This is a genomic window from Bradyrhizobium sp. 170 (genome assembly GCF_023101085.1).
In the GTDB taxonomy this organism is placed as follows: Bacteria; Pseudomonadota; Alphaproteobacteria; order Rhizobiales; family Xanthobacteraceae; genus Bradyrhizobium.
The window spans coordinates 3711133-4623054 of the sequence record NZ_CP064703.1 but is presented as its reverse complement, the minus strand read 5'-3'; the positions used below and the strand labels follow the sequence as shown (position 1 = coordinate 4623054).

The following is a 911922-nucleotide window of genomic DNA, read 5'->3' as shown; positions in this document are numbered from 1 at the left end:
CAAGCCGGTCGTGGTCGTCAAGTCAGGCCGAATGGCGCAAGGCGCGCGGGCGGCTGCAACCCATACCGGCGCGCTGGCCGGGGCTGACGCCGTCTACGACGCCGCGTTTCAGCGCGCCGGCATCCTGCGCGTATCTGATCTTCGAGAACTGTTCGACTGTGCCGAAACGCTCGGACGGCTCAAATCGCCGCCCGGAAAGCGGCTTGCGATCCTGACCAATGGCGGCGGCATCGGCGTGCTGGCGGTTGACCGGCTGGTCGACCTTGGCGGCATTCCCGCGGCCCTTTCGCCGGCAATCCGCGAGAAGCTGGAAGCTGCGTTGCCGCCGACATGGTCGAAATCGAATCCGGTCGATATCGTTGGCGATGCCGATCCCGCGCGCTATGCCGCAGCGCTTGAAGCGCTGCTGGCCGACCCCGAAAACGACGCCGTACTTGTCATGAACGTGCAGACGGCGATCGCGCGCGCCGACGAGATCGCCGCTGCTGTGACCGGGGTGGTGCAAGAATATCGCGCCGGGCATCGCGGGTCACCGAAGCCCGTTCTCGCGGTCTGGGTCGGCGCAGAGCCGTCGATCGGCAATCTGCTGAGCGGGGCCGGTATTCCGAATTATCCGACCGAAGACGACGCGGTGCGCGGCTTCATGCATCTGGTTCGCCATCGCGAGTTGGTGGAGGCGCTGGCGCAGGTCCCGCCCGCCATGCCGAGCGAGTTCGCGCCCGATGCCCACACAGCGCGGCAGATCGTTGCCGCGGCGCTCGCCGACGGCCGCTCCTGGCTCGATCCGATCGAGGTCAAGCGGCTGTTCGATGCCTATGACATCGCGGTCGTGCCGACCTTCGCCGCCGCCGATGCCGAAGAGGCGGTCGCTCATGCGAACGCGCTGTTCGCGCAGGGCTCGACCGTCGTGCTCAAGATCATGTCGCGCGACATCGTGCACAAATCCGATGTCGGTGGCGTCGTGCTCAACCTCACCAGCGCGGACGCGGTGCGCAAGGCAACCGCCGAGATTCTCGCGCGCGCAAGATCACTGCGGCCGGAGGCGCGGATTTCCGGCGTGATGGTGCAGGCGATGGTGGTGCGGGCGAAGGCGCGCGAACTCATTCTCGGCCTCGCCAACGATCCGACCTTCGGCACCGTCGTCGTGTTCGGCCGCGGCGGCACGGCGGTCGAGATCATCAACGACAAGGCGCTCGCGCTTCCGCCGCTCGATTTGCAGTTGGCGCACAGCCTGATCGAGCGCACCCGCGTCTCGCGGCTGTTCCACGCCTATCGCGACGTGCCGGCGGTGAAGCCGGACGCCGTCGCGATGGTTCTGGTCAAGCTGGCGCAGATGGCCGCCGACATCCCCGAAATCCGCGGGCTCGATATCAATCCGCTGCTGGCCGATGAAGCCGGCGTGCTCGCCGTCGACGCACGCGTCGTGATCGGGCGCGTGGAGCGGAAGTTTCGCGGTTCGGGCCCGGCGAATTTCGCCGTGCGGCCCTACCCCTCGCAATGGCAGCGTCACATCGAGGTCAAGGACGGCTGGCGCGTATTCGTCCGTCCGATCCGGCCCGAGGACGAGCCGCTGATCCACGAGATGTTGAAACACATCACGATGCATGATCTGCGGCTGCGGTTCTTCGCCCCGATGAAGGAATTTTCCCATGAATTCATCGCCCGCCTGACCCAGCTTGATTATTCCCGGGCGATGGCCTTCGTCGCGTTCGACGAGGCGACCAACGAATTGGTCGGCGTGGTCCGGATCCATTCGGACTCGATCTATGAGAGCGGCGAATATGCAATCCTGTTGAGGTCGGACCTCAAGGGCAGGGGACTCGGCTGGACCCTGATGCAGATGATCATCGAGTACGCAAAATCCGAAGGATTGAAAGCCATCTCCGGCGACGTCCTGGCCGAGAACACCGTGATGCTGGCGATGTGCCGGAGCCTCGGATTCGAGGTGAAGTCAGACCCGGTCGAGCATGACATCTGCAACGTCAGGCTGACGCTCTAGTTGTCCTTGAGCACACGGCTTGCGCAGCCCGCGTGCGATCGGCGACAGCGGCCCAAGCGAGCCAAGTGTGCTCTGGCGTAACCAAATGCGACAAGTCGGAGGTAGCTGGATGACTTTGCGGAGCGAACGTGGGTGCGATGCACAAACTGTTTTGCTTTTAACAAGCGCGAATCTGAGCAGAGCTTGGCAAGCGACATGTCATCGGGGATGAGCGTGGACGTTGTGGAGCTCGTAATTTACGGGGTGCTGGCTTTGTGGGGGCCGCCTTTGCTGTTCGCGGGCTACTTGTTGCGACCCATCAGATCAGCAGCATCACGATCCAGACAATGAAGTAGCACCAGCCGACCGTCGCAAAACCGACGGCGATCAATTAGTTCGCGATCTTTCATCTGCTTCGCACCGGCGGTTTTTAAGACAACGCCTTTCTTGCCGAGACAATCAAATTTGCCGATCGTGCTGTCTTGGGTCGAGTGGGCACACCTATAGCCGCCGCAATAGACCATGAGCCGGGTAGGGCTACCCGATGATCGGATTTCCCGAGAGCGATTTTGCGTTAGCGGTGCATGGCGCCAAATTCCGCCAAGAATCAAACCCAGCGTGAACAGGCCATTCCGGGGGGTGAAACCCGTGGTGGTTATGGCCCGGCGCATGTCGTCCGAAACCCGTCGTGCGCCGGGCCAACGAGCGCGCGGGGCTCACGATTGAACAACTTCGTTGGATCGGAGTTGCCAAGGATGCCCCGGCGAAGGACATCAGTAACCGCGCCCATGACGGTGCAGCCCGCCAGCCACCCTTCGATCGCCGCCACCCAGTCGCCTCCGGCGGCGCCGGTCGAAAGCATTCAAACGACAGGACCAAAGGAAGCGACCAGGGCAAACGCCGTGCACGCCGCCAAGGCGAAAATTGCAAGACGGAATTCTCTGCGGATGCAGCGTCTGCTTCAGAAGCAGTCTCGCTTGTGAGAAGCCCACCGCGTGGGGAGATATGTGTCCGAACGCCGATAGCCGCGAACAACCCCGCGGATTTCGCTTTTTGGCGGAAGGGGTGGGATTCGAACCCACGGTACCCTTGCAGGCACGCCGGTTTTCAAGACCGGTGCCTTAAACCACTCGGCCACCCTTCCAGCTCAAGAATTTCAGTCGCTTAGCGTAGGGCTGGCTCGAACGCAATGCGAACGTGGCCCCGATGTGTGCCCATCCCGCCATTTTGGAAGAAACCCAGCGACGAGGACGCCAAAGCACTACGTACCTGGTGGGGCTAATGAAGGCGACCGCTCGTCGGTGCACCCGAACAATTGCGCTGCCTTTGATATCGCAATTTCAGATTTGGCCGGGCGCGCGCATGTTATCGCAAGCTTGGACGATTGGCCCGACTGGGATAGCGGCATCGGGCGAGCACGGCGACGGCGAGAATCGAGTCCTCGTTGTGCTGTTGCCATCACAGGGAGAAACAACGTGGCTCACGTGCACGTTGTATGGAGTACTTCACACGCGCCAGGAAAATCATGGTGGCGGCATCAGCCGCGATACGTTCGCCGGCGGTCCGTCGGGCGGGATGCTAATTCTGGCCGGGATCGCATCGTCCCGGCACCCGTTGCCGCAACTGAAGCGGGCGCTTGTTTAGCCGAACACAACTGCCAGCAGGCTCGAGCACAGGAGCACGAAACTGGCCGTGGTCAGGGCAAGAAATCCGTTGGAGACAATGTCGTGGTTGCGCATGATACACCTACCACTCAGATGCTCGTCCGAATTTATTAAAGCTTTCTGAATCTCTACCGAGCCATCTGTCCGAAGCCGCGCGGTCCCCCCCGAACCGCCAAGCCGTTCAAATCTCAAGCTCTGGAACGATAGCCTTCAAATGCGTGTGCAAGGAAAATGCCCGCGCTCACCAAACCCATCACCGCTGTAACCGTCTCGATCATCGCACAAATCCTTCGCGCCCCTGCAATCCACAGAACGACTCCACCGTTGCACAGTCAAAAAGATTCACAGGCTGGAATCGCAGATCGGTCGTGAGTGATGATTTACTGCAACAGATTGTCTGAATGGGGCACAGGACGGATGCGACGAAGGACGCATACACGGTGAATCGAGGCGCTATGCCCGTAGATCAACGGATACGCAAAGCAACCATTCATTCACCACGCGGGAGCAGACCCCATTTCCGCCGTGTTCCGGTTGCGATATCTTCACAACGTGATGCGGAGGTGGGACGCATCGTGGGGTTAAGGCCGCAACGCTTCAACGTAGGCAGTCGGCCGCTGAAAATGGTAATTGGGGCGATGGGGATTCGACGGCCAAAAACGATCGTCCTGGCGGCGCGTGGTACTGTTGCCGTGGCAACGTGCCTTCTCCTTGCCAACTGCGCCTCATCAGGCAAATTCGCCAGCCGCGTCGATCCCAAATATGGCGTCTCCTCGAGTCCTCGCGTGGTGGCGTTCGGGGAGGCCGTGCCGAAGGGCGGGGGAACCTACCGCGTCGGCAAGCCCTACACCGTCGCAGGCCGGGTCTATGTGCCGGAAGAGGATCCGAACTATCGCGCCGAGGGAATGGCTTCCTGGTATGGCGATGACTTCCACGGCCGGCTGACCGCCAATGGCGAGGTTTTTGACATGACCTCGCTGACCGCCGCCCATCCGACGCTGCCGATCCCGAGCTACGCCCGCGTCACCAACGTCCGGAACGGCAAGTCGCTCATCGTGCGGGTCAACGACCGCGGCCCCTACCACGGCAACCGCCTCATCGACGTCTCGAACAAGGCCGCGGAACTGCTTGAATTCAAAGCAAATGGCGTCGCCAAGGTCCGCGTTGAATATGTCGGCCGGGCACCGCTGGAGGGTTCCGACGACCGCCAGCTCCTGGCAACGCTCCGGACCGGCGAGCCCGCGCCGTCCCCGTCCACGGTCCGGGTCGCTTCGGCCCGTCCGTTTGTGCCCGAGATATCATCGTCGGCAGGCCGAATCCGGGGCGAAGTTCCGATGCCGGAGGGGCGGCCCTATAGCCTCGGCAATAGCTCGGCCGACTACGCCTCGATCAACGCCACGTCGGAAATGTCGGCCTCCAGCCGCTCGCGTGGCCGTGCCGCGGAAAACCCGCGCGCCGTGTCCTATGAGAACGACGCCAGCTATGCGGGTCCGAGGCAGGCTTACCTGCCGGTCGATCCGCGGGGGCCGAGCGAAGTCCTCAGCGGCCGCGGGCTGTACTAGCCCTTCAGGAAATCGATCAGGGCGGCGTTGACCTCGTCGGGCCGCTCCTGCTGAATCCAGTGACCCGCGCCGTCGAGAATGAGCTTTTGCCGCAAATTCGGTAGCACGCGCTCCATCTCGTTGACCAGCTTGGCGCCGATCAACCCGGTAATGACGCCATCCTTCGATCCCGCGATGAACAGCGACGGCTGGTTGATTTGCGCGCCCTGCCACGGCGCGGTCAGTTCCCAATTGCGGTCGATGTTACGATACCAGTTCAGCCCGCCGCGGAAGCCGGAGTCCTGGTAGATGGCCGCGAAATAGGCGATGTCAGCTTCCGTCAGCCAATTCGGTAAAGGCCGATTCGGATCGGCGCCGGCCAGGAATCCCTTGCCCTCCTGAACATATTGATGGGCCGCCGGATCAGAGAACCCGCGTCCGCCCAGAACGATTCGCATCGTCGCGGCGACGTCGCGCTCGAATTCGGCCTCTGCCACTCCCGGCGCCTGAAAATACTGCCAGTAGAAATTGGTAATGCCGTTGTTCCGCAGGGTTTCGAGCGGCAGGCCGCGTCCGCGGGAGGGGGGTGGAACGCTGAGGCCCGCGACCTTGGTGAAGACATCAGGACGGAACATCGCCGCGTGCCAGGCGACCGGCGCACCCCAGTCATGGCCGACAATGACGGCCTGCTTTTCGCCAAGCGCCGCCACCAGCGCGACCATGTCGCCGACATTGTGGAAGAGGGTGTAGGCGCCGATGTCCTCTGGCGCGCTTGTCCGGCCGAACCCACGCATATCGGGAGCGACGACATGGATACCGGCTTCCGCGATGGCTCCGATCTGGTGCCGCCAGGAATAGGATAATTCGGGCCAGCCATGGCAGAGCAGCACCAGCGGACCCTGGCCCTGCTCGACAACAAAGAAGTCCAACCCGTTGGCGGAAATAGTGCGTGAGGATGGCATCGCGTTTCCGCCCTGTTTTTCGTATCCTGTCGGGAAATTGCAGCATCGCCACGATACGTTCCTTCGTCCGGTGCCGCAATCCGATCAACACGGCGGCAAGTCCAAACCCTGTGTTGTTTGCGATACTTCCAGCTGTTAGAACGCAGGGATTCAGGACATCGCCGATGGCAGCAGAGTCTTCCGTTTCCCGCAACTCCGACGCCGCGGCCATCATCCCGTGGCGCGGCCTGATGGCCGCCGTCCTCGCGCTCGCGGTCGGTTGGGGCGGGATCGTGTACGCCGCCAACAACAGTGTGCAGGGTGCGCCGAAGAAGGAGGAGGGCGGCTTTGACGGCGACGCGCCGACCGCGATCCTGGTCGAGGCTTCCAGCGGCAGCGTGCTGTTCGAGAAGAACGCCGACGAATTACGGGCGCCGTCCAGCATGATGAAGCTGATGACGGTCGAGGTCGTCTTCAACGCCATCAAGGAAGGCAAGATAAAGCCGACAGACGAATACCGGATCAGCGAGAACGCCTGGCGCAAGGGCGGCGCGCCGGCCGGCGGCTCGACCATGTTTGCCATTCTCAACAGCAAGGTGTCGGTGGACGATCTGTTGAAGGGCGCGATCATCCAGAGCGGCAATGATTCCTGCATTGCGCTCGCCGAAGGCATGGCCGGCAACGAGCGGATCTTTGCCGCCGACTTCTTGACCAAACGCGCCCGTGAGCTCGGCATGACGAAGTCGACGTTCGGCAATTCCAGCGGCTTACCCGATCCCGCCAACAGGATGACGGTGCGGGAGCTGTCCAAACTCGCTCGCCACCTGATTCTGACCTATCCCGACATGTACAAATTGTTCGGTGAGAAGGAATTCACCTGGAACAAGATCCGGCAGCAGAACCGCAATCCGCTTCTGAACACGCTCAATGGGGCTGACGGGCTGAAGACCGGCTTCACCAAAGAGGGCGGCTACGGCATGGTCGGCTCCGCCGTGCAGAACGACACGCGGCTGATCGTCGTGATCAACGGGCTCGAGGATCCCGACGATCGCGCCTCCGAGGCCAAGAAGATGCTGGAATGGGGCTTTCGCAATTTCGAGACGCGCACGCTGTTCGCGGCCAACCAGCAGGTCGGCTATGCCAAGGTGTTTGGCGGCGAAAGCCGCTCGGTGAAGCTTGCAAGCCCCCAACCGATCAAGGTGATGGTGCCGAAGAACGGCAGCGAGAAGCTGATCGCGCGCATCGTCTACAATGGCCCTGTGCGGGCGCCGGTGCAGGCCGGTCATCCGGTCGGTGTCGTCAAGGTGTGGCGCGGCGCCAATATCGCCGTGGAGGCGCCGGTCTATGCCGCTGAAGCGGTCGGCACCGGCTCGACCATGCGTCGCGCGATCGACGGAGCCAGCGAACTCGTCATCGGCATGTTCCGCGCGAGCGCAGAGAAGCTCTGAGCATGAACCAGGCAACGCTGCAGCGGCCCTCCGGACGCGGGAAGTTCATCACGTTTGAAGGCGGCGAGGGCTCCGGAAAGTCCACGCAGATCAAGAAGCTCGCCGAGCGTCTTGCGGCAGCAAAGCTGCGCGCCATCGTTACCCGCGAGCCAGGTGGCTCGCCGGGTGCGGAAATCATGCGGCATCTCGTGCTGTCGGGCATGGGCAAGCTGCTTGGGCCCGACGCGGAGACGTTATTGTTCGCTGCCGCCCGCGACGATCACGTTCGCACCGTCATCCAGCCCGCGCTCGGCCAGGGAACATGGGTGCTGTGCGACCGCTTCTCGGATTCGACCCGCGCCTACCAGGGCAGTCTGGGGCAGGTCTCGCCCATCGTGCTCAACGCCATGCAGCGCGTCACCATCGGCGATCTCAAGCCGGACCTGACCATCATTCTGGATATTCCTGTGGAAGTAGGCCTGAAGCGGGCCGCGGCGCGCCGCGGTAGCGGCATGCCGGATCGTTTCGAGGCGGAAGATCTGCAATTTCATCAGGATCTGCGCGACGCCTACCGGCAGATCGCCGCCGAAGACCCGCAGCGCTGCGTTCTGATCGACGCCGATGCCGATGCCGACACGGTCGCTGCCCGCGTCTGGACGGCGCTGCGCGAGCATGTGTTCGCGGCCCCGAGTGCGGCGGGCACCGCATGAGCGCACGCAAGACCGAGCAGGAGGTGGCGGTCAGGCATCCCCGCGCAACGGCCGATCTGTTCGGCCACCGCGAGGCAGAGATAGCGTTGCTCAATGCCTATCGCAGCGGGCGCATTCCGCATGCCTGGCTGATCGGCGGTCCGCAGGGCATCGGAAAGGCAACGCTGGCCTATCGCATGGCCCGCTTCGTACTCGCGAATTCCAAGCCCATGTCGCCGTCCGTGCAGCGCGCCGAGACGCTTGCGCTCGATCCGGATGATCCCGTCGCGCGCCAGATCACGGCCGGCGCGCATGGCGGGCTGCTGGTGCTGGAACGCGGCCTCAACGATCGCGGCGTGTTGCGGACCGTGATTACCGTCGACGAAACGCGGGAGACGATTTCGTTCTTCGGCTCGACCGCGGCGGTGGACGGCTGGCGGGTCTGCATCGTCGACACCGTCGACGAGCTCAATCCGAACGCCGCCAACGCGCTGCTCAAGATCCTCGAAGGGCCGCCGCAACGATCGCTGTTCCTGCTTGTCAGCCATTCGCCGGCGCGGGCCTTGCCGACGATCCTGTCCCGTTGCCGCAAGCTGCCGCTGCGGCCGCTCGCGACCGACGACGTCATTCGCGCGGCGTCGCGGGCCACTGACATGGCGCCCGATGATCCGGCGCTGTCGGAAGCGGCCGATGCCGCGGAGGGGAGCGTGTCCCGCGCGCTGACGCTGCTCGGCGGCGATGCGCTGAAGCTGCAGCAGCGGACCGCGGCGCTGCTGGCGACGCTGCCGCAGGTCGACCCGCGCGAGCTGCATGCGCTCGGAGAAGCGCTGGGCACCAGCGACCGGGTGGCGCTGGCGGCTTTCATCGACGGCATCGATCGCTGGATCGGCGAAAAGCTGCGCACTGACGATGCCAACGCGAATCTGCCCCGCCTTGCACGGCTGGCTGAGGTATGGGAAAAGATCATCCGCGCCGCGCGCGACACCGAATCCTACAATTTGGAACGAAAACCGCTGGTTTTCTCGGTGTTTGGGATGCTCGCGGAAGCGACGCGGTAATAATCCGCATGACAGTAATCTCGACAATCGTTGTGTTGAACTAAAGGAATTCGTGGTGGCGAAGGCTGGAAAGAAAGCTTCGAAAAAGAAGGCGAAGAAGACTCGTAAAGCGCTGCCCGCCCGCGCCGGCAAGAAGGCCGCGGCAAAAAAGCGTGCCGCCAAGAAAGGTGCGACCAAGACAAAGCGCGCAGTGAAGAAGGTCGGCAAGACTTCGAAGAAGGCTGCAAAGAAAGTCGCGCCGAAGTCACCCAAGAAGGCTGCGAAGAAAGCAGTCGTGAAATCTGCCAAGAAGCCTGCCAAGAAATCGGCAAAGAAGTCCGCGAACAAAACGACGAAGACGCGCGCGGTAACGTCGCAAGAAACAACCCCCGTCGTACAGGCAGCCCCCGTAGCCAAACGTGCAAAGCCAGTCACGCCGCGCGCGAAGCCGGCTGCCGCCGCCCAGCCGGCGGTGGCTGCCGAGCGCAACACCTATTTCATCACCACCGCGATCAACTATCCGAACGGCATTCCGCACATCGGCCATGCCTACGAGGCGATCGCGACCGACGCGCTGGCGCGCTTTCAGCGGCTGAACGGCAAGGACGTGTTCTTCCTGACCGGTACCGACGAGCACGGCTTGAAGATGGTGCAGACCGCCGAGAGCGAGGGGCTCAGCGTCGCCGAGCTCGCCGCGCGCAACGCCGGCCGGTTCAGGGAGATGGACGAGCGCCTGAACGTGTCGTTCGACCGTTTCATCCGCACCACGGAACCTGAGCATCATCGCTCGGTCCAGGTGGTCTGGGACCGGATGCAGCAGAACGGCGACATCTATATCGATACCTATGCCGGCTGGTACTCGGTGCGCGACGAGGCCTATTACGGCGAGGAAGAGACCGTCGTCGGCGAGGATAATGTGCGCCGCGGCCCGCAGGGTTCCCCGGTCGAGTGGGTTGAGGAGAAAAGCTACTTCTTCAAGCTGTCGGCCTATCAGGACCGGCTGCTGGCGCTTTACGAGAACCAGCCCGACTTCATCGGACCGGATTCGCGCCGCAACGAAGTCGTCAGTTTTGTGAAGGGGGGCCTGAAGGATCTGTCGATCTCGCGCACGACGTTCGACTGGGGCGTCAAGGTGCCCAACGACCCCGAGCACGTGATGTATGTCTGGGTCGATGCGCTGACCAACTACATTACCGGCGTCGGCTTTCCCGATGAAAGCGATGCCAACTGGCGCTACTGGCCGGCGGACGTGCACATCATCGGCAAGGACATCATCCGCTTCCACGCGGTGTACTGGCCGGCATTTTTGATGTCGGCGGGCATCCCCGTGCAGAAGCGGGTCTTTGCGCATGGCTTCCTGTTCAGCAGGGGCGAGAAGATGTCGAAGTCGGTCGGCAATGTCGTCGATCCCTTCAACCTGGCCGACCAGTATGGTGTCGACCAGATGCGTTATTTCTTCCTGCGCGAGGTGCCGTTCGGGCAGGACGGCAACTACAACCATGAAGCCATGGTCGCGCGCATCAATGCCGATCTCGCCAACGATCTCGGTAATCTGGCGCAGCGCTCGCTGTCGATGATCGCAAAACAGCTCGGCGGCGTGCTGCCCGAGCCCGGCGAGTTCACCGACAATGACAAGGAGATACTGGCGGAGGCAGATGCCATGCTGGCGGCGTCACGGAACGCGATGGCGACGCAACAGATCCATCAATGGCTGAATACGGTGTGGTCTGTGGTCGCGGAAGCCAACCGCTATTTCGCGGGCGAGGCGCCGTGGGCGCTGGCCAAGACCGATCCTGACAGGCAGAAAACCGTCTTGTACGTGACGGCGGAAGTCGTGCGGCAGGTCGCCATCCTGACCCAACCGGTGATGCCGGATGCCTCAAGCAAGCTGCTCGACAGCCTCGGCGTTCCCCAGGGCGCCCGGGACTTCGCAGCGCTCGGCACGCGGATCAAGGCCGGCGCAACGCTGCCGCCGCCGGTTGGCGTGTTTCCGCGCTACGTCGAACCAAAGGCGGATTAAGCCGTTTGCAAGCCATGCTCGTCGACAGCCACTGCCATCTCGACTTTCCGGACTTTGCCGAGGATCTCGACGCTATTGTCGCGCGCGCCGAGACCGCCGGGATTGGTCGTATCGTCACCATCTCCACCCGGGTCAAGCGGCTTGGCGGACTGCTGGCCATCGCCGAGCGGTTTCCCAACGTCTATTGCTCGGTCGGCACCCACCCGCATCAGGCCGATGAGGAAGACGGCATTCCCGCCAGCGAACTGATCGAGCTGACGAAGCATCCGAAGGTCGTGGCGCTGGGCGAGGCGGGGCTCGATTATTTCTATGAGCACGGCTCCCGCGAAGCGCAGGAGCGCGGCTTTCGCGCACATATCGCAGCCGCCCGCGCCACCGGCCTGCCGTTGGTGATCCACACTCGCGAGGCGGACGAGGACTGCGGCCGCATTCTCGAAGACGAGGTGGCAAAAGGACCGTTCCGCGCGGTGCTGCATTGCTATACCGGCGGACGCGAACTGGCGATGAAGGCGATCAGTCTCGGCCTGTCGATCTCGTTCACAGGCATTTTGACGTTCAAGAAGTCGGAAGCCTTGCGCGAACTCGCCGCTGAGCTCTCGGCCGATCGCATCATGGTCGAAACCGACTCGCCCTATCTGGCGCCTGGCAAGTTTCGCGGCAAGCGCAACGAGCCGTCCTACGTGGTCGAAGTCGCAAAGGTGCTGGCGGAAACCCGCGGTGTCTCGCTGGAGGAGATATCGCGGCAGACCACTGAAAACTTCTTTCGCCTGTTCTCCAAGGTGCCGGCACCGAAGGCGGCCGCATGACGGTGACGCTGACAATCCTCGGCTGCGGCTCTTCGGCCGGCGTACCGCGCCCGGCGCTCGGCTGGGGTGCCTGCGATCCCAACAATCCAAAGAACCGCCGCCGACGCTGCTCGCTGCTGGTCGAACGCACGGGCGCGCACGGCACCACGCGGATCGTGATCGACACTTCGCCCGACCTGCGCGAGCAGTTGATCGACGCCAATGTCGATCACATCGACGCGGTGTACCTGACCCATGAACATGCCGACCAGACCCACGGCATCGACGATCTGCGTTCGGTCGTGCTGCACCAGCGCCGCCGCATTCCGGTCTATTTCAACCAATCGACCGCCAAAGACATGATGGCGCGGTTCTCCTATTGCTTCATCGCGCCCGAGGGCAGCGACTATCCGCCGATCCTGACGCGCCATTCGATCGAAGCGGGCGAGAGTCATGAGACTGAAGGGAAGGGCGGCCCGATGAAACTTTCCGCCTTCCTGGTTCACCACGGCAGGATTCCCGCACTGGGCTTCCGCGTCGGGGCGGCCGCCTACACACCCGACCTCCACGACATTCCCGAGGAGAGCTGGCCGGCGCTGGAGAACCTCGACCTCTGGATCGTGGACGGGCTGCGCTACGCCGGCCACCCCAGCCACTTCAGCGTCAGTGACGCGCTTTCGTGGATCGAGCGCTTCAAGCCCAAGCGCGCCGTCATCACCAACATGCATTCCGATCTCGATTACGAGGTGCTGCGCCAGAGCCTGCCGGCCGGCGTGATCCCGGCCTATGACGGGATGCGGCTGGAGCTCGGTTAGGGCCCGCAGCGCGGGATATCAGCGACTACGGCGACGTTCGGTACGATCGAGCGCAGATCGACGTCACGGGCAAGCGCCACATAATCTTTCGTTTCCGCTGTCCTCAGATAGGAGGCGAAGTGGATCGGACCGTCCGGCAACTCGCCGGCCTTGCATGCTTGCGGTCGTACCGAAATCGAGATCGAACCTTTTTGGCCTGAGCTTTTCTTGGCAATCAGCTCAGCGCGAAAAGCCGCCAGGCGCGCGAGGTCAGCATCGTCAATGCGATAGGCAAAGATGTGGCTGTCGGCGCCGGCTTCACGCGTCAGCTCGGCAGGTTCGGGTAATTCGCGCAGCATGAAGTCGTGCGCTTCCTCCGGCGCGCGTCCGACCTGCACCGCAATCCGCAACACGACGCCATTTCGCTGGGGCCGCAAGGTGCGCGGCAGTTTGATCGCGGCGCGCAATTGCGCAGGGTCCGAGGTCTCGAAGTCGACGCGCGCGAGCTTGACCATCGAGGTCACCGGCATATGGCTGCAGCCAGACATTGCCAATATCGCGAGGACACGCAGGAGACAGTGCAGGGGGAATCGGGGGTTCATAGGAATCAACCATATTGACGATGATAATTTATCGTAATACGATAATTATATCGTGCGTCAACAGGATTAGCCAATGACTCCATTCGACCATTCGGATCGTCTCCGACGCCTCTCCAAGACAATGGCGATGCTGACCACGCTTGGCATGTTGCTGATCGCCGCCGCCATGATCCTGGTATTTCTCATCCCCGACTGGACGCGAAATCTCCTGCTGGCGCGACTGGGCCAGGCGGGACACGATCTGTCATTGTCTCCGGGGCACCTGATCGCCGCTGCCGCCATCACCGCCGTTCCGGTCGGCGTCTTGCTGTTCGGGCTTTGGCAGGTCCGCGCCTTGTTCCTCAATTTCGCCAACGGTCACGTGTTCACGCTGACGAGCGCCCGCCTATTGCGCGATTTTGCCGGGTCCGTACTGGCGCAGGCCATCCTCGGGCCGATCTCGTCGACGGCGTTGATGCTCGCCCTCACGCTGAACAATCCGTCGGGCGGCCGCCAGCTTGTCATCACCCTGTCGGTGCACGACTATCTGGCGCTGATTGTCGGCGGCGTGCTGCTGGCGGTGGCCTGGATCATGGTGGAAGCCACCCGCATCGCTGATGAAAATGCGTCCTTCGTCTGAGGTGCGATAGCGATGCCGATCATCGTCAATCTCGACGTCATGCTGGCGCGGAGGAAGATGCGCTCAAAGGAACTCGCCGAGCGCATTGGAATCACCGAACAGAACGTCTCGCTGCTGAAGTCGGGCAAGGTCAAGGGCGTGCGCTTCGATACGCTCGCGCTGATTTGCGAAGCGCTGGACTGCCAGCCCGGCGACATCCTGGAATATCGGGATGATGCCGCCAGCACCGAGCCCGCCCGTCGCGCACGCGGCTAGACTAATGACTTCGACTAAGAGGTGACACGGCAGGGCCTTCCACGGGACATCATGCTGGCCTATGACGGAATTAGGCTGGTGGTGGAGAACCCGGCAGGTCGGCCGCGCATCGCAAAATTCGATCGCAGGCCGCGGAGGAATTTCGATGATTGGCCTGTTCTTTGAAGTCCAGACAAGGCCCGGGCACCGCGATCAATATCTCGATCTTGCGGCCTCGCTGAAGCCAGATCTCGAGGCGATGGGCGGCTGCCTGTTCATCGATCGCTTCAGGAGTTTGACGCGGGAGGACATGCTGCTGTCCTATCAGATATGGCAGGACGAGGGGGCCCTGACGGCGTGGCGGGCCCATGCCTACCATCATGACGTCCAGACCATCGGCCGTGAGAGGGTCTTTTCCGATTATCGCATCCGCGTCGCCCAGGTCATTCACGAAGAACGGCCCGGGCAACCGGTCTGGCGGCCCGAGCGGCGCACGCCCTACAACGATCCCGGAAGGCGCAAGCCGACCTATATCCTCGCCGCGGAATCGAAGCGTGCCACGCTAGCGGCGGAGACCGAATGGCGCCGTGACGCTTTCGCGAGCGTCTATCGTGAGGAGCATTTTGCGCACCTGGTCGATTTGCCGGACGATCGAGCCGGCATCGAATTCGGCTCGCGCATGTTTGCCGATCCGACAACGCAGTATTTCCGCATCTTCGAGGTCATGCGCGACTACGGAATGTACGAGCGCACCGAGGCGCCGCAGTATTATCCGCCGGTGGGGAGAGGGCAGGCGTAGCAATTGTGAGGCCGTAGGGTGGGCAAAGGCGCGCAAGCGCCGTGCCCACCATCGTTCGTCGAACCCCCGAGCGTGGTGGGCACGCTTGGCTTTGCCCACCCTACAAATCTCGCAAGGGCGGCAACTACGCCGAAATCGCTTTCGCCGAGTCCACCTGGCTGCGCAGCAGGAACTTCTGGATCTTTCCGGTGGATGTCTTCGGGATGGTGCCGAACACGACCGCTTTCGGCGTTTTGAATCCCGACATGTGGCTACGGCAGAAGGCGATGATGTCGGCTTCCGTCGCCTTGGCGCCTTCCTTCAACTCGACGAAGGCGCAGGGCACTTCGCCCCATTTGGAATCGGGCTTGGCGACGACGGCTGCAAACAGCACCGCGGGGTGCTTGTAGAGGACGTCCTCGACTTCGACGGAGGAGATGTTCTCGCCGCCCGATATGATGATGTCCTTGGAGCGGTCCTTGATGATGACATAGCCGTGCTCGTCGAGCACACCGAGGTCGCCGGTGTGAAACCAGCCGCCGGCGAAGGCTTCCTGGGTGGCCTTCTCGTTCTTCAGATAGCCCTTCATCACGATATTGCCGCGGAACATCACCTCGCCGATGGTTTCGCCATCGCGCGGCACCTCCTGCATCGTCACAGGATCGAGCACGGTGACGGCTTCTTCCAGCGGGTAGGGCACGCCCTGCCGCCGCTTCATCTGGGCGCGCTGGTCGGCCGGCAGTTCGTCCCAGCCCGGCTGCTCGGCGCAGACGGAGGCGGGGCCATAAACCTCGGTCAGGCCGTAGACATGGGTGAGCTTGATGCCGATGCTTTCGGCGCCTTCAAGCACGGCGACCGGCGGCGCGGCGCCTGCGATCAATCCGACCACGGGACGCGCAGCCTTGCCCTTGGGGGCGCCGGGCGCGTTGATCAGCGTGTTGTAGACGATCGGCGCGCCGCACATGTGGGTGACGCCGTGTTTCGGGATCAGCTCAAAGATTTTTGCCGGATCGACCTTGCGCAGGCAGACATTGATGCCGGCCGAGGCTGCGACCGTCCACGGAAAGCACCAGCCGTTGCAGTGGAACATCGGCAGGGTCCACAGATACACGGGATGCTGGCCGAGATTGCCGGCCAGGATATTGCTGACCGCATTGAGATAGGCACCGCGGTGATGGGTCACGACTCCCTTCGGGTTGCCCGTGGTACCCGAGGTATAGCTCAGCGCAATCGCGTCCCATTCATCGCCGGGAAGTCTTGCGACGAAAACCGGATCGCCCGCCGCGACCGCTGCCTCGTATTCGAGTTCACCGATCCGCTTGCCGCCCGCAAACGTTGCGTCGTCGACATCGACGACGAAGGGCTTTGGGCCTTTCATCAGCGTCAGTGCTTCCGCGATCACGCCGGAGAATTCGGGATCGACCAGGATAATCTTCGCGCCGCCATGGTCGAACTGGAAGGCAATCGAGGGCGCATCGAGACGGATGTTCAGCGCGTTCAGGACCGCGCCTGCCATCGGCACGGCGAAATGCACTTCATTCATGGCCGGGATATTCGGCAGCATCGCCGCGACCGTATCGCCGTGACCAATACCGCGGCTGGCAAGCCAGGACGCAAAGCGTCGGCAGCGCTCGTAGGTCTCGGCCCAGGTAAAGCGGCGGCCTTCATAGACCGTGCTGATGTGATCGGGGTAGACGGCGGCGCTGCGCGCGAGGAAGCTGAGCGGCGTCAGCGGCACGTAATTCGCCGGGGTCTTTTCCAATCCGATGGAGTACTGGTTCTGGGCTGCGCTCATCGGCTGTGTCCCATCTGAAAAGTTACACTTACAAGAACCCGATGGAAATCCACGGGAAGATCGCCACGATAATCAGGCCGACCAACAGCGCAAGCAGGTAACCCCAGATCGGCCGGATACCCTCGGCCGGGTCGACGCGACCGATGGCGCAAGCCGCATAATAGCCTACTCCAAAGGGCGGCGCGAATAGCCCGATACCCATCGCGAGAATAACGATCATCGCGTAGTGGACCTCGTGGACGCCCACGGCGCGGGCGATCGGAAACAAGAGCGGCCCGAACAGCACGATCGCCGGAATGCCCTCGAGCACGCTGCCCAGGATCACGAAGGCCACGATCGACACCGCGATGAAGGTCGCCGAGCCCCCCGGCAGGCCGGTCATGGCGGCGGCCAGCGTCCGCGAAAAGCCTGATTGCGTGAGACCCCAGGCCATGCCGGTGGCGCAGCCGATGATCAGCAGGATCGCACCCGACAGGCACGCGGTCTCGACCAACATTGGCATGATCCGCCGCCAGTCGAAATTGCGGTAGATCAAGAGGCCGTAAATCAGATAGCCGACGATGAAGGCATAAACGATGCCGATGGTGGAAACCTCGGTCGCGGTCGCAATGCCTTCCACCACCGCGTAGCGGATCACGAATGGCAGCGCGATGGCGGGCAGGGCGATGGCAAACGCGCGGGCGATCTCGCTGCTGCGCGCCCGCGTGACATGCCGCAGGTCCTCGCCACGGTAACGCCACCACACCAGCGCCGACAGCGTGATTGCCAGCACCAGGCCCGGCAACAGGCCGCCGGTGAACAGCGCCGCGATCGAGACGCCGGTCACCGAGCCGATGGTGATGAGGACGAGGCTCGGCGGAATGGTTTCGGTCTGTGCGCCGGTGGCGGAGAGCAGGGCGACCAGATCGCCCGGCTTGGCGCCGCGCGCCTTCATCTCGGGAAACAGCACCGGCGCCACGGCGGCCATATCGGCGGCCTTCGAGCCCGAGATGCCCGACACCAGATACATCGCCCCGACCAGCACGTAATGCAGCCCGCCGCGGACATGGCCGAGCAGGCTCGCCAGGAACGCCACCATGGCCCGCGCCATGCCGGTCATTTCGATCAGGAGGCCCAGGAAGACGAACAACGGCACCGACAGCAGGATGAGGTGGCTCATGCCCTCGTCCATGCGGCCGACCAGCACCATCAGCGGCGTACCCGTGGTCAGCGCCAGATAGCCGTAGGTTGCAAGCCCGAACCCGAACGCAATTGGTACGCCTGCAAACACGCAGAAGCCGGCGACGCCGACAAAGAAGATGATCAGATTGAGATTGCCGAGCGGCTTCAGCGAGCCCCTGAGCAGCCAGAAGATCGCGATGACGAGCGCGACTGACAGGATCGCAGCCACCATGGTCCGACCATTGCCCGATCGCGCCAGCCGCAGGAAGGCAAACAGCGCCATCAGCGCAATGCCGACCGGCAGCGCCGCGGCACGCCAGATATTGCTGATCTGCAGCGCCGGCGTGGTGATGTAGCTTTCCTCGTAGGCGTATTCGTAAGCCGGCCAGGCAATCAGGATGAGAAACGCCAGCGCAGCTACGGTCGCCACCAGATCGAGATAGGCGCGCATGGCGGGCTTCGCGTTGGCGACCACCGCCGTCATCCGCATGTGCTCGGCGCGGCGGAATGCGACCGCGGCCCCCAGCATGGCGAGCCACAGGAACAGGATCGACGCCAGCTCGTCCGACCAGATCAGCGGCCGGTGTAGCGCATAACGCGCCACCACGCCGGCAAACAGGATCACGATCTCGGCGACGACAAGGAGCGCGGCCGGGATTTCGACCAGCATTCCCAGGGTGTGTTCGATCGACGCCAGTAGCTGATGGCGGCGAGGGGGCTGACCCACCTCACCGCCAACAGCTTCGGTCATTCCGGCATGAGCCATGACGGCCCCAAGGCTCTCGTTTTGACGCGTTTTCTTCACGCGAACCGGTATCCACTTCGCTCGAAAACGCTATGCATTAGGACAGCTTGCCCACGGACTTTTCGAGCAGCTCCCAGGCCTGGTCGCCGTATTTACCTTTCCATTCCGCGTAGAAGCCGGCTGAGCGCAGCTTGTCGCGGAACGGCGTCACGTTGGGCTGGTTGAAGGTCAGGCCCTTGCCGGCCAGTTCCTGCTGCAGCCCGGCATTCAGCTTGGCGACGTCCTCGCGCTCCTTGATGGCCGCCGCGTTGATGTTCCTGGCGACGATGGTCCAGACATCCTCAGGCAGCTTTTCCCAGGCGCGGCGGTTCGCCAGGAACCAGAAGCCGTCCCACATATGGTTAGTCAGCGAACAGAACTTCTGGACTTCATACAGCTTCGCCGTCGAGATGATCGCCAGCGGATTTTCCTGGCCCTCGACGATCCTGGTCTGCAGCGCGGAGTAAACTTCGCTGAAATTGATCGAGGCGGGCGCTGCATCGAACGCCTTGAACATCGAGGTCCAGAGCGGCGACACCGGCACGCGGATCTTGAAACCCTTGAGGTCTTCCGGGCCGTTGATCGGCCTGGTCGACGACGTGGTCTGGCGGAAGCCGTTGTCCCAGATCTTGTCCATCACCACGAGGTTGGCCTTGGTGATCTGGCCACGGATATGGGCGCCCAGGCCGCCGTCCATGGCCTTCCAGACCGTGTCGTAATCCGGGAACGCAAAGCCGATGCCGCTGATGGACGCCGCCGGCACCAGCGTTGCCAAAATCAGCCCCGACAGCGTGAAGAATTCGACGCCGCCCGAACGAATCTGGCTCAGCATGTCGGTATCGGAACCAAGCTGGTTGTTCGGGAATATCTGCAGGTCGAACCGGCCATTGGTCTCGGCCTTGATCGCCGCCGCCATCTCCTGGGCGCGGGCGTTCAAGGGATGGCCGTCAGGAAGATTGTTGGCGTACTTGTAGGTAAATTCGGCAGTCTGGGCCCGCGCCACCAGCGGCGCGCCGATGCCGCCCAAAACCGCTGACGCAGCGGATGCCTTGAGAAGCGTGCGTCGTGAAAAACTCATTGGGTTCTCCCTTGAGGGTTGTTGTTCTTGCGATGACCGATGTCGCGAGTCATGTACTCGCGCGCTTATTGCAGCGTCCGCAGGCGGCGGCAACACAGGCTTTGGCGGATCAGGATTGCTTGAGCCAGACCAACACCCGTACAGCCGCTGGGCTGGCTTGGTTTGCTAGGATATCCGGCTAAATATCTGATCTAATTGTAGATATAGATATTCCATAATATACCTTATGCGAATTCCAGATATGTGGGTCAACAGCCCAGCATTCGTTAATCTGCATTGGAGCTCGTTGATTTCGTCGCTGGTAGAAACCCACTTCCCGCCCACAATACAGATGTCCAAGCGGCGCCAGGAGATTGATTGGTTCAAGCCGCGGCATCGGGAGGTTCATCATGCAAGAACACATTACCGAATCGCGCGGCATTCCGTTTAACACGGCCAAGCTCGACTTGCTGATGGAAGCGGCCGGGCTCGACATCCTGGTCGCGACCTCCAAACACAATGTCCAATATCTGCTCGGCGCCGAGCGCGCGATCTTCTTCGATTACATGGATGCGCTCGGGATTAGCCGCTACCTGCCAGTCGTGATTTATCCGAAAGGCGCTCCAGATAAGGCGGTCTATGTCGGGCATCGGCTGGAGACCCATCAGCGGGCCGTCGCGCCGCTGTGGGTTCCGCAGGTCCGTACCGAAGGAAACGGATCGGTGGACGCCATTTCACAGGCGGTCGGCCTGATCAAGGGCGCGGGCGTGCCGATGAAGCGGGTCGGCGTCGAGATGCCATTCCTGCCGATGGACGCCGGCAGGGCCCTTTCGGATGCCCTGCCCGGTAGCGAGATCAAGGATGTGCTGCTGGTGCTCGAACGCTTGCGCGCCGTGAAATCTCCGGCCGAATTGGCCAGGCTGAAGAAGGCGTCGGAATTGGTGATCGACTCCATGATCGAGGTCATCGCGAACCACGGCCCAGGCACCACCAAGCAGCAGCTTTCCGATGCGCTGAAGATCGCGGAGGTGAACCGCGGATTGATGTTCGAGTATTGCCTGCTGGCTTGCGGCTCCAGCCACAACCGGGCGCCTTCGGCACAGCGCTGGGAGAACGGCGACGTGCTGTCGCTGGATTCCGGCGGTAACTATCACGGCTATATCGGCGATCTCGCGCGGATGGCGGTGCTGGGCGAACCGGACAGCGAGCTCATGGACCTGCTGGCCGAAATCGAAACCATCCAGCGGGCGGCGTTCGCCGCCGTTCGGCCGGGTGCCATGGGCGGTGAAATTTATGTCGCGGCTGAGAGGGAGCTCGCGCGGTCCAGCCAGCGCGACTGTACCGACTTTCTCGCGCACGGCATGGGGCTGGTCAGCCATGAGGCCCCTCGCCTGACGGCCACAGGTCCCATTCCCTACGACGATCCGGACGCGCGCCGGCCATTGGAGCCCGGCATGGTGGTGTCGATCGAAACAACGATGAAGCATCCACGCCGCGGCTTCATCAAGCTGGAGGACACGGTTGCGGTGACGGCAACAGGCCACGAGATCTTTGGCGAAGGCGGCCGCGGCTGGAACATCGGCGGCAGCGCACAGTCCGCCATTTTGTCGTGACACCGCTCGCGGGAGCGAACGCGCGTGCTCGTTGCGATGGCGAAATTAGCCGTCCGTCCCCGTCAGCCCCAATTGCATCTCGGCTGGCGTCGGCGCCGGGAGGATGGCGCGGCGGTCGGACAGGACGACGCGGTTACGTCCCTGCCCCTTGGCCTGATAAAGGGCTGTGTCGGCGGCGGCAACCAGCGCATCGCCTCTCGCGACATGGAGCGGCATGGCCGCAACGCCGATCGACGCGGTGATTTGGTTCAGCGGCGGGCCATTGGGGATTGCGACTTCCATGGCACGTACCGCTTCCAGAACCGCAAGCGCACGCGCCTGCGCCACGTCCACGCTGGCGCCCGGCAGCAGCATCAGAAATTCCTCGCCGCCGAAACGGCCGACGATGTCGGTCTTGCGGATGGTTTTCAGCAGCACCTGGCCAAGTTCACGCAAGACGGCGTCACCCGCCTCGTGGCCATAGGTGTCGTTGATCCGCTTGAAGTGATCGACGTCGAGAATGGCCACCGCCACCGGCTCACCGCTGCGGGCAGCACGGCCGGTCTCGCGTGTCAGCGCGTCCTCGAGGAAGCGTCGGTTGTAAAGCCCCGTAAGCTGATCGCGGATCGCCTGGCTGCGCAATTGCTCGCGCAGGTCCAGATTGGCGAGCGCAAGCGACACCTGCTCGGCCAGCATGGTGGCGAGTTGATCGGGGCCCTCGGCAAAAGCCGGTCCGTAGGCTTCGCGATAGAGCAATCCCATGAGATGGTTTTGCGCAACCAGCGGCTGACAGACATACAAGCTGCCGAATCCGCTGTCATGGGTCTCCCGGCAAGCGGCGTGACCGCACACGAGGCCCTGGCTGGCGGGCGAAATCGGGAACGTGGTCCCCCGTCGCAATGCCCAGCAATCTTCCAGCGGGAACGACGTCACAGCCGATGTCAGTTCGCCCCAATGCGGGCCGCGCGTCACGGCGTCGCGCGTTTCGTTCATCAGATAGAGCGCCCCCGCCTCCTCCGGGAACAGAAAACCGGCGTAGGTCTGGACCGCTGCGAAGATTTCATTCGGCGCCTGACATGATTGCAGGACGCCACTCAGTTCGGTCAACAATACGATCTCCTTGCCGCGGATTTCCGCAGCCTGGAGCGACGAGGTCAGCTTGGCATTCGACTCCTGCAGCTCACGTGCATGCTCGCGGCGCTCGGCGTCCATCAGCATCGCGTCGGTCTTGTCCCGGACCACCCAGAGGATCTCGCCGGCGCCGTTGCGGCTGCCGGCCGCCAATGGCTTGCCATAGACGTCGATCAGGAGGGGCGATCCGTCCTTTCGGCGCAAGTGCAATTCGGCCTCGGTCGCCATGGCGCTGTCGCGGATCGTCGTCAGCGCTGCACCGAACGCTGCGCTGTCGGCTTCCGTCGCCAGCAAGGAGTCGACCGTACTGCCGGCCAATTCGTCCGATGAAGCGCCACAGAGTTCAGCCATCCGCCGGTTGCCGCGAAGGATGCGGCGTCCTTCGGTGAACAGGATTCCGGCGAGCGGATTGTCGACCAGCGCGCGCTGCTCGGCGTCGAGCGCGTTGAGATTGCCCGACAACTGGCGTGAACGGAGGCCAATGACGGCGAGCAGTGTGATCAGCAGGCTGATAATGACGCCGCTCGCCAGCATCAGATTGGGCACCAGACGATCGACTTCATAGATCGAACCCGGACGCGCGCTGAACACCACGCGCCAGACCCGCTCGCCCACGACGAGCGACCGGTCGGCGGCAATGCCGGCGGATTCGGCGACCTGCGAGACGAGGTTCAGATTGGGTTCAAGGCTGTTGTACATCAGCGTTGCGGCGCCTGACGGATCTTCCGGCTCGCCGCTCAACGTGCCTTCGGTCTGCTTGGCGTAGCCGCGATCGACGATCTGCACCTGCATTTGCTGCAGCGTGCGCGGATCGAGAACCCCGCGCATCAGATCGTTCATGCGGTAGACCGAGGCCACAAAGCCGCGCAACGCGGCGATGCGCTGCGAGGTGGTTTGAGCCGGCTCACCAATCCGGTAGATCGGGGCGCGAAGGATGAAGCCAAGGCCGCCTGACGTATCCTGCACCAGCTTGACCGGCGGGGTCGCGACGATCCGGCCGGTTTCGGCCGCGCGACGCAACGAATCGAGTTGGGCTGGATTGGCGCCCGCATCGAAACCGAGCGCATCCTCGTTGCCTCGCATCGGTTCGACAAATTCGACCAAATTGTAGGAGGCACGCTTGCCGGGCGGGCGCACCGTGAACTCGGGTTGTGCGCTAGCATCGGCGCTGTTGTCGGCGCGCATTTCGGCGACGAAGGCATCGAGCCCTTCAGGCTCGACCTTGCGCAGCGATTGCAGCGCCTGGAAGCCAGGGTAGCGTCGCGCTAGATCGAGCACGTCGATATAGCGGCGGAACTGGGCGCGATCGACCCGGCCGATCGAAGCGTGCAGCCCCTGCATGCTGACCAGCACTTCGGCATGGGTGCGCAGGCGATCGCCGACGGCGGTGGCTATGTCGGCGGCATCGGCGCTGAAGCGACGTTGCATGTCGGCTGCGATCATCCGCTCCGACAGCAGGCGCGCCGCAAATGTCACTGCCAGACCGGAAATCAGGATCACGCTTGCGGCGACAATCGTCCGCCCTTTTGCTGACGCCAGCACTCCGCGCAATACCGTCATTTCGCAAAATCCTTAACCATGCAGCGCCATGCCGGGCGCGAAAATTAGCCTCCAAATATCCGATGAGAATTGAGATTCAGTTGCAGCAACTTGGTTAGCTTTGCGTTGGCGCAGTTCAAACTATTCGCACTATCGCCCCCTGAACCGCGGCTTGCGGCGCTCCAGAAACGCCGCGACGCCTTCCTTGTGGTCCTCGCTCATGCTTGCCAGCGCGAACTGGTCGACGTCCATATGGCCAGCGAGATCGTCGAGCGCATGCGCCAGGCGATTAACCGTCAGCTTGGTCATGGCGACCGACAGCGGCGGCTGGGCGGCGACCTTGGCGGCAAGCGCCATCGCGGCGTCGAACGCCTTGCCGGGTTCAGCCACCTCCTCCACCAGCCGCCATTCGTAAGCTTCAGTGGCCGAGATGCGCTGGTCGGCCAGGATCACGGCCTGCTTGGTGCGGGCCGGTCCCATCAGGTGCAGCATCCGCGGCACGCTCTGCCAGCTCATGTTCATGCCAAGGCCGATCTCGGGCACGCGCATATGGGCGTCTTTCGCCATCACGCGGAAATCCAGCGCGACCGCCAAGGCCACGCCGCCGCCGACGCAAAAGCCTTCGATCGCGCCGATCGTGATCTGCTCCATCTCCTGCCAGGCCCGCGTCAGCCGCGGTCCGAGTTTCAGGTGCCGGCGCAGCGCACCGAGATCCATGGACTTGCGGGACCGGCCTTCCGGATCCTTCAGGTCGAAACCCGCGGTGAACGATTTGGCGCCGCCGGTCAGCACCACGACCGAGGTTTCGCCGTCATCCTCAAAACTGCGAGCGGCGTCCGTGAGCTGGCGCAGCGCCTCCGGCGACATCGCGTTGATGCCGTCGCCGCGGTCGAAACGCACGACCGCGATGCGGCCATCCGGTCCCAGACCTTTTTCGATCTTCACAAATTCGGCCACTGCGTCGCCTCCCTATTCGTCATTTTCCTGCACTCTAGCTCAGAAATAAATTTGGCGGACCAGTATCCTTCGCCGGTTCCCATTCGTCCTGTTCGAGAAAACCGCCTCCGCATTTGCGTGGAGCGGATCGAACATGGAGCATTTTACGCATGGGACCGTCATATCGCTGGGTGATCGTCGGCGCGGGCGCGCTGATGACGTGCGTCGGCATCGGCGCAATGTTCTCGCTCGCCGTGTATCTGGAGCCGATGTCCGCGGAAACGGGCTGGTCACGCGCCGGAATCTCGGGCGCGATGACCATCGACTTTCTTACGATGGGAATAGCCGGCTTCGCGTGGGGAGCTGTCAACGACCGGTTTGGTACGCGTCCCGTCGTCTTGAGCGGCGCCCTGCTCCTCGGCCTGGGCCTGTTTCTCGCCAGCCGCGCGACCTCACTGATCGAATTCCAGCTCACCTATGGCATTCTGGTCGGCCTTGCCGCGGGCGCCTTCTTCGCGCCGATGATCGCCGCCGCGACGCTGTGGTTCGATAACAACCGCAGCCTTGCCGTGTCGCTGGTTTCCGCAGGGATGGGCGTCGCGCCAATGACCATCTCGCCATTCGCGCGTTGGCTGATCTCGACCTACGATTGGCGCACCGCGATGATGACGGTAGGCCTGATGGCGTGGGCGTTGCTGATACCGGCGGCGCTGTTGGTGCGACGGGCTCCCGAACCGGCTCCATCGGGTTCGCCGGCGATGAACGTGCCGGGTGAATCGGGAGCCGGATGGTCCGTCGGCGGCGCACTGCGCTCGCCGCAGTTCCTGGTGCTGGCGCTGACATTCTTCGCCTGCTGCGCCGCGCATTCAGGACCGATCTTCCACATGGTCAGCTACGCGATGCTCTGCGGCATCCCGGCGATGACCGCGGTCAGCATTTATAGCGTCGAAGGCCTGTCCGGGCTGGGAGGCCGCCTCCTCCTCGGCATCCTCGCCGATCGGCTCGGCGCAAAGCGGGTTCTGATCGGTGGGCTGCTGGTGCAGGCCTTGGCGATCGGGACCTATCTCTACGTGAGCAAACTGGGCGAGTTCTATGCACTCGCGATCGTCTTCGGAACGGCCTATGGCGGCGTGATGCCACTCTACGCCGTGCTCGCGCGCGAGTATTTCGGTCCACGGATCATGGGGACGGTGTTCGGAGCCGCGACCATGGTGTCGAGCCTCGGCATGGCGCTAGGTCCCTGGGCCGGCGGCATGATCTTCGATACCTTCCACGACTATCGCTGGCTCTACATCGGCGCGCTCAGCGTTGGCCTCGGCGCGATGGCGATTGCGCTCGCCTTCCCGCCGCTGCCGTCGCGATCGCGCGAGCGTCTGCAACCCGCTTGAAGGTCGGCTCACAAATGGCCGGTCCGCTCGCGGGCCGGCTTGCCGTCCGGCACGGGAAAACGGATCGTGGTGCCGAGCGTGATCCAGTTGGCGCTCTCGCCCGAGATGTTGCGGCCATAGATCAGGTCGACCGAGAAAATCTCGTTCGGCCGGTAACGCACACCGGTCTGAAACCGCGGCTGGATCACGCTTGGCGTGTCCGATTGACCCGCCTGCCCAAAGGCTTCGATGGTCCACTGCAAGGTTTCCGTGAACTTCCAGTCGAACCCGATGCCATACGCCAGATAATGGCGATCGACGCTGCGGTCCCACAGCCAGCCGCCGTTGACGTTGATGCGCATAGTCTCGTTCAGCCGGAAGGTTGCCGGAACGACGGCAAACGCCGTGAGGTTCTCTCCCGTCAGCGCATCGAATGAGCCGCCGGCATAGATCGAGAAGCCGAGTTTTCCGACGCCGGTCGGCATGATGTTCGTCTTGGCCTTGGGTTGGATCGTCGTGCCCCATTCGCCATCGCTGCGCGCGCGGCTGGTGAACATGCTCAACTCAACGGGCTGGAACGGATTGACCACGCAGGATGGATTGGCGACCGCCGCAAAATCGGTGTTGGAGGCCGACGACAGCCAGCTCTCGACCTTGCATGAGCCGGCCTCGCCAATGTCGGCGGCATCGACCGCATAGGCGCCGTTGGCCGCCCGCGCCTCTCCGGCCGGAAGCCCGCCTAAAATGGCCGCCGTGACCGCCATTGCCGTGCGCCCTGCCCTGATCCCCATCGGCAAATGCTAGCAGAGTCTCTGCCTCGACATAGCCCGGATTTTGCGCCTATCCTGACGCCATGAGCGACCATGATCACGATCACCACCACCACCACCACGACCATTCCGAGTTGTCGGAGACCGAACTGCGCGTGCGCGCGCTGGAATCGATCCTGACCGAGAAAGGCTATGTCGATCCAGCGTCCCTCGATCTCCTGATCGATCTCTATGAGAAGAAAATCGGACCGCGCAACGGCATTCGCGTCGTCGCGAAGGCCTGGAGCGATCCGGACTATCACGCCCGGCTGATCAAGGACGCGACGTCAGCGATTGCCGAACTCGACTATTCCGGCCGCCAGGGCGAGCACATGGTCGTGGTCGAGAACACGCCCGAGCAGCACAACATGGTCGTATGCACGCTGTGCTCCTGCTATCCGCACCCGGTGCTGGGGCTGCCCCCGGTCTGGTACAAATCCGCGCCCTATCGCTCGCGCGCCGTCTCCGATCCGCGCGGCGTGCTGAAGGACTTCGGCGTGACGCTGCCGGACACCACCAAAATCCGGGTCTGGGATTCCACGGCCGAAATCCGCTACCTCGTGCTGCCGATGCGCCCTGAGGGCACCGAGGGCTGGAGCGCCGAGCAGCTCGCCGAACTTGTCACCCGCGACAGCATGATCGGCACGGGCCTGCCCAAACAGCCGGGCGAGACCGCCTGATGGACGGCGCGCATGACATGGGCGGCGCCAAGGGCTTTGGCCCTGTTGTGCCCGAGCCGAACGAGCCGGTGTTTCACGGTGACTGGGAGCGCCGCGCCTTTGCGCTGACGGTCGCCATGGCGCGTCCGGGCGGCTGGAACATCGACATGTCGCGGTTTGCGCGCGAGAACCGACCGCCCGAGGATTATCTCAGCAAGAGTTATTTCCAGATCTGGCTGGCCGGGCTGGAAACCCTGATGATCGAGCGCGGGCTGGTGACGCGCGAGGAGATCCAAGCCGGCAAGGTGCTGTCGCCGCCAAAGCCCGGCGTCACGCCGATCGCTCCAACTGAGGTCACGCCGGCGATCCGGCGCGGCGGCCCGACCGAACGCGAGGCGAAGGCCCTCGCGATGTTTGCGGTCGGCGAGACTGTGCGGATGAAGGACATTCACCCGGCGACGCATACGCGGCTGCCGCAATATGTCCGCGGCCATCTTGGCACCATCGAGCTCAATCACGGCTGTCACGTCTTCCCCGACACCAACTCGCTCGGCAAGGGCGAGGATCCGCAATGGCTCTACACCGTGCGTTTCGACGGGCCGGAATTGTGGGGCAAGGATGCCGACCCCACGCTCAGCGTCTCCGTCGACGCCTGGGAATCCTATCTGGAGCGCGTGTGATGAATCTGACCCCGCAACAGGCAATGCGGGCGGCCGTCGCCGTCCCCGGCGTGCCCCGTGACGAGGACGGCCCGGTATTTCGCGAGCCATGGGAGGCGCGCGCCTTCGCCATGGCGCTGGCGCTGCACGAGGCCGGCGTCTTCACCTGGAAGGAATGGGCGGAGACGCTGGGTGCGCAAATCAAGCGCGCACAGGCCGAAGGCGATCCCGACACCGGCGAGACCTATTACCGGCACTGGCTCGCCACGCTGGAAACCCTCGTCGCCGCCAAGGGCGTCACGACATCGGATGCCCTGCATCGCTACCGCGACGCCTGGGACCACGCCGCCGACCGCACGCCGCACGGTGCGCCGATCGATCTGACGCCTGGGGATTTCGGCTAGGCTCCCACCGTCATTGCCTGGTCGCTACGCTCCCTAGCGCAAACGCTTCGCGTTTGTCGCAGGCAATGACGGAGTGCCCGCATATTCCCGCCAGCCCTTCGCGCGCAATGCGCAGGCCGGGCACTCCCCGCAGCCATAGCCCCAATCGTGCTGCGCGCCGCGCTCGCCGAGGTAACAGGTATGGGAGTGCTCACGGATCAGGTCGACCAGCCCTGCCCCGCCGAGCTCATGCGCAAGCTTCCAGGTCGAGGCCTTGTCGAGCCACATCAGCGGCGTATGCAGCTCAAAGTTCTTGGCCATGCCGAGATTGAGCGCGGACTGCAGCGCCTTGATGGTCTCGTCGCGGCAATCGGGATAGCCGGAATAGTCGGTCTCGCACATGCCGCCGATGATGTGGCGAATGCCACGCCGGTACGCCAGCGCCGCGGCGAAGGTGAGAAACACCAGGTTTCGGCCGGGCACGAAGGTGTTGGGCAGGCCATCCTCGCCGATGGCAATGGCGACATCGCGCGTCAGCGCGGTGTCGGAAATTTCGGCCAGCGTCGGAATTTCCAGCGTATGGCTTTCGCCGAGCTTTGCCGCCCAATCGGGCCGCAGCGATTTGATGCCCGACAGCAGCCGGTCGCGGCATTCAAGCTCGATCGCGTGGCGCTGGCCGTAGCTGAAGCCGAGCATTTCGACGCGGGCAAAGCGCCGCAAGGCCCAAGCCAGGCAGGTGGTGGAATCCTGCCCGCCGGAAAACAGCACCAGCGCGGTTTCTGACGATGATTGGTTGGTCATGCCACCCCCTTAGCACCCATCGATATCCGGGCCAATCGGGAGCAAAGCGATGCAATTCCGGCGCCGGTCCGCCGGTGCGACAAGGCCCGGAGGCGATGATGAATCGGATCCCTTTGAGTTTCCGAGCGGCGGACTTCCTTCAGCAGTTCGTGACCGGCGGCCGGTTCCACACTCCAGTCCGCAATACACTTTGTTAACCATGACGCAGTCTAATACCGCCCAAGGTAGGCTTTGCGGAGCGGCAGGCAACTCGGAATTGCGCGTCTTGAAGTCGTGAACGGCTGCCGCACCGGGTCATTGCCGGCCGGGCCGCCGACGGATCACCTTAAAACACGGGAAGCGCCATTTCCTGATGAGCGGACGTATTATGAGCGGACGTATTAGAACGCGACTGCTCGTTCTCGTCACGGCAGCCGCGCTGCCGCTGCTTATCCTTGCGGCGATTTTTCTCTGGGACCGGTTCAACGAGGATTACGTCAACAACCGGACGGCGGCCATTCGGGCAGCGAGCACGGCGGCGGCGCGCGTCGATGATCACATCAACGACGTGAATACCTTGTTGCTCGTTATCGGCAAAATGATTTCCACCAATCCGGCGGATGCCGAAAAGAACGACGTGGTCCTTTCCAAGGTAAAAGCCGACCTGCCGTCCTACCTGAACAACATTCTGCTGTTCGACCTGGCGGGCAACAACATCGGAACGTCGCAGTGGCCTGTGGAGGATCGAAGCAAGCTCTCCGGAAGCGGGCGAAGCTACTTCAAACCGGCGCGCGAAGGAAAGCTCACGATAAGCGAGCCTCTCGTAAGCCGGTTGAACTCCGAGTGGGTTTCCGTTGTGGCGCGTCCGGTTCTTGACGACGCCGGCGCGATACGTGCCGTCATCGTCACGGGCATGAGACTGGGGCGCATCGCCGAAATCGTGGATGCGACAAGGTTGCCGAGCGGAAGCGTCGTCAGAATTCTAAACGAGAACGGCATCGTTATTGGAAGCACCGATCGTCCTGAATCGATCGGAGCTAACCTGAGTAACGATGCGACCGTGCGCGATCACCTCGGCCGTGGGCAGGCGGGCGACGAGGCGATTTGGTACGATGGCAAGTCGCGCGCCACGGCAACCGTCACGGCACGAATCGTTCCCTGGGTTGTGACGGTCGGCCTGCCCGGCGTGCAGCAGTCCGTCGCCTTCCAACACACGCAGTGGGCATTTATCCTGACCTTGCTGGCGGTCATGTCGGTATATCTGCTGGCCTGGCTTCTTTCATCGGGAATCGTCCGCCCGATACGGCAACTGCAGCACGACGCCGCGACCTTCGGTTCCGGAAAGACCGAGCACCGTTCGGCTGTCAAGGCCAGGGGCGAATTGGGCGATCTGGTGAATAGCTTCAACAGCATGGCGGCTTCGCTGCAGCAGCAATCGGTTGACCTGAAGCGGGCAAACACGCGTCTCGACGCTGCCATGGCCAATATGTCGCAAGGCCTCTGCATGTTCGATGCGGACAAAAGGCTGGTGATCTCAAACGATCGCTTCCGGCAAATGTACAATTTGACGAAGAAGCAGGTCGAGCCCGGCACGCCGCTGGCCCAACTTCTGCAAGCTCACGTCAAGAACGGTGAGAAGAGCGAACTGTCGGTCGAAGAGCATACCCAGAGAATGCCGACGTTGCCGACCGAGACGTTTACGCTGGCCGACGGTCGCGTGATTTTCATCCGGCGGACGATAACGCCGACTGGCGGCTGGGTTGCGACGCATGAAGACATCACCGAGCAAAAGCGCGTTGAGGCGATGTTGGTCGAAAAGGCCCGCGAAGCGGAGCAGGCAACGCTCGCCAAATCTGAATTTCTGAGCGCCATGAGTCATGAGATCCGAACGCCGCTCAACGGCGTGATCGGCATGACGGGGCTGCTGCTGGATACCAACCTCGATTCGCGGCAGCGCAGCTACGCGGAGATGGTAAGGCAATCGGGAGAAGCCCTGCTCGGCGTGATCAACGACGTTCTGGATTTTTCCAAGATTGAGGCCGGCAAGGTAGAGCTCGAAATCATCGACTTCGATCTGTACGACGTTGTCGAAGGCGTCACCGGGGTGGTGGCCGTAGCTGCCGCCGCCAAGGGGTTGGAACTGGCGAGCCTGATCGATCACGATCTTCCGGGGGCATTTCGCGGCGATCCATTCCGTTTGCGCCAGGTTCTCACAAACCTCGCTGCCAATGCGGTCAAGTTCACGGAGCACGGCGAGGTGGTGCTGCGCGCGCGGCTGCAGACGAAGAGTGACGATGGCGCAACCATCCGCTTTGAGGTCCGCGACACGGGAATCGGCGTCTCGCCGGAACAGCAATCTCACCTCTTCGACGCATTTACTCAGGCCGACCTTTCGACAACGCGCAAATACGGAGGGACCGGACTCGGCCTGGCCATCTGCACGCGGCTTGTGCAATTGATGGGCGGGGAGATCGGCGTGGAAAGCGAGCTTGGAAAAGGCAGCACTTTCTGGTTTGCCGTGCCGCTCGCCAGCGCATCTCTGCCAACCGAGCGGCAGCACGTTGACCTTCGCGGCTTGCGCGTGCTTGCCGTCGATGACAACGCGGTCAACCGAGCGATCCTGCATGAGCATATTGTCGGCTGGCATATGCGCAACGGCAGCGCGGAATCCGGCGCCCGCGCCCTGGAAATGTTACGCGCCGCCAGCGCCCGCGGCGAGCCGTACGATGTAGCGATCGTCGATATGCAGATGCCGGGCATGGATGGATCGGCACTTTCGCGGGCCATCAAGGCCGATCCGGCCATCGCCGGCACCCGGCTGGTCCTCCTGACATCGATCAGCCAGGACGACTCCGCGTCGAACCATGGGGGACTGTTCGATGCATGTCTCACCAAGCCGGCGCGGCAATCCGCCCTGTATAATTCCCTGTTAGAGGTCATGGCGGGGCCGCTTCTTGCCGGCAAGGAACTTTTGCAGGTCGAAATCCCGGACGTCACCTCCGAACACGGGCCTGAAGCGCGACGAGACGCACGTATCCTGGTCGTGGAAGACAGTATCGTGAACCAGCAAGTAGCGATCGGCATGCTCGCGGCGCTCGGCTATCGTGCCGATGTCGTGGCGAACGGCCTCGAAGCTATTGAAGCTGTCGGCCGGATTCCCTACGCGGCGATCCTGATGGATTGCCAGATGCCGGAGATGGATGGCTACGAGGCGACCCGGGCGATACGGCTGCGCGAAGGATCCGGTCGGCATACGCCGATCATCGCGTTGACAGCCGACGTCATGAAGGACGCGCGCGCCAAGAGCCTGTCCGCGGGGATGGACGACTACATCACCAAGCCGCTGAAACGTGCCGAACTCGCCGCCGCGCTCGAGCGATCGCTGCCAAGACTTGTCATGGTCGAATCACCGTCTCTCGCGGCGCAGCTGCAATCCGATGACGTGGTCGATCGCACCGCGCTGGACGGACTGCGCGCGCTGCAGAGCGCCGGGGCGCCCGGTCTGCTCGAAAAGCTGCTGGACAGTTTCCTTGAGGACACCCCGCATCAATTGGCTGATCTGCGGCACGCAGCACAGGTAGGCGATGCGGTGCGTCTGACCAGGCTGGCCCACAAGCTGAAGGGAAGCGTTTCCAATTTCGGCGCCAGCCGCATGGTCCGGGTCTGCACCGAACTGGAAACGCTCGGAAAAAATGGCGATGTGGGTATCGCACCGCAACTGCTCGCCGATCTCGATCGACAATTCGATCTGGCCCGCACTGTGCTGCGGTCTGAAATTGCGAAGGTATGAGTTATGCGCATTCTCGTTGCTGAAGATGACAAGACGTCACGGCTGATCATCGAGGCTGCCGTAACCTCGCTGGGCCATGAATGCATCGTGGCGACGAGCGGCGAGGAAGCATGGCGTCTGTTTGAGACGATCGATGTGGAGGTCATCATCAGCGACCGGATGATGCCGGGAATGGACGGTCTCGAACTGTGTCGCCGGGTCCGGGCGAGTAACAAGGACACCTACACCTATTTCATCTTTCTGACGATCCTCGACGAAAGGCCGGACGTCGTCAGCGGCATGGAAGCCGGTGCGGACGATTACCTCGTCAAACCCCTCGATGCCGTGGAGCTGAAGCTGCGCATGCTTGTCGCCTCGCGGGTGACCGCTCTCCACCGGCGACTATTCCGCCAGTCCGAAGAACTCGCGCAGCTCAATCGCCAGCTTTTCGACCAGTCGCGGACGGATTCGCTGACCAGGCTGGGCAACCGCCTCAAGCTGAGCGAGGATCTCGACACGATTGGCGCGCAGGCAGACCGTTATGACCGCAGCTACTGCGCCATCATGTGCGACGTCGACTACTTCAAGGCTTACAACGATGACGAGGGCCATCCTGCCGGCGACAAGGTGCTCCAGCTCGTGGCGCGCGCATTGGTGAGCGCGAGCCGGGTCGGCGACCAGATCTATCGCTACGGTGGCGAGGAATTCCTGATTCTGCTGCCCGAACAGGATCTCACGGCAGGAGTTGCCGCGGCCGACCGCTTTCGTCAGGCGGTCGAAGTAATGGCGATCCCGCACGATGGAAATCCCAGAAACGGGGTCGTGACCATCAGCGCCGGCGTGGCGCCTTTCCAGGGGGCCGAACCGAAGTCGATCCAGGCCTGGCTGAATGAGGCCGACGCCGCGCTTTATCGCGCTAAACAAAAAGGGCGCAACTGCGTGGCGCACGAGCCGCAATCTCCGCTTCCGGGGCCGTCGCTGGTGCCATCCCTCGAAAAAGTCGAAAGCGGGTCTGACTAGTTCGACACTGTTCGGTTGGGGCTACCTGAGCCGTTCCGGAATTTTCCCATCGTTACCGCGCTAAATCGCATGGAACCCATGCAGCGGCGGATCCGGTCGGCTGCTGTCCCGTCGGTGGAAATAGCTGATCGTGCCATTCCTTTCACTGGGATCAGCCCGCCGCTTGCGGCATAAAGCTCTCGTCCTCCCCGGTAACGGAATTCCCATGACCCCTTCCCGCGATATTTCACGGCTGCTCGAAATCATGGCGGCGCTGCGCACGCCTGTCACCGGTTGCCCGTGGGACCTCGAACAGAACTTTGCGACGATTGCGCCCTACACCATCGAGGAGGCCTATGAGGTAGCCGACGCAATTACACGCGGCGATTTCGATGACCTCCGCGAGGAACTGGGCGATCTCCTGTTGCAGGTCGTCTATCACGCACGCATGGCGGAAGAGCAAAACGCCTTTGCTTTCGGCGACGTGGTCGAAGCGATCACAAGGAAGATGATACGCCGTCATCCGCATGTGTTCGTCGACAAGGACGGCAATATCGCCCCCGCCGGCGTCAAGAGCGCCTGGGAACGCATCAAGGCCGAAGAAAAGGCCGAGCGTGCGGCGCGGCGAGCGCCGGAAGAGACGACGCACAAATCCCTGCTCGCAACCGTCAAGGCCGGCCAGCCCGCCTTGACGCGCGCGATGGAATTACAGCGCAAGGCCTCCACCGTCGGCTTCGACTGGAACGATCCCCGCGCGGTGCTGCACAAGATCCGTGAGGAGGCCGACGAGATCGAAGCTGCGCTCGACGACGGCAAACCTGAAGAGCTCGCGGCCGAAACCGGCGATCTCCTGTTCGCGCTGGTCAACCTGGCCCGCCACGTCGGCGCTGATCCCGAAACCGCGCTGCGTAGCACCAACGCCAAGTTCGAGCGCCGCTTCGCCTATATCGAGCAGGCGCTCGCGGCAAAGGGCCATTCGCTCGAGGGCGCGTCGCTCGAAGAGATGGACGCCCTGTGGGACGAGGCCAAGGGCGCGGAGCAGCCGACCGCGCCGGCCACCGCGAAAGCCAACGGCCACCGGTGATCGGCCGATGCGGCACAATTCCGAGCCGCGGACGGCTACAGCCGCATGTGCTCTTCAATGCGCGCCGCAGACCCGGCATCGATCGCGCCGGCATCGACGACTTCGCCTCGCTTGAACACCGCGAAACGATCCGCGAGATCGAGCACGAACGGGATATGCTGTTCCACCACGAGCATAGCGGTCCCCTGCTCGCGCCGCGTCAGGTCCAGCACCTCGGCAACCCGGTCAACGATGGTTGGCTGCAAGCCCTCGGTCACTTCGTCGAGCAGGAAAATGCGGGGTTGGGCGATCAAACCTCGTGCGACGACGAGCATCTTCTGCTCACCTCCGGAAAGCGTTCCGGCGCGCTGACGAAGTCTTGAAGTCAGAATGGGAAACCAGGTGGCGACTTTCGCAAGACACTGATCGAAACCGGCATCGCTCATGAGCCCGAGCCGGAGGTTCTCGCGAACCGTAAGATCCTGGAACAGGGATTGTTCCTGGGGCGCGTAAGCGAGCGCCAGCCTGCGCTTCAGATGCGAAGACAATCGCGTGACATCCCTGCCGTCGAGCATCACCGCGCCGCTCCTCGCCGGGAGAAATCCCAAAATGGTCTTGAGCAGCGAGGTCTTGCCCATGCCGTTCTTGCCAACGACGGCAACGATCTCTCCCGGCGCGACCTGAAGAGACGCACCGCGTACGACCATCGAGCTACCGTAGCCGCTCGACACATTTGCAACCTCCAAAATGGCGTTCAACGGTTGACCTCCCCAGCCGCTTTGGAACGATGCCCGCTGTAGATTTCCTGCACCAGCGGGGAATCGACGACTTCCTCGACCGTACCATCCAGCGCGATCCGGCCTTGATGGAGGACGATGATGCGCGACGAAATCTCGCGCACGAAATCGAGGTCGTGTTCAACGATCAGAACGCACAACCGGTCGACGCTTGCGAGGGCGGTCAGGAGTTCTGCAAACCGGTGGCGCTCGGCGCGCGTGAGTCCGGCCGTGGGCTCGTCGAGCAGCACGACCTCCGGTTCGAGCGCCAGCACCATCGCCAGCTCCAGCGCCTGCTTCAATCCGTGGCTCAGGAAGCGGGCCTCCTCATGCAGCCGCTCGGCAAGACCGGAGGTTTCCAGCACGGCACGTGCAGCGGTCGGCAGCGCCAGCGTATTCGACGCGAAGAGAAAGGAAGGACGCTCGTGCCTTGTGCGCGCGACCCGGAGGCAATCCGCCACGCTCAAGGTCTCGAACACCGAAGCTGCCTGGAATTTGCGGCCAAGTCCGAGGGCGACGATGCGATGCGGGGGCAGACGGTTGATCGACCGCCCCATGATCTTGACCGATCCGTCCGAGCGCTCGCCGCCGTCGGCAAGACACCGGATCAACGTCGTCTTGCCCGCTCCGTTGGGACCAACGAGGCTGACTAGTTCACCCCGACGCGCGGAGAACGACACATCGGAAAGAACCGACAGACTACCGAAGCTCCTGGACAGCCCGGCGACTTCAACGACCACGTCCTCCGCCGAAGAGATCGGAGTCGTTCGACCCGCCGTTTCAAGCCTGATTGCAGAAGGTTCCGACAATTTCGCCCGAGCGGTGGAGCCCAGCACGTCACGCAAACCGCCGAAGAGACCCCGCGGCAGTACAACGATAACGACGATGAACGAAACCCCGATAATGAGCTCCCAGACAAACGGCAGGCTGCCGGAGAGATAAGCGCTCGCGGTTTCGATAAGGAGCGCCCCTGCTATGGCGCCAACCAGCGTCCCTCGTCCGCCGAGAGCGACCATGATGACGAGCTGCGTTCCAAACGTGAAGCTCGCATTTTCCGGCGCGGCAATGCCTCCGAAGCCGGCATAGCCTGATCCCGCCAGCGCGGCGACAATGGCGCACAGAACGAGAAGCGCGATCCGAATACGCGCCGTGTCCAGACCGAGATATGCGCAACGCATCTCGTTGTCCCTGATAGCGCCCAGCAGACGGCCGGCGTCGCTGGAAATTCCGATCTTCGCTATCAACGTCGCCGTCAGCGCGAACAGCCCGGCAATTCGAAACCAGGCCTCGGTGGACAGCTCGAAGCTCTCGAAGCCGACCAGTCCGCTGGAGGACCCGGTAAACTCGCCTCCGGAGTACAGGAGCTGCACCATGACGATCGGCAGCACGAGGGAGATCACCGATGCGTAGAGCGGTGTGGACCCGGAATAGAAAGATAACCAGCCGACAAAGGCGGCAAGTGCCGCAGCACCGCCAATGGTGATCGCAACAGCCGTCAATACCTGCGCCGGTCCGAAGCCAAGGCGCATGAAGACGATCGCCAGAACATAGGCGCCGAGCCCGAAGAAGGCGGATTGGCCAAATGTGAGATAGCCGCTATGCCCCCAGAGAGCATCGACCGTCAGGGCCACCGTCGCGACGAAGAACGCACGGATCAGAATATTGACGGTGTAGGCGTCGAGGATCCAGGGGCCTGCAACGACCAGCGCGATGGCAAAGAGCCACGGCAACGCAAGCAACCCTGCGGCCTGTGACGCACTTCTTCGTTGGCTGGCGCCGGCCGGCAAGGTGGAAGTCAGATCAGGCACCGGCGAATCCTTCCGGCCGGAGCCGTAACGCCACCGCGGCGAGCACCGCAATGGTCAAGCCTCCGAGGATCGGGCTGACGAAGGTGCTCACCAGCACCTGCAGCCCGCCGAGCGCGAAACACGCGAGCGCCAGCGTCAACATCGAACCGCCGGAAACCATGACCAGCATGAATGCGCCGATCAGCCATGGCAGCCCCATGTTGGGATCGACGCTGGTGAGCGGAGTGACCGCGGCCCCCGCGACGGCCGCCAACCCGCTGCCGATTCCGAAGGTCAAAAGGCGCACCCGGCCGCTGTCGATGCCGAGCCCCTGTGCCAGCGTTTCGTTCATGATGACGGCGCGCGTGTTGAGACCGAGCCTGGTGCCGGTAAGAAGCGCAGTAAACAGAGCGCCGATCAGGATGGCGACCGGGATGAGAAGGAGGCGATACCCGGAATAATTTTCACCGAACACGGCCGTCGTGCCGGAGATAGGCGCCGGGACGAATTGCACCCCTCGCCCGAAAATGAGCGTTACGACCTGCCCTACGACAATGGCCAGCCCCCAGGTCGCAAGGATCGCATCGAGGGGGCGATGATATAGCCGCCTCACGATCACGTATTCCGCGGCGGCGCCAAGAACCCCACCGAGAACGAAGGCAAGAAACGGAGCCATGATTGCTGGTAACGCAAGATTGGACGTGATCAGCGCGGCATAGGCGCCGACGGTCATGAACGCTCCATGGGCAAAATTGATGATCTTCATCACGCCGAACACGATCAACAGACCGCTGGCGACGATAAACAGGATCGCTGCGGTGGTGAGGATATCCAGCGTCAGTGCGATCATGAAGTTCCGCTCCGGAGATTATGCCGCCTGCGGCAGCGACGTGGCCGCAGGCGGCTCTAACAAGAACTCAGGATTTCAGGTTCGGGCATTGATCGCCGGGATCAACGCTCGGAAAACTCTTGATGACCTTTACCCTGCCATCACCCTGGACCTGCCCCAGATACATGTTCAGGGGTGCGTGATGCTGCTTGGACATGACGATCGTTCCGCGCGGCCCGGTGACGCTGACCTCGGCGAGCGCCTTCAGCACGGCCGCGCTTTCTGTGCCGCCGGCATTTTCGACCGCCGCCTTGTACGCATAGACCGCTTCATACTGCGGAACCGAAAGATCATTCGGCGTTTTCGCGTCCTTGCCGAACTTCCTGGCTATGTCAGCCAGAAAGGTCTTGTTCGCAGCGGTTTCAATTCCCGTGATATAGGAGGCCGACAGGAAGATGCCCTCCGCATCCGTTCCCATTGCCTTCGCCGTTCCTTCGTCGACCGCGAGATTTCCATACGGCAGTTTGACGCCCGCGGCGCGAAGCTGCTTGGTCAACGTCACGTTTGGCGCGCCGCCTGCCGTTGAGGTGATAAGCGCATCCGGCGCGGCGCTTTTCAACTTGGATATGATCGAAGTCCAGTCGCTGCCGTCCATTGGCAGATACTCCTCGCCTACCACCTTGCCGCCGATCTTTTCGATGTACTTTCTGGTGAACGCGAGCATTCCGCGGCCAAAAGCATAGTCGGAGCCGATCAGGAAGTATGCCTTCGCGCCGCTCTCCTTGCTGAAATAATCCACGATCGGCGGCACCTGCTGTTCGGGGACCCAGGCGTTGACGAACATGAATGGACTGCAGGACTTGCCCTCGTAGAACGAGGTGTAGATGTAGGGCGTCTTGCTTCTTGCGACGATCGGCAAAGCGGCGTTGCGGGCAGCGCTTGTCTCCATGGAGATCAGTACGTCGACCTTTTTCTGCGAGATCAAGGCGTCGAAGGCCTTCTGCGCGCCGGCGGCGCCGGATGCATCGTCGGCGACTTCAAGCACGAGTTGCCGGCCGAGCACGCCGCCTTTGGCGTTGATCTCGTCGACGGCAAGCTGAGCGGATTGCACGACAGACGGCGCAACGACGCTGTTGGCGCCGGACAGGCCCACGGGAACGCCGATCTTGATGGGATCGGCGGCGAACGCGAAGCTCGGCAGTGCTGCCGTAGACACGGTCAAGAGCAGTGCTGCAGAAAGCGAGCGAATTGGATTCATGACTTCTCTTCTCCTGTTGGTGACAATTTCGGTGGATGGAGGGATCATCGATCAGTACCAACCAGACTTTGCGCTGCTTCCGAGCATCTCGTCGTAGACGTCGGTTCGACGGTCCCGCAGCACCTGGTTGAAGGCATTCCAGTTTCGCTTGCGCCGGGCCTCACTGAGATTGACCTCGGCAAGAACGATCTCTTCAGAGTCCCGGCTGGCGGGCCCGGCAACAGGCCACCCGGTGTAGCTGACGATGAGGCTCTGTCCCTCAAAGGCTTGGCCTCGCTCGATCCCGACGCGATCGGCGCAGGCGATGAACATCGAGTTGCTATGCGCCGCCCCCATCGCGAGGATGTTGGCCATGGCCTGGCGACCTTCCGCCTGTCCCGGAATCGGTACCCAATTGGTGGGCACGCAGACGATGTCGGCGCCCTGCAATGCGCAAAGCCTGAACGTCTCGGGAAACCAGCCGTCGTAGCAAATCGCTACGCCGATGCGGCCGATCGGCGTTTGGAACACGGGGAATCCGAGATCGCCGGGTTCGAAGTAGAGCGCCTCCTCGTTCCACAAATGCATCTTGCGAAACGTACCAACAAAGCCGTCCGGGCCGATCACGACCGCGCTGTTATAGAGGCTGGCCCCTGCCCGCTCGCAAATGCCGGCAACGAGATGGAGCCGATGGCGCGCCGCACGCGCGATCCATGCCGCGACCGTCGGCCCCGCGGGGATCTCTTCCGCAATCGCAAATGCTTCCTCTCGGCAAGCAAACATGTAGCCCGTATTGCAGAGCTCCGGGAGGACAACGAGATTTGCGCCCTTCTCGACGGCCTTGTCGATCAAGTGCAGGCTACGCTCCACGTTCAGGGTCACGTTGCCGAAGCTTGGCTGCATCTGAATACAAGCAACTGTAAACAGCCCGCCTTTGGCATCCATGAAAACGTCCGACGTCATCGATCGAGGCTCCTTCGAGCGCGCAAAACAAAAAACCCCCGATGGTGCCAGACAGGCTCCAATCGAGGGCTACATAGCCGATTATGAAAGCAGCCTACCGGCCGCTGCGATGTTCTCGAAGATCAAACTTCAAGACATCTGCCGAGATGATTGCCTACCTTCGACGGAGAGTCAATGTTTCCGGACGGCGAAATAATCGGCACGATTGGTCATGCAACGCGCAGTCGGGTCAGTCGCTGCCATCCATCAGACCGAGGCCGCCAAGAACTTCCTGCGCGCCGATGATCGTCGCTGCGACCTGGGCCATCGACAGCCGCTTCTGCGTCGCCTGCTGGCGGATGAGCTCATAGGCCTCCGTCTCGCCAATCTTCTTGAGGCTGACAAGAATCTTGACGGCCTTATCGACGTCGCGGCGCGCCTTCAGCGTTTCCTCGAGTTTCTGGACTTTCCCTTGGAGACGCCGCGCATAACCGTGGGCCGAGCGGGCAAGTACGAGAGATGAAAGGATACCGAACGACCGGATCGGCTTGTTCACAACGCCATGCGCGTTGCTATCGAGCAGCCGCTTCAGCACAGTTGGGTTTTCATAGTCGATGATCGCCACAAAAGTCGGGCCGTCGTCTGTTGCCGATGCCGTGAAGTCTGGTGTCTCGGCGGCTTCGACAAGATGGAAGACGGTGTCGACGTCGCGGGGAATTTCTGCCGGCGGCGGCCAGAGGCCACGGACGTTGCACCCTATCCGCTTCAACTGATCGATCAATGCATCTCCCTCGGCGTCGCGCGGATGCACCACCAGGACTCGGGCGCCCCGCAAATCCTCCATCAGGCGGCGGATACCGGGCTTCATGATGCGAGCGTCCCGTCGCTGATCCAGCGGCTGCCGAGTGGCGTGACCGCAAGGTAGGGATCCGGCTTCACCGCTGACTTCGCTTCCCACACGATGTCGAAACCACCGTCACGGCGAACCTTGCCGATCCGTGGCGTCAGCCAGGTATGATTGTTTTCGGGATCGATCCGGATCGAACCTTCCGGGGCTTCAAATGAAAGACCGAGCGCCGCGTCGACGAGACGTTGCGTATCCAGCGTCCCGGCGATTTCCAGTGCGAGGGCGAAAAGGCGAACCTGCGCATAGGCGCCGGCGCTCCACATGCTGATCGGCTTCGCTGCGCCGAAAAGGCGATGAAAATTGGCGACAAACGTTCTGTTGCTGTCGCTATCGAGCGATCCGAAATAGGTGGCGGCGGTGATGTGGCCCGTACAAAACTCGGCGCCGATTTCCCGTATCTCTCCCTCCGCAATCGTCAAGCTCGCAATCGGCATTTGCGCCGCGTCGAACCCGGCATCGTGATAGAGCCGATAGAAGTCCCGTGCCGGTCGTCCGACGACCGTCGAGAATAATACGTCCGGCTGCTGCTCCCTCACTTCATTCAAGACGGCTTGCAACTGTGACGGCGACGCCTCCATCGGCACGTAGAGTTCGCCGGCGATTTCGCCGCCATGGGCGACGATGAGATCGCGCATGATCCGATTGGATTCGCGCGGATAGACGTAGTCCGAACCGACGAGAAACACCCGCCTGCCGTAGTTCCGGACCAGATACTCCGCAAGCGGAAAACTGTTCTGGTTGGGAGAAGCGCCGGTATAGATCACGTTGGGCGAGTATTCGAATCCCTCGTAGAGCGATGGATACCAGAGCAGGCCGTTACGACGCTCGATGGCCGGCAGGATGGCCTTGCGCGCAGCCGAAGTGCTGCAGCCGAAAATGACCGAGATTCCATCCTCGGTGAGCAGCCTGTCCGCGAGCTTTCGGTAGGTTTCGGGATTCGATCCCGGATCGTAAGCGACCACTTCGATCTCACGGCCGCGGATACCGCCACTCTGGTTGATTTCCTGGATTGCCAGGGCGGTGCCAAAGAAGTGCTCGGTCTCGGTAACCTCCATCACCCCCGACCGGGAAAACAGAACCCCAACCCGCCAAGTCTCGGCGCCGGACCCGGCCCGGTTGATCATCGCAGCACCTCTCTCATTTGCGGCTCAAGCCGGACGTCACCCCCGGCTGCAAACCATTAGGCGCTGGAATGGCGTCCTGACAAGGGATCGTATCCCCGTCACGCCACGTGCGGCACCGCATCGAAGCGCGATACCACGATGTCGCGCTTGGTCTCGTCGACGCGCACGGTCATGTCGAAGCGTCCGTCGTGGAGTTCCTTGTTGAGCACTTCGGCATTGCGATGCAGCCAGCTGATGCCGGCGCCGTCGGAAGCATCGATCGACAGAACGAGTGTCGTGCGTGTTGCCGCCAGCCGATCCTCGATCGCGGTCAACAGCTCATTCACGCCCTCGCCTGATACGGCGGACACCAGGAAACACGGCCGCTCCGGCGGACGGCGCGCGGCGATGTTGCGCAAATTTTCGCGTTCGTCGGGATCGAAGCGATCGATCTTGTTCCAGACTTCGAGGATGCGTGCGCCAGAGTCGGGATCGATGCCGAGCTGACGCAGCACGGTGTCGACGTCGCGCTCCTGCGCCTCCGCGTCTTCATGCGAGATGTCGCGAACATGGAGAATGATATCGGCCTCAAGCACCTCTTCCAGCGTGGCGCGAAACGCGGCGACGAGCTGGGTCGGCAGGTTGGAAATGAATCCGACGGTATCGGACAACATCGCCTTGCCGCCATGCGGCAGGCTCAGCGCGCGCAGGGTCGGGTCGAGCGTCGCAAACAGCATGTCGGCCGCCTGCACATCGGCGCGCGTGAGCCGGTTGAACAGCGTCGACTTGCCGGCGTTGGTGTAGCCGACCAGCGCTACCACGCGATACGGCACACGCTGCCGGCCGGCGCGATGCAGCCGCCGCGTCGCCTGCACCTTCTTCAGTTCGTTCTCCAGCCGCGTGATGCGATCGCCGATCAGGCGGCGGTCGGCCTCGATCTGGGTCTCGCCGGGGCCGCCCATGAATCCGAATCCGCCGCGCTGGCGCTCCAGATGGGTCCAGGAGCGCACCAGCCGGCTTCGCTGATAATTGAGATGCGCCAGTTCGACCTGCAGCGAACCTTCCTTGGTCTTGGCGCGGCGGCCGAAGATTTCCAGGATCAGTCCGGTGCGGTCGAGAACCTTGGTGTTCCAGGCCTTCTCGAGATTGCGCTGCTGGATCGGCGACAGCGCGCAATCCAACACCACAAGTTCGATGTCGTGGCCCGCGATCAGGCCGGTGATCTCCTCGACCTTGCCCTTGCCGAGATAGGTCGCAGGCCTGATCTGGCTGACCGGCGCAATCAGCGCGTCTGCGATCGTGAGGTCGATGGCGCGCGCCAGACCCGTCGCTTCCTCGAGCCGGGCCTCGGAATCGCGCACGACGTCGTTCGCCTGCGCATCGGCATCGCCGCGGCGCATTCGCAAATAAGGGCCGATGACGATCACCCGCCCGCTTTGCTTACCCTCCGCCGACCGCGGACGATCGGCGTTCCCTTCACGGTTGAGGGGTTCCAATCAGTTCACTCTCAAGCCGGAGCATCCTCGCCGCCTTCGAACAACTGAATCGGGGCCCCCGGCATGATGGTCGAGATCGCATGCTTGTAGACAAGCTGCGAATGACCGTCGCGCCGAAGCAGCAAGCAGAAGTTGTCAAACCAGGTAACAATCCCCTGCAGCTTCACTCCATTGACCAGAAAGATCGTTAGTGGCGTTTTTGTCTTACGAACGTGATTCAGGAAGGTGTCTTGTAGATTTTGTGCGCGGTCTGCCGCCATTGTTTTTGTCCCGCAGTGTGTTTCTTTTTATTAAGCCGGCTGTTGCTCTCTCATGGAGCCTGCCCCCGACTTGCCGGCGTCCCCTGAGATCCCCCTCCGGTCGGCTCGGCAATACGATTAGAGGGTACGCGCGCTTTTAAGGCAAGCCGGTTCGGACCCTGCCTAGCCGGAACCCAGTGGCCATTCTCCATAAAAGCGCGGAAAGAGATAAATATTCCAAAGCAAGTGCATGGATCGGCTCAAAGCGAGCGAGATGAGCCGCAGATTCCGGCAGGCAGCGAACGCGCGATTCACTCAAGTCTCAGCCAACCCCAAGCGCCTTGAGCTTGCGGTGTAGCGCCGAACGCTCCATGCCGACGAATTCGGCGGTGCGCGAAATGTTGCCCGAGAACCGGCTGATCTGCGCGATCAGGTAGTCACGCTCGAACACCTCCCGCGCCTCACGTAGCGGCAGCCCCATGATGTGCTCGCCATTGTTGCTGGTCGGCATCGCCGGCACCATCGAACCCACATCCTGAGGCAGCATGTCGGCGGTGATGATCACTTCAGGGCCGCCGCCGGCCAGAATCATGACGCGCTCGACATTATTGCGGAGCTGGCGGACGTTGCCGGGCCAGACATGCGACTGCAACACCGCCATGGCGTCCTGGCCGATCTGCCGCTTCGGCAAGCCCGTCGCCGCCGATATCTGGTCCATGAAATAGTCGATCAGTTCGGGGATGTCCTCGCGGCGTTCCGACAGCGGGGGGACGCGGATCGGCACCACCGACAGCCGATGGTAGAGATCCTCGCGGAAGCGCCCTTCTGCGATCTCTTCCTCCAGGTTGCGCGCCGTCGAGGAGATGATGCGAACATCGACATGAATCTTGGCGGTGCCGCCCGAGCGCTGAAAGGTCTGATCGACCAGCACGCGCAGGATCTTGTTCTGGGTCTCGCGCGGCATGTCGGCGATTTCGTCGATGAACAGCGTACCGCCGTGGGCCTCTTCCAGCGCGCCCGGCTTGCGCGCCTGCTCGCCGTTCGACTGCTCGATACCGAACAACTCGACTTCCATCCGCTCCGGCGTGATCGCCGCGGCGTTGATCACCGCGAACGGTCCTTCAGAGCGGCTCGATGCATTGTGCAGCGTGCGCGCGGCCAGTTCCTTGCCCGAACCGGAGGGGCCGACGATCAGGATGCGGCTGTTGGCCTTGGCCGCCCGATCGATGGTTTGGCGCAACTGGTTCATGCAGGCGGAGCGGCCGGTGAGAACGCTCGCGGTGGGAGCCAGTTGCTTGAGTTCCTTCACCTCGCGCTTGAGCCGCGAGGTTTCCAGCGCCCGTGTCGCCACCAGGATCAACCGGTCCGACTTGAACGGCTTTTCGATGAAGTCATAGGCGCCGCGCTTGATCGCAGCCACCGCGGTCTCGATGTTGCCGTGGCCGGAGATCATCACCACAGGAACGTCGGCGTGATCCTTCTTGATCTGCTCGAGCAGTTGCAGGCCGTCGAGCTTGGAGCCCTGCAGCCAGATGTCGAGAAACACCAGATGCGGACGGCGGTTGGCAATCTCGCCAAGGGCGGAATCGCTGTCGCGCGCGGTCCGGGTACTGAAACCTTCGTCGTCCAGGATGCCCGCAACGAGGTCACGAATATCGGCTTCGTCATCGACAATCAGAATGTCACTGGCCATGGGTTACACCTGTCTTGTCAGTTGCCTGTCGCGGCTTCGGTTTTTGCTTCATCATTGGTCGCGGATGCCGCCTCATTGGTTTCGCCTGACGGCGCTTTTGTTTGGTCAACCTGCGGTTTCGTGCCCGAATCCGGCTGCTTTGCTTCCGCCTTCGGCGCATGACCGGACACGGCGAACCGCAGCCGCATCCAGGCGCCGCGCTGCCCTGCCCTGAAATCGGAGGCATCCTTGAGTTCGATGCGGCCGCCATGGTCTTCCAGCACGCGGCCGACGATGGCGAGCCCGAGCCCGGTGCCCTTCTGGCGCGTCGTCACATAGGGCTCCAGCAGCCGCGCACGGCTCACCTTCGGCAGGCCTATACCATTGTCGATCACGTCGATCACGATGTCGTCGTTTTCGCGCGCGGCAATGACGTCGATGCGTCCCTTGCCGAGTTCTTCCGGCGGCACCTGCTCGATCGCCTCCGTCGCGTTCTTGATGATGTTGGTCAGCGCCTGCGAAATCAGCCGGCGGTCGAACTGCGCGCGCATCGGATCCTGCTTGATATCGGCCTCGATATCGAGATCGGGATGCCCAACCTTCATCAGGAATACCGCCTGCCGCACGGTGTCGGCGACGTCCTCGCCCTCCATGACCGGCTTTGGCATCCGCGCGAAGCGAGAGAATTCATCAACCATCCGCCTGATGTCGTCGACCTGCCGCACGATGGTGTCGGTACACTGCTCGAAGATGCCCTTGTCTTCGGTGATGACCTTGCCGAATTTACGGCGAATGCGTTCGGCCGAAAGCTGGATCGGCGTCAGCGGGTTCTTGATTTCGTGGGCGATGCGGCGCGCAACGTCGCCCCATGCCGATGTCCGCTGCGCGGAGACGAGCTCCGTGATGTCGTCGAGCGTGATGATGTAGCTGTCGCGCGACTGGCTGGTTTGCTCGGCGCTGACGCGGACCGACAAATTGCGCTCATGGCCGTCGCGCGTAATCGTGATCTGGCCCTGCACCAAGCGCTGCGTGCCCTCGCGCGCGGTCTTCATCATGTCGTCGAGCTCGGGCAACACATCCGAAAGCGGATGATCCAGCGTCTCGGATTCGGCATGGCCGATCAGTTTCTCGGCCGAGCGGTTCAGGATGCCGACGCTGCCCGAGGCGTCGACGCCGATGATGCCGGCGCTGGCCGAGGACAATACCGCCTCGATGAAGCGGCGGCGGCTGTCGATCAGGTCCGAAGCGCTGACCAGCTCGTCGCGCTGGGTGCGCAGTTCGGCCGTCATCTTGTTGAAGGTCTCGCCGAGTTGCGCGAGGTCGCCTTCGGATTTGTGGACCGGCACCTGGACATGCAGATCGCCGGTCGAAACGATATTGGCGGCGCTCATCAAATTTCGGATCGGCGCCACCAGCCAGTTGGCAAAATTCAACCCGATCAGCACCGACGCCATCAGAATGGTCAGCGCGATCACCGCAAACATCAGCGCGAAGGCGACCTGAATGCCGAGCCGGCGGGATTCGATCTGGGCGTATTCGGCGACGCTGGCCTCGGTCTGCTTGAGCTGCGCGACCACGCGGGGATCGAGCAGCCGGGCTACGTACAGGAAGGTATCGTCGAAGGCGCGCAACCGGATCACCGCCGCCACGTAGTTCGCGTCGGGGAAGACCGCGATCTGCGGCTCTTCTTCATTGACGTTGCTGAGAAAGTCCTGTGGCGGCGTCGTGAATTCCTGCTTGATGCCGGTTTGCGCCGTCTCCAGGACGGTGCGATCCTTGTCGATCAGCATGGCTCCCGGCAAATTCCGGGAGGTGGCGCTCATCGTCAGCAATTCGCGAAACGACCGGCGGTCCTGGTCGAACAGAGGCCTTGCACGGGCAATGTCGTTGGCCATCCCCAGGATGTCGCCGCGGATCAGCTGCGCATGTTCGTAGGTGTAGGCCCGGGCGACGATCAGCGAGTTCTGCATCACCTCGCGTGTCGGGCCGGAGAACAGCCGGTCCAGGCCGCGGTCGATAGTCACGTTGGCGACGACGGCGACCAGCACCGCCGGCAGCACGGCAATGATCGAGAACAGGCTGACGATCTGGACGTGCAGCCGCGCCGCCGCCCGTCCACGCCGCCGGGCCTGAATCACCAGCCAGACTTCGCGGACGATGATGCCGACCAGCAGCAGGATGGTCGCCGCATTGATCAGCAGGAACGAATAGACGACGTGGCGGGTCGGCTCGATCGGTGTCAGGCCGCTCAGGACCATGAAGGTCAGAAATGCCGACAGCAGCGCGATCGCGACCGCAAACGGCGCCACCCACTTCCGCAGGATCCCTCCTCCGGATTCGGCTAGCGACGGGTCGAGTGGTTGTGCCGAGGTCGTCTCTGCGGTGGTCATTCCGGCAATCGGTGATTTGAAAGGGCTTGGGCCCGCCTGTCGCGGACTGATGCATTCATATCACAATGTTGCCGAAATGCGGCATCAGTAAGATGATCGTATTATCAAGCGTTTACAGGCATTCTTTTCATGCAAGTGATAAAATTACCAAAACGCCGAATCACGAATGCAGGCCTCACCGACCATTAGCCGCAACGTAACGGCAACCCAATGGGCAAGCTGTCATCGGCAAGCTTTGTCGCATAATCGGACAAGGCATGGGGGGTTCAGGAAAGACGCTCAAGCTGTCCTGCGCCAGAAACGTGCAGCAACGTTTCGAACCCGAGGTCCCATCCTGCCCAAGTTCCCGCGCGGCCCTGCCAGTTCCACATCCATCGTCGCCGCTATGAAGGGGGTAGCCGGCCTTCCGGCGGCACGTGCCAGCTTTGCCAGGGGGCGATGCGTTCGCGGCACCTATGCCCCATCCGATCAGGCCAAGGAGATCACCAAATCCTGTAGCTTCACCAAACCATCGCGCGTGCTGGCGCGTTTCTCGGTGGAAGGAGGCCTCGACACCAACGACACGTTGCTGCGCGGCTTCAGCTTCCGGCTTGGCAGCGATGGCCAGCGCTCGGAAATTTTCACACAGAGCGCCCCGGTTCATCTCGCGAGAACGCGTGACCAGATGTTGGCTTTCCTCCGAGCGCGCATTCCAGGACCCGACGGCAGGCCGGATGTGGAAAAGGTCGAAGCATTCTCAGCCGCCAATCCCGAGACGCTGCATCAGGCGAGCTACATCGCCGCGCATCCGCCGCCCGCAAGCTTTGCCTCCACAACCTATTGGGGCGTGCATGCGTTTCCCGCGACGAATTCAAAAGGCGAGACACGGTTCATCAAGTTCAAGGTCTCGCCAGTCGGCGAACGGGCGACGCAGCCCGGGGCCGCGGCCAGGGCAAAAGCCACCGACTTGCTGCACGACCTCGAATCCCGGATCGCGGCTCGCGATATGAGGTTCAGCGTGATGGCGCTGCTGGACCGTGCCGGCGACCCCGTCACGGACGTGACCATCCGATGGCCCGATGAGGACGGACGCGAAGCGGTTCGGCTGGGAACGATCGTGATCACCGGCATTGAAGCAAACGATGCGTGCGACGAGCCCGTCTTCAATCCGGCAACTCTGGCCGAAGGCATCGGTCATCCGCCGGACGAGATGTTTGCGGCCCGCCGCGTCGCCTACCCTATCTCGCATCAGACAAGGCGTCGCTGAGCGGACGAAACTTCAGCCGCGGCTCCGATCACGTTTCGCTTTCCGGCCCGCCCTGCATTTCGCGACGCCACACTCCGGGGCTGACGCCGACCACGGAAGTAAACACCCGCGTGAAGTGGCTTTGATTAGCGAACCCGGCCGATATTGCAATTTCTGAAAGCGAAAGGTCGCGAATCGTCATCAATTGCTTGGCTGTATTCACGCGCTGACGAAGCAGCCATTGGTGCGGCGGCTGGCCGGTGGAGATGCGAAATGCGCGCGAAAAATGGCTGACCGAGAGATCAAACTCTGCCGCGATTTGGTGCAATGAAAGCTTTCCGCCGAGGTCGGACTCGAGCCTTTCGCAGGCGCGCTTTGCCTGCCACGGCGCAAGTCCGCCGCGCGCCAGTTCGGCGCTGTGTCGCAGTCCGCCATAGGTCTGGGCGACGTGCGCGGTGAGCGCGAGCATCATGTGATCGATGAAAAGCTGGTTGGTCTCGTCCGGCCGACGCAGCCCTTGCTGCAGTGACGCGCCGATATGACGGACGATCGCGTCGTCATGGCCGACGCCGAGTTCACAGGCGAGCTGACCGACGCGCGACGTGCGGGACTGCTCAGTGAGGCCGTCGAGCGCCGAGCGCGGCAAATAGAAAAACAGGGAGTGGAACGGCTTGTCGATCACATAGCGCGGATCGTGCTTGAGATCGTACAGATATGTTGCGCCCGCCGGGACATCCGCCTTCATCATGCACTTGCCGTTCTCCCAGAGTTCGCAGTCCGGGAAATTGTGAAGTTTCAGGCTGACGACAAAGGCATCCTCAAGGGTGAACGAGCCGGAAAGACCCGGCACCGGGTTGTCATCCCGGGTTTCGGTGACCGCGAGCTCCATGCCGCGCAGCGAACGCGTGATCAGCGACGGTGGCGCATCCTTCAGGTGCAAGAACTGCCCGAGCCTCCGGCCGAAGGTGCTCGCTTGTGTCATATGCGTCAGTCTCATAAGTGGAGTTCGACCGGAGCCGGTCATCGTCGCTTCGCGCGCCACTATTATCGGGGATCAGCAAGAGACCGTCTAGATTCCCCGCGGAACAAGTTTTCGAGACTTGCGGCGAGGTCCCATTGCCCGTTTCACCGAGGCTGCACCGTGTCAGTTTCGTGACACAAAGCTTGATAGCTTCGTCCGCGCCGTCAGCGCTGTTGACCATTTGCAACAGCGCTCAAGATGAGAGCGTTTTCGGTCGACTGCCCAGTTCGACAGCAGCAAGCGACGCGGTTCGCCGCGCCTGATTTTCGACTTTGGTTGCATGCGAGGCGCCTGAAGGCGGCTTGGAGCAGAATCGGGCAAAGCATGGTGGCTTTGGGAAAGACCCCGTAGTTCTACGCGCCTAGAACGCGCACCGAACGCTCAACGATGCTTCTCAACGGCGAGGAAAGGTTCATGAGCAGCCAGTCAATCCCGCGCAATCTTTCGCACCAAAATCAGCCAGACACTTCCGAGGCGCACCAGCGCGATTTGCTGAACGCCCAGCGCCGTTCTGCCGATGCGGAGATGGCACGCGTGCTTCACACCCAACCGCTCCGCATGGCTTCAGACCCATCCAGCGGCACGATCGCCCACTGGAAACATGAACCATTGCACGACGTCGTCGAGCCCATGACCGATCACGTCATCATGGCTTACAACGGCTCGATGCAGCGCGTGGAGCGGCGGTCAGGAAGATCGGTTGCGATTGGAACGTTTCGTCCCGGGGTTGTGATCATCATTCCGGAAGGATCAAGCTCCCGATGGGATATTCCGAAACCCGTTGATGTCGTTCAGCTCTATCTTCCTCACACCACGCTCAAGCGCGTTGCCGACGAAGCCGACACCGCTACACCGATCAATCTCCTGGAACGAACGGGGCATCCTGACCCCATCACATCCCGATTGCTGTTGAGCGCGGCCGATTCCCTGGAGGGCAATGGGGCCCTGGATACGCTGTTTAGGCATCAGCTGACAGACCTCCTGGCCACGCGCGTGCTGGTTGCGCATACCGGCTCGCCAACCACGATCCAGCCGACCATGGGTGGGCTGTCGCCGAAGGTCCTGCTCCGTGCCACCCAACGCTTGCGCTCGGACAGCGATGCGGACGTCTCTCTCGCGGCGCTGGCTTCGGATGCCGGCCTGTCGCGCTTCCACTTCTGCCGCGCCTTCAAGGAGAGCACCGGCCTTTCGCCGCATGCCTGGCTGCGTCAGTACCGGCTCGAGCAAGCCATGAACATGCTGCGCGACACCGACGCCTCGGTCGTCTCGGTCGCAGAGGAGCTCGGCTATGCCTCGCAAACCGCCTTTGCCGCGGCGTTCCGGAAGCTGACCGGAGAAACCCCGAGCGATTGGCGGAGGCGCAGGCGTTAACAGCAATCTCTCGACAGGTCCGGCAATCGCTCTGGGGCAGTCACAGGTTTGGTCCGCTAGATAAGGACCATCGCGGTGCTCACGCCTACAGGAGACAAGCAATGGCCTGGAAGAATTTGATCGGCCCATATGCCGTCACATCACGACGGAGGGTCGTCGCAAGCGCCCTCATGTACGGGCTTTCATTGACGGTTCGCTTCACATCGCCGACTGGCGAAGAGACGGAAAATCCGGCGCAAGCCGCTCGAACCACCAGTCCGATGCTTTCCATCATGATCAAGGACGGCGTCCCGATCCCTGGGGATTGGCGTCCGAGGCCCGCTCATTCGGTCGTCTTTCAACGCGGCTTGCCACTCAGTTCCAGAAGCTGCCGCACGGCATGTGAACGTCCCATGCCGATGCCGCTCATGCTGGATTGCGCGCCTCCATAACAGCCTGGCGCCTTCGTTTCACGTCTTCGCGTCGTCGTCGATCGCTGCCTCCATGAGGAGCAGCGGCCGGTAGCGCGCGGATCTTCGAGAGAATCAAACCACATACGAAGTGCTTTCCTGAAAGGAACGACCCATGACCACCGTTACGACTAAAGATGGCGTCCAAATCTTCTACAAGGATTGGGGCCCGAAGACCGCTCAGCCGATCGTCTTTCATCACGGCTGGCCACTTAGTTCCGACGACTGGGATGCGCAGATGCTCTTCTTCGTTGGCAAGGGTTATCGCGTCATCGCGCATGATCGCCGCGGTCATGGTCGTTCGAGCCAGGTGAGCGACGGGCACGACATGGATCACTACGCATCCGATGTCGCGGCTGTCGTTGAACATCTCGATCTTCGCAATGCCGTTCACGTCGGCCATTCCACCGGCGGCGGCGAGGCCACGCGCTACGTCGCGCGTTACGGCAAGGATCGCGTGGCCAAGCTGGTACTGATTGCTGCCGTGCCGCCGCTAATGCTGAAGGTAGATACCAATCCCGGCGGCTTGCCTATTGAAGTGTTCGACGGTTTGCGCAGCCAGCTTGCCGCCAACAGGTCACAGTTCTATCTCGATTTCGCAAGCGGTCCATTCTACGGATACAATCGCCCGGGCAGCAAGGTATCGCAGGCGGTTGTCTGGAACTGGTGGCGCCAAGCCATGATGGGCAGCGCCAAGGCGCACCACGAGGGCATAAAAGCATTTTCGGAGACCGACTTCAGCGAAGACCTGAAGAGCATCACGGTGCCGACGTTCGTCCTGCACGGTGATGACGATCAGATCGTGCCTGTCGCCGACTCTGCCCCCCTTTCAGCGAAATTGCTGAAGAACGGCAAACTCAAAATCCACGAGAAGCTGCCGCACGGCATGTGCACGACCCATGCCGACCTCGTCAACGCTGAACTGCTCGCGTTCATGGCGACCTAGTTCTCCTTCACGTCTTTGAATCGAAACCCAACCACAGGAGTAAATCACATGCGACTTATCATCATTGGCGCCGGCTTCGCCGGCATGTACGCCGCACTTTCTGCCGCCCGCCTGCGCGACATCCAGGGCGTCTCGCCCGAACAGCTCGAGATCGCGCTGGTAGCTCCCGAGCCGACGCTGGTGGTCCGTCCGCGGCTCTATGAACAGAAGCCCGAGACCCTGTCGGCACCGCTGCTGGATGTCCTCAAGGCCATCGATGTCGACTATGTGCAAGGCAGCGCCGAGACGATCGACGCCAAGGCCCGCGTGGTGCAGATCGCGACCGCCAAGGGCACGCGGAAGACGCTGTCCTACGACCGGCTGGTCGTCGCCACCGGCAGCCGGCTGTTCCGCCCCAACATTCCCGGCCTTGCCGAGCACGGCTTCAGCGTCGATCAGCTCGAGGACGCGGTCGCCCTCGACAAGCATCTGCATCGCCTTGCCGATCGGCCGGCAATGAACGGGCGCGACACCATCGTCGTTGCTGGTGGCGGGTTCACCGGCATCGAAGCGGCCACGGAGATGCCGGCGCGGCTTCGCAAAATCCTCGGCAAGGACGCCAAGCCGCGCGTCATCATCGTCGACCGCAACAGTGCGATCGCTCCCGATATGGGCGAAGGCCCCCGTCCCGTCATCGAGGACGCCCTGAGCAAGCTCGGTGTGGAGACCCGGCTCGGCGCCGGCGTCGCCTCGCTGGACGAATCCGGCGTCACGCTTTCCAACGGCGAACGCATCGAAACCGAGACGGTGATCTGGGCGGCCGGCATTCGCGCCGCGCCGTTGACGCAGCAGATCCCCGCCGAGCGCGACAATTTCGGCCGCCTGCTCGTCGACCGCGAGCTGCGCGTGCCGGGGGTCGCCGGCGTGTTCGCCACCGGCGATGCCGCGCGCGCCGCCTGCGACGATGTCGGCAACTACGCGCTGATGTCGTGCCAGCACGCCACGCGGATGGGCGCCTTTGCCGGCAACAATGCCGCGGCCGAACTGCTGGGCGTGCTGACCAAGCCGTATCACCAGAAGGCCTACGTCACTTGTCTCGATCTCGGCGAAGCCGGCGCGCTGTTCACGCGCGGCTGGGAGCGCAAGGTCGAGATGGTCGGCGATGTCGCCAAGAAGACCAAGCAGGAGATCAACACGGTCTGGATCTATCCGCCAAAGGCCGAGCGCGCCGCTGCGCTCGCCTCGGCCGATCCGGAACGCGTGACTGACCTCTAGACGCCCAAGCGATGACGGCCGCGCTTCCCGCTGGCTGCGCGGCCTGCTCAACCGAGACCAGCCAGCAGCCTTTACCATGAAACAGGAGACAAACATGAGCCTAACAGACATGAGCCTCAACAACACCTCACGCCCCGGCAGACGGGAGCCTGAAGAGTTGGTCCCGTCGCGCTACGCGCTGCGCATCGGCGACATTGACGTGCTGGTGGTCAGCGACGGCGTGCTACCGCTCCCAACCGCAATGTTGGGACACAACGCCGCTCCGGCCGTCCGGGCAGCTTGGCTGAACGACATGTTCCTGCCGCCGGACGCTTTCGACTGGGCGTTGAACGTGGTCGTGGTGCGTAGCGGCGGCCGGACCATCCTAATCGACGCTGGGCTAGGGTTGGACCCGGACTTGCATTTGCCGCGGGCCGGGCAGTTGATCAAGCGACTGGAGGCCGCCGGCATCGATCTCGCGTCCGTGACCGACGTGGTGCTTACCCACATGCACATGGACCACGTTGGCGGGCTGCTCGTCGACGGGGTGAAGGAGCGGCTGCGTCCGGACCTGCGGATCCACGTGGCGGCCGCTGAGGTCAAGTTCTGGGAGGCGCCCGATTTCTCCCGCGTCTCCATGCCGCCGGGTTTCCCGGACGCGCTTCGGTCGACCGCCAAGCGGTTCATGAAAGAGTACCGCAGCCATCTGCGGCCGTTCGAGGAGGAGTACGAGGTGGCGCCGGGGGTGATCGTCCATCGCACCGGCGGCCACACCCCCGGGCACAGCGTGGTCCGCCTAGCGTCCGGCGGCGACCGGCTGACGTTCGCCGGCGACGCCGTGTTCGCGGTCGGGTTCGAACACCCCGAGTGGTTCAACGGCTTCGAACACGACCCCGAGGAGGCGGCCCGCGTCCGGGTCCGTCTTTTGCGGGAACTGGCTGAGACCGGCGGGCTGCTGGTGGCCACTCACCTGCCGTTCCCATCCGTCGGCCATGTGGCGGTCGACGGCGACGCCTTTCGTTGGGTACCGGTCTTCTGGGACTACTGACCGCTTGTTGATCAGGGCCGAACAGGGCGCGCTACTCATATCGTAATGAGTGCGCGCCCTTCCGGCTGGGTGCGGATGCCGCTGGTCGAAAAACAGATCAGCGACGTCTCCGCAGAGACACGTCAGCCAGAAGGAAGCGACGAACGCTATTGACGGAAAAGCAGCCATCGCTGGATTTCGTCTCGCCGGCGCAGCTCGGTGGCACCTGTGCTCGGCTGCCGCAGATCAAATCACGGGCACCGCCATTGCCATCGATGGTGGCTGGACCGCGCAATGATCAACCGAAGGACGGCGGATGCAATCGCTAGCCGCCGCTCCGGTAGACCTGAATGTCGAGGTCCCTGATCTTCTTCCGCAGCGTGTTGCGGTTGAGGCCGAGCAGGTCGGCCGCGCGGATCTGGTTGCCGCGCGTGGCCGCCAGCGCCGCGGTGAGCAGCGGCACCTCAATCTCCTTGAGGATGCGGTGGTAGAGGCCCGGCGGCGGCACGCCGTTCGGGAAGCCGGAGAAGTGCGAGGACAGGTAGGCCTCGACCGCGCCACCGAGGTTCTCCACGCCCATCGGGGCGTTGCCGCCCGAGGTGACCGCCGGCGGCGCCAGCTCGCCATCGATCACCGAGGCCGTAATGACGTCCTGCGGGTAAAGCGCCGCCAGCCGGCGTGCGAGATTCTCGAGTTCGCGCACGTTGCCGGGCCAGCGGTGCTGCTTGAGCCGCTCCAGCGCCAGCGTGTCGAGTTTTTTGGGCGGCAAGCCGTCCTTTTCGGCGAGCGAGAAGAAATGCCGGATCAGATCAGGCAGATCCTCGATCCGCTCCCGCAACGGAGGCAGGCGCAGCGGCACGACGTTGAGTCGGAAGAACAAATCTTCCCGGAACAGCCCCTGCTGGATCAGGATGCGCAAATCCTTGTTGCTCGCCGCCACGATCCGAACGTCGGTCTTGATCGGGGTGCGGCCGCCGACGGTGGTGTATTCGCCCTGTTGCAGCACGCGCAGCAACCGCGTCTGCGCTTCCATCGGCATGTCGCCAATTTCGTCGAGAAACAGCGTGCCTCCTTCGGCCTGCTCAAACCGGCCCGACGCGCGGGTGTTGGCGCCGGTGAACGCGCCGCGCTCATGGCCGAACAATTCGGATTCGATCAGGTCGCGCGGGATCGCCGCCATGTTGACGGCGACGAACGGGCCATTGCGGCGCTTGCCGTAGTCATGCAGTGCGCGGGCGACCAGTTCCTTGCCGGTGCCGGACTCGCCGGAGATCATCACCGTGAGGTCGGTCTGCATCAGCCGCGCCAGCACCCGGTAGATTTCCTGCATCGCCGGCGAGCGGCCGACCAGGGGGATCGAATCGAATTCGCCCTCGTCGGCCGAACTTGCCACCCGCTCCTTCGGTTCGGCCAGTGCGCGGCCGACGATGGTGATGAGCTCCTTCAGGTCGAATGGTTTCGGCAGATATTCATAGGCGCCGCGTTCCGAGGCCCGGATCGCCGTCATGAAGGTGTTTTGCGCGCTCATGACGATGACGGGCAGGCTCGGCCGCATCTTCTTGATCCGCGGCAAGAGGTCGAACGCATTCTCGTCGGGCATCACCACGTCGGTGATGACGAGATCGCCCTCGCCCTGGCTTACCCAGCGCCACAGCGTCGCGGCGTTGCCGGTCAGACGAACTTCATATCCGGCGCGCGAAAGCGCCTGGTTCAGAACCGTGCGGATGGCGGTATCGTCATCGGCAACGAGTATGCTACCTGCGGGCATTGGTACTCCTCATCTTGCGTCCTGTGAGGCAGGCGGCAGCGTACCCGGAACGCCGTCGCGGTTGCTTTGGTCGAACTGTTTGGTGGGATTGAACATCGGCATCAGCACGCGGAACGTGGTCTTCCGCGGCTGGGATTCGCATTCGATGATGCCGCCGTGATCGCCGACGATCTTGGCAACCAGCGCCAGGCCGAGCCCGCTGCCGGTTTGTTTCGTCGTCACGAAGGGATCGAACAGGTTCGGCAGCAGGTCTTCCGGCACGCCGGAGCCGTTGTCCTTGACGCAGAATTCGAGCGGCAGCGACACCCGCGATTTCTTGCCGGGCACCGACAGGCGAACGCCGGGACGGAAGGCGGTGGTGAGTTGAATCTCAGCATCGCTGCCCAGATCGGCGACGGCCTCCGCGGCATTCTTCACTAGATTGAGGAACACCTGAATGAGCTGATCCTGATTGGCCAGCACCGGCGGCAATGACGGATCGTATTCCTCGACGAAGCGGATGTTGCGGGCGAAGCCGGACTGCGCCAGCCGTTTGACGTGGTCGAGCACGGAGTGGATGTTGACCGGTCCGCGCGCCACCGGACGGTCGTCGCCGAATACTTCCATGCGGTCGACCAGCGTGACGATGCGGTCCGCCTCGTCGCAGATCAGCCGTGTCAGCATCCGGTCTTCGGATGAGGCCGCCTGCTCCAGCAATTGCGCCGCGCCGCGGATGCCAGACAGCGGATTCTTGATTTCATGCGCCAGCATCGCCGCCAGCGCGATCACCGAGCGCGCCGCGCTTCGATGTGTCAGTTGCCGGTCCATCTTGTCGGCGATGGTGCGCTCCTGCAGCATCACGACGATATGGCCGGGCCGTTCGGTGAGCGGGGCGACGTGAAGATCGACCTGGCGATCGCCGCCGATGCGGGGCGTACCGAGATCGACCTTGTATTCGTTGACCGGCGAGGCGCTCGCGCGCACCTGGTCGATCAACGCCAGCAGCGGACTGCCGAACGGCACCAGTTCCTTCAGCGACTGCCGCCGCAAAAATTGCGTCGAGATCTCGAAGAAGGATTCGGCGGCGATATTGGCGTCGACGATGCGGCCATCGGGCGCCACCAGCAGCACCGGATTGGGCAGCGCGTTGAGGATGGCCTCGCTGTCGGCGGGCACGGGGCGGCGATGTTCTGCGGCTGAACTCATGCAGCAGCCCTCCATGCAAAATCGTCGAACGCGTCCTGCAGCGAGCGATGCACGCGATGCGGATCCTCCGCCGTCAGAATCCTTTGGCGCCAGCCCTTCAGCGTCTCGGCCGGCGCGCGGCTGCACTGAGCTGCGATCTCCAGGGCCCAGCCGAGATGCTTGCGCGCGTGCTTGAGCCCGATGCGCAGCCCATAGTGGCTGCAAACTTCGTCGTAGAGCGCTCGAATGTGGATGAGCTGCTCGGAAAGCGCCGGCGTTACCTCGGCCTTCCCGGTTTCGAGCCGGCGGCCGATCTGCCCCGGCAACCAGGGCTGGCCCTGCGCACCGCGCCCGATCATCACGGCGTCCGCGCCCGACACTTCCAGCGCCTGGACCGCCTTCTCGAATGAAGTGATGTCGCCGTTGACGACGAGAGGCACGGAGACCGCGTCCCTGACCGCGCGCACGGCAGCCCAATCGGCCGCGCCCTTGTAGAACTGGCAACGCGTGCGCCCGTGCACGGTAATCATCTGCACGCCAGCCTGCTCTGCGCGGCGCGCCAGTTCGGGCGCGTTGAGCGAGCGATCGTCCCAGCCAAGCCGCATCTTCAGCGTCACCGGCACTTTCACCGCTGCGATCGTCGCCTCGATCAGCTTGAGCGCATGATCGAGATCGCGCATCAGCGCCGAGCCGGACTGGCCGCCGGTGACATGACGTGCCGGACAACCCATGTTGATATCGATGATGTCGGCGCCGGCCGCTTCCGCAACCCGTGCGCCCTCCGCCATCCAATGCGCCTCGCAACCCGCGAGCTGAACGACGTGCGGTCCGACACCGGCTGTCTCGCAGCGCAGAAGCGACATCGGCCTGCCGTGCACGAGTTCGTCGCTGGCGGTCATCTCTGAGACGACCAGTCCGGCGCCGAGGGTGGCGGCAAGACGTCGAAAGGGGGCATCGGTGACGCCGGACATCGGCGCCAGGAGAACCCGGTTGGCGGCAGCAATCTCGCCTATTTTCAACGGCTTAGAGCGTGAACTTTCCGGGCCGGTCACGTCGATCTCATGGTTATGGCGGCGGCTTCATTGCAACCGTCGAGGCATATTGTGAGCACAAATCTTGGGCAGTCAAGCTTCTTGCCTACACTTTAGACAGATCTATCATTTGTGCAAGTGCACTGCAACAAAAACCGCTTTTCCCACAGGTGATGGGAATCACTCTGTTTTCCGTATTCGGCATGGTAAGGGCTGTGCGCCAGCGCGGCCTGAACGCCCTCCCCAACCCTGATTCGTTCGTATTTGAGTCCAGATGCCCAGACCTGAGCGTACCGCAGCCATCCTCGTCGCAGCCGGACGCGGGCTTCGCGCCGGCAGCGGCGGACCCAAGCAATATCGCGAGATCGGCGGACAGACGGTAATTTTCCGCGCCATGGAGGCGTTCTGCCGGCATCCGGACGTGTTTGCCGTGCAGCCGGTGGTGAATCCCGATGATGCCGCCATCTTCAATGCGGCCGTCGCTGGACTACGCCACCAGCCGCCCACCAATGGCGGCGCGACACGTCAGGCATCCGTGCATGCCGGGCTCGAGGCGCTGGCGGCGGAGAAGCCCGACATCGTTCTGATCCACGACGCCGCGCGCCCCTTCGTGACCCCTGCGGTGATTTCTCGAGCAATCGATGCCGCCGGCCGCACCGGCGCGGCGGTCCCTGCGATCCCGGTCACAGACACGATCAAGCAAATCAGCGATACCGGCGATGTCGAGGCCACGCCCGAACGCGCACGGCTGCGAATCGCACAGACACCACAGGCGTTTCGCTTCGATGTGATTCTCGATGCCCATCGCCGCGCCGCGCGCGACGGCCGCGGCGATTTCACCGACGACGCGGCGCTCGCGGAATGGGCGGGATTGACGGTAGCGACCTTTGAAGGCGATCCTGCAAACATGAAACTGACAACGCCTGAAGATTTCATCCGCGAGGAAGCCCGCCTCGCCGCCCAGCTCGGCGACATCAGGACCGGCACCGGTTACGACGTGCACGCTTTCGGCGACGGCGATCATCTGATGCTCTGCGGCGTACGGGTGCCGCATACACGCGGCTTTCTTGCCCATTCCGATGGCGACGTCGGCCTGCATGCCCTGGTCGACGCCATTCTTGGCGCGCTGGCGGACGGCGATATCGGTTCGCACTTTCCGCCGAGCGATCCGCAGTGGAAGGGCGCCGCGTCCGACAAGTTCCTCAAATATGCCGTCGACCGCGTCACCGCGCGCGGCGGCAGGATCGCCAATCTCGAAGTCACGATGATCTGCGAGCGCCCGAAAATCGGCCCGCTGCGCGATACCATGCGCGCCCGCATTGCCGAGATTACCGGGCTGAACATCTCGCGCGTCGCCGTCAAGGCAACGACCAGCGAACGGCTCGGCTTTACCGGCCGCGAGGAAGGCATCGCGGCGACCGCGAGCGCCACCATCCGTCTGCCCTGGAGCGAGTAACATGAGCGGCAGCGACGCGCGCGCCCTGTCCCGCTCGCTGCTCGATTTGTGCCGGATGCGCAAGCTGACGATCGCCACCGCAGAGTCCTGCACGGGCGGCCTGGTCGCCGGCGCGCTCACCGACATTCCCGGCTCGTCAGACGTGATCGACCGCGGTTTCGTCACCTATTCCAACGATGCCAAGCGCGCGATGCTCGGCGTCAAGGCGACGACGCTTGCGACCTTCGGCGCGGTCAGCAAGGAAACCGCGACCGCGATGGCAATCGGCGCCCTGGAAAAAGCCGGCGTCGATCTCGCGGTATCCATTACCGGCATTGCCGGTCCCGGCGGCGCCACGCCGGGCAAGCCGGTCGGCCTGGTCCATTTCGCGGTCGCCTCACGCGACGGAAAAATACTCCACCGCGAATTCCGTTTCGGCGCGATCGGCCGCACCACCGTGCGCCAGCGCTCCGTGGTGGAAGCGCTGCGCATGCTGATGGAGCTGGCGCGCGGACCGCAGCCGCCCGTCAAGCCGCGACGCGAAACGATGAGCCGCCTGCGCCCACGGGTGGCGCGAACGCCACGGCGCAGCGCCGTCAAGCGACGCCGGCCGACGCGGACGTAAAGCCGGTATCAACCCTGCGCAGCCAGCGCCTTGGCGCGCGTTTCGCTCAGCGAGCTCACCGGCGTCAATGCTTCCGGGCTGATCGAAAGCTCGATGATGGCCGGAAGTCCGCTTGCCACGGCTTCGTCGAACGCGCGCGCGAAGTCTTCGGTTCGCTCGACATGGGCGCCAAAGCCGCCGCAGGCGCGCGCCAGCGCCGCGAAGTCGGGGTTGGCGAGATCGGTGCCGGAAACACGGCCAGGATAGGTCCGCTCCTGATGCATCCGGATGGTGCCGTACATGCCGTTGTTGCAGACGATCACAATCAGCGGCAGCCGGTTCTCCACCGCCGTCATGAACTCCATCCCGGTCATCTGGAAGCAGCCGTCGCCGGCAAATGCGATCACCATGCGTTCCGGATGCAACTGCTTGGCAGCGACCGCCGCGGGCAAGCCATAACCCATCGAACCCGACGTCGGCGCGAGTTCAGTGCGATATTGCCGATAGCGCCAGAACCGATGCACCCAGACCGCATAATTGCCGGCGCCGTTGCAGATGATGGTGTCATGGGGCAAGCGATCGCTCAAACCGCGCACGATCTGCGAGAGCTGGACGTCGCCGGGCGAGCGCGTCGGCTCGGCAAAGGCGAGATAGTCGGCATGCGCCGCCTTGACATAGTCGGCGCGCGATCGATGCTTCGGCTCCAGCCGCTTGATCGCCGCCGCAAAGGCCGCGCTGCTCGCGACAACGCCGAGCGTCGGCGAATAGACGCGGCCGATCTCTTCGGGGTCGGGATAGACGTGTACCAGCGGCTGTCTCGGTTTTGGAATATCGAACATCGTGTAGCCGGATGTGGTGGCCTCCCCCAGCCTCGCGCCAAGCGCGATCACTAGGTCGCTGTTGCGGATCCGGTCGGCGATTTTTGCGTCGAGGCCGATGCCGACATGGCCGCCATAGCAGGGATGCAGATTATCGAAATAGTCCTGGCAGCGGAACGAAACGCCGACGGGCACTTCATGCGCCGATGCAAACGCCTCGAGATCGCGGCGTGCCTGATCGTTCCATCCGCCGCCGCCGACAATCAGGAACGGCTTCTTCGCTTCCGAAAGCAGCGTATGGAACTGCCGCAGGGCGCCGTCATCAGGCGCGATGGGAAGCGGAGTGTAGGGCGGCGCATCCGGCACCTCGGCTGTGTCGGTCAGCATATCCTCGGGCAGCGCCAGCACGACTGGGCCGGGGCGGCCCGAGGTCGCGGTGTAGAAGGCGCGCGAGATGAACTCTGGAATCCGCCGCGCATCGTCGATCTGGGCGACCCATTTCGCCATCGGCCCGAACATCAGCCGATAGTCGATTTCCTGGAACGCCTCGCGCTCCATCATGTCGCGCCCGACCTGGCCCAGCAAAAGGATCATGGGCGTCGAATCCTGAAATGCGACATGGACGCCGGCGGACGCATTGGTGGCGCCGGGTCCGCGCGTGGCAAACGCGATGCCCGGGCGGCCCGTCAGCTTGCCATAGGCGTCCGCCATCATGGCGGCTCCGCCCTCATGCCGGGCGTTGATGAACCGCACGCGCTGGCTCTGGTACATGCCGTCGAGCGCGGCCAGGAAGCTCTCGCCGGGCACCCCGAACACGGTGTCGGCGCCGTGCAGGGCCAGTTGCTCGATCAGAATATGGCCACCGGTTCGAAGATTCACGTCCATCGCCTCATCCTTCGGTTACGGGATTACGGATTTGGGACCGGCTTAAAGACTGGCGTCGGCGCCAGCAACCGGTTTTCCTGCAAGGTCAGATATGCCGCCGGTCATTTTCCTTGTTCTTGTTGTTGGTCTTTCGGTGCGATCCGCGCATCTACCCCGGTCACGGCCTCATAGGCCTTGATGACGGCGGTGCAGGACTCGCCGTCGTGCCCCAGCAGCGCCGCCTGCCGGTAGGTCTGGTGCACCGCCTCCGCCATAAAGCCCGGCAGGCCCGCTTCCTCCAGCCAGCGTGCGTAATAGCGAACGTCCTTGCGGGCGTTCGCCAGCGACATCAGCGGCGTGAAGTCGCCATCGAGCGTGGCCTGGCCATAGAGATCGAGCATGCCGCTCTTGGCGCCGGCGGCCGAGATGATGCCGATCACCTGCGAGAGATCGAGCCCGTCCTTTGCGGCGAGCGCAAACCCCTCGCACCATGCCGCCACATTGGCGAAGGCGATGTAGTTGTGAATGAGTTTGAGGCGGATGGCGTGTCCCAGCGGGCCGATGTGGAAAATGTTTTCGGCATAGAGCTCGAAATAGGGCCTGAGGTCGTCGAGCAGGTCGCGTTCGCCGCCGAACAGGACGTTGACTTTGCCGATATCGGCATGTTTCGGGGTCCGCGTCATCGGTGCCTCGGCGTAGCGCCCGCCGGCCGCACGCACCATGCGGTCGAGCTTCGCGACCATCTGCGGGCTGCCAGTGGTGTGATCCACGATGATGAACCCTGATGCCGGGCCGGCGAGCAGCCCGTCGCCGCAAATCATCAACGCCTCGACATCCTCGGCTTCATTGACGCAAATCATGATGATGCGGCAATTGTCGCGGATCTCCTGGACGCTCTTGGCAACGGTCGCGTCAAACGATTTGGCGACCGCCACGGCGGCCGGGTTGAGATCATAGGCGGTGACCTCCACGCCCTTGGCGACGAGATTCTTCACCAACCCTCGTCCCATTCCGCCGAGGCCGATAAAGCCAACGCGTTCGAATGTCGTCATCTCAAGCCTTCCGTTATGGTTTGATGGTGTCTTGGGTTTCCGGCATTCGCTTGTCGCAGCTTCGCTGCATCGCCAGCCATTTTTGCTCGGCTACCATGCTCGCAGGCTGTCTGACAACCGGATTAATCCATTGCGCCGCCAGCCTTATTTCGATATGCCTCCCTGCTGACTGGCGTGGATTGCAACGACGGGCCAGACGACGACGCCATCTGGACAGGACATCTGGTGAAATTCAAATCCGTCGAGCGCAGCCCTTCATTGCCAGAGGAAATTGTCGCCAGCCTGACCAGCGCCCTGCTCGCGGGCGAGCTTCGGCCTGGTGATCGCCTGCCGTCCGAACAGGCGCTGGCGACAGAATTCGGTGTTGCGCGAACCGTCGTGCGCGAAGCGATCTCGCAACTCAAGTATGACGGCATCGTTCAAAGCCGCGTCGGCGTTGGCGCCTTCATCGCCCAGCCGCAGGAGCGTACGGCTTTTCGGATCAGCCCGGAATGCTTCAAGAAGCGCAAGGAGCTGTTGAAGCTCTTGCGTTTGCGGAACGGCGTCGTCATCGAGGTCGCGGCGGATGCGGCGCAGGCGCGATCCAACCGCGACATCGCCCGTATGGAAGCCATTCTCAAGGAGATGCGGGACGCGATCGGCGACAGCGATCACGGCGCCGAGCGTCATTTCGAGGCCGAGCGTCAGCTCATCCACGCCATCGCCAAGGTGGCTGACAACGAACACGCGCTCAATTTCATCGTGATGATCGACAGCCAGATCGCCGAAAAACTTCGATCGGTCGCTGTCAAGAATACCAAGGCAACGGAACTCGCCGCGGTCGCCATCGAGGAGCAGGCGCGGCTGGTCGAAGCCATCAAGCGCGGCGACTCCGTCGCGGCGCGGGAAAAAGCGCGCAAGCACTATGACGCCGCCGCGCAGCGCCTGGCCGATCGCGCTGACTTCGCTGATGTCTAGCCAGTCTTGCCTGATAGCGCCCCACCCTTCCCGTAAACCGCATCCGCCCGCTTTTCGAACGCGGCGGCGAAGCGCTGGAACGCGGCGTCGAACATCGTTCCCATCAGCATCGCCAGCATCCGGCTTCTGAACTCGTAGGACAGGAAGAACCCGACATCGCAGTCGGTTTCGGACTTCGACTCGAACGTCCAGCGGTTTTCGAGGTTGCTGAACGGGCCCTTCAGATATTCGACCATGATCTTCAGGTTCGGCCGATCCAGCGTCACCCGGCTGGTGAAGGATTCCCGCACCAGCTTGAACGACACGGTCATGTCGGCAACGATGATTTCAGTGCCGTCTCCCCTCGACGTGCGCTGACGTATTTTCAGCGACTGGCACAGCGGCACGAATTCCGGGTAACGCTCGACATCGGCGACCAGATCGAACATCTGCTGCGCGGTGTGATGAACCCGGCGCTTGCTGGAAAAGCGCGGCATCAGTGGACACTCTCCCGGTTCTGCTTGAGCGCGATTTCCTTCAGATAGTCGCTCGCCTGCGCCCGGTCGGTGAAGCAGACCAGCGATTGATCGGCCCGCAGCCCCCCAAAATAGTCCAGGAGTTTCGGCCGCTGTTGCCGGCGATAGGTCCAGACATAGCGAAAGAACTCGAAGTCGATTCTCTCCGGACAACCCTCAGCCATTTCCGGGCGAACGCTGCCATAGCTGCCGGCGATCCGCTTCATGATGCCGAGCATGCAGCTCCAGCGCGGCAGATCGAACCAGATCACGGTGTCGCAGGCGTCGCGGCGCAGTTCGACAAGATGCGAGGGGAAATTCCCGTCCATGATCCAGTGCGGCTGGAGCGCCACCTCGGTCAACCGCCCGCGAAACTCGGCCGTGTCGGATTTGACCCAGCCGGGTTTCCAGTATAGCGCGTCCAGCGAAACGAAGGGAACGCCCGTCATCTCCGATAGCCGTCGAGCAAATGTCGACTTGCCGGACCCCGATGATCCCATGACAAGAACGCGTTGCATTGGTTCAATCCGGGGCTAGCGGGTCCGCGCGAGGCGCGCCGCCTGCAGCTTGGCGAAATCTTCGCCCGCATGGTGCGACGAGCGGGTCAAGGGGCTCGCCGACACCATCAGAAAACCCTTGGTGTAGGCGACCTTCTCATACCCTCCGAATTCATCCGGGGTCACGTAGCGCATGACGGCGTGATGCTTGCGGGTCGGCTGCAGATATTGCCCGATGGTCAGGAAATCGACCTCGGCCGAGCGCAGATCGTCCATCACCTGCAGCACCTCGTGCCGCTCCTCGCCGAGGCCGACCATGATGCCTGACTTGGTGAAGATCGTCGGATCGATCTCCTTGACCCGCTGCAGCAGCCGGATCGAATGGAAATAGCGCGCGCCCGGCCGCACCGTCAGATAACGCGACGGCACGGTTTCAAGATTGTGGTTGAACACGTCGGGCCTGGCCGCCGCGACCACTTCGAGCGCGCCTTCCTTGCGCAGGAAGTCCGGGGTGAGAATTTCGATGGTCGTGGTCGGGCAGCGCGAGCGGATGGCGCGGATGGTCTGCGCGAAATGCTCGGCGCCGCCGTCGGCCAGATCGTCGCGATCGACCGAGGTGATGACGATATGTGCGAGCCCGAGCTTGTAGGTCGCCTCCGCCACATGTTCCGGTTCGGCGGCGTCGAGCGCGCCGGGCATGCCGGTCTTGACGTTGCAGAACGCGCAGGCCCGCGTGCAGGTGTCCCCCATGATCATGAAGGTGGCGTGCTTCTTGTCCCAGCACTCGCCGATGTTCGGGCAGCCGGCCTCCTCGCACACCGTGACGAGGCCGTTCTCTTTGACGATCTTGCGGGTGTCGGCGTAGCCGCGGGTATTCGGCGCGCGCACCCTGATCCAGTCAGGTTTGGGCGGCGACAGCGCATCCGGCCGGTTCACCTTTTCGGGGTGACGCGGGCGCACCTGGGTAGCGGAGACGGTATCGACGAGAACGACCATGTTAAGTCCGGAAATGGCGAGAATACCTAGCTAATCCGTGTTGCTCGCGCCTGCAACCCGACTCGCAAGGCCCGCTGGCCCGGCTCGCGAAACCTAGCAGAACGTGCAAGATAATGACTAATTTCACCTGTTCCGCGAACGATTCTCACTTGAAAATGCCTCAAAATCCGAAGCCGGCCGATGCCGCCGCCCCCCGCCTCGGCAAGCCGCTGAAACGCTCGTTCTTTGGCCGCAGCGTTCACGAGGTCGCGCCCGACCTGATCGGGGCGACGCTCTTGGTCGACGGCGTCGGCGGCATCATCACCGAGGTCGAGGCCTATCATCACACCGATCCGGCCGCGCATTCCTTCAATGGGCCGACGCCGCGTAACCGGGTGATGTTCGGCCCGCCGGGTTTTGCCTATGTCTACCGCTCCTACGGCATCCACTGGTGCGCCAATTTCGTCTGCGAGGCGGAAGGCTCGGCCAGCGCCGTGCTGATCCGCGCGCTGCAGCCGACCCATGGCATATCGGCTATGCGCCGACGCCGGGGCCTGCAGGAGGAGCGCGCGCTGTGTTCCGGGCCCGGCAAGCTCTGCGAGGCGCTCGGCATCTCGGTCAAACATAACGAATTGCCGCTCGATCACCCGCCGTTCGCGCTGCATGCGAGGCTCGGCAAACCCGACATCGCCGCGGGCGTGCGGATCGGAATTACAAAAGCGGTCGATCTGCCGTGGCGCTACGGATTGAAGGGATCGAGGTTTCTGAGCAAGCCGTTTTGAGGGCTGAGCTGTGTCAACATCAATAACTGTCATCACCCGCGAAGGCGGGTGATCCAGTACGCCGTGGCTTATCGATTCAATCATTGACTTCTCTGGAATACTGGATCGTCCGCCCCAGTGCGCAATTGCGCACAAGGCGGACGATGACAACTGAATGTGACGCAACGATCTCGCGGCGCAGTGCGCCCGAGGTTTGCATGAACCTTGTCCCTCCAGAAATCAGAGGGCGCAGGGAATGCCGGATGCTTGCTGCACCCGCGATCTCGTGTGCAAGATGCACTCAAGAATGCGCACACGAGCATACAGGTACAGCCGGAGCATCCCGGCATTCCCTGCGCAATGGTCTTACGGCTTATGCCGAGCTCTCCCCGGAGACGAATTCGTCTTGCCTCCGTCGCCAGCGAATTAGCGGCTTGCATTGCCCGGTTGAGCTTTGCAATCCTCCGCCGGCTTGACACCAGCAACGGGTGCCGGGACCACACGGTTTTGCCGTACGCAGCTTCCTCCGCCAAACCATTCAGCCAGCCAGTGCCGCCGGCCAAACGTCTGGCGAAAGCGTTTAAGCGCCGTTCGTCTGCGCGTCGTGCTCGCTCACGGAGGACCGCCCTGCAAACACCGTTCGCGCCTGACGCTGCCGCGTCCACCGCAACCCGTCCCAACGTTCGTGACGATGGCCAACGCCCCTCTTCTCGGGACGGGATGGCGGGAGTTGTAGGAGTGATTTGGGTTAGCCGAGAAGCGGAATATTTTTGGGGGCGAGGCTGGACCGGGCAAATCAGCTTGAAGTTGTTGGAGAAAATCGCGCTTTGGCGCAGCGACACGGGACCTATGATTTCGACCGCCTTTAGCGAGTGAGTCGCCCGCATGAGCATAGCGACATCGAGCGCAAGACGCAGCGCGTTCTCAAGCCTGCCAAGCGCGGCCCCGAACAAAGGGGCCCAAAATTAAGTACAGCACTGTCGTAATTCTGATGCCTAACCACATTCATCTCGTCCTTGTGCCGTCCGATGCCGACGGGTTGCGCCGCGCGCTGGCGCCGGCACACCGCCGCTATGCCGGCATCATCCACGCACGCCGCTAAGCGCCCTAAAGTCACGCGTCCAAAAGTTAAGTGCATGGTCACCGCAAAGGCTGCTTACCGCGGCCTAGTCGACCAGTCAGCTGCCCGAATCGGAATGCCGAGACCGCGGTCGGGCGGGTTTTGTTTCGGCCACTTGCCCTCGCCTTGTGGTTGCGGTTGGATTGGCTTTTTCGGAGGGGGATCAAATGTCAAACCTGAAGCCATTCATCCTAAAGTCACTCCGCGAGATGCGTGAAGAACTCGTTGGAATGAATAAGAGCGATCTAACGTTCAAAAAACTCAATGACCTCTTGCCTAAATACCGGAGCGGACTTGCGGGCTCAGGCGTTTACAATCGTGTCTCCAATATGATGTCAGCGCATCAGTACGCCGAAGACATCGACCTTCTGAACGCAGTGCGCTTCGATACCGTTGGGATGGTCGACGAAGCGATCGTCGCCGTAGACGGTGAGCAGGCAGTCCAACCTATCCTTGAACAGTATATTCCAAGAGTCACAGACACTAAGGTCGCAACTCTACTCTCAGAATTTAACGCGATAAAAGATCGTGCACCCAATCTAGCGGCCATCGGATTTCGAACAATTCTTTCTCATCTGGTTCAAGAACAGGCTAAGGTAGCCAACCCGGGTCACAAATTTTCGAAACAGGAAGACCTCGCTCCGAAGGAAGCAATAGACTATGCGGTAAAGGAAGACTGGTATCCTGAGGCTGAAAGAAAACTGATCAGGAATTTTCAGCAGAACGGACAAAAGGACATCTTCGACAATATCACTCACAAGCCCGGGGCAAAGACGCTTATCAGCAAAGACGATTTGAGTGCGGCCGTCGACACGCTGCTCAATCGATTGCTACCCGTCACTTATCCGAAAGGCGACACTTAACTTGCCCCATTGACTCAACCGTCGCGGGAAGGTGGAATGGAGCTTTGCTGGGGAGTTGAGTTATGCGTATTAATAACATCATTGCGTTTGCCGCCTTTCTATTGTTCGTCAGCTCGAATGCATGCGTGGCGGCTATTATCAATATCAATTACGCCGGCACCTACACCGCGAGCTGGAGCGGAAACTATGATCCATTTACCGGCATTTTGGGGCCGCCGTACTCGGGACAATTCGGCAGCGGGTCATTCAACCTGCAGTTCGTCTTCGACACCTCCCTCGCTTTGCCGGGCAACTTAAGCTCAACCCAAGTATCATCGTTTGAACCTTTTCAGGGCGTAGACCTTTTTCCCAGTGTTGGACACGGCAATTTTTCAGCTGGCGGATTCGTTAGCGGCGACTACTTCGCATCGCACACCGCTGGCACTGGATCTACCACCCAATCGGTAGGAGATTTGGCGCTTGGCAAGGGCGGCTATTACGTTTCGCCAAGTCTATATATGACAGCCTTTTCCCCCAATATGCCCAATTCGATCTACACTTCCTTCGAAGTCATAGATGGTCTCACTGGATACGGCTCTTTCTCCTATGCGTACGGCAATACATTTCTAGGCGGCGGCCAAGTCATCTACGACTTAACTCCTCTCACCTTGCAGGTGCAGGTTTCCGGCGTGCCTGAAGCTTCAACTTGGGCGATGCTGCTGATCGGGTTCGCGGGACTGGCTTTCGCGAGCTATCGTCGACCACCGAGTAGGCCGCATGAGCGCAGCGATATGCGGGACAAACCACCCGGGATTTCGCCTCGCGCATCCATGCTAAGCCAGCAAATAGCCCGCATCAGCACAACGACATGCGCGGGATAGACCAACCCCGGATGTCGCTTCGCTCATCCGGGCTACGCGCGCTGGCCGAAAAGTCACCTTGGCCTTGGCTCCCTCGCGTGGTCGGTGTGCTCACCGGCATTTACGTGATGATCCGCGGTTTGGATAACGTTGAGAACGACCTAACCGCGCAATCAAAAGCGAAATGGGAGTTCTCGAATGCCGCTCAAGATGAATAACCTGCTCATGCCGGACAGCTTCCCTGCAGATCAGTTCGATCGAATTTATCAAGCGGTTGCGAACCGATATCGGCAGCATCCAAATTATTCCCAGTATCAAGGAGCTTGGAATGGTGTCGCGTATTGTTACAAGGCAATGGTGGAATATGACGAACGGTTCACAGCTTCGATTGTAAAGGATGGGCCTGCTCCGGGCGAACCAACTCGCTTCGATCAGGAGCGCAACCTTTTCGGATTTGCGAGCAGCGCTTATTCGATGTTTGATGCACTTCACTATGGAATATTTGCCATTGGGTCATTTATCGATGCCAATAATTTTCCGCTTTCTAGTGCACAGGATGAGCGGAGAGTTAGCTTTAGGAGCACTCAAACGGCCTACAGCAACGCATTCGGCGGAGATTCGATTGTCGGGTATTTTTCAACGTTTTCCGCGGACGCCGAACGCGTGGACCTCGATGCACTTCGTAACATGTTGACTCACCGCGCAAGTCCGCCCCGCGCCTTCCGATTGGGCGGAGGTGGACCGCCTGCGGCCATGACACGACTAGACATCCCGATCGACAAGAACACGACGGCGTTGCGCGCGAAGTCTGCTGCCAGACTGCTTTCCAATGGATTGACTGCGATGGAGGAATTTATCCAGCGCCACTAAGCCAGTAATTACGGTGACAGCACTCAATTGATTTCCTCGACACCATCGCCACTCGGCAAGCTGAGAAATGGATTGCTTCGCTCCGCTCGCAATGACGGAGCTGGGCGACTACGACGCCATCTTCAGCAAGCAGCTCGCATAGGCACAGCGATATGCGGAGCTAACCAGACCCGGATGCCGCTTCGCTCATCCGAGCTGCGCTTGCTACGCTCGAAGTTCCCTTGCAAGCCTTTTCGGTTTGAGCAGAACCAGTAACGATGCGGTAACGACGAGCATCGCTTTTTCTACAATCGCAACATCGACTCAATCCCGTCACGACACGCCCACGTTGAACACGTAAGTGTGGTCTGCTGTTTCGCTTTGCGAAAAGTGAAGTGCTCATAAATTGTACTGCGTCGAACACGTGGAACACGCAGCGTGATGAGCTTGCGCAAACCACGGAGCCACCAAACAGCAACAGAAACTTCAAAAGAAAAGGAGCTGTACGATGGCTGGTGTATTTCCTGTTCAGGGATTTGGGTTCCTCTCCAACTACAATGGTGCATTCGTCACCAGTTCCGCGTACGCCGCCATGCAGGCGATCGCGAGCACCAATGCAAACTCGATCGAGCTCGCTCCGCGGCTGTTTATGCAGACCAGGACGTCGAATGATGTCTTCGCCGATCCCGGCAAGACCGAGAGCGACGCCAATATTCTTCAGGCTGCGGCAAATGCGGAGGCGCTCGGGCTCTCGGTTACGTTGAAGCCCATGGTCTCAGCCCTCGATGGGACGCTCGCATACGCTCTCATTCCGAGCGATCCCGCCGCCTTCTTTGCTTCCTACAAGAACGAAATGGTCCACATGGCTGAAATCGCCGAGCAGGCCGGCGTGACCATGCTCTCGATCGGCAACGAACTCGGCAAGCTCTCCGGACCCCAATATCGAAGCTACTGGGTTGACCTCATCGATTCCATACGCGCCGTGTTCCACGGCGAGATCACCTATGCAGCCGCAACCGACGAAGCCATCAATGTCAGCTTTTGGGACAAGGTTGATGTCATCGGAATCAATGCGTATCCGCCGCTAACGACGACAACCGAGCCGACCGTCGAGGAGATGGTCAATGCGTGGAAAAACATGTCCACGGACGACTACTGGGCGAAGGTGATGAATCACATGTCGCCGGTCGATTTCTTCCATTCCCTTGCCTTGCAGTACGACAAGCAGGTGTTCTTCACTGAAACCGGCTATCGCAGCGTCGACGGAACCAATATCAGGCCGGGCGGCTGGGCCGAAGGCACGACGCAGGACGTCCAGGAGCAATATGACGCCTTCAACGCCTTCTTTCAGGTGTGGGGATCGGAAGGCGGAAGCTGGTTCAGGGGCGCGTCGATCTGGAACTGGGATACGAACAACAAATACTCACCTATCGGCTACTCGCCCCAGGGCAAGCCTGCGCAGGAGTTGATTACCGAATGGTACGGAGGTCAGCACCAGCCGCCCGGCCAGACGCTGACGGGTTCTCCGTCTGCCGATCTGATGGATGTCGGCGGCGGCAATGATATTCTGTCAGGCGGGGTCGGCAACGACACGATCAAGTCAGATGGGGGCGACGACACCATTACTGGCGGGCCCGATACAATTCCGAAGCTCACGGAGACGTCAGTCACGGTGACGGGTTACAGCTCCGTCGTCGACGGCGTCGGTGCCAAAATGCAGCTCCTGATTAACGGGCAGCAGGTCGGCAACACCGTCGAATTCCACGGCGCGACCGACGCCTCGGGGTTCCAGACCTTCACCTTCACATTCGCCAACCCGACCACGGTCTCCAGCCTCGATCTCGCTTTCATCAACGATGTCGCCAACGCCAATGGCGACCGCAACCTCTACATCAAGGACATCACCGTCAACGGCGAGCATCTTGCCGTCTCCGACGGGGTCAATCCAAGTTCGCCGGGAACGTGGAATCTCTATCAAAACCGGTCCATCCACTATGACATGACCGGTCGCCAGGACCTGTTCTTCGGTTCGTCGACCGATGACGACAGCCTTGAAGGAGGTACAGGCAAAGATGTGATAAGCGGCGGCGCCGGGGCGGACGTGATCCAGGGCGGCGCGGGCAACGACACCATCAACGGCGGCCCCGGCGCGGATGCGATCCGCGGCGGAGCGGACGACGATACGATCAACAGCGGCGCCGGCATCGCTACCGCGACGGATCAACTCTATGGCGATGACGGCAACGACATCATCAAGGCCAGCACCGGCGACACCGGTGCCCTGCTCGACGGCGGCGCCGGCAAGGACCAGCTCTACGGCAGCGGAGCGGCGAACGTCATGAGTGGCGGTGACGGCAACGATTATCTCTCCGGCGGCGGCGGACTGGATACCATGCACGGTGGCGCCGGCGACGACCAGCTGAAAGGTGGCACGGCTGCAACGCAAATGTTCGGAGACGATGGCAACGACAGCTTGCAGGGCGGTACCGGCAACGAATTCCTGTATGGAGGCAGCGGCAACGACCGGCTGATCGGTAGCGGTGGAAACGATTATCTGGCCGGCGGGGCCGGCAATGATACATTCGTTTTCGCTGCCGGCTTCGGCAAGGACACGGTTGCCGACTTCCAGAACACCGATGGTGTGCAGGACATCATTCAGTTCGACAAGACGGTGTTTGCCGACTTCAGCGCCCTTCAATCGCACATGGCCGAGGTTGGCACGAGCGTCGTGATTACGGTCGACGCCAACAACACGATCGAGATTCGGAACACGACATTGAGCCAGCTTCACGCCAGCGATTTTCTGTTCGTCTGAGCCAGCCGAGGGTCGCAGGAGCGCCTTCCCGTCCTGAAGAATTCACGATGCCAGCGCGGTCCGGATCATCCGCGCGAGATCGGAGCTGAGGTAAGGCTTCGGCAGGAGCAGCACGCCGGCGTCGAGGCGGCCATGATGTACAATGGCGTTCTCGGTATAACCAGACGTATAAAGCACCTTGAGTTCCGGGCGCCGTTTCAGCGCCTCGGTCGCGAGCTGACGGCCGTTTAGTCCGCCGGGGATGATCACGTCAGTGAACAGCAGATCGAAGCGTTCGGGACCATCAATGATTGCAAGCGCCTCGGCGGCATTGCCGGCGGCCATCGTGTGGTACCCAAAACGGCTGATCTGCGTCACGACGTATTCGCGGACCAGCGGGTCGTCCTCGACAATCAGGATGGATTCGTCGCCGTGTTCGCCCCCCGAGATGCCAGCTTCGGCGGCCAGCGCGTCCGGGACACCCGCCGCCGCCGGCAGGTAAAGCTTCACGGTGGTGCCGTGGCCCTCTTCACTGTAGATCTTGATATGTCCGTTCGACTGTTTGACGAAGCCGTAGACCATGCTGAGACCCAGCCCCGATCCCTTTCCGACCTCCTTGGTGGTGAAGAACGGTTCAAACACCTTGTCGAGCAGGCCGCCGGGGATTCCCTCCCCTGTGTCGCTCACCGCGATCATGACGTAGTTGCCCGGCTTGAGCTCGCTGGTCATGCCGGGGTAGTTCTCGTCGAGCACGACATTCCTGGTTTCGAGCGTCAGCTTGCCGCCGTTCGGCATGGCGTCACGCGCATTCAGTGCGAGGTTGAGGATCGCCGTCGAGAGCTGACTGGGATCGATCAGGGCCGGCGCGGAATCGTGTGCCAGCATCGATTCGATTTCGATCTGTTCGCCGAGGGTCGGTCGCAGCAACCGCGCGGCATCGACGACCAGGGCGTTGACGTCAGTGTTGCGCGGCTGCAGCGGCTGTCGACGGGCGAAGGCCAGCAGATGCCGTGTCAGGTCGGCCCCCCTCGCCGCGGCGGAGCTGATCATATCGGTGATCTGGACGAGATGCGGACGATCCTTGACCGCCTCGCCGAGGATTTCGATGGTTCCGGTGATCACCGTCAGAATGTTGTTGAAGTCGTGCGCCACACCGCCGGTGAGTTGGCCGACGGCTTCCATCTTCTGCGCCTGCCGGACCTGGGCCTCGTTGGCCTCTATCTCCTGAAAACGTTTAACCATGGCCTCGGCCTTGCGCCGGTGCCGGATTTCCTCCTCAAGCGCCGCATTGGCTTGCGCAAGTTGCGTGCGCGACGGCTGCACCAGGATCCGCGGCAGCGACAGCAGCAGTGCCGCCGTGATCCCGACCGATATCAGCGCCAGGAAGCCTTTGGTGAGGCCTTCGATGTCGTAGGCCGGCACCCACAAAGTGAGGATCGCCAGCAGGCGGGTCATCCCGCAGACCGTGACGAAGATAGCGAATATCCCGAACACGCCGCGGTACATGAGATCGCGGCGCCGCCACACGAAGAGCCCGACGACGAACGCGGTAGCAAAGAAGGCGCCGGCGAGCATGGCGTCGGAAACCGCATTCAGCCAGATCAATTCCGGCTTCCACATCAAGCACGCGCCATGCGGGGTGAGCGTCGACATGTTCAGAATATCCTATTTGAGTTGAGACCGAGTCAGAAAGCCCACGCGATTGACCTTTCTCCATCCTGCCCACTCGCCGCAGGGAAGGCGAGCGACCACGCGATGGAGGCGCCCCCGAGAACGTCGATGAATTCGCGCCGACTCATGGCAAATCCGTCCCGGGCTGAGGTCCAATATTTTCGATACTTGGAAAGATAGCACGCGAGGTTCCGCGGCGTGGGAGATAATCCGGGGGGCGCCCGCCGCCGCGGTCCCACCTGTCCTGACCCGCGGGCGATGTCCGACTTGCGTCCGGGATGCGCACCAAAGCGGACGTCCGCCGACCGCTCCGAATTTATGAATTCGCGCCCCACCACACCCCCGGATGTCGCTGCGCTCATCCAGGGCTATGATTGCTTTGCGCTTGCTACTGCCCCCGGTGGCAAACCGCCTCGACCTTGTTGCCGTCGGGATCGCGCAGGAACGCGCCGTAGTATGCGGCGCGGTAGTGGCGCAGGCCGGGTGGTCCGTCATTGGTGCCGCCGGCGGCTATGCCGGCGTGCCAGAACGCTCGAACGTTTGAAGCAGGCGCCAGCTTCCGGTTACTATCAACAGGGTCCGGCGCAGTCTCAATTTCCGTTCGAGCCCCATCAATCATCAGGCCGTCATTTGAAAGGACCACCATGTCGCGTCCCGCCCGATTTGCTCTGCATTTCCCGCTGGCTTGCATCGCCGCTTGCGCGCTGGCTCTGTCGGCCGTGCCCGCGCGGGCTGAGCCGGTGGGTCGCATCCACGAGCTGGCGCAGCAGGAAAAAGCCCCGCTGCTCGACACGCTGCGTGACCTCGTGAACATCGAGTCCGGCAGCAAGGATGCCGAGGGCCTGGCCCGGCTGGCGGCGTTGATCGGCGAACGCCTGACCCGGCTGGGCGGCAAGGTCGAGATCGTTGAGCCGACCGACATCTACCGGATGGACGACACGCCGCCCAAGCCGGGCGCGATGGTGCACGCCGAATTCAAGGGGACTGGAGCCAGGAAGATCATGCTGATCGCCCACATGGACACGGTCTACCTGCCCGGCATGCTGAAGGACCAACCCTTCCGCATCGACGGCGAGCGCGCCTATGGGCTCGCCATCCTCGACGACAAGCAGGGAATCGCCCTCATCCTGCACACCGTGGCGATGCTGCAAACATTGAAATTCCATGATTACGGCACGCTGACCGTACTGATCAACGGCGACGAGGAGATCAGCTCGCCGGGCTCGCGCAGCACGATTACTCGCATGGCGGGCGAACAGGACGCCGTGTTCTCTTACGAAGGCGGCGGAGAGGACGGCCGCCTGCGCCTGGCCACCAGCGGCATCGGCGCGGCGTACCTGACGGTGGACGGCAAGGCCTCGCACGCCGGCTCGGCGCCGGACAAGGGCGTGAACGCGCTGGTCGAGCTGTCCCACCAGTTGCTGCAATTGAGCGACCTGTCGCGGCGCGACCAGGGCCTGAGCCTGAACTGGACGGTCGCGCAGGCCGGTACCAATCGCAACGTGATCCCGGCACAGGCTACCGCGCAAGGCGACGCAAGGGCGCTGAAGGTGTCTGATTTTACCGAGCTGGAGGCCACGCTGCAGCAACGCGTGAAGACGCAACGGATTCCCGACGCCAAGGTGCAGCTCCGGTTCGAGATGCGCCGCCCGCCGCTGGAAGCCTCGCCGGCCTCGCGCCGCCTGGCCGCCCATGGCACCGCTATCTACGGGGAATTGGGGTTGCCATTGAAGGTGTTCGACGTGGCCAGCGGCGGCGGCACCGACGCCGCGTTCGCCGCCCTCAAGACCACGGCTGCCGTGATCGAGGGTTTCGGCCTGAGCGGCTACGGCGCCCACTCGAACGACGCGGAGTACGTGAAGCTGGAGACGATCGTGCCGCGCCTTTATTTGTCCACGCGCATGATCATGGATGTGTCGCAGGACAAGGTGAAATGAGGCCGGTGTACGGTCAAGACCGAGCCTTTGCCGCGTTCGCTTGCCTCCGTCGCGTACGCTCGGGCTTGCGCGAGAGGGCCAGCCCGAGCCGGTGATGCCGTAGTGCCGCGGTCAGGTGCCGCGACGCCGCCGTCACTCGATTCAGCGATGCGAGCGTGCCGCGTTCGACGATCAGTCGAGCGTGATCGCAACTGCGACACCGAACGTGTCTAGGTCCTGACTGTGAATTGTGCGCAACCAACACTCGATTCGACGACCGGTGCGCACCACCGCGCCCTCAAAGACATTATTACCTGAGCCGGGAGAGCCCCAGTGTTCGCCGCCGGACACCTGGGAGGACGTTAGCGCTCCGCTGTCCGATCCACCCTCATTCTTCAGGGCGAACAAGTGGGCACGTTGAGCTGGCATGATTGCTACTCCTTGCTGCGGGTCAGCTTTTCGAATTTCTGCGTCAGGTTGTCACGAACCAATGGGGTCGAGACTACCTTGCCGGTCTTCAGATCGACCGCGCGCGTCAACAGCCGGCTTGATGCGCGTGGCACGTCGGTCCGCGTGAGATCGATCTTGCCTGGATCGGGGAAGCGTTGGAGCACAGCGCGGATGTCGTCCTCGGTGGGCTCCTGCGGCTCGTCGCTACCGAGGTTGTAAACTCGAAGGGTGTGCGGCCGCTCTCCTTGTCATAGAATACGTAACGCATATCCATCACCATCGCCGGTCAGGTCACCGACGCCTCTTTGCTAAGCCCCCTAACTTCAACATTGCACATCTCTAAAGATTCAACTGTAAGCTGATTCACACCAGGACAAATCAATCCGATCGAGGACACCCTTTCGACGTTGCCGACGCGCTCGTCGCCAAGCGTAGCGCGCTGGTCATAACCGGCGGATTCTCGGGCGGTCAGTTCGCCATGCAAACTCCACAGCTAATCTAAACCGGATGTCGTTTCGCTCATCCGGCTACGATTTCTTTGCGCCTGCTACACCGCGCGGTGACACACCGCCTCGACCTTGTTGCCGTCGGGATCGCGCAGGAATGCGCCGTAGTAGGCGGCATGATAGTGGCGCAGGCCGGGTGGCCCGTCGTCGGTGCCGCCGGCGGCGATGCCGGCGTGCCAGAACGCGTCCACTTCGCTTCGCGATTTTGCCTTGAAGCACCAATGCCGGCTGGTGGCCTCGTCCGGCCTCGCGCCCTTGTAGATGGCGATGTAGACGCGATCCGGATGCTGCGCGTCAGCGCGTTCGCCGTAGCCGAGCCAGCGGTCACTGCGGCCGACCTTGACGATTTCGAGCGCCTTCATGATCGCGTCGTAGAACCGCTCGGCCGCGGCAAAGTCTGAAACCGTGATGGAGACGTGGTCCAGCATCGATCAGGCCCTCGATGGTGACTGACGCTACCTCAGCCGTCATTGCCTGCGACAAACGCGAAGCGTTTGCGCAAGGGAGCGAAGCGACGAAGCAATCCATACCTCCGCCGCGGGACAATGGATTGCTTCGCTGCGCTCGCAATGATGAGGCCTGGCTACGACGCCTTCTTCAAACGCTCCAGCGCTTCCTGCAGCTTCGCCTTTCGCGCAACCGCCGCCTCCCGCTTTTCCTTTTCCTCTTCGACGATCTCTTCGGGCGCGTTGGCCACGAATTTCTCGTTGCCGAGCTTGGCGTCGACCCGCTTGATGTCGGCGTCGGCCTTGACGATTTCCTTGTCGAGCCGGGCCTTTTCGACCGAGAGGTCGATCACGCCCTTGAGCGGCAGCGCCACGGCTTCGCCGCGCACCAGGAGTTGCACCGCGCCTTCCGGTGGGCGATCGGCAAAGGAAATATCCGCCAAACGCGCCAGACGTTTCACGGTGTCGTTCCAACGCTGGGCGCGCTCCTTGGTCTCCGTTGACGCTCCCGACAGCACCAGCGGTATCAACGTTGCCGGCGGGATGTTCATTTCCGAGCGCAAAGAGCGGATCGGGGTGACGAGATCGACCACCCAGCCGATTTCGGCTTCGGCAGCGGGATCGCTGAAATCGCCGGCGTCGAGCGCGGCCATGACCGGCGCGATCAGCGGATCGCCCGGCCCTGCCAGCGCCATCGCAGCGATCTGCTCGGCGGTCACCGAACTCGCCTTGCGCGGCCATTCGGCCAGCACCAGCAGGCCGTCGCGCTTGGCCGTCACCGCCCAGAGCTCTTCGGTGATGAACGGCATGAACGGATGCAGCAGTTTCAGGATCTCGTCCCGCGCCCAGGCGGTCATGGCGCGGGTCTCGGCCTTGGCCGCGCCCTCCTCGCCCATCAGCACGGGCTTTGCGAGTTCGACATACCAGTCGCAATAGACGTTCCAGACGAAGCGGTAGATCGCATTGGCCGCATCGTTGAAGCGATAGCCCTCGATCGCCTCGGTCACCTCGCGCGTGGCGCGCGAGGTCTCATGCGCGATCCAGCGGTTCAGGGTCTCCGTTGCCGCCGTCGGATCGAAGCCTGCGGGTTGCTCACAGCCGTTCATCTCGGCAAAGCGGCAGGCGTTCCACAGCTTGGTCGCAAAATTGCGGTTGGTTTCGACAAGTTGCGGCGAGAGCTTGATGTCGTGGTTGTGGGCCGCGCCGCGCGCCAGCGCGAAGCGCAGCGCGTCCGCGCCAAAGTCGTCGATGACACCCAAGGGATCGATGACGTTGCCTTTCGACTTCGACATCTTCGCGCCCTTCTCGTCGCGAACCAGGCGGTGGATGTAGACGGTCGAGAACGGCGCGTCCTTCATGAAATGAAGGCCCATCATCATCATCCGGGCGACCCAGAAGAAGATGATGTCCCAGCCCGTGACGAGCACGTTGGTCGGGTAATAGCGCTTCACTTCGCTCGTTTCGTCCGGCCAGCCAAGCGTCGAGAACGGCCACAGCCCGGAAGAGAACCAGGTGTCGAGCACGTCCTCATCTCTGACGATGAAGCCCTCGCGCTTGGCAGGGTCCAGCGCCATCTCGCGCCCCTGCTCTTCCGTGATGACTTCCTGCTCGACGTAGTAACCGAGCGCGTTGCCGACGGCTTCCTCTTCGGTCTCGGCGACGAACACCTTGCCGTCAGGCCCGTACCACGCGGGAATCTGATGGCCCCACCAGAGCTGGCGCGAGATGCACCAGGGCTGGATGTTCTCCATCCATTCGAAATAGGTCTTTTCCCAGTTCTTCGGCACGAAAGTGGTCGCGCCCGAACGCACGGCCGCGATCGCCGGCTGCGCCATGGTCTTGGCGTCGACATACCACTGGTCAGTCAGATAGGGCTCGATGACCACGTTGGAGCGGTCGCCATGCGGCACCGTGTGCGTGTACGGCTCGACCTTTTCCAGGAAACCGAAATCCTCCAGCCGGGCCACGATCTTCTTGCGCGCGGCGAAGCGGTCGACATTGTGCAACTCTTCGGCAAGCTGGCTCGCGCCTTCCGGCAAGCCGCGCAGATAATCCTCGTTGTCGACGAGAGCGAGACAGCCCTCCCGATCGAACACGTTGATCTGCGGCAGGCCGTGACGCTTGCCAATTTCGAAGTCGTTGAAATCGTGCGCCGGCGTGATCTTGACCGCGCCCGATCCCTTTTCGGGATCGGCGTAGTCGTCGCCGATGATCGGGATGCGGCGGCCAACCAGCGGCAGGATGACGTGCTGGCCGATCAGGTGCCCGAGACGCTCGTTCTGCGGATGCACCGCGACGGCGGTATCGCCGAGCATCGTCTCGGGCCGCACCGTCGCCACCGCAATGAAGGTCGCGGGATCGTCGGGATTGAAAGTCTTGCCCTCGATCGGATAGCGAAGATACCAGAGATTGCCCTTGACCTCGACCTGCTGCACTTCGAGATCGGAAATTGCCGTGAGCAGTTTCGGGTCCCAGTTCACCAGACGCTTGTCTTTGTAGATCAAGCCTTCGCGGTGCAGTTCGACGAACACCTTCACGACCGCGCGCGATAGCCCCTCGTCCATCGTGAAGCGTTCGCGCGACCAGTCGCAGGAAGCGCCGAGGCGCTTCAACTGATTGACGATGACGCCGCCGCTCTCCGCCTTCCACTGCCAGACGCGTTCGAGGAATTTGGCGCGGCCCATGTCGCGCCGGCCCGGCTCCTGCCGTTCCATCAATTGCCGCTCGACCACCATCTGGGTCGCGATACCGGCATGATCGGTGCCGGGTTGCCACAGCACGTCGCGGCCGCGCATCCGCTCGAAGCGGCAGAGAATGTCCTGCAGCGTGTTGTTGAGCGCGTGGCCCATATGCAGCGAGCCCGTCACGTTCGGCGGCGGGATCACGATGGTGAAAGGTGCTGCGTCTTTTCGTTCCGGGCGGCCGGCCTTGAACGCGCCGCTCTCCTCCCAGATCCGGGACATGCGGCTCTCGATATCGGCGGGCTGGTAGTTTTTCTCGATCATGGCACTGCAATTGGAGATGGTGGGGGCGCCCTTGAGCAAAACCGTCGCCGGTTCGCTCAAAGAATGTAAATCAAATCAACGCGGTAGCGCCCGGTTTGGATGTGATCGGCGCCGGGCCGCCCCTAGAAAGCCGCCACGGCGCCTCAAGTCAACCTGACAACTCCGGTTCAGGGCAGCGGGGAGCCGCGGGTAACGCCGGTTTGAAGGATGGGGTTCGCGATCGACGCCCGCCGAGGCAGCCTTGATGCAGCCTCGACCCAGCCTCAACGTGGCCCTTGGGACTAGCGCCCGCCGCGCGAAACCCGCTCGATTTCGGCCTTGACGATCCGCTCGACCAATCCCGGCAAATTGTCGTCGAGCCAGGATTTCAGCATCGGCCGCAGCATCTCCTTGACCAGATCCTCCAGCGTCCGCGCGTTGTTGCTCAGCACGGTATTGGCCAGCGAGTTGAAAGCAGATTCCACGGCGGAGACGGTCGAATGCGATAAAATCGGTCGCGCTGGTGGGCTTTCCATCGGTGGCTCATAGGCCGGCTGGCGACGTGACGCCTTGGCTTCGGTGAATTCGATATCGTCCTGCGGTTCAACCTTGCTGAATGTTGCCGCGGCGGGGGCTGGTGCCGGCTCCGGCAATGCCATCTCGTCGGTGAGTTCGAACACGTCGGCTTCGGGCTCGGGCTGCGCCGGCCTTATGTCGGCCTCGGGCGTCGCCGCATCGAGGCTCGCCAGCATCGCATCGATGTCATCCTGGTTGTTGCTGGCAACCGGTTCGGGCGCAGGCGGCGGTGGTGGCGGGGCCGGCTTCGGTGCGGCAGCCGGCTTTGGCGCCGGAGCAATCGCCGACGGCGGGATATCCTTCATCATGGCCGGCTTCGCGGCGGCCGGCGGGCTCGCAGGCTTTTCGGCAGCTGCAGGCTTTGCCTCGTCGTCGGCTATGATGCGACGGATCGACGCCAGAATCTCCTCCATCGAGGGCTCTTGGACCTTTGCAGGTTGCGTCATCTCCGACTCCACATCGAAACCATTTTACATCAAAGCCACGAAGGAATTGCCGGTTCCGGATATCGAGGCCGGGATTTTCATCGCACAAGCCCGACTTGTCCCCAGATCAAGCCCGCCCGCTGCATCGCGCGCAGGTCCTGCTCCCCTCAAAACGACCCCGACACGCGTCCGTGAGATGCAAAGACGCGGGCCACGAATCGCTCAGCTCGCCCCGGAAACGGTACGTCATGGCCACAATTGATTGCAAGCAAAGCGCCCGGCGCTTCAGGCGCCGGGCGACGATTTCATCCCGCCTGTGCGGAAATCGACTCGGAAATCAGCGGCCGTCGGGTGTGCGAACGCCGACCCAGCTATCGCGCACCTGGTGATAGTGCACGCTCGGATCGTAGACCGTGGTCGACAGGTTGAGCACCTGCGGCGTCAGACGTCCGATCGTGTTCAGCACGGAGTACGATGCAACCACGCGGTCATGCTGCGCGGTGACGAGCGCCACGCGCGCATTCACCAGCGCCTGCTGCGCGTTCAGCACGTCGAGCGTGGTGCGCTGTCCGGCCTTGGCTTCCTCGCGCACGCCGTTCAACGCGATTTCGGACGCCGCCACCTGCGACTGGGCGGACTGCACCTGCGCCTTGCCGGCAACGAGCTGGCCCCATGCCGTGACCACGTTGGCACGGGTCTGGTCGCGGGTCTGGTCGAGAACGAGGCGCTGCTGCGCCACCGTTTCCTTGGACTGCCGGATCAGCGAATATTCGCTGCCGCCCTGATAGATCGGCACCGAAAGCTGCGTGATCGCAGACGCGCCGAACGACCTGTATTGGATCAGGCTCTGCTCATAGGACTGCTGCACAGAGGCCTGCAACGTGACCGTCGGCAACAGCGCGCCTTCGGCCACCTTGACCTGAAGGTAGCTGACGTCGATGCCGAACATCGCCGCGGTGACGTTCGGGTTTTGCGTCAGGCCGAGCTCGACGGCGGCCGGCAGCGTCGATGGCAGGAAGCGATCGACCGGCGAGCCCGGCGCAAGCGCTTGCGGCTCATTGCCGATGATGCGGCGGAAGTTCGAACGCGTCGTCGTCAGATTGGCTTCCGCGGTCAGGAGCTGCGTCTTGCCGGCGGCCAGTTGCGCCTCCGACTGCGCGACGTCGGTGCGCGTGACTTCGCCGACATTGAAGCGATCGCGTGTCTGTTTCAGCGTCTGCTCAAGCACGCGAACGTTGCTCTTCTGCACTTCGACGATCGCGGAGTTTTGCAGATAGTCCATGTAGATCGTGGCGGCGCTGAGCAACACCGTCGACTCGAGTGCCCGCAGGGCTTCGCGCGCGCCGGAAACCTGGCTTTCCGCCCTTCTGGTGTTGTTCGCGGTCTGCTGGCCGTTGAAGAGCGTCTGCGTAATGGTCGCGCCGACGCTGCGCGGCGGATTGGCGCCGTGAATATTGGTGCGAACGAGCGTGTTTGCGTCGCCGCCCTGCGTGCTCAGCGTATCCGTATATTGGTAGCCCGCACTCGCCGTGACCGAGACCCTCGGGCGGTAGCCCGACAGCGCCTGCGGTACGTTCTCATCGGTGACGCGCACCTGCGCGCGCTGCGCATTGAGCTGCGGATTATTCTGATAGGCGCGCACCAAGGCCGCCTCAATGGTGTCGGCCAAGACGGGCGTCGAGCCCAAGCATACTAATAGAAGGACCGAAGCCGCAGCTCCGGCAAATTCCTTCACCCCACGCATCCCAAGCAATCCGATCTTTTTGGTCGCCCGGCCATTGATCATGATCGCACATGATCATTAACCGAACGTCGCTTCACTCGAAGTGAGTCCCGGCTCACCTTATTCCGCACGTAGCCTAGACGGAACACCCCCGCAAGCAAACGCCGTCGAAACTCTTCACGTGGGGCAATCGGGCCACACTTCTGATTTCGAACAGGATTTAGCTGGTGACGAAGGGCGAATATTGGGCGTTGAAGCGGCTGAAACGCTAGAAAACGAAGGCCGGAACAAGTTCCATGCCGGGCAGCACCGGGGCGGCGGCATCGAACAGCGTCCGGTGACCGAAATCGCCATGCGAAGCAGTCACGATGGTAGCCCGTGCCGGCCGTGACGTCGCAAAAACGCCCACCAACCGGCCGCCGCTGCGCAATTGCGCGTAGAGCTGTTCCGGCACGACCTCGGTCGCGCCGTTCAGCACGATGACATCGTAGGGCGCGCTTGCCGGGTCTCCATCGGCCGGCGCCGCGGGGCGGACGGTTACGTTTCCACAGCCATTGCTGGCCAGAATCGCCTGCGCCTTCGCCGCCAGCGCCGAATCGCTCTCCGTCGCAGTCACCTGGGAAGCGAATCGGGCGATTACGGCGGCGGCGTATCCGGTGGCGCAGCCGACCACCAGGACGCGGTCGGCTTCCTTGATCTCAGCCGCCTGCAGCATCTTCGCCAGCACCACCGGCTTGATCAGGAACCGCTTGGCCGCGCCGCCTTCGCTCACATCGAGATCGAGGTCCAGATAGGCCAGAGCCCGCTTGTTTTCGGGAACGAAGGCCTCGCGCGGCACCGCCAGCATGGCATCGAGGATTCGGATATCGGTGACGTCGCTCGGACGCACCTGACCATCGACCATTTTCTGGCGCGCGGTCGCAAAACCGGACATAGGCTAAGACCCTGAGAGCATGCGGCGTGGCCGCAAGAGAACTGGAACCGAGAGCTGAAAACCGCGTCATCTTTGGTACAAGCTTCGGCAAAACGCAACATGCGCGCGCCCGTTGCCGCGCTGCCCGGAGGGCGCGGGCAAGCCGCCTAAAAGCCGCCTATTCGATCGCCACGGCGAGCCGGGCGATCAGCCGCGCGACTTCATCCAGGTGCTCGGTATCATGCGCTTCAATGGCTTGCGCGAGCCGCAGCAGGCATTCGTCGTCACTCATGGCGGGAATGTCGCTTGGGACGATCGAAGGTACCGCGCGGATCAGGTCGGTCGCAATGGCTGGCATCGAATCAGCTCCCGTGAAATCCGGCACGACCGAGCCTTTTGGGCGATTGAGTCGAATTGGCGGCCCGGTCGATCGCACCTGTGTATGACGCAATTGCGCCTGCCCGGTTCCAGCCGCCGCCTGTCCGGGGGCCGAAAACGACGACAAATGGTTGTAGCGCAGGGGCTTTCCGGCCCCGCTTCACCCGAGCACACAACCGGTGATTTGGTCCTTTGCAAGCCCGAAAGGCTTTGTTATACGCTGCCCGCTCGCGAACCTTTGTTTCGCCTGTTCCTCGGTAGCTCAGCGGTAGAGCATTCGACTGTTAATCGAATGGTCGCTGGTTCGAATCCAGCCCGGGGAGCCAATCAAATCAAGCACTTCCCCCATTTTCGCCCCACGCCGCGCAAGCCTCGTGTCTGCAAACCAGCTGCGCAGCGACTACCATTGGATGGTCGGATTATCGGTGTGGCGATCGTTGTCGCCCTCTGCGTCGCGGTGCGGCTGGCATTGCGGCACTACTTCCCGCCTGAGACATGAGCTTGCGAGGCCCGGCGGATTGCGCAAGATGGCCGTAGCCACTTCTGGCAGGAGCCTTAAGGCGACACAAACCAGAAGCACGGATTCGACTCTCGCAAGCCAACTTCGTTCCTAATAGCGGCCCGGCCCCACAGGTGCAGCGCTAGTAATCCTCGCCCGTTAAGCGCATGATGCGGCATGAAGGAATCGCATCAACGATCCTGCAAGTGCGGCGCGGTTTATAGCCGTACCGAATCCATGGCACGCAGTAGACAAATAAGCAGTTTCGAGTGCTCGGTTTGTGACGCGACGCTTGAGACATGGAATACTGCTTGGGTCCCCACATTTCGCCTGATCGCTGGCCCGGTGCGCGACAGCGGATGCCTGGTTTCAGGAGAACGACCCGGAAGGCGTTGCATTCCGATATGAAGTTCTAGAGTGACTAGAACACGCGCAAAGAAGCTCAAGAGTGACTGAGCCGGCGTTTCTTCGATTAATTGCCCCCAAAGTTGAACTTCTCCACTATAATCATTTATAATCATTTGGCCGTCGCGAGGCCAAGCAGTTTAATATTGATTGGAGGTTGAATATGTACCGTTCCTTTATTGGTATTGCCGGTGTTCTTGTCTCAGCCCTTACTTTGTCGAGCGCCAGCGCCCGCGCTGATATTTTTCTCCACGCCAACCTGACTAATTCGGCTGAAAACCCAGCGGCCGTGCCGACAACAGCCATCGGGGCGCCGCGCCCTGCTTCGTTCGGAACGGTGGACTTCATTCTAAACACGGCCCAGACGGCACTCAGCTTCACGGCGACAATCTTCAATATTGACTTCACCGGCTCGCAAACCGCGGACATTAACGACAACCTTATCGCGGCGCACATTCACGCCGGTCCATTGGTAACACCGGCGACTAACGGACCCGTCGTGTGGGGATTCTTCGGAGCGCCTTTCAACGACAACAATCCGAACGATTTGGTATTTACGCCATTCGCAACCGGCGTCGGCGGCTCAATCAGCGGAAAATGGGATGCGCCGGAAGGCAACGGAACGACGCTTGTTGCGCAATTGGCCAACATCCTCGGTGGCCAATCGTATATCAATTTTCACACGATGCAGTTCCCAGGTGGCGAGCTTCGCGGCAACATCGGCGCAGTGCCGGAACCGTCCACCTGCGCGATGCTGATCATGGGCTTCGCTGGCGTCAGCTTCATGGCTTACCGCCGTCGTAACCAGAGTGCGCTTCAAGTAGCGTAATCTTCAATCGCCGATCAGAATCTGCAGCGAGACCGCCTTCGGGCGGTCTTTTCGGTGGCGGCTCCAGGGATTGACTCAACCGGCGCAGCCCGCAGACCCGCATCGATCGCCTCCTTGCAGCCGCCGGGTGGGTCAGCAATTCGGGAGCTGTCGCGCCTGCGCGCACGAAACGGCTGCGCCGGCCGGCCCTCCGGCCCGAGGCAATCGTCGGCCCTGAAAGCCGCCCGTTCAGCCGACCAGAACTTCCCTGCAGGCGAACATCATTCACCATGCAACCGGGGGATTGATATTTAATTCTGGAAATTTAAATATGTCGCCTTGACTAGTTATATAATACCTGAAAGGGTTCAATTATAATAAATCGTTAAAAAGCTGGGGGTGTCCCGCCATGGGCAAAATATTTAAAATTCTAACCGCAGGTTTACTCGCCGCTGCAGTGCATTCACCGGCCAGTGCAGCGCTCGTGAGCTTCACCGGCGACGGCAATTTTTCCAACGTCACGAATTGCAACGGCGGCAGCCCCGGTTGTTCCATTACGAACAACGGCAACGTGCTCAAAATGTCGGGAGCGACGTGGCCGGGAAATCAGTCGAGCACGCTGACCATCACCGACATCGTCGGCACCAACGTTCCGACCAATAAGAACGATTACGTCATCGGCAAGATCACTTGGGTGAACCAGGCCACCTACCACACCGACCAGAACTTCAACGTCAACTACACCTTTTCGCTGAACTTCACCTCGCCGGGCAGTTCGTCCGATTCTCAGGTGTTCAACCTCAACATCCGGCAGACGACCAACCCGTCGCCGGACAACGTGTTCAACATCAGCCAGGTAACGCTCAACAACCTGGGTCCATTCACTCTCAACGGCGTGACGGTTTCCGACATTCATTTCGTTGAATATGGCGATGGATGGTACGATGGAAGCAAATGGACGAACCCGGAGTGCGGGACGTCGACTCTCAAGATAGTGGCAGATTTCACCGCCGATATTCATGCTCCGCCTGTACCGGAACCTTCAACCTGGGCGATGATGATCCTCGGCTTCGGCGGCGTCGGCTTCATGGCCTATCGCCGCAAGCGTGGTGGAAACGCTCTCGCGGCCGCCTGATCACAAGCGACTAAAGCAATTCGAAAGCCGCCCTGGATCCGGGCGGCTTTTTTGTCGGCATCCGTGGCACCCTACCTCGCCGCAATCGCCGCGATAAACAGCGCGCAAGCCGCCGTGGACGAGGCCGTCCGCACGTGGTTCCACAGCGTCCAGTCCGTCAGATAGCGCGCCCACAGCGACGTGGCCTCGTGGCTTGCGGGATCGGCCGCGGCAAGCGCATTGTTCAGGGGCACGTTGAAGATCATCGTGACGACGAACATGCCGAGCACATAGAGCACACCGCCAGCCATCATGGCCATCGCGCCGGGCTCGCCCCAGCGCAACAGCGCAGTCACCGCAAGTGCTGTGCTCGCAGCCGTCGTTGCCAGGAAGATCGGCAGGAACAGCGATTGGACGATCGCGATGTTGATCGCATTCATCGCCGCGATGCCTGCCGCCTGCCCGATGCGGCCCAGCGCCGTCATGATGAAGGCCGAAAACGCAAAATAGAGACCGGCGAGCAAGCCGCAGCCAATCGCGGAAAACCACAGCAGGCCAGTTACCAACGTCTGCATGATCATGCCTCCAGACACCGGTCGCAGCGGTTCGGCGGGCGTAGTCGGCAAAGTCCCGCGCGGGACGGCCGAGCGCCTGTTCGACGCCGTGCGCGACATCGGAATTGCGCCCGTCGAGCACGACGGTGAACAACTCTAGCAGAAGCGCGATGTGTTCCCCGGGCACATGGGGCCGCATGCCGTCGGCAAATTCTTCCGAACCGATCTGCCGGTACTCGACCGGCCGCCCCGCGGCACGGGCGATCTCGGCGACCGCTTGCGCAAACGTCAGCGCGCGCGGCCCCGTCACCTCATAGACCTTGCCGGCATGACGCCGATCCGTCAGCGCGGCGACGACGACCTCGGCGATGTCATCGACGTCGATGAACGGTTCGGGCACGGCGCCGGCCGGCAAGGCGATCTCACCGGCCAGCACGCCGTCGAGCAGATAGCCTTCGGAAAAATTCTGGTCGAACCAGCTTGCGCGCACGATGGTCCAGGGAACGCCGGAATGCTGCAACGCCGCCTCCGCCCGTTGCGCCCCCGGCTCGCCGCGGCCCGACAGCAATACGACGCGCTCCAGCCCGTTCTCGCGCGCCAACCGGCTCACCTCGGCGATCGCATCACTGGCGCCTTCGACCGCAAGATCCGGCTGGTAGGTGACGTAGGCCATCGAGACGCCGGCAAGCGCGGCCGGCCAGGTCTCGGGCCGGGTCCAGTCGAACGGCGTCGGCGTCGAACGCGACACCGGCCGCGTCGGGACGCCGCTCGCCCCTAGCAGCGCGTTGACGCGCGCACCGGTCTTGCCCGCGCCGCCGATAATCAGGATCGGGAGTTCTGACATGGATCATCCTTTCCAGGTGCAATACGAGAATTTCTCGTATTTGCTAAACCCGATAAACTCTCGTATTAGTAACGTCAAGTCGCTTTTATGTGAGAGGACCGATGCCGCGGGGAAAAGCCGGACAGAAGACAGCCGAAGCAGCCGCGTCGGGACTGGCGCGCCTCGTCCCGACCCAGCAGCGCAGCCGCGAGCGGTTCGAGAAAATTCTCAGCACCGCGGCCGAGCTGATGGCTGAAAAAGGCAGCGAAGCCTTCCGCATGAGCGACGTCGTCGAGCGCAGCGGCGTGCCGTTCGGCTCGCTCTATCAATACTTTCCGGACAAGACCGCGATCATCGGCACGCTGGCGGAACGCTACAACGCGATCGGGCGCGACTGCGTCCGGCGCGACCTCGCCGTGGTCAAGACGGCTCGGGATCTTCATCCGGCCCTGTGTCGCATTACCGACAGCTATTATCAGATGTTCATCGACGTGCCGGTCATGCGCGACATCTGGCAGGCGACGCAGGCCGACCGTTCCTTACAAAAACTCGACGAGGAGGACGGTATCTATCTCGCCGGGCTGCTCGGCGACGCGCTGCGGCGCATCGCACCCGACGCGCCCGCAACCGCCCTCGCCTCGTTTTCCCAACTGATCATGACGCTGATCGCCGCGACAGTCCGCCACGCGATCACGCAGGACGCGAAGGAAGCTGCCCGCATTCTCACTTTGTTCAAGCGCATGCTGCCGAAGAATCTAGCCGCGCTGGAGATGTAAGGAAGCGGCCGAGACTTACTGCCCGAACACCGCAGCACAGGCCGAGCTCAGGCTCGCCTTCTGCCGGCGCAGGCATGTGGTAATCGCCCGGGCGTTCGGAATCTCGCCGGCGCAGAGGCGGTAGACGTCGGGCGTGCAGGCCCGGCGCTGTTCAGGGGTGCCTTGCTGGGCGCCGGCCGTGCCACTCGCCATCAGTGTGAGCAGAAAGCCGAGCGTCGAAGCCCGGCGGGAACGACGGAGAAGTGCCGCACTTCGCGCAAACCTTGCCTTCATGACCGCGTCTCCCTGGATCGTGCCCGCCTTGAAAAGGCAGGCGTCATCCAGGCCGAATACGCGAACTAAATTTTGCAAAAAGTGATTTTTCTCACACTTCGCCCCGCCTGCGCGGGGTTACTAATCGCGCGGGGAACTCAACACTTCAGTAACCAGCTTTGCCGCGGTCGCCGAATCGTTAAAATTCGAGCGATCCGCTCAATCTGGAAACAAAATAGTTTTGCGACCATCGCCTCTGGAACCCGGAGAGCGCGATGAGCGAAGTTGAATACAATTTGCTGCTGGAAGCCGTGCAGACGGCGATTGCGCCAGCCCCGGAGGATGATTTCGTGGTCCAGACCCAGCGCTCTTATCCGTCGCCGCGTGCCGCCAACGACAACCGGGGCCCTTGGCCGCTGGTTCCGTTTCCTGAGGGCTGGTACGCCGCCTGCTGACCGCGGCCGGCTTGCTGCGGCCTCTCATATAACCGGCCTGAACCATTGATTATATGGATGGAGGCCACGACCAGAATTGAACTGGTGTACACGGTTTTGCAGTTCTAGCGCCATCAACCCATTACGTGACACTAGGGCCGAAAGGCCCCTTTTTCATTGTCTATTTCCGCGGCCGAGTCACGCTTGGTGCCTTTCCGTCCCCACTCAATAATGAGTTGGGTAGCAAATACGGTGGCAAGCTCCGGTCTGCATCGCCCTGTACTTCGCAATCCTATCGACGCGAGGTGTTGCTTTCCGGATAGTTCGGTACTCCCGCGAATGTCGAGGATGACTCACCCAAATGGGTGAGGTCAAACAGACACTGGAATCTTGTCTCTGAGCGGCGACCTATTTGCTCCTTTGACATCACTTAAGCTCCGAGGGCATGGTTCAATTGTATTGATTCCATTATTTTAGCTGATTATTCGCTGGGGGACGTCTTGAAAAAATTCAGCCTGCTAGTTGGCCTCGTTACCGCCTGCTTAGTTTCCGCTGCACAAGCTTCGCCGCTCGATAGCGGGACCTGGTATCAGATTGCTCGCATGGCCAACGGCGACTCTGGTGTGTTTGACGGCAACGGCGAACTGAAATCAGATTATAGTTTCGGTTCCTATTCGTCTCTTTTGCAGGCGAATGATTTCGCGCGCCCTTTCGACACGTATACCGGAATGCAAATTCTTTTCATTACAGGCGACGGGGCGACATGGGGTTCAACGTCCTACTCGACACTTCGCTCGTTGATTGATGCACGGGCTGGGGACTTCGCTCCAAACATCACCTTTACAGCAAGTATCAATGGCGGTGCTGAAACCACCACAATTGGAAACGTCCTTTCCAGAAATGGGCTTGCGGAAGATCCTTGGATTAGTTTGCAAGGAGATCACGGGGCCGGGATCTTCAACCATCTGATCATCTGGGGAGAGGCAGATTACGCCGGTCCTCACACCGAGTTGCTGCAAGCTCACAATGGAATAAACGTGTTTGTTAGTGTTGCTCCCGTTCCCGAGCCCTCCACTTGGGCAATGATGATCATCGGCTTTGCCGGTGTTGGCTACATGACGTATCGCCGTCGCAAGTTCGCAGCCCTCGCTGCCTGATCAGATTCTAGTTTGAGAATACAGAGACCGCCTTCGGGCGGTCTTTTTGTTTCGGCTTGCCTTGCCCTCCACCCGCTGGTTGCGCCTGGCATTCGGCAAATCGGGGCTCAACTGTGATGGCGACCGAAAGGTCTTGATCACGAAGACGACATGCAGGAGGACGCTGTGGCGACGGTGGATGCGGCCCTAAAAACGGCTCTCCGGAACCGGTCCGAAACGAATGGTAGCAATCCGGTAGCAGGCAGGATCGGCGGAACAAAGGCCGAATAAAAATACTTTGTTATTTCAAAGTGATAGAGTGGAGGCCACGACCAGAATTGAACTGGTGTACACGGTTTTGCAGACCGTTGCGTAACCACTCCGCCACGTGGCCCCATCGGCGAACTCATATACGCCCTGCCCCGGATAGGCAACCAAGCAGCGCTGGTCCTGTCACGCGCTGGTTAGCAAACTGGAACAGTCCGGATCGTGCCGCCCGGCCCGGCGCTTCAGTTGACGGACGTATCGCCGAGACGGTTGTTCCGAAGGCCGAGCTTGGCCGTCCTTGCGCGGATGCCGCCGACCGTCCGCTTCATTTCCAGCGCGATGGCTCTCGGCGGCTTGCCGCTGCCAATCAACGATCGCAGCAGGGCATCGTCTTCCGCCGTCCATTCAGCGCCGTTCAGTTGAAAGCGGTCTTCGCGGCTCGCTTCCCTGGTTGGCGGAGCAAACCTCATCCAGCCCAGCGTCTCATGGAAAATGACAACGAAGGCGATCCAGAGAACGATGGCGCGCCCCTCGGACAAGGCGGCGGATTTGATATGTCCCGCGCTGAAACTAGCCGGCACCAAGGTGCCCAGGGCAGGCCAGGTGTCTCCTGCGATCGAATTGACGGCATATACGTACAGCGACACGAACGGGCCGGAGGCGATGGCACCGATGGCCGCAATCAGCCAAAGCGGCAGTTTGCCCCGGACTCTCTGGCTCACCAATTGGGTGACGAGGCCGGTCAGCCACCAGGGCACAATGGCGAGCGAGAGGACGTAGACGGTCGCGCCGGCGGCGCCCATGATGGCCGTATACGGCCCGAGAATGGCCGAAAGCACCGCCAGCACGATCGGAACGCCGCAGAAGAAAACCAGATCGATCAAAGCCTGTTTCGACAGGCGCAAATGCGCAACCAATTCCATCCCGTTGCTCCGCTTGCATCCGACGCATCAGTGATAGTGCGGGAGACGGAACGGAGCAACGTGTGGGCGCAACATCCAACCTGCCATCTGGCGCGTGCCGTCATCAACATCTCGGTGACAGCCTTGCCGCCTGGAGCCTTTTCCGTTCCGATGGAATCGGAACGGGGCTCTAGATTTTTGATTTGACGCGTTTTCTTGACGCGAACCGGTCGCCACTTCGCTGGAAAATGCTCTGGAATACCCAGCTAATTTTCGCCACGATGAACGGCGCGGCCGTTAGCCTGCAACTGAAGAAAGACGCCGGAAATCCGGCCAGGCCCGCTTCAACAAATAGACGGTGCGGACGCGGACGGCGCACCACCCTCGCCGCGCCGTTCGGACATCGTGCACCGCTCAGACCCCCTCCATTGCCTGAAGCCGCGGCCGTCCAACGGCGGGGTCCAGCGAGCGCCGCAATTGCTCCTCCAGTTCATCGAGCAGGAAGAAGCTGACGTCGTCGACGGAGCCGTGTCCTTTGGCGAACGGTTGTTCAAGCAGCCGGATCAGATACAGGACATAGACGAACATGTAGGTGATGAATCCAAACAACAGGGCCGCGGCCGGATCACCCTCGGTCTTCAGGAGGAGCAGCAGGACGATGATCGAAAGTACCAGCGTTTGCACGAGCACATGCACCGATGGGACGAATTCGACGCGCTGGATGGTGTAGATGCGAAGCAGCCCCCTGCGGATCGCATCCTGACTGGTGCGCAGACGTACGACGAAATTCGCAGCCATGCCCATGCTCTCCAGTCGACCAAGGATAGGCGTCAGCTTGCCGAGTTCGTCGAGCACGGGGGAAATATTCTTGTGGTGGTAGGCACGGCCCAGACCTTCGCGCAGCTTTGCGATGACCTCGATCAGGATCAGCCGCGCTTCCCTGAGATTGAAGCGCTCGTTGGTCCGCGCGAAGCATTCCAGATCGCCGTCGATTGCTTCGATCGCGGTGCGCAGCACCGTAGGAATTTGTTCGGCTTCCTTGTAGTCCTTGAGAATGCTCGACAGCAGGAAGCCGATGATGAAGATGGCGCCACCAATCCCGCTTGTCACCAGCCCGTTGAGATCGAGGAACTCGAATTCGAAATAGTGAACGATTGCCTTGGCGCCGCCGAGTAACAGGACGATGATGCCAACCGTGAAGAACAAGCGGAATTTCTTCCGGAGGCTGAGTTCGGCGCCACCGAAAGGAAGATGCGAGGTGATAGAAGACGACAAACCGCCAATATCCTTTCCGAGGGAGCGCAGAGGTATGAAGTGTTGAAGACGAGCCGCGCCCGGCCGCTCGACGCCAGATGCACTGGCGCAGATAATCATTGAGCCTGCAAATGGCTCCCCGTTTCGCGGGGCGGCGTTGGCGACATATCGCCACAATGGCATAGGTGTGGCACGGCGGCTGCCGTGGCCAGCCAATTTTGACCGCGCTGCTGCTCTCTGGACCGCGGCCCATTGCGGCCGCTCACGCGTATTAGGGCAGCGAAAGCGCTCATCAGCTAAGCAAGCAACGCCGCCAAAGATGAACTGCGCTTCGCCTAAATGCCCGGTGCGCCATTAGAACACCCAGCTGATGGCCGCGGTGATGAACGGCGCGGCCATCAGCAGGACCGGCCACAGCCGGAACATCAGGCGGCGAGACTACTACCTGCGGCAATTTTCTTTTTGAGCATCTCGCAGACGCTGCGGACTTCGGATGTCATCAGGGAACAATCCTCGATCTGCAGGAAGTAGCGTTTGCCTTCCTCGCGATAGTTCGCCGCCAACTCCTTGATCTCGCTCACCGTGGCGTGAACGCCCGCAACCATCGCCTCACATTTCTTGGCGGCCTCGGTCAGTTCGGCACCGAGCGCTTCAATCTCTTTCACTGCCGCGTCGTATTCGCGGACCACGGCTTCGGCCGAGAGCTTGCCGACCTGATTGACCCCTTCCTTGTGCTCGACGTAGTCGGGCATCGGGCCTTTCGGTAACGGATGATCGTGGTTCTCGGACACGCCCCGGACGACGGGCACTCGCCGAGTTCTGCTGATTATGTTGCCGATTTCCCCTTCGAGTTCATCAGCGCTGAGTAATGGAGCGCGCGTGAGAATTTCTGTGCTTAAAGTCATCGACTAAGCTCCAAATTGTTACGCGGAGGGTAAGGAATTTATCACCGTCAAGAGCGCTGTCACCATTGTCCACAGCCGTTTCCGGGCAAACTAGGATTACCTATGTCTTGATCCAGACATTGGAACCAGGCGGGTAACGGTGCAACACTGCACACCCAGCGAGACACACGCACCGCGTCGGCAGCCCTCTGGTTGAACGGTCGGAAGTCAGCCCCGCTTGCGCCGCCGATAGTCCTTCTTCTTCGGCTTCGGCGCGAGCGCCGGCATTTCGGCCTGCACTTCCCGATACCGCGCCAGCATTCGATCGAAGCTGGCGTTGAGTGTCTCGGCGATATCCGGCCGCTTTTCGAGCCCCGCCAGCAGCAGGCCGGCGGCCTCGAGGGTGGAAAGACCGTCGCCGCGCGGCTCCTTGCGGAGCTTGCCGTAACGCGACGGTCGCTTGGGACCGAGGATCACCCGCTGGCACTTCAGCATCCACGCGTTGCGCCACCACAGCGCCTTGGCCTGGCTCCAGGTTCCGTCGAGCAGCACGATGCCTTCGATGTCGGAGAGGATCGCGCGCTGGTGCGGCTCGACCTCGCCCTTGCGGTTGATCGCGACGATCTCGGCATCGGTATCGAGATCGGCGACCTTGGCCGAACCGAGATAAAGCACCGCCCAGCACGAGGGATCGTGGACCTTCCGTCCCAGCGCCTTGGAGAGGCTTGGCCAGGACAGGCCGATTTTGACGACCGCATCCTTGAAATGCATCGCCGTCAGCCGCGCGGTGCCGAGCGCCCTGTCCTGCTCCTGCGGGTGCTGCAGGATCAGCAGCGAGGTCCTGCTTTCGATCGGCGTGACGCTGTCGCAGATGCAGAGCGGCAGCGGCTTGCCGCAATGCGGGCAGTCCGGCACCACCTCCACGGCGGCTCCGGACTTGGGGACGCCGGACTTGGGGACGCCGGACTTGGGCACACCGGACTTGGGCACACCGGACTTGGGCACACCGGACTTGGGATTGGCTTGTTCTGACATCCGCCCGCTATACGCTTCGTGGCCATTAATTCAACTATTCGGCGGGCGCGGCGACCGCGGCCGGCCGGGATCGCTGCCGCAGCCGGTCGATCAGGAGGTAGATCACCGGCGTCGTGTACAGCGTCAGGATCTGCGAAACGAACAATCCGCCGATGATGGTGATGCCGAGCGGCCGGCGCAGCTCGGTGCCGGGGCCGGTGGCAATGACCAGGGGAATGCCGGCAAACAAGGCGGCCAGCGTCGTCATCAGGATCGGCCGGAAGCGGGCGCGGCACGCCTCGAAGATCGCGTCCGCCGACGACAGGCCGCGGTTGCGTTCGGCATCGAGCGCGAAATCGACCATCATGATGCCGTTCTTCTTGACGATGCCGATCAACAGGATGATGCCGACGAAGGCGATCACCGTCAGCGGCGTATTCGTCACCTGCAGCGCCAGCAGCGCGCCGAGCCCTGCGGACGGCAATGTCGAGATGATCGTGATCGGATGCGCCAGGCTCTCATAGAGCACGCCGAGCACGATATACATCGCCACCAATGCGCCGAGGATCAGAAGCGGCTGCCGCCCGCTGGTCTTGTTGAAATCACCGGCATTGCCGTCAAAACTGCCGCGGATGCCTTCCGGCATGTGCAGTTCCTCGACGGCGCGCTGGATGTTCGTGGTCGCGACCTCCAGCGGCACGTCGGGCAGCAGATTGAACGAGACCGTCGTCGAGGGGAACGATTGCGAGTGATACACCGCGAGCGGCGACAGGCCGCGCTGGTAGCGCACCACGGCCGAAAGCGGTACCTGGGCGTCGTTGGCGCCGGCTACGAAGATGCGCTCCAGATTTGAGGGATCGCTCTGGAATTTCGGGTCGATTTCCAGCACCACCATGTACTGGTTGCGCTGGGTATAGATGATCGAGATCTGCCGCTGCGCGAACGCGTTGTTCAGGGCATTGTCGATGTCCTGGACGCGAACGCCGAGGCTTGACGCGGTCTTGCGATCGATCACCAGCGACAATTGCAGCCCGCCGGGATCGCGGTCGCTGGAAATGTCGGTGATGCCCTCCACCGTCTCCATACGCTTGGCGACCAGCGGCGCCCATTTCTGCAGCAGGTCGAGGTTGGTGCTCGACAGCGTATATTGATAGTCGGAATCGCTTTGCCGTCCGCCGGTACGGATGTCCTGTGCCGCGAACATGAACAGGCGGATGCCGGCCACCCGGTAGAGATTCCTCCGCAGGCGATCGATCACCTGCGCGGTCGACAGGCCCGCCCGCTCCTCGGGCGGCTTCAGGCTGATGAACATGGTGCCGCGGTTGGAGCCGCCACCGCCCGGACCGGCGGTGCCGCCGAGCGAAGAGCCGACGCCGGCGACCGCCGGATCGGCCATCACGATGTCGGCCAGTTGCTGCTGCAGCCCGAGCATCGCCTGGAACGAGGTGTCGGGGGATGCGCGTGTCGCGCCGATCACGAACCCGCTGTCGTCGGTTGGGAAATAGCCCTTCGGCGTCTTGATATAGAGCACGACCGTCAGCGCGATGGTGGCAAAGAACACGAGCAGGGTCAGGAACGGGAACCCCAGCACCGCCCGCAGCGTCCAGGTGTAGAAAGAAATGATGCGCGACAGCGTGCCCTCGACCAGGCGGTCGAACCAGGTCGCATGGTCCGACGTCGCCTCCTTGATGTAGTGCGCACAGATCATCGGCGTGACCGTGAGCGAGACCACGGTCGACACCACGATGGCAAAGGTCAGCGTCAGCGAGAATTCGCGCAACAGCCGGCCGACGATCCCGTCCATGAAGATCAGCGGCGTAAAGGCTGCAATCAAGGATAGGCTGATCGAGAGCACCGTAAAGCCGATCTGTTTGGCGCCCTCCAGCGCCGCCGGGTACGGCGCCATGCCCTGTTCGAGGTTGCGGTACATGTTCTCGATCATGACGATGGCGTCGTCGACGACGAAGCCGACCGAGATCGCCAGCGCCATCAGCGAGAGATTGTCGATCGAGAACCCGGCAAGCCACATCCCGGCGCAGGTGCCGGCCAGCGCCAGCGGCACCGAGACGCCGGCCGCGATCGTCGGCGTCAGCCGCCGCAGGAAGACGAACACCACCACCATCACCAGGAAGGCGGTCGCCAGCAGCGTGTACTGCATGTCGAGCACGCTGGCGCGGATGGTGCCGGTGCGGTCGACCAGCGTTGAAATCTCCACCCCGCCCGGAAGCCACTGCTTCAGTTCCGGGAGCAGTGCCCTCACCCGGTTGACGGTGTCGATCACGTTGGCGTCGCCCTGCTTGGTGATCTGGATCAGGACCGCGGGTTGCTTGTTGAACCAGGCAATCGAGCGGCTGTTGCGGACGGAATCTTCGACGTCGGCGACATCGGCCAGGCGGACGAAATTGCTCCCCGAGCTCTTGATGATGATGTCGCGGAATTCGGCCGCGGTGCGCATCTGCTTGTTGGTCGAAATCGTCTCGCTCTGGCGGCCGCCGTTGAAGATGCCGACCGGCCCCAGCGGATTGGCGTTGATAATGGCCAGCCGCACGTCGTCGGTCGCGATACCTGCATTCGACAGCGCCACCGGGTTGAGCGCGATCCGCACCGCCGGCTGGTCGGCGCCGGTGACGTTGACCTCGCCGACGCCCGGCACCTGCGAGATGCGCTGCGCGATCACGGTATCGGCGACATCATACATCGCGCTGGTCGTCAGGGTCTTCGACGTCAGCGCCAGCACGAACACCGGGGCAGCCGCCGGATTGGCTTTACGGAATCGCGGCAGCGACGGCAGGTCGCTCGGCAAGTCCGCCAGCGACGCATTGATCGCCGCCTGGACGTCGCGCGCGGCGCGGTCGATGTCGCGGCCGATCGCAAACTGCAGCTGGATGCTGGTGGTACCGAGCGAACTGGTCGAGGTGATCTGCTCAATGCCGGCAATCTGGCCGAGCCGGCGCTCCAAGGGTGCTGCCACGGTGGCCGCCATCACGGAAGGGTCCGCGCCCGGACGCGTCGCCGAGACCCGGATCATCGGAAATTCGACGTTGGGCACCGACGAGACCGGCAGGAAGACATAGGCGACGATGCCGACCAGAAAGAGCCCGATCGCCAGCAGCGTGGTGCCCACCGGCCGGCGAATGAAGGGCTCCGAGATCGATGCCATCTATTGCATCCCCTCGGTCGCGCCGGCAACCGTCGGCCCGGGTGGCCCTGGGTCCGGCACCGCCTTCTCGATTTTGCGATTGAGCCGGTCGAGCGCCAGATAGATCACCGGCGTCGTGTAGAGCGTCAGCACCTGGCTCAGCAGCAGGCCGCCGATGATGGAAATGCCGAGCGGAAACCGTAGCTCGGCGCCGGTGCCGCTTTCGATCGCCAGCGGCAGCGCGCCGAACAACGCCGCCAGCGTCGTCATCATGATCGGGCGGAACCGCAACAGGCAGGCTTGCACGATGGCTTCATTAGGCGACATGCCCTGATGCCGCTCCGCCTCCAGCGCGAAATCGATCATCATGATCGCGTTCTTCTTGACGATGCCCATCAATAGAATGATGCCGATCAGGCCGATCACCGACAGGTCCTGCCCGAACAGCATCAGCGCCAGAATGGCGCCGACGCCTGCGGACGGCAGCGTCGAGAGAATGGTGATCGGGTGGATGTAGCTCTCGTAGAGCACGCCCAGCACGATGTAGATGGTGACGATCGCCGCCAGAATGAGCCAAGGCTGGCCGGCCAGCGATTTGGAGAACTCGGCCGCATCGCCTGCGTAGACGCCGACGATACTGCCGGGCATGCCGATACTGGTCTCAATTTTCTTGACCGCCTCGACGGCGTCGCCGAGCGCCTCGCCGGGCGCGAGGTTGAAGCTGAGCGAGACGGCCGGAAACTGCGCGAGATGCGAAATCGCCAGCGGCGCGGTGGTGCGGGTCAGCGTCGCTACCGCCGACAGCGGCACTTGGGCGCCGGGCGCGCCTGCGGTCGTACTCGCGGCCCCCGGGAGATAGAGCTTCGACAGGATCGACGGATCGCGCTGGTACATCGGCATCGCCTCCAGCACCACGCGATACTGGTTGGCCTGGCCGTAGATGGTCGAAATCTGCCGCTGCGCGAAGGCGTCGTTGAGGGTGTCGTTGACCGCCTGGATGCTGACGCCGAGCTGGCCGGCACGCTGCCGATTGATATCGAGCGCGGCGCGCAGACCGCCTTCCTGCGCTTCCGAGGAGACGTCGCGGAACAGCGGGTCGCGGCGCATTTCGGCGATCAGCTTCTGCGACCACAGCGAGACCTGCGCCGCGTCGGTGCCGGTCAGCGTGTACTGGTACTGCGAGCGGCTCGACTGGGTCGAGATCTGCACGTCCTGCACCGGCTGGAAATAGATGGTCATGCCGGGGATCGACGCGGTGCGTTGCTTGAGCCGGTTGACCACGACGGAAACGTCATCGTGCCGTTCGCCGCGCGGCCGCAGCGTCATCACCAGGCGCCCGACATTGGTAGTCGGGTTGACCGAGCCTGCGCCAATCACGGAGACCACGCCGACCACATCCGGATCGGCCTGGATCGCGGCCGCCGCCGTCATCTGCCGGCTTTGCATCTCCGCAAAGGAAACGTCGGGACCGGCCTCGGTCACCGCCGTGATCGACGCGGTGTCCTGCAGCGGCAAAAAGCCCTTTGGCGCGATCACATACATCACGAGGGTCGCGGCGATGGTGGCGAACGTCACGACAAGGGTCGCGCGCTGGCGCTGCAGCACCCACAGCAGCGTCCGATGGTAGAACGCGACCATGCGGTCGATGAAGCGGCTGACGGCGGCAAGCCCCGGGACCGTCATCTCCTCCCCGACATGCTTCAACAGCCGCGAACACATCATCGGCGTCAGCGTCAGCGATACGATCGCCGAGGTCACGACCGCGATCGTCAGCGTGAGCGCAAATTCGCGGAACATGCGTCCGACCAGTCCGGACATGAACAGAAGCGGGATGAAAACCGCGATCAGCGACACCGTCAGCGAGATCACGGTGAAGCCGATTTCGCTGGCGCCCTTCAACGACGCCTCCATCACGGACTCGCCGTTTTCCATGTGGCGGACGATGTTCTCGATCATCACGATGGCGTCGTCGACCACGAAGCCGGTGCCGATCGTCAGCGCCATCAGCGACAGATTGTCGAGGCTGAAGCCCGAAAAATACATGATGCCGAAGCTCGTGATCAGCGACAGCGGCAACGCCACACCCGCAATCAGCGTCGCGCGCAGCGACCGCAGGAACAGCAGCACCACCAGCGTCACCAGCACCACGGAAAGGATCAGCGTGAACTGGACGTCGCGCACCGAGGCACGAATGGTGACGGTGCGGTCGGAGACGATGGTCAGGTTGACGCCGGCCGGGATCGCGCGCTGCACCTTGGGAATTTCCGCGCGGATCTGCCGGACAACCTCGATCACGTTGGCGCCGGGTTGCCGCTGGATGTCGATGATCACGGCCGGCGTGCCCTGATACCAGCCGCCGGTGCGATCGTTCTCCAGTCCATCGATGATGATGGCGACGTCGCCGATCGTGACCGGCGAACCGTTACGATAGGCGATGATGATCGGCTTGTAGGCTTCCGCCGCCGCGATCTGGTCGTTGGCGGCGATGGTGTAGGCCTGCTGCGCGCCGTCGAGCGATCCCTTCGGCCCCGACACGTTGGCGCCCGCGATGGCGTTGCGCAAATCCTCCATCGAGATGCCGTAGGCGGCGAGCCGCGCCAGATCGGCCTGCACCCGCACCGCGGGCTTGAGCCCGCCGAGGATTGCAACGCGCCCGACGCCGGAAATCTGGCTGAGCCGCTGGCCCAAAATCGTATCGGCGATATCGCTCATCGCGCGCAGCGAAATCGTGTCCGACGTCAGCGCCAGCGTCAGGACCGGGGCATCGGCCGGGTTCACCTTGGCATAGGTCGGCGGATAAGGCAGGTTTCTTGGCAGGATCCCGGCGGCAGCGTTGATCGCGGCCTGCACGTCCTGGGTGGCGCCATCGATGTCGCGGTTGAGGTCGAACTGCAGCGAGATCTGGCTGACGCCGAACGAGGAGGTCGACTGCATCGACGACAGCGACGGAATCTGTCCGAGCTGGCGCTCCAGCGGCGCCGTGATCAGGGATGCGATCACGTCAGGGCTCGCGCCCGGCAGTTGCGTCGTCACCTGCACGGTCGGAAAATCGACCTGCGGCAGCGCCGATACCGGCAGCGCCCAATAGCCGAGCGCACCGCCGATCATCAGCGCGATCCCCAACAACGAGGTCGCGATCGGCCGGCGGATGAACGGTTCGGAGACGCTCATGGTTGCGTCCTCACTTGCGAATTCATTTCAGGCGTGCGGCGTGTCGATCATGGCCGCGACTTCGCAGCGCCGCCCGATGGCTCGGCTGGTGCCGGGCCGGTTTGTCCCTTCTGATCGCCCTCGCCGCGCTCGCGCTTGCCGCGGTGTTCGCCATCCTTGCCCTGACCGCCCTTGGCATCTACCTTGCCATCTCCCTTGCCATCTCCCTTGGCATCAGGGCTGCGGCTGCGCTTGCGCGGCGCGAGGTCGGCGGTCGGCGCCCGATCGTCGGTGCCGATCAGGACCCTGGCGCCGTCGGATAGATTGGCAAAGCCTGTCGTCACGACGCGGTCGGAGGTGGAAAGGCCGCTGGCGATGACGGCGTCGTTTTCGTTCTGCTGCGTCACCACGACCGGCTTGGCGGTCGCGACATTGTCGGGGCCGATCACATAGCTGAACGTCCCGACGGGGCCGCGCTGCACCGCCGACGCCGGCACCACGATCGCCTTCTCCAGCGTTTCGACCTTCAACCGCACATTGACGAACTGTCCGGGCCAGAGCTGGAACTTGGCGTTCGGAAATTCGGCCTTCAGCTTCAGCGTGCCCGTGGTCGGATCGACCTGGTTGTCGATGCCCTTGAGCGTACCCGTATCGACGACGGTGACGCCGTCATTGCCGAACACGTCCACCGCCAGCACGCCCTTGCCGGCGGCGGCGTTGACCCGCACGATCTGCTGCTGAGGCAGGCTGAACTGCACCGCGATCGGCTGCAACTGGGTGATGATGACGAGGCCGGTTACATCAGCCGCACGGATGATGTTGCCCTGGTCGACCTGGCGCAGGCCGACGCGCCCTGTCAGCGGCGCGATGACCTTCGTGTAGCCGAGCATCGCGCGCGCATTGTCGATCGCGGCCTGGTCGGCCTGCACCAGCGCTTCCTGCTGGGCGACCACGGCGCGCTGCGTATCGGCCTGCTGCTTGGAGCCGGCATTCGACGCGGCGAGTTGCTGATAGCGCGCCAGATCGAGCTTCTGGTTGGCGAGCAGCGCCTCATCCTGCGCCTTCTTCGCCACCGCCTGATCGTACTGCGCCTGGTAGATCACGGGGTCGATCTCGGCCAGCACGTCACCCTGCTTGACGTCCTGGCCCTCGACAAAATTCACCTTGATCAGCTTGCCGTCGACCTGAGCGCGCACGATAACGTTGTTCAACGCGCGAACCGAGCCCACGGCATCGAGGTACACAGGCACATCCTGCGTGCGCGGTGTCGCCGCCAGCACCGGCACCGGGAGGTCGGGGCGCGCGCCGGGGCCGCCACGGCCGGCCGGCTTCTGCTGAAAGGCGTACCAGCCGAGATAGCCGAGCCCGCCGAGGATCAATAGCGTAATCGTCAGCGACACCATCCGCCGGCCAATGCCGCGCGCGACGCGCTTGCCCGCCGTCCTCGGTTTGTCATCTTCCGGCTTAAAGAGCATCGACCGGCCTTTCCATCCTGGGCTCCCAGCCGCCCCCCAGCGCCTGATAGAGGCTGACGACCGCGAGCAGCCGGGCCAGTTGGGCCTGCCACAGCAAATCTTCAGCCTGGAATAACGTCTGCTGTGTATTTAGCACAGTTACGATATCGGCGGTTCCGGCCCGCAACTGCTGTTCGGACAATTCGAAGGCCCGCCGCGATGCCGCCACCACCTCGCGCTGCAGCCGCAGCCGCTCGGTGGTCTGGCGGATCGACATCAACGCATTGTCGACATCGGCAAACGCCTGCACCACGGTTTTGCGGTAGGTCTGCAGCAGTTCGTCCTGCCGCGCCTTGGTGAACTCGAAATTGCCGAGGATCCGGCCGCCGTCGAAGATCGGCTGGGTCAGGCTGCCGACCATGCTGAAGAACGCGGCGTGCGGCTGAAACAGCGACGTCAGCGCCGAGCTCTGATAGCCGCCCTGCCCGGTCAGTTGAATGCTCGGGAAAAACTGCGCGCGGGCGTTGCCGACATTGGCGGTCGCGGAGGCAAGCTGGGCTTCCTGGCGGCGGATATCGGGACGCTGCGTCAGCAGTTCCGATGGCAGGCCGGGTGTGACGCGCGGCGAAGCGATCTGGTTGAGCGAACCGCCGGTCACGCGCACGGCTTCCGGCGGCCGTGACACCAGGGTCGCCAGCGCATTGATGTTCTGGTCGAGCGTTTGCCGCAGCGGCGGCACCAGCGCGCGCTGGTTGGCGACCACGCTCTCCTGTTGCGCGACGTCGAGGTCGGTGCCGGTGCCGGCTTTGAAGCGCTCCTTGATGGCGTTGAGGATGCGCTCGGCGCTGGCGATGTTTCGCTGCGCGGTCCTGATCCGGCCCTGCGCCGTCAGCACCTGGAAATAGGCGTTCGCGACCGTCGTCAGCGTTGTCAGCGCGACGACGTCGCGATCGAAGCGGTTGGCGACCGCGGTCTCTTCCGCGGCCTGCGCGGCGTCGCGGTTCTTGCCCCAGAAGTCCAGCTCGTAACTGGCGCTCAGCGAGGCCGAATAGTTGACCACCTCACGGCCGCCAATGCTCAGGCCGCTGGCGCTCGATCCGGAGGTCCGGGAATAGCTCTCCGAGCCGCTGCCGCTGAGAGTAGGCAGCAGCGCCGCGCCGGCGATCCGCGCCTGTGCATCGGCCTGCCTGAACCGCGCGGTGGCCGCCGCAATGTCCAGATTGACGGTCTGTGCTTCCTCCATCAGCCCCGTCAGCTCGCGCGAACGAAAACCGCGCCACCAGTCGAGCGTCGGCGGCGCATCCGCAGCCTTCGAAGGCCGCGCCGCCTTGTAGCCTTCGGGTATGTCGAGCGCGGGGTCTGGAAGATCCTTGGTCAGGATGCAGCCCGCCGAGCTGGCGACGAGGCCAAGCACCGCAAGCGATCGCGCCAGCCGCTTGCCGCCCGGAATGAGCGCAGGCCAACCTTCGATCGCAGCAGCTGCAATTCGCTGGGTCACACCCGTTCTCCACCGGGCAAATCCCGACCCGGCGCACGACGAGCGCTTCTCCTGATGGCGTGCGATACGTTCACGGGGTGATGCTTCCGTTGGATCCGAAGCACCATACTACCCTTGCGGCTGGGGCGCGGACAGCCCCGCGCGGCCCTTCACCGATCGTTGGTTTGGACACGTAAAACAGCCGCCAATGAGCTCACTTACCGTTATTTTATAGGGTCTGGAGCGATCTCGGGACGCGGCAGGACGGCCGAAATCTTACGAAGATTTCATGCGGTTTTCTTGGGGTTTTTCCCCTGTTCTGACGTCCCGCATCGCCTGTCCTACAGCGAATCCGCGCCTGTGGCCGATTTGAAACTCCGGGAACAGCCCCCCGTATCTCGCAGCGTGCAGCGGAGGGCCAAAAATGCGGGTCGCGGTGGTCGGGACGGGAATCAGCGGCAATGCCGCGGCCTGGACCTTGTCGAATCATTATCCGGTCACCGTCTACGACCGCGAACTCAGGCCCGGCGGCCACAGCCATACCGTCAGCATCGACTATGACGGCACGCGGCTTGCGGTCGACATCGGCTTCATCGTCTACAACGAACTGAACTATCCGGACCTGACGGCGCTGTTCGCCCATCTCGGTGTCGAGACCGTCGAAAGCTGCATGAGTTTTGCGGTGACGGCGGATACGGGCAGCTTCGAGTGGAAGGGCGGCGGCAACAATTGGTTCGAAACGGCATGCGGATTGTTCGCGCAAGCCAGCAACCTGTTGTCGCCCTCCTATCTCTGGATGCTGCGCGACATCATTACCTTCAACCAGCAGAGCGTCGAGGATTACGCGGCCGGAAAACTGGCCGGGCTGACGCTTCGAGAATATTTCCGCACGCGTCATTTCGCGCCACGGCTGTTGACCGATTATCTGGCGCCGATGGGCGCTGCGATCTGGTCGGCGCCATCGAGCGAGATGCTGGATTTTCCGGCCGAAAATTTCGTCGCCTTCTTCGCCAATCATCGCCTGCTGCAATATGACCGCCCGGTCTGGCGCACCGTGAAGGGCGGCAGCCGGTATTATGTCGAAAAACTCACCGCTTCATTCCGCGACCGGATCAGGCTTGGCTGCGCCGTCACCGCAATCGAGCGCACGTCGCATGGCGTCGTCGTCCACGACAGCCACGGCAAGACCAGCACCTACGATCACGTCGTGATTGCCTCCCACAGCGATCAGGCGCTGGCGATGCTGTCGGATGCCGACGACCGCGAGCGCGCCATCCTGGGCGCGATCGGCTATTCCCCCAACACGATCTATCTGCACCGCGATCCCGCGCTGATGCCGAAGCGCCGGCGTGCCTGGGCCTCGTGGAATTTCCTGCGCTGGCCGCGCCAAGGAGGCCTCGATCACAGCGTCGATAACGACGTCTCCGTGACCTACTGGATGAACGAGCTGCAGGGCATCGATCACGACAAGCCGTTGTTCGTCAGCCTCAACCCGCCGGTCGCGCCCGATCCCGCGCTGACCTTCGGCAAGTACCTGTGCGAGCATCCGCAATATAACGCCACAGCCTTTGCCGCCCAGAAGCGCCTGCCCGAGATTCAGGGCCAGCGGCATACCTGGTTCTGCGGCGCATGGACCGGATACGGATTCCACGAGGACGGATTGCGATCAGGCCTTGCGGTCGCCGAAGCGCTCGGCGCGGTCGCGCCATGGCGCCAAGCGCCGCCCGAACTGGCGGAAGCCGCGGAGTAGTTATGCGCGCAACACCGGCAGGATCCGAACGACCTTCCAACGCCGCGGCGCTTTACGTCGGCTGCGTCATGCATGCGCGGCTGAAGCCGATGAGCCATCGCTTCAGCTATCGCGTGATGAGCCTCTTGATCGATCTCGATCGACTGGCGGACGCGGACCGGCAATCGCCGCTGTTCGGCGTCAACCGCGCGGCGCTTTACAGTTTCCACGAGGCCGACCATGGCAAGCGGGACGGATCATCTCTGCGCGCCTACGCGCAACGTTGCGCGGCCGAGCGCGGCATCGACCTCACGGGCGGACGGGTGCTGCTGCTGTCTTACCCCCGCCTGCTCGGCTACACCTTCAATCCGCTTTCGGTCTATTTCTGCTATGGCGCTGATGGTGAGCTGGCACTGCTGATTTATGAAGTTCGCAACACCTTTGGCGACATCCATCCTTACGTCCTGCCGGTGCTATCCGGCGAAATCAGCGACGCCGGCGTGCGGCAGCGGCAGGACAAGCTGTTCTACGTCTCGCCCTTCATCGGGACGGCGATGCGCTACCATTTTCGCGTGCTGCCGCCGGGCGACCGCGTCCAGTTGCGAATTCTGGAAACCGACCGCGAAGGCCCCCTGCTCGCTGCAACTTTCAATGGCAGCCGTCGCGTGATCAACACCAGGGAGTTGCTGCGCGCGTTTTTCGCCCTCCCGCTGGTCACAATCAAGATCATGGCGGCGATCCACTGGGAGGCGCTGCGGCTCTGGCTGAAGGGCGCGCGGCTGGTGCCGCGGAAGGACGCAGCCCTCAATACCGGCTTGGCGACCGGGAAAAGCAACGATTATACTTCGCCGGCGTTGTCCACCCGTGCCAAGGATTGAAGCAGGGTCGATTGACCATGCGAGGCCGGGTAAACCGCCATTCGATGGATCGCCCATGTCCGAGTTGATTTCGGTCACATTGGAAACTGTAGACGCGACGTTTCCGGAATTGCCCCGCCTGGTCCGGCTGGCGCTGGGCTTTGGTTCAAAACTCAAGCACGGCACGCTCGACGTGACCCTGGCCGACGGCCGCACGGTCCGTTTGGGCGGCAACGGCCCCGGCCCCGCCGCCGCGATGAAGATTTACGATTACGGCTTCGCCTCACGGCTGCTTCGCGGCGGCGACATCGGTATCGCAGAAGCCTATCTGCGCGGTGAATGGGACACGCCCGACCTCACGCAATTCCTCTATCTGTTCTGCGTCAACCAGGACTGGATGCAGACCATGCTGGTCGCCAACCCGCTGACACGCACCTTTCAGGCCGTCAGACACTGGCTCAACCGCAATACGAAGCGGCAGGCCCGCCGCAATATCTATGCGCATTACGACATCGGCAACGCGTTCTATTCGGCCTGGCTCGATCCAAGCATGACCTATTCATCGGCCCTGTTCGAGGACGACACGCCGGACCTGACAGCGGCCCAGCACAACAAATACCGACGGTTGGCCGAGGCCATCGATCTGCGGCCGGGCCAGAAGCTTTTGGAGATCGGCTGCGGATGGGGCGGCTTTGCCGAATACGTCGCCAAGACGTTCGGCGTCAAAGTTGTCGGGCTCACCATCAGCAAGGAGCAGCGCGATTTTGCCCAGGCGCGCATTCACAATGCCGGTCTCGGCGACAAGGTCGAGATCAGGCTGCAGGACTATCGCGACGAGCGCGACCGCTATGACCGGATCGCCTCGATCGAGATGATCGAGGCGGTCGGCGAGCAATTCTGGCCGAAATACTTTTCACAGTTGCGCGACCGCCTGCTGCCCGGCGGGCTCGCCGGCATCCAGGCCATCACCATCCAGGACAGCCTGTTCCAGACCTATCGCCGCGAAGTCGATTTCATCCAGCGCTACGTCTTTCCGGGCGGCATGCTGCCCTCGCCGCAGATCCTGAAAACGCTCGGCGAGCGCTTCGGCGTTCCCGTCATCCGCGAACGCATTTTCGGGCAAGATTATGCCAGGACGCTTGCGATCTGGCGAAGCAATTTCCGCGCAGCCTGGCCCAACCTGACGCCGTCAGGCTTCGACGACCGCTTCCGGCGGCTATGGGAGTATTACCTGGCCTATTGCGAGGCGGGGTTCCTGTCCGGAAATATCGACGTGCGTCAGGTGGTGTTTGCGAAATCGGGCTGACAGCCCTGTTTCAGCGCTGGCTTGTATGCCCTGCGGCGGTCCTTTAGGGTCGCCCAACGATTAGGCAAACAAACCGGCAATTTCAAAACATGGCCTTCAACAAAGACGTCATCGAAGCGATCGGCAACACGCCGCTCATCAAACTCAAGCGCGCTTCCGAGCTGACCGGCTGCACCATTCTCGGCAAGGCCGAATTCATGAACCCCGGTCAGTCGGTGAAGGATCGCGCGGGCAAGTGGATGATACTGGAGGCCGAGAAGCGCGGCGACCTCAAGCCGGGTGGGCTGGTGGTGGAATCGACCGCGGGCAATACCGGCATCGGGCTTGCGGTGGTTGCGAGCGCACGCGGCTATCGCACGCTGATCCTCATTCCGAACACCCAGAGCCAGGAAAAAAAGGATATGCTGCGGCTGTGTGGCGCCGAGCTGATCGAGGTGCCGCAGCTGCCCTTTTCCAATCCGAACAACTATCAGCATGTCGGGCGGCGGCTGGCCGCCCAGCTTCGCAAGACCGAGCCGAACGGCGTGTTGTTTGCCGATCAGTGGAACAACCTCGACAATGCCAAGGCGCATTACGAATCCACCGGCCCGGAGATCTGGGAACAGACCGGCGGCAAGATCGACGGGTTTATCTGCTCGGTCGGCACCGGCGGCACGCTGGCCGGCGCCAGCCGCTATCTGAAGGAAAAGCACCCGGGCATCGTCAACGCCTGCGCCGATCCGCACGGCTTTGCGATGTACGAGCTGTTCAAGCACGGCACCGCCAAATCGACCCCGGGCGACTCGATCACCGAGGGCATCGGACTAGGCCGCGTCACGCCCGTGATCGAGACGGCCAAGGTCGACGATGCCTTCCTGATTTCGGACGAGGAAGCAGTGACCATAATCTACGAATTGCTCGAGCATGAGGGCCTCTGCCTCGGCGGCTCCACCGGCATCAACATCGCCGGCGCAATCCGGCTCGCCAAGCAGCTCGGTCCCGGCAAGACCATCGTCACCATCCTCGCCGATTCCGGCAACCGCTATCAGTCAAAGCTGTTCAATCCGGAGTTCATGCGCTCGAAGAACCTGCCGGTGCCGGCATGGCTGGAAAAGCGCACTGAGATCGACGTGCCGTTCGAGAAGGTGTGAGCGGAGATGTCGTAGGGTGGGCAAAGGCGCTCTTGCGCCGTGCCCACCATCTATCGAACCGCACCACTGTTGGTGGGCACGCTGCGCTTTGCCCACCCTACGCGACTAATCAATGCCGCAAGATCTGGCTCAGGAACAACTTCGTCCGGGCGTGCTGCGGATTGGCGAAGAATTCGTGCGGCGTGTTTGACTCGATCACCTGGCCGGCGTCCATGAAGACGACGCGGTTGGCGACTTCGCGGGCAAATCCCATTTCGTGGGTGACCACCAGCATGGTCATGCCTTCCCTGGCGAGATCGACCATGGTGTCGAGCACTTCCTTGACCATTTCGGGATCGAGCGCCGAGGTCGGCTCGTCGAACAGCATCACCTTGGGATTCATGGTCAGCGCGCGGGCGATCGCGACGCGCTGCTGCTGACCGCCTGACATCTGGCCGGGATATTTGTTGGCCTGGTGCGGGATCTTGACCCGCTCCAGATATTTCATCGCGGCGGCCTCGGCGTCCTTTTTGGGGATATTGCGCACCCAGATCGGGGCCAGCGTGCAGTTCTCCAGCACGGTCAGGTGCGGAAACAGGTTGAAACTCTGGAACACCATGCCGACTTCGCGCCGGACCTCGTCCACCTTCCGCAGGTTCGGTCCCAGTTCGATGCCGTCGACGACGATGTTGCCTTCCTGGAATTCCTCCAGCGCGTTGATGCAGCGGATCAGCGTCGACTTGCCCGAGCCTGACGGGCCGCAGATCACGATGCGCTCGCCCTTGGCGACATCGAGGTTGATGTCGCGCAGCACGTGAAAATCGCCGTACCACTTGTTGAGGGTGTTAATTCCGACAATCGGGTTTGCGGTCATGGTCATATACTCAGTTGCGCCGATGTGCGTTCAGCCGGTTCTCGACGAACAGCGAGTAACGCGACATCCCAAAGCAGAAGACGAAATAAATGATCCCGGTAAAGGCAAAGCCGGTGAACAGCGTCGACGGCGTCGACCAGACCGGATCGGAGAACGAAGCCCTGAGCTGCCCGAGCAGGTCGAACAGCGCGACGATCGAGACCAGCGAGGTGTCCTTGAACAGCGCGATGAAGCTGTTGACGAGGCCGGGGATGACATGGCGCAGCGCCTGCGGCATCACGATCAGCGCCGTGGTCTTGCCCCAGGAAAGGCCGAGCGCGCTCGCCGCCTCGCCCTGCCCGCGCGGGATCGCCTGCAGGCCGCCGCGGATCACTTCGGCCTGGTAGGCCCCCGCGAACAGCGCGATGCCGATCAAGGCGCGCATCAGTCCGTCGATGGTGAAGCCGGTCGGAACGAACAGCGGCAGCATGTAGGTTGCGAAGAACAGCACGGTGATCAGCGGAACCCCGCGCCAGAACTCGATGAAGGCGATCGAGAAAATCCGGATCAGCGGAATGGTCGAGCGACGGCCTAGCGCCAGCGCGATGCCCACCGGCATCGAGGCGACGATGCCGGTGACGGACACGACCAGCGTCACCAGAAGGCCGCCCCATAGCCTTGTATCCACGACAGGGAATCCGCCGCGGTCGAGCCCCATCACCGCGATCACGACGCCAATGCCGGCAAAGATCGCGAGACTGGTGACGAGTGGTCGCCAGCCGGACCGCACACCGCCGCCCAGCCAGAACAGTAAAGCCGACACGATCACGGCGGTTGCCACGAGGTCGGCCCAGACCGGGCTGCGGAAGGCCTGGATCTGATCGCGCAGCCAGGTCAGCGGCAACAGTACCCAGCCAATCACCGTGCTGACGGCCACGATCAGCTTGCCGAGCAGCCACAGCAACGGCCCGATGACGGCCGTGGTCTCGCCCGCCGCCACGAGCTTTCTTCCGCCGTCGCCGATGCTGTCGTTGAACCCTGACAGAAGCCCGGCCGTCCAGCTGACGCCGAAGCCGCCCAGCCCGCCGCCGAGCAGCAGGAAGAAGCCGACAACGGGGAATGCCAGGAAGAACAGGATGGCGTTGGGGCCCTTGCCCGGCAGCCGCGGAATCAGCAGCGGTATCAGCAGGATCGCGGCAAGAATGAAGACGAGGTTGACCCGCCAGCGTTCCGGCTCCGGATAGAATCCGTAGATGAACTGCGAAAACTTCGCCTGGATGAAAGGCCAGCAGGCGCCGACCACGTCGCCGGGATTTTTGGGCAAGCACGCGGTCCGGTCCTTGCCGATCCAGACAGCATCGAACAGGACAAATTTCAGCGCCGGCACTACGGTGAACCACAGCAGCAGCACGCTGACGATCGTGATCAGGATATTGGTCGGCGAATTGAACAGGCGCGTGCGCAGGAAGCCTATGAAGCCGGTGGTCTTCACCGGCGCCGGCCGCTCCGGCACGAGGTCCTGACGAACGAAAATGGATAAAGGGGTGTCGCTCATCCCATGCTCCGCCCGATCCGCCATCCATAGAAGCTCATGACCGCGCTCGTGACCAGCGAGATCAGGAGATAGACGCCCATGGTGATGCCGATGATTTCAATCGCCTGCCCGGTCTGGCTCAGCGTCGTTCCCGCGAACACCGAAACCAGGTCGGGATAGCCGATCGCCACCGCCAACGAGGAGTTCTTGGTCAGGTTGAGATACTGGTTGGTGAGCGGCGGCAGGATCACACGCATTGCTTGCGGGATCACGATCAGCCGCAGCACCGAACCGCGCTGCAGCCCGAGCGAGGAGCCGGCCTCCATCTGCCCCTTGTGAACGGAGAGAATACCGGCACGCACGATCTCGGCGATGAAGGCGGCGGTGTAGGTCGACAGCGCCAGCGTCAGCGCGACGAATTCCGGGATGACGCGCGAGCCGCCGGCGAAGTTGAAGCCCTTCAGCGCGGGAATTTCAAACGTGACCGGTGCGCCGAAGATCAGTGCGCTGACCAACGGCAGGCCGATTACCAGGCCCAGCGCATAGGGCCAGACCTTGATCACCTTGCCGCTCTCGAAGAGCTGCCGGCGCGAGTATCGCCATAACGCAATCGCAGCCACGATCGCCACCAGCAGCGCAACGACGAACGGCTCAAAACCGGAAGTACCGATCGGCTTTGGAATCACCAGGCCGCGGTTGCTGAGAAAGAAACTGTCGAAAACGGAGATGCTCTGCCGCGGATTGGGCAATGCCGCGAGCACCGCGAGATACCAGAACAGGATCTGGAACAGCAGCGGCAGGTTGCGGATCAGTTCGACATAGCCGCCTGATATCCGCGCCAGCAGCCAGTTCGGTGACAGGCGGCCGAGGGCTACGAGGAATCCGATCAGGGTGGCGAAGAAGATGCCGATCACCGAGACCAAGAGCGTGTTGAGCAGGCCTACCAGAAACACGCGGGTGTAGGTATCGGACCCCGAATACGGGATCAGGTTCTGGCTGACATCAAAGCCCGCGGTATTCGCCAGGAATCCAAAGCCCGCGGTGATCCGCTGCGCCTGCAGATTGGCGCGAGCATTGGCGACGATCTCGTAGCAAACCCAGGCAAGCGCGGCGACAAACAGGAGCTGGAGCACGAAGCCGCTCCAGCCCGCCCGGCCGCCGAGCGTTCGCTGCAGCTTGGGAAGCAGCTGCGACGGTGGTTTTCGGGATTCGATGGTCATCGCCGCAGCCCTGCCTGCGATCAGCGGATCGGCGGCGCGTACTGGATACCGCCCTTGCTCCAGAGATTGTTGAGGCCGCGGGCAATGCCGAGCTTGGAGCCGGAGCCGACGTTGCGCTCGAAGGACTCGCCGTAATTGCCGGTCGCCTTCACGATCCGAATGATCCAGTCCTTGGTCAGGCCGAGCTGTTCGCCAAGGTTACCGTCGGTACCCATGGCGCGCTTGAGCTCGGGCTTGTCGGATTTCGCCATCTCATCGACGTTCTTCTGGGTCACGCCGAGTTCTTCGGCGCCGACCATCGCAAACAGCGTCCATTTCACGATGTCGAACCATTGATCGTCGCCATGGCGGACCATCGGCCCGAGCGGTTCCTTCGAAATCACCTCGGGCAGCACGACATGGTCGGCGGGATTGGCGACCTTCAGGCGCTCGGCGTAGAGCTGGGAGACGTCTGAAGTGAAGACGTCGCAGCGGCCGGATTCATAGGCCTTGACGGTTTCGTCAGCGGTGGCGAACGCGATCACCTCGTACTTCATGTTGTTGCCCTTGAAGTAGTCGGCGAGGTTCTGCTCGGTCGTGGTGCCGGTCTGCACGCAGACCGACGCGCTGTTCAATTCCAGCGACGAATTCACCTTCAGCGACTTCTTCACCAGGAAGCCCTGGCCGTCGTAATAGGTCACGCCGGTGAAGTTGGCGCCGAGCGAGGTATCGCGCGACAGCGTCCAGGTGGTGTTGCGGGACAGCACGTCGATCTCGCCCGACTGCAGCGCGGTGAAGCGGTCCTTGGCCGACAGCGGCACGAACTTGATCTTGCTCGCGTCGTTGAATATGGCCGCCGCGATCGCCCGGCAGATGTCGACGTCGAGCCCGGTCCAGTTACCCTTGTCGTCCGGGGTCGAGAAGCCCGGCAGGCCCTGGCTCACGCCGCAGGACAGCATGCCGCGGTCCTTGACCGTCTTGAGGGTTTGCGCCGAGGCGGCCTGGGCCGAGAGACCGGCGGCAAGGGCGAGGGTAACAACCAGAGATACGCGTTTCATGGGCTTGGCCTTTCAAGGGGTCGTCCGGAGATCGTTTTTTAGGCAACGCCTGACGTTATGGGGCCAACCCGCTGATCCCTCGCTGAAAAGCGTCATCCCGACCGTGCAGTTTGACGTGCAGTCCGGTCTGGCAATGGATCTGATATCGCGGCAGGCCCCTCAACTTGCAGCGACTGTTAGTTGGCATGCATCTCAGAACGACTGGCGTGCCGGGTCAAGGGGTTGACTGCCGTCTTCTGTATCTTGTTATTAACTGACCCGGCCCCGACCCGCCGCCCGGCGGGTGTTTTCGCGATCTAGTTGCGGCTGCGGCATAACGTCTTACGGCAAATGCATGAGCTCTTCGAACGACGGATCGTCCAACCCGCAAAAGCCCGAAACCAGACTGGTCACGGCGGGCCGCGACACGCAGGGCCAGAGGGGGTTCGTCAATCCAGCCGTATTCCACGGTTCGACCGTGCTCTATCCGACCGCCGAGGACCTGCACGCCCACCGCGCCGAATTCTCCTACGGCCGTCACGGCTCTCCGACCACGCGGGCGCTGCAGGACGTGCTGATGTCGCTGGAAGGCCCACAATGCGCCGGCGTTGGGCTCGCACCGTCGGGGCTGGCCGCGATCACCACCACCCTGCTTTCGGTGTTGAGCGCCGGCGATCATGTGCTGGTGACCGACAACGTCTATCGGCCGACGCGCAATTTCTGCAACGGCATGCTGGCCCGCTACGGCGTCGAGGTCAGCTATTTCGATCCGCTGCTCGGCGCCAGGATCGAAAGCCTGTTCAAGCCCAACACCAAAGCGGTGCTGGTCGAGGCGCCCGGCTCGCAGTCGTTTGAAATGAGCGACATCCCCGCCATCGCCGAGGTCGCGCATGCGAGGGGCGCGCTCGTCATCGACGACAACACTTGGGCGACGCCGCTATTTCATCGTTCGCTCGACCAGGGCGTCGACATCAGCATGCAGGCCGCCACCAAATATATCGGCGGCCATTCCGACATCATGTTCGGCACGATTTCGGCAAACGCAAAGGCCTGGCCGCTGCTCGCCGAGGGCATCCGCCTGCTTGGCGTCTGCGCCGGTCCCGACGACGTCTTCCTGGCGCTGCGCGGCACCCGCACGCTTTCGGTGCGGCTCACGCAGCATTATCGCTCCGGCCTCGAAATGGCGCGCTGGCTTGCCACCCGCCCCGAAGTCTTGTCGGTCCTGCATCCGGCGCTCGAAAGCCATCCCGGCCACGCGATCTGGAAGCGCGACTTCACCGGCGCCTCCGGCCTGTTCAGCATTGTGTTGAAGCCGGTGCCGCAGAAGGCGGTCGACGCCCTGCTCGACACCGTCAAGCTGTTCGGCATGGGCTTTTCGTGGGGCGGCTTCGAAAGCCTCATCATCCCGTTCGACTGCGATCCCTACCGCACCGCGACCAAATGGTCCCCCGGCGGGCCGACGCTGCGACTCCACATCGGCCTGGAGAATGTCGACGACCTCAAGGCCGATCTCGAGCGCGGCTTTGCGGCGTTGAAGGCCGCCGTCTAGGGCGGCTATCCCCTGTCGATTTTCGAGCCGTCTCCGCTGTTACCGACGCAGCGGAACGCCTTCGCTTGCATCCTGCCGGGCCAGATCAACCGCGCGTTGCGGTCACCGGCCGCACCTCCGGATTTTTGCGGACGATTTTCTTCAAACGATAACCGCTCGTTCACCATGACGGCGGATCTCGCCGTTCGATCCATCAAATAATTCACGCCTCAAGTTCCCTTATACCTTTGATGCCTAGTCATACCTCCGGGATGGCTGTCGTTGCGGTGTAGTTGGGGCGTCCCTGCGTAAGAGTAAGTAAAGCGTATGAATATCGCACGTGTCGTCGTTCTGATCATCGCCTTGGCTGCCGGCGGGGTCGCCGCCTATCTCGCCCGTGGCACGGAAGAAAATTCGCGCCCGGCGGCCGAACCGGTCGCGCAGTTGCCGACGGTGGAAATTCTGGTCGCGAAGTCCGACATCGGGCTCGGCCAGGCGGTCAAGCCCGAAGACCTGCAATGGCAAACCTGGCCGGCTTCCGCCGGCAACAATCTGGTCAACCGCGCCAGCAGGGCCGAGGCCATCAAGGAAATCGCCGGTTCGATCGCACGCGCGCCCTTCATCGCGGGCGAGCCGATCCGTGAGCAGAAGCTGGTCAGGGCCAACGGCTCCGGCTTCATGGCAGCCATCCTGCCGACCGGCATGCGGGCAATCTCGACCGAGATCTCGCCGGAAACCGGCGCCGGCGGCTTCATCCTGCCCAATGATCGCGTCGACGTCATCCTCTCCAAGCGCGAGAAGAATCCGGACAGCAAGGGACCCGACGTAGCCCAGTCTGAAATCATTCTCTCCAATATCCGTGTGCTGGCGATCGATCAGGCGCCGAAGGAAAAAGAGGGCGTCAACACCCTTGTCGGCCGCACCGTCACACTCGAACTGAAGCCCGAGCAGGCCGAGACGCTCGCGCGCTCGCGCCAGAGCGGCACGCTGTCGCTTGCGCTGCGCAGCATCACCGATGTCAACGCGACGGCTGAAGGCCCGTCCGAGGATCAGGTTCAAAAACGAGGTCAGAGCGTCAACGTGGTTCGCTACGGGGTCGCCAATCAAACGACGGCACAGAAGTGACCGAAAGGAAGTCCCCTATGAAGTTTTGGGAATATCAGTCAGCGATGCGGACCGTAGCGGCGCGCACCCTGTTATTGTCGGCCGTCGCCGCGCTGACGCTTGGTCCGCTGCTGCCGGTTTTCGCAGCCGAGTCCGACAAGGATCCCGTGACGACCTCCGCCATCGGCCCGGTCAAGATGCGCTTCCTGTCGCTCGGCATCGGCAAGTCCGTGGTCGTCGACCTGCCACGCGACGTGAAGGATGTGCTGGTCGCCGATCCGAAGATCGCCAATGCCGTCGTTCGTTCCTCGCAACGCGCCTATATCATCGGCGGCGCAGTCGGCCAGACCAACGTCGTGTTCTTCGACGCCGACGGCCAGCAGGTTGCTTCCTACGACATCGCGGTCAAGCGTGACCTCAACGGCGTACGCGCCGCGCTGCGGCAGTCGATGCCGGGCATCCAGATCGATGGCGTCGGCGACAGCGTGATGCTGACCGGCTCGGTGTCGAGCCCGGTCGAAGCCCAGCAGGCCGGCGAGATCGCCGCGCGGCTGGTCGGCGGGGCCGAGAAGGTCGTCAATTCGATCGTGGTTCGCGGCCGCGACCAGGTGATGCTGAAGGTCAATGTCTCGGAAGTGCGACGCGACATCGTCAAGCAGATGGGCGTCGATCTCTCAGCCAGCATGAATTACGGCACGGCGGTCGTGAACTTCAACAACAACAACCCGTTCACGGCCTTCGGTCGCTCGCTGGTGTCCAGCAACGGCCTGGCTGCCTCGAGCGTCCTCAAGGGGCTGCCGACAGTCACCGCGACGATGCGGGCGATGGAGAGCGCCGGCGTGGTGAAGACGCTGGCCGAGCCGAACCTGACGGCAATCTCCGGCGAGTCCGCGACCTTCATCGCCGGCGGCGAATTTCCCGTCCCCGCTGGCTATTCCTGCGATCCGACGACGCATGTCTGTACGACCTCGATCCAGTACAAGAAGTTCGGCATCTCGCTCAACTTCACGCCGGTGGTTCTGACCGAAGGCCGCATCAGCCTGCGGGTGATGACCGAAGTTTCCGAACTTTCCAACGACAATGCCATCACGCTGAACCAGGCCGGCAATTCGCTCACTGTTCCGTCGATCAAGACCCGCCGCGCCGAAACGACGCTGGAAATACCCTCCGGCGGCTCGATGGCGATGGCCGGCCTGATCCAGGAGCAGACCAAGCAGGCCATCAACGGCTTGCCGGGGCTCGATCAATTGCCGGTGCTGGGCGCGCTGTTCCGCAGCCAGGACTTCGTCAACAACCAGACCGAACTGATGGTTCTTGTGACGCCCTATGTCGTCCGCGCGGTCGCGCAGAAAGAACTGTCGCGGCCCGACGACGGCTTCGCGCCGGCATCCGATTCCCAGTCCACGCTGCTCGGGCGCATCAACCGGATCTACGGGCTCGCCGCCCGCGTCGATCCCGTCGGCGGAATCCAGAGCAATTTCGGCTTCATCATTGATTGAGATGCAGAGCTGTTCACCGAGTGGGGACGAGGACAGAACGATGACAACGAGAATTCCGCTCCATCGCGGCAAGACCTTGCACATGCTTGGCGCCCTGCTCGGCCTTTCGGCCGCGCTCGGTGCCTGCACGCCGCAGACCACGGAAATCGTGACCGCCAGTGTGTCCGATGATTACCGCCACCGTCATCCGATCGCGGTGACCGAAGCCAACCGCTCGATCGTGGTGTTCGTCGGTCATGCCCGCGGCGGCCTCTCCGGGTCGCAACGCACCGACGTCATGGGCCTGGCGCAGACCTGGGTGCGTGAAGGCACCGGCGCTGTTATCGCCGATGTCCCGATCGACACGCCGAATGCGCGCGCGGCCGCGGCATCGTTCCGGGAAATCCAGTCGGTGCTGATGGCGGGCGGCGTGCCCTCGCGCGCCATCACGATGCGTCACTACCGGCCCGACGATCCCCGTACGCTGCCGACGATCCGGCTCAGCTATCCGAAGATTACGGCCGTGGCGGGACCTTGCGGCCTGTGGCCGCAAGACCTCGGGCCGAATATCGACAACGTCGCCTACAACGAAAATCGCTCCTATCACAATTTCGGCTGCGCTACCCAGCGCAACCTTGCCGCGATGATCGACAATCCGGCCGATCTCGAACAGCCGCGTCCGGAGAGCCCCGCCTATACGTCGCGGCGCAATATCGCCTTTGACAAGTACCGCAAGGGCCTTCCGACAACGACCACCTATCCCGAAGCCGAAAAGGCCAAACTCAGCGATACAGGCAAATGATCAGCCGCGTCTTTCAAAACTCAGACGACCAACTGGACGACACGCCGGCGCAGCCCGAGGAATACATCTCGCCGGCGCCACGCGTATCGGTACAGGCCTTTTGCGCCAGCGTCGCTGTCGCCACTGCGGTGCGCGCGGCGAGCGAAGACCGCCGTCTCGGAAAGGCCCACCTTACGGTTCACATGGGCGGCATTGCCGCCGCCATCGAGACCTACCACACGGCGCCGACGCCGAACGTCATTTTGCTGGAGACCGAACCTGGCTCCGACATTCTCGAAGCCCTCGATGAACTCGCGACCGTCTGCGACGCCGGTACCCGCGTCGTCGTGATTGGCAGCGCCAACGACGTCACGCCCTATCGTGAACTGGTGCGGCGCGGCATCAGCGACTACGTGACCGGACCGGTCGAACCGATCGACGTCGTGCGCGCAATATGCGGTCTCTACGCGGCCTCCGAGGCCGTGGCCGTCGGCCGCATCATCGCCGTGGTCGGCGCCAAGGGCGGCGTCGGTGCCTCCACCGTCGCGCACAACGTGGCCTGGGCGATCGCGCGCGATCTCGCGCTCGATTCCGTCGTGATCGATCTCGACCTTGCCTTCGGCACCGCCAGCCTCGATTACAACCAGGATCCGGTTCAAGGCATTGCCAATGCGGTCTTCCAGCCGGAACGGCCGGACTCCGCCTTCATGGAGCGCTTGCTGTCGAAATGCACCGACCGCCTCGACCTGCTCGCAGCGCCGGCATCATTGGACCAGGTCTATGATTTCGGCGCCGATGCGTTCGATGCGATCTTCGACACGATGCGCATGACGACCCCCTGCATCGTGCTCGACGTCCCCCATCAATGGTCGGCGTGGACCAAGCGCACGCTGGTCGGCGCAGATGACATTCTGATCGTCGCCGAGCCCGACCTCGCCAACATGCGCAACGCCAAGAACATGCTGAACGTGCTGAAGACGGCGCGGCCCAACGACCGCCCGCCGCTCTATTGCCTCAACCAGGTCGGCATGCACAAGCGTCCGGAGATCTCCACGCGCGAATTCGCCAAGGCGATCGAGAGCCAGCCGATCGCGGCCATTCCGTTCGATTCAAGGATGTTCGGTACCGCCGCCAATAACGGCCAGATGATCGCGCAGATCGCCGCCAAGCATCGCACCACCATGATGTTCCTGCAGATGGCGCAGCGCCTGACCGGCCATGCCGTGACCAAGCGGTCCCGGACTTCGTTCCTGGCGCCGATCATCAAGAAGTTGCAAGGGGCAAAGGCCCGCAGGGCCTGAGCAAACAACGACGGCGGCAGCGCCTTGAGCGCTGACGCCTAGTCGGCGCGTCGGGCGGCCGCGATCGGCATCTTCCCGGCCTCGGCGCGCGCGTTCTCCTTGTCTTTCCGCGACAGCACCTGCCTCAACAGCGCGACGTTGGCTGCCGCCTCGGCGGGCGGCAGGTCGGCCTTCACGATCTTTTCGGCATCGGCGACACGGCCTTGCAGGCCAACCGCCAGCGCCAGATTGGCGCGCACGCGCGGATCGGTCCCCGCCATGCCGTGGGCGCGCCGCAGCGTCTCCTCGGCCTTGGGCAGATCCTTCGAAAGCACGTAGGACAGTCCGAGATTGGACAGCACCAACGGCTGGTCGGGCACGATTTTCAGCGCGCTCGCATAATATTGCCGCGCTTCCTCGTATCGGCCGAGTTGGTCCAGTGTCGCTCCCTGCGCCGAGAGCAGCCGCCAATCGGGATCGTCGGGGCTGTGGGCGCGGCCGAGCACGTCGAAGGCCTGCTGGAAATTGCCGTTGTCCGCCAGCGCACGGCCGTAAGCGGCGAGCAGCAGCTTGTTGCTGGAATGCGCGATGGTGGCCTGTTCGAGCACCGCAACCGCTTGCGACCGCTGTCCCGTCGCGCGCAGCGCCTTGCCGTATTTCAGCGCCGCGTCGGCATCCTTCGGATTGGCGCGATAGCGTTCCTGGTAGAGTTCGACGTCGCGGCGCGGATCGCTGGTGCGGCCGGCGTCGGCCTTCTCGTCGATCGAACCGGTAATATCAGATAGTCCCGAGGTCTGGCAGCCGCCAAGCCCCAACGCCAGGATCAGGATGGAGGTGCACGCAAGAAGCCGCGCGGCGCGGGACGGATGGGGCGACTTCTGGGACATCTAGCTCGACTCACGGCGGGAACTGTCCAGAAGTGTTCACAGCTTAACCCTAAGTTCAGGTTAAGCCGCCCCACTTTCGCGGTAATTGGTGACCGCCGCGGGGCTCCCGCCCGCCGTACGTGCGCGCGCCGCCCGTACCGGCGGCGCTGCCGAGCGGCCTAGTCGACGAATTGCGCGCCGAGTTCGCAGCCGATCCGCCAGGCCAGCCGGCACTGACGCGGCCTGCCCTCCGAGAAAATCACCGTAAATTCGGATGGAATTTCGGGATATTCGGCGATGATCTTCACACCGCCATCCGACACGTCGGAAATCATGCAATCGCGCGGCAGTCCTCCGGTCGCGAACTGTATTTTTGCAAAGCTTCTGCACGCCCGACGTTCGCTGCTGCGACGATTCGCATACATCTCGATCCCTGACCCTACTCGATGTGATTCACCCGATGGTGCACCACCTTTACCGATGAATTGTTGGAATTGGCCTATCGCAACGGCTCGCAATGTAACTGATACGTTCGAACTCCGTTTACCGAACCTACCCCTCCGGCTGATGGCCGAGCTTCTCAAACGCGCCTGCGGCGGCGCCTCGCAGCGCAATTTTCGGCAAATTAAAGGGTTGATCCCCCCTCGTTAGGCGATAGCCTGACCCCTCGACTCGATTTGGCGGAAACGAAAAGCGCATGGGAAGTCTGGTTCTTCTCGACCTGATGGGCGGCGTCGCGCTGCTGCTGTGGGGCCTGCATATGGTCCACAGCGGGATCCTGCGCGCGTTCGGGCCGAACCTGCGCCTGTTGCTGGCAAAGGCCCTGAGCAACCGCTTCACCGCCTTTGGCGCCGGCCTCGGCCTGACCGCCCTGCTCCAGAGCAGCACCGCGACCGCGCTGATCACGAGTTCGTTTACGTCGGAGGGGCTGGTCAGCCTCGTTCCCGCGCTCGCCATCATGCTCGGCGCCAATGTCGGCACCACGCTGATCGTGCAGATCCTGTCGTTCAACATCGCCGCCGTGGCGCCCGTGCTGTTCATCATCGGCCTGGTCGCCTTCCGCAGCGGGCCGCGATCGCGCGTCAAGGATATCGGCCGCGTCTTTATCGGGCTCGGCCTGATGCTGCTGGCGCTGCATATCCTGCTCAATACGCTGGCGCCGGCGGAGAATGCTCCGGGGGTGCGCGTGTTCATGAACGCCATCACCGGCGATCCCGTGCTCTGCATCCTGTTCGCCGCGATCGTGACCTGGCTGGTGCACTCCAGCGTCGCCAGCGTGCTGCTGATAATGTCGCTGGCCTATGCGCATTTCGTCACGCCTTACGCGGCGCTGGCGCTCGTACTCGGCGCCAATCTCGGCAGCGCCATCAATCCGATCGTCGAGGGCGCACGCCGCGACAATCCCGCGAGCTACCGCCTGCCGCTGGGCAACCTCATCAACCGGCTTGCCGGCATCCTGCTGGTGGCACCGTTCCTGCAGCCGATCGCGGACCTTCTGATTTCGTGGCAACCGGACGCAGCCAAGGCAACCGCGCTGTTCCACATCGCCTTCAACGTTGTGACCGCAGCTCTCTTCATCGGCCTGCTCGACGGCATGGCGCGGCTGTTGAAGGCGTTGCTGCCCGAGCGCGTCAAGGAGGCCGACGCGTCAGGCCCGCGTTATCTCGACGAGAGCGCGCTGGAGACGCCCTCGCTCGCGCTGGCCGATGCCGCCCGCGAGACCCTGCATATGGGCGATCATGTCGAGATCATGCTGCGCAAGGTGATGGCGGCGATGATGACCAACGACCGGGCGCTGGTCGACCAGGTCTCGCAGATGGACAACAGCGTCGACAGCCTCGACGAGGCGATCAAGCTCTACGTCACAAAACTCACCCGTGGCAGCCTCGACGAGCGCGAGGGACAGCGGGCGATGGAGATCGTCTCCTTCGCCATCAACCTCGAGCATATCGGCGACATCATCGACAAGAACCTGAGCGAGCTCGCAACCAAGAAGATCAAGCGCCGGTTCCAGTTCTCGGCCGAGGGCGCCGAAGAGCTGTCCGCCTTCCACAAGCGCACGATGGATTCGCTTCGGATCGCGTTCGGCGTCTTCATGTCCGGAGACGTCAACGAGGCGCGAAAGCTTCTGGCCGAGAAGGCCGCGCTGCGCAATGCCGAACTGGCCGCGACCGAACGGCATCTCGACCGCTTGCGCGAAGGCCGGCCCGAAACCATCGAGACCACCTCGCTGCATCTCGACGTGCTGCGCGACCTCAGGCGCATCCACTCGCACATCTGTTCGGTCGCCTACCCCGTGCTGGACGCCGCGGGCGAATTGGCCGCCTATCGCAATACTGAAAGCGATTTGCCCGCGCTGCCGGCGCCGGTTCCCGGTCGCTCGTAGTCAGCGGTCCAGTGTCTTCGACGCCTTGCCGCGGTGCCTGACGATCAGCATGATGTTTCTGATATAGATGATGGTGGCCAGCGACTGGCCGATGATGATCACGGGCTCACGCTTGGCGACGCCATAGACCAGCGTCATCAGCCCCCCTCCCATCGAGAAGAACCAGAACGCAATCGGTATCACGCTTCGTCCGGCGCGCTCGCTCGATATCCACTGCACCAGGAAGCGTGCGGTGAACAGCAATTGCGCGCACAGCCCGAAGGCCAGCCAGAAATCGAACTTGGCGACGAAGACATCGTAGAGATAGTCGCCGAGCGCCTGGCCGTACTGAATCAGCATCAGAGAACCTCGGTCACAGCGGGCGTCGGCTTCTTGCGGCGGATCAGCCACCACACGCCAGCAAGATCCATGATCCCGATCCATAGCCGGTCAAAGAAGCCATAATTGGACACGCCGGAACGGCGCGGACGATCGACAACGTCGACATAGGCGATGCCGAGGCCTTCGCGGCGCACCAGCGCCGGCAGGAACCGATGCAGACCATCGAAATAGGGCATCGAGAGGAACACCTCGCGCGGGAACGCCTTCAGCCCGCAGCCGGTGTCGCGGGTGCCGTCGCGCAGGATCGCATTGCGCACGCCATTGGCGATCCTCGACTGCAATTTCTTGAAACCGGTGTCCTTGCGCCCGACCCGCTGGCCGGCCGCAAGGCCGACGCGTCCACCGCCGTTTTCGACCGCCGCGATCAGGTCCGGCAGGAACACCGGATTGTTCTGGCCGTCGCCGTCCAGCGTCGCCACGATGGCGCCGCGCGCGGCCCGCACCCCGCTGCGCACCGCCGCCGACTGCCCGGAAGAATTGGCGTGTTTGAGTTGCCGGAGCTGACGGTGCTGCTTCATCAGATCAGCCAGCCGTCCGGCGGTCGCATCCGTCGAGCCATCGTTGACATAGATGATTTCGTAGACCCATCGGCCGTCGAGCGCGCCGACGATTTCCGCAACCAGCGGCGCGACGTTCTCCGCTTCGTTGCGCACCGGCACAACGATGGAAACGGCGACCGCATCTGTGTCGGAAGGTGTCAAATCGGCACTCGTCTGGTTGGTTTGGGAGAACCCGGAACCGGGCGTATTGGGCCGTCAGGCGGCGTCCGCTTTTATGGGGCGAAAGCGCCGCGGGCAACCCTTTTGAGGCGCCCGGACGAGGGCCCGACAAGGGACACGATGCTACCGTCGCGCTGGATCGCAAATCCGAGCCGCCGGGCCGCAAACCAGTATCGCACGAACATCGCACCGATGATGCCGACCATCGCGCCGGCCACGACGTCGCTCGGATGATGGGCCAGCAATACCAGACGGGTCGCCGCAATGATCAGGGCATAGACGGCCATCGCATGGCGCGCCTGGGGCCAGACGACCGACACGGCGAAGGCGAGCGCAAACGCGGTCGTGGCGTGGCCGGAAGGAAAACTGTAATAGGCCGGGTTGCCCGCGAAGTGCGAGAAGTGAAAGGCATTGGCCTCGCCGCCGACAAACGGCCGGCCGCGGCCGATGCTGTATTTCAGCACTTCGGTGACCAGACTGGACGCGGCGACCGCGCAGAAAATGAACTGCAGCCGCGTTCCCAGGCCGAGCAGCAGCGAGCGCTGGATGCCGCGCAAGGCCGGTGCAGCGATCGCGACCGCAATCAGCAATATAACCAGCACCGCCAGCACATATTCGTCCTTGCCGAAATCGGTGAGAATGCGGACCCACCACAGCGACGGTGTGCCGCGTTTCGGCATCTGGGCGATTTCCCACGCGTCGATCGCGTACATCAGCACGATGATTGCAGCGCCAAGACCGGCCGACAGCCACAACATGTGTCGCGCCGCCCGCCGTGCAGCCTCGGCGCGCCGCGAATGCGACGGCGAGCGCACGAGTTGCGCCAGCGACAACCACGCCAGCTTCACGAAGCGCGAAGCATAATTCTGGGATTCGCCAACCACGGAGTTTGCGCCCATCTTACTCCGTGCCTTCCGAGCGGAAGATGGCGATCGAGACCGCCTTTCCCTGCGAGATATTATAGCCCTCGATCCGCTTCGCCACGTTGTAGCGCAGCCCGATGGCTTCGGCGCGCTGAACGAAGGCGCGTTCGGTGCGTGATTCCACCAGCGCGAAGCGGCAACTGCCCTGCCCCAGGAAATCGGCGGCGCCCGATCCGTCGGTGAGCAGCGTGCCGGTGCCGGTCATGAAGACCAGGCTCGGCTCGTGAAAGCCCGACGCGGCGGCTTTCGGCCCGACGCAGACCACGTTGCGAAGGGCGCGCGCGATCTCGGCGCTTGGAAACAATGTCGTCAGCGACGGCATGACGATGCCGTAGATTCCGATCGCCAGAAACATCGCCGCGACCACCGCGTTCAACAGCGAGCGCTCGGCGCGGCTGTCCTCGAACATCCACCACGCGATCAGTCCGGAGATCATCGCCGCCGCGAGGAAGGGCCAGGCCGGAAATGCGGGGTAATGCGTCAGCTTGATGGCGCCGATGACGGCGATCACGGATGCCCCCGCCGGAACGACAAACCACCAGGCCGCGCCGCGCCGCAACCATGATCGCGACAGCACGCGGCGCTCCAGCGCGCCGGCGGTCAGAATCGCAATCGCCGGATAGAGCGGCAGCACGTAATGCGGCAGCTTGGTCAGCACCAGTTCGAACACGATCCAGGATGGGACCAGCCACGCCAGCAGATATTGCGCGCCGGGCTCCCGCCGCGCGCGCCATACCGCCGGCGCCGCCATCCCCGCCAGCGCCGCGCCCGGCCAGAACGTGACCCAGAACAGCAGCAGATAGAGGCCGGGCGGCGCGCCATGGGATTCCTGCGCGCCGAGCTTGCTCAGCATGTCGCCGCCGAGCGAATTGGAAAAGAACGCTTCGCCCGCGCGCCAGAAGATCGCGACGAACCATGGCAGCACCAGCACCGGCGTCCACATCAGCCCCCAGACCGGGCGCAGCCGCCACAGCCATGCCGCCGAGCGGTCGAGGATCGCGAGCGCCAGGATGGTGAGGCCAACGAACATCAGGATCAGCGGCCCCTTGAGCAGGATTCCGCCGGCCAGCGCGGTCCAGAAGATCGCGGGCGCGGCCCAGGGCGGACGCACCGGGTCCTCGCCGCGTTGCCAGGACAGATAGACCCGCGCCATCGCCCCCATCGCTGCGACAACGGTCAACAGCAGCATCGCGTCCGTTTTGGCGAGCCGGGCTTCGGCGCCGAGCAGGACGGAACTGCACATCATCAGCGCCGCAAGTGCTGCCCCGCGCCGCGTAACGAAGGCGAGTGCCGCCCAGTAGGTCAGCAGAACCGCGCCGATCGCGCCGATCAGGGAGGGAATCCGATAGAGCCAGATGCGCAACTGCGCCCGCGGCAAGCCGAGCGACGAGGCGGTTTCCACCACGGCGGCCTGTAGCCAATAGATGCCGACCGGCTTCTTGTAGCGGACGTCGTCCTGGAAGCGGATGTCGACGAAGTCGCCGCTCTCGACCATCTGCTTGGTCGCCTGCGCGAACCGCGCCTCGTCCCGGTCGATCGCCGGAATATTGAAGAAGCCGGGCAGGAAAAGCACGATGCCGCAGAGCACCAGGAACACGATGGCGCGAAAATGGCTCGCTGTCGCAAAGTCGAACGCCGCGGCCAGCCTGCGGCTGGAATGCGCTGGTTTTACAGGCTGTTGGCCCGCTCCGAAGCGCGGGCGTTGGAAGGTTTCCACCATCTTGTTCGCATACGATGAAACCGCACTGCAAACAACACCACAGATTCCCCTAACCTGTGGTCGCTGGGCGCTTTTTCGTCACTGTATCCGGATCACGACGGTATCGGCCGCCCCCATCGCATCGATCACCGTCAGGCGGGCAAAACCGGGCCCGGGCGGATCGACCAGCCGCTGGCGGCGGCTGTCGATCTCGCCGACCGAGGCGCCGTTCAGCATGACGGTCAGCGGCAGCACGCCGCCCGCCACCTTGACCGGCATCGGCGCGGCCTGCCCGCCGTCCGAACGGTCGACGTCGATCCGCGAGCCGTTCAGCGGAAACTGGATGCGCGGCATCTGATCGTTTCCGGTGCGGATCAGTTCGCCGACGGGACGGAAGCGCCGTAGCGGCAACGGCAGCTTGGCATTGCCAGCGATCAGCGCGCCCTTCGGCGCCTTCGGCAGCGCTGCCGCGATCTTTCCGGTGCGCGCAAAGGCGTCGAACAGGATTGGCGCTGCGGCAGTGCGGCCGACCAGGCCCGGCACCGGCGCGCCGTCGGGACGTCCGACCCACACGCCGATCGTGATGCGGCCATCGAAACCCACCGACCACGCATCGCGATAGCCGTAGCTGGTGCCGGTCTTGAACGCGATCCTGTTGTGCACGCCGTTTTCCGGCGGCGGCGTTCCGAGCAGCACGTTGCCGACCTGCCAGGCTGCGGCCTGGTCCATCAGCCGCAGCGGCTCGCGATCGTCTTTATCTTTTTCTTGCGCCAGCATGATCTCGCGCAACGGACGCGCCGCGCCAAGCCGCGCCAACGCCGTGTAGAGCTGCGCCAGATCCTGCAAGGTGACGCCGACGCCGCCAAGGCCCATCGCAAGGCCCGGCGCCTCGTCCTTCGGCAGCACCAGATTGCCGCCGGCCTGCTTCAACCGCGACGACAGCCGGCTCGAGCCGACACGATCGAGCAGCGCAATCGCCGGCACGTTCAGCGAGAGCTGCAGCGCCTTGCGCACCGGCACCGTGCCCTGGAACGTCATGTCGAAATTTTCCGGCGCATAGGAGCCGAAGCGAATGGGACGGTCGTCGATCAGGCTTTCCGGATGAACAAAGCCGTCCTCGAAGGCGAGGCCGTAGATGAACGGTTTCAGCGTCGAGCCCGGCGAGCGCACCGCGCGCGTCATGTCGACCTGCCCGGCGCGGCGCTCGTCGAAATAATCCGATGAGCCGACGCGGGCCAGCACGTCGCCGCTTTCATTGTCGACGGCGATGATGGCGACCGAGATGTTCGGCCCCTGCGCCACCGCACGGTCGCGCGCCAGCGCCTCCAGCGTTTTCTGCAAGGCCGAATCCAGCGTGAGCTTGATCAGCGGCGTATCCTTCACCGTCGCCATCGCGGCATCGGAGGAATGCGGCGCGAGGATCGGCATCGGCTTGCGCAGCCGCGGCACCGCCACCGCCCTCGCCTGCGCCGCATCGTCTTTCGACACGACGCCATCCTCGACCATCCGCGCCAGCACGCGGTCGCGCGCGGCATGGGCGGCTTCCGGATAGCGGTCGAGCCGGCGGCGTTCCGGCGATTGCGGCAGCGCGACCAGCAATGCTGCTTCCGCCAGCGAAAGCCGCTTCGGCTCCTTGCCGAAATAGCCGATGGACGCAGCGCGGATGCCTTCGAGGTTGCCGCCGAACGGCGCCAGCGCCAGATAGAGATCGAGGATTTCGTCCTTGCTCAGTTGCCGTTCGAGCTGGACCGCGCGCACCATCTGGCGCAGCTTCGCATACACCGAACGCTCGCGCCGCGGCTCCATCAGCCGGGCCAGTTGCATCGTGATGGTCGAGCCGCCGGAAACGATGCGGCCGCTGCTACCGAACTGAAGCGCCGCGCGCCCGAGCGCCAGCGGATCGACGCCGCCATGCGACCAGAACCTGCGGTCTTCATACGCCAGCAGCAATTTCAGATAGCCGGGGTCGACTGCGATCTTCGCATCGACCGGCAGCCGCCAGCGGCTGTCCGCCATCGCATAGGCGCGCAGCAGCTTGCCGTTGCGATCGACGATGGTGGTTGAGACTTTTCGCGCCTCTTCCAGCGGCAACGGCCCGAGCGATACGACCCAGGCTGAGAAGGCGGTGGCCGCGATCAAGAAGGCTGCGGCCGAAATCGCCACCGCCTTTCTGATCGTCCGCCAGCGCCCTCCGTGAGGCGCAGGCGGCGCTATGGGTGCCGTCTCACTCATTTCGCAGGACGCACCTCGACCGTACCCGTGCCGGTCCGGCCGTAGCGCGAGGGGTTGTACATGTCCTCGACATAGGCCTGCGGCAGCACGTATTTGCCCGGCGACACCGCGCGCACGATGTAGGCGACCGTGAACACCGACTTGTCGTCGCTGGCGCGGTCGATCGCCGCCGTGAAGCGGTCATCGCGGAACTCGGTATGTTCCGGCTCCTCGCCGTCCTCGATCCAGTCCAGCGTGCCGGAGCCGCCCGACGACACCAGCCGCGGGTTGTCGATCTCAAGCCCCGCCGGCAGATAATCGGCCACCATGACGTGCCCGTACTCCGGCTTGGCTTCGGTGATCTTCAGCACCACGGCGAAGCGGTCGTTCTGCTTGGCCTTGGCGACGTCGGCCGGCTTGCCGTCGAGCGTGAAGTAATTGCGCTCGATCTTGAAGCCGTTGGAGGCAGCGGGCTCGGGGGTAACCGGCGAACCCGAGACCGAGACCACCGCCTGCACCGGCGCATCGCCGGTATTGGTGATCTTGACCGGCTTGCCAGTCACCGCCTCGGCCTTGTAGCTGCGATAGACCGCGGCTTTCAGCGACGATCCATCGATATCCAGCGCCAGCGTCTCCTTCGACAGGGCCCGTGCAGCCAGCACCAGCCAGGCGTTCTCCTGCGTCGAAGTGTAGGGCGTCAGGCCGCGCGCGACCTCGACCCGCTGCACAGCCTGCGTCAGCGTTGCCCGCGGCGCGTTGCCTTCGCTGGCGAGCGAGACGAGCGCCGCAGCGTCGCGCAGCGCCGAGCCGTAATCGACCCGACCGAACTCGAGCACGGGCTTTGGCGCCAGCGCATCCAGCGCCGCGCCATAGACCCGCTCCGCCCGCGTCCTGTCGCCGACCAAGGCCAGCGCCGCTGCGAGCTGTGATTTCGCGATTGGCGTGGCGAGATTGGCGAGCTTGGTGTCGGCGAGATAGCGTAAGTCGCCGATCGGCGCTGCGCCATTGCGGGCGAGCACGTAGAGGCCATAGGCCAGATCGCGGCCGCCGTCCTTTTCCGGCTCGTTGGCGTTGACCACCGAGTTACGGATACGGTCGAGCGCGTTCTTGAACAGCACGTCCGGCACCGCAAAGCCCTTTTCGCGGGCGCGGGTCAGGAAGTCGGTCACGTAGGCATCGAGCCAGGAATCGTCGCCGCCGGCCGACCACAGGCCGAACGAGCCGTTCGAGCCTTGGCGGGCCAGCAGCCGTTCGATGGCATCCTTGATGCGCTGGTCGACCGCGGTATCCATCGCCAGATGCGCGCCCGCTGCCAGGTCGTTGACATAGAGCAGCGGCATCGCGCGGCTGGTGATCTGCTCGGAACAGCCATGCGGATAACGATCCAGCGCCTTCAGAATAGTCGCCGCATCGAGTGCGGTGGAGAGGCCGACCGACAGCGACACGCTGCCGGTGCCTGACACCAGGTCGGAGAACATGTCCGACGTCAGCGTCAGGCTCTCGCCTTTTGCCAATGTCCGGATCGAGCGCCGCGCCAGCACCTGCGTCGCCGCCTTGACGTCGAGCGCATAGTGCCGCGCCAGCGTCAGCCCGTTCGGGCCCTTGATGTCGACGTCGAGATTGGCGGTGCCGGCGCCGGCGGCATCGATCGCCAGCGACATCGAGGTCCGCTGCTTGGCCGCGAGTTTGACTGTCGTCGTGGGATTACCCGTCACCTTCACCGGACCCGACGTCCTGACACCGATGCTGTAATCGCCGGGCGCGCCCTCGACATTGTCGAGATCGAAACTCATCGTGCCCTTGTCGCCATTGAGCAGGAAGCGCGGCAGCGTCGCCGTCAGCACCACCGGATCGCGCACCGTGACGTCGATGGTGGCGCGGCCGAGCTTGGTCGAATTCCACGCCACCGCCATCACCCGCGCGGTGCCGGCGAATTCCGGAATGTCGAAACTGATTTCGGCAGTGCCGTCGGTGCCGACCGTGACAATACCGGAATAGAGCGCCAGCGGCTTTTGCGTGGGCGGTGAGCCCTTCAGTTCGGCGCCGGCGCCATCGCCGCCGGTCCGGATCTGGCCGCGGGTACCCTGCATGCCGTCGATCAATTGCCCATAGAGGTCGCGGATTTCGGACGTCAGGCGGCGCTGGCCGAGATAGTAGTCATCCGGCGCCGGCGGCTTGTAGTTGGTCAGATTGAGAATGCCGACATCGACTGCGGCAACGACGATCTTGGCGTCCTCGCCGGGATTGAGCCCGCCGAGTTTAACCGGGATCTTGAGCGCCGTGCCGGGCCGAACCAGCGGCGGCGGCGACAGCGCGACCTGCAGCGTGCGCGTCTTCTTGTCGATGCCGAACCATTTTAGCCCGATCGCCCGTCCGGGCATCCGCAGCGCCGCCGCGTCCAGCGGACGGCGCAGCGTCGCCAGCACATAGGCACCCGTGCCCCAGTCCCTGCCGACGGTAAGCCTAACCTGCTGGGTGCCTTCCTTGACGTCGACGGTCTGCGTCGTCAGCAGGCGGTCGCCAAGCACGTTGATGGTGAGCTTGCCGGCGGTGCGGGCATTGACCGACACGACCATAGTGTCGCCTGAAGCGTATTCCGGCTTGTCGACCGAGGTTTCCAGGAGATCCGGCGTATCAGCGCTGCCGTCGGAATACCAGCCGACGTCGAACTGCACCGACGTGACCGGACCGTCCGCTTCCGTCGATTTGACGTCGAGGCGATAGCGGCCCGGCTGCGGCGCGAGCGACACCCGCGCCGCCTTGTCTGATGTCAGCGTCAGGTCACCGTCGGCGACGCGCTTGGTCGACTTGACCGGCTCATATTCCCAGGACGAATTCTGGCGATACCACTGGTACCGGGATTCCATTTTCAGCAATTCGTAGCGCAGGCCGTCGCGCGGCAGTTGCTTGCCGTCGGGACCGACGAATACGACGTCGAACTCGGCCTTGTCGCCCTCGGCGACGCTCTTCTCGCCGAACAGCGGCTTGATGCCGATCAGCGCCGCCTGCGGCGCCACTGGCAGCACCAGCTTGCGCTCGACCGCGCGGCCGCCGGTCTCCACCATGCGGATGAAGATCTGTGCTTCCTGCGGACGAGTCGAGGTCGGCGCCTTGGCCAGCGACACCGGGAAGGTCGCAATGCCGTTGGCGTCGGCCTCCGGCAGGTTCTCGATCGGGGTACGCTCGTTGCTGGCGGTCTCGTCGTCCCCCACGCCGAACTGGTAGCCGGGATAGCCCGGCCGCCCGGAGGCAGCCGGCGCGACCAGCATGTCGCCTTCGAGCTGCAGGCCCGAGGCCGGGGCGCCGTAGAGGAACTTGCCGGCGACCTTCAGTTCAACCGCGGTCTCAGCCTTGATCATCTTCTCTTTGGCCGAGACATCGAATTCGATCCGTTCGGGGATGTAGTCCTCGACCATGAAGGTGGTTTCGCCAACGGACGAGCCCTTGGGGTCGGTAAACGCGCGCACCCGCCAGGTCCCGGTCGGGACCGCCGAATTGAGCGGCACAGCCATCGAGCGGCCGCCCGCGCCCTGATCCGGCAGCACGGCGCGGCGGAATTCGACGCCATCCGGCCGCTCGATCAACAGCGTCAGCGGCCCGCCCGCCATCGCGTTGCCCTGCCCGTCGCGCAGCAGCGCGGTCAGGTAGACGGTTTCGTTCGACCGGTAGACCCCGCGCTCGGCATAGACGAAGGCGTCGGCGCCGGCCGGCACCACCCGGCCCGACACGCCGCGGTCGGTGAGGTCGAAGGCATTGGTCTTCAGGCTGAGGAAGGCATAGTCCGCCTTGTCGCTCATGACCGTCAGCAAAGCCGGCGACAGCCCGCCCTCGCCGCGCGCCAGCCCGGCCTCGAACAGCACATGCCCGGCATCGTCGGTCTTGCGGGTGGCGAGTATCTCGTTGTTGCGCGCAACCAGCCGCACTTCGGCCTTTGCGACGGCCTCCGTCGAAGCCAGCGAATTCACAAAGACATGGATGCCGTCATTGCCGGAAAACGCCGTCAGGCCCATGTCGGAGACGATGAACCATTGCGTCGCCAGCGAGCCGTCATCGTCGCCGCTGCCGGGGCCCTTGGCGGACGCCGTCATCACATAGACGCCGGGCTGGAGATCGCCGAGCGCCTGGTCAACCGGGAACGCTGTCACGACGTCCTGGTTCAGCGTGCTGGCGGTGGCGAGTTCGCCGGACCACACTTTGACGCCGCGCTCGTTACCTAAGTCCGAGAGCTGGTATCTGGAGAGCGTCTTCTGGAAGTCGCTGTCCACCACCGTGTTGATCAGGTTGCGGTCGCCGATCCGGAATACGTTGACGTTCACCGACGGCGTATTGACGCTGACCAGCGGAATGCCGCGCTGGCCGGTACGCGGCAGCACATAGGCACGCCCTGTGAAGCGCACGAACGGCTTGCGGTCGCGGACATAAATGTTGAATTCGGCCGACTTCGGTAAGGATTCCTTAACCGTGGACGGCAGGCCGGCCCGCAGGTTGATGTTGTAGCGCTCGCCATGCTTCAGCCCGTCGACGCAGAGCTGCTTGCCCTCGCTCGTCAGCGCCGGCTTGTCGGTGCCAGCCAGCGCCACGAACGGCGCGAAATCGACCCGCTTGGCGAGGTCTTCGGAGAACTGGAAGCAGGCCCGCGGCGAGGCCCCATCGGAATCGACGGTGTAGTCCAAAAGCCGGAACCCATGCTGGTCGCGCATCTTCTCATACTGGCCGCGGACCTCGGCGACCTCGCGCATGTCGAGCGACAGCCGCAACGCATCCAGCGCCGGACGCCACAGCTTGCGCTCGGACATCGCCCGGCCCAGCACGGCCAGTGCATCGGCCTCCTCGGCCTGGTTGCCGGCGCGCTGATAGGCGATGTAGGCCGCGGTCGAGGCGCGCTCGTACAGGAAGGTCTGTTCGCTGGAACTGGCGGAACGGATCTGGAAGATGGTTTTGGCGAGTTTCAGCCAGTTGGCGCTGTCTTCAGGCGTAGTGGCTGCAATCTGCCCGAGGATCTGCAAACCCACCCGGAAGTCGGCGCGCTTGAAAGCGGCGTCGGCGTCGCTGCGCAGGGTCGCGGAGGATTTGGCAACCGGCCCCGCCTCGCTCTTGATCTGGGCCTCCAGCTTGACGGCCGAATCGGCCAGTTCGTCGCGCTTGAACGCCTTGTCCGCGGCGCCAGCCGCCGTCAGGCCAAGCGCCAGCGTGGCGCAAATCACTGTGGCGCGAACCAAACCGATCATGATGGGCTCCTTGCCGCGGACATCAGCCGCGTAACGTCAAAAAGGGCGCGAAAAGGTGACGGACTGATGGCAGTGGATTCGGCTTGCGAAAAGGTCGCATGCATGGCGCTGGCAGTCCAAACGGTCCCGGCCGCACCGCCCGGCGGGGGTGCCGGCGGCTGGCTTTATATCAGGGGCGGACCACTGGCTTTAGCCCGCCGTCTGCCTTAGTCGCGAACCCAAAGAAATCGGTTCGACCGTCTTGGCGGGAAAGCGGATTTTTCATATTGGCAGTGCTAGATAAGGAAAGCCTATAAGGCGGATGCCTAGAGCGGCCACCGCCCCGACGGTCCCATAGCTCAACTGGATAGAGTAACGGATTTCTACTCCGTGGGTTGCAGGTTCGAATCCTGCTGGGATCGCCACCCCCTCTCCCGGCAGCCGCACGTCGACGGCATTTGCCGGGCTGACGCAAACCCAGGATCTGTCCAGCAAGGTCGACTGGCTCTCGCTCAACAGCGTGCGCGTCGGCTTCGTCGCCGCTGATCGCTTGCTGGTCTACGGCAAGGGTGGCGTCGCGCTCGCGCGCGAAAGTCATCACTTCGGTTTTGAGCAGGCTCTTGGCGTCGGCAGCGTGGCGTTCGACTTCAAAGGACGTGCGCTTCACACCGGCCTCCTGGCAGGCGTCGGCGCCGAGTACGCCTTCCTCGGAAACTGGTCCGCCAAGCTTGAGTACAATTATCTCAATTTCGGTCCGCAGGACGTGATGACCACGGGTGTGCAGACGCTTAACATCCCCCCGGCGACGATCGGCAGCAAACCTGCAGCGGGTCAGCAATATTCGCGAGGAAATGCACCTGGTGAAGTTCGGCACCAACTATCACTTCAACGCAATTCCTGCCGCGATCAGCGCCCGGTTCTGACGCTCGCGTCTGGAACGAAAGCTCAAGCTCGTACGCTTCAGCTTGGGCAAGGCAAAACGTGGCAGCAAGTGTAGCCCGGATAAGCCGAGCGACATCCGGGATTTCCATTCCCGCATCTCGCTGCACTCATGCCGGCTACTCGCTGAACCCTCATGTCGAGCGGGTATTCAATCCTGAGCGCAAGGATACCCATTTGGGGAATACGCAAGTTCAAGCGAGACCAATGACGGTTTGCGGCTCAGCAACGATTGACAGCATATTAATTAACCGTAACACTGCCGCCCGTGGTATTTAATTTGTGGGTGGATTAAAATATGAAATTTAAATATTCGTTGGCTTCATTTATTTCATCGAGTGCCCTATTGGCCGTTATCGCCTTGGCGGGCGTTCGAACTGCCGATGCTGCTGTGGTATTCACCTCGCAAGCAGCATTCAATGCTGCGACGACAGCCCCCGGCGTCGATACCTTTACGGGTTTCTATCTCAATGGCTCTACGCCATCACCCATTGCCCGGTCTGCGGGGGCGTACAGCTATTCTGCTGCGGCGGAAACCTCTGACTTTTTCGGTGCAGGCACGTCCGCCAATCCTTGGCTGTCTACGAACACGGCAGCGGACTCAATAACCTTTTACAACTTCGCAACCGCGATCAGCGCGATCGGCGCGAATTTCTTTGGCAGTAACTTGGGGGGATTCTTCCAATCTGGCGACATCGCCCTAAGCCTGACTGATAGTTACGGCGTGACTTCCTACACGATCTTTGGTGCCACGACGTCAAGCTTTGTCGGCTTCGTCTCCGATGGTACTATTACATCGCTGACCGTCTCAGCCGTACAACCCGCTGGAGGTCCTCTGTGGCCAACGGTCGATAACTTAACGCTTGCGCAGGGTCTGACGTCGGCCGTGCCCGAGCCTTCCACCTGGGCCATGATGATCCTTGGCTTTGCAGGCGTCGGCTACATGACCTATCGCCGCCGCAAGCAGGCTGCGCCTACCGTGGCCTGATCGTTTACCCCAGCAGCTACCGAGAGACCGCCTTCGGGCGGTCTTTTTGTTTGCGTCCCCACCTGTTCACTTCGGAAAGGACTTTCCCGTTTTCAGAAAGGACCTTCCCTTCCCGGAATGCTCCTCCCACTCCGACTGGATTTCTACTATCGAGTGGCCGGATTTGCGGAACGTTTGGCGGTCGCTGGCATTCGTGTTGTACGTGCTGGCCCCGCAATGCCCTAACGCAACGAGAGAACCGACTGGTCAGCGCGAAGCGCCCGCTACACGCGCCCACAGGAGGAACGGCTCATGCGATTGATCACATCGATAGCAATACTCGCCGCATCGGCCTTGCCTGCGCTCGCCGATCGCCAGGTTACGGAGGACGAACGCGCGAAACTCACCTCGGCAGTTCAGGCTGAGGGGTGCTCTGGCGGCAAGTTCGAGATGGACGAAGACGATCAGCAGTTTGAGGTTGACGATGCCGTATGTGCGGACGGAAAGAAATATGACCTCAAGTTTGATATGCAAATGCGGTTGAAGCGCAAAAATCTGGATTAACTAGGATTAAAAGGTCATGCGGCCAACGGGCCGCCGATATCCGGCCGCCGTTCGAGCCAGCATAGCCTTGACGGGCAAAGCTACATCCGCGGTTTCCCGCATCTCGCCCCGCTCATGCGAGCTGAGGTTTGCAGTTCTTGCTTGGCACAGTCATCCCGAGAGGCGGATGCACGATCCCATTCTTATGTTGCGCGGATAGCACTGCACGTCCGAAAAGTGGAACCAAGATCGATCTTCGCGCGCGCTGTGTCGCACCGACACTAGCCGACGACCCGACGAGAGCGCACCTAGAACGTGGGGAGACTTCAGGAAGGGGCAACCACGATGGCGGCGAGAGCAGCGCACAGCAGGACCAAACGACATCCGTCAGCCTCAAGGAGGCCAATCCATGGAGGGGCCGCAAAGCTCGCTAGACGGCTGGCCGAGGTGCAGGCACTGCGTAAGCTGGTTCAGAAAGCCGAAGCTGGTCGACGCTACTGATCGCCTATGCTGCGTGCCTGATCCGAAAATCGTCGATCCGCCTGCCGGATTTTAGTTGTGCGGCCAGCCAGCGAGGCGTCTTGCCGCGTCCCGCCCAGGTCTCCGACGGCCGCTCCGGATTCCGATATTTCGGAACGACCGCGGGATAGGGGCGGCGCTCCGTCGACGATTTGGCATCCGAAGATTTGGCATTGGCATCGCGAGTTGCGTGTTGAGTTTCAATTCCGCGCTGGAGTCGCCTCAAGCGGTTTTCAAGCACGCTCTTTTCCGCCGTCAGTGCCGCAGCAAGCCTGGTGGCAATTTCCTCGTGGAGCGCCCACAATTCGTCGGTCGACATCGACTTGAAGTCATTTCGGTTCATGACGGTCCCCAATCATGATTCGACGTTTGAGCCCTCATCGTTGGCCAATAATTTGAGCATAACAAGGCCAATTCAAAGCGCTCTGTATCAGGTTAGATGGAGTCGCGGCTCGACGGAAGACCTATGCGTTGTGCAACGCAAGCTTGACCCGAAGAAACTTTCCCAACTCCGATAGCGCAACCATAGATTGATTTTCTCGTCCGGCCGCAGCGGAGGAACCGGTGGTGCGGGACTTCGCCCCGCGCATCGCTCCGCTCAGGAACTACTTGTGCATCATCGGCCAAAGAAAACTGAAGCGGCACGGGTGACGATTTGCGGTTTGGGCTTATAATGCCGGCCGGAAATTGCTCCGGCGCCCTGACAAAGGATGCGGATCGTCATGCCAAAAAAGGGAATCACCGGCCACGACGAATGGGTCGTGACGGAAGCTCTGGCGACGGCACTGGTCGCGCTTGAGCAACTCGAACCGACCCAGCAATCACGCCAGCAGATGGACGACATCAAGAAGTTGTTGGCAGCCAATTGTCAGCCCGGGACCCTCAACCTGCATCTCGCCCAGGCGAAGTGCCGGCTAAACCCCCACGCCGACCGCGCCGCCGTCTATCGAGAGTATGGATTTGAGGATCGGGAAGTCTGAAGTGCGGGCTCCTGCTAAGCGTAGCCCGGATGAGCCAACGGGTCGCTCGAAATGCGCGCCCAGTAACGAGCGCAATTGCGCTCGCACAGTGATGACAGGCTGAGCGACATCCGGGGCTGTCGTTTGTTGCACCCGCTTGTTGCGGAGCCTGTCATCGGGCGCGCATTCGCGCGACCCGATGGCTCATGTTGGCTACTTCCTCATCCAGGACTATTTGGTGGAACAAGCTGCGAGCGCTGGTATTCTCTCGTCGGGAGAGGACCGCGATAGAAGTTGAGAAGCGGAAGTCTGGGAGGACTTCAGGATGAAGCTGCCACACGCATCTGCCACAGCACTATCTCTGACAATTTTGGCCGCGGCGATCGCCCTGCCCGCCCGCGCCCAGACCTACGATCCGGCCTATCCCGTTTGCCTGCAAGTCTACCAAGGCGGCATCGCGGACTTCTATTTCGAGTGCCACTATCGAACGATGGCGCAGTGTCAGGCGTCGGCTTCGGGCCGCTCCGCGCAATGCGTGGTCAATCCATATTACGGCGGGCCGAAGGGTGGGCGCAGCAAGCGGCAGCAGTATTGAAAATCAGCTCGCTTCGACGACTTGCCGATCCGCCTGAAGGCGCAGCCCGGATGCGCTGCTTGTCCGCCGTGGCTCAAGGAGCGCAGGCGGAAGCGATATCCGGGGTTTTCATTTCCTGCCCCGCATACCGCTCCGCTCATGCGGGCTGCCCGCCCGCCTCATGGCTTAGCCATTCACCAGCCGTAAGTGCCGAGCGCGAGCGGCCTCTGTGGGACTTTGGCCGTTCGCGTCGTGTCAGGCCTCAGGCAGCGCCGGGCGGCTTCGATCTCAGCATCGCTCGCGCCCTTGCTGCGGGCCCACTGCTCGGCGGCGGACGCACTGTATTGCGCCACGTAATAGCGCACGACCGGACACGAAATTCGACGCAGGACACCCGACTGTTCACCCGCAAAGCCGGCGCTTGATGTTCCCAGACACAGCGCCAGCACGCACATCCAACGTAAGTACATATGATTCCCTCTGCGCATTAAGAGAGGCTGGCTTTCACTGGCGCATCAAGCCCCATTTGGAGTTCCGCACGCGGAACAGGCGGAGCTGTGCCTAAGCCGCCACTCCACCGCCCTGACGACGGCGGCTCTCCCTCGTGGAACGCGACTTTCCGCGATGATTAAAATTGATTGTTTACGAAGAAGGCCGAACCTGATTGCCGCCTGCGCACAATTCGCTAGCCTCTGCTTGTTGGGGCCTGGCGTGAACTATTGGTAGCTCCGAATGGAATTAGAACGCCGATCTGTGACGAGGACGACGATCTCGAAAGACGCGCTGCTGTTCTTTGACGCGCAGCGCGGTGTCTTGACCTGCCGCGTTCAGGACGTCACGAATTCCGGGGCCGGAATCGAACTCCACACCCTCAATTTGCTGCCGCTGGATTTCGAGTTGAGCTTCGACAATTTTCACAACGTTCGCGAATGCCGCGTGATCTGGCGGCAAGGCGATTTCGTCGGCGTTGCGTTTCAAAACTGATCGCGCGGAACTCGGGGAATTGGGCTCACGGTGAACAAACAGCCCGGGGGCAATGGAACTAACATCAAAACTCCGCGTCGAATCCCCGTGCTTCCGGTTCCTCCGGAACACGACCCAAGCGGGGTTGACCGTTCGGGCGCGTCTCTCCCGCCCTGGGGCGGTTCGGTGTCTATGACTGGAGTTCAGTATGTCCTGGGATCGTCCGTTCGCTCAGCCTGTCCCTCTCCCGGAGGGACCGCCTGCGCAAACCCTGCGAGACGCCGCCGACTACATCAGGAAGCTTCCTCAGCCCGAACGTGATTGTCAGGAATGGCGGCTTGCCGTCCAGATGCTCATCGATGCCGCCGAAGATCGCGGACCCATGCTGTTTGCGCGCATGGGAATTGTCAGAGCCCTGGAAGCGTATGCCGAAAAGACACTCAATCCCGAGCGCCAAGGTCCAGACCAAGGTCCAAGCCAAGGTGATCTGAAGTGCGAGCGGGACGCCAGTATCTGAATCCAGAGCGATATCACCAGAGATGTTGGCGAAACGCCTGAAGGCCTTGCAAGCCGAGCAGCCAGCAACGCGCGCGCATTCAAGAGCTCGCGCGCATTAGCGACCCGCAGCAGGTCGGCACGGCATCCGCAGGCTCCACGTCGCCAATTCCTGGATTGGCCAAAGTGCAAGCACGCCGCAACCGACCCGGCTGCAAATCTTCCTATGCTACCTGCCTGATACGGAAGTCGTCGATCCGCTTGCCGGATTTCAACTTTGCAGCAAGCCAACGCGGCGTCTTTCCTCGTCCCGCCCAAGTCTCGGACGGCCGGTCTGGATTCCGAAACTTCGGAACGACGGTTGGATATGGGCGCTTCCCTGTCGACGAACTCTCGCGCTCAGTTTCGACGCCACCCTTAAGTTGCTTCAGGCGATTTTCGAGTACGCGCTTCTCCGCGAGCAGCGAGGCTGCAAGCCTGGAAGCGATTTCCTCGTGCAGTGCCCACAACTCATCCGTGGACATCGATTTGAAGTTATTCCGGTTCACGACCGTCCCCAATCATGATTCGATGCAGCTCTCATCGTTGGCAGAAAACATGAGCACAATAAGGCCGATTCAGAACGTCTTTCGGGCCGAAAAGTTCCAGACGGTTGGCTTCGTCTCACAACACAACCATAACGAATTTTCTTGATGGCGCACCTCAATTTCCTCTTACAACTGGTGATAGATTGGCCGCGCTACGTGCGAGGCATCCTGAAGACCAGAAGTTAAGCGCCTCTTGTTGACGGTTCCCTAACCGCAACCGCATTTCGATCCGCTGTTCGCGCATCATCCCGTGTATGCGAGCTCGCTGCGCGGGCGGGCGGCGGCGGCGAAGCACATATTATTCTCGCTATTTTCGCCGTGCGAGATCATCCGGGTTACCCAATTCGGCGCAATGCCGCCCTGCCCCCGCCACGCCAGCGCCAAAGTCGAACAGGAACGTGCGCATGGAACCTCCGGCGGGCCTAAGCCCGCCCGCAACAGAATGTTGTCGTCATGGCAGGGTGTCGCCACCGCGAAGGCCGCGGTGCTTCCAGGCTGCGGCTTGCGGCGCTTGCTCTGGCGCTGACCTCGTCACACGCATGCGCCGACACCTTTCAGGAAAAGTGGATGGGGCGGATCGCCCGGCCGCCGGCTGACGATCAGGAAGCCTCCGTCTACTGGGAGGACAAGTGGGACGCGCGCGGCAAGCGCTTCAAGGCCAACGAGGTCTCCTGCGCGCATCGCACCGAAGCGTTCGGCACCATCTTCGTCGTCACCAATCTCGAGAACGGCAAGAAGATCCGCTGCCCGGTGCAGGACCGCGGCCCCTACGCCCGCGGTCGGGTTCTCGACTTCTCGCTCGGCGCCGCGCGCCAGATCGGCTGCGATGGCTTGTGCCGCGTCACCGTGCGTCGCGCCGGCTACGAGTAGCAAGCGAAGCCTGACTCGCCTTCAGGCTGTTGGCTAAACTGCGCGGCTGTTGCTGCCAGGTGACATCGTTCGCGCATGAATCCGATAGTCTGGACCGGTTTCGCGCAATCCTATTTTTTTGGTGGCTTTTCCATGAAGAAGCTAGCAGTCGCGATTTCCGCTCTCGCCGTCAGCGCAACCGGCGCCCTCGCCAATCCCATCTATAACTGGACCGGGTTCTACCTCGGCGGCAATGTCGGCTACAGCTGGGGCCGCTCTGCCAGCACGCTCTGGTTCACCGATGCGGGGACAACGGTCAGCTCGGCGGACACGCGAAACGACATGAACGGCGTGATCGGCGGCGGTCAGCTCGGTTACAACTGGCAATTCGACAACAAGTGGGTGTTCGGCCTCGAGGCCGATTTCCAGGGTTCGGACCAGAAGGGCCGCGGGGCCGCCGCTTGCGCAGGCGGCGCGCTGACATCGGTGGCGACGCTGAACAGCGCCTGCTCCACCGGGCACATCGGCGACACCACGCCGTTCAACGTCGCGGCTTTCCCGGTTACAAGCGACATCAGCCAGAAGCTGAACTGGTTCGGCACCGTCCGCGGGCGCATCGGCTCCACGGTGACCCCGACGGTGCTGGCGTATGTCACCGGCGGTCTGGCGTATGGCGAGATCACGACGACCAACACGGTCGCCGGCACAAACATCACGGGAACGCAGGGTACCAACGTGTTTACGCTGACGCCTGTCGCGGGATCGGCGAGCAGCACCACCACGCGCGTCGGATGGACGATCGGAGCCGGCATCGAGGGCGTCGTCAGCGGAAACTGGACCGCCAGGCTCGAATATCTCTATGTCGATCTCGGGGACGTAACCGGTGCATTCGTCACGCCGGTCACCGGTCTCAGCGGCGGCTTGCTGACCAGCAGATACAGTTCGCACATTACCGACAACATTCTGCGCGTCGGCCTGAACTACCGCTGGGGGGCCCGGTAGTCCGAAACACCGGGCGGGATCGGCAAGCGGCCGGCGGTTAGCCCGGGGAAGCGCGGCCGCGTTTGCCCGCCGCAATCCTGGGTGCGCTGGCGGAAAGCGGCCAAGCTGGTGAGGTGCCCACAATAGCCGAGCGCTCGTCTCCCTGGGGTAGGTGTAGGGGCGGCGCCCGGCTATTCGGGCCGCGCGGCGGTGCGGCTTGATAAGGAACTCATTTCTAACTTAAAGAGAATTTAAAAAGCCGTTGAAACATAACGATTTTTATGATCGCGGTCATGTTTGGCGCTGGCATCCGGGCTTCAAGGGAACCGAAACGGCGCAAAAACTGGGCTGGAATCCCCGAGTTGGGAACCGAGCGCCTTCGACACGTTTCCCTGTCTCATGGCTGTTGGTCAGGGCGAGCCGTCCGGACGGCTAATTCCTCGGAGGCTGCGAAGAACGGCAAATCCACGTCCATGACAAGGCCCAGGAATACGGCAACGCCGCCGATGACCGCCATCAACTCCAGGAGTACGAAGGCGAGCAGCGCGCTCAATCCGATGGCCGCTTTTTTCCAACCGTTCCACATGGGGCTAACCCTTAGCATCGAAATCCGGCCGTCGGAGCAAAACGGCAACTTAAGGTGAATTTGGAACTCCGACCCCGGCGCCCCGGCCTGACCGACGGGCCCGTCACTGGCGTTGAAACCCGGGCGACCGAATGCCGACATCGCTTTCAGCGCGCGAAGACGAAAGGAAGTGCGATGAGCGGGACCGTCCGCAAGATCATCTATGTCGTGCTGGTGATCGTGGTGCTGCTGATCATCTGGCAATTCCTCGGATCGCTTTGATCGTCGGCCCGATGACCGCGTGCTGCGTTTGCGCTTTTCCGATGTGATTGTGCCGATGAAGCGGTTCGAGCGGCGGAAGCGGCTCGGCCGCTGCGATGAGGAGTAGACGAGGCCCGGAGTGCCTAGGAGTCCGGGCCTCGTGGCCTCCAGTGGTAGCGTTCGTCGTGATGAACGAACGCCCGCCCCCCGCTGCAAGCGACGTCGTTATAGATGCGCCGTGCGCGCGCAGCCAATCCGTATGAGTACGGTGGGATGCACGTGTGCATATTCCTTGCGTGTATCCCGCGCGCAAGACCGCAAAACTCTGCCCGGCCATCGTTGCTAGCGCAACGAGCCAATCCGGATCGCTGCGTTCTACCGCTTATCGAACGGAATATACTGGTGATACTCTTTCGGCACCGAGTTCCGGTAACGTGCGGGCACCGTGCCACGGTCGACCGAACGGTCGATCTCCTGCTGCCGGGTCATCTTGGCCGGCTTCTTTTTCTTCGGCGCCGCCTTCTCCTTTTCAGGAGCCGTGGTTTCCGGCGCGGCAGTGGACGTTGCCGCAGGCGCGGTCCCGCCGCTCGGAGCGCCCTGCGACAGCGCGGCGCCGGCCGGCAGGAACACGAGAGCTGCCGCCGACACGGCCACCACAAGACGAGACAGTTTTTGCGTGGAAAACTCCAGTTCTGCCCAACCCGTTTCCGGCCAGATCCTATTACGTCCGCAGACGTCCGCACACCGCGCTTCTGGCGACGCGGACGGACGCGGACTGGCTGTGCTTGGCCCGGCTGCAGGTCGTGAAGACGAAGGCCAGCCGGCTGCACTGCCAGTCCGGACCGAGAGCGGCGCTGGCGGCTGGCTCGGGATAGGACACGCCGATCACGATGAAGCCTAAGAAGGCCAGCGCGACGGCGGCGGCGAGAACGAGGTATTTGCGGGTCCACCAATTGTGGGGCATGGCGGTCGCTCCTGTTTGAGAAGCCCGGAAGATAGGAACGACCCGCCACGGCCCCTGTGAACAGGTTCACACTACACGGGTTTGTGCGCGAGCCCGACGGATGCGGAAATGGGTATAACTCGCGTAAATCCGTTGCGGAATCACAACCCTTGATCGACACTGCGCGTTCGGGGTGAGCGCGTGTGCGGGGCGTGCGATGGACAAGCAGGAAGCGATCTACGACTACATCAGGTACAAGCAATTGCTGTCAGAAGCGGTCGACGAGACCAAGCGGCTCGAACTGATCGAGACCATGATCAGGGAAAATGCCCGCGACAGGCTGGAGGCGCAGCGGACCGCGGACCGGATTGCGATGACGGCGATGACGGTGGCACGCGTGCTCGGACCCGGTGGGCGTCGCGATAACGTCTAGGACAGTGCGGTCACTTTTCCGAAGCGAGCATCGCCAGCGAGCCGACCAGGCCAATCAGCGCGCAGGCGAGCAGCCCATATTGCAGGATCGCCAGCGCCCGGCTCAGGGCTTCGGTCGCCGTTGCCATCCCGTAGAGCAGCCAGGCTGACGTAATCCCGCTCATCAGCATCAGTTTGAGCCATTTGCTGTTCACGCAAGCCTCCCCTGCTCTACCGGCCCCATTCGACGCTGGCATTTTGCCTCGGGTTCACTTACCTAGGCCCCATTCCGCGCGTTTGGCGCGTCCAACCCCGAAAGTGAAAGCGACAAGGCCTCTTTTATGAGTGGATTCAAGGAACCGAACTTCGCGGACCGCCAGAAGGCCGCGATGCAGGCGCGGCAGAACATTCTGAACAAGTTTCGCGCCCAGCCGGGGCCCGATGATCCCGAGGTGAAGCGCCGCCAGGCCGAGCGCGAAGCCCAGGCCGCCGCGCGCGCCAAGGCAAGAGAAGCCAAGGAAGCCGAAAGGGCCGAGCAGAAACGTCGCGAGGCCGAGGCCGCCGCGGTGGAAGCCGCCAGGATCGCGCGCGAAAAGGAAGAAGAGGCCGCCAGACAGGAGGCGCTGGAGGCCGAGCAGAAGGCCAAGCGCGACGCCCGTTACGCCGCCCGCAAAGGCAAGGGCAAGAAGAAGTAGGCAAGAAGAAATTAGGCAAGAGGAGCGGTCAAAACGTGTACCGCCGTCTCTTGCCGGTGACACAGATTCGGCCCTCCCCGTCATTTCGGCTGGTGCGTGAGCGCCGGACCCCAAGATGCGCAATAGCGCATCGGGGATGCACAATGGCGCATCGGGGAAATCTCGAACCTCCGGGGCCGATGCTTGAGCATCGCTCCCTTGCACAAACGCTTTGCGCTTGTCGCAGGGAATGACGGCGCGGCTTTAGTTCTTTTTCATGCCGTCGTCTTTTTTCATGCCGTCTTTCATCATGCCATCGTGCTTCATGCCGTCCTTTTTCATCATGCCGTCGTCTTTCTTCATCGCGTCCTTGGACATCGATTCCTTCTTCATGCCGTCGTCCTTGCCCATCTTGTCCTGAGCGAAGACGGCCGGCGCGAACGCAAGGCCGAGCGAAACGAGCGCGGCAGACAGGCCGAGGCCGATACGGGTCGTGGTGGTCATGGGGTGGTCGTCCTTTGGGTTCAAGTTGGTTTCTCGAAAGCGACGTCTGCCGCTTCCCCCAACGACGATGCCGCGGCCGGGTTTGTTACCGGCCACATCCCAAAGTTCTCGCGTTGTCACGGATAGTTGAAGCAGGCAAACGACGGCGGCTAACGCTCCGCGAGTGCCCCGCGTTGGACGTATTGTCGACTGACTCTTTTGCGAACGGCTTTTCCCGGGCGTGCGCCGCAGCGGTATCAGGCTTTGGTCTGAGGGCTGGAATCCGGGCTTGCCGTCGCGTGCCGCCTCGACCTATCACACCGCCTCGAACTATCAGACCAGAGCACTTCGGATGAAGGCCGACGAACTGGGCTGAAGCCGGTCCGGATCGCCGACCCAACAATTATTTGCAGGGATTAAACCATGCTCACACGCCGCCATGTCATCGCATCCGCACTTGCCGCGCCCGCCGTCCTTCGTTTCGGCACCGGTACCGCCCATGCCGCCACGACACTGAAGATCTCGCACCAGTTCCCGGGTGGCACCATCAACAAGGGCGACTTCCGCGACCGGCTGTGCCGCACGTTCGCCGCCGAAATCGCCAAGCGCTCTGGCGGCGAGATCGCAGCCGAGATCTATCCGAACTCCTCGCTGATCAAGACCAACGCGCAGTTCTCGGCGATGCGCAAAGGCGCGCTCGATATCAGTCTCTACCCGATGCCGTATGCCGGCAGTGAATTGCCGGAGACCAATATCGGCCTGATGCCGGGCCTGGTCGCGACCTACGACCAGGGCCTGCGCTGGAAGAAGGAGCCGGTCGGCAAGGCGCTGACCGACTTCCTCGCCGACAAGGGCATCATCCTTTTGACCTGGGTCTGGCAGGCCGGCGGCGTCGCCAGCCGCTCCAGGCCGATCGTCGCTCCTGAAGACGCCAAGGGGCTGAAGGTGCGCGGCGGCTCGCGCGAGATGGACATGGTGCTGCAGACCGCGGGAGCAGCCGTGCTGTCGGTCCCGTCGAACGAAATCTACGCCGCGATGCAGACCGGCGCCTGTGACGCCGGCATCACCTCCTCCACCAGCCTGATCTCGTTCCGCCTCGAAGAGGTCGCGAAGTCGCTGACCTCGGGCGCCGGCGCCTCCTACTGGTTCATGCTGGAGCCGCTGATGATGTCGAAGGCGATCTTCGACAAGCTGCCAAAAAACCAGCAGGACATCCTGCTTTCGGTGGGCAGCGAACTGGAAGCGTTCGGCCGCAAGGGTGCGCAGGACGACGATATCGAGGTCGCGAAGGTCTATGAGAAGGCCGGCGCCAATGTCAGCAAGCTCGACGTGGCGACCGTCAGCAAGTGGCGGGATATTGCGCGCGATACCGCCTGGAAGGACTACAGCGCCAAGACGGCGACATCAGCCAATCTGCTGAAGCTCGCAAGCGACGTCGCCCCATGATGCATGGTCCGCTTCCGGATCAACAAGACCATTCCGAGGCCGCCACGGGCAAACCGCTCGTTGCGGCGCTCGGCCAGGCGCTGGCGCTCTGCAATCGCGTCATCGAGGTGATCTGGGGCACGCTGGCCTTCGTGCTCCTGATGATGCTGGCGGTGCTGCTGCTGTGCTTCTTCCCGGGGATTTCGACCTGGCTGCCGGATCTGGTGATGGGCTCGGACGGGCGGTAGATGAATTAGCCCACCGCTTTCAACCACCGTCATTGCCTGCGACAAACGCGAAGCGTTTGCGCAAGGGAGCGAAAGCGACGAAGCAATCCATCTATTCCCGTGCGGAGAGGTGGATTGCTTCGCTTCGCTCGCAATGACGCTGCTTAAGCCGTTGCACCCGACCTCGTCTTTACCGCCCCGCACGCGCCGCGATCGACCCGCCGCCAACCACCTGCAACAGGTCCGTCCGCACCGCCTCGATATGGTGCTCCAGAAACCGGCAGGCTTCGTCGATCCGCTGCGCCCGGCATAGCGCGATCAGATGGGCGTGTTCCTTTTCGGCTGTCCCCATCGCCTTGGTATTGGAGAGTTGCAGGCGCGTGTAGCGGTCGCTGGTCTGCAGCAGCGCCACGACGATCACCTTGGTGCGGGGCTGGCGCGCGTGAACGTACAGCGCCATGTGAAAGTCGGCGTTGAGCTGGCCCCACTCGCTGACATTGCCCGCCTTGATCGCCTTCTCGAAGCGCTTCTGGATGTCATCCAGCCCGGCAAAGTCTTGTTCCGCAAAGTGCGGCGCCGACTGCGCCAAAAGCCGCGGCTCCATGATCCCGCGGAGATCGAACACGTCGTTGATTTCGTCCAGCGACAGTTCCGAGACGATCGCGCCTTTTTGCGGGACGATCCTCACCAGCCCCTCGGCCTCGAGCTGAAACAGCGCCTCGCGCACGGGAATGCGGCTCACGCCGTAGGCATCGCCCAGCGCGTCCTGCCGAAGCTGCGAGCCGGCTGGATAGGTCCCGTCGAGAATCGACTGCCGGAGCTGGTCGACGATCGCAGCCGACAGCGTGCGGTGCTTCAGGGGGACTTTCATTTGATCTTCCGTCGTCATTGCCGGCCTTTCCAATCGAGGTGGCACCAATTTCGCATGTTGCCGTGGTCCCGACCCAGCAAAAGCTGTCAGAGCCCCACAATCTCCATTTGACAAGATTGTATAAATTATACATTTTTGAAGTGCACGATAAATCTCAGGGGTAGCGGGGCTCTTTATGGTCGAGCAGACGATTGCGGATGCGCCGGGATTCAGCGCCCGGCGGATCGTTGTCAGGGCTTCGAGCCTCCTGCTCGCTTTCGAGCGCATCGCCTTGATGGGCCTGATGTATCTGCTGACGGCCTTGATCCTGGTGAACGTCGTCACCCGCTATTCGCACTTCCCGATCTACTGGATCGATGAATCGGCGGTCTATTGCGTGGTCTGGCTGACCTTCGTCGGCGCCTCCGCGATGACGCGGCTGCGGCTCGATTTCGCCGTCACCATGATGACCGAGCGCCTCTCGGCGCGGAATCAGAAGATCGCGAAGGTCATCGCAACAGGCATGGTCGTCACGTTCGGCGTGGCCCTGATCGCTACCTGCTTTCTCTGGATGGATCCGATCGGTCTCGCCCGCGCCGGCTTCGACGCACGCAAGCTCGCCGCCGAGACCTTCAACTTCCTCTACACCGAGCGCACGCAGACGCTGAACTGGCCGACCTGGGTCGTCTACCTGACGCTGCCGATCTTCGCGGTGTCGATGACCGTGCATGGCCTCGCAAACCTGCTGGAGGATCTCGAACTGGTCCCACGGACTCCGCCAAAAGGTTTTCAGCTCTCCGAACTCGACGGCGTCAACTGATGATCACCTCGGCCGCGTTCATCGCGATCATGCTGGTCGGGGTACCGATCGGGCTTTGTCTTTGCCTCGCCGGCTTCGTCTACATCATCGCATCGGGAAATCCGGTGCTGTTTCAGTCTTACCCGCTGCAGCTCTTCGGCGGTGTCGACAGCTATGGCCTGATCGCCATTCCGCTCTTCATCCTGATCGGCGAGATCATGAACGGCGGCGGCATTACGCGGCGCATCGTCGACATGGCGATGGCCTTTGTCGGCTCGCTGAAGGGCGGGCTGGCCTACGTCAATATCCTCGCCAACATGTTCATCTCCTCCATCCTCGGCTCGGCGACCGCGCAGGTCGCGATCATGGCGCAGATCATGGTGCCGGAAATGGAAAAGAAGGGCTACGACAAGACCTTTGCGGCGGGACTGACCGCCTATGGCGGCATGCTCGGACCGATCATTCCGCCGTCGGTGATGTTCGTCGTCTACAGCGTGCTGGCGCAGGTCTCCGTCAGCGACATGCTGATTGCCGGCATCGTGCCGGGCGTGATCCTGACGGCGATGTTCTGCGTGGTCATCGCGCTGATGGGATACGTCTACAATTATCCCAAGGCCGATTATCAGACGCCACGGCAGCGGGTGGCGACGATCCTGCGGACGTCGCCGACGTTACTGATCCCCATCGTGATCGTCGGCAGCATCCTCGGCGGGCTCGCCAACGCGACGGAGTCCGCGGCCGTCGGCGCGGTGGCGGCGGCACTCATTGGAAAATACTGGACCAAGGAGTTCGAGTTTTCGCAGTTGCCGCAGATGATGCTGCGCGCCGGCATCTACTCGGCCATCGTGTTGTTCCTGGTAGCCGCGGCGGCCGTGTTCTCCTGGGTGCTGATCTTCGGCAAGGTGCCGCAGGAGACCGCCGGCTGGATCCAGTCGGTCGCCAAGGATCCGGTCAGCTTCATGCTGATCTGCAACGTGATCCTGCTGGTGATCGGCACGGTCATCGACGGCATTCCCGGCCTGATCATGACGGTGCCGATCCTGCTGCCGGTAGCCACCGACATCTATCACATCGATCCGCGTCACTTCGGCGTGGTGGTGGTGATCAATCTGGTCCTCGGATTGCTGTCACCCCCGGTCGGTCTTTGCTTCTTCGTTGCGGCTGCCGTCACCGGGGCCAAGCCCGGAAAGATGTTCATGGTGACGCTGCCGTTCTTCGTCATCAGCTGCGTCCTGCTGGTGCTGCTCTCGCTCTACCCGTCCCTCTCCCTCGTCCTCATCAAGTAGACCCGCCAACTCTTCAGGAGCCTTGCCATGTCCCTTTCGCGTCGCCATTTCCTTGCCGCCAGCGCGGCCGTGCCGCTGTTCGCGCCGTCGCTGGCACTCGCCCAGGCCAAGGAATTCCGCCTCGGCCTCATCACGCCCAATGGCCATTCCTGGAACAAGGCGGCGCTCAAGCTCGGCGACGATCTCAAGGCGGCTACCAACGGACGCCTGACCATGACGGTGTTTCACTCCGGCCAGCTCGGCAACGAGCCGGCGATGATGCAGCAATTGCAGTCCGGCGCGCTCGACATGGGCTTTATCCAGGCCGCTGAACTCGGCTCGCGCGTGCCGCATATCGCGGCGATCAACGCGCCCTACATCGTGCGCTCGACGCCGTCGGTCGCGAAATTCGTCCGCCATCCGGCGGCGATCAAGCTGTTCGAGGTGCTGCCGCAGGAAACCGGAACCATCGGCCTCGGCTGGGGCATCACCGGCATGCGCGCGGTTTTCTCGTCGAAAGACCTGACGAGCCTTGCCGACATCAAGGGCATGAAGCTGCGCATCAACCCGACACCGGTCTATCGCGATTTCTATTCGTCGCTCGGCGCCGCACCGACGCCGATCCCGACACCCCAGGTGTTCGACGCCATGGCGAACGGCCAGGTCGACGGCCTCGAGGCGGATCTGGAATTCTCCTGGAACCAGCGCTTCGACAAGGTCTCAAAAGTCATCCTGCAGATGAACGCCGTCTTCATGCCGATGGCAGCCGTCGTCTCCGGCCGCGTCTGGCAGTCGTTGCCGGCGGCCGACCGCGAACTGATCACCAAGACCGTCAAATCGACGCTCGACGCGCAGATCGACGAACTGGCCGGCAATGAGCCCAAGCTGGTCGAGAACTTCAAGAATGCACCGATACCGATCCGCCAGGTTGACGCCAAAGATACCGAGGCCGTCATCGCCGAATTCGACAAGATCTGGCTGCCCAAGGCGCCCGTTCTTGCCGAGCTGCGAAAGATCGGCGCGACGCTCTGATCCCATCCGCCATTCTCAAGCCAAAGCCCGGCGGATGTGACAATCCGCCGGAAATTCCAATCGGAGCCAAACAATGAGCCCACGCATTTCCTGGGAAGGCGTCTTCCCGGCCGTCACCACCCAATTCAATGACGATCTGTCGCTCAATATCGATGCAACGGCCAAGGTCATGGACGGCCTGATCCGCGACGGCGTTTCCGGACTGATCGTCTGCGGCTCTGTCGGCGAGAACACCTCGCTGGAGCGCAAGGAGAAGATCGCCATCATGGAGACGGCCAAGTCGGTCGCGGCCGGCCGCGTCCCCGTGCTGTGCGGCATCGCCGAGTTCACGACCGCCTTCGCCGTCGAAACCGCCAAGGAGGCCGCGCGAGTCGGCATCGACGGTGTGATGGTGATGCCGGCGCTGGTCTATTCGTCCAAGCCGCATGAAACCGCCGCGCACTTCCGCTCGGTCGCCACGGCGACCGATCTGCCTGTCATGCTCTACAACAATCCGCCAATCTACAAGAACGACGTCACGCCGGACATTCTCGTCACCCTCGCCGATGTCGAAACCGTCGTCTGCTTCAAGGATTCCTCCGGCGACACGCGGCGCTTCATCGACACCCGCAACATGGTCGGCGATCGCTTCGTGCTGTTCGCCGGCCTCGACGACGTCATCGTCGAAAGCGTGGCGATGGGTGCGGTGGGCTGGGTATCCGGCATGTCGAACGCCTTCCCGCGCGAGGGTGAAACCCTGTTCCGCCTCGCCAAGGCCGGACGCTATGCCGAGGCCATGCCGCTGTACGAATGGTTCATGCCGCTATTGCACCTCGATGCCCGGCCAGACCTCGTCCAGTGCATCAAGCTTTGCGAGCACATCATGGGCCGCGGCACCGCGCTGACTCGCCCGCCGCGGCTCGCTCTGCTGCCGCACGAGAAGGCAGAGGTCGAGGCCATGATGGCCAAAGCGCTGAAGAACCGACCGCTGCTGCCGAATGTCGGACTGAAGGCTGCATAAGCGGCCTACTTCGCGGCCCGCGCCTTCGCGTTCAACGCTACCGCCACGCGGCTGACCGGGGGCCGGCCGATCAGCCCGCTAACCACGTTGGTGGCCGCGACCAGCTTTGTCATGTCGATGCCGGTCGCAATGCCCATGCCCTCGAGCATGTAGACCACGTCCTCGGTGGCGACGTTCCCCGTCGCGCCGGGGGCGTAGGGGCAGCCACCGAGACCGCCGGCGGCGGAATCGATCACGCGGCAGCCCTCCTCCATCCCGGCATAGAGGTTGGCGAGGGCCTGACCGTAAGTATCGTGGAAATGCATGGCGAGATTGGCCATTGGCACGTGGCCGGCCACCGCACGGAGGAGCTGCCGCGCCTTCAGGGGCGTGCCGACGCCGATGGTGTCGCCGAGCGAAATTTCGTAACAGCCGAGATCCCACAGCACCTTTGCGACATCGACCACAGCCTTCGGCTTGATCTCGCCCTCATACGGGCAGCCGAGCACGGTGGAAATATAGCCGCGCACACGAACGCCATCAGCTCTGGCGCGGTCCAGCACCGGCTTGAACCGGTCGATCGATTCCGAAATCGAGCAATTGATATTGGCCCGCGAAAAACTTTCTGACGCCGCGGCAAACACCGCGATCAGCTTGGCGCCGGCGGCCTGCGAAGCCTCGTATCCCTTCTCGTTCGGCACCAGCACCGGCAGTTCACAATCCACGTGATGGCTGACGCCGCGCAACACCTCGGCCGATCCCACCATCTGCGGGATCGCCTTGGGCGACACGAACGCGCCGACCTCTACGGTGTGGAGGCCCGCAGCGATCAACGCCTCGATGAAGGCGATCCGGTCGGCGACGCCGATCGGGGTCTTCTCGTTCTGCAGCCCGTCGCGCGGGCCGACTTCGACGATGTGGACGCGATCGCTCATGACGCCGCCGGTTCGATTTCGGCAAGTTCGACGCCTTCGCCGACGATATCGCCGACCTTGCACTTGACCTTCTTCAGCACGCCCGCAAAGGGCGCGCGCAGGGTCTGCTCCATCTTCATCACTTCGAGGGTGAGGATCGCAGCGCCCTTCTCCAAAGTCGCGCCCTCCTCGGCCAGGAGCGCGACGACCGTGCCCGGCAGCGGCGCCACGATCTTGTCTTCGCCCACCTGTTCCTCAGTCTCGCCGCCGAACGGATCGACCCAATGCAGGTCAAAGCGGCCACTGCGGGTGCGCAGGTAAAGCTCATGGCCCTCGATCACGGCGACGACGCGCGATTTCATGCCGTCGATCGTCAGATCGAAGCTGTCGTCATCCGACGGCGAGGTCGCGAAAACAAATTCGTGTTTGCCGATCGAGAGTGTCATCGGCCCGGAGCCATAGTGCAGCGTCACCTTATGCTCGGCACCCTGCCCCTGACGGAACGAGAACACCCGTTGCCGCCTTCCGACCGGCATCCAGCCAAAAGTCTGCCATGGCGAATCCTTGTGCGCGGACTTCTGCTCCTCGTTGACGATGGCGGCGACCGCGGCGCAAAGCTCGAGATCGCCAGCCGCGCCCGACGCTTCCGTCAGCTTCTTCAACTCACGCTCGATGAAGCCGGTGTCGATGGTATTGGCGCGCACGTTCGGGTGCGTGATGAGCGCCGACAGGAACGGAATGTTGGTGACGATACCGCGGACGTCGGTCTCTTCCAGCCCGCGGTTGAGCCGCTCGATCGCGGCCTGGCGCGTCGGCGCCCAGGCGATCACTTTTGCCAGCATGGCGTCATAGTATGGCGACACCGCATCGCCGTCGCGATAACCGGCGTCGATCCGCAGGCCATCGACGGCATCAGGCGTGCGCCAGGTCTTGATCCGGCCGACCGAGGGCATAAAATTCTTCTGCGGATTTTCGGCATAGACCCGCGCCTCGATGGCGTGGCCGTTCAGCCTGATCTCGTCCTGCTTGAGCGGCAGTTTTTCGCCGAACGCCACCCGCAATTGCCATTCCACCAGATCCACGCCGGTAATCAGCTCGGTCACGGGATGCTCGACCTGCAGGCGCGTATTCATCTCGATGAAGAACACCTCCTTGCCGTCGGAGACGAACTCGATGGTGCCGGCGCCGACATAGTTCACGGCGGCGGCCGCTTTGCGCGCGGCAGCGCAGACCGCTTCGCGCTGCTTGGCGTCAAGCGTCGGCGACGGCGCCTCCTCGGTCACCTTCTGGTGCCGCCGCTGCAACGTGCATTCGCGCTCCCAGAGCGAGAGCAGATTGCCGTGGCTGTCGCCGATGATCTGCACCTCGATGTGGCGCGGGTTCTGCACGAATTTCTCGATCAGCATGCGGTCGTCGCCGAACGCAGCCTTGGCCTCGCGCTTTGCGCTGACGATCGCCGCTGAAAGCTCACCGGCCGCATTCACCACGCGCATGCCGCGCCCGCCGCCGCCGGCGGACGCCTTCACCAGTACCGGGAAACCGATCTTGTCGGCGGCCTTTGTCAGCGTCACCTCATCCTGGGCCTCGCCGTGATAGCCGGGCACCAGCGGCACACCGGCCTTTTCCATCAGCTCCTTCGAGCCGGATTTCGATCCCATCGCGGTCATCATCGCGGCCGTCGGGCCGACGAACACCAGCCCGGCGTCGAGACAGGCCTGTGCGAACTCGGCATTTTCCGACAGGAAGCCATAGCCGGGATGGATGGCCTCGGCGCCGGTCTGGCGCGCGGCTGCGATCACGCGTTCGATGTTGAGATAGCTGTCGCGTGCCCGCGCGGGTCCCAGCAGCACGGCCTCATCCGCCATCGCGACATGCATGGCGTCGCGGTCGGCATCGGAATAGACGGCGACGGTGCGCAGGCCCATGGCGCGGGCGGAGCGGATGACGCGGCAGGCGATCTCGCCCCGGTTGGCGATCAGAAGCGTGCGAAAACGCCGGTAGAGTTTTGCGCGGTCCATCATCACATCCTGAACAAGCCGAATTTGGTGGGTTCGATCGGCGCGTTGGCAGCCGCTGATAATCCAAGGCCAAGCACCAGCCTTGTGTCGGCGGGATCAATCACCCCGTCGTCCCACAGCCGCGCGGTGGCGTAATAGGGATTGCCCTGGTGTTCGTATTGCGCGCGGATGGGGGCGCGGAATTTCTCTTCGTCTTCCGCCGACCAGGTCTCGCCCTTGGCCTCGATATTGTCGCGGCGGACCTGGCTTAGCACCATCGAAGCCTGCTCGCCTCCCATCACCGAGATGCGGGCATTTGGCCACAGCCAGAGAAAGCGCGGACTATAGGAGCGCCCGCACATGCCGTAATTGCCGGCGCCATAGGAGCCGCCGATCACGACGGTGAACTTTGGCACGCCCGCTGTCGCCACCGCCGTCACCAGCTTGGCGCCGTCGCGCGCGATGCCGCCGGCTTCGTATTTCTTTCCGACCATGAAGCCGGTGATGTTCTGCAGGAACACCAGCGGGATATTGCGCTGGCAGCACAGTTCGATGAAATGCGCGCCCTTCAGCGAGCTCTCACTGAACAGGATGCCGTTGTTGGCGATGATGCCGACCGGATAGCCCCAAATGTGGGCGAAGCCGCAGATCAGCGTCGTGCCGTAGAGCTTCTTGAACTCGTCGAATTCGGAGCCGTCGACGACCCGCGCGATGATGTCGTGCACGTCGAACGGTTTTCTGCCGTCGGCAGAGACCACGCCGTAGATCTCCTCCGCCGGAAACAGCGGCTCGCGCGGTTCGCGCATGTTCAGGTTCGCGCGCGTCGGCTGTTTCAGGGTGGCGACAATGCGCCGGGCAATTCCGATCGCGTGGGCATCATTCTGCGCATAGTGATCGGTCACGCCGGATTGCCGCGAATGCACGTCGGCGCCGCCGAGTTCTTCCGCCGTCACCACCTCGCCGGTCGCGGCCTTCACCAGCGGCGGCCCGCCGAGGAAAATCGTGCCCTGATTGCGCACAATGATGCTCTCGTCCGACATGGCCGGCACATAGGCGCCACCGGCGGTGCAGGAGCCCATGACGATCGCAATCTGAGGAATGCCCTGCGAGGACATCTGTGCCTGGTTGTAGAAGATGCGGCCGAAATGCCGCTCGTCGGGAAAGATCTCTTCCTGCATCGGCAGGAAGGCGCCGCCGGAATCGACCATGTAGACGCAGGGCAGATTGTTCTGCCGCGCGATGTCCTGCGCCCGCAGATGCTTCTTCACGGTCATCGGATAATACGTGCCGCCCTTGATGGTGGCGTCATTGGCGACGATGACGCATTCGCGGCCCGAAATGCGCCCCACCCCGGTAATGACGCTGGCGGAATGGACGTCGCCGCCATAAAGGCCGTTGGCCGCGAGCGGTGACAATTCGAGAAATGCGGTGCCGGGATCGACCAGCAGGTCGACGCGCTCGCGCGCCAGCATCTTGCCGCGCGAGGTATGCCGCTTGCGCGACGTCTCGCCGCCACCGCCGGACACGACCTTGAGCTTCTCGCGAAGCTCCGCCACCAGGCCGCGCATCACGTCGGCGTTACGGGCAAACTCGGAGGATGTGGGATCGATGGTGGAATGAAGCGGCATGATCGGCGTTTTCTTTGGATGCTGGAGGGCCGTTGGGATGGCTTCAGAAAGGTCGGGACAGCCCATTCGAAGAGAATGCGGCAGCCTGTATCATCTTCGGCTCAATGGGAAGCTCAAGCGGTCTTTTCAAACAGTTCCCGTCCGATCAGCATGCGGCGGATTTCGCTGGTGCCGGCGCCGATCTCGTAGAGTTTGGCGTCGCGCAACAGACGCCCGGTCGGATAGTCGTTGATGTAGCCGTTGCCGCCGAGCAGCTGAATGGCGTCGAGCGCGCATTGGGTGGCTTTTTCCGCCGCGTAGAGAATAGCGCCTGCCGCATCCTCGCGCGTGGTTTCGCCGCGGTCGCAGGCCTTTGCCACCGCATACACATAGGCGCGCGAGGCGTTCATGGTGGTGTACATGTCGGCGATCTTGCCCTGCACCAGTTGGAAGCTTCCGATCGGCTCGCCGAACTGCTTGCGCTCGTGCACGTAAGGCAGCACCACGTCCATGCAGGCCTGCATGATGCCGATCGGTCCCGCCGCCAGCACCGCGCGCTCATAGTCGAGGCCCGACATCAACACGTTGACGCCGCGGCCGACTTCACTGAGCACGTTCTCCTCCGGGACCTCGCAATCCTCGAATACCAGTTCGCAGGTGTCGGAGCCGCGCATGCCGAGCTTGTCGAGCTTCTGCGCGGTGGAAAATCCCTTCGTGCCCTTTTCGATGATGAAGGCGGTCATGCCGCGCGGGCCGGCCTCGGGATTGGTCTTGGCGTAGACCACCAGCGTATCGGCCTCGGGGCCGTTGGTGATCCACATCTTGTTGCCGTTGAGCACAAAGCGATCGCCCTTCTTGTCGGCGCGGGTCTTCATCGAGACCACGTCAGAGCCGGCGCCGGGCTCCGACATCGCCAGCGAACCGACATGCTCGCCCGAGATCAGCTTCGGCAGGTATTTCCGCTTCTGTGTTTCATTGCCGTTGCGGCGGATCTGGTTGACGCAGAGGTTGGAATGCGCGCCGTAGGACAGGCCGACCGAGGCGGAAGCCCGTGACATCTCCTCGAGTGCGATGCAGTGCTCGAGATAGCCGAGGCCGCTGCCGCCATACTCTTCCTCAACGGTGATGCCGTGCAGGCCGAGCGCGCCGATCTTGGGCCAGAGATCCCTGGGGAATTGATTGCTGCGGTCGATTTCGGCGGCGCGCGGCGCGATTTCGTTCTGAGAAAACGCATGCACCGTCTCGCGGATCGCATCCGCGGTCTCGCCGAGATCGAAGTTGAGAAGCAGCCTGTTTGAGGCCATCATTTCCCCCGGGGTGTATTTCCTTGGAATTAAACGATCATACGTTTTTTTAACTTAGCTGCAAGCAGAACCTGTCGGGGCTCAAATGATGGTTATAGACGATTGAAATTACTGTATTTTCGTGACATAATTATACGATCGACCGCTCGTTTCCACGGCGGCAAATGCCCAGAGGCTCCATGGCGCGGACGATCGGTTCTCACGGCCCCAAGACAATGGAGGCGATCCGCAAGGCCGGGCTGCGCCTGATCTTCGAGCACGGCTACGCGGCCATGAGCCTGCGTCAGCTTGCGGCCGAGGTCGGGATCCAGTCGGGATCGCTCTACAACCACATCTCGACCAAGCAGGAATTGCTGTTCGAGCTGGTGCGGGACCACATCAACGAATTGCTTCGCCAGCTCGATCGCGCGCTGCAGGGCAAGCAGCGGCCGGTCGACAAGCTCCGCGCCTTCACAGCCTTCCATGTCACCTATCACATGACCAGGAAGCGCGAGGTCTTCATCGCCAATTCCGAATTGCGAAGTCTTGAGCCGAAGAATTACGAAGAGATCGTGGCGCTGCGCGGCGCCTATGAACGGCGGCTGGCCGAAATCCTCAGCGAAGGCGTCGCCGAAGGCGAATTCGAAGTCGTGGACATCCAGGTGGCGACATTTGCGATCCTGGCCCTGTTGACCGGCCTCACCACCTGGTACCGGCCCGGTGGGCGGCTCACCAAGGAGGCCATCGTCGCCGCCCACGAAAAGCTGGTGCTATCGAGCGTCGCCCCCGGTGCGACACCTGACCCGGCCCGAACCAAACGCGCGCCCTCCCCTGACGTCACCACGCCCGGCAGGCTGGAGCGCCGATGATGCCTATGACGGAACGCCAACCCCTCGACGACATCGACCTGAAGATATTGTCCGAGCTGCAGAGAGATGGACGTATCCGCAACAACGAGCTGGCTGAGCGGGTCGGTCTTTCGGAACCGCCATGTCGGCGGCGGGTTCGCGCGCTGCGCGAGCGCGGCTATGTCAGCGCCGTCAGAGCCACGCTCGACGAAACGCTGCTTGGCTACGAAGTCATTTCCTTTGTCCTGATCCAGTTGCAGAGCCAGGCCCAGGCCCCGCTGCAGGCGTTCGAAAAATCGATCGCGGCGGTGCCGCTGGTCCTGCAGAGCTGGCGGATTTCGGGCGACGCCGATTATCTGCTCAAATGCGTGGCGCGAAACGTCGAGGGCATGCACCAGCAGCTTCTGCAGTTTTCCGCGATGGCTGAAGTACGCAACATCAGAACCTTCCCGGTGCTTGGCGTCGCAAAGGATGCGCCGCTGCCGATCCCCAACACTCCGGCGGCCTCCGGCCCGGCGCAGTAGCCCTCGCCCGCAACTCCCCGCGTCGAGCGACCGGGAAGCACCGCCCAAGCCTCTAGTGCGTCCAAGCCTCTAGTGCGTCCAAGCCTAGTGCGTCCAGGGCTCGACGCGCTTGAAGGCGAAATTGTCGGCGTAGGCGGCCGGCCGGCGTACCGAATCCTTGGGCTCGATCACCTGGTAGGCAATGCCCTTGCGCTCGCAATAGGCGATCGCGTCTTCCTTGGTGTCGAACTGCAGAGTGAGCTGCTGCTTCATGTCGCTCGACGAGGTCCAGCCCATCAGGGGCTCGACCGCCCGGGGCTGCTCGGGCTCGTAGTCGAGCTGCCATTCCCGGGCCGTGGCCCTGCCCGATTGCATCGCGTTTTTGGCGGGCTTAAAAATGCGTGCGGTCATGGATGGTCGGGTCCTTAAGCGTATGCGACATGGTAGCGGTTGGTGGAAACGGCCGGGATAGTATAGAGACACCTTTCAGGAAATTTGATCGGTGATTCCGTAAAACCCGGATGTACCATTTCCGTACCGGTATAGTCATTATGCCGTACTGTGACAATCTAGGGCCATCCGGCGCCCGGGACCCGATTCTGCGGCGCCATCCTCCCGAAAGCATCACTGCGAAACGGCAGCCATGAAAATCAACGCCACCCTGCCAGAAAAAGGACGCGACCTCCGGCTCGACCTGTTTCGCGGGGTTGCGAACTGGGCGATCTACCTGGACCACATTCCAGACAACGTCGTGAACTGGATCACCACCCGCAATTACGGGTTTAGCGACGCCGCCGACCTGTTCGTTTTCATTTCCGGCTATACCGCCTCTTTCGTCTACGCCCGGATGATGCTGGAACGCGGCTTCATTGTCGGCGCCACGCGGCTGACCAAGCGCGTCTGGCAGCTCTATGTCGCCCATATCATCCTGTTCGTGATCTATATCGCCTCGATCAGCTATCTCGCATTGCGTTTCGGCGATTCCCAACTGGTCAACGACTTCAACGTGGCCGGCCTTATCGACAACGCGACCGAAACGCTGCGGCAAGGCCTGTTCCTGAAGTTCAAGCCGGTCAATCTCGACGTGCTGCCGCTCTACATCGTGCTGATGGGACTGTTTCCGCCGGTGTTGTGGATCATGCTGCGCCAGCCCAACTGGACCATGCTGGCCGCGATCGCGCTGTGGCTGGTGTCGCGGCAGACCGGTTGGAACCTGCCGGCCTACCCGGCCGGCACCTGGTACTTCAATCCGTTCGCGTGGCAGGTGCTGTTCATCTTCGGCGCATGGTGCGCGCTCGGAGGCGCACGGCAGTCGGCGTCAGTGATCATGCACCCGGCCACGCTCTGGTTCTGCATCGCCTACATGATCCTGGGGCTTGTCATGACCATGGCCGGCAGGTTTTCGGCGTTCGGCGAGATGTTCCCGCAGTGGCTGTATTCGATGTTCAACCCGAACGACAAGACCAACCTTGCGCCCTATCGCTTCCTGCACTTCGTGGTGATCGTGATCCTGGTCATCCGTTTCGTGCCGAAGGAATGGCCGGGCCTGGAGTGGAAGATTTTCGATCCGCTGGTCGTTTGCGGCCAGCAATCATTGGCCGTGTTCTGCGTCGGCGTGTTCCTGTCGTTCATCGGGCATTTCGAACTGTCGCTGAGCTCAGGCTCGCTGTTCGCGCAGATCTTCGTCAGCGTGACCGGCATCGCGATCATGACCATCGTCGCCTATTACATTTCCTGGTCGAAGCGGCAGGACAAGCCGCTCAAGCCGGCGGCGCCGAAAGCCGCCTGAGCGGCTCCTGGCGGGATGCGACAGCCGGGTTTAGGCCGGCTGCGCGGTCGATGCCACCAGCATCCGCACGTCGGTGTAGATATTGACCAGCGGCGCGACGACCTTGTGCATGGCGGCCTTCGAGACGATCGTATCGTGGATGATCAGATGATCGACGCCCGTGGTCAGAAAGCAGTTCACGGCATCCTGCGGCGTTTCCACGATCGGCTCGCCCTTGATGTTGAATGAGGTGTTGATCAGCACGGGAACACCGGTCAGCGCCTCGAATTCCTTCAGCAGACGATAAAGCATCGGATTGGTTTCTTCGCGCACGGTCTGCACCCGCGCGGTGCCATCGACATGCACGATCGCTGGAATCCTGTCCCGCCACTCGGGACGAACCGGCTTGGCGATCAGCATGAAGGGCGAGTCCTCCTCGCCTTCGAAGATTTCCTTCATGCGCTCGGCCAGCACGATCGGCGCGAAGGGGCGGAACGCCTGCCGGTGCTTGACGCGGCTGTTGAGGATGTCCTTCATCTCGGGTTTGCGTGGATCGGCGATCAGGCTGCGATTGCCGAGCGCGCGCGGTCCGAATTCCGACCGGTCCTGAAACCAACCGATCACCTTCTGGTCGGCGAGCAGCTTTGCCGTGTCGCGGCAGACATTGTCGCTTCTGACGGCATCGACCTGGATCCGCACCAGAAATTTCTGCAGCTCCTTCGCTGCCTCCTGATCGCTGTAGCGCCTGCCGACATAGGAATGATCCATCACGAAGTCGCGGCGCTGCTTCAGGATCTCGAGCCAGCCGTAATAGGCGCAGCCGATCGCGATGCCGTCATCGCCCGCCGCGGGCTGGATCCAGACATTCTCAAAACCCGCTTCGCGGGCGACCCGCCCGTTCGCCACGCAGTTCAGCGCGACGCCGCCGGCCATGCAGAGGTTCTTCGCGCCGGTGGTTTCGCGCAGCCAGCGGGCGCGCGCGAGCAGCACGTTTTCGGTGTCGTCCTGCGTCCGCCAGGCCAGATCTTCCCAGTGCCGCATCGCAGGGCTCTTTTCCCAATTGCTGCCATCGAACACAAAAGGCTGCTTGAAGTCGGCGGTCCAGTGCGGCACGTCCAGCTTGCCGTCGTTCAGTTCGAGCAAATGCTTGACCTGGTCGCGGCGGCCATAGGGCGCGAGCCCCATCAGCTCGCCGCATTTGTTCCAGTCGCCGAAAATGTAGGTGGAGGCGCGGCTGTAGAGCGCGCCGAGACCGGGCATGGTGTAGAACTCGTCGCTGAGGAAGCCGCGGTCCGGCTCCATCCAGACCTTCTTCAGGCATTCCAGCGTCGTGCCGCTGAACTTGTAATAGCTCTCCGACTCACGCGCGAGCGGCGTCGCCGTGTCGCTGGCGGGAAAGGCTTCCATGACGTCGGAGCGGTAACTGCCGACGCCATCGACGATCATCACGACGCCATCCTCGAACGGCGACACCGCGAACGCGCTGTAGGCGTGCGCGAGGTGGTGGGAGATCGTGACCACCTTGTCCTGACGCGACAGATACAGCGGGTGCTTGGCCGCGTCGCCTCGCTCGAACTCCGGAAGAAAGCCCGGCGCGTCGAAATAGACCAGCCGCTCCTCCATTTCCTGGACCGGCAGGATGTAACAGTTGCGCACCACCAGATCGACGTCGTCGAGTGTGATGCCCTCGGCCTCGAGGCAATAATCGATCACTTCCTTGTAGAAGCCCGATGCGTGCTTGGCCCGCGTGATCCGCTCCTTTGCGATCGCAACGGCGATGGCGCCGTCGCGCAACAGGCAGGCGCTCACATCATGGTCATAGGTGTTCAAGCCGAGGACATAAGTGTGTTTTTTGGACATGGGTACTCGTTAAGGCGAGGTGGTCTTATGCTGAAAAAATGGAAATCGTGTCGAGATCAAGTTGCCGGCGTGGCCTTGCCGTAGCTTCTCTCGGAATTCTGCAGCGCACAATCATCGGCGTTCAGGATGCATTCAGGAAGATGAACGGCACAATGCAAAAACCCTCGACAGACCGGCTGTAACTTGACCTTACCTGCCCTTCTTAATAAAGTCCCAAGAGCCCGAAAGAACCTTAGTAAAAATATAATCTTAGCGCATCTGAACCGAAAGCCTTCTCACGCGTCTAAGTGAGATAGCGCCGAAGTCCAGATGTTTGGAAGTGACCCGGAGATTCTCGAATGGCTAAACGCTACAATATCCTGACCCGCTGCCTCGCAGCGTTAGCTTTGTTGTTCGTCTACGTGGCCAGCACTTCTGCCATTCTGGTCGGCGGAACGACCACGTCGGCGCAGGCGTACCGAGGCGGCAGAGGAGGCTATCGCGGCGGTGGCCGTGGCTTCTATCGCGGAGGCGGCCGTGGCTTCTATGGCGGCCGAGGTTACGGCCGAGGCCGAGGCTTCTATGGCGGGCCGGTTTATGTACGCCCTGGACCGCGTTGCTGGTGGAACCCCTACGGCGTCCGCGTCTGCAGGTGGTGATATAGCCACGATCGCCGTCGCCTAAGGCGGGGATCGGAGACAAGATCAAAGGCGTGCCGGACAATCCGGCGCGCCTTTTCTTTTTTTGATGGATCGCTTCGCGACGCGACGAGACGTTCGGTTTACTCCCAAACTAGCTTGCGAGTCGCGGTAACAGCTTGAGCGCATTCCCCCGCTCGATCGCCGTGATCTGATCGTCTGTGAACACGCCCGCCTCCCGCAAACCCTTCACATGATCGCTGCCGGTCCGGTACGGGAAATCCGTTCCGAACACGATTTGCGACGGCGGGATGATCGCCGCCAGCGCCGACATCGCGCCGCGGTTAGAGGTTTGCGCGGTGTCGTAGAAGAAACGCTTCAGCTCGGTGAGTGTGCCCTCGGGCACCGTCTCCTTGGCCTTCGGCACCAGCAGCGGATGGCGGACGAAACGCTCGATCAGGAACGGCATCGTCCCGCCCGCATGCGAGAATATCCAGTCTATATCGGGAAACCGCCGCGCATTGCCGGAGAAGATGATGTCGGCGATGGTGCGCGTCGTATCGGTGCCGAACTCGATCATGACGGGCGGCTGCGTCGGCACGAGATTCACACAGCAATTGGCCGCGGTCGGATGGGTGTAGACCAGCGCCTTGCGCCGATTGAGTTCTTCCATCACGGGCAGGAACGATGGATCGCCAAGCCACTTGTCGCCATAGCTCGTCATCAAGGCGACGCCGTCGGCCTTGAGCGTGTCGAGCGCATACGTCAGTTCGCGCAGGCTGCCTTCGGCGTCGGTGAGCGGCAGCATCGCGAAATTGCCGAACCGCCCGGGATAATCCGCGACCAGTTTTGCGGCATACTCGTTCGACTCCCGACAGAGTTTTCGCGCGGCATCGCCCCTGGTGAAATTGACGGCGGGCGTGGTGACGGACAGCATCGCGGTGGCGATGCCGGCCTTGTCCATGTCAGCCAGCGATTTCTCGATGCTCCAGTTCTTCATCAGGGGATCGCCGAAGCCGCTATCGTTCGATGCGGTCACATAGGCCGGCGGCGAGAGATGATGATGGACATCAATCCGGAACGGTTTTGTGTCGGCGGGTTGCGCCCCTGCCCCGTCGCGCCCCATGGCCGCTGATATCGCCAGCGCGCCGGCACCGAGCATGAAGCCGCGCCGGCTTGGGTTGGAGAGTGACGAGCTTGTTAGACCACAGCAGAAGCACCCCCGCAGCGAGGGCGTACGCAAATCCGTCATTCGTTCTCTCCCCGATCTTGTTTATTGTTGCGTGCAGCTTCAGCCGTCGAGAATGGCGACCGCCCGGGTCCAGCCGGCCGAGGCGCGCTCGATCTTCACCGGGAAGCACGACACCATGAAGCCGGTCGACGGCAGCTGTTCGAGATTGTGCAGCTTCTCGATGTGGCAATAGCCGATGTGGCGGCCGGCCTTGTGGCCTTCCCAGATCAGGCTGGCGTCCTTCGTCTCGGCATATTTCTTCGCGGTGTAGACGAACGGCGCGTCCCAGCTCCAGCCGTCGATCCCGGTTAGCCGCACGCCGCGCTCCAACAGATACATCGTCGCCTCGTACCCCATGCCGCAGCCGGAGGTGACGTAATCCTGCCGGCCGTATTTGACGCCGGCGCTGGTGTTGACCACGACGATCTCCAGCGGCGACAGCGTATGGCCGATGCGCTTCAGTTCAGCTTCGACATCCTTGGCGGTGGCGACATAGCCGTCCGGGAAATGCCGGAAGTCGAGTTTCACGCCCGGCTGAAAACACCATTCCAGCGGCACCTCGTCGATGGTCCATGCGCGTTCGCCGCGATTCATGGTGGGATGGAAGTGCCAGGGCGCATCCAGATGCGTGCCGTTATGAGTGGAGAGCGATACCTGCTCCACTGCCCAGCCCTGGCCATCAGGCAGATCTTCCGCCTTCAGCCCGTCGAAGAACTGCAGCATCCGCGGCAGGCCCTGCTGGTGATCGATGTACTGGATGGTCGGGTGGTTGCCGGGCGGATCGGCCGGCACGTCGTTTTGCAGGGGAACAGAAATATCGATCAACTTGCGCGCCATGGCGTTTCCTCGCTGGATGTTCTTATTGGTGACGTCGCCGGAGGCAGACTATTGCCGCTCGACCCGGTTCTTCAACGTGCCGATCTTTTCGACTTCGAGTTCGATGCTGTCGCCGTGCTCGAGATACCAGCCGAGCTCGAGGCCGCAGCCATTGCCGACGGTACCGGATCCGATGAATTCGCCGGGCATCAGGGTTTCGTCCTTGCTGACATGAGCGATGATCTCCTCGAACGAGAATAGCATGCCCTCGCTTACCCCTTGCGAGCGCCTCTCGCCGTTGACGCGCGCTTCCATCTTCAATTTGTAGGGATCGCCGATCTCGTCCGGGGTGACGATCCACGGCCCCATCACGTTGCCGCCGTCAAAACTCTTGCCTTTCGCCGGCCCCAGCCGCCCTTCCATTTCAATGCGCTGGGCATCGCGCGCGGAAAAATCGTTGAAGATCGTATAGCCGAAGATGTGATCCCGGGCCTTGGCGGCGGAGATGTTGGCGCCCTTGCTTTTGGTGATGATGCCGAATTCCAGTTCGTAATCCATCACCTGGCTGTAGCGCGGCCACTTCACCGTCGTGTTGGTGCCGCGCACGCTGAAGCGGTTGGTGATGTAGTAGATCGGTTGCTTGCGGTAGACCTCCGGCAATTCGCCGAGCGGTTCGCCCTCGATCCGCGCCAGCTCCGCCATGTCGCCCTTGGCGCGCGCGGCAAGCTTGAGCTGCCCGCGCGGGGCCTGCAGGATGTGCAGCGGGAACGACATGCCGTCCCGCATCTGCCGCGGCTCCGGGACCGGCGCGAGAATTTCGGCCGTCTCGGTCTTTATGGACAAGCTCTCGTCCTTGCCGTGCTTGTCGAACACCTTTGAAGCCTGCTCGAGTGCGGCGCCTCCGGCATCGATCAATGCCAGCATCGATGCGAAGGCGGGACTGGCGCTTCCGCTTCGGTTGGCGGCGGCTGCGAGATCGAACAGAAGCGTATCGCCCGTATGCACGATTCCGATCTTTTCCTGTCCGCCGGATTTGAATGTCGCGAGTTTCACTGGATGACCCCTTGTTTTCCGATGAAATATATGATCAAAAAAAATATCGATAAACAAGACAGAAAAATGTGAGTGGGGAAAACACCGTGAAAAAGGCTCTTGCCGCCCTTGCGGTCAGCGTGGCGCTGACCGGCACCGCCTTTGCCCAGGCCAAGATCCAGGTTGGCTGCACCGCGACCTCGGACTGCGCCTCGGCGATGGTGGCGATCGACGAAGGCATTTTCAAAAAGCACGGGCTCGAGGTCGAGATGACGCCGATCGGCATCAATTCGAATATCCCGGCCGCGATCCTGTCGAACTCGATCCAGATCGGCGGACCGACCTCGACCGTGTTCCTGCAGGCGGCCGACGGCGGCCTCGATCTCGTCGCCATTGCCGGGGCGACCGTCATGAGCCCGGTGTCGAACGGCAACATCACCGCCTTTGTCCGCAACGGCATCACCATCAAGGAGCCGAAGGACTTTGTCGGCAAGAAAGTCGGCGCGCCCGGCCTGAACGCCTTCCTGCACGTGCTGTTCGTGAAATGGCTGGTGGAGAAAGGCGTCGATCCCAAGAGCGTCAATTTCGTCGAGGTCACCTTCCCGACCATGGCCGACATCATCAAGTCGGGCGGCGTCGATGCCGTACTGACAGCTGAGCCGTTCGTGACCCGCATGACCGATGCCGGACTGGGCTCGGTCGGCGCGCGCTATGCGGTCGAACTGGCGCGTACCGACCCCATCATCTTCTACGCGGCGTCGCGCGAATGGGCGGAAAAGAACGCCGCGGCGATCAAGAAATTCCGCGATGCGCTCGCCGAATCCGCAGAGATCGTCAACAACGACCGCGAAAAGGCCTCGAACTCGATTGCCAAGTTCACCAAGCAGCCGATCGAGCTGGTCAAGGCGACGCCGCCGAACCGCTCCGAACCGGCGCTGAAGCCCGAACAACTCGCCTGGTGGATCGAGGTAATGTCGACGCAGAAGATGCTGCAATCCAAGCTCGACACGTCGAAGCTGGTCCTGAAGTAGAGGATTTCACGATGCCGGCCTCCGAGCGCCAACCGAACCGACCGGTGACCGAGGCCGCCACGCTGACCGAGCGCGCGGCCATGCTGGTCGAGCAGGACATCCTGGCCGGTCATCTGGCGCCGGGATCACGGCTCGGCATTGTCGACCTCGTGCAGCGCTACGAGATCGGCGCCACGCCGCTGCGCGAGGGCCTGTCAAGGCTGATGTCGCGCGGGCTGATCGTCGGCACCGGGCAGCGCGGCTTTCGCGTCGCCGATATCAGCCGCGAGGATTTGCTCGACATCACCTGCATGCGCACGGCGATCGAGGTCGAGGCCATCAGGCTTGCCATCGTCAATGGCGACGACGCCTGGGAAGCCGGCATCGTCAGCGCGCTGCACCAGATGCGCCGCCATATCGAGCGCACCGGTGATGAATTCCGTGAGGGTGCGGAGGATTTCGACCGGCTGCATAAGGGCTTTCATACCGCGTTGTTGGCCGCCTGCGGCTCAAGACGCCTGCTTGCGGCCCATTCCGATCTCTACGACCAGGCCTACCGCTATCGCCGCGTGATGATGCGCTCCGTCGACAGCGGCAAGAAATTCGTGCGCGCGCATCAATTACTGGCCGATCGGATCATCGGACGCGACGTTCAGGGGTCGCAGGCGATGCTATCGGCGCACCTGCGCTCGACCATGGACTTCGTCTATCCCTCAGGCAGCGAGAGCTGACATCATGGCAAGCGCCGCAAAACGCCTCGAAGCCGTATCCGGCGCTGTTGCGCCACAGATTGCATTTGACGGGGTCACGCTCGTACTCGGCGGCAAGACCATCATCGAAAATCTGAGCCTTGGCGTGCGGCCCGGCGAATTCCTCTGCATCGTCGGCGCCTCCGGCTGCGGCAAGACCACGGCGCTGCGTCTGGCGGCAGGGCTCTACCAGCCGACCAGCGGAAGAGTGAATTTCGACGGCCAGCCGATGCGCGAGCCGCGCCGCGAGATCGCGATCGTGTTCCAGGACTATGGCAAGGCGCTGCTGCCGTGGCGCACCGCGGCCGGCAACGTCTCTCTGGCGCTGGAAGCGGGCGGCATGCCGTCGGCCAAGCGCCCTGCCCGCATCGAGGAATTGCTGCGCACCGTCGGCCTGCCCGGCCACGCCGGCAAGTATCCGTCCGAAATGTCCGGCGGCATGCAGCAACGCCTGCAGATCGCCCGCTGCCTGGCGCAGGACCCGAAAGCGCTGCTGATGGACGAGCCGTTCGGCGCGCTGGATGCGATGACGCGGCAGGGCTTGCAGGACGAGGTGCTGTCGCTGGTAGCGGCAAGCGGCGCTACCGTGATCTTCGTGACCCACGACCTCGATGAAGCCATCTATCTCGGCGACCGCGTCATCGGCCTGTTGCCGCATCCGGGCCGGATCGGCATCGAACTTTCGGTCAACCTGCCGCGGCCGCGCGATCAATTGTCGACCCGCGAGCATCCGGAATTCCTGCGGCTGCGGCGGCAATTGTTCGACTTCATCAAGGCGACCGAACAGTGACGGGCAATTCCGCCAAGGCGCTGGCGCTGCCGCTCGCGGTGCTGGTGACGTTCGAGGTCTGGGCGCGCGCCACCCATCTGCAAAGCGATAGCCTGGCGCCGCCGAGCGATATCGTCATGGCGCTCTTTGGCGCCTTCGCCGATCTCTCGATCCTGACGGCAACCCGCGACACGCTGTTCTCGGCCTTCACAGGCCTCGCCATCGGCACCCTCATTGGCCTGGCGTTCGGCATAGCCTTTGGAATTTCGGACACCCTCAACCGCCTGATGGAAGTAACCGTCGAGGCCATCCGTCCGATCCCCTCGATTGCGCTGTTGCCGATCGCGCTGATCGCGCTCGGCTTCGGCTACCGCATGGAAATCGTGATCGTGGCGTTCGGCTGCGTTTGGCCGATTCTGATCCTCTCGCGCGCCGCCGTGCGCAGCATCGAACCGCGGTTGATGGAAGTGGCGCGGGCGCTGCGGCTGCCGCCAGCGCAGCGGGTCTGGAAGATCATCATCCCGGCCGCGCTGCCGCGGATCTTCGTCGCCTTTCGGCTGTCGGCCGGTATTGCCCTGATCGTCGCCGTGACGGTCGAAATCGCGATCAATCCGCTCGGCCTCGGCGCCGGCATCATGCTGGCGCAGCAGGCGCTGCGCCCCGATCTGATGCTGGCCTATCTGGTCTGGATCGGCATCATCGGCTACGCGCTGAACATCCTTCTGACCGTGGCCCAACAGCGCCTGTTCGGCCGCGCCGCGTTGAGCGGAGACAGCCCATGAACCGCGCAGCCCTTCTTTGGCGATTGGCGAGCTTTGCGGTTGCCGCCAGCTTCATCGCGCTCTGGCAACTGATCGCCAATCTTAAGCTGGTCTCGCCGGTGTTCCTGCCGGGGCCGGACCGCGCCTGGGCTGCGCTGGTGCGCGGATTTTCCGCAGGTGACCTCTGGAGCAAGCTCGCCGGCACGCTCGAACACATGGCCTATGGCTGGCTCGCCGCCTCCATTGCCGGCATTGCGATCGGTGCGATCATCGGATCGTCGCGCACAATGCGTACCTATGTCGCGCCCTCGCTGGAGTTTTTACGGCCGCTGCCGGTCTCTGCGATCATTCCGGTTGCGATCGCCATGCTCGGATTGACGCAGGCGATGGCGCTGTTCGTGATCGCCTTCGGCGCGATCTGGCCGATCATGCTGGCGACCATCCATGGTTTTGCGGCGGTCGAGCCCCGGCTCTACGAGGTGGCGCGGTCGTTGCAGATGTCGCGGCTCGCCGTGATCTCAAAGATCGCGCTGCCCTCCGCCAGCCCCGACATTCTCGCCGGCATGCGGCTGAGCCTGACAGTGGCGCTGATTCTCTCGGTGGTCTGCGAAATCCTGGCCGGCCTCGACGGGCTCGGCCACTGGGTACTGCTGTCGGCCCGCGCGTTCCGCTCGGCCGACCTGTTCGCCGGCGTTATCCTGCTCGGCGTTACCGGCTATGTGACGTCGGTGGCGATGTCGCTGGCCGAGAACAGGCTATTGGCGTGGCAAGCTTCGCAGCGGTGAGGTAGCCGCCTACGGCTGCGAAGCATTCTCCGACATGCGTTCCGGCATCCGTTCAAGCCAGGCAGAACTCTTCTTTGTCCTGACCGCGTCCCTGCGAAGGTGCCCCATCCACCGCAAGGCGGCCCTGAGGCTGAAGGTGACGAGCACCTCGTGGTGCCGCATCCCCTTGCCGCCCTTGACCAGCCCGAGATCGCGGATGACGCAGTACGTCCCGCTGCTCATGCGGGCGAACTTCGCACCTTGAAAATGATTGCGCACACGCGACAACATGCGTGCAGCATGCACCGCACATCGATTCCGTCAACCTTGACGGCCACCGAATCAACCTCGCAGGCGTACAAAGCCGTCAAAGCGTTGCGTTGTTGCCGCGTTGGCCGATGCGATGCACCTGCCCCGCCGGAACCCGCACGCGGCTCAACACCTCCCGACGATCGCTCATCCGCGCACTCGACGGCTCGCGCTGCGCAAAGCATTCAAGAATCTGGATACGGATTTCCTCCGCGACCGGACCTTCGACCTGGCGCATCCGATTCCAGAGGCGGATTATTTCCCGTTGCTTCTCGACATCCATTTGGTCACCTCCGAGGGAACGACCAAAGAGAACATAACGAGAACAATATTGCAAGCTACAATGTTGCGACTTCTCTAGAAGCAGATGCTCAGAATCTTCACTCGGCAGGCCTCGGCCGCGCGCGGTTTGGGCTTCGCAGCGTTTGCCTGCTTTGAATCCTTCGGCGAACTCTTTGGCGAACTCTTCGGCATCTTGGGACGCTCATAGTCGCCTGCGATCACCATGGCCCAATACATACGACCGGTCTTCGCGCTTTTCACGCTGGCAACACCCACGCGCGTGGCGCCGGGCAGCAGGAGGTTTTTTCGGTGACCTGACGAATTGATCCACTGGTCGAGGGTTTTGGGAAAACCGTCATAGCCATAAGCAATGTTCTCTGCAGCTCGGCCGGCGCCGGCCGGGCCGACTCGCGAATTGAATCTGCCGAGGACATCGTGATCCAGTTGGTCCTTTGCGGCCATCGCCTGGGCTTGATCGTGTGCAATCCGCGTGAGCGTCGCATCCAGGGTGACGCGCTTCTCCCCGTGCTTCAGCCGAAAGTCAGAAATCATCTGCGCCGGATTGGCCGCGGCCGTCTGGCTCAGGACTGTGGTGGCAAAACAAAGCGCCAGCCCCAGCAGCAGGGCCTGCCGCGCCAGAATGACTATCTTGGTACCAGTCACCAGTTTTCCCCTGCCCCTTCCCAATTGGGACCGCTGGGTAGATTCAATCCGAAAAAGCCGCGGCAAGTCATTGATTTTATTGGTCGGGGCAGCTGGATTCGAACCAACGACCTGCAGTACCCAAAACTGCCGCGCTACCAGGCTGCGCTATACCCCGATCTGTGCTTGGGAAATGCGTCGATACACGCTTAAACCCCGGCCATCAAGGCGCACGGGAAGGGCTTAGCGCTTGTTGAAGAGCGGGTGCGCCACCCGGTCGCCCGGCTGAATTCCATACTTTTGCGCCGTGCCCGCGATCACTTCCAGCACGCCCTTGGCTAATCCCCCCGAGGAGATGATCCTGGTCGAGAGCGGCTCGGTATTTTCGGCGATGCGCAGGATGCGGCCGTCGGCGCGGATGAAGATCATGTCGAGCGAGATGTAGGTGTTCTTCATCCACATCGAGATCTGCTGCTCCGGCGAGAAGTCGAACAGCATGCCTTTACCGTCCGGCAACTCCTTCCGGTACATCAGTCCGGTCTGCTTTTCCTCTTCGGTCGTCGCCATCTCGACCGAGAACACTTGCACGCCTGATTTGGTGGCGATCTCGAGCGGCTGAACGCTCGCAGCCCGCGCGGCGGGAGTGGCGTAGAGGGTGACGACCACGGCGGATGCCGCCACGAACGACATCATCAGGCGGCCGGAGATGCGAAGCCGCGCAACCATCAAAGCGAAATTCATCAATGCACTCATGCCGGATATCTGGGAATTGCCGGGGAACCCTAACCCGACGATTGCGGCAAATGCCAGAGGCCGCCGCGCGGGTGCGCGGCGTCCGGCTCAATTTTCCGTCAGCGTCTGGCGAGATTAGTGCGAGGACAGCGCCGACGGGCCGGTCTCGGGATGAATCTCGGCCGCCATCATGCCCTTGGACCCGGGCCCGAAGCGCACCAGCACATACTGGCCCGGACGCAGCTCCGTCATGCCGAAGCGGCGCAGCGTTTCCATATGGACGAAGATGTCCGGCGTGCCCTCGCCACAGGTCAGGAAGCCGAAACCGCGTAGCCGGTTGAACCATTTGACCTGGGCCCGCTCCAGACCGCTGGTCGGCGTAACGCTGACATGGGTCCGCGGCGGAAGCATTTGCGCCGGATGGATCGCGGTGGACTCGTCCATCGAGACGATCCGGAACGCCTGATAGCCTTTTGCGCGCTGCACGCATTCGACCACCAGCCGCGCGCCTTCATAGGCGGTCTGGTAGCCGTCGCGCCTAAGCACGGTGACGTGCAGCAGCACGTCGGGCCAGCCATTGTCGGGAATGATGAAACCATACCCCTTTGAGGCGTCGAACCATTTGATGACGCCGGATATTTCGACAAGGTTGGCTGCGGCATCGCCGAGCCCCGAAAACGCATCCACCGCCGGATCGCGTTGCGCGCCGGCTGCGTATTCACTCGGTCCAAGTCTGTTTTGCTCTGTCCCGCCTGACGGCGGCCCCCCGAGCTTCTTGGACCCAAATTCGTCCGACCCCATGACCCCGGACCTCACACATTCAAATGCGGTCCACTGTCGCCGCAGCGGACCGGAACACGCGCCCTACCATGACCATCATGATAACGCAGCGCGAATCTCTCGAATCAAAAGATAACACTCCGGACTGCGGCGCATAGCTAAAAAAAACAAAATTGCGGGGGCTATGAACAGGCTTGCACAACCGCGAATCAATTGGCGATCAATTGCCTACAAACGGTCCGAGCGTTTCCCCGATGTCGAAACGGATCACCAGATCGGCGACATCGTCCTGTTCCGTCGGCTCATTGTTGATGATGACGAGCTTGGCGCCACAATTCCTGGCCATCTGCGGAAAACCTGCGGCAGGCCAAACGACTAGCGACGATCCGATCGCCAGAAACAGGTCGCATTGCTGGGCCAGTTCGGTGGCGCGGCGCATCGCGTCTTCCGGCATCGCCTGTCCGAACGAGATCGTCGCGGTCTTCACCGGCTCCTCGCAGATGGTGCAGTCAGGCGCGCTGCCGGTTTCTTCGAAACGCGCCTTTACCCAAGGAAGATCATAGGCATGTCCGCAGCCGATGCAGCGGGCATAGGTGGTGTTGCCATGCAGTTCGACGACGTCGTCGGCCTTGAAGCCGGATGCCTGGTGCAGATTGTCGATATTCTGGGTGATGATCGCAGGCGTCTTGCCGGCCTTGTAGAGCGAGGCCAGCGCGCGGTGCCCGCGGCCGGGTTTCGCCGCCGCAAAGGTCTCCTCCATCGCAAAGCGCCGCCGCCAGGCCTCGGCCCGCGCATCCGCGCTGGAAACGAATTCGTCGAACGCGATCGGGCGGTTACGGGTCCACAGGCCGCCGGGCGAGCGGAAATCCGGTATGCCGCATTCGGTTGAAATGCCGGCGCCGGTAAAGGGAACGATACACGAAGCTTCGGCGATCATGTTGCCGAGCTGCTCGACGCCGCTGCGCAAATCCTTGGCGATCACCGCTGATATTTCCGAAACTGTTGGGCCGCGCCAACTATAGCACGGCCGTTCGGATTGCCAGATCGATGCGCCCTGCCCCCGCGGGGCAGCATGCGCATCGTCAGGACGGCCTTATCAAGCCGCCTTATAGCCACGCCGCCTCATCACGCTTGTCGTGACACGGGTGCCTTGATCACGCTGCCTTTGATTTACGCTGCCTTGGCGACCTGTTCCTTCGGCTCTTTGGCTTCGTCGGTCTTCTTCGCCTTCGGCGCGGGTGCGCTTTCCGCCTTCTTCACCGGCTTGCCGTACTGGGCCAGCTTTTCCAATTCGGCTTCGAGCTCGGCGCGGCGCGCGGCGACTTTCTCGAACAGCTTGTCGGTCGCGTTCTCGCGCAGACTAGCGAGTTCTTCGATACCAAATGAATCCAAATCGATCTTTGCCAATGGAACCTCCCGTTTCATCTTTCGCTAACGGGAACTCGCGTGAGCGACAAGAATGCGCCACACCTTATCCACCGCCTTCGCTTCACAACGGCAGGCAATCACAATGCTGCAACCTCGCTTCCGCATTCACGCCCCATTCGCGCGCGCCAATGATGGCGGGGCGCGAATCAAAGCAAGACACGGATGGGCGATGACGGAGAAGGAAGAAAGACTCGCGCGCGACCGGGCCGAAATCGCAGCCCGCGTTGCAAGCTTCAGGGAAACCCAGCAGAAGTTCGAACGCGAGCGCGAGGAGTATTACGAGACGACCCTGGCCAACGCGCTGAACGGATCCGGCCGGCACTCGTTCTGGCGTTGAGGCGGCAGAAGCTTGCCCGGCCTCCGCGTTACCACCAACGGAATATGGCGCGTGGAACGGCAAGCGAATTCCGCCAAGAACATTCCGCGAAGAAAATTCCGCCAGGAAAATTCCGCCAGGAAAATTCGCAATGGCTGGAACGAAGCCGACGCCTCGACGTTTCCTTTCAAGTGCAGCAACCTTGCGAGAGGTGAAAGCACGAAAGACCCCGTCTGCATCTTCGAATGTAGGCGGGGTTTTTCATGATGGAGCAGACGGCTGGCGGCGGCACGCGATCGCGAGCCATGCGATCGGGCAGGTCTGATCATCGGATTACGCAGGAACTAACACAGCCCTTGTGGAGTTTATTCGAGGGAAAGGTGTGTCGTGTCATGCCCGCGTGGATGGAAATTCTGATCAACGTGATCGGTTATGCCGGCTTCATCGCCATCGCGACCTATCACAAATCGCCCGGCGAAAAATTTCCGGACCGTTGAGCGCTGGAGTTCCGCGCGCTAATTCGCCTTGTGCGGTTCACCCGCAGTGCGAACGAGCCTGTCGGCCTTGATCAGTGCGTGGCCGCTGTCGGGTTGCGGCCGCAACGAAAAGCTGATGACGACGAAGGCAAGGCAAAGCAGCAGGCCGACCACCATGACGCGCCGGTGCGTCGGTTTGTCCGCGTTGTGAAACGAAGGGACCATGGCCTGTTTTCCTTTGGGCCATCCCTATCGCAACCTCGAATGCGCACAACGCGATTTGGGTTTTAACCTAACCGGGTAGGGTTATCTGCGTTTCCGAGAAGGAACCGGTCCGGCATCGATCGCGGGATTGAGCACGGTTGAGAGCAAGACTCCTTTTGTTCTACTGGAACGAACAGGGGGCGCGTTTTCCGGCACCGTTGCCTTGTTAAGATACCGTTACCTCGCCGTTTCGTCCTCTCACCCATTCCAATCGATCCCGCGCGGATTTTCCTGTCCCTCCTCCCGCCATGTCCGGTCGCGTGCCGGACGTCGAACCTTTTTGGCGCAGCCCGTACCTATCTAAAAAGGTGCTGCGATGACCCAAGCCGACCACTATCGAGACCAGTCCAACAGAGCCCGGCAGCTCGCCGAAGCCGTCAAGGATCCGGAAGCCTCGAAGAAGCTGATCGAGATGGCCGAGGAATTCCGCCTCTATGCCGAGCGGCTGGAACAGATGCATTAGGTCGTTTCGGTTCCGATTGAAGCAGCGCCGCGAACCGGTGCCCCTCGATCAAGTCCGCGGCACGCTTTCGCTCGAAAGCACTATAAATTTTTTCGACGCCGGTCATGGAAACTTAAGCCTCCATTTACCGAGCCTCCCTGAAATGCTGCGCCGTTAACCCAACCTCTTTACAAAGCGTAAATAGGCACCTGACAGGGTTTGGCCCAGGAGGGTCATCCCATGGTCATTTATCCCATACCGGTTGAAGTGACGCAGGCCAGAATACAACTCGTCGTCGATCAGAACGCCAAAGCGCCGCCGAATACGATCAACCAGGATCTTCAGGCCGTCTATCACGCCAAGGCAGCCGCCGTGGAAGCGGCCCTTGCGGATGTGCCGCCCGACGAACCGCCCCTGCTGGACGTCAAGGTCTGACCTGACGGGGAATACCAAGCTTGCGCGGAGGGCCAGACGGCGTCCGGCCCTTCTCGCTCACGATCGCCATGCAAGCTGTTGTGCGTGCACGACGCCGAGCGTCAGCAGGCCGCCGATGCCGGCGAGCACCGCCAACCCCGCGAACCAGATCCATTGCGGCCTTTCCTTGTAAGCGAGAAAGGCGGAGCAAATCGTACACACGATCGTCGGCATATTCGCGACCAATAAAACCCACGCCAGCATTTCAACCTCCCGAAGTGAAGCGGATGCGCAAAGGCTAGCGTGCCGTCGGAACAACACTGTGCGTCCGGTCACATCCGACGGGCCTTCACCGGCGCTATCGTCAAGGCATGATGGCGCTTCGGGAAATCATGATCTGGATCATTCAAGCCGTGCTGTTCGGCATCGGGATCGGCATTGCCATGCTGACGGCGCATCTGGCCGGCCCGCTCCTGGCCAAAGCCTTCGCGATCGACGAACTGATCCCGACCGCGATCGCCTTTTTTGCCGTGGCGGCAGGCCTCGGCTGGATCGGAAACAGGATCTGGCCTGAAGACTGGATGTACAATCCCCTGCTCCAGCTAGCCGCGCTTTCCTATCGCGGTATCGCTTCCGCCCGATAGATCTGTGTCCCCGTCGTCTCGACGATGCGGCCCTTGAGCGATCTTACAAACGCCGTTGAACCTTCGACGGCGAAATGCGTGCGCAACGCCGCCTCGTCAGCCCATTGCTCGAAAAAGAACAGCCGCATCGGGTTCTGGCAGTCGACATGCACGTCATGGGAGATGCAGCCCGGCTCCTTGCGGGAGCGCTCGACATGCTCCAGGCAGGAGCGGAGCACGTCGTCAAAAGTGTCCTCGCGCGCGATAATGCTGCCCGTTACCAGAATCATGCGTTCCCCCGTTGCGCCCCCGGGGCCCGCATCCCGCGAGCACCGGCCGGCGTCGGGGCGGGCTAGATCGTCAGTGTATCAGGCGCGGCACCACAGCGCATACCGCCAATAGCACGCCGAGGCTGCTCACCACGGACAATTTCATCCGAGCCGTCCTGGCGTCGGTAATCGGAAGTACCAAAAAGAAAATCATCGCGAGAATGAGCACGCCGTAAATCAGGTACATGGTCGATCCCTCCGTTGGCGCGATGATGGACGGAGGAGCCAATCGCGTATGTGTGGGGGATCACGCCGCTGCCGCGGCGCTCGGGCTCGCCAAAAGATATCCGTCGGAAAACAAGGCCGCGACCAAACGCGAATGGATCACGCCGTCCTCCCGCGGGCCGCAGCATCAATAATTATCGCAATTTTACGCTTTTGGTTGTCTTGCCGGCAATCTGGACGTGCCACAACATTTCCGTCAGAATTCGAGAGAAAATGAATGCTTGGGAAATTTCTGCGCGATGAGTCCGGCGCCACCGCCATCGAATACAGCCTCATCGCCGGGTTTATCGCCCTGGCCATTATCGCCGCTGTCGGAATGACCGGCCAAAGGCTCGTCGAACTGTTCGAGAGTCTCATTCCCGCGTTGACGCGATAGGTGACAATTAAAGCCCTGCAAGGATGAGGATTGCGAGGCCGGCCAACATCCAAAGCGCAGCCCACGCGGCGTCAGATTTATCTTCTTTCAGATCGACAGCCTACCTCGCCTCCTCGGCAGCCTGCATCTCTGGCTTCCTGGCGTTGTCCTTGCCGGTGGCGTGTAGCTTCAGTCTTGAGAGATCGATCGCCGACCGTGGCAGCCCCGCCAGCTCGCAGGCGAGAACGGCAGCTCCGAGGATTGGGAAGAGAGCTTTGACGCTTGAGAACTGCCCGGAGAACGGCCCTTCGATGCAACCGCCGATGCACTCAGGCCTGGCGTAGCGGTTGATGATGGCATTGCCGCCGACCGTGCGGCTGCCGATGTTGCCTTCAAGCCGAATTGTCTGGGCATCCAAACCTCCATCAATGAACACCCTGCTGACGCCGGGTGTCGTCCCCAAATCCAAGCCTAAGACAAATCTACGACTCAATCATTGAACTTCGTTTGGTTTACCCACAAGGAACAACGGCAGCGTGCGCTTTGCTTTGCGGATGAGGGCCTCAACCCCCGCGAGTTTGCTGGCAGGCGGAGAGGAACGGTTGGCTCTCCGTATTTGTATGTGCCGTTCGGCCGACCGGCGATAATATGAGGACAAGCCCCTAACGACAGGCCGTAGCAGGTAGTGGCGGATCACAGCGTAAGCGCGGACCTTGTATTGCGATGAAGCAGTAAAGATTAAGGCCTCGGGCGGCCGGATCCTTTTCTTCTGATCGTTCCCTCAGCCGATCCTCTGTGGCGGCTTCGCGTATTGGCGATTGCAGCGATAACCGCCTGGACGGGCTGGCAGCACCACCCTTCCCGCGCCGCTAACTGACGGACATCAGCCAGCGTTTTGATGAATGGAGGTGGGTCCGGGTCGTCACGGAACTTCCTATTCCGCCGCGACGAAGAGTGGCGGCCAGTTGAAGGGGGGTGCCCGTTGGCGCGGGTATCCCGGCCGAGAGGTCCAGAGTTTACGCGATTACGGCAACGCCATCGTCCCGCAACACCCTGCCCCCTGGCGCATTTTGCTGCTATTCATCGCTCACCCGCCCAACCATAACTAAATCTCCAAACGTTCTCAGGAGGACAACAAACATGCGCTATCTCCACACCATGCTGCGCGTTCGCAATCTCGATACGGCGATGAAGTTTTACCAGGACGCGCTGGGGCTGAAGGAAGTACGCCGGATCGACAACGACAAGGGCCGGTTCACGCTGGTGTTCCTGTGCGCGCCCGAGGACGAAGGCCTGTTCAAGGCGGCCCCGCAGAACCGCGGCGCGCCGCTGGTCGAGCTCACCTACAATTGGGACGAGGAGAAATACGGCGAGGACCGCCATTTCGGCCACCTCGCCTACGAGGTCGACGACATCTACGCGACCTGCGACCGCCTGATGAAGGCCGGCATCACCATCAACCGGCCGCCGCGCGACGGCAACATGGCATTCGTACGCTCGCCGGATCTGCATTCGATCGAGCTGTTGCAGAAGGGCGAACCGAAGCCGCCGGCGGAGCCGTGGACCTCGATGCCGAACACCGGCCACTGGTAGGCCTGGTACAATTTCTTCGTGCACGTCCGCCATCCGGGCTTCCTGACGGCACGAGTGAAAGCGAATGGCGGCTGACGCGCGGCCGCCATTCTGACGACGTCAACGCCGAGGTGCGCGAGGCGGTCGACCGCGACGGCTACTCGCTGTTTCGGATCGGATTGTCGCTCTCGGAAATTCCGAAATCATAAAACGTTCCTTCGCTCGCATTCTTTCTGCACAGGAACTGGCCGCAACACCGCGCGTTTTCTCCTCGATGTATTTTGAGGAGGAAATGATGGGACGAGGCATTCTGCTTTGGTTGCTTGGCGTACCTATTCCGGTGATCATTCTGCTGTGGCTGTTCTTCGGCAACTGACCGGCCGACGCCAGCCTGCGCGTTACGCGGGAATCGGGGCTCTGTCGCACTGCGGCGGAGCCTGATTGTTTGTAAGCCTGATTTTGCAACCGTGTCCTGCCGCAAGCCGCGCGCTTTTTCGCTGATCTTCGGCTATGAACGCATCAACGAGAGCAACGGGAGCGAAACGCGTGGCTGACAGCAACAAACAACAACTCACCATCTGGGGCCGGGCCAATTCGGTCAACGTGCAAAAAGTGCTGTGGTGCCTCGCCGAGCTCGATCTCGCCTATGAACGCATCGACGCGGGCATGCAGTTCGGCCAGAACAACGAGGCGCCCTATCTGGCGATGAATCCGAATGGCCGCGTCCCCACGCTGGTCGACGGCGACTACGTGCTGTGGGAATCCAATTCGGTGATGCGCTATCTCTGCATGGCCTATGGCGGGAATTCGCCGATCTACCCCTCGCAGCCGAAGGCGCGCGCAAGCGTCGACCGCTGGCTCGACTGGACGCTCTCGACGCTGCAGCCGGTCGACCGCCCGGTGTTCTGGGCGCTGGTGCGCACGCCGGTCGAAAAGCGCGACATGGTGGCGATCCAGAAGGACGTCGACGCCGAGGCCGTGGTGTGGCGGATCGTCGAGGCGCAACTGGCGAGCCGGCGCTTCATCGAGGGCGATCAGTTCACGATCGCCGATATCGCGCTCGGCGCCTATGCGCGGCGCTGGCTGGGGGTCGAAGGCGTCACCAAGCCGAAACTGCCGAACCTCGATCGCTGGTTTGCGCAATTCGCGGCCCGCCCCGGCTTCACGCAGTTCATCGCACCGCCGATGACGTGAGTTAGCGCGATCCGCCGGAGACACCGGCGCCGACGCTGACCGCACCGCCGATTTTCATGCAGGTATTGGTGCCTTCGATCCTGACGAAGCCCGCGCCGTACTCCGCGCAGGCGTTGGCCGAATTTGAGCGCTTCAGCGGAAGCAGCTTGCCAGACGTTGCAGCCTTGTCGGGCTTCTGCGGACGGGGCTGCTCGGCAGCCGCGGCAACCGAAGGCAGCACCACAGCCATCATGATCAGGAGGGACTTTCGCATCCCGCCTTTTATCGCCGCTCGCCGGTCAGCGCCAGATTGGAGCCTTTTCCGTTCCGATGGAATCGGAACGGAGCTCTAGATTTTTTGATTTGACGCGTTTTCTTGACGCGAACCGGTCTCCACTTCGCTGGAAAACGCTTTAGCGGACGAACTTGACGCCGACCGATTTGCCACGGCGCCAGACCACCTCGCAGCGGCGTCCGGTCCTGGCGTCGCGCGAAAACGCCAGCCGCAATTTCGCCGGCAGCGTGTTGGGATCGTCGATCGTGACCTTGGCCCCCGTCGTGGACAGATCCCGCACCACGCATTGCCGCGCGGCAAAACCACCCTCGAGCGTGATCCACCCGGGCTGGCTCAATGATTTGCGCGACTCGCGCTTTTTGCTCGATAGCAAGGCCATGTCGGAAGTTCCCCCGTCACAGCCCTACGCCATGCGGCTTTAAAATCCGTTGCACGGCCTGGCCTATCCGGTAATCCCCGGGCTTCGCTGGAGGTGCAAAAACGTCCGCAAAACGCCTTTTCGAGCGGCTTGCCCACCCGGCCAAACGCCACTATACGTTCGCCCGTCGCCGCCTCCATGGAACATGGACGGCAGGCGGCCAACTCGGTCTATCAAGCGCATAACGCATTGATTTTCCGGTTGTTTTGCTCCCTTCGTCTATCGGTTAGGACGCCACCCTTTCACGGTGGAGAGAGCGGTTCGATTCCGCTAGGGAGCGCCAACCACTTCAATGGCTACCCCTGCCGGCTGCGCTGTCCAACAAATGGACCATAAATGCGTGCGCACAGGGGGCAACACGCGGGACACAGCTTGCATTGCGGTCGCGATCTGCGTCGCGTTGTACTTCGCAGTCCGACCACGCTGCGATACTATTTTCCGCCGGATACCTGATCCGCCTGGAGCAAGCGAAAATAACGCGCCGGCAAAATTGTCCTTTCTCAGGCGATCCCTGACGTTTTGCAAGCTCAAGCATGCCGTGTGAATGGAGATGAACCGGATTGGCCGTACGACCGCTCACGCCATGCGTGGGATCTGGATCGAAACGGAAGTCAAAGGTTGAGCCAAAACGGCAGCCCCCAATGACGCTGACCCTGATCCCGGAGGGGATCATGCGGAAAGTGCCAATCCACTGGGAAATTGTGTTCTGACTTCCATGCGGAGCCGGCCTGGTGGTGGCTTTTTGGCATTACGGCACCATGGTCAGGGGCTACACAGATTGCGGCGAGCCATGCGCGATCTGATCGCGTCCCCCGCGCGTCAATGGGTTAATGGGAACGCCTACGATCAATCGCCGTTAAAGTCGCAAATAAATAAGAGACAAGCGAGGCTGCGATGACAAGACCAACGATCTTGCTTGGCGCTGTTGCCTTATTATTCCTGTCCGCACTTGCCAGTCCGGCGTCGGCGCAACACGTAATTACTAATCCGGGCAAGTGCGCCCAGTTCTATCCGAACGCAAATTGCCAGAACTACGGACGCGGAAACCCCTACACGAGCTATGGTTGGCAGCGAGCGGGACATCGTCACTACTGGGGCCATCGTCATTACCGCCGCCATTGGCACTGACGCCAGCCGGCGGGACGAGCCTGTCCCGACTCTCCGTTGGCGCGATCTTGAGCTGAGCGACGTGAGTGTCAGCGGTTCTTGGCAACGCCGGCGGGTGGCCCTTGCGACTAGCGGTTCAATTACGCGATTGGGCTATGCTTCCGTCGCTCTCGCGCGCGTTGTATGCGACTTGTGGCAAGGCAAGGGTGAAAGCATCGACCAGCCGACGTCGCCAGGGTTGCGTTAGCATCGACAGCTTCCCTTCGAGCAGCGCCGCCCTTTCCCGGGCGCCCATGCCTTCTGAGGTGGCCTTGAGCAATTCGGCCAAGAGCTTGTTCGTACGTTCGCATTCTCTCTCAAAGTCGCCCCGATGGCCGTTGGCAATAGCCTTCATCTCGATCAGTTCGGCCTGCAAGGTCTCAATTTTCTGCTTTAGCGCGGTGACCACCTGGTGACCGGCCGGTGTTTGCGGCTGACGGGAGATTGGGGAATGGCTGATTTCGGCAAGGTCGACCTGCACAAGCGTCTTGCCATCGTTGGCGCGGGAACGCGGCCATCGATGTCGTTTTACCAGAGCCCGGGCAGCCTCCGGCGAAATTTTGAGCCTTTCGCCCAGGTCGGCATACGTCAGCATCTCGACGGGCATGGTATTCGCTCCCGCTTAGCCGGATGGTCACCACCCGGACGCAGCAGATGGTACCGATTTATAGTTAAGTGTTGGTTTACTGTGAGTGGGCGATCTGACGCGAGCGGAGCACCGGCGATAACGATGTGCGTCATCGCCTCTCACGAAGGGCCTCAGGGCCGGGGCAAGTACTGAGGCGTCACGACGGCTTCCATATGTCGCCCGCGGCCGGCGACGCCGAGCAAGTGACCGTGAAACGTTCCTGGCGAATTGCCGATTTCCCGATGTGTCGCCGCGACTCCACGCGGCGCCACCTAATAAAAAAGCCCCGGCGAACCGGGGCTTTTTGTGTCGTGGAGCTGTCGCTCAGAAGCGATAGTTCACACCGATGCGGCTGATCCAGGCCTCATTCTGGGACTCCAGCCGGTAAGCTGCACCAGCGATGCCGGCGCCGGGGGCGCCAAGGCCGATCGCGGTGGCGGTGTCCTTCTCAAAGCGCATGTACAGCACTTCGCTCTTCAGGCTCCAGTTTGGCGCGAACGCCCATTCGGTACCCACACCGGCGGTCCACCCCCACCGGGTGTTGTTCCAGGAAAAGGTTGAGGTCGTCGCCGGAGCGTCCTCGAAGATCGTGTACGAACGAGCGAAATTGGCGTAGGCAAAGCCGCCCGTGGCGTAGATCAGGACGTTGTCGACGATCACGCCGGACCGGGCGCGCACCGTGCCGAACCAGCGCATGCGGCTGGAGACCGACGATGTATCGACGCCAACAGCGCCAATAGGCCCATCGCCGTCCCCGTTGAAGGACGAAGCGTTGGTGTCGGACCAGCTCCAGTCGGCTTCAACACCAAACAGGGTGCAGCCGGTCTGGTAGTTATAGCCGGCCTGAACGCCGCCGTTCACGCCACTGTTCGAATCCTGCGTGCTTCTGGGAAGTCCGGTATCGACGCTCCCGGCCAAAAAGTCGCGGTCATGGAAATTATGTTGAAGATAGCCGTAGCCCACATTGGCGCCGACATACCAGCCGCCGAACTGGGCGCAGGCCGGCCGGGCGATGGGAGGAGCCTTCACGGCCGGGCGCAAATCGGCCGCGACGGCGGAGCCGAAAAAACCCACGGCGCAGACGGAAGCTAGAACAATCTTTTTCATGGCATCGCCCCTTTGCAAATAAGAAAAAAACGAACCGATGCGCCCGGTTTAGAAGAAAAGGGGAAAGTTGGCTGTAGCCGCGCTGCGACAGATGGGGGTATTCGAACAACCCATCGCGCAGAACGTGCAATTGCCCGGCAACTTGTGGCATTTTCGCCACGGATTTTCAGGGACATCCAGGAAGTGCCGAGCGAATGGCCCACATCCCGAGCGGAAAATATCCAGGCACCAACGCTGATGGCATCGTGAAAGTACCGCGAGCGAAATCAGACCCGAAGCCGGCAACGTGGATTTTCATCAGCACAGCAGGCCGTCGCTTGTTAGCGCGGGCTCCGCAAGCACCCGTCGCGCCGCCGGGAATGCGGGCGCTTGCAGCTCGCTCCCACGTCCTGTGAGCGATTGATGATCGTTTCGAGAATGTGATCCTTGATCGTGATTTGCCGTGCGAAGAAGTGCCCAGCCCGGAGACATAGGCAACGGGTTGTACCTCAGGCGCGCATGACAACCTCGCCTCGGTGCCTTTCACGGCAACGATCCGCATTGAACCGAACCACCCTACCCTCTGCGACGGCGCATCCCGCGCAGGTCGAGGCCCCAGAAGGCAATGAGGATCAGGGCGCACGTGCTCACGCCCAGCAACAATACGATTGCTTCCAGCATGATCGAATCACTCCGCTGGTGTCACAAAAAGCATGCACGCCGGCCGCGAAATTGTCATCATTCAGTTGCCGCCAACGTCCGGACGAAACCATTTTCCGGGGCCGACGAAAACATCCTGAAACAAAGGGCTGCGTACCTGGTTGATAACAAAACAGGGACGCCGACATGCAATTCTTCTTCGATCTCATTTGGAACCAGTCACGCAGCAAATTCCTCGCCACAATCCATGAGCGGGAGGCCAGCCAATGATTGAGCTTTCAGCAGCTATCCTCGCCCTGGTCAGCGTGGGCATCTTCGCCGCCCATGCGCTGGATGCCTACCGCGCCGGTTAGGCTCGCAGCGGAGACCGCATCAGAACCAAACCTTTGCCTCGAGGGCCGCAGGCGCTGCTCAGCGGCATTTGTCAGACGCGGGCGGCCTGCTGTCGGTCCCTGTCCAATTGAAATCCGTGGACTCCGGATCGGTGGCCCGCGAGCGCGCTTTTGGCGGTAGTCCTAGTTGGTGAGCCTTGAAGGCCACCCCACCCACGGTTCGATCCATCTTTTCGGCAATCGCTTGAACTGAATACTCTTGAGCGAGAGTCTTGAGGTCCCTGATATCCTCGGCACTCCAGCGCCTGGCCATGTTTATCGCTCTCCCTGCTCCCGGGGCCTAAATCGGGAAAAGCGGAAAGTTCCCTTCCAGCGCCCCGCCCGAACAATTTAACCGTAATTATGCCGATTGACCCCGGTTCTCTTGCCTGAAACTATGGGGCGGATTAAATGGCTCTATTAGCTTAATTAAACGCCGGGACGTTTGCGGGTAAGAAAATAATCCGCCAGACACGATCGTCGTAAGCCCCGATCAGGAGACCATCGCCGTTCCGGTGGGTCGTCTCGGCGGTGGCTTCAAATCTTGGAGCGATGCCTCTCATGCATACGCGATCCAAAAGGTATCTCCGACGTCACCGCGCCCGGTTGAGGGCGCAACGTCGCGCGTCATTGAAGCCATTCCAGTGTGAAGACCGCCTGGCCCAACAGATTGCCGTCGGCATGAAAAAACGGTGGCCCGAGATCACCGGCTATTCGCGCGCTCACGACCCGGGCTCGAGCCGCACCCTGCCATGACGCGGTCGCCTGCCATCGGGCCGCAGCACGCCCGTCGTTGGGGGCGGCCAGATCGAGCCGTTGACGCATTATTAATTAAATGCAATGAATGCAACCGGCCTCGCCCGATTCCGTCCACGAGGTCACGATTTAAATAATTAAATTAGGTGGTGGCATGATTATTCTCAAATTCAAGCGAGCTTTGTTTGCGTGCGCTATCGTTGCGGGGCTTGCCGGCGTTTCCGCCACCTCCGCCCAAGCCGTCGTCGTCAATGCATTTACGAACAGCAGTTCGGGCGGCATCGGCGGCTCAACCGGCGTCTTTTTGAACGCGGGCCAGAATTTTACAGTTACGGTCGACCCTAACGATCTTTGGAACGCTGGCGCCTTGCCGCGATGGTCGAACGCGGACGGGCTGACGGGGCCGCGATTTGCAGTGCTCGGCGACGACAGTGGCCAAGCTCCCGGCACTCTCATTGGTATAGATTTCGGACTACATAATCAGGCTGGCCTCAGCCTCCCCTTTGGCACGTTGGTCGGCAAAATTGGCGCTGGCGTCTTCTTTGAAATCGGCACTTCGTTCTCAGGCCCGGCGAATGCGACTGGCGAGCTCAAGCTGTACTATTGGGATTCCAATTTCAGCGACAACACGCAGTTCGTGACGGCCAATATCTCTGCCGTTCCTGAGCCCTCCACCTGGGCCATGATGATCCTGGGGTTCGCCGGCGTCGGCTTTCTGGCCTATCGCCGCCGCAACCAGGCGGCCGCGCTTCGCCAAGCCTGATCTTCGACGGGCTGATCCTCAACAAGCCTGATCCTCAACAGGCATTACAATGACAGGCCGCCTCCGGGCGGCCTTTTGTTTTCACGCCCGGTGAACGGCAGACCTCAGCTACGCTGAATGGGCGGTGAATTGCCCGTTCAGCCACCATTGCGCGATGGTCTATGACCGTGTGGGCATGCCGGCTGCCGCAAGAATGCGCGCTTGAAGGACGTCCTGATTTCGCAAGCCGGCCTTCCCGACGGCGCACACAGCATCGATATGGAAGCGTACAATCCGCCGTAGCCATTTCCGAAGCGAAGATCGGCCGCAGTGGAGATTCAGTGTTCACCGGAGGACCCAAAGATGTTTGCCAGCATTGCCGGCGTAGCCCTCGCGCTACAATTGGGAGTACCTGCCCACGCGCTGAACGAAAGCATCCCCCTGGGCCAGGAAATTTTAGCGCAGGAAATCCGGTATCGCCGTCACGGCCATCCGCCGCCGTGCGGCCACGGCTACGATCTCGATGAGCGGGACGGCAAGTGCTACCCGAACGGGATGGTGCCGCCGCGGTTTCAATCGGGCCGGTATTATCCGCTGGAATACGGCGGCGGCCGGCGGCCGGTACCATGCGGTCATGGCGCCGACCGCGATATTCGCGATGGGCTCTGCTACCCGACGGGCACGGTGCCACGGCAGTATCAGGAAGGCCGCCCGGGCTATCACTATCGACGAAACGGCTACTATGAAATGCGATAGCGCGGCGACGCTGAACTTCTGTTCGTCCGCGCCGCTGATATCCCGTGGCGGCCGTTGCAGGGATTTGACTTCCGATATCTGAAATGCGTTCATCGGATATTCAGGGCGTGTTTTTATATTTGTATGGACGCAGCAGCAGCCCTCGACCGTGATCGGGCGACCGGTCAGCGCGTCGTGGAAACGCCGGCAGCTTCTGGTTTGATCGGAGAAGGACCATGATCGTCAGCATTGCCGCCGCAGCACTGGCCGTTCAGTTGAGCATGACGCCTGACAACGCTGTTGCACCCGTCTTGCCTCAAGCCGTGCAATACCGTGTACCCGCCTATCCGCCGCCATGCGACCATGGCTGGGATATGAGCGCGCGGGATGGCCTGTGCTATCCGACCGGCTATCTGCCGCCGCGGGAGCAGGCCGCACGGCAATATCCGCGTTACTATCGCGGCGGCCGCTACCCCGTGCAGTGTGGGCATGGAACGGACGTCGATAGCCGGGACGGTCAATGCTACCCAACCGGAACGGTCCCGCCGCAGTATCAGCAGGGGCGTCAGCAGTATTACGGCGACCGGTACTACCGGCGCCCGCCGCAGGGCCGGTACTACTATCAGGACTGAGCCTTCCGGTCGCCTGAAGCGGATCGAGAACAGGTAGCGGAAGCACCTGCAACGGGATGTCCGAACCTTGCGTCCGAATCTTGGGTAGCACGGACCCAATGTGCGCGTGCCGGGGGCCGCTACGGCCGGCGTAGCTCCGCGGCAGCTTCGGCAACCACCGCGACGAGCGAAGCCATACTGTACGGCTTCGGCAGCCATCCGAGCGGGGCATAGGGCTCGGCGCGCCCGCGCGTGTGCGCATCGTCATGCGCGGTCGCAAAGATGCAGCGAATGGCGAAGTCCTGATACAATTGCCGTGCGGCATCGATGCCGTCGCGGGTGCTGGCGAGACGAATGTCCATCACGGCGAGCGCCGGCTGCGCCTCGCCGGCCAGCGCGACGGCCTCCTCCGCGGTGGTGGCCGGGCCGACAACCTCAAAACCGGCTGTCGTCAGCGCAACCTCGGTTTGCATGGCGATCAGAAAATCATCCTCGACGACGAGAACGCGCGGCGGGCCCTGCTTGTCTTTCATCCGTCGGGCCTCTTCAGCAGGCAGCCGCGGGTTCCGGTCCGGCTCGGACGGCGACGCAAGATGCCGTGCGCTGTGCTGAGGCGTCATCGATCGCCGATCTAGATTTTCGCGGCCGGGAAATCGAGGCACGCCCGCGAGGGATTTTTCGTGACGCAAAGCGTTCCGTGCAGCTGGCGCGCGAGGCCGAGTACGAGTTGGAGTCCCGACGAGGTCTTGCGTACCTCTTCCAGGTCGAACCCCTTCCCGTCATCCTCGACGCAGAGCGCCAACCGTCCCTCGTGATCGGTCAAGCTGACCCGAACGCCTTGCCTCGCATGATCCTTGATGCCGTGCTTCACGGCGTTTGTCAGAAGCTCGTTCAATATCAGCGCGAGCGGCAGCGCCACGTCGTTGGAAAGCACGCCGTGCGCAGCGCCACATTCAATTCGCGCATCCGGCGGCAGCAATTGCCGGATGGTTTCGCAGACCGCCGGCAGGAATTCTTCCGCCGCGAACCGGCTGGCGTCGCTGCGGCCGTACAGCACGCCCTGCGCCGCCGCCATCGCCGCGATCCGCGCGCTGGCCTCGTTCAGGACCTTCCGCGCCTCATCGCTGTGCGCGGTTCTTGCCGCGGAGAACAGCAGCGACTGCAGCATCTGCATGTTGTTCTTGGTGCGATGATTGAGTTCATCGAGCAGCAGCCGCTGCTGGGTTTCCGCCTGCCGCCGCTCGCTGATATCCACCAGCATGTTGATGGCGCCGTTGATCCTGCCGGAAGAGTCCCGCAGCGGCGTCGGGAACGGAATGAAGGGAACCCGCGTCCCGTCCGGCCGCTCCGCGACCGCTTCGGCGCCGCGCACGGCGCGTCCTTCCTTGAGCGCCACCGCCATCGGGCACTGGTCGTGCGGAAGCGGCGTGCCGTCCGGCAGGAACAGCTTCCACGTTACACACCATTCGTCGCTGCCGAGCGTTGGCGTCCGGCCGGAGAATTCGACGGCCGCCTCGTTGAAGTAGGTAATTTTCCCCTCCGCGTCGGTCGTGTAAATCGCCGCCGGAATCGCTGCGAGCAATTCGGTGAGACGCTGCTCGCTCTCCCGGAGCTTGCGTTCGACTTCCTTTCGATCGGTGATGTCGCGAGCGATCTTTGACGCGCCGACGACGCGTCCTGTGCCGTCGCGCATCGGCGAGACGGTCAGCGAAATGTCCAAAAGGCTGCCGCCCTTCCGCCGGCGAACGGTTTCATAATGGTGGATGCGCTCGCCAGACCTTATGCGCGCGAGGATTCCAGGTTCCTCGTCTTCGCGTCCTGGCGGAAAAAGAATGGTCACGTGCTTGCCGATGGCCTCACCGGCGCTATAGCCGAACAGCCGCTCGGCACCTGAATTCCAGGTCTGGATGATCCCGTCCAGATCCTTGCTGATAATCGCGTCATCGGAGGATTCCACGATGGACACGAGCTGCTGCGCACGCTCTTCGGCGGCACTCCGCGCCTGTTCCGCCCTCAGCCTCGCAATGCCGAAGCCGAGTTGCCGCGCGAGCGTCAGCGCGACGTCGATCTCCGGTTCGGTGAAGTGATGCGGCCTGTCGTAATAGGCCATGAATTTTCCGGCGAGCCGGCCGCCGATCAGGATCGGAATGAAAGCGACCGCTGCGATATGTTCTCGCGCAATCGTTTCCTTGAGCGCAACCGAAAGAGCTGAAACGCCGATATCCTCGAAGGTGACCGGACGCGGATTTCGTTCGTCCCTGTCCCATGGCGAATGGCCTTCGACGGCCTTTCGGTACCCGTCCGACAGGCCCCGCCATCCGACGAAACGCATCACGTCGCTATCATCAAACAGCAGAATGGAGGCGGACTTGCAGGCGAGTGCGGCGGTGATGGCGTCCAGGCCGGCGTCGTAAACGTCTGGAAGTGACGTGGCGTATTGGAGCCTTTCGGAGAACCGGAATAGTGCCGCCTGCTCTTCGCTGCGGCGTGCCAGCGCCTGTTCGGCCTCCTTGCGGGCGCTGATGTCATGCTGAACGCGCACCGCGTAAAGGAAATTTCCCGACGCATCGCGAACGCTCGAGGACGTCACCTCCGCCCAGAAGTATGAGCCGTCCTTCCGCGCGAGACGCTTTTCAATGGTGTAGCGATCGATTTCGCCGGCGACCTGTCGCCTGAACTGCGCAAGATCCTGCGCGACGTCCTGTGGCGCGGTCTCGTCAAAGATGGAGCGGCCGAGCAAGTCGGCCGCTTCGTGTCCCGTCAGCTCGCAGACCTTCTGGTTGACGCGCAGCATGCGTCCGGCCTGATCGATCTCGGCGATGCCCACGCCGACATGGTCGTAGGTGACAGCCAGCATGTCTTCGTGCGCAGGCAACCGTTCTACGCGAGGCGCTCGGGCGATATCTGGGGTGGCGGACCGGCCTGGTGGGGAGAGAGTTTTGGCCGTCTGTCGCTGGATGTTCATTCCGGCCATCCCGCCCCAAGGGCAAGTTTTGCGTCACACGATACTCGGCGTCAGCACATGCAGGATCAGCACGCATGACAGCTCAGCTCATAAGTCCGGCAAGAGAAAATTGTTCCTCGCGATGGCTGGAGCTCGAAATGTCCGTTTCTTGCGCCCGCAGGATGAAGCGCAGGTTGATCGCTAACACCCCCGGCAGATCCCCGTGAACGAACTCACCTCCGGTCGCGCCCGCCGCCGAACCGGCGGTTTGCGCGGGTGAGATTGGCGCGCGCTGATGATCCGCTGCGAGGCGCCGGGCGGCGTCACAAGCCGTGCGCGCGGCGCCGGCGTATCGACCGTTCCATAGGAGACGACCGGCGGTGGAGGGTTGGGCCTGAGCGGCGGAACCCGCGAGGCGTTGCCGATGCCGCTGGGATCGGAGAGCGCGCTGGGATTGGCCGGGCCGAACGGCACGCCTGATATCGCCGAATTGCCGGCGCCGGCCGAGCCGGCTGGCGGCGTCAATTGCGCGAATGCCGTGGCGGGGACGATAAGGGCGAGCGCCGTGAAGAGAACAAGCGCCGGATTGCGGGACATCGAGGTCTCTCCAGAACGCACTCATGCAACGATCATGTGGCGCGCGCGTTCCCTCGGCTCCGAGCCGTCTGCTTCCAGGTCGTCTGCTTCCAGGTCGTCTGCTCTCAAGTCGTCGGTTTTTCCTGCCGTCCGTCTTGCTCTGGAGTAGGCGTCGGCGGGAGAATCAGGCCTAATCATGGCGCGATCACGTTTTGAGATTCCGGCGGAATGAACCAGCCTGAGATCCTCGATTCCGATATCCGCGCCCTGCAGCAGTGGCTGCGCGCTGCCTGGCTGCAGCTCGGCGATCCCTCCCTCACCACCTTCAGCCGGCGCGAGTTGCGCAACCAGATGAAGCAATGCAGCGCCGACCTGCGGGCGCGACTGCAGATGGTGGCCGAGCAGCAGTCCGAGCCAGTCCAGCAACCGATCCCGGCCTACTCCCGGCCAGAGCTGCGCATCCTGTCATGGTGACGGAACGAGGTCAGGCGCCTGCCGCTCCGCCGCCAGCCACGAACACACCGCTGACGGCACCGCGCCGATCAGGCCAAACAGCAGGACATCCGGCCGATGGGCGAAGCCGATCCAGAACGCTGCTGCCAGCGGCAGGTAGCAGATCGCGTAGCCGAACAGCGCCGTGAGCGCGATGCGGTACGAGACATTGCGCTTTGCCAGCGCATGGTCGAACCACGCGGCCAATAGCGCGGGGATCAACCCGACCAGATATATCGTCGGCAGCATCATGATTTGCGCGACATCGAACGTGTTCGGGCTGCCCGCAAGCCAATTGGCAATTTGCAGCATCACCCAGAACGCGACGACGAAGCCGAGTGGCGGCGCTATGGCGGCAAAGATGAGAAGGCGTTTCATGCTGGCAGTCCGTAGTTGCCAATCCTGGCCCCAACGGTAGCGCCGCGTCGTTCGTTGCCGATGTGACGCCACTCACGCTGGCAGGCGCCACCGCTTCTGCCCATGGTCGGGCGTGCATTGGGGGAAGTCGGCGATGACGAGAACCGGCCTATGCGTGGCGGCGCTGGGCGCGTTGATCGCTTCGGCCGCGTCCGCGCAAGCCCCCGCCCCCACCGCGTTCAGGGTCATCTCGCCGATCTTCGGCCAGCTCGTCACGTTCTCGATGCCGGCAAATTTCGTCGTCGTTTCCGAGAACAGCACCGGGCCGAACTACATTCGCGAGGCCGTGCTGAAACTCATCCTTTAGTTCGTCCGACGCTTCGGTCTCGCGCAGCCGATCGTTGAAACCGTGGCGCAGCGAATACAGAGTGTGACGCTCGCTCTCGCGCAAGCCATGATCTTCAACGAACTTGTTGAGCGCAGCGGAGAACGCATCGCCATCGTCGCGGTCGCAATTTTGGTCTGGGTTGTTGACAATATATCGTGGAACAACCTTTGGTACATAAAACTTGAAGTGCGAACTTGAAATAATTGCTCTAAAAGTTGTGTTCCCAGCGGCTGCTTTATTCACTCATAACGCCTTCGCAGCGAACGAGATCCAACCGCGACGGCCTCCCTTCGCTTAGGCCGTGCATGTCCCAAAGCGCCGGTGATCCCCCGTTCCGGGAAAAAAAGCGGAGCAAGAACATGGCGAAGAACATTGTGATATTTTCCGACGGAACTGGCCAAGGTGCTAGCATGCCGAAGACGGAGCGCACCAACGTCTGGAAGCTATGGGACGCAACGAAAAAGGCTGCCGCCGCTCGACAGGTAACCTTCTATGATGAAGGGCTGGGTGTGGAGCACAAGCGTGAGTGGTGGCGTTGGGCGTACGATCTCGCCAGCCGGGCGACGGGCCTCGGAATCTCACAAAATATCAAGGACTGCTATACAGCGCTCATCGAATACTATGAACCGGGTGACCGGGTTTTTCTTTTCGGATTCAGTCGCGGTGCGTTTACTGTACGCAGTCTCGGCGGCGTGCTGTCGCTGTGTGGTATTCCGCAACGCGACGCCGCGGGAAACAGTCCTCGCGACCGTCAGAATAAGAAGGGTCGATTGGCGCTTGTCGAGGAGGCGGTTGAGACGGTCTACAAGCACTACGGAGGCAATGAGAAGCAAGAAGAGCGCATTGCCCTTGGCCTGCAATATCGCAATCGCTACCAGAGCCTTTCCATCGATTCCAGCAACCCTCCCTTTCCCTATTTTATTGGAGTCTGGGACACCGTGCGCGCGCTCGGCATTCCGGGCTCAAGCGGATTGGTCTTGTGGCGTCACGCCTTCCACAATGCCTCGCTGATTCCCAGCATCCCCTACGGACGCCAAGCGCTCTCGATCGACGAAAACCGCGAAATCTTCGCGCCGGAGATTTGGGACGAGTCGGAAGAATCGCCGGAAGCCAAAGCGCGTGATCGTATCAAGCAAGTTTGGTTTCCCGGCGTGCATTCCGACGTGGGCGGTGGCTATCGCGAGACGGGCCTATCCGATTTGGCGCTGGAGTGGATGATCAATGAGGCAATGGCAGTCGAGCATCCGCTCATCGTGGATATGACCAAGCTGACGCCTTCATACGAAGGCATCCAGCACGACGAGCGGACCGGATGGGGTCGCGCCTGGACCGAGGGCACCAGGGAAGGCGTACGAGACGGCAATGGGCCGGACATCCTACATGAAGACTTTGTTCGCAACCGCTTTGGCTTAGCCAAGGCACGTTGCGTGACCGGCGACCGACCCTATCGTCCAAAGGCGCTGGCGAAGCACCGAGAGTATTTGAGCTTCTATGGAAGTCCAAATGGCGCGCAATGAACGCCTAATTCACCTGCACAAACAAGTACGCAAAGGATGCGCTACGACTGATGGCGGAGCTCAATCAATCGGGGATACTGCTCATCGTTTGATGAAAGAAGGAGCTCAGATCAATGGGCGATCCCTTATCCGTTCCGATTGGATCGGAACTGGGCTCTAGATTCTTGATTTGACGCGTTTTCTTGATGCGAACCGGCCTCCACTTCGCTGGAAAACGCTCTGCCTGCGCTGGCCGGCCCCCTGTTGATAACCCACGCGCCCCCGGGGCCAGCGTCGAAACAGGCCGCCATGGTGTGCTATCGGCATACCGGCCTGATTAACGACGGAAAGAACATATGCGGATCACCCTGGTCGGTTCCCGCCATTTCGGCGTAACGACATTCAACACGCTGCGCCAACACGGGGTCGATATCGTCCGCGTTGTCGTCCACGATGGCGAGGACCGGCTTGCTGCCGCCGCGCGGGCCACCGGGATCGAGGTCGTCGTGCAGGCCGATCCGAAACGCGTGGCCGCACCGGAAGTCGCGCCCAATACCGACCTGATCGTGACCGCCCACAGCCATGCCCGCGTGACCCGCGAGGCACTGGCTACCGCCAAACTCGGCGGCATCGGCTATCACCCCTCGCTCCTGCCCCGGCATCGCGGCCTCGCCGCGGTGGAGTGGACCATCAAGGAGGGCGATCCGATCGCTGGCGGCACCGTCTATCACCTCGCCGACCGGATGGATGCCGGCGCCATCGCCGTCCAGGAGTGGGTATTCGTCAGGAAGGGAGAGACCGCGCGTGAGCTCTGGGAACGCGCGCTGGCACCGCTCGGCCAGAAACTGCTCGCTGACGTCATCTTTCACGCCAAGACCCACAACAACCTCCCTGCCACCCCGCAGGAAGAGGAGTTCGCCACCCAAGCGCCAAGCCTGCCCGACGCTAAACACTGAACCCTACCAAAATACCTTTAGTGCGGCTGCTTGGACAGAATCGGCGGTGAAATCGCAACTTTTCTCGTTCGCCGCCCGGAACCGGATTCACCTTGATGTGTTTGAAATCCCGGGAACTTTCCACAGTGTTGCGTCGCACCCAAGTTTGGACACATTGTGACCAGATAAGGCCTGTCATCACACACATCTCAAGGATTTTGATCCATGCGCGCCAATCGCATCAGCGACATTTTGTTTGCCTCGTTTCTTGCCTCCGCCGCGACCTTGGCCGCAGCCCCCACCTCCGCCCAGTCGCCCTATGACGGCCTTTGGCAAGTTACCGTTGTCACAAAAACGGGCAGTTGCGATGCGCAGACTACCTCGACCGTGAATGTCGCCGACGGCAAGATTTCGGGCGGTCCGGTTTCCGGCAGTGTCGGCAGCGGGGGACTTGTGCGAGTCTCGATCAATGGTGCATATGCGAACGGTCAACTCAGTGGCAACTCCGGATCGGGGAAATGGAATGGGGCTTCAGCTGGTGTCGCGTGCAGCGGTCGATGGGAAGCGTCCCGTCAGTAAGGCAAGCCAGACTTCAGAATTTTTCGCCAAAGCGCGGCGGCTGACATTCGCAGCCGTCGCGTTTTTTTTGACGGCTTTCGCGGCCTCCACCAGCCACGCCCAGTCCAGCACGTTCGCCGGCATGGCCGGCACCTGGTCCGGCCCCGGCACCGTGACGCTGGATGACGGTTCGAGCGAGCGGATCCGCTGCCGCGCGACCTACAAGGTGAACGGCCCCACCATGGAAATGGTCCTCACCTGCGCCAGCGACGCCTACAGGTTCAACCTGCAAGCGGCGGTGGTCGCGGTGGGCGGCGAAGTCAGCGGCACCTGGAGCGAGTCCAGCCGCAATGTCGGCGGCAGCATCCAGGGCCGCGGCGCCGGCGGCAGTTTCCAGGTGATCGCCCAGGCGGCAGGATTCGGCGCCAGCATCGCGCTGAAGACCACCGGCAACAAGCAGCAGATCGCCATGAAGGCCGACAGCCAGTTCCGCGCCGCCAATATTACGCTGTCGAAGTAGGCCGGCTGTCGTACCCCGCGAAAGCGGGGTACCCGGTACGCCGCGCCCTGTCGTTTCAAGCCGTGACATCTCTGGAATACTGGATCGCCCGCTCCAGTGCGCAATTGCGCACAAGGCGGGCGATGACAGTTGTGCCGTAGCACTAACTCGTCTTGGTCTTGGGCTTCTCGAGCTTCGCCGCGGTCTCCTTGATCGTCTTGGCGATCAACAAAGCCTGCTCCTTGTTGAACGCAAAATCCTGCACGCCCCGTTGCGTGGTCAGCGACAGCACCATGATGTCGGGCTGGTGCTCGGGCCAGCCGGTTGCAAAGGCGGTCACGAAGTCGGCAGAGGTCGATCGACTGGTCATTGGCTCACGATATCCTTTTGTCTTTTCCGGCGCGCCTGACGTGGAAAGCGCCCGGTCCTTGTGATGGTCCTGGTGATGTCTGGTTACGCCTTGCTAGCTTTTGGGCACGAAGGCAGTAACTTCGATTTCGACCTTGGCCCTGACGTCGACCAGCCCGTCGATGTAGAGCAATGTCGATGGCGGGAAATTGCGCCCGAGCGTTTCCTTCCAGGCTGCACCGATGCCCGCTCCTGCGGCTTCGTATTCGCTGCGGCTGGTCAGGTACCAGGTCAGGCGGACGATGTGTTCCGGTCCCGCGCCGGCTTCTCCAAGCAGCTTGACGATGCGCTTCAGCGCCGTGCCGACCTGGGCGGCCATGTCAGGGGCATAATCGCCCTTCTCGTCGCCGCCGGTCTGGCCGGCCAGCACGACCCATTTGCCTGAAGCGTCGACCTCGACACCGTGCGAGAAACCGCGGGGTTTCGACCATTCGGCCGGTTGCAAGATACGCATGCGTAAGTCCTCCTTGAGACCGGCGCTTTATAGCGTTTTCAAGCGAAGTGGGTACCGGTTCGCATAGCAATCAAGTTTACGCAGATTGCGTAGACTTATCTGCGGTAGAAAACGCGTCAAAACAAGAATCTAGAGCTCCGGTTCCGATTTCAATCAGAACCGGAGCTCTAGCACTGAACCGGCCGCCGCTCCCACAGCGAAATTGCGACGCCGCGCATCGCTGCCCCGCCGCATATGCGCATTGCAAATTGTGGCGCGCTCGCCGATACCGGCCTGCCTCCGACCCCGCAAGCTTTCCGAATGGACCGCACACAATCCAAAACCCTGGCTGCACTGTGGATGGGCGGCTGGCTCAGCCTGATGCTGATCATAACGATCGCCGGACGCGAGGCGGCGCGCGAGATCAACGTGTTCCAGCTCATGGAGATGCGCTCGGTCCTCGGCTTCCTGATGCTGTACCCGCTGATCCGCGCCAACGGCGGATTTGGCATGATGAAGACGACGCGGCTGCCGCAGCACGTGGCGCGCAACCTCATCCACTACGGCGCGCAGCTCGGCTGGTTCTTTGCCCTGACGCTGATCCCGATCGGCCAGGTGGTGGCCATCGAATTCACGATGCCGATCTGGACCGCGATCCTGGCCGCGACGTTTCTCGGCGAGCGCATGACGATCTGGAAGATCGCGGCGATCGCGCTCGGGATCGTCGGCGTCGTCGTGATCGTTCGCCCCGCCACCAGCGAGGTCAATCCGGGCCAGTTGATCGCGCTGGCGGCCGCCGTCGGGTTCGGCGTATCGGTCGCGATGGTCAAATCGCTCACCCGGACCGAGCAGACGCTCTCGATCATGTTCTGGATGCTGGTGGTGCAATCGGTGGCTGGTTTGTTTCCCGCGCTCTACGTCTGGACGTGGCCGCCAACCTATCTCTGGGGCTGGGTCGTGGTGATCGCGTTTTGCGGCACATTCTCCCACTACTGCATGGCGCGCGCGCTGCTGCATGCGGATGCCACCGTGGTGATCCCGATGGATTTTCTGCGGGTTCCACTGAGCGCCGCCGCCGGCTGGCTGATCTATTCGGAACGGCTGGATCTGCTCACCGTGCTCGGCGCCGCACTGATCCTCACCGGCAATCTGTTGAACCTGAAACCGAATTCTTCGACTAAGGCGTCCGCCCCAAGCTGAAATTTATTTGCCGGGCTGTGATCTAGATCACGCGACAGAGCGTGGCGCAACGGTAACGGATGGCCCCGGATTTGGTTATTCGCCCGCTTTTTTGTGGCGCGAAGCGGGTGATTTTCTGTAATCTCCGTCCAGAGTTAGAACCAAAGCCTTTATCGATTCTGCAGGGGGATTTCCTATGCGCTACCCAACCCTCATTTTGTCCGCCATCTGCATGCTCTTTACGGCGGGTGCCGCCAGCGCCGAGAAGCGTGTTGCGTTCGTCGTCGGTAACGGCGCCTACAAGAACGTAGCCCCGCTGCCGAACCCGTCGGTGGATGCGAAGGCGATCGCCGCGACGCTTCGCAATGTCGGATTCGAAGTGGTCGAGGGCTCCAATCTCACGCGCGACAAGATGACCGAGCGGCTGCTCGACTTCGGCAAGAAGGCGCAAGGCGCCGACGTCGCGCTGTTCTTCTACGCCGGTCACGGCATCGCCATCTCGGGCACCAACTATCTGTTGCCGATAGACGCCGACATCAAATCCGAAATGGACGTCAAGCTGGGCGCCGCGATCAATATCGACCTCACGCTCGAGCAGACCATGGGCGACGCCAAGGTCAAGCTGGTGTTCCTCGATGCCTGCCGCGACAACCCGTTTGCGGCCAAGATCAAGTCGAACGCCGCGACCCGCAGCGTCAACGTGCAGACCGGTCTCGCCGAAATGAAATCCGGCGAAGGCACGCTGATCGCGTTCGCGACCGGCCCGGGCCAGACCGCGCTCGATGGCCAGGAAGGCAACAACAGCCCGTTCACCCGCGCCCTTCTCGCCAACCTCACCCAGCCCGGCGTCGAGATCCAGCAGGCGATGACCAAGGTCCGCGCCCAGGTCAATGAGGAGACCAACAAGGGACAACTGCCCTGGGGTCACACCAATCTGATCGGTACGGTCTATCTGAACGGCGCGCCCGCGCCCGGAGCGGTGGCCGCTGCAACGCCGGCGGCGGGCGCTTCAAAGGCGTCGGACGTCGAACTGGAGTTCTGGCGCTCGATCAAGGATTCCAACAAGCCGGAAGAACTCAATGCCTATCTGAGCAACTACCCGAACGGTCAGTTCCGCTCGCTGGCGTTGTCGCGCATTGCCTCGCTTGAGAGCGGTGCAAAGGATGCAACCGCAACCCGCAACCTGAGCACGGGCATCGATCCCGCGACCTTCAAGGATGAAGCCAACCAGACCACCGAGGACCAGATCGGCCTCGACAAGGGCCAGCGCCGCGACGTGCAGCGCCGCCTGACCGGGCTCGGCTTCGACACCAAGGTCAGCGGTCAGTTCGATCAGGCAACCCGCGGCGTGATCACGCGCTGGCAGGCCGCCCGCGGCTATCCCAAGAGCGGCTACCTCAACAAGCTGCAGCACAAGGCGCTGTTGACCGAGATCGTGGCGACCGCGCCGACGGCGAGTTCCAGTGACGAGGAGCGTCCTGCCAAGCGCCGTGCCAGCAGCCAACCGCAAGCTCAACCGCAAGCGCAAGCTCAGCCGCAACCGCGCCAGCACAGTGCGCCCGGTCCTGACCCCGCCGGCGCCGGGCGCTTCATCGGCGGCGTCGTGGGCGGCATGCTGCGCTGACCCGCAAGCGACCCCATCTACAAAAAGGCCCGGGTTCATCCCGGGCCTTTTTCGTTCTGCGCTTCGCAAAATCAAAATACGTGCTCGCGGTGATCTATTTGCCCGCGGCCTTTCGCAATGCCTCGTTCATGCGGTCCTGCCAGCCGGGGCCGCCTTCCTGGAAATATTCCAGCACATCCTGATCGATGCGCAGCGAGATCAATTCCCTCACGCCGGGAAGCCGGGGCGTCTTCGGCGGCGCTTCCGCCACCTTGGTGGTGGTGCGCTTGAACGCGGCCTCGGCTTCGGTGCGCGCGTCGTTCAGGGTTCTCGGCCGCCGCGGCTGGTCCGCCATCGCTAGATTCCTTCAAACAGTGCGGTTGACAAATAGCGCTCGGAGAATGACGGCACGATCGCGAGGATGGTCTTGCCGGCGCTCTCGGGACGCTTGCCGATCGCAAGCGCCGCCGCAATCGCGGCGCCCGAGGAAATACCGCCGGGGATGCCTTCCATGCGCGCCAGTGCGCGCGACATTTCGATCGCGGTCGGGCCGTTGACCTTGACGATCTCGTCGATGACCGAACGGTCCAGGATGTCCGGGATGAAGCCGGCGCCAATGCCCTGAATCTTGTGCGGCGTATGCTGCCCGCCCGACAGCACCGGGCTTTCCTCCGGCTCGACGGCGACCACCCGCAATGACGGCTTGCGTGGCTTCAGCACCTGTCCGACGCCGGTAATCGTGCCGCCGGTGCCGACGCCAGCTACGAAGAAATCGATGTTGCCGCCGGTGTCATTCCAGACTTCTTCCGCCGTGGTGCGGCGGTGAATTTCGGGATTGGCGAGGTTCTTGAACTGTTGCGGCATCACGGCGTTGGGCGTGGTTCGCACCAGTTCCTCCGCGGTCGCGATCGAGCCCTTCATGCCCTGGGCTGCCGGCGTCAGGATGATCTCGGCGCCGAGGAAGGCCAGCATCTTGCGCCGCTCGATCGACATCGATTCCGGCATCACCAGTTTCAGCCGGTAGCCGCGCGAGGCCGCGACAAAGGCCAGCGCGATGCCGGTATTGCCGGAGGTCGGCTCGATCAGCACGGTGTCGGCGTTGATCACGCCGGCCTTCTCCATCGCGATCACCATCGCCGCGCCAATGCGGTCTTTGACGCTCGCGGCTGGATTGAAGTATTCGAGCTTGGCCAGGATGGTTGCGCTAACACCATGCGCCTCCGGCAATTTGCGCAAGCGGACGATCGGGGTGTCGCCGATCGCATCGACGATGGAGTCGAAAACCCGGCCCCGCCCCGGACGTTGCACTGCACTTGTGGCTGACGACGCATCCATCTCGACACTCCTGTAGCGATCATCTGCAGGGAATTGGCGGCTCTCCCTACTTAGGAGGCAGCCAGCGCGATGCGCAAGCCGGAATCGCCGGAGCAACGAGTTCGCTGCATTGCAAAACAAGAACGTCGCTAAATAACGCGAAATGAACGCATTTGTGTTGCGACATCGTCAAAGATTTCTGATTATACTTTGGTCGTGAGCTGAGCCTGAGGTTCAGATCGCAAGGAGGGTCACGATGCCAGCTATCGCTGAAATCCGGTCGACCGTACCGCTTGGGCCAGATCCGCGTGGATGTGATTTACCGACGTGCCCAGTGTGTGCCGACACAATGGTGGCTGCGGAAGCTTCCGCCTACCTCAACGACAACGTGATCAGCTATCTCTGGACCTGCGACACCTGCGGTTACGGCTTCGTGACCAAACATTCGGTCAAGAGGTTCGCCTGTAATTGATTCAAACTATCGTGGAACAATGTCACCGCGCGCCCATCCGGCGCGCGTTTTCATTCGGAACGTCTCGAACGTACCGCCAGCGATCGCCTCGCGCATGCCCCGCATCAGGTGCTGATAATACGCGACGTTGATTTCCGACAGCAGCATCGCCCCCAGCGTCTCCCCCGAGCGAACCAGGTGATGCAGATAGGCGCGCGAAATGTTGCGTGTCGAGGGCCATTCGCTTTCCTCATCCAGCGGCCGCGGATCGTCGGCATGGCGGGCGTTGCGTAGGTTGATCTGGCCGAAGCGGGTGAACGCCATGCCGTGACGGCCGTTCCGGGTCGGCATCACGCAATCGAACATGTCGATGCCGCGCGCCACGCTTTCCAGCAGATCCTCGGGCGTGCCGACGCCCATCAGATAGCGTGGGCGATCAGCAGGAAGAGCCGGCGCGGTTTCCTCGACCATCGCAAGCATCACCGCTTGCGGCTCGCCGACCGCAAGTCCGCCGATCGCGTAGCCGTGGAAGCCGATCTCGACCAGCCCGCGCGCATTGGTATGGCGCATCTCGGGAATGTCGCCACCCTGCACGATACCGAACAGCATGTATCCATCAGGCGCGGTCTCGAACGCCCGCTTGCTGCGCTCGGCCCAGCGCAGCGACAGCCGCATCGCGCGCTCGATGTCGTCGCGCCCGGCCGGCAGCCGCACGCACTCGTCCATCTGCATGGCGATGTCGGCGCCGAGCAGCCGCTGCACCTCGATCGACCGCTCCGGCGACAGCTCAACCTTGGCGCCATCGATGTGCGAGCGGAAGGTCACGGCCTTCTCGCTCACCTTGCGCAGGTCCGACAGCGACATCACCTGGAAGCCACCGGAGTCCGTCAGCATCGGCCCGTTCCACCCGGTGAAGGTCTGCAGGCCCCCCAGCGCGGCGATCCGCTCGGCGCCCGGCCGCAGCATCAGATGATAGGTGTTGCCGAGCACGATGTCGGCGCCGGCATCGCGCACCTCGCGCCAGTGCATGCCCTTCATCGCCCCAGCGGTGCCGACCGGCATGAAGGCCGGCGTCTGCACCACGCCATGCGGCGTGGTCAGGCGGCCGGTGCGGGCGGCACCATTGGTGGCGAGCAATTCGAAATGATTGGGAAGACTCATGGCGCTGCTTATTGCGTGCCGAGAACGGCCGATCAACCGCCCAGTGCGCGCTCCGGGCAGCCCGCGCCCCACGCCGGACACATTTGAGCCGCCCGAGCCGCTCGGCTTTTCGCTTGTTAAATAGAACGATACCGTATAGTTTTATTTACGTGCGTGTACGGTGACTGACGGCGAATGCCCTCCCTCTCTTTCCTGACTGGATCAATCCTCTCCGACCGCCGGATCAGGAGGACAGGCTCACGCCTGATCAGGTCAACCGTCTTGCTGTGCAGCCTCGCGCTGGCCGCCTGCACGTCGCTGCCGCGGACGCCCTACAGCGCTGCGGATGCCGCTGGCTCCCGCGTGCTCGATATCGACGGCCTGCGGCGCTACACCGACGAACCCGTCACGAAATTCCGTTTCGAGAAAGACGACCGCTCCTCAGCCAGGACCTATCTCGCGCTCTCCGGCGGCGGCGCCGATGGCGCCTATGGCGTGGGCGTGTTGAACGGCTGGACCGCGGCCGGCACCCGCCCGGCCTTCTCGGTCGTCTCTGGCGTCAGCACCGGCGGCCTGATTGCGCCTTTTGCGTTTCTCGGCTCCCAATACGACGACACGCTGAGGGACGTCTACACCAGCGGCATAGCTTCGAGCCTGCTCGATGATCCCAGCATCATCCGCGTGCTGTTCGGATCCGGCCTGTTCGGCAATAAGCGACTGCGCGAGCTGGTGGCTCGCTATGTCGGGCCGGAGATCCTGGCCGCCGTTGCACGCGAAAATGCCAGGGGCCGAAAACTGCTCGTGGTGACGACCGATCTCGACACCCAGCGCACGGTCGTTTGGGACATGGGGAAGATCGCCGCGGTCGGTTCGCCCGAGGCGCTGCGCCTGTTTCGCGACGTGATGGCAGCCTCCGCCAGCATTCCGCTGGTCTTCCCGCCCATCCTGATCGAAGCCGAGGGCCAGGGCCGGCGCTTTGAGGAGATGCATGTCGACGGCGGCGTAACCGCTCCGGTCCTGACGCTGCCGGATGCCCTGCTCTTCCACGGCCGCCTGCCAGCAAACAGCCGGATGAACATCTACATCCTCGTCAACAAGAAGCTCGAACGAACTTTTGAGCTCGTATCCAACAGCACGCTCGATGTCGCTTCACGCAGCCTGTCGTCGATCACCCAGTCCCAGACGCGCTCGGTCATCTTCTCGACCTACGATTTCGCCAAGCGCAATCGGTGGGGCTTCCATCTGTCCTATATCGAGCGCGACTATCCCGCGGCACGCTCAGAGGGCTTCGATACTGCCTATATGCGCGCCCTTTATCAGTACGGCTATGAAAAGGCTGCATCGGGCAGCGCCTGGACCTCGGAGCTTCCGTAAGCCACGCAGGAGCGGAACGACGGCCTGCCTGGACCGTTGACGAAATGAAGTTGCCGACCTTAAGGGAAGCCCAGAAGGCTACACGTGGCACCATCACCAAGACGGCACGACAATGCAGTTGGTGCCACGCGATATTCATGCTCAAACCGAGCATACGGGCGGCTTTCAACTGAGGCCTTGATAGATGATGATTGAAAACGAGGGGCCAAAGATCGGGTCTAACGACATAGCGGCCATAGAATCTGAGCTAGATGCGGAGTTATCATCCGAATATCGCGATTTTCTCTTGCGATACAACGGTGGTGCTCCAACGCCAGACGCTGTGGACCTACCTGATGCGCCGTTAACGCCGACGGATATACAGGTGTTCTTTGGTATTCGCAGATTAACAGAAACCAGCAATCTGTCGTGGAATCTCTCTCTGATTTCGGAGCGCTGTCCAGATCGTCACGTTCTGCCAATTGCATGTGACTCGGGCGGGAATCTCTTTTGCCTGAAAGTCGAGCGCCGCGTTGCTGCGGAAGTTATCTACTGCGACCTAGACTCCTCCGAATGCACGTTCTATCCGGTGGCGCCAACCTTCGGAAAATTCCTGAGTAGCCTTAGACCGTATGGGCAATAGTTTCGTTTGAGCCATTGCGGAAGGGCGAAGCTGGCAAGTTCGCTGATCTCACAGCCAAAGGACATCATAATTTCTACTGGCCCTGCCAGTGGCTGCGCGAAACGGGGCCCCTATCGTGCGTACCCACTCTTTGAGCGCACGCGTTTTCACAAGGCATTCAGGGCGGCTTTGAAAGAAGGTTTGGCGTGGTTTGCTGAAATCCTTGCCAAAAGGGCATTAATTCGGCCAGATTCGCCATGACGCCCCTCCTGCTGCGCGTTATAGAGCAATGACTGATATCACGACCGCGCAGGAATCAATGGGCATGGGATTGACTGCGACTAAGGCCAGACCGGCGAAACGAGACGTCCCGAAGTCGCGCGGCGGCCGGCCGACGAAAAGCGCCGCCATCGAGCGCGATCAGCGGCTGATCGAAGTTGCCACCCGTCTTTTTCTGGACCGGGGCTACGATGCGACTTCGCTTGATGCGGTTGCGGAAGCAGCCCGGGTCAGCAAGCCCACCGTCTATTCGCGCTACGGCGACAAGCGCGGGCTATTTGCGGAGGTGCTGAGGCGCGAGATTGCGCGCTGGCTTGCGCCGCTTGCTGAAGCGGCGGAGGTGCAGCTCACGCGTTCCTCGGACATTTCGGTCGAGCAGCGCCTGATAGAGGTCGGGCGCGAGATGCTGATGTTCACCTGCGGACCCGATGCCGTCGCGTTCAGCCGCATGATGACGTCACAGGCCATCAACTTTCCCGACATTGCCAAACTTGGCAGGGAAGAAGGCTGGTTGAAGGCCGTTTCCACCACCGCGCGCTTCTTTGATCGTTTGGTCGCACAGGGCGCTATGGACGTCGAGGATACCGGCATCGCGGCTGAGGTCTTTCTCGACGTGGTCGTCGGTCACACGCACCGCATGGCGACGTTCGGAACGCCGCTGGAGATGAAGTCCGCCGAAAAACGCATGCGCTCGGCGATCAGGCTGTTCCTGGCCGGTGCGCTTGGGCCATCAAGCCGCGTTCAGTCCACGCCTAAAGGAACCATTCGGCGGCGCCCTTCCCGCTGACAATTCCGTGAGAACGGAATTTCACGCGCGTTATCGCAGGGCGGCATCGTTGACATAACAAAACGATACGGTATGGTTTTGTTATAAGCGAAGTGCGGGCTCCCGCTTTCAGTGGTCCCGGCAGGGCTCACGTCGCTTCGATCGCCGCAAACGGCGGTACAGCCCGTTTGCGACGTTCCGCGGCCGACCCGTCTGCCTCCAAGGGGTCGGCCGCACTTTCTTTCGAGACGATCCGGCCCGTCCGCCGGCAGAGACAGGCTCAAGGATGGAGACTGCAATCATGCGTGCCCCGAGATGTTGGAGACAGTTGCTTGCAGCCGCCCTGGTGGCGGTCATCCTCCCTGCCCCGGTCTATGCTGTCGCGTCGTCGCCCGGCGAGCCAGCCTCGCTCCGCAATGAGGCCGAGGAGAGTGCTGCGTCCGACCAGCAGGCGGTCAACCGCGAGCTCGCGCTTTTCCGCGGGTCGGCTGTCTCGATGAGCCAAGCGATGGCCATCGCCGAAGCCCTGCATGCCGGCGCGACGACCGCCGATGTCAGCTTCGACGGTGCGTCGGATTCACCGGTCTACCGCGTAAAGACCCTTCACAACGACCGCATCTGGCAACATGCCATCGACGCCACGACTGGCAAGCTCGTCGGCGGCGAAGCCGCCCTGCCGCTGAAGGAGTTCGATGCCGAGGAGCGCAGCAACCTCGTTGCACTCAAGACGATCCGACACCGCCTGGCAGATGCCGTTCGCGTGGCCGAGCAAGCGGCGTCGGGCAAGGCCATCAGCGGCGGCCTGGTCCGCGAACGCGGCCGGCTGAATTTCGCAATCGTCGTCATGAGTGGCAGCGACCTGAAGGAGGTCATCCTCGAGCCTCCTGGCGCCACAGGTCGGCGATGACGGGCTACTCTGCCCCGTTTAAGCCCGGATGAGGCTAAAAGCCGTTGACGGCGGCGGCAAGCTGCCGCATAAGTCCGCGCCATGACGACTTCGACCAAAGCGACCGCGAAAACCAAAGCACCCTCCGGGGGCTCGGGAGCCGTGCGCGCGTAGCCGAACGATCGCATTATCTGAACCGAAGCCCCGCCTGAAAAGGACCGGGGCTTTTTTATTGCCCGCAGCATTGATGCTCAACCAAAGAGGATAGACCCGTGAGCCACGAACCCGTTGTTGCCATTGCCGGCGTAACCGGCGCTGTCGGCGCCGAATTCATCGCCACCATGGACAGGCGCACCTTTCCCGTCGGCAAGCTCAAGGCGCTGGCCAGCGCCCGCTCGGCCGGCAAGACCATCGACTTCCGCGGCCAAAAGGTCGTCATCGAAGAGCTCACCGAGAAGTCCTTTGAGGGCGTCGACATCGCGTTGTTCTCGGCGGGCGCCGGCATCTCGCGCAAGTTCTCCCCGGCAGCCGTGAAGGCCGGCGCGGTCGTAATCGACAATTCCTCCGCGTTCCGGATGGATCCGAACGTGCCGCTGGTGATCCCCGAGATCAACGCGGGCCGCATCCGCGAGCACAGGGGCATCATCGCCGTTCCGAATTGTTCGGCGATCACCGCGCTGGTGCCGCTGTGGCCGATCCATCGGCAGAACCGCATCAAGCGCGTGATCCTGTCGACCTATCAGGCGGCGAGCGGCGCAGGCGCAGCGGCGATGGAGGAGCTGGTGGAATCGACCCGCGCTCATCTCGAGGGCCGGCCGTTCACGCCAAAGGTCATACCGCTTCCCTACGCGTTCAACGTCTTCAGCCACAACACGGAAATCGATCCCGAGACCGGCTACAACGGCGAAGAAACCAAGGTGATCAAGGAGACCCGCAAGATCTTCGAGGACGTGCAGATCGCCATCGGCGTCACCTGCGTCCGCGTGCCGGTGCTGCGCGCCCATTGCGAAGCCATCACCTTCGAGTGTGAAAGGCCGATCACCGAGCACGAGGTCCGCGCGATCCTGTCGAAGGCGCCGGGCGTCAAGATCGTCGACGACCGGGCGAAGAACTACTTCCCGATGCCGATCGATGCGTCGGGCCAGGATGACGTCCTGGTCGGCCGCATCCGCCGGGATCTCAGCGATGCCTCAGGTCACTCGATCTCGATGTTCGTGTCGGCCGACCAGCTCCTGAAGGGCGCGGCGCTCAACGCGATCCAGATCGCGGAATTGCTGCCGGAGCGCGCGATGGCGTGATGCGGCTGTAGGGTGGGCAAAGCGAAGCGTGCCCACCATCAAGCACTCCGCTCGTGGTGGTGGGCACGCTTCGCTTTGCCCACCCTACGGCAGCTACGCACCCGTCACGCGCCAGATTACGTTGCCGACATCGTCGGCCACCAGCAGTGAGCCGTCGGGGCCGAGCGTGACGCCGACCGGCCGGCCATAGGAGACCTTCTCGTCGGGTGCGAGAAACCCCGTCAGAATATCCCGCGGCGGGCCCGACGGGCGCCCGTTCTCGAACGGCACGAACACGACGGCGTAGCCGCTCAGCGTGCTGCGATTCCAGGAGCCGTGCTGACCGATCACCATGCCGTCCGGAAAGCCCGGCAGCGTGCCTGATGGCATCCAGCACAGGCCCAGCGACGCGGTATGCCCGCCGAGTGCATAGTCCGGTTGTATAGCCTTCGCGACCATGGCCGGATCCTGCGGCACGCGGTCGTCCACCGTCTGGCCCCAGTAGCAATAGGGCCAGCCGTAGAAGCCGCCGTCGCGCACTGAAGTCAGGTAGTCCGGCGGCGTCTCGTCGCCGAGGCCATCGCGCTCGTTGACGACGGTCCAGAGCACGCTTGTGTTGGGCTCCCATGCCAGGCCCACGGCATTACGCAGCCCGCTGGCGAAGATGCGGCTCGTGCCCCCGGCCAGATCGAGCTCATAGATCGCGGCGCGGCCTTCCTCGACCTCCATGCCGCCCTCGGCGATGTTGCTGAGCGAGCCGACGCCGGCATAGAGTTTTTTGCCGTCCGCGCTCGGCAGCAGGCTCCGCGTCCAGTGCCCGCCGGGCTTGAATGCGACGAGTTTGCGCCCCTCGGCGATGATGCGGTCCGCGCCCGCGGCATATGGAAAGGCGACGACGCCGTCGGTGTTTCCGACATAGAAGGTGTCGCCGACCAGCGCCATGCCGAACGGCTGGCTCAAACCTTCCATGAAAACCCCGCGTCCTTCGGCAACGCCGTCACCGTCGCGATCCCGCAGCAACGTGATGCGGTCGGCGCTGACGCCGAGCGCCGCGGCACGCCGCATCGTCGCCTGCATCGCATAATGAAACACGTTCCTGGGCGGTCCGGCGATCTGGTTCGACTCGGCAATGAGGACGTCGCCATTGGGCAGCACGTTGATCCAGCGCGGATGGTCGAGGCCGGTCGCAAACGCGTTGACCTTGAGCCCGGGTGCAGCGGTCGGCTTTTGCCCGTCGCCCCAGCCCTGGGCCGTCGGCATCTTGAGCGTCGGAATGGCGCCTTGCGGCTTTGCCTCCGGAATCGCCGGCGCGTTGCCCCATGCCGGTGCAGGCGCAGATCCCTGCGAACGGCGCCATAGGAGCGCGACGGCACCGATCAGCGCGACGATGCGCGCAAAAATACCCGACATGTTCATGAAGTTCTCCAGATGATTGCGCGCACCCCTATCCGACGGCAGGAACCGTTGGAACCTCGCCGTCGAGGCACGAAAGCGCTGGCGCACGCCGCGCACCCGCATGGTGGCAACAGTGCAACAGCACACGCGGGATGTTTGGAAGCCGGTAGTTATACGATCTTGGCGGTAACAGCCGAATCGAAGAGACAGATAGTGGCGCTTTATTGTCAGAGCGCTTCCTCCCTGAACCTTTGCCCGCCGCACTGGCGGGCCTTTTTTTCAAGATCAAGAGGCGCGGCTTTTGCCTCAATCCCGCGCGCGAAACAGCAGGCAGGCATCCCCGTAGGAATAGAACCGGTACCCCGCCGCAATCGCATGCGCATAGGCATGCTTCATCGCGTCGAGCCCTGAGAAGGCCGACACCAGCATGAACAGCGTCGAGCGCGGCAGGTGGAAATTGGTCATGAGAATATCGACCGCGCGAAAGCGATAGCCCGGCGTGATGAAGATCGAGGTCTCGCTGTCGAACGGCTGAATGGTGCCGTCTTCGGTCGTGGCGCTCTCCAATAGCCGCAGCGATGTGGTGCCGACAGCTACGATGCGTCCGCCTTTGGCGCGCGCGGCGTTCAGGGCGCTGGCGGTATCGGCCGATATCGAACCCCACTCGGCGTGCATCCTGTGCTCAGAGGTTTCCTCCACCTTGACCGGCAGGAAGGTCCCTGCCCCGACATGCAAGGTCAGCCGGTGCAGTTCGACGCCGCGGCCGCGCAGCGCCGCTTCCAGCTCAGGCGTGAAATGCAGTCCCGCGGTCGGCGCCGCAACGGCGCCTTCGTTCGCCGCGAACATGGTCTGGTAGTCGGCCGCATCGCGGTCGTCGGGCGTGCGCTTGGAAGCGATGTAGGGCGGCAGCGGCGGCGTGCCGAGATCGGCGATGGCCTGATCCAGCGCCGGCCCATGAAACGAGAACGACAACGTAATCTCGCCCTCCTCGCCCTTGGCCTCGACCTCGGCGTCGAGATGGCCGAGCAGGCAGACCTTGCCTTCATTGCCGAAGCGAACCACGTCGCCGGGCGCGAGCTTCTTCGCAGGCTTGACCAGCGCCTGCCAGCGCGAGCCATCAAGGCGCTTGATCAGCGTCGCCTCGATCTTTGGCTCGGTCTCGCGGCCGATGCGTCGGCCTTTGAGCTGGGCGGAAATTACCTTGGTATCGTTGACGACGAGCTGGTCGCCGGGCTGCAGCCAATGCGGCAGCTCGGCGACGGTGCGGTCATGCAGCACGCCGTCGGGTTGCATCACGAGCATGCGCGCAGAATCGCGCGGGCTTGCAGGCCGCAGCGCGATGCTCGTGGCAGGGAGTTCGAAGTCGAAGAGATCGGTGCGCATCGGCCCAGGCCGTCATCGCCCGCCTTGTGCGCAATTGCGCACTGGGGCGGCGATCCAGTGCTCACGGACCTCTCTTATAGCGAAAGCTGGCGAGTACTGGATGCCCCGCCTTCGCAGGGCATGACATTGGAGTTCGTTACGGCTTAAGCCGCGTCCTGCGCCATCCGCGCCTTGACGATCTTGTCCGGGTTCTGTACCGGCTCGCCGCGCTTGATCTTGTCGACGTTCTCCATGCCCGAGGTGACCTTGCCCCAGACTGTGTACTGGCCGTTGAGGAAGGAAGCGTCGTCGAAGCAGATGAAGAACTGGCTGTCGCCGGAATCCGGGCTCGCGGCGCGGGCCATCGAGGTGGTGCCGCGGACATGCGGTTCCTTGTTGAATTCGGCCTTCAGCTTCTTGCCGGAACCGCCGGTGCCGGTGCCGTGCGGGCATCCGGTCTGTGCCATGAAGCCTTCGATCACCCGATGGAACACGATACCGTCGTAAAATCCCTCGCGCACCAGTTCCTTGATCCGGGCGACATGGCCCGGCGCCAGATCGGGGCGCATTTCGATGGTGACGGGGCCCTGGGTGGTTTCAAGAATCAAAGTATTTTCGGTATCAGCCATGCTCTTTTCTCTTCAGGTTTGGGTGGACGTTTGCGGGATCTGAAAGTGACAGCCAAAGGCCGGCCGGCAATCGCACCGCCCAGTCCCTCGGTAAATGGCAACGGCGCACAGCGTTGCAATGTTTCCATGACGGCAATTCGGTACGCAATCCGGTCGTTATCGCCAGCGTTTGCGGATTCATAGGTAATCCTTGGTTGACCAAGAATGGCGCCCTCGCGGTTGAAACTGACAATAACCGTGATGTCCATCGGGTTGGCGCGCGAAGCGGGCGGCGGCTGCCAGCACGAATACAGTTTGGCAAAGACGTCCTTGATGGTGTCGAGTTGCTCCGGCTGGGCCGACACGTGCGCCGCCGGCACAAGCCACAACAGAACGGCGGCAAACCAGACGGATGGCTTGCGGCGCGCCGAAATCATGGCCTCACTTGACGTCGGATGCGACCTGCACCTTCACCATCTTGTCGGGATCGACGACGGGTTCGCCGCGCTTGATCTTGTCGACCACATCCATGCCCGACACCACTTCGCCCATCACGGTGTACTTGCCGTTCAGTGCCGCGCCTTCGGCGAACATGATGAAGAACTGCGAATTGGCCGAGTTGGGATCGCTCGTTCGGGCCATCCCGACGATGCCGCGCTTGAACGGCACGTTGGAGAATTCGGCCGGCAGGTTCGGATGTTTCGAACCACCGGTGCCGTTGAAATTCTTGCCGTCGCCGGTCTGCGCCATGAATCCCTCGATCACGCGATGGAACGGCACGTTGTTGTAGTAGCCCTCGCGCGCCAGGAGCTTGATGCGCTCGGCATGTTGGGGCGCGAGGTCGCTCCGCAGCTTGATCACGATGCGGCCCTTGGTGGTGTCGATCACGATCGCATTCGCCTTGTCGAGATTGGCCGGCAGCGGCTGGGCGATGGCGGGGACCGCGCAGACGAGCGCGGCGACGAGTGCGAGAATGCGGATCATGAAAACTCCGGATCAAGAGGTCGGGTAGAAAGCGCCGACGGGGGCGGCTAGCTGGCGAATTTGGCCTTGAGCTGGGCTGCGACCGATGACGGCACGAAAGCTGAGAAATCCCCACCCATCTGAGCGATTTGGCGCACCAGTGTGGCGGTGATCGGGCGGACCGCCGGCGAGGCCGGAACGAATACGGTATGCACGTCGGGCGCCATGGCCTCGTTCATGCCGGCGAGCTGCATCTCGTAGTCGAGATCGGTGCCGTCACGCAGGCCGCGAATCATGATGGTCGCGCCCGCCTTCCGGGCCGCCGTGACAGTAAGGTTGTCATAGGTCGCACACTCAAAGGCGCAGCCAGCCTTCTGGGCGATGGGGCCACATACTTCCTGAAGCATGGCCAGGCGTTCTTCGATCGAAAACAACGGCTTTTTACTGGAATGAAGCGCCACTGCGACGATCAGGCGGTCGCAAAGGGTGACGGCGTGCCTCACCACGTCCAGATGGCCGTTGGTGACGGGATCGAATGAGCCGGGATAGAGCGCGATACGGGGCATAACCCCCTCTACCCCGCCCCGGGCGGCCCGGCAAGCCGGGCCCGGTTCCCTGCCGAGGCGGCTTTTTATTTCGGATCGGCCAATGAACCAGTCCGGGGCCCCAAGCGTCTCCCTGGGCGAGCCGGCAAATGTTTCGTCCGCCACTGGCCGACGAAACAAAACTCGGCCCGGATGAAACCATTTTCGGAGTTGGCGAAGACGGCCGGAAACTTGCGCTGGCTACAACTCCATCCAACGAAACGACGGGGCCGCCAAGGCCCATGACAGGGGACCGTCATGATCAAGGCTTTTTCCGCAATTGCTGCTGCTGCGTTCATTGCCGCCGCGCTGACCGTATTGCCCGGCTTTGCCCCCCAGGTCGAAGCCAGTGTTCCGCAGGCGCTTGCCAAGGGTGACCGCCTCGATATCCGCACCGTTGGCAAGGACTGCTCGCAGCAGGCCTGGCCGAATTTCGAAGCTTCCTGCCTCCGTTCGGCCGGCTCCAAGTCGATGGTGAAGGAAGCCCGCCTGGTGACCGCTGACCGCACCCCGTAACGGCAAAAGTTTTCGTTCCGACCAACCTCCAAGAGACCGCAGTATTGGCGAGCAGGGATGCCCCCCTGCTCGCCGTTTGCGTCTTCCGCCCGCCTCAGGAACGCGATCTCGTCTTGCCGGAAGATCGCGGCGCACGGCTGTCTGCCGGCCCCGGCTTGGCGACGCGCTTGAGCACCGACGTCACGACGTATCGGCCGGCGGGATGGATGCTTTCCGAGATTTCGAACAGGCGGCCGTGCGCGTCCAGATATCGGCGGATGACTTCGAGCGCGGGCGACCCCGCCTCTGCCCCCAGCGCCTTGGCAAACTCGTTCGGAATCACGCTCGCCGCGACGGTTTGGTGCACTTCGGAGGCGATCACGCCGTAACTGTCCGCAATCATGTCGCAGACCAGGCGGCGGTCTTTCCTGATGTCGCTCACCGCATCTGCATAGCTTTCTTCGACATAGCAATCGACCCAGGCCAATGGCGGGCTCTTGGGCTTGGTCGATGCTCGAACATAGGCGATCCGCAGCCAGCGCGACCCCGGCTGACAGCCGAAGCGCCGCGCCGCCTTGCGATCCATCACGACGGTGTCGATGCTTCTGATGTCGCGATCCGTCGCCGCAGCCAGAGCCACGAGATCGCTCAATGAGCCGAGCGTCTGCTGAAAACTCTCTTGCGGACGTTCGCGCGTCTCAACCCGCGTCCCGGACCCCTTCCGGCGCGAAACCGCCCCAAGCTCCGTGAGCCGACGCATCGCGGCCCGCACGGTCTGCCGGCTCACATCGTAGCGCGCGGCAAGCTCCAGTTCGGTCGGTATCAGCCCGCCGACGGGGTACTGGCCCCGGTGGATCGCCTCCAGCAAATCGCGGGCGATATCCTCGTAAATTGGCATGTCGAACGGTTCTCGGCGTGGGGCGCTCCCATAGCACGGCTTCGACGGACCCGCACCCTGCGCTTGACAAATTTGTACGTATCAATCATATGGCCGTACATATTAACAGGGAGGAAATGACCGCGGTGGCCAGCACGATCTTCGACAGCATCCTCTATCGCGACGTGTTCTCGACGCCGGCCATGCGCGCGGTGTTTTCCGACGAAGCCCAGCTCAGGGCCTATGTGCAGGCCGAAGTGGCGCTTGCGGTGGCCCAGGGCGAAGCCGGCGTGATCCCGCAAGAGGCGGCACAGGCGATCGCGCAAAAGGCCCCGGCGATCGCGCTCGACAGCGAGCAGTTGAAACGCGACACCGAGAACGTCGGCTATCCCATCGTCGGCCTGGTGCGCCAGCTCTCGGAGCAACTGGGGGAAGCCGGCCGCTACGTGCATTGGGGAGCGACCACCCAGGACATCATGGACACGGCGACGGTGCTGCAACTGCGCGAAGCGGTGGCGCTGATCGAAGCCCAGCTCGTCGAGGTCATGGCCACGCTTGCCGATCTCGCCCGCCTTCATCGCGATACGCCGATGGCAGGGCGAACCCACCTTCAACAGGCCCTGCCGATCACCTTCGGGCACAAGGCTGCGATCTGGCTCTCGGCGCTGCAGCGCTCGGCCGACCGGCTAGAACAGGCCAAGCCTCGCGCCCTTCAGGCGCAGCTCGGTGGCGCTGCGGGAACGCTGGCTTCACTGGGCACGCATGGACTGGATGTGCGTGCCGCCTATGCGCGCGTCCTCGGTCTTGCCGAGCCTGACATCACCTGGCACGTCGCCCGCGATGGACTGGTCGAGGTCGTCCAGACGCTTGCGGTGATCTGCGGCGCGCTCGGCAAGATCGGCTATGACGTCATGATCCTGATGGCAACCGAGATCGGCGAGGTGTTCGAACCCTTCGCCTCGCATCGCGGCGCATCCTCGACCATGCCGCAGAAGCGCAATCCGATCTCGTCGGAAATTCTGCTGGCGAACGCAAAGATGTCCCGCGACGCCGCGTCGCTGATGCTCGACAGCATCGTGCAGGATCTCGAGCGCGCCACCGGGCCCTGGCATTGCGAATGGCACGCATTGCCCCAGGTCTGTCTTCTCACGGCCGGCTCGCTGGCACAGGCGCAATTCATGCTTTCCGGCCTGATCGTCGATCAGGCCGCGATGAAGCGAAACCTCGATTCCACGCGCGGGCTGATCGTGGCCGAAGCCGTCATGATGGGGCTCGCGCCCGCGCTTGGCCGCCAGCTTGCGCATGACGAGGTCTATGCCGCGTGCCGCGATGCGTTCACCCGTGGCGAGCCGCTCCTCGATGCGTTGCTGCGGCGACCGGCGATCGCATCCGCCCTGCCCCGCGATCGGCTCGCCGCCTTGTGCGAACCATCGAACTATCTCGGAACGGCCGGGGCGATGGTGGACCGCGTGCTCGCCCGTCAAATCAAACGATAAGCGAAAAACGATAAACACTTGGGAGGATCGATTCATGGCGTCTCGAATTCTTGACCGCCGCGCAGTCACGTTCGGCCTGGCAGGCGCACTTTGCATGCTGCCGTCCATTCTTCGCGCTCAAACGAACTATCCGGATAAACCGATCACCGTCATCGTACCCTTCGCCGCCGGCGGGCCAACCGATGCGATCGCGCGCATCTATGCCGAATTCCTTTCGCGTTATCTCGGGCAAACGCTGGTGATCGAAAACGTCGCCGGAGCCGGCGGAACGATCGGCTCAACCAGGGCCGCGCGCGCGACACCTGACGGCTATACGATCCAGATCGGCCAGGCCGGCACGCATGTGTCGAGTGTCGGGCTCTACAAGAACCTGCGCTACAACCCGATCACGGATTACGAACATCTCGGACTGCTTGGCGACCTTCCGCAGCTGCTGATCGTCAAGCGCGATCTTCCGCCTGATAACTTCAAGGCATTCGTGGAGTATGTCCGCGCCAACGAAGCCAAGCTCAACGCCGGCACCGCCGGACCCGGCTCGTCGGCGCATATGGGCGCCGCCATGCTGAACGTACGGCTCGGCACCAAGATCAATCTGGTCTCCTATCGGGGAACGGGTCCTGCGATGAACGATCTCATCGCTGGCCAGATCGACTACATGGTCGAAGTGTCGCTCACGGCGCTGGCCCAGATTCAGGCGAAAACCGTGCGGCCGCTGGCGGTGTTTCGGTCGGCGCGGATTTCCACCCTGCCCGAGGTGCCCTCCACCAACGAGTTCGGCGTCGATGGCCTCGACTTCCCGGTCTGGCTCGGATTCCTGGCGCCGAAGGGAACGCCGCAACCAATCGTGCAGCGGTTGAACGCCTCGATCCGCAAGGCAACCCAGGACGCAACCTTGCGCGCCCGCCTCGCCCCGCTCGGCCTGGAAATGCCGCAGGACGCGGCCAATACCCCAACCGGCTTCCGCAACTACGTCCAGTCGGAAATCGATCGCTGGGTGCCGCTGATCCAGAAGGCCGGTTTGACCATCGAGTGATGCCCGATCGTAGCCCGGATGAAGCGAAGCGCAATCCGGGACGGTCTCGCCAGCGGATAGGCCTATCCCCGGGTTGCGCTGCGCTCCACCCGGGCTACGGTCACTATTGTTGCGGGGCCGACAACCGGCGGATCACCCAACTATTGCCGAAACGCGCGAGCATCGCGTCGCAATTGTTGTCTGGGCACCTTCGATCGGCGTCGGCGGGATACACGCGCAGAGCGATATGGTCATTATCGATCCAGCGCTCGAGGCGCCATTCGCGAAGCTCGCCAGCCTCGCTGAGATGCTCCCACTCCAGCGAAAGCGAACTGTTTGCAGTGGACCCGACGGAAAGATCGTGAGGACCGCCATGGCCGTAATCATTATCTATGACAACAAACCTTGATCCATCCGGCGAAAAATATGGCGTGCCTGATACAAGCAGAACCTTTCCTGTGCGAGCGCTGAGAAGTTCGACGCTGCTTCCTTCGTAGTATTGAATCACGATCGAATAGACGCGCGCCTCAGCATGATACGCGGCAAGCCGATGGCTGATGCAATTTTTCGCGTCGTCGGTCTCGCAGGCTTTGGGATCATCCCGGTACACCTTTGACGCGCCGCTTTCGAGCCGCAGCGTTAGCAGATCTCCCTTACGGCTCGCCAGTCTTCCGAACTCACGCAAGCAAGCAGCCTCCAGGGCATTCGCTTTCTCGCCGTCGATATCGACGCCGCAGGTCGCGGCGGCCGTTTTCGTATCATCCTGGGCTGCGGCGTATCCGGGTAACAGGAGCGCCAGACATCCTGCGACCAACATGTAAACCATACGAATGCGCATAAGGTCAGCCGATATCCTGAGCCCACAACGGCGTGCCTGCTCCGCACGGATTTCTATCTTCAGTTGATCGTCAGAACAAGCGCGTAGCCCGGATGAAGCGAAGCGCAATCCGGGGAACGTCTCGCTAGCGGATGAGCTAATCCCGGGTTGCGCTTCGCTTCAGCGGGCTACGGCTGACTAATGCTTCCCACCGGGGACAAGTTGCCGCGACATGGAAAGAATTGCGTTTGCCGTCTCTGCTGGATGAAGCGTCGGATGCAAATGTGTGCCTTGCAGGCCAGCCACGTCGTTGCGCCTCGATGGCTGCGTGATCATAGATCGCCGAAGTCTGGATGAAACCGGCAGGGATATGGTCCCAATTGGCGAGTTCGATCGCGTCGTCGAACCAGCCGATGTGCATGCGTGGGAGTCCACTCTCGAACCGTGCGAATGCCACCGCGTCGCGCGCCAGAACATCCAGACCGACAAGAGACATACGCCGCATATCGCGCGCGAACCATCTCGACCAGATCGGAAGCATGCCGGCGGGTTCGACGAGGCCCTTGATGAAGTCGTGAAGGGCGGGCCTGACCGGGAAGGCTGCGCCTTGCGATGGAGGCACCTCCCCATCCACAATGATTATTCCGCGCGCGGGCAGCCTGGTCGCAAGATCGGCAACCAGCGCACTCGCCGAGCTATGACCCACCACAATCGGTTCATGGCCGCGGGTCATGTTCTCCAGAAGTTGAGAGGTCCATGCGCTCCAGGAAGGCGGCGAACGGTGATGGGCCAGTACGTCAGGCACATGGACATGACATCCCGCCGCCCGCAGGCATTCGGCCGTTAGCTCCCAGCTTGACGCTCGGACCAGAGGTCCCGCCACAAGAGTGAATCGTAAGGACATTGTTTCCCAAAAATCCGGCGACCAGCGAATTGCCTCGAGGGGCGCGCGACCGGGCGCTCCTCCCGATGACGGCAGCGCTAGCCGCCGTTCCCGTTCTCGCCGTTCTCCCCGTCGTCACCGATATGCTCGACCGACACCACGTGCTCGTCCTCGGCGGTATCGAACACGATGACGCCCTGGGTCGAACTGCGGATGCCTAGTATCGTCGCTGTTCCTTCGCTCGAAGCCCAAACATAGCACAATTCCGGCGGTGCACCGCCGACGTCTCCGGCTTCATCGCGCGCTGACGCCAGAAGCCATGGGCCTGTGGGCGATTCTACGGGCCACCTCAATTCAAGTACTACAAAATCCGCCGGTTGACGCCGACGCACGTTACTTCGGCGGGTGCAAATCGCCTTGAAGCCAGCGTCCAAGGGACTTGGACTTCATGGGGTCTTCATACGCGGCAAGGGTCGTATGTGCGTGGTTGCAGATGGCGCATTCAAAGCTATGCAAGTCGACGCCCGGGCGTGCCAGCTCGATACTGACGAGCATCATCGGGGCCTTGCACTTCGGACAAGCGGGGCGCTCAATTGCAACGAATGGAATGACGGACGACAGGCGTTGAGACTGGGGCATGATGCTTCCCTCGAATAGGCGGGAGCGCAACACTCTCTGTCACCGGTAATGCCCAGGAGGCGGAGCGGTGATTGTCCGAGTATGCGCCTCCAGGGAACTCAAAAGCGAGTTAATTCGCGGATATTTGGAAGGAAGGCAGGCACCAGCCCATAGTCCGGGCCCCGCCGCTCACCCCCGGCGGGTTTTGCTTGCCTTCTAGATCGGCACGAGGTTGTCTCTAGGTCCTATCGGATATGGGAGACGACCAAGGTGGCAACCGGAACGGTGAAGTGGTTCAACGCGACAAAGGGCTATGGATTCATTCAGCCCGATAACGGCAGCAAGGATGTGTTCGTGCACATCTCCGCGGTCGAGAAAGCTGGGCTCAGCACACTCAATGAGGGTGCAAAGGTCAGCTATGAGGAAGTGCCCAACAAGGGGAAGACGTCGGCGGAGAATTTGAGGGTCGGGTGACTTCGGAAGGGCATTGCGAAGCCCGCCGGCTCACGCCGGGGGGTTTCGCTGCCGCTTGTTTGCAAGTGGCCTGTCACATTTGAATTGAACGGCTTTCTTTTTGATTTGCCGGAACGAGCTATCGTATGCCCGGTTGTTGCATGTTCCCGACCATTAGGGAGACGTGATGACAAACAGAATAATCCCCACAGGTATGGTCAGCAGAATCGACAGGGCGATTAGTACGCCAAGTCCGGCCAGAACCCGAATCAGACGCTTGGCCAACAGACGCAAAATTCAAACCAGGGCGGGCAGCAGAGCGGCGGTCAACAAAGAGATCCGCAACGCTAATGGAAACGAACTGTTCGCTTCGTCTGGCGAATGGTGAGCAAGTCAAGCATCTTTGTCTTTAAAACGTGGCAAGTCAGTTGATTTTGGTGGTTGTTGGCAGCGGCACTCGAAAGATGTTTATGCCTGAGCAAAAGCTTCACAGCCACGAAGAAGTGTTTAAAGATCATGTCACCGGTCAGTATGATGAAACCATATTTCGTTTCAGAGTGCCGGGCGGGTGGATTTATACGCACACTGTTATCCGGTTTGGTTCGGTCGATAAAAACTTCGTAGCAGATACTTTCGTTCCTGACCCTAAGGATTGGTCTGGTGACGGAGCAGTCATCCGAAATACGTGAACCGAATCACGCCAGCCTCGATGCAAAGCGCGATCGTTATTGAGCGCTCAGACGGCATTCCGGCTTGTGCCCGTTTTAATGACTGCTTGCCGCTCGGCTAACCGCTTGAGCGATATCAGTGCCATGTTGGTGACGGCTTGCCCAAACTTGTTGTCGTCTTCCTCGATCGTTCTGGCAGATAATACGTCCTCGACCTTCCCTCTCTTGGGCGCAATGTGCGATCCAATCCATGCCCTCAAGGAGGTAGCTATGGAACATCAATTTTTCATTCGCCAGCAAAACCTTAAGCTCTATCGCAGTCTCGTGGCTGCATCGGAAGCGGCGGCAGCAAAAGCTGACGCGCGGCAGCAGAAACATTTAAAGCTACTGGCAAAGGAAGTAGCGAACGAACCGCCGCCCAGAAAGAACTAATGCGTTTGCTGTCGGCATAAGCGGCTCAAGAGGCGCTTGCGCCGTCTCGAAGGATAAGGCCCCCGGTGCCATGGTTCGAGACGCGCGCCGAGGCGCGCTCCTCACCATGAGGGCGGCGCTAGCCGCCGTTCCCGTTCTCGCCGTTCTCCCCGTCGTCGCCGATATGCTCGACCGACACCACGTGTTCGTCTTCAGCGGTATCGAACACGATGACGCCCTGCGTCGAGCGGCCGGCGATGCGGATGTCCTCTACCGGGCAGCGGATCAGCTGGCCCTTGTCGGTAACCAGCATGATCTGATCGCTGTGCTCCACGGGGAATGACGCCACCAGCTTGCCGTTACGGTTGTTGACGGACATCGCGACGATGCCTTTGCCGCCGCGGCCGGTGGTGCGGTATTCGTAGGACGAGGTGCGCTTGCCATAGCCGTTGACGGAGACCGTCAGCACGACCTGCTCCTGCGCCGACATGTCTGCGTAGCGCTCCTGCGAGAGCTGGAGCGAACCCGAAGTCTCCTCACCCTCGGCATCCGCAGGCTCCTCAACCGAGGTTTCGCCGGCCACCGCGCGGCGCATCTTCAGGTAGGCCAACCGTTCGTCCGACGTGGTCTCGACATGGCGCAGGATCGCCAGCGAGATCAGCGTGTCGTTCTGGGCCAAGGCGATACCGCGCACGCCCATCGAGGTGCGGCCGGTGAAGACGCGGACATCGGTGACGGGGAAGCGGATACACTGGCCGCCGGCCGCGGTCAGCAGCACGTCGTCGTGCTCGGTGCAGATCTGCACGTCGACGATCGCCTCGCCCTCCCCGAGCTTCATGGCGATGATGCCGGAGCGGCGGACATCGACGAAGTCGGACAGCTTGTTGCGGCGGACGGTGCCGCCCGTCGTGGCGAACATCACGTCGAGATTGGCCCAGGAGGATTCATCCTCCGGCAGCGGCATGATGGTGGTGATGCGCTCGCCCTGCTCCAGCGGCAGGATGTTGATCAGCGCCTTGCCGCGCGCGTTGGGCGCCGCCACCGGCAGCCGCCAGACCTTCTCCTTGTAGACCTGGCCCTTCGAGGAGAAGAACAGCACCGGCGTATGGGTCGAGGCCACGAACAGCCTGGAGACAAAGTCCTCGTCGCGGGTCTGCATGCCCGCGCGGCCCTTGCCGCCGCGGCGCTGCGCCCGATAGGTCGAGAGCGGCACGCGCTTGACGTAACCGGCGTGCGAGACCGTGACCACCATGTCCTCGCGCTGGATCAGGTCCTCGTCCTCGACCTCGCCTTCCTGCTCCATAATGACGGTTTTGCGCGGGGTGGCGAACTCGGACCGGACCGCCGCAAGTTCTTCCTTGATGATGGCCTGCACGCGCGCACGCGAGCGCAGGATGTCGAGATAGTCGGCGATTTCCACCGCGAGCTTGTCGAGATCTTCGGAAATCTCGTCGCGGCCGAGCGCCGTCAGCCGCTGCAGGCGCAGCTCGAGAATGGCCTTGGCCTGCTCCAGCGACAGCCGCGCCGTGCCGTCGGGCGCCATCCGGTGCCGGGGATCGTCGATCAGCGTGATCATCGCTTCGACGTCCCTGGCCGGCCAGTCGCGCGACATCAGCGTGTCGCGCGCGGTGGTCGGATCGGGCGAGGTTCTGATCACACGAATGATCTCGTCGATATTGGCGACCGCGATGGCGAGACCGACCAGGATATGGGCACGGTCGCGGGCCCTGTTAAGCAGGAATTTCGTGCGCCGGGTCACCACCTGTTCGCGGAAGGCGATGAACAGCGTCAGGAAGTCCTTCAGGTTCATCGTCTGCGGCCGGCCGGCGTCGAGCGCCACCATGTTGGCCGGAAAATTCGTCTGCAGCGGCGTGAAACGATAGAGCTGATTCAACACCACGTCGGGCACGGCGTCGCGCTTCAGTTCGACGACGACGCGGAAACCGTCACGGTCGGATTCGTCGCGCAGGTCGGAAATGCCCTCGATCTTCTTCTCGCGCACCAGTTCGGCGATGCGCTCCACCATGGTGGCCTTGTTCACCTGGAACGGAATTTCGGTGACGATGATCGCTTCGCGGTCCTTGCGGATGGTGTCGATGGCGACCTTGCCGCGCATCACGATCGAGCCGCGGCCGAGATGATAGGCCGAGCGGATGCCCTGACGTCCAAGGATGATGCCGCCGGTCGGGAAATCAGGCCCGGGCACGATGTTGATGAGATCGTCGATTGTCAGCGCGGGATTGTCGATCAGCGCCACGCAGGCGTCGATGACTTCGCCGAGATTGTGCGGCGGGATGTTGGTCGCCATGCCGACGGCGATGCCGCCGGCGCCGTTGACCAGAAGGTTGGGGAATTTGGCCGGCAGCACCGTCGGTTCACGGTCGCGGCTGTCGTAGTTGGCCTGGAAATCGACGGTGTCCTTGTCGATGTCGTCGAGCAGCGTCTGTGCGATCTTGGTCAGGCGGGATTCGGTGTACCGCATGGCGGCCGCCGTATCGCCGTCCACCGAGCCGAAATTGCCCTGGCCGTCGATCAGCGGCACGCGCATGGAGAAATCCTGCGCCAGACGCACCAGCGCATCATAGACCGACTGATCGCCGTGGGGATGGTATTTACCGATGACGTCGCCGACCGTGCGCGCCGACTTGTTGTACGACTTGTTCCACTCGAAGCCGTTCTCGTGCATCGCGTAGAGAATGCGGCGGTGCACGGGCTTGAGCCCGTCGCGGGCGTCCGGCAGCGCCCGCGCCACGATCACGCTCATGGCGTAATCGAGGTAGGAGCGTTTCATCTCGTCGAGGATGGAAACGGGACGGATATCGGAGGGCTCCGGCGGCTCGCCGGGCGTGTTATTTTCAGGGTCAGACAAAGGGAAATCCGGTCAGTTCTCAGCTGAGAATCATATAGCGCATCGGGGGTGCGATAACCACCCCGAAGCGCGCTGGAGAGGTTGTTTTTCCGCTCGTTTTTTCATGGACTTACGGGGATCACGAGGGCGTTCCGGCGGGTTCGCTTGAGGCGGCATTTTCAGGCCCTGCAAACCGATGCTGGAACAGCGTTTTTCCGGAACGGTCTAATGGCCTAAAACCACCGCATGCATGATCCGTCCCGGCACGAAGGTGAACAGGCCGGCGACGACGAGCGCTCCAAAGAAGATCGACATCATCGCTTTGCGGTGACCGCTGACATTGTGCCGGCGGGCATGCAGGACCGCGAGCACCAGCATGATCGGCGTGAAGATCGAGAGCAGATGGATCGGGCTGAACGGCCCGACCAGGCGGATCTCATGGATCCAAAACGAGCTGATCGCGACCGCAAACATCAGCAGCACCCAGATCCAGCCGATGGTCCGGTGCGGCAACGTTCCCTTCGGTGCTGCGAACTGCACGATGCCGAGCGCAAACGCCGCCATGGCCGCGAAGGCGTGCAGTGGGATCGTCCCGGGGGCCTCCAGCAGCGGTGCGAGGCTCATGGTGGGCGCTCCAGATCCGTTGGCGTTCGATTGAATACCGTGGAGGGCGTTAGACCGAGTTCCTAATGTAAATATCATTAACATCCAGCGAAGTCAAAACGTAGAACGGCATCCAAATTTGACTTAGAATCAACTCGCTGGACCGCATTCCAGTGAATGGAGTCGAGCCGAGGCTTGCCCGGGTGCTGCCCCAAGTTTGAATTTGTGGGCGTTCGGCCATGCGACACGAATTCGAGAACATGACCAACGTCCTATTCGTCTGCAGTGCCAATCGTCTGCGCAGCCCCACCGCCGAACAGGTCTTTTCAAATTGGCCGGGGATCGAGACCGACTCGGCCGGCATCTCGAACGGCGCGAGCGTGCCGTTGTCGTCCGAACAGGTCGAGTGGGCCGACATCATCTTCGTCATGGAGAAGACCCACCGCACCAAGCTGAACCGGAAATTCCGGGCTCGTTTGAGGGATAAGCGCGTAGTCTGCCTCGACATTCCCGACGACTACGAATTCATGGATCCCGTCTTGGTCCGGGTCCTCGAAAAGCGGGTCAGCCGTTTCCTGCCTCAACCGGGACCGTCAATGCGATAGAGAACGCCCATCGCTCCAGACAACTTGAACCGTCAGAGTTGTCTCTTTGGTCAACCCAAAGCTGCGATTTTGTTGCGCGCCGCTGCCGACGGCCACGGCGCGGCACACCGCTACGATCCCCGGGGGAACGACAAGACCCAAAGCAGAACTGCCGTCGCAGCGGCGGTCCAACGGCGGGTGTGATCGGGGCTGCTGGTCAGGCAGCAGGACGCCCAAACGGTAGATAATCGCGGCCGAGTTGTCTGTGGAGCTGCAGCCAGATTGGAAGCTGTCGCGCCATCCGTCGATCGCCCTCGATCGACAATGCTTTTCCCTCGACCTCCTGCCAACTCACCTGCCCGAGGTAAAGCCTGACAAGGATAGCAACATCACCGCGAACGGTCAGATCGACGGTATATCCCGGATCCTTGAAGCATATGTCGACGCCTGTCCGTTCGAGGATCAGCCACATGATGCGTAACGTCGTTCGGCTTCTGGGAACACCGGAGAATTCGAAGCGGATGACCACGCGGCGCTCCGGCAACGCACCGATGTCGACGCGCTTGCGCATTCGCCACATCAACAGGCCGGGATTCAAATCGTCGGCGGTGAGCCGATCGCGGGCGTGCGCCAAACCCCAGCGCGAGAGGTCACGCAAGACATCGTGAAACGCTTCGCCCGACGGTGTCAGCCAATGTTCGCAGCCAGAACCGTCAGGGTGAGTTCTTACGACAATTCCGTTTTCTTCCAATTGCCGCAGGCGCTCGGCCAGGAGAGTCCGCGACATCAGCGGCACCCCGCGATGAATGTCATTGAAGCTATGTGCGCCCAACATCAACTCGCGCAGCACGAGCGGCGTCCAACGTGTGGCGAAGACCTCGGACGCCTTTGCGATCGGGCAGAACTCGCCGTAACCGCCTTTCATGGCGGCAATTCAAACATCTTTGGTTCGCAGGAACCAGTCCAGATTTTGGACTTGTCGCCATCCGTCGTTCGGCAAACGATGCGGTCATTTCGGGCGGAACCCCAGGGTGATCAGCTTGTGGAGGGATCCATGTGGCAGCGTAGCCATGGCCTTGCAGGTCTTTCACGCCGGCAGGCGTTAACAGCGTTCGGCGGGGCGGCAATGTTAGCCGCAGCAATCCCGGATGCCTCGAATGCGCGGTCACGAGAGGGCAACAAGATGACCTATGTACTGATCCACCCGGCCTGGTTCGGCGGCTGGTGCTGGAAAAAGCTGACGCCGCTGCTGCGTGCGCAGGGGCACGAGGTGTTCACTCCGACGCTGACCGGGCTCGGCGAGCGCGCGCATTTGGCAAGGCCGGAAATCGGACTTGAAACGCACGTCCGCGACATCATCAACGTCATCGAATACGAGGACCTGCGCAACGTCATCCTTGTCGGCAACAGCTCGGGCGGGATGGTGATTACTGGCGTCGCCGATCACATGCCCGAACGGATCGCGCATATGGTCTTTCTCGACGCCTTCGTGCCGATGGATGGCCAGAGCATGCTGGACGTGATCCCGCCCGATCGTCGGCCCGCCCTGGAGGCCTTCGTGCAGAAAGAAGGTAACGGCTGGCTCCTGCCGCGTTTCGCGCCGCCGCCATGGGAAAAACTTGTCACCGAAACCTGGCAAGTGACCGAAAAGGCGGATCTCGACTGGATACTGCCCCGGCTGTGCCCGACACCGTTCGGCCATTTCAAGGAGCCGGTGAAGCGCAAGAATCCCACCGCCGAGAAGTTGCCACGCACCTACATCCGCACCCAGTGGCCGCATCCGGGCTTCGATCGTTATGCGGGGGGTGCGAGCGCGGCGGCGGGGTGGCAATCACGCAAAATCGCGAGCTCACACCTGCCCTACATTACGCATCCAACCGAGCTGGCGGCGCTGCTGCTGGAAGTCGCGGGCTGACGGCGTTGCGCGCAACCGCGCCAACGCGTTTGAGCGGCGCGGGGCAATGGTGTGGCTAAATGGTGGATAGGATGGGAACGACAAACTGAAACAGGCGAACCCTTACAACCCTCTGGGGGTCGAAGGATTCGCCTGCCGTCGTTACAAAAAGGATCTACCTGCGTTCTAGAACGGAATGTCGTCGTCCATGTCGCTGTTGCGACCGCCGCCGGCTGCCACGGCCCGCCGCGGTGCGGAGCTGGCCGGACTGCTGGAGCCGAAATCGCCGGAATCATCGGAGCCGAAACTGCCGCCACCGCCGCCGCTGCGGCCTTCGAGCATGGTCAGGGTCGAGTTGAAGCCCTGCAGCACGACTTCGGTCGAGTACTTCTCGACGCCGCTCTGGTCGGTCCATTTGCGGGTCTGCAGCGCGCCCTCGATGTAAACCTTGGCACCCTTCTTCAGGTACTGCTCGACAATCTTGCAAAGCGGTTCGGAGAAGATCACGACGCGATGCCACTCGGTCTTTTCCTTGCGCTCGCCAGTGCTCTTGTCGCGCCAGGTCTCCGACGTCGCGATGCTCAGATTGGCAATCGGCCGCCCGTCCTGTGTCCGCCGGATTTCAGGATCCTTGCCGAGGTTGCCGACCAGAATCACCTTGTTCACGCTTCCCGCCATCGCCGCTCTCCACTCGATATCGCCGGCAAAAATCACTGATCCGGCCGTTATTTGCCGGCCGCCTTCAATTCTTGACCTGTCGCTTTGTCTGCTCTCTGCGCCCGTTTCCGGACATCTGAACGACCCTATACACTCGCAGGCTCGGCCGACTTAGCGATCCCTCGGCAAGCCGGCGGTTATCCACATATAGCATTGCTCCGGCAAATGTTCCAGCTTTGTTCCCACCACCACCTGATATCCGGCCTGGTTCTCACGGTGCAACCCAAGCGCGATTACCGGGAACCCACGGGAACCCGAAATCATTGAAATGGAACCTGAAAGTTCCGCACGGTATCGTGAATATGATAATCAAATCATTGGCTTGGATAATTAAACTTCGCCTGCGCGTGTTGCGTTTCGGCGACACCATTTTCGCGCGAGTCGCGATATAGAATGGTCTACGGCGCGGGAGCTCGCGTCATCACGGGAACGCTTCGGGACCAACGGGAAGCGGCCAAGAGCTGGAGATGAGGATGAAAAAGTTTCTGTTAGGTACAGTTGCTCTCATCGCGTTCGCCGCACCTGCGGCGGCCGCCGACCTCGCTGCGCGACCTTACGTCAAGGCCCCGCCGGCGCCGATCGCAGTCGTGTACGACTGGAGCGGCTTCTACATCGGCGCCAACGGTGGCTGGGGTTCGAGCCACAAGTGCTGGGATTCGGTGGCGCCTGCTCTCTTGATCGGTGCTGAGGGTTGCCATGACGCGACCGGCGGCACCGCCGGTGGTCAGCTCGGTTATCGCTGGCAGGCCGCCAGCTGGGTGTTCGGCCTCGAAGCCCAGGGCAACTGGGCCGACTTCAGGGGCAGCAACGCAAGCACGCTCTTCATCGGCGCCAGGAACGACTCGCGGATCGACGCCTTCGGCCTGTTCACGGGCCAGGTCGGCTACGCCGCCAACAATGTTCTGTTCTACGTCAAGGGCGGCGCGGCCGTCACCGCGGATCGTTTCCGCATCTTTGATATTCCCACGGGCCTCGTCGTTGGCACCACCGGTGATGACACCCGCTGGGGGGCCAGCGTCGGCGCGGGCATCGAATTCGGCTTCGCTCCGAACTGGTCGGCCGGTATCGAATACAACCACCTGTTCATGCAGGACCGCACCCACACCTTCGTCGACGGGGCTGGCGCCTTCTTCGCCGCCGATCGCATCCAACAGGACGTCGATCTCGTCACCGTCCGCGTCAACTACCGCTGGGGCGGCCCGGTCATCGCGAAGTACTGATAGCTGCGACAGCAAGCAGAATACGGAAAAGGCCGGCCTCGCGCCGGCCTTTTTGTTTGGTTGCCCCAGGTTCGTGTGCCGCCGCAGAGGGCGTCGATTATGTGTACGGCTTCATGGCCGCGCGCGACTGCAGCTTCACATTCAACGCCGGCGGATTCTCGCGCACCGATCGATTCGTCAGGACGCCGACATCGTCACCGCCCTTGTCAGCTACAGATTCGGTGGCCCCGTCATCGCGAAATACTGACAGCGCACCGCGTGCATTGAACACGAAAAGGCTGGGCCTGGCGCCGGCCCTTTACGTTTGGTTGTACCGCGGGATAGTGCGTACCCGCTGCGGTTGCATATTACCTACTTTTGCCGCCGATGTGGTTTTTCGGCGACAGCATTCTGCGATGACTTCGCGCTATATGGAACCGCAACCTCAAATTGACGGCTGAGGAAGTTGAGTTAGAGAGCCGCGAAAGGGAAAAAGAAGTGAAGAAAATTCTGCTGACCACCACTGGCTTGATCGCGCTTGGGATGGCGCCCGCGATCGCCGCCGATCTTCCTGCACGGGCCTACACCAAGGCGCCCGCCGCAGCGATTGCGATCAACAACTGGACCGGCTTCTACGCCGGTGCGATGGGCGGCTACGCCCAGGAAAACACCTCAGACGCGTTGGGCGAGATCAGCGGCGGCTTCGCCGGCGGCACGCTCGGCTACAACTGGCAGACCGGCAACTTCGTGCTCGGCGTTGAGGCCGATGCCGCCTGGGCAGATGTCGGCGTAAGGGTGGGCAACCCGGCGATCGCCGCGGTAGAGACCCGGATTCGCGACATGGGTACCGTTCGTGGCCGCGTCGGCTACGCCTTCGACCAGGTTCTCGTCTACGGTACCGCCGGCTATGCGTGGGCCGACAACCGTATCACGCTGTCGGCGCTCGGCGTCAGCGTGTCGGATAGCCAGATCCACTCGGGCTGGACTGCCGGTGCTGGTGTCGAGGTGATGTTCGCACCGAAATGGTCGGTCAAGGCCGAGTACCTCTATCGCAGCTTCCAGGGCGAGACCTACTTCGCGGGTATTGCTCCTCCCGGCATCGCGTCGGGAACGCTCAACCTGAACAGCGTTCAGGTCGGCGTGAACTATCACTTCTAAGACTTCCTGCTGAAACTGCCTGCGCCTCCGTTCCGATAATTCGGAACGGAGGCGTTTGTATTTGTATTTGAGGAGTTCCGAATCCCGAGCTGCTGACTGCTGCTGCCAAAAGAAGGACTGCGCAAACAATCCGTTGATGATTCGCACGCGGCACTGGAAATCGTTTCCCGTTCTTCCTATGTTCCGACTTTCAATCATCGGCGCCTGATCCCGGTCCCTCTCCGGCAATGCGCGCCCAACGTGGCGCGTCTCCGCGTGCCTGGAAATGCCGATATGGATGAAGTGCTCAGGGCGAAGCGCCAACCACCCGCCGGCTCCGCATCGCGCGCGATAACCATCCGCGGCGCGCGCGAGCACAATCTCAAGAACATCGATGTCGAGATACCGCGCGACAAGCTCGCCGTGTTCACCGGCCTCTCCGGCTCCGGTAAATCCTCGCTCGCGTTCGATACCATCTATGCCGAGGGACAGCGCCGCTACGTCGAATCGCTCTCGGCCTATGCGCGCCAGTTCCTGGAGATGATGCAGAAGCCTGATGTCGACCAGATCGACGGCCTGTCGCCCGCGATCTCGATCGAGCAGAAGACAACCTCGAAAAACCCGCGCTCCACCGTCGGCACCGTCACCGAGATCTACGACTACATGCGCCTGCTGTGGGCGCGCGTCGGCGTGCCCTATTCGCCCGCGACCGGTCTGCCGATCGAAAGCCAGATCGTCTCGCAGATGGTCGACCGCGTGCTGGCGCTACCTGAAGGCACCCGCCTTTATCTGCTGGCGCCGGTCGTGCGCGGCCGCAAGGGCGAATACAAGAAAGAGCTCGCCGAATGGCTCAAGAAGGGTTTTCAGCGCGTCAAGGTTGACGGCACCTTCTATGAGCTGTCGGAGGCGCCCACCCTCGACAAGAAATTCCCGCACGATATCGACGTCGTGGTCGACCGCATCGTGGTTCGCCCCGACATCGGCCAGCGCCTCGCCGAAAGCTTTGAGACCGCGCTGAAGCTCGCCGAGGGCTTGGCTGTGATCGAATACGCCGACGCGCCTGCGGGTGCGGCGGAAGAAAAAAAGTCCGACAAGAAAACCGCGAAGATTCACGACAAGAGCGGGCCCGAGCGCATTCTGTTTTCGGAAAAATTCGCCTGCCCGGTTTCCGGCTTCACGATCCCCGAAATCGAGCCGCGGCTGTTCTCGTTCAATAACCCCTATGGCGCGTGTCCTGCCTGCGGCGGCCTCGGCGTCGAGCAGCATATCGACGAGGACCTCGTCATTCCCGACAAGGAGCTGACGCTTCGCAAGGGCGCGATTGCGCCGTGGGCAAAATCGTCCTCGCCCTATTACATCCAGACGCTGACCGCGCTCGGCAAGTTCTACAAGTTCACGCTCGACACCAAGTGGAAGGACCTGCCGAAGAAGACGCAAGGTGCATTGCTGCACGGCTCCGGCGACGACGAGATCAAATTCTCCTACGAGGACGGGGTCCGCTCCTACGACACCAAGAAACCGTTCGAAGGCGTCATCACCAACCTCGAGCGCCGTTTTCGCGAGACCGAGAGCGAATGGGCGCGCGAGGAGCTGGCAAAGTATTTCTCCGACATTCCCTGCGCGGGCTGCAACGGCCATCGCCTCAAGCCCGAGGCCATGTGCGTCAAGATCGGCGGCAAGCACATCGGCGAAATCTCTGAAATGTCGGTGCTCCGGGCCGGCGAATGGTTTGAGACCGTGCCGAAAGCGCTGAACGCGCAGCAGAACGAGATCGCCGCGCGCGTGCTGAAGGAGATCCGCGAGCGGCTGTCGTTCCTGCTCGACGTCGGCCTGAACTATCTCACGCTCGCCCGCGCCTCCGGCACGCTATCCGGCGGCGAAAGCCAGCGCATCCGCCTCGCCTCGCAGATCGGCTCGGGTCTCACAGGCGTGCTCTACGTGCTGGACGAACCCTCGATCGGCCTGCACCAGCGCGACAACGCGCGGCTATTGGAGACGCTGAAGCGGCTGCGCGACCTCGGCAATACCGTGATCGTGGTCGAGCATGACGAGGATGCGATACGTCTGGCCGATTACGTGCTCGACATCGGCCCCGGCGCCGGCATGCATGGCGGCCACATCGTGGCGCAGGGCACGCCCGCCGAGATCATGAAGAACCCGAATTCGCTCACGGGCAAATACCTCACCGGCGAGATGTCGGTGGCGATCCCCGAACGCAAGCCACCGAACCACAGGCGAACCATCAAGGTCGTCAACGCCCGCGGCAACAATCTGAAGAACGTCTCGGCGGAAATTCCGCTCGGGCTGTTCACCTGCGTCACCGGCGTCTCCGGCGGCGGCAAGTCGACGCTCCTGATCGACACGCTCTACAAGGCGATCGCCCGCAAGCTGAACAACGCCAGCGAAGGCGCCGCCCCCCACGACCGCATCGAGGGGCTGGAGCATATCGACAAGATCATCGACATCGACCAGTCGCCGATCGGCCGCACGCCGCGCTCAAACCCCGCGACCTATACCGGCGCCTTCACGCCGATCCGCGAATGGTTCGCCGGCCTGCCCGAAGCCAAGGCGCGCGGCTACGAGCCGGGACGGTTTTCCTTCAACGTCAAGGGCGGCCGCTGCGAGGCCTGCCAGGGCGACGGCGTCATCAAGATCGAGATGCACTTTTTGCCCGACGTCTACGTCACCTGCGACACCTGCAAGGGCAAGCGCTACAACCGCGAGACGCTGGAAGTCCTGTTCAAGGGCAAGTCCATCGCCGACGTGCTCGACATGACGGTGGAAGAAGCCGCCGAGTTCTTCAAGGCGGTGCCCCGCGTCCGCGAGACGTTTAAAACGCTGCACCGCGTCGGCCTCGACTACATCCATGTCGGCCAGCAGGCCACCACCCTCTCCGGCGGCGAAGCCCAGCGCGTCAAGCTGGCGAAGGAGCTGTCAAAGCGCGCGACGGGACGCACGCTCTACATCCTGGACGAACCCACCACGGGACTTCACTTTCACGACGTCGCAAAACTTCTGGAAGTGCTGCACGAGCTGGTCTCGCAGGGCAACACGGTGGTCGTGATCGAGCACAACCTCGAAGTCATCAAGACCGCCGACTGGGTCATCGACCTCGGCCCCGAAGGCGGAGACGGCGGCGGCGAAATCGTCGCCTGGGGTCCGCCGGAAGACATCGTGAAGGCGCCGCGGAGCTATACGGGGAAGTTTTTGGCGCCCGTGCTGAAGAAGGCGGATGGCAAGCCGCGGAAGAGCAGCAGCGCGAGCGAGGCGGCGGAGTAGATTTCATTTCGATGCGCTTCGTTACCCAGTCAGAATCTGAACCATTCTTTCTGAAGCTTGGTATAAGCCGAAGCGGACTTGTGCCTGGAAGTCATAGCGCCATCCGCCTCAAGACATTCGATGCGTACTATCAGAGCAGGCTTTCGGTCGCAGCCCAAGTTGCGGATGCGCTCGCAACCCATCAGGGCAATTTTACTGCCTGCTTGTTATGGGCGCATGATCTCGTTTGGGGCGACCGAAGCCTGGAGGAGCGCCCACCGTCCGATTGGGCCGAGTATCGACGATGGCGACAGACGCGAGGCGAGAAGCGATCCTTGCGCGACGCTCCAGGCCATTTTTTTGACAACGGAGAGCGCGACACGCTGGCCAGCGTTATCGAGTGGGCTATCCACATGGGATGGGACACCCTGATCGCCGCGAAACCCAATAAGGCTGCAATCCATCTTTCCCACGATGATCGTATTACGATCTATGCGAGGAGCCGGCCGAGCGAGCTTATTGCGCGTCTCACGGCACTTGGCCTGAAGCCGACGCAACGCAGCCTTTAGCAAGCGATCCGCCGCTTCTCTCTACCCGCGAGCGGTGGGTTACGCCTTCGGCTAATCCTGCCGACGCCCTACACCGTCCAATAGTGCGGATGCGGGTAGGATCGCGAGCGGTCGCCCCAGTCGAAATCGTCTTCGTCGAACTCGGACGGGCCGGCGCGCAGATCCTCTAGCGTCAGCTCGACCACGAAGGCCTGACGCTCGGGATCAAACCTGAGTGCGTCCCACCGCACAGGATAATGGTGGTGGCTGGCGAGTATCCCGCCGGTTTTTATCACGGCATACGCGACGGTGCCGGTCACCTTTTCCAGCATCAGTCGTTCGATCGTACCGAGTTTTTCGCCGTCTTGCCCGTAGACGTTCGCGTGCTCCACGCGATCACTGGGCACCAGGGTACGAGGCATGGCGTCCTCCCTGTTTTCTCGTTCTCCCGGCATTATAGCACCAACGCACCCGGCATGTGCGCGCGTCCGGTTGCCGCGGTGCACCGACGCTGGGTTGGCGTTCCCGTCGCGGGTTTGATCCAGCGTATAGGATGGGTAGAGCGCAGCGAAACCCATCACGTTCGCAAACGATGGGTTTCGCTTCGCTCCACCCATCCTACGCACCTACGCGCCCCTCGCCGACTACCGCCGTAGAAACGCCCCGAACGCCCGCGGCCCGTCGCCGACCTTGATCTCGCCGGTCACCTTCAGCTCGGCCGCATCGATCACGCTGATCGAGTTGCTCTCCCAGTTCGCCACGATGATGCGTCGGCCGTCCGCCGTCGCGGCGATCCCTTCCGGGTAATCGCCCACAGTGATGCGCTTGACCGGCGCCAGCGTTGAGAGATCGAACACGCTGACGGTGCCGTCATACTGGTCGGTGACGAAGCCGCGCCCTTGCGCGAGTGCGACCGCATAGGGGCGCAAGCCCGTCTTCACGCGCCCGATCTCGCGGGCCTCCACGATATCGATCACCGAGACATCGTTCGATCCGACATTGGCGGTGTAGGCACGCCGGCCCTCCGCATCGATGGTGATGCCAAACGGGCGTTCCCCGACCTTGATCACAGCCCGCCGCTGGCGCGTCGCGGTATCGATGACGGACACGCTGTCGGCGTCGCGGTCCGCCGAGAGCAGGAGCCGTCCGTCCGGCGTCACCGCGAGTCCCGACGGCGAGGCGCCGACCGCGATATCAGCGATCACGCGCTGCGCGACCGGATCGATCACCCGCACCGCAGCGGCGTACCAGTCGGCCACATAGACGGTGGCGCCATCCGGCGCCACGGCGACGCCGAGCGGACCACCGCCGGTGTTGATCTTCCCGATGATCCGGCGTGCGGCGGCATCGACCACCGTCAGCGCCTTGGCGTCGGGGCTCGTCACATAGGCGAAGCGTCCATCCGGCGTAATGGCTATGCCCGCAGGCTTGCCGCCGATCGCGATGGTCGCGACCGGCTGCAAGGACGTGAGATCCACGACCGTCAGGTTTTCGCTGAGCTGATTGGTGACGAACGCTTCCTCGGCCCGCGCCTGCTCGGCCCACGCCGCGCCGATGCCGGCGACGAGCGCCGCCAGAGCGATCGCCCGCACGATCAGCTTCCGCTTTCGACCTTCTTCTTCAGCGCCTCGAGGCCCACTCTATAGAGCCCGCTCACCGCCTTCACGGCAGCCTCGTCGCTCAGCTCCGGCGGCGGGTCGTTGTTGGGAAAGCCGCGATAGAACGCGCCGGCCCACTCCAGGCTGCTGCCCTTGCCGTCGGCGCTGGGCGTCACCGTCAGGGTGGACGAATAGTTGGTGACCGGTAGCACCTTCACATCCACGGCGGTGATCCGGTACGAATAGGTCATCGTCTCGGCGTCGTATTTGTAGAGCTCCTCATCGACGGTCGCACCGGTCGCCAGCGTCAATCGCCGCGTGGCCTCGATAGCGTTGCCTTTGGTGCCCTCGGTCTTGCTGACCGGCGGCAGCCAGCTCATGTCCTGGAAATTGCCGATCGCGGCCCACACCTTGGCCGGCGGCGCGTTGATCTCGATCGATTCCCGCACCTTCTGGCGGGTTGGCCCGTGCGCCCAGGCGATCCCCATCACTGCCAGCGCCGCCACCACGGCCCCCACCCTCGCGAGCGTCGTCCTCATGTCGCTTCCTCACTGTCTCTTGTTGGCCCGCGCTAGCCGCGCAGCGGCGTTATCGTAACGCATTTTCAGACTAAAGGAGGCTGGTTTGTGGCGCCGGCGCGACGCGCGGCGTTGCGTCGGACGGTACCGTAGGATGGGTAGAGCGCAGCGAAACCCATCACCTTCGCAAGCGGTGGGTTTCGCTTCGCTCTACCCACCCTACAAATGCTTCAATCCACGATCGCCGCGTCGACAAATCCCTTCGGGTCCTCGCAAAACTCCCGCATGACCTTGTAGTGGTCGGTGTCCTTTACCGTCACCGGCTCCAGCCCGTATTTCGTCAGCCGCAGCAGTGTCGCGTTTGGGTATGCCATCAGCATCGGCGAATGCGTGGCCATGATGATCTGGCAATGGCCGATGTCCTCCATCCGCCGCATCAGCTTCAGGAACGCGATCTGGCGCGAGGGCGACAGCGCGGATTCCGGTTCGTCGAAGATGAAGATGCCCTGCCGCTGGCAGCGCTCCTCGAAGAAGCGCAGGAAGCCCTCGCCGTGGGAATGGGAAAGGAAGTCGGCATAGGGGCTGCCGGCGGCGTCCAGATATCGTGCGACCGAAAAGAAGCTCTCGGCGCGGAAGAACCAACCGCCGCCGGTGATCTTGGGCAGCCAGCTTGCGCGAAGCGCCGTCGAAAGTTGTCCGCCCATTTTTTCGCGCGCGTCCGAATGGTCGACCGTCATGTAACCCTTGGCGCCGCCGGCTTCGTTGAATCCGGCCAGCACGGCGATCCCTTCGAGCAGCGTCGACTTGCCGGTGCCGTTCTCGCCGACGATGATGGTAATCGCCCTGTCGAAACCGATTTCAAAATCGTCGCGCAGCAGCGGCAGGCAGAACGGATAGGCCTCGCGGTTGGTGATCCGCGATGGCTCGAGCCAGATGCGCTTGAGATATGGCGCCGGCAGATTGATCGGGCGATTGCGTCTGGAAGCCATCGGCTCGGATCCCTAGGGAAACAAAGTCGTTCGCTACGGTTATACAGGGAATGCCGTACAATCCTAGATGGCACACCCGCGATGCCAAGCGCCACCTACACCCTCTTCCGCAACGCCATTCTCGGCGAGCAGCAAATCGTCTGCCGCTATGACGGACGCGTCCGCGAACTATGCCCGCACATCATCGGCACCAACAGACGCGGCGAAGAGGTCGTGCTGGCCTGGCAGTTCGGCGGCGAGAGCTCAGGCCCGCTGCCGCAATGGCGCTGCCTGAAGCTGGCTGGTGTCAAAAACGCCCACGCGCACGAGGGCCGCTGGCACGAGGGCGGCTCGCACCGCACGACGCAGACCTGCGTCAGCGAGATCGATCTCGACATCAATGTTCACGTGCGAAAGCTGCGGTGACCGGTCCACCTGGAGTTTGTCACCTGGCGTTCGGCAGGCTGACATCAGGGCCGACCGAGGCCTCTTCGACGCTCGGCCATGCACGGACGATTTCGACAAAATCCTGCGGCGACACGCCCGGCGGCAGGATCACCTGCATGTAGCGCCGCAATTCCCTCTCGGGCTTGGAAAGCCCTGACTCGTCGGCGTCGGCCAAGGCCGGCACCTTGTAGACGATACGGGTGTCTTTCGGCAGGTCGCGATGGGGATCGAAGCTCGTGCCGGAGCCTGACTCGAACATACGCTTGTGCGAGTCATATTTGTAATTGCGCTTAAGTTTCAGTTCGACCGGAACGCGGATCGCTGCGCTCTTCGGCGCCGGCACGGCTGGCATCATCCCTTAAGTTTATTACACCTTCTTCATCGCATCAACCAGGTTGGGCAGCGGTCCGATATGCTGCGTCAAGGGAACGCCGGGTCCCGCCTGCTGCGGTGTTCCCGTCGCCACCAATATGTCCCTCACCTTCTTGGGTGTCATGGGCGCGCCGTTTTTTGCCCTGGCCCGCCCCTGCAGGCACGCCACCGCGCCGGTAACGATCGGCGAAGCGCTCGATGTGCCGGAGAAGCGCAGCGTGTACCAGGTATTTTCCGACGCGCCGCCCCGCGCATCGCCATAGCCCAGCGTGGTCACATGCCAGCCCCAGCCCTGCACGTTGACGATCTTGCCGTAGTTGGAAAAGAAGATGCGCGACCTGGGAACGCCGAGCGAAGCGTAGGACGGCAGCCCCGCGCCAAAACCGTCGAAGTCGACATGATTGGTCGGCGGCACGCCGGCGCCGACCACGATGGCGCCGCTGTCCTTCTGCAGGCCGGTGTTGTTGAACACAGCCAGGTCGAAATTCTCATTGCCGTTGCCGGCGGCCTCGACGACCGTGATGCCCTTGTCGACCGCCGCCTTGATCGCGGTGAATATGTCGGACCAGTACTGCATGGCGACGTAGTTTCCGTTCGGGCCGGTCGCCTGCAGTTCGATCAGTATCACGTCGCCCTTCTTGAGCTGCGCCGCCGCATTGCTGATGGCGCCAGCCGTGTTGAACACACCATTGATGACCGCGGAATGGACCGCGCCCTTGGCCTGATGGCTGATGCCGACGCAGCCCCTTGCATCGGGATCGAAATCATTTCGCCGAGCACGGCCGTACCGTGGTTTCTCCATCCGAGATCGTTGATGACGGTGCCGCCGAGCAACGGGATGCCGCTCGGCAGATCCTCATGTTGCCGGTTCCAATTGCCCTCGATGTCACAGATGGTGATGCCGCTGCCCTTGGCGCCTGCGAGGCCCCACACCGCAGCGGCGCCGATTCCGTTCGGCGCGTCGTAGAGATAGCCTTGCGAAGGTTCGAAGTTACGGCTTCCGGCAGCCGATCCGGCTGGCATGGCCGGCACGGGACGCGGCGCCACATAGGCGTCCCACACCGCTTTCTGCCGTTTCAGCGCCGTGACAATCTTCTTGGCGTCCGCGCCCGACTTCGGCACCACCTGCACAAAGCCGCTCTGGATAAAATCGGCATCCATTCCCCGCTTCGCAAACCGCGCCGGCTGCGGCTCGGACGGCAGTGTTGCGGCCACCTCGACACGGGACCTGATCGTGTCCGCGGGCAGGTGAAACTGCGAGCGCATGGCCGCGATGTCGAATTTCGAAAGAACCTCGTTGAGGGAATCCGCCTGCGGTTCGGCCGCGGCCGGCGCGGCAAATCGCCTGGCGCTGAACGCAACCGGCGCTTCATAGCGAAGTTCGACCACGACATAATCGGGAATATCCGCATCCGTCGTTGTGGTCGATACGAAGCCGGCTCTGGTTTTGGTCGCGCTGGTCGATTTGGTTGATCTGGATTTCCTTGCTTTCTTTGCTGCCATCGGAATTCTCCATCAAAGTGAATGTTTGAAATCGAAAGTCCTGTCGGTGCTGCGACAGGCAGGCAAAAATGACTACACGCAAGAGAAGCGATTCTAGTTGCGTTCTAGGAGTTCAACAACCGGTAATTTAGTCGCACCAAACGCCGGGCGATATTGCGTCCGAACATTATTCCTGCGTGTGGCGCGCTTCACAAAACGCGATCGGACTTGTCCGACAGGCAAGCTCCCGGAGCCGTGCAGCGCGGCGAAGCAACACCGGGCGCACATCACGGCTCGAGCGACCAAATCAGCGTTGCGCGTAAATTCCAATTTGCTGAATGGATTCAAGCTGATTTGGGTCGTCCAGACCCAGGCGAAAAAACAAATTGCTTCTCCGCCAACCCAAATCAGCGGCATAACTCCGCGCGTCTCACCCAATTGAGGGGCGCTCGCGATCGTCACGAACGTGCGGTGAGATGCGATGGACGCGGAAGCCATGACTGACGAGGCGGGCTAAAGCGTACGGCGAAGTCGTGTGGTCCTGACGCCGCGGTGCTGGCGTCAAGTTCTCGAGAAGCAAGCTTCTTGGGGGCGACGGTGGCAAAAGAGCCGTTCACCGGGGAGAGCTCGCTATAAGCCGTAAAGCCATTGCGCAGGGAAGGCCGGAGTGTTTCCGCTGAACCTGTATGCTCGTGTGCGTCTTCTTACGCGCAAATTGCACACGAGACCGCGGGTGCAGCGAGCATCCGGTCTTCCCTGCGCCCTCTGAATCTCAAGAGGGACAAACGAAATTGCACACCTCGGACGCAACGCGCCGCGAGATCGCGACACTGCATCCACCGTCATTGCGAGCCAACGGGTCGCGCGAATGCGCGCCCGATGACAGGCTCCGCGAAGCAATCCATGTACCGGCACAAGGAAAGAGTGGATTGCTTTGCTTCGCTCGCAATGACGTGGAGAGGCCGCAACACACCGAACACTCGCACACGCGGAGATAACGATCGTGATGACACGAATGCCGCCTCCTCTTTCTTCGCAAGTCGAACAATTCCGCGCCACACGTCGCCGCACTGCTGTCGAAATAGCAACCTGCCCGCGCCAATGCGCGGTCGCGCTTCGGTCCAATTTTTGCCGGCATATGCATCGCATAGTTAATACGCAAGCGAACGTTCTCACATCCGCTAAACGTCGCTTGCAGACGGCTCTTTGGGGGCGCATTCGCGCCCGCTTCCACAACGATGCGTCACCATGCCGGTGCGATCGGTTCGCTATCGAGCCCGCAGGCGGTTATACGAATGTTCAACTTTAGGGGACAAAACATGAAACGACTACTTCTAGCTGGTGTGGCCCTCTCGGTCGCGACCGCGGCCTCGGCCGCAGATATGCGCGCGCGGCCCTACACCAAGGCTCCTCCGGCGGTGGTGTCTCCGGCGTATAACTGGTCCGGCTTCTATGTTGGCGCGATGGGCGGCTATGGCTGGGGAAGCGGCGATAGCGATGCCAGCGGCGGTTTTGGTGGCGGCACGGTTGGCTACAACTGGCAGCTCCCCGGCAGCCAGTTCGTATTCGGCGTCGAAGTCGACGCCGCCGGCGCCAGCATCAAGGACAGCTTCACCGAAGACTTCGGTGGCATCCTGGTCACGACGGATTCCAAGATCAATTCATTCGGAAGCGTGACCGGCCGTGCCGGCTTCGCGATGGATGCGGCGCTTATCTACGCCAAGGGCGGTTATGCGTGGGCCAACAACAAGGCCACCATTTCAGCGCCAGCGATAGGCCTAACGTCTTCGGATAGCCAGACTCATTCCGGCTTTACGATCGGCGGCGGCCTCGAATACATGTTCGCGCCGAACTGGTCGGCCAAGGGCGAATACATGTACACCAGCCTCGGCAGCGAGAACTATAATCTGTTAGGCGACCAGCTGGCTTCCGGCAACCTCGACTTCCACACCATCAAGGTCGGGGTGAACTATCACTTCAGGTAAAGCCGTGAACTGTAGGGTGGGCAAAGCGTAGCGTGCCCACCATTCGTCCGCAAAGAAGGTGGTGGGCACGGCGCAAACGCGCCTTTGCCCACCCTACGGACCACGGAAGTACTCAGATCACCTCGAGCACCAGCTCCATCGTCATCAGCACCGGATTGTCGCCGCGCATCAGCCGGCCCTCGGCGATGCCGCCGAGATAATCGACCAGCGCGACGTCGAGCTCCGCCTGCAGCGTGCTATCGGCGCCGGGCGCGACGGTGCCGGCCTTGATCGCAAGCTCGGTCGCAAACGGCACGACGGTCCGGCCGTCGGTGAAATGCGCGCCAATGGTAGAGCCGACGCCGCCATGAATCCGCGCGCGCAGGATTCCGTGCTGCCGGCAGAAGGTCTCCAGCGCCGCGGCAAAATCCTGATTCGGCCGCAGCCGCAGCGCGAAGGCGCGGCGCTCGGCCTTCACATCGGTGCCGGCGCGCGCCACCGGTCCGAACAATTTGAAATTGGTCTCGGGATCGGGCTCCGCCGTGAAGATCGCGCCGTCGATGCCGAACGCTTCCACTGCAAACGATTCGGCGACGATGCTCTCCTCGGGGAGAATGTGGCCACCGTGCAGAGAGCCGTCGGACTCGGTCCACAGCCCGTGGCAATGGAAGAACGGCGCGCGATCGCGCTCGCCGAGCGTCATCGCGCCAAGCTTCAGCCGCGTAATGCCGGAGGGGCGAAAAATGTCGCTGTAGAACGCCGCATTGGCGCCGGTCTTCGACAGCGCCGGCATCACATAGGCAAAGGGCCCGAGCGCCCCTCCCCGCATGCTCAGCACGCCGCCGGAAAAGCCGGCTTCGGCAAAGCCGCCGCGCGCGGCCTCCAGCAGCGGCAGGCCGGCGGCAAGCGTGAATGAAAATGCCCGCCCCCGCGCCTCGACCCATTGGATGCGTTCGGGCGCGGGTGGCCCTGGCTGCGCAATGCTGCGCAACGCCTCAGCTATCCGTCTTGGAGACAAGTTCAAGCAACCCTCGCGCCTCGAGTTCATCGCGGACCAACCGCTTCGGAATCTTGCCGTAGCCGGACTTCGGCAACGCCTCCCAGAAGAAGAAGCGCTTCGGCATCTTGTAACGCGGCACCTTCGGCGCCAGGAATGCGGCGAGTTCCGCTTCGCTCACGGCGGCCGCGCCCTCGCGCGCGACGCAGACGGCGACGCCCACCTCGCCCCAGAACGGGTCGGGCACGCCGAGGACGGCGACCTCGCCGATCGCCGGGTGCGTGAGAATCTTCTCCTCGACCTCGCGCGGATAGATGTTGGAGCCGCCGGAGATATACATGTCCGAGGCGCGGCCGGTGATATAGACGAACCCTTCCTCGTCCATGTGGCCGAGATCGCCGGTACGAAACCAGCCGTCGCGAAACGCCTTCGCGTTGGCCTCGGGGTTGTCGTAATAGCCGGCGAACACGGCGGGACCGATCACGCAGATCTCGCCGGTCTCGAAGGCTTTAAGCTCCCGCCCGTCGTCGCCCTGGATCGAGACCTGCATGCCAGTGCGCTCGAAACCGCAGGTGCCGATGCGGGCCTGCGGGCCGTCCTCGGGATCGTGCAGACTGGCCGGCATCACCGTGATGTTGCCGGTGACCTCGCCGAGTCCGAAATACTGCACCAGCACCGGGCCGAGCTTGTTCAGCGCCGCCTTCTGGTCCTCGCGATACATCGGCGCACCGGCATAGATCACGAAGCGCAGCGAGGAATGATCGAATCTATCAACCGCGGGATGCTCGACCATCATCTTCAAAATGGTCGGCACGGTAAAAATGTTGCTGACGCGGTGCGCCTCGATCAGCCGGAACGCTTCGGCGATATCGAATTTCTCCGACGGCAGCAGGATGGTCGGCACACCGCGCGCCGCCTGCACGAGTTGGTGCACACCGGCGCCATGCGACAGCGGCGCGACCACCAGCGAGGCATCGGTCTCCGTCGTGCCCGGCATCAAGTCGGCGAGATGATTTGTCACCACAAAGGCCATCTGGCCGTGGGTGAGCACCGCCGCCTTGGAGCGGCCGGTGGTGCCCGAGGTGAAGAAGAACCAGCAAGGATCGTCATAGTCGACCGCGGCGTTATCGACCTTGGCGCCCGCATGTTCGGCGATCACCTCGCCCACGGATTTTTCGCCAAACCCGCCGTCGCCGATCCGCCAGATGAATTCCAGCCCCGGATTGGCGGCCGCCTTGGCGTGTTCGGGGAAATCGCCATGGCACAAAAACGCCTTCGCGCCGGAGGCGGTGGCGAGATAGGCGACCTCGTCGGGCATCAGGCGGAAATTGGTCGGCACCCAGACCGCGCCGAGCCGAAACGCCGCGAACATCGACCAGAACATCTCGTCGCAATTTTTGGAATGGACCAGGACGCGGTCGCCCTTGACGATTCCGCGCTCGGCGAGGCCCGCCGCCAGCGCGGAGACGTGGCCGTCGATCTCGCGCCAGGTCCAGGATTTGTCGCCCCAGAGGAAACCCGTACGGCCGCCGTGGCGGCGGGCATTCTGGGTCAGCATATGCGCCAGATTCATCACCCGGCGCGACATCCGCGCCAGGCCTCCGCGCGGGGTGGGAATAGTCACGGTTTCAGCCACAGGGAATCAACCATCACGCTTCGAAAAACAGACATGGAACACCTCGTCGCAACGATAGCAGAAAGCTTCGTAGCAGAAAGCCTTGCGTCTGCCAGCGCGCGACGGGTCATCCACAGCGACCGCGGGCCACGCGTCGCGGCGGCTGGGCGGCATTCACCGCACGCCGGTCCCCTTGCAGCGCTGGCATTTTACGACCTTGTCGCCCTTCTTCAGCAGGCCCTTGCCCTCGCAATTCTTGCATTTCTGCTTCTTCTTGATGTTGGGGCCCTTTTCATTGGCCATGCTAATCTCCCGGCAAGCGTTGCGGGCATCACCATAGCCAACCCCGCCTTCCCGTCCATAAGCACGCTCAAACGATTTAGGGGTCACCATGGTTACCCGTCGAAAGCTGATATTATCAGGCGCAGCCGCCCTGCTGGCCACGATCCTGCCGCGCCATGCGGGCGCGGCCGACGACCCCGCCGGCATCCTGACCGCCATCTACACCCGCGCAGCCAAGGGCAAGGGCGATGGCGGCGGCACGTTTGTGATCCAGACCAAGGCTAGCAGAACAAAATACCTGTCGAATTCGTTGGTCGCGCTCTGGGCCAAGGTGGACGCCCGCACGCGCAAGGGCGACGGCGGGCCGGTGGGTTTCGATCCCGTCACCAACTCGCAGGATCCCGACGTGAAGTCGTTCAAGGTGGCTGCCGAGAAGCAGGAATCCGACAAGGCGACCATCGCGGTCACCATCGAAAATCACCAAGGGGATTCGCGCGCCAACGCAGCGGACAAGACCATCCGCTACGATTTCGTCCGCGAGGCCGGCCAATGGAAGATCGACGACATCAAGGGAGCCGTCGACGGCAGTCCGTGGTCGGTCCGCGCCCTGCTCATCGATTCATTCAAGTACTAGTCCAGGGAAAGGGTCGAGGGCCCGCCGGTCACGTGCCGGCGGGCCCTCCCGGATTTACTGCGGATGGTTGGCCAGTTCCTGGTCGCTCAACCGCCAGTCCTGCCAGAGCTGAAGCGCGCCGAGCAGGACGACGATCGCACCGAGAGCAACATGCCAGGCCCTAAGCACGTCATCGCCGGCATAGCCGAGGACGAACGGCGAGGCCATCAGCCAGAGGCCGAGCGCGATCTCGCCCGCCTCCTCCCAGCGCTGCAGTGCGACATATTCGAGCTGCGCCAGGCCGAAGACCAGCATGCCGATCACGAACGTGTTGAGGATCATGGTGCTGCGTTCGGAGTCCATCACGTCATGGCTTGAGAAAGGAAACCACGGCGATACCACGATCAGCACGCCAAGCAGCATGCCGAACCAGTCTTCCCACGTGCGATGTTTGCTGAAGAAACCAAAGCCCGACATTGTCACCTCCCCTTGAAAAGAGGCATACGTCGGCGGCCGCGATCACAGCATTTGTCGATATCGAACCCAGACCCGGCCGCTTCGGCGGCGTATGTCATCCGAAAGACGTAGGAACCTCACAACCCGTTGCAAGACCCCGGCTACGGAAATCGTCTGCGGCCTATTGCGCCGCACCGAGCCGCTTCAGGCTCTCGCTCGCGGTGCGCAAGCCAGGACTGATCTCCAGCGCCTTGCGGAAATCGGCAATCGCGCCCGCTCTGTCGCCGAACCGCATCTTGACCTGGCCACGGTTGTTCCAGGAATAGGCGTCGGCCGGATCGTATTGCAGCGCCTTGTCGTAATCGGCCAGGCCGCCTCTGGTGTCGCCCTGGAACAGTTTGATCATCCCGCGATTGCGCCAGCCGCGCGCGTCCGTCGGCGCCAGCTTGATCACCTCGCCATAGTCGGCTGCGGCACGGTCGAGTTGCTCGCTGTCGCGATAGGCGTTGCCGCGGTTGATGTAGGCCAGCACGTCGGGCCTGAGCTTGATCTCCACGGTATAATCCGCCACCGCACGGGCCATGTCACGCTTGCGGTAATAAGCGTAGCCACGATTGCCATAGGCTATCGCAAGCGATGGATTGTGCTCGATGGCGGTGCTGAAATCGGCAATCGCGCGGTCGAGGTCGCCCTTGTTGACCCAGGCGTCGCCGCGATTGTTGCAGGCCAGCGCGAACGCCGGGTTAATGCTGATGGCTTCGTTGTAATCGGCCATCGCGCGATCGAGATCGCGCTTGAAGGCGTAGACGCGACCGCGGTTGGTCAGCGCGCAGGCCGAGGTGGAATCGAGCCGGATCGACTCGCTTAGGTCGGCAAGCGCGGCGTCGAGTTGGCGCTTCTCGGTCAGGCCGTGGCCGCGGAAACAATAGGCGGCGGCGAGCCTGCTGCCGGTCTCGTGCTTGCCCTCGATGACAGCGCCACAAGCGGCCACCTTCACGTCCGGTGGCGTGGTCACGGCGATGCAGGTTTGCCAGTTCGGGTCGCCTTCGGCGGACGCTGCGGGCGGTTGCGCTGATATCGCCGCGGCACCCAGCAATGCAGCGGTGAGGCAGGTCAAAACACGCATATCGGCCAATCCCCCGGCGAGCCAGTTCCCCCTTCGTCGGCGGTTTGCATCGTCGGGTTCATGTCCCTAAATGAAAGGGTGAATCATCCGGGAATCGCTGCATGGCCGCCGTCCGCGACAACAAGACTCAAAACCGATTCGAACTCGACGTCGACGGCGCTGTGGCGTTTGCCAACTATCGCATCACGCCCGCGGCGGTCATCATCACCCATACCGAAACGCCCCGCGCGCTGCGTGGCCGCGGCATCGCTTCCGAACTGGTCAGGGGCGCGCTCGACCTGATCCGCGCCGACGGCCGCAAGGTCATCGCCGGCTGCGGCTTCGTCGTGGATTATCTGCGCAGAAATCCGGAATTTGCCGACCTGATGGGGTGAGCTAGGGTACTCGCAAATCGCTGTCGTCCCTGCGAACGCAGGGACCCATACTCCGTGTGGTCAATTGTTGTGCTCGATCGAAGACAAGATGGGCGATACTCTTGCCTATCATTGCCTTCCGTGGCTATGGGCCCCTGCTTTCGCGGGGGCGACGGCGGTGGGTGTGGTACACTCAAACGATCCGTATCGACATATCCGGCAAGCCTTCGAGCTTGCACAGCAGCACGTCGCCCTTCACGACCGGGCCGACATTTTCCGGCGTGCCCGAATAGATGATGTCGCCGGCCTTTAGTTCGAACGCTTCCGAAAGCTTGGCGATCTGCTCCGCCACGTTCCAGATCATGTTTCGCAGATCGGAGTTCTGCTTGACCGTGCCATTCACCGCCAGCGAGATCGCGCCCTTGGTGAAATGTCCGATCTTGGTTGCGGGATGAATCGGCCCGAGTACGGCCGAGCGATCAAAGCTCTTGCCGATTTCCCATGGCTTCTTCTCGTCGCCCATAGCGCGCTGCAGATCGCGCCGGGTCATGTCGAGGCCGAGCGCATAGCCGTAAACGTGGTCGAGCGCCTTCTCCGCCGGAATATTGGTGCCGCCCGATTTCAGCGCCGCCACCAGTTCGACCTCGTAATGATAGTTCTTGGTAAGCGAGGGATAGGGATGATCGCCGACACTCCCGATCGCGATATTCTGGATCGCGTCGGTCGGCTTCTGGAAAAAGAACGGCGGCTCGCGATTGGGGTCCGAACCCATTTCGCGCGCATGCGCGGCATAGTTTCGCCCGATGCAATAGATCCGCCGCACCGGAAACACATCGGTCTCACCCACGATCGGGATGGTCGTCGTGCCAACCGGAAAAATCGATTTCGGGCCGGCCTGCGCTGCGGCCGTGCTGTCTTGCACGGCCGTACCGGCCAGCGCAAGCGCGCCCGTTGCCAGGATGGTCCTGCGATCGACATTGCTCATTGGCGTCCTCCTTGTTCTGCGAGCCTTCTTGTCCCGCCAGCATCTACAGCGTTTTCTCCACGAAGTGGATACCGTTTGTGCGTTGTTGCATTGCAATCGCACCAAAAAAAGAAGGCCCGCGTCGCCGCGGGCCTTCGTATGTGTGAACCGGGCGAAGCGTCAGTGCTTGATATCAGGCGGCAGCTTGCCGCCATTGGCGGCCAGCTTCGTCATGACCTGCTTGTGCAGCCAGATGTTCATGCTGGCGGAATCGTTGCTGTCGCCGGTGTAGCCGAGTTCCTTCGCGAGCTCCTTGCGTGCGGCGAAGCTGGAATCGATGTCGAGCGCCTTCATCAAGTCGACGATCGAGGTGCGCCACGCCAGCTTCTCACCCTTGGCGGCGACTGCCTTGTCCAGGATCGGCGCGACGTCGACAGTCGCGGCCGCCGGTGCCGCCGATCCGCCGGACGTCCCCGCGGCCGCTCCACCGCCCGCAGCCGCTCCGCCGCCGGCCTGCGCGGCGTCCGCCTTGGTGCCGAAGATTGCGCCCATGATTTTTCCGAAAATGCTCATCGTTCGCTCCCAATAACTTGTAGCTGGGTGACTTGAAGATGGTGAGTCTTGAGCGGCACTGTTTGACCGGCAGCGCCACGCCGGGATCATTCATGAGTTTAACCACCCCGACGTGACTTGCCAATGTAACATTCACCTAAGCGTGAGTGCGTTTGTCACTGTTTGGGACTACGCTGTTGGCTCAGTTCGCGACATGGCCAGTTTCGCGTCTGGCCTGATCGTGATCATTTTATGAAACGGCGCGTTTGCGTCTTTCGGTTGGCGCACAATGCGACCGCGAGGGAGACAGCGACCATGGCGACATCTCACGGCAATGTCACATCGATCGCGCAGAGCGGACCAGAGACCGCCGCCGCGCCGGTTATCCGAACCATAGGCCTATCGGAACTCCATCGGGCCTTGCAGCGCGGCTGGGAAGACTTCAAAGCCGTGCCAAGCCACGCCATCATCCTGTGCATCATCTATCCCGTACTCGGATTGATGCTGGCGCGCGCCGTGCACGGCTATTCGGTGCTGCCGCTGCTGTTTCCGCTCGCCGCCGGCTTTGCCCTGCTCGGCCCGTTTGCTGCGCTCGGCCTCTACGAAATGAGCCGCCGTCGCGAACACGGCGAACCGGCAACCGCCTGGGACGCGATCGAGGTCGTGCGCTCGCCATCGTTCGGCGCGATGCTCGGGCTCGGCGTGCTGTTGCTCGCGCTGTTCGTGACGTGGGTGGCTACCGCGCAGGCGATCTACATCGCCGCGTTCGGCTATGCAGGCGTGACCGGCGTTTCCGATTTCGCCGAACGCGTGCTGACGACGCCGCAAGGTTGGTGGCTGATCGTGGTCGGCTGCGGTGTCGGCTTCCTGTTTGCCCTCGTCGCGCTATGCATCAGCGTGGTGTCGTTCCCGCTGATGCTCGACCGTCATGCCGGCGCCGGCGATGCGATGGTGACCTCGCTGCGCGCGGTTGCACGAAATCCCGCGCCGATGGCGGCCTGGGGATTGATCGTCGCGATGCTCCTGGTGGCGGGATCGTTGCCGGCCTTCCTCGGCCTCGCCGTCGTCATTCCCCTGCTTGGGCACGCCACCTGGCATCTCTATCGGGAGACGATCGAGCCGGAACTCAACCCGCAGCCGCTTCCGCCTCGGCCGCCGCGCGAGCGTAGGCCTGCGGCCGATTTCCCGGCCAACCTGTTCCCCTGGCGGCGCAAGGATAACGCGTAAGGTGCAGGGAACTCGATTCGATAAGACCGTCGGTCGATACCTGACCGGCGGTTCGCCATTCGCAACGCGCGGCAATGCCTGGATGGCAGGTTAACGATGAATTGACCGTCCGGACAGCAATGCATTCGAAGCCTTGATGAGAAGCCTTGTTTTGGCCGCTCTTGCTTCGAACATTCGGTGTGGTTTCGACACTAACGTCGATGGCGAATCGACCTTGGAGCGAACGACACGATGACCTCTCGCTTTTCCATCCGCGCGTTGACCCTTGGCGCACTGCTGCTGACAGTCGCAGCGCCCTCGTTCGCGGCTCCCTGCGGTTCCGGCTCGTTCGAAGCCTGGCTAGAGGACTTCAAGAAGGAAGCCGCCGCCAAAGGGATTTCGGCGTCCGCCATTCAGACCGGCCTGACCGGTGTCGTCATGGACAAGAGCGTGCTGGCCCGCGACCAGTCGCAAAAGGTCTTCACGCAAAGTTTCGAGGAGTTTTCCGGCCGCATGGTGCCGCCGCGGCTTGCACGCGGCGCCAACATGCTCAAGCAATACGGCTCGGTGCTCGGGCGCATCGAACAGACCTATGGCGTACCGGGCGAGGTGCTGGTGGCGATCTGGGGCCTGGAAACCGATTACGGCGTCAACATCGGAAAATTCCCGACTATCCGCGCGCTGGCTACACTCGCCTATGATTGCCGCCGCACCGACATGTTCAAGGCCGAACTGATGGACGCGCTTCGCATCGTCGAGCGCGGCGATGTAGCCCCTCAGGAACTGCGCGGCGCATGGGCCGGTGAAATCGGCCAGACCCAGTTCATGCCGTCGTCCTACATCAAGTTCGCAGTCGATTTCGACGGTAATGGACGCCGCGATCTCCTGCGCAGCCCGCCGGACGTGCTGGCCTCGACTGCGAACTTCCTCGCCGGCCATGGTTGGCAAAAGGGCAAGGATTGGGAGCCCGGCAGCGCCAATTTCGCTGTGATCAAGGAGTGGAACAAGAGCGAAGTTTACGCGAAGACCATAGGCCACTTCGCCACGCAGCTTTCGCGCGCGCCTTGAACGGAAAAATTCAAAGGGTCGATCTCAAGTCGACTGGCCCTTTGCCATCCGCTCTACTTCGCCGCACTCGCTTGCATCGCCTTGCTTAGATGCGCCGCGCAGGCACCCGCCTTGCCGCCCAGCAGCGCATCCTGCGCAGCCGCGATTTCCTTCTGCGCGACGATCTTCCCTTCGCCGTCCGCCATGTTCTCGATCATCGTTTCAGTCTCGCTCAGGTTGTCGCCGCTGCAGGCCGCTTTGACTCGCGCGGCGTCGGCGGGAGACACGGCATATGCCAGGGCTGCTATCGCAGGTGGCTGCGATAATTTGTTGAGCATGGTACGCAGACGACGGGCGATAGGCCGAATGAGTCGGGGCTACCTTGCGCGTGACAGGCGGCCAAGGCACCGGCGCATAGGGTCCGTTTCGCGTGGGCCGTGCCGACATATTAGCCCGTCACACACATTAGTCGTCGCTCCCGGCCATGAACTCAGTAATAGTTCGCGGTCCGTGATAGTGAATATATATTCATTTATTAATGATAGATTGCATGCGATTTGCGCATAAGAAAGTTTCAAAAAGCCTGCCCTTTGAAGCACATTTTGTCGGCACCGGGCGCTCGGGAGCTTCTATACAGCTTTCCTGATCGCCACTTGGCAAACGGCAAGAGTTAATCTGGAAATTACAAAAACCTCCAAATTCACGGCATTACTTGCATGAATGAAGCACGCTGGCGAGGACGGGGGCCGGCTGATCCGACAGCCATGCGCAAAGGTTAAGCGGACCCTACCGTAGTCATGCGTTTTGGGATTAGCTGCATCGCAACATAGGAACTTCTGCACTGCGGAATCTAAGCTATATTCATTTCAACGATGAGGCCGTCCCCCAAGGGCTGAATCGCAACTGCAAGGAGACTACGATGCTACTCTCGCTCATCCGCATGATCCAGGCGTTCCGGGATTATCAGCGCAATGTCAGCGAACTGTCCCAGCTTAGCGATCGCGAACTGGCCGATATCGGCCTCGATCGTTCGGACATTCCGCGCGTTGCAGCCGGAACCTACGCCGGCTGATCTCTGTTCGGCCGCCTGACGAACGGATAACGCCCGCCCCCGCTGCGGGCGTTGTCGTTTTCAGTCTTTGGTTTGACGGGTTTTCTTCACGCGAACCGGCATCCCACTTCGCTCGAAAACGCTATGGTAGGTGCACTAGATCTGAAAACGCGCTAACCCTGCGCGCATGATTTCCTCAACTCCCCAAACTGACACCGTCCATGTGATTGGCGGCGGTCTTGCCGGTTCGGAAGCCGCCTGGCAGGTCGCCAATGCGGGCGTTCGCGTCGTCCTGCACGAGATGCGCCCGTTGCGGATGACCGAGGCGCACCGCACCGAGGGCCTGGCCGAGCTCGTCTGCTCCAACTCGTTCCGCTCGGACGACGCCGCCAACAACGCCGTCGGCCTGCTGCATGCCGAAATGCGCCGGCTGGGCTCGCTGATCATGCGCTGCGCCGATGCCAACCAGGTGCCCGCTGGCGGGGCGCTGGCGGTCGATCGTGACGGGTTTTCCGCAGCCGTCACCAAGGCGCTGCACGACCATCCCCTGATCGAGATCGACCGCGCCGAAATCGCCGGTCTGCCGCCTGCCGAATGGGGCAACGTGATCGTCGCGACCGGCCCCCTCACCTCGGCGCCGCTAGCGGACGCCATCCGCGAACTCACCGACGAGAACGCGCTGGCGTTCTTTGATGCGATCGCGCCGATCGTGCACAAGGATTCCATCGACATGTCGGTGGCGTGGTTTCAGTCGCGCTACGACAAGGTCGGGCCGGGCGGCACCGGCGCCGACTACATCAACTGCCCGATGACGAAAGAGCAGTATGACGCTTTCGTCGCGGCGCTGCTGGCCGGCGAGAAGGTGGATTTCAAGGATTGGGAGACCAACACGCCCTATTTCGACGGCTGCCTGCCGGTCGAGGTGATGGCCGAGCGCGGCCACGAGACGTTGCGGCACGGGCCGATGAAGCCGGTCGGGTTGACCAATCCGCACAACCCGACGGTCAAGGCCTACGCGATCGTGCAACTGCGCCAGGACAACAAGCTCGGCACGCTCTACAACATGGTCGGCTTCCAGACCAAGCTGAACTACGGCGCGCAGCAGCGCGTATTCCGCACCATTCCAGGCCTCGAGAACGCCGAATTCGCCCGGCTCGGCGGCCTGCACCGCAATACCTTCCTGAACTCGCCAAAACTCCTCGATGGGCAGTTGCGCTTGCGCGCGCAGCCAAGGCTGCGCTTCGCCGGCCAGATGACCGGCTGCGAGGGCTATGTGGAATCCGCCAGCATCGGCCTGATCGCAGGCCTCTACGCCGCGGCGAACGCCCGGGCGCAGACGCTCGAACCGCCGCCGGTGACCACAGCGCTGGGCTCGCTGCTTGGCCACATCACCGGGGGCCACATCGAGACCATCGAAGCTGGAACGCGCTCATTCCAGCCGATGAACATCAATTTCGGGCTGTTCCCGCCGCTTGCGAGCTTGCCGACCAAGAAAGCGGATGGCACGCGGCTGCGCGGCAACGAGAAGACGGTTGCCAAGAAGCAGGCGCTCAGCGCTCGCGCCCTTGCCGATCTCGATCGCTGGATCGCCGATCATCTTCGTGTAGCGGCGGCGGCGTAACACCATGAGCTTGCCGAAAGATGACGCCGCCATTCTGTCGGCGCGATGGACCGAAGGCGTGCTGCTGAAGCGCGACGTGTTCTCGACCGTCGAGCGCGGCCGCTTTCGCGATGATGCCGGCGAGGTCGACGCCGTGCTGCGCCGGCTCGACCAGGTGCCGCTATGGTCCTATCCGCTCGCCCGCCATCTGTTCGCCCGCGAGCGCCGCGCGCTGGCGCTGGCGCGCGATCTCGACGTCGGCCCGAAGCTGCTCTGGGCCGGCCGAAGCGCGCTGGTGCGCGGCTTCATCGACGGCGTCGCGCTGCATCTGGCCAAGCCCCATGGCGACCTCGCCTATTTCCGATCCGCCAAACTCGCGCTTCGCAAGCTGCACCGTGCCGGCATCTGCCACAATGATCTCGCGAAGGAGCAGAACTGGCTGCGCGGAAGCAACGGCCGCGCCTATGTGACCGATTTTCAGCTGGCCGCCTGCTTCAAGACAAGAAGCCGCCTGTTCCGGATCGCGGCCTACGAGGATCTGCGGCATCTTCTGAAGCACAAGCGCAGCTATGCGCCACAGGCGTTGACGCCGATGGAGCGCAAGATTCTCGCACGCAAATCCTTTGTCGCCAGCATTTGGCTCAAGACCGGCAAGAAGGTCTACCAGGCCATCACCCGCGGCCTGTTCAACTTCACCGATCGCGAGGGCGGCGGCCGCCGGCTGGTCAATGACGCACCTGTGCTGATCGAACTGATCAGGAAGAACCCCGACGTGCGCGACACCGCCATCGTCGCATTCGCCGACCGCCGCACCGGTGTGGGACTGTACGCCTTCGTCGAGGCCGACAAGGTCGCGCTGGAAAAGCAGCTGCGCAGCGAACTCGCCGCAGCCAAGGGCGTCAAGCCGCCGGAGCATATCCAGGTGGTGCATGCGCTGCCGCGCGATGCCGCCGGCAAGCCGCGCACGGAAATATTGCAGCTCGTCGCCATGAACCAGCTCGACCTGATCGAGCCGCTGATCACGAGCGACGTCGACCGCGCGTTCCTGAAGGACATTCTGGAGTCGCGGAAGAATCTGCGGGACCGGTTCAATTTCGAGAGCGCGGACATGGATCGTCCGTCAACTTGACGTTTGCTGTCGTCACCCGCGAAGGCGGGTGACCCAGTATTCCAGAGACGTAAGTGATTGAACCGATAGGCCGCGGCGTACTGGATACCCCGCTTTCGCGGGGTATGACGGCCTCATGCGCAGCAAGCTTCCTACCCGCCAAACTCGCGTGTCCGCGAGGCGCGCCACAACGTCCACAAGGTCCGCAACCGCGACGTCGCCTGTGGTACGAAGGGATCGAAGTCAGCACGTGACATGCGCTTCAGATCGCGGCGGACCAGCGCCAGCGGAAGGAACACCGGCCGCGCCTGTGGCGGCATATGTATGAGCAGCTCGAAGGCCGTACGGAGGTTCTTTCGGGCGTCTCCCACCAACTGGTCGATCGCGGCACGCGCCCGCGGCGTCTGCTTGCCCGAAAAAACTTCCTCCATCCCGCTGCCGTGTTGCTGCAGCAATTGCAGCGGCAGGAATAGCTGTCGCCGCGCGGCATCGAGCGGCAGCGCCGCTATCACATGCGCCATGCCCTGGGCCAGCCCGGCATGGCGCGCGAGATGGTCGATCAAGGCCGACGGCTGTGCCGCGATCCGCGCGCCGAGCGAGAACAGCGCCGCGGAGGTGTCGGTGACATACCCTTCCAGCGCCGCCATCGACGGCATCGGATCGTTGTAGAGGTCGAACTGATGCTCCTCGATCAGCCGCGACAGCGGCTCGACCGGCAGGCGGAATTCGCCGATCGTCTGCAAGAGCTCGGCTGCGACCGGATTGCCCTCGACGCCGCCATGGCCGGCGCCTTCCAGCATGTCGGTCCACCATTGCAGCCGTATTTCGCCCGGCAGTGGCTGGCTGACCTGCTCGCGCACGCGCGATATCTCGACATTGAAGGCGTAGACCGACAGCAGCGCGCGACGCTGCATCGCCGGCACGAACAGCGTCGACGCATAACGGGCAAAGTCGTGCGTGCGCACCAGATCGGCGCAGAACGCGGCGGAATCCTTCGACGTCGCCGCCCCGCTCATGGCACCGCGATCAGCGCCGCCGCAACGCGCCGGCGTTCGCCCAGCATGATGTTGTAGGTGCGGATCGCGGGCCCCGTCTGCATCGCATCGAGCACCACGCGCACGGCGCGCAACGCCTCGCGAAGGCCGCGCGGCGGTACCCAGACTTCAGTGCCGGTGCCGACGATCAGCGTGTCGATCGAGTTGGCGGCCTTGAATACGCGCGCCAGCGAATATTCGTCGATCTCGGCAGGCTTCGTGACCTGCCAGGCCCAGATCGCATCCGGCAGGCACAGCAGCGAGCCGCGATGCGACATGTCGGCGAAGGCGAAGCCGCCCTTGCCGTAGGCTTCGATCGGCGCTGACCTCGGAAGATGCGGGGCGTCCGGGGAACCCGGTGTTTGACTGGACATGATCGCTTCCGAAAACCGGTTTCCACCCTCGGGTCAAACCCGAGGGCATGCCTTTCGGATCAGGCCTTCTTCTTCGACGGCGTATCCGGTGCGTCGCGGTGCTCACCGACGCCGAGATAGATCAGGATCGGCGCGGCGATGAAGATCGAGGTGTAGGTGCCGACCAGCACCACGCCGAATATCATGACCGCGGTGAAGCTGTGGATCGCGTGGCCGCCGAATACCAGCAGCGCCAGCAATGCCAGCGTCACCGTGACGTGGGTGATGATCGAGCGCGACAGCGTCGAATTGATTGATTCGTTCAGCAGCTGCGGCATCGGCATTTTCTTGTACCGCCGCAGCATTTCCCGGATGCGGTCGTAGATGACAACCGTATCGTTCAGGGAGTAGCCGAGAATCGTCAATAGCGCCGCGATACTGGTGAGGTCGAAGTCGACCTGCGAAATCGACATGAAGCCGATCGTCAGCACGATGTCGTGGACGTTGGCGATCATGGCGCCCAGCGCGAACTGCCATTCGAACCGGAACCAGAGATAGATCAGGATCGCGAAGATCGCGAGCATCAGGCCGAGCATGCCGAACGCCAGCAACTCGCCTGATACGCGCGGGCCTACCACTTCGACCTTGCGGTATTCGACACTGTCCCCAAGAGCGCCGCGGATTTTCGTCACCACCACCTGCTGCGCCGCGTCGCCTCCGGGCTGCTCCGCGACGCGGATCTGGACGTTGGTCGGATCACCAATCTGCTGAAGCTGAACCTCTCCGAGGCCTAAATTGCCCAAGGTCGCCCGCATCGCGCCGATGTCGGCCGGACCTGACTTGGATTGAACTTCCAGGAGCGTGCCGCCCTTGAAGTCGATGCCGAAATTCAGCCCATGGGTGAAGAACAGCACGATCGCGACGATTGAAAGCGCCGCCGAGATCGGGAAGCTGATGCGGCGAAAACGCGTGAAATCGAAATGCGTATCGTCGGGAACGATGCGCAGCGGCGGCAACAGATCGAGCACCGCGACCACTGTCAGCACGACGATCAGGATGCCCAGACCGATGAGAACGTAGTTAGTCACAGCTATTCCTTAAATCGGCACGGTCTTCGGCCGTTTCCATCGCACCCAGCCGGCGACGATCAGGCTGGTGAGGGTAAAGGCGGTGAAGACGGTAGTGATGATGCCAATGCCGAGCGTGACGGCGAAGCCGCGGACGGGCCCGGTGCCGATATAAAACAGCACCGCTGCGGCGATGAAGGTGGTGATATTGGAGTCCAGGATGGTCGACAGCGCCCGCCTGAAGCCGGCGTCGATCGCCGAAATCGCATTGCGTCCACCGCGCAATTCTTCGCGGATACGCTCATAGATCAGCACGTTGGAATCGACCGCGATGCCGACCGTCAGCACGACGCCGGCGATGCCGGGCAGCGTCAGCGTGGCGTTGAGCAGCGACAGGATGCCGAAGATCATCGCGACGTTGATGGCCACCGCGATGTTGGCGAACACGCCGAACAGGCGGTAGGTCAGCAGCATGAACACGATGACCATGATCGAGCCGATGTAGGCGGCAAGCTTGCCTTTCTCGATCGAGTCCTGGCCGAGGCCCGGACCGACGGTACGCTGCTCGATCACGGTCAGCGGCGCCGGCAGCGCGCCGGCCCGCATCAGCAGCGCCAGTTCGTTGGCCCCCTGCACGGTGAAACTGCCGGAGATCTGACCCTGGCCGCCGGTGATCGGCTCCCGGATCACGGGTGCGGAAATCACCTTGCCGTCGAGGATGATCGCGAACGGCACACCGACATTCTCCGACGTGGCCTGTGCGAATTTTCGCGAGCCCGAGCTGTTGAACTTGAAGTTGACGATCGGCTCATTGGTACGCTGGTCGAAACCCGGCTGCGCATCGGTGAGGTCGCCGCCGGAAACCAGAACCTGCGTCTTGACGACGTAAGGCACCTTCGGCGACGCCTCGCTCATCAGGACTTCCGAGCCGGCGGGCACACGCCCCTGCTGGGCCTGATCCGGCGAGATCGACGGATCCACCATGCGGAATTCCATCTTGGCGGTCGTGCCAAGAATGCGAATCAGCTCGGTCGGATCCTGCAGGCCCGGCACCTGAACCAGGATGCGGTCGACGCCCTGCCGCTGGATCAGGGGCTCGACCGTGCCGAGCTGGTTGATGCGGCGTTCGACGATCTGGATTGATTGTTCGTTGGTCTGTCGGATGCGCTCGGTAATGGCGGCCTGCGGCACCGTGAGACGGATCAGCCCGCCGCCGACATCCGAGACTTCAAGGCTGCGCTGCCCGGAGGAACCAAGCAGGCCGCCGAGCGGCTGCGACAGTTCACGCAGCTTGGGAAGGGCCACCTGCAGGTCGGTGTCCTTGACGCGGACTTCGACCGCGTCGTTACGGATCGCAAGCCCGGTGAAGCCTACCTTGGCGTCGGCCCGCAGCACGCGCCGCACCTCGCCGACGACCTGTTCGAGCCTATCCTTCTTCACGGAATTGGAATCGATTTGGAGCAGCAGGTACGAGCCGCCCTGCAAATCGAGGCCGAGCACGATGTGCCGCTGCGCCCAGAGCGGCCAGGTCTTTACCTTCTCTTGCGGAAAGAAGTTCGGAACCGCGAACAGGCAGACCACAAGCGCGGTCAGAATGATCGCCAGCGCCTTCCACCGCGTGAAATACAACATCGAGTAGACCCGTCAGATCCAGGAAAATGCGCCGCGGGAAGCGGCGCGGAAAACTCAGCTCGCGGACGTCTCGTCCTTGGCCTCACTCTTTTCCTTGGCCGGTTCGCCCTTGGCGCGGACGCCTGAAATCATCTGCCGCATCTGCCGCACGCGGACGCCGTCCGAAATCTCGAACTCGATCTGGTCGTCGTCGACCACCTTGGTCACCTTGCCGACCAAGCCGCCCGAGGTGACGACCGTGTCGCCGCGCCGGATGTTTTTGACCAGCTCCTGGTGATCCTTCACCTTCTTCTGCTGCGGACGCAGAATCAGGAAATACATGATCACGAAGATCAGCGCGAACGGCAGCAGCGACATCAACATGCTGTTGGCATCGCCACCGGCCGCAGCCTGGGCGTACGCAGGGGTTATCAGCATTCGAACAATCCTCGTAAGACGGAAAAGAACCGGCCATGCCTGGGCTTAGCGCCTTGGGCAAATCGCCGGTCCCGGGCAAATTCGCGCGGACTATAGCGGCGGCGGGCCCAATTGCAACGTGGCCGACCCTCTCATTTAGGCCGCTTGCGGGACCTTCCAAGGCCCGTTAAGGCTGCGCGGTCAGGAACTCCGGAAATGTCAAAAAAACCCAAGAAAACAGCGGCTCGCGCCGCCCCCAAGGCGGCCTCGCGAGCCATTGCAAGAACCGCGACAAAACGTCCGGCAAACAACCTCAACGGTGCCACGGCCGAGCGGATCGCAACGGCGCTGGAAGCCATCGCCGGCCACCTTTCCGCGGCCTCGACGGCGGGTGGGACCGTTGAGTCGTTCGGCTCCGCCGACGCCTTTGTCTGGCATCCGGACGGACGCCTTTCGCCCGTGCCGCGCGTCAGCCGCGTCGACCTCGGCCTGCTCAAAGGCATCGACCAGGTGCGCGACATCCTGATCGAAAACACCGAACGCTTTGCCGACGGGCTGCCCGCGAACAACGCGCTGCTGTGGGGCGCGCGCGGCATGGGCAAGTCGTCGCTGGTGAAGGCCACTCACGCCAACATCAATATCGACCGCAAGCCGGCCGACCGGCTGAAGCTGATCGAGATCCACCGCGAGGACATCGAGAGCCTGCCCGGCCTGATGGACCTGCTGCGCAGCTCCGATTTCCGCTTCATCGTGTTCTGCGACGACCTCTCCTTCGACGGCAACGACGCCTCCTACAAATCGCTGAAGGCGGTGCTGGAAGGCGGTATCGAGGGACGTCCCGACAACGTCATCCTCTACGCCACCTCGAACCGGCGGCACCTTTTGGCGCGCGAGATGATCGAGAACGAACGCTCGACCGCGATCAACCCGGGCGAAGCGGTCGAGGAGAAGGTGTCGCTGTCAGACCGTTTTGGGCTCTGGCTCGGCTTCCATCGCTGCAGCCAGGACGAATATCTGGCGATGGTGCGGGGCTATTGCGGCCATTTCGGCATCGCGATGGCCGATGAAGAGCTGGAGCGCGAGGCTCTGGAATGGTCGACCACGCGCGGCTCCCGCTCGGGCCGCGTGGCCTGGCAGTTCACGCAGGAACTGGCGGGACGGCTGGGCGTGAGGCTTTCGGGGAAGTGACGCGGTCGCGCCTTTGACTCTGACCGTCATCCCCGCGAAGGCGGGGATCCAGTATGCCGCGGCTTCTCGGCTCAATCGCAACTGCTCTGGAATACTGGATCGCCCGGTCCCAGTGCGCAATTGCGCACAAGGCCGGGCGACGACAGTTGTGGGGTGTGGCGACGCCGCTGCGTAGCTAGCCGATCACGCCCCGTTCAGGAATTGAAGCGGGTCAACCGGTGAAGATCCCTTGCGGATCTCGAAGTGGAGCTGCGGCGACCCCACCTCGCCCGATTGACCCGATTTGGCAATGATCTGGCCGCGCTTGATCGTATCGCCGCGCTTTACCAGCAGTTCACTCGCATGGGCATATGCGGTGACGTAGCCGTTGGAGTGCCGTACCAGAACCAGATTTCCGTAACCCTTGAGCTCGTTGCCGGAATAGGCGACCACACCATCTTCCGCCGCCTTCACCGGCGTGCCTTCGGGCACCGCCAGGTTGATGCCGTCATTCGACTTGCCGTTGGTCTTGGCGCCGTAGCTCGTGATCACCTTGCCGCGCACCGGCCAGCGGAACGTCGGCAGCGCGCCGGTGGCTTCGCTCGGCTTGATCGAGGCTTGCTCGACGACGGGCTTTTCTTCCACGACATTGGTGGTGGCAGACGCCAGCCGCGCGCTCTGCGGCGGACCGCCGGCGGACGCCATCTTGGTGGCCGGCGCTGCAACCTGGGCAACCGGCTGGGCGGGTGCGGCGGCGACGGGCTGCGCGACCGGAGCAACGGCTGCCGCGGACTTCGAACCGGGCACGGTGAGCTTCATGCCGAGGCTGAGCTTGGCGGACTGATCGAGATTGTTGGCCTTGGCGAGTTCGGTAACCGGCACATTGTTCCGGCGCGCGATGCTCATCAGCGTATCGCCGCGATTGACGATATGGACGCTCGAGGGTGCGGCCGCAGCGGCAACCGGCTTGCTGGCCGGCGGCGCGAGCGCCGGGGCGGCCGCAGCCACCGCGGTCTGCCGCGGAATGATCAGTTGCTGGCCGGGCGACAGCACGCGCGGGCCCTTGTAGCCATTGGCCTGCAGGATCGCGGCAGATGAAACGTTGTAGCGTTTCGCCAGAATGTCGAGCGTGTCGCTGGTGCCAACGATGATCGCGGTGCCGTTCGGCGCAGCCGGGCGCACGGCCGCGACCGAGCGCGGCGGTACCGTGGAGGTGGTCTCGATGGGGGAATGGGACGGCGGTGCATAGGACGAAACCCCGCGCCCTCCTCCCGACACCCCGCCCGAACTGGCCGGATAAGCAGACGGCGCAACGACGGCGGGCGGCGGCAGAGCCTGGGATTGGAATTGCGGCGCGGACGCCTGCGGCCGGGCGTATTGCGGCGGCTCGCGGCGCTCGGCGGCGGGCGGGCGCACCGAACCGGTGGCTTCGGGCTGCGAGGCGAAGGGATTGGAGAACGAGCTATCGGAAAAGCGCGTCTGCATATCGGCGCTGCAGCCGGCAAAGCCGACCGACATCAGCGTCAGCACCGCGACCTGCGGCACCCGACGCGAGCGAAGCAACTCGGCGACACGGGACATGGTTACTCACTCGTACGCAACAAAATACTGTTTTGAGTAAACACTGACCGAGTAAATAACCGCTTAACCCTTGGAATAAGATGTTGGCGGGAACCGCCAATCCGGGATTCTACAGTTCGCGCGCAATTCCCGGCAGGGCCGGGACGAAGCGGACATCGACCAATTCCTTGCGCTCGAACCCGCTGTCCGTCCTGGTCATCCTGACCAGCGTCTGGGTGCCGTGATGGGGGCCGACCGGTGCGATCAGAATGCCGCGCAGCACCAGCCGCTCCAGCAGCTTTTCCGGAATTTGCTCCATCGCAGCCGTCACGATGATGCGGTCGAAATCGCCCGCGCCCGCCGGTATGTCAAAGCCGTCGCCGTTCATCACCTCGATATTGTAGTAGCCGAGCGCTTCGAGCCGGTCGCGGGCCGTGTCCGCCAGCGTCCGGTAGCGCTCAATGGTGAGGACGTGCGCGCATAACCGCGACAGCACCGCGGCCTGATAGCCCGAGCCGGTACCGATCTCGAGCACCTTGTGGCCCTTCTGCAGTTGCAGCTGCTCGGTCATGTAGGCCACGACGAAGGGCTGGCTGATGGTCTGCCCGCAGGCGATACCGAGCGCGCTGTCGCGGTAGGCATGACCGCGGTCGCCAGCCGCCACGAAAACCTCCCGCGGCACCGCTTCCATGGCGCGCAGCACCGCCTGGTCGCTGATCCCCCGCCGCCGCAGGGTGAGCTGAAACATCATCTTCTCGGGCGGTTCTTGCGACATTGCGGTCTCGCGGCGGGCTCTGGCCTCGCCGAGATGTAATAGCGTGCGCGCACTTAAGGAAGAATTTCCTCAAGATTTTGGTTCCGGCTTCGGGAACTGCTAACCTACCCCCGGCGTTAGGGCACGGCTAATCCCGTCGCCGGAGTCTTTGCTTCAAAGCGTGCCGGTTCATGTCGACGTTGCGCCCAGGGGTGTTTTTTGCGAACCTCAAAGCCTTAGAAGGGCAAGGATTCCCCTCATGATAGCGACACGGCCGGCGGGCTGTTCTGTTTTCCTCGTTGAAGACGAGGTTATGATCCGGATGATGGTCGCTGACATGCTGGAAGAGCTGGGCCACAGCGTAGCTGCCGAGGCCGGCGAAATCGGCGAAGCGGTCAAGCTGGTGCAATCGACCGAATTCGATCTCGCCATTCTCGACGTCAACGTCAACGGCAAGGTAATCACGCCGGTCGCCGAGCTGATCACGGCGCGCAAGCGCCCGTTCATCTTTGCGACCGGCTACGGCTCCTCCGGCCTGCCCCAGGAATATCGCGACCGCCCCGCGCTGCAGAAGCCGTTCCAACTGGAAACGCTGGCCCAGGTCATCGCCGCGACGATGAAGAGCGCCCCGGTTTAGCTCGTCAATCCGTACACCCAGCCGTCATCATCCGCGAAGGCGGATGATCCAGTATCCCAGAGACCTGTGATTGAACTGAGATGCCGCGGCGTACTGGATACCCGCCTTCGCGGGTATGACGAGTTCGACCGGGGCTTATTTCAGCGTCGTCGTCAGCTCTTCCGAGAACGCTTCATCGGTGCGATCGAGTCGCAGCGGGGTGACCGATACGTAGCGTGCCGCAAGTGCAGCAAGATCGGTGCCTTCGGCCGGCGTATCCATCATCGCGGCGCGCTCAAAGCCGATCCAGAAATAGGGATTGCCGCGGCCGTCGTGGCGCTTGTCGACCTTGAGGAAGCCGAGATTGCGCTTGCCCTGACGCGTCACGCGCACGCCCTTGACCCGGTCGGGCGTGCAGGCGGGGAAATTGACGTTGATTACCGTGTTCTTCGGCACCCCGGCATCGATCACCTTGCGCAGGATATCCGGACCGAATTTCAGCGCGGTGTCCCACAGCGGCGCGTGACGGGTCTCGATGGAAAATTCCTGGCTAAGTGCAAACGACGGTATTCCCAGGATCGTGCCCTCAAGGGCGCCGGCGATGGTGCCGGAATAGACGACGTCCTCGGCGACGTTGCGGCCCTTGTTGACGCCGGACAGCACCAGATCGGGCATCTTCTCGCCGAGGATGTGGCGCGAACCCATGATCACGCAATCGGTCGGCGTGCCCCGCACCGCGAAATGGCGCGGACCGACTTCGCGCAGCCGCAAGGGATCGTTCAGCGACAACGAATGCGAGACGCCGGACTGATCGAGCTCCGGCGCCACGATCCAGACGTCGTCAGACAGCGCGCGGGCGATCTCCTCGACGATCTTCAAGCCCGGCGCATGAATGCCGTCGTCGTTGGTGCAGAGAACTCGCATCCGTCAAAATGCCTTCTGGTTCAGGTCGAGGCAGGCTCTTGCCTTTGGGCGTCGTCTTATCCGGCTATCGCGGCTGAGGCAAACCGGCCCATTTACTCATGTTTTCTTCACCCAGACGCGCCAGGGACGCGCGAATCTGGCGCCGCCGTCGATTTTCATCTGCAGGTCTGGCGATTCCTGCTTAGGCGGCTCGATGGGTAGAGGCTGTGGGCTCACGGCCTCCGGCGGTGCCGGAGGCGGCTGCGGCGGCTCAACGGTAGCGGGCCGCTCCGGCTTCGGCGGCGGAGGCGGCGCGACCGGCTCGATCGCTGGAGCCGGCGGCGCGACCACTGAAGTCGATCCCGCCTGCGGCTGCGAATGTCGCGTTCGCGCAACCGCCAGCCCCTTTTCGAAATCCCCGGCGTTGAGCCACTCCTTGGCATGCATGCGCGCGATCAGATCGTCGTCCCACAGCCGTGCCACTTCGATATCGAACGCGCCCGTCAGTCGCTGGTCGATCAATTGCATCCCGTGGCCGGTAACAGCCCATTGCCTCCCGATCCAAAAGATGTCGCGATGCAATGCCATTTTGCTTTGCGCTATTTGTCCCGCTCGATTGTCTTGAGCCCGCCCATATAGGGCTGCAGCACGTCGGGCACCGCGATCGCGCCGTCTTCCTGCTGGTAGGTTTCCATGACCGCAATCAGCGCGCGGCCGACCGCCGTGCCGGAGCCGTTCAGCGTATGAACGAAACGCGGCTTGCCGTCGGGCCCACGCGAGCGCGCGTCCATCCGCCGTGCCTGAAAGTCGCCGCACACCGAGCAGCTCGAGATTTCGCGGTAAGCGCCACCCTCGCCCTGCCCCGGCATCCAAACCTCGATGTCGTAGGTTTTTTGTGCGGAAAATCCCATGTCGCCGGAGCACAGCGTCATTACGCGGTAATGCAGATCGAGCCGCCGCAGCACTTCCTCGGCGCAGGACAGCATGCGCTCGTGCTCATCGCGGCTGGTCTCGGGGGTTGCGATCGAGACCAACTCGACTTTTGTAAATTGATGCTGCCGGATCATGCCGCGGGTATCGCGGCCCGCCGCACCCGCTTCAGCGCGGAAGCACGGCGTCAGCGCAGTCAGCCGCATCGGCAGTTCTTTTTCGTCGACGATGGATTCGCGGACGAGGTTGGTCAGCGCGACTTCGGCGGTGGGGATGAGACCGAGACGCTCGGTCTTCAATCGTTCGTCGGGCGCCACAAGCAGTTCGCCCTTGATAGCCCAGAACTGGTCGTCCTCGAATTTCGGCAATTGGCCCGTGCCGAACATGACGTCATTGCGCACCAATAGTGGCGTATTGACCTCAGTGTAACCGTGCTCGTTGGTATGAAGGTCGAGCATGAACTGTCCGATCGCACGCTCCAGTCGTGCCAACCCCTTCTTCAACACGACAAAGCGCGCGCCACTCAATTTCGCGGCGGCTTCGAAATCCATGTAGCCGAGCGCGCCGCCGAGATCATCATGCGGCTTCGGCATGAAGGCATAGTTGCGGATCTTGCCGTAGACGTGGCGCTGCACATTGCCGTGCTCATCTGCGCCTTCGGGCACGTCGTCGAGCGGCAGGTTCGGAATCGCGGCGAGCTCTTTCGCCAGCTCCTCGTCGGCCGTCTTGGCCGCCAGCTCGAGCTCCGGCATCGTAGTCTTGAGCTCGGCTACTTCGGCCATCAGTTTGTTGGCGCGCGCGTCGTCCTTGGCCTTCTTGGCCTCGCCGATTTCCTTCGACGCCGCATTGCGCCGCGCCTGCGCCTGCTCGGACGCCAGGATCGCCGCGCGACGCTTTTCATCGATCGCCAGCAGCGCAGCCGACAACGTCGACAGTCCACGGCGCTTCAGTCCGGCGTCGAAGGCCTGGGGGTTGTCGCGGATTGATTTGATGTCGTGCATGGGCGGTCAGTCCTGGGCGCTTGCGTCGAATGTCACGTGTTATGTTGACAATTAACATTCGTGTTGGCGCATCCCGTACCACATCCGTCATCGCCCGCGAAAGCGGGCGATCCAGTATTCCAGAGACGTCAGTGCTGAATCGGAAGGCCTCGGCGTACTGGATTCCCCGCTTTCGCGGGTAATGACAGCCGATAAGGGGGTAGAACGCCGCCCTATTCCGCCGGGTTGGCTTCCGGGGGCGGGCTGGCGGGCGGAGGCGTGGTCGAGGCCTGCGCGGCCGCGGCCTTCTTTTCCACCATGCGGACCGCAACGATCGCGCCCTCGTAGAGCAGCAGCAGCGGTATCGCGAGCGAGGCCTGGCTGATCACATCGGGCGGCGTCAGAACGGCGGCAATCACGAAGGCGATGACGATGAAATAGCGTCGCTTCTCGCGCAGCATCTGCGAGGTGACGATGCCGATCCGCCCGAGCAGCGTCAGGATAACCGGAAGCTGGAACGCGATGCCGAAAGCGAAGATCAGCGACATCATCAGCGACAGATATTCGCCGACCTTCGGCAACAACTGGATCTTCGCACTCTCATCGCCGCCCATCTGCTGCATGCCGAGCGAGAACCGCACCAGCATCGGCAGCACGATGAAGTAAACCAGCAGCGAGCCGAGTATGAAGAAGAACGGCGTGGCGACCAGGTAAGGCAGGAACGCACCGCGCTCGTGCTTGTAGAGGCCGGGCGCCACGAACATGTAGATCTGCCCGGCAACGATCGGGAACGAGATGAAGGCAGCGCCGAACATCGCCAGCTTCAATTGCGTGAGGAAATATTCCAACAGCGCGGTGTAAATGAATGTCGAGTTCTCGGCGCCCGCCACCCAGACGAACGGCCAGACCAGCACGTTGTAGATCTGCTTGGCGAAGAAGAAGCAGAAGATGAACGCAATACCGAAGGCCAACAGCGCCTTGATCAGCCGCGAGCGCAGCTCGATCAAATGATCCATCAATGGCGCCTTGCTAGCCTCGATATCCTCGATGGTCATGACGCTTTGGCGTCCTTGAGAACGTCAGGCGCCGCGGGCGCGATATCCTGCGCCGCCGCCTGAACTTCACGCGTGATCACAAGCGGCTCGGACGCCGCATGCGCCTCGGCTTCGACGAAGGTCTCCGGCGTCGGCGCGGCGGGCGTCGTCGGGGTGACGGGTTCGCCGATTGCGGCGGCCACCTGCGCATCGTTGGGTGGGGTGGCAGGCTTGTCGATGTCGCCGATCTGCAGGGCGTCGCTGACGTCCTTCTGCAGCGAGGTCATGACGTTGCCCGGGGAGAGGCCTGTCGCCACGTCCTTGACCTCGTCAAAGCTCTTCTTGAGGTCGGCCATTTCGGCCTCGCGCATGGCCTCCTGGAACTGGCCCTGGAATTCGGACGCCATCTTGCGCGCCTTGCCCATCCATTGCCCGACCATGCGCAGGACGCCCGGCAGCTCTTTCGGGCCGATGGCAATCAGCGCGACAACCGCGATGACGACCAGTTCACTCCACCCGATGTCGAACATGAATTCTTCCGCTCGCGCGAGATGTCCGCGCCCAAACCCTATTTAGCAAGATTTGGGGACGCCCGCGCCTTTTCTCAAACCGGCTTTCAACCGACGCCTGGCTCAAGATGCCTGGTTCAGACAGCCTTGCTGCCGACATCCGTCCGGGCCGCCGTGGGCGCCGGCGTCGCATTGTGATCAATGGTCTTCACCGGTTCGGCGGGCTTTTCTGCAGGCTTGTCATCGTCCTGCATGCCCTTCTTGAAGGCCTTGATGCCATTCGCGACATCGCCCATCAGGTCCGAAATCTTGCCGCGGCCGAACAGCAGCAGGACCACTGCGATCACGACGATCCAGTGCCAAATGCTAAGCGAACCCATCCTGCAACCCTCCAAAAGAGACGGCCGGATACCGGCCAAGCTTTGGCGGAAGGTAGGCCCGGCGGGTGTCAAAAACAAGGACCCACGCCGCGGCAAATCGCTGTCGCGGCTACGTATTATGGCTATCATTAACCCCGCTTGCGGGGCTAGCCGGCTGAGCCTTCAGAACCAGCTCCACCGCCCTCTTCAGGCTCGGCGGCCGGCGCCAGCAGAAGTTCCAGACTATCGCCCGCATCCAGCGGATCCTCGTCCTCTCGCAGCGCCACATCGTCGGACGGCGTCGGAACGCTGAAGCCGGAAGGCAGCCGCGAATCCAGTAGCCCCGTCCCCTTCAGCTCTTCCAGGCCCGGCAGGTCGCCGAGCGCTTCCAGGCTGAACTGCGACAGGAACGCCTCGGTCGTGCCGAAGGTGAGCGGCCGGCCCGGCGTCTTGCGGCGGCCGCGGGGACGGATCCATCCGGTTTCCAGCAGCACATCCAGCGTTCCCTTGGACGTGATCACGCCGCGGATCTCCTCGATCTCGGCGCGCGTCACCGGCTGGTGATAGGCGATGATCGCGAGCACCTCGATGGCCGCCCGCGACAGCCGCCGCGTCTCGGTGCTTTCGCGCGTCATCAGCCACGACAGATCGCCGGCGGTGCGAAAGGTCCATTTGTTGGCGACGCGTACCAGATTGACGCCGCGCGGGGCGTATTCCGCCTGCAGTTGCGCCAGCGCCGCCTTGACGTCGACGCCATCGGGCATGCGCTTGGCGAGCGTCGCCTGATCGATCGGCTCGGCAGAGGCAAACAGCAGCGCTTCGAGAAGCCGCAATTCCTCTGGCCGCGCCTCAACTTCGATATTCTGGTCGATGGGATGATCCTCGGCATCTTCCATGCGTTTTTCCGCCAGGCTTGCCATGGCTAGGTCTCCTTCCACTACTCGACCGTCATATCCGGCGCGGGCATCGCTGCCTGCGGCGGACGCTTACGAAAATACAGCGGCGCGAACGCCTCTTTCTGGTTCAATTCCATCTCGCCTTCGCGCACCAGTTCGAGCGCTGCGGCGAAGCTCGACGCAAACACCGTCGCCCGCTGCGAGGGATCGACCACGTAGCTGAGCAGGAAATCGTCGAGGCAGCTCCAGTCCTCGGCCTCGGTCATGCCGACCAGCCGCTCCAGCGAGGCGCGCGCTTCGGCCAGCGACCACACCGTGCGCTTGGCCAGATGCACCGTCGCCAGCACGCGCTGCTGGCGCTGCACGGCATAGGCGGTGAGCAGGTCGAACAGGGTTGCGGTGAATTTGGGGTGACGGATTTCAGCGATCGATTCCGGATTGCCGCGCGGGAAAATATCGCGCTGGAACTGCGGACGGTTCATCAGCCGGTTGGCCGCTTCGCGAATGGCCTCGAGCCGGCGCAGCCGGTTGGCGAGTGCGGTCGCCATTTCTTCCGCACTCGGTCCGTCCGGCGTGGGCGGCTCAGGCAGCAGCAGGCGTGATTTCAGGTAGGCGAGCCAGGCAGCCATCACGAGGTAATCGGCCGCGAGTTCGAGGCGGATCTTTCGCGCGGCCTCGATGAACGTCAGATACTGATCGGCCAGCGCCAAGATCGATATCTTGGCGAGATCGACTTTCTGTTGGCGCGCGAGCGTGAGCAGCAGGTCGAGCGGGCCCTCATAGCCTTCGACGTCGACGACGAGCGCCGCCTCGCTGTCAGCGATCTCGGCGGGCCGTCCGGTTTCAAACGATAGAATCTCAGCCGTCATGCCGTTCCTACCCGATCCATCAACGCTTCAAGTTCAGCCCGCGCCGCCTGCCGGTCGAAGGGCTCGGGACGCTTTCGCGAGGCCAGCGCCCGCCTGGCGCGATCCAGGGCCTCGCCCGCCAGTTCCGGCGTCTCGCGCGCCACGTCGCGCATCTCGTCGAGCTTGCCGTTGCAATGCAGGACCATGTCGCAGCCGGCGTTGACAATGGCGCGGGTCCGTTCGGCGATTGATCCCGCCAGGGCATTCATGGACACGTCATCACTCATCAACAAGCCTTGGAACCCAATTACGCCGCGAATCACCTGCCGGATGATTGTCGCAGAAGTCGTCGCCGGTTGGGCGGGGTCTAGCGCGCTAAACACAACATGTGCGGTCATCGCCATCGGCAGGTCCGCCAGCGGTTGAAAGGCGGCGAAATCGGTCCGTTCCAGCTCATTCCGCGGGGTATCGACCGTCGGAAGCTGATGATGGCTATCAGCGGTGGCCCGCCCGTGGCCGGGAATATGTTTGAGAACCGGCAGCACGCCACCCTGTTCCAGTCCCTCGGTGACGGCGCGGGCGATCGCCGCGACCTTGGCCGGCTCGGTTCCATAGGCCCGGTCGCCGATCACGGCGTCGGCGCCGGCCACCGGCACGTCCGCCAGCGGCAGGCAATCGACGGTAATACCGAGGTCGATCAGGTCGGCCGCGATCAGGCGCGAGCTGAGCCGCGCAGCCTTTAGCCCCAGCTCCTTGTCGAGGTCGTAGAGCGCGCCGAATACGGCGCCAGGCGGATAGGCCGGCCAATGCGGCGGCCCCAGCCGGGCGACCCGCCCGCCTTCCTGGTCGATCAGCACCGGCGCATCCGCCTTGCCCAGACAATCCCGCAATTCACCAACAAGGTCAGATACTTGACCTGGCGACTCGATATTGCGTTTGAACAGGATGAAGCCCCACGGCCGCATCCCACGGATGAACTCGCGCTCCGTGGCGCTCAGTTCCAGTCCCGATACGCCCGTGATGAATGCGCGGCTGCTCATGGGGGCCGATTAGGCCCCTCAGAGCACCTGGGTCAAGGAAACCGCCGTTAATTCCTTTGGACGAAGCACTGTCCGCCGGCAGATTTCAGGCTGCTGCAGACCTGCGCCGCCTCCTCGGACGAGCCGAACGGGCCGGCGAAGGCGCGGTAATAGACGCCTTTTTCGCCGAGATCGACCCGCTTCACCAGCGACGAGTGCGGCCCGAGCACGTTCGGGAACTTGCCCTGCAGCGCGCGATAGGAAGCCTGCGCGTCCGCCTCGTTCTTCTGTGAGGAGACCTGCACCAGATAGCCGCCGCTGGTCGGGGCGGCCGTCTGGGTCGGATTGGTCGCCGCCATCCGGGCCGGCGGCGCGGAATCGGGCGCTTGTCCGGGAGCGAGCGACATTGGCGTATTGGCGCTGGCATTGGCGGATGCCGGGTTACGCGCCGGCGGTACAGTGGGACCGGGACCAGGAGCCACGGCCTGGGCAGCGACGGAACGCGTCGGCGGCGCCGGCCTCTGCGGCGCGTTGGCGCCTGCCGGGATGCCGCCGTTATCAGCGGCGTCGCCCTTGACCGCGAGCGTCCTGATCCTGCGCGGTTCGTTGTTCGGCATCGTGCCGTTGGCGGCCGTAGCCATCGGCGCCGACGGCGATACACTCGAGGCCGGCGGCGGGTTGGCGTTCTGGTTCAGCGGCGGAAACACCACGCGCGGCCCGCCGGACCTCGAATTGACGTCGACCGGCGTTTCTTCGCGCGACACCAGCTTCTCGCCGCCATCGCCCGACAGCATGCGGTCGGGGGTCTTGCCAGCGCCGGCGTCTGATGGCGCCGGCACCACCTTGGTCGGGCTGTTGTCGGCCCTGATGATCGGCGGCTCGCCACTGCGGGGCGAACCGACAAAGGTGCGATAGGCAAAGGCAGCCCCCGTCCCCACCACGGCCAGCGCCAGAACCGCAACGACCGTCATCAGGCCGCTCGAACGCTTCTTCGGCGCGGGCTCTTCCTCATATTCGCCCTGGTAGGCGTAGGGATCGTCCGGATAGGCCGGATCGCGCTGATAGTCGTGCTCGCCGGTCTCTAATCGCCCATACAGCGCGTCGTCATAGCGCGACGGGTCCTGCAGCGGCTCGTCGGCGTATTGGTGCTGAGGCTGCTCGTCATAGTCCTGCGCGGGCGGCGCTTGATGCGCGGGCACCTGCGGCGGCTGGGCTGCGTAGCGATGCAAAGGATGGACCGGCGCCGGCTGGTACTCCGGCTCGTCATCGTATTCCTGCGGCAGCGGCGGCGGAGGCAGCGGAGTTTCGTGGCGCGCGCGCTGCATCCATGCCGGCGGGCTCGGAGGAGCATCGGGCAGCTCTTCCGGCGGATCATATTGCTGCTGATCATACTGCTGTGGACGCACGTTGGCCCGCGACTGCAGCGGACGCGCCGCGGGTTTGGCCGCGGCCCCCAACGGATCGTTCTGCCCGATCAGCCTTGCGAGTTCGGCAAGCGGATCACTCTCGCCGCGAGCCTGGTCGGCGGAGGGAAAAGGTCGGTCCTGATATCGATCTGCCATCGTGATGATGCATCCCCTACGGGAAAGCGCCAACCCGCCATGTCAAACAAACCATGACGAGTGTGGCCCCTGCCAGATACCCCCACGAACCCCCATTCGTGAAGGCCTTCGCCCCTGCCTACCGCATCTCGGTCGGAGCGTGGACGCCGAGAACGGCTAAGCCCGATGCCAGAACCGAGACGACGCCCTGGACCATAGCCAGTCGCGCCCTCGTGATCTGTGCATCATTAGTTATAATGAAGCGTAAATAGGGCAAATCCCGCCCTTTCGTCCATAACGCATGAAATTCACTGGCCAAATCATATAGATAAAAGGCGATTCGGTGGGGCTCATGTGCCACCGCCGCCGACTCGATCATTCTGGGGTAGAGCGCCAGCCGTTTCAAGAGGCCGAGTTCCGCCGCGTCGGTCAGCCGCTCCACCGGGGCCGAACCCAGCCAGGCCGACCTGATGGCATCGTCCTCGGGGAGATCCGGAACCACCTCACGGGCATTCTTGAAAATCGAATGGCCGCGGGCATGCCCATACTGGACATAAAACACCGCGTTGTCCTTGGACTGCTCGATCACCTTGGCTAGGTCGAAATCGAGCACGGCGTCATTCTTCCGGAACAGCATCATGAACCGCACGGCGTCCGAGCCGACCTCGTCCACCACCTCGCGCAGCGTGACGAAATCGCCGGAGCGTTTCGACATCTTGACGGGCTCGCCGGCACGCAGCAGCCGGACGAGCTGCACAAGCTTGATGTCGAGCGCGGCCTTGCCGTCGCTGATGGCCTTCACCGCCGCCTGCATACGCTTGACGTAGCCGCCATGATCGGCGCCGAACACGTTGATCATGTCGAGGAAGCCGCGATCGACCTTGTTCTTGTGATAGGCGATGTCGGAGGCGAAATAGGTGTAGGAGCCGTCCGACTTGATCAGCGGTCGGTCGACGTCATCGCCATAGGCGGTGGCGCGGAACAGGGTCTGGATGCGGTCCTCGTAATCCTCGACCGGCTTGCCCTTCGGCGGCGGCAGGCGACCTTCGTAGATATCGCCCTTGGCGCGCAGGAAATCGATGGTCTGGGTGACCTTGTTGTTGCCGGTCTCGACCAGCGAGCGCTCCGAGAAGAACACCTCGTGCATGATGTTGAGCGCCGCGAGATCGCCCCTGATCATGTCCATCATCATGGCGATCGCCTTGGGGCGCACGATCGGCAGCCAGGCGGTCTCCGGCATCGCCTTGAGCTTGTCGCCATGCTCGGCCGCGAGCGCCTGCCCGACCGGCACGAGATAGTCCCCCGGATACAGCCCTTCCGGGATCTCGCCGATGTTCTCGCCTGTTGCTTCGAGGTAGCGCAGATAGGCCGAGCGCGCGAGCACATCGACCTGCGCGCCGGCGTCGTTGATGTAGTATTCGCGCGTGACGTCGTAGCCAGCAAAATCAAGCAGACCGCACAGCGCGTCGCCGAACACCGCGCCGCGGCAATGGCCGACATGCATCGGTCCGGTCGGGTTGGCCGAGACGTATTCGACATTGACCTTGGCGCCGTGGCCGATCGCGCTTTTGCCGTAAGCTGCGCCCTCGCGCAGCATCGTGAGCAGTTCGCCCGCCCAGACCTCGGGCTTCAAGGTGAGATTGATGAAGCCCGGCCCGGCGACCTCGACTGAAGCTACCAGATCGTCGGCGCGCAATTTTTCCGCGATTTTATCGGCGAGCTCGCGCGGTTTTGCCTTGGCGTCCTTGGCGAGCACCATCGCGGCATTCGTCGCCATGTCGCCATGGCTGGCATCGCGCGGCGGCTCGACCACGACGCGGGAGAAATCGATGCCGGCGGGCCATCGGCCCTCGGCCGCGAGCGCGGCGCAGATCGCCTGCACGCGCGCCAGCGCGTCGGCAAACAGATGTTGTGTAACTGGCTTGTCGGACATGGCCGCCGCCTAACGCAAATCCGGGGTCGAGTCAAAAAGCCTTTGGTGCTCGATTAAGGCAAAACGGTCGGTCATTCCGGCGATGAAATTGCCGATCCGGCGCGCCCGCTCCCCCTCGCTCTCGCGCTCTGAGCCCTCGACCCATTCGGGTGGCAGGTCGCCCGGGGAGGTCTGGTAGCGCGCGAACAGGTCGAACAGGATCCCTTCCGCCTCGCCCATCACCCGCATGACGCGGGGGTGGCGATACATATGCAGTTTCAGGAACGCCTTGATCGCGGCCTCCTCCTCCGCGACCTCGGGCGGAAAGGCGACCAGCGGCTGATGGTGGTGGCGGACGTCATGCGCCGATTGCGGCTTCGCCGCGGCCAGCCGCCTGCCCGCCTCCGACATGACCGCCCCGATCATGTAGGAAATCAGCTCGCGCACCAGTTCCGCGCCGCGCCTGGCATCGTCGAGATTGGGATAATGCCGGTCAATCTCGGCGATGATCGCTTGGGTGAGCGGCATCACCTTGAGGTCATCGACGCTGAACAGGCCTGCGCGCAGGCCGTCGTCGATGTCGTGGGCGTCATAGGCAATATCGTCGGCGAAGGCCGCGGCCTGCGCTTCCAGCGAGGCATAGCTCCACAGCTCCAGATCGAATTTTTGATTGAAGTCGGCGATGCCGACCGGAAGCCCATTTTCGCGGTACGGCCCGGCCGGGGGCCCGCCCCGCTCGGTCAGCGGACCGTTGTGCTTGACGATGCCCTCGAGCGCTTCCCAGGTCAGGTTCAGCCCGTCGAACTCGGGATAACGATGCTCCAGCGAGGTCACCACCCGCAGCGCCTGCGCGTTGTGGTCGAAGCCGCCATGGGCGGCGAGGCATTTGTCGAGCGCCCGCTCGCCAGCATGGCCGAACGGCGGATGGCCAAGATCGTGCGCCAGCGCCAGCGTTTCGGTCAGGTCCTCGTCGAGGCCGAGCTGGCGGGCCAGCGCGCGGGCGATTTGCGCCACTTCCAGCGAATGGGTCAGCCGCGTGCGGTAATGGTCGCCCTCGTGGAACACGAACACCTGCGTCTTGTGCTTGAGGCGGCGGAACGCGGTGGAATGGATCACCCGGTCGCAATCGCGCCGGAACGGGCTGCGGGTCTTGCTCGGCGGCTCCGAAAACAGCCGGCCGCGGCTGGAATCGGGGTCGCAGCCATAGGGCGCGCGGGGGGCAGCCATTCCGACCGACACGATTTTTTAGTCCTTATCCATTTGATTCCGCGAGATTACGCACTTAACTATGTCTGACGCCCCATACCAAATGAATTGGGTATGACGGGCCGGAGAGCATGCCATGACCACTGCCATCACCGTCAGCGAGCGGGCCGCCCGCCGCATCGGCGAAATCCTTAAAGTCGAAGGCGACGGCGCCATGCTGCGCATCTCCGTCGAGGGCGGCGGCTGCTCCGGCTTCCAGTACAAATTCGACGTCGACCATGCCAGGGCCGAGGACGACCTTGTGATCGCGCGCGAGGGCGCGGTGGTGCTGGTCGATCCGGCCTCGGTGCCGTTCCTCGCCGGCTCCGAAGTCGATTTCGTCGACGATTTGATCGGCGCGTCGTTCCGCGTGGTCAACCCGAATGCCACCGCGTCGTGCGGCTGCGGGACGAGTTTTTCGGTCTAAGAAGGCGACGCGGCTTTCTGCGGCCTCGTGGTTCGATCGGCGATGCAAGTATCGTCCTAGGACGCATGGCATTGCCGCGCTCCTCACCATGAGGGTCTGAGACCTCATCCTGAGGAGGCGCGCAAGCGCCGTCTCGAAGGATGCAGGCCCCGCTCTCTCCACGTCATTGCGAGCGCAGCGAAGCAATCCACGCCTCAGCACGGGGATAGATGGATTGCTTCGCTGCGCTCGCAATGACGGCTGTGGCTGCGGGTGGGATTTGGCAGTTGAGGCGTCTACGCCTCCCGCGCGTAGCGCGGCAAATCGGCTTTCAGCATCGCCAGCACGTCATCGCGCACGGGATCGCGGGTGCCGCGGGTGAAGGCGGCGGCCAGCGGCAGCTTGTTCATGTCGGAGGCTGCGAGGCGGATGAAGCGGACGCCGCGCGTTGCCATGCGCGAGGTCCAGCGCGGGACGATGGCGACGCCCAATCCTGTAGAGACCAGATTGACGATGGTCTGCTTCTCGTCGGCGATTTGCGCCACCCGTGCTTCACAGCCGGCTTCCGCGAACAGTTTCATGGTGAGGTCGTGGCTGTGCGGACGCGAGCGGCGCTCGGGCACGATCAACGGCTCGTTTTCGAGATCGGCGATGGTCACGCGCTTTCGCGATGCCAACGGATGACGGTCGGCCACCGCGACGACGGCGGTCTCGTGCAGCAGCAACAGAAACTCCAGCCGCTTGTCGGGCCGTTCCGGCGGACGCACGAAGGCGAGATCGAGCCGGCCGGACAACAGACGCGGCAGCAGGCGCACGGTCTTTTCCTCGACCAGTTGCACGGTGACGTCGGGTTGGCGCTTGCGGAAATCATGGAGCAGCCGCGGCAGCAGTCCTGCGGCGGCGCTATCGATGGCGCCGACGCGAATGACCGCGGCCCGCTTGCGGCCGCGCGTACGAAACCGGCCGGCCAGCGCATCGGCCTGCGCCAATAGCGTCCGCGCTTCCTTCAGCAGCACGGCGCCATCGTCCGTCAGCGCGACGCTGCGCGTCGTGCGCGTCATCAGCCGCGTGCCGAGATCGTCTTCGAGCAGCCGGATGAAGCGGCCAAGCGCCGACGGCAGCATGTCGAGCCGCTGCGCCGCCCTGCCAAAATGCAATTCTTCGGCCGCCGCCACGAAGCAGCGCAGTTGATGAAGATCCATCGGTCCTCCCGCGGCGATTATATCAATTTTTTGTATAAATGCGAGCCGATTGCCTCGCCGCGGCAGCCGCCGCAGGATGCTCCGAAAGCAAGGCTGGACCTGTCGTCATTGCCTGCGACAAACGCGTAGCGCTTGCGCAAGGGAGCGAAGCGACGAAGCAATCCATTTCGCCGCAAGCGGAGACGTGGATTGCTTCGCTGCGCTCGCAATGACGGGGCGTCCGCGGCCTTGCCCGTTCCCAAGGAGATTTCGATGCGTGAATATTCAATCGCGGCAATTCCCGCCGACGGGATCGGTCCCGAGGTCATTGCCGCCGGCGTTCAGGCGCTCGAAAGCCTGCAGAAGCGCCTGGGCGATGTGAAATTCAATGTCGAAACCTTCGATTGGGGTTCCGCCTATTACCGCAAGCACGGCGTGATGATGCCGGCTGACGGCCTCGCCACGCTGAAGAAATTCGACGCGATCTACTTCGGCGCGGTCGGCGCTCCCGATGTTCCCGATCACATCACGCTGTGGGGCCTGCGCCTGCCGATCTGCCAGGGCTTTGACCAGTACGCCAATGTCCGGCCGACCAGGATCCTGCCGGGCATCACTTCGCCGTTGCGCCATGCCGGCCCTGGCGACCTCGATTGGGTGATCGTCCGTGAAAACTCCGAAGGCGAATATGCCGGCTGCGGCGGGCGGGTGCATCGCGGCCTGCCGGAAGAAGTCGGCACGGAAGTCGCCGTCTTCACCCGCGTCGGCGTCCAGCGCATCATGCGCTATGCGTTCCGCCTGGCGCAGTCGCGACCGCGAAAATTCCTGACCGTCGTTACAAAATCGAACGCGCAGCGGCATGGCATGGTGATGTGGGACGAGATCGCCGACGAGGTCTCAAAAGAATTCCCTGATGTCACCTGGGACAAGATGCTGGTCGACGCGATGACGGTGCGGATGACGCTGAAGCCGCAGAGCCTCGATACCATCGTGGCGACCAACCTCCATGCCGATATCCTGTCCGACCTCGCCGGCGCGCTGGCCGGCAGTCTCGGCGTGGCCCCGACCGCGAACATCGATCCCGAGCGGCGCTTCCCGTCCATGTTCGAGCCGATCCATGGCTCGGCGTTCGACATCACCGGCAAGGGCATCGCCAACCCGGTCGCCAGCTTCTGGACGGCGTCGCAAATGCTCGATCATCTCGGCGAGGCGGAAGCCTCAGTGCGGCTGATGCGCGCCGTGGAGCAGGTCACAGGCGCCGGCATCACGACACCCGATGTCGGCGGCACCGCGACGACGAAGGATGTCACCGCGGCCGTCGTGGAGGCGATCCATAGCTCCAACGTGTGACGAGCCGTCACCGTCGACACAAAACGTGGCGATCGAGATCAGAAAAACAATTCAGGGAAACGCCCATGCAGATGAAGAAGACAGCCACCATTGCGCTTGCGTTCGCCTTGATCAGCTCCGCGAGCCTGGCGCAGAATTATCCGAACCGGCCTATCACGCTGCTGGTCCCGTTCGCCGCCGGCGGCGCGACTGACACGGTGGCGCGGGTGACCGCGCAGTCGATGTCGAAACTACTGGGCCAGACCATCGTGATCGAAAACGCAACGGGCGCCGGCGGCACGATCGCGGCCACGCGGGCCTCGCGCGCGGAGCCCGACGGCTACACGCTATTGATCCACCATATCGGCATCTCCACGGCGGCCACGCTTTATCGCAAGCTACCCTATGACACAAAGACGGCGTTCGCGCCGATCGGTCTCGTCACCAATGCGCCGATGACCATCATCGGCCGTCCCGATTTGCCGCCGAACACGCTTTCCGAGCTTGTCACCTACATCAAGGCCAACGGCGACAAGATGACCTTTGGCAATGCGGGTCTTGGCGCCGCATCGCATCTCTGCGGCATGCTGTTCATGACCGCAGTCGGCAAGGAAATCCTCACCGTGCCCTACAAGGGCAATGCGCCCATCATGAACGATCTGATCGGCAAGCAGATCGACCTCTCCTGCGACCAGACCACCAACACCACGGCGCCGATCGCCTCCAAGCTGATCAAGAGCTACGCCATCACGACGAAGAGCCGCCTCGGATCGATGCCCGACCTTCCAACGGCTGATGAGGCCGGGCTGAAGGGTTTTGAGGTCGGCGCCTGGCACGGCATCTACGCGCCGAAGGGCACGCCCGACGAGATCGTCCAGAAGCTGTCCAGGACGTTGCAGGAGGCGTTGCGCGACCCGGACTTGGTGAAGCGGTTCAACGAAATCAATACCGAGCCTGTCCCGCAGGACCAGGCCACGCCCGCAGCGCTGAAGGCACAATTGATCAGCGAGGTTGACCGCTGGGCACCGATCATCAAGGCGGCCGGCCAATTCGCGGATTGATTATTACGGATGCTGTACTTTACATAACCAGTTGGTACGCTGAAGGAGTGCGTCAAACGAACACGCTCCTGAAACACAAATGGGGATAGCACGCCCCTGCTGACTGCGTTTTGGTCTCAAGTTACCGGGACGAGGCCAGCAGAGGCCGTACTGAATCCGTTCATGGCATTTCAAGCCTTTGTTGATGAATCCGAGTCCGGAGGAGTCTTCGTCCTCGGAGGTGTGGTGGCTTCCGTAGAGCAATGGGTGAAGTTTGCCCCCGAATGGGAACAGCTATTGCCGCTCGCTCCACTCGGGCCTGATCTCGCCAGAAATTTTAAGTTCAGTGAGATGATAAATGCCGGTCAGTTTCGAATGGATAGCATCCCAGCTTTCGGGAAACTGATCGAAGATCACATCCCCTTGACGCTATCTCTGGATCTCTTTCAGAAGGACATTGACCAAGCAAAAACGCGGGTAAAGACGCCAAATGGCATTATCGACTGGGGAAACGTAGCTACTCCATATATGCTTGGCGTAACGCATGTTGTGATGTGGTTTAGGGACAATACGCAGGACGTCAAAGAGGTTTTGGGGACCGATCAGCCGATCGATTTTATCTTCGATAATCGTTCAGAGAGAGTGTTTGTACAAGATGCATGGAAATCGAGCGTAGAAACGCTTCCACCGGAACAGCGGGCGAGATTTGGTGAAGAGCTTCGATTTGGCGATGACAAGAAATTCTTAGCCTTGCAAGCCGCCGATTATATTGCCGGTTGGACCAGATACTGGATTGAACGAAACGAAGTTCCGGAGATTGGTGCGGTCTATTTAGGAGGCCATCTAGTGCGGGGAAATCTTGTGCCGCATGTTGAAATGCACCTCACCGAAGACGTCATAGTGAATTATTTGGTCCAAGTTGCTAGCAGCAATGGCGTCCCAAGTGTTTATGACAGCGCGGAAGCGCCTTCGGATTGATCGGCCCCTCAAACGTCTTACCGCTCTCGTCAACGCCAAGCGCACGAGCCGTTTCGATAAAATGCTCGAACTGCTTTCATCCTTCTTCGGCTGGGGCCTAGCATTCTAGCGCCGTCAAATGGGACGGCAGCCGGGGCGAAGCAACAGACGTCTATCTCGACGACCATAGCTATAGGTAAGGTGAGCGATGCTGACCACAAAACGCAAACCGGCAAGCGTCGGCGAAATCCTGATTCAGGAGTTCATGGAGCCGATGGGATTGACCCAGAGCGCATTGGCAAAGGCCATGGGCGTTCAGCGCAAGCATGTCAACGAATTATGCAACAACCGCCGGGCCGTGACCGCGCCGACGGCTCTCATCCTTGCCCGCGTGTTTGGTAACAGCGCCGACTTCTGGCTGAATGTGCAGCGCCGCAGCGACTTGTGGGAAGCAATGAATTCGCCGCGTGAGCGCGAACGGCAAGCGCGCACGCCGGCTCGTGGCGGCCGCGTAGCCCTCTCAGCGTTCACCTCCGAACAGCGCCTTCGCATTGCCGTTGGCAATCTGCGCCGCGATCTTTGGCGGCAACTGCGCGAGCCAGGCGCGGTAGCCGGCCATGATGTCGCCATAGCTCGCCCAGCGTTCGCTGATCCAGGTGTCGGAACCGAGCAGGAAGCGGTCGGGGTAGCGTTCGAACAATGCGCGCCATTCCGCCGTCAGCTTGCCGCTGCCATCGACGATGCCGCCGCGGTAGGACAATTCGCCCCACAGCTTCGGGTATTTTGACAGCATCTCCGTCACGCGATCGGTCGAAAGGCCGAAGCCGGTATGGGCCCAGATGATGCGGGCGCGCGGGTTGTGGCGCATCAGGATTTCGACGGCGGTGTCGTCGGCATGGGCGTGCAGATAAAGATCGTGCTCAACCGCGAAATCGACGGTCTTCTTCACCCACTCGCCTTCCGCCGCCTTCCCCGAGATGTGGAATTCGCCGATGCCGCGGTAATAGCCGCGTTTGAATTCGTCCTGCACGAGGTCGAAGATGAAGGGATCGCCGAACCAGGTCTGGATGTCGGCGCGCACGCGATACGGCCGGATGAAGGGGACGACCTGCAGGCCCGGTGGCTTCGCATCCATCAGCGCATGCGTGCCGGTGTTCGGGCGGCTGGTGGCGAGGATGCCGGTGACGCGGTGTTTTTTGAACAGCGCCAGCACTTCGTCGACGCTGTAAAAAGGTTTTGGTTCCCAATTGTAGTGCATATGGGCGTCGAAGATTTCGATCGGCTCGTCAGCGCGGGCCGGGCCGGCGACGAACGCCAGTGCGATTAGCACCGCGACGCCCCGCACAGCCGACCGCATCATGCGCCCGAAGGTCGTCATTCGGCGGCGACCACGTGCGGCCGCTCGTCGCCCGCTTCTTCCAGTTGCGGTTCGAGCTTGCGCCGCAGGCGGCGGTCGATGCGGTCGAGATAGATGTAGACGACCGGCGTGATGTAGAGCGTCAGCAGTTGCGACAGGCACAGGCCGCCGACCACGGCGATGCCGAGCGGCTGGCGCAGTTCGGCGCCGGCACCCGCGCCGAGCGCGATCGGCAGCGTGCCGAAGATCGCGGCAAACGTCGTCATCATGATGGGGCGGAAACGCAGCAGCGCAGCTTCGCGGATGGCGTGCTCGGCGCTGAGGCCAACGCGGCGGCGCTCCAGCGCAAAATCCACCATCATGATGGCGTTCTTCTTGACGATGCCGACCAGCATCACGATGCCGATCATCGCGATGACCGACATTTCCATTCCGAACAGCATCAAAGTGAGGATCGCGCCGATGCCGGCCGACGGCAGGCCCGAGATGATGGTGATCGGGTGGATGAAGCTCTCGTAGAGAATGCCGAGAATGACGAAGGCGGCGAATACAGCGGCGAGGATCAGGACACCCTGCCCGCGCAGCGAATCCTGGAACACCTGCGCGGTGCCGGAGAAGCCGGTGGCAATCGTTGCCGGCAGGTTCGAGGTCTGCTCGAGTTCGGTGATCTTGTCGACTGCGTAGCCCAGCGAATTGCCGGGCGCGAGGTTGAAGGAGATCGTCACCGCCGGCTGCTGGGCCTGGTGGTTGATCTGCAGCGGACCGACCGTCGGAACCAGTTTTGCCACCGCCGACAGCGGAATGGTCTGGTTGTTCTGGGTCTTCATGTAGAGCTTGGAGAGGTCAGACGGATCGACCCGGAACTGCGGCTGCACTTCCAGGATGATCTGGTAGTCATTCGACGGCATGTAGATGGTGCCGACCTGGCGCGAACCATAGGCGTTGTAGAGCTGGTTGCGGACCTGATCGACGGTGATGCCGTAGACCGCGGCCTTTTCGCGGTCGATGTCGACCGTCATCTGCGGATTCTTGATGTAGAGGTCGGTGGTGACGTCGAGCAGACCGGGCAGCTTCTCGATCTTTTCGCGCATCTCGGGCGCCAAACGATAGAGCGACTCGGTGTCGCCGCTCTGCATCACGTATTGATACTGGCTCTTGGAAATCCGGCCGCCGATATTGAGGTTCTGGATCGGCTGGAAGAACGCCTGCACGCCCGGGATATCGCGGGCCTTGAGTCGCAGCCGGCCGATGATCGTGTTGAGGTTGTCGCGCTCCTTCTTCGGCTTCAGCGCGATGAACAGGCGTCCGTAATTCGCCGTCGCGTTGGGGCCGCCGGCACCGACGGTGGAGTTGATGTACTCGATCGCGGGATCGGATCTCAGCACGGCGACCAGCGCCTGCTGCCGCTCCTTCATCGCCTCGAAGGAAGTATCGGTGGCGGCTTCGGTCACACCGATCAGGAAGCCGGTGTCCTCCTGCGGGAAGAAGCCCTTCGGCACGATCATGTAGAGATAGACGGTGCCGCCCAGGGTGGCCAGCGTCACCATCAGCATCAGGAATTTCCGGGCCAGCACCCAGTCGAGCGTCCACTCATAGGCGCGCAGCCAGGAATCGAACATCGCCTCGAAGACGCGAAGCACGACATTCGGCCGCTTGGTCGCGTCGTGCGCCCGCAGCACGCGCGCGCACAGCATCGGCGTCAGGGTCAGCGATACGAAGCCGGACACGATGATCGCAACCGATACGGTGACGGCGAATTCGCGGAACACGCGGCCGACGATGCCGCCCATCAACAGCACCGGAATGAACACGGCGATCAGCGAGAAGGTGATCGAAATGATCGTAAAGCCGATCTCGCGGGCGCCCTTTAGCGCGGCCTCGAACGGCCGCATGCCATGCTCGATGTGACGGACGATGTTCTCCAGCATGACGATGGCATCGTCGACCACGAAGCCGACCGAAAGCGTCAGCGCCAGCAGCGTCATGTTGTTGATGGAATAGTCGAGCGCGTACATCACCGCGCAGGTGCCGAACAGCGAAATCGGAACCGCCAGCGCCGGAATGAAGGTCGCGGACGCCGAACGCAGGAACAGGAAGATCACCAGGATGACCAGCCCGATCGCGATCAGCAGCGTCTCCTCGACGTCGGCTACGGCCTGGCGGATGGAAATGGAGCGGTCCATCAGCACGTTGATCGACACCGATGGCGGGATCTGCGCCCGAAGCACCGGGAACTTGGCCAGAATGGAATCGACCACCGCCACGGTGTTGGCGTCCGGCTGCTTCTGAATACCCAGCACGATGGCGCGCTCGTCATTCAGCCAACTCGCAATCCGCTCGTTCTCGACGCTATCGTAGATCCGCGCGACCTCATCGAGCTTGACCGGGGAACCGTTGCGCCAGGCCACCACGATCTGGCGATAGTCGATCGCCTTGTCCATCTGGCCCGAGGCCTGCAGCGCCACGTCCTGCTTCGGTCCGTTCAGCGTGCCGACGGGGGTCGAGGAATTGGCGCGGGACACCGCCGTCCTGATGTCCTCGAGCGACAGCCCGCGGGCCGCAGCGGCCTCAGGGTCCGCCTGGACGCGAATGGCGAACTTCTGCGCGCCGTAGACACTGACCTGGGCGACACCCGGAATCTGCGAGAGCGTCTGGCCGATGGTGATGTCGCCATATTCGTGGACCGCCGACAGCGGCAGCGTCGACGAGTTGAGCACGACGAACAGAACAGGGAAATCGGCCGGGTTCACTTTGCGGAAGCTCGGCGGGATGATCATCTCGACCGGCAACCGGCGCTGCGCGATCGTCAGCGCGGTCTGCACGTCGAGCGCCGCGGCGTCGATGTTGCGGTTGAGATCGAACTGGATGGTGATGGTGCTGATGCCCTGCGACGAGTTCGACGACATCGAGGAGATGCCGGCAACCGTCGAGAGCTGGCGCTCGATGACGCCGGCGACCGAGGCCGCCATGGTGTCTGCGCTCGCGCCAGGCAGGGTCGCGGTGACGGCAATGGTCGGGAAATCGACCCGCGGCAGCGCCGATACCGGCAGCAGGCGGAAGCCGAAAATACCGAACGCGATGATCGACGCCGTGATCAGCGTCGTCATGACCGGCCGGCGAATGCAAAGTTCGGAGAGCGTCATCGGCTATGCCCCGGCCTTCTTCGCCCGCGGCTCGACCAGCGATCCGTCCGACAGCAACAACTGCCCGTCGACGACGACGCTTTCGTCGCCGGCGAGCCCTTCCAGGATCACCGACATGCCCTGCGCGGTGCGGTCGACCTTGACCGGCTGGACCTTGGCTTTGCCGTCCTTGACCACGAAGACGAAATTGCCGCTCTGGCTGCGCTGCACGGCGACCGTCGGCACCACGATCGAATCCTCGGCTCGGATGATGAGCTTGGCCGCGACCAGCGTCCCCGGCCACAAACTCTCGTTCTCATTGTTCATGATGCCGCGCACGGTGACCATGCCGGTGGCCATATCCACGGTGTTTTCAACCATCGCGACCTTGCCGCTCTCGGAGCGCTGATGGCCCGGGATGGTGGCGGTGACGCCGGAGACGCCCTTGGCCATGGACTCGCGCAGATCCACCAGCACGCGCTGCGGAACCGCGAAGGTCACGTAAACCGGCGCCATCTGGTTGATGACCGCAAGCGGGGTGGTATCGGCCGGGCGCACGAAATTGCCGACCTTCACATTGGCCACGCTGATCCGGCCCGAAAACGGCGCACGGATCGTGGTGTAGCTTTTCTGGACCTTCAGATTGTCGAGCGCCGCCTGATTGGCCTTGATGGAGCCGGCCAGGATGTCGGACTGCGTTTTGGCGTTGTCGACATTGACCTGCGTAGTCGCGCCCTTGCCGACGAGATCGATGAAGCGGCGGAGGTCGCGCTGGGCGCCCTCAAGCTGCGCATGGTCCCGGGCCAGCACCCCCTCGGCCTGTTCGATCTGGGCGTCGATCTGGCGGCTGTCGAGGGTGAACAGCAGATCGCCTTCGCTGACCTTGGCGCCGTCCTCGAAATGCACCGCGACGATGGTGGTCTCCAGCCGAGACTTCAGCGCCACGCTGGAGATCGGCGTCACCATTCCGATCGCGTCGACGTCGACGGGCATGGATTTGCGCTCCGCCTTTGCCAGTTCGACGGAAACCATCCGCGGCCGCTGCGGGCCCTGGGCGTTGCTGCTGCCGCCCATCCACGAGGAGCGGGTAACGAAACCGGCCGCGGCAAGGATGCCGACGGCACCAACAAAAAGGATCAGGCTACGCTTTTTCATATTTTTTCACGCCCGCCAGTCCTAAAGGACGGGACGGTCTTCTCCAGCCCCTTGACGGCGATGTTTGCGCCTTATTTCTAAACGGTTATCACAGCCTTCCTGCACATGGTATGCCAACGCCGGAAAATGTGTAGTTACTAGTTCCTGTTCGAGCACGAAAACCGGGATTTCCCGGATATGCTCCAGCCCCGGGTCCCCTTTGATGCGTATTGCCACGTGGAACGTCAATTCGATCCGGCAGCGGGTCGACCATCTCCTGACCTGGCTCAAGGAGACCTCGCCGGACATCGTTTGCCTGCAGGAAATCAAATGCGTCGACGAGGCGTTCCCCCGGCTGGAAATCGAGGCGCTCGGCTATAACGTCGTCACCCACGGCCAGAAGACCTTCAATGGTGTCGCGCTCTTGTCGAAACTGCCGTTCGACGAGACCAAATCGGGCCTGGCCGGCGACGATGAGGACGCCCACGCCCGGTTCCTCGAAGGCGTGGTAACGCTGAAGACCGGCGTGATGCGGATCGCCTGCCTCTATCTGCCCAACGGCAACCCGCCGGACACCGATAAATACCCCTATAAACTCAAATGGATGTCGCGGCTTCTTGAGTACTCGAAGGAGCGACTTAAGGCAGAAGAACCGCTGGTGCTCGCAGGCGACTTCAACGTCATTCCGGCAGCCGCCGACGTCTATAACCCCGCCGCCTGGGCCAACGACGCGCTGTTCCGCCCCCAGACGCGCGAGGCCTTCCAGTCGCTGCTCGGCCTCGGGCTGACGGATGCGCTGCGCGCGGTGACCGACGAGCCGAACCTCTACACCTTCTGGGACTACCAGGCGGGCGCCTGGCAGAAGAACTGGGGCCTTCGAATCGATCACCTCCTGCTGTCACCGCAGGCCAGCGACCGGCTGACCAATGTCGGCGTCGACAGCTATGTGCGCGCCTGGGAGAAGCCGTCCGACCACGTGCCGGTGTGGGCGGATTTCGACCTGGAGACGGCTTGAGCGCTAACGGCGCGGCAACGGTGGTGATTCGGGATGCTGCGCCCGACGATGCCGTCGCGGCGTGCCGTGTCCTGAGGGAATCGATCTCCCGCTTATGCGTTGCCGATCACGGCAACGATCCGGCGATCCTGAATGCCTGGCTGGCCAACAAGACGCCGGAAACGGTGGCCGCGTGGGCTGCGCAGAACGGAAGCTCGCTCCTGCTCGCCGTCGAAGGCGATGCCGTCCTCGGGGTGGGATCGGTGACGGACGCAGGCGAGATCGCGCTGAACTATGTGGCGCCCGATGCACGATTTCGCGGCGTCAGCCGTGCCTTGCTCAGCGCGCTCGAAGCCAGAGCGGTGGAGCGAGGCAACAGGCGTTGCACGCTGACGAGCACCGAGACGGCGCATCGCTTCTATCAGTCGGCTGGTTATCTCGACGACGACGCGCCGACAGGCAAGTTCGGCACGAGCTCTGATTATCCGATGTCAAAGCAGATTGTCGCTTCGCGGTAGCCCGTAGAGGGTGGGCAAAGCGCGGCGTGCCCACCATTGACGCCAACGAATTCAGAGAGATGGTGGGCACGCTGCGCTTTGCCCACCCTACGGCAGCCTTACAGACCGGCTATCGCCGTCAGTCCTTCTTGCCCTGCACCCAGTGCTCGAGCATCTGCAATGCCACGGCGCGGTCCTCGTCGGAGGCCTTGGTGAACGCGCGGTTATAGCTTTCCCGGATCCAGCTCTCGTCGGGGGCCGCATTGTCGCGCGCCAGAGTCAGCCACATCAGGCCGCGCGCGGCCTGCCGCGGCAGCCGGTCGCCGTTGAACAGCATCTGGCCGAGCATGGCCTGTGCCTGATGCTGGCCCTTCTGGGCGGCCAGACCAAGCCAGCGCGCGCCGTAGCGGAAATCGTCCCGCGAGGCGTCCGGCGTCTTCAGGTAAAGCCGCGCCAGATCGTACTGTGCGTCGGCGTTGCCGAAATAGGACGCGGCATAGGAGAACATCTCCCGCGCCCGGTCGGCGTCGGCCTTGACCTTGGAATTCGGGATGCCGTTGAGGTAGTAGCGTCCCAGCGCCACGAAGGCATTGGCGACGATCGTCGCCTGCGGCGCCGACGGGCTGTCCTCGGCATGCGCGTTGGCGATGCGGCTGAAATATTCGAAGGCGCGCAGATCATCCCGGATGACGCCATCGCCATCGGCATACATCCGGCCGAGCTTCCACTGCGCGACGGGATGGCCGCCCTCGGCGGCGTATTGCAGCGAGTTCAGGGAGGGCGCGGCAACCGCAGTCGCCGTCGGCGCTGCAGGCGGGACCTTCTTCAGGGCCTGGGCCGTGACGGCTTGCGCGGCGGCGGGCTGGCCTCCCATGGGCAGCGCGGCGTCCGGCTTCACCGGCGCGCCATCAAATGCGAATCCGGGAGCCGCCACCGGCGTGGCCCCTAGCATCAACGCAAGAATGATACGCCTAGATGTCCGCATAACACTGTTTCTCGTGCGCACCGCCAGGATGGGTCACAGCCCCGTCCACCGCCGGCCCAACCTGTTGGGCATATTTCCACAGCGCACCCGACGTATGGTTAGTCTGTCGAGGTGCCCATTTGGTTTTACGATCAGCGAGTTCGGCGTCGGTCAATTTTACGTTAAGAATTCCGGCCTCGGCGTCGATCTCGATAATGTCACCATTCTGCAACAGGGCGATCGGACCGCCCACGGCCGCCTCCGGTCCGACATGGCCGATGCAGAACCCGCGGGTGGCGCCGGAGAAGCGGCCGTCGGTGATCAGGGCGACCTTGCCGCCCATCCCCTGCCCGGTCAGCGCCGCCGTGGTCGAGAGCATCTCCCGCATGCCAGGACCGCCACGCGGCCCCTCGTAGCGGATCACGATGACCTCGCCCTCTTTGTAGGTCTTCTTCTGGACCGACTCGAAAGCGTCCTCTTCGCGATCGAAGCAACGCGCCGGACCGGTAAATTTCAGCTTCGACATGCCCGCGACCTTCACGATCGCACCCTCCGGCGCGAGATTACCCTTCAATCCGACAACGCCTCCCGTGACGGTGATCGGGTTGTCGGCGGACCGCACCACATCCTGGTGCGGATTCCATTTCACGCTCTTGAGGTTTTCGGCGATCGTACGGCCCGTGACGGTGATGCAATCTCCGTGGAGGTGGCCATTGTCGAGCAGCGTCTTCATCAGAAGCGGTATGCCGCCAACTTCAAACATGTCTTTGGCGACATAACGGCCCCCCGGCTTCAAATCAGCGACATACGGTGTCTTTTTGAAGATTTCAGCGACGTCGAATAAGTCAAACTTAATGCCGCACTCATGCGCGATGGCCGGCAGGTGCAACGCAGCATTGGTCGACCCGCCGGAGGCGGCGACCACGGCGGCGGCGTTTTCCAGCGCGCGGCGGGTGACGATGTCGCGCGGCCGGATATTGGCTGCGATCAGCTCCAGAACCTTCTCGCCGGCGGCGGAGCAGAACGCGTCGCGAATTTCGTAAGGCGCTGGCGCCCCGGCGGAATACGGCAGCGCCAGCCCGATCGCCTCGGACACCGTCGCCATGGTGTTGGCGGTGAATTGTGCACCGCACGCCCCTGCCGAGGGACAGGCCACCCGCTCGATTTCATCGAGGTCCTCGTCCGACATTTCGCCGACCGAATGCTTGCCGACGGCCTCGAACATGTCCTGCACAGTGACCTGCTGGCCACGGAAATTGCCCGGCAGAATCGAACCGCCATAAATGAAGATCGAAGGCACGTTGAGTCGGACCATCGCCATCATCATGCCCGGCAGCGACTTGTCGCAGCCGGCAAGCCCGACCAAGGCGTCGTAGGCATGGCCGCGGACGGTCAGCTCGACCGAGTCGGCGATGCACTCGCGGGACGGCAGCGACGAGCGCATGCCGTCATGGCCCATGGCGATGCCGTCAGTGACGGTGATGGTGCAGAATTCGCGCGGGGTGCCACCGGCAGCGGCGACGCCCTTCTTGACCGCCTGCGCCTGGCGCATCAGCGAGATATTGCAGGGCGCGGCCTCATTCCAGCAGGACGCGACCCCGACGAAAGGCTGGTGGATCTGCTGGGTGGTCAGCCCCATCGCGTAGAGATAGGACCGATGGGGCGCGCGCTCCGGCCCCTCCGTCACGTGACGGCTCGGCAACCTCTTCTTGATGTCGGTCTTGGCGTCCATCCGCGGAACCTGTTTCCTCAGCCATGTCCCTGTGGGTCTCGGGAGCAATTTCCCGTCGCCTTCACCGGCGCTGAGGCCAATCAGCTATGAAAGAAATGGTTTCATTGAGGGGTGTGGCTAAAAAGCGGCGCAAGCAAGAGGCAGCGGGGCGGTTAACCAAATGTTCGCCTACTGTTGCGGCCACGCAACAATCGTGGCCCGGGGGCAACCCTTCTTGGGCTGATCGGATCTTGCTTTGGGCAGATCCGCCGCGATGCCGCCTCGCCGGCCTCGATTTCGAGAGCCCGACCCTGCCCGTCACAACCTGAGCGCGACCGAGGGAGAATTTTCTCTGCGGTTTCACCCCGCATCATCGCGCGACAAACTGATTGCCTGCACGCGCGTCGCAGAGAATCGCAAAACGCGATTCGGAATCGCAGAACGCGATTCGGAATCGCAAAGCACAATTCGAACGACATCCCCACAGGAGCTGATCGTTCAATCGCCCTGCGTGCGATGCGCACGCCAAAAGCTACAACGCGTCATTTTTGTGCGGCCGGCACTTTTTGCGCGCGTTTTCGTCACGCGATGATGCAGCCCGCGACACGCGCGCCGACAGCGGACTTATCTTTCATACGCAAGACAGAACAACGTCGTGCGCAGTTTGTCGCAGACGTTTTTGATCGCCGTCGGAATTGAGGCACGCGCCAAAGGATCGACCGCACGAATGCCTTTCGCGTCACCATATTGCCCCTAGCCTGCGCAAATCCGCCGCGTGCACGTCCAGTCACGGACCCGTTTTGCTGTTCTTCCTTCGATGCGGGTGAGGAGTCACGCCTCACGTCTTGCCCGCGCGCATCACTTCACGATTCCCAAAATCCGTGGTGGTCGTTTGTAGTTCGTGAGGCCTCTGAGTAAGAGGTTTGAATAATGGCACGCTTCAATCTGAACGGCTTCCTCGACAATAGCCGCTTCGAGGATTTCTTCGCGAAGTTCGGCGGCGGCAGCTCCGACCATGATCATCTGAACGGGACAACCGGCAGCAACACCTTGTTCGGGGGTGCCAAGGAAGACACGCTCGCCGGCATGGCCGGCAACGACACGCTCAACGGCGGCTCCGGTGCTGACAAGGTGTGGGGCGGCTCGGGCAATGACAACCTCTCGGGCGGCTCCGGCGCCGATCTTCTCGTCGGCGGCTTCGGCGCCGACCGGATGGATGGCGGCACCGGCAACGACGTGTTGCTCAGCCGATCGGATGCCGGCGAGATGGTCGCGGCCCAGGACGGCACGACGCAGATCTTTGCGACTGAAACCGCTGCATTCAAGGCCGTCAACGATACGCTGACCGGCGGCGCCGGCGGCGACACCTTCCGCTTCGAAGGCATGGTGAACGCCAAGGACGAGATCGTCGCAAAGCACGTCAATGCCGACGGCACCATCGACTGGGTCGGCGTGACCGGCGAGAACAACGCCACTCACGACCACTGGGTCGACGGCTTCGGCAACGACGTGATCCGCGACTTCAATCGCGCCCAGGGCGACAAGATCGAAATCTCGGCGCATACCGCCGAGGTGCAGTCAATCCAGCACAAGGACAGCAACGGCGACGGCAAGAATGACTACAGCGTGATCACCGTCATCAGCCAGCAAGGCAATGCCGGCGCGCATGACGAGGATCTGCTCGGCACCATCACCGTCTACGGCAATTTGGTGAAGGCAAGCGACATCACCACGACTCAAACCGTGTATGGCGCCTACGAGAAGGTCGGCGAACTCGGCGGCGCGCACTTCGATCTGGAGGACGACGGCGTGCTGGCCGGTGGCGGCACCGACGGCGGCCACCACAACGAAGCAACGGCGATGGCCAACATGGCCATGTACGGTTAAGCCGAAAACAACAGGACACGATCACGGACAAGGGCCGCCTCCCGGCCCTTGTCCTCCAGCGTCCGGTGTCGATTCAATCGTCACCGGGCGCTGGACTGCGTGGATGGGTCCCACTGCTCACGCGCCGCTGTGTATCGATCACGTCGCCCGTGAGCCAACGGGCCGCGCGAATGCGCGCCCGATGACAGGCTCCGCGATATGCAGGAAATTTCGAAAATCCCGGATGTCGCGGAGCCTGTCATCACTGTGCGAGCGCAGTTGCGCTCGTCGCTGGGCGCGCATTCGCGCGAGCCGTTGGCTTCGTCCGGCGCACGATAGCGACATTAGCTTCTCCACGTGCGCGTAGCGGCTGATCCGCCGCTTCGTCCGCGGTCGAAGGCGGTGCCACGCGCCGCTATCGACGCCGTAAGCCTTAAAATTCCTTATTCGCACGACTGCGCGGCGCTACGCCGGGAACTATTGGGTTCCATTCGCCTCATTTTGCGCGCGTTTGTTGCCCAGAAGTGACAATAGCGCCTCGGGCGTTGTGGCACCTTTCGAACAGGTCAGGGCCACGCGCATCGTGCGATCTCTTGATGCGATCTCTTGGCTTTGACGGCGTTTGTGACGTGGGTTTCGCAGGGGACCATGGAATGAACCGGTGCTTACACTCGCTGTCCTGTTTTTTCACGGTAGCTGGGCTCGCCCTCTTCTCGACGGATGCGACCGCGCGGACCAGCCATAAGCCACACACCCAGAAGGCGCACGAATCGACCAGGAAGTCGCACGTGAAGGAGGCTCGTCCTCATCGAAGCGCTGCGTCCGGGAAACGTCGGCACGCCAAACACGCTTCAGCACAGCGCAAGCCGAAGCCGTCGGAGGCTTCGCCTGCTCCCCGGGAGGCCGTCGCTCCGCTGACGGGCGATCTTGCGCTGGTGAAGGAAGCCATCGATCTCGCGCGCAAGGCAAAGACCGAAGAGGCGACGGCCATAAGAAACAGGATCGCGGATCCGGCGGCGCAGAAGCTCGTCGAGTGGTTCATCCTGCGCCGCCCGGAGACGACAGCGACTTTCGGCCGCTACGCGGCGTTCATCGCCGCTAATCCGGAATGGCCGAGCACCGCGTTGCTGCGTCGACGCGCGGAGGCGCGGCTGTGGGAGCAGCGCGGCGATGCGGCGACGGTTCGCGGCTTCATTGGCGATCGGCCCACAAGTGCCAAGGGCAAGTTGGCGCTGGCGCGCGTGCTGCTCGCGGAGGGTGATCGGGACGGCGCGGCTCGGCTGGCGCGCGACGCATGGCGGTCGGACGAATTGTCGGAGCCTCTGGAGGCCGCGGTGTTCGAGACGTTCCGCGATTTTCTCAACCGCGATGACCACCGTGCACGCATGGACAGGCGCATCGGCGCCAAGGACCTCGCCGGCGCGAAGCGCGCCGCGAAGCGCCTCGGCGACGATGAGCTTGCGATCGTGAAGGCCTGTGCCGCCGTCAGGGGAAAAGCGGACAAGGCGCTGGATGCGCTCGACGATGTCGCAGCCGAGGCACGGCAGGATCTCGGCTACACCCTTTGCCGCATCCAGTGGATGCTCGCCAAAGACCGAATCGATGACGCCGCCCGCCTGATGGTGGCGGCGTCACCGGAGACGATGGCGCTGCAGGACACCGATCAATGGTGGCGCGAGCGGCGCATGCTCGCCCGCAAGCTGCTTGATCAGGGCAAGTTCCAGACCGCCTACGATGTGGTCCGCCCCGCCGCAGCGCCGGCCAATGAATATTACCGGGCCGACGTCCACTTCATGTGCGGCTGGATCGCCTTGCGCTATCTCGACGATCCCGCCACCGCCGCCCGGCATTTCGCCCACATCGATGAGGGACAGGCCAATCCGATCGTGCTGGCACGGGCGAACTATTGGCGCGGGCGCGCGGCCGAAGCCCTGGGCCAGACGGATGCGATGCGTGCGAGCTATGAAGCGGCCGCCCGCTACCCGACCGCCTATTACGGCCAGCTGGCGCGCGCCAGGCTTGGCCGAGACCAGATCGAACTGCGCGCGCCCTCGCCCGCTCTCGCGTCCGCCGATGCTTCGGCCACGGACGAACGCGTGCGCGCCGCCGATATGCTGTACGAGATCGGCGAACGCGATGTCGTGCTCTATTTTGCCGCCGATCTCGGCGAACAAAGCTCTGATATTGCCCTGCTCGAAGCGCTCGGCGAGCTCACCGGCCGCCGCAACGACGCCCGCGCGATGCTGCAGGTCGGAAAGCCCTCGCTCGGCCGCGGACTGCCGCTCGACCATTACGCCTTTCCCACCATCGGGATTCCGCCGCATCGCCAGCTCGCCCCCGAGATCGAGCACAGCATGATTTATTCGGTGGCGCGCACGGAGAGCGCGTTCGACCAGCGCGACAAGTCTGCGGCGAATGCGGTCGGCCTGATGCAGGTGACGCCGGAAGCGGGACGCGATACCGCCAAGCGCTTTGGCATCAGCTATGACTGGGACCGCATGGTTTCCGACCCGGTCTACAACACGCAAATGGGCGCCGGCGAACTGAGCGCGCTGCTGCGCGAATACAAGGGCAACCACATCATGACCTTTGCCGGCTACAATGCCGGCCGGGGCCGGGTGCGGGACTGGGTCAAGGCCCATGGCGATCCGCGTGATCCCCAGGTCGATGCGGTCGACTGGGTCGAGCGGATTCCGTTTTCCGAAACGCGGAACTATGTCCAGCGGGTGATGGAGAATTTGGCGGTCTATCGCGTGCGGTTTGACAACGACACCGCGGTGGCATCGAAGACCGACCAGCGCGTCGTGACGCAGGAGGTGAATGCGGCGCCGCTGCCGACCGCCGAGGCGGCCGCCGGCCGGTGAAGTTGTGACGGGCAGCTTGGGCCGGCCTTTGCGCCGCAGCTCCCGGCCGCTGTTCTTGAAGTCACCGACCAGCTCCTTTTTTTGGTGTCGACAGAGATCGCCGGTTGGCCGCCCCGTCGAAAGCGTTCGATCGCATCAAACTGGCCTGGCCGTCTGCATCATCCATTACCCGCCCGGTACCAGCAAGTGGAACCGCATCGAGCATCGCATGTTCGCCTTCATCAGCCAGAACTGGCGCGGCAAGCCCTTAGTTGAATCTTGTCGGAAGAGGATAGCGAGATGACTGAACGAATTTCGTTAGAGGGGAAGGTCGCGGTTGTGACTGGGGCAGGCCGCGGGCTGGGGCGGGCATATATCGAACTTCTCGCCGAACGCGGTGCCCGGGTCGTGGTGAACGACCTGGGCACCGACGTATCGGGATCCGGGAAGGACTCCAAGATAGCGGAACAGGTGGCCGACCTCATTCGGTCACGTGGAGGCGAGGCAATCGCGAATGACAGCGACGTTTCCACCCCTGAAGGTGGCAGTGACCTGATCGCGACGACCATCGAGCATTTCGGGAGAATAGACCTTCTCGTGAACAACGCTGGTATCTGCGGAAGCCAGCTATTCAAGGACGCCACCCTTGATGATTTCGATCACTATTGGCGCGTGCACCTCGGCGGGCCGGTTAACACGGTGAAGGCTGCCTGGCCCTATATGGTCGCACAGCGCTATGGGAAGATCATCCTCACGACGTCAGTCAGCGGCCTGTTCGGATTACGTGGCCAAGCCACCTATGCGGCGGCCAAGTGCGCAGTAGTCGGATTGATGCGCATTCTTGCAATTGAAGGTGCTGAGCATGGGATTCTCGTGAACACCATTTCGCCAGTCGGGTACACGAGGATGCACCCGGCCGCGGGATCCCGCTTGGCTGAAGCAGATGGAAGGCGCACCATGCCGGTTGGGGCTATTGCGCCAGCGATCGTTTGGCTGGCAAGCGATAGTTGTTCGGAGACGAACCGCATCTACAACGTGGGAGCCGGAGCAATCCAACGTATCGCTATCGTCATGGGACTTGGCTTCTACGACGCACATCTGACACCCGAGAGCATCGCCGAGAACTACGCGAAGGTCGAATCGATCGAGGGCTTCTCCGAACCTGGTCCGTTCGAGCCCAGTATTGGCGATGCGTAGATACAAGATTACCTGCAACGGCGAAGTCTTGAGGAACGACGTTACGTCATGGAGATGATGTCGCTCCCATCAGCTCAAACTGGGAGGTTCCAGTGGGACCCAGTCGCACATGACGAACTGGTGATCCACGCTATTTCTTTCCGGGCGCGACCGGCGCAAGGTCAGCATCGTTGGTCACTTCTTTAACCCCGCCCAATTGCCCGCCGGTGAGAATGAATGCCGCGGCAGCCACAGCGATGATTCCGCCGAGAATGAGCCCGATTGTGCCCTTCCGTCGATTGTCATTGTCAGCCATTGTGCGCTCCGTATACGTAAGAGCGCTAACGTCCGCGCTACCGGTAGGTTCCCCGCCCCCGGTCTTGCACATTCGTCCGCGTGCGCATCCGGAGCTAGTCCACCCTAACGTTGGCGGCCTTGATCATCGGCCACCATTTTGTAATTTCGGCCTTCTGCCAGGCGCCGAGCGCTTCGGGTGCGAGCTTGTCCTTCGGCGGCATCTGCAGACCGAGGTTTTCGAGCTGCTTGCGCACAGCCGGATCGTTCAGGGCGTCAACCGCCGCGGCATTCAGCTTTGCGACGACGTCCTTTGGCGTGCCCTTGGGCACCCAAAGGCCGGACCACAGCGTCATGTGGAATCCGGGCAGTCCAGCTTCATCGACAGTCGGAATATCGGAGGCAGACTCAACGCGCTTGCTATCGGTGATGGCATAGGCGCGGATGTTGCCGGCGCGCACCTGCCCGATCGAGTTCGAAGTCTGGTCGACGATCAGGTCGATCTGGCCGGCGACGAGATCGTTCATCGCGGGTCCCGTGCCGCGATACGGCACGTATTGCAGCTTGACGCCGGCGACGCTCTCGAAATAGAGCCCGGCGATGTGGCTTCCGGAGCCCGCGCCCGCGGTGCCGGCCGTCGGCGGCGACGGCTGCGCCTTCAGCCACGCCAGGAATTCCTTCAGCGACGTTGCCGGGACCTCTTTCTTGCTGACGATGATCATCGGGTTGCTCGGCAGCAAGGCAACCGGTTCGAGATCGGTGACGAGATCGTAGCCGAGCTTGTAGATCGCGCCGTTGGCAACGTGGGTGCCAAGATGGCCGAAACTGATCGTGTAGCCGTCAGGCGGCGAGCGCACCGCGCGGCCGACCCCGACCGATCCGCCCGCCCCTGTCACGTTCTCGACCAGGAGCTGCTCGCCGAGCGAGACCTTCATGCGCTCGGCGAGAATCCGCGCCATCGCATCCGACGGGCCGCCGGCGGAGAACGGCACAATGATGGTGATGGGACGCGATGGAAAGTTTTGCGCGGCCGCTGCACTGCTCAACGCCAACATCGCAAACACGGCCAGAAGGATCTTTCGCATCTCGTGCTCCCATCGCATTCCGCCGCGCGACAGTCAGAGCTTTGCGTAGTCGATCGGCTGGTGTCGATCGAGCGTGCGCGTGACCGGCGGCAGCGGATATTTAAGCCCTGTCGCGCAATTGAACAGCATGACACGATCGTTTTTCGTCACGCGGCCGTCGGCAAGGCTTTGCTGGTAAGCAGCATACGTTGCCGCCCCTTCCGGACACAACAGCAAGCCCTCCTCGCGCGCCACTTCGTTGAGCGCAGCAGAAATCTTCTCATCCGGCACCGCGATCGCAAATCCCTTGCTCTCGCGGACCGCGCGAAGGATCAAAAAATCTCCGACCGCCTGCGGCACGCGGATGCCGGACGCGATGGTGTGGGCATCTTCCCAGCGCGGCGCGTGCTCGGTGCCGTTCTCGAAGGCCCGCACCATCGGCGCGCAGCCCGACGCCTGCACCGCGACCATCCGCGGCCGCTTCGCGCCGATGAAGCCGATCGCTTCCAGTTCGGCAAAAGCCTTCCACATGCCGATCAGGCCCGTGCCGCCGCCGGTCGGATAGAAGATCACGTCGGGCATTTCCCAGCCGAGCTGCTCGGCGAGCTCCAGCCCCATCGTCTTCTTGCCTTCGATCCGGTACGGCTCCTTCAGCGTCGAGGTGTCGAACCAGCCCGCTTTTGCTTTCCCCTCGCCGACGATCTTGCCGCAATCGTCGATCAGGCCGTTGACGCGATAGACGGTGGCGCCCTGCAGTTCGATCTCGCTGACATTCACTTCCGGCGTATCGGCCGGACAGAAGATCGTGGTCCTGATGCCGCAGGAGGTGGCGTAGGCCGCCAGCGCCGCGCCGGCATTGCCGTTGGTCGGCATCGCCATGTGCGTGATACCGAGCGCCTTGCCCATCGACACCGCCATCACCAGGCCACGGGCCTTGAACGAGCCGGTCGGAAGGCGTCCCTCGTCCTTCACAATGATCTCAGCCCCGCCGAGCTTCTTGCCAAGCTTCGGCAGGCGAATGAGCGGCGTCATGACTTCGCCGAGGCTGACGATATCGGAGACTTTTCGGACCGGCAGCAGCTCGCGGTAGCGCCACATATCGGCGGGACGCTCGCTGAGCGCCTCCTTGGTCAGCGCCTTCTTCACGCCCGCCAGGTCGTAACGCACCAGCAGCGGCTTGCCTGCTTTCGAGAGGTTATGGATCTGATCGGCGGGATAGTGATCGCCCTCCATCGCGCATTCGAGATGGGTCACGAACGTCGGACGTTCGATGCGAAGATTGTCGTTGTCTTTCACGGATTGATCTTTCGTTTCTCGTTGGGCGCGACCGGAGCGATCACACCTTACATATTCAGCACGCGCCCATAGGCATCCAGCACGGCTTCCTTCATCATCTCCGACAGGGTCGGATGCGGGAATATCGTGTGCATCAGTTCCTCTTCCGTGGTCTCCAGGTTCATGGCGACGACATAGCCCTGGATCAGTTCGGTCACCTCGGCGCCGATCATGTGCGCGCCGAGCAGTTGCCCGGTCTTCTTGTCGAAGATCACCTTGATCAGGCCCTGATCCTCGCCGAGTGCAATCGCCTTGCCGTTGCCGACGAACGGGAAACGGCCGACGCGAATCTCGCGTCCGCCCTCTTTCGCCCTCGCCTCGGTCAGACCGACGGAAGCGACCTGCGGATGGCAATAGGTGCAACCCGGAATGAGGTTCTTGTCCATGGCATGCGGATGCAGGCCCTTGATCGCCTCGACGCAGACCACGCCTTCATGCTCGGCCTTGTGGGCCAGCATCGGCGGCCCCGCGACGTCGCCGATGGCGTAGATGCCGGGCACGTTGGTCTTGCCGTAGCCGTCGATCACGACGACGCCGCGGTCGGTCTTGACGCCGACCTTCTCCAACCCGAGACCTTCGATATTGCCGACCACGCCGACGGCGGAGATCACCCGCTCGAACTCGACCGTCTGCGGCTTCTTGCCGTCGTCGATGGTGGCGACGACACTGTCGGCCTTCTTCTCGAGTTTTGTGACTTTGGTGTTGCTGAGGATCTTGATGCCCTGCTTCTCAAACTGCTTGCGCGCAAGGCCCGCGATCTCGGCGTCCTCGACAGGGAGGATCTGCGGCAGCACCTCGACCACCGTGACATCGGCGCCCATGGTGTGGAAGAACGAGGCGAACTCGATGCCGATCGCGCCGGAACCTACCACCAGCAACGATTTCGGCATCCGCTCCGGCACCATCGCCTCGAAATAGGTCCAGACCAGTTTCTTGTCGGGCTCGAGCCCCGGCAGCACGCGCGGCCGCGCGCCGGTAGCGACGATGATGTGTTTTGCTTGATATGCCCCCTCGCCCAGCGCGCCCTTTGGTGCTTCGACCTGGGACTTCTTCACTGTGACTTTGCCGGGCGCGTCGATCGAGGCGTCGCCCCAGATCACCGTCACCTTGTTTTTCTTCATCAGGAAGCCGACGCCGTCATTGAGGCGCTTCGAGACGCCGCGTGAGCGCGCCACGACGGCCTTCGGATCGAACGAGACTTTTTCGGCGGAAAGCCCGTAATCCTTGGCGTGCTGCATGTAGTGGTAGATCTCGGCGGATCGTAACAGCGCCTTGGTCGGGATGCAGCCCCAGTTCAGGCAGATGCCGCCGAGATAGGATTTCTCGACGATCGCCGTCTTGAAGCCGAGCTGGGCGGCGCGGATCGCGGTGACGTAGCCGCCGGGGCCGGAGCCGATGATGATGACGTCAAAGGATGTGTCGGCCATTGGCTACTCGCTCGTTTTCATCGTGCGACCATCACGTTTCTCCGGTCATTGCGAGGAGCTCGCGACAAAATTGCAAGAGCAATTTTGCGCTGATGCGACGAAGCAATCCACATTGTCGCGAGTAAGATGGATTGCTTCGCTGCGCTCGCAATGACGGCTATCACACCATCATCATCACGGGGTTTTCGATTAGCTGCTTGAAGGCGCCGATCAGCTCGGCGCCGAGCGCGCCGTCGATAGCGCGGTGATCGCAGGACAGCGTCACGCTCATCATCTGCGCGATCTCGATCTTGCCGCTGCGGACGACCGGGCGCTCCTCGCTGGTGCCGACGGCCAGGATCGTCGCCTGCGGCGGATTGATCACGGCGGTGAAGTGGTTGATGCCGTACATGCCCAGATTCGACACCGCCGTGGTGCCGCCCTGATATTCTTCCGGCTTCAGTTTTCGCGCCCGCGCGCGCGCCGCATAGTCCTTCATCTCGGCTGAGATAGTGGACAGCGTCTTGGTCTCCGCCTTGCGGATGATCGGCGTAATCAGGCCGCCTGGCATCGCGACGGCCACGCCGATGTCGGAATGCTTGTGCTTGAGCATGCCGCCTTCGGTCCAGCTCACGTTGCAATTCGGAATTTTTTGCAGCGCGACCGCCATCGCCTTGATGACGAAATCGTTGACCGAGAGCTTGTAGAGCGGCTTCTTTTCCTTGTCCTTCGGTGCGGCGGCATTGATCTCCTCGCGGGCGACCAGCAGCTTGCCGATGTCGCAGTCCATCGTCAGGTAGAAAACCGGCACGGTCTGTACCGAGGCGGTAAGGCGCTGCGCAATCGTGCGGCGCATGCCGTCATGCGGCACGACCTCGTAGGAGCCCTCCTCGAACAACGCGAGGATCTGCTTGTCCGACATCGACGGTGCGATGCTGGGGCCACCTGCGGGCGCGGCGGCGGGCGCTTTAAGGCCCTTGCCGGATTTCGCGCCCTCGACATCACGGGCGACGATGCGGCCGTGCGGGCCGGAGCCGTTGATGCGCGCCAGATCGATGCCCGCGTCCTTGGCGAGACGTCTGGCCAGTGGCGACGAGAATACACGGCCGTGGCCGTTGGCCTGCGAAGCGGAAGCCGCCGCCTGCGGCGCAGCAGCCTGCGTCGGCCCAGTTGCTGCGGGTTTTGGCGCGGCGGCAGGCGCCGGTGCCGGTTTTGCGGCGGGCGCTTCGGCGGCCTTTGGTGCCGGCGCGACCCCTGCTCCGGCCCCTGCCGCCTTCACGTCCTCGCCGTCGCCAGCCAAAACCGCGATGATATCGTTGACCGGCACATCCTGCGTACCTTCAGGCACCAGGATTTTTGCGATCGTGCCCTCGTCGACCGCCTCGACTTCCATCGTCGCCTTGTCGGTCTCGATCTCCGCGATCACGTCGCCGGACTTGACCTTGTCGCCCTCTTTCTTGAGCCATTTGGCAAGGTTGCCCTTTTCCATCGTGGGCGACAGCGCGGGCATCAAAATGTTGATCGGCATTGTCAGTGACCCTGTTGCGACCGGGACGTGGTGGAGCCCACATCGGTCGGCCGATTGATCTCGGCTTCGAACATGTCGACGATACGCGTCAGCGCTTCGTCTTCGGTGTAGCCGCTCTCGCGGGCATAGGCGCGGGCAGCGTGGCGCGCGATATCGACCAGAAGCAGGCCCCACATGTCGGGCTCCTCGAACGCGCGCTGGAACGCGATCGAGAGCCCGCCATCGACGACGAACGCGCGCAGCACTTCGACGGCGTCCTCGCGGCCGATGACGTCGGGCGGCAACGGCTGTTCGTTGGGACCGGCCATATCGACCTACCGATAGGCGACGGCTTTGGCGGCCGCGACCACCTCGGCCACGTTGGGCAATGCGAGCTTTTCGAGGTTTGCCGCATAAGGCATCGGCACGTCCTTGCCGGACACCCGCGCCACCGGCGCGTCAAGATAATCGAAGGCGTGCTCCATGATGCGAGCGGCGATCTCGGCGCCGACGCCAGACTGCTGCCAGCCCTCTTCCACCGTCACCGCGCGGCCGGTCTTCTTCACGGAGGCAACGATGGTCTCGGTATCCATCGGGCGCAGCGTGCGCAGATCAATCACCTCGGCCTCGATGCCTTCCTTGGCGAGTTCGTCGGCGGCCTTCAGCGCGTAGGTCATGCCGTTCGACCACGAGATCAGCGTCACGTCCTTGCCCGACCGCACGATCCGCGCCTTGCCGATCGGGATCACGTAGTCGTCGAGTTTTGGTACCTCGCCGGTGTGGCCATACAACACTTCGTTTTCGAGGAAGATGACCGGGTTGGGATCGCGGATCGCGGCCTTCAACAGCCCCTTGTAATCGGCGGCCGAGAACGGCGCGATCACCTTCAACCCCGGAATCTGCGAGTACCAGGCCGAGTAATCCTGGCTGTGCTGGGCGGCGACGCGAGCGGCGGCGCCGTTCGGGCCGCGGAACACGATCGAGCAGCCCATCTGGCCGCCCGACATGTACAGCGTCTTGGCCGCGGAGTTGATGATCTGGTCGATCGCCTGCATGGCGAAGTTGAACGTCATGAATTCGACGATCGGCTTCAGCCCCGACATCGCAGCACCTACGCCGACACCGGCAAAGCCGTGCTCGGTGATCGGGGTATCGATCACGCGCCGTGCGCCAAACTCCTGCAACAGGCCCTGGGTGACCTTGTAGGCGCCCTGATATTCGGCGACCTCTTCGCCCATCACGAACACGTCGCCGTCGCGCCGCATCTCCTCGGCCATCGCATCGCGCAAGGCTTCACGGATGGTCTGGGTGATCATCTCGGTGCCTTCCGGGATTTCCGGATCGGGCTCGGCGACCGCGGCCGGCGGCGCCTTTGCCTCGGCCTTCGGCTGGGGCGCCTCCGCCTTGGCTTCGGCTGATGGTGCTGATTCCGGGGCCTTCGCCGCTTGCGCGGGTGCGGGTGCCTTGCCGAGATCGGCAGCACTCTCGCCGTCGGACAAAATGGTCGCGATCGGCGTATTGACCGCGACGTCGGCGGTGCCTTCGGGGATCAATATCCTGCCGAGCGTGCCCTCATCGGTCGCCTCGACTTCCATCGTCGCCTTGTCGGTCTCGATCTCGGCGATGACATCGCCCGACTTGATGGTCTCGCCTTCCTTCTTCAGCCACTTGGCAAGGTTGCCCTTCTCCATCGTGGGCGAAAGCGCAGGCATCAGCACTTGAATGGGCATATCGGCTCCCGGAATCACTCTTTAGATCGTTTGAGCATGATCTTTTCGGAAAACCGGTTTCCACTCCAGATCATGCTCTGGTTTGTTCTGCGCGTGTCTTGAAATTTAGCGGTAGATGTCGGTCCAAAGCTCCGACGGATCGGGCTCGGGATCGCGCTGGGCGAAATCCGCCGACGCATTGACGATCTCGCGCACCTCGGCGTCGATGGCCTTCAATTCCTGCTCGGTGACCTTGGCGGCCAAGAGGCGGTTGCGAACCTGCTCGATCGGATCCTGATCGGTGCGGATCTTCTCGACCTCTTCGCGGGTCCGGTACTTCGCCGGGTCCGACATCGAGTGGCCGCGGTAGCGATAGGTCTGCATTTCCAGGATGAAGGGGCCCTTGCCCGCGCGGCACCAGGCGACCGCCTCGTCGCCCGCCGCCTTGACGGCGCGGACGTCCATGCCGTCGATCTGCTGGCCCGGAATGTTGAAGGAGGCGCCGCGCTTGGAAAAATCGGTCAGGGCCGAGGAGCGCGTCACCGACGTGCCCATGGCGTAGCGGTTGTTCTCGATCACGTAGATCACGGGGAGCTTCCACAGCTCCGCCATGTTGAAGCTCTCGTAGACCTGGCCCTGGTTGGAAGCGCCGTCGCCGAAATAGGCGACGCTGACGAAATCATTGCCGCGGTAGCGGTTGGCGAAGGCCAGACCCGTTCCGAGCGAGACCTGGGCGCCGACGATGCCGTGGCCGCCGTAGAAATTCTTTTCCATGCTGAACATATGCATGGAGCCGCCCTTGCCCTTGGAATAGCCGCCGCGACGACCGGTGAGCTCGGCCATGACGCCGTTGGCTTCCATCCCGCATGCCAGCATGTGGCCGTGGTCGCGGTATCCCGTTATGACCTGATCGCCCTGCTTCAGGGCCATCTGCATTCCGACCACCACGGCCTCCTGGCCGATATAGAGATGGCAGAAACCGCCGATCGCACCCATGCCGTAGAGCTGGCCGGCCTTTTCCTCAAAGCGCCGGATCAGCAACATGTCCCGCAGCGCCGCCAGTTCCTGCGCCTTGGTGAATTCCGGTGGGGACCCGCTTGCCTTCTCCTGCTCTGTTTCCTTCGCGACGACGCTTTTCTTGGGTGCAGCCATGGCAATTCCGGGTGAGAGAGAGAGACGGATCAGCCCTCTCTAACCCAACTCAAACCGGCGTGAAAGGATTGCGTGCACTGGAGAAAATATTGCTATGCCGCACTGCAGCGCGGCGAGACATTTTCGAAATCGATTTTGTAGTTTTTTGAAATTTGCGGACTGACATGCGGACATCAAGCCAACGACGGCGGTGTCCGTGACATCGGTTTGAAAATCAGTTCGGCTTGATGGTCCGGACCAAATCGCGCGGATTGGCGTAGTCGAGCTGGAAGCGCGCGCGCTCGTCCAGCATGTCAGGATCGACCCGGTTGGACCGCAACAGCGAAACCCGCTGCTCGCCCTGCGCCCGCTCCCGCTTCAGCCGCGCCAGTTCCGAGGTGAGCGCGATGATCTCCTGATCCAGTTCCTGGCGCGCGTTCAACCCGTATTTGCCGGTATACGCGTTGACCCCGAAATAGCCGACCATCAGCGCCGCCACCGTATAGAGGGCGAGGCCGGTCAGGATGGATTTCAGGCGGGTGCGGGAGACCATGCCCCGCAAGATGCGACGGTCAGGTTAATGGAATCCTAAGACGGCGGGTGTGGGCGATGATGGCGCCGCCGTCATTGCGAGCGAAGCGAAGCAATCCATGCCGCGGCATAATGGATGGATTGCTTCGTCGCTACGCTCCCTTGTGCAAACGCTTCGCGTTTGTCACAGGCAATGACGGGGCTGGCGCCGTTTACTTGTTCTGCTTCTCGATGAACGCCGCAAACGCTTCGAGATATTGCTGCAGCACCTTTTGCACCGATTCCTTGACGAGCTGGCCTTTGTCGTCAAAGGCGTCGCCGACACCGTTCAGGTAGATCTCGGGTTGGCCAAGGATCGGACCAGTAATGCCGGGCAAGATGTTCTGCAAATGCTTGGCCGCGTTGACGCCGCCGAGCGCGCCGGGGGAATTGCTGATGATGCCGACGGGCTTGCCGAGGAACGAGCTCTTCCCGTAGGGGCGCGAGCCGACGTCGATCGCGTTCTTCAGGACGCCGGGGATCGAGCGGTTATATTCGGGCGTCACGAACAGCACGCCGTTCGACTGCTGCAGCTTTTCGCGGAACGCCAGCCAGTCGGCCGGCGGTGCCGCTTCCAGATCCTGGTTGAAGAAGGAAAGGCCGCCTAGCGTGGTGACGTCGAGCTTCAGCGAAGCCGGCGCCAGCTTTGCGAGCGCATTGGCGATCTTGATCGAAAAACCCTCCTTGCGAAGCGAGCCGACGATCGTGACGATGGTATGGGTGGCCATTGGGTGTCCCTTGTGAAGCAAAAGCGCCGGCCGCACTTAAGCCAGATCGAGGGAAAAGATGCAAGTGCATCAACTTATCTTTATGACCGGCTCGGGAGAACTCCGTGCACCCCATGCAAGAAAACAGGCCGCCTGAAGGGCGGCCTGTTCGTGCAGATAAACACGGGCACGTCAGCCCTTGTTCGGGTTGATCAGGAATTTCTCGCCGGTGGAGCGCTTGTTGTAGATCGCGATGTTGGAGAGCTGCAGCGTCTCCTGCAGCGACACAACTTGCGTGTAATGGCTGGCAAAGGTGGTCTTGAGTTCGGAAGCGACGCGCTGGCGTAAGCGGCCGATTTCGGCGGGGCCGATCTTCTGCAGGAACGGCGTCAGCAGCCAGCCGCCGACGCCCCAGGTCAAGCCGAACGCCCGGCTCAATTCGGTCGGACGGTTGTCGAGGCTGCCGTAGATATAGACCTGCTTGTACACGTTCGAGCCGTAACGGCTGTATTCCTTGGCGGTCTTGTTGGCCGCGGTCTCCATGCAGGTGAGGATTTGTCCCGCGAGCCTGCCGCCGCCGATGGCGTCGAACGCGATCGTTGCGCCGGTTTCCACCAGCGCGTTGGTCAGATCGTCCATGAAGCTATCTGCAGTGGAATCGACGACATATTTGGCGCCGATCTTGTGCAGGATATCCGCCTGCTCCTTGCTGCGCACGATGTTGACGAGACCGATGCCGTCCTTGATGCAGATCTTGTTGAGCATCTGCCCGAGGTTCGACGCGGCTGCGGTGTGCACCAGAGCCTTGTGATTTTCGCGCCGCATGGTCTCGGTCATGCCGAGCGCGGTCAGCGGATTGACGAACCATGACGCGCCGTCGGCAGGCGTGGTGCCTGCGGGAAGCTCCATCACGTCCCGCACCTTCATGGTGCGGTACTGCGTGTACATCGCGCCGCCGATCATCGAGACATTCTTGCCCATCAGCGCCTTGGCGGCATCCGACGATCCGGTCCTGATCACCACGCCGGCGCCTTCATTGCCCACCGGGAGCGATTGATCGAGCCGCGCCGCCATCATCCGCAGGGCGGCTTCCGGCATTTTTGCGGTGACCACGGGCGTGTCCTCGCTGCCTGAAACCTTGGCGGTCGACATGTCGGCCGGGCCGATCAGGAGCCCGAGATCGGACGGGTTGATCGGCGTGGCCTCGACCCGGACCACGACTTCGTCGTCGGCCGGCTCAGGCGTCGGGACGTCCACCAGCGACAGTTCGAGTTCGCCGCTCTTCTTGAGCAGCGAGCGCAGTTGCAGCCCGCTTTTGCCGTCACTCATCGTAAATCTCCCATCTTCGGTTCAACCGAATTCGGCCGGAGTGTTCTCACGTTGGCCTGGAAACGCAAGGTCGCTTCGGTCACAATATTCCGATAACATTTGTCTGATCCCGCTACTTGATCCCTTGGACCGAGCAATGCAAGTCGTCGCGGCAATTGCTATCAGTCTTGCCAGCTTGATATTTGCGACCTGGGGCGCCTTGGCGGGGCAAGCGTTCAGACTAGAAGTGTTATATTCCTCGCCAATTGTGGTTGATCCGTCACGCCCGCCAGGCGGACCAACGACCGCCGGCCTGATCTTGAACGCACAGGGCGCATTTCCCGATGGTCGCTTCGCGTTTCTCGCAAGCCGCATCGCGTCCGGGGTACGCTCCCAGGTGCTGATCACTGATATCGATCAGACCCGTCCTGGCAATGCAGTCCCCCTGAATCTGAAGGGGGCGCAACCGGCTGGCGGCGGAGGTCTTGTTTCCCGAATCTTCAGTGGACCCACTCAAACGCCCTACGTATCCGCGCTGGCGGCTGGAATGTCGGGCGAGATATGGCTGGGCGGCTACAGCAATGCATTCCGTGACATCGCTTCAGCCCCCCACAGCGATGCGTATCTTGCGAAGGTCGATGCCTCCGGCAAGCCGGTTTGGGAAATGGCTTATGGCAACGGTGGCCAAAGGGCGATCTGGAGCATTGGTTCGTTGGCAACGGGCGATGTGGCCGTGTTCGGTAGCGACCGATCGGGTGGACGAGTAGCGCGGATTGGCCCCGACGGGGCTCAATTGTGGGCACGCCCGTTAGGCAATGACCTCGGCGGGATGATCGCGTCGCTCCCCGAAGACAGGCTCGCGGTGGTCGGGTTCGAGGCAACTGGATCGGGTCAACACGTCACAACCTGGATCCTTGATGGAACAGGAAAGCAGCTTGCTCATATCCGCATCCGAGACTCTATCAACAAATCGCAACATAGCTATTTTGGGAAAGTCTTTGTGGTCACAACAGATGACGCGATTTATGTGGCCTCGAACTGGACCGGATTATTTGATGCTCAGCCCGTCGCGATTGCGAAGATCAGCACAGAGGGACAGCTTCTTTGGAGCACGTTACTGCCTGATACAATTATTGCAGTTGAAACGTCGGCGCGCAGTTGGAAAGGGTGCTCACCGGCGGTTGGGGTCACTCCGCAGGGCCGCGTCCTTGTCGCGTGCGCGCTCAATGACAAAATTCAGCTTTACCAACTTGACCAATCGTCCGGCGCATACCAGGAAAGCTCCCTTCCCTTGCCGGATTGCCAGATCGGCCACCCCGCCAGCTTATTCATGGCGATCCAGAGAGATGGGACGACGACATTGAGCGGATCTCGGCCCGGCTCCAACGTGGCGGCGAACTGTACCTGGATTGGTCGCTTGACCGCGGTTCAGTAACGGGGCGCGCACCTCTTACGCCAGTGCCTTGAACACCGCTTTGCCGGCATATTTCGCCTGCTCGCCGAGTTGCTGTTCGATACGCAGGAGCTGGTTGTACTTGGCGGTGCGGTCGGAGCGCGCCAATGATCCGGTTTTGATCTGGCCGCAATTGGTGGCGACCGCGAGATCGGCGATGGTGGAGTCCTCGGTCTCGCCGGAACGGTGCGACATCACGGAGGTGTAGCCGGCCTTGTGAGCCATCTCCACGGAGGCGAGCGTCTCCGTCAGCGTGCCGATCTGGTTGACCTTGATCAGGATCGAATTAGCGCGGCCATTCTTGATGCCATCGGCAAGGCGGGTGACGTTGGTGACGAACAAATCGTCGCCGACCAGCTGGCACTTGTTGCCGATCAGGTCGGTCAATTCCTTCCAGCCGTCCATGTCGTCCTCGGACATGCCGTCCTCGATCGAGACGATCGGATAACGGGAGACGAGATCGGCGAGATACTTCGCCTGCTCGGAGCGCGAGCGGGTCTTGTTCTCGCCGCCATAGACGTAAGCGCCGTCCTTGAAGAACTCGGTCGCCGCGCAATCCAGCCCGAGCATCACGTCGCTGCCCGCCTTGTACCCGGCCTTGCCGATCGCGCTCACCACGAACTCGAGCGCGGCGTCCGCCGACGGGATATTCGGCGCAAAGCCGCCCTCGTCGCCGACATTTGTGTTGTGGCCGGCCTTTTTCAGTTCGCCCCGCAGCGTGTGGAAGATTTCCGACCCGCAGCGCAGCGCCTCGGCGAAGCTCGCGGCGCCGACCGGCAGGATCATGAATTCCTGGAAATCGATCGGGTTGTCGGCATGCGCGCCGCCATTGATGATGTTCATCATCGGCACCGGCAGGGTGCGCGCCGAGGTGCCGCCGACATAGCGATAGAGCGGCATGTCGAAGGATTCGGCCGCCGCCTTGGCGCAGGCCAGCGAGACGCCGAGGATGGCGTTGGCGCCCAGCCGGCTCTTGTTCGGGGTGCCGTCGAGATCGATCATGATCTGGTCGATCTGCACTTGCTCCTCGACGGCCTGATCGCTCAGCGCCTCGAAGATTTCGCCGTTGACGGCCTCGACCGCCTTCTGCACGCCCTTGCCGAGATAGCGCTTCTTGTCGCCGTCCCGCAGTTCGACCGCCTCATGCGCGCCGGTGGAAGCGCCCGACGGCACCGCCGCGCGGCCGATCGAGCCGTCTTCCAGCACCACATCGACTTCAACGGTGGGATTGCCCCGGCTATCGAGAATTTCGCGGCCAATGATGTCGACGATGGCGGTCATGTCTGCTCTTTCCTGGGAGTGGTGGGTCAGGTTCGGGGGCGTCTTACACGGCAAGCAAGCAAATGTGAACGCTTCACGGGCCGCCTTTTCCGGACGGTAGGATTGGGTCAGGATAGACTGCTCCAAGGTTGATCTCAGCGTCCAAACCTTCACGTTCATAAGTCGGGGTAACGCAATGAATCGCCGCCAGTTTCTTGGAACCGCCGCCGGTGGAATCCTCGCTGCGCCCGCCTTCCTGCGCCACGCCGACGCCCAGGAAGGCCCGTTCCGCGTCAAATATTATCCAGTCAAATCAGGCATGGGCTCCCGCGACACCACCCCTGCCCCCGACGGCACGATCTGGTTCTGCGGCCAGCGCAACGGCACGTTGGGACGTCTCGACCCGCGCGACGGCTCCTACAAACTGGTCGACCTCGGCAAAGGGGCAGCTCCCCATGGCGTCATCATCGGCCCTGATGGAGCTCCCTGGGTGACCGAGGGCGGCCAGAACGCGATTGCGCGCGTCGACCCCGGCGACCACAAGGTGACCCTGTTCCGCCTGCCCGAAAAGGAAACCTACGCCAACCTCAACACCGCCGTGTTCGACAAGAACGGCATCTACTGGTTCACCGGCCAATCCGGCATCTATGGCCGGCTCGACCCGAAATCGGGCGACATGACCGTGTTCAAGTCGCCGCGCGGGCGCGGCACCTACGGCATGACGGTTACGCCGAAGGGCGACATCTGGTACGCCTCGCTCGCCGGCAACCACATTGCCAAAATCGATCTGGCGACCGGCAACGCGACCGTGGTCGAGCCGCCGACGCCCAATCAAGGCGCACGCCGGGTGTGGTCGGACTCCAAGGGCCGGATCTGGGTCAGCGAATGGAACAGCGGCAATGTGTCGGTGCACGATCCCGCCGACGGCTCCTGGAAAGCCTGGAAGCTGCCCGGCAGCAATCCGCGCACCTACGCTGTTTACGTCGACGACAAGGACAAGGTCTGGGTCACCGATTTCGGCGCCAATGCGATCGTGCGCTTCGATCCCGTGACGGAAAAGTTCAATGCGTTCCCGAGCGACAAATCGGGCGCGAATGTGCGCCAGCTCGACGGCCGGCCCGGCGAAACCTGGGGCGGCGAATCCGGCAACGATCGCCTCGTCATGATCCAGACGGTCGCGCCTGCGTGAGATTGTTTGCAATCCTGCTGCTGTTGCCGCTTCTCCTGCCGGCTCCCGCTATCGCGGAGGAAAACGGCATGCGGGCGTTCGCGCCCTGCCGCGCCTGCCACAGCCTCGATCCGGCTGAGCGCAACCTGCCCGGCCCCAATCTCTCAGGCGTGATCGGCCGCGCCATCGGCGGAGCCGCGGAATTCGACTATTCGCCGGTACTGCGCAAGGCGCGCGACGAGGGCTTGCGCTGGGACGCAAAACGCCTCGAAGCCTTCCTCACCGATCCCGCCGCGATGTTTCCGGGATTGTGGATGTCGATGCGCGGGATCGAGGACGTGGCCGAGCGACAGGCGCTGGTGCGGTTTCTCGAAGATCCTGCATCGCGCTAGCGGTTGACGGCCACGCTGGTTGCGTCCATGCCATCCGTCGCAAAGGACGATCATGATGGCCAAGAAATCATTGCAGAAATCATTGCAGCTCGGCCGCGCCGTGGAATGGCCGGACAGCCCGGAAAAGGCGCAGCTCGATCGCGTGCCCAATCCGCAGGCGGATACCAATTATCTGGTTCGTTTCACCGCGCCGGAATTCACCTCGATCTGCCCGGTGACGGGCCAGCCTGATTTCGCGCATCTTGTGATCGACTATGTGCCGGGCCAGTGGCTGCTGGAATCCAAATCGCTGAAGCTCTATGTCGCCAGCTTCCGCAACCACGGCGCGTTCCACGAGGATTGCACGGTCATGATCGGCAAGCGGATTGCAACCGAGATCAAGCCGAAATGGCTTCGCATCGGCGGCTACTGGTATCCGCGCGGCGGCATCCCGATCGACGTGTTCTGGCAGGCCGGCAAATTGCCCAAGGACATGTGGGTGCCCGACCAAGGCGTTGCGCCCTATCGCGGGCGGGGTTAGGCGCGCCAAGCGTTCGGGCATGGCTTGAACGCCTTCTGCTGCGCGCGCGGAATTTTCAGAAGACGCCTCCAGTGAGGCTCAATGGAGAAATAAACGGCCGCGACAACGATGATTGCATACATCGCAGGCGCAGAAAATGCACGGTTGAGAAAAAGCACTCTCGAACGATTGACGCCACAGATTGGTCCAACTGTCGGGCACAGATTGTCCGCATGTTCACAACATCAAGTTCGTGAGCCCGCCATGATTGCTCGGAAGACCGCCCGCTTCCTCCTGAAATATGCATCGAGCGATCCGCTCGGGCTTGCCGATATCGTACACCGCCGCGCGATCGAGCAGTTCAGAACGCCGCCGACGGGCCTCGCGACCGCGCGCTTCAACGGCGTGCATCACGAGATCGACATGTCATTGCATCGGCTGATGAAGAAGTACTTTTTCCATACCCACGAAATGTTTCTCGAACGCATCTTCAAGCGCTGCCTGGCTCCTCGCAATATCTTCGTCGATATCGGCGCCAATTGCGGCTACTGGTCGGCCTATAGCTTGTCGCTCGTGGGCCAGAGCGGCGAGGTGCACGCCTTCGAGCCGGTGCCGCAATATTTCACCTTTGTCCGACGGCTCGCCGAGCTCAATCCCGATTATCGGGTCATCGCCAATCAGGTTGCCTGCGGCGCGCGGCCTGGCGCCTTCACGATGGCCGTCGTCGCGCCACGCGCGGAGAATTTCGACAATTACGATATCAATATCGGGTCGAGTTCACTTGCTACCGGCTTCCTCGACCACGCCAGCGAGCTCACGGAAAATATCACCGTTGAGGTTATCGCCTTCGATAGTTATGTACGCGAGCGGAAAATCGATCTCGATCGCGTCGGCCTTATCAAGATCGATGTCGAAGGTTTCGAGGCTGAGGTCTTCGACGGCATGCAAGGCGTGCTGGCAAAGAGCGGTCGCAAAGTGCCGATCCTGTGCGAGATCCTCACCGATCTGAATCGCCCCAAGCCGCTGGACGGCAGACGGATCATTGAACGCCTTGAGGATTGTGGTTACCGCTGCCTCGATGCCACGCATTTGCGACCGATCGATCGTGATGCGCTTGGTTTTGAGGAGAACATTCTCTGCCTCTGACACTCAACTATCTTTCATCAAACCTGCATCAACTTCGGAGCTTCGCGGGCTCAATGCCCGCTCAGCACCAGCGTCTTGACCGGCAACAGCAAGGCCTGAATGCGCAGCAGCATCGCGTGCACCAGTCCGGTGGCATCGACGACGTGCAACGCAAAGCTCTTGAATGAACCGACTTTACCTGACGAGATCAGTTCGTGATTGCTGGTATAGGCGTTGGCTATACAACTGCTGCCCGGCGTCACGCCCTCCAGCCCGCCCTTGTAGATCGGTTCCATGAAAACGAGAATGGTACCTGGACGCACGACCTGCTGCGCCTCAACCAGTTGTTCGCCGCCCCTGAACTGGCCCGCCGCGATGTAGTCCTGCACGCCGGTAACCACCATGGGAATGACCGTCCACGGCTTGGAAATGCAGGTGGCCTCGGCCACCATTCCGACCTTCATGACCTGAGCCTCGATCTGCCCAAACCCTGCCGACAGAGCACGCCGTCCGGCACCCTCGGGAATCAGAACGCCGGCCGACCGTATCATTGGATTGACGATATCACCCCGCCTCAGACCGAACTGCTCGACCCGTCCGTTGACACCGGCGCGAATAAACGTCTTGTCCAGATCGACCTGCGCTTCGGCCAACGCCGCCTCTGCGCTCGCCTTCTCCGCCGGTAGCAGAGCGGTCAGTCGCGTCATCGCGGACTGTTTGGAAGCGGACGCGGCGTCGAGGCTGCCCTGGCGACCCGCAACGGCCACCGTGAGCTTTTCGATGTCGCGTTGCGGCACGATTCCGGGGTTGCGCTTCTGCAGTTCGCTTTTGGTGTCGAGTTCGTCCTGCGCCTGCTGCAGCGCGCCTTTTGCCTCCTGAAGCTGGCCTTCCGCCTTGAGGATGTCAGCTTGCGCTGCCAGCATGGCGGCATCGACTTCGGCGATCTTGCGCCTGGCTGTCAGTAGCGACGCTTCCTGCTTGGCGCTATCAAGCCTGAAAATCACGTCACCTTGCTTGACGGGCGCGCTGAGTTCGACGTTAACCTCCGCGACTCGGCCGGCTACTTCGGGCACAATCGGAATGGTCCGATAGAACAACGTCGCCGACGTGGTCGACGGGTGGTAATAGAAGATCATCGTGATCAGCGAGACCGTGAGCATCAGGCAGGCGATGATGCCAAAGCGCAGTTCGAACCAGACCGAATAGAGCGTGATCTCGTGGCCGATGCGCTTGCCCTGCCGGTAGCGGCGATAGAGATAGTCCGGAAATATTGTCAAAAGGGAGCAGAGAAGCAGCTCAAGCATGGCTGTGCACCTCGCTCTTGGCGCCACCGGCCTTCTCGATGCGGGCCTTGGCCTCGCCCGTTGCGACAGCGTGCGCCGTGTCCCCAACTGGCGCCTCGGTTGGGTCCGGTTCAGGCGGAACGCCAGCCATCTTCTCGACCGATCCTGCAATTCTGCGCAGCGGCGTGCTGAAGTCCGGCAGGTCGATCATGGCGAGGAACAGGCCCATCACCCAGAACAAGTGGTTGTGCGTGAACAGCGACAGCAGGCCCAGCACGGCCACGATTTCAAACTGGAATTTCTGCGACTTGTGGGCTATCCGCTCCGGCAACGAGTGCAGGTGCAAATAGAAATTACCGACCGCGAGAACGGCGACGATCAGAAAAATGCCGACGGCGACCATCAGAACGTCGGTGTCACCCGGTGCGGTGATGAAAGACGGCAGGTGATGGGGCGCGCTGGGGTGAATCGACTCGCTCATGGCAATCCTCCGTTCACAACGGGACTAACGCACTGGGGTCGATCAGCTCGGTTCAATCTTTACACAATGTGAAAACTTGGCAAGCGATAAGGCGCGGCCTGCGCGCGCGAGGCCGATCAGGCCCATTTTCGTGAACCGGATGGCCTCTGCGACCGACCACCGCACATGCACAATGCCTCCCCTGTCATTCTCAGGCTGATTGCCCCGCTCTGTCTCGCCGCCACAATCTCGAACGCTGTGGCCGCACCGCCAGCAAAAGCGACTGAGGAGCGCTACATCGTCGCGCGAGACGCGGCTATCGAGAAAATCTCGGCCATCTAGATGCCGGTAATTCAGATGACGCAGCGCGAAAAGCGGAGGAAGCCGCGACTGCTGACCTCGGGGCGCAGATGCGCGCTATTCTCAATGAGGCCGCACGCGAGGGCTTTGGCCCGGCGAAGCTGAGCATCGACACCTTCTCCAAGGGCGACGAAGGTTTCGGTCTGCTCGACGGACTGCGCTTCGATGCCCTGCCCGGGAAGCAGAAGGCCGGCCAGGACGGCGCCGACGGGAAGTCTGTCGCGCCGAAGGCGCACATCATCGTCACGACGCAGAGGCTGTTCGAACGATGGCTGCGCGCCCACAAGGACTGGTGGGGCAAGGACATCAAGAACGTGCCACAGCAGATCGGCGCCGCGCTAAAGGACGAGAGTTTTTATACCCAGGCGGTATCGAGCGGCTCCGCGGTGGTGAACTTCAATTCCCTGCCGATCGCAAGGCCTGATGGCGCGACCTTCGTGCATGGGATGCTGGCGGGCCGAACCCAGTCGGACATTCCCAACGCAGCCGACACCGTGTTCGTCTCTGCGATCGCCAATGGCAAGGTGTACGTCGCCTACGGGTCGATCGATCCCAAGGTGCAAATTCCGGCCTGCACCGCCATCCGGACCAGCTACAACAAAAAGGCCGAACAGGCCGAAGAAGACCTCCGGCTCGAGAAGGTCGACAGGAAGGCTTTCGACAAACTGGGAAATCTGCGCCAGAAGGGCGAGGACGACTACAAGCGCTGCTTCACGCAGAATGCGCCGAAACAGGCCGCCTTTGCGGAAGCAACCCGGCAGGCGCAACAGCTGTTGTCGACAACTCTCAATACGCGCTGAGCCCATTCGTGATCTGCGCAGCGGATTGCCGTGTGCGGCAGACCAGCTACGCCGCCGCAGCGTCCGCCGGCCGCGTCTGGCGCAGCAGTTTTGCGCAGACAAAGCCGAGCGCGATCATGACGGCCGCTGCGGTCAGCAGGGTCGGGACCTTGCCGGCATGCTGGATGCCGAAACCATAGGCGATCGGGCCGATGGTCTGGCCCATGAAGAAAAAGAACGCGTGCAGCGACAGCGCGGTCGCGCGCGCTTCCGCCGACAATTCGCTGGCGAACACCTGCAGGCTGCCGTGGATCATGTAGAAGCCCCAACCCATGAAAATCAGGCTGAGCGTTTGCAGCTTCCATTCCGGCCCCATCGCCACCGCGATGAGCTGCACACCGACCAACGCTGCGCCGCCGATCATCATCCCATTGACGCCGATCCACGGCAGAAAACGCGACACCGTCAGGGTGTAGAACAGCCCGCCGACGGCGAAGCCCGCGATGACGATGCCGGCGATCGACAACGAGGTTTCGCCGAGTTCGAACAGGAAGGCGGCTATGAAGGGAAACAGTCCGAGCACGCAGCAGCCTTCGATGAACACCGCCCCGTAGCAAATGCGTGCGTTCGGGTTGGTGAAAATCGTGCGATAGCCTTGCTTGAGGGCCGACAGGCTGGTTCGCGGTGGACGCGTCAACGCGGCGCCGCGAAATCCAACGGCCACCACAATCGAGGCCACCATGACAATCAGACCCAGCACGGCGAGCACGCCGCGCCAGCCGAGGAAGTCTCCGATCAGGCCGGACACCGAGGCACCCAGCAGATTACCGGTCATAGCGCCGGCCAGCGTGCGCCCGATCGCGATCTGCCGCTTCTCAGGCCCGACGAGATCGCTGGTCAGCCCCAGCGCGATCGGAAACACGCCGCCCGAGCCGATACCGGCTAGAATGCGGGACGCAAACAACAGCGGGAACGACGTCGCCACCGCACCGAGAATGTTGGCGAGGCCAAGCAGCGCCAGGCAGACGACCATCAGGCGGGCTTTGCCGAACATGTCGGCGACGGCGCCAAGCACGGGCTGGATGATGGCAAAGGTGAAGGCGAACGCGGCAGCAAAACTGGCGGCGGTCGCGATGCTGACCGAAAAATCCTCGGCCACGTGCGGTAGCACCGGATCCAGCGCGCGGGCGGACAGGGCTGCCGAAAAGGTCGCGAGTGCAATGATATTGAGCGCCGGCGGCGTGCCGCTGGTGGCGGTCACGGCGAAGCGTTCTTGGCCAGCGCGTCGAACGCCATCAGCCGCTTCAGCAACGCTTCGAACTCGCGCAGCGGCACCATGTTGGGCCCGTCCGACGGCGCGCGATCAGGATCGGGATGGGTCTCGATGAACACGCCGGCGACGCCGACGGCGACGGCCGCGCGCGCCAGCACGGGGACGAATTCGCGCTCGCCGCCCGACGACGTCCCCTTCCCACCCGGCTGCTGCACCGAATGGGTGGCGTCGAAAATGACGGGCGCGCCGGTGCGTGCCATGATCGGCAGCGCGCGCATGTCCGAGACCAGCGTGTTGTAGCCGAACGACGCCCCGCGCTCGGTGACCAGTACATTCGGATTGCCGCCACCGGTGATTTTGGCGACGACATTGGCCATGTCCCACGGCGCGAGGAACTGGCCCTTCTTGACGTTGACGGCCTTGCCGGTCGCGGCGGCCGCCAGCAGGAGATCGGTTTGCCGGCACAGATATGCTGGGATCTGCAGCACGTCGACCGCTTGCGCAACTTCGGCGCATTGCGGAGGTTCATGCACGTCGGTGAGGACAGATAATCCCAGCGACGAGCGAATCTCTGCAAAAATCGGTAGCGCCTGCGCCAGGCCCATGCCGCGCGGAGTCGATCCGCTGCTGCGGTTAGCCTTGTCGAACGAGGTCTTGTAGACGAGGCCGATCTTGAGCCGACCGGCGATCTCCTTCAGCGCGCTCGCCACTTCGAGCGCGTGCGCGCGGCTCTCGAGCTGACATGGTCCGGCAATAATCGAAATCGGCAGGTCGTTGCCGAATTTGACCGATCCAACGGTGACAACCGGAGCGGCATCGAGTTTCGCGTTCAAGGGATTTTCCTTCGTATTGAGCGCGGACCATGCCGGTCCGCGCTTTCAGGATCAACCCCGTTTAACCCCCGAATATCAGGGTTGCGCCGGCGGCTATTTCACCGCGGAGAACGCCGTCGGCACCAGCAACTGGCTGACGATGTTGTCGATGATCTGGCCGTCCTCCTCGCTTCTAGCGCGGCCGGCGATCCAGTCGGGATCGGACTGGAATGCGGTCCATTTCTTTTCGCGGTCGGCGAGCGAGTCCCACGCGACGAAATAGGTCAGCTCCTGATTGGAGGTGCCGATCAGCGTGGTGTAGAAGCCGGCCTGCTTGATGCCGTGCTTGTCCCACAATTTCAGCGTCAGCGTATCGAACCGCTTCATCAACGCCGGCAAACGCCCCGGCAGACAGCGATAGACGCGCATTTCCATGATCATCGGCAACTCCCCTGATTATTGTTCTTGAGACGACAGAGCGAACTCTTTTGACAACAAATCATGGGCAACGTCAAAGCTGGAGAGCGGATTGGGTAACGTCGACCCGCAGCACGCTCCGCCCGGCAAGGCAACGAGGGAATAAATCTCGATCCGCTATTTCCGTTGCGTTGCGCCACGATTCTCCATGATTTATACAACCTTTGAGTGGCAGGGGTGAATCATGTATCTTGGGAAGCTGGCCCGTGCGGGCCTTATGCTCACGGGCCTTGCGCTCGCGGGCGTTCTGGGTATCAGCGGAACCTCCGCCCAACAGAATGCCGACAATCAACTAAGAGAAGTTCAACTCGGCACCAATGCATTCACGTTGTCCGAGCCGGTTCCGTCATGGGTGGACCCGACACCGCTTCCGGACGCCACCAAACCTGAACCCGTCGTGGTGCGACTGGCGGACACCCAGTATCTCGTAAACGAAACTCCGGTCGTCTACATCCGCCGGGCGACGCTCATCAACGACGCTGCGTCGCTTACGGCAGCAGGCCGCATTTCGATTTCGTTTGCTCCGGAATATGAACGCGTTCAGTTGCACGCCATCTACGTTCATCGCGGACAGGACCGGCTGGACCGAACCAGAACGTCGACGATTCGATTTCTGCAGCGCGAGCAAGGCCTCGAACAGGGGCTTTATAGCGGCCGTGTGACAGCCTCGGTTCTGATCGACGATCTTCGGACCGGCGATACCCTGGACGTTTCCTATTCGACCTATGGCCAGAACCCGGTGTTCGGCGGGAAATTCACAGGGACTACCGGCTGGGACCAGCCCTATCCCACGTTGCTGCGGCGGGTCGTCCTCAACCATCCGGTTGGACGGCAGGTCGCCTGGCGCATGATCGGTGACCGGCCGGCCCAACCAGTCGTTCCAAGTGACACCGTTCGCGACGGGATGCGTCGAATTGAATTTGAGCAACGTTCTTTGCCGGAGACAGTCAGCGAGCCGCAGACGCTCCCCGACTTCTTTGCCTTTCGTTTTCTTCAGTTTTCGGAATTCGCGAGCTGGGCCGACGTCGCCAACTGGGCGAGCACGCTATTCCCCGCCATTTCGGTCGGCAGCGATCTTCAAGAGGTGGCGCGAGAGATCCGCAAGATCGATTCCGACCAAGCGCGTGTGAGCGCCACGCTCGAGTTCGTGCAGACCAAGATCCGCTACTTTTCCGTTTCCATGGGCGAAAGCTCGCACCGGCCGGCTTCGCCCGATGAGGTCCAGCGGCGCCGGTACGGCGACTGCAAGGACAAATCGTACCTGCTGATTGCCCTTCTGCACGAGCTTGGAATTCAAAGTAGACCCGTCTTGCTGCAGCAAGGACGCAGAACCGGGCTTGAGAAGACCCTGCCCAGCGCCCAGTTCTTCGATCATGCCATTGTGCAGGTTACGGTCGAGGGCAAGAGCTTTTATCTCGATCCGACACGGCTCGGACAACACGGACGCCTTGATCGCATGGGCCAGGTGCACGAAGGAGGGCAAGTGCTGGTCGTAGCGCCGGAGACAAGCGCGCTCTCGACGATTTCCAGCAGCAACATCGCGCAGCTTGTGCATCAGGAAACGGCAGAACGCGCGACACTCTCGAACTTCAGCGAGGCAGGCCAACTGCAAAGCAAAATCGTCTGGAACGGAGTCAAGGCCGAACAGGTCCGGCTTTCGCTCGAGCGCGTCTCCCACGATCAGTTCTTGCGATGGATCGGCAGCACGCTGGAACGCCGGTATCCCGGTGCAACGCTGGCGGGTGAACCAACCGTGTCCGACGACAGGGTCAACAACGTCCTTTCAATAACGGCAACCTACAAGATACCGCAGCTTGCCGTCGATCGAAGCGGCAACTGGGTTGTCTATTTCAGCCCCGATAATTTGAGGGATGTCGTTCTTCCACCGCCGACAGCCACCCGAACGACGCCGCTGCGGATTCCCGGATATCCGTTCGAAGGTACCTACATTTTCGAGATGACGTTCCCCGACGCAGTCAGCATGATCACCGACCCGCACGCGGAAACCATCAAGAACGAATATTTTACAAGCACTGTTTCATCCTACTTCCGCGGAAATAGTGCCAAGGTCTCCATCGATCTTGCGGCATTGAAAACACACGTCGATGCCGCGGACACCGGGAAATACGCGGAAGATCTGCGGGCAACCAACAAGGCGATCGGCGGCTTTTTCGCAGTCGGCAAGTCATCGATCAAGTCGGCGGAAGAAGCCGGCAGCGCCGCGCTCCCGCAACGGCTCCGCAAGCTCCGGCAGGAGTTTATCGACAAGACGACGGAGACGATCAAGGGCGGCAAACTTGCGCAATCCGACATGGCGGAGGCCTATTGCATTCGCAGCAACGCCCTGAGCGACCTGCAGCGTTTCGATGAAGCCCTGCAAGATGCCAATGAAGCAACGCGCCTTGCGCCAAACTCGACAAGCGCCCTTGGATGCCGCGCGTTTAATCATTTCAATGCTGGCCAGTTCGACAAGAGCATTGCCGACTACTCGAAGGCCGTATCGCTTGGCGCTCAGGAGGGCGAGATATTTCGCATGCGGGGTCTAGCCAGGATTTATGCCGGCCGGCTGGAAGACGCCAGATCGGACCTTGCGAGAGCAAGCGAGCTGGCTGACAAGGAGTCGAAGACCTATTTCGACCTTTGGCTGGTATCGATCAACGGCCGCCTCGGCGCGAAGATTCCGGATTCCATCATCAAGCGCGCAGCATCCGAAGCTCACGGCGAATGGCCCCGCCCTGCCCTGGCGATGCTCACAGGATCGATGTCCCCCGAAGACCTGCTGAAGCGGATGGATGAGAAAAAAGGCGACGACCGTCAGATGGCGTTGGCAGAAGGGTATTTTTACCTCGGGCAACACTACTTTGTCGCCGGTGACAAGAAGACCGCCGCGAACTATTTCCAGAAAGTGCGTGATCTCGACATTTTTCTCTACATCGAACATGTCGCCGCGGGATTTGAGCTACAGCGCCTGAAGAATGACGACACGGCGGCGTCCGCACCGCCCGCTTCAAGCCGGACAGTGGCGCAGTAAGGATTCCGCCCAATCGCAAGCCGATGGCGCGGCGTGTTGGTCAAGCTCAGGAAAACCGCTGCCACGCCGCCTGACGGGAGACGCCGAGCGCCTTGCCGATCGCCTCCCACGTCACACCGCGCTTGCGCAGGGCGTCGACGTGACTGTTGAGCATCTCGCCGGCGCTATCGGCGATCGCCGCCGTTCGCCCGAGGAGACCGATCAGGTCCTCGTCGGGATATTGATCCCAATTGGTGCTCTGCACCGGTACCGGTCCGCCGCCCAGACACTGGTTGCAGATCGCGACACATTCGTCGCAAATGAAGACGGTGGGCCCCGCGATCAGGGCTTTCACGCTCGCGGAATCCTTACCGCAGAACGAGCAGTACAAGGACTGCTGCGACGCTTTTTCAGCCCGCTTCACCGCCATGGCGCTAGCCCCCTGTCAAGGAAGGCTTGACAATACTCGGGCGGGAACCCTTGTCAAGGAACCCTTGACAACTACACCAACCGGCTCTGCACCACCGCCGCCTGAATGAACGACGCAAACAGCGGATGCGGTTCGAACGGCCGCGACTTCAGCTCGGGATGGAATTGCACGCCGATGAACCAGGGATGGTCCTCGTATTCGACGATCTCCGGCAAGACGCCGTCGGGCGACAGGCCGGAGAAGCGCAGGCCGTGCTGCTCGAGGCGATCCTTGTAGGCGGTGTTGACCTCATAGCGATGGCGATGGCGCTCCGAAATCTCGGTCGCGCCGCCATAGACTTGCGACACGCGGCTGCCGCGCTTGAGCGCCGCAGGATACGCGCCAAGCCGCATGGTGCCGCCGAGGTCGCCGGATTTCGAGCGTTTCTCCAGTTCGTTGCCGCGCAGCCATTCCGTCATCAGGCCCACGAGCGGCTCCTTGGTCGGGCCGAACTCGGTCGAATTCGCCTCCTCGATGCCGACGAGATTGCGGGCGGCTTCGATCACCGCCATCTGCATGCCAAAGCAGATGCCGAAATACGGCACGTCGCGGACGCGGGCGAACTGCGCCGCGCGGATCTTGCCCTCGGCGCCGCGCTGGCCGAAGCCGCCGGGCACCAGGATGCCGTTGACGTGTTCGAGGAACGGCGCCGGGTCCTCGTTCTCGAACACTTCGCTCTCGATCCAGTCGAGATTGACCTTCACCTTGTTGGCGATGCCGCCATGCGACAGCGCCTCGATCAGCGATTTATAGGCGTCCTTCATGCCGGTGTATTTGCCGACGATGGCAATGGTCACCGCGCCTTCCGGGTTGCGCACGCGCTCATTGATCACGTTCCAGCTCTGCAGCGCCGGCGGAATTTTTGGCGCGATGCCGAACGCGGCCAAGACCTCGTCGTCGAGGCCAGCGGCATGATAGGCCTCCGGCACGGCGTAGATGTTGTCGACGTCCCTCGCCTCGATCACGGCGCTTTCGCGCACGTTGCAGAACAGGCCGAGCTTGCGCCGCTCTTCCTTGGGGATTTCACGGTCGGTGCGGCACAAAAGGATATCCGGCTGGATGCCGATCGAGCGCAGTTCCTTCACCGAGTGCTGGGTCGGCTTGGTCTTGAGCTCGCCGGCGCTCGGGATGAACGGCAGCAGCGTCAAATGAATATAGACGGCGTGATCCCGCGGCAGTTCGTTCTTGAGCTGACGAATCGCTTCGAAGAACGGCAGGCCTTCGATGTCGCCGACGGTGCCGCCGATTTCCACCAGCACGAAATCATATTCGTCATTGCCCGAGAGCACGAATTCCTTGATCGCGTTGGTGACGTGCGGGACGACCTGGATGGTCGCGCCGAGATAATCGCCGCGGCGTTCCTTGGTAATGATGTCCTGATAGATGCGCCCGGTGGTGATGTTGTCGGCCTTGGTGGCCGGACGCCCGGTGAAGCGCTCGTAATGGCCGAGATCGAGATCGGTCTCGGCGCCGTCGTCGGTCACGAACACTTCGCCGTGCTGATACGGCGACATCGTTCCGGGATCGAGGTTGAGATAGGGGTCGAGTTTGCGGAGACGGACCTTGTACCCGCGAGCCTGCAGCAGGGCACCGAGTGCCGCCGAAGCCAGACCCTTTCCGAGCGAAGAAACCACGCCGCCGGTGATGAAAATGTACCGCGCCATGGGACTCAACCTTTAAGGCCACTGGCCCGATTCGCCAAAACGAATCGCATGCACGGGCGAACATTCTGCCGGGCTGTGGGTGACGTGAATTTTAAAGCGATATCAGAGCATTGATGGGAAATTCTGATACAGGACGGTAGAGGCCGTCCTGCATAGCCACCCTGCTTTATTGCGAACGCGGGGCCTGCGGGCCCGGGGGCGCCTGCTGTTCATCCACCTTCTTGAGGGTATCGAGCACGCCGCCGGAGGTCGGCGGGGCGACCGGCGTCGCGCCACCCGGCTGGGACTGCGTCGTCGGCGTGGTGCCGAGGATCGAGGCCGGCTTGCGGTCGACACCGGCGAGCCAGGCCAGCGCCATGCTGGTCAAGAAGAAAATTCCCGCCAGGATCGCCGTCGTCCGCGTCAAGAGATTGGCGGTGCCGCGGCTCGACATGAAGCCGGCGCCGCCACCCATGCCGAGGCCGCCGCCTTCGGATTTCTGCAGCAGCACGGCGCCGATCAGCACCGAAACGATCATGAGGTGAACAACGATAATGACGGTCTGCATCTTAAAAACCTTCCGTCACAAGCTGACAGCGCCGGGCTTCGGCTGCACCAAGAGCTTGCGGGTTTTCCTGAAGTTGCGCGGTGTTACACGATCAGACGGGGCATTGTCACCCCCAACCGCAGCCCCGGAGATAATTGCCGCAGGCGGCACGGCAAGGCTGTCCCCAGCTTTCGCCGACGTTCAAATTCGGACTTGAGGTCGCGTCAATTTCTCTTATAGTAGACAAATGGATACTATAGTAGACGATCTCAGCGCCCGGCTCGCCCACCGCTTGCGGCTCGAGCGCGACAGCCGAGGCTGGTCTCTGGCTGACCTCGCCGAGCGCTCCGGGGTCTCCAAGGCCACCATCAGCAAGATCGAGCGCGCCGAGGTCAGCCCGACCGCGGTGGTGCTGGTTCGGCTTGCCAGCGCCTTCGATCTCACCCTCGCCGGCCTGATGCTGCGGGCCGAAGGCCAGGGCGAACGTCTTTCACGTGCCGCCGACCAGCCGGTGTGGCGCGATCCCGAAACCGGCTATCTGCGCACGCAGGTGTTCAACCGGCCCGACCATCCCATCGAGATCATCAAGGTCGAGATGCCGGCGAAGCAGCGCGTGACGCTGCCCGCCTCATCCTACGCACACATCCGCCAGGTCCTCTGGGTGTTGTCGGGCGCGCTCGTCCTGATCGATGGCGGCGAACGCCACGAACTGCGTGCCGGCGACTGCCTCGGATTCGGTCCGCCGGCGGAAGTGACGTTTGCCAATGAGAGCGCCGCAGCCTGCACCTATGTCGTCGCCCTTGCCCGGAGCTAACTCGCAATGTCGGAGATCGACATCAGGCGTTCTCCGACCGGGCCGGCGGGTCAGGCAAACCCCGCGCCCGCCGGCCACAATGGCGGTCCGCCGCTCGACAAAGAGCACACGACGGAATGGGGCAACGACGGAATTGGAAATTACTTTTACTGGAAGGCGGCGCATCGCGCGGCCTGGAAAAACCCCTCGCCCGGCATCGTCGCGTTCCGCATCCGGAAAGCCGAACGATTGGGCCTCACCTACGAAGAATACACGTTGGAAATTCTCGAACGCGGTCGTCACCTGCAGATCGAGGATGTCGAACGGGTTGCAGAGATCAAGCAGCGGCGCGCCGCCCGCGCAGCCATGAATCGAAGCTAAACCCGCGGAAACGCATTTCATTCGCCCGGAGCCGATAATTGATGCCTGACATCCAAATCAAAACACTGAAATCCTCGCCCGATACCTGTGCGACGCTCAGTGAAATGTTGGTCGAAACCGTTGCGAATGGCGGTTCGGTCAGCTTCATGCACCCTCTCCCGTTCGGAGCGGCCAACGAATTCTGGCGCAACTCGCTTGCTTCGGCCGACCGGGGCGAACGGATCGTTCTCGGCGCCTTTGACGGCGAAGACCTGATCGGCACGGTGTCGCTCGTGCTCAACCTCGCGCAGAACCAACCGCATCGCGCCGAGATCGTGAAGATGATGACGCGCGTCAGTCACCGCCATCGCGGCATTGCCACGCTGTTGCTGCGCGAGGCCGAGCGCATCGCGATCGCGCGCGGGCGCTGGCTATTGGTGCTCGATACCGCCGAGGACGAGGGCGCGGCAGGTTTGTACGAACGGATGGGATTCAAGCTGACCGGCCTCATTCCGGACTACGCGCTCAAGCCCCATGGCGGCCTCACGGGCACGCTGATCTACTGGAAGCGATTGCAGGACGCAGTGCCGGCCTGAGCTAACAAGCCTCCGCAATCGCCAGAAAATCCGTCGCCTTCAGGCTGGCGCCACCGACCAGCGCGCCGTTGACATCGGCGACCGCCATCAGTTCCACCGCGTTGGAGGGTTTTACCGATCCGCCGTAGAGAATCCGGACCCTGCTACCTTCCGCCTTAAATCGGCCGGTGAGAACACCGCGGATAAAGCGATGAACTTGCTCGACATCTCCAGGCGTCGGCGTCAGCCCGGTACCGATCGCCCAGACCGGCTCATAGGCCACCACCAGATTGGCCGCCGTCGCACCATCCGGCAACGAACCCGCGAGCTGCCCGCCGCAGACATCCAGCGTCTGGCCGGCATCGCGCTGCTTCTGAGTCTCGCCGATGCAGACAATTGCCACGAGCCCCGCCCGCCAGGCCGCCTCTGCCTTCTGGCGGACCAGCGCGTCGGTCTCGCCATGGTCGGCACGCCGCTCCGAATGCCCGACGATGATGGCACTGGCGCCGGCATCCGCCAGCATTTCCGCCGAGAGATCGCCGGTATGGGCACCCGAAGCCTTCGCGTGGCAATCTTGGGCCCCGACGGCGAGTTTTGAACCGAGCGCCGTGTCGGCGAAACCGGCGATCAGGGTTGCCGGAGGGCAAACCAGCAGGTCGGCCTTGCCGGCCAGTGCGCCTGCGCCTGCAATCATTGCTTCGAATTCACCCAGGGCGGATTTCAGGCCGTTCATTTTCCAGTTGCCCGCGATCAGGGGCCGGATGGCGTCGGTCATGTCAGTTTTCCCGCAAATGTCAGCGTTGCAGATGCGCTAGCAGAGGCACGCCGCCAGTTCCAGATACCGGTTGGGCGGTCCCCAGGCCGTTAACCGCTTCAAATGGCCCGCCGCAGCGAGGTTGCGAGGGGGGCGCTGCCACTTTATGATGCGTTTTCAACTCGGTGACGCCCTGTTGCGGAAGTCGATCCTGAACGGAATCGAATTTTCGCCGGGCACGACCCGGTTCCCCTCTCCTGCAAAAACAAGTTGGACCCATGCTTCGAGGAATTCGGAAAGCCTCATCAAACTGGCTCGGCAAGATTGTCATGGCCACCGTGATGGGCGTTTTGATTGTCAGTTTCGCAGTTTGGGGCATCGCCGACATCTTCAAGGGCTTCGGCCAGTCGTCGCTCGCCAAGGTCGGCAAGACCGAGATTTCGACCGAGCAATTCCGCCAGATCTATACCGAAAAGCTGCAGCAGCTCGGCCGCAGTTTCGGCCGTCCGCTGACCTCAGAGCAGGCCCGCGCCTTCGGGCTCGACCGGCAGGTGCTGCAACAGACCATCGCCGAAGCCGCGCTGGATGAGGAAGCCCGGCGCATCGGGCTCGCCCAGTCCCAGGAAGAGACCATGCGGCTGATCTACAACGACCCCAATTTCAAGGGATTGGGCGGCAAGTTCGATCCCGCCCGCTTCCAAGCCACGATCCGGCAGTTCGGCTACACCGAGCAACGCTATCTCGCCGAACAGCGGCGCCTCGGGCTGCGGCGTCAGATCGCCAGCACCGTCTCAGCAGGGATCGAGCCGCCGAAGGTCCTGATCGACGCCATGACCCGATTCCAGAACGAGCAGCGCTCGATGGAATACGTCAAGCTCGACGCCGCGCAGGCCGGCACCATCGACCCGCCCTCGCCCGAGGCGCTGGCCGCCTATTTCGAGGATCGCAAGACCCAGTTCCGCGCACCCGAATATCGCAAACTGTCCTTTGTCGTGATCAGCCCCGAAGAGATCGGCAAATGGGCCGAGGTCACCGACGAGGATGCAAAGAAGGTCTTCGAACAAAATCGCGACCGGCTCGGCACGCCGGAGAAGCGCGAAGTGTCGCAGATGTTTTTTCCCAATGAAGGCGAGGCGCTGGCCGCGCGCAGCCGCATCACGTCGGGAACGTCTTTCGACGACCTCGCCAAGGAGCGCAATCTCAACCTGGCCGACGTCGATCTCGGCCTGATCGCAAAGAGCGCGATCATCGATCCGGCGATCGCGGATGCGGCGTTCTCGCTGCCATCGGGCGAAGTCAGCCAGCCCGTGCAAGGGCGGTTCGGCGTGGCGCTGGTCAAGACCGGCAAGATCGAGCCGGGCACGACGCCGACCTTTGAAAGCGTCGCAGCCCAGATAAAGAAGGAACTCGCGACCGAACGCGCGCGCGCCAAGGTCAGCGAAATCCAGAACAAGATGGAAGACGAGCGCTCTGGCGGCGCCAATGTGGTGGAGGCTTCGCAGAAACTCGGCCTGACCGCGATCACGATCGACGCCGTCGATCGTTCCGGCCGCACGCCCGACGGCCAGCCGGTGGCCAACATTCCGCGCGGCCTCGACGTGGTCTCGCAGGCGTTCAACAGCGACGTCGGCGTCGATAACGAACCGATCCAGTTTGCCGGCGGCTATGTCTGGTACGACGTGCTCGGCATCACGCCCTCGCGCGAGCGCCCGCTCGACGAGGTTCGCAGCCAGGTCGAGGCGAAGTGGCGCGAAGACCAGATTTCGAACAAGCTGCGGGCGAAAGCCACCGAGATGGTGCAGAAGGTCGAGCAAGGCAGCACGCTCGCAGCCGAAGCGGCGGCGGCCGGATCGAAGGTCGAGACCGCGACGGGCTTCCGCCGCGACGCCTCGCTTTCAGGCGTCCCCTCGGCCGCCGTCACGGCCGCATTCCGGACGGCCAAGGACGGCGTCGGGCAGACGCCGGGCGCCGGCGGCAGCGAGTGGGTCGTGTACCGCGTCACCGACGTGACCGTGCCGTCGGTCGACGCCGCCTCCGATGAGCTGAAGAAACTGAAGGACATGTTGCAGCGTGGACTGACCGACGAACAGGTTGCGCAATACGTGACGAAGATCGAATCCGAGATCGGGACCTCCATCAACCAGGCCGCCTTCGCGCAGGTGACGGGCGCTAACAACTGAGCATGATCGGCCGGGACTGCCCGGTCATGCTTCAAGACGACACCCAATCCTGAAAGCCCAAGCGATGGACGACCTCAAATCTATCATCGGAAAAGTCGCCACCGGCGCGACGCTGTCGCGTGAAGAGGCGGCCTCCGCCTTCGACAGCATGATGTCCGGCGAGGCCACGCCCTCGCAGATGGGCGGGCTGTTGATGGCGCTGCGGGTCCGTGGCGAAACCGTCGACGAGATCACCGGCGCGGTGTCGGCGATGCGCGGCAAGATGCTGCGGGTCCAGGCGCCCGCGGACGCCGTCGACGTGGTCGGCACCGGCGGTGACGGCTCCGGTTCGGTCAACGTCTCGACCTGCGCTTCCTTCATCGTCGCGGGCGCCGGCGTGCCTGTCGCCAAGCATGGCAACCGCGCGCTGTCGTCACGCTCGGGCGCGGCCGACGTGCTGGCCTCCCTCGGCGTCAAGATCGACCTCACGCCCGACCAGGTCGGCCGCTGCGTGGCCGAGGCCGGCATCGGCTTCATGTTCGCGCCTGCGCATCATCCGGCCATGAAGAACGTCGGCCCGACCCGGGTCGAGCTCGCCACCCGCACGATCTTCAACCTGCTCGGACCGCTCTCCAATCCGGCCGGCGTGAAGCGGCAGATGGTCGGCGTGTTCTCCAGGCACTGGGTGCAGCCCTTGGCGCAGGTGCTGAAAAATCTCGGCTCCGAATCCGTCTGGGTGGTGCACGGCTCCGACGGACTCGATGAAATCACCCTCACCGGGCCAAGTTTCGTCGCCAGCCTCGACAACGGCAAGATTACCACCTTCGAGGTGACGCCGGAGGACGCGGGCCTCACCTGTTGCAATGTCGACGCGCTTAGGGGCGGCGACGCGGATGCCAATGCGGTGGCGCTCTCGGGCGTGCTCAACGGCAAGCCCAGCGCCTATCGCGACGTCGCGCTGTTGAACGCCGCGGCGGCGCTGATCGTGGCCGGCCGCGCCAAGGACTTGAAAGAAGGCGTCGCGCTCGGCGCCAAATCGCTCGACAGCGGCGCGGCGGCCGCCCGGCTGAAACACCTGATCGCGGTCTCGCGCGGCTGATCCGAGGGGCGCCACAGATGTCCGATATCCTGACCAAGATCGAAGCCTACAAGCGCGAGGAAATCGCCGCGGCCAAGCGGGCGCATCCGCTGTCCGAGGTCGAAGCCCGCGCCAAGGCGGCATCGCCGCCGCGCGGTTTTCTGCACGCGATCCGCGACAAGCTGGCGCGCGGCGACTATGCGCTGATCGCGGAAGTGAAGAAGGCATCGCCCTCGAAGGGACTGATCCGCGCCGATTTCGATCCTCCGGCGCTTGCCAAGGCCTATGAGGCCGGCGGCGCGGCCTGTCTGTCGATCCTGACCGACGCGCCCTCGTTCAAGGGCCATCTCGACTTCATGGTGGCGGCGCGCGCGGCAACCGATTTGCCGGTGCTGCGCAAGGATTTTCTGTTCGACACCTATCAGGTGGTGGAAGCCCGCGCCCATAACGCGGACTGCATCCTGATCATCATGGCCGCGCTCGACGACGCCGTCGCGAAGGACCTCGAGGACACGGCCATCGCGTTCGGCATGGACGTGCTGATCGAAATCCACGACTCCGCCGAGCTCGACCGCGCGCTAAAACTTCGTTCGCCGATGATCGGCGTCAACAATCGCAACTTGAGGACCTTCGAGACCACGCTGGCGACGAGCGAGGCGCTGGCGCCGCTGATCCCGCTCGAGCGCCTGATGGTCGGCGAAAGCGGCATCTTTGCGCCTGAGGATCTCGCGCGGCTCGAGCGCGTCGGCATGTCGACCTTCCTGGTCGGCGAAAGCCTGATGCGGCAGGCCGACGTCACCGCGGCCACGCGCGCGCTGCTGGCGCGCGCCGACAGCCCGCGCGCCACCGGGACCGGCTAGCAGATGGCCGGCAAGGCTTCCAAGGACAAGGCTTCCAAAGGCGGCTCCGCCCTCACCCATATCGATGCGTCGGGCGAAGCGCGGATGGTCGACGTCTCGGCCAAGGCAGCGACCGAGCGCACGGCCGTGGCCGAGGGACGCGTGGTCATGGGCAAGGCGACGCTTGACTTGATTATCTCCGGCAATGCCAAGAAGGGCGACGTGCTGGGCGCCGCCCGCATCGCCGGCATCATGGCGGCCAAGCGCACATCGGAGCTGATCCCGCTGTGCCACCCGCTGGCGCTGTCGAAGGTTACCCTCGACGTTACCCCTGACAAGAAACTGCCCGGCTGCATCGTCCGCGCTACCGTCAAGGTCACCGGCCCGACGGGCGTCGAGATGGAAGCGCTGACGGCGGTGTCGGTCGCGTGTCTTACGATCTACGACATGATCAAGGCGGTCGAACGCGGCGTTCGCATCGAAGGCATCCATCTCGTCGAGAAGATCGGCGGCAAGTCCGGTCATTATCGCGCGGAGCCTTGAGCCCGACGGCGTCGCCGTTGTCACGCGTGTGTGACCGGCGTTGCGAGGAATGCGCGCCCTGCTGGCGGGGTTGTTTGCTTCGGGACCTTCACAAGGAGGAATCCGATGTCGAGGTACAGGCTTGTGGGCGCGGCGGCTGCGTTGGCCGTGATGACGGCACCCGCCATGGCACAGCAAGTCATGTCCGAACCCGGCTATTGCGCGTTCTACTATCCGAACGCCAATTGCCAGAACAAGGGCCCGGGCAATCCCTATACCGACCCGCGGCGGTTCAACCAAGGTTACTCCCAAGACTACTCCCTGCCGGACAGCGGCCAGACGGTCGGGATCGCGAGGAAACGCGCGCACAGATCCACAACACGCATGCAGTGACGGCTCCCGATTTAACAAGCCCGGCACGCCCGCATACTTCCGATCGCAGACCGCGAGTATCCGGTGCGCCGATTTTTTTCGCCGTCGCACCTTGCCGGTTCCATGCCCCCTGTGGTTGCCGACGGAACCCGCCGCCACCGGCTAACGCTTCATTAACCAGACTTCCTAACGTCAATTCCATTTCGGCGCAGTATCGAAGTCATGGGCCGGGGGTGGGAGAACTCCGCTTCCGGAAGTTCATTTCTCGGCAGCGATTGCGTTCAATGGCTTCAACCGGCACCAGCGTCTTCAGGACTGCGTCCGTGTTCCGCGGCGGCCCGATCCTCTGGTTGATCCTGGGCGGCACGCTCCTGATCGCCACCATCGCCATCGGCGCGACCGTCATGGCCGGCAATTTCCGCGAGCGCGCGCTGCGCAACAGCGAACGCGAGCTGGAAAACACCGTGCTGCTGCTCGCCCGCCATTTCGACCAGCAGCTCGAAGACTTCCAGGTCGTGCAGAAGGACCTGATCGCGTTCATGCGTTCTGGCGGCATCGCGACGCCCGAGAACTACAAGCGCCGGATGTCCGGCCATGACATCCATCTGATGCTGAAATCCAAGATCGACGCGTTGTCCTATGTCGGCGGCATCAACGTCTTCGACGCCGAGGGCAACCTGATCAATGCATCGGTCGCCTGGCCGGCGCCGCCGGTCAACTCGGCGGACCGCGCTTTCTTCAGGACCTTCAAGTCCAGCCCGCAATCGCCGGAGATGCTGGTCGAGCCGGTCTACAGCCGCGTCACCGGCGCCTGGACCACGGTGATCGCACGCAAGATCACCGGGCCGAAGGGCGAATTCCTCGGCGTCATCGGCCGCGGCATCGAACCCGTCAACTTCGAAAAATTCTTCGCGACCGTCGCGCTCGGACCCGGCGCTTCGATCGCCATGCACCACAGCGACGGCACCCTGCTCGCCCGTTACCCGCATGTGGCGGAGCTGATCGGCAAGAACTTCAAGACCGGTCCGGCCGCCCAGCGGCAGATATTCGAGCGGCAGACCAGCACGTCGCGCCTCACCAGCCCGATCGACGGCGAGGACCGGCTGATCTCGTCGCGCGCGCTGACAAACTTTCCGATTGTGATCATCGCTTCGACGACGACATCGGCCGCACTGGCCGACTGGCGTGAGCAGATCGGAATCCTGATCGCGATCACCGGACTTTCCGTACTGGCGATTGCCGCCCTGCTGTTTCTTGTCGTCCGCAAGCTTTCGCATCAGCACCGCGCGTCCAAGCAGCGGCTGTCGCTGGAGAAGCAGCGTCTCGACACCGCCGTCAACAACATGACGCAGGGCTTGCTGCTGTTCGATTCGAAGCAGCATCTCATCATCTGCAACAAGCGATATCTCGAGATGTACGGCCTCTCGGCCGACGTCGTGAAGCCAGGTTCCAGCTTCCGCGAGGTGATCGCCCACCGCAAGGATACCGGCTCGTTCGTCGGCGACATCGACCATTACGTCGAGGTGGTGATGCGCGACATCGCACAGCGGAACGTCATGGTGATATCGACGCCCGACGGGCGCTCGATCCAGATCGTCAACGAGCCGGTGCCGGACGGCGGATGGCTGGCGACCCATGAAGACATCACCGAGCGCCGCCGCGCCGAGGAGCGCATCACCCACCTCGCCCATTACGATGCGCTGACTGAGCTGCCGAACCGCACGCTGTTCCACGAACGGCTCAAGCGCGAACTGTCCCACGTCGCGCCGGACCGGCCACTGGCGGTGCTCTATATCGACATCGACGAATTCAAGAGCGTCAACGATTCGCTCGGCCACATGATCGGCGACGAGCTTTTGAAGTCGGTCGCGGCGAGCCTCGCTGCTTGCGCGCGCAAGACCGACTTCGTGGCCCGGCTCGGCGGCGACGAGTTCGCCATCGTTCAGACCGGGATCGATGACACCGACGACGTGATGATGCTCGTCAGCCGCATCTTCGACGCGATCCGCATCCCCTATCAATGCCTCGGCCATCAGGTCACCACCGACGCCAGTATCGGCATCGCGCTGGCGCCGCGCGACGGTTCCGATATCGACCAGATCCTGAAGAACGCGGATCTGGCGATGTACGCCGCCAAGGCTGCCGGCCGCCGCACTTATCGCTTCTTTGAAACCGACATGGAAGCCGAGGTTCGCGCCCGCCGCAGCCTGGAAATGGACCTGCGCCGGGCGCTCGTCGACGGCGGCTTCGAGGTCTACTATCAACCCTGCCTCGACCTGCAGACCAACGCGATCACCGGCTGCGAGGCGCTGGTGCGCTGGCGCCATCCGCAGCGCGGCATGATTTCGCCCGCCGAGTTCATCCCGCTTGCCGAGGATACCGGCCTGATCAACCAGCTCGGCGAGTGGGTGCTGACCACTGCCTGCAGGGAAGCAGTGAGCTGGCCCGGCAATGTCAGGCTCGCGGTCAACGTCTCGCCGGTCCAGTTCAGGAGCGGCATGCTGGCGCTGAAGGTGATGGCGGCGCTGGCCGCATCCGGCCTCGCCGCGAGCCGGCTGGAGCTCGAGATCACCGAAGCCGTCCTTATCAGAGACGACGAGGCGGCGCTCGCCGTTCTGCACGACCTTCGCGCCATCGGCGTCCGCATCGCGCTCGACGATTTCGGCACCGGCTATTCCTCGCTGAGCTATCTGCAGCGTTTTCCGTTCGACAAGATCAAGATCGACCGCTGCTTCATCACCGACATCGCCGAGCCGGAAGGCTCGTCCAGCATCGTGCAGGCCGTGGTGACCATCGCCGCCGATCGCCACATGACGACGACCGCCGAAGGCGTCGAGACCGAGGCGCAACGCGAACTGCTGCGCGAACTCGGCTGTTCGGAAATGCAGGGCTACCTGTTCAGCCCGCCGAAGCCGGCGGCGGAGATCAGGCCGCTGCTGTTTGCGGATCGGCAAGGACCAGACGCGCTGCAGCCGAGCCGGGCGCGCACGCGCAAGCCGGTTGTGCGGACGGCGTAAGCGATCGCTGCGTTTTCGCGTGACGCTTCCTGCAACTGTCATTGCGAGAGAAGCGCCCTCCTCCTCGTCGTCCCTGCGAACGCAGGGACCCATAACCACCGACGCCAGTTGTTGAAAGAAAGCCGCCAACCATCGCGGCAAGATAACATCCGCCGCGGCGTATGGGTCCCGGATCGCGCTGCGCTTGTCCGGGACGACGGAATGGAAGTAGTCGCGATGCAAATATAACTCCGCGATCTCGCGACGCATTGCGTCCGAGGCTTTGCATAAATCTTGTCCCTCCAAAGAACAGAGGGCGCAGGGAATGCCGGGTGCTTGCTGCACCCGCGGTCCCGTGTGCAAAATGCACGTAGCAAAGCGCACACGAGCATACAGGTACAGCCGGAGCAGCCCGGCACTCCCTGCGCAATGGCTTTACGGCTTATGCCGAGCTCTCCCCGGAGACGAATTCATCTTGCCTCCGTCGCTGCCGGCTTGACGGCTGATCGTCCGGTTGGACCGATTTCGCCACCGACAGCTTGACACCAGCCACGGGCGCCAGGACCACACGGTTTTGCCGTACGCGGCTTCCCTCTCCAAAATCCTCCACCAGCCACGTGCTGCCGGCCAAAGATTCCAGCGAAGGCGTTTAAGCGTCGTTCGTCTGCGCGCCATGTTCACTCACGGAAAACCGCCCTGCGAACATCCCTCGCGCCTGACGCTGCCGCGTCCACCGCAACCCGCCCCAACGTTCGTGACGATGGCCAACGCCCCTCTTCTCGGGACGGGATGGCGGGAGTCTTACGGGTGATTTGGGTCTGTCACGAAGCGGAATATTTTTGCGGCCGAGACTGGACAGGGCAAATCAGCTTGAAGTTGCTGTAGAAAATCGCACAATCGCGCACGACAAATAGCCTCTGACCGCCCACCAGTCGGGGCCCATCCGCGCTTCAACGACGCTGTTGCCCACTTCGAACCGATAATTGAGTGCACTGCCACCGTAATTCGAGGCTATTAAATAGGGCGAGCGCGCCCGACCCCCAATAGATGGCGAGGACCCAGATCGCATCAATTGCCCGGCTAGATTCGGTCGCGCAGACCTTTAACGCCTTCGCCTTGGGCGCAATGCTCGCAACAATAAAATGTGCCCCCCTTCTCCAGGCCGTGTCCGACGATGCGGATTCCGCAATGATCGCAGGTTGGTGCGAGCGCATGAATGGCGCATTCGAAGCTATCAAAGGTATGCGCCTTTCCGCTCATCGTGACCTGAAACGTCTTGTCGTAGTCATTGCCGCAGGTTTCACATGTAGCCATGATGTCAACCTCCGCCGATATGTCGCCGATATATATTGAAGTCTGCAAATGGCGTCCGGTTCCAACAGCAGGTGCTGTTAGACATCGATCATCCATTAAAGGCACGGCAGCGAGACCATAGCCCTGGAAGCCGCTAAGGGGATGGAGGCCTGTTTTCAAAAGACGGAGCGTCAAGCCCAAAATGATTGAATACCAGCCAATATCGAGCGCAGCAGATCTTATACGCGTGCCGCCCATTTCAGTGTGTCAAATGATGATGTCTTGGGCCGCGATTCCATTCCTGATATCCATTTGGTCGATATGAGCCAATCACCGGAAAAACGATCGGATCACGAGAAACTTGTGAAGGTGGCTGACACAGCAATAAGCCAGCAACGGCCGCCGTGATTGAAGCCAAGAACTGAATATCCGGCCGTTGTGCAGGATTGCGCGCAATCGCTGCTGCTTCATATTGCAGTCTTGCATTGCAAGCGCAGCTCGGGAGGGCATTGAAACGCCCGCAGGCATCGTGACGCATACAGGCAGCATCTAAAGCATCAACAGGCCGAGCTCCTGGCCGGCTACCCGGGCCACAGTAATTCCCATGAAATAACAACCCGTCGTGATCGATGTGATGGCCGTCGCCAGCAATCGACTGGTTGGCATGAAATTCCCCAGATCGAGCTTCCGTCATTGCGGTTAGGACAACACAGGCGCAAAGGACGAAATACATGGCATAAGGCTTTATCATGCTTGAGCCATTCAAAATTGTGACCGGCTGAAAAATCGATTGAAAGCATAACGTCCAGGGCGCGCCCAAGTTCCAGATGGAGGCTGCGCTGGCTTCCGGCGCGCTGGCGAGCGGCAAGGCCGCCTGAGGTCTTTCCGGCAGGTCGAGCCGCGGTGACTTTGGGCTATTCACATCCAGGTGCCAGAGCGCTGCTTTATCGCTCGATCGTGCCTATACGGCGAATCTTCTTCTGCAGGAGCATGACTCCGTAGAGCAGCGCCTCGGCGGTGGGTGGACAGCCCGGCACATAGATATCGACCGGAATGATCCGATCGCAACCGCGCACCACCGAATACGAGTAATGATAGTAGCCGCCGCCGTTGGCGCACGAGCCCATCGAGATCACGTAGCGCGGCTCCGGCATCTGGTCGTACACCTTGCGTAAGGCCGGCGCCATTTTGTTGCACAATGTGCCGGCGACAATCATCACATCGGACTGGCGCGGCGAGGCACGCGGTGCAAAGCCGAAGCGTTCGGCGTCGTAGCGCGGCATGGCCATCTGCATCATTTCGATCGCGCAGCAAGCGAGACCGAATGTCATCCACATCAGCGAGCCGCTGCGCGCCCAGGTAATCAGGTTCTCCGCGCTCGTGACCAGAAAGCCCCTGTCTGACAGCTCGTGGTCCAGCTCGCGAAAGAAGCGGCGGTCCACACCGGCTTGCGGGTCGGCATAGGGATGGATGGTCCCGACTGGCGCGGTCATCGTCACGGCTGGATGTCCGCCTTGCTCTGTGAGTTGACGATTGCCATGCAGACCTCCTGCTGGCCCGGCGCTGCCGATGCACGGCCCAATTCAATGGGCAAATCGCGCAAAGGCGAGAAGCAGCGCCAACACCACGGCTCCGACCAACCCTGCGATAAAGATGGCGCGGCGCAGCGGAGTGCGGAGAATGATCTCGCCGCCTCTGGCCTTCTCGGCCGGATAAGGCGCTGTCGGCTGCTGCTCGTTCCTGTCGGTCATCGCTGGATCGGCCCGCTTTCCATGCATCTGGTTGTCTCTCGACAAATGCACGCCTCTCTCGCGCTCTCTGGGCCAAACCAAAGCAGGACGAAAGGTTCCTGGCCACCCGGCTCAAAATGTCGCCGGCCGGCGCGCCTGCGGAACCGGCGATGGTACCGGGCGTTTCTCCGACGGCTCCAGCAATGAGACGAGGCGCGCATGGCCGACGCTGCGCTCCGCAATTTCACGATCAATTTTGGACCGCAGCATCCGGCAGCGCACGGGGTGCTGCGCCTCGTGCTGGAACTCGACGGTGAGGTGGTTGAGCGTGTCGACCCCCATATCGGCCTGCTCCATCGCGGCACCGAAAAGTTGATCGAGCACAAGACCTATCTGCAAGCGTTGCCCTACTTCGACCGGCTCGATTATGTCGCGCCGATGAATCAGGAGCATGCGTTCTGTCTGGCGACCGAAAAGCTGCTTGGCATCGCCGTTCCCAGACGCGGCCAACTCATCCGCGTGCTCTATTGCGAAATCGGCAGGCTGCTCTCGCACCTGCTCAACATCACCACACAGGCAATGGACGTCGGCGCACTGACGCCGCCGCTATGGGGTTTCGAAGAGCGCGAAAAACTCATGGTGTTCTATGAGCGCGCTTCCGGTGCACGCATGCACGCCAACTATTTTCGTGTCGGCGGCGTGCATCAGGATTTGCCGCCCGGCCTGGTCGACGACATCTGGGCATTCTGCGATCCGTTCTTGAAGGTGTGCGACGATCTCGAGGGGTTGCTGACCAACAATCGCATTTTCAAACAGCGCAATGTCGGGATCGGCGAGGTAAAGCTCGCCGATGCATGGGCCTGGGGATTTTCCGGCGTGATGGTGCGCGGCTCCGGGGCGGCATGGGACCTGCGCAAGGCGCAGCCCTATGAATGCTACCCCGAGTTTGATTTCGACATCCCGATCGGCAAGCACGGCGACTGCTATGATCGCTACCTCGTGCGCATGGAGGAGATGCGTCAGTCGGTGCGCATCATGAAACAATGCATCGAAAAGCTTCGCGAGCCCGGCGGACAGGGGCTCGTTGCCGCCAGCGACAACAAGATCGTTCCGCCGCGACGGGCCGAAATGAAACGTTCGATGGAGGCGATCATCGAACACTTCAAGCTCTATACCGAAGGGCACCGCGTCCCGGCCGGCGAAGTCTATGCCGCCGTCGAAGCGCCCAAAGGCGAATTCGGCGTCTACCTCGTCTCCGACGGCACCAACCAGCCCTACAAATGCAAGATCCGCGCGCCCTCCTTCGCGCATCTTTCGGCGATGGACTTTCTGACGCGCGGCCACATGCTGGCCGACGTTTCCGCCATCATCGGATCGCTCGATATCGTGTTCGGAGAGATCGACCGATGAGCGCTTGAGCTGAGATACAGAAGCGCCGCGAAGCCTTTCGCGACGCCACGTTGCAGCACCGAATTTGAGGAAGGAGGGACGCCATGCCCCACATTCAGACAGGCAATCAGATGGTTACGCAGATCACCGTCATTGAGGCGGAGCCGGAAAAGCAGAATGAGGCGCTGTCACTGATGGCAGAGCGAGCACGTTTCATGGCGCGCCAGCCGGGCTTTGTCTCAATCAGCCTGCACCGAAGCCTCGACGGTCGGCGCATCGTCAACTACATCCAATGGCAAAACCGCGAACTCCTGCAGTCCGCCCACCAATCGCCGGACTTTCGCAAGGCCTGGGGCAAGTTCGACGACTTGACCGATCAGATCGATCCCCATCTCTACGAAGTTGCAGAGGTTCTGGACGCTCGCTGAGCATGGTACAATTCACGCTTCCCAAGAGCTCGAAGATCACCACAGGCAAGATGTGGGGTCGGCCGGCTGGCGCGCGGAACCCACGCGAGTACCGCGTCTATCGCTGGAATCCCGACGACGGGAAGAACCCGCGCATGGACACCTACTTCGTCGATCTCGACGATTGCGGGCCGATGGTGCTCGACGCGCTGATCTGGATCAAGAACGTCATCGATCCGACCCTCACCTTCCGTCGCTCATGCGGTGAGGGCATCTGCGGCTCGTGCTCGATGAACATCGACGGCACCAACACTCTCGCCTGCACCATGGCGACGGACGAGATCAAGGGCGTGGTCCAGATCTATCCGCTGCCGCATCTGCCGGTAATCAAGGATCTCGTTCCCGATCTCAGCAACTTCTACGCCCAGTACGCTTCGATCGAGCCGTGGCTCAAGACCGTCACACCGATGCCGGAAAAGGAATGGAAGCAATCGCCCAACGACCGCGCCAAGCTCGACGGCCTCTACGAATGCATTCTCTGCGCTTGCTGCAGTACCGGGTGTCCCAGCTATTGGTGGACCAGCGAGCGCTTCCTCGGGCCGGCCACCCTGCTGCAAGCGCACCGCTGGATCATGGACAGCCGCGACGAGGCGAGCGGCGAGCGGCTCGATAATCTTGAGGACCCGTTCCGGCTCTACCGCTGCCACACCATCATGAATTGCGCCAAGGTCTGCCCGAAAGACCTCAACCCCGCCAAGGCCATCGCGGAGATCAAAAAGATGCTCGTCGAGCGACAAATGTGACCGCACTGCGTGTCCTTGGTCTAGATTTCGAGGTCGGCGGTCGTAGATGCGGCGATCGACATTTCGAGATCGAATTGCGATGACAGTGCATTTTAGCTAATGCGTCGCGCCTTGGTACGCATCAAGCAAGTAGCGGGGATAAACCGGATGTCGCTTCCGACTACGCTCCTTGAGCTACGGCGGACAAGTCGCTCATCCGTGCTCCGCTCGCTAGAGTCGCGCCTTCTCTGCGAGCGGAATCCGAAAAGTCCTGAAGCCCGCGATATCGGGAAACCACTCTGCTGCTTCGCGCGATGCCAGCGTCAGAATCGCGGCCGGGACTTCGCCGCTGATCAGGCGGTCTATCGCGCCGGCCTGTCCTTCGCTGAACTGGACTTCGGCTGCTCCTGCCGCCATGAACGCGGCGCTGACACGTCCGCTCGATGCGGATTGCTTCGCCTCGATCGCAATGTTCTTGTTGTTCAGGTCGGATAATGAATTGATCTCCGGACGCGCCAGGACAAGCGCCACCAGATTGTCTGACTTGCCTGTCGATCCGGATGCCGTCTTGCCGGCATCGTTGGCGTCAATGGGTTCTATCTCGGGATTATCAGATATGCCGGCCGGCTCCCGCTGCACCGTGATCGCCGTGACGCGATCGGCCATTCCGGTGGCTTCCACGACCTGCTGCTGAATTGTGCGGGGCGCCAAAGCGGGAGCAGCGGCAGCCGCGGCAGGTATCGCTGCGATCTCAAGCGTGGCAGGTGGCACGGTAATCTCCGATTTGGCCGGCGGCGGTGCGGCGGCCTCGGACTTGACCTCGGACTTGGGGGCCTCTGTGGGCTGCGGCGCGGCGATGGAGGCTGCTTGCGCCGGTTCCGGCCTGTCGGAGCTTTGCAATTTACGCTCCGGCTCCTGAGTTCCTGCGACGGGCTTTTCTACGGCCTTTTCTTGAGTCGCTGTCGCCGCCGCTGCCGGAACTTCCTTCCGGATTGCTGGATATGCGGGATTGGGAGCCGCGGCCTTCCTGGTGTTCGGCGCCTTGATGTTCTTGGCGTTCGACGTCTTGGCGTTCGACGCCGCGATGCCGGCGCGCGGTGCCGGGCGGGGAACCGGTGCGGGCTGCCTTGCCACGCGTGGGCGGGCCGCGTGTTCAACTCTTTCGATTTCGGCCTCGGCGGGGACCACGACGCTGGTCTCGCGTTCCTCGCGGTGTCGCGCAGACAATGCCTGATCGGACCAGGCCATATAGGACTGGCACGCCCTGTTGCACGGCAGCCCATCGATATAAACGACGCCAGGTGAATCGAGCGGATTTGCTTGCAGGGTTCCACTCGAACAGAGGAACAAGATCAGGATCAGCAACGGCCATTTTCTCGACATAGCTACTCCGTTCGAACGCGCATGGAGTGGGAACCGGACGCGTGAAAGATCACGCCGGAGCTACGATTGGATGGGGATGAGGTTTCAAAAAAGGTGGTCTTGATCCGGATCGCTGCAGGCGCCTTGACGACGCCGTTTCGCTGCCGAGCCAGAGATTGTCGGACCGCATGAGCGCAGCGATGCGGGGATAGACCATCGCGCCTCACGCACCATCGTCATCATCCGCGAAAGCGGATGATCCAGTATTCCAGAGACGGTAGCGATTGACCGAGAGGCCGCGGCGTACTGGATACCCGCCTTCGCGGGTATGATGAGGGTACGTGCAGCGATAGGGCTGCATCGTCATTGCGGGCGAAGCGAAGCAATCCATACTTCAATACGGGGATAGATGGATTGCTTCGTCGCTTCGCTCCTCGCAATGACGTGGCGGGCATCTAGCCCAAATTTCACCGGCTCAATCCACTCGGCGTAACGTTCTCAGTTCGGCACCGCCCGCTTCGCCGCCGCCGGCGCGTTCGCGTTCACCGTCACGCCGCGCAGCAGGTTGAACGCCGCGTTCAGCGCCTTGTCGTCCTTCTCGTTCGGCGGGACCCAGGCTTGCGAGCCGGTCTGCTCGGCGCCGTCGGCGGCGAGGTGGCCGCGCATCGAGGCTTCGCCCTTCAGCTCAGAACGGGTCTTGAGTTCATCCGGCACGTCCTGCAGCACCTCGATGTCGGGGGCGATGCCCTGGGCCTGGATCGAGCGGCCCGACGGGGTGAAGTAGCGCGCGGTGGTCAGCGCCAGCGCGCCATTGCCTGATCCGAGCGGGATGATGGTCTGCACCGAGCCCTTGCCGAAGGTACGCGTCCCGATCAGGGTGGCGCGCTTGTGGTCGCGCAGTGCGCCGGCCACGATCTCGGAGGCGGAAGCCGAGCCGCCGTTGATCAGCACGACCAGCGGCTTGCCCTTGGTGATGTCGCCGCCGCGCGCGGTGAAGCGCTGGGTTTCCTCCGAGGTTCTGCCGCGCGTCGAAACCACCTCGCCCCTTGTCATGAAGGCGCTCGACACGGAAACGGCCTGGTCGAGCAACCCGCCGGGATTGTTGCGGAGATCGACGACATAGCCCGCGAGCTTGTCGGCCGGGATTTCCTTGGCGATGCTGGCAATGGCCTTTTTCAGGCCATCGGTGGTCTGCTCGTTAAAGCGGGTGATCCTGATGTAGCCGATGTCGCCGCTGTCGGTCTTGTGGCGGACCGGCCGCACCCGGATGATCTCGCGCACGATGGCAACATCGATCGGCGCGGCGGAACCCTTGCGCGCGACCTTGAGCCGGATCTTGCTGTTGGCGGGGCCCTTCATCCGGCTCACCGCCTGTTCCAGCGTCATGCCCTGGATCGCCTCGTCGTCGATCTGGGTGATCACGTCGCCCGACAGCATACCGGCCTTGGCCGCGGGCGTATCGTCGATCGGCGTGACCACCTTGACGAGGCCGTCTTCCATCGTGACCTCGATGCCGAGCCCGCCGAACTCGCCATGGGTGGTCTCCTGCATGTCGCTCCAGCCCTTCTCATTCATGTAGCGCGAATGAGGATCGAGCGCAGAGATCATGCCGTTGATGGCGCCTTCCATCAGCTTGGAATCGTCGGGCTTCTCGACGTAGCTGGTCTTGATCCGCTCGAACACGTTGCCGAACAAATTGAGCTGGGTGTAAGCGTCGGAACGCGCCGCGGCCTTTGCCGCCGCCACCAGACTAGCCCCCTGCGGTCCCACCACGAGAACGGTCAGACACGCACCCGTAACCGTGCCGAGAAGAAAGGCAAAATTCCTGCGCATTATGGGGCGTCCCTCTTGGCTAACGGACGCCCGCGATTTCAGTGAATCGGCGCCCCTGTCCCGGCGCAACCAACTCACAATGGCTTTTTGGTCGGATCAAGGCACGCCGGCCCGGACCACTACGGCCTTATCAAGAGGCAGCAAAGCCGAGGCTCTGGACTCTTGTTTTGACGCGTTTTCTTGACGCGAACCGGTGTCCACTTCGCTCGAAAACGCTCTAATCGGCTTCCTGCAGCCCGTTTTGCCAGGTGGAGGGCCGGGTTCCAAAACCGCGCTTGGCGCGGGTGCCCAGCCAGTAGCCGAATTGCGGCGGAACGTTGCGGAACGGGCCCTCCACGCCGAGCTTGAGCGCGGCGTCCATCGGCCAATTGGGATTGTTGAGGATTTCGCGGCCCACCGCGATCAAATCGGCCTGGCGCTCGCGCAGGATCTGCTCGGCCTGGTCGCCATGGATGATGAGACCGACCGCCATCGTCATGATGTCGGCATGGCGCTTGACGTATTCCGACAGCGGCACCTGGTAGCCAAATTTGATTTCCTTGCCCAGGATCGGCGCCATCTCGGTGATGCCGCCGGAGGAACAGTCGATGACGTCGACGCCCCTGGCTTTGAGGATCCTTGCCAGCCGCACGCTCTGCTCCGGCCCCCATCCGGCATTGTCCTCGACCGAGAGGCGGACGAACAGCGGCTTGTGGTCGGGCCAGTACGTGCGCACGGCTTCCGCGATTTCCGTGATGAAACGCATGCGGTTGGCTTCGGAGCCGCCATATTCGTCGCTGCGCTGGTTGGAGCGTTCGGAAAGGAACTCGTGCACGAGATAGCCGTGCGCGCCGTGCAGCTCCAGCACCTCGAAACCCGCTTCATGGGCGCGCCGCGCGGCCTGCCCCCAGGCCTCGATCAGATCCTTCACCTCGCGCGTTTCCAGCGCCCTCGGCACCGGCCATTTCTCGCTATGGGCAATCGCGCTCGGCGCCACCGGCTGCCATGCCTCCCAATCTTCGATGTCAGGCGTCCGCTCAAGCGGACGGTCGCCCTCCCACGGCCTTGTCGCGCGCGCCTTGCGGCCGGAATGGCCGAGCTGAATGCCGGCGACTGAATTCTGCTGCCTGATGAATTTGACGAGGCGGCCCAGCGGCTCGACGAACTTGTCGTCCCAGATGCCGAGATCGCCGACCGTGCCGCAGCCGCGCCGCTCGACCTTGGTCGATTCCACCACGACGAGGCCCGCGCCCCCGGCGGCGAACTTGCCGGCATTCATCAGGTGCCAGTCGGTCGGAAAACCTTTCTGTGCCGAATATTGATGCATCGGCGGCACCACGATGCGGTTCTTCAGCGTAACGCCGCGGATCGTCATCGGGGAAAACAGCAGCGTTTCCGTCATCTGTGGTTTCCTCGCCTGCGGACATCATTGTCCCGGCATCACGCCGGGAAGTGTCTTCTTACTTTGCGGCGCCCTCGGCGGATTTGGCCTTCGGCTTGGCCGGCGGCGCCTTGGCCGCCGCTTTCGGCGGCGCACTGTCGCTGCGCACGGTGCCCCAGGGGTCCGTCTTCTGTTGTTCCGGTATGTTGCCGAGCGACCTCCGATAGGCCCGCTCGGCGTCCTTCTCGGCCGCGATTTCCGCAGGCGTCTTGGGCTTGTCCTCCTCGCCATATCTGGCAGGACCTTTTTGGGCCGCAGCGGGTCCAGCGAATAACGCGATTACGGCGACGGCGCCCAGAATTCTCCCAACGGCTTGCATTCGACTACTCCCTGAAATAGGCCCCAAGCCTTAGCATAGCTCGTGCACCGGCTTAAGCGCCGGATCGGGCCGAAATCAGTCCAGCCCGTTGCCCATGCCTGACCAGTTTTGTAAACGATTGCCATGAATTTGCCGCCAGCGCCCTCCTCCGTCGACGTGTTGTTGTTCGACCTCGGCCGTGTCGTGCTCGACATCAGTTTCGACCAGGTGATGGCGAACTGGGCAGGGCACGCCGGCTGCGAGCCCGCCGACCTCGCCAGGCGTTTTGTCGTCAACGACAATTTCAAGCATCACGAGATCGGCCGGATCGACGACGCGGCGTTCTTTGCGAGCCTGCGCCAGTCGCTCGGCATCGGCCTCACCGACGCGCAGTTCCTGGAAGGCTGGAACGCGATCTTCACCGGCGAGATGCCGGGAATTGCGCCGCTGCTGGCCGGCGCAGCACAACGCCTGCCGCTTTATGCTTTTTCCAACACCAATCCGGCCCATGTCGCGCATTTCTCTCAGGCCTATGCCGACGTGCTCAGCCATTTCCGGCAGATTTTCCTGTCCTCGAGCATCGGTTTGCGCAAACCCGACGCCGAAGCCTATGATCATGTGGTAAAAGCCATCGGCGTGCCGGCGTCGCGGATCCTGTTCTTCGACGACTCGGCCGCCAATATCGAAGGTGCGCGGGCGCGCGGCCTTTGTACCATCCACGTGACATCGACGGATGACGTGGCAAGGACGCTTGCTGCGCTCAGGATCTAGCGGCCGTCTACCACCGGCCCTGAAGACGCAAGCTCTCGGCGAGGTCGCCACGAAAATGGTGCTGCCCGAGGTGCATCAGCTTGCATTGCAGATCGACCCAGATCTTGCCGCCGATATCGCGCCAGCGGCGGCAGAACGCGTAATCCTCCGACAAATAGCGACCTGAATCCGGATCGACCATGCAGTCGAAGAACAGCCAGTGCAGATGCGCCTGCGGATTCGGCGGGCCGTCCGGAACGTAATTCAGACCGGGGTATTTCTCCATCATCTGCAAGAATACATCCCGCTTGATGCACATGAAGCCGGTCGGCGCCTCCGCGACCTCGACGAAGCCGTCGGCGTCGGCATAGCTACTGACCCGCTCGGCGCCATGGCCGATCGGGTTGAAGGGGTATTCGGTATAGCGGTCCTCGAATTGCTGCCGCGTCGTGCCTGCCGGGAGGCCCTGTTCAGGCCAGTTGAAGTTCTTCATCGGATAGACACCGGCGGTGACGTCGCGGTCGATCAGCAAGAGGCGGCACACCGATTGCGGCGTGAAGGTGATGTCGGAATCGATCCAGAACAGGTGCGTCAGCGTTTCGTCGGACAGGAACTTGAGCAGCATCTTGTTGCGCGAACGGGTGATCAGGCTCTCCGAATGCATGTGCAGGATGCATTGCAGCCCGAACCGGTTGCAGTGATGGGTGAGCTCGAAGATGCTGGTGACGTAGTGCATGCTGACCGCCGAGATGTAGCACGGCGTCGCGAACATCACCTTCATCGATTTCAAGGCTTCGTCGGGTAACATTTTCCGTCGCTTGTTGGCTTGCGGGTCGGTCTATTTCGGCTGCTGGGTGTCGGCCGGCCTCTCCGTCGGCGTGGGCTTGATCGCGGGCGCGGACTTTGCAGCTGCTGGCTTGGTTCCGTTTGCAGGCGGCTGTTTTTGCGCAACCGGCGACCCGGGCGGTTCGGGTGCGGCAGGCCCGCTCGGTCCGATCGACACCGAGATGCCGAACAGTCGCCATTGCCCGTGCACCGGCGCGAACGCCAGTTCGAAATTGACCTGGGTCGGCACCGAGGGAAAGAAGCCCGCCATACGCATCAACCCGTTGGCCTCGATCTGCGGCAGCAAATTGAGCTGCGGATCGATCACCGCGACACCCGACAGATCGAGATTGTCGTTGCGCTGCTTGGCGAATATTTCGGCCAGCCGCGCCGCCGTATTGGTCTGGAAGCCGGGCGCGCCGAGGTCGCGCAGGACGGTGTAATTGCCGGTTTTGTTGGCCTGATCGAGCGCCAGCAGCGTCGAGCGGATCAGGATCATCACGCCGTTGCGATCGATCTGCGCGGGCTTCGGCGCTTGCTCGGGCGCCTGCTGCGCATGACCGCCGGACGTGCTTGCCGCCATCACAGCCGCAAGCATCAGAACCCGCCAGCGAACTACCACTGGAGTCCGATCGCGCTGCGCACGCCGACCACATTTCGCTCCATGCCAATGCCCGCACCGGCGTTGATGACAACCGCATAGTTCTTGTTGTCATACAGCAGCGCCGTCGCTCCCACGCCGAAGGCGTTGCTGCCCTGGAAGTTGCCGTAGCTTGCCGAAATGCCAAACCGGCGCCCCGCCTGCAGGGCCGGCGACGCACCGACGGCGAGCGCCAGCGCGGTGCCGGTACGCGCCTCGAGCCGGTTGTCGGTGACCTGAGATTGCAGCGAGGTTACCTGCGACTGCAGCGAGGTGAGGCTTTGAGGGTTGAAGGTGGTGGTCGCCAGATTGCCGTTGGCGTCGCTGGTGACGAACGAGGTCGGACCGGATTGTGCGGCAAGGCTCGTCGCCGAGGCGATGCCGGACATTTTATAGGTGCTCGTCGCCGTGCCAATTGCGACCTGGTTCGCCGCTGTTGTGGTCGCGCCGCTGCCGATCGCGGTCGAATTGGCGAATGTCGCCGTGGCGCCGGTGCCAAGGGCGGCCGAATTCGTTCCGGTCGCCACCGTGCCGTCGCCGAACGCGGCGCCACCATTGGAAGCCAACGCCCCGGCGCCGACAGCGATCGAACCGGTGGCGGTCGCGCCGTTGCCTATCGCAATCGAATTAACGCCGGTGGCGGCGGCCGTGTTGCCGACGGCGACCGCGCCGGTCGCGGTTGCCCGCGCACTGGCGCCCACCGCCGTGGCACCGGTGGCGCTGGCGACGCTGGCCTGGCCGATCGCGGTGGTGGCCGCGCCGGTGGCGTTGCTGCCTTCGCCGAAGGCGCTGGCGGTGGCACCGTTGGCGATGCTGCCCCGGCCGGTCGCGGTCGCGCTGACGCCATTCGCTTTGCTGAGTTGGCCGATCGCCGTCGCGTTGGTGCCGTTGGCGAAGGCACTCGTACCGGTCGCCGTCGCGTTCGCGCCAATTGCCGAACTAAAGGCCCCCGTCGTGGTGGCGAAGGCCCCGGTCGCGGTGCTGGAGCCGCCGGTCGCGGTGGCGAAATCGCCGGTCGCGGTAGTGCCCGCGCCCGTTGCCGTCGCGAAGTTACCGCCGGCGGTGCTGAACACCCCCGTCGCGGTGGCTTGAGCGCCGTTGGCGGTGCTGGCGTAGCCGGTCGCGGTCGTTTGAGAGCCGTTGGCATAGCTGCTCACGCCGGTCGCGGAAGCTTGATCGCCGTTGGCAAAGCTGCCCATGCCGGTCGCGGTCGCGGTGACACCGTTCGCAACACTGCCAGTGCCGGTCGCGGTGGCCAGGGCGCCGTTGGCCAGACTGGCCATGCCCGTTGCCGTGGCAGAAGCTCCGTTCGCCTGGCTGAAGTAACCGGTCGCCGTGGCGCTGCTCCCGTTCGCGTTGCTATTTGTGCCTGTCGCGGTCGCATCGACGCCGTTCGCGATGCTGAGCGTGCCCGTCGCGGTCGCCTGCGCACCGTTCGCGAAGCTGACCGCGCCCGTCGCGGTCGCATCGGCGCCGTTCGCGATGCTGAGCGCGCCCGTCGCGGTCGCGTTGCTGCCGTTCGCTGTGGCCACAGAGCCATACGCCGTTGCGAAGAAGCCCGTCGCATTCGCTCCCGACCCCACTGCGGTGGAGAAGGCACCTGTCGCCGCGGTGACGGTACAGCCCGCGCCGGTAATGTTGCCGCCGGTACCGGAAAAGCATTGAGCGAAGGCCGGCGAGACGCCGACCGCCGTCATCATCCCGGCCGCCGCCGCGAGGCTGCGCAAGGTCCCGCCGCAGAGCATGCTGCTCGCCAGCAGGCTCGCCCGGCGATCGGATGGAAGAATTACACCGGAAGCGCGCGGGGACGCAGAACCCGTTGCCGTAGCTATCGCCCCCGTCATCGTCCGCTCCGGCTTCGCGCGAAACCAGCTCGGGTGAGCCAGCCTGTGGCTGGCCAAAACTTTGGGCGCCCACACCTCAATCTCAGGGAACCCTACCCCAATCACAGATGCGAACAAATCGCTGACGCGGATTGAGACGATTCCCGCCTGACCTCGGGTGAGATTGCAGAATAATGTTGCTGTTCAGCAACATATCCCGGTGAGTTCAGGATAAAATTCAGACAGCGGATGAATTCCGAAACTGCGGTATCGGGCGCAAGCCTTCCGCGCCGCATTTTTGCCTCCGCTCGCGCTCTCCGATATGAAGGCGCGCGCGATCTCGTCGCCGGGCCGAACAGCTGAACAGACGCGCTTGCACCCGAGGAGAAGTGCCCGTGGCCTTGATGCCTGTCGCCGATGCACTTGCTGCGATCCTCAGCCGCGCCGAACCGTTGCCCGAGGAAATGATCGCGCTCGATGATGCCTTTCATCGTGTGCTGGCGCGCGACGTCGCGGCACGGCGGACGCAACCGCCGCAGGCGATGTCGGCGATGGACGGCTATGCGGTGCGCGCGGCGGATGCCGCCGATATCTCGGCACGGCTGAAGGTGATCGGCGAGGTCGCGGCCGGCCGCCCGTTCGAGCGCAAGGTAGGCCGAGGCGAAGCGGTGCGGATCTTCACCGGCGGCGTGATCCCTGATGGCGCCGACGCCGTCATCATCCAGGAAGACACCGGCGTCGACGGTGACCATATCAACATCACGGAAGCCGCCGTTTCCGGCCGACATATCCGGCCTGCCGGCGTCGATTTCCGCGAGGGTGACGTGCTGCTCACGCGCGGACGCCACCTCACCGACCGCGACCTGTCGCTCGCCGCCGGCATGAACTATCCGGAGCTTGCGGTGCACCGCCGCCCGAAGGTCGCGGTGCTTGCGACCGGTGACGAGCTGGTGATGCCGGGGTCGACCCCGGGCCCGGGCCAGATCGTCTACTCCAACGGCTACGGAATCCGTGCGCTGGCGCGCGCCGAGGACGCCGAGGTCGTCGATCTCGGAATCGCCGCCGACACGGTCGCCGCCACCGCGCAAGGCATCCGCCGTGCGCGCGAGCTTGAAGCAGATATCCTGATCACCATGGGCGGCGCCTCGGTCGGCGACCATGACCTCGTCAAGCGGTCGCTGGAGGCCGAGGGGACGACCATGGCGTTCTGGCGGATCGCGATGCGGCCGGGCAAGCCGATGATGCATGGCAGGCTGGGTGCGATGCGGGTGATCGGCCTGCCCGGCAATCCCGTCTCCTCCTATGTCTGCGGCTTCCTGTTTCTGGTGCCGTTGATTCGTGCATTATCGGGCCGCGACACCGTCCATCATCGGCGCGAAAGCGCCCTGCTGGGCCGCGATCTCGCTGCCAACGACCAGCGCGAAGACTATCTTCGGGCACGCCTCGAAGAGCGCGAAGACGGCACGCTGATCGCGGTGCCGGTGAACCACCAGGACTCATCGCTATTAGGGAATCTCGCTGCGGCACGGGCACTTGTGATACGTCCGCCGTTCGCGCCGGCTGCCGCGAAGGGTTCGCGGTGCGAGCTGCTCCGGCTGCCGGAATGACGCCTGAACTGCGCCTTTGAGGGTGTCTTCAGCCGAAGCCGCAATGCGTTCACCTGAAATTAAGTGGTTGCGGAACACATATCGAACATATAGTGTCCGTTCATGATTTGTTTCGACTGCTAGTGTCTATGGTTGGGAGTTTTGGGGACTCCCGCAATGGACCCTGGAGATTCGGGACCGAAAGACTGTACCAACCGGGGGAATGCTCGCGATGCTTACGCGCAAACAGTATGAACTTCTGCGTTTCATCAATGAACGGCTGAAGGAAGCCGGCGTACCGCCCTCCTTCGACGAGATGAAGGATGCGCTCGACCTGCGCTCGAAATCCGGAATTCACCGCCTCATTACGGCGCTGGAGGAGCGCGGCTTCATCCGCCGCCTGCCCAACCGCGCCCGCGCCATCGAAGTCATCAAGCTGCCGGAGCTGGCTGCCGCCGCTAACGGCCGCCGCGGCTTCACGCCGAGCGTCATCGAAGGCACGCTCGGCAAACGCTCCGTAAGCGCGCCGGCCAGCGAGGACGACGGCAATCGCCCGGTTGCCGTGCCCGTGATGGGCCGGATCGCCGCCGGTACGCCGATCGAGGCGCTGCAGACCCGCAGCCACACCATCAGCGTGCCGCCTGACATGCTCGGCTCCGGCGAGCATTACGCGCTCGAAGTGCGCGGCGATTCCATGGTGGACGCCGGCATTCTCGACGGCGACATGGCGCTGATCCAGCGCAACGAGACCGCCGACACCGGCGACATCGTGGTGGCGCTGATCGACGAGGAGGAAGCCACGCTAAAACGCTTCCGCCGCCGCGGCGCCTCGATCGCGCTGGAGCCCGCCAATGCCGCCTACGAAGTCCGCATCCTGCCGCCGAACCGGGTCCGGATTCAGGGCAAGCTGATCGGGCTGTACCGCAAATATTGACCTGCTGGATGCGGACGTGACTGCGACGGCAATCCCGCCCCGGCCTTTCGGCCGGGGTTTTTTGCTGCATGCCTGGAACAAAACTGCGTTAGCGCGTTTGTGATTTTGACGCAGTGCGCTAGCCGCAGAATTGCCCAGAAACAAGAAAAGGCTCTGCGCCAAGTCCGCTCTGAATATGTCCACTCTGATAGAGGCCTGTGCCTCCTTCTTGCAGACACGGGTCAGCTATCTCAAACGAGGGAGCCATCCGATGTGTGACTATAGCCTGCACGCTGTGGCGACGCGGCCTGCCAAGGTCGGCGAGACGCTGATCACCACGACATTCCGCGGTACATCGACCCGCGGCTTTGCGTCGGAACGCGAGCCTTCAGTGGCGGTCTGCATGCTTCCCGGCACCGAACTGGCGTTCGCCGAGGACGTCAAATACGACAACCGGTGGATCTGGACGCGAACCACCGACTGGCGGGTCGGCAAGTTCAACCAGATCGAACCCGAAGTGACCGATCGCCACCATGACGCGATCGAATTTCCGGACGGAAGCCATGTGCTGGTGACGCAGCTTTGCGAAGGCCAGCGCGCGACCGTACTGCAATTGCCGGTGACCGAGGGCGAACGTGCGGCAAAGGTGACGGAAGCGCCACCGGCCGAATCCATCGTGACCGGATAAACGACGCGCATGTGATCCGCCGGTTCAGGCCGGCGGATCATGGTGATATGGTTTTTTGAGAAACTAGGCGCCGAGGGGCAGTCGGTGGTCAACAAAGTCACATGGCAAAGAGCCGGACGCGTCACGGAGCCCGGACGGTACATGTTCCGGTACGGCTGGCTCACCATCACGGCCGAAGATCTCGCGATCTGGCGGCAATTCCCCGAGGCGTCGTTCACGCTGGTCAACCTGCCGTCGACCCCCGACGCGCCGGAGGAATTCCACCTCGGCGCATTCGAAATACCGGCCAGTCCCTCAAGCCCCCCGCTCGACGAGCACTGAAGTTCGTCTGGAGCCCTGGGGCTCCAGATTTTTGATTCGACGCGTTTTCTTGACGCGAACCGGTCTCCACCCCGGATCAAGTCCGGGGCAGGCTTTCGCTGGAAAACGCTCTATTCCTCCGCCTGAAGATCGGCCTCGGCCGGCGTGGCGTCGACCGCGCGCGGCGGCACGACGCGCGGCGCCAGAACGGCTGCGTCTGCTTCGCTCTCGTCCGCGATGGCCGGCGACCACGGGCGGTCGATCCCTCTGGGTTTGGCCGCCTCGACGACAAATCCGTCACGGCCTCGCCGCAGCGCCATCGCGCCCTGCCGCCGCAGCCGGTCGGCATCGATGACGGAAGCCGCGCAGGAAGCGGGCGCCTGCCGCAGCGTCACAATCAGCGCGGCGCGCTCGCAATCGTCCGAGAGTGCCTCGGGCCTGAGCGCCTGCGCGATCAGGGTGCCGCCGGCGGATTGCATCACGCAGCCAAAATCGTCGCATGAGACGCCTGATGTGAGCGACGCGTCAGCCGCCGTTCGGGCGTCCGCATCCGCCGCCAGCCACTCCTTCAGCAGGAAAGAATCCCGGGAGCCCTTTGCCGCATGCATCAGATGCAGCCGGCCGTCCTGCCCACGGACGCCGACATTGCGGCCATCGGCGGAAATCAGGATATCTGGCTGCGGCACCCTCGCCGCCCAGAGCGCCGCAACCACGACCAGTACGGCGCCCGACCAGCGCAGCGGCGTGCGCAACAGGCCGAGCAGGATGATGCCGAGGCTGGCCGCAATCAGCGGGCCGATGCCGAACGCCGGCACGCGGCCGACCGCGCCGGGCAAAGCCGCGACCCATTGCGTCACCGCGATCATCCAGTCGATGCCGACACCCATGATCGCCCAGAACAGGCGATCGAACCCGAACGGCATCGCGACGAGTCCGAGCAGGCCCGCCGGCATCACCAGCGCTGACACCACCGGCATCGCCGCGAGATTGGCGAGCACGCCGTAAGGCGTCACCCGGTGGAAGTGAAAGGCCGCGTACGGCATGGTCGCGAGCCCCGCCACCAATGAGGCCAGCAACAGCATCGTGATCTCGCGGCCACCCCACAGCGCCACGCGGGCGGTCGCGGTATGGTCCGGCGTCGCGAACAAACGCGGCATGCCGATCTGCACCAGGGCAACGAGGCCAAGCGTCGCCGCAAACGACATCTGAAAACTCGGATGCACCAGCGCCTCCGGCGCGACTGTCAGCACGATCAGGGCCGCGACCGCGAGCGTGCGAAACGTAATCGCCCGGCGATCGACCATGACCGCGATCAGCACCACGGCCGTCATGAAGAACGAGCGCTGCGTCGCGACCTCGGCGCCCGACAGCAACAGATAGAACGCGGCGGCGACCAGGGCTGCCGCAGCCGCCCATTTCTTGATGGCGTAGCCAACCGTGAGAACCGGAAACAGCGCCAGCAGCGCCCGCACCGCAAAGAACACGACGCCCGCGACGACGGCCATGTGATAGCCCGAGATTGAAAGGACATGGCCGAGACCGGAGATGAACATCGCGTCGTTCACCGGCGGCGAGATCGCGTCGCGCCGCCCGGTCAACAGCGCGGTTGCAATCGCGCGCTTGTCACCCTCCAGCGTGGTCCTGATCCGCGCGTCGATCGTATCGCGCAGGCCCTGCATGAACGCCGAATAGCGCAGGCGCAGCCCGCCGCCGGTAGCGGGCGGCTCCGCGGTCTTGATCGCGCCCATCACGAAGCCGGAGGCGCCGATGCCGGCAAAGAACATGTCGCGGCTGAAATCGTAGCTGCCCGGCCGCACCGGCGTGAGCGGCGGCAACAGCCGCGCCTTGAGCTCGACGAAGCTGCCGACCGCGGGCGCCGTGCCCTTCTTCACCGATAGCCGCACGCGCTCGAGCCTGGTCGTTCCGCGCGCGCTTTCCATGGTGACGACGCGCAGGACAAAGCGGTCGGTGCGCTCGCGGATGTCACGCGTTTCGACAAAGCCCGTCAACGATACCGAAAACATCGGCCGCGCCAGCACGCCATGCGCGACCCGCGCCGTCTTCCAGGTCGCGATCGCAAAGCCCGCGGCGACGGCGGCGATCATGACGGCGACAGGAAAGAATTTTTGCCGCCGCAACAGGACCGCGACCGCGCATAGCGCGATGCCCACGACGGCGGCCACCGACAGCACCGGCTCGTGATCGGCGGCGAAATAAAAGGCGATGCCGGTGCCGAATGCCACGGGCACCCAGGGCAGCAACCGCCCGGCGCCGGCTTCGGCACGCGCCCAAGCGCGCAGGGTTTCGATCAGCGGCGGCCAGAAAGCGGGACGCGACGGCGCAAAGCCGCCAATAGGCGCCACAGCGCGTGGCGGCCAGGTCCCGGCATAGCCCCGCTTCCGGCCCGAAATGTCGCCCTGCTCCGCCACCCCGGTCTACACCTTACGATCCCGTGGAGAGCACAAGACTACCGGACGGTGTATTGCGGCCGCTAGCGGAACGGATGCAGAAACCGGAAGAAATGCACATCGACCGGCGCTACACTGGGACATCCCAGGAATCGGACGAAGGTCGGACATCCCATGAAGCTTGCGGCCTGCATTTCGATTGCACTGGCGATAACGGGTCTGCCGTCCGCACTGGCAGCGGCCGAACAATGCCGCTTCATCGAGGCGAGGCTAGAGCGCGAGGCGTGCTACCAGCGCCAGGAAACGGCGCGCGCCGCGCGGCAGAAAGCCAGCGAGGCCCGGGAGGCGGAGCAGCAAAAGCCTTACGAGCCCATGACGCAGGAAGACGCCCAACTCGCAAAATCGCTGCGCAGCATTTGCCGGGGCTGCTAGCGGGTTCGTCGACGCCGCGACCTACTGCGCGATCAGTTCAAGACAACGCCCGTCGCGGCCGACCGCTATGCGATAGCGGTCAAGCCGACAGGGCGATCAACTTCCTCGTCCTCAGCCGGCGCCGTGATGCCAGCGATCGTGCCACCAAGTGCTGAAATCACGATCCGTCATCAGCTCCCAGACAGCAAACAGGATCACCAGTAGGCCCGACAACAAGCTGCTCACCGTCGCTGCGCCCGGCTCGTAGCCGACCGTCCACGGTGCGACCACCAGTGCCAGACCCAGAAGCATCTCTCCCCATTCCTCCAGGTAGGAAGGAATGACAAATGCCTCGACGGCAAACAGGATGACGCCCAACCCGAGTGCGATGGTTAGCCAGACCGCTGCCCCGGCCATGCCCAGGACAAACGGCGACGCGACCAGCCACGCACCCACTACCAGGCTGGCAACGTCCTGCCAGTGTTGAATGCGCATAATGCTCACCTCCCTTCCCCCATGGATATGGTGGTGCGGCACTGAAAGCGTATCCGTCCGGCCTGCGATGTGTTGCCGCTGCTCTTGCCCCCCGAGCCACCATCCAGTCCCGGCAGCCCGCCCGGAAAGCGCTCTTGAAAGCGCTCTTGCAAGTGCGCCGCAGCAGGATGCACACTGTGGGCGCTTGACGAGGTGTCAACGTCTACGGCTCTCGGCCCGACTGGAATTCACAGTTGCGCTCAGAACGAGAGGAGCATGACGCCATGCGAGAAATCGAAATCCACGACTATGCGCGGCAGTTGCTGGAAGCACATGGCGCCAAGGCCATTGCAGAAGCTGCCCAGAACGCCATCGAACTCGAGGCAAAAGGCGAGGTCGAACTGGCCAGAACCTGGCGGCATATCGAAGACGCCATGAAGCTCATGCGCGGGCCGCACCAAAGCTGAAGCTGCCGGCGCGGCCAGGCAGGACGTGGAGCAGGTTCCATCGCAATCCGCCTGGTCGCGGCTGAAGGGCAACCTGACCTCCAAGATGCGGCTCTCCATGACAGGAGTGAAGCCATGTTTCCGAACTGTGCGACAGCCGAAGATCTCGTGCAGGCGATCAAGGACGAGAAGGTGCAGATGATCGACCTGCGCTTCACCGATTTGCCGGGGGTGTGGCAACATTTTTCCGTGCCGCCGAGTGCAGCGAATGCCGATGCTCTCAGCGAAGGCATTGGATTCGACGGCTCATCGATCCGCGGCTTCCAGGAGATCCAGGAAAGCGACATGCTGGTCGTCCCCGACCCGACCACGGCCTTCCTCGACCCGTATTCTCCTGCATCGACCCTGGTCCTGACCTGCAACATCCGCGACCCGGTGACCGGTCAATCCTATAGCCGAGACCCTCGCTACATCGCCCAGAAGGCTGAAACCTACCTGAAGGGCACCGGCCGCGCCGATACCAGCTATTTCGGTCCTGAGGCGGAATTCTTCGTGTTCGACGAGGTGCGCTACGGACAGGGCATCAACCACGCCTTCCACGAAATCGATTCCAGCGAAGGCAGCTGGAACACCGGCAAGGAGGAAGCGCCTAATCTGGGCCACAAGCCGCGCCCAAAGGAGGGATATTTTCCCGTTCCCCCGACCGACAGCATGCAGGCGCTCCGCACCGAGATGGTGCTGACGATGGAACAGCTGGGCATCCAGATCGAAGCCCATCACCATGAAGTCGCGACCGGCGGCCAGAACGAGATCGACATGCGCTTCACTACGCTCACCCGCATGGCGGACAATCTGATGATCTACAAATACGTGGTCAAGAACACCGCCCGCGAGCACGGCATGACCGCAACGTTCATGCCGAAGCCGCTGTTCGAGGACAACGCCTCGGGCATGCACGTCCATCAGTCCCTATGGAAGGGCGAGACAAACCTGTTCTACGACAAGGCTGATTACGCCGAGCTGAGCGAGATGGGCCGTTACTACATCGGCGGGCTCCTGACCCACGCCTGGGCGCTGTGCGGGCTTTGCGCCCCCACCACCAACTCCTACCGGCGCCTGGTGCCGGGCTATGAGGCTCCGATCAACCTGGTCTATTCCCAGCGCAATCGCTCAGCCTGCTGCCGGATTCCGATGTATTCGCCGAACCCGCGGGCCAAGCGCGTCGAGTTTCGCTCGCCGGATCCCTCCTGCAATCCCTATCTCGCGTTCGCCGCGATGCTGATGGCCGGCCTTGACGGCATCAACAACAAGATCGACCCGGGCCGGCCGATCGACAAGAACCTTTATGACCTGCCGCCCGCCGAGGCAAAGGACGTGAAGTCGACGCCCGGGTCGCTGGATCAGGCGCTTGACGCGCTTGAGCGCGATCACGCGTTCCTGCTGCGCGGCGATGTATTCACCGGCGACGTGATCGAGACCTGGCTCGACTACAAGCGGAAGAAGGAAGTCGATGCCATCCGGCTGCGCCCTCATCCCTACGAATTTCACTTGTATTACGATATCTAGCCGCGTGGACTCATTAGCGTGTAGCCAAATTCGTATTGATGCGAGTTTGATGATGCGGCGCGCGGCCGTGTCCTGCGATTGCACACGGATCTGAAGATAGCTCTCCCGGGTCTCGAGGAGGACCAACGTCGTGAAGCGGGACTTCGACCTCATCGTCTATGGCGCAACGGGTTACACCGGCCGTCTCATCGCCGAATATCTGGCGACGTCCTATCGCGGCGACGATGCTCCATCCTGGGCGATCGCGGGACGCTCGACCGACAAGCTCAAGAAGGTGCGTGCCGACATCGGCGCACCCGACGATTTGCCTTTGGTCAAGGCGGATGCCGCCGAGCCGGCCAGCCTGCGTTCGATGTGCGAGCGTGCGGCCGTGATCATCACGGCGGTCGGGCCTTATCAGCTCCGCGGTCCCGAGCTTGTGGCGGCCTGCGCGGCCACGGGCACGGCCTATGTTGATCTGTGCGGCGAACCGGCCTGGATGCGGCGCATGATCGACGCCCATCACGAAGAGGCGAAACGGACCGGCGCGCGCATCGTCTTCTCGTGCGGCTTCGATTCCATCCCGTTCGATCTCGGCGTGCTCACGTTGCAGGAGAAGGCGCGCGAGAAATTCGAACGCCCGGCGCGGCGGGTCAAGGCTCGCCTGCGCAAGGTGAAAGGCGGCATGTCTGGCGGCACCGCGGCGAGCGCCGGGGCGACATTCGCCGCCGCCGTGCGCGACCCGGCCCTGATGCGGCTGCTGACCGATCCCTTCGCGTTGACGCCGGGGTTCACCGGGCCGTCTCAGCCGTCGGGCCTTGTTCCTGAATACGACCCGAGCCTGAACGCGTGGCTCGTCCCGTTCCCAATGGCGCCGATCAACACCAAGAACGTGCACCGCACGAATTTCCTGTTGGGTCATCCCTACGGCACGGACTTCGTTTACGACGAGATGATGGTCGCGCCGGGATTTGGGGAAATCGCTGGTGTGGCGACGCAGACGTTCGCCACGATGGTTTCCCTGGTCGCGACCGGCGCTCTCAAACCCGGCGCAGGCCCGACTAGGGAAGAGCGCGAGAAGGGCTTCTACGACATCCTCTTCATGGGCGAGTTGCCGGATGGCGGACGGGTCGAGGCGGTAGTCACGGGCGACCGCGATCCTGGCTACGGCTCGACCAGCAAGATGATCGCCGAGAGCGCTCTCTGCCTTGTGCGCGACGTGCAGGGAGAAGGCGGCACCTGGACGCCGGGCGCGCTGATGGGTCCGGCACTGCGCAAGCGTCTGAAGGAGCGCGCCGGCCTCACCTTCAGCGCGCGTTGAGGTAATGCTCAGAACTCCAAAGCGGACGTTCGCCAACGCCTCTGATTCTATGGGTTCACGCCCTAGCAGCGACCGCGTCAGCTGACGCACAACCGGCCTACGGCTCAATCAACGGGGTCTTGGACGAGACGTGATGGCTGACGATCTTCCATTCGCCGCCTTCGCGAATGATCACCCAGGTGATTTTGACTTGCAACGGCTCGGCATTCGCATCGACGACAAAGGTCGCGGTGCCGGCGACGTTGATCACGTCGGGCGCGGCATGCGCAGTCCTGACATCGGTGAATTGAACGGATGGTGAAGACCAGCGCGGCAGCGCCTCGAAATAAGCCTGCACACCATCATTGCCACGGTAGAAGGTCGGGTTCGAACCGAAAAAGAACGCGTTCCGCGAGTAAAGTGATGCGAGTGCGCTGGCATCCAGTTTGCTGAACGCCGTCGCCCATCTGCCCATGATGCCGGAGACGATGTCGTCGATCGCGCTGCGCTCAGATGATCCCATCGATACGGCCTCTCGGTCGACGCCTTGTGGAGAAATCGGGTGGGCAAAGCGACTTGTCCGCCGTAGCTCGAAGAGCGAAGGCGGAAGCGTGCCTGCCATCACGAGCACGGCGCGGAATGGTGGGCACGGCGCAAACGCGCCTTTGCCCACCCTACACGCCGTTGTTCAACCTTTCCCGCCGACTTCCTTTGCAAAGGTGTCGCGCAGGCCGATGGTGCGGTTGAACACCGGCTTGCCAGGCATCGAATCCTTGTCGCGCACGAAATAGCCCTGCCGTTCGAACTGCATCACCTCGCCCGAATTGTCCGCGGCCACCGAAGGTTCGATGCGCGCGTCAGGCAACACTTCCAGCGACTCCGGATTGAGGTCGGTAGCGAAATTCGCAGCGTTCGGGCTGGGGTTCGCGAAGAGCTGATTGTAGACGCGGATTTCCGCCGGCACCGACTGCGCGGCCGACAGCCAATGCATGGTGGCCTTGACCTTGCGGCCGTCGGGCGCGTTGCCGCCCTTGGTCGCGGGGTCGTAGGTGCAGCGGAGTTCGACGACTTCGCCCGCGTCGTTCTTGATCACGCCCGTGCATTTGACGAAATAGGCGTAGCGCAGCCGCACCTCGTTGCCCGGCGACAGGCGGAAGAATTTCTTCGGCGGGTTCTCCATGAAATCGTCGCGCTCGATAAAGAGCTCCCGGCCGAACGAAATTTTTCGCGTGCCCGCCTCCGGAGCGTCCGGATGATTGATGGCCTCGAGCTCCTCGACCTGGCCTTCCGGATAATTCTCGATCACGACCTTCAGCGGCCGCAACACCGCCATGCGCCGCTGCGCTGATTTGTTGAGGTGCTCGCGAATGCAAAACTCAAGCATGCCGACATCAACGACGCTGTTGGCTTTCGCGACCCCGATGCGCTTGACGAATTCGCGCACCGCTGCCGGCGGCACGCCGCGCCGCTTCAAGCCGGCAATGGTCGGCATGCGCGGGTCATCCCAGCCCGAGACGTGGCCGTCGCGGACGAGCTGCGTCAGCACGCGCTTCGACAGCAGCGTGTAGGTCAGGTTCAGCCGGGCGAATTCGTACTGGCGTGGTTTTGAGGGCACCGGCAGCTTGTCGAGCAGCCATTCATAGAGCGGCCGGTGGTCCTCGAATTCCAGCGTGCAGATCGAATGCGTGATGCCTTCGATGGCGTCCGACTGGCCATGAGCGTAGTCGTAGCTCGGATAGATCGACCATTTGGTGCCGGTGCGCGGGTGCTCGGCATGCAGGATGCGATAGAGCACGGGGTCGCGCAGGTTGATGTTGCCGGCGGCCATGTCGATCTTCGCTCGCAGCACGCGCGTGCCGTTCGGGAATTCACCCGCTTTCATGCGCCGGAAGAGGTCGAGGTTTTCCTCGACCGTGCGGTCGCGGAACGGCGAGTTCTTGCCGGGTTCCGTCAGCGTGCCGCGGTTGACGCGGATTTCCTCCTGCGACTGGTCGTCGACATAGGCCTGGCCGGCCTTGATCAGGCCTTCCGCCCAGTCATACAGGCGCTCGAAATAGTCGGAGGCGAAATAGAGATCGGTTCCCCAGTCATAGCCGAGCCAGTGCACGTCAGCCTGGATGGAATCGATATATTCCTGCTCTTCCTTGGTCGGGTTGGTGTCGTCGAAGCGCAGATGGCACTTTCCGGCAAATTCCTGCGCGATGCCGAAATTAAGGGCAATCGACTTGGCGTGGCCGATGTGCAGGTAGCCGTTCGGCTCCGGCGGGAATCGGGTCACGATCCGGCTGTGCTTTTTGGAGGAGAGATCGGCCTGGACGATGTCGCGGATGAAATCGCGCCCTGCTTCTGCCGTTACCGGTTCTGTGGTCATTCCGAGTTCCTGTTAGGGATTGGCGAACCTTCTGCCAAATTCGCCCTTGTGAGCCAAGCTTACTTTGCCAATGGCCAGGCTTTAGTTATGCAATGTTCCTGCTATACACCACCGCCAATTCACCCCTCAGCCCGCCCGGTAAATGACTGATCCCGTCGTCACACGCTTCGCCCCCTCGCCCACCGGCTTCCTCCACATCGGGGGCGCCCGCACCGCGCTGTTCAACTGGCTCTACGCCAGGAAAACCGGCGGCAAGATGCTGCTGCGGATCGAGGATACCGACCGCGAGCGCTCGACCGAGCCGGCCATTGCGGCCATCCTCGACGGGCTGAAATGGCTCGGGCTCGATTGGGACGGCGATGTCATCTACCAGTTCAGCCGCGCCGTCCGCCATCGCGAAGTGGCCGAGCAATTGCTCGCCAGCGGCAAGGCTTACCGCTGCTACGCCACCGCGGAGGAGCTGACCGCGATGCGCGAGAAAGCGCGCGCCGAGGGCCGCACCCGTCTCTATGACGGGCTGTGGCGGGACCGCGATCCGGCCCAGGCGCCTGAAGGCATGAAGCCGACCATCCGCCTGAAAGCGCCCCAGACCGGCGAGACCGTGATCGAGGACCAGGTTCAGGGCCGCGTGGTCTGGCAGAACGAGAACCTCGACGACCTCGTGCTGCTGCGTGGCGACGGCAACCCGACCTACATGCTGGCGGTGGTGGTCGACGACCACGACATGGGCGTCACCCACGTCATCCGCGGCGACGACCATCTGATCAACGCCGCGCGCCAGAAGCAGATCTACGACGCGCTCGGCTGGGACATCCCCAACATGTCCCACATCCCGCTGATCCACGGGCCCGACGGCTCGAAGCTTTCAAAACGCCACGGCGCGCTCGGCGTCGATGCCTACCGCGCGATGGGATACCTGCCGGCGGCGCTGCGCAATTACCTGGTCCGGCTCGGCTGGAGCCATGGCGACCAGGAAATCTTCTCGACGCAGGAAATGATCGACGCCTTCGATCTGCCCGCGATCGGGCGCTCCGCGGCGCGGTTCGATTTCGCGAAGCTGGAGAACCTCAACGGGCACTACATTCGCCAGGCTGATGACCGCGAGTTGGTGTCCCAGTTCGAGAGCGTGCTGGATTACGTCCCCGAAGGCGCCGAGCTGAAGGCAAAACTCAACGACGCCACCCGCGCGCAATTGCTGCGGGCGATGCCGAGCCTGAAGGAGCGCGCCAAGACCCTGATCGAGCTGATATCGGGCGCCTACTTCATCTTCGCCGACCGCCCGCTGGCGATCGAGCCAAAGGCAGCCGCGCTGCTGACGCCGGAGACCCGCATCCTGATCGGAAAACTCCTGATAGCGCTCGAGACCGTCACCGACTGGCGCGCCGAGACCACGGAAGCCGCCATGCGGAATTTCGCAGAGCAGAACAACCTCAAGCTCGGCGCCGTCGCCCAGCCACTCCGGGTGGCGCTGACCGGACGCACGACTTCGCCGGGTATTTTCGACGTTTTGGCGGTACTGGGGCGCGAGGAATGCCTGGCCCGTCTGGGCGATCAGGCGGCCAGCTAAGCCCCTACCATATGGGGGCCTGCGGCCATCTTGCAGTGCACAGGGCAATAAGCTACGCCTTTGGCGCCGCTTCTAGACAAGCCGGCTTCCCTTGCTGCCGTCGCGAAATGGCACCAGGGTCGGCGCGGTTTTTCGTAACGATTTCATCGGGGACTCGCGATGGACGCAAAATCCAGCAACAAGACTGCAACGCTCACGGTAGGTAACAAGACCTACGATTTCCCGATCCTCAGCGGCACGGTGGGGCCGGATGTCATCGACATCGCCAAGCTCTACGCCCAGGCCGGGATGTTCACCTACGACCCCGGTTTCACCTCCACCGGCAGCTGCCAGTCGAAGATCACCTATATCGACGGCGACGCAGGCATTCTCGAATACCGCGGCTACCCGATCGAGCAGCTCGCCGAAAAGGGCGACTTCCTCGAGACCTGCTACCTCCTGCTCTACGGGGAGCTTCCGACGCCTGCCCAGAAGCAGGATTTCGACAGCCGCGTGATCCATCACACCATGGTTCACGAACAGATGGCCCGCTTCTTCCAGGGTTTTCGCCGCGACGCCCATCCGATGGCGATCATGGTCGCCGCCGTCGGCGCGCTGGCCGCATTCTATCACGATAGCACCGACATCAACGATCCGAAGCAGCGCATGATCGCTTCCATGCGCATGATCGCGAAGGTGCCGACGCTGGCCGCGATGGCCTTCAAATACACCATCGGCCAGCCCTTCATGTATCCGAAGAACTCGCTCTCCTTTGCCGAGAACTTCCTGCACATGTGCTTCGCGGTGCCGTGCGAGGATTACAAGATCAATCCGGTGCTGGCTGACGCGCTCGACAAGATCTTCATCCTGCATGCCGACCACGAGCAGAATGCCTCGACCTCGACGGTGCGCATCGCCGGCTCTTCCGGCGCCAACCCGTTCGCCTGCATCGCCGCCGGCATCGCCTGCCTGTGGGGCCCGGCCCATGGCGGCGCCAACGAAGCCGCGCTTGCGATGCTCGCCGACATCGGTTCGGTCGACAAGATTCCGGAATTCATCGCCAAGGTGAAGGACAAGAACAGCGAAGTCCGCCTGATGGGCTTTGGCCACCGCGTCTACAAGAACTACGACCCCCGCGCCAAGATCATGCAGAAGATGTGTCACGCCGTGCTGGCCGAGACCGGCCATGGCGAGGACCCGATGCTGAAGGTGGCACTTGAGCTGGAAAAGATCGCGCTCTCCGACCAGTACTTCATCGACCGCAAGCTCTATCCGAACGTCGATTTCTATTCTGGCATCACGCTGAAGGCGATGGGCTTCCCGACCTCGATGTTCACCGTGCTGTTCGCGGTCGCCCGCACCGTCGGCTGGATCAGCCAGTGGAGCGAGATGATCGAGGACCCGCAGCAGAAGATCGGCCGTCCGCGCCAGCTCTACACCGGCGTCGCCCGCCGCGATTATGTCGCGATGGACAAGCGGAAGTAAGCGACGTCGCTGACAGGAAACTCGGAAAGCCGGATGCGATCATCGCGTCCGGCTTTTTGTTTTGTAGGGTGGGCAAAGCGCAGCGTGCCCACCAATTTCTCGCAATGACGACGTTAGATGGTGGGCACGCTGCGCTTTGCCCACCCTACGAAGTCCGCCGCGCCTGCCACATCGTCGCCAGCACGATATCGGCGGCACGGGCACTCGGCGGCTGGTTGCCGGTCGACATGATCCCGTCGATTTTGCCGAAGGCCTCGAGCTGCGTCCTCCGAAGCTCAGTGTCGCCGAGCACATCGCGCAATGCGGCGGCGAGCTTTTCCGGGGTGCAATCCTCCTGCAGGAATTCGGGGACGACGTTCTCGCCGATCACGAGATTGGCCAATATCACCGAGTTCACCTTGATGGCCCGGCGCAATATCCACGCCTCCACCGAGCCGGTCCGGTAGGCCGTCACCATCGGCACCCCGGCCAAGGCCAGTTCGAGCGTCACAGTGCCGGATTTGGCCAGCGCCGCATGCGCGATTCGGAACTTGGCCCGCTTCTCCTGCTCGCCGATCACGACCTGGGGCTGCACCGGCCAGGTCTTCACCGCGTCCACGACCGCTTCCTGCAGATGCGGCATCGTCGGCAGCACCAGTTCGAACGCCACGCCCTGCTGCTGCAGCCGCGCCACCGCCTGGCCGAACACTGCCATGTGGTGGCGGATTTCGCTGCGGCGGCTTCCCGGCAGCACCAGGAGCACCGGCGGCGATTCCGCCCGCCGCGCGGCGTCATCGGCGTTCGGGCGCAACGAGGCCAGTTGCTCGGTCAGGGGATGGCCGACATAGGTGCAGGGCGGCCCGTGCAGCCGGCGATAGGATTCGGGCTCGAACGGCAGCAGCGCCAGCACGTGATCGACATATTTCAGCATCGCGCGCGCCCGGCCGGGCCGCCACGCCCAGACCGAGGGCGATACATAGTTGACGATCGGAATCCCGGGATCCTTGGCGCGAACGCGCTTCGCCACGCGGTGGGTGAAGTCCGGGCTGTCGATGATGATGAGAATATCCGGCGCCGCTTCCGTTACCGCAATGGCCGTTTCCTTGATCAGCCCGAGGATCTTCGGCAGTTCCTTGACGACGGCGGCGAGCCCGATGATCGAGAGCTCTTCGATCGGAAACAGCGACTCCAGGCCTTCGCGCGCCATCGCACGGCCGCCGATGCCTTCGAACCGCACCCCGTCGCCAAGGCGCTGGCGCAGCACCTTCATCAAGTTGGCGCCGAGGCGATCGCCGGACTCTTCCGTCGCGATCAGAAATATCCTCCGCTCCATCCCGGCGGTGGCGCGAGACGGCGTCACGCTGATAAGCCCTGGATGAACAGGCCGGCGCGATCAGCGGCCTCGATCATGGCCTGCGAGTCCGCGGCAATCGTATGGCCGGCAATCACGGCGATGCCGGCGAGCCCGGCCCGCGCTGCGCCCTCGATGGTTTTGGCGCCCACGGCCGGCAGGTCGAAGCGTAAATCCTGGCTACTCTTGGGCGCCTTCACCAGCACGCCGCGGCCGGATTTGGCGCGAATGCGCCCGGCCTCGCGCAGCCGCGCCACGCGCACCAGGAGCCCGTCAGTGCCCTCGATATCCTCGACCGCCACCACATGCCCGTCGATCACAACCACCGCCTGGCCAATGTCGAACGGGCCGAGCGCGCCGAGCACCTCCCGCCCTCTGGCGATATCTGCCGCAGAGGCGGGATCGGGCGTGGCGCGAGCGATGTTTCCCTCCGGCATCAGAATGTCGGGGGCGACATCCCGGATGCCGACCATCCGAAAGCCGTCCTGTTCGAGGATGCGGCCGATGCCTGACAGCAGATGATCGTCACCGCCGCGAAACGCGGCCCAGACGCGGCCGAGGACGCGGATCGTTCCCCAGTCGAGCCGGATTTCCGACAGCGCCGGGCGTAGCAGCGTGCCGATGAAGATCAGGTCGCGGCAGCCCTCGCTGCGGAACAGTTTGGTGGCGCGGCCGAGTTGCCCGACCGAGATCCAGTGATGGCGGAAGCGCTCGACGCGCGCCGGATCACAGGCGCCGCGCAGCGCGAACAGCACCGGCGCGATCCCGCGCTGGCTCAGCGACTCCGCCACCGCGAACGGCATGGCGCCACCGCCTGCGATGACGCCAACCGGCGATGAAATGTCAGAAGCCGCTGAAATCATGTGCGGCGATCCCGTCATCAATGCTTGTTGCCGTTATCGGCGGGAAGACAGAGCGCGCGATGCTTGCCTTGCGCGATGAAGGCGAGGATTTCGGCGATCGCCGGATCCTCCGCAGCGGACGGCTGCACTGAATTCAGCCGTTCGGCAAAGATGCCGGGGCCGTGAAACAGGCTTTGATAGAACGCGCGCACTTTCGCCAGCCGCTCCTTGGTGAACTTGCGGCGCTTCATGCCGATGATGTTCAGCCCTTCGAGAGCAGCATACTGGCCGTTGGCGAGGCCGAATGGAATGATGTCGCCGCGCACGCCGCACACGCCGCCGACCATCACCTGCGGTCCGATCCTCGTGAACTGGTGCACGGCCGACAGCCCCCCGATGAAAACGAAATCGCCGATCTCGCAGTGACCGCCGAGCGTAGCGGAAGTTGCAAAAATCACGTCATTGCCGACCTGGCAATCGTGCCCGACATGGCTGCAATTCATGAAGTAGCCGCGCTCGCCGACCCGCGTCACGCCGCCACCGGCAACCGTGCCGGCGTTCATGGTGACGGATTCGCGGATGGTGCAGCCCGCACCGATCTCCAGCCGGGTCAGTTCGCCCTTGTAGCTCAGCGATTGCGGCGGGGTGCCGAGCGAGACGAACGGATAGATCGTGCAGCCGGACCCGATCGTGGTCTGCGCGGTGACGTGAACATGCGCGATCAGATTGCAGTTGGCGCCGATAACGACGTTGCGGCCGATAATGCAGTAGGGACCGATCGTGGTCCCCTCGCCGATCACAGCGCCATCCTCAACCCGCGCGGTTGGATCGATCGTACCCATCAAGCAGCCCAGCCCATCGATTGGACGCGAATATCTCGCGTTTTCGGGTGGTTAGCGCGACGTACCAACGCTGTCCAGTGACGTATGGTTACGCCGTGTGTCGGCGCGTCCGCTACAAATCCTCCTGCCGGCGGCCTGATTCCCCGAGATAAACGGCCGCTAGATCATAGTGCCGGGCAGGAAGCAGCGGATCGAAATCCCGGATGCCCCTTTTACAGGCCAGACCATGGTCCGGCCGAAGCGATTTGGCACGGTAATGACAGCATCGTCGGGCACGTCGATCCATTGGCCCTCAAGCCGGACGCGATAATGACCGTCCTTCGATTCCCAATCGACGTCGGAAACGACGGAGCCATCGGCGTCCGAACAGCAGGGCCCCTTCCCGCTTCTGAGGCTGTCGAACCAGGGCTTGAGCGGGGAGTTGGCGTAGCGGCCATCGTCACGGGCCGTCGCGCTTCCAGCGAAAACAGCGGCTGAGGCGATCAGCACAACGGCAGTTCTCAGGCGTTTCATGCGGCAATCTCAACAGTGACCTGCCACGGGAAACTACAAGTCAGTTGACGGACCGAAGTTCCAATGCACCATTCACACTGACGGCTTGGCCGCACGGAGTGACGGAGCACATGCTCTGTCAAGGATCCGACATTGTCGAGTATACCAGCGTATAGTCACGCCTGACCGTTGCCGATAGTGCGCGGTGACAGCTCACACAAACAGCGCCCTGCGCGCAGGCAACTGCCCGATCCCGCAAGATCGCTCTAGCTGCCGGCCAGCGCGATCCATTCGCCGGGCTGCACGCGTGCGATCAGGACGGCGGGACCTGAGGCGCTGGTCTTGTAGACGAGCGCTTCGCCTTCGCGGATATCGGCAAATTCCTTTCCGAAGGCGTCGGCGACGTTGGTCTTATGCGTCACCGCCAGATTATTGACGCCGGCTTTCGGAGGCGCATTGACGAGATCGCGCACGGCGCGTCCGGCCTTGGCGTTCTTGCCGTCGGGATTGGCCATTCCAGACGCGCTGCCGGCACTGCTGTCGGTCAATGCGTCCACCGGAGAGACGTCCTTGCCGCCGAACAGCTTGCCGGTCTCAACGGCTCGATTGAGCTGGCTCGTATAGACTTCGCCGATCGGCACACCGAGCTTCTTCAGCGCAGCCCCAAGCTCGCGCGCCATACCGCGGCCCTTCTCACTCAGTTGCCGCTGCGCGGTCATGTCGTCGAACTTGAAGGGGTAGACGTCCTTTTGGCTGTCATCGGTGGCGCCGTGTCGAAACACGAGGACGTAGCCACCGTCCTTGAGAGACGATACGAGCCCTTCCAGATCAGCCGCGTAACTTTGCGGCGACATCAGCAGAAAAATGACCAAACACGAAATGATGGACGCAAGCTTGTTCACGGACGCCTCCGTTAAAAAAAGGCGTGGACCCGAACCGGATTTAATCTGCAAATTTCTTCAATCGACCTCGGCGTGGTTCCACTACCAACGATTGAATAAGGATATCAGGAAGACGTCGGTTGTGTGACGGTTAAATTCAATCCAATTCAATCCGTCAGCATCGCGCCGACGTCGGCCTCAGCGACCACGCTGCCATTCACCCTGGCGTCACCGTGAAACCACCACATCGCCTTGCGGCGGCCGATCGAGCGCATGTGGTACTCGATGGTGTCGCCGGGCATCACCGGCTTGCGGAATTTGCACTTGTCGATGGTGAGGAAATAAACCGCGCGCGGTTTCTCGGTGCCCTCGACCGACTTGATGCCGATGACGCCGGCGGTCTGCGCCATGGCCTCTATCATCATCACGCCGGGATAGACCGGACGATCGGGAAAATGGCCGAGAAACGGCGGCTCGTTGAAGGTGACGTTCTTGATACCGATGCCGCTGTAATCGGTCCGGATCTTGATCACCCGGTCGATCAGCAGCATCGGATAACGGTGCGGGAGCGTCTTGAGGATCTCGTTGATATCCACGAGCTCGAATCTGACCGCAGCCTCCTCCATCACTCCCGCCCCTCGCCTTTCGAACCAGCCGTGCCGCCCTGCACCAGTCGCTCCACTGCAACAATCTCCTTGAACCACTGCTTGGTCGGCTTTGCAAAGAAACCGCCCCAGCGGCCGTTGGGCGGGATGTCGTCCTTTACCCCGCTCATCGCCGTTACCTGGGCGCCGTCGCCGATCTTGAGGTGGTTGTTGATGCCCACCTTCGCCCCCAGCGCGACGTTGTCACCGATCGTCAGGCTGCCCGCGAGCCCGATCTGGGCCGCGAGCAGGCAGTGCCTGCCGATGGTTACATTGTGGCCGATCTGGACCTGATTGTCGATTTTGGTGCCCTCGCCGATCACCGTATCCCGCAGGCTGCCGCGATCGATGGTGGTGCCGGCGCCGACCTCGACATTGTTCTGGATCAGGACCCGGCCGGTCTGCGGCACCTTGATGTGGCCCTCGGGGCCGAAGAAAATGAAGCCATAGCCATCCTGGCCGATGCTGCAGGCGGGATGGATCAGGACGTTGTTGCCGATCAGGGCGAACTGGATCGCCGTGCGGGCGCCCACATTGCAGTCCCGGCCGATCTTGACGTCGGCGCCGATCACCGCTCCCGCGCCGATCACCGTGCCGGCGCCGATCTCGACCCTGGGCCCGATCACCGCCAGCGGATCGACGATGACGCCATCCTCCAGGTGGGCAGACGGATCGATAATGGCCGATGGCGCGATGCCGTCATTGTCGAACCAGGATTGCGGGCGAAGCGCATCGGCGTGCCATTCGCGCGCCAGCTTCACGAAGGCGCGGAACGGCTGGGTAGCCCGCAGCACCGCCACATGGGCGGGCACCTGGGGCTCGAAACGCGGGCTGACCAGGCAGGCGCCGGCCTTGGTCGCCTTGAGCTGGTCGGCGTATCTGAGGTTGTCGAAAAACGCCAGATGCATGGGACCGGCTTCGTCGAGCGAAGCAAGGCCCCTGATCACCTGGCCACCCCGTGCGGGATCGACCAATACCGCCCCCGTCAACGCGGCCAGTTCGGCCAGCGTCGAGGAAGGGGGTTGCTTGAAGAATATCGGCTGCGCCATTCCACCCGTCGCAGTCCGGCCGACCTTCACACCAGAGTGCCGGCTCCGAAGAAACGGAGCCGGACCCTTTTCTTGTTCCGAGGCGTTCTCGTCACGCGGACCTTACGTCCGTTCGCTTCAAGCCACCTTAGAACGATGTGCCGCCGCCAAACTTGAATTGCTGCACGCGGTCAAACTGACCCTTCGTAAGCGGAACCGCATAGTCGAAGCGCAGCGGACCGAACGGCGAAGCCCAGATGATGCCGACACCCACCGAGGTGCGTACCACGTTGCCGTCGTCATACTGCAATCCCAAACAGGTTCCGGGAGAGGCCCCAGTCGTCGCCGTCGCCTGCGTCGGCGGGACGCAGCCAGGCACATTGACCTCGCCCGTTGCCGCCCACGATGTCGGGCCCTTGTAGTCGAACAGTCCGCCGGCGTCGGCATAGACCGAACCCTTGAGCCCGACTTCCTTCGGCAGGAACCAGAACGGCATCTGCAGTTCGAACGAAGCGCCCCAATATTTGGTGCCGCCCAGTGCGTCACGCGTGCCAAACGGGTTCATATCGCGCGGACCGATGCCGTTCGGGGCAAAACCGCGAACCAGGTTCGGACCCATCTGGAAGTGATCGAGCATGCGCAGCTCGCTGCCGCCGAACTGGTTCAACATGCCGCCCTGGAGGTGGATCAGGCCGACGATATCGGCGACCAGCGGGGTGTAGTACTTCGCATCGATCGCGGACTTGATGTACTTCACGTCGCCGCCGACACCGGCGAAGTCCTGCTTCCAGTCGATCAGCAAGCCGTCGGTCGGGTTCTTGTTGTTGTCCAGCGTGTTGTAGTTCAGCGAATAGCCGACCGACGAGGTCAACGCCTTGCCGCTCTGCAGTTCCCTGCGGACCGGCAGCGAGGCTTCGCCGTCGCTGTAGCACCACAGGCCGACGCCGGAGGTGTCGGTGGCGGTCTGGCCTCCCGACGTTATCGATCCGCCCGCGGGAGCGCCGACCAGATTCGCAAATGCCGGGCTCGGATTGAACGCGAGCAGCGAGTTCGAGGAGTTGTTGTTACAATTCGCCAGCGTGTTCGGCAGCTGGATTTCCTGCTGATAGATCGAGTAGCGCAACTGAAGCGCGAGATCTTCCCGCAGGGTGAAGCCGAGCCGCGGGCTGAAGCCCAGCGTCTTGGTGCCGTAGGCGATGTAGCTGTTGGCGAGCTGTTCGCGATAGAACAAGTCGAGGCCGAGCGCGACGCGGTAGTCGAACAAATACGGGTCGACGAACGACAGCGAACCGCCGCGCGCGTACTGACCGTAGGTCACGGCCGCCTTCGCATACAGGCCGCGGCCGAGGAAGTTGCGCTCGGAGATGCTGACTTCGGCCAGCGCACCGTCGGTGGTCGAATAGCCGCCCGACACCGAGAAGTCGCCAGTCGACTTCTCTTCGAGATCGACGACCAGGATCACGCGATCGGTCGACGAGCCGGGCTCGGTCAGGATCTTCACGCTCTTGAAGAAGTCGAGGTTCTTCAGCCGGCGCTCGGCGCGATCGACCAGCGCACGGTTGTAGGCGTCGCCTTCGGACAGGTCGAACTCGCGGCGAATCACGTAGTCGCGGGTGCGGGTATTGCCGCGGACGTTGATGCGCTCGATATAGGTTCGCGGGCCCTCATCGACGGCGAACACGATCGAAACGGTGTGCGCTTCGAAATTGCGGTCGCCGCGCGGGCGCACCACGGCGAAGGCGTAGCCGCGCCGCGAGGCCTCGATCTGCATTTCCTCGACGGATTTCTCAAGCGCCTCGGCATTGTAGACCGAGCCGACGGTGACGCGCGAGAAGCTGCGCATCGAGGCGGCATCGAGGGTTGCGATGGAGGTCTGGAAGTCGACGGAGGCCACGCGATATTGCTGCCCCTCGTCGATCTTGAAGGTGACGAGGAAGCCCTTCTTGTCGGGGTCATACTCGGTCAGCGCGGCGATCACCTGCACGTCGGCGTAACCGTTCTTGAGATAGAAGCGGCGAATCAGGTCGCGGTCGGCCTCGACCCGGTCGGGATCGTAGACGTCGGCGCCACCGAGGAAGCTCAAGAGGTTGGATTCGCGCGTCTTGATGACGTCCTTCAGGCGATAGGACGAATAGGCGACGTTGCCGACGAACTCGATCGACCTGACGCCGGTCTTGCTGCCTTCGGTGACCGTGAAGATCAGGTCGACGCGGTTGTTCGGCTGCTCGATGATTTCAGGGGTCACACGCACGTCGTAGCGGCCGGAGCGGCGGTAGATTTCGGCGATGCGCTGGGCGTCCGACTGAACCATCGGGCGCGAGAATGTGCCGCGCGGCTTGGACTGGATTTCAGCCGAAAGCTGCTCGTCCTTGACCTTCTTGTTGCCTTCGAAGGCGATGCGCCCGATCACGGCGTTTTCGACCACGGTCACGACCAGCCGGCCGCCCACCTGGTTGATTCGCACGTCCTGGAACAGGCCGGTTTCAATCAACGCCTTCAGGCCGTCGTCGATCTGGGCCTGCCCGAGCCGGCCGCCGGGGCCTGGCTTGAAATAGGAACGGATGGTCTCGACCTCGACACGCCGGTTCCCCTCGACGGAGATCGACGCCACCGTCTGCGCCGCAGCCGGCACAGACATCAGCGCGCCCCCCATCGGCGCGGCAACCATGATCAGAGCGCCCAGCAGAGCCCCCCGCACTCGCATTCCAAACATCATGCGCAACGCGCCCTCGTCATTGCAGTGCCGGCCCGTACAACCCCTACGAACCGGCAGATTCCCAAAGTTGCACTGCTTGTAGCCAATTTCGAGAGGGCGGCAAACCAGACATCGCGGTGCGATTCCATTTTCATTCCAAGACGTTGCCAATGGGCAACGTCACAAAAAAGCCGCTTCTACGATCTCCCGAACAGCCCCTTCAGCCACGGCACCTGCTGGAAGTCGTTATAGAAGGCGAACACCATCAGCATCAGCACCAGCACCAGCCCTACGCGGAACCCGTATTCCTGGGATTTTTCCGACAAAGGCCGCCCCCGCAGCACCTCGGCCGCGTAGAACATAAGGTGACCGCCATCGAGCAGCGGTACCGGGAACAGGTTCAGCAGTCCGATCGAAATGGACAGCACCGCCGCCAGATGAAGCAGCGGAACAAGCCCCAGCGTGGCGACCTGTCCCGAAATCTGCGCGATCCGAATCGGTCCGCCAATCTGGTCCGCGCTTGCCCGGCCGGTGAAGATATTGCCGATATAGGCCAGCGTCTGCTCGATGACGAACCAGGTTTCCTTGATTCCCAGCCAAAGCGCGCTCGCGGGATCGACCTTCTCTGTCGTCACTTCGCCCGGCGAGGTTGCGCGGGTGATGCCGAGAATCCCGAGCCGCTGCGTGTTTCCGAACGGATCCTTCACTTCGCGCAGTTCCGGCGTGCCCTTCAATTGCAGCGTCGAATCACCGCGCTTGACGGTGAAGGTCAGGGTGTCGCCGGCACGAACGCTGACGAAGCGCTGCATGTCGGCGAAGCTGCCGATCTTCTTGCCGTCGACGGCGGTGACGATGTCGCCGACCTGAAAGCCCGCCCGCTCGGCGGCGCTGCTGGCTTCGATCTTGTCGACCCGCGCCGTCGTGCTCGGCTTGCCGAAGAAGGTGAAGAGACAGGTGAAGATGACGATCGCCAGAATGAAATTCGCGATCGGACCGGCGGCAACGATGGCCGCCCGCGCGCCGACTTTCTTGTGATGGAAGCTGCCCGCCCGCTCCTCCTCGGTCATGCCGGCGAGCGTTTGGGTCGAGGCAGGCGTCGAGGCTTCCGATTCGTCGCCGAAGAACTTCACATAGCCGCCGAGCGGGATGGCGGAGATCTTCCAGCGGGTTCCGTAGCGGTCGTTGAAGCCAGCGAGCTCCGGCCCGAAACCGAGCGAGAACGTCAGCACTTTCACGCCTGCCCACCGGGCGACCAGGAAGTGGCCGAGTTCATGGAAGAACACGACGATGGTCAGGACGAACAAGAAGGGAATGATGTAGCCGATGAGCCCATGGCCCAACGTATTGAAACTGCTTAGAAAAAACTCTGACATCAGGTTCCCCTCGACAAGAGCCAAAGGCTCCGTCCACAACCCTCTAGGATGCCTTTAAGGCAATTTGAGGCAATAGGGCGGCGGCTCTATTTCGCGCGTTATGGTCAACCGAAATCGCGTCGTCGGCCGAGCTCAAAGGCGCAAGGTTCCCGGCGCGAATCCAGTCGTTGATGGTGGCTTCGACGAGGCGCGCGATCGACCCGAACTTGATCTGTCCGGCAATGAACGCCGCCACCGCCACCTCATTGGCAGCGTTGAATACCGTGGTCGCACCACGGCCGGTACGTAAGGCCTCGTAGGCCAGCCGCAAGCCCGGGAAGCGCTCGAAATCGGGCGCCTCGAAGGTGAGCTGTCCGATTTTTGCGAGATCGAGCCTCGCCGACGGGCCAACGATTCGGTCGGGCCATCCGAGGCAGTGCGCGATCGGAATGCGCATGTCGGGCGCGCCGAGCTGCGCAACCACGGAGCGATCGGAGAATTCGACCATGCCGTGGATGATCGACTGCGGATGCACGAGAACGTCGATTTCATCGGCGGTCAGCGCGAAGAGATAAGAGGCCTCGATGACTTCGAGGCCCTTGTTCATCATCGAGGCCGAATCGATGGTGATCTTCTGGCCCATGCTCCAGTTCGGATGCTTCAGCGCCTGCGCCAGCGTCGCCTGTTCGATGTCGGTGGCGGCCCAGGTGCGGAACGGACCGCCGGATGCGGTGATGATCACGCGCACCAGTTCCTCGCGGTTGCCTGAGGAAAGCGCCTGAAACAACGCGTTGTGTTCGGAATCGGCCGGCAGGATGCAAGCCCCTGCTTTCGCCGCGCGCTGCATGAAGAAATCGCCGGCGCAGACCAAACATTCCTTGTTGGCGAGCGCAACCGTCGCGCCGCGGTCGACCGCGGCCAACGCGGGCTTCAGCCCGGCAGCACCGCTCACCGCCGCCATCACCCAGTCGGCGGGACGCGCCGCAGCCTCGATGATGGCGCTTTCGCCGGCGCCACACTCGGTACCCGTGCCGGCCAGCGCGTCCTTCAGTTCGCCAAGCCGCGCCGGGTCGGCAATTGCTGCGAATCGCGCGCCGAATTCCTTGGCGAGCTTGGCCAGCGCGTCGACATTGGAATTCGCGGTCAGCGCCTCGACGGAATAGCGGTCGCGCGCACCGCGCAGCAGATCCATGGTGCTGTCGCCGATGGAACCGGTGGCGCCCAGCACCGTTACGGTGCGCGCGTCCGCTACCGCGGCCTTGTTGTTACGCAATGGAACTGCGCTCATAATTTCACCAAACCATAAGACCGCGGCCGACGCCATCGGCGCCACCCCGCAGAAGGCCGAAAAGAGCCGCCACGACGACGGCTGCGACAAATCCATCCAGGCGATCCATTAGCCCGCCGTGGCCAGGAACAATGTGACCTGAGTCCTTTACGCCAAAACGCCGCTTCACGGCGGATTCGAAGAGGTCGCCGAGCTGTGAGACGACCGAAAGAGCCCCGGAAAGCATCAATAACGGCCCTACCCTGCCCAGGTCGAACGCGGCAAAGCCTGCCGCCACAGCCAGGCTGGCGGCAAACCCGCCGGCGGCGCCCGCCCAGGTCTTTTTCGGGCTGACGCGCGGCCACAGTTTCGGCCCGCCAATACCGCGACCCGCGAAATAGCCGCCGCTATCGGTCACCCATACGATCAGCAGCACGAACATCAGCGCAGCGAATCCCTTTACGGGATCCAGACGCACCAGGACCGAGGCGATCTCGGCCGCCGCCGCGTACAAGAATCCCGCCGCGGCCCAGCCTCGCCGCTCCGGCGCGATCGATACGACGGCAACGAAACCGAGTGAAAGCACGATCAGCGCGGCGTCGAGCCGGCCAATCGCAAAACAAAGCCCGGCGACCGCAAGCGCGGCCACGCCCGGCACCGTCACGCGGGTAGCGCCGGCGAGACCCACGATCGTGAGCCATTCCACGAACAGGCCGATGGCGGCCAGCGTCACCAGCGCGGTCCAGAGCCAGCCGCCCGCATAGGCGATGGCGACCGCGAGCGGAATCAGCACGGCGGCTGCGGCGATGCGCATCACGAGATTGCGCGAATCGGGCGCGCTCGCCGCCGCCGGCGCGGCCTCGCGTTCGGTCACGATCCGGTTTTCGCGGCCAGACCGCCGAAACGGCGTTCCCGTCTGGCATATTCGGCAATGGCGCTTTCGAGCGCGGCCTTGTCGAAATCCGGCCAGTGGATCGGCACGAACACGAGTTCGCTATAGGCCGCCTGCCACATCAGGAAGTTCGACAGCCGCTGCTCGCCGCTGGTGCGGATGATCAGGTCGGGATCGGGAATGTCAGGCGCATCGAGATAGCGGCCGAGCGCATCGGCGTCGATCGAGGCCGGATCGCGCTTGCCCTCCGCCACTTCGCGCGCCAGCCGTTGAGCGGCGCCAGCGATTTCCTGGCGCGATCCGTAGTTGAACGCGACCACGAGATTGAGCTTGCTGTTGGCCCGGGTCAGTTCCTCGGCCTCGTTGAGCAGCGTGCAGATATCGGGCTCCAGCCCTTCCCGTTCGCCGATCACGCGCACGCGCACGCCGTCGCTATGGAGCGTGGCGAGATCGTTGCGGATGAAGCGGCGGAGCAGTCCGAACAGATCGCCGATTTCGGTCGCCGGCCGCGACCAGTTCTCCGAGCTGAACGAAAAGATCGTCAGATAGAGCACGCCGAGTTCATGGGCGGCGCGAACGACGCGACGCAGCGCCTCGACGCCGCGGCGGTGGCCTTCGGCGCGCGGCAAGCCGCGCGCTGCCGCCCAGCGTCCGTTTCCGTCCATGATGATCGCCACATGCAACGGGACGGATCTATCCGGTCCTTCCGTGGCGGGGGCGGCGGCGTTCGGCATTATCATCTCGATTCTTGAACGTTGCCGTCAAACGGTGAGGATTTCCTTTTCCTTCGCCGCAAGCAACTGATCGATTTCCGCGATCATTCCGTCGGTCGCCTTCTGCACCTCGTTGGCGAGCCGTTCCTGATCGTCTTCGGAAATCTCGTGATTCTTCTCGAGCTTCTTGACGATATCCAGTCCGTCGCGACGGACATGGCGGACCGCCACCTTGGCGGCTTCGGCGTATTTATGCGCGACTTTCACCAGTTCCTTGCGCCGCTCCTCGTTGAGCTCGGGAATCCGCAAGCGCAGCACCTGCCCTTCGGTCGCGGGCGAGAGGCCGAGGTTCGAATCGACGATCGCCTTTTCGACGGCCTTCACCATGGATTTATCCCACACCTGCACGGAGAGCAGGCGCGGCTCGGGCACGCTGACGGTCGCGACCTGGTTGAGGGGCATGTGCGAGCCGTAAGCCTCGACCTGCACCGGCTCCAGCATGGACGCCGCCGCGCGGCCAGTCCGCAAGCCGCCCAGCTCGTGCTTGAGCGACTGGGTGGCGCCTTGCATGCGGCGCTTCAATTCGTTGATGTCAAAACCGGGCGTGGGCATAACACTCTCCCCTCCTTAGAAACCAGCCGCCGGGCATCTCAAAAGCCCGCGGTTCGAAGCAGCACTGGCCATTTCAGCCGGCAACCACCGTGCCGTGGCCGGTCCCGCGCAGGATCGCGCCGATCGAACCCGGCTCGGCGATCGAGAATACGATGATAGGCAGTGACGTCTCGCGGGCAAGCGCGAATGCAGTCGCATCCATCACCTTGTAGTCGCCGGCAATCGCCTGCGAATGCGTCAGGCGATCGAAACGCTTGGCCGACGGGTCCTTTTTCGGGTCGGCGCTGTAAACGCCGTCGACATTGGTGGCCTTGAGCACGGCCTGGGCCCCGATCTCGGCCGCCCGCAACACCGCTGTCGTGTCGGTGGTGAAGAACGGATTGCCGGTTCCACCGCCAAGCAGGACGATTCGTCCCTCGGAAAGGTATTTGTGCGCTGCACTACGGGTGAACAGCTCGGAAATCTCGGGCATCACGAACGCCGACAGGGTCCGCGCCGGCGTTCCCTTGCGCTCAATGGCCGCCTCGAGCGCCAGGCAGTTCATCATGGTGGCGAGCATGCCCATGGTGTCGCCGGTCGGGCGCGACACGCCGCGCGAGGAGACTTCGACGCCGCGAACGATGTTGCCGCCGCCGATCACGACGGCCACCTCGATACCGAGCTTCTTGGCCGCGATCAGGTCGTCGGCGATGCGGTCAACGGTGGGCTGGTCGATGCCGAAGGAGTGGCTGCCGGCGAGATACTCGCCCGAGAGCTTGATCACGACGCGACGATAGACCGGCTCAGCCATTGCTTATCGCTTCCTTGTCCCGCGCAGGTGACTTCCGGCGCAACTGCGCCGAAAGATTTTGACCGCAGCGGTTACTTCTTGCCGCTGGCCGCCGCGACTTCGGCTGCGAAATCGGATTCCTGCTTTTCGATTCCCTCGCCGAGAGCATAGCGCACAAATCCGGCAATCTTCACAGGCGCACCAATTTTGCCTTCGGCTTCCTTCACCGCCTGGGCAACCGACTTGCCCTTTTCGTCATGGATGAACGCCTGCTCCAGCAGGCAGACTTCCTTGTAATAGGTCTTCAGGCCGGACTCGACGATCTTCTCGATCACGTTCTCCGGCTTGCCCTGCTGGCGATACTTGTCGGCCAGCACGTCCTTTTCGCGCGTCACGATCGCCGGATCGAGGCCGGACGGATCCAGCGCCTGCGGATTGGTCGCCGCCACATGCATCGCCAACTGACGGCCGAGCTGCGCGAGCTCATCGGTCTTGCCGGTCGATTCGAGCGCGACCAGCACGCCCATCTTGCCGGCGCCGTCGATGACGGCGCCATGAACGTAGCTCGACACCACGCCCTTGCCGACTTCAAGCGAAGTCGCACGGCGCAGCGACATGTTCTCGCCGATGGTGGCGATCGCGTCCGAAACCGCGGTCTCGACCGTGACGTCGCCAACCTTGGCCGCCTTGATCTTCTCGACGTCCGCGCCGTTATGCAGCGCGACCTGCGCGATCATCTTGACGAGGCCCTGAAACTGCTCGTTGCGCGCAACGAAATCGGTCTCGGAGTTGACCTCAACCACGACGCCCTTGGTGCCCGAGGTCAGCGCGCCGATCAGGCCTTCCGCCGCGACGCGGCCGGCCTTCTTGGCGGCCTTCGACAAGCCCTTCTTGCGCAGCCAGTCCTGCGCGGCCGTCATGTCGCCATTGGTTTCGGTCAGCGCTGCCTTGCAGTCCATCATGCCTGCGCCGGTCGACTCGCGCAGTTCCTTGACCATCGCCGCAGTGATCGTTGCCATCGTCGAATATCCTTCTTGCCTGTTGGCCGCGGGCGCAGCGCACGCTTTGCGCCGTGCCGCCGTCAGCTACAGGGAATGCCGTAATCTGGGGAGCAGAACCGGTGGCCGGAAGACCCGGCCACGCGGCGTACCGATTATTCCGCTTCCGCGGTCAGCGTCTTGGCCTGGGCAACCCAGGCATCGGCGCGGCTCGGAAGACCAACCTCTTCACCGATCTTGTGCGCGGTATCGTGGTCGAGCTCGGCGAGCTGCCAGTAGTGGAAGATGCCGAGGTCGTTGAGCTTTTTCTCGATCGCACCCGACACGCCGGTGAGCTTCTTGAGGTTGTCGGCGGTGCCGCGTGGACCGGCCAGACCCTGGAAGCCGGTCGGCTGGGGTGCTGCCGGAATTTCCTCGCGGGCCGGCTGGGCGGAGGCGCCGATGTCGATGCCGTGGTCGCCCTGGGCGCGCGAGATGCCGTCGATGGCGGCGCGGGCAATCAGGTCGCAATACAGCGAAATGGCGCGGCCGGCGTCGTCATTGCCCGGCACCACAAAGGTGATGCCCTTGGGGTCCGAATTGGTGTCGACGATCGCGGCAACGGGGATGTTGAGCCGCTGCGCTTCCTGGATCGCGATGTCTTCCTTGTTGGTGTCGATCACGAAGATCATGTCGGGAAGACCGCCCATGTCCTTGATGCCGCCGAGCGAGCGGTCGAGCTTGTCGCGCTCGCGCTGCAGCGTCAGCCGCTCCTTCTTGGTGTAGGAGGAGGCCTCGCCGGACGACAGCACCTCATCGAGGTGACGCAGGCGCTTGATCGAGCCTGAGATCGTCTTCCAGTTGGTCAGCGTGCCGCCGAGCCAGCGCGAATTGACGAAATACTGCGCCGAGCGCTTGGCCGCTTCGGCGACGCCGTCCTGCGCCTGGCGCTTGGTGCCGACGAACAGGATGCGGCCGCCCTTGGCGACGGTGTCACTGACCGCCTTCAGCGCGGTGTGCAGCAACGGCACGGTCTGGGCGAGATCGATGATGTGGATGTTGTTGCGGGCACCGAAAATGAACTCCGCCATTTTCGGATTCCAGCGGTGCGATTGGTGGCCAAAGTGCACGCCGGCTTCAAGCAGCTGACGCATAGAAAAATCGGGTAGCGACATAGTGATGATTCTCCGGTTGGTTCCTCCGGAAACGTGTGAGCAAACGAGCCTTATGGCCCGGCTGCCACCGGACGGCCTTTTGAGCCATGTTTCCGTGTGAGATGGCGCGGTGTATAGCCGGATTCCAGCCGGAAGCAAGGAAATAAGGCCGAATTTTCGGCCTTCCAGCCCCACGATTTAGGGCGCCTTCGGGCCAGATCCGAGGATCTGGCCCGTTAACAATCAGCATCGGGCACCCGGCGGGCACCCTCGGGCCGCTGCCGCCGGAGGCGCCGCACGCGCCGGTGGGGGTGGAGCAGCCATTCGGGGCGGCGGCGCTGGCGCGGCCATCCTTGGTGGTGGCGGCGGCGGCGCGGCCATGCGCGGAGGTGGCGGGGGTGGCGCGGCCATCCTTGGCGGAGGCGGCGCGGCCATACGTGCAGGCGGCGGTGGCGGTGCGGCCATCCTCGGTGCAGGCGGCGGCGCGGCCATCCGCGGCGGCGGAGGGGCCGGAGCGACGCGGGCTGCCGGCGGTGGCGGCGGCCTTGCCGCCTGTACAGCCGACGGCGGCGGGCCTCGCCGCAATTCCGGCTGCAGTTGAGGTCTCGGAGCGACGGTAGCGCTCGGCTTCGGCGGCGCCGCGGCGCTGGGTGGCGGCGCGGCCACCCTTGGCTGCTGGCCAGTCTGAGCCGTCGGAGCAGTCGCCCCGATGGCGGGCCTGGAGCCGGTAGCTGCGCTGGGTGCAGCCGGTGCGGCCGATCCCGGACGGGGCGCGCCCGGCGCAAGCCGTGCGTTCGGATTCACGGCCCCCGGTGATACCGCAGCACTTGGAGGCGCGGGCGGCGCGCCCTTGGTGCCTGGAACCGGCAGGGCGTTGATCCTCGGCGAGGGCTGTGTCGAAGGCGGCGTGCCTGGCGGCGCGTTCACCGGCTGCGTCGCGTTCGGCCTCCCGGTCGGTCCCGCAGGAGTGCCGGGCAAACCAGTTCTCACGGCAGGATTGATCGTAGCGCTCGGCGGTACCGGCGCTCTGCCCTGCTGAATCAGCGTGGCCCTCTGCGCGACTGCAGGCGGCAATGTCGGCGTGGCGCCACCACGCTGCGCCGGCGCAACTGTCGCCTCCGGGGCGCCGGGGCGTCCAATAGGTCTGGCGCCAGGCCCGACCGCCGGCAAAGGCGTTTGCGGCCTGTTGATCACGTTGTTGATGACGGCCCTGTTGTGGATGTTCGCAAAGATGATGTTGTTCGGCGGCGGCGCCACATAGCGCGGCGGCCTGACATAGACCGGTATCGGCACAAAGATCGGCTGCGGCAGGATGAACAGCCCGATCGGTGGCGGCGGCGGCTCCAGAATCACGAAATCATCCGGCGGCGGCGGCAGGTAGTACACCGGCGCCGGCGGCGGCGGGACAAAATCGAACTCGGGATCGCCGAAGGCCAGCACCGGCCGATCGATATAGATGAACTCTTCCGGCGGCGGCGGCGGCACGTCGTAGTCGATGACATCAAATGTCGGCGGCGGCTCGATCGGCGCGGTGAGAATGGCAAGGCGGCGGCGCGCGTCGGCGGCGTGAGGCCCGCGTGGATAGCGTTGCAGATACGACCAATAGGCGTTCGGCGTGTCGGCGCGGTAGGTGCGGCGCCAGGTGATCGCTTCGCGCCGCGCCGCCGCGATCGCCCTCACCCGCTTCGCCATCGGATCGTCGGGATAGGCGGCGAGAAAATCCTCGTAGGCCGGCAGCGTGTCGCGCTCCAGCACCGCGGCGTAGGCGTCCTGTACGCCGAGATCGCGGATCGGCTTGCTGCGGACGGCCGCGACCTGATCCGGCGGCGGCGCGGCCGGCGCATCCGGGGCGCGCTCGAAGAACGTGAAGGCCGCGTCGACCTTCTGGCTGTCCCAGGGCACCTGCGCGCCTTTGCTCGCTTCATTGACGCGAAGCCGCACGCGATTAAAGACCTCCGGCAGCGGCAATCCGCCGCTCCGGATCATCTCGGCCAGCGACTGGGCGTAGATCCCGTACGGTCCCTGCTCGGCCGGCGCCACGGTTCCGGGCGCAGCGTTGAACGCAATCAGCATGTGCGGGTCCGCCTCGACCAGAGCGAGGCCGCTTGCGATCTGCCCGTTGACGAAAGGCTGCTGCCGCGCCGCATCCAGCACGACGATGCCGGCCTTCAGCGGCAGCGAGGCGAGTTGGCGGATGTAATCGCCGGTCCGCAGCGCCTCGATCGGAACATCGGTATCGCGGTTGATCGCGGAATCGACCGGCACGAAATAATTCTCGCCCGCCAGTTGCAGCCCGTAACCGGCCAGATACACCATCGCGACCGTGTCCGGCCCCGAGGCCTCGGCCTTGTTGATGAAGTCGCGGAAACTCTTGCGCAGCGTGTCGCCATCGAGATCGCGGGCGCCGATCACGTCGAAGCCGGCCGCCTGCAAGGTCTGCGCGATCAGGCCGGCATCGTTGGCCGCGGTTGCCAGCGGCGATTTCGCATAGGCGGCGTTGCCGACCACCAGCGCAATGCGCTTTTCGGGCTGCTGCGCGGCGGCAGTGTTCAAATGCCCAGCCAGTCCGGACATCGCGACGAGACACACCGAGAGGATCGACAAACTTCTTGCTAATCGCATGGCTTCCACCCTGTCGCCGCCCAAGCGCCGCATGGAACGCGCGTTAAGCTGAACATCTCTTGAACAATTGCGCTCTCAGCAAGGCATGGCGCGGTCAAATCGCGCCTTGTGCCTCCGCTCCGCCCGGTTCCGGTACCTAAATTCGCATTGTCGCGGCCGCCTGGCGGGCGTATCCTTTTGCCTTAATCGTGTTCGCCCGCATCGTGAGGCGGCTGCGCGAGTTCCTCCCGGTGTGCGGTTTGCCCATGCAATGGAGGAACTGCCATGACCGTTTCCCCGACCCTACAGAAGTACCTGGATCAGAGCGTCACCTACGACCTGATCCCCCACGCCCCTACCATGTCATCGACGCGCACAGCCGAGGCTTGCCATGTGCCGGGCGAGGCGCTGGCCAAGGCCGTCGTGCTGCGCCGTGACGGCGGCTACATGATGGCCGTCCTTCCGGCCTCCCATCACCTGCATCTGTCGGCGCTGAAAAGTCAGCTCGGCCACAAGGTCGACCTGGCGAGCGAAGACGAAATCGAGCGACTGTTCGAGGACTGCGACCGCGGGGCCATACCGCCGCTCGGCGAGTGCTACGGGCTGGATGTCATCATCGACGACAGCATCGATGCGCGACGGCATATCTACATGGAAAGCGGCGATCACGCCACGCTGATCCGCATGGAGGGCGAGCAATTCGCGCGGCTGACGGCGAAGGCCTGGCGCGGCCACTTCAGCACGCACGATTGAGGCCACTCGTTCCGCCGGCTGCACCGCCGCGGTCACGCGACTTCAAGCAGGACGCCCCGCACCCGTTCGCAGTCGAACGGGCGCGAGCCGTTCAAGACGCTTCGATCGCCAGAAGCCGCCGCTTCAGTGATGGGCCGCAACGCTCTTCACGTACCCGGACATCAAATCACTAGGCGCGAACTGGCTGATGTCGCCCAGGCTGATCATGCCGACCATCCGCTTGCTCTTGTTGATCACGGGCAGCCTGCGGACTTTCAGCGTCTCCATGTGATGCACCGCTTTCGCAAGATCATCGTCCTCCCGGCAGCAATGAATGCCTTCGGTCATCACGTCACGCGCCTTCGCGCGGCTGGCATCGAAACCGTTGCCAGCAAGTCCTTTGCAGACAATGTCCCGATCGGTCACCATCCCGATCAGTTGATCGTCTTCGCCGATCGGAATGCAGCCGATATCATGCGCACGCATCAGCTTGGCGATTTCGGTGACTGGCGTGTCTGGACTGACCCAGTCGACGCCCTTGTGCATCGCGTCTTTGACTTTCATGGCGGATCTCCGTTACTGCAATTTCAGGTGGTATTCACGTGATGCAGAACAGTTCCCCCTAACTTCGAGTATACGACGGATCGGGCAGGACGGCATCGCAAAAAAGCAATGACAAGTTCTTGAATTTGCGAAGCACGTCGTTGCGCGGAAGCGGAGCACCTGCGCAACGACGCGGCTCAAGCGGCAAGCCCTGCTTGCGGACGCCATGTCGATGATGCTGACACGTTTTGGTATTGTCTCAGTTTGAAAACTCTGCTCGTCCTGAACTTGTCGAAGGGCGCGATAGCCCCGCTCAGCGCGCGCCCATCGACAAGTTCAGGACGAGCGGCACCCGTTTCCATTCAAACTGAGATGTACTACCCTTGATCTCGTGCCGTTTTTACTAGGGCATGAATGGAGGTCGGGTGATGGCGAAGCGGGGAAAGTGTCTTTGCGGTGCCGTGTCTTTCGAATTCTCCGGGGCGGAGAACTGGCGCGCGCATTGCCACTGCGAAAGTTGCCGCCGCAACACCTCGTCCCCGTTTACTACTTGGTTCGCTGTTCCCAACGAGGCCTTTTCCTTTACCGGAAAGATGCCGAAAGTCTATGGTTCGTCTCCCGGTGCGCGCCGCATGTTTTGCGGCGATTGCGGAACCCCGATCGCCTTCGAGCATGACAAGTTTCCTCATGAGATTCATCTGTATGCGGCGAGCCTGGAAACTCCCGAGGATTTTCAGCCGGATTTTCATGTTTATTGGAACGAGCGGCTGCCTTGGCTGCACTGGAGCGATGGTCTGCCCAAATACGCGACCACACTGGTTGGAGCACAGCCGTTGATGGAGCCCTGAACGCTGCTCTGTCGGCCGAAAATTCAAACTGAGACACTACCCACGTTTTGACAGCATGCCCTGATAGGCTTTAGTCGGCTTGGTAACGGGGGCGGATTAATGTCGCGCGCGCAGCGACTACTCGATCTCATTCAGCTCTTGCGTGGCTATCGGCGTCCGGTCAGCGGCGCAGTGCTGGCCGAGGCGCTCGGGATTTCGCTGCGCACGCTCTACCGCGACATCGAAACGCTCAACGCCCAGGGCGCGCAGATCGATGGCGAGCCGGGCGTCGGCTACGCCGCACGCAGCGCATTGGCCAAGATATCAGCCGTGCTTCCGCCGGACCTGAAAGACGGTCTCGATACGTCGGGCCTTCTGATCGGGCCGGGTCAAGCGATCGCCACCTGTGATGCCGAACTGCCGCTCATCTCCACGCTTGCGCCGGCGCGCTATTGGGCCAGCTTAAGCTCCGCAATGGTTGTTCTCGCGGCCGCGTCGTCCAGCGGAAAAAAGTCGATCGGCCCGGGATTGTCGTAGCCCGAGGTAAATGCGGTGCCGAGCGCCAGCCCCAATAATCCGCCTCCGGTAGCGCCCGCGGCGGCAATCATGGCGTTTTTTCTCTTACTGGTCCGCGCCACGAAGAAATGAGTCTGGCCAGACTGGGCCGTGATTTCGTGCCGTGTCACGCCCGGGAACGCGGCCTCCGTAGCCCCCAATTCATGCTTGCCGTTTGGACGATCGACGAAGGCGAACGTGCCGGTCTTGAGGCCGGGTATCGGCATTCCATCGAGCTGAACGTCCCACGCCCCATCAACGATGCCGCCAAAGCCTTTTTCGCGCAGCACGACGATACGTGCATGCCCTGCTTTCGGCGGGCCCACCTTCCGCGCTATCGCCGAGTAATCCAGCCCGTCTCTTTGAGTCTCACAGCCGCCCAGCAGCACGACCGAAATCAGTAACGCCAACCCACGCCAAAACACCTTGCGCCCCCAAATTCATTCCCCAGCCATTTTTTAGCCAAAGCTCGAAATGGTTGCAACTGCGCTGGCGTTTCCGCGCCTACAAAATCTCAGGTTGTCATCAAAATGCAACGAGCGCGTTGCACGTTGGGGCTGCAAAATCCGGCGCCACTACAGCGTCTGCACGTCCACCACGCCCGCCACCGCCTTGATCGCGCCTGCGATTTGCGGCGAGACCTTGAAGCGGCCCGGCAGCTTCACCTCCACCTCGGTCTGCAGATCGAGCATGATGACGAGCGAGACGTCGCCATCGGCGCCGCCCGATGGCGCGGGCGCAGGCTTGGCCGGCAGGCCCTTTGCCGGACCGCCTGGCGTGGCGGCCTCCGGCATGTTGAGCCGTCGCGCGATGGAATCCAGCGGCTTGGGGTCGCGAACGAAAATCCGCAGGCCTTTTTGGGTTTTGGCCGCGGCGTCATCCAGCGGTTCGGCATGCAGCACCCGGGCGCGCACGTCCTCGCCCTGCAGTTCGGCGCCGAGTTGCAGCAACACCGCAGCCCCCGGCTCCAATACGTCGCGGTATTGTGCAAGACCTTCCGAAAACAGCACCGCCTCGAAATGTCCGGTGGGGTCTGACAGCCCCATGATGCCCATCTTGTTGCCGGTCTTGGTGCGCCGTTCCATGCGCGACACAACCGTGGCCGCGACCTTGCCCGCGGTCGCGCCGGTTTTGACGGCGCGCGAGAATTCCGCCCAGGTCTGCACCCGCAGCCGCTTCAACACGGTGGCGTAATCGTCGAGCGGGTGGCCGGACAGGAAGAAGCCGACGGCGTCGTATTCACGGCGGAGTTTCTCGGCCGGCAGCCAGGGCTCGATCTGCGGCAGCATGATGGTCGGCGCGTCGGCGGCGTTGCCGAACATGTCGTTCTGACCGATCGTTGCGGCTTCGTGGCTGCGCTGGCAGGCGGCGAGAATGGCATCGGCGCCGGCAAAGACCCGGGCGCGGTTGGTTTCGAGCGCGTCGAATGCGCCGGCGGCAGCCAGGCTTTCGATCACGCGCTTGTTGATGGCCCGCGGATTGACCCGCGCGGCGAAGTCCGCGAGCGAGGTGAAGGTGCCCTTCTTCCGCTCTTCCACGATCAACTCCACCGCCTGCGGGCCGACGCCCTTGAGCGCGGCGAGCGCGTAATAGATCGTGTTCTCGCCGACCTCGAAGGTGGCGCCGGAGCGGTTGATGTTCGGCGCCTCGACCTTGATGCCGAGCCGCAGCGCCTCGGCGCGAAATTCCGAGAGCTTGTCGGTGTTGTTGAGTTCGAGCGTCATCGACGCCGCCAGGAACTCCACCGGGTAATGCGCCTTCATATAGGCGGTGTGGTAGGACACCAGCGCATAGGCGGCCGCGTGGCTCTTGTTGAAGCCGTAGTCGGCGAATTTTGCGAGCAGTTCGAAGATAGTATCGGCCTGCCCCTTCGGCACGCCGGTCTTGACCGCGCCGGCGACGAAGATCGCGCGCTGCTTTTCCATCTCGGCGCGGATCTTCTTGCCCATCGCGCGGCGCAGCAGGTCGGCGTCGCCGAGCGAATAGCCGGCCATCACCTGCGCGATCTGCATCACCTGTTCCTGATAGATGATGACGCCGAACGTCTCCTTCAGGATCGGCTCCAGGATCGGATGCAGATATTCCGGCTCCTCGTCGCCGTGCTTGCGCGCGCAATAGGTCGGGATGTTGGCCATCGGGCCCGGGCGATACAGCGCCACCAGCGCGATGATGTCCTCGAAGCGGTCGGGGCGCATGTCGATCAGCGCGCGCCGCATGCCCTGGCTTTCCACCTGGAACACGCCGACCACATCGCCGCGCGCCAGCATCTGGTAACTCGGCGCATCGTCGATCGGCAGCGTCGGCAGATCGACCTGGATGTCGCGCTGCCTGAGCAGCTTTACCGCGACGTCGAGCACGGTCAGCGTCTTCAGGCCGAGGAAGTCGAACTTCACCAGCCCCGCCGGCTCGACCCATTTCATGTTGAACTGGGTCACCGGCATGTCGGATTTGGGATCGCGGTAGAGCGGCACCAGTTCGCTCAAGGGCCGGTCGCCGATCACGATGCCGGCGGCGTGGGTCGATGCGTGGCGCGTCAGCCCTTCGAGGCGCTGGGCGATGTCGAAGGCGCGCGCGACCACCGGGTCCTCGTCGCGGAACGCCTGCAGCTTCGGTTCGCCCTCGATCGCCTGCGCCAGCGTCACCGGCGCGGCCGGATTCTGCGGCACCAGTTTTGTGAGCTTGTCGACCTGCCCATAGGGCATCTGCAGCACGCGGCCGACGTCGCGCAGAACGCCGCGCGCCTGAAGGGTGCCGAAGGTGATGATCTGCGCCACCTGGTCACGGCCGTAGCGCTGCTGCACGTAGTCGATCACCTCGCCGCGGCGGTCCTGGCAGAAGTCGATGTCGAAGTCCGGCATCGACACGCGTTCAGGATTGAGGAAGCGCTCGAACAGCAGGCCAAAGCGGATCGGATCGAGATCGGTGATGGTCAGCGAATAGGCGACCAGCGAACCGGCGCCGGAGCCGCGCCCCGGACCGACCGGAATGTCGTGGGCCTTGGCCCATTTGATGAAGTCCGACACGATCAGGAAGTAGCCCGCATAGTTCATGCGGTTGATCACGTCGATCTCGAAGGCGAGACGCTTTTGGTACTCCTCTTCCGTGGTGCCGGGCGACAGGCCGTGAACCTGCAGGCGCCTTGCGAGCCCCTCCTCGGCCTGGCGCTTCAGCTCCGCGGCCTCCTCGGTCACCGCATCGGAGCCCGAGCCGGCGCCGACCGTGAAGCGCGGCAGGATCGGCTTTCGCGTCTTCGGGCGAAACGAACAGCGCTCCGCGATCTCGACCGTGGAGGCCAGCGCTTCCGGAATGTCGGCGAACAGCACCGCCATCTCGGCGCGGGTCTTGAAGCGGTGATCGGGCGTGAGCTGCTCGCGATCGGTCTCGGCGATCAGCTTGCCGCCGGCGATGCACAGCAGCGCGTCGTGGGCTTCGTAATCGTCATTCGATGCGAAATATGGCTCGTTGGTCGCGACCAGCGGCAATCCCTTGGCATAGGCAAGGTCGATCAGGCCGGTTTCGGCGCGGCGCTCCTTGTCGATGCCGTGGCGCTGCAATTCGACATAGAGGCGATCTCCGAACAGGCTCGCCAGCCGGTCGCAGCGAGCTGCCGCGAGGGCTGCGTGATCGGCATGCAGCGCCAGCGAGATCGGGCCGTCGGGGCCGCCGGTCAGCGCGATCAAATCCTCGGCATCGTCTTCCAGCCATTCGAGCTTGATATGCGGGGATTGATGCACCGGCGTTTCCAGGAACGCCCGCGAGTTCAACCGCATCAGGCTGCGGTAACCGCGCTCCCGCGCTGCCAGCAATACGATTCGCGACGGCGCTGAGGCCAGCGCATTGCGCGCGTTCGGATCCTGATCGCCGAAATCGACGGCGAGCTCGCAGCCGACGATCGGCTGGATGCCGTAGCCCGCCATCTTGTCGGAGAATTCCAGCGCCCCGAACATGTTGTCGGTGTCGGTCAGCGCCAGGGCCGGCTGGCGGTCGGCCTTCGCCAGTTCGCCGAGCTTGGCGATCTTGATCGAGCCCTTCAGCAGCGAATACGCCGAATGAACGTGGAGATGAACGAATCCGGCACTGGACATGGTCGCTTAACGGGCTCTTGCATCATGGTGGGGAGCGATCATCGGCCGTGCATGCGCGCCGACTCGCCGCCGCAATGGTGATGCCTTGGCCTTGCCGAGTCCACGCGGAACGCAGCTTCCGCGCCCGCCATCCGGCTTTTCCCCAGCCCGTCCGCAAGCCGGCCTGGATCAGGTTTCCGCGCCGCATCAAAGCTGCGGAATCACCTGCGCCCAGACCGCGATCATCGCGACAAACAGTGTAATCGACGCCAGCGCCGCCGCTTCTTCCACGAACATCCGCAACATCGTCCGACTCCCTACGATATGAGAACATATGAGGAACATTGTTCCTTTTTTGTTCTTAGAGTCAAGGGCCGGCAGTGGGTCAGTTTGGAGAATAACCCCTGTGGTTAATTCTCAACTTGTCATTCGGCCTAGCGACGGACTCACGGGCGACGATGACGAGTTGGTAGGGTCGCTAAGGCGTTTCGGGTGGCTTGTCATGCCCACTTTCTGTCTGTGGACGTTCAATAAGTTCGTAGGAGGGAACGTGGGTGGATTCCAGCCACGATTCCAGCGCAGCGCCGCAGACTGCGCAGACCGCGTCACCCGTTTGCGGTACCAAGAACTTCTCTTCAGTGCGTCTGTACTCGGCGCCGCAAATGCACTGAACAATTGTCGCCATTCCCGAAATATGCGCCCGGAACCGCCCGTTTTCCAGCCCCGGAACTGCGCTATAATCAAACTGCGCAGGACAGCCGGACAATTCGCGAAGGCTAACCGGTCCCTCGCCCCAACAAAAAGCCCCGGGACAATGCCCGGGGCTTCGTTGTTGGTCGCAGGTCGCGCGCGATCAGTACCTCGTAACCGCCGGGCCGCCGAACTTGTAGTTCAGGCGGGCGGTGACCAGATCCACGTCCTGACGGATGCGGTCGGTACCGAAGGCGAGGCCGCCCGGCGTGGTGAAGTTGTAGGTACGGTCCTGCATGAACAGGTGATTGTACTCGACGCCAACCGACCAGTTCGGGGCGAAGGCGTATTCGAGGCCGGCGCCGATCGTGCCGCCCCAACGGGTGTCGTCGCCGGTGACGCCAGCGAGCGCGCCGCCGACAACATTGGTGACGCGGTAGGTGTTCGCGGTCACGGCAGCACCGCCCTTGACGTAGAGCAGGACGTTGTTGACGGCATAACCGACCTGACCGGTGAACAGGCCGAACGCATCGACGTTCGTGTGGTTGCGGAAGGCGGGGAACTGCAGGCTCACATTGTTGCCCGAGAAGTCGGCCCAGTTGCCCTGGGCTTCAAGGCCGAACACCCAGGTGCCAGCCTGCCAGCGGTAGCCGACCTGGCCACCAACGGTTCCGCCGGTCGCGTCATGCGAACCCTCGGGGCCAAAGCCAACCAGATCCCATGAGTTGCGGCTCGAACCCCAGCCGCCGTTCGCACCGATGTAGAAACCGGTCCAGTCATACACAGCAGCGACCATCGGGGGCGCCTTGGTGTAAGGACGCGCAGCGAGATCCGCAGCAACAGCCGGTGCAGCCGCGCCAAGCGCGATCAGACTGGCAGTAACAAGCAAAACCTTCTTCATTCTTTTTATTCCCGTTCCGTTTTTGACAGCCCCCAAGGCCGTGGCATGCTCATAGCATCGTTCGTTCGAATTACTGTAACCTCACTGCAACAGCGCACATCAAACGGCCGCAGTGTGAACGCAAGTTAATGTTGTGCTGCAGGCGTTTTTCGAAACTTTGCGCCGGAACCCGCCGCAAAAAATTCACATTCAGCCTTGTGACGGTATTGCAAGGTGGAATGGCTTGACGGAACTGCGCGGGTGCGGCTTGTGTCGATGAAAGTGGAACCGGCAAAGCGCGGAAATGCAATGAGGAGATTCGAAATGCGTAAAGCGATTCTAGCCGTGCTGGCCGCGAGCGGATTGGCCGCACTCGGCGCCGCGCCTGCCGAAGCGGTCGGCACCCGATATCCGTTCTGCCTTCAGGGCAACGAGCATCCGGGACTGAGCTACTGCACTTTCACGAGCTACGAGCAGTGCCAGGCGACCGCTTCGGGACGGTTACTCTCCTGCATCGCCAATCCCTATTATATCGGCGAGAGCGAACCGCCGCCCGAAGCGTATCGCCCGCTGCCCGGCCGCGCGCTGCCGCCCGCCCCCCGCTACGGCAGATACTGAGCGCCCGCCGAGGGCTCATCGCGCGGCGCATGCGCACGCGGAGGAACATCCAACGCGTGAACGTGATTTGACGCGGGCGTGGGTGGATCGTCTGGTTGGCCGCTGAAGGTTCCAGTGAAGATCCCTGGGGGCCGCCGCGGAGGATGCATGCAAAGGGCATGGCTGGCGCTCATGGTGGCCGGAGCAGTGTCGGCAGCAGTTGCGATGCCGGCGGCGGCGCGCGAGTTTCCCTACTGCATCAAGGGCTGCGATTTCGGCGCCGGCGCCGGCGATTGCAGTTTTTCGTCGCTGGCGCAGTGTCAGGCGACCGCCTCCGGGCGAGATGCGAGTTGCGCTGCGAATCCCTATTTCAACGTCAAGGCGGAGATGCAGACCGATCGCAGCCGCCAATCCCGAAGGAGATTCTGATGCGCATTCTGGCTTTGGCAATTCTGGCAATCGGAGCGGCCTCGGCCGCAGCACCGGCGCAGGCACAGACTTACGATCCCAACTATCCGGTTTGCCTGCATGTTTATGGCAGGATCAGCTATTACGACTGTACCTATCACACCCTGCCTCAATGCAACGCGTCGGCCTCGGGCCGCTCGGCGCAATGCGTGATCAATCCGTATTTCGCACATGCATCTCAATATCCCTCGGCACGCCGCTACAAGCGGCACTACAACGGCTACTGAGCGTTTTCTGTTTGATTTGAGCACAAGGGCTGCGATTTCGGCGCCGGTGCCGGCGATTGCAGTTTTTCGTCGCTAACGCAGTGTCAGGCAACCGCCTCCGGGCGAGATGCGTATTGCGCTGCGAATCCCTGTTTCAGCGCCAGGCGGAAATGCAGACCGATCGCAGCCGCCAATTCCGTAGGAGATTCTGATGCGCATTCTGGCTTTGGCAATTCTCGTAATCGGGACGATTTCGGCCGCAGCGCCGGCGCGCGCCCAGACCTACGGAGGAGGATATCCGGTCTGCCTGCATGTCTACGGCCCGGTCACCTATTATGAGTGCAGCTATACGTCGATTCCTCAATGCAACGCGTCGGCCTCGGGCCGCTCGGCGCAATGCGTCGTCAATCCATATTTTGCAAATGCGTATCAGGATCGGCCGGTGCGCAGGCACGGCGCTTACTGAACGACGTCCCTAATTGCGCATGATCTCTTCGGAAAACCGGATCCACTTTTCCGGATCATGCGCTACTCCAGTTCGACGACCTGGCCGTCGACCAGCGACACCCGCCGGTCCATTCGGCCGGCCAGTTCCATATTGTGGGTGGCGATCAGCATCGCAACCTGCGTCGCCTTCACGAGCTGCATCAGCGCCTTGAAGACGTGATCGGCGGTATGCGGATCGAGATTTCCGGTCGGCTCGTCGGCCAGCAGCGCCCGCGGCGCATTGGCGACCGCGCGCGCGATGGCGACACGCTGCTGTTCGCCGCCGGAGAGTTCCGCCGGCCGATGCGTGATGCGGTCGCCGAGGCCGAGATAGGCCAGGATTTCCTCGGAGCGCTTGATCGTCTCGGAACGTTTGAGCCCGCGAATCATCTGCGGCAGCATCACGTTTTCAAGCGCGGTGAATTCCGGCAGCAGCCGGTGCTGCTGATAGACGAAGCCTATGTCGGAGCGCCGGATCTGGGTGCGGTCGATGTCTGATAATTGCGAGGTCGGCGTGCCCGCCACGTAGACCTCGCCGTCATCGGGGCTTTCGAGCAGGCCTGCGATGTGCAGGAGCGTCGATTTGCCCGAGCCCGACGGCGCGACCAGCGCCACCGACTGCCCCGCCCACAGCGCCAGCTTGGCGCCGTTGAGAATGGTCAACGTCGCCTCGCCCTGCCTGTACTCGCGTTTTATCTCGTGGAGATAGATAACCGGTACGTCTTCCGCCTCCTCGGCCATCTCGTCCTCACTCGTACCGGAGCGCGTCGACGGGATCGAGGCGCGCGGCGCGCCAGGACGGATAGAGCGTCGCCAGGAACGACAGCGTCAGCGCCATGATCACGACCGCGGTGGTCTCGCCGAAGTCGACCTCGGCCGGCAGCCGGGAGAGAAAATAGAGTTCCGGCGAGAACAATTCGGTGTTGGTCATCCAGGACAGGAACTGCCGGATCGATTCGATGTTCAGGCAAATCAGCATGCCGACGAAGAATCCGGTCAGCGTGCCGACCACGCCGATCGCCGCCCCCGTGATCAGGAATATCCGCATGATCGAGCCCTGCGAGGCGCCCATGGTGCGCAGGATGGCGATGTCCTGCCCCTTGTCCTTGACCAGCATGATCAGGCCGGAAACGATGTTGAGCGCGGCAACCAGCACGATCATGGTCAGGATCAAAAACATCACATTGCGCTCGACCTGAAGCGCGTTGAAGAAGGTCGAGTTGCGTTGCCGCCAGTCGACCAGGAACACCGGCCGCCCGGCCGCTTCGGTGACGGCCTTGCGGAACGCGTCTATACGATCGGGATTGGTGGTGAATACCTCGATCGCGGTTACGTCGTCCTTGCGGTTGAAATAGGCCTGCGACTCCGGCAGCGGCATGAACACGAAGCTGGCGTCATATTCCGACATGCCGATCTCGAACACCGCCGCCACCTTGTAGGGTTTGATGCGCGGCGTGGTTCCCATCGGGGTCACCGCGCCCTTGGGCGCAACCAGCGTGATGGTGTCGCCGGCATGCAGCGACAATTGATCGGCGAGCCGGCGTCCGATGGTGACGCCCTGCCCCTCGTCAAAGCCGTCCAAGGTGCCCTGTTTGATGTTCTTGGCGATCGAGGTGAGGTTGTTCAGGTCCGCAGACCGCATGCCGCGCACCAGCACGCCGGCGGCGTTGAAGGCCGAGGACGCCAGCGCCTGACCGTCCACGACCGGCGCGGCAAGGCGGATGCCGTCGACCTGGCTGATGCGCTCGGCGACGTCCTTCCAGTCGGTCAGCGGCGATTCCAGCGGCTGCACCAGCAAATGACCGTTCAGCCCGAGGATCTTGTCCAGGAGTTCCTTGCGAAAACCGTTCATCACAGCCATCACGATGATCAGCGTGGCGACGCCAAGCATGATGCCGAGGAACGAAAAGCCGGCAATGACCGAAATGAACCCTTCCCTGCGACGCGCACGCAGGTAACGCCCGGACAACAACCATTCGAAGGGCGCAAAAGGCGGGGTGCGGGCTGTCTCGTTCATGGTCTCATCCATACTCGATAATCCCATGATTCGGGCCAAATATAGCCTTATTGGCCAACATTACCGCCACAGTGGATATCTTATCCCGCTATCCTCGCCACCACTTCCGCCGGGCTGAGATTCTCGCGCGAACCGTCACTGCGCCGCTTGATCTCGAGCTTGCCCTCGGCAAGGCCCTTCGGTCCGACCAGAATCTGCCAGGGGATACCGATCAGGTCGGCGGCCGCGAATTTTGCGCCCGCGCGCTGGTCGGTATCGTCATAGAGCACGTCAACGCCCTTGGCCTGAAGCTCGCGATAAAGCTTCTCGCACGCGCCATCGACGGCCGCATCCCCCTGCTTCAGGTTCAAAATCACGGCCGTGAAAGGCGCGACCGCCTCCGGCCATTTGATGCCGGCGTCGTCATGGCAAGCCTCGATGATTGCGCCGACCAGGCGCGAGACGCCAACGCCATAGGAGCCACCATGGATCGGCACGTCGACGCCATCGGCGCCGGCGACCAGCGCCTTCATCGCATCGGAATATTTGGTGCCGAAATAGAATATCTGGCCGACCTCGATGCCGCGCGTATTGACGCGCTTGTCGGCAGGCACTTCGCGTTCGTAGCGTTCGGCATCGTGGACGTCCTCAGTCGCGGCATAGACCGACGTCCATTGCTTGATGATGCCAGTGAGATCGCTGTCATAATCGACATCGTCGGACGGGATCGGCAGATTGAGCACGTCGCTGTTGCAGAACACGCCGGACTCGCCGGTTTCCGCAAGCACGATGAATTCGTGGCTGAGATCGCCGCCGATCGGGCCGGTCTCGGCGCGCATCGGGATCGCCTTCAATCCCATCCGCGCAAACGTGCGCAGGTAAGCCACGAACATCCGGTTATAGGAACGGCGCGCGGCCGCCTCATCGATGTCGAAGGAGTAAGCGTCCTTCATCAGGAATTCGCGGCCGCGCATCACGCCGAAACGCGGGCGCTGCTCGTCGCGGAACTTCCACTGGATGTGATAGAGATTGAGCGGCAGGCTCCTGTAGGACTTGACGTAAGCGCGAAAGATCTCGGTGATCATTTCCTCATTCGTCGGCCCGTACAGCAATTCGCGCTTGTGGCGGTCTGCGATGCGCAGCATCTCCGGACCATAGGCATCGTAGCGGCCGCTCTCGCGCCAGAGGTCGGCGAGCTGCAGCGTCGGCATCAAGAGTTCCAGCGCACCGGCGCGGTCCTGTTCCTCACGAACGATCTGCTCGATCTTCTTCAAGACCCGAAAGCCCAGCGGCAGCCAGGCGTAGATGCCGGCCGCTTCCTGCCGCATCATGCCCGCACGCAGCATCAGCCGATGCGAGACAATCTCCGCCTCTTTCGGATTCTCTTTCAGGATGGGTAGAAAAAACCGCGACAACCGCATGGGACAACTCAAGGAATCAGTGGGATACCGGAAGAGGTGCAGTGAAACCGGATCGGGTGCGAAAAGACAAGGCCGGGGCCGGTGAAAAGCGGCCGAAAAGGCGGATTTCCGGGCCGTTTTTGGGCCTCGTTGTCCTCATGTCTTCACAACGGCGTCATACCCCGCAAAGGCGGGTTAGCCAGTAGTTCAACGCACCTGCAACTCATCTTGCAGCGAGACCTTCTGGAAGTCGGTAACCAGCGCATCGATCTGCATCCGCCAGCGGCCGGGCAGCGGCAGCGCCACGCCGCGCACATGCCAGTAGCCGTCCGGCCCGAGCGTGGCGCGACGCTCCATCGGCTCGATGCCGCGCTCCGGCAAGCTCAGGATCAGCACAGCCTCCTTGGCCGGCAGCAGGGCGGCGTCTCCCGTCATCAGCTGCAGCACAAAATCGTTGGAGCCGACCTTGCCCGGCGAAACCAGCACCTGGAACATCGCTGCATCCGTGTGGATATGGACCGAGAGCGGCGCGGCAACGGGAGCAACGGACGCGCGCGGCGGCGGCGTGAAGCGCCAGCCGGCGACGACGGCAAGGATGCCAACGACGAGAACGCATTCCAGCAGGATCGACCCCAGCAGCGGCCGGGTGTTCTGATGATCCGCAACGACCGCGGGTGTGCAGACAATCCGGTTCAGCGCCGCAAGGCCGAGCAGCAGGATCACCAGTGCCAGCTTGATCGAGAGAAGGATGCCGTATGGGGTCTCGACCAGCGCACGCAGGCTTCCAAGCTGGATGATCGAAAGCACCAGTCCGCTCAACACCAGCAGCCCGACCAGCAGCATCGCGATAGCCGAAAACTGCTTGAGCACGCGCGGCAAGCTGTCATTGCGCCGACGCGCCATGGCCGCCAGCGGCGCCAACGCGCCGATCCAGTAGGCCGCAGCGACGCCGTGCAGGAACAGCGACGGCCGGGTCAGCCATTGCGGCTGGGCGGTCGCGGCATGTCCGCTCGTCGCCAGCGACAGCCCGACGCCCACCATGGTCAGCGAGGTCAACACCCAGGCGATCAGGATGCTCGGGCTCTTCCACGCGTACCAGGCGATGGCCATCACCACGATCGCAATCAACAGCGACGGCCCGAGGGAGGTAGCGAGCGCGTTCGTCCACGGCGCCGATGTCACGATGCCGCCAAGGGGAAGGTTGAGGAGATCGAGGCCCTGCAGGCCGAGCGAAGCCACCGCACTGACAAGACCGATAGAAAGCGCACCGCGGCTGACCGTCGATCCGTTCGGGCCCTGTCCGATCCAGGCCGCGAAAAACGCGCCACCGACGCCCACGAACAGCCCGAGATAGACCCCGATCCGCGCCAGCCAGATCAGCACCGCCAGCGGGCCTGTCTTCGCTGGCGGTGCGGCCCCGGTCACGGCGCCGATTGAAAACACCATCGATCCCGCCACGGGATGACCGTCCTGCGAGACCACGCGGTAGCTGACGATTTGCGTGCCCTGCGGCAGGTCGTCGGGCAGCACCATCAGCACGGACTGACCGACGGCACGGGTTGCGACTTCGCGCGCCTTGCCTCCGGCATCGATCAGGCCGATCACGGCCGGCGTCACGCTTTCGTTGAAGTGCAATTGCACCATCTTCGGCGGCAGCGTGAGCACGCTGCCATCGGCCGGCTCCGAAGAAACAAGCGTCGCATGGGCCCACGCGGCGCTCGCGATGCATAGAGCCGACAGCAGCGCGGCAAGGCTAACGAGCACGCGCGCCATCGGGATTGCTTTACGGTTTTGCGATCAGCTTGAGACCCGGCGCCGGCGTCTTGCTGTCATGGCCATGGCCACTGTGGCCTCCCGAGGGAATATCGATCCAGCGGCTGACCCCCTGCTCGCATTCCTGCACCACGGGAAAATACAGCGAGGTGTCCGGCTTCAGGCCCGCCGTGAGATAGCTGGAGAAGACGAATTCATCATAGTTGTCGTCGACGACCTTGCCGCCGCTCCACACCACTTCCTTGACGCCTTCAGAAACCTTGCTGCCGTGATGCTCATACTCGGTGGCGTATTTGCCCTTGACCGTCTCGACGGTCCACCCGGGCTTGGGCATCGGCTTGATGCTGATCACGCCTTCCGGAATCTGCACCCGCAGCTTGACCGTCGGCGATCCCGCGCAGCCGTGCGGCACGGCAAACACCGCCTTGTAGTACGAGCCCACCGGCGCCTGCCGCTTCTCGAGAGTGACGTGGGCGCTCGCCGGAGAGACAGCGAGCGCAGCAAGGATGATGACGACAGGAGCAATTTTCGACACAGGCTGTTCCTACTTCTTCATACCGGAATGATCATGCCCCGACGGCGCTCCGCCCGCGGGCGCCTGCGCGCCAACGCCCTGCACGTCGAGCGACAATGTGACCTTCCCGGCTTTCTCGAACTCCAGCGTCAGCGGCACCTTTTCTCCCTGCTTGAGCGGGTTCTTCAGATCCATCAGCATTAAGTGATAACCGCCCGGCGCGAGCTTGACGATCTTGCCCGGCTCGATCGGCAACCCCTTGTCGAGCGCCCGCATCGTCATGACGCCGTTGTTCATTGCCATCTCGTGAATTTCGACCTTGCCGGCGAAATCGCCGGAGCCGCTGATCAGGCGATCTGGCGCAGAGCCCTTGTTCTCGATCGTAAGATAGCCGCCGGCAATCTTGGCGCCTCCGGGCGTGGCGCGGCTCCAGGCCTGTGTGATGACTAGATCGCCGGCCTTGACCTCTTGGGCGTGCGCGGGTGCGCCCAGGAGCGCAAACAGGGCGGCGCAGGCGAAGAATTGCAGAACGGGTTTCATCGTATGCCTTTCGATTTATGAAGTATGGCCGGCGCACCGGACGACCGGGCCCGCAGTTGCCTTAACTTGAGAACGCAACGTTAATATTCACAATACCGGGAGTGTCTTTATTTGCTCGCGACTTTTTGCTGATCCAGCCATTTTTCGAGGTCCGGTATTTCTGCGGAACCCTCGATCGTGGTGACCGTTCCGTCCCGCGCGATCAGGAGCGTGCGCGGGATCTCACCCTGCCAGGTCGGATCGATCTCGAACCGGAGGCGTTCGACAAAACCGTCGTTGAAAATCCAGTTCTCCGCCGGCCCCAGCCCGGCCTTCTCCAGCATCGTGCGCGCCGCACCCGGCAGATTCGGAACGAGATCGGCGCTGATCATCACGACGTCGATCTCGGAATGGTCCTTCATGAACTGTCCGAGCAGTGGCAGTTCGACCTTGCACGGGCCGCAGGTAACGCCCCAGAAATGCACCAGCGTCGGACGCCCGGCGTGCGAACGCAGCACGTCCTGCCAGCTTCCACGCACGAACGGTTTGAGTTCAGAGGATGTCTCGGCTGCCGGCGCGGCGGCCAGAGAGGCAAACAGGAATATTGCAGCCAGCAGGCGCCGTTTCATGATCCGTCTCCGATCGGCAGAAGGCGATATCCGTCGGCCTTGGTCATCCAGGAAAGGAAGGTCGTCTGCCCGTCGCTCACGAGCAGCGGGTGGTCGGATGTATCAGTCGTCGTGGAGATCGCGACAGGCTTTGACCAGCTCTTGCCCTCATCATGCGAGGTCATCGCGTTGACCGAGGTCTTCTCGCCGTCGAACTCCTTCCAGACCATGGTGGCGCCGCGCGGGCCCGTCAGCACGTACGGCCGCGTAGGATTGCGATCGGCGCGGCCGAGCGGCAGCGGATCGGAAAACGTCCGGCCTTCGTCCTCCGAGCGGGCATAGAACAAGCCCTTCCGCACCTTGCCGTTGGTGTACCAGCTCACGTGGTAGGTGCCCGCGGGCGAGATCGAGAGACTTGGCCCATGATGCGGGCAAGCGGAAATCTGCCAATCGTCGTTGCTGACGCGGCGAACCGCGCCCGGCGTCGCCGGATCGGCGAACGTCATGACCGCGTGATCCCGCACGCCGCCTTCGAAGATGTTCCTGAACACGACAACGGGACGGCCGGGACCAGCGAACGCCAGACCGAGCCGGCAGCACTCGCAGGTGTTGTCGCTTGCCAGCCGCGCCTCGGAATAAACAGCGCCGCCGTCCTTCGACGACGCGAAGAACAGTCCCGCCCCTTCGTATTTCTTGCCCTCCTGCTGCGCGGGCACCCGGTTGCGCTTGTCGATACAGGCTGCAAACGCAGAACCGTCCGCATCGAGGCCGAGCGCCGCAAAGCGCTGGCTCTCGTTACTCGCTGTGATCGGCCGCAACTCGGCGAAGCTTTGGCCGCCATCGGCCGACCGGGTGGTGAGCACCTGGCCGTTGAACGCCTTGTCCCTGAAGATCGAAAACGCCAGCGCGATGCCGCCGCTTTTCTCGACGACGATCTGGGGACGCGCGTCCGGGCCCCAATCGAGCTTGAGCTTTTCCCTGGTTACCTGAACCGGCGTCGAGAAGCTGCGCCCCTCATCCTTCGAGCTTGCCACCGATATCTGGCCCCCCGCCATCCAGGCGAGCCACAGCGTGCCATCTGACGTGAAGGCTGGCGTCACCTTCGACGCGCAACGCAAGTCGACCTCCTCACACGCCGCTTCCGAGGCATGCTGATGATGGCTCATTTGCGCTTGCGCTGCGGTTTGGCAAAGCGAGAAGGCGAGCGTCGCGAGCAGGCTCATTCGCAGCATGGCTTTACTCCTCCAGTGTTGTCGGGTCATTTGAACGCCAGCTTCATTCCGGCGATGAATGCGCGCGGCGAGCCGGCGTAGATCGAACCGGTGTTGCTGAGACCTTGAACGCCCGCGCTGACCGAATTGCCGATGTTGTTGGCGGACGCAATGTAGGTCCGGTCGAACACGTTCCTGACTTCGACATACATGCTCAACGACTTGAAGTAGTCGGATTGCAGGTCCGTCTTGTAGTGGACGTTGAGATTGACCAGTTCGTAGCCGGGCGCCTTCTGCAAATTGGCGTTGTCCATGTAGAACGAATCCTTCCACTGAACCTCGACAAACGCCCAGAGGCCGGCAAGCGGCCCCCACATCTGTTCATAGCCAAGACGCGCCGTCAGTTCGTGCGGCGAGATGCCGGGAATCTTGTTGCCCGCGCGGTTGAAGCTGAAGATGGTCCCTGCACCTTGGCTCCTGATGTCTTCGGTATATTCGGTGTAGAATTGATCGAGATAGGTATAAGCCGCGGTGAAGCGCCAGCCCGGATAGAACTTCCAGTCAGCGGCGAGTTCCACCCCGCGGTGCTCGGACCGTGGCGCGTTGAACATGTAACTGACGCCGGCCGTGCGTGTCGCCTGGCTCACCAGTTCGTTGCGGAAGAACTCGTAGAAGCCGGTCGCGCTGAACTTGAGCGCGCTGTTTGGCGTCCAGTCGAAGCCGAGATCGTAACCGAGATTCTGTTGCGTCTGCAGTTGCGTGTTATTGCCGGACGTACCGTCCGAAAGGATGAAGAGGTTTCCGATCTGCGGGGTGCCGTATCCGGTGGCGACACGCGCACGGAACAGCCACTCGGGATTCAGCTTGTAGAGCAGCGCCAGTTCGGGTGCGGTGTTTTGAAATTGCCGGTCGGCGGTCGTCGGGGTGATCGTCGGCGGCGACGTTCCATAATTGTAGGCGGAATTGATTCCCTTCAGATGCGTGGTTTCCCACCCAATCCCGGCAATCGCCGTCAGTTGCGGCGTCAGCTTCAATTCCTCGCGCGCGCGAACACCGTAATTGGTGGTGTCGCTCCAGGTATTGCTGGACAGTCTGCCGAGCGTCGCGTTGCCGCCCGGCATGACGAATCTAGAGTCGCTCGACGCGGTGAGCGTATTGTAGAAGGCGCCGAAATAGGTGGTGGATTCCAAGCCGAGAATTTCACCGCGCTTGGTGACGTCGCTCATGTAGTTGTACGACGGAAAATCGCCGATCGCGCTGGTGCCTCCAGTCGGCTGGCTGATGTTCCGGTCGTCGAACACGAATTGATTTCGCCACGTCGTCGTGTTGTCGAAATCGTGCTCCCATCGCCCGCCGACGATCGTTCGCCTGTCGTCGCGGCCAAGGCCCGCCTGAGTAGCGGTGTGGAGTGTCGTTAAGCCATTAAAGCCATTGTTGAACAATGGCACCACCGGGCATCCGAGCGCGGCGTTCGTGCCCGTCGTGCAGCCCTGCTGGAACGGATTTTGATAATACTGGCCGAGCGTCTGGCGGAGCGGCAGCCTTGTATCGAGATTATTGTTGATGAACTTGACCGTAAACCGGTCGTCGGGCGTCACCTGCAAGGTGCCTAAAAAATTCACGGTCTGGGTGTTGAACCAGCTATTGCCGATAAAACCATCGCCGCGCGCGTCACTGGCAAACAACGAGTACTCGAAATTGCCGACCTTCTTGCCCGCGGCGAGATAGTTGTTGAGATAGCCGAAGCTGCCGCCTTCGACGCCGTATTCAACCCCGTCGATGGTCCGGCCCGGGCGGGTGCGGAAATTGAGCGCGCCGCCGGTCGCGTAGTTGCCATAGAGCGCCGACGACGGCCCCCGGATGACATCGATTGCGCCATAGGCCTTGGGGTCGATCAGGTCGCTGCGGGAAAGCCCGTCCGGTTGCGTGACCGGAAAACCGTCGTCGAAGATCACGAGGTTGCGGATACCAAAACCGTTGCGGGCGTTGGAGCCGCGGATCGAGATGCCGATATCGCGCGGTCCGTTGCCCTGCTTCACCGATATGCCGGGGCTCTCGCGCAGCACGTCGGCCACGGAGAACGACGGCCGGTTGTCGAACTGGCTGCGATCGATGGTCGTCTCGGTCTGGCCGTTTGGCGCCTGGTAAAGGAGCGCCCGCGCCACGCTCGGGGTAATGCCCGCGGTTAGCGACGCGGCAGGCGCGGGGTTGGCCGAAGGCGGCCTCGCCTGCGTCCGGGCGGACGAGCGAACGGCCGGCCTTCGGGCCGCGGGCCTGGCGGCTGTTGCGCGCGGCGCCTCGACGGTCACCGCCGGCAACGCCGTCTGGGCCTCTGCGGTCGACGGCGCAAGGGAGAGCGCGCTGCCGAGCACAGCTAAGCTCGCGCCACCCAAGGCATGATAACGATACATAAGATATTCCTGACGCCAGCTCTCTGGCCGGCTCGAATGACTGCACCAACCGGCACGGCAGTCGCCGCACCGATCATTGGGTGTTCCAGGTCGTCAGGAAATGGAGGGTGGCGCGCGCGCCTGCGCGTGGCTGCCGGCGCGAGCGTTCGTCAGCCGGAAGGCAAAATCGAACCAGGCCACCTGCTCGGCAACCCGCTCGACGGCGATCGCCGCAGTCTGCGGTACATCGACCGGCACGCCGGTGTCCAGCACGCTGCAAACCGAGCAGCACCCGTCATGGGCGCGGTGGCCGGCCTGATCGGCCTGCCCTGCACCGGGTGCACCATTGCCGTGGCAGATGACGGCGCCGGCCAGCGGATCGGAGGCCGCGATGCTCGCCGCCCAGCATGCGCCGATGGGTGCAAAAATCTGCACCACCAGGGCAATCAGAACAATTGGCAGAAAATTCTTCAGCCGCCGGCGCATCGCAAATCCATCCGCTTCAGACCTTAATCACCATGAGAGTCCGAAGTCGAGATCAGGTTCCCGGAACTATGTTGCCGCTTTAGGGAGTAAAGCTGGCGAAAAACGACGCGTTTTGCAGCTTTTAAAGGGCGCCCTACCCCGATACCAAGCCTCGGGCGAATTGCAGCTAAATCCACAACCATCAGTAGCAACTTCCCAATCATTTCGCAGAGTGCTGGAAATTTGAACAAACGTTGCCGAAAATGGTGACAAGACGAAAAAGATGGTCTACCAATTCAACCTCAGGCTGGCCGAGAGGCTTAAGCTTGGTGGTCCAAGTCTCGGGAGGAGCCCTGACGCGCACAAGCAGCGTCGCCTCGACAATCAAGAGCAAATCTAAATTTTCGGGGAAATTAAGGGTCGACACAATTTTTGAGCAGGGCTTGGCGCCCTGCTCTTTTTTTTTCGAGATGTTTCTTTTTTCAAGACGTCTTTTTTCGAGACGTCTTTTTTGCGACGATCGCAAGCGGCAATGATGGCATCGTCAAATCCGATCGAGCGAAGTTTTGAACTGGCCGCCGAGCGTTGCGAGGATCTGACGCCGCTGGTTTATCGCCGCCTGTTCGACGCGCATCCCGAAGCGCGGACGATGTTCCGCACCGAAGGCAGCGAACTCGTCAAGGGTTCGATGCTGGCTTTGACGATCGACGCGATTCTGGACTTTGCCGGAGACCGCACCGGCCATTTCCGCCTGATCATGTCAGAGGTTTCCTCGCACGACGCCTACGGCACGCCGCGCGAATTGTTCGTCGCGTTCTTCGGCATCATCGCGCAGGCGCTGCGAGAGGTCATCGGAGCGGACTGGTCGAACGAGATCGACGCGGCATGGCGTAAATTGCTCGGTGACATCGAAAGTCTCGTTGCAGCGCAGTGAAACGACAAGCGTCAAAATTTCCCGGAGCTCATTGATACTGGCGATCAAGTCGGCCGGTGGCGCAAATGCGCCGAGTGTGAAAGACTGCTTCGATCCGCGGTGCGTGCAATCGACGCCGTCGGTAAAAAAACAACGACAACGAGGGAGCGAGCGATGTCAGGGACTGAGAAAACCTCAACGACAAGGCGTAATCTTCTTCAAGCGGCGGCGACCGGCGGCGCGGCAACTGCCCTGCTCGGCGGGTTGGGCATCAACCCGGCGCTGGCGGCAGCCGCACGTTCGGAGAAGCCGCTGAAGGCGGCATTCTCCAATGCAGGCCTGCAGGCCACCTGGTGTGCCCAGGGCAAACAGGCGGCCGAATGGTGGGGCAAGCTGTTCAACGTCGAGGTTACCTGGTTCGACGGCCAGCTCGACGCGGTCAAGCAGCGCGCCGCGATCGACAACATGGCCTCGCAGAAATGGGATTTCGTCGCCATCCAGGCGTTCGGCATCGGCACCCTGACCCAGCCCGTGCAGAAGATGATCGATGCCGGCACGCCCGTGATCGACATGGACACGCTGATCGCTCCGCTCGACCAGATCAAGGTTCATTCGTTCCTCGCGCCCGACAATGAATTCATGGGTGCGTCGGTGACGCAGGCGCTTTGCAACGCCATGGGCGGCAAGGGCAAGATCATCATGACCCAGGGCGCGCTCGGCCATACCGGCGCCCAGGGCCGCGCCAAGGGTTTCGACACGGTCGTGAAGCAATTCCCCAATATCGAGGTGCTCGACACCCAGCCCGCGGACTGGGACGTCTCGAAGACAGCGCGGCTATGGGAGACCTATCTGACGAAGCACCCGCAAATCGATGCGGCCTTCTTCCACAATGACGACATGGCGCTGGCCGCCTACAACATCATGAAGGCGCGCAACCGCACCAACATCCTGATCGGCGGCGTCGACGCCATGCCAGCGGCGATCCAGGCGGTCAGCGAAGGGCGCATGTTCGCGACCGTCCGCAACCCCTCCTGCCGCATCCATGGCGGCGCCATCGTCGCCGGCGTCGCCGCGGTGACCGGGGGCGAGAAGAGCGGACAGGGTATCCCGAAGCATGTGATCACGGATGGCCCGGTGGTGACGAAAGCCAACGCGGCCGGCATGCAATGGATGGAGGATCACTTCCTGATCTGAGCCAGCATGTCCAGGGGACAGCAGCCCATCCTCGAACTGCACGACATCACGAAGGCCTTTGGCGGCGTCGAGGCGCTTCGTGGTGTCGACTTCGCGCTGACCGCCGGCGAGATCCATGGTCTCGTCGGCGAGAACGGCGCGGGCAAAAGCACGCTGATGAAGATCATCGCCGGCGTGCATGCGGATTTTTCCGGCCGGTTCGTGCTGGACGGAAGGGAGACCCGCTTTCGATCGGTGCGCGACGCGCACGCGGCCGGAATCGCGATGGTCCATCAGGAACTCAGCGTGGCGCCTGATCTAACGGTGGCCGAGAACGTGTTTCTCGGCAGCCAGCCGACCAACCGCCTCGGCTTCGTGCAATGGCGGCGCATGGCGCGGGAGGCCGGCGAGCAGCTCAAGCGGTTCGGTATCGATGTCGATCCGATGTCGCGGCTCGGCGACCTGCCGATCGGGCTGCAGCAACTGATCGAGATCGCCCGCGTGCTGTCCTCGGGCGCCCGCATCATCATCCTCGATGAGCCGACCTCGGCGCTGTCGCCGCCCGAAGTGGAGCGCCTGTTCGCGACGCTGAAAAGGCTGCGGGACGAAGGCACCAGCATCGTCTTCATTTCGCATTTCATCGAGGACATCCTGCGCGTCTCCGACACCGTGACGGTGTTCCGCAACGGCAGGAAGGTCGCGGAGACCGCCGCGTCGGAGACGAGCAAGCCGGCCATGATCGAGGCGATGATCGGCAAGGGCCGCGAGGCGCTGGAAGAGACCTATATCCACGACATCATGCTGCCGCCGCCGACGGATCAACCAGTGGTGCTGAACGCAAGCGGGCTGACGCTGGCCGGCCGCCTGCGCGAGGTTTCGTTCGAGGCCCGCGCCGGCGAGGTGCTCGGCATCTACGGTTTTATGGGATGCGGGCAGCTCGAGCTGGCGCGGATCCTGTTCGGCAAGCTCAGGCCTGACCAGGGCTCGCTGGCGATCGCCGGAGAACAAAAAGCCTTCCGCAGCACGGCCGGCGCCCGACGCGCCGGGATCGCCTTCGTGCCCGAGAGCCGGCGCGACATGCTGTTCCTGCAGGAACCGGTCTACAAGAACGTCTCGATCAGCATCCTCGATCGCATCTCATCATTGCTGCTCAAGCCGTCTCGCGAACGAGCGATCGCCAATCGGCAGGTCGAGCAGCTGCGGATCCGCCCGGCGGCCGTGGATCTCGACCTCGGCATGCTGTCGGGCGGCAACCAGCAGAAGGTGGCGCTGGCGAAGTGGCTGAGCTATCCGCCGCGGCTATTGGTGCTGTGCGAGCCGACCCGCGGCATGGATGTCGGCGCCAAGAACGACGTCATCCACATCGTCAGGGATTTGCGCGCAAAAGGACTCGCCATCATCGTTCTCTCCACCGAACCCGAGACGGTGCTGTCGCTTGCCGACCGCGTCATTGTGCTCAAGCGCGGTGCTGTCGTGCGGGAGTTTGCCAACGAACAGATCAGCAAGGACCGCCTCCTGGAAGCGGCGTGAGGAGACCGACATGACTTCAAGTGAAAGCGTGACAGTCGCCGCGGATCGGAAACGGCCTCGCGGGATCGCCGCGATGCTGCGCTCCCAGATGCGCAACATCGCGCCGTTCCTGACGCTGATCTGCCTGTTCAGCTTCTTCGCGGCAGCAAGCCCCTCCTTTGCGACGCTGGACAATTTCGGCAACATCCTGACCCAGATTTCGGTCACCGGCATCATCGCCGTCGGCCTCACCTTCGTGATCCTGTGCGCCGAAATCGATCTTTCGATCGCCGCCATCGCCAACGTTACCGGCATTGCGGTCGCCTATTTCACGCTGCAGGAATCCTACGTCAACATCGCCAACGTCCCGATGCCCGGATGGGCCGCGATCCTGCTGGCGCTGGCGCTGTGCGCCCTGCTCGGCCTCGTCAACGCGTTCGGGCTGACGGTGATCGGCATCCCCTCCTTCATCATGACGCTGGCGATGATGCAGATCGCCGCCGGCATATCCGCGCTGTTGGTGCGCGGGCAGATCGCCTACAAGGTGCCGCCGCTGGTGACGACCTTGGGGTCGACATCGATCGGCGGCATTCCCTGGATCGTGATCGTGGCAGCCCTGATGCTGCTCGGCGGCCATCTGGTGCTGACCTATAGCCGCTTCGGCCGCTACGTCTACATGGTCGGCGGAAACCGCGAGGCGGCGGAATATTCCGGCCTCAACGTCAAGCTCATCCTCGGCAGCGTCATGGTGATCTCGGCGGTGTGCGCCGGCATCGGCGGCATGCTCGGGGTAGCGCATTTCGGCAGCGCGCAGCAAAACGAGTTCGACAGTTATCTTTTGGATTCGATCGCCGCCGTCGTGGTCGGCGGCACCAGCCTCTTTGGCGGCCGCGGCGGCATCGGCAACACCATCGTCGGCCTGTTCGTGCTCGGCGTCCTCAACAACGGCCTCGATCACGTCAACATCGACAGTTTTTTGAAGATCCTGATCCGTGGCCTGATCCTGCTGGCGGCGCTGATCATCAACGTCTATGCGCAGAGATTGCGGGAGCGGGCTGTGGAGTAGCACTGGCCACGGCCAGAACCGGACGGGTCCATTTCTGGAACGGCCCTAAAATTGCTCGGGCCTTGCATGCTTCACCGCTAGGCCCCCGGCGCGCTGATGAGTACTCAACCGGAACCGTTGGATCACCGGCATTAGTATCTTGCAATGCATCTCTTCGGCTTGTAACAGCCGCCGGGTCAACAACGGCAAAACGCAAAAAGAATGAAAGTAAAAGCCCTGTTAATTGCACTGTCGAGCGCAGTTGCTAGCGTCGCATCGGCCGGACCGTTTGACCGTGCGCCGGATGATTTTAGCTCGATGTTGAACGAGACGTATCGGGAATTGGGATTTGCCCAACGCGCTCTGGAAATGAACTGCAAGACAACCAAACTCTATCGAGGTTGCGAATTCGAACTTGATGGCGTGCTGGTTTCGATTAACGGTCCGATGGGTCAAGGCCCGGGAACATCACATATACTTCTCGTTGGCGAGAAGAGCCGTCCAACTGATCCGAAGTTCGCGAATATCGCAACCAGCGTCATGGCGACGTATGCCCCGAGGTACAGGAGCAACGCGACAGGCGCCTTCAAGCAACTCGTCGCAAGCCTCCAAGAAGACGGACACAAGGGCGTGCTGACTGCGGACGGTGCCTATTTTTCCTTGATGCAGGTTGGCGCCAATGTGCATTTTCATGCCATGCCGGACTGACGCGCCCTACCCGGAAAAATCCGGCTGCCACTCCCGAACGTCCCGCGCCGCTTTCGTCACGGCGCCGATCGTGCGAAACGCGCCTGGGTCCACCATCATCGCCCGCGCCAGCCGCAAACTCCGCGCCTCGCAGACCGCCCGTCGCTTCGGGTCCTCGATCAATTCGAAATCGATGTTGTGCGCCAGCCCCAGAATGCGGCGGATGATTTTTGCGGCCGAGAACCCGATCGTGTCCTGGAACAGCCGTTCCATGTAGGCGTGCCGCTCAGCCTCCAGCCGCGCCGCGCCCGCCTCGCTTTCAAATAGCGTTTTTGGATAGGCGTCGCCGTGCGCTTCCGTGCGCCAGAGCTCGAGGAACTCGTGGGCGAACTCCGTCCAGACGTTTTCGATCGTTTCCAGCACCCAGACCTCGAACAGCCGCCGTTCGCCCGGCGAATGCTCATGACCGGCGGAGGCCAGATAGCTCATCAGGAGATTGCCGATGACCGCGCCGAGATCGAACCCCATCGGGCCGTAGAACGCGAACTCGGGATCGATCACGACAGTCGAGCCTTCCGTCACCATGATCGAGCCGGTGTGGAGGTCGCCGTGGATCAGCGCTTCCGGTGCGTTCAGGAATTTCAGTTTCAGCCGCGAGATCGCAACATGAAGGTCGAGGTCTTCGCGGAAGGCGGCCGCTGTCGCATCGAGCCAGGGCTGTGTCCAGCGGTTTTGTTCGGTCACGCGGTAGGGATCGGTGAAGATCAAGTCTTCGGTGATCTTGCAGAGCGCGTGGTTACCGGCGAACGCCGCAATCCCCTCCTTCTTCCGGGCAGCAGGAATCGCGAGGTCGGAAGAGAAAAACAGCGTGCGCGACAGAAAGGTCGCGATGTCCCCGACAAAGCCTGGATAGAGCGTGCCGGCAATCAGCCCCTTGCGCATGATGATATGAGGCTCGATCAACTCCATGACGACGAGCGCGAGCGCCTCGTTGTGGTGCAGCACCGCCGGCACCAGACCGGGCGCCAGCCGCGCCTGATGCGTCAGCGCCAGATATTCGTAATGCGAGCGCGACAGCGGCAGCGGCCAGCTTTCGCCGACGAGGCGCACGTAGGGCAGCGCCTGCTTGACGGCGATGCCGCCCGCGTCCCCCTTGACGATGAACACGAGGTTGAGGTTGCCGTCGCCGACCTCGCTGATCGTCCAGGACGCGGGTGCGCCGCCAAGCCGGGCGGCGACCGCGGAAAGCCCTGCGAGGTAATCCCGCAAATCAGCTTCATGAAGAATTCGGTATTCGTCCGGCCGGGGACCAGCCGACGATCGATGCTGTGAACTCATTGCTGTCGCCCCCCGTACCGGTGCGGGAGGCGCGGCTCACTCCCGTTCCAGGAAATTCGATCCGATATCGGCCTTTTTCTTGACCGGATCATAGTCGCAAAACGCTGTCAGCGACCAGCGTTCACCGTCCGCATTTGCCCCACCGTCTCAAATGAGCTGCGCGAGCCAGATAGTATGGCCGCCACAGTCGGGGTCCTCGACGACATGCCACACCACGCGAAACCCGTTCCGATCGAGCAATGAACGGTATTCGGCCGGGTCGAGGCTCGCATGATACAGCGGCTCGCCTTCGAAACTCCCAATCGCCTCCCCATGCGCAGGGCCGCTTGTGAACATCAGCACCGCGTTCGGCGCCGCGTGCTCGCGAAACACCGGAAACATCTGGCGTTGGTCGTCGTGGCAGAGGTGAAAGAAACTGTCCCAGGCAAGGATGCCGGAAAACTTCCGCTGCAAGGCAAGCTTGCGCATATCGGCGACGATCCATTCCTGCTTGGGAAAATGCCCTCGGCAGACCTCGATCATGGCCGGGGATGAGTCCACCCCAACGACGGGATGACCAAGCCCGATCAGATACGCGGCCATTGGCTCGGCGGATCCGCAGCCGAGATCGAGGATGGGGCCGGAAGGCGGCAGCGGCGCCCGGAAACGGTCGAGCCAGGGTTTTTCAAACAGGCCGGTACGCGCGCGACTCTCGATCCAGTCCCGCGCCTTGCGCTGGTACAGGCCGATGATCGCTGCGGCTTCTTCCGACGGCATCTACGAACTCACGTGCACCTACATCCGGGACAGTTCCTCGGCCAGGATACTCTGCATCAGCCGGATGCGGGGGCTGGATTGCAGGTCCCGGTGGGTGACCAGCCAGATCGGGACCGGGATCGGTGCCATGTCCGGCACCAACCTTCTCACTCCCGGTGTCCGGTCAGCCACCCTCGCGCAGCATGGCGGCGACACCCAGGCCGCGATTGACCATCTCCCAGACCGTGACCCCGGAATCCGACATCAGCCGGAAGTCGGCGGCGTCCATCGGAATGCCGATCCCACCAAGATAGCCCGAAAAGCGCACGGCATCGTCAAAACCGATCATATCTGCCCTCGCCATCGGCCGGTTCCGCAGGCATGCCATGGCGGGCGATCCAGTCCTCCGACGCATAGAATCCCGCCTCGGTATCGCGGATATGCTGACCGATCAGCCCAGGCCGATCGGGACGCACATGGCGAATGGCTATGTCCGCCTCTCGGCGGTGCAGATCGCTGAGTTCGTTGGAGGCCACGATCATGATCGTGATCTGCGGGGCGGTCGATCTGATGCGCGCGATGATCTCGGGCAGGACATAGGCAGAAAAAGTGTCGGTGGCCGAGATGCTGACACGCCCGCCGATCTCCTGCACCCGGCCGCTGGCAGCCAGGTTTCCCTGTCTGACGCATATAGTAAGCTCGCGGAAAAGGTGGACGGCACATGAGCATCACAAGCGACGCCCGTTTCTGGGACAGGTCTTCCCGCGGATACGCCAGATCCCGCATCGCGGATCCGAACGGATACGAGCGCACGCTCGAACGCGCGCGCGCCCATCTGCAGCCTGGAGACAGTGTGCTGGAACTGGGCTGCGGCACGGGAACGACGGCGCTGCGACTTGCGGATGGCGTGCGGAGCTATCTCGCGACGGACATTTCCGGCGGAATGATCGCCATCGCCGAAGAGAAGCTCGCGGTCGAGTCGATCCCGGCGCTTTCCTTTCGCACCGCGACCGCCGAAGAACTGGTCCACGAAGAAGGCCGGTTCGATGCCGTTCTGGGCTTCAACTATCTGCACTTGGTGCGCAACGTGCCGGGCACGCTGCGCAGCATCCATGTCCTGCTGAAGCCTGGGGGCCTGTTCATCTCGAAAACGCCTTGCCTGGGAGACATGAACCCGCTGATCCGGCTGCTCGCGCTACCCGCGATGCGAGCCATCGGAAAGGCGCCGCATGTCAGCTCCCTCGGCGCGTCCGCGCTGGAGCGGCTGATCATTGACGCGGGTTTCGACGTCCTTGTCAGGGAAAGCCACGCCAGCAAGGGCAAGGACCAACGCCCCTACATTGTGGCCCGCAAGCGATGATCTAAACGCCCGGACTCAGGTCTCGCCAGAGCTTTCGTCAGTGGCGCGGCGCTGACCCTAGAATGTTTCCCGTTCCAGGAAGTTCGATCCGATGTCGGCTTTCTTCTTGATCGGATCATAGTCACAAAAGACGCTGTCGGCGACCAGCGTGTAGCTTGGGATGATCGTGTCTTTGTTGAGCTTGACCGAACTCACGCCAATGACGGCGGTCTGCTTGCCGCCGGTCCATTTGAACGGGGTCGTGCTCTGCGCCCGCTCGCAGGCCGCCACCGCGTCGGCGAAGACCGAGCTCTCGACGAAGGCCTTCACCGTCCGAAGCTGCCCCAGCGTCTTCCAGTTCATATAGAACGATCCGGCAAGGCCGGCGGCGAGCAGCACCACGAGCGCCAGCAAAATTCTTTGAATAGTCATTCCAGTCCCCCCGGCAAGCTAACGCTTGCCCTCGTTTGAACGAGACAGTGTTCCTTCATAAGTCGTTGAGAGCCCGGTTGTCCGGCGAAGACCGGGGACCGGAGACGCCTTGATTTCCCGGTGTGCGGCAACGGAACGGTTCGTCCTGAACGGCGCCTGTCCGGCTCCGCAATTTTCCTGATTGGCGTCGCAGGCCATCAGACAATTGGTTTCCTCCATGGCGGATTGATCCATCGCGACAGCCTGGCCGCCGACCGATACAAGCAGCAAAATCATTGGAATTGCGCTGCGCAGCATTGTGCTCGATCCTAGAACGGCAGCCCCATCAGCTTCGACAGCCGCTCGATGTTCAGATAGCCTTGGTGATACGCCCACATCCCGATGCCGAAAACCACAGCCGAGATCAGCGTGGTCCAGAGCAGCTTGTAGCCCATCCGCGCCATGACCGGCGCACCGGGATCGGTGCCGGGAGCCCCCTCGCCGTCCTCATGCTGGCTGCGGACGCCGAACGGCAGCGTCACGAACAGCACGACCCACCAGAGCACGAAGTAGATCGCAAGCGCGGTGGAGATGCTGTAGGCCATCGGGGTTCAAGCCTGTTCGATTTCGACGAGCGCGCCGGAAAAATCCTTCGGGTGGAAAAACAGCACCGGCTTGCCATGCGCGCCGATCTTCGGCACGCCGTCGCCGAGCACGCGCGCGCCCTGCGCGATCAGGGTATCGCGCGCGGCGATGATGTCGGGCACGTCGTAGCAGATGTGATGGATGCCGCCGTCGGCGTTGCGCTCGACGAACTTGGCGATCGGCGAGGCCTCGCCGAGCGGCTGGATGAACTCGATCTTGGTGTTGGGCAGCGTCACGAACACGGTGATGACGCCATGCTCCGGCAGCGGCACCGCGCCGGAGATTTCGGCGCCGAACGCGCCGCCATAGATTTTTGCAGCCTTTTCCGCATCCTTGACCGCGATCGCGACATGATTGAGCCGGCCCAGCATGACTACTCCACTCCCTGCTTCCTGCGTCTTCCCGACGAGAGCCCGCCAGCTCGCCTGACGACGCCCTTTTTACCTCAAACCGTCAGCACATGAACGAGGCAAATCGGCTTCTTGCCCCACTGCTCGTTGATGACGGCCCGCACCGCGCGGCGCACCGATTCCGCAGTCGCGTCCGCATCGCGCCGCCGCGCCCGCGGCAGGTTTTCCACCGTCGAAACCACCGTATCGAACACGATTTCGTCGATCACCTCGCCGGCCGCATTCTTCTCGGGAATGCCGACGAGATCAACCTCGGGATCGTCAGCCAGTTCGCCCTTGTCGGTCATGGCGATCGCCACGAAGGCGCAGCCGGCAAATCCCATCCGGCGCCGCTCGACCACGGCGCGGGATTTGGAATCCTCCAGGATATTGCCGTCCTTGTAGAGCCGCCCCGACGGCAATTCGTCGATGATGGCGGGATCGCCCGGTCCGAGCTTGACCAGATCGCCGTTGCGGCAGGTCAGCACCTTCGGCACGCCGGCGGTGCGCGCCAGCTTGGCGTGCTCGGCCAGATGCAGCGCCTCGCCATGGACAGGGATCAGGATCTGGGGACGTACCCATGAGATCATGTCGCGCAGCTCGTCGCGGCGCGGATGGCCGGAAACGTGGACGAGATCGTTGCGGTCGGTGATGACCTCGATACCCTGGACTATCAGCCCGTTGATGATGCCGCCGACCGCCTTCTCGTTGCCGGGGATGGTACGCGAGGAAAAGATAACGGTATCGCCCTTGTTCAGCGTCACCTGCGGATGGTCGTTATTGGAGATGCGGGCGAGCGCGGCGCGCGGCTCGCCCTGGCTGCCGGTGCACAGCGCCAGCACCTTGTCCGGCGGGAAATGCCCATAATAATCGGCGCCGCGGAAATTCTGCACGCCGTCGAGATAGCCGGTCTCGCGGGCGACCTGCACCACGCGCTCCATGGCGCGGCCGACCACCACCACCTCGCGATCGGCGGCTTTGGCGGCATCCGCCACCGCTTTCACGCGCGCAACGTTGGAGGCAAAGGTGGTGACGGCGACCCGGCCCTTGGCGCCCTTCACCAGCTTGGCGATGGTGGCGGCAACCTCGGTTTCCGAGGGCGAGCGCCCTTCCCGCACCGCGTTGGTGGAATCCCCGACCAGCGCCAGCACGCCGGCATCGCCGAGTTCGCGCAGGCGCCGCTCGTCCGTGGGAAGACCGATGATCGGCGTCGGGTCGATCTTCCAGTCGCCGGTGTGGAGCACGGTGCCGGCCGAGGTGTGGATCGCCAGCGCATGCGATTCCGGAATTGAGTGCGCGACCGGGATGAATTCGACGGTGAACGGCCCGAGATTGACCCGGCCGCCCGACGGCACCACGGTCACGGGTATCTTCGGCGGATTGCGCTCGGCGGCGCATTTGGCTTCGAACAAAGCGGCGCTGAACTTGGTGGCATAGATCGGGCATTGCAGCTTCGGCCAGAGGTCCATAATCGCGCCGAAATGATCCTCATGGGCATGCGTCAGCACCAGGCCCATCAGGTTCTTGCGCTCTTTCTCCAGGAAGCGGATGTCGGGCATGATCAGGTCGATGCCCGGCAGATGCTCCTCGTCGCCGAAGGAAACGCCGAGATCGACCGCGAGCCATGACCGCTGGTTGCGGTTGCCGAGCCCGTAGATCGACAGGTTCATGCCGATCTCGCCGACGCCGCCGAGCGGCGCAAAGGTCAGTTCATCCGGCCGCGCCATCAGGCCGCTCCCACTGACGCCGCGGCGCCGAAATAGACCTCGCCCGCGGCGATCGGAATACGCTTGCCTTCGGCCGTGCGGACGATCAGGCAGCCGGTTTCATCGATGGTATCGAACGCGCCTTCGACGGTCGCTGTTCCGGTCTGGATTGCAACCCGCTCGCCAAGACCAAAGGCACGCTCCAGCCATAGCCTTCGAATCTCGGCAAAGCCACGGCCATTGTCCCAGATGCCGCGGAATTCAACCCAGGCCTCCGACAGCGCCGTAAACACTTCCTCTGCGCCGACGTTGACGCCGAGCGCGGCCAGCGAGGTCGCCGGCGTCGGCGTGCCCTCAGGCGCGGCAATGACGTTGGTGCCGATGCCGACTATCACGGCCAGGCGATTGCCCGCCACGGCCTCGGCCTCCAGCAGGATGCCGGCGAGCTTCTGCCCGTCCGCCATGACGTCGTTGGGCCATTTCAGGCCGTATCTCAGAGGCTCCGCGCCGGCCCGCCGCAAATTGGCTTCGATGCTGAGCCTTTGCAACGCGCTTTCAAGCGACAGCCCTGCGGCAAAACCCAGCGTAGCCGCGACGCCGGGAGCGACGTCCGTGACTTCGAGAATGCTGCTGGCGAGGTTGCCGCGCGGCGCGATCCAGGCGCGCTGCCGGCGGCCTCGGCCCGCTGTCTGCTCCGTTGTCACGAACCACATCGGACCGCGCTCGCCATCGCGGGCACGAGACATGGCTTCGGCGTTGGTCGAACCGATCTGGTCGAAGGCGGCGAGGCCGTAGCCCGCCGATCTGGCTTTGGGACCGAGCGTAAAGGTCATCCTGGGAACAGCGACTTCGCCGCTGCCGTGGCGACGCTGACCAGCGGCCCCGGGTAGACGAAGAAGAAAATGTTGAAGATACCCGCGACCGCCAGCACCGTGCGCAGTTCGATCCGCATCGGTTCGATCTCGCCGGCCGGCTCGTCGAAATACATCACCTTGATGATGGTCAGATAATAGAACGCGCCCACGACGCTCGTGAGCACGCCGATGACGGCCAACGTGAACAGACCGGCCTTGATCGCGGCCACGAACACGTACCATTTGGCGAAGAAGCCCGCGAGCGGCGGAATGCCGGCCAGCGAGAACAGCAGCATGGCGAAGAAGAAGGCCAGCAGCGGATTGGTGCGCGACAGGCCTGCAAAATCGCTGATCTGCTCCATCGGCTGGCCGGCGCGCTTCATGGACAGGATCACGGCGAAGGTGCCGAGCGTCATCGCGACATAGATCGCGATATAGACCAGCACGCCCTGCGCGCCCTCCACCGTGCCGGAGGCAAGCCCGACCAGCGCGAATCCCATATGGCCGATCGAGGAATAGGCCATCAGGCGCTTGATGTTCTTCTGTCCGATGGCGGCGAACGAACCCAGCGCCATCGACGCGATCGCGACGAACACGAGAATTTGCTGCCATTGCGGGACGATCCCGGGGAAAGCCGTCAGCGTCACGCGGGTGAACACCGCAAGTGCTGCAACCTTCGGCGCGGAGGCGAAGAACGCCGTGACCGGCGTCGGCGCGCCCTCATAGACGTCGGGCGTCCACATATGGAACGGCACGGCGGACACCTTGAAGCAGAGCCCGGCCAGCAGGAATACCAGGCCGAACACGATGCCGACGCTGCCGGTTTTCACCGCCGCCGCGATACCCGCAAAATCGACCGTGCCGGTGAAACCGTAGATCAGCGAGGCGCCGTACAGCAGCATCCCCGAGGACAGCGCGCCGAGCACAAAGTACTTCAGGCCGGCTTCGGTGGACTTGGCGTTGTCGCGGTTAGAAGCAGCGACCACGTAGAGCGCGAGCGACATCAGCTCGAGCCCGAGATAGAGCATGATCAAGTCGGCGGCCGAGATCAGCACCATCATGCCGAGCGTGGAAAGCAGCACCAGGATCGAATATTCGAAAATGCGCCGCGACGGATCGGACAAAAACTCCGTCGACAGGATCAGCGTCACCGCCGAACCGATGATCGCAAGGATCTTCAGGAAGCGGGCGAAGTCATCGACGATGAAGCTGCCGCCGAAAGTCGTGAGCTTGCCGGCCGGCAGCATCAGCTCCAGCGCGCCGGTGACGACCAGCAGCACCACCGCAAGGGTGGTGACGAGCCTGGTCGTCGCCTTGCCGCCACGGTAGGCGCCGAGCATCAGCAGCGCCATGGCGCCGACGGCGAGCACCAGCTCCGGCAGCACCGGCAGCAACTGATAACCTGCACTCGAGAAGCTCATGGGCGGACTATCCTTGACGCGTTTTCTTCATGCGAACCGGTTTCCACTTCGCTTGAAAACGCTACGTTATTGGACGACCAGCGCGGCTGCCTTCACGGCAGTCACGGCGGCATTGTAATTGTTGACGAGCTGCTGAACCGAGGCCGCCGACATGTCGAGCACGGGCTTCGGGTAGACGCCGAACAGAATGGTGAGGAACACCAGCGGGAACAGCGTCAGGCTCTCGCGGAACGTCAGGTCCTTGATGCTGGCCAGCGACGGCTTTGTCAGCGCGCCGAACACCACCTTGCGATAGAGCCACAGCGCATAGCCGGCCGACAGGATCACGCCAAGCGTGGCAAAGGTCGCGGTCGGGATCGAAACCTTGAAGGTGCCGAGCAGCGTCATGAATTCGCCGACGAAGCCGCTAGTGCCGGGCAGTCCGACATTGGCCATGGTGAAGACCATGAACACCAGCGCGTAGAGCGGCATCCGGTTCACCAGGCCGCCATAGGCGGCGATCTCGCGGGTATGCATGCGGTCGTAGACGATGCCGACGCAGAGGAACAGCGCGCCGGAGACGATGCCGTGCGACACCATCTGGAACACGCCGCCGGCCACGCCCTGCGTGGTGCCGGCGAAGATGCCCATGGTGACGAAGCCCATGTGCGCCACCGACGAATAGGCGATCAGCTTCTTGATGTCTTCCTGCATCAAGGCCACCAGCGAGGTGTAGACGATGGCGATCACCGACAGCGTGAAGATGATCCAGGCGAAATCATGCGACGCCAGCGGGAACATCGGCAGCGAGAAGCGCAGGAAGCCGTAACCGCCCATCTTCAACAGGATCGCGGCCAGGATCACCGAGCCCGCGGTCGGCGCCTCGACGTGGGCGTCGGGAAGCCAAGTGTGTACCGGCCACATCGGCATCTTCACGGCAAAGGAGGCAAAGAACGCCAGCCACGCCCAAGTCTGCAACGAGCGCGGCACCGCGGTGTGCATCAAGGTCGGGATGTCGGTCGTGCCGGCATTCCAGTACAGCGCCATGATCGCGAGCAGCATCAAGACCGAGCCGAGCAGCGTGTAGAGGAAGAACTTGAACGATGCATAGACCCGGCGCGGGCCGCCCCAGACGCCGATGATCAGGAACATCGGGATCAGGCCGCCCTCGAAGAACAGGTAGAACAGCACGAGGTCGAGCGCGGAAAAGGTGCCGACCATCAGCGTTTCCAAAAGCAGGAACGCCATCATGTATTCGCGCACCCGCATCGTGATCGATTTCCAGCTCGCGATGATGCAGAACGGCATCAAGGCGGTGGTCAGGATCACGAACGGCAGCGAAATGCCGTCGACACCCATGTGATAGGTGATGCCGCTGGCGAGCCAGTTCGCCTTTTCGATGAACTGGAAATCCGGATTGGCGGCATCGAAGCGCCAGACCAGGATCAGCGACACCGCGAAGGTGACCAGCGTGGTCCACAGCGCGATCCAGCGCGCATTGCGCCGCGCGGCCTCGTCGTCGCCGCGGGTGAGATAGATCGCCAGCGCGCCGATGACCGGCAGGAACGTGACGACCGAAAGGATGGGCCAGGTTGTCATTACTGGCCTCCCAAGCCGAACATGAACCAGGTGATCAGCCCTGCGACCCCGATCAGCATCGCAAAGGCATAGTGATAGAGGTAGCCGGTCTGGATCTTCACTACATTGCGGGTGACATCGAGCACGCGCGCCGAAACGCCATCCGGGCCGAAGCCGTCGATGACCATGCCGTCGCCCTTTTTCCAGAGCTGGTAGCCGAGCCACTTCGCCGGGCGGACGAAGATGAACTCATAGAGCTCGTCGAAATACCATTTGTTGAGCAGGAACTGGTAGAGCATCTGGTGCTGGTTGGCGAGTTCGACCGGCAGATACGGCCGGCGGATGTAGAACAGCCACGACACCAGGAAGCCCAGCACCATCATCACCGTCGGCAGGAACGCGATCGCCTGCGGAATGTGGTGCATCTCGTCGATGATGTGCGGGTGCATCTTCAGCGACTCGCCGAAGAACTCTTGCACGCCATGGCCCGCGAATACTTCCTTGAACGGGAAGCCGGCCAGGATGGAGCCTGCGGCCAGGATGCCGATCGGGACCAGCATCCACATTGGCGCTTCATGCGCCGCCTCGTAATGATGCTGGTCGTGCGGCTCGCCGTGGAACGTCTTGAAGATCAGGCGCCACGAATAGAAAGAGGTCAGGCCCGCCGCAATCACTGTCATCGCGAAGCCGTAATACGCGAATGGATTGTGCGCGACATAGGCGGACTCGATGATCGCGTCCTTGGAGAAATAGCCGGCCGTAAGCGGGAAGCCGGTCAGCGCCAGGGTGCCGATTACCATCACACTATACGTGTAGGGGATCTTGTCCTTCAGACCACCCATGTTGCGGATGTCCTGCTCGTGGTGCATCGCGTAGATCACCGAGCCTGAGCCCAAAAACAGCAGCGCCTTGAAGAAGGCGTGCGTGAACAGATGGAACATGCCGACCGAATAGGCCCCTGCCCCCATCGCCACGAACATGTAGCCGAGCTGCGAACAGGTCGAGTAGGCGACGATGCGCTTGATGTCGTTCTGCACGAGGCCGACGGTCGCCGCAAAGAACGCGGTGGTGGCGCCGAAGAACATGACGACGGCCTGCGCGTTGGGCGCGAGCTCGAACAGCGGCGACAGCCGCGCCACCATGAACACGCCGGCGGTGACCATGGTCGCGGCGTGGATCAGCGCCGAGACCGGTGTCGGACCTTCCATCGCGTCCGGCAACCAGGTGTGCAGCAGGAACTGGGCCGATTTGCCCATCGCGCCCATGAACAGCAACAGGCAGACCAGCGTCAGCGCATCGGCATGCCAGCCGAAGAAATCGATGGTCTTGCCCGAAAGCCCGGGCGCGCCCGCAAAAATCGTCTCGAAGTCGGTCGATTTCAGCAGCATGAAGATGGCGAAGATGCCGAGCGCGAAGCCGAAATCGCCGACGCGGTTGACCACGAAAGCCTTGATCGCCGCCGCATTCGCCGACGGCTTCTGGTACCAGAAGCCGATCAGTAGGTAGCTCATGAGACCGACGCCCTCCCAGCCGAAGAACAGCTGGACCAGATTGTCAGCGGTCACCAGCATCAGCATCGCGAAGGTGAACAGCGACAGATAGGCAAAGAACCGCGGCCGATACGGATCCTCGTCCATGTAGCCGATGGAATAGAGGTGCACGAGAGAAGAGATGGTGTTGACCACCACCAGCATCACCGCGGTCAGCGTATCGACGCGCAGCACCCACGACACCTGCAGGTCGCCGGAATTGATCCAAGGGAACAGCGCAATCCGGGCGTCATGGTGCATGAAGCCGACATCGACCAACGTTATCCAAGACAGCGCGGCCGATACGAATAGAAGCCCCGTCGTAATCAGCTCGGCCGCGCGCGACCCCTGCGCCGCCGGCTCCGAGACGTGGTGATCGTCATGGCCGTGATCATCAAGGGCATGCTCGTCATGGGCATCGGCGGCATGCGCGTGAGCGCCATGCCCATGGTCGTGATGTTTGACCTCATCGCCGCTCGGATTGCGCGCATGCGCGCCGTAGATCGCGATCAGGCCGGCCAGAATGGCGCCCAGCAGCGGCAGAAAGACGATTGCCTGAACCATAGCTGCTTTAGCCCTTCATCAAATTAACGTCTTCAACCGCGATCGAACCGCGGTTGCGGAAATAGACCACGAGTACAGCCAGACCGATCGCAGCTTCAGCCGCCGCGACCGTCAGCACCAGCAGTGCGAACACCTGCCCGACGATGTCGCCGAGGAAGGTCGAGAACGCCACCAGGTTGACGTTGACGGCGAGCAGGATCAGCTCGATCGACATCAGGATGACGATGATGTTCTTGCGGTTCAGGAAGATGCCGAGAATGCCAAGCGTAAACAGGATGGCGCCGACCGCGAGATAGTGCCCCAGACCGATCGTCATTTCACCCACTCCGCCGCGTCCGCATCCTGCAGCCCCTGCCCGGACGCCACCTGGCGCACGGCCATCGCAAGCTCCGGCGTCCGCGCGTTCTGCACGTTGATGTCCTGCCGCTTGACCTTCGCCTTGTGGCGCAGCGTCAGCACGATGGCGCCGATCATCGCCACCAGAAGCACCATGCCGGCGATCTGGAAGTAGTGGATGTACTTCGTATAGAGCACCAGCCCGAGCGCCTCGGTGTTGCTAACATTGGTCGGGATCGCCGCCGTGATCTGCTTGACGGTGCCGGGATTGATGACCCAGCCGCCCGCGACCAGCAGCAGTTCGACGAGGAATATCCCGCCGATCACGAGGCCAATCGGCAAATACTCCAGGAAGCCCTCGCGCAACTCGACGAAATCGACGTCGAGCATCATGATCACGAACAGGAACAGCACCGCGACCGCGCCGACATAGACGACCACCAGGATCATCGCCAGGAATTCGGCGCCCATCAGGATGAACAGGCCGGAAGCGTTGACGAACGCCAGGATCAGGAACAGCACGGAGTGCACAGGATTGCGCGACACAATCACCATGACCGCCGACGCCACGCAGACGCCGGCAAAGAGATAGAAGAACAACGCGGTTAGGATCATGCCCTCACCTCACCGGTACGGCGCGTCGAGTTCGATTGCTTTCGCAATCTCGCGCTCCCAGCGGTCGCCATTGGCGAGCAGTTTCGCCTTGTCATAGTAGAGTTCCTCGCGGGTCTCGGTCGCGAATTCGAAATTCGGTCCCTCGACGATGGCATCGACCGGGCAGGCTTCCTGGCACAGGCCGCAATAGATGCATTTCACCATGTCGATGTCGTAGCGCACCGTGCGGCGGGTGCCGTCGTTGCGGCGCGGGCCGGCCTCGATCGTGATCGCCTGCGCCGGGCAGATCGCCTCGCACAGCTTGCAGGCGATGCAGCGCTCCTCGCCGTTCGGATAGCGGCGCAGCGCATGCTCGCCGCGGAATCGCGGCGAGATCGGCCCCTTCTCGAAGGGATAGTTCAGCGTCGGCTTCGCCTTGAAGAAATAGCGCATGGCGAGAAAGAACGCCGATACGAATTCGCTCAAGAGAAGCGCGCGGGCCGTTGCGTTGATGTTGACACTCATAGCAACCTCACTTCGGCGCGATGCCGGCGAATTGCAGCACGCCGGCCACAATCACCACCATCGCCAGCGACAGCGGCAAAAACACCTTCCAGCCGAGCCGCATCAGTTGATCGTAGCGGTAGCGCGGCACGATCGCCTTCGCCATCGCGAACATGAAGAACATGAAGAACACCTTCAGCGCGAACCAGATCACGCCGGGGATCCAGTTGAACGGCGGCAGGTCCACCGGCGGCAACCAGCCGCCGAGGAACATGATCGTCGCCAGCGCGCACATCGTGGTGATCGCGACATATTCGCCGAGCATGAACAGCAGATACGGCGTCGAGCCGTATTCGGTCATGAAGCCCGCGACCAGCTCGGATTCGGCTTCCACCAGGTCGAACGGCGGCCGGTTGGTCTCGGCCAGCGCCGAGACATAGAAGATCACGAACATCGGGAACAGCGGCCACACATACCAGTTCAGGATGGTGAGTTGCGGCAGGCCGATCAGGCTGGCGAACCCGCGGGTATTCTGCGCTTCCACCACGGCCGAGAGATTGAGCGATCCGGCGCACAGCAAGACGGTGATGATGACGAAGCCGATCGAGACTTCGTAGGACACCATCTGCGCGGCGGAGCGAAGCGCGGCCAGGAACGGATATTTCGAGTTCGACGACCAGCCGGCCATGATGACGCCGTAGATCGACAGCGACGAGATCGCGAAGATGTAGAGCACGCCGACATTGATGTCGGAGATGACCCAGCCGAGATCCATCGGGATCACGGCCCAGGCCGCCAGCGCCAGCACACACGAGACCAGCGGCGCCAGCAGGAACACGCCCTTGTTGGAGCCGGAGGGAATGACCGGTTCCTTCAGCACGAATTTGAGCAGATCCGCGAAGGATTGCAGCAGGCCCCAGGGGCCGACCACGTTGGGGCCGCGGCGAATCTGCACCGCCGCCCAGATCTTGCGGTCGGCGAGCAGGATGTAGGCGATCGCGATCAGGAGCACGACGAGCAGCAGGACGCTCTGCGCGACCATGACGATCAGCGGCCAGAGAAAGCCGGTCCAGAACGAGCTTGCGAAGAAATCAGCCATCAGGTCACGCTCACTCCGCTGCCGTCAGCATTTTCCCGGACGCCAGCCGGGAACATTCCGCCATCACCGCCGAGGCCCGCGCGATCGGGTTGGTCAGATAGAAATCCTCGACCGAACTCTTGAACGGGGTCTTGTCGACCTTGCCGCCCTTCTTGCCCGCCAGCGCCTTGACGTCGCTGGCCTTGCCGGGCTCGATCTGGTCGATCCGCATCAGATGCGGGACGGCCTTGAACAGCGCCTGGCGCAACGCCGCGAGGGAATCATAGGGCAGCTTCTTGCCGAGCACATCCGACAGCGCGCGGACGATCGCCCAGTCCTCGCGCGCCTCGCCGGGCGGAAACGCCGCGCGGCTGGCGATCTGCACCCGGCCCTCGGTGTTGACGTAGATGCCGGATTTTTCGGTATAGGCCGCACCCGGCAGGATCACGTCGGCGCGATGCGCGCCGCGGTCGCCATGGGTGCCAATATAGACCACGAACGTGCCATCGGGCACTTTCACTTCATCCGCGCCGAGCAGGAACAGCACGTCGAGCGTGCCGAAGGTCGTCATCTGCGCGAGGTTGAGGCCGCCTGCGCCGGCCGCAAAGCCGATATCGAGCGCACCCGCACGCGAGGCGGTATCCTGCAGCACGGCAAAGCCGTTCCAGCCGTCCTTGAGCGCGCCGACACCTGACGCGAGCTTGGCCGAAAGCGCCAGCACCGCCGCACCATCATGCCGCGCCAGCGCACCGGCGCCGACCAGCACGATCGGATGCTTGGCGGCCTTCAGCACCTCGGCAAAGGAATGCTTGCCGGTGGCGAGGTCGCTGAGCGAATCCGTGCCCGCGCCGAGATAGTCGTAGTCATAGGTCAAATCGGCCTTGGCGCCGATCACGCCGACCTTGAGCTGGCCGGTCCGCCAGCGCTTGCGGATCCGCGCGTTGAGGACGGCGGCTTCCTTGCGCGGGTTGGCGCCGATGATCAAGAGCGCATCGGCCTGCTCGATCCCGGCAATGGTCGGATTGAAGATCCAGGTCGCTCGTCCCGCCTTGACGTCAAAGGCGTCGCCGCCCTGCACCGCCAGATTGCTGGAACCGTATTGGCCGAGCAGATCCTTGAACGCGAACATTTCCTCGACCGCGGCGAGATCGCCCGCGATGGCCCCGATCCGCTTGCCGTCGCTCATTTTGACCTTGGCCGAGATCGCCGCGAAAACTTCCTGCCACGACGCCGGGCGAAGCTTGCCGTTGTCGCGGATATAGGGCCGGTCGAGCCGCTGCGTGCGCAGGCCGTCGACGACGTGGCGGGTCTTGTCGGAAATCCATTCCTCGTTCACGGCCTCGTTGATGCGCGGCAGGATCCGCATCACCTCACGGCCGCGGGTATCGACGCGGATCGCGGAGCCGACACCGTCCATGACGTCCACGGACTGCGTCTTGCCGAGCTCCCACGGACGCGCGGCGAACGCGTAAGGTTTTGAGGTCAGCGCGCCCACGGGGCAGATATCGACGAGATTGCCCTGCAGCTCCGAGGTCAGCGCCTGCTCCAGATAGGTCGTGATCTCCATGTCCTCGCCGCGACCGGTCGCGCCCATCTCGGGTGCGCCGGCGACTTCGGCGGAGAAGCGGACGCAGCGCGTGCACTGGATGCAGCGGTTCATCGAGGTCTTGACCAGCGCGCCCAGGTACTTGTCCTCGACCGCGCGCTTGTTCTCGGCAAAGCGCGAGGTGTCGACGCCGTAGCCCATCGCCTGATCCTGCAGATCGCACTCGCCGCCCTGATCGCAGATCGGGCAATCCAGCGGGTGGTTGATCAGCAGAAATTCCATCACGCCTTCGCGCGCCTTCTTCACCATCGGCGAACGCGTGGAAATTTCCGGCGGCTCGCCCTTCGGGCCCGGCCGGCAGTCGCGCACGCCCCAGGCGCAGCTTGCGACCGGCTTCGGGCCGCCCTTCACCTCGACGAGGCACATCCGGCAATTGCCGGCGATCGACAGCCGCTCGTGGTAGCAGAAGCGCGGAATTTCGGCGCCCGCGGCCTCGCAGGCCTGCAGCAGCGTGAACTCCGCAGGCACATCGATCTCTTTACCGTCGATGATGAGTTTGGTCATTGCTGTCTCAAGTCTTTCCCAGCTTGCAGTCTGGCGGTGTAACGCTGGCGGTCTTCAGCGACGCCTTCACCCATTGCTGGGTTTCGATGCCGTAGGTGGCGAGGTAGGCCGGCTGCGCTGCGTTCTTCTCGCACAGGAACGGCAGATGCGGCTTCAGGTCGTAGTCGCAGGACGCCTGCCATTCGCGCTTGTCGGCGAAGGCCGCGATGGTCTCCTCACAGGCGTAGAGGAAATACGAGACGAAGCTCTCATACTGCACCCGCTCCTCGCGGCTGCCGGCCTTGATCGCGCCGTAGTCGGGCTGCGAGAATTTCGGATTCTGGAACGCCAGTTCCGTATAGCCGAGAAACGCCTGCCGTGCGCTGGAGCCGCGGTTGTTGGTGCGGATCTCGTTGATCTGGAAGAGGATCGCAACAAAGCCGAGCAGCGCCACGGCCGCCTGCGCCATCTGCGCCAGCGTCCCGTATCTCTGCCACCAAAAAACGCTCGGTTGCGACATCGCGTTTACTCCGCCGCGACCATGTTCACGGGATCGCGCACGCCGATATCGTCGATATCGGCCTTGTGCGAATACTGGTCGATGCGCGCCTCGATCTCGTGACGGAAATGCGCGATCAGGCCCTGGATCGGCCAGGCGGCGGCGTCGCCGAGCGCGCAGATGGTGTGGCCCTCGACCTGCTTCGTCACTTCCAGCAGCATGTCGATTTCGCGCTTGTGGGCGCGGCCGTCGGCCATGCGGGTCAGCACCCGCCACATCCACCCCGTGCCTTCGCGGCATGGCGTGCACTGGCCGCAGCTCTCATGCTTGTAGAAATAGGAGATGCGCGCGATCGCCCGGATCAGGTCGGTGGACTTGTCCATCACGATCACGGCGGCGGTGCCGAGGCCGGAGCGCAGCTTGCCGAGGCTGTCGAAATCCATCGGCGTGTCGATGATCTGCTCGGCCGGCACCATCCGCACCGACGAACCGCCGGGGATCACGGCCTTCAGATTGTCCCAGCCGCCGCGAATGCCGCCGCAATGGCGCTCGATCAGTTCGCGGAACGGAATCCCCATCGCCTCTTCGACGTTGCAGGGCCGCTCGACATGGCCGGAAATGCAAAACAGTTTTGTGCCGACATTGTTGGGGCGGCCGATCGCGGCAAACCACGCCGCGCCGCGCCGCAGAATGTCCGGCGCGACCGCGATGGATTCGACGTTATTGACGGTGGTCGGGCAGCCATAGAGGCCGACATTGGCCGGGAATGGCGGCTTCAGCCGGGGCTGCCCCTTCTTGCCTTCGAGGCTCTCCAGCAGCGCGGTCTCTTCGCCGCAGATATAGGCGCCGGCGCCGTGCGCGACATAGATGTCGAACGGCCAGCCATTGAGATTGTCCTTGCCGACCAGTTTTGCGTCATAGGCCTGATCGATCGCGGCCTGCAGATGCTCGCGCTCGCGGATGAACTCGCCGCGCACATAGATGTAGCAGGCATGCGCGTTCATCGCGAAGCTGGCGAGCAGGCAGCCCTCGACCAGCAGATGCGGATCATGCCGCATGATCTCGCGGTCCTTGCAGGTGCCGGGCTCGGACTCGTCGGCGTTGACCACGAGATAGCTCGGCCGGCCGTCGGTCGACTCCTTCGGCATGAACGACCATTTCAGGCCGGTCGGAAAACCCGCCCCGCCACGCCCGCGCAGGCCGGAGGCCTTCATCTCGTTGATGATCCAGTCGCGGCCCTTGTCGATGATCGCCTTGGTGCCGTCCCACGCGCCACGGCGGCGCGCGCCCTCAAGCCCCCAATCGTGGAGGCCGTAGAGGTTCTTGAAGATGCGATCCTTGTCGTCGAGCATGACTTGAAGCTTCCTAGCGGATCAACGATTGGACTGCGCGTAAGCGAGACCCGCGGCGCATCCGCCGAAGGTCAGCGCCCACAACAGGCTGGATTCGAGCGTCGCACTCAGCGCGTACCGCTGCAGCAGAAAAATGAACACGGCCGCCGCGATGGCGTGCATGCCGATATAGCGCCAGTTCTTCATCGCGCTGACCCTTCCCTGCCCGATCACGGGCGATGTGCCGTCACGCTTCATGTGGTTTCCTTCAGCGTCGTCGGCCCGCCCACCGGCGCCGAGAACTGACGGTCGATCTGCGGTCCCGGCTTCGGCGGATTGCCTGACGCGAAACCGTCGAGCACCTTGCCAAAGGTTTCCTTGGTCAGGTCCTCGTAGGTGTCCTTCCAGATCAGCACCATCGGCGCGTTCACGCAGGCGCCCAGGCACTCGACCTCTTCCCAGCTGAAATTGCCGTCCTTCGACAGATGGAAGGGATCGTGATGGATGCGGCTCTGGCACACCTTGATGATGTCCTCGGCACCGCGCAGGCGGCACGGCGTCGTGCCGCAGACCTGCACATGCGCCTTCTTGCCGACCGGCTGAAGCTGAAACATCGTGTAGAAGGTCGCCACTTCCAGCACGCGGATGTAGGGCATTTCCAGGAGGTCGGCGACCGCGCGAATCGCGGCTTCCGACACCCATCCCTCATGCTGCTCCTGCACGCGCCACAGGATCGCGATCACGGCGGACGCCTGGCGACCCGGCGGATACTTCTCGATCTGCGCCTTCGCCCAGGCGAGGTTCTCTTCCGAGAACGTAAAGCTCGCGGGCTGCAATTCCTTCGGTGCGAGGCGGCGGACGGACATCGTTCAGTCTCTCATTGCACGCGGCGCCCGGCTTTCGCATTGAGCGCATCGATCCGGGCGAGCCAGAATGCGCTTGCGGTGCCGAACACGTTGTAGCCGACATGGGTTGAAACCTTGATCCGGTCCAGAATCGAAAGGTCGGTCACGGTTTCAAGGCGATTGCTGCGCGGGTCATAGACGATCAGCTTCAGCGGAGTCTGTTCGAGGATATAGCGCGACACGGTATGTTGGGGATCGTTGCCGTGTTCCTCACAGAGCAGCACGCTGTCACCCTGCATCAACCGCGCGCCGCCCTTCATGGCCTCGATCTCGACGCCCTCGACGTCGAGCTTGATCAGATATTTGCCGCCGGGGGCGACCTTGCCGTCGTCCAGCAGGTTATCCAGCGCGATGACGGGCACCTCCTCGCCACCAGACTGGTCGCCAGCGATGCTGAACGCCTCATGCTTGGTGCCGGACAGCCGCGCGGTGCCGCGTGTCGCGCCGATCGCGCATTTCATGGCTTCGAAGCGATTGCCGTTGATTTTGGCGTTGTTGGCGAGCTTCGGAAAATTCTGTCCCGACGGCTCGATCGCGATCGCCTTGTGCGAACCGAACGGCTTGCTCGATACCAAGACTGACCAGTAGCCGTAATTGGCGCCGCAATCGAGCAGCGTGTAGTCGACGTCGGCGGAATCGCGGAACAACAACTCCAGTTCGTCTTCATAGCTGTAGCTTCGATTGAGCAGCTTGCTCCAGTAGCCGTCGCCATAGGGAAACTCGAAGGTGGCGTCGGGATTGAGTTTGATCTGGATGCCGCGCTCGGGCAGCGTCGTGCGCAACAGGTTGGCGCATATGTTGTAGCCGCGGTGCGAAAAATTCGACGCCACCTTCGACCCCAGCACCAGCGCAACCGCGGCCAAACGCTCCCACGCGTTCGCGCCTACGAGCGCGCCTGAAGCCCGGTCAAACTGGATGGGCGCCTGCGCCATCACCGATCGACCTCTCCGAACACGATGTCGAGCGAGCCGAGAATGGCCGAGACGTCAGCGAGCAGATGGCCTTTGCAGATGAAATCCATCGCCTGCAGATGGGCAAAGCCCGGCGCGCGGATCTTGCACTTGTAGGGCTTGTTGGAGCCGTCGGAGACCAGATAGACGCCGAACTCGCCCTTGGGCGCCTCGACCGCGGCGTAGACTTCGCCGGCCGGCACATGCACGCCCTCGGTGTAGAGCTTGAAGTGATGGATCAACGCTTCCATCGAGCGCTTCATCTCGCTGCGCCGCGGCGGCGCGATCTTGTTGTCCTCGACGACGACCGGGCCCTGCCCATCCGGCGCGCGCAGTTTTGCGATGCACTGCTTCATGATGCGCACGGACTGGCGCATCTCTTCCATGCGGATGCAGTAGCGGTCGTAACAGTCGCCGTTCTTGCCGATCGGAATGTCGAAGTCCATTTCGGCGTAGCACTCATAGGGCTGCGCCTTGCGCAGGTCCCAGGCCGCGCCCGAGCCGCGCACCATCACGCCGGAGAAGCCCCATTCCCAAGCCTGCTGCAGCGTCACCACGCCGATATCGACGTTGCGCTGCTTGAAGATGCGGTTGCCGGTCAGCAGCGTTTCGAGGTCGGCGACGACCTGCAGGAACGGATCGCACCAGGTCTCGATGTCGTCGATCAGTTTTGGCGGCAGGTCCTGGTGCACGCCGCCGACGCGGAAATAGGCCGCATGCATGCGCGAGCCGGAGGCGCGCTCATAAAACACCATCAGCTTTTCGCGCTCTTCAAAACCCCACAGCGGCGGGGTCAAGGCGCCGACGTCCATCGCCTGCGTGGTGACGTTGAGCAGATGCGACAGGATGCGGCCGATCTCGCAATAGAGCACGCGGATCAACTGGCCGCGGCGCGGCACCGTGATGCCGAGCAGCTTTTCCGCCGCCAGACAAAACGCATGCTCCTGATTCATCGGCGCGACGTAATCGAGCCGGTCGAAATACGGGATCGCCTGCAGATAGGTCTTCTGCTCGATCAGCTTTTCGGTGCCGCGATGCAAGAGGCCGATATGCGGATCAACGCGCTCGACGACTTCGCCGTCGAGCTCGAGCACGAGACGCAGCACGCCGTGCGCGGCCGGATGCTGCGGTCCAAAGTTGATCGTAAAATTGCGAAGATTCTGTTCGTTCATGGTCAGGCCTTCGGCTCCGCCTTCTCATCGCCCGGCAGCGGGTAGTCCGCGCCTTCCCAGGGCGAGAGGAAATCGAATTTGCGGAATTCCTGGTTGAGGCGGACCGGCTCGTAGAGCACCCGCTTCTCCTGGTCGTCGTAGCGGACCTCGACAAAACCGGTGAGCGGAAAGTCCTTGCGCAGCGGATGGCCGTCGAAGCCGTAATCGGTCAAGAGCCGCCGCATGTCGGGGTGGCCGGTGAAGATCACGCCGTAGAGGTCGTAGGTCTCGCGCTCGAACCAGTCGGCGCCGGGAAACACGTCGATGATCGACGGCACCTGCGTGGTCTCGTCGGCTTCCGCGCGGATTCGGATGCGTTCGTTCAGCGTCGGCGACAGCAGATGATAGACTACGTCGAAACGCTTCTCGCGGCCGGGATAGTCCACCGCCGTGACGTCGGTGAAGTTGACGAAACGCAGTGAAGGATCGTCGCGCAGGTACTTCATGACATCGACGATCTTGCCGGCATCGACCGTGACGGTGAGCTGGTTGAACGCGACCGCATGGGCGCTGGCCGCGCCGCCAAGCGCGCTAACAATCGTCTGCCCAAGAGCGTCGAGCTTACCGTCGTCCATTGCCTAAAACCTTAGCGTTCGATGGTCCCGATGCGCCGGATCTTCTTCTGCAGCAGCAGTATGCCGTAGAGCAGCGCCTCCGCCGTCGGCGGGCATCCGGGCACGTAGATGTCGACGGGCACGATGCGATCGCAGCCGCGCACGACCGAGTAGGAATAGTGATAGTAGCCGCCGCCATTGGCGCACGACCCCATCGAGATCACGTAGCGCGGCTCGGGCATCTGGTCGTAGACCTTGCGCAGCGCCGGCGCCATCTTGTTGGTCAGCGTGCCCGCCACGATCATGACGTCGGACTGCCGCGGCGAAGCGCGCGGGGCGAAGCCGAAGCGCTCGACGTCGTAGCGCGGCATCGACACCTGCATCATCTCGACCGCGCAGCAGGCGAGACCGAACGTCATCCACATCAGGGAGCCCGTGCGCGCCCAGGTGATCAGGTCGTCGGCGGCGGCAACGAAGAAGCCCTTGTCGGACAGCTCGTGATTGACCTCGAGGAAGAACGGATCATTGGCGCCGACCGGTCTGCCGGTAGCGGGATCGAGAATGCCCTTCGGCGCCTGCGCTATCGCCGGCGAAGAGCCTGTTGCTGTCGGGCTCAATCCCATTCCAGCGCGCCTTTCTTCCACTCATAAGCGAAGCCGACCGTGAGGACGGCGAGGAACACCATCATGGACCAGAAGCCGGTGGCGCCGAGCTTGCCGAAGGCGACCGCCCACGGGAACAGGAACGCCACTTCGAGGTCGAAGATGATGAAGAGGATCGCGACCAGATAGAAGCGGACGTCGAACTTCATACGGGCGTCGTCGAATGCGTTGAATCCGCATTCATAGGCGGAGAGCTTCTCCGGATCCGGCTGCTGGAACGCGACCAGGAACGGAGCGATCAGGAGCGCCAGGCCGATCAGGCTCGCCACCCCGATAAACACGACAAGTGGAAGGTAATTCTGCAGGATGCCGGTCATCGGCGGTGCCTTTTCCTGCGGATTTGGCCGCAGATTCGTTAATTGGAATTATTCTTGGCTTAGCGCAGCGCAACAGAGGGCGCAAGACAAGCCGGCTTGAGGGTAATGCCTGCGTTTGACGCATCCGCAGAACCCGAAAAAGTGTTGCGTTCCGGCCTCGCCCGACCAACGCGCGCCGGGCCGCAAGGTGCCGAATTTCAGTTCAAATCCTTCTCGTCCGCGAGCATCCGGGCAGCCGTGTCGGTCAGGCGCTCGGTCAGGTCGAGCAGCAGCTTGAACTCGTCCTTGCTGAGCTGTTCCAGGAGCCGCCGGTTGCGCTCCTGTGCGCCTGCCACAATGGTGTCATGCGCCGCCAGCCCCGCTTTGGTCAGGCAAACCAGGGTCTCCCGATTGTCCCGCGGATTGACCTCCTTGGCGACCAGCTTGCGCGAAACCAGTTCCGCCAGCGCCCGGCTGATCTGCCCCTTGTCCATGCCGACCGCTTCCGCGAGCCTGATAACGCTCATCGGCGGCCGCCGCCCCAGCGAGGCCACCAGGCCGAACTCCACCGAGGAGAGCCCCGCCAGCCGCTTGTAGCGCAGGATCGCGCCGCGCTTGAGCAGATTGGCCAGCACCATCAGCCGCGACGACATCATCGCAGTGATCGGCGCCAATGCCGCGTCGTTCCCCACAGCGGGCGCAGGCGCGGTCTGCTTTCCGGGCTTCTGGCTCATCCCCAACCTCTGCCAACAAAGCGGGCCGATGCCAAGGTCAGTGGTGAAGCGCGATCGAACAAATCAATCAAGCGATGCGAAATGCCGATCGTTGACACTGTCATCGATTCGTATTTCACTTCCCTCAGCACGTCAAACGACCGCGGCGCCCAAAAGCCGTGGCGGGAGGAAGCGGCATGAACATTACGCAGCGGGATCGCGATCTCGGGACTGGCTATGCCATGAAGCCGTCCACCACCCGGACCGAACTGACCTCGGTCGGCCGCGGCACGCCAATGGGCGAACTGCTGCGGCGCTACTGGCATCCGGTAGGGCTCGTCGCCGACGCCACCGATATCCCCAGGAAAGTGCGCGTGCTCGGCGAGGATCTGGTGCTGTTTCGCGACAGGCACGGTCGCGCCGGCCTGCTGCACGCTCGCTGCTGCCATCGCGGCACCACGCTCTACTACGGCAAGGTCGAGGAAGACGGCATCCGCTGCTGCTATCACGGCTGGAAGTTCGACACCGAGGGCCATTGCCTCGAACAGCCCTGCGAGCCCGAGGGCGGCCTGTTCAAGGACAAAATTCGCCAGCCCTGGTATCCCCTGCAGGAACGCTACGGCCTGATCTTCGCCTATCTCGGGCCGGCCGAGAAGAAGCCGGTGCTGCCGCGCTACGAATGCCTGGAAAACATGGACGACGGCGAGTTCGTCGAGGCCGACGATTCCTCCATCGGCGGCGGCGGCCCGGCGGTCATTCCCTGCAACTGGCTGCAGCATTTCGAAAACGTCGTCGACCCCTACCACGTCCCGGTGCTGCACGGATCGTTCTCGGGGCCGCAATTCACCAACATGATGGCCTCGATGCCGGAGGTGAAATTCGAGACCTCGCCGCGCGGCATCATGGTGCGCTCGATCCGGCATCAGGACGACGGCAAGGTGTTTTACCGGGTGACGGAAGCCGCCCTCCCCACGCTGCGCGTGGTGCCCAATCCGCGCGTCGCGCAGTTCGCCCGCGTCGAATCGATCGGCTGGACCTTGCCGATCGACGACACGTCCTTCCGCATCTATGTCGCGGGCCGGGTGAAGAATTCAGGCGACATCGGGCGGATGCGCTCCAAATTCAACGGCAAGTTCTGGTGGGACATGACCGAACAGGAGCACCAGCAATTCCCCGGCGATTACGAGGCGCAGGTCGGCCAGGGCCCGGTGACGCTGCATTCGGAAGAGCACTTTGGCCAGAGCGACCGCGGCATCCTGATGATCCGGCGGATGCTGGGCGATCAGCTCGAAGCGATGGCCTCGGGCCGCGACCCGGTCGGCATCTCGTTCGAGGAAAACGCGCCGCCGGTTGAATTCGAGGCGGGGAATTTCATTCGCGAGGCGTGAGGCGACAAGTTTAACGAAAAAAATATCGAGGGGGGAAACCATGGTCGATCTCGCGCCACAGGCAGCCTTGCAAACCGACGCCGCCGCAAAGCCCTCGGTCCGGCGATATTACGCGCTGGCGCTGTTGACCGTCATCTACGCCCTGAACTTCCTCGACCGCACCATCTTCAACGTCCTGATCGAGCCGATCAAAAAGGAGTTTGCGCTCAGCGACACCACGATGGGCCTGCTGGCAGGCTTCGGCTTCGTGCTGTTCTATTCGCTGCTCGGCATCCCCATCGCGCGCTTCGCCGACCGTTTCAACCGCCGCAACATCGTAGCCGTTGCGCTGGCGTTCTGGAGCGCGATGACGGTGTTCTGCGGCATGGCTCAGAGCGTCGCAACGCTGGCGCTGGCGCGCATCGGCGTCGGCATCGGCGAATCCGGCGGCACGCCCGCCTCGCAGTCGATCATTGCCGATCTCTTCAGCAAGAACGAACGCCCGCGCGCGCTCGGGATCTACGCCATCGGCACCTATCTCGGCGTATTCCTCGGCTATTTCATCGGCGGCTATATCAACCAGTACTACGGCTGGCGGATGGCGTTCTATGTCGCCGGCCTGCCCGGCATCGCGCTCGCCGCGGTGTTGTGGCTGACGATATCAGAGCCGAAGCGCGGCGCGATGGCGGAGACGTTTACGCCGGAGCCAATCGGGCCGACGCTCGGCTTCCTCGCCTCGCAACGGACGTTACCTGCTCGCAGGCTTTTGCCTGACGACCTATACTAACTACGCGACCTCGGCCTGGATTCCGCCGTTCCTGGCGCGGGTGCACCATCTCTCCAGCGCCGAAATCGGCACCTATGCCGGCACCTTCAAGGGACTGTGCGGCATCGCCGGCACGCTGCTCGGCGGATTCATGGTGGCCCAGATCAGCCGCCGCGACGATCGCTGGAAACTGTGGGCACCCGCGGTCACCTCAAGCCTCGCGGGACCGGTGTTTGCGCTTTGCATGCTGACATCAGACTTCACCACGATGGTGGCGACACTGGCCGCCACCTCGTTCCTGGTCGGCTTTCATCTCGGCCCGATCTTTGCGATCGCGCAAACCGTTGCAAAGCCGAGCATGCGGGCGCTGGCATCCGCCATCATGCTGCTGACGGCGGCCGGATTCGGCCAGGGCATCGGCCCGCTGGCGGTCGGCATGCTCAACGACGCGCTGAAGAACGATTATGGCGCCCAGGCCGTGCGCTATTCGCTGCTGTCGGCTGCGGTCACAACCACGCTCGGGGCGCTGTTGTTCATCTGGGCGGCGCGGTCGATACGCGCCGATATTCAGCGGGCGAGTTGATCCGGTCGGCTCGAAGCCGGGCCCTTCGCTTTGTTTTCATTATTGTTTTGATCCCGGCCGGCGTCCGCATGCCCCGCGTCGCTGTCGCTCGGGCGATCTGTATGTGATCTACATCACGGATATTCGGCGGAAAACAGGCCAAAAACCGGCCGAATGAAACCATTTTGCCGAAACCGCGAAACCATACTGAAACACACGTGGCGTAAATTCCCTAGCCAACACAGGACGTCAAAGGCGTCCGGGAGGCACCATATGAACCACTCAATTCATTCAGCGGATCGCAGTACCCATTTGAAGATCGTGGTCGTCGCACTGGTGGCTGGCATCGCGGTGGCGGCGTTCGGCATTTCCGCCCGGACCGGTGCGGATTACAGCCAGACGGCGCAGGTCGTGAAGGCCGGCAAGGCAGTGGTCGTCACCAGCTCGAACACCTCGACGGTGCGCTGAACGAGCTCGATTTTATTGGAATAAAAAGGGCCGCCCTCGGGCGGCCTTTTTGTTTGCGGCTGGTTCGTGACGAGATCGGATCAAGCCATTGATAAATGGCGCGAGAGACGGGACTCGAACCCGCGGCCTCCGCCGTGACAGGGCGGCGCTCTAACCAACTGAGCTACTCCCGCGGATGCCGTAATCATGTTCTGATCCGCGCAGAACCGAGGGCATAAAGGGCCGCCCCCGCTTAGTCAAGGACGTTGCGAATCCCAGCGCCAGACGGGCGTTTCTGCGATTGTGATGCAAATAATGGCCTGTTTTCAGGCAAAATGGCGTAGGCAGCGATTACCCGAATCGTTTAAGGCCTGATACGTCTGGGTTTCTTGAAACCCTCCCCCGCTCTGGTTGCACCGGACCCTTAGGGTTTCAAGTCACCACGCAAGGCATTTTCCGGCGCGAACCGGTTTCACAAACGCGCTCAAAGCCATTCAACCAACGAGGAGGGCCAGATATGGCGAAGAAAGCAGCGACTCCAGCCACCATCACACTCAAGCATCTGGCCGCAGCGCTGGCCGAGGAACATGACCTGTCGAAGAAGGCCGCCGAGGCCATCCTGACCGACATGGTCGGGAAGATCGCAAAACACCTGAAGAAGGGCGAGCGGATCCGTATCGTCGGGCTCGGCATCCTCCAGGTCCGCAAGCGCGCCGCCCGCACCGGCCGCAACCCCGCCACCGGCGAACCGATCCAGATCAAGGCCAGCAAGAAGGTCGCCTTCCGCGCCGCCAAGGAACTCAAGGAAGCCGTCTGACCGACGATTCCCTCGATTGCAGCAAAAGCGTCATTCCGGCGGGGACCCGGAGTGGCGCTTTTCTGTTATAGAGCGCTTCCCTCGCCCAGCTTTTCGGATCGTCATGCCGGCCTCGCCCATCACCTTCACCCACGATGTCACCGAGCGCTTCCTGCGCTACGTCATGATCGACACCCAGTCCGATCCGGCGTCACCGACCTGCCCTTCCACCGAGAAGCAGAAGAATCTGGGTCGCCTGCTGGCTTCGGAGTTGCAGGCGATGGGGCTCGCAGACGCCCATCTCGACGAGCACGGCTATGTCTATGCGACGATCCCGGCCAATACCGACAAGACGGTGCCAGTGATATGCTTCTGCTCGCACATGGACACGTCTCCGGACTGCACCGGCGCCAACGTCAAGCCGCAGATCGCCAGGAATTACCAGGGCGGCGATATCGTGCTGCCGGCCGATCCCACCCAGGTGATCCGCTCAGCCGACCATCCCGCACTCATTGAGCAGATCGGCCACGACATTATCACGACCGACGGCACCACGCTTCTCGGCGCCGACAACAAGGCCGGCCTTGCCGAGATCATGGACGCAGCGCGGTTCCTGATTCAAAATCCTGATATCAGGCACGGCACCATCAAGATCCTGTTCACGCCCGACGAAGAAATCGGCCGCGGCGTCGACAAGGTCGACCTGAAAAAACTCGGCGCCGACTTCGCCTATACGATGGACGGCGAATCCGCCGGGAATATCGAGGACGAAACCTTTTCAGCCGATGGCGCCACCATCACCATCGAGGGCGTCTCGACCCACCCCGGTTTCGCCAAGGGCAAGATGGAGCACGCGATCAAGATCGCGGCCGCAATCATCGACCGCCTGCCCAGGGACACCTGCTCGCCGGAGACCACCGAGGGCAAGGAAGGCTTTTTGCATCCGATCGGCATTGCGGGCGCGCTGGAGAAAGCCACCATAGGCTTCATCGTGCGCGATTTCACCGACGAGGGGCTGCAGCAAAAGGAAGCCCTGCTGGAAGGCATCGTCAAAGAGGTGATGAAGGATTATCCGCGCTCGACGTACCGGATGGACGTCAAGGCGCAATACCGCAACATGAAGCAGGTCATCGACCGCCACCCCGAGACCGTCGACTACGCCATCGAGGCGATCCGTCGCGCGGGGCTAAATCCGGTGCGCAGTTCGATCCGGGGCGGCACCGACGGCTCGCGCCTGTCGTTCATGGGCCTGCCCTGCCCCAACATCTTCGCCGGCGAACACGCGTTTCATTCGCGGCTCGAATGGGTCAGCCGCCAGGACATGGAAAAGGCGGCGGAGACGATTGTGCATCTGGCCATGATCTGGGAAGAACGGGCGTAGACTTCGGCGAAGCTCCATCCCCGTCATTGCCTGTGACAAACGCGAAGCGTTTGCGCAAGGCAGTGATAGCGACGCGGCTGTAAGCTGGGTACGCCGCGTTTTTGAAAACGAGGAAGCCTATTATGCGGTTGTCCAAGGTCGCCGCTTTAGCGCTTATCGTTGGAGCTACAAGCTCAATGTCCGCGTCTCCGGCGCTGGCCGCTTCTGACTGTCCAAAATTAGTAGAACTGGCGGACTGGGGCGAGAACTCGACCGGCGACATCAGCGTCGCATCCGGGCAAAGTTGCCTCTTTCCGATCACGATGCGCGGCACGGTGACCAGCTCGGAGATTTTGCAAAAGCCGGCCCGCGGCAAGTTGAAAAAGCTCAACGCAACTACTTACGAATACAAGGCGAAGGCCAGATACAAGGGAAGCGATACTTTCGCCATCAAAGCAACGGGGCAGGGGCCAACGACATCTGGCACGTCGGTAATTACCGTAAACGCGACAATCAAATAGCCTTCCTCGCGCCCGTTGCAGGGTGGACGCGCGTTGCCGTCCAACAAATTATCTTATGGCAGCGATCCTCTCAGGCCTCTGACACCAGTATCCGGGGTGACTCGGCCACCGTTCTCAGGCGTGGAGGGCGTGCGGACATCACTTTGTTCGGACCCAGTGATGACTCGAACGATGATCGCGCCGAGCAGAAGCACCGTGAGCAAAATCAGACCGGTCCGGGCCGGAGTTAGATGCAGATCGGACAAGCGCATCATTGCTGTACCCACGCGCATCGCTACCAGCCCGGTGTAACAAGCGTCGTTGAGTCGTCAGGCGATTTGGTGGCGTGCCGATGGCCATCCGGCGTTCAATTGGAATGGGTCGCCAGAATGTGGAAAGGGCCGCCGAGCCATCGCGCATCCCGCCACGATCTGGGTAGGCAAGTCAGCGAAGCTCTCACCCCGTCATTGCCTGCGACAAACGCAAAGCGTTTGCGCAAGGGAGCGACAGCGATGAAGCAATCCATGCCTCAGCGCCCGTCGATGGATGGATTGCTTCGCTTCGCTCGCAATGACGAAGGCGAACTACGACGCCCTTGCCGTGACGATCCAGACCGACGCCGGCAGCAACACCGAATCGCCCTTGGCGAACGGAGTCAGTGCTTCGCGGATCGAATGGGCGGCGGCCTTACGGAGTTCTTCCGGCTGGCCCTCCAGCGCGCGGCTCACCGGGCCGATCTCCAGTGCGCCCTGCACCGCGCCGTCGAGGCCGCGGCCGATCGCGGAATCCAGCAGCAGTGGACACGCTTCCATCTCGACGCCCTTAAAGCCCGCCGCGTCGAGGATCCGGCGCACGCGCGCCTCGGAGGCGAACGCAAACGGCCCGGGATCTTCCGGCCCCTGCTGCGGCAGCTTTGGCACGTGCTTGTAGGCGGCCTGCAGTGGTGCCATGAAGAACGGGTTTTCGCGCGGCTCGCGCCAGCAGGCGAATGCCAGCCGGCCCGAGGGCTTCAGCGCCTTGCGCATGTTGGCAAACGACAGCGCGGGATCGGCAAAGAACATCACGCCGAACCGCGAGGCCAGCACATCGAAACCGGCGGGCTCAAACGGATAGACGGTGGCGTCGGCCAGCGCGAATTCGACCGGCAAATCCTTCGGCGCGCTCTGCCGCGCCCGCTCCAGCATCGGGCCGGATATGTCGACGCCGAGCACATGGCCCGACGGCGCGACCTCGCGCGCGAACGCAATCGCCGTGGCGCCGCTGCCGCAGCCGATATCGATGACGCGCTCACCCGGCTTCAGTTTCGCCCGATCGATCACAAGGTCGGCGACCGGCTTGAGCACGACGTCCTGCTCCGCCTGGCGCGCGGCCCAGCGCTGGCCGGCGGGTCCGTTCCAGTAGGCGACCTGGTCGGCGTTTTGATCGTGAGTTTGAGGGGTGTCCATGTACGCAACTCTCTCATTTGATCGGAGATATCTGGGAAACGGTGGTTTACCGGCGACCTTGCACGAAAGGGGGTCGCAGGGTTAAACAGAGGCATAAGGGCGGCTAGCTCAGCTGGTTAGAGCATCTCGTTTACACCGAGAGGGTCGGGAGTTCGAATCTCTCGCCGCCTACCAATCCTCGATCCCCTAGTCGCCCGGCCGTCCCGGCAAATCCCTGATATCGTTGATCCAGGGCGCGGCCGAGCGGCGCCAGATTTGCCGCACCGGCTTGAGCTGATCGCGCTGGCGGATGCTGCCCCAGCGGATGCCCCAGTCGTCCGGCCCGCCCTCGCCGCTGGTGAACAGCGGGGAACCACAACCCTCGCAAAAATGCTGGAAGCGCGTGCGGCCGTTGTCGCCGGTCTTCGCGTAAATCTTCGCCGGCGCGCCTGTCATGCGGACCTGCTCGGCCGAACAGATCACCGTGACGCGGTACGGCGAGCCCGTCAGGTTCTGGCAATCGGTGCAGTGACAGATCGATACTTTCGCAGGGTCGACGTCGGCCCGATAGGTCACCCGCCCGCAATGGCATTGCCCGTCGATTTCCATCCCCTTCAACTCCGCCTGTCCAATGGTGGTCCGGTCCGCACCAACAAAAACGGCGCCCGAAGGCGCCGTTTTATCATTTCACAATCGATCGGTTTAGTGGGCCGTGAGGCCACCGGACGCCTCGTCGGCGCCGTCAGGCTTTACCGGCACCTTGGTGTCCTCTTCCCAGACGATCGGCACCGGTGCGCGGACCAGCGCCTTGGCGGTGACGTCGTCGAGCCGGGCCACCGGGATGATCTCCATCCCGCCCTTGATCGCATCGGAAATCTCCGTGAGATCCTTGGCGTTGTCCTCGGGGATCAGCACCGTCTTGATGCCGCCGCGAGCGGCCGCCAGCAGCTTCTCCTTCAGACCGCCGATCGGCAGCACTCTGCCGCGCAGCGTGATCTCGCCGGTCATCGCGACATCGTGGCGAACCGGGATGCCGGTCATGACCGAGATGATCGCGGTCGCCATCGCCACACCCGCCGACGGTCCGTCCTTCGGGGTTGCCCCCTCCGGCACGTGGACGTGGATGTCGCGCTTGTCGAACAGCGGCGGCTCGATGCCGTAGTTGATCGCCCGCGAGCGGACGTAGGACGCCGCCGCCGAGATCGACTCCTTCATCACGTCGCGCAGATTGCCCGTGACCGTCATCTTGCCCTTGCCGGGCATCATGACGCCTTCGATGGTCAGCAACTCGCCGCCGACATCGGTCCAGGCCAGGCCCGTGACGATACCGACCTGCGGCTCGCTTTCGATCTCGCCGTAGCGGTACTTCGGCACGCCGAGGAACTCTTCGAGAGTCTTCTCGGTGACCTTGACCGACTTCTTCTTGGAGATCATCAGCTCCTTCACCGCCTTGCGGGCGAGTGTGGAGAGCTCACGCTCCAGGTTACGCACGCCCGCTTCGCGGGTGTAGCGGCGGATCATCAGCAGCAGGGCGTCATCGTCGATCGACCATTCCTTGGAATCGAGACCATGCTTGGCGATGGCGTTCGGGATCAGATGCTTGCGCGCGATCTCGACCTTCTCGTTCTCGGTGTAGCCGGCGATCCGGATGATCTCCATGCGGTCCATCAGGGGGCCGGGAATATTCAACGTATTCGCGGTCGTGATGAACATGACGTTCGACAGATCGTAGTCGACCTCCAGATAGTGGTCGTTGAAGGTCGAGTTCTGCTCGGGGTCCAGAACCTCGAGCAGCGCCGACGACGGATCGCCGCGGAAATCGGCGCCCATCTTGTCGATCTCGTCCAGCAGGAACAACGGATTCGAGCTCTTCGCCTTGCGCATCGACTGGATGATCTTGCCGGGCATCGAGCCGATATAGGTGCGGCGATGACCGCGGATCTCAGCTTCATCGCGCACGCCGCCGAGCGACACGCGCACGAATTCGCGTCCCGTCGCCTTCGCGATCGACTTGCCGAGCGAGGTCTTGCCGACGCCGGGAGGTCCGACCAGGCACAGGATCGGTCCGGTCAGCTTGTTGGCGCGCGACTGCACCGCGAGATACTCGACGATGCGGTCCTTGACCTTCTCGAGCCCGTAGTGGTCGTTGTCCAGCACGGCCTGCGCCGCCTCGAGGTCCTTCTTGACCTTGGACTTCTTGTTCCACGGGATCGACAGCAGCCAGTCGAGATAGTTGCGCACGACGGTTGCTTCCGCGGACATCGGCGACATCTGGCGCAGCTTCTTCAACTCGTGCTGCGCCTTCTCCCGCGCTTCCTTGGAAAGCTTGGTCTTGGCAATCTTCTCCTCCAGATCGGCCAGCTCGTCACGACCTTCGTCGTCGCCGAGCTCCTTCTGGATCGCCTTCATCTGCTCGTTCAGGTAATACTCGCGCTGGGTCTTCTCCATCTGGCGCTTGACGCGCGAGCGGATGCGCTTCTCGACCTGCAGCACCGAGATCTCACTCTCCATCAGGCCCAGCACCTTCTCCAGGCGCTGCGTGACGGACAACGTCTCCAGGATACCCTGGCGATCGGCGATCTTGACGGCGAGATGCTGGGCGACCTGATCGCTCAGCTTGGCGAAATCAGTGATCGCCTGAACCACGCCGACGACTTCGGCGGAGATCTTCTTGTTCAGCTTCACATAGCTTTCGAAGTCGGACACGACCGAACGCGCCAGGGCTTCGGCTTCAACCGAGCTGGCGTCGGTGTCGGCAAGCGCGATCGCGGTCGCCTCGTAATATTCGCTGCGGTCGGAATATTTCTGCACGCGCGCGCGCTCGAGCCCTTCGACCAGCACCTTCACGGTGCCGTCGGGAAGCTTCAGGAGCTGCAGCACGCTGGCGAGCGTACCGACCTCATAGATCGAATCCGGGCTTGGATCATCGTCGGACGCGTTCTTCTGCGTCGCGAGCAGGATCAGCGCGTCGTTCTTCATCACCTCTTCGAGGGCGCGGATCGATTTCTCGCGGCCGACGAACAGCGGCACGATCATGTGCGGAAAAACGACGATGTCGCGGAGCGGCAGCACCGGATACGAGTGGCTTTCGCCGAGAACGATGGTTGGCCGGGTTTTTGGGGTCGTCATGGCCTATTCCTTTTGTTTTGCCCCCTTGCACGCAGTCCGCATCGCTTGCGCAACCGCCGCAAGGTGCCGGGAGTTCCGGGTCACTCGGCCGCCTTCGCTGCCGCCTCTCACCGGATGATTTTGCGACGAATCTCGAACGTGATTTCCGCCACCATTGGCATTAGGTGGCTATCGGGTATGGGGGTGTCAAGTCACGGAAAAATGCCCACAAATTGGGGCCAAACGCGTATAAAACGCTGACGCAACAACGGCCGCCGCAACGTGCGGCAGCCGTCCTTATCGGGGTAGTCCAAGCGAGTTATGTCGAGCGCGATCAGGCGCTGGCGCTGCTCTCGACGGCCCGGTCCGAACGGTCCGCGTAGATGTAGAGCGGACGAGCGGTTCCCTCGACCACTTCGCGCGAGATCACAACCTCTTCGACGCCTTCCAGACCCGGCAGATCGAACATGGTCTCGAGCAGAATGCTTTCGAGGATCGAACGCAGTCCGCGCGCACCGGTCTTGCGCTCGATCGCCTTGCGGGCGACCGCGCCAAGCGCCTCGTCGGCGAAGGTAAGTTCGATGTTCTCCATTTCGAACAGCCGCTGGTATTGTTTCACCAGCGCGTTCTTCGGGTCGGTCAGGATCTTCTTCAGTGAAGCCTCGTCGAGATCTTCCAGCGTCGCGACCACAGGCAGACGGCCGACGAATTCCGGGATCAGGCCGTACTTCAGCAGGTCTTCCGGCTCGACATGGCGGAAGATCTCGCCGGTGCGGCGATCTTCGGGCGCCAGAACCTGGGCGGCGAAACCGATCGAGGTCGAACGTCCACGCGCGGAGATGATCTTCTCAAGGCCTGAGAAGGCACCGCCGCAGATGAACAGGATGTTGGTGGTGTCGACCTGCAGGAATTCCTGCTGCGGATGCTTGCGGCCGCCCTGCGGAGGCACGGAGGCAACCGTGCCTTCCATGATCTTCAGCAGCGCCTGCTGCACGCCCTCGCCCGACACGTCGCGGGTGATCGACGGATTGTCGGACTTGCGGCTGATCTTGTCGATTTCGTCGATATAGACGATGCCGCGCTGCGCGCGTTCGACATTGTAGTCGGCCGACTGCAGCAGCTTCAGGATGATGTTCTCGACGTCCTCGCCGACGTAGCCGGCCTCGGTCAGCGTGGTCGCATCCGCCATCGTGAACGGCACGTCGAGAATGCGCGCCAGCGTCTGCGCCAGCAGCGTCTTGCCCGAGCCGGTCGGACCGATCAGCAGGATGTTCGACTTCGCGAGTTCGACGTCGTTGTGCTTGGTCTGGTGATTGAGCCGCTTGTAGTGATTGTGGACGGCGACCGAGAGCACCTTCTTGGCATGGCTCTGGCCGATCACGTAATCGTCCAGCACCTTGCAGATTTCCTTCGGCGTCGGGATGCCGTCGCGCGACTTCACGAGCGAGGACTTGTTCTCCTCGCGGATGATGTCCATGCAAAGTTCGACGCACTCATCGCAGATGAATACAGTCGGACCCGCGATGAGTTTGCGGACTTCGTGCTGGCTCTTTCCACAGAACGAGCAATACAGCGTGTTCTTGGAGTCGCTCGTGCCAACCTTACTCATTCTTGTCTCCGTCCGCCGTTCGATCCGTTACCCGATCGACCCATTCCGGCACTCACACCGGACCTCAAGGTAGATAGAGCAAATTCCGTACCAGAAAAGACCCTTAACTCAATTACGTAATTACGCACCGTGCGAATCGCGGTTTCTCGAATCCCCGCGATCCTAACCCATCCCACACAGCCAACCATGCTGACATCCGACTATCAAGAATTCGCTAATCGGGGCCGGAATGGCTACCCGTGACAATACCGTGATTTGTGGCATTCGCACGGGGAGAAGTTCACGAAATCGACCGAGCGTTGCGCAACTGCCACGCAGCAAAACCGGCACGAAAGCGGAACTTTCGGCCCATGCAGGGCATAGGCACGCGGCTTTCGGCCATATTTGCCGGTTCAACCAACCGTTAAGGTCAACGCGGGGTGTCGCTATCCGTTACCTTACGGGGTTTTCACCTTACGCGATTTTCGTCGGCATCGCCTCTTCGGGACGCTTGTCGATAACCTTGTCGACGATGCCGAAGTCGCGGGCCATATCGGCGGTCAGGAATTTGTCGCGCTCGAGCGCGTCCTCGATCGCCTTGTAGGTCTGGCCGGTGTGCTTCACGTAGATTTCGTTGAGGCGCTTCTTGAGATTCAGGATCTCCTGCGCATGCAGCATGATGTCGGTGGCCTGGCCCTGGAAGCCGCCCGAAGGCTGATGCACCATGATGCGCGAATTCGGCAGCGAGAAGCGCATGTCCTTTGCGCCGGCAGCGAGCAACAGCGAGCCCATCGAAGCCGCCTGCCCGGTGCACAGCGTCGACACCGGCGGACGGATGAATTGCATTGTGTCGTAGATCGCAAGCCCCGATGTCACCACGCCGCCCGGCGAGTTGATGTACATCGAGATTTCCTTCTTGGGATTTTCCGCCTCGAGGAACAGGAGCTGCGCGACGGTGAGCGTCGACATGCCGTCTTCGACCGGACCGGTCACGAAGATGATGCGCTCTTTCAGGAGCCGCGAGAAAATGTCGTAGGCGCGTTCGCCGCGGTTGGTCTGCTCGACCACCATGGGCACGAGGTTCATGTAGGTTTCAACGGGATCGCGCATTAGTCACCCCAAGGGTTAGTAGAGGGTTAGGTAGAAAACAGCGGGGGGCGAACATCCATCGGCAAGGCAGGCCAATCGCCAGGATTGCCGCGCGCGGACGAACGTCCCGTGATGCAGGACTTCAACTCAGGACTCGCATGGGCGAGCCGCTCACACATATGAGCCAATTTCCCGGCGACAAGACCGGGGCATTGCGAGCCGAACTCGACGAGTTCAAACTGATTCGCAGGCGATCTCATAGCGACGGATGCCGTCGCCACGCCGCTTTTGCCGTTCATCATTAACGCTGGCCTGACCAAATCGGTCAGGCTGCGCTCTTTTCGTCGTCGTCCTTGAACAGGTCCTCGCGCGAGACCTTCTTTTCGGTCACGTTGGCGAGTTCGAGGATGAAATCGACTACCTTGTCTTCATAAATCGGCGCACGAAGCTGGGCCAGCGCATTGGCATTGTTGCGATAGTAGTCCCAGACTTCCTTCTCGCGGCCGGGCATCGAACGCGCCCGCTCGATCACCGCGCGGCTGACTTCGTCGTCGGTCACGGTGATCTTGTTCTTCTCGCCGATATCCGACAGCACGAGGCCGAGCCGGACGCGGCGGTCGGCGATCTTCTTGTACTCTTCCTGGGCCGCCTCTTCGGTGGTGTCCTCGTCGGCAAAGGTTTTCCCGGAGGATTCCATCTCGGCCTTGATCGAGTTCCACATCAGGTTGAACTCTTCCGCGATCAGCGACGGCGGCGCCTCGAATTTGTGGCTGTCGTCGAGACGGTCGAGCAGCGCGCGCTTGACGCGCTGGCGTGTCGCGCCGGCGAACTCGGCGACCAGCCGCTCGCGTGCGGCTTCCTTCAGCTTGTCGAGCGATTCCAGGCCGAGCGTCTTTGCAAACTCGTCGTCGATCTTGGTCTCACCCGGGGCTTCGATCAGGGTCGCGGTGGTCTCGAACTCGGCCGGCTGGCCAGCGAGCTTCTCGCTGGCGTAGTTCTTCGGGAATGACACTTTCAGCGTACGGGTTTCGCCGGTCCCGATACCGACGAGCTGTTCCTCAAAACCCGGAATGAATTGTCCGGCGCCGATCACGACCGGGATGCCCTCGCCGGTGCCGCCGTCGAACAGTTCGCCGTTGATGCTGCCCTTGAAGCTGATGGTGACGCGATCGCCGGTTTCGGCCTTGGCGCCTTCGGCCTTCGCAGCAAAGGGACGATTCTGGTCGGCGATGCGCTTGATCGCTTCATCGACCTCGGCATCGGTGACTTCGACCACCGGCTTCTCTACCGAGAAGGTCTTGAAATCGGCGAGCTGGATGGTCGGCACCACCTCGATCGCAACCGTGTAGGTCAGGTCGGTCTTGCCGGCGAGCAGCTCCTCGACCTCTTTGGTCTCGGTCGGCATGGTGATCTTCGGCTCGGTCGCGAGGCGGAAACCGCGGTCGGTGAAGATCTGCGTGTTGGTGTCGCGGATGGTCTGGTCGATGGTCTCGGCCATGACAGAGCGGCCATACACCTTCTTCAGATGGCTCACCGGCACCTTGCCGGGGCGGAAGCCGTTGAGCTTCACCTTGTCCTTGAGGTCGACCAGCTTGGCGTCCGCCTTGGCATCGAGATCCGATGCGGGAACGCTGACCTTGAACTCGTGCTTCAATCCCTCGGCGAGGGTTTCGGTGACCTGCATGGTGTCAATCTTCTTCCGCTTGCGCCGGGCCAGACGGGCCCGGCAGTGTCAAATGTTCGAGGCGTAGCCTTGCAGCCTGCGCCGGTGGTTCGGCTGACCTTGGCTCCCCGACCGGGAAGCAGGCCCTCCAGTATTCGTCATGCAAACGCCTGGATAGAGCGCTTGGTGCGGGCGGAGGGACTCGAACCCCCACAACTTTCGTCACTGGAACCTAAATCCAGCGCGTCTACCAGTTCCGCCACGCCCGCGTGAAAAGCATCCATACCCGGCCGCGATGCCGCGGGCGGCGGGCTTATAACATGAGCCTACACCTCCGCAGCAAAAAAATGGCCCTTTTTGACAGCGCCGAGGCAAGGCGTCACAGCTAGGACAGGTACCTCAGAAAATGGTCCGCATTGGTCCAATGGCAAGGCTTTCCGCGACGGTCAATCGACGCACCCTCCTGGCCGGTCTGGGCGCTGCTGCCCTTGGCCCCGCGTTGTCAGCCACCGGAGCTTTCGGATGGCAAACTCGCCTGCTCCCCGCAGAGCCTACGACCCTTACCTTGCCCCCGAACGGGCCCGAGGCACGGATTTGGTCCATTGGCGGTCCTCCGCTGAGTTTCACGCAGCGGGACACAGCGCAGGTCGAATTCCGGAGCAACCTTCCGAAGGCGGCTGTCCTTAGCTGGCGCGGAATCGACGGTGCCCCCACGATCGAGCCTCTGCTGGCACGACGGCCTTTGGCAGGAGGCGGCGCGGACAACTTCGAACTGCCGCTGCGGCATGCCGGCACCTTCTTCTGTGATCTTGCTTTGCTGGGCGACGGCCACGCGAAGCCGTCACGCGGGCTTCCACTGATCGTGCAGGAAAGCAAACCGGTGAGCGTTGACCGCGAAGAGCTTCTCCTGATCGAGAACTGGCGGGTCAGGCCAGATGGAACCGCGATGGCACCGGGGACCGATCCCGGGGACACCGTGCCAGTCCATACGATTAACGGCCAGACTTCGCTCGATTTCTCAGCGAGAACCAATGAACGGGTCAGGCTCCGGATCATCAATGGCTGCCAACGCTCTGTTATTGCGATCAAATTGGAAGGACTTGATGTTCGGGTTATGGCCATCGACGGCCAGCCATCCGAGCCGTTCCAGGCCCGCAACGGCGCCTTGGTGTTGGCGTCGGGCGGCCGAGTCGATGCCTTTATCGATGTAACGAACCCAGCGGGTAGCGTGTCCCCGATCCTCCTGCATGACGGCAGGGAAGCCCGTCCGATCGGCAAATTCGTCGTCTCCAGCGAACCGCCGATCCGCGCGGCTCCGCTGCCCCCGGCCCCGCCGCTGCCCTCCAATGGCCTCCCCGAACGGCTCGACCTGAAGAACGCCGTCCGGGTCGATCTGCCGCTCGGCGGACCGCCGGCCGACTGGGTAACGCCCGCCAAGTTCATCGCCACCACCCCACCCGCCTTCCGCGCCAAGGCCGGTCGCGTGGTCGTTCTGGCGCTCACCAACCGCGCCGCCATCGCCACCGTCTTCCACCTCCACGGACATCACTTCCGGCTGCTGGACCGGCTCGACGACGGCTGGAAGCCATTCTGGCTGGATACGCTGGCGATCGAACCCGGCCAAACCCAGCGCATAGCCTTTTTGGCCGAGCATGCCGGGCGCTACCTGATCGAATCCGTCGCGACCGATTGGGCGGCGCCGCGGCTGGTGCGGTGGTACGCCGTCGAGTGAGGAGCACACCATGAGCAAACCGGTCCCCGCCATCCGCAGCGTCAAGGCGCGCGGCATCGTCGTGCCGCTCGCGCGCCCCCTGAAGAACGCCTTCGGCGTGTTCGATGTGGCCCCGCTGGTCCTGATCGATGTCGAAACCGATCAGGGCATTACCGGCCATTCCTATATCTTCGCCTACGCCCGGATGACGGTGAAGCCGCTGGTCCACCTGGTCGAGGAGATCGGGCGCGAACTCACCGGCCGGCTGCTCGCGCCCTACGACCTGATGGCGGCGATGGACGCCAAATTCCGCCTGCTCGGCTGGCAAGGCCTCGTCGGCATGGCGGTATCCGGCCTCGACATGGCCTATTGGGACGCGCTCGGCCAGATCGCGGGCCGGCCAGTGGCCGAGCTGCTCGGCGGCTCAGCGCGCCCGATCAGGGCCTACGACAGCTACGGCGTGGTTGATCCGGTCGCCGACGAGCGCGCGTTGCGCCGCTCGCTCGAACAGGGTTTTCGCGGCATCAAGATCAAGGTCGGCGACGGCGATGCCGCCAACGACGAACGGATGGTCAAGGGCGTGCGCGCCCTCATCGGCCCCGATGTCGCGCTGATGATCGACTTCAACCAGTCGCTCGATCCCGCCGAAGCGTCGCGCCGTATCGCGCGCCTCGAACCCTATGATCTGCACTGGATCGAGGAGCCCGTGCCGCAGGAAAATCTGTCAGGACACGCAAAAGTGCGCGAGACCTCGCCGACGCCGATTCAGGCCGGCGAAAACTGGTGGTTCCCGCGCGGCTTTGCGGAAGCGATCGAAGCCGGCGCCAGCGACTTCATCATGCCCGATCTGATGAAGTGCGGCGGCGTCACCGGCTGGCTGCAGGTCGCAGCGCAAGCCGAAGCCGCGAATATTCCGATGTCGAGCCATCTGTTCGCCGAAGCCAGTGCCCACATGCTGGCGGTGACGCCAACCGCGCACTGGCTCGAATTTTTGGACTTTGCCAGCGTCATCCTCGCCCACCCTGCCGAGATCGTGGATGGAACGGTGACAGCGCGAGGGCCTGGGCTCGGGCTGGAATGGAACGAGACGGCGGTGGCGAAATACCTGGTTGGATAGCGCCTCGCCTTACGGGCGCGTCCAGAGATAGCGCGCATCCGGCTCCTTCTCTTCATTGCCGGCACCGTCGGTTTCCTCGACAAGCGCAAAGCCCCGCGCTTCGTAGAAGCGGCGCGCCCTCGCATTGCGCTGAAAGGTCCAGAGTTGCAGGCGCTCGGAAGCGCCTTTCGCGACATCGAGCAATTCGGTGCCAACGCCCTGCCCATGCGCCTCCGGCAGTACGTATAGTTGCTCGATCCAATCGTCACGGAAGGCGATCATGCCCGTTATGACATCGCGATCGAAAGCGCCCCAAAGCGTACAAGTCTTGAACATGCGCTCGCGATAAAACCACCGGTCTTCGTCAGGCGTATGCAGTCCGGTGAGCCAAGGCAATGCATGGTCGAACGCCGCGCGATGAACGCCCGCTGCCGCGTCCATGTCGGCGAGTTCGAGTTGCCTAATACTCAATCCCGAACTCGTCATAGAGCCGGCGGAACACCGCGGGCAGCACTTCCGGCAAATCCTCCGCAATCAGCCCCGGCCCCGCCTCGCGCGCGGCTTCGCCGTGCATCCAGACGCCGATGCAGGCAGCCTCGAACGCCGGGACGCCTTGCGCCAGCATCCCTGCGATCATCCCCGCCAGCACGTCGCCGGCGCCTGCGGTAGCCAGCCAGGGCGGCGCGTTGGACGCGATGCTGGCGCGTCCGTCCGGGGATGCCACCACCGTATCCGGTCCCTTCAGCAGCACCACCGCGCCGCAGCGTTCGGCGGCGTCGCGCACCCGCTCCAGTTTGGAGCGGCCGGGATGCTTGTTGCTGATATCGCTGAACAGGCGCGGAAATTCGCCCTCATGCGGGGTCAGGACGACGTGGGCGTCCTCGGCAGCCTTGATCTGTTCAAACAACCGCTCCGGCGCTTCGGCAAAACTCGTCAGCGCGTCGGCGTCGAGCACGAGGCCGCGTTTCGCCGACAGTGCCGTGTGGACGAAATCGCGCGTTCGGGCGCTGACGCCGGCGCCCGGCCCGATCACGATCGAATTGAGCCGCCTGTCGTCGAGCAGTTCGGCGAACTGGATGGCATTATCGATCGCGCGCACCATCACCGCCGTCAGCGCTGCGGCGTTGACCGCGAGCGCGTCGCGCGGCGAGGCCACGGTCACCAGCCCGGCGCCCGCCCGCAGCGCCCCCCGCGCCGCGAGCCGCGCCGCCCCGGTCGACGCCAGTTCGCCCGACAGCACGATTGCGTGGCCGCGGGCATATTTGTGGCCGTCGATGTCAGGCACGGGGAAGGATTTCTGCCAGCTCTGCGGAACGGTCTCTGATGTCTGCGGCCGGATCTCCTCGAGCACGCCCGGATCGATGCCGATATCGGCGACGCGGACATGGCCGCAGTGCTTGCGCCCCGGCATCAACAGATGCGCCGGCTTGCGGCGGAAGAACGTCACGGTCTCCACGGCGTTGATCGCAGCCCCCATCATGGCGCCGGTCGTACCGTTGATCCCGCTCGGCAGGTCGACGGCGAGCACCGGCGCGCCGTTGGCGTTGACCGCCTCGATCATCTCGAGCGGATCGCCCTTGACGGGACGATTGAGCCCGGCGCCGAACAGCGCATCGATGATCAAGGCCGGCTTGCCGATCGCCTGCGGGTTGAACGGCAGCACCGGGTACTTCCAGCCGCGTGCAGCGAGCGCAGCATCACCCTGCAGGCTGTCGCGCTCGCACAAGAGGATAACCGAGACGTCACGGCCGCGCGCCGCCAGTTCAGCCGCCGCCACAAAACCGTCGCCGCCATTGTTGCCGCGGCCGGCGACCACCACGATCGGCCCCTCCTCGACGAGATCCATCGCGGCCTCGGCCACGGCCTGCCCAGCGCTCATCATCAGCGCGAAGCCGGGGGTGCCCGCGGTGATCGTCAACCGGTCGGCACGCTCCATCTCAGTCGTAGTCAAAACTTCCATGCCGAATCCTCGATCCGTCAGCCTTTTCTGCAGGCATATCGCCGTCATATCCCGCGGCCCGCGTCGCCCGAACTGCACACGAATTGATCGATTTGCCTATTTTGCAGGCTTCGCTATCATGCAAGCCGCTGCTCAACCTCTTTCACTTGCCTGTTAAAAGTCTGATAACGTTCCGAAATCAGCCACGTTAACAACTTGGCATAGACCCTGCTTTTGAGGAAGCCGGTTGGAAAACCGAGCTCACGATCGTCGCACTTAGCGGCAATATTGAGCAACCCGGCTTTGCCGGATGCAAGGATCAAACCAGACGGCGCCTCGCGCGACATCGAACCATCTGCACTCTGAATTTGGAAATGCCCGGGAGGCGCTCAGTGAAGAAGATTGAAGCCATCATCAAGCCATTCAAGCTCGACGAGGTGAAAGAGGCGCTTCAGGAAGTCGGACTGCAGGGCATCACGGTCACCGAAGCCAAGGGTTTCGGCCGGCAGAAGGGACACGCCGAACTCTACCGCGGTGCGGAATACATCGTCGACTTCCTGCCCAAGGTGAAAATCGAGATCGTGATTGGCGACGACCTGGTCGAGAAGGCGATCGATGCGATCAGGCGCGCCGCCCAGACCGGGCGCATCGGCGACGGCAAAATCTTCGTCTCCAACATCGAGGAAGCGATCCGGATCAGAACCGGAGAATCCGGGCTGGACGCTATCTGAGCCGGGTGCTATCCGAATTTTGCGACTGAAAAACAAGAAAAGGGCTGCTTCGGCGGCCTGATTTCGTTCGCGATATCTCCACAGATCGTTTGCGAAGTCTCGTTGTCGCTAGATTCCTGGAAACCGTCCCGCAGCCAAAAGGGGTATTCATGAAGACCGCCAAAGACGTCCTGAAATCGATCAAGGACAACGACGTAAAATACGTCGACCTGCGCTTCACCGATCCGCGCGGCAAGTGGCAGCACGTGACCTTCGACGTCAGCATGATCGAAGAGGACACCTTTGCCGAAGGCCAGATGTTCGACGGCTCCTCGATCGCCGGCTGGAAGGCGATCAATGAATCCGACATGTGCCTGATGCCCGACCCGGTGACCGCGACGATCGACCCGTTCTTCGCCGAGACCACCATGGTCATCGTCTGCGACGTGCTCGAGCCGACCACCGGCGAGCCCTACAACCGCGACCCCCGTGGCATCGCCAAGAAGGCCGAGGCGATGGTGAAATCGTCGGGTGTCGGCGACACCATATTCTTCGGCCCCGAGGCCGAGTTCTTCGTGTTCGACGACGTGCGCTACCAGACCACCCCCTACAACACCGGCTTCAAGCTCGACTCCTCGGAACTGCCGATCAATTCGGACACCGAGTATGAGGGCGGCAACCTCGGTCACCGCATCCGCACCAAGGCCGGCTACTTCCCCGTGCCGCCGCAGGACTCGGTGCAGGACATGCGCTCGGAAATGCTCGGCGCCATGGCCAAGATGGGCGTCAAGGTCGAGAAGCATCATCACGAAGTCGCTTCCGCCCAGCACGAGCTCGGCATGAAGTTCGACACCATGACGCTGATGGCCGACCAGATGCAGATCTACAAATACTGCATCCACCAGGTCGCGCACATCTACGGCAAGACCGCCACCTTCATGCCGAAGCCGGTCTACGGCGACAACGGTTCGGGCATGCACTGCCACCAGTCGATCTGGAAGGACGGCAAGCCGGTGTTCGCCGGCAACAAATATGCCGACCTCTCGGAGACCTGCCTCCACTACATCGGCGGCATCATCAAGCACGCGAAAGCGATCAACGCCTTCACCAACCCGTCGACCAATTCCTACAAGCGCCTGGTCCCGGGCTATGAAGCCCCCGTGCTGCTCGCCTACTCCGCACGCAACCGCTCGGCCTCCTGCCGCATTCCCTACACGGCGAACCCGAAGGCCAAGCGCGTCGAAGTCCGCTTCCCCGACCCGATGGCCAATCCCTATCTCGGCTTCGCCGCGATGCTGATGGCCGGCCTCGACGGCGTCAAGAACAAGATCGATCCGGGTCCGGCGATGGACAAGGACCTCTACGACCTGCCGAAGGAAGAGCTGAAGCAGATCCCGACCGTGTGCGGCAGCTTGCGCGAGGCGCTGGAAAACCTCGACAAGGACCGCGCCTTCCTCAAGGCCGGCGGCGTGTTCGACGACGACTTCATCGACAGCTTCATCGAGCTGAAAATGACCGAAGTCGAGCGCTTCGAGATGACCCCGCACCCGGTCGAGTTCGACATGTACTATTCGCAGTGATCTCGCGCGGCGTTCGCGCCGTCGGTGTCACCGCCCATCAATGCGAAAGGCGCTCCTTGCGGGGCGCCTTTTGTTTTTGTGTAGGCAAGTCAGGCGTTTCGGCCGCGTGGTTCGTGTACTCATACGGCCGAATGCCGCCGCGAATTCCGCTCATATGGCCGCAAGCGATCGATGGCCCATGTTTCCACTGCCCGCCTGCCGACCCGCCTGCACGGCCGTTATAGCTCGGAGCGGGAACATCGCAATGTCGCTGCGCGTTGAGGGGGTCCATCAGAATGCGTCGACGGAGGGACGCCCATGACCAAAGCAACGCTGAATAGAAAAACGTTGAATAGTCTCGCAACCACATGCGCCGCCCTGGCGCTCGCCCTCGCCATGGCTCCGGCCATGGCCCAGGACACCGGGCGGACAAGGGTCGGCACGCTCACCTGCAACATATCGCCCGGTGTAGGCCTCGTTGTCGGGGGGCAGCGGCAACTGAGCTGCATCTATGCGTCGGCGAAAGGCAGGGCACGCGAGACTTATGAGGGCACCGTCAGCACGCTTGGCCTCGACATCGGAGCCACGTCCGGCGGCCAGCTGGCCTGGGCGGTTTTTGCGCCGACCACGCTGCCCCGGGCGGCATTGGCGGGAACCTATACGGGTGCGACCGCCGGCGGCACGGTCGGCGCCGGAGCGAGTGCCAACGTCCTGGTTGGAGGCCCGGACCGCAGGGTCATCATGCAGCCGGCGTCCGTGCAGGCGCAGACGGGCGTGAATATTGCGGCAGGCGTATCCACATTGGAACTGCGGCCGGCCACTGCGCCCGCACGTCGTACGGCCCAGTGACGACATCATCGCTGGTGAACCAGTGGAAAATCTCGACAACGACCGCGCCTTCCTCAAGAACGGCGCCGTGTTCGACGACGACTTCATCGACAGCTTCATCGAGCTGAAGATGACCGAAGTCGAGCGCTTCGAGATGACCCCGCACCCGGTCGAGTTCGACATGTACTATTCGCAGTGATCGTTGGCGGATTTTCCGCCGGCACACTGGCCGTGAAATGCGAAAGGCGCTCCTTGCGGGGCGCCTTTTGTTTTGCACCTTCCTCAAGCCACGAGAAGCGTACACCGCGCGGCATTCGGTGTCTTCCCCTCGAACGCTTGCCTCCGGGCGAAGATCAGTATTTGGCGAGGACCGGGCCGCCCCAGCGATAGTTCAGGCGAACCAGGCCGATATCGACGTCCTGACCAATGCGGCCGGTTCCTGCAAAAGCGCCCGGCGCAAGACCAAAAACTCCGGTTCCGTAGAAGTTCACATCACGATGGCCCATGAAAAGGTGGTCGTATTCAATCCCGACCGACCAGTTCGGCGCGAAGCCAAATTCGAGGCCGGCCCCCACCGCACCGCCCCAGCGGGTTTCGCTCGCGGTGTTGAAAATCTGCCCGGGCAAAACATCGATCAAGACGCTGTATTTGTCGTTGACGACCGCGGCACCGCCTTTCACGTAGAGCAGCACGTTATTCCAAGCATAGCCGACCTGGCCCGTGAACAGGCCGAACGCATCAATCCTGGTTTGATTCGTGACGCCCGCGGCGAAGAGGCTGGCGTTGGACCCCTTGAAATCAGCCCAGTTGCCCTGCGCCTCCACGCCGAACACCCAGTTCGCGCTCTGCCAGCGATAACCGATCTGACCGCCGATCGTGCCTCCGGTCGCATTGTGGCAACCCACGGGAATGGGCGGAGCGACCACGACGCCTCCGATATTGACCAAATCCCAGCACTTATGGGCGGAGCCTCCGCCGCCATTGATGCCGATGTAGAAGCCGCTCCAGTCGTAGATCGGAGCGACGATCGGAGGCGCGGCCTTGGTATAGGGTCGCGCCGCCAGATCAGCGGCTGAGGCAGGAGCGGCGAGCGCGATGAGCGCAACCGCGCAAAGCAGGATTTTCTTCATGTTCTGACCCCGAGTTCCGAATCATGCTGAGCGCCCCGGCGTGCAACCTAACATTGTCCGTTCAAATTTCTGTCGCCCGGGCGCCACACCCAAGGAGAAACTATGGTATTCCACAACCAGGCGTTGGTTCCGCCGGCAAGACGCCGCTTCCTCGGCTCTTCGTCCATCACCTTGCGTGCGGCGCTGGAAGACCACGACAAGGACCCGCCCCAAGAAATGCGAAAGGCGCTTCCGATGGAAGCGCCTTTCGTTTTTGTGGCAGCCGTTACCGCTCGTGCTCAAAACAATTCGGGCTTCCGCGCGATCTCGCGGTTCCCGAATCCCAATGAAGTCAAAACTTCTCCAAAATCGTGGCGGTGATTGTCGCTTTTAGACCTCGCTGGCCGGGTACTGGTGCACGAGAGCAATAAGAGGGCGACATCACCCAAATGGCGAACAAAGACGGTTTCCCACTGGACGATCGTTATCCTGTCTTTCTCTCCGAGCAAGCCGAAGAAACCGGGCAGCCGGATATCGGGAAGGTTTTGGGCAGAGCGGCTATCTCGTCACGAATCCTCAAGGCAAGTATTTTGGTTGCAACGGCGACAGCGATCGGTATCGCGATCCTATCAGTGGGAGATCCAGTCGCGCTGGTTGCGGACATCACGGCTTCGTGGGTCGACAAACCGGCGCTTCAGCCTGACACGGATCCGTCGACGCCGGCAATTCAATCGATCGCCAGCACTCAGGATTTGCCGACGACGACAAGCGACGCGCCGGCGCGCGACGAAATTGCTGCAGCTGTTGAACCTGCCGATCAGGCTCAAACCGAGATCGGTCAGCCACCAACTGAAGCCTTGTTTAAGCAATTCCAGGCTTGGGCGGCCGAGGAAGAAACACGGGCACAGGTCGTGCCCATACAGCCCGTGCAAAATGCCCGGGCACAGGCTGTGCAAGATGCACCAGCACAGGTCCGGCCCGTGAAAAAGCACCGGCGGGTCCGGTCCGTCCAAAATGCGCGGGCAGAGATCCGGCACCAGCGAAATCCCCGAGCAAAGCTCCGGGAAGAGCAAAATGCACGGGAGCAGGCCCCGCCCGTACCAGACGCCCGGGCGCAGGAACAGCCCGTGCAAAATGGCCAGTTCCCGTCGCTCCTGCAAAGCTTCGGATTACGGTGACAGCAAGAGTAGCCCGGATGAGCGAAAGCGACCTCCGGGATTTTTGCTGGCCACCCGCATATCGCTGAGCTCATGCGGGCTACTTGCTGCATTGTCGTCGGGCGCGCATTCGCGCGGCCCGTTGGCTCGCAATGACGGCGAGGGCCGCAAGATTGAACTGACGTTACATCGCCCACGGTCGAAATCGCCTAGCCCGGCTTCGGCGGATTTTCCCTCAGAAAACGCTCAAGATCCTCCTGCACCGAATACGGCAGCGGGATTGGGTCGCCCATGTGGTCGATCGCGCGGTCGAGGCAGAGGCGCACCATGCGCGCGAGTTCGGCCTTGCGGTATGGCTTGGCGAGCAGCAGCACGCCCTGGCCGAGACGCCCGCTTGAATCGAAGGCGCCGAACGTGTGGCCCGAGGTGTAGAGCACCCGGAGCGGCCGGCGCAGTTCGGCGACCTTTTGCGCGAGCTGCCGGCCGTTCATGGCGCCGGGCATCACGATGTCGGTGAACAGAAGATCGAACGCTGCGCCGGAATTCACCAGTTCGAGCGCCTGCGCCGCGTTGGAAGCGGTGACGACCTTGTAGCCGAGACTTTCGAGACGGCCGGTGACGTGCGCCCGCACAACATCGTCATCCTCGACACACAGGATGGTTTCCGATCCGCCGCGCAGTTCGTCGTCTTCGGGCGGCGGAGCTTCGCTTGCCGGAAGCGCGTCCGAAGGCTCGACGTCGGCCTTCGGCAGATAGATGCGGAAACAGGCGCCCTTGCCCTCCTCGCCGTCGACCACGACGCCGCCGCCGGATTGCTTGGCAAATCCGAACACCATGCTGAGGCCAAGCCCGGTGCCGGTGCCGAACTGCTTGGTCGAAAAGAACGGCTCGAAAATCCTGTCGCGCATGGCCGGTGGAATGCCGGCGCCGCTATCGATGACCTCAATGGCGACGTAGTCGCCCGCGCCGAGATCGTCTACCTCCACGTCGCCTGCATGGCGCGTGAAATTCCCCGTCCTGAACAGCAGCCTCCCGCCATCAGGCATGGCGTCGCGGGCGTTGATGGCGAGATTGACCAGCGCCGAAGTGAGCTGGCTGCGATCGACCAGCGCCGGCCAGGCCTGGTCGCTCAACGCCGTCTCGATCTCGATCTGCCTTCCGAGCGTCGGCGCCAGCAGCTTGACCACCTCGTCGATCAGGGCATTGACGTCGGTCTCGAGCGGCCGCAACGGCTGCTTTCTGGCAAAGGCCAGCAGGTTCGCCGTCAGCTGCGACGCCCGGTCGGCGGCGTCATTGATCATCTTGGCGATCGACGTCAGCGCCGGATCATGCTTGACGCCATCGGCCAGGATTTCGATCGTGCCCGTGATCACGGTGAGCATGTTGTTGAAGTCATGGGCGATGCCGCCGGTCAATTGCACGACCGATTCCATCTTCTGCGCCTGGAACAACTGCTCTTCCGCGGCGCGTTTCGCGGTGATGTCCCTGACGAAGGCGTTGACGATGTAATCGTCACCGCGGCGCAGCGCCGTCAGCGACACCTCGGCGAAGAATTCGCGCCCGTCCTTGTGCAGAAGCGGCGTTTCGTATCGCCCTCCCGCGGCGTCGCCCGATGCCTCGCTCAGGAAGCGATCGACCCATTGCCGGTGCACGGGGCGCTGCGCTTCCGGAAAGACGAGTTCTTCCACGCTCCTGACGACCGCCTCCGCACGCGTCCATCCCATCAAGGCCTCGGCGTACGGGCTCCAGTTGAGGATGACACAGCGTTCATCGGTCTGGACGAAGGCATCGAGCGCGCTTTCGATAATGGCCTGCGCCATCTCGCCGTCGATCGGCGTCCGGTGAGCGAGCCCCTGCTCCCGTCCGCCGTGAACATCCGCAGCGCCAGTGACGCCGGGCAGCGCGCTCCGCCAAAATCGCGCAAGCCCGGCGACGACGGCCACCGCGACCACGCTGCCCAGAAGCGCCGCGGTGACAATCGTCGCCAGGGGCCCGCCCGGCGCGGCTTGCGTCGCAAAATAATAGGTCACTGCGCTCACGACGCAGGACGTCACGACGACCAGCAACGCCATCGCCAGCGCGAGCCGTCTTGGTTGCGTCATGGCCTCACCAGTCCGGAGATGGTGGATGACTTAGCCGACTTCCCGGACCCGATCCCATCTTTTCCGCCCCCGTAGAAGTACGGAGGACGCTTGATGCAGGCCGCCTTTATGATTCGTCCCGAAAGTCGGCCGGTTGCAAACTTATACAATGATTCCTTTCGGTTGCAAACGCTTCCGGCTTCTTTCCAGTCGTGGAGGATGCCGGCATCACACTCCGAAGATCTTGGCGTAGCGCGCCTTGATCTCCTCGCTTTGCGCCTGCACCTGCGCCGGATCGGCCTTGAGCAGTTTCAAGCTGGAAAGCGGGACGTGCCCGCCCTTCTCCTTGACCTCGCCGTGAAAGGAACGATGCGCAAAGACGTCGACCAGCATTTGCTGGGCTTCCGCGCTGAAGAAGAAATTCTGGAACAGCCTTGCCGCGTTCGGATTCGGCGCGCTGCGGAAAATGCCTGATGGAACGATGATCAGCGGCGATCCTTCGGCGGGATAGACCACTTCCACCGGCTTGCCCTGGTCCTTCAGCAGCACGAGATTATAATCATTGCCGTCGGCCATCACCGCACGCTCGCCGAGCAGGATCTTCTTCGGCGGATCGGCGGCCGATTGCACCTGCATGATCTTCTGCTGGGCGAGCTTTTCCAGATACGGCCAGCCGAGATCGCGCGCCAGCAGGAATGTCGTGGTCAGGATCGCGCCGCTGTAGCCGGGATGGGCCTTGACTATCTTGCCCGTCCATTTCGGATCGAGCAGGTCGGCATAGCTTTTCGGCGCTTCCTCGCGCTTGACGAGGTTGGTATTGTAGCCGATCGCCTCCGTCCAGGCGCAGGACGTCGCGTACATGCCGTCGGCATCGATCTGATCGGCCGGAAAATTTCTGGCGACGTCGGCGGGAAGGTGCGGCGCCAGCCAGTCGTTTTTCTTCCATTCGAGAAAATGCGCGGCATCAGTCGAATTGGCGACGTCGACAGCCTTGATGCCGCTGCCCTGCTCCTGCGCGATGCGCTGGAAAATCCGCTCCGCGCCGGAACGCTCGACGCGCACGGTGATCCCAGGATATTTCGCCTCAAAAGTCCGTGCCAGGCGCTCGGCGGTGTTGAGTTCAAGCGCCGAATAGAACGAAAGCTTGCCCTCCTTCTTCGCGGCCTCGATCAAGGCCGGCGTCACGTCCTCCGCCGGAGGGGCCGCGGCCTTCAGGGGCTCGGCAAACAAGAGGCTTGCAGCCGAAGCTGTCGATGCCTTCAGCAGTTCGCGCCTCGACCATTTGCGGTCCCGCATTGCATCCTCCCGGTATTTGAGGCCGTTGACCGGCCATGCTGTTGCGCAAGACGATAGCAGAAAGGATGGGGCTCGTTCCAGCCATCCCGCGAATGGCAGGAACGGCACTGTCAGTTGAATTCGTAGCCCGGCTGTAACCACCGTCATTGCGAGCGCAGCGAAGCAATCCATCTATCCCCGCATTTGCGGCATGGATTGCTTCGCTTCGCTCGCAATGAGAATTCAATCCGGCCGCGCCCTACGCCGCCCGCTTGTGCGTCTTCAGTGCCTCGCCGAACGCTTCGAACAGTTTTCGGTTGATCGGGTTGCGTTGCGGGTCGTACTCGGCGTGCCACTGGACACCGAGTGCGAAGCTCGCGGCGTCCGCGATCCGGATCGCCTCGATGGTGCCGTCTTCGGCAATGCCTTCGATGACGACGCGCTCGCCGGGTTCAAGGATGCCCTGCCCGTGCAGCGAGTTCACCCGGATGGTTTCGCAGCCGAGCAGGCTGGCAAACGTGCCGCCCGGCGTGAGGTGAACGTCGTGCCGGTCGGCAAACACGACCGTCGGGTCAGGATGGATTTCGCCGTTCTCCAGCCGCGGCATCCGGTGGTTCATGCGGCCCGGGATCTCGCGGATTTCCGGATGCAGCGAGCCGCCGAAGGCAACGTTCATCTCCTGCAGGCCGCGGCAGATGCCGAAGATCGGCACGCCGCGGGCGACGCAGGCCTCCGCCAGCGCCAGGGCTACGTCGTCGCGATGGATGTCGTAGGGCTCGTGCCTCTCATGCGGTTCGGTCTTGAAGCGGGTCGGATGGACGTTGGCGCGGGCGCCGGTGAGGATCACGCCGTCGACGACGTCGAGCAGCGCGCCGATATCGGTAATTTCGGGAGAGCCTGCAAACATCAGCGGCAGCGCCCCCGCCACATCGGTGACCGCGCGCAAATTGCGCTCTCCGACCATCTGGGTCTGGAAACGATTTTCAACGCGATAGGCGTTCCCGATCACTCCGACCACGGGCCGCGTCATCGCAAAAATTCCGTTGTCATCGTCCTGTGCGAGGATCTTCTGGGTTGGGCCATGATTGTAGAAGATAATGCCTGCGAGATCGTGCCGGATCAATATCCCGCTACTCTGCGCGGGGCTGCCCTGCTACTTACGCGTGAAAGCCTCCCCGGCGTCGATCGCCTCGACCCCGGGCAAGCCGGCCGCCCGGAGCGCCGTGGTCGCCGAATCGCCGGCACCACTCAGCCACGGCAATTTCGCCTGGATTCCGCGCGTCACCGGCTCGCCCAGCGCGCCGCCGAAATCGAGCGGCCAGAATCCGTTCGGCACCACTTCGGCGGCGAGCCCCTGCAACCGATAGCCCTTGCCGAGCACCGCTTCGGCATCGCCGGGCGGCACCACCTTCACGCTGCCGGGCGCGGCCGGATCGGCAAAAGTTACGAGCACCGGGACCAGTTCGCCCTTCACCGGCACGACGCCGGTCATCCGGCTCATCTCGCTGAACGGCACGCGCTGGCCGGCGGCAGCGTTATAGGCGCGCAAGGCGACGTAGTTTACGTCATCCAGCACGAGCTTCCCGTCGACATGCGCCAGCAGCGCAACGAGGTTCTTGCCCTGTCCGAGATCGACGAAGATCGCGTCGCCGAGGGTGCGGGTCTGGCCGCGGCGGGTGTAGCTGCGATCGGGATGCACGGCCATCACGCCGGAGGCCGATTTGCGCCCCTGCGGCGTCTCGACCTCGAGCGTCAGGCGATATTTATGGGCAGGCCGGTTGATTCTGATCTGGTCGCCGATCACCAGCGCCGCCAGCAGCGCAATCGGGCCGAACCATTTGAAGTTCATCTCATCCTCACCGGCCCGCCATATCAGATTCATGCACCGCTTGGCATACCGGAGCGGGCAGCGTCAAACCGGCGCGTGCGCTCCCGCTTGATCCCGGCCCGGTTTTGGCGAATGACTGGCGACGCAATATGTCTCACGAGAAGGAATCAACGTGACAGGTCCCGCTGACAATCGCCTTCAGGCCCGCAACGATCTGGCGTGGGCGATATCGGTCGGCGGCATCGGCGCGGTGCTGTTCGCCGCCCTGCTGGCGTTCACCTGGCACTTTGCCGCGACGCTGTTTCTGATATTTTCCGGCATCCTGCTCGGCGTCGCCCTCAACGCCATGAGTAACCTGCTCGGGCGCGTCGTGCGGCTGCCCCATGCGCTGCGGCTCACGGTGGTCTGCCTGGTGGTCGCCGGCATGCTGTCGGGCATCGTCTTTCTCGGCGGCACCACGATCGCCCAGCAGACGACGGCGTTGAGCAACACGCTCAAATCGCAACTCGTCAACGTCAAAGGTTTTCTGGAACGGAACGGCATCGACACCAGCTTCTTCGATTTCGGCACCGTTTCGTCGCCGTCGGATGATGCCGCGCCTGCAGCCGCGACGCCCGCACCTCACTCGCTTCCCAGCGCCGGCACGATTGCGGCCAGCGGCGGCGCCATCTTCAGCCAGAGCCTGAAACTGATCCTGGGCACCGCGAGCGCGGTCGGAAACTTCTTCATCGTGCTGTTTCTGGGAATAGCCTTTGCGACCCAGCCCGGCGTCTACCGCGACGGATTGCTGTTCATGGCGCCGGTCAGACACCGCGCGCGGACGGTCGCGATCGTCGACCGGATCGGCGAGACGCTGGAGCGCTGGCTGATCGCGCAGATCATCACCATGGTCGCGGTGTTTCTGGTGACCTGGATCGGGCTTTCGATCATCGGCATCCAGAGCTCGTTCATCCTGGGCATCCAGGCAGGCCTGCTCGCCTTCATCCCGACGGTCGGCGCGATCCTCGGCGGGCTGATCGTGGTGCTGGCCAGCGTCGCCTCGGGATGGGTCGCTGCCCTCTCCGCCTTCATCCTGTTCCTCGGCGTGCACGCACTGGAAAGCTACGTGCTGACGCCGATCATCCAGCGCCAGGCGCTGGATATTCCGCCGGCCACGCTGTTTGCGTTCCAGATACTGCTCGGCGTCGTCTTCGGCATCTGGGGGCTGGCGCTGGCGCTGCCCTTGATGGCGATCGCCAAGGTGATGATCGACCATTTCAAGGCGGAAGATCCGGTGGCCGCCATCACGACGGCCTGAACGGTGTCAGTCCGCCGTCGTCAGCACCGTCTCGGTGTGTTCGACCTCAGGCGGCGCAGCAAAATACTGGCCGACCAAAGCGCGCCAGGCGGTGAAATCTTCCGAACCACGGAAATCAACGGTGTGATTCTCGAGCGTTTCCCACTGCGCCATCAACCGGTAACGCTGCGGCTTCTCGATCGATTTGTGCAGCTCAAAGCCCTTGCCGCCCTTGGCGCGCAGAAACAGCGGACGCGCCTTGGCAACGGCCGCCTCAAAATCCTTCTCGGTGCCGGGCTTGACGTCGATTTGTGCGATTTCGGTGATCATCCGGGATGTGCCTTCTCATGGGAATTGGCGTGTCTAACCCAGACGCAGAAAAAGCAAAAGGCAGCGCCAATACGTTGCTGCGACGCACGCTTGCCGTTTGGGTGCACCGAGCATGACGAAATCGCGCGGGCGACATGCTCTCGCCTCAACCCTGGTTTGGTGTAGGCTTGCGCCAAACGAGAGCGGCAAGCTCACGGTCACGGGGAGAGATACGATGACTCTCGGTCGGATCCTGTTCTCTTTCACCTTGGCTGCGACAGAGGGCGTACTCGGCTTGACTGTCGCGTCGGCGCGTGCGCAGCAGGCAACGACAGTCGCAATCGACAATGACGATATCGGCGGCGTGGTAGCCGGACCCAACGGGCCGGAAGCCGGCGTCTGGGTCATCGCGAAAACGAATGAGCTGCCGACGAAATTCGCCAAGATCGTCGTCACCGACGATCAGGGCCGTTACGTGATCCCGGATCTGCCGCCGAACGTGAACTATTCCATCTGGGTGCGCGGCTACGGGCTGGTGGATTCGCCCAGGCTGCGCGCCAAGCCCGGCCAGCAGGTCAATCTCACGGCGGTACCGGCCCCGAACGACGCGGCGGCGGCTCATTATTATTCGGCGATCTACTGGTACACGCTGATGAAGATCCCGCCGGCGAAAGATTTCGGCGGCACCACCGATATTCCGAAGGAGATCACGCAGGATATCTGGCGCCAGCGGATGAACAATGTCGACTGCATCGGCTGCCATCAGCTTGGCCAGGAATCCACGCGCACGATCCCGGGCGCGTTCGGCGAATTCAAATCGGGCGAGGAAGCCTGGATACGCCGCGTCTCCTCAGGCCAGACCGGGGAATGGATGGTGAACCGGCTTGCGGGCCAGCTCGGCGGCGTGCCGTTCAAATATTTCGGCGACTGGACCGATCGGGTCGCCAGGGGCGAACTGCCGAAGTCCAAACCGCCGCGGCCGACCGGCATCGAGCGCAATGTCGTAATCACGTCGTGGGAATGGGCGACGGAGAAACATTTCGTCCACGATCTGATTTCCTCCGACCGGCGCTATCCGACGGTCAACGCCTACGGCCCGCTGTACGGCGCGAACGAATACTCGTCCGACGACATGCCGATCCTCGATCCGAAGACGCACAAGGTGACGTTCTCAAAAATGCCGGTCGCCGATCCCAATGCGCCGGAGTCGTTCGGCCCTCCGCTCCATGGCACGGCCGTCCTCAATCCGGTCAGCCCCTCGGCCTATTGGGGTGACGAGAAGATCTGGAGCCAGCGAACCAACAATCACAACAGCATGTTCGACAAGAAGGGACGCGTTTGGTTGGCGGCGGCGGTGCGCGGCATCGAAAATCCGGCTTACTGCCGGAAAGGGTCAGATCATCCGTCGGCCAAGGCCTTTCCGCTTGAACGTTCGGGGCGGCAAGTGACGGTGTTCGATCCCAAGACCCAGAAATACAACTTCATCGATACCTGCTTCGGCACTCATCACCCGCAGTTCGGCTACGATGCCGACGATACGCTCTGGGTCTCGGGAACCGGCCCGGTCGCCGGCTGGGTCAACACCAGGCTATGGGACGAGACCGGCGATGTCGTCAAAGCGCAGGGCTGGGCGCCGTTCGTGCTCGACACCAACGGCAATGGCAAGGTCGACGAATACACCGAGCCGGGTAAGCCGGCAGAGGCCGCCAAGGACATGCGGGTCGCGGGCTCAGGCCCTTACGCCGTGATGCCGCATCCGACCGACGGCTCGGTCTGGTACACCGTCAACGTGTTCGTCGGCCAGCCCGGCTTCATGCGCTTCGATCCCAAGACCAAACTGTCGGAGTTTTACGCCATCCCGAAGGAAGGCATCGGCGTCCGCGGCGGAGACATCGACAAGAACGGCGTGCTCTGGGGCTCGGGCTCGAACGGCAGCCTGATCCGCTTCGATCGCAGCAAATGCAAGAACCCGCTGAACGGGCCGAACGCGACCGGCAACCATTGCCCGGAGGGCTTCTCCTACTTCAAATATCCAGGCCCCGGCTTCGAAGGGTTCGAGAGCTCGAGCGCCGAGGCGAGCTATTACACCTGGGTTGATCACCACAACACGGTCGGCCTCGGCGAGAACATTCCGATCTCCACCGCCAACCTCAACGACGGTTTCGTGGCTCTCAAGGATGGGCAGATGGTGATGCTGCGCATCCCCTATCCGCTCGGCTTTTTCGCCAAGGGCCTCGACGGGCGCATTGACGATCCGGCCGCGGGCTGGAAAGGCCGAGGGCTGTGGAGCTCGAGCGGCGACCGCACACCCTGGTTGATGGAAGGCGGCAAGGGCTCAAAGCCGCGGGCGGTGCATATTCAGGTACGCCCCGATCCGTTGGCGAAGTAAAGGGTCAGCGGCTAGCCTAACAGCAGCACCGTGCCGGCGACCATCAGCGCACAGCCGACGAATAGGATGGCAGGCCAGCGCATTCTGCGCTGATCATAACGCCCCTGCGCACGACGCTCCGTGATGAGCGCCATCTCGAATTCTTCCGAGGTCGAGAACATGCAGCCAAAACCGCCTCGGGCCGAGGCTGCTGCCGCTTCGAGCGACACCAGGGCGGCCTGGGAATTTCGTCTGCGAGGTGAATCCATGGCGCAGATGATATGGACGGAATGGTAAACGGGAGGTTACCGCGCGATCTTCCCCCGGAGATCAGTTCAAAAGTATTGAATTAATCTCCGGAGCTATCGTCCTGTTTGCACGCGATGTTCCCGAAAGCCGGCGGTTTTCCTTATCCGCCCGTCCGGAGCATCTCTAGTCCATCTTGATGTTGGCGGCTTCGATGACCTTCTTCCACCGCGCCGTCTCCGATGCGATGTAGGCAGCAAATGCTGCGGGCTCCAGCGCTACGGCAACGGCACCGAGTTCGGCCATCTTCTGCACCGTCTCCGGCTGCTGCATGAAGGCCCGGATCTCCGTCGACAGCTTTTCGACGATCGGCTTCGGCGTCGCGGCCGGCACGAAGAAGCCGTGCCAGGCGACCGCCTCGAAGCCGGGCAGATGCTCGGCGACGGCGGGAAGATCCGGATCAAACGACGCGCGCTTGGGCGTTGCTGTCGCAATCAGCGCAAGCTTGCCGGTCCTCGCGTGCGGCAGAAGCAGCGGCACGTTGTCGAAGGCGAGATCGATCTGGCCGCTGAGGAGATCCGTCAGCATCGGGCTCGAGCCCTTGTAGGGCACATGCACCATCTTGGTGCCGGTCATCTGCTGGAACAATTCGGCCGCCAGATGCTGCGAGGTGCCGACGCCGGCCGAACCGAACGAGACCTTGTCCGGATTGGCCTTCAGGTAGGCGATCAGGTCCGGCATGGTCCGCGCCGCAATCTTGTCGGGGTTGACGACCAGAACGTTGGGCACGACGCTGATCTGGGCGATCGGCTGTAGATCCTTGTCGGGCTGATAGCTGAGCTTCGGACCATAGAGCGACGGGTTGATCGCAAGCGCGGATGTGCTGGCGAGGCCGAGGGTTAGTCCGTCCGGCGCCGCCCGCGCCAGCCGCGTCACGCCGACGATGCTGCCGGCGCCGCTGACATTCTCGACCACGAACGGCTTGCCCAGTTTCGCCTGAAGATGATTGGCGACCATGCGTGCGAAGATATCCGCGGTGCCGCCGGCGGAGAAGGGAACGATCACCGTCACCTGCCTGGAAGGATACGCATCCTCCGTTTTCACGGGGGACGCCGCCAGCAGCATCGCCGACGCAAGAATAAGCCTTATGAATCTCATCGAAGTTTCCTCTGCTTCTGCTTGTTATTGGTTTGCAACCGCCCCACTCTTGGGCGGCCGGCTAGAACGCCGTCTCGTACATCTTCAAAATTTCGTCACGGCTCAAATCGCGCGGGTTGTTGTCGAGCAGGCGACGAATGGCGTGGGCCTCGTCCGCCATGACGTCGAGATCGTCCCTGGGAACGCCGAGCGCAGACAATCGCATCTCGATGCCGAGATCGGCGCAGAAGCGATAGGTGGCATCGAACGCAGCCGCCGGAACGTTGCGCTCCGGCAGGCCGAGCGCATGCAGCACTGCGATGGTCTTCGTCGAGGTCGCCGGCATGTTGAACGCCAGCGTATGCGGGAAGATCACTGCGCAAGCGAGGCCATGCGCCACATGGTGCCGCGTGCCAAGCGGATAAGCCACGGCATGGCCGGCCGTCGTATTCACCGGGCCGAGGCAATAGCCGCCGTAGAGTGACGCTAGCGAAAGGCCCGCACGGGCTTCGCGATCACCGCCGTCGGTCACCGCGCGCCGCAGATAGCGTCCGACCAGCCGCGCGCCTTCGATCGCGTAAAGGTCGATCGCAGGATGCGCCTTGCGGCTGGTGTAGGCCTCGACGCAATGCGCCAGCGCGTCGACACCGGTGGCCGCGGTCACATCCTGCGGCACGGTCATCGTGAGGTCGGGATCGACGACGGCGATATCGGCCAGCATGAAGCGGCTCTGCACCGCAAGCTTGTTGCGGCTGGCCGGATCGGTCACGAGCGCACGGGTTCCGGCTTCGCTGCCGGTCCCCGAAGTGGTCGGAATTTGCATCAGCGCGACGCTGCGGCCCGCAACCTTCTCGGCGCCCACGATGTCGGCAAAGGCCGCTTCACCGGTGCAGAGGACGGCCACCAGCTTGGCGAGATCCATCGCGCTGCCGCCGCCGAAACCGACGATGAGGTCGGGCGCAATATCGCGCGCCATCGCCACCGCCTTTTCGAGGTTGGGCAGATCCGGTTCGGGCTTCACGTCGCCGAATACCTTGACAGCCCGGGGCAGTGCCAACTGATCGACGCGGCGCGCGTTGAAGGGATCCGAAATCACCAGCGGCCGCTGCGCACCGATCCGCTCCGCGAAGCGAGCCGCGGCAGCAACGTTCCACACCCGAACTCGACGACGGTGGGACGGAGGATCTCGATCGGCGTGAAGGAATTGGTCATTGCGCGTCCGGTCTCATTGCTTTGGAGCTTGCGGAGATGCCGCCGGCCAGGCGCTCGGCGTAATCGATGGCCTCGATCAGGCTGTGCTCGTTGGCAATGCCCTTGCCTGCGATGTCGAAGGCCGTGCCGTGATCGACGGAGGTGCGGATGATCGGAAGCCCGAGCGTGATGTTGACGCCCGAAAGCTCCTGCCAGCGGCCGGTCGCGGGATCGACCTGGAAGCCGAGCAGTTTTACCGGAATGTGCCCCTGGTCGTGATACATCGCGACAACAGCATCGAACTGGCCGGCGCGCAGCTTGACGAAGATGGTGTCGCCCGGCACCGGCCCGACGACATCGAGGCCATCTGCGACCGCCTTGGCGATGGTCGGCGCCGAAACGTCGATATCCTGCCGCCCGAACAACCCGCCCTCGCCCGCGTGCGGATTGAGCGCGGCAACGGCGATCTTGGGGCGCGCGATGCCGAGCCGGCGCAGCGCGTCGTCGGTGAGATCGATCACCTGACGGAGCCGCTCCGGGGTCAACCGCTTCGGTACATCCTCCAGCGCCACATGGGTCGAGACATGGCTGACGCGCATGTTGCCATGGGCCAGCAGCATCACCGAGCCGCGCACGCCGGTGAGATGCGCCAGCATCTCGGTATGCCCGGGATAATGGTAACCTGCCTTGTTGAGCGCCTCCTTGTTCAGCGGCGCCGTGACGATGGCCGCGGTCCGGCCGGCCTGCGTCAGCCGCACGCCCTGCTCGATCGCCTTGAACGCAAACCGTCCACCATCGGCACTCAGGACGCCCGGACGGATCGGCGCGCCTTCGGCGTCGGCCTGCAGAAAACAGAGATTGGGCCAATCGCTGTCTTCGGCGTTCACCTGCGGTATAGCGAGGCTGGCGCCGAGCGCAGCCTTTGCCTCGGTCAACGCGGCGCCGCTGCCGATGATCAGCAGGCGCAGATCGCCCTTTGCGATCCTGTCCTGCAATCCGATGCAGGCCTTGACGATGATCTCGGGTCCGATCCCGGCCGGATCGCCCATGGTAATTGCGAGATGGCGAGAGGTCATGTCGGGTTCCCTGTGTTGAGCAATTGATTGTCCTGGAGCAGGTCGCGCCACAGCTCCCTTGTACCAAATGCTCCGGATTTTGAGATCACGTCGACACCGGCCCACCGGCCGCCCTGCAAAATCGAGCGCGGCAACCCCGGCACGAGACGCCCGGCGACCTGCAACGCGTGCGCACCGAGCGCGACGCAGACGGCCTTCAGGGTCTCGCCGCCGGCGACGATCAGCGTACCGGGAGGATCAATCGCTCCGATCAGCGTGGTCATTTCATGCGCGATCCGATGTGCCGCCTCTGCGCGCGACAATCTCCCGGACAGCGAAAATTTCACCAGTGCGACACCGTCATCGGCGAGCTTGCGGTGCACCCGCGCCGCACCTCCGGCGTCGCGTTCGGCAAGCGCGATAGTGGCCTCGCCGCACGCCTCAAGCTGGGACGCGGTGACGATCTGATCGGATCCGAACAATCCCAGCACCGGCTTCTTCAGATGGCGCGGTACATCGGCGCGGCTGCCGCGCGCCAGTGCACCGGCCAGTCCGCCGCTCCCGCACCACAGGACGGGCGCGGCCAGGCGCCGTCCCATCTCGACTACGCGATCGAGATCCCGGTCGCTTTCGGCATCGAAGACCTGCACGCCACCATGAGACAGCGTATCGGGCCCGCCTTGCCGGGCGTCGATATTCACCGCTTTCAATTGCGCCAGCAGATTCTCGCCGACCGGATACCAATCGCCATCCGGCGTTCGCGCGAATTGCTGACCGTCGCGGGTGCGGCGCCCCTGATAGTCGAAGGCCGGCGCGACGACGCAGGAGGCCCAGCGGCCGCTGCGCAGGCAGGCGCCAAGTTCCGCCGCCCACGCACCGCGCAGCAGGCTGTCGACTTTCTTGTAGGCGATCGTGCCCTCGCCCTCGCGCAGCAGCGGCGCGAGATGTCCGACGATCTCGGCGCTCTCAGCCCTTGCGAGCTCGCGTGTGCCGCTGTCGATCGCAAGGCTCGGCGCGCTGTTCGCCGAGAGCGCCTCGCGCCAGGTCACGTCGAACGGTCCGCACAGCCCGACGAACTCGGCCGCGGTGTCGAGCGCACCGGTCAGGTCGTCGGCAAGAAGGCGGATGCTCGTCATCGTGATGCCTCTCCTGCAGCGGCGGTCACGCGACGCTCGGTCGCGAAGATCTTGTCCGGATTCATCAGGCCGTTCGGGTCGAGCAGTTGCTTGATGCCGCGCATCAGGTCGATATCGAGTGGATCGGCCACGCGCGCGAGCCGGCCGCGATTGGTGATGCCGATGCCGTGCTCGGCGCTGATCGCGCCGCCCTGCGCCGCGGTCTCGTCGTCGACAATCTCGTTGATCCGCGCCACCAGCGCGGCGGTCGTGGCTGGGTCATGGCAGCGATCGCGGTCGATCAGGGCGACCACGTGAATATTGCCGTCGCCGATATGGCCATGCATCACCACGCGCGCATGGGGAACGGCCGCCCTGATCCTGGTCTCGACATTGGTAGCGAACGCGGCCTGGTTTTCCAGCGGAACCACGCTGTCGTGCGACACCACGTAACCGCTGCGCTTGTTGCCTTCGGACACGCTGTGCCGCACCGCCCAGATCGCCTTGGCCTGGGCGAGGCTCGATGCTAGCACGGCATCCTCGGCCAGGCCTGCATCCATCGCCTCCGAAAGCACGGCGGCGAGCGGCTCGTCGAGGTCGATCCCGGCCAGCGTGTCGGTCAGTTCGACGATCAGGTACCACGGCGTGGTGAGCTCGAAGGGAATGGCGACATGCGGCACGGTCGCAGCGATCGCCTCGATCTGGCTGCGTGACATGATTTCGAGGCTGCCGAGCCGGTCGCCAACGGCACCGCGCAGGCGCTGCATGATCTGCAGGGCCTGCTCGACATCATGCAATTTGAGCAGCGCCAGAGCCGAGCTGCGCGGCGGCGCAAACAGCTTCAGCACCGCCGCGGTGACGATGCCAAGCGTTCCCTCCGCGCCGATGAAGAGCTGCTTGAGCGCGTAGCCGGTGTTGTCCTTGCGCAGCGCGCGCAGGCCGTTGAAGATGCGTCCGTCCGGCAGCACCACTTCCAGCCCGAGCACCAGATCCCGCATCGGTCCGTAGCGCAGCACCGCCGTGCCACCGGCATTGGTCGAGATGTTGCCGCCGATCTGGCAGGAGCCCTCGGCCCCGAGGCTCAACGGAAAATAGCGGTCCGCCGCCGTGGCCGCGGCCTGCACCTCGGCGAGGATGCAGCCGGACTCCACCGTGATGGTATTGGCGAGCGGGCTCACGTCGCGCACGCGCCGCATGCGGTCAAGCCGGATCACGACATTGAACGCGCCGTCATCCGGCGTGGCGGCGCCGCACATGCCGGTGTTGCCGCCCTGCGGGACGATCGCCAGCCGCTTGTCGGTACAATAGCGGACAACCGCCGCAACCTCGGCGGTCGAGCCGGGCTTCACGACCGCAACGGCGCGACCGCGATAGCGTCCGCGCCAATCCACTACATAGGGCTCCTGATCGGAGCCGGAATCGATGACGTGATTGTCGCCGACCAGCGCCGCCATTCCGGCAAGGACATCCTGGATGGACTCGGACATCAGATCGCCCCGTGTTCACGCCGCTAGGCGTTGACGGCAGCAGACGCGCCAGCGTCCGCAAGCAGCTCTTTCAGATGCGCAGCCGGCAGAGACTCCAGCGGCGGCCGGAGGCGTTGCCATCCGGCATGGCCAGTACGCTCAGCGACCAGCGCCTTAAGCGATGCCATCTGCGGGAAACGTGAGACGAGCTCTCGCGCCTTCACGATGCGCGCCTGCGCGGCAGCAAGAGCGGCGTCATCGTCACGGTCGCGGAAGTGCCGGTAGACGTAGGCGAGATCGCGCGCCACGAGATTGGAGGTCGCGGTGATGCACCCCGCGCCGCCCTTGCGCAGCAGCGGCAAGAGCAACGGATCCGCGCCGGCCAGCACCGCAAAGCCCGGAAAGCGCTCGACCATCGCGGTCATGTTGGCGAAGTCGCCCGAAGAATCCTTGATTCCGATAAAGGTCGTCGGATAGGCCGCGCGCAGCCGCTCGATCAATGCATGCGAGATCGGCTGCGCCGACATCTGCGGAATATGGTAGAGCACGATCCGCAGCCGGGCATCGCCAAGCCGCTGCACGACTTCGCTGTAGGACGCATAGACGCCGTCGTCGGTGACGCCCTTGTAGTAGAATGGCGGCAGCATCACCACGGTATCGACGCCGACGGAGAGCGCGTGGCGTGTCAGCGCCACCGTTTCGCTGAGCGCCGCGACGCCGGTCCCGGGCAGCAGCCGGCTCGGCGCGATGCCATCCCGCACGACCGCCTCGAGCAGCGCGGTGCGTTCTGCAGCCGAGAAGGAGTTAGCCTCGCCGGTGGTGCCGAGCAGCGCGATGCCATCGCAGCCCTCACTCAGGAGGTAGCGGCAATGCGCGACGAAACGCGCGTGATCGGGGGCGAGCTCGGCGTCGAGCGGCGTCAGCGCCGCACTGAACACGCCATGAGGATGCAGGGACGATGTTGACAAACTTCCTCCGATCGCCGAAAAAGCATTGTTCGGAATGCGAACATTTGTTGTATTTTATGCACCTTCGTAAGACCGGGCCTGCGCCGCGTCAAGGGCCACCGACCGTCGTTATTGCAAAGCAGGTATTGAGATGGCCAAGGCACGCAAAGCACCCGCCAAGCGCGCGCCCCCCACACCGCCGAAGAATCCCAAGAACTACGTTGCCTCCGTCGGCAAGGCCTTCGCGGTGCTGCGGAGCTTTTCCAGCGAGGCCTATGAATTGACGCTCAGCGAGATTGCCGCGCGCGCCAATCTCGATCGCGGAACGGCGTTCCGCCTGATCCAGACCCTGACTGAACTCGGCTATCTCCAGAGCATTCCGCAGAGCCGCCGGTTCCGGCTCGGCGTCGCCTGTCTCGATCTCGGCTACACGGTGCTATCGGGCGGAACGCTGCGCGCTTTGGCCGAGCCGTTGCTGCGCGACCTCGTGCCGTCAGTGAGCGACGCGGCGTCACTCGGCGCACTCGATGGAGGCGACGTGATCTATCTCGCTCGCCTCGGCACTGGCCTCGACCGCCACAAGATGGACCGCCGGCCCGGCACGCGAATTCCGGCTTACAGTGCAGCCCTCGGCCATATCATGCTGGCGCACCTGCCGCGCGACGAGCAAATTCGCCGTTTGGAATTGCGGCCGCGCATCAAATTGTCGGAGCGAACGCTGACCGACCTCGATGCCCTGCTCGACCGGCTCGACCTGGTCAGGCAGCAGGGCTACGCGGTTTCCGACGGCGAAAATGCCTATGGTCTGCGCACGCTGGCCGCGCCGATCTTCAGCGCGCAAGGTTCGGTAACTGCCGGTTTGAGCGTGACGGTCGATGCGACACGCATGGATATGGCCGCCTTCCGCGACCAGGCCCTGCCCCAACTGATGCGTGTCGCGGCCGTCGTGCAGGAGCTCGCGATCAAGGCCGGCCTGTCGCACCAGGGTGCGTACTCATAAATCGAGATTGATTGGTGCGGGCTTGACCAATATCCGCTATGCCCCGAAAGTCGCCACGACGCGCCTTCCGGGTTCAAATTGGTCGAGCGCTCGGTCTTACTTGTGTAATGGCGACGCCGGAGATCGCGAGCAGCCCACCGACAATCAACTTTGGGGTCATGCGGTCGCCAAGGAACAACACGCTCGAAATCAAGGCGAACACCGGAAGCAGCAGACCGAAGGGTGCGACGCGGCCCATGGAGCATCGGGCAATCAGCCAGAACCAAAGTCCGAACCCAACAATTCCTCCGATGAAAATTGTGTAGGCGAGTGCCAGCCAGCCACGTTCATCCGCCGTGACAAGGCTTGCCAGTTGTCCATGTTCAATGAGTAACGACATCAACATGACCTGAGGCACCGTGAGCAGCGACGACCACCCCATCAACATCAGGGGATCAAAAGGGCCGTAGCGTTTCGTCAAGATGTTGGACACCGCGAATGCGAAGGCTGCCCCGACCACAAGCAGCAGCGGAAGCGCGTGTGCCGACAGGCCAGGCTCCGCTGCCAACACGACCACGCCGACGAATGCCGTCACCACTCCGGCGGACGTGGTGAGAGACGGCCTCTCCGCGAGCAGCGGCCACGCCAGCAGGACGGTGAAGGGCGTGGCGAGTTGATATGCGACGGCCGACATGCTTCCTGAGCCGAGCCCAAGGCCAACATAGAAGAGCCCGAAGTTCAGTCCACCAAGGAAAATCGAAATAGCTGCGATAGGGCCGAACTGTTGACGCGAAGGCCTTTTTACGAACGGAACAAGCAGAAGCGCGATGGCCAGGAAGCGCAGTGCGAGGAAGAAGAGAGGCGGAAACTCCGCAACGCCCACTTTGATCTCCACGAACTGGTAACCCCAGAGCAAGGGAACGGCCACCGCGCAGACGATCTGGATGGCAGACATGGCATCTTTCCTTTCAAGACCGATCAGTCTATATATCGGCGCGCGCCAATAGCGGAGGCGTCCATGGGTTGTTTACCTAATGAAGCGGTCGAGAAGAGCGTCAGCGGTGGCTTGCGATGTGATCCGTGTCGGCGCCGTTTTGCCGACCACTCGCAGCCCCTCAACGAAACAGACGAGAATTCGGGCGGCACTTGAAGGCTCAACGCCATCGGCCAACTTGCCCGCCGTCTTCGCACGGGAAAGTGTATGGGCCACCTTGGCCTCCATGGCTTTGAAAAAGCTGGCGATGCGACGGCCAACTTCAGCATCCTGGCCGGCCAGTTCCATGGCTGTGGCCACCAGCAGGCATCCGCGCCGACCACTGGCACCGGTCGTGCGGTCAACGTAGCCGGCAAGGTAGGCCCGCAGGCCGTCGACCGGCTCTCTGCGGGGGTCAAGTTCGATATCCATCCGTGTCAGGGCATCGGCAATGTAGCGATCAAGCGCACGCAAGAAGAGCGAGTGCTTGTCACCGAAAGCGGCGTAAAGGCTGCCACGCGAGAGCTTTGTCGCGCGAAGAAGGTCCGGGAGCGCCGTGGCGTGATAGCCGCGCGACCAGAACACACCCATCGCGCGTTCGACAGCGGCTTCCACGTCAAAACTTCGGGGGCGGCCACGGGGCAACTGCACTGGTGTTTGGTGGCTCATTGCTAACATATAGACCAATTGGTCTTTAAATCGCAAGTGACCGCTTCGGGTCAAAGGACCAAACTCCGCATCGGCAGCGAAATGAATCGATGTGCAGGCGACATACCGCCTCTTCCTATGGCCCGCTTGCCCAGGATCCTGCGTCCGCGGGCGCTGCGCCAACGCCGGCTGGCTAGGGATCCACCGATCGGCGTGCGCCTGAGGCACGTTTACAAGGCTTCGGCCATATTGGCGCCCGGCCGGGCCCTCGCCTGCAGGCGGGACACCGCCTCGGCCAGCGGAACGTCGGCCTGTGAGCCGTCGCGCGCGCGCAGACTCACCCGGCCGTCCCTCATCTCGCGCCCGCCGACGATAGCCATCACCGGCACCGCCATTTCATGCGCCGCCACGATGCGCCGCGAAAGGGTATCGGCGCCGTCATAGGCAACGGCGCGGATCCCGGCATCCCAAAACGCCGTCAGCACGTCCGCGCCGTATCCGGCCTGGTCTTTCGAGATCGGCGCAACCGCCACCTGGTCCGGCGACAGCCAGAACGGAAGCACGCCGCCATGGTGCTCGAGCAGGATCGCGATCATGCGACTGAGCGATCCGAAGATGGCGTGGTGGATCATCAGGGGCCTCGCACGGCTGCCGTCGGGGGCGACGTAGGACGCCTCGAGCCGCTGCGGCAGCACGCCGTCGAGTTGCACTGGCCGCACTGCCAGGATCGTCCCAGCCGGTCGCGCAGCGCAAATTCCAGCTTCGGTCCGTAGAACGCGCCTTCGCCGGGGTTGATCTGAGGCGCGAGGCCGCATTGCCGCGCGGCATCGCCGAGCTTCGCCTCCGACCAGTCCCACGTCGCGTCGTCGCCGGCGCGCACCGCTGGCCGCGTCGCCAGCGCCACCTCGTAGTCGGGAAAGCCGAGGTCGCGATAGACCTCGTCCAGCAGGGCGATAAAGCACGCGACTTCGCCCTCGACGTCCTGCTCGCGGCAAAACACATGCGCGTCGTCCTGCTCGAAGGCGCGCGTCCGCATGATGCCGTGCAGCGAACCGGACGGCTCATTGCGGTGGCAGGCGCCGAACTCGGCATAGCGGATCGGAAGCTCCCGCCACGAGCGCAGGCCCTTGTTGAAGATCTGCACGTGGCACGGGCACGACATCGGTTTCAGCGCCATCGCGTGCTCGCCGTCGTCGACCCGGAACATGTGCTCGCCGAACTTGTCCCAGTGGCCGCTGCGGCCCCAAAACTCCTTTGGCAGCAGCTGCGGCGTCCGGACCTCGGCATAGCCGGCTTGGCGCATCTTGCGCCGGAGATAGTCCTCCAGCACCCGATAGACCGCGTAGCCGCGCGGATGCCAGAACACCATGCCCGGCGCATCTTCCTGAAGGTGCCAGAGCTTGAGCTGCACACCGAGATTTCTGTGGTCGAGATCGTCCATAGCTGTAATCCTTGCGAGGGGAAAAAGCGCGGACGGGGGACCATCAAAAACAGAAAAGGCCCCGTCCGTCACCGGCGGGGCCTTTTCTGGCTGAAGTACGCTTGTCTCTAGCGCGCACGACCAGAAGGCGATCCGCCGTAAGCGGTCGCGGTGGTGGTCAATGCGGCTGAGAGAAGCTTATTCATGCTTTGTATATGGCGGCAAAACGCTCAGGCGTCAACGCCACCCGCTTCGTCAAGTCGCCGCCGGCACCTGGCGTTGCGAAGCTGCGCGGCCGGCGGTCTTGCGCCGCCAGTTCTCCAGCGACAGCGGCAGCTCTTCCGCGGCCTCGACCCGGTTACGGCCGCTGCGCTTGGCCTGATAGAGCGCGGTGTCGGCCGCCGCCAGCAGCACGTCGAGCTCCGTGCCCGCCGGTCCGCCGGCGACGCCGATGCTGACCGTGGTATCGACCGGGCCTTCCTCGCAGGCGATGTTGGACGCCTCGAACGCCTCGCGCACGCGCTCGGCCACGATCACGCCCTCTTCCAGCGGACACGCCAGCAACGCCGCGAACTCCTCGCCGCCGATCCGCCCCGACAGGTCGCTGATGCGCAAATTGCTGACCACGACGGTAGAGAACAATTTGAGGATCTCGTCGCCGGCGGGATGGCCAAAGCGGTCGTTGATGCTCTTGAAATGGTCGATATCGAAAATCATCACCGACACCGGTCGCCCCGCGGCGGCCTCGCGTTCGATCACCCGGTTGCAGGCTTCCGAAAAACCACGGCGGTTCAGCATTCCGCTCAAGGGATCGACCGAAGCCGCGGTCTTGTGCACCGTCACGGCGCGGTCCGACACTAGCATGAAGATGACGAACACCGTGCCGATCGCATACAGCACCAGTTCGATCGAGAACGCCGTCACCCAGATGCTACTGGTGAAGGTTTCGTCATGCGGGCGCAGCAGACTGCCGAGCAGGATCGGCAGCGCCAGCACGCAACCATGCATCACGGGTACGACAATCGTCGGCCAGCGCTTGTGCATCGTCCGCCGCCGCTCGCTCCACAATTCGGAAGCCGTCAGCCCCGCATAGATCGCAACAATCGCCGCACCGACGATCAGCCGCATCGCGGGATTCAATGATGGCAAAGCCAGCACCGTGCCGACCCAGACGACCGCGCCAAACAACAGCCCCGGCAGATTGGGCTTGCGGCCGTGGAATACGCGCGAGGCGTTCCAGACCATGCCGCAGGCCACGAAACCAAGCGCATGCAGCGCCAGCAACAGCGGCTCGCCGAGTTTGGCGCCGCCGATGGTCCAGATCGCCACCGACGATGCGCCAAGCAGATAGGCCGTCCCCCACCACTTCAAGGCTGGAATGTTTTCCTGCTTGCCGAACAGCAGCAGCATGGCCCCGAGCATGCCTGCAACCATCGTGGCAAACAGATATAGCGTGGACGTATCGAACGACATGGGCTCACCCGAACGCGTGTGATGCAACTTGTTCGGCGCATACTGAAATGCAATTTCGCGCCATCGCATTGGGGACACTAGGAGCGCCGTGTTCCAATTTCGTTTGTGCGGGTAAGCAAGTTTTCACGAAAATCCGTGGTAACCCATCACTAAATAGTAAGCAAAAAGGGCGCCCGATTGGGCGCCCTTTTCGTCTCGCGAATGCAGCAAGCGCTGCAAATTTTAGCGAAGCAATTAGCGCTTCGAGAACTGGAACGACTTGCGCGCTTTCGCCCGGCCGTACTTCTTGCGCTCCACGGTGCGGGAGTCGCGGGTCAGGAAGCCGCCCTTCTTGAGGACGCCGCGCAGATCCGGCTCGAAGTTCGTCAGCGCCTTGGAGATGCCATGACGCACGGCACCCGCCTGGCCTGACAGACCGCCGCCGGCGACCGTGCAGATGACGTCGTACTGGCCGGCGCGTGCGGCTGCGACCAGCGGCTGCTGGATCAGCATGCGCAGCACCGGGCGGGCGAAATAGACTTCGACTTCGCGGGTGTTGACCACGATCTTGCCGGCGCCCGGCTTGATCCAGACGCGGGCGACCGCGTCCTTGCGCTTGCCGGTGGCATAGGCGCGGCCGTATTTGTCGATCTTCTTGACGTATTTCGGCGCTTCCGGCGACGCCGTCTTCAGCGACGCCAACTGGTCGAGCGACTGCATGGTATCCGACATCTTATGCGGCCCTCATGTTCTTGCGGTTCATCGAAGCGATATCAACCTTCTCGGGCTGCTGGGCTTCATGCGGATGTTCGGCGCCGGGATAAACGCGCAGATTGCCCATCTGCACACGGCCGAGCGGGCCGCGCGGGATCATGCGCTCGATGGCCTTCTCGACCACGCGCTCGGGGAAACGACCCTCGAGGATCGACTTCGCGGTGCGTTCCTTGATACCGCCAATGAAGCCGGTGTGCTTGTAGTAGACCTTGTTGTCGCGCTTGCGACCGGTCAGCACGACATGCGCCGCGTTGATGATGACGACGTTGTCGCCGCAATCGACGTGGGGCGTGTAGGTCGGGAGGTGTTTGCCGCGCAGGCGCATCGCGACCAGGGTGGCGAGCCGGCCGACCACCAAACCCTTGGCGTCGATCAGCACCCACTTCTTCGTCACCTCGGCGGGCTTTGCCGAAAACGTTTTCATGTGAGGAAATCCGTGAAAATGGAAATCGGCGCCAGATGCGCCGAACTGCGCGGTTTCTAGAGAACCGGGCGCGGCGCGTCAATGCCATTTCGTGTTAAATAAACTAGCATTCACAATGACTTAAAAATATGGTGCAATAATACCGCGCGAAAGCCTATGTGTTTGGAATGGAATAGGTCGCTGTCACATGGGCGATCGGATCGGGCGATGACCCCGACAACAGGTTGACTTCGCCGACCGCAAGCCGCTTGCCGAGTTTCAAGAGCTTCGCCGCCGCCAGCACATCCTGGCCGGGCTGGCCCTTGCGCAGGAAATTGATGTTGAGGTTGGTGGTCACTGCGAGGCCAACCGGGCCGATCGCCGAGAGCAGCACCACATACATCGCGAAATCGGCCATCGCCATCAGCGTCGGCCCCGACACCGTGCCGCCCGGGCGCAGCATGCGGTCGTCGAAGCGCCGGCGCAGCAGGCAGGTCTCGCCATCGGCGCTTTCGATGGTGACATCGCCATCGCTGAAGGCCTGCGGAAATTCCTCGCGGAGGAACTTCTCCAGCTCAGCCACGCTCATTTTCGCTGCCGCCATGCCACCCCTGCCCTCGATTAAGGGTGCCTGTTACATTAGGTTGTCATCAAAGCCCAAACAAAATTCTCGGAGTGGAAACCTCAGAAATGCCCGCCCAGACTGCTCGCGCGCCTACGTCACAACCTCCGATCCTGCTGCAGGAAAACGTCGGCAGCATCCGCCTGCTCACCCTCAACCGGCCGGCGGCGCGCAACAGCCTGTCGGAGGGCCTGATCGCCGAGCTGCACGGCGCGCTCAAGCAAATCCACGACGACAACAGCGTGCGCGCGGTCGTCATCGCGGCCAATGGTCCGGCCTTCTCCGCGGGCCACGACATGAAGGAACTGACCGCGCGCCGCAGCGATGCCGATCGCGGCCGCGCCTATTTCGGGCAGATCATGAACGCCTGCAGCGCGATGATGCAGGCAGTCGTGCATCTGCCGAAGCCCGTCGTCGCCGCCGTGCAGGGTATCGCGACGGCCGCCGGATGCCAGCTCGTGGCGAGCTGCGATCTCGCCGTCGCCTCCGAGGCCGCAGGCTTCGCCACGCCCGGCGTCGATATCGGCCTGTTCTGTTCGACGCCCATGGTGGCGCTGTCGCGCAATATCCCGCGCAAGCAGGCGATGGAGATGCTGCTCACGGGCGAGCCGATCTCGGCGGCGACGGCAAAGAATATCGGCCTCGTCAACCGCGTCGTCGCCGCCGGCACCGAACGCGATGCGGCGATCGCGCTGGCGCAGAAGGTCGCGCTCAAATCCGCCTACACGATCAAGCTCGGCAAGGAAGCGTTCTATCGCCAGGCCGAAATGAGCCTCGCCGACGCCTATCGCTATACGGCCGAGGTAATGACCGAGAACATGATGGCGCGCGACGCCGAGGAAGGCATCGGCGCCTTCATCGAGAAGCGCGAACCGAAATGGCAGGATAAGTGATTATCCGTCATTGCGAGCGCAGCGAAGCAATCCATAGCGCGGCATAACGGAAAGATGGATTGCTTCGCGGAGCCTGTCATCGGGCGGGCATTCGCCCGACCCGGTGGCTCGCAATGACGCAAGTGGATACAAAATGAACCACGATAACTACGACGATAACTACATCCGCAGCATCCTCAACGGCGTGAAGTCGATCGCGATGGTCGGCGCCTCGCCGGTCAATGTGCGGCCGAGCTACTTCGCCTTCAAATACCTGGCGCAGCGCGGTTACGACATGATCCCGGTCAATCCGGGTCACGTCGGCAAGAGCCTGCTCGGAAAACCGTTCGTCGCCTCACTGTCGGATATCGGCCATCCCGTCGACATGATCGACATCTTCCGCAACTCCAGCCATATCATGCCTGTTGTCGACGAGGCCCTGACATTGTCGTCGCCGCCGAAAGTGATCTGGATGCAGCTCGGCGCGCGCGACGACGCGGCTGCCGAGAAAGCCGAAGCCGCCGGCCTCAAGGTGGTGATGAACCGCTGCCCCAAGATCGAGTATGGACGGCTGTCGTCGGAAATATCATGGATGGGAGTCAATTCGCGCACGCTGAGCTCGAAGCGAGCGCCGATCCCGACGCAGGGCATGCGGCTGTCGCTGAACCGGACCAGCGTCAGCGGCGGCCCGACGGCGGCATCGGATCGTGCCGCAAAGAACAAAAGCGAGCCGACGTGAAGCAATGAGAAACGATTATTTCGAAGACGCGGCCTGACGAAGCAGGCCGTTTTCAATTCCCCAGATGTGAACGCCTCGCCTTGACGGCGGACACGCCTGCCATCAGCATCTTCAACGCATTTCGAGCAAGCCAAAGAACAGGACGTAAAGAATGACTGACCGTCTCCCGGGATTTTCGACCCTTGCCGTGCATGCCGGTGCGCAGCCCGATCCCACCACGGGCGCGCGGGTGACGCCGATCTATCAAACCACGTCCTTTGTGTTCAACGATGCCGACCATGCCGCCTCGCTGTTCGGGCTGCAGGCCTTCGGCAACATCTATACCCGCATCGGCAACCCGACCACCGCCGTGCTGGAAGAGCGCATTGCGGCGCTGGAAGGCGGCACCGCGGCGCTCGCGGTTGCCTCGGGACACGCGGCGCAGGTGGTGGTGCTGCAACAACTGCTGATGCCCGGCGACGAGTTCATCGCCGCGCGAAAACTCTATGGCGGCTCGATCAACCAGTTCACGCATGCGTTCAAGAGCTTCGGCTGGAACGTGGTGTGGGCCGACCCCGACGATATCGGCAGTTTCGAGCGCGCGGTGACGCCGCGCACCAAGGCGATCTTCATCGAATCGATTGCCAACCCCGCGGGCAGCATCACCGATATCGAGGGAATCGCGGAAGTGGCCCGCAAGGCCGGCGTGCCGCTGATCGTCGACAACACGCTGGCGACGCCGTATTTGATCCGCCCGATCGACCATGGCGCCGACATCGTCGTGCACTCGCTGACCAAATTTCTCGGCGGCCACGGCAATTCGCTCGGTGGCATCATCGTCGATGGCGGCACCTTCGACTGGTCAAAGGACAACAAATATCCGATGCTCAACGAGCCGCGGCCGGAATATCACGGCATCAGGATCCAGGAGACGTTTGGCAATTTCGCCTTCGCGATTGCCTGCCGCGTGCTTGGATTGCGCGACCTCGGCCCGGCGATCTCGCCGTTCAACGCCTTCATGATTCTGACCGGCATCGAGACGCTGCCGCTGCGCATGCAGAAGCATTGCGAGAATGCCAAGGCGATCGCGGAATTTCTTGCCGGCCATTCCGCGGTGGCGTCGGTGAACTATGCCGGCCTCGCCAGTGACAAGTACAACAAGCTCGCGCGCAAATACGCGCCGAAGGGCGCCGGTGCGGTGTTCACCTTCAGCCTGCGGGGCGGCTACGACGCCGGCGTCAACCTGGTGTCGAACCTGAAACTGTTCTCGCATCTGGCCAATGTCGGCGACACTCGTTCGCTGGTGATCCACCCGGCATCGACCACCCACAGCCAGCTCGACGACGCCGCCAAGGTGAAGTCCGGCGCGGCGCCCGATGTCGTGCGCCTCTCGATCGGCATCGAGGACAAGGAAGATCTGATCGCGGACCTGGAGCAGGCGTTGAGCGCGTGAGGGACGTTCGACGCTTAGCGTGAAGCACACACTGTGCAGCCCCACAAAAAGTTGTCATACCCGCGAAGGCGGGTATCCAGTACGCTGCGGCCTCTCGGACCAAGCCGTCTTCTCTGGAATACTGGATCGCCCGCCCCAGTGCGCAATTGCGCACAAGGCGGGCGATGACGACCGGGGGATGTCTCGGCCTAGCCGCCCGTCAGCCCCTACGTTACAAGCCTCTCGTTAACGCTCATTCCGGCATAAAGTGGCGCTGAGCCGCCCTCGATGATTCGGAGCCAACGATGCTGCGCTGGATGACGCCATTCCTGGTCGCGATTTTCGCGATCGGAACCGCCGCCGCCGACGAAACCCCCGCTCCCAAGAGCGCGGACAGCCCCGCCACCAGGAGCGCCGAGGGCACTCCCGCCCCCAAGCGCGCCGCCCCCAAAAACGCCGCGGTTCGCGCTGCCAGCAATTTGCCGCCCGGCCTGCCCCGCGCCCATTACAACTACCGGACCACGGTTGCGCCTGCCGCAGCGCCGCTCTATGTGCGCCGTGGCCGTACGCTGGTGGTCGAGGAAGAGGATCCCGACGTGCTGTTCACGCCGGTGGGTGTGGTGCCCTATGCGCCGCGCGTCTACGGCACGCCGCTGCTGCCGGGCTCTTCCACGCTGCCCGGCTATTACGGAACCAACCATTCCTACAGCTATGACGGCCCCTATTACGGCGGCCCCTCCTACGGTCCCTATTGGAACCGCCTGCCGTATGCTTGCGGCGTGTACGGATATTGCTAAACGCGCATTGGCCAAACAACGGAGACGGACGACCGACGTGGCAGGGGTACCGCGGAAAGCCAGCAAAACGGGCGCTGCCAATGCGACCACGGCGGATCTCGTCGCCGTCCTCGTCGCCGTGACCGACGGTGAGCCCAAGATCATGACCATCGCCAACGCCGGCGCGCTGCCGAGCGGCCCGTTCGAATTTGCGCACCGTTCGCTGCAGACCGGATTGCGGGCGTGGGTCGAGGCGCAGACCGGCCACCCGCTCGGCTATGTCGAGCAGCTCTACACTTTCGCCGATCGCGGGCGGGCCGGAGATGCCAAGTCGCCGCATTCGATCTCGATCAGCTATCTGGGCCTGACCCGCGAAGACAAGGTCGGCGCGGGCTTTGAGGCGCATTGGTCCGGCTGGTACGAATATTTCCCCTGGGAGGATCAACGGTCCGGTCTTCCCGCTACGCTGGCGAAGACATTGGCATCCCGGCTTCGGGCGTGGTCGAAAACTGCAGCTACTGCTGGCCTGCAGCGCGAACGCTGGCAGCGCGCCGCCATCACGTTTGGGCTCGACGAGCGCGAATGGAACGAGGAACTGGTCCTGCAGCGTTATGAACTGCTCTACGAGGCCGGCTTGATACCGGAAGCGGTGCGTGACGGGGCAGATGCCACTGCCGTCATTCCTGGCAGGCAAATGACCGGAGATCATCGCCGCATTCTCGCGACCGGGATCGCGCGGCTGCGTGCCAAGATCAAATACCGTCCCGTGGTGTTCGAACTGATGCCGGCGGAATTCACCCTGCTGCAACTGCAACGCAGTGTTGAGGCGCTTGCAGGCCGGCTGGTGCACAAGCAGAATTTTCGCCGCCTGATCGAGCAGCAGCAACTCGTTGAGGAAACTGGCGCAATCGCCGCCGATACCGTCGGCCGCCCCGCCAAATTGTTCCGGTTCCGTCACGGCGTGCTGGCGGAACGGGCCATCGCCGGAACCAAGCTCCCGCTATCGCGCACTTGACATCGGTTATGCTCAGGATAAGTATAAGCCAAGATATGCTCACGGAGAGTATAAATGGCCAGCCTCAGCTCTACCGCGCTCGCTCGTTCCGCAGCGCTTTACGATCGGGTCAAACGGGTCATTCCGCCGCCTGAATGGGCCACCTTCGCGGAGGACGTCGACGCGATCCTCGAACTCAAGCGAAGCCGCAACGCCGTCGTCCTCGCGCATAACTACCAGACGCCTGAAATCTTCCACGGCGTCGCCGACATCGTCGGCGACAGCCTTTTGCTGGCACGCGAAGCCACCAAGGTCGATGCCGACATCATCGTCTTGGCCGGCGTGCACTTCATGGCCGAGACGGCCAAGCTGTTGAATCCGGAAAAGACCGTGCTGATCCCGGATCTCGCGGCGGGCTGTTCGCTGGCGGACTCCATCACCGCGCAGGACGTGCGGCTGATGCGGCAGCGCTATCCCGGCGTCCCCGTCGTCACCTATGTCAACACCTCGTCGGCGGTGAAGGCGGAATCCGACATCTGCTGCACCTCCGGCAACGCGCTCAAGGTCGTGGAGTCGCTCGGCGCCGAGCGCGTGATCATGCTGCCGGATGAATATCTCGCGCAGAACATCGCCGCGCAGACGAACGTCAAGATCATCGCATGGAAGGGCCATTGCGAGGTGCATGAGTTGTTTACGGCGTCCGACGTCCGGCAATTGCGCGAAAATCACCCTGACGTGACCATCCTGGCGCATCCGGAGTGCCCGCCCGAAGTGGTCGCGGAAGCCGATTTCTCCGGCTCCACGGCGGCGATGTCGGACTTCGTCGGCCAAAAACGCCCGCCGCGGGTCGTTCTGCTGACGGAATGCTCGATGAGCGACAACGTTTCCGTGCTCCACCCCGACGTGGAGTTCATCCGGCCCTGCAATCTGTGCCCACACATGAAGCGGATTACGCTGAAGAACATCCGCCATGCGCTGGAGACCGGCCGGCACGAGGTGACGATCGATCCCGCCATCGCGGTATCAGCCCGGCGTGCCGTCGAAAGGATGCTGGCGATATGAGCATGGAAATTTCAGCGCTCAGCAACCGTCCCGTCATTATCGGCGGCGGCGCCGCCGGATTGATGACGGCGCTGCAGATGGCGCCGGAGCCGGTGTTGCTGCTGTCGAAGGCGCCGCTCGGCGCAGAAGCGTCAAGCCTGTGGGCGCAGGGCGGGCTTGCCGCAGCGATGGGCGGGGACGATGACCCTGCCCTGCATTTGGCCGATACGCTCGCCGCAGGCGCAGGCCTGTGCGATGAAGCCGTCGCAAGTCGCATCGTTCATGCGGCACCGGCGGCCGTCGAGCATCTCGCCAGACTTGGCGTCGCCTTCGACCGGCGGGCGGACGGCGGCTGGCGGCTCGGCCTGGAAGCCGCGCACGGCCGCAACCGGATCGTGCACGCCACGGGCGACGGCACCGGGCGCGAGATCATGCGTGCGCTGATCGCAGCGGTCCGCCGCTGCCCGTCGATTACTCTGCTGGAAGGCGTCGAGGCGCGCAGCCTGATCGTCGAAGACAATGCCATCAAGGGCGTACTCGCGGTGAACGCGCACGGTCCGCTGGTGATCGACACCGGTCGCGTCGTGATTGCGACGGGTGGAATCGGCGGCCTGTTTCTGGACAGCACCAACCCCGCCGGTTGCTTCGGTCAGGGCCTCGCGCTGGCGGCACGCGCCGGCGCGCTCCTGTCCGATCTCGAATTCATCCAGTTTCATCCGACCGCCTTCGACGGTCCGTCGCGTCCGATGCCGTTGGTCACCGAGGCTGTACGCGGTGACGGCGCGATCCTGATCGACGACACCGGTCAACGCTTCATGGCCGACCAGCCCGGCGCCGAACTCGCCGCCCGCGACATCGTCGCCCGCGCGGTGTGGCGCCGCCGCGCCGAAGTACATCGCGTCTTCCTCGACGCGCGGAAACATCCGGGAGCGGAATTCGCAAAACGCTATCCCGTCATTTCGGCCTTCTGCAAAATGGCCGGGATCGATCCCGCGACCGATCCGATTCCGGTCCGGCCGGCGGTGCACTACCACATGGGCGGGATATCGGTGGATATCGAAGGCCGTAGCACCGTCAACGGCCTGTGGGCCTGCGGCGAAGTCAGCCGCACCGGGCTGCATGGCGCCAACCGGCTCGCCAGCAATTCGCTGATGGAAGCGATCGTCTGCGCGCAATGGGTCGCCGAGAGCGTCCAGAGCGCGGGCCGCGGTCCGCTGACAGCGCGTGCGGCCAACACGCCTCCGTCCGCATCCGATCCTTCGGCCGTGCGGCCGATCCTGTCGCAAGGCCTCGGCGTGCTCCGCGATCGGCACGGTATTGAACGCGCGATCCGCGGCCTCTATCCGATCGCCAGCGGCAGCAGTGCGGCTTCCGATCCCGCGCTGGTTGGATTGATGATCGCGGTCGCCGCCTGGCGGCGCGAGGAAAGCCGCGGCGGGCATTATCGCAGCGACTTCCCCGACACCCTGCCCTCGGCCATGCCGTCTTCCATCTCGCTTGCGGACGTGCTCGACGGCGCCCGCGACATCGTTGAAACCGGATCTCTGTCTGTTGGGAGCGCCCAGCCGTGACACTAACGCCACTTCTGCCCATCATGTACGAACTGCTGGTTCGAACCGCCCTGCTCGAAGACTTAGGCCGCGCCGGCGACATCACCGCGGATGCAATCGTCCCGGCCGACAGGCAGGCATCTCTGGTGCTGCGCGCGCGCCAGCCCGGCGTCGTCGCCGGGCTCGACATCGCGCGCTGTGCGTTTCAGCTCGTGAATCCTGCCATCCGGCTCACCGCGGAGCGGCCTGACGGCAGCGTGGTGGCGCCAGGAGATACGATCGCCGCCATCGAGGGGCCGGCGCGCGGGCTATTGACCGGTGAACGGACGGCGCTGAACTTCCTCTGCCATCTCAGCGGCGTCGCCACCGCAACGGCCTCGCTGGTATCAGCCGCGCAAGGCACCAAGGCACGCATCGTCTGCACCCGCAAGACCACGCCTGGATTGCGCGCGCTGGAAAAATACGCGGTCCGCGCCGGCGGCGGCAGCAATCACCGCTTTGGCCTCGACGACGCCATCCTGATCAAGGACAACCACATCGCGCTGGCCGGCGATGTCAGAACCTCGATCGAGCGCGCGAAAGCGCATGCCGGCCACCTCGTCAAGATCGAGGTGGAGGTCGACACGCTGGCCCAGCTTGAACAGGTTCTCGCGATCGGCGTGGATGCCGTCCTGCTCGACAACATGACGCTCGAGCAACTGCGGCAGGCGGTGGCGATGACGGGCGGCCGGGCGATCACGGAAGCTTCCGGCCGCATCACCGCCGAGACCGCCAAAGCGATCGCCGCGACCGGCGTCGACCTGATTTCCGCCGGCTGGCTGACCCACAGCTCCGCCGCGCTCGATATCGGGCTCGACTATCTCGGACTCAACCGGCAGGCAGCGTAGCGCGGCGAACTACTCGGCCGCGCGCATTGCCTTGTCCTCGCGCATCAGGCGGTTGTTGCGCTGGACCACCGAATAGGTCGCCAGCGCAAACAGGATCACCAGGCCCTGGATCGACAGCGCTTCAAGCGTTGGATTCAAGCCAATCGCGGTCAGGAACGCCGAGCCCTTGACCTCGGTGACCGTGATGATCGCCTGTTCCTGGAACTCCTGCACGGCCTCGCCGATGAACTTGATCGCCATCGCGAACAGGAACGCCGAGGTGATGATGAAAAGCGGCCGCAGCGGCAGCTTCCGCGCAATCAGGTTGATGAAATAGAACAGCACGGCCAACGCGGCCGCTGCCGCAACCAAGCCGGCGAACAGGCCCGCGCTCCAGCCGCCCTCAGTCTTGGCGAGCGCGTTGATGAACAGTACGGTCTCCGCGCCCTCGCGAAACACCGCAAAGAACGCCAGCGCGCCGACCGCCCACACCGTATCCTGCGACAGCGCCTGATCGGCCTTGTGCGCGAGATACTCCTGCCATCCACGGGGATCCTGCTTCACCATCAACCAGCCGCTGACGTAGAGCATCAGGGCAGCGGCAAGCAAAATAATGATGCCTTCCAGGACGTCGCTGTGATCGCCCGAATTCAGCACCGCAAACAACCAGGCCGCAACGAAGCTGGCGCCGACGGCTGCGAGCGCGCCGGCATAAAGCGCCTGAATGCGATGACCGGCGCCGGCCTTGGTCAGATAGCCCGCCAGCGCTGCGATCACGAGCATGGCTTCGAGCCCCTCACGGAGCAGGATGACGGCGGCCTGAATGAATGCTGACGACATGGAACGAGACCTGTTTTTGTTTCGTTTTATCGCCCAAACCATCCAAGTAAAGCGGTCGCACGCCCCACAAACGCGTCAAGGGCGTCGTGCAACAAGAAACCCCTGTAAATCGGGCACTTCCCGGAATGCCGGCAGATTAGAATTGCTCAATTTCAACCGGGCTGTCCGAGCGGCAGAACCAGTTGCCGATCGTGCTCGACGCGGCGTGCAACCAGGCGCTCAGTCTGCAAGACTACAAGCGTCAGCACAACGATCGCGACCGCCTGATGCGCCAGCGCCAGATCGATCGGCACCTGATGCAGCAGCGTTAGGATGCCGAGCGCAGCCTGCAGCGTGATCGCTGCCACCAGCGACCACGCGCCGCCGATAACGGCAACGCCGGCCCGCGACCGCATGGCGTCGATGGCGTGAAGCACCGCCAGTATCAGTAGCGCATAGGCGGTCATACGGTGCTCGAACTGCACCGTGAGCGTGTTGTCGAACAAATTGCGCCACCATGGTTCCTCGAACCACAGCCGCGCCGCCGACGGAATGAAGGCGCCGTCGATCTCGGGCCAGGTGTTGTACACCCTGCCCGCCCGCAGCCCCGCGACCAGCGCACCGAAATAAAGCTGAACGAAAGTCAGGCCGAGCAAAGCCACCCCGGAGACCTTCAGCCGCACCGGGACAACGGGATGCGGACGCGCCGTCATCCGCCGCAGCGTCCAGACGATCGAGGCAAAAATGATCAAGGCCAGCACCAGATGCGTCGCCAGCCGATACTGGGAGACCTCGGTCCGCTGCGTGAGGCCCGACGCGACCATCCACCAGCCGACCCCACCCTGCAGCGCGCCGAGGGCAAAGATCACCCACAGCCGCCGTTTCAGCTCAGCGCCCAGCGCGCCACGCCACAGGAAGTACAGGAATGGCAGCAGATAGACCGCGCCGATCACGCGCCCGAGCAGGCGGTGGCTCCATTCCCACCAGAAGATGGTCTTGAACTCCGCAAGGCTCATGCCGGCGTTGAGTTCGCGGTATTGCGGGATCGCCTTGTAGCCCTCGAACGCCTGTGTCCATTGCGCCTCGTTGAGCGGCGGCAGCGTGCCGGTCACCGGCTTCCACTCGACAATCGACAATCCGGATTCCGTCAGCCGCGTGGCGCCACCGACCAGCACCATGACCGCGATCAGCGCGGCGACCACGATCAGCCACCATCTGACGGCGCCTGGATGCGGAGCCTGCTGTGCGGAACTACCGGTCATAAAACCCGTCTTGAAATCAGTCTTGGCCCGCCTTAAAGGCGCGCTTGATTGAAGTGGCGCGCCCCTTATAGTCCGCCCCTTCCCGCGCGCAACCCGCCACGAGCCTGACATATCCGCCATGACCATACGCACCCGCAAATTCTTCGGAACCATCGCACTTCTGGTGCTGGTCGTGGTGTGGTCGCTATTGGGAATGACCATCGCCCAGACGCCATGGCTGGCCAGTTCGGGTCTGCTGCAGGCGATCTTCTATGTCGTGGCGGGGCTCGGATGGGTGCTGCCGGCAATGCCGATCATCAGCTGGATGTCGCGGCCGGACCGCGCCGCCTAGATTAGGGCATGTACTCATAGAACGAGAGATGTCCGCTTTTGAAGTCTAAAGCAGACATGCGCTTGTCACTCGGGAATTTCGCCTCATGTGACCCGAAGCGGACCCGTCTATGAAGCGCGCTGCAGCTTTCTGAACCCCAGTCGCCGAAGGAGACGAGCCGTCGGTCCGCGCTTGATCACATCGCGGAAACGCTCCCCATGAGCGCAGCGCCACCCCAGCAGCCAGCCCTCAAAGAATCCAACGGTGGACACGGTTAGCATTGTGACGAAGGCGAGCAGCATTATCCCAGAGATTGTGGCGATCACCAGTCCGTTAGTCGTGACGTGTGTGACCGTGGATGCGGGGTCCAGAATGCCTGACAGCCATGCTACGCCGACAACCATTGCTGCTATCAAAGGTGCAGCGGCAGCTTGGAAAAGGAAAACAGACGGAAAAGTCGCCGCCATTGCTAGAGCAAGCGCCAATCCTTTGCGGCGGGTACCTCGATTGAGCGCCATCACTCCGGCCAAGACCCAAACCAGACACGCAAGGGGTATCCAGACCAACAAGGCTACAAAATATATGAACGTCGGAGGCAAGGTCCCAACTCCTAGAGGCTTTTTCCAAAGCGAGCATACATTACTCCCAACACGCGAAGCACCAAATGCGCGGATGTCTGCTTCTGTGGCACAAAGGAGACGTGCTGAAGGCAATCCGGGATGGCCGCTTCCGAGGGTAATTCGGACATCGCCAAGCCCATAGGCACCTAAACCCAATTATCCCGGGTCGGCCTGACCGGCGGAAACATGATTCCGGACAGCATCACCCGCATCATGCGCAGCGAACGCTGCCGTCCGTCCCAGGCGATCCGCGGCAGGGCATGCAGATTGGTATATCCCTTGGCTTCGACGACCCCCGGGATCGTCGATACCGCGCTGGCGAAACCTGCCTCCTGCCCCATGACGACGTGCTCGCGGCGCCAGGATTGCCGATCGCCGAACGGATAGGCGAAATGCCTGACGGCGCGGCGCAAGGCGGCCTCGGCGACCGCCTTGCCCATGGTCATTTCGCGTTGCGCGTCGGCCTCTTTCAGGTTGGACAGCGCGGGATAGTTCACCGTTGCGCTGCCGATCGTCACCAGCGGATCAGCGGCGAGCTTCGCCAGATCCTCCCAATCCATCGACGCAGCGCGCGACAGCGTCGCGAGATCGACGGAGTAGCGCGTGCAGAGGTCGTGGATCGCGAACGAAAGATCCGGCGGCGGCAGCGTCCGCATCCAGCTCGTCAGAAATTCGAAAGTGTAATATTTCTCCGGCATGCTGCCCGTTGCGAAACGCCGCTCCTTGCGGTCGATCATCAGGCTGATGCGTTCCTCGCGCGCGATCATGTCTTCCAGCGCGAGCCACCAGGCTTCGCCGAGCCCGTCCGGAAGCGCGGTCGGCAGGTAGATGGTGAAGGGCACGCCGTGCTTCGACAGCACCGGATAGGCCTGCGTGATGACATCCTTGCAGCCGCCGTCGAAGGTCAGGCAGGCAAATCGATTGGCCTTTGGCAGCGTGACCGCCCGCCGGCACACTTCGTCCATCGTGATCAGATCGAAGTTCCAGCGCTTCAGCGCACGGATCGTCCGGTCGAGAAATTGCGGCGTGATTTCACGCCACCGGTTAGGCTGAAACGGGCGGGAATCGCGCGGACGCACGCGCTCGAACCGCAAAATGACGCCGGCGCCGCCGGTCTCCCGCTGCTTCAGTCTGAAATAGCCGCTGAAATAAGCGAGCTCCATCCGGGCCCGCCGCAAAATTCCGATATCCAACGCCAACGTCCCGTCCCTAACCTACCGTCGCGCTGCCCCGCCGCGTCCGGATTGTATTACCCTTTGTTGACATTTCCCTGCGAAGGTCGGCCAAAGCCGAAAATTGTAAACAATTTCATATAGCACGGGCTCTGTGATGACCATGGCTGCCGCGATTGAAGACCGGACGGCGGATGCAGAAACGTGGTCGAAGGCGAGCCGCATCGCCGGCATCGACATCGTTCACGACCTCGCCGCCGCGGAAGGCATCTGGCGCAACCTGGAAGGCGCGCAAGTCTCTTTCACGCCGTATCAGCGGTTCGACTTCCTCAGTCCCTGGCAACGGCACGTCGGCGAGCGCGAAGGCCTCGCTCCGTTCATCGTGATCGCCTACGACGCGGAACGCCGTCCATTGGCTCTGCTCCCGCTCGCGCTCAGACACGCTTACGGCGCGCGTTGCGCCAGTTTCATGGGCGGCAAGCATTCCACCTTCAACATGGCGCTGTTCGACCGCGATTTCGCCGCAAGCGCAACGCCGGCCGATCTCGAAGGCCTGATATCGGCGATATCGCAGCGATCCGAAGCCGACGTCCTCGCGCTGCATCAGCAACCGGCTCGCTGGCGCGATCAGCCCAATCCGCTCGCCTTGCTGCCGCATCAGCCGTCCGCCAATGATTGCCCGCTACTGGCGATGGAGCCCGGCGCCGCGCCCGCGGCGCTGGTCAGCAACTCGTTCCGCCGCCGCCTCAAGGGCAAGGAACGCAAGCTGCAGTCCCTGCCCGGCTATCGCAGTCACGTGGCGTCGTCACAGGCGGACATCACGCGACTGCTCGACTGGTTCTTCCGCGTCAAGCCGCTGCGGATGGCCGAACAGAAGCTGCCGAATGTCTTCTCCGATCCCGGCATCGAGGATTTTGTCCGCGGCTCCTGCACCGCGCCGCTCGCCGGCGGCAAGCACGCCATCGATATCCACGCGCTGGAATGCGACGAGGAAGTGATCGCAATCTTCGCCGGCGTCGCCGACGGCCATCGGTTCTCGATGATGTTCAATACCTACACGATGTCGGCGAATTCGAAATACAGCCCCGGCCTGATTTTGATGCGCGACATCATCGATCATTACGCCGCGCAGGGTTATCGCGCCCTCGACCTCGGGATCGGATCGGACGATTACAAGCGGCTGTTCTGCAAGAGCGACGAGCCGATCTTCGACAGCTTCATCCCGCTCAGCCAGCGCGGCAAGCTTGCCGCCGGCGTCATGTCGGGCCTCAACCGCACCAAGCGGCTGGTGAAGCACAATCCAGCGCTGTTCGAAATGGCGCAAAAGCTGCGCAACGCGTTCAGCTGAAAGCCGTCACGCAGCCCCCCGGTGCGTCATAGCCCGCGCATGCGGGGGATCGAGTACGCCGCGACTTCTCAATCTCATCACCGACATCTCTGGAATACTGGATCGCCCGCAAGCGCGGGTGAGGACGGCTGTATGCAAGGCGCGCTCCATGCATCAGATACGAGTACGCATCCCCGCGCCGCATTGTGCTGATGTGGCGATGACGAAAACAGGAATATTTTCGTCTGGGACGACCGGACAACGCAATCGTTGACGACGCGCACTGATTTGCCCGACGAGGCTGGCTGTCACTGTCGGAGCGCCATCGACACCAGCAGATAACCCGATAAACGGCGGTGTACGGTATGGGGGAAATCCACTACGATCCTGTTTTTACCCTGCGTTGTTGCGCGGGGGCAATTTTTAAATCCTGGGGGAGAAGGACATGAGAATTTTCCTGCTCGTGCTTGCCGTCGCCACGCTTCCCTTGACGCCAGTCGCGGCCGATCCGTTGCGGGACTGCGACAATCCGAACCCGGAAATCAGCCTTAAGGGTTGCGCCTCGCTCATCAAGAGCGGCCGTTTCAGGGGCGCTCAGCTTGCCGCCGTCTACAATAATCTGGGCGTCGCTTACGCCAACGGCGGCGATCGGGAAAAGGCCATCGCCCAATTCAGCGAGGCGATCCGAATTAACCCCAAATATGCGCTCGCCTATCAGAACCGGGCGCGCAACAACGCCGAAATCGGCCAGTACGACGATGCGATCAAGGATGCCGGTACGGTTATCAATCTCAATCCAAAACCGCCTGAAGCCTACGCCGTCCGTGCAGAGATCTACGAACGATCCGGCGCGTCCGAAACCGCGCTCGAAGACTATGGCGAAGCGATCAAACGCAGCAGCACGCCCGTCGCGAAGTACTTCTATTCACGGGGCAGCATCCTGTCAGACTTGTCTCGCCATGAAGAGGCGCTAAACGACCTGTCGCGAGCGATTCAGCTGAACGCGCGCAATCCGAACTACTACTTTACTCGCGGCCTCAGCTGGGCCAACGCCGGAAAATGCGACCAGGCCATATCGGATTACTCCGAAGCCATTAAGCTCAGCGCGCGCTACACCAATGCGTACAACAATCGAGGTGTGTGCCTGAGCCGGCTTGGAAAGCGGGACGAAGCCGTCGCGGACTATGAGGCTACCCTACGGATCGATCCGGGCCACGAGAAGGCCAAGAAAAACCTCGAAAGCCTGAGGGCCAGACCCGTCGCGATCACACCCTTGCCCAAGGTCGTACTGCCTGATTTGCCGAGCATCAAGACCATTCTCGATACGCCTGAAGGCTCGTCCCCGACCGCAGTTGATCTTCCGCCGGTGGTCGATCTCGTCGTCGAGCCGAGCACGGAGAGCCGGAAACGGTAAGAACTCGTCATCTCCGTCACACTGAGGAGGCCTCGAAGCGCCGGTCTCGAAGGCCGACGGCCACGGCCTGGGCCGTTCATGTTTCGAGACGCGCTACGCGCTCTTCAGCATGGCGGGTTCGAATATGGCCTTCACGCCGCTACCACGCGCGGGCCGGGTTCGACTGCATCCGAAGGCTCGCATGGCTTGCTCAGCATCGTCACCTCGGCGAAGCCGACCGCCTTGAGCTGGTCGCACATCAGCGCGCGCGCGTCCTGCGCCATCGACGCTTCGGGCACCACGACTGCCTGCGCCTGTGACGTCAGCAATTCGGCCGGCAGATCGGAGGCCGTTCCGGCATCCAGCAGCACATGATCGTAGACCCGCAGCAGTGCGTCGATCGCGAGCGCCAACCGCGGCGACTGGAGCTGCGCGCGGTCGAAGCCGGGGCGTCCGGCGCTGACGAGATGAACGCGCGACAGCCGGTCTTTGGTGATGATTTGCGCGAACGACGCCTCGCCCTGCATCAGTTCGGCAAGCCCGGGCGCAACCGGATCAGCCGACGCCGCCGTCATCATCGGCGATGATGCCACGAGATCGACGACCACGACTTTCGCCTGCTGCGCCATCAGCCGCGCCAGCGTCAGTGCGGTCAGCGTGATGCTCTCGCTCGATGCCGTGCCGAGCACGGTGACCTTGCGTGCCGCGGAGCCTGCGCCGACCAGGACATCCGCCATTTGCTCGATTTCACCGATTTCCGCCGCGGTGTCCATGCGAGGGCTGTCCACGCGCGGTTCATTCAACACCGGTTCGGAGGCGTGATCCGTGTCAACGAGGTCCGCGATGGGAAGCTCGGGCGCGATCGCCGGCGCACGCACCGGTTCCGGCGGAGCAGCCATGATGATTTCGGGCGCAATTTCGCGCGCAACTTCGGGCGAAGCCGCACCGGTTGCCCGCGGCGCGGTCATGCGCAACAGCTCGCCGGTCACAATCGCACCCGAGGTGAGCAACAAGGTCGCCAGCGTCGCGATCAGCACGATCGGCAGCTTCTTCGGATAGGCCGGCGTGTTGGAGACGGTGGCGCGCGAAATGATGCGGCCATCGGTCGGCGTCGCCTCGATGTTTTCGCGCGCGGTCGCGTCGCGATATTTGGCGAGAAAGGATTCCAGCTGATCGCGCTGCGCCTTGGCGTCGCGCTCGAGCGCGCGGAGCTGGACGTCCTGGCCGTTGTTCGAAGCCGCCTGCTTCTTCAACTGGTCGAGGCTGTTCGTCAGGCCATCGACCCGGCCGCTGGCGAGGCGTGCGTCATTCTCGAGCGAGCGCGAGATCTTGCTCGCCTCCTCGCGCAGTTGGCGATCGAGATCGGCGAGCTGCGCCTTCAGTTCCTTGATGCGGGGATGGCCGTCGAGCAGCGTCGAAGATTGCTCGGCGAGCTGCGCGCGCAACGTCACCCGCTGCTCGGACATGCGTCGGATCGTTTCGGAATTGAGCACCTCGGAAGCTTCGATCGGCTTGCCGCTCTGAAGCATTTCCTTGATCAACCGCGCCTTGGATTCAGCATCCGACTTCAGCGCGCGGGCGTTGTTCAACTGCGTGTTGAGCTCGCCCATCTGCTGGTTGGAGAGCGTGGTGTTGTTGGTGCCGACGAACAGGCTCGACTTCGAGCGGAAATCCTCGACCTGCGATTCCGCCTTGGCGACCTTTTTGCGCAGATCCTCGATTTCACCCGACAGCCACTGGCTGGCCGATTTTGCCTGCTGTTGCCGCGCGTCCTGCTGCAGCACCAGATAGCCCTCGGCAATCGAGTTGGCCACGCGCACCGCCAGTTCGGGATCGCGGGACTGGAAATCGACGACGATGACGCGGGACTTGTCGACGGCGTAGGCCGTGAAGCGATCGTAATAGGCTTCCAGGACACGCTCTTCCGGCGTCAGCGAGAACGGGTCGCGGCCGATGCCGATCAGGGCCAGCAATGACTTCAGCGGCGAAAATCCCTGCAGCACCGGATCGAATTCGGGGCGCTCGGCAAGCTTGTTCTTCTTGATGATCTCGCGGGCCAGATCGCGCGATTGCACCAGTTGCACCTGGCTGGTGACGGCTTCGGCGTCGAGCGGATTGCGCTCATCGTTGCGCTCGCCGCTCGGCCGCAGGAAAACGTTCTCACGCCCATCGATCAGGATGCGCGCTTCCGACTTGAACCGGGGGGTGATCATGTTGACCGCGGCGAGCGATGCCACCAGCACCAGCACCGTCGGGACGATGATCAGGCTTCGCTTGCGCATCAGCGCCCCGCCGAGCGCATGCAGATCGAGATCGCCGGATTCGGATGCTGCGACGGGCTTCGGGGCCGAAGGCGCAGGCCTTGCCACCGGCCGCTGCACCACCGGCTTGTCCCTGCCTGCACGCCAGAACGCCAAACGCATCGCACACTCCCGCGGACGCAACTGCTGGTCCACTCGAACCCGGCCAAGTACACTCCATTATGGTTGCCGCTGGGTTAATTTGCCCGGCTTGCGCCCCGAGACGGCGCCCCGCATGCGCCTGGTCATTTTTTGTTAACCATGAACACCCTTAATCGCGGGATACTTTTGCAGGATTCCCGTAATGCGCGGCGCTCTCGCCCCAATTCCATGTTTGGTTGCCGCCCTCGCACTCGCGGGCTGCATGGGCCGAACCGCGCCGGTCGCGATCGCCTATGCCGAACCGGCGCCGGTCCCTCACGACGCGGCCTATCATCTCGATGCCGGCGACCGGCTGCGCGTCGTGGTCTACGGCCAGGAAGGCCTCACCAATACCTATGCGATCGACGCCGGCGGCGCGATCACGCTGCCGCTGATCGGCGCGGTTCCGGCGCGCGGCCGCACCACGGCGGGGCTTGCGGCCGAAATATCGGCCAGGCTGCGCCGCGGCTTCATCCGCGAACCCTCCGTGGCCGTGGAAATCGAATCCTACCGGCCGTTCTTCATCCTCGGCGAAGTAGCGGCGCCGGGCCAATACCCCTATGTACCCAACATAACCGTTGAAAGTGCCGTAGCCATTGCAGGCGGCTTCTCGCCACGCGCGCGGCGCGACCGCGTCACGCTGACCCACACCGATGCATCGGGACCGGCGCGTTTCGTCGTGCCGCCAGGCACCCCCCTCAGCCCCGGCGACACCGTGCTCGTCGGCGAGCGCTGGTTCTGATCATGCCTGTCGTTGACGGTCAGCCGCTTCGTATCCTGCACGCCACGCGCGCGCCTGTCGGCGGCATTTTCCGCCATATCCTCGATCTCGCCAACGGCCAGGCCGATCGCGGCCATCACGTCGGCATCATCGCCGACAGCCTCACCGGCGGCGAACGCGCCGAACAGGCGCTGGCGGAAATCGCTCCCAAGCTCAAGCTCGGCGTTCACCGCACGGCCATTCGCCGTGAGCCGCTGCCGAGTGATCTTTTGGTGTGGGCCCGATTCCAGCGCATGATCCGCCAACTGAAGCCGGACGTGCTGCACGGTCACGGCGCCAAGGCCGGCGCCTTCATGCGTTTGCGGACTGCTTCCCGCGACAGGATCCGGGTCTACACCCCGCATGGCGGCTCGCTCCACTATCCGCTGGCGACGCTGAAGGGCAGCATCTACGCCCGTGTCGAACGCGCGCTGATGAACGATACCGACCTGTTCCTGTTCGAAAGCGCGTTTGCGCGCGACACCTATCAGCGCACCATCGGCGCGCCGAAGGGACTTGTGCGATGCGTGTTCAACGGCGTTACTGCCACTGAATTCGATCCGGTCGTGAAGGCCGAAGACGCCACCGACCTGATCTATGTCGGCGAGTTCCGCCACATCAAGGGCGCCGACCTCCTGATCGACGCGGTGGTACGGCTGCGCGCCGGCGGTCGTCCGGTGACGCTCACGCTCGCCGGCGACGGCGAGGAAAGCGCAAGCCTCAAGGCCCAGGTGGAACAGCTCGGCCTCGGCGAGGCTGTGCGGTTCATCGGCCACGTCAAGGCGCGCTACGGCTTCTCCAAGGGCTCGCTGCTGGTGGTTCCCTCCCGCGGGGATTCCATGCCCTATGTCGTGATCGAGGCGGCGGCCGCAGGCATTCCGATGGTCGCCGCCAATATCGGCGGCATCCCCGAGATTTTCGGCCCGCATGGCGATGCCTTGTTCGCCCCCAGCAACGCCGCCGCCATGGCCGACGCGATCGAAACCGCGCTGAAGGATCCGGCCGCGGCGAAGGAGCGGGCCAAATCGCTGCGCGAACGAATCTTCCAGCATTTTTCGCAGAGGGCGATGGTCGAGGGCGTCTTTGCCGGCTACCGCGACGCATTTGCCAATCGTTAACCGTTCTTTACCAACGTAACCGTTTCTTCCGATTTGTCCCGTAAGCCGTGGGTGTGGGGAATTCCGCACCGACAGGCACGTTCTTATGTGCATGCTCCAGAACGGACGTGGACCAGTGGAACCGATTAACGCACGCTCGATGTTCGACTCCGCGGCGACGGCCGCGATGACCGCCACCGCCGATCAACAGCCGGTCGAACGGCGCCGCAGACTTACCCCGGCCGCCCTTGCCATCAGCAACCAGAAAGTCGGCCGTGCCTATTCGCCGATCGTGATCGCAGGCGTGGTCCGCGTCATCGACTTCGCGATGCTGGGCGCGATCGGCATCGCGCTCTATTTCGGATATGTCGTCCCCCTCAGGGGCTTCTCCTGGGAGTTTCTCGCGGCGATCTTCGGCGTGGCCGCAACGGCCGTGATATGTTTCCAGGCCGCCGATATCTACCAGGTGCAGCTATTCCGCGGCCACCTTCGTCAGATGACCCGGATGGCTTCATCCTGGGCGTTCGTGTTCCTGCTGTTCATCGGCGCATCCTTCATCGTCAAGCTCGGCAGCGAAATTTCACGGCTCTGGCTCACGGCGTTTTTCTTCTCTGGCCTCGCGGCGCTGGTGACCGGGCGCGTGATCCTGCGCTCGCTGGTGCGCGGCTGGGCCCGTCAGGGCCGGCTCGATCGCCGCACCATCATCGTGGGCGCCGACCAGAACGGCGAGCAACTCGTCCAGGCGCTCAAGACCCAGGATGATTCCGACATCAAGGTGCTCGGTGTATTCGACGACCGCAACGACGACCGCGCGATGGATACCTGCGCCGGCAGCCCCAAGCTCGGCAAGGTCGACGACATCGTCGAACTGGCGCGCCGCACCCGTATCGACCTCGTGCTGTTCGCGCTGCCGATCTCGGCCGAGACGCGCATTCTGGAGATGCTGAAGAAGCTGTGGGTACTGCCGGTCGATATCCGGCTTTCGGCCCATACCAACAAGCTGCGCTTCCGTCCCCGCTCCTATTCCTATCTCGGCGAGGTGCCCACCCTCGACGTGTTCGAGGCGCCGATCACCGACTGGGACCTGGTGATGAAGTGGCTGTTCGACCACGTCGTCGGCTTCGTGATCCTGGTGCTGGCGCTGCCGGTGATGGGTCTGGTCGCGCTTGCTGTCAGGCTCGACAGCCCCGGGCCGGTGCTGTTCCGCCAGAAAAGATTCGGCTTCAACAATGAGCGCATCGACGTCTTCAAGTTTCGCTCGATGTACCACCATCAGGCCGACCCGACCGCCTCCAGGGTCGTGACCAGGAATGATCCGCGCGTCACCCGCGTCGGGCGCTTCATCCGCAAGACCAGCCTCGACGAACTGCCGCAGCTCTTCAACGTCGTGTTCAAGAGCAACCTCTCGCTGGTCGGCCCCCGTCCCCACGCCGTGCAAGGCAAATTGCAGAGCCGGCTGTTCGACGAGGCCGTCGACGGCTATTTCGCGCGCCACCGCGTCAAGCCGGGGATTACCGGCTGGGCGCAGATCAACGGCTGGCGCGGCGAAGTCGATACCGACGAGAAGATCCAGAAGCGCGTCGAGTTCGATCTCTATTACATCGAGAACTGGTCGGTGCTGTTCGACCTCTACATTCTGCTCAAGACGCCGCTGGCGCTGATGACCAAAAGCGAGAACGCGTATTGAGTTGAGGAGACCTCGCCGTCATTGCGAGCGCAGCGACTTGTCCGCCGTAGCTCAAAGAGCGAAGGCGGAAGCAATCCATAGCGTCACGCTGGGAAAGATGGATTGCTTCGCTTCGCTCGCAATGACGCGGATAGTGGTGTCGTAGTTTTGTTGCGTTGCGTGAGTGTGTGATGGCGTATGCGGCGACAGCCGGGGGCTCCCTCCCATCGATGACGGCCGCGCCCGGCGTGCTTGCCTTGCAGCGCGCGATGGTGTGGCTGGTCGGCGCATGCGGCGCCATCGTCTTTATCGAACCCTCGCCCTATGAGCTGGCGACGCTGGCCGCCTCGCTGATCTTCTTCGCAACGGGATTGCGGATGCGGCTGGTGTTCATGCCGCTGCTGTTGCTCCTGTTCCTGATCAATATCGGCTACAGCATCAGCGCGGTCGCCGTGATGGACCGGCCCAATGTGCCGAACTGGATCGCGACCTCCTGGTACATGGCGGTCACGGTCATCTTCTTCGCGATGGTCATCTCCGAGGACACCGCGGCGCGGCTCGACATGCTCCGGCGCGGCCTCGTTGTCGGTGCCGTGATTGCGTCGCTCGCCGGTATCGCCGGCTATTTCAATCTGGTCCCCGGCGGGCGCGACCTGCTGACGCTGTATGACCGCGCCCGCGGCACCTTCAAGGATCCGAACGTATACGGCGCGTTCCTGATCCTGCCGGCGCTGCTCGCGCTGCAAAGCGTCGTTTCGGACAAGTTCGGCAAATCGCTCCGCAACGCGATCGCGTTCGGCATCATGTCGCTGGCGATCCTGCTGGCGTTCTCACGCGCGGCGTGGGGCATGCTCGTCATCACCTCCGCCGTCATGCTGGCGCTGATGGTGCTGACCAGCCGCTCGCAGTCGCAGCGCTCGCGCATCATCGTCATGGCGCTGGTCGTGGTGGTGCTGGCGGCCGCGCTGGTCGCGGTACTGCTGTCGTTCGATTCGATCTCGCAGCTGTTCAAGCAGCGCGCCAGTTTCGATCAGAGCTATGATGAAGGCCGTTTCGGCCGCTTCGGCCGGCATATCCTCGGTGCGGAGATGGCGCTCGGGCTGCCGTTCGGCATCGGGCCGCTGCAGTTCAACCGCTTCTTTCCCGAAGACACCCACAATTCCTATCTGAACGCGTTCATGTCGGGTGGCTGGCTCTCCGGCGTCTGCTATCCGGCGCTGGTCTTCGTCACCGTGCTGACGGGGTTCCGCTATGTCTTTGTCCGCGTGCCCTGGCAACCGATCTACCTGGCCATCTTTGCAGCTTTCCTCGGCACTGTCGGCGAGAGCTTCATCATCGATACCGACCATTGGCGGCACTTCTGGATGATGCTGGGCACAATGTGGGGCATGTTCGTCGCCGCCGAGCGCTGGAAGGCTGGCGCCAATCCCGCGCTCATGGTGCCCGCGAAGGCTTCCTAGGTCCGCTTGCCCTTCTTGGCGGGCTTTTGCTCTGACTTTCTCGTTTGCGTTTTCTTGGGCGCTTCGACCATCGATTTGAGTTCCTCGGTCGCCGCCAGCAACGTCTCGTAGCCCTTCGTCGCAAATCCCACCAGCAGCCGCAGTTCGGCGTCCGTATAGGTCTCCCAGAGTTTGACCATGCCCCGCTGCATGTTTTCGTAGAAGCGCCCGACCCTGACGACGTTCTCCGGGACGGTCGCGATAAACACCTTGCGGCGATCGTCGGGATCGCGCTCGCGGCGGACCAGGCCCGCTTTCTCCAATCGATCGACGACGCCGGTGATGGCGCCCGTGGTCAGCCCCGTGACCTCTGCCAGCCGTCCCGCGGTAACCCGGCCTTCCAGATTGAGAAAGTCGAGACATTCGAGGTCGGAGCCCGAAATCCCGACGGTATTGGCCACCGTTTGACCAAAGATCGTCCCCTGCGCGGACCCGCGCCGCAGCGCGTTCTCAAGTTCCTGCATCAGCGCAGCCCGCGCCTTCGCTCTTGACAAGCCAATCTCCATATCTTAGTCGATGTACATCTTAGTTACTAAGATAATTAGCAACTATACGTTCCTACCACCCCCAGGATGTATGGAGCAAGGCATGAGCAGACGACCCAGAGCCTTGGTCATCGGCGGCGGCATCGCCGGTCCCGTGACGGCGATCTTCCTGAAGAAGGCCGGGATCGATGCCGAACTGTTCGAGGCCTGGCCCTACTCGACCGGAATCGGCGGCGGCCTGCAGATCGCACCTAACGGCATGCACGTGCTCGCCGAGCTCGGCTTGGCCGACGAGATGATCCGGCGCGGATCGGTCGCGGAATCCTTCGATTTCCATTCACGATCCGGGGCGCACCTCGGCTCGCTGAACCAAAACATGCGGCAGCGTTTCGGCCAGCCCGCGGTGAATATGTGCCGCGCGACCCTGACCGAGGCGCTTATCGACAGGGCCTGGTGCGAGAGCGTCGAGCTGCGGTTCGAGAAGCGGCTAGTCGCCATCGAGGACCGCGCCGACAAGCCTGTCGTCGCGCATTTCGCCGACGGCTCCTTTGCCGAGGGCGATTTCGTAATCGGCGCCGATGGCGTGCATTCCGCGGTGCGCGCGCACGTGATTCCGGATGGCCCAAAGCCGTTCGACACCGGCCTGATCGGCTTTGGCGGTTTCGTCTCGCGATCGGTGATCGCGGATGCGCCGATCGGCCAGCGCGTGGCGACGACCTTTGGGCAGAGCGGCTTCTTCGGTTACGGCGTCTGCAGCTCTGATGAAAACGGCGGCGTGATGTGGTGGAGCACGCAGCCTTCGCACGGCGTCGACGCGGCGGCCTTTCGCGCCATGAGCCAGGACGCGATCAGGCGACATTTGCTCGATTTCCATACCGGCTGGCACGATCCGATCCCGCGAATTCTGGAAGCGGCCGAGAACATCGTGGTTACGGCGACGCTCGATGTCGCGACCCTGCCGACCTGGTCGCGCCAGCGCACGCTGTTGATCGGCGATGCCGCGCACGCCACCAGTCCGCATGCCGGCCAGGGCGCTTCGCTCGCGCTCGAAGACGCCATGCGGCTCGGCCGGCTGATGCAGAACCGGCAGGGGCTTGGCGTAACCTTCCAGAACTTCGAGGCCGAACGCCGTCCCCGCGCCGAGAAGATCGTCGCGCTGGCCCGTCGCAACGGCAACAGCAAGCGCGAATTCAGCGCTACGGGAGCCTGGATCCGCGACCGCATGCTGAAACTGCTGCTTCCGGTCACGGCCAAGGGAATGGACTGGATGTACGCGTATGATCCCCGCGCGGCGGAGCCGTCGCGCCGGGCGGCGGCGTAAAGCTTCGTAGGGTGGGCAAAGGCGCGCGAGCGCCGTGCCCACCATCTATCCCCGACCGCACTCGCAAAATGGTGGGCACGCTTCGCTTTGCCCACCCTACGATTCTGCGTCTACTTCTCCACCGTGAACGTCAATCCGGCATGATCAACAAGCCGCTTGATCAGCTTGTGCTGCATCGCCGCGCCCGGCGTCCAGATTCCCGCCGGCACGTCAGGCGTATCGCGCAACAGGCAGATCGCGCATTCCGAAATCATCTTTGACGTCGAGCCATAGCCGGGATCGCGGTCACCCTTCACGGATGCGCGGACCTGGCGGCCGTCGGGCGCGATGGCGACATAGAGCAGATCATAGAGGCCGTTCTCTCGCTCCTCCTTCGACGGCCCTTCGCCCGGCTTGGGCGCACCGGGTCCGGTCTTTTCGGTGTTTGCGGCCATCACCAGCTTGGCGTTGGCTTCGCCCCTCTCGCCATCCCCCGTCAGCACCATTTCGTCGTAGACGAACTCCTTTCCGTATGGAAAGTCCATCAGCATGTTCGAGCGATGGATGTTACGGGTGTTGATGAGCGCCATCATGAACGGCGCTGCCCAGGACTGCAGGTCTTCCTCATAGGCCGGCTTGCTGCCCGGCGGCTGTTTTGGTCCCTTGGACCCGGGCGTCAGCGCGAACGGATCCTTGAGGATCGCAACGAGGCTGAGATCCTTGGCGACCGCGTCGAAGGTCGCCTTGGCGCTCGCGGCAGTGCCGCCGGACAGGGTACCGCGCATGTCGCGCACGCGACCCTTGACGCGCAAAGCCGGCGTGCCGAACACCCGCTTGGCTTCCTCCTGCACAAAGAAGGCGCCGAGTTCGAACGGCACCGAGTCGAACCCGCATGAAAACACGATGCGCGCGCCGCTCGCTTTCGCCGCTGCTTCATGCTTGTCGATCATCTCCCGCATCCACAGCGGCTCGCCGCAGAGGTCGAAATAATCGGTACCCGACGCCACGCAGGCCGCAAGCAGCTCGTTGCCATAAAACTGATACGGGCCAACCGTGCTGATCACGGACTTCGTCTGATCCACCATCGCTTTCAGCGAGGCGGGATCGCTGGCATCGGCCACGATCAGCGGCGTATCTGATGGCGCGCCGATGGCGTCGCGAACGGAGGCGAGCTTGTCGTTGCTGCGTCCTGCCATCGCCCATTTCAGATTGGCGTCGCCCTTATAATTCGCGGCGAGATATTCGGCGACGAGCTGGCCGGTGAAGCCGCTGGCGCCATAGACGATGATGTCGAATTTCGACGAAGACATATTCGATTCCTTTTTCTCGTCATTGCCTGCGACAAACGCGAAGCGTTTGTGCAAGAGAGCGCGACGAAGCAATCCATTCTATCCCGACGCGGAGGCATGGATTGCTTCGCTGCGCTCGCAATGACGGCTTCGGCTGCATTTCGCAAGCCTATTTCTTCGCGTAGGAAACGCCCATGCCGGCGCGCACGTCGGCCTGGATACCATAGGGCGCGATCGGATAGCGCAGGCCATTCTTCGCCAGTTGCTTCATGCCGACAATGGCCTTGGCAAGATGCTCAGGCTTGAGCGCCATCAGCATTTCTTCGTCGGGCACACCGCCGTAGCGCCGCTCGGCAAAGCATGGCAGCGAGAGCGACGGCTCGCCGGTCTTGAGCGCCCTGCCCCAGGAATCCGCGCACGCGGTCTCGCCGACAACGCCCCATTCGAATTTCTTGTAGCCGGTATATTGCAGGCCGTTGATGAGAATAATCATCTGTCCGGGCGTGGCGTAGACCAGACAAATATCCGGCGGATTGAGCCGGCCGCTGGTGAGCGGGCTCACCGCCATCGCCTGAAACTGACCATGAGGCACGACGTCGAGTGCCTCCTGGCGCTTGCGCGCGTCCTCGGCCGTGCCGTGCCAGACGCCGACATAGTTTTCGCCGGCGAGAAACCTTTCGTCCTGCGGCGCCAGCCCGATCACGGCCCGGCACTGCGCGCCGACGAGGTCGTCACCGGTGATACCGACGGTCCAGCCGAGCCGCGAGGCCATGCTGACGATCTGGTCGGTGGTATGCACCGCCGAGGGACGGCGGATTTTCGGGATCGCGGTCATCTCCTCGACGTTGGCAAACATCTTGATGCCGATCACGGTCGTCTTCAGGCGAAGCAGACTGTTCAGATCGGCTACCATGCCGGCCAAATCGAACGCTTCCGGCGTCTGCTGTTGCATGGCGTCAACTCCCAATCGGCGCGCTGAACAGCGCCTTGCCTGATTGTAGCCCGGCTGGATGGGGGTTGCGACCTCTTACTTCGGCGCCGGGCCCGGCACCAACTCGTCGATCTTGCCGGTGAGCCGATATGCGATGAGGCCCATCCATTCGCGCACCGCAAGGTCGGTCCGTCCAAGCCCTTCGACGGCCACGTTTGAAAGCGCCATCAAGTCATCACGTCCGCCGACCCGCCAATCGACGGGATAGGGCTCCACCGCAAATCCCGCTTTTCGGAACAAGCCGACCGATCGCGGCATATGAAAGGCCGAGGTCACCAGCACCCATCGTTCACCCTCTTTCGGCTTGGCCAGCGCCTTGGAGAATTCGGCGTTCTCCTGGGTGTTGCGCGATGCCCGTTCCATGATCAGCCGTGATTTGTCGACGCCGAGGCTTTCGAAGATAGCGCCCGCGAAATCGGCTTCCCTGGCATCGTTCGAGACGAGGTTCGCGCTACCGCCGGAAAAAACCACGCGCGCGTTGGGATATCGCCTCGCCAGCGCGGCGGCAGCAATGATCCGGTCCGGCGCGCCTCGAACCACCGGCGTTCCATGCGCCACGGAGAGATCGGCTTCGATCGATGCCCCCAGCACGATGATGCCATCAGGCGCGCCGCGCGCGGCATCCCATGACGGAAAGCGCTGCTCCAGGGGATAGAGCAAAGCTTTTCCGAGTGGCGACAGCCCGCAGATCACAAGAAGCAGCACGGCCGCTATCACGAGCTTGCGGCCGAGCGATGCAAAGCGCGTCACCATCAGAGCGGCGCCGACGAAGCCGACAGCGATCAGGAAATTCGTCGGCAACAGCAAATAGCCCAGCGTTTTGGACAGGACAAAAAACAAGGGAAGCCTCTGACAATGTCTGGTACAGCGTCATACGACGCCATTGCAGCAACCAAAAGCCCTCCTCATGCCCCATCATCACCTGCATTCCAGCCCCGAAACCTGCCACTGGGGCTTCTTCGAAGCGAAATTGAAGCCCGTCCTGACCATCGCCAGCGGCGATGAGGTCACCATCGACACCGTGAGCGGTGGCCCGGATGTGGTGCCTGACCCAAGCAGGTTTCACGTCCCTCCCGAACTTGCCAACATTCACGCGCGGAGCGAGCGCATGGTGCCGGGCCATATTCTCACCGGCCCGGTTGCGGTGGCCGGCGCTGAACCCGGCGACGTGCTGGAGGTCGATATTCTCGACGTCCAGCTGCGGCAGGACTGGGGCTACAATCTGATCAAGCCGCTATCGGGCACCCTGCCCGACGATTTTCACGAGACGCGGATCCTGACCATTCCGCTCGATCGCGAACGCATGGTGGGCCGGATGCCATGGGGCCTCGATCTGCCGCTCAAGCCATTCTTCGGCGTGATGGGCGTGGCGCCACCGCCCGCTTGGGGCCGCATCACCTCGCTGATCCCCCGCGCGATGGGCGGCAACCTCGACAACAAGGAACTGGGCGCCGGCGCCAAACTATATCTGCCGGTATTCGTGCCGGGCGCGCTGTTCTCCTGCGGCGACGGCCACGGCGTGCAGGGCGACGGCGAGGTCTGCGTCACCGCAATCGAGACCGCGCTGCAGGGGCGCTTCCGCCTGACCTTGCGCAAGGATCTGCAGCTTGATTATCCCCGTGCGGAAACCCCTGATCATTACATGACGATGGCGATGGACCCCGATCTCGACCAATGCGTGGTGCGCGCGTTGCGCGACATGATCGTGCTGCTGGGCGAAAAGCGCAATTTGTCGCGTGAGGACGCTTACACACTCTGCAGCCTCGCCGCCGATCTGCGCGTGACGCAAACCGTCAACGGCTCCAAGGGCATTCACTGCATGATCGCGAAGGCGGTCGTGCACGGCTGACGCCGTCTTCAAAACTCCGAACGCAGCTGCAGCCTGGCGTGAAAGACCACGCTGGTCTTTCCGACCAGTGCTGTTCCATTCACTTCCGCCGCGTCGGTGGAATAGGCGCCGGTAAAGCCGCAGGTGACTTCGCGCCCGCCGAACAGCGGCCGGCTACCGACTGACTTGGTGTGCTCGTTGGTGATCAATTCGCCGCGCCATTTGCCGCGATCGCCGCGATAGGAGCCCGTGTAATAGAAATATGAGTCACCGCCGGCGATCTTGCCATCGTGCAGCACGATCACGCCGTTGGCGCGGCCATGCCCGCCGTCCTTCATCTCGATCTGGATGGTGTAGAGACCGTTCGTTACCGTCATTGCCCTTGCCGCCGTCCCCGGGACATCATCGGCATTCCCTGTAGCGCGAGGCAATCAAGAAATTGACGCACGGCTGGATCGTTTCGCCGCGCCCGCGAGCGCTGCCGAGCCCCGGCGGGAGCTCCGTTCAACCGGCGCGCAGCCAGTCCACAGACCCGACCCCGGATTTTTAACCGCTTTTTCAAGCGGATAGGAAGCTATCCACAAGTCGTTTGACTCATGTGTGCAAAACTAAATAGAGTCGAAATAGTAACTTTTCAGTACATCGTTTAAAAGTTAGCGTTCCCCATGGCTACAGAAAAAGCCGAAACCGACCGCGTTCCCGTTACGTTGGCGCTCTCGACCATCAACTATCTCGAAAGACTGGTGAGACAGGGCACCCACGGCACCAGCGTTCCCGGCGTCGCAAGGACTTTGATCGAGGAAGGCATTCGGCTCGCCATCAAGGACGGGCTGCTTGCGATCCGCGACAACGGAAAGGCGTCCTGACGGGAATTTTCGGAACGCGGCGGTTCACACAGAATGTGGAACCGAGAAACATGCTTACGCATCTACCGACCTGGACCACCGACCGCGTCGAATTGCTGAAGAGTCATTTTGAAGCCGGCCTCACCTGCCGCGAGATCGCAGCCAGCATCGGCGTCAGCCGCAACGCCGTCATCGGCAAGCTCGCTCGCCTGGAATTGACGCGCGGACCCGCAAGGGCCAAACCGCGCCCGGAAAAGACCGCCAGGGAGCGCTCCAGGAAATCCATCCCCAGACTGCAGTATCAGATCCTGCAGGCCGTCTACGAAAACGCGCAGCCGCTCCAGGAGGAGCCGATCGCAAGCGCGCACCGCTGCTCGCTGTTCGAACTCAGCGACCAACGGTGCCGCTGGCCGATCAGCACGCCCGGCGCCGAGGATTTCTGCTTTTGCGGCAATACGCCGGTGGAAGGCATGCCCTATTGCTCGGGCCACCACCGCCTTGCCTATCGTCCGGGCTCGCGCCAGCGCGTCGTGAGGGGATCAGGCAATCGGTTCGCGTGAAGAAAACGCGCCAACACAAGGAGAAGCTGTCGGTTCTGGTTCCATCAGAACCGACAGGCCCTAGCCAAGCCGCCAGCCGACCTCTTCCGTAAAGCTCTTGTAGAACTCCGGCGTGTAGGCCTTTTCCGGGGCCTGCCGCACCCGCTCGTCGAGCTTGTGGGCGTCGTCGCCGACGAGAATGCGCCAGCGCTCGGCCTTGACGCCGTCGAGGATGATTTTGGCCGCGGCCGCCGCCGTGGTCGGCGCCTCCTCGCGGAAAGTGCGCGCGCGGTCGAGCGCGATCTTCTGGATGTCGTCGTCCGACATTGGCGCGGTATCGATGCCCATGCCCTTCAGGCGCTGCCGCGTCGCCAGGATTTCATTCGGGTTCAGTTCTTCGGATTCTGATCCGCTCTGGATCTTGCGCGAGTTGGAAACGATCGAGGTGCCGATATGCCCGGGCATCACGACAGAGCATTTGATGTGCGGCGCGTTGAGCCGCAGGTCCGTCATCAACGCTTCGGTAAACCCTTTCACCGCGAACTTGGCGGCGCTGTAGGCGGTGTGCGAGGCGCCCATGCCGACCGACGCCCAGAAGCCGTTGACGCTCGATGTGTTGACGATGTGGGCCTCGTCCGCCTTCATCATCAGCGGCAGGAAGGTGCGGACGCCGAGATAGACGCCGCCCCAGCAGATGTTGAAGGTGCGCTCCCACTGCTCGCGCGTGTTGGTGAACAGGCTGCCGCCGCCGCCAATGCCGGCGTTGTTGAACAAGAGATGGATCTTGTCGGTTGCCTGCTGCTCGATCAGCTCGTCGCGAAAACGCTGGAGATGAGCCTCGATCGAAACGTCGGCGACATGCGTGGTGACGCGAAGGCCCTGCGGCAGCTTTTCCGCCTCGCACAGCCGCTTGGTCTCGGCCATCGCCTCCAGGGAAACGTCGCACATCGCGACATTGCAGCCTTCAGCCACGAGCTGACGCGCGAGTTCGCGGCCCATGCCCGTGCCGCCCCCGGTGATCACGGCAAACTTTCCGGCAAAGTCCTTCATTGAGATCGCTACCTCGGTTTTCAGTTTTTGAGTTGGGGCTCTCATGGCAATGGAGCCCGTGCGAACAGGACAGTAACAGCTCGCGACCGCCGGTAAAGCCGCCCGTGAGACGGGTGGTTCGATTGTCTCGCTGACGTTTTCGTGCGGCGGAATTACTCCGCCGCTTCACGAGAGCCGCCCAGCGCAGCCAATCCCTCCAGTGCCTTCCTGATGGCGGCCTGTTGCGCGGGCGATGCTTCCGGCATCGGCGCGCGTGAGAAGGTTGGCGGCAATCCCTGCAGCGACTGCGCGTAGCGCGTGCACGCCGGCAGATTGTCCGAGACGATCGCGTTCCACAGCGTCAGCAGCTTCTTGTGCAGCTCCAGCGCGCGAACGTGATTGCCCGCCTTGACCACGTTCCAGAGTTCGACGGAAGCGTGTGGCGCGGCGCTCAGGATCGCCGCGATCGATCCGTGCGCGCCGAGCACGTAGGACGGATACATCAGCGCGTCGACGGCGCTGTAGATCAGTTTGTCCGGCGCCATCATCATGAGATCGGCAAACAGTTTCAAATCGCCCGCACTCTGCTTGACGCCGATGACCAGCGGCACCTCGTTCATGATCCGCGTCAGCAGCGCCGGCGAGAGATAAGACCACGGCACCACGTTGTAGATGATGATGGGCATGGCGGTTTCATCGGCCATGCGGCGGAAGTGATCGACCATCGCCTGCTCGTCCGGCTTGAACAGATAATGCACCGGCGTCACCTGAAGTGCGGCGACATTCATGTCGCGCACGAGCTTGCCGCGCCGGATCGCATCGCGGGTGGAATCGACGATGATGCCGGCAATCACGGGCGCGCGCCCTTTCGCCGCTTCCACTGTCGCCGCCACCAGGTCACGATACTCCTCATGGTCGAGCGTATGCCCCTCGCCGGTCGAACCGCCGGCCGCCATGCCATGGCTGCCGGCGCCGATCAGCCAGTCGACCTGGGGAGCAAGCTGTTTGAAATCGATCTCGCCGTCTTTCCGGAACGGCGTGGTCATCGGCGGTATCACGCCGGTGGGACGTGCTTGCATGGGCATTCCCTCGCGTTTCCATCAGTTGTGTGCGGGTTGCACCTGCTTTCCCGGCAGCTTTTCGACCGGTTGGAGGCGAGCCTATTGAAGGGCGGCGCTGTTATCCAGCTTGTGCGGGCAACCGCGCTGCAGGGGAGTATTGCGCCTTCCGCACATGCTGAACCTTCGGCCTCCGCCAGCGACCTACTGACTGGAGGCAGTATCAACGGGAGAGGAGACCGCCGTGACCCATTGGCACGATACCATGGTCGATCGACCGGAATCGGATGGTGCGGCTTATGTCACGGGCTGGACCGTCAGCGGAGTAGTTGTGCTCGGCGCCATTGTTGCCGTCTGGCTTCTCGGCATCTAGGGCGGGGTAAGGAACTGGCCAGCTGCCGCCTCAAATGAGGCCGTTCGCGCGCCTTGCGCCGGACGCTGATCGCGGCTAATGGAACGGCATCGGAGCGTGGCGCAGCCCGGTTAGCGCACTAGTCTGGGAGACTAGGGGTCGGAGGTTCAAATCCTCTCGCTCCGACCAATTTTACAGCCCCACCCGCTCAACCGTCCTTCAGCGCATTGTCCAGCAATTGGCGGCAGGCGACCAGATCCTGCAGCACCCGCTCGAGGCGCTCGCGGTCTGCGTCCGAGGGGCCAGGCTTGGCCTTGGCGAACGGCAGCAAGATGCCGTCGTCGTCGGTATCGGCAAAGCGGTAGTCGATTTCTTTCTCTTCGGTCTCGTAATCCTCGTCGTCGGCATCGACGGTCGGCGTCTCGCCCTCCTCAGGCTCCTGCAGGCTGAGACCGATCGCCTCCTCGACCGCGCCGAAGGTGACGGCGGAAGTCTGGTCGGCAAGGCCTTGCACGGATTTGATGCCGTGCTCTTTGAGGATCCGCTGCACGCCGCGGATGGTGTAGCCCTCGCCATACAACAGCCGGCGAATACCCTTGAGCAGGTCGACGTCGTCGGGGCGGTAGTAACGCCGCCCACCGCTTCGCTTCATCGGCTTGATCTGGGCGAATCGCGTCTCCCAGAACCGCAGCACGTGCTGGGGAATATCGAGTTCTTCAGCGACTTCGCTGATGGTGCGGAACGCATCCGGCGCTTTGTCCAAATGCCAGCTCCTCTCAACTCATCTCGTTGGTGAAGACGCAGTACTCGCCTTGCTACGCGGCCGTGTTACTCGGTCTCGTTAATCCGTCTTGCCTTCGCCGTTGCCGACCGCGTGGCCGTTGATCCGCTGCTTCAGAATAGCCGACGGCTTGAACACCATCACGCGACGCGGCGAGATCGGCACTTCGGTACCTGTCTTCGGGTTACGTCCGATCCGCTGACCCTTCTTGCGCACCATGAAGGAGCCGAACGACGACAGCTTCACCGTCTCGCCCTTTTCCAGGCAGTCGGTAATCTCTTTCAAAACGAGCTCGACAAACGCAGAGGATTCCGTTCGCGACAAGCCCACCTTCTGGTAGACCGCCTCGCACAAATCGACGCGTGTGACTGTTTTTCCGTTCCCGGTCATCGCCTTGCCCCGCACTCTCGGCGAACAATTTATTCTCTGAAATTAGGAGGTTAGCTCGCAATGGTCAACAGTGAGCATCATGCAGAAGCATGGAACAAGGCCATAATTTAATCGATTGTTCGGCGCCGCGCCTACCAGCGCACGAGCGCGGACCCCCAGGTGAAGCCGCCGCCCATGGCCTCGAACAGCACCAGATCGCCTTTCTTCACGCGCCCGTCCTTGACGGCCACCGCGAGCGCCAGCGGGATCGACGCCGCCGACGTGTTGCCGTGCTGATCGACGGTCAGCACCACTTTCTGCGGTGCAATATGAAGCTTGTGCGCTGAAGCATCGATGATTCGCTTATTGGCCTGATGCGGGATGAACCAGTCGATAGTCTCAGCCGTCGCCCCGGTCGCATTGAACGCATCGACGATCACGTCGGTGATCATGCCGACCGCGTGCTTGAACACTTCACGGCCTTCCATCCGGAGATGGCCGACGGTCTGGGTCGTGGACGGGCCACCGTCGACGTAGAGTTTCGCCTTGTGCCGGCCGTCCGAGCGCAGATGCGTCGTCAGCACGCCGCGATCGGTTGGTTTGCCCGGCTGATCCTGCGCCTCGAGCACGATCGCGCCGGCGCCGTCGCCGAACAGCACGCAGGTGCCGCGGTCGTTCCAGTCGAGAATGCGCGAGAACGTCTCGGCGCCGATTACCAGCGCGCGCTTGTAGGCGCCGGAGCGCAGGAAATTGTCGGCGGTAGCGAGCGCAAACACGAAGCCGGAGCACACCGCCTGCAAATCGAAGGCGGCGCCGTGATGGATGCCGAGTTCGTTCTGCACGGCGACCGCGGTGGCCGGAAAGGTATGGTCCGGTGTCGAGGTCGCCAGCACGATCAGATCAATCGCCTGGGCATCGATGCCGGCGTGTTCCAGCGCCGCGCGCGCCGCGTTGATCGCCAGATGTGAAGTGAACTCGCCTTCGGCCGCGATATGGCGCTGCCGGATGCCGGTGCGCTGCACGATCCACTCGTCCGAAGTATCGATACGGGCGGCGAGTTCCGCATTGGTCAGCACCTTCTGCGGCAGATAGGAGCCGCAGCCCAGCACGACCGAACGTTTCGCAGTCACGAGATAACCTCCTGCGCGATCTGCGCCTGTACCAGCGCACTGATCTTGGTGAGGAGATCGCAGCGGACCATCTCATAGCCAACATCAACTGCGTAGGCAAAGCCTTCGGCGTTGATTCCGCCGTGGCTTTTAACAACCAAACCTTTCAATCCAAGCAGCATACCACCATTGGATTTATTCGGGTCGAGCTTTTCTCGCAGCGCCTTGAAGGCGCTGCGGGCGAACAAATAGCCGATCTTGGATTGCCAGCTGCTCGCCATCGCATTGCGCAGAAAATCCGCCATCTGGCGTGCGGTGCCTTCCGCGGACTTCAATGCGATGTTGCCGCTGAAACCTTCCGACACGATCACGTCAGCCGCGCCCGCACCGATCCCGTCGCCCTCGACGAAGCCGATATAGTCGAGTTCGGGCAGGTTCATCGCACGGAGCTGTTCCGAGGCTTTACGAATCTCCTCGCCGCCCTTGACCTCCTCGACCCCGATATTGAGCAGGCCGACGGTCGGACGCTTCAAGCCGAACAGCACGCTCGCCATCGCGCTGCCCATGACCGCGAGCGACACCAGATGATGCGCATCGCCGCCGATACTGGCGCCGAGATCGAGTACGACGGAATCGCCGCGCGCCGTCGGCCATACACCGGCAATGGCCGGCCGGTCGATGCCGGGCATGGTGTGCAGATGGAAGCGCGCCATCGCCATCAGCGCGCCGGTATTGCCGGCGGAAACCGCCACATCGGCCTCGCCCTTTTTCACCGCGTCGATTGCAAGCCACATCGACGAGTTCTTGCGGCCGCGGCGCAGGGCCTGGCTCGGCTTGTCGTGCATGCTGACGGTGACGTCGGTGTGCACGACGCGGGAGGCCTTTTTCAGCGCCGGATATTTGGCAAGTTGCTCGTCGATCTGCTTGCTGTCGCCAGAGAGCAGAAATTCGCAGTCGGGATGCCGTTTCAAAGAGATGGCGGCGCCGGGAATGACGACCGATGCGCCGACATCGCCACCCATGGCGTCAAGCGCGATTCGAACCTTTTGCGGCATGAACGTCCCGGAAACCTGATCTCTTGCGGCCCTCGGAGAGCGCGGCCGCGTACTGGAAAGGCACCGCCAAAGCGATGCTCGGCAAAGCGCAATACCACGCCCCCGCCGGGCCGCGACAATAGCGTGTCCCTGTCCCGACACAACCTCTTGACCACGCTCTTTTGGCGAAAGGCAAGCGCTGTGGCCCGAAATCCAGAATACAAAATATCCCGATATAATTCAATATCTTATGGGACACTCTTGGCGGGATATCACAACCACCTCTAACCGATGGCAGCTTCGCCCGCCACTTTAACTGCCGGCTACTTGGCTTTGGGCTTCCTGGTGCCGGACGTTTTCGGTTCCGCCTTCAACGCCTTGAGCGCCGCGAACGGGTGATCCTCGGGATCGACGGCTTCAACCACCGGCTCAAATACGGCGCCGGGTTTGCGCGGATATGGATCGACCGCGAGATATAATGCGTCCGTGGCGACCCGGCCGAGATCGATCGTGCCATTCTCGATCGGTTCGGGCGGATCGGGTGTCTCCTCGTCGCTTTCCCCGGCCTCATCGACCAGCGCGGCCATCTGCGGGATCTGCTCGGGCGGCGCGAAGGTCAGATCGATCGGCTCGTCGATATCGGTCTCGATCTCCTCCAGCGTCACTACACAGGTCTGTCCGACCCGCGCTCGCACGTGGCCGGCCACGTGGAAGCGGCCGCCGCTCTTTGGCGTGACGTCGAACGAGGCCTGCACCGAAAGCACCGCGCGCAAGCCTCCGACATCGGCCACCGCGCTGCGGATGGCCTGATCGGCCTCGATGTCTCGGTGCAGGCCCGTCTCCGGTATCTGCGCCACCGTGACGGGGACGCGCCACGGGTCGGGCTTCTCTGTCGTGCCAGTCTTGGTCGTATCAGTCTTGCTCATTGCTGCGCGCCATTCTCCGGCAGGGGAAATCTGGCTAAACCGCTCACCAGCGTTGCCTCGTCCTGGCTGTCGAGAGCGGCCATCGCCGCCTCGGCATAGGCTGCAAGCAGGCGGGCCTTCTCGATGTTCTCGCCATTGAGGATATTCTTGCACATCGCCAGCGCCAGTGCCTCGCGGCCCTCCGTCAGCGCAAAATCATAGGCCGCCGTCCGGCCATAGAAGGCCTCGCCGAAGGCCTGCATGCGCTTCGGCACCTTGAGGTCACTAACCGCCATCTCGCGCAGATTATCGTCCATATCGTTGCAAAAATGGTCGAACAGCCCCTGTGACAGGGCTGTGCCGCCCTCCACCGATTTCAGGCGTCGCAGGACCAGCCACAAATGCAGCAGAAGCAGGTCAAAACGGCCGTTAACCGTGTCCGGAACCCCAAAGTCCCGATAAAACAACGGTTCTCGCGCCTGCGTCACGATCATGCCATAGATGGCCTCGATGGTGCCGCGCAACGGCGTCCGGGGTTTCCTGAAGTGATTGAACGGCCAAAGCATTGTGGGTTCCGCAAGCGAGCCCTCCCGGGCCGCGCATGTTGCATTCAAGCGTGCTGCCCGGTACGTCAACGCACCGCGCGATGCAAGAGGACGGGCTAATTCCTGAGATGACCGAGATGAGCCACCTGAGCACCTGCGTGCCCTTGCCGCGCCGCCTGACCATGCGCCGGCGCGGTTTTCGCGCGGCCGCAGCCGTGGCACTGATTTGCGCAGCGCTCGTCGGGTGCACCGGCGAGCAGTTCCAGAAGGGCTATATCCTGCCGCCCAACGCGCTGGAGCAGATCCCGATCGGCGCCAGCCAGGATCAGGTGCTGATCGTGATGGGAACGCCGTCCACGGTCGCGACCCTGAACGGCGAGGTGTTCTATTACATCTCGCAGCGCTCCGAGCGCAAAGTCGCGTTCATGAATCAGCAGGTCGTCGACCAGCGCGTGATCGCGATCTATTTCGACAAGAACCGCCAGGTGCAGCGGCTCGCCAATTACGGATTGCAGGACGGCAAGATCTTCGACTTCATCAGCCGCACCACGCCGACGTCCGGCCAGGAACTCAGCTACCTGACGCCGCTGTTCAAGCTGCTCAGCTTTAACTAGAGCGCGTTCCGCGACGCGGAAATCCTGCGCCAAGAAAACCTGCGCCAAGTCGCCCGCTTGCTCTCTGCGCGCGCGCTGCCTACGCTTCCCGCAAATAATGATTCAGCAGGGAGTGAACTTGTGACGATTAAAGCTATTTCTCGACGCCGCGTTTTGACCGGAGCTGCGGCCGTTTCGGCGGCGGCAATCTTGCCGCGCGCGAGCTACGGCTCCGACTGGCGCCCGACCGAGACCGTCCGTCTCATCGTGCCGGCGGCACCAGGCGGCACCACCGACGTGATGGGGAGGTTGCTGGCCGCACATCTGCAGAAGGCGTGGGGCCAATCCGCGGTCGTGGAGAACCGTTCCGGCGGCGGCGGCACCATCGGCACTGCCGAAGCCGTGCGCAGCAAGGGGGACGGACACACCATCCTCGTTGGTAATCCCGGCCCCAACGCGATCGCCTACAGCATTTTCCGCAACATGCCCTACAAGGCGGATCAGCTGCAGCCGGTTTCCAACTTGATCCGGATCCCAAATATCGTGTCGGCCCATCCGTCGACCGGCATCAAGTCGATCGGAGAACTGATCGCCTATATCAAGGCCAATCCGGACAAGCTCACCTATGCCTCGTCCGGCGTCGGACAGAGCCCGCACCTCACCGGCGCCTGGTTCCTGCAATTGACCGGCCTGAAGATGGTCCATGTGCCGTTCCGCGGCGCCGGCCCGGCGCTGCAGGCGGCGCTTGCCGGCGATATCCAGATCCTGTTCGATAATCTCTATCCGACGCTGCCGCAGGTTCTGGACGGCAAGCTCAATGCCCTGGCGGTGACCACGCCGGAGCGTGCCGCGCTGGCGCCAAACGTTCCGACCATGCGCGAGAGCGCGCCGGAACTTGCGAAGTTCGATGTGTCGTCCTGGTTCGGCATTTTCCTGCCGAAGAGTGCGCCCGCTCCCGTGGTCGATGCGCTCAACAAGGAAATCAAGGTTTTCCTGGAGCGCGATGACATCAAGGAAAGCATGGCCAAGATCGGCGCGCGCACCGATTACGGCTCGCCGCAGCAGTATTCCGACTTCCTCCAGGCGGAGACGACGAAGTTCGGCGAGATCATCAAGCGCGAAGGCTTGCAGATGGACGTGAACTGATCGCGTAACTCGCGTAGCCCGGATGAGCGAAAGCGATATCCGGGACATAACGCGAGAGACCCCGGATTTCGCTTCGCTCATCCGGGCTACGAAGTTCCAACAAAATCCCGCGGCTCGCACCGCGGGATTTTCGTTTCGATGCGACCAAGCTAGCCCTCGCGTCACCAGGGCGGCGATAGAAGGACGGCGATGGATCGCTTCGTTTCCCCCCACGCCGGCGGATGGCAGTGAATTCTGCGCTAGCTAGTTAGCTAGGATGACTTGTTGATCTTCTTGACCTTGGCGTCGGTAGCTTCAATCGACAAAGCCAGTTCCAGGATGGCCTTGGACAGCAATTCGATGGCCTCCTTCTGGTCCCGCGACTTGGAGGCGCGGAGTGCATAATTCCGGGCGGATGAGAGCGACATCAATTGATCTCCGTGTTGTCCGTGTCTGGTTGGCGGATATCGTTGGCGGATGCGATCAATTCGGCAAGCGCGCCAGCGGAGCGCAGCGAATGAGGTTCATGCCAAACGGGATAGGGGGAGCCTCGCGGCTCCTCCCCTCCCACACCACCGTACGTACGGGTCCGTATACGGCGGTTCGCTGGATTGAGCGGCAAGAGTTGTTCTGTTGCCACCGTAGTTTGGATGTCAGCAATCGTCGCGCCAGCTTCGACTCCTCTGATCAGCGTCAGTCAGGGTTTCACCCCTTCCCGCCGTTCCGAGGCCGGTTGCCCGGAATTCAGTCGCATGGCCGATGCGATATCGCTGCATCTACTCGTCACTTCCAGCGTTCAGGCCTTCAGCGGAACTCGTTCCGCCTACTATGCCCTCTGCTGACCTCTGCACTGCGGTCAGATCGCCTTACGACGACCTCAGTCTCGTTACCGAGACGCAGCGCAGATCTCCCGAGGTAGGATCGACCGCCTTCACCGCACGCCCGCCGAATTTACCACCCCGGTCGTTGATGACTGTGGACTTTGCGATCAGTTGCTCGCTCGTCCGGCCGGGTAGGCCTCGTTATCCGGTGTTTGTCCATCGGGTCGCGGCTTTGCTCCACGCTTCCTTCAGACCCCACCTCGCGGTGACGCCCTTGCGCTTCGCTAATCCTTCGCCGCCATCAGGCTGGATAGAAGACTTTCACCTCCAAGCTGTCGATCATGCTCGGCACACAGCAAAAACCCCGCGGCTCGCACCGCGGGGTTTTCTTTTGATCAGCTAATCGCCGCTCAGTGCGCCAGGACCGCCAGCAGCAAGAGCGCCACGATGTTCGTGATCTTGATCATCGGGTTGACGGCGGGACCCGCCGTATCCTTGTAGGGATCGCCGACGGTGTCGCCGGTCACGGCAGCCTTGTGGGCGTCGGAGCCCTTGCCGCCGAAATGGCCATCCTCGATGTACTTCTTGGCGTTGTCCCAGGCGCCGCCGCCCGAGGTCATCGAGATCGCAACGAACAGACCGGTCACGATCACGCCGAGCAGCATGGCGCCGACGGCGGAGAACGCCGCCGACTTGCCGGCCGCGCCGCCGCCCGCAATCGCGTAGATCACGAAGTAGACGAAGATCGGCGACAGCACCGGCAACAGCGACGGAATGATCATTTCCTTGATCGCCGCCTTGGTCAGCAGGTCGACGGCCTTGCCGTAGTCGGGCTTGTCCGTGCCCTGCATGATGCCGGGCTTCTCGCGGAACTGGCGCCGCACTTCCTCGACGATCGCGCCGGCCGCGCGGCCGACCGCCGTCATGCCCATCGCGCCGAACAGATACGGCAGCAGGCCGCCGAACAGCAGGCCGACCACGACGTAGGGGTTGTTGAGCGAGAAGTCGGGCAGCACGCCCTGGAAGTACGGATGCTTGGCAGAGTTGGCGATGAAGAATTTGAGGTCTTCATTGTAGGCGGCGAACAGCACCAGCGCGCCAAGGCCGGCGGAGCCGATCGCGTAGCCCTTGGTGACCGCCTTGGTGGTGTTGCCGACAGCGTCGAGCGCGTCGGTGGCCTTGCGGACTTCCTTCGGCAGGCCGGCCATTTCGGCAATGCCGCCGGCGTTGTCGGTGACCGGACCGAAGGCGTCGAGGGCTACGATCATGCCGGCCAGCGCCAGCATCGTCGTGGTCGCAATCGCGATGCCGAACAGGCCGGCAAGGCTGTAGGTGACGAGGATTCCCGCAATGATCACGATCGCCGGACCGGCGGTCGATTCCATCGAGATCGCCAGACCCTGGATCACGTTGGTGCCATGGCCGGTGACCGAGGACGCCGCAATCGACTTAACCGGGCGGTATTCAGTACCGGTGTAGTATTCGGTGATCCAGATGATCAGGCCGGTGACGACGAGGCCGACGACGCCGCACTCGAACAGCGCCAGGCCGGTGTACTTCACGCCCGCCAGCGGGCCGAAGCCGATCAGCCAATTGATTACGCCGGCAACGCCGAGCAGCGACAGCACGCCCGTCGCAATCAGGCCCTTGTACAGCGCGCCCATGATGGACTGGCTGGCACCGAGCTTGACGAAGAAGGTGCCGATGATCGAGGTGATGATGCAGACGCCGCCGATAGCGAGCGGCAGGGTCATCATCGGCACCAGCAGCGGCGAGGTCGCGAAGAAGATCGCGGCGAGCACCATGGTGGCGACCGCGGTCACCGCATAGGTCTCGAACAGGTCGGCCGCCATGCCAGCGCAGTCACCGACGTTGTCGCCGACGTTGTCGGCGATGGTCGCCGGGTTGCGCGGATCGTCCTCGGGAATGCCGGCTTCGACCTTGCCGACGAGGTCGCCGCCGACGTCAGCACCCTTGGTGAAGATGCCGCCGCCGAGACGAGCGAAGATCGAGATCAGCGAGGCGCCGAAGCCGAGCGCCACCAGCGCATCGACGACGACGCGGTCGTTGGCCTTCAGCCCCAAGCCGTGGGTGAGATAGGCGAAATAGATGGTGACGCCGAGCAGCGCGAGACCCGCGACCAGCATGCCGGTGATCGCACCCGCCTTGAAGGCAAGCTCGAGGCCGCCGGCCAGCGAGGTGGTCGCGGCCTGCGCGGTGCGCACGTTGGCGCGAACCGAGACGTTCATGCCGATGAAGCCCGCGGCACCCGACAGCACCGCACCGATCAGGAAGCCGATCGCAACCAGCATGCCGAGGAAGTAGGCCAGAAGGGCGAAAATTACGACGCCGACCATGCCGATCGTCATGTACTGGCGGCGCAGATAAGCCTGCGCGCCCTCAGCCACCGCGGCCGCGATTTCCTGCATGCGCGCGTTGCCGGCATCCGCTTTCAGAACGGACGACGTCGCCCAGATGGCGTAAACGATCGAAAGCGCTCCGCAGAGCACGATCACCCATAATGCTGTCATAGAAGTTGCCTCAGATGCTGGTTTTCCGCCCCACGCCATCCCGCGAGCGCGGCCGGCGCTTATTATGGAGGCCTTCCCTGCCCAAAAGGGTGACCTCAAATCGGCGGGACCATGCCAAAATCGTCTCCCCGGCGCAACGCCGCGGAGGCCAGAATCCATCGATTTTTGAAAGGATTCACCGCTAACCGGGCCAGCAACCAACTTGCCGCCCGTGCGGTGGCGGGCGCTGGCCCTGAGGTTGGGGCCGGGCCCAAAATACAAGAGCCCGCCCAATCCCATCAGGATCGAGCGGGCTCACTAGCCATTCCAGTACATCCGTGAAACGACCGTTTCGAAGCCTTAGACGAGCGACAGGTTTTCCGCGCTCACCTTGCCCCGCATCTTGTCGGTCTTGAGTTCGAACTGAACCTTCTGACCTTCGGCCAGTCCGCCGAGGCCGGCGCGCTCGACGGCCGAGATGTGCACGAACACATCCTTGCTGCCATCGCTCGGCTCAATGAAACCGAAACCCTTTTGACCGTTGAACCACTTCACTGTTCCCGTAGCCATTTTCTCTTCTCCAAAGCACCTAGGCTTTCATTCCGCACGGCGATCGCACGGATTCAAATCCAATATCGACGATGTCTCTGGAAGAAGCCCCTAAGGGCGCGTTCGAAAAGGCACGACGGTAATCGAATGGCAGTACACCTATAGGTTTTTCGACGAAATAGCAATGGCTGGTGGGGTAATAAAGGCCGACGCGTTAACGACCCCACCTTCAAAAATGGCTGTAAGAGCGACGTTCCAGCGCGATTTCCGTGCCCTGCCCGTCGATGAACTTCGGAACCGCGCTTCCCGCGACTATCGTTCCGATGGAACTCACGACGACGCCGACACGCTTTGCGGCTTGCGCGAACACCTTCACGCGATCCTCTGGCAGCGTGCACAGGATCTCGTAATCATCGCCACCGGCGATCAGTGTTTCCAGTCCGACAACGCCGCGCGACACCAGATCCTGCGCCGCACCGGACAGCGGAATCGACACCAGATCGATCACCGCGGATACGCCGGACACGCCACAGAGCTTGGTGAGATCGCCGGCAAGGCCATCCGACACATCCATCGCCGCGCTGGCATGGCCGCGAACGATCTCAGCCATGGCCACGCGCGGCTGCGGAACGCGATAGCGCCCGATCAGCGCCTCGCGCGCGGCCTTGTCGGATGCGGCGGCGTGCACCTTACCGCCCTTGAGAACGGCAAGCCCCAGCGCGGCGTCGCCGATCGTGCCCGTCACCATCACGCGCTCGCCGGGTTTGGCCCCGCTGCGATGAATCATCTTGCCCGGCGGCACCCGGCCGAACGCGGTAACCGAGACCATCAGCGGGCCCGGCGTCGACACGGTATCGCCGCCCAGCAGCGGACAGGCGAACTGCGCGGCGTCCTCGCCAAGCGCCGCCGCGAACGGTTTCAGCCAGGCCTCGTCGGCGCTGCGTAGTGCAAGCGTCAGCACGAAGCCGGCCGGCGTTGCCCCTTTCGCCGCGAGATCACTGAGGTTCACCCGCAGCGCCTTGCGCGCGACGGTGTCGGGGGAATCGTCGGGCAGGAAGTGAACGCCCTCGACGATGGCGTCCGTCGTCACCACGATGTCGGAACCGTCAGGCTGCAACGCCGCGGCGTCGTCGTCGAGACGAAAGGCGCCCGGGTCAGTTGCAAGCGGCCGGAAATAGCGCGCGATCAGCGAGTCTTCGCCGGACCCGGGCGGGCCGCTAGCCACGCGCGAACTCTTCGGCGCGGAACTGGCGCGCGATCTGGTCGAGCACGGCGTTCACCATGCCGGTCTCTTCCTTTTCAACGAACGCATGCGCGACGTCGACATATTCGGACACCACCACACGGCCCGGCACGTCCTTGCGATGTTCCAGCTCGTAGGAGCCTGCCCGCAGCACCGCGCGCAAAATCGCGTCGATCCGCTTCAGCGGCCAGCCCTTCTGGAGCGCATCGTCGATCAAGGGATCGAGCCTGGCCTGATCGCGCACTACGCCGGCCACCACATCCTTGAAGAACGCAGCCTCCGCCGGCAGATATTTATCGCCTTCAACCTCGTTGCCGAGCCAGTGGCTTTCGAACTCGGCGAAGATGTCGTTGATCCCGGCGCCGGCGATGTCCATCTGGTAGAGCGCCTGCACGGCGGCGAGCCGCGCCGCGCCACGTCGGTTGGCTTTCTTGTCGGGACTTTTCGCTGGCTTCTTCTGATCTGCCATCGTCAGGCCTTTGTCAGCCGGCGCTTGATCCGCAGCATCGCGAGTGCCGCGCGCGCGGCGTCGCCGCCCTTGTTCAACTCGCTGGCGCGTGCCCTCGCCCAGGCCTGCGCGTCGGTATTGACCGTTATGATGCCGTTACCGAGCGGGAAACCTCTGGCGACCGCGAGGTCCATCAGCGCGCGCGAGGATTCGATCGAGACAATCTCGAAATGGATGGTGTCGCCGCGCACCACGCAGCCGAGCGCGATTGCCGCATCATAAGGCTTGCCGTTCTTTTCGGCAGCATCGAGCGCGATCGCGATCGCGGCCGGTATTTCCAGCGCGCCGGGAACCGTGATGACGTCATGCGTCACGCCGGCGGCCTTTAGTTCGGCGACCGCACCTTCCATCAACGCATCCTGGATGTCGTCATAGAACCGCGCCTCGACGATCAGCGCGCGCGCGCCTGAAATGTCGGTCTGGTCTTTTAGAGGGGCGCGCCGCGCGTCTGCCATCAACTACCTTCCGTGTTGCTCGCTGGCCGGCGTTTTAAGCGCCGTATGTCTGCCTGTCACTTCATTTCCGACAGCCGCGCCGCATAGCGGGCCATCAGATCGACCTCGATATTGACCTCGCTGCCTGCGCGCCAGCCGCCGAGCGTGGTGACGCTGAGCGTATGGGGAATGATCAGCACCGAAAACGTGACATCCTCGACCGTATTCACGGTCAGCGACACGCCATCCAGCGTCACCGAGCCCTTGGTGGCGATGAACCGCGCCAGCTCCCGCACGGTGCGCAATTCAAACCGCGCCATGTCAGGCAGATCGTCACGCTTGACGATGGTCGCAATGCCGTCAGCATGCCCCGCGACAATATGGCCGCCGAGTTCGTCGCCGATCTTCAGCGCGCGCTCGAGGTTGAGTTTGGTGCCTTTGACCCAATGCTTGGCGGTCGTCATGCCGAGTGTTTCGGCGGCGGCGTCGACGTCGAACCAAGTCTTACCGCCTTCGACGCCGGAAGCGACCACCGTCAGGCAGACGCCATTGCAGGCGATCGATGCGCCATCGGCGATGGTGGTCTGGTCGTAACGGCAGGAAATGCGCATGCGGTGCAACTGGCCCTGCGCCGTTGGCGTCAAGGCTGCGATCTCGCCGATGTCGGTGACAATTCCGGTAAACATCTAAAGCTCTGCTCTATCTCACCACCGTCATGGCCGGGCTTGTCCCGGCCACGTCTTCCTTTTTCATCCGCCGCCAAGACGTGGATGCCCGGGACAAGCCCGGGCATGACGAGCTTAGACAGCGCGCTCGTAAATCGTAAGAGTGTCCTTATCCAAGCTTTCGCTAGCACGTGTCTTGAAGGCAGGCGACCCGGTGAGAGCCGACAGCGGCAATGCGTCCAGCGCGGGAATGCCGCCCGTCCCAATCTTATCAGGCCCACGCAGCAGCCAGATTTCATCCACCAGGTCCGCGGCGACAAACGACGCGGCGACCCGCGAGCCGCCTTCCACCATCAGCCTCGTGATGCCCTTGTCGGACAGCGCGCGCAGCGCCGCCGGCAGATCGAGCCCGGGCGGCTGCGCGGTCGCCGCAACGCGCATCACTTGCGCGCCGGCCGCGCCAAGCTTCATGGCCGCGGGGGCTTCGGCGAAGTCCGACGTCATGACCCAGAGCGGCGTCTGGCGCGCGGACTGGACCAGTCTGCTGGTCCCGGGCAGCCGCAGCGCGCGATCCAGCACCACCCGCACCGGCGACCGCGCTTCCATCCCCGGCAGGCGGCAGGTCAGAACCGGATCATCCGCCAGCGCGGTGCCGATGCCGACCAGGATGGCGTCGCATTGCGCGCGCAACAGGTGCACCCGCGTCTTCGCCGCCTCGCCCGTGATCGCAACCGGCTTGTGGCCGGCGGCGCCGATCTTGTCGTCGGCGGAGACGGCGAGCTTGAGTATGACATGCGGGCGCTTGTCGCGGATGCGGCGGAAATGCCCGGCGTGATCGCGCGCGGCTTCCGCAGCGCCGAGGCCGACATCAACCGTGACGCCGGCTGCGCGAAGTTTGGCATTCCCCCGCCCGGCCACTTCGGGATTGGGGTCTTCGATCGCCGACACGACGCGCACGATGCCCGATGCGATCACCGCATCGACGCAAGGCGGCGATTTGCCGAAATGCGAACAGGGCTCCAGCGTCACGTAGAGCGTGGCGCCCCGCGCGGCCTCGCCGGCACGTCTCAGCGCCTCGGGCTCGGCATGGGGACGGCCGCCAGGTTGCGTCCAGCCGCGGCCAACGATTACGCCATCCTTGACGACGACCGCACCGACAGCCGGGTTCGGCCAGGTTTGCCCCAGCCCGCGCCGGCCGAGCGCGAGCGCAAGCTGCATGAAGCGCTGGTCCGCCGCTTTGGCCTCTTTGGATTTCTGCGCGTACTGGTCTTCCAGAATGCGGAAGATCATTTGCGTAACGTCGCGACCCGTGCGTCGTCTTCCGCGGAGAGTTCGCCGAGCACGGCCTCAAAATCCTTGGCTTCGCGGAAATTGCGGTACACCGACGCAAAGCGCACATAGGCGACGTCGTCGAGCTGGCGCAGATGCTCCATCACGATCTCGCCGATCGCCTCCGAGGATACTTCCGCCTCGCCGCCGCTTTCGAGCTCGCGCACGATCGCGGAAACCATCTTCTCGACCCTTTCAGGATCGACCGGCCGCTTGCGCAAACTGATCTGCAGCGAGCGGACCAGCTTGTCGCGGTCGAACGGCACCCGGCGGCCGTTGCGCTTGATCACGGTCAGTTCGCGCAACTGCACCCGCTCGAAGGTCGTGAAGCGGAAGTTGCAGGCGATGCACACCCGCCGCCGCCGGATCACGGCCGAATCCTCGGTCGGACGCGAGTCCTTCACCTGCGTATCGAGACTGTTGCAGCTGGGACAGCGCATCCAATGAGGCCTTTACTGATAAATCGGGAAGCGGTCGGTGAGTGCCTTGACGCGTTCCTTGATCGCGGCTTCCACCAGCGGCGCCTTGCCGTCGTCCGACTGCGCCAGCGCGTTGAGCACTTCGGCGATCATGCCGCCGACCTGCTTGAATTCGGCAACGCCGAAGCCGCGCGTGGTGGCTGCCGGCGTACCGAGACGTAGGCCGGAGGTGACGAACGGCTTTTCGGGATCGAAGGGAATACCGTTCTTGTTGCAGGTGATCGCGGCGCGCACCAGCGCCTTCTCCGACACGTTGCCCTTCAGGCCTTTCGGCCGCAGGTCGACCAGCATCAGATGGTTGTCGGTGCCGCCGGAGACGATGTCGAAACCGTGACCGCGCAGCGTTTCCGCCAGCGCCTTGGCATTCTCGACCACGTTCTTCGCATAAACCTTGAAGTCCGGGCGCAGCGCCTCGGCGAAGGCAACAGCCTTGGCGGCGATCACATGCATCAGCGGACCGCCCTGCAGGCCCGGGAAGATCGCCGAATTCAGCTTCTTGGCGATCGCCTCGTCGTTGCACAGGATCAGGCCGCCGCGCGGGCCGCGCAGCGATTTGTGCGTGGTGGTGGTGGTAACGTGCGCATGCGGCACCGGCGAGGCATGGACGCCGCCCGCAACGAGGCCGGCGAAATGCGCCATGTCGACCAAAAGATACGCGCCGACAGAATCGGCGATTTCGCGGAAGCGCTTGAAATCCCAGGCACGCGAATAAGCCGATCCACCGGCGATGATAAGCTTCGGCTTCACCTGCTCGGCCTGCTTTGCCACCTCATCCATGTCGATGATCTGGTCCTCGCGCCGTACCGTGTAGTGCGCGGCCTTGAACCACTTGCCGGACATGTTGACGGGCGAACCGTGGGTGAGATGGCCGCCGGCGGCGAGGTCGAGGCCCATGAAAGTGTCGCCGGGCTGCAGCAGCGCCAGAAACGTCGCCTGGTTCATCTGGCTGCCGGAGTTCGGCTGCACGTTGGCAAACTGCGCGCCGAACAGTTTCTTGGCGCGCTCGATCGCCAGCGTCTCGGCGACGTCGACCCATTCACAGCCGCCGTAGTAACGCGCGCCCGGATATCCTTCCGCGTACTTGTTCGTCATCACCGAACCCTGCGCTTCCAGCACGGCCCGGCTGACAATGTTTTCCGACGCAATCAGCTCGATCTCATGCCGCTGGCGGCCGAGTTCGCCCTTGATCGCGGCAGCGATTTCCGGGTCGGCCTCGGCGAGCGTGGCCGTGAAGAACGAGTCGGGCGCGGAGGCGGACTTGGAGCTCGAGGACGAGGAGGTCATTGGGCGAAATATCTCCACCGCCGCAGGCCCTTAGGGGCGAAACGGGCGGGTCTGGTGTGGCGGTCGAAAGAAGTGCCTGCGAGATACCACATCGGCCGGATTTGGCCAAGCACTTGCGGTACAGGGCTGATATTTATGCCAGATATGGTGGGAATGAAGGGGGGCTGGCCCCCCGCCCCCTCGCCGTCGCCCCGGCCTTGAGCCGGGGCCCATAACCACGAAAGCCCGTTGGGAAACGAAGGCGTGCGCTAAGTTGCCCTTTCCGACGGCCGCGGCGTATGGGTTCCGGCTCGCGCTTCGCTTGGCCGGAACGACGGAGCGCTCACGCAAACCGGTACGGTCCACCCTTTTCGATGCTCCGCTGGAACGCCGGGCGGGCGTGCATCCGTCCCAGCCAGGCCGCGAGGTTCGGGTATGCATCCAGCTTCCCGAACACTTTTGCCATCTCGCCGACAAAGCTCATCTGGATGTCGGCGCCGGTCAGCGACGCCCCGACAAAGAACTCCCGCCCCTTCAGCGCGCCGTCGACATAGCCGAGATGGTTGGCAAGCTCGCTGTCGATGCGCGGATGCAGCGGCGCGCCCGCCTCTTTCAGCCGGCCGACATAGAGGTTCAGCATCAGCGGCAGCATCGCCGAGCCTTCGGAATAATGCAGCCACTCGCTGTAGGCCTCATAGTCCGCGCTTCCCGGCGCCGGCATCATCGCGGGTTTATCTTTTCCTTGGCCATAGCGGCGGATGATGTAATCGACGATGGCGCCGGACTCCGCGATCGTCGTATCGCCGTCGGTGATGACGGGCGACTTGCCGAGCGGATGAACCTTTTTCAACTCCGGCGGCGCGAGCCGGGTCTCGGCGTTGCGCTGGTAGCGCTTCATCTCATAGGGCGTGCCCAGTTCCTCCAGCAGCCACAGAATTCGCTGCGAGCGGGAGTCGTTGAGGTGATGAAGCGTGAGCATGGGGTTTCCTCTGGTTGTTGTTTGGGGGGGCGCGATTTGGTTGAGACTGTCATTGCTGCCGTAGCGAAGCAATCCGTCTGTAGGATGGGTGGAGCGAAGCGATACCCATCAATGCCGCGAGCGCTGTGCGTGCGGTGATGGGTTTCGCTTCGCTCTACCCATCCTACGATGCGTCATTGCGAGCGAAGCGAAGCAATCCATAGCGCGGCAAGCGGAGAGATGGATTGCTTCGCTGCGCTCGCAATGACGGCTGAACGAGCTTTCGCCTTCTCGCGACACAATGCGCCCGAGGTTTGCATCTTCGTTTGCCCTCCTGAACTTAGAGGGCGCAGGGAAGACCGGGTGCTTGCTGCACCCGCGGTCTCGCGTGCGATTTGCGCAAACAAAAATGCACACGAGCATACAGGGCAGCGGGAGCATTCCGGCCTTCCCTGCGCAATGGCTTTACGGCTTATAGCGAGCTCTCCCCGGTGAACGGCTCTTTTGCCACCGTCGCCCCCAAGAAGCTTGCTTCTCGAGAACTTGACGCCAGCACCGCGGCGTCAGGACCACACGACTTCGCCGTACGCTTCACGCACGCTCGCCTGCGCGCGCTTCGCGTCCATCGCATCTCACCGCGCGTTCGTGACGATCGCGAGCGCCCCTCAATCGGGTGAGACGCGCGGAGTCATGCCGCTGATTTGCCCGACATGTTAAGCGGAATATTTTTGCGGGAGCTGCTGGACACAACATCTAGCTGATTTGCCTGTCGGCCAACGCATTCGATATCTCTTGCCGACCCATCAGCTTTTTTTCAGTCCCGAGACGCGCGGCTCCCGGTGTGTCCTGCTTGCCGTATAGTGTGGCACGCTTACCCGCATCAAGCGCGCTAGCTCGTATTGGTGGCCCGCAATTTCCGGCACCTACCCTGCCCTTCATTTAATTGGTCTGACGTTGAACCACGCCGCTGTTTCCCTGACGTACAGTCGTGGGCTGGGGAAACGGAGGTTTCCCATGACGAAGCACCGAACGATCACCGGTTTCGTAGCCGTCGCGCTGGTTTGCGGTCGCCGCAACAGCCGCCACCCTGCGACCGCTGCCATCCAAGAACCATCCAAACGCATCCGTCGGCATCATGTCGTTCAGCGAACTGAAGGCCGACGTGAACAAGCTTGCGACTGACGAATACGACGACCAATCGTTTGTTTATTCGGCGAAGCGCCATTAGCCGCCTGCCCCGCAGCCTCCGCCGGCTGCTGGCACGGCATCATTGAAATACGCCCTACGTGATCCAGTTCACAGCACCATGCTTCGGCTGGGTCCATAAACGACTGGGGCTGACAGATGGATTTCGCAAATGTCTGAATCACGCTCACATAGCGAACACAAGGCTAAATCGAGACGCTGGCTGAGAACGGCCTTCCTGATCTACGGGATGATGGTCGTCGGCCTGCTCGGATTCTTTATCGTCTTTCCAGATACGAAGACCCATGGGACGCAAGGCGAAGGCACGCCCATCCAAACTGCAGCGAAGGCGGTCAGATATGAGGCCGTGATCGCCAACTGGAACCGGTATCGCAACAAAGACGCGAGGGCGGACGCGCGGTAACTCGCGTCGGGTTCAATCGAGAAGCAGGCGGCCGACAGGTTCGGCGCGACCGCTTCCGCTTTTGACGACGACGATCTCGCCGCTGGCCGGCGAGACGCCTGTCAGCGCCTGAATATTCGCGCCGTGCGTCACGACGAGAAGGTTTCCGTGCGCCGTCCATTTGGCGATGAGCGCACGAGCGCCCGCGGCAAGAGTCTCTCTTTGATCGTGCAGCACCACGACATTGCCGAATGTCGCCTCGGTGTCGACCGTCCCCAGCTTCAGCAGCTTGGCGGTGTCGATGCATCGGCACCACGGCGAACTCAGGATTTTTTCGAACGCAATCCCTTCCCGCTTGAGCTGCGCGCCGATTTTTTCCGCATCCGCCCGTCCCTTTTCGCTGAGGTTGCGCTGCGTGGCGCAATCATCGATGCGGAATCCCGGCGGATCGCCGAAGCCGCCCGGCGCATCGGCATGGCGCATCAGGGCGACGTGACCGCCTGCCCGCAATGCCTTCCAGGCATCGGCCGCGTCGTCGGCGCCGGCGACCTCCACCGTGCTGCAGAAGCCGAGAAGGACGGTGAAGATGACGAAGCGCATGCGGCGCATGGCGGCCTCCATCAGAAATACGCGATCAGGCGGCCGGCGCAGATCGCGCCGAGCCACAGCACAAGCGAGATCAACGCGGTGGCTTTGGCTGCGCCGGGCACTTCGCCATGCCAGCTCTTGACATGACGCCATGGGCCTGAATGCGCGATCACGACATTGACCAGCGCCGCCGCAATCAGCAGCAGCTTGGCCTGGAACGCCGGATTTTTCACGACATGTGACGCATCGGCGGAGAACAGCAAAAATCCCATGCTGATCGCGAGCAGAAAGCCTGCGCGCGACAACGGCAACAATAGTTGCGCCATCGGCGGAATCGCAATCGCGCGCCCAAGCCCCAGCATCCTCAAATCGAGCGCCAGGATCGACCCCACCAGCACGACGAAGCCGATGATGTGCAAGATCTCGACCGCGGGATAAAGCGAAGGTGAAGAGCGCATCACATGGCCCAGCGCGCTTTCCTGCAAGGTCAGGAATATCGATGGGGCCGCCTGGTGCTCCACGCTGACCTACCGCAATTCGATGCGCTTGCCGTCGAGCACGATGTATTCAATCCGCGCCTCATCCGGCTTGCTGGTATGGGGATAGCCGAACACCGTGCAGGTCTTGCCGGGCGCGATCAAGTCGGCGGTAGCGCCTCGCGCCTGCATGCGCGACGGCGGCGCAAGAATGAAGTGCCAGTGCTTGCCGTCGACCTCCATCTCGATCTCGCAGTGCGGGTTCTCGAAGGTCGATTTCAGGATCTTGCCGGTGACGGTGAACGACTTCGACGTATCGTATCCGCCCCAGCCGTGATGGGCGATGGCCGAGGCCGGCGCAAGGGCAGCCGCAAGCGACAGGAACACACGACGGGAAACTGATGTCATGGCTAGCCTCCATCGATTATGAAGGGACACATCGATCCGCGCCGGACTCATAACACGGATCTCTACTCGACGTTTTAGTGAGCCTCTCGTTCCTGGTTCCAAAATCGGTCGTTCGGCATAGTCCCGGCTGGATCAGAGGACAATTCGGGTTTGACGCGATTAAGGAAGTACATATTCACCAGACCTTTGTGCTTCACCTCCACGGCGCCGCGGGGCTCCGTTTCAAATCGTCCCTTGATGTGCTGCCAGGTCGCTTCGGAAATAGTGATGCGGCCCGGAACGCCGGCGGCTTCGACACGCTCCGCAACGTTCACCGTGTTACCCCAGATATCGTAGGTAAATTTGTGTTTGCCGACGACACCGGCAATAACTGGTCCGGTATTGATTCCGATCCTCGCCAGCCAGGCCGGCAGGTGCAGCTTCTCCCGTTGCCGGTTCAGCTTGGTCAGGTGATCGAGTATCTGCAGCGCGCATAACGCGGCGTCGATCGGATGCGAGCGATTGTGCTCCGGCACGCCGCCCACGGCGAGATAAGCATCGCCGATCGTCTTGAGCTTTTCCAGGCGATGCTTTGCCATGATATCGTCGAACCGGGTGAAGTGCTGGTCAAGCTGATCGATGACGCTCGCCGGCTCCATTGTTTCTACGATGCGGGTGAACCCGCTGAAATCGATAAAGATCACGCTCGCAGAGTCGAAGAAGCGCGGCTGAACGCGCTGGCTCGCCTTGAGCTCGGCTGCGATGGATGGCGGCAGAATGTTCAGGAGCAGTCGCTCCGATTCACCTTTCTCGGCTACTGCTCGATCGCGCGCCAGCTCCAACTGGCGCAGCATCTCGTTGCGCTCGATCAACTGCCGACGCAGTTCCAAGTGCACCATAGTTTGCCGTGATAGTCGCCGTAAGGCTTCCCGCTGCTCGAAACTGAGTTCGCGCGACTTGAAGTCAACCACGCACAACGTGCCCAAGGCATAGCCATCTTGGGTAATGAGCGGGACACCACAATAAAAACGCAGCTTCAAACCGCCCGTCACAAGTGGGCTGGTATTAAATCGTTCATCGTTCAGGAGGTCGGGAACGTAGAGGATGTCGTTGTTGCAGATTGTGACCTTGCAAACCGAAATTTCCCGGGGACATTCGGAAAGCTCTGCCGGAAGTCCGTATTTTGCTTTGATCCATTGGCGCGATGGGTCGATGAAGCTGACCAGAGCGGCCGGGCAGTCACAGATTTGCGCTGCAAGTTCGGTGATTTCGTCGAATCCAATTTCAGGAAGCGTGTCGAGGATGGCATAGCTTGTCAGCGCTTCAAACCGTTCAGGCTCATTGGCTGGGATCGCTACGTCCATGACAAGCCCTCGCGCCACATCAGATCCAGAAATCTAGGGCGGAGCGGCGATGGCAGGCAAGGCCCCTCCGGGAGGGCCCTGCTCCAGCATGTTCTGGCGCCGGTCAGGCCGCACAGGAAGATGGGCGCCGGCTCCTTACAGCCCCGTATATCCCGCCTTCACCGGATCGTTGCTGCCATCGAGCTGGCGCAAATAGGTCAGCCCGCACACCGTCAGCCGGTGCGGATCCTTCTCGCCTGCCTCGACCAGCGTCGTGAGATATTCCGTCACCTTGGCGCGCGCCTCGTCATTGGCCGCGGCAGTGCGGTTCACAAGCAGGTCATAGGTCTGCATGATGCGGTCGATCGCGGCTTCCATGGACTTCTCCTGAGTTGCGTGATGCGGGTGATGCGGTCAGGCCAGTGTGCGCGCTTCGAATTCGGCAATCGCCTTGTTGGCGAGCCGGAGCCTGTTGAATTCGCCGTGCTGGAACATCTTCACGATGATTTCGAGCAGCCGCTCGTCGGTGACCAGGCTGTCGGCAATGGCGCCGGTCTTGCGGAGGTAATTCGCAGCGATGGCATAGGCATCGCCCACCACTTCGAAGTTCATGACCTGAATTCCGCGCTCGACCTGCATGCCTCACCTGTTCCGTGACAGGCCCGATAATGCGCTGGAGCCGGGATGGTTCCATCTCTTTTGGAACCCCCGGGCATCTGGCAGCAAAAACAGGGCGTTTGGGCCCGATTTAGCTCGAAATCGGCAGCTCGGTCTCGGGATCGAAGAAATGCAGACGGCCGGCCAGCGCCGAAAGGCGGACTTGATCGCCGCGCGCGATGGCGGTTTCCGCAGGCACGCGGGCGGCGGTGACGCTGGCGCCGCCTACCCTCGTCTCCAGCAAGATCTCGGAGCCGAGCTGTTCGACGACCTCGACGCGGGCGTCGAAACCAAGGCCCGGGGCGCCATTGCCGAGCACGAGGTGCTCCGGCCGCATGCCCAGGATCACGCGGCGACCGCTGTGGGCTACGAGCGCCGACGCGTCCGCAGGCCCGACCGTGAGCCGCAGGCCTTCTGCCTCGACTGACGTCACACCCGCTGCACTGCGCACGCTGACGTCGATAAAATTCATCGCAGGCGCGCCGATGAAACCCGCGACAAACTTGTTGGCCGGCTTGCCGTAGACCTGCAGCGGCGTGCCGATCTGCTGAACCCTCCCGTCGCGCATGATCACGACACGGTCGCCGAGGGTCATGGCCTCGACCTGGTCGTGGGTTACGAACACCGACGTGGTCGGAATCGCCGCATGCAGACGCTTGATCTCGATGCGCATCTGCGCGCGCAGCTTGGCATCCAGGTTAGACAGCGGCTCATCGAACAAGAACACCTGCGGGTTGCGCACGATGCAGCGGCCGAGCGCGACGCGCTGCTGCTGGCCGCCGGACAATTGTTTCGGCTTGCGCTGCAACAATTCGTGCAGCCCGAGCATGCCGGCGGCCCGGTCGATCGCCGCCTTGATCTCGGCCTCCGCCGTTTTCTTGTTGCGCAGGCCGAAAGCCAGATTGTCGTAGACGCTCATATGCTGGTAGAGCGCGTAGTTCTGGAACACCATCGCGATGTCGCGGTCGCGCGGCGGCAGATTGTTCACCAGCCGGTCGCCGATGCGGATGTCGCCGCTGGTGATGTCCTCCAGCCCCGCAATCATGCGCAGCGTCGTGGACTTGCCGCAGCCGGATGGGCCAACCAGCGCCACGAACTCCTTGTCGGCAATCTCGAGATCGACGTCCTTTACGGCGTGGAACAGCGAGCCATAATGCTTGTTGAGCTTGCTGAGTGTGATCGCTGCCATTTACCCGCCGCACCTGAACTTGAAGTTGACCCAAAACAATCCCGCCGCGACGTGCCGCGGCGGGATGTTTGCTCATCGACTACTGCGCGGCCTTGCTGACCAGCGGCGCACCCTCGGCCAGCACCTTCGCGATATCCTCGCGCTTGCCGGTGACGGCTTTGGTGACGGTGTCGTTGAACGCCTTGTGCACGGCGGGCCATTGCGGGAAGTAATAGGCGCCGCGGACCTTGTCCGGCGAATCCAGCACCGATTCCTTCAACAGCTTCATGAACGAATCTTCCGCCGCGATTTCCGCCCAGAACTCGGTGTTGGGCGGCGGCGCGCCGGTCGCCTTGAACAGCTTCTTCTGGCCTTCCTTGTCGAGCATCATGGCTTCCAGCATCTCTTTGGCGAGCTTCTTGCGCTCCGGCGCGATCGATTTCGGGATCGCCCAGCCCCAGATATCGTCCCAGGCGAACGGCCTGGCCCGGTTGGGACCGAGCGGGAAGCGCGTGGCGGCCACCTTGCCGGCGATTTTCGACTTGGCCGGATCGTTGAACGTGCCCCACCACAGCGAGTCCGCGACGGTGAATGCCGCGTCGCCCGACATGAATACGGCGTTGGCTTCGTTGCGGTCGTAAGCCGGCATGCCGCGCGGCACGATCTTGTGGGTGTTGATCGCATCCCACCAATATTCGACGGTCTGCTGCATGCACGGCTCGGTCATGCTGGATTTCCAGCCGGCCGCGGCGAGCTTCGCATTCTCGCGCTCATAGGGCGGCAGCAGCACGTCGCAATTGTTGCCCCACATCGACCAGAACCAGCTGAACCAGCTGTTGTTCATCGACATGCCACCGACATAGCCGAACTTGACCTTGCCGTCCGCCTGCAGCTTCTTGCTCGCGGTGACGAGTTCGGCCAGCGTCTTCGGCACTTCCTCCGGCTTCACCAGGTCGGAGCGATAGAAGAACACGCTGAAGGTCTGTCCCATCGGCACGACCGTGTTCTGGCCCTGCGCGTTGGCGAACACCACCGGCGCCATGCTCCACTTATCGGCAAATTTGTTGGCCGCGACGTCGTCCATCGGCTCCAGCAAATGCGCCCAGGTCTGCCCCCAATCGTCATTGTGCCAGATCACGTCGTACTGATCCGAGTTCGAGGTCAGCGATGCCGTCATCTTCTCGACATAGACGCCGTAGGAATTCGGCACTTTGACGATCTTGACGCCGTTCTTGGCGCCCCAGGCCTCGAACATCGCAATCGAGGCGTCCTGGATCGGGCTCGGCTGGTAGCCGATCCGCAGCTCTTTCACCTGTGCGGCGGCGCCGCCGGTCGCAGCCACCAAGGCCGCGGTCGCCGCCACGAACCATCTCGCCAGTCCCTGCATAGCCTCTCCTCCTGTTTTTTGTCGTTGTGTCGTGTCTCGATCTTTCCTTGGTCTTTCCTTGCCTAGATTCTCAAACCCCGGATGACGTATTTCTGCCCGAACAGCGCGATCAGGAACGCCGGCACCAGCGCCATCACCGCGGTCGCCGCCATCAGATTCCAGCGCAATCCCATCTCGGTGACGAACTGCGCCATCACGACCGTAATCATCGGCACGCGATTGCCGGTCAGGATCAGCGCGAACAGGAATTCGTTCCAGGTGAACAGCCAGCACAGCACGGCAAGCGCCGAGATCGCCGGCAGCGCCGACGGCACCGCGACGCGGATGAAGGCTCCCCATCGCGTGCAGCCATCGATCATCGCGGCGTATTCCATCGATGGGTCGATGCCGTCGAAAAAGCCCTTCATCAGCCACGAGAAGAAGCAGATATGCACCGCGACATGCGGCAGCAGCAGTCCGGTATAGGTGTCGTAGATGCCCCAGCTTTGCGTCACGAAGTACAGCGGCAGCACCCAGGAGATATAGGGCACGCAGCGGAACACATAGATCGTTCCGAACCAGATCCGCGAGGCCGGCCCGGTGAAGCGCGACAGCATGTAGCCGCTCGAGACCGTCACCAGCAGCGAGAACACGGTCGCCAGCGTCGAGATCAGCGCGCTGTTGAGGAAGGCTCCGACGATCCGGTCGTCGCTCAGCACCTCGGCGAAGCTGCCGAGCGTAAATTCAGTGCCGCGATGGACGTAATAGACGCCGGATTCCGGCCGAAGCGAAGTCAGGATCAGCCACAGCACCGGAAACGCGAACGCGAAGCAAATGAAAGCCAGTGCCAGCGCGAACAGCGTCTTGCGGCCGATCGGCGGCAGCCACGGCAGGAATTCGGAGCGGCGTACCATGGCCATCGGATCAGGCCTTTGCGATGCGGTCGACGAGGCGATAGAGCGCCACGCCGATCACGAGGATGATGAGCCCGCCGATGATGGCGGCTGCCGAACCGCGGCCAAGGTCGAGGTTGAGGAAGGCGTGGACATAGGCATAGAGGCTGAACAATTCTGTCGAGCGTCCGGGCCCGCCGCCGGTCAGCGTCCACACGATGTCGAAGGTGCGGAAGGCATCGATGGCGCGGATCACCACGCACACCACGATCACCGGGCGCAGCATCGGCAGCGTCAGGAAACGAAATACCCGCCAGGTGGTGGTGCCGTCGATGGCAGCCGCCTCGAACGGCTCCTTCGGCAGGCTTTGCAGGCCCGCCAGCAGCAGCAGCGTGAACCACGGCGTCCACAACCAGATATCGGTCAGAAGGATGATGCCGAAGGCGCTCCAGCGCTGCACCAGCCAGGGTTGCCCTTCGAGGCCGATTGCTTCCAGCACCACGTTGACGATGCCGAACTGGTCGTTGAAGATCCAGCGGATCATGATCGCGGCGACGACCGGGGCCACCATCAGCGGCACCAGCAGGATCGTCTGCACCAGCTTCTGTCCGCGGAATGGACGGTTGAGCAGCAGCGCCAGCATGAGCCCCGCCGCCAGCGCGCCGGCGACGCTGAGCACCATGAACAGGAAGGTGTTCGGCAGCACCACGTAAAGGAACGCCGGATCCGTTATCACGGCCACATAGTGGTCGAAGCCGATCCAGGTCTTTTTGGGATTGTAGAGCGCCCAGTTGCGAAAGCTGGCATTGGCGCCGATCACGATCGGCACGACCTGGAACAGCAGCAGCAGCAGCGCAGCCGGCGCGATCAGAAGCAGCACGAACCGCTGTTGCTCGCCGAACATGGGACGCCGCGATGCCGACAAGCCCGTTTTCCCCATTTGGGCGTCAAGCCGTCACGACTCTTGCGGCCGGCACGTGCGTGAAGCCTCTATTTCGAGGGATTATGGGCGGGGCGTCGAAGGCTAGTCAATCCGGATTGTGCAAGGGCACAATCGGATTGTGCAAGCGGCACAATCGGATCGTGCGAAGGCAAGCGATCGGGTAGACGCCCGTTGAAAACGTCAACTTGAGGTTATACGAAAAACAAAACGCACCGGACCCGGAAGACCGGGGCCGATGCGCTTTCAGCAGGGCTTACTGCCTTGCCAGTTCATTGTCCGCTCTTTGGCCGCCGGTCTTCTCGATCATGATCCGATAAATCGGATCATGATCTGGCCGACTTGACCGCGAGCGGAAAAGAAATTCTCAGAGCCGATACAGGATCTGGTCGGTCCAGAACCGCTCGAGGCGGTGCAGCGACTTGTTCAGCGTCGCGAACTCCTCGTTCGAGATGCCGCCGACCTGCTCCACCGTCTTGACGTGCTTCTGGTAGAGCGCATCGACGATCTTGCGGATTTCCTGGCCCTGCGCCGTCAGGCGGATGCGGACCGAGCGGCGATCGACGCGGGAGCGCTGATGATCGAGGAAGCCGAGCTCGACGAGCTTCTTCAGGTTATAGGAGACGTTGGAGCCGAGATAGTAACCGCGCGTGCGCAGCTCGCCCGCGGTCAGCTCCTTGTCGCCGATGTTATAGAGCAGCAATGCCTGCACCGAATTGATGTCGGCGCGGCCGCGGCGATCGAATTCGTCCTTGATGACGTCGAGCAGCCGGCGGTGAAGCCGCTCCACCAAAGTCAACGCTTCCAGATAGAGCGGCTGCACCGGAGCTTGACCGGCAGAGCGTTCAGCGGTTTCCACCGCCGTTGCAACGGCTTTGATCATGACACTTCCCCTGTCGTCGTTTTTCGACTTATTTCGACGAAACTTCTGTCCCGCCTGATAGCTTCAACTTAAGGGGGCGGTTTGAAGATCCGCTTAAATAAGAGAATAAAGAGATCATGAATTTAACAGAGTGAATTGTCGATTAAGCCCCATGGATCAAGGCCTTTTGCAATATTTCATTGACGGTGAACGCGTGATGTTCACGCTTCGTCTGCAAGCCCTGTCGCATTCGGAAACAGGTGCCTTAGAAATCGAAACGCTCGCGTAAGGTGTGTGGTGGAACCCTTTACGGCCCTTAACGGTGACTGAAACGTTACCGGCAAAATTTTTGAAAATTGTACGGGATCGCGTCGCGGTTTCTGCACGCGAATGAATTATGGCGGGAAACTGACACGTTAATCTTCTCCTTCTCCCCGCGCGCGGGTCGAGACGAGCGAAACTCGCTCAAGGTCGGGATGCGGGGCTCTATCCACGCATTCGGACTCGCGGATACAGCCCCTCACCCCAACCCTCTCCCCGTGAAGAACGGGGCGAGGGAGCAGATCGCCGCTTCCATCTAGATCCACTCGCTTGCGAAAGCCGCTACGGCGGGCGTTCGCGCGCGGCCATCCAGGCGAGCGCCAGATACGCCGCCAGCATGACGGCCTCAAGCCCCACCACCGTCAGGCTGCCGCCATAGATGCCCGGAAACATCAGTTCGATCACCGCCATCGACACCACGGTGGTGAGCCACACCACCGCGCCCCAGGGCGTCGCAAGCCACAGCCCGACGGCGGCGACGAGTTCGATCACGGCGAAATAGACCGTCGCGGTCTGCCAGGCCAGCGACTGGTTCTCGAACGCCTCTTCCTCGCCGCCGATGAATCCCGTGACCTGCGCCCAGTGGTACAGGCCCTTCAGGATCGAGATAACAGCCATGATGCGCAGGAACAGCACCAGCCGCCGCGTCCAGACATTCTCGTCGGGCTCGATCCGCTCCGACGACATCGCTGCCATCGACATCGCGTTGTCCCTGGACTTGTCCCGCCCCTGATCGCGCGCCGAAGTATCAGACATGGAAGCTGACCTCGGAATCGGGGCTCAACGCGGGCTGGAATGTCCTCATGGACCATGTCTTGGCCCGCCGGGACGGTAAAATCAATTGCCGATGAGACAGATCAAGGCGCGGTGACGGGACACCTGCAAGGTGCTAGAACTGGAACAAATCAAAACTGACCGCGCCTCAGGAGTACCCATCACATGGCGATCAAATTCGGGCGTCCGATCGAAATGCGCGACGCGCCGCGGCGGCAGACCGCCCTCGCCTCGACCCCGCTCGACCTGGCCATTCGCCCCCGCCGCAACCGCAAGGCGGAATGGGCGCGGCGGCTGGTGCGCGAAAACGTGCTGACTACAGATGATCTGATCTGGCCGATGTTCGTGGTCGATGGAAACAATGCGCGCACGCCGGTGGCCTCGATGCCCGGCGTCGACCGCCTCACCGTCGATCGGGCGGTGCGCGATGCCGAGCGCGCGATGAAGCTCGACATCCCCTGCATCGCGCTGTTCCCCTATACCGATCCGTCCTTGCGCGACGAGACCGGTTCCGAAGCGCTCAACCCGAACAATCTGGTCTGCCAGTCGGTGCGCGCGATCAAGAAGGAGTTTCCTGAGCTCGGCGTTCTCTGCGACGTGGCGCTGGATCCCTTCACCAGCCACGGCCATGACGGGTTGATCGAGGATGGCAAAATCCTCAACGACGAGACAGTGGCGGTGCTGGTGCGGCAGGCGCTGGTGCAGGCCGAGGCCGGCTGCGACATCATCGCGCCCTCCGACATGATGGATGGCCGCGTCGGCGCGATCCGCGAGGCGCTGGATGAGGCAGGTTTTCTCGACGTGCAGATCATGTCCTACGCGGCAAAATACGCGTCCGCTTTCTACGGCCCGTTCCGCGACGCCATCGGCTCGGCGAAAACGCTGACCGGCGACAAGCGCACCTACCAGATGGACAGCGCCAATTCCGACGAAGCGTTGCGCGAGGTCGAACTCGATATCGCCGAAGGCGCCGACATGGTGATGGTGAAACCCGGCATGCCCTATCTCGACATCGTGCGCCGCGTGAAGGACACGTTTGCGATGCCGACCTTCGTCTACCAGGTGTCCGGCGAATACGCGATGATTGCTGGAGCCGCTAATAACGGCTGGATCGACGGCGACCGCGCGATGATGGAAAGCCTGCTCGGCTTCAAGCGCGCCGGCGCGGACGGGATCTTGACGTACTTTGCGCCGAAGGCCGCGGAGAAGATCAAGGCCGGTTCGTAGCCCCGGCCTCTCCACGTCTTTGCGAGCGCAGCGAAGCAATCCATCCATCCGTTATGCCGCGCCATGGATTGCTTCGCTGCGCTCGCAATGACGGGAGAGAGATGAGCCCGCCCGCCGGCCCCCGAATATTGCACGCTGTTAATGGTCGCAGGCCCTTGGCGAGCGCGCGGCCGGTTCCCATGTTCCGTTCGGGAAATTCGGCCTGGAGAACGGACCATGTCTTATAGCGGCTCTGGCAATACCGGCGGCGGCGCTTCTGGCGGCTCTTCAAATGCTGGCGGCGCCTGGCGGAACGACGGCGGGGTGCCGCCGCATGCGTTCGATCCCGACCTGCAGCCGGAACTGTTTCGCGGCGTGCTGACGCGGCGGGTGTTTGCGTTCCTGATCGACCTCATCGTGCTGTCGGTGCCCGTCATCCTTGGCTACATCTTCATCTTCCTGTTCGGCATCGTTACGCTGACATTGGGCTGGATGCTGTTCTGGCTGGCGTGGCCGGCCACTATCGTATGGGCGATCGTCTATTACGGCGCCTCGATCGGCGGCCCGCATTCGGCTACCATGGGCATGCGCGCGATGGACCTGGAGGTGCGCACCTGGTACGGCGCACCGGGCTATTTCGTGCTCGGCGCCTGCCATGCCGTGCTGTACTGGGTCTCGATCTCGTTCCTGACGCCGCTGGTGCTGCTGGTCGGCCTGTTCAACGGCCGCCGCCGGCTGCTGCACGACATCATCCTGGGAACCGTGGTCATCAACAGCTCGGTTCGTACCCAGGTAGCGCCTACGGCCCGCAGCAGCTACTGAGCGAGCAGCAAACCAATTGACCGTCCGCCCTCGGGGCGCGATGTTAGAGCCGGTCCGGCCCGGAAATGAATCAGGGGCCGGGCCGGCGCTTTTTTCGTTTTGACGCGTTTTCTTAACGCGAACCGGTGTCTACTTCGCGCGAAAGCGCTATGGTTGATTTGTTTCGGAGGCCTGACGAACCGACGTGACCCAGCACTCGCGTGACACCCCGCAATTCTACCTGACGGCGCCCTCGCCCTGCCCCTACCTGCCGGGCCGGCACGAGCGCAAGGTGTTCACGCATCTGGTCGGCGACAAGGCCGGCGACCTCAACGACCTCCTGACCCATGGCGGCTTCCGCCGCAGCCAGTCGATCGCCTACCGCCCGGCCTGCGACCAGTGCCGCGCCTGCGTTTCCGTGCGCGTGATCGCCAACGAATTCCGCCCCTCGCGCAATTTCAAGAAGGTTCTGGCGCGTAATGCCGACATCGTCGGCGAGCAGCGCAGCGCGGTGCCGACGTCGGAGCAGTATTCGGTATTCCGCGCCTATCTCGACAGGCGCCACCGCCACGGCGGCATGGCCGACATGACCGTGCTCGACTACGCGATGATGGTGGAAGACAGCCATGTCGAGACCCGCATCATCGAATACCGCAAGCGTGGCGTCGATACCGGCATCACCGGGCGCGGCGAGGAACTGATCGCGGTGGCGCTGACGGACGTGCTCAGCGACGGACTGTCGATGGTGTATTCGTTCTTCGAGCCGTCGCAGCAGAGCCGCTCGCTCGGCACCTTCATGATCCTCGACCACATCACCCGCGCTCGCCGGCTCGGGCTGCCTTATGTCTATCTCGGCTACTGGATCGAGGGCTCCAAGAAGATGGACTACAAGGGCCGCTTCCTGCCGCAGCAGCGGCTGGCACCGTCAGGCTGGCTGCGGGTCGACGCATCGGGCGAAATGCTGTCCGAGCCGCAGGATTAGGAAGCTCTCGTAGCCCGGATGGAGCGCAGCGAAATCCGGGGCCACATCAAGATTCCCGGATTGCGCTTCGCTCCATCCGGGCTACGAACTCCTCACCCGAGGAACGTCTCAAACAACAGCTTCACGTTCAGCGCGACGATGATGCCGGCGACGATCCACGCCACCGCCGCCACGGTGCGGGAGATGGCAAACTTGCCCATCTTGCGCCGGTCGGAAACGAACCTCACCAGCGGGATCACCGCGAACGGCAATTGCATCGACAGCACGACCTGGCTGAAAACCAGAAGCTGGCTGGTGCCGCGCTCGCCATAGAGCGCGGTGACGATCACGACCGGAACGATGGCGACGCCGCGCGTCAGCAGCCGCCGCGCCCAGCTCGGCAGGCGCAGATGCAGAAAACCTTCCATCACGATCTGGCCGGCCAGTGTCGCCGTCACCGTCGAATTGAGGCCGGAGGCGAGCAGCGCTACCGCGAACAGGGTGGAAGCGATGCCGAGCCCGAGTAGCGGCGATAGCAGTTCATATGCCTGGCCGATCTCGGCGACCTCGGTGCGGCCGGTCGCATGGAAGGTGGCGGCGGCGACGATCAGGATCGCGGCGTTGATGAACAGCGCCAGCATCAAGGCGATGGTCGAATCCGTCGTCGCCCATTTGATCGCCTCGCGGCGGCCCTTGTCGTTACGTTCATAGGCGCGGGTCTGCACGATCGAGGAGTGCAAATAGAGGTTATGCGGCATCACGGTGGCGCCGATGATGCCGATGGCGATGTAGAGCATTTCAGGATTGGTGACGATCTCGGTCGAGGGCATAAAGCCCTTCAGCACCCCGGCCACCGGCGGGGCGGCAGCCACGATCTGGATCGCAAAGCAGACACCAATCACGATCAGCAGCGAGATGACAAAGGCTTCGAGGAAACGAAAACCCTTGTTCATCAACAGCAGCAGCAGGAAGGCGTCGAGCGCGGTGATCAGCGCGCCGCTGATCAGGGGGATCCCGAACAGAAGTTTCAACGCAATCGCGGTGCCGATCACTTCCGCAAGGTCGCAGGCGATGATCGCGGCCTCGCAGGCCACCCAGAGCAGGAAGTTCACCGGTCGGGAAAAGCTGGCGCGGCAGGCCTGCGCCAGGTCGCGGTCGGTGACGATGCCGAGCCGCGCGGCGAGCGCCTGCAGCAGGATCGCCATCAGGTTCGACAGCAGGATCACCGACAGCAGCGTGTAGCCGAACTTCGATCCACCCGCGAGGTCGGTCGCCCAGTTGCCCGGGTCCATATAACCGACGGAGACCAAATAGCCGGGGCCGAGGAAGGCCAGCAGCCGGCGCGACCAATGCCCGCCAAAGGGCACCGAGATGGTCGAATTGACCTCAGGCAGGCTTAGCTGAGTGCCAGCGGCGGCGTCAGCGCGCCAGCCGGCAGCAGTCGTGTCGGACATCGATACACTCTCAATCGGGGTCTTCGGGCCCAATGCGGGCGTTCGGGCGTCCATCTCACCAAGATGGCCGATCTCCATCCTTATTGCAACTCATTTGCAACTGCATCTAGCAATCACGAAAATGATACCGGCAAGGCCTCTCGAAAAGCACTAAGGAAGTGCTTTATGATAGAAAGCATGATCAAGATCCCGGTCGAGACGCCTACGGCCACGCTGCGATACGCCCTTGTCCCCGACGAGGCCGGTATCACCGCCATTGAGGCGACCTTTGCCGCCTACGATCGGATGATGGCGATCCTCGCCGAAGTTGCGCCGGTTGGCGCCAACCTCGTCGCCCTTCACGCCCAAGCTTACGAAAAGATTCGCATCGAGACCGGCCTGCCGGCCCGTCTGGTAACGCTCGGCCTCCGTGACCGCGCCGGCTACGTGGCTGATACGGCGGTGCGCAAAATCCCGCTCGACGACAAGTTGTTTGCGATCAAGGGACCAACTTCACTGACGATTAGCACTGTCCATGGACGTGTCTTGGTGCCGTTCGAAATACCCGGCTATCTTGCCGGCTGGGAAAGTCCCTTCCCGGCTCACTTGGTCTCGGACGGCCGCACTTACGAAATCCACATCGCCGTCAAATCGAAATCCACAGCACCGGAGGAGAAGACCATGGTTCACGAGGGTATCCTTGCACGTATGGGTAGACTTCTTGCCGCCATCGCCAGCGAGACCATCGATAATGTCGAGAACAGCAACAAGGTCGCGCTGGTCAAACAGGCGATCCGTGAAATCGATGCCGGCGCCGACGAAGCGCGCCATGCGCTCGGCAAATCGCGCGCCGAGGAATTCCGCCTCAAGCGCCGTCGCGAGGAACTCGATGCCGAAATCGCCGGGCTAACCGACAAGATTCGTCTTGCAGTTGCAGAAAACCGTGAGGATCTCGCGCGCGCCGGCGTCGCACGGCAAATTGATCTGGAATCCCAGGGCACCGCGCTGGAACGCGCGATGGATTTCATCGAACTCGAAATCGACGAGCAGACCAAGGCGTTACAAGCGATGCTTGGCGCGCGGCGTGAAGCCGAAACCCGTCTCGCCGATCTCGAAGCGAGCCTCGAAAAGCATTCGCCGCAGGAAACCGGACGCGGGGCTGGCGCGACTAAAACAGTAAGCCCCGATCGGGCAATGGCGGCGATCGCACGCGTCACCGGCGTGCCGGCGGCCGGCGTGCCCGGCGACAAGGAACTTGACGAACTCGACCGGTTGCACCGCGAAAAGGAAATCGCGGCCCGCCTTGAAAGGATCAAATCGCAGCAATGAGTGCCCTGACCGACATCCTGCTAGCGCCGGACGTGCGGCCCTTCGCCGTGGCTGCAGCAATCATGCTGGCGCTCGGCGGCATCGAATTGCTGGCAACGCTGGTCGGCTTCTCGATCAGCGAACTTGTTGGCAAGGAAGTCACGGTCGAGGCCGACTATGGCAACGGCCTCGGCGGCCTGTTCCTGTGGATCAACGCGGGACGTCTGCCGCTATTGATCCTGATCATCCTCGCGCTCGGCGTGTTCGCGATCGCGGGATTCTTCCTGCAAGGCCTCTCGCACGGTGCGGGACTCTCGGTCCCGACCCCGATCGCGGCGCTCGCCGCCGCGGCCTGCAGTATTCCCGTCATCCGGGTCACCAGCCGCGGCATCGCCCGCATCATCCCGCGCGACGAGACCTATGCGGTGGAAGAGGCCGATTTCATCGGTCACGTCGCCGAAGTTTCGATCGGCCCGCTCGACCAGGGGCTGCCCGGCCGCGTCCGTCTCAAGGATGTCTTCGGCAACTGGCATTCTCTGGTGGCACGCGCCAGTCCCGAATCCACGCCGCTTCCGGTCGGCGCCAGCGTGTTGCTGGTCGACCGTGACGCCAAGAGCTTTATCGCCATTTCCGCTCCAGCCGACCTCATTGCGCAACAACGTTCAGACAGGGCTTAAAACATGTGGGAACTTGCAGTACCCGTCGCTATTGGCGTCATTGTCGTTCTTGTTATCGGTCTCCTGCTTGCCAAACTCTACCGCCGCTCGACGCGTGACGAAGCCTATGTCCGCACCGGCCTCGGTGGCCAGAAGGTTGTCCTCGACGGCGGTTCGATCGTGCTTCCGGTTTTCCACTCGACCGCCGCGGTCAACCTGAAGACGCTGCGGCTCGAGGTCACGCGCGGCGGCCCGGATTCGCTGATCACCAAGGATCGTATGCGCGTCGACATCGGCGCCGAATTCTACGTCCGCGTCAAACCCGATGCCTCGTCGATCGCGCTCGCCGCGCAGACGCTGGGCAGCCGCACCAACAATGCGGGCGAGCTGCGCGAGCTGATCGAGGCCAAATTCGTCGACGGCCTTCGTTCGGTGGCCGCCACCATGAACCTCGAAGAACTGCAGGAGCAGCGCGCCACCTTCGTGAAATCAGTGCAGGAGGCGGTCGGCGCCGACATCCAGAACAACGGCCTCGAGCTCGAGTCGGTGTCGCTGACGCGGCTCGACCAGAGCGACATCAAGCATTTCAACCCGAGCAATTTCTTCGACGCCCACGGCCTGACGACCCTGACCAAGATCACCAGGGAGCGCGAACAGGAGCGCAACCAGATCGTCCGCACCACCGAGGTCAACATCGCGCAGCAGGACCTGGTCGCTCGCCAGACCACGCTGACGATCGAGGCCACCAAGCGCGAGGCGGAACTGGCGCAGCAGCGCGACATCGCCAACAAGACCGCCGCAATGCGCGCGCAAACCGCACAGGTCGAGCAGACCGCGGTGCAGAACGAGGCCGAATACCGCATTCAGCAGGAACTGGCGGTCGCCAACAAGCAGACCGAAGCCAATCAGGCGCGCGACACGCGAAAGATTGAAGCCGATCTCGCGGTGAAACGGCGCAACACCGAAATGGAACGCGATCTGCAGATCGTCGCGCAGGAAAGCGCGATCGCGGTCGCGACCAAGAGCAAGGAGCAATCGGAAGCCCAGACCGTCGCCGAGACCGCGCGTGCGCTCGCGATTGCGGCCGAGGAAAAGGTCACCACCGCCAAAGCCGTCGAAATCGCCGAACGCGACAAGATCATCAACGTGATCGCGGCGCGCAAGGCCGCCGAGACCGAGGCGATGCCGATCACCGTGATGGCCGAAGCCGAAAACCAGGCCGCCAACAACAAGGCGGAAGCCATCAGCGTGCTGGCCAAGGCCGATGCCGAAGCCGCGATCACCCGGGCCACCGGTGTCAAATCGCTCGGCCAGGCCGAGGCCGAGGTGGCGGCGTTGAAGGCGGAAGCCCGCAACAAGCTCTCCGCTGACATGATCGAGTACGACATCAATCTCGCGCGCATCAACATCATCCCGAATGCGCTGGCCGAAGCGGTCAAGCCGATCGAGAAGATTTCGGACATCCGGATCTTCGACACCGGCGGCATGCTCGGCCGCGGCGGGGGCAACGGCGCCATGAACGGCCATGGCAACGGTCTCGGCCTCGGCGACGGCCTTGCCGCGCAGTTGCTGTCGGTCTCGGCGTTCAAGCCAATCATCGACAAGATCCTCGCCGAGGGCGGCTTCGCCGCCGGCCCGGACGCGCTGACCACTCTGACCAATGCGCTGGCAGCACAGCAACTGGCAGCTCCCTCCGAACCGCCCGCCATGGAAGATGCAGATGAGATGTTGACGCCGCCGGCGACCATCTCGGGAACCGGCAAGGCGACGCTCGGTCCCAAATCGTAATCAAGCGGCCCGAACGCCGCTCAAATCGACGTCAATCGAGGCCTGCCGCAGTGACGCGGCGGGCCTTTTTCTTGACCTCTCTCGCCTGCGCCTTGTTGGGAAACAGGTGGGATTGCAGGCGGGCCTCGGCCGTCGTGCACTTCTCGTCATTCCGGGGCGCGCGAAGCGCGAGCCCGGAATCCATTTCACTGCAGAGTGTGCGGTCCGATGGATTCCGGGCTCGCGCCAAGAGGCGCGCCCCGGAATGACGGAGGGAGCAAAGGTCATCCGGTATTCTTGCCCACCTCATCGTGTCCTTCCTTATTGCAAATGCCTCTCATTAGTGACAGTAATTGCGAATAATTCGCAATTGCAACTGAGGGAGCTGCCGAATGCGCCAGTTCAAGCGGACTTGGGGAGACCACGACCGAGGCCATGACGATTTTCACTTCGGTGATTTTTTCGGCCATTCGCACCGGCCGCATGAGTCGCATGCCGGGCATGGCCATCACGATTCGCCGTGCCAGCCGGGTCCGCAGCCGGCAAATATCGAATACCGCAGCTTCGACGGTTCGCAGAACAATCGATCCGATACCACCCTCAACGCCGCCGGCACCGAATTCGGGCGCATCGGCGAGGCGCATTTCGCCGACGGCATCTCCGTCCCGCTCGGCGGCAACAATCCGCGCACCATCAGCAATCTTGTGGTCGGCGCCGGCGACCCTGATGTAGCGAACCCGGAAGGCGTCTCCGCCTTCATGTACGCCTGGGGCCAGTTCATCGATCACGACATGACGCTGACCCGGACGGATGGCGTCAGCGACATCAGCGTGGTGGTTCCCGCTGATGATCCCGTGCTTCCCGCCGGCACCATCATTCCGATCACCCGCGCCGTCACCGATCCCACGACCGGTGCGGGCACATCCAATCCGGCCATGGCGGTCAATTCCAATACCGCCTGGCTAGATGCCTCGATGGTCTATGGGTCCAGCGCCGCGACCGCCGCCAGCCTGCGCACCGCCGACGGCCACATGCTGACGTCGCAGGGCAACAACCTGCCGATCATCAACGGCATGGTCGTGGCCGGCGACCCCCGCGCCGCGGAGAATCCGGCGCTCACCGCGCTGCAAACGCTGTTCGTGCGCGAACACAACTATCAGGTCGACAAGCTGCACCTCGAGCACCCGAACTGGAGCGGCGACCAGCTCTACAATCACGCCCGCGCCATCGTGACGGCGGAAATCGCCAACATCACCTATTCGGAGTTCCTGCCAAACCTCGTCGGCAAGAACGCGCTCACGCCCTACGACGGCTATGACGCCAATGTCGATCCCCATTTGTCGCTGGAATTCGTCGCCGCGGCGTTCCGCTTCGGGCATTCGATCGTGTCGGGCGAAACCGAAGGCCTGGCGGAAAACGGCGAAGTCATCGCCGGCTCCGAGGAAGACCTGAAGGACGTGTTCTTCCAGCCGGCGGCAAACTTCATCGACAATGGCGGCGCCGACGGACAATTGCGCCACCTCGCCGCCGATCCGTCGCAGGCGCTCGATGCGCGCATCGTCGACGACCTGCGCAATTTTCTTTTCGATCCACCGGTGTCGCTGGATCTCGCCGCGATCAATATCCAGCGCGCGCGCGACCTTGGCCTCGGCACGCTCAACCAGACCCGTGAAGCACTCGGCCTCGACCCCTACACGGATTTCAGCCAGATCACGAGCGACCCGGAGACGCTGGCCGGACTGAAAGCGGCTTACGGCAATGTCAACAATGTCGGCCTGTGGACCGGCGGCCTGTCGGAAAATCATGTCGCTGGCGCGCTTGTCGGCGAAACCTTCCAGGCCATCCTTACGATGCAGTTCGAGGCGCTGCGCGATGGCGACCGGTTCTGGTTTGAGAATCAGGGGTTCGATTCCAAGACGTTGGCCGCGATCAAAGGCACGACGCTGGCAGATATCATTCTGCGCAATACCGACACCAAGCATATCCAGGACGATGTCTTCGTCACCTATGTGCGGCACACCGGCGTTGCCGGCGGCGTGGAGTCCGAAGATCCCGAAGCCCGCCAGATCGTCATCGGCTCCAATGGCAACGACACGTTGATCGGCGGTCCGCAGGGCGATTACCTGTTCGCCGGAACCGGCAAGCAGACGATGACGGGGAATGACGGCGCTGACCGATTCGTGTTTGATTTCGGCTCCACCAAAGCCAAGATCACCGACTTCGACCCAGGCATCGACCTGCTGGTATTCAAGAATGCCGGCCGACTGGACTTTCATGATGTGAAAATCTGGGGCGACCATGGCAACACGGTGGTCCAGGTCGGTGACGACCGGATCGAACTGGCCGGCGTGCGGCCTCATGAACTCACCAAGCACGATTTCCTGTTCGACATTTGATGCGAATCCGTCAGCAGGAAGGACGCGCCGGATAAAGCCCGGCCAGGACGGAAGGTGAAATACCTCCACACGTTCGCGTGTGGAGGTTTTTTGTTTGCAGGAAAGCTTGTCGGGAAACGGGTGGGTTGGATCGTCCTCAGGCCAGACAATGAGGTGAAAATCGAATCTTTCAGGGAACACAACCATGTCAGCCGATGCGACGCCTCGCCTGCCCGCAACCTTCAACCGGCTGGCCTGGTCCAACCTCGCCGCGCAGTCGGCCGAACAGATCGCGCTGGCCGCAGCGCCCATCGTCGCGGTGCTGCTGCTCGGGGTCGGCGAAGGCCAGACCGGCCTGCTGCAGACCGCGCTGACGTTACCCTTCATCCTGTTCGCGATCCCCGCAGGGCTCCTCGCCGACCGCATCTCGCGGCGCTGGGTGATGGCGGGCTCCGAGGCGCTGCGGGCCGCGGCGCTGGCCGGAATTCTGCTGCTGATCTGGCTCGGCCAAATGACGCTGCCGCTGCTCTCGTTACTCGGCTTCATCGCAGTCTGCGGAACGGTCGCTTACAGCGTCGCCGCACCCGCTTTGGTGCCGTCGCTGGTCACCTCGGAACAATTGCCTGCAGCCAATGCACGGATTGAACTCGCGCGCACGATCGCGTTCGCCAGCGGTCCGGCGCTCGGCGGCGTGCTCGTCGGATGGGTTGGCGCAGCCCCCGCCTTTGGCTTTGCCGCGGCGTTGTCCGTGATCGCGGTCGTGCTGCTGTCGGGCATCTATGAACCGACCCGCGCCCCTGCCCCGCGCCGCCATCCGCTGCAGGAAATCAAGGAAGGCGCCGCGTTCGTGCTGCATCATCCGCTGCTGCGGCCGGTGTTCATCACGCAATTCATCTTCAACACGGCGTCGTTCCTGCTGCTTGCCGTCTTCGTGCCCTACGCCGTGCGCCACCTCGGGCTATCGGCGACCGGCGTCGGCGTGACGCTTGGGATGTATGGCGTCGGCATGGTCGCCGGTGCGCTCGCGGCGACGCGGGTGATGAAGCGGCTCGCCTTCGGAACCGTGATCGGGCTCGGGCCTGTCACCGGCTTCGTCGCCGCAGTGGTGATGGCGCTGACGACCATCCTGCCGACGCCATGGCTGGCGGGCTTGAGCTTCTTCCTGCTCGGCGTTGGCCCGATCCTGTGGGTGATCTCGACCACGACGCTGCGGCAATCGGTGACGCCGCCGTCCCTCTTGGGCCGCGTCTCCGCCATCAACATCATGAGCTACGGCGCCCGCCCGCTCGGCTCCGCGCTCGGCGCCATCGTCGGCGGGCTCTATGGCGCCGAAGCCTGCCTCTATTTGGCGGCCATTATCTTCGCCGCGCAGGCGATGGTGATCCTACTGTCGCCTGCCGTCTCGCTGGCGCAGCAGCCGGACATGGTGGGTGAAGCGGCGCGGTGCTAGCAGTTGCCGACCGGGTGGCTCGCAATGACGGAGCCAAAACAGGCCTAGCCAGCCAGATACCGCTCGTACTTCCCCGCCACCACCTCGTCCGCGGCAATATCCGGATCGAGCGTGTAGAGGTCCTGCGCGCGGCCGATGCCGCGCAGGGCGTAGCGGCCGGTGGACACCAGATAGTTTCGCCCGGCGGCATCGAGGCCGGCGCGAAACGCCGACGACATCAGGAGTTCACGGTCGACCGAGCGGCACATCGAGGCGATGCGGCTGACCTCGTTGACGGCCGGCCCCACCACGGTGAAGTCGAGCCGGTCGTCGCTGCCGATATTGCCGTAAAACACCTCGCCGACATGCAGGCCGACATGGGCCGTGGTAACCGGCCGGTTTTCGGCCGCGCGGCGGGCGGTGAGCGCCTTCATGTTGCGGCGGAAGCGATGTTCGGCGCGAAGTGCTGTGCGTTTTGCCACCGCCATGTTGTCATGGGTGAACATCGCCAGCACGCCATCGCCGATCAGCTTCAGCACCTCGCCGCCGGCGTCATGGATGGCGTCGATCGAGGCTTGCGCATAATCGTTGAGGAACGGGATGATCTCGCCGGGATCGATGCTCTCGCTGATCGCGGTCGAGCCGCGCAGGTCGGAAAACCATAGCACCGTGTTGATGCGTTCGGTGACACCGCGCGCGATCCGCCCGCGCAGCACCTGCTCGGCCGCGTCGCGCCCGAGATAGACGCGCCCGAGCGTCTTGGTGATGTCGGCCTGCGCCGCGGATTTGATCGCCAGCCCCAGCACCGGCACGAGATCGCGCAGCGCCGCCAGGCCCTGCGCGCCAAATCCCTCGTCGTGCCTCGTCACCCAATAGGAGTAGACGCAGTCCATCTGCCCCATGGTGCCGGCTTCGCCGAACTGATGCACATAGGCCACCAGATGCTTGTGGCCCTTCTCGGCGAGTTCGTTTACGAACTTGAACCTGTGAGTCCCGCCATCGCCGAGGTCGACCGGCAGTTCCTCATGACCGTTTTCGAGCATGTGGTAGAAGATCGAACTGCGCCATGCCTGCGCGGCTTCGCCCTCGTTGGTCGAGCCATATTCGAAGACGTCGCTTTCGTTGGTCTCGGCGTCGTTCCAGCGAAAGCCGCGGCCCTCGAAGATCGGGTGCAGCGTATCGATGAAGACCATCCCGCGCGATACGGGGAGGCCTTCGGCGCGGCAGCGTTGGCAGAAACCGCGGATCAGATCATTTTCGGGCAGGCCTGTGAGACCCTGGTTGACCAGCCAGTTCATCAGGCGCAGACGGGGCGTGAGTTCCATGCCGCTATTATGCCGCGCAATCGTGACGGGTGAAAGCCTCGCGCCCTTCAACCCTTCGCGCGCGTCACCGCCTCGCCGTCCTCCTTGACGAAGGATTGGATGGGATTGTCGAGCAGATCAAGCACCAGCTCCGACGGCCGGCACAGCCGCACGCCCTTCGCCGTCACCACGATCGGCCGGTTGATCAGGATCGGATGAGCAAGCATGAAGTCGATCAGCTCGTCGTCGCTCCATTTGGGATCGGCCAGGCCAAGCTCGGCGTAGGGCGTGCCCTTTTCGCGCAGCAGCTCGCGCGGCGAGATGCCGAGCGCGCCGATCAGCTCGACCAGCCGCGCGCGGCTCGGCGGGGTCTTCAGGTACTCGATCACGTCGGGCTCCTCGCCGCTCTGCCGGATCATCGCCAGCGTATTGCGCGAGGTGCCGCAGGCGGGATTGTGATAGATGGTCACGCTCATGGCTGAGCCTCCTTGGTCGTTGCCGCCTCGCCTGCCCCGCGCAGCAGCCAGTTCATGAAGATCAGCGCGACGACCGCGCCGCAGAGCTCGGCCGCGATAAAGCCGGGAAGATCGGCGGGACGAATGCCCGAAAACGTATTGGTCATCGAGCGCGCGATTGCAACGGCGGGATTGGCAAACGAGGTCGAGGCCGTAAACCAGTAGGCCGCCGTGATGTAGAGGCCGACCAGCCAGGGCACCGCCGTGCGGTTGAACCTGATGCCGGCGAGGATGGTCGCCACCAGGCCGAAGGCGGCGACGCCCTCGGCGAACCATTGCGCGCCACCGGTTCGCATTTTCAGCGAGGCGTCGATTAGCGGCAGCGCGAACATCGCATGCGCGATCATGGTTCCGGCAAGCCCGCTCGCGACCTGCGCAGCCACGTAACCGAGCGCATCGCGCGGCGTCAGCTCGCCTTTCAAGGCAAAGACCAGCGATACCGCGGGATTGAAATGCGCACCCGAGATGGGCCCGAGAATGCTGATGAGAACCACCAGGATCGCGCCGGTCGGCAGCGTATTGCCGAGCAGCGCAAGCGCGACGTCCTTTGTCAAAGTTTCGGCCATGATGCCGGAGCCGACCACGGTCGCGACCAACAGCGCGGTGCCGAGAGCTTCGGCGGCGAGCCGGCGCGGCAAATCAAATTCCTGCATCAGCTCGCCCTATTCTGGCTGGACGTCGAGCCTGCGATGCGGCCGATGTCGCGCAGCCGCGTCCCCAGCGACAGGGCGTCGATGCTCTCCAGCGGCAGGCTCGTAAAGGCGGCGATTCGATTCTTGAGATACCGGAACGCCGCGACGAAGGCCGCTTCCTTCTCAATGTCGGTGCCCTCCGCCGCCGCCGGGTCCTCGATACCCCAATGCGCCGTCATCGGTTGCCCCGGCCATATCGGACAGGACTCACCGGCCGCGTTGTCGCAAACCGTAAAGACGAAATCCATCACGGGTGCGTCGCTGTGCGCAAACTCTTCCCAGCTCTTCGAGCGCAATTCGTCCGTGGGGTAATCGAGCCGGTTGAGCACCTTGATCGCAAACGGATTGACCATCCCCTTTGGCTGACCGCCAGCGGAGAAGGCGCGGAAGTTGCGGTGACCGTCCTTTCGGAGGATCGATTCCGCCAGGATCGAACGGGCGGTGTTTCCGGTACACAGGAAGAGAACGTTGTAGACGCGCTCAGACATGCGCTTTCCTCCTCGTCTTTGGCGGGCAGCAAGGCATGAGATCTTCGATCAATGGCCCGCAGATTTCAGGACGGCCGTCGCAGCAATCCCGCAGCATGAACAGGACTACGGCCTGAAAGACCTTGAGATCAGCGCGGTAGACAATCGATCGGCTGAAGCGCTGCGCCGTCACCAGCCCGGCGCGGGACAAAATCGCCAGATGCGACGACATGGTATTTTGCGGCACCGCGAGTGCCTTGGCGATGTCGCCGGCCGCGAGCCCCTCCGGCTCGTGCTTCGCCAGCAAGCGAAACACATCGAGCCGGGTGGATTGGGCAAGCGCCGCCAGCGCGAGGATGGCCCGTTCTGATTCCATATATCCAGACTTATCGATATGTTATCTCCTGTCAACCCGAACGCCAGAAGCTGCCCGTCGCCATCTATTTCGATGTTTCTAGAAATACGGTTGACAGGTCTGAATTCGCGTGAGAGGGTGCCTTTATGAAAATCGACGACGCCGCCGCTCACCTCGAAGCGCTGGGCAATCCGACCCGGCTCAGGATCTATCGCGCACTGATCCGTGCCGGTGGCGCCGGGCTTGCGGTTGGGCGCCTGCAGGAGAAACTGAAGATCGCGCCCTCCACCCTCTCCCACCACATCAAGGCGCTGGTGGTAGTCGGCCTCGTAACCCAGGTGCGCGATGCGACCACGCTGATCTGCCACGCCAACTACGAAGTGATGCGGGAGCTGGTGGGTTTTCTGGTCGCCGAATGCTGCACCGAAAGCTCCGAAACAAAGGATGCCAAGTCGGCGGCATAAGCATCATCGTTTGTGACCTATATTTCGATATTTCCAGTTCTATGGGAGAATGCCGTGAGCGAAGCGAAGACCGTCGCTATCATCGGAGCCGGGCCGGTCGGCCTTGCCGCCGCCGCCCGTGTGCTGGAGCGCGGCCTGCAGCCGATCGTGCTGGAAGCCGGCGACACTGTCGGCCACGCCATGCGGCAATGGGGCCATGTTCAACTGTTCTCGCCATGGGAATACAACGTCGACAAGGCGGCGGCGCACCTGTTGGCGACGACCGGCTGGAACTCTCCCGAACCCGACCAGTACCCGACGGGCGCGGAGATGGTGGAGCGCTATCTCGAGCCGCTCGCCAACAACACCGCGCTCAAGCCCTACATTCGCACGTCGAGCCGCGTCACCGGTATCAGCCGGGCGGGCTTCGACAAGCTCAAGACCAAGGGCCGCGAAGCGGCGCCGTTCGAAATCCGGTATCAGAACGGGAAAGGCCCTGAGATCATCAAGGCCGATGCGGTCATCGACGTATCCGGCACTTGGCATTCGCCGAATCCGGCGGGCGCGAACGGCCTCCCCGCCATCGGCGAACAAGAGGCCACTGACAGAATCGCCTACGGCATGCCCGACATATTGGGTAAGGACCGCGCGCGCTATGCCGGCAAGACCGTAGCAGTGCTGGGTGCCGGGCATTCCGCGATCGGCACGCTGACCGATCTGGCGAAGCTTGCGGCAGAAGTACCTAAAACCCGGCCGATCTGGCTGCTGCGCGGCAGCGATCCCGCCAAGGCTTTCGGCGGCGCCGCCAATGACAAGCTGGTCGCCCGCGGCGAACTTGGCGCCGCCTTCGCCGCACTGGTAACGGCGGGCCGGATCAAGGTGGAAAGCGAATTTCGTGTCTCGCATCTCATCGCCGACGGCCCTCGCCTCGTCGTCGGTGCCATATCGGGCTGCAGCGCCCGTCGGACCGTGGTCGACGAACTCATCGTCGCGACAGGCTTTCGCCCGGACCTCGACTTTGCGCGCGAGTTGCGCATCCGGCTCGATCCGGCGATCGAATGCCCGGTCGCGCTGGCCCAGCTGATCGACCCCAACGAACATAGCTGCGGCACCGTGCGGCCACACGGCGCCCGCGAACTGGCCCAGGATGAACCCGGCTTCTATTTCGCGGGCATGAAATCCTACGGCCGCGCACCGACCTTCCTGATGCTTACGGGATACGAACAGGTGCGCTCGATTGCAGCCGACATCGCCGGCGACCGCGAGGCCGCGGAGCGGGTCGAACTTGTGCTGCCGGAGACCGGTGTCTGCAGCCGGTCGCTCGCGCCAGATGCCAGCAATTGTTGCGGCGGCCCTGCATTATCTGATGTTGACGCTTGTTGCGTCGCGGATGAGAAAGCAAAGCAGGACGGCAAGACGGGGTGCGGCTGCGCCTCCTGATCAATAGGGAGTGAACGGAATTTTTCTGGAAGGCCGATCCGTCATTGTTGCGATGTGCCTGGGGCAGCTTGGCAGCCTGCTCCCGCACGTCGTCGTGCCTTCCATCCTTGCGGCATTCCTGATTCCGGAATGGCATCTAAGCGGGGCGCAAGCCGGACTGCTGGCGGGCTCCGGCGCCGCCGGCTACATGCTGACCGTGCCGGTGCTGGCGACGCTGACCGACCGCATGGACGCGCGCAAAATCCTGATCGCTGGCTCGGCGCTGAGCGCGCTCGGCACATTGCTGTTCGGCCTGTTCGCAACCGGGCTGTGGTCGGGCGCCCTATTCAACGCAATCGCCGGCGTCGGCTTTGCGGGGGCCTATATGCCGGGCCTCAAGGCGCTCACGGACCGGCTCGCGCCAGGCGATTCATCCCGTTCGATCACGCTTTACACGTCGAGTTTCTCGTTCGGGGTCGGCCTGTCGTTCCTGGTTTCCCAACTCGTCGCGGAAGCCTGGGGCTGGCGCAGCGCATTCTTTGTCACGGCCGCCGGGCCGCTCCTGATGCTCACCGTCTGCTTCCTGCTGCGGCCGGTCGAGCCGAAGCCGGCGACCGGACGCCTGCTGGATTTCGCGCCGGTGGTCCAGAACAAGAAAGCCATGGGGTTCGTCCTCGGCTACGGCGCACATTGTTTCGAGCTCTACGGCATCAGAACCTGGATCGTGGCGTTCTGGACCTTTGTCTCGCTAAGAAATTCAGACGCCTCGATCTTAACGCCGATCGTGGTCAGCGTCGTGTTCTCGCTGCTCGCGATGCCCGCGAGCATTCTCGGCAATGAGTTCGCGCTCAGGTTCGGCCGCCACCGCGCCGTCGCAGCGGTGATGTTCTCCTCCGCCGCCATAGCGCTTCTGATCGGTATATGCGCCGACAGATCACCCTGGCTGCTGCTGCCCTTGATGCTGGTCTATGCCATCACGGTCCCCGCCGATTCCGGCGCATTAACCTCGGGCATGTCGATGGCTGCGGACCCGCAATATCGCGGCGCGACCATGGCGATGCATTCCACCGTCGGCTTCAGCCTTTCCGCGCTTGGCGCGTGGGCGGTGGGTATTGCGCTGGACGCTGCGGGGGGACCGCAAAGTTCGTCGGCCTGGATGGCGGCATTTTCGGTGCTGGCGGGGGGGATCCTGCTCGGGCCGCTGGCGCTCTATTGGTCGAGAAGAGAGACTCAACAGCCGTGAACCGCAACCAGTTTTCCATCATTGTCGCGCTCGGCACCACACAGACCCTGGCCTGGGCCTCGAGCTATTACCTGCCCGCCATCCTCGCCGATCCGATCGCGCGCGATCTCGGCGTCTCCTCGAACTGGATCTTTGCCGCCTTCTCCGCATCGCTGGTCATTTCGGCCATGCTCGGACCGCGCATCGGCCGGCAGATCGACCTGGTCGGCGGCCGGTCCGTATTGTCGATTTCCAACGTCGTGCTGGCCGCGGGACTAGCGCTGCTCGGCCTTACCTATTCGATACCGGTGCTGCTCGCCGCCTGGCTTCTGCTCGGCATCGGCATGGGTGCGGGTCTCTACGACGCCGCCTTCGGCGCGCTCGGCCGCATCTACGGCGACGCGGCGCGGCGTTCGATCACCGGCATCACCCTGATCGCGGGCTTCGCCTCGACGGTGGGGTGGCCGCTGACCGCGTGGGGGCTGGAGACGATCGGCTGGCGCAACACCTGCTTTGCGTGGGCGGCGGCGCACATCCTGATCGGCCTGCCGATCAACTGGCTGATGCTGCCGCCTGTTGCCGGCGCGAAGGCTGCGGTTGCCGCCGCCGTCAAACCGCACATTCCGCTCGACCGCACCATGATCCTGTTGGCGTTTGCCTTCGCCGCAGCGTGGAGCGTCACCGGCGCGATGGCCGCGCATTTGCCGCGGATTTTGGAAGCCGCCGGCGCGACCTCGCTGCAGGCGGTGGCGGCCGGCGCGCTGATTGGTCCGTCGCAGGTGGCAGCGCGGATCTTCGAGGCGAGCTTTCTGTCGCGGTATCACCCGCTGGTGTCGGGGCGGCTCGCCTGCCTCACGCATCCGATCGGTGCAGCCATCATCGGACTGTTCGGCGGCGGCGCGGCCAGCGTCTTTGCTGTCTTTCACGGCACCGGCAACGGCATCCTGACCATTGCGCGCGGCACGATGCCGCTAGCAATCTTCGGGCCGAAAAATTATGCCTATCGCCTGGGGATCATCGGCGCTCCGGCGCGGATCGCGCAGGCCGGCGCGCCATTGGCTTTCAGCCTCTTGATCGACGTCATGGGTAGCCGCATCCTGATCGTGTCGTCGGCGCTCAGTCTCTCCGCGCTGCTGGCGCTGAGCTTGCTGCGGGCGCCGCCGCCTCGAAGCGTAACGAAAGAGAAGGACGTCTGAATGATCACCCGCATCAATCCGCCCGAACTCGGCTCGCCGCCCGGCTATTCACAGATCGTCGAGGTGAAGGCGGAGCGCATCATCTTCATCGCCGGCCAGACCGCGCTCGATCGCGACGGCAATGTGGTCGGCAGGAACGATTTTGCAGCCCAGGCGGGACAGGTGTTTCGGAATCTCACGATTGCGCTGGAGGCCCGCGGGTGCACGCCGGCCAATCTGGTAAAGCTCACGGTATTTCTCACCGATATGGATAATCTCGCTCGCTACCGCGAAGCCCGAAACCGCTTCTTTGCCTCGGTGACGCCGCCGGCGGCGCCCGCCGTGACGCTGGTCGAAGTATCGAAACTCTACGGTCCGGATTTCCTGATCGAGATCGAGGCCATCGCGGCGGCGTGAGCATCGCGCGTTCAAGGCTTCCTGACCTCCGATGTTGCGATCCAGATTCCGGCGAACACCGCGACAAGCCCGAGCACGAGGTTGGGCGTGATCGGCTCTCCGACCAACTGCGTAGCCAGCAGCCCCGCCGCGAGCGGATTGACCGTCATGGTATTTGCGACCCGGGTGGGCGACGCCCGTTCCAGCGCCAGCACCCACAGGATGAACGCCAGCGCGCCGCCGGCAATGCCGAGATAGATGCCGGCGATCCATTGCGGCGTGCTGAACTGGCTCAATGCCGCCACGCTTCCCGTCAACGAGCCGACCAGGACCAGGGCTGCGGCGCCCGTTCCCATGCCGACGGTGAGGAAGCCAAGCGCGCTCGATCGCTGGATGAAGGGACGAGACCAGACATTGTAGAACGCCATGCACAATACTGCCGCGGTCATGATCAGCTCGCCGCGCCAGGCTCCCGGCGGCGCGGCCGACAATCCCGTTGCAAGTGCGGCAGCAACACCGAGCACCGCAATGCAGACCCCGATCGATTTCCGTTTCGTCAGCGGCTCGATACCAAGTATCGCGCCGACCACCATCGTGTGCAGCGGCAGCGTCGCCAGCGCGAGGCTGGCGCGCGCCGCGGTCGTGTAGGACATCGCGATGTTGTAGAGAACGAAGAACACGCCGAAGAAACAAAAGCCGAGGGCGGCGACGGCGGGCCAGTCCGCGCGCTTCGGCCATCGCGCCTTCAGCAACAGCGCCGCCGGCAGTACGCAACAAAAGCCGATTCCCCAGCGCAGGATCGCAAGCGTAATCGGATCGGTGTTGCCGGCGAGATAGCGCGTGATCGCCGCCGCAGTCCCGCCGAGGCAACTCGAGACCAGCGCGATCGCGACCCCAACCCATTCGCCCACGCGGACTCTCCGCATTCAACGCGCCATCAACCGCAGCGCTTGGCTGAACATATGATCACGATAGGTCGGCGCGACAGCAAAAACCCTTTGTCGTGCGAATCTTTCTGCCGGATGGCGACAACTGTCAGCATGGCGGCAATTGTCAGCAGCGCGGTCATCGCAAGCAGTCATGACGATGCATCTTGCGCATGCGGCCATGCCGGGCATAACCTGAACGCGGGGAAATCGCAGCCTCCCCGTCAAATGGCGATCCCATTCAAGCGCTGCTCGCTTTTTTATGGAGCGGGCACATGGATGGAACGACACTCGAACTGCCGCTGTTTCTTCTCGCGACGTTTGCCGGTGCGCTGGTCGCCGGCCTCTCCGGCTTCGCCTTCGGCCTCGTCGTATCGGCGATCTGGCTCTACATCCTCACCCCGCTGCAAACGGCGACGCTGATCATCGCATTCGGGCTGCTCGTGCAGGGCTATTCGGTCTGGAAGCTGCGCGCCGCGCTGGACTGGCGGCGACTCTGGCCGTTCGTGGCCGGGGCCGCGCTCGGCGTTCCCGTCGGTGTCGGCATCCTGACCTGGGCGAACCCCGCCCATCTGCGCATGGGCGTCGGCGCCTTCCTGGTGCTCTACAGTCTCTACGCGCTGCTGCGCCCGGCCATCCCCGCGGTGAAAGCTGGCGGCGCCGCGGCCGACGCCGGCATAGGCTTCCTCAACGGCGTGCTCGGCGGCATCACCGGGCTTGCCGGAATCCTGGTGACGATCTGGTGCGGCCTGCGCGGCTGGCCCAAGGAGGTGCAGCGCACGGTGTTTCAGCCGGTGGCGGTTGCGATCTTCGCCATGAGCGCCTTGTGGATCGGCGCCAGAGGCGCGATCACGCCTGAGGCGATCAAGCTGTTCCTGATCGGATTGCCGGCCTTGTTCGCCGGCACCTGGCTCGGGATGAAACTGTTCGGGCGGCTCGACGAGGCCGCGTTCCGGAAAATCGTGCTGGCGCTTCTTCTGGCGTCGGGCGTCCTTCTGGTCGTGTAGCCGGGCACCGTGAGCAACGTTGCAACGCGTTCGGTATGCAACGGGACACGCTCGCTCATTATCGCCTCAATCCATTCCAAAATTTCAATCAATTGCATCGAAGCCGCATAGGAGGCCGCTAAGAAGTTTTTGTCATGAGGAGATACCGGAACCCGGGTTCCGGTGGTTTCGAGGCTCCGGTAGGTTGGAGCTTCCAGGCTCTGGAATTGGCAATGCAAGAAGCGATCCGCTTACGTGAATTGGAAGCCGAGTGCCGTCAGCGCGCGCTGAGCGAGCCGGACAAGAAATGGTACTGGCTCGCGCAGGCCGCCAAATACCAGGTGCAGGCAAACCAGAAACTCGCCTTTCACTCGGAAGAGACCAACGCGCCCGACTCTCCGGAGATCAAGCTGGCGCAATGGTCGCATGTGCGTGATGAGCGACGATTGATGGAACCCCTCCCTGACGGACGGCGGCCGCCCTGGTAGCCGGACGCCCGGAACGCTCTAACGCCGCTGCTCCTCCGGCGGCTTGATATGGCGGAACGAGAACAACAACGCGAGATCGTAGGCGATCTTGAGCGTGCCGCAGACTACCAGCGGTAGCCCCGTAAACGACGTCATCAAGAGCGCGCCCGAGATCGCCGGGCTGATCGCGGACGCAAGGCTGCGCGGCACGGCAGTGACGCTGGCGGCGGCGGGCCGCTCGGCCGGCGTCACCACGGCCATGACGTAGGAGGTGCGGGTCGGCACGTCCATCTGCGACAGCGCCGAGCGCAACAGCAGCAACCCAAGCGCCAGATAGAGGTTCGGCGAGAACGCCGCCAGGATCAGGAAGATGCTGGAGGGAATATGCGTGAACACCATGGTGTTGACCAGCCCCACGCGTTTGGCGATCCAGGCCGCGACCGGATAGGAGAAAGCGCTCAGCGTGCTCGACCAGAAGAAAAACAATCCAGCCGCGGACAGTGACAGGTCGAAACGCTCGAACAGCCAGAGCACGAGCAGGGACTGCGCGACGAAACCGCCCGCGAAGGCATCGATGCTGAACAGCGCAGCCAGCTTGTAGACTGTGCTGCGCGAGGGTCCGAGCGGCGTTTGCGGCGCCCTCTCCTCGCCGCGGGTGTGCGGCACGTAGCGATAGAGCGCGGCGCTCAGTATTCCGAGCGCGGCATAGGCATAAAACATCACGCGGAACGCGCCGAGCGCGGTGCCGCCGTGCGAAACCAGGAAATCAGGCAAGGTTGCCGCAAGCGAGCCGGCGGCGGTGCAGAGCGCCCCGATCAGGCTGTAGCGCGCAAACACCTCGGTCCGGCGGTCGTCGGTGGCGCTCTTCGCCAGCACCGCGTGTTCGAGCGGCACCAGCACGCCAAGATCGCCGCCCGAGGGATTGATGGTGCCGATGAACGCCACAAGCACGATCAGAACGAAATGCTCCACGCTCGGAAATGCAAGGCCGGTCGCCGCCATCAGACCTGCGCCAAAGATCAGGAGCGCGCGCAGGTCGTGACGCGGCGCGATCCAGCCTGTTATCAGTGTGAGCAGCGCCGTGCCGAGCAGCGATGCGGTCGCGACGATGCCGACCGCGATGGCGTCGTATCCGAGTGCCGTCATGTAGGCCGGCAGGATGATGACGGCGAAACCATCCCCGAAGCCGCGCAAGGCGCGCGCGGTATACAGCAGCGAGATCAACGCGCGTCCGGTGGAAGCCCTTGGCTCAGTCGCGATATCGGCCATTCCTGCGTCCCCGTTACGGCAAGATGGTAATCTTGAACTGATCGAAGCGCGTCACGCTGTCGGACTTGGTCCACAGCGCCACGCCGCCGGCCTCAGCAAAAGTCTTGTCCGTCGCGCTGAATAACTTCTTGCCATCGAAGGAGACAGTGAAGCGCTGGCCTTCCGCGCGCAAGCCGAGCGTATGCCATTCATTGGGGCTGACCCTCAAATTGGCACCAGCGAGTTGCTCGCGCCGGCCGGCGACGACGCGATAGAAGCGCACGTTATCCTCCAGTGCATTGGCGCGGGCCACATAGTAATTGTCGGCGTCCACGAGCCGCACGGCGATGCCGCCGGCCTGATCCGTTTTACCTCCCACTGCCTTGAAGCTGACTTCAATGTCGACATTGGCGGCCGACAGGCTCTCGCGGATCGCGAGCGGAAACCGGTAATCGGTGCGGTCGGTACTGGTCTGCTCGATCACCTTGCCTGCTGCGGCGGTTCGATCGGCAGTCACTTTCCATTCGCCTTCGCTGCCCCGGCCGGTTCGTGCAAACGAAAATCCCGCCGGAGGCGATCCAGGCGTCATGCGATCAATGGCAATCATGGCGGCTCCTGTTTGCGCAGACGCGAACATCGCGTCCGCGAGGAAACACGCGGCGAGAAAAGCGGTCAGAACTGATCTGCGGGGATAAAAAAATATCGGCCCGTTCCCATCCATGCGCAATCCTCGACGCGTCGAGTGGTGCGCAGAGCTTGGACGGAAGGGCCGTCTGACGGGGAGCCTGCTTTATCCCCGATGCCGACCAAGCTAGGTCCGAATGCGGGGTTCCGCAAGCCTCCAATCGGGAATAGATGCGCGGCCAGTTGACAGCACCAGCGGCACGCGATTAATTCGCCCCATGGGGGTTTTGCGATCTCCCCACGAGGCGACATGCCCAAGTATCGCGTCCCGTTTTCTCTTACGAGGGCGCAGCCATGTCATCCTACACCACGATATCATCAGACAAACTTTCCAAATTGATCGGCACGGCGAACACGCCGGCCCTGATCGACGTACGCACCGACGAGGATTTCGCCGCCGACCCACGGCTGATCCCCGGCGCGGTCAGGCGGAACCACGACCAAGCCGCTGATTGGGGCGAAGAGTTCTCCGGCCGCCCGGCCATCGTCGTCTGCCTGCGCGGCCAGAAACTGGCGCAAGGCACCGCCGCCTGGCTGCGGCATCTCGATGTTTCGGCCGAAGCGCTGGAAGGCGGTTTTGAAGGCTGGAAGGCGGCAAAACTGCCGCTGGTGCCGACTGAGAAACTGCCCGCACGCGACGCAAAGGGCCGCACCGTCTGGGTCACCCGCGCGCGGCCGAAGATCGACCGCATCGCCTGCCCCTGGCTGATCCGCCGCTTCGTCGATCCAAACGCCGTGTTTCTGTTCGTCTCGCCGCCGGAGGTGCTGGCGGTCGGCGAGCGCTTCAATGCCGCGCCCTTCGATGTCGAGAACGTGTTCTGGAGCCACCGCGGCGAACTCTGCACCTTCGACGTCATGATCGAGGAATTCGGCCTGGCGACGCCGCCCCTGCTGCGGCTGGCGGCCATGGTGCGCGGCGCCGACACCGGGCGGCTCGATCTGTCGCCGGAAGCACCCGGCCTGCTCGCAGCTTCGCTGGGCCTGTCGCGCATGTTCGATGACGATCTCGAACAGCTCGAGGCCGGCATGACGCTGTACGACGCGTTCTACCGCTGGTGCCGCGACGCGTCGGGCGAGACGCACAACTGGCCGACCAACAAGGCGAAATCGTAATGGATGCGACGATCGGCAAGACGACCGGGGCCGGCGCAAGCCGCGACCTCGGTCACGGCATCGGTTTTGGCGAAGCCTTCCGGGTCTGGCTGCGGGTCGCCGTGCTCAGCTTCGGCGGCCCGGCCGGGCAGATCGCGGTGATGCACCGCATCCTGGTCGAGGAAAAGAACTGGATCTCCGAGAGCCGGTTCCTGCATGCGCTGAACTACTGCATGCTGCTGCCGGGCCCCGAGGCGCAACAGCTTGCGACCTATATCGGCTGGCTGCTGCACCGGACCGCCGGCGGCATCATGGCCGGTGGCCTGTTCATCCTGCCCGGCGTCATCGCCATCATGGGGCTGAGCTACATCTACGCGGCCTATGGCAATGTCGGCTTCGTCGAGGCCGTGTTCTTCGGGCTGAAGGCCGCGGTGCTCGCGATCGTCGTGCATGCGGTCGTTCGCGTCGGCAAGCGCGCGCTGCGCAACCGAGTGATGATCGCGCTCGCTGCACTCGCCTTCGTCGCGATCTTCTTTTTCAACGTGCCCTTCCCGATCATCATCATTGCGGCGGGCGTGATCGGTTATTTCGGCGCGAAGAGCGGACGGCCGGAATTTGCTGCCATCGAGCACGGCGGCGGCGGCAAGGCGGCGGCGGTCGACAGCCTGCTCGGCGAGGAATTGCCGGATCATGTCCGCCCGAGCGTGGCGCGCGCGTTGAAGGTAAGTTCGGTGTGGCTGTTGCTGTGGGTTGTTCCGGTCGCGGCACTCCTGATCGGACTCGGGCAGGCCAACGTGTTCAGCCAGATCGCGTTGTTCTTTTCCAAGATGGCGATGGTGACGTTCGGCGGCGCCTATGCGGTGCTGGCCTATGTCGCCCAGCAGGCGGTCGAGCATTATCACTGGCTGCAGCCGCGCGAGATGCTTGACGGCCTCGGCATGGCCGAGACCACGCCGGGCCCGCTGATCATGGTGCTGCAGTTCGTCGGCTTCATGGCCGCCTATCGCGATCCCGGCGCGTTGTCGCCGATGCTCGCGGCGACGCTCGGCGGATTGCTGGCGACCTGGGTCACCTTCATCCCCTGCTTCCTCTGGATCTTCCTCGGTGCGCCCTATATCGAGACGCTGCGCGGCAACAAGGGGCTCGCGGGCGCGCTGTCCGCGATCACCGCTGCGGTCGTCGGCGTGATCCTGAACCTCTCGATCTGGTTTGGATTGCACACGCTGTTCCGGCAGACCACGCCGGTTCGCTCGTTCGGGCTGTCGTTCGACATGCCGGTGTGGGGAAGTCTCGATATCGCAGCCTTCGTGCTGGCGGCGGCCGCGGCGACCGCGATTTTCCGGCTTAACGTCGGGATGCTTTGGGTGTTGGCGGGATCGTGTGTAGCCGGCGTGGCGTTGCGGTTTGCTGGGGTCCTCTAAGCGAAGAATTCGTAGGGTGGGCAAAGGCGCGTAAGCGACGTGCCCACCATTTTTCCGGAGGGTCCGAATGGTGGGCACGCTGCGCTTTGCCCACCCTACGGCATCACACCCGTTCGGCCGGCGCTAGCTTGCAGACTTCGGCGGCGGCTTCGATCTGTAGCGTGGCGTGGTGGATGTTGAAGCGGTGCGAGAGTTCCTCGCAGACCCCGTGCAGAAAAGCATCGTCATGACCGCGCGGCCGCACCAGATGCGCGGTCAGCGCGGTCTCATTGGTGCTCATGGCCCAGATGTGGAGGTCATGCACTTCAGTGACACCCTCCAGCCGGGCGAGGTAATCCCTCACCTCGGCAAGCTCGATGCCGCGCGGCACGCCATCGAGCGCCAGATTGACGCTGTCGCGCGCGAGACCCCACCCGCTCCAGAACACCACGGCGGCGATGACGAGGCTGATCGCGGGATCGAGCCACAGCCAGCCCGTCAGCATGATGATGAGCGCCGCGACCACCACCCCGAGCGAGACGCCCGCGTCCGCCGCCATGTGCAGATAGGCGCCGCGAATATTGAGATCGCCGTGGCGGCCGCGCATGAACAATAGCGCGGTGAAGCCGTTGATGGCGACGCCAAACGCCGCAACCACCACGACTGTCCAGCCAGCGACCGGCGCAGGGCTGTAGAGCCGGTTCACCGCCTCGACGACAATGCCGCCGACCGCAACCAGCAGCAGGCCGGCGTTGAACAGCGCCGCCAGGATCGAAGCCCGGCGATAGCCGTAGGTGTGCCGCTGCGTCGGCTGCTTCTGCGCAAGCCACGCCGCGGCCCATGCCAGGAGCAGCGCGACCACGTCGGACAGATTGTGAACGGCGTCCGAAATCAGCGCCAGCGAGTTGGCGGCATAGCCGAAGATCAGCTCGGCAATGACGAAGGCGGTATTGAGCACGGCGCCGATGGCGAACGCCCCGCCGAAATTATCCGGCGCGTGGCTGTGGCCGGCGTGACCATGGGAATGGTCATGCCCGTGCGAATGATTGTGATGAGAGTGATCGTGCGCCATTCCGCCTCGTCCGGTTCGACGGCGATTCATATAGCGCGCAGAATTTCGAATACTATTACAGGCGGGAATCGTAGGGAGGGCAAAGCGAAGCGTGCCCACCAATTTCCAATCGCGAAACAAGATGGCGGGCACGGCGCTAGCGCGCCTTTGCCCACCCTGCGTTCTTGCTTACTCCACGCCCCGCAGGAACTTGTTCGACTTCGGCAGGCCGTGCGCGAGGCGGCCGGCGTCGGCGCGGTTGCCGCGCCAGTCGGACAATTCCTTGGCGCTCATGCTCTGCTCGCGGCCGGCGGAATCCTTCCACGTCAGCCCCGCCTTGAGCTCGAACACTGCGACATCAGACAGCTTGGCGCTGGAATATTTCTGCAGCCGCACGCCGCGGCCGCGCGCCATTTCCGGCACCTGGTCGAGCGGGAAAAGCACCATTTTGTGGTTGGTGCCGATCACAGCGACTGTATCGCCTGCCACCGTCGTAATCGCGCAGGCCTCGTTCGGCATGGTGACGTTGAGCACCTGCTTGCCCTTGCGGGTGTTGCCGACGCAATCCTCTTCCTTGACGACAAAACCCTGGCCTTCGCTGCTCGCGATCAGGAACTTGCGTTCGCCCTTGTTGACGAACAGCGAGACGATCGCCGCGTCCTGCTCCATGTCGATGAACATGCGGATCGGTTCGCCATGGCCGCGCCCGCCCGGCAGTTTTGCCACATCGAGCGAGTAGAATTTGCCGTTGGTCGCAAACAGCAAGAGCTTCGAGGTGGTCTCGGCGAAGAAGGCGTGGTCGAGCTTGTCGTCGGTCTTGAAGGCAAGCCCCGAGATATCCTCGACATGGCCCTTCAGCGTCCGCACCCAGCCCTTCTCGGAAATCACCACCGTGCACGGCTCGCGCTCGACAAAGGCCTCCTCGATCGCGGCGAGATCGTGCTCGGGCGCGTCGGCGAACACCGTGCGACGCTTGCCGAGCGGCGTCTTCGGTCCGAAAAGGTCGCGGACCTTGCGAACCTGCTCGCCGACCTTGGACCATTGCTCGGTCTCGGAGCCGAGCAGCGACTTGATGCCCTTCAACTCGCCACGAAGGTTCTTGTCCTCGGTACGAATTTCGAATTCCTCGAGCTTGCGCAAGGAGCGCAGGCGCATGTTGAGGATGGCATCGGCCTGGACTTCCGTCAGCTTGAACGCCTTGATCAGCGCCGGCTTCGGCTCATCCTCGGTGCGGATGATCTTGATCACCTTGTCGATGTTCAGATAGGCGATCAGGTACCCGCCGAGCACTTCGAGCCGGTTCTCGATCTGCGTCTTGCGGTAGTTGGAGCGGCGCACCAGCACGTCGCGCAAATGGTCGAGCCATTCGCGCAAACATTCCGCAAGCCCCACCACCTTGGGGATCTTGCCCTTGATAAGCACGTTGAGGTTCAGCGAAATCTTGCTCTCGAGCTCGGTGAGCCGGAACAGCGATTCCATCATCAGCGCCGGATCGACCGCACGGGATTTCGGCTCGATCACCAGGCGGACGTCTTCGGCCGACTCGTCCCTGACGTCGCCGACCAGCGGCAGCTTCTTCTCGTTCAGGAGCTCGGCGATCTTCTCGACCAGCCGGGATTTTTGCACCAGCCACGGGATCTCGGTGATGACGACGACCCAGGTGCCGCGGGCGCCCTCTTCCTGGGTCCACTTGGCGCGGGTGCGGAACGAGCCGCGCCCGGTCATGTAGGCTTCGGCGATGCTTTCCTTGGAGTCGACAATAATGCCGCCGGTCGGGAAATCGGGCCCCTTGACCCATTTCAAGAGCGACTTCGACTTGGCGTCGGGCTTGTCGATCAGATGCAGCGCGGCGTCGCAGAGTTCGGCTGCGTTGTGCGGCGGGATCGAGGTGGCCATGCCGACCGCGATGCCCTGCGAACCGTTGGCGAGCAGATTCGGGAAGCCGCCGGGCAGAACCACCGGCTCCTTGCTCTGGCCGTCGTAATTGGGTCGAAACTCGACGCCGTCCTCGTCGATGCCTTCCAGCAGCAGCCGCGCGACCTCGGTCATGCGCGCTTCGGTGTAGCGGTAGGCGGCAGGATTATCGCCGTCGATATTGCCAAAATTGCCCTGGCCGTCGACCAGCGGATAGCGCGAGGCGAAATCCTGCGCCAGGCGCACCATGGCGTCGTAGATCGCTTGGTCGCCATGCGGATGGAACGAACCCATCACGTCGCCGACGATCTTGGCCGACTTCTTGAACGGCGTGCCGGGGTCGAGCCGCAACAGGCGCATGCCGTACAGGATGCGCCGGTGCACCGGCTTCAGCCCGTCGCGGGCGTCCGGCAAAGCGCGGTGCATGATGGTCGAGAGCGCATAGGCGAGATAGCGCTCTTCCAGCGCATCGCGCAGCATCACCTCGTGGATTTCGGCCGGTTCTTCCGGCGGCAGCTGTCGTTTTCCCATGGGGAGGCGTTAAACTTTTGCGGTGAATCGGGCAAGATCCGAATGGGGGCATCCGTCGCCCCTGCCCGCGCAGGTGCCCATAACCACAGGTGTTTGTGGCGAAAAATGGCTGGGGCTGCAGCGCTGTTGATGGGCCGCGGCGTATGGGTCCTGCTTTCGCAGGGACGACGGATCGAAGGAGCGCTCAGACCGACGAGCTGATTCGCGCCCGGTGTCTCGTCACCGCATTGATAAAGCCGTCCCTGGCATCGGAATGGCCCTGCCCGCGCGGTTCCAGCACGTGGCGGAGCAGGAACAACCCGGTCAGCCGGAAACCGTCCTGAAGGTCCTGATCCGACCAGCCGTTCGCGCCACCCTCGCCTTCGCGCAGGAAGGCCGGCAGCCGCAGCAGACGGTCGCGGTACGGCTCGCCGGCGGTCCGCGACACCGCGCCGCCGGACTTTGGCGAGACGTAGATCAGGTCGGCGGTCTCGCCGGTGGCGGCGCAGTTTTCCAGGTCGAGGCCAAAACCGAGTTCGGCCAGCATCGCGAGCTCGAACCTGATGAGGTGGGCGGCTGCGCCGCCGACATCGTCAAAGTCGTCGAGCGTGCGGTCGAGCATCTCAAAGATGTCCTCGTGCGGATCGCGCTCCGGCAACAGCCGCACCAGCGAAGCCAGATGGGTGACGCCATAGGTCGCGTGGGCCGACGCCAGCAGGGTGGCCGCGCGCAAGCGCGTGCCCTCAATGGCGTAATATCCGAGATGCTCGTCGAGCCGCGCCCGCCACACCGTAGTGACGCTGTTGCCCGGCTGCAGCAACGGCCGCATCCGCTTGCCCGCGCCGCCCCGCACCAAGCCGAGGTGGCGGCCATGCTCGCGCGTCAGCAGCTCGACAATGGCGGAGGATTCGCCATGCCGCCGCACGCCCAGCACAATGCCTTCGTCGGTCCATTCCATGGGCGAAGTTTACAGGAATTCGCGGCATCTAGGGTGGGCAAAGCGCAGCGTGCCCACCAACGATCAACAAACTGTGTCGCCTCGGATGGCGCGAAGTGCGCCTTTGCCCACCTTACACAACCCTGACTATCACGCGTTGAACCACCCCACCGCATCGCCGGTGAAGGAGAAGTACAGCCCCATCGCGGTCAGTGCGCAGGAAATCACCTCGATGCCGCTGTCGAACGCCAGGCCCTTTGCGCCGATCACCTGCACGAGCGAAATCACCGACAGCACCAGCGCTGCCGCCAGCACCCAGCGTGGCCAGTTCTTGCGGCGCTCGGCGGCGAGCCAGACGAAGTAGACGAGAAGCAGGATCAGGCCGGCCGCCATCAGGGTCGCCACGTTGACCATCTGCGCGGTCATGTCGGCCTTCGGCGTGCGGTCCTGGAACGCCACCGACACCGCGTCCAGCGTCAGCGACATGTACAGCAGAGCCTCAAACCACACTACGTTCCGGGGTACGTTCATCGGGCTTGTTCTTCTTTTTTACCTGATCATTCCTTGGGGAATTCCAGGCCCATTTCCCGGTAGCGGTCGGGATCGTCGCCCCAGTTCTCGCGCACCTTGACGAACAGGAACAGGTGCACGGGCACGCCCAGTATCTCGGCGATCTCCTTGCGCGAATCCGCGCCGATCGACTTGATGGTGGCGCCGCCCTTGCCGAGCACGATCTTGCGCTGGCTTTCGCGCTCGACAAAGATCGTCTGCTCGATGCGCACCGACTTGTCCTTGCGCTCGGTCCAGGTATCGGTCTCGACGGTGGATTGATACGGCAGCTCCTGGTGGAGCTGGCGATAGATCTTTTCGCGGGTGATTTCGGCTGCCAGATGCCGCAGCGGCGCATCCGACATCTGGTCCTCGGGGTAATGAAACGGCCCCGGCGGCACGCCCTTCGCCAGCGTCTTGCGCAGATCGGCGACGCCATCGCCCGACAGCGCCGAGATCATGAAGGTGTGTTCGAATTTCATGCGCTCATTGGCGGCCTGCGCCAGCGCCAAGAGCTTCTCGCGCGGGATCAGGTCGATCTTGTTCAGCACCAGGATTTTCGGGTGCGCAACCGTCGCGAGCTTCTTCAGGATCGCGTCGGCCTCCTCGTCGATGCCAGCTTTCGCATCGAGCAGCACGCAGACGAGGTCGGCATCATGGGCCCCGCTCCAGGCGGTGGACACCATGGCGCGGTCGAGCCTTCGTTTGGGCGAGAAGATGCCGGGCGTATCGACCAGGATGATCTGGGCATTGTCCTCGATCACGATGCCGCGGATCAGCGCCCGCGTCGTCTGCACCTTGCGCGAGACGATGGTGACCTTGGAGCCGACCAGCGCGTTGACGAGCGTGGACTTGCCGACATTGGGCGCGCCGATCAGCGCGACAAAGCCGCAACGGGTCTCGGCGGACGTGGCTTCGCCTGAGGATTCAACTGTCATTGCTGCCGCCGCCAACGCCTTCACGTTCGATCATCACGGAGGCCGCGACCTTCTCGGCGGCCCGCTTGGAGCCGCCGACACCCTCGGCCGGCGTCAGTCCCGGCAGATCGACGGCGACGCGGAACTGCGGGTCGTGATGCGGCCCGGTGCGCTCGATCTCGCGATAGACCGGCGTCGGCAATCCCTTGCTCTGGGCCCATTCCTGCAACACCGTCTTGGGATCGCGCAGCGGCCGGCGCGGCTTGCGCATTCGCTCCAGCCAGTTGCGCTCGACGAATTGCGACGCCGCCGCATAGCCGCCGTCGAGATAGATCGCCCCGATCACCGCCTCGCAGATGTCGCCGAGCACGGATTTGCGCAGACGCGCGCCCGCCCCTGCGCCGACCGCGCCGAGCTTGATGTCGTCGAGCAGTCCGAGCGATTTTGCGACATCGGCGCAGCTTTCCTTGCGCACGAGATCGGCGAGCCGTTTCGACAGTTCGCCCTCGTCAGCCCGCGGATAGGCGCGATACAGCATGTCGGAGATGATCAGCCCGAGCACGTGATCGCCGAGGAATTCCAGCCGCTGATAGCTGTCGGCGCGATGGCGCGTGGCCGGCTTCAAGGCGGAGACATGGGTAAAGGCGGTCGTCAGCAGCGCGGGATCGGAAAATTTGTAGCCGATGCGCCCCTCGATCGCGGCAGCGGCCGCCTTGGCCCCGGCCTTGCCGCGCTTCTTTTTCGGCGCAGCGACGCCGGCGGCTTCGGCCTGCTGGCCCGGCTCGCCCGAGGTCGATGTGTCAGGAATGGTTGCTGTTTCGTCGTTCATCGCACGATTGAGAATAGGCGATTCCAGCGCACGGCGGTCGGCCAGCGCCAGAACATCCAGGCATGCTCGCCCTCGGCAATGGAGAAGAAGATCATCTGCGCCCGGCCGACGATGTTCTCGAACGGCACATAGCCCACTGCCGACAGCACGCGGCTGTCGGTCGAGTTGTCGCGGTTGTCGCCCATCATGAAGAAGTGGCCGGCCGGCACGGTGTAGACGCTGGTGTTGTCGTAGAAGCCGTTGTCGACGCAATCGAGCGATTCATAGCTGACGCCGTTCGGCAACGTTTCCTTCCAGCGCTTGACACGCGCGGTGGCGTCGGAGCCGCAAGGGTCCTCGCCGATGAAGTCGGAAAGCCGCTCGCGCTTGATCGGCTTGTCGTTGATGTAGAGCAGGCCTTCCCGCATCTGGATGCGGTCGCCCGGCAGGCCGATCACGCGCTTGATGTAATCGGTGGAGTCATCCTTCGGCAGGCGGAACACTACGATGTCGCCGCGGCTCGGCTCCGAGCCGAAGATGCGGCCCGAGAACAGCGGCGGCGACAATGGGATGGAATAGTGGCTGTAGCCGTAGGAGTATTTCGAGACGAACAGGTAATCGCCCACCAGCAGCGTCGCCTTCATCGATCCCGAGGGGATATTGAAGGGCTGGAAGAGAAAGGTGCGGATCACGAGCGCGATCAGGAGAGCGTGGATGACGACGCGGATGGTTTCACCCAAGCCGCTTTCAGATTTTGTGCTGGAGGTCACGCTCATCGCTTTCCCAATTCCCGCAGGCCTTTGCCCGCACGGTGGCAGAACGTTTTCCGCACGCGAATCGCCTGGTACGTTCGCGTCAGGAAAATGGTCTCGATACTGATATTGAAGGCCAATTCCGGCGCTAGCCTGAATCAGCCCTGGCTCGAACACGTCGTTCGCGGCGTTTTAGACGGTTGTTCGTGGGCGCGCAATCAAGCGCCTCGTGAAAACTTCATAATCCATTGATAAATCAACGATTTTTAGTTTCGCGTTGAACCCCCGGCGCAAACGCCTGCGCGGCTCAAGCTTTGGCGGGAACGACCGCCGAAATTATGACGAAGGCCTGCGCCAGCGGCCAGTCATCGGTGATCGACAGATCGATCCGCGCCTCGAACCCCTCCGGCGTCAGCGCCTCCAGCCGGGCCAGCGCGCCGCCGGTCAGCTTCATGGTTGGACGGCCGCCCGGCAGGTTGAGCACCCCCATGTCCCGCCACCAGACGCCGCGCCGGATCCCGGTGCCGAGCGCCTTGGAACAGGCCTCTTTGGCGGCGAATCGCTTGGCGTAGGTCGCAACCACCATCTTTTCGTTGTTGGCGCGGCGCGCCGCTTTGGCGCGCTCGGCGTCGGTGAAGATGCGGTCGAGGAAACGGTCGCCATGGCGCTCGATCACCTTGGCGACGCGGGTGATGTCGATCAGGTCGGAGCCGATGCCGATGATCATGGCCGGCCCGCAGCTAGCTGGCGGCCGCGGTCCATCGCGGTGCGCATTTGCCGCACGGTCTCGCCAAGGCCTACGAACAGCGCCTCCCCCATCATGAAGTAGCCGATGTTGAGTTCGGCGATCTCGGGCAGTCCGGCGATCGTCTCGGCCGTCTGGTAGTCGAGGCCGTGGCCGGCATGGACCTCCAGCCCCGCCGCACGCCCCAAAGCCGCGCCCGCCACGATTCGCTGCCATTCCGCCTCGGCCTTCGCCACATGGCCGTCGACCACGGCGTCGCACCAGCCGCCGGTATGGATCTCGATCACAGGCGCGCGCAACCTTGCCGCCATCTCGATCTGCTGCGGGTCGGCCGAGATGAACAGCGACACCCGGATGCCGGCATCGTTGAGCCGCGCGATGAAGGGGGCCAGCGCATTGTGCTGGCCGACGACATCCAGCCCGCCCTCGGTGGTGAGTTCCTCGCGCCGTTCCGGCACCAGGCACACCGCGTGGGGCTTGGTGGCGAGCGAAATCCGCAGCATGTCCTCGGTCGCCGCCATCTCGAAATTCAGGGGCTTCGATATCTCGGCCTTCAGCCGGGCCATGTCGCTGTCGCGGATGTGGCGGCGGTCCTCCCGCAGATGCGCGGTGATGCCGTCGGCACCCGCCTCGATGGCGGCCAGCGCCGCGCGCACCGGATCCGGCCGCTCGCCGCCCCGCGCGTTCCGCAAGGTCGCGACGTGATCGACATTGACGCCGAGGCGGAGCGGAGGAACGGGCATTGCGGATCTCTCAGGCAATCTGACACGACATCGTTAGCACAAAGTGCCACGAGCGGGCGGGACCCGCGCACCCATCTAATTGAGAAGGATGGATTGCCGGGTCAAGCCCGCCATGAAGATACCGCCTATCCGTTGACGCGCTCAACCTTGGCGACGACGGCTTTGGCGCGCAATTGAGCGATAATTGCACTGAGATGCTTGAGGTCATAGACCTCGAGATCGATCGTCAACTCGGTGAAGTCAGGCGAGCGGCGCGACATGCTGATATTGTCGATATTGCCGTCATGCTCGGCGATCACGGTAGCGACCTGGGCGAGGCTGCCGGGCTCGTTGACGTTATGGACCAGGATCCGCGCCGGAAAACGCTGCGGCATGGTTTCGTCGATATCCCAGCGCACGTCGAGCCAGCGCTCCGGCTCTTCCTCAAAGTCCTTCAGCGCCGGCGACTGGATCGGATAGATCGTGATCCCCTCGCCCGGCGTAACGATGCCGATGATGCGGTCGCCCGGCACGGCGCCGCCGTTCGGCGCGAACTTCACCGGCAGATCGGAATTGATGCCGCGCACCGGGATAACGGACGTGCTGCGCGCCGGATGCGGCGGCGATTTCAGCTTCAGTTTGACCGCGAGGCTCTTCTTGGCCCCGTAGCGCACCATCCGCTCTTCCTTGTAGTCCGGATACATGGCGCGGGCGACGTCGGAGGCCTTCAGTTCACCACGCCCGACGGACGCCATCACGTCCTCGATCGAGGCGCGCGCCAGTCGGGGAAGCGCCCCCTTCAGCTTGTCGTCGGCGTATTCGATCTTTGCGCGGGCAAACAGGCGGTCGACGATGCGGCGGCCAAGGCCGGCATATTGATCGCGCACCGCGGTCCGCGTCGCGCGGCGGATCGCAGCGCGGGCCTTGCCGGTAACCGCAAGCGATTCCCAGGCCGAGGGCGGCGCCGACTGGGCGACCGAGGTCAAAACCTCGACCTCGTCGCCGTTCTGCAGTTCGGACGACAAGGGCGCGAATTTGCCGTTGATCTTGCAACCAACGGCCGAGTTGCCGACATCGGTGTGCACGGCATAGGCGAAGTCGATCACATTGGCCTGACGCGGCAGCGCGATCAGCTTGCCCTTCGGGGTGAAGCAGAACACCTGGTCGTGGAACAGCTCCAGCTTGGTGTGCTCCAGAAACTCTTCCGGATTGGCGCTTTCGGACAGGATGCCGACGGTGTGGCGCAGCCAGGCAAAGGCGTTGGATTCGTGCTCGAGCCGCTCGGTCGGCGAGCCCATGCCTTCCTTGTAGAACGCGTGCGCGGCGATGCCGAATTCCGCGATCTGGTTCATTTCCTCGGTGCGGATCTGCAGCTCGACGCGCTGGTTGCCGGGACCGATCACGGTGGTATGGAGCGAACGGTAGTCGTTCTGCTTCGGCGTCGAGATGTAGTCCTTGAAGCGGCCGGGCACCACCGGCCAGGTGGTGTGCACGACGCCGAGCGCGCGGTAGCAAGCTTCGACATCCGGCATCACGACGCGGAATCCGTAGATGTCGGAAAGCTGCTCGAAGCCGACCGATTTGCGCTCCATCTTGGTCCAGATCGAAAACGGCTGCTTGCGGCGGCCGTAGACGCGCGCGGCAATACCGTGCTTCTGCATCTTCTTGGAGAGCTGGCTTTCGATCTCGCCGATCAGATTGCGGTTGCGGTCGGCGAGCGCATCGAGCCGCTGCATCACCACGGCATAGGCTTCCGGATCGAGCGTATGGAACGAGAGATCCTCGAGCTCCTCCCGCATCTCCTGCATGCCCATGCGGCCGGCGAGCGGCGCATAGATGTCGAGCGTCTCCTCGGCAATGCGGCGGCGCGAGGCATGCGGCACGAATTCCAGCGTGCGCATATTGTGCAGCCGATCGGCGAGCTTGATCAGCAGCACGCGGACGTCGTCGGCGATCGCGAGCAATAGCTTGCGCAGGTTCTCGGCCTGCTTGGCCTCGCGCGAGACCAGTTCCAGGCGTTTCAGCTTGGTGAGCCCCTCGACCAGCACGCCGATCTCGTGGCCGAACATATTGTCGATCTCGGCGCGCGTCGCCTCGGTATCCTCGATGGTGTCGTGCAGCAGGGCAGCTACGATGGTGGCGTCATCGAGCTTGAGGTTGGTCAGGATCGCCGCGACTTCGAGCGGATGCGAGAAATAGGGATCGCCGGACGCGCGGGTTTGGGTGCCGTGCGCCTTCATGGCGTAGACGTAGGCGCGGTTCAGCAAGTCTTCGTTGGTATCGGGATTGTACGACCTGACGCGCTCGACCAGATCGTATTGCCGCATCATGCGCGAGCGCGATTTCGGCTTCTCCGTCACAGGCGAGGTCGGCGCGACCGCGACCTGGCCGGTCGCGGCCTGCATTTGCCGGGAGCTGCGGCGCCAATACGCCATTCAATCACTGCCTTCCTTCCACCAGACCCGGACGGGTCCCACCGTTTACGTATCTAATGCGTTTTCGAACGGTGATGCACGCCGCTCGGCCGCGAAACGGTTCAATTTCGCTTGGGCCAGCGGCCATCCAACGCCCACCCCGGTGACCCGCCGGACAGGCTAAGTCAGCCGATTTCGGCCGCGCCCGCCAAGGACGCATTGTAACCGCAAAAATGTCAACAAAAGCAAAGGCCCGGACTGATGTCCGGGCCTTTGGCAGATCGGGGAGTTTGGGACGGCCCGGGATGTTCCGGATTACTCGTCCTCTTCGGGCTGCTCTTCCGGCGGCGCCAGGCCTTCCAGACCCTTAAGGAGCTCTTCCTCGGTCATGCGCTCGACCGCGACCTCGGTGTCATCAGCATCGACGCTGGCACCGGCCGAGCCGATCAAAGGCACGGTATCGGGCTCTGGCTCGTCGACCTCGACGAATTTCTGCAGGGAATGAACCAGTTCCTCGCGCAGGTCTTCCGGGGAAATAGTGGAATCGGCGATTTCCCGGAGCGAAACGACCGGATTCTTGTCGTTGTCGCGATCAACTGTGAGTTGTGACCCGGATGAGATCATACGGGCGCGATGTGCCGCCAGCAACACCAGGTCAAACCGGTTGTCGACCTTATCAATGCAATCTTCCACGGTGACGCGCGCCATAGACTGTCGCTCCGTTATTTGGGGCCAAATATGTCGGTATTCGGGGCTAGTTATAGCGGCGGAGGCCATTTCGCAAGACTAAATTTGTGATTTGCCTTCCTAATGGGCTCTGATACCCCAGCTTCGGGGCCAGAATGGCCGGAGCGTCCAGACGCGGCAGGGTTGCCGTACAGGACAAGTAAATCTCTTCATTGCACTGTCAAAAGTATAGGTTTTTCGCCCTCGCCTCACCATAATTGCAGTGGTGACTGTCGTGGGGCACGATTCACCGAACTTTAGGCAACAGAACTGGAAAGTGCGCGCGGTCGATGGCCGCTGCGCTAGAAAAGCTAACAACAACGTGAGAACCATTTGATGTCACCCGCTTCCAACAAGATTGCGCTCTTCATCGACGGCGCCAACCTCTACGCAACGGCCAAGACGCTCGGCTTCGACATCGATTACAAACGCCTTCTCAAGGAATTTCAGAGCCGAGGGACGCTGGTGCGTGCGTTCTACTACACGGCGATCATCGAGGATCAGGAATACTCCTCGATCCGTCCGCTGATCGATTGGCTCGACTACAACGGCTACACCGTCGTCACCAAGGCGACCAAGGAGTTCATCGACGCCTCTGGCCGCCGCAAGGTGAAGGGCAACATGGACATCGAACTCGCCGTCGATGCCATGGAACTCGCCGAGCATGTCGACCAGATCGTGCTGTTCTCGGGCGACGGCGATTTCCGCTCGCTGGTCGAAGCAGTGCAGCGTCGCGGTGTTCGCGTCACGGTTGTTTCGACTATTTCGAGCCAGCCGCCGATGATCGCCGACGAACTGCGCCGCCAGGCCGACGTCTTCACCGACCTCGTCGAGCTGCAATCCAAACTCGGCCGCGATCCTTCCGAGCGCCCTGCCCCGCGCGAACCGCGTCATCACGCTCCGCAATTCCTGCAGCGCGCGACCACGATGGCGCCGCGGACCGCCGGCGACGACGAATTCGACGATTGAGAATGAGCCAGTACGCTGCTAGAGCCTCGGTTCTGATTGAAACAGAACCGGGGCTTTTTGTTTGACGCGCTTTCTTGACGCGGCCCGGCATCGATCCCGGATCTAGGTCCGTGGCTGGCTTTCGCTCGAAAACGCTTTGGAAACATGGCTAGTCTCCCCGCCCCTGCTGCTGCCGAACCCGACCGCAATTGCCAGCTTTGCCCGAGGCTCGCCGAATTTCGCGCGCAGGCGCGTGCGAAAGAGCCGGATTGGCACAACTCACCGGTTGCTTCGTTCGGCAACGCCAATGCGCAACTGTTGATTGTCGGGCTGGCGCCGGGCCTGCAGGGCGCCAACCGCACCGGACGCCCGTTCACCGGCGACTACGCCGGCGACTTGCTGTATGCGACCTTGCTCGAATACGGCTTTGCGAAAGGCATCTATCAGGCACGTCCCGACGACGGGCTGAAGCTGGTCGATTGCCGGATCAGCAACGCGGTGCGCTGCGTGCCGCCGCAGAACAAGCCGTTGCCTGCCGAGATCCATACCTGCCGGCAATTCCTGGTCGCGACCATCGCGACCATGCCGAAGCTTCGCGCGATCGTGGCGCTCGGGCGGATCGCCCATGAATCGACATTGAAGGCGCTCGGCCTGCGCAATGGCGCTGCTCCCTTTGCGCACGGTGCCGTGCATGGCGCGGGCGCCGTCAGGCTTTACGACAGCTATCACTGCTCGCGCTACAATACGAATACGCGAGTGCTGACGCCGGAGATGTTTCGCAACGTGTTTGCGAGGGTGCGCAAGGATCTGGATTCGCAGGTTTCGTAGGGTGGGCAAAGCGCAGCGTGCCCACCATTGACGCCAACGATGTCGGAGAGATGGTGGGCACGCTGCGCTTTGCCCACCCTACAATTCAAGCCGGATTCTCTCTCAGCCACGCCAGCACATCGCCAGCGTTCCGGTCCGGCGGAAACACCGGATAGAACACGTGAGCGATACGGCCGCCATCGATGATCAGCGCCAGCCGCTTGATCAGCGTCAATCCGGCCACCGCCATGGTCGGCAGCTTCAGGGCACGGATCAGCGCCAGCTTTTCGTCCGACAGCACCGGGAACGGCAGATGCAGCCGCGACGCCATCTCGGTCTGGTAGACGTTGTCCTGCGTCGAGAGGCCGAACACGTGGTTTGCGCCGGCGGCCTTCAGCTCCGCAAACAGGTCGCGGAACGAGCAGGTTTGCGGCGTGCAGCCGCGTGCGCCGGGAATCATGTCCCAGTCGTCGACCAGGCTGATCTTGCCGGGCTCCCCGGTGCGGGGATAGGCGAATACCACCGTGCGGCCGGCAAGCGCTGACAGCGTCACCGAACTGTCGTCGGTGGCGAGCAGCGTGACCGGCGGGATCATCATGCCGGCCAGATGCGCTGTCGCGCCGTCGTCCTCCGGCGCCGGGATCTTGCTCCAGTCGACTTCAAGCAGGTTTTTCTGGTTCATCGACACCATTCTCCATCAGCCGTCATTGCGAGCCAACGGGTCGCGCGAATGCGCGCCCAGTTGGCTCGCAATGACGGATAGACATGGGGGTAAGCCGTTCATCCCCGCGCCCGCATCAGGCGGCCTTTTTCCCGGCCCCAATCGCGCTTCTTTTCGGTCTCGCGCTTGTCGTGCAGCTTCTTGCCCTTGGCGATCGCCAGCAAGAGCTTGGCGCGGCCGCGCTCGTTGAAATAGAGCTTTAGCGGAATCAGCGTCATGCCTTCGCGATCGACCGCGCCCATCAGCTTGTTGATCTGCTTTCGGTGCAGCAGCAGCTTGCGTGGCCGTTTCGGCTCATGGTTGAAGCGGTTGGCCTGCAGATATTCCGGAATATTGGCGTTGATCAGCCAGATCTCGCCGTCCTTGGAATCCGCATAGGATTCGGCAATCGTTGTCTTGCCGTTACGGATCGACTTCACTTCGGTGCCGGTCAGCGCGATGCCGGCCTCGATTGTGTCCTCGATCGCGTAGTTGAACCGGGCCTTGCGGTTTTCGGCGACAACCTTGATCGGGCGCTCGTTCTTCTCGGCCACGTTAGCCCTTCTTGAGGAGATCGCGGATCTCGGTCAGCAATTCTTCCTGCCTGGTCAGCTTCGGTGCGGGCATAGCTTCATCCTTGCGTTTGAGCTTGTTCATGGCGCGAATGACCACGAACAGCACGAACGCGATGATGAGGAAGTTCAGCGTCAGCGTGAGGAAACTGCCCCAAGCCAATACCGCGCCCTGCTTCTTAGCATCGGCAAGATTGTTGGCAGTCACCGACTTCGCCAGCGGCGTGAAATAGTTCGAGAAATCGAGACCGCCGGTAATCGCGCCGATGATCGGCATGATCACATCGCCGACCAGCGAGGTCACGATGGCGCCGAAGGCCGCACCGATGATGACGCCGACGGCGAGGTCGACGACGTTACCCTTCATCGCGAATTCGCGGAATTCCTTCAGCATGTTGGCCTCCCCTCTTCGTTCACCGCGCGAGGTCAGCCGTTGGCCTAGTTGATCAGGCCGGCATGCACCATGGCGCTGCGCACGGCGACCCGCGTCGGCTCGGACACCGGCACCATCGGCAGCCGCAGCTTCTCGTCGATCTTGCCGAGCAGCGAGAGCGCGTATTTCACCGGCGCCGGATTGCTTTCGATGAAGAGGTTGTTGTGCAGCGGCATCAGCTTGTCATGCAGCTTGAGCGCGGTGGCGTGATCGCCCTTCTGCCATGCCGCGTGGAATTCCGAGCACAGCCGCGGCGCGACGTTGGACGTAACCGAGATGCAGCCATGGCCGCCATGCGCCATGTAGCCGAGGATGGTGGCGTCCTCGCCCGACAATTGGTTGAAGTCCTCGCCCATCGCCGCGCGCTGCTGCGACACCCGCACCATGCTGGCGGTGGCATCCTTCACGCCGGCGATATTCTTCAGTTCGAACAGCCGCGTCATGGTCTCGACCGACATGTCGATCACCGAACGGCCGGGGATGTTGTAGATGATGATCGGAATCCCGATCGCATCGTTGATCGCCTTGAAGTGCTGGTACATGCCTTCCTGGGTCGGCTTGTTGTAATAGGGCGTCACCACCAGCACGGCATCCGCGCCTGCCTTCTCCGCGTGCTCGGCGAGCTCGACGGCCTCCTTGGTCGAATTGGAGCCCGCACCTGCGATGACCGGCGCCCGCCCATTGGCCTCGTCGATGCACCATTCGACGACGCGCTTGTGCTCGTCATGGCTCAAGGTGGGGCTTTCGCCGGTCGTGCCGACGGGCACCAGGCCGTGGGTGCCCTCGGTGATCTGCCAGCTCACCAGGCCGCGGAAGGCGGCCTCGTCGACCGAGCCGTTCTTGAATGGCGTGACCAAGGCGGTGAACGACCCCCGGAACTTTGTCTTGGCTGCCATGGACTTCCTCCAACACTTAAGAAACGGCACGACCGAAACTGGATTTCGATTCATATCGGGTCTGGCGATCAGGCGAAAGGGGCGTGCCGTATGGCGCTAGCGCTTTGTTTCAACGCTCTTTCTCAGGCTGGCCGGGCCGCCCCCCGCGAAGCGGCGACAGCCGCGATTTTGCCGCGGTGATGGCGCAAACAGGTTCGGCCGCGACGTTTTTAGCATTTTGTCCACATATTCAATCAAATAGACCTAAGGCTGGAGCGATTGAATGATTCGCCGCCGTAGAGGAACGCCGTGATCTCTTCCGCCCGCGCCGCCGCCTTGCGATCGACCGCACTGGCCACGAGCCTGGCGCTGGCCGTTGGACTGGCTGCATTCCCCCTGGATGCCTGGGCCAAGCCAAAAGTTCCACTGCCGAAGCCGCGGCCGATCGCCCGCAACGTTGTTCCCAAATCCACTGCACAGCCCGCGGCACAGACCAGCACGACCGCCGCCCACGCCCCGGCGGCGGCCGCCCCTGTGGCGGCGGCACCGGCTGCGCCCGCTCCTGCGCCGCCACTTCTCGCGCCCGCGACCCGCCAGCATGCCGCCTTGCCGCCCCCGCGCAAGCACGTGGCGCCAGCAGCCGTAGCGGCGACGTCCTCGACGTCGCAGGCCGACAAGGACGCTCTGGAAAGCGTCATCGAGCTGGTGCGCAAGCAGAAGTCTGGGGACGCTACCCAGGCCCAGGCCGCGATATCGGATCCGGTCGCCCGCAAGCTCGCGGAATGGTTGATCCTGCGCAGCGACAACAATGGCGCCTCCGTGGAGCGCTATCGCGCCTTTGTCTCGGCCAATCCGAGCTGGCCGTCGCAAACCTTCCTGCGCCGGCGCATCGAGGCAGCCCTGTGGGACGACCGCCGCGACGACGCCGCGGTCTCGTCCTGGTTCGGAAACGAATCGCCGATCTCGGCCAAAGGCAAGTTCGCGCTGGCGAAGGCAATGCTTGCGCGCGGCGATCGCACCAATGCCGAACGGCTGGTCCGCGAGGCCTGGCGCCATGATGGCATGTCGGAAGACACCGAGAGCGCGGCGCTCGATATGTTCGGCGCATTCCTGACGGCGGGCGACCACAAGACGCGGATGGACGCGCTGCTTTACGGCACCGAGCAGGAAGCCGGCGGCATGCGCGCCGCCAAGCGGCTTGGTTCGGGCCATGTCGCGCTTGCCAAGGCGCGCATTGCGGCCAACAAGAAATCCTCGAACCTCAAGACGCTGCTCGATGCGGTGCCGCGGGAGCTGCACAGCGACCCCGGCTACATGTTCGCCAGGATCCAGTGGCTTCGCCGCGAAGAGAAGTTCAACGAGGCCGCACAGCTCATGCTGGCGGTGCCGAAAGATCCGAACCGTCTGCACAATCTCAACGAATGGTGGATCGAGCGGCGCCTCCTGGCGCGCAAGATGCTGGACGTCGGCGAACACCGCACCGCCTATCTGATTGCGCGCGACGCGGCGCTTCCCTCGCGCGACATCTACAAGACCGAGCAGGAATTCACCGCGGGCTGGATTGCGCTGCGGTTCCTCAAAGATCCGGCAGTCGCCACCCAGCACTTCGCGCGCATCGGTGTCGGCAGCGCCAACCCGACCGCGCTGGCGCGCGCCGGCTATTGGCAGGGCCGTGCAGCGGAAGCCGCGGGCCGCGCACAGGAAGCCCGCGCCGCCTATGGCCGGGCGGCCGAGCAATCGACCAGCTATTACGGTCAACTGGCGCGCGCCAAGCTCGGCCTGCCGCAGCTCCAGTTGAATGGCGTCCCGTCCGGCCGCGGTCGCGGGGTCGAGCGGCTGGAGATCGTCCGCGCCGTGCAACTGCTCTATGAGCTCGACGAGCGCGAGCTTGCGATCCCGATTTTCGCCGACATGGGCGAGAATGGCGATCCCGATGCCCTGGTGGGCCTCGGCGAACTCACCGCGCGCCACAGCGACGCCCGCGGCATGCTGCTGCTCGGCAAGGCCGCGCTCAACCGCGGCCTGCCGTTCGACCATTACGCCTATCCCGTCACCGGCATCCCGTCGTTCAAGCAGATCGGCCCCGAGGTCGAGCCGAGCGTCGTCTATTCGATCGCGCGGCAGGAGAGCGCCTTCAATCCCTCCGTGGTCTCACCGGCCCAGGCCTATGGGCTGATGCAGGTGACGCCGGACGCCGGACGCTATGTCTGCAAGCGGGCCGGCGTCAGCTTCGACCTCAACCGGATGAAGACCGACTCGGTCTACAACGCCACGCTTGGCGCCGCCGAACTCGGCGGGCTGCTCGAGGACTACCGCGGCTCCTACATCCTGACCTTTGCCGGCTACAATGCCGGCCGCGGCAGCGTCAAGAAATGGATCGAGCGCTACGGCGACCCGCGCGATCCCAAGGTCGACGCGGTCGATTGGGTCGAACAGATCCCGTTCTCCGAGACGCGGAACTACGTGCAGCGGATCATGGAGAACCTGCAGGTCTATCGCACGCGGTTCGGCGGCGGGACCAAGCTCCAGATCGAAGCCGACCTGCATCGCGGCGCCAGCGTCGAATAGCGGGATCTCAAGGTTACGCTTCCGGCCGTCGCCGCAGACGCCAACCGCCTGCGTTGATTGACCGCAGATACCCGCATTAGCGGACATCGACCTGCTTCGAGGCTCTACTTCGTAATCGAATGCCTCGTTGGCGTAACTGTTGATGTCGGCGCGGCATTCGAGATGGCGAAGGTCAACCAGACGTTCCAGCCTTCCGGTCGGTTTTCTGAGGCGAATTCCCTGTAACCCTTGAAGTTCAGATATCCCTGCTTGTCTCCAATCGGAAAGAGATAGCCGAGTTGGGGGCCAAAGCCGAAAACGCGCGATTTGAATCCGTTGAGGAACGGTGCCGCGCCAATATCGTCAGTGACCTGCTGGTAGGCATATCCGACCATGCCGACAAAGAGTTGTTTGGACAGAAAGTGCGATGCACCCCAGTCAAAATGGAAGTCGATGCCATTTTGATATTGCGTGGCGGTATTCTTGAAATTGTAGGTGAAGCCGCCGACGCCGGAAAATTCGATTCCTGTCGCCGGGTTGAGGTAGGTATAGCCGGCGCCGAAGTCGATGCCGCCATGCCCGATGCCTATGTTGGATAGGCGTCTGGAGTCGTAGGCTCCGACCGGGATGTCGCCGAACCCGTAGACCATCCAATTGTGGACGCCCTGATTCCATTTGAGCGTCACCAACGGATAGAGATCACCGACGCCGGTCAGTGAATCCGACAGAAGCCCACTGCGTGTCGCGACGATGGGACCGACCTGCGCGGTCAGCGTGCCGGAGATGCTGGTGTCAAGATGGCCGACAATGCCAGTTACGCCGACGGCAAGCTGGCCGCCGAGCACGGGCGTCGCAAAGGTATAGGTCGGCGCAATAAACAACAGATCGCCACTGGCCTTCAGATTGGCGTTGAGATTGACGTTTGCCGTCGCCGGGACCTGGCCTATCGAGATTTGGCGTGCTGCCGCGACGTTGCCGGAAGCTTCCACGCTGGTGTGATAGGCCACCGTGCCGAGCGACCATCCCGGAACCGCGGGGGCGGCAGCCAGGCTACCGAAAAGCCCGGGAACCCAAAGAGACACACCGCCCTCGTCCGCCCGGGCTGCCTGAGAATGAAGCGCCAACACAGCTGCGGCGGCAAATGTCATTCGGCAAATATTCGAGGAAGCGATTTTCATCTAAACCTCCCAAAAACGCGCGAACACCGAGCCAAGTAGATCAGAGTCGAGGTTTAAAGCCTGTGGTTGTTTGGCCACAGGCCGCTCTAAAAAGAAGCCGCTCCAAAAAAATTTATCGCAAGCCGGCCACGCTTTAGTCATCCACTGGTGTCCCTCACTGAGGCTCGCTTGCCGAAGCGTTACCTTGATGCGGGCAAAGGCGTCGGCAAGGATAGGTCAATGATGTGGACCATTTCGTTGTTGACTTGGCCGGCCGGCGCTTTTCCCGACCAGCGTTACATGTGGTGCGGCCCCGATCGACGATCGAGTTCAGCTCGGGGGCCAGTCGACAGACGAGACGCAAACCGCTCAGTCAACACCGGACCAAGGACTGATGTTGCGAACACAAGCACAAGCACGACATTGAGCATTCGATTGTCGAGCAGCCGTTGACCGGCCGCATCGAGCGTTTCATGCGCGACCAGTGTCGCGGCAAGCGTGGCGGCAACTTGTGGCAGCGTGAGCGACCAGATCGTGAGCTGTTCATTCCGGTTGTAGCCAAACGCGTGACCCACGCCCCAGGCGGCTATCCACTTGCCGAGGAGCAGAGCGCCGATGACACTGGCAACGAGCAGGAAGTTGTCGAAAATCCCGTAAACAAAGGTGATCGGGTTGATCAGGAATCCGGTAACGACAAAGAAGATCGGAATGAACAGCGATTTAGCCAGAAACGCCAGCTTGACACTTGCCGGCGCGTGTTGTGCCGAGGCGTTGATGGCTAGGCCCGCAAGGAACGCACCCACGATGCCCGGCAGCTGGATCGCATCCGCAAGCACGCCTGCGATGGCCATGATGCTTAGCATCAGCACAAAGTAAGCGTCCTCCTCATTCTCGACGCGCTTGAGTACATAGGCGCCGAGGCGACTCAGGCCGAACAGGACCAGCAAGATATAGCCGGCGATCTCGGCCAGCAGGAGCGCCAGACCGGACGGAGAAAAACCGGTCGTGTAAATCGAGACGCAAATAGCGAATACCACGAGCGACAGCGTGTCTGATATCACCGTGGCGCCAACCGCTACCGTCACCGGCTCTAGGCTGCCCAGGCCGAGCCTGCTCACTATGCTTAGCCCCAGCAGCGTATGCGAAGCCAGCAGCGACCCGATCACGATCGCCGGAATCGCGGCGTAGCCGAATGCGAGCCCAACGATGGTGCCGAGCACCAGAGGGATCACGGTCGTGGCGATGCCGAGGGCAATCGAGCGGTTTCGGGCGCGCCGAAACAGATCAAGATTGATTTCCAGGCCCGCAAAGAACATCAACAGCAGCTTGCCCAATTCCGCAAGGAAATCTGCGATCGGTCGGACCTTGCCAAAGATGTCCAGAACATACGGCCCAACTAAAACGCCGCTAAGCAGCAGACCTACAGGTACAGGAACATGCAATCGGCGGGAAAGCCTGGGGATGATGACAAGCATCACCATCCCCACCGCGAACTTCGCGAGCACCGGCATGGTGAAGAGGTGATCCCGGAGGAAGCTGATCGCGTTAGAGAGCATATCTCGACGGTTGCCTCCAACACTTGCCTAGAGGTAAGCGGTATAGGAGCTGACCCAGACGAGAATGGAGGCAAGAAGACCGATCACGCCTGCCTTTTCGGCAAAGGCTGTGGCGTTCCCGGACATGCCGAGCCGTAGCGAATCCCGGCTCATTTCGTCGGGAACGGAAATTTCCGCGGGAAAAGCAGTCGCGCCGCCGAGTGACGTCGTTCGGGCAAGGGTCCCTGACACAGCGACCTGGCCCTGACCGATACCCTTAGGGATAGCGGTGATCTTTGCGTGATAGATGCGGCCGGGAACGTTGTCGAAGACGATATCGACCGGCGCGCCGACCTTGATCGTCTGGAAGCCATTTTGTGAAAACATCCCGATGATTGTGATCTCGTTTTCGACTACGAACGACATTACCGAGCGGGCCTGCAGCGCACGGTCGCCGACCGTCAGCGTTACGAGGGTCACGTAACCGTCGGCTGGCGCTCGAACCGTCGTCTGCGACAATTCCCACTCGGCATTTTCCAACTGCGCCTGAACCTGCGCGACGGTGGTGTTGACGCCGCCGATCTCGGAGTCCAGCGCCAGTTTGGCGCCCTGTTGTGCTGCCCTGGCCGCACCGAGCTGTGCCGACACGGTCTCAAACTGAACCTGGGTATCCTGCTCCCTGAATTCGGTATTGGCTCCGCTCTCGTAGAGCGTCTGAATGTCCTTCAGGCGCTTTGCATTGAATTTGGCCTGCGCCTCCAGTCCAGCAACATTGGCGGTTGCCTGTTCGTAGCTCGACTTCAGTATCTGGGCTTGCTGTTGTGCAGCGGCCAGTGAAGCCCGCAGGTGATTCACCTTAAACTGGAACGGCGCCGGGTCTATCTGGAACAGAACGTCACCCATCTTTACCGGCACGTTCGGCTTCACCGGAATCGCAACGATCTGACCGCTCACGTTCGGCGTCACCTCGACAACCCGTCCGGTCACCGTCACTTTGCCGGACGGCGTCAGATAATTAAACAGCGCCAGGAATGTAGCCAAGATCAAGGCGCCGATGAAGACCGAGATGGTCCCGGAGAGCCATCCCCAACGCACGACCTTGAATTTCGAGAACAGGAGCCAAAGCGCTACAAAGTAGAGGCAAAGAATAATGAGCATCGGCCGAGCTCGGCTTTCTTGATACGAAACAGGCGGGCGAGACGCCGCTGCCTAGTCGAACGCAAAAATCCGCTTCCAATCCTTCTTCATGTCGACCACGGTCCACTTGTTCACCGCCGCTGCGTCCAGCGCTACGTCGAGCTTGCCGAAATGCGAATGGCGGTCGTAGGCGTATTCGCGTTCCGCGTCGGTGTGGTGCACGATCAGGCCGAACCGCGCGCCACTGGCGCCGAGCGTCGTCCATTGCAGCATTTCGAGATCGCCGTCGGAATTGCCGAAGGCTGCAATCGGACGGCGACCGATGTGTTCGTTGATACCGATCGGCTTTCCCGTCTTGTCGTCGATGAAGTTGATGTCGGGTAGCCGGAAGAGCGTTGGCGCACCGTCCTTCATCTCAAATCGGGTCTTGATCGATGAGCCGATGACCTGCTCCGGCGGTATTCCGTAGATCCGTTCGGTCCACGGCCGCATGAATTCGATGCCGCCCCCTGACGCGATGAAGGTCTTGAAGCCGCTGGCCCGGAGGTAGGCGAGCAGTTCGAGCATCGGCTGGTAGACCAGTTCAGTATAGGGCCGCTTGAAGCGGTGATCGCGCGCGGTCGCGAGCCATTCGGAGGTGATCTTCTCGAACTCCGCCGTGGTCATACCGGCATGCGTCACCGCAATCAGTTCGACCAATCCCTTCTCGCCGGAAGCCATCACCGCTTTCAGATCGCCATCCAGCACCCCCGCGAACGGTTGCTTGGTCTTCCATTCCGGATGCATTGGCGCCAAGGCCTTCACGCGGTCGAGTACGAAAGCCAGTTGCACATACATCGGCTGCTCGATCCATAGCGTGCCGTCATTGTCGAAGGTCGCGATGCGCTGGTCGACCGGGACGAAGAAGGGCCCGCCCTGCGTCGTGACGCGCGCGACAAAGTCGAGGATCGACGATTTGGTCGCGCCGTCGTTCCAGGACGGGAGTGGATCGCGTGCCTGTGCCAGCGCGGAGGTGGAGCGGAGCGAGGCGGAGAGCAAGGGCAGCGTCGCCAGCGACGAGAGGAGGATGCGGCGGTCCACGAGCGGAAATCGCACGATCGGTTTCATGATTGATCCCTTTCAGGCTCGTACACCAGCCAGTTTTCAATCATCAATGCTGCGCGCAAAGGCGTATGCATGGCTCGTGCAGTCTTAGTAGCAGGGCGGGTAAGGATAATAGCCGCAGTAGGGATAGTTGCTGGCTGCCGCAGCACCCAGCGCAGCCCCACCCACCGCGGCGGCACCAACCGCGGCAGCACCGTAGCCTCCGCGATAGAAGGCACCGCGAGCGACGTAGGGACGACGCCAGACGCCGGCTGCGCCGACGCCCCCGACCCGCGCGTAGCCGCCGCGGAAGCCCGCAGCGTGGAAGCCGCCCATGCCGCCAGCATGAAAGCCACCACCGTGGAAGCCGCCGAATCCGAAGCGGTCGATGAAGAGTGCCGCCGGCCCGTCGCCGCCCGCCAGATCGCCTTCGAGCACATCCACGTCGAAGGTCAGCCGGTCACCCTCGAGCTTCGCCGTCTTCAGCACCACGACGGCATCGCGGATTTTCGACCCGTCCGTGCTGAACACCGAGACGGTGGCGTTCGGCGGATCCTTGGTAAAGCTCTCATCGCTGGCATTGTTTGGCGACCATTCCTCCAGCAGGTTAGCCGTGAGCGAATGCCCTGCTGCTCGCACCGGGCGGTCCGCGAAAACGATCGAGTTCGGCGCCACGCCGGTGAGTGTCAGTTTCCCGCCCTGCAGGCTGGCGCCGCGGGCGTTCATGACGATCAACGACGGCACAATCTCCGGCTTGGCTTGACCAATCGTCTTCTGCAGCGGCTCGTGCTGCGGCGTCGAAGGCGTGGTCTGGGCCAGCGCCGGTGCCGCCCCGCAGAGCAGGAGTGCGATAATCATGCAGCCGGTTCGACTCTTGATGGTCATGATGGACTCCTTTGAATTTCGCTGCTCGCTTCCAATCGGAACCATGCCGAATTCAATTGCTGGATGGTGGATTCCTTAGCTTTTCCATCGCCTGTTCGACGGAGAATGAACCCGGTCTTTGCCTCGGCGGAAATTGCTGGAAGCTCATCAGGTGCTGCCCCACGATCCCCTGGGCCGGGACGAGTAAAAAGGCGTGCTCTACGAACCACTTGACGTAGTCGCCAGCTTCATGCTGGGCCCGCTCGAACGGGTCGGACCGGAGGTTAAACAGCGACGGCAACCGCAGTTGAATCATCGGCTGCGCCCACACGTCAAACCCATGGGCCCTCTGTTCCATGAATACCGCCTTCCATTGGTCGTAACGAAGGCCGGCCAGGTTGCCGTCATCGGTCCAGTAGAAGAATTCGCGGCGCTTGTTGGCGCCCTTGCGGGCGAGAAGGTCGCGCTGGTCGTACCCGTCGAGGTGGACTTTAAAATTCTTGCCGCCGGCATCGTAGCCCACCAGCAGCTTTGTCTTGATGTCGGGCTCGCCGGCCGCTGCGACCAGCGTCGTCGCCCAATCCTCCGCCGAAAACACGTCGTTGATTTCGGTTCGCGGGGGCACCAGCCCGGGCCAGCGCACCATCGCGGGGACCCGATAGCCGCCTTCCCAGTTGGTATTTTTCTCGCCTCGGAAAGGCGTCGTGCCGCCGTCCGGCCAGGAGAATGTTTCCGCACCGTTATCGGTCGTGTAAATCACGATCGTGTTGTTGGCGATGCCAAGATCATCGAGCTTCTTCAGCAATTGTCCGACTTGCCCGTCATGCTCCACCATGCCGTCCGGATAAATACCAAGGCCGGTCTTGCCCTGGGATTCAGCCTTGAGACGGGTCCAGATGTGCATGCGGCTCGAATTGAACCACACAAAGAACGGCTTCTTGTCGCGATTGGCGCGGTCGATGAAGTCCACGGAGGCGGCGAGGAATTCCTCGTCGACTGTCTCCATGCGCTTCTTGGTGAGCGGTCCGGTATCCTCGCACTTCTGTTTGCCCCATGAGCCGAAGCGCGGATCGTCACCCGGTGTATCAACGGTCGTCGCAACGCATTTCATGACGCCGCGCGGACCGAACTGCGCCCTGAATGCTGGATTTTTCGGATAGTCCGGATGTTCCGGCTCGTCCTCGGCATTCAAGTGATAGAGGTTGCCGAAGAACTCGTCGAAACCGTGCACCGTGGGCAGAAATTCGTTCCGGTCGCCGAGATGGTTCTTGCCGAACTGCCCGGTCGCATAGCCCTGCGGTTTGAGTAGATCGGCAATCGTCGGATCCTTTCCCGACAGGCCTTCCTTCGCTCCCGGCAGGCCCACCTTCAAGAGTCCCGTCCGCAACGGACTCTGGCCGGTAATGAACGCCGCGCGACCTGCGGTGCAGGATTGCTGTCCGTAATAGTCGGTGAAGATCGCGCCTTCGTTCGCAATGCGGTCGATGCTGGGCGTGCGGTAGCCCATCATGCCGCGATTGTAGGCGCTGATGTTCCAGTAGCCGATGTCATCGCCCATGATGACAAGGATATTGGGCTTTTGTTGTTGCTGGGCGTGCAGCGGCGAGACCAGCGCCGTCGCGGCAGCGAGCGATGTGAGAAGACCAACACAAGCGTTCCTGACGATGCTCATGATAGGCAACCTCCCGATTCACTCAGCGCGTTTATCGCTAACCTGTCGTGTGCGGACGCCCGTGAGGGCGTCCGCCTGGTCACATCATGCTCGTCTCACGCGGCTAGTCGCTTGCGTGCCGGCTGTTCTTGACCTGCTCCAGGATGCCAGAGAGGTTGTAGGTCTCCGGCGGCTGTAGCGGCGGGTACTTTTCGTACGACAGCAGGTGTTCCAGCCACAACCGCTGGCCGATCGGCAGCATGTTCCAGTCGTACTGGAAGGCGGTCGCCGGGGCGCCGAGTGCACCGCCCATGCTCATCGCCGACTTCTGGTCGATGCCGACGCTCTGCTCGAAGGGATCACGCTTGATGTTCTGGACCAAGGTGAAGTGGAAGGGGATCAGCGGCATGATCCACCCGGCCGGCCCGGGCTGCGACATGGTGTAATACATCTTCCAGTTCTTGTAGCGCACCGCCGACGGCGTTGAACCCGAGAAATAGAAGAAGTAGTCGCGTGCCGATTTGGCCGATTTGCCTTCCAGGAAGTCACGCTGGTTGACGCCGTCCAACGTCGTCTTGACGATGCCGGGATACCGGCCCGCCTCGATCTGCTGCTTCAGTTCGTCACCCTTGGGCCCACCGCCGATGTCGGCCAGCGTGGGCACCCAATCGAGCGCGGCGAACAACTGGTTGTGCACCGTGCCGGGTTTGATGACGCCCGGCCATTTGATCACCATCGGCGCCCGGTAGCCGCCTTCCCAGGCCTCGCCCTTCTGGCCCTTGAACGGGGTCACGCCGCCGTCCGGGAAGGAGATCGCCTCGGCACCATTGTCGGTGGTGAACACAACGATCGTATTGTTGGCCTGGCCCATGTCGTCCAGTTTCTTGAGAACGAGGCCGATGTTGTCGTCCATCTGCTTCATGCCGGCTTCGTTGGTGCCCCAGTCCTTGCCGCCGCGCTCGCCCAGCATGGCCTCGTACTTCGGCGGCAGCACGGTGACGACGTGCATGCGCGCCGGGTTGTACCAGACGAAGAATGGCTTGTTGGTCTTCTTCGGGTCGTTGCGGTCGAGGAACTCGATGACCTTCGTCGAGATCTCTTCGTCCACCGTCTTCGAGCGATCCAGCGTCAGCGGGCCCTCGTCAGCGCACATCTGGTTCTTGCTCGTGCCGTCCGAGGACTTGCACGACAGGACATTGCGAGGGGGCGTGAGGCACAGCGTGGTCTTGGGATCCACGGCACCGGGCACTTCCGGGATGCCGGGAATCGGCGTGTTCCTGCAAGGCGGTGCAACAGTCTGCTGGAGCGGCGTCTTGTTGATGTCGGGGAAGCTCACCCCCTGCATCGCGTCGAGGTGGTAGAGATAGCCCCAGTATTCCTGGAAGCCGTGTGCCGTCGGCAGGGAATCGGTGTGGTCGCCCAGATGGTTCTTGCCGAATTCGCCGGTGTTGTAGCCGAGATCGAGCATGAACTTTGCGATCGCCGGCGTGCCGGGCCGCAGGTAGGACGGGCTTCCGGGGAGCTGTGGCGGGATCATGCCGGTGCGCAGCGGATACATGCCGGTGAAGAAGGCGTTGCGGCCGGAGGTGCAGCTCTGCATGGCCACATAGTCCGTGAACATCGCACCTTCCTGCCCGATGCGATCGATGTTGGGCGTCTCGCCGACCATCAGGCCGCGATGGTAGATACTCGGCTGCATCCAGCCGATGTCATCGCCCATGATGAAAATGATGTTGGGTTTCTGCGCCGGTTGCTGAGCTGGCTGCGCCGGCTGCTGAGCCGGTTGCCGAGCCGGCTGCTGTGCGGTTGCCGGCGTGCCGGCCAGCGGCATCATCATCGTCGCGCTCAGCAGGACAGCGCATGAACGCTTAAGCAAACAACGCGTCTTGCGTGGCGGTGTTGCAATTAATGGTGGCTTGGCAGCGAATATGGCACTCAACATAGCTTCGCTCTCCTGTTTATGACGCATCAGAGGCTTCTCGCCTGATGCACCGAAAGCCAAGATGGCTGGTGGAAGTATCGATCGGCTCCGCATGGCGCGCAGCCGGCCGGTAGCGTCGGCAGTAGTTCGGCGCGCACAAATGCGAGCCGCCTTTGATGACCTTCTGTGGAATCTTGACGTTGGTCGTTCGGGGGTCGTAGCTGCCATCCTCGCGCCCGCCACGCGGGTTCTGCGGGATGCAGCAGGCTTTTGGCGCATCGGCTTCGTGCCGCGGCGAATACCAGTCGGCAGTCCATTCCCAGACGTTGCCGATCATGTCGTACAAACCGAAACCGTTGGCCGGGAACGCAGTCACCGGCGATGTGCGCTCGAAGCCATCGGCATTGGCATTCTGCCGAGGGAATTCTCCCTGCCAGGTGTTTGCCATGTGGCGGCCGGCCGGCGTGAATTCATCGCCCCACGCAAATTCGGTGTCGTCGAGCCCGCCGCGCGCTGCAAATTCCCACTCCGCTTCGGTTGGCAAATCCTTGCCAGCCCACTGCGCGTAGGCGACCGCATCGCTGAAGGCCACATGCACGACCGGATGATCGTCCAGACCACGAATGTTGCTTCCGGGTCCGTAAGGATGCCGCCATTGCGCGCCCTTGGCGAAGGTCCACCACTGGCTGAAGTCGCGGAGGTTGACCGGATGCGCGGGGGGAGAGAACATCAGCGAGCCCGCATAGACCATGTGCGGGAGCATTCCAGGATAATCCTTGGGATCGGGTATGATTTCCGCGACGGTGATGTGCTTGGTGGCCCTTACGAATTCCCTGAACTGCCGGTTCGTCACGGGATGGCGGTCCAGCCAGAATCCGCCCACGGTGACGCGGTGCGCCGGAGCTTCTTCGGGATAATGCTTGTCCGACCCCATGCGGAACGTGCCACCGGGTATCCAGATCATCCCGTCAGGCTGCGAGGAGCAGTCATCAACCGCGACATCAGCCTTGGCAGTGGAGGCAGCGAAGAGCATCGTCATGTGACGTGTCACCCCCCGGTTGATCATGGCAGGATGCTGGTCAAGGACCACTCCTGCGAGCACGAGCGGAGACTTCACCGGGGGAAATCGGCGATCTTGATCTAAATCAATGAATCTAATTGCGGCAAATCCCGTCAAACGCGCAGGCTGCGCTCAATCTGCTGGCACCGAAATCACCAGACTTCCTCGAGATTCGTGACGCCCTGAGAGATAGTGCAGGAAGACAATCGTGCCGATGAGGCCATTCGCGGCTGCGCGGTTTGCTCAGGAAAGATAAGAATCGGCTAGAATCCATCGATCTCAATCAACTGATCAGTTCGACGACGCGTTTGCTCCGTCATGACCTAATCACATGAGCTAATCAGGTGCCGTATCGGTGGAGACGGATCTGGCATCCAGTCTTCCGACCGGCGCCGCAGGTCCTGTTCAATCTCGTTATGAACGCAATGGATGCGATGGCCTCGACGCCTGATGCGTTGCGTAGCCTCAGAATATGTACCAGGGCCACATCGACCGGAAACCGTCGAAGTGTACCTGAAGGACGATGGATCAGGAATCAAGCCTTCTGACACCAAACAACTCTTCGCACCTTTTTACACCACCAAAGACCACGCCCTGGGGCTCGGCCTGTCAACGGAGTTACGCCCTGGTAACGATTGAACGAGGGTACCTACCGGCCACATCGTCGAGGGGATCACTCGCCGAGCTTGCCGTCTTCAGGGCAGTAGTTTCCGTCCAACTTGGACGTCAAAGAAAAACCCCCGGCAGTTTCCTGCCGGGGGTTCTCCTTAGTGTTTCAAGTCTTTCGGGATCAGAAGTTACGCTGAGCGCGAACGTTCAGGAACACAGTGCTCTGGTCCTTGTACTCGTAGAGCGCAACCGGCTTGGGAGCCGCAGCTACCAGGACGCTTCCACCCGTGAACTTCTGGTCGAGGAAGAAAGCACCGACTTCAGCCGAGAACGTCAGGTTCTTGACAGGAGTCCAGCGCGTGATCAGACCGATCTGAGCGACGTTGAAGTCTGGGTTACAGCTAAAGTCCGCAGTTTTGGTAGCCAGGCCACCAGTTGCGGCGATATAGCCGGCGCAAAGGGCACCCTTGGCGGAGGTCAGATCACCCACGCTGCCATCGTACCGAACCTGAGCATAGCTGCCCCAAAGGCTGGACGACCAGTAGGGATCCCAGTTGTGGTTGAAGGCACCACGGACACCCCAAGCGTTCGTCAGCTTGAGGCCCTGGGTGGCACCGCCACCGAAGCCACCCGAGTAGACGGCGTCAGTCACCGCGCCGAAGCCGATGCTCTGGTAAGCGCCCGCAAGCCCCGTGCTGCCGTACATCGCGAACTGCGGCGAACCGCCGGAGGTCGAGATCACGGACTTCGTGCTACCCTTGGCGAACGTTGCGTCGATCTTGAAATCGTCGCCTGCACCGGTCGGGAGGTTCTTGATCTGCAACGCAGCCGTCACAGCACCGCCCCACTTGTCGTCGGGGTGACCGCTGATTTCAGAGAGGTTGTTCGGAGCAGCAGTAGGAGCAGTCAGGACGTTGTAGGAAGCGTTCACAAGATGCGCCACGCCCGAAATCTGGAACAGACCCCACGCCTGGTCGACGCGGATGTTGCCGGCGATATCAGGAGCATGAACGCCGCCATACGCGTTAATCGGAACGCCGAGTCCGGTAGCCGGGAGGCCAAGCGAAATGTTGCCGACAACGGTACGGTTGAACACCTGCGGATCATCGAGACCGATGGTGGCCGACACGCCGTTACCGAACTGCGCGGTGTACTGGATGTTGTTGACGCCGGTCACGTAGTCAGGACCGCCGAGCAGGAACGAGTTGTTGTTGCCCGGATAACCGTTCCAAGGCGTCGCGTAGGCCGAAGCCGATTTACCGAAAGTGAAACCAGCGAACTGGATGAACACCATTTCAACCGCAACATAACCGCCGCCAGCGCCGGAGAGCAGGGTCGAGTTGACGCCCGGAGCCAGCAGGGTGTTCGGGTTCTTGGTGCCGTTGCCGAAATTGTCGAACTGGAAGTCGGCCTGACCGAAGGTGCGGACAACGCCGTATTCGGTGGCGGTGCGGGTATCAACCGTCAGCGCCATACGGGAACGGGAGACGAAGTAATCGCGATAGCGATTGCCCTGGCCCAGATCGCCGCTCCAGGCCGGTCCACCGTAGGTGGTGCCGTTGAACGTGGTGTCGATACGAACGTAACCACCCAGCTTGATGCAGGTGTCGGTGCCCGGGATATAGAAGAAACCCGCGCCATACAGGGAGCAGATCCTCACGTACTCGACCGCTTTGGCCTTGACGGGAAGATCGGCCGCCTGAGCTCCGCTCATGGCGATCAGACCCGCCGCTGAGCCGAGAATAAGGCTCTTAACCATCTTCATGTTAAACCTCCAAGTTGCTCTGTAGGGAAGGTTCCGGATCCGCTGGGTGTAACACCCTAAGGTTGGTTCCCTTGTCCCCTGAAACCCGCTTAGTCGCTTCGCGCCTTCGGACACTCCCGCATGAACGCGAGGGACTTAAGCGAACCACCTAAAACGGGACGACCTCGGGATGCCCCCCTCCGTCGCTCGATCACAATTACCGAGGACTCCTGCACACGCAACAAAGGAACCGCTTGCAACGGCCCAACTCCGCCCGTTTTCCGAAGGGTGTTGCACAAATAACACGCGTTTGTGATTGAAGTTTCTCCACAAGGCATTGTTTGTATTTGGTATTTTCGAATAGCTCCAATTGACAGGCCGATTGTTGGGTGGGCACCGCAACAAGCGGCTCGTGCCCGCCAGCGCACCCTCTCTCGCATCGAATCGAAGGCGAGCCCGCCGAATCCGCAGCAGGCGATTACGCACCCATTATAGAGTCAACGGATGAGGCTCATCGCATGCAGGCGCAGGCAGCAAAGGGTGCCTCATCGTCCGACGGACGCCCAACCAGGGCAAAAAACCGGCGAAAGATGATGGAAGCCCGACATTTCTCGGGATCGAAATGCATTTGTAGGGTGCGCTACACCCCCCGTTCGCACGCCGCTATCTGGAACCGTGATTTGCGCGGGATCGAATCGGCCCGCTAGCGACATCGAATCAATTTCACGCGATTTCGACGCGGCGCGTGAGCCGTCTGCGCGTCATCGAGACCACGGGCCCGGAAAGAGGCGCCTAAACGCCGGATGCGGGATCTCGGCCGCTCGCGAAGAATGCGCGCGAAGCGACGGCGCCCCTAAATGGCCTCGGCGTAATCTGAATCTGGCGCTTGCGGCTGGCCCTCGCGTCAGGCATATCCGCGTTCATGGAGCTGTGGCCGAGTGGCTGAAGGCGGCGGTTTGCTAAACCGTTATAGGGTTGTAAAGCCCTATCGAGGGTTCGAATCCCTCCGGCTCCGCCATTTGCCGCCGATTTCCCTCTATAGCCCGCTATTGCCGTCGATCACCGCACGCCCACCAAGCGGCATGCGAACCGCCAATTCAACGCTACGGCCCGATATATCTTAAGTCGGGTTACAAACTGATTCAGCGCAACAAAGGCAGCTTACGACCTCAAAGCGGATTGCCGGTTAGAGGCGCGGGCGTCTAATCGCGAGTACACTTAACCTTGTTCCTGGCTGCCTATTATGAGCCAGCCAGTTTTCTGAAGAGCTATCTCTGCAAGTTCCGCAGGTCCTTTACCGTCCGTAGGTAGAACGACAATGCCTTCGGCGTCTTCGTTCGCCATGCGCCTTGCTTGCCGAAGCGAGCGCTGTGCCTGCTCGTCCGCCCCAGAACCTACCTCGCGCTGCGCAAGACGCGCCAATAGTATAGGCTCGGCGGCTAGCATACGGACTACCGTGATCTGCGCTTCGGGTATGGCGGAAAGTATACATCGTTTGTCGAAATCCAGGTGCATCATGACGCCTGACATGATCAGGCGCGTATGCCCCAAGGCCCGGTATGTCGACCAGATCGCAGCCAGGTTGATGCTGCTGACGTCAGTCGTACCGGGCTGAACTCTATCAAGCTCGTCGGCATTGGGACGCGGGAACACCCTGTCCAGCTCATCGGTCTCGATAACTGCATGAGCAACTTGAGCTGCGGCGAGTTGCGCGCTCATTTCCCAGCTCAGCGTGGATTTGCCTACGCCGGCGGGCCCGGTAATCAGCAACAGCTGCATGTCGCCTTCGTCTTCCCAGTTCGATCCAGGGGCTCTTGTGCACCGGGCGAATTGGTAAGTCCAACGCCTTTCGAAGGTCCGATCTCCACCAGTTCGAACCATTTGCCCGTAGCTCTATTTAGGAGAGTCATGGAGGGCTATGGCGTAGACGTAGTTCTCGGTTTCGTCGTTCTCTGCCCGCCATCCAGACATCGGTGACAGGTCATGCCTGCCGCCGCATTACCTCACCATTGCACCGTTTGCGGCGATGTTGGATCGTCTCTTGCGGCCGGGAGAGCATCCGATCGGCATCGCCTCCGCAACATGCAGTAGAGCGCAGCATGAAAAAGCAAGAACTCGAAGCGATCCTTGGCGACGGCGAGAAAACCCCTGATCTCGGTCCGATCGAAGACTACCTTCATGCCGTCGCGACCGAACCGAAGCTGCCGGACGTCGCTGTCGGAATGTGCACACTGAGAATCGAGGAAGCCGCGCCGAAATTGCGCGCCGTTCTGCTGCGCGCTGCGGATGGCGAGGTATTGTCGGACGATGAAAGCCTGCTGCTGTTCCGTGGGATTCATATCCTGGGCGGTGCGCGTGACCGACAAGCGTGCCAGCCGCTCCTGCGCTTGCTGCGCCGCCCCCAGGAAGAACTCGACGACCTGCTCGGCGATGCCATCACCGAAAGCATGGCCAAGATCGTAGCCGGCGTGTTCGATGACGATATCGATACCTTGTTCGCCTTGATGGCCGACCGCTCGATCGATGAGTTTATCCGTGAAGCGTTTTTCGGCGCAGCGACTTTCCTGGCATGGGACCGCCGCATCGAGCGCAGTCGGCTACGGGAATTTCTTGTCCGGTTCTATGAAGAGCGGCCGGCCGAAAACGGCGATCAGGCCTGGGCGGGCTGGCTGCAGGCGATCATGCTGCTCGGACTGCGCGATCTGGTGCCGCTTGTCGACAATGTCTGGCGCGAAGACCGCCTACCCGAGGAGTGGATTAGTCGCCGTCAGTTCAATAAAGATCTTGCCGAAGCCGAACGCGCGCCCGACGACATCGACCGCTTCACGCGAAACAACCTCGGTTACATCGAGGACGTGCTGGTATCGCTGGATTGGGCGCGTGGCAGCGAAGACGTCTACGACGAGAAAGCCTCATGGGCCGATTTCGCGTACCCGAACGAGCCCGTCAGGAATCCCTGGCGTCACGTCGGGCGTAACGATCCATGCCCCTGCGGGAGCGGCAAGAAGGCCAAGAAATGCTGCCTTGCCAATGGCGAGCCACCGGCCTGACGCCGGCCGCTCCAGGCCTCAATGCGCCGTCATCCAGGCGCGGGCTTCGCGCTGTGCGGTGGCGATTTCGGCATCCGACATCATCGCGGCGACCTCGCGGCGCATGGAGATGGCATCCGCGCGACCCTTCAGCGCGGCAAGATTGAACCATTTGTGGGCCGCGACCAGATTCACCACGCCGGAACGGCCGCTCGCCCAGTACAGGCCGCGCTCGAACAGCACGTCCGGGATCGCCGTCGCCTCCACCGCAATGGCCGTGTCGAGATCAAAGTGCCCCTGAAACATCCGTAGCTCCCCTTTTTATCGTTGCCGCCCTCCCCCGAGCGCGGCCCCTGTCCACTGTCAAAACGCCTGTCATTCCAGCGCGCGATCAGCAAAAGTGGAAACCGGTTTTGCGTCCGATCGCGCGCCCTTTATTAGAAGAGCGCATGATCTGATCGCCAAACCGCCCACACTTTGGCGGATCATGCGCGTACCGTTTTCCGGTCTGTTGTTGGGATGATCATGACCGATCAAATTTGAAGGGCAGTTTAAGGTTCGCGATGAACGGGATGTAAACGCGCGCATCGTGCTGTCGAACGCGAAATCGCAGAAATGCCTGCGGCACAGCGAGAAGTCAGCAATCGTGAAGTTCGGTTTACCCTGCGGTTTGGCGGAACGATAACCATTGCTGCAAGGTCGGTGTCATCATCATTCGTCACCGGGCCGGCGCAACACGCCGCGCAATGGACGGGTTCCAGCAGATGATCGGGCGTCGAGCAGCTTAGCGACCATTCGGGATCTCACGGCTTACCGGATACCGGGCGACAACGCGCCTGAAGCAACCAGCGGACGCCAAACAACCGGCGCCTGCGAACGATCAGTATTAAATTAGGGAAGACTTCAGCGCCGGACGCCTGGTGCGTGGGCTATCGGAGCGCTCCAGCGAAAGCGGGCGTTCCGGGAACGGGTTCCAAGGAACGAAGGCGTTCCGGGGAACGAGGGCGTCGGCGAACACGTCAGGACCAGATTTCGTTCCGGGCTTTGGGCCCGGTGAAACTGCGGGTAGTTAAGGATACCCGCACCGAACGAAGAAAAACTTGTTTCTTCTGCCGGACCGGTTTTGAAAGAGCGGGCTTCTTTTGAAAGAACGCTCTTTGCGAAATACGATCCAGCCGTTTGACCTGATGTCTCGCCGACACCCTCTTTCGTCGACCAGAGCCTTCAGATTTTTATCCGGGGCTCTAATGACGTGCCGGCATCAAGCCGCCGGCAATTCTTGGAGAAGCGAAGTTACTTCTTCTTCTTGGCGACCTTGCGGGTCTTCTTCGCAGTCTTCTTCACTGCGCTCTTCGCCTTCTTTGCCTTCTTAGCTTTCTTGGCCATGTTGCCCTCCTAATGTAAGTGAGATGGCTTAATCGCTGCGTGCACTCGGGAATCGAGATGCACTACATCCCGAATACACCAACGCATTCAAAAAAACAGCGTCCCGCTTAAGGAAGTGTTGACGCGGCAATGTGAGAGCGTGCGGAGCGCCGACATCGGCGACACCGCGACATGCGCGCGTCTCGATGCAAAAAGTGCCGCAACGACAGGCATCGGCATTTGTCAATATTTAAGGAAACGCCTGTGCTGCAGCACTTTCTTGAATTCGCGCGTGCGACGATCGATGCGCGTTCAGTGTCGTCGCGACTCAATGATGCCGTGAAAAAGCCGTGCGCACGGACTCTGAGTCGCAGAGTTTGGCAATAAAAAAATTTTCGCGATCACAGCGTTGGCGTCTCGTCGGTGCTCGCCAAAACCGAACTTCCGGACGAATCGCGACCACCGATTCGGACGCACGCTTTTAGTCGCGATGGTGAATTTGGGATCGCGATGAACGATCGTTGCGCGCATCTCTCGCAGCGTCATCGACGACGAGAGTCGTCCCGTTACGGGACGCCTCAGATGCCGAGCTTCGCCTTCAGCAGATCGTTCACCGCCTGCGGATTGGCCTTGCCGCCGGACTGCTTCATCACCTGGCCGACGAACCAGCCGGCGAGTTGCGGCTTGGCTTTCGCCTGCGCGACCTTGTCCGGATTGGCGGCGATGATGTCGTCGACGACCTTCTCGATCGCGCCCAAATCCGTGACCTGCTTCATGCCGCGCGCTTCGACCATCTCGCGCGGGTCGCCGCCTTCCGTCCAGACGATCTCGAACAGGTCTTTTGCGATCTTGCCGGAGATCGTACCCTCGCCGATCAGCTCGATGATCGCCGCCAGCTGCGCCGCCGACACCGGCGAGCCCGTGATATCGCGGCCTTCCTTGTTGAGACGCCCGAACAGCTCGTTGATCACCCAATTGGCCGCGAGCTTGCCGTCGCGCGCCTTGTCGGCAAGGCCCGCGAGCACGGTTTCGTAGAACACCGCGCTCTCGCGCTCGGCCACCAGCACGCCGGCATCGTAGGGCGACAGACCGAGGCTCTCGATGAAGCGCGCCTTCTTCTGATCCGGCAGTTCCGGCAGATCCGACCTTAGCTCATCGACATAGCTTTGCGTGAATTCCAGCGGCAGAAGATCCGGATCCGGGAAATAGCGATAGTCATGCGCTTCTTCCTTGGAACGCATCGATCGCGTCTCGCCCTTGTTCGGGTCGAACAGCCGCGTTTCCTGGTCGATCGTGCCACCATCCTCGATGATCTCGATCTGGCGCCGCGCCTCGTGCTCGATCGCCTGGCCGATGAAGTTGATCGAGTTCATGTTCTTGATTTCGCAGCGGGTGCCGAGCGGACCGCCCGGCTTGCGCACGGAAACGTTCACGTCGGCGCGCAGTGACCCCTTCTCCATGTCGCCGTCGCAGGTGCCGAGATAGCGCAGGATTGAGCGCACTTTGGTCACATAGGCCTTGGCCTGCTCGGCATCGCGGATGTCCGGTTTTGAGACGATCTCCATCAGCGCCACGCCGGACCGGTTGAGGTCGACATAGGACATGGTCGGTGACTGATCGTGCAGCAACTTGGCGGCGTCCTGTTCCAGATGCAGCCGCTCGATCCCGATCGTGGCGGTCTTGCCGCCATCCAGTTCGACCACGACCTCGCCCTCGCCCACGATCGGCGACTTGTACTGGCTGATCTGGTAGCCCTGCGGCGAATCCGGATAGAAATAGTTCTTGCGGTCGAACACCGAGCGCAGATTGATCTGCGCGTTGAGGCCAAGCCCGGTGCGCACCGCCTGGCGGACGCACTCTTCATTGATCACGGGCAGCATGCCCGGCATCGCGGCGTCGACCAGCGAGACATGGCTGTTCGGCTCGCCGCCGAATTCGGTCGAGGCGCCGGAGAACAGTTTTGACTTCGAGGTGACCTGGGCATGGATCTCCATCCCGATCACGACTTCCCAGTCGCCGGTCTGGCCCTTGATCAGTTTTCCGGGTTTGACTGTCGCGTTCATGCTTTTCCACTCCCGAGCAGCGCGGACACTATCCGCTCCCATTCGGCTTCCAGAGAATCCTTTGCCACCGGCTGGCCGGCCTGGCGGTACCAGTAGCCGGCGTTGCCGAGGTCACCTTCGACGCGGTGCAGATAGGCATGCACCCAGGCGGAGTTCGCGTCGCTCTCGTCCTGCACGATCTTGTGCGCACGATCCCAGTCGCCCTTGGCGGCCCACCATAACGCAGCCAGCGGCGGTTCCAGGCCCGTTGCGGGCGCTGCGTCCGTCAAGCTGGCGCGGAAGTCCGCCATGTCACCACCAGCGCGGCGGCGTGAAGCGGCCGGCCGACTGCTCCACGACTTCGCCGAGCGAGAACAGCGTCTCCTCGTCGAACGGACGGCCGATCAATTGCAGGCCGAGCGGCAGACCTTGCGCGTCCTTGCCGGCGGGCACCGCGATGCCCGGCAGTCCGGCCATGTTCACCGTCACCGTAAAAATGTCGTTGAGATACATCTCGACCGGATCGGCGCCGCCCTTTTCGCCGACGCCGAACGCCGCCGATGGCGTCGCCGGGGTCAGGATCGCGTTGACGCCCTTGGCGAAGCAGTCCTCAAAATCCTTCTTGATCAGCGTGCGGACTTTTTGCGCGCGCAGATAATAGGCGTCGTAATAGCCGGCGGAGAGCACATAGGTGCCGATCATGACGCGGCGGCGCACTTCGTCGCCAAAACCTTCGGCGCGGGTGTTCTCGTACAATTCGCCGATGCTGCGGCCCGGCACGCGCAGGCCGTAGCGCACGCCGTCATAGCGCGCGAGGTTGGACGAGGCTTCCGCGGGCGCCACGATGTAATAGGCCGGCAGTGCGTATTTGGTGTGCGGCAGGGACACATCGACCAGTTCGGCGCCGGCCGCCTTCAGCCACGCCGCGCCTTCGCTCCAGAGCTTTTCGATTTCCGCCGGCATGCCGTCGAGGCGGTACTCCTTGGGAATGCCGATCTTCATGCCCTTGACGGATTTTCCGATCGCGGCCTCGTAGTCCGGTACCGCGCGATCGACCGAGGTGGTGTCCTTGGGATCGTGCCCGGCCATCGAGCGCATCAGGATCGCGGCATCGCGCGTGGTCCGCGCGATCGGCCCCGCCTGGTCGAGCGAGGACGCGAACGCCACGATGCCCCAGCGCGAACAACGCCCATAGGTCGGCTTGACGCCCACCGTCGCGGTGAAGGCTGCGGGCTGGCGGATCGAACCGCCGGTGTCGGTCGCGGTCGCGCCCATGCAGAGCAGCGCCGCCACGGCGGATGCCGATCCGCCGGACGAGCCGCCCGGCACCAGCGTGGTGTTGGAACCTTCGCGCCGCCACGGATTGACCACGGGGCCAAAGCACGAGGTCTCGTTCGACGAGCCCATTGCGAATTCGTCGTTGTTGAGCTTGCCGAGCATCACGGCGCCGTCGCGCCAGAGCTGCGAGGTTACGGTGGATTCGTAGGGCGGGACGAAATTGCCGAGGATTTTTGAGCACGCGGTGGTGCGCACGTCCTTGGTTGCGAACAGATCCTTGATCCCGAGCGGAATGCCGGCCAGCGGACCGCCCTCGCCTTTGGCAATCTTCGCGTCGATCGCACGCGCCATGGCACGCGCCTGGTCCGGCGTCTCCAGGATGAAGGCATTGAGCGCACGCGCGGCTTCGATTGCGGCGAGATGCGCATCCGTCAGTTCAAGCGAGGTGAAAGACTTGTTCGCGAGGCCGGCTTTGGCCTCGGCGATCGTCATCGATGTCAGGTCGGTCATTTATTGATCGGGCTGCAGAAGAACGGAGAAAGCGTCTTGTCGTTGGCGGGGTCGTTCGGCTTAGGCCGTGTTCTTTCATTGGCTTCGAGCTGATCGAGCACGGCATCCATCGCCTTGTCGGGATCGGCAGCCTTGCCCTGCCGCTCCATCGCGTCGAGGTAATTCATGTAGGCCTGGTAGGCCTTTTCATCGTCGCAGAGCAGACACATCGGATTTCCGATCTCTTGAAAGAATTACTCGATCACCTTCGGCACAAGGAAGAAATGGTTTTGCGTTTCCGGCGCATTCCCGACGATGTCGTCGGGAATCTCGCCGTCATTGACCACGTCGGCCCGCTTCTTCATTTCCATCGGGGTCACCGAGGTCATCGGTTCGACGCCGTCGACGTTCACTTCCGAAAGCTGCTCCACGAAAGCCAGCATGGCGTTCAGCTCGCCCTGCAGATGGGGAACCTCGGCGTCGGTGACCGCAATTCGCGCGAGTTGCGCGATGCGGCGGACGGTGGCGGCATCAACGGACATATAAATATAGGCCTCGAATGGAGAATTCGCACCCGCCGTATAGCAGAGGCCGCTTTTGCGCCGCAACCACGGGAACAGGCGGAGCCGGCCAGGGACGCCGCATACCTGCCTTTTGGAGGTCAGAAGTCGACCCCGCCCCGACGCACGAGATTTTGAGCGCCAAGCGCCCATTTCCCTCGCAAAAGGGCCCTGACGAAACCATTTTGCCGCCTTACGTAGTCGTCCTGAAACAGTCGGGGGATGTAGTCGCGGCCAGGACATCGGGAGGCCGTGTTATGTCGACCATCGAAAATGACGGCGCCGGATCGGAAAGCTGGGATCCTGCCCTCTGGTCCATCGGGACCGTGCTCGGCGTCGCGATCATCTACCTCGCCTGCTTAACCTGACCAACGGGAGGGAGAGCCATGCCCCAGGCTAAAATCCTGCAGGAAAAGGCGGAAATGTTCGAGCGCCGCGCGGAAAGCGCGACCGATCCCATCTCAAAGCAGCATTACAAGGAGATGGCGGCGCATTACAGGTCGCTGGCGGTTGAGCATCTTGAGGTTCACCGCGACGAACCGGCACACTAGTTCCGGAAGGACCGCTCATTCTGCGGTACGAACGGCCGGTTCGGCCGGAGCGTCAGCAGCGCGGCCCAAGCCGCAAGGCCATGCCCCCGCGTCGCCCATAGGCGCCAATAAACCAACATGCCTCCTGCTCGCAGACCTCAAAAAATTTGAGATTCATGCCGTCTCCGGTATCGTGGACCCCGGATTTCGAGGCGGACCGGCTACTCGCTCTCCGTGACTAACAAGAAGATCAAAAAGAATCAGGGGGCGCAGCATGGATTTCATTGAAGCCAACGGCGTCGGCCTGCGCTGCGAGTTGAGCGGCCGCGGCGACCGCACGCTGGTGCTGGTTCACGAAATGGGCGGCTCGCTGGAAAGCTGGGACGACGTCGCGCCGCGGTTCGCCGAATCTCGCCGCGTCCTGCGTTACGACACCCGCGGCGCCGGATTGTCGCAGAAGGTTCGCGGCGAGCTTACCCTTGATACGATGGCCGACGACATCGCAGCCCTGCTTGATCAATTCGGGATCGCCGGCAGGGTCGCGCTTGCAGGCGTCGCCGTCGGCGGTGCGATCACCCTGCACTTCGCAGCTCGATATAAGGAGCGCACCAGCGCCGTTGCGGTCGGCAGCCCGGCCACCGGTATCGCAGCGGAGCGCCGCGCAGCGGCGCTGGAGCGCCTCGCACAGATCGAAGCCGCCGGCATGGCGTTCGCCGTCGAGGATTCCATGTTGAACGGCTATGCCCCGGAACTTCGCGGCGACATCAAGCGGTTCGAGCGCTTCCGGACGCGATGGCTCGGCAACGATCCCTCCAGCTATGCGACGATCTGGCGAATGCTGGCGGCAGCCGACATGCAGGACGAACTCGCCAGGCTTGCTTGTCCGGTCCTCGTGATCGGCGGCAGCCTCGACCGCGTACGCCCGCCGGCGCTGGCGGAAAGCGTAGCCAAAGCCATTCCCGGCGCCCGCTACACCGAAATCCGCACCGGGCACTATATGTCGGTGCAGACGCCCGATCTGCTCTCCGATTGCATCGACCAGTTCCTGAGATCGGTCGGCGCCTGAGCGAACCTGAACTATTCCCCCAACAGCGCCAAGGTCTTTCCATATGAAGCCACAACCCTCGCACCAGATTCCCGGCGTCTATCATCGCAGGATCGGTGACATCGTCGTCACCACCATCAGCGACGGCTATCTCGACGGCACCCTCGAGGTGATGCGCAATGTCGATGTCGAAAAGGCGCGTCAGATCCTGGCGGATTCGTTCCGGCCGGCACGGCGAACCAGCGTCAACACCTTCCTGATCCATTCGAAGGGACGCATCGCGATCATCGACACCGGATCGGGCAACTATTTGCAGCCCACGGCCGGCTTCGTTCAGCGCAACCTCGCATCGGCCGGTATCGATCCGAAGTCGATCGATACGGTTTTGCTGACTCACATGCATCCGGATCATTCCGCCGGCCTGACCGACATGTCGACGGGCCAGCTTCTGTTTCCGAACGCGGAACTTGTGATGCACGAGAACGAGCTGGCGCACTGGTTCGACGACGGCGCGATGGCGAAGGTCGACGAGCGATCGGCAAAACTCTATTTTCTGGCCGGCCGTGAACAGGTCGCGCCCTACAAGAACAGGACGCGATTGTTCCGGGAGGGCGAGGTGTTTCCCGGCGTGACCGCCGTGCCCAGCCTCGGGCATACGCCGGGCCACACCGCGTATCTCGTCGCATCGAGCAACGATCAATTGATGATCTGGGGCGACACCGTGCACGTGCCGGAGGTGCAGACCGCGTTTCCCGAAGCCGGCATGGCCTTCGACACTGATCTGGCCGCGGCCGCGGCCGCGCGAAAACGCATGTTCGACCGCGTCTCCGCCGACGGCATTCTCATTGCCGGGATGCATCTGCATTTCCCGGCGTTCTCACGGCTGGCCCGACGAGGTGAAGCCTACGCACCTTATCCCGAGGCCTGGGTCCACACGCTATAGCGAGTTGCCCCTCGGCCAAGCTACCGCCGCGCTACCCACCCAGTGCACCCAGCCGCGCCAACGCAGCACCCGCCAGCGCACGCGTCAGTTCCGCCGCCGGCATCTCGCGGCCCATCCGCACCGCCTGCCCTGCCCAGAGATTGGTGAAATCGACCTTGCCAAGCTTTTCGGCCGCCGCCTTCAGCGGCCCGAGCGCAGTGGCGGCGTGCGGGAATGCCGGCGCATCCGCCGAAATCGGGCCAACCTCACGCATAACACGGTTAGTAACGCCGCGCGCGGGACGGCCGGACATGACATTGGTGATGACGGTGGAATCGTCATGCGCCTGGGCCAGCGCCGTGCGCGCAGGTCCGATCACCTTGGATTCCGGGCAGCGCAGGTAGGCGCTGCCGATCTGCACGCCGGACGCCCCGAGTGCAAACGCCGCCGCGATGCCGCGCCCGTCGGCGATGCCGCCGGCTGCGATCACCGGCACCTTCACCGCATCGACCACCTGCGGCACCAGCGCAAACGTGCCGGGCTGCTCGGCGATATTGTCGGTCAAGAACATGCCACGGTGACCGCCCGCCTCGGCGCCTTGCGCGATGATGACGTCGGCGCCGTTCTCCTCGAGCCAGATCGCTTCCTTCACGATGGTCGCCGACGACATCACGATGCAGCCTGCCGCCTTGACGCGCCGGACCAGCGCCTGGTCCGGCAGGCCGAAATGGAAGCTGACCACTTCGGGCTTCAGCTCCTCCACGACCGCGCACATCGCATCATCGAACGGCGCGCGGTTGGCTGCGGCAACGGGTGCGGCGGGATCGAGTCCGAATTCCTTGTAATATGCCCCAAGCCGCGACTTCCATCCGGCCTCACGCGCGGGATCGGCATCGACCGGCGTGTGACACATGAAGTTCATGTTGACCGGCGCCGAGACGCGCTGGCGGATGATGTTGACCTGCTCGCGCGCCTTCTCAGCCGAGATCATCGCACATGGCAGCGAGCCGAGTGCCCCGCCCTGCGCCGCCGCGATCACCAGCTCGGCGTCCATGACGCCGGCCATCGGCGCCAGCACGATCGGAAATTCGGTCTTGAAGAGGTCGATGATCCGGCGGTCTGGCCACATGGTTCTGCTCACTTGATTGATTGGGGTGGATTGCCGTTCAGGCGGCGAAGGAGTTGCGCCGCCCGCTTAATATCTGGTCGGCTTCGGTGACGATCCTGTCAACGATCTCGGCCGCCGGCGGGATATCATGGATCAGCCCTGCGGACTCACCGGCAAAGACGGCGGCGACATCGAAATTGCCGGCCGCTTTCGCCGCGGCATATTCCGTTGCAACCTGGTCCGCACGCTGCATCAGCTCGATCTCGCGGCCCGTCCAGGTCCGCACATGGTCGTTGAGCAGCGTGCGCGCGGTAAATGGCGCCGGCCACAACAGCTGTCGCGACCAGTCGAACACCACGCCGCGTACCGTCCCGCCGCTATTGGCCGCACGTATCAACTGCTTCGCTTGCTCGGCGCCGTCAGCCTCGATGCTGGCATAGAAGCGCGTGCCCATCAGCACGCCGGACGCCCCCAGCATCAGCATCGCAGCCAACCCGCGCCCGTCGGCAAGGCCGCCGGCAGCGACAACCGGCACGCGTCCGGCCGCAAGATCGACGATGGCGGGCACGATATCGAGCGTGGTCCTTGAGGCGCCATGTCCACCCGCTTCGGTTCCCTGCGCAATCAAAACATCGGCGCCGGCATCGAGGGCCTGCCGCGCCATCTCCTCGCTCTGCACCTGGCAGATCAGCAACGCACCCGCCGCCTTGATCTTCGGCGCGAACGGCGCGGGATCGCCGAACGACAGCATGATGGCGCGCGGTTTGGCGTCGAGCGCGACGTCAAGAAGTTCGGGTTTCTTCGCGAGACTCCAGGTGATGAAGCCGATGCCGAACGGCCCGGCGAAATCTTTCAGCTTCGCGCTCTCCGCTTCGAGCCGGGCGCGATCCCCATAGCCGCCGCCAAGGATGCCGAAGCCGCCGGCTTCACTCACCGCCCGGGTCAGCCGGCTGCCCGAGATCGTGTCCATCGGCGCCAGCAGGACCGGATGCCGGATGCCCAGAAGTGCCGTCAAATCAGTCCTGATCGGCATGCGTTCGCTCCCTCGTCTGGACAGCAAGCCTAGGCCGAACTAACATTCTGGAATAGTGAATACTAGAGAACGCTGCCATCTGAAATAGGGAACGGAGCGATCCAGTGGAATTGACCGACCTCCTCACCTTTTCCACCGTCGCCCGGCTGGGCGGCATCACCCGCGCCGCTGACGAACTCAACACCGTGCAATCCAACGTCACGCAGCGGGTCAAGGCGCTGGAGACCGAGATCGGCACCGCGCTGTTCGAGCGGCACAGCCGCGGCATGACGCTGACCGGCGCCGGGCGCCGTCTGCTGCCCTACGCGCAGCGAATGGCCGCGCTGTCGCGCGAAGCGATACTTGCCGCGCGCGACGATGGCGAACCGAAGGGACCGCTCGCGATCGGATCGATGGAGACGACGGCCGCCGTCCGCTTGCCCTCATTGCTCGCTGAATTCCATCGCCGCTTTCCGGCGGTGCGGCTGTCCTTGCGGACCTCAACCACGGCCGAGCTCGTGGCTGGCGTGCTCAACGGCACGTTTGACGGCGCATTCGTCGCGGGTCCAATCGACCACGCCGAACTCGACGCGACGGTCGCCTTCCGCGAAGAACTGGTGCTGGTCACGGCGCGGCGCTGGCAGAGCCTCGTCGCTCTGCGTGCCGGCACGCCCGAGTCCGGACCGACCGCGCTCGTTTTCCGTACCGGCTGCACTTACCGCCAGCGGCTCGAGCAGATCTTCTCGGAATTCGGCTGGCCGTCTTCCGCGCGGTTCGAACTCGGCACACTCGACGGCATGATCGGCTGCGTCGCCGCCGACATGGGCGTGACGCTGCTGCCGCGCGCCGTCGTCGGGCGGAACGACACCGTGAGCATCCACACGCTGAACCCGACGCAGTCCAAGGTCGAGACGCTCTTCATCACCCGCCGCACGGCCCATCAATACAGCGCCCTGCAGGGTTTTGCGTCCTGCCTGAGCAGCAATGGCGAGGTTATTGCCGCCTGATGCTCCAGCGCCGCATCGCGACGCCGGCCCAGATCGCCTCGACCAGCCCGAATGGCCAGGCGCCCTGCAGAAATCCGTAAACCGAGCCGAGCCCGCAAGCTCCGGCAAAGGCGAGGATGTACCAGTGGCTGCGATCTTCCAGCGCGTATGCCACCAGCATCGCGGTTACCGCGAACAGGCCGAACAGGCTAAGCGCATCCATCGTCATCTTCGCACCCCGCTTCATTCCGCCACGCGAAACGTCTCTGCCATATTTTTGTAGCAGAGCAATTTGCGCGCCGCGTTTTCTGCGCTGCGGCGCTGGATTGCAACGCGAGCATCGAGCTCAAAAACTTCTGGCCGCCCCGCACTGCTACGTTAGTATGAGGCGCTAGTTACCAAAAACCATAACGTCAACATCTGGGAGGGACTGCGATGCGCCTTGCATTCGTATTGAGCTGTTCTGTTGCCTTGTTGGGTACGGTCGGAACGGCAAGTGCTCAAGACTGGACGAAATCGAAATGGGGGCCGGACGACGAGATCGGCGCCGCCAACTACATGAAGCCCGACCTTGTCGTCAAAGCCGCCCAACTCGTGAAAACTGGCAAGACCTACGCCCTTGGGTTCCCCGTGGACTCCAAGATGCCCGCCTATCCCCCGCGCGCCTTCAAGATCACCGTAGTGCAGCCTGGACAGGCCGGCATTCCCGGCCTCGGGCCGAGCAAGACCACTTACAATGACGATATCATCGAGGGTTGGGTCGGCGTCGGCAGCCAACTGGACGGCCTCGGCCACATCGGCGTCGAGCACATCTATTACAACGGCAACAAGTTGCTCGATTTTGCGGATCCGACCGGCCTGAAGAAGCTCGGTGTCGAAAAGATCCCGCCGATGGTCACACGTGGCGTGCTGCTCGACATGGCCGCTTATTTCGGGACCGACGTGGTCAAGGAAGGCACCGCCTTCAACGTTAAGGAAATCGAGGAAGCGGCCAAGAAGCAAGGCATCGAAATCCGCCAAGGTGATGTCGTCCTCTTCCACACCGGCTGGGCCAGCCTGATCGGCAAGGACGACAAGCGTTTCAACTCGGGCGAGCCCGGGCTTGGCGTTGAAGGCGCGAAATACCTCACCGGCAAGGGCGTCGTCGCCATCGGCGCGGACACCTGGGGCCTTGAGGTGATTCCGTTCGAGAGCAAGAACGTGTTCGAGGTGCACCAGATCCTGCTGCCGATGAACGGCACCTACATCATGGAGGTGCTGGATACGTCCGGACTCGCCGCCGACAAGGCCTACGAGTTCCTGTTCGTGCTCGGCCAACCGCGCTTCAAGGGCGGGGTGCAGAGCATGATCAACCCGGTCGCGATCCGGTAAGACCGTATCGACAGGCGGCGTGGCGTTCCCGCATGGGCGCCACGCCGTGACCGGCTTTGCGCGCATGACGAGCCGGTGTTATGCGGGGTCATGCCCGCCCCCATCCTTCCCCTGATCGAAGCCGTCACGCACTGGCCCGAGCGCGGCGCCCTGATCGGCCTCGATCTCGGCACCAAGACCATTGGCGTCGCCGTGTCCGACCCCGACCGCCGCCTGGCGACCGGCGTCGAAACGCTCCACCGCAAGGCCTTCAAGGCCGACGCGGCGCGGCTATTGGCGATATCGGGCGAACGCAACGCGGTCGGCTTCGTGCTCGGCCTGCCCATCAATATGGACGGCAGCGAGGGTCCGCGCGCGCAATCGACCCGTGCCTTTGCCCGCAATTTCTCCAACCTCACCGGCCTTGCCATCGCGCTGTGGGACGAGCGGCTGTCGACCGCGGCCGTCGAGCGCGAGCTGATCGGCATGGACGTCTCCCGCGCCCGCCGCGCCGAGGTGATCGACGAGCATGCCGCCATGTTCATCCTGCAGGGCGCGCTGGATCGGCTGGCGAAGCTGCGCGGGGACGCTTAAGCGATGGCGGTCGTCATTGCGGCGCTGCTGCCGGTGTTCTTGCTGATCGTGCTCGGCTTCATCCTGAAGCGGACGCTGATACGGCCCGAGACGCAATGGCATGGGCTGGAGCGGCTGACTTACTACGTGCTGCTTCCGGTGCTGCTGATCCAGACGCTGGTGAAGGCCGACCTCACCAGGGTGCCGGTTGCCGGCGTCGGCGGCGCGTTGCTGCTGTCGGCGCTCGCGATGTCGCTGCTGTGTCTTGCGCTGCGTCCACTGCTCGCCCGCGCCGCAATCGATGGTCCCGCCTTTACCTCGATCTTCCAGGGCGCGACGCGCTGGCAGACCTATGTGGCGCTCGCCGTCTCCGGCAGTCTGTTCGGCGACCTCGGGCTGGCGCTGGCGTCCGTCGCGATGGTCGCCATCGTTCCGCTGGTCAACGTGTTCAGTGTCGCGGTGCTGGCCCATTACGCCTCGCCGGAAAAGCGCTCGGCCGGTTCGATTGTCGTGACGGTAATGAGTAATCCGCTGATCTGGGCCTGCGCGATCGGGCTGGCGCTCAACGTCACGCACATTCCGCTGCCCAAACTCTGGCACGAGGTGGCGGACGCGCTTGGCCGCTCCTCGCTCGCCATCGGGCTGCTGGTGACCGGCGCTGGCCTGCATCTTGAAGGCCTGTTCCGGCCGAGCCTCGCCGCCGGCGTCGCGGTGTTCCTCAAGCTGGTGCTGATGCCGGTGATCGCGGTCGCGTTGGCGTTGAAATTTGGACTTGCCGATTCCAACCTCGCCATCGTGACGGTCTGTTCGGCGGTGCCCGCGGCGTCAAGCGCCTATGTGCTGGCGCGGCAAATGGGCGGCGACGCGCCGCTATTGGCGCAGATCATCACGCTGCAGATCATCCTGGCAGCGCTCACGATGCCGATTGCGATCGCGCTGGTAACGGCGACCCCCTAGGCGTATCGCATCGTTAAAAAGAGAAAGAAGTTCATGCCCGAGTGAACGATCACCGCGAGCCACGTTGAATTACTACGCCGGCGAAAATGGCCGAGGGCGACACCCGACACAAAGATCCAACAGCGCCCCCACCAATCATATTGGGTGTGGATTGCCCCCCAAATTGCCGCGGTCACCACGATGGTTGCCATCGGACCGAGAAAAGACTCAGACCAACCTCGAAACATGAAGCCACGGAAAGTGAACTCTTCCATGATTGGCGCTGCGATACAGACTGCAACAAACAAGATTAGCAACTCGCCGATACCCCTGAACGGAAGATCGGGGCTCGTCGAAGGCGCCGTGGGAGACCTGAAGACGATCTCACCCAACCAGAGTATGATCGTGATCATCAAGGCCGCCATAACCTCGTCGCGAGTGGGCCAGTTCAAGGCAAGGTATTCGGAGAACTCGCGCCGCGCCATTCCGATGGCGATCCAGATCACGATGACCGTCGATGCACACCCCAATATCGATGCGGCGCTATCCCATCCTCTCGGGATTGCTTGGAGCTGGGCAGGCGATAAGGCCGCGCTATCCCGTGTGGCCACCAGCACTACGAGAGTGAGCCAACTTGTCAGGCCGAAGGCGGCGTAAGCGACCAGAGCGACAAACGTAGTTTCCATAAAGTCCCACGTTTTGGGCGCTCGTGCCGTTACCGAGACCGGCCGTTTTCTATCATTTGGATCCAGCATTACTCTGGTGACAACCTCACGGTGCGAATGGAGTGAGTCTCTACCCCATCGGCATTCAGCCCGCCAGCCAGAAAGTCTGAATGGTCGCTGCCAGATTGTTGATGCCGTGCAGGACGATCGTCAGCCAGGTCGAGCTGGTGCGATATCGCAGGTAACCGAGCAGCAGGCCGATCGAGAACACCTCGCCGAAGAAGAACCAGTCATACTGCAGATGCAACGACGTCCAGGCCAGCGACGACAGGAAGATGGCGCCGGCAACGCCGAGGCGTGATTCAGACCAGCCGCGATAGAGGAAGCCGCGCGCGAGAATCTCTTCCGAAACAGGGGCGGCGATGCAGAACGCGACCACCAGCAACCACAGCGCGCCGTCGGTCTGCGCCGATTTCAGCACCTCGCCCATGAAGCCCGGCTGTATCTCCCGTCCGAGTGCGCGCGACAGCAGGTCCCAACAGCCGACAAGCGCGGCCAGCGCGACGACACCGATCAGGAAATTGCGCCACGAGGTCCAGCGCAGCGCGAGATAATCAGCGAAAGAAGTGCGCGTCGGCCGGATCGCGATCCACACGGCCAACACCACCGCGGGCAATCCCATCATGACCGACAGCGAGATCGTAAGTCCGCCGCCGACCACTCTTATCGCCTCGGCGACATCGAACGACCCGTGCCGCAACACGAAATAGGCGACGACCGTGAGCTGCCCGACGAACATCGCGGCAAAGATGAACAGGCCCCACAATGCCGTGCCCCAGAATTTCCAGACGCGTGGCGGCTGGTCAGGAATCGCGGGCGGAACTGTGATCGGGCTTGCGGGAGTGAAGGAGTCCATCAATCAACTTTCTCGGTGTCGTCATGCCCGGCCTTGTGCCGGGCATCCACGTCCTTTGTGCCGCGCGGGCTCAGAAGGCGTGGATGGCCGGGACATAGGCGAGCGGAAGCGACGCCGTCCTTCGGACGGCTATGGCCATGACGGCTGGCGTGGTTTTTAGGGCAGTGCACGTTCGAGCAACCCGCGGACGTCTTCGCTCGCCAGATCGACCGCGCCGTACATGCTGGCGTGATTCCCGGCAAGGCGCGTGGCGGCGAACAACTGCGCATGCCGTGGCGACACGGCATTGAGCGCGGCAGAAGCCGCCAGCAGCGCCAGCTTCTCGACCGCCAGCCGCGCCACACGCTCGCTGTCCGGCCGGCGGAACGCCTTGCCGAGGAAGGTGATGGCCTCACCCGCGCCCGGCAATCCGAGCGTCTCGCCGGTCAGTTCGTGCACGATGCTGGACGCCACTTCCGGCTCCCTCGACAGCGCGCGGAGGACGTCGAGGCACATCACATTGCCGGAGCCTTCCCAGATCGCATTGACCGGCGACTCCCGGTAGTGCCGCGCCAGAATGCCCTCTTCCACGTAACCATTGCCGCCGAGGCACTCCATCGCCTCGTAGAGAAAGCCAGGGGCGCTCTTGCAGACCCAGTATTTGATGGCGGGCGTGAGCAGCCGCACATAGGCGGCTTCCTTGGCGTCAACGGGCGCGCGATCGAACGACCGGCACAGCCGCATCACCAGCGCAACCGTGGCCTCGACATGCAGCGCCATGTCCGACAGCACCGCCTGCATCACCGGCTGATCGGCGAGATGCTTCTGGAACACGCTGCGATGCCGCGCATGATGAAGCGCATGCGCCAGGCCCGATCGCATCAGGCCGGCGGAAGCAATCGCGCAATCCTGCCGCGTCAACTGCACCATCTGGATGATGGTGCGGATGCCCTTGCCCTCGGCGCCGACGCGCTCGGCATAGGCGCCGTGAAACTCGACTTCGGACGAGGCGTTGGAACGGTTGCCGAGCTTGTCCTTCAACCGCTGGAACCTGATTGCGTTGATCGAGCCATCAGGCGCAAAGCGCGGCATCAGGAAGCAGCTCAACCCCTCCTCGGCCTGCGCCAGCACCAGGAAGGCGTCGCACATCGGCGCCGACATGAACCATTTGTGCCCGGTGATACGGTAAGCGTCCCCGTCACGCTCCGCCCGCGTCATGTTGGAGCGCACGTCGGTGCCGCCCTGCTTCTCGGTCATGCCCATGCCGAGCGTCATGCCGCGCTTGGTCCACCACGGCGCGAAGGCCGGATCATAGGATCGCGTGCCCAGCACCGGCATCACCCTGGACAGGAGATCCGGCTGCTCCGCCAGGGCCGCAACGGACGCCCGCGTCATGGTGATCGGGCAGAGATGCCCGGTCTCGACCTGCGAGGCCACGTAGAATTTCGCAGCGCGTATCACCTCCGACGCCCCACCGGCGGGCTTACCGTCGGCAGTCCACGTCGAATTATGCACGCCGGCATGCGCACTGTGCGCCATGAGTTCATGATAGGCGGGATGAAATTCGACCTCGTCGCGGCGGTTGCCGCGGGAATCGAAGGTGCGCAGCTTTGGCGTGTTCTCGTTGGCGACGCGGCCGCGTTCCGCCATCGCCGCCGAGCCCCAATGCTTGCCGAACTCCGACAGTTCGCTTTGTGCCGACGCCCCGCCATTGGCGGCGACGGCCTCGACCAGCGGCCGGTCGAGCGCAAAGAGATCGACATCTTCGAACGGCGGCGACTGGTTGAAGACCTCGTGGGTCGTGAATGCTGCCTGGCTCATGGCTGGTCCTGGAACCGTGAATCACTTCCGCGGCGTGATCGGGAAATCATAGGCCTGCCCGCCCGCTCCCGGCAGCGAAAAGTGCCACCACTCCTTCGAATAGTTTACAAATCCTCGCCGCGCCATCACCAGAACCAGCTTCTCCCGCCAGCGGCGCTGGGCGGCGGTGATGGATGTCGCCGCCGTGTGCGACCTGACGTCGGAACAGTCGTAGCCGGTGCCCATGTCGACGCTGCCGTCCGGCGCGCGAAGGTTCACATTGGCGGTGCAGTCGCCGTAGTCCTTGGTGGAATCGAAGGTGGCCGAATTGTCGGCTTTCAGATCGACCAGGGTGAGGTCGAGCGCGGCGCCGGTGGAATGGCCGGAGCGTTCGGCGATGTAGCCGAGCCGAAACAGGTCGGCCTTGCTGAACGACGGGTTGTAGCGCTTTCCGGCGACCGTCTCCTTGCCGTCGCGCGACCAGGCGACCATATCGGCAACCGCGCGCGTCGGCCGGTAGCAGTCGAACATCTTCAGCGACAGGTTTTGCAGCGCAAGTTCTTCCTGAACGCTCTTCAGCAGCGTGCCGACCTCGCGCTTCACCACGCATTCTGCCGCCTCATAGCCCCTGAGCGGACGGCCGACGAAGTTGTTCGAGCCGGCGTAGCGCATATCCTGGACGATGGTCGGATCGATATCGCGCAGATAGACGAAACCCGCCGGCAACTTCTGCGCCTGCGCGGCAGCGCCCGTGAGGCAGCCTGCCGCGCAGATCGCGACAAGCACCGCTCGCCTGAATGTCGCCGCGCCCCGCCTCGCGCCGATCACGGCACCCGCTCCGAGCTGACCACCAGTTTCGTGAGCGCAGTATCTGTGTATCTGTTGCCGGCCCAGACTTCGTCGATGATGAATTTCATCCAGTAGGCCTTCACCGGTTTGGGCAGGTTGAGCTGTTCCGGGCCGAGACGATCCGCCAGGCTGAGCGTCTGCGTCTCGCCTTGCGAAAATATGACGCGCAACTGGCGCACGCGATTGTTCTTCTGAAAAATGTCGTTGTTCTTCTGATAGCCGTTCCGGACGGTGACGGATTTGACGAGCCGCATCCCGTCGAACTCGATCGTGACCCACTCGCCGACGCCATTGCCCTCCCTGCCCTCGACCCATGCGTCGCCGCTGGAGCCGGCGAACAGGTTTTGCGCGCCGTAGGAATTGCCGAACTGCGGCTTCAGCACCGAACTGACGCAATAGGTCTCATGGCCGTTGCGCACGCAGCTTTCACCGGGTGCACCCGGCCGCGACGGACGCACGGCGCGCTCAGTGTCGGGTGCGACATTCGCAAGCTTGGTGGCAGGCTGCTCAACACGGCCACCGCTCGGCTGCCCCGCCAGATAGATGCGGCCGCCGAGGGTTTGATCGTAATAGGCCGGCGTCTGCTCGTGCGGTGCGGGCTGACCGCGCGCATCGGTTGCTTTCAGCGCCAGTTCGGCGACGCGCTCGCGCACTTCAACAGCGAGATCGCCAAGATGCAGGTCCGGCCGCTTCAGTTGTTCGGCGAATATCCGCGTGAACACCGAATTGTGGGCGGCGTCGTTGCCGCCGAGGCGATCCAGCGCGGTCTGGCCGATGCCGGCGGAATACAGCGTGAAGATGCCGCGCGCTGGCTTGGCGTCGGCCAGGCCCCGCGTGTTGCCGATCGACCGGCCCGCGGCGCGCGGGAATGGATTGTCACGGCAGGCATCGATCACCAGGAGCGCGACGCGGACCGAGCGCGCCTGCAGCTCCGCGATCAGATCGGGTTCGGCCAGCGATGCCCCGCGCACGCGTGCTTCGGCGCCTTCGGTCACCGCCGGGACATCGCTCGGGATCAGGTAATTGACGCCCGCAATCGCCACGCCGTGTCCGGCAAAAAACAGCGCCGCTGTGTCGCCCGGCTGCAGCCGCGCGGTGAATTCGGCGAGCTTGTCGATCATCGCCTGACGGCCGAGATTGGTGCCGACCATGACTTCGAAACCGAGCGACTTCAGCGTTCCCGCGATCGTGGTGGCGTCGTTGGCGGCCTTCTTAAGCTGCCGGTCGGCGGGCAGATTGGGATAGAGGTCGTTGCCGATCGCGAGCGCTATGCGCTTCTCGGCGACGGCCGACGTGGCCGGGAGGCATGCAATGGCCGCCAGCAGCGCCCATGACGCGATCCGGACGCATTGAATGAAATGCCGCACGTTTTGCCCAGCCTGATGCACCGTGCGCCATCCTAGCTGAATCGCTCGTCAGGGCCTACCGTCCGGCCGTTTACCCTGCCGCCGAAGCGCTAGTGGATAAGTCCGGACGCCCGATTTGACGCTTGCCCTGCATGGCATCTCTGCCTATAGCAAGGCTTTAATGACCCCTGCATCGAAATCGACCTTCGTCCTCGGGCACCGGCATCTGCTGGGAATCGAGGGACTTTCCGCTGCCGATATTACCGGCCTGCTCGACCTTTCCGAGGAATATGTCGAGCTCAACCGCCAGGTGGACAAAAAGCGCACTTCCTTGCGCGGTCGCACCCAGGTGAACCTGTTTTTCGAGGCCTCGACCCGCACCCAGTCCTCGTTCGAACTGGCAGGGAAACGGCTCGGCGCCGACGTCATGAACATGTCGGTGTCCTCATCCTCGATCCGCAAGGGCGAGACGCTGATGGATACGGCAGTCACGCTCAACGCCATGCACCCGGATATCCTGGTGGTGCGGCACCACGCCTCCGGCGCGGTGGAACTTCTGGCGCGCAAGGTTGACGGTTCCGTGATCAATGCCGGCGACGGCGCCCACGAGCATCCGACCCAGGCGCTGCTGGATGCGCTGACCATCCGTCGTAATAAAGGCCGGCTGGAAGGGCTCGTGATCGCGATCTGCGGCGACGTGATGCATTCCCGCGTGGCGCGTTCCAATATCCTGTTGCTCAACACCATGGGCGCGCGTGTCCGCGTGGTGGCCCCCTCCACGCTGCTGCCGCGCGGCATCGAGCGGATGGGCGTCGAAGTCGCGCGCGACATGCGCGAAGGCCTCAATGGCGCCGACATCGTGATGATGCTGCGGTTGCAGCGCGAGCGGATGAACGGCTCCTTCGTGCCGTCGAGTCAGGAGTACTTCCACTATTTCGGGCTCGACCAGAAGAAGCTTGCCTATGCCAAGCCGGACGCGCTGGTGATGCATCCGGGACCGATGAATCGCGGTGTCGAGATCGACTCGATCGTGGCTGACGGCGCGCAATCGCTGATCCGTGAACAGGTGGAAATGGGAGTGGCGGTGCGGATGGCGGTGCTCGAAGCGCTCGCCCGCAACCTGCCGAATGCTTAAGATCATGCTGACTGACCGACGCCCGATCCTGCTTGCGAATGCCCGCGTCGTCGATCCCTCCAGGGATTTCGACGGCCCCGGCGACGTCCTGATTGCCGACGGCACGATCCGCGACTCCAAGCGCGGCATCGGCGCGGCCGGCGTGCCTGAAGGCACCGACATCATCAATTGTGCGGGCAAGATCGTCGCGCCCGGGCTGATCGACATGCGCGCCTTTGTCGGCGAGCCCGGCGCCAGCCACCGCGAAACCTTTGCCTCCGCCAGCCAGGCGGCTGCGGCCGGCGGCATCACCACCATCATCTGCCAGCCGGACACCTCCCCCGTGATCGACAATTCGGCGACGGTGGACTTCGTGCTGCGTCGCGCCCGCGACACCGCGATCGTCAACATCCACCCGATGGCCGCACTGACAAAAGGCATGCGCGGCGAGGAGATGACCGAGATCGGGCTGTTGAAGGCCGCCGGCGCGGTGGCCTTCACCGACGGCGACAAGAGCGTCACCAACGCCCAGGTGATGCGGCGAGCGCTGACCTATGCCCGCGATTTCGACGCGCTGATCGTGCATCACACCGAAGACCCGGATCTCGTCGGCGAAGGCGTGATGAACGAGGGCGAATTCGCCGCCAGGCTCGGCTTGGTCGGCATTCCCAACGCCGCCGAGGCCGTGATGCTGGAGCGCGACATGCGGCTCGTGGCACTGACCGGCGGGCGCTATCACGCGGCCTCGCTATCGTCGATCGAGTCGCTCGAAATCCTAAAACGCGCGCGCGACGCCGGCCTCTACGTCAGTGCTTCGGTGTCGATCAACCACGTCACGCTGAACGAAAACGATATCGGCCCCTACCGCACCTTCCTGAAACTGTCGCCGCCGCTGCGCACCGAGGAGGACCGCCTCGCGCTGGTTGCCGCCGTCGCCTCCGGTCTGGTCGACGTCGTGATGTCCGACCACAACCCGCAGGACGTCGAGGTCAAGCGGCTGCCGTTCGCCGAAGCGGCGGCCGGCGCGGTCGGGCTGCAGACCATGCTGCCGGCGGCGCTGCGGCTGATCCACAATGGCGAGATGGACTTCAAGACGCTGATCCGGGCGATGTCGACGCGGCCTGCGGAACTGCTCGGCCTGCCCGGCGGCTCGCTCCGCGCCGGTTCCCCGGCCGACGTCGTCGTGATCGATCCCGATACGCCCTGGGTGCTCGATCCCGCCGATCTCAAATCGCAGTGCAAGAACACGCCGTTCGATGAAGCCCGCTTCTCGGGGCGCGTCGTGCGTACTATCGTGGGCGGACGGACGGTCTATGAACATGTCTGATTCGTACGAAGCGGGCCGCGGTGGGAGCTGCCGCAATGTCTGACGCATTCCTCGTCGTCGCCTTCCTGATCGGCTATCTCTTCGGCTCGATCCCATTCGGGATGGTTCTGACCAAGCTAGCCGGTACGCAGGATCTGCGCTCGATCGGTTCCGGCAATATCGGCGCCACCAACGTGCTGCGCACCGGCCGCAAGGGCCTTGCCGCGGCGACGCTGATCGGCGACATGCTCAAGGGCACGGTGGCCGTCATCATCGCGGGCTACTACGGCGGCGCCAATGCGGCGATGCTGGCTGCGCTCGGCGCCTTCCTCGGCCACCTCTTCCCGGTCTGGCTCAAATTCAACGGCGGCAAAGGCGTCGCCACCTATATCGGCGTGCTGATCGGCCTGTTCTGGCCGGCAGCCCTGATGTTCTGCCTGATCTGGCTCGCGACCGCCTTCACCACGCGGTACTCCTCGCTCTCGGCGCTGGTCGCAGCCTTCGTCACGCCGCTGTTCCTGTGGTGGTTCGGCCACCCCGCGCTGGCGTCGCTATTCGTCGTGCTGACGCTGCTGCTGTTCTGGAAGCACAGCGAAAACATCAGGCGGTTGCAGGCCGGGACCGAGGGACGGATCGGGGCGAAGTGACCCGGTCGCTCCCTTACCCTACTCAGCCGGGCTCGGCGCGAGCTGCCGCTCTTCGCGAAGCGGCTCGATCGCCATCCGGTACCCGCAGAGCCCGCCACCGGTGCCAGCAGCGCGAAGATGAATTTCTGCAGAAAGATCGGCGGGCCCGCAAGATAAAGGTGATCGCGATAGGTGTGCAGCGCCAGCGCGATCATGAGAAAGTTCGGATCGCCCTTGCTGGAAAACCACGCGGGCCGATGCGCGGCCAGCGTGGCGAAATTCGCAAAGAAGCGAAGCTGCTGCTGCGCCGGTCTGAATTCGATCTCCAACTCGGCCGCACCGTCGCCGGCGTTGGCAAAGAAATGCGGCTTGCCACGCGGCACGACCGCGCTTCCGCCAGCTTCGACAATCTGTTCCCTGCCCGCGACAACAATTTTGATGCGGCCCGATCTCACCGCAAAATGCTCGTCCGCGCCGGGATGGACATGAAGCAGCGCGTTGCCGCCACCCGAACCACCCTGCTCCAGGATGACTTCGAACCGGGCGACCGAGGGATCGTCGACCGGTCCTGAAAAGACGAAGGTCTCTTTGTTGTAGGCATTGCGCAGCTTCGTTCCGCGCTTGAGTTCGGTCAGCATCATCCATCTCCTCATCTCATGCCATCCACCGGTCTCGGAGATGTGCTGCCTAATGAGCTAGGTCATGAATGTATTGTAAAAATCCGACGCTGCGAGTTCGGCGTTCCAGCCGCGATATTCCGCGGCCGTCGCACCGCGAAAGAACGTCTCGGGCGGCGTGCCGGCCAACGACCTGAAATCGTTGATCAGATGCGCCTGGTCGTTGTAGCCGGTCGCATAGGCGATTTCGGCCCAATCGCTGCCCTTGAGCCGCGCAGCGACGACCTTTTCCATCCGCGCGACACGGGCGAACTGCTTCGGGCTGACGCCGGTCAGCATCTTGAAGCGGCGCTGCAGGCTGCGTTCGCCGACGTCGAGACGCGAGGCAAGGTCTTTCATCGAGACCGCTGGATCCTGCTTGAGCGCGCGGATCGCGCGGTGAACGACAGGATCGAACCGGTTCGCGGCGGCCCGGTCGCGCAGGAACTGCCGCATTCGCGCCACGCGTGCTTCCGCATTTTCCGCTTCCGCGAGCATTTCTTCCAGCAACGATGCCTCGCGGTCTCCAAAAATGTCTGACAGTTCCACGCTGGCATCGGTCATATCGGCCAGATCGCAGCCGAGCACACGGCAAGCCTCTTCTGCCTTCAGGCGGACCAGCACGACGCCGAGCGGACCACTGGGACGCAGGGTCATCGCCCTGGTTTGCATCCCATTGGCGGTGCGCTTGTAGCGGGGCCGGTGCGCGGCCGTCATCGCCGCACGATAGTGCACGATGAGGACGGGCGACGTCGTCGGCAGGACCTTTATCGTGAGCGCACGGGCTGAGGGCGCATCGTCGAAATCGGCATCCCAGATCGCTTCGGCGAAGTCGCTGAGCACCTCGCCTGCCGGAAAGAATTGAGATTTAGGCATGCTTGACTGTCGTTCCTGCCGAAAAGCCGTCCTTGTGACCTCTGTTTGTCGGCGTTCGCTCGGTCAGGTTGCGTCGTTCCGCTCAAATAAATTTGGATTGACTTCCCGAAATCGACGGACCGTGCCCGAACGGTCTCATTGCCGCATGAGCGCGCCCTCCACAAACCGCGCCGCCGTCAGTGCCGCGGCATCAGCGCCGTATCTCGCAATGACCTGCACGCCGACCGGCAATCCACCGTCCGCGATGTGCGCGGGAACGTTGACGCAGGGCACGCCCATCAGCGTCCATAGCCGGTTGTAGCGGGCGTCGCCGGTCGAACCCAAACCCTGTGGCGCGGCGCCGGGCGCCGACAAGGTCAGCAGCACATCGACCTCTTCGAACACTTTTGCCAGTGCGTGCCTGGCGCGGCTTGCAACGCCCATCGCCTCGTCATAGGCGGCCGGTGTCAGGCCCCGGCTCTCGTCAAGCCGTGCGCGCAGCAGCGGCGCCATCGCCTCGTAATTTTCTCGATATTCCCAGGCGAGCGCCTGATGTGCCTCGAATTCCTGGATCACCGAATGGGCTTGCCACGCCTCCGCAATGATCTCAGGCAAAGCAAGCGCCCGCACCGAGGCTCCGGCGCGTTCGGCAGCCTTGGTCGCGATCCGCAGCGCTTCCCCGCCTGCCGCCTCCGGCCTACCTGCAAAATCCTGCGTCACGACGCCGATGCGCGGGGTCGGAATGCTGGGCGGCAGCAGCAGTTCGGGCCGGCCGGTCATCGCGGCAAGCCCGCGCGCCACGTCGTCGACGCCGGCAGCGAACAGGCCGACCGTATCGAGCGTCCACGAATAGCACTTCACGCCGACCGTCGGCAGCAGGCGGTACGACGGCTTGATCGCGGCGACGCCGCAGAACGAGGCCGGCCGGATCACCGAGCCGCCGGTCTGTGTTCCCAGCGCGAGCGGGATCATGCCGGCCGCCACCGCTGCCGCCGAGCCGGACGACGATCCGCCGGGCGTGTGACCATGGTTGCGCGGATTGAGCGTCGGCGTCGGATCCACGGAGGCGAATGCGGTGGTCGTGGTCTTGCCGATGATGCTTGCGCCCGCCTGCTTCAGCATCATCACCACGGCTGCGTCGCCGCGCGGCCGAAAACCCCGGTAGATCGGCGAGCCCATTTCGGTCGGGAAATCCACCGTATCCATGATGTCCTTGATGCCGACCGCAATGCCGCACAGCGGCCCAGCGCTCGCCGCATGCACATGTTCGGCGCGGCAGACGAATGCGCCGATGGTCCGGTCCTGCGCGCCGATCGCTTCCAGGGATTGGGCGATTGCGGCGTGGGGCGAGAGATCGCCGGCATCGATGCGGCGCTGAAGGTCGGCGAGCGAGATCATGGTATTGCCTAACTAGGTGAGAGGCGCCTCGCTGAACGGAAGAGGCAATTGGTGCTCTCTCAGGACGGTCTTGTAGTGGGTAAGCGAGTCCCAGAGCGCATTTCTCAGTTCATTGGCAGTGTCAAAGCCCGGCGCGCCGCGCCCAATCGAAGCACACACCTCATCGGCGCGCTGACAGAGAACGTAGAGGCTATCGCCCTGAATTAAAAAGCCCGGAAAATGGCGGCCTGGATGCCGCATGACGGCAGCGTTCGTCGTATCCGAGTATATTTCGACGGGTTCAACGCGCATTCCAGACATCCTGACTGATCGATACACATCAATTTGACTGGGCGCTACTGACGTTGCAAGACCATTGCTCACGCGCTCAGGTTGCTTCATGCTGCTGAGACACGGAGCCGAAATTGGACGCGATCAGCACACCTTACCTCACCGAGACCGACCGGATCGACCGGCTGCGGCTGATCCGCAGCGACAATGTCGGCCCACGCACCTTCAACTCGCTCATCGCCCATTTCGGCGATGCGCGCACGGCGCTCGAACGGTTGCCCGATCTGGCGCGCCGTGGCGGCGCCGCGCGTTCAGGACGGATCTGCAGCGAGGAGGAAGCACGGGCTGAGATCGCTGCGGCGAACAAGATCGGCGTCTTGCTGGTCGCGCCTGGCGAAGCCGCCTATCCGCCGCGGCTGGCGACACTCGAGGATGCGCCGCCGTTGCTCGGCGTGCGTGTGCGCGCTGCGCCCGACGTCCTGATACGGCCGATGATCGCGATCGTCGGCTCGCGCAACGCTTCCGGCGCCGGTTTGAAATTCGCCGGCCAACTGGCGCGCGATCTCGGCGAGGCCGGCTTCGTCGTCATTTCGGGGCTGGCGCGCGGCATCGATCAGGCCGCGCATCGCGCGACGATCGAAAGTGGCACGGTCGCGGTGCTGGCCGGCGGTCACGACCGGATCTATCCGCCGGAGCATGGGGACTTGCTTGCCGCCCTGCTCGATCAAGGCGGCGCGATTTCCGAAATGCCGCTCGGCCATGTGCCGCGCGCCCACGATTTTCCACGGCGCAATCGCCTGATCTCCGGTGCGTCGCTCGGCGTCGTCGTGATCGAGGCTGCGCACCGCTCGGGCTCGCTGATCACGGCGCGGATGGCGGCAGAACAGGGCCGCGAAGTGTTCGCGGTGCCCGGCTCGCCGCTCGATCCGCGCGCCTCCGGCACCAATGATCTGATCAAGCAGGGCGCGGCGCTGGTCACCGAAGCCAGCGACGTCATCAACGTCATTCAGCCAATCCTGGAGCGGCCGATCGTGCTCGAGGCGCGTGAAGGCGATGACGAGCCGCTCGACTTCGACATCGATCCGGGCGTACGCGCACGCATTGTCACGCTGCTCGGGCCTAGCCCGGTCAGCCTCGACGATCTGATCCGAATGTCGGGCCTCTCGCCCACCATCGTTCGCACGGTGCTGCTCGAACTCGAACTGGCCGGACGGCTGGAGCGCCATGGCGGTGGCCTGGTGTCACTGATCTAACTCTTCTCATTGCGCGCGTCGAAATTCGTCCGCGCGCGCTCGATCTCCGGCAGATGCGCGAACGCCCATTGGCCGAGCGCCTGCACCGGCTGCGCCAGCCCGCGGCCGAGATCGGTGAGTTCGTAATCGACCCGCGGCGGGATGGTCGGAAACACGGTGCGTGTCACCAGCCCGTCGCGCTCCAGCCCACGCAGCGTCAAGGTCAGCATCCGTTGCGAGATGCCGCCGATCGTGCGCTTGAGCTCGTTGAAGCGCTGCGGCCCACCGATCAGCGTCATGATCACGAACACGCTCCATTTGTCGCCGACCCGCGCCAGCACGGAAGCCACCGCGCGGCAACTGTCACCAGCATGCGGGCTCGGCGGCAAGGCAGGCACAATCTTGTGCTCGGGTCTCATGGATGTGCTCGGGTGTAAAAAATGTGCGTTCTTGCGGGGTTTTGCCACGGTCACTCATATAGCGCCAGTTACAAATCTATACCAAAGGGTGACATCAACCATGAAACTTCTGCACATCGACTCCAGCGTTCTCGGCCCCCACTCCGTCAGCCGCCAGGTTTCCGCCGCCATCGTCGAACGGCTGCGCCAATCCACCCCCGGCCTCGAGGTCAGCTATCGCGATCTCACGCTAACGCCGCTGGCGCACCTTACCGGTTCACACCTCGCCGCCGGCCAAGGGGCTACGCCCGAGACCTCCCTGCGAGAGGATATCGCCGCCGGTCAGGCTGTGCTGGAAGAGTTTCTCGCCGCCGACGTCGTCGTGCTCGGCGCCCCCATGTACAATTTTACGATCCCAAGCCAGCTCAAGGCCTGGATCGACCGCATCCTGGTCGCGGGCAAGACGTTCAAATACTCAACGCAAGGCGTCGAAGGTCTGGCCGGCAACAAGCGCGTCATCGTCGCGATCTCGCGCGGCGGCTTTTATGGTCCGGGCACGCCTGCCGCGGTCGGCGAGCACCTGGAAACCTATTTGCGCTGGGTGTTCGGCTTCATCGGGATCAAGAATCCGGAATTCATTTCCGCCGACGGCATCCAGGTCGGTCCCGAACATCGTGAAAAAGCCGTGGCCGGCGCGCTGAAAGCCGCAGGCGATCTGAACGCCGCCTGAGTTGAGGCGACAGCGGCTGCCGTTACCACGCACGGCGGCAGCCGCTCGCGCATGATCGCGAAAAGCCAGATCAGAAAATGCCGTTCATGCGGCAAATAACGATGAGGAGGGAAATTAAAAGACCGACACCGGAAAACAGCGCGATTGAAACAAGTTGCGCGGTGTCAGAATTTTCCGCCGGGGTCGAGGAGATGCCAGTGGTCTTCGGCACGGCTGCGCTCACCAGTTCATGGTTGCAACGAGACTCCTGCCTCGAAATGTCTGGCAACCACGCCTGGGGTTCAATGCGCGTTCTGGCTCAGCGCCAATCCGCCGCAGGGCGCCGGCGTCGGCCGGCGCCCGAGATCGACGTTATCATTCCGCCGGTCGGCCGAGCCCTAGCCCCGATAGATCGGCGCGCCGCTCGGAGAGGCCGTGGCGCCGCCGTCGACGAACAGTTCCTGGCCCTGCACATGCGCGGAATCGTCCGAGGCGAGGAACAGCACCGTCTTCGAGATATGATCGGGTTCGCCGATGCGGCCGAGTGGTGTCGATAGCGCGATCCGCTTTTCAAAGGCCTTTTCGGCTTCCGGCGTGGCGACCGCCGGGCCCCAGATCGGGGTGCGGATCGCACCGGGCGCCACGACATTGACGCGGATGCCGCGCGGCGACAATTCCGACGCCATGATGCGCGCCATGGCCCGCACGCCGGCCTTGGCCGCGCCATAGGCCGAATAACCGGGGATGCCGAGCACGGAGATGACAGAGCCGTTGAGAATGATCGAGGCGTTGTCGTTGAGATACGGCAGCGCGGATTGCACGGTGAAGAACACGCCGGTGAGGTTGGTGCTGATGACCTTTTCAAAAGCCTCACGCGTGGTGGCGCCAAGCGGCGTGCCGCCGGCGATACCGGCATTGGCGAACACGATATCGTATTTGCCGAATTTTTCGGCCCCCTTCCCGATCGCGGCATCGGTGGCGGCGATGTCGGTGGCATCGGCCACCACCGCGAGCGCGTTCGGACCCAGCTCCTTGGCGGCGGCTTCGAGCGTTGCCTGATTTCGTCCTGTTATGACGACCCTGGCGCCCTCGGCCACGAACACCCTTGCGGTCGCAAGCCCGATGCCGCTGTTGCCTCCCGTGATCAGTGCCGTCTTGTTCGCGAGCCTCATGGCGGTCCCCGATGGTTGCATAATTAAACTAGATTGCCTAGCTAGGGCATCTGGTTTAATATTGCAACCACACAAGGCCGTGATTGCTGTCGATCTGATGGGAGCTTGCCATGGTGAAGCGAACGAGCTTCGAACGCGACGATTGCCCGATCGCGCGCTCGCTGGATGCGATCGGCGACTGGTGGTCGATGCTGATCATTCGCGAGGCGCTGTTCGGGGTCAGCCGCTTCAGCGAATTCCAGAAGAAGCTCGGGCTGGCCAAGAACATCCTCACGGTGCGGCTGCGCGCGCTGGTCGATCAGGGCATCCTGAAGACCGCGCCTGCTTCCGACGGCAGCGCGTATCAGGAATATCTGCTGACGCCGAAGGGACGCGGCGTCTTCCCGATCCTGGTCGCCTTGCGGCAATGGAGCGAGGAGTTCGACGAGCGCCCGGAGGAGATCGCCACCATCCTGGTCGACAAGGAAAACGGCCGGCCGGTTCGCAAGCTCGAACTCCATTCGCGGGACGGGCGGCAATTGGGTGCGGGCGATACCGCTCTGAAGCCGCGGCCGGCGGGCAAGCAAGGCAAGCGGGCTACGGCGTAAGCGAGTTCTTCTCCCTCTCTCCGTTCTTATGGCGAGAGGGAGAGTTGACGGCGAAAGGCTGCAGCCGGATCGATTTCTCACGACAGCTTGTGTTTGCTCCGGGTGCGCAGGCGTTCTTCCGCCTCGAGCTGCGCCATGCCGAGCAGATGGCTGAGCACCTCAAGCCGATGGCGCTCCGCCAGCTTGACCAGTTCGGCAACGGTCTCCGCGATAAAGGCCACGGCCTCGTCGGGGCCGCCCTCCTCACCTCGTTCAGTGGCTCGTTCCTCGGGTGGCGAGACCCGCTTCTTGCCTGAAGCTTTCCGCTTCCGGCCGCCTCGAGTTTTGCTCAAAAAACTTGCATCCAATGGCTTAGAATATTGCCCAGAAATAACCCCTTTATCGACGCAACTCTAGGCAGTATTTCTTACCCTTGTGGATATAAAGTCGAAGCCAAGGGGTCCCTGCTCCCTTACTGCGGATTTGACAGGGGCCGCCTCACCACCCATGTTCGGGTCCAATCGGTGGGCCGCGAGTCTCGCGGAACCCGCCTTTATCTTTTCCCGTAAGCCATTGGAATGACATGAATATCGTCATCGTGGAGTCGCCGGCGAAAGCCAAGACTATCAACAAGTATTTAGGCGCCTCCTACGAGGTTCTGGCTTCGTTCGGCCATGTCCGCGACCTCCCCGCCAAGAATGGTTCCGTCGATCCGGACGCGAATTTCCAGATGATCTGGGAGGTCGATCCCAAGGCGGCCGGCCGACTCAACGACATCGCGAAGGCGCTGAAGGGCGCCGACCGCCTGATTCTCGCAACCGACCCTGATCGCGAGGGCGAAGCGATCTCCTGGCACGTGCTGGAGGTGATGAAAGAGAAGCGCGCGCTGAAAGATCAAAAGATCGAGCGCGTGGTGTTCAACGCCATCACCAAGCAGGCGGTGACGGATGCGATGAAAGCGCCGCGGCAGATCGACGGCGCGCTGGTCGACGCCTATATGGCGCGCCGCGCGCTGGACTATCTGGTCGGCTTCACGCTCTCGCCGGTACTGTGGCGCAAACTGCCGGGCGCGCGCTCCGCGGGCCGCGTGCAGTCGGTGGCGCTGCGGCTGGTCTGCGACCGCGAACTCGAGATCGAGAAATTCGTTCCGCGCGAATACTGGTCGCTGGTCGCGACGCTGACGACGCCGCGCGGCGATACCTTCGAGGCGCGCCTCGTCGGCGCCGACGGCAAGAAGATCCAGCGTCTCGACATCGGCTCCGGCGCCGAAGCCGAAGACCTCAAGAAGGCCATCGAGGCCGCGAACTTCACGGTTACGACCGTGGAAGCAAAGCCCGCGCGCCGCAATCCGCAGGCGCCCTTCACCACCTCGACGCTGCAGCAGGAGGCCAGCCGCAAGCTCGGCTTTGCCCCGGCGCACACCATGCGGATCGCGCAGCGGCTCTATGAAGGTATCGATATCGGCGGCGAGACCACCGGTCTCATCACCTATATGCGAACCGACGGCGTGCAGATCGACGGCTCCGCAATCACGCAGGCCCGCAAGGTGATCGGCGAGGATTACGGCAACGCCTATGTGCCGGAGGCGCCGCGCCAGTACCAGACCAAGGCCAAGAACGCGCAGGAAGCGCATGAAGCGATCCGCCCGACCGATCTGTCGCGCCGTCCGGCCGAGATGCGCCGCCGCCTCGATACCGATCAGGCCAAGCTCTATGAGCTGATCTGGATCCGCACGATTGCGAGCCAGATGGAATCGGCCGAACTCGAACGCACCACCGTCGATATCGCGGCGAAAGCCGGCTCCCGCGTGCTGGATCTGCGCGCCTCGGGCCAGGTCATCAAGTTCGACGGCTTCCTCGCGCTCTATCAGGAAGGCAAGGACGACGACGGCGACGACGAGGATTCGCGCCGTCTGCCTGCCATGAGCGCAGGCGAAGCGCTGAAGCGGCAGGATCTCGCCGTCACCCAGCATTTCACTGAACCGCCGCCGCGCTTCTCGGAAGCGTCGCTGGTCAAGCGGATGGAAGAGCTCGGCATCGGCCGTCCCTCGACTTACGCCTCGATCCTTCAGGTCTTGAAGGACCGCGGTTACGTCAAGCTCGAGAAGAAGCGGCTGCATGGCGAGGACAAGGGCCGCGTCGTGGTCGCGTTCCTGGAGAACTTCTTCGCGCGCTATGTGGAGTATGACTTCACCGCCGCGCTGGAAGAGCAGCTCGACCGCGTCTCCAACAACGAGATTTCCTGGCAGCAGGTGCTGAAGGAGTTCTGGACCGGCTTCATCGGCGCGGTCAACGACATCAAGGATCTCCGCGTCTCCGAGGTGCTGGATGCGCTCGACGACATGCTGGGGCCGCACATCTACCCCGCCCGCGCCGATGGCGGCGACGTCAGGCAGTGTCCGACCTGCGGCACCGGCAAGCTCAATTTGAAGGCCGGAAAGTTCGGCGCTTTCGTCGGCTGCTCGAACTATCCGGAATGCCGTTACACCCGCCCGCTGGCCGCCGACTCCGAGGCCAGCGCCGACCGCGTCCTCGGCAAGGACCCGGAAACCGATCTCGACGTGACGGTGAAGGCCGGACGCTTCGGCCCCTACATCCAGCTCGGCGAGCAGAAGGATTATGCCGAGGGCGAAAAGCCCCGGCGCGCCGGCATCCCGAAGAACATGTCGCCTGGCGACATGGAGCTCGAACTGGCGCTAAAGCTGCTGTCGCTGCCACGCGAAATCGGAAAACATCCGGAGACCGGCGAACCGATCACCGCCGGCCTCGGCCGCTTCGGCCCGTTCGTGCGTCACGAAAAGACCTATGCGAGCCTGGAAGCCGGCGATGAGGTGTTCGACATCGGCCTCAATCGCGCGGTCACGCTGATTGCTGAAAAGATCGCAAAGGGCCCGAGCGGCCGCCGCTTCGGCGCCGATCCCGGCAAGCCGCTCGGCGAGCATCCGAGCCTTGGCGGCGTCGCTGTCAAGAACGGCCGCTATGGCGCCTACGTCACGGCCGGTGGCGTCAACGCCACGATCCCGAGCGACAAGACGCCCGACACGATCACGCTCGCCGAGGCCATTGCGCTGATCGACGAGCGCGCCGCCAAGGGCGGCGGCAAGCCGAAGCGCGGCGCGAAGAAAAAGGCTGTGCCGAAAAAGGCAGCCGCCAAAGCTGCCGATCCCGCCGCGCCAAAACCTGCCAAAAAGGCGGCAGCGAAGAAGGCCGCCGCAAAACCGAAATCGGAAGCCGTCAGCAAGGCGCGCGCGCCGGTCGCATCCGCCGCCAAGACATCGGCGGCGAAGCCCGCCACTGCACCCAAAACGCCTGCGAAGAAGAGCGCGGGCAAGGCCCGGGGATAAGTGAAGAGAAAACACGACAATGGTTTTCCAAGCCGGGACGCCATCGTCGCCTTTGTCCGTGCGAATCCAGGCAAGATCGGCACGCGGGAAATCGCCCGCGAGTTCGGCCTGAAGAATGCCGACCGCGCTGAGCTAAAGCGCATCCTGCGCGAACTCGCCGACGAAGGCGCCATCGCCAAGCGCGGCCGGAAAATCCACGAGACGGCTCTCCTACCCCCGACGGTGATCGCCGACATCACCGGCCGCGACACCGATGGCGAATTGCTCGCCACTCCCACCGAATGGGACACCGAGGAAAACGGTCCCGCGCCGAAGATCCGCATCCACGTCCCGCGCCGTCTGCAACCGGGCACCGCCGCGGGTGTCGGCGACCGGGCCCTGTTGCGGATCGAAAAGGCTGATGATGGGGAAGTCGCCCCCTATCGCGGTCGGATCATCAAGATCATCGATCAGGCCCGCACGCGCCTGCTCGGCATTTTCCGCGACCTGCCTGGCGGCGGCGGCCGGCTCGTACCTGTCGACAAGAAGCAGGCCGGACGCGAATTGAACATCGCGCCATCGGACACCGGCGGCGCCGAGGACGGCGATCTCGTCAGCGTCGATCTCGTTCGCGGGCGCGGCTATGGGCTCGCCTCCGGCAAGGTGAAGGAGCGGCTGGGCTCGCTGTCGAGCGAAAAGGCGATCAGCCTGATCGCGATCCACGCCCACGAAATCCCGCAAGCGTTCTCGCCGAGCGCGGTGCGCGAAGCCGAGGAAGCGCAGCCTGCCAGTTTGAAGGGTCGCGAGGATTGGCGCGAGCTGCCGCTCGTCACCATCGATCCGCCCGACGCCAAGGATCATGACGACGCGGTGCACGCCGCGCCCGATCCAGATCCAAACAACAGGGGCGGCTACATTGTCCATGTCGCGATTGCCGACGTCGCCTTCTATGTGCGGCCCGGCTTGGCGCTCGATCGTGACGCGCTGACGCGCGGCAACTCGGTGTACTTCCCGGATCGCGTGGTGCCGATGCTGCCTGAGCGCATCTCCAACGATCTCTGCTCGCTGGTGCCGGGCCAGCCACGCGGCGCGCTCGCGGTGCGGATGGTGATCGGCCCCGATGGCCGCAAACGTTCGCACAGCTTTCATCGCGTGCTGATGCGCTCAGCCGCCAAGCTACACTATGCGCAGGCGCAGGCCGCCATCGATGGCCGTCCCGACGATACCACCGGCCCGCTGTTGGAGCCGATCCTGAAGCCGCTCTACACAGCCTATGCGCTGGTAAAACTCGCGCGCGACGAGCGCGATCCGCTCGATCTCGATCTGCCCGAGCGAAAAATCCTGCTCAAGGCTGACGGGTCAGTCGACCGCGTCATCGTACCCGAGCGGCTCGACGCGCACCGCCTGATCGAGGAATTCATGATCCTCGCCAACGTCGCAGCCGCCGAAATGCTTGAAAAGAAGGCGTTGCCGCTTATCTATCGGGTGCACGACGAGCCGACCCTGGAGAAGGTTCATAACCTCCAGGAATTCCTGAAGACGCTCGACCTGCCGTTCGCGAAGACCGGTGCATTGCGCCCTTCCTTGTTCAACCGCGTGCTCGTTCAGGTTCGCGGCGAGGATTACGAACCGCTGGTCAACGAGGTGGTGCTGCGCTCGCAGGCGCAGGCGGAATACTCGGCGGAGAATTACGGCCATTTCGGCCTCAACCTGCGCCGCTACGCGCATTTCACCTCGCCGATCAGGCGATACGCCGACCTGATCGTGCATCGCGCGCTGATCCGCGCGCTCGGCCTCGGTGAAGGCGCGTTGCCGGAGGCCGAGACGCTGGAAACGTTGAGCGAGGTTGCGGCGCAGATTTCGGTGACCGAGCGCCGCGCGATGAAGGCGGAACGCGAGACGGCCGATCGCTTGATCGCACATTTCCTTGCCGACCGCATCGGCGCGACGTTTCAGGGCCGTATTTCCGGCGTTACCCGCGCCGGGCTGTTTGTGAAGCTTTCGGATACCGGCGCCGACGGGCTGATCCCGATCCGCACGCTCGGCACGGAGTACTACAATTACGACGAGACGCGTCACGCGCTCGTCGGCTCACGCAGCGGTGCCATGCACCGGCTGGGTGACGTTGTCGACGTGCGTCTGGTAGAAGCAGCACCGGTGGCCGGCGCGTTACGGTTCGAGCTGCTGTCGGAAGGCCAGGTCATTCCGCGCGGCAGAAAACGCGACGGCTCGAAAGCGCCGACAAAGCCGTCGAAATCGCATCCAGGCCGTAGCCCGCGCGACAAGGTTCGCAAGCCCCACAAGGGCCAGTCCGGCAAAGCCAAGCCCGGCAAATCGAAGAAAGGCAAGTCATGGAAACGGTGAGCACCGCGACGACATGGAGCCGCAATACCGTGCAGGCCGAGAAGCGCGACCTCTGGACCGCGATGAAGCGCGGCTTTCGCTGCCGCTGCCCGCGTTGCGGCGAAGGCAAGATGTTTCGCGCTTTCCTGAAGACCGCCAACAATTGCTCGGCCTGCGGGCTCGATTTCACCCCGCATCGCGCCGACGATTTGCCGGCCTATCTCGTGATCGTCGTCGTCGGCCACATCGTGGTACCGGCGGCGCTGTGGATCGAAACCAATTACTCGCCCGCCGTGTGGCTGCAACTGGCGATCTACCTGCCGCTGACTTTCATTTTATCGCTGCTACTGTTGCAGCCGATCAAGGGCGCCGTCGTCGGCTTTCAATGGGCATTGCGCATGCATGGCTTTGACGAGAATGCCCCTGGCGACATTCCGCCGGTCTAGAGCATCGGTTCTGATTGAATCAGAACCGAAGCTCTAGATTCTTGTTTTGACGCGTTTTCTTCACGCGAACCGGTATCCAGTTCACTCGAAAACGCTATAGCTAAACCGGAACCAACAAGAACACCAAAATGGGGATGGAATGAACGACGTTGCAACTGCCGTACAAGAAGGAAAAGAAGCCGATCACCATCCTTATTTCCGGCCCAAGGATGCAGCCACGCTGATCCTGATCGACCGATCCGGCGACAAGCCGAAGGTGCTGGTCGGCAAGCGCCACGACAAGGTGGTGTTCATGCCGGGCAAGTATGTCTTCCCCGGCGGCCGCGTCGACAAGTCGGACAACCGCATTCCCGTCGCCGCGCCCATTTCCGCCGAGCTCGAGGCCAACCTTCTGAAGGGCAGCCCGAAGATCGCGCCTTCGCGCGCGCGCGCGCTGGCGGTTGCCGCGATCCGCGAAGCCTGCGAGGAGACCGGACTCTGCCTTGGATGCAAGGTCGACAAACCCGTCAAGCTCGATGGCGCCTGGCAGCCGTTCGCGGAAGCGGGCCTGCTGCCCGATCCATCCGGCCTGTTCCTGATCGCGCGCGCCATCACCCCGCCCGGCCGCGTCCGCCGTTTCGACACGCGCTTCTTCACTGCTGATGCTTCGGCCATTGCCCATCGCGTCGAAGGCGTGATCCATGCTGATGCCGAACTCGTCGAACTGGTATGGGTCGAGATCGGCTCGCAGCCGCTCGCCGACGCGCATGCCATGACCAAGAACGTGCTCGCCGAACTGGACCGCCGCCTCGCCACCGGTCCGCTGCGCCACGACGCTCCGGTGCCGTTCTTCCATTTCTACGCCGGCAAGATGCAGAAGGACGTGCTGGGGGCGTAAACGCGCACGATCAGCGAACGGCGCCCATCACCGCAGGCAACATGTTGGTTGCGACCAGCCGGTGTCCCTTCGCCGTGAAATGAATGCCGTCCGGCTGCAAATATTGGCGCAAGGCGTCATTCCACCACATCGGAATAATTCTGATGCCCCGGCTGCGAAGCCGCGCTTCGATCGCCGCCAATTCCGCGTTCTGGTCCCCCATACCCCGCCGCCGCGCGTTCCAGCCGCCGCCGTAGCGATCGAGCAGCACGACCTTCGTCCCCTGGGGGACCGCGGAATCGAGCCGGGCCAGCATTCCCGCATTGGTATCGCCGGAAATTCCGGCGTTCGTCACGTGAACATTGCGGCCCTTCGCAGCAAGCATGCCCTCCAATTGCGCCGGCCATGCATCCGAACTGCTGACACCTCTGCCCGCTACATTGCTGGCACCGATGGCGACAATCTGGGCCTGTGCCGTGTCCACCGAACAGAGCATCGGCGCGATAAGGAATCCTGCGAACAGAAATAGCCTTGCTACAAATGCCATGTGCCCCTCGGTGCGGCGGGGTTACAGAGAGTGCGGGAGCCCGCACAACCACCAGAATACAAGATACGTGGAAATGTCCTCCTAAAATCATTTAATTCGCAAAATCCTTCTCAGGCTGACCTGATGGCGCTGCGCTGATCGCCTCCCTATCTCTTCCTCAACAATAACAGCTACGGAACGGGCAATGGCACAGCGGCAACTCAAGCTCGGCGCGTTCATGCGGCCGGTCTCCATCCACACCGGCGCGTGGCGCTATCCCGGCGCCTGGCCCGATGCCAATTTCAATTTCGCGCGCATCAAGCAACTGATCCAGAAACTTGAAGCCGGCAAGTTCGACGCCTTCTTCATGGCCGATCACCTCGCCGTGCTGAACATGCCGGTCAATGCGCTCAAGCGCAGCCACACCGTCACCTCGTTCGAGCCGTTCACGCTGCTGTCGGCGCTGGCCAGCGCCACTGAGCATATCGGCCTGATCGCGACGGGATCGACAACGTTCGACGAGCCCTATCACGTCGCCCGGCGTTTCGCCTCGCTCGACCACATCAGCGGTGGGCGTGCGGGGTGGAATATCGTCACCACCTCCAATCCGGACGCTGCACTCAATTTCGGGCTCGACGACCACATGGAGCACGCCGAGCGCTACAAGCGGGCGCGCGAATTCTACGACGTGGTCACCGGTCTGTGGGATTCCTTCGCCGACGACGCCTTCGTGCGCGACGTCGAACAGGGCCTCTATTTCGATCCGGCGAAAATGCACGTGCTCGATCACAAGGGCAAATATCTGTCCGTGCGCGGGCCGCTCAACATCGCCCGCCCCGTGCAGGGCTGGCCCCTGATCGTGCAGGCCGGCGCGTCCGATGACGGCAAGCAACTCGCCGCCGAAACCGCTGAGGCCGTTTTCACCGGCGGCGGCAGCCTCGCCGACGGGCAGAAGCTTTATGCCGACATCAAGGGCCGGATGGAGAAGATCGGCCGCAATCCCGAACACCTGAAGATCCTGCCCGGCGCCTTCGTCGTGGTCGGCAACAGCGTCGAGGAAGCCAAAGAGAAACGGGCAAAGCTCGACAGCATGGTGCATTACGACAGCGCCATCGCCTCGCTCTCGGTGCAGCTCGGCACCGACGCCTCCGGCTTCGATCCCGACGGCCAGTTGCCGCCGATCCCCGAAACCAATGCGAGCAAGAGCGGCCGCCAGCGGCTGGTCGACGTCGCCGCGCGAGACAAGCTCACGGTGCGCCAGCTCGCCCAGCGCGTCGGCGGCTATGGCGGGCTGTCCTTTGTCGGCACGCCGCAAACTATCGCCGATCAGATGGAGGAATGGCTGATGAGCCGCGGCAGCGACGGTTTTAACATCATGTTCCCGTTCCTTCCCGCAGGGCTCGACGATTTCGTCGACAAGGTGGTGCCGGAACTGCAAAGGCGCGGGATTTTCCGCACCGAGTATGAGGGCCGGACGTTGCGGGAGAATTTGGGGCTGCCGAGGCCGAAAAACCGGTTCTTTGAGGGTTAATCCCTCCGAATCTGGCCGGTTTTTGCCCCGAAAACCTTGACTTTGGACGATCAGAAGCTAGGTTGCGCGCAAATGCAGGCCGATTTGGCCAGCGCCCGATATCCCCCTATTTGAGGTTCTGAACATGGCCAAAGCGGTCACCATCAAGGTCAAGCTCGTTTCCACGGCGGATACCGGCTTCTATTACGTCGCCAAGAAGAATTCGCGCACCATGACCGACAAGCTGGTCAAGAAGAAGTACGACCCGGTCGCGCGCAAGCACGTCGAGTTCAAGGAATCGAAGATCAAGTAATCGCGGCCTAAAGCTGACGGATTTTGACGGGGCCTTTCAGGCCCCGTTTTGATTCTTACGCCGCTTGCATCTGCGGCGGTCCGCTCGGCCGGATCAGCGCGAACGCGACCTGGATGACGCCGCCGGCCAGCCCGAGAGCTACGCCGATCCGCCACGCCATGGTGTAGGAGCCGAGCGCGTCGTACAGCACTCCGCCTCCGAAGGCGCCGAGGAAGCTGCCGACCTGGTGGCTCATGAAGGCGAGCCCCTGGATCATCGCCTGCCATTTCAGGCCGAACATCTCGGCGACTGCGCCCGCGACCAGCGGGCCGACGCCCATCCACAGAAAGCCCATGATGGCGCCGAACAGCAGCGTGGTCGCCGGCGTCGGCGGCAGTGTGAAGTACCAGGCAAGCGCGATCGAGCGGAAGATGTAGATGCCGCCGAGCAGCGCCAGCTTGTTCCAGCGCTGCCCCGCCCAGCCGAAGAAGATGCTGCCGAGCACATTGAAGCCGCCGATCATGCCGAGCGTCTGCGCGCTCAACATTGGGTCCATCCCGCAGATCGCAAGGTACGACGGCAGATGCGTGGTGAGAAACACGAGCTGCATGCCACAGACGAAATAGGCGCCGGTCATCACCACGAAGGACGCGTTGGAGAATGCGATCTTCGTCGCGACGCTGGCCGAAGAGTTGTCGATTTCATCGTCCGCGGGCTTGGGCAACGGAATCTTGTCCACCCTGCCCGCGTACCAGGCGGCCGGAATCATCAGGAGCGCCAGCACCACGAAGCCGGCGAGACCCACGCGCCAGCCGTAGCCCTCGTTGAGGATCTGGCCGAGCGGCGCCGACAGCAGCGCGCCGAGCGAGCCCGCACCCGACACCAGGCCGAGTACCGTCGAGCGGACCGACGCCGGCACCGCGCGGGCCGCTACCGACATCGCGATAGCCGCCGCGGTACAGGCCAGGGACATGCCGATCAAAATGCCGCCGCCGATCATGACGCTGAGAAAACCGTTCGCGCCCGCCATCAAAGCAAGGCCGGCGACATAGAGCAGCGAGCCCGCCACCATGATGGCACGAAAACCGTAACGCACCGTCAGCGCGCCGGCGAATGGCTGCAAAAATCCCCAGGCGAGATTTTGCACCGCGAGCGCCAGCGTGAAATCCGACACCGAAATCCGGATATCCTGCGTCAGCGGCTGCATGAAAAGGCCGAGCGACTGCCGCAGGCCCATGCTGAGCGTCAGCATGATGGAAGCGCCGATCAGGATGGGAAGCGTCGGCCGCAGGATTTGCAGCAGGGCCATTATTTTTATTCTCCCCAGGGGCGCGATTCGAACGCCGCGTCCTGCAATTGATATCTGAAATAGGTACACAGACCTGTGTACCTAGGCTATAAGGGTCTGCTGCTGTCAAGGAAGAGGCTACGGCGCATTCGCATGGCTACCCTGCCCGCCAAACCTGACATGAAGGACCGGATTCTGGAGACCGCGGATAGGCTGTTCTATCTGCAGGGAATTCGCGCGGTCGGCGTCGACACCATCGCCGCCGAAATCGGCATCAGCAAGCGCACGCTCTACAACCATTTTCCGTCCAAGGACGCGTTGATCTCGGCCTATCTGGCGCGACGCTTCGTGGCCCCGCGTCCATCAGACAAGTCGCCGGTCGAGCAGATTCTCGGCACCTTCGATTCGCTGGAGCGACGCTTCTCGGCGAAGGATTTTCGCGGCTGCCCCTTCGTCAATGCGGTGGCCGAACTCGGCGACGACCGCTCGGTCCGAAAGGTCGCCGTCGCCTTCAAGGAAAGCCGCCGCCTGTGGTTTCGCGATTTGCTGGTGCAGCTCGGCGTCGCACAGGCAGAAGCGCTTGCAACCCAGCTTGCCTTGCTCGTCGACGGCTCGATCGCGCAGGATCTCGTCCGCAACGACCCGGCGATGGCGCGGGCGGCAAAGGAAGCGGCGACGGTGCTGCTGAAGAATGCGGGGGTGAAGGTGGGTGGGAGTGCGTCGAAGAAGCCCCGGCCTTCGTCAACCGCTTGAGGCGACCACCCCCATATCGTCGTCCCTGCGAACGCAGGGACCCATACGCCGTGGCCTTTCAGTAAGGCGATGTGGTAGTTACCTTTCCTACAACCGGCATCGGTGGTTATGGGTCCCTGCGTTCGCAGGGACGACAGAATAGTAAAGCCGCGCAAGAACATGACGGCAAAGGGAGCGACCATGGAAGACCTGAAAGTCACCGCCAACGGTTACGACTTCAAACCGGCACAGGCGGCGATGCAGCGCTACATCGACAACAACCTGCTGTCAGGCATTTCCTGGGCGGTCATGGTCGGACGCGATCTTGTGGATGTGAATTGCGTCGGATGGGCCGACAAGGAAGCGCAGACGCCGCTCCGGACCGACCATATCTTCCGCGTCTTTTCCAACACCAAGCTGATCACCTCCTGCGCGGCGCTATTGCTGTTCGAGGAAGGCAAGCTCGGGCTCGATGACCCATTGAAAAATATATTCCGCAGCTTGGAAATCGGAAGGTGTTGCGCGCTGGAGCGACTTCGCTTGACGACACCGAGCCGGCGAAGAGTTCGATCACCATCCGTCAGCTCCTGAGCCACAGCTCCGGCCTGAGCTACGGCTTTTTCGATCCGGGCACCGTTATCTTCAAGGCCCTCAACAAGCGCGGCGTCCACAATCCCATGACGACGCTGGCTGACATGGTGGACGTGCTGACCGGCCTGCCGCTGATCTATCAGCCGGGGACGTCCTGGGAATACTCGCTCGCCATCGACGTTGTGGCGCGGCTGGTCGAAGTCATCAGCGGCCAACGCTTCGACGAATTCATCAAGGCGCGGATTCTCGATCCACTCGGCATGGTCGACACCGGCTTCGTCGTGCCGGAAAAGGATCAGGGACGGCTGGTCGCCTATTACGCCGGTGCCGACCTGATGGAGCCGATGAAGCCGGGCCTTACCCGGACCGACAACGCGCCGTTCCCCGGCGCCAATCTGCGCCCCATTGCGAGGCTCAATGGCGGCGGCGGACTGGTTTCAACCCTGCCCGATATGGTCGCGCTGATCCGAAGCCTGCTGCCCGGCAGCAAAACCCTGCTCAAGCCGGAGACGATGGCGCAGATGATGACCAACCAGTTGCCCGAGGACCAGTGGATCCGCTTTGCCCTGATGGGGCCACAGCCCGGCAAGGTGCACGGACTTGCCGGCGGCATGATCCAGCAGCCCTCTCCGCTCGATCATCCCGATGCCGCGGGCGAACTCTACTGGGGCGGCGTGGCGGGCACGCAATGGTGGATCTCGCCGAAGCGCAATATGGCCGGCGTGATGATGGCGCAGCGCCAGATGGCGTTCGTTCACCCGTTCTCGTTCGAGTTCAAGCGGCTGGCGTATGAGGCGGTGAAGGAGAACGCCGAGGTTGTTGCGTGAGACCTATCCATCGTCGTCCCTGCGAACGCAGGGACCCATAACCACCGGCGGCCATGTTGCGAAAGGCGTCAACCACCCAGCCCGAAAAGATAGATCACGCGGTATGGGTCCCTGCGTTCGCAGGGACGACGGCTAGGCCGCCGTCGAAACCACCCTGTTGCGTCCGTCGTGCTTGGCGCGATAGAGCGCCATGTCGGCGCGCTTGAGCACGTCGGCGACCGGCTCGCCCTTGTGGTCCAGCGTCGCCAGCCCGATCGAGATCGTGACGTCGATGCGCTTGGTGCCCTTGTTGACCGCAAAGGTTTCGCCGGCGATCGAGCGGCGCAGGCGCTCGGCGACCATGCCGGCGACCGTCAGATCGGTTTCCGGCATCACGATCACGAACTCCTCGCCGCCGTAGCGGCAGGCGAGATCGATGCCGCGGATCGACTTGCGGATGCGCACCGCGAACTCGCGCAGCACGTCGTCGCCGGCGTCGTGGCCATAGGTGTCGTTGATGGACTTGAAGAAGTCGATGTCGAGGATCATCAGCGCGAGCGGCTTGCCGCGGCTCGAAGCCTGCTCGACCAGCGTCGAGAGATGGCTTTCCATGTAGCGGCGGTTATGCAGGCCGGTCAGCGCGTCGGTGATCGCCATTTCGATCGAGTTCTGCACGTTGTCGCGCAGATGGTCGGTATAGCGCCGCTTGCGGATCTGGGTGCGCGCCCGCGCCAGCAATTCGTTCTTGTCGACGGGGCGCAAGAGATAATCGTTGACGCCGATTTCGAGCCCACGCAGCAGCCGCGCATTGTTGTCGGCGTCGGAGATGGCGAGGATCGGCAACTGGCGGGTGCGCTCCAGCGAGCGCGCCTGGCTGCACAGCCGCAGGCCGTCGTAATTTTCAAGGCCGAGCGAAACGATCAGCAAATCGTAATTGCCCTCGGCGGCGTGAAACAGCGCCTCCGCCGGATTGATTTCGACGTCGACGGTGTGCTCGGCAGAAAGGATCGGCGCCAGCCGCTCGTAGGACGATGGCCGGTCGTCGACAAGCAGGATCCGCCCGCCGACGCCCTTGTCGGCGATCGCGCTGCGTTCGGGCGCCTCCATGCCGATCTCGAGCGAGGTGATGGCGCGCATCCGCAGCTCATCGGTCATCATCTTCAGCCGCGTCAGGGATCGAACGCGGGCGATCAGAACGATGTCGGACACCGGCTTGGTGAGAAAATCGTCGGCTCCGGCTTCCAGCCCGCGAACGCGATCAGACGGGCTGTCCAGCGCGGTGACGATCACGACGGGAATGAAATGAGTGGCCGGATTGGACTTCAGCCGGCGGCAGACCTCGAAACCGTCCATGTCGGGCATCATGACGTCGAGCAGGATGAGGTCGCATTCGGAGCGCGAACAGAGGTCGAGCGCCTCGGCACCGTTGGAAGCCGTCAGCACATCGAAATATTCGGCCGACAGACGGGCTTCCAGCAGCTTGACGTTCGCTGGAACGTCATCGACGACAAGGATACGCGCAGACATCGAAACTCACTCCTACCCGATAAAACGCCGCACGGTTTCGATAAACTTGCCGACGGAAATTGGTTTGGACAAGTACGCCTCGCAGCCGCCCTCGCGGATGCGCTCTTCGTCGCCCTTCATCGCAAAGGCGGTGACCGCAACCACCGGAATGGCGCGCAACTCCGGATCGTCCTTGATCCAGCGCGTCACTTCGAGGCCCGACACCTGCGGCAGTTGGATATCCATCAGGATCAAATCAGGGCGCAGCTTGCGGACGAGATCGAGCGCCTCGAAACCGTTGCTGGTGCCGGAGGTCTGATAGCCATGCGCTTCCAACAGATCGCGAAAGAGCTTCATGTTGAGCTCGTTGTCCTCCACGATCAGGACGGTTTTTGCCATCCCGTCCCTCCCTCATCCCAGGAAACAAGTCCGGCCTTTCGGCACGTCCTGCACCGCCGCCGCCCCTTGTCGAAAAGTGAATTCAAACTAGCGTCAGTTTCGCTCTAACCAGTTAAATCGATGCGCCAAGTTTTACGAAGCGGTTTCCAATTGCTTGAACGTACTCCGCAGACTCGGGCATGATGGTTCCAAATTAGAGCCCATAAGTTAACGGAAAGGCAAATCGTCTGTTGAAAAAGCCTGTTCACAACCCTCGCGAAGTGGCTGAAATCGTTGCAGTTCAGGCGCTGAGTTTTATTGCCGGCGACCCTGAAAGGCTAGGCCTGTTCCTGGCCGAAAGCGGGATCGGTCCGGAGACGCTGCGTACGGCCGCGGCCGACCCGCAATTTCTGGCTTCGGTGCTCGATTTCGTCATGCGCGATGACGCGACCGTCAAGGCGTTTGCGAGCGCCTCGCAACTGCACCCGACCAATATCGCCGCCGCCCGCCAGGCGCTGGGCGACCCGCACTGGGAGCGCGACGTGCCGTGAGCGCGCTCGCGCCAGCCTTGGACGGTCCGCGCGCGTTCTGCCGGGATTGCCTCGGCGATCTCGATATCAAGGCCAAGCGGTGCGGCGAATGCGGTTCCCCGCGCCTCGTCCGCCACCATGCCCTGCCCTCGTTGACGCTGGCGCATATCGATTGCGACGCGTTCTACGCCACTGTCGAGAAGCGCGACAATCCGGAACTCGCCGACCGGCCCGTGATCATCGGCGGCGGCAAGCGTGGCGTGGTGTCGGCCGCCTGCTACGTCTCGCGCACCTATGGCGTGCGCTCGGCGATGCCGATGTTTAAAGCGCTGGCGCTCTGCCCGCAGGCTGCCGTAATCCCGCCCGACATGGCGAAATATGTCCGCGTCGGCCGCGAGGTGCGGCACGCCATGCAGACGCTGACGCCGCTGGTGGAACCGCTGTCGATCGACGAGGCGTTCCTGGATCTGGCCGGTACACAACGCGTTCACGGCATGATCCCGGCAAAAGTGCTGGCGCGCTTTGCCCGCGACGTCGAGCGCGACATCGGGATCACGGTGTCGGTCGGCCTGTCCTGCAACAAGTTCTTGGCCAAGATCGCCTCCGATCTCGACAAGCCACGCGGCTTTGCCGCCCTCGACCAGATCGAAGCCCGCGAGATGCTGGCGGACAAGCCGGTCGGCTTCATCTACGGCGTCGGCCCCGCAACCCAGGAAAAGCTGGTGCAGCGGGGTTTTCGCACCATAGCGGACCTGCAGCGCGCCGACGAGGTCGAGCTGATGAAGCAGTTCGGCGGCGAAGGCCGCAGGCTGTGGCGGCTGGCGCGCGGCATCGACGACCGCAGCGTGGTGCCGGACCGCGGCGCCAAGACGATTTCCAACGAGACCACGTTCGAGAACGACATCAAGGATTTTGTAACGCTGGAAAAGGTGCTGTGGCGGCTGTCCGAAAAAGTGTCGTCGCGGCTGAAGAGCGGCGATCTGTCAGGCCTCACCATCACGTTGAAGCTGAAAACCGCGGATTTCAGGCAGCGCACCCGCTCGCAATCGATCCAGGCACCGACGCAGCTCGCCGCCAAGATTTTCGCGGTGTCGCGCGAAATGCTGGCAAAGGAGATCGACGGCACCGCTTTCCGCCTGATCGGCACCGGCGTCAGCGCGCTGCGCGAGGGATCGCAGGCCGACGACACCGACATGCTCGACCGCCGCTCGGCCCATGCCGAGCGCGCGATCGATGATTTGCGGAAGAAGTTCGGCAATGCCGCTGTCATCAGGGGCATCGCGTACAAGGGGCCGGCGAAGGAAGAGGATGAGGAGGAGTAGACCGCTCTCTCCCCCGTCATTGCGAGCGTAGCGAAGCAATCCATCTCTCCGCTTGTGGCGCTATGGATTGCTTCGCGCTCGCAATGACGGCGAGAGGTCCGTTATGACGGAGTGGTCAATCGACGACGGCGACGGCCTCAATCTCGATCAGCCATTCAGGGGCCGCAAGCGCCGTTACACCGACGAGCGTGCTCGCCGGCGGCTCCATGCCTTCAAAGAACGCCGAGCGCGCCTTGCCGATAATCGGACGGAGCTCCGGCTTGTAGCCCACGACGAAGGTGGTGATCTTCACGATATCGGAATAACCCGCACCGGCGGATTTCAGTGCCAGGCCGATATTGTGCATCACCTGTGTCGTCTGCGCGGCCAGATCACCCTCGCCGACCACGCGTCCTTCCTCATCGGTGGACACCTGTCCCGCGATATGGATCGTGCGCGCGCCTGACGCGACGACGACGTGCGAATAAGCCGGATTGTGGTGAAGTCCGCTTGGCCGAAGTTTTTCGAGCTTGCTCATGTCTGTGCCTCCCTGACGTGCATGATTGGGGCGAAGCGTATCCGGGTCCGGCGCTCTCGACCATCCCTCAGGGAAAATACTCGCCCTGTGCGGTCTTGAACCGGCAAGGAATGATCAGATTTCTATCAAGTCTCCAATTTGGACGGGCGCATAGGTCCGGATGCGTTTCACGATCCGACGCAAAAGGAGCGAAAGATGGCGTTTTTGAAACGGGAGTTGCATCGGCAGGTCAAAGGCCCGGAAGTCACGGAACTGGATTTCTGGAACCTGGTCTTCGACACCGACACCAAGCGCTTGTACGTCGAACACGAGTGGACCTACCTGGATTCGCGGATCCGCGGGGCGACGGATTATCGAACCGACGTCATGGACATCGCGGCGTATCTGACGCAAGGCGGTCAGACGGCCGGGCACCGTGAACTCTGGCGGTTGCTGCGAGGTATCTTCAAAGAACAGTTCGAGCCCGAGGCGTATGAACCCGAGATACCATTTTCGGGACAGGCCCCGGTTCGGGACATCGAGCAGCAGGCGCCAAATCGTCCGTGACGAGCGGCTGTCAGAGCATCTTCCCGACAACCTTGGTCATGTCAGCCGCCGAGAAGGCTCGTAACGACTCGGTGCGAACATTGCCCAGGGCGCCAAGACTCAAGCTAAGCGTCATGGCCGAAAATTCATCCGGCGCATCGAGGATCGTCACAATATCATACCGTCCCTGCGTCCAGAACTGTTCCTTTACAGTCACTCCGAAGGTCTCGGCCATTTTCTTGAAAGCCTCTGCCCGCTTGGGCGAGTCCTTTGCATTGCGGATTCCCTGGTCGGTGAAGTTGGCAAGCACGACATACGTTACCATCGTGACTCTCCCTGGTTGTCAGGTACAGCCGAACCTTCCAGCCGAATGTTCGGCGGCACCGATCGATCAGCACTCCCTCCCCTTGGGTCGGCGGCATGCGAACGGCTTGTTGCCGGCAACGACCACAATCAGGTCGCTTCGCTCCGCCGCCCTGTCACATGGCCGAGCAAGTCCATCGGCAGCGGAAACACCACGGTCGAGGATCGCTCGCCGGCGATGTCGTGCAGCGCCGCGAAGTAGCGCAACTGCATCGCCTGCGGCTCCTGCGCAAGCGTTCGGCCAGCCTCGACAAGCTTCTCGGCGGCTTGCTGCTCGCCCATCGCATTGATCACCTTCGCGCGTCGCAACCGCTCCGCCTCGGCCTGCTTGGCAATCGCGCGCACCATGGTTTCATTGAGATCGATATCCTTGATCTCGACGGCGGTGACCTTGATACCCCAGACGTCGGTCTGCTGATCGAGAGTTTCCTGAATGTCTGCATTAAGTCGGTCCCGTTCGGCGAGCATTTCGTCCAGTTCGTGCTTGCCCAGCACCGATCGCAGTGTGGTCTGCGCCAGTTGGCTGGTCGCGGCCATGTAATCGCCCACCTTGATGATCGCGCGTTCGGGATCGATGATGCGGAAGTAAAGAACGGCATTGACCTTGACCGAAACGTTGTCACGCGAAATTACGTCCTGAGGCGGCACCACCTGTACCATCACCCTGAGATCGACCTTCACCATCTGCTGTACGACCGGAATCAGGATGATGAATCCCGGACCCTTCACGCCGGTGAAGCGGCCGAGCGTAAACACGACGCCGCGCTCGTATTCGCGCAGGATGCGAATGGCCGAGAACAGAAACAGGACCACGATGACCGCGAGCGACCCATAAAACAAATAATCAAGCATCATGACGTACCTCCCTCGCTGGCGGTCAGCACCGGCCGGCGCCGTACCACCAGCGTCAAATCGACGACGTTGGCCACCTCGACCATCTCTCCGGGCTTGAAAGCATCGTCGCCGCGCGCCTGCCAGCGCTCACCTTGGGTGAAGACGTGGCCTTCGCGCTCGGACCAGTCGAGGATTTCGGCAGACAGGCCGCGCATGGCTTGCGCGCCGAGCCGTATGGGGCCTTTTCGGGCGCGTCGAAGCGAGCCGAGGACAACCAGGATCAGGCTAATGAAGATCGCCGCAGCGATGCCGATCACCGACCATGACAGCCGGAATCCGGGCTCTTCGATCTCGAACAGCATCACTGCTCCGAGCACGAATGCGATGATCCCGCCGAGACCGATAACCACGGTCGGGTTGAAGACTTCGATGACCAGAAGCGTGATCCCCAACAGGATCAGGCCGAGGCCCGCATAGTTGATGGGCAGCATATTGAGCGCATAAAGGCCCAACAGCAGACAGATCGTGCCGATCACGCCGGGCGCGACCGCACCGGGCGAGGAAAGTTCGAAGATCAGGCCGTAGATGCCGACCAGCATGAGAATGAAAGCGACGTTGGGATCGGTGATCACCCTCAGAAATCGCAAGGTCCATCCGGGATCGATCGCTTCACGCGCGGCGTCCCTGGTCCCCAGCTGCCGCGTCTCGCCACCCGCAACCTCGACCGTGCGACCATCGATCTGCCTGAGCAGGTCGGCCTGGTCGCGTGCGACGAGGTCGATGACATTCGCCTGCAACGCGGCATTGGCGGACAGGCTGGCGGCGTCCCGCACCGCTTTCTCCGCCCAATCGGCATTACGGCCGCGCAACTCGGCAAGGCTGCGGATCAAGGCGACGGCGTCGTTCGTCGCCTTCGCCGTCATGGCATCCTTCGTCTTCGGCTTCTGGTCGCTGCCGTCCTTCTTGTCCTTATCGCTCTTGTCAGGGGTAGTGTCGGGCAGACCGGGCAGCGGGCCGCCGATCTGCACCGGCGTCGCCGCTCCGAGATTGGTGCCGGGCGCCATTGCCGCGATATGCGTGGCGTAGAGGATATAGGTCCCGGCGCTGGCCGCATGGGCTCCGGAGGGTGCAACGTAACCGACGACGGGAACGCGCGAAGCCAGCACGTCTGCGATAATCTCGCGCATGCTGGTCGAGAGACCGCCCGGTGTATTCATGCGCAGAACGACAACCTCGGCACGTCGTTCGCTTGCCTTGGTCAGAGCATCCTTCACATAACGGGCCGTTGCCGGCCCGATCGCTCCGTCGACCGAGATGGTCAGCGCAAGCTTGCTGTTGGCCTCCCCCGCCGAGGCGGCAAGGGGAGAGACAGCCAGAGCTACCGCTGCAGCGGCCGCAACAAGAGTCGCCCGTACGGTCTGCACAGCAAGGACTCCCTTATCGAAATGACATGGGGTGTCCTCCTCGAATCTCAATATGCCCGGGATTGGCGATCCGCGGCATTTCCGCGGCCGATGATCCCTTTTTACGTTTGCGATGCCGCAATCCGTGGCCGGGCCACAGCTACGAAACCTGCTCAAGATCCGATTTGAGCGCCACCAGGAAGCGCGCGGCTTCGCCGCCCGTCACGACGCGATGGTCGAAGGTGAGCGACAACGGCAGCACCCGCCTGACGGCTGGCTGGCCCAAATGTGCAACCACCCTTTGGGCAATCCGGCCGGCGCCTATGATCGCCACTTGCGGCGGCACGACGATCAGGTTGGCGAACCGGCCTCCGATCATGCCGAAGTTCGACAGCGTAATGGTCGCGCCGCGCAGTTCGCCCGGAGGTATCGAGCGCGCGAGCGCGTCCGCCCGCATTCGGTCGAGCCCGGCTCGCAAATCCGATGCGTCCCGCTCTGCGACATTGCGCAAGACCGGAACGATCAGGCCGCCCCCGGTATCAACGGCGATGCCGAGGTCGACGCGCCCGATCAGACGCCGCTCTCCCGCGCCGGCATTGTACCAGGCATTGAGCGCGGGCTCCGCCTTGCAGGCGGCGGCGATCGCGCGCACCAGGCGGATGGTCGCGTCCTCGCCCTTTCGCCAGTCGTCGATATCGGCGTCATCGGTGACGCTGGCGGGGACGATCTCGGCATGAGACGCCGTCATGCGTTGGGCCATCGCGCGCCGCAAACCGCGCAGCGGCTCGGCGGGTCCGGTATGCGACAAGGTCTTGGCAGCTCGTTCCACATCCGCACGCGTGATGAAGCCGCCGGGTCCCGTGGCTTCGACGAGCTCGAGATCGACGTCGAGCTTGCGTGCGAGCGCGCGCACCGCCGGAAACACCTGGGCTTTCTGTCCGGCTGCGGGCCCGGGAAGTGTTGCTGCCACCGGCGGCGGCTCGCTGGTACCGAGTTCGCCGACAATTGTACCGGTGTCTTGCTCGGGGCCTTCGGCAAACTCGACCAGCGGCACGCCTACTTTCACCACATCTCCCTTGGCACCAAACAGGTGCAGGATACGTCCGCTTGACGGTGACGGCACCTCGACGACGGCCTTGTCAGTCTCGACGGAAACCAGCGGCTGATCGGTGACGACGTGATCGCCTTCATTGACGTGCCAGTTCACGATCTCCGCCTCTTCGAGGCCCTCTCCCAGATCCGGCAATACGAACTGGCGCATGGGACAAGTCCGCTAGAAGTCAACTGAACTGGCACGCTTTGCGCGCGGCCGCCACGATGCGGCCAACCGACGGCATGAACTTCTGCTCAAGACGCGCCATCGGAATGACCGTATCGTAGCCGGTGACGCGGGCCACGGGTGCGAGCAGAGAGGTCAGGCCGCGCTCGGCGATCAGCGCGGCGATCTCGGCTCCGAATCCGCCAGTCCGTGTCGCCTCGTGCACGATGACGCAACGTCCGGTTTTTGCGATCGAACCGAGCACCGTGACTTCATCGTAGGGTTTGAGCGTGGCGAGATCGATGACCTCGGCGGCGATGCCCTCGGCAGCCAGCGCCTCGGCGGCCGCCATGGTTTCCTTCAGCATCGCGCCCCAGCTGATCAGGGTGATGTCGCGGCCTTCCCGCAGGATAAACGCGACATCCAGCGGCAAAGCCTCACCGTTGTCTTCCACCTCGCCTTTCGCCGCGCGGTAGATGCGGGTCGGCTCCAGAAACACCACCGGATCAGGATCGCGGATCGCGGCGAGAAGCAAACCGTAGGCGCGTTCCGGCGACGACGGGATGACAACGCGCAAGCCGGGGATGTGGGCGAGCATCGCCTCGGTGCTTTCGGAATGGTGCTCGGGCGCGCGAATGCCGGCGCCATGCGGCGTGCGCAGAACCATTGGACAGGTGAGCCGTCCCTGGGTGCGGTTGCGGATTCGGGAGGCGTGGTTCACCAGTTGATCGATGCAGGGATACAGAAATCCCATAAACTGGATCTCGCCGACGGGCTTCAGCCCCTGCGCCGCCATGCCGACGCAGAGCCCGCTGATCAGGAGTTCGGCAAGCGGCGTATCAAGGACGCGCTCCGGACCGAAACGCGTTTGCAGCCCAACGGTCGCGCGGAAAACGCCGCCATTGATGCCGACATCTTCGCCAAGCACGACGACATCGGGATCATCCTCCATCGCGCGGGCGAGCGCCAGATTGACGGCTTCGACCAACGTTACCTCAGCCATCGCCCTCTCCCGCGAGTTGGCGGCGCTGCGCGACATAAACCTCGGGCAGATCGGCATAGAGATGATCGAACATGGTTTCGGCCTCGCGCGGCTCGGCTGCCAAATAGCGCTCGACCGCCGCCTCGACGCGCTCATGGCACTCCGCGGCGAGCTGTTCCTCGTCTGCTTTGCTCCAGATCTTCTGGTTGGCAAGAAAGGCTCTCAAACGCGCGATCGGCTCTTCCTTCCAGCGAGCCTGGACTTCTTCTTCCGGACGATAGCGTGATGCGTCGTCAGAGGTGGTGTGATCGCCGAGCCGGTAGGTGAGCGCCTCGATGAAGCGCGGCCCCTGGCCGTCGCGGGCTGCGGCAATGGCGTCTTCGGCCGCGGCGCGCACCGCCACGACGTCGCTGCCGTCCACCTGCTCGCCGATGAACCCGGCGGCGATGGCCTTCTGCGCCAGGGTTTCGGAGGCGGTCTGCAGCCGCAACGGTACGGATATGGCCCATTGATTGTTGGTGGCGACGAACACGACCGGCAATTTGTGTACACCGGCGAAATTCATCGCTTCGTAGACGTCACCCTTCGACGTGGCGCCGTCGCCGAACATGCATACGGCGACACGCGGCTGCTTGCGCAGCTTGAAGGCATAGGCAACGCCGGCAGCATGCGGCGCCTGCGATCCCACGGGTACGCAGAACGGGAAATCCTGGACCGGCCCGGAGAACTGATTGCCCCGCTCGTCTCCTCCCCAGAACAGCAGAATCTCCTCCAGCTTGACGCCACGCCAGATCAGCGCGCCATTGTCCCGATAGGAGGGCAGCAGGACGTCTTCCTCCCGCATCGCACTGGCTATGCCGACGGACACCGCCTCCTGGCCGAGCGAAACGGCATAGGTCCCAAGCCGGCCGGTGCGCTGCAATGCAACAGCCTTTCGGTCAAAGTTGCGCAGCAGCACCATCGCGCGATAGAGCGAGGCGAGCAGGCTTGCATCGGAGGCGAACGCAGGGAGCGGCCTGTTTATCGAGCCGTCTGGCGCGAGGTAGTTGCGGTGGCGCACCTCAAAGCGCGCGATCACCGGGAGCCCTCCGTCTGCCATTTTCTTACTGGCCACGTCCTCGCTCCCTGAGCGATTCTGCCTCCCACACTTCGTAATTGGTACCGGACCGGAACAATGCAAGATGGCGCGTCCAATCTCGCATGGCCGTTGCTGCACCGCGGGCGCGCGGAGATCAGCCTTCACCATCGTGGAAACGGCACCGCGTCAGTGGTATATCCAGGCATGGCAAATGGTCAGGTTGTCCTCGTAACAACTGAATCGTTGGGAGGCGGTTCGCCTGTTCGCTCGGTCTACTATGTGGCTGAGCAGGATCCGGCAAAGGCCGAGGCAATTATCGCCGCAATGATGGCCCCGAACGAAAGGGTCGAAGCCTGGGGGGCGCTTCCGGAGCCAGCTGTCAAAGCGCTCGGATTGAAGCCCGGCGACTTCACGCACGGATGACGTTCGAGAAGCTCGAGTTCGACTGCGCCGTCACTTGCACGGCTTGGAATCCCTGACGTCGAACCGGCCCATCGCGCCCGCAATCACGAAATCGTTGTAATCGAGCACCAGCGCGCGGGAAACGCCGTTCTCGAACAGCTCGAACGACATCGCGTAAACCGGTGTCTGCTCGCCTTCCTTCGTCTTGGCGTCGCGGTCGTAATAGCTCACGGTCACGGGCCAGCGGGTCAGCGTCTTCATCTGGTCGTTGGCGGTCGAGGGATCGGGCGAGGCGATGCTGCGGGTGCCCGGAATCGGCTGCCCGATCACCGAGAGCGTATTGTAGACCTTCTCGCCATTGTCGGAGCCGTCATAGACCATCAGTTCCAGCACCGATTTGCCCGCGCGCGCGGCGGCGATGATGTGCTGGATCTGCTCGGTCGGGAACACGGTCTTGCCGTCGAGCTCAAACGTCTTCGCAACCGGCTGTTTCAGCTTGACCGTGATGCGGTCGCCCACCCGCTCCGCCATGCCATCGATCGGGGCGGAATCGGCATCGTTCATCCGCGTATCGATCTTGAAGCGGTAGCTCTTGCCCGCGGCATCTTCCCAGGAATGCGAGCGCAGATCGCTCAGCGTCAGCTTGCCCTCGCCGCTGTCGAGTTCGGACACCTGGCGAAATTCGGACGTGTAGCCCTCGCAGGCGCTGCCCGAGAAATTGTAGAGGATGCGCCCGCGCGCTCCTGATATCGCGTTGGTCCCGCGCGACTTGACGAGCTTCAATTCGTACAGCGCCTGATGGGCGAGAAACGGCCCGCCGGCAGCCGCCAGCGCCGGTCCGCTTGCGAAGCCGGATATCAGGGTGGCGGCAGCCGAGAACACCAAAGCGCGGACCGGAATCGGGAGCGAGCTAGCCATGTCCAGTTTTTTCCTCGAGGGAGATTCGGTTACATTAGTGATGGCTCCATTGCGTCGCAACTAGGGCGGCGCCTGAGGAACGCAGGAATTTGACGCCGGGAAGCCTTGCTTTTCGGCAATTTTGCGGGGCGATTTACGCTGGCCGCAGCCTCGCGCCGCCGATCTGCCGTCGCTTGCAACCGGCGGCGCGATGCGCGAAACAATGCACGCCTGATCTCGGGTCAGGAAAGTCACACCAATCGGGGAAGAAAAACATGGCGGGTACGGTCGAACAGAAGCTGGCGGCGCAAGGCATCGTGCTGAACGAGCCGCGCACCCCGATGGCGAATTACGTCGGCTTCGTGCGTACCGGCAATTTGCTGTTCGTCTCCGGCCAGGTGTGCGCCAATGCGGAAGGCAAGCTGATCGCCAAGGGCAAGTTAGGCGCCGGCGTCACCATCGAACAGGGCTATGCCGCCGCACAGGGCTGTGGCGTCAACCTGCTTGCGCAGGTCAAGGCTGCGCTCGGCGATCTCGACAAGGTGGTCCGCGTGGTCAGGCTCGGCGGCTTCATCAATTCCGCGCCTGATTTCCTCGACGGGCCCAAGGTGCTCAACGGCACCTCCGACCTGATGGTCACCGCCTTCGGCGACAAGGGCCGGCATGCCCGCACCACCGTCGGCGTCGCCTCCCTGCCCTCGGATGCCGCCGTCGAGGTCGACGCCATCTTCGAGGTGTCCTGAGCGGAGCCATTCCGATGCGTGCTCCGGGCTGGCTGACGGCGCGGCCGGTCGCCCATCGCGGCCTACATGACATTTCGCGTGGCATCGTCGAAAACATGCCGGCGGCCGCACAGGCCGCCGTCGACGGCAATTTCGCCATCGAATGCGACATCCAGCTTTCCTTGGATGGCGAGGCGATGGTGCATCATGACAACGCGCTCGGCCGCCTCACCGAGGGTTCTGGCGCGTTGCTCGGCAAGACCGCGGCCGAACTGAAGGCAGTCCAATTCAAGAACACGCCGGAGCGGATGATGACGCTCGGCGATCTCTGCTCGCTTGTCGCCGGCCGCGTGCCGCTGGTGATCGAGGTGAAAAGCCATTTCGATGGCGACCGCCGGCTGGTGAAACGGATGGCGGAGGTGCTTGGCTCCTATTCCGGTCCCGCCGTCGGCATGTCCTTTGATCCGGACCAGGTGGTGGCGTTGCGCGAACTGATCCCCGGACGCGCGCGCGGCATCGTGGCGGAGCGCGAATATACCGCCGAAGAGTGGCCGGAAGCGTCAGCCGAACAGCGCCGCGGCATGACGCATCTGCGCCACGCCTTTCGCACGCAACCGCATTTCGTCGCCTATTGGGTGGATGAACTGCCGGCAGCCGCCCCCTGGATCGCCCGCAACATTTTTGGGCTGCCGCTGCTTGCCTGGACCGTGCGCACGCCGGAGCAGCGCGCCCGCGCCGCGCGCAACGCCGACCAGATGATCTTCGAGGGGTTCCTGCCGGGAACCTGATGCGCAGCCGCCCACCTTGAACTCGCCCGCCCGATGCACGATCTTTGAAGCGTTGGCCACCATGCGCGATGGCTGATCGCACGATGGGACCGGTCCGAATTTCTAGATGGCGTCATCCGAAATCACCCTCGAAGCCGTCCCCTCCGCCAGCGACATCAAGGCTGCGGATTGGGACGCCTGCGCCAATCCGAAGCCTAATCCGGACAGTCTCGAAAATCTCGACACGCTGACTGCCAGCGGGTCTCAAAGCGATCCTTGCAAGCCCGCCTATAACCCCTTCGTTTCCCACGCATTTTTCGCAGCCGCCGAAGCCTCCGGCTCGGCCTGCGCCCGCACCGGCTGGGGGCCGCGGCATCTCCTGGCAAGGCTCGATGGCGAGATCGCCGGCATTGTGCCCTGCTATCTGAAATCGCACTCGCAAGGCGAATATGTCTTTGACCGCGGCTGGGCCGACGCCTATGAGCGCGCCGGCGGGCGCTATTATCCGAAACTGCAGGCCTCGGTGCCGTTTACGCCCGCCACCGGCCCACGGCTGTTGATCCGCGACGGCGTCGATCGCGAGCGGATCGGAACCGCGCTGGCGAGCGGACTGATGGCGCTCTGCAACGCGACCAATGCTTCCTCCGTGCATGTAACCTTCGCCCCAGAGACGGAAGCGAAGTTTTTGGGGGCGCACGGCTTCCTGCTGCGCAACGACCAGCAATTTCACTGGCGCAATGAAGGCTACGGGACTTTCGACGATTTCCTCACGTCGCTGAACTCGCGTCACCGCAAGGCGATCAAGCGCGAACGGCGCGAGGCCACTGCCGCCGGGATCACGATCCACCATCTGACCGGCAGTGACATCACCGAGGACGCGTGGGATGCATTCTTCGCGTTCTACATGGAGACCGGCTCGCGCAAATGGGGCCGGCCCTACCTCACCCGAAAGTTCTTCTCGCTGATCGGCGAGAACATGAGCCGCGACGTGCTGCTGGTGATGGCCAAACGCAACGGCCGCTGGATCGCGGGCGCCATCAACTTCATCGGCTCGGACACGCTGTTCGGCCGTAACTGGGGCGCCGTCGAGCATCACCCCTTCCTGCATTTCGAGGTCTGCTACTATCAGGCGATCGATTTCGCGATCCAGCGCGGCCTCAGGATCGTGGAAGCCGGCGCGCAGGGCGAGCACAAGCTGGCGCGCGGCTATCTCCCGCAAACCACCTATTCCGCGCACTTCATCGCCGATCCCGACCTGCGCCGGGCGATTGCCGACTATCTGAAGCGCGAGCGCGCCTACGTGGCGGCGGCCGGACGCGAACTGACCGAGGCCGGTCCGTTCCGCAAGGCGGCCGACGAGGCTTGACCTGTTCAGTAGACGACGTGAGATTGAGATCAAACCTCGAGGGAAAAACCATGCCCGCCTATGACACCAACAACCCCTTCGCAAAAATCCTGCGCGGCGAGTTTCCCTGCCACAAGGTCTATGAGGACGATCACGTGCTGGCGTTCCTCGACATCATGCCGCGTTCGCCGGGCCATACGCTGGTGATCCCGAAGGCCGCCGCCCGCAACATCCTCGACATCACTCCCGACGAGTACGCCCATGTCGCGCGCGCCGCCCACAAGATCGCCGCCGCCGCCATGAAAGCCTTCAAGGCCGATGGGATCACCGTGCAGCAGTTCAACGAGCCAGCCGGCGGGCAAGTCGTGTTCCACCTGCACATGCACGTGATGCCGCGCCATGAAGGCGTCGCCCTGCTGCCGCCCGCGAGCCGCAAGGAAGATGTGAAAGTGCTGGAAGACAACGCGACCAAGCTGGCCGCAGCGCTGGGATAGATCACGTAGCCCGGATGGAGCGAAGCGTAATCCGGGACTCGTGTTGCCAACATCACGCAAATTCCCGGATTGCGCTTCGCTCCATCCGGGCTACGCGCCTTAGCCACAAGTGCTCACGAAACCGTATACAATCCCCACACCTTTTCCGCCTTCAGGGCAGACGTGTACAGGCGATCCGGTGACGAAATCGAGCCGGTGCAAGCAAAGTCAAATTTAGCAATTGGAAAAGCCGGATTCTCCGGCTTTCGGCTAAGACTTACGACATATTCAACGACGAGCGACGCACCCACCAGTTCTTCGATTGGAATATTCTGCTTTGTCATTTGTGAATCAAGCCAGCCCCGCGCATCTGCAGCGTATGGCAACGGCTCTATGGGATAGCGATTGCAGGTCGCCTTTCGCGTCACGATGTCCAACACAAGTGTCCCACCGCCAAGGAGGACCAAATTTACGAGGTCCTTATTTGATGGCACTTCAATAAAGCGCTGGCACAAGACATGGGCGAAGTCTTGAAACACCTTTCTGGCCACGCCGAACACTCCATTCGCCCTCAGCGACGAAACTGGTCGCGGCACTATGGCGATTCCGTAGCCCGGATGGAGCGAAGCGTAATCCGGGAAAGTATGCGACGTTTGTAACACCGGCCCCGGATTTCGCTTCGCTCCATCCGGGCTACGAGTAACTACTCCGTCTCGAAATCCCCGGGCTGCGGCGGCGCCAGCGGCGTGAATTCGCAGCGGTCTGGCTTCACGTCGAGTAGCGGCGTTTCGTCGAGACAGTCGAGGCCGCGCACCAGGATGACGTTGCCCTCGATCTTGACGAACTTCACGATCGAGGTACCGATAGGGTTCGGCCGCACCGGCGAGCGCAGCGAGAACGTGCCGCGGGTTTTCTGGTTGTTCTTCGGGCTCTGCAGCACCAGATCGCGGCGCGACTGGTGCAGCCAGTAGATCACCTCGAGATTTTCATAGAAGTCGACGCCCTTGATCGCGGGCACCCATGGCTCGAAAATCTCGAGGCGGCAGACCGGGCCGTCCTGGCGGCCCTGCCGCGGCGTCTCGAGCCGCGATTTCCAGGGCGTGCGGATGCGGCCGATAAAGACCAGCCCGGCATCGCGGGCCGGCGGCATGTCGACGGTGATTTCGCCCTCGCGGACTTCGCTTTCTCGAACCATTTCCTAATCCAGATATCCTAATCCAGTGAGATGTTGAGGGCTTTTATCACGCCCGCCCACCGCGCGCGATCGGTGGCGACGAACTTGTCGATCTCGGCCTGGCTTTTGGGCCGCAGCGGCGGGAAGCCGACCTTGTCGAGCGAAGCGCGGAACGTGTCATCGTTCAGCGCCTTGTTCAGGCTGGCGGTGAGTTTCTGCGCGATGTCGTCGGGCAGCTTGGCCGGCGCGGAGACCCCGTACCAGACGCTGACGCCATAGTCCGGATAGCCGCTTTCGGCCATGGTCGGAACATCGGGCAGATCGGGGATGCGTTGCGCCGAAGAGACCGCCAGCGCCCGCAGTAGTCCACCCTTGACCGGCGGCAGCGCAGTGCCGAGCGTATCGAACATCAACTGGATGTTGCCCGACAGCAGATCGGTCAGCGCCGGGCCTGCGCCCTTGTAGGCGACATGGACCATGTCGACGCCGGCCATCTGCTTGAACATCTCGCCGGCCAGATGAATGGTGCCGCCGGTGCCGGCCGATCCGAAATTGAGTTTTCCCGGGTTCTGCCTGGCGTAGGCCACGAACTCCGCGACCGTCTTGGCCGGCACGGACGGATGGACCTCCATCACCACAGGCAGATCGGTGACCAGCGCAAGCAGTCGGAAGTCGCGCGTGGGATCGTAGGGCAGCTTCTTGTAGAGCAGCGGATTGAGCACGAAGATCGACGCCGCCGTGAAGAACAGCGTGTAACCATCTGGCTCGGAACGCGCCGCGGCTTCGGCGCCGATCGCGCCCTGCGCACCGGCCTTGTTCTCGACCACGACCGGCTGTTTCAGGTCGCGGCTGAGATAATCGCCGACCATGCGGCCAAGCACGTCGGTCGGGCCGCCCGCGGCATAGGGCACGATCAGCTTGATCGGCCGCACCGGATATTCCGCCGCATGGGCCAGCGGCGCGGCGCAGACGAGAGCGCCCACCAGCGCCGATAATTTCAGCCAGTTCATTGTGTTTCCTCGACGTTTCTTATGTGCCGGACAGTACCGGATTATCCGCCGCCTGCAATCAACCGAGCCACCATTTCCCGGCCAGCAACACGATCTCGCCGCAGACCACGCCGGCAAAGATCGAGCGTCGCATCAGCATGAAGATCGCAAAGCCCGCCGTAACCGCGCTGTAGCGCAGCCAGTCCGGCACGCCGGCCAGCGCGCCCGGCGGCTGCACCAGGATCTGGGCGATGACGCCGGCGAGGATCGCGGTCGCCACCGCCCTCACCCACACCAGAACTTCCGAGCCCTCGTCGACGCCGGCGCCGAACCACAGCCCGGCCATGCGCCAGACCTCGTTGGGCAGGAAGCCGGCGAGCACCAGGACCAACAGCGCCTGCGGGCTGCCGAAAAACTCGCTCATGCGCGCGCCCTCTCGCGCCACCAGTGCACGCCATAGGCGATGGTGCCGGCGGTGACGCCGCTGATCAGGATATCGACGCCGGTGTGCAGCATCGACACCAGCGGAAACAGCGCGATCCCGAGCACCAGCGCCAATATGTCCGATATCTGCCGGCAGTTGCGTGCGGTCGACAGCAGGAACGCCAGCGGCGTTAGCAACAGGATCGCGGCTGCAAACAGCGGCGGCAGGTTGGCGGCAAGGCCATAGCCGAGCGTGGTGGCGACCATGCAGACCGTGACGAGACCGCAGCCAAGCCCATGCGTAAACGCAATCCGCCGCTCGCGCGGCACTTTTGGCAGCAGGCGGTAGCATTCGACCCACAGGGTGACCGCGATGAAATGCGTCGCCAGCACCAGGTGACGGCGTTTTGTCTGCGGCGTCTTCATCAGCGGCAACACCGACACCACCATCGGAAACAGCCGGATCGCACTCACCGTCACCGCAATCGCGGCCTGCACCGCGGTCGCGCCGGAGCCGAGCGTCGAAATCAGGATGATCTGCGCCGGACCCGCCCAGACCAGCAGCGTGCTGCCGAGCACCCAGCCCAGGCTGAAATGGCTGTCATGGGCCAGCGCACCGATGCCGAGATAGGTCGCAAACAGCACCAGCGTCAGCACCGTGGATGCGACCGAGCTCATGCCCCACGCGAAGGCGCGGATGGGGCTTTTCCAGCTGGGGGAAGAGAGCGGAGGTAGCGCCAATGGTGACCGGTGGGGTTTGACTCGTCGCGGGCATAGGGCTGGCCAAAGCTGCCCGCGTCAAGCGAGCGGCCGCTCAGAGCGGCTATGCAGTAGTCCCGTAGCCCGGATGGAGCGCAGCGTAATCCGGGAATCTCACAAGTGGACAAGCCGGTCCCGGATTGCGCTGCGCTCCATCCGGGCAACGGAAATGTGCTTCACCCCAGCACGCCTCTGTTTTTCAGGGCTAGGGCATTCGGTACATTGCACCAAAGGCGATAATCCAGTCGCGCTGCTCATCGGTGTCCGGCACCGTCAGGCCGCGCGCGTCTTTAATCCGTGCGAGCGCGTCACTGGCTTCGATTCCCGTGCAGATCAGCGCGCATGCCGCGATCATCGATGACCGGCCGATCCCTGCCCGACAATGAATCGCTATCGAGCGACCGTCAGCAATACCGCTCGCGATAGAACTCGCGATCTGCAAAACGTCACGCTTGGCTTCAGGCACACCACGATCGGGAATGGGAAAGGATACGAACTCAATGCCGCTCGTGCGGCAAAGCTCTGCTTCGCGCTGCAATCCGAGCTCGGAAACCTCCTCTCGTTCGAGAAGACTCACGACCGTATCCAGGCCGGATGCCTTCCATTCGCCGACCTCCGTCTCCAGCCAATCATCAGCACGGGGGCGAGCGGAAATCGCTATCCGCCCGGCCGCCGGTAACTCAATCCAATGTAGCCGAGACATCCCGGAAGCCTCAAACAGCGTGACTGACTTTTGCAAATAATGACGATCTACGGAGCGTAGCCCGGATGGAGCGCAGCGTAATCCGGGATTCTCACAAGTGGACAAGCCGGTCCCGGATTGCGTGCGCTCCATCCGGGCTACGGAAATGTGCATCATCCCGGCACGCCCCTGTTGCGTAACACGAAGCACGCCCCGCCCGCTTTGCGGATGCGGTTGCAGAGATCGTCGGCGGCGGGCCGCGTGTCGGCCCCGATCCGCACCTGATAGAAGGCGCGGGTGCCGCGGCTGCGCATCACCGAGGAGAGCAGGCTTGGATCCTGGTCGCCGATCACGGCGCTGAGCCGCTTGATGGCGCGGGCGTACATCGCGAGCGCCTTGTCGCGGCTGAAGCCGGCGGCTAGCTGCACGCCCCACACTTTGGCGGCGCCGAGCGTGATGCGGTTCTCGAGTTCGGTGATGAAGGGACTGGGCGCCTGCTTCAGCAGCGCCATCAAGTCGCGACAGCTCGACGTCGGTATCCGCTCCGGTGTCCTGCCGCCCTTCTGCGCACTTGCCCAATCCTCGACGGTGGAGCCCGTGATGGCGATAACGTAGCTGCGCGTCTCCTGCGGCATCGCACCGGTGCCGGCGAGCCACTCCTGAACCCGGCGCGGGCCGGCATTATAGGCCGCAGCCGCCAATCCCAGATTGCCGAACTGGTCGCGCAGCTCGGCCAGGAACTCCGCCGATTTGGGCAGCGCCTGCACCGGATTGAAGGGATCGAGCAGACCGCGCTCGTTCGCGGTGCCCGGCATGAACTGCGCAATCCCCTGCGCGCGCTGGCCGCTGCGCGTCACCGGCCCGATCGCGTCGGAGCGGAAGCGGCTCTCCTGCCAGATGATGCGGGCGAAGAATTCGAGAGGCAGGTGTGAGGCTTTCGCGGCCGACTCGATCATCAGGCACATCGCCTCGCGGGTGTCGCTCTCCCGCGCCCCGCCAGCCGTTATCGCGCGTGGCTCGACGCTCGACCGGGTAGCCTCACCCGCGTCCTCGGCGCCGACAGGCGCAACCGAGAACAAGAGCGGCACCGCGCACCACAGGGCGCGAAGAAATCGGGCTCCTTGCATGGCAGTTGAAATCCGAGAGCGCGCATGCGGTGAAAACGCTAGTCAAACGATCACGGCTGGCAGGTGGATCCGCGGTTCCACCGCGGCGCGCCGCCTTTTTTGCGCTGCAATTGTCCCGAAATCGGCGCCATCGGAACCGGCGTTAGTTTACGTTAATGCCGCATTTTGCATCAGCCGATCTTTTACGGGGCACAAAGCGGGGTAAAAGTCTCCTTCTTTGTTGGGAGATATCAATGCGAGACCGGCGCGAGAGCGTGCGCGACAAGGTGATGTATGGCGGCGTCGCCGAGATCGGTGAACGCGGCGCGACGCGCGAATGCATCGTCCGCAACATCTCCGACCACGGCGCGACCATCGAATTCAGCAATGACATCCAGTTGCCGAAAGAGCAGCTCTCGCTGCGGATTGCGCGCAAGGGCCGCTCCTTCCTGGCCAAAGTAATCTGGTGGCGCGACAATTTCGTCGGCGTCGCCTTCAGGGCGGAAAGCCCTGCCGAGCCGGTCTCCGATCTCGCGGAACGGCTGCGGAGAAGCGAGATCAAGAAGCTGCAACTGCAGCGCCGCATCAACGAGTTGCTCGACCAACGCTAGAGGCCCGGCGGCGCCCTACTCCGCCGCGAGCTTCGCTGCCGGTGGCGGTGACCATGCGACGGTGCGATTACGGCCCTCGGCCTTGGCCTGACACAGGGCGCCATCGGCCGCATGCAGCAAGGCTTCAAATCCCGACATGCTCACCGTCGCGGCCGCAAAACCAACACTGGCGGTTACGTTGAAGTGGACCCCGTGCGCCTCCAACGCGTTGGCGGCAACATTCCGGCGAACCCGCTCCGCGACGACTCTCGCCTGATCGAGATCGGTTTCCGGCAGCAGCATCACAAACTCCTCGCCCCCGAGCCTTCCGACGATGTCGGAACTGCGCTTGCCTTCCCGGCAGGCATTGGCGACGGCGACCAGCGCTTCGTCACCGACCGCATGCCCGTAGCGGTCGTTGACCGCCTTGAAATGATCGACGTCGATCATCAGCACCGATAGCGGCCGGTAGTAGCGCTGAAACCGGCTCCATTCTGCCGCGGCCAGCGTCCAGAAATGCCGCCGGTTGTACAGGCCCGTCATCGAATCGATGGTCGCCAGTTCTTCCATCTGCTGCGCGTTGCGAACGAGGTCGGTGACATCGCAATAGGTCAGCATCCGGCCGCCGTTCTTGAGCAGCGCGCAATGCGCCCGGATGTTGCGGCCGTCGGTGGTTCGCAGGTCCCGCAATGGCTCGCTGCCGTCCCGCACGGCGGCAACCCGGCTGGCATAGAACGCGTCCAGTTGGTCCGGCGTCATCCCGCGATCGTTTGCATGCGGCGAATTCCTGATCAGCGACTCATAGGACGGACGCCTGGCGGCCTGCTCCCCGGTAACGCCCCAGAAGGTTCGCATCTTCCTGTTCAGGAACTGGGCGTTGAGATTGCCGTCCAGCATGACGACGCCCTCGGAGACGTTGTCGAGCGCACTGTGCAGCACCTCCAGTTCATCGGCGTGGCGGACGATGTCGGTCACGTAGGTATAGCTGATCATCCTGCCGCCATTGGGCAGGTTCGCGCACTGCATCCGGATCACCTCGCCATTGGTGCGGCGCAGATCGAGCGGCCTGGTATCGCCCGCCCGCACCAGGCGGACGCGCTCGGCGACATAGGCGTCGATACTCCTGGCCTCGATCTCGTAGGCGTTGGTGGTGTCACGGCCATGATACATCAACGCGACGAATGCCGGATTTCGATCGGCGACAGCATCCGGCAACGCCCACATGCGGCGGAACGCGCGGTTGATGAATTGCGATTTCATGTTGGCGTCCAGCAGCAGCACGCCGACATCGACGACATCGAGCGCCGCCCGCAGCGCCAGCAACTGGCCCCGAACGATCTGATCGCCGCTCCTGGCCTCCTCGGTGCTGTTCCGGGCAGCTTCCTCTTTGGCGGCTTCCGCCGTCTCGAACACGAGCCCGACCTGCTTCTCCGACTGCCATGCGCGTTTGCACGGCTGCGGATCGCCTTCGCCCGGGATCAGCAAATGGAAATGCTGGGGAATGCCGAGCGCGCTTTCGACTTCGATGACGGCGCCGACATCGGATATCTGACGGACGATGCAATCGATCGATGACTGGCCGTAATTCGAGATGATCTTGCCGGCCAGGAGGGTACGGCCGCGGGGCATGGATTTCTGTTCGCTCATGGCGGCGATTCCAGTTGGTTTCCGCCCGAAATATCCAACCGGGTGATCTAAACCGGCTTAACCGGGAAGATCCAACCGGGCTCCTACGGCCCCAGTTTTTTGTACGTTGCCAACAGCGCGTTAACGCGCCGCCGGGTTGAACGCCCCGCGCCACCCAGCAAAAAGCCGGCGGTCTCGCGACACGCCGGCTTAATTCGCTTTAGCCTCCGGTCAGGCCTTGACCAGCGGGCCCTTTGAGGCCGGTCCCTTGGACCCGCCGCCCCCGTTGGGGCCGCCCGGTTTCGGCTTGCGCTTGCGGGCGCCGGGCAGCTTCTCCGCCTTCGGCGTCACCGGTCCTTCGACGAACTCGAAGCCGATCTTGTTCTTGCCCTCGGTGCCGGCCTCGTCCGGAACCAGCACGACGCGGACATGGCCGCCGCCCTTCAGGTGACCGAACAGTACTTCATCCGCCAGCGGCTTCTTGATGTGCTCCTGGATCACGCGCGCCATCGGACGCGCGCCCATCTGCTCGTCGTAGCCATGCTCGATCAGCCAGGCCTTGGCGGGCTCCGACAGCTCGATGGTGACGTCGCGGTCGGCGAGTTGCGCCTCGAGCTGCAGCACGAACTTCTCCACCACCATGCCGATGACGTCGGCATTGAGATGGGCGAACGAGACGATCGCATCCAGCCGGTTGCGGAATTCCGGTGCGAACTGACGGTTGATCGCTTCGTGGTCGTCGCCTTCCCGCTTGTTGCGGGTGAAGCCGAAGGCCTGGCGCGCGAGGTCGGCGGCGCCCGCGTTCGTGGTCATGATCAGGATCACGTTGCGGAAGTTGATCTGCTTGCCGTTATGGTCAGTCAGCCTGCCGTGATCCATGATCTGCAGCAGCACGTTGTACAGATCCGGATGCGCCTTCTCGATTTCGTCGAGCAGCACCACACAATGCGGATGCTGGTCCACGCCATCGGTCAAGAGGCCGCCTTGGTCGAAGCCGACATAGCCGGGAGGCGCGCCGATCAGGCGCGAAACCGTGTGCCGCTCCATGTATTCAGACATGTCGAAGCGCAACAGCTCGACGCCGAGCGAGGCCGCGAGCTGCTTGGCCACTTCGGTCTTGCCGACGCCGGTGGGGCCCGAGAACAGGTAGCTGCCAATCGGCTTCTCCGGCTCGCGCAAGCCTGCCCGCGCCAGCTTGATCGCTGCGGAAAGCGACTCGATCGCCTTGTCCTGGCCGAACACGACGCGCTTCAAGGTCTGTTCGAGATGCTTCAGCACCTCGGCATCGTCCTTCGACACGCTCTTGGGCGGGATCCGCGCCATGGTCGCGATCGTGGTCTCGATTTCCTTGATGCCGATGGTCTTCTTGCGCTTGTTCTCGGAGACCAGCATCTGTGCGGCGCCCGACTCGTCGATCACATCGATCGCCTTGTCGGGCAGCTTGCGGTCGTGGATATAGCGCGAGGAGAGCTGGACCGCGGCCTCGATCGCCTCATTGGTGTATTTCAGCCGATGGTAATCCTCGAAATAGGGCTTCAGGCCCTTCAGGATCGCGATCGCATCCTCGACCGTCGGCTCGTTGATGTCGATCTTCTGGAACCGGCGCACCAGCGCACGGTCCTTCTCGAAGTGCTGGCGGTATTCCTTGTAGGTGGTTGAGCCCATGCAGCGGATGTTGCCCGCGGCGAGCGCCGGCTTGAGCAAATTGGACGCGTCCATCGCGCCGCCGGAGGTGGCGCCGGCGCCGATCACGGTGTGGATTTCATCGATGAACAGGATGGCGTTCGGATGCGCCTCCAGCTCCTTCAAAACCTGTTTCAGCCGCTCCTCGAAATCGCCGCGGTAGCGGGTGCCTGCGAGCAGCGTGCCCATGTCGAGCGAGAACACGGTGGCGGCCGCCAGCACTTCCGGCACTTCGGAATCGACGATGCGCTTGGCGAGCCCTTCCGCGATCGCGGTCTTGCCGACGCCGGCTTCGCCCACGAACAGCGGATTGTTTTTCTGCCGGCGGCACAGCACCTGGATCGCGCGGTTGATCTCGGAATTGCGCCCGATCACCGGATCGATCTTGCCGTCACGCGCCTTCTTGTTGAGGTTGACGCAATAGGTCTCGAGCGCCTCGCCCTTCTTCTTGGCGTCCTCGTTGCCCTTGGTCTCGGTCTCCTCGTCGACGCCGCGCACGGGGCGCGCTTCGGAGACGCCCGGCCGCTTGGCGATGCCGTGGCTGATATAGTTGACCGCGTCGTACCGCGTCATGTCCTGCTCCTGCAGGAAATAGGCGGCATGGCTTTCGCGCTCCGCGAAGATCGCGATCAGCACGTTGGCGCCGGTCACTTCTTCGCGACCGGAAGACTGGACGTGAATCACCGCGCGCTGGATCACGCGCTGGAATCCGGCGGTCGGCTTGGCGTCGTCGGCGCCATCAGTCACCAGATTTTCGAATTCGGTTTCGAGATAGTTGACGAGGCTCGTGCGCAACTTGTCGAGATCGACGCTGCAGGCGCGCATCACCGCCGCCGCATCCGAGTCATCGATCAGCGAAAGCAGAAGGTGTTCGAGCGTCGCGTATTGATGGTGCCGCTCGTTTGCAATCGCCAGCGCACGATGCAGGGATTGTTCAAGGCTTTGGGAAAAAGTTGGCATTCTCGTCCTCTATGGCCCCCGGTCATCATGATCGCCATTACCCGGTCAGGCAACAACAACCTTCGTCATTACCTGTCATATAGTTACGCACGATCGTGGCGAAAGACCGGTTCCGGAAAGGTGGTTTTCCTCTAAATTCACGCACCCTTCCCCCGAAAAACTACCGGGAAAACCGATCGGCTTCGTCAACGCAGTCAATGCAAGACCCGTTCCCCTCTCCGGCCGGGCCGAGAGCCATGCGCGGCTATTTCTTTTCCATCACGCATTGCAGGGGATGCTGGTGCTTGCGCGCGAAATCCATCACCTGCGTGACCTTGGTCTCGGCAATCTCGTAGGTGAACACGCCGCACTCACCGATCCCGTGATGATGCACATGGAGCATGATCTTGGTGGCCGCTTCGGCGTCCTTCTGGAAGAATTTCTCCAGCACATGAACGACGAACTCCATCGGCGTGTAGTCGTCGTTCAGAATCAGGACGCGATACAGGTTCGGACGCTTGGTCTTCGGCTTGACCTTGGTGATGACCGACGTCGACGGCCCACCGGTTCCGGTATTGCGGTTCTCGTCATTGCCCATTCGGGGAGCAGAAGCAGACGACTTTGCCGGCGCGGACGAACAAACTTTGAAGGTTGGCTGCAACATGGCTCAGGCGTTCGAAATTCCAAAAGGGGTGACCGGACGGCGTATCCAAGCCCTCTCGCGACCGGCTCGGGCGTGAGCCACCGCGAAGTACCCAGCAACGCATTTTTCCAGATCGCCGCTCCCGGTCCGACCCGTTAGCCGGATCGGCACCTGGAATATGGGTCTGCCGCCGGACCGCTGCAAGCGCATTGACGCTGGCTGACACGATCCCGGACCGGCCCGATTCCCGGCTCGGCTATCCAGACCAAGGTTAATCGTTTCTGCCTGATTTGACAAAGGACCCCGACCGCCCGTTTAGCCGCCGTTGACGATAGCAGGCGCTTTTGGCAGCCGGTCTGGCGATGCGCAGGCTTTGAGCCGTTTTTGGCGGAACCGGTTTACCCCCTGTTTAGCGGCCCGGGCGGAAATGCCCGTAGAAATCACATTTGCGGTGAGAGCCATGCTCGATACAGTCGTTTTCCGTCGCCTTCGCGCGGCCGCCCGCCGGTTCGCCGGCGCCAACGACGGCAATATCGCGATCCTCTTTGGGATCGCGGTCATCCCGATCATCAGTTTCGTCGGGGCGGCGGTCGATTACACCCGCGCCGTCGCCGCCCGATCCTCGATGCAGGCCGCCCTCGACTCCACCGCCCTGATGTTGGCGAAGGACCTGACCGAGGGCACCATCAATACCTCGCAAATCAGCGCGAAGGCAGACGAGTATTTCAGGGCCCTCTACACCAACAATGAGGCCAAGTCGCTCGCAATCACGGCGAGCTATGCGCAGAACTCCGGCAATGGATCGACGATCCTGGTCAATGGCTCCGGCAACATAGAAACCGGTTTCATGCGGGTCGTCGGCTTCCCAACGATGGATTTCAAGACCAGTTCCACCTCGGCCTGGGGCAACGTACGTATGCGGGTCGCGATGGCGCTCGACGTGACCGGATCGATGCAGAACGACGGCAAGATGCCGGCGATGCAGACGGCCGCCAAAGCCCTCGTCGATCAGTTGAGCGCGCTGGCGAAGAATCCCGGCGACATCTACATTTCGATTGTTCCGTTCGCCAAGGACGTCAACCTTGGCACCAGCTTCAAGGATGAGACCTGGATCGACTGGGATGTGTGGAGCGATCAGAACCCGACCTGGGGGACGTGCAGCCTAGCCAACAAGACGAACAAGAGTGACTGCCTTAGCAACTCCAGCAGGATCTGGACGCCGGATAAGACCAAGTGGACCGGCTGCGTCACCGACCGCACGCAGGATTACGATACCAAGAACACTGCGCCGAGTTCGACCAACGCGCCGACGATGGTTGTAGCCGAAGAATATGTTACAAAAAATTGGCAGGGGAACGTTGTCGAACAATACTGCAAGTCGGGCAACAATCCCTATATGCCACCGATCATGCCGCTGAGCTACGACTGGACGACGCTCAAGACGATGATCGGCAACCTGCAGCCCACCGGTAATACCAACCAGGGCATCGGTATGGCATGGGCCTGGCTGACGCTCGGCGTAGGCGTGCAGCCGTTCAATGCCCCGGCCAAGGACACCGCGAACTATACCTACAAGGATGCCGTCGTCCTGCTGTCGGACGGCCTGAACACGCAGAATCGCTGGTACTCGAATGCGTCGCAGATCGATGCCCGGCAGAAGATCCTGTGCGCAAACGCCAAGGCGGCGCCGCACAACATCACAATCTACACCGTCCAGGTCGATACTGGCGGGGATGGGGAGTCTGCCGTACTCAAGGAATGCGCCAGCGGCTCAGACAAGTTCTACCACATCACCGATCCCAGCCAGACCGTATCGGCGTTCAATTCGATCGGCCAGTCGCTGGCCAAGCTACGCGTCTATAAATAAGCGCTTACGTCGTGGCGCCAAGAAAAAAGCCCGGCCGCAACGGCCGGGCTTTTTAGTACCGGATAAAATCGCGAACGAATTAGTGCGCGGCCGGGTTGAACTTCGCGACCAGGCCTTCGTAGGGCTTGAAGGTCTGCTTGGCGAGATCGGTGTAGAGGCCGGCGATCTTCTGCGACTCCGCGACGAAGGTCTCGTAGGAAGAGCGCGCGAATTCGGTCTGCGCTTCGATCGCCTTGTCCAGCGACTTCACGCCGGAGAGCTTTTCAACGTACGATTTGGTGTCCTCGAACGACTTCTTGGCGTAGTCGCCATAGGCGGTCGCGATCGCCTGAACGCCGCTCTGCAGGTTGCTCGCGGAAGCGGCAACCGATTCGAGATGCTCTTTGCCGTAGTTCTGAATGTCTTCAACCTTGACCATCATGGAGTCCTTTCCCAGACTGCAGGTGTAAACCGATTGCCGGGAGGTCCCGGCCCCCTGACGTCATCCGTATATGTGCACCGCACAATAAAGTCAAGAAATATTGTGCGACGCACAAATATGGCCAATTAGCGCAAAAACCCGGGGTCTTACGCAACGGTTAATTAATCTTTTGGAAACCCGCCCCGCCTAACCTGATTCCTGGATTTGTTCGTCTTCCGACAGGCAGCTTGAAAGCTGTTTGTGAACAGCACCTTAGCTAGAACAGCGACCTGATCGGCCAACCCGACCGCGCCAGATGGCCGGATCGGTACTTCGAACGGGGCAATATCAGTGGTTGTTGGGCACAATTTTGCCTCACGCGCCGGTGATCAAGACAGAAATTGGGACGGGGAAGTAAATGCTTCGTACAACCTTGGCTTCCTCGCGCGCTTTGCGCGTGTGCGCCCTCGGGCTCATTACCTTCACGACCGCGATACTGATCTCGAGCGAGAGCGCTGAAGCGCGCCGCTACAAGCACCGTCGACACCACGTCGTGCGGGAGAGCTACAGCCCGCAGTTTTCCTCGATCATCGTCGACGGTAATTCCGGTGCGGTGCTCTCCTCGAACAATCCAGACGGCATCCGGCGCCCGGCTTCGCTGACCAAGATCATGACGCTTTATCTGCTGTTCGAGCGCCTCGACGCCGGCAAGATGAAGCTGGATACCGAGATGGAAGTGTCGGAGTTCGCTTCCGAACAGGCGCCGACCAAGCTCGGCCTGCGGCCCGGTCAGACCATCAAGGTCGAGGATGCGATCAAGGGTCTCGTGACGCGCTCCGCCAACGACGCCTCCGTGGTGATCGCGGAAGCCATTGCCGGCAATGAAGCTGAATTCGCCAGGCTGATGACACGCAAGGCGCGCGCGCTCGGCATGAGCAAAACCACCTATCGCAACGCGTCCGGCCTGCCCAACGATGAACAACTCACCACGGCACGCGATCAGGCGACGCTCGGCCGCGCGATCCAGGACCGCTTCCCGCGGTACTATCGTTACTTCTCGACCTCCGTGTTTGCCTATCGCGGCCAGTCGATCCGCAACCACAATCGCCTGCTCGGCAATGTCGAAGGCATCGACGGCATCAAGACCGGCTACACCCGCGCCTCCGGCTTCAACCTCGTGAGCTCGATGCGCCGCGGCAACCGCCACCTCGTCGGCGTGGTGCTGGGCGGCCGCAGCGGCGGTTCGCGCGACGCCACCATGCGCAACCTGCTGGCGGAGAACCTGGACAAGGGCGCCACCAAGCGTACCGTCGCCGCGATCACCGAGCGCAATCCCGCCGACGGCACCGTCGATGTGGCTGAAGCCGAGACCGCTTCGCGTCCGGGCGAAACGGCTCAGTCCGGCGGCGCCCTTGCCGCCGCCGAACCGGGGCTCGCAGCCATGCCCGTAACCCGCTCGATCGCGCCGGCGAAGCCGTCGCTGATGGCGGCGGCCGCCGCTGCCCTGCCTCCGCCGCCCGCCAAGGTCGAGCAGAATAAATTGGAGTCGCAAGCCAAGCCCGAACCCGCGCCGTTGACCAGCGGCGTCATTCAGTCCCAGTCGATATCGGCGATCCCGGGCTCGGCCGAGCCGATGAAGCCGGTCAAGGTCAAGACGGTCCAGGTCAAGGCCGGTCCGATGAAACTGGCCTCTGCCGGCCCCTCGCAGCCGACGGCTCCGCCGATCACCAGCGCCATCCCGGCCCGCCCCGAAGTCGCCGAGACTTCCAGCGCCGTCGTGGCAAAAGCCGCCGAGACCAAGGCCGAAGCCGCCAGGGATGCCCTCAGGGCGGCCATGCTGCCGCAGCCGGCCAATCACGGCACCGGGAACGGCGTGCTCGGCGTGTTGCCCGCTTCCAGCCTGACACATGCGCCCTCGCAAGCCTCACACGCGCAGACGCTGGCCTATGCCGATCCGGCCCCCCGCGCCCAGCCGCAGGCCGTGCAACAGAACGACGCCGTCAAGCCGACCGCGCCGGCAGTGGTCCGCACCGGCTGGATCGTCCAGGTCGGCGCGCTCGAAAGCGAAAGCGAAGCCAAGCAGCGGATCGATCTCGCCCGCACCAAGGCCAGCGCCCTGCTCAGCAAGGCCGATCCCTTCACCGAGCCGGTCGTTTCCAAGGACCGCACGCTATTCCGCGCCCGCTTCGCCGGTCTCGATCGCGATCAGGCCGAGGCCGTGTGCAAAACGCTCAAGCGCGCCGACATTTCCTGCATGACCGTTCGCAACTGATCCGGACTTCCCGTTGAAGTTCGCAAGGCCGGCGCCGCAAGCGCCGGCCTTGTTGTTTTCTAAACACAGTGGGCCGCGGCTCTCACGCAATCACGCCCAATGCGGCCTGCGAAAACTTCTCGTCAAGAATTTGCGGTTAGGTTTACCGGCAATGAATGATCGACCACGCCGACCAACGGCGGGCGATATGGGGCGTTAGTCAGAGAACAGAAGCAACTCTCGGTTTGTAGCGTCGGTGGCGTGGGCCGGAGTTAGCTAGAGATGCGTGCGAAGAAGGGTATCCTTGGCCTCGTTTACACGGGCAGCGAGGTACGTCGAGCCCCCCTGGTCGGGATGCAGTTTCTTCATCAGGGCGCGGTGCGCCCGGCTGATGTCGTCACGCCCCGCCCCCGGCTGCAGGCCAAGGATCTGATAGGCCTCCTCGTCCGTCATTTTTCCGGTCGCCGCCGCGCGGCGCTGCCCCCCTGCCGTGTCGCCTTGCGCGTTCTGACGCCAGGCGGGAAACCGGCGGTCAAGATAGCTTTCAAGTAACGCGACGCTCTCGGCGTCGAAGGCCGGGATCATCGCGATCAACTGCGGCAGGTCGAATTCGCCGAGCGAGCGCCCGGCATTCGGTCCGTCCACGATCTGGCCCGACAATTCGCCGCTGTCGTGATCAAGGCTCATATCGAGAAACTGCGAGCGGACGCGCGAGGCCTGCCCCGACGAACGTTGCGCGCCGCCGCCGAAGATCCCGCCGATATTGCTGAAGCTACCCGGCCCGAACGGCGACCAGCCGAGCAGCCCGGCGCCGAAGATGCCAAGCGGGATTGCAATTGCAAGCTCGCCGCGCAGGCCGGTAAAGGCCGCGACCGCCAGCGCCACCACGCCGCCCGCGATCTTGATCCCGCGCGCAAGCACGACCGGGTTGGCCGCACGAAACATCTGCAGCAGCAAGTAGAGAAGGACAACGGCGACGACGCCGGCAATCAGGGTTGGCATGGCTCTAATATAGGCCGCCCGCCGGCAAAAATCATGGTCGGCGATTGCCTGTTCAGGCATTAGGTGCTGCGCCCGAACACCTCCAGCACCTTGAGCAATTGCTTGTGACCGGACGGACCGACCTTTTGCCTCAGGCGCTCTTCGTGTTCCTGAACCAAGGCGTTGGCGCGAACGAGCAACGCCTTACCCTCCGCGGTCAGATACAAGGCGTGAGACCGTCGGTCAGTCATGGACGCGGATCGCTTGAGCAGCCCGCGGCCCTCCAAGCTGTCGAGCAGCGGCACCAGTCCGGATCGGACGATGCCGAGAACCCGCGACAGCGCCATCTGGGAAAGACCGGGATTCTCGCTGATCAACGTCAGTATCGAAAACTGGACCGGCCGAACATCCAATGGCGCCAGGGTTTCGTTGAAGTCCTGGAACACCCATAGCTGGGCCTGCCGGATCAAATAACCGGCAAGTCCGTTGAGCGGCGCCAGGCTGATGGGCGCACTGGGTCCATTCGCGTGCACAACGGATCGCCGTTTCCTGTCGGCGCTTCGCGCCTTCTTCGGCCGGGGCGCCGGACGCGACGCGCGCAGTGTTTGATCGGACACGCTGATTCTCTCGTCGATCGATCTGATCCTCCTTCATCGCCCGGTTGCCTGGGTAGCGCAAATCCTTTGTGTTATTGTTCTTGACATGAACAATTCACGATGTGAACAATAATGCCAATATGGCGGAAAACGGCAATCCTGGGAGGGGACAATGAGAAGACGCGGACAGCGATTTGTCGGGCAACAGCCCGTTTCGGCCATTCGGAGAGGTTTGCGGCACGCGCTTTTGCCGGCCCTCAGCGCAATTCTGACCGCAGGGGCTCATACGCCGCTGCTCGCGCAAAACACGCCGTTCACCTCAATCACCGGCTTTGGGGACAGTTACGCCGACACCGGGTCTGCACCGGGAGGCGCGTTCCGCCTGCTCGGCTTTCCCTGCCCCGCCGGCCCGCCGACCTATCCGACCTGCCGCTTCAGCGGCGGCACGAACTTCGTGGACTCGCTGCAGACCACCTACAATCTGCCGACGCTGACGAACTACGCGGTCGGCGGCGCGCAGACCGGCAATACCAATGTGATTCCCGGGTTGCCGGGATTTGCTCAGGAGGTCGCAACCTTTGCGGCGAGCGGCCAGCGATTTGGTTCGCGCGATCTCATCGCATTGTCCATCGGCGGCAACGATCAGGCCCAGTTCACCAGCGCCAACAGTCTCGCGCAGATCAGCGCGCTGGCGACCACCTCCGCCACCAATGCGGTGACCGGCGTTCAGCAACTGATCGCGCTGGGCGCGCATAACATCGCTTGGGTCAGCCCCGGCAATCCGTTCTACTTCCCTGCCCCCTTCGGCGATCCGGCCCTGACGTTCGCGCAGCGCGAACAATGGGCCCAAACCTACTTTCAACAACTCCAGCAACAGCTCGCGCCTGCCGCCCGTTCTGGCACGCGCATCTTTCTGTTTGACTTCGAAACCTTGCAGGCCCGGATAGCCGCCAATCCCGCGCAATATGGCTTCGCCAGCGCCAGCGGCTGTCAGTTCGCATTGGGGATTCCGGGTTGCCTTGCGGCTTCGGCGACCGTTCAGAACAGCTATTTCTATTGGGACACGATTCATCCCACCAGCGCAGGTTTTGCATTGATCGCCCGCTACATGGCCAACCAGATCGACGCGCCGCTCACGGTCGCACCGCAAGGCGACGTGGCGATGGCGATGGCCACGGGTTTTGCGAACTCAGTGTTCGGCCGGCTCGACGCGTATCGCTCGTTCACACCCTACGCGATAGGTAATGCGATGAACGCCATGGCGGCCTACGGTCCGACCAAGGCGCCGCCGCGCGCCGTGGCGGAGAACCGGTGGTCGGTCTACGGTGACGTGAACTATATCGGCGGCAGCCGTGACTCGCAGACATTCCTCTCGAGCTACGACTACCGTTCGGTCGGCGGCACGCTCGGCGTCGAGTACAAGGTCAGTCCCGAATTGCGCGCCGGATTGGTGTTCGGTTACTCGCAGCCGAACGTCAACCTCGCGGTTCAGAACGCCCACTACAACATCGACGCGTATCAGATCGGCGGTTACTCGTCCTATACCCGCGCCAACTGGTTTGCCGACGGATTATTCGCCTATGGACGCCAGGCTTACGCCACGGACCGCCAGGGCATCATCGACGCCATCCGCGGTTCGACCCATGCGGATACCTTCACGCTCGCCGGAAAGACCGGTTACCTGTTCGACGCCGGATGGCTGCGCGTTGGTCCGATCGCCGGGCTCGCCTACACCAACGCGCAAATCGCGGGATATACCGAGACCGGCGACATTCTGCTCACCAACATCGTCAACGCGCAGAGGCTGGAGAACCTCTCCGGGAGTGCCGGCGTGCAATTCCGCGCACCGCTTGTGATGGGCAATGGCATTTACAGCCCGTTCGTGAATCTAACCGCCGAGCATGACTTCATCGGCTCCGGCCGCACGCTCATCACGACGCAGGTGACGACGCCGCTGTTGCCGGTGCTGACCGTGATCGATGGCCGCAGCCAGACCTATGGCAAGGTGGCGGCCGGCATCGCAGCGGCGATTGCCGGCAATGTCAGCGCCACCGTCAACGCCGTCACCACCTTTGCACGGTCCGACGGCAATGATTTCGGCGTCAGCGGCGGCATCAAGGTAGTGTTCTGACGGGCGGGACCGCTGAACGGTTGATCTGGAGTCGACCGTCAGCCGTTAAACAAGGATCTGCGTCGCCACTCGTGCAGCAAACGGCGGCGCAGATCACTTCATCTGGCCGATCAGCGCGGCCGCGCCGCTTGCGGTTTTCGACAGCGCCAGCAGCGCTTCGCGCCCGCCGGCGGCATAGGCTGCGGCGGCGCGCAGGAGCTCGCGCAACTGCGCCGCGGCGCCCGGATCGAACCTGCACCATGCGCCGCCGGTGAGCCGCGCGATCTCGCGGAACGCCTGCTCGGCTGTGGCGTCGTGGCCTTCCTGAAACATGAACACCGGCACCTTGAGCAGGCCGAGCTCGCCGGCCTTGGCACAGAGATCGTCGACCCCCTCCTCCATGGCGTCGCCGACGAACACCAGGGCGCGCACGCCAGACGCCACCGCCTCGCGGCGCGCCTCCGACAGCACCTTGCCGATCTGGGTATTGCCGCCCTGGCAATCGATCTTGCCCATCAACCTCGCCAGTTGCGCGGAATCGGAGATCCAGCCGGTGGCGCGGCATTCATTGAAGCCGCGGTAATAGACCAGCCTTATATCGAGGCTGCCGAGCGAAGCCGCCTCGCGAAACATGTCGGCCTGCAACGCGCAGGCCATATCCCAGGTCGGCTGCCGGCTCATGGTGGCGTCAAGCGCAAACACCAGCCTTCCCCTGGCGCCCGCTCGGTGCGGCGACATTGCGCGAGCTTTCGCCACGAAGGCTGCGATATCGTCCGACGCCGACGGCTTGCTCTGCGGCAACGGGCCGCCCTTAGCCGCCTCGGCCTTTGCCGACGCAACATCGCCTGTCGATTTCGGTTTGGTGGGTTCGCCAGCCATGAGCGCTCGCTTGTAAGCAGCAAGCTCTATGTGGGACGGCGGCCGGCGGCGGTCAATGCAGCCGCAGACGCAGGACGACCGGCCGGCCGCCTAGTTCGTAACCGGCTTGTTCGGCGTCGGATTGCTGGCCAACGGGACGGACAGCGGCACCGGACCCGGGCTGCTGGTCAGGATGTCCGGCACCTTGGTCGGCACGGGCTTCAATGCGCCGCTCTTGTCGGACTCGTCGAGGAACTTGTCGAGCATCGACTGGATCGAGGATTTGGCGGCGTCAGGCCCGGTGTCGCGCATGTCGTTATGCTGGAAGCCGGTGTTCACGACCGTGATCCCGGACTGCTCGCACTGCTCGTCGTCAGGCACCACGCCGGGGTCGGCCTTGAAGTGCGTATCCTTGGAACGGAACGACAGGATCTTGAACTTGCCGTCGGTCAGGAACGGCACGCGCAGATTGTCCAGCGTCACGACCTTCTTGATCTCGTCGGGATACTCCTTGGCGAAATACATCGTGATGTCGCCGCCCATCGAATGGCCGACCATCGTCACCTTCTCATAGTCGGCGTTGGGCTGAACCTTCTTCATTTCGTGGATGGCGAAATGGATGTTGGCAACGCCGCGCTGAATCTGCGGCAGACGGCCGACATAGAGCTCACCGACCTTGGTAACCATTGGCGGATCGGTCGGCAGGTCATGCTGCGGGCTGATGGCGAGGTAGCCGCGCGCAGCAAAAATGTTGGAGAGGAATGAGTACTCGGTGTGCTTGACGGTGTTGCCGTGATTGAGGATTGCAACCGGCAGCTTGATCAAGCCGGCATTGGCCTGCATTTCCTTGTCGCGGCGAATGGCGACGTTGACTGCCACCAGACGGTTGTCGCGGTCGGGATCATGAAACGCAATGGTCTCGTGCCGGATCGCCCACTTGCTCGCGGTGAAATACGCGACAGCGACCAGCACGGAGAGTGAAAGCAGAACGAGAATTCCACGTTTCATGTTCGTCTTCGTCCTCGCGCCCCGCTAGGGGCCAACCCTGTTTGAGACTCTTCGGTCCCTTGTTGATGATATATGTCACGATGGCGTGACATAAAGGCCAAATGTTGTGTGTTGACCGCCTGATCATTGTGCGATGCACCTATCCATTGTGCAGCCGCGCAATCCCCACAAATTCGACCCGTCTTTCCTTACGACGCCTCCAATCAAGCTTTGGTTCGAGCACTAGATAAAAGTCTAAGGAAAACGTGATGCTGCAGGCTTGGTTCCCGGGAACCTACCGGCCCACGGGTGCGCAAATACCGCAATCCCCGAAACTTAGACCGTCGTGTAGATAACGAGCTTCAACGCCGGGTCGTCATTGGCCTGGAAGCTCGCATACTCCAGTTTGAGCCGGCCCTTCTTGGGATGGGTCAAGGATTTCCGTCCTGCCGCGACACCGCTGACGTCGTGGGCCTCCCACCAGCCTGCAAATTCGGGACAGCCTTCGCGCAGACGCGCCAGCAGGTCGCGGAAGGCGGGATCGCCGGCCCACAGGTCATGCGTCGCGCGAAATTGGGCGACGATGCGTCGGGCCTCATCAGCCCATGATGCGCCGAACAGCCGCCGCGTCGCGGGGTTGGTCAGAACCGACAGCAGGCTGTTGCGATCGGCTTCCGCCAGCCGGCTGAACGCAAAGATTTCTTCCGCGGCCGCATTCCAGGCGAGAATGTCCCAACGCCGTCCGGTGACATAGGCCGGCAAATTGAGCTGTTCGACCGTGCGCCGGATCGCCGGAGGTACGGTCTCGCGGACGAAGGGGCGCCGGTCGGCATTTTGCGTCAGCTCCGTCAGATGCCGGTGTTCGGCCTTGGTCAGCCGCAACGCGCGCGCCAATGCGTCGATCGTCGCAGCCGACGGGCTGACGGATCGCCCCTGCTCGAGGCGGATGTACCAGTCGACGCCGATGCCGGCGAGCTCGGCCACCTCCTCCCGCCGCAGGCCGGGCGTGCGCCGCCGCCGGCCCACCGGCACGCCGACCGCCTTCGGCATCAGCTTCTGCCGTCGCGACCGCAGGAAGTCGCCGAGTTCGCTTTGCCTCGAATTCGTGCCTGATGCCGCCATGCGCGCCGTGCCTCAAAAGGGGTCTTGCAGTCCTAGGATAATACCAGGTCTTGTTGGCCCCATGAAGGCTCGCGAGAATGCGGCTTCATCGAAATGAGGAGACCCCATGAAGGCTGCCGTCCTGAATGCGTTCGGATCGCCGCTTGCGATCGAGACCCGCCCCGACCCGCTTCTTGGCACCGGCGAGGTCATTGTCGACGTCGTGGCGAGCCGCGTGCTGGCCTACGCCAACGAGGTCCTCAGCGGGGAGCGAAAATACCTGCTGGAACTGCCTGTGGTGCCCGGCCCCGGCGCGATCGGCCGCGTCCGCGCCACCGGCCCCGATGCAACCCGGCTTCGTCCCGGCGATTGGGTCTATTGCGATCCGACCGTGCGCTCGCGCGACAATGCGCTATCGCCCGACATCGCCCTGCAGGGCCTCACCGCCGGCAGCGAGGGAGGCCTGCGCCTGCAACGGTATTTCCACGACGGCGCCTGGGCCGAACAAATGCGGCTGCCGACGGAAAACGCGGTTTCGATCGGCGACATCGAAGAGAAGGACGCAGGCCGCTGGTGCGCGCTCGGCACGCTGCTCGTGCCCTATGGCGGGTTCCTCGCCGCGCAACTGCAAGCCGGAGAGATCGCGCTGGTCAACGGCGCCACCGGCAGCTTTGGCAGCGCCGCGGTTGCCGTCGCGTTGGGGATGGGCGCGCAGTGCGTGGTCGCAACCGGGCGGAACGAGCGGGCGCTGGCCGAACTGACGCAGCGGTTCGGCGCCCGCGTCCGGACCGTGCCGATGCGCGGTCACGAGGCTGACGATCGCGCGCACATCCTGCAGGCGGCGCCCGGCCCGATCGACTGCGTGCTCGACATCCTCCCGCCCGCGGCCAATGCCGTGCAGGTGCGGACCGCCATCCTGGCGGTGCGGCCGTACGGGCGGGTGGTGCTGATGGGCGGCGTCGGCATGCAAGGCGGCGCCGGCCTCGAGCTGCCCTACCCGTGGATGATGCGAAACTGCATCACGCTGCGCGGGCAATGGATGTACCCGCCGCATGCGGCCACCCTGATGGCCGGCCTGATCCGCTCAGGCCTGGTCGATCTCGATCATTTCGAGATCGCGGCCTTCGGACTCGACCGCGCCAACGAAGCGGTTGCGCATGCCGCCGCCAACAGCGGTCCTTTCAAAATGACGGTGATAGAGCCGCGATAGGCCAAAGCTCAGGCGCAGATTGAGGCTCAGGCGCGGATCAAGGCTCAGGCGCTGATGATGTCGCCGATGATGTCGTGGACTTCGAGCGGCTTGTCGACCTGGGTGAACCATTCGGCGCGGTTCGCGGCCCGGCGGCGGCCGCGTTCGTCGAGCGGCAGCTTCAACTGACGCAACAGGCTGGTCACTTCCTCGCGCGCCGTGACATGGCCCATGCTCGGCCGGGTTCCCAGCGTCGCCTCGTCGATGTCGTCCAGCGCCGTCAGTCCGCGCGGGAAGAACTCGCGGTAGACCACCCGCTCGGCAAATCCGTCGATCGAACGGAAGCCGAGCCGCAGCGAAAGGTCCTTCAGGCTGTCGGCGACGAGCTGCTTGTTGCGCGAGCCGATCATCGACAGGCGGTTGCGCACCACGATCCAGTCGGTGGTGGCGCCGTCGATCTGGCGGCGCTTGCGCCTGACGTCGCGCACCATCTCCGCATAATGGCTCTCGCCGGTCACCGAATAGGTCGCGGGATCGACGGTGCCGAGCACGTCGAAATCGAGGAAGCTGTCGTTGATCGGGGTCACCAGCGTATCGGCCATCGAATGCGCCAGACGCATCAGATAGGAGTCGGAACCCGGCGTATCGATCACGATGAAATCGAAGGCGCGCTCGATGGCGCTCACCGCCTCCATGAACTGCTGGAACTCGGAATTTTCATTGTCGGCGATCTGCATCGTCTCGCCGAGCTTGACGCAGTAGTGCACGGGGATTTCGAGGTCGAGACCGGTGCGGCGCGCCCACGCGCTCCGGTTGGCGATGTAGCGGGTGAAACTCTGCTGGCGGCAGTCGAGATCGATGGTGGCGACACGCTGTCCGGCCTTCATCAGGGCAACGGCGATATGCAGAGCGGAGGTGGATTTTCCCGACCCGCCCTTCTCGTTGCCGAGCACGACGACGTGCGCCGAACCGAACTGACCCTGACTCGCCTGAACCAACATGATTCAACCCCCGCACGATATCTTCAAATCACGCGCGGCTGCGCGTCAAGTGAAATGCACGACGACGCATTCAATTCGCTCGCGGCGTGTCTTTAATGATGAATCCCGACGGTTGCGATGTCGCTCCGGACTCGCGTTAGCTGCCGCAGGCGTGCCATTCCAGGCAACCTTGCCCAAGCAAACTTGGCGGCAATGCTCCGGCCTTATAAGGTCGGCGCGCCCGCCGAAAGGTTCGGGGCCGCCGGCCCCCTCACCCCGTCAGAAGCTGCAAGAGATCGAGGCCAGATGTCGCGAAGTCCCATGGTCGTCCGTACCGTTCCCGCATTGCGCCGCGCCGTCGAGGCCTTGCGCGCCCGAAAGGCCGCCGTCGCGCTGGTGCCGACCATGGGAGCGCTTCATGACGGACACGTGTCGCTGGTGCGGCTCGCCAGACGCCGGGCGCAAAAAGTCATCGTCTCGATCTTCGTCAACCCGACGCAGTTTGCACCGACGGAAGATTTCGGTTCGTACCCGCGCACCTGGAAAGCCGACGTCGCCAAACTCGCCGCCGAGAAGGTCGACCTGATCTGGAATCCCGACGTCAAGGCGATGTACCCGGACGGCTTCGCCACCCGTATCGTGCCGGAAGGCCCGGCCATCGCCGGGCTCGAGGATCGTTTCCGGCCGCATTTCTTCGGCGGCGTCGCCACCGTGGTCGGCAAGCTGTTCACGCAAGTCCGGCCAGACGTGGCGATCTTCGGCGAGAAGGATTATCAGCAATTGCGGGTGGTGACGCAGATGGCCGCCGATCTCGACCTCGGCGTCAAGGTGATCGGCTCGCGCACCGTGCGGGAACGCGACGGACTGGCGATGTCCTCGCGCAACGTCTACCTCTCGCCCGAGGAACGGCAGACGGCGCCGACGCTGTACCGCGCCATGAAGGAAAGCGCCAAGCGGCTGAAGGCCGGCGAGGATTTTGCGGCCGCGATGGAAGCCGGCCGCGAACTGATCAGCGCCGCCGGCTTCGTGCTGGACTATTTCGAGGCCCGGCACGCCGGGACGCTGGCGCCGATCACCTCGATGAAAGACGGGCCGGTGCGGATCCTCGTCGCCGCGAAACTCGGCACGACGCGCCTGATCGACAATATCGGGGTTTAGAACGGAGCCTCAGAGCAGCCCCAGATCGCGCAATTCGCGGCGCATCGGCTCCGGCATCGCCGCCACGCTGGCGGCTGAGGATTTGGTGAGGTCCGCCGGCGCGGCGTCCTCGGCAAGGTAGCGCCAGCCCTGGAACGGGCGCATCGGCCGCGGCGAGACCGCAAACACCTTGGGCTGCATCACCAGGCGGCACCGCCCGATACCGTCCTTGTCGCGAAACGGCTCGATCGCGATGATCTTTTCGCGCGCGGCGATTTCGCCCTTGATCACCCAATAGAGCGAGCCGCCCGCGAGGATTTCCGCGTCGCGCTTCGGCGTCATCCGTGTGATGTGGACGTGACGAAGCGGCAGGCCCTTTTTCTTGGCGGTTGCCATTCGTTCGGCAACCCAGCCCTTGAGTTCCTTGACTGACTCGCAGCCGACGGCAAGCTTGATGAGATGAAGCGGCATGATCCCGCCGATGTAGCGGCCTGCGCGCGCTTTGAAAAGATCACTCGTTGTTATCAGCTGTGGGCGCCGAACCCGACGGCGCGAGCTGGACCGGCACTGTGTTGGACGGCCGCTTCGGCGCCGGCGGCGGCTTCTTGGCGGCGGCCTGTGCCGGCGGCGATGCTGGCGGTGTCGCCGCGGCCGGACGCGGCGCGGCTGGCGATGCCGGCGCAGCCGCAGTTGCAGACGACGGCTTCGGCGCGGCGCCTAGCGGCGGCTCGGGCGTCATGATGTTGACCGGCGGGGTGGAGGCCGAGGTCGGGAATTCGGCGTTGGTGGGCTTGCCCGTGGGGAGCGACGGCGGTAGCGCCGCGATCATGCCCGTCGCGACCTGCGGCGCGTTCCAGGACGCCGCGTAGCGCATGATCAGGCTTTCATAGACGCTCTCTTCCATGTTGGCCGCAATCTGGCGCGTCTCGTTCAGCGAGCGGAAAGCGCGGCAGGCCGATGGCGTGCAACGGTCCCGCGCCGTCAGTACATAGGCCATCAACCCGTAACGGTCGCGCTCGACGGCGCGGCGCAGCGCCAGCAAGTCGGAGCCGGCGCCCTTGTTGGCGGTGGCGACATCTCCGAGCGAGGTCAGCAGCGTGATCTGCGAGGCGGCGTAGGCCACGGCCGCAGCCACCGACTCGGCCGAACCGAACAGCGCCTTCTCGCACGCGGCGAGGACTGCATCGCCGGCCAGCTCGTCAATACAGGAAAGCTGCGGCAACGGCGCGGTAGCCGTCTGAACCGCACGCGGCGCCTCCGTCGACTGAACCCCGTTTGGCGTGCCGAAGCCGCGGAAGGTCACGGCGCCTGCGACCCCGACCGCGAGCAGCGTGATGAGCGCCAGCACGCTGTTGGCCACGGATCTCTCCGAACGCAGCAGCGTGATCAGAACGATGATCCCGACAAAGCCGGCCGTGACCAGCGTCAGGTACAACGGAAGGTTCGGCGAGTGCCAGATGTGATCCAGCGAAGCAGCCCAGGCCCAGTTCATGCGCGGTGTCCCTCAACGCAGCATCAAACGCGATCGAAAGACGAATGCGGCACTGCTGCATTCGCTTTTCGGCAGAATGTTTCCGCGAACGAGGCCTTTTGACGGCAACCAAAGGTGGAACTTCGTCAGCCGACTACTTGCACACAACTGTTTCAGGAAATTGCGAGCTGGCTTTCCTTGGCGACCCGTTCGAAAGCTTCGGTCGAGCTTTTGATGCGATACTGACAATCGTCGCCATCGGTCGGCAACAGCCGGATCACCTCATAGGTGCCACTGGCGGCCGGACGGGCAACGTTGCTGGCAGTAAAATAGACAGTCTCTCCAACGGAGTACTTATGCTTCAACGCCCTCTCCATTACGCAAGAACGCCGGCCGCGCTCACGGTCCCGCTAGCTTTCGGCCGACTTGAGAACCCTGCGGCAACCTAGCACAGTCGGCCCCCCAAAAGCCAGCAGCATCGAGGCATGGCAAATGCGCAAATTCCGCATGTTTTTCAGGGCGATAAGCGGCAATTCTTGCGGTTCCCGGGAACCCGCCTGCCTAATATAGAGGCCGCTTTTCCCAATATAGGACAGAATGCCGCGGGTTGCGGCGAGCCCTGGCACCCCCGCCCGACCACAGGCCCCGCACCCGAAATCAGACCGTCTCGAACCGCTCGATGACGAGCGTTTCAGCAAGACCGGCGCGGGTCCATTCCTGGAACGCCGGCAGCGACAACATCGCGTCGAAATAATGCCGCGCCTCGCCCCTCACCTCGATCGCATAGGTGCGAAAGCGATGCACCACCGGCGCAAACATCGCGTCCGCGCCGCCGAACGCGCCGAACAGGAACGGTCCTTCCTTGCCGTAACGGCTGTGGCAATCGGCCCAGATCTCCTGAACGCGCGCCACGTTGGCACGTGCGTCATCCGACAGATCGACCGCGCCGACCGGGCGGTGCAGGTTCATGCCGCATTCATTGCGCAGCGGCATGAAGCCCGAATGCATTTCCGCCGAAATCGAGCGCGCATGCGCCCGGCGCGCACGGTCCTCCGGCCACAGCCGACTTTGCGGGTATTTCTCGGCGAGATACTCGATGATCGAAAGCGAATCCCACACCGTGAGGTCGCCATCGACCAGCGCCGGCACCTTGCCCGCGCGGGAAAAGCTCAGGATCCGGTCCTTGTCGGCCTTGTCGTCGGTGTAGAGCGGGATGCACACTTCCTCGAACGGGATGTCATTGGCGCGCAGCGCCAGCCATGGCCGCATCGACCATGACGAATAGTTCTTGTTGCCGATGACCAGCTTCAACATTTGCGGGGAAATCCTGTTGCGACGGTGATCTTGCCATAGTGCACCGCACGCGTTCAACCTGTACATCACGATTGCCAAACCACCACCGGGGATCTCGCCACATGGGCGCCTATTGGGTCGATATCGCCGCCGTCGCGTTCTTCGTCGTGGAATGGCTGGCCTACGGCTTCACGCTCGAGCACACGGCTTACGGCCGCGACAGCCTGTCGGCGCGCATGAACCACTATCGCGAGGTCTGGGTGCGGAACATGCTCGACCGCGAGGCACGCATGGTCGACATGCAGATCATGGCCTCGCTGCAGAACGGCACCGCCTTCTTCGCCTCCACCAGCCTGATCGCGATCGGTGGTGCGCTGGCGCTGCTGAGGGCGACCAACGATGCGCTCGCCGTGCTGCGCGAACTGCCGGTCGATCTCACCCCCTCGCCTGCGCTCTGGGAAATCAAATGCGTCGGGCTGATCCTGATCTTCATCTACGCCTTCTTCAAATTCGCCTGGTCGTACCGCCTGTTCAACTATGTCGCGATCCTGCTCGGCGCGATGCCGCCGTCGTCAGAGCGCGACACCGCGGAAGCGGAAGCCCATGTGATGCGCACGACGCGCCTGTTCGAGGCGGCGGGGCGGCATTTCAACCGCGGCCAGCGCGCGTTCTTCTTCGCGCTTGGTTATCTCGGCTGGTTCGTCAGCCCCTGGTTATTGCTGGCGACGACCGCGCTGGTCGTCATCGTCACCTGGCGACGGCAGTTCGCCTCGAATGCCTGGCGGGCGATGGGGAGCTAGAAACAGTTTCAAATTCAGATGGTGGCCCCGACAAGCAAGAAAGCGGCGCCGAGCGCGAGTAGCACAAGACCAGGCCAGTTCGATTTGAACCCAAAGCCGCCAGCCGGTCTTTCAGGTTCCAGGGTGTCGCTGGCTTGCCCGGCGCGAAGCCGCCTTCTACCGCTTAATCGGCCGCGCCAGATTGGCTGGAAGGCCATCTGCAACACCCCGCCGAAAACAAGAAGCACACCAAGCCAGATGAGTGTCATGCTCGTCTCCCGCCAGTGAATGGGCCTGCCGCCGGCCGAGGGCTCGACGTCCATTGGTTGATTATCTTTCAACGTCCGGGACAGTGCTTCCGTTTCGCCCACCGTAGTTCCATTTGGCCCTGAGAGAGCGACCTTTACCTCTCCTCTTTTGACGCCGGGATGATCGAGCGGTGGTGAGTTCACGCGCTAGGACGCGGAAAAATCCTGCGGCGTGAAGCTGAGATCGAGCACCTTCCATTCGCCGTAGCGGTCCGCCGGCAGCATGGCGTAGGGCTGACAGGCCGACAGCGCCCGGATGGCGCCCTGCATCAGCAACGGGCCCTTCATCGAGGCGCTGGCCTCTATCAGCATCGGTTCTGCGGCGAGCCTGCCATCCGGTGTCATCAACACGCGCAGCTTGACCTTGACGTCGTCGGTGCTCGACAGCGAGGCCGGCAGTTTCGAGCAGGATTTGAGGTGGCGGCGGAACTCCGCCACCAGCGTGCTCGCGACATCGGCCGCCTCGACCGCCGGCGCGTCGAAATCGTCGTCGCCTTTGTTGCGGGCTTGCGAGGGAGCGAGCCGCAGCGTGGGCGAGAGGTCGGGCGGCAAGCCCAGCAGCACCTGATACTTGATCGAGACATCCGGCTCGGGCGGCTTGTAGGCCGGCGCCGCCGGTTGTGGCGGCGGCGACGCGACCGACGGCGGCTGGGCCGCGCGCGGCGCGGCGAGCGCAGCCTGCTGCTGCGGCCGCCCGGCAGGCGCCGGCTGGACCGTCGGCGGAGGCGCACCGGTGGCCGCCGGCTTGTCCCGCAGCGAGAAATCGGGCTGCGGCGTTGGCGCCGGTTCCGGCTTGTTTTCGGCAAGGTCTTGCTGGGTCACGATCTCGACCGAGATCTGCTCGGCGGTCACAGCGCCGAACGGATGCACCTCGGAAAACAGAACCACCAGCGTCAGCAGCGACCCATGCGCGATCGCCGACGCCGTGATGTCCGAAGGTATGATCCGTCGCAGCTCCATCGCATCAAAACGATGTTCGATAGTCCCCTGGGCCGCCAGCATAGCGTCCGGCGGCGCAATGCCTCAATCCCATTTCGGCGCGAAACCGAAATCCGTGAGCCGGCCCCCGGCGCTGCCCATGCCGGAAATCTGCTGCATGTCCGCTTCCGACAGCTCGAAATCGAGGATCTCGATGTTCTCCGAGAGCCGCTCGAGTTTCGACGTCCGCGGGATGGCCGCCACGCCCTGCTGCACCAGCCAGCGCAGGCAGATTTGCGCCGCCGTCTTGCGATAGCGGTCGCCGATCCGCAGCAGCGCGCGATCGTTCTTGATGCGGCCCTTGGCGACCGGACTATAGGCCACCACGGCCATGCCATGGCGCGCGCAGGCCTGCCTCACCTTGGTCTGGTCGAGATAGGGATGGTACTCGACCTGGTCGCACACCAGCGGCTCCGAACATGAAGCCACCGCCTCCTCGATCAGGGTCACGGTGAAATTGGACACGCCGATATGCCGCGCGAGCCCCTGCTGCTTGATCCGTGCCAGCGCGCCGAGCGTCTCGACCAGCGGCACCTGCGGGTTCGGCCAGTGCAGCAGCAACAGGTCGACCTCGGTCAGGCGCAGTCGCACCAGGCTTTCCTTGGCCGAACGCTCCAGATCGTGAGGCGCGAAATGCGAGGGCCAGATCTTGGTGGTGAGGAAGACCTGATCGCGCTTCACGCCCGAGGCGCGCAAGCCCTCGCCGACCTCGCGTTCGTTTTCGTACATCTGCGCGGTGTCGATGTGGCGATAGCCGAGCCGCAGCGCCTGCTCGACCAGGCGGGCGCAGCTTCGCCCACGCAATTCCCAGGTGCCCAGCCCGATCGCCGGTATTTTTGCGCCATTGGCTTCGACAAACAGCATCGGTTGTATCCGCGGACCGGCCCCATTATGGGCTGTGGAAACTGCCGTGCCAACAGATAGCGCTTTTGAAGCGAAATCCTGCGGCGGACTTGATCCGGGGTGGGTCCGGTGTGCGGGAAGAAAACGGGGCAACCCGCGAACTAGACGGGCGACGGTTCCTCCGTGGCCAGCGCTGCGAAAACGGTTTCCGGCGAATGGGCAATCACGGCGAGCAGCGCCCGCGCCGGTCCGCGCGGTGCACGCTTGCCCTGCTCCCAGTTCCGGATGGTTTCGACGGGCACGCCAAGCCTGGCCGCGAATTCGAGTTGCGTCAGCTGCGCACGGCGGCGCAGGTCGCGCACCGCCGGCAAGGCCGGGGTTTCGCCGGGTGTAACGTCCGGCGTTGTGGGCGAGACGGTGGGCATTGCAAGCGCGGGCTCGGGCGCGGGGATCGCAAGGGCGACTCCGGGCATCGTCGGCGCGAGCGGGAACTCCTGCCCGTCCCGCAGTTCGACGATCCGTCCGTCCGCTTTCAGCCGCAAGCGCTGCATGTTGACCTCGTGAGCCAACATCATCAGCCAAGCGCGTTAAGGCCCGATTAACGATAAAAGGGGCAGCAAAGGCGAAAGCTACTTCAGCCCGAACCACAGCGTGGCGATGCCGAGGAACGAGAAGAAGCCGACCACGTCGGTGATGGTCGTGACGAAAGTCCCCGACGCCACCGCGGGGTCGGCGCGCACCCGGTCCAGCACCATCGGGATCAGAATGCCACCAAGCGCGCCGGCCACCAGGTTGCAGATGATGGCAAGGCCGATCACGATGCCGAGACCCGGGATCTTGAACCAGGCCACCGCGGCGACGCCGGTGATCACGGCAAAGGCGAGCCCGTTGACGAGGCCGACCATCGCCTCGCGCATGACGACGCGGAACGCATTATTGGAGCCGAGTTCGCGGGTCGCCAGCGCCCGCACCGCCACCGTCATGGTCTGGGTCGCGGCGTTGCCGCCCTGGCTCGCCACGATCGGCGCCAGCACGGCGAGCGCCACCATCTTCTCAAGCTGGCCCTCGAACAGGCCGAGCACGGAGGACGCCAGAAACGCCGTCGCCAGATTGACCAGCAGCCAGTTGAAGCGGGCGCGCGCGATGGTCCAGACACTGTCGGACAATTCTTCGTCGCTGGTGACGCCGCCGAGCGCCTTCAGATCCTCGTCGGCCTCCTCCTCGATGACGTCGACCACGTCGTCGATGGTGATGACGCCGACCAGCCGGTTGGTGGTGTCGACCACGGGAGCCGCGACCAGATTGTACTTGCCGAACATCCGCGCGACCTCTTCCTGGTCGTCCAGCACGGAGACGCGGCGGCGGTCCTCGTCGATGAGATCGGCGATCGGCACAGGCCGGCGCGCCCGCAGCAGCGTGTCGAGCGAGACCGCACCCTGCCAGTGATTTTCGGCATCCACCGCGTAGATCTCGTAGAACCGGCCCGGCAGGTCCGGGGTGTCGCGCATGTAGTCGATCGCCTGGCCGACGGTCCAGTCCGGCGGCACCGCGATGAACTCGGATTGCATCCGCCGGCCTGCGGAATTTTCCGGATAAAGCAGGCTCCGCTCCAGCGCGACGCGCTCGGAGGGCGGCAGCTTTTCGAGGATCTCTTCCTTGTCCTCCTCGTCGAGGCCTTGAAGCAGTTGGACGGCGTCGTCGGATTCCAGCTCGCGAACGCCCTCCGCGACCGTCTCCGGTTCGAGTTCCTCGAGGATTTCCTCGCGGACGGAATCGTCGACCTCGTTCAGCGCCGAGAAGTCGAAATCGGCGCCGGTCAGTTCGACCAGCGTGACACGGTCCTCAGGCTCGAGGGCCCCGATCAAATCGCCGAGATCGGCCTCGTGAAGTTCCGCCACCACCTCGCACAACAGCGGCCGGTCGGCGGCGTGGATGGCGCGCGTGATCTCCTCGACAAACTCGCGGCGGAGCTGGTTCTCTTCGTCCCGCATCGGCAGATGGTCGAGTACCGAGCCCTGCGCTGACAGCGCGTCTGCGGCCTGGGCAACGTCGATCTTCTCGGCCATGCCACGCCTCGCCGGTTTGACAGATTGAGGGAACTTGTCTGAGTTACGCTGCACGCTTACCCAATCGGCAACACCCAGCGCAATGCCAAATATGTCCAACCGCAAATGACCCGAAATTTAAGCGCGGCGCTGTGCTCGGCGGTCGCGGCATTGATGACCTTCGTTGCGGCGGCTCAGGCTGCCGAATGCAGCCGCAAGGACGCGCTCGGCACCTCACGCGTTCTCGCGGTGGACCCCGCCACCTACCCGCGCGTGGGCCTCAAAAGCTTTCCACAGACGCTTCCGCTTGATGACCGCGAGGTGGTGCTGACCTTCGACGACGGACCGTGGCCTGCGACGGACCAGAAGATCCTGGCGGCGCTGGCGCATGAATGCGTGCGCGCCACCTTCTTCCTGATCGGAAAGCCGGCCTCCGAACGTCCCGAACTGGTGCGGAGAATAGCGGCGCAGGGCCATACCATCGCGCATCACACATGGACCCATCACAATCTGAAATACATGAAGCCGGAGGCGGCCATCGGCGAGATCGACAAGGGCATCGCGGCGGTCGAAACGGCGCTGCACGGAAAGGCCGCCACGACCCCGAGCACGCCGTTCTTTCGCTTTCCATTTTTTGACATGACGCCCGCGACGCTGGACGCCTTGCAAAAGCGCGGCATCGCCGTGTTCGGCGCCGACCTCTGGGCCAGCGACTGGAATCCGATGACGCCGGCACAGCAGTTGAAACTGCTCACCGAGCGACTGCAAGTCGCCCGCAAGGGCATCATCCTGCTGCACGATCCCAAGGCGCAGACCGCTGCCATGCTGCCGGCCTTCCTGCGCTACCTCCGCGACAACCGTTACCGCGTCGTCCACCTGGTCCCGGCAGGCGCCAAAACCGTGTCCGACAAAGCACATTAGATCACGATCTTTTTGGCTGACGCGGTTCTGTGGTCTGGATCACGCCCCGAAGCCAAATTAGGTCTGGAATTCAGGCGATTAAGGCGGCATTCATGGCATCAGATGTAAACGTTGCGTGCTCTTTGGAATGAAGCCGGGGTTCAATGATCGCTAGCGTATTTGGGGAGCGTCGGTGGCGTCCTTGGACCGCCTTGTGCGTGGGCCTGCTGACCTCGGTCGCCGCACAGGTTGCGTCGGCTGCCGATTGTCCGGGTCATCCCGACGCCATCGGCACGTCACGCACCATCGTGGTCGATCCGCGCGCCCATCCCATCATCGGCACCATGCAATATGGCAAGACGCTGCCGCTCGCAGATCGTGAGGTGGTGCTGACCTTCGATGACGGTCCGCTGCCGAAATACTCTAACCAGATCCTCAACATTCTCGCTGCGCATTGCGCGAAGGCGACCTTCTTCCTGGTCGGAAGCCAGGCCAACGCCAATCCGGAAGGCGTGCGCAAGGTGCGTGACGCCGGCCACACGGTGGCCACCCACAGTCAGAACCATCCGACCGGCATGGATCGCCTGCCGCTCGACCGCTCCAGGCAGGAGATCGAGCAGGGCATCGCGTCGGTGACCGCGGCGCTGGCCGACGGCACTGCGCCCGCGCCGTTCCTGCGCATTCCCGGCCTGCGCGTCAACGACGGGATCGAGGAATTTGCTGCTTCCAAGGGGCTTCAGCTCTGGAGCGCCGATTTCCCGGCCGACGACTGGCGCAACGTCTCCGCCAATCGCGTCTATGAGCTTGCGATGCAGCGGCTGGAGCGAAAGGGCAAAGGCATCCTGCTGCTGCATGACATTCAGCCGCGCACGGTCGCTGCGCTGCCGAGGATTCTGCACGAATTGAAAGTGCGCGGCTATCGCATCGTCCATGTGGTGCCGGCGACGCCTGATCGGCCGGCAACGCCGACCGAGCCGCAGCAATGGCTGTTGCATCCGCCGTCGGAGACGGTGGCGGTTTCGCGCTGGCCGAAGGTTCCGAAATTCGCTTCTGCCGGCCCTGCAGTGCTCCCGGTCCCGGCGTTGTCCGATCTCGATTGGCACACGACCGGTCTTGGCGCACGCACCGCACGGCGCGGGCGCGGCGTTCCCCTGCCACAGGTCGCGCCGTGGCCGCGGCAAACGACGCTGCCGCCGGCCGCCACAATGGCCGCGCTGCCGATTCCGGCCCGGAGCATTTTCAAAATTCCGGAATCAGCGAGCATGACCCTGCTGGCCACGTCCGCGCGCCGGGCGGCATCGACTGCGCAGGCGCGTTCAACGGAAGTCTCCTCGGCAAAACTCGCCGGCAAATCTCGCCGCCACGGCCGCGCGGCCGCGGCCCAGCCGCCGGCGTCCGACGGACAAACCGCGCAGGCGCCGCAAAGCGCCGGCGCGACCGCGCCCAAGCCGGCGGCACAAGCCAAACGGAATGGGCGGTCGGTTCGGGTCGCCGGCTTGAAGAAGCGGTTCTGATCGAATGGATCAGGACCATCCGCTAATCATTTGTTTTGAAGCGTTTTCCTGAGCCCAAGGGTCTCCGCGATCGGGACAAGGGTTCAGTTCGTCACGATCTTGGCGATGCAGAGCAGGATGACGATGGCGAGGAACAGCAGGTCGATATAGGCCTTGATCTCGCCGGCATGGCGCAGCGTTCCGACCTCGGTGATAACCTGCTTGCGCGTCGACGTCGAATTCGGCCCCTCGCCCAGCGCCGCCACCAGGCGGCGTGCCTCCAGTTCCAGCCGCTCGATGCGCTGAAAGAAGTGAAACGACCGCAGCGCCGACGCCGCATGCATGCCGGTATAGATCAGCACGAGAATCGCGACGACCACGCGGTGCTGATACTTTTCGAGGAAATTCAGGGCGAAATAGACCAGGGCCAGGAACACGAAGTTGGAGAGGAATCGATAGGCGTAGCTCAGAAACAGCATGAAGATGCTCCGGGTGGTCTTGGTAATGTCGAACTTCCTGGAAGCGCCGAACGGCGGCGGAGCCGGCGGGAATCAGCAACCGGCGGGCACGTGTAGTTTACGCGAACGGTGCGACAGTAGGGGCAACAAACCCGCACCCACCGCAAACGATTCGCGCGCCGTGGCATTGCGGACACGCGAACACCTCGGAGAACCGATTGTACTAGATCCAAACTGCAACGTTGTGGTGCGCCCGGAGGGCACCGGATCACCCAGGTATACAAGCTGCAACCAACGGATGCGGACCTGCCCGATTAGCCACTGCGGCCACCACAGCATCGCTGCAAGGCTATTCTGACTGGCAGATTTCACAAAGAGGACCCGCCATTTGCGGCGGGTGAGTCTAGGGAGGAGACTACAAACTAAGCTGATTCGCGGCACCAGCCTGTACCGCAATTCACACACGCTATTCAAAAAACAGACCGGATCGATGTTTCGGATATCTCACGGCGGCTATACTTTGCCTTCGATCATCTTGAGTTTGACGGTCTCGCAGGTCTTTCGAACCTGCTCGGTAAAGATCGCGCATTCTTCAATGCGCTTGAAGATCTTCTTGGCTTCCTCGCGATACGAGGCTGCGGTGTCGCGCATGAAGGCAATGGCATTGTGCACTTCGGCGGTCATCGCCTCGCATTTCTTCGCCGCGCTGATCAGTTCCGCTCCCATGGCTTCGATTTCCCTGGCGGCGGCTTTATAGTCACGCACCACGGCCTCGGCAGTCAGCGCACCGACGCGCGTAACGCCCTCTTCATGCTCGACGTAGTCCGGCATCGACCCCGATGGGGCTGCCCTGATCGCGGGAAGACTCCCTACGACATCTTCTTCAAGCTTGGCTAAATCCAGCGGCGCAGCTCTGTGAAGTCGTTCGATACTCGCCATAGGCCATTCTCCATCACTCGATGAACAACCCCCAGCGCACAACCATAGCGACCGATTCGTGGCGAAATCCTGCATCAAAGGAAGCAACGAGAAGGCGGGCGTGTGAAATGCAGGCACCATGGGATGGCGCCGAGGCGCTTCAATTAATGCGCGCTTAACAGTTTTGCATCAATGATTGACGACCCAGCGCAACATCTTTCAAGCCGCAAGAATTGCGGGCCGCACTCAACCTCTTCAGGAGGATCGATTGAGGACGCTTCTTATTTGCGTGCTGGCTACTACCCTGGTCGGTTGCAGCAGCCAACAATCAACACAGCCATCCTGCGTCGGCATGAATCCGTTCGCCTGCCTGACCGCGGTTCATGTGCCGATTGAACCTGAATCGTATGACAGCGATTCTGCCACAACGAAACCGGTGTCCACCGTCGCCTGGCGCGGCGACAGCCCGCCCCGATCTCACGCGGACCACGCCGTCCGTCGGACACCCAAGCCAATCAAGGTCGCGGCGAAAGCCGCACCAGCCATTCCCATACCGATTCCTTCTCCGCAAGCGAACCAGCAGACGACGGGCAATGCGGTTGCTTCCGAAGCGACGCGCGCTTCCGAAGCTGCTCGCGCAATCACCACCGAACCGCATTCAACGACCGAGGTTCCGCAGACCCGAACGACACAGGAGCAGGTGGCGGCCGCCTCCGCGGTCGCGGGACGAATGTCGGTCCCGACGCTGGATGCGTCGCTGGACGCGCTCGTGGCCGTCCTCGTGGCGGGTCCCGACGTCAAGTCGGTCTCCGACCTGGCCGGCAAGACAATTGCGATCGACGATAGATATTCCGAGCAGTCGATCAACCGCGTCAGGGCCGCGATGGCGGCGGCGGGCGCGCTCGAAGTCCAACTGAGCAAAGGTCAAACCACTGCGATCAATCGGCTGGTCGGCAAGGAAGTTGCGGCCGCGATCGTCGGGCTGGTCTCCGCCAGCGCCGCGGATAGCTTTCCTGAGCTCCCGCGATACAGGACCTTCCAAGTCCCGCTCTCACCTCGATCGAGCCCGGCCAAGCCGTGACGGGTTTGTCCCTCGGAGATTCCGTTCCCCGCGATAAAGTGCGGGGCACGGAGCCAAAAACCCAACAAAAACAAAAGCTGATTTTTTGAGGTGGTGCGCAGCGTAATTTTCAACTACACGTGGCTCATTCGAAAGCAATCTATCGGGTTCGGCCTAGCGGGAGAGAGCGATGGCGGACGTCCCATGGCACCTTTCCGGTGACTATTTCGAGAATTGCAGTTGCAGCATCGTGTGTCCCTGCCTCGTGTCGGCGGCCCCTCCGTTGACCTCGCGACCGACCGAAGGCTTCTGTAACGTACCGCTGATCTTCCACATCGAAAGCGGCCGCTATGGCGACACCGTGCTCGATGGACTCAACGTCCTGATTATCCTCCACGCACCTGGGGTCATGGCAGACGGAGATTGGTCGGTGGCCGCCTATGTCGATCAGCGCGCCAACGATGAGCAGACCGAGGCCCTGGCTGCGATCTTCACCGGCGCCGCCGGTGGTCCTATGGCCGCGTTCACACCGCTGATCAGCAAGAACCTGGGGGTGCGCAAGGTCCCGATCACATTCCGAATCGACGGCAAGACGCGGTCCGCGGAAATCCCGGATATTCTGCACATGTCCGTCGATCCGTTGCCGACCATGCATCCGAGCGGCGAAATGTGGGCGAACATCGGCCATCCGGTTAGCCCGGACAACATGGTGTTGGCAGTCGGCGCCCCCGGCAACACGTTCAGCGATCATGGCATGCGCTGGGATAATTCCGGCAAGAACGGCCTCTATGCGCCGATCCGCTGGTCGAACCAGGCTTGATACAACTCCTGATACCGGCCCTGCGACAAGGGCCGGCACGGTCAATCGCAAGTGACCGAAACCGTACTGCGGCGCGATCGCCGGGTCGGCGGCGGCGCGACCGGCTGGCATGGAGCTACGTGCTCCGGCTCGCCAACGACATGGACATGGGCGGCATGGACATGACCGGGTTCCGCATGATCCCGGCCGAATGGCTTATGCTGCTTTTGGTGCGCTCGGAGGGCGGTCGCATTTGTTGCGATTTCAATGGCTTATCGGAATGAGCGAATTGAAAGGTGCCTATCAAGCCCAAGGGTGCCTTTTGCGAGTTGGTATCCAGTCTCAACTCCTGTTGCGCTAACCGTTACCTCACGCAGTTATCCCGTCAGCCCATCGCCTCTCGTCGTCCGATGAAGCGGGCGAAGCGCTCCGAGCCGAAATGTTTGTTCGATTTTTCGTTGCTCCAACAATTTTACTCAGATCGAGGGCTTCATTTTCATGTTGGACGCTTTGTTCGACGTTTTATTGGATGCTTTTTGCGCCCAAGACGGTGTGCTTGCCGATCAACACGGCCTCTTCGGACGCCTTCGCGAACCTGTTTGACTGCTGCATCCAGAAAGGCCTGAGCCAAATCGGGGTCGTTGACGACGCGCGATAGCGTCACCGCACCGACCATCGTCGTGAGAATGGCCATGGCCTTGCCACTGGACTCCCCGCCATCGGTCTCAGCAATGAAGCGGCCGAGGACTTCGAGATGCGCCTTGATCCCCGCTTCGAATGCCGATTTCACGTCGGCCCCCTGTCTGGCGGCATCTGAGCCGAGCGCCACGATCGGGCAGCCGTCCATCTTTTCTTCGCGATGGTCGGCACTGAGGTAGAACGCGATTACCGCGCCAAGCGGATCATCAGGATTCTCCGCGGCGGCGTCCGACCATCGGCGGGAGGCGCTCTCCAATGCCCGCCTGGACGCCTGTACCGCCAAGTCCTCCTTTGACGCGAACTGCTTGTAAAAGGCGCCTTGGGTCAGCCCGGCACCCTCCATCAGATCCTTAAGCCCGATGCCATCAAAGCCGCGCTCCCGAAAAAGGCGACTTGCCACATTGATTACAGTTTCGCGGTTTTCCGCGGCCTGAATGCGACTCACTCGCATTGTCGACCTCCATTTTTTAGATTGCGTTCGAAATCTATATCAGATATAGAGTTCGAATGCAATCTATTTGGTGAGACTGTAGCCATGAAAAAGAGACTCGTTATCGTGCTGGGGAGCGTCCTAACCGCGGTGTTCGGGGTGGCCGCATTCGTCACGCTTTCCATCCGCACGCAGGCAGCCTCCGCCGTGAGCGACCCGAGGCAGGAACCACCGATCGTCCGATTGGCGACGGCAACGCGGGTGGCCGGATCCGAACGCGGCTTCACGGGGATCACAGCGGCGAGAGTCCAGAGCAACCTCGGTTTTCGCGTTGCCGGCAAGATCGTGGAACGGTTTGTGAATGCCGGTCAGCAGGTCAAAGCCGGTCAGTCGCTGATGCGGATCGACGAAACCGACCTTCGCCTTGCGGTCACGGCGAAGCGCAACGCCGTTGCCGCAGCGCGCGCATCTTTCGTTCAGACCGAAGCGGATGAACAGCGATACGCCAGGTTGGTGAGCAACGGATGGGCTTCCCGACAGCGCTACGAGCAAGCGAAGGCTGCGTTGGATACCGCCGAGGCCCAACTGGCCACCGCTGAAGCTGATGCGCGGGTCTCTGAGAATGAGGCGACCTACTCGGTCCTGGTAGCGGACGCGGACGGAACGGTCGTCGAAACGCTTGGCGAGCCCGGGCAGGTCGTCTCTGCCGGCCAGACAGTCGTTCGGATCGCGAAGGCCGGCCCCCGCGAAGCGGTGGTTGCGCTTCCCGAAACAATCCGGCCAGCGATCGGCTCCGTGGCCGAGGCCAGCGTGTATGGGGCCGACGGGCGGCGCGATGCGGCGCATCTGCGGCAGTTGTCGGACGCCGCCGATGCTCAGACCCGTACCTATGAGGCTTGGTATGTGCTCGACGGTGAGGCTGCGGCAGCCCCTCTTGGCGCGACGGTGACCATTCGACTGGCAAGCCAGGCGAGCCAGCCGGAAGTTCAGGTACCGCTGGGAGCCGTGCTCGATGACGGCCGGAAGACGGGTGTGTGGGTCCTGGATAGCGCCACATCAACCGTACGCTTTCGGCCCGTCAAACTTGTTCGGCTGAGCGGCGAAAGCGCGGTGATCTCTGGATTGAGTTCTGGTGATCCGATTGTTTCTCTCGGCGCTCATCTCCTGCAGGAGGGCGCTCGCGTCAGGACTGCGTCTGAAGGCAGGGAAAACTAATGAGCTTCAATCTTTCCGCGCTCACCGTGGAGGCCAACAATGGTATACGGTTACATTGTCAAGAACGAAATCCGAAAGACCTTCGACCACGTCAACAACCATCGCTGGGATGAAGCGGTGAAAGCAGTCGCGCCGCATGTCCATCACCGCGTTTCCGGCGCCCACGCGCTTGGTGGTGAGCGCCACGACAAAGAAGCCCTGCGCCGCTGGTTTGAGCGTCTCGGCCGCGTCCTGCCCACTCTCCGTCTCACGGTCAACAACATCTGGGTGAAAGGCTGGCCGTGGCACACCACCGTGTTTGCCGAGTGGGACGGCGCCGCAACGCTGCTCAACGGCGACGCGTCGTACGTCAACCGTGGCCTCCACGTATTCACCCTGCGGTGGGGCAGAGTCTATGCACTCGAGGAATTTCAAGATTCACAAGCAGCGGCCCGTGGGCTTGCCGCCCAAGCGGCAGCTGGCCTCAAAGAGGCTGTCGCCGAACCAATTGTAAGCTCCAGAAGCGCAGTCAGAGGCCGCGCTTTTTAGGTAAGCGCGGTTCACTCGGCGCCCACCTGCTGCAGGACGGCGCGAGCGTCACGACGAACGTCGAGGAAATAGGAGTGGCCAACTGATGAACCTCAATCTTTCCGCGATCGCCGTTCGCGAACGCGCCGTCACCTTGTTCTTCATCCTCCTGATGGCGGCCGCAGGCGCCTACGCCTTCATCATGCTCGGGCGGGCGGAGGATCCATCCTTCACCATCAAAACCCTGACGGTCACGACGGTATGGCCGGGCGCGACGGCGCGCGAGATGCAGGACCAAGTCGCCGAACCGTTGGAGAAGCGGCTTCAGGAGCTGACCTGGTACGACCGAGTGGAGACGACCACCCGGCCAGGTTATGCGTATATGATGCTCACGCTGAAGGACAGCACCCCGCCATCGAGCGTGCAGGAGGAGTTCTACCAAGCCCGCAAGAAGCTCGGGGACGAAGCCCGCAAGCTGCCGTCTGGTGTGCTCGGCCCCTTCGTTAACGACGAATATTCGGACGTGAGCTTTGCCCTTTATGCCCTCAAGGCGAAGGGCATGCCGATGCGGGAACTCGCCAGGCAAGCCGAGACCATTCGCCAGGACCTCCTGCACGTGCCCGGCGTCAAGAAGATCAACATCCTCGGTGAACGTCCCGAACAGATCTTCATCGAGTTCTCCTATGCCAAACTGGCAACCCTCGGCGTGTCGGCACAGGATATCGTTGCCGCCTTGCAGCGGCAGAACACCCTCACACCGGCAGGCTCGATCGATACCAAGGGGCCGCAGGTCTTCATCCGAGTCGACGGCGCTTATGACAGCGTCCAGGCGATCGCCGACACGCCGATCGTCGCTGCGGGACGGACGCTGAAACTCTCCGACATCGCCGAAGTGCGCCGCGGCTACGAGGATCCTCCCACCTACCTCATTCGACACCAGGGTGAGCCCTCCGTCATGCTCGCAGCGGTTATGCAAGAGGGCTGGGATGGCCTCGCGCTCGGCAAGGCGCTGGAGGAGCGGTCCGCCGCTATCGCTCGGACGCTGCCACTCGGGATGACTCTGGCCAAGGTCAGCGACCAGGCCGTCAACATCACCTCGGCGGTTGACGAATTCATGATGAAGTTTGCGATGGCGCTCGGCGTGGTGCTGCTGGTGAGCCTGCTCAGCCTCGGTTGGCGCGTCGGCATCGTCGTGGCGGCTGCCGTCCCCCTGACGCTTGCCGTCGTGTTCCTCATCATGCTGGAAACCGGCCGGTTCTTCGACCGCATCACGCTCGGCGCCCTCATCCTGGCGCTTGGTCTTCTCGTGGACGACGCCATCATCGCCATCGAGGTGATGGTGGTGAAAATGGAAGAGGGCATGGACCGCATCAAGGCGGCGGCCTACGCGTGGAGCCACACTGCGGCGCCGATGTTGTCGGGCACACTCGTGACGGTCGCCGGCTTCCTGCCGGTGGGCTTCGCGCGCTCGACGGCCGGTGAATACGCCGGCAACATCTTCTGGGTCGTGGGGTTCGCCCTGATCGTCTCCTGGATCGTCGCGGTGATCTTCACGCCCTACCTCGGCGTCAAGATGCTGCCCGCGATCAAGCCGGTCGAAGGCGGTCACCACGCGATTTACGGCACACCGAACTATCGGCGCCTGCGAAGCCTCATCACCTTCGCCGTGCGCCACAAGTTCGTAACCTGCGGCATCGTCGCCATCGCTTTCGCGCTTTCCGGGGCCGGCATGGGCGCCCTCAAGCAGCAGTTCTTCCCGACGTCCGACCGTCCCGAAGTGCTGGTGGAGGTTCGCTTGCCGGAAGGTACCAGCATCGGGACGACGACCGCCACAGTCGAGAAGCTCGAACGCTGGCTGCACGGCCAGTCGGAGGCCAAGATCGTCACGAGCTATGTCGGTCAGGGCGCTCCCCGATTCTTCTTCGCGATGGCGCCGGAGCTGCCTGATCCGGCCTTCGCCAAGGTCGTCGTGCTTACACCGGACGCGGAGGCGCGCGAGGCTTTGAAGCACCGGCTCCGAGAGGCGGTGTCGCAGGGGCTTGCACCTGAGGCCAATGTGCGCGTCACGCAGCTTGTGTTCGGACCCTATACGCCATTCCCGGTCGAGTTTCGCGTCATGGGGCCTGATCCCGCGCAATTGTACGCGATCTCTGAAAAAGCTCTCGGAATCATGCGTGGCGTTCCCGATGTGCGGCAAGCAAGCCGCGATTGGGGTGATCGCACCCCAGTGCTCCGCTTCATCCCTGATCAGGATCGACTGAACCTGATCGGCCTCTCGCCAGCGGAGGTGGGCCGGCAACTGCAGTTCCTCCTTACCGGCGTCGCCATCACGCAGGTCCGCGAAGACATTCGCAATGTCCCCATCGTGGCACGCAGCGCCGGCCGCGAGCGGCTGGATCCGACGCGTCTGGCGGATTTCTCACTGATGAGCCGGGACGGCCGCCCGATTCCGCTCGAGCAGATCGGCCATTCGGAAATCCGTCTGGAAGAGCCGATCATGAAGCGCCGCGATCGCACGCCCGTCGTCACGATTCGCTCGGACATCAATGAGGCGACCCAGCCTCCAGAGGTTTCAAAGGAGATCAAGACGGCCCTTGAGCCGCTGATCGCATCCCTTCCGGCCGGCTATCGCATCGAATTGGGCGGATCGATCGAGGAGGCAACCAAGGCCAATGACGCATTGGCGACGATCTTTCCCGCCATGATCGCCGCCATGCTGATCGTCACCATGCTGCAGGTACGATCCTTCTCGACGATGACCATGGTCATGCTGACGGCACCGCTTGGCCTCGTCGGCGTCGTGCCGATGTTGCTCGCCTTTAACCAGCCCTTCGGATTCAACGCCATTCTGGGCCTGATAGGACTGGCGGGCATCCTGATGCGCAATACGCTGATCCTGACCGAACAAATCAAGGAGAACCGTGCTGCCGGCCTTGATGACTATCACGCGGTCATCGAGGCCACGGTGCAACGCACGAGGCCCGTGATCCTGACCGCACTTGCCGCCGTGCTGGCCTTCATTCCCCTCACGCATTCCGTCTTCTGGGGGTCGATGGCCTACACGCTGATCGGCGGCACGGCGGTCGGCACGGTTCTGATCCTGCTGTTCCTTCCTGCGCTTTATGCCGCGTGGTTTCGGATCAAGCCGACTACAGATGAAATCTATGAGGACTTGAGTGAGCAGCCGGAATTGCGAACAGCAATGGCTGCCGAATAGGGCTCCCTTTTCGGAAGAGACAGTTCAACTTCTAACGCTCAATAGCATCGATGGAGGCTTTCCATGCGACAAGACGGCAAAGTGGCGATTGTAACCGGGGCTGCAACAGGAATCGGGCATGCTTCGGCAAAGGCGTTGCGTCAAGCTGGATTCCGCGTTTTCGGCACGAGCCGGCGGGCCGTCGCAAGTATCGCGGACGGCATTACGATGATCCCCTGCGATGTAACGGACGACGCATCAGTCAAGGCCGTCGTCGACAAGGTGCTCGATACGGCGGGCAGGATCGACGTTCTGGTGAACAACGCGGGAACCGGCCTGCTTGCCGGAGCTGAAGAATCGTCGGTGCAACAAGCCCAAGCGTTGTTCGACGTAAACCTTTTCGGAGTGATCCGCATGACCAACGCGGTTCTCCCTGTGATGCGAAGTCAAAAAGCGGGACGGATCGTCAATATAAGTTCGGTCATGGGCTTAATACCTGCCCCATTCTCGGCCCTCTACTCCTCCACGAAGCATGCTCTCGAAGGATACTCGGAGTCCCTGGATCACGAGGTGCGGACCTTCGGCATTCGAATTTGCTTGCTTGAGCCGGCGTATACCCGAACTTCGTTCGAACAAAACATGGTGCTTCCGGATCGTGGCCTAGACGCATACGTCCCGGCGCGAACGCGGTCCAGCACGCTCATGCGCGAGGTCATGAAGACAGCCGACAGTCCCGAGATTGTTGCCGAGAGGGTCGTAGAAGCCGCGACGACCACCTCGCCCCGTCTGCGATACACCTGCGGTAGGATGGCGCGGCAGGTGAGCATCCTGCGTCGCTTCGTTCCTGAACGGATGTTTGACAAAAGCCTCCGCAAGCAGATGGGGTTACCAGCGTAGCCGGACTGTTTAAGCCGACCTCAAAGGTAATCTCATCATGCGTCGCGTCGTCGTTACGGGATTGGGATTGGTATCACCGCTGGGCTGCGGCAGTGAGTTGGCGTGGTCCCGGCTGCTATCGGCCCGTTCAGGACTTACCGCACTCCCGGAATGGGCGGCTGCCCTTCCCGCCCGGGTCGCTGGCATCGTGCCAATAAAGGCCGACGATCCGGATGGAGGCTTCGATCCGGATCTGACCGTTCCTCCCAAAGATCAGCGAAGGATGGATCGCTTCATCCTATTCGCCCTCGCCGCTGCATCCGAGGCCATTTCACAGGCAGCCTGGACCCCTTCCGACACGCATTCGCTGGAGCGCACGGCAACCGTGATCGCATCGGGCATTGGAGGTTTTCCGGCGATCGTTGAGGCGGTCCGCACGGTGGATCAGCGCGGTGTCCGGCGTCTCTCGCCCTTCACGGTGCCGTCTTTTCTTGCAAATCTCGCGGCTGGTCACATCTCTATCCGCTACGGTTTCAAGGGTCCGATCGGCGCGCCGGTCACCGCCTGCGCCGCAAGCGTGCAGGCGATCGGCGATGCCGCACGCCTCATTCGTTCGGGAGAAGCCGATGTCGCGGTCTGCGGTGGCTCGGAAGCCTGCATCGATCTCGTGAGCCTCGGCGGCTTCGCCGCCGCCCGGGCACTTTCGACGGGCTTCAATGAAATGCCGGCCCGCGCATCCCGCCCGTTCGACCGGCACCGCGACGGCTTCGTCATGGGCGAAGGCGCCGGCGTCCTCGTCATTGAAGAACTTGAGCACGCGATCCGCCGCGGCGCCAAGCCGATCGCCGAAATCGTCGGCTATGGCACGACGGCAGATGCCTACCACATCACGTCAGGCCCCGAGGACGGCGACGGGGCGCGCCGCGCCATGGAAGGCGCCTTGCGACAGGCCGGGCTCAAGCCCGCCGATGTCCAGCATCTCAACGCCCATTCCACTTCCACGCCGGTTGGCGACGTTTCCGAACTTGAAGCGATCAAAACCGTCTTCGGCCGCGAGGGAGAAATTGCCGTAAGCGCCACCAAATCGGCGACCGGTCATCTGCTCGGCGCGGCTGGGGGAGCGGAAGCCATCTTCACGATCCTCGCACTGCGCGACCAGGTCGCGCCGCCCACTCTCAATCTCGAAAACGGCGATCCGGCCGCGGAAGGCGTCGACATCGTGGCCCGCGAGGCAAGGCGCATGACGATGGAGCATGCGATTTCGAACGGATTCGGTTTCGGGGGCGTCAACGCCAGCGTCATCTTTCGACGTTGGCAATGACCAACTCCCGTCATCGCCGACGCTTCTCCTCGCTTGACGCCAGCCGTCGAGCCGGCTGCGGCGCAACCGGAAGCATAACCGCCAATTCGCTTGCAAATAGTGGTCGTACCGTACCGAAGGGTCCGTTCTGAAGCGTAATGCTGGCAGGTGCTTGATTTTCCTCGCCAAGCGCACGGGTCTGACCTGAGACCCGATTTCAAGGGAAAGCCTGGGTATGGTGCGCTCGGAGGGCGCACGCATTTGTTGCGATTTCAATGGGTTGCAAGGATCTGTCAAGGCATAAGGTGCATTTCGACCCCAAAAGTGCCTTTGAAAAGGTGACGCTTGGAGATCATCCCAAAGCCCGCACCCGCGCATGCGAACCTGCCGGGAGGCTCCCTGGCTTTGACCGAGCGTCCGATCGCCGGTGGCTGATACTAACGTCCTCTGGCTGTTCCAGACCATATCTTCAATCGAGAGCATGCGATCAGCTCCTGCGTCCGGCGCGTTGATGGTCCAAACAAGAGTCATGCCGCGAATCTTTGGACACCAACGACCATTCGATCCCACCGTCAAACCGATGATTTGATCCATCGATACTGAAAATAACGCAATGGTCTTGGTCTCGCCTAGAGCTGTGAAGAGCCATCGAGGAATCGGCGGCGTTAGCATAGAAAACGCGCTGTGGCGAGGCCACCGGAATCAGCGCTCCTTGATCGGCTTACATTTCTGAGGGGGCGCAAAGAGGTCACGAGACTACCTGCAACATTGCGATCTGCGTCGTCACTGCTGCGACAACCTGAAACCGAACGATCAAGACTGAAACTCAATGCCACCACTAGCGCGCAGTGGACTTATTCTTCGGTCTCCAAGGCGGGTCTCCAAAAAACGGGAGTTTTCCTAGATTCGGCTGGAGACTTTCGGGAATTTTTGGCCAAAAAGTGCGAACGCCGGTCTCCGGAGACTTTCCAGGATAAGAAAAGCCCGCATTTGGTGGGCCTTTCTCGTCAAGAAAACGAAATTCTCTAAAAAACAGGAATGGCTGGCTGGCGACGCAGTGGTGACCGCGCCTGTCTCCAGGCAGTTTCCCTGCTAACAGGGAATTCTACAGGGAAACCGCCGGTTTGGCGGCTCGGAGACATGACGTGTAGCCAAGAAAGCAGCTGCACTGCAGCGCTTCGCGTCAATTCCCTACTCCAGCTAACAGGGAAATATTTTAGGTTAATTGGGTATCGTCACGACATAACAGGCAAATTCAGCCGGTCATCCGGTGCGGTCACCAGATTTGGCCGGGGATACAAAAACTCTAGGGCCCTCGGGTCAAGGATCGCGTCGATCAAACCAGCTGGTGCTCGTTGACCTTCCATTCGGCCAGCGCGCCGTCTGGAGGGGCCTGCATCCGCCTAGGGAGCGGACATCGCAGCATGGCGGCCGCCCCGGAAGAGGATCGGCCATAGCCAGCAGCTGGTAGGTCCCCTGGAGGACAAAGCTGTTCCAGCCGCGGCAATCGCATTCAAGACCATCGCCAGCATTCGCATCACTTTGCTGCGGAGCTCTTAGCGAGTTCGTGTCAGTCGATCATGCATGCGCGAGCCACCATGAACTCTTCCAGACGCATATGCGGAACCAGTGGTTCCCCACCGTTCGTCTGGTGCGACGATGACGTCTCTCATTTTCGGATCAACCGGAGCAAGCGCAATGAACGTCAAGACCATCGCTGACCAATTTTGCGAAAGGCCGGCTGTTCCCGTGTCTTCTCATTCCGCGGACCGTCTCGCCGAACATCGGCGTTTGTCCGACTTCTTCGAGCTCACCAAACCGCGCGTCATGCTGCTCGCTGTCTTCACCGCGGTCGTTGGACTGATCAGTACACATGATCAGCTCGATCCCTTGCGCGCTTTTATTGCGGTTCTCTGCATCGCCGCCGGGGCCGGAGCCGCTGGCGCGCTCAACATGTGGTACGACGCCGATATCGATGCGGTCATGACCCGCACCGCGATGCGGCCAATTCCCCGGAGCAGGGTCTCGAAGGTCGAGGCACTCGTCTTTGGAGTTGTCCTTGGCACTATCGCAGTCGTGGCTCTCGCTCTCGCGACGAACCTCGCGGCAGCCGCGCTGTTGGCCTGCACGATCCTCTTCTATGTTGTCGTGTACACGGCATGGCTGAAGCGCGCCACGAAACAGAACATCGTCATCGGCGGTGCCGCCGGTGCGCTGCCGCCCGTTATCGGATGGGCCGCGGCAACGGGAGAAATCGGGCTCGAGCCGCTTACGCTATTCCTCATTATATTCCTTTGGACGCCCCCCCATTTCTGGGCCCTGGCGCTTAATCGCACCGACGACTATGCGCGTGCAAGCGTGCCGATGCTGCCGGTTGTCGCCGGACGTGCTGCAACAACGCGCCAGATCCTGATCTATAGCGGTCTCCTGGTTCTTGCCTCGGAGCTGCCCTGGGTGCTCGGATTTGCAGGGACCATCTATGGCGCGATCGCCGCGATCTGCGGCGCGCTTTTCCTTCTGCTCGCACTTCAGCTGAACAGGAGCATTGGGACCGATCGCCGTGCTCCTCATAGGCTATTCGCGTTCTCCATCCCCTACTTGTTCGTGCTGTTTGCAGCGCTCCTGGTCGACCACGGTGGTGGCTCATTGTCGCCCATGCGGTCGTCGCTTAGTGGCTACATCGTCGGATCGGTGCATGCCGAGCTCCTGCCAGGCGCCGTTCGCAGCACGCACAGTTTCATCAACCTCAGCACAGGCGAGGTCTAACATGCGATATGGTTTGCTTGCTGTGGTCCTGATCGGTGCCGCGACGCTCGGTGGCTGCACCGAAGGCGTGCTCGACCCAAAAGGGCCGATTGCCCTCGCCGAGCGACAAATTCTGCTCAACTCGCTCGGCATCATGCTGGCGATCGTTGTTCCGACGATCCTCGCCACGCTCGCCGTCGGCTACTGGTTTCGCGCATCGAATCGGCGCGCAGCCTACTTGCCGGATTTCGAGTATTCCGGGCGTCTCGAGCTGCTGGTTTGGTCGATCCCCGCCATGACAGTGCTGCTCGTGGGCGGCGTCGCGTGGGTCGGCTCACACGACCTTGATCCAGGGAAGCCGATTAGTTCAACGGTCACGCCCATCACCGTTCAGGTCGTCTCACTCGACTGGAAATGGCTCTTCATCTATCCCGAGCAGGGGATCGCGAGCGTCAACAAGCTGGTCGTACCGGTTGGCACGCCGATCAGCTTCGAACTGACCTCATCGAGCGTCATGAACAGCTTCCACGTGCCTCAGCTCGGCAGCCAGATCTACACGATGTCCGGAATGGCGACGCGCCTCCACCTGCAGGCCGACCATCTCGGAACCTATCCAGGGCTATCCACCATGTTCAGCGGTGACGGCTTTGCCGACATGCACTTTACGGTCGATGCAGTGACGGACGACGGATTTGCGCAATGGGTTCGCCAGACCCGCGAGACTGGTTCGGCACTCGATAAGCAGGCTTATGCCGACCTGGTCAAACCGAGCAAGGCGGTCGCTCCATTCACCTATCGCGCCGTCGCCTCCGGTCTGTTCGGCAGCATCGTCAACGCTGGCATGGGCACACAAGAATCCTCTCTATCAATTTGTTCAACATCGCAGAGGGCAGAACGATGAATCTCCTTGGCAAGCTTGATTGGAACGCGATTCCCCTCCATGAGCCGATCATCATGGGCGCAACAGCGTTCATGGTCCTTGTCGTGGTGGCTGTCCTCGGATTCATCACGACGAAGGGAGCCTGGCTCTATCTATGGCGCGAATGGCTCACCTCGGTCGACCACAAGCGCATCGGCGTCATGTATTGCATACTGGCGCTCGTCATGATGCTGCGCGGCTTCAGCGACGCGATCATGATGCGCGCGCAGCAGGCGGTTGCCGCCGGCGGTGCACAGGGATATCTGCCGCCCGAACATTTTGACCAGATCTTCTCGGCGCACGGCACGATCATGATCTTCTTCATGGCGATGCCATTCGTGGTGGGAATCATGAACTTCGCGGTGCCGCTGCAGCTTGGCATTCGCGATGTCGCCTTCCCCACCCTCAACTCCGTCAGCTTTTGGCTGACCGCCTCGGGCGCGCTGTTGATCAACCTTTCGTTGGCGGTCGGCGAGTTCTCGAAAGCCGGCTGGTGGGGTTATCCGCCACTCAGCGAATTACAGTATTCGCCCGGCGTCGGCGTCGACTACTATCTGTGGTCATTGCAAATCTCCGGTCTCGGCACCTTGCTGGCGGGCATCAACTTCGTCACGACCATACTGAAGATGCGCGCGCCTGGGATGAGCTACATGCGCATGCCGGTTTTCTGCTGGACTTCGCTTGCCACCAATCTGCTGATTGTGGCGGCCTTTCCGGTGCTGACCGCGGTTCTCGCGATGCTGCTGCTCGATCGTTATCTCGGCTTCCACTTCTTCACGAACGACGCCGGCGGCAATCAGATGTTGTACGCCAACCTGTTCTGGGTCTGGGGACACCCGGAAGTCTACATCCTGGTCCTGCCGGCGTTCGGAATCTTTTCCGAGGTCATCGCGACCTTCTCCGGCAAGCCGCTGTTCGGATACCGCTCGATGGTGGCCGCGACCATGACGATCTGCGTCCTCTCCTTCCTGGTTTGGCTGCACCACTTTTTCACCATGGGCGCCAGTGCGAATGTCAACGGCTTCTTCGGCGTCATGAGTATGGTCATCGCTTTGCCGACGGGCGTGAAGATCTACAATTGGCTGTTCACGATGTACGGCGGCCGGGTTCGGTTCACGGTGCCTGTGCTGTGGTCGATCGGCTTCATGGTGACCTTCGTCATCGGTGGCATGACTGGCGTGCTCCACGCAGTGCCGCCGGTCAGCTTCCAGCTGCATAACAGCGTGTTCCTGATCGCGCACTTCCATAACGTCATCATCGGGGGCGTCGTGTTCGGATTGATGGCCGGATACAACTACTGGTTCCCCAAGGCTTTCGGCTTCGTGCTTGACGAACGCTGGGGCAAATCCTCGTTCTGGTGCTGGTTCATCGGGTTCTATCTCGCATTCATGCCGCTCTACCTGGTAGGCCTGATGGGCATGACCCGGCGCTTGCAGCATTACGACAATCTGGCTTGGCAGCCCTGGCTGATCGTAGCGATGGTCGGCGCCGTCGTTATCCTGGGCGGGATCGTCTGCCAGGTCGTGCAGCTCGTCGTATCGATCCGCGCCCGGGACAAGTTGCGCGTTACCGGCGATCCATGGAATGGCCGAACGCTCGAATGGGCGACGGCGTCGCCGCCGCCAGCCTGGAATTTCGCTCTCGCCCCGAATGTTACCGGAAAAGACGCTTTCTGGACCAGCAAGCGGGAGCAGGCAAAGCAGGGCAAGCCGGGGCCATCACGTGCGTACGAGCCCATCGAAATGCCGAAAAACAGCGCCACCGGCTTTGTCAGCGCCTTCTTCGCCGTTGTCATCGGCTTCGCGATGATCTGGCACATCTGGTGGATGGCAGGTCTGGGTCTCTTGGGTGCATTCGTGACGCTGCTTGCCTTTGCATTCCGCAGACACACTGAATTCGAGGTGCCCGCCGAGCAGATTGCTCAGTTCGAACGGGCCCACCAGGCAGGAGCTGCAGTATGAACATCGCCACCGCAATCGATAGCGTCCCGCTAGAGGCGCTGCCAAGCGCAAGTGAAGCGGGGCCCGCTCCGAAGAGGATCGTGGTCGCCTATGGCTTCTGGATCTTCCTGCTGAGCGACATCGTCATGTTTGCCGCGCTGTTTGCGAGCTACGCGGTCCTCGTGCGCTCCACGGCAGGCGGTCCGAGCGGCGCCCAGCTGTTCAATCAGGCCACCGTTGCGATCGAAACCGCCTGCCTGCTCGTCTCGAGCTACACCTGCGGACTGATGTCGCTCGCCATCAATTCGCGAAATCGTGTTGGGATGTATCTAGGTGCCGTGATCACTTTCGCTCTCGGCGCTGCGTTTCTTACACTCGAGATCGGCGAATTCGCCGACATGATCGCTCGCGGCGCGACGCCGCAGCGCAGCGCTTTTCTTTCCGCCTTCTTCACGCTTGTCGGCTGCCACGGGCTGCACGTCACCCTCGGACTGATCTGGCTGATCGTGATGATGGTGCAGGCCTCGGTATTCGGATTTGCTGCGAGGGTGCAGCACCGCCTGCTCTGCTTCTCTTTGTTCTGGCACGCGCTCGACATCGTTTGGGTCGGGGTATTCACGGTGGTTTATCTGATGGGAGTTAGCTCATGACCGAAGCTCGACACGAACGCGCACCCGGAGACAAGCCGAGCCGCGAGATGCATCCATCGGCTCCATCCGAATTTCTCGTCTACACGATCGGCTTATTTGTGGCGGTGCTTCTCACCGCGACATCGTTCTGGGCTGCAAACACGACACTGCTTTGGCCAGGCGGCGTATTCCTCGGGCTCGCTGTCCTCGCCATTACCCAGATGGGCATTCACCTGGTGTTTTTCCTGCACATCACCAGCGGGCCGGAAAGCACCAACAACGTACTCGCGCTCGCCTTTGGCGTGCTTATCGTATTCGTGGTGGTCGCCGGCACAATGTGGATTGTGGCCGATATGAACGCGAACATGACGATGCCGTCGGGCGAGCCGATGAGCATGAGGATGCAGCATTGAAACTGATTAAATGGATGGAGATAGCACCGATGGCGTGCGCCAATTTCAGCAGCCTGGATCGTGACCTGCCATGCAATGGGCTGCTGGCCGCGCTTACCTTTGCGGCGGCTCTCGGAATGCTCGCGATCTCGTTGTTCTGGCCATACCTGCTCCCGTTCGCCTTCTCGATCGAACAGGTCGCGACCCCTCACTCGAACCTCGCCTTCGTGCTACTGGCAGCAGGCACATTCATCCTACCATTGATGCTGCTCTTCACCGCGATCAACTAACCGCGCTTTATGGCAAGTTGCGCCCTCGCGCAGCGATAATTCCGATGCGATCGGAGGACAGACCGACGAGATCAAAGTGGTCGCAGAGGCCAGCGCAATTGCGCAGCGAATGAAATGGCCACGCCCGCACAAAAAAGGCCGATAGCGTTCGCTTCGCTATCGGCCTGAACGATCTGGTCGACGTCGTGGTCCGTGTGCCGGCGTCAATACCTGAGCGTCTCGGGAGGACTGGCTCAATCTTGCAGGTCAAATGTCGGAGCCTTCGTCGATTCGAGGGCTATCGTCGAGGTTGATCCGACGCGATCAACCCTAACAGAGCGAGACGCTCGCCTATTATACAAACCTGCCTCGAATTGTAGTTGCAATCCGCATCTGTCGACTTGGGGGCACACAGACCTCGTCTCGCAAATGCCTTTCGAACAAGCACGTCCCAAAGCCGGCAAAGACATTCGCGCGATCGATTCGCTGAAGCCATAAAAGTCATCGCAGCATCCCGCAACACTGGAGCTGCCCCATGATGATCAGACTTGCCATTCTACTGGCGTCGGCGACAATCAATGCGTCCACCGTTCCCGCCGCCGCTTCGCAATGCGTGTCGCCGCCCGCAATCGCCGCCATTCGGGCGCACTGGGCTGCCGTACGCAGTCAGCTCAGCAAGGCCACGGACCCTGAAGCCGCATGCCGCGCCTACGCGGCTTCGTTCTATGAATCGGTAACGACGCGTCAGGCGGCTGCCGGCTGCACTGGTGATGCGGATATCACCGCGCTCGATTCAGAGATCAACGCCTTCAACGATCTGCTGGCGACCAGGTGCGGCGGCTGAGCGGTTGCCGTGGTGCCTTCGTTCTCGAGAGGTTGATCCGATGATCCTCTTTCCACTTATCACGTTCTGGATCTGGCTTCAGGTCTTCGCCTCCACGCTCCTTCCGGAGCGGAAGCCAGCTTTGATTGCTGATGCAGGACCAAAAGCAGAGCAAGACCGTCCCGACGACGGCAATCCCATTCAATAAGGCGCAGAGCCGCTGCGTCACAGTCAGGCCTGAACGAGATCGACCTCACTTCGGATGAAAACGCACAAAGGTGAACCCATGCCCAAAGTGGCCTTGAACATCGTCAAGAACGCAAGCACGCAAACAACGATCCCTCGCCTCTTCGTTCTTGAGATAAACGCGGGGAAAATTCATGTGATGAACACGGACGGTTCCGACCGCCAGACCATCGTGACAGGCTGTCACCTTCCCGACGGCATCGTCGTTGATGTCGAGGCCGGTCATATCTACTGGACCAATATGGGCGTTCCCAACCTGAACGACGGGTCCGTCGAACGCGCCGATCTCGACGGCAAGAACCGCAAGGTCATTGTTGCAGTTGGAGACACCCACACCCCGAAGCAGATCATTCTCGATAAGAAAGCCGGCAAGCTTTACTGGTGCGACCGCGAGGGCATGCGCGTCATGCGCTGCGATCTCGACGGATCGAAACTAGAGACGCTTATCGAAGCGGGGCGTGGAGATGCCGACCGCCGCGATCAGACAAAATGGTGTGTCGGGCTCTCGATCGATCGAAAGGACGGGAAGATCTATTGGACGCAAAAGGGCCCCGACAACGCCGGGCGCGGCTCGCTCTTCCGTGCCAATGTTGAAATACCCGCCGGCGAAACGCCAACCAACCGCTCCGATATCGAGGTCTTCTTCGACGCGCTGCCGGAGCCGATCGACATCGAGCTCGATCACAAGAACCGCGTCATCTACTGGACCGACCGCGGCGATCCGCCGCGCGGCAACACGGTGAGCCGCGCTTCCATCGACAACAAGCCGGCTGAGCCCGAAATCGTCGTGACCCATCTCATGGAAGGGATCGGCATCGCGCTGGATGTGCCCGGCGATCGCATGTTCGTCACTGATTTTGCCGGCTCGATCTACTCCGCTCGCCTCGACGGATCCGGCGAGCGCAACTTCCTGTACGCCCAGGGCAACCTCACCGGCATCGCCTATGCCGAAATCCCGAAGGAGAAGTGATATGTCGCAAACCAAACCCATTCGTCGCATCGCCATCATCGGCACCGGCGTGATCGGCGCGAGCTGGAGCTCGCTGTTTCTCGCCAAGGGACTGCAGGTCGTCGCGACGGACATCGCGCCGAACGCAGAAGCCGCGCTGAGGAAATTCGTCGAGACCGCCTGGCCGGCGCTCAAGCGATTGGGCCTGTCGCCCGGAGCGTCGCAGTCGAACCTGACGTTCACGACCGACCTCGCGCAGGCGCTCGCCGGTGCTGACCTCGTCCAGGAGAATGGGCCCGAGCGGATCGATTTTAAGCAGAAGCTCTATGGGCAGTTGGACGAGCTGCTGCCGCCCGACGTGATCGTGGCGTCGAGCTCGTCGGGGCTCACCATGAGCGAAATCCAGAAGGGCGCCGCGTCCCATCCCGAGCGCTGCGTCATCGCCCATCCGTTCAATCCGCCCCACTTGATCCCACTGGTCGAGATCGTCGGCGGGGCAAAGACCTCGGAAGCAACAATCCGGCGCGCAGCGGAATTTTACACGTCGATCGGGCAACGCACGGTGCGCCTCAATAAGGAAATGCCGGGGCATGTTGCCAACCGCCTCCAAGCTGCGTTGGCGCGTGAGGTCTATTACCTCGTTGCCGAGGGCGTCGTGAGCGCCGCCGATGTCGACACGGCTCTCTCCTGGGGCCCGGGCCTGCGCTGGGGCGTTATGGGCAACCTGATGCTCAACCATCTCGGCGGCGGTCCGGGCGGCATCGAACACTTCTTCCAGCAGTTCACCGGCCCAATGACGGCCTGGTGGAAGACCCTCGGCTCGCCGGTGCTGACGCCGGAAGTGCAAAAGAAGCTTATCGACAGCGTCCACGCTGAAGCCGGATCGCGCTCCATCAGCGAACTGGAAACCGAGCGCGACGAGATCCTGCTGGGCCTCATCGAGCTGCGCAGACAAGCCGGAAAAGCAAACTCTCCGAGATTGAGAGAGCGGGTTCTCTAGGACCTGACGACTGATCCAATCAAAGCCCCGAAAGGCAACCGCCTATCGGGGCTTTTTCGTTTTGAAGACTCGCAGAAGCGTGAACAGACAACAGGGCAAGAACGTCCCCGAGACCGCAAGCTGCTTCAAGAACGCTGAGCGCTTCCGCATCAAATTGGTTGTCAAGATCACTGCCTCACTCTGGAGACTAGACATGACCACAGCAACCACAGCCCGCAAGACTGATGCCCCGAAGCCGGTGCCCGTCCCGAACGGCGACTTCTATCAGCTCGCCGAGGTTCTGGCCCCCGACGAACTGGCGCTGGTGAAGAAGGTTCGTACCTATCTGGAAGCCAACGTCAAGCCGATCATCAACAAATACTGGGCCGACGACGCGTTTCCTTTCGAGCTGCTGCCCTCGTTCAAGGAACTCGGCATCGGCGGGCTCGGCTTTGAGGGCTATGGCTGCGCCGGCGGCAGCCAGAAGCAGTTCGGCTTCGTCGCCATGGAGCTCGCGCGCATCGACGCGTCGATTTGTACGTTCTGGGGCGTGCATAGCGGCCTGGCGATGGGCTCGATCTATCTCGATGGATCGGAGGAGCAGAAGCAGAAATGGCTACCGCAAATGGCGCGTTTCGAAAAGATCGGATGTTTCGGATTGACCGAGCCGCTGGTCGGCTCGGGAACGAGCGGCGGTCTGACCACGACGGCGAAGCGTGAAGGCGATAACTGGATTCTCAACGGCCAGAAGCGGTGGATCGGTAACGCGCCATGGTGTGACCTCTCCATCATCTGGGCGCGCGATCTCGCGGACAACCAGGTCAAGGGCTTCATTGTCGAGAACAAGTCGACGCCCGGTTTCAGCGTCGAGAAGATCGAGCACAAGATTGCGCTCAAAGTGGTCCAGAACGGCCAGATTACCCTCAAGGATGTGCGGGTGTCTGAAGCGAACCGCCTGCAGGGCGGCAATTCATTCCGCGATACCGCGCGTGTACTGCGGATGACGCGATACATGGTGGGCTGGGCGTCGACCGGCATCCAGATGGGCGCATTCGAAGCAACCCTCAAATACGCCCAGGAGCGACTGCAGTTCGGCAAGCCGATCGCTTCGTTCCAGCTGATTCAGGATCTGCTCGCCAAGATGCTCGGCAATCTGACCGCGTGCCAATGCATGATGCTTCGCCTTGCCCAGCTCGACGACGAAGGCAAGCTCGGCGATCACCATGCGGCACTGGCGAAAGCGTTCTGCACAGCGAAATCGCGCGAAACGGTTTCATGGGGCCGCGAGGTCCTAGGCGGCAACGGCATCGTTGCCGACTACGATGTCGCGCGCTTCTTCGCCGATGCCGAAGCACTCTACTCCTACGAAGGTACGTATCAGATGCAGATTCTGATCGTCGGCAAAGCCATCACCGGTCACGGCGCGTTCGTGTGACATCCCAGCGACGCCGGCGCTCCGCCGCCGGCTGCCCTTATCCAGGAGAGATGACTATGGTTTCAGAAACTGCATCGTTGGCACCTTCGTCGGCAACGGTATCCAACCCCTTGCCCAGAGCAGCGTTGGCGCTTGCGAACGTCCAGTACGAGAAAATGGGTCCGATCGCCTACGTGACGGTCAATCGGCCCAAAGTGCTCAACGCGCTCAACACGCCAACCTGGACGGATTTGAAGGCAGCCTTCGAAGATGTAAAGGTTGATGCGTCCGTGCATGGCGTCATCCTCACCGGCGCCGGCGACAAGGCCTTCATCGCCGGCGCCGACATCAGCGAACTCGCGCACGTCGATGCCTATGAGGCGGAGGAATCCAGCCGGTTCGGTCAGGGCGTGCTCGATCTGATCGAAAATCTCGGCAAGCCGGTGATCGCAGCTATCAATGGCTTTGCGCTTGGCGGCGGCTGCGAAACGGCGATGGCTTGCACCATCAGGATCGCCGTCGAACATGCCAAGTTCGGGCAGCCCGAGGTGAAGCTCGGGCTGTTGCCGGGCGGTGGCGGCACGCAACGTCTGCCGCGCCTGGTCGGCAAGGGCCGCGCGCTGCAACTCATCCTCACTGGCGAGACGATCTCTGCCCAGGAGGCCTATCGCATTGGCCTCGTCAACGAGGTCGTGCCAGCGGCCGACCTCATCGCTCGCGCCGAAACGATCCTGAAGCAGATCTCCGCCAACGCGCCGATCGCCGTAAAATTCTCACTGGAGGCGGCCAACAAGGGGATGGACACCAGCCAGGCCGAGGGGTTTGCGCTCGAAGCGTCCTATTTCGGCATCTGCGCGGCGACGGAAGACAAGAAGGAAGGCACCTCCGCCTTCCTCGAGAAACGCGCGCCACAGTTTCACGGACGGTGACTCCCAAGCGCAACCGAAACTGGACATCTGCCATGATAACGCCTCCTCCTGCCCCAGCTCCGAAAGAACGGTTCTGGCTGACCAGCTCCGACGGACTGTGCATCGCGTGCGCTCGCTGGGGAAGCCGCGGCCCGGTCCGCGCCGTTGTTCAGATCGCCCACGGGATGGGCGAACACGTGGGGCGCTACGCCGACACCGTCGATGCGCTCATTGCGGCAGGTCTCTCCGTCTACGCCAACGACCATCGCGGGCACGGCCTCTCGGCCCACTCGGAATTGGGAGAACTTGGCAGGGGCGGCTTTGAACTTCTCGTCCAGGACATGGTCCGCCTGAGCGAGATCGCCAGAGAAGAAAATCCCGACCTGCCGCTGTTCCTCCTGGGACACGGGATGGGATCCTTTGCCGCGCAGAGATACGTCATCGATCACAGCCAGGAGATTGATGGTTTGATTCTCTCGGGGTCGGGAGCGCTTGACGGACTGGCGCGCGCCTCGCTTCTGGCATTTGTGGGCCGAAATCTCCTCAACGCCGCATTCGAACCCGCGCGCACGCCCTTCGACTGGCGGAGCCGCGATCGGGCGGCCGTCGATGCGTTCATGGGCGATCCCGACTGCTTCAAAGACCTTCACCCCGACTCTCTTGCGTCTTTCCTCGGCATTGCGCCGCGATTGTGCGATCCGGTCGCACTCCGCAAGATCCGGGGCGATCTCCCGATCTATCTGCTCTCCGGAAGCGAAGATCCCATCGGACAGCAACTGCGGGGACTCTACACACTGATCGGCCGCTACCGCGATGCCGGACTGCGCGACATCGCCTTCGATTTCTATCCGGGCGGCCGACACGAGATGCTGAACGAGACCAACCGCCGGGAGGTTCAAACCCGCCTGCTCGGCTGGATCTCCCAAACCCTGGAAGAACTGACCGACGACGATCGTCGCGTTTCAATCGTGCCTGAACTTCAACGCTAAGGAGACAAAAATGCCGAACGACAACATTTTTTCCGGACTCAAGGTGGTGGATCTCGCGAGCTTCATCGCCGGTCCGAGCGCTGCCGTGATCCTGTCCGACTTTGGCGCCGACGTCATCAAGGTGGAGCCGCCGAGCGGCGAGCTCTGGAGGCATGCCAACAAAATGCCCCCGCAGCCGGTCGCGGAGGATGCCTATCCCTGGCATCTGGCCAATCGTAACAAGCGCGGCATCGCGCTTGACCTGAAATCCCCGAGCGCGCAGCACGTGCTCGAAAAGCTCGTCAAATGGGCTGATGTGCTTATCGTCAATACACCACATCCCGCGCGGGCGCGATTGAAGCTCGAATATCAGGATGTGGTGCGGTGGAATCCGCGACTGATCTACGCGGACATTTCGGGCTTCGGTGACAAGGGGCCGGACGCAAATCTCCCCGGCTTCGACATCACTTCATACTGGGCGCGTAGCGGCTTGTTGTCGATGACGCGCGATGCCGGGGCACCCCCCACCTGGCCGGTGGCCGGCAGCGGCGACAATGCCACCGCCGTCGGGCTCTATTCGGCGATCGTCACCGCCCTCTATCGCCGCGAGCGCACCGGCGAGGGAGCGCACGTCACGACGTCGCTGCTCGCCGAAGGCGTGTGGTCCGCAAGCGTCTCGATCCAGGCCGCGCTATGCGATGCGAAATTCTTCGGGCTGCACGATCGCAAGAATCCTGCAAATGCGGCGATGAACGTCTGGCGCACCAAGGATGACACCTGGTTCGTTCTCATCATCACACCTGACAAGCTGGCAGCCGTCGCCAAAGCCATCGGCCGGCCCGACCTTCTGACCGACCCGCGTTTCTCCGATCCGGCGAAGCTGATGGCGAATATGCCGCAGCTCACGGCGATCCTCGACGAGACTTTCTGTGCCGAGCCGATGGCGCATTGGTACGAGGTGTTCAACGGCGTTCACGTGACGTTCGGAGCGGTGCGTGGACCGCAAGAGGTGATCAACGATCCCCAGCTCCAGGCGAACGACATCATCGTTCCGCTCAAGGGTGCCGGCGGCAAGCTGACGTCCACAATCAGCAGCCCGCTTCAGGTGCATGGCGTCGCCAAAGTGCCCGCGAAGCGCGCCCCAAAGATTGGAGAGCATAACGAGGAAGTTCTCCGGCAGCTTGGATTTAGCGCAACCGAAATCGATGGTTTGCATGAAAGCGGTGCCATTCCGAAAGCAAAGGAGCATGCGGCTTAGCGTGACGAACTGTCGGGGCGGCGGGAGCCGCCCCGAAACCTCGCGGTGAAATTCACCAAAGGCACAAGGACTTCGACAATGGATGAGATCGTTACCGAGCGCGCAGGAAGCATCCTTCGTATCCAGTTGAACCGTCCGAAACGGCGGAACGCGATGACCTCGGCCATGTACGTGGCCCTCTCGGACATCCTAAAGAACGCAGCCAAGGACGAGCACACCCGTGTCGTGCTCTGGCATGGCGCAGGCGATTCCTTCTGCGCGGGCAACGATATCGAGGATTTTCTCAAGAATCCTCCTGGGCCAGGAGAATCTCCGCAGGCGCAGCTCATGAATGCGCTGATCGATTTCGACAAGCCCCTGATCGCCGCGGTTCAGGGCGCTGCCATCGGTGGCGGCACGACCATGCTGCTGCACTGTGACTTCGTCTATGCCGGCGAAAGCGCGAAATTCCAGATGCCTTTCATCAATCTCGCCCTGGTGCCGGAATTCGGATCGAGCTCCATCGTTCCCGCAAGGATCGGGCATATCCGTGGATCAGAGTTGATCTTGCTGGGATCGCCCTACGATGCCAGCCGTGCGCTCGAGTTGGGTCTCGTCACCCAGGTCGTGCCCGATCAAGACCTCTTGTCGATCGCGATTGCGACGGCACAGAAGCTGGCAGCGAAGCCTGCTGGCGCCCTGCAAGCCAGCAAGCGGCTTATGAAGCAGCCATTCCGCCAGCAGATCGCGGCCGCAATGAAGGCCGAGAACGAAGAGTTCAGCGCGCAGGTTCGTTCGGCGGACGCAAAAGAAGCGCTCACAGCGTTTCTGGAGAAGCGCGCGCCTGACTTCACGAGGACCATCAAATCTCGAGCGACCGTATAGACGACGAAAGCGCTGGTTTGGCATTGCGGGCCCGCCTCGTCGGCGGGCCCGCTTTCCATTGATCCTATCGCCGGCGCTACTTTAGAACTGCCGAGCCCGCAACTGTTCGAATTCGTCGCGACATGCGTTACTGAATTCGTGCAACAGGTCGATCGAGCCATTGATCGCCATGTCGTGCAGTTCGACAAAGCTCCTGTCCGGCTCCAGATAGGTATCGAGAATTTTTCGGGCGATGTCTTCGGCCCGTTGCACCACCGGCTTGGAGGACGATACCCGCATCCGGCTAAGCTTTGCATAGAGACCGACAAGGCTGGAAACGTCAGCTTCATTGTGCTGGAGCGCATCGATGTAGCATTTTGCGGCTTCGTCGATGAAATCCCGGTAGAGGATCTGCCGGCGGTTCCTCTCGTGGTGAAGCCACTGGGCGCGAATCTGGCTCTTCTGGTTCAGCCAGTTCGCGACCACGCTTGTCAACCCTCCGATCGTGGTACCGGCCAGCGCAGCCAGCGCGGAGGTGATGGAAGTTTCCACGGAGCAATCCTTGACCAGGAGTGCGATCTGACGGCAGCCGACTAGCGGGATTCCGGCGGCCGCGGCGCTTCCGAGATCAGGCGCGAGCTGCGCTGCCCGGTCAGGTACGACCAGAACCACTGCGTCTGAACACGAAACCGGTTCTGTAGCTGCGGCAGCGCAAGCACGTGCAGCGCCGCCCAGACCAGCCAGGTCAAGAAGCCGCCAGTGCGTAGCCAACCAACCTCGAGGACCGCAAAATTCTTGCCGACCACCGCCATGTTACCTTTGTTTCGGTACCGGAAGGGGCGGCCGTCCTTGCGTCCTTTGGCGCGGTGGGCAATCAAACGACCCACAAAGCGTCCCTGCTGGATGGCAGCTTGCGCGACGCCGGGCACGGGATGGCCGTCCTGGGTTATGGCGGCGGCATCGCCCGCCACAAACACTTCGGGCGCCTCGGGAATGTGCAGAAAGGGACCGACCAATGCACGTCCAGCCCGGTCCATGGTGGTGCCGAGCATCTTGATGACTGGTGAAGCGGCAACGCCTGCGGTCCAGAGTACGGTCGCGCTCGGAATCCGTTCACCGGCCGCAATAACGCCCTGATCGTCGACCCTCTCGACCTTCACCCCAGTCAAGACTTCAACGCCGAGCTTATCAAGCCGCCTGGCGACCTTTTTCGACAAGGATTCCGCGAAGGTTGAAAGAACGCGAGCGCCGCCGTCGAGCAACACAATCCTGCTCTCGGCCGGATCAATGTTGCGGAAGTTCTTGCGCAGGGTCACCGAGACGAGTTGAGCGATCGAGGCAGCAAGCTCGACGCCGGTCGGGCCGGCGCCCACCAGGACGAAGGTCATCTGGCGGGCGCGTTCCTTCTCGTCGTCGGTCGATTCAGCCAGCTCGAATGCGCTCAGGATCTTGGTTCGGATCGTTTCAGCGTCGTTGAGGCTCTTGAGGCCTGGCGCAAACCGCGCGAACTCGTCATGGCCGAAATAGCTCGGACGCATGCCAGTGGCCACGACCAGAAAATCGTATTCGACTTTTCGGCTGCCGACGCCGGGGCAAATCACCTCGACCGCGCGAGCTGCCGGATTGATGGCCTTGACCTCGGCCAACAACACGCTGAGATTTTTTTGCTTCGCTTCAAGCTGGCGAAACGGCGCCGCAATCTCGGAAGGCGCCAGTACTGCAGTCGCGACCTGATACAGAAGCGGCTGAAAGATATGATGGTTGCGCCGGTCAAGCAGCAGGATGTCGACATTGGACCGCTTCAGCGCATGCGCCGCTGCAATGCCGGCAAATCCGCCGCCAATAATCACAACACGTTTCTTCCGCGGGATCTCATTTGCTTCTGCAGGCTTTTCCTGCGGAAAGGATTTGGTCAGAACAGTACTCAATGGTGCACCCGATGATGTTATATGCGCCCCGTTCGTTCCTATCGCGATGTCCAGCCCACTTCTTGAACTGCGTTGCGATGCATAGAACGTCCTTGTCACGTTGATGTGCGAGACGATTGCAGGGTGTCCGACTGGGGATGACGGGCGATGTTCGAAGGAGCCGGTTCAATCGCGCCATGCGCCGTCGAAGGCTGCTGACACGACATCGATGGTGAACTTCGGCAGCACCATGAACAGAAAAACGAAATCGAAGGGATCCGCTTTTGCGAGCGATCGTACCGTGCTGCCGCCTGCACGACCGGCATAGCACTCGACGCTGCAATACCGGCTATGGGTGGACAGATCGCGCAAGTAGCTTCGCTGAAGCGGCCGCGAGCACGCTGCGCAGCAGGACGGCCTGCGCAGAGTTCTGTGGTTCACCAACACGAAATTCATGGCTGTCCTCAGGTCGTTTTCGCTACCCGCGTCATCGTGCGATACGTCCTCGGGCTCCAACGCTGCCGCTACTGTCGGACGGTTTCATGCCCGCCAGGATGAACTGCCTGCATGGCTCGCTGAGCTCCGCATTCTTTTGTCTAAGACAGGCAGTGATCTGGTCCGAATCGGGGATGAACGCACTACAAAGGCGAAGCGCGTCGGGGGTGCACGCGCGTCGTTCCTCCGGAGTTCCTTGCGCGAATACAGAAGCGGGCGAAGCCAACAATGCTAGCCAAGCAACGCGCGCAAACGCTTTCAACCCAAGTCGCATCGATTTGTCTCCACCCATTCGAAAAGCCCCAAACCGAAACAGGACCCCTCAATGGTGTCCTGATAGTGTGCCCACGAAGCCCCCTGCCCGATCCTTGGTATCGCGGCGCGGCCGACGCATATTGAACAGCGTTGCGATCCATAGAACATCCTTGCCGCCTCTCATTCGGGCGCGGGCAGAAAGTGCTCGAACAGTAGGCGCGGCAGGATCAGCCCCAGGGTCATGGCCCCGATAACCAGAAACGCTGTGGTCTCGTTCACGGCGACGCTGGTCAGCAGGACCGCCGGCGCGCGCGGCCCGATCGAGACCAACTCGACAAGGGCGCTCGCGGCGCTGTCGCAAGCGCCTACCCGACACGTATGTTCGAGCACAGGCGACCGACGTTAACCCTCGGCGTCACGTCTGTCATGCTTCCCACAGTCAATGTCAGAGGTGGCACGCTGCAACACGATCGAGGTCGGCCAGCCGGTGCTCCGCACTGGCTCGAAAATCGAGGCTCGCGACCAAGTCGAGCAGGCGTTGATAGGCGCGATCCGCAACCGCGACAGGCAAAGGTTCCTCGTCAAAAGCCTCGATGTAGCCGCCGACCAAAGAGCTCAGCAACCGGCACAAGGCCCGTTGCCCGGGCTCCTCCCTAATCAAGGTTTCGATTTTTTGCTGGAAGGTGTGGAAGGTCCGCAAGCCGTGATGCTGCTGCGAAAGCCACGCGTGCAAGTCGTTCATGTCAGCCTCTTCAAGTCATGGAAGAAGCTACGGATTTATACAGTCGGCCAAGGCTTCGCGCCATGGTGAATCTCGCATCCCTGCGTCGCTCGTTATGCAGCCATCCGCTGACAGTGCCGCAGACTGAGCGTCCGCTCTTCAGACCTCGGGCAGGCCAGCCAGCCGCAGGCCTTTCCGCTGTTCGTCGTAGACCGGTTGATCCGTGTGGCTCTGCGAGTTGAGTCCGATCGTGGTCTGAAACGAGAATTATCGTCTGGCGATCAAGTCAGCCCAGGCAGCTTCGATCCGAAAACGCCACGTCGCCTAGCTCGCCCCCAGATCCTGGGTTCCAGCCGCCTGCAACTGTTGAGGCCGGCGCATCCTCCTCCGCTTCAACCGAACAGCATGAGACGCGGCGGCGGCGCGTTGCTCGGCCTCAGTCAATGGGAAGGTGAGAAGGAAGGACGATCCTTCCGCGGCGCAAGACGTATGAACGCGGCCGCCCAGACTGTTGGCCAGCTCGCCGATGATCGCTAGCCCTCGACCGCGCCGGATCGATTCAGGTGCCGAGCCATTGTCAGAGACACTGCACTTTACGACGTTGCCCGCAAGCTTCAGCTCCACTCGCAATTCTGGATGTCTATCGTCGAATTGTGCATGTCGTGCCACATTGGTCAGTAGCTCGGATATGATCAGCCCAAGCTTCCAGCAGCGCTCTCCTTCAAGTTTCAGATCATCCGCTGAAAACAAGACACGTATCGCCAGACGGTCCAATCGGTATTTCGTGATGGAGAAGCAAAGCTGCTGGAGGTACGCCGCGGCATCGGTGAGGCTCCCCTGATCCGGCATGCGCAGCGCCCGATGAACATCGGCGCAATGATGCAGGAGGTCTACGACATCGAGGAGCGCGGCCTTGACCGCCGCGCTATCTGACCGCACCGCTTTTGCCGAAACAACGTATATTGCGGAAGTGAGTTCGTTCTTTATTCTGTGGTTCAACTCGCGAAGAAGCAATGATGCATCGGGATTCGGTAACTGTACAAGGTGCTTTGTCATTGCGTGCTCCACGATTTGTTCGCTCTGGCTAAAACTGACGCTAGCGTCCGCCGCAGTTTCGTTCGGATAGCAATGCCGTTCCAGGCAGCTCGCGCAACGAATGGCCTCAGACAGGAGCGTCTATAGTTCGACGCCGCGGTGTTCCAATTCGGCTTCAATCGCGTCAAAGACGATCTCGACTGGCATCACTGCAAGATTAGTCCAGAGGATGATCACAGCGCGCGCGGCGATTAGGTATTCGGTCATGCTAGCATTACTCCCAATACGAGAGCCCGTCTCTGCGCGATCATTGGTATCGCGGCGCGCCCGACGTATATTGAACGGCGTTGCGATCCATAGAACATCCTTGCCGCGCTTCATTCGGGCCCGGGCAGAAAGTGCTCGTACAGCATGCGCGGCAGGATCAACCCCAGGGTCATGGCCAGGATGACCAGAAACGCCGTGGCCCCGTTCACGGCGACGCTGGTCAGCAGGACCGCCGGCGCGCGCGGCCCGATCGAAACCAACTCGACAAGGCCGCTCGCGGCGTGGAACAAAAAGAAGCCCGGCATCATCGAGACGACGGCGGAGAAGCCGACTGCCGCGAACGGCAGATGCAGCCGGTCGGCAACCGGCGTGACGATGACGCTGACGACGATGCAGGCGACGAAGGCACCGGTTGCAACATTTGCCGATGCCATCGAGATCGCAGCCCAGCGCACCGCATGCGCTAACATGCCGACCCCGATCGGGACCGGCAGCAGACGCCATGGCATCGAGAAGAAGGTGCCGAACGCGGCGACGGCGCATCCTGCCGCAATCACGTCAGCAACCAGCGGCGTCGGCGCCGACGACCCGCCAGCCGGAAGAGTTGCGCCGGTGACGACGAGCCCGAACCATAGGCCGGCGCAGATCATCAGCACCACGACGTTCGCATAGGCCAGGCGCGCGATGCCGAGTGCGATGCGCGTGCGCGCGAGATCGATGGCGCCGTTGAGAAGATGCGGACCAGGCACCAGCACCATACAGGGACAGAACGCGATCAACGTTATCGCCTCCGACAGTTGCAAGCGGCCGGCGGCGCCAGCCACGGCACCGGCGATGGTTGCAGCGCAAAGCGGCTGGATCAAGGGATTACTGCTGAAGCCCGACAGCGCTCGCGGCAATCAGCAGCAGGCTTATTGCATCGACCGCGCCGAAAATGACGCCGAGCGACGCCGCACCAACGGCCGCCAACAACGTGAATCGCAGCGTCGATACCGACGGCAGGTGGCCTGCCGCCGCCAGTGCGGACCGCATGGCGCCGGCCTCCAGCTTGCCATCGCAGACCTGATCGACCACGGTCGTGACAGCAAGGACCTTGCCCATATCGACGCCGAGCGGCTTTACGGGAACAATTTGTGACAGCGTTGTGCCGTCGATCTCAACCGTGAGCTGACCCCAGTATGGCAGCGCCGTCACCGGCACGCCGAGGGCGCGGCCAAGCCGCTCGGCAGCAATAACTATTCGTTCCGTGGTCTGCCCGTGAGCAAACAAAAGCGCTGCCGCCAGCGCAACTGCGTCCAATACCGCTTCGCGTGTCAGTGGCATTGGTTCAGGTCGCGATGATGGTTGATTGACGCTGACCATGACGAGTTATTACCGGACAAGCGCCTTGATCATCGATCATGACGACGCCTGATCAGAGGAAATTCTCCTTCACCATCTCCCAGACATCGTCTCCCCGGCCGTGCAGCACGGCGCGAGCCGAATAGAGCGCCATTCCGACGGCCGGCTCGACGGTCATGAACGGCGGCATCACGAGTTGCATGGGATTGACGTGCACGTGCAGGAGCGCAGGTCCCGGCTGGGACAGCCAGAGCTTGACGGCGCCCTCGAGCTGGTCCGCCTTGCAAACCGTTCGGCCCCATAGACCCATCGCCCGTGCTACTTCCGCAAAATTAGGGTTCTTCAACTTGGTGAAGGTATCGAGCATGCCCTCGGCCTTTTGCTCGATCTCCACAAAGCCAAGCTTGCCGTTGTCGAACACCGCTATCTTGATCGGCAATTCCTGCTGGACGATGGTCATAAGGTCGCCGAACAGCATGGAAATTCCACCGTCGCCTGCCAGGCAGACGACCTGGCGATCAGGTTGCGATTTCTGCAGTCCTATGGATGACGGCATGCCGTTCGCCATCGTTCCGTGCAGAAGGCTGGCAAAGATTCGGCGCTGACCGTTGGCTTCGATGTGGCGATAGGCCCAGGCGGCCGGGGTCCCGTCGTCGGCGGTGAACAGCGCGTCCTTTGCTGCATGCTGACTGATCACTCTTGTCAAATAGCTTCCGGGAATGCTGCCGTCGCGACCGGCGACGATCTTTTCCTTTTCCGCTTCCTTGTATTTCGCGTAGCGCCCTAGATATGCGGTGCGGAAAGAGCTATCGCTGCGTTCGTTCAGCTTGGGCAGCAACGCTTCCAGCGTTGCCTTGACATCGCCGACGACGCCCTTCGTCACCGGATGACGCCGTCCGAGATGCGTCGGGTCGATATCGATCTGCACGATCTTTGCCTTGCCTGGATAAAATTGCCGCCAGGCGAAGTCAGCGCCCAACATCAGGCACGTGTCGCAGTCGAGCAGCGCGTGATAGCCGGCCTCATTGCCGAGCATTCCGGTCATGCCAATGTTGTAGGGGTTGTCATGCTCGAGGAAATCCTTCGCGCGCGAGGTGTGCGCGATCGGCGCCTTCAGCTTTTCCGCGACAGCCAGGATCTCCTTGTGCGCTTCCTGGCAACCCGATCCGCCATACACGGCGATCCTTTCACCCTGGTTGAGAATGTCCGCCATTTCCGTGAGGTCGGCGTCGCTCGGCCGGACGACGGGATTTGAGACATGGATCGAATAGGGCACGTCCTCATGCACGGTTGAGGCCGACACGTCCGCCGGCACGATGAGAACGGCGACACCCCGCTTCGCCAAAGCGGTTTGGCAGGCAATGACGGTTTTGCGGCGCGCCTGCTCCGCCGTATAGATCATGTCGCAGAAGACGCTGCAGCTTTGGTAGACCTGCTTGAAGTCGACCTCCTGGATGAAGTCAAAGCCCAGCTCGTCGCGGATGATCTGGCTTGCGATCAGCACGACGGGCGCGCGGTTGCGGTTGGCCTCGAATATACCGTTGATGAAATGCAGACTGCCGGGGCCACAGCTTCCGGCCACAGCCGTCAAGTGACCCGTCACCTGTGCCTCAGCCTGCGCGGCGAATGCGCCAGCTTCTTCGTGGCGCACCGAGACCCACTCGATCTTGCTTCGTTCGAGCGAGCGAGCGATCAGATTGAGCGTGTCGCCCACGACACCGTAGCAATGCCTGACGCCTGCGCTCTGCAGGGTCTCAACTATGATATCCGCAACCTTCTTGCTCATGGCATGCGACCCTGCTGTGGCTATTTGTGTCACAGCATGCGCCATACCCCTGAAGCGGGCTTGCAGGTGATTGCGAGGATTTGTACGCGATTGCGCTAAAGACGAATTACCGGTCCGGAGTCGATCTAGCCAGCAGCCATGGCGCCGGACTGGAACCGGCTGAGGATTTGTCGAGCGCGATCGTGAACCGGCGAGACGATCCCATCTGACGTCCGATTAAGAGCTGCGCTGATATGTTTGTATGCCACCGCCGTTCGCTTCTGTGACAGCAACAGCTCGGCAAGATCGATCGCCGACTTTAGTTCGAACAAGGTGGCCGAGTGACGCCTTGCCCACTCGATCGACGACAGCAGGCTCTTTTCTGCTTCGGGATAGTCCTCGGCCGACCTGGACGCCAGGATAAGGCCTTTCACCCTGAACAGGGCCGGCACATACAAGAATTTTCCTCCGCGCTTCTGGACATCGAGGGCATTCACCACCAGCGCCAGCGCCTCCCCGTGCTGGCCCAAGGCAGCAAGGCCCGCGCCGAGATCGCAGACAAAATCCATATTCAGCATTTCGTGACGTTGAGCCTCAAGCTTTTCCAGCGCGCTCTTCAGCAACGGGACGCCGTCGCGAATATTGGCTTGAAGGAGAAGCCACCGACCTCGCAACCCGGTCGCGACCGCACGGTATGGCTTCAAGGAGTGAGCTGCGGAAAGGACGGTCAGTTGCCCAATGTGCTGCTCTGATCTCTGCCAATCCTCCAACGCGAGATAGATAGGGATGATCAGGCTTAGCGACCGGCACAATGTCGCTGGATGGCCGGATTTTTCTCCTTCCGCTATCGCAAGCCTTGCGTAGTCCAGTGATTGGTCGAGCTGCCCCCTGTACAACAGCGAACGCGCCAAGCCGACAAGCAAGAGGCTGGTGTGATGAAACAAATGGTGTCCATCGCGCAAGCGCCAGCCGGACGCCGAGTGGCGCAGGCCAGCCTCGAAATGCTTCTGTGCAACAAGATGATTTCCCGCCAAATGATTGGCGGCGCCCAGCATCGCTTCAGCAAGTGCCATGTCGCCGGGATCTTGCGTTTTCAAAGCCACTTTTTGACTTCGGATGGCGATATCGAGCGCGCCCGGAATGTCGGTTGTCCAACGCAAATACATGAAGAGCCCGCTCAGAAGCCTGAGCTCGTAGGCCAGGTCCTGCTGCACTACCACAACGTCGAGCGCCCGAGAAAAGGCCGAGCGGACGTGTGGATTGCTGCCTTCAGTGTGCATCAATGCCAGCGGCAGCGATGCGCAAATCTCCATCTCGCGGCGGGTGTTCTTATGCTGATCTCCCAGCCGGGCTATCGCCTGTTCTGCCCAGCTCTGGTATTCGATCAATAGCGACAGCTCCATGAATAGCTGCGTTGAAGCGGCCGCAAGTCTCGTCGCAATCTCGTCGTTGCCGTGTAGTCCAAAGCTCCATTCCAGCGCCGACCGAACATTGCCGAGTTGGCTCGAATAGGCCGCAACCCTTTCTGCCCTCGGCAGAGCCGATAGCATCTCTTTTTGCGATTCGAGCTGTCGGGTGACGTATTCCGCGTGCCGCAGGGAGATCGCGTTGAATTCGTCATGCTCCTCCAATTTTTCGAGCGCATAGGCGCGCGTCGTGTCGAGCAACCGATGTTGTGGCTCTCCATGGTCAAGCTGAGTACATATCAACGACTTTTCAACCAGACCGGCGATTGCGTTACAAATCTCTCCATCGTCGGAGCCTTTTTCGCCCGCGACATGCCTCGCTCCCTCAAGGCTGAACTGTTCTACAAACCGGGCAATTCGTCTGAAAACAATCCTCTCCGCACCCGTCAGCAGATCGTAGCTCCAATCCAGCGTTGCCTTGAACGTCTGATGCCTGGGGACCGCCGTCCGATGGCCCAATTTCAGCAATTCCAGCCGAGATACCAGGCGCGCCACCGTGCCCCTGACGCCCAGCGCGGCCACTGGTCCCGCGGCCAATTCGATGGCGAGCGGTAGACCATCCAATCTCCGGCACATATCGGCGACCAACGGTGCCTCACGGTCCGTGAGAACGAAATTGCCGCCTCTCGCCGTTACGCGCTCGATAAAGAGCTGCACTGCCGGATAACGCAGCACGGCGTCCGCCGTCTGCTCCGCATCGGCGGGCGGAAAATCCAGCGGAAGGACACGATAGCAATGTTCGCCCTCCACCCTTAGCAATTCGCGACTTGTGGCCAGCAAATGGACTTGCCCGGCTTCTTGAAAGAGCTGCTCGGCGACCGAGGCGACTGCTTCGATCACGTGCTCGCAATTATCGAGGATGATGAGCAGCTTTCTCGAACGGATGAGATCGATGAGCTCCACGCTCGCTGCGTTCGATTTCAGCACAAGTCCCAAGGACGTCCCGATGGCCCGCACAACATGATCCGAATCGCTGAGGCTTCCCAGGTCAACGAAGTAGACGTCTCCGCCGAACTCCTCGGCAACGGCGTGGCCTGCGGCGACGGCGATAGTCGTCTTGCCGATGCCACCGGGTCCAAGCAGGGTCACGAAGCGCTCCACTCGGAGGTTGTCCATGACGTCGCTGAGCACCGGCTCTCGCCCGACCATCCTGCGCAGCCGCGGGGGAATTGCGCCCTGGTATCGCCGAGGGGCGGTGTCGGCCGCACCGTCGTCGACCCCGGCGACAGTCCCGACGAATGAGTAGCCCCGTCCCTGGATGTTCGCGATATACCGGTTGCCGAATTTGCCGTCTCCCAACACCTTGCGGATACCGGCCACGTGTACCCGCAGGCTCCCCTCCTCGACGGTCACATCGGGCCAGACGTGATCAAGTAGTTGCTGCTTTGAGATGACCTCGCCCGGGTGTTCGGAAAGATAAATCAGAATGTCGAGCGCCCGGCTGCCAAGGGGGAGCACCACACCATCGCGCCGAAGGACCCTCTCGCTAACCGAAAGCTCAAAAGGGCCAAACTTCATTTCTTTGTGAACACTATCGCCATCCATGGTCGCGATGCTCACTCAGTAAGGGCAAAACGAAGGTGCATGCACACTCTCGACGTGGGCCTGCTTCGGTTCCCGTGCGCAAGATAGTGCGCGCAGCTCTCTCATAACCAAACGGCCACATTTCCTGAGCATTCGCTCATGGCTGAAGCATATGTTCACAAACTCTGTTCCCACCAGTCAAATGTCCATTTGACCCGGTAAATTGGCATAGCGTCCGCTGCTGGCACGCCGCCGCAGGCGATATTCGACCACTTGACGAGGTTGGCGCCGCGGTCGGGCCAGAGCTTCCGAACGGGAGAGTCCAGCACTCCGCGAGGGATGCCCGCCCGCCGGGTCGCGAACACGGCAAATCCCAGTCACTACAATGACTAAGTCGCGCAACGAGCCGAACTGCGGTCGGTTCGGGCATCACCGCAATGACCGCCGGCCCTGATCGATGCTGCTGCCCCTAATGTTCGCTTGCGGACCCGGGGCTGCCTCCGTCAAGTAAAATTTGGTAAAAGATGTGATCCATCCGGGGCCTCCTTCGATGAACGGACGCGCGATCTCGTTTGGCCCGTTCCGACTCCTTGCCGAGCAGCGGATACTGCTGGAGGGCGACAAGCCGGTGCGGCTCGGCAGCCGCGCCTTCGACATTCTCGCCGCCCTGGTCGAGCGTGGCGGCGACGTGGTCGGCAAGGAAGAGCTGATGGCTCGCGCCTGGCCGCAAACGTTCGTCGAAGAGGCGAACCTGAAGATTCAGGTCAGCGCCTTGCGCCGCGCCCTTGGCGACGGCCAGGGTGGCAATCGTTACATCGTCACCGTGGTCGGACGGGGTTATAACTTTGTCGCGCCCGTGCGCATCGACGAGCCATCACGGACCTTGCCGCCTGCGACCGTCTCGCCGGCAGCGGTGCACAACCTGCCGCTCGCCGTGACGCGGATGATTGGCCGCGAGGAGACTGTGGAAGCGCTCATCTCGCGACTGTCGCGCGAGCGACTGGTGACGATCGTCGGGCCTGGAGGCATCGGCAAGACGACGGCCGCGCTCGCCGTCGCCGAGCGAATAACCTCCGAATATGAACATGGCGTCTGGCTGATCGACCTGGCATCGCTCGGTGACGCGCGCCTGGTGCCGAGCGCGGTTGCGACCGTACTCAATCTTCAAATCCCCGCCGAAGATCCGATTAACGGCTTGGTCGCTGCTGTCAGAGACAGCCGAATGCTCCTCCTCCTCGACAGCTGCGAGCATGTCATCGACGAGGTGGCGAACCTGGCGACGGCGCTTCTCAGCGGAGCGAAGGGTGTCGATATTCTGGCTACCAGCAGGGAACCGCTCCGAGTAGCGGGTGAAAACGAGTACCGCCTGGGGCCGCTCGGGAGTCCCCTGCCCTCCTCGAAGGTGTCCGCCGCCGAGGCGGCGGCCTTCCCGGCCGTGCAATTGTTCGTCGAGCGGGTGACCGCGATCGTCGAAGACTTCGCGCTGACCGACGAGAACGCTCCACTGGTGGTCAAAATTTGCAGTGGGCTTGACGGCTTGCCGTTGGCGATCGAGTTCGCAGCTCCTCGCGTCGCGGTGCTTGGCATTGAAGGCCTTGCCGCCCACCTGGACCACAACTTACGGCTGCTGGGGACGAGCCGCCGCGTAGCAACGACGCGGCACCGCACGATGCGGGCCGTGGTCGATTGGAGCTACGGTATGCTGAGCGAGGACGAGCAACGGTTCTTCCGCGCTCTCGGCATCTTCGCGGGCGGCTTTACCGTGGAGGCGGCCGTAGCCGTTGCCATGGATGCGGCAACAACAGGCGTTGATGCGATCGACCGCTTGGCGGATCTGGTGGCGAAATCGTTGGTGGTCGCGGATGTCAGCGGCGCCAAACCGCGGTTCCGACTGCTCGACACGACCCGTGCCTACGTGGTCGAAAAGCTTGACGAGAGCGGGGAGCGCGAACGGCTCGCGCGCCGCCGCGCCGAGTACTACCGCAAGCTTTTCGAGCGCGCCGAGGGCGAAGCAGGAGCGCGGTCTGCGGGCGAATGGCTGGCCGAATACGCCTGTGAAATCGACAATTTGCGCGCGGCGCTCGACTGGGCCTTTGCGCCAGGCGGGGATGGATCGATCGGGGTGGCACTGACCACTGCCGCGGTGCCGCTCTGGATGGGTCGATCGCTGGTTGGGGAGCGCGGGAGCCGCGCAAAGCAGGCGCTTGGCGCTCTTGGAACCGGAGAGACCCGAAACCTGCGCGAGGAAATGAGGCTGCACGACGCGCTCGGCGTCTCGGCAACCGAGGCCGGCGAGATGGGCGCCGCATTCACGAAGGAACTCGACATCGCGGCGAGGCTTGGCGACCGGGAGTATCAGCTGCGCGCTCTCCACGGCCTGTATTTCTATCATTCCGGGAGCGGTCGATACCGGGATGCGCTGCAGTCTGCGCAGAGATTCCATGATCTGGCAGCAAACCAGAATGCTCAGCTCTTGGGCGAGCGCATGGTGGGCGCGGCCAAACATTTTCTTGGCGACCAAATAAGTGCTCGGCGCCATCTCGAGAAAGCGCTGGCTCACTATGCTGCTACCGAACAAGAACGGGATGTTACCCGCTTCGGAACTGACCTGCGAATATCGCTGCTTGGATTCCTTGCGCGGGTACTCTGGATGCAGGGGCTTGCGGATCAAGCGATGCAAACTGCGGAAGCGAGTGTTGGAGAAGCGCAGGGGATCGGTCACGCAACGTCGCTTTGCTACGCCCTGGCTCTGGCGGCATGCCCGATCGCGCTATGGGTAGGAAACCAAACTGCCGCAGCACACTATACGCGAATACTGACCGACCAATCGAGACAGCATGGCTTGTCGCTCTTGAGCACGTTTGCTTCCCGGTTTCAAAGAGTTATCGCACTCAAGGGTGGCGATCTCGACACGGGATCGCGGCCGCTGCGTGAGATCGTCGATCCGAACGCCAGCTTTGGAGTCTTGACTGGCCTGACTGAGCAAGCGGAAGCCTTGGGCCACGCTGGGCGGATCGGCGAAGGGCTTGCGTTGCTCGAAGCAGGCATCGAGCAGTGCGAGACAGGCTGGCTCACGCCGGAGTTGCTACGCCTCAAGGGCGAGCTCTTGCTACTGCAGAGCACGCCTGCAGCCGTGGAAACGATAGAGGGCCTCTTCCGGCAGGCGCTGGACGAGTCGCGCCGGCAAGACGCTTTGTCCTGGCAGCTGCGTGCTGCGACAAGCCTCGCGCGCTTGCTGCGCGATCAGGGTCGATGGGCCGAAGCGATTGCCTGCCTCCGTCCAATCTATGACCGATTTACGGAGGGGTTCGGCACCGCCGATCTGGTCGCGGCCAAACAGCTTCTGGATGAAGCGGATGATCTCGGGAACATCCCGTGAAGATGCGCTTCTGTGAGGCCGAGCCGATCACGGATGATCGATCCGGAGGCTTCCTTCGATGAACGGACGCGCGATCCTGTTTGGCCCGTTCCGGCTCCTTGCGGAGCAGCGGATGCTGCTCGAGGGCGACAAGCCGGTGCGACTCGGCAGCCGCGCCTTCGACATTCTCGCCGCTCTGATCGATCGCGCCGGCGAGGTGGTCGGCAAGGAAGAACTGATGGCTCGCGCCTGGCCGCAAACGTTCGTCGAAGAGGCGAACCTGAAGATTCAGGTCAGTGCCTTGCGCCGTGCCCTTGGCGATGGCCAGGGCGGCAATCGTTTCGTCGTCACCGTGATAGGACGGGGCTACAATTTCGTTGCGCCCGTACGCGTCGACGAACCATCGCGGAGCCAGCCGCCCCAAGTCGCCCCGTCGGTGGGGGTACACAACCTGCCGCTGACCGCGACGCGGATGATTGGCCGCGCAGAGGCCGTGGAGGCGCTCATCTCGCGGCTGTCGCGCCAGCGCCTGGTGACAATCGTCGGTCCCGGAGGGATCGGCAAGACGACGGCCGCCCTCGCCGTCGCCGAGCGAGTGATCACAGAATACGAGAATGGAGTCTGGCTGATCGACCTGGCATCGCTCGCTGACGCGCGCCTCGTGCCGAGCGCGGTTGCGACCGTGCTCAGCCTTCAAATCCCCGCCGAAGACCCGATTAACGGCTTGGTCGCTGCCGTCAGAGACAACCGAATGCTCCTTCTCCTCGACAACTGCGAGCATGTCATCGACGAGGTGGCGAGGCTGGCGACGGCGCTTATCGGCGGAGCGAAGGATGTCGATATTCTGGCTACGAGCAGGGAGTCGCTCCGGGTCGCGGGTGAAAACGAATATCGCTTGGGACCCCTCGGAAGCCCACCGGCCTCGTCCGGGCTGACGGCCGCTGAGGCGGCGACCTTTCCGGCCGTGCAACTGTTCGTCGAGCGGGTGACCGCGATCGTCGAAGATTTCGCGTTGACCGACGAGAATACGGAGCTGGTGCTCGAACTTTGCCGTGGGCTCGATGGCTTGCCGCTGGCCATCGAGTTCGCCGCACCTGGCGTCGAGGTGCTTGGACTTGAGGGCCTTGTCGCCCGCCTGAAGGACAGCTTGCCGCTCCTGGGTTCGCGCCGTCGCGGGCGGGTCCAGCGGCACCGAACGATGCGGGCCGTCATCGATTGGAGCTACGGCCTGCTGGGCGAGGATGAGCAACTTTTCTTCAGGGCTCTCAGTATATTTTCTGGCGGCTTTACGGTCGAGGCGGCCGCAGCGGTGGTGATAGACTCGGCAACGACAGGCTGCGAGGCGATCGACCGCTTGGCCGATCTGGTGACGAAATCGCTGGTCGTTGCGGATGTCAGTGGCACCAAACCGCGTTTCCGGCTGCTCGAAACGACCCGCGCCTTCGCGATCGAAAAGCTCGACGAAAGCGGTGAGCGCCGGGATATCGCGCGCCGGCACGCCGCATACTACCGTCAGTTCTTCGAGCGGGCAGCAGCAGAAGCGCCGGTGCGAGCGACGAGCGACTGGCTGGCCGACTACACCCAAGACGTTGACAATTTGCGCGCGGCGCTCGACTGGGCCTTCTCATCTGGCGGCGAGGCATCGACCGGTGTGGCACTGACGGCTGCGGCACTCCCGCTCTGGATTCGCTTATCACTGCTCGAAGAGTGCTGCAGACGAGCCCGGCAAGCGCTCGGAGTCGCACCGACTGAGAACCCGCGGGAGGCAATGCAATTGCAAGCCGCGCTGGGCGCATCGACGCCTGAGGCTTCCGAGATGGTCGCAGCGTTCACCAAGGTACTCGACATGGCCAAGCGCCTGGATGATGTCGAGTACCAGCTGCGCGCCCTCTGGGGATTGTATTACTATTACACTGGCATCGGCCGCTTTCGGACCGCGCAACCCTTCGCGCTGGAGTTCCACTCACTTTCCCTGCGCGGCTCGGATCGGAACGATCAGATGTTCGGCAAGAGCATGGTAGCAGTGGCCGAGCACTATGTCGGCGATCAGGTGAGTGCGCGTAGCCAGCTGGAGCAACTGCTGACGCAGGGTGCCGCTGGCGATCTCGGACGGGACGTCGTCCGCTTTCGATATGTCGTCCGATTCGGCATGGACTTTCGCCTCCAGGTCACCGTATTCCTGGCGCGAGTGCTCTGGCTGCAGGGATTTGCCGATCAAGCCATGCGGATGGCGGAGCAGAGCCTCCAGGAAGCTGACGCGACTGGCCACGCCATCTCACAGTGCTTTGTCCTTGCCCTCGCTTCATGTCCGATCTCATTCTGGGTTGGCGACCGAGTCGCCGCTGCCAAGTACACTGCCAAGCTGGTTGAGCTGTCGCGACAGCACGCCTTGCCGCATTGGGCCGCTTTCGGCGCGCGGTTTGAACAAGTCCTCGTCATCAAGGCTGGTGACCGAGACGGCGGATCGCGGAGGCGGCCAAGCAGGCGGGAGGAAGTGACCGCGCCCAACTTCAGCTTTCGCTCCTTGAGTGGACTCACGCAGCTGGCGGAAGCCCTTGGCCAAGCCGGGCGCACTACCGAAGGGCTGGCGGCGCTCGAGGCCGACGTCGGACAGTTCGAAGACGGCTGCTTTTCGCCGGAACTCATCCGCCTCAAGGGCGAACTTACCATGCAACAGGACGTGCCCGGCGCCGCTGGATTTGCGGAGGCACTCTTGCGGCAAGCGCTTGATGGGGCGCGCGAGCAAGGAGCCCTGTCATGGGAATTGCGAGCGGCGACGAGCCTCGCCCGCTTGTTGCGCACTCAAGACCGCCCTGCAGACGCCATCGCCTGCCTCCGGCCGATTTACGATCGCTTCACGGAGGGCTTTGGTACCGCCGATCTTGTCGCGGCCAAACAGATTCTGGATCAAGCGAACGATCCCGGCACCATCCGGTGAACATGCGCTTCTGTGCGGTCGAGCTGACGCCGGTTGCGAAGATGTGCCACCGATCACGTATCAACCGAAGCATAGACCGGCAGAGGCGCTCAGCGGACCACCCTGACAACGTCAGCCTGCGAAGATGATCCGTTCAAGACCTGTATGGCCAACTGCAGGTCAAGTGTGTCGAACCCCTCCCGGAACTTCGTGTAAACAGCCTGTAACGTCTTCGACGCCGCCTCCTTTTTCTCAAGCGACTTCTCAGCGATCACCAGGCTGGTGGCAGCCCGGAGCTCCCATGACAAGCTCGCTTGCCTGGCGGACAAGTCGAGCGCGCGAAGAAAATAGTCTCTGCAAACAGCCAAGCCTTCGTTGTTGCTCAAGGCCAGTTCGCCCCTGATACGGAGCAATTCGGGAGCGTACCATTGGCCTTCATCAAGGTTGATTTTCGCCGTTTCGAAGATGTCGAGCGCCAGCCGCAGCCGGCCGGCGGCGGCCGTGGATCTCGCGAGTTCTGCCTGCAGGAACCAGTTGAAAACCCCATAGCGCGCCGCCGACAGCTTCTCCAGACCGGAGTAGAGCGTCGCGGCCGCCGCTTCAGCTTCGCCGCGCCTTGCCCTGCCGAGGGCCTGCATGGCGAGGCCGAACCCATGATAGCTTTCAACGGCGTATTTTCGGGCGTGTTCAACAAGTTCGTTGGCAAGCGCTTCGGTCTCATCATCATCCGGGCTTGTCAGATACATGTTGAAGCTCGCCCAGGTCAGCGCCACACACAGGGGCACCGCGTGATCGAGTTGGCGTGCTTCGGCGATCGACATTCGATTAAGCCGGCGCGCATGGTCGGGAGAGCCACGCAGCCAAACCAGGTTGGCCAGAACGCCCAGAGCATCGGCTTTACGGTCGTAGCCAAATCGCTTGATAAGAGACTGTCGCGAGGCTTCGTCGTCGCGATGCAGAGATAGTTCGAGACAGCCTTCGGCCTCCAGTATCCGCGCTGTGTGGTGGTAGGTGACTCCGCGCATGTAGTTGGCCATTGCGATGGCGCCGCGATCGCCACTCCGCTCCGCGACATCACCGCAGTGGTCGGCCAATCTGGTGGCCTCGGGATAGTTTGGGACGCGAATTTGGTGCGCCCAGAGAACAAGCAGGGAGACCAACTGGTGTTCGGCATCCTTGAGGCCCTCGGCAAGAAGGCGTGCTTTGGCCCAGGTCGCGTAGGACTCTTCGGTCATGCCACCGGTGAACATCATGCAACTCGCGAGGGCCGACTGAATAACCATCTCTTGTCGTGTGCCCGAATTCACGTCGTCGAGGCGACTTATGGCCTTTCTCATCCACTCGCGGCATTCGGTGAGCAGCGACATACCCATCCAGGTGCCTGCCGATGCTGCGGCGAGTTCGATGCCGATTTCCGCATCACCCGCAGCGGAAAACGTCCAGTTCAGGGCGGCTCTGAGATTGTCGACCTCGATCCCGAGCGCCTTGGGCCAGCCCGACGCATCCATCGCGGCGCCCCGTCTGAACAAGTCACTGAAGTAAAGGGCGTGATGGCGGCGGAAAAACTGCCCATCGCTTTCAGGCAGGCGCTGCAAGGCAAAAGCGCGCGTGACGTCGAGCAACCGCAGACGCGATTCGTGTCCATAGGCTGCGATTAATGATTTCGACCGAAGCTCCCAAACGCAATCCGATACTCTTGCTTCATCAACCTTCTCATCGGCGACAACTGCGATCGCCGCCTCGAACGTGAATCCGCCCGAGAAAACGCCAAGCCTGCTCAACACGAGCCTCTCCCGCTCATCGAGCAGGCCATAGCTCCATTCAAGCGTGGCATTTAAGGTCTGATGCCTTGCCGCAGCGGTCCGACGGCCTGCCCATGTCAGATTGAGGTGGTCGTCAAGCAGGCTCGCAGTCTTGCCAAGACCGTAAATGACGACCCTGCAGGCCGCGAGTTCGATCGCCAGGGCGATACCATCCAGACGCCGGCAGATGCCGGCCGCAATCGGCGCATCAGCATCGACCAGCTCGAATTGACCTCGCACGGCCCGCACGCGCTCGACCAACAGCTGAACGGCTGGATATTCAAGCGCACGCGCCGCCGATATCCCCTGATCGTCCGGAGGACATGCAAGCGCGGCGAGTTCGTGGACATTCTCACCTTCGACACGCAACGCTTCCCGGCTGGTCGCGAGTATGTGCAATGCTGGCACGCGGCAAAACAGCCTTTCCGCGAGAGCGGACGCTCCATCGATTAGATGTTCGCAACTGTCGAGCACGAGCAACGTCGGAGCTTCCAGCAAGTGATCGATCAGGGCTGGCACAACATCGTTGGTTTGTATCGCCAGTCCGAATGAGCTCGCCACCGCGGACGCAACGAGGGAGGCGTCACCAAGAGAGCTCAGGTCAACGAAGCGAACCCGCCCGTCGAAGATGGAGCGCATCTCATGCGTAACAGAGATTGCAACGGTAGTCTTGCCGATACCGCCAGGGCCAACGATCGTAACGAACTTCTGCGCGGCGAGCTTCGCCTGGATCGTGGCGATCGCGTCCTTTCGACCAACCATGCGCGTCAAACGGGCGGGTAGCCATGACGTCGCAGCCAAGTCGATCTCCGGCGTCTCGAGAGAAGGTGACGTTATCGGCACGATGAAACGGTAGCCGCGGCCAGGCACGTTCGCGATGTATCGCCTGGTGGGGTCATTTTGAGCCAGCGCCTTGCGCAGCGCCGAGATGTGCACGCGGAGACTAACCTCATCGGCTCCCCGCTTTGGCCAAACGCGCTCGATCAAGGTCCTTCTGCTGACGACTTTGTTCGCTTGCTCGACGAGGACAACGAGGACGTCCATCGCCCGCGCTCCGAGTGGCACGACCTTTGTGCCATTGGTCAGGAGCCTGTTACCGATCGATAACTCAAAAGGACCGAAGCTCAGGACTTTCCGGTTCTGACCGCTCATGGGATGTCTCTCATCCGCGCTGACTCTCTGACCTCACTGCTCTATCTCGTGTTCGCGGCGCCAACTGGCTGGACTATGCCCAAAGGCTTGCCGGAATAGTCTGCACAGATGCGCCTGATCCGAAAATCCAACGCCCAGCGCGATTTCGCTCAGCGAGGCTGAACTGGTTAGCATCAGATGGCAAGCTCTCTCCAACCGCCTCTTGACCACGTAAGCATGTGGCGGATCTCCGAAGGTTAGCTTGAACGACCGCGAGAAGTGTGCCGGGGTCCGCCGCGCGACAGCGCTGAGGTCCTGGGTATGAATGGTACGGTGCAGATTCTTTTCGATGAAGGTTCGCACCCGCGCGATCTGCCAGCCGGCCAGCCCGGCCGTCCTGGATCGCTTCGCGCCGGAATGGCGTTCGATCTCCGATTGCAGGATGGTCGATGCCGTGGCCAGCGACGCCTTCGCCGCCTCGCGATCGTGCTCGAACTCGCGCCTCACCACTTCAAGGAGCTGGGCCAGGCTGCCCGCCAGATAGCCGAACCGGAGAGCGGCTGGCGAAGAATTCGATGCAGTACTCTGCGACCCTTCCATATCAATCCCTCGACGAGAATTCCGGCCCGGCAAGAGCATGGTGCAAGCGGTCCTGTTTGGCTTGTTAAGTAGCGTTCTGAACTATTAATTGCAGCGCAACATAAAATAACGTCGAAAAATCAATAGCATAAACGGTCGACGACAAGCCGAGGAGCTATTTAGCCTGCCCTCAGGCTGCACTCAGATCCAGGACGCCATAAGGCCGACGAGGATGCAGACGTAGAGGGCCGCCTCCGCAAGGGGCGGGTTGGCGAACATCGACCTCAATCCGAGGCGGCCGACGACAAACCGGATTACGATCAGGATGATCAAGGCGAGGAACAGACACCTCACAAAGGGGTCAATCAGGACGCCGCCCAGTTCGATATCCCTTGGCGCACGCATCGGCTTCACCCAAGTCGGCTTATGAGCCGATCGAAGATTCCTCGATCGGGCTTCGGTGCAGGAGCTTTCTTCCTGCCGACAACGGAAACGCTGCAGGTCATTCCTGCAACGAGCGGCACGTCTTGCGGGACCCGGTCGATCCTGATCCGCACCGGAATGCGCTGCGCGAGACGAACCCAGGTGAATATCGGATCAACGTTCGGAAGGCCCTGCGTGCTGCTTGCGGCGTTCGCGGCACTGATACCGCCCGTGATGCTCTCGATCCCGCCCTTGATCGGCATTTCATAGCCAAGCAACGTCGCCTCGACGTCCTCTCCGACACGGATGTTGGCGATCTTCGTTTCCTCGAAGTACGCGTCGATCCAGTAGGAATGCTCGTCGATCACCGAAACATTGGGCGTTCCGGCCCGCGCAGAGTCGCCGACCCGCATCAGGAGGTTCGTGACGTAGCCGTCGACAGGCGAACGCACCTCCGTCCTCTGGAGATTGATGTCGGCTTGCGCAAGCGCGGCCTTGGCGCTCAAGAGGGCGGCATCCGCCATCTTCGCATTGCCGTCGAATATCTGCTTCTCCTCAATCGAGGTGGACAGTGTCGTAAGAATCGCCCGCCGGGCGTTCTGTGCCTTCTTGACTTCGAGGTCAGCCTCACGGCTCAGGATGGTCGCTTTTGCATTCTCCAGCGCGACCTCGAAATCAAATTTTTCGATGACGTAGAGTATGTCGCCCTTGTGGACGTGCTGGTTGTCGGAGATTCGTATCTCCACGATCTTGCCGGAAATCTGCGGCGCCACATTTGCGACCTGGACACGGACCATACCATCGCGCGTCCATGGCGCCGTCACATAAACGCGCCAGCCATAGCCCGCAGCAACAAGCGCTGCTGCGACAAGCACGCCGGTCGCAAGATATCGGAGCAGGTTGACCGCTATTCGCTTCTTTGTCGCTACGCCCATCACCCCTCTCCCTTGTTGACGAAGCCCCGGCCGGCGAAATGCCGGATCCTGCGCCCCTCGCGCTCCAGCACCACGCCCGCGGACCATAGGTCAGTTACCGCGGCCAGCATTGTTTCCTGCAGCCCGGCCTTGCCTTCTCGCTTGCGTCGAAGAATTGATCTGGCGCCGGCGTAAAGGCGCCGGCTATTTCCGGCCTGAAGAGCCCGTTGCAACGGGCCAAGCCCGGAGCGGATGGCCGGATCGTCCGAGCTCTGCTCCAGGTGAGCGTAGGCCGCAGCCGACGCGAGCGACAGGTCGTTGGTCGCGAGGAGGCCCTTAAGCACTTCCGGATGCGACCTATCCTTGTTAGTGGCCGCGGCAACATAGTCGGAAATCCTGGAGGCCAGCACCATGCTCAGCACCGGCAGGCTGTATTTCCTGCCGGTCATCGACGCCGCCAATGTTTCCTTCGTCGCCCTGACGACGGCCCGTTGCTTGTCGAGCTCCGATACTGGCCACACCAGGCGGGACGCCAGAAATACGACGCCGAGGGCAAACGCCACGAACATGCATTGCGAAAAGAAGCTAAGCGCGTTGAACGATTGAGGGTTGGATGGCGCCAACAAAACCAGGAAAATGACGTTCATTGTGGTTCCGATACCAGCGATCTTCGGATTGGCGCTGAACAGGCAGCCAAAAATCAGCACCGGCGCGATCGCAATCGCAAGCCGGACAAAGTCCTGTGAGTCGGTGAGAAGATAGAAGTGAACGATACCGGCGCTTGGCGCGGCGAGCGCGAAGCTCACCATGGCGGCGACCGCGAATTTCGACGGATTTGGCATTGTCGTGCTCAAAGCACACAGGTTTGCGGTGATCATCAAAGCCGAAACGGACACCGGCCATCCTGCAAGCACGAGAAAAAGCGCTCCCGCTGACACCGCAATCCCGATACGAATCGCATTTTGCAGCGCAAAGAAGAACTCCTTGCGATGTGGCAATCGCACATCACGAGCCGGCTCGCTCCCTTCGCGCAGGGATAATTGCCCGTCCTTGAGCTGAGCCATGGCTTCCACGCAGCGAAGGGCCTGCTGAATCTGCCCTATGGCCGCGATAGTCACGTCAGGACGCGACGTTTCGTCGTCGCGTAGCCTGGCCAGCAACGCCAGCGCCTCTGAGCGATCGCCATCGAGCGCAGCAAGACATTGGTCTCTGATGGTTACGGCCAAAGGATCGCCACGCTCAAGCAAGCCCAGCAATCGAACCTGTTGGACAATCTCGACCAGCGCCAGCATCGCGCTCCGGGCGCCACCTGCCCGATGTCGCCCATCTGCCATGTCGTGAGCGACGATATCCACCTCATCCCTCAAGCCGGCAATCTGTGCGAAAAGCACCCCTGCTCTTTCCGAATCGTCCCTGGCTCCGCCTAACACGTCGCGCGCGTAGTCGCGCAGATCATGCCAGGCCTGGGTGATCCGGCGATCCAACCCTCGCCACACCGGCGGCGAACCGAAGAGATCGTTGATGAGTGTCACGCAAAGGATACCAATCGTGATCGCGGCCACGCGATCGGTCATCGTTGTGAACACCTTTTGCGGCGTATCGATATTGACGACGGTAATAATTCCGACGGTGTAGCCGGACAAAACGGCGGCATAGGCCCGAAAGCCGCGGAAGTAGCTCCCGACGAAGACGCAAATGCATATCCAGAGAATGAAAGCCGCAAGCAGGCCGACACGCTCGCCGGGAAAGAGACCCGCGATCACGATTGACATCGCAGCGCCGATGAACGTCGCGGCAATCCTGTTGACGGCTTTCGCCAGTGCGGCCCCGCGTGTGGGCTGCGCCAGGATAGCGACAGTCACTGCGGCCGATGCCGCTCCTCCAAGCTGCAGCCAGAACGCCACGTAGAGCGCAGTCACCGCTGCCAGCCATATGCGCAGCGCATGTCCCCATATGTGAACTGGTATCACCATCTGCGCTTCTTTCGTGAATGAACCGTCGACCAGGTATTCGGGCGCCGTTCGCGTTATCCTTTTTCCAGAAACACTCCCTCGCGGAGGACCTCCTTGGGACGGGGGATCCGAGGAGGCCCTCCCGGCAAAGCGAGGGGACTGCACGCTTCGCCGCAAGGCGGGAGAGTTGTTCAGGCTATTTGCGCGTGCGGTCCTCCAGGATCGTCAGGTCCGTGACGGAGTAGGCGAGCGAATAACGGAATCCGGACTCGATGCGCCTTGGCTCGAGGGCGTGCAGCTCTTCGCCTTGCGCGTCAGGAATATTCAATTCACCCTCCCCTACCCATGCGTCGGCGACCGTGAGATTGTCTGTGAGCGACATCGCCAGCTCATCGACCGCCGGCTTGTCCTGATATCCGGCAGCCAGGCTCGGGAAATATCGCAGCAGGACCGTCGGCCGGTTCAGAAGCGACAATCCGTTTTCGACAGGCTTCCGCAGGGTAATACAGGCTTCCGCCAGACGCTGGCCGTGCGCGGAAAGGCTCGCGCCAAATCGGCCACCGGGCATGATCGGCGCTGCGGCAGGGCTTGCCGCGGCAAATGTGCGCGTTTGGAAAATGCTACCCATTTTCTTGGGAAAGCCTTGCGTCCACCCTCGCGCCAACGCGGCATCGTTGTCGACATAGATGTAAGGGCACCACATCACGGGTGTGTCGCGATGCATCGCGTCGAGCAGCACAAATGCCTCGCGATACTGATAACGGGCCGGATCGAGAAATTCGTCGTCCTGCGCGGTGAACTGCCAATCCAGAAACATTATGACGGCATGGCCGTTCGACTTCGGATCGGGAGTGAGACCGCTCGGCAGCGTCGCGGCCGTCGCCTCGGGGTCGGTCCAGAACTCAACACCCACAACGTCGCTGGAGTAGTGCCAGGGCGGCGGTGGGGTCAGTGCCGCCTGACCGAATGGCGACTTGGGAACGGTAAAGCCCTTCAGCATTTTCAACTCCTGCGCATTATCGACGGATAGCCTATCGAAGCCAGCCGCAATTGATTTTATCGGCTTGCGTCGGCTTGTCTGTTCTTGCGGTTAGAAGAACTGCTTTCAGTGCATTCCCTGTTTGGGCCGGCAAGACGATCGCTAGACGGTCAAGTCGGCCAAAATCTCGCAATCGGAGATCGAACAGGAAAACGAGAACCGGAAGCCGCGACCGACCTTGATCGGCCCCAACATGTCGAGCTCTTCGCCGTGAGCTTCAGGAAAACTCAGCTCTCCTTCACCGACCCATAGGTTCGAGATCAGGAAATTCTCCATCATGCACCGAACGAGCTCATCCACGGCCGGCTTGTCGTGCATGCCAGCACAAAGCCGCGGAAAATATCGACGCGCCACAATCGGCCGATCAAGCAGGCCAACAAGATGATCTGCCCTTTCGCGCAGTATCACGCGAGCTTCTGCCAGCCGCTGTCCACGGGAGGATACGCAACCGGCAAATCTGCTCTTGCTGGCGAGCGGTGCCGAAGCCGCGCTGGCGGCGGAAAAACTGCGGGTCTGGTGCACGACGCCTAACTTCTTCGGATAACCCTGGATCCAGCCTCTCATGATCGCCGCATCGTTGTCGGCGTAGGCGTACGGGCACCAGGCTATTCGTGACCCCTGCCACGTTGCATCGAGGAGAACGATGAATTCGCGGCACTGATATCGCGCTGGATCAAGGTACTCGTCGCCGCTCGCGGTGAACTGACAATCGACGAAGAGCGCGACAGAGCGCCCCCAGCAGAGGGCATCCAGCTTGACGCCTCTGGGAAGAATGTCAGCCGACACATCCGGGTCGTTCCAGAACTCCACGGCCAGCACCTCACCAGCGTAGTGCCATGGAGGTGGCGGTGTTAACGACGCCGTCCCCAGAGGTGACCGCGGGACCGTAAAGCCCTTGAGCATCTGAAGAACCTTCCCCGACAGCCTGGTCGCGACGTCACCCGGCATTGTCCCTGAAGAGCTTAGGCGCAGCAGGGTTCCTGTCGCTTGTAAGCCCGTGCGACAACTTGAAGATTTCTGCTGATGCGACGTCGCTGTCCGTGAAAGCAACCCAATCGCCGCACGAACGTGCAAGTCGGAGCGTGCACGAACAAGCGGCCGCCCCGCGTCCCCGGCTAGATTGGAGCATGCGCCGCCGAGGCAGACTCAGTGACACCACCGCTCGAAAGAAGCCGATGTCGGAACGACCATCTCGAATGACAAGCCGGCCAACCGGTCTCCAAGTCGCCCTGATGCTTGTTGGGGTGGCGATCATTTTTGCGATCGATACGTTCGCTCCGCTCGATATTGCGATCGCGGTGCTGTACGCCGTCGTGGTGATTGCATCGGCAGATTTCCTTGGCCGGCGCGGTATCCTGCTTGTTTGCGCCGTCTGTGTCCTGCAGACCCTCCTGAGCTTTGCAATCGTTCACGGCGAATCGCTTCAAAGCGGGCCGGTGCTCCGCGCCTTGATCGGCCTTTGCGCGATAGGCATTGCGACGCTCGCCGCGCTCAGGAACCGGAAAGCGGCGGAAAGCCTGAGCGATCAGGCGGCGCTTCTCGATTTGAGCCATGATGCGATCTTCGTGCGCGACGCAACCGATGTCATCACCTATTGGAATGCCGGGGCTGAGGAGCTTTACGGCTGGCCACGAAAGGAGGCGCTGGGACAGAAATCCCACGCGCTACTGAAGACAAAGTATCTGCCGTCGGCCGGCACCATGGAGCAGCTCGACGACTCCAACCGTTGGCAAGGAGAGCTCGTTCACACCCGACGCGACGGCACAGAAGTATGGGTCGTAAGCCGTTGGGCGGTGCAACGCGACGAACGCGGGCGCCCATTCGCAACCATGGAGACCAACAGCGACATTACGGAGCAGAAGCACGCGGAGGATGCGCTGCATCACGCACGCAGCCAGCTCGAGCACGTCACGCGCATCAGTACCCTGGGCGAGCTCACCGCGTCGATTGCTCACGAGGTCAACCAGCCGCTTGCGGCGATTCTGACAAATGGCGAAGCTGGTTTGCGATGGCTGCTGCGGGACAAACCCAACCTCGAAGAAGTGCGTCGGGCGCTCGAGCGGATGATCAGCAACGGCCGGCGCGCGAGCGAAGTCATCACTCGTCTTCGTGCTCTGGCCCGGAAGAGCAATCCATCCCACACGGTACTGACCCTGAACGATATCGTTGCTGACGTCATTCCGCTCGTCGAGCGCGAGATGCTTAACAATGATGTAGGACTTAGGCTTGATCTTCAGGCGCCCGCGCCGCCCGTCCTCGGCGACCGCGTGCAGCTTGCGCAGGTCGTCATCAATCTCGTCGTCAATGCAATACACGCGATGTCGCAGATCGACGATCGGAGACGGCTGTTGTCGATCAATTCCGGGACGTCGTTGGAGGATTCAAACTCCCAAATGGCCGTCCTGGAGATCGAGGACACGGGAACCGGAATTGATCCTAAGATAGCCGGCGATATCTTTACCGCCTTCCAAACGACAAAGGCTGACGGAATGGGCATGGGACTCTCGATCAGCCGTACCATCGTGGAGAGCCACGGCGGATCGATCTCTGCGACGTCCGGCGACCGCTGGGGAGCCTTGTTCAGAATCCGCCTTCCTGCCCTGCAACAAGATGAGGTGGCAGCGGCTGCCGAGCAAGCTTACTAGGGACTCGACCAGCGATAGTCGCGTGGCGACATTCCGACATGTTGACGAAAGCGGCGGGCAAAATGGCTTTGATCTGCAAAGCCCGCAGCAAGCGCGATTTCCGACAGGGGCATGTCGGTGCCCGAAAGCAGCTGCTTGGTCCTCTCCACCCGCTGCCGTATCAGGTAGTCGTGAGGCGTGACACCCATGGACTGCTTGAAGGCCCGCACGAAGTAGCAGACTGACAAGTTTGCGAGGCCTGCAAGCAACTCGACGCTGATCCGCTGGTCAATGTTGCCGTCGATATATTCACGAATCCGCCGCAGCACCCTTGGAGCCAAGCCACCCCGGGCGACGCCCGCCGACACGGTCGTGCCAGACGGAAGCAGGCGCGGCACCGGCAAATCCGATTCCGGTTGGAGAAGGACTGGCCGAAAAGCCTCTCTGGAACATTCGCTTTCCGGATCGTTCATGGTCCTCAACATCGGCTGCTCCTGGTTTGTCTTCACTTACCTGGCGGTGACCCACGCAATGCGAGGTCCGTTGCCTCATCGTGAGACCAAGGATGGCTGCCGCCTCACGCGGCGCCAATCGTGCATGCGTCTCATCACCCTCACACCTTGGTGTGAGCGGGGTGAGGATTCCACGCGGGCGGCAGTCTGCTGCCGGAAAGCCGCCTGCCCTCATCGACCATACCTTCGTGTGATGACATTGGCGGCTTTTGCCGTGCTATGGAGGCTTACTCTCACTAGTGGGTGGAATGCCGCATGCCCAACACGCCAAACGAATCTTCCGTCGTGCACATCGTCGATGACGATGTGGATCTGGGTGATGGGCTCAGCAGCGTGCTGCGCTCCGTGGGATTGAACGCGAAGACGTACCGTTCAACTCAGGAATTTCTGAGGGCTGACGACCTGGACGCTCCGGGATGCATCGTTCTCGACATCCGCCTGCCTGGGACCAATGGCCTCGACTTTCAGGAGGAACTCGTCGGGCTCGGAGTACGCTTGCCGGTGATCCTAATGACGGGACACGGCGACATTCCGATGTCGGTGCGTGCGATGAAGGCCGGCGCGGTCGACTTCCTGCCAAAGCCATTCCGCGACCAGGACATGATCGACGCGGTGACCGCCGCGATCAACCGCGACCGACTGCAACGCGCCAGTGAGCAGCAAGCGGTCGCCATCGTCGATCGTTACGCAACGCTGTCCCCACGCGAGCGCGAGGTGATGGCGCTGGTGACCGCAGGCAAGATGAACAAGCAGATCGCGGGTGAGCTGGGCTTGAGTGAGGTAACGGTCAAAATTCATCGCGGCGCAGGGATGCGAAAGATGGGAGCCCGTTCGTTGGCGGATCTTGTCCGCATGGCGGATACATTGAAGGACCGGACACGTTGAGAGCGCTCATGCATGTGCATTCGTCCTGCCAATGGACAATTTCAGCGGCCAGCTCGCAAGGAGACCAGTTGATGGCGGCCGGACACCTGATTTCGATCGTCGATGACGACGCTGCTATGCGCGAGGCGCTGGTTGGGCTCGTTCGCTCGCTGGGCTACGAAGTGCGCGACTTTGCATCGGCCGAGGATTTTCTCGCATCGAACGATCTTGGACAATTTTCCTGTGCCATCACCGACATCCAAATGCCCGGGATGAATGGCTTCGAACTGAAACGTGAGCTCAGCACTCGTCATGGTTCGCTGCCGGTGATCATGATTACCGCCCGCGCCGAACCCGGCATCGAGGAGAAAGCGATGTCCAGCGGGGCGACCTGCTTCCTCCACAAGCCCTTCGAGGCACAAACTTTGGTGAGCTGCCTGCAACGAGTTCTGAGTATCTAGGCTGTTTGGGCTGCTATTGAAGGTTCGGCTACGATTGAAGCAGATTTGAACAAGCCCTGGCGTCATCCTTCCCATATATCCGTGGCAACGCTGATAACGCTTCGGAGATATGACGATGAAGAATCCTTTACTCGGCATGACAGCCGCCGCAGTCTCTCTTGTTGCTTTGATCTCGGTCGCGCAGGCTCGCTCGACCTACGACGGATCCTGGGACCTTCTCTTCGTGACGCAGAGAGGCGCGTGCGACCCGACCTATAACTTTTCCGTCAACATCACTGATGGAATCGTCACCCATCCAAATCTGGTGAGGTTCAGAGGCTATGTGGCGCGCTCGGGTGCCGTTCGCGCATCGGTGACCGTTCACGACAAGTACGCTTCCGGCTCAGGCCGGCTCTCGAGCAATTCCGGCGGCGGCAGGTGGACCGGCTATTCGGGAAGTGCGCGCTGTTCAGGGTACTGGACCGCTCAGCGGAACTAGCGCCTTCCCACTGATGGTCGGCGACCCGGACCAGCCACGGCTGATCGCTCAACTCCCCGCGACATTCGCAGCGTCAAACAAACTCAGTTGGAGCTTCACAATGAGCAAAGTTCTCGTTCTCTACTACTCCTCGTATGGACATATTGAGCAGATGGCCCAGGCAATCGCTGAAGGCGCGCGCAGCGCAGGCGCGCAGGTCGACATCAAGCGCGTTCCCGAAACAGTCCCTGAAGCGATCACCAAGAGCGCCCACTTCAAACTGGACCAGAATGCGCCCGTCGCAACGGTGGCTGAACTCACCAACTACGACGCGATCATCGTCGGGACCGGCACGCGGTTCGGACGCATGTCATCGCAAATGGCTGCCTTCCTCGATCAGGCAGGTGGGCTGTGGGCGCGCGGCGCGTTCAACGGCAAGGTCGGTGCCGCTTTTACGTCAACTGCTACTCAACACGGCGGCCAGGAAACGACCCTGTTCTCGATCATCACCAACTTGCTTCACTTCGGTATGACCATCGTCGGGCTTCCATACAGCCACCAGGGGCAGATGACCTTGAGCGAAATCGTCGGCGGCGCCCCCTATGGAGCGACAACCATCGCCGGCGGCGATGGCTCGCGCCAACCCACGGAGATCGAATTGGCGGGCGCCCGTCACCAGGGGGAGCTTGTCGCCAAGACGGCGAACAAGCTTTTTGGATGAGAACAAATGACAGGCAACTGAGATGTCGAATTTCGGCGCCCGCTACTGTCCGAAGGCCGGCGGCGTTCTCCTTCCGCGAAAAGCCTGTGCCGCGGGTTTGCGGCGAACGTCCGTTTTGCGCCATGAGCGACCGTTTCATAATCGCTCATTTTGCGAAAACACACCTCCGCGGCGCGGCGTAGCGGTCACGGATGAGTACGAGTCCCACCGATTTGTACGCTGGGCTACGCTATTGCGATATCGTACTGAAATCGCGCTTTTGCTTTTCGCGGCCCTGGTTCAAATAAAGCTGCGAGGACGACAAGAACGCTGGACGCACGTTGGAGACGCCGGTGACAAAGTTTGAAGAACAAGCTGCGACCCAAGCGCCTCGCTGCGCTTGCCACAGATTGAAAACAAGAGCTGTAGGTGACCGCCCTTATGGGAAGTGCCGGAACAGGCGTCGCGCCACCTGAACGAGTTTCGTCAACTAATCAACTTTCGATTGATGAGGGACCAACCAAAGACAGGCGGAATTCAACCAGGGAGATGTGCGCAGAACAAAAATAGTAACTTTCGATGTGAGTAACAATGTGGGAGAAATAATCGCGAAAAAGCTTTTCGTATCAATGACTTATGCCCTTGGTGCGCTCGGAGGGCGGAGAAGATGTCAGCAACTTCAATAACTTGCCGAGATGGGCAGAGCCCGGGGGTGCATTTCGCGCCTATAGGTGCTCTTCAAGCCCAGCCTGGGCTGAACTAGGTCAGCAGCTCCGCAAGCCACATGGCGTCGAGCCCCACTGCTCGGCGTCGTGATACTCAGGCCCAAAATAGCTTGCGGCGTATACGACGGAGAAAACTCCAGCCTGAGGCTGACGAGAAAGCGCTGGGTCACCGGCATAGTTGGATCGAGCGGGTGTAGCGCTCCGACCCAAATTTCTTTCGATTTTTCTTGGCGATTCCAATAGCTCATGTCTCAGGCAAATCTTCATATTGGACGAACATTCGACACTCCTTCGCAGCCCAACTTGGCTCGTGTGTCACTCAGAACCCGTTTCCGCCACTATGGAATCCCGTGAAGTATTGGCGGTAGCGCCTGTATGAGCAACACAGCGCTTCCGCCTAACATGCTGGCACCCACGACAAGCAGGGACAGGGCGCGCTCCCAACACGTCTCGTTGCTGGCGACGTCATTCGAATTTGGCATCTGAAAATACCCGCCTTTTCGTGCGATGAGGTGTCTTAGGCTGAGTCGCGAGGTCCCCAAGCGGCGAAATTTGCCGAAAAATTAACTTATGATTCACCGACTCGGGCGCCCCGCCCGATTAATCTCGGTGTCGTCGGTTTGGACCATGTACGGTTCGCTTTTGATCCAGCGTCCCACATGGACGTGATCGAGCAACATCCAAGATGGAGAGGATCAGAACAGATCCCAGTCTGAGGACGCCATCCAGTGCGGGCCGATGCCAGCGGGAGCCAGCGAGATCTAACATCCACACCTCGACGACCGCTGCGGACAACTGCGACGGCGATGCACTATTCATAGCCGGAGCGGCTGATCAGAGGCGGCAACGCGACAAGGCCGAAAGCGACCATTCCCAATGCCACGGCGATGAAATTCCAGGTGACGTCAGCCTTCAACCAGATCACGGCAAGACCGCCGAGCGCCGCGATGGCGGCCCTGAGCAGCGCGGCGAAGACCGAGGCTTCCATTCGTCTGGTCGCCTGTCCGACGCAGTAGAGAGCGTAACCGACCCCGAAGAATCCAAAGAACGGTCCGACGCGGTGCAGATATTCGGCGCCGATTTGCAGCACGGACGGATCCTGGCTGAATATCCCGATCCATGCTTCTGGAAAGACGGCCGCTGTCAGCCCGATCAATTCGGTCAGCGCGCCGGCCATCAGCACACCGATCCAGGACGCGCTTACGGCTCGTTCTATCTGACCGGCGCCGAGGTTCGCGCTGATCACGATTCCGACCGGACCGCCGATACCGTAGGCCAGCGGCACGAGGAGAAACTCGAGCCGGGATCCTGCACCATAGCCAGCCAGGGCTTCCACGCCGCCCATCGCCACATAGGCCGTCACGATCGCCAGCGTCAGATTGGTGGTGGCCGAGACGACGGCCGACATTCCGCCGACACGGAGAACGGCGAGCGCCGGCGCCAGCGACAGTCTTGGCAAACGCAATGACGGCTTGAGGACGCCAAACCGGCCCCACAGATAGGCTGCGTAAGCCAGCGTTCCCAAACCACAATAAGAGAGCATCGCGACGGCGCCGCCCGAAGGACCGAGTCCTGGATAGCCAAAGGCCCCAAAAATCAGTACCGGCGAAAGCGGGATGAGGATCAAGGCGCCGTCCTATTCGGGAAGCGCGCGCTGTTCAGGGTACTGGACCGCCCAGCGGAACTAGCGCCTGGCAACTTCTAGGCGAGCCAGGAGCCACGGGCGCCGCCATAGAACACTCAAACTCGCCCGAAGATCGTAGTTTGGCGTAGGAAATCGCCGGCTTGGTAGCGGGGAGCGCCACAACCCCCGCTGCAAGAATTTTTATCCGGTAAGAAGACGAGACAATGCCGGGCCGACATCAGATTGGCGTGGTGGATCGGCGCCAGCGCGCCCGCATGTGAAAGCCGCGCAAGTCGACGCAAACGACAACGCACGACCAAGCTCGTCGGAATTCAATTGCGCCAGCGTTCCGCACTTGATCCGTCCGATCGCGCGCAAAGCAAACAACAGGGCGGCCTGAAAGCTGTCGCCTGCCCCGATGGTATCCATCACCCTTATTGTGGGCGCCTCGACCTTTACCAGACCTGCTCCTTTGTGCCAGGCTTGGGCTCCATTGATGCCACGCGTAACGACGACCAGACTTGTACCGGCCGCGATAAGCGATCTCGCCCTTTCCCCGTAGTTGCTCCCGCCATAGAGAAACTCAAAATCGACATCCGACATCCGCACGATGTCTGCAGCGGCGGCAAATGCATTCATCTGATCGACGTAGCGCGCCTTGTGCCCGACCAGGTTGGGCCGGCAATTTGGATCGAAGGAGATGGTAGTCGAGCCGCCCGCGTCTTCGATCATCGCCAGCGCCTGGGCTGCCCCCTTGTCGTTGGCAAGCGTGGTCGATCCGACATGAATCGCTTCGATCTCGTCGAAGGGGATGGAGCCGCGCTGGTAGGTCCAGTTTCGGGACGCCGTTGCCTCGTCATAGAACGCATATTGCGGCTCGCCGCCCACGTGGCGGACAAACGCGAGCGTCGTCTGATGCGCACCGCGCATCACGTAGCGAAGGTCGACCTGCGAGGCCGACGCGTGGTCGGCAATCATGCGGCCGAAGAGATCGGTCGAGATGCCGCCCACAAACCCCGCCGGCGCGCCGAGACGCGCCATGCCGACAGCGATGTTGAGACAGGAACCCCCGACAACCGGCACCGCCGCGTCACGTCCGTCCGCGGACTTGACCGGCAGGAAATCGACCAGGGCATCTCCGCAACTCAGCAGCATGGCTCTAGTTCTTCGTATCAAGTCCGGCGATCGATGCGATCCCCTGCATCGCACTGCGGCTGTCTCGCTCGAGCTTTCGCATCATTCCGTGAACTCGCCGCTTTGTCCGGTGAAAATCGGTTAATCCCGGCGGTGTCAGTTCGCTCGGCCGGCCGATCGCCGACATTGATGCCATCGCCTCGCCGATTGACCCGCAAGACCTCGCCGCAACCGCGCCCAGCATAGCAGCGCCGAGCAGGACGGGCTCCTGCGTTTCGGGGACCGCAACGGTCAGGCCAGTCGTGTCCGCCATGATCTGGCGAACCAGCGGACTTCGTCCCGCGCCACCGCTGATCACCATCATATCGCTGTCCACGCCATGCGATCGAAAAGCTTCGACGACATCGGCAAGACCATAGGCAAGCCCGCACAGCCCGGCCACGAACAGTCGCTCCATCGAGCCGATGTCGACGTCGAGATCCATGCCTGCAACCACCGCGCGGGAATAGGGATCGGCGAAGGGCGACCGGTTGCCGAGAAACTCGGGCAGAACGTGGATATCACGGGCCAGCAACGCCGCCTCACCCAGACTTGGCGCGCGCGAGACGATGCGCCGTTCGAGAAGTTCAAGAACTTCCATGCCCGTAGAACGCGCGGTCGCGACAGCCTCGTTATAGGCGGGATGGGACTTGATGAGATGATCGATGGCCGCACCGGCGGCGGACTGACCGCCCTCGTTGAGCCAAAACCCGGGCACCATCCCCGAATAGTAAGGACCCCAGACCCCGGGGACGAAGCACGGTTCCGGCGTCGTCGCCATGATGCAGGCCGAAGTTCCCATGATGTAGGCAAGACGACGGCGTACATCGACCGGCTCACCCGACTTCCCGCGCCCGCCGATCGTGCCCACGCCTCCTGCGTGGGCGTCAATCAGCGACGCGGCGACGGGCGTGCCTTCGAGGAGGCCGAAATCGTGTGCCGCGGCCTTCGTCAGGCCGGCACCCAGCGGCGTGCCGGACGGGACGATTTCCGTTCCGATTTTCGCGTATTGGTCGGCGGCCAGGTCGCCAAGACCAACGCGCTCGAAAAAGCTGCGGCTCCAGCGCTGATCGTGGGCGAGATAATTCCATTTGCAGACGACCGTGCATATCGACCGCGCCGTCGATCCGGTGGCGCGAAACGAAAGATAGTCGGCGAGGTCGAAGAAATGACCGGCGGACTGATAGGTCGACGGCAGGTGCCGCTTCAGCCAAAGCAGTTTTGGAATTTCCATTTCCGGCGAGATCGAGCCGCCGACATAGCGCAGCACCTCGTCCTGCGTCTCGTTCACCTCGCGCGCCTCGGTCATCGCGCGATGGTCCATCCACACGATGACATTCCTTCGCTCATCGCCGGAGCTGCTAACCGTCAGCGGATGGGCGCCAGCGTCGAGCACCACGAGCGAGCAGGTCGCATCAAAGCCCAGACCCTTGACCGCGGCAAGCGGAATGGCGGCCTCCCCCATCGCGGCGCGAACCGAGGCGGCGCATGCCGACCATATCTCGGACGACGACTGCTCGACGACACCGCCCGCTTCGTGCCATAGCGTGATCGGATGCCTGGCGGTCGCCAGCAAGGTTCCGCTCTCGTCAAACACTCCGGCGCGGGCACTCGACGTTCCGACGTCGACGCCGATGAAGGCCTGCTGCATTGCAACCCCACTACAGATCAGCGCCAGTTCACCAGCACGTATAGCCTCCGTCAACGAGGACAACACTCCCGGTCATCAGGCTTGCAGCGTCGGACGCCAGAAACAGGACGACGGAAGCTATCTCGTCGACCTCTCCCATCCGCGCCATCGGCGTACCGCCGATCCAGGCATCGTACATCTGCGGGTTGCTTTTGACGAATGCATTGAGAGGGGTTGTAATATAAGTCGGCGCCACGGCGTTGACACGGACGCCGCGCGCCCCCCACTCGGCCGCGAGCGATTTAGTCAGATGGTGCACCGCGGCCTTGGAGGCGTTGTAGTAGCACTGCTCCTGCGGTTTGTTGACGATGAAGCCTGACATCGAGCCAATGTTCACGATAGAACCGGACTTCGCGTCCAACATGTGCTTACCGAAGGCGCGGCAGCACCAGAACGTGCCGTTGAGATTGACGTCGATGACGTTGAGCCAATGCTCGTCGGCTACCTTCTCGGCCGGTGTCTCGCTTCGTGCAATGCCGGCATTATTGACGAGGATATCGACCCGGCCGAAGCGAGATGCCAGCTGATCGGCGACCTCGGAAACGCGTGTTGGGTCCGTCACATCCATGATCGCGATCTCGGCATCCAAGCCCTTCGCTTTCAGGCTCGCGCACCCGGTGGCGGCAAGTTGGGGGTCGCGATCCGCGATGACGACCTTCGCTCCCGCCTCCGCCAGGGCTTCCGCGCAGGCCAGTCCTATTCCCTGACCGCCGCCGGTTATGACGGCTGTCTTCTGGTCCAGTTTGAATTTTTCAAGATACATCTTCTTGTTAGTCCTGTTTTCCTATCGCGGCGCAGCGCGCCGTCCGCTCATCTTCTGATCACCGCGCCGTCCTTGTCGAAACGGTGCAGCCGGGTTGGATCGGGCGAAAGCCAGACGCGGTCACCGGCCTTCAGATTGAATTCTCCGATGCAGCGCGCCGTCAGCAGGCCGAGCTTGCCCGCGTCGACATAGAGGAAAGTGTCGCTGCCGAGATGCTCGGCAACCGACACGGTCCCAGGCCAGCCCTCTCCCTCCTTGCCGATCCTTAAGTGTTCGGGCCTGACGCCAAGCGTAGCGACGCCGGCCTCGCCTGCCGCCTCGCCGGGCACAAAATTCATCTTCGGCGAACCGATAAAACCAGCGACGAAAAGATTCGCCGGCCGCTCGTAGAGCTCCAGCGGCGAGCCGTATTGTTCGATATTGCCGGCGTTGAGCACGACGATCTTGTCGGCCATCGTCATCGCCTCAACCTGGTCATGGGTGACATAGATGGCGGTGGTCGCAAGTTGCTTCTGCAATTTGGTGACTTCCAGCCGCATCTGAACGCGGAGCGCCGCGTCGAGATTCGACAAGGGCTCGTCGAACAGAAACGCCTTGGGCTCGCGCACGATCGCGCGGCCGATCGCGACGCGCTGGCGCTGTCCGCCGGAGAGCTCGCGCGGCTTGCGGTCGAGATAGGGCGTAAGATTCAACGTGGCGGCCGCGGCCTCTACCTTGCGGTCGATATCCGGGCGCGGCAGGCCGGCCATCTTCAGGCCGAACGCGATGTTGCCGCGGACGCTCATATGCGGATAGAGCGCATAGGATTGGAACACCATCGACAGGCCCCGCTTCGCCGGCGGCACGTCCACGACGTTCTTGCCGTCGATCAGGATCTGCCCGCCGGTGACGTCCTCCAGTCCGGCGATCAGGCGCAACAGCGTCGTCTTCCCGCAGCCGGACGGCCCGACGAACACCACGAAGGAACCGTCTTCGATGTCCAGGTTGGCATCCTTGATAATGTTGACTGGCCCGAAAGATTTCCGGACTCCCTGCAGCGTGATCTGGCCCATGATCTCTGTTCCCCTGCTACTTGACGGCGCCGAAGGTCAATCCGCGGACAAGCTGCCGCTGCGTGAACCATCCGAGGATGATGATCGGCGCAATGGCGAGCGTTGAGGCGGCCGACAGTTTTGCCCAGAACAGGCCCTCGGGACTCGAATAGGATGCGATGAATACCGTGAGCGGTGCTGCGTCGAGGGTCGAAAGGTTCAGGGTCCAGAACGCCTCGTTCCACGCCAGAATGAAATTAAGCAGCAGCGTCGAGGCTAGCCCTGGAACGGCCATCGGCGTCAGCACATAGACGAGCTCGCGCCCGATGGTCGCCCCATCCATCCGTGCTGCTTCCAGAATGTCCTTTGGGATCTCTTTGAAATAAAGAGCATCCAGATCACGATCGGCAGATTGCCGAGGCAAAGGATCATGACGAGACCGGCCCGCCTGTCGAGCAGCCCGAAATCCCGATAGATCAGATAAATCGGAACCAGCACACCGACCGACGGCATCATCTTGGTCGAGAGCATCCAGAGCAGAACGTCCTTGGTGCGCTTGGTCGGTGCGAACGCCATCGACCAGGCTGCCGGGATGGCAATGATCATCGCAATCAGCGTCGATCCGCCTGCAATGAGGATCGAATTGACCGCATGGTGAATGTAGTCACTGCGCTCCTGCACCGTCGCGTAGTTCTCGGTGGTCCAGTGAAACAACAGGAACTTTGGCGGCATCGAAAACGCCTCGAGCTCGGTCTTGAAGCTCGTCAGCACCATCCACAGGATGGGCAGGAAAATCAGAAATCCGAACAACCACGCCACCGCCGTGGACACCCATACGCGTCTCGCCGTCACCTTGCGTGCCATCGCTTACGCCTCCAGATTCCGTCCGACGATCCGCACCAGGAAGAACGCGACGATATTGGCGATCACGACCGCGACCAGTCCGCCGGCCGAGGCGTTGCCGACATCATACTGGACCAGCGCCTGCGAGTAGATCAGGAATGCGATATTGGTAGTGGCCAGGCCGGGGCCGCCGCCGGTCGTGACAAAGATCTCGGCGAACACGGTCAGCAGGAATATCGTTTCGATCAGGATGACCACGGTGATCGGCCGCGCGAGGTGCGGCAAAGTGAGATAAATGAATGTAGAAAGCGCGCTCGCCCCGTCCATCTCGGCGGCCTCCTTCTGCTCCTCGTCCTGGGACTGCAGCGCCGTCAGCAAGATGAGGGTCGCAAACGGCAGCCATTGCCAGGCCACGATCAGGATCACCGCGAACAAAGGCACATCGTTGAACCAGTCGATCGGCGTTGCACCCACGAGTGTCGCGACCCAGGCGAACAGCCCGGACACCGGATGCATCAAGAGGTTCTTCCAGACCAGCGCGCTCACGGTCGGCATCACGAAGAACGGCGCGATCACCATCAGGCGGACGATGCTGCGCCCGATCACCTGCTGATCGAGCAGCAGCGCCAGCGGCGTGCCGAGCAGGATGGTGATGGCGAGCACCGAACCGACCAGCACCAGCGTGTTCCGTAGTGCGGTCAGAAAAGCAGGATCGGTGAGAAAGTATCGAAAATTCTCCAGCCCGACGAAGCTCCAGGCTTCCGAGTCGAGCAGGCTGTAGCGCAACGTCGAGAAATAGATCGTCATGGCGAGCGGGACGATCATCCAGACGAACAGCAATGCGACGGCCGGCGTCAGCAGAGCCCTTCCGAGAACCTGGGTTTGCTGCGTCGCCACCGCCGCCTCCTGCTATCTCTTGAAGGGAGATGTGGCTGCCGTCCGTGCCCGGGCCAGTCGGCAGCCAAGATTGGCGCGGCGCGCTATTTGATATAACCGGCGCGCTTCATTTCGCGTTCGGTGGCTGTTTGCGCGGCTGCGAGGGCAGCGTCCACCGTCGATGAACCGGCCAACGCCGCCGAGAATTGCTGACCGACGCTGGTGCCGATGCCCTGGAACTCCGGAATAGCCGCGTATTGCACGCCGACATACGGTACCGGCTGCACACTCGGCTTGTTCGGATCGGCGGCATCGATCGACGCCAGTGTCAGCTTGGCGAACGGCGCGACTTTCAGATATTCCGGATTCTGGTAGAGCGAGGTTCGCGTGCCGGGCGGGACGTTGGCCCATCCCTCCTTCGAGGCGACAAGCTTGGTGTAGTCCTTGCTGGTCGCCCAGGCGATGAACTTCTCGGCGGCGGCGGTTTTCTTCGAACCCGCGGGGATCGCGAGATTCCACGCCCACAGCCAGTTGGCGTTCTTGCCGAGCCCCGCATTCGGCGCGAGCGCGAAGCCGACCTTGTCGGCCACCTTGGATTCCTTCGGGTTGGTGACGAAGGACGCCGCCACCGTGGCGTCGATCCACATCGCGCACTTGCCGGAATTGAACAGCGCGAGGTTTTCATTGAAACCGTTCGAGCTGGCACCAGGAGGACCGGCGGCCTTCATCAGATCGACATAGGTCGAGAGCGTCTTCTTCCATTCCGGTTTGTCGAATTGCGGCTGCCACTTCTCATCGAACCAGCGCGCGCCGAACGAGTTCGACATCGCGGTCAGGAACGCCATGTTCTCGCCCCAGCCCGCCTTGCCCCTCAGGCAGATGCCGTAGACGCCGTCGGATTTATCGGTGAGCTTCTTGGCCGCATCGATCACGAAATCCCAGGTCGGGTTTTCCGGCATCGTCAAGCCGGCCTTCTGGAACAGGTCGGTGCGATACATCACCATCGAACTCTCGCCGTAGAATGGCGCGGCGTACAGCTTGCCTGATGCCGAGACGGCGTCGCGGATCTTGGGGAGCAGGTCCGCGGTGTCGTAGTCGGTCCCGAGATTGTCGAGCGGAATGAGCCAGTTCTTCTTGGCCCAGATCGGGACCTCATAGGTACCGATGGTGAGCACGTCGAACTGTCCACCCTTGGTCGCGATGTCGGTGGTGACGCGCTGGCGCAGGACGTTCTCTTCGAGCGTCACCCATTTGACGGTGATGTCGGGGTTTTTGGCGGTGAATTCGTTGGTCAGCGCCTGCATCCGAATCATGTCGCCGTTGTTCACGGTGGCGATGGTCAGGGTTGTCTGTGCGACGGAAGGAGCTGCGCCCAACAAGGTAGCCGCGCCCAGGAGGGCGCTGAGGACGTGTTTCACGATAACCTCCCTTAGTGACATTGAGCATATGCTCACGCCTTGCAATTATGTTCACACCGACTCCAAAGGTTGTCAAGGATCGGAATTGCGCTTGTGCACCGACGCGCAGACGGGAGGGCACGGTTCGATGGCCCGCATGCCTGGATTGACTGGTGGGAACCCCGCGCGCGACGAGGCAGAGAGCCTGGTCAGTTAGCTACGACTTGAGGATGGCGCCCGCGGTCGCCTCGTCGGTGATCAGCCCGTTGAGGAGCCGACCCTTCAGCGCAGCCCTGATGGCCGAAACCTTGGCACGACCGACCGCCGCTCCGATGGTCAGGGCCTCGGCAGGTACCTGCGGTGGAATGCTGGTGAGGCGAAGGTTTGTCCCGCCTTTGATGAGGTGCCCCTCCTCGTCAAATGCCCAGCCGATCAGTTCGCCAACGGCACCCAGCCGCATCATCTCGAGCAGCTCTTCGCGCGAGACGAAACCGTCAACGTGGACTTGCGCCTGCCGATCCATCTGCCCGACCCCGACCAGCCGCAGGTCGGCCTTGGCGGCGACCGCTCTCACCCTGGCGATCGGATCTATCTTGAGCATCTGGTCGCGCTCGCGCTCGGATGACATCAGAAACGGCAACGGCATCGGATAGTGGCGCGCTTTGGTCCGGTCGGCGAGACGACCGACGGTGTCGAAGAAGCTGGCCGAGCCATCGGCCGAAATGTTTCCGACCAGCGACACGATCTGATGGTTCGGACAGTCGATCGGAGACACGCGCTCGACGGCAGCCCGCACCGCCCTCCCGGTACCAAGTGCCACGATCGTCGGTTTTTCGGTGCGTAACGTCGTTTCGAGGATGTTCGCGGCCCGCTCGGCAATCCCGGCGGCCGAGAGCGGCGCGGCGGGGTCGGTTGGCACCACTTCGCAGTAGACCAGGTGAAACAAATCCTTCAGCCGCGCCGCCAACTCCATGCAGGCCGTGATTGGGTGCTCCAACCGGAAGGTAATCAGGCGCTCGGCAAGGCACAGCGAGACAAGGCGCTGAGCCGAGGCGCGCGATACCTTCAGCATCTTGGCGATTTCGTCCTGGGTGTGACCAGCAATGAAATAGAGCCAGCCTGCCCGCGCGGCTTCGTCGAGACGCGACTTCTCGTTATCGGATGCCGCCATCAGTCTCCTTGCCGGTCCGTCCGCCAGAAATCCACCATTCGTCCAAACACCCGATCCGCCCCCGCTTCGCGCAGAATGGCCTTGCCGTCACGCGATTGATAGTGGCTGCCTCCGACAAATCCCCAAACTGTCATGCCGGCCGCCTTGCCCGCCTTGACGCCGCTAACGCTGTCCTCGATCACGAGGGTGCGGCCTGGATCCACCTGCATCTTTTCGGCTGCGTAGAGGAAGAGGTCGGGTGCCGGCTTGCCGCGTTCCACCATTTGCGAGGTATAGAGACGCGCGTCGAAATACGGCGCGAGGCTGGTCAAAGAGAGTGAGAAGGACACCCGATCGACATCGCTGGACGAAGCGACACAATGCGGGATTTGCAAGTCTTGCAACACCGAATTCACCCCTTCGATTGGGCGTAGCGACGAGATAAACGCAGCTCGAACCCCTGCCTTCAGCTCGTCCGTAAATTGCTCGGGGATCGAGCGTCCCAACGCTTCGTAATGCTGGAAGACCGCCGTCACGCTTCGTCCAAGGAACAGATCAAGCGCCTGATCGACGTCAAGGCTGATGCCGTGTCCCGCCAACGTGTCGGAGAGACAGCGACAGCTCAGCACCTCGCTGTCGACCAACACGCCGTCGCAATCGAAAATGATAAGATCGGGTCTGATCATAACAAGTTTTCCCGATCCGAACAGAGCATATACTCATAGAATGGGCAATAACCCCTCCCTCCCCGCCCAGTACGCACTTCTCGCCTATCGAAGCGGCCAATCCGGTAAGGTCGGTTTTGGCACGATCGAGACATACCTTCCGGCTCGGCAAATGTCGGCTTATCGGGGGGGGGGAGGATTCGCATCGTCAGCTTTGCAAAGCAGTACGATCCCGTCCCAATACATACTGACAAGGAGGCGGCTGCCAAGGGGCCATTTGGCGGGCCTCATTGCGAGCGGATTCAACACGTTGGTGATCTACCAACGATTGATCGTTGAAGCTGTTTGGATCCAAGTAGCTGGAATTGTGGGCCGCTCTTTCGAGGTTCGCGTCTCCCGTCCCGGTGCGACCAGGAACACGCATTACCGGACACTCACAAATCCAAAGCGTCACCCTTAGGCCAGAGCGCGAGACGGCGTCGTGATCTTCAGAACCGAGCTTACCGCCGGGTCGGGCCAAACTGTCCTGACACTTGTACTTGATGTCTTGATCCACTCGCGGCCGAGCTCTTGCCATTACCTTCGCCCTTTTCCGGCGGATGGATTGCAAACAGTCCCTCGCTGAAGAATCGCTTGCTCTACGGCAGATGGTGGCCAGCAGCCTGTCCTCCATCGACGTGGAGAACCTCCCCGGTCACGAATCCGGCGCTATCGAGGTAGAGCACCGCGTCCACAATATCGGAGACATCTCCCATCCGCCCCATGGGGTGGAGTGCCGCCAATGCTGGATGCGCTTCGGGTGGATGCATCGGTGTCTTGATTATTCCCGGTGACACGGCGTTCACGCGAATTCCGGTCTTTGCATACTCGATGGCGAGGGCCCTGGTTGTTGCGCTCAACGCGCCTTTTGTTAGAGAGGCCAGCGCGGCTGGAACGCTACTCATCGGCTGGTCAACAAGACTTGTCGTTATCGTGACTATGTGACCATGCCCTTGTTTGCTCATCAGTTCCAGCGCACGCTGGGTCATATGAAAGAAGCCCATCACGTTCGTCGACAAATAGATGTCGTAATCGTCTTGCGAGTAAGCCGTAAAGGGCTTCGCCATGAACATACCGGCGTTGTTGACCAGGGTGTCGACACGACCGAAGCGCTCTAACGCCGCTTTGAACACCTTCTCAGCGGTGTCGCGAGCGGCAACGTCACCTTGCACCGTCACGACATCGGAATTGGCGACGGGCTTAATCGACCGCGACGTCGCAACAACCCGGTAGTTCCGATCTCTAAAAGCTTGGAGGATACCGGCACCGATACCCTGCGAAGCTCCCGTTACAATGGCCACTCTTTGCTCAGCACTCATGATCCCGACCTCTCAATCGAAAACTCCACCCTTGGTGTGTCTCGACAATGAAGCTCGGCTACGCCGCTCCGCTGGCAGTAAGCGGATCATAGTCGCTTCGTTTGAGCGTCGCGTGCAACTGCCGCCTCCGAATGCCCATATTGCCGCCGTCGAAGATCGGCAGCGCAAGTGCATCCTGCAGCAGGCGAGCGAACGGAGCCTCGTTATCGTAGCTTTCGATGCCGACCACGCGCATGAGATCAGTGATCACGCGTACCGCGGCCTCGGAACCAAAAATCTTCGCCTCGACTGCAAGCTCCTCGGCCGCCGGTGACTGGGTGTCGAGCGCGTGACAGGCGCGCCAGCTCAGATAGCGCGCTGCTTCGATCGTGGTTTTTGCATCGGCCAAAGCGTATCCGACCGCCTGATGCTCGATGATAGCGTGAACGCCGCCACGCTTCTCGGTACAGGCAAAATGCAGCGCAAAATCGAACGCCGCGCGCATCAACGCGACCCCGAAGATGCCGACAAGTGCCGCGGTGCCCGTGAACGCCGCAGCCGTCAACGCGAGGCCTGAGCCCTCCTGTCCGAGCAAATTGTGGCCAGGTGTTGCGACATTCTGCAAGCCGAACTGCGGAACGAGATGCGCCCGATGACCGATCGCGTCGATCGCTCGTTCGAATACAAGACCCTTCACTGGTCCTTCTACTGCGATGATGGAGATCGCCGCATCGGAGGCCGCCGTCGGGTCGGTTCGGCACACCACGCACAGAACGTTGGCGCCTTCGCGGTTCCAACCCGTGGCGGAGGACACCCATTTCTTGCGGCCGTTGATCACCCAGTTGCCACCCTCTCGCCTTGCCGTCGTGCGGACGCCCTCGCCGGGTGGTGGCGAGGCAGCGTTGGCGCTGCCGCCCGGTTCGCTGGAGCAGAACCCGGCAAGTGGCGCGCCGCTTGCCTTTAAAAAAGGCGCGAGCAGGCGCTTGCATTGGTCAGGTGTGCCGCCGAGTAGAACCGGCAGCAGGCCGAGTACGGTGCCAAGCATCGTGAGCGTCACGCTCGGATTCACGCTGTAAAATTCTTCAGCCAGGATCGCCATATCAATCAACCCGGCATTGTCGCCGCCCGCAGGCGCCGGGATGCACTTGCGCAAATATCCGGCCGCCACCATCGCCTCGTAGGTCGGCCTGGTCGCGAGGAAGCGCTCTTCCGGCGTTGCCAGCAACTCAGCCTTCCTGGCCTCGCCCAGCACCTCTTTCGCGAATTTGCGGGAAGCGCGCTGCAGCTCCCGCTGTTGCGCAGTGAGCGTAAAATCGATCGCCATCACAATCCCCTCTGGCCTGGGTGTTAGCCATTCGGCCAACGGTTATCCCTGCCACGGGAGAAAATCTTGGACGGCAGCGCCCGATTTCTAGGCGTGGAGTGAACCGGTAGTCAGCGTGCGGCGGCGCGACGAAACTCCCGCGGCGCCACTCCGTGGCAACGCTTGAACAGGCGGTTAAAGTGCGAGATGTCGCGGAAGCCTGCGGCAAAGGCTATTTCGGCAATGGTCTTGTGAGCGGAACTGCGATCCAGAAACCTTTGCGTGCAGGCGGCAATCCGCTTCTCGTTGAGGTGCTCTCCCACCGAGCGACCTGTTGTCGCAAACAGACGGTGCACGTAACGTTCAGAGCAACGGAATCTTGCGGCCAGTGTTGCGGCGCCTAGCTCAGGGTCGTTGCTGTGACGATCGATATGGTCAAGCATCATCGACAGCAGCACGGGGGTGTGCACGCGCTCCACGGACATATCCGACAGAATTTCTGACGCGCACGAGATGAGCTCAGATACGTGCGCGCCGGACAGCGCGGAGGTACTTGGGAGCTGACGACCACCCAAGCATAGATCGGCATAGCCGGCGAGCGTTCGGGAAAGTGCACGGCCGGTTTCGGTCGCGGACAGGTTGAGCCGCGGGCGATCGAGCAGTTCTTTCGGCAACAGTCGCCGCGGTACCGCAAAGCAAAACAACTTGAAGTCGTAGCCGTTGGCGATCTCGAACGGCTCTGTCGTATCCGCAAGCGCCAGGTCACCGGGCGCACTGATCTGCTCGTGGCCTCGCTGCCTGGTGCGCCCCAACCCTTCGAGCTGGAGGTTCACAAAGCAAAGATCGTGCGTGCTCGAGGCAACGTGCGAAGCGAGGCGAAGCACGGTATGCGCGGTGGCTGTGACCAGCGATACCTGGATCGGACCGGCGTCAACCTTCGAGATTGCGCCTTCGAAGGGCTGGTCAGCAATCCTGCGTGGCTCGAGTCGAACGAAGGCAGCCGCAAGGTCGTCAGCCCAGCTTCCAAAGGGCTGATCCGGATGTCGCGGCCTGGTCGACCATTCCATGAGCAACCCCAACAGAATGCAATCGCAAAGGGCCCCCGGCCGCCAAAGGATATCGCCGATAGGAAAGATGGTCAAACTTCGGCCAACTACGCCGGCACGGCGGCAGATGACCTCTTGCGTCCTGCTCGTGAACACGAGCCAGCGACACCTGCTGGAGTTTTTGCGGGCTGGAGCCGCCTCAGGTCGCTATTCGTTGAGCGCTCGACGCCAAGCACCGGGGCTGACGCCAACGATACGGGTGAAGACTTGCGTCAGGTGACTTTGATCTGCAAAGCCGCAGGCCAAGGCTACATCCCGCAAGGACAATCGGCCATCGCGCAGCTTCTGCTTGGCGACCTCGACGCGAAACGTCAGAAGCCAGTTGTGCGGTGCGACTCCTACGGAGCGGCGAAACGCACGCGAGAAAATAACGCGACGACAGGCCGCACGCCCGAGCCACCTCATTGAGCGGCACACGACGCCCTGCCCTCTTCCGCTATTCCCTCAACAGCGACATTGCTGGTCCCTCGTGTTTGCCGGGGCTGTCTGTCCGTATCGTGGTAGGCTCCACTGTACCGGCCTACGTTCGATGGCCGGCAGCAGGAGGGAACCATGAAGAAACTTGGAGGAAGCGGTCACGACGACTTGACCACCGACAAGAACCGCCCGTGCAATCGCGCGCGGCGATATTTTCTGCAGCAGGCCGCGGCGATCGGCGCTGGCGCCGCACTGTATTCAGTGCCTCTGGTATCTTCAGTACAGGGTAGCGAGGCCGCACTCCAAAAAGTTCTCAATGACTCGGTGGCCGCCGGCAAAGTTCCCTTCGTCGTCGGCATGACCGGCAAGGCTTCGGGCGTGACCTTCACTGGCGCCGCGGGCGATGCCGCTCTCGGCGTGAAGGCCGCGCCAGACACAGTGCTGAGGATCTTCTCCATGACCAAGGGCGTAGGTTCCACGGCAGCGATGATCCTAATTGAGCAAGGCAAGATGGACTTCGACACGCCGGTGCAGGATGTGCTGCCTGAGTTCGCGGAGATTGGTGTCCTTGAGGGCTGGGATGGCGATAACCCCAAGATGCGGGCGCCTAAAGTCAAGGCCACTGCGAGGCACCTCGCCACCCATACCTCGGGCCTTGAGTATGAGTTCTGGCGAGGCGAGGTCGCCGAATATCTGGCGAAGACCAAGCGCCCGTCGATCGTCGCCGGCACCAAGGCCGCGATGTTCTATCCGATGATGACGGATCCTGGAACCCGCTGGGGCTACGGGCCCTCCATCGACTGGCTGGGCCTGATGGCGGAGAAGATCAGCGGCCAGCGGATTGACGTCTTTCTCAAGCAGAACCTGTTCGAACCGCTGGGCATGAAGGATACCGACGTCGAGGTCCGGCCACACATGCAAGGGCGGTTGGCCGGCGTGAAAGAAAGGGGTGGCGACGGCAAGTTCGGCGACACCGACCTGGCGCCGCCCTCCAATCCCGAGGTCTATGGCATGGGCCACGCGCTGTATTCAACACCGCAGGACTACATGCGCTTCCTGCGTATGTTCCTCAACAAAGGCGCACTCGACGGCAATCGGGTGCTCAAGGAGAGCAGTGTTGCCCGTATGCTTGAGAACCATATGGGTCCACTTAAGTTTGAGAAGATGGTCACCGTGGCACCAACGATCACCGCAGACTTCGATCCCTTCGCGGGCACGACAAAGACGCACAGCTTCGGCTTTATGCGCAACGAGGCCGACATCCCGGGCCGCCGCAAGGCTGGTTCACAAAGCTGGGCCGGCGTGCTCAACACGCATTACTGGTTCGACCCCACCGCGGACCTGGCTGGCATCATCACGACCCAGACCCTTCCCTTTGTGGAGCCACCGTTCATGGCTGCCTACGAGGCTTTTGAAAAGGCCGCATACGGCAACGCCTAGGACGCACCAGTTACTGGCGGGCGGCGATGAATGTTTCGAGCCGCCCGACCAGCCTAAGCGAACAGTCCCATTGCGCCGAGCACCGCGCTGATCAAGTTCCCCCATCCGGTCTCGCCAAGTGCGAGCCTCCGGCGCGCTGGTCGGAGGGCGGGAAATCGGCGTGACGATGGACGAGATACCATTCGCCCTCGATACGGCGATAGATATGCGTCACGCGGATGGTCATCATCGTGGGAGCATTGGCATCGACTGATACCTCGCCGCGCTCAAAGCCGACCGTGTACGCGAGGTCGCCGCTTTCAAAAGAGACGACGTCCTCCGGAACTAACATCCCTCCAGTGAACCGATGTCCGACCCAGCGGAATGTATCGACAAGATGCTGGTATCCCTTCTCGATCGGCCCCCAAGCGCCAAACAATGTCGCGTCATCGGACCTAGCCCAGCAATCGATGTATGCGTCTGGGTGGCCCGAGCCCATCGCGGCGAGCGCTGCTCGGACGTGGCCGCGCGCCTCTGCAAAGGTAGCGTGCTTAGTGATCATCGCCATTTAAGGATGTCGAGCCGGCTCGCCTCCCGGCATACAACTGTTTAACCATCCGTTAACCATAGCTATTCATGATGCTGCTCGTGTGTGTTCGCGACGAGCTTGAACGACATGGCGCAGCGTAATTCCAGAGCGTCAGTTGGAGGGGAGGAGGACGTCGTGAGCTTTCCCTCACCGCTAGCACCAGACAAGGGAGCAACGGCCCTCGATCTGGTATATCAAGCGGCCGATGTCTTCCGCGGTATGGAGAAGCACGCCCGCGATACCGAAGCTCGTGCCCAGTCGCTTTGCACAAGCGCCTTAGAAAGATTGCGGCTTGCCGAAATGCGAGCGGAGGCCGCCGAGCGGGCACAACGTGAACTCATCGTCACCGCCGAACGTAAGCTGCAACATGCGTGCCGAGCGCTGGAACAAGCCCGGTCCTGTATTGAAGCTCAGAAGGATAAGTTGACGGCCGTAGAGTTTCGTGCCGAAGTTGCTGAAGCCGAAGCGCGACAAGCCAAGGAGGCGCTCGCGCTCGTTGAAGAGGCCATTCGCAAGCGCCTGCTTTGCGCAAACCCGGATGCAGATGCCAGGTTGACAGCGGTAGCCTGATCCATTGCGACTGCCATGGCTCACTGGGTGCTACCCTGGCAGGTGCGGCACGAGCGAATACACCCCTGTGAGCTTGACGGCAGCCGCCTCCTTTAGGCCAACCATTTGAAATCGGGCGGCGCATGGGTCGAGGTTCAAGTACGGGTTTACCGCGCGCGCCAATTCAAAATGACAGAGCCGAACGATAACCAGCTATTAACCAAGTTGGATTATCTGGAGAGTTGGGCATTCGGGGCGCGTGTGCTGGCTTGCGGGCCGGCCGGTAGTGTAGGCGTGGACCCATGGCCCTTGACCCCGAAGAGTTCGTCACCCTGACAAATCACGGCTCGATGAAACTGCGCGCGGCCGTAGTGCGCGCGATGACGTTGCTGCCCAAGGAACGCAAGCGGACAACAATCGTCCGCGAGGGTGAACCGGCGATCCTGAATTTCGAGCAGATCAAGAACCTTGCGGCGCAGTGGGACGAACGGCTCGTGCCAATCGACTGACTAGTTTCCCTGCGCTGGTTTCAGTCGGGTCGCGCCCCCAAAAGTCGGCCCGTGCACGGCCCTCACGCCAGTGATGCGTCACTTCCAGTGTTTTCGTTTGCTCCTCCAACCGAAGCGGAACCGCTGGGGCGATGGGGCGGCTGAAGCGCTGGATTTCGCTTACCTTCTTTCCACCACTTTGGAAGATCCATTTCGCGGTGCAGGTTTCGGCTCTTTTCTTATGATGCTTAAAGCGTGAGGTATCGGCGACTAGCCCACGAACTTGCAGGACGCTGTAGATGGAAGGGCCGATCGGCCAATACGCGCGAGCTTCCGAAGATTGCACTGGCACCACCAATGTCGCCCATGTGCTTGGAGCGCGCGTAGCGAACACCATCTCGGCCAGCGGTCCGCGCAAACAGGCCGGACATCTGATAGCAAGCGATCAAGTCATGGCGCCGGCAGTCCCGCCCGGCGCATTGGAGTGACGACCCCAGTCCATCTCCCAGCTGGGGCCGTTTCTTTCCCAATCGGGATAGGGGGGAGTCTTGCGACTCCTCCCCTCCCACACCACCGTACATACGGGTCCGTATACGGCGGTTCGCCAGATTAAGCACAGACGGTTTGTTTTGCGTCCGTGCCAGAGGCTCAATCGTGGGTCTCCGCGTGCTGGCTTCGGCCCTTCGAGCAGCGCCGTCGGGGCTTCACCCTTTCCCACCGCTCCGAAGGCCAGTGACCTGGATTTTCTGCCGCATGGCCAGCTCGAGATTTCCACATCCAAGCGTCTTTCCAGCGTTCAGGCCTTCAGCGAAACTCGTTCCGCCTACTACGCCGTCTGCTGACTTCTCCGCCGCGATCACGGGTCTTACGACCCGCTCAGTCCGGTGTCCCGGACACGACGGAGATCTCCCGAGGTAAGTTCGACCGCCTTCCCTGCACGCCCGCCGGATTTACCACCCCAGCCCTTGATGACTACGGACTTCACGATCCATTGCTCGCTCGTCCGGCTGGGTAGGCCTCGTTATCCGGTTTTTGTCCATCGGGCCGCAGTTTTGCTCCACGCTTCCTTCAGACCCCGCCTCGCGGCGACGCCCTTGCGCTTCGCTAACCCTTCGCCGCCATCAGGCTGGGTAAAGGACTTCCACCTCCAAGCTGTCGAACATGCTCGGCACACAACGAAAAGCCCGGCTTTTGGCCGGGCGATTCGCAAACATTCCGAACGTGATGAAGCGAACACCTTAGGTCAGAATACCCACAAGAGTCTGTTCGCTTTGTCACCTAGGAAATTGATTTTATCCGACTCTCAGATTTTCGGCAGACGTCTTGCCACGGTTGCTCATTTCTTCGTAGCTCACCTTAGCACCCTCATTGAGACTACTCAGTCCTGCTTTTTCGACTGCCGAGATGTGCACGAAGACATCCTTGCCACCGTTGTCGGGTTGAATGAATCCATATCCCTTCGTTGGGTTAAACCACTTCACAGTACCTGTTGCCACTGACGATCTCCCATTGAGCAAGGGCGACAGCCTAGATCGATAGCGTTGTGCCCCACAACCCTCCCCTAAGGCCAATAAAGCTCCCGCAGCCATCGGCCTAAGCTATAGCTTAAACTCTTGATGACCCGGTCCTGTGTCGGAGCGAGAGTGAGGGCGCCGCGTCCGGAGCGTCGACGACGAGATCCGCAGCCTCCGCATGGCCTGATTTCGGAGGCACCATGCCTACGGCGAAACTCCATGCACTAACAATCCTTGGCGAGCTCGATGAGGCCCGGTCAGAGCTTGTCGGCAAGGCCGTAGTACTCACTGATGGAAAGGCCGGGACAGTAGAGAACGTTTGGCTTGACGAGCTGCACGGCCTACGAATTTCGATCAGGGGCCACGATGGAAAGTGGCCCGCCTCAACGATCAAATTCGCGCAGACCGGCTGAACCGGCTAAAGGCCGAAAGACTGTCTTCGAACCGGCTCCGCATCGGACCGACGGTTTCGTCATCAGCTATCCCGCCCGGGAGAGATGGCCGAGCTGTATCCCTCCATCAGCAAGCACCCGACACCAGTAGCTCGGGGAAGGGAAATAGCTCAGCATGCATGCATCCGCACGCGAGTTTTAAAATGGGTTTTCGGTATACCCGGAAGATGAGGCATGCGGCGTGTATTGAGACCAACAGAACGACGGCAATCGGCGGCGCTGGCCTCACGAGAAATCCTGCCACAAAGTGGCGGCGATCTGTTCCAGCGCCCAGTCGACCTGATCGCTGGAGATAACAAGCGGCGGGGCGATGCGAATCGTGTGCCCATGTGTGTCCTTGGCGAGGATGCCTCGGGCCTGCAGGGCCTGACAGTAGCGACGTGCACCGCCTGCTTCCGGGTGAAGCTCGACGGCCAGCATCAGCCCGCGTCCGCGCACTTCCCGGATCGTGTTGCTGCGGATGCTGCTCAGGCCATCGAGAAAACGGGTGCCCTGGGCGGCCGCGTTCTCGATCATCCCTTCCTCGACCAGCACGCGCAGCGCGGCCCGAGCCACCGCACAGGCCAGCGGATTGCCGCCGAAGGTCGACCCGTGCTGGCCAGGTTTCAGGGTGCCGAGCACCGCGTTGTTCGAAAGCACGGCCGACACTGGGTAAAAGCCGCCGGACAACGCCTTGCCGAGCAGCGTGACATCCGCCTCGATGCCCTCGTGCTGTTCCGCGAGCAGCTTGCCGGTGCGGCCGAGCCCGGTCTGGATCTCGTCCAAAATCAGCATCACGTCGTGCGCAGTGCAGAGTTGGCGCACTGCTGTAAAGTAATCTGACGGTGGGATGACGACGCCCGCTTCTCCCTGAATCGGTTCGACCAAAAAGGCGACCGTGTTGGGCGTGATTGCCTCCTTCAGCGCCGTCGCATCGCCGAAGGCGATGATCTTGAAGCCCGCCGCGAACGGTCCGAAATGGTCACGTGCCGCCGGGTCGGTGCTGAAGCCGATGATGCCAAGGGTGCGGCCGTGAAAATTATCGGCGCAGACGATGATCTCGGCCTGTCCGTCCGGCACCCCCTTCACCTCATAGCCCCATTTGCGCACCGACTTGATCGCACTCTCAACCGCTTCGGCGCCGCTGTTCATCGGCAGCACCTTGTGGGAGCCGGTCAGCGCCGCGATCTCTTCGTAGAAGAGGGCCAGCTGGTCGTTGTGAAAGGCGCGCGATGTCAGCGTCAGCCGGCCCGCCTGCTCCACCATCGCGGCCAAGATCTTCGGATGGCAGTGGCCCTGATTCACCGCGGAATAGGCGGAGAGGCAATCGAGGTAGCGATGTCCCTGCGTATCCCAAACAAAGACGCCCTCGCCGCGCGTCAGGACGACGCCGAGCGGTTCGTAGTTCCGGGCGCCAAAGCGCGCTTCCCTCGCGATGAAATCTGTGACCAATGGACCCATGTTTCGTCACTCCAGTTGGAGCGAACTGGCAGGCAGTGGGCTATCGCCATTTTCCAGCCTGCGAATGCCCGATGATCATCAAGTTACCACTGGACGCAATTGAGGTGATGGCCGTTTGGGGCCTGCCCAAGGGCGGTCGGCGCCCCAGTTCTCCTCGCGCTGCATGATCCCTCCAGCGAGACAGCCTGTCTAGTTGTATACCGACGACTTTCGCTCTACCCTCATAAACAGACATCGTTGCCGTGTGCCGACATGTTTCGAAGGTGCCAACTGCGGACTCACGCACCGCAACAGATAGCTCTGTTTTCGATCAACTCGTCGACGAGCAGCAAGACCGATTCCGAGATGGTGAGCCCGAGCGCCTAGCTCGTGGCTTCAAACCGGACATCGGCAATCCAATTGCGCTTGCGCCGGCTCAGGCGGGCTTGTTCACTCTCGCCCTCGAAGGTTACCGGCGCGCGTCGAAGCAGCGCAGGTTCCACATTCTCAAATGCGTTCACGCTGACGACGGCGTAGAGGCAGCCGTCGATTCGGCTAGTGACCACCGGCACCACGCCACACCCGGTGCACACGTGAAACTCGGCAGTCTTGGTGCCGAACGCGTATTTTGATGCGCGCGTGCGATCCTTGACGTTCACCGTGAGCGATCCGGTCGGGCACGAGGTCCAAACACCGCCATGCTTCGCGCAGAACGAGCAGGTGCAGGCCCGAGCCGGGATTTCTGACGGCTCCGGCCGCCAGTCGAGCGCGAAAAAGATATTGCCGCAATGGCAGCGACCGGAGATCAACATGGCACTTCCGCGGTCGTGAGTGCTACACTCTATCACATTGTTGAATGAGTATTGGCGGCAACTCCTGCCAACCACTCAACGGAAATTTACTGGGTCGCCCGTGCGGCGGCGGTGGCCATGTATTTCGAATAGAAATCAGCAACCCGGTCGCGCCACATTCCGACGAATGCCCCCGATGTCAATTTATCGACCGATTTCCACGCGTGTTTGACGGCAGGAAGAGTATTCCGCCAGATCGCGCGTTTGCACCATTTTTCGCCTTTCTCCCTGCCTTCGCTGGTGGCACACATGGATTTCCAAGCGATGCGATCAGGTTGGCTGATGTGCTCGGCTGCGCCTTCCCAGCCTTGTTGATGGATTAGGTAAAGATCGCTCAAAGTCGGCTTCTTGTGCGTCACCCACTCGAACAGAATGCCTTCGGTAATGACCTTGTAGGCCGCCGCAACGGCATTGTCGCGGGGATCACGAATCTGCCCGGAGCCGAATTTGTTGAACTCGTATTCGCTCAGTTGGAACAGGCCGATATACGACCCCGTGCGTTGCTTGGGATCGAAACCGGACTCGATCTTGGCAACCGCCTTCATGAAATTGAAATCCAGACCGAAAGCATCGGAAGCGCGCTTGATCTCCTCGACCGGCGTTCCGACCGCGGTGTCCTTGAGTGAACTCAAAACGATAGCCGCCGGCTTTTCGGCAGGCGGCAGTTCGGACCAGACGTAATAGATGAGATACCGGAAATCCTGCGTCACCGGTGCCGGCTTTGGAGCATCGTCGGGCGCATCGTGCGTTGCCGGCATCGGTTGGGCGGCATCATGATGGCCCAAGGCCATCCATTTTGCCTCGAAAGAATCGTCGCCGATTTCGGCTTGGGCCATCAACGACGGTCCGGAACCCGCGGCAGATGCCTCCGGGACGGCGGCGGAGAGCGCAGGCGCACCTGGCGTCTCGGCGCTCCCAGCCGCTTCCAGCATTGCGTTCGGCACGGTCGCGCCTGGCGTGTTTCCGCCAACCTGATGGATCATCCCCGTGAATGTTATGGCACTCACGATGCAGGTGGTCTGCAAGGCTTTCATTGCCCCCAACCCCGCGGCACGGTCCCCTAAAGAACGCTACACGCATGTTCCCCGTAGTCCAAGGCGAGTCTGATTTTAGTGGAATGTCCCAAGCGAGGCGACGGACAAGATTGGGATGGGTCACATTTACTGGAGCTGTTGCCTAAATGCGACATCCTTATCGCCGCTCGCAACTGCCAAGGCTATTGGCCTCGACATCCCGCCCACGATGCTCGCACTCGCGGATGAAGTCATCGGGTCTCCAGCAGTCGCGAAGTATTCCCGTCTGGGAGAGTTTTCGGACATCGCCCGCCGAATTGCCATTTTTTCCCGATTGCGTGAACTGGATCACAACGTCGCGCTCTCGTCCGTCGGAGAATGCAGGTTACGGAGGGCCCAGGCCATGACGAAACCTGAGAAGCGCGTCCCCCGTTGGCTCACGAACGACTTGATGATCCTTGTGGTCGGAGCGGTCATCATGATCGCAGCCGCCATGTGGTTAGGCACCAGCATTCAGCCCATGATCTCGCCTCCTAGCTGAACGTCCACGGTCCCCGAGGCTTGGAGTACGTTGGCAGCGCGGTGCAGCGGAGAAACCGGGCATGCCGCTCGCCCGCCAGCGTGAACCGGCTACCCGGTAAATCTATCGGAGAGTCGGAAGTTTCCGACTTCAGCGCCGCGGCCTCTCGAATCCGTGAACTCGCTTCACGGCCTCGGTTCCGAAGAAACGATCCAGCAGCCATTTTCCTGTTTGAACGAAGACGGCCGGAAACAATTACCCGCCATATTGAGGTTGCGATTGCGCGGGAGCTGTTTTTGCTCCTCGGCGTATTCCTCCCAAGACTTGGGCCGCCGAACGCCGGCGGCCCTTTTTTGTGAGCGGAGCTGTTCGTCACCAGGCGGCGACAAGCCTTTGCCGGTCGCGCTTTCGGTGGGATCGGCGAGCCGATCCACCCGAAGGCGATGCCGGTGATCTTGACGACCGACGAAGAGTGCGAACGTCTGGATACGCGCGCCCTGGGACGAGGCCAAGGCGCTGCAACGGCTGTTGGCGGACGGCGCGCTGATGATCGTCGCCCGCGGCGCGGACAAGGAAGACAAGGCGGCCGCGTGAAGCCTAACGATCTATGATCGTCGGGAATCGATTAACAAACAGCGGAGTTCATCGATCCGCCGCGCGAAGTCCAACGCATTGGCCTTCAACACCTCCACGGCGTGGCCGCGATGACCTTCATTTTCCAATTCTATGATTCGGTCGTTAAATTCGTTCAGGTGCTTTTGCAGTTTCTCGATTTCGTGTTGAATAGGAAAACGCGCAGCGGGATATTTGTCGACCTTGGCCTGGATCTCTGCGCGCATCGCCAAGAGATTGCCGAGTCTCGGCTGCCGTGCGATCATGGCCCCTCCGAATCGCGCGGTTGACCACATCATCCAATAACCAGCCCGGCGGGTGTGACAGCGCGTCATCGGGACGCCGCAACGAACCGCATGGGCACCGGCCGAGAATAAAAATGGCCCCAGCGCGTAACGCGCGCCGAGGCCATCCAAAGTATTCACATTTCAAACAGCCAGATAGGGTAGTGGGTACCCATCTGGCGCGCTAACAGGAGCGGGAAAAGCTGGCAACGTCTGCACAATAGTGAACAGAGCGTGGAAGATTGTTTGAGTGTGGCCCGCCAGCGTGGCGGCCCCCTCTACAATCCTCGACTATCTACCTACCCAAAGGTTTTCGGCGGATAGCAGCATCCGAAAGCGGAGCGACCTTCGTGACCACCGGAAGTCGATGAACGGGCGGCGAGGCGATGACACTGAGATCCCTGAAGCCCGCGAGACCTGCCGCGAGAGTCCGAGGAATCGGCGTGGCGCTCATCCAAAGGGCATGGACACCTTTGGCTAGTTCTGAAAGCTTCGCCTTCTCAGCCGCCCCAAAATGCTGTTCCTCGTCGATGATTATCAAACCGAGGTCGGCGAACTTCGCATCCTTGGAGGCGAGAGCCTGCGTTCCGACCACGACCTTCAATTTTCCGCTCTTTAGCCCCTCCTTCGCCTCCCTTGTTTCCGCGGCCGAAGCGGCTCGCGACAAGCGACCCACCTCGATATTGAATGGGGCAAAACGTTTGCGGAAAGTCGCGACATGCTGTCTTGCCAAGACGGTCGTCGGTACGGCAATCGCGACCTGTTTCCCTGACAGCACGACGGCGGCCGCCGCTCGCAATGCTACCTCGGTCTTGCCGAACCCGACGTCGCCGCAAATGACCCTGTCCATGGGGTGGCCGGACGCAAGGTCATCTAGGACGTCCCGAACGGCCTTCGCTTGGTCGACCGTCGTGAAATACGGAAAACGTGCGACGAACCTCTCATAGACGGGGCCTGGAGGTGCAAGTTTCGGCGCCCGCCGGCGGCGTCGCTGGCTGATGTACTTGGAGAGCTGCTTGCCGGCGATTTGAATTTCTTGCTCAGCCTCCGTACGTCGAGCCCACCATGTACTTCCATCCGCCTTGTCCAGGGTTAGCTCGCCAAGCTCCGATGCGTACGGCCAGATCAGGGCGAGGTCAGCGGGTGGAACCAGAACGGCATCTTCTCCCGCAAATACGAGCCGGATCATGTCGCGCGACGACACGTCTCCGGTTGCCACCGATTGCAATCCGTCGAGCAAGCCCAGTCCCCGCTGCAGATGAACGACTACGGAGCCTAACTCCGGCACATCCGTGTGGTCGAAAGCCGCATTCCAAGCTCTGGCCATCGGCTGCGGATGATGAGCTCTGCTGCCGAGCACGTCGGAAGCAGTCACGACGACAAGAGGCTTCCGACCAGGCACGACAAAACCCGCATCGAAGTCGACCAGAAGCGACGCTTCTCGGTTGCGTTCGGCCGTTGCCTCGCTCCAGTCAGGAAAGCGCTCCGCCTTAACCCCGCTCAACCGTTCCATAGCGCGCAGGTCCTCCTCCTGCGCCGCAACGAATACCAGGCGCGAGCCGGCGACGCCTCGCGTCTCATCGACGAATGCACGCAGCTCCTTCCTCGGCGATGCGACCTTCGAAAAGTCCGGCGTGGGACGGAACGCAGCCTTGTGGGACAACACCTTCATACGCTTGGCTCGGCGTTTCCAGTCCCGTCTCCCAAGGTATTCGCGCTCTGTTTCTGTGCGACCGGCCGCCTCCTCGATCGTGCTCAGCCAGCTGTCAGCGTGCTCGGGAACCCCGGCGTCCGCGATCCACTTGGATCGCTCGCAATAGTCGAACAAATTCGACCGTTTTCCACGTATCCTCCCGAATGGAAGTCGCTCCGACATGGGATCAATAAGAAGCTCCTTCACTTCGGAAAGAACCTCTTGTCCTATCGGGTCGAACGCGGCAATCCGGCGTATCACCTGCCCGGAATGTTCTATTCTGAAAGGACCGAGTGCACCTGCCGGAAAGATCTCGAACGTGTTTCCGTGAAACAGGACGCCACCTGGATAATCCGGCTCGTCATCGAGGTCATATCCGAGGGCTTCGAGCCGCGCACGAAGATCCCGTTCGGAAAACGCAGAGCCCACCTTCAGACCAACGCTTGCGCGAGACCAGCTCGCCGGCATGGGCAAGCGCTCCATCACGGCCTCTGCCGTGGACACGAGCAGTATCGGCTTCTTTGGCTTAGCGAGGCGCCTCAAGACCGAACTTCGTCTACCCGCGATTTCGCGTGATGGCTCCAGCTGGTCGAACGGCAGAGTATTTAGTCTCGGGAAAACAAGCACATCGCATGAGGGATCGAGGGCATGAATGACGGCACCTAGTCGCTCGGCTCTATTTTCGTTTTCAGACAGAAAGACGATGCCGTTGCCGCAAGCCTTCCTCCGTTGCGCCAGCAAATGGAGAGCCATCAAGCCCAAGGGCGCTGAAGAAGAGATCGCGGTACGCGGTGAAGACTTCCTTCGCTTTGATGCCCCGCTGGCAGCGGGCGCTTTGCTAGAACGGACCACGTTGAACCCGCCGTTGTTTCGCGATCAGTTTCGCCTGATTGCGAGAGCTTTTCCGATCAAGCCCATCCTTCTGGCACCTACGCCAATGGCTGGGTGCATACGCGAATTTCGTCGCGAACTCACGTCCCGGTCTATTCGTCCCTTGAGACGTCGCTTTGGCGCGGAGGCGCCTCGATCGTACCCCCTCGCTTCCGCATAGAATAGATAAGATACGAAGTCTGGAATTGTTCATCGCGTCGGCAGCCATCGCAAATGGGCGGCCGGAAATTTCCAGTTGCTCGCATTGAGCCGCGCGCTCTGCTCAAGCGGTAGTGCGCCCACTACTATCTGCGAGCACGAGTGTGCGGCCGCTTGGATGGATTGGATTTCTTGTCGGCTTGATATTGGAAGGCCGGAGCGTACAACCCAAAAACGGGCTTATGGTACACCGACGTGAACGAGTTCTGCAATATCGCGCCCTCCAAAACCACCTAGCCCTCCTTGATCAAGGCGACGACGTCGCCCGCGCGCAAAGTCTGCCCTGGTTTGACACGTACCGACGATAGACGGCCGGCAACCGGAGCCAATACGCGGATTTCCATTTTCATCGATTCGATGATCGCAACAACGTCGCCTGCCGCCACATCCGCGCCCACATCGCCGAAAATTTTCCAGACGTTTCCCGGCACTTCCGAAAATACGCCGGAATGGCCATCGGGAATGTCGTCGACTACTGCCGCGCTTGCGGCGACTTCGTCCGGTACCTCGTCGATGCGCAGCTCCGCCCAGCGCCGGCGTTCGGCATCGAAGGCCGCCTGCTGCCCCCGCTTGAAGGCCACGATCGAGTCACGATCACGCTGCAAGCCGTCGGCGTAGTCTGCGTAGGAAAACTCAGCAGGCTCGATCTTCACCGGATAGCCGCCGTGCGGAAACGCCGTGCGCGCTTCCATCAGTTCTTCGGCGCTGACCGGGAAAAACCGTATCTGATCGAAGAACCGCAATAGCCATGGATGCCCCGGCGCGAACTCCGGCGTGGTGCGCCAAGTGTTCCACATCTGGATGGTGCGGCCGAACAGCTGATAACCGCCGGGGCCTTCCATGCCGTAGATACACATATAGGCGCCGCCGATGCCGACGGCATTTTCCGGCGTCCAGGTGCGGGCGGGATTGTACTTGGTCGTCACCAGACGATGACACGGATCGATCGGGGTCGCGACCGGCGCGCCGAGATAGACATCGCCCAGTCCCAACACGAGATAGGCGGCATCGAACACGATCCGCTTGACCTCGTCCTCGCTGACGAGCCCGTTGATGCGCCGGATGAACTCGATGTTCGACGGACACCAGGGCGCATTGCGCCGCACCAGTTCCTGATATTTCTGCATCGCCAGCACGATCTGCGGGTCATTCCACGACAACGGCAGATGGACGATGCGACTTGGCACCTTCATCGCATCGACCGGCGGCAGACCGCGCTCGAGTTCGCGCAACACTTCGAGCAGGCGGCGGCGCGACAGTACCGTGCTGTCATAGTGAATCTGTAGCGAACGGATTCCGGGCGTCAGATCGATCAGACCCCGCAACCGCGCATCCGCGACCGCTTGCGCCAGCACGTGCACGCGCAACCGCAGCGCGATGTGGAGCTCCATCGGCCCGTATTCGACCAGAAGGTTGTCGTCACCGGCCCGACGGTAAACCACCGGCACGGGACCGTCATCGCTGCGGCCGACGATCGCCGATCCGAGCGGCGCGCCTGCGCGCGTGACCTTTGATCCCATCACGGGATCATTGCCGCGAAACACCGGCGCGAAGCGGACCTTGTCGCCGGGCTTGAGCTGGCCGATCTTCCAAAGTTCGTCGCGCGCTACTACGGCGGGACACACGAACCCGCCGAGACTCGGACCATCGGGCCCGAGAATGATGGGCATGTCCCCGGTGAAATCGATCGACCCCACCGCATAGGCATTGTCGTGAATGTTCGAGGGATGCAGCCCGGCTTCGCCACCATCGGAGCGCGCCCATTTCGGCTTCGGTCCGATCAGCCGCACACCGGTCCGCGCGCTGTTAAAGTGCACTTCGTAGTCGGAGGCGAACAGAGTCTCGATATCCTCATCGAGGAAGAAGTCCGGCGCGCCGTGCGGGCCGTAAATCACGCCAATGGTCCACTCCCGCGTCAGCCGAAGAAGCTCATCAGCGGCAAGAGGTCGCGGCATCGGCAGGTCACCTGCCACCTTGCCGATATGCAGGACTTCACTGACCTTGAGCGCCCCGGTGGCATGACCGCCGAAGGAGCCCAGAGTGAACACGGCGCGCGAGCCCAAAATTTGCGGAGCGTCGAAACCGCCGCGCACGGCGAGATAGCAACGCTGCCCCGCGCCTTCGATGCTGCCGATCGCCAGCACCTGGCCGGCGCGGATCGTCACCGGCACGTTGTTATCGACGTCGACGCCATCGAGCTTGGCGGCCATACGCGCCCCGGCCAGACCGATCACGGCATCGACGTTGAACCGCAAGGTCGGCCCATTGACAGTCAATTCAAGCGCGGCAGTCACTTGGGGATTGCCGACGATGGTGTTGGCAAGACGGAACGAGCGTTCATCCATTGGGCCGCTCGGCGGTACCCCGACGTGCCAAAGATGCAGCCGGCCCGGCAATTCCTGCAAGCCTGATTGCGCGCCGGGCGCCAGCACGTCGATGGTGCGCGGCGCGAATGACAGCCCCGCGAGAACATTGGTGGCGACGCGGCCGGTGTGGAAGACCTCTGAAGCTGCGATGGCGCGCAGATATTCAAGATTGGTCTCGATCCCAGCGATCGTGGTCGCATCAAGCACGCGCATCAGCTTCGCAATCGCATCGGCACGCGTGTTGGCAGCGACGATCACCTTGGCCAGCATCGGATCATAGAACGGCGTCACCTCGACGCCGGTCTCGATCCAACTATCGACGCGCACGTCGTCGGGGAAGTCCACGCAGGTCAGGCGTCCGGCGCTCGGCCTAAATCCGGCGCTGGGATTTTCCGCATAGATCCGGACCTCGATGGCCGCCCCCTTCGGCGTCAGCGTGCCGAGGCCTTCGAGCACGTCCTCGCCGGCCGCCTGCCGCACCATCCATTCGACGAGGTCGATGCCGAATACGGCTTCCGTCACGGGATGCTCGACCTGCAACCGGGTGTTGACTTCGAGGAAATAGAAATCCTGCCGCTCGACATCGTAAATGAATTCCACGGTTCCTGCGGATTCGTAACTGACGCTCTTGCCGAGCGCCACAGCGGCCTGATGCAGCCGCGTGCGCATCTCATGGCTGAGCCCCGGCGCTGGTGTTTCCTCGACAACTTTCTGGTTGCGGCGCTGGAGCGAGCAATCGCGCTCGCCGAGCGCCACAACGCCGCCCTTGCCGTTGCCGAAAATCTGCACCTCGATATGCCGGGCCTCGGCGACGAAACGCTCGAAATAGACCCGGGCGTCACCGAAGCTCGCCCGCGCCGTGCGCTGCACCGTGTCGAAGCGTTCGCGCAACATCTGCGCATCCTGACAGAGTTGCATGCCGATCCCGCCGCCACCGGCGGTGCTCTTCAGCATCAGGGGAAAGCCGATGCGCATCGCTTCCGCCATGGACTCGTCGACCGCGTCCAGCAGCCCCGACCCCGGCAGCAGCGGCACCCCGCTGCGTTCGGCAAGCTCGCGCGCCTTGTGCTTCAACCCGAACGCATCGAGATGTTCCGGCCGCGGCCCGATGAAGGCGATGCCGTGCTGCGACAGTACTTCGGCAAAGCGGCGGTTTTCCGAGAGAAACCCATAGCCGGGATGCACCGCCTGGGCACCAGTCTCCAGGCATGCCTCAATGATCGCATCGATATTGAGATAGCTCTCCGCCGCGGCCGCCGGGCCGACGCGCACCGCCTCATCGGCGTCGCGCACGGAGCGGGTGAAACGGTCAGCATCGGAATAAACCGCGACGGAGGCAATCCCCATGCGGCGCAAGGTGCGGCCAATCCGCCCGGCGATTTCACCGCGGTTGGCAATCAGGACTTTCTGGAACATCCCATCAATCCTCTTGCGCTTCGAAGATCACCACGCGAACGGGCGTCGGAAAAAAGCCGTTGCAGGGATTATTGATCTGCGGGCAGTTGGATATCAGGCACAGCACGTCCATCTCCGCGACCATATCGATGTGATCGCCGGGCTTCGACACGCCATCGACCACGGTGAAATTACCGGATGGATCGATCGGCACGTTCATGAAGAAGTTCAGATTGGGAACGATGTCGCGCTTCGACAAGCCGTGCTTGGCGGCCTCGATCAAAAAATTCTCGCGGCAGGCGTGGAGATATTTGGTGCCGTGACCGAAGCGGACGGTGTTGCTTTCGCACGAACAGGCGCCTGCGGAGGTATCATGCAGGCCGCAGCTATCGGCCACCACGCGCAACATCGTGCGCCCCTCATTGGACATGATGCGGGTGCCCGTGCCGACATAGGCGGAGCCTTGCGCCCGCAGCGTGTCCTGACCGCTGTAACGCTCCTGCAGATCGGAGGCGCAGTAGAACAACGTATCCACCGCCTGCTGGCCGTGGCTGTCGATGATGCGAAGCGTCTGGCCTTTGCGAATGATGGCGGACCAGGGTGCGCGGGCGACAATCTCGGTGTCGAGTACAACGCGCGCGGAAGCCGGGAGAGAATGCATGCTCATGACGTTCACCCGGCTACGCTGAGGTCAGCCAAAAAGGCGTTGTTCTCGAAGGCGCGCATCGCCTCCGCGCTCGCGGTCCGACACAAGTCGTCTGCCCCGGCAGGTATTGGCCGATGGCGGATCACCTCCACGGCCTCAGGCGCATAAGTCGGTGCCGGATCGAACGGATGCGGACAGTTCGACAGCGCCACCAGCAGATCCATCTCGGCGCGAAGATCGACGAAATCACCGGCATGTCTGCGGTTCGCTCCCCACTGAAACCGCCCCTCTGCATCGACACTGACAGGCGCGAAAAAGCTGATGCACGGCGCGACATCGCGGCGGCCAAGCCCGAGTTTGCCGGCGGCGAGAATGAAATTGTCGCGGGTGTTGCGGGTATCGGCAACACCATATCGGGCCGCGTTGGTAGCCGCGGTGGAGCCGCCCGCGAGGGTATCGTGAACCCCGCTGGTATCCTCGATGATGCTGAATAGCACACGGCCCATATCGGACAGAATCACGCGGCCCTTGCGCAGGCTCGCGGCCCATTGCACCTTGATGGTGTCGGCATGGTTGAGCCGCTCGCTAGGATCGGCGGCGCTCCACGCCAGCAGACTGACGCAGGATGCGCCTGAGGTGTTGATCAGCCGCAGGGCTTCGCCACGATGAAGGCGCGTCGTCCAATACCAGCCGCCGGGAATGGTTTCACGATGAAGGACTGCGGCGTCCGCGATCGGTACGCCGTCGAGTGGTGTCGGCGGCGGCAAGGCGCGCGGCGCCTGCCCCTGACCGGCGGCCTTCAAATCTTCATAGCGCCGCTTGTGGGCCGCGATGTCGGCCTGCTGCTGTTCGGTTAGGATCATGGTTTGCCCTTTCTCAGACAAGCGCGCCGGGCCGTCCCGGCTCATGCTCCCTTTTCGGCAAGGTCGTCCCGGCCGGAGCGTAATTTCGACAGATTCCGCGCCTGGGCGGCGCGGCGCGGAAACACTTCAAGGTCTCGCGAGATAGTGGCGCCATAGCGCTCGCGTTCCTCGGGACGATCGCGACTACGCTCGAACGCAACGACGCGCGTCGCCAGGCGGAACGCCTCGCTCAAATCATGAGTGACCATCACCACCGTGAGGTCGGTTTCGTTCCACAGCCGTTTCATCAGCACATGGATATCGGCCCGGATGCCGGGATCGAGCGCGCCGAACGGCTCGTCGAGTAGCAGGATTTTGGGGCCGCGCATCACCGCCTGCGCCAAAGCCAGACGTTGTTGCATGCCGCCAGACAGTGACGCCGGGTATTTGCCCTCATGTCCGGCAAGGCCGACCTCGGCGAGCAGCGTCATCGCCTCGTCCACCGCCTCGCGCCTGGCCGCACCGAACAGCCGGCCCGTCAGTTTGGCATGCTGCAGCTCGCGCCCCAGCACCACGTTCTCAAGCACGGTCAAATGCGGAAATACCGAATAGCGCTGAAACACCACACCGCGACCCGCATCCGGCTCGTGCGTCAGCGGCACACCGTCGATCAGTATCTGCCCACGCGTCGGGGCTTCCTCACCCAGCAGCATGCGCAGGAAGGTGGTCTTGCCGCAGCCGGACGGGCCGACCAGCGCGATGAAGGCGCGCGGCGCGACATCGAGCGTGATCCGCTCCAGCACGATATGGTCGCCATATTCCTTCCAGACATTGTCGAAACGGATCGCGCTCATTCCGCCCTCACCGATGCAAACCAGGGGAACAGCTTGCGCTGCAGCAGGCTCAGCCCGGCATCCATCAGAAAGGCGAGCAGCGTAATCCAGATGACGTAGGGAATAATCACGTCCATCGCGAGATAGCGCCGCACCAGGAAGATGCGATAGCCGAGCCCCGAATCGGATGCGATCGCCTCCGCGGCTATCAGGAACAGCCAGGCCGGTCCGAGTTGCAAGCGCAGCGAGTCGACCAGCCGCGGCAGGATCTGCGGCAGCACCACGCGCAGCGCCACCTGCCAGGTCGAAGCGCCAAGCGTCTGCGCCTTGATGAGTTGCTCACGCGGCAACTCCAGCACCTTCATGGTGAGATCGCGAATGATGCAGGGCAAGGTGCCTATCACGATCAGGGCGATCTTGGAGTTTTCGCCAAGCCCCATCACGATAAACAGGATCGGCAGCAACGCCAGTGGCGGCACCATCGACATCACCCCGACAAAGGACGCCAGCATGGCGTTAGCGCCAGGCAGCAGGCCAATCACGATGCTTAATACAAGGGCCGCCGAGGTCGAAATCGCCAGCGCCGAGACCAGCCTGCCGAGACTCGAGATCGTGTCCGCCAGCATGAAATTGGTGCCGGTACGGACATCAATCTCGAAAGCCATGTGTTTGACTGCCTGCGCCATGGTTGGTAGCGCAGGCAGCAACTTGTCATTGGGATTTTCCGCAAGCCGCATGCTCGAACCGGCGAAATAGGCGATCGCCAGCAATACGAACGGCAGTGCGGCGAGATAGAACCGCGCCTGCCTGTTCGGCTTGATGTTCATGAGCCGCATCGTCATCCCCGCTTCAAACCCCGAATCGGGTCAGCGATCAGAGTTTTCCCTTGGCTGCGGCATCCATAAAGCTGGCGTCAAAGCGCAGCTTGACGTTCTTCTTGTCGCCAATCACGCTCTTGTCGCCCAGCTCGATGCCGATGACGTCAGCCGATTTGGCGTCCTTGCCGAGCAACGCCTTATCGAACAGGAACTTGCGCACCCGATCCATGGTGGTGCCGACCGCCGCACTCTTGGTAAAGGCTTCCGCGTCCGCCGCCTTGTCGAATAGCTTGGTCGAGGCGAGTTGGCTGTCGAAGCCGGCGAGATCGGTGCCCGAGGCCTTGGCCATGGCTTCCTTCGCGGCTTTGCCTTCCGCTCCAGCGGCTTGCATTTTTGCGATGGTCTCGTACCAGATGCCGACCAGCGCCTTGCCGAAATTGGGATTGTCTTTCAGCACCGCCGTATTGACCACCATCAGATCCATGATCTCGCCGGGAATCTGCGAAGAATCGAACACCTTCTTGGCGTCGGGCGAACCCAGAATTTCCGAGACGATCGGATTCCACGTCACCACCGCGGTCACTTCAGGCGTCTTGTAGGCCGCCGCCATATCGGCATCGGAAGTGTTGACGACCTTGATGTCCTTCTCGGCGAGATGTTTGCTCTCCAGCGCCCGCGCAAGCAAATAGTGCGAGACCGAGAACTCGACCAGATTGATCTTCTGGCCCTTGATGGCGGCGAGATCGCCCTTGTTCTTCAGGATGACGGCATCGTTGCCGTTGGAGAAGTCGCCCATCACGATCGCCGTGGTGTCGACACCGCCGGCGGCGGGAATCGACAGCGCGTCCATGTTGGTGATGGTCACCGCATCGAACGCACCGGCGGTGTATTGATTGACGGATTCGACGTAGTCGTTGAACTGCTTCACTTCGATGGTAAGGCCGTATTTGTCGGCCCATTTCTTGACGATGCCGGTGTCGGCGGCATAGCCCCACGGCATCCAGCCAACATAGATCGACCATGCGACCTTGAAGTCCTTTTTCGGCGCCGCATGCGCCGGCGCAGCAACAACGGCCGCCAGCGTCGTTACAAAAATGATGGATCGGAGCAGTGATATGAGTCTGTTCATAGCAGATCCCTCTTGCAAAACTTACAAAAAGGGACCGGCGACAGACCATCGCTTTGCCAATCCCTTGGCTAACGAGGTCTCCCGGGCTTTTATCCCGCCGTGCACTTGCGGGGATTTCTCCCCCGCAAGCGGCTGCTCTCGGACCAGCGCTTTGCAGGCGCAAAGCCGGAACCCTAGCAACCAACTCGGCGAGAGAGAAGCACGAGATGTGCCAGTTTCCTTCTATTGAATCGCAATGGTTTTTTGCAATGGCACAGCACGTCCATTTGAGGTGTCCGCATTCCCATCGGGCAGCTGCTCAGTAAATGGGCAATCAATTGAGCTTTTTTTCTTTTGGGGCGTGGGGCATCATTGTGTCCGCGCGGACAATTGCCATGAGAGCGCTGAGCGGATGTCAAAATGAAATGGTTGCGAAGCGGACTGCGCGTGCTGCTGATCGGTCTGCATGGACGGTTCGGTCTTAGCGTGGCAACCGACAAGGATCGCCCTGGCTGATTAGGCAAACGACAGTTGGAGCGGGCGGCTACACGCTTACGCCGCTCTCTCATCCGGGAGCCTCACTCGCCCGTCCGATTTCTTCCAGGTCGAGTTGTCAGATTGAAGACGGAGGTAGCGGGTGCAAAAAGGTCTAGCGAAAATGTCGCCTCAATGATTCGGCGGCCAATAGCGGTCGTCCCGACAAGGACGCGATTGCCGAGTAGGCCCGGGGAATTTCACCCCGAGCCCCTCACAGAACCGGACTTGACACTCTTGCGTCATCCGGCTCGTGCCACCGCGCGAAGGCTGCCGCCTTCCATTGAACATCGGGTTCCTCCCGTTGCTGGTTGACCCAAGCCAAATGGCGATGGCCCGCTCCCTTCGCTCCACGGGCATTACACCCGCTTCATCGCTACTACGAAGCAGTCCGCCCCTGCCCGGCGCATCGGTACTTTCGGCCTCGCGGTTGGAGCCGCTTGCGCCTTATCCCATAGCATCGCCGATCAGGTTCTCACGTTCCGTACAAGAGCCTGGTTGAGCTTCGCGCCGCCTACATGCCGGATGCCGCTTGGGCCGTCTCAGGACACCTCCCAAGTTGATCCCGGAGGAAGGGTCACCCCCCGGTTTTGACATCGTCTAATCCGCTTTCGACACTTCATCGACGGTTTGCTTGCGCTCGCCTCTCTCAACCTTGCCTGCCGGAATCTTGTCCCGAGCGTTTCCGCAGCGTTCACCACCATCGCTCTTGACGACAGCAGCTTGGGGTGGCTTGAGATCACCCCCTGATTGTCGACCTCGAAGAGCCCTCCTTCATCTCTCGCACAGTTGCGCACCGCCGTGTGGACCGGCGATGCTCGTGACACAAGACCCATTGCGGAAGTCGCACCTTGTGCCGCACAGCTGCCTGTCGCCTCGCAAGAATATCCCGTGTCGCAAAACATATTTGCACTAAACCGCTACCGGTGGGACCGGTGATGCAGTTGAATTTAAAGGCCGGGGCACTTTGCGCTGGCGTCTCGTCGACTTGTTCCAGGAGCGGTCCCCCCGGCCTTCCAGTGGACTCATTGCGGCGACTGCCGGAAGTGCCGGTGGAATGGCTCAGTCGCTCTTCCCGCCACGGCGACCGGGTGACCCGCTACTCGATCCGTGCAAGGTCGCCGTCGAACCCCATTTGCGTATAGGGGCCGCCGTGGAATTCCCGCGAGATCGCATCCTCGGTGTCCGGGGTGCGCAGGATGTCGGCCGCATAATCCTCCGATTTGTCCTGCGGACGATAGCCGAGGAACTCGATGCCTGCATTGCGGTAGCGGTTGCGCGTGTTGTTGGAGACGCCGTAGACGACGATGAAATGATAGTCGGGCGCATCGATGCAACATCCGACCAGTTGCACGGCGTCGCGCGGGCTGAGCCAGACATGGAGCAGACGGCGATCCGCCGGCTTGTCGCGAAAGGCGCCGATGCGGAGGCAGGCTACCGACAGGCCGTGCTTGTCGGCGAACAGGCGTCCGACCGCCTCGCCGAACACCTTGCTCACCCCGTAGACGCCGTCCGGCCGCGGAACGACCATCTGGTCGATGAAGCGGGGGCGCCGATAGAACCCGACCGCGTGATGCGAGCTCGCATAGATGACGCGACGCACACCTTGGCGCCGCGCTGCCTCGAACACATTCCAGGTTCCGACCACGTTGTTGGGCAGGATCTTGTCCCACGTGTCCTCGCCTGCGATCGCGCCGAGGTGGACAACGCAATCAACGCCCCGCATGGCGACTTCCACCTCGGCGAGATCGGCGAGATCGGCGCGCACGATCTCTTCGCCGGCGCGTGCCGGATCGAGCGGCGCGATATCGGAAAGGCGCAGCACCGCGTAGCGTTCACGCAAGCCTTCGCGCAAGGTGCTTCCGATTTTCCCGGCCGCGCCGGTGATGAGAATGCGATTCATGCGACCTCCTCTCAAAATTGATGCCGGCCGGCGGGCGGGTCGAACCGCGGGGTCCTTCGCAGCGGGGAATCGATACGAGGAGCGCGCGCCTTGCAACGCACCTCGGATGGTTGATACCACACATGAAGGTCGCGACGTCAGCCTTTGGCACTTTTGGGACATACGGACGGACGATGTCCGCCTATCGGCGAGGACCGGAAGTCATCGTCGGAGAGTCAAAACGACGCGATTGACCCATCTGAGACGTTGCAGTAGCGAAGCTGGTCTCAACCCTTTGAATACTCGCTTTGACCGATACGATGCCGTTTCCTCCTATGCTCGGTAGGCAACGAGAACGGCACCGCACGCGATCAGAATGACGCCGAGCCAATTTGGCAGCGCAAGCCGTTCACCCAAGAAGAGCACTGCGAAAACCGACACGAAGACAACGCTGAGCTTGTCCACGGGAGCAACGCGCGCGGCATCCCCGAGCTTCAAGGCGCGGAAGTAGCAAATCCAAGAAGCGCCTGTCGCGGCACCAGATAGGATGAGGAACAACCACGTTTTCGCGGACACGCTGGACGGCTGCTGCCAGTTCCCGGAGGCGTGGACGATCAGTGCGGCCACCAACAGGATGACTACTGTGCGAATGAAAGTCGCAAAGTCCGAATTGACGTTCTCGATACCGATCTTTGCGAAGATGGCTGTTAAGGCCGCGAAACCTGCGGAAAGCAGCGCCCAAAATACCCAGGAGAGCAGAAGATTCTTCATGAAAGTGCCCGAACAAACCGCAGCGCCGCGATCAGGGCACCAACAGACAGCATCACCGAAGCCACCATGTAAGCAAATGATGCCAACGTGTGTCCACGTTCAATCAAGTAGTAGGTGTCCAGAGAGAATGTGGAGAAAGTCGTGTAGCCGCCACAAATGCCAACTGTCAGGAATATCCGCATTGCCTGCGACAAATCCCATTTGGCTGCGAAAAGGCCGACGAACGCACCAATCAAAAATGAGCCGGTCACGTTGACCATGAGCGTGCCCCAAGGAAAGTCAGTTTCGAACAGCTTTCCCGATCCGATGCCCACCAGATATCGCGCGACTGATCCGAACGCGCCGCCGGCCGCTACAGCAAGAATGAGTTGAGGGGTCATTTGCACATACTCCTACCTGCGCTCTCGCGCCCAGCAGGAGTCATCAGCCGACACGGCGGTTACCGGGGGAACTCCATCCCCATCACTTGGGAACGAGATAAGCGAAATAGTCAGCATCGACAAGTCCCCACCTCAAATGACGGGCGTCACAGTTCGCCTATTGGCACTTTTGCGAGGTGGCGGCCGACACCAAGGACGTCCGATTATCGGAGTAAACCGGAAGTGACCGGTCCATTTCCCAAACGCGCTTTTGACCCAAAGCGGTCATCGCGCGAAGCACCGTGCTGCGCATGCCCATTTCTCGCTCGCGGCTCGGCACCCTACCACTGAAGTCGCCAGAGCCGATGCTAAGCTCGAAAAACTGCAGCAACTTTCAAGAAGACCACGGAAGGAGCAGACTTCATTCCAAAAACAAAAACTTGCTCTGTGAGATGTGAACAGCTTTGCGTTTTCCACCGTGCTTAAACAAGGTTTTAATGGCGACGGGGCGGTTGTCTCTTATCTAGAAAACAAAGGAGATAACCATGAAACTTGTGACCCTGGCACTAGCCTCTGCGTTCGCGCTCTCAAGTACGTTCGCACTTGCATACACAAATCCAAATCATCATAGGTCAGGTGTCAGGACCCACCACGGTGCGGTTGGCATGAGTTACGCCCCGACGTATAGGGGGTGGATGAACTACGGTGGGTGTAGGGACAACGGTGGGTATCTGGACGGTTGGTGTTCGGACGGTGGCAGGTATGGGTTCGGTCCGAACAACAGACCCGGGTTGGTTGGCGGCGACGACTCCGGTACCTAGCCCTAAGCGCAGGCGCCGCGTTTCTGCAAGGCTTTTTGGGCATTCTTCAATCGAAGTAGCGCGGCGCGCCCGCTTTCCGACGCTAATTCGGCACGGGTACGACTTCCGCATTGGGCACTTTTCGGACCTGGCCCGATGTCTTCGTTTAGTCTGCTATCTTGGCAAAAGCGAACAAGGGCCGCCCTCGCCTATCCGTCCGTTCGGCGCGCCGAGATGCCGCTGTATCCTGTCAAGATGGCCGCGGCTCCTGCTTGAAAACACGCTGCACTACGCTCGTGCCGATGCGAATAATCTCCCGCTCGAACTCAGCAATACACCTAACATCTGAAACATCGCCTTGCCGGCGGTGGTTGACGTATCGATACCTTGCTGATGAAGGAACAGGTCGACCCTTTTTCCTGAAGCTCTTGCAGGATGCCGAGCAGATCGGTCAGCGATCGACCGAGCCGATCCACCGACCAATCGGCGACCATATCGAACTCCTTGGCATTCACCGCCTTCATCGTCCCTTCTAGTCCGGGATGTTTGTCCCTGCCCTTGGCACCGCTGATGCCAGTGTCCTCGTAGACTTTCTAAATCTCCCAGCCCGACCGTTCCGCAACCGCGCTCAATTCGCGGCTTTGATTGTCGGTGTGACGAATGCCTTAAACCGCCACCTCGAAGCCGGCAGAAGTCAGCGCCAGCCGCCACCCCGATCAGCTTGAGCTGACCGCCGCGTACCAACGCCCAACCTGCTCGCATAAAATCGAATTGAGTTTTCTGAACGGCAATTTAATGGTGCCGGCAGGCCGGCCGTCTATCTTCAACTCTGACGGTAATGCTTGTGGACGCAGATAGCCTAGAGGTGTGACGCTTCATCAGTCCATCGAACCGTCGTCTTGCTGAAGTGCAAGGTTCCGGCGCCCGCATTAGCGCCGTTGAAACGGTAAACGCTCATGCCTCTCGCAACTAAAATTCCGGCCTCCACGAGCCGACTTCCTTTGCTCGCCCTCGCGTTGGCTTCGTTTGGGATCGGCACAACCGAATTCGTGATCATGGGACTGTTGCCCGATGTTGCCGGCGATCTTGGCGTCACGATCCCGCACGCCGGTCTCCTTGTGACCGGATATGCGTTGAGCGTGGCATTCGGGTCTCCTTTCCTTGCCATTGCAACGGCAAGGATGGACCGGCGGAGGGCGTTGCTTTTGCTGATCGGCATCTTCATTCTCGGCAACCTGCTTTGCGCGCTGGCTCCGAATTATGCCCTGTTGATGGCCGCGCGAATCGCAACGGCACTTTGTCACGGCGCATTCTTCGGACTCGGCGCTGTCGTCGCCGCCACCCTGGTGCCGGAGCAGAAAAAGGCCCAAGCGATCGCAATGATGTTCGCCGGTCTCACCCTCGCCAATGTGCTGGGCGTTCCGTTTGGCACCGCACTCGGCGAAGCCGTCGGCTGGCGGAATACATTTTGGGCCGTGGTTGTCATCGGCTTCGCCGCGGCATTTGCCCTTTACGCCTGGCTGCCGCGCGACATACCCGCTCCCCGCATGCAGTTCATCCACGAGGCAAGGTCGCTTGGCAGCACGCAAGTGATTTTAGCAATGCTGATCAGCATGGCGGTGTCTGCAAGCCTCTTCAGTGTCTTCACTTACATCACCCCGATTCTGGAGAACGTGACAGTGATCTCGCCGCACGAGGTCACGTTCATGCTGCTGCTGTTCGGCACTGGACTCACGGCGGGTAATTTCATTGGAGGGTGGCTCGGCGACCGGAAGCTGATGCCGTCAGTGATCGGCATCCTGGCGTTACTGATTCCGGTCTTGGGCCTGTTCACGCTTACGACCGGATCGCTGGTGCCGGCGGCCGCGACGGTCTTCTGCTGGGGCTTGCTGGCGTTCGCCCTGGTCTCCCCATTGCAGATGCGCGTCGTCAACGAGGCAGCGCAGGCGCCCAATCTCGCCTCTACCCTCAATCAGGGTGCATTCAATCTTGGCAACGCGGCAGGCGCCTGGGTCGGCGGTCTCGCCCTGACCGACGGTCTGGCCTATCGCGAGTTGCCGTGGATCGGCGCGGCTCTGGCCGCTGTCGCCTTCACGCTCAGCTTTCTGTCCCATCGGCTCGACGTAAAGGCGTCCGTCGCCGGCGCGCCGGAAGGCGCGCGATGACATCTGCCCTACCGCACATTTTCTCGCCGGACGCATCTGGTATCGGACCGAGTAGTCAAGCACCTTGGGCTTACTAAACACTGATCGGCCTGTGTTAGGCGGCGATTGGAGGCTATCAGCCTAAGCCAGAGGCGGCGCTTCCGTTATACAGCCACTGCCGGGTCTCTTCGTCGGTCCATCCGGGAACCGCGAATCGCGGCGAGGGAGCGGTAACATGTTGGACCGGGCGTAAGTGACCCACAGGCTGTTTGAAGTGATGCACCGTCGCGGCGTTGGCAGAAGCGCACAAAGTGGTCAGTAGGCCCAAGGCCAGAACGGCTCGCATCGCATTTGCTCAGTTATCATGGATGTCACGTCGACTATGTGCGCACTGGTGGCCACCGCGCCAAGTCGTAGCGGCTTCACGATTGGGTCAAATGCCTTTGATGCCGCTTGGCTCGTGTGCCCGTCAAAACGCACGGAATAAAATTCAATTTAATGGTGTCGGCGGATTGCGAACCTACATCAACTTGACGCACATCGACCAACGAATTGGGCAGAACAAAATGCACGATCAAGAGAAAGGACCGGCGGTGATACCCCCGATAGCAACGCTAATCGTCGCAGTCGTAGGTACGGCTGGTATCCTCCTTAACGACTTCGGCCCAGGCAACGCCTCGCAGGGTGGTAGCAATGCGGGAATGATCACAGCCGCGGCGGTGTCGAGGGTCGGCGCAATCGAAATCCCTTCAGAGCCGCCCGCCGGCCGGCGCTAACGAGGAGTCTCGGCATGAAAAAGCTCTCCGTTCTTTGCATCGCCCTTTGCGTTGGCCTTTCAACCACGGCGGCGTTTGCCCGCGGCGGCATGGGAGGAGCGCATGGCATGGGATCGCCTCATATGGGTATGTCCATGATGGGCGGCGGCGCGTTCGGCACCACCGCTGCCGCGCCCGGCACCAACTCGTCGGGCACGGCGCTTTCGTCAGATGGCGTGGGCCACCCCATGCTTGACACCAAGCCCGCTATCGACCCTGAAGACGCGAAGGTCGACAAAATGATAAATTCGATCTGCCGGGGATGTTGATGCTTCTGGGTTGCCACTGAGTTAAGGAACGTCAAAATGATTGAAGCAGTCGCGACATTTCTAGCCCTGCTTAGCGCCGGTATCTTTGTGACTCACGCGGTCGACGCTTACGCCCACGTGGCGAAGGTCAATGAAGCGGTGCGCAATCGAGAAGATCACCAGCGCAGTTAAGTGTCGTCGTTTGCACAACCCGCCGGCGGTTCTCCTTCATGGCAGGTGTGAAAATCTTACTCATGTTAGGCCGCGGCAGGTCGCGGCAGCCTGTTAGCAGAGCGACGAACCTGGCCGGCGTCCCCCTCTGTGATCGATGACAAGCACCTCGAATTCTTCAAGACGTTTCACGGCGAAGCAGACGGTTCGCCGCGACAATCCGGTTGTGCGCGCGAGGAGCTTCTGACCAGCCAAAGCCCAATTGAAGCGCGGCGGGCCGGGTCTCGGTTGATGAACTGCAAGGCGATAATCAGGCCGATGAGCTTCTCAGAAGGGGAGAGTTCGGAGCCGATATCGATTCCATCCAGCGATCGCGAGCTTGTCGCCAGGGAATGGCTTCCCGAGGCAGCCCTTCCTACGCAGCGCTTCCGCGAAGCGGACTCACTTCGATCGTTCGATCGAGCTCGCCCCACGCTTCGTGTCAGCGTACGCTTGGAAGGCCTGTACACTTGATTAGGTCTGGACCGTTCGAATTCCGGCCCCACACTCCGGAGCCCGGAACGAACAGAATTGTGTACCTCCGCTCAGTCCAGGGATGCTGGCCCGCCCCATCCAGGAAGATAAATGGCTTCCTGACTCTTGGCAAACTTCATTGCCGTTATGAGTGCGCGATCAAAATCACGCTCAACGAGCCTGCGTTTGATTCGCCGTCGCAGAAAGTCCGCCCACAGAAACTCGCTGAACGGTGTCGTATCTTTGGCGAATCCCCCCGCGCGCCTCAATTCGCCGGCCAGAGAGCGGAAAGGATCATCCACGAGGTCTCGCACCGATTTCGGAATATCCTTGTAGTCGCGACGACGACCCTTGTCGTCAAACGGATGCATCCACCTGCGATTGTCGAGAACCCTCCAAAAAGTATCCGGGTCGACCATGCTAAGGTTGGCGACAACCGCAACCAACACATGTTTGACGCCCTCCTCGTGAAGTGCGCGCGTCAAATGATGATGATCAATAATATAGAGGCGATCACTGGGTCCCAGAATAACTGGAATCATGTGTTTGCCGAGAAACTCCGCAGCTTTCTTGTCCTTCTTCTCGCGCCAGCCTTTCCGCTTTCCCTCGACCTCGCGCATGCCTACGGTAATCTGGGTTGGGCGCAGGTCGGTGATACCTATCGGCTTAAGAACCGGTTCGCGAACCGCCACCATTGGATGCTCCTGCATATGCTGTCGCTTGTGTATGGCTGCGGACTAACGGCACGTCCGCTGGCTGGTCGAATACCCCGATCATTGAGCCGGTTGGCAATCTGCCTGAGATCGATCGCGACCAACGCGAGATGACGCGATGGGCCACAACCGGACTCGCAGCAAATTTGAATGCTCAGTAGCGTGGGGGCCGTTCAAAGAATTCGGGCTGGTGGCAAATCGCTCCCAGCCCGAACTATTCGCAGGCTTCCCACATTACAGTGCCAGGGGCACGCCGTCATCGATCCGGGTTCGTTGCCTGGCCGTTCAGCCCGATGCGGCGCCGACTGATCAATTAGACCATGCGGGTTCGCACGGCGGTCTGGTGTAGGGGTCCGATGCATATGCGCCGACGTCCGGAGCGCGGACGCAGTCACGCCCGGCAAGGGCGCCACGCGGGGCGCTGACATCGGCCCCCTTGGCGACCTGCGGATACTCCCGAGCCACCACGGGCGTGGTCAGCATGGCTGCGGCGATCAGCCCTGCCGACAGAACTTTGAATCTGGTCATTTCAGTTCTCCATTGGATACAGAGGCCAAAACATTTTGGCGTCTGCTTTGAAAATGCGTGGAGCGACCGGCGATTTAAATGAAATATTTGTTTATGGTCGTTCACCGCTGCGCGAGGTCGGCGGAGAAAACGATCACAAATTCCTGCCCACGCTCGTCACGCGCCGTTGCGCGTGAACACGCCATCGGCGGCTAGAATTTCATTCACGATCCGAAGAGAGTTTTTCAACGGTTTGCGAAACGCGGCCGGTTGCCGACATTCGGAGAGCACCTGCGGATCGGCGGGTAAAGACGCCTGAAGCTCCGAACATGTTCTCAAGCCTGATTGGCCAACGATTGAAGCGGCCGCTTATGGCGCTCCATGTTGGCGTAGGCGGCTCCGTCGGTCCGATCGACAGAAGCAGACTTTACGAGACTGCTTGGGTCTGCATTCGCGACCGGGTCGAGCCAGTAGCAAGTCGGCCATGTCCGCCATGCCGCCGAAGGCGGAAGAAGATTCAGAGCATCAGCGGGTGGTCTCGTTCTCATAACGCCGTGCCGCCGCCAAACTTGGACGGATCGTTGTAGCTCGGGGTGTCGTCGTAGTGGACCGGCGGCCGTGGCGGAACGGCGTCGTGAAAGGACAAACCTTGGACATGTCGCGGTTTAGAGCGATGCACCGTCGCGGCGTTGGTGGAAGCGCACAAGGTGATCAATAGGCCCGTGCCGATCAGGACGGCGTACGGCGTAGCTACAGCCTTCCTCACTCTCCGCATTTTGATTTCTCCATAGGTCGATCGCGTCCCCGATCGGCTGTGCGCGGGCGATCGGTCGTCCGGCCCCAGCGACCGGGGGGAGCCGCTGGGGCCGTGCTAGCAGTGCCTGCCTGAGGGAGAGCGGCACGATCCTGATGTAGGTTCGCAATCCGTCGGTCCCATTAAATTCTCTGTTAGATTCCCGGAGTGGCTTGCCATAGGCAGGCAAGAACCGCCGCTGTGAGCGCTGGCGGGGGCCTAAATCCTGCTGGCCGCCGGCCCCACGTTCTGCGGGTGTTCGATCAGAAATTTTCGGACATACTCACATCGCGGACTGTCGAGGACCCGCACCAAGTGACCTCCAGGGTTACGTTCGATCCTAGGTTTGCATCATACGGCCCCGACGTTTGGGGCAATGAGGCGGCTTGATCGGAATTAACGACAAGGCCGCCAATCGAGGCGGCCTTAGCGCGGCTCCATCTGGCGTCCATCCTCGTACGCCCCCTCCCCGACTTCGCTGCCGTTTCGTCATGACGGTCAAACCAAGGTTTATCGCAGACGACCAGAAGATGTTATGCCACAGAACGCAAGTGTGATGGAAGAACCCACCCAAATCGAGCATGTTCACGCAGGAGGCGCTGCGCTGAGCTAGGCCTCCGATATCCGCGAGGCGCAAAGTTTTGAATCGTGCGGACGGAGTCGATTTCCGTCAGCGCCTCAGAGGCCTGTTTTGGAAGGCGTAAGTAATTCGGACGAGCATCTCACACGGCAGGTTTATCATGCACAATCACGATTTGGTTTCCGATGGATTCCTCACGCTGACAGCGGCCAGCCTTGTGCTGCTTGGCTCGAGCTTGCTGGCTTTCGCGTTCAGCTGAGCTGACAATTTCGGACGTTCTCGCCTCTCGCAACCGATTGCCGACGGACTCGATTGTGCATCCCCGTGAATGTACCACTTTCGTGCAGTTCCTTTTGTCTCGCTGCCGCCCGTGCGATAGTAACGCCGCCTTTCGCAGATTTCGATCAACGGGCGAAACTTCTCAATGACGCAGGCGACGTCCGGGAAGCATCGCAGACCGGACCCGCCTCCAAATGATCGTTTGTTCCTGTAACGTCCTCAGCGACCACGACGTCCGCAATGCCGTGAACGGCAGCGGGTCCTTGCCGCGAAATGCCAAGCAGTTCTATGGCTGCCTTGGTTGCAGCGCCGATTGCGGTCGTTGCGCGCGCACCATCAACACCATCATCGAAGAGGCACTCGGTCCCTGCGTCGAGGCGTGCTGTGCCAGCTGCTCGCACAGCCAGGAGGCGGCCTCACGCGCAAAGACGCGCGCGTTGGCCCGGAAATTACGCGAGAGCCAGGCAAGGTAGGCGACGGGGACGGTTCCGCGATCGCTGCAATCCCCGTCATAATTTCGCGTCACTGATCGCCCGTCGATTATTTTCGGTCTTTCGGGTAGCGGACATTCCAGGGATCAGTCGGCAAGTCTCAAAGTGCCGTGTGTGGACGGCTCCGGGTTGGCAAGGACCTTCGTCACGTCGCAGGCTTTGTCGGTGCAGTCATGTGTTCGGCTTGCAGGTGCGGTTCACATGACCACTGGCCATGATGCTCTCCGTGGACCAGGTTCCGGTCAAAAGCGCCCGCTCGACGATGCGATGGCACAAGTGGGTTGTCCCGATCGCCGGATCGACCGGCTCTGCATTACGCACAGTTCGCCTCCCGACCTTCACATCACGCCGGTTCCGACACGATCTCGTTACGCCGCAAGCGCGACGGGTTGCTTGTATCGCTCGCCATCAGCCTTCATGACCCAGGTCATCCGCGCAATCAGTCCGGAATAAGGGACAAGCACTACCCGTTGAAATTGAAGCCGCGGCGAACCCGCAGCAAAGGCGGGAGCTTTTTCAGTGCGGCAAAAGGGATTTCGCATCCGCTGAAGCCAGGGATGGAAAAGTCTCCGCGCAACGGCCCCACCGCTGGGCCAGTGCCGCGCAGACCATCAACTGGATCTGATGGAAGATCATGAGGGGAAGGATGGCCGCGCCCACGGCGTGCGAAGCGAAGATCACCTTGGCTATGGTGATGCCCTGAGACAAGCTCTTCTTCGAGCCGCAGAAGACGATGGTTACCCGGTCGGCACGCTCGAAGCCCAGCCATTTGCTGACCAGCGCGGTGGTGATTAGCGCGGCCGCCAGAAGCACGCCGTCGGCGACTAGCAGCCCGGCCAGCGCCGAAGGCGGAACCTGGCGCCACAGGCCTTCGCCTACTGCCTCGCTAAAGGCTGAGTAGACGATGAGCAGGATCGAGCCTTGGTCAATCCCGCTAACGATGCTCTCGTTGCGCTGGATCCATCCGCCAATCAACGGCCTTAGAAGCTGCCCGCAGACGAAGGGCACGAACAGCTGCAGCACGATTTCGCCGACGGTTCGCCAGCCCGAACCCAATCCGACATGGCTCGAGAGCACGAGGCTCCCTACCAGCGGCGTGACGAAGATGCCGATGATGCTCGAGGCCGAGGCGCTGCAGACCGCCGCCGGGACGTTGCCCTTCGCCATGGCCGTGAAGGCAATTGAGGATTGGACCGTGGACGGCAGGGTGCAGAGAAATAGGATACCGGCGTAAAGCGTGGGCGTCACGAGTGGAGACAGGAGCGGTTTGAACGCCAGGCCGAACAGCGGAAACACGACAAATGTAATCAATAGCACCAGGACGTGTAGCCGCCAGTGGCTTGCCGCCGCGATCACGGCTTCACGCGACAACTTTGCTCCATGCAGGAAAAACAGCAGGGCGATGGCGACGTTGGTGAGATCATCTACGGTCGCCGCCGCCGCGCCGCGGCACGGCAGGACGCTCGCTACGACGAGCGTCCCGATTAGCGATAGGGTGAAGTTGTCAGGCAGAAACTTGGGGCGGGACATGCTAGTGATCTGATTCATTCAGGCGATTCCCAAAACATGCTCCAGCCTGTCTGGCCGTGAAAATCAGACCTCCTTCACTTGGCCTTCGAGCAGCGACCGGAAACCGGCTAGCTCGTACTGGAAGGCTTATCAAGCCGAACGTCCGCTCCAGGTTAGCTTCGAAAGCGCCTGACCGCAAAGCGCGCTTCACCTCGGGAAACCAACCTTAGCTCATGCCCGGCCACGCGAGTTCGAGGTCTTTCGCGGCACCGGAAACATCCCCCAGTGAGAACAGCTGATCCATTCGTCGTGATCGATCGCGATCGCAGATCGTGATGCTGTTACTGTCAACTTCATGGTTGTCTCCTTTATTGTGCGAATATTTTTCAGATAGGAAACGCCCAAACCGTCACCATTAAAATCTTGTTTAGGCGCGGCGGGAACGGTGCAAGCACGTTCAGCAGCCGCGTCGTACGAAACGGGCTAATGTCCGTGTTGGTCACTAGCGGAAGCCTATGCAGCTCTGAACGGTGTCTGCTGTACCCAACAAACAAACCCGCGCGGTCCTTCCGCAAATTGCCGTGCCGCGCAATTTGCCACGCGTCGACATCAATGGAACGCCTTCACACTGCTTGTGCCGTCGGCCTCGCACCAATTCCAAGAGGATGCGCCTGGAACGAATTAATCGCGACCCCACAAGAAGGTTAGGCGTTGGAACCGCGGAGGCTATAGCGATGCGAATTTCGCGCGTCACCGCGTTGCGAAGCGCGACTCCAGCAGATCAAGCTCTCTAACCAACTTGCGGGATGTCTCGTCGGAGAGCCTGCGAGCACGAGCAATACGGTAGATTTCGGTCCGTTCGGCACGAAGCCCGGTCAGGCGCAGCCTCCGCTCGATCTCATCGATCTTTCGCGCTAGGGATGCTTCTTTGCCGGTCGTTGAGCGACCATTGATCCGCTGGCGATAAAGCTCCATGATACGTACCCCGGCATCGGTATATAGATCGACGTCGCTGTGGCCTTCCCCCATGTGATGCTGCGCCTTCTCGATCGCCCGAATCGCCGCTTTCGCCGCGGCGATGCGTGCCAGGTCCTCTTCTTCCTGTGGCGACGGCTCAGGTGGCAATTTGAGCCCCTTGAGGAGAAACGGGAGGCTGAAACTTGCCGCGACCAGCGACACAATGATCACGCCAGCAGCGAGAAAGATTGCAAGGTCGCGCGCCGGAAACGCAGACCCATCGTTCATGGTCAGAGGCAGCGTCAGCACGCCGGCGAGCGTTATGGTCCCTCGAACGCCGGCGAGCGATGTCGCCGCGATGAGACGCCAGCTTGGTACGTATGAGTTTTGACCCTTCAGCGCTGCCCGAAACAACGTGAAGCGCAATGACGTCCAGACCCATGTGAATCTCAACACCGCAAGGGCGAGATTGATGGCAACCACATACACAACGAGCCAGATCGGTTCGTGGTGTCCGGCCTCACGCACCACCTGCGCTGCACCGATGACGAGCCGCGGAAGCTGTTCTCCAAGCAATACGAAGATGATGCCGCTGGCGGTAAACTGAACAAGATCCCAAACCGCGCTGCGCCGAACTCGGGTGATGGGAAGCGCCTGGCCGCTCTGTTCGACGTAGCTCATGGTGATGCCAGCCGCGACGGCGGCGAGAATGCCGGAGCAATGCAGATGCTCGGACAAAAGGTAGGCACCAAACGGGATCAACAGGCTGATCAGGATCTGCGAGCCGGTCTCCTCGCCGAAATGCCGCGATACCCAGTTCTTCGCGGCGGACGCAATCCAGGTGACGCCTACACCTATGGCAACGCCGCCGATCGCAAGCCAAAGGAACGTGCCGACCGCGGCGAGGAGCGAGAACGTCCCCATTAGTGCTGCGGCAATGGCGAAGCGCATGCACACGAGGCCCGAGGCATCATTGAGCAGCGACTCGCCGTCAAGAATGTGCATCAATCGCTTGGGAATTGGCACGCGGGTAGCGATCGCGGAAACTGCGGTAGAATCGGTGGGTGAGACAATCGCGGCAAGTGCGAAGGCGACGGCCAGCGGCATCGCCGGGATCATCCAGTTGATGAAAGACCCGACACCAACGACCGTGAACACGACGAGGCCGAGCGCCAGCTCCAGGATTGTCGCTTTGTCGCGCAACAATCCCTCCTTCGGAATGCGCCAGCCATCCAAGAAGAGCAGAGGCGGCAGGAACAGAAGGAAGAAAATATCCGGCCTCAATTTGACGCCGAAATTCGCGACCGAGGCAATGAATGCGCCGAGCGCTATCTGCACGAGCGGCGGCGGCAAAGCCATTGGAGACATTCGTGCGAGCGTGCCGCTGACCACGACGGCGAGCAGGAGAAACAAGGCAACGGCAATCGTCTCCACGGTCTACTCGCGATGATCGATGTGGTCAGAAGTTTGGCGCGTCGATTTCTCTCTTGCCCCTTGCGCCGAGAACCAAGCAGGTCGGACGAAACGGGCCGGGCTCGATCGGCCGGCGCTTGGCCCCTGCCCGGCTCATTTTGGCGGGACGAAGCACCGTGTGCCGTCCTCATCGAGACAGCCTACATAACTAAACGGTACGGTCTCGATTCGGATTTGCCGTCGATAGCTTTTGTATTTCGGGCTTAGGCGCAGCAACAACGGAACGGGCCAGCTCTCGCGAAAACCGCGTCACGTTGACCCGTGATGATACGACTTCCGAATCCGGACTCGGTCCAGCCTGGATCATGCCATCACGGCGCATCGAGACCTCCGAAAACGGAGAGGCGGCCGCACGCTCAAGTAAGGCCCGAAGCTTCGGATGTAGGCCCTCGCCACGCGAGGCTGCAAAAACGCTGAACTGATAGAACAAGGTCATTACCAGGACTCCTGCGCCACTCCCGCAATTGTTCGACGCCCGATCGCCGTAAGCACGTCCCTACAGCTGAGGCTTTCAGCTCCAGCGAGCACTGAGCGCTCCTGTTTGGGGAGCTCTGGCACTTACCGGAATGAATTCGGGGGTTGCACAAGGCAGACAAGCGCAACACCCGAGAGATAGGGAAGAGATAGAGGCTCGGGCGCGTTTGACGAGTAAATACGAATTTATTCTGCCGTCTGATTTGCCAAAATTCGCGTGTCGCACGATCGTCTCACATGCTTGCTCGATACCAAAGATCGCACCGCCGGACGGTTGTCCCATCGCAATCGCCGGCTCCATGAACATCCAGACCGATATCGCTCTGGATTGGCCGACGAGACGCCCACGAGCATGTCAGGGCTTGGGAGGCAATTCCTGGCCCGGCTTGATCTATTCCCACCTGCGGCTCAGAGATGATGAAACACTCAGTGAACATAAAGATTTTTTTTAATCGATTTCCCAACGTCAGCTCTCATCTGTTTGATGACACTGGTGTTGGAGGACATGATGAAAATCGCTCAGGCAATCCTACTTGTTTCGGCAGCTGCGCTGTCTGCGCTTGCCTTTTCAGGATCCGCAGCAACTGCCGGGCCTATCGTTCCCCGCGGGCACTACTGTTTGTCATATAACCTGGGCGGCACTGATTGCAGCTTTACGAGCTACAAACAGTGTCTGGAAACTGCGTTGGCGTATGAAGCGCAGTGCTACGGCAAGACCGCTCGCGATGACGAAAATGATCGAACCCGTGTCCTCCGTTGGTAACGGTCTTGAGGCAATTGGTCAGGCGCCGTTCGAAACGACGCCGGCCAGGTCACTGGCGGAAGGCAAACGTATGGGCCCGCGCTAAGCGCAAAACGTTCGGCGCGCTTGGATCATCGTGCTTCCACGACTTCATGTGGCCATGTGCTTGGTCGACGACCGGATCCTTCAGATCCGCGCCGGCATTGTCACGCCGGGGAACGACATGGGCGTCAATTGGCGCGAGCAGGCACTTGATACGCTCGTCAGTTCCCGGCTCCATAACCCGCCCCTCCAAGTTTCGCATTGGATGCGGCTTGCCATGGGAAAGTTCGTCGCCGATTACACGGTCTTAAGCCGATGCGTGATACCGAGTCCGGAGAGCAGCATTTCAGCTTACAGACGAGAAGCGTTCGTAACTGCGATCATAGGGATATTCGTCTGATTTACGCGCAGGTTCTAGAGCTTGGAAATCTGCAAAAGCCTGCGGTCGCCGATCCAGGTTCTGGCAAGGTCAGCCTCGGCCTTGCGCGCCGCAGCGGTGTTGCCGCGTGACTTATGCAGTTCCGCCAGCCCGTAGTACGACCAGCCGTTGGATGGCGCTCGGCTGAGCGCACGCTGGAACTCTCGCTCGGCCTCATCGTAGCGGCCAGCCTGCAGCAGGGCAGCGGCAAGAGACTGCCTAATCGGATAGTACCAGTATGGTGGCTCGGTGTAGGGCAGCGCGTCCTGTAACGCAGCCGCCCGCTCGAACCGCACGACTGCGGTGCGGTTGTCGCCTTTGGCCTGGGCCACGCGCGCTAGGATCAGTGTACGCGCGATGCGAAGCACCTCCTGTGCCGGGACGCTTGAATCCTTCAGCAATTTGAAGTCCGCGATACGCTCAAGGGTCTCGATTGCATTGGCGGCCGCCGCCGCGCTCGCGAAGTCACGGCGCGCCGCCAGTGCTACGCCGCGCATGTAGAGCCACATCGCCTTGACATAAGGGATGGCGTCGCCGGGATCGGGCAGTGCCAGGATGGTCTCGGGCGTGCTGAACTGCGCGTGCGCGAAATAAGGCGCCGCCTTGACTGGCTGTCTACCACGGGCAACCTCGTCGGGAATGAGATCGCGCAGCTTCTCGGCGGCGGCGATCACGGTCCGGCCGTCGCCAGCCATCTGTGCCGACGCCATTACGAAGTGCACGTTGTGCGGATAATAGCCGAGCCGATAGACGCCCATCGGCGCGTTGGTGTCGGCCAGGTATTTTTCATCGACCTTGACCGCAGCCTTGTTGTCTTGCAGCGCGTCGAGATAGCGGCCGACCCGATAGTAGATGTGGCTCGGCATGTGCACGAGATGGCCGGCACCGGGGATCGCACCGCGCAATCGGTCGGCATAGGGCTCGGCGCGCTTGGGCCGGTCCGATGCCTCGACAGCATGAATGTAAAGGTGAATGGCACCGGGATGATTCGGATTGCGAGCCAGCACGCGCTCCAATGTCGGCACGATCGGCATGCTTTGCGGCTTGGCTTCGCGGCCGCCCGGCTTCCAGTAGTCCCAGGGGCTGAGATCCATGACCGCCTCGGCATAGAGCGTAGCGATTTCGTCGTCATCGGGAAACTGCTTCGCCACCTTCGCCATTTCTGCCGCGTAGGCTGCATCAAACGTGGCGCGGGCGGCCTTCGGATCGCTGCTGTAGCGCGCCGCGAGCGCGCCGATCAGCGCCTGCTCGCGTGGGCTGGATTTACCGGCAAGCGCCTTCGCCTTCTGCGCGGCAGCGTACGCGGGCGCGACCGCGTCCTCCGGCATCGGAAGATTGATGTTGGGACCGAGCACCAGCGCTTCGCCCCAGAAGCACATGGCGCAGTCGGGATCGAGCTTCTGCGCCATGCGGAACGCGCGCTGCGCCTCGCCGTGATTGAACGCATAGGCGAGACGCAGGCCCTGATCGAAGTAAGCCTGCGCGCGCTCATTTGCGGTCGTGATCTCGTAAGTGATGGAACCGAGGCCGGCAAACAACGGCGGCTCGGTCTCCGCGAATGCTGTCGCGGAGCTGGCTACGCTCATCTCGGCGCGTGGCACTTCTGTCTGGACCAGGCGAAGCATCATGTTCGGCGAGCCAGTTGCAGCCGGCGTGCTGCAAACCGAAAAATCCGCGCCGACGAATGGCGGCAGTATGTCCATGGCGACTGCGCCACCCGCGAGGGTGATGATGTTTCCGGACAGCAACGTCACCAGTGCAGAGCCGCCGAGTGCCGCAGCTCCCGCGGAAACCAGTAGCCTTTTCGATCGCGTGAATGTCGCCATGTTGTGCTCCAAATCGGCCGGATGAGATCCAACGGGTCGCACTGAGCCGGGATCCAAAGAACCCCTGAACGTGAATTTTGAGACTTTTCCTGCCTTTCTGCAAGACCATTGCAATGCTTGTACGCAGCCGACACTTAAGCGTCGGCGACAGGCTCCACGGGTGCCACGTGGGGCCGCCGGTGCTGTTCACGTATGCTTTGGTCATTAGCAGACATCGCGGCTCGTCCGCCTGATGTCCGCCTTCTCCACGTTGATCGACTCCTGTACCGGGAGAAGTACCAGCCTATATCGCCGCGCCACGCTAAAGCTTAGCGGTAACCGCAGCAGCTTGCGAAGATGCCGCCCACCGACACGACAACGTTGCCAACACATCCTCCGGGTCAAACGGGCGGTAGCCGCAGCAACACGTAATCGTCCGTGAGCGTTCGATTACGGGAACCATGGGTCCATAGTAGGTACCCCAGTGACCCCACACATCGCAGTTCCTGTACCCGCCGGGTCCATGCAAACCGTAGCCGCCGCCACCGAAGCCCTCGCTAATGCGATTGCCGCGAACACCATCACCCTTGCCAATATAGCGCGCGCCAGGCGTGATACTCGCATTGGCTTCCGCCGCGCGGCTGATGGCTCTCGCGAGCCATAGCGGGAGTTGCGAGCAGGACTGCAGCGGACAGTGCAGCCGACAGAAGTTCAGGCTTAGCCATCTAATTTCGCCAATTGATATGAACCGAGGTTTTTGCAGCGGAACGTTTGGGCTGTCGTCGTTATTGACCGCACGGGCCTACCCCTCGCATCAGAGTCAAAACTACCCGATTGCAAAGGCAGGGCGCTTTGTCTTCAGCAAGCCAGCACCCGAACTCATGCCTCGCCAGGCGGATTCGAAGGGACGAGCAAATCGTCTCCACTAAAACTTTTTTTAGGCGTGGCGAAAACGTGCACGCTCGTTCGGCGACGTTTCCCGATTGAATTCGAATTTAGCGCCCCTAAACGCCAATTTAATGGCTCCGCCAGGGCCTGTGCATATCATTTGGTGGTCCGCTCGAGCTTCGAACGGCAGACGGGATCCAGCTTTTCACGACGGAGCGATCGATATGAGCGTTGAAGGACAATTCGCAGGCCTCACGGTTCCAGCCAAGCGTGAACCAGCATTCGCCAGAGATGGAAGCGGCAAGAACTATCTCTACACCATCCGGCGCTTCGAGATGCTCGAAAGGAACCAGGAATACAACCTCGCCAAACGTTGGCGCCAGAACGGCGACCGCAATGCCGCGAACCAGCTTGTGACAAGTCATCTTCGTCTCGCCGCCAAAATCGCCATGGGCTACCGCGGCTATGGCCTGCCCATCTCGGAGATCATCTCCGAGGGCAACGTCGGCCTGATGCAGGCATTGAACCGTTTTGAGCCCGAAAAAGGTTTTCGCTTTGCCACATATGCGATGTGGTGGATCAGGGCTTCAATACAGGATTATATTCTGCGCTCGTGGTCACTTGTGAAAATCGGAACCACCACCAATCAGAAGAAGCTCTTTTTCAAGCTGCGCACGGCAAAAAGCAAGATCGCGGCATACGAAAGCGGCGACCTACGTCCCGATCAGGTAACCTCGATCGCGAAATGCCTCAATGTTACGGGCCAGGACGTTGTCGACATGAATCGACGCCTCGGCGGTGATGCATCACTCAATGCACCAATTCATGAACAGGGCGAACCCACCGAATGGCAGGAACATCTGGTTGACCAGTCCCCCTCGCCGGAAGCTATCGTCGTCGAACAGGACGAGAAAGACCACCGGCGCAGGGCGCTGGTCGCTGCAATCGCTCTACTGAACGACCGCGAGCGTCGTATCTTCGAGGCGCGCCATTTGGCGGACGAAGCGCAGACGCTGGAGGACCTCGCGGTCAAATTCAACGTGTCGCGTGAACGCGTCAGGCAAATCGAGGCGCGTGCGTTCGAGAAGGTGCGAAAGGCGGCGAAGAACCACGCTGCACTAGCGCCGGCGGCGATGCAGGAGCCTTGAGGCGCGCCCGAACGGAGCTCGGATCTTGCAGATAGCGTTCACGTTCGGGTTGTTGAGCCACAGAACAGAAAGCCTTATTCACGCACAGCGTTTCAGGTGACGTGAACCGCGTTACATCCAGCTGTACTCATGCGTTGGGCGGCGCCTTCTTAGCAGCAGGCGTATCATAATGCTCACGATCATCGTCTTCCCTGCGAACCCAAGGATCATAACCACGGGCCTTCGTGGCTACCGAAGCTCTTGGGTCCTTCGCGAAAACTATAATCGGGGGTTATGGATTCCGGCTCGCGAGCTTCGCTTCGCCTGGACGACGAGGCGGTCTTTGCTAGCTCCCACCAAACTATTTATTGCATAAGCGGATTTAATCGTTGGCGGTCTCAACCAATCGGCGCAGCACTTCGTGGTTTTCGCGAACCTGAAGCAGAACTGGCGTCGACTTGTAGGAAGGTGTTCCGGATTTCGCGTCGTAATGATCGAGCGCAACCAGCACATTCGCCTCCGGATAATAGGCCGCGATTGAGCCCTGCGCGATATTGGACGCGACCGCTGTCAGGTTCGGCATAACACGCCCGTCCGCTTCCGATCCCCCACCCGGCTGCAGCTCCATCGTAGCCGCCCACGCCCGCGACATCGTCTTCGCTCATTGTGCTCTCCATAGTTGCGGCAATGTTTCGCTGAGGTGTTTCCCGACCCGATTATCTTCATCAGGCAAAGTCCATGGACATCGGCAGGAAGCGCCAACGGTTCAAGTAAAATTACTTTTAGTTTTCTGAGAACCGAAATGGCCGGGGTCAGCCCCTTCATCATTCGGTGGGGAGCAGATTCGGCTCACGGTCGAGGAGCCGTCTTGGGCGGCGATCGTATCAGAAAGAATAAACGCAAATTTAGTTGAACAGGTTTGATTGTCCGGCCAATTACGATTGAAGCGTTTAGAGCCGACCAAAACGACGATCCTGCGATCATTCAATCATTCCTTGGAGCGACTCCATGCTGCCCTTCTTCTTTCAACTCTGCCGCTGTCGATTCCGCCAATCGCGGTTGCTCGAATGGTCCGCGAGGCTGTCGTGATCGAAATCGCAAAAACTCGCTCCGAGGCGTCGATGCGCTCTGGCCTCGGCGCCGCCGGATTCACACGGAGAATACGGTTAAGATTCTCGTTGAGTCTTGCGATGCTTCCGGCGCTCCTGGCTTCCACCGGGGCCATCGCGCAAGTTGGTGCAATGGTGACGACGCAGACCCTTGATGCGACGTCGCCGCTTGGGGTGAGCCCAGGTACGTCAGTCGGACCGACCGGAATCCCGCTCGGCTCCACTGAGATCACTTCTCCAGGACTCAGTCCCGCACCCACCGGCGTAACGGGCACAATCACGATTCCGAGTACAGCTAGTGGTACGGCATGTTCGACCGTGGGGACGTCGCCATCCTCAATGTTCGGGTCCACCGCGAGCTTCGATGGCGGCGGAATGGGGATGGGAACAGGATCACCCGCCACCGCAACAACGGCCGGCAGCGCAGCGATCACGGGCAGCACGACAATGTCGGGAGCGTCAACTTCGTCGGGCATATCGAGTTCGTCAAGCATCCTGGGCACGTCGGGAGTTTCGGCAACTTCAGGAACGATGGAAACGGCGGGAATGTCGGGAATGTGCGGCTCGGGCTCAAGCAGCGTGGTTTCATCATCTACTCCAACCTCGACGGCGCCCACTGCGCCCGGCGGTGTCGCTCGAACCGGAATTCCGTTGGGCTCGACGGAGATTAGCAATCTTGGGGTCAGTGCCACACCAGCGGTGCCGACACTAACCGTGGCGCCCACCGTGGGTCCGAGTGCAGTGCTGCCGACAATCCCCACGGTTGCCCCTCCGCCCGCGGCTTCATCCACGGCAACAAACCTGTTCCCGTGCCTGACCTCAGGAACATCAGCCACTGGCTGCTAGACAAAATCCGTCATTTCAGAAGTGAGAACGGCCATGAATAAGAGAGTCGTTGTGCCTGCGGCCCTACTTACCGCCGTGCTTGCTGCCGGTGGTTTGTACTTGATGTACGCCCACCCCTTCGCGAAGGTCGCTGCAGCACCCGCTCCGCCCGCGGTGCCGATTGTCGCTGCGACGGTCGCCCAGCATGACGTGCCTATCTATCTGACCGGCGTCGGCACCGTGATCGCGTATAACACCGACGTCGTGCGGGCCCAAATCCAGGGGCAGATCGTCAGCATCAACTTCACCGAAGGCCAGGCCGTGCATGCGGGCGACCTGCTGGCGCAGATCGATCCGCGACCCTACCAGGCCCTGATCGATCAATACACGGCTAATCTTGAGCGCGATCAGGCTCAGCTCATCAACGCTCAGGCCAATCTCACCCGCTACACCACATTGAGTCAGAAGGGCTGGGCAACTCCGCAATTGCTCGAAACCCAGAAGGCGCAAGTGGGGCAACTGGTGGCGGCCGTCAAGGCCGATCAGGCACTGATCGATTCGGCGAAGGTCGAACTCAGCTACACGCGCCTGACCTCGCCGATCGATGGCGTGGTCGGGATTCGTCAGATCGACGTCGGCAACATCATCAGTCCGTCAACTGCGAACGGCCTCGTCGTCGTCACGCAGCTAGACCCGATTTCGCTGATCTTCACGCTTCCAGAGAAGGCGCTGCCGCAAATCCAGCAGCAACAGCAAGCGACCAAGAAGCCGCTTGCGGTCCTCGCCTACAGCCAGGATGATACGGCGCTCCTCGATCAGGGAGTGCTCGGCCTCGTCAACAACGAGATCCTGCAGACTACCGGCTCGATCCAGCTCAAGGCCAATTTTGCTAACAAGTCGGGCAAGCTCTGGCCAGGCCAGCTCATCAATGCGCGGCTGCTCGTCGACACCCGGCACAACGGCCTGACCGTTCCCGCGGGCGTCGTGCAGGAAGGTTCGACCGGTCCCTACGCCTATGTGGTCAATCCGGACAACACCGTCGCAATCCGCCAGCTCAAGGTCGCGCAAATCAGCGACGGCCAGGCACTGATCGATGCCGGCCTGGAGGCCAACGAGCAGGTCGTGGCCGACGGGCAATACAAGCTGCAGCCCGGCGTGCATGTGGTGACGCTGCACGGCAAGGCAGCGCAGGAAGAAGCCGCGCAGGACGCGCTACAGGCGCCGATCCCATGAACATTTCCGCGCCGTTTATCTATCGGCCGATCGCGACCGCGATGCTGATGGTCGCCTTGTTGGTGGGCGGCTTGGTCGCCTATCCGCTGTTGTCGGTCGCGTCACTGCCCAACGTCAATTATCCGACGCTTACCGTGACCGCACAGCTCCCTGGCGCCGATCCGCAGACCATGGCGTCCACGGTGGCCTCCCCGCTCGAGCTACAATTCGGGGAGATCCCGGGTCTCACCCAGATGACATCCGCCAGCGCGCTCGGTTACACCCAGATCACTCTGCAGTTCGACCTGAATCGGCAGATCGACGGCGCGGTCAGCGACACGCTCTCAGCCATCAACGCCGCGAACGCCTATTTGCCGGCCGGTTTGCCTTATCCGCCGCAGATCCGAAAGGTCAACCCGGCAGAGACGCCGATTCTGGTTCTTGGCATCACCTCCGACAGCCTGCCGCTGACGGTCGTCGACGCCTACGCGCAAAATATCCTGCTGCAGAAGATCTCGCAGGTATCCGGCGTCGGCCTCGTCGGCATCGGAGGCACTCAGCAGCCGACGGTCCGCATCCAGGTCGATCCGGAAGCGCTGGCGGCCCGCGGCATCAACCTCGAGGACGTCCGGACGGTGCTTGGGCAGGCGAATGTCGACCTTCCCAAGGGCACGCTCAACAGCCCGCGGCAGACCTTTACGCTCAATACCAACGATCAGTTGTTCAAGCCCGACCAGTATGCCGACCTCGTCATCGCCTATCGCAACGGGTCGCCGGTTCGCGTCCGGGATATCGGCCGCGCCATCAGCGCGGGTGAGAATGAGTTGATCGCCGGCTGGTACAACAGTCAGCGGGCGATCATTTTGGCGATTCAGCGGCAACCCGGCGCCAACGTCATCGAAACCGTGGGGCGAATCAAGGCGATGATGCCGGTGCTTCAGGCCTCGATCCCGGCCGCCGTCAAGATAAATGTCATATCCGATCGCACCCAGACCATCCGCGCATCAGTCGCCGACGTGCAGTTCACGTTGCTGCTGACAGTTGCGCTCGTCGTCATGGTTATCTTCATATTCCTGCGCAATCTGTGGGCAACCATCATCCCTGCCGTCACCGTGCCGCTGTCGCTGGTCGGCACGTTCGCGATCCTCTACGAGATGGGCTACAGCCTGGACAATCTCTCGCTGATGGCCTTGTCGATTGCGGTCGGATTCGTGGTCGATGATGCCGTCGTCGAGATCGAGAACATCACGCGGCACATCGAAGATGGCATGTCGCCGTATGACGCGGCACTCAAGGGCTCCGGCGAGATCGGCTTCACCGTTATGGCGATCACGTTTTCGCTGATCGCCGTGTTCATTCCGCTGTTCCTGATGAGCGGCTATGTCGGATTGCTGTTCCGCGAATTCGCAGTGACCGTGAGCGTGGCGCTCCTTCTTTCGCTAGTCATCTCGCGAACGCTCACGCCGATGATGTGCGCCTACCTGCTCAAGCCGGAGAGCGAGCAGCACGGGTGGCTCTACCGGATGTCCGAGCGCGGCTTCGATGGCCTGCTCTACGCGTATGAGGCGGGCCTGAAGGTCGTGCTACGGCACCGCTTCATCACGCTGATGGTGATGTTCGGCACGGTCGCGCTGACCGGTTATCTCTACGTCATCATTCCCAAGGGCTTCTTTCCCCAGCAGGATACCGGATTGATCATCGGCCAGTCCGAGGCGGCGCAGGATATTTCCTTCCAGGCGATGAAGGAGCGTCAGCAAGCTTTGCTCGACGGCATCATGAAGGATCCGGCTGTCGCCACCGTCGGTTCGGCCGTCGGCGCCGGTGGGGGTAGCTACACGCTCAACGATGGCCGTGTCTTCATTCAGCTCAAGCCCGCCAACGAGCGCGAGCCGATCGAGAAGGTGATGGCCAGGCTGCGGACCAATCTGGCCAAGATCCAGGGCATCTCGCTCTACATGCAGGCAGCCCAGGACATCACGGTCGGGGCACGGCTCAACAAGACCCAGTTCCAGTACACGCTGAACGATGCCGACCCCGGCGAGCTCAGCCACTGGTCTGCTCTGTTCCTTGACAAGTTCAAGGCAATTCCGGGCATCACTGACGTGGCTACCGATCAGCTCAGTTCCGGGCCGTTGCTCGACATCACGATCAAGCGCGAGGTCGCCTCGAGCTACGGCATCCTGCCGTACACGATCGACAACACGCTCGACGACGCCTTTGGGCAGCGCATCGTTTCGACCATGTATACTACGCTTCAGCAATACCACGTCATTCTGGAGGTGAACCCCAAATTCCAGTACGGCCCAGAGGCGCTCAACGGCATTTACGTCAAATCGTCAAGCGGGCAACAGGTGCCGTTGTCGACGTTGATCGACTCGGTAGTGAAGGTCGCCCCGCTCGTGGTCAACCACACCGGACAATTCCCGTCGGTGACGATCTCGTTCAATCTTGCGCCGGGCACCGCGATCGGACAAGCCGTCAGCGCCATTAACGCGGCTGAAAAGGACCTGCATCCGCCGCTCTCGGTGCAGACCAGTTTCCAGGGCAATGCGCAGGCATTTGGAGCATCGTTGTCGAGCACGCCGATTCTCATCCTCGCCGCGCTCTTCGTCATCTATATCATTCTCAGCGTGCTCTACGAAAGCGTGATCCACCCGATCACCATTATCTCCACCCTGCCCTCGGCCGGCGTTGGTGCGCTGCTGTTGCTGATGGCGGCTCACTACGACCTCAGCGTGATTGCGATCGTCGGGATCATTCTGCTGATCGGCATCGTCAAGAAAAACGGCATCATGCTGGTGGATTTCGCCTTGCAGGCGGAACAGAACGAAGGCCTGTCAACCGAGGAGGCAATCTATCAGGCCTGCATCAAGCGCTTCCGCCCCATTCTGATGACCACGATGGCGGCGCTGCTCGGCGCCGTGCCGATGATGATCGGCACCGGAGTCGGCTCGGAGATCCGCCAACCGCTCGGCTACGCCATTGTCGGCGGTCTGGCCCTGTCACAGATTCTCACGCTCTATACGACGCCGGTCGTCTATATCTATCTCGATCGGCTGCAAACCCGGCTGTTCGGGGAAAAGAGGAAACAAGTTGCTTCCGGCGAAACAGCACCTGCGCCCGCCGAATGATCGAAGATCACAGCCGTGCCAATGCCGCCAGTATTGGCTGGGCAGCGCCTGATTCAAAATACGCGCGGATGAGCCGTTCTAAACCTTTATATAACGGCTCAGGAAAAGCCCGCGACTACCTCCACCATTCTCTTCGTTCTGGCACAGGGGTGAACAGTTTTCGAGGCGTGACATGTTGGCGGCGACAGCCGTCGGTGGGGCGATGACGGCAGCTACAATGACCACGGCGAATGCCGCGCCGGTGAAGAGTGACATCACCTTCGGCAATCCAAACGATCCTCCGCAGGGTGCAATCAACGCGAAGACTCCACGGAGCATCACCGATTCCGGTCCGCAGAATCCGGCCATAAGGGATCAGTTTCCGGCGGCATTTTCTCAGAGACGGACGTCGGCAGCATGCCGCTGAGTTGGGCATCGTTCACCAACGCGCCGCGGCGCATTCAAAATGGCGGCTGGGCCGTAACGCAGGACTCCTTTGCGGTTGCGGACACCATCTCCGGCGTCAACATGCGGCTGACGGCCGGCGGCATCCGCCAGATGCACTGGCACCAGTTTGCAGAGTGGGCCTACATGACGTGCGGCGCGTGCCGCATCACCATTCTCGACGAATTAGGCCGATATATCGCCGACGTGAAAGAAGGTGACCTTTGGTATTTCCCGGCCTGCCGCATTCCCTTCAGGGGCTCGGCCCGGACGGCTGCGAGTTCCTTCTCTGTTTCGATGAAGGCAAGGCTTCCGAGTTCACTACCCTCCAGATGTCGGAATGGTTCACGCATACGCCGCCGGATATCCTCGGTCAACATTTCGGTGTCCCCGCCGAGACGTTCAAGGATATCCCGTTGCGCGACCTCTACATCTTCCAAGGCGAGTTACCCGGCGACCTCGCCGCGGACCGCGCGGCGGTGAGCGGAAGCGGCGCGCCGCCGCACCCCTTCACTTTCTCGCTCGGATCGGGAGCCCCCGCGCGCGACCAAGGGCGGTTCGGTGCGGATCGCCGACAGCCGCAACTTCACCGTTTCTACAACGGTCGCCGCCGCACTGGTCACCGTGCGTCCCGGTGGCCTACGGGAGAGGCACTGGCACTCTAACGCCGACGAATGGCAATACTGGATCAAGGGCAAAGGCCAAATGACGATCCTCAGCACTGGCCCGAACGCCGTCACCATGGATTTCAACGCGGGCGACGTCGGCTACGTCAAGAAGAACCTGGGACATTATATAAAGAACACTGGCGATAGCGATTTGCAGTTTCTCGAAGTGTTCAGAGTCTCCCTATTTCGAGATGTCTCCCTCTCCGACTGGATTTCCCGCACGCCGCCATCGATGGTTGCCCAGCACCTCAACGAGACCGAGGCTACCATCGCAAAATTCCCTAAGAACAAGCCGGAAGGCATGCCGGAGCATCCGGCCGGCGGTTCTCGATAATGGCGCGCTTTCTTCGATCGGCGCAAGAAGCTCACCGCGAGCACACCCGGACGAGAAATGGGAAGATGCGCGCAGTCGATCGTGTCACGATCGGTGTCACCACCGAGCAGCCGCGACCGTGTCCTCAGTTCGACGCGGATATCTAAATTCCAATTTAGTGGTTTTCTGATCGGCCGCTGCTTAACTTTTCATGGTTACCCATTCAAACATGATCCGGGACGCCATGAGTTCTCCTTCTGAAATTCACATCGTCAGCCCCGCCCAATTCGATCCGGGAACAGCGCAGACGCCAGGCTCCGAACGTCGCGCCGCTATCGCGCCAGCGCTTGGCATCGCGTCCGGAATCTGGGGCGGCCTGTTCGAGGTGGAGCCGGGATCGCGGACGGGAATACATCATCACGGAGACCAGGAGACGATCGCCTACGTGCTCTCTGGCATCTGCGAAATACGATGGGGTGCGCGAGGAAAATCGGTCGCGCGTGCGAAGGCCGGAGACTTCATTCATGTCCCCGCCTTCCTGCCCCATATGGAAATCAATCCCTCGAAACAGGCGCCGTTTCGATGGGTTGTCGTGCGCAGCACGGCGACGCCCATCGTGATCAACCTACCGGACGACACTTGGCCGTAAGCCGGATGTCTTCCAGACAGCCATCATCGACTTGGCGAACATGGAGCAGTCATGGACGAGCATGATTCCAATACAGAACCCGGTACTCCAAATGCATTTGAAGTTACGCGCCGCACGGTAATTGAGACGGGAGCCACCGCATTGCTGTTGACGACGCTGCCGAATGCTGTACTTGCGGACGATCAGATCGATGGCAACGAGCCCCCTTCATCGCCCGTGAAGGTCGAACTCCAGATCAACGGCCGTTCGCATTCGCTGGCCCTCGATCCCCGGACGACATTGCTCGATGCTTTGCGGGAGCACCTCGCGCTGACGGGCTCGAAAAAGGGCTGCGATCACGGCCAATGCGGCGCGTGCACTGTGCTGATCGAAGGACGCCGCATCAACTCCTGCCTGACGCTGGCGGTGATGCACGACGGCCAATCGGTCACCACGATCGAGGGGTTCGCCCAAGGCGCGAATTTGCATCCAATGCAAACGGCCTTCGTCGAGCATGACGGCTTCCAGTGCGGCTACTGCACCTCCGGCCAGATCTGCTCGGCCATCGGAATGCTGGCTGAAAGCCAGCAGGGCATGCCGAGCTACGTGACCGAGGACCTGACGAAGTCGGCCCCCGAACTCACCGATGCGGAAATCCGCGAGAGAATGAGCGGCAACATCTGTCGCTGCGCAGCCTACCCCAACATCGTGGAGGCCATCAAACAAGCCGCGGGAATGCCAACATGAAAGCCTTTACTTACCAACGCGCCGACTCGACGGCGCAAGCGGCCGCCGCTGCTGTCAAGCCTGGTGCGAAAATCATCGCTGGCGGCACCAATTTGCTCGACCTGATGAAATTGCAGGTCGAGGCACCTTCGACTCTGGTCGATATCAACCGCCTGCCGCTCGACAAGATCGAAGGAACTCCCGATGGCGGCTTGCGTATCGGCACGCTGGTTCGCAACAGCGATCTCGCCGCCGACCCACATGTGCGGCAGCGTTACGGCGTGCTTAGCCGTGCGCTGCTGGCTGGCGCCAGTGCGCAGTTGCGCAACAAGGCCACGACTGGCGGTAATCTGCTGCAGCGAACCCGCTGCTATTACTTCTATGACGTCACAAAGCCCTGCAACAAGCGCAGCCCCGGCTCCGGCTGTGCGGCGATCGCTGGCTTTAACCGCATTCATGCCGTCCTGGGCACAAGCGAGCACTGCATCGCGACGCATCCGTCGGATATGGCGGTGGCGATGCAGGCGCTCGACGCCAAGGTGGAGACGGTAAATCGCCAGGGTGAAACCAAAGTGATTCCGATCGCGGAATTTTATCGTCTTCCCGGCAACACCCCCGAGATCGAGACGTCGCTCAAACCGGGTGAAATCATCACCGCTGTGACGCTGCCTCCAGCGCCTCCGGGTGTGCAGCTTTACCGCAAGGTCCGCGATCGCGCTTCCTACGCGTTTGCACTGGTTTCCGTCGCCGCAATCGTCGATAGCAACCGCGGCCGGATCCGCTCGGCCCGGCTGGCTTTCGGCGGGTTGGCGCCCAAGCCCTGGCGTTCAGCGCGGGCCGAACAATGCCTGGCTAACGCGCCTTCGACTACCACCACCTTCAATTCAACCGCAGCTGCGGTTCTAGAAGGCGCGCGCGGATTTGGCGGTAACGATTTCAAGATGCCACTGACGCGGCGCACGCTGCACAGCGTGCTTGCAGAAATGACCCGGACTTGACGGAGCGAACGCATGGAAATGAACTCACCCGTTGGTCCCAATGTCCTCGATACACCAGGCGTCGTCGGCAAGCCAATCGACCGCGTGGACGGCCTATTGAAGGTTACCGGCGGCGCGCGCTACGCCTATGAGGTACAACAGAACAACGTGCTGTATGGTTTTGTGGTCGAAGCCTCGATCGGAAAAGGAAGGATCAAATCGATTGAGACGCGCGCGGCGGAAAAGGCGCCGGGCGTCGCGCTAGTTCTCACCCATCGCAACGCGCCCGCGCAGGGCACCGGTAATCACCGCGAAGCGCATCCCGTACTCACCGGGCCGGAAGTGACAGGTTACGGCCAACCGGTCGCCTTCGTGGTTGCCAACAGCTTCGAGGAGGCCCGGGCGGCGGCTTACCTCGTAAACGTGAAGTATGATCGGTCGAACGGAAAATACGCGCTCCGTGCCAACCTCAACGAGGCCCGCGTTCCAAAGCCAGGCGACGCGCCGGCAGCCGACAGCGCGGTGGGCGATTTCGCAAGCGCATTCGCCGGCGCCCCGGTGCAACTCGACGTGACCTATACCACCCCGTTGCAAAGCCACGCGATGATGGAACCGCACGCCACGCTCGCGATGTGGGACGGCGACAAGTTGATCCTGCATACTGCGAACCAGATGCTCAACCAGGGTCAACAAGTCATCGCGACAACCCTGAAAATTCCCGTCGAGAATATACGCCTGATCAGCCCGTTCATCGGCGGCGGTTTCGGCGGCAAACTCTGGGTCAATGCCGATGCGATCCTAGCGGCGATCGCTGCGCGACAGCTCCAGCGGCCTGTGAAAATCGCGCTGACGCGGCAGCAGATTTTTCATGTCACGACGCACCGCTCCGACACGATCCAGCGGCTGCGCCTGGGCACCGATAGCGAGGGCCGGATCCTCGCGATCGGCCACGACGTATTCTCCGGCAATCTGCCCAGCGAGCAAACTTACGAGGGCGCAGCACTGCAGACCCGCACCCTCTACGCCGGGCCTAATCGGCTGACGCGGCATCGCCAGGTGCCCCTGGATATTCCGGTGGCGTCGTCGATGCGAGCTCCCGGCGAGTCTGTCGGGCTAATGGCGCTTGAATGCGCGATGGATGAACTGGCCGAGAAATTGAATCTCGATCCGATCGAGCTGCGAGTGCGCAACGAGCCGAGCGAGGATCCGGAAAAGCATATTCCCTATTCCAGCCGTCATTTGATCCCCTGCATGCAGGAAGGTGCGCGCCGCTTTGGATGGGATAAGCGCAATCCGAAACCGGGTCAGGTACGTGACGGACGCTGGCTAGTGGGAATTGGCATGGCTGCGGCGACACGCGGCAACCCGCTGCTGCTTTCCAAGGCTAATGTCCGGCTGGATCCTGGCGGAACCTGCACCGTGCGAATGGCGATGACCGACATAGGAACCGGCACTTATACCATCCTGGCGCAGATCGCAGCGGAGATGCTCGGCCTGCCGACGGAACGCGTTAAGGTCGAACTCGGCGATACCATCTTTCCGCAGGCGGCGGGTTCGGGCGGCTCATGGGGCGCAGGCAGCTCGGGCTCGGCCCTGTTCGAGGCATGCAATGCGCTGCGCGAAAAGCTGGCACGGACCGCCGGCATGGATCCGGCAACCGCAAGGTTCGCCAACGGTGATATCGCATCGGGCGACCAGTCCAGAAAGCTGACGGACCTTGTGGGCCTCGGGATGGACGCCGATGGTGAAATCCGGCCCGGCCGCAACAACAAGGATTTTTCTCAGCAATCCTACGGCACGCATTTCGCCGAAGTCGGCGTCGACAAGGATACCGGTGAGGTGCGCGTGCGGCGCATGCTGGGCGTATTCACTGCCGGCCGTGTCCTGAACGCAAAGACGGCGCGCTCCCAAGCGATCGGAGGAATGGTTTTTGGCGTCGGTGCAGCGCTGCATGAAGAGATGACGCTCGATCCGCGCTTCGGGTATTTCGTCAACCACGATCTCGCCGAATATCATGTTCCGGTGCATGCCGACATTCCGGACATCGACGCCGTCTTTCTTGCCGAACTGGACGACCAATCCAACCCGCTCAAGAGTAAGGGCATCGGTGAACTCGGAATCTGCGGCGCCGGCGCATCGATTGCCAATGCGATCTACAACGCGTGTGGCGCACGGATTCGGGATTACCCGATCACACTCGACAAGCTGCTTTCCAGGCTGCCAGTGCGCGCATGATCGGGCCAGAAGAAAAAGGCATCCGGCGCCGCCCGTTCATGGTTGTGGCGATCGCAATTACCGCAGCCGCCATCCTGGCGATCTGTCTTGCGGCCTCGCGCAGCGTTGCCGCAGGGCCAGAAGCGACGCCCTCACCTCATGCTACCGAATATCTGCCGAGCATCAGCGACCTGATGATTGCGACAATTCAACCACGGCATGAGCGGCTCTGGCAGGCAGAGCAGGATGGAAACTGGCAGCTTGCGGCCTACGAGCTTGGAAACCTTCGCGGCGCATTCGATCGACTCGGGCGCGCCCATCCCAGCGAACACGACATCTCCCTTCCGGACATGATCACCTCCGTTACGGAGCAATCGTTCAAGGAACTCAAAAGCGCAATCCAATCCAAAGACGGCACCGCATTCGCCAAGGCCTATGCCGGTCTAACCGCCGCATGCAATTCATGTCATCAGGCTCTCAACCACAGCGTGGTCGAAGTCCGCGTACCGAACCGAACTTCTACGTCGGACCTAAACACCGACACCCGGAATTGACGCTGGGCATGCCGGCGACTCCCACCGCCAGATCCGTAAGACACTCTGAATATTAATTTAGTGGCTCAGGATAATCGTGGACCTATCTCTGATGGACCCGCAGTCGATTTTCTAAGAGGAGCGACGACGATGTTTTCGAGACGGAACGTATTGGCAGTCAGTGCTGCAGGTGCAGTTGCAACCGCGGCGCACGCCGCTTCCTTCGGTAATCCGGACCAGCCGGCGCAAGGCGCTGTCAACGCCAAAGCTCCAGGAAGTCTCAGAGATCCTGGCCCGCAAAATGAGGCCATCGGCAACCAGTTTCCTTCAGCGCAAACTCCGCCCGCCACCGACGTCGGCGGCATGCCGATTGACTGGGCGTCCTTCAACAACGCGCCAAAGCGCATCCAGAACGGCGGCTGGGCACGGCAGGTGACGCAGGCTGATTTCGCCATCTCAAACACGATCACGGGCGTCAACATGCGTTTGACCGCCGGCGGCATCAGGGAATTGCACTGGCACCAGGCCGCCGAGTGGGCGATCATGACCTACGGCAGCTGCCGCGTGACCGTTCTCGACGCTGTAGGCCGGCCATACGTGGCGGACGTCAACGAGGGCGACCTTTGGTATTTTCCGGCAGGCCAGCCGCATTCGCTACAGGGTCTCGGCCCGGACGGCTGCGAATTCGTAATCTGCTTTGACGACGGCGATGCCAGCGAATTCAATACGCTATTGGTGACGGACTGGTTCGCTCATACGCCTCCCGAGATCCTTGCCAAGAATTTTGGCGTCCCGGCCCAGACATTCGCCAAGATCCCGCTGCAGAACCTCTGGATCTTCCAGGGCACCTTGCCCGGCGATCTGGCATCTGACCGTGCTGCGATCAGCAAAACCGGCCGCGTTCCACCTCATCCGTTTATCTTCCGCCTTGCATCGTCGGCACCGGCGAGGGAATCCAGGGGCGGCGACGAGCGGATCGCCGACAGTAGCAACTTCCCCGTCGCAACCAGGATTGCAGCCGCGCTGGTAACCGTTCGTCCCGGCGGTGTGCGCGAGATGCACTGGCACCCGAACGCCGACGAATGGCAGTATTACATCAAGGGAAAGGGACGCATGACGGTCTTCAATACCGGCCCGAATGCGATGACGATGGATTTCAATCCTGGCGACATCGGCTACGTCAAGCGTAACCTTGGACATTATGTCGAGAATGTCGGCGACACCGACCTGCAGTTCGTCGGCGTCTTTAGGGCTTCGCGCTACGAAGAGATTTCACTGTCCAACTGGCTGACGCACACGCCGCCGGCGTTGGTAGCCCAGCATCTGAATATCGACGAGGCGACCATCGCGAAATGGCCGGACAACGGGCCAGGCGTCATGCCCAGATCGTAGATCGCGACGGACGAAGTCAGGCCCTCCCATGCGACAAAGTTCCTGGCGGCGTCAGAAACCGCCGCCAGTTCGCCACAAGACCGAGAACGAGGAAGATATGGATGCGCTTGACAACGTCATGATCGGCATGACGGCCGAGAACACCGTCACCGTGACCTCCGATATGACAGTCGGCCATTTCGTGGCGCAGATGCCGCAGGTCTACGCCACACCGATGATGATTCTGCATATGGAAATGGCGTCAGGCTCCGCGATCGCCTCGCACCTGCCAAAGGGCTTCGTCAGCGTCGGCATGGACGTGAAAGTTCGTCACCTCGCAGCAACGCCGGTCGGCCGCACCGTTCGCGCTATTTCTCGCGTCGTCAAGATCGACCCCAAGAGCGTGGTATTCGAGGTTGAGGCCTGGGACGGCGCTCGCAAGATCGGCGATGGCACCCATCGCCGCGGCATCGTCAATGTGACGGAGTTCGAGCAACGGTTCGGAGTAAGGCAGCTCGCCGCGAGCCTGGATTAAAGCGATCCGAAATCGCCCGTTGTGCCGTCCTTGGCACTACTCTCCCCCTTACCTTTGCCCTTAACGCAGTCTTTCTCGGTCCATGGACGATTCCCTGTTCATGGGGGTAGCGCCGACAAGGCTAGCAGCGACAGCATCAGCGCAGGCGGCATGACGATGAGGCCAAGCTTGAGAAACCGAAGTGGCGTAACGTTCTCGCCCTCTCGGCGCAGTGCAATCAGCCACAGGATGGTGGCGAGCGATCCCGTCACGGAAAGATTGGGCCCGAGATCGACGCCAATCAGGATTGCGCCAGCCACGTGCGGAGACACCTGCGCAGCATGACTTGTGGCCGCCGCGATCAGACCCAACGGCAGATTGTTGACGAGGTTGGAGGCAACTGCAACGGCGACGCCTGCGACCCACGACGTCGCTTGCGGCGACGCCGTGACAGCGTCGTGCAGGTTGCGCGCCAGCGCTGAAAATACACCGGTTTGGTTCAATCCCTCAACAACAACGAATAGACCTGCGACGAGCGGCAGCACGCCCCAAGAAACGTCCTTGAGTATCGGCAGCGGCGATTGCCGCGCAATGACCAGCACAAGGGCGGTCAAGGATGCCCCGGCGCAAAAAGTGGGAAGCCCGAGTGGCCGATCGAACGCAGATGCCGACAGGAGCACGACGACTGTCAGTGCGATTCCGATCGCCGCAAGCTTGCCACCCAGCGTCAGCGGGGGCGCCGCTTTGATAGCCGCGACCTTTGCATCAAGCGCAGACCGTTGCGTCAACCCTAATACGACGTATGTCGCGACGATCGCAACAAGCGACGGCCCAGTAAAATAACGCAGCCATTCCGAAAGAGTCGGCATCTGCCCGCCGAACACGACGAGGTTGGCAGGATTGGCGATCGGAAGAACAAAACTCGCGGCATTGGCGACGAAGGCGCAAATGAAGAGATAAGGAAGAGGCTCGACCTGCGCGGCCCGCGTCGTCGCGTACACCGCCGGCGTCATCACCACCGCGGTGGCATCGTTCGACAAAAACACCGTCACGAGAGTGCCGACGACGTAGATAATCAGGAATAGCCGTTTGGCCGAGCCGCGCGCATGGCTCACCGCTAGAGTCGCGAGCCAGTCGAACAGCCCCTCCTTCCTGGCGACTTCGGATAGCAGCATCATGCCGATTAGAAAGAGGTAGACGTCAGTGCCCTTGCCGACGGCTGCGACCGCCTCCTGCCAGGACAGTAGGTTGAACAGCACCAGCATCGCGGCACCCACCGTCGCCCAAACGAACTCCGGCGAATTCCATGGCCGGGCGATCACGCCAAACGTTGCTACAGCCGCAATTGCCCAGATGGCCGAATTGAACGCCATCAGCCTGCACCTACGAGCCCGGCCGCAGGGATTCTCCCGCCGTGCTCAGCAAGCCTACCTCCTCGACCAGGGTCCAGACCTCGACAACTGCGCGGATTAAGCTGATCGAGGATCGCATCGAAAGCGGTTTCGCCCCTGCGCGCCATTTGGGTCAGTTTGCCCTTTTCTATCCATAGCAACGTGTCGGCGTTGTCGGCTTCGTCCCGATGATGTGTGGCCAGCAGGACGGCTCGCCCGCGCGTTTCGAACCGAATATTCTCGATCACGAGGGCGGCGGTTGCGGCATCAAGCCCTTCCGTCGCTTCGTCGAAGACGTAGACATCCGGCGATGCGATAAGCAAACGAGCAATCCCCAATCGTCGCCGCTCCCCGCCCGAGAGACCTGTTCCACCATCTCCAAGCTGATGGTGTAATCCCTTCGGCAGATTTGCGATTGCCTGATCAAGACCGACCGCCGCCACAGCGATCTGCAGCTCGTCATCGCTTGCGTCGAGCCGGCCCATCAGCAGATTGTCGGCGATCGAACCGCGGAACAATTCGGTTCGCTGCAGAAGATAGCCGATACGACCACCAGACGCCGCCCGGCCTGGCCGGCTAAGACCTTCGCCACCAAGCGCTACGGCCCCACAATCCGGTGTGAGCAGGCCGGCGGCGAGGGACAGAATGGTCGACTTGCCGCCGCCGCTAGGCCCCACGAGTGCGACCGTCTCCCCCGGTGCCACGCGCAGCGAAATGTCTTTTGCGACGGGTTCGTTTTCACCTGGAAACGTGAAGCTAACATCGACAAGTTTGAGGTCGCCGAGAGAATTCGCGAGCTCATGTTCGACCGGCTTGTCCGTCGTCGCAATTTGATCGCCTAGTAATAGTCGTACCCGGCGCGCAGCAAGGGTCCAACGCCCCAAATCCAACGCTGCCAAACGGAGCGGAGCCACCACTTCGCCGAGTGAGAAGGAGAAAACGACAATGGCCGCAAACATCAGCGGCGTTGCATTGTGTGAGCCGACTAGAGCCGCCCCACTGAGTAGCGCGCCGAGGATCGCGCCCTGACTCCCCAACGATCCCGCCAACCGCAGGCCGGCAGCGAGCTGTATGAGACGAAGTTCAGTCTCGGCCGCGAGTTTAGAGGCCGCAGCAACGCCTTCTGCGTGAGCAGCGAGCGCCCCCGCAATGCAGAGCTCGGTGCGTCCGCGGTCCAGGTCGGCCAGACGTGTCCGGGCAGCGTCAAGCGCCAGCATTCGCCTTCGCGCGTCGCGGGTCGCGAAAACTCCGATCAAACAAGGCGCCAGGACGCCGCCGAGCAAAACAGGCGTGATCGTGGCGGCAGCCAAGAGCGGACTGATGCCCCACAGGATAACTGCAAAGCCTGTGAGGATGACCGCTGCGGCGAACAGCGGAGTTGCGAAATGGATGCTCAGACCATCGAGCGCGTCGAGGTCACTCGAGAGTCGCGCGAGAAGCACGCCAGCCTGCGTTCTGGCCAACTCGCCACGTCCATCTGCGATGGACCGGAAAACGTTCGCGCGTAATCCCGCAATGAAGCGGAAGGTAGTGTCGTGGGTTGCAAGCCGTTCGGCGTAACGGGCAACCGTGCGCACAATGGCAAACAAGCGTATCGTGGCGCTGGGAATGACCATGTCAAACGCTACCAAACCTATTGCCGCGATCGCCGAGCCCGCGATTAGATAGCCGGAAAGGGCGAGTAGCCCTGCCCCAGCTGCAAGTGTCAGTGCGGCCAGTGCCACGCCACTTATGAAGCGCCATGGCGCGAAGCGGATCATCGACCAAAGCACCTCGAGCAATGCGGCCGTCCCGGTCACGAAGCGATTTCCTCGATGCTGCCGAAGCACAGGGTAATGATCCGATCCATCCGGCGAGCCAGATCTTCGTCGTGTGTCGCAACAATCAGTGTCTTCCCCCGCGCCGCATCCAGAAGTGCCGAGCGAACTTCATCTGCAGTCGCGCCGTCGAGATCCGCCGTCGGCTCGTCCGCAAGAATCACCGGTGCATCGGCTAGCACCGCGCGCGCGATCGCGAGACGGCGAAGCTCCCCGCCCGAGAGACCTGCACCATTCTCGCTGATCGGCGTCAGCATCTGGCGCTGCATCCGCGCTACCTGTTCCGTCAGGCGCGCGGTCTCAAGCACGGCGGCGGCGCGCTCGCGGTCGATCGACTGGTCCCCCAGTTGAAGATTTCGCTCGAGCGAGGCTTGCCGCACAAACGGCTCCTGTCCGATCCAGGCCATTCGACGACGTAAAGTTTTCGCCGTGTCGCTTGTAAGGAGCATGCCATCGATCGCAATTCGGCCCTGAACTCCTTCGATGAGACCTGCGATAGCGTGAAGCAAGGCGCTCTTCCCGGCGCCGCTCAGTCCCATGATCGCGACGTGCTCGCCGGCGGCGACCGCAAGGTTCGCACGCTTCAGCAACGGACGCTCACAGCCTGCAAGCCGGACAGTCAACCGTCTGACGTCCACTGAGGACGCTGGAGGACGATCGAGATGGCGATGCGCGGTGGCATCAAGGTGACCGACGATGCTCGGCCGCTCGACGTTGAAGATATCATCTGTGCGTTCGGCGAACCCCGCCACGCCGGCGCGGTCGTGATAGCCGGCCGCGAACTCTCGCAACGGCTGAAAGAAATCCGGCGCCAGCAACAGCATGAACAGACCTCCGGATAGTCCGAAACCGGTCAGTGTGGCGCCAAAGGTAACCCATCCCAAAAGATAGAAGCCGACATAAAGCGCCACCATCGCGACACCGACGGTGGCAAAAAATTCGAGCACCGCAGAAGACAGAAAGGCGACCGACAGCACATCCATGGCGGAGCGTCTCATGCGCTCACCGGAAGCCCCGATTGCCGCGGCGACACGCTCTTCAGCGCCCAATAGACGGATGGTCGCCAGACCGCGCAGGCGATCGAGCAGTAGCCCGGTCAAGTTGCCCGCTTCGTCGAGTTGCCGGCGGCTGCGCTCCCGCGCCGTTGCGCCGATCAACGCCATGAAAATCGGAATTACCGGTCCAGCGATCGCCAGCATCAATGCGACAGCCCAGCTGACCGGCAGAATCGCGACGAGAATTGCGACGGGAACCACCACCATTCTGAATCGGGCGATCTGATACCTGACGAGAAACGGGTCGATCGTCTCTACCTGATCAACAACAAGCGACGCGATTTCGCCGGCCGGCGGCCGGGTGGCATCGAACGGGGACCACGGTAGAACAGCTTGAATGAGCTTGCGCCGCAGATCCAATTTTTTCGCCGTGGAAGTGCGAGCGCTTATCGAAAACGCTCCAGTGTCGGCGACGGATCGGGCCACCAGCAACAGCGCGAACATCGATGCGAGCACGATCGGCGACAGTCCGGTCAGTTCGGCATCGGTGCCGATGCAAACAGCCGCAACGGTGTCGGCGAGAATCAGGGCCTGGGGAATCCAGATCAGGCTTGCTGCAAGCGAGAGCGCCACCGCAGTGGATGGGATCCGACAGGAGAGTATCCCAAAGCGATCGGTCATGAGAACTCCGCTTTCGGAAGCCGAATAAAGTCGATTGCGACGAATAGTGGCGACGCAAGTAACAGGACGGTCGCTGTGGTACAGTGACCGCAAAATGAAGGTTCGCCCATTAAATTGGGATTCAGCAACTTAAATTCGATTTTAGCCGGGCCGCCGGCGGACCCCTCAGTGCATCGGTGTCGCGCGTACCTTCCCCCTAAATACCCGATAGCTGATCACCGTGTAGATCAGCATCAGCGGGTAAACGAAGAGCCCCTCCCCCCAGAACATGAATGCCAGACTGGAATGAGGCGCCGCGGCCTCCTCGACTGTCATGACGTAGGGGATCATGTACGGCCAGAACGAGTTGGCCAATGTTCCGAAGGCCGACAGAAAGATCAGCGCGACCATGTAGAACGGCAATCCGTCGCGATGGCGCTCAACGCTGATCGCAAGCACGATTGCCGCCAAGGCAGCGATAGCGGGAAAGAAGAAGAGATAGGGACGCTCGACCCATCGATGCATGATCTGGAGATTTTCAGCCAACGCAAAGGAGAACACGGCAACGAGGAAGACCAGTAGTCCGATCGATAAATAAGGAACCTGGTGATAGGCGGCCGCCTTGACGTCCCCATCGCACTTTCTGATCAGCCAACAGGCGCCAAGAAGCGCGTAGCCGAAACACAGCCCGATACCGCAAAGTACGGCGAACGGGCTGAACCAGCCAAAATCGCCGCCAGTGTACTGACCGTTCGCGATCGGCAACCCCTCTACCAGCGCGCCGACGGTCATGCCCTGGACGAAGGTCGCCACCAGCGAGCCGCCGAAAAAGCAGAAGTCCCAGATCCCGCGCATCCGCTCTGCCTTGTAGCGAAACTCGAACGCCACACCGCGCAGGATGAGAGCTGACAGCATGACGACGAGCGGAAGGTAGAACGCGGACATCAGCATCGCATATACGGCCGGAAATGCTCCCCACAGGATAACCGCGGTGACGACCAGCCATGTCTCGTTACCGTCCCAGATCGGCGCGACAGCCCCCCACATGGCGTGCCGCCTCGCTTCATCACGTGTCAGCCCAAACAGGATCCCGATGCCGAGGTCGAAGCCGTCCAGCAGGACATACAGCAGAATACTGATGGCGAGCAGCGATACCCAGTAGGTCACCATGGCTATTCTCCAGCTTCCGCCAGCACGCGTGCATCCTCGCCGGCAAGCGAAAGCGGCCGGTTGGGCACCGCCGCAAATGCCGGCGTCACCATTGGCCGCACCAAGCCGGTCCGCATCAGCCGATAGATGTAGAAGACGCCGAACGAAAAAATGAACGTGTAGACAATTGCAAAGATCACGAGCGAGATCGCCGCCGCTTGGGCGGTCAGGAACGGGGTCATCGCGTCAGCGGTTCGAAGCAACCCGTAGACCGCCCAAGGCTGCCGACCAACCTCGGCGGTGAACCAGCCGGTCCACGTCGCGATAAAGGGCAACGGGAAGCTCAGAAATGTCGCCCACAGGAACAGGCGGTATCGACCGATCCGTCGCGTGAGACTGAGGTACGAGCCGATGAAGGCGAGCGCCAGCATGATCAACCCGCACCCGACCATGATACGAAAGGTGAAAAACGGGATAAGTACCGGAGGCCAGTCCTGCCGCGGAAAACTGGTCAACCCGACCTCCTTGGAATCAAAGCTCATGCTTCCGATCAGGCTTCCAAGAACGGGTATCGAGATCGCGTATTTGTTGCTCGCCGACGCTTCATCGGGAATGCCAACCAAGACTTCGCTGGCGGGCTGCTCGTCATGCCAGCGGCCCTCGATGGCCGCAAATTTTTCGGGCTGGCGGTCATGAACATAGTCGCCGGCCAGGTGTCCGATAAAGAGCTGAATCGGCATCAGCACAGCTGCCAGACAAAGCCCCATACGGAGCATGATCTTGGCTTCGGCCATAAACCTCCCGCGCAGCAGATACCATGCGCCAGTCGCGGCGACGCAGAACGCTCCGGTCAAGTATGCCGCAAGCAACATGTGCGGGAACCGCACCCACACCACCGGGCTGAAGTTGATTGCAGTCCAGTCGTGCGGAACGAATATTCCCTTTTCCACGGCGTAGCCGACTGGTGCTTGCATCCAGCTATTGTTGACCATGATCCAGAAGGCGGAGAACGTCGTTCCCAGGGCAACCATAGCGGTTGAAAAGAGATAGAACCACGGGGGGACGCGAGGTCGGCCAAAAATGAGAACCCCGAAAAACGTCGCCTCCAGCATGAAAGCCGTGAACGTCTCGTACGAAAGCAGCGGCCCCTGAATGGGCCCCGACATCCTGGACAGCACGCTCCAGTTCATGCCGAGCTGAAACGCCATCACGATGCCGGATACGACCCCCATCCCGAACGCTAGGCCGAATATCTTGAGCCAGAAGTCGAACAGCACGCGATAAGCCGAGCGACCGGTGCGCAAATGCAACGCCTCAAGGACGGTGAGCCAGGCTGCCAGCCCGATGGTGAAGGCCGGAAATATGATGTGGAATGAAATGGTGAATGCGAATTGAATTCGCGACAAGAATAGAGCCGCGGAGTCCATTGGAAACCTCCTAAGATATCTTGTCGCGAATTGGTTAGATCAATCGACCGGATCTTTTTGCGCAATTCCCGACGAGCCGAGGCCAAACTGAGGTCCAGCAGCAACGCCTTCCCTATGTGATGTCGACCACCAGCGCGTCACGCTGCAACGCTCCGCGACGGCGGGGCCATGAATTCCGGGCCAACCGGATCGGTGATGGTTTCGCGCAGGATCCGATCGATCTCGAGCTTGGCGGAGGCATCGAGCGACCAACCCACCACTTCGTCTACCGGCTGCAACTGATCGGGATGCCGGGCGCCCCACAATGCCGTGGTGATGCCCTGATCGAGCATCCACCGGACCGCCAGATGAATAACCCGCTTGCCGAAGCGTTGCTGAGCGAGTCGATCGAGCCTGTGTACAGCGGTCTGATATTGCGCGAAGCGAGGCTCGAGGAACTTCGGGTCGGCGCGCCTCAAATCGTCGCCACCGAAAGCCGTATTTGCCTGCATCCGTCCGGACAGGAGGCCCCGGCACAGCGCCCCATATCCCAGCATCGCAATGTTGTTCTTTCGGCAGTAGGGTAGAAGGTCGGTCTCGATGCCGCGTTCGAACAAGTTGTACGGCGGCTGCAGCACATGCAGCGGCGCGACGCAGCGAAACCGCTCCATCTGGCCGACCGAAAAATTACTCACCCCGATGGCGCGGATTTTCCCCTGCTCAAGCAGCATGTGCATTGCGTCCGCGGTTTCTTCGATCGTAATCAGCGGATCAGGCCAATGGACCTGATAGATATCGATGTAATCGGTTCGAAGCCTGCGCAAGGAATCTTCGACCTCGCGCATGATGCGGGCGCGGCTGGCGTTGCGAGATACCCTTCCGTTCTCCCATTGAAGTCCAGCCTTGGTGGCAATTAGCACGTGCGAGCGTGACCCGCTTTCAGCGATCGCCCTGCCAACGATCTCTTCAGAGCGGCCGAATCCGTAGACGGGGGCGGTGTCGACAAGGTTGATGCCGTGCTCGAAAGCGGCCTGGATAGTGGCGACAGATTCAGCTTCGTCGGTTCCGCCCCACATCCACCCGCCGATGGCCCAGGTGCCAATGGCGACGGGCGACACCTTGAGCGACGTGCCGGGAATCTCGGTAAGCGGCAGTTTCATTGCGAGAGCTTCTGATTGATGAGTCATAATCCTGTTCTTTCTTCCGTGGATGCGCCTTCAGGCTGTGGATGGCGGACAAGTCCAACTTCAATCGGCAGCGACCGGTGGCGCGGCGTAGAGACCGGCTTCCTCCTCGGCGATGCGCCCCAGGGCGGTCCAGTCGAGTTCGCCGTAACCCCGCGCGATTCCCGTGATTAACCGGTCTCGAACCACGCCCACCGATGGCATCGGAGCGCCCGCGTTCTCTGCTTCTGCAAGGGCAAGCCGCACATCCTTGAGCACGAGGGGTAAGACAAATCCCGGGGCGTAGCTCTGTCGAGCAATCTTGTCGCCGTAAATTTTGTGCGCACGCCCGCCGAACATTGTGCTCGTCATGATGTCGATGAAGGGCTGGGGATCCAGCCCATGCTTCCGGAGTACGGCAACGACTTCTCCGAGCATCTCTAGTGCCGTGGCGCTCATCATATTGCCGAGCAGTTTGACGAGATTTGCGTTTCCCGGCTCGTCACCGATCACGAACGTCCTTTGTCCGAGGCTGTCGAGGATCGGCTGGCAGCGCTCGACATCGGCCGCGACGCCGGCGGCAACGATGAACAGCTGGCGCGCCTTGGCGGCATCCGGATTCCCGAAGACCGGCGCAGCGACATAACCTTGTCCGTTCCGCGCATGCTCGCGCGCCAGCAACGATGCAGCCGCCGTGCTGATCGTACTCATCGACAGATGGATTGCGCCGGGCATCAGACCCGCGGCCAGACCGTCGAGGCCAACCTCCGTGCGACCGAACACGACTTCGCGCACGACGTCGTCGTCCGGCAACATGCTGATGACGACGTCGCAGTGGAGCAGATCGCCAATGTCCGTGGTGGGCCTCAGACCGAGTGCCTCAAGCTCGCCGACCCGATCCGGGCGGCGGACATAGGCGATCACCTGTCGTCCCTTGGCCGCGAGGTTGGCGGCCATCGCCGCCCCCATGCGGCCGAGGCCGACAAACCCAATTTCGCCCAGCGCCGGCGGGCGGGCAGCGGCCAATTTCGAAACGCCTCCGCGCTCGCGGGACGGAACTACGGACGCACCTCCGGAAGTGAGAGGAGAGCCGGGTTCGTGCTCGGACATAGGAACTCCTGACCCAGCGCAGCCGCACCGATTGATGCGCACCTTGCGACGGGCACATCCGGGATCTGGGGATGAACGGATCCCGTGCTTGTCTCAGCTTGCCGCGCGTTGCGTTGTCTTGCCTGGATTTCCCGATCTCCGTCGCCCAGCTTGGCACTCGCATGACGCACGCGCGCCTGGGCTCGCGCATTCCGCCTCGAGTAAAATCGAATTTAGTGTCTGAACGGCAATTTAATGGCGCGGAAAACCCATCCGCTTTAGTTTGGCCCTCGACTACAGTTCCCACAAAGGCGGACAGCACTCTTTGGCCGCGAACAGCAATGTTGGCTTGATGAAAAATGATCCCACCGCCGCTTCCATGTCTCGACAGAAGAATGCTGGCCGAGGAGAAGAGCCAGTGCGCCTGTCTGGAGGCAGTATGAGTGACCTCGGCAGCAGCATTGCGGGTTATTCTCGTCCCTCCCCTCCATCAATCGTTGAAATTTCGCCGCCCGATATCGCTCGCCGGCAACTAGCGAACTGGGGCGCAATACAAGCGGACACGGTAGAGGTCACCCGGCGCGAAACGTTCGAATACGGCTTCCAAGCGCGAAGGCATCTGCTGGTCGCTTACGAGCGTGCAGAACGACATGAAGGCGAGACGCTTATCGAGGGTTTGCCAAAATCGACTTTGCGCGAGTTCAATTGCAAGCTCAGCTTCGTGCCTGCCGGGCATCGCTTCTACGGATGGCAGACGCCGCGAGTTCTCACGCGCGTCACATATTTCTATATTGATGTGCAGGATTCGTTGTTTGATCCGGAAACTGGCATCACTTGTCCCACGATCAGTCCGCGACTGTTCTTCTTCGATCAAGCCGTCTGGAATACGGCGCTCAAACTGAAGGCCGAGGTCGGGAACTGCGATCCGGGAAGCCGCCAGTATGCAGAGGCCTTGAGTCTGGTACTGATGCACGAACTCATCCGATTGGAACGAACCACGTCCGTTGTGGCGAGGCCGATGCGTGGCGGCTTGCCAGTGTGGCAGCAGAAGCGCGTGGTGGAATTCATCGAGGAGCATCTCGCGGAGGACGTTTCGTTGGTCGCTCTCGCGGAGCTTGTCGATCTGAGCGTCTTTCACTTTGCGCGCGCCTTCAAACAATCCTTCGGCGTGCCGCCGCATCGCTACCATATGGACCGCCGGATGGATCGCGCCAGGAGCCTGCTGCGGGGGCCGGCGCTCTCTGTGACACAGATCGGCATCCAGCTTGGCTTTCGCGAAACGAGTTCGTTCACGAGAGCATTTCGTAAAATCACCGGACTTACGCCGACCGAATATCGGGGCCACCGAGAGGATTAGGCTCAACCAAACCACATCTATGCCGGCAAGGAAGGCTGCCGCTTCACCTCCCTCCCCGCTATCCTTCTGGATTGACCGCTGCGGCTCATGGATCAAGATGGGCAACTGCCTTTTCCGATTATGGATAGACAATGCCCGCAAGCAGGCAACGGTCAAAGGGTACCGCATCTCTGGAGAACCAGCACTTTGAACCCGTCCTCAGATACGAGCTCCGCGTCCAGGATCACCGATCTGCGTGGGATCGTTGGGAGCGCGGATGCGAGCACAGGAAGGCGATCAGTCCAGTTGGTGCCACCCGAGCGCGGAAACTGCTCCTCACCCTGCGGGGGAGCCGTGCGCCAAGAGGCGAAAGGTCACGGTCTTCGCGAACAACTTTCCTCGCATCGCAAGCAGGACCGTGCCGATCATGACGGCGGCGACCGCTAGGTTCGCCGCGCCGAACAGGATGCCGGCAAGGTCGGCAATCGCGCCGCTGTCGCCGCGAGCGAGAAGCTTCAACGGCGCCGTCGCCAGTGCGGTGATGCCGAAGGTGAAGGCCCAGTAGGAGGGCGTGAACCCGCCCGGGCCAATCCACGGCAGGAGGCGGAGGAGGATCAGCAACTGCAGCACGCCATAGCCGATCAGCGCATGGGCGAACACGTCCGGCGGGCCTTGTGTGACGCTGAGATAGGCGACCGCACCGACCGGCGCCGGGGCGAGTTGGATGCCGAGCGTCGGGCGAAGCGCGGCGGCGAGTTCCGGACCGGTCAGCATGCGCCCGAGCGGCACGGATTCGATAGCGAGCCAGGAAAAGAGGCCGCCGCCAAAGATCACTTGCCCCCAATCGGCATAGCCGAGCGCCGCGGCGGTGATGGCGGTGACAAAACTGCCGGCGACGCTCGGCAGATAGAGGACTGCGGTCGTTGCGGCGTGCTCGCGCTCGCCCCGCCAGAGACCGCCGGTGCGCCAGACCGCGAAGCCGAACGCGAAGGCGGCGCCGGCCGTGAACAGGATCACTGCAAGCGCGGGCGAATAGGGCTGGATACCGCCGGCGACGAGCATGGTCGCGACGCCGATCAGGCCGACGAAACAGCACTGGACGGGGTCCGCGACCTCGGCACTGGCGTCGTCGCAGGCGACGGACCATTTGGCGATGTAGAGGATCGTAAGACCCACCCATACGGCGATTGAAAGCCAGATGATCGCTTCGCCGACGACAGCCGGCAGGCCCCAGACCTGATGCGCCCAGCGCCAGACCGTGCCGAGACCGGCCAAACCGATGACCATGCCGAAGAACGAGGCCGGCACGACCGGAACCTTGATTCTCATGAGAGACCTCCAACCCGTGTTTCGGAAGCTTGGAGGAAGAAAATGTCCGCGGCCGACACGCGATAGGTGGGCCAGCAGGCTGCTGCCGTACGAGCCATTGTCGGAGACATCATCAGTGACGGGATAGAACAGGACCTGGAGCTCACTGGCCATCCGGCCCGTGAACCCGGTCCGACGCGGCCGACACATAAATTCCGGCGTGACCCAATTCCGAATAGCATGCCGGGCGCCGCTTATGTCTGCTTAAGCCTGGTAATCGTTGTTTCGGGTACCCCGGCAAAGTTGTTGGCCAACAGGTATCGCGGGCTGGATTGCATCCACTTGGCGAGGTCAATCTCTTCGAACTTGCCGTTGTCCCAAGTCTGCTCGATTTCCAGATCTTCATCGCCGACGTTCTTGATCGCGTGCCCGAAGCCCTGCGGAATATAGGCGACGTCGCCCGGCTGGAACTCGGCCACCTTGCCGCGCCCGCCCGAGCCGAAGAGCGCCACGCCGCGCAGATAGTAGTGCCACTCGTTCGCGTTCACGTTCCAATGCAGGTTTCGCATGGCGCCCGGCTTGATGCTCATCACGCCGCCTGACATGCTCTTGGAGATGGGCCACTCATCGACCGTCGCGAGGCGGAACGTGCCGCCATCGAAGTCGCGCGCCGCCCGGTTGTCGTGCAGCAGGCTGAACTTGTGCGTCGACTCCTTAGGCCAGGGCGCGTCGAGGGCTTCCGACGCGGGCAGCACCGGGCCCGCCTGGATGTAGGTCTCGCCCTTCGGGAAGGCGTCGAAGACGTCCTTCGGCGCGCCGAAGCTGAGCGCCAGCATGTCCTTGGGCGTCACGTCGATCCAGTCCGTGATCGAGAAGGTGCCGTGCTCGGAAAAGGCGCCGTTGTCAAACGCGAGGATGAAGTGGCAGGGCTTGTCGCCGATGGTCTGGATCGAGTGACCGTGGCCCTTGGGGAAGAACCATAGATCGCCCGGCCCGTAGTTGTTGATCTCGCTCGCCCCTGACGGGTCGAGAACCACCGTCTGGCAGCGCCCGTCGATGACATAGGCCCATTCGGCTGCGATTGCGTGCCAGTGTAGCTCGCGCGACCCGCCCGGATCGAGGAACATGTGGACGCCCGCGATCCCCTTGCTGATGGGGAACTGGTGGACGGTGGCCTCCTTCGCCCAGCCGCCCGACGTCACCTTCGGGCGGTTGCCGTCGAGCGAGAAGCGGAAATCGGGCGTGTCTGCCACCTCTTTGGGATCGTGGTAAGCGACTTTGTCGCCCGGAGGCAGCTCCGTCGCTGCTCGCGCAACTCCCCCGTCCCCCGGCCTGGACTGGAACGGCCCGGATTGCGCGTTCACAACTGTGGTTGTCGTCAGGAGGCCTCCGGCAGCGGTCACTGCCAGATCTGGCGGCGTGAAATGGAATCCATGACTTCTCTCCTTTGGTTTGGGCGGGCTGACATCACGAGATCACCATCAACCAAGGTCGGAATCCGACCGTTCGGATTGATCTTTCCTTTGACTTCTGGGCGTTCTTTGTGCGGTCCACCAAGAAGGGCGCGCCTCAAGGAAGGCGCGGGCGCTGTCCGCCATGATCAGCAGGCCGCCGGCCAACAGCATGACATCCTTCAGCACGAGCCGTCCGCCGCCTGACAGATAAGGGAAGCCGTGCTGCGCATCGCCAAGCGCAGAGACCCACGCGTCTGGCGTCGTGATCAGGAAAGACAACGTCACGAACGGCGTCAGGAACGAGAGCGTCGCGCCCACGATGCCCCATCGGCGCGAGAACACGCCGAGCAGCGTCAGCAGGCCGATCGTTATCTCCATAGTTCCGAGCCCGTCGGAAAAGCCATAGGTGTTATTCGCGGTCTGCCAAGCCCGCTCGGCCGGCTTCAACTCACCCTCGTGCGTGAGGTGCGCCTTGTACTCGGTCGGATGCTCGTAGAAGAACGACATAAACGGGCTGTTGGCGACGAAGGGCGTGATGCTGTCGGCTTCATAGGGCGCGAATTTGAGCGCGCCGATCCACAGGAAGACGATCGCGATGGCGACGCGCATCAGCGGGATGCCGACCCGATCGGAATGAGCGATCCAGAAAAGCGGCAGACGAAGATAGCCGATCATGAGTTCGCCTCAGGGGTTGGGATTGATTTCGGCGGCGGCGTCGAATGCGTCGAGCGCGCGGGTGGAATAGACGACGGCCGCGCCGGCATTGACGGAGACCGCAACACCCAGCACTTCGGCTATCTCTTCCCTGGTCGCACCCCGTTCCCGGGCCTCCGCGGAATGTACTGTGATGCAGCCGTCGCAGCGCAGGGTGACGGCGACCGCAAGCGCGACGAGTTCGCGGGTCTTTTCATCGAGGTGACCGTCCTTCTGGCCGGCCCGGCTGAGGGTGGTGTAGCCCTTGATGATATCGGGGTTGAGCTTGCCGAAGCCGCCGACCCCGGCGAGAAGCTGCTGCCGATATGTATTCCAATCCAGCATGTGCATGACGCTCTCCTCTTCGGTGCGATGTGAAACGCGGAATGAACGGTGAGATTGACTGTGTTCAGCGCTCCGCGTTGCGCGCCGAGGCGCGAGCGGGATAAGCCAGGACCGGCAATGCAAGGGCGCCGCCGATGAATGTTTTCTTCATCGCGTATTCGTGATCGTTGCGCGTCTGAACTCCGCGCTTGGGTTGGCGCATCCGCATTACATTCTCCTCATTCATTCGATGCTTTGGGAAATCGGTGCGAACATGGAATTGGCGATGCTCTCGCGGCGCAAAATCTGTGCGGACCGGATCAAACATCCGGATGCCGGGACTGAGGCGGCTCCTCTCAACCCGCTCAGTGCGATTGCTCCCCTGTTCCGGGTGCGCCCGGAAATTCAGGATGTGTGCCGGTTTGCCTTGCAATGGGAGGTCGCGCACGAAGCAGAGCCGACGGGCTTTGCGCAATTTCACATCGTGACCAATGGAAGTTGCCTGCTGGAGCGGTATTGCGGGGAAACGTTCAGGCTGGAAGCCGGCAGCATCCTTCTGCTCCCGCAGGGCGACTCCCACGTCGTGCGATCGGCGAGCCGCGGCGGAAGCCCTGGAGTGCCGATCAGAACCGAATACAACAACGCGATCAGGATCAAGACAAACACCCGCGACGCGAGCGACACCGAGCTGATCTGCGGCCGGCTGCGTTTCGAAGGGGCCATGTACAGCCTCGTCACCGCCGCTTTGCCAAAGGCGATCGTGCTCAGCATCGGCAGAACGGATCTGTTCGACCGGATGCGGATGCTCGTGCAGGCGATCGATGAAGAACTGCAGGCCGCGCGTCCGGGCGCAGCGACGATCGCCACCGAGCTCGCCACCGCTCTCTTCGTGATGATGCTTCGCATGCATTTCGAACAGTCCGCGTCATCGAGCGGCATAATACGACTGCTCGCGTCGTCGTCTTCGGCCAGAGCCGTCACCGCCATGTTGAGAGCTCCCGCGCATCCATGGACGCTGGACGAGCTTGCGGCGGAAGCGCATGTTTCGCGAGCGACCCTGGTTCGGATCTTCCGCAGGGAGGGCGATCTTCCGCCGCTCGGCTTCCTGAGTGAGTTGCGGCTCGGTCTGGCACGCCAGCGCCTCAGCTCGACGAATGCAACCCTGGCGCAGGTGGCGGCAGCGGTCGGCTACGACTCCGAGAGCGCATTCTCGCGCGCGTTTCGGAAACGCTACGGGATTTCGCCCGGTAGACTCCGGGCCCGTCATGAGGGGCGATCGCGAGTAAGAAATGACATCCAATCGGCCTAAGACGCTCAGACCTGATCAGGCCCGATGTCTCGGGCTATCCGGGAATGACCGTTTCTGGCGCCAACAGCGGACTCATACTTGCTGCAGTCGCAAACGCGGGCACTGTCGGCCCCATGTCGGTCCCGTTCTTGGTTTTGGTCCGCCGTCAATCCGGCTGCGGCCCGGACCGGCACAAAGCTTCCCTGGCCCCGTCATGCTTGGCTCGCAGGGTAATCTGGGTCAGCGCCGCGGTCCGAAGCACACCCACAGATCGGTCGTAGCCAGCTTTCAGAAGCGGAAGCGCAATCCGACCGTGGGGGCGATGTTGTTGCGCTGGAGAAAGCCGAAGGCCAATCCGCCATTCACTTGCGTGAACATGATCCCGGAATAGAGATCCCACTTTGGTGCAAACCGCCAATCGACAGCGGCAGAGATCCCGTCGAATGTCCCGGCGCATTGCGGGTGCTCGGTGCCGAAGCAGGGGGCGGGCCCCCCGGCGGCGGTGCCGAAGAAAGAATTCTGGATATAATGGTAATAGGCGCCGATCACATCCAGGTTTTCAGTAACAGCGTACTTGGCCCCTGCCCACATGACTTGGAAAGTCTTGTTGCCAAGACCGTTCACGCCGAAGGCGGTATTGTTGATATTCGTGTTGTTGAGCGCATCGCAGCCCAGACAAAGAAAGGTTCCCGCGATATTGGTGAAAGCGGTTTGCGGATTGCTGGGCGCCATGTATCGAATATGCTCGTAACCGGCGTACAACTTCAGCGGTCCGTTCGTGTATTTGGCCACGAGCATCACGGCTTCATTGTCGGAGATCGTCGCTGTGAGCGTCTGTGGCAAGAACGGCGGTATCGGCACCCCATTGGCGTTATTGCTTCCCGGCGCAAGTGCGAGCGACACGGAATCTCTGACATGGCTGTAAATTGCGTCGACCGAGAGCACACCTTTACCCCACGTTGAGATATCGCCGCCGGCTTGGAACTGGTATGCACCATTGGAGGCATTGTTCTGGGCGTAGCCGCCGAACTGCCACAGCGCCGCCGCCCGGAACTGGCCGACGTTGATCCGATATTTCAATGACGTCGAGTTTCTACAGTTTTCGGTATTGCCGCCGCCACAGGTTATTCCCTGAAAGCCGATGGGTGAGAAGCCGTAAGAGGCGCCGAACGGATCGTAGTCGAAGACAGCGTCCAGGGTCAGCGAGTTCTGTCGGAAAACGGTCAGGGTGCCATAGGTCGGAGAACTGACGCCGACATAACCTTGGCCGTTGAACCACTGGCCCGCTCGGCTTGAATCCGAGTAGGCGGTTGCAAAGTTTTGGGGGATGCCGGCGTTCGCAGCAATCGATCCCGGTCCATTGGAGAATCGCAAGGAATATGGGTCGAAGCCGGCATCCAGAGCAAAGACAACAGAGACGTTCCCGCCGATCGGCTCAGTTCCTTTGATTCCAATGAATGAATTGGTCAACGCGTTGGGTGCAGGGCCCCAAAGCGCCGAGTTGTTCTGTTTCTGGATTAAGTATGAGGCTCCGACAGCGGATCGTGGGTCCCACGGCGCGCCGTGGCTCTGCCAGCCGAACCCCGCGTCTATTGCGCCATAGACCGTGATGCCCCGCCAAGTCAGCTGGCAGTCCGTGGCAATAAAGTCCCAACCGTCGGTGCACAGCTTGGGCGCGGCGGTTGCCGCGGAAGCCCCGGTCGGAACGACGTCGGCGGCCCACGCCTCAACTCCGTAGGAGGCGCCAGCGGCTGCGATGATCACTGCAGCAAAAATGCCGAGCTTTGACATGCGAGCCTCCCTGGCTCAACAAGTACGATTGTAGGATGGTAAAGTTGGTCGGCAAGACAAAGTCGGCGCCATATGCAGCGACGCCAGAAAATTCCGATCCGAGTGGCAGCCGCGCCACAGTCATCTTAAAAGGCAACAGGTTCGGCGCCGACGATTGCTGTGGGGCGACCGCCGATGAGAGTCCGCTTGGGTCCATTCGCGACCGGTCGAGCCTGTAGCAAGTCCGGCCAGGTCCGCTATGCCGCCGAAAGCGGAAGTAAATTCAGAGCATTAGCGGCAACGCCATAGGCCATTGCGGGTTGACGGCGCTGTCCGAGACGTAAGGCTCCGAAACCGGAGCCTCAAATCATGCGCTACGAACTCAGCGATTATGAATGGAACCGCCATCAAGCCGATGCTGCCGAACAAGTCGCGCGGCGTTCGGCGTGCAAGTGTCCGTCGCGTGCTCAATGGCATCTTTTGGGTCCTGCGTTCAGATGCGCCATGGCGCGATCTGCCAGAGACATATGGTCCCGCACCACTTGTCACAATCGCTTCGTTCGTTGGGCGGGCTGGCGTCTGGGACCAGATCGTGGAAGCACTGGCCGCCGGCCATAACGCGACGGTGCAGATGAGTAAGCCATTCTCGCCCACATGGCGCACTGAGCCATGTCGTCAATCGTTGTACTTCGGTCCGCCATGATAACGGTACGCCTCGGGCTCGGTCGGCTGCGTCGCGTGGCGTAACACCATAGTCTTCCCGTTCCGCCTGGAACCACCATCGGTGTACGGATTACCCGGTCCCAGATTTTGACAATTGGCGTTGGGGTAGAACTGCGCGCAATAGCCGGGGTCTTCGATAACAGCCTGCGCCAGTACCGGAGTTGCGGAAGCTGCCGCGGCAACAGCGGCGGCGCCGATCAATGCTAATTTCATCTTGGTCTCCCTTGGAGAGTGTGTTGGGGTGTAAGGCTACATCGGAGCGCGATTGCCGTTACGCCAGTAAATTTCATTTGAGAAAGACGCGTCGGTGCGGGCGTTCCCGCGTTGATCTCATTCAAATTATTTAATGGCCCCGAGTTAGCCCGACGTCTATCTGCCTGCAGAGAAACAAGCAGGAGTTAGACGTCCGTGAAGGTCACCACCGGAAGAAGAGGCATACTGAAAACATTCGCTTTGAGCCTGGCTACAGGCGCGGTCGGCCTTGCATCGGCCGCGGCCAAGCCTGCAACAGCGGCCATCGAATCCGCATTGACGCCGCTCGGTGCAACACGTCTTGGCGCTTTAAAGAAGCGTCTCGCGCAGGCACCTCGCCGCCGCGACTTCAAGACGGTGCCGATGATCCTGAACAGCTCAGAACAATGGGATCACGAAGCATTGATGGAAGTGCTGTCCTACGGTCCTGCGCCAAGGCAGGCATGGGATAACACCGACATCGCGGGCCCCTGGCTGAACCTGATGCGCAACGCGCTCAATTCGCAGATATGGTCGTTCAAGCATCCTGACTTCCTCACCGTCTCGGTTACGCATGGTACGGCGAATCTTGCGCTCTATGATCAGGCCACGTGGGACAAGTATCAGCTCACACAACTGGCTGGCGAGGAATTCCAGACCAATACATCCATCGTCGAACGGAAAGCGGTGGCTGCCAATCCGGCGAACTATGAGGATCCGGCGGGCCCGTTCTCCGGCGACGATAATTCGATCCCGGCCCTGATGCGGCGCGGCGTTGTCTTCTTGTCCTGCCACAATGCAATTTGGGAACAGGCTGCGGCCCTTATCAAAGTCGATATCAATCCCGACAAGCTCTCTCATGCCGCGCTTGCGGCGGAATTGACCAACCATCTGGTGGATGACGTGGTTTTGATCCCCGGTGCCGCCGGCACCCTGCCCGAGTTGCAGCAGGTCGGCTTTCACTACGCAAAATAGCACCGGGTTAGGTCATGACATCTTTTCTTCGCCGTATTAATTTTGCATCGGCTGCCCTCGCCCAGGTCAAAGACGGTACGGCTGCCGCCTCCCATCCAGCCGCTGCCCTACGCGGCAGGACAGACGCGCTGCGCAGCGCTGCGCTCGCTCTGCTTTCGATCCGCTTCATTCAAGGATTCATCTATTGGGGCGGCGGCTCGCGTCGCTTCATCTACGCGCCCGCCAAACTCGATCCGAACGCCGCGAGTTGGATGGCCAACAAACTCCAATCGGCGATGCCGGGCGCCTTGCTCGGAACGGATCAGCTCATCGCCTATCTGCTACATCATTTCTATTTTCTCTATTCTTCGCTCATTCTGTTCAGCGCGGCCGAGCTCATCACTGGACTGCTCCTGATCACCGGCCTGCTCACCCGGGCCGCGGCTTTAGTCTCAATCGGCCTCTCCGTGATGCTGATGCTGATGTTCGGATGGCAGGGTGCAACCTGCATAGACGAATGGACAATGGCGGCTTGCAATTCGGCGATCGGCGCCACCTTGATGCTTGGCGGCAGCGGCGCCTTCTCGCTCGACAACGCGCTGCTGGCACGCAGGCCTGCGCTCGCTGGCCGGCCGTGGTTTCGGTGGATGTCTGGAGCCTTGCCGCTTCCGATGCGGAGTGAGCCGTTCCAGAGAGTCGCGGTCGCGGCGCTTGCTGCGACTGTCATTTTCAGTGTTGCCACCTACGATTACCTTCGCGGCTCGGTGGTCACTCCGTTTCATGGTGGACCGGTTAGTCCGAGCAAGCATCACCTTAGTCTAACGGACGGTGTCCTGCTCCCGAACGGCGCCGTGCGCTTCCACGCCTATCTCGATGGCGGCACGCCGGCAGCGCCTTCCAATGTGATGACTGCAGTCCTGAAGTCCATTGATGGCTCTGTGCTCGAGCAATGGGACGGAACCGCGTTGAGCCACCTGCCGGCTTCGGCAATCGCCAACGAGTTCTCCTACAATCGCTTTGCATCGGGTCCGTTCGGGCTTCGCGCGCAGATGGGTGCCATGGCGACGATCACGCTACCCGCCGCGAGCGTTTCGGACACTGGCAACCTCTCTCGCGCCGCGACGTTGCAGTTGCGCACCGTCAACGGCAACGTATTCAACGTCAGGATCAGAACGGAATAGAGCGAAAGAAAGCGAGGCATGTTGCATTCACTTTGGAACAGGCCACTTGCCAAATCGAAATCAGGAGCAGTCACATGGCCATGCTTGAATGTCAGCAGCTCAATGTGGCGAAATACCAAGCTTAACCCCGACACGATCAAGGGCTATCAAGCCCTGACCGCCGCTGGCCAAAACACAAATCTGCTCGGGCCGAAGACCCGTGAACTGATCTCGCTCGCGGTCGCCGTCACCGTCCGGTACGACGGCTGTATCGCCGTGCACGCCGAAGCGGCGGCGCGTCACCGCGCTTCGCGGGTAGAGATCGCTGAGGTGCTCGGTGTTGCGACCACCGTCAATGCCGGTGCAGCCCTCGTCTATTCCAGCTGGACGCCCATGAGCAGGTCGCCGCTGCGCCATGATCCTCCGCGGCCATTGGCTCGTCCCCATTCTGGGAGGGCTGCGAAGCTTCGCGCGCATGCTGAAGTTTGCATCGACCGCCGGACGGGCGCCGGAACTTGGGCACGTCTGTCGGAACCAGCTCCCGTTGTTCACGAAAGGGTCGACGCATGCGGACATGCAATTTCGACCACGCACCCAGACCCCGGAAGGATCGTGAATCGGAAGCCGTGCAACTTTACAATGGCGGCCACCAGGTTAAGGCCGAGACCCAGGCCTGACGTGTGGTTTACTCTATCCGACCGGTAGAAACGCCTTAGGACCGCGTCACGCTCGTGTTCGGTGATGCCGAGACCGGTATCCCTCACGCGCACGATATTCTCGCCTTTGCTGCGAAATAATTCGATCTCAACCTGCCCACCGGCGGGCGTAAACTTTATGGCGTTGTCGACGAGATTGGCCACCGCCTCGATAAGCAAGTCCCGGTCACCATGAGCGCTTAGTTCATCAGCTGACTGGATCAGAAGGGCGACACCTTTGTCTTCCGCTATCGGCTCGTACATGTCGACCACTTCGCGTGTGATTTCCGCCAACGCGACCTTGCCGAAGCCGGCCGACCGCTGACTTCTCTCGATTTCCGCAAGCCGCAGAATGGCGGTAATGATTGAAAGCGACTGATCTAGTGAGCCTAGCGTTTTGTCTGCGGCCGTCTGCAGTTGCTCCAATGTGGTGGCGTTGGCGCGACCGCGCTCGAGCGTCAATTGTGCACGCGTAAGTGGCGTGCGCAGGTCATGCGCGATGTCATTGCCGAGGCCCGCAAGGGCGTGGATGAGAGTTTCCATCTCGTCGAGCATACCATTTACTATCATGGCAAATTTGGAGAACGGATCGTCGGTGTTCCGATGCGGGAGTCGTTCACGCAAATTGCCGGCGACAATGCGCTGTACCCGCTCGTTGACTTCAACGATTCGCCTGCGGGCGCGAGCGTTCAACGCTACGCCGACCGCAAAGCAGAGAAGTACCGCCGAAAGCAGACCAAGCGCGAGCGCTCCTCCGACGACGTGCGCGATCTCCGCGACATCGTCGACGTTTCGTCCGATCACAAGCATGTCGCCGTTTGGCACCCTTCGTGCGATCAGGCGGACAGCCTGTCCTTTCTTCCCGCTTTCGTCGGCTCGGTCGATCACAGCTTCCTGTACCGCGTTGTCGGCCATAAGATTTGGCGGCAGGTGTTCCAGATTGCCCGCGATCCTGCGGTCATCTGGCCCAAACACCCCCCCGAGCCTAAGGCGGCCCGGATCCTGCTTGAGATAGTCATCTATCGCGTTGAGCCTGCGCTCCGGCGACAAGCGCGCGAAGAAGTCGATTTGCGAGGCGATCACACGATCGGATCGCATCGTCAGGTCATCCCTTGTTTTCCAGTAGACGAAGCCGAGCAGCGCGACGAGAAAGGCCGCAAACGTCATGGCCACCACTGCCGTCCACCACAGCGTTGTCGAGCGCATGAACTCGGACAGTTGCATAGAAAGTTTACCCCGTGAGCTCCAGTTTTCTGCCGACCCTGGGATGTGCTTGGAAGGCCTGGAATAAGGGAGCAATGACTTCGTCAACACCCCCTTCGCCTTGCCGCTTTCGCCTACCCTGCGGCAGCCCTGGTCCAGCTGCAAATGCAAGCCTAGTCCGCTCAAGTCGGGCGGTTCGATCCTACGGTGGTTGTTTGTAAAGTCGTGTAGGTTTGGGTCGCCCTATACCTTTGTTTGCTATCAGGACGACACCCTCCTGATGCCCTGCTGACGTCGACAAGGCCAGCGGAAGCGTTCGAACTCAGGCAGGGCTCAGGATCTCATTTGCCCGCGTCGCCTCGACGTTCACTTAGGGCAATTTCGATGCTGTTGATCAAGACGGATCCCGCGAACGGCTTGGCCAGGAAGGAAATGGCTCCGGCCCTCAGGGCTTGCGTGCGGACGTTCTCTTCCGGAAAAGCCGTGATAAAGATGAATGGTGCATTGTAACCTTGGGCGCGCATGTGCATCAGAAGGTCCAAGCCGCCCATAGCCGGCATCTGGACGTCCGCAATGACACAAGACGAGTCGTTCAGGCAGCTCGACTGCAAGAACTCCTCAGCCGACGCAAATGTATAGACCCGGTATCCGTGCGAACTTAGAAGATTGTCGGTCGCGGTGCGGACGGATACGTCGTCATCAACGACCGAGATTACCGAAAGCATGGACAAGGCAGGACTTCCTGAGGCGGGAGCAAGGGGCGCTCGCATTAGCACCGCCTCCGCCAAAAGTGGGCCGTCAATCAGGTTTGTGAAGTCATACTTAGGTTTACACACCAAGGACTTGATGCGCAAACACGAACCCGTTTGCCTGTTACACGGTGGGGCCTGGTCTATTTCGCGCCCTCGAGCGTAGTCAAATATTCAACGATTGTCCCAACATCTTCCGGGGCCACCGGCGCCTTGTAGTTATTGATCATCTTGTTAACTTCCGTGGCCCAGGCCTGCTTGGACAATGACGGTTGATTCAGCACCATGTCAGCCGAGTGGCAGGCGAGACAATTGTTATTTATCGCATCCGAACCGGGACCGTCAGGGAACATCTTGTCGCTGTCCGGCAGGTCGATCTTCACCGATTTCAGCTCGACTGGTGTAACGGCGCGCGCGACGAAAGGTGTCGACGCGATGCTCAAGAGAACGGCCAGCGGCAGCAAGTTGCGAAACATCGTGAACACTCCGTCAAACTGCCATGATATCGGTGGATTCGATGACGTTGCGCATGAAGCCGGCCGGATTCCAATTTGGCGTGTCTGGTTGCGCGACACCGTTGCTATTGGTGCAGCGGATCAGCACGCTGTATTCACCGGGGGTTGGCAGTGTTATGTGCGTCTGCCACTGCCGAAATCCATACTTGCCTTCGTCCTTCCCCAGTTGCGCCTGACGCCAGCTTTGGCCGCGGTCGATCGAGAAATCGACGCTTGCCACGCCGCAATCGCCCCCGAAAGCAATGCCGCGCAACAAAGAGGGTGCACCAGCGTTTACCTTACTGCCGGACGCAATATTCGTGACGAAGGATCTCGGCACCATACGGTTGATCGGAATCATCTTCACGCCTGTTTCGCCCGGCTTGATGCTCGCATGCGGCGTGTCGGGAATCGTGTAGGCAATTTTTGTCCAGTAATTGGTATCCGGTTGCTCCAGCACCTCGATATCGTTCAGCATCTTGACCCAATAGGTCGCATACCAGCCCGGCACGACCAGCCGCAGGGGAAATCCGTTCACCAGGGGGAGTTGCTCGGCGTTCATGGCGTAGGCGATCATCACCTCGCCGTCGCGCGCGTGGTCGATGTCCAGCGACTTCATGAAATGCGGCGCATCTGCCACCACGGGCTCATCCAGTCCTTTGAATCGCACCTGCACAGCGCCGGGCTTCACGCCGGCCTTGTCCAGCACGTCCTTGAGGCGGACCCCGGTCCAGAGCGCATTACCCATGGCGCCATTCGCCCATTCCCCGCCGGGCACGCGAGGCTGGAAAAAGCCTCGCGAGTTGCCGGAACATTGGTTCACCGCGGACAACTGAACGCTCGGCAATCCGTGAAGGATATCATTCAGCGACAGCGACAATGTCTTGTTCACATGGCCGCGCACGGACAGTCTGAACTTGTCAATGTCAATGTCGGTCGGAATGAGCGCCCAGTGCCAGCGTACGTAAAACTGATCGTTGGCGGTGAAGACGCCTTTGTCGAAAACCTCAAACGGGGTTTCCAGAAGCGGCGGACGGGTCCGCTGCAGGATCATCGGTCCCTTCTGCGGAAAGGCGGTCGTGATATCGCGCGCTCCGGGACCACCCGGCAGCGGAAGATCAACCATTCTTTGCGCCCATGCCGGCTTTGAGAGAGCCGCCCCTGCTGCCCCTGCCACGGCAAGAAGTCGCCGCCGCGTCACCATGTTACGAAAAGCACCGTTCTCCGCCATTCAAGCCTCCCCGACTGTCCGCTTGGCCGCACTAGCACGGGCCATCACCGGCTCAGCACCCATGCGAGGCTAGCTTGGTCAGGCGCGAACGGCTTGACCTACAAAGATTGCTTCGAACGTCGTAATGGTTTGGGCTACCCTATACTTCTGTTTAGCCATGGGGGCTCGTTGCGGACGCGCTCGCTTCGCCAAGTTGTCTCGCCCGATGGCTCCAATAAACGGCCTAGGGCTTGATGCGACCAACCCCGAGCGTTTCGGCCTTTCGCAGCAAATCGGCCAGTGACCTCGCTCCCATCTTCTTCATGATGCGTCCCCGATGGATCTTCACGGTAATCTCGGCCAGTCCGAGTTCGGCTGCTATCTGTTTGTTCAGGCGTCCGGACGATACCCACGCCAGAACCTCTCGCTCGCGGGGAGTCAGGGTCTCAAGAAGTGCTTGCAAATCCGCCACGATCTTGTCGGCCTCGCGCCGTTTCCGATCCCGTTCGATCGCCGTCACCACCGCGTCCAGCATGTCTTGGTCCCGAAACGGCTTGGTCAGGAAATCGACCGCTCCACCCTTCATGGCCCGGACGGACATCGGAATGTCGCCATGACCGGTCATAAAGATGATCGGAATGTGGATGTTCGCCTTGGCTAGTTCGGTTTGAAAGTCCAATCCGCTCAATCCGGGCAACCTAATGTCAAGGACCAGGCAGCTGGCGACGTCCGGAAGCTTGCTGTCCAGCATTTCGGCCGCCGAAGCGAACACCTCAACCTTCAAGCCTATCGATTCAAAGAGATTGGTCAGCGCCCTGCGCACCGATGCGTCGTCGTCGATAACAAGGACGATCGACTCCTTGGCGCTAGCGGATCCACGCGATGATTTTGGACGCTCGGTCACAACGCATCCTCCTGATGCAAGGGCAGAACGAATTGAAAGGTTGCACCCGGCCCCTCATTGCAACAGGCGGACAGCCGTCCCCCGTGAGCTTCCACGATCGAACGACAGATCGAGAGTCCCATACCCAGGCCGCTGGACTTGGTGGTGAAGAAGGCGTTGAAGAGTCGGCTTGCATTTTCGGCGGAGATCCCGACGCCGCAATCCGTTACACTTACGAACACTCGGCGTGTCTCGTCCTGGCCCGATCGGATCACAAGCTCGCGCGGCCGATCCCTGACCGGCTCCATTGCCTCAATGCCGTTCATCATCAGGTTGATAATTACCTGCTGCAGCTGGACCCTATCGCCAAGGATCATGGGTAGCGTCGGCGCCAACTCCTTGCGCAATGATACGCTGTGGTTGCTCAGCTCACGCTGCACCAGCGTGATGACCTCCTTGACGACACTATTGAGGTCGAGCGACACCTTCTCAATGTCAGTCTTTTTCGCGAGCGCCCGAACACGCCGAATCACCTCGCTTGCGCGGTTGCCGTCGTCAATAACCCATTCCGCCGAGCGGCGCGCGCCGGCCAGATTGGGCGTTTCGTGATCCAGCCAGCGCAGGCAGGCTTCGGCGTTAGCGATGACGGCGGCGAGCGGCTGGTTCACTTCGTGAGCAATGGACGTCGTCAGTTCGCCCAGCGTCGTCACGCGGGTTACATGTGCGAGTTCCGCCTGCGCGCTACGGAGCGCCTCCTCGGCGTGATCTGCTCGGATCGTCGCCGTAATATCCGTACCGGTGCCCCGATAGCCCAGGAAATTGCCGCTTGCGTCAAAAAATGGCTTGCCGCTTGACCGGACATAGACGGGAGATCCACTTGCGCTTACGGCGCGATATACGAAATCACGGAATGGTTGATGTGCGTCGTGCATCGCTCGATGCTGCCGCCATTTTTCGGGCTCCGAGTCGACATCGGCCGCAATATCCCAGCGAGCCAAGCCCGTTATGTGTGAAGGCACGATACCAATAGCACTGACGTGCTCCGATATGCGCGTGACCCGGTGGTCAGGCCCGGTTTCCCAGAGCCAGTCGGAGGCCGTTTCGGCATAATCGCGAAAACGCTGTTGGCTCTCGCGGAGCGCAACCTCAGTCTGCTTGAGGTCCTCGATATCGGTAGCTGAGCCATACCATTTGACAATGTTGCCCGCCTCGTCGCGCAGTGGCTCAGCTTCGAACAAAAACCAGCGATACTCGCCATCGAAGCGCCGGAGCCGAGCTTCTAGCCCGCCTCGCGTACCGGTCTCTCGTATTGCGGTCCACTTTTGCAACATGCCCTTCTTGTCGTCAGGATGAAAAGCGCGAGGCCAGCCAGTTTCGGCCTGGTCCAGTGACAGGCCGGTATAGTAGAGGGCCGGTTCATTAAGAAAGTCCGGGACTCCTTCCGGTCCGGCGCGCCAGACCAGCGTCGGGATTGTATCGATGACCAGTCGAAGACGATCTTCGGATTTCTTTATTTCGTCAAAAGCCCTTTGCAGTTTCTCCTTTGCCTCGCATTGCTCGGTGACATCTACGTGCGTACCGATGAATTCGACCACGTCACCGTCGCTGTTCACGACAGGGTGTCCGACGGAATGTATGCGCTTTGTCGAGCCATCCGAAAGCGCTACACGAAAGTCAACTTCGAAGTCCGTCTTGTCTCGAATGGCCCGCGGCACCAGTTCAATAATCCGCCGCCTGTCCTCGGGAAAAACACGCTCCTCAAAGGGCTGGGTTGATACGGTGTCACCATCCGAATCGAGATCGAACAGGGGGTAAGCCTCGAGCGACCGATACACGAACTCTCGACGGCGCACATCCCACGCCCAACTGCTTGTGTGACTCAAGCGCTGGGTTTCGGCCAGATAGGTTTCACTTCGCCGCAGCTTCCGCTCCGCTTCCTTTGCGGCCGTCACATCCGTTATCGCCCCAACAAACTTGAAGCTCCCCGACGCATCTCTCTCGGCACGAGCTACAGCATGGACGTATTTTACCGAGCCATCAGGCATCGCCAACCGATACTCATGGTCGAAATCGCTTCCCTTGCTCGACGCCTGCTGGACGATGTCTTGCACCGCAGCGCGATCGTCCGGATGGGTGCGCTGGAAAACAAACTGCAGCGTCGGTTTTGTCGCCCGATCGCATTGAAATATCCGGAATGTTTGCTCTGACCAGATTATTTCCCCGCTGGCTACATTCCATCCGAAGCTTCCGGTACGGCTCAATCTCTGCGCTTCGGTCAAATACATCTCGCTACGTAGCAGCGCCGTCTCAGTCCGCTTTTGATCTTCAATCGCAGCCTGTAGCTCATCGCTGGCACGCCGGAGATTTTCGGTTGCTTTTCTCTGCGCCGAAATCACGAACGCAATAAAGAGCAGCGCAACGCCAAACAGAACTAGGCGAGGCAATTGCGGAGCCGCCACAGCAAACACATTATGCTTCCAGGCAAAGGTATTGATCGGCGGCACCAAGTAATAGTGGAAAGCCAAAAGCGCGAGTGCGACCGCCAACAGCGCCGGTCCAAGGCCGCCAAGCCATGCGACGAGAATAATGGCGCAAAGCAGCATCAACAATGCACTGGGCTCGGCATGCAGCAGGCGGCTCATGAGTTCCGCAATGATGATCGCTGCGAGGACTGACAAGACCGCCATAGCGTAAGCGATCCAATGCGGCTTCTTCCACCCTTGATGGAGATCAGGTTTAATCATCTCCTTGCTCATCCCGATTAAGGTGAGGAAACTGCAAACAGCTGCAGGATGGCGGAAGCCGAGAGGCGTCTCCCCTTGAACTGCGATCGACCGGGCGGAACCCGTCGAGGCAGATCGATGCGAAGCCAACGGAATACAAAAGTCCCCTGTGCCAGCGCAATACGGCCGGGGAAGAACGGCGCGGCTGAATTCCAGAAATTCGTCGTCTGGTCACGGGTCATCGCAGAGCGTCCCGGTTCCCGCCGAAGACGATTAGAGCACTTTGGAACAAACTCAGCAATTTTTACCTGCCCCGGCGGGGCCACAAACGGGTCCCGGAGGACCGGTCCCACGCCATTCATCGCAGCGACATCTGTTGGGTTCATTCCGGCGATGCGATCGCGGCTAGATCCGGCGACCATTGCAAACAACAGTATAACCGCTCGATCCCTTTCGATATCGGATGCTTACCCTACGTACGATTGAGCGATCGGTCTCAACCCTCCTAGTCTCGCTGCTAATCGCAAGAGCCGATTGCAGGTGACAAAATGTCCACGATCCCGGCCAAAACGATTGAGCGCAGCCGCAATAAGCCATGCGGGCGGACTCATGTACGTGCCCCGCCGGCTAACCACGCGTGCGACGGCGAAGCGGTCCGCTGCTTCCGCTTGGGAGGCGATACATGAGAGTCAAGCTCTGCGCACGTTGTCCCTATTCGCCGCGAGATTTGGCACGCCACTACGATCCCGAAGGCGAGCTTTACGCGTGCGCGAAGTGCGACGGCGGACAAGAGGTGAGCACCAACCACTACCCACGCAAGACCGAGAGGAGGCAAGAATGCGCAACAGCCCTCAATGTCCTTCGAACGTCGCCGCCAAGCGTTGCGCCGTCTGTGACGGAAAGTTCGGTCTCATCCGCCACTACTCCTGGCGAACCGCCCTCTGCTCAAAAAAGTGCGTTGGCCGCTTCAAGGCCCGTCAAGAGCACGACCACAGATGGTTACGTGGATTTCATGCCGCAGTCTGGCAATGGGTGCAATGAACGCCACGCGCCAATGTCCCGAAGTTCAGAATTTCGAAGCGAGGAGGTTGCACAATGATTCTCCTACGCAAACTCCTCTTCTGGAGCTGCATCTGTTGCCTGCTAGCGATGGAGGTCCAAGCCCAGGATGGACAAAGCCAGGCCGGAATTCACCGCCATCCGCCACAGGATCTGCCTCTGCATGAGAAGTTCTATTCGAAATGGCACATGCCCGATAATCCTTCGGTTAGCTGTTGCAATGAGGCGGACTGCTATCCGACTGAAATCAAGTACGTTGACGGCAAGATCTACGCAAAGCGCAGAGAAGACGGAAAGTACATTTTCGTGCCACCTGAAAAGGTAGAGCGGAACAGGGACAATCCCGATGGCAGAAATCACCTCTGCGCCCCGCCGCCCAATACCTCCCATTCATCCGACACCGTGTTCTGCTTCGCATTGGGAGGCGCGACATGAGGTTCGTAATGGTGAATGACAGAACGCCCTGCCGGCAACCTTTCTGTGCACTATGCGGCGAGCCAATCAGCGGGAGCTGCCTGCGAGAAGTCGGGACGCAACTCACCTACTGCGATCATGATTGCTACGCCGATCACCGCGAAAGCGCCGCTCTGCTTCTCGAAAATCATGCAAGAGCATCATGAATAACCCTCGCCAGATCGCGTAACGGGCTTGCACGGCCAAATTAGTCGGGCCTTGGGTCAATGTGTCGGCAAGGCTGAAGCAGAGGGCAGCGGCCCGCTGAACGACTTCCGCCATCTGCGGATTAGCGCAAATCCGGTGTCATCACAGCAATAGAGGCAAAGTCATTGCGAAGCGGACGCATACATTCTCATTTCCAACCCGGTTTCTCGCAAAAGCAACTCCGTCAACAGATGACGCTCCGAAAGCAAAAAGTCACGCCGCTGCGGACCGCTCGCCTGCCGGGATTTCGACGACGCGCAACACAGGAGCAATCCGTGGTCAAACGCCCAACACTCACCACCGGAGCAACCCAATGAACGCCAGATCCAAACAACCGCCCCTGGCCCATGCATCGGGTACGCCTGTCACCAACAACCGCAACGTTCAGACTGCCTGTCCGCGGCTGTTAAAGTGCCCTCGAGATCAATCGGCAGGAGACGTGCGATGAATACCGATCTTACCATCGATATCGGTCTCGCCGGGAGCACAATTCCCGACAGCAAGCTTGCGCGCGAAATAACGGAGTTGGTGCGGGATACCGAATCGCCGTTGCTCTTTCACCATTCGAGCCGCGTCTACTACTGGGGCGCGCTGGCGGGCAAGCGTCGCCGGCTCAAATTTGATCCCGAACTGCTTTATGCAGGTGCGATGTTCCACGACATGGGGTTGACCCGTCAGCACAGCAGCCAAATCGAGCGATTCGAAGTCGACAGCGCGAATGCCGCGCGTGACTTCCTCCGAAGCCACGGCATCGCGCAACAGGATATCGAAACCGTCTGGACCGCAATCGCCTTGCACACGACGCCCGGCATCCCGCAGCACATGCACCCGGTCGTCGCGCTGGTGACGGCGGGCGTCGAAATGGATGTCCTTGGGCTGGCTTATTCCCAATACAGCGATGCGGAGCGCCAGGCGGTGGTGCATGCACATCCGCGTCCGCCACATTTCAAGGAGGACATCATCCAGGCCTTCTATGACGGCAACAAGCACAAGCCGGAGACGACCTTCGGCAACGTCAACGCCGACGTGCTCGCAGACAAGGATCCGCACTTCACCCGCGTCAATTTCTGCAGCGTGATCCGAGGATCCGCCTGGCGGGGGTGAGCCCGCTAACCTCAAGTCGAGAAACACAGCACTGAAGCTGCCCTCGGCGGAACAGCAGGGCCGATGTCGGCACCTGCGACCTAATCCAATGGAATCCAACACAACGGAGGACTGATGATGTCTAGCAAGCCAGGCAACACGAACAAGTTTACGAACGCGACTGGAGCCCCGGTTGCTGACAACACCAACATCATGACCGCAGGTCGGCGCGGCCCGGCGCTGCTGCAGGATATCTGGCTGATCGAGAAGCTGGCGCATTTCGACCGCGAGGTGATCCCGGAGCGGCGCATGCACGCTAAGGGTTGGGGCGCCCACGGGACCTTCACTGTCACGCACGACATCACTCGCTACACCAAGGCCAAGGTTTTTTCGAAGATCGGCAAGCAGACGCCGATGTTCGCGCGCTTTTCGACCGTCGCCGGTGAGCGCGGCGCCGCCGATGCGGAACGCGACATCCGCGGCACCGCCCTCAAGTTCTATACCGAGGAGGGTAACTGGGACATCGTCGGCAACAACACGCCGGTGTTCTTCTTCCGCGATCCGCTGCGGTTCTCGGACCTCAACCATGCCATCAAGCGCGACCCGCGCACCGGGCTGCGCAGCGCGGACAACAACTGGGATTTCTGGTCGCTGCTGCCGGAGGCGTTGCACCAGGTCACGATCGTCATGTCCGATCGCGGCATCCCGAATAGTTTTCGCCACATGCACCTGTTCGGCAGCCACACCTTCGCGATGATCAATGCCGCCAATGAGCGCGTCTGGATCAAGTTTCATTTCCGCTCCCAGCAGGGCATCCGGAACCTCACCGACGCCGAGGCCGCAACTCTTGTCGCCGCGGATCGCGAAAGCCATGGCCGTGACTTGCTTAACGCGATCGAGGCGGGCGACTTCCCGCGCTGGACGCTTTTTATTCAGGTGATGACCGAGGCTCAGGCGAAGACCCACAGGCACAATCCCTTCGACGTAACCAAGGTGTGGCCGAAAGCGGAGTATCCGCTGATCGAAGTCGGCGTGATGGAGCTCAATCGCTACCCGGATAACTTTTTCGCTGAAGTGGAGCAGGCCGCGTTCTCGCCCGCCAACATCGTGCCCGGCATCGGTTTTTCGCCCGACAAAATGCTCCAGGGGCGGCTGTTCTCCTACGGTGACACACAACGCTACCGGCTCGGCATCAACTTCAACCACATTCCGGTCAACGCACCCCAATGCCCGTTCCAGAGCTACCATCGCGACGGCCAGATGCGGACCGACGGCAATCTGGGCAAAACGCTCACCTACAACCCCAACAGCGCGGGACTCTGGGACAACCAGCCGGATTTTGCCGAGCCGCCTCTCGCGCTCGAAGGCGACGCGGCGCACTGGGACCACCGCGTCGACGACGATCATTGGGAACAGCCGGGAAACCTGTTCCGGAACATGACGCCGGCGCAGCAGCAGGTGCTCTTCGAGAACACGGCGCGGGCGATGGGCGACGCGAGCTTACACATCAAGGAACGGCATGTTGCCAATTGCGCCAAGGCTGATCCGGCCTACGGCGCGGGCGTCGCCAAGGCGCTGGGCATCAATTTCAGGCCGCAGACGATCGCCGCGGAGTAGACCCGCCGGCCGGCGGCGCTGACCCGCGCCGCCGGCCCTCCTCACCCAACGTAATGCTCCCCCGCGAAACCTGATCGCGTCGAGCCGTCAATCTCATCTCTGGAGAGAACGATGTCCAACCGGATCGCACCCAAACTCCTTGCGGAGTTCATCGGCACCTTCGCACTCGTATTTATTGGCGCCGGCGCCGCGGCCGTGGTCGGCGACGGTGTCGGCCTGCCCGGTATCGCCGCGATTGCCGTCGCCCATGGCCTGACCATCATGGTCTTCGCTTTCGCTTACGGCTCCATTTCGGGCGGGCACATGAATCCCGCAGTTACCGTCGGCGTGTTCGCCGCCGGCGCCTTGGGTATCGGCGAGGCGATCGGCTATATCGCCAGCCAACTCATTGGCGGCGTCGCGGGCGCACTCTTCTTGTCGGCCGTACTGGGCGGCGCCGCGACCGGCCTCGGGATGCCTGCACTTGCGCACAATCTCTCTCTCGGCGCCACGTCGCTCACGATCACTCCCGCGGCCGGCTTCATGATCGAGGCGGTGCTCGCGTTTTTCCTGGTGACGGTCGTGCTCAGCACGGCAGTTGCGGGCCGCGCCGGCAACCTCGCGCCGCTTGCGATCGGGATGACACTGACCCTCAACATCATCATGGGTGGGGCCCTCACCGGTGCCGCGTTCAATCCGGCGCGAGCGCTTGGCCCGATGGTCGCGACAGGCAATTTCAGCGACGCCTGGTTGTACCTGACAGCCCCGATCGTTGGCGCCATCATCGCTGCCGTTCTGCACACGGCCCTCGCCCGGCTCGCCCAAGAGCGGATGGCAGCGCCCGCGCCGGGCAGCGCCGCCGCGACGCCCGCCGAATGAGTCCCATTCGCTCGCCGCACCAACGTAGCAGACGACCTACCAACAAGGAAATCTCAGGAATGTTCGACTATAACGGGAGTTTTCAATTTGCCATTGCTGCTCTGAAACGTGAGCGCCGCTATCGCGTCTTCGCCGACCTGGAGCGCAAAGTGGGACAGTTCCCCCACGCCCTTTGGAACAGCCCGAGCGGCAAACGGAACGTCGTTGTCTGGTGCTCGAACGATTATCTCGGCATGGGCCAACACCCCAAGGTGATCGAAGCGATGTGTTCCGCCGCACGCACGATGGGTACGGGCGCGGGCGGCACGCGCAACATCTCGGGCACCAATCGGGCGCTTGTGCAGCTGGAGGCCGAGCTTGCGGACCTGCATGGCAAGCAGGCGGCGCTCGTCTTCACGTCGGGCTACGTGTCCAACCATACGGGTATCGCGACGATCGCCAGGCTCCTTCCCGATTGCTTGATCTTGTCCGATGCACTCAACCATAATTCCATCGTTGAAGGCGTGCGTGCCGCCGGCTGTGCCAAGCAGATCTGGCGCCATAACGATACTCAGCACCTAGAGGAATTGCTGTCCCGCGCAGCGCCCGGCCGCCCGAAGCTGATCGTGTTCGAGAGCGTCTATTCGATGGATGGCGACGTCGCTCCACTCGAAGCGATCTGCGACCTTGCGGAACGTTATAACGCGATGACCTATCTCGACGAGGTGCACGCTGTTGGGATGTACGGGCCACGCGGCGCCGGCATCGCCGAACGGGACGGAGTGATGGAGCGCATCGACGTCATAGAGGGAACGCTTGCCAAGGCCTTCGGTGCGCTTGGCGGCTATATCGCCGGCACGAGCGATGTAGTGGACGCCGTCCGATCCCATGCTCCTGGATTTATCTTCACGACGGCCTTGCCTCCCGCAGTAGCTGCGGCTGCGACAGCTTCGATCGCCCATCTCAAGGCATCGGATGCAGAGCGTGCGGGTCAGAGCGCCGCGGTGGCAGCAACCAAGGCGGCACTACGGAAAGCCGGCCTGCCGGTGCTAGCGGCGGAGACGCACATCATTCCGGTCATGGTCGGGGATCCCGACCTGTGCAAGCAGGCGAGTGACCTCCTCCTTGACCGGCACGGCATCTACATCCAGCCGATCAATTATCCGACGGTTCCCCGCGGCACCGAGCGATTGCGGATTACCCCCACCCCGGCACATGACGCCCGGCTGATCGCACGGTTGGCTGACGCCCTGATTGCGGTATGGCAGGAGCTCGATCTTCCGCTCGGAGGAGATCAGCAGCCGATCGAGCAGCGTACGCAGACGATCGCGGCTGGCGGCTAGCCAGCCTCGCTGTTTACTTGACCCATTGCATTTTTGGTGAGCAGTGCGCCGCGCTGTGCGATGCCTTGTTCGTCTATTTCCGGATCTAGCCAACTATCCGTGCGATAGCGTGTGTCTTGCTCGGTCGCAAATTACCGGAATGACCGCGGCGAAACTGCCGAAGCAGTTTCGCCTTTGTAAGATAGTCACCTTCCCAGGACGGCCGCTTATAGGTAGTCATGCAATGCGGGACTTTTCTTAATTGTACCCGCTGGTGCCGGGCGACGAGCCGCCGAACTGCGAGTCGCCGGTGCCGCTCAACGTCGTCGGACCCGTCTGGATTGCCGTTCGGATTGCCGCAGTTCGGATGCAGTTGCACCGTGCGACAGCATCGCGATCGGTCCTCGCGACCGACTTGTGATGAACTGTGTTTGCAAGGGCGGCCGTACCTGAGAGCGCGATCGCAGAGGCTAATGCGATTGCGGGGAGTTTCATGGTTGTGTCCTTCCTGTGTTGAACCCTCCTCACGTAGATAAGAGACAATCTCGATCGTCCCATCAAATTCTTCTTCAAGCGCGCGATAGAAGCCGCCAAGCCGCTCGCTTGTGAGCTCACGCGGAGCCTCGCTAGTGCTGAGGTGACAAAATATTCGACGATCGCACCGACGTCTTCGGAGGCTTGGTAGGCCCTGATCATCTTGCTGACTTCCACGTGCCAGGCTTGCTTTGACATAAAACGGGATTTGAAGCGCCGAGAAGAATAAATCCCTTTTTAATGGATTTGGCTGGCGCCGCGCCTCATGATTGTAAAGAGACGAGAGATGCAATGATCGCGAACTACACCGACCACGCGGCGAACGAGCGAACCTTCCTTGCCTGGATACGGACCGGCTTGGCCGTGGCCGCATTTGGATTCTTTCTCGTCAAGCTGAACTTCCTCGTTGCGGTGGCGGGCGGCGGGAGCTCACCCCGTCTTCCGGTGGAAGGCGGCGAGCCGTTGGTCGCGGCCGCGGCGCGCTATGCCGGCCTGGCGTTGGTGGTGACTGGAATCGCCATTATCGCACGGAGCGGCGCCGGGTTTGAGCGCACGCGCCGCGCAATCGATCGCGATGAGGTCATACACATCCCGCGGACCCGGGCGGAATCGCTACTTTCGGCGGCTGTGACCGTCGCCGTGGTGATTTTCTGCATCTATCTTGCGAAGCTTTGACGTTTCGCGACTTGCAATCCATAGGAGAACGCCGTGGATATGAGAAACGACAATTGGTCCGGTACAGGCATGCGCCCCGTTGGCCTGATCATTCGGCAAAAAGACCCGAACAATCTCGAAATGCCGTTCGATCAGCTTGGCGATTTCATCACGCCGACCGAGTTGTTCTACATACGCAGCCATTTCCCCACGCCGGAGCTCGATCCTGTTGCCTATCGACTGTCGATAGGCGGTGCGGTGCGCAAAGCGCTAAGACTGAGCTACGCGGAGATCCGCGCCATGCCATCGCGGACCTGTGTCGCCACGCTGGAATGCGCCGGCAATAGCCGGGTTTTCCTGGTGCCGCCGGTGCCGGGCGCACAATGGGAACTCGGTGCGGTCGGCAATGCAGAATGGACTGGTGTTCCACTCTCCGTGCTTTTAGAGCGCGCCGGACTTGCGGACGATGTTTGCGAACTAGTGCTTGAAGGCGCTGATCGCGGCGTACCCAAGGAAGAGCCAAAGCCGCCGGGCCCGATCTCATATGCCCGCAGCATCCCAAGGGCGCGGGCGATGGAGCCCGATGTGCTGATCGCCTACCAGATGAACGGGCGGGACCTGACGCCGGATCATGGCTATCCACTGCGCGCCATAGTGCCGGGACATTACGGCATGGCGTCGGTAAAGTGGCTGACCAACATTGTGGCGACTACACAGCCGTTCCAGGGTTACTGGCAGACGTCCGATTATGGCTATTGGGACGATTCCGCTGGAGTACCGGTTCGCCGGCCACTCGCGGAGATGAAACTGAAGTCCCAGATCGCACGCCCCCGTGTATACGAGACGCTCGAACCCAATCGTCCCTACACCGTTTTCGGTGCCGCCTGGGCGGGAGACACCGATGTCACCGAGATTTGGATCAGCGATGATGGCGGCGCGTCATGGGTTCAAGGCGAGTTCCTCGACCCGATAAACCGGCACGCATGGCGCCGCTGGAAGTACGATTGGATCACTCCGGCACAACCGGGCCGCTATACGCTGATGGCGCGCGCGACGGGAGCAGACCAACGTGCCCAGCCGGACGGTCATAATCCGAATTTCGGCAGCTATGTGATTGATCACCCGCTTCCGATCGAGGTCTTTGTAGCTACTCTTTGAACTGCAGCGTTCGTGCCGGCCTTCCGCCGTCCCGTTGGGCTTTCGTGGATTTCTCTCGCGTCGCACGTCTAGAATCGCCATGGCGCCTATCCGGCGATGCTCAGCATAAATCCTTTTTTAATCGAATTCCCGCGCGGGGGAGAGCATCTTGCTCGGGTAGAGGCGTGTTGCCTGGCTGAGGCATCCCCTCACTAAATGCGTGCCGCTACCAAACGTGTGCCGACATAGCGGCTGATAACCGGAGAGTTTGGATGGCAGAGCGGCTCAAAGCAACAATCGGGCGACGTCAGCTACTGCGCACCGGGATGCTCGGCTTTATCGCCACGGCCACCGGTGCTCTGGAGAGCGGCACCGCAGCCGCTGACACCGAAACCAGGGACGAGAAACGCAGGGCTCGCTTCCAGGCGAACGCGGCCGAAGTTCAAACCTTCTATCGGGTCAACCGCTACCCGAAGCGTTGAGGGGATTTTCCTATGCTGATCAAGCGCTCAGAGCGTCAATCGCGCCGAGGCAAAGCTGCCTCAGAGTTGGCCGACCAATCGGGTGACAACCTTAGTCGTCGCTCGTTCCTGCGCCGCTCAGGTCTCGCCGCTGGAAGCCTGGCTGCGCTGGGCAGCCTACCACTTGCCAGCATACGGCAAGCGGAGGCCGGTCCCCCGCCGCCCCCCGGCGCAACCGTCACAACCCGAAAGAATTTCTGTACCCATTGCTCTGTGGGTTGCTCGGTCATCGCGGAAGTCGCGAACGGCGTCTGGATCGGTCAGGAGCCGGACTATGACAGCCCGATCAATCGCGGCTCACATTGCTGCAAAGGCGCGGCAGTCCGCGACGACGTGCTCAGCGACCGCCGCTTGCGCTACCCGCAAAAGCTGGTGGACGGCCAATGGAAACGGCTCTCCTGGGATCGGGCCATCGATGAGATCGGCGACAAGCTTCTGGAAATCCGCCAGAAATCGGGTCCGGATTCGGTCTACTGGCTTGGTTCGGCCAAGTTCACCAACGAAGCGGCCTACCTCAACCGCAAGCTCGCCGCGTTCTGGGGAACGAACAATTCCGATCACCAGGCGCGCATCTGTCACTCCACCACAGTCACCGGGGTCGCCAATACCTGGGGCTACGGTGCGATGACTAACAGCTACAACGACATCCGCAACTCCAAGACCATTCTGCTGATGGGCGGTAACCCAGCCGAGGCGCATCCGGTTTCGTTGCAGCACATTCTTGAGGGCAAGGAACTCAACCGCGCGAATTTCATCGTCGTCGACCCGCGGATGACCCGAACTGCGGCGCATGCGACCGAATATGTCCGAGTGCGGCCCGGAGTTCACATCCCGACCATCTATGGAATGCTCTGGCACATCTTCGAGAACGGCTGGGAGGACAAGGAATTCATCCGGCAGCGCGTGTACGGGATCGAGGACATACGTAAGGAAGTCGCGAAATGGACGCCTGACGAGGTTGAGCGTGTCACGGGTTTGCCTGAAGCCCAAGTCAAGCATATCGCAAAAATGTTCTCCCACGAGAAGCCTGCAACGCTCATCTGGGCAATGGGGCAGACGCAATTCTCCACCGGTACTGCAAATGTCCGGGCAAGTTGCATCCTCTTGCTAGCCACCGGCAATGTGGGCCATGCCGGCGGAGGAGCCAATATTTTCCGTGGTCACACCAATGTGCAAGGTGCCACCGACCTCGGCCTCGATGTGACGACGCTGCCTCTCTATTACGGTCTTTCCGAAGAGGCGTGGCAGCATTGGTGCCGGGTGTGGGAGGTCGACATCGACTGGATGCGCTCGCGCTTCGCTGACAAGACTCTGATGGAAAGCCCCGGCATCCCCAGCACACGCTGGTTTGACGCCACGTTGCTGCCGAGGGACCAGGTCAGCCAGCCGGATACGGTGCAGGCCATGTTCATCATGGGGCATGGCGTCAACACCATCACCCGCATGCCTGAAGCCAAGCGAGGGATCGAGAAACTCGAATTGCTGGTCGTCTGCGATCCCTATCCCACTGCATGGTCGGTGCTCTCGGATCGCAAGGATGGCATCTATCTTCTGCCGGCCTGCACCAGTTTCGAGATGGATGGCTCGCGCACCGCATCGAACCGCTCTCTGCAGTGGGGCGAGAAAATCGTGGACCCCGTCTTCGAATCCAAGAACGACTACGACACGATGTACATGCTCGCCCGCAAATTCGGTTTCGCCGATAAGATGTTCAAGAACATCAAGGTGGAGAACGGTGCGGTATCGGCCGAGGACATTCTGCGCGAGATCAATCGTGGCGGGTGGTCGACCGGATACTGCGGCCAGTCGCCCGAGCGCCTCAAGGCGCACATGAAGAACCAGGCAAAATTCGATCTGGTCACCTTGCGGGCACCTAAAGACGATCCCGAGGTCGGCGGCGATTATTACGGGCTGCCGTGGCCGTGCTGGGGAACGCCGGAATTCAGGCACCCCGGATCAGCGCTACTCTACAACACCAATCTGCCAGTCAAGGAAGGTGGCGGGACCTTCCGCGCCCGTTTCGGCGTTGAGCGCGTCGTCCGGCGCAAGGTCATGGAGAATGGGCAGGAGGTCGAAAGGGAAGAGCATGACAATCTGCTCTCCGAAGGCTCCTACTCCGTCGGCTCCGAAATCAAGGATGGCTATCCTGAATTCACGCTCGGTGTCCTCAAGCGGCTCGGCTGGGACAAGGACCTCACCGCCTCGGAGATGGAAATCATCCGGAAGGTGAACGAGGGCAATCCAGATACTGTTTCATGGTCGCTGGATCTTTCCGGGGGTATCCAGCGCGTGGCCATCGAGCATGGTTGCAGCCCCTATGGCAATGGCAAGGCGCGTATGGTTGCCTGGAACCTGCCGGATCCGATCCCGGTGCATCGCGAAGTCATTTACACCTCGCGGCCCGATCTTGTCGGCAAATATCCGACCCTTCCGGATGCCCGACAGTTTCGGGTGCCCAATATCGGTTTCACCGTCCAAAAGTCCGCTGTCGACGGCGCTATCGTCAAGCAATTCCCGCTCATTCTCAGTTCCGGCCGGCTTGTCGAATATGAAGGCGGCGGCGAGGAGACACGCTCCAACAAGTGGCTCGCCGAATTGAAGCAGGACATGTACGTCGAGATCAATCCGGCGGACGCAGCCGAACGCGGCATCAAGGACGACGGCTGGGTCTGGGTCACCGGGGCCGAGAGCAATTCCAGGACGCGCGTAAAGGCGTTCGTGACCGAGCGTGTCGGCAAGGGCGTCGCCTGGATGCCCTACCACTTCGCCGGCTGGTACGAAGGCGCCGATCTGCGAAGCAAGTATCCGAAGGGGAGTGACCCGATCGTGCTTGGCGAGAGCGTCAACACGCTAACGACCTATGGCTACGATCCCGCCACCGGCATGCAGGAACCCAAGGCAGCGCTTTGTCAGATTCGAGCGGCGTGAGAGGAGAATAGATCATGGCTCGCGTCAAATTTCTCTGTGATGCCGACCGTTGCATCGAGTGCAACGCCTGCGTGACGGCCTGCAAGAACGAACATGAAGTGCCGTGGGGCATCAATCGCCGCCGCGTCGTCACCATCAATGACGGCAAGCCCGGCGAACGCTCGGTCTCCATGGCCTGCATGCACTGCACCGATTCGCCGTGCGCCGCGGTGTGCCCGGTGTCGTGCTTCTACACCACGGCCGACGGCGTCGTGCTGCACTCCAAGGACCTGTGCATCGGCTGCGGCTACTGCTTCTACGCCTGTCCGTTCGGCGCGCCGCAATATCCGAAGGTCGGCAACTTCGGATCGCGCGGCAAGATGGACAAGTGCACCTATTGCGCGGGCGGGCCGGAAGCCGACGCGACGCCGGCGGAATACGCCAAATACGGCGCCAACCGCCTCGCCGAAGGCAAGCTGCCGATTTGCGCCGAGATGTGCTCGACCAAGTCGCTGCTCGCCGGAGACGGCGCGATCATTGCCGAGATCTACAAGGAGCGGGTGATGAAGCGCGGTTATGGTTCCGGCGCGTGGGGTTGGACCACCGCTTATCACGAGGGCATCGCTGTCTGAGTAAACTGTTGGTACCGCTGCTAAGGGACCGACTTCGGCGAAGCACGGGAGAATGATTATGAGGACGTATCTTACCCATATTCGCTCAATGGTCTTTGCGTTGGCAATTCTGACTGTGATGGCGGCAATGCCGGTGCTCGCACAGCAACTTGGCCCGGACGGCGCACCTAATCCGACTGCGAGCGTCGTGCCTGAGCAGAAATTGCTTCAGCAATCGCCACGCATCGAGGGACGGATCGATATTCCAAACGAAAGGGCTCGTGTGCTCTTGCAACCCGCTGGGCGGCAATGGGATCATTTCCACGAAATCACATTGCACTGGCTCGGCGCGATCGTGATCGTTGGCATGATCGCGGCCCTGGCTGCCGCCTATCTGGTCATAGGGCGTTTAGGGATTTCGAAGGGGCGTTCCGGGCGGAAAGTATTACGCTTTAGCTCCTTCGAACGCTTCTCACATTGGCTGACCGCAGCGTCGTTCGTGGTCCTCGGCTTGACCGGGTTGAACATAACGTTCGGCAAGATCGTGCTGCTCCCAATAATCGGGCCTGAAGCGTTTAGCAGCATGTCAGAAGCTGCAAAATACGTGCACAATTACGTCAGCGCCGCCTTCGTCATCGGTCTCGTGCTTATTGTCGCGCTCTGGATAAAGGACAACCTCCCGCAGAAGGTCGACATTGACTGGATCAAGCAGGGGGGCGGCTTCATCAAAACGAAGCATGCGCCGTCGGGGCGTTTCAATGCCGGCGAAAAGCTGGTGTTTTGGTTTGCGCTTGGCGCTGGCGCTGCGGTCATTATTTCCGGTTGTCTACTGATTTTCCCGTTCTATGTGACTAATATCGCGGGGATGCAGATCGCACAGGTCGTGCATGCCGTGATTGCCGTGCTGTTCATTGCGGTTATCATCGCCCACATCTACATCGGCACGCTCGGTATGGAGGGCGCCTTCGAGGCGATGGCCACCGGCGAGGTCGATCTCAACTGGGCGAAGGAGCATCACGACCTCTGGCTCGAAGAACAACTGGCCAAGGAGCGTCTCGCTGCTCGATCCGGACAATCATCAGCAGTTCCGGCGGAATGAACCCGCCGCCGACGATACTCCTCTGCCGCCAATGACGGATTGTTCCATGGCTTTGACCGTAAACGAAGATCTCCGCCCAGCCCGCAGCAGAGCGCATGTCGTCTCGAGGTCGACCAGATCGACGATGGAGATCAAGCGTGAGATCAACTGCGCTCACTAGAATTGCGGCTGGTGTGGTGGTCGAACGCCGCAAAGCGAAGAGCCCGTGGCTCGATTTCGTCTGGCGGCCGATTTATGTGTTGGTTGGAACGCCCTCGGCCACACCCTGGACCCAGATCGGTGAAGAAGTCGGCGCGACGACATTCTATGCGGGTGAGGCCGCGATCGAATTGCATCGGACCGAAACGGCGAACTATCGGGACAATCTCTCGTCCGGGACACCCGCGCTTTGGGTCGTGCTGCGACCGAGGCTTGCCAATTCTTCGCGCTCCGCGTTCGACATCCTTATGGTTACGGCTGATCCCTCGGAGGGTGAGGCGTTGACCGATGCCGGCAATGATCTGGTCGCAACCGTTCCGATGCCCGCTGCGATTATCGAGACGATCGACCGCTTCATCGCCGAGCACCACGTCGAGCGCCCCTTCAACAAGCGGCAGCGGGACCGAGGTGGGCCGCGGATGCCTGGCTTCCGCAGCGAGAACACGGAGAACGGCAAATGACCCGGTCAGAAAGCATCTTGTCGCGCTGGTCGCGAATGAAGCAGCAATCCGCTGAAGTCGGGGAGCCCGACGGTTCATCAGAGCTCAAGTCCATTGACGCAGAAGAGCGTGGCGATTTGAACGAAGCGACGGCTCCGACAGCGGTAGCAAACTCTCCAACCTCTCCTCCCTTCGACCCGGCAAGCTTGCCATCGCTGCAATCGATTACCGCCGGTACGGACATCCGACTGTTTCTGGGATCAAATGTCCCGGTCGAACTAACGAAAGCTGCGCTACGCCGGACCTGGGTAACCGATCCGGCCATTCGCGACTTCGTTGGGATTGCGGAGAATCAATGGGATTTCAATGATCCAACCGCGATGCCTGGCTTTGGACCGCTAAAAGCCAACGATGTCTCTGCTGTTGCCGGTGCACAACAAACTCTTGCCGGGCTGGGAGAAGCCGAGCAGGCCCGCGAACCTACGAAAGACGCTGTCGATGCCGAGGCCATCCCAGACACGCGCCAGATTGATGAGATCGATCGTGCACGGGCGCAGGAGTATGCGCTGCTCGCGGCATTGCTTTCACACAGTCCCGGCACGCAAATGATCGAACATCTGTCTCGCCTAAGCGGCGATACGACCCAGCTGGGCGCTGCGCATGCGGGGCTCAGTGCGGCAGCCGCGGGCGTTGCACCGGAGCAGATCGAGCGCGAATATTTCGATCTTTTCGTCGGACTTGGGCGTGGTCAACTTTTTCCCTACGCGTCCTATTACCTGACGGGTTATCTCCATGGGCGGCCCCTCGCCCGTCTCCGCCAATCCCTCAAGCAAATTGGTATTGAGAGGACGGAGGGAAAATCCGAACCTGAGGACCACGCCGCGGTACTTTTCGAAGTCATGGCGGGGCTCGCCAGCGGCCAGATCATTGCTCCCCGTGAGACCGAACGCGATATCTTCGAGAGCCATATCAAGCCGTGGATCGGACGGTTCTTTTCGGACCTCGAGCATGCCGAATCCAGGCCATTTTATGCGAGCGTCGGAACACTCGGCCGCATCTTCATGGAAATCGAAGCAGAAGCATTCTCGCGTTCATCGTAAGCTGGATGGCAGACGGTTACTGCCATAGCCGTCGCGTATGCGGGGCACCGCTTGCACTCGACAGCCCCGGCAGATGTTTCCGATGGGCCGATCAACGGTGGCTTCTTCAGGGTTAGGTTTTTTGCGCTTGGCGTCTGGAAGCGAAGAAACATCCGCCGCTGTCGGCTGACGATGGGGTGGGCCAGGCACGGTCCCTGTGAGGCGCGAATCTGGCGTCAGCGAGGGTAGGACGGTTGGTTCGCGGGGGTCGTCAAGCCATGCGGCCCGGGCCGATGCATCCCGCCTCGCGCGTAACTGGCAGAACGTCCGGCTAGAACGAACACCACGGTCACTAGAATAGGTTTTCGCATCTTACACATTGAACGTTTTCAAACGTATATGCGTTCGCGCGATCTGACCGGTAGGCGATCACGTTCGCTAGCCCTGCAGGTAACTATCACGGCATTACCGTCCCGCTCCATACGAGATGCGATGCGGATGCGTGAACAACTCGAACCCGTCAGTACGCGCGATGGCTGCAAGCGTGATGCCCGCGGCCTCCGCCAGGCGAACTGCCAGCGCGGTGGGCGCTGAAACCGACACCATCACGGACGCGCCGATCACTACACTTTTCTGCACCATCTCCACTGACACCCGGCTAGTGAGAAGAATGATTCCGTCACTAGCTAGTTGCAATGGACGCGCGCGCGAGTGCACCTGACAGCTTGTCGAGCGCGTTATGACGGCCAACGTCCTCGCGCAAGGCAACGATGCCGCTCGTGACGTTCCAAAAAGCCGCAGCATGTACCGCACGCGTCTCAATGTTGAGTTTCTGACGCGAAGCCAGGCTCCGCATGGCAACCATGATCTGTTCCGCCGAGAATTGCCGGCCACGGCCGACAACGGCCACGGGACGCACCGCTTCCGCGATCGATTCGATACCGCACAATCCACACCCTGTCGGTCCCGCGATATACCGCCGCCGCTCCCGCAGACGGTCGGCTCTCGATTTACTGAACCACATCCGCAATTCGACTCCATCATCGACATGGAGCACGTCCAGCGAACAAATGTCAGCAGAAGAGGCGATAACGCTTTCGCTTAAGCTAAAGCCGACCGCGAAATCCTCCAACTCCTGCGCCGCATAATGAGCGGACCGCCGGCAAGTAGACGTCGCTCTCCACGGCATTCCTTTCAACTAAAAACGAATTTAGCTTTCCGGCACCCAGTCGATGACATTGAGCCAATCCTTACCGCCCGATACGGGGGCGAGAATATGGATTGGCCCTGGCACGATCACTCTGCGGCGACGCTAAAACCCTATTTAATGGTGAAATTAGGCCCGCGATCTTAGATTACGCTCAGAACGTTACTCTCGATGGGTTCATGTGGTTGTCGAGTGGACGGTGCACTCCGCGCCCTGCGCCCCAGAACGAAGCGGGCGTGCGCCGTTTCATTTTTGAGAGGGCTGAAGTCACGACTTATCTGCAGCAACAGTGGATCACCCCGCGCCCGATTGCGTTTCGGGGTGGACGCACCGAATGAAACCTGGATGATACACGATGTTCGCAGGGATTGATTCATTCTCCGTGCAGCTTCCCGACGTTGTCCGCACCAGGACATTCCGCTGGGCCGCCGGTGCATTCGCGGTGTGCATCGTGCTGTTCTCGGCTTTCGTTTATTGGCAGGCTGTCGACTATATGTTGGCGAGTACGGATGCCGCCCTTACAGACGAACTCCTCGCTATTGCCGCGGACTCTCCGGCTCGGCAGTTGAACGCTATCGACGATCGATTGAGCCACGATCCGCGTCGCATCAGGCTTGCGGGCCTGTTCCGCCCGGATGGGCATCGAATCGCGGGCAATCTCGCGAGCCTGCCGCCAGGCCTCAAGATCGACGCTCCAGTTCAGAGCGTCGCGGCGATTCGGATCGATCCAAATGGCCCGGAAGAGATGACCGTTCGCGCAATTTCCCGCAACTTGCCGGACGGCAACGTGCTTGCGGTTGCCCGCAACATCGACGAATTGAAGCAGCTTGCGGAGGTCGTGGCGCGAGCCCTGCTATTGGGATTACCCCTCGCCCTGTGCTTTGGCCTGGCGATCGGCATGGTCCTGAGCGTCAGAGCCCAGAAACGCGTGGCCGAATTTAATACACTCGTCCGCCGCATCGTCGCCGGCGATTTGCGACAGCGCCTCCGCACGCAGGGCCTTGACCATCCGTTCGACAAGCTTGCAGAAACCGCAAACGGAATGCTGGACGAAATTGAAGCTCTCGTGCGGGAGATGGCAGGGGTTGGCAACGAAATTGCTCACGATCTCCGTACACCGCTCACCCGGGTGCGCCTCGGCCTCGAACGAGGACGCGCCAATGCCAAGAGCCTCGAGGAGTTACAGGCGGCCACCGACCGGGCGATTGGTGGCGTTGACCAGTCATTGACGATCATAACCAAGCTCTTGCGGATCGCGGAGATCGAATATGGCGGACGCTTGAACGAACTCGACAATGTCGCGCTGCCCGACCTTGTCAGGGAAGTTGGCGATCTATACGCGCCCATCGCGGAGGACAAGCATATCACCCTGTGCGTGGTGGCGAGCGGTGATGCAACAGTGCGCGGCGACCGAGACCTGCTTCTTGAGGCAGTGGCCAACCTGGTCGACAATGCCGTGAAATTCACACCCGTAGGTGGGTCTGTCGAGCTCGCCCTGATCCCCGGCAAAAACGAACCCGTCGTTCGAGTTTCGGACTCGGGACCCGGCATCCGGGAGGATGAGCGGGATGCCGTCATTCGGCGCTTCTACCGTTCGGACAAGAGCCGAACCACATTCGGGTTTGGCCTGGGTCTGAGCCTGGTGTCAGCGATCATCAAGCTGCACGGCTTCCGGCTCACGATAGCAACCGGTCCAGGTTGCGTGGCTCAGATCGCATGTACACTTCCTACCCTTTGAGTCTTACTTGTTTGATCCACGCTTCTGTTTGGCTCGAGCGGGCCGGATATTCAATTCGGATGGTTGAACGAGAATTTAATGGAAAGCACGCGTGAGCATTCCCACCTCCAGTGTATCGTGACGTTGGCGGTTGCCTCGCTCAGACATGCCAGCGTCTGACCAAACCCTGTGGCGGAAAAGCCCGCCCATTCCGAAGGAGAATGTCATGAGAGGACGAGTGATGATGATCTTGGCAAGCGCGGTGTTGGCCGGCAGCCTTCTTGCCACCGGTGCACAGGCACGCGGCGGCGGCGGCGGAGGACACGGTGGTGGCGGCGGCGGCCATATGGGCGGGGGCTTCGGCGGAGGTCACATGGGTGGCGGCTTTGGTGGCGGCCACATGGGTGGCCTTGGCGGCGGTCGCATCGGAGGTTTTGGTGCGGGCATGGCGCATGTCGGCCACGAGCACTTCGGCGCAGGAAGGCGTCGTTTTGTTGGCGGCGGCTATTACGGCTACGGGCTTGATTGCCCCTATTACGGGTCTCCCTACACCTGGCCGTACACCTGCACTTACTGAACGGCTGCTGATCCGAGTCGCGCGGCCTTCGCTCTGGTGGGCTCACCTGGAAGAATTGGCGAACAAAACGCCAGCTCTGCCGGGTGGACCCACTCACCGTCGTAGGCGCCTCCACCGTCTCCGTTCGAACGTCATGGAAATAGCTCCGCTCTTGAATTCGAATTTAATGTCCTAAACCTCAATTTAATGGCTCCGCTGCGCTCGACACCTATCATTTGGTGATCCGCTCGGGTTTCGAGCGCCGGAAGATATTCAATCTTCCATGATGGAGCGACTGGTATGGGCATTGAAGGACAATTTGCAGGCCTCGCAGTTCGAACACCGCGCGAACCAGCGCTAGCCAATGATGGCACTGGCAAAGGTTATTTCCACGACATCCGGCGTTTCGCGATGCTCGAAAGGGAGCAGGAGTTTGAGCTCGCCAAGCGCTGGCGCGAGCACGGCGACCGCGATGCCGCCAACCAGCTTGTTACAAGTCATTTGCGTCTCGCCGCCAAAATCGCCATGGGCTACCGCGGCTACGGTCTTCCGGTCTCGGAAATCATCTCCGAAGGCAATGTAGGCTTGATGCACGCATTGAACCGGTTTGAGCCTGAGAAGGGCTTTCGCTTCACCACCTACGCGATGTGGTGGATCAAGGCTTCCATCCAGGACTACATTCTGCGCTCCTGGTCACTTGTGAAAATAGGCACTACCTCGAACCAGAAGAAGCTCTTTTTCAAACTGCGAACCGCAAAGAGCAAGATTGCTGCATTCGAAAGTGGAGACCTGCGCCCGGACCAGGTCGCTTCGATCGCAAAGAGCCTCGATGTCACGGCCCAGGATGTCGTCGACATGAATCGACGCCTCGCCGGCGACAAATCGATCAATGCGCCGATACGTAACGACACCGAAGTCGGCGAATGGCAGGACCATCTCGTCGATCAGTCGCCCTCACCGGAAGCCATCGTCGTCGAACAGGACGAGCAGGACTACCAGCGCAAGGCGCTGATTGCTGCGATCGACGTGCTGGACGACCGCGAACGCCGTATCTTCGAGGCGCGACATTTGGTCGACGAACCATCGACGCTGGAGGACCTCGCGGCCAAATTCAGCGTATCGCGTGAACGCATCCGGCAGATCGATGCTCGCGCGTTCGAGAAAGTGCGAAAGGCGGCCAAGAATCTTGCCGTAAAAGCGCATGTGGCGATGCAGGAGGCTTAAAACGCCTGAACCGAGACTCGATAATTCCGCAGATCGCGACAAAGAATCGAACCGGCGCTCGGAAGGCGCCCACCCGCTCGACCCATCATCATCTCGTGGGCCTCCCCTCCAGCGCTGCTGTAGACCGCCCCGCGTCGAGCCACACTTTGAGGGACCGGACGACGCGGAGGCAAGATCGCCGTTGCCCCAGAGACAAAGTTAAGTTTTTTATAGTCGATTCCGCCGTCGCGCGTCCCCATCTCCACGATTAGGCATTCAGTCAAGGAGGCCCGACATGAAGATGATTTCGTCCATGGCAATGGCTTCGGCTATCGCAGTACTAGTGCTCGCTTTCGGCGGGCTGGAATCGGCACAGGCAGGTCCCATCGTTCCCCCCGGACATGACTGTATCGAATATGACGAGGGCGGGACGGATTGCAGCTTCACGAGCTATGCGCAGTGCGACGCGACGGCTTCGGGGCTGGCCGCGGAGTGCTATGGCAGTCCGATTCAAGATGACCAGTATCGGCGATGGAACAGCACGACCCGCGCTCCGCACGCCAGATAGCACCTATCTTCGCAACGCCTGCTTTGGTGAGAACGAGCTGTTTCATCCTGATTGACGGTCGGGACAAATGATCTCCATCCGGCCGCCTGGGCCGGGATGAATGGCCAGCCTGAAGCCGTGAAGCTTTACGATGGCAGCCACAAGGTTGAGGCCAAGCCCCACGCCTGGCGTATTGCGGATCTTGTCCGACCGGTAGAAACGCCGCAGCACGGCCTCGCGCTCCTGTTCGCTGATGCCAGGGCCCGTATCTGTAACGCGCACGATGGTTTTGCTGTCGCCGCGCTCCAGTTCGATGCCCACCCGGCCGCCTTCCGGCGTGAACTTGATGGCGTTGTCAACGAGGTTGGCAACCGCCTCGAACAACAGATCCCGGTCGCCGAGCACGTTAAGGCTGCGTTTCACGTCGGTCCGCAAGTCGACGTTCTTGTTCTCCGCGATCGGCTCGTAGAGGTCGCAGACCTCGCGCAGCATTTCGTGCAGGGGTACGCTGCCGAAGGCCGCCGAGCGCCGGCTGTTTTCGATTTCAGCCAGACGCAACAACGCAGTGATAATGGCCAGCGACTGATCAATACTTGCGATCGCCTTATCTGCAACAGTCTGGAGCTGTTCGACCGTGGTAGCGTTGATGCGGCCGCGCTCAAGGGCGAGGCGTGCCCGTGTCAGCGGCGTACGCAAGTCGTGTGCGATGTCGTTGCCAACGCCGGCGAGCGCGTGGATCATCGTTTCCATTTCATCGAGCATGCCATTCACGATGACGGCGAGCTTCGAAAACGGCTCGTCGACATTGCGGTGCGGAAGCCGTTCGCGCAGATCGCCGGCGATGATGCGCTGCACCCGCTTATTGACCTCTTCGACCCGCTTCTGGGCGCGCATGCTCAACCACGCCCCCGCCAGCAGGCACAGGCAAAGCGCCGGCAACAGGCCCAGTGCGAGCGCCTGACCGACGACGTGGGAAATCTCCCTCGTTTCATCGACCTCCCGTCCGATGATCAGCGTGTTGCCGTTCGGCATTGTTCGGGCGATCGCGCGGATGACGCGAGCGTCCTGCCCTGTCGGAAGCATCCGAATGACCGAGACGTTATGGACAATATCGTTCAACCTGAGCTCGGGCGGAATCCGTTCCATGTTGCCGGCTATCCTGCGGCCGTCCGCGCCGAACAGTCCGGCATGTTGAACCCCGCGGGAATCCTGCTTCAGATTTTGATTGATCGCAGACAGCTGCTGTTCACCAGGTAGGCCAACGATAAAGTCTAATTGGCTGCTGATCATCCTGTCGGACCGTGTGATTAGGTAGTCGTCGACCTTCCAATAGATGAAGCCGAACAGCGTAATGACGAAAACTGCGAGCACCCCGGCCACCGCGAGGGTCCAGTGAAAAGTACTCGAACGCATGAACTGCGGTTGACGCATCGGATCTCGCCGCCCGGATATCGTGCTAGCCGTCAACGACGGCGCATTGCTCCCGGCCATTGGAAACTTATGGTCCCGTGCGAAGAATGAAGCCGGCGCCGCGGACATTGTGGATCATTGGGACTTCGCCTGGACCGTCCACCTTATGCCGCAGGCGGCCCATATGCACGTCCACAAGATTGGTTGTCGGAACGAACTTGTAATTCCAGACTTCCTCCAGAAGCATGGCCCGCGTCAAAAGCTGATCGCTACGTTGCACCATATATTCGAGCAGGCGAAACTCGCGCGGCAGCAGATCGATGACGCGATCGCCGCGTTTGGCGGTGCGCTCGATCAGATCGAGCTCGAGCTGCCCCGCCCGCAGCGTCGTTTCGCGCGATTCCGCCGGACGGCGCAGCAACGCCTCCACCCGGGCGATAAGTTCGACGATCGCAAAGGGTTTGGTGAGATAGTCGTCGCCACCCATCCGCAATCCGCGCACGCGGTCGTCCACCGCACCGAGCGCGCTCAGCACCAGCACCGGGGTACGCACCTGGTCCTTTCGCAGCGCCTCGATCACCGTAAGTCCATCCATTCCGGGCAACAGCCGATCGACGATCATGGCGTCCGGCCGCGACGATCGCGCCTTGTCGAGGCCATCGATGCCGTTAGCCGACCATTCGACTTCAAAACCGCGATCGGTCAGTTCGGCGGTGATTTCCTCAGCCGTTTCGCTGTCGTCCTCGATCAGAAGCACTTTTGTCATCGGTTCATTCCCAGCCGCCACTATGCCATTCGCACCGAGCCCTGTGCTCGAGCCTGGATTTCCTGGGATCATATGCTTGCTCGAGACCAAAGGCATAATCTCACCGGGGCCCCAAACGCCATGAAAAAGAGCAGGACGGCGCCGCCCGCCTCGGTTCGGGGGGCAGGAGGCGTGGCGGACGCCGTCCTCATTGCGGCCAATCTGAACACCGCCTCCGGGGGCAAGCGCGGTGGGCCGCTCAACAAGACACATAGGCTTCCGGCGGGACCCCCACCACTAAATAGCATTTTAGAAACGGCCCGGCCCGAAGCGCGTATCGCTCTACGCGCGGGCGTCGGGAAGTGGGCTTTCGGCTTTGAGCATGATCCGGAACAGTCGGAACCGGTTTTCCGGAAGGTCATGCGTTAACAAGATAGGGCGAGACGACTATTCGAGGAAATTCATCACGCTTTAGCAGCCTGCTGGCGATACGCCCGGTGTTGCCGCTGCGCCTGTGGCGTTAGCCGGCGCCATCGTCCCAGGCGTCGCTAGATTGATCGTCATGCTCTCGGCGCATGCCGACGTATTCGGTGTCGGCATCACACCCGTGGTCGGATCGATGCTGGTGTCGGCAAGCACCGCGACTGGGGGTTGAATCTTGCCAGGCGGAGGATTGCTCGGGACTTCGGGAGTCGAGAGCGGCAAAGCGGCGCCGTTGGTCGGCGGACCTCCCGGCGTCGTGCTGCATACGGTAGTCGACGGGCTGCCGAGCGAGGACACCGGCGATACGGTCCCGGTCGTGCTGCCGACGAATGGCGTGAGAATAGTCCCCAATGCGATCCCTGGCATCATCGTGGTCGATGGCATCATCGTGGCTGTGCTGCCCGCCAAGGATGTAGAGGCGATGGTTGGTACCATCGATGGCGTCGGTGCGGTGGGCGCTGCGGTAACGGCAGGCGCCGCCGCCGCTGTTGTCAGGGACGACGCAACCGGTATCGTCGTGCCGAAAATATCGGTCGCGAACGATGTAGCTGGTGTTGCGGACAGCAACAGCGGCGCGGTCGAGCTGGCGGTCGCGGCGGCGAGAGACGCAGCCGTCAGTGGCGGTGTCGTCGCTGCCGCGGGCGTAGAGGGTGTCGTTCCGATTGCGCCAGCTGTTGCTGACATGGAAATAACTGGCACCGACGGCGTTCCAGGCGCAATTTGTCCTGTTGGTGCAGCACAGATCACGACCGTCCCCGGAGTCGTCGGGTCAGAAGCCAGCGGCACCGGCGCCAGCGTCGTGCCGGGAGAATTTGGCTGGGTTGTCGCCGAAAACGGGCCCGGACCATAGAGTGGAGATGTGACGATCGTCGCTGGCGTCGTTGGAAGCCCCATAGCCGTGCTACCGATGGTGGAGACCTGCGCCAGGCCAGCGCTGCCACCCTCCAGCAAGATGACCGTTGTGAAAAGTAAGCGTCGCATCGCCATTCCTCTCTCCGTGCCGATCTAGCTTGTCTGTGGTTTGTCTGTGTGAACCGTGACCTTGCTACCATTCGCCAGGCCGAGCATCGGACTGAGGATGACCTGATCGCCGGTCTTGACGCCATCGTGCACTTCGACCTCCGCGCCGAAGTCACGCGCAATCGTTATTTTCTGCAGATGGACGGTCCCGTTCTCGACGACCGCGACATGGACACCGTTCTGATCGAAAACCACCGCATCGGCGGGGATGATCATCGACGGCGTCTTTCTCGGGATATGCAGTTCGACGGTGCAATAGATCCCGGGGCTGAGCGCCCAGTCCGGATTGGGGACATCGATTTCGGTCAGCAGCGTGCGGCTGCCTGGCTGCAACGCGTTTGCGATTCGCGTCACCTTGCCGGGAAAGGTTCGATTTGGAATCTCGGGGACACGGACCACCGCGTCGACGCCGGGCCCAACCCCGAAAGCCTGGTCCTGGGGAACGAACACCTGGGTGCGGATCACGTCAGGGTGCATCAGCGTGAACATGAAGGTCGACCCCGATGTCACCAGGCTGCCATTGTCGATGTTGCGCTGTGTGATCACCCCGTCGAACGGCGCCACCACACGCTGGTACGCCTTCTCCTGCCCAAGAATTCGAATCTGGGCCTCCTGGGCTTCAATGTTGGACTGAGCCACACCCACCGCTGCTTCCTGCGCCTGCAGAGTCAGGCGATCGTTGTCGCCCTGCTGAAGTGTGAGCCATCCCTGTTTGACCAGTTTGCTGTCGCGCGCATTGGTGACCTGGGCGAGCTCCTGGCTTGCCTGGGTCTGCCGCAATGTCGCCTGAATCTGGGCCAGCGTCGCTTTGGCTTGCGTAATCTGGTGGTCGAGCTCGGGGGCGGTAATGTCCACCAACAGGGCTCCCGCCTTGACCCGATCGCCGATGTCGACGTAGCGCTTTTCGATGTAGCCGCTGGTGCGCGCAAAGATATTCGCCGCCTCAAAGGCCGTCGTGGTCGCCGGCAAGCTGACCGTAATCTTGCTGTCGCTGGCGCGGACCGCCGCGACGCGAACATTGGGGACGGAAGTCCTGCTCTGTTGCGCAGTGGCCGCGACCTCGACGCCGGCCTTGTAGTGGCGCCAGCCTCCTATTCCAAGGCCGGCCAGCAGCAGCAGCAGCGCGCATCCGCCGAACAGCACTCCTCCGTAGCGACGTCGACCCTTGCGACCGCCATCGGGTAGCGCCACAACGCGATCGGTTTCCCGGTCAACGCGGTCCTCAACATTTTCACTTTTCGGCTGCAAACGAATCTCGGTCATCCCGGAACCTCCTCGAAAACGCCATGGTGCGGCTTTCCGTCGTTGCCTTTGCGCAGCATTGCGAACAGGTAAGGCACGATCAGTAACGTCGTCGGGGTCGCGAACAGCAGGCCGCCGATGACGGCGCGCGCGAGCGCAGCATTTTGTTCCTCGCCGGCACCGCCGATCGCCATCGGGATCATGCCGACGATCATCGCGGCAGCCGTCATCAGCACGGGGCGGATTCGGGTGTGGCCGGCGCTCAGCGCGGCCTCAAAGGCGGAGTGGCCTTTCAGTTGCTGCTCGCGCGCAAAGGTCACGAGCAAAATCGAGTTCGCCGAAGCAACGCCGACCGCCATGATCGCGCCCATCAGCGACGGCACGTTCAACGTGGTGCCGGTGATGAACAGCATTGTGACGATGCCGCAAAGCGTCGCCGGCAGGGCCAGGATCACGACGAAAGGATCGCCGAACGTCTGGTAGTTCACGACCATCAGCAGATAGACGAAGACGGCGGCAAATAGCAGCCCGATGCCGAGATTCCGAAACGAGTCGTTCATACTCTGTATCTGGCCAACTACCTGAATTGAGTTGCCCGGTTTCAGCTTCTGCTGCAGCTCCTTCGTAACCTTGTTGATATCGGCTGCAACGGCGCCGAGATCGCGGCCTTGCACGCTGGCATACACATCAAAGACCGGCTGGATATTGGTCTGGTTCGAGTTCGTGGCGACCTTGTCGCGGTTGAACGTCGCGACATTACTAAGCACGCCCGGGACGGTTTGGCCGCTCGCCGCCAGTGAGGTGGAAACCGGCGTATTTCCGAGCGCATTCAGCGAGTTGACGAGGCGTTCCGGCGTTTGCACGGCCAGATAATACGGAATCCCCGAACTCAGATCGGTCCAGAAATTGGGCGACACCTGCACCGACGAACTCAGGCTGACATTGATATTTGTGGCTATGGTGCTGGCATTGATGCCGAGCTGAGCAGCCCGGGTCCGATCGATTTCGGCGAAGAACGCCGGACCGTCGACTTCCTGCTGCAGATGCGCGTCGACGATCCCAGGGATCGCGGCGAGACGTTGCTGAAGCTCCTTTGCAATCGAAAGGTTGTTGTGGTCGGTGCCCACCGTCCGGACGTCGATTTGCGCCGGTAACCCGAAGTTCAGAATCTGCGTAACGATGTCGGCGGCCTGGAAATAGAATGTAGTCTCCGGAAATGCGGCGGGCAGCACCTGACGCAACTTCTTGACATATTCGGCGGTCGGCCTGTGGCCTTCCTTCAGCTGGACCTGGATGACACCGTCGTTGATTCCGATCGTGGAGCCGTCCGCGAATGCCAGATTGTAGGCTCGCGCCGGCAGACCGATATTGTCGATAATGAGGCCGCGGTCCTGTTCTGGAATGACTTCGCGGATCTTGTCCTCGACCTTCTGGAATATCGCCTCGGTGCTTTCGATACGGGTCCCGGCGGGAGCGCGAACGTGAAGCTGGATCTGGCCGCCGTCGATCAGCGGGAAAAAGTCCCGCCCAACGAACAAGAGCATCGTGGCGCCGAGGCCGAGTATCAACACGGCGACAACAGGTACGATGGCCCGCCTGCGCAACAGCAGCGTGAGGACTTTCAGGTATCCCCCACGCAGCCGTTCGAAGCCGCGGTTGAATGCGGCGGTCATCCGCGAGAAGAAGCCCGCCGGGGTCCCATCGTCCGTACCATGACGCTCATTCTTGAGCAGCAAGCCGATCGTGATCGGAGTCAGGGTGCGCGACAACAAGTAAGAAGCCAGCATCGCAAATACGACAGCAAGACCAAGTGGCGTGAACAGGTACTTGGCCGGTCCGTCGAGAAACACCACCGACGTGAACACGCAACTGATAGCGAGAGTGGAAACCAGCGTCGGCACCGCGATCTCGGCGGCGCCGTGCAGCGTCGCCTCGGAAAGCGGCATGTGTTCTTCGGTCCACAAGCGGTGCGTGTTCTCGATGGTCACGGTCGAGTCATCGACCAGTATGCCAACCGCCAGCGCAAGGCCGCCGAGCGTCATGGTGTTCAGTGTCTCGCCGAGAAAGTACAGCACGATGAGCGACGACAGGATCGAGAGCGGAATCGAAATCATCACCACCAGCGTCGACCGCCAGGAGCCCAGGAAGATCAGGATCATCAGCGCGGTGAGGCCCGCCGCGATGGCGCCCTCGCGCAGCACGCCATTGACGGAATTTGTCACGAATACCGACTGGTCGAACAGTTCGTTGATCTTGAGTCCGGCCGGCGCGGCGGCGCGGATCGACTGCAGGGCCTGCTTCACGCCGTTGACGACCGCCAGCGTGGAGGCATTGCCATTCTTGATGATGCTGAGCAATACCGAGCGGTGGCCGTCGTCGCGCACGATGTTCTGCTGCACCAGCGAGCCGTCGCGTACTTGCGCCACGTCCTTCAACAGGATGGTGGCGCCGTTGGCGAACTTGACGGGCATCTTGTTGAGATCGTCGATCGTCGCCGGCGTCGCGTTGGTTCGCACCGTGTATTGGGTGTCTCCGATCTTCGCTGTTCCCGACGGCAGCGTCAGGTTTTGCGTATTGACCGCGTTCACGATGTCGAGCGGCGTCAATCCTCGGGACAGAAGCTTGTCCGGGTCGATATCCACCATGATCTGACGATACTTGCCGCCGGCCGGCGTCGGCAGAGTGACGCCAGGCACCGGCGCCAGTTGCTGCCGGACCCGATAGATACCGAAGTCATAGAGCTGCTGCTCGTTCAGGCTGTCCGAGTTGAGGCTGAGCTGCAGCACTGGAACGCTCGACGCATTGAACTGCACGACGATCGGCGGCTGGATGCCGGGCGGCATCAACGAGCGAATGGAATTGGTAGCGGAGACGATTTGCGCGATGGCGAGGTCGAGGTTGACGTCAGGCTGGAAGTAAATCTTCTGGATCGACAGACCATTGAGGGTCTGCGCTTCCATGTTCTTGATGCCGTTGACGTTCGCGCTGATGGAATATTGGCTGTAGGTGGTGACGCGCTGTTCCATCTCCGGCGTGGTCAAACCGGTGTATTGCCAGATCACCGTGACCACCGGTATTCGTATTTCCGGAAAAATATCCGTCGGCATCGACCGGATGGCGGCGACGCCCAGAAACAGGATCAGGGCTGCGACCACATAAAACGTGTGCGGAAATCGCAGCGCAAATCGAACGATGCCCATCCTCTGTCCTCACTGCGTTCCGCGCCGACGGCATTGCGAGCCGGCCAACAAATCTACGGGAGCGGCCTCCATACATGGCGGCCGTTCGCAGCACTCTCAATTAAAAACCGATTTAGACTTTCGCATTCGCTCGCGGTCTCCGCCAACGTCGACGATGCAAACGTTCGTATGATCCTTCGAACCATTTTCCACATGGACATCCGTACTCACGTACAATTGAGCGAGCCATCCCGGCGCCCCTAATCTCGGTGCTATTCGACCACCTGCAGTGACTGAACGTCTCGTACTACTGAACGTCTCGTACTCAGGCCAAACGGATTCTCCATGTATCAGCTGCACTAGCTCCCGACGAATTCCAACTCATCGCGGCACATACGAACAGCCGGGTAATCTGCACCGGTTCTGATCGACGCGGTTGTGACAGGACGAACTCGCGATTCCGCCCTCCGCCACGCTGGAAATGGCCAAAGGCTTCACCCCGTACATGATCAGGCCGCGATCAACGGAGCCGGCGACGAAGTCGTCGACTCGCAAAAACCAAATCTCTGGCGCTGAAAGACTTTGACCATGAAGATCACAGCCACTTCCCTTCCTCGCCCGCGAGTGCTGCCCCGCTCCGGTTTGACGACACGGGTGCCTGATTTTATCGCACTCATGAAGCCACGCGTGATGTTGCTTGCGGTGTTCACCGCATTCGCTGGGTTGATGATTGCACCGGTTTCTCTCGATCCGCGACTCGGCTCGCTTGCGATGGTCGCTATTACCGTCGGGGCCGGTGCCGCCGGTGTGTTGAATATGTGGTACGATGCCGATATCGACGCCGTCATGACCCGCACAGCCCGGCGTCCGATCCCTCGCGGCAGGATTTCGCGCCGAGAAGCGCTTGCGTTCGGACTATTCCTTTCCTTCGGCGCGGTCCTCGTCCTTGGCATGGCGACCAATGTCGCCGCCGCTGGCCTGCTCGCCTTCACGATCTTCTTCTACGTCGTCGTCTACACCCTCTGGCTGAAACGGATTACGCCGCAGAACATCGTCATCGGCGGCGCTGCCGGCGCGTTTCCTCCCGTGGTCGGCTGGGCATCTGCCACCGGAGACATCGGCGTCGAGCCGATCGTTCTGTTCCTGATCATCTTCCTGTGGACGCCCCCGCACTTCTGGGCGCTGTCCCTCAATCGTGCGGACGAATACCGGCATGCCGGCGTGCCCATGCTCCCGGTCGTTGCCGGAAGGGCCGCAACGACGCTGCAAATCCTCATCTACAGCGTTTTGTTGGTACCGACCTCGTTGCTGCCATGGGCACTCGGGTATGCCGGAGCACTGTACGGCGTGGTTGCTCTCGCCAGCGGAGCGGTCTTCCTTGCGCTGGCGTTGCAGCTGCGCCGGAGCCAGGAGAGCGATCGGCAAGCGGCACAGCGTCTGTTCCTGTTTTCGATTTCTTATCTGTTCCTGCTGTTTGCCGCCCTGTTGACCAACAATATCGGCGATCGATCGTCGTGGACGGTCTCAGCGCGTGAGGACGTCCGGCGGAACACCCGATTCGCCCCGCTCGCAGCCCTGCAGCTTCCGCTCGATATGGCAATCGCCTTCACCGTTGCAAAGTCAGACGAGGCCTAAGATGCGCTACGGTTTACTGGCTGTCACCCTACTCAGCGTCGCGCTCGGCGGCTGCTCAGAAGGCGTCCTCGATCCCAAGGGACCCATTGCCGCAGCCGAACGGCTGATTATGTTCAACTCGCTCGGCATCATGCTGGCGATCGTTATCCCCACGATCCTCGCCACGCTCGCGGTCGGCTTCTGGTTTCGCGCGTCCAATTCACGCGCGGCATACTTGCCGGATTTCGAGTATTCCGGGCGTCTCGAGCTGCTCGTTTGGTCGATCCCCGCCATGACGGTGCTTCTCGTTGGCGGCGTCGCGTGGGTTGGCGCCCATGACCTCGACCCGCGTAAGCCGATCAGCTCCAGCGTAACGCCCGTTACGGTCCAGGTCGTCTCGCTCGATTGGAAATGGCTGTTCATCTATCCGGAGCAGGGAATCGCGAGTGTCAACAACCTGGTCGTACCGGTTGGCACGCCGATCAGCTTCGAACTGACCTCATCGAGCGTCATGAACAGCTTCCACGCGCCTCAGCTCGGCAGCCAGATCTACACGATGTCCGGAATGGTGACCCGTCTTCACCTGCAGGCCGACCATCTCGGGACATACCCGGGGCAGTCGGCCATGTTCAGCGGTGACGGATTCTCCGACATGCGCTTCACGGTCGATGCAGTGACGGACAACCAATTTGCGCAATGGGTTCGCCAGGCTCGCGAAACGGGTCCGGCACTCGATATGCAGACTTATGCCGCTCTGGCAATGCCCAGCAAGGCGGTCGCGCCGTTCACCTACCGCACTGTCGCCGCCGATTTGTTCAGCGGTATCGTGAACGCAGGCATGGGCACGCAAGAATCATCTCTACCAATTTGTTCGACGTCGCAGAGGGCTGAACGATGAATCTCCTGGGCAAGCTTGATTGGAGCGCGATTCCCCTTCATCAGCCGATCATCATGGGCGCAACGGCGTTCATGGGCCTTATCGTGGCGGCGGTCCTCGGATTCATCACGATGAAGGGCGCCTGGCCCTATCTGTGGCGCGAATGGCTGACCTCGGTCGACCACAAGCGCATCGGCGTCATGTATTGCATACTGGCGCTCGTCATGCTGCTGCGCGGCTTCAGCGACGCGATCATGATGCGCGCGCAGCAGGCGATAGCGGCCGGCGGCGCACAGGGATATCTGCCGCCCGAACATTTTGATCAGATCTTCTCGGCGCATGGCACGATTATGATCTTCTTCATGGCCATGCCGTTCGTGGTAGGTCTGATGAATTTCGCGGTGCCGCTGCAGCTCGGCATTCGCGATGTCGCCTTCCCTACGCTCAACTCAGTTAGTTTCTGGTTGACCGCCGCGGGTGCGCTGTTGATCAACGTTTCGCTCGCGGTCGGCGAGTTTTCGAAAGCCGGCTGGTGGGGTTATCCGCCACTCAGCGAATTGCAGTACTCGCCCGGCGTCGGCGTCGACTACTATCTTTGGTCGCTGCAAATTTCCGGACTCGGCACCTTGCTGTCCGGAATAAACTTCGTCACGACCATACTGAAGATGCGCGCCCCGGGCATGAGCTATATGCGCATGCCGGTTTTCTGCTGGACTTCGCTCGCCACCAACCTGCTGATCGTGGCGGCCTTTCCGGTCCTGACCGCGGCTCTCGCGATGCTGCTGCTCGATCGTTATCTCGGCTTCCATTTCTTCACGAACGAGGCCGGCGGCAATCAGATGTTGTACGCCAACCTGTTCTGGGTCTGGGGACACCCGGAAGTCTACATCCTGGTCCTGCCGGCGTTCGGCGTGTTTTCCGAGGTCATCGCGACCTTCTCCGGCAAGCCGCTGTTCGGATACCGCTCGATGGTGGTCGCGACCATGGCGATCTGCGTCCTCTCCTTTTTTGTTTGGCTGCACCACTTTTTCACCATGGGCGCCAGCGCAAACGTCAACGGCTTCTTCGGTATCATGAGCATGGTCATCGCCTTGCCCACCGGCGTGAAAATCTACAACTGGCTCTTCACGATGTACGGCGGTCGCATACGGCTCTCGGTGCCGGTGCTGTGGACGGTCGGCTTCATGGTGACCTTCGTCATCGGCGGCATGACCGGCGTGCTCCACGCCGTGCCGCCGGTCAGCTTCCAGCTCCACAACAGCGTATTCCTCATCGCGCATTTCCATAACGTCATCATCGGCGGCGTCGTATTCGGCGCGATGGCGGGATACACCTACTGGTTCCCCAAGGCTTTCGGCTTCGCGCTTGACGAACGCTGGGGCAAAGCCTCGTTCTGGTGCTGGCTGGTCGGATTCTATCTCGCATTCATGCCGCTCTACCTGTTGGGCCTGATGGGCATGACCCGGCGCATGCAGCATTACGACAATCCTGCGTGGCAGCCCTGGCTGATCGTCGCGATGATCGGCGCCATCGTGATCCTGGGGGGGATCATCTGCCAGATCGTGCAGCTTGTCGTGTCGATTCGTGATCGCGACAGGCTGCGCGTGACCGCCGATCCATGGAATGGCCGCACGCTCGAATGGTCGACAGCGTCGCCGCCGCCAGCCTGGAATTTTGCCTTCGCGCCGAACGTTACCGGAAGAGACGCCTTCTGGACCAGCAAGCGACAGGAGCAGGCCAAACAGGATAAGCCGGCGCCAGCCCGTGCATATGAACCCATTGAAATGCCCAAAAATAGCGCCACCGGCTTTGTCTCGGCCTTCTTCGCCGTCATCATCGGCTTCTCGATGATCTGGCACATCTGGTGGCTGGCCAGCGTCGGCGTGTTCGGCGCATTCGTGACACTGCTTGCCTTCGCCTTCCGCAGACACCCTGAATTCGAGGTGCCAGCCGAGCAGATTGCCCGATTCGAACGGGCTCAACAGTCGGGAGCTGCAGCATGAACATCGCCACCACAATCGATGGCGTCCCGCTCGAGGCGTTGCACAGCGCAAGTGAAGCCGGGCCCGCCGCAAAAAGGATCGTGGTCGCCTACGGTTTCTGGATCTTCCTATTGAGCGACATCGTGATGTTTGCCGCGCTGTTTGCGAGCTACGCGGTTCTGGTGCGCTCCACGGCGGGCGGTCCGACCGGCGCCCAGTTGTTCAATCAAACCACGGTGGCGATCGAAACCGTCTGCCTGCTCGTCTCGAGCTACACTTGCGGACTGATGTCGCTCGCCATCAATTCGCGAAATCGCCTTGGGACATATCTGGGTGCCCTGATCACGTTTGCGCTCGGCGTGGCATTTCTCACCCTCGAGCTCCGCGAATTCGCCGACATGATCGCTCACGGTGCGACGCCGGAGCGCAGCGCCTTTCTCTCCGCCTTCTTCACGCTTGTCGGCTGCCACGGGCTACACGTCACCCTCGGACTGGTCTGGCTCACGGTGATGATGGTCCAGGTGGCGGTGATGGGATTCGCCACCAGCGTGCAACACCGACTGCTTTGCTTCTCCTTGTTCTGGCACGCGCTCGACATCGTTTGGGTCGGCGTTTTCACGGTGGTTTATCTGATGGGAATTAGCCTATGACGGACGTTCGATACGATCGCGCTCCCGGAGACGTCCCGAGCGAGGAAGTGCAGGCATGGGCCCCCTCGGAGGCTCTGGTCTACTCCATCGGCCTCTTGGTGGCGCTCGTTCTCACGGCGACGTCCTTCTGGGTTGCCAACACATCCATGCTCTGGCCGGGCGGCGTGGGCCTGGGGCTTGCGGTCCTCGCGATTGCCCAGATGGGCGTTCACCTTGTTTTTTTCCTCCACCTCACCAGCGGGCCGGACAGCACCAACAACATCCTGGCCCTCGCCTTCGGCCTGCTCATCGTATTCGTGGTGGTCGTCGGTACAATATGGATCGTGACCGACCTGAACGACAACATGCTGATGCCGTCGTCCGATGCGATGAACATGCGGAAGCAGCCTTGAAGCCGTGAGCGGTCATTGCGGATATGGAGATCTCGACCATGGCGCATATCGATCGGCTGCCGTTTCGGATCCATGCTGTTCTCTTGTGACGAACCTGAAAGGCTAAACAGCTTTTTAATTGAAACGTCCGGGAACGAAGACGATCTATAGGCTCTCCAACCGGCACGCAGCAGGTCGCCATCTGTCTGCGGTCGAAGTCACCCGACTAAAAATCGACGAGGTCGCTTACATGTTGCAGAAAATGTCGCTCAAGACTCCCACCACTCTTTCGGAACACGCGGTTCGTGATATCTCGGCCGAACTGACGGTGCTTCTCTCGGACGTGTTTGCGCTATATCTCAAGACCAAGAATTTCCATTGGCACATGTCTGGCCCACATTTCCGCGACTATCACTTGATGCTCGATGACCAAGGCGACCAGCTTTTTGCCATGACGGATGCCATTGCCGAGCGCGTGCGGAAGATCGGCGGGACAACCGTTCGTTCGATCGGGCAAATCTCGCGCCTTCAGCGCATCGTGGATAACAATGCAGAATACGTTGAGCCGTTCGACATGATAGCTGAGCTCCGCGAAGACAACGCAATACTGACGCGGAACATGCGCGAGGTTCATTCGCTCTGCGACAAGGCAGGAGATGTGGCTACCGCAAGCCTGCTGGAGAACTGGATCGACGAGACAGAGAAGCGAACCTGGTTCCTCTTCGAGTGCGGTCAGCGCGCCTGAGATCCAAGACGAACGACTCGCTGCGGATTCAGTATCTCGGACATCTCTCTATTACTCGTCGATGAATGGACACGTTCGACCAGAGTCTAAGGACGCCTTTCTGTCCTGACTTACGCCAGTATCGAAGGAAGCACCAATGAAGGACAGGACCCGCCGGACAATTCCCAAGCGTCGTGTCAAGGTTCAAAACAAGACTCGATCAACAAGATCAAAAGCGCAGGATGCGGAATGGGAGCGTGTCAATGACCAACTCGACGACGCCCTCAGGCAAACCTTCCCTGCCAGTGACGCGCTATCGATTATTCAAATCGTTCGCTGCAGTTAAAGACTCGAGGCCGGGCCTTTCCCGGGATAACCTGGGCTTGTGACCGGGATATGCCGGCATTCTCAAGAAGCCGACGCGTGGCGACACCTTTGCTCATTGAGCATTTCGGCCGCCACCACAGGAAGTCCCAGGCACGGACGAGGACATGTCATGAAGGTTGGAATTGTCGGAGCGGGAGCCGTCGGGGCCGCATGTGCAATGGCAACCCTCATGAGAGGTTGCGCCAGCGAGCTGATTCTCCTCAACCGAGGCCGCAATCGCGCGAAAGCCATGGCGACCGACATGGGCTACGGGGCCCCCTTGTCATCCACCACCAGGGCGACAGATGGGGACTATTCGGATCTGGCGGGCGCCGCGCTCGTCATGATCACCGTCGGCGTCAACGAGAAATCCGGCGGGGCAACGGATCGTAGCGATCCACTGGGCCGCTTGCGCCTGCTGGACAGGAATGCCGAGGTCTACCGTGAGGTAATTCTCGCGATTACCGTAGCCGCGCCGGACGCCGTTCTGCTCGTCGTCACCGACCCTCCGGATCCGCTTGCCTACCTGACACGCGAACTGGCCGGTCATCAACGCGTTCTCAGCACCGGCACGCTGCTCGACAGCCTGCGCTTTCGCGTGCATCTGGGCCGACGGCTCAGGGTAGCTCCGACAGACATCGAGGCGCAGGTTCTCGGGGAACATGGAACATCCCAGATCATTCATTGGTCTGCCGCCCGCGTAGGCGGCGTCCCGATTACGGATGCGCTTGAGCGGCCCGGCCTTATGCAGGGCGACGACGTCCGCGCGACGATCGAGAACGAAGTGCGCTATGCAAACATAGCGATCATCGAAGGTATTGGAGCCAGCCAGTATGGAATTGGAATGGTTTGCGCCCGGATCGCCGAAATCGTGCTGCGCGACGAACGCGCCGTAGTTCCGATCGGGGTTTATATCTCAAGACTTGGAGTAACACTTCGCTGCCCGGTGTCGTCGGTCGGGACGGCTGCCTCCAAATCCTTGACCCTCCTCTGTCGAATGTCGAACAAGTTGCCCTGAAAAGATGCGTCGAAACATTACACAAGGCCCAAGGGCGAATCCGCTGATTAGCTATCAGAGCAAGTGCGACTAGAGTTCGGCGCGTGGATCTCGAGGCGTGACCAAATGGCTCCTTCGATGACTGCTATTGTCCGCCTTTTTACCTTGGTGATTCTGTTCGGCCTTCCCGGCGTGCTGACGCCGGCGTTTGCGCGCGCCAGCTCGTTCGAGGAAAAGGTCTGGGATCCCGGAAATATCGACGCATTGCCGCCAGAGGTCCGAACCGCGCTCACGCGAATGTGTGGACCGGATCTGGCGGCGCAGCAGTATTTCGCCGGCTACTTCGAGAATTCGAAGCTTCTCGTCTTGCATTTCGGACGTCTTCGTTGCGGCAATCGGACGGCCATCTGTACCCAAGGACGATGCCTTCATCACGTTTACCGAAAAGTCGGCGATCACTATCGGTTGCTGAGAAGCTACTACGGTCCGGACGACGATTAATGGCTCACGCAGAGGTCTGACCGTCATACTGTGCTTCACCGGCAGACCGGGAAAGAGCCTGACCGACTGGCACGAAATGTCACCTTTCCTGCCAAGCAAATCGATTCTCGGGATCGCTCTCCCATGCCGGACAGCTCGCATATGCGGCATCCCGAAAATCGCCTGCCGGCAAACCCATACGCCCATCAAATCGCGCATATTAGGAGAGCCTTTCGAATGTCGACGGAAACAATTTCGGCGGATGGGCCGGTTGCGATCGATGGTCTGCCGGCAGAACGCCGGAGATGGGCCGCCGCAGCCATTTTTACCGCTCTCGCGATGGCCTCGCTCGATACGGCGATCGCGAATAATCGCCCTCCCCGCAATAGCTGCTGATCTGCACGCTGGCCCGGCCGAAGTGATCTGGGCGGTGAATGTCTACCAGATTGCGATGGTCGCAACCCTTTTGCCGCTCGCCGCGCTTGGCGAAGTTGTCGGTCACCACCGCATCTACCTCGGAGGCCTTGTGCTGTTCACGTTGGCGTCGCTTTTTTGCGCATGCGCATGGTCGTTGACCAGCCTGCTGACCGCACGCGTGCTGCAGGGCTTCGGCGCCGGCGGTATCATGAGCGCGAACACGGCGTTGGTTCGCTTCGTTTATCCAGGGGCGCTTGCAGGGACTGGGTTTCGGACGCAACGCGATGGTCGTCGCCACCGCCTTCACGCTCGGTCCGACGATCGCCTCGGGCATCCTCGCGATTGGACCTTGGAGCTGGCTGTTTGCCATCAACATCCCCTTCGGTGTTGTTGCGATCCTGATCGGTTTGAAGACATTGCCGCGTACCCCGAGAGCGACGCTTGGCTTCGATTTTCCGGGAGCAATGATGGCCGCAGGCTGTCTGGGCCTTTTCATCCTGGGGATCGGAAGCGCCGCCCATCACGCGCGGCCTGGGCTTGTATCGATCGAACTTGCCTCCGCCGTGCTGCTTGGCTGGGCTCTGATCCGCCGGCAAGCGGATTCTCCGGCACCCGTGCTGCCGGTCGACCTGTTTCGGAGACCGATCTTCGCGCTTTCCACCGCGACCGCGGTCTGCTCGTTTGCGGTCCAAGGCCTGGCTTTTGTCTCACTGCCATTCTACTTCGAGGACATTCTTCATCGTTCGCAGGTCGAGACGGGCTTCTTCATGACCCCATGGCCTCTCGTCGTGGGCATCATGGCGCCGATCGCCGGCCGTCTATCCGACGGCCATTCCGCAGGAACTCTCGGCGGCCTCGGTCTCGCGTTGCTGAGCCTGGGAATGGCCCTGCTGGCGATGCTCCCGGCCAACCCGCATGTCGTCGACTTCGTTTGGCGCATGGCTATCTGCGGATGTGGGTTTGGTTTTTTTCAGGCCCCGAACATGAAGGCCTTGATGTCCAGCGCGCCTGTCGATCGTGTGGCAGCGCAAGCGGCACGGTTGCGACGGCACGCCTGACCGGGCAGACAATCGGTGCAGCGCTTGCCGCTCTCTGTTTTGGCCTCGCCGGTCGCGAGGGAGCCACGCTTGCATTGGGGCTTGGTGCAGTATTCGCCGCGACAGGAAGCGGGATGAGCTTCCTGCGTTTGGTCGCGACACCCAAAGCGTTGCTTGAACCTGTGATTCTCTTCTCTGCCGGAAGGAAAAACTGCGCGGCGGCCGTAACGTTCATGCCGCCTTTCGGACAGAGCGAACTGCCCTGATCTCCTCGAGGAGATCATCGACGCCCGCAACTGCGAAGCCGATCGCAGCCTCATCGATGAGGCGCCCGTCGCGCACCTTCTCGTGCACGCCGGCGATCACGATCTGGGGCCGGAAAACAGGACGTGTTGGTATCGATGCGAGCGTCTCGTTCATCTGCTGCTGTGCGCGCACGCCACCGGTGAAGGCGGGCGAGGCCGTCATCGTCAGCACCGGCTTACCTTTCAGCGCCGACACACCGTAGGGCCGAGAGGCCCAGTCGAGCGCATTCTTCAGCACGCCCGACATGCCATGATTGTATTCGGGTGAGATCATGATCACGCCATCGCTCGCCTCAATCGCCGAACGCAAGGCACGCACCGATTCAGGTGCGTGCTCGGCGTCATCATCCTCGTTGTAGAGCGGAATCCCATGCAGCGGGAAAATGTCGAGCGCAGCCCGGAACCCAAGCGCGTCCTGAAGACCGCGAAGCACCGCGGTGCTGTTGGAGGCGCGGCGCAGGCTGCCGGAGAGGCCGAGAAGCGAGAGTTGTGTCATCGGGGACGGGGCTCCAAGAGCTGGAATTTCCAAATTGGCGATCAGAGAAACATCGCGACGACGTCGGTCAAGCTCAAGTAAATTCGATTTTAGATTCCACGCCCTGTGACTGTTCGCGAATGTCGACGTTTCAGTAAACGGATGCGTGATCAGGCTCGTATTCCTGTGTCGCGGTGCGCATTTATCCTGTTGGGGATACTGAGATCGCAAGGAAGCAGAGCTGTGACAAAAGACCTTAAGAAAGCCCCGCGCATCGGCCGCAAGCCGAGGAGCGTCACCGAGGTGCGGATAGCTCCGTCTCGTATCATCGTGTTCAAGCCGTCGGCCGTTCTGAAGGAACGAATCAATCGCCCCAACCAGACGAGGTCGCGTGAGCAGCCGGGATATTCTTGCTCTATTGGGACACGTTCTGCGCGACGTTACTTAGCGCCGTCTGGTTCATGACCATCAGTTCGCATCTGGACACTGAGATCACCGACAGGTGGCGCCATGCCATCGGTTCTGAAATCCCATCGCCGCAAGAAAACAACCATGCATCGTAACAACGGCCATCTCCGACTGGCGGATCGCGCCTCCGATTACAAACGACTTGGAATCAAGCCGGTTGAAATAGCGGAGTTTGAGGACGGCCAACGTATCGGCACGGAAAGTGGCCGCTATGAATGGTGGTACTTTGATGCCCATCTCGACAATGGGGCGACCGTCGTCGTGGTTTTCTACACCAAACCGAATGTCAGCCAGAACGGTCCGCTTGCGCCGAGGATCACCATCAACCTCACCTTGCCCGACGGCCGCAGCTTCGCGAAGCTTCTCGACACCAGGCCGGAGCTGTTCAAGGCATCGAAATCCGGTTGCGATGTCAGCATCGGTCCCAACCGTATCGTTGGCGATCTCAAGCGCTATCACATCACCGCAATCATCGAGGAGATATCGGTCGATATCGAATTGACGGCAGACGTCCCCGCCTGGCGCCCCAAATCCGGTCATCTCTATTTTGGTGTCGAAGAGCGAGAAAAGCTCTTTGGCTGGCTCCCCGCGGTGCCCCACGGGCGGGCAAACGTCCGCTACACAATCGACTCTGAGGAACACCGCGCCTCCGGCAGCGGATATCACGATCACAATTGGGGCGACGTCCCCATGCAGACGCTGATGCACAACTGGTACTGGGCCCGCGCCAGCGTCGGTCCCCACACCGTCATCGCGTCCTACATCACCGCCACCGCCTCTTACGGCCATGAAACGCAAACCATATTCATGCTGGCCAAGAGCGGCAGGATCATCGCTGACAACGATGCGAAGGTATCCTTCGAGACGGATCGGGTCGCGATCGACGGCAAGACCAGCAAGCCGGTGGCCGATGTCACCCGCTACACTTATCACGATGCCGATACGCGCTATGTCGTGTCATTCGAGCGCGAGAGGACCATTTTGCAAGCCATCCTCACCGACCGCGCGCCGCTGCTCAAGCGGATCATCGCCCGCCTGATCGGATTCGACGGCGCCTATCACCGCTTTACCGGCAAGTTAACGATGGAGAGGTTCGAGAGGGGCGTGCGTGTGGATCATTTCGAAGACCGCGCCATCTGGGAACTGATGTATTTCGGCAAGGCGCGCGATCTCAAGACCTAAATTTCCAGGACTTCTTGCCATTGGGGGCCAGCGATCAGCGACTGCTTCTCAGCATGGCGCTTGACGCGGCCATGCGGCTCTCAAAGCGCGGGAATCATGGGTCCATAGTAGGTGCCCCAGTGGCCCCACACATCGCGGCTCTCATGGCCGCGGAATCCGTTGCGCAAACTGCCGGTGCGGCTACCGTCACCGCCAAAACCGTCACCGGAAATACCACCGAAGGTGCCGCGAAAATGATCGCCCCGAAAGCCGTCACCTGTTCCGCCGCCACCATGGCCGCCACTTCGGGCAAATGCGCTGGTGAAAAGCCCGGAACTTCCGAGAGCAAGGACAATTGCAAAAACGACCGGGGCTTTACGCAACATAGACGACCTCATTGAGATGCTTGCAGCCGCTTCCATTTAAAGACGATGTCATCAGTAGCTCGCTCGGGAACTCGCAGCCGATATCTAAAATATGTGAACGCACGCTTGTAATCGCTTGTCCCGTATTGCTGCTGTTGACGCGGGTCATCGCGGCATTTCGGCAGAACGACGTGCCACGTCAGCAGTTCGACATGCATTCCGGGTTCTTGACATCAGGCCTTGGATCGCCAACGAACATGTTGCGATTTGGCATCTTGATTGCTGCAAGCGACTTGGCATCAAGCGTCGCATCGGCCGGCAACAGACCGTTGAGGCTAAGGATATAGGCGGAGACTGCGTAGACGTCGTCGTTGCTGAGCGATTGCGGCGCATTCTGCGGCATGGCGCGGCGGATGTAATCGAACAAGGTCGGCGCGTATGGCCAATAGCTGCCGACGGTGCGCACCGGCTTTGGCGTTCCGAGCGTGCCCTGCCCGCCGACGAGCCGGTCGCCGATGCCGCCCTCGCCCTTTGCGCCGTGACAGGCCGCGCATTGCTGACCGAATACTTCACTTCCATGGCCGACGCTGCCGCTTCCCGGCGGCAGTTTGCTGCCTTCGCCGCCGACATCGATGTCCCAGCCCGCGATCTCGGCAGGCGTCGCGACCCGGCCGATGCCATACGGGCTTTGCGCCTTTGCGCTCGTCACGCACAGCAGTGCAGCAACAGCCAACGCTGCGGATTTAAGCCTACGCGTGGGCATTGGTTATCTCGCCGTCTTCAGCGATGCGCCAGGGCCAGATCGCGTTGTTGTGGTAGACGTAGTTGTCGCCACGCACCGCGAGCAGTTCGGCCAGCGTCGGCTGCACGTAGCCGGTCTCGTCGACGGCGCGGCTCTGGATCACTGCAGGCTTGCCATCCCAATGCCACGGCAGCCGGAAGCGGGTCAGCGCCCGGGTCAGCACCGGCTCCTGCAGTTGGGCCTGCTGCCAGCTCTTGCCGTCATCGACGGATACATCGACACGCCTGACTTTGCCGCGACCGGTCCAGGCGATGCCGCTGATTTCGTGGAAACCAGGCGCCGACAGCCGCTGGCCGCCCGACGGCCGGGTGATGATGGATTTGGCTTCCATGTAGAAGGTGAATTCGCGTGCCGTACCGTTGGGCATTGGGTCGGTGTATTTCGAGGTCTCATCGCGCGAATAAGCCGGCTCCGCAGTGACATGCAGGCGGCGCAGCCACTTCACATTCATATTGCCTTCAAAGCCCGGCACCAGCAGGCGAAGCGGATAGCCCTGCTGCGGGCGCAACCGCTCGCCGTTCTGGCTGTACGCCAGCATCGCGTCATCGAGGCATTTCTCGATCGGAATACTCCGCGTCATTGCCGCGGAATCGGCACCTTCGGCCACAACCCATTTTGCGCCCGGCTGCAGGCCCGCTTCCCGCAACACCAGCTTCAGGCTGACCCCAGTCCATTCGGCGCAGCTCAGCAGGCCGACAAGATCGGAAGCGGTCTTGCCGTAGGGCTTCTTGTATTCCGGGTTGCCCGAGCATTCGAGGAAATAGATGTGAGACTCCGAGGGAAAGCGCCGGATGTCGTCCATAGTGAAGATCAGGGGCCTGTCGACGAGGCCATGGAGCATCAGCCGGTGCTGCGCCGGATCAATGGTGGGAACGCCGCCATGATGGCGCTCGTAGAACAGACCGTTCGGCGTGATGATGCCGTCGAGGTCCTGCAACGGCGTGCGTCCAGATGTCGACAAATATTGCGGCAGCGTCTTCGAGATGTTCTTGATGACGTCTTTTTCGAACGGGGACGGCGCGCCATAGGGCTGGGTTCCCATGGGATCGCCGGGCGTCTTCATCCATTCCGGCACGTTGGGAGGGAGGTTGCCCGTATTTCCGTCCGCGGCGCGCGCTTCACTTCCGGCAAGGCCACCAGCAATGACGGCCCCGCCCAATAAGGCGCTACCTTCCCTCAGAAATCGCCGCCGGGATGCGGAGGCGACATTCCTGTCGAGGTCGGTTGGCTTGGTCATCCTCGTCCTCCGCGCGAAATCGGTGTGCCTGGAATAACCTCGGCGAAGCTCGGCCCTGTCCCGGAGGAAGGCATCTTGATGGTAATCACAAAGCGCGGCGGTGCTTGCCGAGGATTGCTGCGCCTTATCCGCTCTTGCCGCTCCGACAGGGTGGATAGGAATTCCTAAGGTTTGCCCCTTCCCGCTCAGATATGGAAAAGGCCGCGTCGTTGCGGCCTTTTCTCGATTTGCCGCGCCCGATTTCGGGCCGGCATAGATGCTTCGTGTCAGCTTACTTCCAGGCGTGCCGGCGATCGTGTATCCGCGGACTCGGGATGACCGGGCCGCCGCTGCCGAACAGCTCCGGTGTCGTGGCGTGCGGGCCCGCCGCCGGCGTGGGCCGGCCGCCATTCAGGACGTCGTTATTGGGATAGTAGAATGCGAACGCGCCCGGCTCCTGGATAGCTGCCTGCGCGAAAACCGGCGTTGCGAACATCAGCGACAGAATCGCTGCCGCACCGAAGATCTTGGCTCGGTTCATCGTCTTTCTCCGTGTATCGATTGATAATCTCGGCCCTGAATCTCAGGACGTCACAACGGAGGTAAGCCGAAACGCTGCCTGTCCCACTAAATTAGGCTTCAGGAAGCTAAATTGAATTTTACATCGATCGCTTGAATTGCGCTCTGCCTCCCATGGGAACGAAAGCACACTGAGGCGGCCCATGACGCATGCCAGGCCGCCCCGAGATCTTTTCATTTTCAGTTTGATCAAAGCGTCACGTTCGGGGGCTGAAAGCAGCCACCTCAGCGTGCGTATGATGGTGACGTTGCCGATGGTGCTCGGTTGACGTGTTGCCGTTGTGCCAGTTGTTTCGATAGTAGCCGCCATCGGTGTACGGATTGCCAGGTCCGAGGTTTTGGCAATTTGCGTTCGGGTAGAACTGCGCGCAATAGCCAGGATCTTCGATAACGGCTTGCGCCAGTGCGGGAGTTACGGAAGCCGCTGTGACAAGAGCGGCGGCGCCAATCAATGCGAATTTCATCTCGGGTCTCCTGGTTGGTTCTTCTTGATAGGATGAAGAGAAAATGGGAACGCGGCCCCCATCCTGCCAATACTCTAAAATTCAATTTAATGGTGCGTCGGCTGGACAGACCTAGATCAGCTGCAGCTACGAAGACGCTCGCGTCAAACAATGGAGCTTCGTCATGTCCATACCGCGGCAAAAATCGCTTTCGTATTGTTACTGTCCCTGGCCATCCCAGCCACTTCAATTGCGCAGGTCGCGCGGACCGCAGGCGCCGTCGGATCCGGCAATGTACCGATCAGTGGTATTCCGCCGGGCCCGGCAAATGTCGGTGGTCTGAATAATGTGATCGTCGATCCCAGCGGGATCGGCAACGCATCCAAGATAGCTCCGCTGCCGCCACCGCATATCACCATCCCGGTGGTTCCGCGATTCAAGTAAGGCGAAGAGACCGCGCGACTTCGCACAGTTGTGCCAGCGATCTGCCTCAATGAGATCCGCGTGATTGCGGCAACGGACTGTCAGCGGTCCCATTTCTGGTTCGGCGATGAATATCCTCATGGCGAACCTCAACCACAATATGACGCCGATAGATCATCTCATGCAGATGCAGCGGCAGAACTCGCGAGCGCGCACGTTCCAACCCATCTCGAAAACTAAAACCGAATTTAGAGGACCCGCGCGCGAACAATGTCAATATTGGATTGTCGGCCCAAATCTTCACGCCGGCGATAAGGACACAGGGATCAAGCGGCCTGGAAGCAGAGATGCGCACAACGTCAGTCAGGAGAATTTGAAACATGCAGCAGCACGCTACGATCGCGGAAGCGAGTTTCACACGCGATGCCGATTTGAGACCAGCGCGGAGGCCGCGTGGACAACCGATCCACCGGATGCTGGTGTCGTTTTCCGCCGCCTACTTCGCGGGCGCTCTGGTCACGGATCTCGTCTATTGGCAGATGCCCGATGTGATGTGGGAGAGGTTCTCCATCTGGCTGATCACCGCCGGTCTGATCATGGCGGGTCTGGCTACTGTCGCGTACGTGATTGACCTTGCAGCCCGCAAGCGAATCGACAGGCCGGCCTGGCCCCGCGCGCTTGGCTACGCAATCACGGTCTTGCTCGCGCTCACCAACGCCTTCGTTCACAGCCGCGACGGTTATACCGCTGTGGTACCGACCGGCCTGACCCTTTCAACACTTGTCGTCATCGTTCTCGTGTTGACGGCCCTCGTTGCCAGGGCCCTGACAAATCGCCATCGGTTTGGAGTATAATCATGATGCACATCCTCAAGAATGCACGTTCGGCCAAACTGCCGCATCTCGCGGCTTTTCTTGTTGCCGGCCTAGGACTCGCTGGATGTGACGATCATGCTGGCGACCCGAAAATGCAGATCGGCGCCAATCCCCAGCTGCCCGCGTTGCAGCAGTATTTGATGCCGCCGATGCGCATCGCAGAGGCCGTAGGATGGGGCAAGGAAACTCCCACCGTGCCGGAGGGACTGCAGGTTCATGCACTGGCGACTGGCTTCCAGCATCCACGATCCCTCTACGTCCTTCCCAATGGAGACGTATTGGTGGTCGAGAGCAATGGACCAAAAGCGCCGATCCACCGGCCCAAGGACATCATTACCGGCTGGGTGCAGTCATTTGCCGGCGCCGAGGCAAAGGACGCAAACCGCATTACGCTACTACGCGACACCAATGGCGATGGCACTCCCGAAATGCGAACCGTGTTTCTGGATCATCTCAACTCGCCATTCGGCGTGGCGCTGATCGGTCACAATCTCTACGTTGCGAACACCGATGCCATCGTCCGTTATCCATATCAGGATGGACAAACCAGCATCACCGCAGCAGGCACCAAGCTCACGGATCTTCCCGGCGGCCCGATCGATCATCACTGGACCAAGTCGCTGTTGGCCAGTCCGGATGGCTCCAAGCTCTATGTCGGGGTCGGATCCAACAGCAACGTAGGCGAAAACGGAATCGGCGCCGAATATGAGCGGGCCGCGATCTGGGAGGTCGACGTTGCGTCGGGCGCGCATCGCATCTTCGCCAGCGGCGTACGCAATCCTACCGGCCTGCAATGGGAACCGGAGACCGGCAAGCTCTGGGCCATCGCCAACGAACGCGATGAGATCGGCCCCGACCTGGTTCCAGATTATCTGACTTCGGTAAAGGATGGAGGCTTCTATGGCTGGCCCTACAGCTATTACGGCCAACATCTGGACCCGCGCATCATGCCGCAGCGGCCCGATCTGGTGGCGACAGCCATTGCGCCGGACTATTCGTTGAGCTCTCACGTCGCGCCGCTGGGATTGGCGATGTACACAGGCACCGGGCTTCCCGCAAACTATCGCGGCGGCGCGTTCGTCGGCGAGCACGGAAGCTGGAATCGAACGCCGCTCAACGGCTACAAAGTGGTGTTTGTGCCGTTCAGCGGCGGAAAGCCCAGCGGCCCGGCGCAGGATGTCGTTACGGGCTTCCTCGATGCGAACAATCACGCGCGGGGACGGCCGGTTGGCTTGGCAGTCGACAAGAATGGCGCATTGTTGATTGCTGACGACGTCGGAAACACGGTTTGGCGGGTGTCAGGCTCCGCGCCGAAGCCTGCCAGTTAGTGGATCTCACACCCAGCCAGTGATCGAGTAAACGACCCGCATAACGCAGAAAAAACGCCATGCGGGCGACGCTCGCCGAACGTCGGATACACACGGATATGAAACCACTCTGGTTCAAAGCGGCTACAGCGACCAATCCCGGACTGCTGGTCCGACTGGGCGCGATTGGCGCGGTAATGCTGAGCGTGACCGGGGCATTCGCTTACACCGGTGGCTGGCTCTCGCCAGAGCGGCTGACGCAAGACCGGATGATGGCAGCCTTCCGCGATGCCAACGGCACCCACCTCGGCTTCCGCCGCAATCACGCCAAGGGAGTTTGCGTCACCGGCTGGTTCGAAAGCAGCGGGCAGGCAGCAGCAATATCGAAAGCCGCTGTCTTCAAGACCGGCCGCGTCCCGGTGGTTGGCCGCTTCGCGCTCGCCGGCGGCATGCCCTTTCAGCCGGATGCACCCAACACGGTGCGCAGCATGGCACTGCGCTTCCTGCCGCCTGGCGGCGAGGAATGGCGCACGGGCATGAACAACATTCCGGTTTTTCCGGTGAACTCGGCGCGCGGCTTTTACGAGCAGTTGCTCGCCTTCAGCCCCGATCAGGCGACCGGAAAGCCTGATCCAGCTAAAATAAAAGCCTTCCTGGCTGCTCATCCGGAAACCGCGCGGGCACTCGCCCTGATCAAGAAACGCCAGATCACTTCCGGTTTCGCAGACTCCACCTTCAATGGCCTCAACGCCTTCCGCTTCGTCGACGCAGCCGGTGCCTCTCTGCCGGTTCGTTGGTCCGTAGTGCCGGTGCAACCAATCGCGGCCGACGCGGCGGAGCAACTAGAGGCAGGAGACGAGAACTATCTCTTTGATGACCTGATCGCCCAAATCGCGCAGCATCCACGGCAGTGGCGGCTGATCGTGACAATCGGGCAAGCTGGCGACTCGACCGACGATGCGACGCAGCCCTGGCCAGAGGGCCGCCAGCAGATCAGCGCCGGCACGGTGACCATCGATCAAGCCTCGAGCGAAGACAGTGGGCGCTGCACCGCCATCAACTACGATCCTCTGGTGTTGCCAGCCGGCATCGAGCCGTCCGACGACCCGTTGCTAAGCGCCCGCTCGGCGGCCTATGCGCGCTCGTTCACGCTGCGGGCCGAAGAGAAGCATGAAAAGCCACCCAGCGCAGTCACGCCGGAGCAAGTGCAAGCTGGAGGCAAGTCATGACCGCCCAGCCACGCTTCCCGGCTGCGTCCCGGCTTCTGCATTGGCTGATGGCGCCCATGATCATCGCGATGCTGTTCATCGGCGTCGGCATGGCCGCTTCAGTCTCCCGACGTTACGACCTTCTGGTCTCGATCCACCGGCCGCTCGGAATTGCGATCCTGGTCTTGTGCGTCGCGCGGATCGTCAACCGCTTCATCAATCCGCCGCCAGATTTGCCCGACACGGTTCCATCCCTGCAGCGTTTCGCCGCCAAGGCATCGCATATCGCGCTCTACGCACTCATGCTCGTCATGCCGTTGGTCGGCTGGGGCATGCTGTCGGCAGCGCGCTATCCGATTGTGCTCTACGGCCCAGTGCAGCTACCGCCGATTTTGCCGCATGATTTGACCCTCTATGCCTGGCTCCGCGACCTCCATTCCGTCCTCGCCTACCTGTTGTTCGCGACATTCCTCGCGCATTTCGGGGCCGCGCTTTACCACGGCCTCATCCGGCGCGACGGCGTGTTCGGGAGCATGGCATCCTGGAAATCAATGCAATTTGCGAGGACTAACCGCGCGTTGATACAGGACTTAACGCAAACGCCTGAACCCTAGGAGTCGCACATGCGCATCGTCACTAGGATCTGCGTTGCTATCTGCTCGATGATGCTGGCGTGCAATGGGACGCTTTCGGGCCCGCTTGCGGCGCACGCGGAAGGCGTTACCGCGGCCGGCGAAAAGATCTTCGCCCATTGCGCCCCCTGCCATTCGACCAAGCCGGGTGAAAACAAAGTCGGACCGTCGTTGGCCGGTGTCTTCGGCCGCAAGAGCGGGACCGAACCCAGCTATAGCTATTCCTCGGCAGTCAAAGGACTGAACGTTACCTGGGATGAAACAAATCTTGACGAATGGCTGCGGGGCCCCAGCAAGTTCGCCAAGGGCACGAAGATGATTTACTCAGTCCCGGACGAGAAAGATCGGCAGGACGTGATCGCCTATCTGAAGACGCTGCCGAAATGACGGATTGCGGCGTCGGAGTCGCCCTTATGCGGTGGGCCCGGCGTGCACTCAACAGCCCCGGCAGATGTTTCCAATCGCTCGATCGACGGCGGCCTCTTCAGGGGTCGGCTTGAGCATGGCGTCCGGGAGCGAGGGAACGTCAGCCGATGTTGGCTGATGATGCGGCGGTAGCGGTGCGGTCCCGGTGATGCGGGAATCCGGCGTCAGTGAGGGCGGGACCGCTGGATTCGCGGGCGCCATCAGGCCCTCCATCTCTCCTCCAGGCATACCTTCCCCGTGCATCCCTCCCCCGTGCATGCCGCTGCGGCCATAACTGGCGGAGAGTTCGGCGAGCAAGAACACGAGGGTAGCTATGATGAGTTTTCGCATATTGCGCTCCTTGCGCGGTTGGCATTGAAAGGTTTCGACCCACCCGTCGATGCGGCCGGCGGTCAATGAGTGAGAGCTGAGATGGTATGGCCCTTTCCCGCATTGGACCGGCTCTGCTCGTCGACGCATCGTCTTGTCAATGGATGAGATAGTGTTGCAGCAATGCCATTGCTGATAACAATCGCGTCACTACCGCAATGGCTCCTATGCGATTCTACGCGGATGAGTGAACACTTCGAATCCGTCCGCGAGCGCGATGGCGGCAAGTGTGATACGCCGCTGCATCCGCCATCCGAACAGCCAGCGCGGTCGGAGCCGAAATCGACACCATCGCGGGCGCCCCAATCGCGGCGGCTTTCGGCACATCTCCACCGATGCCCTGCTGGTGAGAAGTACGATACCCTCGCTCGCCACATGGACGCACGGGCTAGAGCCCCTGAAAGCTTGTCGAGCGCATTATGGCGGCCAACGTCCTCCCAACGCAACGATACCGCTCGTGACAGTCCAGAAGGCCGCCGCGTGAACGGCGCGCGTCTCGATATTAAGTACTTGGCGCGCTGGCAGGCCTTCCATGGCAGCCATGATTATCCCGGCGAGAATTGCCCGCCATGACCGATAGTGGCGGTCGGACGCATCGCTTCCGCAATTGATTCGATGCCGCACAATCCGCACCCCGTCGGTCCCGCCATGCGCCGCCGCCGTTCCTTCAGGCGATCGGCTCTCGGCCGACTGAGCCACATCCGCAATTCGACCCCGTCGTCGAGGTGAACCATGTCTAACGAGCCGATATCAGCAGCAGAGCCGATGAAGAATCCGGCATGCATGACGCGCTGTTGAGGAAGCGGCTAAAGGCCTCAGTTCAAGACAGACGCAACAAGTGGTGAGGGATTTGGAGATTGGGCAACCTATCAACTCCGAAAACTGTTCAGAAACTGCAGAAGGCGTTGCACGCGAAAGCGAAGGCAGAAGCCGAGTATCGCTTCTACGCCCTGTACGAGTGCCGCTCCAACAAGGGCGCGCCAGGGGTGGACGGCCAGAACTTCGTGGTTAGCGAGATGCCTCGTTCATCTCCGCCTCACAACACTAAACGCCAATTTAGTTGGGGGCCCGCAGCACGTCGCTACATATAGGAGGTGATGACGGCGGCAATCGCGCCGCGGATTTAAGGAGTTCTCAAAATGGCCTGGAAAACACCGAAGATCGTTGAAGTGCCGGGTGGCATGGAAATCAACATGTACGCCTGCGCGGCGCATAAGTAGCTTCGATAACACCCGTGAGGTCGAGCACCGGTATGGTTCCCGAGGGTCGTGAAGATCGTCCCTCAAAGAAGGCGCGGCTGCATCCAACGCAGTTGTCGCTTACCGCCATGAAACGTAATCCTAACTTCGTTCACCATCGCAAAATTACAAAGGATCGGGACAGCGGCAAGCTCTTCGCGAGACGCCATGGGTCGTCACGCACCCATGATGTGATTGTTGCTGTTACGCTGCTCGCATTATTGGTCGTGGCTATCGTGACCCGCGCCATCTCCAATGAAATCACGGATAGCAGTTTGGATCGCCAGAGTTATGTCGCGTACGCGATCGACGTCGTCGCGACCCTGGGCTTGAGCATTGGACTGGCGGTGCTGCTGTTCTCCAGTCGTCCCCGCGCTGACGACGAAGGAGCGAGGTCGTGAGCAAGCCCTTCTCTCGCCGCCGATTTCTGCACACTGCGCTTGCTGCAAGCGTAGTGCCCAACTTACCCGATGCCGCGCGCGGGGCTGCGCCTGCTCCCAAGCGTCTTGTCGCGGGAACGCGCGTGTTGGAAGTGAACGGCCGACCAGCCAAAGTCTTCGGGCTGACAGGCCCCGACGGGCGTCCCGGTATTCGCCTTGCTGCAGGCGAACGATTCCGCGTGGATCTTGCCAACGAATCCGGCGCACGAACCCTTATCCACTGGCATGGGCAGCTTCCACCTTGGACGCAGGACGGTTTCCCCTGGCCGCAGACCCCGCCGATCGTCAACGGTGCTGTTCAAGCTTATGACTATGCTCCGATTCCCGGCACGTACTGGATGCACTCGCATCACGACATGCAGGAGCAGAGCCTGATGACCGCGCCCCTTATCGTCCATAGTACCGCTGAGCTTCGCGAGGACCGCCAGGAAGTCCTCCTCATGCTGCACGACTTCACCTTCCGAACGCCGGAGGAGGTGCTCGCCGGTCTCACCGGCACGAGTGTAGCCGCTGCACAGGCCATGGCGCAAAAGACCGAGGAGGCCCCAGCTGACAAGGGCGACGCCAGTGTACCTAAACCACGCATCGTGGGAATGGCCGCCCGTCCGCCAAGTATGGCTATGCCGGGAATGACCATGTCAGGACTGGGCGGCACGCAAATGCACATGGATCTGAATGATGTTCACTACGACGCCTTTCTTGCGAATGATCGAACCCTCGCCGATCCGCAGATCGTGCGCGTTGAACGCGGCGGTCACATCCGCCTCCGGGTCATCAACGGTGCATCATCGAGTCAGTTTTGGGTCGACCTTGGTGAACTCGTCGGCCGCGTGGTCGCGACCGACGGCCATCCCGTACATGCAGTGGCGGGCAACCGTTTCCCGCTCGC

The 911922-nt window shown here is 62.3% G+C and carries 861 protein-coding genes, 11 tRNA genes, 20 pseudogenes and 2 riboswitches (2 of these 894 cut by a window edge); of the genes and pseudogenes, 375 read left to right on the top strand and 517 right to left on the bottom strand.

The window, feature by feature from the left end; genetic code table 11:
* Positions 1–1999: the 3' portion of a bifunctional acetate--CoA ligase family protein/GNAT family N-acetyltransferase gene (locus tag IVB05_RS21480; RefSeq protein WP_247777806.1), read on the top strand. The gene continues 695 nt to the left of window position 1, outside the view; 1999 of the gene's 2694 nt are visible here — the last part of the coding sequence; its start codon lies off the left edge, out of view; it ends in the stop codon at positions 1997–1999.
* 281 nt (positions 2000–2280) lie between these two features.
* Here the strand turns inward: IVB05_RS21480 and IVB05_RS21475 are convergent, their stop codons facing one another.
* Both IVB05_RS21475 and IVB05_RS21470 read right to left on the bottom strand, forming a co-directional pair.
* Positions 2281–2649: a hypothetical protein gene (locus IVB05_RS21475; protein WP_247777804.1), complete on the bottom strand. Its 369-nt coding sequence runs from the start codon at positions 2647–2649 to the stop codon at positions 2281–2283.
* 383 nt (positions 2650–3032) lie between these two features.
* Positions 3033–3122, bottom strand: a tRNA-Ser gene (locus tag IVB05_RS21470).
* Between the two features lie 1158 nt (positions 3123–4280).
* On the opposite strand from IVB05_RS21470, the gene IVB05_RS21465 reads away from it, so the two are divergent.
* Entirely contained in the window at positions 4281–5204 is a 924-nt protein-coding gene (locus IVB05_RS21465; RefSeq protein ID WP_247777803.1) for a septal ring lytic transglycosylase RlpA family protein, read from the top strand.
* Here the strand turns inward: IVB05_RS21465 and IVB05_RS21460 are convergent.
* Positions 5201–6145, bottom strand: a complete 945-nt coding sequence (locus tag IVB05_RS21460; RefSeq protein WP_247777801.1) for an alpha/beta hydrolase — start codon at positions 6143–6145, stop codon at positions 5201–5203. The two genes, IVB05_RS21465 and IVB05_RS21460, sit on opposite strands and share 4 nt — an antisense overlap.
* A gap of 164 nt (positions 6146–6309) precedes the next feature.
* Here IVB05_RS21460 and IVB05_RS21455 point away from each other — a divergent pair, with 164 nt between their 5' ends.
* Genes IVB05_RS21455 through IVB05_RS21430 form a run of 6 tightly spaced genes read left to right on the top strand, consistent with a single transcriptional unit; the run spans position 6310 to position 12897 of the window.
* A complete protein-coding gene (locus tag IVB05_RS21455; RefSeq protein ID WP_247777800.1) occupies positions 6310–7572 on the top strand; it encodes a D-alanyl-D-alanine carboxypeptidase family protein in 1263 nt (420 codons plus the stop codon).
* 2 nt (positions 7573–7574) lie between these two features.
* Positions 7575–8261, top strand: coding sequence for a dTMP kinase (gene tmk, locus IVB05_RS21450; RefSeq protein WP_247777798.1), 687 nt, complete (start codon positions 7575–7577; stop codon positions 8259–8261).
* Complete coding sequence (locus IVB05_RS21445; RefSeq protein WP_247777797.1) at positions 8258–9298, top strand: DNA polymerase III subunit delta'; 1041 nt, start codon at positions 8258–8260, stop codon at positions 9296–9298. The genes tmk and IVB05_RS21445 overlap by 4 nt, the downstream gene beginning before the upstream one ends.
* A 55-nt stretch (positions 9299–9353) precedes the next feature.
* Complete coding sequence (metG, locus tag IVB05_RS21440; RefSeq protein WP_247777795.1) at positions 9354–11297, top strand: methionine--tRNA ligase; 1944 nt, start codon at positions 9354–9356, stop codon at positions 11295–11297.
* Between the two features lie 14 nt (positions 11298–11311).
* On the top strand, positions 11312–12103 hold the full coding sequence (locus IVB05_RS21435; protein ID WP_247786830.1) for a TatD family hydrolase: 792 nt from the start codon (positions 11312–11314) through the stop codon (positions 12101–12103).
* On the top strand, positions 12100–12897 hold the full coding sequence (locus IVB05_RS21430; protein WP_247777793.1) for an MBL fold metallo-hydrolase: 798 nt from the start codon (positions 12100–12102) through the stop codon (positions 12895–12897). The genes IVB05_RS21435 and IVB05_RS21430 overlap by 4 nt, the downstream gene beginning before the upstream one ends.
* Here IVB05_RS21430 and IVB05_RS21425 read toward each other — a convergent pair.
* The gene (locus IVB05_RS21425; RefSeq protein ID WP_247777791.1) at positions 12894–13424 is read right to left on the bottom strand and encodes a hypothetical protein; all 531 of its coding nucleotides are present in this window, start codon (positions 13422–13424) and stop codon (positions 12894–12896) included. The genes IVB05_RS21430 and IVB05_RS21425 overlap by 4 nt on opposite strands.
* Positions 13425–13551: 127 nt before the next feature.
* Here IVB05_RS21425 and IVB05_RS21420 point away from each other — a divergent pair, with 127 nt between their 5' ends.
* The 3 genes from IVB05_RS21420 to IVB05_RS21410 all read left to right on the top strand — a co-directional run bounded on the left by IVB05_RS21420 (position 13552) and on the right by IVB05_RS21410 (position 15130).
* Positions 13552–14097, top strand: a complete 546-nt coding sequence (locus tag IVB05_RS21420; RefSeq protein WP_247777790.1) for a DUF2975 domain-containing protein — start codon at positions 13552–13554, stop codon at positions 14095–14097.
* A gap of 12 nt (positions 14098–14109) precedes the next feature.
* Complete coding sequence (locus IVB05_RS21415; protein WP_247777789.1) at positions 14110–14352, top strand: helix-turn-helix transcriptional regulator; 243 nt, start codon at positions 14110–14112, stop codon at positions 14350–14352.
* Positions 14353–14497: 145 nt separating this feature from the next.
* Complete coding sequence (locus IVB05_RS21410; RefSeq protein ID WP_247777787.1) at positions 14498–15130, top strand: antibiotic biosynthesis monooxygenase family protein; 633 nt, start codon at positions 14498–14500, stop codon at positions 15128–15130.
* A gap of 124 nt (positions 15131–15254) precedes the next feature.
* On the opposite strand, the gene IVB05_RS21405 is transcribed toward IVB05_RS21410, so the two are convergent.
* The 3 genes from IVB05_RS21405 to IVB05_RS21395 form a co-directional block, all read right to left on the bottom strand.
* Positions 15255–16904 (bottom strand): acyl-CoA synthetase, encoded by a 1650-nt coding sequence (locus tag IVB05_RS21405; protein WP_247777785.1) that lies wholly within the window; start codon positions 16902–16904, stop codon positions 15255–15257.
* Positions 16905–16932: 28 nt separating this feature from the next.
* The gene (locus IVB05_RS21400; RefSeq protein WP_247786828.1) at positions 16933–18831 is read right to left on the bottom strand and encodes a TRAP transporter large permease subunit; all 1899 of its coding nucleotides are present in this window, start codon (positions 18829–18831) and stop codon (positions 16933–16935) included.
* A 76-nt stretch (positions 18832–18907) separates the two neighbouring features.
* Complete coding sequence (locus IVB05_RS21395) at positions 18908–19927, bottom strand: TRAP transporter substrate-binding protein (protein WP_247777784.1); 1020 nt, start codon at positions 19925–19927, stop codon at positions 18908–18910.
* A 389-nt stretch (positions 19928–20316) separates the two neighbouring features.
* On the opposite strand from IVB05_RS21395, the gene IVB05_RS21390 reads away from it, so the two are divergent.
* A complete protein-coding gene (locus IVB05_RS21390) occupies positions 20317–21519 on the top strand; it encodes a Xaa-Pro peptidase family protein (protein ID WP_247777782.1) in 1203 nt (400 codons plus the stop codon).
* A 45-nt stretch (positions 21520–21564) separates the two neighbouring features.
* Here IVB05_RS21390 and IVB05_RS21385 read toward each other — a convergent pair whose 3' ends face one another.
* Positions 21565–24189 (bottom strand): diguanylate cyclase, encoded by a 2625-nt coding sequence (locus IVB05_RS21385; RefSeq protein WP_247777780.1) that lies wholly within the window; start codon positions 24187–24189, stop codon positions 21565–21567.
* Between the two features lie 129 nt (positions 24190–24318).
* Entirely contained in the window at positions 24319–25125 is an 807-nt protein-coding gene (locus IVB05_RS21380) for an enoyl-CoA hydratase/isomerase family protein (RefSeq protein ID WP_247777779.1), read from the bottom strand.
* Positions 25126–25274: 149 nt separating this feature from the next.
* On the opposite strand from IVB05_RS21380, the gene IVB05_RS21375 reads away from it, so the two are divergent.
* Positions 25275–26492 (top strand): MFS transporter, encoded by a 1218-nt coding sequence (locus tag IVB05_RS21375; RefSeq protein ID WP_247786554.1) that lies wholly within the window; start codon positions 25275–25277, stop codon positions 26490–26492.
* An 8-nt stretch (positions 26493–26500) separates the two neighbouring features.
* Here IVB05_RS21375 and IVB05_RS21370 read toward each other — a convergent pair whose 3' ends face one another.
* A complete protein-coding gene (locus tag IVB05_RS21370) occupies positions 26501–27235 on the bottom strand; it encodes a hypothetical protein (protein WP_247786553.1) in 735 nt (244 codons plus the stop codon).
* 89 nt (positions 27236–27324) lie between these two features.
* Between IVB05_RS21370 and nthA the strand changes: the two genes are divergently transcribed.
* The 3 genes from nthA to IVB05_RS21355 are packed head-to-tail and all read left to right on the top strand — an operon-like array spanning position 27325 to position 29002.
* On the top strand, positions 27325–27960 hold the full coding sequence (gene nthA, locus IVB05_RS21365) for a nitrile hydratase subunit alpha (protein ID WP_247786552.1): 636 nt from the start codon (positions 27325–27327) through the stop codon (positions 27958–27960).
* Positions 27960–28619 (top strand): nitrile hydratase subunit beta, encoded by a 660-nt coding sequence (gene nthB, locus IVB05_RS21360; RefSeq protein WP_247786551.1) that lies wholly within the window; start codon positions 27960–27962, stop codon positions 28617–28619. Before nthA ends, nthB begins: the two co-directional genes overlap by 1 nt.
* Positions 28619–29002 (top strand): nitrile hydratase accessory protein, encoded by a 384-nt coding sequence (locus IVB05_RS21355; RefSeq protein WP_247786550.1) that lies wholly within the window; start codon positions 28619–28621, stop codon positions 29000–29002. The genes nthB and IVB05_RS21355 overlap by 1 nt, the downstream gene beginning before the upstream one ends.
* Positions 29003–29035: 33 nt before the next feature.
* Here the strand turns inward: IVB05_RS21355 and queC are convergent, their stop codons facing one another.
* Positions 29036–29782 carry a 7-cyano-7-deazaguanine synthase QueC gene (queC, locus tag IVB05_RS21350; RefSeq protein ID WP_247786549.1) on the bottom strand — a complete coding sequence of 249 codons (747 nt, stop codon included), beginning with the start codon at positions 29780–29782 and terminating at the stop codon, positions 29036–29038.
* Between the two features lie 367 nt (positions 29783–30149).
* On the opposite strand from queC, the gene IVB05_RS21345 reads away from it, so the two are divergent.
* The 3 genes from IVB05_RS21345 (at position 30150) to mazG (ending at position 35613) form a co-directional block, all read left to right on the top strand.
* Positions 30150–33551 carry a response regulator gene (locus IVB05_RS21345; protein WP_247786548.1) on the top strand — a complete coding sequence of 1134 codons (3402 nt, stop codon included), beginning with the start codon at positions 30150–30152 and terminating at the stop codon, positions 33549–33551.
* A 3-nt stretch (positions 33552–33554) separates the two neighbouring features.
* Positions 33555–34550, top strand: a complete 996-nt coding sequence (locus IVB05_RS21340; RefSeq protein WP_247786547.1) for a diguanylate cyclase — start codon at positions 33555–33557, stop codon at positions 34548–34550.
* Positions 34551–34755: 205 nt separating this feature from the next.
* Positions 34756–35613, top strand: coding sequence for a nucleoside triphosphate pyrophosphohydrolase (gene mazG, locus IVB05_RS21335; protein WP_247786546.1), 858 nt, complete (start codon positions 34756–34758; stop codon positions 35611–35613).
* Positions 35614–35648: 35 nt separating this feature from the next.
* Here mazG and IVB05_RS21330 read toward each other — a convergent pair whose 3' ends face one another.
* The 11 genes from IVB05_RS21330 to IVB05_RS21280 form a co-directional block, all read right to left on the bottom strand.
* Entirely contained in the window at positions 35649–36350 is a 702-nt protein-coding gene (locus IVB05_RS21330; RefSeq protein WP_247786545.1) for an ABC transporter ATP-binding protein, read from the bottom strand.
* Positions 36347–38176, bottom strand: coding sequence for a branched-chain amino acid ABC transporter ATP-binding protein/permease (locus tag IVB05_RS21325; RefSeq protein ID WP_346771872.1), 1830 nt, complete (start codon positions 38174–38176; stop codon positions 36347–36349). Before IVB05_RS21325 ends, IVB05_RS21330 begins: the two co-directional genes overlap by 4 nt.
* Positions 38169–39005: a branched-chain amino acid ABC transporter permease gene (locus IVB05_RS21320; protein ID WP_247786544.1), complete on the bottom strand. Its 837-nt coding sequence runs from the start codon at positions 39003–39005 to the stop codon at positions 38169–38171. The genes IVB05_RS21325 and IVB05_RS21320 overlap by 8 nt, the downstream gene beginning before the upstream one ends.
* Positions 39006–39072: 67 nt before the next feature.
* Positions 39073–40242 carry a substrate-binding protein gene (locus tag IVB05_RS21315; RefSeq protein WP_247786543.1) on the bottom strand — a complete coding sequence of 390 codons (1170 nt, stop codon included), beginning with the start codon at positions 40240–40242 and terminating at the stop codon, positions 39073–39075.
* Positions 40243–40293: 51 nt separating this feature from the next.
* Positions 40294–41184 (bottom strand): nitrilase family protein, encoded by an 891-nt coding sequence (locus IVB05_RS21310; protein ID WP_256473435.1) that lies wholly within the window; start codon positions 41182–41184, stop codon positions 40294–40296.
* Between the two features lie 229 nt (positions 41185–41413).
* Positions 41414–42031 carry an ANTAR domain-containing protein gene (locus IVB05_RS21305; RefSeq protein WP_247786542.1) on the bottom strand — a complete coding sequence of 206 codons (618 nt, stop codon included), beginning with the start codon at positions 42029–42031 and terminating at the stop codon, positions 41414–41416.
* On the bottom strand, positions 42028–43194 hold the full coding sequence (locus tag IVB05_RS21300; protein WP_247786541.1) for a transporter substrate-binding domain-containing protein: 1167 nt from the start codon (positions 43192–43194) through the stop codon (positions 42028–42030). The genes IVB05_RS21305 and IVB05_RS21300 overlap by 4 nt, the downstream gene beginning before the upstream one ends.
* A gap of 98 nt (positions 43195–43292) precedes the next feature.
* On the bottom strand, positions 43293–44669 hold the full coding sequence (gene hflX / locus IVB05_RS21295; protein WP_247786540.1) for a GTPase HflX: 1377 nt from the start codon (positions 44667–44669) through the stop codon (positions 43293–43295).
* Positions 44670–44680: 11 nt separating this feature from the next.
* The gene (gene hfq / locus IVB05_RS21290; RefSeq protein WP_006020546.1) at positions 44681–44929 is read right to left on the bottom strand and encodes an RNA chaperone Hfq; all 249 of its coding nucleotides are present in this window, start codon (positions 44927–44929) and stop codon (positions 44681–44683) included.
* Positions 44930–45230: 301 nt separating this feature from the next.
* Positions 45231–46601 (bottom strand): sigma-54 dependent transcriptional regulator, encoded by a 1371-nt coding sequence (locus IVB05_RS21285; RefSeq protein ID WP_247786539.1) that lies wholly within the window; start codon positions 46599–46601, stop codon positions 45231–45233.
* Positions 46602–46618: 17 nt separating this feature from the next.
* A complete protein-coding gene (locus tag IVB05_RS21280) occupies positions 46619–48970 on the bottom strand; it encodes a PAS domain-containing sensor histidine kinase (RefSeq protein WP_247786538.1) in 2352 nt (783 codons plus the stop codon).
* Between the two features lie 166 nt (positions 48971–49136).
* On the opposite strand from IVB05_RS21280, the gene IVB05_RS21275 reads away from it, so the two are divergent.
* A complete protein-coding gene (locus tag IVB05_RS21275; RefSeq protein WP_346771871.1) occupies positions 49137–50216 on the top strand; it encodes a catalase in 1080 nt (359 codons plus the stop codon).
* A 28-nt stretch (positions 50217–50244) separates the two neighbouring features.
* Here the strand turns inward: IVB05_RS21275 and IVB05_RS21270 are convergent, their stop codons facing one another.
* Positions 50245–51177 carry an AraC family transcriptional regulator gene (locus IVB05_RS21270; RefSeq protein WP_247786536.1) on the bottom strand — a complete coding sequence of 311 codons (933 nt, stop codon included), beginning with the start codon at positions 51175–51177 and terminating at the stop codon, positions 50245–50247.
* A 453-nt stretch (positions 51178–51630) separates the two neighbouring features.
* Between IVB05_RS21270 and IVB05_RS21265 the strand changes: the two genes are divergently transcribed.
* The 4 genes from IVB05_RS21265 (at position 51631) to IVB05_RS21250 (ending at position 56263) form a co-directional block, all read left to right on the top strand.
* A complete protein-coding gene (locus IVB05_RS21265; RefSeq protein ID WP_247786535.1) occupies positions 51631–52587 on the top strand; it encodes an AraC family transcriptional regulator in 957 nt (318 codons plus the stop codon).
* Positions 52588–53151: 564 nt separating this feature from the next.
* Positions 53152–53982, top strand: a complete 831-nt coding sequence (locus IVB05_RS21260; protein WP_247786534.1) for an alpha/beta hydrolase — start codon at positions 53152–53154, stop codon at positions 53980–53982.
* Between the two features lie 48 nt (positions 53983–54030).
* Positions 54031–55236: an NAD(P)/FAD-dependent oxidoreductase gene (locus IVB05_RS21255; RefSeq protein WP_247786533.1), complete on the top strand. Its 1206-nt coding sequence runs from the start codon at positions 54031–54033 to the stop codon at positions 55234–55236.
* A 94-nt stretch (positions 55237–55330) separates the two neighbouring features.
* Entirely contained in the window at positions 55331–56263 is a 933-nt protein-coding gene (locus IVB05_RS21250; RefSeq protein WP_247786532.1) for an MBL fold metallo-hydrolase, read from the top strand.
* A 304-nt stretch (positions 56264–56567) separates the two neighbouring features.
* Here the strand turns inward: IVB05_RS21250 and ntrC are convergent, their stop codons facing one another.
* From ntrC to dusB, 3 genes are read right to left on the bottom strand one after another with little or no spacing between them, the layout of a single operon-like run.
* A complete protein-coding gene (gene ntrC / locus IVB05_RS21245) occupies positions 56568–58010 on the bottom strand; it encodes a nitrogen regulation protein NR(I) (protein WP_247786531.1) in 1443 nt (480 codons plus the stop codon).
* Between the two features lie 9 nt (positions 58011–58019).
* Positions 58020–59195 (bottom strand): nitrogen regulation protein NR(II), encoded by a 1176-nt coding sequence (locus IVB05_RS21240; RefSeq protein ID WP_247786530.1) that lies wholly within the window; start codon positions 59193–59195, stop codon positions 58020–58022.
* The gene (dusB, locus tag IVB05_RS21235) at positions 59192–60193 is read right to left on the bottom strand and encodes a tRNA dihydrouridine synthase DusB (protein WP_247786822.1); all 1002 of its coding nucleotides are present in this window, start codon (positions 60191–60193) and stop codon (positions 59192–59194) included. The genes IVB05_RS21240 and dusB overlap by 4 nt, the downstream gene beginning before the upstream one ends.
* Before the next feature lie 286 nt (positions 60194–60479).
* Here dusB and IVB05_RS21230 point away from each other — a divergent pair, with 286 nt between their 5' ends.
* On the top strand, positions 60480–61661 hold the full coding sequence (locus IVB05_RS21230; protein ID WP_247786529.1) for a bifunctional 2-C-methyl-D-erythritol 4-phosphate cytidylyltransferase/2-C-methyl-D-erythritol 2,4-cyclodiphosphate synthase: 1182 nt from the start codon (positions 60480–60482) through the stop codon (positions 61659–61661).
* 1 nt (position 61662) lies between these two features.
* Entirely contained in the window at positions 61663–62265 is a 603-nt protein-coding gene (locus IVB05_RS21225) for a CinA family protein (RefSeq protein ID WP_247786528.1), read from the top strand.
* A gap of 8 nt (positions 62266–62273) precedes the next feature.
* Here IVB05_RS21225 and IVB05_RS21220 read toward each other — a convergent pair whose 3' ends face one another.
* Both IVB05_RS21220 and IVB05_RS21215 read right to left on the bottom strand, forming a co-directional pair.
* Complete coding sequence (locus tag IVB05_RS21220; protein WP_247786527.1) at positions 62274–63947, bottom strand: thiamine pyrophosphate-binding protein; 1674 nt, start codon at positions 63945–63947, stop codon at positions 62274–62276.
* Positions 63948–64048: 101 nt separating this feature from the next.
* Positions 64049–64978: an NAD(P)-dependent oxidoreductase gene (locus IVB05_RS21215; protein WP_247786526.1), complete on the bottom strand. Its 930-nt coding sequence runs from the start codon at positions 64976–64978 to the stop codon at positions 64049–64051.
* Positions 64979–65203: 225 nt separating this feature from the next.
* Between IVB05_RS21215 and IVB05_RS21210 the strand changes: the two genes are divergently transcribed.
* Positions 65204–65935, top strand: a complete 732-nt coding sequence (locus IVB05_RS21210; protein WP_247786525.1) for a GntR family transcriptional regulator — start codon at positions 65204–65206, stop codon at positions 65933–65935.
* Here IVB05_RS21210 and IVB05_RS21205 read toward each other — a convergent pair.
* Genes IVB05_RS21205 through lipA form a run of 3 tightly spaced genes read right to left on the bottom strand, consistent with a single transcriptional unit; the run spans position 65932 to position 67922 of the window.
* Positions 65932–66411 carry a type II toxin-antitoxin system RatA family toxin gene (locus IVB05_RS21205; protein ID WP_247786524.1) on the bottom strand — a complete coding sequence of 160 codons (480 nt, stop codon included), beginning with the start codon at positions 66409–66411 and terminating at the stop codon, positions 65932–65934. The two genes, IVB05_RS21210 and IVB05_RS21205, sit on opposite strands and share 4 nt — an antisense overlap.
* Positions 66411–66947, bottom strand: a complete 537-nt coding sequence (locus IVB05_RS21200) for a DNA topology modulation protein (RefSeq protein WP_247786523.1) — start codon at positions 66945–66947, stop codon at positions 66411–66413. Before IVB05_RS21200 ends, IVB05_RS21205 begins: the two co-directional genes overlap by 1 nt.
* A gap of 15 nt (positions 66948–66962) precedes the next feature.
* Positions 66963–67922, bottom strand: coding sequence for a lipoyl synthase (gene lipA, locus IVB05_RS21195; RefSeq protein ID WP_247786522.1), 960 nt, complete (start codon positions 67920–67922; stop codon positions 66963–66965).
* Between the two features lie 155 nt (positions 67923–68077).
* Between lipA and IVB05_RS21190 the strand changes: the two genes are divergently transcribed.
* From IVB05_RS21190 to IVB05_RS43645, 5 genes are all read left to right on the top strand, one after another.
* Positions 68078–68683, top strand: a complete 606-nt coding sequence (locus tag IVB05_RS21190; RefSeq protein ID WP_247786820.1) for a DNA-3-methyladenine glycosylase — start codon at positions 68078–68080, stop codon at positions 68681–68683.
* Positions 68684–69949: 1266 nt separating this feature from the next.
* Complete coding sequence (locus IVB05_RS21185; protein WP_247786521.1) at positions 69950–70645, top strand: hypothetical protein; 696 nt, start codon at positions 69950–69952, stop codon at positions 70643–70645.
* A 62-nt stretch (positions 70646–70707) separates the two neighbouring features.
* On the top strand, positions 70708–71505 hold the full coding sequence (locus IVB05_RS21180; protein WP_247786520.1) for a PEP-CTERM sorting domain-containing protein: 798 nt from the start codon (positions 70708–70710) through the stop codon (positions 71503–71505).
* 177 nt (positions 71506–71682) lie between these two features.
* A complete protein-coding gene (locus IVB05_RS21175) occupies positions 71683–72354 on the top strand; it encodes a hypothetical protein (protein ID WP_247786519.1) in 672 nt (223 codons plus the stop codon).
* A 487-nt stretch (positions 72355–72841) separates the two neighbouring features.
* Positions 72842–75148, top strand: a complete 2307-nt coding sequence (locus IVB05_RS43645; RefSeq protein ID WP_276578771.1) for a carbohydrate-binding domain-containing protein — start codon at positions 72842–72844, stop codon at positions 75146–75148.
* A 42-nt stretch (positions 75149–75190) separates the two neighbouring features.
* On the opposite strand, the gene IVB05_RS21160 is transcribed toward IVB05_RS43645, so the two are convergent.
* Both IVB05_RS21160 and IVB05_RS21155 read right to left on the bottom strand, forming a co-directional pair.
* Positions 75191–76780 carry an ATP-binding protein gene (locus IVB05_RS21160; protein ID WP_247786518.1) on the bottom strand — a complete coding sequence of 530 codons (1590 nt, stop codon included), beginning with the start codon at positions 76778–76780 and terminating at the stop codon, positions 75191–75193.
* Between the two features lie 406 nt (positions 76781–77186).
* Positions 77187–77342 (bottom strand): annotated as a pseudogene (locus tag IVB05_RS21155) (VOC family protein); the annotation flags it as partial.
* 100 nt (positions 77343–77442) lie between these two features.
* Here IVB05_RS21155 and IVB05_RS21150 point away from each other — a divergent pair.
* Positions 77443–78735, top strand: a complete 1293-nt coding sequence (locus IVB05_RS21150) for a M20/M25/M40 family metallo-hydrolase (protein WP_247786517.1) — start codon at positions 77443–77445, stop codon at positions 78733–78735.
* A gap of 413 nt (positions 78736–79148) precedes the next feature.
* On the opposite strand, the gene IVB05_RS21145 is transcribed toward IVB05_RS21150, so the two are convergent.
* From IVB05_RS21145 to IVB05_RS21115, 7 genes are all read right to left on the bottom strand, one after another.
* Positions 79149–79328 carry a hypothetical protein gene (locus IVB05_RS21145; protein WP_247786516.1) on the bottom strand — a complete coding sequence of 60 codons (180 nt, stop codon included), beginning with the start codon at positions 79326–79328 and terminating at the stop codon, positions 79149–79151.
* Positions 79329–79711: 383 nt separating this feature from the next.
* Positions 79712–80098: a VOC family protein gene (locus IVB05_RS21140; RefSeq protein WP_247786515.1), complete on the bottom strand. Its 387-nt coding sequence runs from the start codon at positions 80096–80098 to the stop codon at positions 79712–79714.
* 155 nt (positions 80099–80253) lie between these two features.
* Positions 80254–83121 (bottom strand): valine--tRNA ligase, encoded by a 2868-nt coding sequence (locus tag IVB05_RS21135; RefSeq protein ID WP_247786514.1) that lies wholly within the window; start codon positions 83119–83121, stop codon positions 80254–80256.
* Between the two features lie 281 nt (positions 83122–83402).
* Positions 83403–84122, bottom strand: a complete 720-nt coding sequence (locus IVB05_RS21130; protein WP_247786513.1) for a DUF2497 domain-containing protein — start codon at positions 84120–84122, stop codon at positions 83403–83405.
* Positions 84123–84438: 316 nt separating this feature from the next.
* Positions 84439–85845, bottom strand: a complete 1407-nt coding sequence (locus tag IVB05_RS21125; RefSeq protein ID WP_247786512.1) for a TolC family outer membrane protein — start codon at positions 85843–85845, stop codon at positions 84439–84441.
* Positions 85846–86092: 247 nt separating this feature from the next.
* The gene (locus IVB05_RS21120; RefSeq protein ID WP_247786511.1) at positions 86093–86758 is read right to left on the bottom strand and encodes a protein-L-isoaspartate O-methyltransferase; all 666 of its coding nucleotides are present in this window, start codon (positions 86756–86758) and stop codon (positions 86093–86095) included.
* A gap of 157 nt (positions 86759–86915) precedes the next feature.
* A complete protein-coding gene (locus tag IVB05_RS21115; RefSeq protein ID WP_247786510.1) occupies positions 86916–87095 on the bottom strand; it encodes a hypothetical protein in 180 nt (59 codons plus the stop codon).
* A gap of 271 nt (positions 87096–87366) precedes the next feature.
* Here IVB05_RS21115 and IVB05_RS21110 point away from each other — a divergent pair.
* The 3 genes from IVB05_RS21110 to IVB05_RS21100 all read left to right on the top strand — a co-directional run bounded on the left by IVB05_RS21110 (position 87367) and on the right by IVB05_RS21100 (position 89962).
* Positions 87367–87441: transfer RNA gene (locus IVB05_RS21110), tRNA-Asn, on the top strand.
* 741 nt (positions 87442–88182) lie between these two features.
* Entirely contained in the window at positions 88183–88848 is a 666-nt protein-coding gene (locus tag IVB05_RS21105) for a CHRD domain-containing protein (RefSeq protein ID WP_247786509.1), read from the top strand.
* 388 nt (positions 88849–89236) lie between these two features.
* A complete protein-coding gene (locus IVB05_RS21100) occupies positions 89237–89962 on the top strand; it encodes a choice-of-anchor K domain-containing protein (protein ID WP_247786508.1) in 726 nt (241 codons plus the stop codon).
* Positions 89963–90033: 71 nt separating this feature from the next.
* On the opposite strand, the gene IVB05_RS21095 is transcribed toward IVB05_RS21100, so the two are convergent.
* Positions 90034–90516: an anthrone oxygenase family protein gene (locus IVB05_RS21095; RefSeq protein WP_346771870.1), complete on the bottom strand. Its 483-nt coding sequence runs from the start codon at positions 90514–90516 to the stop codon at positions 90034–90036.
* Between the two features lie 10 nt (positions 90517–90526).
* Positions 90527–91339 (bottom strand): annotated as a pseudogene (locus IVB05_RS21090) (NmrA family NAD(P)-binding protein); the annotation flags it as partial.
* A gap of 101 nt (positions 91340–91440) precedes the next feature.
* On the opposite strand from IVB05_RS21090, the gene IVB05_RS21085 reads away from it, so the two are divergent.
* Positions 91441–92094: a TetR/AcrR family transcriptional regulator gene (locus tag IVB05_RS21085; protein ID WP_247786507.1), complete on the top strand. Its 654-nt coding sequence runs from the start codon at positions 91441–91443 to the stop codon at positions 92092–92094.
* A gap of 15 nt (positions 92095–92109) precedes the next feature.
* Here IVB05_RS21085 and IVB05_RS21080 read toward each other — a convergent pair whose 3' ends face one another.
* The gene (locus IVB05_RS21080) at positions 92110–92367 is read right to left on the bottom strand and encodes a hypothetical protein (RefSeq protein WP_247786506.1); all 258 of its coding nucleotides are present in this window, start codon (positions 92365–92367) and stop codon (positions 92110–92112) included.
* Positions 92368–92621: 254 nt separating this feature from the next.
* Between IVB05_RS21080 and IVB05_RS21075 the strand changes: the two genes are divergently transcribed.
* Entirely contained in the window at positions 92622–92801 is a 180-nt protein-coding gene (locus IVB05_RS21075) for a hypothetical protein (RefSeq protein WP_247786505.1), read from the top strand.
* Between the two features lie 479 nt (positions 92802–93280).
* Entirely contained in the window at positions 93281–93937 is a 657-nt protein-coding gene (locus IVB05_RS21070; protein ID WP_247786504.1) for a PEPxxWA-CTERM sorting domain-containing protein, read from the top strand.
* A 299-nt stretch (positions 93938–94236) separates the two neighbouring features.
* On the opposite strand, the gene IVB05_RS21065 is transcribed toward IVB05_RS21070, so the two are convergent.
* The 9 genes from IVB05_RS21065 to IVB05_RS21025 all read right to left on the bottom strand — a co-directional run bounded on the left by IVB05_RS21065 (position 94237) and on the right by IVB05_RS21025 (position 107451).
* A tRNA-Cys gene (locus IVB05_RS21065) sits at positions 94237–94310 on the bottom strand.
* Positions 94311–94425: 115 nt separating this feature from the next.
* Positions 94426–95106 (bottom strand): hypothetical protein, encoded by a 681-nt coding sequence (locus IVB05_RS21060; RefSeq protein ID WP_247786503.1) that lies wholly within the window; start codon positions 95104–95106, stop codon positions 94426–94428.
* A gap of 393 nt (positions 95107–95499) precedes the next feature.
* A complete protein-coding gene (locus tag IVB05_RS21055) occupies positions 95500–96360 on the bottom strand; it encodes a hypothetical protein (RefSeq protein WP_247786502.1) in 861 nt (286 codons plus the stop codon).
* A 404-nt stretch (positions 96361–96764) separates the two neighbouring features.
* Entirely contained in the window at positions 96765–97244 is a 480-nt protein-coding gene (locus IVB05_RS21050; RefSeq protein ID WP_247786501.1) for a hypothetical protein, read from the bottom strand.
* 207 nt (positions 97245–97451) lie between these two features.
* On the bottom strand, positions 97452–98258 hold the full coding sequence (locus tag IVB05_RS21045) for a DTW domain-containing protein (RefSeq protein ID WP_247786500.1): 807 nt from the start codon (positions 98256–98258) through the stop codon (positions 97452–97454).
* A 34-nt stretch (positions 98259–98292) separates the two neighbouring features.
* The gene (locus IVB05_RS21040; protein ID WP_247786499.1) at positions 98293–101397 is read right to left on the bottom strand and encodes an efflux RND transporter permease subunit; all 3105 of its coding nucleotides are present in this window, start codon (positions 101395–101397) and stop codon (positions 98293–98295) included.
* Positions 101398–104547, bottom strand: coding sequence for an efflux RND transporter permease subunit (locus tag IVB05_RS21035; protein WP_247786498.1), 3150 nt, complete (start codon positions 104545–104547; stop codon positions 101398–101400). It abuts the gene before it with no gap.
* Between the two features lie 47 nt (positions 104548–104594).
* Positions 104595–106001: an efflux RND transporter periplasmic adaptor subunit gene (locus IVB05_RS21030; protein WP_247786497.1), complete on the bottom strand. Its 1407-nt coding sequence runs from the start codon at positions 105999–106001 to the stop codon at positions 104595–104597.
* The gene (locus tag IVB05_RS21025) at positions 105991–107451 is read right to left on the bottom strand and encodes an efflux transporter outer membrane subunit (RefSeq protein ID WP_247786817.1); all 1461 of its coding nucleotides are present in this window, start codon (positions 107449–107451) and stop codon (positions 105991–105993) included. The genes IVB05_RS21030 and IVB05_RS21025 overlap by 11 nt, the downstream gene beginning before the upstream one ends.
* Before the next feature lie 430 nt (positions 107452–107881).
* On the opposite strand from IVB05_RS21025, the gene IVB05_RS21020 reads away from it, so the two are divergent.
* From IVB05_RS21020 to IVB05_RS21005, 4 genes are all read left to right on the top strand, one after another.
* Positions 107882–109207, top strand: a complete 1326-nt coding sequence (locus IVB05_RS21020) for an FAD-dependent oxidoreductase (protein ID WP_247786496.1) — start codon at positions 107882–107884, stop codon at positions 109205–109207.
* Positions 109208–109209: 2 nt separating this feature from the next.
* A complete protein-coding gene (locus tag IVB05_RS21015) occupies positions 109210–110064 on the top strand; it encodes a DUF1365 domain-containing protein (protein WP_247786495.1) in 855 nt (284 codons plus the stop codon).
* Positions 110065–110119: 55 nt separating this feature from the next.
* Complete coding sequence (locus IVB05_RS21010; protein WP_247786494.1) at positions 110120–111349, top strand: cyclopropane-fatty-acyl-phospholipid synthase family protein; 1230 nt, start codon at positions 110120–110122, stop codon at positions 111347–111349.
* 89 nt (positions 111350–111438) lie between these two features.
* Positions 111439–112479, top strand: coding sequence for a cysteine synthase A (locus IVB05_RS21005; RefSeq protein WP_247786493.1), 1041 nt, complete (start codon positions 111439–111441; stop codon positions 112477–112479).
* Positions 112480–112588: 109 nt separating this feature from the next.
* Here IVB05_RS21005 and IVB05_RS21000 read toward each other — a convergent pair whose 3' ends face one another.
* The 4 genes from IVB05_RS21000 to IVB05_RS20985 are packed head-to-tail and all read right to left on the bottom strand — an operon-like array spanning position 112589 to position 117102.
* Positions 112589–113332 carry an amino acid ABC transporter ATP-binding protein gene (locus tag IVB05_RS21000; RefSeq protein WP_247786492.1) on the bottom strand — a complete coding sequence of 248 codons (744 nt, stop codon included), beginning with the start codon at positions 113330–113332 and terminating at the stop codon, positions 112589–112591.
* Between the two features lie 10 nt (positions 113333–113342).
* Positions 113343–114866, bottom strand: a complete 1524-nt coding sequence (locus IVB05_RS20995; protein ID WP_247786491.1) for an amino acid ABC transporter permease — start codon at positions 114864–114866, stop codon at positions 113343–113345.
* Entirely contained in the window at positions 114863–116065 is a 1203-nt protein-coding gene (locus IVB05_RS20990; RefSeq protein ID WP_247786490.1) for an amino acid ABC transporter permease, read from the bottom strand. Before IVB05_RS20990 ends, IVB05_RS20995 begins: the two co-directional genes overlap by 4 nt.
* A gap of 20 nt (positions 116066–116085) precedes the next feature.
* Entirely contained in the window at positions 116086–117102 is a 1017-nt protein-coding gene (locus IVB05_RS20985) for an amino acid ABC transporter substrate-binding protein (protein ID WP_247786489.1), read from the bottom strand.
* Positions 117103–117436: 334 nt separating this feature from the next.
* Between IVB05_RS20985 and metC the strand changes: the two genes are divergently transcribed.
* The 5 genes from metC (at position 117437) to IVB05_RS20960 (ending at position 123273) form a co-directional block, all read left to right on the top strand.
* The gene (metC, locus tag IVB05_RS20980; protein ID WP_247786488.1) at positions 117437–118630 is read left to right on the top strand and encodes a cystathionine beta-lyase; all 1194 of its coding nucleotides are present in this window, start codon (positions 117437–117439) and stop codon (positions 118628–118630) included.
* A gap of 306 nt (positions 118631–118936) precedes the next feature.
* Positions 118937–119734 (top strand): Flp pilus assembly protein CpaB, encoded by a 798-nt coding sequence (cpaB, locus tag IVB05_RS20975; RefSeq protein WP_247786487.1) that lies wholly within the window; start codon positions 118937–118939, stop codon positions 119732–119734.
* A gap of 17 nt (positions 119735–119751) precedes the next feature.
* Positions 119752–121212, top strand: a complete 1461-nt coding sequence (locus IVB05_RS20970) for a type II and III secretion system protein family protein (protein WP_247786486.1) — start codon at positions 119752–119754, stop codon at positions 121210–121212.
* Positions 121213–121252: 40 nt separating this feature from the next.
* Positions 121253–121993: a CpaD family pilus assembly protein gene (locus IVB05_RS20965; protein WP_247786485.1), complete on the top strand. Its 741-nt coding sequence runs from the start codon at positions 121253–121255 to the stop codon at positions 121991–121993.
* On the top strand, positions 121990–123273 hold the full coding sequence (locus IVB05_RS20960; protein ID WP_247786484.1) for an AAA family ATPase: 1284 nt from the start codon (positions 121990–121992) through the stop codon (positions 123271–123273). The genes IVB05_RS20965 and IVB05_RS20960 overlap by 4 nt, the downstream gene beginning before the upstream one ends.
* Before the next feature lie 38 nt (positions 123274–123311).
* Here IVB05_RS20960 and IVB05_RS20955 read toward each other — a convergent pair whose 3' ends face one another.
* Together IVB05_RS20955 and IVB05_RS43765 are read right to left on the bottom strand one after the other, a co-directional pair.
* A complete protein-coding gene (locus IVB05_RS20955; RefSeq protein WP_247786483.1) occupies positions 123312–124139 on the bottom strand; it encodes a tetratricopeptide repeat protein in 828 nt (275 codons plus the stop codon).
* 158 nt (positions 124140–124297) lie between these two features.
* Positions 124298–124543 carry a PilZ domain-containing protein gene (locus tag IVB05_RS43765; RefSeq protein ID WP_108519442.1) on the bottom strand — a complete coding sequence of 82 codons (246 nt, stop codon included), beginning with the start codon at positions 124541–124543 and terminating at the stop codon, positions 124298–124300.
* Between the two features lie 272 nt (positions 124544–124815).
* Here IVB05_RS43765 and IVB05_RS20945 point away from each other — a divergent pair, with 272 nt between their 5' ends.
* A complete protein-coding gene (locus tag IVB05_RS20945) occupies positions 124816–126504 on the top strand; it encodes a Na/Pi cotransporter family protein (RefSeq protein ID WP_247786481.1) in 1689 nt (562 codons plus the stop codon).
* Here the strand turns inward: IVB05_RS20945 and IVB05_RS20940 are convergent, their stop codons facing one another.
* From IVB05_RS20940 to IVB05_RS20915, 6 genes are all read right to left on the bottom strand, one after another.
* A complete protein-coding gene (locus IVB05_RS20940; RefSeq protein ID WP_247786480.1) occupies positions 126505–126843 on the bottom strand; it encodes a lipid-A-disaccharide synthase N-terminal domain-containing protein in 339 nt (112 codons plus the stop codon).
* Entirely contained in the window at positions 126843–127586 is a 744-nt protein-coding gene (locus IVB05_RS20935) for a glycosyltransferase family 2 protein (RefSeq protein ID WP_247786479.1), read from the bottom strand. The genes IVB05_RS20940 and IVB05_RS20935 overlap by 1 nt, the downstream gene beginning before the upstream one ends.
* 71 nt (positions 127587–127657) lie before the next feature.
* Positions 127658–128503, bottom strand: coding sequence for a phosphatase PAP2 family protein (locus IVB05_RS20930; RefSeq protein ID WP_247786478.1), 846 nt, complete (start codon positions 128501–128503; stop codon positions 127658–127660).
* A gap of 1 nt (position 128504) precedes the next feature.
* Complete coding sequence (locus IVB05_RS20925; protein WP_247786477.1) at positions 128505–130247, bottom strand: glycosyltransferase family 39 protein; 1743 nt, start codon at positions 130245–130247, stop codon at positions 128505–128507.
* Positions 130248–130325: 78 nt separating this feature from the next.
* A complete protein-coding gene (gene pbpC / locus IVB05_RS20920) occupies positions 130326–132458 on the bottom strand; it encodes a penicillin-binding protein 1C (protein ID WP_247786476.1) in 2133 nt (710 codons plus the stop codon).
* Positions 132455–137665 carry an alpha-2-macroglobulin gene (locus IVB05_RS20915; protein ID WP_247786475.1) on the bottom strand — a complete coding sequence of 1737 codons (5211 nt, stop codon included), beginning with the start codon at positions 137663–137665 and terminating at the stop codon, positions 132455–132457. The genes pbpC and IVB05_RS20915 overlap by 4 nt, the downstream gene beginning before the upstream one ends.
* Positions 137666–137992: 327 nt before the next feature.
* Between IVB05_RS20915 and IVB05_RS20910 the strand changes: the two genes are divergently transcribed.
* The 4 genes from IVB05_RS20910 to IVB05_RS20895 all read left to right on the top strand — a co-directional run bounded on the left by IVB05_RS20910 (position 137993) and on the right by IVB05_RS20895 (position 140114).
* Positions 137993–138069, top strand: a tRNA-Arg gene (locus tag IVB05_RS20910).
* The gene (locus IVB05_RS20905) at positions 138024–138641 is read left to right on the top strand and encodes an outer membrane beta-barrel protein (RefSeq protein WP_346771882.1); all 618 of its coding nucleotides are present in this window, start codon (positions 138024–138026) and stop codon (positions 138639–138641) included. Before IVB05_RS20910 ends, IVB05_RS20905 begins: the two co-directional genes overlap by 46 nt.
* A gap of 240 nt (positions 138642–138881) precedes the next feature.
* Positions 138882–139571, top strand: coding sequence for a PEPxxWA-CTERM sorting domain-containing protein (locus tag IVB05_RS20900; protein ID WP_247786473.1), 690 nt, complete (start codon positions 138882–138884; stop codon positions 139569–139571).
* Between the two features lie 291 nt (positions 139572–139862).
* Entirely contained in the window at positions 139863–140114 is a 252-nt protein-coding gene (locus IVB05_RS20895) for a PepSY domain-containing protein (protein WP_247786472.1), read from the top strand.
* Positions 140115–140598: 484 nt separating this feature from the next.
* Here IVB05_RS20895 and IVB05_RS20890 read toward each other — a convergent pair whose 3' ends face one another.
* On the bottom strand, positions 140599–140955 hold the full coding sequence (locus IVB05_RS20890) for an H-NS histone family protein (protein ID WP_247786471.1): 357 nt from the start codon (positions 140953–140955) through the stop codon (positions 140599–140601).
* Between the two features lie 379 nt (positions 140956–141334).
* Between IVB05_RS20890 and IVB05_RS20885 the strand changes: the two genes are divergently transcribed.
* Together IVB05_RS20885 and IVB05_RS20880 are read left to right on the top strand one after the other, a co-directional pair.
* A complete protein-coding gene (locus IVB05_RS20885; RefSeq protein WP_247786470.1) occupies positions 141335–141592 on the top strand; it encodes a hypothetical protein in 258 nt (85 codons plus the stop codon).
* A gap of 304 nt (positions 141593–141896) precedes the next feature.
* Positions 141897–142166, top strand: coding sequence for a DUF3551 domain-containing protein (locus IVB05_RS20880; RefSeq protein ID WP_247786469.1), 270 nt, complete (start codon positions 141897–141899; stop codon positions 142164–142166).
* Between the two features lie 173 nt (positions 142167–142339).
* Here IVB05_RS20880 and IVB05_RS20875 read toward each other — a convergent pair whose 3' ends face one another.
* Complete coding sequence (locus tag IVB05_RS20875) at positions 142340–142615, bottom strand: hypothetical protein (RefSeq protein ID WP_247786468.1); 276 nt, start codon at positions 142613–142615, stop codon at positions 142340–142342.
* A 268-nt stretch (positions 142616–142883) separates the two neighbouring features.
* Complete coding sequence (locus tag IVB05_RS20870; protein ID WP_247786467.1) at positions 142884–143123, bottom strand: hypothetical protein; 240 nt, start codon at positions 143121–143123, stop codon at positions 142884–142886.
* 193 nt (positions 143124–143316) lie between these two features.
* Here IVB05_RS20870 and IVB05_RS20865 point away from each other — a divergent pair, with 193 nt between their 5' ends.
* Positions 143317–143625, top strand: a complete 309-nt coding sequence (locus tag IVB05_RS20865; protein WP_247786466.1) for a hypothetical protein — start codon at positions 143317–143319, stop codon at positions 143623–143625.
* A gap of 202 nt (positions 143626–143827) precedes the next feature.
* On the opposite strand, the gene IVB05_RS20860 is transcribed toward IVB05_RS20865, so the two are convergent.
* Positions 143828–144127, bottom strand: a complete 300-nt coding sequence (locus IVB05_RS20860; protein WP_247786816.1) for an H-NS histone family protein — start codon at positions 144125–144127, stop codon at positions 143828–143830.
* Between the two features lie 516 nt (positions 144128–144643).
* On the opposite strand from IVB05_RS20860, the gene IVB05_RS20855 reads away from it, so the two are divergent.
* Positions 144644–145060: a septal ring lytic transglycosylase RlpA family protein gene (locus IVB05_RS20855; RefSeq protein ID WP_247786465.1), complete on the top strand. Its 417-nt coding sequence runs from the start codon at positions 144644–144646 to the stop codon at positions 145058–145060.
* Between the two features lie 132 nt (positions 145061–145192).
* Entirely contained in the window at positions 145193–146041 is an 849-nt protein-coding gene (locus tag IVB05_RS20850) for an outer membrane beta-barrel protein (protein WP_247786464.1), read from the top strand.
* Positions 146042–146417: 376 nt separating this feature from the next.
* Here the strand turns inward: IVB05_RS20850 and IVB05_RS20845 are convergent, their stop codons facing one another.
* Positions 146418–146606, bottom strand: a complete 189-nt coding sequence (locus tag IVB05_RS20845) for a hypothetical protein (RefSeq protein ID WP_247786463.1) — start codon at positions 146604–146606, stop codon at positions 146418–146420.
* Between the two features lie 60 nt (positions 146607–146666).
* Between IVB05_RS20845 and IVB05_RS20840 the strand changes: the two genes are divergently transcribed.
* Positions 146667–146867: a hypothetical protein gene (locus IVB05_RS20840; protein ID WP_247786462.1), complete on the top strand. Its 201-nt coding sequence runs from the start codon at positions 146667–146669 to the stop codon at positions 146865–146867.
* Between the two features lie 354 nt (positions 146868–147221).
* Here IVB05_RS20840 and IVB05_RS20835 read toward each other — a convergent pair whose 3' ends face one another.
* Both IVB05_RS20835 and IVB05_RS20830 read right to left on the bottom strand, forming a co-directional pair.
* Positions 147222–147494, bottom strand: coding sequence for a hypothetical protein (locus tag IVB05_RS20835; protein ID WP_247786461.1), 273 nt, complete (start codon positions 147492–147494; stop codon positions 147222–147224).
* 73 nt (positions 147495–147567) lie between these two features.
* Positions 147568–147810 (bottom strand): hypothetical protein, encoded by a 243-nt coding sequence (locus IVB05_RS20830; RefSeq protein WP_247786460.1) that lies wholly within the window; start codon positions 147808–147810, stop codon positions 147568–147570.
* A gap of 196 nt (positions 147811–148006) precedes the next feature.
* Here IVB05_RS20830 and IVB05_RS20825 point away from each other — a divergent pair, with 196 nt between their 5' ends.
* On the top strand, positions 148007–148222 hold the full coding sequence (locus IVB05_RS20825; protein WP_247786459.1) for a hypothetical protein: 216 nt from the start codon (positions 148007–148009) through the stop codon (positions 148220–148222).
* A 10-nt stretch (positions 148223–148232) separates the two neighbouring features.
* On the opposite strand, the gene IVB05_RS20820 is transcribed toward IVB05_RS20825, so the two are convergent.
* On the bottom strand, positions 148233–148415 hold the full coding sequence (locus IVB05_RS20820; RefSeq protein ID WP_247786458.1) for a hypothetical protein: 183 nt from the start codon (positions 148413–148415) through the stop codon (positions 148233–148235).
* A 126-nt stretch (positions 148416–148541) separates the two neighbouring features.
* Between IVB05_RS20820 and IVB05_RS20815 the strand changes: the two genes are divergently transcribed.
* Complete coding sequence (locus IVB05_RS20815; RefSeq protein ID WP_247786457.1) at positions 148542–148895, top strand: DUF6481 family protein; 354 nt, start codon at positions 148542–148544, stop codon at positions 148893–148895.
* A 243-nt stretch (positions 148896–149138) separates the two neighbouring features.
* Here the strand turns inward: IVB05_RS20815 and IVB05_RS20810 are convergent, their stop codons facing one another.
* Positions 149139–149378, bottom strand: a complete 240-nt coding sequence (locus IVB05_RS20810) for a pentapeptide MXKDX repeat protein (RefSeq protein ID WP_108519462.1) — start codon at positions 149376–149378, stop codon at positions 149139–149141.
* Positions 149379–149780: 402 nt separating this feature from the next.
* Between IVB05_RS20810 and dctP the strand changes: the two genes are divergently transcribed.
* Together dctP and IVB05_RS20800 are read left to right on the top strand one after the other, a co-directional pair.
* Positions 149781–150803 (top strand): TRAP transporter substrate-binding protein DctP, encoded by a 1023-nt coding sequence (gene dctP / locus IVB05_RS20805; RefSeq protein WP_247786456.1) that lies wholly within the window; start codon positions 149781–149783, stop codon positions 150801–150803.
* Positions 150800–151030: a hypothetical protein gene (locus IVB05_RS20800; protein ID WP_247786455.1), complete on the top strand. Its 231-nt coding sequence runs from the start codon at positions 150800–150802 to the stop codon at positions 151028–151030. Before dctP ends, IVB05_RS20800 begins: the two co-directional genes overlap by 4 nt.
* A 169-nt stretch (positions 151031–151199) precedes the next feature.
* Here the strand turns inward: IVB05_RS20800 and IVB05_RS20795 are convergent, their stop codons facing one another.
* Positions 151200–151880: a GntR family transcriptional regulator gene (locus IVB05_RS20795; RefSeq protein ID WP_247786454.1), complete on the bottom strand. Its 681-nt coding sequence runs from the start codon at positions 151878–151880 to the stop codon at positions 151200–151202.
* A gap of 175 nt (positions 151881–152055) precedes the next feature.
* On the opposite strand from IVB05_RS20795, the gene IVB05_RS20790 reads away from it, so the two are divergent.
* The 4 genes from IVB05_RS20790 to IVB05_RS20775 all read left to right on the top strand — a co-directional run bounded on the left by IVB05_RS20790 (position 152056) and on the right by IVB05_RS20775 (position 155955).
* Positions 152056–152679, top strand: a complete 624-nt coding sequence (locus IVB05_RS20790; protein WP_247786453.1) for a TRAP transporter small permease — start codon at positions 152056–152058, stop codon at positions 152677–152679.
* Complete coding sequence (locus tag IVB05_RS20785) at positions 152679–153944, top strand: TRAP transporter large permease (RefSeq protein ID WP_247786452.1); 1266 nt, start codon at positions 152679–152681, stop codon at positions 153942–153944. Before IVB05_RS20790 ends, IVB05_RS20785 begins: the two co-directional genes overlap by 1 nt.
* Positions 153945–153971: 27 nt before the next feature.
* The gene (locus IVB05_RS20780; RefSeq protein ID WP_247786451.1) at positions 153972–154955 is read left to right on the top strand and encodes a TRAP transporter substrate-binding protein; all 984 of its coding nucleotides are present in this window, start codon (positions 153972–153974) and stop codon (positions 154953–154955) included.
* A 73-nt stretch (positions 154956–155028) separates the two neighbouring features.
* Positions 155029–155955 carry a dihydrodipicolinate synthase family protein gene (locus IVB05_RS20775; protein ID WP_247786450.1) on the top strand — a complete coding sequence of 309 codons (927 nt, stop codon included), beginning with the start codon at positions 155029–155031 and terminating at the stop codon, positions 155953–155955.
* Positions 155956–155960: 5 nt separating this feature from the next.
* Here IVB05_RS20775 and IVB05_RS20770 read toward each other — a convergent pair whose 3' ends face one another.
* From IVB05_RS20770 to IVB05_RS20755, 4 genes are all read right to left on the bottom strand, one after another.
* Positions 155961–156869, bottom strand: a complete 909-nt coding sequence (locus IVB05_RS20770; protein ID WP_247786449.1) for a hydroxymethylglutaryl-CoA lyase — start codon at positions 156867–156869, stop codon at positions 155961–155963.
* The gene (locus IVB05_RS20765; RefSeq protein WP_247786448.1) at positions 156866–158866 is read right to left on the bottom strand and encodes an acetyl/propionyl/methylcrotonyl-CoA carboxylase subunit alpha; all 2001 of its coding nucleotides are present in this window, start codon (positions 158864–158866) and stop codon (positions 156866–156868) included. Before IVB05_RS20765 ends, IVB05_RS20770 begins: the two co-directional genes overlap by 4 nt.
* A 2-nt stretch (positions 158867–158868) precedes the next feature.
* On the bottom strand, positions 158869–160473 hold the full coding sequence (locus IVB05_RS20760) for a carboxyl transferase domain-containing protein (protein ID WP_247786447.1): 1605 nt from the start codon (positions 160471–160473) through the stop codon (positions 158869–158871).
* 113 nt (positions 160474–160586) lie between these two features.
* Positions 160587–161759 (bottom strand): isovaleryl-CoA dehydrogenase, encoded by a 1173-nt coding sequence (locus IVB05_RS20755; protein ID WP_247786446.1) that lies wholly within the window; start codon positions 161757–161759, stop codon positions 160587–160589.
* A 176-nt stretch (positions 161760–161935) separates the two neighbouring features.
* Here IVB05_RS20755 and IVB05_RS20750 point away from each other — a divergent pair, with 176 nt between their 5' ends.
* Complete coding sequence (locus IVB05_RS20750; protein WP_247786445.1) at positions 161936–162604, top strand: TetR/AcrR family transcriptional regulator; 669 nt, start codon at positions 161936–161938, stop codon at positions 162602–162604.
* 5 nt (positions 162605–162609) lie between these two features.
* Positions 162610–163107, top strand: coding sequence for an Lrp/AsnC family transcriptional regulator (locus tag IVB05_RS20745; protein WP_247786815.1), 498 nt, complete (start codon positions 162610–162612; stop codon positions 163105–163107).
* 84 nt (positions 163108–163191) lie between these two features.
* Here the strand turns inward: IVB05_RS20745 and IVB05_RS20740 are convergent, their stop codons facing one another.
* Entirely contained in the window at positions 163192–163497 is a 306-nt protein-coding gene (locus IVB05_RS20740) for an ETC complex I subunit (protein WP_247786444.1), read from the bottom strand.
* 232 nt (positions 163498–163729) lie between these two features.
* Here IVB05_RS20740 and IVB05_RS20735 point away from each other — a divergent pair, with 232 nt between their 5' ends.
* Positions 163730–164875, top strand: coding sequence for an OpgC domain-containing protein (locus IVB05_RS20735; protein WP_247786443.1), 1146 nt, complete (start codon positions 163730–163732; stop codon positions 164873–164875).
* 30 nt (positions 164876–164905) lie between these two features.
* On the opposite strand, the gene IVB05_RS20730 is transcribed toward IVB05_RS20735, so the two are convergent.
* The 4 genes from IVB05_RS20730 to IVB05_RS20715 form a co-directional block, all read right to left on the bottom strand.
* Entirely contained in the window at positions 164906–166714 is a 1809-nt protein-coding gene (locus IVB05_RS20730) for a carbamoyltransferase C-terminal domain-containing protein (RefSeq protein WP_247786442.1), read from the bottom strand.
* A gap of 771 nt (positions 166715–167485) precedes the next feature.
* Positions 167486–168583 (bottom strand): amidohydrolase family protein, encoded by a 1098-nt coding sequence (locus IVB05_RS20725; protein ID WP_247786441.1) that lies wholly within the window; start codon positions 168581–168583, stop codon positions 167486–167488.
* A 39-nt stretch (positions 168584–168622) separates the two neighbouring features.
* Entirely contained in the window at positions 168623–169399 is a 777-nt protein-coding gene (locus IVB05_RS20720) for a cyclase family protein (protein WP_247786440.1), read from the bottom strand.
* 48 nt (positions 169400–169447) lie between these two features.
* The gene (locus tag IVB05_RS20715; RefSeq protein WP_247786439.1) at positions 169448–170431 is read right to left on the bottom strand and encodes a fumarylacetoacetate hydrolase family protein; all 984 of its coding nucleotides are present in this window, start codon (positions 170429–170431) and stop codon (positions 169448–169450) included.
* Positions 170432–170517: 86 nt separating this feature from the next.
* Between IVB05_RS20715 and IVB05_RS20710 the strand changes: the two genes are divergently transcribed.
* The 5 genes from IVB05_RS20710 to IVB05_RS20690 are packed head-to-tail and all read left to right on the top strand — an operon-like array spanning position 170518 to position 174484.
* A complete protein-coding gene (locus IVB05_RS20710; protein ID WP_247786438.1) occupies positions 170518–171441 on the top strand; it encodes an ABC transporter substrate-binding protein in 924 nt (307 codons plus the stop codon).
* A gap of 11 nt (positions 171442–171452) precedes the next feature.
* A complete protein-coding gene (locus IVB05_RS20705) occupies positions 171453–172151 on the top strand; it encodes an FCD domain-containing protein (protein ID WP_247786437.1) in 699 nt (232 codons plus the stop codon).
* Between the two features lie 4 nt (positions 172152–172155).
* Positions 172156–172959, top strand: a complete 804-nt coding sequence (locus tag IVB05_RS20700) for an ABC transporter ATP-binding protein (RefSeq protein ID WP_247786436.1) — start codon at positions 172156–172158, stop codon at positions 172957–172959.
* A complete protein-coding gene (locus tag IVB05_RS20695) occupies positions 172956–173720 on the top strand; it encodes an ABC transporter permease (protein WP_247786435.1) in 765 nt (254 codons plus the stop codon). Before IVB05_RS20700 ends, IVB05_RS20695 begins: the two co-directional genes overlap by 4 nt.
* Positions 173717–174484, top strand: a complete 768-nt coding sequence (locus tag IVB05_RS20690; RefSeq protein WP_247786434.1) for an ABC transporter permease — start codon at positions 173717–173719, stop codon at positions 174482–174484. Before IVB05_RS20695 ends, IVB05_RS20690 begins: the two co-directional genes overlap by 4 nt.
* Positions 174485–174493: 9 nt before the next feature.
* Here IVB05_RS20690 and IVB05_RS20685 read toward each other — a convergent pair whose 3' ends face one another.
* The 8 genes from IVB05_RS20685 to IVB05_RS20650 form a co-directional block, all read right to left on the bottom strand.
* Complete coding sequence (locus tag IVB05_RS20685) at positions 174494–174706, bottom strand: hypothetical protein (protein WP_247786433.1); 213 nt, start codon at positions 174704–174706, stop codon at positions 174494–174496.
* A 124-nt stretch (positions 174707–174830) separates the two neighbouring features.
* Positions 174831–175055, bottom strand: coding sequence for a hypothetical protein (locus IVB05_RS20680; RefSeq protein WP_247787450.1), 225 nt, complete (start codon positions 175053–175055; stop codon positions 174831–174833).
* A 74-nt stretch (positions 175056–175129) separates the two neighbouring features.
* On the bottom strand, positions 175130–175675 hold the full coding sequence (locus IVB05_RS20675) for a CAP domain-containing protein (RefSeq protein WP_247786813.1): 546 nt from the start codon (positions 175673–175675) through the stop codon (positions 175130–175132).
* Positions 175676–175797: 122 nt separating this feature from the next.
* Positions 175798–175874, bottom strand: a tRNA-Pro gene (locus tag IVB05_RS20670).
* A 65-nt stretch (positions 175875–175939) separates the two neighbouring features.
* Positions 175940–176386 carry a DUF192 domain-containing protein gene (locus tag IVB05_RS20665; RefSeq protein WP_247786812.1) on the bottom strand — a complete coding sequence of 149 codons (447 nt, stop codon included), beginning with the start codon at positions 176384–176386 and terminating at the stop codon, positions 175940–175942.
* A 177-nt stretch (positions 176387–176563) separates the two neighbouring features.
* Positions 176564–177229 carry a cold-shock protein gene (locus IVB05_RS20660; RefSeq protein WP_247521257.1) on the bottom strand — a complete coding sequence of 222 codons (666 nt, stop codon included), beginning with the start codon at positions 177227–177229 and terminating at the stop codon, positions 176564–176566.
* A 199-nt stretch (positions 177230–177428) separates the two neighbouring features.
* Positions 177429–178190 (bottom strand): Sir2 family NAD-dependent protein deacetylase, encoded by a 762-nt coding sequence (locus tag IVB05_RS20655; protein ID WP_247786432.1) that lies wholly within the window; start codon positions 178188–178190, stop codon positions 177429–177431.
* A 188-nt stretch (positions 178191–178378) separates the two neighbouring features.
* Positions 178379–178615, bottom strand: a complete 237-nt coding sequence (locus IVB05_RS20650) for a hypothetical protein (RefSeq protein WP_247786431.1) — start codon at positions 178613–178615, stop codon at positions 178379–178381.
* 190 nt (positions 178616–178805) lie between these two features.
* On the opposite strand from IVB05_RS20650, the gene IVB05_RS20645 reads away from it, so the two are divergent.
* Positions 178806–178973, top strand: coding sequence for a hypothetical protein (locus tag IVB05_RS20645; protein ID WP_247786430.1), 168 nt, complete (start codon positions 178806–178808; stop codon positions 178971–178973).
* Between the two features lie 494 nt (positions 178974–179467).
* Here IVB05_RS20645 and IVB05_RS20640 read toward each other — a convergent pair whose 3' ends face one another.
* Entirely contained in the window at positions 179468–179653 is a 186-nt protein-coding gene (locus IVB05_RS20640; RefSeq protein ID WP_247786429.1) for a hypothetical protein, read from the bottom strand.
* 355 nt (positions 179654–180008) lie between these two features.
* Between IVB05_RS20640 and IVB05_RS20635 the strand changes: the two genes are divergently transcribed.
* Both IVB05_RS20635 and IVB05_RS20630 read left to right on the top strand, forming a co-directional pair.
* Positions 180009–180155, top strand: coding sequence for a hypothetical protein (locus tag IVB05_RS20635; RefSeq protein ID WP_247786428.1), 147 nt, complete (start codon positions 180009–180011; stop codon positions 180153–180155).
* Between the two features lie 219 nt (positions 180156–180374).
* Positions 180375–180569, top strand: a complete 195-nt coding sequence (locus IVB05_RS20630) for a hypothetical protein (RefSeq protein WP_214489471.1) — start codon at positions 180375–180377, stop codon at positions 180567–180569.
* A gap of 57 nt (positions 180570–180626) precedes the next feature.
* Here IVB05_RS20630 and IVB05_RS20625 read toward each other — a convergent pair whose 3' ends face one another.
* Positions 180627–180812 carry a hypothetical protein gene (locus IVB05_RS20625; RefSeq protein ID WP_247786427.1) on the bottom strand — a complete coding sequence of 62 codons (186 nt, stop codon included), beginning with the start codon at positions 180810–180812 and terminating at the stop codon, positions 180627–180629.
* Positions 180813–180940: 128 nt separating this feature from the next.
* Here IVB05_RS20625 and IVB05_RS20620 point away from each other — a divergent pair, with 128 nt between their 5' ends.
* Complete coding sequence (locus tag IVB05_RS20620; RefSeq protein WP_247786426.1) at positions 180941–181192, top strand: hypothetical protein; 252 nt, start codon at positions 180941–180943, stop codon at positions 181190–181192.
* On the opposite strand, the gene IVB05_RS20615 is transcribed toward IVB05_RS20620, so the two are convergent.
* Together IVB05_RS20615 and IVB05_RS20610 are read right to left on the bottom strand one after the other, a co-directional pair.
* On the bottom strand, positions 181165–181461 hold the full coding sequence (locus IVB05_RS20615) for a putative quinol monooxygenase (RefSeq protein WP_247786425.1): 297 nt from the start codon (positions 181459–181461) through the stop codon (positions 181165–181167). The genes IVB05_RS20620 and IVB05_RS20615 overlap by 28 nt on opposite strands.
* Before the next feature lie 70 nt (positions 181462–181531).
* Positions 181532–181687 carry a hypothetical protein gene (locus IVB05_RS20610; RefSeq protein ID WP_247786424.1) on the bottom strand — a complete coding sequence of 52 codons (156 nt, stop codon included), beginning with the start codon at positions 181685–181687 and terminating at the stop codon, positions 181532–181534.
* Between the two features lie 255 nt (positions 181688–181942).
* On the opposite strand from IVB05_RS20610, the gene IVB05_RS20605 reads away from it, so the two are divergent.
* Positions 181943–182101: a Flp family type IVb pilin gene (locus IVB05_RS20605; RefSeq protein ID WP_247786423.1), complete on the top strand. Its 159-nt coding sequence runs from the start codon at positions 181943–181945 to the stop codon at positions 182099–182101.
* Positions 182102–182201: 100 nt separating this feature from the next.
* Here IVB05_RS20605 and IVB05_RS20600 read toward each other — a convergent pair whose 3' ends face one another.
* Entirely contained in the window at positions 182202–182498 is a 297-nt protein-coding gene (locus IVB05_RS20600) for a hypothetical protein (protein ID WP_247786422.1), read from the bottom strand.
* A gap of 722 nt (positions 182499–183220) precedes the next feature.
* Between IVB05_RS20600 and IVB05_RS20595 the strand changes: the two genes are divergently transcribed.
* The 3 genes from IVB05_RS20595 (at position 183221) to IVB05_RS20585 (ending at position 184846) form a co-directional block, all read left to right on the top strand.
* Positions 183221–183673, top strand: coding sequence for a VOC family protein (locus tag IVB05_RS20595; protein WP_247786421.1), 453 nt, complete (start codon positions 183221–183223; stop codon positions 183671–183673).
* Complete coding sequence (locus tag IVB05_RS20590; protein ID WP_247786420.1) at positions 183640–183861, top strand: hypothetical protein; 222 nt, start codon at positions 183640–183642, stop codon at positions 183859–183861. The genes IVB05_RS20595 and IVB05_RS20590 overlap by 34 nt, the downstream gene beginning before the upstream one ends.
* Before the next feature lie 337 nt (positions 183862–184198).
* Positions 184199–184846 (top strand): glutathione S-transferase family protein, encoded by a 648-nt coding sequence (locus IVB05_RS20585; RefSeq protein ID WP_247786419.1) that lies wholly within the window; start codon positions 184199–184201, stop codon positions 184844–184846.
* 1 nt (position 184847) lies between these two features.
* Here the strand turns inward: IVB05_RS20585 and IVB05_RS20580 are convergent, their stop codons facing one another.
* Positions 184848–185099, bottom strand: a complete 252-nt coding sequence (locus tag IVB05_RS20580; protein WP_247786418.1) for a porin — start codon at positions 185097–185099, stop codon at positions 184848–184850.
* A 139-nt stretch (positions 185100–185238) separates the two neighbouring features.
* Positions 185239–185499 (bottom strand): PilZ domain-containing protein, encoded by a 261-nt coding sequence (locus tag IVB05_RS20575; RefSeq protein WP_247786417.1) that lies wholly within the window; start codon positions 185497–185499, stop codon positions 185239–185241.
* 247 nt (positions 185500–185746) lie between these two features.
* Here IVB05_RS20575 and IVB05_RS20570 point away from each other — a divergent pair.
* Positions 185747–185821 (top strand) — tRNA-Glu (locus IVB05_RS20570).
* A gap of 960 nt (positions 185822–186781) precedes the next feature.
* Here the strand turns inward: IVB05_RS20570 and IVB05_RS20565 are convergent.
* Both IVB05_RS20565 and IVB05_RS20560 read right to left on the bottom strand, forming a co-directional pair.
* Positions 186782–187291: a hypothetical protein gene (locus IVB05_RS20565; RefSeq protein ID WP_247786416.1), complete on the bottom strand. Its 510-nt coding sequence runs from the start codon at positions 187289–187291 to the stop codon at positions 186782–186784.
* A gap of 345 nt (positions 187292–187636) precedes the next feature.
* Complete coding sequence (locus IVB05_RS20560) at positions 187637–188419, bottom strand: outer membrane beta-barrel protein (RefSeq protein ID WP_247786415.1); 783 nt, start codon at positions 188417–188419, stop codon at positions 187637–187639.
* A gap of 1920 nt (positions 188420–190339) precedes the next feature.
* Here IVB05_RS20560 and IVB05_RS20555 point away from each other — a divergent pair.
* The 3 genes from IVB05_RS20555 to IVB05_RS20545 all read left to right on the top strand — a co-directional run bounded on the left by IVB05_RS20555 (position 190340) and on the right by IVB05_RS20545 (position 192294).
* A complete protein-coding gene (locus IVB05_RS20555) occupies positions 190340–190948 on the top strand; it encodes a PEPxxWA-CTERM sorting domain-containing protein (protein ID WP_247786414.1) in 609 nt (202 codons plus the stop codon).
* Between the two features lie 342 nt (positions 190949–191290).
* Complete coding sequence (locus tag IVB05_RS20550) at positions 191291–191683, top strand: hypothetical protein (RefSeq protein WP_247786413.1); 393 nt, start codon at positions 191291–191293, stop codon at positions 191681–191683.
* A gap of 215 nt (positions 191684–191898) precedes the next feature.
* Positions 191899–192294 carry a hypothetical protein gene (locus IVB05_RS20545; protein ID WP_247786412.1) on the top strand — a complete coding sequence of 132 codons (396 nt, stop codon included), beginning with the start codon at positions 191899–191901 and terminating at the stop codon, positions 192292–192294.
* Between the two features lie 119 nt (positions 192295–192413).
* On the opposite strand, the gene IVB05_RS20540 is transcribed toward IVB05_RS20545, so the two are convergent.
* The 3 genes from IVB05_RS20540 to IVB05_RS20530 form a co-directional block, all read right to left on the bottom strand.
* On the bottom strand, positions 192414–192806 hold the full coding sequence (locus IVB05_RS20540) for a response regulator (RefSeq protein WP_247786411.1): 393 nt from the start codon (positions 192804–192806) through the stop codon (positions 192414–192416).
* Between the two features lie 98 nt (positions 192807–192904).
* Positions 192905–195130, bottom strand: coding sequence for a PAS domain S-box protein (locus IVB05_RS20535; protein ID WP_247786410.1), 2226 nt, complete (start codon positions 195128–195130; stop codon positions 192905–192907).
* Between the two features lie 288 nt (positions 195131–195418).
* Positions 195419–195814, bottom strand: a complete 396-nt coding sequence (locus tag IVB05_RS20530) for a hypothetical protein (RefSeq protein ID WP_247786409.1) — start codon at positions 195812–195814, stop codon at positions 195419–195421.
* Between the two features lie 207 nt (positions 195815–196021).
* On the opposite strand from IVB05_RS20530, the gene IVB05_RS20525 reads away from it, so the two are divergent.
* Positions 196022–196267, top strand: coding sequence for a hypothetical protein (locus IVB05_RS20525; protein ID WP_247786408.1), 246 nt, complete (start codon positions 196022–196024; stop codon positions 196265–196267).
* Here IVB05_RS20525 and IVB05_RS20520 read toward each other — a convergent pair.
* Positions 196259–196663: a DUF5413 family protein gene (locus tag IVB05_RS20520; protein ID WP_247786407.1), complete on the bottom strand. Its 405-nt coding sequence runs from the start codon at positions 196661–196663 to the stop codon at positions 196259–196261. The two genes, IVB05_RS20525 and IVB05_RS20520, sit on opposite strands and share 9 nt — an antisense overlap.
* 133 nt (positions 196664–196796) lie before the next feature.
* On the opposite strand from IVB05_RS20520, the gene IVB05_RS20515 reads away from it, so the two are divergent.
* The 6 genes from IVB05_RS20515 (at position 196797) to IVB05_RS20490 (ending at position 200539) form a co-directional block, all read left to right on the top strand.
* Entirely contained in the window at positions 196797–197009 is a 213-nt protein-coding gene (locus IVB05_RS20515; protein ID WP_247786406.1) for a hypothetical protein, read from the top strand.
* A 63-nt stretch (positions 197010–197072) separates the two neighbouring features.
* The gene (locus IVB05_RS20510) at positions 197073–197228 is read left to right on the top strand and encodes a hypothetical protein (RefSeq protein WP_247786405.1); all 156 of its coding nucleotides are present in this window, start codon (positions 197073–197075) and stop codon (positions 197226–197228) included.
* A gap of 161 nt (positions 197229–197389) precedes the next feature.
* The gene (locus IVB05_RS20505) at positions 197390–198547 is read left to right on the top strand and encodes a DUF2235 domain-containing protein (RefSeq protein WP_247786404.1); all 1158 of its coding nucleotides are present in this window, start codon (positions 197390–197392) and stop codon (positions 198545–198547) included.
* A 335-nt stretch (positions 198548–198882) separates the two neighbouring features.
* A complete protein-coding gene (locus IVB05_RS20500; protein WP_247786403.1) occupies positions 198883–199482 on the top strand; it encodes a formyltransferase family protein in 600 nt (199 codons plus the stop codon).
* Between the two features lie 204 nt (positions 199483–199686).
* Positions 199687–200040, top strand: coding sequence for a hypothetical protein (locus IVB05_RS20495; RefSeq protein WP_247786402.1), 354 nt, complete (start codon positions 199687–199689; stop codon positions 200038–200040).
* 121 nt (positions 200041–200161) lie between these two features.
* The gene (locus IVB05_RS20490) at positions 200162–200539 is read left to right on the top strand and encodes a hypothetical protein (RefSeq protein WP_346771881.1); all 378 of its coding nucleotides are present in this window, start codon (positions 200162–200164) and stop codon (positions 200537–200539) included.
* A gap of 142 nt (positions 200540–200681) precedes the next feature.
* Here the strand turns inward: IVB05_RS20490 and IVB05_RS20485 are convergent, their stop codons facing one another.
* Positions 200682–200888 carry a hypothetical protein gene (locus IVB05_RS20485; RefSeq protein ID WP_247786400.1) on the bottom strand — a complete coding sequence of 69 codons (207 nt, stop codon included), beginning with the start codon at positions 200886–200888 and terminating at the stop codon, positions 200682–200684.
* A 93-nt stretch (positions 200889–200981) separates the two neighbouring features.
* Positions 200982–201380, bottom strand: a complete 399-nt coding sequence (locus tag IVB05_RS20480) for a RidA family protein (RefSeq protein ID WP_247786399.1) — start codon at positions 201378–201380, stop codon at positions 200982–200984.
* A gap of 300 nt (positions 201381–201680) precedes the next feature.
* Here IVB05_RS20480 and IVB05_RS20475 point away from each other — a divergent pair, with 300 nt between their 5' ends.
* Together IVB05_RS20475 and IVB05_RS20470 are read left to right on the top strand one after the other, a co-directional pair.
* A complete protein-coding gene (locus tag IVB05_RS20475) occupies positions 201681–202559 on the top strand; it encodes a DMT family transporter (RefSeq protein ID WP_247786398.1) in 879 nt (292 codons plus the stop codon).
* Between the two features lie 175 nt (positions 202560–202734).
* Positions 202735–204162, top strand: coding sequence for a caspase family protein (locus IVB05_RS20470; protein WP_247786397.1), 1428 nt, complete (start codon positions 202735–202737; stop codon positions 204160–204162).
* A gap of 94 nt (positions 204163–204256) precedes the next feature.
* On the opposite strand, the gene IVB05_RS20465 is transcribed toward IVB05_RS20470, so the two are convergent.
* Together IVB05_RS20465 and cysK are read right to left on the bottom strand one after the other, a co-directional pair.
* Positions 204257–204496, bottom strand: coding sequence for a BrnA antitoxin family protein (locus IVB05_RS20465; RefSeq protein WP_247786396.1), 240 nt, complete (start codon positions 204494–204496; stop codon positions 204257–204259).
* A 2-nt stretch (positions 204497–204498) separates the two neighbouring features.
* Positions 204499–205476: a cysteine synthase A gene (gene cysK, locus IVB05_RS20460; protein ID WP_247786395.1), complete on the bottom strand. Its 978-nt coding sequence runs from the start codon at positions 205474–205476 to the stop codon at positions 204499–204501.
* 235 nt (positions 205477–205711) lie between these two features.
* On the opposite strand from cysK, the gene IVB05_RS20455 reads away from it, so the two are divergent.
* Positions 205712–205927 (top strand): hypothetical protein, encoded by a 216-nt coding sequence (locus IVB05_RS20455; protein WP_213255098.1) that lies wholly within the window; start codon positions 205712–205714, stop codon positions 205925–205927.
* A 6-nt stretch (positions 205928–205933) separates the two neighbouring features.
* Here IVB05_RS20455 and tgt read toward each other — a convergent pair whose 3' ends face one another.
* Positions 205934–207067 carry a tRNA guanosine(34) transglycosylase Tgt gene (gene tgt / locus IVB05_RS20450; protein WP_247786394.1) on the bottom strand — a complete coding sequence of 378 codons (1134 nt, stop codon included), beginning with the start codon at positions 207065–207067 and terminating at the stop codon, positions 205934–205936.
* A gap of 261 nt (positions 207068–207328) precedes the next feature.
* Between tgt and IVB05_RS20445 the strand changes: the two genes are divergently transcribed.
* The 5 genes and pseudogenes from IVB05_RS20445 (at position 207329) to IVB05_RS20430 (ending at position 212250) form a co-directional block, all read left to right on the top strand.
* Positions 207329–208420, top strand: coding sequence for a patatin-like phospholipase family protein (locus tag IVB05_RS20445; RefSeq protein ID WP_247786393.1), 1092 nt, complete (start codon positions 207329–207331; stop codon positions 208418–208420).
* A gap of 73 nt (positions 208421–208493) precedes the next feature.
* A pseudogene (locus IVB05_RS43550) lies at positions 208494–208601 on the top strand (HNH endonuclease); the annotation flags it as partial.
* Positions 208602–209346: 745 nt separating this feature from the next.
* Positions 209347–210087, top strand: a complete 741-nt coding sequence (locus tag IVB05_RS20440) for a TetR/AcrR family transcriptional regulator (protein WP_247786810.1) — start codon at positions 209347–209349, stop codon at positions 210085–210087.
* A gap of 307 nt (positions 210088–210394) precedes the next feature.
* Positions 210395–210973 (top strand): PepSY domain-containing protein, encoded by a 579-nt coding sequence (locus IVB05_RS20435; RefSeq protein WP_247786392.1) that lies wholly within the window; start codon positions 210395–210397, stop codon positions 210971–210973.
* Positions 210974–211224: 251 nt separating this feature from the next.
* On the top strand, positions 211225–212250 hold the full coding sequence (locus tag IVB05_RS20430) for an aspartate-semialdehyde dehydrogenase (protein WP_247786391.1): 1026 nt from the start codon (positions 211225–211227) through the stop codon (positions 212248–212250).
* A 93-nt stretch (positions 212251–212343) separates the two neighbouring features.
* Here IVB05_RS20430 and IVB05_RS20425 read toward each other — a convergent pair whose 3' ends face one another.
* The 6 genes from IVB05_RS20425 to coaD all read right to left on the bottom strand — a co-directional run bounded on the left by IVB05_RS20425 (position 212344) and on the right by coaD (position 217123).
* Positions 212344–213645, bottom strand: coding sequence for a sorbosone dehydrogenase family protein (locus IVB05_RS20425; RefSeq protein ID WP_247786390.1), 1302 nt, complete (start codon positions 213643–213645; stop codon positions 212344–212346).
* Positions 213646–213930: 285 nt separating this feature from the next.
* A complete protein-coding gene (gene queA / locus IVB05_RS20420; RefSeq protein ID WP_247786389.1) occupies positions 213931–215007 on the bottom strand; it encodes a tRNA preQ1(34) S-adenosylmethionine ribosyltransferase-isomerase QueA in 1077 nt (358 codons plus the stop codon).
* 143 nt (positions 215008–215150) lie between these two features.
* Entirely contained in the window at positions 215151–215615 is a 465-nt protein-coding gene (locus IVB05_RS20415; RefSeq protein WP_247786388.1) for a peptidylprolyl isomerase, read from the bottom strand.
* Positions 215591–216031, bottom strand: coding sequence for a TonB C-terminal domain-containing protein (locus IVB05_RS20410; RefSeq protein WP_247786387.1), 441 nt, complete (start codon positions 216029–216031; stop codon positions 215591–215593). The genes IVB05_RS20415 and IVB05_RS20410 overlap by 25 nt, the downstream gene beginning before the upstream one ends.
* 4 nt (positions 216032–216035) lie before the next feature.
* Complete coding sequence (locus tag IVB05_RS20405) at positions 216036–216578, bottom strand: peptidylprolyl isomerase (protein ID WP_247786386.1); 543 nt, start codon at positions 216576–216578, stop codon at positions 216036–216038.
* Between the two features lie 47 nt (positions 216579–216625).
* Complete coding sequence (coaD, locus tag IVB05_RS20400) at positions 216626–217123, bottom strand: pantetheine-phosphate adenylyltransferase (RefSeq protein ID WP_247786385.1); 498 nt, start codon at positions 217121–217123, stop codon at positions 216626–216628.
* 276 nt (positions 217124–217399) lie between these two features.
* Between coaD and IVB05_RS20395 the strand changes: the two genes are divergently transcribed.
* Complete coding sequence (locus IVB05_RS20395) at positions 217400–217657, top strand: hypothetical protein (protein ID WP_247786384.1); 258 nt, start codon at positions 217400–217402, stop codon at positions 217655–217657.
* Between the two features lie 94 nt (positions 217658–217751).
* On the opposite strand, the gene IVB05_RS20390 is transcribed toward IVB05_RS20395, so the two are convergent.
* Positions 217752–218534 carry a GntR family transcriptional regulator gene (locus IVB05_RS20390; RefSeq protein WP_247786383.1) on the bottom strand — a complete coding sequence of 261 codons (783 nt, stop codon included), beginning with the start codon at positions 218532–218534 and terminating at the stop codon, positions 217752–217754.
* 116 nt (positions 218535–218650) lie between these two features.
* Here IVB05_RS20390 and pcaB point away from each other — a divergent pair, with 116 nt between their 5' ends.
* Both pcaB and IVB05_RS20380 read left to right on the top strand, forming a co-directional pair.
* The gene (pcaB, locus tag IVB05_RS20385) at positions 218651–220009 is read left to right on the top strand and encodes a 3-carboxy-cis,cis-muconate cycloisomerase (protein WP_247786382.1); all 1359 of its coding nucleotides are present in this window, start codon (positions 218651–218653) and stop codon (positions 220007–220009) included.
* Positions 220010–220043: 34 nt separating this feature from the next.
* Entirely contained in the window at positions 220044–221042 is a 999-nt protein-coding gene (locus IVB05_RS20380) for a tripartite tricarboxylate transporter substrate-binding protein (RefSeq protein ID WP_247786381.1), read from the top strand.
* Positions 221043–221145: 103 nt separating this feature from the next.
* Here the strand turns inward: IVB05_RS20380 and IVB05_RS20375 are convergent, their stop codons facing one another.
* The 3 genes from IVB05_RS20375 to IVB05_RS20365 form a co-directional block, all read right to left on the bottom strand.
* Positions 221146–221859: a hypothetical protein gene (locus tag IVB05_RS20375; RefSeq protein WP_247786380.1), complete on the bottom strand. Its 714-nt coding sequence runs from the start codon at positions 221857–221859 to the stop codon at positions 221146–221148.
* A gap of 136 nt (positions 221860–221995) precedes the next feature.
* Positions 221996–222742 carry an alpha/beta hydrolase gene (locus tag IVB05_RS20370; RefSeq protein WP_247786379.1) on the bottom strand — a complete coding sequence of 249 codons (747 nt, stop codon included), beginning with the start codon at positions 222740–222742 and terminating at the stop codon, positions 221996–221998.
* Between the two features lie 77 nt (positions 222743–222819).
* Positions 222820–223074, bottom strand: coding sequence for a hypothetical protein (locus IVB05_RS20365; protein ID WP_247786378.1), 255 nt, complete (start codon positions 223072–223074; stop codon positions 222820–222822).
* A 535-nt stretch (positions 223075–223609) separates the two neighbouring features.
* Between IVB05_RS20365 and IVB05_RS20360 the strand changes: the two genes are divergently transcribed.
* From IVB05_RS20360 to IVB05_RS20350, 3 genes are all read left to right on the top strand, one after another.
* Positions 223610–223813: a cold-shock protein gene (locus IVB05_RS20360; protein ID WP_074278830.1), complete on the top strand. Its 204-nt coding sequence runs from the start codon at positions 223610–223612 to the stop codon at positions 223811–223813.
* A 407-nt stretch (positions 223814–224220) separates the two neighbouring features.
* Positions 224221–224481, top strand: a complete 261-nt coding sequence (locus tag IVB05_RS20355; protein ID WP_247786377.1) for a hypothetical protein — start codon at positions 224221–224223, stop codon at positions 224479–224481.
* Between the two features lie 105 nt (positions 224482–224586).
* The gene (locus tag IVB05_RS20350; protein WP_247786376.1) at positions 224587–224892 is read left to right on the top strand and encodes a hypothetical protein; all 306 of its coding nucleotides are present in this window, start codon (positions 224587–224589) and stop codon (positions 224890–224892) included.
* Between the two features lie 118 nt (positions 224893–225010).
* On the opposite strand, the gene gyrA is transcribed toward IVB05_RS20350, so the two are convergent.
* Positions 225011–227740, bottom strand: coding sequence for a DNA gyrase subunit A (gyrA, locus tag IVB05_RS20345; protein WP_247786375.1), 2730 nt, complete (start codon positions 227738–227740; stop codon positions 225011–225013).
* Positions 227741–227944: 204 nt separating this feature from the next.
* Positions 227945–228343 (bottom strand): DUF2306 domain-containing protein, encoded by a 399-nt coding sequence (locus IVB05_RS20340; RefSeq protein WP_247786374.1) that lies wholly within the window; start codon positions 228341–228343, stop codon positions 227945–227947.
* 239 nt (positions 228344–228582) lie between these two features.
* On the opposite strand from IVB05_RS20340, the gene IVB05_RS20335 reads away from it, so the two are divergent.
* Positions 228583–228927, top strand: a complete 345-nt coding sequence (locus IVB05_RS20335) for a low molecular weight protein tyrosine phosphatase family protein (RefSeq protein ID WP_247786809.1) — start codon at positions 228583–228585, stop codon at positions 228925–228927.
* A gap of 196 nt (positions 228928–229123) precedes the next feature.
* Here IVB05_RS20335 and IVB05_RS20330 read toward each other — a convergent pair whose 3' ends face one another.
* Positions 229124–229831 carry a helix-turn-helix domain-containing protein gene (locus IVB05_RS20330; protein ID WP_256473426.1) on the bottom strand — a complete coding sequence of 236 codons (708 nt, stop codon included), beginning with the start codon at positions 229829–229831 and terminating at the stop codon, positions 229124–229126.
* Between the two features lie 129 nt (positions 229832–229960).
* On the opposite strand from IVB05_RS20330, the gene IVB05_RS20325 reads away from it, so the two are divergent.
* The gene (locus IVB05_RS20325; protein WP_247786372.1) at positions 229961–230821 is read left to right on the top strand and encodes an alpha/beta fold hydrolase; all 861 of its coding nucleotides are present in this window, start codon (positions 229961–229963) and stop codon (positions 230819–230821) included.
* A 165-nt stretch (positions 230822–230986) separates the two neighbouring features.
* Here IVB05_RS20325 and IVB05_RS20320 read toward each other — a convergent pair whose 3' ends face one another.
* The gene (locus IVB05_RS20320) at positions 230987–231478 is read right to left on the bottom strand and encodes a single-stranded DNA-binding protein (protein ID WP_247786371.1); all 492 of its coding nucleotides are present in this window, start codon (positions 231476–231478) and stop codon (positions 230987–230989) included.
* A 512-nt stretch (positions 231479–231990) separates the two neighbouring features.
* On the opposite strand from IVB05_RS20320, the gene IVB05_RS20315 reads away from it, so the two are divergent.
* The 4 genes from IVB05_RS20315 to IVB05_RS20300 all read left to right on the top strand — a co-directional run bounded on the left by IVB05_RS20315 (position 231991) and on the right by IVB05_RS20300 (position 237680).
* The gene (locus IVB05_RS20315; protein WP_247786370.1) at positions 231991–232737 is read left to right on the top strand and encodes an outer membrane beta-barrel protein; all 747 of its coding nucleotides are present in this window, start codon (positions 231991–231993) and stop codon (positions 232735–232737) included.
* Between the two features lie 477 nt (positions 232738–233214).
* The gene (locus tag IVB05_RS20310) at positions 233215–233874 is read left to right on the top strand and encodes an outer membrane protein (RefSeq protein ID WP_247786369.1); all 660 of its coding nucleotides are present in this window, start codon (positions 233215–233217) and stop codon (positions 233872–233874) included.
* Between the two features lie 273 nt (positions 233875–234147).
* Entirely contained in the window at positions 234148–237132 is a 2985-nt protein-coding gene (uvrA, locus tag IVB05_RS20305) for an excinuclease ABC subunit UvrA (RefSeq protein ID WP_247786368.1), read from the top strand.
* A gap of 11 nt (positions 237133–237143) precedes the next feature.
* Positions 237144–237680: a hypothetical protein gene (locus IVB05_RS20300; protein WP_247786367.1), complete on the top strand. Its 537-nt coding sequence runs from the start codon at positions 237144–237146 to the stop codon at positions 237678–237680.
* Positions 237681–237748: 68 nt separating this feature from the next.
* Here IVB05_RS20300 and IVB05_RS20295 read toward each other — a convergent pair whose 3' ends face one another.
* The 4 genes from IVB05_RS20295 to IVB05_RS20280 form a co-directional block, all read right to left on the bottom strand.
* Positions 237749–238081, bottom strand: coding sequence for a PRC-barrel domain-containing protein (locus IVB05_RS20295; protein ID WP_247786366.1), 333 nt, complete (start codon positions 238079–238081; stop codon positions 237749–237751).
* Between the two features lie 222 nt (positions 238082–238303).
* Complete coding sequence (locus IVB05_RS20290) at positions 238304–239251, bottom strand: YncE family protein (RefSeq protein ID WP_247786365.1); 948 nt, start codon at positions 239249–239251, stop codon at positions 238304–238306.
* A 2-nt stretch (positions 239252–239253) separates the two neighbouring features.
* Positions 239254–239796 carry an SRPBCC family protein gene (locus IVB05_RS20285; protein WP_247786364.1) on the bottom strand — a complete coding sequence of 181 codons (543 nt, stop codon included), beginning with the start codon at positions 239794–239796 and terminating at the stop codon, positions 239254–239256.
* A gap of 209 nt (positions 239797–240005) precedes the next feature.
* Positions 240006–240764, bottom strand: a complete 759-nt coding sequence (locus tag IVB05_RS20280; RefSeq protein WP_247786363.1) for an AAA family ATPase — start codon at positions 240762–240764, stop codon at positions 240006–240008.
* Positions 240765–240845: 81 nt separating this feature from the next.
* Between IVB05_RS20280 and IVB05_RS20275 the strand changes: the two genes are divergently transcribed.
* A complete protein-coding gene (locus IVB05_RS20275; protein WP_247786362.1) occupies positions 240846–241169 on the top strand; it encodes a hypothetical protein in 324 nt (107 codons plus the stop codon).
* 19 nt (positions 241170–241188) lie between these two features.
* Here IVB05_RS20275 and IVB05_RS20270 read toward each other — a convergent pair whose 3' ends face one another.
* From IVB05_RS20270 to IVB05_RS20260, 3 genes are read right to left on the bottom strand one after another with little or no spacing between them, the layout of a single operon-like run.
* The gene (locus IVB05_RS20270; protein WP_247786361.1) at positions 241189–241533 is read right to left on the bottom strand and encodes a hypothetical protein; all 345 of its coding nucleotides are present in this window, start codon (positions 241531–241533) and stop codon (positions 241189–241191) included.
* Positions 241534–241557: 24 nt separating this feature from the next.
* Entirely contained in the window at positions 241558–242190 is a 633-nt protein-coding gene (locus IVB05_RS20265; RefSeq protein ID WP_247786360.1) for a S8 family serine peptidase, read from the bottom strand.
* Positions 242187–243065: a hypothetical protein gene (locus tag IVB05_RS20260; RefSeq protein WP_247786359.1), complete on the bottom strand. Its 879-nt coding sequence runs from the start codon at positions 243063–243065 to the stop codon at positions 242187–242189. Before IVB05_RS20260 ends, IVB05_RS20265 begins: the two co-directional genes overlap by 4 nt.
* 1298 nt (positions 243066–244363) lie before the next feature.
* Here IVB05_RS20260 and IVB05_RS20255 point away from each other — a divergent pair.
* Positions 244364–245029 (top strand): outer membrane protein, encoded by a 666-nt coding sequence (locus IVB05_RS20255; protein WP_247786358.1) that lies wholly within the window; start codon positions 244364–244366, stop codon positions 245027–245029.
* Between the two features lie 112 nt (positions 245030–245141).
* Here the strand turns inward: IVB05_RS20255 and IVB05_RS20250 are convergent, their stop codons facing one another.
* From IVB05_RS20250 to IVB05_RS43545, 3 genes are all read right to left on the bottom strand, one after another.
* Positions 245142–245999 (bottom strand): DUF296 domain-containing protein, encoded by an 858-nt coding sequence (locus IVB05_RS20250; protein WP_247786357.1) that lies wholly within the window; start codon positions 245997–245999, stop codon positions 245142–245144.
* 4 nt (positions 246000–246003) lie between these two features.
* Complete coding sequence (locus tag IVB05_RS20245) at positions 246004–247629, bottom strand: acyl-CoA synthetase (protein ID WP_256473424.1); 1626 nt, start codon at positions 247627–247629, stop codon at positions 246004–246006.
* Between the two features lie 165 nt (positions 247630–247794).
* Complete coding sequence (locus IVB05_RS43545; protein WP_256473423.1) at positions 247795–247923, bottom strand: hypothetical protein; 129 nt, start codon at positions 247921–247923, stop codon at positions 247795–247797.
* Positions 247924–248011: 88 nt separating this feature from the next.
* On the opposite strand from IVB05_RS43545, the gene IVB05_RS20240 reads away from it, so the two are divergent.
* Positions 248012–248536, top strand: a complete 525-nt coding sequence (locus IVB05_RS20240; protein WP_247786356.1) for a DUF3828 domain-containing protein — start codon at positions 248012–248014, stop codon at positions 248534–248536.
* 54 nt (positions 248537–248590) lie between these two features.
* Here IVB05_RS20240 and IVB05_RS20235 read toward each other — a convergent pair whose 3' ends face one another.
* Both IVB05_RS20235 and IVB05_RS20230 read right to left on the bottom strand, forming a co-directional pair.
* Positions 248591–248992, bottom strand: a complete 402-nt coding sequence (locus tag IVB05_RS20235) for an SPW repeat protein (protein ID WP_247786355.1) — start codon at positions 248990–248992, stop codon at positions 248591–248593.
* Between the two features lie 160 nt (positions 248993–249152).
* The gene (locus IVB05_RS20230) at positions 249153–250097 is read right to left on the bottom strand and encodes a tetratricopeptide repeat protein (protein ID WP_247786354.1); all 945 of its coding nucleotides are present in this window, start codon (positions 250095–250097) and stop codon (positions 249153–249155) included.
* A gap of 101 nt (positions 250098–250198) precedes the next feature.
* On the opposite strand from IVB05_RS20230, the gene IVB05_RS20225 reads away from it, so the two are divergent.
* Positions 250199–250471, top strand: a complete 273-nt coding sequence (locus tag IVB05_RS20225; protein ID WP_247786353.1) for a GNAT family N-acetyltransferase — start codon at positions 250199–250201, stop codon at positions 250469–250471.
* A 172-nt stretch (positions 250472–250643) separates the two neighbouring features.
* On the opposite strand, the gene IVB05_RS20220 is transcribed toward IVB05_RS20225, so the two are convergent.
* Together IVB05_RS20220 and IVB05_RS20215 are read right to left on the bottom strand one after the other, a co-directional pair.
* On the bottom strand, positions 250644–251435 hold the full coding sequence (locus IVB05_RS20220) for a fumarylacetoacetate hydrolase family protein (protein WP_247786352.1): 792 nt from the start codon (positions 251433–251435) through the stop codon (positions 250644–250646).
* 159 nt (positions 251436–251594) lie between these two features.
* Positions 251595–251987, bottom strand: a complete 393-nt coding sequence (locus IVB05_RS20215) for a DUF3597 domain-containing protein (protein ID WP_247786351.1) — start codon at positions 251985–251987, stop codon at positions 251595–251597.
* A 294-nt stretch (positions 251988–252281) separates the two neighbouring features.
* On the opposite strand from IVB05_RS20215, the gene IVB05_RS20210 reads away from it, so the two are divergent.
* Positions 252282–253193, top strand: a complete 912-nt coding sequence (locus IVB05_RS20210; protein ID WP_247786350.1) for a DUF2189 domain-containing protein — start codon at positions 252282–252284, stop codon at positions 253191–253193.
* Between the two features lie 231 nt (positions 253194–253424).
* Complete coding sequence (locus tag IVB05_RS20205) at positions 253425–254240, top strand: lytic murein transglycosylase (protein ID WP_247786349.1); 816 nt, start codon at positions 253425–253427, stop codon at positions 254238–254240.
* Between the two features lie 53 nt (positions 254241–254293).
* Here the strand turns inward: IVB05_RS20205 and IVB05_RS20200 are convergent, their stop codons facing one another.
* Positions 254294–254557, bottom strand: a complete 264-nt coding sequence (locus IVB05_RS20200; protein ID WP_247786348.1) for a hypothetical protein — start codon at positions 254555–254557, stop codon at positions 254294–254296.
* 581 nt (positions 254558–255138) lie between these two features.
* Here IVB05_RS20200 and IVB05_RS20195 point away from each other — a divergent pair.
* The 3 genes from IVB05_RS20195 to IVB05_RS20185 all read left to right on the top strand — a co-directional run bounded on the left by IVB05_RS20195 (position 255139) and on the right by IVB05_RS20185 (position 257999).
* Positions 255139–255291 carry a DUF1127 domain-containing protein gene (locus tag IVB05_RS20195; RefSeq protein WP_247786347.1) on the top strand — a complete coding sequence of 51 codons (153 nt, stop codon included), beginning with the start codon at positions 255139–255141 and terminating at the stop codon, positions 255289–255291.
* A 166-nt stretch (positions 255292–255457) separates the two neighbouring features.
* Complete coding sequence (gene trmFO, locus IVB05_RS20190) at positions 255458–256891, top strand: methylenetetrahydrofolate--tRNA-(uracil(54)-C(5))-methyltransferase (FADH(2)-oxidizing) TrmFO (RefSeq protein ID WP_247786346.1); 1434 nt, start codon at positions 255458–255460, stop codon at positions 256889–256891.
* Between the two features lie 4 nt (positions 256892–256895).
* A complete protein-coding gene (locus tag IVB05_RS20185; protein ID WP_247786345.1) occupies positions 256896–257999 on the top strand; it encodes a serine/threonine protein kinase in 1104 nt (367 codons plus the stop codon).
* 131 nt (positions 258000–258130) lie between these two features.
* Here the strand turns inward: IVB05_RS20185 and IVB05_RS20180 are convergent, their stop codons facing one another.
* From IVB05_RS20180 to yajC, 5 genes are read right to left on the bottom strand one after another with little or no spacing between them, the layout of a single operon-like run.
* Positions 258131–258994 (bottom strand): phytoene/squalene synthase family protein, encoded by an 864-nt coding sequence (locus IVB05_RS20180; protein ID WP_247786344.1) that lies wholly within the window; start codon positions 258992–258994, stop codon positions 258131–258133.
* A complete protein-coding gene (locus IVB05_RS20175; RefSeq protein ID WP_247786343.1) occupies positions 258991–259386 on the bottom strand; it encodes an Mth938-like domain-containing protein in 396 nt (131 codons plus the stop codon). The genes IVB05_RS20180 and IVB05_RS20175 overlap by 4 nt, the downstream gene beginning before the upstream one ends.
* A gap of 59 nt (positions 259387–259445) precedes the next feature.
* Positions 259446–260453, bottom strand: coding sequence for a protein translocase subunit SecF (secF, locus tag IVB05_RS20170; RefSeq protein WP_247786342.1), 1008 nt, complete (start codon positions 260451–260453; stop codon positions 259446–259448).
* 9 nt (positions 260454–260462) lie between these two features.
* Complete coding sequence (secD, locus tag IVB05_RS20165) at positions 260463–262064, bottom strand: protein translocase subunit SecD (protein WP_247786341.1); 1602 nt, start codon at positions 262062–262064, stop codon at positions 260463–260465.
* Between the two features lie 54 nt (positions 262065–262118).
* Entirely contained in the window at positions 262119–262481 is a 363-nt protein-coding gene (gene yajC / locus IVB05_RS20160; RefSeq protein ID WP_057855867.1) for a preprotein translocase subunit YajC, read from the bottom strand.
* A gap of 195 nt (positions 262482–262676) precedes the next feature.
* On the opposite strand from yajC, the gene IVB05_RS20155 reads away from it, so the two are divergent.
* On the top strand, positions 262677–263648 hold the full coding sequence (locus tag IVB05_RS20155) for an ATP-binding protein (protein ID WP_247786340.1): 972 nt from the start codon (positions 262677–262679) through the stop codon (positions 263646–263648).
* A 183-nt stretch (positions 263649–263831) separates the two neighbouring features.
* Here the strand turns inward: IVB05_RS20155 and IVB05_RS20150 are convergent, their stop codons facing one another.
* On the bottom strand, positions 263832–265208 hold the full coding sequence (locus tag IVB05_RS20150) for a LysM peptidoglycan-binding domain-containing M23 family metallopeptidase (RefSeq protein WP_247786339.1): 1377 nt from the start codon (positions 265206–265208) through the stop codon (positions 263832–263834).
* A gap of 109 nt (positions 265209–265317) precedes the next feature.
* Positions 265318–265935: a protein-L-isoaspartate(D-aspartate) O-methyltransferase gene (locus IVB05_RS20145; RefSeq protein ID WP_247786807.1), complete on the bottom strand. Its 618-nt coding sequence runs from the start codon at positions 265933–265935 to the stop codon at positions 265318–265320.
* A 265-nt stretch (positions 265936–266200) separates the two neighbouring features.
* Here IVB05_RS20145 and IVB05_RS20140 point away from each other — a divergent pair, with 265 nt between their 5' ends.
* Positions 266201–266578: a response regulator gene (locus IVB05_RS20140; protein ID WP_256473422.1), complete on the top strand. Its 378-nt coding sequence runs from the start codon at positions 266201–266203 to the stop codon at positions 266576–266578.
* A 135-nt stretch (positions 266579–266713) separates the two neighbouring features.
* Here IVB05_RS20140 and surE read toward each other — a convergent pair whose 3' ends face one another.
* From surE to IVB05_RS20080, 12 genes are all read right to left on the bottom strand, one after another.
* The gene (surE, locus tag IVB05_RS20135; protein ID WP_247786337.1) at positions 266714–267481 is read right to left on the bottom strand and encodes a 5'/3'-nucleotidase SurE; all 768 of its coding nucleotides are present in this window, start codon (positions 267479–267481) and stop codon (positions 266714–266716) included.
* Between the two features lie 96 nt (positions 267482–267577).
* On the bottom strand, positions 267578–268048 hold the full coding sequence (locus IVB05_RS20130) for a hypothetical protein (protein WP_247786336.1): 471 nt from the start codon (positions 268046–268048) through the stop codon (positions 267578–267580).
* Between the two features lie 11 nt (positions 268049–268059).
* Positions 268060–269391, bottom strand: coding sequence for a serine--tRNA ligase (gene serS, locus IVB05_RS20125; protein ID WP_247786335.1), 1332 nt, complete (start codon positions 269389–269391; stop codon positions 268060–268062).
* 212 nt (positions 269392–269603) lie between these two features.
* Positions 269604–270425, bottom strand: a complete 822-nt coding sequence (gene tatC / locus IVB05_RS20120) for a twin-arginine translocase subunit TatC (protein ID WP_247786334.1) — start codon at positions 270423–270425, stop codon at positions 269604–269606.
* Positions 270422–270934: a Sec-independent protein translocase protein TatB gene (gene tatB / locus IVB05_RS20115; protein ID WP_247786333.1), complete on the bottom strand. Its 513-nt coding sequence runs from the start codon at positions 270932–270934 to the stop codon at positions 270422–270424. Before tatB ends, tatC begins: the two co-directional genes overlap by 4 nt.
* 116 nt (positions 270935–271050) lie before the next feature.
* Positions 271051–271293 carry a twin-arginine translocase TatA/TatE family subunit gene (locus IVB05_RS20110; protein WP_247786332.1) on the bottom strand — a complete coding sequence of 81 codons (243 nt, stop codon included), beginning with the start codon at positions 271291–271293 and terminating at the stop codon, positions 271051–271053.
* 146 nt (positions 271294–271439) lie between these two features.
* Positions 271440–272192: an SMC-Scp complex subunit ScpB gene (gene scpB / locus IVB05_RS20105; protein ID WP_247786331.1), complete on the bottom strand. Its 753-nt coding sequence runs from the start codon at positions 272190–272192 to the stop codon at positions 271440–271442.
* Between the two features lie 17 nt (positions 272193–272209).
* Positions 272210–273037: a ScpA family protein gene (locus tag IVB05_RS20100; protein ID WP_247786330.1), complete on the bottom strand. Its 828-nt coding sequence runs from the start codon at positions 273035–273037 to the stop codon at positions 272210–272212.
* The gene (gene nagZ / locus IVB05_RS20095; protein WP_247786329.1) at positions 273034–274056 is read right to left on the bottom strand and encodes a beta-N-acetylhexosaminidase; all 1023 of its coding nucleotides are present in this window, start codon (positions 274054–274056) and stop codon (positions 273034–273036) included. Before nagZ ends, IVB05_RS20100 begins: the two co-directional genes overlap by 4 nt.
* 47 nt (positions 274057–274103) lie before the next feature.
* Positions 274104–275597, bottom strand: coding sequence for an SPOR domain-containing protein (locus IVB05_RS20090; protein WP_247786328.1), 1494 nt, complete (start codon positions 275595–275597; stop codon positions 274104–274106).
* A 118-nt stretch (positions 275598–275715) separates the two neighbouring features.
* Positions 275716–277509 carry an arginine--tRNA ligase gene (argS, locus tag IVB05_RS20085; RefSeq protein ID WP_247786327.1) on the bottom strand — a complete coding sequence of 598 codons (1794 nt, stop codon included), beginning with the start codon at positions 277507–277509 and terminating at the stop codon, positions 275716–275718.
* 9 nt (positions 277510–277518) lie between these two features.
* Positions 277519–278727, bottom strand: a complete 1209-nt coding sequence (locus IVB05_RS20080; RefSeq protein ID WP_247786326.1) for a deoxyguanosinetriphosphate triphosphohydrolase — start codon at positions 278725–278727, stop codon at positions 277519–277521.
* Between the two features lie 103 nt (positions 278728–278830).
* Here IVB05_RS20080 and erpA point away from each other — a divergent pair, with 103 nt between their 5' ends.
* Positions 278831–279160, top strand: coding sequence for an iron-sulfur cluster insertion protein ErpA (erpA, locus tag IVB05_RS20075; RefSeq protein WP_247786325.1), 330 nt, complete (start codon positions 278831–278833; stop codon positions 279158–279160).
* Positions 279161–279435: 275 nt separating this feature from the next.
* On the opposite strand, the gene IVB05_RS20070 is transcribed toward erpA, so the two are convergent.
* Positions 279436–280341: a LysR family transcriptional regulator gene (locus IVB05_RS20070; RefSeq protein ID WP_247786324.1), complete on the bottom strand. Its 906-nt coding sequence runs from the start codon at positions 280339–280341 to the stop codon at positions 279436–279438.
* Between the two features lie 252 nt (positions 280342–280593).
* Here IVB05_RS20070 and IVB05_RS20065 point away from each other — a divergent pair, with 252 nt between their 5' ends.
* From IVB05_RS20065 to IVB05_RS20050, 4 genes and pseudogenes are all read left to right on the top strand, one after another.
* Positions 280594–281667 (top strand): tartrate dehydrogenase, encoded by a 1074-nt coding sequence (locus IVB05_RS20065; RefSeq protein WP_247786323.1) that lies wholly within the window; start codon positions 280594–280596, stop codon positions 281665–281667.
* A gap of 71 nt (positions 281668–281738) precedes the next feature.
* Positions 281739–282707 carry a tripartite tricarboxylate transporter substrate binding protein BugD gene (locus IVB05_RS20060; protein WP_247786806.1) on the top strand — a complete coding sequence of 323 codons (969 nt, stop codon included), beginning with the start codon at positions 281739–281741 and terminating at the stop codon, positions 282705–282707.
* A gap of 162 nt (positions 282708–282869) precedes the next feature.
* Complete coding sequence (locus tag IVB05_RS20055) at positions 282870–283664, top strand: DUF3800 domain-containing protein (protein WP_247786322.1); 795 nt, start codon at positions 282870–282872, stop codon at positions 283662–283664.
* 187 nt (positions 283665–283851) lie between these two features.
* Positions 283852–284158, top strand: a pseudogene (locus IVB05_RS20050) (HigA family addiction module antitoxin).
* Between the two features lie 5 nt (positions 284159–284163).
* Here the strand turns inward: IVB05_RS20050 and IVB05_RS20045 are convergent.
* From IVB05_RS20045 to IVB05_RS20035, 3 genes are read right to left on the bottom strand one after another with little or no spacing between them, the layout of a single operon-like run.
* A complete protein-coding gene (locus tag IVB05_RS20045) occupies positions 284164–285003 on the bottom strand; it encodes an amidohydrolase family protein (RefSeq protein WP_247786321.1) in 840 nt (279 codons plus the stop codon).
* A 14-nt stretch (positions 285004–285017) separates the two neighbouring features.
* A complete protein-coding gene (locus IVB05_RS20040; RefSeq protein ID WP_247786320.1) occupies positions 285018–288143 on the bottom strand; it encodes an efflux RND transporter permease subunit in 3126 nt (1041 codons plus the stop codon).
* 3 nt (positions 288144–288146) lie between these two features.
* A complete protein-coding gene (locus IVB05_RS20035) occupies positions 288147–289277 on the bottom strand; it encodes an efflux RND transporter periplasmic adaptor subunit (RefSeq protein WP_247786319.1) in 1131 nt (376 codons plus the stop codon).
* A gap of 202 nt (positions 289278–289479) precedes the next feature.
* On the opposite strand from IVB05_RS20035, the gene xth reads away from it, so the two are divergent.
* Together xth and IVB05_RS20025 are read left to right on the top strand one after the other, a co-directional pair.
* Positions 289480–290271 carry an exodeoxyribonuclease III gene (gene xth / locus IVB05_RS20030; protein WP_247786318.1) on the top strand — a complete coding sequence of 264 codons (792 nt, stop codon included), beginning with the start codon at positions 289480–289482 and terminating at the stop codon, positions 290269–290271.
* Positions 290268–290768 (top strand): GNAT family N-acetyltransferase, encoded by a 501-nt coding sequence (locus IVB05_RS20025; RefSeq protein ID WP_346771869.1) that lies wholly within the window; start codon positions 290268–290270, stop codon positions 290766–290768. The genes xth and IVB05_RS20025 overlap by 4 nt, the downstream gene beginning before the upstream one ends.
* A gap of 118 nt (positions 290769–290886) precedes the next feature.
* On the opposite strand, the gene IVB05_RS20020 is transcribed toward IVB05_RS20025, so the two are convergent.
* Entirely contained in the window at positions 290887–291732 is an 846-nt protein-coding gene (locus tag IVB05_RS20020; protein ID WP_247786317.1) for a tetratricopeptide repeat protein, read from the bottom strand.
* Positions 291719–293443: a dihydroxy-acid dehydratase gene (ilvD, locus tag IVB05_RS20015; protein ID WP_247786316.1), complete on the bottom strand. Its 1725-nt coding sequence runs from the start codon at positions 293441–293443 to the stop codon at positions 291719–291721. The genes IVB05_RS20020 and ilvD overlap by 14 nt, the downstream gene beginning before the upstream one ends.
* Before the next feature lie 909 nt (positions 293444–294352).
* Between ilvD and IVB05_RS20010 the strand changes: the two genes are divergently transcribed.
* From IVB05_RS20010 to IVB05_RS19995, 4 genes and pseudogenes are all read left to right on the top strand, one after another.
* Complete coding sequence (locus IVB05_RS20010) at positions 294353–295309, top strand: calcium-binding protein (protein WP_247786315.1); 957 nt, start codon at positions 294353–294355, stop codon at positions 295307–295309.
* A gap of 632 nt (positions 295310–295941) precedes the next feature.
* Positions 295942–298152, top strand: coding sequence for a lytic transglycosylase domain-containing protein (locus IVB05_RS20005; protein WP_247786314.1), 2211 nt, complete (start codon positions 295942–295944; stop codon positions 298150–298152).
* A 130-nt stretch (positions 298153–298282) separates the two neighbouring features.
* Positions 298283–298405, top strand: a pseudogene (locus IVB05_RS20000) (ISAzo13 family transposase); the annotation flags it as partial.
* 26 nt (positions 298406–298431) lie between these two features.
* Positions 298432–299328, top strand: a complete 897-nt coding sequence (locus tag IVB05_RS19995) for an SDR family NAD(P)-dependent oxidoreductase (protein ID WP_247786313.1) — start codon at positions 298432–298434, stop codon at positions 299326–299328.
* A gap of 130 nt (positions 299329–299458) precedes the next feature.
* On the opposite strand, the gene IVB05_RS19990 is transcribed toward IVB05_RS19995, so the two are convergent.
* The 11 genes from IVB05_RS19990 to IVB05_RS19940 form a co-directional block, all read right to left on the bottom strand.
* Positions 299459–299623 carry a hypothetical protein gene (locus IVB05_RS19990; RefSeq protein ID WP_247786312.1) on the bottom strand — a complete coding sequence of 55 codons (165 nt, stop codon included), beginning with the start codon at positions 299621–299623 and terminating at the stop codon, positions 299459–299461.
* Positions 299624–299717: 94 nt separating this feature from the next.
* Positions 299718–300686: a tripartite tricarboxylate transporter substrate binding protein BugD gene (locus IVB05_RS19985; protein WP_247786311.1), complete on the bottom strand. Its 969-nt coding sequence runs from the start codon at positions 300684–300686 to the stop codon at positions 299718–299720.
* A 33-nt stretch (positions 300687–300719) separates the two neighbouring features.
* Positions 300720–301961, bottom strand: coding sequence for a threonine synthase (locus tag IVB05_RS19980; protein ID WP_247786310.1), 1242 nt, complete (start codon positions 301959–301961; stop codon positions 300720–300722).
* Between the two features lie 47 nt (positions 301962–302008).
* The gene (gene lpdA, locus IVB05_RS19975) at positions 302009–303427 is read right to left on the bottom strand and encodes a dihydrolipoyl dehydrogenase (RefSeq protein WP_247786309.1); all 1419 of its coding nucleotides are present in this window, start codon (positions 303425–303427) and stop codon (positions 302009–302011) included.
* Positions 303428–303587: 160 nt separating this feature from the next.
* Complete coding sequence (locus IVB05_RS19970; RefSeq protein ID WP_247786308.1) at positions 303588–304934, bottom strand: pyruvate dehydrogenase complex dihydrolipoamide acetyltransferase; 1347 nt, start codon at positions 304932–304934, stop codon at positions 303588–303590.
* Positions 304935–304936: 2 nt separating this feature from the next.
* Complete coding sequence (locus tag IVB05_RS19965) at positions 304937–305242, bottom strand: DUF5076 domain-containing protein (protein ID WP_247786307.1); 306 nt, start codon at positions 305240–305242, stop codon at positions 304937–304939.
* A 6-nt stretch (positions 305243–305248) separates the two neighbouring features.
* Positions 305249–306643 carry a pyruvate dehydrogenase complex E1 component subunit beta gene (locus IVB05_RS19960; RefSeq protein WP_247786306.1) on the bottom strand — a complete coding sequence of 465 codons (1395 nt, stop codon included), beginning with the start codon at positions 306641–306643 and terminating at the stop codon, positions 305249–305251.
* 105 nt (positions 306644–306748) lie between these two features.
* Positions 306749–307774: a pyruvate dehydrogenase (acetyl-transferring) E1 component subunit alpha gene (pdhA, locus tag IVB05_RS19955; RefSeq protein ID WP_247786305.1), complete on the bottom strand. Its 1026-nt coding sequence runs from the start codon at positions 307772–307774 to the stop codon at positions 306749–306751.
* A gap of 214 nt (positions 307775–307988) precedes the next feature.
* On the bottom strand, positions 307989–308306 hold the full coding sequence (locus IVB05_RS19950; RefSeq protein ID WP_247786304.1) for a septum formation initiator family protein: 318 nt from the start codon (positions 308304–308306) through the stop codon (positions 307989–307991).
* 190 nt (positions 308307–308496) lie between these two features.
* Positions 308497–309051, bottom strand: a complete 555-nt coding sequence (locus IVB05_RS19945; RefSeq protein WP_247786303.1) for an NADPH-dependent FMN reductase — start codon at positions 309049–309051, stop codon at positions 308497–308499.
* A 171-nt stretch (positions 309052–309222) separates the two neighbouring features.
* Entirely contained in the window at positions 309223–310359 is a 1137-nt protein-coding gene (locus IVB05_RS19940) for a zinc-binding dehydrogenase (RefSeq protein ID WP_247786302.1), read from the bottom strand.
* A 136-nt stretch (positions 310360–310495) separates the two neighbouring features.
* On the opposite strand from IVB05_RS19940, the gene IVB05_RS19935 reads away from it, so the two are divergent.
* Positions 310496–311773 (top strand): hypothetical protein, encoded by a 1278-nt coding sequence (locus IVB05_RS19935; protein ID WP_247786301.1) that lies wholly within the window; start codon positions 310496–310498, stop codon positions 311771–311773.
* Between the two features lie 15 nt (positions 311774–311788).
* Here IVB05_RS19935 and eno read toward each other — a convergent pair whose 3' ends face one another.
* A complete protein-coding gene (eno, locus tag IVB05_RS19930) occupies positions 311789–313072 on the bottom strand; it encodes a phosphopyruvate hydratase (RefSeq protein ID WP_247786300.1) in 1284 nt (427 codons plus the stop codon).
* Positions 313073–313247: 175 nt separating this feature from the next.
* On the opposite strand from eno, the gene IVB05_RS19925 reads away from it, so the two are divergent.
* The 4 genes from IVB05_RS19925 (at position 313248) to IVB05_RS19910 (ending at position 316256) form a co-directional block, all read left to right on the top strand.
* Positions 313248–314240, top strand: a complete 993-nt coding sequence (locus IVB05_RS19925; RefSeq protein WP_247786299.1) for a lyase — start codon at positions 313248–313250, stop codon at positions 314238–314240.
* Positions 314237–314611 carry a c-type cytochrome gene (locus IVB05_RS19920; protein ID WP_247786298.1) on the top strand — a complete coding sequence of 125 codons (375 nt, stop codon included), beginning with the start codon at positions 314237–314239 and terminating at the stop codon, positions 314609–314611. The genes IVB05_RS19925 and IVB05_RS19920 overlap by 4 nt, the downstream gene beginning before the upstream one ends.
* Before the next feature lie 55 nt (positions 314612–314666).
* A complete protein-coding gene (gene queF / locus IVB05_RS19915) occupies positions 314667–315131 on the top strand; it encodes a preQ(1) synthase (protein WP_247786297.1) in 465 nt (154 codons plus the stop codon).
* Between the two features lie 243 nt (positions 315132–315374).
* Positions 315375–316256, top strand: a complete 882-nt coding sequence (locus IVB05_RS19910; RefSeq protein ID WP_247786296.1) for an FkbM family methyltransferase — start codon at positions 315375–315377, stop codon at positions 316254–316256.
* A 50-nt stretch (positions 316257–316306) separates the two neighbouring features.
* On the opposite strand, the gene IVB05_RS19905 is transcribed toward IVB05_RS19910, so the two are convergent.
* Positions 316307–317539: a biotin/lipoyl-binding protein gene (locus IVB05_RS19905; RefSeq protein WP_247786295.1), complete on the bottom strand. Its 1233-nt coding sequence runs from the start codon at positions 317537–317539 to the stop codon at positions 316307–316309.
* Positions 317532–317999, bottom strand: coding sequence for a hypothetical protein (locus IVB05_RS19900; RefSeq protein ID WP_247786294.1), 468 nt, complete (start codon positions 317997–317999; stop codon positions 317532–317534). Before IVB05_RS19900 ends, IVB05_RS19905 begins: the two co-directional genes overlap by 8 nt.
* 389 nt (positions 318000–318388) lie before the next feature.
* Between IVB05_RS19900 and IVB05_RS19895 the strand changes: the two genes are divergently transcribed.
* Positions 318389–319138 carry a hypothetical protein gene (locus tag IVB05_RS19895; RefSeq protein WP_247786293.1) on the top strand — a complete coding sequence of 250 codons (750 nt, stop codon included), beginning with the start codon at positions 318389–318391 and terminating at the stop codon, positions 319136–319138.
* Between the two features lie 46 nt (positions 319139–319184).
* Here IVB05_RS19895 and IVB05_RS19890 read toward each other — a convergent pair whose 3' ends face one another.
* The 3 genes from IVB05_RS19890 to IVB05_RS19880 form a co-directional block, all read right to left on the bottom strand.
* Complete coding sequence (locus tag IVB05_RS19890) at positions 319185–320378, bottom strand: MFS transporter (RefSeq protein ID WP_247786292.1); 1194 nt, start codon at positions 320376–320378, stop codon at positions 319185–319187.
* Positions 320375–321223 (bottom strand): 3-deoxy-8-phosphooctulonate synthase, encoded by an 849-nt coding sequence (gene kdsA, locus IVB05_RS19885; RefSeq protein WP_247786291.1) that lies wholly within the window; start codon positions 321221–321223, stop codon positions 320375–320377. The genes IVB05_RS19890 and kdsA overlap by 4 nt, the downstream gene beginning before the upstream one ends.
* Positions 321224–321316: 93 nt before the next feature.
* A complete protein-coding gene (locus IVB05_RS19880) occupies positions 321317–321643 on the bottom strand; it encodes an NIPSNAP family protein (protein ID WP_247786290.1) in 327 nt (108 codons plus the stop codon).
* Positions 321644–321863: 220 nt separating this feature from the next.
* Here IVB05_RS19880 and IVB05_RS19875 point away from each other — a divergent pair, with 220 nt between their 5' ends.
* Positions 321864–324710 carry a DUF3857 domain-containing protein gene (locus IVB05_RS19875; protein ID WP_247786289.1) on the top strand — a complete coding sequence of 949 codons (2847 nt, stop codon included), beginning with the start codon at positions 321864–321866 and terminating at the stop codon, positions 324708–324710.
* 274 nt (positions 324711–324984) lie between these two features.
* Here the strand turns inward: IVB05_RS19875 and IVB05_RS19870 are convergent.
* The 3 genes and pseudogenes from IVB05_RS19870 to secG form a co-directional block, all read right to left on the bottom strand.
* Positions 324985–325119 (bottom strand): annotated as a pseudogene (locus IVB05_RS19870) (ClpX C4-type zinc finger protein); the annotation flags it as partial.
* A 71-nt stretch (positions 325120–325190) separates the two neighbouring features.
* Positions 325191–326822: a CTP synthase gene (locus tag IVB05_RS19865; RefSeq protein WP_247786288.1), complete on the bottom strand. Its 1632-nt coding sequence runs from the start codon at positions 326820–326822 to the stop codon at positions 325191–325193.
* 166 nt (positions 326823–326988) lie between these two features.
* Positions 326989–327369 carry a preprotein translocase subunit SecG gene (gene secG / locus IVB05_RS19860; RefSeq protein WP_247786287.1) on the bottom strand — a complete coding sequence of 127 codons (381 nt, stop codon included), beginning with the start codon at positions 327367–327369 and terminating at the stop codon, positions 326989–326991.
* A 226-nt stretch (positions 327370–327595) separates the two neighbouring features.
* On the opposite strand from secG, the gene IVB05_RS19855 reads away from it, so the two are divergent.
* Genes IVB05_RS19855 through IVB05_RS19845 form a run of 3 tightly spaced genes read left to right on the top strand, consistent with a single transcriptional unit; the run spans position 327596 to position 329097 of the window.
* Entirely contained in the window at positions 327596–328162 is a 567-nt protein-coding gene (locus tag IVB05_RS19855; protein WP_247786286.1) for an XRE family transcriptional regulator, read from the top strand.
* 6 nt (positions 328163–328168) lie between these two features.
* Positions 328169–328522 carry a hypothetical protein gene (locus IVB05_RS19850; protein ID WP_247786285.1) on the top strand — a complete coding sequence of 118 codons (354 nt, stop codon included), beginning with the start codon at positions 328169–328171 and terminating at the stop codon, positions 328520–328522.
* 41 nt (positions 328523–328563) lie between these two features.
* Positions 328564–329097 (top strand): GNAT family N-acetyltransferase, encoded by a 534-nt coding sequence (locus IVB05_RS19845; RefSeq protein ID WP_247786284.1) that lies wholly within the window; start codon positions 328564–328566, stop codon positions 329095–329097.
* Position 329098: 1 nt separating this feature from the next.
* Here IVB05_RS19845 and tpiA read toward each other — a convergent pair whose 3' ends face one another.
* Positions 329099–329851, bottom strand: coding sequence for a triose-phosphate isomerase (gene tpiA / locus IVB05_RS19840; protein WP_247786283.1), 753 nt, complete (start codon positions 329849–329851; stop codon positions 329099–329101).
* A gap of 257 nt (positions 329852–330108) precedes the next feature.
* Between tpiA and IVB05_RS19835 the strand changes: the two genes are divergently transcribed.
* The 6 genes from IVB05_RS19835 (at position 330109) to IVB05_RS19810 (ending at position 337817) form a co-directional block, all read left to right on the top strand.
* Positions 330109–332010, top strand: a complete 1902-nt coding sequence (locus tag IVB05_RS19835) for a peptidylprolyl isomerase (RefSeq protein ID WP_247786282.1) — start codon at positions 330109–330111, stop codon at positions 332008–332010.
* A gap of 64 nt (positions 332011–332074) precedes the next feature.
* Complete coding sequence (trpD, locus tag IVB05_RS19830; RefSeq protein WP_247786281.1) at positions 332075–333088, top strand: anthranilate phosphoribosyltransferase; 1014 nt, start codon at positions 332075–332077, stop codon at positions 333086–333088.
* Positions 333089–333105: 17 nt separating this feature from the next.
* Positions 333106–333927, top strand: coding sequence for an indole-3-glycerol phosphate synthase TrpC (gene trpC / locus IVB05_RS19825; protein ID WP_247786280.1), 822 nt, complete (start codon positions 333106–333108; stop codon positions 333925–333927).
* 3 nt (positions 333928–333930) lie between these two features.
* Positions 333931–334449 carry a cyclic pyranopterin monophosphate synthase MoaC gene (gene moaC, locus IVB05_RS19820; RefSeq protein WP_247786279.1) on the top strand — a complete coding sequence of 173 codons (519 nt, stop codon included), beginning with the start codon at positions 333931–333933 and terminating at the stop codon, positions 334447–334449.
* Between the two features lie 105 nt (positions 334450–334554).
* Positions 334555–334821 (top strand): hypothetical protein, encoded by a 267-nt coding sequence (locus IVB05_RS19815; RefSeq protein WP_247786278.1) that lies wholly within the window; start codon positions 334555–334557, stop codon positions 334819–334821.
* A 263-nt stretch (positions 334822–335084) separates the two neighbouring features.
* Positions 335085–337817, top strand: a complete 2733-nt coding sequence (locus IVB05_RS19810; protein WP_247786277.1) for an EAL domain-containing protein — start codon at positions 335085–335087, stop codon at positions 337815–337817.
* 1059 nt (positions 337818–338876) lie between these two features.
* Here the strand turns inward: IVB05_RS19810 and IVB05_RS19805 are convergent.
* From IVB05_RS19805 to IVB05_RS19790, 4 genes are all read right to left on the bottom strand, one after another.
* The gene (locus IVB05_RS19805; protein ID WP_247786276.1) at positions 338877–339347 is read right to left on the bottom strand and encodes a hypothetical protein; all 471 of its coding nucleotides are present in this window, start codon (positions 339345–339347) and stop codon (positions 338877–338879) included.
* 1 nt (position 339348) lies between these two features.
* The gene (locus IVB05_RS19800; protein ID WP_247786275.1) at positions 339349–340011 is read right to left on the bottom strand and encodes a hypothetical protein; all 663 of its coding nucleotides are present in this window, start codon (positions 340009–340011) and stop codon (positions 339349–339351) included.
* A gap of 22 nt (positions 340012–340033) precedes the next feature.
* Positions 340034–340582: an NADH-quinone oxidoreductase subunit B gene (locus IVB05_RS19795; RefSeq protein ID WP_247786803.1), complete on the bottom strand. Its 549-nt coding sequence runs from the start codon at positions 340580–340582 to the stop codon at positions 340034–340036.
* A 90-nt stretch (positions 340583–340672) separates the two neighbouring features.
* Positions 340673–340840: a peptide ABC transporter permease gene (locus IVB05_RS19790; RefSeq protein ID WP_247786274.1), complete on the bottom strand. Its 168-nt coding sequence runs from the start codon at positions 340838–340840 to the stop codon at positions 340673–340675.
* A gap of 198 nt (positions 340841–341038) precedes the next feature.
* Between IVB05_RS19790 and IVB05_RS19785 the strand changes: the two genes are divergently transcribed.
* The 3 genes from IVB05_RS19785 (at position 341039) to IVB05_RS19775 (ending at position 343418) form a co-directional block, all read left to right on the top strand.
* Positions 341039–342229 (top strand): NADH-quinone oxidoreductase subunit D, encoded by a 1191-nt coding sequence (locus IVB05_RS19785; RefSeq protein WP_247786273.1) that lies wholly within the window; start codon positions 341039–341041, stop codon positions 342227–342229.
* 83 nt (positions 342230–342312) lie between these two features.
* On the top strand, positions 342313–342636 hold the full coding sequence (locus IVB05_RS19780; protein WP_247786272.1) for an antibiotic biosynthesis monooxygenase family protein: 324 nt from the start codon (positions 342313–342315) through the stop codon (positions 342634–342636).
* Between the two features lie 2 nt (positions 342637–342638).
* Positions 342639–343418 (top strand): succinate dehydrogenase iron-sulfur subunit, encoded by a 780-nt coding sequence (locus IVB05_RS19775; protein ID WP_247786271.1) that lies wholly within the window; start codon positions 342639–342641, stop codon positions 343416–343418.
* A gap of 210 nt (positions 343419–343628) precedes the next feature.
* Here IVB05_RS19775 and IVB05_RS19770 read toward each other — a convergent pair whose 3' ends face one another.
* From IVB05_RS19770 to IVB05_RS19755, 4 genes are all read right to left on the bottom strand, one after another.
* The gene (locus IVB05_RS19770) at positions 343629–344780 is read right to left on the bottom strand and encodes a hypothetical protein (RefSeq protein WP_247786270.1); all 1152 of its coding nucleotides are present in this window, start codon (positions 344778–344780) and stop codon (positions 343629–343631) included.
* A 477-nt stretch (positions 344781–345257) separates the two neighbouring features.
* Positions 345258–346592 carry a S41 family peptidase gene (locus IVB05_RS19765; protein WP_247786269.1) on the bottom strand — a complete coding sequence of 445 codons (1335 nt, stop codon included), beginning with the start codon at positions 346590–346592 and terminating at the stop codon, positions 345258–345260.
* 217 nt (positions 346593–346809) lie between these two features.
* Entirely contained in the window at positions 346810–347973 is a 1164-nt protein-coding gene (locus tag IVB05_RS19760) for an NADH:flavin oxidoreductase/NADH oxidase (protein ID WP_247786268.1), read from the bottom strand.
* A gap of 58 nt (positions 347974–348031) precedes the next feature.
* Positions 348032–348331: a hypothetical protein gene (locus tag IVB05_RS19755; RefSeq protein ID WP_247786267.1), complete on the bottom strand. Its 300-nt coding sequence runs from the start codon at positions 348329–348331 to the stop codon at positions 348032–348034.
* Positions 348332–348454: 123 nt separating this feature from the next.
* Here IVB05_RS19755 and IVB05_RS19750 point away from each other — a divergent pair, with 123 nt between their 5' ends.
* The gene (locus IVB05_RS19750) at positions 348455–349081 is read left to right on the top strand and encodes an HAD family phosphatase (protein ID WP_247786266.1); all 627 of its coding nucleotides are present in this window, start codon (positions 348455–348457) and stop codon (positions 349079–349081) included.
* Between the two features lie 7 nt (positions 349082–349088).
* Here the strand turns inward: IVB05_RS19750 and IVB05_RS19745 are convergent, their stop codons facing one another.
* From IVB05_RS19745 to IVB05_RS19735, 3 genes are read right to left on the bottom strand one after another with little or no spacing between them, the layout of a single operon-like run.
* On the bottom strand, positions 349089–349868 hold the full coding sequence (locus tag IVB05_RS19745) for a hypothetical protein (RefSeq protein ID WP_247786265.1): 780 nt from the start codon (positions 349866–349868) through the stop codon (positions 349089–349091).
* A gap of 30 nt (positions 349869–349898) precedes the next feature.
* The gene (locus IVB05_RS19740) at positions 349899–350483 is read right to left on the bottom strand and encodes a hypothetical protein (protein WP_247786264.1); all 585 of its coding nucleotides are present in this window, start codon (positions 350481–350483) and stop codon (positions 349899–349901) included.
* Between the two features lie 17 nt (positions 350484–350500).
* Positions 350501–352270: a hypothetical protein gene (locus IVB05_RS19735; RefSeq protein WP_247786263.1), complete on the bottom strand. Its 1770-nt coding sequence runs from the start codon at positions 352268–352270 to the stop codon at positions 350501–350503.
* A 473-nt stretch (positions 352271–352743) separates the two neighbouring features.
* On the opposite strand from IVB05_RS19735, the gene glp reads away from it, so the two are divergent.
* From glp to IVB05_RS19715, 4 genes are all read left to right on the top strand, one after another.
* Positions 352744–353955, top strand: coding sequence for a gephyrin-like molybdotransferase Glp (gene glp, locus IVB05_RS19730; RefSeq protein WP_247786262.1), 1212 nt, complete (start codon positions 352744–352746; stop codon positions 353953–353955).
* A gap of 211 nt (positions 353956–354166) precedes the next feature.
* Positions 354167–354868 carry a transcriptional repressor LexA gene (lexA, locus tag IVB05_RS19725; RefSeq protein ID WP_247786261.1) on the top strand — a complete coding sequence of 234 codons (702 nt, stop codon included), beginning with the start codon at positions 354167–354169 and terminating at the stop codon, positions 354866–354868.
* Between the two features lie 250 nt (positions 354869–355118).
* On the top strand, positions 355119–355535 hold the full coding sequence (locus IVB05_RS19720) for a hypothetical protein (protein WP_247786260.1): 417 nt from the start codon (positions 355119–355121) through the stop codon (positions 355533–355535).
* Positions 355536–355574: 39 nt separating this feature from the next.
* Positions 355575–355856, top strand: a complete 282-nt coding sequence (locus IVB05_RS19715) for a hypothetical protein (protein WP_247786259.1) — start codon at positions 355575–355577, stop codon at positions 355854–355856.
* A gap of 110 nt (positions 355857–355966) precedes the next feature.
* On the opposite strand, the gene IVB05_RS19710 is transcribed toward IVB05_RS19715, so the two are convergent.
* A complete protein-coding gene (locus tag IVB05_RS19710) occupies positions 355967–358264 on the bottom strand; it encodes a ComEC/Rec2 family competence protein (protein WP_247786258.1) in 2298 nt (765 codons plus the stop codon).
* A 153-nt stretch (positions 358265–358417) separates the two neighbouring features.
* Between IVB05_RS19710 and IVB05_RS19705 the strand changes: the two genes are divergently transcribed.
* Positions 358418–358675: a hypothetical protein gene (locus IVB05_RS19705; RefSeq protein ID WP_247786257.1), complete on the top strand. Its 258-nt coding sequence runs from the start codon at positions 358418–358420 to the stop codon at positions 358673–358675.
* Between the two features lie 111 nt (positions 358676–358786).
* On the opposite strand, the gene IVB05_RS19700 is transcribed toward IVB05_RS19705, so the two are convergent.
* A complete protein-coding gene (locus IVB05_RS19700; protein WP_247786256.1) occupies positions 358787–359149 on the bottom strand; it encodes an SPW repeat protein in 363 nt (120 codons plus the stop codon).
* Between the two features lie 263 nt (positions 359150–359412).
* Here IVB05_RS19700 and IVB05_RS19695 point away from each other — a divergent pair, with 263 nt between their 5' ends.
* The 3 genes from IVB05_RS19695 to IVB05_RS19685 all read left to right on the top strand — a co-directional run bounded on the left by IVB05_RS19695 (position 359413) and on the right by IVB05_RS19685 (position 362440).
* On the top strand, positions 359413–359595 hold the full coding sequence (locus IVB05_RS19695) for a hypothetical protein (protein ID WP_212419094.1): 183 nt from the start codon (positions 359413–359415) through the stop codon (positions 359593–359595).
* A 114-nt stretch (positions 359596–359709) separates the two neighbouring features.
* Positions 359710–361140, top strand: coding sequence for a type I glutamate--ammonia ligase (glnA, locus tag IVB05_RS19690; RefSeq protein WP_247786255.1), 1431 nt, complete (start codon positions 359710–359712; stop codon positions 361138–361140).
* A gap of 130 nt (positions 361141–361270) precedes the next feature.
* On the top strand, positions 361271–362440 hold the full coding sequence (locus tag IVB05_RS19685) for a saccharopine dehydrogenase NADP-binding domain-containing protein (RefSeq protein ID WP_247786254.1): 1170 nt from the start codon (positions 361271–361273) through the stop codon (positions 362438–362440).
* A gap of 97 nt (positions 362441–362537) precedes the next feature.
* Here IVB05_RS19685 and IVB05_RS19680 read toward each other — a convergent pair whose 3' ends face one another.
* Both IVB05_RS19680 and IVB05_RS19675 read right to left on the bottom strand, forming a co-directional pair.
* Entirely contained in the window at positions 362538–363092 is a 555-nt protein-coding gene (locus IVB05_RS19680) for a nuclear transport factor 2 family protein (protein ID WP_346771868.1), read from the bottom strand.
* A 15-nt stretch (positions 363093–363107) separates the two neighbouring features.
* Positions 363108–364790, bottom strand: a complete 1683-nt coding sequence (locus IVB05_RS19675) for a glutamine--tRNA ligase/YqeY domain fusion protein (protein WP_247786253.1) — start codon at positions 364788–364790, stop codon at positions 363108–363110.
* A 142-nt stretch (positions 364791–364932) separates the two neighbouring features.
* Between IVB05_RS19675 and gltX the strand changes: the two genes are divergently transcribed.
* Positions 364933–366357, top strand: a complete 1425-nt coding sequence (gene gltX, locus IVB05_RS19670) for a glutamate--tRNA ligase (protein WP_247786252.1) — start codon at positions 364933–364935, stop codon at positions 366355–366357.
* Positions 366358–366516: 159 nt separating this feature from the next.
* Positions 366517–367821 carry a citrate synthase gene (gltA, locus tag IVB05_RS19665; RefSeq protein WP_247786251.1) on the top strand — a complete coding sequence of 435 codons (1305 nt, stop codon included), beginning with the start codon at positions 366517–366519 and terminating at the stop codon, positions 367819–367821.
* A 145-nt stretch (positions 367822–367966) separates the two neighbouring features.
* Here the strand turns inward: gltA and lpxB are convergent, their stop codons facing one another.
* The 17 genes from lpxB to IVB05_RS19580 form a co-directional block, all read right to left on the bottom strand.
* Positions 367967–369133 carry a lipid-A-disaccharide synthase gene (gene lpxB, locus IVB05_RS19660; RefSeq protein ID WP_247786799.1) on the bottom strand — a complete coding sequence of 389 codons (1167 nt, stop codon included), beginning with the start codon at positions 369131–369133 and terminating at the stop codon, positions 367967–367969.
* Positions 369134–369156: 23 nt separating this feature from the next.
* A complete protein-coding gene (lpxI, locus tag IVB05_RS19655; RefSeq protein ID WP_247786250.1) occupies positions 369157–370014 on the bottom strand; it encodes a UDP-2,3-diacylglucosamine diphosphatase LpxI in 858 nt (285 codons plus the stop codon).
* 17 nt (positions 370015–370031) lie between these two features.
* On the bottom strand, positions 370032–370835 hold the full coding sequence (gene lpxA, locus IVB05_RS19650; protein WP_247786249.1) for an acyl-ACP--UDP-N-acetylglucosamine O-acyltransferase: 804 nt from the start codon (positions 370833–370835) through the stop codon (positions 370032–370034).
* 159 nt (positions 370836–370994) lie between these two features.
* A complete protein-coding gene (locus tag IVB05_RS19645; RefSeq protein WP_247786248.1) occupies positions 370995–371348 on the bottom strand; it encodes a hypothetical protein in 354 nt (117 codons plus the stop codon).
* A 245-nt stretch (positions 371349–371593) separates the two neighbouring features.
* On the bottom strand, positions 371594–372229 hold the full coding sequence (locus tag IVB05_RS19640) for a histidine phosphatase family protein (protein ID WP_346771867.1): 636 nt from the start codon (positions 372227–372229) through the stop codon (positions 371594–371596).
* Between the two features lie 146 nt (positions 372230–372375).
* Positions 372376–372834, bottom strand: coding sequence for a 3-hydroxyacyl-ACP dehydratase FabZ (fabZ, locus tag IVB05_RS19635; protein ID WP_247786247.1), 459 nt, complete (start codon positions 372832–372834; stop codon positions 372376–372378).
* A complete protein-coding gene (lpxD, locus tag IVB05_RS19630; RefSeq protein WP_247786246.1) occupies positions 372834–373901 on the bottom strand; it encodes a UDP-3-O-(3-hydroxymyristoyl)glucosamine N-acyltransferase in 1068 nt (355 codons plus the stop codon). The genes fabZ and lpxD overlap by 1 nt, the downstream gene beginning before the upstream one ends.
* Positions 373902–374028: 127 nt before the next feature.
* A complete protein-coding gene (bamA, locus tag IVB05_RS19625) occupies positions 374029–376596 on the bottom strand; it encodes an outer membrane protein assembly factor BamA (protein WP_247786245.1) in 2568 nt (855 codons plus the stop codon).
* 176 nt (positions 376597–376772) lie between these two features.
* Positions 376773–377948, bottom strand: coding sequence for an RIP metalloprotease RseP (gene rseP / locus IVB05_RS19620; RefSeq protein WP_247786244.1), 1176 nt, complete (start codon positions 377946–377948; stop codon positions 376773–376775).
* Between the two features lie 43 nt (positions 377949–377991).
* The gene (dxr, locus tag IVB05_RS19615; RefSeq protein WP_247786243.1) at positions 377992–379215 is read right to left on the bottom strand and encodes a 1-deoxy-D-xylulose-5-phosphate reductoisomerase; all 1224 of its coding nucleotides are present in this window, start codon (positions 379213–379215) and stop codon (positions 377992–377994) included.
* Between the two features lie 4 nt (positions 379216–379219).
* Positions 379220–380068, bottom strand: coding sequence for a phosphatidate cytidylyltransferase (locus IVB05_RS19610; RefSeq protein WP_247786242.1), 849 nt, complete (start codon positions 380066–380068; stop codon positions 379220–379222).
* On the bottom strand, positions 380065–380820 hold the full coding sequence (locus tag IVB05_RS19605) for an isoprenyl transferase (protein ID WP_247786241.1): 756 nt from the start codon (positions 380818–380820) through the stop codon (positions 380065–380067). The genes IVB05_RS19610 and IVB05_RS19605 overlap by 4 nt, the downstream gene beginning before the upstream one ends.
* A 27-nt stretch (positions 380821–380847) precedes the next feature.
* On the bottom strand, positions 380848–381411 hold the full coding sequence (gene frr / locus IVB05_RS19600) for a ribosome recycling factor (protein WP_247786240.1): 564 nt from the start codon (positions 381409–381411) through the stop codon (positions 380848–380850).
* A 73-nt stretch (positions 381412–381484) separates the two neighbouring features.
* Positions 381485–382201 (bottom strand): UMP kinase, encoded by a 717-nt coding sequence (pyrH, locus tag IVB05_RS19595; protein ID WP_247786239.1) that lies wholly within the window; start codon positions 382199–382201, stop codon positions 381485–381487.
* Positions 382202–382272: 71 nt separating this feature from the next.
* Positions 382273–383199 (bottom strand): translation elongation factor Ts, encoded by a 927-nt coding sequence (tsf, locus tag IVB05_RS19590; RefSeq protein ID WP_247786238.1) that lies wholly within the window; start codon positions 383197–383199, stop codon positions 382273–382275.
* 134 nt (positions 383200–383333) lie between these two features.
* Positions 383334–384332: a 30S ribosomal protein S2 gene (locus tag IVB05_RS19585; protein WP_247786237.1), complete on the bottom strand. Its 999-nt coding sequence runs from the start codon at positions 384330–384332 to the stop codon at positions 383334–383336.
* Between the two features lie 222 nt (positions 384333–384554).
* Positions 384555–386933: a caspase domain-containing protein gene (locus tag IVB05_RS19580; RefSeq protein WP_247786236.1), complete on the bottom strand. Its 2379-nt coding sequence runs from the start codon at positions 386931–386933 to the stop codon at positions 384555–384557.
* Between the two features lie 264 nt (positions 386934–387197).
* Between IVB05_RS19580 and IVB05_RS19575 the strand changes: the two genes are divergently transcribed.
* The gene (locus IVB05_RS19575) at positions 387198–387665 is read left to right on the top strand and encodes a YbaK/EbsC family protein (protein WP_247786235.1); all 468 of its coding nucleotides are present in this window, start codon (positions 387198–387200) and stop codon (positions 387663–387665) included.
* Between the two features lie 123 nt (positions 387666–387788).
* On the opposite strand, the gene IVB05_RS19570 is transcribed toward IVB05_RS19575, so the two are convergent.
* Positions 387789–388208 (bottom strand): CBS domain-containing protein, encoded by a 420-nt coding sequence (locus IVB05_RS19570; protein WP_247786234.1) that lies wholly within the window; start codon positions 388206–388208, stop codon positions 387789–387791.
* A gap of 407 nt (positions 388209–388615) precedes the next feature.
* On the opposite strand from IVB05_RS19570, the gene IVB05_RS19565 reads away from it, so the two are divergent.
* Positions 388616–389035, top strand: coding sequence for a GFA family protein (locus IVB05_RS19565; RefSeq protein ID WP_247786233.1), 420 nt, complete (start codon positions 388616–388618; stop codon positions 389033–389035).
* Between the two features lie 99 nt (positions 389036–389134).
* Positions 389135–389416: pseudogene (locus IVB05_RS19560) on the top strand (HTH domain-containing protein); the annotation flags it as partial.
* Between the two features lie 47 nt (positions 389417–389463).
* Here the strand turns inward: IVB05_RS19560 and IVB05_RS19555 are convergent.
* The 3 genes from IVB05_RS19555 to IVB05_RS19545 form a co-directional block, all read right to left on the bottom strand.
* Positions 389464–389979, bottom strand: coding sequence for a DUF2846 domain-containing protein (locus IVB05_RS19555; RefSeq protein ID WP_247786232.1), 516 nt, complete (start codon positions 389977–389979; stop codon positions 389464–389466).
* 165 nt (positions 389980–390144) lie between these two features.
* Positions 390145–393654 (bottom strand): DNA polymerase III subunit alpha, encoded by a 3510-nt coding sequence (dnaE, locus tag IVB05_RS19550; RefSeq protein ID WP_247786231.1) that lies wholly within the window; start codon positions 393652–393654, stop codon positions 390145–390147.
* Positions 393655–394486: 832 nt separating this feature from the next.
* The gene (locus IVB05_RS19545) at positions 394487–395224 is read right to left on the bottom strand and encodes an outer membrane beta-barrel protein (RefSeq protein WP_247786230.1); all 738 of its coding nucleotides are present in this window, start codon (positions 395222–395224) and stop codon (positions 394487–394489) included.
* Between the two features lie 303 nt (positions 395225–395527).
* Between IVB05_RS19545 and IVB05_RS19540 the strand changes: the two genes are divergently transcribed.
* The 5 genes and pseudogenes from IVB05_RS19540 to IVB05_RS19525 all read left to right on the top strand — a co-directional run bounded on the left by IVB05_RS19540 (position 395528) and on the right by IVB05_RS19525 (position 396940).
* Positions 395528–395821: a DUF3551 domain-containing protein gene (locus IVB05_RS19540; RefSeq protein WP_247786229.1), complete on the top strand. Its 294-nt coding sequence runs from the start codon at positions 395528–395530 to the stop codon at positions 395819–395821.
* A 147-nt stretch (positions 395822–395968) separates the two neighbouring features.
* Complete coding sequence (locus IVB05_RS19535; protein WP_247786228.1) at positions 395969–396229, top strand: DUF3551 domain-containing protein; 261 nt, start codon at positions 395969–395971, stop codon at positions 396227–396229.
* Positions 396229–396495, top strand: a complete 267-nt coding sequence (locus IVB05_RS19530) for a DUF3551 domain-containing protein (RefSeq protein ID WP_247786227.1) — start codon at positions 396229–396231, stop codon at positions 396493–396495. Before IVB05_RS19535 ends, IVB05_RS19530 begins: the two co-directional genes overlap by 1 nt.
* A gap of 57 nt (positions 396496–396552) precedes the next feature.
* Positions 396553–396813: pseudogene (locus IVB05_RS43540) on the top strand (DUF3551 domain-containing protein); the annotation flags it as partial.
* Positions 396695–396940: a DUF3551 domain-containing protein gene (locus tag IVB05_RS19525; RefSeq protein WP_256473445.1), complete on the top strand. Its 246-nt coding sequence runs from the start codon at positions 396695–396697 to the stop codon at positions 396938–396940. The pseudogene IVB05_RS43540 and the gene IVB05_RS19525, both read left to right, overlap by 119 nt.
* Before the next feature lie 62 nt (positions 396941–397002).
* On the opposite strand, the gene IVB05_RS19520 is transcribed toward IVB05_RS19525, so the two are convergent.
* The 10 genes from IVB05_RS19520 to IVB05_RS19475 form a co-directional block, all read right to left on the bottom strand.
* Positions 397003–397701: an ABC transporter ATP-binding protein gene (locus IVB05_RS19520; protein ID WP_247786225.1), complete on the bottom strand. Its 699-nt coding sequence runs from the start codon at positions 397699–397701 to the stop codon at positions 397003–397005.
* Positions 397702–397708: 7 nt separating this feature from the next.
* On the bottom strand, positions 397709–398989 hold the full coding sequence (locus IVB05_RS19515; RefSeq protein WP_247786224.1) for a lipoprotein-releasing ABC transporter permease subunit: 1281 nt from the start codon (positions 398987–398989) through the stop codon (positions 397709–397711).
* Positions 398990–399057: 68 nt separating this feature from the next.
* A complete protein-coding gene (proS, locus tag IVB05_RS19510; RefSeq protein ID WP_247786223.1) occupies positions 399058–400377 on the bottom strand; it encodes a proline--tRNA ligase in 1320 nt (439 codons plus the stop codon).
* Between the two features lie 186 nt (positions 400378–400563).
* The gene (locus IVB05_RS19505; RefSeq protein ID WP_247786222.1) at positions 400564–402129 is read right to left on the bottom strand and encodes a copper resistance protein CopC; all 1566 of its coding nucleotides are present in this window, start codon (positions 402127–402129) and stop codon (positions 400564–400566) included.
* Positions 402130–402139: 10 nt separating this feature from the next.
* Entirely contained in the window at positions 402140–402664 is a 525-nt protein-coding gene (locus IVB05_RS19500; protein WP_247786221.1) for a YcnI family protein, read from the bottom strand.
* A gap of 9 nt (positions 402665–402673) precedes the next feature.
* On the bottom strand, positions 402674–403183 hold the full coding sequence (locus IVB05_RS19495) for a copper chaperone PCu(A)C (protein ID WP_247786220.1): 510 nt from the start codon (positions 403181–403183) through the stop codon (positions 402674–402676).
* A 107-nt stretch (positions 403184–403290) separates the two neighbouring features.
* The gene (locus IVB05_RS19490) at positions 403291–403791 is read right to left on the bottom strand and encodes a TlpA disulfide reductase family protein (protein WP_247786219.1); all 501 of its coding nucleotides are present in this window, start codon (positions 403789–403791) and stop codon (positions 403291–403293) included.
* Positions 403788–405002, bottom strand: a complete 1215-nt coding sequence (locus IVB05_RS19485; protein WP_247786218.1) for a sialidase family protein — start codon at positions 405000–405002, stop codon at positions 403788–403790. Before IVB05_RS19485 ends, IVB05_RS19490 begins: the two co-directional genes overlap by 4 nt.
* A 26-nt stretch (positions 405003–405028) precedes the next feature.
* A complete protein-coding gene (locus tag IVB05_RS19480; protein WP_247786217.1) occupies positions 405029–407392 on the bottom strand; it encodes a TonB-dependent receptor in 2364 nt (787 codons plus the stop codon).
* A gap of 93 nt (positions 407393–407485) precedes the next feature.
* Complete coding sequence (locus IVB05_RS19475) at positions 407486–407857, bottom strand: DUF2946 domain-containing protein (protein ID WP_247786216.1); 372 nt, start codon at positions 407855–407857, stop codon at positions 407486–407488.
* A gap of 511 nt (positions 407858–408368) precedes the next feature.
* Here IVB05_RS19475 and IVB05_RS19470 point away from each other — a divergent pair.
* The 5 genes from IVB05_RS19470 to IVB05_RS19450 all read left to right on the top strand — a co-directional run bounded on the left by IVB05_RS19470 (position 408369) and on the right by IVB05_RS19450 (position 413184).
* Complete coding sequence (locus IVB05_RS19470; protein WP_247786215.1) at positions 408369–408770, top strand: globin; 402 nt, start codon at positions 408369–408371, stop codon at positions 408768–408770.
* A 153-nt stretch (positions 408771–408923) separates the two neighbouring features.
* Positions 408924–409943 (top strand): sugar ABC transporter substrate-binding protein, encoded by a 1020-nt coding sequence (locus IVB05_RS19465; protein ID WP_247786214.1) that lies wholly within the window; start codon positions 408924–408926, stop codon positions 409941–409943.
* A gap of 6 nt (positions 409944–409949) precedes the next feature.
* The gene (locus IVB05_RS19460; RefSeq protein ID WP_247786213.1) at positions 409950–411452 is read left to right on the top strand and encodes a sugar ABC transporter ATP-binding protein; all 1503 of its coding nucleotides are present in this window, start codon (positions 409950–409952) and stop codon (positions 411450–411452) included.
* A 10-nt stretch (positions 411453–411462) separates the two neighbouring features.
* The gene (locus IVB05_RS19455) at positions 411463–412497 is read left to right on the top strand and encodes an ABC transporter permease (protein ID WP_247786212.1); all 1035 of its coding nucleotides are present in this window, start codon (positions 411463–411465) and stop codon (positions 412495–412497) included.
* 201 nt (positions 412498–412698) lie between these two features.
* Entirely contained in the window at positions 412699–413184 is a 486-nt protein-coding gene (locus IVB05_RS19450; RefSeq protein ID WP_247786211.1) for a hypothetical protein, read from the top strand.
* Positions 413185–413190: 6 nt separating this feature from the next.
* Here the strand turns inward: IVB05_RS19450 and mtnK are convergent, their stop codons facing one another.
* The 5 genes from mtnK to IVB05_RS19430 form a co-directional block, all read right to left on the bottom strand.
* Complete coding sequence (mtnK, locus tag IVB05_RS19445; protein WP_247786210.1) at positions 413191–414501, bottom strand: S-methyl-5-thioribose kinase; 1311 nt, start codon at positions 414499–414501, stop codon at positions 413191–413193.
* 147 nt (positions 414502–414648) lie between these two features.
* On the bottom strand, positions 414649–415257 hold the full coding sequence (locus IVB05_RS19440; RefSeq protein WP_247786209.1) for a class I SAM-dependent methyltransferase: 609 nt from the start codon (positions 415255–415257) through the stop codon (positions 414649–414651).
* Between the two features lie 18 nt (positions 415258–415275).
* Entirely contained in the window at positions 415276–415407 is a 132-nt protein-coding gene (locus tag IVB05_RS43535; protein WP_256473406.1) for a hypothetical protein, read from the bottom strand.
* Between the two features lie 13 nt (positions 415408–415420).
* Positions 415421–415585 carry a hypothetical protein gene (locus IVB05_RS19435; RefSeq protein ID WP_247786208.1) on the bottom strand — a complete coding sequence of 55 codons (165 nt, stop codon included), beginning with the start codon at positions 415583–415585 and terminating at the stop codon, positions 415421–415423.
* Positions 415572–415889, bottom strand: coding sequence for a LysR substrate-binding domain-containing protein (locus tag IVB05_RS19430; protein ID WP_247786207.1), 318 nt, complete (start codon positions 415887–415889; stop codon positions 415572–415574). Before IVB05_RS19430 ends, IVB05_RS19435 begins: the two co-directional genes overlap by 14 nt.
* A 68-nt stretch (positions 415890–415957) precedes the next feature.
* Between IVB05_RS19430 and IVB05_RS19425 the strand changes: the two genes are divergently transcribed.
* On the top strand, positions 415958–416596 hold the full coding sequence (locus IVB05_RS19425) for a class I SAM-dependent methyltransferase (RefSeq protein ID WP_247786206.1): 639 nt from the start codon (positions 415958–415960) through the stop codon (positions 416594–416596).
* Between the two features lie 57 nt (positions 416597–416653).
* On the opposite strand, the gene IVB05_RS19420 is transcribed toward IVB05_RS19425, so the two are convergent.
* The 24 genes from IVB05_RS19420 to IVB05_RS19305 form a co-directional block, all read right to left on the bottom strand.
* The gene (locus tag IVB05_RS19420) at positions 416654–417007 is read right to left on the bottom strand and encodes a hypothetical protein (RefSeq protein ID WP_247786205.1); all 354 of its coding nucleotides are present in this window, start codon (positions 417005–417007) and stop codon (positions 416654–416656) included.
* Positions 417008–417025: 18 nt separating this feature from the next.
* On the bottom strand, positions 417026–417304 hold the full coding sequence (locus IVB05_RS19415; protein ID WP_247786204.1) for a hypothetical protein: 279 nt from the start codon (positions 417302–417304) through the stop codon (positions 417026–417028).
* Between the two features lie 11 nt (positions 417305–417315).
* Positions 417316–417591, bottom strand: coding sequence for a DUF1467 family protein (locus IVB05_RS19410; protein ID WP_214491674.1), 276 nt, complete (start codon positions 417589–417591; stop codon positions 417316–417318).
* Between the two features lie 6 nt (positions 417592–417597).
* Positions 417598–418002 carry a methylmalonyl-CoA epimerase gene (mce, locus tag IVB05_RS19405; protein ID WP_247786203.1) on the bottom strand — a complete coding sequence of 135 codons (405 nt, stop codon included), beginning with the start codon at positions 418000–418002 and terminating at the stop codon, positions 417598–417600.
* 74 nt (positions 418003–418076) lie between these two features.
* The gene (locus IVB05_RS19400; RefSeq protein ID WP_247786202.1) at positions 418077–419747 is read right to left on the bottom strand and encodes a ribonuclease J; all 1671 of its coding nucleotides are present in this window, start codon (positions 419745–419747) and stop codon (positions 418077–418079) included.
* Positions 419747–420559, bottom strand: a complete 813-nt coding sequence (locus IVB05_RS19395; protein ID WP_247786201.1) for a biotin--[acetyl-CoA-carboxylase] ligase — start codon at positions 420557–420559, stop codon at positions 419747–419749. Before IVB05_RS19395 ends, IVB05_RS19400 begins: the two co-directional genes overlap by 1 nt.
* Positions 420556–422001 carry an NADH-quinone oxidoreductase subunit NuoN gene (nuoN, locus tag IVB05_RS19390; RefSeq protein WP_247786200.1) on the bottom strand — a complete coding sequence of 482 codons (1446 nt, stop codon included), beginning with the start codon at positions 421999–422001 and terminating at the stop codon, positions 420556–420558. The genes IVB05_RS19395 and nuoN overlap by 4 nt, the downstream gene beginning before the upstream one ends.
* Before the next feature lie 66 nt (positions 422002–422067).
* On the bottom strand, positions 422068–423579 hold the full coding sequence (locus tag IVB05_RS19385; protein ID WP_247786199.1) for an NADH-quinone oxidoreductase subunit M: 1512 nt from the start codon (positions 423577–423579) through the stop codon (positions 422068–422070).
* Positions 423579–425651, bottom strand: coding sequence for an NADH-quinone oxidoreductase subunit L (gene nuoL / locus IVB05_RS19380; RefSeq protein WP_247786198.1), 2073 nt, complete (start codon positions 425649–425651; stop codon positions 423579–423581). Before nuoL ends, IVB05_RS19385 begins: the two co-directional genes overlap by 1 nt.
* 7 nt (positions 425652–425658) lie before the next feature.
* Positions 425659–425967 carry an NADH-quinone oxidoreductase subunit NuoK gene (gene nuoK, locus IVB05_RS19375; RefSeq protein WP_214491662.1) on the bottom strand — a complete coding sequence of 103 codons (309 nt, stop codon included), beginning with the start codon at positions 425965–425967 and terminating at the stop codon, positions 425659–425661.
* The gene (locus IVB05_RS19370) at positions 425964–426602 is read right to left on the bottom strand and encodes an NADH-quinone oxidoreductase subunit J (RefSeq protein ID WP_247786197.1); all 639 of its coding nucleotides are present in this window, start codon (positions 426600–426602) and stop codon (positions 425964–425966) included. The genes nuoK and IVB05_RS19370 overlap by 4 nt, the downstream gene beginning before the upstream one ends.
* A 9-nt stretch (positions 426603–426611) precedes the next feature.
* Positions 426612–427106 carry an NADH-quinone oxidoreductase subunit NuoI gene (gene nuoI / locus IVB05_RS19365; protein ID WP_247786196.1) on the bottom strand — a complete coding sequence of 165 codons (495 nt, stop codon included), beginning with the start codon at positions 427104–427106 and terminating at the stop codon, positions 426612–426614.
* Positions 427107–427113: 7 nt separating this feature from the next.
* A complete protein-coding gene (nuoH, locus tag IVB05_RS19360) occupies positions 427114–428184 on the bottom strand; it encodes an NADH-quinone oxidoreductase subunit NuoH (RefSeq protein ID WP_247786195.1) in 1071 nt (356 codons plus the stop codon).
* A gap of 10 nt (positions 428185–428194) precedes the next feature.
* On the bottom strand, positions 428195–430273 hold the full coding sequence (nuoG, locus tag IVB05_RS19355) for an NADH-quinone oxidoreductase subunit NuoG (RefSeq protein ID WP_247786194.1): 2079 nt from the start codon (positions 430271–430273) through the stop codon (positions 428195–428197).
* A gap of 7 nt (positions 430274–430280) precedes the next feature.
* Entirely contained in the window at positions 430281–430772 is a 492-nt protein-coding gene (locus IVB05_RS19350; protein ID WP_247786193.1) for a hypothetical protein, read from the bottom strand.
* A 5-nt stretch (positions 430773–430777) separates the two neighbouring features.
* Positions 430778–432103 carry an NADH-quinone oxidoreductase subunit NuoF gene (nuoF, locus tag IVB05_RS19345; protein ID WP_214491653.1) on the bottom strand — a complete coding sequence of 442 codons (1326 nt, stop codon included), beginning with the start codon at positions 432101–432103 and terminating at the stop codon, positions 430778–430780.
* 21 nt (positions 432104–432124) lie between these two features.
* Positions 432125–432340 carry a hypothetical protein gene (locus tag IVB05_RS19340; RefSeq protein WP_247786192.1) on the bottom strand — a complete coding sequence of 72 codons (216 nt, stop codon included), beginning with the start codon at positions 432338–432340 and terminating at the stop codon, positions 432125–432127.
* The gene (gene nuoE, locus IVB05_RS19335) at positions 432337–432948 is read right to left on the bottom strand and encodes an NADH-quinone oxidoreductase subunit NuoE (protein ID WP_247786191.1); all 612 of its coding nucleotides are present in this window, start codon (positions 432946–432948) and stop codon (positions 432337–432339) included. Before nuoE ends, IVB05_RS19340 begins: the two co-directional genes overlap by 4 nt.
* Positions 432949–432959: 11 nt before the next feature.
* The gene (locus tag IVB05_RS19330) at positions 432960–433919 is read right to left on the bottom strand and encodes an FkbM family methyltransferase (protein ID WP_247786190.1); all 960 of its coding nucleotides are present in this window, start codon (positions 433917–433919) and stop codon (positions 432960–432962) included.
* Positions 433919–435109: an NADH-quinone oxidoreductase subunit D gene (locus IVB05_RS19325; RefSeq protein WP_247786189.1), complete on the bottom strand. Its 1191-nt coding sequence runs from the start codon at positions 435107–435109 to the stop codon at positions 433919–433921. Before IVB05_RS19325 ends, IVB05_RS19330 begins: the two co-directional genes overlap by 1 nt.
* Positions 435110–435111: 2 nt before the next feature.
* Positions 435112–435723, bottom strand: a complete 612-nt coding sequence (locus tag IVB05_RS19320; RefSeq protein ID WP_247786188.1) for an NADH-quinone oxidoreductase subunit C — start codon at positions 435721–435723, stop codon at positions 435112–435114.
* 11 nt (positions 435724–435734) lie between these two features.
* The gene (locus IVB05_RS19315; protein WP_247786187.1) at positions 435735–436319 is read right to left on the bottom strand and encodes an NADH-quinone oxidoreductase subunit B; all 585 of its coding nucleotides are present in this window, start codon (positions 436317–436319) and stop codon (positions 435735–435737) included.
* Complete coding sequence (locus tag IVB05_RS19310) at positions 436316–436681, bottom strand: NADH-quinone oxidoreductase subunit A (RefSeq protein WP_057856661.1); 366 nt, start codon at positions 436679–436681, stop codon at positions 436316–436318. The genes IVB05_RS19315 and IVB05_RS19310 overlap by 4 nt, the downstream gene beginning before the upstream one ends.
* A 197-nt stretch (positions 436682–436878) precedes the next feature.
* Positions 436879–437394: a MarR family transcriptional regulator gene (locus tag IVB05_RS19305; protein ID WP_247786186.1), complete on the bottom strand. Its 516-nt coding sequence runs from the start codon at positions 437392–437394 to the stop codon at positions 436879–436881.
* Positions 437395–437570: 176 nt separating this feature from the next.
* Between IVB05_RS19305 and IVB05_RS19300 the strand changes: the two genes are divergently transcribed.
* From IVB05_RS19300 to IVB05_RS19290, 3 genes and pseudogenes are all read left to right on the top strand, one after another.
* The gene (locus IVB05_RS19300) at positions 437571–438761 is read left to right on the top strand and encodes an aromatic ring-hydroxylating dioxygenase subunit alpha (protein ID WP_247786185.1); all 1191 of its coding nucleotides are present in this window, start codon (positions 437571–437573) and stop codon (positions 438759–438761) included.
* A 40-nt stretch (positions 438762–438801) separates the two neighbouring features.
* Positions 438802–440089, top strand: a pseudogene (locus IVB05_RS43760) (MFS transporter).
* 252 nt (positions 440090–440341) lie between these two features.
* Positions 440342–440536, top strand: coding sequence for a hypothetical protein (locus IVB05_RS19290; protein WP_108516300.1), 195 nt, complete (start codon positions 440342–440344; stop codon positions 440534–440536).
* Between the two features lie 96 nt (positions 440537–440632).
* Here IVB05_RS19290 and IVB05_RS19285 read toward each other — a convergent pair.
* A tRNA-Asp gene (locus IVB05_RS19285) sits at positions 440633–440709 on the bottom strand.
* Between the two features lie 323 nt (positions 440710–441032).
* Here IVB05_RS19285 and IVB05_RS19280 point away from each other — a divergent pair.
* The 3 genes from IVB05_RS19280 (at position 441033) to IVB05_RS19270 (ending at position 443192) form a co-directional block, all read left to right on the top strand.
* Complete coding sequence (locus tag IVB05_RS19280; protein ID WP_212419163.1) at positions 441033–441332, top strand: HU family DNA-binding protein; 300 nt, start codon at positions 441033–441035, stop codon at positions 441330–441332.
* Positions 441333–441435: 103 nt separating this feature from the next.
* Positions 441436–442692, top strand: a complete 1257-nt coding sequence (gene pepT, locus IVB05_RS19275; RefSeq protein ID WP_247786184.1) for a peptidase T — start codon at positions 441436–441438, stop codon at positions 442690–442692.
* A 122-nt stretch (positions 442693–442814) separates the two neighbouring features.
* Entirely contained in the window at positions 442815–443192 is a 378-nt protein-coding gene (locus IVB05_RS19270; protein ID WP_247786183.1) for a hypothetical protein, read from the top strand.
* A 563-nt stretch (positions 443193–443755) separates the two neighbouring features.
* Here IVB05_RS19270 and IVB05_RS19265 read toward each other — a convergent pair.
* On the bottom strand, positions 443756–444616 hold the full coding sequence (locus tag IVB05_RS19265) for a methyltransferase domain-containing protein (RefSeq protein WP_247786182.1): 861 nt from the start codon (positions 444614–444616) through the stop codon (positions 443756–443758).
* Between the two features lie 97 nt (positions 444617–444713).
* Between IVB05_RS19265 and IVB05_RS19260 the strand changes: the two genes are divergently transcribed.
* Positions 444714–444790: transfer RNA gene (locus tag IVB05_RS19260), tRNA-Val, on the top strand.
* 12 nt (positions 444791–444802) lie between these two features.
* Here IVB05_RS19260 and IVB05_RS19255 read toward each other — a convergent pair.
* From IVB05_RS19255 to IVB05_RS19230, 6 genes are all read right to left on the bottom strand, one after another.
* Positions 444803–445204 (bottom strand): GFA family protein, encoded by a 402-nt coding sequence (locus IVB05_RS19255; protein ID WP_247786181.1) that lies wholly within the window; start codon positions 445202–445204, stop codon positions 444803–444805.
* Between the two features lie 93 nt (positions 445205–445297).
* Complete coding sequence (gene lon, locus IVB05_RS19250; RefSeq protein WP_247786180.1) at positions 445298–447724, bottom strand: endopeptidase La; 2427 nt, start codon at positions 447722–447724, stop codon at positions 445298–445300.
* 313 nt (positions 447725–448037) lie between these two features.
* Entirely contained in the window at positions 448038–449312 is a 1275-nt protein-coding gene (clpX, locus tag IVB05_RS19245) for an ATP-dependent Clp protease ATP-binding subunit ClpX (protein WP_027537232.1), read from the bottom strand.
* Between the two features lie 453 nt (positions 449313–449765).
* Positions 449766–450401, bottom strand: coding sequence for an ATP-dependent Clp protease proteolytic subunit (locus IVB05_RS19240; RefSeq protein ID WP_214491628.1), 636 nt, complete (start codon positions 450399–450401; stop codon positions 449766–449768).
* A gap of 304 nt (positions 450402–450705) precedes the next feature.
* Positions 450706–452064, bottom strand: a complete 1359-nt coding sequence (gene tig / locus IVB05_RS19235; protein ID WP_247786179.1) for a trigger factor — start codon at positions 452062–452064, stop codon at positions 450706–450708.
* Between the two features lie 163 nt (positions 452065–452227).
* Positions 452228–452312 (bottom strand) — tRNA-Leu (locus IVB05_RS19230).
* Positions 452313–452785: 473 nt separating this feature from the next.
* On the opposite strand from IVB05_RS19230, the gene IVB05_RS19225 reads away from it, so the two are divergent.
* Together IVB05_RS19225 and IVB05_RS19220 are read left to right on the top strand one after the other, a co-directional pair.
* Entirely contained in the window at positions 452786–453775 is a 990-nt protein-coding gene (locus IVB05_RS19225) for a multicopper oxidase domain-containing protein (protein WP_346771866.1), read from the top strand.
* A 10-nt stretch (positions 453776–453785) separates the two neighbouring features.
* On the top strand, positions 453786–454871 hold the full coding sequence (locus tag IVB05_RS19220; protein ID WP_247786177.1) for an enolase C-terminal domain-like protein: 1086 nt from the start codon (positions 453786–453788) through the stop codon (positions 454869–454871).
* A 9-nt stretch (positions 454872–454880) separates the two neighbouring features.
* Here the strand turns inward: IVB05_RS19220 and IVB05_RS19215 are convergent, their stop codons facing one another.
* From IVB05_RS19215 to IVB05_RS19205, 3 genes are all read right to left on the bottom strand, one after another.
* Complete coding sequence (locus tag IVB05_RS19215) at positions 454881–455291, bottom strand: GNAT family N-acetyltransferase (protein ID WP_346771880.1); 411 nt, start codon at positions 455289–455291, stop codon at positions 454881–454883.
* 19 nt (positions 455292–455310) lie between these two features.
* Positions 455311–456810, bottom strand: a complete 1500-nt coding sequence (locus tag IVB05_RS19210; protein ID WP_247786175.1) for an NAD(P)H-hydrate dehydratase — start codon at positions 456808–456810, stop codon at positions 455311–455313.
* Positions 456811–456926: 116 nt separating this feature from the next.
* Positions 456927–457136, bottom strand: a complete 210-nt coding sequence (locus IVB05_RS19205) for a hypothetical protein (RefSeq protein WP_247786174.1) — start codon at positions 457134–457136, stop codon at positions 456927–456929.
* A gap of 45 nt (positions 457137–457181) precedes the next feature.
* On the opposite strand from IVB05_RS19205, the gene IVB05_RS19200 reads away from it, so the two are divergent.
* The 4 genes and pseudogenes from IVB05_RS19200 to glnA (IVB05_RS19185) all read left to right on the top strand — a co-directional run.
* Positions 457182–457520, top strand: coding sequence for a P-II family nitrogen regulator (locus IVB05_RS19200; protein ID WP_011441447.1), 339 nt, complete (start codon positions 457182–457184; stop codon positions 457518–457520).
* 149 nt (positions 457521–457669) lie between these two features.
* The gene (gene glnA / locus IVB05_RS19195; protein WP_247786173.1) at positions 457670–459079 is read left to right on the top strand and encodes a type I glutamate--ammonia ligase; all 1410 of its coding nucleotides are present in this window, start codon (positions 457670–457672) and stop codon (positions 459077–459079) included.
* A gap of 327 nt (positions 459080–459406) precedes the next feature.
* Positions 459407–459907: a DUF992 domain-containing protein gene (locus tag IVB05_RS19190; RefSeq protein WP_247786172.1), complete on the top strand. Its 501-nt coding sequence runs from the start codon at positions 459407–459409 to the stop codon at positions 459905–459907.
* 22 nt (positions 459908–459929) lie between these two features.
* A pseudogene (gene glnA, locus IVB05_RS19185) lies at positions 459930–460085 on the top strand (glutamine synthetase); the annotation flags it as partial.
* 154 nt (positions 460086–460239) lie between these two features.
* Here glnA (IVB05_RS19185) and IVB05_RS19180 read toward each other — a convergent pair.
* The gene (locus tag IVB05_RS19180) at positions 460240–461016 is read right to left on the bottom strand and encodes an outer membrane beta-barrel protein (protein ID WP_247786171.1); all 777 of its coding nucleotides are present in this window, start codon (positions 461014–461016) and stop codon (positions 460240–460242) included.
* A 102-nt stretch (positions 461017–461118) separates the two neighbouring features.
* Here IVB05_RS19180 and IVB05_RS19175 point away from each other — a divergent pair, with 102 nt between their 5' ends.
* Complete coding sequence (locus IVB05_RS19175) at positions 461119–461376, top strand: hypothetical protein (RefSeq protein ID WP_247786170.1); 258 nt, start codon at positions 461119–461121, stop codon at positions 461374–461376.
* A gap of 68 nt (positions 461377–461444) precedes the next feature.
* The gene (locus IVB05_RS19170; RefSeq protein ID WP_247786169.1) at positions 461445–462173 is read left to right on the top strand and encodes a hypothetical protein; all 729 of its coding nucleotides are present in this window, start codon (positions 461445–461447) and stop codon (positions 462171–462173) included.
* Between the two features lie 188 nt (positions 462174–462361).
* On the opposite strand, the gene IVB05_RS19165 is transcribed toward IVB05_RS19170, so the two are convergent.
* The 4 genes from IVB05_RS19165 to IVB05_RS19150 form a co-directional block, all read right to left on the bottom strand.
* Positions 462362–464254: an ATP-binding protein gene (locus tag IVB05_RS19165; RefSeq protein ID WP_247786168.1), complete on the bottom strand. Its 1893-nt coding sequence runs from the start codon at positions 464252–464254 to the stop codon at positions 462362–462364.
* A 207-nt stretch (positions 464255–464461) separates the two neighbouring features.
* Positions 464462–465529, bottom strand: a complete 1068-nt coding sequence (locus IVB05_RS19160) for an extracellular solute-binding protein (RefSeq protein WP_247786167.1) — start codon at positions 465527–465529, stop codon at positions 464462–464464.
* Positions 465530–465767: 238 nt separating this feature from the next.
* Entirely contained in the window at positions 465768–466538 is a 771-nt protein-coding gene (locus IVB05_RS19155) for a gamma-glutamyl-gamma-aminobutyrate hydrolase family protein (protein WP_247786795.1), read from the bottom strand.
* Positions 466539–466661: 123 nt separating this feature from the next.
* Complete coding sequence (locus IVB05_RS19150; RefSeq protein ID WP_247786166.1) at positions 466662–467390, bottom strand: hypothetical protein; 729 nt, start codon at positions 467388–467390, stop codon at positions 466662–466664.
* A 118-nt stretch (positions 467391–467508) separates the two neighbouring features.
* On the opposite strand from IVB05_RS19150, the gene IVB05_RS19145 reads away from it, so the two are divergent.
* Positions 467509–468633: an AI-2E family transporter gene (locus IVB05_RS19145; RefSeq protein WP_247786165.1), complete on the top strand. Its 1125-nt coding sequence runs from the start codon at positions 467509–467511 to the stop codon at positions 468631–468633.
* A gap of 6 nt (positions 468634–468639) precedes the next feature.
* Here the strand turns inward: IVB05_RS19145 and IVB05_RS19140 are convergent, their stop codons facing one another.
* Positions 468640–468942 (bottom strand): antibiotic biosynthesis monooxygenase family protein, encoded by a 303-nt coding sequence (locus IVB05_RS19140; protein ID WP_247786164.1) that lies wholly within the window; start codon positions 468940–468942, stop codon positions 468640–468642.
* A gap of 214 nt (positions 468943–469156) precedes the next feature.
* Between IVB05_RS19140 and IVB05_RS19135 the strand changes: the two genes are divergently transcribed.
* Positions 469157–471310, top strand: a complete 2154-nt coding sequence (locus tag IVB05_RS19135) for a carboxypeptidase-like regulatory domain-containing protein (RefSeq protein WP_247786163.1) — start codon at positions 469157–469159, stop codon at positions 471308–471310.
* 11 nt (positions 471311–471321) lie between these two features.
* On the opposite strand, the gene IVB05_RS19130 is transcribed toward IVB05_RS19135, so the two are convergent.
* The 7 genes from IVB05_RS19130 to IVB05_RS19100 form a co-directional block, all read right to left on the bottom strand.
* Complete coding sequence (locus tag IVB05_RS19130) at positions 471322–471558, bottom strand: hypothetical protein (protein ID WP_247786162.1); 237 nt, start codon at positions 471556–471558, stop codon at positions 471322–471324.
* A gap of 163 nt (positions 471559–471721) precedes the next feature.
* On the bottom strand, positions 471722–472693 hold the full coding sequence (locus IVB05_RS19125; protein WP_247786161.1) for a tripartite tricarboxylate transporter substrate binding protein: 972 nt from the start codon (positions 472691–472693) through the stop codon (positions 471722–471724).
* A gap of 61 nt (positions 472694–472754) precedes the next feature.
* Positions 472755–473828, bottom strand: a complete 1074-nt coding sequence (locus tag IVB05_RS19120; protein WP_247786160.1) for an iron-containing alcohol dehydrogenase — start codon at positions 473826–473828, stop codon at positions 472755–472757.
* A 52-nt stretch (positions 473829–473880) separates the two neighbouring features.
* Positions 473881–474939 carry a 4-hydroxythreonine-4-phosphate dehydrogenase PdxA gene (gene pdxA, locus IVB05_RS19115; protein ID WP_247786159.1) on the bottom strand — a complete coding sequence of 353 codons (1059 nt, stop codon included), beginning with the start codon at positions 474937–474939 and terminating at the stop codon, positions 473881–473883.
* The gene (locus tag IVB05_RS19110) at positions 474936–476054 is read right to left on the bottom strand and encodes a four-carbon acid sugar kinase family protein (protein ID WP_247786158.1); all 1119 of its coding nucleotides are present in this window, start codon (positions 476052–476054) and stop codon (positions 474936–474938) included. The genes pdxA and IVB05_RS19110 overlap by 4 nt, the downstream gene beginning before the upstream one ends.
* Positions 476051–477520 carry an FAD-binding oxidoreductase gene (locus tag IVB05_RS19105; protein WP_247786157.1) on the bottom strand — a complete coding sequence of 490 codons (1470 nt, stop codon included), beginning with the start codon at positions 477518–477520 and terminating at the stop codon, positions 476051–476053. Before IVB05_RS19105 ends, IVB05_RS19110 begins: the two co-directional genes overlap by 4 nt.
* 23 nt (positions 477521–477543) lie before the next feature.
* Positions 477544–478467, bottom strand: coding sequence for a dihydrodipicolinate synthase family protein (locus IVB05_RS19100; protein ID WP_247786156.1), 924 nt, complete (start codon positions 478465–478467; stop codon positions 477544–477546).
* A gap of 130 nt (positions 478468–478597) precedes the next feature.
* Here IVB05_RS19100 and IVB05_RS19095 point away from each other — a divergent pair, with 130 nt between their 5' ends.
* Positions 478598–479446 (top strand): IclR family transcriptional regulator C-terminal domain-containing protein, encoded by an 849-nt coding sequence (locus tag IVB05_RS19095; RefSeq protein ID WP_247786155.1) that lies wholly within the window; start codon positions 478598–478600, stop codon positions 479444–479446.
* A gap of 73 nt (positions 479447–479519) precedes the next feature.
* Here IVB05_RS19095 and IVB05_RS19090 read toward each other — a convergent pair whose 3' ends face one another.
* The 8 genes from IVB05_RS19090 to IVB05_RS19055 all read right to left on the bottom strand — a co-directional run bounded on the left by IVB05_RS19090 (position 479520) and on the right by IVB05_RS19055 (position 485699).
* A complete protein-coding gene (locus IVB05_RS19090; RefSeq protein ID WP_247786154.1) occupies positions 479520–480380 on the bottom strand; it encodes an EamA family transporter in 861 nt (286 codons plus the stop codon).
* A gap of 72 nt (positions 480381–480452) precedes the next feature.
* Positions 480453–481067, bottom strand: a complete 615-nt coding sequence (locus IVB05_RS19085; RefSeq protein WP_247786794.1) for a TetR/AcrR family transcriptional regulator — start codon at positions 481065–481067, stop codon at positions 480453–480455.
* Positions 481068–481276: 209 nt separating this feature from the next.
* Positions 481277–481678 (bottom strand): His/Gly/Thr/Pro-type tRNA ligase C-terminal domain-containing protein, encoded by a 402-nt coding sequence (locus IVB05_RS19080; protein ID WP_247786153.1) that lies wholly within the window; start codon positions 481676–481678, stop codon positions 481277–481279.
* Positions 481678–482487, bottom strand: a complete 810-nt coding sequence (locus IVB05_RS19075; RefSeq protein ID WP_247786152.1) for an aminoacyl--tRNA ligase-related protein — start codon at positions 482485–482487, stop codon at positions 481678–481680. Before IVB05_RS19075 ends, IVB05_RS19080 begins: the two co-directional genes overlap by 1 nt.
* A gap of 234 nt (positions 482488–482721) precedes the next feature.
* Positions 482722–483939, bottom strand: a complete 1218-nt coding sequence (locus tag IVB05_RS19070) for a GGDEF domain-containing protein (protein WP_247786151.1) — start codon at positions 483937–483939, stop codon at positions 482722–482724.
* Positions 483940–484173: 234 nt separating this feature from the next.
* A complete protein-coding gene (gene rpsI / locus IVB05_RS19065) occupies positions 484174–484650 on the bottom strand; it encodes a 30S ribosomal protein S9 (protein ID WP_247786150.1) in 477 nt (158 codons plus the stop codon).
* A 1-nt stretch (position 484651) separates the two neighbouring features.
* The gene (gene rplM / locus IVB05_RS19060; protein WP_247786149.1) at positions 484652–485116 is read right to left on the bottom strand and encodes a 50S ribosomal protein L13; all 465 of its coding nucleotides are present in this window, start codon (positions 485114–485116) and stop codon (positions 484652–484654) included.
* Between the two features lie 154 nt (positions 485117–485270).
* Positions 485271–485699, bottom strand: coding sequence for a PaaI family thioesterase (locus tag IVB05_RS19055; RefSeq protein WP_247786148.1), 429 nt, complete (start codon positions 485697–485699; stop codon positions 485271–485273).
* Positions 485700–485785: 86 nt separating this feature from the next.
* Between IVB05_RS19055 and IVB05_RS19050 the strand changes: the two genes are divergently transcribed.
* The 8 genes from IVB05_RS19050 to nadC all read left to right on the top strand — a co-directional run bounded on the left by IVB05_RS19050 (position 485786) and on the right by nadC (position 493987).
* Positions 485786–486610, top strand: coding sequence for an enoyl-CoA hydratase (locus tag IVB05_RS19050; RefSeq protein WP_247786147.1), 825 nt, complete (start codon positions 485786–485788; stop codon positions 486608–486610).
* A gap of 133 nt (positions 486611–486743) precedes the next feature.
* Positions 486744–487328 carry a CoA-binding protein gene (locus IVB05_RS19045; protein WP_247786146.1) on the top strand — a complete coding sequence of 195 codons (585 nt, stop codon included), beginning with the start codon at positions 486744–486746 and terminating at the stop codon, positions 487326–487328.
* Between the two features lie 151 nt (positions 487329–487479).
* Entirely contained in the window at positions 487480–488760 is a 1281-nt protein-coding gene (locus tag IVB05_RS19040; RefSeq protein ID WP_247786145.1) for an O-acetylhomoserine aminocarboxypropyltransferase, read from the top strand.
* Positions 488761–489044: 284 nt separating this feature from the next.
* The gene (locus tag IVB05_RS19035; RefSeq protein ID WP_247786144.1) at positions 489045–489536 is read left to right on the top strand and encodes a hypothetical protein; all 492 of its coding nucleotides are present in this window, start codon (positions 489045–489047) and stop codon (positions 489534–489536) included.
* Between the two features lie 37 nt (positions 489537–489573).
* Entirely contained in the window at positions 489574–490530 is a 957-nt protein-coding gene (locus IVB05_RS19030; RefSeq protein WP_247786143.1) for a hypothetical protein, read from the top strand.
* Positions 490531–490584: 54 nt separating this feature from the next.
* Positions 490585–491571 carry a quinolinate synthase NadA gene (gene nadA, locus IVB05_RS19025; protein WP_247786142.1) on the top strand — a complete coding sequence of 329 codons (987 nt, stop codon included), beginning with the start codon at positions 490585–490587 and terminating at the stop codon, positions 491569–491571.
* Entirely contained in the window at positions 491568–493121 is a 1554-nt protein-coding gene (locus IVB05_RS19020; protein WP_247786141.1) for an L-aspartate oxidase, read from the top strand. Before nadA ends, IVB05_RS19020 begins: the two co-directional genes overlap by 4 nt.
* Positions 493118–493987 (top strand): carboxylating nicotinate-nucleotide diphosphorylase, encoded by an 870-nt coding sequence (gene nadC, locus IVB05_RS19015; protein WP_247786140.1) that lies wholly within the window; start codon positions 493118–493120, stop codon positions 493985–493987. The genes IVB05_RS19020 and nadC overlap by 4 nt, the downstream gene beginning before the upstream one ends.
* A 9-nt stretch (positions 493988–493996) precedes the next feature.
* Here the strand turns inward: nadC and IVB05_RS19010 are convergent, their stop codons facing one another.
* Together IVB05_RS19010 and IVB05_RS19005 are read right to left on the bottom strand one after the other, a co-directional pair.
* Positions 493997–494806 carry an FTR1 family protein gene (locus tag IVB05_RS19010; RefSeq protein ID WP_247786139.1) on the bottom strand — a complete coding sequence of 270 codons (810 nt, stop codon included), beginning with the start codon at positions 494804–494806 and terminating at the stop codon, positions 493997–493999.
* A 152-nt stretch (positions 494807–494958) separates the two neighbouring features.
* Positions 494959–496047, bottom strand: a complete 1089-nt coding sequence (locus IVB05_RS19005; RefSeq protein WP_247786138.1) for a COX15/CtaA family protein — start codon at positions 496045–496047, stop codon at positions 494959–494961.
* A gap of 118 nt (positions 496048–496165) precedes the next feature.
* On the opposite strand from IVB05_RS19005, the gene IVB05_RS19000 reads away from it, so the two are divergent.
* Positions 496166–496378 (top strand): DUF2842 domain-containing protein, encoded by a 213-nt coding sequence (locus IVB05_RS19000; protein ID WP_108513535.1) that lies wholly within the window; start codon positions 496166–496168, stop codon positions 496376–496378.
* A 745-nt stretch (positions 496379–497123) separates the two neighbouring features.
* Here IVB05_RS19000 and IVB05_RS18995 read toward each other — a convergent pair.
* Positions 497124–498140, bottom strand: a complete 1017-nt coding sequence (locus tag IVB05_RS18995) for a polysaccharide deacetylase family protein (protein ID WP_247786137.1) — start codon at positions 498138–498140, stop codon at positions 497124–497126.
* A gap of 166 nt (positions 498141–498306) precedes the next feature.
* Here IVB05_RS18995 and IVB05_RS18990 point away from each other — a divergent pair, with 166 nt between their 5' ends.
* Positions 498307–499497, top strand: coding sequence for a GNAT family N-acetyltransferase (locus IVB05_RS18990; protein WP_247786136.1), 1191 nt, complete (start codon positions 498307–498309; stop codon positions 499495–499497).
* 424 nt (positions 499498–499921) lie between these two features.
* A complete protein-coding gene (locus IVB05_RS18985; protein WP_247786135.1) occupies positions 499922–500890 on the top strand; it encodes a tetratricopeptide repeat protein in 969 nt (322 codons plus the stop codon).
* Positions 500891–501021: 131 nt separating this feature from the next.
* Here IVB05_RS18985 and IVB05_RS18980 read toward each other — a convergent pair whose 3' ends face one another.
* Positions 501022–503292, bottom strand: a complete 2271-nt coding sequence (locus IVB05_RS18980; protein WP_247786134.1) for an exopolysaccharide transport family protein — start codon at positions 503290–503292, stop codon at positions 501022–501024.
* A gap of 241 nt (positions 503293–503533) precedes the next feature.
* Here IVB05_RS18980 and IVB05_RS18975 point away from each other — a divergent pair, with 241 nt between their 5' ends.
* From IVB05_RS18975 to IVB05_RS18960, 4 genes are all read left to right on the top strand, one after another.
* The gene (locus IVB05_RS18975; RefSeq protein WP_247786133.1) at positions 503534–504052 is read left to right on the top strand and encodes a polysaccharide biosynthesis/export family protein; all 519 of its coding nucleotides are present in this window, start codon (positions 503534–503536) and stop codon (positions 504050–504052) included.
* A 2-nt stretch (positions 504053–504054) separates the two neighbouring features.
* On the top strand, positions 504055–505188 hold the full coding sequence (locus tag IVB05_RS18970) for a glycosyltransferase family 4 protein (RefSeq protein ID WP_247786132.1): 1134 nt from the start codon (positions 504055–504057) through the stop codon (positions 505186–505188).
* Positions 505189–505327: 139 nt separating this feature from the next.
* Positions 505328–506854 (top strand): undecaprenyl-phosphate glucose phosphotransferase, encoded by a 1527-nt coding sequence (locus tag IVB05_RS18965; protein WP_247786792.1) that lies wholly within the window; start codon positions 505328–505330, stop codon positions 506852–506854.
* A 170-nt stretch (positions 506855–507024) separates the two neighbouring features.
* The gene (locus tag IVB05_RS18960) at positions 507025–508293 is read left to right on the top strand and encodes an O-antigen ligase domain-containing protein (RefSeq protein WP_247786131.1); all 1269 of its coding nucleotides are present in this window, start codon (positions 507025–507027) and stop codon (positions 508291–508293) included.
* Here IVB05_RS18960 and IVB05_RS18955 read toward each other — a convergent pair.
* A complete protein-coding gene (locus IVB05_RS18955; protein ID WP_247786790.1) occupies positions 508290–508796 on the bottom strand; it encodes a MarR family transcriptional regulator in 507 nt (168 codons plus the stop codon). The two genes, IVB05_RS18960 and IVB05_RS18955, sit on opposite strands and share 4 nt — an antisense overlap.
* Before the next feature lie 124 nt (positions 508797–508920).
* Between IVB05_RS18955 and IVB05_RS18950 the strand changes: the two genes are divergently transcribed.
* Positions 508921–510138: an FAD-dependent monooxygenase gene (locus IVB05_RS18950; RefSeq protein WP_247786130.1), complete on the top strand. Its 1218-nt coding sequence runs from the start codon at positions 508921–508923 to the stop codon at positions 510136–510138.
* Positions 510139–510248: 110 nt separating this feature from the next.
* Here the strand turns inward: IVB05_RS18950 and IVB05_RS18945 are convergent, their stop codons facing one another.
* From IVB05_RS18945 to IVB05_RS18935, 3 genes are all read right to left on the bottom strand, one after another.
* Complete coding sequence (locus IVB05_RS18945) at positions 510249–511427, bottom strand: saccharopine dehydrogenase NADP-binding domain-containing protein (protein ID WP_247786129.1); 1179 nt, start codon at positions 511425–511427, stop codon at positions 510249–510251.
* Positions 511428–511575: 148 nt separating this feature from the next.
* Entirely contained in the window at positions 511576–512358 is a 783-nt protein-coding gene (locus IVB05_RS18940) for a DUF169 domain-containing protein (protein WP_247786128.1), read from the bottom strand.
* A 75-nt stretch (positions 512359–512433) separates the two neighbouring features.
* Positions 512434–513237, bottom strand: coding sequence for a YdcF family protein (locus tag IVB05_RS18935; RefSeq protein ID WP_247786127.1), 804 nt, complete (start codon positions 513235–513237; stop codon positions 512434–512436).
* A 67-nt stretch (positions 513238–513304) separates the two neighbouring features.
* Between IVB05_RS18935 and IVB05_RS18930 the strand changes: the two genes are divergently transcribed.
* Positions 513305–514246, top strand: coding sequence for an acetamidase/formamidase family protein (locus IVB05_RS18930; RefSeq protein ID WP_247786126.1), 942 nt, complete (start codon positions 513305–513307; stop codon positions 514244–514246).
* An 8-nt stretch (positions 514247–514254) separates the two neighbouring features.
* Here IVB05_RS18930 and IVB05_RS18925 read toward each other — a convergent pair whose 3' ends face one another.
* Positions 514255–514602, bottom strand: a complete 348-nt coding sequence (locus IVB05_RS18925) for a GrlR family regulatory protein (RefSeq protein ID WP_247786125.1) — start codon at positions 514600–514602, stop codon at positions 514255–514257.
* A 288-nt stretch (positions 514603–514890) separates the two neighbouring features.
* Here IVB05_RS18925 and IVB05_RS18920 point away from each other — a divergent pair, with 288 nt between their 5' ends.
* Both IVB05_RS18920 and IVB05_RS18915 read left to right on the top strand, forming a co-directional pair.
* Positions 514891–515091, top strand: coding sequence for a hypothetical protein (locus IVB05_RS18920; protein WP_057839093.1), 201 nt, complete (start codon positions 514891–514893; stop codon positions 515089–515091).
* Positions 515092–515141: 50 nt separating this feature from the next.
* A complete protein-coding gene (locus IVB05_RS18915; RefSeq protein WP_247786124.1) occupies positions 515142–515630 on the top strand; it encodes a GcrA family cell cycle regulator in 489 nt (162 codons plus the stop codon).
* A gap of 60 nt (positions 515631–515690) precedes the next feature.
* Here the strand turns inward: IVB05_RS18915 and IVB05_RS18910 are convergent, their stop codons facing one another.
* Entirely contained in the window at positions 515691–516659 is a 969-nt protein-coding gene (locus IVB05_RS18910; protein ID WP_247786123.1) for an SDR family NAD(P)-dependent oxidoreductase, read from the bottom strand.
* Between the two features lie 152 nt (positions 516660–516811).
* On the bottom strand, positions 516812–517717 hold the full coding sequence (locus IVB05_RS18905; protein WP_247786122.1) for a dihydrodipicolinate synthase family protein: 906 nt from the start codon (positions 517715–517717) through the stop codon (positions 516812–516814).
* Between the two features lie 223 nt (positions 517718–517940).
* On the opposite strand from IVB05_RS18905, the gene IVB05_RS43530 reads away from it, so the two are divergent.
* Positions 517941–518069: a hypothetical protein gene (locus tag IVB05_RS43530; RefSeq protein ID WP_256473398.1), complete on the top strand. Its 129-nt coding sequence runs from the start codon at positions 517941–517943 to the stop codon at positions 518067–518069.
* A 90-nt stretch (positions 518070–518159) separates the two neighbouring features.
* Positions 518160–518237: transfer RNA gene (locus IVB05_RS18900), tRNA-Pro, on the top strand.
* Positions 518238–518256: 19 nt separating this feature from the next.
* On the opposite strand, the gene IVB05_RS18895 is transcribed toward IVB05_RS18900, so the two are convergent.
* The 6 genes from IVB05_RS18895 to IVB05_RS18870 all read right to left on the bottom strand — a co-directional run bounded on the left by IVB05_RS18895 (position 518257) and on the right by IVB05_RS18870 (position 522812).
* A complete protein-coding gene (locus IVB05_RS18895; RefSeq protein ID WP_247786121.1) occupies positions 518257–518811 on the bottom strand; it encodes a MerR family transcriptional regulator in 555 nt (184 codons plus the stop codon).
* A gap of 78 nt (positions 518812–518889) precedes the next feature.
* Positions 518890–519219: an integration host factor subunit alpha gene (locus IVB05_RS18890; protein WP_247786120.1), complete on the bottom strand. Its 330-nt coding sequence runs from the start codon at positions 519217–519219 to the stop codon at positions 518890–518892.
* A gap of 131 nt (positions 519220–519350) precedes the next feature.
* Positions 519351–520328 carry a beta-ketoacyl-ACP synthase III gene (locus IVB05_RS18885; protein WP_247786119.1) on the bottom strand — a complete coding sequence of 326 codons (978 nt, stop codon included), beginning with the start codon at positions 520326–520328 and terminating at the stop codon, positions 519351–519353.
* Positions 520325–521362: a phosphate acyltransferase PlsX gene (gene plsX / locus IVB05_RS18880; RefSeq protein ID WP_256473395.1), complete on the bottom strand. Its 1038-nt coding sequence runs from the start codon at positions 521360–521362 to the stop codon at positions 520325–520327. Before plsX ends, IVB05_RS18885 begins: the two co-directional genes overlap by 4 nt.
* A gap of 302 nt (positions 521363–521664) precedes the next feature.
* Positions 521665–522267: a DUF177 domain-containing protein gene (locus IVB05_RS18875; protein ID WP_247786118.1), complete on the bottom strand. Its 603-nt coding sequence runs from the start codon at positions 522265–522267 to the stop codon at positions 521665–521667.
* Complete coding sequence (locus tag IVB05_RS18870; protein ID WP_247786117.1) at positions 522264–522812, bottom strand: ubiquinol-cytochrome C chaperone family protein; 549 nt, start codon at positions 522810–522812, stop codon at positions 522264–522266. Before IVB05_RS18870 ends, IVB05_RS18875 begins: the two co-directional genes overlap by 4 nt.
* A gap of 161 nt (positions 522813–522973) precedes the next feature.
* On the opposite strand from IVB05_RS18870, the gene bamE reads away from it, so the two are divergent.
* Both bamE and IVB05_RS18860 read left to right on the top strand, forming a co-directional pair.
* On the top strand, positions 522974–523405 hold the full coding sequence (gene bamE / locus IVB05_RS18865; protein ID WP_247786788.1) for an outer membrane protein assembly factor BamE: 432 nt from the start codon (positions 522974–522976) through the stop codon (positions 523403–523405).
* A 120-nt stretch (positions 523406–523525) separates the two neighbouring features.
* Positions 523526–524530, top strand: coding sequence for a tripartite tricarboxylate transporter substrate binding protein (locus tag IVB05_RS18860; protein WP_247786116.1), 1005 nt, complete (start codon positions 523526–523528; stop codon positions 524528–524530).
* Positions 524531–524781: 251 nt separating this feature from the next.
* Here the strand turns inward: IVB05_RS18860 and IVB05_RS18855 are convergent, their stop codons facing one another.
* The 11 genes from IVB05_RS18855 to IVB05_RS18805 form a co-directional block, all read right to left on the bottom strand.
* Complete coding sequence (locus IVB05_RS18855) at positions 524782–524937, bottom strand: hypothetical protein (RefSeq protein ID WP_247786115.1); 156 nt, start codon at positions 524935–524937, stop codon at positions 524782–524784.
* An 803-nt stretch (positions 524938–525740) separates the two neighbouring features.
* Positions 525741–527861 carry a sodium-translocating pyrophosphatase gene (locus tag IVB05_RS18850; RefSeq protein WP_247786114.1) on the bottom strand — a complete coding sequence of 707 codons (2121 nt, stop codon included), beginning with the start codon at positions 527859–527861 and terminating at the stop codon, positions 525741–525743.
* Positions 527862–528200: 339 nt separating this feature from the next.
* Positions 528201–528410 (bottom strand): cold-shock protein, encoded by a 210-nt coding sequence (locus IVB05_RS18845; RefSeq protein WP_028345703.1) that lies wholly within the window; start codon positions 528408–528410, stop codon positions 528201–528203.
* Positions 528411–528618: 208 nt separating this feature from the next.
* Positions 528619–529614, bottom strand: coding sequence for a thiamine-phosphate kinase (gene thiL, locus IVB05_RS18840; protein ID WP_247786113.1), 996 nt, complete (start codon positions 529612–529614; stop codon positions 528619–528621).
* The gene (nusB, locus tag IVB05_RS18835) at positions 529607–530101 is read right to left on the bottom strand and encodes a transcription antitermination factor NusB (protein WP_247786112.1); all 495 of its coding nucleotides are present in this window, start codon (positions 530099–530101) and stop codon (positions 529607–529609) included. Before nusB ends, thiL begins: the two co-directional genes overlap by 8 nt.
* 2 nt (positions 530102–530103) lie before the next feature.
* The gene (gene ribH, locus IVB05_RS18830) at positions 530104–530595 is read right to left on the bottom strand and encodes a 6,7-dimethyl-8-ribityllumazine synthase (RefSeq protein ID WP_214492970.1); all 492 of its coding nucleotides are present in this window, start codon (positions 530593–530595) and stop codon (positions 530104–530106) included.
* A 56-nt stretch (positions 530596–530651) separates the two neighbouring features.
* Complete coding sequence (locus IVB05_RS18825; protein ID WP_247786111.1) at positions 530652–531260, bottom strand: riboflavin synthase; 609 nt, start codon at positions 531258–531260, stop codon at positions 530652–530654.
* Positions 531261–531374: 114 nt separating this feature from the next.
* Entirely contained in the window at positions 531375–532529 is a 1155-nt protein-coding gene (gene ribD / locus IVB05_RS18820; protein ID WP_247786110.1) for a bifunctional diaminohydroxyphosphoribosylaminopyrimidine deaminase/5-amino-6-(5-phosphoribosylamino)uracil reductase RibD, read from the bottom strand.
* Positions 532526–533008, bottom strand: a complete 483-nt coding sequence (gene nrdR, locus IVB05_RS18815; RefSeq protein WP_108513565.1) for a transcriptional regulator NrdR — start codon at positions 533006–533008, stop codon at positions 532526–532528. The genes ribD and nrdR overlap by 4 nt, the downstream gene beginning before the upstream one ends.
* Before the next feature lie 12 nt (positions 533009–533020).
* A complete protein-coding gene (gene glyA / locus IVB05_RS18810) occupies positions 533021–534331 on the bottom strand; it encodes a serine hydroxymethyltransferase (RefSeq protein ID WP_247786109.1) in 1311 nt (436 codons plus the stop codon).
* 322 nt (positions 534332–534653) lie between these two features.
* Positions 534654–535289 carry a glutathione S-transferase gene (locus tag IVB05_RS18805; RefSeq protein WP_247786108.1) on the bottom strand — a complete coding sequence of 212 codons (636 nt, stop codon included), beginning with the start codon at positions 535287–535289 and terminating at the stop codon, positions 534654–534656.
* A 1336-nt stretch (positions 535290–536625) separates the two neighbouring features.
* Between IVB05_RS18805 and IVB05_RS18800 the strand changes: the two genes are divergently transcribed.
* Positions 536626–536877, top strand: a complete 252-nt coding sequence (locus IVB05_RS18800; protein WP_247786107.1) for a hypothetical protein — start codon at positions 536626–536628, stop codon at positions 536875–536877.
* 12 nt (positions 536878–536889) lie between these two features.
* Here IVB05_RS18800 and IVB05_RS18795 read toward each other — a convergent pair whose 3' ends face one another.
* From IVB05_RS18795 to IVB05_RS18740, 12 genes are all read right to left on the bottom strand, one after another.
* A complete protein-coding gene (locus tag IVB05_RS18795) occupies positions 536890–537465 on the bottom strand; it encodes a histidine phosphatase family protein (RefSeq protein ID WP_247786106.1) in 576 nt (191 codons plus the stop codon).
* A gap of 11 nt (positions 537466–537476) precedes the next feature.
* Complete coding sequence (locus IVB05_RS18790; protein ID WP_247786105.1) at positions 537477–537965, bottom strand: hypothetical protein; 489 nt, start codon at positions 537963–537965, stop codon at positions 537477–537479.
* A gap of 6 nt (positions 537966–537971) precedes the next feature.
* Entirely contained in the window at positions 537972–538328 is a 357-nt protein-coding gene (locus IVB05_RS18785; protein ID WP_247786104.1) for a DUF6152 family protein, read from the bottom strand.
* 74 nt (positions 538329–538402) lie between these two features.
* A complete protein-coding gene (locus tag IVB05_RS18780) occupies positions 538403–539671 on the bottom strand; it encodes an adenylate/guanylate cyclase domain-containing protein (protein ID WP_247786103.1) in 1269 nt (422 codons plus the stop codon).
* A 135-nt stretch (positions 539672–539806) separates the two neighbouring features.
* Positions 539807–540028, bottom strand: coding sequence for a hypothetical protein (locus IVB05_RS18775; protein ID WP_247786102.1), 222 nt, complete (start codon positions 540026–540028; stop codon positions 539807–539809).
* A gap of 36 nt (positions 540029–540064) precedes the next feature.
* Complete coding sequence (locus tag IVB05_RS18770; protein ID WP_247786101.1) at positions 540065–540289, bottom strand: hypothetical protein; 225 nt, start codon at positions 540287–540289, stop codon at positions 540065–540067.
* A 109-nt stretch (positions 540290–540398) separates the two neighbouring features.
* Positions 540399–541496 carry a sn-glycerol-3-phosphate ABC transporter ATP-binding protein UgpC gene (gene ugpC / locus IVB05_RS18765; RefSeq protein WP_247786100.1) on the bottom strand — a complete coding sequence of 366 codons (1098 nt, stop codon included), beginning with the start codon at positions 541494–541496 and terminating at the stop codon, positions 540399–540401.
* A 79-nt stretch (positions 541497–541575) separates the two neighbouring features.
* Positions 541576–542862: an extracellular solute-binding protein gene (locus IVB05_RS18760; RefSeq protein ID WP_247786099.1), complete on the bottom strand. Its 1287-nt coding sequence runs from the start codon at positions 542860–542862 to the stop codon at positions 541576–541578.
* Between the two features lie 62 nt (positions 542863–542924).
* Entirely contained in the window at positions 542925–543761 is an 837-nt protein-coding gene (locus IVB05_RS18755) for a carbohydrate ABC transporter permease (RefSeq protein WP_247786098.1), read from the bottom strand.
* Positions 543762–543765: 4 nt separating this feature from the next.
* Entirely contained in the window at positions 543766–544659 is an 894-nt protein-coding gene (locus tag IVB05_RS18750; RefSeq protein WP_247786097.1) for a sugar ABC transporter permease, read from the bottom strand.
* A 382-nt stretch (positions 544660–545041) separates the two neighbouring features.
* Positions 545042–545557, bottom strand: a complete 516-nt coding sequence (locus IVB05_RS18745) for a MarR family winged helix-turn-helix transcriptional regulator (RefSeq protein ID WP_074276258.1) — start codon at positions 545555–545557, stop codon at positions 545042–545044.
* A 582-nt stretch (positions 545558–546139) separates the two neighbouring features.
* A complete protein-coding gene (locus IVB05_RS18740) occupies positions 546140–546613 on the bottom strand; it encodes a DUF6163 family protein (protein ID WP_247786096.1) in 474 nt (157 codons plus the stop codon).
* Between the two features lie 183 nt (positions 546614–546796).
* On the opposite strand from IVB05_RS18740, the gene hemB reads away from it, so the two are divergent.
* The 3 genes from hemB to IVB05_RS18725 all read left to right on the top strand — a co-directional run bounded on the left by hemB (position 546797) and on the right by IVB05_RS18725 (position 549620).
* Entirely contained in the window at positions 546797–547858 is a 1062-nt protein-coding gene (gene hemB / locus IVB05_RS18735) for a porphobilinogen synthase (protein ID WP_247786095.1), read from the top strand.
* 216 nt (positions 547859–548074) lie between these two features.
* Positions 548075–548659, top strand: coding sequence for an RDD family protein (locus IVB05_RS18730; protein ID WP_247786094.1), 585 nt, complete (start codon positions 548075–548077; stop codon positions 548657–548659).
* A 184-nt stretch (positions 548660–548843) separates the two neighbouring features.
* Positions 548844–549620: an arginyltransferase gene (locus tag IVB05_RS18725; protein WP_247786093.1), complete on the top strand. Its 777-nt coding sequence runs from the start codon at positions 548844–548846 to the stop codon at positions 549618–549620.
* Positions 549621–549712: 92 nt separating this feature from the next.
* Here IVB05_RS18725 and IVB05_RS18720 read toward each other — a convergent pair whose 3' ends face one another.
* Positions 549713–551053 (bottom strand): Nramp family divalent metal transporter, encoded by a 1341-nt coding sequence (locus IVB05_RS18720; protein WP_247786092.1) that lies wholly within the window; start codon positions 551051–551053, stop codon positions 549713–549715.
* A gap of 177 nt (positions 551054–551230) precedes the next feature.
* On the opposite strand from IVB05_RS18720, the gene IVB05_RS18715 reads away from it, so the two are divergent.
* From IVB05_RS18715 to IVB05_RS18705, 3 genes are read left to right on the top strand one after another with little or no spacing between them, the layout of a single operon-like run.
* Entirely contained in the window at positions 551231–552361 is a 1131-nt protein-coding gene (locus IVB05_RS18715) for a PspA/IM30 family protein (protein WP_247786091.1), read from the top strand.
* Positions 552358–553017, top strand: a complete 660-nt coding sequence (locus tag IVB05_RS18710; RefSeq protein ID WP_247786090.1) for an OB-fold-containig protein — start codon at positions 552358–552360, stop codon at positions 553015–553017. Before IVB05_RS18715 ends, IVB05_RS18710 begins: the two co-directional genes overlap by 4 nt.
* Before the next feature lie 3 nt (positions 553018–553020).
* On the top strand, positions 553021–554784 hold the full coding sequence (locus IVB05_RS18705; protein WP_247786089.1) for a flotillin domain-containing protein: 1764 nt from the start codon (positions 553021–553023) through the stop codon (positions 554782–554784).
* A gap of 31 nt (positions 554785–554815) precedes the next feature.
* Here IVB05_RS18705 and IVB05_RS18700 read toward each other — a convergent pair whose 3' ends face one another.
* Entirely contained in the window at positions 554816–554968 is a 153-nt protein-coding gene (locus IVB05_RS18700) for a hypothetical protein (RefSeq protein ID WP_247786088.1), read from the bottom strand.
* 187 nt (positions 554969–555155) lie between these two features.
* Here IVB05_RS18700 and IVB05_RS18695 point away from each other — a divergent pair, with 187 nt between their 5' ends.
* Both IVB05_RS18695 and IVB05_RS18690 read left to right on the top strand, forming a co-directional pair.
* Positions 555156–557159 (top strand): peroxidase family protein, encoded by a 2004-nt coding sequence (locus IVB05_RS18695; RefSeq protein WP_247786087.1) that lies wholly within the window; start codon positions 555156–555158, stop codon positions 557157–557159.
* Positions 557160–557343: 184 nt separating this feature from the next.
* A complete protein-coding gene (locus tag IVB05_RS18690) occupies positions 557344–558588 on the top strand; it encodes an MFS transporter (RefSeq protein ID WP_247786086.1) in 1245 nt (414 codons plus the stop codon).
* A gap of 44 nt (positions 558589–558632) precedes the next feature.
* On the opposite strand, the gene IVB05_RS18685 is transcribed toward IVB05_RS18690, so the two are convergent.
* The 5 genes from IVB05_RS18685 to IVB05_RS18665 are packed head-to-tail and all read right to left on the bottom strand — an operon-like array spanning position 558633 to position 561921.
* Positions 558633–559892 (bottom strand): adenylate/guanylate cyclase domain-containing protein, encoded by a 1260-nt coding sequence (locus tag IVB05_RS18685; RefSeq protein ID WP_247786085.1) that lies wholly within the window; start codon positions 559890–559892, stop codon positions 558633–558635.
* Between the two features lie 47 nt (positions 559893–559939).
* Complete coding sequence (arsC, locus tag IVB05_RS18680) at positions 559940–560347, bottom strand: arsenate reductase (glutaredoxin) (RefSeq protein ID WP_247786084.1); 408 nt, start codon at positions 560345–560347, stop codon at positions 559940–559942.
* Positions 560344–561039, bottom strand: a complete 696-nt coding sequence (locus tag IVB05_RS18675; RefSeq protein WP_247786083.1) for an MIP/aquaporin family protein — start codon at positions 561037–561039, stop codon at positions 560344–560346. Before IVB05_RS18675 ends, arsC begins: the two co-directional genes overlap by 4 nt.
* The gene (locus tag IVB05_RS18670) at positions 561039–561566 is read right to left on the bottom strand and encodes an arsenate reductase ArsC (protein WP_247786082.1); all 528 of its coding nucleotides are present in this window, start codon (positions 561564–561566) and stop codon (positions 561039–561041) included. The genes IVB05_RS18675 and IVB05_RS18670 overlap by 1 nt, the downstream gene beginning before the upstream one ends.
* The gene (locus IVB05_RS18665) at positions 561559–561921 is read right to left on the bottom strand and encodes a metalloregulator ArsR/SmtB family transcription factor (RefSeq protein WP_247786081.1); all 363 of its coding nucleotides are present in this window, start codon (positions 561919–561921) and stop codon (positions 561559–561561) included. Before IVB05_RS18665 ends, IVB05_RS18670 begins: the two co-directional genes overlap by 8 nt.
* A 125-nt stretch (positions 561922–562046) precedes the next feature.
* Between IVB05_RS18665 and IVB05_RS18660 the strand changes: the two genes are divergently transcribed.
* The 5 genes from IVB05_RS18660 to IVB05_RS18640 are packed head-to-tail and all read left to right on the top strand — an operon-like array spanning position 562047 to position 566576.
* Positions 562047–562364, top strand: coding sequence for a metalloregulator ArsR/SmtB family transcription factor (locus tag IVB05_RS18660; RefSeq protein ID WP_247786080.1), 318 nt, complete (start codon positions 562047–562049; stop codon positions 562362–562364).
* A 54-nt stretch (positions 562365–562418) separates the two neighbouring features.
* Positions 562419–563783, top strand: a complete 1365-nt coding sequence (locus IVB05_RS18655; protein ID WP_247786079.1) for an NAD(P)-binding domain-containing protein — start codon at positions 562419–562421, stop codon at positions 563781–563783.
* A gap of 52 nt (positions 563784–563835) precedes the next feature.
* Positions 563836–565005 carry an MFS transporter gene (locus IVB05_RS18650; RefSeq protein WP_247786786.1) on the top strand — a complete coding sequence of 390 codons (1170 nt, stop codon included), beginning with the start codon at positions 563836–563838 and terminating at the stop codon, positions 565003–565005.
* Entirely contained in the window at positions 565002–566180 is a 1179-nt protein-coding gene (locus IVB05_RS18645) for an MFS transporter (protein ID WP_247786078.1), read from the top strand. Before IVB05_RS18650 ends, IVB05_RS18645 begins: the two co-directional genes overlap by 4 nt.
* Entirely contained in the window at positions 566181–566576 is a 396-nt protein-coding gene (locus IVB05_RS18640) for a RidA family protein (RefSeq protein WP_247786077.1), read from the top strand. It abuts the gene before it with no gap.
* Between the two features lie 11 nt (positions 566577–566587).
* Here the strand turns inward: IVB05_RS18640 and IVB05_RS18635 are convergent, their stop codons facing one another.
* The gene (locus IVB05_RS18635; RefSeq protein WP_247786076.1) at positions 566588–567466 is read right to left on the bottom strand and encodes a DMT family transporter; all 879 of its coding nucleotides are present in this window, start codon (positions 567464–567466) and stop codon (positions 566588–566590) included.
* 26 nt (positions 567467–567492) lie between these two features.
* Positions 567493–567624, bottom strand: coding sequence for a hypothetical protein (locus IVB05_RS43525; protein ID WP_256473368.1), 132 nt, complete (start codon positions 567622–567624; stop codon positions 567493–567495).
* Positions 567625–567756: 132 nt separating this feature from the next.
* Here IVB05_RS43525 and IVB05_RS18630 point away from each other — a divergent pair, with 132 nt between their 5' ends.
* Together IVB05_RS18630 and IVB05_RS18625 are read left to right on the top strand one after the other, a co-directional pair.
* The gene (locus tag IVB05_RS18630) at positions 567757–568488 is read left to right on the top strand and encodes a sulfite exporter TauE/SafE family protein (RefSeq protein WP_247786075.1); all 732 of its coding nucleotides are present in this window, start codon (positions 567757–567759) and stop codon (positions 568486–568488) included.
* A 212-nt stretch (positions 568489–568700) separates the two neighbouring features.
* Positions 568701–568955, top strand: a complete 255-nt coding sequence (locus tag IVB05_RS18625; protein WP_247786074.1) for a hypothetical protein — start codon at positions 568701–568703, stop codon at positions 568953–568955.
* A gap of 18 nt (positions 568956–568973) precedes the next feature.
* On the opposite strand, the gene IVB05_RS18620 is transcribed toward IVB05_RS18625, so the two are convergent.
* Both IVB05_RS18620 and IVB05_RS18615 read right to left on the bottom strand, forming a co-directional pair.
* A complete protein-coding gene (locus IVB05_RS18620) occupies positions 568974–570203 on the bottom strand; it encodes an MFS transporter (protein WP_247786073.1) in 1230 nt (409 codons plus the stop codon).
* A 13-nt stretch (positions 570204–570216) separates the two neighbouring features.
* Positions 570217–570666 (bottom strand): hypothetical protein, encoded by a 450-nt coding sequence (locus IVB05_RS18615; RefSeq protein ID WP_247786072.1) that lies wholly within the window; start codon positions 570664–570666, stop codon positions 570217–570219.
* 494 nt (positions 570667–571160) lie between these two features.
* On the opposite strand from IVB05_RS18615, the gene IVB05_RS18610 reads away from it, so the two are divergent.
* Together IVB05_RS18610 and chrA are read left to right on the top strand one after the other, a co-directional pair.
* Positions 571161–571979 (top strand): chromate resistance protein ChrB domain-containing protein, encoded by an 819-nt coding sequence (locus IVB05_RS18610; protein ID WP_247786071.1) that lies wholly within the window; start codon positions 571161–571163, stop codon positions 571977–571979.
* Positions 571979–573379 (top strand): chromate efflux transporter, encoded by a 1401-nt coding sequence (gene chrA / locus IVB05_RS18605; RefSeq protein ID WP_247786070.1) that lies wholly within the window; start codon positions 571979–571981, stop codon positions 573377–573379. Before IVB05_RS18610 ends, chrA begins: the two co-directional genes overlap by 1 nt.
* Positions 573380–573482: 103 nt before the next feature.
* Here chrA and IVB05_RS18600 read toward each other — a convergent pair whose 3' ends face one another.
* The 11 genes from IVB05_RS18600 to rpoZ form a co-directional block, all read right to left on the bottom strand.
* Positions 573483–574430, bottom strand: a complete 948-nt coding sequence (locus tag IVB05_RS18600; RefSeq protein ID WP_247786069.1) for a cation diffusion facilitator family transporter — start codon at positions 574428–574430, stop codon at positions 573483–573485.
* Between the two features lie 168 nt (positions 574431–574598).
* Positions 574599–576854, bottom strand: a complete 2256-nt coding sequence (gene parC / locus IVB05_RS18595; RefSeq protein WP_247786068.1) for a DNA topoisomerase IV subunit A — start codon at positions 576852–576854, stop codon at positions 574599–574601.
* A 184-nt stretch (positions 576855–577038) separates the two neighbouring features.
* Positions 577039–577791 carry a DNA repair protein RecO gene (gene recO / locus IVB05_RS18590; protein ID WP_247786067.1) on the bottom strand — a complete coding sequence of 251 codons (753 nt, stop codon included), beginning with the start codon at positions 577789–577791 and terminating at the stop codon, positions 577039–577041.
* Between the two features lie 129 nt (positions 577792–577920).
* Positions 577921–578301, bottom strand: a complete 381-nt coding sequence (locus tag IVB05_RS18585) for a hypothetical protein (protein ID WP_247786066.1) — start codon at positions 578299–578301, stop codon at positions 577921–577923.
* A gap of 26 nt (positions 578302–578327) precedes the next feature.
* The gene (era, locus tag IVB05_RS18580; protein ID WP_247786065.1) at positions 578328–579257 is read right to left on the bottom strand and encodes a GTPase Era; all 930 of its coding nucleotides are present in this window, start codon (positions 579255–579257) and stop codon (positions 578328–578330) included.
* Positions 579247–580065, bottom strand: coding sequence for a ribonuclease III (rnc, locus tag IVB05_RS18575; protein WP_214493339.1), 819 nt, complete (start codon positions 580063–580065; stop codon positions 579247–579249). The genes era and rnc overlap by 11 nt, the downstream gene beginning before the upstream one ends.
* Positions 580062–580820 (bottom strand): signal peptidase I, encoded by a 759-nt coding sequence (gene lepB / locus IVB05_RS18570; protein ID WP_247786064.1) that lies wholly within the window; start codon positions 580818–580820, stop codon positions 580062–580064. Before lepB ends, rnc begins: the two co-directional genes overlap by 4 nt.
* Before the next feature lie 283 nt (positions 580821–581103).
* Positions 581104–581523: a holo-ACP synthase gene (gene acpS / locus IVB05_RS18565; RefSeq protein WP_247786063.1), complete on the bottom strand. Its 420-nt coding sequence runs from the start codon at positions 581521–581523 to the stop codon at positions 581104–581106.
* Positions 581520–582284, bottom strand: coding sequence for a pyridoxine 5'-phosphate synthase (locus IVB05_RS18560; protein ID WP_247786062.1), 765 nt, complete (start codon positions 582282–582284; stop codon positions 581520–581522). The genes acpS and IVB05_RS18560 overlap by 4 nt, the downstream gene beginning before the upstream one ends.
* Before the next feature lie 125 nt (positions 582285–582409).
* Positions 582410–584698: a bifunctional (p)ppGpp synthetase/guanosine-3',5'-bis(diphosphate) 3'-pyrophosphohydrolase gene (locus IVB05_RS18555; RefSeq protein ID WP_247786061.1), complete on the bottom strand. Its 2289-nt coding sequence runs from the start codon at positions 584696–584698 to the stop codon at positions 582410–582412.
* Positions 584699–584992: 294 nt separating this feature from the next.
* Positions 584993–585385 (bottom strand): DNA-directed RNA polymerase subunit omega, encoded by a 393-nt coding sequence (gene rpoZ, locus IVB05_RS18550; protein WP_024512695.1) that lies wholly within the window; start codon positions 585383–585385, stop codon positions 584993–584995.
* A 354-nt stretch (positions 585386–585739) separates the two neighbouring features.
* On the opposite strand from rpoZ, the gene IVB05_RS18545 reads away from it, so the two are divergent.
* Together IVB05_RS18545 and IVB05_RS18540 are read left to right on the top strand one after the other, a co-directional pair.
* Positions 585740–586372 (top strand): NYN domain-containing protein, encoded by a 633-nt coding sequence (locus tag IVB05_RS18545; RefSeq protein WP_247786060.1) that lies wholly within the window; start codon positions 585740–585742, stop codon positions 586370–586372.
* Positions 586373–586516: 144 nt separating this feature from the next.
* On the top strand, positions 586517–587179 hold the full coding sequence (locus IVB05_RS18540) for a uracil-DNA glycosylase (RefSeq protein WP_247786059.1): 663 nt from the start codon (positions 586517–586519) through the stop codon (positions 587177–587179).
* Positions 587180–587264: 85 nt separating this feature from the next.
* Here IVB05_RS18540 and IVB05_RS18535 read toward each other — a convergent pair whose 3' ends face one another.
* The 4 genes from IVB05_RS18535 to dapA form a co-directional block, all read right to left on the bottom strand.
* Entirely contained in the window at positions 587265–587840 is a 576-nt protein-coding gene (locus IVB05_RS18535; RefSeq protein WP_247786058.1) for a peroxiredoxin, read from the bottom strand.
* 98 nt (positions 587841–587938) lie between these two features.
* Positions 587939–588412, bottom strand: coding sequence for an SsrA-binding protein SmpB (smpB, locus tag IVB05_RS18530; RefSeq protein WP_247786057.1), 474 nt, complete (start codon positions 588410–588412; stop codon positions 587939–587941).
* Position 588413: 1 nt separating this feature from the next.
* Positions 588414–588824: a large conductance mechanosensitive channel protein MscL gene (mscL, locus tag IVB05_RS18525; protein WP_247786056.1), complete on the bottom strand. Its 411-nt coding sequence runs from the start codon at positions 588822–588824 to the stop codon at positions 588414–588416.
* A gap of 44 nt (positions 588825–588868) precedes the next feature.
* Positions 588869–589759, bottom strand: a complete 891-nt coding sequence (gene dapA, locus IVB05_RS18520; protein ID WP_247786055.1) for a 4-hydroxy-tetrahydrodipicolinate synthase — start codon at positions 589757–589759, stop codon at positions 588869–588871.
* A gap of 288 nt (positions 589760–590047) precedes the next feature.
* Between dapA and IVB05_RS18515 the strand changes: the two genes are divergently transcribed.
* Complete coding sequence (locus tag IVB05_RS18515) at positions 590048–592306, top strand: lytic transglycosylase domain-containing protein (protein WP_247786054.1); 2259 nt, start codon at positions 590048–590050, stop codon at positions 592304–592306.
* Positions 592307–592410: 104 nt separating this feature from the next.
* Here the strand turns inward: IVB05_RS18515 and IVB05_RS18510 are convergent, their stop codons facing one another.
* The 9 genes from IVB05_RS18510 to IVB05_RS18470 all read right to left on the bottom strand — a co-directional run bounded on the left by IVB05_RS18510 (position 592411) and on the right by IVB05_RS18470 (position 605067).
* A complete protein-coding gene (locus IVB05_RS18510) occupies positions 592411–593367 on the bottom strand; it encodes a transporter (protein WP_346771865.1) in 957 nt (318 codons plus the stop codon).
* A gap of 371 nt (positions 593368–593738) precedes the next feature.
* Positions 593739–594998, bottom strand: coding sequence for a cation:proton antiporter (locus IVB05_RS18505; RefSeq protein ID WP_247786053.1), 1260 nt, complete (start codon positions 594996–594998; stop codon positions 593739–593741).
* Positions 594999–595025: 27 nt separating this feature from the next.
* Positions 595026–596135, bottom strand: a complete 1110-nt coding sequence (locus IVB05_RS18500; RefSeq protein WP_247786052.1) for a biotin/lipoyl-binding protein — start codon at positions 596133–596135, stop codon at positions 595026–595028.
* A gap of 51 nt (positions 596136–596186) precedes the next feature.
* Positions 596187–597221, bottom strand: a complete 1035-nt coding sequence (locus tag IVB05_RS18495; RefSeq protein WP_247786051.1) for an HAD family hydrolase — start codon at positions 597219–597221, stop codon at positions 596187–596189.
* 84 nt (positions 597222–597305) lie between these two features.
* Complete coding sequence (locus IVB05_RS18490) at positions 597306–598082, bottom strand: hypothetical protein (protein WP_247786050.1); 777 nt, start codon at positions 598080–598082, stop codon at positions 597306–597308.
* 52 nt (positions 598083–598134) lie between these two features.
* Positions 598135–599733: an arylsulfatase gene (locus IVB05_RS18485; RefSeq protein WP_247786049.1), complete on the bottom strand. Its 1599-nt coding sequence runs from the start codon at positions 599731–599733 to the stop codon at positions 598135–598137.
* 103 nt (positions 599734–599836) lie between these two features.
* Positions 599837–601549 (bottom strand): arylsulfatase, encoded by a 1713-nt coding sequence (locus IVB05_RS18480; RefSeq protein WP_256473366.1) that lies wholly within the window; start codon positions 601547–601549, stop codon positions 599837–599839.
* A gap of 121 nt (positions 601550–601670) precedes the next feature.
* Positions 601671–602597, bottom strand: a complete 927-nt coding sequence (locus IVB05_RS18475) for a formylglycine-generating enzyme family protein (RefSeq protein ID WP_247786782.1) — start codon at positions 602595–602597, stop codon at positions 601671–601673.
* Between the two features lie 886 nt (positions 602598–603483).
* Positions 603484–605067: a porin gene (locus tag IVB05_RS18470; protein WP_247786048.1), complete on the bottom strand. Its 1584-nt coding sequence runs from the start codon at positions 605065–605067 to the stop codon at positions 603484–603486.
* Between the two features lie 903 nt (positions 605068–605970).
* Here IVB05_RS18470 and IVB05_RS18465 point away from each other — a divergent pair.
* Positions 605971–606064: transfer RNA gene (locus tag IVB05_RS18465), tRNA-Ser, on the top strand.
* A gap of 200 nt (positions 606065–606264) precedes the next feature.
* Here the strand turns inward: IVB05_RS18465 and IVB05_RS18460 are convergent.
* Positions 606265–606825, bottom strand: a complete 561-nt coding sequence (locus tag IVB05_RS18460) for a hypothetical protein (RefSeq protein WP_247786047.1) — start codon at positions 606823–606825, stop codon at positions 606265–606267.
* Positions 606826–607145: 320 nt separating this feature from the next.
* Between IVB05_RS18460 and IVB05_RS18455 the strand changes: the two genes are divergently transcribed.
* Positions 607146–608096, top strand: a complete 951-nt coding sequence (locus IVB05_RS18455) for a DUF1186 domain-containing protein (RefSeq protein ID WP_256473365.1) — start codon at positions 607146–607148, stop codon at positions 608094–608096.
* 18 nt (positions 608097–608114) lie between these two features.
* Here IVB05_RS18455 and IVB05_RS18450 read toward each other — a convergent pair whose 3' ends face one another.
* The 6 genes from IVB05_RS18450 to gatC all read right to left on the bottom strand — a co-directional run bounded on the left by IVB05_RS18450 (position 608115) and on the right by gatC (position 613791).
* On the bottom strand, positions 608115–608381 hold the full coding sequence (locus IVB05_RS18450; protein ID WP_247786046.1) for a hypothetical protein: 267 nt from the start codon (positions 608379–608381) through the stop codon (positions 608115–608117).
* A gap of 1637 nt (positions 608382–610018) precedes the next feature.
* A complete protein-coding gene (gatB, locus tag IVB05_RS18445) occupies positions 610019–611503 on the bottom strand; it encodes an Asp-tRNA(Asn)/Glu-tRNA(Gln) amidotransferase subunit GatB (protein ID WP_247786045.1) in 1485 nt (494 codons plus the stop codon).
* A complete protein-coding gene (locus IVB05_RS18440) occupies positions 611500–611793 on the bottom strand; it encodes a hypothetical protein (protein ID WP_247786044.1) in 294 nt (97 codons plus the stop codon). Before IVB05_RS18440 ends, gatB begins: the two co-directional genes overlap by 4 nt.
* Before the next feature lies 1 nt (position 611794).
* On the bottom strand, positions 611795–613270 hold the full coding sequence (gatA, locus tag IVB05_RS18435) for an Asp-tRNA(Asn)/Glu-tRNA(Gln) amidotransferase subunit GatA (RefSeq protein ID WP_247786043.1): 1476 nt from the start codon (positions 613268–613270) through the stop codon (positions 611795–611797).
* Positions 613267–613479, bottom strand: coding sequence for a hypothetical protein (locus tag IVB05_RS18430; protein WP_247786042.1), 213 nt, complete (start codon positions 613477–613479; stop codon positions 613267–613269). Before IVB05_RS18430 ends, gatA begins: the two co-directional genes overlap by 4 nt.
* 24 nt (positions 613480–613503) lie before the next feature.
* Positions 613504–613791: an Asp-tRNA(Asn)/Glu-tRNA(Gln) amidotransferase subunit GatC gene (gene gatC, locus IVB05_RS18425; protein WP_247786041.1), complete on the bottom strand. Its 288-nt coding sequence runs from the start codon at positions 613789–613791 to the stop codon at positions 613504–613506.
* Positions 613792–614195: 404 nt separating this feature from the next.
* On the opposite strand from gatC, the gene IVB05_RS18420 reads away from it, so the two are divergent.
* The 3 genes from IVB05_RS18420 (at position 614196) to IVB05_RS18410 (ending at position 616327) form a co-directional block, all read left to right on the top strand.
* On the top strand, positions 614196–614360 hold the full coding sequence (locus IVB05_RS18420) for a hypothetical protein (protein WP_247786040.1): 165 nt from the start codon (positions 614196–614198) through the stop codon (positions 614358–614360).
* Positions 614361–614613: 253 nt separating this feature from the next.
* Positions 614614–615405 carry an alpha/beta fold hydrolase gene (locus IVB05_RS18415; RefSeq protein WP_247786039.1) on the top strand — a complete coding sequence of 264 codons (792 nt, stop codon included), beginning with the start codon at positions 614614–614616 and terminating at the stop codon, positions 615403–615405.
* Between the two features lie 43 nt (positions 615406–615448).
* The gene (locus IVB05_RS18410; RefSeq protein ID WP_247786038.1) at positions 615449–616327 is read left to right on the top strand and encodes an MBL fold metallo-hydrolase; all 879 of its coding nucleotides are present in this window, start codon (positions 615449–615451) and stop codon (positions 616325–616327) included.
* A gap of 31 nt (positions 616328–616358) precedes the next feature.
* On the opposite strand, the gene IVB05_RS18405 is transcribed toward IVB05_RS18410, so the two are convergent.
* Together IVB05_RS18405 and IVB05_RS18400 are read right to left on the bottom strand one after the other, a co-directional pair.
* The gene (locus IVB05_RS18405; protein WP_247786037.1) at positions 616359–617435 is read right to left on the bottom strand and encodes a nitronate monooxygenase; all 1077 of its coding nucleotides are present in this window, start codon (positions 617433–617435) and stop codon (positions 616359–616361) included.
* A gap of 37 nt (positions 617436–617472) precedes the next feature.
* Positions 617473–618447: a nitronate monooxygenase gene (locus IVB05_RS18400; RefSeq protein ID WP_247786036.1), complete on the bottom strand. Its 975-nt coding sequence runs from the start codon at positions 618445–618447 to the stop codon at positions 617473–617475.
* A 104-nt stretch (positions 618448–618551) separates the two neighbouring features.
* Between IVB05_RS18400 and IVB05_RS18395 the strand changes: the two genes are divergently transcribed.
* Positions 618552–619433 (top strand): LysR family transcriptional regulator, encoded by an 882-nt coding sequence (locus IVB05_RS18395; RefSeq protein ID WP_247786035.1) that lies wholly within the window; start codon positions 618552–618554, stop codon positions 619431–619433.
* On the opposite strand, the gene IVB05_RS18390 is transcribed toward IVB05_RS18395, so the two are convergent.
* Positions 619420–619635: a hypothetical protein gene (locus IVB05_RS18390; protein WP_247786034.1), complete on the bottom strand. Its 216-nt coding sequence runs from the start codon at positions 619633–619635 to the stop codon at positions 619420–619422. The genes IVB05_RS18395 and IVB05_RS18390 overlap by 14 nt on opposite strands.
* A gap of 212 nt (positions 619636–619847) precedes the next feature.
* Here IVB05_RS18390 and IVB05_RS18385 point away from each other — a divergent pair, with 212 nt between their 5' ends.
* The 3 genes from IVB05_RS18385 to IVB05_RS18375 all read left to right on the top strand — a co-directional run bounded on the left by IVB05_RS18385 (position 619848) and on the right by IVB05_RS18375 (position 622292).
* Positions 619848–620783, top strand: a complete 936-nt coding sequence (locus IVB05_RS18385; RefSeq protein ID WP_247786033.1) for a cyclase family protein — start codon at positions 619848–619850, stop codon at positions 620781–620783.
* 90 nt (positions 620784–620873) lie between these two features.
* The gene (gene ruvX, locus IVB05_RS18380) at positions 620874–621356 is read left to right on the top strand and encodes a Holliday junction resolvase RuvX (RefSeq protein ID WP_247786032.1); all 483 of its coding nucleotides are present in this window, start codon (positions 620874–620876) and stop codon (positions 621354–621356) included.
* Positions 621357–621359: 3 nt separating this feature from the next.
* On the top strand, positions 621360–622292 hold the full coding sequence (locus IVB05_RS18375) for an AEC family transporter (RefSeq protein WP_247786031.1): 933 nt from the start codon (positions 621360–621362) through the stop codon (positions 622290–622292).
* Here IVB05_RS18375 and IVB05_RS18370 read toward each other — a convergent pair.
* The 5 genes from IVB05_RS18370 to IVB05_RS18350 all read right to left on the bottom strand — a co-directional run bounded on the left by IVB05_RS18370 (position 622289) and on the right by IVB05_RS18350 (position 627868).
* Positions 622289–622957 carry a CPBP family intramembrane glutamic endopeptidase gene (locus tag IVB05_RS18370; protein WP_247786030.1) on the bottom strand — a complete coding sequence of 223 codons (669 nt, stop codon included), beginning with the start codon at positions 622955–622957 and terminating at the stop codon, positions 622289–622291. The two genes, IVB05_RS18375 and IVB05_RS18370, sit on opposite strands and share 4 nt — an antisense overlap.
* 124 nt (positions 622958–623081) lie before the next feature.
* Entirely contained in the window at positions 623082–623852 is a 771-nt protein-coding gene (locus tag IVB05_RS18365; protein WP_247786029.1) for a type II CAAX endopeptidase family protein, read from the bottom strand.
* A 156-nt stretch (positions 623853–624008) separates the two neighbouring features.
* Positions 624009–625652: an acyl-CoA dehydrogenase family protein gene (locus IVB05_RS18360; RefSeq protein ID WP_247786028.1), complete on the bottom strand. Its 1644-nt coding sequence runs from the start codon at positions 625650–625652 to the stop codon at positions 624009–624011.
* A gap of 21 nt (positions 625653–625673) precedes the next feature.
* Complete coding sequence (locus IVB05_RS18355) at positions 625674–626405, bottom strand: M15 family metallopeptidase (RefSeq protein ID WP_247786777.1); 732 nt, start codon at positions 626403–626405, stop codon at positions 625674–625676.
* A gap of 50 nt (positions 626406–626455) precedes the next feature.
* Entirely contained in the window at positions 626456–627868 is a 1413-nt protein-coding gene (locus tag IVB05_RS18350; RefSeq protein WP_247786027.1) for a caspase family protein, read from the bottom strand.
* 139 nt (positions 627869–628007) lie between these two features.
* On the opposite strand from IVB05_RS18350, the gene IVB05_RS18345 reads away from it, so the two are divergent.
* From IVB05_RS18345 to IVB05_RS18330, 4 genes are all read left to right on the top strand, one after another.
* On the top strand, positions 628008–628961 hold the full coding sequence (locus IVB05_RS18345) for an aspartate carbamoyltransferase catalytic subunit (protein WP_214493129.1): 954 nt from the start codon (positions 628008–628010) through the stop codon (positions 628959–628961).
* A 4-nt stretch (positions 628962–628965) separates the two neighbouring features.
* On the top strand, positions 628966–630267 hold the full coding sequence (locus IVB05_RS18340) for a dihydroorotase (RefSeq protein ID WP_247786026.1): 1302 nt from the start codon (positions 628966–628968) through the stop codon (positions 630265–630267).
* A 35-nt stretch (positions 630268–630302) separates the two neighbouring features.
* Positions 630303–630893 (top strand): glycerol-3-phosphate 1-O-acyltransferase PlsY, encoded by a 591-nt coding sequence (plsY, locus tag IVB05_RS18335; protein ID WP_247786025.1) that lies wholly within the window; start codon positions 630303–630305, stop codon positions 630891–630893.
* A gap of 158 nt (positions 630894–631051) precedes the next feature.
* Entirely contained in the window at positions 631052–631444 is a 393-nt protein-coding gene (locus IVB05_RS18330) for a hypothetical protein (RefSeq protein ID WP_247786024.1), read from the top strand.
* A 123-nt stretch (positions 631445–631567) separates the two neighbouring features.
* Here IVB05_RS18330 and IVB05_RS18325 read toward each other — a convergent pair whose 3' ends face one another.
* The 3 genes from IVB05_RS18325 to IVB05_RS18315 form a co-directional block, all read right to left on the bottom strand.
* On the bottom strand, positions 631568–632404 hold the full coding sequence (locus IVB05_RS18325; RefSeq protein WP_247786023.1) for an AraC family transcriptional regulator: 837 nt from the start codon (positions 632402–632404) through the stop codon (positions 631568–631570).
* A 135-nt stretch (positions 632405–632539) separates the two neighbouring features.
* Complete coding sequence (locus tag IVB05_RS18320; protein WP_247786022.1) at positions 632540–633781, bottom strand: amidase; 1242 nt, start codon at positions 633779–633781, stop codon at positions 632540–632542.
* A gap of 12 nt (positions 633782–633793) precedes the next feature.
* Positions 633794–634072 (bottom strand): hypothetical protein, encoded by a 279-nt coding sequence (locus IVB05_RS18315; RefSeq protein ID WP_247786021.1) that lies wholly within the window; start codon positions 634070–634072, stop codon positions 633794–633796.
* Positions 634073–634185: 113 nt separating this feature from the next.
* Between IVB05_RS18315 and dprA the strand changes: the two genes are divergently transcribed.
* Entirely contained in the window at positions 634186–635304 is a 1119-nt protein-coding gene (dprA, locus tag IVB05_RS18310; RefSeq protein WP_247786020.1) for a DNA-processing protein DprA, read from the top strand.
* Here dprA and IVB05_RS18305 read toward each other — a convergent pair.
* Positions 635301–635702, bottom strand: coding sequence for a helix-turn-helix domain-containing protein (locus IVB05_RS18305; protein ID WP_247786019.1), 402 nt, complete (start codon positions 635700–635702; stop codon positions 635301–635303). The genes dprA and IVB05_RS18305 overlap by 4 nt on opposite strands.
* Before the next feature lie 100 nt (positions 635703–635802).
* Between IVB05_RS18305 and IVB05_RS18300 the strand changes: the two genes are divergently transcribed.
* On the top strand, positions 635803–636411 hold the full coding sequence (locus IVB05_RS18300) for an FMN-dependent NADH-azoreductase (RefSeq protein WP_247786018.1): 609 nt from the start codon (positions 635803–635805) through the stop codon (positions 636409–636411).
* A gap of 70 nt (positions 636412–636481) precedes the next feature.
* Here IVB05_RS18300 and IVB05_RS18295 read toward each other — a convergent pair whose 3' ends face one another.
* The gene (locus IVB05_RS18295; protein ID WP_247786017.1) at positions 636482–636622 is read right to left on the bottom strand and encodes a hypothetical protein; all 141 of its coding nucleotides are present in this window, start codon (positions 636620–636622) and stop codon (positions 636482–636484) included.
* 166 nt (positions 636623–636788) lie between these two features.
* Positions 636789–637562 carry an SDR family oxidoreductase gene (locus IVB05_RS18290; RefSeq protein WP_247786016.1) on the bottom strand — a complete coding sequence of 258 codons (774 nt, stop codon included), beginning with the start codon at positions 637560–637562 and terminating at the stop codon, positions 636789–636791.
* Between the two features lie 110 nt (positions 637563–637672).
* Here IVB05_RS18290 and IVB05_RS18285 point away from each other — a divergent pair, with 110 nt between their 5' ends.
* Complete coding sequence (locus IVB05_RS18285) at positions 637673–638149, top strand: helix-turn-helix domain-containing protein (protein WP_247786015.1); 477 nt, start codon at positions 637673–637675, stop codon at positions 638147–638149.
* Between the two features lie 77 nt (positions 638150–638226).
* Here IVB05_RS18285 and IVB05_RS18280 read toward each other — a convergent pair whose 3' ends face one another.
* A complete protein-coding gene (locus tag IVB05_RS18280) occupies positions 638227–638481 on the bottom strand; it encodes a hypothetical protein (RefSeq protein WP_247786014.1) in 255 nt (84 codons plus the stop codon).
* Between the two features lie 230 nt (positions 638482–638711).
* On the opposite strand from IVB05_RS18280, the gene topA reads away from it, so the two are divergent.
* From topA to IVB05_RS18260, 4 genes are all read left to right on the top strand, one after another.
* Complete coding sequence (gene topA / locus IVB05_RS18275) at positions 638712–641471, top strand: type I DNA topoisomerase (protein WP_247786013.1); 2760 nt, start codon at positions 638712–638714, stop codon at positions 641469–641471.
* Positions 641472–643814 (top strand): ribonuclease R, encoded by a 2343-nt coding sequence (rnr, locus tag IVB05_RS18270; RefSeq protein WP_247786012.1) that lies wholly within the window; start codon positions 641472–641474, stop codon positions 643812–643814.
* Positions 643802–644239: a DUF983 domain-containing protein gene (locus IVB05_RS18265; protein WP_247786011.1), complete on the top strand. Its 438-nt coding sequence runs from the start codon at positions 643802–643804 to the stop codon at positions 644237–644239. Before rnr ends, IVB05_RS18265 begins: the two co-directional genes overlap by 13 nt.
* Before the next feature lie 139 nt (positions 644240–644378).
* Positions 644379–645116 (top strand): NUDIX hydrolase, encoded by a 738-nt coding sequence (locus IVB05_RS18260; protein ID WP_247786010.1) that lies wholly within the window; start codon positions 644379–644381, stop codon positions 645114–645116.
* A gap of 10 nt (positions 645117–645126) precedes the next feature.
* On the opposite strand, the gene IVB05_RS18255 is transcribed toward IVB05_RS18260, so the two are convergent.
* Positions 645127–645642, bottom strand: a complete 516-nt coding sequence (locus IVB05_RS18255) for a GDSL-type esterase/lipase family protein (RefSeq protein WP_247786009.1) — start codon at positions 645640–645642, stop codon at positions 645127–645129.
* A 184-nt stretch (positions 645643–645826) separates the two neighbouring features.
* Here IVB05_RS18255 and IVB05_RS18250 point away from each other — a divergent pair, with 184 nt between their 5' ends.
* Positions 645827–647152 carry an LLM class flavin-dependent oxidoreductase gene (locus IVB05_RS18250; protein ID WP_247786008.1) on the top strand — a complete coding sequence of 442 codons (1326 nt, stop codon included), beginning with the start codon at positions 645827–645829 and terminating at the stop codon, positions 647150–647152.
* Between the two features lie 124 nt (positions 647153–647276).
* A complete protein-coding gene (rpmG, locus tag IVB05_RS18245; RefSeq protein WP_027537094.1) occupies positions 647277–647444 on the top strand; it encodes a 50S ribosomal protein L33 in 168 nt (55 codons plus the stop codon).
* 55 nt (positions 647445–647499) lie between these two features.
* Here the strand turns inward: rpmG and IVB05_RS18240 are convergent, their stop codons facing one another.
* The gene (locus tag IVB05_RS18240; RefSeq protein ID WP_247786007.1) at positions 647500–648732 is read right to left on the bottom strand and encodes an MFS transporter; all 1233 of its coding nucleotides are present in this window, start codon (positions 648730–648732) and stop codon (positions 647500–647502) included.
* 159 nt (positions 648733–648891) lie between these two features.
* On the opposite strand from IVB05_RS18240, the gene IVB05_RS18235 reads away from it, so the two are divergent.
* The 3 genes from IVB05_RS18235 (at position 648892) to IVB05_RS18225 (ending at position 650861) form a co-directional block, all read left to right on the top strand.
* Positions 648892–649464 (top strand): TetR/AcrR family transcriptional regulator, encoded by a 573-nt coding sequence (locus IVB05_RS18235; protein ID WP_247786776.1) that lies wholly within the window; start codon positions 648892–648894, stop codon positions 649462–649464.
* A 180-nt stretch (positions 649465–649644) separates the two neighbouring features.
* A complete protein-coding gene (locus IVB05_RS18230; protein WP_247786006.1) occupies positions 649645–650034 on the top strand; it encodes a serine hydrolase domain-containing protein in 390 nt (129 codons plus the stop codon).
* A complete protein-coding gene (locus tag IVB05_RS18225) occupies positions 649959–650861 on the top strand; it encodes a serine hydrolase domain-containing protein (protein WP_247786005.1) in 903 nt (300 codons plus the stop codon). Before IVB05_RS18230 ends, IVB05_RS18225 begins: the two co-directional genes overlap by 76 nt.
* Before the next feature lie 132 nt (positions 650862–650993).
* Here the strand turns inward: IVB05_RS18225 and IVB05_RS18220 are convergent, their stop codons facing one another.
* Together IVB05_RS18220 and IVB05_RS18215 are read right to left on the bottom strand one after the other, a co-directional pair.
* Positions 650994–652367 (bottom strand): PleD family two-component system response regulator, encoded by a 1374-nt coding sequence (locus tag IVB05_RS18220; protein WP_247786004.1) that lies wholly within the window; start codon positions 652365–652367, stop codon positions 650994–650996.
* Between the two features lie 12 nt (positions 652368–652379).
* Positions 652380–652745, bottom strand: a complete 366-nt coding sequence (locus IVB05_RS18215) for a response regulator (protein WP_027538546.1) — start codon at positions 652743–652745, stop codon at positions 652380–652382.
* A gap of 230 nt (positions 652746–652975) precedes the next feature.
* Here IVB05_RS18215 and IVB05_RS18210 point away from each other — a divergent pair, with 230 nt between their 5' ends.
* On the top strand, positions 652976–653275 hold the full coding sequence (locus IVB05_RS18210; protein WP_247786003.1) for a DUF3572 domain-containing protein: 300 nt from the start codon (positions 652976–652978) through the stop codon (positions 653273–653275).
* Entirely contained in the window at positions 653272–654576 is a 1305-nt protein-coding gene (locus IVB05_RS18205; RefSeq protein ID WP_247786002.1) for a DNA polymerase IV, read from the top strand. The genes IVB05_RS18210 and IVB05_RS18205 overlap by 4 nt, the downstream gene beginning before the upstream one ends.
* Before the next feature lie 115 nt (positions 654577–654691).
* On the opposite strand, the gene IVB05_RS18200 is transcribed toward IVB05_RS18205, so the two are convergent.
* Positions 654692–655093 (bottom strand): RidA family protein, encoded by a 402-nt coding sequence (locus IVB05_RS18200; RefSeq protein WP_247786001.1) that lies wholly within the window; start codon positions 655091–655093, stop codon positions 654692–654694.
* A gap of 195 nt (positions 655094–655288) precedes the next feature.
* Here IVB05_RS18200 and IVB05_RS18195 point away from each other — a divergent pair, with 195 nt between their 5' ends.
* The gene (locus IVB05_RS18195) at positions 655289–655639 is read left to right on the top strand and encodes a hypothetical protein (RefSeq protein WP_247786000.1); all 351 of its coding nucleotides are present in this window, start codon (positions 655289–655291) and stop codon (positions 655637–655639) included.
* Positions 655640–655649: 10 nt separating this feature from the next.
* Here IVB05_RS18195 and IVB05_RS18190 read toward each other — a convergent pair whose 3' ends face one another.
* From IVB05_RS18190 to IVB05_RS18160, 7 genes are all read right to left on the bottom strand, one after another.
* Complete coding sequence (locus tag IVB05_RS18190; RefSeq protein WP_247785999.1) at positions 655650–655943, bottom strand: GYD domain-containing protein; 294 nt, start codon at positions 655941–655943, stop codon at positions 655650–655652.
* Between the two features lie 128 nt (positions 655944–656071).
* Positions 656072–656836 (bottom strand): slipin family protein, encoded by a 765-nt coding sequence (locus tag IVB05_RS18185; protein WP_247785998.1) that lies wholly within the window; start codon positions 656834–656836, stop codon positions 656072–656074.
* A complete protein-coding gene (locus IVB05_RS18180; RefSeq protein WP_247785997.1) occupies positions 656833–658239 on the bottom strand; it encodes a nodulation protein NfeD in 1407 nt (468 codons plus the stop codon). Before IVB05_RS18180 ends, IVB05_RS18185 begins: the two co-directional genes overlap by 4 nt.
* Before the next feature lie 139 nt (positions 658240–658378).
* On the bottom strand, positions 658379–659479 hold the full coding sequence (locus IVB05_RS18175) for a dihydrolipoamide acetyltransferase family protein (protein WP_247785996.1): 1101 nt from the start codon (positions 659477–659479) through the stop codon (positions 658379–658381).
* A gap of 19 nt (positions 659480–659498) precedes the next feature.
* The gene (locus tag IVB05_RS18170; RefSeq protein ID WP_247785995.1) at positions 659499–660479 is read right to left on the bottom strand and encodes an alpha-ketoacid dehydrogenase subunit beta; all 981 of its coding nucleotides are present in this window, start codon (positions 660477–660479) and stop codon (positions 659499–659501) included.
* Positions 660472–661572, bottom strand: coding sequence for a pyruvate dehydrogenase (acetyl-transferring) E1 component subunit alpha (pdhA, locus tag IVB05_RS18165; protein WP_247785994.1), 1101 nt, complete (start codon positions 661570–661572; stop codon positions 660472–660474). Before pdhA (IVB05_RS18165) ends, IVB05_RS18170 begins: the two co-directional genes overlap by 8 nt.
* 417 nt (positions 661573–661989) lie before the next feature.
* On the bottom strand, positions 661990–662856 hold the full coding sequence (locus tag IVB05_RS18160; RefSeq protein ID WP_247785993.1) for a cell envelope integrity EipB family protein: 867 nt from the start codon (positions 662854–662856) through the stop codon (positions 661990–661992).
* A 254-nt stretch (positions 662857–663110) separates the two neighbouring features.
* On the opposite strand from IVB05_RS18160, the gene IVB05_RS18155 reads away from it, so the two are divergent.
* From IVB05_RS18155 to IVB05_RS18140, 4 genes are all read left to right on the top strand, one after another.
* Positions 663111–663578: a RidA family protein gene (locus IVB05_RS18155; protein ID WP_247785992.1), complete on the top strand. Its 468-nt coding sequence runs from the start codon at positions 663111–663113 to the stop codon at positions 663576–663578.
* A gap of 14 nt (positions 663579–663592) precedes the next feature.
* On the top strand, positions 663593–664345 hold the full coding sequence (locus IVB05_RS18150) for a glycerophosphodiester phosphodiesterase (RefSeq protein ID WP_247785991.1): 753 nt from the start codon (positions 663593–663595) through the stop codon (positions 664343–664345).
* A 106-nt stretch (positions 664346–664451) separates the two neighbouring features.
* Positions 664452–665690, top strand: coding sequence for a GNAT family N-acetyltransferase (locus tag IVB05_RS18145; protein WP_247785990.1), 1239 nt, complete (start codon positions 664452–664454; stop codon positions 665688–665690).
* 50 nt (positions 665691–665740) lie between these two features.
* Positions 665741–666163: an HIT domain-containing protein gene (locus IVB05_RS18140; protein WP_247785989.1), complete on the top strand. Its 423-nt coding sequence runs from the start codon at positions 665741–665743 to the stop codon at positions 666161–666163.
* A 113-nt stretch (positions 666164–666276) separates the two neighbouring features.
* Here the strand turns inward: IVB05_RS18140 and IVB05_RS18135 are convergent, their stop codons facing one another.
* The 7 genes from IVB05_RS18135 to IVB05_RS18105 all read right to left on the bottom strand — a co-directional run bounded on the left by IVB05_RS18135 (position 666277) and on the right by IVB05_RS18105 (position 671296).
* Positions 666277–666693 (bottom strand): hypothetical protein, encoded by a 417-nt coding sequence (locus tag IVB05_RS18135; RefSeq protein WP_247785988.1) that lies wholly within the window; start codon positions 666691–666693, stop codon positions 666277–666279.
* A gap of 152 nt (positions 666694–666845) precedes the next feature.
* Entirely contained in the window at positions 666846–667337 is a 492-nt protein-coding gene (tsaA, locus tag IVB05_RS18130) for a tRNA (N6-threonylcarbamoyladenosine(37)-N6)-methyltransferase TrmO (protein ID WP_247785987.1), read from the bottom strand.
* Positions 667338–667354: 17 nt separating this feature from the next.
* On the bottom strand, positions 667355–668326 hold the full coding sequence (locus IVB05_RS18125) for a tripartite tricarboxylate transporter substrate binding protein (RefSeq protein WP_247785986.1): 972 nt from the start codon (positions 668324–668326) through the stop codon (positions 667355–667357).
* A 58-nt stretch (positions 668327–668384) separates the two neighbouring features.
* Positions 668385–668729: an AzlD domain-containing protein gene (locus tag IVB05_RS18120; protein WP_247785985.1), complete on the bottom strand. Its 345-nt coding sequence runs from the start codon at positions 668727–668729 to the stop codon at positions 668385–668387.
* A complete protein-coding gene (locus IVB05_RS18115) occupies positions 668726–669469 on the bottom strand; it encodes an AzlC family ABC transporter permease (RefSeq protein WP_247785984.1) in 744 nt (247 codons plus the stop codon). The genes IVB05_RS18120 and IVB05_RS18115 overlap by 4 nt, the downstream gene beginning before the upstream one ends.
* A gap of 223 nt (positions 669470–669692) precedes the next feature.
* On the bottom strand, positions 669693–670346 hold the full coding sequence (locus tag IVB05_RS18110; protein WP_247785983.1) for a dual specificity protein phosphatase family protein: 654 nt from the start codon (positions 670344–670346) through the stop codon (positions 669693–669695).
* Positions 670343–671296, bottom strand: a complete 954-nt coding sequence (locus tag IVB05_RS18105; RefSeq protein WP_247785982.1) for a lytic transglycosylase domain-containing protein — start codon at positions 671294–671296, stop codon at positions 670343–670345. Before IVB05_RS18105 ends, IVB05_RS18110 begins: the two co-directional genes overlap by 4 nt.
* A gap of 233 nt (positions 671297–671529) precedes the next feature.
* On the opposite strand from IVB05_RS18105, the gene IVB05_RS18100 reads away from it, so the two are divergent.
* A complete protein-coding gene (locus IVB05_RS18100; RefSeq protein ID WP_247785981.1) occupies positions 671530–671886 on the top strand; it encodes a PilZ domain-containing protein in 357 nt (118 codons plus the stop codon).
* A gap of 15 nt (positions 671887–671901) precedes the next feature.
* Here IVB05_RS18100 and IVB05_RS18095 read toward each other — a convergent pair whose 3' ends face one another.
* The 3 genes from IVB05_RS18095 to clpS all read right to left on the bottom strand — a co-directional run bounded on the left by IVB05_RS18095 (position 671902) and on the right by clpS (position 676711).
* Positions 671902–673512 carry a diguanylate cyclase gene (locus IVB05_RS18095; protein WP_247785980.1) on the bottom strand — a complete coding sequence of 537 codons (1611 nt, stop codon included), beginning with the start codon at positions 673510–673512 and terminating at the stop codon, positions 671902–671904.
* Positions 673513–673722: 210 nt separating this feature from the next.
* Positions 673723–676134: an ATP-dependent Clp protease ATP-binding subunit ClpA gene (gene clpA, locus IVB05_RS18090; RefSeq protein ID WP_247785979.1), complete on the bottom strand. Its 2412-nt coding sequence runs from the start codon at positions 676132–676134 to the stop codon at positions 673723–673725.
* 244 nt (positions 676135–676378) lie between these two features.
* A complete protein-coding gene (gene clpS, locus IVB05_RS18085) occupies positions 676379–676711 on the bottom strand; it encodes an ATP-dependent Clp protease adapter ClpS (protein WP_247785978.1) in 333 nt (110 codons plus the stop codon).
* 505 nt (positions 676712–677216) lie between these two features.
* Here clpS and IVB05_RS18080 point away from each other — a divergent pair.
* Positions 677217–678623: a TadE/TadG family type IV pilus assembly protein gene (locus IVB05_RS18080; RefSeq protein WP_247785977.1), complete on the top strand. Its 1407-nt coding sequence runs from the start codon at positions 677217–677219 to the stop codon at positions 678621–678623.
* Between the two features lie 79 nt (positions 678624–678702).
* On the opposite strand, the gene IVB05_RS18075 is transcribed toward IVB05_RS18080, so the two are convergent.
* Positions 678703–679041, bottom strand: coding sequence for a phasin family protein (locus tag IVB05_RS18075; RefSeq protein WP_247786775.1), 339 nt, complete (start codon positions 679039–679041; stop codon positions 678703–678705).
* A gap of 400 nt (positions 679042–679441) precedes the next feature.
* On the opposite strand from IVB05_RS18075, the gene IVB05_RS18070 reads away from it, so the two are divergent.
* Positions 679442–681295 (top strand): serine hydrolase, encoded by a 1854-nt coding sequence (locus tag IVB05_RS18070; RefSeq protein WP_247785976.1) that lies wholly within the window; start codon positions 679442–679444, stop codon positions 681293–681295.
* 255 nt (positions 681296–681550) lie between these two features.
* On the opposite strand, the gene IVB05_RS18065 is transcribed toward IVB05_RS18070, so the two are convergent.
* Positions 681551–682276 carry a DnaJ domain-containing protein gene (locus IVB05_RS18065; RefSeq protein WP_247786774.1) on the bottom strand — a complete coding sequence of 242 codons (726 nt, stop codon included), beginning with the start codon at positions 682274–682276 and terminating at the stop codon, positions 681551–681553.
* 59 nt (positions 682277–682335) lie between these two features.
* A complete protein-coding gene (locus IVB05_RS18060; protein ID WP_247785975.1) occupies positions 682336–682872 on the bottom strand; it encodes a MarR family transcriptional regulator in 537 nt (178 codons plus the stop codon).
* Positions 682873–683023: 151 nt separating this feature from the next.
* Between IVB05_RS18060 and IVB05_RS18055 the strand changes: the two genes are divergently transcribed.
* The gene (locus IVB05_RS18055) at positions 683024–684982 is read left to right on the top strand and encodes an autotransporter domain-containing protein (protein WP_247785974.1); all 1959 of its coding nucleotides are present in this window, start codon (positions 683024–683026) and stop codon (positions 684980–684982) included.
* A 93-nt stretch (positions 684983–685075) separates the two neighbouring features.
* Here IVB05_RS18055 and IVB05_RS18050 read toward each other — a convergent pair whose 3' ends face one another.
* From IVB05_RS18050 to IVB05_RS18040, 3 genes are all read right to left on the bottom strand, one after another.
* Complete coding sequence (locus IVB05_RS18050) at positions 685076–685840, bottom strand: VWA domain-containing protein (protein ID WP_247785970.1); 765 nt, start codon at positions 685838–685840, stop codon at positions 685076–685078.
* Positions 685841–685930: 90 nt separating this feature from the next.
* Positions 685931–686827 (bottom strand): alpha/beta fold hydrolase, encoded by an 897-nt coding sequence (locus tag IVB05_RS18045; protein ID WP_247785968.1) that lies wholly within the window; start codon positions 686825–686827, stop codon positions 685931–685933.
* Between the two features lie 315 nt (positions 686828–687142).
* On the bottom strand, positions 687143–687928 hold the full coding sequence (locus IVB05_RS18040; protein WP_247785967.1) for a helix-turn-helix transcriptional regulator: 786 nt from the start codon (positions 687926–687928) through the stop codon (positions 687143–687145).
* 106 nt (positions 687929–688034) lie between these two features.
* Here IVB05_RS18040 and IVB05_RS18035 point away from each other — a divergent pair, with 106 nt between their 5' ends.
* Positions 688035–689117 (top strand): zinc-binding alcohol dehydrogenase family protein, encoded by a 1083-nt coding sequence (locus IVB05_RS18035; protein ID WP_247785965.1) that lies wholly within the window; start codon positions 688035–688037, stop codon positions 689115–689117.
* A 44-nt stretch (positions 689118–689161) separates the two neighbouring features.
* On the opposite strand, the gene IVB05_RS18030 is transcribed toward IVB05_RS18035, so the two are convergent.
* Positions 689162–690097, bottom strand: a complete 936-nt coding sequence (locus tag IVB05_RS18030; RefSeq protein WP_214493087.1) for a division plane positioning ATPase MipZ — start codon at positions 690095–690097, stop codon at positions 689162–689164.
* A 285-nt stretch (positions 690098–690382) separates the two neighbouring features.
* On the opposite strand from IVB05_RS18030, the gene panC reads away from it, so the two are divergent.
* Positions 690383–691234 (top strand): pantoate--beta-alanine ligase, encoded by an 852-nt coding sequence (gene panC / locus IVB05_RS18025; protein ID WP_247785963.1) that lies wholly within the window; start codon positions 690383–690385, stop codon positions 691232–691234.
* Positions 691235–691243: 9 nt separating this feature from the next.
* Here the strand turns inward: panC and IVB05_RS18020 are convergent, their stop codons facing one another.
* The 4 genes from IVB05_RS18020 to IVB05_RS18005 all read right to left on the bottom strand — a co-directional run bounded on the left by IVB05_RS18020 (position 691244) and on the right by IVB05_RS18005 (position 693998).
* Complete coding sequence (locus IVB05_RS18020; RefSeq protein ID WP_247785961.1) at positions 691244–691684, bottom strand: DUF1489 domain-containing protein; 441 nt, start codon at positions 691682–691684, stop codon at positions 691244–691246.
* Between the two features lie 40 nt (positions 691685–691724).
* Positions 691725–692705 carry a hypothetical protein gene (locus IVB05_RS18015; protein WP_247785960.1) on the bottom strand — a complete coding sequence of 327 codons (981 nt, stop codon included), beginning with the start codon at positions 692703–692705 and terminating at the stop codon, positions 691725–691727.
* Positions 692706–692857: 152 nt separating this feature from the next.
* Positions 692858–693061: a hypothetical protein gene (locus IVB05_RS18010; protein WP_108517906.1), complete on the bottom strand. Its 204-nt coding sequence runs from the start codon at positions 693059–693061 to the stop codon at positions 692858–692860.
* 280 nt (positions 693062–693341) lie between these two features.
* Positions 693342–693998, bottom strand: a complete 657-nt coding sequence (locus IVB05_RS18005; protein ID WP_247785958.1) for a glutathione S-transferase family protein — start codon at positions 693996–693998, stop codon at positions 693342–693344.
* 101 nt (positions 693999–694099) lie between these two features.
* Between IVB05_RS18005 and IVB05_RS18000 the strand changes: the two genes are divergently transcribed.
* Positions 694100–694777, top strand: coding sequence for a DUF599 domain-containing protein (locus tag IVB05_RS18000; protein WP_247785951.1), 678 nt, complete (start codon positions 694100–694102; stop codon positions 694775–694777).
* Positions 694778–694791: 14 nt separating this feature from the next.
* Here the strand turns inward: IVB05_RS18000 and IVB05_RS17995 are convergent, their stop codons facing one another.
* The 5 genes from IVB05_RS17995 to mgtE all read right to left on the bottom strand — a co-directional run bounded on the left by IVB05_RS17995 (position 694792) and on the right by mgtE (position 698951).
* Positions 694792–695025, bottom strand: coding sequence for a hypothetical protein (locus IVB05_RS17995; RefSeq protein WP_247785949.1), 234 nt, complete (start codon positions 695023–695025; stop codon positions 694792–694794).
* A gap of 186 nt (positions 695026–695211) precedes the next feature.
* A complete protein-coding gene (locus IVB05_RS17990) occupies positions 695212–696066 on the bottom strand; it encodes a hypothetical protein (protein WP_247785947.1) in 855 nt (284 codons plus the stop codon).
* 21 nt (positions 696067–696087) lie between these two features.
* Entirely contained in the window at positions 696088–696906 is an 819-nt protein-coding gene (locus tag IVB05_RS17985; RefSeq protein WP_247785945.1) for an aldo/keto reductase, read from the bottom strand.
* A gap of 140 nt (positions 696907–697046) precedes the next feature.
* The gene (locus IVB05_RS17980) at positions 697047–697436 is read right to left on the bottom strand and encodes a helix-turn-helix domain-containing protein (protein ID WP_247786769.1); all 390 of its coding nucleotides are present in this window, start codon (positions 697434–697436) and stop codon (positions 697047–697049) included.
* A 78-nt stretch (positions 697437–697514) separates the two neighbouring features.
* Positions 697515–698951, bottom strand: coding sequence for a magnesium transporter (gene mgtE, locus IVB05_RS17975; RefSeq protein ID WP_247785943.1), 1437 nt, complete (start codon positions 698949–698951; stop codon positions 697515–697517).
* Positions 698952–699056: 105 nt separating this feature from the next.
* Here mgtE and IVB05_RS17970 point away from each other — a divergent pair, with 105 nt between their 5' ends.
* Both IVB05_RS17970 and IVB05_RS17965 read left to right on the top strand, forming a co-directional pair.
* Positions 699057–699851: a polysaccharide deacetylase family protein gene (locus IVB05_RS17970; RefSeq protein ID WP_247785936.1), complete on the top strand. Its 795-nt coding sequence runs from the start codon at positions 699057–699059 to the stop codon at positions 699849–699851.
* Between the two features lie 143 nt (positions 699852–699994).
* Positions 699995–701344, top strand: coding sequence for a polysaccharide deacetylase family protein (locus IVB05_RS17965; RefSeq protein ID WP_247785935.1), 1350 nt, complete (start codon positions 699995–699997; stop codon positions 701342–701344).
* Between the two features lie 83 nt (positions 701345–701427).
* On the opposite strand, the gene IVB05_RS17960 is transcribed toward IVB05_RS17965, so the two are convergent.
* The gene (locus tag IVB05_RS17960; RefSeq protein ID WP_247785929.1) at positions 701428–701802 is read right to left on the bottom strand and encodes a hypothetical protein; all 375 of its coding nucleotides are present in this window, start codon (positions 701800–701802) and stop codon (positions 701428–701430) included.
* A 492-nt stretch (positions 701803–702294) separates the two neighbouring features.
* Positions 702295–702720: a hypothetical protein gene (locus IVB05_RS17955; RefSeq protein ID WP_247785926.1), complete on the bottom strand. Its 426-nt coding sequence runs from the start codon at positions 702718–702720 to the stop codon at positions 702295–702297.
* Positions 702721–702895: 175 nt separating this feature from the next.
* Here IVB05_RS17955 and IVB05_RS17950 point away from each other — a divergent pair, with 175 nt between their 5' ends.
* Both IVB05_RS17950 and IVB05_RS17945 read left to right on the top strand, forming a co-directional pair.
* Complete coding sequence (locus tag IVB05_RS17950) at positions 702896–703780, top strand: hypothetical protein (protein ID WP_247785924.1); 885 nt, start codon at positions 702896–702898, stop codon at positions 703778–703780.
* Between the two features lie 169 nt (positions 703781–703949).
* On the top strand, positions 703950–704579 hold the full coding sequence (locus tag IVB05_RS17945) for a DUF1326 domain-containing protein (protein WP_247785922.1): 630 nt from the start codon (positions 703950–703952) through the stop codon (positions 704577–704579).
* 475 nt (positions 704580–705054) lie between these two features.
* Here the strand turns inward: IVB05_RS17945 and IVB05_RS17940 are convergent, their stop codons facing one another.
* Entirely contained in the window at positions 705055–705708 is a 654-nt protein-coding gene (locus IVB05_RS17940) for a TetR/AcrR family transcriptional regulator (protein ID WP_247785920.1), read from the bottom strand.
* Positions 705709–705792: 84 nt separating this feature from the next.
* On the opposite strand from IVB05_RS17940, the gene IVB05_RS17935 reads away from it, so the two are divergent.
* From IVB05_RS17935 to IVB05_RS17845, 19 genes are all read left to right on the top strand, one after another.
* On the top strand, positions 705793–706902 hold the full coding sequence (locus tag IVB05_RS17935) for an efflux RND transporter periplasmic adaptor subunit (protein WP_247785918.1): 1110 nt from the start codon (positions 705793–705795) through the stop codon (positions 706900–706902).
* A gap of 39 nt (positions 706903–706941) precedes the next feature.
* The gene (locus IVB05_RS17930; RefSeq protein WP_247785916.1) at positions 706942–707430 is read left to right on the top strand and encodes a nuclear transport factor 2 family protein; all 489 of its coding nucleotides are present in this window, start codon (positions 706942–706944) and stop codon (positions 707428–707430) included.
* An 85-nt stretch (positions 707431–707515) separates the two neighbouring features.
* Positions 707516–710626, top strand: coding sequence for an efflux RND transporter permease subunit (locus IVB05_RS17925; RefSeq protein ID WP_247785914.1), 3111 nt, complete (start codon positions 707516–707518; stop codon positions 710624–710626).
* Positions 710627–710689: 63 nt separating this feature from the next.
* Positions 710690–711502: an oxidoreductase gene (locus IVB05_RS17920; protein WP_247785912.1), complete on the top strand. Its 813-nt coding sequence runs from the start codon at positions 710690–710692 to the stop codon at positions 711500–711502.
* A gap of 37 nt (positions 711503–711539) precedes the next feature.
* Positions 711540–712802 carry a beta-ketoacyl-ACP synthase II gene (gene fabF, locus IVB05_RS17915; protein WP_247785911.1) on the top strand — a complete coding sequence of 421 codons (1263 nt, stop codon included), beginning with the start codon at positions 711540–711542 and terminating at the stop codon, positions 712800–712802.
* Between the two features lie 1728 nt (positions 712803–714530).
* The gene (locus IVB05_RS17910; protein WP_247785904.1) at positions 714531–715547 is read left to right on the top strand and encodes a heme o synthase; all 1017 of its coding nucleotides are present in this window, start codon (positions 714531–714533) and stop codon (positions 715545–715547) included.
* Position 715548: 1 nt separating this feature from the next.
* A complete protein-coding gene (gene cyoA / locus IVB05_RS17905) occupies positions 715549–716427 on the top strand; it encodes a ubiquinol oxidase subunit II (protein ID WP_214491021.1) in 879 nt (292 codons plus the stop codon).
* Positions 716424–718406 carry a cytochrome o ubiquinol oxidase subunit I gene (gene cyoB, locus IVB05_RS17900; RefSeq protein ID WP_247785902.1) on the top strand — a complete coding sequence of 661 codons (1983 nt, stop codon included), beginning with the start codon at positions 716424–716426 and terminating at the stop codon, positions 718404–718406. Before cyoA (IVB05_RS17905) ends, cyoB (IVB05_RS17900) begins: the two co-directional genes overlap by 4 nt.
* Entirely contained in the window at positions 718403–719035 is a 633-nt protein-coding gene (gene cyoC, locus IVB05_RS17895) for a cytochrome o ubiquinol oxidase subunit III (RefSeq protein WP_214491023.1), read from the top strand. Before cyoB (IVB05_RS17900) ends, cyoC (IVB05_RS17895) begins: the two co-directional genes overlap by 4 nt.
* Positions 719032–719427: a cytochrome o ubiquinol oxidase subunit IV gene (gene cyoD, locus IVB05_RS17890; protein ID WP_214491024.1), complete on the top strand. Its 396-nt coding sequence runs from the start codon at positions 719032–719034 to the stop codon at positions 719425–719427. Before cyoC (IVB05_RS17895) ends, cyoD (IVB05_RS17890) begins: the two co-directional genes overlap by 4 nt.
* Positions 719428–719456: 29 nt before the next feature.
* Positions 719457–719696 carry a hypothetical protein gene (locus IVB05_RS17885; RefSeq protein ID WP_247785900.1) on the top strand — a complete coding sequence of 80 codons (240 nt, stop codon included), beginning with the start codon at positions 719457–719459 and terminating at the stop codon, positions 719694–719696.
* Between the two features lie 514 nt (positions 719697–720210).
* Positions 720211–720519: a hypothetical protein gene (locus tag IVB05_RS17880; protein ID WP_214491026.1), complete on the top strand. Its 309-nt coding sequence runs from the start codon at positions 720211–720213 to the stop codon at positions 720517–720519.
* A 364-nt stretch (positions 720520–720883) separates the two neighbouring features.
* Complete coding sequence (locus IVB05_RS17875) at positions 720884–721714, top strand: 3-hydroxyacyl-CoA dehydrogenase (RefSeq protein ID WP_247785898.1); 831 nt, start codon at positions 720884–720886, stop codon at positions 721712–721714.
* Between the two features lies 1 nt (position 721715).
* The gene (locus IVB05_RS17870) at positions 721716–722693 is read left to right on the top strand and encodes a 3-hydroxyacyl-CoA dehydrogenase NAD-binding domain-containing protein (RefSeq protein ID WP_214491028.1); all 978 of its coding nucleotides are present in this window, start codon (positions 721716–721718) and stop codon (positions 722691–722693) included.
* A 193-nt stretch (positions 722694–722886) separates the two neighbouring features.
* A complete protein-coding gene (locus IVB05_RS17865) occupies positions 722887–724107 on the top strand; it encodes an acyl-CoA dehydrogenase family protein (protein WP_247785896.1) in 1221 nt (406 codons plus the stop codon).
* A 56-nt stretch (positions 724108–724163) separates the two neighbouring features.
* Entirely contained in the window at positions 724164–725015 is an 852-nt protein-coding gene (locus tag IVB05_RS17860; RefSeq protein WP_214491030.1) for an enoyl-CoA hydratase-related protein, read from the top strand.
* A gap of 32 nt (positions 725016–725047) precedes the next feature.
* A complete protein-coding gene (locus IVB05_RS17855) occupies positions 725048–725983 on the top strand; it encodes an alpha/beta fold hydrolase (RefSeq protein WP_256473444.1) in 936 nt (311 codons plus the stop codon).
* 10 nt (positions 725984–725993) lie between these two features.
* Complete coding sequence (locus tag IVB05_RS17850) at positions 725994–727220, top strand: CoA transferase (protein WP_247785892.1); 1227 nt, start codon at positions 725994–725996, stop codon at positions 727218–727220.
* A 78-nt stretch (positions 727221–727298) separates the two neighbouring features.
* The gene (locus IVB05_RS17845) at positions 727299–728084 is read left to right on the top strand and encodes an enoyl-CoA hydratase (protein WP_247785890.1); all 786 of its coding nucleotides are present in this window, start codon (positions 727299–727301) and stop codon (positions 728082–728084) included.
* An 81-nt stretch (positions 728085–728165) separates the two neighbouring features.
* On the opposite strand, the gene IVB05_RS17840 is transcribed toward IVB05_RS17845, so the two are convergent.
* The 11 genes and pseudogenes from IVB05_RS17840 to IVB05_RS17790 all read right to left on the bottom strand — a co-directional run bounded on the left by IVB05_RS17840 (position 728166) and on the right by IVB05_RS17790 (position 738860).
* Positions 728166–728615: a hypothetical protein gene (locus IVB05_RS17840; RefSeq protein WP_214491034.1), complete on the bottom strand. Its 450-nt coding sequence runs from the start codon at positions 728613–728615 to the stop codon at positions 728166–728168.
* A gap of 41 nt (positions 728616–728656) precedes the next feature.
* Positions 728657–729913 (bottom strand): NAD(P)/FAD-dependent oxidoreductase, encoded by a 1257-nt coding sequence (locus tag IVB05_RS17835; protein WP_247785888.1) that lies wholly within the window; start codon positions 729911–729913, stop codon positions 728657–728659.
* 243 nt (positions 729914–730156) lie between these two features.
* A complete protein-coding gene (locus tag IVB05_RS17830) occupies positions 730157–730342 on the bottom strand; it encodes a hypothetical protein (RefSeq protein ID WP_214491036.1) in 186 nt (61 codons plus the stop codon).
* Between the two features lie 558 nt (positions 730343–730900).
* Complete coding sequence (locus IVB05_RS17825; RefSeq protein ID WP_214491037.1) at positions 730901–731050, bottom strand: hypothetical protein; 150 nt, start codon at positions 731048–731050, stop codon at positions 730901–730903.
* Positions 731051–731165: 115 nt separating this feature from the next.
* Complete coding sequence (locus tag IVB05_RS17820; RefSeq protein ID WP_247785887.1) at positions 731166–731462, bottom strand: hypothetical protein; 297 nt, start codon at positions 731460–731462, stop codon at positions 731166–731168.
* 303 nt (positions 731463–731765) lie between these two features.
* Positions 731766–732497 carry a sensor histidine kinase gene (locus IVB05_RS17815; RefSeq protein WP_214491039.1) on the bottom strand — a complete coding sequence of 244 codons (732 nt, stop codon included), beginning with the start codon at positions 732495–732497 and terminating at the stop codon, positions 731766–731768.
* Positions 732498–732617: 120 nt separating this feature from the next.
* Complete coding sequence (locus tag IVB05_RS17810) at positions 732618–732857, bottom strand: hypothetical protein (RefSeq protein WP_247785885.1); 240 nt, start codon at positions 732855–732857, stop codon at positions 732618–732620.
* On the bottom strand, positions 732854–733252 hold the full coding sequence (locus tag IVB05_RS17805) for a threonine/serine exporter family protein (protein ID WP_247786767.1): 399 nt from the start codon (positions 733250–733252) through the stop codon (positions 732854–732856). Before IVB05_RS17805 ends, IVB05_RS17810 begins: the two co-directional genes overlap by 4 nt.
* Before the next feature lie 168 nt (positions 733253–733420).
* Positions 733421–734066: pseudogene (locus IVB05_RS17800) on the bottom strand (threonine/serine exporter family protein); the annotation flags it as partial.
* 91 nt (positions 734067–734157) lie between these two features.
* On the bottom strand, positions 734158–735870 hold the full coding sequence (locus IVB05_RS17795; protein ID WP_247785883.1) for a thiamine pyrophosphate-dependent enzyme: 1713 nt from the start codon (positions 735868–735870) through the stop codon (positions 734158–734160).
* Between the two features lie 125 nt (positions 735871–735995).
* Complete coding sequence (locus IVB05_RS17790) at positions 735996–738860, bottom strand: winged helix-turn-helix domain-containing protein (protein ID WP_247785882.1); 2865 nt, start codon at positions 738858–738860, stop codon at positions 735996–735998.
* 529 nt (positions 738861–739389) lie between these two features.
* Between IVB05_RS17790 and IVB05_RS17785 the strand changes: the two genes are divergently transcribed.
* Both IVB05_RS17785 and IVB05_RS17780 read left to right on the top strand, forming a co-directional pair.
* Positions 739390–742218 (top strand): winged helix-turn-helix domain-containing protein, encoded by a 2829-nt coding sequence (locus tag IVB05_RS17785; protein WP_214491042.1) that lies wholly within the window; start codon positions 739390–739392, stop codon positions 742216–742218.
* Positions 742219–742276: 58 nt separating this feature from the next.
* Positions 742277–745135, top strand: a complete 2859-nt coding sequence (locus tag IVB05_RS17780) for a winged helix-turn-helix domain-containing protein (RefSeq protein ID WP_247785880.1) — start codon at positions 742277–742279, stop codon at positions 745133–745135.
* A gap of 89 nt (positions 745136–745224) precedes the next feature.
* Here the strand turns inward: IVB05_RS17780 and IVB05_RS17775 are convergent, their stop codons facing one another.
* The 7 genes from IVB05_RS17775 to IVB05_RS17745 form a co-directional block, all read right to left on the bottom strand.
* Positions 745225–748068 carry a winged helix-turn-helix domain-containing protein gene (locus tag IVB05_RS17775; protein WP_247785878.1) on the bottom strand — a complete coding sequence of 948 codons (2844 nt, stop codon included), beginning with the start codon at positions 748066–748068 and terminating at the stop codon, positions 745225–745227.
* A 33-nt stretch (positions 748069–748101) separates the two neighbouring features.
* Positions 748102–748647, bottom strand: coding sequence for an AraC family transcriptional regulator (locus IVB05_RS17770; RefSeq protein ID WP_247785877.1), 546 nt, complete (start codon positions 748645–748647; stop codon positions 748102–748104).
* 180 nt (positions 748648–748827) lie between these two features.
* The gene (locus tag IVB05_RS17765) at positions 748828–749031 is read right to left on the bottom strand and encodes a DUF1656 domain-containing protein (protein ID WP_214491046.1); all 204 of its coding nucleotides are present in this window, start codon (positions 749029–749031) and stop codon (positions 748828–748830) included.
* A 5-nt stretch (positions 749032–749036) separates the two neighbouring features.
* Positions 749037–749984, bottom strand: a complete 948-nt coding sequence (locus IVB05_RS17760; RefSeq protein WP_247785876.1) for an HlyD family secretion protein — start codon at positions 749982–749984, stop codon at positions 749037–749039.
* Positions 749984–751936 (bottom strand): FUSC family protein, encoded by a 1953-nt coding sequence (locus tag IVB05_RS17755; RefSeq protein WP_247785875.1) that lies wholly within the window; start codon positions 751934–751936, stop codon positions 749984–749986. The genes IVB05_RS17760 and IVB05_RS17755 overlap by 1 nt, the downstream gene beginning before the upstream one ends.
* A gap of 175 nt (positions 751937–752111) precedes the next feature.
* On the bottom strand, positions 752112–752915 hold the full coding sequence (locus IVB05_RS17750) for an acetoacetate decarboxylase family protein (RefSeq protein WP_247785874.1): 804 nt from the start codon (positions 752913–752915) through the stop codon (positions 752112–752114).
* Between the two features lie 141 nt (positions 752916–753056).
* Positions 753057–753857 (bottom strand): acetoacetate decarboxylase family protein, encoded by an 801-nt coding sequence (locus tag IVB05_RS17745; RefSeq protein WP_247785873.1) that lies wholly within the window; start codon positions 753855–753857, stop codon positions 753057–753059.
* Positions 753858–754129: 272 nt separating this feature from the next.
* On the opposite strand from IVB05_RS17745, the gene IVB05_RS17740 reads away from it, so the two are divergent.
* Positions 754130–755599: an ATP-binding protein gene (locus tag IVB05_RS17740; protein ID WP_247785872.1), complete on the top strand. Its 1470-nt coding sequence runs from the start codon at positions 754130–754132 to the stop codon at positions 755597–755599.
* On the opposite strand, the gene IVB05_RS17735 is transcribed toward IVB05_RS17740, so the two are convergent.
* Complete coding sequence (locus IVB05_RS17735) at positions 755596–756063, bottom strand: AraC family transcriptional regulator (RefSeq protein WP_247785871.1); 468 nt, start codon at positions 756061–756063, stop codon at positions 755596–755598. The genes IVB05_RS17740 and IVB05_RS17735 overlap by 4 nt on opposite strands.
* Positions 756064–756345: 282 nt before the next feature.
* Here IVB05_RS17735 and IVB05_RS17730 point away from each other — a divergent pair, with 282 nt between their 5' ends.
* The 4 genes from IVB05_RS17730 to wrbA all read left to right on the top strand — a co-directional run bounded on the left by IVB05_RS17730 (position 756346) and on the right by wrbA (position 758593).
* A complete protein-coding gene (locus IVB05_RS17730; RefSeq protein ID WP_214491053.1) occupies positions 756346–756975 on the top strand; it encodes a response regulator in 630 nt (209 codons plus the stop codon).
* Positions 756976–757046: 71 nt separating this feature from the next.
* Positions 757047–757415, top strand: a complete 369-nt coding sequence (locus IVB05_RS17725) for a response regulator (protein WP_214491054.1) — start codon at positions 757047–757049, stop codon at positions 757413–757415.
* 115 nt (positions 757416–757530) lie between these two features.
* Positions 757531–757893, top strand: a complete 363-nt coding sequence (locus tag IVB05_RS17720; protein ID WP_247785869.1) for a hypothetical protein — start codon at positions 757531–757533, stop codon at positions 757891–757893.
* Positions 757894–757993: 100 nt separating this feature from the next.
* On the top strand, positions 757994–758593 hold the full coding sequence (gene wrbA / locus IVB05_RS17715; RefSeq protein ID WP_214491055.1) for an NAD(P)H:quinone oxidoreductase: 600 nt from the start codon (positions 757994–757996) through the stop codon (positions 758591–758593).
* A 1515-nt stretch (positions 758594–760108) separates the two neighbouring features.
* Here wrbA and IVB05_RS17710 read toward each other — a convergent pair.
* The 14 genes and pseudogenes from IVB05_RS17710 to IVB05_RS17640 form a co-directional block, all read right to left on the bottom strand.
* Positions 760109–760924 (bottom strand): MATE family efflux transporter, encoded by an 816-nt coding sequence (locus tag IVB05_RS17710; RefSeq protein ID WP_247785867.1) that lies wholly within the window; start codon positions 760922–760924, stop codon positions 760109–760111.
* A 198-nt stretch (positions 760925–761122) separates the two neighbouring features.
* Entirely contained in the window at positions 761123–762076 is a 954-nt protein-coding gene (locus IVB05_RS17705) for a carbohydrate kinase (RefSeq protein WP_247785866.1), read from the bottom strand.
* Positions 762077–762080: 4 nt separating this feature from the next.
* Positions 762081–763745 carry an FGGY-family carbohydrate kinase gene (locus IVB05_RS17700; protein ID WP_247786765.1) on the bottom strand — a complete coding sequence of 555 codons (1665 nt, stop codon included), beginning with the start codon at positions 763743–763745 and terminating at the stop codon, positions 762081–762083.
* 28 nt (positions 763746–763773) lie between these two features.
* Positions 763774–764547, bottom strand: a complete 774-nt coding sequence (locus IVB05_RS17695) for an SDR family oxidoreductase (protein ID WP_247785865.1) — start codon at positions 764545–764547, stop codon at positions 763774–763776.
* Between the two features lie 47 nt (positions 764548–764594).
* Positions 764595–765599, bottom strand: a complete 1005-nt coding sequence (locus IVB05_RS17690; protein WP_247785864.1) for an ABC transporter ATP-binding protein — start codon at positions 765597–765599, stop codon at positions 764595–764597.
* A gap of 16 nt (positions 765600–765615) precedes the next feature.
* Positions 765616–766442 (bottom strand): annotated as a pseudogene (locus IVB05_RS17685) (carbohydrate ABC transporter permease).
* Positions 766443–766445: 3 nt separating this feature from the next.
* Complete coding sequence (locus tag IVB05_RS17680; protein ID WP_247785863.1) at positions 766446–767318, bottom strand: sugar ABC transporter permease; 873 nt, start codon at positions 767316–767318, stop codon at positions 766446–766448.
* An 83-nt stretch (positions 767319–767401) separates the two neighbouring features.
* On the bottom strand, positions 767402–768715 hold the full coding sequence (locus IVB05_RS17675; protein ID WP_247785862.1) for a sugar ABC transporter substrate-binding protein: 1314 nt from the start codon (positions 768713–768715) through the stop codon (positions 767402–767404).
* Positions 768716–768911: 196 nt separating this feature from the next.
* A complete protein-coding gene (locus IVB05_RS17670; protein ID WP_247785861.1) occupies positions 768912–769865 on the bottom strand; it encodes a sugar-binding domain-containing protein in 954 nt (317 codons plus the stop codon).
* Entirely contained in the window at positions 769865–770530 is a 666-nt protein-coding gene (locus IVB05_RS17665) for an HAD family hydrolase (RefSeq protein ID WP_247785860.1), read from the bottom strand. Before IVB05_RS17665 ends, IVB05_RS17670 begins: the two co-directional genes overlap by 1 nt.
* Positions 770531–771147: 617 nt before the next feature.
* Positions 771148–771867 carry an SDR family oxidoreductase gene (locus tag IVB05_RS17655; protein ID WP_247785858.1) on the bottom strand — a complete coding sequence of 240 codons (720 nt, stop codon included), beginning with the start codon at positions 771865–771867 and terminating at the stop codon, positions 771148–771150.
* A 58-nt stretch (positions 771868–771925) separates the two neighbouring features.
* Positions 771926–773170 carry an acyl-CoA dehydrogenase family protein gene (locus tag IVB05_RS17650; protein ID WP_247785856.1) on the bottom strand — a complete coding sequence of 415 codons (1245 nt, stop codon included), beginning with the start codon at positions 773168–773170 and terminating at the stop codon, positions 771926–771928.
* Between the two features lie 110 nt (positions 773171–773280).
* Entirely contained in the window at positions 773281–774216 is a 936-nt protein-coding gene (locus IVB05_RS17645; RefSeq protein ID WP_247785855.1) for a helix-turn-helix domain-containing protein, read from the bottom strand.
* Positions 774217–774402: 186 nt separating this feature from the next.
* Complete coding sequence (locus IVB05_RS17640; protein WP_247785854.1) at positions 774403–774660, bottom strand: AraC family transcriptional regulator; 258 nt, start codon at positions 774658–774660, stop codon at positions 774403–774405.
* 147 nt (positions 774661–774807) lie between these two features.
* Here IVB05_RS17640 and IVB05_RS17635 point away from each other — a divergent pair, with 147 nt between their 5' ends.
* A complete protein-coding gene (locus IVB05_RS17635) occupies positions 774808–776112 on the top strand; it encodes a serine hydrolase domain-containing protein (protein ID WP_247785853.1) in 1305 nt (434 codons plus the stop codon).
* A gap of 91 nt (positions 776113–776203) precedes the next feature.
* Here IVB05_RS17635 and IVB05_RS17630 read toward each other — a convergent pair whose 3' ends face one another.
* On the bottom strand, positions 776204–776659 hold the full coding sequence (locus IVB05_RS17630) for a nuclear transport factor 2 family protein (RefSeq protein ID WP_247785852.1): 456 nt from the start codon (positions 776657–776659) through the stop codon (positions 776204–776206).
* Between the two features lie 156 nt (positions 776660–776815).
* Between IVB05_RS17630 and IVB05_RS17625 the strand changes: the two genes are divergently transcribed.
* A complete protein-coding gene (locus IVB05_RS17625) occupies positions 776816–777250 on the top strand; it encodes a hypothetical protein (RefSeq protein WP_247785851.1) in 435 nt (144 codons plus the stop codon).
* A 281-nt stretch (positions 777251–777531) separates the two neighbouring features.
* Positions 777532–777738, top strand: coding sequence for a hypothetical protein (locus tag IVB05_RS17620; protein WP_247785850.1), 207 nt, complete (start codon positions 777532–777534; stop codon positions 777736–777738).
* 1271 nt (positions 777739–779009) lie between these two features.
* On the opposite strand, the gene IVB05_RS17615 is transcribed toward IVB05_RS17620, so the two are convergent.
* Positions 779010–779213: a cold-shock protein gene (locus IVB05_RS17615; protein ID WP_212423177.1), complete on the bottom strand. Its 204-nt coding sequence runs from the start codon at positions 779211–779213 to the stop codon at positions 779010–779012.
* Positions 779214–779431: 218 nt separating this feature from the next.
* On the opposite strand from IVB05_RS17615, the gene IVB05_RS17610 reads away from it, so the two are divergent.
* Complete coding sequence (locus IVB05_RS17610; protein ID WP_247785849.1) at positions 779432–779644, top strand: PRC-barrel domain-containing protein; 213 nt, start codon at positions 779432–779434, stop codon at positions 779642–779644.
* Positions 779645–779908: 264 nt separating this feature from the next.
* On the opposite strand, the gene rocD is transcribed toward IVB05_RS17610, so the two are convergent.
* The 3 genes from rocD to IVB05_RS17595 all read right to left on the bottom strand — a co-directional run bounded on the left by rocD (position 779909) and on the right by IVB05_RS17595 (position 782987).
* The gene (gene rocD, locus IVB05_RS17605; protein ID WP_247785846.1) at positions 779909–781123 is read right to left on the bottom strand and encodes an ornithine--oxo-acid transaminase; all 1215 of its coding nucleotides are present in this window, start codon (positions 781121–781123) and stop codon (positions 779909–779911) included.
* A 362-nt stretch (positions 781124–781485) separates the two neighbouring features.
* Positions 781486–781761, bottom strand: a complete 276-nt coding sequence (locus IVB05_RS17600; protein WP_247785845.1) for a hypothetical protein — start codon at positions 781759–781761, stop codon at positions 781486–781488.
* A 239-nt stretch (positions 781762–782000) separates the two neighbouring features.
* Complete coding sequence (locus tag IVB05_RS17595; protein ID WP_247785844.1) at positions 782001–782987, bottom strand: transglycosylase; 987 nt, start codon at positions 782985–782987, stop codon at positions 782001–782003.
* Positions 782988–783102: 115 nt separating this feature from the next.
* Here IVB05_RS17595 and IVB05_RS17590 point away from each other — a divergent pair, with 115 nt between their 5' ends.
* Both IVB05_RS17590 and IVB05_RS17585 read left to right on the top strand, forming a co-directional pair.
* Positions 783103–783507, top strand: a complete 405-nt coding sequence (locus IVB05_RS17590; protein ID WP_247785843.1) for a hypothetical protein — start codon at positions 783103–783105, stop codon at positions 783505–783507.
* 395 nt (positions 783508–783902) lie between these two features.
* Positions 783903–784080, top strand: a pseudogene (locus IVB05_RS17585) (SOS response-associated peptidase); the annotation flags it as partial.
* Positions 784081–784091: 11 nt separating this feature from the next.
* Here IVB05_RS17585 and IVB05_RS17580 read toward each other — a convergent pair.
* The 12 genes from IVB05_RS17580 to IVB05_RS17525 form a co-directional block, all read right to left on the bottom strand.
* A complete protein-coding gene (locus IVB05_RS17580; RefSeq protein WP_247785842.1) occupies positions 784092–784364 on the bottom strand; it encodes a hypothetical protein in 273 nt (90 codons plus the stop codon).
* A 313-nt stretch (positions 784365–784677) separates the two neighbouring features.
* Positions 784678–786831, bottom strand: a complete 2154-nt coding sequence (locus IVB05_RS17575) for a DEAD/DEAH box helicase (protein WP_346771864.1) — start codon at positions 786829–786831, stop codon at positions 784678–784680.
* A 566-nt stretch (positions 786832–787397) separates the two neighbouring features.
* Positions 787398–790946 (bottom strand): urea carboxylase, encoded by a 3549-nt coding sequence (gene uca, locus IVB05_RS17570; protein ID WP_247785841.1) that lies wholly within the window; start codon positions 790944–790946, stop codon positions 787398–787400.
* A gap of 4 nt (positions 790947–790950) precedes the next feature.
* Positions 790951–791592, bottom strand: coding sequence for an urea amidolyase associated protein UAAP2 (locus tag IVB05_RS17565; RefSeq protein WP_247785840.1), 642 nt, complete (start codon positions 791590–791592; stop codon positions 790951–790953).
* Between the two features lie 5 nt (positions 791593–791597).
* Complete coding sequence (locus IVB05_RS17560) at positions 791598–792434, bottom strand: urea amidolyase associated protein UAAP1 (protein WP_247785839.1); 837 nt, start codon at positions 792432–792434, stop codon at positions 791598–791600.
* Positions 792435–792475: 41 nt separating this feature from the next.
* Positions 792476–793267 carry an ABC transporter ATP-binding protein gene (locus tag IVB05_RS17555; RefSeq protein WP_247785837.1) on the bottom strand — a complete coding sequence of 264 codons (792 nt, stop codon included), beginning with the start codon at positions 793265–793267 and terminating at the stop codon, positions 792476–792478.
* On the bottom strand, positions 793264–794082 hold the full coding sequence (locus IVB05_RS17550; RefSeq protein ID WP_247786762.1) for an ABC transporter permease subunit: 819 nt from the start codon (positions 794080–794082) through the stop codon (positions 793264–793266). The genes IVB05_RS17555 and IVB05_RS17550 overlap by 4 nt, the downstream gene beginning before the upstream one ends.
* A 37-nt stretch (positions 794083–794119) precedes the next feature.
* Positions 794120–795193 carry a putative urea ABC transporter substrate-binding protein gene (locus IVB05_RS17545; protein ID WP_247785835.1) on the bottom strand — a complete coding sequence of 358 codons (1074 nt, stop codon included), beginning with the start codon at positions 795191–795193 and terminating at the stop codon, positions 794120–794122.
* Between the two features lie 76 nt (positions 795194–795269).
* A riboswitch (guanidine-I (ykkC/yxkD leader) is annotated at positions 795270–795381 on the bottom strand.
* Positions 795382–796805: 1424 nt separating this feature from the next.
* Positions 796806–797609 (bottom strand): NAD(P)-dependent oxidoreductase, encoded by an 804-nt coding sequence (locus IVB05_RS17540; RefSeq protein ID WP_247785833.1) that lies wholly within the window; start codon positions 797607–797609, stop codon positions 796806–796808.
* A 312-nt stretch (positions 797610–797921) separates the two neighbouring features.
* Entirely contained in the window at positions 797922–798359 is a 438-nt protein-coding gene (locus IVB05_RS17535) for an EamA family transporter (RefSeq protein ID WP_247785831.1), read from the bottom strand.
* Positions 798356–798739, bottom strand: coding sequence for a fluoride efflux transporter CrcB (gene crcB, locus IVB05_RS17530; RefSeq protein ID WP_247785829.1), 384 nt, complete (start codon positions 798737–798739; stop codon positions 798356–798358). The genes IVB05_RS17535 and crcB overlap by 4 nt, the downstream gene beginning before the upstream one ends.
* 27 nt (positions 798740–798766) lie before the next feature.
* A riboswitch (Fluoride riboswitch) is annotated at positions 798767–798829 on the bottom strand.
* 1027 nt (positions 798830–799856) lie between these two features.
* Positions 799857–800090, bottom strand: coding sequence for a recombinase family protein (locus IVB05_RS17525; RefSeq protein ID WP_247786761.1), 234 nt, complete (start codon positions 800088–800090; stop codon positions 799857–799859).
* Between the two features lie 384 nt (positions 800091–800474).
* On the opposite strand from IVB05_RS17525, the gene IVB05_RS17520 reads away from it, so the two are divergent.
* The 3 genes from IVB05_RS17520 to IVB05_RS43520 all read left to right on the top strand — a co-directional run bounded on the left by IVB05_RS17520 (position 800475) and on the right by IVB05_RS43520 (position 802917).
* The gene (locus IVB05_RS17520) at positions 800475–801683 is read left to right on the top strand and encodes an MFS transporter (RefSeq protein WP_247785827.1); all 1209 of its coding nucleotides are present in this window, start codon (positions 800475–800477) and stop codon (positions 801681–801683) included.
* 769 nt (positions 801684–802452) lie between these two features.
* Complete coding sequence (locus tag IVB05_RS17515) at positions 802453–802746, top strand: hypothetical protein (RefSeq protein ID WP_247785825.1); 294 nt, start codon at positions 802453–802455, stop codon at positions 802744–802746.
* Between the two features lie 36 nt (positions 802747–802782).
* Positions 802783–802917 carry a hypothetical protein gene (locus IVB05_RS43520; protein ID WP_256473359.1) on the top strand — a complete coding sequence of 45 codons (135 nt, stop codon included), beginning with the start codon at positions 802783–802785 and terminating at the stop codon, positions 802915–802917.
* A gap of 563 nt (positions 802918–803480) precedes the next feature.
* On the opposite strand, the gene IVB05_RS17510 is transcribed toward IVB05_RS43520, so the two are convergent.
* Positions 803481–804104 carry a ParB-like protein gene (locus IVB05_RS17510; RefSeq protein WP_247785823.1) on the bottom strand — a complete coding sequence of 208 codons (624 nt, stop codon included), beginning with the start codon at positions 804102–804104 and terminating at the stop codon, positions 803481–803483.
* 327 nt (positions 804105–804431) lie between these two features.
* Positions 804432–804650 carry a hypothetical protein gene (locus tag IVB05_RS17505; RefSeq protein ID WP_247785822.1) on the bottom strand — a complete coding sequence of 73 codons (219 nt, stop codon included), beginning with the start codon at positions 804648–804650 and terminating at the stop codon, positions 804432–804434.
* A gap of 1825 nt (positions 804651–806475) precedes the next feature.
* Between IVB05_RS17505 and IVB05_RS17500 the strand changes: the two genes are divergently transcribed.
* Entirely contained in the window at positions 806476–806754 is a 279-nt protein-coding gene (locus IVB05_RS17500; RefSeq protein WP_247785821.1) for a (2Fe-2S)-binding protein, read from the top strand.
* A 534-nt stretch (positions 806755–807288) separates the two neighbouring features.
* Here the strand turns inward: IVB05_RS17500 and IVB05_RS17495 are convergent.
* From IVB05_RS17495 to IVB05_RS17485, 3 genes are all read right to left on the bottom strand, one after another.
* A complete protein-coding gene (locus IVB05_RS17495; protein WP_247785819.1) occupies positions 807289–808320 on the bottom strand; it encodes a bile acid:sodium symporter family protein in 1032 nt (343 codons plus the stop codon).
* 711 nt (positions 808321–809031) lie between these two features.
* The gene (locus IVB05_RS17490; RefSeq protein ID WP_247785818.1) at positions 809032–810672 is read right to left on the bottom strand and encodes a Na+/H+ antiporter; all 1641 of its coding nucleotides are present in this window, start codon (positions 810670–810672) and stop codon (positions 809032–809034) included.
* A gap of 1711 nt (positions 810673–812383) precedes the next feature.
* Positions 812384–814213 (bottom strand): tetratricopeptide repeat protein, encoded by a 1830-nt coding sequence (locus IVB05_RS17485; RefSeq protein ID WP_247785816.1) that lies wholly within the window; start codon positions 814211–814213, stop codon positions 812384–812386.
* Between the two features lie 1091 nt (positions 814214–815304).
* Here IVB05_RS17485 and rpoH (IVB05_RS17480) point away from each other — a divergent pair.
* Positions 815305–816228, top strand: coding sequence for an RNA polymerase sigma factor RpoH (rpoH, locus tag IVB05_RS17480; protein WP_256473357.1), 924 nt, complete (start codon positions 815305–815307; stop codon positions 816226–816228).
* A 361-nt stretch (positions 816229–816589) separates the two neighbouring features.
* Here rpoH (IVB05_RS17480) and IVB05_RS17475 read toward each other — a convergent pair whose 3' ends face one another.
* Together IVB05_RS17475 and IVB05_RS17470 are read right to left on the bottom strand one after the other, a co-directional pair.
* Positions 816590–816790 carry a hypothetical protein gene (locus tag IVB05_RS17475; protein ID WP_346771863.1) on the bottom strand — a complete coding sequence of 67 codons (201 nt, stop codon included), beginning with the start codon at positions 816788–816790 and terminating at the stop codon, positions 816590–816592.
* 405 nt (positions 816791–817195) lie between these two features.
* Positions 817196–818077, bottom strand: coding sequence for a hypothetical protein (locus IVB05_RS17470; protein ID WP_247785815.1), 882 nt, complete (start codon positions 818075–818077; stop codon positions 817196–817198).
* 118 nt (positions 818078–818195) lie between these two features.
* Here IVB05_RS17470 and IVB05_RS17465 point away from each other — a divergent pair, with 118 nt between their 5' ends.
* From IVB05_RS17465 to IVB05_RS17420, 10 genes and pseudogenes are all read left to right on the top strand, one after another.
* Positions 818196–819374, top strand: a complete 1179-nt coding sequence (locus tag IVB05_RS17465; protein ID WP_247785813.1) for an efflux RND transporter periplasmic adaptor subunit — start codon at positions 818196–818198, stop codon at positions 819372–819374.
* Complete coding sequence (locus IVB05_RS17460) at positions 819371–822484, top strand: efflux RND transporter permease subunit (protein ID WP_247785811.1); 3114 nt, start codon at positions 819371–819373, stop codon at positions 822482–822484. The genes IVB05_RS17465 and IVB05_RS17460 overlap by 4 nt, the downstream gene beginning before the upstream one ends.
* A 202-nt stretch (positions 822485–822686) precedes the next feature.
* Positions 822687–823909, top strand: a pseudogene (locus IVB05_RS17455) (cupin domain-containing protein).
* 223 nt (positions 823910–824132) lie between these two features.
* Complete coding sequence (locus tag IVB05_RS17450) at positions 824133–824537, top strand: cupin domain-containing protein (RefSeq protein WP_247785810.1); 405 nt, start codon at positions 824133–824135, stop codon at positions 824535–824537.
* A 51-nt stretch (positions 824538–824588) separates the two neighbouring features.
* Positions 824589–825263 carry a 2Fe-2S iron-sulfur cluster-binding protein gene (locus tag IVB05_RS17445; protein WP_247785808.1) on the top strand — a complete coding sequence of 225 codons (675 nt, stop codon included), beginning with the start codon at positions 824589–824591 and terminating at the stop codon, positions 825261–825263.
* Entirely contained in the window at positions 825260–826240 is a 981-nt protein-coding gene (locus IVB05_RS17440) for a xanthine dehydrogenase family protein subunit M (protein WP_247785806.1), read from the top strand. The genes IVB05_RS17445 and IVB05_RS17440 overlap by 4 nt, the downstream gene beginning before the upstream one ends.
* A gap of 12 nt (positions 826241–826252) precedes the next feature.
* Positions 826253–828454, top strand: a complete 2202-nt coding sequence (locus tag IVB05_RS17435) for a xanthine dehydrogenase family protein molybdopterin-binding subunit (RefSeq protein WP_247785804.1) — start codon at positions 826253–826255, stop codon at positions 828452–828454.
* Positions 828451–828987, top strand: coding sequence for a cytochrome c (locus tag IVB05_RS17430; RefSeq protein ID WP_247785803.1), 537 nt, complete (start codon positions 828451–828453; stop codon positions 828985–828987). Before IVB05_RS17435 ends, IVB05_RS17430 begins: the two co-directional genes overlap by 4 nt.
* Before the next feature lie 129 nt (positions 828988–829116).
* Positions 829117–830358 carry an oxalate decarboxylase family bicupin gene (locus IVB05_RS17425; RefSeq protein ID WP_247785802.1) on the top strand — a complete coding sequence of 414 codons (1242 nt, stop codon included), beginning with the start codon at positions 829117–829119 and terminating at the stop codon, positions 830356–830358.
* 97 nt (positions 830359–830455) lie between these two features.
* Complete coding sequence (locus IVB05_RS17420) at positions 830456–830872, top strand: thioesterase family protein (RefSeq protein ID WP_247785800.1); 417 nt, start codon at positions 830456–830458, stop codon at positions 830870–830872.
* A gap of 98 nt (positions 830873–830970) precedes the next feature.
* Here the strand turns inward: IVB05_RS17420 and IVB05_RS17415 are convergent, their stop codons facing one another.
* From IVB05_RS17415 to IVB05_RS17385, 7 genes are all read right to left on the bottom strand, one after another.
* Positions 830971–832224 (bottom strand): arsenic transporter, encoded by a 1254-nt coding sequence (locus tag IVB05_RS17415; protein ID WP_247785798.1) that lies wholly within the window; start codon positions 832222–832224, stop codon positions 830971–830973.
* Positions 832224–834041 (bottom strand): thiol reductant ABC exporter subunit CydC, encoded by a 1818-nt coding sequence (gene cydC, locus IVB05_RS17410; RefSeq protein ID WP_247785797.1) that lies wholly within the window; start codon positions 834039–834041, stop codon positions 832224–832226. Before cydC ends, IVB05_RS17415 begins: the two co-directional genes overlap by 1 nt.
* Positions 834038–835735, bottom strand: a complete 1698-nt coding sequence (gene cydD, locus IVB05_RS17405; protein ID WP_247785794.1) for a thiol reductant ABC exporter subunit CydD — start codon at positions 835733–835735, stop codon at positions 834038–834040. Before cydD ends, cydC begins: the two co-directional genes overlap by 4 nt.
* A gap of 165 nt (positions 835736–835900) precedes the next feature.
* Positions 835901–836884, bottom strand: coding sequence for a cytochrome d ubiquinol oxidase subunit II (cydB, locus tag IVB05_RS17400; protein WP_247785781.1), 984 nt, complete (start codon positions 836882–836884; stop codon positions 835901–835903).
* A 2-nt stretch (positions 836885–836886) separates the two neighbouring features.
* On the bottom strand, positions 836887–838290 hold the full coding sequence (locus IVB05_RS17395; RefSeq protein ID WP_247785780.1) for a cytochrome ubiquinol oxidase subunit I: 1404 nt from the start codon (positions 838288–838290) through the stop codon (positions 836887–836889).
* A gap of 137 nt (positions 838291–838427) precedes the next feature.
* Complete coding sequence (locus IVB05_RS17390; protein ID WP_346771862.1) at positions 838428–839387, bottom strand: aldo/keto reductase; 960 nt, start codon at positions 839385–839387, stop codon at positions 838428–838430.
* A gap of 129 nt (positions 839388–839516) precedes the next feature.
* Positions 839517–840458: an NAD(P)-dependent oxidoreductase gene (locus IVB05_RS17385; protein ID WP_247785777.1), complete on the bottom strand. Its 942-nt coding sequence runs from the start codon at positions 840456–840458 to the stop codon at positions 839517–839519.
* 502 nt (positions 840459–840960) lie between these two features.
* On the opposite strand from IVB05_RS17385, the gene IVB05_RS17380 reads away from it, so the two are divergent.
* Complete coding sequence (locus IVB05_RS17380; protein WP_247785775.1) at positions 840961–841878, top strand: AraC family transcriptional regulator; 918 nt, start codon at positions 840961–840963, stop codon at positions 841876–841878.
* A gap of 315 nt (positions 841879–842193) precedes the next feature.
* On the opposite strand, the gene tehA is transcribed toward IVB05_RS17380, so the two are convergent.
* From tehA to IVB05_RS17360, 4 genes are all read right to left on the bottom strand, one after another.
* The gene (tehA, locus tag IVB05_RS17375) at positions 842194–843186 is read right to left on the bottom strand and encodes a dicarboxylate transporter/tellurite-resistance protein TehA (protein WP_247785774.1); all 993 of its coding nucleotides are present in this window, start codon (positions 843184–843186) and stop codon (positions 842194–842196) included.
* 233 nt (positions 843187–843419) lie between these two features.
* Positions 843420–844418, bottom strand: coding sequence for a cupin domain-containing protein (locus IVB05_RS17370; RefSeq protein ID WP_247785772.1), 999 nt, complete (start codon positions 844416–844418; stop codon positions 843420–843422).
* 228 nt (positions 844419–844646) lie between these two features.
* On the bottom strand, positions 844647–845294 hold the full coding sequence (gene rclC, locus IVB05_RS17365; protein ID WP_247785770.1) for a reactive chlorine resistance membrane protein RclC: 648 nt from the start codon (positions 845292–845294) through the stop codon (positions 844647–844649).
* A gap of 9 nt (positions 845295–845303) precedes the next feature.
* Complete coding sequence (locus IVB05_RS17360; RefSeq protein WP_346771861.1) at positions 845304–845663, bottom strand: carboxymuconolactone decarboxylase family protein; 360 nt, start codon at positions 845661–845663, stop codon at positions 845304–845306.
* A gap of 154 nt (positions 845664–845817) precedes the next feature.
* On the opposite strand from IVB05_RS17360, the gene IVB05_RS43515 reads away from it, so the two are divergent.
* On the top strand, positions 845818–846945 hold the full coding sequence (locus IVB05_RS43515) for an AraC family transcriptional regulator (protein ID WP_276578770.1): 1128 nt from the start codon (positions 845818–845820) through the stop codon (positions 846943–846945).
* Between the two features lie 267 nt (positions 846946–847212).
* Here IVB05_RS43515 and IVB05_RS17345 read toward each other — a convergent pair whose 3' ends face one another.
* Positions 847213–848715: a porin gene (locus tag IVB05_RS17345; protein WP_247785768.1), complete on the bottom strand. Its 1503-nt coding sequence runs from the start codon at positions 848713–848715 to the stop codon at positions 847213–847215.
* Between the two features lie 345 nt (positions 848716–849060).
* Between IVB05_RS17345 and IVB05_RS17340 the strand changes: the two are divergent.
* Positions 849061–849328, top strand: a pseudogene (locus tag IVB05_RS17340) (transposase); the annotation flags it as partial.
* A 41-nt stretch (positions 849329–849369) separates the two neighbouring features.
* Here IVB05_RS17340 and IVB05_RS17335 read toward each other — a convergent pair.
* Complete coding sequence (locus IVB05_RS17335) at positions 849370–849630, bottom strand: hypothetical protein (protein WP_247785766.1); 261 nt, start codon at positions 849628–849630, stop codon at positions 849370–849372.
* A gap of 195 nt (positions 849631–849825) precedes the next feature.
* On the opposite strand from IVB05_RS17335, the gene IVB05_RS17330 reads away from it, so the two are divergent.
* The 3 genes and pseudogenes from IVB05_RS17330 to IVB05_RS17320 form a co-directional block, all read left to right on the top strand.
* Positions 849826–850623 (top strand): transcriptional initiation protein Tat, encoded by a 798-nt coding sequence (locus IVB05_RS17330; RefSeq protein ID WP_247785764.1) that lies wholly within the window; start codon positions 849826–849828, stop codon positions 850621–850623.
* Positions 850624–850637: 14 nt separating this feature from the next.
* The gene (locus tag IVB05_RS17325) at positions 850638–851783 is read left to right on the top strand and encodes a TQO small subunit DoxD (protein WP_247785762.1); all 1146 of its coding nucleotides are present in this window, start codon (positions 850638–850640) and stop codon (positions 851781–851783) included.
* Positions 851784–851801: 18 nt separating this feature from the next.
* Positions 851802–852077 (top strand): annotated as a pseudogene (locus tag IVB05_RS17320) (carboxymuconolactone decarboxylase family protein); the annotation flags it as partial.
* Between the two features lie 233 nt (positions 852078–852310).
* On the opposite strand, the gene IVB05_RS17315 reads toward IVB05_RS17320, so the two are convergent.
* From IVB05_RS17315 to IVB05_RS17290, 6 genes are all read right to left on the bottom strand, one after another.
* Complete coding sequence (locus IVB05_RS17315) at positions 852311–853681, bottom strand: ATP-binding protein (RefSeq protein ID WP_247785760.1); 1371 nt, start codon at positions 853679–853681, stop codon at positions 852311–852313.
* A 320-nt stretch (positions 853682–854001) separates the two neighbouring features.
* Positions 854002–854385, bottom strand: a complete 384-nt coding sequence (locus IVB05_RS17310; RefSeq protein WP_247786756.1) for a response regulator — start codon at positions 854383–854385, stop codon at positions 854002–854004.
* Positions 854386–854552: 167 nt separating this feature from the next.
* Positions 854553–854885, bottom strand: coding sequence for a cytochrome c (locus IVB05_RS17305; protein ID WP_247785758.1), 333 nt, complete (start codon positions 854883–854885; stop codon positions 854553–854555).
* A 13-nt stretch (positions 854886–854898) separates the two neighbouring features.
* On the bottom strand, positions 854899–856107 hold the full coding sequence (locus IVB05_RS17300) for a molybdopterin-dependent oxidoreductase (protein ID WP_247786755.1): 1209 nt from the start codon (positions 856105–856107) through the stop codon (positions 854899–854901).
* Between the two features lie 250 nt (positions 856108–856357).
* A complete protein-coding gene (locus IVB05_RS17295; protein WP_247785756.1) occupies positions 856358–857017 on the bottom strand; it encodes a response regulator transcription factor in 660 nt (219 codons plus the stop codon).
* Positions 857014–859740: a PAS domain-containing protein gene (locus IVB05_RS17290; protein ID WP_247785755.1), complete on the bottom strand. Its 2727-nt coding sequence runs from the start codon at positions 859738–859740 to the stop codon at positions 857014–857016. Before IVB05_RS17290 ends, IVB05_RS17295 begins: the two co-directional genes overlap by 4 nt.
* Positions 859741–861882: 2142 nt before the next feature.
* Between IVB05_RS17290 and IVB05_RS17285 the strand changes: the two genes are divergently transcribed.
* The 12 genes from IVB05_RS17285 to IVB05_RS17230 all read left to right on the top strand — a co-directional run bounded on the left by IVB05_RS17285 (position 861883) and on the right by IVB05_RS17230 (position 875498).
* Positions 861883–862542 carry an HD domain-containing protein gene (locus IVB05_RS17285; RefSeq protein ID WP_247785748.1) on the top strand — a complete coding sequence of 220 codons (660 nt, stop codon included), beginning with the start codon at positions 861883–861885 and terminating at the stop codon, positions 862540–862542.
* A gap of 117 nt (positions 862543–862659) precedes the next feature.
* Positions 862660–864138, top strand: coding sequence for a catalase (locus IVB05_RS17280; RefSeq protein WP_276578769.1), 1479 nt, complete (start codon positions 862660–862662; stop codon positions 864136–864138).
* A 111-nt stretch (positions 864139–864249) separates the two neighbouring features.
* Positions 864250–864996, top strand: coding sequence for an aquaporin (locus IVB05_RS17275; RefSeq protein WP_247785745.1), 747 nt, complete (start codon positions 864250–864252; stop codon positions 864994–864996).
* Between the two features lie 59 nt (positions 864997–865055).
* A complete protein-coding gene (hemA, locus tag IVB05_RS17270; protein WP_247785743.1) occupies positions 865056–866318 on the top strand; it encodes a 5-aminolevulinate synthase in 1263 nt (420 codons plus the stop codon).
* A gap of 804 nt (positions 866319–867122) precedes the next feature.
* Complete coding sequence (locus IVB05_RS17265; RefSeq protein ID WP_247785735.1) at positions 867123–867506, top strand: DUF202 domain-containing protein; 384 nt, start codon at positions 867123–867125, stop codon at positions 867504–867506.
* A 39-nt stretch (positions 867507–867545) separates the two neighbouring features.
* A complete protein-coding gene (locus tag IVB05_RS17260) occupies positions 867546–868643 on the top strand; it encodes a sulfite oxidase (RefSeq protein WP_247786754.1) in 1098 nt (365 codons plus the stop codon).
* A gap of 251 nt (positions 868644–868894) precedes the next feature.
* Positions 868895–869104, top strand: coding sequence for a formate dehydrogenase (locus IVB05_RS17255; RefSeq protein WP_247785733.1), 210 nt, complete (start codon positions 868895–868897; stop codon positions 869102–869104).
* A 12-nt stretch (positions 869105–869116) separates the two neighbouring features.
* Positions 869117–872071 carry a formate dehydrogenase subunit alpha gene (locus tag IVB05_RS17250; RefSeq protein WP_247785731.1) on the top strand — a complete coding sequence of 985 codons (2955 nt, stop codon included), beginning with the start codon at positions 869117–869119 and terminating at the stop codon, positions 872069–872071.
* 14 nt (positions 872072–872085) lie between these two features.
* Positions 872086–872682 carry a formate dehydrogenase FDH3 subunit beta gene (gene fdh3B / locus IVB05_RS17245; RefSeq protein ID WP_247785730.1) on the top strand — a complete coding sequence of 199 codons (597 nt, stop codon included), beginning with the start codon at positions 872086–872088 and terminating at the stop codon, positions 872680–872682.
* A gap of 58 nt (positions 872683–872740) precedes the next feature.
* Positions 872741–873760 (top strand): formate dehydrogenase subunit gamma, encoded by a 1020-nt coding sequence (locus IVB05_RS17240; protein ID WP_247785728.1) that lies wholly within the window; start codon positions 872741–872743, stop codon positions 873758–873760.
* A gap of 137 nt (positions 873761–873897) precedes the next feature.
* On the top strand, positions 873898–874419 hold the full coding sequence (locus IVB05_RS17235) for a DUF3305 domain-containing protein (protein ID WP_247785726.1): 522 nt from the start codon (positions 873898–873900) through the stop codon (positions 874417–874419).
* Positions 874416–875498, top strand: coding sequence for a DUF3306 domain-containing protein (locus tag IVB05_RS17230; RefSeq protein WP_247785724.1), 1083 nt, complete (start codon positions 874416–874418; stop codon positions 875496–875498). The genes IVB05_RS17235 and IVB05_RS17230 overlap by 4 nt, the downstream gene beginning before the upstream one ends.
* A 444-nt stretch (positions 875499–875942) precedes the next feature.
* Here the strand turns inward: IVB05_RS17230 and fdhD are convergent.
* Positions 875943–876666 (bottom strand): annotated as a pseudogene (fdhD, locus tag IVB05_RS17225) (formate dehydrogenase accessory sulfurtransferase FdhD).
* A 373-nt stretch (positions 876667–877039) separates the two neighbouring features.
* Here fdhD and IVB05_RS17220 point away from each other — a divergent pair.
* From IVB05_RS17220 to IVB05_RS17205, 4 genes are all read left to right on the top strand, one after another.
* Positions 877040–878422, top strand: a complete 1383-nt coding sequence (locus IVB05_RS17220) for a HAMP domain-containing sensor histidine kinase (protein WP_247785723.1) — start codon at positions 877040–877042, stop codon at positions 878420–878422.
* Between the two features lie 205 nt (positions 878423–878627).
* On the top strand, positions 878628–878978 hold the full coding sequence (locus IVB05_RS17215; protein ID WP_247787449.1) for a hypothetical protein: 351 nt from the start codon (positions 878628–878630) through the stop codon (positions 878976–878978).
* 279 nt (positions 878979–879257) lie between these two features.
* The gene (gene rpoH / locus IVB05_RS17210; protein ID WP_247785722.1) at positions 879258–880181 is read left to right on the top strand and encodes an RNA polymerase sigma factor RpoH; all 924 of its coding nucleotides are present in this window, start codon (positions 879258–879260) and stop codon (positions 880179–880181) included.
* A gap of 274 nt (positions 880182–880455) precedes the next feature.
* A complete protein-coding gene (locus IVB05_RS17205; protein ID WP_247785720.1) occupies positions 880456–880728 on the top strand; it encodes a DUF3551 domain-containing protein in 273 nt (90 codons plus the stop codon).
* Between the two features lie 42 nt (positions 880729–880770).
* Here the strand turns inward: IVB05_RS17205 and IVB05_RS17200 are convergent, their stop codons facing one another.
* Positions 880771–882138 carry an ATP-binding protein gene (locus tag IVB05_RS17200; protein ID WP_247785717.1) on the bottom strand — a complete coding sequence of 456 codons (1368 nt, stop codon included), beginning with the start codon at positions 882136–882138 and terminating at the stop codon, positions 880771–880773.
* Positions 882139–882205: 67 nt separating this feature from the next.
* On the bottom strand, positions 882206–882883 hold the full coding sequence (locus IVB05_RS17195) for a response regulator transcription factor (protein WP_247785716.1): 678 nt from the start codon (positions 882881–882883) through the stop codon (positions 882206–882208).
* 652 nt (positions 882884–883535) lie between these two features.
* Between IVB05_RS17195 and IVB05_RS17190 the strand changes: the two genes are divergently transcribed.
* Positions 883536–884195 carry a hypothetical protein gene (locus IVB05_RS17190; protein WP_247785714.1) on the top strand — a complete coding sequence of 220 codons (660 nt, stop codon included), beginning with the start codon at positions 883536–883538 and terminating at the stop codon, positions 884193–884195.
* A 155-nt stretch (positions 884196–884350) separates the two neighbouring features.
* Here the strand turns inward: IVB05_RS17190 and IVB05_RS17185 are convergent, their stop codons facing one another.
* Both IVB05_RS17185 and IVB05_RS17180 read right to left on the bottom strand, forming a co-directional pair.
* Entirely contained in the window at positions 884351–885628 is a 1278-nt protein-coding gene (locus IVB05_RS17185; RefSeq protein WP_247785712.1) for an efflux RND transporter periplasmic adaptor subunit, read from the bottom strand.
* Positions 885625–888807: an efflux RND transporter permease subunit gene (locus IVB05_RS17180; RefSeq protein WP_247785711.1), complete on the bottom strand. Its 3183-nt coding sequence runs from the start codon at positions 888805–888807 to the stop codon at positions 885625–885627. Before IVB05_RS17180 ends, IVB05_RS17185 begins: the two co-directional genes overlap by 4 nt.
* Positions 888808–889476: 669 nt before the next feature.
* On the opposite strand from IVB05_RS17180, the gene IVB05_RS17175 reads away from it, so the two are divergent.
* The 7 genes from IVB05_RS17175 to IVB05_RS17145 all read left to right on the top strand — a co-directional run bounded on the left by IVB05_RS17175 (position 889477) and on the right by IVB05_RS17145 (position 896388).
* Positions 889477–890421: a heme o synthase gene (locus IVB05_RS17175; protein WP_346771879.1), complete on the top strand. Its 945-nt coding sequence runs from the start codon at positions 889477–889479 to the stop codon at positions 890419–890421.
* A gap of 1 nt (position 890422) precedes the next feature.
* Entirely contained in the window at positions 890423–891298 is an 876-nt protein-coding gene (gene cyoA / locus IVB05_RS17170; RefSeq protein WP_256473356.1) for a ubiquinol oxidase subunit II, read from the top strand.
* A complete protein-coding gene (gene cyoB / locus IVB05_RS17165) occupies positions 891295–893280 on the top strand; it encodes a cytochrome o ubiquinol oxidase subunit I (protein ID WP_247785709.1) in 1986 nt (661 codons plus the stop codon). The genes cyoA (IVB05_RS17170) and cyoB (IVB05_RS17165) overlap by 4 nt, the downstream gene beginning before the upstream one ends.
* Complete coding sequence (gene cyoC / locus IVB05_RS17160; RefSeq protein ID WP_247785707.1) at positions 893277–893909, top strand: cytochrome o ubiquinol oxidase subunit III; 633 nt, start codon at positions 893277–893279, stop codon at positions 893907–893909. Before cyoB (IVB05_RS17165) ends, cyoC (IVB05_RS17160) begins: the two co-directional genes overlap by 4 nt.
* Entirely contained in the window at positions 893906–894301 is a 396-nt protein-coding gene (gene cyoD, locus IVB05_RS17155) for a cytochrome o ubiquinol oxidase subunit IV (RefSeq protein ID WP_247785705.1), read from the top strand. Before cyoC (IVB05_RS17160) ends, cyoD (IVB05_RS17155) begins: the two co-directional genes overlap by 4 nt.
* 229 nt (positions 894302–894530) lie before the next feature.
* Entirely contained in the window at positions 894531–895025 is a 495-nt protein-coding gene (locus IVB05_RS17150) for a DNA starvation/stationary phase protection protein (RefSeq protein ID WP_247785704.1), read from the top strand.
* A 475-nt stretch (positions 895026–895500) separates the two neighbouring features.
* Positions 895501–896388 (top strand): L-lactate dehydrogenase, encoded by an 888-nt coding sequence (locus tag IVB05_RS17145; RefSeq protein ID WP_256473355.1) that lies wholly within the window; start codon positions 895501–895503, stop codon positions 896386–896388.
* Between the two features lie 69 nt (positions 896389–896457).
* Here the strand turns inward: IVB05_RS17145 and IVB05_RS17140 are convergent, their stop codons facing one another.
* Positions 896458–897066, bottom strand: coding sequence for a hypothetical protein (locus IVB05_RS17140; RefSeq protein WP_247787448.1), 609 nt, complete (start codon positions 897064–897066; stop codon positions 896458–896460).
* 18 nt (positions 897067–897084) lie between these two features.
* Here IVB05_RS17140 and IVB05_RS17135 point away from each other — a divergent pair.
* Positions 897085–898453, top strand: a pseudogene (locus IVB05_RS17135) (MFS transporter); the annotation flags it as partial.
* Positions 898454–898532: 79 nt separating this feature from the next.
* On the opposite strand, the gene IVB05_RS17130 reads toward IVB05_RS17135, so the two are convergent.
* The gene (locus IVB05_RS17130) at positions 898533–899102 is read right to left on the bottom strand and encodes an NADPH-dependent FMN reductase (protein ID WP_247785703.1); all 570 of its coding nucleotides are present in this window, start codon (positions 899100–899102) and stop codon (positions 898533–898535) included.
* 237 nt (positions 899103–899339) lie between these two features.
* Between IVB05_RS17130 and IVB05_RS17125 the strand changes: the two are divergent.
* The 3 genes and pseudogenes from IVB05_RS17125 to IVB05_RS17115 all read left to right on the top strand — a co-directional run.
* Positions 899340–899546, top strand: a pseudogene (locus tag IVB05_RS17125) (HU family DNA-binding protein); the annotation flags it as partial.
* An 87-nt stretch (positions 899547–899633) separates the two neighbouring features.
* Positions 899634–900731 (top strand): hypothetical protein, encoded by a 1098-nt coding sequence (locus IVB05_RS17120; RefSeq protein WP_247785702.1) that lies wholly within the window; start codon positions 899634–899636, stop codon positions 900729–900731.
* 143 nt (positions 900732–900874) lie between these two features.
* Positions 900875–901111, top strand: coding sequence for a hypothetical protein (locus IVB05_RS17115; protein WP_247785701.1), 237 nt, complete (start codon positions 900875–900877; stop codon positions 901109–901111).
* A 163-nt stretch (positions 901112–901274) separates the two neighbouring features.
* On the opposite strand, the gene IVB05_RS17110 is transcribed toward IVB05_RS17115, so the two are convergent.
* From IVB05_RS17110 to IVB05_RS17095, 4 genes are all read right to left on the bottom strand, one after another.
* Positions 901275–901838, bottom strand: coding sequence for a cytochrome c (locus IVB05_RS17110; protein WP_247785700.1), 564 nt, complete (start codon positions 901836–901838; stop codon positions 901275–901277).
* Positions 901825–903114: a sulfite dehydrogenase gene (gene soxC, locus IVB05_RS17105; RefSeq protein ID WP_247785699.1), complete on the bottom strand. Its 1290-nt coding sequence runs from the start codon at positions 903112–903114 to the stop codon at positions 901825–901827. Before soxC ends, IVB05_RS17110 begins: the two co-directional genes overlap by 14 nt.
* A 271-nt stretch (positions 903115–903385) precedes the next feature.
* A complete protein-coding gene (locus IVB05_RS17100) occupies positions 903386–903634 on the bottom strand; it encodes a hypothetical protein (RefSeq protein WP_247785698.1) in 249 nt (82 codons plus the stop codon).
* Positions 903635–903869: 235 nt separating this feature from the next.
* Positions 903870–904136 (bottom strand): hypothetical protein, encoded by a 267-nt coding sequence (locus tag IVB05_RS17095; protein ID WP_247785697.1) that lies wholly within the window; start codon positions 904134–904136, stop codon positions 903870–903872.
* Between the two features lie 150 nt (positions 904137–904286).
* On the opposite strand from IVB05_RS17095, the gene IVB05_RS17090 reads away from it, so the two are divergent.
* The 6 genes from IVB05_RS17090 to IVB05_RS17065 all read left to right on the top strand — a co-directional run bounded on the left by IVB05_RS17090 (position 904287) and on the right by IVB05_RS17065 (position 908947).
* Entirely contained in the window at positions 904287–904559 is a 273-nt protein-coding gene (locus IVB05_RS17090) for a hypothetical protein (RefSeq protein WP_247785696.1), read from the top strand.
* 359 nt (positions 904560–904918) lie between these two features.
* Positions 904919–905392, top strand: a complete 474-nt coding sequence (locus IVB05_RS17085) for a DUF2231 domain-containing protein (RefSeq protein ID WP_247785694.1) — start codon at positions 904919–904921, stop codon at positions 905390–905392.
* A gap of 5 nt (positions 905393–905397) precedes the next feature.
* On the top strand, positions 905398–906741 hold the full coding sequence (locus IVB05_RS17080) for a sorbosone dehydrogenase family protein (protein ID WP_247786748.1): 1344 nt from the start codon (positions 905398–905400) through the stop codon (positions 906739–906741).
* 59 nt (positions 906742–906800) lie between these two features.
* On the top strand, positions 906801–907949 hold the full coding sequence (locus tag IVB05_RS17075) for a catalase family peroxidase (protein ID WP_346771860.1): 1149 nt from the start codon (positions 906801–906803) through the stop codon (positions 907947–907949).
* Positions 907946–908542 (top strand): cytochrome b, encoded by a 597-nt coding sequence (locus tag IVB05_RS17070; protein WP_247785692.1) that lies wholly within the window; start codon positions 907946–907948, stop codon positions 908540–908542. Before IVB05_RS17075 ends, IVB05_RS17070 begins: the two co-directional genes overlap by 4 nt.
* A gap of 9 nt (positions 908543–908551) precedes the next feature.
* Positions 908552–908947: a cytochrome c family protein gene (locus IVB05_RS17065; protein WP_247785690.1), complete on the top strand. Its 396-nt coding sequence runs from the start codon at positions 908552–908554 to the stop codon at positions 908945–908947.
* A gap of 573 nt (positions 908948–909520) precedes the next feature.
* Here the strand turns inward: IVB05_RS17065 and IVB05_RS17060 are convergent.
* Positions 909521–910107, bottom strand: a pseudogene (locus IVB05_RS17060) (formate dehydrogenase accessory sulfurtransferase FdhD); the annotation flags it as partial.
* 387 nt (positions 910108–910494) lie between these two features.
* On the opposite strand from IVB05_RS17060, the gene pqqA reads away from it, so the two are divergent.
* The 3 genes in view from pqqA to IVB05_RS17045 are tightly spaced (at most 32 nt apart) and all read left to right on the top strand, a layout consistent with a single transcriptional unit that may run on beyond the window.
* Entirely contained in the window at positions 910495–910575 is an 81-nt protein-coding gene (gene pqqA, locus IVB05_RS17055; protein WP_247786739.1) for a pyrroloquinoline quinone precursor peptide PqqA, read from the top strand.
* 32 nt (positions 910576–910607) lie between these two features.
* On the top strand, positions 910608–910994 hold the full coding sequence (locus IVB05_RS17050) for a hypothetical protein (protein ID WP_247785688.1): 387 nt from the start codon (positions 910608–910610) through the stop codon (positions 910992–910994).
* Positions 910991–911922, top strand: the 5' portion of a protein-coding gene (locus tag IVB05_RS17045) for a multicopper oxidase family protein (RefSeq protein ID WP_247785687.1). It continues 589 nt past the right edge of the window; the window shows 932 of its 1521 coding nt (coding positions 1–932); it begins with the start codon at positions 910991–910993; its stop codon lies beyond the right edge, outside the window. The genes IVB05_RS17050 and IVB05_RS17045 overlap by 4 nt, the downstream gene beginning before the upstream one ends.

Excerpts from the sequence above, each read along its gene's own strand:
- IVB05_RS18620 (WP_247786073.1), bottom strand. The coding sequence starts at position 570,203 with ATGGCCGATATCGCGACTGAGCCAAGGGCTTCCACCGGACGCGCGTTG.
- IVB05_RS18415 (WP_247786039.1), top strand. The coding sequence starts at position 614,614 with ATGGATTTCATTGAAGCCAACGGCGTCGGCCTGCGCTGCGAGTTGAGC.
- IVB05_RS20790 (WP_247786453.1), top strand. The coding sequence starts at position 152,056 with ATGGTCGAGCAGACGATTGCGGATGCGCCGGGATTCAGCGCCCGGCGG.
- IVB05_RS19790 (WP_247786274.1), bottom strand. The coding sequence starts at position 340,840 with ATGACCGACAGGAACGAGCAGCAGCCGACAGCGCCTTATCCGGCCGAG.
- IVB05_RS17880 (WP_214491026.1), top strand. The coding sequence starts at position 720,211 with ATGATGATCAGACTTGCCATTCTACTGGCGTCGGCGACAATCAATGCG.
- IVB05_RS18150 (WP_247785991.1), top strand. The coding sequence starts at position 663,593 with ATGCGTGCTCCGGGCTGGCTGACGGCGCGGCCGGTCGCCCATCGCGGC.
- lepB (WP_247786064.1), bottom strand. The coding sequence starts at position 580,820 with ATGAGCGTGACCTCCAGCACAAAATCTGAAAGCGGCTTGGGTGAAACC.
- IVB05_RS18050 (WP_247785970.1), bottom strand. The coding sequence starts at position 685,840 with ATGGCTGGCGAACCCACCAAACCGAAATCGACAGGCGATGTTGCGTCG.
- scpB (WP_247786331.1), bottom strand. The coding sequence starts at position 272,192 with ATGGCAAGCCTGGCGGAAAAACGCATGGAAGATGCCGAGGATCATCCC.
- IVB05_RS19490 (WP_247786219.1), bottom strand. The coding sequence starts at position 403,791 with ATGAAACGGCGCCTGCTGGCTGCAATATTCCTGTTTGCCTCTCTGGCC.
- rpoH (WP_247785722.1), top strand. The coding sequence starts at position 879,258 with ATGGGCATTGAAGGACAATTTGCAGGCCTCGCAGTTCGAACACCGCGC.
- IVB05_RS18545 (WP_247786060.1), top strand. The coding sequence starts at position 585,740 with ATGTCACCCGCTTCCAACAAGATTGCGCTCTTCATCGACGGCGCCAAC.
- mscL (WP_247786056.1), bottom strand. The coding sequence starts at position 588,824 with ATGCTGAAGGAATTCCGCGAATTCGCGATGAAGGGTAACGTCGTCGAC.
- IVB05_RS19485 (WP_247786218.1), bottom strand. The coding sequence starts at position 405,002 with ATGCTGCGAATGAGCCTGCTCGCGACGCTCGCCTTCTCGCTTTGCCAA.
- IVB05_RS18110 (WP_247785983.1), bottom strand. The coding sequence starts at position 670,346 with ATGATGCACATTTCCGTAGCCCGGATGGAGCGCACGCAATCCGGGACC.
- IVB05_RS19985 (WP_247786311.1), bottom strand. The coding sequence starts at position 300,686 with ATGCGAAAGATCCTTCTGGCCGTGTTTGCGATGTTGGCGTTGAGCAGT.
- IVB05_RS20850 (WP_247786464.1), top strand. The coding sequence starts at position 145,193 with ATGAAGAAGCTAGCAGTCGCGATTTCCGCTCTCGCCGTCAGCGCAACC.
- IVB05_RS20550 (WP_247786413.1), top strand. The coding sequence starts at position 191,291 with ATGTTTGCCAGCATTGCCGGCGTAGCCCTCGCGCTACAATTGGGAGTA.
- IVB05_RS19605 (WP_247786241.1), bottom strand. The coding sequence starts at position 380,820 with ATGCCGAACGCCGCCGCCCCCGCCACGGAAGGACCGGATAGATCCGTC.
- tsaA (WP_247785987.1), bottom strand. The coding sequence starts at position 667,337 with ATGGTTCGAGAAAGCGAAGTCCGCGAGGGCGAAATCACCGTCGACATG.
- tatC (WP_247786334.1), bottom strand. The coding sequence starts at position 270,425 with ATGACCATCGAGGATATCGAGGCTAGCAAGGCGCCATTGATGGATCAT.
- IVB05_RS18970 (WP_247786132.1), top strand. The coding sequence starts at position 504,055 with ATGCCTGTCGTTGACGGTCAGCCGCTTCGTATCCTGCACGCCACGCGC.
- IVB05_RS18075 (WP_247786775.1), bottom strand. The coding sequence starts at position 679,041 with ATGGTCAAGGTTGAAGACATTCAGAACTACGGCAAAGAGCATCTCGAA.
- IVB05_RS19035 (WP_247786144.1), top strand. The coding sequence starts at position 489,045 with ATGCTGCGCTGGATGACGCCATTCCTGGTCGCGATTTTCGCGATCGGA.
- IVB05_RS19970 (WP_247786308.1), bottom strand. The coding sequence starts at position 304,934 with ATGCCGATCAACATTTTGATGCCCGCGCTGTCGCCCACGATGGAAAAG.
- IVB05_RS20640 (WP_247786429.1), bottom strand. The coding sequence starts at position 179,653 with ATGGTCCCTTCGTTTCACAACGCGGACAAACCGACGCACCGGCGCGTC.
- IVB05_RS21215 (WP_247786526.1), bottom strand. The coding sequence starts at position 64,978 with ATGACGACATTCGAACGCGTTGGCTTTATCGGCCTCGGCGGAATGGGA.
- IVB05_RS21045 (WP_247786500.1), bottom strand. The coding sequence starts at position 98,258 with ATGTCAGAACAAGCCAATCCCAAGTCCGGTGTGCCCAAGTCCGGTGTG.
- IVB05_RS17250 (WP_247785731.1), top strand. The coding sequence starts at position 869,117 with ATGCTGATCAAGCGCTCAGAGCGTCAATCGCGCCGAGGCAAAGCTGCC.
- rseP (WP_247786244.1), bottom strand. The coding sequence starts at position 377,948 with ATGTCAGAGTTTTTTCTAAGCAGTTTCAATACGTTGGGCCATGGGCTC.
- IVB05_RS17780 (WP_247785880.1), top strand. The coding sequence starts at position 742,277 with ATGAACGGACGCGCGATCCTGTTTGGCCCGTTCCGGCTCCTTGCGGAG.
- recO (WP_247786067.1), bottom strand. The coding sequence starts at position 577,791 with ATGGAATGGACCGACGAAGGCATTGTGCTGGGCGTGCGGCGGCATGGC.
- IVB05_RS19940 (WP_247786302.1), bottom strand. The coding sequence starts at position 310,359 with ATGAGTGACGGCAAAAGCGGGCTGCAACTGCGCTCGCTGCTCAAGAAG.
- IVB05_RS18945 (WP_247786129.1), bottom strand. The coding sequence starts at position 511,427 with ATGTCTTCGTCGAAATTCGACATCATCGTCTATGGCGCCAGCGGCTTC.
- IVB05_RS20155 (WP_247786340.1), top strand. The coding sequence starts at position 262,677 with ATGTCAAAAAAACCCAAGAAAACAGCGGCTCGCGCCGCCCCCAAGGCG.
- IVB05_RS19180 (WP_247786171.1), bottom strand. The coding sequence starts at position 461,016 with ATGAAGAAAATCCTGCTTTGCGCGGTTGCGCTCATCGCGCTCGCCGCT.
- IVB05_RS17415 (WP_247785798.1), bottom strand. The coding sequence starts at position 832,224 with ATGGCGTTCAATTCGGCCATCTGGGCAATTGCGGCTGTAGCAACGTTT.
- IVB05_RS19910 (WP_247786296.1), top strand. The coding sequence starts at position 315,375 with ATGATTGCTCGGAAGACCGCCCGCTTCCTCCTGAAATATGCATCGAGC.
- IVB05_RS21280 (WP_247786538.1), bottom strand. The coding sequence starts at position 48,970 with ATGACCACCGCAGAGACGACCTCGGCACAACCACTCGACCCGTCGCTA.
- IVB05_RS17335 (WP_247785766.1), bottom strand. The coding sequence starts at position 849,630 with ATGAAATTAGCATTGATCGGCGCCGCCGCTGTTGCCGCGGCAGCTTCC.
- IVB05_RS21150 (WP_247786517.1), top strand. The coding sequence starts at position 77,443 with ATGTCGCGTCCCGCCCGATTTGCTCTGCATTTCCCGCTGGCTTGCATC.
- IVB05_RS18080 (WP_247785977.1), top strand. The coding sequence starts at position 677,217 with ATGCTCGATACAGTCGTTTTCCGTCGCCTTCGCGCGGCCGCCCGCCGG.
- IVB05_RS18200 (WP_247786001.1), bottom strand. The coding sequence starts at position 655,093 with ATGAGCAAGCTCGAAAAACTTCGGCCAAGCGGACTTCACCACAATCCG.
- cysK (WP_247786395.1), bottom strand. The coding sequence starts at position 205,476 with ATGGATGCGTCGTCAGCCACAAGTGCAGTGCAACGTCCGGGGCGGGGC.
- IVB05_RS20970 (WP_247786486.1), top strand. The coding sequence starts at position 119,752 with ATGAAGTTTTGGGAATATCAGTCAGCGATGCGGACCGTAGCGGCGCGC.
- IVB05_RS21260 (WP_247786534.1), top strand. The coding sequence starts at position 53,152 with ATGACCACCGTTACGACTAAAGATGGCGTCCAAATCTTCTACAAGGAT.
- IVB05_RS19085 (WP_247786794.1), bottom strand. The coding sequence starts at position 481,067 with ATGAGCCACCAAACACCAGTGCAGTTGCCCCGTGGCCGCCCCCGAAGT.
- IVB05_RS17475 (WP_346771863.1), bottom strand. The coding sequence starts at position 816,790 with ATGCCGAACCTGACAGCGGTCGCGTCCAATATCGCGCAGGGCTCAATC.
- IVB05_RS17070 (WP_247785692.1), top strand. The coding sequence starts at position 907,946 with ATGACCGCCCAGCCACGCTTCCCGGCTGCGTCCCGGCTTCTGCATTGG.
- IVB05_RS21300 (WP_247786541.1), bottom strand. The coding sequence starts at position 43,194 with ATGATCAACCGGGCCGGGTCCGGCGCCGAGACTTGGCGGGTTGGGGTT.
- IVB05_RS17990 (WP_247785947.1), bottom strand. The coding sequence starts at position 696,066 with ATGCTGGCGGCCCAGGGGACTATCGAACATCGTTTTGATGCGATGGAG.
- IVB05_RS19160 (WP_247786167.1), bottom strand. The coding sequence starts at position 465,529 with ATGCGGGACCGCAAATGGTCGAGGCGCGAACTGCTGAAGGCATCGACA.
- IVB05_RS19420 (WP_247786205.1), bottom strand. The coding sequence starts at position 417,007 with ATGACTATTCAAAGAATTTTGCTGGCGCTCGTGGTGCTGCTCGCCGCC.
- IVB05_RS19080 (WP_247786153.1), bottom strand. The coding sequence starts at position 481,678 with ATGATCCACCACGCCATCTTCGGATCGCTCAGTCGCATGATCGCGATC.
- IVB05_RS20130 (WP_247786336.1), bottom strand. The coding sequence starts at position 268,048 with ATGGCATTGCATCGCGACATCTTTTGGATCGGGAGGCAATGGGCTGTT.
- IVB05_RS18215 (WP_027538546.1), bottom strand. The coding sequence starts at position 652,745 with ATGGCAAAAACCGTCCTGATCGTGGAGGACAACGAGCTCAACATGAAG.
- IVB05_RS18690 (WP_247786086.1), top strand. The coding sequence starts at position 557,344 with ATGTCAGCCGATGCGACGCCTCGCCTGCCCGCAACCTTCAACCGGCTG.
- IVB05_RS20205 (WP_247786349.1), top strand. The coding sequence starts at position 253,425 with ATGACCTCTCGCTTTTCCATCCGCGCGTTGACCCTTGGCGCACTGCTG.
- IVB05_RS19220 (WP_247786177.1), top strand. The coding sequence starts at position 453,786 with ATGAGCAAACCGGTCCCCGCCATCCGCAGCGTCAAGGCGCGCGGCATC.
- IVB05_RS19340 (WP_247786192.1), bottom strand. The coding sequence starts at position 432,340 with ATGAAGCGTGACGGCACATCGCCCGTGATCGGGCAGGGAAGGGTCAGC.
- mce (WP_247786203.1), bottom strand. The coding sequence starts at position 418,002 with ATGCTGGGCCGGCTCAATCATGTCGCGATCGCGGTCAAGGATGCGGAA.
- IVB05_RS20195 (WP_247786347.1), top strand. The coding sequence starts at position 255,139 with ATGCTACTCTCGCTCATCCGCATGATCCAGGCGTTCCGGGATTATCAG.
- IVB05_RS17315 (WP_247785760.1), bottom strand. The coding sequence starts at position 853,681 with ATGCAACTGTCCGAGTTCATGCGCTCGACAACGCTGTGGTGGACGGCA.
- IVB05_RS20900 (WP_247786473.1), top strand. The coding sequence starts at position 138,882 with ATGAAATTTAAATATTCGTTGGCTTCATTTATTTCATCGAGTGCCCTA.
- eno (WP_247786300.1), bottom strand. The coding sequence starts at position 313,072 with ATGACCGCCATCGTCGACATCATTGGCCGCGAAATTCTCGATAGCCGG.
- IVB05_RS18850 (WP_247786114.1), bottom strand. The coding sequence starts at position 527,861 with ATGACAGCATTATGGGTGATCGTGCTCTGCGGAGCGCTTTCGATCGTT.
- IVB05_RS17925 (WP_247785914.1), top strand. The coding sequence starts at position 707,516 with ATGAACCTCAATCTTTCCGCGATCGCCGTTCGCGAACGCGCCGTCACC.
- IVB05_RS20545 (WP_247786412.1), top strand. The coding sequence starts at position 191,899 with ATGATCGTCAGCATTGCCGCCGCAGCACTGGCCGTTCAGTTGAGCATG.
- IVB05_RS21425 (WP_247777791.1), bottom strand. The coding sequence starts at position 13,424 with ATGTCTGGCTGCAGCCATATGCCGGTGACCTCGATGGTCAAGCTCGCG.
- nuoI (WP_247786196.1), bottom strand. The coding sequence starts at position 427,106 with ATGAGTGTCAACATCAACGCAACGGCCCGCGCGCTTCTCTTGAGCGAA.
- IVB05_RS17500 (WP_247785821.1), top strand. The coding sequence starts at position 806,476 with ATGATCGTTTGTTCCTGTAACGTCCTCAGCGACCACGACGTCCGCAAT.
- IVB05_RS18265 (WP_247786011.1), top strand. The coding sequence starts at position 643,802 with ATGGAAACGGTGAGCACCGCGACGACATGGAGCCGCAATACCGTGCAG.
- IVB05_RS17300 (WP_247786755.1), bottom strand. The coding sequence starts at position 856,107 with ATGGTGACGCGGCGGCGACTTCTTGCCGTGGCAGGGGCAGCAGGGGCG.
- IVB05_RS18685 (WP_247786085.1), bottom strand. The coding sequence starts at position 559,892 with ATGGAACTCACGCCCCGTCTGCGCCTGATGAACTGGCTGGTCAACCAG.
- IVB05_RS20410 (WP_247786387.1), bottom strand. The coding sequence starts at position 216,031 with ATGATTTCGGCGCGCCGCAAGCCATCCGTCTGGTTTGCCGCCGTTCTG.
- IVB05_RS20540 (WP_247786411.1), bottom strand. The coding sequence starts at position 192,806 with ATGAAAGACAAGCAGGGCCCGCCGCGCGTTCTCGTCGTCGAGGATGAT.
- IVB05_RS20175 (WP_247786343.1), bottom strand. The coding sequence starts at position 259,386 with ATGTCCAGTCAAACACCGGGTTCCCCGGACGCCCCGCATCTTCCGAGG.
- IVB05_RS18660 (WP_247786080.1), top strand. The coding sequence starts at position 562,047 with ATGAAAATCGACGACGCCGCCGCTCACCTCGAAGCGCTGGGCAATCCG.
- IVB05_RS17145 (WP_256473355.1), top strand. The coding sequence starts at position 895,501 with ATGAAGGTTGGAATTGTCGGAGCGGGAGCCGTCGGGGCCGCATGTGCA.
- IVB05_RS20525 (WP_247786408.1), top strand. The coding sequence starts at position 196,022 with ATGAACCAGCCTGAGATCCTCGATTCCGATATCCGCGCCCTGCAGCAG.
- IVB05_RS18610 (WP_247786071.1), top strand. The coding sequence starts at position 571,161 with ATGTCATCCTACACCACGATATCATCAGACAAACTTTCCAAATTGATC.
- IVB05_RS17305 (WP_247785758.1), bottom strand. The coding sequence starts at position 854,885 with ATGTTTCGCAACTTGCTGCCGCTGGCCGTTCTCTTGAGCATCGCGTCG.
- IVB05_RS18710 (WP_247786090.1), top strand. The coding sequence starts at position 552,358 with ATGAGTGCCCTGACCGACATCCTGCTAGCGCCGGACGTGCGGCCCTTC.
- IVB05_RS19835 (WP_247786282.1), top strand. The coding sequence starts at position 330,109 with ATGCTTCGAGGAATTCGGAAAGCCTCATCAAACTGGCTCGGCAAGATT.
- IVB05_RS17275 (WP_247785745.1), top strand. The coding sequence starts at position 864,250 with ATGTCCAACCGGATCGCACCCAAACTCCTTGCGGAGTTCATCGGCACC.
- IVB05_RS17050 (WP_247785688.1), top strand. The coding sequence starts at position 910,608 with ATGGTTCCCGAGGGTCGTGAAGATCGTCCCTCAAAGAAGGCGCGGCTG.
- IVB05_RS17435 (WP_247785804.1), top strand. The coding sequence starts at position 826,253 with ATGGAAATGAACTCACCCGTTGGTCCCAATGTCCTCGATACACCAGGC.
- plsX (WP_256473395.1), bottom strand. The coding sequence starts at position 521,362 with ATGCCGCAAAAGGTTCGAATCGCGCTTGACGCCATGGGTGGCGATGTC.
- IVB05_RS20955 (WP_247786483.1), bottom strand. The coding sequence starts at position 124,139 with ATGTCCCAGAAGTCGCCCCATCCGTCCCGCGCCGCGCGGCTTCTTGCG.
- IVB05_RS21320 (WP_247786544.1), bottom strand. The coding sequence starts at position 39,005 with ATGATCGCACTGACGCTGGATATCCTCACCACCGCAGCGATCCTGTTT.
- IVB05_RS17865 (WP_247785896.1), top strand. The coding sequence starts at position 722,887 with ATGACCACAGCAACCACAGCCCGCAAGACTGATGCCCCGAAGCCGGTG.
- IVB05_RS17345 (WP_247785768.1), bottom strand. The coding sequence starts at position 848,715 with ATGTCAAAGCTCGGCATTTTTGCTGCAGTGATCATCGCAGCCGCTGGC.
- IVB05_RS17770 (WP_247785877.1), bottom strand. The coding sequence starts at position 748,647 with ATGGAAGGGTCGCAGAGTACTGCATCGAATTCTTCGCCAGCCGCTCTC.
- cyoB (WP_247785709.1), top strand. The coding sequence starts at position 891,295 with ATGAATCTCCTGGGCAAGCTTGATTGGAGCGCGATTCCCCTTCATCAG.
- IVB05_RS19780 (WP_247786272.1), top strand. The coding sequence starts at position 342,313 with ATGCCCCACATTCAGACAGGCAATCAGATGGTTACGCAGATCACCGTC.
- IVB05_RS19470 (WP_247786215.1), top strand. The coding sequence starts at position 408,369 with ATGATGGCATCGTCAAATCCGATCGAGCGAAGTTTTGAACTGGCCGCC.
- IVB05_RS20140 (WP_256473422.1), top strand. The coding sequence starts at position 266,201 with ATGATAGCGACACGGCCGGCGGGCTGTTCTGTTTTCCTCGTTGAAGAC.
- IVB05_RS17885 (WP_247785900.1), top strand. The coding sequence starts at position 719,457 with ATGGCGTGCGCCAATTTCAGCAGCCTGGATCGTGACCTGCCATGCAAT.
- IVB05_RS20875 (WP_247786468.1), bottom strand. The coding sequence starts at position 142,615 with ATGTACTTACGTTGGATGTGCGTGCTGGCGCTGTGTCTGGGAACATCA.
- IVB05_RS18045 (WP_247785968.1), bottom strand. The coding sequence starts at position 686,827 with ATGAAACGTGGAATTCTCGTTCTGCTTTCACTCTCCGTGCTGGTCGCT.
- IVB05_RS18670 (WP_247786082.1), bottom strand. The coding sequence starts at position 561,566 with ATGTCTGAGCGCGTCTACAACGTTCTCTTCCTGTGTACCGGAAACACC.
- IVB05_RS19005 (WP_247786138.1), bottom strand. The coding sequence starts at position 496,047 with ATGACCGGTAGTTCCGCACAGCAGGCTCCGCATCCAGGCGCCGTCAGA.
- IVB05_RS18235 (WP_247786776.1), top strand. The coding sequence starts at position 648,892 with ATGAAGGACCGGATTCTGGAGACCGCGGATAGGCTGTTCTATCTGCAG.
- IVB05_RS19280 (WP_212419163.1), top strand. The coding sequence starts at position 441,033 with ATGGCGAAGAAAGCAGCGACTCCAGCCACCATCACACTCAAGCATCTG.
- IVB05_RS21460 (WP_247777801.1), bottom strand. The coding sequence starts at position 6,145 with ATGCCATCCTCACGCACTATTTCCGCCAACGGGTTGGACTTCTTTGTT.
- IVB05_RS18360 (WP_247786028.1), bottom strand. The coding sequence starts at position 625,652 with ATGAGCCAGGCAGCATTCACGACCCACGAGGTCTTCAACCAGTCGCCG.
- IVB05_RS18260 (WP_247786010.1), top strand. The coding sequence starts at position 644,379 with ATGAACGACGTTGCAACTGCCGTACAAGAAGGAAAAGAAGCCGATCAC.
- IVB05_RS17130 (WP_247785703.1), bottom strand. The coding sequence starts at position 899,102 with ATGACACAACTCTCGCTTCTCGGCCTCTCCGGCAGCCTGCGCCGCGCC.
- IVB05_RS18890 (WP_247786120.1), bottom strand. The coding sequence starts at position 519,219 with ATGACCGGGAACGGAAAAACAGTCACACGCGTCGATTTGTGCGAGGCG.
- IVB05_RS17790 (WP_247785882.1), bottom strand. The coding sequence starts at position 738,860 with ATGGATGGCGATAGTGTTCACAAAGAAATGAAGTTTGGCCCTTTTGAG.
- topA (WP_247786013.1), top strand. The coding sequence starts at position 638,712 with ATGAATATCGTCATCGTGGAGTCGCCGGCGAAAGCCAAGACTATCAAC.
- IVB05_RS20755 (WP_247786446.1), bottom strand. The coding sequence starts at position 161,759 with ATGATGGCCTCAAACAGGCTGCTTCTCAACTTCGATCTCGGCGAGACC.
- IVB05_RS18555 (WP_247786061.1), bottom strand. The coding sequence starts at position 584,698 with ATGGCGTATTGGCGCCGCAGCTCCCGGCAAATGCAGGCCGCGACCGGC.
- lpdA (WP_247786309.1), bottom strand. The coding sequence starts at position 303,427 with ATGGCCGACACATCCTTTGACGTCATCATCATCGGCTCCGGCCCCGGC.
- IVB05_RS18390 (WP_247786034.1), bottom strand. The coding sequence starts at position 619,635 with ATGGATGCGCTTAGCCTGTTCGGCCTGTTCGCGGTAACCGCGATGCTG.
- IVB05_RS19545 (WP_247786230.1), bottom strand. The coding sequence starts at position 395,224 with ATGAAGAAGGTTTTGCTTGTTACTGCCAGTCTGATCGCGCTTGGCGCG.
- IVB05_RS18190 (WP_247785999.1), bottom strand. The coding sequence starts at position 655,943 with ATGGTAACGTATGTCGTGCTTGCCAACTTCACCGACCAGGGAATCCGC.
- IVB05_RS21020 (WP_247786496.1), top strand. The coding sequence starts at position 107,882 with ATGCGGGTCGCGGTGGTCGGGACGGGAATCAGCGGCAATGCCGCGGCC.
- IVB05_RS20560 (WP_247786415.1), bottom strand. The coding sequence starts at position 188,419 with ATGAAAAAGATTGTTCTAGCTTCCGTCTGCGCCGTGGGTTTTTTCGGC.
- IVB05_RS18905 (WP_247786122.1), bottom strand. The coding sequence starts at position 517,717 with ATGCAAGCACGTCCCACCGGCGTGATACCGCCGATGACCACGCCGTTC.
- IVB05_RS19330 (WP_247786190.1), bottom strand. The coding sequence starts at position 433,919 with ATGGCGCAGGCGCCCATCCAGTTTGACCGGGCTTCAGGCGCGCTCGTA.
- cydB (WP_247785781.1), bottom strand. The coding sequence starts at position 836,884 with ATGGTGACCTACTGGGTATCGCTGCTCGCCATCAGTATTCTGCTGTAT.
- nrdR (WP_108513565.1), bottom strand. The coding sequence starts at position 533,008 with ATGCGCTGTCCCAGCTGCAACAGTCTCGATACGCAGGTGAAGGACTCG.
- tmk (WP_247777798.1), top strand. The coding sequence starts at position 7,575 with ATGAACCAGGCAACGCTGCAGCGGCCCTCCGGACGCGGGAAGTTCATC.
- dnaE (WP_247786231.1), bottom strand. The coding sequence starts at position 393,654 with ATGTCCAGTGCCGGATTCGTTCATCTCCACGTTCATTCGGCGTATTCG.
- IVB05_RS20815 (WP_247786457.1), top strand. The coding sequence starts at position 148,542 with ATGAGTGGATTCAAGGAACCGAACTTCGCGGACCGCCAGAAGGCCGCG.
- IVB05_RS21275 (WP_346771871.1), top strand. The coding sequence starts at position 49,137 with ATGCAGGCCTCACCGACCATTAGCCGCAACGTAACGGCAACCCAATGG.
- gltA (WP_247786251.1), top strand. The coding sequence starts at position 366,517 with ATGGACGCAAAATCCAGCAACAAGACTGCAACGCTCACGGTAGGTAAC.
- IVB05_RS19075 (WP_247786152.1), bottom strand. The coding sequence starts at position 482,487 with ATGGACGATCTCGACCACAGAAATCTCGGTGTGCAGCTCAAGCTCTGG.
- IVB05_RS20375 (WP_247786380.1), bottom strand. The coding sequence starts at position 221,859 with ATGCGCATTCGTATGGTTTACATGTTGGTCGCAGGATGTCTGGCGCTC.
- IVB05_RS17515 (WP_247785825.1), top strand. The coding sequence starts at position 802,453 with ATGAAAAAGCTCTCCGTTCTTTGCATCGCCCTTTGCGTTGGCCTTTCA.
- IVB05_RS18285 (WP_247786015.1), top strand. The coding sequence starts at position 637,673 with ATGGTGAAGCGAACGAGCTTCGAACGCGACGATTGCCCGATCGCGCGC.
- IVB05_RS20020 (WP_247786317.1), bottom strand. The coding sequence starts at position 291,732 with ATGCGGACATCTAGGCGTATCATTCTTGCGTTGATGCTAGGGGCCACG.
- IVB05_RS17870 (WP_214491028.1), top strand. The coding sequence starts at position 721,716 with ATGTCGCAAACCAAACCCATTCGTCGCATCGCCATCATCGGCACCGGC.
- IVB05_RS19815 (WP_247786278.1), top strand. The coding sequence starts at position 334,555 with ATGTCGAGGTACAGGCTTGTGGGCGCGGCGGCTGCGTTGGCCGTGATG.
- IVB05_RS18065 (WP_247786774.1), bottom strand. The coding sequence starts at position 682,276 with ATGCCAACCCTGATTGCCGGCGTCGTCGCCGTTGTCCTTCTCTACTTG.
- hemB (WP_247786095.1), top strand. The coding sequence starts at position 546,797 with ATGGCGATCAAATTCGGGCGTCCGATCGAAATGCGCGACGCGCCGCGG.
- IVB05_RS17930 (WP_247785916.1), top strand. The coding sequence starts at position 706,942 with ATGGTATACGGTTACATTGTCAAGAACGAAATCCGAAAGACCTTCGAC.
- IVB05_RS18005 (WP_247785958.1), bottom strand. The coding sequence starts at position 693,998 with ATGTTGAAGCTGGTCATCGGCAACAAGAACTATTCGTCATGGTCGATG.
- IVB05_RS17860 (WP_214491030.1), top strand. The coding sequence starts at position 724,164 with ATGGTTTCAGAAACTGCATCGTTGGCACCTTCGTCGGCAACGGTATCC.
- IVB05_RS17380 (WP_247785775.1), top strand. The coding sequence starts at position 840,961 with ATGAGTGACCTCGGCAGCAGCATTGCGGGTTATTCTCGTCCCTCCCCT.
- IVB05_RS20680 (WP_247787450.1), bottom strand. The coding sequence starts at position 175,055 with ATGGATGTCGAGAAGCAACGGGAAATAATCCGCCTCTGGAATCGGATG.
- IVB05_RS19010 (WP_247786139.1), bottom strand. The coding sequence starts at position 494,806 with ATGTCGTCAGCATTCATTCAGGCCGCCGTCATCCTGCTCCGTGAGGGG.
- IVB05_RS20780 (WP_247786451.1), top strand. The coding sequence starts at position 153,972 with ATGTCCCTTTCGCGTCGCCATTTCCTTGCCGCCAGCGCGGCCGTGCCG.
- IVB05_RS19495 (WP_247786220.1), bottom strand. The coding sequence starts at position 403,183 with ATGAAACCCGTTCTGCAATTCTTCGCCTGCGCCGCCCTGTTTGCGCTC.
- IVB05_RS21010 (WP_247786494.1), top strand. The coding sequence starts at position 110,120 with ATGTCCGAGTTGATTTCGGTCACATTGGAAACTGTAGACGCGACGTTT.
- IVB05_RS20280 (WP_247786363.1), bottom strand. The coding sequence starts at position 240,764 with ATGGCTTCCAGACGCAATCGCCCGATCAATCTGCCGGCGCCATATCTC.
- lipA (WP_247786522.1), bottom strand. The coding sequence starts at position 67,922 with ATGGTCGTTCTCGTCGATACCGTCTCCGCTACCCAGGTGCGCCCGCGT.
- IVB05_RS19425 (WP_247786206.1), top strand. The coding sequence starts at position 415,958 with ATGAGCATCACAAGCGACGCCCGTTTCTGGGACAGGTCTTCCCGCGGA.
- gatB (WP_247786045.1), bottom strand. The coding sequence starts at position 611,503 with ATGAACGCGACAGTCAAACCCGGAAAACTGATCAAGGGCCAGACCGGC.
- IVB05_RS19570 (WP_247786234.1), bottom strand. The coding sequence starts at position 388,208 with ATGAAAGTCAAAGACGCGATGCACAAGGGCGTCGACTGGGTCAGTCCA.
- IVB05_RS21265 (WP_247786535.1), top strand. The coding sequence starts at position 51,631 with ATGAGCAGCCAGTCAATCCCGCGCAATCTTTCGCACCAAAATCAGCCA.
- parC (WP_247786068.1), bottom strand. The coding sequence starts at position 576,854 with ATGGGAAAACGACAGCTGCCGCCGGAAGAACCGGCCGAAATCCACGAG.
- IVB05_RS18030 (WP_214493087.1), bottom strand. The coding sequence starts at position 690,097 with ATGTTGGTTCAGGCGAGTCAGGGTCAGTTCGGTTCGGCGCACGTCGTC.
- IVB05_RS19990 (WP_247786312.1), bottom strand. The coding sequence starts at position 299,623 with ATGGCTGACAATGACAATCGACGGAAGGGCACAATCGGGCTCATTCTC.
- IVB05_RS18315 (WP_247786021.1), bottom strand. The coding sequence starts at position 634,072 with ATGCGCGTTGAACCCGTCGAAATATACTCGGATACGACGAACGCTGCC.
- IVB05_RS17725 (WP_214491054.1), top strand. The coding sequence starts at position 757,047 with ATGGCGGCCGGACACCTGATTTCGATCGTCGATGACGACGCTGCTATG.
- IVB05_RS17085 (WP_247785694.1), top strand. The coding sequence starts at position 904,919 with ATGCAGCAGCACGCTACGATCGCGGAAGCGAGTTTCACACGCGATGCC.
- IVB05_RS20580 (WP_247786418.1), bottom strand. The coding sequence starts at position 185,099 with ATGCGAAAGTCCCTCCTGATCATGATGGCTGTGGTGCTGCCTTCGGTT.
- IVB05_RS20690 (WP_247786434.1), top strand. The coding sequence starts at position 173,717 with ATGAACCGCGCAGCCCTTCTTTGGCGATTGGCGAGCTTTGCGGTTGCC.
- queA (WP_247786389.1), bottom strand. The coding sequence starts at position 215,007 with ATGCGCACCGATCTCTTCGACTTCGAACTCCCTGCCACGAGCATCGCG.
- IVB05_RS17805 (WP_247786767.1), bottom strand. The coding sequence starts at position 733,252 with ATGCCATGGCGTCTGCTGCCGGTCCCGATCGGGGTCGGCATGTTAGCG.
- lexA (WP_247786261.1), top strand. The coding sequence starts at position 354,167 with ATGCTTACGCGCAAACAGTATGAACTTCTGCGTTTCATCAATGAACGG.
- IVB05_RS19675 (WP_247786253.1), bottom strand. The coding sequence starts at position 364,790 with ATGACCACAGAACCGGTAACGGCAGAAGCAGGGCGCGATTTCATCCGC.
- clpA (WP_247785979.1), bottom strand. The coding sequence starts at position 676,134 with ATGCCAACTTTTTCCCAAAGCCTTGAACAATCCCTGCATCGTGCGCTG.
- IVB05_RS19905 (WP_247786295.1), bottom strand. The coding sequence starts at position 317,539 with ATGCTTGAGCTGCTTCTCTGCTCCCTTTTGACAATATTTCCGGACTAT.
- IVB05_RS19945 (WP_247786303.1), bottom strand. The coding sequence starts at position 309,051 with ATGGCCACCCATACCATCGTCACGATCGTCGGCTCGCTTCGCAAGGAG.
- IVB05_RS18875 (WP_247786118.1), bottom strand. The coding sequence starts at position 522,267 with ATGAGCAAGACTGATACGACCAAGACTGGCACGACAGAGAAGCCCGAC.
- IVB05_RS18700 (WP_247786088.1), bottom strand. The coding sequence starts at position 554,968 with ATGGATTCCGGGCTCGCGCTTCGCGCGCCCCGGAATGACGAGAAGTGC.
- IVB05_RS18305 (WP_247786019.1), bottom strand. The coding sequence starts at position 635,702 with ATGAGACCCGAGCACAAGATTGTGCCTGCCTTGCCGCCGAGCCCGCAT.
- IVB05_RS21250 (WP_247786532.1), top strand. The coding sequence starts at position 55,331 with ATGAGCCTAACAGACATGAGCCTCAACAACACCTCACGCCCCGGCAGA.
- IVB05_RS18485 (WP_247786049.1), bottom strand. The coding sequence starts at position 599,733 with ATGAGCATCGTCAGGAACGCTTGTGTTGGTCTTCTCACATCGCTCGCT.
- IVB05_RS17940 (WP_247785920.1), bottom strand. The coding sequence starts at position 705,708 with ATGCGAGTGAGTCGCATTCAGGCCGCGGAAAACCGCGAAACTGTAATC.
- uvrA (WP_247786368.1), top strand. The coding sequence starts at position 234,148 with ATGGATGAAGTGCTCAGGGCGAAGCGCCAACCACCCGCCGGCTCCGCA.
- IVB05_RS18495 (WP_247786051.1), bottom strand. The coding sequence starts at position 597,221 with ATGAAACCGATCGTGCGATTTCCGCTCGTGGACCGCCGCATCCTCCTC.
- IVB05_RS18345 (WP_214493129.1), top strand. The coding sequence starts at position 628,008 with ATGACCCCTGCATCGAAATCGACCTTCGTCCTCGGGCACCGGCATCTG.
- IVB05_RS18000 (WP_247785951.1), top strand. The coding sequence starts at position 694,100 with ATGGGCGCCTATTGGGTCGATATCGCCGCCGTCGCGTTCTTCGTCGTG.
- acpS (WP_247786063.1), bottom strand. The coding sequence starts at position 581,523 with ATGATCATCGGCATCGGCTCCGACCTGATCGACATCACCCGCGTCGCC.
- IVB05_RS20235 (WP_247786355.1), bottom strand. The coding sequence starts at position 248,992 with ATGTCGGGCTTTGGTTTCTTCAGCAAACATCGCACGTGGGAAGACTGG.
- cyoA (WP_256473356.1), top strand. The coding sequence starts at position 890,423 with ATGCGCTACGGTTTACTGGCTGTCACCCTACTCAGCGTCGCGCTCGGC.
- IVB05_RS17735 (WP_247785871.1), bottom strand. The coding sequence starts at position 756,063 with ATGTTGAGGACCATGAACGATCCGGAAAGCGAATGTTCCAGAGAGGCT.
- IVB05_RS20145 (WP_247786807.1), bottom strand. The coding sequence starts at position 265,935 with ATGTTTCAGCTCACCCTGCGGCGGCGGGGGATCAGCGACCAGGCGGTG.
- IVB05_RS20740 (WP_247786444.1), bottom strand. The coding sequence starts at position 163,497 with ATGACCGCACGCATTTTTAAGCCCGCCAAAAACGCGATGCAATCGGGC.
- IVB05_RS17970 (WP_247785936.1), top strand. The coding sequence starts at position 699,057 with ATGACCCGAAATTTAAGCGCGGCGCTGTGCTCGGCGGTCGCGGCATTG.
- IVB05_RS21370 (WP_247786553.1), bottom strand. The coding sequence starts at position 27,235 with ATGGCGGTCACGGCGGCCATTTTAGGCGGGCTTCCGGCCGGAGAGGCG.
- IVB05_RS17620 (WP_247785850.1), top strand. The coding sequence starts at position 777,532 with ATGGCCCTTGACCCCGAAGAGTTCGTCACCCTGACAAATCACGGCTCG.
- IVB05_RS17280 (WP_276578769.1), top strand. The coding sequence starts at position 862,660 with ATGTCTAGCAAGCCAGGCAACACGAACAAGTTTACGAACGCGACTGGA.
- IVB05_RS20705 (WP_247786437.1), top strand. The coding sequence starts at position 171,453 with ATGCCGGCCTCCGAGCGCCAACCGAACCGACCGGTGACCGAGGCCGCC.
- IVB05_RS18965 (WP_247786792.1), top strand. The coding sequence starts at position 505,328 with ATGTTCGACTCCGCGGCGACGGCCGCGATGACCGCCACCGCCGATCAA.
- IVB05_RS19290 (WP_108516300.1), top strand. The coding sequence starts at position 440,342 with ATGAACCACTCAATTCATTCAGCGGATCGCAGTACCCATTTGAAGATC.
- IVB05_RS43765 (WP_108519442.1), bottom strand. The coding sequence starts at position 124,543 with ATGTATGCGAATCGTCGCAGCAGCGAACGTCGGGCGTGCAGAAGCTTT.
- IVB05_RS21115 (WP_247786510.1), bottom strand. The coding sequence starts at position 87,095 with ATGCCAGCCATTGCGACCGACCTGATCCGCGCGGTACCTTCGATCGTC.
- IVB05_RS20745 (WP_247786815.1), top strand. The coding sequence starts at position 162,610 with ATGACGGAACGCCAACCCCTCGACGACATCGACCTGAAGATATTGTCC.
- IVB05_RS21420 (WP_247777790.1), top strand. The coding sequence starts at position 13,552 with ATGACTCCATTCGACCATTCGGATCGTCTCCGACGCCTCTCCAAGACA.
- IVB05_RS17965 (WP_247785935.1), top strand. The coding sequence starts at position 699,995 with ATGATCGCTAGCGTATTTGGGGAGCGTCGGTGGCGTCCTTGGACCGCC.
- IVB05_RS17610 (WP_247785849.1), top strand. The coding sequence starts at position 779,432 with ATGCCTACGGCGAAACTCCATGCACTAACAATCCTTGGCGAGCTCGAT.
- nuoK (WP_214491662.1), bottom strand. The coding sequence starts at position 425,967 with ATGACGATCGGTCTGGGGCACTATCTCGCGGTCGGCGCCATCCTGTTT.
- IVB05_RS18800 (WP_247786107.1), top strand. The coding sequence starts at position 536,626 with ATGTCTGAATCACGCTCACATAGCGAACACAAGGCTAAATCGAGACGC.
- fdh3B (WP_247785730.1), top strand. The coding sequence starts at position 872,086 with ATGGCTCGCGTCAAATTTCTCTGTGATGCCGACCGTTGCATCGAGTGC.
- IVB05_RS21465 (WP_247777803.1), top strand. The coding sequence starts at position 4,281 with ATGGGGATTCGACGGCCAAAAACGATCGTCCTGGCGGCGCGTGGTACT.
- IVB05_RS19480 (WP_247786217.1), bottom strand. The coding sequence starts at position 407,392 with ATGTATCGTTATCATGCCTTGGGTGGCGCGAGCTTAGCTGTGCTCGGC.
- mtnK (WP_247786210.1), bottom strand. The coding sequence starts at position 414,501 with ATGAGTTCACAGCATCGATCGTCGGCTGGTCCCCGGCCGGACGAATAC.
- IVB05_RS20830 (WP_247786460.1), bottom strand. The coding sequence starts at position 147,810 with ATGCCCCACAATTGGTGGACCCGCAAATACCTCGTTCTCGCCGCCGCC.
- IVB05_RS21160 (WP_247786518.1), bottom strand. The coding sequence starts at position 76,780 with ATGTCGACGCTCACCCCGCATGGCGCGTGCTTGATGTGGAAGCCGGAA.
- IVB05_RS20340 (WP_247786374.1), bottom strand. The coding sequence starts at position 228,343 with ATGAGCCTCGCACCGCTGCTGGAGGCCCCCGGGACGATCCCACTGCAC.
- IVB05_RS20225 (WP_247786353.1), top strand. The coding sequence starts at position 250,199 with ATGGCCGCCGTCCGCGACAACAAGACTCAAAACCGATTCGAACTCGAC.
- IVB05_RS19415 (WP_247786204.1), bottom strand. The coding sequence starts at position 417,304 with ATGCTGCGCAGCGCAATTCCAATGATTTTGCTGCTTGTATCGGTCGGC.
- IVB05_RS20335 (WP_247786809.1), top strand. The coding sequence starts at position 228,583 with ATGACCAACGTCCTATTCGTCTGCAGTGCCAATCGTCTGCGCAGCCCC.
- IVB05_RS18705 (WP_247786089.1), top strand. The coding sequence starts at position 553,021 with ATGTGGGAACTTGCAGTACCCGTCGCTATTGGCGTCATTGTCGTTCTT.
- IVB05_RS20315 (WP_247786370.1), top strand. The coding sequence starts at position 231,991 with ATGAAAAAGTTTCTGTTAGGTACAGTTGCTCTCATCGCGTTCGCCGCA.
- IVB05_RS18175 (WP_247785996.1), bottom strand. The coding sequence starts at position 659,479 with ATGCGCCAGTTCGTATTGCCGGATCTGGGAGAGGGCCTCGAAGAGGCG.
- IVB05_RS20660 (WP_247521257.1), bottom strand. The coding sequence starts at position 177,229 with ATGGGGTCGGACGAATTTGGGTCCAAGAAGCTCGGGGGGCCGCCGTCA.
- IVB05_RS18125 (WP_247785986.1), bottom strand. The coding sequence starts at position 668,326 with ATGAACTGGCTGAAATTATCGGCGCTGGTGGGCGCTCTCGTCTGCGCC.
- IVB05_RS19325 (WP_247786189.1), bottom strand. The coding sequence starts at position 435,109 with ATGAACGAACAGAATCTTCGCAATTTTACGATCAACTTTGGACCGCAG.
- pdxA (WP_247786159.1), bottom strand. The coding sequence starts at position 474,939 with ATGACCTCTCGCCATCTCGCAATTACCATGGGCGATCCGGCCGGGATC.
- IVB05_RS21085 (WP_247786507.1), top strand. The coding sequence starts at position 91,441 with ATGCCGCGGGGAAAAGCCGGACAGAAGACAGCCGAAGCAGCCGCGTCG.
- dctP (WP_247786456.1), top strand. The coding sequence starts at position 149,781 with ATGCTCACACGCCGCCATGTCATCGCATCCGCACTTGCCGCGCCCGCC.
- IVB05_RS18665 (WP_247786081.1), bottom strand. The coding sequence starts at position 561,921 with ATGGAATCAGAACGGGCCATCCTCGCGCTGGCGGCGCTTGCCCAATCC.
- IVB05_RS19385 (WP_247786199.1), bottom strand. The coding sequence starts at position 423,579 with ATGACAACCTGGCCCATCCTTTCGGTCGTCACGTTCCTGCCGGTCATC.
- IVB05_RS20505 (WP_247786404.1), top strand. The coding sequence starts at position 197,390 with ATGGCGAAGAACATTGTGATATTTTCCGACGGAACTGGCCAAGGTGCT.
- cyoD (WP_214491024.1), top strand. The coding sequence starts at position 719,032 with ATGACCGAAGCTCGACACGAACGCGCACCCGGAGACAAGCCGAGCCGC.
- IVB05_RS43525 (WP_256473368.1), bottom strand. The coding sequence starts at position 567,624 with ATGACCGCGCTGCTGACAATTGCCGCCATGCTGACAGTTGTCGCCATC.
- IVB05_RS20490 (WP_346771881.1), top strand. The coding sequence starts at position 200,162 with ATGGCCGGCACCTGGTCCGGCCCCGGCACCGTGACGCTGGATGACGGT.
- IVB05_RS20470 (WP_247786397.1), top strand. The coding sequence starts at position 202,735 with ATGCGCTACCCAACCCTCATTTTGTCCGCCATCTGCATGCTCTTTACG.
- IVB05_RS20610 (WP_247786424.1), bottom strand. The coding sequence starts at position 181,687 with ATGTACCTGATTTACGGCGTGCTCATTCTCGCGATGATTTTCTTTTTG.
- IVB05_RS19720 (WP_247786260.1), top strand. The coding sequence starts at position 355,119 with ATGTGTGACTATAGCCTGCACGCTGTGGCGACGCGGCCTGCCAAGGTC.
- IVB05_RS18160 (WP_247785993.1), bottom strand. The coding sequence starts at position 662,856 with ATGGCTAGCTCGCTCCCGATTCCGGTCCGCGCTTTGGTGTTCTCGGCT.
- IVB05_RS20255 (WP_247786358.1), top strand. The coding sequence starts at position 244,364 with ATGAAACGACTACTTCTAGCTGGTGTGGCCCTCTCGGTCGCGACCGCG.
- IVB05_RS20475 (WP_247786398.1), top strand. The coding sequence starts at position 201,681 with ATGGACCGCACACAATCCAAAACCCTGGCTGCACTGTGGATGGGCGGC.
- IVB05_RS18195 (WP_247786000.1), top strand. The coding sequence starts at position 655,289 with ATGGCGTTTTTGAAACGGGAGTTGCATCGGCAGGTCAAAGGCCCGGAA.
- IVB05_RS18785 (WP_247786104.1), bottom strand. The coding sequence starts at position 538,328 with ATGACATCAGTTTCCCGTCGTGTGTTCCTGTCGCTTGCGGCTGCCCTT.
- IVB05_RS18980 (WP_247786134.1), bottom strand. The coding sequence starts at position 503,292 with ATGCGTTTGGCGTTCTGGCGTGCAGGCAGGGACAAGCCGGTGGTGCAG.
- metC (WP_247786488.1), top strand. The coding sequence starts at position 117,437 with ATGAGCTCTTCGAACGACGGATCGTCCAACCCGCAAAAGCCCGAAACC.
- IVB05_RS18010 (WP_108517906.1), bottom strand. The coding sequence starts at position 693,061 with ATGGAGAGGGCGTTGAAGCATAAGTACTCCGTTGGAGAGACTGTCTAT.
- gatA (WP_247786043.1), bottom strand. The coding sequence starts at position 613,270 with ATGACCGACCTGACATCGATGACGATCGCCGAGGCCAAAGCCGGCCTC.
- dxr (WP_247786243.1), bottom strand. The coding sequence starts at position 379,215 with ATGAGCGCAGTTCCATTGCGTAACAACAAGGCCGCGGTAGCGGACGCG.
- IVB05_RS19530 (WP_247786227.1), top strand. The coding sequence starts at position 396,229 with ATGCGCATTCTGGCTTTGGCAATTCTGGCAATCGGAGCGGCCTCGGCC.
- IVB05_RS18845 (WP_028345703.1), bottom strand. The coding sequence starts at position 528,410 with ATGGCTACGGGAACAGTGAAGTGGTTCAACGGTCAAAAGGGTTTCGGT.
- IVB05_RS19265 (WP_247786182.1), bottom strand. The coding sequence starts at position 444,616 with ATGGACACCCCTCAAACTCACGATCAAAACGCCGACCAGGTCGCCTAC.
- IVB05_RS21105 (WP_247786509.1), top strand. The coding sequence starts at position 88,183 with ATGTACCGTTCCTTTATTGGTATTGCCGGTGTTCTTGTCTCAGCCCTT.
- tig (WP_247786179.1), bottom strand. The coding sequence starts at position 452,064 with ATGCAGGTCACCGAAACCCTCGCCGAGGGATTGAAGCACGAGTTCAAG.
- IVB05_RS18720 (WP_247786092.1), bottom strand. The coding sequence starts at position 551,053 with ATGTCCGACACGACTGCTGCCGGCTGGCGCGCTGACGCCGCCGCTGGC.
- IVB05_RS18290 (WP_247786016.1), bottom strand. The coding sequence starts at position 637,562 with ATGAGGCTCGCGAACAAGACGGCACTGATCACGGGAGGCAACAGCGGC.
- IVB05_RS20700 (WP_247786436.1), top strand. The coding sequence starts at position 172,156 with ATGGCAAGCGCCGCAAAACGCCTCGAAGCCGTATCCGGCGCTGTTGCG.
- IVB05_RS20535 (WP_247786410.1), bottom strand. The coding sequence starts at position 195,130 with ATGCTGGCTGTCACCTACGACCATGTCGGCGTGGGCATCGCCGAGATC.
- IVB05_RS20485 (WP_247786400.1), bottom strand. The coding sequence starts at position 200,888 with ATGACCAGTCGATCGACCTCTGCCGACTTCGTGACCGCCTTTGCAACC.
- IVB05_RS21315 (WP_247786543.1), bottom strand. The coding sequence starts at position 40,242 with ATGAATCCAATTCGCTCGCTTTCTGCAGCACTGCTCTTGACCGTGTCT.
- IVB05_RS20750 (WP_247786445.1), top strand. The coding sequence starts at position 161,936 with ATGGCGCGGACGATCGGTTCTCACGGCCCCAAGACAATGGAGGCGATC.
- IVB05_RS17650 (WP_247785856.1), bottom strand. The coding sequence starts at position 773,170 with ATGGCGATCGATTTTACGCTCACTGCGCAACAGCGGGAGCTGCAGCGC.
- IVB05_RS17110 (WP_247785700.1), bottom strand. The coding sequence starts at position 901,838 with ATGCCCACGCGTAGGCTTAAATCCGCAGCGTTGGCTGTTGCTGCACTG.
- IVB05_RS18250 (WP_247786008.1), top strand. The coding sequence starts at position 645,827 with ATGGCACAGCGGCAACTCAAGCTCGGCGCGTTCATGCGGCCGGTCTCC.
- IVB05_RS17980 (WP_247786769.1), bottom strand. The coding sequence starts at position 697,436 with ATGCAGCGCTTGCGGCTGAAAGCGGACGGACGGATCGTCGAACTGCGG.
- IVB05_RS20150 (WP_247786339.1), bottom strand. The coding sequence starts at position 265,208 with ATGTCCCGTGTCGCCGAGTTGCTTCGCTCGCGTCGGGTGCCGCAGGTC.
- IVB05_RS21220 (WP_247786527.1), bottom strand. The coding sequence starts at position 63,947 with ATGGACGTGAATCTTCGAACCGGTGGCCATATTCTGATCGAGCAACTG.
- gltX (WP_247786252.1), top strand. The coding sequence starts at position 364,933 with ATGACTGATCCCGTCGTCACACGCTTCGCCCCCTCGCCCACCGGCTTC.
- IVB05_RS19875 (WP_247786289.1), top strand. The coding sequence starts at position 321,864 with ATGTATCTTGGGAAGCTGGCCCGTGCGGGCCTTATGCTCACGGGCCTT.
- IVB05_RS17985 (WP_247785945.1), bottom strand. The coding sequence starts at position 696,906 with ATGCTGTTTGTCGAAGCCAATGGCGCAAAAATACCGGCGATCGGGCTG.
- IVB05_RS19095 (WP_247786155.1), top strand. The coding sequence starts at position 478,598 with ATGGCCAAGGCACGCAAAGCACCCGCCAAGCGCGCGCCCCCCACACCG.
- glnA (WP_247786255.1), top strand. The coding sequence starts at position 359,710 with ATGTTTCCGAACTGTGCGACAGCCGAAGATCTCGTGCAGGCGATCAAG.
- IVB05_RS18230 (WP_247786006.1), top strand. The coding sequence starts at position 649,645 with ATGGAAGACCTGAAAGTCACCGCCAACGGTTACGACTTCAAACCGGCA.
- IVB05_RS21200 (WP_247786523.1), bottom strand. The coding sequence starts at position 66,947 with ATGCAACGCGTTCTTGTCATGGGATCATCGGGGTCCGGCAAGTCGACA.
- IVB05_RS17175 (WP_346771879.1), top strand. The coding sequence starts at position 889,477 with ATGTTGCTTGCGGTGTTCACCGCATTCGCTGGGTTGATGATTGCACCG.
- lpxA (WP_247786249.1), bottom strand. The coding sequence starts at position 370,835 with ATGGGTACGATCGATCCAACCGCGCGGGTTGAGGATGGCGCTGTGATC.
- IVB05_RS20895 (WP_247786472.1), top strand. The coding sequence starts at position 139,863 with ATGCGATTGATCACATCGATAGCAATACTCGCCGCATCGGCCTTGCCT.
- IVB05_RS21120 (WP_247786511.1), bottom strand. The coding sequence starts at position 86,758 with ATGTCCGGTTTTGCGACCGCGCGCCAGAAAATGGTCGATGGTCAGGTG.
- IVB05_RS17750 (WP_247785874.1), bottom strand. The coding sequence starts at position 752,915 with ATGCTGAAGGGCTTTACCGTTCCCAAGTCGCCATTCGGTCAGGCGGCA.
- IVB05_RS17690 (WP_247785864.1), bottom strand. The coding sequence starts at position 765,599 with ATGGGCCAGATCACGCTGCAGGGAGTCCGGAAATCTTTCGGGCCAGTC.
- pyrH (WP_247786239.1), bottom strand. The coding sequence starts at position 382,201 with ATGGCTGAGCCGGTCTATCGTCGCGTCGTGATCAAGCTCTCGGGCGAG.
- IVB05_RS17855 (WP_256473444.1), top strand. The coding sequence starts at position 725,048 with ATGATAACGCCTCCTCCTGCCCCAGCTCCGAAAGAACGGTTCTGGCTG.
- IVB05_RS20260 (WP_247786359.1), bottom strand. The coding sequence starts at position 243,065 with ATGGCAGCAAAGAAAGCAAGGAAATCCAGATCAACCAAATCGACCAGC.
- IVB05_RS20625 (WP_247786427.1), bottom strand. The coding sequence starts at position 180,812 with ATGCTGGCGTGGGTTTTATTGGTCGCGAATATGCCGACGATCGTGTGT.
- IVB05_RS18055 (WP_247785974.1), top strand. The coding sequence starts at position 683,024 with ATGAGAAGACGCGGACAGCGATTTGTCGGGCAACAGCCCGTTTCGGCC.
- IVB05_RS20055 (WP_247786322.1), top strand. The coding sequence starts at position 282,870 with ATGGCATTTCAAGCCTTTGTTGATGAATCCGAGTCCGGAGGAGTCTTC.
- IVB05_RS17565 (WP_247785840.1), bottom strand. The coding sequence starts at position 791,592 with ATGAGCATGCATTCTCTCCCGGCTTCCGCGCGCGTTGTACTCGACACC.
- IVB05_RS19040 (WP_247786145.1), top strand. The coding sequence starts at position 487,480 with ATGACTGACCGTCTCCCGGGATTTTCGACCCTTGCCGTGCATGCCGGT.
- IVB05_RS20630 (WP_214489471.1), top strand. The coding sequence starts at position 180,375 with ATGGTCATTTATCCCATACCGGTTGAAGTGACGCAGGCCAGAATACAA.
- IVB05_RS20070 (WP_247786324.1), bottom strand. The coding sequence starts at position 280,341 with ATGGATCTTCATCAACTGCGCTGCTTCGTGGCGGCGGCCGAAGAATTG.
- IVB05_RS19900 (WP_247786294.1), bottom strand. The coding sequence starts at position 317,999 with ATGAGCGAGTCGATTCACCCCAGCGCGCCCCATCACCTGCCGTCTTTC.
- cyoB (WP_247785902.1), top strand. The coding sequence starts at position 716,424 with ATGAATCTCCTTGGCAAGCTTGATTGGAACGCGATTCCCCTCCATGAG.
- IVB05_RS19865 (WP_247786288.1), bottom strand. The coding sequence starts at position 326,822 with ATGGCGCGGTACATTTTCATCACCGGCGGCGTGGTTTCTTCGCTCGGA.
- IVB05_RS19460 (WP_247786213.1), top strand. The coding sequence starts at position 409,950 with ATGTCCAGGGGACAGCAGCCCATCCTCGAACTGCACGACATCACGAAG.
- IVB05_RS20775 (WP_247786450.1), top strand. The coding sequence starts at position 155,029 with ATGAGCCCACGCATTTCCTGGGAAGGCGTCTTCCCGGCCGTCACCACC.
- IVB05_RS17670 (WP_247785861.1), bottom strand. The coding sequence starts at position 769,865 with ATGGCGGCATCCGATAACGAGAAGTCGCGTCTCGACGAAGCCGCGCGG.
- IVB05_RS17090 (WP_247785696.1), top strand. The coding sequence starts at position 904,287 with ATGGAGCTTCGTCATGTCCATACCGCGGCAAAAATCGCTTTCGTATTG.
- IVB05_RS21225 (WP_247786528.1), top strand. The coding sequence starts at position 61,663 with ATGAGCGGCAGCGACGCGCGCGCCCTGTCCCGCTCGCTGCTCGATTTG.
- IVB05_RS18960 (WP_247786131.1), top strand. The coding sequence starts at position 507,025 with ATGGCGTATGCGGCGACAGCCGGGGGCTCCCTCCCATCGATGACGGCC.
- cpaB (WP_247786487.1), top strand. The coding sequence starts at position 118,937 with ATGAATATCGCACGTGTCGTCGTTCTGATCATCGCCTTGGCTGCCGGC.
- IVB05_RS18450 (WP_247786046.1), bottom strand. The coding sequence starts at position 608,381 with ATGTTTCAGGGGCACTTTGATCTCGACACGGCCATTGCGGTGGAGGCG.
- IVB05_RS21475 (WP_247777804.1), bottom strand. The coding sequence starts at position 2,649 with ATGCGCCGGGCCATAACCACCACGGGTTTCACCCCCCGGAATGGCCTG.
- IVB05_RS20520 (WP_247786407.1), bottom strand. The coding sequence starts at position 196,663 with ATGAAACGCCTTCTCATCTTTGCCGCCATAGCGCCGCCACTCGGCTTC.
- IVB05_RS19575 (WP_247786235.1), top strand. The coding sequence starts at position 387,198 with ATGACCGTTTCCCCGACCCTACAGAAGTACCTGGATCAGAGCGTCACC.
- IVB05_RS19155 (WP_247786795.1), bottom strand. The coding sequence starts at position 466,538 with ATGACGCGGCCCGTGGTCGGAGTGATCGGGAACGCCTATCGCGTTGAA.
- IVB05_RS21410 (WP_247777787.1), top strand. The coding sequence starts at position 14,498 with ATGATTGGCCTGTTCTTTGAAGTCCAGACAAGGCCCGGGCACCGCGAT.
- IVB05_RS20925 (WP_247786477.1), bottom strand. The coding sequence starts at position 130,247 with ATGGTGGAAACCTTCCAACGCCCGCGCTTCGGAGCGGGCCAACAGCCT.
- IVB05_RS19465 (WP_247786214.1), top strand. The coding sequence starts at position 408,924 with ATGTCAGGGACTGAGAAAACCTCAACGACAAGGCGTAATCTTCTTCAA.
- nuoN (WP_247786200.1), bottom strand. The coding sequence starts at position 422,001 with ATGAGCTTCTCGAGTGCAGGTTATCAGTTGCTGCCGGTGCTGCCGGAG.
- IVB05_RS19300 (WP_247786185.1), top strand. The coding sequence starts at position 437,571 with ATGAACATTACGCAGCGGGATCGCGATCTCGGGACTGGCTATGCCATG.
- nthB (WP_247786551.1), top strand. The coding sequence starts at position 27,960 with ATGGACGGCGCGCATGACATGGGCGGCGCCAAGGGCTTTGGCCCTGTT.
- IVB05_RS17485 (WP_247785816.1), bottom strand. The coding sequence starts at position 814,213 with ATGGCGACATTCACGCGATCGAAAAGGCTACTGGTTTCCGCGGGAGCT.
- IVB05_RS43645 (WP_276578771.1), top strand. The coding sequence starts at position 72,842 with ATGGCTGGTGTATTTCCTGTTCAGGGATTTGGGTTCCTCTCCAACTAC.
- IVB05_RS21375 (WP_247786554.1), top strand. The coding sequence starts at position 25,275 with ATGGGACCGTCATATCGCTGGGTGATCGTCGGCGCGGGCGCGCTGATG.
- IVB05_RS17995 (WP_247785949.1), bottom strand. The coding sequence starts at position 695,025 with ATGACACTCATCTGGCTTGGTGTGCTTCTTGTTTTCGGCGGGGTGTTG.
- IVB05_RS19175 (WP_247786170.1), top strand. The coding sequence starts at position 461,119 with ATGGTATTCCACAACCAGGCGTTGGTTCCGCCGGCAAGACGCCGCTTC.
- IVB05_RS20665 (WP_247786812.1), bottom strand. The coding sequence starts at position 176,386 with ATGTCGTTCGTGGCGGCATCCGCCGTGGTCGTCACCCTCTACGCCACT.
- IVB05_RS18915 (WP_247786124.1), top strand. The coding sequence starts at position 515,142 with ATGCTTACGCATCTACCGACCTGGACCACCGACCGCGTCGAATTGCTG.
- IVB05_RS17775 (WP_247785878.1), bottom strand. The coding sequence starts at position 748,068 with ATGAGCGGTCAGAACCGGAAAGTCCTGAGCTTCGGTCCTTTTGAGTTA.
- IVB05_RS21255 (WP_247786533.1), top strand. The coding sequence starts at position 54,031 with ATGCGACTTATCATCATTGGCGCCGGCTTCGCCGGCATGTACGCCGCA.
- glyA (WP_247786109.1), bottom strand. The coding sequence starts at position 534,331 with ATGACCTCCTCGTCCTCGAGCTCCAAGTCCGCCTCCGCGCCCGACTCG.
- bamE (WP_247786788.1), top strand. The coding sequence starts at position 522,974 with ATGCGCCGGCGCGGTTTTCGCGCGGCCGCAGCCGTGGCACTGATTTGC.
- IVB05_RS18145 (WP_247785990.1), top strand. The coding sequence starts at position 664,452 with ATGGCGTCATCCGAAATCACCCTCGAAGCCGTCCCCTCCGCCAGCGAC.
- tpiA (WP_247786283.1), bottom strand. The coding sequence starts at position 329,851 with ATGACCGACGCCATCCGGCCCCTGATCGCGGGCAACTGGAAAATGAAC.
- pdhA (WP_247786305.1), bottom strand. The coding sequence starts at position 307,774 with ATGGCTGCACCCAAGAAAAGCGTCGTCGCGAAGGAAACAGAGCAGGAG.
- IVB05_RS17955 (WP_247785926.1), bottom strand. The coding sequence starts at position 702,720 with ATGGCGAGTATCGAACGACTTCACAGAGCTGCGCCGCTGGATTTAGCC.
- panC (WP_247785963.1), top strand. The coding sequence starts at position 690,383 with ATGTCGCGAAGTCCCATGGTCGTCCGTACCGTTCCCGCATTGCGCCGC.
- IVB05_RS20940 (WP_247786480.1), bottom strand. The coding sequence starts at position 126,843 with ATGCTGATTCAGTACGGCCAGGCGCTCGGCGACTATCTCTACGATGTC.
- IVB05_RS17425 (WP_247785802.1), top strand. The coding sequence starts at position 829,117 with ATGTTTTCGAGACGGAACGTATTGGCAGTCAGTGCTGCAGGTGCAGTT.
- clpS (WP_247785978.1), bottom strand. The coding sequence starts at position 676,711 with ATGGGCAATGACGAGAACCGCAATACCGGAACCGGTGGGCCGTCGACG.
- surE (WP_247786337.1), bottom strand. The coding sequence starts at position 267,481 with ATGCGAGTTCTCTGCACCAACGACGACGGCATTCATGCGCCGGGCTTG.
- IVB05_RS17220 (WP_247785723.1), top strand. The coding sequence starts at position 877,040 with ATGTTCGCAGGGATTGATTCATTCTCCGTGCAGCTTCCCGACGTTGTC.
- IVB05_RS20945 (WP_247786481.1), top strand. The coding sequence starts at position 124,816 with ATGGGAAGTCTGGTTCTTCTCGACCTGATGGGCGGCGTCGCGCTGCTG.
- IVB05_RS18675 (WP_247786083.1), bottom strand. The coding sequence starts at position 561,039 with ATGCAGGAATTTGATTTGCCGCGCCGGCTCGCCGCCGAAGCTCTCGGC.
- IVB05_RS18105 (WP_247785982.1), bottom strand. The coding sequence starts at position 671,296 with ATGCAAGGAGCCCGATTTCTTCGCGCCCTGTGGTGCGCGGTGCCGCTC.
- IVB05_RS18405 (WP_247786037.1), bottom strand. The coding sequence starts at position 617,435 with ATGTGGCCAGACCGCCGGATCATCGACCTCTTCAAGACCGAATTTCCG.
- IVB05_RS18870 (WP_247786117.1), bottom strand. The coding sequence starts at position 522,812 with ATGCTTTGGCCGTTCAATCACTTCAGGAAACCCCGGACGCCGTTGCGC.
- IVB05_RS17450 (WP_247785810.1), top strand. The coding sequence starts at position 824,133 with ATGAGTTCTCCTTCTGAAATTCACATCGTCAGCCCCGCCCAATTCGAT.
- IVB05_RS21095 (WP_346771870.1), bottom strand. The coding sequence starts at position 90,516 with ATGCAGACGTTGGTAACTGGCCTGCTGTGGTTTTCCGCGATTGGCTGC.
- IVB05_RS19320 (WP_247786188.1), bottom strand. The coding sequence starts at position 435,723 with ATGGACGACGGTAAGCTCGACGCTCTTGGGCAGACGATTGTTAGCGCG.
- IVB05_RS18795 (WP_247786106.1), bottom strand. The coding sequence starts at position 537,465 with ATGCGCCGCATGCGCTTCGTCATCTTCACCGTCCTTCTCGGCTTCTGC.
- IVB05_RS19450 (WP_247786211.1), top strand. The coding sequence starts at position 412,699 with ATGAAAGTAAAAGCCCTGTTAATTGCACTGTCGAGCGCAGTTGCTAGC.
- cyoC (WP_247785707.1), top strand. The coding sequence starts at position 893,277 with ATGAACATCGCCACCACAATCGATGGCGTCCCGCTCGAGGCGTTGCAC.
- IVB05_RS20405 (WP_247786386.1), bottom strand. The coding sequence starts at position 216,578 with ATGATCCGCATTCTCGCACTCGTCGCCGCGCTCGTCTGCGCGGTCCCC.
- IVB05_RS20370 (WP_247786379.1), bottom strand. The coding sequence starts at position 222,742 with ATGTCCTTACGATTCACTCTTGTGGCGGGACCTCTGGTCCGAGCGTCA.
- IVB05_RS21015 (WP_247786495.1), top strand. The coding sequence starts at position 109,210 with ATGCGCGCAACACCGGCAGGATCCGAACGACCTTCCAACGCCGCGGCG.
- cyoD (WP_247785705.1), top strand. The coding sequence starts at position 893,906 with ATGACGGACGTTCGATACGATCGCGCTCCCGGAGACGTCCCGAGCGAG.
- IVB05_RS21130 (WP_247786513.1), bottom strand. The coding sequence starts at position 84,122 with ATGACGCAACCTGCAAAGGTCCAAGAGCCCTCGATGGAGGAGATTCTG.
- IVB05_RS19020 (WP_247786141.1), top strand. The coding sequence starts at position 491,568 with ATGAGCATGGAAATTTCAGCGCTCAGCAACCGTCCCGTCATTATCGGC.
- IVB05_RS21005 (WP_247786493.1), top strand. The coding sequence starts at position 111,439 with ATGGCCTTCAACAAAGACGTCATCGAAGCGATCGGCAACACGCCGCTC.
- IVB05_RS17745 (WP_247785873.1), bottom strand. The coding sequence starts at position 753,857 with ATGCTCAAGGGCTTTACGGTCCCGCGGTCACCTCTGGGGACGGCGTCG.
- queF (WP_247786297.1), top strand. The coding sequence starts at position 314,667 with ATGGCCAAGAAATCATTGCAGAAATCATTGCAGCTCGGCCGCGCCGTG.
- IVB05_RS17550 (WP_247786762.1), bottom strand. The coding sequence starts at position 794,082 with ATGCGGCTCATGAACATCAAGCCGAACAGGCAGGCGCGGTTCTATCTC.
- IVB05_RS18370 (WP_247786030.1), bottom strand. The coding sequence starts at position 622,957 with ATGGAAACTACGTTTGTCGCTCTGGTCGCTTACGCCGCCTTCGGCCTG.
- IVB05_RS18500 (WP_247786052.1), bottom strand. The coding sequence starts at position 596,135 with ATGCTCATTATTCTTTGCCTCTACTTTGTAGCGCTTTGGCTCCTGTTC.
- trpC (WP_247786280.1), top strand. The coding sequence starts at position 333,106 with ATGTCCGATATCCTGACCAAGATCGAAGCCTACAAGCGCGAGGAAATC.
- IVB05_RS21355 (WP_247786550.1), top strand. The coding sequence starts at position 28,619 with ATGAATCTGACCCCGCAACAGGCAATGCGGGCGGCCGTCGCCGTCCCC.
- IVB05_RS19895 (WP_247786293.1), top strand. The coding sequence starts at position 318,389 with ATGCGCGCTATTCTCAATGAGGCCGCACGCGAGGGCTTTGGCCCGGCG.
- IVB05_RS20765 (WP_247786448.1), bottom strand. The coding sequence starts at position 158,866 with ATGGACCGCGCAAAACTCTACCGGCGTTTTCGCACGCTTCTGATCGCC.
- IVB05_RS18805 (WP_247786108.1), bottom strand. The coding sequence starts at position 535,289 with ATGCTCACGCTTCATCACCTCAACGACTCCCGCTCGCAGCGAATTCTG.
- IVB05_RS20735 (WP_247786443.1), top strand. The coding sequence starts at position 163,730 with ATGAAAATCAACGCCACCCTGCCAGAAAAAGGACGCGACCTCCGGCTC.
- IVB05_RS17920 (WP_247785912.1), top strand. The coding sequence starts at position 710,690 with ATGCGACAAGACGGCAAAGTGGCGATTGTAACCGGGGCTGCAACAGGA.
- IVB05_RS17655 (WP_247785858.1), bottom strand. The coding sequence starts at position 771,867 with ATGAGTGCTGAGCAAAGAGTGGCCATTGTAACGGGAGCTTCGCAGGGT.
- IVB05_RS17560 (WP_247785839.1), bottom strand. The coding sequence starts at position 792,434 with ATGATCCTAACCGAACAGCAGCAGGCCGACATCGCGGCCCACAAGCGG.
- IVB05_RS21240 (WP_247786530.1), bottom strand. The coding sequence starts at position 59,195 with ATGAGTTCAGCCGCAGAACATCGCCGCCCCGTGCCCGCCGACAGCGAG.
- IVB05_RS19215 (WP_346771880.1), bottom strand. The coding sequence starts at position 455,291 with ATGGACGCGGCAGCGGGCGTTCATCGCGCGGCGTTCGACCATGCATTG.
- IVB05_RS20860 (WP_247786816.1), bottom strand. The coding sequence starts at position 144,127 with ATGTCCACGGATGAGTTGTGGGCACTGCACGAGGAAATCGCTTCCAGG.
- glnA (WP_247786173.1), top strand. The coding sequence starts at position 457,670 with ATGAAGACCGCCAAAGACGTCCTGAAATCGATCAAGGACAACGACGTA.
- IVB05_RS20040 (WP_247786320.1), bottom strand. The coding sequence starts at position 288,143 with ATGACGCTCTCCGAACTTTGCATTCGCCGGCCGGTCATGACGACGCTG.
- serS (WP_247786335.1), bottom strand. The coding sequence starts at position 269,391 with ATGCACGACATCAAATCAATCCGCGACAACCCCCAGGCCTTCGACGCC.
- IVB05_RS21285 (WP_247786539.1), bottom strand. The coding sequence starts at position 46,601 with ATGGCCAGTGACATTCTGATTGTCGATGACGAAGCCGATATTCGTGAC.
- IVB05_RS18375 (WP_247786031.1), top strand. The coding sequence starts at position 621,360 with ATGGCGGTCGTCATTGCGGCGCTGCTGCCGGTGTTCTTGCTGATCGTG.
- IVB05_RS21400 (WP_247786828.1), bottom strand. The coding sequence starts at position 18,831 with ATGGCTCATGCCGGAATGACCGAAGCTGTTGGCGGTGAGGTGGGTCAG.
- uca (WP_247785841.1), bottom strand. The coding sequence starts at position 790,946 with ATGTTCCAGAAAGTCCTGATTGCCAACCGCGGTGAAATCGCCGGGCGG.
- IVB05_RS18325 (WP_247786023.1), bottom strand. The coding sequence starts at position 632,404 with ATGCCTAAATCTCAATTCTTTCCGGCAGGCGAGGTGCTCAGCGACTTC.
- IVB05_RS17665 (WP_247785860.1), bottom strand. The coding sequence starts at position 770,530 with ATGATCAGACCCGATCTTATCATTTTCGATTGCGACGGCGTGTTGGTC.
- IVB05_RS17755 (WP_247785875.1), bottom strand. The coding sequence starts at position 751,936 with ATGGTGATACCAGTTCACATATGGGGACATGCGCTGCGCATATGGCTG.
- IVB05_RS18430 (WP_247786042.1), bottom strand. The coding sequence starts at position 613,479 with ATGTGTCTGCTCTGCGACGATGAAAAGGCCTACCAGGCCTACATGAAT.
- rpsI (WP_247786150.1), bottom strand. The coding sequence starts at position 484,650 with ATGTCGGATACCATGCAGTCGCTCGACCAGTTGGCGTCGCTGAAGACG.
- IVB05_RS18770 (WP_247786101.1), bottom strand. The coding sequence starts at position 540,289 with ATGCAGGTCGAGCGCGGAATTCAGGTCATGAACTTCGAAGTGGTGGGC.
- nuoE (WP_247786191.1), bottom strand. The coding sequence starts at position 432,948 with ATGTCCGTCCGCCGCCTCGCACCGAAGGAATTGCAGCCCGCGAGCTTT.
- IVB05_RS17595 (WP_247785844.1), bottom strand. The coding sequence starts at position 782,987 with ATGAAAGCCTTGCAGACCACCTGCATCGTGAGTGCCATAACATTCACG.
- IVB05_RS20725 (WP_247786441.1), bottom strand. The coding sequence starts at position 168,583 with ATGACGGATTTGCGTACGCCCTCGCTGCGGGGGTGCTTCTGCTGTGGT.
- secD (WP_247786341.1), bottom strand. The coding sequence starts at position 262,064 with ATGTTGTATTTCACGCGGTGGAAGGCGCTGGCGATCATTCTGACCGCG.
- IVB05_RS19435 (WP_247786208.1), bottom strand. The coding sequence starts at position 415,585 with ATGATCGGTTTTGACGATGCCGTGCGCTTTTCGGGCTATCTTGGTGGG.
- IVB05_RS18340 (WP_247786026.1), top strand. The coding sequence starts at position 628,966 with ATGCTGACTGACCGACGCCCGATCCTGCTTGCGAATGCCCGCGTCGTC.
- IVB05_RS17695 (WP_247785865.1), bottom strand. The coding sequence starts at position 764,547 with ATGTATCTTGAAAAATTCAAACTGGACCAGAAGACAGCCGTCATAACC.
- IVB05_RS21230 (WP_247786529.1), top strand. The coding sequence starts at position 60,480 with ATGCCCAGACCTGAGCGTACCGCAGCCATCCTCGTCGCAGCCGGACGC.
- IVB05_RS17395 (WP_247785780.1), bottom strand. The coding sequence starts at position 838,290 with ATGGACTCCGCGGCTCTATTCTTGTCGCGAATTCAATTCGCATTCACC.
- IVB05_RS17785 (WP_214491042.1), top strand. The coding sequence starts at position 739,390 with ATGAACGGACGCGCGATCTCGTTTGGCCCGTTCCGACTCCTTGCCGAG.
- IVB05_RS19505 (WP_247786222.1), bottom strand. The coding sequence starts at position 402,129 with ATGGCGCGCGTGCTCGTTAGCCTTGCCGCGCTGCTGTCGGCTCTATGC.
- IVB05_RS20185 (WP_247786345.1), top strand. The coding sequence starts at position 256,896 with ATGAGCTTGCCGAAAGATGACGCCGCCATTCTGTCGGCGCGATGGACC.
- IVB05_RS19755 (WP_247786267.1), bottom strand. The coding sequence starts at position 348,331 with ATGCAAGCCGTTGGGAGAATTCTGGGCGCCGTCGCCGTAATCGCGTTA.
- IVB05_RS18140 (WP_247785989.1), top strand. The coding sequence starts at position 665,741 with ATGCCCGCCTATGACACCAACAACCCCTTCGCAAAAATCCTGCGCGGC.
- IVB05_RS21040 (WP_247786499.1), bottom strand. The coding sequence starts at position 101,397 with ATGGCATCGATCTCGGAGCCCTTCATTCGCCGGCCGGTGGGCACCACG.
- IVB05_RS20200 (WP_247786348.1), bottom strand. The coding sequence starts at position 254,557 with ATGCTCAACAAATTATCGCAGCCACCTGCGATAGCAGCCCTGGCATAT.
- IVB05_RS20495 (WP_247786402.1), top strand. The coding sequence starts at position 199,687 with ATGCGCGCCAATCGCATCAGCGACATTTTGTTTGCCTCGTTTCTTGCC.
- IVB05_RS19845 (WP_247786284.1), top strand. The coding sequence starts at position 328,564 with ATGCCTGACATCCAAATCAAAACACTGAAATCCTCGCCCGATACCTGT.
- IVB05_RS17200 (WP_247785717.1), bottom strand. The coding sequence starts at position 882,138 with ATGCGTCAACCGCAGTTCATGCGTTCGAGTACTTTTCACTGGACCCTC.
- IVB05_RS21100 (WP_247786508.1), top strand. The coding sequence starts at position 89,237 with ATGGGCAAAATATTTAAAATTCTAACCGCAGGTTTACTCGCCGCTGCA.
- IVB05_RS19565 (WP_247786233.1), top strand. The coding sequence starts at position 388,616 with ATGGCGAAGCGGGGAAAGTGTCTTTGCGGTGCCGTGTCTTTCGAATTC.
- rclC (WP_247785770.1), bottom strand. The coding sequence starts at position 845,294 with ATGATCGGCTATCTTCGTCTGCCGCTTTTCTGGATCGCTCATTCCGAT.
- IVB05_RS18100 (WP_247785981.1), top strand. The coding sequence starts at position 671,530 with ATGCGAGACCGGCGCGAGAGCGTGCGCGACAAGGTGATGTATGGCGGC.
- IVB05_RS18825 (WP_247786111.1), bottom strand. The coding sequence starts at position 531,260 with ATGTTTACCGGAATTGTCACCGACATCGGCGAGATCGCAGCCTTGACG.
- IVB05_RS18040 (WP_247785967.1), bottom strand. The coding sequence starts at position 687,928 with ATGGCGGCATCAGGCACGAATTCGAGGCAAAGCGAACTCGGCGACTTC.
- IVB05_RS17495 (WP_247785819.1), bottom strand. The coding sequence starts at position 808,320 with ATGAATCAGATCACTAGCATGTCCCGCCCCAAGTTTCTGCCTGACAAC.
- IVB05_RS20605 (WP_247786423.1), top strand. The coding sequence starts at position 181,943 with ATGCTTGGGAAATTTCTGCGCGATGAGTCCGGCGCCACCGCCATCGAA.
- IVB05_RS19795 (WP_247786803.1), bottom strand. The coding sequence starts at position 340,582 with ATGACCGCGCCAGTCGGGACCATCCATCCCTATGCCGACCCGCAAGCC.
- IVB05_RS18455 (WP_256473365.1), top strand. The coding sequence starts at position 607,146 with ATGAAAAAGCAAGAACTCGAAGCGATCCTTGGCGACGGCGAGAAAACC.
- nthA (WP_247786552.1), top strand. The coding sequence starts at position 27,325 with ATGAGCGACCATGATCACGATCACCACCACCACCACCACGACCATTCC.
- IVB05_RS18240 (WP_247786007.1), bottom strand. The coding sequence starts at position 648,732 with ATGGCCCTGCTGCAAATCCTGCGGCCGACGCTTCCCATCCTGATCGGC.
- IVB05_RS21405 (WP_247777785.1), bottom strand. The coding sequence starts at position 16,904 with ATGAGCGCAGCCCAGAACCAGTACTCCATCGGATTGGAAAAGACCCCG.
- IVB05_RS20915 (WP_247786475.1), bottom strand. The coding sequence starts at position 137,665 with ATGATCGGTTTGGTTCGCGCCACAGTGATTTGCGCCACGCTGGCGCTT.
- IVB05_RS17075 (WP_346771860.1), top strand. The coding sequence starts at position 906,801 with ATGCGGGCGACGCTCGCCGAACGTCGGATACACACGGATATGAAACCA.
- chrA (WP_247786070.1), top strand. The coding sequence starts at position 571,979 with ATGGATGCGACGATCGGCAAGACGACCGGGGCCGGCGCAAGCCGCGAC.
- IVB05_RS19310 (WP_057856661.1), bottom strand. The coding sequence starts at position 436,681 with ATGACCGGCATCCTGCAGAATTACCTTCCACTTGTCGTGTTTATCGGG.
- IVB05_RS18535 (WP_247786058.1), bottom strand. The coding sequence starts at position 587,840 with ATGAACCAGAAAAACCTGCTTGAAGTCGACTGGAGCAAGATCCCGGCG.
- IVB05_RS17140 (WP_247787448.1), bottom strand. The coding sequence starts at position 897,066 with ATGCGCGATTTGATGGGCGTATGGGTTTGCCGGCAGGCGATTTTCGGG.
- IVB05_RS17820 (WP_247785887.1), bottom strand. The coding sequence starts at position 731,462 with ATGAACGACTTGCACGCGTGGCTTTCGCAGCAGCATCACGGCTTGCGG.
- IVB05_RS19585 (WP_247786237.1), bottom strand. The coding sequence starts at position 384,332 with ATGTCGCTACCCGATTTTTCTATGCGTCAGCTGCTTGAAGCCGGCGTG.
- IVB05_RS20995 (WP_247786491.1), bottom strand. The coding sequence starts at position 114,866 with ATGAGCGACACCCCTTTATCCATTTTCGTTCGTCAGGACCTCGTGCCG.
- IVB05_RS20760 (WP_247786447.1), bottom strand. The coding sequence starts at position 160,473 with ATGCCGCTTCATTCCACCATCGATCCCACATCCTCCGAGTTTGCCCGT.
- rocD (WP_247785846.1), bottom strand. The coding sequence starts at position 781,123 with ATGGGTCCATTGGTCACAGATTTCATCGCGAGGGAAGCGCGCTTTGGC.
- IVB05_RS18855 (WP_247786115.1), bottom strand. The coding sequence starts at position 524,937 with ATGTCGCTCTCATCCGCCCGGAATTATGCACTCCGCGCCTCCAAGTCG.
- IVB05_RS18120 (WP_247785985.1), bottom strand. The coding sequence starts at position 668,729 with ATGAGCGAGTTTTTCGGCAGCCCGCAGGCGCTGTTGGTCCTGGTGCTC.
- IVB05_RS20685 (WP_247786433.1), bottom strand. The coding sequence starts at position 174,706 with ATGAGCAGCGGGACGTACTGCGTCATCCGCGATCTCGGGCTGGTCAAG.
- IVB05_RS19535 (WP_247786228.1), top strand. The coding sequence starts at position 395,969 with ATGCAAAGGGCATGGCTGGCGCTCATGGTGGCCGGAGCAGTGTCGGCA.
- IVB05_RS19125 (WP_247786161.1), bottom strand. The coding sequence starts at position 472,693 with ATGAGATTCATAAGGCTTATTCTTGCGTCGGCGATGCTGCTGGCGGCG.
- IVB05_RS18730 (WP_247786094.1), top strand. The coding sequence starts at position 548,075 with ATGTCTTATAGCGGCTCTGGCAATACCGGCGGCGGCGCTTCTGGCGGC.
- IVB05_RS20645 (WP_247786430.1), top strand. The coding sequence starts at position 178,806 with ATGACGGAGAAGGAAGAAAGACTCGCGCGCGACCGGGCCGAAATCGCA.
- IVB05_RS19170 (WP_247786169.1), top strand. The coding sequence starts at position 461,445 with ATGGCGAACAAAGACGGTTTCCCACTGGACGATCGTTATCCTGTCTTT.
- IVB05_RS19750 (WP_247786266.1), top strand. The coding sequence starts at position 348,455 with ATGAATTTGCCGCCAGCGCCCTCCTCCGTCGACGTGTTGTTGTTCGAC.
- IVB05_RS17545 (WP_247785835.1), bottom strand. The coding sequence starts at position 795,193 with ATGAACAGACTCATATCACTGCTCCGATCCATCATTTTTGTAACGACG.
- IVB05_RS17740 (WP_247785872.1), top strand. The coding sequence starts at position 754,130 with ATGTCGGAACGACCATCTCGAATGACAAGCCGGCCAACCGGTCTCCAA.
- IVB05_RS19950 (WP_247786304.1), bottom strand. The coding sequence starts at position 308,306 with ATGGTCTCCCGCACCCGCCTGAAATCCATCCTGACCGGCCTCGCCCTC.
- IVB05_RS17720 (WP_247785869.1), top strand. The coding sequence starts at position 757,531 with ATGAAGAATCCTTTACTCGGCATGACAGCCGCCGCAGTCTCTCTTGTT.
- IVB05_RS19695 (WP_212419094.1), top strand. The coding sequence starts at position 359,413 with ATGCGAGAAATCGAAATCCACGACTATGCGCGGCAGTTGCTGGAAGCA.
- IVB05_RS17520 (WP_247785827.1), top strand. The coding sequence starts at position 800,475 with ATGCCTCTCGCAACTAAAATTCCGGCCTCCACGAGCCGACTTCCTTTG.
- IVB05_RS18220 (WP_247786004.1), bottom strand. The coding sequence starts at position 652,367 with ATGTCTGCGCGTATCCTTGTCGTCGATGACGTTCCAGCGAACGTCAAG.
- IVB05_RS20515 (WP_247786406.1), top strand. The coding sequence starts at position 196,797 with ATGACGAGAACCGGCCTATGCGTGGCGGCGCTGGGCGCGTTGATCGCT.
- fabZ (WP_247786247.1), bottom strand. The coding sequence starts at position 372,834 with ATGGAGGAGGCTGCGGTCAGATTCGAGCTCGTGGATATCAACGAGATC.
- crcB (WP_247785829.1), bottom strand. The coding sequence starts at position 798,739 with ATGACCCCTCAACTCATTCTTGCTGTAGCGGCCGGCGGCGCGTTCGGA.
- IVB05_RS17445 (WP_247785808.1), top strand. The coding sequence starts at position 824,589 with ATGGACGAGCATGATTCCAATACAGAACCCGGTACTCCAAATGCATTT.
- IVB05_RS20795 (WP_247786454.1), bottom strand. The coding sequence starts at position 151,880 with ATGAAAGTCCCCCTGAAGCACCGCACGCTGTCGGCTGCGATCGTCGAC.
- IVB05_RS21175 (WP_247786519.1), top strand. The coding sequence starts at position 71,683 with ATGCCGCTCAAGATGAATAACCTGCTCATGCCGGACAGCTTCCCTGCA.
- IVB05_RS20555 (WP_247786414.1), top strand. The coding sequence starts at position 190,340 with ATGATTATTCTCAAATTCAAGCGAGCTTTGTTTGCGTGCGCTATCGTT.
- IVB05_RS19775 (WP_247786271.1), top strand. The coding sequence starts at position 342,639 with ATGGTACAATTCACGCTTCCCAAGAGCTCGAAGATCACCACAGGCAAG.
- coaD (WP_247786385.1), bottom strand. The coding sequence starts at position 217,123 with ATGCCCCGTATCGCGCTCTATCCCGGCTCATTCGATCCCGTCACCAAC.
- IVB05_RS20825 (WP_247786459.1), top strand. The coding sequence starts at position 148,007 with ATGGACAAGCAGGAAGCGATCTACGACTACATCAGGTACAAGCAATTG.
- IVB05_RS17460 (WP_247785811.1), top strand. The coding sequence starts at position 819,371 with ATGAACATTTCCGCGCCGTTTATCTATCGGCCGATCGCGACCGCGATG.
- IVB05_RS17065 (WP_247785690.1), top strand. The coding sequence starts at position 908,552 with ATGCGCATCGTCACTAGGATCTGCGTTGCTATCTGCTCGATGATGCTG.
- IVB05_RS19705 (WP_247786257.1), top strand. The coding sequence starts at position 358,418 with ATGAAGCTTGCGGCCTGCATTTCGATTGCACTGGCGATAACGGGTCTG.
- IVB05_RS19855 (WP_247786286.1), top strand. The coding sequence starts at position 327,596 with ATGGATACTATAGTAGACGATCTCAGCGCCCGGCTCGCCCACCGCTTG.
- IVB05_RS18070 (WP_247785976.1), top strand. The coding sequence starts at position 679,442 with ATGCTTCGTACAACCTTGGCTTCCTCGCGCGCTTTGCGCGTGTGCGCC.
- IVB05_RS17700 (WP_247786765.1), bottom strand. The coding sequence starts at position 763,745 with ATGCAGCAGGCCTTCATCGGCGTCGACGTCGGAACGTCGAGTGCCCGC.
- era (WP_247786065.1), bottom strand. The coding sequence starts at position 579,257 with ATGACAGTTGAATCCTCAGGCGAAGCCACGTCCGCCGAGACCCGTTGC.
- IVB05_RS21135 (WP_247786514.1), bottom strand. The coding sequence starts at position 83,121 with ATGATCGAGAAAAACTACCAGCCCGCCGATATCGAGAGCCGCATGTCC.
- IVB05_RS17180 (WP_247785711.1), bottom strand. The coding sequence starts at position 888,807 with ATGGGCATCGTTCGATTTGCGCTGCGATTTCCGCACACGTTTTATGTG.
- IVB05_RS21185 (WP_247786521.1), top strand. The coding sequence starts at position 69,950 with ATGTCAAACCTGAAGCCATTCATCCTAAAGTCACTCCGCGAGATGCGT.
- IVB05_RS17960 (WP_247785929.1), bottom strand. The coding sequence starts at position 701,802 with ATGCTGTTTCTGAGCTACGCCTATCGATTCCTCTCCAACTTCGTGTTC.
- IVB05_RS17590 (WP_247785843.1), top strand. The coding sequence starts at position 783,103 with ATGGGTCACATTTACTGGAGCTGTTGCCTAAATGCGACATCCTTATCG.
- IVB05_RS20285 (WP_247786364.1), bottom strand. The coding sequence starts at position 239,796 with ATGAGGACGACGCTCGCGAGGGTGGGGGCCGTGGTGGCGGCGCTGGCA.
- IVB05_RS17630 (WP_247785852.1), bottom strand. The coding sequence starts at position 776,659 with ATGGCGATGATCACTAAGCACGCTACCTTTGCAGAGGCGCGCGGCCAC.
- pqqA (WP_247786739.1), top strand. The coding sequence starts at position 910,495 with ATGGCCTGGAAAACACCGAAGATCGTTGAAGTGCCGGGTGGCATGGAA.
- plsY (WP_247786025.1), top strand. The coding sequence starts at position 630,303 with ATGTCTGACGCATTCCTCGTCGTCGCCTTCCTGATCGGCTATCTCTTC.
- IVB05_RS20300 (WP_247786367.1), top strand. The coding sequence starts at position 237,144 with ATGCGCTTCGTTACCCAGTCAGAATCTGAACCATTCTTTCTGAAGCTT.
- IVB05_RS17120 (WP_247785702.1), top strand. The coding sequence starts at position 899,634 with ATGCATCGTAACAACGGCCATCTCCGACTGGCGGATCGCGCCTCCGAT.
- IVB05_RS17185 (WP_247785712.1), bottom strand. The coding sequence starts at position 885,628 with ATGACCGAGATTCGTTTGCAGCCGAAAAGTGAAAATGTTGAGGACCGC.
- IVB05_RS19925 (WP_247786299.1), top strand. The coding sequence starts at position 313,248 with ATGAATCGCCGCCAGTTTCTTGGAACCGCCGCCGGTGGAATCCTCGCT.
- IVB05_RS18755 (WP_247786098.1), bottom strand. The coding sequence starts at position 543,761 with ATGGCCATGGTACGCCGCTCCGAATTCCTGCCGTGGCTGCCGCCGATC.
- IVB05_RS20330 (WP_256473426.1), bottom strand. The coding sequence starts at position 229,831 with ATGAAAGGCGGTTACGGCGAGTTCTGCCCGATCGCAAAGGCGTCCGAG.
- IVB05_RS19995 (WP_247786313.1), top strand. The coding sequence starts at position 298,432 with ATGACTGAACGAATTTCGTTAGAGGGGAAGGTCGCGGTTGTGACTGGG.
- dapA (WP_247786055.1), bottom strand. The coding sequence starts at position 589,759 with ATGGCAGCCAAGACAAAGTTCCGGGGGTCGTTCACCGCCTTGGTCACG.
- IVB05_RS17420 (WP_247785800.1), top strand. The coding sequence starts at position 830,456 with ATGGATGCGCTTGACAACGTCATGATCGGCATGACGGCCGAGAACACC.
- frr (WP_247786240.1), bottom strand. The coding sequence starts at position 381,411 with ATGCCCACGCCCGGTTTTGACATCAACGAATTGAAGCGCCGCATGCAA.
- IVB05_RS17555 (WP_247785837.1), bottom strand. The coding sequence starts at position 793,267 with ATGAGCGCGATCCGTTTCGACAATGTCTGGAAGGAATATGGCGACCAT.
- IVB05_RS19740 (WP_247786264.1), bottom strand. The coding sequence starts at position 350,483 with ATGCTTGCGGCTGTGATGGCGGCAAGCACGTCCGGCGGTCATGCGCAG.
- IVB05_RS20785 (WP_247786452.1), top strand. The coding sequence starts at position 152,679 with ATGATCACCTCGGCCGCGTTCATCGCGATCATGCTGGTCGGGGTACCG.
- hemA (WP_247785743.1), top strand. The coding sequence starts at position 865,056 with ATGTTCGACTATAACGGGAGTTTTCAATTTGCCATTGCTGCTCTGAAA.
- IVB05_RS20440 (WP_247786810.1), top strand. The coding sequence starts at position 209,347 with ATGGGATTGACTGCGACTAAGGCCAGACCGGCGAAACGAGACGTCCCG.
- IVB05_RS18650 (WP_247786786.1), top strand. The coding sequence starts at position 563,836 with ATGTGCCTGGGGCAGCTTGGCAGCCTGCTCCCGCACGTCGTCGTGCCT.
- IVB05_RS18385 (WP_247786033.1), top strand. The coding sequence starts at position 619,848 with ATGCGCCTTGCATTCGTATTGAGCTGTTCTGTTGCCTTGTTGGGTACG.
- IVB05_RS18715 (WP_247786091.1), top strand. The coding sequence starts at position 551,231 with ATGATCAAGATCCCGGTCGAGACGCCTACGGCCACGCTGCGATACGCC.
- IVB05_RS17815 (WP_214491039.1), bottom strand. The coding sequence starts at position 732,497 with ATGACAAAGCACCTTGTACAGTTACCGAATCCCGATGCATCATTGCTT.
- IVB05_RS20720 (WP_247786440.1), bottom strand. The coding sequence starts at position 169,399 with ATGGCGCGCAAGTTGATCGATATTTCTGTTCCCCTGCAAAACGACGTG.
- IVB05_RS19580 (WP_247786236.1), bottom strand. The coding sequence starts at position 386,933 with ATGCGATTAGCAAGAAGTTTGTCGATCCTCTCGGTGTGTCTCGTCGCG.
- IVB05_RS20595 (WP_247786421.1), top strand. The coding sequence starts at position 183,221 with ATGCGCTATCTCCACACCATGCTGCGCGTTCGCAATCTCGATACGGCG.
- IVB05_RS18300 (WP_247786018.1), top strand. The coding sequence starts at position 635,803 with ATGAAACTTCTGCACATCGACTCCAGCGTTCTCGGCCCCCACTCCGTC.
- IVB05_RS19210 (WP_247786175.1), bottom strand. The coding sequence starts at position 456,810 with ATGGAAGTTTTGACTACGACTGAGATGGAGCGTGCCGACCGGTTGACG.
- IVB05_RS19090 (WP_247786154.1), bottom strand. The coding sequence starts at position 480,380 with ATGTCTGCCATCCAGATCGTCTGCGCGGTGGCCGTTCCCTTGCTCTGG.
- IVB05_RS21340 (WP_247786547.1), top strand. The coding sequence starts at position 33,555 with ATGCGCATTCTCGTTGCTGAAGATGACAAGACGTCACGGCTGATCATC.
- IVB05_RS17795 (WP_247785883.1), bottom strand. The coding sequence starts at position 735,870 with ATGAGCAAGAAGGTTGCGGATATCATAGTTGAGACCCTGCAGAGCGCA.
- IVB05_RS17290 (WP_247785755.1), bottom strand. The coding sequence starts at position 859,740 with ATGATTAAACCTGATCTCCATCAAGGGTGGAAGAAGCCGCATTGGATC.
- IVB05_RS18920 (WP_057839093.1), top strand. The coding sequence starts at position 514,891 with ATGGCTACAGAAAAAGCCGAAACCGACCGCGTTCCCGTTACGTTGGCG.
- IVB05_RS20065 (WP_247786323.1), top strand. The coding sequence starts at position 280,594 with ATGCGTGAATATTCAATCGCGGCAATTCCCGCCGACGGGATCGGTCCC.
- IVB05_RS19165 (WP_247786168.1), bottom strand. The coding sequence starts at position 464,254 with ATGACGCAACCAAGACGGCTCGCGCTGGCGATGGCGTTGCTGGTCGTC.
- IVB05_RS17580 (WP_247785842.1), bottom strand. The coding sequence starts at position 784,364 with ATGATCGCACGGCAGCCGAGACTCGGCAATCTCTTGGCGATGCGCGCA.
- IVB05_RS19520 (WP_247786225.1), bottom strand. The coding sequence starts at position 397,701 with ATGGCCGAGGAGGCGGAAGACGTACCGGTTATCTATCTCCACGAGATA.
- IVB05_RS19140 (WP_247786164.1), bottom strand. The coding sequence starts at position 468,942 with ATGATCACCGAAATCGCACAAATCGACGTCAAGCCCGGCACCGAGAAG.
- IVB05_RS17765 (WP_214491046.1), bottom strand. The coding sequence starts at position 749,031 with ATGCGTGCGCCAAGGGATATCGAACTGGGCGGCGTCCTGATTGACCCC.
- IVB05_RS17440 (WP_247785806.1), top strand. The coding sequence starts at position 825,260 with ATGAAAGCCTTTACTTACCAACGCGCCGACTCGACGGCGCAAGCGGCC.
- IVB05_RS20425 (WP_247786390.1), bottom strand. The coding sequence starts at position 213,645 with ATGAACATGTCGGGTATTTTTGCGCGCATCGTCGCGCTGATCGGTGCC.
- IVB05_RS20855 (WP_247786465.1), top strand. The coding sequence starts at position 144,644 with ATGGCAGGGTGTCGCCACCGCGAAGGCCGCGGTGCTTCCAGGCTGCGG.
- IVB05_RS18740 (WP_247786096.1), bottom strand. The coding sequence starts at position 546,613 with ATGTCTGATACTTCGGCGCGCGATCAGGGGCGGGACAAGTCCAGGGAC.
- IVB05_RS17115 (WP_247785701.1), top strand. The coding sequence starts at position 900,875 with ATGGCCGCGGAATCCGTTGCGCAAACTGCCGGTGCGGCTACCGTCACC.
- IVB05_RS20960 (WP_247786484.1), top strand. The coding sequence starts at position 121,990 with ATGATCAGCCGCGTCTTTCAAAACTCAGACGACCAACTGGACGACACG.
- IVB05_RS20480 (WP_247786399.1), bottom strand. The coding sequence starts at position 201,380 with ATGCGTATCTTGCAACCGGCCGAATGGTCGAAACCCCGCGGTTTCTCG.
- IVB05_RS20110 (WP_247786332.1), bottom strand. The coding sequence starts at position 271,293 with ATGGGTTCGCTTAGCATTTGGCACTGGATCGTCGTGATCGCAGTGGTC.
- IVB05_RS18490 (WP_247786050.1), bottom strand. The coding sequence starts at position 598,082 with ATGACCATCAAGAGTCGAACCGGCTGCATGATTATCGCACTCCTGCTC.
- IVB05_RS20060 (WP_247786806.1), top strand. The coding sequence starts at position 281,739 with ATGAAGAAGACAGCCACCATTGCGCTTGCGTTCGCCTTGATCAGCTCC.
- IVB05_RS21030 (WP_247786497.1), bottom strand. The coding sequence starts at position 106,001 with ATGCTCTTTAAGCCGGAAGATGACAAACCGAGGACGGCGGGCAAGCGC.
- IVB05_RS18985 (WP_247786135.1), top strand. The coding sequence starts at position 499,922 with ATGAGAATTTTCCTGCTCGTGCTTGCCGTCGCCACGCTTCCCTTGACG.
- IVB05_RS21060 (WP_247786503.1), bottom strand. The coding sequence starts at position 95,106 with ATGGAATTGGTTGCGCATTTGCGCCTGTCGAAACAGGCTTTGATCGAT.
- IVB05_RS20325 (WP_247786372.1), top strand. The coding sequence starts at position 229,961 with ATGTGGCAGCGTAGCCATGGCCTTGCAGGTCTTTCACGCCGGCAGGCG.
- IVB05_RS19130 (WP_247786162.1), bottom strand. The coding sequence starts at position 471,558 with ATGGATTCACCTCGCAGACGAAATTCCCAGGCCGCCCTGGTGTCGCTC.
- trpD (WP_247786281.1), top strand. The coding sequence starts at position 332,075 with ATGGACGACCTCAAATCTATCATCGGAAAAGTCGCCACCGGCGCGACG.
- gatC (WP_247786041.1), bottom strand. The coding sequence starts at position 613,791 with ATGTCCGTTGATGCCGCCACCGTCCGCCGCATCGCGCAACTCGCGCGA.
- IVB05_RS21000 (WP_247786492.1), bottom strand. The coding sequence starts at position 113,332 with ATGACCGCAAACCCGATTGTCGGAATTAACACCCTCAACAAGTGGTAC.
- ntrC (WP_247786531.1), bottom strand. The coding sequence starts at position 58,010 with ATGCCCGCAGGTAGCATACTCGTTGCCGATGACGATACCGCCATCCGC.
- IVB05_RS18540 (WP_247786059.1), top strand. The coding sequence starts at position 586,517 with ATGGCTAGTCTCCCCGCCCCTGCTGCTGCCGAACCCGACCGCAATTGC.
- IVB05_RS18420 (WP_247786040.1), top strand. The coding sequence starts at position 614,196 with ATGCCCCAGGCTAAAATCCTGCAGGAAAAGGCGGAAATGTTCGAGCGC.
- rpoH (WP_256473357.1), top strand. The coding sequence starts at position 815,305 with ATGAGCGTTGAAGGACAATTCGCAGGCCTCACGGTTCCAGCCAAGCGT.
- IVB05_RS19475 (WP_247786216.1), bottom strand. The coding sequence starts at position 407,857 with ATGCGCCGGCGGCTGAAGAATTTTCTGCCAATTGTTCTGATTGCCCTG.
- IVB05_RS20565 (WP_247786416.1), bottom strand. The coding sequence starts at position 187,291 with ATGCCCGTCGAGATGCTGACGTATGCCGACCTGGGCGAAAGGCTCAAA.
- moaC (WP_247786279.1), top strand. The coding sequence starts at position 333,931 with ATGGCCGGCAAGGCTTCCAAGGACAAGGCTTCCAAAGGCGGCTCCGCC.
- IVB05_RS20415 (WP_247786388.1), bottom strand. The coding sequence starts at position 215,615 with ATGGCTGATACCGAAAATACTTTGATTCTTGAAACCACCCAGGGCCCC.
- IVB05_RS20230 (WP_247786354.1), bottom strand. The coding sequence starts at position 250,097 with ATGCGTGTTTTGACCTGCCTCACCGCTGCATTGCTGGGTGCCGCGGCG.
- IVB05_RS18925 (WP_247786125.1), bottom strand. The coding sequence starts at position 514,602 with ATGACGGTAACGAACGGTCTCTACACCATCCAGATCGAGATGAAGGAC.
- queC (WP_247786549.1), bottom strand. The coding sequence starts at position 29,782 with ATGACCAACCAATCATCGTCAGAAACCGCGCTGGTGCTGTTTTCCGGC.
- IVB05_RS19515 (WP_247786224.1), bottom strand. The coding sequence starts at position 398,989 with ATGGATGAGACCATGAACGAGACAGCCCGCACCCCGCCTTTTGCGCCC.
- ilvD (WP_247786316.1), bottom strand. The coding sequence starts at position 293,443 with ATGGACGCCAAGACCGACATCAAGAAGAGGTTGCCGAGCCGTCACGTG.
- IVB05_RS20455 (WP_213255098.1), top strand. The coding sequence starts at position 205,712 with ATGCCAGCTATCGCTGAAATCCGGTCGACCGTACCGCTTGGGCCAGAT.
- IVB05_RS19205 (WP_247786174.1), bottom strand. The coding sequence starts at position 457,136 with ATGTCGCGCGAGGCGCCGTCTGGTTTGATCCTTGCATCCGGCAAAGCC.
- IVB05_RS18185 (WP_247785998.1), bottom strand. The coding sequence starts at position 656,836 with ATGATGCTTGATTATTTGTTTTATGGGTCGCTCGCGGTCATCGTGGTC.
- IVB05_RS43520 (WP_256473359.1), top strand. The coding sequence starts at position 802,783 with ATGATTGAAGCAGTCGCGACATTTCTAGCCCTGCTTAGCGCCGGTATC.
- proS (WP_247786223.1), bottom strand. The coding sequence starts at position 400,377 with ATGCGGTTGTCGCGGTTTTTTCTACCCATCCTGAAAGAGAATCCGAAA.
- IVB05_RS18035 (WP_247785965.1), top strand. The coding sequence starts at position 688,035 with ATGAAGGCTGCCGTCCTGAATGCGTTCGGATCGCCGCTTGCGATCGAG.
- IVB05_RS18775 (WP_247786102.1), bottom strand. The coding sequence starts at position 540,028 with ATGGAAGCCGCGATCGACCGCATCATGCAGACCTATGACCTGCTTGTG.
- IVB05_RS18940 (WP_247786128.1), bottom strand. The coding sequence starts at position 512,358 with ATGCAACAGCAGACGCCGGAAGCGTTCGATTTGGCCGGCATGGTAGCC.
- erpA (WP_247786325.1), top strand. The coding sequence starts at position 278,831 with ATGACCACTGCCATCACCGTCAGCGAGCGGGCCGCCCGCCGCATCGGC.
- IVB05_RS17310 (WP_247786756.1), bottom strand. The coding sequence starts at position 854,385 with ATGCTTTCGGTAATCTCGGTCGTTGATGACGACGTATCCGTCCGCACC.
- pepT (WP_247786184.1), top strand. The coding sequence starts at position 441,436 with ATGCCGGCCTCGCCCATCACCTTCACCCACGATGTCACCGAGCGCTTC.
- IVB05_RS20865 (WP_247786466.1), top strand. The coding sequence starts at position 143,317 with ATGTCCTGGGATCGTCCGTTCGCTCAGCCTGTCCCTCTCCCGGAGGGA.
- cyoA (WP_214491021.1), top strand. The coding sequence starts at position 715,549 with ATGCGATATGGTTTGCTTGCTGTGGTCCTGATCGGTGCCGCGACGCTC.
- IVB05_RS20845 (WP_247786463.1), bottom strand. The coding sequence starts at position 146,606 with ATGTGGAACGGTTGGAAAAAAGCGGCCATCGGATTGAGCGCGCTGCTC.
- IVB05_RS21430 (WP_247777793.1), top strand. The coding sequence starts at position 12,100 with ATGACGGTGACGCTGACAATCCTCGGCTGCGGCTCTTCGGCCGGCGTA.
- IVB05_RS20620 (WP_247786426.1), top strand. The coding sequence starts at position 180,941 with ATGATCTGGATCATTCAAGCCGTGCTGTTCGGCATCGGGATCGGCATT.
- IVB05_RS20885 (WP_247786470.1), top strand. The coding sequence starts at position 141,335 with ATGCCAAAAAAGGGAATCACCGGCCACGACGAATGGGTCGTGACGGAA.
- IVB05_RS17510 (WP_247785823.1), bottom strand. The coding sequence starts at position 804,104 with ATGGTGGCGGTTCGCGAACCGGTTCTTAAGCCGATAGGTATCACCGAC.
- IVB05_RS20035 (WP_247786319.1), bottom strand. The coding sequence starts at position 289,277 with ATGAAAAAGCGTAGCCTGATCCTTTTTGTTGGTGCCGTCGGCATCCTT.
- IVB05_RS18630 (WP_247786075.1), top strand. The coding sequence starts at position 567,757 with ATGGATGGAACGACACTCGAACTGCCGCTGTTTCTTCTCGCGACGTTT.
- nusB (WP_247786112.1), bottom strand. The coding sequence starts at position 530,101 with ATGGCAGATCAGAAGAAGCCAGCGAAAAGTCCCGACAAGAAAGCCAAC.
- IVB05_RS17705 (WP_247785866.1), bottom strand. The coding sequence starts at position 762,076 with ATGCTGCTGAGTTGCGGAGATGCCCTGGTCGATTTCCTGCCGGTCAAG.
- IVB05_RS21140 (WP_247786515.1), bottom strand. The coding sequence starts at position 80,098 with ATGCTGGACCACGTCTCCATCACGGTTTCAGACTTTGCCGCGGCCGAG.
- IVB05_RS20890 (WP_247786471.1), bottom strand. The coding sequence starts at position 140,955 with ATGAACCGAAATGACTTCAAGTCGATGTCGACCGACGAATTGTGGGCG.
- IVB05_RS17635 (WP_247785853.1), top strand. The coding sequence starts at position 774,808 with ATGAAGAAACTTGGAGGAAGCGGTCACGACGACTTGACCACCGACAAG.
- IVB05_RS19700 (WP_247786256.1), bottom strand. The coding sequence starts at position 359,149 with ATGCGCATTCAACACTGGCAGGACGTTGCCAGCCTGGTAGTGGGTGCG.
- IVB05_RS19455 (WP_247786212.1), top strand. The coding sequence starts at position 411,463 with ATGACTTCAAGTGAAAGCGTGACAGTCGCCGCGGATCGGAAACGGCCT.
- cyoC (WP_214491023.1), top strand. The coding sequence starts at position 718,403 with ATGAACATCGCCACCGCAATCGATAGCGTCCCGCTAGAGGCGCTGCCA.
- IVB05_RS19150 (WP_247786166.1), bottom strand. The coding sequence starts at position 467,390 with ATGAATCTGATATGGCGGGCCGGTGAGGATGAGATGAACTTCAAATGG.
- rnc (WP_214493339.1), bottom strand. The coding sequence starts at position 580,065 with ATGAACGACGAAACAGCAACCATTCCTGACACATCGACCTCGGGCGAG.
- IVB05_RS20215 (WP_247786351.1), bottom strand. The coding sequence starts at position 251,987 with ATGAGCATTTTCGGAAAAATCATGGGCGCAATCTTCGGCACCAAGGCG.
- IVB05_RS21180 (WP_247786520.1), top strand. The coding sequence starts at position 70,708 with ATGCGTATTAATAACATCATTGCGTTTGCCGCCTTTCTATTGTTCGTC.
- IVB05_RS20100 (WP_247786330.1), bottom strand. The coding sequence starts at position 273,037 with ATGACGGCTGAGATTCTATCGTTTGAAACCGGACGGCCCGCCGAGATC.
- IVB05_RS21455 (WP_247777800.1), top strand. The coding sequence starts at position 6,310 with ATGGCAGCAGAGTCTTCCGTTTCCCGCAACTCCGACGCCGCGGCCATC.
- IVB05_RS20240 (WP_247786356.1), top strand. The coding sequence starts at position 248,012 with ATGGTTACCCGTCGAAAGCTGATATTATCAGGCGCAGCCGCCCTGCTG.
- IVB05_RS18760 (WP_247786099.1), bottom strand. The coding sequence starts at position 542,862 with ATGCAGGGACTGGCGAGATGGTTCGTGGCGGCGACCGCGGCCTTGGTG.
- IVB05_RS17255 (WP_247785733.1), top strand. The coding sequence starts at position 868,895 with ATGGCAGAGCGGCTCAAAGCAACAATCGGGCGACGTCAGCTACTGCGC.
- IVB05_RS18475 (WP_247786782.1), bottom strand. The coding sequence starts at position 602,597 with ATGATCTGGATACCCGGTGGCACGTTCCGCATGGGGTCGGACAAGCAT.
- tehA (WP_247785774.1), bottom strand. The coding sequence starts at position 843,186 with ATGAGAATCAAGGTTCCGGTCGTGCCGGCCTCGTTCTTCGGCATGGTC.
- IVB05_RS18400 (WP_247786036.1), bottom strand. The coding sequence starts at position 618,447 with ATGCCGATCAGGACTGATTTGACGGCACTTCTGGGCATCCGGCATCCG.
- IVB05_RS19810 (WP_247786277.1), top strand. The coding sequence starts at position 335,085 with ATGGCTTCAACCGGCACCAGCGTCTTCAGGACTGCGTCCGTGTTCCGC.
- IVB05_RS17535 (WP_247785831.1), bottom strand. The coding sequence starts at position 798,359 with ATGAAGAATCTTCTGCTCTCCTGGGTATTTTGGGCGCTGCTTTCCGCA.
- IVB05_RS20320 (WP_247786371.1), bottom strand. The coding sequence starts at position 231,478 with ATGGCGGGAAGCGTGAACAAGGTGATTCTGGTCGGCAACCTCGGCAAG.
- IVB05_RS21390 (WP_247777782.1), top strand. The coding sequence starts at position 20,317 with ATGCAAGAACACATTACCGAATCGCGCGGCATTCCGTTTAACACGGCC.
- IVB05_RS19745 (WP_247786265.1), bottom strand. The coding sequence starts at position 349,868 with ATGTTACCCGACGAAGCCTTGAAATCGATGAAGGTGATGTTCGCGACG.
- IVB05_RS19350 (WP_247786193.1), bottom strand. The coding sequence starts at position 430,772 with ATGTCGCAACCGAGCGTTTTTTGGTGGCAGAGATACGGGACGCTGGCG.
- lpxI (WP_247786250.1), bottom strand. The coding sequence starts at position 370,014 with ATGATTTCAGCGGCTTCTGACATTTCATCGCCGGTTGGCGTCATCGCA.
- IVB05_RS19440 (WP_247786209.1), bottom strand. The coding sequence starts at position 415,257 with ATGCCGTCGGAAGAAGCCGCAGCGATCATCGGCCTGTACCAGCGCAAG.
- IVB05_RS21125 (WP_247786512.1), bottom strand. The coding sequence starts at position 85,845 with ATGCGTGGGGTGAAGGAATTTGCCGGAGCTGCGGCTTCGGTCCTTCTA.
- IVB05_RS19645 (WP_247786248.1), bottom strand. The coding sequence starts at position 371,348 with ATGAAACGCCTGAGAACTGCCGTTGTGCTGATCGCCTCAGCCGCTGTT.
- IVB05_RS20730 (WP_247786442.1), bottom strand. The coding sequence starts at position 166,714 with ATGTCCAAAAAACACACTTATGTCCTCGGCTTGAACACCTATGACCAT.
- ribD (WP_247786110.1), bottom strand. The coding sequence starts at position 532,529 with ATGATCTTCCGCATTCTGGAAGACCAGTACGCGCAGAAATCCAAAGAG.
- IVB05_RS20800 (WP_247786455.1), top strand. The coding sequence starts at position 150,800 with ATGATGCATGGTCCGCTTCCGGATCAACAAGACCATTCCGAGGCCGCC.
- IVB05_RS20810 (WP_108519462.1), bottom strand. The coding sequence starts at position 149,378 with ATGACCACCACGACCCGTATCGGCCTCGGCCTGTCTGCCGCGCTCGTT.
- IVB05_RS18095 (WP_247785980.1), bottom strand. The coding sequence starts at position 673,512 with ATGAGCGAACAGAAATCCATGCCCCGCGGCCGTACCCTCCTGGCCGGC.
- IVB05_RS17810 (WP_247785885.1), bottom strand. The coding sequence starts at position 732,857 with ATGAAGCGCGGCAAGGATGTTCTATGGATCGCAACGCCGTTCAATATA.
- IVB05_RS20210 (WP_247786350.1), top strand. The coding sequence starts at position 252,282 with ATGGCGACATCTCACGGCAATGTCACATCGATCGCGCAGAGCGGACCA.
- IVB05_RS19935 (WP_247786301.1), top strand. The coding sequence starts at position 310,496 with ATGCAAGTCGTCGCGGCAATTGCTATCAGTCTTGCCAGCTTGATATTT.
- IVB05_RS18640 (WP_247786077.1), top strand. The coding sequence starts at position 566,181 with ATGATCACCCGCATCAATCCGCCCGAACTCGGCTCGCCGCCCGGCTAT.
- wrbA (WP_214491055.1), top strand. The coding sequence starts at position 757,994 with ATGAGCAAAGTTCTCGTTCTCTACTACTCCTCGTATGGACATATTGAG.
- IVB05_RS21205 (WP_247786524.1), bottom strand. The coding sequence starts at position 66,411 with ATGCCGCGCTTTTCCAGCAAGCGCCGGGTTCATCACACCGCGCAGCAG.
- IVB05_RS18625 (WP_247786074.1), top strand. The coding sequence starts at position 568,701 with ATGCAAGAAGCGATCCGCTTACGTGAATTGGAAGCCGAGTGCCGTCAG.
- bamA (WP_247786245.1), bottom strand. The coding sequence starts at position 376,596 with ATGATGTTTGGAATGCGAGTGCGGGGGGCTCTGCTGGGCGCTCTGATC.
- IVB05_RS18995 (WP_247786137.1), bottom strand. The coding sequence starts at position 498,140 with ATGGAGCTCGCTTATTTCAGCGGCTATTTCAGACTGAAGCAGCGGGAG.
- IVB05_RS19770 (WP_247786270.1), bottom strand. The coding sequence starts at position 344,780 with ATGTCGAGAAAATGGCCGTTGCTGATCCTGATCTTGTTCCTCTGTTCG.
- IVB05_RS20180 (WP_247786344.1), bottom strand. The coding sequence starts at position 258,994 with ATGAGCGGGGCGGCGACGTCGAAGGATTCCGCCGCGTTCTGCGCCGAT.
- IVB05_RS17100 (WP_247785698.1), bottom strand. The coding sequence starts at position 903,634 with ATGAACCGAGCCAAGATCTTCGGTGCGGCAGCGATTCTGTCGCTGATG.
- IVB05_RS17265 (WP_247785735.1), top strand. The coding sequence starts at position 867,123 with ATGATCGCGAACTACACCGACCACGCGGCGAACGAGCGAACCTTCCTT.
- IVB05_RS19240 (WP_214491628.1), bottom strand. The coding sequence starts at position 450,401 with ATGCGCGATCCCGTTGAAACCTACATGAACCTCGTGCCCATGGTGGTC.
- IVB05_RS17935 (WP_247785918.1), top strand. The coding sequence starts at position 705,793 with ATGAAAAAGAGACTCGTTATCGTGCTGGGGAGCGTCCTAACCGCGGTG.
- IVB05_RS19270 (WP_247786183.1), top strand. The coding sequence starts at position 442,815 with ATGCGGTTGTCCAAGGTCGCCGCTTTAGCGCTTATCGTTGGAGCTACA.
- cydD (WP_247785794.1), bottom strand. The coding sequence starts at position 835,735 with ATGACCGATCGCTTTGGGATACTCTCCTGTCGGATCCCATCCACTGCG.
- IVB05_RS21435 (WP_247786830.1), top strand. The coding sequence starts at position 11,312 with ATGCTCGTCGACAGCCACTGCCATCTCGACTTTCCGGACTTTGCCGAG.
- IVB05_RS17215 (WP_247787449.1), top strand. The coding sequence starts at position 878,628 with ATGAGAGGACGAGTGATGATGATCTTGGCAAGCGCGGTGTTGGCCGGC.
- IVB05_RS17095 (WP_247785697.1), bottom strand. The coding sequence starts at position 904,136 with ATGAAATTCGCATTGATTGGCGCCGCCGCTCTTGTCACAGCGGCTTCC.
- IVB05_RS21190 (WP_247786820.1), top strand. The coding sequence starts at position 68,078 with ATGCCTCAAAATCCGAAGCCGGCCGATGCCGCCGCCCCCCGCCTCGGC.
- IVB05_RS18320 (WP_247786022.1), bottom strand. The coding sequence starts at position 633,781 with ATGATCTCGCTCGCCGACCTTCAGCGCCGCATCGATGCCGGCGATCTC.
- IVB05_RS17730 (WP_214491053.1), top strand. The coding sequence starts at position 756,346 with ATGCCCAACACGCCAAACGAATCTTCCGTCGTGCACATCGTCGATGAC.
- IVB05_RS19960 (WP_247786306.1), bottom strand. The coding sequence starts at position 306,643 with ATGCCCATTCAAGTGCTGATGCCTGCGCTTTCGCCCACGATGGAGAAG.
- hfq (WP_006020546.1), bottom strand. The coding sequence starts at position 44,929 with ATGGCGGCAGACCGCGCACAAAATCTACAAGACACCTTCCTGAATCAC.
- IVB05_RS43545 (WP_256473423.1), bottom strand. The coding sequence starts at position 247,923 with ATGGCCAATGAAAAGGGCCCCAACATCAAGAAGAAGCAGAAATGCAAG.
- ugpC (WP_247786100.1), bottom strand. The coding sequence starts at position 541,496 with ATGGCAGCGATCACACTCAGCAAGCTCAACAAGCATTATGGCTCGCTG.
- IVB05_RS18460 (WP_247786047.1), bottom strand. The coding sequence starts at position 606,825 with ATGCAGCTGTTGCTGATTACCGGGCCCGCCGGCGTAGGCAAATCCACG.
- IVB05_RS20465 (WP_247786396.1), bottom strand. The coding sequence starts at position 204,496 with ATGGCGGACCAGCCGCGGCGGCCGAGAACCCTGAACGACGCGCGCACC.
- IVB05_RS21310 (WP_256473435.1), bottom strand. The coding sequence starts at position 41,184 with ATGACGTCGGACGTTTTCATGGATGCCAAAGGCGGGCTGTTTACAGTT.
- IVB05_RS19765 (WP_247786269.1), bottom strand. The coding sequence starts at position 346,592 with ATGCGCAGGAATTTTGCCTTTCTTCTCGGCACGGTTACGGGTGCGTGT.
- IVB05_RS20615 (WP_247786425.1), bottom strand. The coding sequence starts at position 181,461 with ATGATTCTGGTAACGGGCAGCATTATCGCGCGCGAGGACACTTTTGAC.
- IVB05_RS19395 (WP_247786201.1), bottom strand. The coding sequence starts at position 420,559 with ATGACCTTTACGCTCGGTCCCAAAGCCAGATCGGCGGGCTACGGCCTC.
- IVB05_RS20965 (WP_247786485.1), top strand. The coding sequence starts at position 121,253 with ATGACAACGAGAATTCCGCTCCATCGCGGCAAGACCTTGCACATGCTT.
- IVB05_RS18600 (WP_247786069.1), bottom strand. The coding sequence starts at position 574,430 with ATGGCGCACGATCACTCTCATCACAATCATTCGCACGGGCATGACCAT.
- IVB05_RS20005 (WP_247786314.1), top strand. The coding sequence starts at position 295,942 with ATGAACCGGTGCTTACACTCGCTGTCCTGTTTTTTCACGGTAGCTGGG.
- IVB05_RS21415 (WP_247777789.1), top strand. The coding sequence starts at position 14,110 with ATGCCGATCATCGTCAATCTCGACGTCATGCTGGCGCGGAGGAAGATG.
- secG (WP_247786287.1), bottom strand. The coding sequence starts at position 327,369 with ATGCAGACCGTCATTATCGTTGTTCACCTCATGATCGTTTCGGTGCTG.
- IVB05_RS20395 (WP_247786384.1), top strand. The coding sequence starts at position 217,400 with ATGATCAAGGCTTTTTCCGCAATTGCTGCTGCTGCGTTCATTGCCGCC.
- IVB05_RS19055 (WP_247786148.1), bottom strand. The coding sequence starts at position 485,699 with ATGGCGGCAGCGAAAATGAGCGTGGCTGAGCTGGAGAAGTTCCTCCGC.
- IVB05_RS21270 (WP_247786536.1), bottom strand. The coding sequence starts at position 51,177 with ATGACACAAGCGAGCACCTTCGGCCGGAGGCTCGGGCAGTTCTTGCAC.
- IVB05_RS17150 (WP_247785704.1), top strand. The coding sequence starts at position 894,531 with ATGTTGCAGAAAATGTCGCTCAAGACTCCCACCACTCTTTCGGAACAC.
- IVB05_RS21385 (WP_247777780.1), bottom strand. The coding sequence starts at position 24,189 with ATGACGGTATTGCGCGGAGTGCTGGCGTCAGCAAAAGGGCGGACGATT.
- IVB05_RS17945 (WP_247785922.1), top strand. The coding sequence starts at position 703,950 with ATGGCGGACGTCCCATGGCACCTTTCCGGTGACTATTTCGAGAATTGC.
- IVB05_RS18505 (WP_247786053.1), bottom strand. The coding sequence starts at position 594,998 with ATGCTCTCTAACGCGATCAGCTTCCTCCGGGATCACCTCTTCACCATG.
- IVB05_RS20530 (WP_247786409.1), bottom strand. The coding sequence starts at position 195,814 with ATGTCCCGCAATCCGGCGCTTGTTCTCTTCACGGCGCTCGCCCTTATC.
- IVB05_RS19135 (WP_247786163.1), top strand. The coding sequence starts at position 469,157 with ATGACTCTCGGTCGGATCCTGTTCTCTTTCACCTTGGCTGCGACAGAG.
- IVB05_RS17845 (WP_247785890.1), top strand. The coding sequence starts at position 727,299 with ATGGATGAGATCGTTACCGAGCGCGCAGGAAGCATCCTTCGTATCCAG.
- IVB05_RS18955 (WP_247786790.1), bottom strand. The coding sequence starts at position 508,796 with ATGCAGGAACTTGAGAACGCGCTGCGGCGCGGGTCCGCGCAGGGGACG.
- IVB05_RS20010 (WP_247786315.1), top strand. The coding sequence starts at position 294,353 with ATGGCACGCTTCAATCTGAACGGCTTCCTCGACAATAGCCGCTTCGAG.
- IVB05_RS19110 (WP_247786158.1), bottom strand. The coding sequence starts at position 476,054 with ATGACGAGCATCCGCCTTCTTGCCGACGACCTGACCGGTGCGCTCGAC.
- IVB05_RS20275 (WP_247786362.1), top strand. The coding sequence starts at position 240,846 with ATGCCAAGCGCCACCTACACCCTCTTCCGCAACGCCATTCTCGGCGAG.
- IVB05_RS17540 (WP_247785833.1), bottom strand. The coding sequence starts at position 797,609 with ATGAATCGCATTCTCATCACCGGCGCGGCCGGGAAAATCGGAAGCACC.
- IVB05_RS17325 (WP_247785762.1), top strand. The coding sequence starts at position 850,638 with ATGACATCTTTTCTTCGCCGTATTAATTTTGCATCGGCTGCCCTCGCC.
- IVB05_RS20985 (WP_247786489.1), bottom strand. The coding sequence starts at position 117,102 with ATGAAACGCGTATCTCTGGTTGTTACCCTCGCCCTTGCCGCCGGTCTC.
- mgtE (WP_247785943.1), bottom strand. The coding sequence starts at position 698,951 with ATGGCCGAGAAGATCGACGTTGCCCAGGCCGCAGACGCGCTGTCAGCG.
- clpX (WP_027537232.1), bottom strand. The coding sequence starts at position 449,312 with ATGAGTAAGGTTGGCACGAGCGACTCCAAGAACACGCTGTATTGCTCG.
- IVB05_RS21345 (WP_247786548.1), top strand. The coding sequence starts at position 30,150 with ATGAGCGGACGTATTAGAACGCGACTGCTCGTTCTCGTCACGGCAGCC.
- IVB05_RS17640 (WP_247785854.1), bottom strand. The coding sequence starts at position 774,660 with ATGAGGTGGCTCGGGCGTGCGGCCTGTCGTCGCGTTATTTTCTCGCGT.
- IVB05_RS19880 (WP_247786290.1), bottom strand. The coding sequence starts at position 321,643 with ATGATCATGGAAATGCGCGTCTATCGCTGTCTGCCGGGGCGTTTGCCG.
- IVB05_RS18695 (WP_247786087.1), top strand. The coding sequence starts at position 555,156 with ATGCGCCAGTTCAAGCGGACTTGGGGAGACCACGACCGAGGCCATGAC.
- IVB05_RS18745 (WP_074276258.1), bottom strand. The coding sequence starts at position 545,557 with ATGATCAAAGCCGTTGCAACGGCGGTGGAAACCGCTGAACGCTCTGCC.
- IVB05_RS20390 (WP_247786383.1), bottom strand. The coding sequence starts at position 218,534 with ATGCCAATTTACGAGGATATCGCCCGCGATTTGCTGGAGGCGATCCAC.
- IVB05_RS20295 (WP_247786366.1), bottom strand. The coding sequence starts at position 238,081 with ATGCCTCGTACCCTGGTGCCCAGTGATCGCGTGGAGCACGCGAACGTC.
- arsC (WP_247786084.1), bottom strand. The coding sequence starts at position 560,347 with ATGAGCGTGACCATCTATCACAATCCCGCCTGCGGCACCTCGCGCAAT.
- rplM (WP_247786149.1), bottom strand. The coding sequence starts at position 485,116 with ATGAAAACGTTTTCGGCAAAGCCCGCCGAGGTGACGAAGAAGTGGGTG.
- IVB05_RS17875 (WP_247785898.1), top strand. The coding sequence starts at position 720,884 with ATGAACACGGACGGTTCCGACCGCCAGACCATCGTGACAGGCTGTCAC.
- IVB05_RS21080 (WP_247786506.1), bottom strand. The coding sequence starts at position 92,367 with ATGAAGGCAAGGTTTGCGCGAAGTGCGGCACTTCTCCGTCGTTCCCGC.
- IVB05_RS20880 (WP_247786469.1), top strand. The coding sequence starts at position 141,897 with ATGAAGCTGCCACACGCATCTGCCACAGCACTATCTCTGACAATTTTG.
- IVB05_RS17850 (WP_247785892.1), top strand. The coding sequence starts at position 725,994 with ATGCCGAACGACAACATTTTTTCCGGACTCAAGGTGGTGGATCTCGCG.
- IVB05_RS19105 (WP_247786157.1), bottom strand. The coding sequence starts at position 477,520 with ATGTCCGAGTCCATCCAGGATGTCCTTGCCGGAATGGCGGCGCTGGTC.
- IVB05_RS18410 (WP_247786038.1), top strand. The coding sequence starts at position 615,449 with ATGAAGCCACAACCCTCGCACCAGATTCCCGGCGTCTATCATCGCAGG.
- IVB05_RS17285 (WP_247785748.1), top strand. The coding sequence starts at position 861,883 with ATGAATACCGATCTTACCATCGATATCGGTCTCGCCGGGAGCACAATT.
- IVB05_RS20635 (WP_247786428.1), top strand. The coding sequence starts at position 180,009 with ATGACCCAAGCCGACCACTATCGAGACCAGTCCAACAGAGCCCGGCAG.
- IVB05_RS21445 (WP_247777797.1), top strand. The coding sequence starts at position 8,258 with ATGAGCGCACGCAAGACCGAGCAGGAGGTGGCGGTCAGGCATCCCCGC.
- IVB05_RS21305 (WP_247786542.1), bottom strand. The coding sequence starts at position 42,031 with ATGAAGCCCGGTATCCGCCGCCTGATGGAGGATTTGCGGGGCGCCCGA.
- IVB05_RS18780 (WP_247786103.1), bottom strand. The coding sequence starts at position 539,671 with ATGGACGTAGCGATCCCAGCCAATGAGCCTGAACGGTTTGAAGCGCTG.
- IVB05_RS20575 (WP_247786417.1), bottom strand. The coding sequence starts at position 185,499 with ATGGCCTTGCTATCGAGCAAAAAGCGCGAGTCGCGCAAATCATTGAGC.
- IVB05_RS21395 (WP_247777784.1), bottom strand. The coding sequence starts at position 19,927 with ATGAGTTTTTCACGACGCACGCTTCTCAAGGCATCCGCTGCGTCAGCG.
- IVB05_RS20500 (WP_247786403.1), top strand. The coding sequence starts at position 198,883 with ATGCGGATCACCCTGGTCGGTTCCCGCCATTTCGGCGTAACGACATTC.
- IVB05_RS18950 (WP_247786130.1), top strand. The coding sequence starts at position 508,921 with ATGAGCAGACGACCCAGAGCCTTGGTCATCGGCGGCGGCATCGCCGGT.
- IVB05_RS17240 (WP_247785728.1), top strand. The coding sequence starts at position 872,741 with ATGAGGACGTATCTTACCCATATTCGCTCAATGGTCTTTGCGTTGGCA.
- IVB05_RS19070 (WP_247786151.1), bottom strand. The coding sequence starts at position 483,939 with ATGTCGTTCGATACGTCCACGCTATATCTGTTTGCCACGATGGTTGCA.
- IVB05_RS20220 (WP_247786352.1), bottom strand. The coding sequence starts at position 251,435 with ATGAGCAATGTCGATCGCAGGACCATCCTGGCAACGGGCGCGCTTGCG.
- IVB05_RS18170 (WP_247785995.1), bottom strand. The coding sequence starts at position 660,479 with ATGGCTGAGGTAACGTTGGTCGAAGCCGTCAATCTGGCGCTCGCCCGC.
- IVB05_RS19540 (WP_247786229.1), top strand. The coding sequence starts at position 395,528 with ATGCGTAAAGCGATTCTAGCCGTGCTGGCCGCGAGCGGATTGGCCGCA.
- IVB05_RS20090 (WP_247786328.1), bottom strand. The coding sequence starts at position 275,597 with ATGGCAGATCGATATCAGGACCGACCTTTTCCCTCCGCCGACCAGGCT.
- IVB05_RS18480 (WP_256473366.1), bottom strand. The coding sequence starts at position 601,549 with ATGATGATGCCGCTGGCCGGCACGCCGGCAACCGCACAGCAGCCGGCT.
- IVB05_RS19760 (WP_247786268.1), bottom strand. The coding sequence starts at position 347,973 with ATGACGGAAACGCTGCTGTTTTCCCCGATGACGATCCGCGGCGTTACG.
- IVB05_RS19045 (WP_247786146.1), top strand. The coding sequence starts at position 486,744 with ATGAACCACGATAACTACGACGATAACTACATCCGCAGCATCCTCAAC.
- IVB05_RS19965 (WP_247786307.1), bottom strand. The coding sequence starts at position 305,242 with ATGGCCGGTCCCAACGAACAGCCGTTGCCGCCCGACGTCATCGGCCGC.
- IVB05_RS18910 (WP_247786123.1), bottom strand. The coding sequence starts at position 516,659 with ATGAAGGACTTTGCCGGAAAGTTTGCCGTGATCACCGGGGGCGGCACG.
- IVB05_RS18930 (WP_247786126.1), top strand. The coding sequence starts at position 513,305 with ATGCCCCATCATCACCTGCATTCCAGCCCCGAAACCTGCCACTGGGGC.
- IVB05_RS19850 (WP_247786285.1), top strand. The coding sequence starts at position 328,169 with ATGTCGGAGATCGACATCAGGCGTTCTCCGACCGGGCCGGCGGGTCAG.
- IVB05_RS17230 (WP_247785724.1), top strand. The coding sequence starts at position 874,416 with ATGACCCGGTCAGAAAGCATCTTGTCGCGCTGGTCGCGAATGAAGCAG.
- IVB05_RS19410 (WP_214491674.1), bottom strand. The coding sequence starts at position 417,591 with ATGGCCTACAGCATCTCCACCGCGCTTGCGATCTACTTCGTGCTCTGG.
- nadA (WP_247786142.1), top strand. The coding sequence starts at position 490,585 with ATGGCCAGCCTCAGCTCTACCGCGCTCGCTCGTTCCGCAGCGCTTTAC.
- IVB05_RS19400 (WP_247786202.1), bottom strand. The coding sequence starts at position 419,747 with ATGGCGCGGCCGGATGAACTGACCTTTGCGCCGCTCGGCGGCGTCGGC.
- ribH (WP_214492970.1), bottom strand. The coding sequence starts at position 530,595 with ATGGCAGACGCGCGGCGCGCCCCTCTAAAAGACCAGACCGACATTTCA.
- tsf (WP_247786238.1), bottom strand. The coding sequence starts at position 383,199 with ATGGCAACGATCACTGCGGCGATGGTCAAGGAACTGCGCGAGTCGACC.
- IVB05_RS19305 (WP_247786186.1), bottom strand. The coding sequence starts at position 437,394 with ATGAGCCAGAAGCCCGGAAAGCAGACCGCGCCTGCGCCCGCTGTGGGG.
- argS (WP_247786327.1), bottom strand. The coding sequence starts at position 277,509 with ATGTCCGACAAGCCAGTTACACAACATCTGTTTGCCGACGCGCTGGCG.
- IVB05_RS18560 (WP_247786062.1), bottom strand. The coding sequence starts at position 582,284 with ATGCCCGTTCCTCCGCTCCGCCTCGGCGTCAATGTCGATCACGTCGCG.
- IVB05_RS19785 (WP_247786273.1), top strand. The coding sequence starts at position 341,039 with ATGGCCGACGCTGCGCTCCGCAATTTCACGATCAATTTTGGACCGCAG.
- IVB05_RS17080 (WP_247786748.1), top strand. The coding sequence starts at position 905,398 with ATGCACATCCTCAAGAATGCACGTTCGGCCAAACTGCCGCATCTCGCG.
- tatB (WP_247786333.1), bottom strand. The coding sequence starts at position 270,934 with ATGTTCGACATCGGGTGGAGTGAACTGGTCGTCATCGCGGTTGTCGCG.
- nuoH (WP_247786195.1), bottom strand. The coding sequence starts at position 428,184 with ATGGCTGATTTCTTCGCAAGCTCGTTCTGGACCGGCTTTCTCTGGCCG.
- IVB05_RS19735 (WP_247786263.1), bottom strand. The coding sequence starts at position 352,270 with ATGCTCTGCGGCGGGACCTTGCGCAGCCTCGCGGCGGCGGCCGGGATG.
- IVB05_RS19715 (WP_247786259.1), top strand. The coding sequence starts at position 355,575 with ATGGTGATATGGTTTTTTGAGAAACTAGGCGCCGAGGGGCAGTCGGTG.
- IVB05_RS17195 (WP_247785716.1), bottom strand. The coding sequence starts at position 882,883 with ATGACAAAAGTGCTTCTGATCGAGGACGACAGCGAAACGGCTGAGGAA.
- IVB05_RS18990 (WP_247786136.1), top strand. The coding sequence starts at position 498,307 with ATGACCATGGCTGCCGCGATTGAAGACCGGACGGCGGATGCAGAAACG.
- rpmG (WP_027537094.1), top strand. The coding sequence starts at position 647,277 with ATGGCCAAAGCGGTCACCATCAAGGTCAAGCTCGTTTCCACGGCGGAT.
- IVB05_RS19370 (WP_247786197.1), bottom strand. The coding sequence starts at position 426,602 with ATGATCCTAACCGCGTTGTTCTTCTATCTCTTTGCCGGCGTCTGCGTG.
- soxC (WP_247785699.1), bottom strand. The coding sequence starts at position 903,114 with ATGACCAAGCCAACCGACCTCGACAGGAATGTCGCCTCCGCATCCCGG.
- ruvX (WP_247786032.1), top strand. The coding sequence starts at position 620,874 with ATGCCCGCCCCCATCCTTCCCCTGATCGAAGCCGTCACGCACTGGCCC.
- IVB05_RS19050 (WP_247786147.1), top strand. The coding sequence starts at position 485,786 with ATGCCCGCCCAGACTGCTCGCGCGCCTACGTCACAACCTCCGATCCTG.
- IVB05_RS20990 (WP_247786490.1), bottom strand. The coding sequence starts at position 116,065 with ATGACCATCGAATCCCGAAAACCACCGTCGCAGCTGCTTCCCAAGCTG.
- pbpC (WP_247786476.1), bottom strand. The coding sequence starts at position 132,458 with ATGAGTGAGACGGCACCCATAGCGCCGCCTGCGCCTCACGGAGGGCGC.
- IVB05_RS18440 (WP_247786044.1), bottom strand. The coding sequence starts at position 611,793 with ATGGCGGACTTCCGCGCCAGCTTGACGGACGCAGCGCCCGCAACGGGC.
- rpoZ (WP_024512695.1), bottom strand. The coding sequence starts at position 585,385 with ATGGCGCGCGTCACCGTGGAAGATTGCATTGATAAGGTCGACAACCGG.
- IVB05_RS18255 (WP_247786009.1), bottom strand. The coding sequence starts at position 645,642 with ATGGCATTTGTAGCAAGGCTATTTCTGTTCGCAGGATTCCTTATCGCG.
- mazG (WP_247786546.1), top strand. The coding sequence starts at position 34,756 with ATGACCCCTTCCCGCGATATTTCACGGCTGCTCGAAATCATGGCGGCG.
- IVB05_RS17645 (WP_247785855.1), bottom strand. The coding sequence starts at position 774,216 with ATGGAATGGTCGACCAGGCCGCGACATCCGGATCAGCCCTTTGGAAGC.
- IVB05_RS17760 (WP_247785876.1), bottom strand. The coding sequence starts at position 749,984 with ATGGGCGTAGCGACAAAGAAGCGAATAGCGGTCAACCTGCTCCGATAT.
- IVB05_RS18020 (WP_247785961.1), bottom strand. The coding sequence starts at position 691,684 with ATGCCGCTTCATCTCATCAAGCTTGCCGTCGGCTGCGAGTCAGTCAAG.
- IVB05_RS18155 (WP_247785992.1), top strand. The coding sequence starts at position 663,111 with ATGGCGGGTACGGTCGAACAGAAGCTGGCGGCGCAAGGCATCGTGCTG.
- IVB05_RS17505 (WP_247785822.1), bottom strand. The coding sequence starts at position 804,650 with ATGACCAGATTCAAAGTTCTGTCGGCAGGGCTGATCGCCGCAGCCATG.
- lpxB (WP_247786799.1), bottom strand. The coding sequence starts at position 369,133 with ATGGAGCGGAGGATATTTCTGATCGCGACGGAAGAGTCCGGCGATCGC.
- yajC (WP_057855867.1), bottom strand. The coding sequence starts at position 262,481 with ATGCTGATAACCCCTGCGTACGCCCAGGCTGCGGCCGGTGGCGATGCC.
- IVB05_RS18585 (WP_247786066.1), bottom strand. The coding sequence starts at position 578,301 with ATGAACGTACCCCGGAACGTAGTGTGGTTTGAGGCTCTGCTGTACATG.
- nuoG (WP_247786194.1), bottom strand. The coding sequence starts at position 430,273 with ATGACCAAACTCATCATCGACGGTAAAGAGATCGATGTGCCTGCGGAG.
- nuoL (WP_247786198.1), bottom strand. The coding sequence starts at position 425,651 with ATGGTTCAGGCAATCGTCTTTCTGCCGCTGCTGGGCGCCATTCTGGCC.
- IVB05_RS19255 (WP_247786181.1), bottom strand. The coding sequence starts at position 445,204 with ATGGAAATCGACGGGCAATGCCATTGCGGGCGGGTGACCTATCGGGCC.
- IVB05_RS18015 (WP_247785960.1), bottom strand. The coding sequence starts at position 692,705 with ATGAACTGGGCCTGGGCTGCTTCGCTGGATCACATCTGGCACTCGCCG.
- pcaB (WP_247786382.1), top strand. The coding sequence starts at position 218,651 with ATGACCGCGGTGGCCAGCACGATCTTCGACAGCATCCTCTATCGCGAC.
- IVB05_RS18975 (WP_247786133.1), top strand. The coding sequence starts at position 503,534 with ATGGGCCGAACCGCGCCGGTCGCGATCGCCTATGCCGAACCGGCGCCG.
- IVB05_RS19805 (WP_247786276.1), bottom strand. The coding sequence starts at position 339,347 with ATGGGCGGCACGCGTATAAGATCTGCTGCGCTCGATATTGGCTGGTAT.
- fabF (WP_247785911.1), top strand. The coding sequence starts at position 711,540 with ATGCGTCGCGTCGTCGTTACGGGATTGGGATTGGTATCACCGCTGGGC.
- IVB05_RS19000 (WP_108513535.1), top strand. The coding sequence starts at position 496,166 with ATGACCATACGCACCCGCAAATTCTTCGGAACCATCGCACTTCTGGTG.
- xth (WP_247786318.1), top strand. The coding sequence starts at position 289,480 with ATGCGTATTGCCACGTGGAACGTCAATTCGATCCGGCAGCGGGTCGAC.
- trmFO (WP_247786346.1), top strand. The coding sequence starts at position 255,458 with ATGATTTCCTCAACTCCCCAAACTGACACCGTCCATGTGATTGGCGGC.
- IVB05_RS17465 (WP_247785813.1), top strand. The coding sequence starts at position 818,196 with ATGAATAAGAGAGTCGTTGTGCCTGCGGCCCTACTTACCGCCGTGCTT.
- IVB05_RS20380 (WP_247786381.1), top strand. The coding sequence starts at position 220,044 with ATGGCGTCTCGAATTCTTGACCGCCGCGCAGTCACGTTCGGCCTGGCA.
- IVB05_RS21075 (WP_247786505.1), top strand. The coding sequence starts at position 92,622 with ATGAGCGAAGTTGAATACAATTTGCTGCTGGAAGCCGTGCAGACGGCG.
- lpxD (WP_247786246.1), bottom strand. The coding sequence starts at position 373,901 with ATGGCGCAGCCGATATTCTTCAAGCAACCCCCTTCCTCGACGCTGGCC.
- IVB05_RS20930 (WP_247786478.1), bottom strand. The coding sequence starts at position 128,503 with ATGGGCGCAAACTCCGTGGTTGGCGAATCCCAGAATTATGCTTCGCGC.
- nagZ (WP_247786329.1), bottom strand. The coding sequence starts at position 274,056 with ATGAGCAGCCGCGCATTCATCACGGGCGTATCGGGACTGGAACTGAGC.
- lon (WP_247786180.1), bottom strand. The coding sequence starts at position 447,724 with ATGACGACCCCAAAAACCCGGCCAACCATCGTTCTCGGCGAAAGCCAC.
- nuoF (WP_214491653.1), bottom strand. The coding sequence starts at position 432,103 with ATGCTCGACGACAAGGATCGCATCTTCAAGAACCTCTACGGCCTCCAC.
- IVB05_RS17260 (WP_247786754.1), top strand. The coding sequence starts at position 867,546 with ATGAGAAACGACAATTGGTCCGGTACAGGCATGCGCCCCGTTGGCCTG.
- IVB05_RS21035 (WP_247786498.1), bottom strand. The coding sequence starts at position 104,547 with ATGAGCGTCTCCGAACCGTTCATCCGCCGGCCGATCGCGACCTCGTTG.
- IVB05_RS17360 (WP_346771861.1), bottom strand. The coding sequence starts at position 845,663 with ATGCACATGCTGGATTGGAATACATATCGGCAGCAGCTTCTCGCCGGG.
- IVB05_RS18365 (WP_247786029.1), bottom strand. The coding sequence starts at position 623,852 with ATGGACTCCTTCACTCCCGCAAGCCCGATCACAGTTCCGCCCGCGATT.
- IVB05_RS17430 (WP_247785803.1), top strand. The coding sequence starts at position 828,451 with ATGATCGGGCCAGAAGAAAAAGGCATCCGGCGCCGCCCGTTCATGGTT.
- IVB05_RS20045 (WP_247786321.1), bottom strand. The coding sequence starts at position 285,003 with ATGATGCGGTCGGCTGTGCGGGGCGTCGCGGTGCTAATCGCACTGGCG.
- IVB05_RS17205 (WP_247785720.1), top strand. The coding sequence starts at position 880,456 with ATGAAGATGATTTCGTCCATGGCAATGGCTTCGGCTATCGCAGTACTA.
- IVB05_RS18470 (WP_247786048.1), bottom strand. The coding sequence starts at position 605,067 with ATGAAGATGGTTAAGAGCCTTATTCTCGGCTCAGCGGCGGGTCTGATC.
- tgt (WP_247786394.1), bottom strand. The coding sequence starts at position 207,067 with ATGAGTCTTCCCAATCATTTCGAATTGCTCGCCACCAATGGTGCCGCC.
- IVB05_RS21050 (WP_247786501.1), bottom strand. The coding sequence starts at position 97,244 with ATGACTTTAAGCACAGAAATTCTCACGCGCGCTCCATTACTCAGCGCT.
- IVB05_RS20770 (WP_247786449.1), bottom strand. The coding sequence starts at position 156,869 with ATGAGCGATCGCGTCCACATCGTCGAAGTCGGCCCGCGCGACGGGCTG.